The sequence below is a fragment of the Mesorhizobium sp. B2-6-1 genome (assembly GCF_006440475.1).
Taxonomy (GTDB): Bacteria; Pseudomonadota; Alphaproteobacteria; order Rhizobiales; family Rhizobiaceae; genus Mesorhizobium.
Window position 1 is genome coordinate 167,319 of sequence record NZ_VFUH01000001.1, and the last position, 749,449, is coordinate 916,767.

Sequence of the window (749,449 nt, forward strand, 5' to 3'; positions counted from 1 at the left end):
CACCTCCTCGGCATGGATCACGGTCATGCCGGATTCGTAGGTGAACTCCCACAGATATTCGGCCGAGCCACGGATGCCGATCTGGATGGTGCGCGTCGGGTCGAGCACGCCATCGAGCACCGCGTTGCGGAACGGGCCACCATGGTGAAACTTGGTCATGTCGAACAAGCCGCTTGTATCGCAATGGGCGTCGATGTGGATGAGGCCGACCGGGGCCTTCTTGCCGACGGCCTTCAGGATCGGATGGCTGATCGAATGGTCGCCGCCGACCGACAATGGAATGACGCCGGCATCGACGATCTGGTTGGTGCGGCGCTCGATGTCCTCATGGCAGGTCTCGAGCCGGTAGCGACTCTGGAACGGCACGTCGCCGATGTCGGCGACCCTGAGCTCATGCGTGGGAGCGCATTCCAGCACGTGATTGTAGGGGCCGATGCGCTCGATGGCGCGCAGCGCCCGCGGCCCGAAGCGGGAGCCCGGCCGGTTGGTGACGCCGAGATCCATCGGCACGCCTGTTATCGCCACCTGCAAATCGCCGAAATCCGGGTTGTCGGCCGATATTTCGCGATAGGGCGCGGCGAGGAAGGTGGGGATACCGGAATAGGGCGCCAGCCGCGTGCCCGACTTGGAAAATATCTTGTCGGCGACCTTGCGGAACTTCGGGTCGAACATCTCGCCGCCATGGCTCTCGCCATATTTGCGGCGCAACGCGTCGAGCTTGCCGCTGTCATAACCCATGTCGGTTTTCTCCTGTCTGTCTCTCCGGAGTGTCCGGTAGCGCTTTGGAAAAATCAATTGCGTTCGGACGGGTTGGCTGCCGCAGGTCTTTCTTTTTGTCGGGCCAGCCTGAAACCGGGCAGCGCTTTTGCCAATTCGATGCTATGAGGCCTGTCGCGATCATGGGCGGCAGGCAGCGAAGGCGGTAACGAGACATGGCCAGGACCGATATTGCGCGGCGCGTCTACAACCATACCTGGAAGCTCGACCCGATCGTGCGCAGCCTGCTGGACACGGATTTCTACAAGCTTCTGATGCTGCAGATGATCTGGGGGATGTACCCCAAGGTCGACGCCACCTTTTCGCTGATCAACCGCACCACTTCGGTGCGGCTGGCCGAGGAGATCGACGAGGGCGAGTTGCGCGAACAGCTTGACCACGCCCGCACCTTGCGCTTCTCCAAGAAGGAGATGATCTGGCTGGGGGGCAACAATTTCTATGGCCGCAAGCAGATCTTCGAGCCGGAATTCCTGGCCTGGCTGGAGAATTTCCGGTTGCCCGAGTACGAGCTTTCCAGGCGCGGCGGGCAGTATGAACTCTCCTTCAGCGGCCCGTGGATGTACACCACGCTGTGGGAGATTCCCGCACTCGCCATTATCAACGAATTGCGCTCGCGCGCCGCCTTGCGGTCGTTCGGGCCTTTCACGCTCGACGTGCTCTACGCCCGCGCCAAGGCCAAGATGTGGGCCAAGACCGAACGGCTGAAGGCGCTGCCCGGCATCCGTATTTCCGACTTCGGCACGCGCCGGCGCCATTCCTTCCTGTGGCAGCGCTGGTGCGTGGAAGCGCTGAAGGAAGGCATCGGCGAGGCTTTCACCGGCACCTCCAACGTGCTTCTGGCCATGGACAACGACCTCGAGGCGCTGGGCACCAACGCGCATGAACTGCCGATGGTGCTTGGGGCGCTGGCCAATTCGGAAAAGGAATTGAAACAGGCGCCCTACAAGGTGCTGCAGGATTGGCAGCGCTACTATGGCGGCAATTTGCTGATCGTGCTGCCCGACGCCTTCGGTACGGCTTCCTTCCTGCGCGACGCGCCGGACTGGGTGGCCGACTGGACCGGCTTTCGCCCCGACAGCGCGCCACCGATCGAGGGCGGCGAGAAGATCCTGTCCTGGTGGCGCGAGAAGGGCAAGGACCCCAGGCAGAAGCTGCTGATCTTCTCCGACGGGCTCGAGGTCGAGACCATCGAGGAGACCTACCGCCACTTCAAGGGCAAGGTGCGCATGTCCTTCGGCTGGGGCACGAACCTGACCAATGATTTCGAGGGCTGCGCGCCTACGGCAACCGACAGCCTCGACGCCATATCGCTGGTCTGCAAGGTGACCGAGGCCAACGGCCGGCCGGCCGTGAAGCTCTCGGATAATCCAGCCAAGGCGACGGGTGACCTCAAGGAGATCGAGCGGTATCTGCGCATCTTCGGTGAAAAGGACCGGGTGGAGCAGTTGGTCAAGGTGTGAGGGCACGACCGGTGCTTCCGGCATCGCCATACGAGACGGCAAAGTCGGATAGGCTGAGTTCCTTGGCGCCCCCCTCTGTCCTGCCGGACATCTCCCCCTCAAGGGGGGAGATCATGCTGTCATCTTCGTCTTCGCGAACCTCCGGCGTTGCAAGGGAAGCGCCGACAGAGAAACCGCCAATCTCCCCCCTTGAGGGGGAGATGTCCGGCAGGACAGAGGGGGGCGCCGTAGAGTGCCGTCGTCGGTCATTAGCATTTTTGCCTATCGCTCTATTGCTCCTCTCACCCACCCCAGCCTTCGCCCACGCCTCGGACCGCGGCCACGTCCTGCTCCTGCCGACCGGCTATTACCTGATCGGCGGCGCTTTCGCCGTGGCCGCAAGCTTCCTCGTGCTGGCGCTGCTGCCGGCGCATCGGCTCGATCGTTTCTGGCGGCGGCGCCTGCCACTGTTCACACTGGGTGATGATGCCCGCACCGCTGCCAGCCTGATATCCTTTGCCGGCTTTGCATGTCTCATTGCCGCGGGTTTTCTCGGCAGCCGCGATCCGCTCTCCAACCCGCTGCCTCTGGTGATCTGGACACTGCTGTGGGGCGGCTTCACGCTGCTGCAAGGTTTCCTCGGCGACCTCTGGTCCTGGCTCAATCCCTGGTACGGGCCGGTGCGTCTCCTGTCTCGCCTGGCCGGCAGGGGCGATGAAGCGGCAAGGCGCCTTCCATCATGGCTCGGATACTGGCTAGCTGTTATCCTGTTCTTCGCTTTTGCCTGGTTCGAGCTCATCGATCCGGCGCCCGACGATCCGACACGGCTCGCCCGGGCCGCCGGCCTCTACTGGTTGTTCACCTTGCTGGCGATGCTGTCGTTCGGTTATGGGGCGTGGGCCCGCAGCGGCGAATTCCTCACCGTCTTCTTCTCGATGGTGGCACGCTTCGCGCCGGTCGTGCGCGACGAACGCGGCCGGCTTGCGCTATGCTGGCCGGGCGCCAAGCTGCTGACCGCCGCGCCTTTGCCGGCAAGCGGCGTGGCCTTCCTGCTGCTCGCCCTGTCCTCGGTTTCCTATGACGGCCTGTCGAAGACCTTCTTCTGGCTGGGCCTGTTCGGCATCAATCCGCTTGAATTCCCCGGCCGCACGGCGGTGATCGGCAGCGGCAGTTTTGGCCTCGTCCTGACATTCATGCTGCTTGCGGCGGTCTTCCTGCTTGCCGTGGTCGTCGGCCAGAAGCTCGCCGGCGACGGCCACAGGCTTGGCGAGGCGACGGGGCTGCTGGTCTGGTCGATTGTGCCGATCGCGCTCGCCTACCACATCGCGCACTACCTGACGGCGCTGCTGGTCGACGGCCAGTATGCGCTTGCGGCACTGTCCGATCCGTTTGCGCTCGGCTGGAACCTTTTCGGCACCGCCGACATGCAGATCGAAGCCGGCATCATCGCCGGCGCGGGCTCGGCATGGTGGCTGTGGAACATCCAGGCCGGTGCCATCATTCTCGGTCATCTGCTTGCCGTGCTCGTCGCCCACGGCTTCGCCGCACGCCTGCATCCGGTTCCCGCCCGCGCCGCGCTCAGCCAGTTTCCGCTCACCTTGCTGATGATCGCCTACACCGTCTTCGGCCTCTGGCTGCTCGCCACGCCGACCGTTGGCTAGACGCGGTGGAAATAAACCGGGATCCCCCTGGGGAAACGGCATTGCCGTGTCCGGACTTTGGTGATTTAGTTTGTACACATGCAATTTCGGCCGTCCGCAGGACGCGGTCTGCTACGTTCCAGCCATTGGTCAAAACTCAAAAACAGGGGAACTGCCGTGACTGACAAGAATGGGTTTTTCGATCTCTCCAAGGCCGGTCTCACCCGCCGCACCGCGCTGAAGGGTCTGGCCGCCGGCGCCGGCCTGGCGGTCGCGCCCGGTTTCGTCCGCTACTCCCAGGCGCAAAGCTCCGCCCCGATCAAGATCGGCTTCCAGTCGCACCGAACCGGCATCGGCGCCGCCTATGGCCGCTGGTACGAGAAGACCACGGCCGCGGCGGTCAAGGCGATCAACGCGGCCGGCGGCATCAATGGCCGGCCGGTCGAGGTCATCATCGAGGATGACGGCACCGATCCCGGCCGCGGTGCCGAGGTGGTCGGCAAGTTCGCCACCCAGCACAAGACCGACATCGTCTTCGGCACCTTGTTCTCGCATGTCGTCATCGGCTCGGCACCCGCCGCCGGCGAAGCCAAGATGCCCTATTTCGTCGTCAGCGAAGGCCACCATGTCGCCTCGACCAAGCTCAACCGCTATGTCTTCCAGCCCGGCATCACCGACGTAAAGAGCCAGATCCAGTCGATGGCGCCGTGGATCGCGGCCAATGCCGGCAAGAAGGTGACACAGATCTTCCCCGATTTTGCTTTCGGCTACGACCACCGCGACTACCTCCCGCCGGCGTTGAAGGCGCAGGGCGCAGAGGTCATCGCGCAAATCGCCATTCCACCGACGGAGAGCTCCTTCACCAAATACTTCCCGCAGATCCCTGCCGAGACCGAGGTGATCTACCACGTCATGGTCGGCCCGGCGGTGCTCACCTTCGTCAAGGAGCTTGGCGAGTTCTACGGCTCCAACCGGCCGCAGCTGTTCGGCTTCATCGATTCGCTCGAAGCCGTCGACATCAACAGCCCCGGGCTCGAATTCCTGGACGGCAGTCATTTCTGGGAAGGCTCGCCGCGTTATGCCCAGGCGGACGATTCCGAGGCGCAGAAGACCTATCGCGCCGCCGTCGGCATCGACGACAATGGCGCGGCCGTCGGCGACCCCAAGGATGTCTCCACCGCCGCGCACATGTTCGGCTGCTGGGAGACGCTCTACGTCGTCAAGAAAGCGATGGAAGACGCCGGCTACAAGGGCCCGGAAGACCGCGCCAAGCTGGTCGAGGCGACCGAGGCGCTGACCGAATTCGCCGAAGGTCCGGAGCATCCGCAGGGGCCAAAAACCTTCAACGGCAAGATCCACCAGTGCTTCGGCATCCAGAACATCTCCAAGGTCGACGGCGGCAAGCTCAAGGTGGTGCACAAGACCAAGATCGAGGACGGGCTTTACGAGGCCGAGGGGGATTATACGACGCAGGCGTTGTAGGCTTAGCCATCTAACAAGCGTGAGCGCCAAGCCGCCCCCCTCTGTCCTGCCGGACCCGGCCCTTCGCTGTCGCTCCGGGCGTTCGTCGTTCGGAAAGCCAAGCAATTGGCTTTCCGTCCGCTGCGCGGACCACTTCTCACCCCCCTCAAGGGGCGCGATTGCGCTATCGGTGAGTGCCTAACCCATGCATTTCGGACCCCACCTCCTCCTTGCCGCCCTCGAAGGGCTCGTCACATCCGCCGTGCTGGCGCTGACCGCGCTCGGCCTGTCGCTGGTGTTCGGCGTGATGCGCGTGGTCAACGTCGCGCATGGCGAGTTCTTCATGCTGGGAGCCGTGCTCGCCTGGACGATCACGACTGCGATCGGAGGCCATCCGGCGCTCGGGTTCCTGGCGGCACTTATCATCGCACCGCTGGTCGTCGGCGCCCTTGCACTGGTGGCCGAGCGGCTGGTGCTGCGCCGGCTGAACTACAATCCGGAAGCCACCATCGTCGCCACCATCGGCATGCTCTACATCATCCAGCAGCTGGCGCTGACCTTCTATGGTCCGGAAGCGCGCCCGGTAGAGCCGCCCTTCAGCTATCGCATCCTTCTGCCGTGGTTCGGCTATTCGGGCTACAAGCTGTCGATCATCGCGGCATCCGTCCTTCTGCTCGTGGTGACATGGCTGGTGCTGACGCGCACCAGGGTCGGCCTCGTCATGCGTGCCACGCAGTATGACAGCGAGACGGCGCAGGCCTTCGGCATCCCTGTCGATCGAGTCTATGGCGGCGTCTTCGCGCTCGGCGCCATGCTCGCGGCCATCGCCGCGGTGCTGATCGTGCCGATCAGCCAGGCGCATTACCTGATGGGGCAGGACCCGCTGCTGCTGTCCTTCATCGTCGTCATCATCGGCGGCCTCGGCTCGTTGCGCGGAACCGTCATCGCCGCCGTGCTGATCGGCCTGTCCGACGGCATCATCTCGATGTTCTTCTCGCCGACGCTGGCCAAGATCATCGCCACGCTGCTGGTCGCCATGGTGCTGGTGTTCCGGCCGCAGGGCCTGTTCGGGACGACGACGCGATGAGCGAGACCTCGCCGGCAAAAGCCTATGGCTTGCATCTCGGCGTCATCGCGCTGCTTTTTGTCCTGAGCTTCGTGCTGCCGGATTATCATCACGGCCTCGTCGCTCGTATCATGGTGCTGACGGTCTTCGCCATGGGCTACAACATGCTGTTCGGCTATGTCGGACTGCTCAGTCTCGGGCATGCCATGTTCTTTGCCGCCGGCCTCTACGGCGCCGGCCTTGCCGTCATCCAGCTTGGCTGGAGCGTGCCGGCGGCTTTGTTGAGCGGTGTCGCCTGCGGCGCGGTGCTGGCACTGGTGATCGGGCTGCTGGCGCTGCGCACCACGGGTGTCGCCTTCATGATCGTCACCATGATGTTCGCGCAGGTCTTTTACCTCCTCATCCTCTATTTTGCCGCGTGGACCGGCGGCGACCAGGGCATGGTGGTGCCGCAGCCGGCACGCGTCCTGAATTTCGGCGCGACGTCGCTCGATCTCACCAATCCGACGGTGCGCTACATGAGCGCGCTGGCTCTGTTCTCGCTCGTGCTTCTGGTCACGCTGGCCGTCGTCCGCTCCCGATACGGCCGCGTGCTGGTCGCCATCCGCGAGAACGAGGAACGGACCAAAATGCTGGGGTACGACACCTTCTCCAACAAGCTCGCCGCCGTGGTCGTCTCCGGCGCCATCTGCGCGGCGTCGGGCGCTGCCTATGCGCTGCTGTTCGGCTATGTCGGCTCGAGCTTCGCCTCGGTACAGTACTCGATCCTGCCGCTGCTGTGGGTGCTGCTCGGCGGCGCCGCCACCACGCTCGGACCGCTGATCGGCACGCTGTTCATGTACTATGTCATCGACGTCACCAGCGGCTTCACCTCCGCCTACCTGTTGATCGTCGGCGTCGCGTTGATCCTGCTGGTGCTGTTCTTCCCGAAAGGCATTCTGGGCAGCATCCGGCAGCGCTGGCTCGGATGGCTGCCATGACGCCGCTTCTGACCACCAAAGGCCTGTCGCGCAATTTCGGCGGCCTGCGCGCCGTCGACAGCGTCGATTTCACCTTGGTGCCGGGCGAAATCTGCGCCGTCATCGGCCCCAACGGTGCCGGGAAGACCACTTTCGTCAGCCTGATCAGCGGCCGTATCCCGCCCTCGTCCGGATCGATCGTTTTCGACGGCTCCGACATCACCGGCCTGCCGGCCTATGTCAGGGTCCGCCAGGGCATCGCCTACACGTTCCAGATCACCAGCGTCTTCGCCAATCTCAGCGTCTACGACAATGTCGCGCTGCCGGTGCAGCTCACGCTGAGCGACGGCCTTTCGAAGGGCGCGATCAAGGCAGGCGTCATGTCGGCGCTCGAACGCACCGGCCTGGCCGACCGCGCCCATATGCAGGCCGGGCAGTTGTCCTATGGCCACCAGCGGCTGCTGGAGGTGGCGATGGGCCTGGCGCTGAAGCCGCGCCTGCTGATCCTCGACGAGCCGACGCAGGGGCTGGCCGACAGCGAGATCGACAATTTCATCGCACTCGTGCGCGACATCGCCGACCGCGCCACGGTGCTGCTGATCGAACACAACATGCCTGTCGTCATGCAACTGGCCGACCGCATCACCGTCTTCAACGCCGGCAAGATCCTGGCAGAGGGCACGCCGGAGGCGATCCGCGAAAATGCGGCGGTGCAGGAAGCCTATCTCGGGACCGCCCCATGACCGAGACGAGCAAGACGCAAGCGTTGCGGATCGCGGGACTGGACTGCTTCTACGGCGAGGTTCAGGTGCTCTATGGGCTCGACCTGGCGCTGAACAAGGGCGAGGTGCTGTGCCTGTTCGGCCGCAACGGCGCCGGCAAGACGACGACGCTGAAAGCCATCATGGGGCTGGTCCGGGCGAGTGCCGGTTCGATCAGCCTCGCAGGCCAGGAATTGACCGGTCTGGCCGCCCACGAGGTGCCTAAAGCCGGCATTGCCTATGTGCCGCAAGGCAGGCGGCTGTTCGCCGAAATGACGGTGGCGGAGAACATCGAGATCGGGCTGATGGCGCGCGGCAAGGGGAAGGCCGTGCGCGAAAACGTGCTCAACCTGTTCCCGCTGCTGCGCCAGCGGCTCAGGCAGCGCTCGGGCACCTTGTCGGGCGGCGAGCAGCAGATGCTGGCCATGGCACGCGCGCTCTGCCTGGAACCGCAGGTGCTACTGCTCGACGAGCCGACCGAAGGGCTGATGCCGTCGATGATCGCAAAAATCCGCGAGACGGTGGCCAAGCTGCGCGAACGGGGCGTTTCCACCATCCTGGTGGAGCAGCGGGTCGATGCCGTGCTGTCGGTCGCCGACCGCGTCGCCTTCATCGAGAATGGCCGCAACCGCGAGACGGTCGACGTAGAGGCGTTGCGCGCCGACCCGTCGGCGGTCAGGCGCTATGTCGGCGTAGGCTGAGGATTTGCCCTCCCCTGTGGAAGGTAAGGGCCTGGCGTCCTCGCCGGCTCACCCGAAGAACAGGAAGCCCGCCATCAAGAACGTGGGGATCAGCACCGCGCCCGACCACGCCATGTAGCCGAAAAAACCCGGCATGTTCACGCCGCGGTGCCGGGCAATGGCGTAGACCATGAAGTTCGGCGCGTTGCCGATATAGGTGTTGGCGCCCATGAACACCGCACCCGCCGAGATCGCCGCCAAGGTCGAAGCGAGCTCCGTCATCAGATGCCGGGGAGCGCCGCCGGCCAGCTCGAAGAACACCAGGTAGGTCGGAGCGTTATCCAGGAAGGACGACAGCGCTCCGGTCAGCCAGAAATAGGCGAGATCGTTGGGCATGCCCTGCGCTGACGTGACGAGCGCGACCAGCGGCGCCAGCGCGCCTTCGTGGCCGGCCCTCAGGATGGCGACGACGGGCACGATGCAGACGAAGATGCCGGCGAACAGTTTCGCCACTTCCGCGATCGGCCCCCAGTTGAAACCGTTCGCCTGCCGATACTCCTTGCGCGAGACGGCCAGCGAAACGAAGGCAAGCGCCAGGATGACGACATCGCGCACAAGGTTCTGCAACTCGAGGTCCACCCCCTGAATGGAAAGACCGATGCCGGGCTTCCATGTGGCCGAAAGCAGGATCGCGCCGATCACGCCGGCCAGCAGCGGCAGGTTGGGCAGGCCGCGGATGCGCACTTTCGTGTCCGGCGTCGGGTCCTTGATCTTTGGCGCGCCCATTTCGCGGCGATGCAGCGTGGTGTCGATCGCCAGGAAGACGGCGAGCACGACGACGCTGACGAACAGGGTCTCGCGCCAGAGGTTGGCGGTGGTCCAGAAGAAATCGACGCCGCGCAGGAAGCCGACGAACAGCGGCGGGTCGCCGAGCGGCGTCAGCGAACCGCCGATGTTGGACACCAGGAAGATGAAGAAGATGATGACATGGGCGTTGAACGGCCGGTTGTCATTGGCGCGGATGAGCGGCCGGATAAGGATCATCGAGGCGCCGGTAGTGCCGATGACGGAAGCGAGCAGGGCGCCGATGAGCAGCAGCCCGGCATTGACCAATGGCGTGCCGTGGATGTTGCCGGCCACGAGAATGCCGCCCGAAATGGTGAACAGCGCGAACAGGAGAATGATGAACGACATGTATTCGGTGAGCAGCGCATGTAGCACCGCTTCCGTCGCCACCGTCGTGCCGAAGGCCGATGCGAGCGGCACCACCACGAGAGCCGCCCAAAATGCAGCAATCTTGCCGTAATGATGCTCCCAGACATGGTTGAAAAGCAGCGGTCCCGTGGCGATCGACAGCAACAGCCCGGCAAAGGGCAGTGCCCACCACAGCGACATCGTCCGGCCTGGCAGGCCGTGCTCTTCCGCGGCGAAGGCCGTTCCCGGCAACAGCATCGCGACAGCCACCACGGCGCTTGCCATCAAAGCCGTCGCTACCGGTATGAACCCCCTCTTTTCCCCCACGATGCGATTAGTCCGCCGCGTGGTCTTCGAGCGTCACGCCTGCTTGGCGCATCCTCGCCAGCATCGTCTCGACCGAACCGTTGAGGTCGATCCCGCGGCAGGCATCGAGCCTGACAGTGGTCCTGAACCCCTGCTTGACCGCGTCGAGCGCCGAGAAGGCGACGCAGAAATCGGTCGCCAGGCCGACCAGGGTCAGAGTGTCGATGCCGCGCTCCCTGAGATAGCCGGCAAGGCCGGTCGGCGTCGTGTGGTCGTTCTCGAAGAAGGCCGAATAGCTGTCGATATCTGGCCGAAATCCCTTGCGGATGACGAGCTCGGCCTTGGTCCAGGCAAGACCCGAGTGAAAATCCGAGCCGAGGCTGCCCTGGATACAATGGTCCGGCCACAATGTCTGCTGGCCGTAGGGCATCTCGATGGTTTCAAAAGGCTGGGCGCCTGGATGGCTTGAGGCAAAGCTCGAATGGCCGGCTGGATGCCAGTCCTGCGTCAGCACGACATGATCGGTTCGCCGGATCAGGTCGTTGACCAGCGGCACGATCTCGTCGCCGCCGGTCACAGCCAACGCGCCGCCAGGGCAAAAGTCGTTCTGCAGGTCGATGACGACAAGCGCTTCTTCGGCCATGGGGTTCCTTCCTGTCGGTATCGGGCGCGGGCTCCCAGGGGGATCCCGGCGAAAGAAAGCCGCTGGCGCGACCGGAGGGAGAAACTTGACCAGATGGCGGGCCGCGTCAACCATTAGAGCGCCGGGCGCAACCCCGAACGCGCAAAGGGCGCCCCAGCACCTAGATTTTGCGGAGAACAAATGCGTGGCGGCGGCAGCCGTGCGGGTGCTGCGCAAACTCCGGCTTTGACAATTTCCGCCGACTTGATATCATTTGCATACGAATGAATTTAAGCCGGGCCCGGACGCCGGCAAGTTCCCTCGGAAAGGCCCTTTTTCTGGGAAGGCAAAGCGTGATCCGTTACGCGAAACCCACCACGGTCGACGAGGCGCTCGCCCTGCTTGGCGAAGCTTCGTGGCGCATCCTTGCCGGCGGCACCGACTTCTACCCGGCGCAAGGCAACAAGCCTTTCCGCGACAATGTGCTCGACATCAACGGGCTGGCCGCGCTGCGCGGCATTGCGGAAACGGAAACGCACTGGCAGATCGGGGCGCGCACCAGCTGGACCGATATCGTTCGCCATCCCTTGCCGCCGGCCTTCGATGCGCTGAAAGCGGCCGCGCGGGAGGTCGGGTCCGTTCAGATCCAGAATGTCGCCTCGATCGCCGGCAATCTCTGCAACGCTTCGCCGGCCGCGGATGGCGTGCCGGCGCTGCTGGTGCTCGACGCCGAGATAGAACTGCGCTCGGCGCAAGCGGTGCGCCACCTGCCGCTCCGGGAATTCATCCTCGGCAATCGCCGCACGGACCTGCGGCCCGGCGAGATGGTAACCGCCATCCGCGTGCCGAAAGCGGCCGGCGCGGGTATGTCGGCTTTCGTCAAGCTCGGCGCGCGGCGCTATCTCATCATCTCGATCGCCATGGTGGGGGCACGCCTGGTCGTGCAGGACGGCATCGTCGAGCAAGCGGCGGTCGCCGTCGGTTCCTGCTCGGCTGTTGCAAAGCGGCTCGGCGGGGTCGAGGCGGCCCTGCGCGGACTGGCGGCGGATCATGGGCTGGCCACAGCGGTCCTCGCCGCGCCGATGGAAGAGCTGTCGCCGATCGGCGACGTGCGCGGCAGCGCCGAATACCGGCAGGACGCGGCGCGCGAAATCGTTGTCCGCGCCGTGCTTGCGGCGGCGGGGCCGGTGAATGGTGACAGGACGGCGGCGGCATGAACAAAGCACAGCCTGACATCAGCCAAGGTCGACCCGGCGGAGCCCTTTCCGACAGTGACGCAGGTCAGCCCGGCCTCGCACGCGCCGAGATTACCTTCGCGGTCAATGGCGCCGCCGTCTCGGTCAACGTGCCGCCGCTGCGCCGGCTGTCCTCGGTGCTGCGCGACGAATTGCTGCTGACCGGGACCAAGGTCGGCTGCGACGCCGGCGACTGCGGCGCCTGCACGGTGCTGGTCGATGGCGATCCGGTCTGCGCCTGCCTGATGCCGGCGGCGTCGGCCGCCGGAGCGTCGGTAACGACGGTCGAAGGGCTCGCCAATGGCCGGCTGTCGGCACTACAGGCCTCCTTCCTGGCGCATGGTGCGGCGCAGTGCGGCATTTGCACGCCGGGCCTGCTGGTGGCGGCGACGGCCCTGCTGGACAAGAAAGCCAAGCCGAGCGAGATCGAAGTGCAGGACGCGCTTGGTGGTGTCCTCTGCCGTTGCACCGGGTACCGGAAGATCGTCGCTGCTGTGATGGATGCCTCCGCCCAGGCTGCAAGCCTGGATTTCCGTCTGCCTCGGTCCGGTCACGCCATTGGCTCCTCCCCGATCCGGCTCGATGGCGTGCCGAAGGTGACCGGCGGTGAGAAATTCGGCGGCGATTCGTTCCCGGCCGATGCGCTGGCGGTGCTGGTAATCCGCTCGCCGCACTACCATGCCAGCTTCGCCTTCGGCGACCTCGACGGCTGGGCAAAAGCTCGTCCCGGCATCGCCGGTATCTTCACGGCGGCCGATATCCCGGGAAAGAACTGTTTCGGCGTCATCGGTCCGTTCGCCGACCAGCCGGCTCTCGCCGAAGGCTTGGCGCGGTTTCGCGGCGAGGCGGTGGCGCTTGTTGCCGGCGAGCGCGAGGCGATGCTCGATCTCGACCTGTCGGATTTCCCGATCCGCTGGACCGAATTGCCACATCTGTTGCAGCCTTGCGAGGCACAGGCCGAAGGAGCGGCGCTGATCCATGCGAACCGCCCGGCCAACCTTCTGACCAAGGGCTTCGTCGAACGCGGCGATCCCGAGACGGCGCTTGCCGATGCCGCTGTCACCGTGACCGGTGCGATCGAGACGGCCTATGTCGAGCATGCCTATATCGAGCCGGAAGCCGGCCATGCCTATATGGATGGCGACATGCTGGTCGTCGTCGCCTGCACGCAGGCGCCCTATATGGACCGCGACGACACGGCGAAGGTGCTGGGCCTGCCCGTCGACAAGGTGCGCATCGTGCCGACCGCGACGGGCGGCGGTTTTGGTTCCAAACTCGACGTGTCCCTGCAACCGCTGATCGGCCTGGTGGCGATGAGGACCGGGCGGCCGGCGGCGCTTGCCTACACGCGCAATGAATCGATGATGTCGACCACCAAGCGCCACCCGGCGCAGATGCAAGCGACCATCGGCGCCGACGCCGAGGGCCATGTCACGGGCATGATTTTCTCAGGCGATTTCAACACCGGGGCGTACGCGAGCTGGGGACCGACCGTCGCCAACCGCGTGCCGGTGCATGCCTCGGGTCCCTATGCCACCCCGAACTACCGCGCCGAAGGCCGCGCCGTGCATACGCATGGGCCGATTTCCGGCGCTTTCCGGGGCTTCGGCGTGCCGCAGGCGACGATCATGCAGGAGACCTTGTACGACGAGCTGGCCGGCAAGCTCGGCATCGACCGGCTCGACTTCCGCTTGAGAAACTGCCTTCGTAACGGATCCGAAACAGTCACCGGACAGAGACTGGAATCGGGCGTCGGCATTGCCGAATGCCTCGATGCCCTGCGGCCGCATTGGGCGCGTGCAGTGGCTGACGCGGATGCCTTCAACAGTGCCAACGTGGATAAAAAGCGCGGCGTCGGCATCGCCTCCTGCTGGTACGGCTGCGGCAACACCTCGCTGCCCAATCCGTCGACCATCCGGGTCGGCATCGCGGCGTCAGGCGAGATCATCCTGCACCAGGGCGCGGTCGACATCGGCCAGGGCTCCAACACCGTCATCACGCAGATCTGCGCCGATGCGCTCGGCCTGCCATTGGAGAATTTCCGACTGAAAAGCGCCGATACCGCGATCACTCCCGATGCCGGCAAGACCTCGGCCTCGCGCCAGACCTTCGTCACCGGCAAGGCGGCCGAGAAGGCCGGCCGCGCCTTGCGCGAAAAAATCCTGCGCTTTGCCAATGTCTCGGAAAAAGCGTCGCTTCAGCTCGAAGGTTCGGCGATCGTCATCCGTGAGGGCGAGGCGGTCCGCCGCGTCGATCTTGGCGCACTCGAAGCGGATATCCACGGCTTCGTCTTCCGCGCCGAGGAGACTTACGACCCGCCGACCTTGCCGCTCGACGGTAAAGGCCAGGGCAAGCCCTATGCGGTCTATGGTTACGGCGCGCAGATCGCCGAGCTCGAGGTCGACCTCAAGCTCGGCACGGTCAAGCTGGTCAAGATCACAGCCGCGCACGATGTCGGCAAGGCGATCAACCCGCTGCTGGTCGAGGGTCAGATCGAGGGCGGCATCGCGCAAGGCATCGGCATGGCGCTGATGGAAGAGTACATTCCCGGCCGCACCGAGAATTTGCACGATTATCTCATTCCGACCATCGGCGACGTGCCGCCGATCGAGACGATATTGATCGAGGTGCCAGACCCGGAAGGGCCATTCGGCGCCAAGGGCCTGGGCGAACATGTGCTGATCCCGACGGCGCCGGCGATCCTCAACGCCATCCGCCATGCCACTGGTGTGCTGGTCACCAAAGTTCCGGCGACGCCGACTCGCATCCGCGCCGCCATCCGCGAGAAGGAGGCATGCCGATGAGCGAGCTTGCCGAACGCTTCGAAACCCATGATCCCGGCGAGAAGCTGGTGGCGGAGAAGATCCGCTGCGATGCCTGCCCTGTGATGTGCTACATATCAGATGGCCGCACCGGCGCTTGCGACCGCTACGGCAATGCCGGCGGCCGGATCGTGCGCATGGACCCGCTGACCATTCTCGATCATACCGCCGAGATCGGCGGCGCTGTCGTGCCCTTCGTCGCCGAGGGCGAGGCCTGGGACGGCGAACTGGTCAACACCGGCCGCCGCTTCGTCACGGCGATCGGGGCAGGAACCACCTATCCCGACTACAAGCCGGCGCCCTTCATCGTCAGCCAGCAGGTCGAGGGCGTCGATCTCGTCACCGTCGTCACGGAGGGCATCTTCTCCTATTGCGGCGTCAAGGTGAAGATCGACACCGACCGTCATATCGGACCCGAAACGGCTGTCGTGCGGTCGCAAGGCGAGGCGATCGGTCATGTCACGACAGGCGAATATGGCTCGCAGATGCTGTCGCTGGGCGGCGTGCATCATCTGACCGGCGGCTCCAAGGCCGAAGGCCGCGCCACCTGCGATGCGCTGCTCGATCTGTGCAACCGCAAGCCAGTAGAACTGAGCATCGACGGCGGAGCCACGATAACAGTCGAAGCCGGCAAACCGCCTGTCATCGACGGCAAGCAGGAGCACCGCATGCGGGTCGGCTGCGGGTCGGCGACCATCGGCATGTTCGCCACCCAATGGCGCGGCCTGGTCGACGAGGTGGTGGTGGTCGACGACCACATCACCGGCGTCATCTCCGAGCATCAGGCCGGCAAGGTGCTGGGCTGGCAGGACACGGGGATAAAGATCATCGGCCGCCGCTCGACGCCCGGCCGCTACTTCAAGGTGTCCGAGCCCGGCCCCGGCTGGGGCGGCACCAGCATATCCGACCCGCTGTCGATCCTGGGCGAATGGAACGCCAAGAAGGGCGCGCGGCCCGGCCTGTCGCTGCTGATGGTTTCGACCACCGGCGAACAGTTCGCCTATTACGAACTCGACGACCAGTTGAAGCCTGTCGAAAAGCCGTTCCCGGAACGGTTGCAAAAGTCGGTCAGGCTGATCGAGGATAATTGCGAACCGGCGCTGTGCACCGTGCTGTTCATCGGCGGCGCCGGCGGTTCGCTGCGCGCCGGCGTCACCGAAAACCCCGTCAACCTGACGCGTTCCGTGCAGGGCCTGACCACTTATGTGACGGTCGGCGGCGCGCCGGTCTATGTCTGGCCGGGCGGCGGCATCACGCTGATGGTGGATGTGACGCGCGTGCCGGAAGGCGCCTTCGGCTATGTGCCTACGCCGGCGCTGGTGGCGCCCATCGAATTCACGCTGCGCCGCGACGACTATGTCAGGCTCGGCGGCTACGACGCCGAGATCCGCAGCGTCGAGGATGTCGTTGCCAAGGGTGGCGAGTACCTGAACGCGCGTCGGGGCGACGGTGCGCCGGCCGGCAACCCATGGCCGCCGCTGGCGCAATTGCGGCGCACGCCCGCGAACGGGGCCGCGTGACGATGAACGGCCCGCAAGCGCATTGGCTCGGGGATGGCAAGCGGCTGCACCTCAATCACGGGCCGATCGACCTGATCGTCGAGGCCTTTGGGACGCCAGGCGAATGCCGGCGAGCTTATGAGCAGGCCGTGGCGCGATTCCAGACCATCCTGCCGGAACTGGTGGAGGAATTGCCCGAGTTGCGCCGGCCGGCCACGTTGCGCCCCCGCGCCTTCGCCGGCTCGACGGCGCGGCGCATGGAAGCGGCAGTTACCCCATTGGCGGACGACTTCATCACGCCGATGGCAGCCGTCGCCGGTTCGGTAGCCGACGAAATACTTGCCGCACTGATTGCCGGGCGAAAACTCGATCGCGCCTATGCCAACAACGGTGGCGACAGCGCGCTTCATCTCGGTGCCGGCCAATCGATCACTCTTGCCATTGCCGGCACCGGCCATGGCCTTGCCGACCGCATCGTCATCAGCGCCGAGGACGGCGTGCAAGGCGTTGCCACCAGTGGCTGGCGCGGGCGCTCGTTTTCGCTCGGCATCGCCGACGCCGTCACCGTGCTGGCGAGGACCGGCGCAGAGGCCGATGCCGCGGCGACGCTGATCGCCAATGCCGTCGACTTGGCCAACCATCCCGCTATTCGGCGTGTGCCCGCGCATGATCTGGCGCCGGACAACGACCTTGGCGACAGACTGGTGACGCAGGAGGTCGGGCCGCTTTCTGCCGAAGAGATTGCCACGGCGCTGGACAGCGGACTTGCCGTCGCCGAAGATTTCCGCCGCAGGGGGCTGATCGCCGCGTCGGCGCTGTTCCTCGCCGGCAAGACCCGCATCGAGGGCTCCATGGCGCTTGCCGCGCCCGACAAAAGTCCAGGGAAGGAAGTTGCCCATGCCTGAGTTTCCGCTCCGCAAGATCGTGGTGCTGACCGAAGAGATCTTTCATGAGGGCGGGCCGGCGCCCAAGGTGCCGCGCCGCCGTGCCGCCGCCATGGCGCTCGTGAAGAACCCGTTCGCCGGGCGCTATGTCGAGGAATTGCAGAGCGCCATGGACGATCTGAAGCCGCTTGGCCTCCTGCTCGCCGACCGGCTGATCGCGGCATTGGGTGGCGACGTGAAGCAGATCGACGGCTATGGCAAAGGCGCCATCGTCGGCACATCGGGCGAGCTCGAGCATGGCGCGCTTTGGCATGTGCCGGGCGGCTACGCCATGCGCGAGCGGCTCGGCGACGCCAAGGCGATCGTGCCGTCGGCCAAGAAGGTCGGCGCCTTCGGCTCGCGGCTGGATGTGCCTCTCGGCCACATCAACGCCGCCTATGTGCGCAGCCATTTCGATGCGATGGAAGTCGGCGTCAGCGACGGACCGCGTCCCGACGAGATCCTGTTCTGCCTCGCCATGACCTGCGGTCCGCGCGTGCACAATCGCATGGGCGGCCTGGCCGCCGACGACATCAAGGCATGGGACGGGCTGCGGTGAGCGGCGAAGACAATCTGCTGAAGCTGGTCGAGGTCGAGGAGGCGGACGATCAGGACTACCACCTGCAGGAGCAGGTCGGCTTCATCCTGCGCAAGGCGCATCAGCGCCACGTCTCGATCTTCGCTGCCCATATCGGCGACCTGACGCCACCGCAATTCGCGGCATTGGCCAAGCTGCGCGATGTCGGCGAGACTTCGCAGAACCAGCTCGGCACGCTGATCGCCATGGATGCGGCGACGGTGAAGGGCGTGATCGACCGGCTGAAGGCGCGCGGCCTTGTCGAGCTTTCCAAGCACGAGGGCGACAAGAGGCGGCTGCTGGTCAATTTGACCGCCGAAGGGCGCGAGGCGATCGAACGCCTGATCCCGCTGGCGCGCGAGATTACCGAGGAAACCTTGGCACCGCTCACGGCCAGGGAGATCGCCACCTTCATGAGGCTGCTGGCGAAATTGGCGTAGGGGCCGACGACGAGGTCCTTTCCTCTCCCTCCGGAGGGGAACCACCTGGCCACCGCCGACGACGGATATTGAGAGGGGACCAGGGCGCAAGAATCTTCCTGCACCGCGCCAAGGGTCGACCCCACTCCGTCGAGCTTCGCTCGACACCTCTCCCCCGATCGACGGGGGAGAGGAAGGCGCTAAGCTGTCCTGGGACGAAGAACCTGGACCTTGGGCCGGCGCTTATCTCCGGCGAAATCTCAGAGGCCGTTGTCCTTCAGCACCTGGGCGGCGTTTTCCTTGGTGATCTTCTGCGTCGGCAAGGTGATGGTCTTTTCGACCTTCTCGCCATTGAGGAACTTGATCGCCTGCCGAAGGCCCTCGGCGCCCGGGGTGACATAGGTGAAGGTCGCCGTCAGCTCGCCCTTGTTCACCATCTGCACGCCTTCGTTGGGCAGGCCGTCGATGCCGATGAACTTGATGTCCTTCTCGCGGCCGACATCCTTGGCGGCAAGATAGGCGCCATAGGCCATCGGGTCGTTGTGGCCGTAGACGAGATCGATCTTCTCGTTGCTCTTCAGCGCGTTGGCCATCAGATTATAGGCCTGGTCCTGCTTCCAGTCGCCCGACTGCTGGTCGAGCAGGTACTTGATGCCCGGCTCCTTGTCGGTGAACTCATGGAAGCCGTCATGGCGGTCATGCGCCGGCTGGGTGCCCATGCCGCCCCAGATCTCGACGACATTGCCCGATGCCTTGCCCTTGCCGCCGAGCAGCTCGACGGCATATTCGCCGGCCGCGCGGCCGATCAGCTTGTTGTCGCCGCCGACGAACTGGGTGTAGTCCTTGGTGTCGACATTGCGGTCGAGCACGAAGACCGGGATCTTGGCGTCGATCGCCTGCTGCACGACCCCGGTCAGGCCGGCCGATTCCTTCGGCGACACCAAGAGCGCATCGACCTCCTGGCGGATCAGGTTCTCGACATCGGCAACCTGCTTCTCGGTCTTGTCCTCGCCGTCGGTGATGATCAGCTCGACCTCGGGGTGCTTGGCGGCCTCGGCCAGTATGTCCTTGTTGAACTGCGCGCGCCAAGGCTCGATGGTCGTCACCTGCGAGAAGCCGATCTTCCACTTCTTGTCCTGGGCCATGGCGTGGCCGGTGGAGAGCAGCGCGGTGGTGGTCAGCAATGCCGCGCCAAGGGCGGCAAGCTTCAGCGTGTCACGTCGTTTCATTTCTTGTTTCCTCCGAGATTGAGAGACCGGGTCTCTTGCGACGGCCGTTTTGCCGCGGCCGTTTCCTTGTGCGCCGCTCCGGGCAGGCGCAGATAGGCTAGGAGATCACCGGCATTGCGCTCCTGCACGAGCACTGTGCCGATGATGATCATCCCCTTCAGCACCAGCTGAAGGTTCGAATTGATGTTGTGGAGCTGCAATATGTTGGACAGCAGCCCGAAGATCAGCACGCCGCAGAATGTCCCCGTGAGGCTGCCGCGCCCACCCATCAGGCTGGTGCCGCCGATGACCACGGCGGCGATGGCGTCGAGCTCCAGGCCGGCGCCGGCATCGGGCTTGCCTTGCCGGTACTGCGCGACATAGAGCACCGCGGCAATGCCGGCGAGCAGGCCCGAAACGGCGTAGGTGACGATCTTGACCCGGCCGGCGGCGATGCCGGAAAGCCTGGCCGCCTCCTCATTGCCGCCGATGGCGTAGACATAGCGGCCGAACGGCGTGAAGCGCAGCACCGCGCCATAGATCAGGATGGCAGCGAGGAAGAACAGGCCGGGCATCGGAATGACGCCGAACACCATCGAGCGCAGCAGCTCGAAATCCTCGGTGGCGTTCGAGCCGGTATAGACCGGCAGCACAGCATTGTTCTGGCCGGCGGTCAGCCGGGCGATGCCCAACGCCGTCACCATCATCGCCAGGGTGACGATGAAGGGCTGCAGCCGCCCGGCAACGATGATGAAGCCGTTGAGCGCACCGAACAGCAGGCCCACGCATGGCGCGACCAGCAGCACGCCGAGGACGCCGAATTTGGGCTCGACCTGCGGCAGCAGGTACCACAGGGAAAGACAGCACAGGACCACGCCGACGATTGCCGGCGTGACCAGGCCGCGAGCGCGGTCCAGCCTTGCGTCGCGCGAGGCATCGGCGCCGGCGCGCGACTTTTCGAGATTGAGGAAAATGAAGCGGGTGACGATGAAGCCGAGACAGAGCGCCACCACGGCGACGGTGGGCACGCCAAGCACCACTCCCGGCGTCACGCCCGGAACCGTCAGCAGCATGGCGCAGACCACCGAACAGATTGCCATCAGCGAGCCGACCGAAAGATCGATGCCGCCGGTGATGATCACCGCCGTCATGCCGGTGGCGATCAGGCCGGTGGTCGACACCTGTCGTAGCACGTCGAGCAGATTGCCGTAGGACAGGAAGATGTTGTTGCCCTTGGAGCTGACCGGCGAGCCCAGCACGCCGATCAGGAAGATGGCGATGAGGCCCCAATAGAGCTTGGTGCGGGACAGGAGTTTCAAGGCGCTCATGCGGCAGGTCTCGAAATTGTGCGGCGCGGCGCGGCGAGACGCATGATGGCCTCCTCGCTCGCTGCATCGCGGGAAAGGATGCCGGTCTGGCGGCCATCGGCCATCACCAGAATGCGGTCGGAGAGGTGCAGCAGTTCCGGCAATTCGGAGCTGATGACGGCAATGGCCAGCCCGTCGCGCGCAAGCTTGAAGATGAGATCGTAGATCTCGCGCTTGGCGCCGACGTCGATGCCGCGCGTCGGCTCGTCGAGAAGAAGCACGCGCGGCCGTGTCGCCAGCCATTTGCCGATGACGACCTTCTGCTGGTTGCCGCCCGACAGCGTGCCGGCTGGCTGGTCGATGTCCTCGCAGCGTATGCCGAGCGCCCGGACCGCGTGGCGCGCCAGCTCCTGTTCGCCGGCCAGCGAACGGATGCCGAAACGCGCCAGCGATCCGACCAGCGGCAATGCGACGTTGTCTGTAATGGAAGCCTGGAGATGCAGGCCTTGGGTCTTGCGGTCCTCGGTCACCAGCGCAATGCCGAGGCGCCTGGCATCGCGCGGCGAGCGGATCTCGACCGGCGCGCCGTCGAGCCGGATCTCGCCGCCGGTGCGGCCATCGCTCGAGCCGAAGATCGCCTCCAGGATTTCGGTGCGCCCTGAACCCAGCAGCCCGCCAATGCCAAGGATCTCGCCTTCGGCGAGTTCGAGGCTGACTCCGTCGATCACGGTGCGCCAGCCATGGGCGTCGGGTTTCGTCAGCGACAGGTTCTCGACGGAAAGCACGATTTCGCCGCCGGAACGGCGCTCCTCTTCCGAGGAGGCCAGCAGGTCTCGCCCGACCATTGCCGAAATGATGGCGTTCTCGTCGAGCTCGCCCATCGGCCGCGTCAGCACGTGGCGTCCGTCGCGAAACACAGTGACCCTGCCCGCCAGGTGCATGACCTCGTCGATGCGGTGCGAGATGTAGACGATGGCGACGCCGCTGTCGGCAAGCTGGCGGATGATGCGGAACAGCCTCTGGCATTCGGCTGGAGAAAGCGCCGAGGTCGGCTCGTCCATGATCAGGATGCGCGCCGACATCGACAGCGCCTTGGCGATCTCGACCAGTTGCTGTTCGCCGACGCGCAAGGTGCCGACACGGGCTTCCGGGTCGAGCTCGATGCCCAGCCGCTGCAGAAGGGCGCTGGCGGCGCGGCTGCTCGCCTTGCGGTCGACGATCAGCCCGGCGATCAGCTTCTCGCGTCCGAGAAAGATGTTGTCGGCGACGCTGAGTTCGGGAACCAGATTGAGCTCCTGGTGGATGATGGCAATGCCGGCGGCCTCGGCGTCGCGCACGCCGGCAAAATTCGCGGCTACGCCGTCGACGCGAACCGTGCCGTCGTAGCCGGTGTAGACACCGGAAAGGATTTTCATCAGCGTCGACTTGCCGGCGCCGTTCTCGCCCATCAAGGCGTGGACTTCGCCGCGCCGCAGCTCGAAACCGACGTCGACCAAGGCGGCAATGCCGCCGAAGCTCTTGGATACGTGCTCAGCGCTTAGGACGACATCCGAACGATCCGCCGCAACATCCCGACGCGCGATGGAATTTCCGTGCTCCATGACAAAGGCGGCCTCCCTTCCGTCGTCGTCTGACCCTCATGAACGCTATTCTAAACGTTTCGATCCTGTCAAGCTTCTATCTGGTGACGTGAGATTACCTCATTTCAATTCTTGCGAAAAACCGCGATATTCCGTAGGTATGATGCATAGAGAGGCGGCGAAACGTTTCGAAAATGGCAGGGCCAAGCAAGACAAGGCAGCGAAAATCGACGGCGCCGACCATGCTTCACGTGGCCGAAGCGGCGCGCGTGTCGGTCGCCACGGTTTCGGCGCTGATCAACGGCACGGCGACCGTCAGTCCGGAGCTCAGCCAGCGCATCGAGCAGGCGATCCGCGATATCGGCTACAAGCGCAATGCGATCGCCCGCAGCCTGAAAATGGGCACAACGCGCACCATTGGATTGACTGTCCCGCACATCACCAATCCGTTCTTCACCGATGTCGTGTCAGTCATCCAGCAGGCCTTCGACCGCGCCGGCTATGCGGTCATGCTGTGCTGCACGGACGAGGACCTCAACACCCAGGACGACCAGATCAGGCTGCTGCTCGACCGTATGGTCGACGGGCTGATCGTGGCGCGGGTCGGCGATGGGACGATCCTCAAGCGCATCGTCGACGACGCCAACGTGCCGGTCGTCCTGCTTGACCGCATCTGCGACGGTGTCGACACGGATGCCGTGGTGCTCGACAACCAGCGCGCCGTGTTCGACGCCATCACCTACCTGATACATCTCGGGCACCGGCGCATCGGCTACATCACCGGAACGTCGGATATCTCACCGATGCATGATCGCATGGCCGGATATCGCGAAGCGCTTCAGGCAGCCGGCCTGCCGGTCGCCGAGGAGCTGGTACGTTCCGGCAATTTTCACGAGATCGACGGCTATAACGCGGCCATGCAGCTGTTGTCGCTGCACGACAGGCCGAGCGCGATCTTCTCCGCCAACAATCCGATGGTGATCGGCACCATGAAGGCGATCCGCGATATCGGCCTGTCCTGCCCGGAAGATGTTTCAATCGCCTGTTTCGACGATTTTCCGTGGTCGGACGTGTTTGTCCCGCAACTGACCACGGTGGCACAGCCGGTGCAGGCGATCGGCGAACAGGCGGCCAATTTGCTGCTCGACCGCCTTGCCGGAAATCGCGACGCGCCGCCGCGCAAGCTGGTGCTCAAGGGCCGGCTGATGATCCGCAATTCATGCCGACCTCTGGGAGCGGTGGCGCAGAGCGTGAGTGCGTAGAGCGGTTCAGCGGTTGAATCGCTATCGGCAAGCGCTGAGCTGGAAATCTCACGCCGCTTGCGTCAGCGATTTGTGGGCGTCGGCCAGGATTTCGAAGGACCTCACCCGAGCCGCATGATCGAATATCTGCGCGGTGACCATCAATTCGTCGGCGCCGGTGCGGCGAACGAAGGCGTCGATGCCTTGCCGCACCGTTTCCGGCGAGCCGACGACGGCGCAGGACAGCGCCTGGCCGAGCATGGACTTGGCCATCGGATCGAGGTCGCGGTCATAATTCTCGACCGGTGGCGGCAATTTTCCGGGGCGGCCGGTGCGCAGATTGACGAAAGCCTGCTGCAGCGAGGTGAACAGCAGCCGCGCCTCAGTGTCGGTGGGCGCCGCAAAGACGTTGAGGCCGAGCATGACATAGGGCTTGTCGAGCTGTTCCGACGGCTGGAAGCGCGAGCGGTAGATGTCCAGCGCATGGTCTAGCTCGGCCGGCGCGAAATGCGAAGCGAAGGCGTAGGGCAGGCCGAGCATGGCGGCAAGCTGGGCGCCATACAGGCTGGAGCCGAGGATCCAGACCGGCACGGTCTGGCCTTCACCCGGCACGGCGCGCAGCCGCTGGCCCTCTTCCGCCGGCAGGAAATAGCCCATCAGCTCGACGACGTCCTGCGGAAAATTGTCGGCACCGGCCTCGAGATTGCGGCGCAAGGCGCGCGCCGTGTTCATGTCCGTGCCGGGCGCCCTGCCGAGGCCGAGATCGATGCGGCCGGGGAACAAGGCGGCCAGCGTGCCGAACTGCTCGGCGATGACCAGCGGCGAGTGATTGGGCAACATGATGCCGCCGGCGCCGACGCGAATGGTCTTGGTGCCGCCCGCGACATGGGCAATGACGACCGAGGTGGCGGCACTTGCGATGCCCGGCATGTTATGATGCTCGGCCAGCCAATAGCGCTTGTAGCCCAGCCGCTCGGCATGGCGGGCAAGATCGAGCGAATTGGCCAGCGACTGCGAGGCATCGCTGCCTTCGACGATCGGCGACAGGTCGAGGACGGAAAGGGCTGCCATGTCAGGTCTCCACGAGATTTATCTCAAGCACCCTGCCTCGAAGGCCGTGCGGTCGGGAATGAGGATGCCAAGCCGCCCCCGAGCGCATCGGCAAATCCGCTGGCCGCGGCCATGCGTTTCTGCTCGGCGGGGCTGCCGCGATGATGGACAGGAAATGCAAGCCCGGATCTGTCGACGCCAAATGTTGGCGACGCGCCCAGCGGCGCATCGCGCAAGCCGGCATGGCCGATGCGAGCGAAAACAGTCGTCGAGGTCGAAGGAAGCATCGCTCATGGGAAGGGCACCGGCCATTGGACCGGCCGGATATAGGCATTCGAGCCAGGCGCCGCAAACCAGACGCGCGGCTTTATGCCGGAGCCTTACCTTCCTCGGTGGCCTCATCTTCCACCGCCGAGAGATGTTGTGCCGCCAGGAAGTTGCCGACATGGCTCAGACCGTCGAAGTGATCGCAGAACACCTTGATGAGGACCAGCAGCGGCACCGCCATCAGCGCGCCGACAAAGCCCCATAGCCATGACCAGAAGGCAATGGCGATGAAGATCGCCACGGCATTGATCTCGAGCCGCCGGCCGACAACCATCGGCGTTACGAATTGGCCTTCGACGATGTCGCACAAAAGCAGGAAGGCAGGCGCCAACAACGCATAGGAGATCGTGTCGAAGCTGATCAGCGCGATGATCGTAACCACGATGAGCGTGATCATGGCGCCGACATAGGGCAGGAAATTAAGCAGAGCGGCCGTGGCGCCCCAGACGAGCGGATTGGGCATGCCGAGTGCCCACAGCCCAAGGCCAATGATCGTGCCGAGGCCGATATTGATGATGGTGACGGTGAGCAGATAGTGCGAGATTTCCCGTTCCACGTCGTAAACGACCCGCAGCGCCCGCTTCTTCTCGGTGAGGCTGGCGAAGGACTGGATGATCTTTTCATAGAACATCGTGCCTGAAGCAAGCAGGAACAGCGACAGCACGAAGATGATGGTCAGGCTTGTTCCCGCCGAAAGAATGTTCGAGGCCGCCGACGACAGGAAGCCAGACTGGGCTACCGCGACTTTCTGTATGCCCGGTTCCTGCGACGTCTCGGTGAGGCCTTCGATCTGATGTGTAACCTCCATCATCCTCTCGAGCGGAGGCCGCAAATGCGCCAGCCGCTCGGTCAGCCGCTGGCCGATCGACGAAGTGTTGTTGATGAGATCGATCACCGGGCCGCTCAGCAGGTAGCCGGCGCTGGCGAAGAGGCAGAGGGACAGAAGCACCAGAAGCGTCGCCGAAATCACCTCGGGGATGCCGCGCTTGCGCAGAAGCCTGACGATCGGCGTCAGCGTCAATGCCAGCAGAAAGGCCAGTATGACCGGCATGAAGAAGGCACGGGCGAAATAGAGCGCGTAGATGGCCATGAAGATGAAGATGCCGACGAGCAGCGAGCGTATCAGATGCGTGTCGGCGCGGGCGGCGATGCGCGCCTCTTCTGCTTCGGAAACGCCCGCGACCGAAGCGGTGGGGTCAGCTTTCATCACGGTCCCTCGGCGGCGCACCGCAATTGGCGCAACCGCTGAGAAAACGCCCCTGCCGGTCCAAGGTTCCGTGAGCCGGCGTTGACGGCGAGCCCACGAGGCCCGCCGTCGCGGTTATTGTTCCCGCGCAATTTTTCGCGGAAGTGCAACACTACGCGGCAGGCGCCGGGGCCGGGACGGCGTCAGCCGTTTCCTTGCGCACGATCGGCGCCACCCTGGTGCCGTAGAGTTCAATCGCCTTCATGACCTTGGCATGCGGCATGATGCCGATCGCCATCTGCAGCAAAAAGCGGTCATTGCCGAAGATCTTGTGCTGGGCGACGATCTTCTCGGCCACCTGCTCGGGATTGCCGACGAACAAGGCGCCGCCCGGGCCGCGTGACTGGTCGAAATGCGCCCGCGAGGTCGGACCCCAGCCGCGCTCGCGGCCGATGCGGTTCATCACCTCGGCCTGTGGGCCATAGAAATCGTCGGCCGCCTTCTCGGTCGTGTCGGCGATGAAGCCGTGGACGTTGATGCTGGTGGCAAGACCCTTCGGATCGGCGCCCGCGCGCCTGGCGGCCTCGCGATAGAGGTCAAACAGCGGCGCGAACCGCGCCGGCTCGCCGCCGATGATGGCGAGCGCCAGCGGCAGGCCGAGCGCGCCCGCGCGGGCGGCGGACTGCGGCGTGCCGCCGATGGCGATCCAGATCGGCAGTTTTTCCTGCAAGGGGCGTGGGTAGACGCCGCGATCGTTGATCGGCGCGCGCAGATTGCCGGACCAGGTGATCTTCACCTGATCGCGGATGGCGAGCAGCAGGTCGAGCTTTTCGGCGAACAGCTCGTCATAATCCTCAAGATTGTAGCCGAACAGCGGAAAGGATTCGATGAACGAGCCGCGCCCGGCCATGATCTCGGCCCGGCCGCCGGAAAGAAGGTCGAGCGTGGCGAATTGCTGGAAGACGCGGACCGGATCGTCCGAAGACAGGACAGTGACGGCGCTGGTCAGTTTTATGCGTTTGGTTTGCTCGGCCGCCGCGGCCAGAGCCACGACAGGCGCGGACGCGGCATAGTCCGGCCGGTGATGCTCGCCAAGGCCGAAAACGTCAAGGCCGACCTGATCGGCCAGTTCGATCTCCTCGATCAGGTTGCGCAGCCGCTCGTGCGGGCCGATTGCGCCGGGGCCCGGCTGCGGGCTGACGTCGGCGAAAGTGTAGAGACCGAGTTCCATCTGGTGTCATCCTGGCGTTTGATTTTCGCGCTAGAGGTAGCGATCAGCCCGTATCACCACCAGAGGGTCTGACTGCGAACAGTGCGTGTCCGTTTCGGCCGCGAAGGCGTCTCCCGGCTGCAACAGCACGGAATTTCATGGCTGGCATACCGTTTTGGCGCTTGAACTCCCGGTTTTCGCGCGTATGTAAGCGTCGCGAATTGACTTCAGGGAAGTGGACTTGGCTATCTACAGGGAAAAAGACATTTTCGAGCGGCGCAACGCCGCGAACGAGGCAAAGAAGGCGCTTCTGGAGCGCTTCAAGTCGAAGCCGGCGGCGGACGATCCCGCGGTGCTGGCGCGACAGGCCGAACGCAAGGCTATCCTTGCGGCGCGTGAGATACGCGAGGCCGAGAAGGCGAGGCTGAAGCAGGAAAGGCTGGCACGCGAGGCAATCGAGAAGGCCGAGCGCGAGGCCGCAGCCGAAGCCGCACGGGTCGCGGCCGAAGAGGCGGCGCAGGCGGAAGCCAGGATTCGGGAAGCCGAAGAGGCCGAGCGCATCGCGCGTCTGCTGGCCGACGAGGCCGAGCGCAAGGCGAAGCGCGACGCGCGCTATGCGGCGCGCAAGGCGCGCACCGGCAGGACACCGCCAGGCTTTACCGGCCGCTAGCCTCAGACCGCCGGAGCAAGCTGCTTCGAGGATCAGGGTCGCTGCGAAGCGGCCCTGCATGCGTTTGTCCGCGCGCCAATTCATGCGATTGCCGACGCCGTTCGTGATGCGACTTTCGCAAAATTGCTCTGTTTGCTTCGACGCAATTCCGGATGGAAAACCGCTTCGCTTCCTGGATTGCTTTACGCCGCGAATTTCAGCCCCATAATGCCGCAGACGATGAGCGCGATGCAGGCGAGCCTGATGACGGTCGCCGGCTCGCCGAGCAGCCAGATACCGAGCAGCGCCGTGCCGACCGTGCCGATGCCGGTCCACACCGCATAGGCGGTGCCGACGGGCAGCGCTTTCAGCGCCAGTCCAAGCAGCGTGAGGCTGACGATCATCGAGGCGACCGTGAGCACGGTCGGGACGAGGCGGGTGAATCCGTCGGTATATTTGAGGCCGATTGCCCAGCCGATCTCGAACAGGCCGGCGAAAAACAGAAAAATCCATGACATGGGGAACGCTCCATCCAAGCATCGCACCGACGTCCGTTCAGGACGATGCAATGCGCGATCGACCGAGCACCGCGGCAGCCGATGCCCTGTCAGACAGTGGGCGGGTCGTCCCGACCGGATTTCAGGAGATGTGGGGTCGTCCCCGCACCAGATATAGGGTGTCTTAACGCCCGATCAACATACTGCCGGCGGTGTTCCGAACGCCGCCGGCGAACTCCATCCGAGGCACGCGACTATTTTTCCTTGAGCCTCGTTGCCTTGACCGGCGGCGCCTTGAGCGTGGGAGCAGCGGCCGGCTTCTTGGCGTCCTTCTTTGGCTTGCGGGCCTCCTTGCCTGCCTTCATCGCACCTTTTGCCATGATTCGTTCCTCCAGTTGCGGGAAGTGAAGTGAAACAAGAGAAATGCCTCTAGGCAAGGGCCGTTCGCGGTCACGGCCGCGAAAACCGGCAACCTGTTTCGGCGGCCTTATGAATCCGAACCGGCGCGCAGCGACTTGAACGGACGGGTGTTGGTGCGTCGCGATCGCCGCGGAATTTCGGCAGGCCCGCAGCATCATCTCAAGGAAATCGGCTCCCACTTTTCCTGCAATTGCTCTAGACTTCGCGTGTCGGACAGGACGACAGGGAAGCAATGGCGGGGCATGGCGGCTCTCGAACGGTCATCTACGCGGCGCTCGCCGGCAATCTCGCGATCGCGCTGACCAAATTCGCCGCAGCCCTCTTCACCGGCAGTTCGGCGATGTTTTCGGAAGGCGTGCATTCGCTGGTCGATACCGGCAATGGCAGCCTGCTGCTTTATGGCATGCATCGCGCCGCACGCCCGGCCACCCGCGCGCATCCGCTCGGCCATGGCCGCGAGCTCTACTTCTGGAGCTTCATCGTGGCGCTTCTCGTCTTCGCGCTCGGCGCCGGCGTATCGTTCTACGAAGGCGTGACGCACATCATTGCGCCCGAACCGGCCGCCAATGTCAGGGTCAACTACATCGTGCTCGGCCTGTCGTTTCTGTTCGAGGGCAGTTCATGGCTGGTGGCGCTGAGGGAATTCCGCCGGCAGAAGGGCCAGCAGGGCTGGCTGCAGGCCGTACAATCGAGCAAGGATCCAAGCGTCTACACAGTGCTGTTCGAGGACAGTGCCGCGCTTCTCGGCCTGATCGTCGCCTTTGCCGGCATATCGGCGGCGGAGATTTTCGAGATGCCGGAACTGGACGGCGCCGCCTCGATCGGCATTGCGCTGATCCTGGGGGCGACGGCGGCCTTCCTGGCGCGCGAGAGCAAGGGGCTGCTCATCGGCGAGCCTGCTTCGCCCGCGGTGCAGAAAGAAGTGCTGGCGATCGCGCAGCAGGATCCGGCGGTGCAGCGGGCGAACGGCGTCCTGACGGTCCACCTGGGGCCGGAAGAAATCGTTGCCGGCCTGAGCATCGAATTCGAGGACCATCTGTCCGCGCCGGAAATCGAAGCCTGCGTCGAGCGCCTCGAAGCGCGGCTAAGGAAGGAAATGCCCGAGATCACCCGGCTGTTCGTCAAGCCGCAGACGACAGGCACCTGGGAACAGCGCCGCAAGCTGATCGAATCGGCATCCGAGTAGAGTTTTGAGCAGGTCTCGAAACCACATTCCACTCCTCGGGATTATGTCTTGGACCAGCGTCGCGTCGTTGCCTTGCGACGCTGCGCCGCTAAAATCAGCCGATCGAGTTTTGGAGGACTGATTATGAAGATCGACGGCGGCTGTCATTGTGGTGCCATCACCTATGAGGCGGAGGTCGAACCGGAAAAGACCTCGATCTGCCATTGTACCGATTGCCAACAGTTGACCGGTACGGCCTTTCGCGTCACCGTTCCGGCGCCTGAAGATCACTACCGGATCACAAAGGGTACACCGAAGGTCTACATCAAGACCGTGGCAAGCGGCGCCAAGCGCGTCCAGGCCTTTTGCGCCGACTGCGGTTCGCACCTTTACGCCACGTCGGTCGGAGATGGCCCAAAGGTCTACGGCATTCGAGTGGGAACCGCGCGGCAACGCCAGGATTTGATTCCGACACTGCAAAAATGGCACCGCTCGGCGCTTCACTGGCTACCTGAATTTCACGGCATGACCACAGTGGAGGAGCAGTAGCGCCGTCCGATGCGGCGCCTCATTCGTCGCCTTCGACGACCCTCAGCCTGAGCTGGCCGGTCTTTGAATCGGCAACGCGTGGGGAATCGACAACGCGCGGGCCAGGTTCCGGCTTCGCAGGGGCTGGTGACGCCATGTCAGGGTCGGCATCGCCTCCGGGCTGCGCCCCAAACTCCAGAGCTTCGATCTTCTGGCCGCGTTTGGTCACCTTCGACGTCGAGACGAGGATGTCGTCTATATCCTTGGCCGACTGGGCAAAATGGCCCTGCAATTTGCGCACCCGCTCGTCGACGCGCGAAACATCCTCCATCAGCCGGATCACCTCGCCCTGGATCAGGTGTGCCTGCTCGCGCATACGGGCATCCTTCAGGATCGCCTGGATGACCTGGATCGACAGCATCAGGAGCGACGGCGAGACGATGACGACGCGGGCGCGGTGCGCCTTCTGCACCACCGCCTCGAAATTTTCGTGGATCTCGGCAAACACCGATTCCGACGGCACGAACATGAAGGCGGTATCCTGCGTCTCGCCCTGGATCAGATATTTATCCGCGATATCGCGGACATGCACCTCGATGTCGCGGCGGAAGGCCTGCGACGCGACCTTCTGCTGTTCGGCGCCTTCGGCGGCGCGGATGGCGTTCCAGGCTTCCAGCGGAAACTTGGCGTCGACGGCAAGCGCCGGCGCGCCGTTGGGCATCTTCACCAGGCAATCGGGACGGCTGCCGTTGGACAAGGTCGCCTGGAACTCGTAGGCGCCGTGCGGCAGACCGTCGGCGACGATCGCTTCCATGCGCGACTGGCCGAAGGCGCCGCGCGTCTGCTTGTTGGAGAGGATCGCCTGCAATTGCACGACCTGGCCGGCGAGCGACTGGATGTTGCCTTGCGCGGTGTCGATGACGGCCAGCCGCTCCTGCAATTTGGCCAGGCTCTCATGAGTGGATTTGGTTTGCTCGGTCATGGTCTGGCCGAGGCGGCCGGTCATGGCATCGAGGCGCTGGCCGATCGATTGCGTCAGTTCCGCCTGCCGCGCGCCGAAGACTTCCGCGATGGCGCCCATGCGGCCCTGCATCTCGGCTTGGCTTTGCAATATGCCGGCCATCCGCGCCTCGGCGTCGCGGGCATGGTCGGCGGCTTCGGCAGCGGCCACGGCGCGCGCCTTGGCCGAGCGCCACAGCGCGACGACAAGCGCCACGAACAGGCCAAGAAACACAAAGGCCCCGAACGCCAGCGCATGGCCGAGCGTGATCGTGGTCGCGCCAAGCCGGGCGACAGGTTCCGAAAGGATGGATGTCAGGTCGTTCATGCACACAGCATAGACGATTCGGCCGGCCAGCACAGATCAAAACGTGAACGATCCCCCGGCGTACCGGTTGACGCCCTTTATTCAAGGTCTTAGGTGAGACGCCATGCCGATCAAGCCGCTCATCATTCTTCCCGACCCCATCCTGCGCCAGGTTTCCAAGCCGGTGGAGCGCGTCGACGCGCCCTTGCGCAAACTGGCCGACGACATGCTGGCGACCATGTATGACGCGCCCGGCATCGGGCTGGCCGCGATCCAGATCGGCGAGCCGCTGCGCATGCTGGTGATCGACCTCGCCAAGGAGGACGAGACGCCGGCGCCGCATGTCTTCATCAATCCCGAAATCCTGGAAAGCGCCGACCAGCGCTCCGTCTACGAGGAAGGTTGCCTGTCGATTCCCGACTATTATGCCGAGGTCGAACGCCCGGCTTCCGTGCGGATCAAGTATCTCGACCGCGATGGCAAGCTGCAGGAAACGGAGGCCGAGGGGCTGATGGCAACCTGCCTGCAGCATGAGATCGACCATCTCAACGGCGTGCTGTTCATCGACCACATTTCGAAGCTGAAGCGCGACATGGTGGTGAAGAAGTTCAAGAAGCTGGCCAAGGACAAGGCTCCGGGCAAGCTGGTGGGATAGGGGACAATGCCCCTTCGCGTCATTTTCATGGGCACGCCGGAGTTTTCGGTGCCGACATTGCGCGCAATTGCCGATGCCGGACATGAGGTCGCGGCCGTCTACACGCAGCCGCCGCGAGCCGCCGGCCGGCGCGGCCTTGAGCTGACGCCGTCGCCGGTACAGCGCGAGGCGGAACGGCTGGGCATCGAGACGCGCACGCCGACGTCGCTCAAGGGCGAGGCCGAACAGGCAGCTTTTCGCGCGCTGCAAGCCGATATCGGCGTGATCGTGGCTTATGGCCTGCTTTTGCCCAGGGCGGTTCTTGAGTCGCCGCGACTGGGCTGCATCAACGGCCATGCCTCGCTGTTGCCGCGGTGGCGCGGTGCGGCGCCCATCCAACGGGCGATCATGGCGGGCGACAGCGAAACCGGCATGATGGTCATGCGCATGGAAGAAGGCCTCGACACCGGCCCGGTGGGGCTGGTTGAAAAATGCGTCATCGAACCCGATATGACCGCCGGCGATCTGCATGATCGATTGATGGGCGTCAGCGCCGCACTGATCGTGGAAGCGCTGGCGCGGCTGGAAAGGAATAGCCTGGCGTTCACCGCCCAAGCGGTTGAGGGGGTGACCTATGCCAAAAAGATCGGTAAATCCGAGACGCACGTGGATTGGACGCGACCCGCGGCCGAAGTCCACAATAACATTCGCGGCCTGTCGCCCTTCCCCGGCGCCTGGTGCGAGGTTGAAATTGGTGGCCGGGTGGAACGGCTGAAACTGCTTCGCTCGACGCTTGCGCAAGGTGTGGGCGAGCCGGGAGGAATTCTCGACGACCGCCTGACGGTCGCCTGCGGAGCGGGCGCGATCCGGCTGGTCGAAGTTCAACGGGCGGGCGGAAGGCCCGCCGCCGCGCAAGAATTCCTGCGCGGGACCAAGATCGAAAAAGGAATGAAATTGTCATGAGCATGATGTCGATACGCGCGGCGACGCCGCGGGATCGCGAGGCCATCCGCCTCGTCGAGGAACACGCTTTCGGCCAGCAGGCGGAGGCCGGGCTGGTTGACGCGCTGGTCTCCGGCGGCGACGCCGTTGTCGAACTGGTCGCGGAAGAAGACGGGCAAGCGGTTGGCCACATCCTGTTTTCGCGTCTTTTCGTCCGCACCGGCGGCAAGGATTTCCCGGCGGTGGCACTGGCGCCGCTCGCGGTGGAGCCGTCCTTTCACGGCACCGGCATTGGCGGCGCGCTGATCCGCGAGGCTCACATCCGCCTGCGCGACGCCGGCGAGATGCTGGCCGTGGTGCTGGGCGACCCCACCTACTATGGCCGTTTCGGCTACAGCCACGCGCGCGCCGGAGGATTCGAGAGCGAATACCAGGGCGAGGCGCTGCAGGCGCTGGCCTGGGGCGACGCTCCCGAAACCGGCCGGCTGGTCTACGCCTCGGCCTTCACCGCACTCGCCGCCTAGGCGAGTGCGTATAGCCGCCCGACATGCCGCGTTTTCGCCTCGACATCGAATATGACGGCAGCCTGTTTGCCGGCTGGCAGCACCAGGCGGACCAGCCTTCGGTGCAGCAGGCGATCGAGCAGGCGATCGAAAAATTCTGCGGCCAGCAGGTCCGCTTGCGCGCTGCCGGCCGTACCGATGCGGGCGTGCATGCGACGGCCCAGGTGGCGCATGTCGACCTGGCCAAGGCCTGGCCGGACGACAAGGTGCGCGATGCCGTCAACGCGCATCTGCAGGGCGCGGGCAATCGCATCGCGATCTTGAAAGCCACGACCGTCGTCGACGGCTTCGATGCCCGCTTCTCGGCTATCGGCCGTCACTACCTCTACCGCATCCTCAACCGGCGCGCGCCCTCGGCGCTGGAAAAGGGCAAGGTATGGTGGGTGCCGAAGCAGCTTGACGCCGCTGCCATGCACGAAGCAGCCAAAGTGCTGCTTGGACGGCACGATTTCACCACCTTCCGTTCCACGCAATGCCAAGCCGAGAGCCCGGTGCGCACGCTCGACCGTCTTGACGTCAGCCGTTCGGGCGACATGATCGAAGTCAGAGCCTCGGCGCGTTCCTTCCTGCACAACCAGGTGCGCTCGATGGTCGGCTCGCTCAAGCGCGTCGGCGAAGGCGCCTGGACGGCCGGCGATCTCAAGGCGGCGCTCGAGGCGCGCGACCGCGCCGCCTGCGGCCAGGTGGCGCCGCCCGACGGGCTTTTTCTGATCGGCGTCGATTATCCCGGATAGAGTCCCGAAAGGCTCTGAGCTCCGGTGTCCGGAACCGTGATGCCAAGCAGCGCCTGCAGCCCGAACAGCACGATCAGCGAAGCGATGAACATGCCAACGAAGACAGCGGTCCCGATTGCGGCCCCCCTGCCGATGGTCGCGTTGGTCATGCGCCAGGTCAGCACCATCGACAGCGCGAACAACAGCAGCGACACAAGGCTGGAGATCTGGCTCGCCGAGGTCAGGAAAAGCCTGATCAGCGCGGACGGCAGCATCAGCCAGGCGGTGATGGCCGAAGCCCAGTTCGAGGCCACGACATAGTGGACGAAGCGGCCGCCGATGCCGGCGCGCGGCGCGACCAGAGCGAGTGCGACCAGAGGCAGCACCCAGGAACCGATATCGACTGTCGCCAGCCGCAACAGCATGCTGAAGCGGCCCGCGAAGGCATCGGGATCGCCGATCTCGTTGGCGATGCCGACCCAGCCGACGATCAATGCCGGCGCCGCGACGACGATGGCGAAAAAGGAATTCCAGAAACCATCGGCAGACAGGTCGAGCAGACGCAGGCCATCGGCCCTGCCGAGCATCAGTCGCCAGGCGCCGGTCAGCGAAACTTGGGTCTCGTCCGCCGAAAGCATGCTGCTCAGTCCTGTCCGAACCAGTCTTCGATGAAGCGCTGATAGATTTGCGTCAGCGTCTCGAGATCGGCAAGGGCAACGCGCTCGTCGACCATGTGCATGGTCTTGCCGACCAGGCCGAATTCGACCACCGGGCAATAGTCCTTGATGAAGCGCGCATCCGAGGTGCCGCCGGAGGTGGATAGCGCCGGTTCTCTGCCTACCACCGCCTTGACCGAGCCGCTCAACGTCTCGATCAGCCTGTCGTCGCGGGTCAGGAAGACATGGCTCGGCCGGTCGCGCCAGACGAGTTCGTAGTCGACCGGCATCTCCTTGCCGGGCCGATATTTCCTGCGGCCCGCCGCCTGGTCGAGACGGTTGTGGATTTCGGCCTGTATGGTCTCGGCGGTCCAGCTGTCATTGAAGCGGATGTTGAAGGTGGCGGTTGCCTTGGCTGGAATGACGTTGGTGGCCGGGTTGCCTACATCGATGGATGTCACCTCCAGATTGGTCGGCTGGAAATCCTTCGTGCCCTCATCGAAGACGGGATGCAGCAAAGCATCGATCAGGCTCATCAGCCCGCGTACCGGATTGTCGGCAAGCAAGGGGTAAGCGACATGGCCCTGGCGGCCATTGACGATGACGTCGCCCGACAGCGAGCCGCGCCGGCCGATTTTTATCATGTCGCCGAGCGCAGCCGGGTTGGTCGGCTCGCCGACGATCGATGCATCCCATTTCTCGCCCCTGGAAGCCGCCCATTCGAGCAGCTTCGTGGTACCGTTGATGGCCGGGCCTTCCTCGTCGCCGGTGATCAGCAGCGAGACCGAGCCCTTCGGGCCGCCATTCGCCTCGACATGGCGCGCTACCGCGGCGATGAAACAGGCGATGCCGCCCTTCATGTCGACCGCACCCCGGCCATACATCTCGCCATTGGCGATCTCGGCGCCGAAGGGCGGATGCGTCCAGGCGGCTTCGTCGCCGACCGGCACCACGTCGGTGTGTCCGGCGAACATCAGATGAGGGCCATTGCCGGAGCGCCTGGCATAAAGGTTCTCGATATCGGGCGTGCCGTCTTCCGAAAACACCGGGCGATCGACGAGGAAGCCGAGCGGTTCCAGCATCGTCTGCAACGCGGTCAGCGCACCGCCTTCGGCCGGCGTCACGGAGGCGCAACGGATGAGGGCGGCGAGGTTTGCGGCGGGATCGGTCGGCAGCGTCATGGCAAAAGCGATAGTCGAAAGCTGAAGGCCTGTCACGGCCAGACGTAGGGGCCAGTCCTATGACCGGCGATACCGCCGACATTATGGTTTTCATGTCGTATAGTCGTGGGCCCGGTGCGGAGCGACTGGATGGCAAACGGGGACAAGAGAATCGTCATTGCCGGCGCCGGCAGCATCGGCTGCTATGCCGGCGGCTGCCTGGCGCTCGCCGGGCGCCAGGTGATTCTGCTTGCCCGGCCGCGCATCGAGGCGGCTCTGCGGCAAGGCGGATTGCGGGTCAGCGACCTTGAGGGCCGCGACCGGGGCCTCGAGCGGCAAGCGCTTGCCGTCACCACAGATCCAGCCGCCGCCTTGCCGCAGGCGGACGTGATCCTGGTCACCGTCAAGAGCGGCGCGACGCGGGAAATGGCTGCGCTCATCGCCGCACATGCCCCGCCGGACGCCGTGGTGGTGAGCCTGCAGAACGGCATCGACAATGCCGACAGGCTGCGCGCCGGTGTCGACGGGCGAACAGTGCTGGCGGGCATGGTGCCGTTCAATGTCGTGCAATCGGCCGACGGCGAATTGCCGCTTCGTGTCCACCGCGCCAGCGACGGCAAGGTCATGATCGAGGACAGCGATGCCGGTCTGATCAGCCTTCTCGGCGTCGAAGGGTTCCGGGTTGAAGTCCATGCCGACATGAAAGCCGTGCTGTGGGGCAAGCTTTTGATGAATTTGAACAATGCGCTGGTGGCGCTTTCGGGCCTGCCGCTGGCGAGCGAGCTTGCCGACCGGCGCTGGCGGCTGATCCTGGCAAGACAGATCGACGAGGCGCTCCAGGCCATGAAGGCGTCGGGCATCGAGCCGGCGCGGATCGCCGGCTTGCGGCCGGCGCGGATCGCCGGCTTGCGGCCGGCGCTGTTGCCGATAGTGCTCCGCCTCCCCGATTGGCTATTCAGGCTGCTGGCGCGGCGGATGCTGGCCATCGACCCGGAGGCGCGTTCCTCCATGTGGGACGATCTGCAGCGCGGCCGGCCGACGGAGATCGGCGATTTGCAAGGCGCCGTTCTTCGCCTGGCGCAAGAAGCGGGCACGCCGGCGCCGACGGTCCGGCGGATCATCGCCCTGGTGCGTGAAGCGGAAGCGGCCGGCCGCGGATCGCCCGGTTTCGGCGCGGATCAGGTCGCCGCGCCTGAAGCGCGTCGCGTCTGAATGAATTCAGGCGACGCGGATCAGGCCTTCATTTTCATGCATACCGTCAGTAGCGTATCGCGATGATGGGCGCTCAGGGTTCGGCCGGTGCATTGGTGCGCTTGCCATAGCGGTTGGGTCCGGGCTTGCCCGGAAACAGGCAAAGCACGACGAAGGCGACGATCGAGACGACCGGCACGAACAGGATCAACGCCGCGATGCCGGGCTTGTCGAGGTCGTGCAGCCGCTTCACCGCCAGTGCGATGTTCGACCACAGCGAGGCGATGAAGGCGATGAAGAAGACGAACGACCACATGTTGCTCTCGGGCGAGCCTTCCGGCACCAGCGTGAAACGATAGAGCGGGAAGGCCTGGATGATGGCCACGAGCAGCCCACCAAGAAAATAGGCCGCGCGGCTGACGCGGCCCGATGTCTTGAAGAAAAGCCAAGTAAGGTTGGATCTGTCAGGCAAGCGGGTCCCGTCCATATTGATTGACACCCTGGGCGCCTTCGAGAACGCCGAGACCGATCAGCGTCCACCAGCCCGACTTGTCGCGGTCGTGCCAGCGTTTTGCATAGAGAGCAATCGCGAAATAGATCGACGCCAGCGCGACGAGCATGCCGATCCTGCCGCCGCCTGCGGTCGTGAAGCGCGTGCCGAGAATCGCATCGAGAATGAAGACAACAATACCGATGACGATGAATATACCGATGCCGGCCCAGAACTTGGCGCGATTGATGCGGCTGTCGAAGCTCGTCAGCAGATACTTCCAGTCCATGTCACCCCTCCATGTTGAACCGGCGCGACCGATCGTCGCGCCGGCGGAAGGTGCGCCCGCTTTCCAAAAAGATCAATCGCGCAGCAATTCGTTGATCGACGTTTTGGACCGGGTCCTGGCATCGACCCGCTTGACGATGACCGCGCAATAGAGACTTGGACCCGGCTCATTGTTCGGAAACGGCTTGCCAGGCAGCGAACCGGCTACGACGACGGAATTCGGCGGCACTTCGCCGTAGAAAATCTCGCCGGTGGCGCGGTCGACGATCTTGGTCGATTGGCCAATGAAGACGCCCATGCCGAGCACAGAGCCCTCGCGCACGATGCAGCCTTCGACCACTTCCGAGCGCGCGCCGATGAAGCAATTGTCCTCGATGATGGTGGGACCGGCCTGCATCGGCTCCAGCACGCCGCCGATGCCGACGCCGCCCGACAGGTGCACATTCTTGCCGATCTGGGCGCAGGAGCCCACCGAAGCCCAGGTATCGACCATGGTGCCCGAATCGACATAGGCGCCGACATTGACGAAGGACGGCATCAGCACGGCGCCCGGCGCGACATAGGCCGAGCGGCGCACGATCGACGACGGCACGGCGCGGAAACCGGCCTTCTCGAAATCGACGGCGCTCCAGCCGTCGAACTTCGACGGCACCTTGTCCCACCACACGGCCTGGCCGGGACCGCCCTTGATGATCTCCATCGGGTTCAGCCGGAAGGACAAAAGGACGGCTTTCTTCAGCCATTGGTTGACATGCCACTGGCCATCGGCCTGGCGCTCGGCAACGCGGGCGGTGCCGCGGTCGAGCAGATCGAGCGCCGACTGGATGGCGTCGCGTGTCTCGCCTCTGGTCGCCGTCGAAATCGCGTCACGTTCCTCGAAGGCCTTGTCGATGGTCTTTTCGAGGCTCGCCAGATCCGGCTTCGACATGAATTCGCTCCATTACCAGGCTGTTAAGGGGCTGAGCCTTAACCTGTTTTGAAAATCGCGCGGACCCTATGTGAAGGCAGAGTAGGGGTCAATCGCGACTGCGCCATGGGACGGCGCAAGTGAATGAAATGGACGGACCTGACATCATGACACCCATGGAAAAGGCGGGCTGGACGCCGCTGCCGCATTCGGACGAGGATCTGGAGCGGGCCAGGAGCGTGCCGGACACGCCGCAGACGCGCGCCGAGACCTACCGCCTGGCGTGGAACGATCCCGACTTCATGACGCGGCGCGAATTGCGCGCGGTCAGGCTGCAGCTCGAACTCCTGAAGCCGGAGATGATCCTGGCCGAGCGCGGTATCCGCTCGACCGTGGTCCTGTTCGGGGGCGCGCGGCTGCCGGAACCCGGCGGCGAGGCCTGGGCGGCCAAAAACGAGACGCAGAAGAAGAACCTTGAGGAAAACAGCAAATATTACGAGGAAGCGCGCAAATTCGCCCGCCTCTGCTCGCAGCAATCGGCCAGTTCATACTACCGCGAATATGTCGTGGTGACCGGCGGCGGGCCCGGCGTGATGGAAGCGGGCAATCGCGGCGCCGACGATGTCGGCGCGCCCTCTATCGGCCTTAACATCGTTCTGCCGCACGAGCAGGCGCCCAATGCCTATGTGACGCCGGAACTCTGTTTCAACTTCCACTATTTCGCCATCCGCAAGATGCATTTCGTCATGCGCGCGAAGGCCGTCGCGGTGTTTCCCGGCGGCTTCGGCACGATGGACGAATTCTTCGAGACGCTGACGCTGATCCAGACCGGGCGCATGGAGCGCGTGCCGGTGATCCTGTTCGGCAAATCCTTCTGGAAACGGGCGATCGATCTCGACTTCCTCGCCGAGCAAGGCACGATCAGTCCCGGCGACCAGGACATCATCGATTTCGTCGACACCGCCGACGAGGCCTGGGGCATCGTCAGCCGGTTCTATAAGTTAGGGGAATAATGAATAATGAGTAGTGAGTAGTGAGTAGTGAGTAGTGAGTAGTGAGTAGTGAGTAGTGAGTAGTGAGTAGTGAGTGAGAGAATAAGCCGCTTGCAGCCTCTACTCGCCGATCAATTTCCATTACTCACTACTCACTACTGTCTTATCCCCACAACTATCTCCGTCAGAAACCCGGCCAAATCGTCGGTGACGAAGTCGACATCATCTTCCTGCGCCGGATCGCGCTCCCAGATTTCGGAGAATGTCGGCTCGAAATTGCGCGGCACCACCAGGACCGTCGTCATGCCCAGTGACTTCGGCACGGACAGGTTGCGCGCGAGATCCTCGAACATCACCGCATTGTGGCCGGTGACGGCGTGAAGTTCGGCGAATTTCTCGTAGGTCTGGCGCGCAGGCTTGGGGTTGAGCCCGGCAGCGACGATATCGAAGATGTCGTCGAAATGATCAAGGATGCCAAGCTGGCGCGCAGTGCGCTCGGCATGCCTGCGGTCGCCGTTGGTGAAGATGAACTTGCGGCCGGGAAGCTGGCGAATGGCGGTGCCGAGGACGGGATCCGGCACCAGCCAGGAATAGTCGATGTCGTGGACCTTCTCGAGGAAATCGTCGGGGTCTATGCCATGGCGCGTCATCAACCCGTTCAGCGTCGTGCCATATTCCCGATAAAGTTCTTTCTGCAGCTTGCGCGCGTCCTCGCGCGGCAGCGACAGCAGTTCCCCGACATAGGCGGTCATCTTGACGTCGATCTGCGAGAACAGATTCGAATGATGCGGATAGAGCGTGTTGTCCAGGTCGAACACCCAGTCGGTGACATGGGCGAAGCGAGCGGGGTCGGGGTGTGTAGCCATGCGCCCCTTATGGCACGAAACGGACGATCTTGAAGGGGCTTTATCCACAACTTCTACGCGCCGAAAGTGGCAGAACAGTCTCACCGTTCAAATTTTAGGCATCCTGGAAAGGTGGCCTTCAGGGCTTGCTGGCACAGAGGCGGTCCAGTGGGAGCCAGCGATGAGCAGTATAATTCTGAAGTCCGCCACCATTGCTTTCGTCTCCGTCGCGGTTTCGCTCCTTCTGACCCTGATCATCGTCCCCGCCATGGGATTCCCGGTCAACCGCATGATCTGGCTGACCTCGACATTGTGTCCGCTGGTTCTTGCATGGGCGGCCTGCGCAAGCACGTTCTGGCACAGCGACAGGCTGAAGTCGGCGCATCGCGACCTTGCCCGCACGCACGCCCAGCTTGCCGCAGCACATCGCCGGCTGGCGGAAAAGGCCAGCCGCGACGACATGACGGGCATGCTCAACCGGGAAAGCTTCTTTGCCGTGCTCAACGGATCCCGGCACAAGCCCGATCGCGGCGCCTTGCTGATCATCGATGCCGACCATTTCAAGATGATCAATGACAGCTTCGGCCATCTGACCGGCGACGACGCGCTGCTCCTGATCGCCAGCGCGATCAAGCGCGGGGTGCGGGACGGCGACGTCCTCGGCCGCATCGGCGGCGAGGAGTTCGGCGCATTGCTGGTCGGAGCCACGGAACGGGAAGCCAAGCGCGTCGCCGAGCACATCCGCCGCGAGGTCGAGCTGATCCGCTTCCGGCCCGTGGACGAGCGGACCATTCCGCTGACCGTCAGCATCGGCGGAACCCTCTGCGACGAAAGTGCCAGCGTGTCGGAGCTGATGCGGGCCGCCGACCGGCGCCTCTACCAGGCCAAACATCGGGGACGCAACCTGGTGATCCTCGACACCGACATCTCCGAGGCGGCCTGAACGGGCTGATCCAGCATATCGGCTTGTTAAGAAGTCTCTAACCCTGTTTGCACTCGGCTGCGCATTGTTCCGGCTTGCAACCAGTTTTGGCACGCTTCTGGCTTCGATGATGAAGCATGTGCCGTTCAGGGAACATGCCTGGATGTTCAGGGAACATGCCTGGATAGAGACCCCGTCGAGAGACCTGTCATGAGTTTCCTTATCAAGAAGATATCGCGCCGAATGATCATGCAGACGCTGATCGCGGTGCCTGCCCTGTCGCTGTTCCGCAAATTGCCCGATGCGGGTTCTTCCGAAGCCGCCCCCGATGAGATCGTCGAGGTCAATGGCTGGATCCTGAAGCGGAGCGACCTGGCATGATCTTCGACAGTTATGAGGCGTTTCGCGCCGCGAATTTCACGCCCAGGGTCTGCGTTCTCGGCTCCGGCCCGGCCGGCACCACGATCGCCAGAAAGCTCGGCGCCGCCGGCATACCGGTCGTGGTGCTGGAGGCCGGCGGCAGGGAGTTCAGCGACACCTCGCAGGATTTCTACCGCGGCACCACGGTCGGCGATCTCTATTTCGATCTCGATATCACCCGGCTGCGGTTCATGGGCGGCAGCTCGAACCACTGGGCCGGCTGGTGCCGCGTGCTCGACAAACAGGATTTCGAGCCGAAGGCGTGGGTGCCGGACACGGGCTGGCCGATCCGGCGCAGCGACATCGAACCCTATCTGCGCGAAGTGCGCGAAATCCTGGAACTGCCGGATTTCCGGCCGGACGCGCCGGTCTCGGACGACATCCGCTGGGTGCAGCTGATCAAGAGCGGTGCGGTGCGCTTCGCTGAAAAATACGCCGACGAGCTCGACAAGAGCAGGAACATCGCTGTCGTGCTCAACACCTGTGCCACCGAGCTTGCCGGCGACGGCAGACGCGTGACCGGCGCCAGGCTGCGGTCGCAGGGGCAGGATGCCGGCTTCTTCAGCGCCGATTATTTCATCGTCTGTACCGGGGGGCTGGAGAATTCGCGGCTGCTTTTGTGGTCGAACCAGCGCTCCAATGGCGGCGTCGTGCCGAACGCGACGGCACTTGGCCGCTACTGGATGGAACACCCGACCTTCCAGGGCGGCAACGCCATCCTGGCCGACTATGGCGCATTCGAGGTCGATGCGGTGAACGAGGCCTTCTTCTCGCCGATGCCGGCCGCGATGGAGCGGCTGCGGATCATGAATTTCGGCATCAGGCTGATCGAGACGCCCTATCCCGGCGTCAAGGACCTGATCGCGAATCTCGCCTGTACGGCGCCCAACATGGCGGAGTGGCTATCGGGCAAACTCAACCAGAACCTGCGCTGCGCGGCCCAGCTCTATGTCGCCTGGGAGCAGGCGCCGCTGGCCTCGAACCAGGTCGAGCTGTCGAAGACCGTGGTCGACCACGCCGGCGTGCCGCGCATCGAGCTGCACTGGAAGAAATCGGACCTGGAACGCCGCACGCTGCTCGAAGGGCTGAGGCTTTTCGGGACGACGCTAGCCCAGAAGAACCTGGGCCGGGTGCGTATAGCCGACTGGATTTCGAATGGCGGCGACTACCCGACGGACGAGGAGACGGCCGGCCACCACCACATGGGAGGCACGCGCATGGGCACCGATGTCGTCACAAGCGTCGTGGATGCCAACTGCAAGGTGCACGGCATGGACAATCTCTATGTCGGCGGCTCCTCGGTGTTCTGCACCTCGGGCCAATGCAACCCGACGACGACGATCACGGCGTTGGCCTGCCGGCTCGGCGAGCATCTCGGCAAGGTGGTCGCCGCCTGAGGGTTCCGCAGTCCCCACTAAATCATCTCATCCCGGCAAAGCCGCGTCACATGATGGCGCCGGAGCGGCTTAAAAGCCGTTTATGGCGATGCGCACCAGCACCACGGCGGCAGCGAGCGCTTCAGCGCTTGAGGGATCGCCGAGCTCCCAGCTCTTTGCCTCACGCTATTCTGGACGGAAAACCGTGAGCAGTTTTCCTGGTATTGCTCCTACGCCCGCCGCTCCGACCGGCCGAAACGCCGTTCGAGATAGGCCTGGCCGAACTCCAGCGTGATCGACAGGATCCAGTAGATCATCGAGGCGGTGATCAGCATCTCGATATGGCGGAACTCCGTCTGGCCCATGGTGCGGGCGAGATACATGATCTCCCAGACGCCGACGACCGACACGAGGGACGAGTCCTTCAGCATGGCGATGAACTGGTTGCCGGTCGGCGGGATGATGACGCGCATGGCCTGCGGCAGGATGACCAGCGCCATGGTCTGGCCGGGGCTCAGTCCAAGCGCAGTGGCGCCTTCGCTCTGTCCGCGCGGAATGCTTTCGATGCCGGCGCGGAAGATCTCGGTCATGTAGGCGCCATAACACAGCGACAACGCCAGAATGCCGGCCGGCACCGCGCCGATCACGTAACCGACCTGCGGCAGGCCGAGATAGATGATGTAGATCTGCATCAGCAAAGGAAGGCCGCGGAACAACGAGGTGTAGAAAGTGGCCAGCCCGTACACAATGCCGTTTCCGGTCAGTTTGGCGATGGCGCCGACAAGTGCGATGGCTGTCGCGATCAGGATCGAGATCGCCGAAATGTAGAGCGTGGTGGTGACGCCCTGGGTGATCAGGAAGCCGATCTTCCTGGCGATGAAGGCAAGCGACAGGTCGAAGGAATAGAAGAACAGCATCAGGAGCACGAACAGTTCGATCCAGACGCCGACGATCTGCTGCCGCCGGGGCAAAAGCAGCAGCAGCTTGCAATTCACCAGCACAATGAGCGCGATCAGCACTGCGGAAACGGCGCGCGACAGGGCAGGGTTGGCCTGCAGCCAGCCGGATGCAACTGGAATCACCGAGCCGATCCAGCTTGACTTGATGCCCATCGCGTAAAGGCCGGCGGCCAACAGCGCCAGCACGAGCGCCCCCACTGCGCGGCGGGTGATCCCCGGATAGAAGAGCATCAGCCTGCCGATCATGCCGTCACCTTGTCTTTCGTGGCGGCATGACGTTCTCGCCACCAGTCCTGCGCCTGCAATTTCCAGTAGGTGAGCTGCGCGGCCGCCAAGCCGGCGGCGCCGCCGGCCCAGCTCAATCCGAATGGCGCGAACTGCCGGTACCGGTCCGAAACGCCCAGAATGCCTTCCGCAACGACTTTTCCGGCGATGGCCGTGGTGTTGAGACCATGGCCGCCGAAAGCCGTGCAATACCAGACGCCCGGCTGCAATTCGCCGATCTGGGGCATCAGGTGACGGGCATAGGACATCAATCCGGACCAGGCCAGTTCGGTCTTGAGGTCCGCAAGCTGCGGATAGGTACCGACCATCTCGCGGCGCAATTCGCGCGCTAGCGCGTAGGCAGAAGCGGCGCGCGTGGTGATGCGCCCGCCCCACAAAAGGCGATTGCCGCCATCGACCAGCCGATAATAGTCGCCGGCCCGCCGGTTGTCGCCGACCGCGTCCGTGGTCGCAACGGCTTGCGCGATCAGGCGCGGCGCCGGCTCGGAAACCATCACATAGGTCGCGATGGGCAGGAAGGCGCGGTGGAGCTGGGTGAATACCGGGCCGGTGTAGCCGCCGGTAGCCAGCACGACGCGAGTTGCCCGAAGCGTGCCCTCTCGCGTGCGCAGCATCTTTTGCGGCCCCGACAGATCACATTGCACGACTTCGGAGCTCTCATGGATGCTGCCGCCAAGCCGCTCGATCTCATCGGCCACGGAACGCAGATAATTAAGCGGATGGATGTGAAAGGCTTTCGGGTCGCGCAGGCCCTGATAGTAGCGAGCCGATTTAAGCACCGAACGGACGTCTTCTCTGCGCAGATATTGAAGCTCGTATCCGTGGTCGCGCGCCGTCTGGTCGGCATAGGCCTTGAGCGCGTCGCCATCGTCGTAGCGCAGGACGCTGACCAGCCCGTCGCGCGGCGTGGCGGCCGATATGTCGAGCGCCTCGATGGTGTGACGCACGAATTCGACGCCCTCGATCGACAGCCGGTGCAGTTGCCGCGCGGCCTCCTTGCCGACGCGCGCGGCAATGGTGTCGCCGCCGGTGGCGAAGCCAGGCGTGACGAAGCCGCCATTGCGGCCGGAGGCGCCGAAACCGACGACCTGGGCCTCCAGCACAGCGACGCGCAGCCCGGAACGCGACAGCTGCAACGCCGTGGTCAGGCCGGCCAGTCCTCCGCCGACGACGGCCACGTCACAGTGCGCCTCGCCGCGGAGCGGGGGCCTGATCTTCCGGTCGATCATGGTGCGGGCGTAGTAGGTGTCCGGATAGGCCATCGGCGACTTTCAACTGCATCCCGCTCGTCAGGAAAAGCGCGTAGCGCTTTTCCCTGGGGAATTGCGCAAGAACAAAGGTTTGGAGAGGGGTGGCGATTGTTTTAAACGCTGCACCGCTCCGGCATCTGACACGTGATGCCCGCCGGTCGCCGAGCGGTGGCCGGCGGGCAATCCAACGTCATTTGGCGCTGTAGTCCTTGCCGTACCATTTCGTGGTCAGCGCGGCGAGCGTGCCGTCCTTCTTCAGCTCGGCGATGATGCCCGAAACCTTTGCGGTCCACTCGGGATCGTTCTTCTCGGCGATGACCACGAGCGGTTCCCGGAAGGCATATTCCCCTTCGAGGATCTTCACGGGATAGCCGTTCTTGATGGCGTTCTGCGCCGTCTGCTCCGGCGCGATCACGGCATTCAGGCGGACGCCGTCGCCAAGCCGCAGGTCATCGAAGGGAAGCATGGAATCGGCGAAGGTGCGGATCTCGCCGGGCTCCAGCTTGTATTCGACGGGAGGCAGGCCGGGCGCGTCGATCTCAAGCTTGCGGCGGATGAAATCCTCCGAGGTGGTGGCCGTCTCGACGCCGATCACCTTGCCGTTGAGATCGGCGACCGACTTCGCGGTGCTGTCCTTGTGCACGACGTAGACATAGGGGCTGTAGTAATAGATGCCGACAAAATCGATCACCTTGGAACGGGCCTTGGTCGGCGTGACCGAGCCGACGCCGAGGTCGTAGCGCCCTTGCCAGCGGCCGCCGGTCAGGGTCGCCCAGTCGGGCGTCTCGAACGAGACCTCGACCCCCAGCCGTTTGCCGATCTCGCGCGAGACATCGATGTCGAAGCCGGCGAGCTCGTTGCTGTCATTGAGAAAGCTTTGCGGCGGCCAGGCGGCGTTGGTGGCGACGACCATCGCCTTCTTCGACGTGACGCGATCCAAAGTTTCTCCGGCCATGGCCGCCGTCGTGATCGCGAATGTCGCGACGGCAAGAATGGCGAAATCGAGCAGTTTTTTCAAAGTTATCCTCCCTTATGGATGCAGCTGAAATGACGGTACCTGCGTCGGGCACCAGTGGTTGTTTCGATCGGCCTCGTCCGCGACGTCTCCGCGGCGTACCGTGGCGTTCGGCTTGCGGATGCAAGTCCAACGCGGCTCGGTGTCGATTTGCGTCCATCGCAGCCGAAGCTGTTCCCCCTCATGGACTGGCGTTTGTGACAGTTGACACTCAGGTCGCGAAAAGCAGGGTTCCACCCGGCGAAATGCCGGATAATGGCAGCCATGCAGTCATTACGTGCCGTGAGGCGGCAAAATGCCAGATATTTGCGCCTTGCGCAGCCTGCACCGGCGGTTCCTGAGGATTGTCGCGGCGGTGGTTCAGCCGATAGGATCGCGCCGAGCGATTGGACGGGTTCCAGGGCGGATCGAAGGAGAGGATTGATTGTGGAATTGACCGAAAAAGATCGCCAGCTGCTCGCGCTGATGCAGAAGAACGCGCGTGAGCCGGTCGCATCACTGGCGCGTCAGCTCGGCGTATCCCGGACTGCCTTGCAGGAGCGCATACAAAAGCTCGAGGCGGGCGGGGTCATCGAAGGCTACGCGGTGCGGCTGACCAAGGAGGCGGCACAGAATTCCGTCCACTGTTTCACCTTCGCCGCCCTGAACAACAAGAGCTACCCGGACGTCTCCAGGAAGATCAAGGCGATGCCTTCGATCCAGGCGGTCTATGCCATAACCGGCGAGTGGGACCTGATCATCCATGTCGCGGCCGAGACGCTCGAGAAGCTGAACCGGGAAGTGAATGCGCTGAATGAAATCAGCGGCATCGTCAAAACCGCATCGCATGTGGTGATGGAGACGAAGTTCAATCGCAACATCTATGCCGCACTGTAGAAAGGGCGAGGTTTCGCTCGCCCCTGCCCATCCAAATCCGGCTAGAGCAATTCACCGTTCCATGGAACGCTGAACTGCTCTATCTCTTTGTTTTTGCGCAATTCCCCAGGGAAAGCGCTGCGCGCTTTTACCGGGGAAACCGTGCACACTTTTCCTGGAACTGCTCTAGACAGTCGCCGGGTCGAGTGCGGGCTCGCCCATGCGGCGAGCGACGATCGCCGCGAAATCGGCGGTCTGGAATGTGTCGCGCAGCGCGTCGAAGGACGGCAGCACGAAATAGACGCGCTGGAACTTGTCGATTTCGTAGCCCGTGCGCATCACCGTTTCCAGGTCGAAAGGCGCATGGTGCGCATCCTTGCTTTCGACCGCGAACTGCAACTCCGTGAAGGATGACATCAGGCCGGCGCCGAAGGCCTTCAGCGGCTGACCACTCTCCTGCATGAGGCCGTATTCGGCCGTGTACCAGTAGAGCCGGCTGATCATTTCGTCGCCGCCCAGCGCGATGATGTCGCCGGCCTTCTGGCCATACATCTGCATGAAGTCGGCGAAGACCGGCTGCGACAGCACAGGCACATGTCCGAAGAAATCATGGAACATGTCGGGTTCGACGATGTAGTCGAGCTCCTGCTGCGTCCGCAGCCAGTTGGTGACGGGGAAACGGCGGCTGGCGAGATGGTCGAAGAAGGGCGCGGCCGGGATGAGCCCTGGCACGGCGACGATCTCCCAGCCAGTCAGCTTACGCAACTTGGCACTGACTTCGTCGAAGTCCGGGATGCGGTCGAGCAGGCCGAGCTTGTCGACGCCGTCGAGATAGGAATGGTGGGCGAGCTTGCGCGTCAGTTTCGTCTGGCGGTCGCACAGTGTGCGCCAGACCGCCTGTTCCTCGGCGCTGTAGTCATAGCCTTGCGCCACGGTGAAATCGGCACGGCAGACCGAGTAGTCGCCGCGCAACCCTTGAGCCGCGCAGTCGCGGGCATATTCGGCAACGCTCATTGTCGTCATGGTTTTCTCCTCGCCAATCTTGAATTCCGGATGTGCCCGAAGTTAACCGGACTTGCGGAGGCAAATCGGTTTTGGTGATGGCCGGAATGAGGATTTTTGGATAACATCCACTCGGAATATGCCATAGCGGAGTGAAAATGCCTCAATTCGACGATTTCGAGATCAAGATGCTCGATATCCTCCAGCGCGACGGACGCAAGCCGGTCTCCGAACTGGCGCAGGAGATCGGCCTGTCGACGACACCTTGCGCGCGGCGCTTCGAGGCGCTGCAGGAGGCCGGCATCATCAAGGGCTTTGCCGCCGTGCTCAGCCGCCGTGCCGTCGGCCTGACGGTCGAGGTGTTCATCCAGGTGCGGCTGGTCAGCCACAGCGACGGTTCGCCCGAGAGTTTCATCGCCGCGGTCCAGCGCATGGACGAGGTATCATCCTGCTGGACGATGACCGGCGACCACGACTTCCTGCTGCATGTCATGGTGCCGTCGGTCGACGAACTCAACGCCTTCGTCATGCACCGGCTGATGCGGCTCGACGGTGTGCGCGACGTCCACACGCAGCTCGTGCTGCAGAACATCAAGGGACCCGGCCACGTGCCGCTCGGACATCTGCGGCGGTGATGGCGCCGGCCAGCATGGGCGGATCACCCATGAAGAGGTCCCGCCATGAAGCTCGTTCTCCATGCGCTGGTATACGGAGATGGACGGCGGCTCTGGTCCGCGAGTCTGGGGATTTCTGACGCGCGATGGCCGGATGAAAGATGGCCGATTTCCGGAGCGCGCCACAGACGCGGAAGAGCAATCGATGGTGTTCGAACGGACGGCATGGAAACCTGCCGTGCTCGCGGCCATGCATTCGCACCGCGCCTGACTTTTTCACGCTGGCCGTTATCAGGCTGCGCGCTACTTCCTGGAAGCAGAGGTGTCCGGCAGGAGGAAGAGATGCAGCTTGTCACCCATAAAAAGACGAAAGAGGGCCGGCTGATGCCTTGGGGAAAAGGCACCGTCGTCAGCGGCGCCAGGGGCTATGTCTTTCTCGCCGGCAATACGGGCACGGCCGAAGATTACGACCCGTCGACGGGCAAAGGTGGCGCCGTCGGGGACGCGGCGACGCAATGGCGCTCCATTTTGACGACCATCAAATCGGACCTGGAGGAGCTTGGCAGCTCGCTCGAGCATCTCGTCAAGATCACCCAATATGTCAAAGGACCGTTTCCGGACGGCGGCGTTCTGAGTTCCCCCAATTTCCGGCTGGACGTCATGGACGAATTCTTCGCCGCGCACTGCCCGAAACACTGCAGCTACAACAATCCGCCGCCCTCGGAAGTAATCGGGGTTGCCGCACTTGCGCATCCCGATCTCGTCATCGAGATCGTGGCGATCGCCGCTCTACCGGACTAGCGTCCGGCGCGGCAGCCCACAAATATCAGGGCACGATCAGCGTGCCGGCGCCGTGCTCGGTGAACAGTTCAAGCAGCACCGAATGCGGCGTCTTGCCGTTGAGGATGACGACGCCTTCGACGCCGCGCTCGATCGCCTCGATGCAGGTCTCGACCTTCGGGATCATGCCGCCCGACACCGTGCCGTCCTTGATCAGCGCCTTGGCCTCGGCGACCGTCAGCTCGTCGATCAGCTTCTTGTCCTTGTCGAGCACGCCCGGCACATCGGTGAGGAACAGAAGACGCGAGGCCTTGCAGGCGCCGGCGATGGCGCCGGCGAAGGTATCGGCATTGATGTTGTAGGTGTGTCCGTCGCGGCCGGGCGCCACCGGCGCCAGCACCGGGATCATCTCGGAGCGCGCCAGAAGGTCGAGCAGCGTGCGGTCGACCTCGACCGGCTCGCCGACGAAGCCGAGATCGAGCACGCGCTCGATGTTGGAGTCCGGGTCGATCATGGTCTTGCGCGCCTTTTCGGCGAACACCATGTTGCCGTCCTTGCCGCACAGGCCGATCGCCCATTCGCCCTCGGCGTTGATGAGCGCGACGATCTCCTTGTTGATAGAGCCCGCCAGCACCATCTCGACGATCTCGACCGTCTTCTGGTCGGTGACGCGCAGGCCGCCCTCGAATTTGGATTCAATGCCCATCTTGTTGAGCATGGCGCCGATCTGCGGCCCGCCGCCATGGACGACGATCGGGTTGACGCCGGACTGTTTCAACAGCGCGATGTCGCGCGCGAAGGCTTTGCCGAGTTCGCTGTCGCCCATGGCGTGGCCGCCATATTTCACCACCACCGTCTTGTTCTCGTAGCGCTGCATGTAGGGCAGCGCCCGCGACAGCAGGGCGGCCTGCATTTCGGCGGTGGCGGCGATGTCCGTCATCGGCGTGGTTCCCTGGCTTTTGATTTCATGCCTGTCGTTGCCCCAAAACCGCTGCGCATTTTTGGCGACATGCATCAGGTAAAGACGGCGGCGTCTTAGCGGGAATTGGCGCGGGCCGCAAACGGCTTTGCTGTCATCTTCGGGCGGCTCACGACCTCGTCATCACTTAAGGCACCATAAGCGGCGCCCTGCGGCCAAGCCAACCGGAGATCTTCTCCATCTGCGCGGCCAGGGACAAAAGCGTCTCCTCGTCACCGGGGCGGCCCGCGGCCTGGACGCCGAGCGGCAGGCCGGCTTCGGTGACGTAAACAGGGAGCGCGATGGAAGGCTGGCCGCTGACATTCTGGATCGCCGGCCAGTGAGTGAACCACAGGCTCTTGTCCATCAACTGGCCGAACAGCGGTTCGATCCTGAGCAGCGCCGTGAGGCGAAGCTTGTCGAGCATATTCTCGATGAGCTCGTCGGCACCCTTCGGGTCCATCGCACCGCAAGCGAGCGGCGGGTGGGCGATAACAGGCATCAGCACGGCGTCGTAACGCGCCGTCTCCGCAATCAGTTGCCGCGAGGCGGCATGCAGCCGCTGCAAGCCGGCATAGGTTTCGCCGGCCGAGACCATTTCGCCCAGTCGGCCGAGCACCCGCGTCGCGCGCTCGATGTCGCCGGTGACGGTGCGGCCGACGCGCACCGCCTCGGCCCGCAACATGCCTGCGACAGCCGAGGCAACCGTTCTGCAGAAATTGGCGAAGAAATCGCGACCGATGGAGGGCAAATCGATTTCCTCGACGCTGTGGCCGCCCTCGCGGGCGAGCGCCACCGCGGCATCGAGCGCATTCAGCGTCTCGGCCGAAATCGGCAGGCCGAGCGGAGAGTTCCGGTACATTGCGAGCTTGAGCTTGCCGGGATCGCGCGCGGCAGCCGCGGCGAACGCACCCTTCGGCGGCGGCGCGGCATAGGGCGCGAGCGGGTCGGGGCCATGGGTGAGGTCAAGCAGCAGGGCGCAATCTCGCACCGAGCGGGTGACGGCATGGTCGACCACCATGCCGTACCAGCTTTCGCTCACCGATGGCGACAGCGGAACGCGGCCGCGCGAGGTCTTGAGGCCGACCAGCCCGGTGCAGGCAGAAGGCACGCGGATCGAGCCGCCGCCATCGGAGGCATGCGCCACCGGCACGACGCCGGCGGCGACCAGTGCCGCAGCGCCGCCGGACGAGCCGCCGCTGGTGTGGCCGGTGTTCCAGGGATTGCGGGTGATGCCGAAGGCTTTTGATTCGGTCATCAGCCGCAGCCCGTGTTCGGGCGATGTCGAGGTGACGATGGGTATCAGTCCGGCGGCGAGATAGCGTTCGGTCAGCACCGAACTGACCTCGGGCATCCAGGCGGGGATGCGGCTGCCGCCATGCGACGGCACGCCCTTGATGGCGATGCCGAGATCCTTGACGGCGAAGGGCACGCCGGCCAGCGGTAGGGAACGATCGATGCCCTTCGCCCGGCTGCGCGCCGCATCGTAGAGTGTCTCGGCCGTGGCATTGATTTCAGGCCGGCTGGCCTCGGCGCGCGCGATCGCCGCGTCGACCAGTTCGACCGGCGAAACCTCGCCCTTGCGCACCAACGTGGCAAGGCCGGTGGCGTCTTCTTCCCACAGCACTCGTTCGACCGACATGCGCACTCCCCCGATCCAGGCAAGGTAACCAGCGGCCAATCCGTTGGCAATCGAGCGATGAACGAGTGCGGCGCGGTGCGGAAAGCTTTGGGTGCACGGAAATTTGCGCCGTTGCAAATACATCGCAATCCCCTAATTTGCCGACATGACGCCACAGGAGATCAGCAATCTGATTGTCCGGACTTCGATGAAGGACCGGGCTTCGTTCGATCTGCTGTACCGGCAGACCAGCGCGAAACTTTTCGGTGTCTGCCTTCGTGTATTGAAGGACCGGGGAGATGCCGAAGAGGCGCTTCAGGAGGTCTTCGTCAAGATATGGACGAAGGCGGACCGTTTCGCCGTCTCGGATCTAAGCCCGATTTCCTGGCTGGTGGCCATCGCGCGCAACCATGCGATCGATCGCATCCGGGCGCGGCGGGAACCTGCCGCCTATATCGATGCCGCGCTCGATGTGGCCGATCCGGCGCCGGGACCGGAGGCGATGACCGTGGCAGGTGGCGAGTCCGAGCGCATCCACCATTGTCTCGAGGAATTGGAAAAGGGCCGGGCAGCGGCTGTCCGGGGCGCCTATCTGAACGGCGAGAGCTATGCCGAACTGGCGGAGCGTCACGGCGTGCCCCTGAACACGATGCGAACCTGGCTGCGACGCAGCCTGCTGAAGCTCAGAGAGTGTCTGGAAAGATGACGCTGGTGGACGACGACGGACCGGAACGTGGAGGCGACGACCTGTTCGCCGCCGAATACGTTCTTGGCGTCCTGACAGCGGAAGAACGCCAGATTGCGTCCCGCCGCATCGATGGCGACGCCGCATTCGCTCGGCTTGTCGATGCCTGGGAGGCCCATTTTTCGCCCTTGGCCGTCGCCTATCCCGGGACAGAACCTCCGATCAGGGTCAAGGAGGCGATCGATCGCCGGCTGTTCGCCTCGCAGCCTCGCGCCGGCCTATGGTCGAGCCTTGCCTTCTGGCGCGGCCTTGCCGCCGCCGCCATCGCGGCGCTGGCGATCTACATCGCCTTGCCTTTCATCAACCCGCCGCTCCAACAACCACAGCTTGTCGCCTCGCTGGCCGCCGAAGGCAGCGACGTCAGATACCTCGTCGTCTATGACGCGGCGCATCATGAAGTCGGCCTGTCGCACGTTTCCGGTGAGCGGGCCTCCGGCAAGGACTTCGAACTGTGGGTGATCGTGGGCAAGAACGCGCCGGTTTCGATGGGCGTCATCCCGGCCGGGAAGGCTGCGCATGTGGCGGTTTCGCCGGCCGTGCAGCAGAAACTTGCGCAGGGCGCCGTGCTGGCGGTCAGCCTCGAGCCTTCAGGCGGTTCGCCGACCGGCCAGCCGACGGGACCGGTGGTGGCGGCAGGCGACCTGAAGGGCATCTGATGGCTCCCCGCCCGGACCGTCGCCTTACAAAATAGTGAAGTCTATTTTTGCATGGATAACCGCGGACCAAATTCCCGCAGTTGGATCAGCCTATCTACTGAAATCACCGGGCGTCATTCGGAATAAAAGAATTCTTTCATAGAAAGCGAAACTAAGTTCTTCATGGCCCGTATCTCCTCGCGTTCCCAATGATGGGGAAAACAACCCGAGGAGACTTACATCATGCGTAAACTCGCCACCCTTTTGCTCGCCGGTACGATCGGCCTCTCAGCGCTCGGCACCATCGCCTACGCCGCCAATCCGATGGTCGGGGGCGCCCCCATGTACGCCAAGAAGAACATCATCGAGAACGCCGTCAATTCGAAGGACCACACGACACTGGTCGCTGCCGTCAAGGCAGCGGGCCTGGTCGACACGCTGCAGGGTGCCGGGCCCTTCACCGTCTTCGCTCCTACCAACGAGGCCTTTGCAGCACTTCCGGCCGGCACGGTCGAAACGCTGCTCAAGCCCGAGAACAAGGACAAGCTGACCAAGGTCCTGACCTGCCATGTGATCGCGGCGAAAGCGATGGCCGCCGACGTCGCCAAGATGGCCAAGGCCGATGGCGGCGCGCATGTAGTCAAGACCGCCGGCGGCTGCGAGCTGACGCTCAAGGCCGACAAGGGCAAGGTCACCGTCACGGACGAGAACGGCAATGTCGCCCATGTGACGATTGCCGACGTCAGGCAGTCCAATGGCGTCATCCACGTCATCGACAAGGTTCTTTTGCCGAAGATGTAACAAACGGCTCGCTGCCGGCGAACAGGCAGCAGGGCTCTCCTGCCGGTGCGCGGCTTCGTACACGCGTTGCGCCGGCAGGCGTCCGCTACGCACTGTGGCTCCATCCAGGAGGCTGGTGCGGGTAACGTTCGGCCCTCAACGGCTTTTGATTTTCAGCCGAGCGTCGAATGTGGCAAACAGACAGCAGGAGGATAGGCCATGAACCGTCGCGACTTTCTCTTGAGCGGCGCCGCCGCCATCGGCGTAGCCGCCGGCACGGCATCTCTGCTGCGCATGGGCGGATCGCAGGATGCACGTGCGGCGGAGACCTTCGAAGTCACCAAGACCGATGCCGAATGGCGCGCGATCCTGTCTCCCGCGGCCTTCGACGTGCTGCGCAAGGAAGGCACCGAATATCCCGGCACCAGCCCATTGCTCAACGAGCACCGCAAGGGCGTCTTCGCCTGCGCCGGCTGCGACCTGCCGGTTTACTCCTCCGAGACGAAGTTCGATTCCGGCACCGGCTGGCCGAGTTTCTGGCAGGAGATCGCCAACGCCGTCGGCAAGACGCAGGACCGGTCGCTCGGCATGACTCGCACCGAAGTCCACTGCCGCCGCTGCGGCGGCCATCTGGGCCATGTCTTCGACGACGGCCCGCCGCCGACCGGGCTGCGTCACTGCATCAACGGCGTGGCGCTGAGCTTCAAGCCCGCCACAGCCTGAGACCATGCGGCCGCGATATGAAAAAACTCCGGGCTTGCGACCCGGAGTTTTTTAGCGGTCAGTCATTTCGGGCGTGGACTGGAGGAGCTTCCCGAAACGGCTGCCCGTGTTTCCTTGCTTCCAGCGCATTACCGGACGCAAATCGTTTCTCCGGTATTGCCCTGGTGTCAGTGCCCGCCGCCACCACCGCCGGCGGCCGCCGGTTTGCGGATCATCATGGTGAACAGGCCAAGCGTCGCGAACAGCACCGTCAGCATGTAGAACACGTCCATGAAGGACAGCAGCGCCGCCTGCTGCTGGACCATGCCCGACAATTTCGAGATCGCCGCGCTGGCCGCATCCAGGCCGGCGGTCTGCTCGAAATTGAGCGTCATGTTCTGAAGCTTCTGCTGCGCGGCCGCACTTCCCCACTGCACGTGCTCGGAGAGCCTTGCATAGTGGAAGGCGTTGCGGTCGATCAGCACCGTGTTGATCAAGGCGAGGCCGACGGCACCGCCGAGATTGCGGGTCAGGTTGAACAGGCCCGATGCATTCTTCAGCCGCTCGGGCGGCAGCGTGCCGAGCGCGATGTTGTTGATCGGCACCATGCACAGCATCATCGAACAGCCGCGCAGGATCTGCGGGATGAGCAGCTCGTAGAAATCCCAGTCGGCGGTCAGGTGCGTCATCCACCATGTTCCGGTGGCGAAGCCGAAGAAGCCGATCATCATCATCAGACGCGGGTCCATCCTGTTCGACAGGATGCCCGAGACCGGCGCGGTGAAGAACATCGCCAGGCCGCTGACGAACAGCGCCTCGCCGATCATCATCGAATCGTAGCCGCGGATGCGTCCGAGGAACACGGGGTAGAGATAGGTGAGACCGTAGAGGCCGATGCCGATGACGAAGGAGAACAGCGAGCCGAAGGCGAAGTTGATATTGCTGAACGCCTTGAGATCGACGATCGGCTCCTCGGCGGTGAACACCCGCCAGAAGAACAGCACCGCGCCGAAGGTCATGACGACGGCGCAGATGAACACCGCCTGATCCTGCAGCCAATCATTGTTCGGGCCTTCCTCGAGCACATATTCCATGCAGCCGAGGAACGCCGCCATGCCGGCAAGGCCCCACCAGTCGAACTTCGAGAACAGCTTGAGGTTGGGCTTGTCGAAATCGATCAGCGACCAGGCCGCCGTCGTCACCAGGATGCCGGGCACGACATTGACGAGGAACAACCAGTGCCAGGACATTGCGTGGCTGATATAGCCGCCGACGGTCGGACCGATGGTGGGCGCCAGGGTGGCCACCAGGCCGATCATCGGCGACACGACGGCACGGCGCGACGGCGGGAAGATGGTGAAGGCGGCCGCGAAGACGCTGGGGATCATGCCGCCGCCGATAAAACCCTGGATGGCGCGGTAAACGATCATCTGGTCGATGTTGGTGGCGGTCGCGGCGAGCGCGCTTGCGGCGGTAAAACCCGCCGCCGAAATTGTGAACAGAACACGCGTCGACAGCATCCGGCTGAGAAAGCCGGACAGGGGGATCATGACCACCTCGGCGATCAGATAGGCCGTCTGCACCCAAGGGATCTCGTCGGAACTGGCGCTCAGGCCAGCCTGGATCTCGGCCAGCGAGGCCGAGACGATCTGGATGTCCAGGATGGCCATGAACATGCCGAACACCATCGCCAGGAAGGCTATGACGCGCCGCGTCGAGATGGTGTCAGGCACAGCCGGCCTCGCCGGCGGCGCTCCTGCGGTCAGGGTTGCGGTGGCCATGGCGTTGCTCCCCGGAGCGCGCTCAGTTGATCGCGGCCGGCGCGGTGCGGCTGTCGACGGCGACAACGACACTCAAGCCGGCGCGCAGCCTGCCGCTCTTCAGGGCATCGGCCGGCACGTCGATGCGGACCGGGACGCGCTGCACCACTTTGGTGAAGTTGCCGGTGGCGTTTTCCGGCGGCAGCAGCGAGAACACGGCACCCGAGGCCGGCGCCAGCGAGGAGACGGTGCCCTCGATGGGCTCGCCGTCGATGGCATCGACCGAAATCCTGACCTTTTCGCCGGGCACCAGCCGGGCAAGCTGGGTCTCCTTGAAGTTGGCGACGATGTAGAGCTTGTTCATCGGGACGATGACGGCGAGCTTCTGGCCGGGGCTCACGAGGTCGCCCTGCTCGACGGAACGGTTGCCGACGACACCGTCATAGGGCGCCTTGAGCACCGTGAAGGAAAGGTCGCGCGCGGCCTTGTCGCGGCTGAGCTGCAAGGATGCCAGCGTGCTTGCCGATTCAGCACGCTGCGCCTCCAGCACGCCGATATTGGCCTGTGCTGCGGCGATCTGTGCGTCGGCGCCGACGAGAGCGGCGTTGGCCTGGTCGAGCGCCGTCTGGGCGTCGTCGAGTTGCGCCTGCGTACCGACATGGGTCTTGAGCAGTTGCGCGGCGCGCTGCTGGGCGCGCGCGGCATTGGCCGCCGCGGCCTGGTCGGCGGTCTTGGCGGCCTGCGCCTGCTGCAAGGAGGCCTGCGCCGCCTTGGTCTGCGCATCGATGCGATCGAGCGTCCTGGCCAGCGTGGCGATCTGCGCCTCGGCCTGGGCGACCGCTATTTTGTAATCACCGTCATCGACCGTCAGCAGGGGATCGCCGGCCTTGACCTGCTGGTTCTCGCTGACCTTGACCTGATCGACATAGCCGGAGATCTTGGGCGAAATGAAAGCCATGTCGGCCTGGACATAGGCGTCGTCGGTCGAAATCATGAAACGGCCGGTGGTCCAGTAATCGTAGCCGTACCAGGCGCCGGCGCCGAGCAGGGCGACGCCGATGATCGGCAGCAGGAAAGAGCGCACGGAACGCTTCTTCTTCGCCGGAGTTTCCGCCAGAGGCGGCGCGGCGACTGGGTGGACGGGAACTTCCGGTGCTTCCGTCGCCGGGGCGACCTTGGCGTTGGGGAAGGGACGGACTTCGGCGGTGGACGGCGCGTTCGAGGACATGACATCTCTCTAAGTTATAATACTGAACCGTTCGGTTCGATCCGGCCGTTGACATAGCGCCTAAAGAGGACCATATCAAGAGGCAATCGAACCGCTTGGTTCGAATTATTTTCGAGGTGTGACTTTAATGGCCGACACAACGCCCGACGTCGAAAACGACAATTGCGGCGACCTGCTGGACGGCTTGCGCCGCGGCCGCCCGGCAGCCGGACAGGATCCGGTCAAGCGCAGCCAGATCATCGATGGCGCCCGCCGGGTCTTTATCGACAAGGGCTTTGAGGCGGCCTCGATGAACGACATCACGCGGGAAGCCGGCGTTTCGAAAGGCACCATCTATGTCTACTTCGCCAACAAGGAAGAGCTGTTCGAGGCGCTGATCGAGGAAGAGCGCGGCACGATCTTCAAGAACATGTATGACGTGCTCGACCGTGCCGACGACCTGCGCGAGACGCTGGTGAAATTCGGCAAGGTCCTGTCCATGAAGATCACCTCGGCCAAGGTCATCCAGGCCCAGCGCACGGTGATCGGCGCCTCCGACAGGATACCCGACATGGGCGCGCGGTTTTACGAACGCGGCCCCAAACGCGGCCACGACAAGGTCGTGACCTTCCTCAATGCCGCCATCGACCGTGGCCTGCTCAAGATCGACGATGTCGACCTTGCCGCCTATCAGTTCACAGAACTCTGCCTGGCCGGTCTTTTCCGGCAGTGCATCTTCGCCTATCGCGCCAAGGCTCCGAACCAGGACGAAATCGACCATATCGTCAGGTCGGGCGTCGACATGTTCCTGAAGGCCTATGGCACCGAAATGCTTGCCGCGGAGGAAAGCCACAAGATGATCGCCCTGGAGGCGAAGGCTTAACCCGGCTTTTTGTGCCGCTAGCCGCCATTGGCCGCGAGCACGATCGCGGCGCGCAGTTCCTCCAGGCCCTCGGCCTTTTCCGATGACGTCGCCAGCACGAAAGGAAACGCCGCCGGTCGCTTCTTGATCTTGGCAAGCGTCTCCTCAATCAGCCGCGGAACGCCGGCGGCCTTGATCTTGTCGGTCTTGGTCAGCACGACCTGGTACGAAACCGCCGCCTTGTCGAGCAGCGACAGCACCTCGTCGTCCTTGGCCTTGATGCCGTGGCGGGCGTCGATCAGCACATAAACCCGCTTCAGCGTGACACGGCCCTTGAGATAGTCGAAGACCAGCTTCGTCCAATCGTCGACCTTTTCCTTGGGCGCGGTGGCATAGCCGTAGCCCGGCATGTCGACCAGCGCCATTGGCGGCAGGTCGGCGCCCTCCCCCGAAAATCCGTCCGGCACGAAATAATTGAGTTCCTGCGTGCGCCCCGGCGTGTTGGAGGTGCGCGCCAGGCCCTTCTGGTTGACCAGAGCGTTGATCAGCGACGACTTGCCGACGTTGGAGCGGCCGGCAAAGGCGATTTCCGGCGGCCCTTCCGGCGGCAGGAACTTCATGGCGGGCACGCCGCGGATGAAGATCCACCCGCGGGTAAACAGGTCCGTGCCGATCGTGGTGCTGTATTGAGCGTTCAAGCTGCTGTCTCCAGAAGAGAAATATCGGCGCCCCTGATGGCATCGAGGTTGCGGCTGATCTTGTCCACCGGCCAGTCCCACCAGGCCACCGCCAGCAGCCGCCGGACCGTCCTGTCGTCGAAACGCATCTTGACGACCTTGGCCGCGTTGCCGGCGACGATGGCATAGGGACGCACGTCGTGCGTGACCACGGACTTCGCCGCGACGATGGCGCCATGGCCGATTTGCACCCCCGGCAGGATCACTGCCTCCATGCCGATCCAGACATCGTTGCCGACCACCGTGTCGCCGCGCACCTCCTTCGACCATGTGGCGGGGTCGAAACCCTTTTCCCAGCCATGGCCGAAAATGTTGAACGGATAGGTCGAAAAACCGGACATGGCGTGGTTGGCGCCGTTCATGATGAAGCGGGCACCTTCGGCGATGGCGCAGAACTTACCGATGATCAGCCTGTCGCCGATGAAGGAATAGTGGTGCAGTACGCATTTCTCGGCGAATTTATCCGGCCCTTCCGGATCGTCATAATAGGTGAAGTCGCCGATCTCGATGTTGGGCGCGCTCACCAGTGCCTTGAGGAAGCCGACGCGCGTGTGCATCGGGATCGGGTGCTTGATGTCGGGATTGGGTCCGGTCATGGCGGTTCGTCCGGGAATTGGCTGGCGGACGCGTCCCGCGTCGGCGCACACCTCGTCAAAGTAGCGTAATCCGCCGTATAGCACCAATCGCCCCGGGAGCGAGTCTTCGATGGTGGACAAGCGCATTTGCCGGATCGGACGGTGCCGCGCGTTTGCAGTTTCGCCCATCGCGGGCGGACGTGGACCGATGCCGGCGCACAAGAAAAAGCCCGGGCGACCGGGCTTTTTAGCGAAGAATGAGGCTTTATTCCGCCGGAGAGGGCTTCTTGCGGAACAGCGCCACCAGATTGTCCCACAGTTCGATCTTGGCGCCCTGGCGCTTCATGATCACGCCTTGCTGGAGGATCGACAGCGTGTTGTTCCAGGCCCAGTAGATGACAAGCCCGGCCGGGAACCCAGCCATCATGAAGGTGAAGATGACGGGCATCCAGGTGAAGATGGCTGCCTGCGTCGGATCCGGCGGCGTCGGGTTCATGCGCATCTGCAGGAACATGGTGACGCCCATGATCAGCGGCCAGACGCCGATCATCAGCATGTGGGGAAGCGTGATCGGGATCAGCCCGAACAGGTTGAAGATCGAGGTCGGATCGGGCGCGGCCAGATCCTGGATCCAGCCGAAGAACGGCGCATGGCGCATCTCGATGGTGATGTAGAGCACCTTGTAGAGCGAGAAGAAGACCGGGATCTGCAGCGCCACCGGCCAGCAGCCGGCGAGCGGATTGATCTTCTCGGTCTTGTACAGCTCCATCATCGCCTGCTGCTGCTTCATCTTGTCGTCCGCGTATTTCTCGCGGATCTCGAGCATCTTGGGCTGCACCTTCTTCATGTTCGCCATCGACGCGTAGGACTTGTTGGCGAGCGGGAAGAAGATGGCCTTGACGATGACGGTGGTGGCGAGGATCGCCAGGCCGAAATTGCCGAGGAATTTGTAGAGCGTGTCGATCAGCCAGAACATCGGCTTGGTGATGAAGTGGAACCAACCCCAGTCGATCAGCAGGTCGAACCGCTTGATGTGGCGGTCTTCGGCATAGGCATTGATCTTGGCGACTTCCTTGGCGCCGGCGAAGACCTCGGTCTCGACGGTTGCCGACTGGCCGGCCTCGACATTGATCGGGTCGGTGAGGAAGTCGGACTGGTAGCGGTGGCGGCCGTCCACGAAATAGCCGAAGCGCGGCTGGAACGGCTGCTTCTCGCTCGGAACCACCGTCACCGCCCAGTATTTGTCGGTGATGCCAAGCCAGCCGTCCGTCGACTTGCCCGGCTTGACTTCCTTGTCCTTCTCGATGGACGCGTATTTGTGTTCCTGCAGGCCTTCCGCACCGGTGAAGCCGATCAGGCCTTCATGCAGCACGTAGGTGCTGGCGACTGCCGGCTTGTCGTAGCGCGTGACGCGGCCGTAATTCGACAGCGTAACCGGGGCCGAACCCGAGTTGCGCACCTCGTCGGAAACGGTGAACATGTAGTCGCTGTCCACAGAGAAGGTGCGCTTGAAGGTCAACCCCTTGTCACTGGTGTAAGTCAGCGTCACCGGCGTCGACGGGGTCAGCGTCGGATTGCCTTCGACGTTCCACACCGTATCCGCGCCCGGTACCGTGCCCGTCTTGTCGTTGCCGACGAAGCCGATCTCGGCGAAGTAGCCGCTGGGCAGCTCCGAAGGGTTGAGCAGTTCGATCTTGGGCGAATTCTTGTCGACGGTTTCGGTGTAGTGCTTGAGCTTGAGGTCGTCGAGACGGCCGCCGGTCAGGTTGATCGAGCCTTCCAGGCTCGGCGTATCGATCTTGACGCGCTTCGAAGCCGCCAGCGCCTGGTCGCGGCTGGCCGCGGTGACGGTGTCGCCGCCCGGCGCGTTGGGGATGGCACCGGGAGCGGTGCCGGCCGGCGCCGGCGTTGCCGCGCCCGGATTGGCTGTCTCCGCCGCCTTCTTCTGCTCTTCCACGCGCTGCTGCTCGACGCGCGCCGCCTCGCGCTGCTGTTCGACGCGCGGGTTCATGTAGAAGACCTGCCACAGGGTCAGGATCAGCACCGACAGCGCGATGGTGATGAAGAAGTTTCGGTTGTTTTCCATCGAGAGCCCTTGGCCTATCGTGTTCCGCGAAGTCGGCGGGAGAGTTCGACCTTCAACTGGCCGAACGGGGCGCGGAGCGCATCATCGCGCCCGACGATGACATAATCATTGCCGGGCATCATGTCATCGGCCGCATGGGTGCGCACGGCCTCTTTCAGCCGCCGCCTGACGCGGTTGCGCACGACCGCGTTGCCGACCTTCTTGGTGACGGTGTAGCCGACGCGCGGCGCGCCGCCGTCGCCGCGGTCGAGGACCTCGACGAGGAAAAACCGCCCGCGACGCTTTTCACCACGGCGGACGGCCAGGAATTCCGCGCGTTTCAGAAGCCGCTTGGGATTTTGTCCCACTGGCTTGCCGGTTGCGGGCAACGATCTTGTCTCGCTCAGGCGCTGAGCCGCTTGCGGCCGCGGTTGCGGCGAGCTGCGACGACGCCGCGACCACCCTTGGTGGCCATGCGGGCACGGAAACCGTGCCGGCGTTTGCGGACGAGTTTGGACGGTTGGTAGGTACGCTTCATTTGTTTTAATACCGCGGGGTGCGGCCCTTCTTGATTCTGTCACTCTGTAACAGGAGCTTTGCCGGGCCGGCTTTGGCGCGATCGAAACCGCGCCGGGACGAATGGCCCGAGCGTGAGCGGGCTTATAGAAAGAAGGGTTTTGGAAGTCAATCCGGTGCCGGGCCGGTGCCGGGCCGGTGTCGCCGGGCCCGGGATGCGCACTTTCGGCGGCAATTATATCTCTCCGACCAAGGGGGAAATTGGCAAAAAAGCCGCAATCGCCTAATCTGGGCTGATCAAGCGATTGTGAAGACAGGACCGCATGAGCGAAACCACGCACGCCGAGGAAGGGACAGGACCAGCGCCAGCCGCCGTCCGCAGCGTACCCTTGTCGCGCGGCCTGTCGACAAAACTGCTGCTGTTGACCATCGTTTTCGTGCTTTTGGCAGAAGTGCTCATCTTCCTGCCCTGGATCGCCAGCTACCGGCTGGCCTGGCTCAAGGAGCGGCTGAGCACCGCCGCGGCCGTATCGATCGTGCTGGTGCAGGGCGAACCGACCTCGCTGTCGCGCACGGCGCAGAACGACGTGCTTATGGCGATCGGCGCCAAGGCGATCGCGGTGCGCGACGGCGGCGTGTCGCGGCTGCTTGTGGTGGCCGATATGCCGCCGCAGGTCGACGAGCACATCGACCTCGCCAGCGTCGGCATGGTCAAGGGCATGACCGGCGCGCTCGACACGCTGTTTTTCGGCGGCAACCGGATGCTGCGCGTCTTCGGGCCGGTCGGCGACAGCGACAAGGAGTTCGAGCTGATCATGCCGGACTACAGCCTGCGCAAGGCGATGCTTATCTATTCGCGCAACGTCGCCTTCGTCTCGCTGCTGATCTCGCTGTTCACGGCCATGCTGGTCTATGCCGCGATCGACCTGATCATGATCGGACCGATCCGCAACATGACGCGCTCCATGCTGTCCTTCTCGCAGGCCCCCGATGACCCCAGCCGGATCATTCATCCCGCCGCCCGCGCCGATGAGATCGGGGTGGCCGAGCGCGAGCTGTCGCAGATGCAGGAGCGGCTGCAGAAGATGCTGACCGAGCAGAAGCACCTGGCCGACCTCGGCCTCGCCGTGTCGAAGATCAACCACGATATGCGCAACATCCTGGCCTCGGCGCAGCTCATTTCGGACCGCCTGCGCCAGGTCAAGGATCCGACCGTGCAGGCCTTCGCGCCGAAGCTCCTGCGTGCGCTCGACCGTGCGGTCTCCTACTCGGAAGGCGTACTTCATTACGGCCGTACGCAGGAGCCGCCGCCTTCGCGCCGGCGCGTGCGGCTGCGCCAGCTGGTCGAGGACGTGCACGGCCTGCTCGACATCGAGGAAGGCATCGAGTTCATCAACGCGGTCGAAAAGGCGTTCGAGGTGGACGCCGATTCCGACCAGTTGTTCCGCGTGCTCACCAATCTGTGCCGCAACGCCGTGCAGGCGATGGCGGCGGACACGGAGAGCGCCGTGGTGCGCCGGCTGGCGGTTTCGGCCGAGCGCATGGGCAGCGTCAGCCGCATCGTCGTGACCGACACCGGTCCCGGCCTGCCGCCGAAGGCGCGCGAGAACCTGTTCGCAGCGTTCCGCGGCTCTGCGCGCAGCGGCGGCACCGGGCTTGGTCTGGCGATCGCGCATGAACTGATCCGCGCGCATGGCGGCACGGTGGAGCTGGTCGAATCGATCGGCGGGCGCACCACCTTCGCCGTCACCATTCCCGACCAGCCGGTGCGGCTCGACCAGGCCCGCAACGGGCTGCGCCGCCCGGCCTGACAGGCTTGGGCGCTGTTTCGCCCGCAAACCGGTCCGGCCCCCTTCGCCCTGAATGCCGCTTCGAACAACCCGATTTCCGGCCGGATCCAGCGGATGACGCATCGACGACAAAACTTTTGCCGGATCGGCTTGCTTTTCGCGAATTCAGTCGCTAGGGAACTGCACACATTCGCGGCCGGTCCTCGAGGATCGGATCGCGGGGTCATGGAAAGCATGACCTGATGCGCGCCCGTAGCTCAGCTGGATAGAGCACCAGACTACGAATCTGGGGGTCAGGAGTTCGAATCTCTTCGGGCGCGCCATTTAATCCTATTGAAATCAATAGACTTCCAGGCGTTTCCAGCGCGACGCCACTGGCTCGATTTTCGGAATTCAGCCGGTTTTGGCAAGACGGCGGCAGCCGGTGCCAAAATCGCACTATGGGCTAAAGTGCCCTACTTGGAACGGCACAGTCTCTGCCAAGCATTCGAAAATTTGCTGAGTTTCCTGGCGGTGCACGTGACAGACTCACATTCCGTGCCGCGCTGGCGTAGTTCGGGATTGAAATCATTATGGTTCTTCTTTCCGATCTTTCAGTGCGCGCCACCCGCCTCGATATGGCCCGGGTTGCGCAACAGCAGCGTGGCGAAGAACGCGACGACAAGGGCTGCTCCGAGTAGATAGAACGCGTCGCTGAAAGCCATGATGAAAGCCTGCTTGCGCACCATCTGTCCGATGGCGATGACGGCCTTGTGCATCGCGGCTGCGCGATCGCCGGCGCCATGCGCCAGGAAGTACCGGGTCAGATGCTCGATGCGCGCGCGAGTGCTCTCTTCGAACAGCGACACCGACCGCACCAGCACGTTGGAGTGGAACTGCTCGCGCTTGGTCAGAAAAGTCTGCAGCATGGCGATGCCGACGGCGCCGCCGAGATTCCGGATCATGTTGAACAATGCGGAGGCGGAGCCGGCGTTCTCCTGTTCGATGCCGGCCGTAGCGACCGCAGCCAGGGGTACCATGACCAGGGCCTGACCGACGGCACGGACGACATTCGGCCAAAAGAACTGCTCCGACGCGTAGGTCGCCGTCATTTCGATGTTCATGAAATTGCTCGCCGCGAACAGCGCAAAGCCGAAGGCGACGATAATGCGCATGTCGAAACGCTTCATCAACTGCGGCACCAGCGGGATCAGCACCAGTTGCGGCAGGCCTGTCCAGGCCAGCACCATGCCGATCTGCTGGGCGTTGTAGCCCTGGATGCGCGCGAGATAGACGGGCAGGATGAACACCGCCCCGTAGAGCGCAATTCCGAGCAGGAAGCTGGCCAGGATGGAGAAACCGAAATTCCAGCGGGCGAACAGTCTGAGGTTAAGCAAGGGCCTTTCGCTTCTCAACTCGATCCACAGGAAAAGCGAGAGGCTGACGAGGGCGATCAAGGACAGCCGCACGATGAACGGCGAGCCGAACCAATCGTCCTTGTTGCCCTCCTCGAGCACGGTCTGCAAGGTGCCGAGCCCGATCGCCATGGTGATGATCCCGGCCCAGTCGCCCTGGCGCAGCAGCGAAAGCTGCATCGGCGCCCTTTCGAGGGACATCCACAGCATGCCGACCATCAGCGCGCCGGGGACCAAGTTGACATAGAAGATGAACTGCCAGCCCCAGTTCTCGGTGAGATAGCCACCGATTGTTGGTCCGATGGCCGGTGCGAAGGTCGCCGACAGCGCGAACAGGGCGAATCCGATCGGCTGCTTCGCCTTGGGCAGGAGGGTTATGGTGATGGTGAAGGCGACCGGGATCAGCACGCCGCCGCAAAAGCCCTGCAAAGCACGCAGAACAATCATCTGCTGAAGGTTTTGCGCGAAGGCGCAGGCAACCGAGAAGGCGAGAAACAGGATTGCATTGGCCAGAAGATAAAGGCGGATGGAAAAGACCCGCGACAGCCAGCCAGTGAGAGGAATGACGACGATCTCGGCCACCAGGTAGGCGGTCGATATCCAGCCGCCGTCATCGATGCCGGCGCCGATGGCGCCCTGAATGTCGGCGAGGGATGCGTTGACGATCTGGATGTTGAGGACCGCCATGAAGGCGCCGAGCGTCGAGCCAATGACGGCGATCCAGGTCTTGAGCGAGGCGGAAGAGGCATCGGTGGGCGCCAAGCTCGATGCTTTGGCTGCCGCCGGCGCAGGCGTGGGGTTGGTGGTGAAGATCGCGGGCACGGCTGAATTCCCTGTTTGACGAAGAGTGCGTGAGACACTGGCGTGGCTGCCACCATGCGAGGTCCCGGAGAACCTCGCGCAGCCGCTAGGAGTTACCAGCCGGCGATGATCCGGCGGCCGCTGTCCGGTTCACCCCGTTCGGCCAGGATGGTTGCCTTCGTGTCGATCGTCGGTTCGGCCGACATGCCGGCGCGCAGCTTGCCGAGGAGCCTGCCGTCGTTGATCGCGATCTTCACCGGGATGCGCTGCACGATCTTGGTGAAATTGCCGGTGGCGTTATCCGGGGGCAGCAGCGCGAACTCGAGACCGCTGGCCGGCGACACACTGTCGACGCGGCCCTTGAGTGCCACGCCGGGAAAGCCGTCGACGGCGATCTCGACCGGCTGTCCGCTCTGCACATGGGTAAGCTGTGTCTCCTTGAAATTGGCCACGACATAGACCGCATTCAGCGGCACCACCGCCATGAGCAGCGTGCCGGCCTGCACATACTGGCCGACGCGAAGCGAACGGGCCCCGACGGTGCCGTCGACGGGTGCCGTGATCGTGGTGTAGGAGAGATTGAGTTCCGCCTGACGCAGGGCGGCCTGGCTGCTGTCGCGCTCGGCCTCCGCTTTGCCGCGCTCAGTCGTGAGCACGTCGATCGCTTTGCGGGCAGCAACCAGTGCGGCGCGATCCCTCTGCAGTTGGGCTTCGTTTTCGCCGAGGGACGCCGCAGCTTGCTGGGCGCGTTGGCTGGTGCCGTAGCCGCTTTTCAGCAAGGTTTTATAGCGATCACCCTCCTGCTGCGCGAATTTGAGCTTCGCCTCGGTTGCGGCGACGTTGGCCTTTTGCTGTTCGACCACCGAATGCTGCAGGCCGATCTGGGCGTCGAGGTTATGCAGCGTCGCTTCGGCTGCTTCGACATTGGCTTGCGCTTGGTCGAGCGCGGTCCTGAAGTCGCGGTCGTCGATGCGGGCCAGAACCTGGCCCGCCTTGACGGGAGTGTTGTCCTCGACCAGCACCTCGGCGATGTGGCCCGAGATCTTCGGCGCGACAGTCGTATAGTCGGCCTTGACATAGGCATCGTCGGTCGATTGCAGATACTGCCCGACCGTCCAATAGTCATAGCCGTAGAGCGCAGCCGCGGTCAGGCCGGCCACCAGGCCCAACCCGACAACGGTGCGCTTGATCATCGTCTTGCGGGACCGCCGCGCGGGTTTTACCTCAACCGGGTATTCCAAGGTGGCGGGGTTGACGCTTACGGTCATCGTAATCTCCTCTCACGGTCGGGCCGAGTGGCCGATTGGTGCAAGGACGATGCAACGGCAATCTTGATGTGATAATCGAGGAAAGAACGGAAGGATCATCCATTAAGAGCGGATAATCGAAATGGACAGGCTCACGAGCTTGACGGTGTTTGGCCGCGTTGTGGAATGCGGGGGCTTTTCCGCGGCAGCCCGACGCCTCAACATGTCGACGACGATGGTCAGCAACCACGTCCAGGCGCTGGAGGACAGGCTCGGCGTCCGGCTTCTCAACCGCACCACCCGCAAGGTGAGCCTGACCGAGATCGGCCAGGCTTACTACCAGCGTTCCTCACAAATCCTCGCCGATCTGGAGGAGGCGGACCGCGTCGCGGGAGCACTTCAGGCGACGCCGCAAGGCACGCTTCGCCTTCATTCCAGCATGAGCGTCATCCGTTTTCTGGCGCCGATCGTTTCCGAATTCGTCAACCTTTATCCGGCTGTTTCGGTCGATCTCACCGTCGGCGAAAGAATGGTCGACATGGTGGAGGAGGGCTTCGACCTTGACGTGCGTTCGCTGCCGCTTCCCGATTCAAGCCTGATCGTCCGGCGGCTGACCTCATGGCGCAACATCGTCTGCGGTTCGCCCGGCTATTTCGAACGCCATGGAACACCGCGTCGGCCCGATGACCTCGCACGCCACAATTGCATGCGCCATGCGTCATATCCTTTCGGTAACGAGTGGCGTTTCGAGGACCCCGACGGCGAGCCCGTTTCCGTCCGCGTCGATGGCAACTTATTGACCAACAGCCAGGAGACGCTCAGACGCCTTGCTCTCGACGGCCGCGGTCTGTTCATACCGCCGCCCTTCCTCGTGGCCGACGACCTGAGCGCCGGGCGCCTTGTCCGGGTGCTGGAGGAATATTCAGGAGTCGAGTTCGCGATCAACGCGTTCTATCCGCATCGTCACCATGTCTCGGCCAAGGTCAGGACTTTCATCGATCTGTTGGCCGAGCGCTTTGCCGAACACCGCAGATGGATGGAATTGAAGTACTGAACAGCAGTCCACCGTCCGCGCCGGAAAGTCGGCGGGCTGATGTCCCTTCTGATCTTCTGGCCGGCCACATGCGGGCAAGGGCCGGAGCGATTGCCAGCACCGACATGGCAAAATCCTCGATCCGGGAGGGGTCAGCGCTGAGGCAGCGCGCCCGCTCATGATCCTATTATCCGCTCTTGGTGGATGATCCTTCCCAATCTTCGATGATTATCATGAGTGGGCCCAAGATGCATCGTCTTGGCGAACAGGCAAGGACCTGTTCTTAAACCCAAGTCCAGAACTCAACCTTAGGAGATTTCCATGAAAAAGATCGCTCTTGCCACCGCCGCGTTCCTGGCCATCACTGACGCCGCACTCGCCGAGAACCCGAAGGTCGGCGGCTCCGACATCAATGCGATTGCCCGGGAACAGCTCGACAGCACCCACACGTCCTCGATCGCGCATAGTGCAGTCTACGAACTGCTCAATGCGGGCTCGAACGCGGCCATCGCGCGGGATCCGGCGGTCGAGCATCGCCGGGACCTTTTCGGCAACCGTTAGACACCGGCTCCGGCCGCCGAACCCCCAAAGCAGCGAGCTCATTCGCCGCCTTCGCCTCGGGGTTCGACCGGTCGCGAAAAAAAAGGAGAAATGCGATGGACGCAGTCGTCAACGGCGCCGCCGTGGAGCGGGCCGAAACAAGGAGTGCACCGCAGCGGCGTGGAGTCGAGGCTCTACAGATTCTGATGGCGCGCGTCGCGGCGATCTTGGTCTGGGTCGAAGCCGGTATGGAAAGGCGCCGGAGCCGCCGCATGCTGATGGAACTCACGGACTCGCAATTGCAAGACATCGGTCTTTCTCGCGCCGACGTTGCCGGCCGAGACTGGAAAACCGATCCTTTCCGCCCTGTTCCAGCCGATGGTCGCTAAATAACCATGACAGGCATCAAGCACCCACCGGGACAAACCGGAAAGCCTTACCTTCATCAACAGGAGAAAGAACATGCAGTTCATGGTCTTGACACGTCGGCGGACGGAAAGCTTCAACGACGCGGACTACACGCCCGAGAGACTGGAAGCCGAAGCCGAAGGCGTTCGCCGACTTTTCATGGCGAGCACCGTGCGACAAATCTGGAACCGCGGCGACATGGGCGGCGCTTGTCTTCTCATGGAGGCCGAAACGGAGGAAGAGGTTCGCTCGGTGCTCGATGCCCTTCCGCTGTTCAAAAGCGGCATGCAGGAAACGGCCTCCATTGTTCCGCTACGGCCATATAGAGGCTTTGGGCCGCGGCAATAGAAGATGTCACAAGGCATTCATGGCATATGGGACCTCGGCCAAGCGATCCCTGGCTCCGCAGAGCTTCATTCCCCGCGCGTGCCTGGGAAAAGAACCGTCAGTCTTTGCTCGGCCGCCGCCCAAGCCCGCAGGTGGTAGCTGCGCAGCACGAACACGCTTGCAGCGAAGGCGAGCATCCCGGCTGCCACACCGAGAGCCATTCCGGCGCCGGCTGCCGCTGTGGCGGCTATGCCCGTAAAGACACCTGCGATGGCGCTGCTGATCACGCTCACCATTCCGGCCGTGGTCATGAAATACTGCAACGGCGATGGGCTGAGCCCCTTGTCCACGAGCACCGCCGAGCGATCGTCATGCGTGGAATGAACGAGGTAGCTTTGCATGGCGGGCGCGACTTCGACGTAGTAGTGCCGGATCCGCGCCATTCCACGGGCGTGCACCATGTCCTCGATGGCGACCTGCACGGCGCGGACGAAGGTGACCAGGCCGATGAAGAAAACGCAGGGCAGCAAGATCAGGCTGAACAGCACGAACGGCGTACCCATTTTCGTGACTTGCGCGACGAATGACAGCGCGATCGCCGCGCTTGAGACCGACGTGAGGAACAGATTGGCGCGCTGATTTGCCTCCTGAATCGTGGCCGCGCGGGCGGTCTGCAGCACAAAGTGCTCGGTTGTCATGCACTGCAGGACTACCTGCGCGTCGTTGCCTTCTTCGGCCATCCCATCGTCCTCCGGTCGGCTCGACCACAACGCCGCCGAAATCGCTCAGGATCGGCAAGCCACTTTCAGTCGCGCATATCCCATGCGGGCCCGGCGGCCTTCCGTAGCCGCCCATGGGATCACGCCGGCCCGAGGGGTTGGTCATTCCACGCGCTCGAACACATCCAGGCTGGTCCCGAAGGCGCGCCATGCCCCAACTCTGACTATCCTGGCAGGCGCCCCTTCCGCCGATGCGGTAAGGGTCTGCCCTGCAACGGTATGCCAAAGCATCTCGAGCTTACTTTCCCTCAGAATACCGGTGTAGCTCACGGCCGCAGGCCCGGCCTTGCCCTGTCCCGCAGCCGTGAAGCCGATTACGTCGCCGCAAGCAGCGCCATGGATCGAAAGTTCCTGACCAAAGAAACTGCTGTCTTCCAACGCCGTCCTGAACATGCCGCGGATGACGCCTTCCGCATCGTCCTCGATGATGACGGTCGAGCCGTATTGGTTTCGCCAAGTCCCGATCCAATCTGGCATGGTGCACTCCACGAGCGGTTCGGGATCAACGTGCAGGGCCCGCACGTGTTCCGAGGCTGCCTGCGCCGCTCGGCGTCTAGGCAAACCTCTGGGCAACCGTCGCCGGGCCAAGTGCGGCGCTGATGCCGCAACAGCGCCAATTCCGGCTCCGCGTCAGTTGACGTCGATGACGACCATCAGCCCGCCGCCACCCTTTTGCTCGACATTGTTGTTCGTCGTGTGGTGCGGAATGTGGCAGTGGATGAGCCATTTGCCGGGTCGCCGCGCCGTCCAGACGACATCATAGCGCTGGCCCGGACCGACATTGATGGTGTCGGCGAGGAAGCGGGCCGAAGGGGGAATGGTCTCGCCGTCGCGTGCGACGACCTCGAATGGTCCGCCATGAATGTCGATCGCCGGACCACGATCGGATACGCAGTAGGCCGACAATGTGGATCATGCTTGAACCGATGCCACTCTCCGGCGCCGCGATTGCGAGACGGTCAGCCAAAGGGCTGAGACGAGGAAATAGAAGGCGCCGAAGCCAGCATAGCCTGCGATGTTGGCGATCGAGGGCGGTGCGGACATCTGCGCTTGCGCGATGAAGAAGGCGCCGGCGACAGCCGATTGGCCTCCGCTCAAGATCATGGCCCATTGGCCTCCGGCGGTTTTCCAGCGCCGGATTGCGGTTCCAAGCTGCAGCAGGCCGGAGAAGATTGCCCACGCGCCGAAAACGCCGAGAACCCAATTCATGTTCATCGCCAGCGCCATGATGACTGCAAGGGCGACCACCGAACTGACTGCAACGTTGAATGCTTGCGTAGGATTGACGGCAAGCCCGCCGTTGCGGGAAGCATCGACATAATTGGCGGCTGCATCCCAGGCAGGATAGGCAACAAGCAAGACAGCCGCGATGGACGCCGACTGCCGGCCGACCGTCAAAGCGGCCACGACCCAGACGACGGAAAAGGCCGCACGGGCGAGGTAATACAGCTTGAGCCACTTGTCCTGGTCATTTGAAGCAACTTCAACGCGATCGCGTCTCATTGGATATCCTTCGGGTATGGTTCAATGTTTGTCCGATGCACCTCGGCGACCACAGGTGGCCGAGGCGTTTGTCAAAGAGGGCTGTTTCACCCTCATAGCCTTCACTGTCCGCCCGCCTTCCTCCGAGAGGCGGCGCCAGGTGCAGGCCACAGCCGTCGGCGAATGCGCCGCTCCCGGTGCATGGGAAATGCTCCGGCATTTCGGACGAGCGGTAGGCCTTCACTGTCGCGTTCGTCCGCGCCGAACCGCTCAGCGTATCTTTCGCCAGCGTCGCCGTGACGGTCGACAGCCTGCGAACGAGCGGCGACCTGGCTCACATGGGCGGGACCACGCCATCTTTGCCAACGACGACCTGATGACCGATCGTTCCGCTTGCGGCCTTCTCGCCTGCTATGAAGACGACGGCACCCGGGATCAGATCATCCTGGGTTGCCGGAGCGAGGGTCACGACGGGGGTGCCGTCCGGGATCGCGATCTTCTTTTCCTTGCCTTGGTAGGAAACAGTCACGGTGCGCCCGTCGACGTCCTTGACGGCATCGGCGACTGTTGCGTTGGTCATGCTGCTGTCAGGCTTCAGATCCCACCCGTAGCTTCCCTCACCTGCGCCTTTCAGCGCGGGCGGGAAGATCAGGACTTCCAGAGCGCCGTCCCCGCCCTTGTCCTTCGGCAGCGAGGCAATTCCGACGAAGTCGCCTGGCTTGATATCGGCCACCTTCGCAGCAGCGACGCCGGAGATCTTCCAGCCATCAGCCAGGACAACGTCAACAGTCTCGCCTTCCCGCGTGTTGACCCTCAGCGTCGAAGCGCTGAAGCTCACCACGCTGCCCCTGATGTGGATCTGCTCGGCCTCCCGGCTTTGAGCCTGAGCGGGCGCCGTGATGGCGTAGGTCGCCGGGATACTGATGACCAAGAGAGCCGAGAGGAGTTTGTGAAACATAGGGAATTCCTTTACCTACTAGTTGGTAGTTTACCGCGGCGCATTTGTCGATGCTCTTGTCGGGGCGACCCGTCGCTTAGCCGCCCGGCACTGATATCATTCGGGCTTCAGCCTCCGCAGGGTCGGGTCGAGAATTGAAGCGAAGACGCCAGGCTTTCCGTATGCCCGAGCCGATAGCATCGCGCCATGAACGGTGGCCATGAGCGCCTCTGCCTCCACCCGCGCCGGACCAGAGATTTTCAGGGAACCTTGCTGTTCGCCGCGTTCGATGACCGACGTCAGCCACGCCGAGAGAAACTGAAAATACGCCCGTACCTCCGAGACGACCTCGTTCGGAAGCGCTGGAAGTTCGCTTGCCAGCAGCGCACATACGCAGAACGGGATGCTTGCATCCTCGATGCATCTGGCCCAATAACCCGCGTAGGCCTGAACGAGTTCGAGCGGTTCAGGCACGCTGCGCTCGAGATCGGCCATGCCGGCTTCGGCGTTCTCGCGGTAACGCGACACAAGCGTACGCACCAGATCGACCTTGCTGGGGAAGTGGTGGTGGATGCTGGCCTTGCGTATGCCGACCACGGCCGCGATGTCTGCGTAGCTGAATCCATTATAACCGCCGGCGATGATCAGCTTTTGTGCGGAGGCCAAAATCTCGTCAGATGTCGTTGAAAAGTTGCTCATGCACCCTGTCTACCTTCTAGTAGGCAGACTGTCAAGCGGACGGATACCCGCGCAATTAACGGGAGTGCGTCGCGCGGCCATCCCGAGCTTTTCCTGCAAAGCAGTCCACCAGCAGGCTGCCCGGCCGGCTGAGGATCAACGGCTATTTCGCAATTTTTCGATCAGGGTCGAGCATTAATGTTTTCGGCAACACGGGACACTGCCCGGCCGCCCTCGTACCAGTCTTTGGAGCGGTTCACGATCCAGACCACGGTGAGCATGACCGGCACTTCGATCAGCACGCCGACGACGGTGGCGAGCGCCGCCCCCGACTGAAAGCCGAACAGGCTGATGGCGGCGGCGACCGCCAGTTCGAAGAAATTCGAAGCGCCGATCAGGGCCGAGGGGCCGGCGACGCAATGCTGTTCGCCCGAGACACGGTTGAGTAGGTAAGCGAGCCCTGAATTGAAATAGACCTGGATCAGGATCGGCACGGCCAGCAGCGCGATGATCAGCGGCTGCGCCAGGATCTGCACGCCCTGAAATCCGAACAGCAGCACGAGCGTGGCAAGCAGGGCTATGAGCGAGAGCGGCTGAAGCCGCTCGAGAAATCGCTTCAAGGCGGCTTCGCGGCCCGCGGCGAGCAGCCGCCGACGCAGGAATTGGGCGCCGATGACCGGCACGACGATGTAGAGCGCGACGGAGAGGACGAGGGTATTCCAGGGTACGGTGATGGCCGAGAGGCCGAGCAGCAAGCCGACGATCGGCGCGAAGGCGAAGATCATGATGGTGTCGTTAAGCGCGACCTGGCTCAGCGTGAAATGCGGTTCGCCTTTCGTTAGGTTCGACCACACGAAGACCATCGCCGTGCAGGGCGCGGCCGCCAAGATGATAAGGCCGGCGATATAGCTGTCGATCTGGTCGGCCGGCAGATAAGGCCGAAAGAGATACCCTATGAACAGCCAGCCGAGCGCCGCCATCGAGAACGGCTTCACCGCCCAATTGACGAACAGTGTCACACCGATTCCGCGCCAATGCTCCTTCACGTGGCCGAGCGCGGCGAAGTCGATCTTGACCAGCATCGGCACGATCATCAGCCAGATCAGTGCCGCGACCGGCAGGTTGACCTTGGCAATCTCGGCCTCGCCGACGGCGTGGAAGACGCCTGGCATGAGATGGCCGAGAGCGATGCCGGCGACGATGCACAGCGCCACCCACACGGTCAGGTATTTCTCGACGAAACCAATGCCGCCGCCCGCGCTCAAAGCGTGATCGTTCATGATACTTTCCTTGCTCAGCCGGCTTTCGGAAGGTTGAGTATCGCCTCGGCGATGATCGACCTTGCCGAATTGCCCGTGCAGAGGAAAAGAACGTTGCATGGCTCGCTCATGGCGGATGCCTCTTCTAACACTTGCAGGTGACCGCCTGGATCACGGGCCGACAGAGTTCTGGCGCGCCATTGCAGCAGTCTTCCATGAGGTAGGCGAGCAGATCGCGGAATCCCGTCATGTCGGCAACATAGCGGATTGTGCGACCATCGCGCTCGGCGCGGACGAGGCCGGCATGGTCAAGAACCTTGAGGTGCGCCGACATCGTGTTCTGCACGATGTCGAGGCGGGAAGCGATCTCGCCGGCGGGGGTCCCCCCGGCGCCCGCCTGGACAAGCAGGCGAAAGACCTCGAGCCTTGTATCCTGGCCGAGTGCCGCCAAGCGAGGAGAGCTGATTTTTTATCCACGTATCCATAAATCCAGAACTAAGGCTTCGTAGTGCCGACATATGACAGCCGGGTGACAATAGGCAAGCGCGCTCATCGCGTTTGAAGCTGGGGCAGAAGTTCGGGAACCGCAAAGCGGGCGCCGACCAAATCTCGGATATTCATTGCCGCGATCACTCCTGAGACTGGCGACAAAAGATGCGTGACCTTCGGGACAGGCATTCGGTTCGCTCAACCCACTCGTTGCGGCGTCCGCCGCCAGCCGTTAAACTTAAACAGAGACTGACACACGAGCGTGAGAAGCAGCCGTGAGCGAGCCGACGCAGCGAATGGTCGAGACCAACGGCATCCGCCTCAACGTCGCGGAGCAGGGCGATGGCCCTTTGGTGCTCTTGTGCCACGGCTTTCCCGAATCCTGGTATTCCTGGCGCCATCAATTGAGTGCGCTCGCGGCGGCGGGCTTTCACGCCGTCGCCCCCGACATGCGGGGCTATGGCAAGAGCGATCGGCCGGAGGCGGTCGAACAGTATACGCTCTTCCATCTGGTCGGCGACATGGTGGGCCTTCTCGACGCCCTCGAAGCGCCGACCGCCATCATCGCCGGCCACGACTGGGGCGCCGTCGTCGCCTGGCACGCGGCGCTGATGCGCCCGGATCGGTTTCAAGCCGTCATCGGTCTCAGCGTGCCGTTCCGGCCGCGGGCCAAGGTGCGCCCAACCAGCGTGATGCCGCGAACGACGGACTCCCAATTCTACCAGCTCTATTTCCAGCAACCCGGCATTGCAGAAGCCGAGCTGGAGCGGGACCCCCGGACCACGGTGCGGGCCATGCTTTACGCCGCATCGGGGGATGCCTCGGGCACGAGCGCGGGTGGAATCGGCATGGTTCCACATGATGGAGGTTTCCTGCAAGCCGTCGAGGCGCCGCCGGGCCTGCCGCCCTGGCTCAGCCAAGGCGACCTCGATTTCTACGCGGGCGAGTTCCAGCGCACCGGCTTCGCGGGAGGTCTCAACTGGTACCGCAACATCGACCGGAACTGGGAGCTGATGGCGCCCTTTGCCGGCGCGCGCGTCAAGGTTCCCGCGCTCTATATAGCGGGCGACCGCGATCTGGTGGTCGCCTTCCCCGGAATGGACCAGTTGCTGGCCAATCTCGGAAATTTCGTCCCGCAACTCCGCGACAAGTTGATGCTGCCCGGCTGCGGGCACTGGACCCAGCAGGAACGCCCGGACGAGGTCAATGCCGCGATGATCCATTTCCTCCGGAGCTTGCCGGAACGGCGCTGATCCGAGGACACGACCGGCCGCGAGGCCGCCGGCGAAAGCTCATTGTCGGATGGGTCTGGAATGCGCCATAGGCGCGGAAATCATGGAGATGAGCGTAAAGAGATTTTTTGAACGCTATCAGCGATTTTTCAAGGCGTCGCTTGGCGGCGGCATGGATATGGATGAGGCCGCGTCGCTCTACACGTCGGAGTTCATAGCCGCCTCGCCTGCCGGCGTCGTGACCGGAAAGAACGACGATCAACTCAAGCAAGTCATGGCTCAGGGCTATGCTCACTACCGGGCGATCGGAACGAAAGAGATGCGGATACGCGACATCGGCATCTCGCCGATCGACGAGCATCATTGCGTTGCCCATGTTGCGTGGACCGCGACCTATGCCCGCGAGGGCCAAGCGGACGTCGGGATAGATTTCGACGTTCACTACCTTGTCCGGAAACTCGACGGGGAGCCGAAGATATTCGGATGGGTGGCGGGCGATGAGCAGGCGCTGTTAAGGAAGCACGGCATCATCTGAGGTCCGCCGCTCCCATTCCCGGTTGTGCTCAGCCCCGTCCTCGGCTTCTGTGTGGTGGCCATCATTGGCTGTGTTTTCGAAGCGCTTCGACAATGACCTTGAAGGCCGGCGAGTTCTGGCGACTGCTTGGATAGTATAGGTAATAGCCGGCGAATTTCGGCGCCCAATCGTCGAGCACGAGTTGCAGCCGGCCGGCGGCAACATGCGCCGTGACCAGATCCTCGGGCACATAGGCAAGCCCGTAGCCGGCAATGGCGGCGTCGACCATCGGCAGGGTCGAGTTGAACACGAGCTGGCCATCGACGCGCACGCGCAGAGCCTGGCCGGCCTTCTGGAATTCCCAGGCATAGAGGCCACCGGCGCTGGTCATGCGCAGGTTGATGCAATTGTGGCCGATCAGGTCCTGCGGCGCCTTCGGCACGCCACGTCCGGCGATGTAGGCCGGCGAGCCTACGGCAACAAGCCGCCAGTCCGGCCCGATGCGCACGGCGATCATGTCCTTCTCCACGCTTTCGCCAAGCCGCACGCCAGCATCGAAACCATCCTCGACAATGTTGCGCAATCCGTTGTCCCGGCTGAATTCGAGCTTGATGTCAGGATAGTCGGCAAGGACGGGCCGCAGTTTCGGCCAGACCAGCTGCTCGAGGGCATGATCGGAGACGGTGATGCGCACGGTCCCCGAGGGTTTGTCGCGATAGGCCGTCAGCGCCGCGATGTCGGTTTCGATATCGACGATGCGCGGTGCCAGGGATTGACGCAACCGCTCCCCCGCCTCGGTCGTCGAGACACTGCGCGTCGTTCGCGCCAGCAGCCGCAGGCCCAGGCGCGTTTCGAGCCGCTTGATGGTGTGGCTGAGGGTCGATTGAGTAATACCGATCTTGGCGGCGGCCTTGGTGAAACTGCGCTCCTCGGCCACCATCAGGAACCACAGAAGATCGTTGAAGTTTTCGCGCATGGCCTTCTGCCCCGCTGAATACGGCCCGACGTTATTTATGGCCTGCATCGATAAGTTCAAGCGACTTTCAGCCGCTAATCATTCCAATAGTCCGGCGCTATCTCCTGTCGCGAACAGGCCGCCGATGCGTTTTCCGGCGGCCGGCTTTTTGTGCGTGGTGACGGCTGATGGAAACGACTTACGACGACAGGCTGGTGAAGCCTCGGGCAGCATGGGGTGCGGTGTTCTCGATGACGCTTTGCGTCGCCGTCCTTATCGCTTCCGAGTTCACGCCGGTGAGCTTGCTGACGCCGATCGCCGACGGGCTCGGCATCACCGAAGGCCGGGCGGGACAGGCGATCTCGGTCTCCGGCATCTTCGCGGTCGTCACCAGCCTGTTCATCGCTGGCCTGACGCGGCATATCGACCGCAAGCTGGTGCTGACGTCGTTCTCGCTGCTGCTCGCCGTGTCCGGCCTGGTGGTGACCTTTGCGCCCAACTATGCCGTGCTGATGATCGGCCGCGCCTTGCTCGGCATTGCCATCGGCGGTTTCTGGTCGATGTCCACCGCGATCGTGATGCGCCTCGTGCCGGAGGACTCCGTGCCCGAGGGCCTGGCGATGATCAACGCCGGCAACGCCGTCGCGGCAACCATATCGGCGCCGCTCGGAAGCCTGCTCGGCGATTATGTCGGCTGGCGCGGCGCGTTCTTCCTCGTGGTGCCGTTGGCCCTCTTTGCCCTTGTCTGGCAAAGCCTCAGCCTGCCTGCGCTGCCGCCACGCGGCCGCAAGGCGTCGGGCAATGTCTTCCGGCTGCTGCTGCGCCGTCAGGTCGCGCTCGGCATGGCCTCGATCCTGTTGCTCTTCATGGGCCAGTTCGCGCTCTTCACCTATCTCAGGCCTTTCCTGGAAACCGTGACCGGTGTCGGCGTTTCGGCGCTCTCGGCGATCCTGCTCGTGATGGGACTAGCAGGCGTCGCCGGCACCTGGACCATAGGCCGGCTGCTCAAGACGCGGCTCTACAGCATCGTCATCATCATTCCGCTGGCCATGGCGCTGCTGGCCGTCGCATTGATCGTGCTTGGATCGATGCCGATGGCCGTCACCGCGTTGCTCGTCGGCTGGGGCTTTTTCGGAACCGCGGCGCCGGTCGGCTGGGGCACCTGGCTGAGCCGCGCGCTGCGCGACGATGCCGAAGCCGGCGGCGGCTTGCAGGTTGCCGTCATCCAGTTCGCCATCACGCTCGGGGCGGCGGGCGGCGGCCTGCTGCTGGACACGCTCGGCTGGCGAAGCCCCTTCGCACTCGGGGCGGTGCCGCTTGTGGGATCCGCGCTGGCCGCGGCGGCAGCCGCCCATGATCATGGCAAGGACGCGCCATGACACGCAGCCACATGACACGCCGCACCGCAGTTGCCGCCGCACTGGCAGCCGCGTTCGCGCCCTCCGCCGCGCCAGGCCAAGCCCGCGGAACGGACGGACAGGAGAAATCGTTGATGAGGATTGCTATTGAAGTGGACGCGATGCGCCTGACGGCCTCCCTGTTCGACAATCCGAGCGCGCAGGATTTCGCCGCGATGCTGCCGCTGGACCTGACACTGGAAGACTACGCATCCGTCGAGAAGATCGGCTACCTGCCGCGCAAATTGCGGATCGAGGGCAGCGGCCCGTTCGACAGTGAGGCCATCGGCGACATCGCCTACTACGCGCCCTGGGGCAATCTCATCTTCTTTTATGGCCCCTACCGGTATTCGCGCGGCCTGATCCGGCTCGGCCGGCTCGACAGCGGTATCGCGCCGCTGCTGCGCGGCGGACGCTTCAACATACGCATAGAACGCCTGACATAGGCTCAAGGAGAAAACCATGCTCGGAACAGTTCTCTACGGTGCCGGCGACATCCGCTGCGAGGAAGTGGCGGAGCCCGAAATCCTTCATCCCACCGACGCCATCCTCAAGCTCTCGGCCACCTGCATCTGCGGCTCCGACCTGTGGCCCTATCGCGGGCTCCAGCCGCTGAACGAACCGATGCATATGGGCCACGAATATTGCGGCGTGGTGGTGGAAGTGGGCAGCGCGGTGAGAGCGGTGAAGCCCGGCCAGTTCGTCGTCGGCTCGTTCTGCACCTCCGACAACACCTGCCCGCATTGCCGCTTCGGCTTCCCCTCGTCCTGCGAGCAGCGCGAGTTCATGAGCCGGGCGCAGGCGCCGATGCTGCGCGTGCCACTTGCCGACGGCACGCTGGTCGCCACCCCCGGCATGCCCGAGGACGATCTGATCCCGAGCCTGCTGGCGGCATCGGATGTGCTTGGCACCGGCTGGTATGCCGCCGACGCCGCGCGCGTCGAGCCCGGCGCGACCGCGGTCGTCGTGGGTGACGGCGCGGTCGGGCTGATGGGCGTGCTCGCGGCCAAGCAGATGGGCGCGGAGCGCATCATCGCCATGAGCCGCCACAAGACGCGCCAGGATCTCGCGCTCGAATTCGGCGCCACCGATATCATTTCGGAGCGCGGCGATGACGGCGTGGCGCGGATCAAGGATCTGACCCGCGGCGTCGGCGCGGAATCCGTGCTGGAATGCGTCGGCACGCAGGAATCCATGATGCAGGCGATCAACTGTGCCCGCCCCGGCGGCTCGATCGGCTTCGTCGGCGTGCCGCATGGCGTCCAGCTCGACGGCCAGGGCCTCTTCTTCGCCCAGAAGAGCCTGCTCGGCGGCCCCGCGCCCGTGCGCCGTTTTCTTCCGCATCTGATGGATCTGGTGCTGGAGCGCAAGATCAATCCCGGCAAGGTCTTCGACCTGACCCTGCCGCTGGCCGATGTCGCCGAGGGCTATCGCGCCATGGATGAGAGGCGGGCGATCAAGACGCTGCTTCGTCTGTAAGCGCCGCGCTGGGTTCAGCCCACAAATGCAGGGGAGCAAACCTCAAGGAGACCAAAATGAAGAAAATCCTGACAGCAGCGGCCGCGAGTGTGGCGGGAACCATGCCCGTCCAAGCGCAGGGCATCGAAATCCGGACAAACGGCAGCACGCCGGCGATGATCGGAGCGGCAGAAAACTTTACCGGGCAAGCGGTCGTCACTGCGCTGTTTCCCGCCACCGAGATAACGCGCGCAAGCACAGGGCTGGTGAACTTTGCTCCCGGAGCGCGCACCGTCTGGCACACCCATCCTGCCGGTCAATTGCTGATCGTCACATCAGGCCAAGGCTGGATTCGCGAAGACGGCAAGGAGGCCCGCGTCATCAATCCAGGCGACGTCGTCTGGATTCCCGCCGGGGTGAAGCACTGGCATGGCGCGACCGCCACCAGCCCGATGGCCCATATCGCGTTGAGCTACATGCATGACGGCAAGAATGTCGACTGGCTGGAGCCTGTCTCCGACGAGCAATACCGCTGACCGTACGCAGGAACGAAAGGCATCATCATGAAACCTTCAACCATTCTCGCACTCGCTTTGTCGATGGGGGCTGCCGACGCTGCGGCGCAGACGGGATCGCAGACCGGCAGCCTGCCTCCAGAGGATGTGCAGGCCGTCTCGCCCGCCCTTGCGCGCTATGCGACGGACAAGCTTGCCAATGACGTTTGGAAGCGCCCCGGCCTGTCGCGGCGCGATCGCAGCATCGTCACCATCGCGGCGGTGGTCACCCGCAACCAGGGCATACTCCTGCCGGAGCAGTTGAGCCTCGCCCTCGACAGTGGCGTGAAGCCGGCCGAGATCTCGGAGATGATCACGCATCTTGCCTTCTATGCCGGGTGGGGCAACGCGATGGCAGCCACGGCGATCGCCAAAGCGGTGTTCGAGGCACGCGGCATCGGGTCGGACCAGCTCCCCAAGGCTGTCGTCGATTTGCTGCCGCTCGACGAAAAGGCGGAGGCCGATCGTGCCGCACGGGTCGAGCAAGGCACGGGACCGGCGTCGCCGGGCCTGGTGCGCGACACGACGGAAGTGCTGTTTCGCGACCTGTGGCTGCGTCCCGATCTCGCGCCGCGCGACCGCAGCCTGGTGACGGTCAGCGCGCTGGTCGCCGCCGGTCAGGTGGAGCAGATTCCCTATCATCTCAACAGGGCCATGGATAATGGACTGACGCGCGCCGAGGCCTCGGAGGTGATCAGTCATCTCGCCTATTACGCGGGATGGCCAAACGCTTTCTCGGCAGCCCCGGTCGCACGCTCCGTATTCGAGAAGCGCTCCGCCGACTGATCATTTTCGACCGTAACGACCCTGCCGTTCGAGCCGCGCGGCCTGACGCGGCCAAGTGGCGATGCGGCGAGCATCTGGAGACTGCCCAGCGCAAATTCAGGGCGGTCTGGCGGATCGAGGCCGAAAGCCGACGCGGGCGGCATGACCTGACATTGCGCTCAGCCGGCGCGCGATCCCGGCGCTTCCGGCCGGAGATAGACCGTCAGGCAGCAGCAACAGATCGCCAGTCCGGCGATCGGGTATTTCAGGGCGACGACCGCCGCCAAGCCGAAAAGGCACAGCGTCACCATCGAGCGGATGCGCATGACCTTGCGCACCTTGAGCGGAACGGTGTCGGCCGGCATCGGGTCGATGAGTTCCCGGATCAGGAGAATGTAGGTCAGGTTCACCAGGAAGAAGACGACCGCGTAGAACGCCACCGGCTGCGGGGCCAGCTCGCTGACCGCCATCCACGCGGTTGCCAACGGCAGCAGCGACACCGAAAACAGGTGCGCGAAATTGTACCACATCAGGCTGGTCGTCGCCGCCGTGGCGTGGCGCAGGAGATGATGGTGATTCGCCCAGACGATGGCGATGAAGAGATAGCTCACGCCGTAGCTCAGCCATGTCGGCCACAAGGCCAGCAACGCGGTGAAGGTCGGCACCTCCGGTGGACGCAGGTCAAGCACGAGCACGGTGATAAGGACGGCGAACACGCCATCCGAAAATGCGCTCAATCGCTCAAGCCCTGTCGAGGGAAGCACCTGGAGTGTCCTTGTCGAGGTTCGTCCGGCCTATGGTAGCATCGCCACCCGCAATATCCATGGCTGCCCAGTCGAGATCGCTAACGCGTTGCTTCGCGCCAAGTCCAACCCCGCTCACGACGCCTTGGCCAGAAAGCTCTGGTAATCCGATTTGGCCTGCAGCAGGCGCAGCACGTTCTCGCGCGAGCCGCGCACATGGGCGCGCGCCAGGGCGCCGGCGCGCTTGGCGTCGCCGGCGCAGATCGCATCGACGATCTCGGCATGCTCGTCGCGGGCGATCTTCCATTCGTCGAGCCACAGCAGTTCCGTCCAGACATAGTGCTGGCACCTGTCGAGGATGCCGCACAGCATGCCGTGCAGCATGGCATTGCCGCTGATTTCGGCGATGACGCGGTGCAGATCGATGCCGACTTCAAGCTCCTGGAATTTTTCCCTTGTGGTTCGATCCGCAATGGCGGCCAGCCTCTCGCATTCGGCCAGCATGGCGCGCAGCCGCGCCTTGTCTTTCTCGGTGGCCGCAGCCGCCGCCAGTTCGGTGGCGTGGCCGTCGAGCAGTTCGCGGATGTCGAAGGCCTCGCGGAACATGTTTATGTCGAACTCGGTGACGGCGTAGCCCTGCCGCGGCCGGCCGGTGACCAACCCGTCGCGCTCGAGGCGGTTGAAGGCCTCGCGCACGGGCGTGCGGCTGACATTCAGCTTTGCCGCAATGTCGCTCTCGGTGACGCGCGCGCCCGGCGGGATCTGGCCGGTCACGATCATTGCCTTGAGCGCGGAATAGACCGAGTCGCGCAGCGTGTTTTTTGTTTCCTTGGCCAAGTTCCGTATCCAGTCTCCGGTCCGTGCCGGAAATCGATGTGTTTCGCGCGTAGCTGTATTCAAAATCGGCGCGTTTTGCCATTCCCCGGCCCCGGGTCGGTGGCCCCAAGGCCCCGCCGAGCGGTGTTGACTTCGCTGATCCCCGAGCTACACTCAAGATTGTATACAAAATCGCATGCGAAATCAAAAACAATGGGAACACCGGTTGGAGAACCGAAATGAACAGCACCAAAGGCATTAGCGTCGTTGCCATAGCGGGCCTCATGGCCACGGTCACGGCGCCCGCCGCGGCAGGCGACACCATTACCGTCGCCTCATGGGGCGGCACCTATCAGGAGGCGCAGGCCAAGGCCTTCTTCAAGCCGACCGCCGATGCGCTCGGCATCACCATCAAGGAAGACACCACCAACGGTCTCGATGACGTGCGCCTGCAGGTGACAGGCAACGCGGTGAAGTGGGACATCACCGAGCTCGGCGCCGACGAATGCGCGCGCGGCTCGAAGGAAGGGCTTTTCGAAAAGCTCGACTACAACCTCATCGACAAGAGCGGCATCAATCCCAAGCTCGTGCATGACGACTGGGTCGGCATCTCCTACACCTCCGTGGTACTCGTCTACCGGACCGACGTATTCGGTGACAAAGGCCCCAAGACCTGGGCCGACTTCTGGAATGTGGAGAAGTTTCCCGGACGGCGCGCACTGAGCAGCAGCCAGGCGACGGAGACGCTTAGCGTTGCAGCCCTCGCCGAAGGCATTCCGATCGACAAGGTCTATCCTGTCGACATCGACGGCGCGCTGAAATCGGTCGACAAGATCCGTGGCCATGTCGATGCCTGGTGGACTTCCGGCGCGCAGGCCATGCAACTGGTGAAGGACGGCGAGGTCGACATGGCAAGCATCTGGAACGGCCGCGCCGGCACCTTGAAGAAGGAAGGCGCGCCGGTCAGCTTCTCCTTCGACCAGGGCGTACTCACGGCCGACTGCATGGTCATTCCCAAGGGCGCCAAGAACAAGGAGGTCGCGATGAAGGCGCTGGCGATGTTCGTCAGTCCGCAATTACAGGCCAATCTGCCGCTTTATGTCGACAACGGACCGGTCAACGAGAAGGCGTTCGAGACCGGGAAGATCCCGCCGGAGCGGATCAAGGACATCAACTCGTCGCCTGAGAACGTCAAGAAGCAGGTGCTGCAGGACGCCGAGTTCTGGCGCGACAACCTCGTCGAGGCGACGGAGAAGTTCAACAATCTGATCCAGCAATAGACCGGAAACCCTGACATTGCGGGGCCGCCTGGCCCTGCTTCTTGGAGTCCTGCCTAGGAGAAAACAATCTTGTCCATTGCGCCATCCGCGCTGCCGATCGGCATGCGCGCGATAGAGAAACGTTTTGGCTCCGTATCGGTGCTGCGCGACCTCAATCTCGACGTCGCGGCCGGCGAATTCCTGACGTTGCTCGGCCCTTCCGGCTCCGGAAAGACGACGCTGCTGATGATCCTGGCGGGATTCGTCAGGGCCAATGCCGGCTCAATCAAGGTCGGCGACGAGGAGATCATCACCACGCCGCCGCACAGGCGCAATATCGGCATGGTGTTCCAGAACTATGCCCTGTTCCCGCATATGAACGTCTTCCACAACATCGCCTTTCCGCTGAAGCAGCGCCGCGTTCCGGCCGCCGAGACGGTGGAACGCGTCGAAAAAGCGCTGGAGCTGGTGAAGTTGCAGGGCCTCGGCGAACGGCGCGTCGACCAGCTCTCCGGTGGCCAGCGCCAGCGCGTGGCGCTGGCGCGTGCCATCGTGTTCGAGCCGCGCATCGTGCTGATGGACGAGCCGCTGTCGGCGTTGGACAAGGGCCTGCGCGAGCACATGCAGATCGAACTGCGCGCCCTGCATCGGCGGCTTGGCATGACGACTGTCTATGTCACGCACGACCAGCGCGAGGCGATTACCATGTCGGATCGTATCGCCGTCATGAATGCCGGGCGCATCGAGCAGCTCGACAAGCCCGAAATTCTCTACGCCGCGCCGCGCACCCGGTTCGTCGCCGGCTTCATCGGGGAATCGAATTTCATTCCCGTCGAATGCCGCTCCGGTTCGGTCTGGTACGAGGACAGGCAAATCCACACCGCGGCGCCGGCGCCGGCATCGGGCCAGCAGCTGATGGTGGTGCGGCCGGAAAAGCTGCGGCTGCTGTCAAATGCAGAGCCGGCCAAGGGCGTCAACGTGCTCAGCGCGACGCTCAGTGACGTGATTTATCAGGGCGACAGCTTCGTCTGCTACGCCGTGCTGCGCGACGGCAGGCAGCTGACATTGCGCGACTATTGCCGCAGCGACGTGCTGGCCAGGTTGCCGGCCTCCGGGCAGCCGATCGCGCTTGGCCTCGATGCGCAGGATACGATCCTGGTGGCGGCGGACTGATGAGCGTGCAAACCGCCACGATGGACGAGGCAATTGGCGCCATGACCCAGGACCTGAACGCGCATGCGTTGCGCGCCGATGCGCGGCGCGAGCAGTTTCGGCTGCTGGCGCTGCTGTCGCCAAGCCTGTTCTTCGTCTTTGCCATCATCATCGTGCCGATCGGCTGGCTGTTCTGGCTGTCGCTGTTCGACGAGGTCGGCGTCTTGAGCGCCGCCAACTATGCGCGCCTCTTCGAGCAAGTCTCCTATATCAAGACCTTCCTCACCACCTTCAAGGTCGCCTTCATCGTCACCGCCGCTTGCGTGCTGCTGGGCTATCCCTTGGCTTATATGCTGTCGCAATTGCCGCGCCGGGCGGCGTCGATCTGCCTGATCTTCGTCATCCTGCCGTTCTGGACATCGGTGCTGGTGCGCACCTATGCCTGGCTGGTGATCCTGCAGCGCAAGGGGCTGATCAACAGCTGGCTGATCGACCTCGGAGTCATCAGCCAGCCGCTGCCGCTGGCCAACAATTTTTCCGGCGTCGTCATCGGCATGACGCATATATTGCTGCCGTTCCTGGTGCTGCCGCTCTACGCCTCGATGAAGACCATCGACACCGACTGCCTGCGCGCCGGGATGAACCTGGGCGCCGGCCCCGTCGCCACCTTCCGGCAGATCTTCTTTCCGCTGTCGCTGCCCGGCCTCGCCTCGGGCGTGGTCATCGTCTTCGTGCTGTGCCTCGGTTTTTTCGTCACGCCGGCGCTGATGGGCGGCGGCAAGGTTGTCATGTGGGCGATGCGCATGGAACAGACCACCAGTCTCTATTCCAACTGGGGCGCCGGCGCGGCGCTCGGCGTCGTGCTGCTCGCGGTCACGCTGGCGCTGCTCGGCCTGTTCCAGTGGCTGCTCGGCGCGCGCGCCACAGGTGTGTGGAGTTCGCGATGAGTGGAGATGTCGGCCTGCCGATCTCGCACCGGCAACGTCTGTGGCTCTATGCGCTGGGCGGCCTCGTGCTGCTGTTCCTGATCGCGCCGTCGGTCATCATCGTCATCATGTCGTTTTCGGATTCGACGCTGCTGCAGTTTCCGCCCCAGCAATGGTCGCTGCGCTGGTACCAGACCTACTTCCAGTCGCCGGAGTGGCGCGACGCGACGGTCGTCTCGGTCAAGGTGGCCGTTATGACAGCGCTGGTGGCGACGCCGCTCGGCACGGCCGCCGCCTACGCCATCAATCGCGGCACGCTGCGCTTCAACGGCAGCATCAACGCACTGATGACGGCATCGCTGATCGTACCTGTGATCCTGATCGGCATCGGCACTTTCTTCCTCTACGCGCGCATCGGGCTGAACAACACGCTGACCGGCCTGGTCATCGCGCATACGGTGCAGGCGCTGCCGCTGGTGGTGCTGACGGTGCTTTCGGGCCTGCGCTCCTACGACATGAACCAGGAGCGCGTGGCGCGCAGCCTGGGCGCCGGACGCGTAGCCGCCTTCTGGCAAGTTACCATGCCGCAGATCCGCTTCTCGATCGTCTCGGGCGCGCTGTTTGCCTTCATCACCTCCTTCGACGAAGTGGTGGTTTCGCTGTTCATCTCGGGCGGCGAGACGACGACCTTGACGCGCCGCATGTTCAACGCCCTGCGCGACCAGATAGACCCGACGATCGCTGCCATCTCGACCTGCCTGATCGTGCTGTCGGTCGTGCTCTTGTCGGTGGCGCAGATCTTCGGCAGACGGCATTGATTTCACCGGACCAATTGGCTTCAAGTGACCAGGAGATATTCGGACAGAATGCGTGATTTCCAGTTTCCCGGCCGCTCGCCGGTCCGTGCCACCGAAGCGATCGCCGCGACCTCGCATCCGCTTTCGACGCTTGCAGCCATTGACATGCTGCGCGCCGGCGGCAATGCCATGGACGCCGCTGTCTGCGCCGCCGCCGTGCAGGGCGTGGTCGAGCCGCAATCGACCGGCATAGGCGGCGACTGCTTTGTCCTCTATTGCCCCGCGGGGCAGGGACACGTGCTGGCTTTCAATGGCTCCGGCCGGGCGCCCGCCAAGGCGACCGTGGACTGGTATCGCGACAAAGGCTTCAGCGAACTTCCCAAACAGGGACCGCATGCCGTGACCGTGCCCGGCGCGATCGACGCCTGGTGCAGGCTGCTGGAAGACCATGGCAGCAAGGACCTTGCAGAGGTGTTGGCGCCGGCGATCAACTATGCCGAGAACGGCTATGTCGTGCATGACCGCGTCGCCTTCGACTGGGCCGAACCGGAGACCGACCTGTCGGCCGACGAGCACGCCGCGCGCATTTTCCTGCCGGGCGGCGAGGCGCCCAGGGCCGGCGACGTGCACCGGCAGCCGGAGCTTGCCGCCACCTTACGCATCATTGCCAGGCATGGCCGCGCCGGGTTCTATGAAGGCACCGTGGCCGACGACATTGTGAGCCGGCTCAGGGCGTTGGGCGGACTGCATTCGCTTGAGGATTTCGCTTCGACCAAGGGCGATTATGTAGCGCCGGTCAGCGTCTCCTATGGCGGCCACGAGATCCACCAGATGCCGCCGAACAATCAGGGGCTGACGGCGCTCGTGATGCTGAATGTGCTGTCGGGGCTCAGGCTCGGCGAGCTCGACCCCGGCGGCGCCGAGCGCCTGCACTTGGAGATCGAAGCGGGGCGGTTGGCCTACCGCGACCGCGACCGTTTCCTCGGCGACCAGGACCATGTGCCGGTGCCGGTAAAAGAGCTTCTGTCGGCCGCCTATGCCGAGCGGCTGCGCGCCGAGATCGACCGCCAGCGTGCCATGACGCACCTGCCGGATGTGCAGCTGCCCGGCAGCGACACGGTCTACATCTCCATCGTCGACCGCGACCGCAACGCGGTCTCCTTCATCAACTCGACCTATTATTCCTTCGGCAGCGGCGTCGTCGGCCCGAAGACCGGCGTGGTGCTGCAGAACCGCGGCTCGAGCTTCCGCCTCGACCCGGCGCATCCGAACGCCATCGCGCCCGGCAAGCGGCCGATGCACACGATCATGCCCGGCATGGCGACGCGAAACGGCCGCGTGGTGATGCCGTTCGGCGTCATGGGCGGCGGCTACCAGCCGTTCGGCCACGTCCATCTTTTGACCAACATGCTCGACTTCGGCATGGATCCGCAGCAGGCGCTCGATGCGCCGCGAGTGTTCTACAATGACGGCATGGTGGAGGCCGAGCGCGGTGTTCCCGCTGATGCGATCGAAGGCCTGCGCCGCCGCGGCCATGCCATCACCCAGCCGCACCACCCGCTCGGCGGCGGCCAGGCGGTGCTGATCGACTGGGAAAAGGGAACGCTGACCGGGGCGTCGGACCCACGCAAGGACGGAATGGCGCTTGGGTATTGATGGGATCGGGACAGCCGTCGCGGCCCGGATATGGCTGCAGTTGCCACAGGAAGCGTCGGCGCCGCCCCACATGAGCAGCATACCCTCACCCCGCCACCAGGTGACCGCCTCCGACATCGCTCAGCGCCAGCCTCTGCGGGCTCTCGCCCAGCCTCCGCGTCGCACTCGGAATCTCCTGGTCCAGCCTTGCGAACCGGCTCCTGCGCTTCGCCGGATCGGGCACCGGCACAGCTTCGATCAGCCGCCTGGTGTAAGGGTGGCGCGGGTTGGAGAAAACCTGGTCGCGCGTGCCCATCTCGACGATCTGGCCGAGATACATGACGGCGACGCGGTCGGAGATGTTTTCGACTACGGCCATATCATGGGAGATGAAGAGGTAGGCGACGCCGAATTCGCGCTGCAATTCCTTCAACAGGTCGAGCACGCGCGCCTGCACGGAAACGTCGAGGGCCGAAACGCTTTCGTCGGCGATGATCAGCTTCGGCCTGAGCGCCAGGGCACGGGCGATGCAGACGCGCTGGCGCTGGCCGCCGGAGAATTCGTGGGGATAGAGCTCCATCTGGCCGGCCGACAGGCCGACACGCTCGAATAATGCCGCCACCCGCTCCCTGCGCTCCTCCTTCGAAGCGACGCCATGGATGACCAGCGGCTCGGCGACGAGATCGCCGACGCGCATGCGCGGGTCGAGCGAAGCGTAGGGGTCCTGGAAGATCATCTGCACGTCGCGGCGCACCGCCTTGCGCTCGTCGCGGCCGAGGCCCGACAGGTTGCGTCCGCCGATGACGATGTCGCCGGTATAAGGCACCAGTCCGGCCAGCGCCTTGGCGGTGGTCGACTTGCCGCAGCCGGACTCGCCCACCAGCGCCAGCGTTTCGTTGGGCGCGATCGAAAAGCTGACGCCTTCGACGGCATGGACGCGCCGGTTGACCCGGCCGAAGAAGCCGCCACGCAGGTCGAACCGGACATGCAGATCGGTGACATCGGCGACGTTCGCCGGCGCAACCGGCTCGGCAATCTCTTTCGATGTCTGGCGGCCGGCGCCAGTGCCGATGCGCGGCACGGCGGCGAGCAGCTCGCGTGTGTACTCGGCTTGCGGCCTGGCGAAAATGTCCGATGTCTTGCCTTCCTCGACCATGCGGCCATGCCGCATGATGATGACGCGGTCGGCCATTTCGGCGACCACGCCCATGTCGTGGGTGATGAGGATGACGCTGGTGCCGTGCTGGCGCTGCAGGTCGCGCAGCAGTTCCAGAACCTCGCCCTGCACGGTGACGTCGAGCGCAGTCGTCGGCTCGTCGGCGATCAGCACGTCGGGTTCCAGCGCCAGCGCCATGGCGATCATCACCCGCTGGCGCATACCGCCGGACAGCTCATGCGGAAACTGTTTCAGCCGGCTTTCGGCTTCCGAAATGCGCACTGCCTTCAACGCCTCGCTGGCGCGGCTTCGGGCCTCGGCGGGCGAGAGGCTGGTATGCGCCTCGATGGATTCGGTGAGCTGGCGGCCGATCGACAGCACCGGGTTCAGCGAGGTCATCGGCTCCTGGAAGATCATGGCGATGCGGTCGCCGCGGATGCGGCGCATCCGGCGCTCGTCGAGCGCTGTGAGATCGGTGTCGCCCGCATCCCCGCCAAGAAGGCGGATCGTGCCCGAAGATATGCGCGCGGCGGGCCGCGGCAGTAGTTGCATGATCGCCAGCGCGGTCATCGATTTGCCGGAGCCGGATTCGCCGGCGATGCAGAGCGTCTCGCCGCGTGAAAGCGTCAGAGAGAGGTTGGAGACGACGTCGCGCTCGCCGTCCTCGCCACGCACGGAGACGGAGAGATTGGCGATGTCGAGAATGGTTTCGGTGGCTGATGTCATTGCAGACGCAAACCTGCAAGGGATTTATTCTGTGGCGCCCCCCACCCGGACCTTCGGTCCGACCTCCCCACAAGGGGGAGGTAGGGCGCCGGTTTTTTACTCTCCCCCTTGTGGGGAGGGTCGCTGCGAAGCAGCGGGGTGGGGGTGCAGCGCCGACCGAACATCATTCGAACACGCAGCGCGGGAAGTAGAACGACACCACCCAGTTCGGCATGTCGACGATCTCGCTGATCCTGAGATCGCCACAGACCGAGGCCAGCATATAGGCCTCGACCGGATCGATCTGGTAACGGCCGGCGAGCAGGTCGATCATCTGGGCGACCGCCTCTTTCGCGCCGGTCATCAGGTCCGGGCCGATGCCCGTGGTCACCTCGTAACCCTTGGTGTCGAGGTGGCGCGTCACCGGGCCGGGCGTGGTGAAGCGCGGCATCTTCAGCCTGGCGTCCTTGACAAGGTCGAGCTTGAGCACGACGTCCATCGGGCTTTCGATCGCCGTGCCGCAGACCTCGCCATCGCCCTGCGCGGCATGCGTGTCGCCGACCGAAAACAGCGCGCCGGCCACCTCCACCGGCAGATAGAGCGTTGTGCCGGCGGCGAGGTCGCGAATGTCCAGATTGCCGCCGACGCGGCGGGGCGGCACCACCGAGTGATGGCCCATCTCGCCCGGCGCGTTGCCGATGGTGCCGGCGAAGGGTTTCAGCGGCACGCGGCCGTTCTTGCCGAACAAGGCCGGCTCCAGCGAGGCGGCATCGTATTTCCAGATGTTGAGCGCCGGCTGCTTGAAGTCGTCGGCGAGCAGGCCGAAACCTGGAATGTTCGCCGTCCAGCCGAAGCCGGACGGTTTGAACATCTCGATCGTCACCTTCAGCGCGTCGCCCGGCTCGGCGCCCTCGACGAAGATCGGCCCGGTGACAGGGTTGATCCCGGCGAAGTCGAGCTTGGCGATGTCGGCGACGGTGCTGTCGGGCTTGAGCTGGCCACCGGAGGAATCGAGGCACTGAAACTCGATGATCGAGCCGGGCGCCACGCGCTGCGCCGGGGCAAAGGAATTGTCCCAGCCGAAATGGTGATGGCGTCCGTGGATGGTGTAGTCGCAGTTATTGCACATCTTTTACATACACATTGTCGTAGTTGATCGGGATATGGACCGGGTCGACATAGAGGTTGTCGGCGCCGCCCATGCGCGCGGACTTCATGGTAAAGCGCTGCTCGTTGAAGACCGGCGCCCAGGGCGCGTCCTCCATCACCTTGTCGTAGATGGCGCTCCACATCTTGTCGCGCTCGCCTGATTTGGCTGGGTCGACCACCGAGTCGGCCTCGGCCGCCTTGGCGTCGAGGTCCTTGTTGCAATACCACGACCAGTTCCAGCCGCCAGGCACCGCGCCGGCGCAGCCGAGGATCGGACCGTAGAAGTTCGATGGGTCCGGGAAGTCGGCGATCCAGGCCATGCCGCCGGACCAGATCATCGGCGCGCCGGCCTTATCGCCGCCGGCGGCGATGACGTTTGCCTGGGCGAGCGACTGGATGCTGGCCTTGATGCCGATCGCCGCCAAATCCTGCTGGATCGCCTGCGCGATGCGCGGATTGGGATCGGTGTTCATGGCGAAAAGCTGCGTCTCGAAGCCGTCGGGATGGCCGGCTTCGGCCAGCAGCGCCTTGGCCTTGGCGACGTCATAGGGATAGCCCTTGTACGCCTTGTCGTAGCCCGGCATCGACGGCGGCAGCGGCTGGTTGGCCGGCACGGCGCGGTTGTTGATGATCTGCACGACGCGCGCCTTGTTGATCGCCATGTTGACCGCCTGGCGCACCTTCACATTGTCGAACGGCGCCATGGTGGTGTTCATGGTGACGTAGCCGGTGTGCAGTTGCCCGCCCTCCACGACGCGCGCCTTCTGCTCGGGATCGGCCATCACCTCCTGGAACTTGGCCGGCGGAATGCCGTCGCCGGGCACGTCGATCTCGCCCTTCTGAAGGCGCAGCAGCGCCACGATCGGCTCCTGGCCGATCTCGAAGGTGATCTTGTCCAGATGCGGCAGTCCCTTATGCCAGTAGTCCGCGTTGCGCTCGAAGACGATGCGCTGGCCGAGCGTCCACTCCGCGAGCTTGAAGGCGCCGGTGCCGACCGGATGCTTGCCGAAATCGGCGCCATATTTCTCAACCTCTTCCTTCGGCACGACATGCGAGAAGTTGATGGCCATGACATGCAGGAAGGTGGCGTCGGGCCGGGTCAGCTCGAACTTGACGGTATAGGGGTCGACCACGGTGACACCCGATAGTGTCTCCGCCTTGCCGGCGGCGACATCGTCATAGCCCTTGATCGAGCCGAAGAAGCCGGCGCCGGGGCTCTGCGTCTTCGGGTTGGTGACGCGGTCGAGCGAGTATTTCACGTCCTCGGCGGTCATTTCGCGGCCATTGTGGAATTTCACACCATGGCGCAGCTTGAAGGTGAAGGTCTTGCCCTCGGGCGAAATCTCGTAGCTTTCGGCGAGATCGGGCTTGAGGTTCGTGGTACCCGGCTCGTAGTCCATCAGCCCGTCGAACAGGCTCTTGATCATCGACCAGTTCTGCCAGTCATAGCCGATCGCCGGGTCGAGGGTCGCGACATCGTCCTTGTAGGTGATGGTGATGGCGCCGCCCTGCTTGGCGTTGGGATCGACGGCGTCCTCGGCGCGGACGCTCGTCATGCCGAGCATCAGCGCCAGCGCCGATGCGGCCACGGTTGATGCGAGAAGCTTTTTCATTGTTATGTTCCCTTTCTCTGTTGGTTTTCTGGTTTCATCTGAGCTTGATGCGGGGATCGATGAACGGGGCGATGATGTCGGCCAAGAGATTGCCGAGCACGATGGCGAAGGCCGACACCAGCGTCACGCCCATGATGATCGGAATGTCGACGCGCTGGATCGCCTGCCAGGCGAGCTGGCCGATGCCTGGCCAGCCGAACACGCTTTCGACCACCACGATGCCGCCCATGAAGATGCCGATGTCGATGCCGATCATGGCGATGACCGGCAGGATGGCGTTGGGGAGCGCATGGCGGAACAGGATGGCGCGGCGCGCCAGGCCCTTGGCGCGCGCGGTGCGCACATAATCCTGGCGGAGCACGTCGATCATCGAGGAGCGCATCATGCGCGCGTACCAGCCGGCGCCGAGAATGCCCATGGTGAGCGAAGGCAGCACCAGATGGCGCCAGGTGCCGTAGCCGCCGATCGGGAACCAGCCGAGCCGCACGGCGAACACGTAGAGCAAAAGCAGGCCGACGACGAATTGCGGCGCCGAGACGCCGACGAAGGAGGCGACCATCAGCGTCTGGTCGGTGGCGGTGCCGCGCTTCACCGCCGCAATCAGGCCCATCGAGAGCCCGATCAGCAATTCGCACAGGATGGCGCCGACCATCAGGAGCAGGCTCGCCGGCAGCCGCGAGACGATCAGTTCGGTGACCTCGGAGCGTTGGATGTAGGAGCGGCCGAGATCGCCGCTGGCGAGCTTCGTGAGATAGTGCCAGTACTGGACGACGAAGGGCTGGTCGAGGCCGAGCTGCTGGCGGATGTTCTCGACCGTCTGCGGCGTGGCGCTGCGGCCGGCGATCTGGCGCACCGGGTCGGCAGGCAGCAAATAAAGCAGCGCGAATGTGATAAGCGAGACGCCGAGCAGGATGAGCAGCGACTGGATCAGGCGGCGGCCGAGATAGGCGATCATGCCCGGCCCCTTTGCGTCGGATCGAGGATGTCGCGCAGCGCGTCGCCGATCAGGTTGAAGGCCAGCGCCAGCGCCAGGATCGCCGCACCCGGGAAGAACACCAGCCAGGGCGCCGCCTGGAAGTAGGTCTGGTTCTCGAAGATGATGTTGCCCCAGGAGGCCGTCGGCGGCTGCACGCCGATGCCGAGGAAGGAGAGCGTTGCTTCCAGCAGCACCGTGGTCGAGATGCCGAGCGTGCCCCAGACGATGATGGTGGGCAGGAGATGCGGCAGGATGTGACGAAACAGGATGCGCGGCGCGCTCGCCCCGATGGTGCGTTCGGCGTCGATGAACTCGCGTTCGGCGAGCGAGGAGGTTTCGGTATAGATGACACGCGCGGTCTGCACCCAGTTGACCAGCGCGATGACCAGAGCGACGATCCAGAGACTTGGCTCGAACACGGCCGCGAGACAAATGGCGAGCAGCAATGCCGGAAACGCCATCATCAGATCGGTGAAGCGCATGAGAGCACTGCCGATCCAGCCGCGGAAATAACCCGCCGTGACGCCGACCAGCGTGCCGATCAACAGCGCCACGCCGTTGGCGGCGATGCCGATGATCAGCGAGGTGCGGGCGCCGTAGAGGATGCGGGTCAACAGGTCGCGGCCGAGCAGATCGGTGCCCAGCCAGAATTTTGCGTCAGGCGGCAAGGGCGAGCCTTCCAACGTCAGCCCGTCGAACATCTGCTCATTCGGGTCATAGCCGGTCAGCCATGGCGCGAGGATCGCGCCGGCAAGGACGATGGCGACGATGAACAGACCGAGCAGCGCCAGGCGGCGTTTGACCAGCCGGCGCCAGACGCCGGCGCGCGACTTGACCGGCATGCGTGCGGCCGCCGGGAGGTCAGGCGCGATAGGAGTGGTCATCGCCGCCTTCCTCACCCGTTACTTCCTCATTGGTCATTGCCACGATGCGGCGCGCCGCATCCTCGACACTGATCTGCCAGCTCATCGCCAGCGAGCGCAGCTGCGCGTAGGCGCGATCGTCGTCGGCGCCTTTCGACAGTGCCGCGACGGCGCGCACGATGGTCTGGCGCTCGGCGACACGCTGACGCAGCGAGGCGATCTCGCCGGCCAAATGTTTTCGCGCCTCGAAACTCTGCCTTGCGATCAGCAGCGCGCTGTAGACGCCGGCAGTGCCGACCGGCTTCAGGAGCTGCGCATCGGCCTTGTGCGAGAGAGCCCATTCGATGCGGCCGGGCGCCTCCGAACCGATCAGCGCCACCAGCGGCATCGGCGCCTCGCCGGCCTTCCACGGGAATTGCTCGTCGAAACCGAGATCGGCGTCGAAGAACACGAAATCGGCGGCCAGCGCTTCAGGCGGCAGTTCGGGCCAGCAGTCGACGGTGACCAGGCCGATGGCGGACAACTGCCTGGTGATGGCCTGCACGGTCGGGTGCGGGCGATGCAGGATGAATGCCCTGGCGCCGCCGAGATTCGGGATGCGCGATGGCCTGGTCACGACACCACCCTCAGGCGCGGCCGGCCGAATGTCGTGGCGGGGTCGTAGCGTGACAGGTACGGATCGGGCGCGACCTCGTGCTGCCGGCTGACGACCTCGAAGAAGCCGTCGGCGATCCGGCCGATGATTACCGGCAGCGTTGCGTGCTGGGAATGAGCGTCGATAGCAATCGGGCCGAGCCGGGTGGAGAAGCGCCGTTCGGCGAAGGCCTTGGAAAATTCCGCCGGACCGGCGTCGGGATCACGCGAGAGCACGTCGGCCATCACTTGCACGGAGGCATAGGCGGAGGCCTCGAAAGACGAGGCGAAGGCCGCCGGGCGAGGCGCGAAATACGGCCCGACCGACAAATGCCCCTTGCCGGTTTCGCCGATCGCCGGCAGCTCACCCTCGGTGAGGTTGCAGGAGATGATCGGGCACACCTCGGGGCTGAAGGCCGGGTCCTCAACGCCCAGGTCGCGGTAGGCCGCCAGGAAGGCGTAGGAGGAGGTGCCGATCAGGTTGTTGAGGACGAAGTTCGGCCGCGTCGCCCGGATCTCGGCGATCAGCCGCGACACGTCGGTCTCGCCTATGCGCAGATAGCGCTCGCCCAGAACCTTGCCGCCGGCATCCGCGATCAGGTCGCGCGCCACGCGGTTCATCTCCCAGCCCCAGATGTAGTTCGAGCCGAGCAGGAAGCCGTTGGCGCCGAAGCGGGGCACGACATGGGCCATCAGCGGCACCAGATGCTGGTTTGGGCAAGCGTGCATGTAGACGACGTGCTCGTTGGCCTCGAAGCCTTCATAGGGGCAGGCGTACCAGAGCATGCCGCCGGCTTTTTCCAGCACCGGAATGGTCTCCTTGCGACTCCAGGAAGTGACGCAGCCGACGACATGGCGGGCGCTGCTGGTCTTGAAGATGTCCTCGCAGAGCGTCGCATAGCGATCGGCATTGCTTTGCGGGTCACGCTCGACGGGCATCAGTTCGATACCCGAGCCGCGGTCGGCATTGGTGTCGGCGATGGCGCGCATGGCGCCCATCCGGCACGCATCGGAGACGAGCTGGTAGCTTCCCGAGCGGGAATAGAGGATGCCGATCTCGATACGCCGTTTCAAACAGATCCCCAAAATAACAATGCCCCGCAGCCACCGCCGGAGGGCGAGGCATACGAGGCATTCTTGCCGCCCGGCGATCAGGGCCGGTATTTTCAGCCTAAACTATTCCGTGCCACCACGCAGTCAAGCGGGAAAGTGGGTAGTGTCTCAGTTTGAAATTAGACGCCGCGCTTGTCGCGATCCTAGCCAAACTCCTATGGAAAAGCGGCGCGATTGAAAAGAACATGTGACCTTTTGGACCGGTCGGAATCAGGCCGCCTTGCGCCGTATGAGAGATGCTAGGACGGTACGCATTCCTGAGTATGCCGGGCCGCCGATTGTCACTTCCCAGTCAGTGCCGCGTTTACGGGGAAACTTAGCACTGCGTAGCGCTTCACGGAATGCTGTCGGCTCAACGCCTACGGTTTGAGCCATTTCTTCAGCGGTTGTGTATTTGGCTATCATGAAATCTCCTGTGCTTTCCTCTAGGCATATAGGGATTCAGAGCGGAATGCGCCAGCAGACCGGCCAGATCGCAACCGGGACACTACGGGAAAGTGCGTTCGTCAGCTCAACCGCGGCGCTGCGGCCCGTTTGGCGCGGCGGCTAGGCTACCGTGCTCGCCGTTCAGAAAATTTTGAGAGAATATTCCGGGCTTCCGGGCGAACCGGGAACGCGGTTCTTTGATAATATCCCTAGAGTTTCTGATGATCTGGACAAGGCTTGGCGTTCCGCCCGGCTTGTGACTTCGCAACCGCAGAGATCCATCATGTCCGATTTCAGGAACACCTTGTCGTCTTCCCTCTCGTCATATTTCAACCGCCGCGCGGGTCTTGGCTTGCTTTTCGCTTCGGCGGTCGCGGTCGCCGGGCTGATTGCGCCCAGCGCTTCGTTCGCCGAGGACAAGAAGGCGATCAAGGTCGGCATCATCAGCGGCGAGGACGAGGATGTCTGGCGCGTCGTCGTCGCCCAGGCGGCGCAAAAGGGCCTCAGCATCGAAACCGTGGTCTTCAACGATTACACCCAGCCCAATGAGGCGCTGGAACGCGGCGAGATCGACGCCAATGCCTTCCAGCACCAGCCCTATCTCGACAACCAGATCAAGACACAGGGCTACCACATCGTGCGCGTCGGCTATACCGGCGTCTGGCCGATCGGCCTCTACTCCAAGAAATATACGAAGATCGCCGACCTGCCCGAGGGCGCGGTGATCGGCGTGCCGAACGATCCCTCCAATGAAGGCCGGGCGCTGCGCGTGCTGCAGAACGAGGGCGTGATTAAACTGAAGGACGGCACCGGCATTCTCGCCACCACCGCCGACATCGCGGAAAACCCGAAGAAGGTCGAGATCAAGGAGCTTGACGCCGGCATTGTCGGCCGCTCCGTCGAGGATCTCGATGCCGCCGTGGTCAACACCGACTGGGCGCTGAAGAGCGGCCTGACACCGGAAAACCGTATCGCGCAGGAGCCTATCGCCGACAACCCCTACCGCAACTTCATCGCGGTCAAGGTTGGCAATGAGAACGAGCCCTGGGTGAAGACGCTGGTCGCCTCCTACCAGAACGAGGCGGTGAAAGCCGAGTTCGACAAGGTCTACAAGGGCACCGGCCTCAGCGCCTATTGAGGCTGTTAGTGCATTTGACATGAAGGCGGTCCGCGCGGTGCGCGGGCCGCGATCGTATTCGGGATCCGCGCATGAACCAGCATTTCTCAGCAACCGCAGAAGCCATGGAGGGCACAGGCCCACCGCCGCAAGACGTGGTGCGGCTCGTCGACCTGAAGCGCCGCTTCGGCGCGACGGCGGCACTCGACGGCATTTCGCTGACGGCGCACAAGGGGGAGATCCTCGGCATCATCGGACGCAGCGGCGCCGGCAAATCGACGCTGATCCGCTGCCTGAACGGACTGGAGCGGCCGGATTCCGGTGAAGTCTTCATCGAAGGCCGCGAGATCAGCCGGCTCGGCGAGCGCGACCTGCAGCCGCTGCGGCGGCGCATCGGCATGATCTTCCAGCATTTCAACCTTTTGTCGGCCAAGACCGTCGAGGACAATGTGGCGCTGCCGCTCAAGATCGAGGGCCGCCCGAAGGCGGAGCGGCTGCGCCGCGCCGCCGAACTGCTTGAACTGGTCGGCCTGTCGGAGAAGGCAAAGGCGTATCCGGCATCGCTGTCGGGCGGACAGAAGCAGCGCGTCGGCATCGCCAGGGCGCTGGCCGCGCGGCCGGCGCTGCTGTTGTCGGATGAAGCCACCTCCGCGCTTGACCCGGAGACGACGCGGTCCATCCTCGCCTTGCTGAGGGACATCAACCGGCAGCTTGGCCTGACCATCCTTTTGATCACCCATGAGATGGAGGTGATCCGCTCGATCGGCGACCGCGTGGCGGTGATCGACGCCGGGCGCTTCGTCGAGCAAGGCCCGGTCTGGTCGGTGTTTGCCGAGCCGCGGTCGCCGATCACGAAAAGCCTGCTTGGCGCCATCCGGCCGCAACTGCCGGCCGAGCTCTTGGCCCGGCTGCTGCCCGCGACCGGCGCGGAGACGATCCTGCGCGTGGATGTGGCCGGGGAGGCCGCGCAAAGCCCGCTCTTGTCCGATCTCGCGACGCTCGTGCCTGGCACGTTCCGCCTCGTCCATGGCGGCATCGACCATATCCAGCAGCAGCCGGTGGGCACACTGTTCCTGTCTGTCCCCGGCAGCGATGCAAGCCATCTCGCGCGAGTTATCGCATTCCTGAAATCGCGCCAGGCGCGGGTGGAGGTGCTTGGCCATGTCGCCGATCCTGTTTGAGCTTCTGCTGCGGTCGATCTGGGAGACGGTGCTGATGACGGCCGCTTCCGGCCTCATCTCGCTGGTTTTCGGCCTGCCGCTTGGTCTCGCCTTGATCGCCACCGAACGCGGCGGCATCGCCGAAAGCCTGTGGGTCAACCGCGTGCTCGGCGCAGTCATCAACGGCTTCCGGTCGGTGCCGTTCATCATCCTTTTGGTGGCGCTGATCCCGGTGACGCGGCTGATCGTCGGTACCTCGATCGGCACCTGGGCGGCGATCGTGCCGCTGTCGATCGCCGCCACGCCCTACTACGCGCGCATCGCCGAAGTGTCGCTGCGCGAGGTGGACCATGGCCTGATCGAGGCGGCGCGCGCCATGGGCGGCAACCGCTGGACGATCATCCGCGAGGTGCTGGTGCCGGAAGCGCTGCCAGGCATCGTCGCGGGCTTCACCGTGACGCTGGTGACGCTGGTCGGCGCCTCCGCCATGGCCGGCGCGATCGGCGCCGGCGGCCTCGGAGACCTCGCCATCCGCTACGGCTACCAGCGGTTCGAGACGTCAGTGATGATCGCCGTGGTGATCGTGCTGATCATCCTGGTCTGCGGCATCCAGTGGGTGGGCGACCGGCTGGCGGCGAAGCTGGACCGGAGGGGGTGAGCGGCTGAGCTACGCGATGATGTCTTCGATAAGCGTTTGAAGCGGCGCCTCGGAACCACCGAAGCTGTCAATCATCGCCTGAATAACGCGATCTCGCTCCAGGATATCGGCGTTGAATGTGAAGCCCGCATGTTCAGCAAGCATTGCAAGGAAGGTGAGTTGGGTACGGCCGTTGCCTTCGCGAAAAGGATGAACGGCATTGACCTCCGCAACGACGTGGGCCACGTGCCTCGCAAAACCGAGGCTGTCTAGGTCTGCCAAGGAGTCGGGGTCGCCAAGTTCACGGAACACCCGAACCATCTCGCTGGCGATGTGCTCGGGATAGCAAAACCAGCTGCCACCCTTGCCGATCCGGATGGTGCGCGGCTGACCGGCCTAAGCATACACGTCTTGGAACAGGTGCCGATGCAGGTGGAGATAGTGACGGTAGTCGAGTTCGCCTGCCGGAAGGGGCTCGTCCGCGCGAGTCAGGAACAAGGCGAGCTCGACCTCATCGAGCTCTGCCTGCTCGCGGATATCAAGCAGATTTATAAGCACGGTCGTGCCGGGGTAGCAGAGTGGATCGAACTCGGCAGCGTAGACCAAAGGCCTATTTCTTTTTGCGGATTTCTTCTTTGATCAGCGAGCGCCGCTCGTCACCGGACAACCCTTGCCGCACACCATGGTTGAGTATTTTCGCCATGCGGGACGACAACTTCATACCTTCGACAGCGCTGATTTTCTCGCCATGCGCTCTCGTCAGCACGAAATGACCCGTCTTGGCTGAGCGGCCGGTTCTTGAATTAAGATACTTCATTCGCAAATCATATCATGGACCCGCAGGAGAGGCCAAAACGATTTCCGAGCAAGCCGGACCAGGCCGCGGCCTTACTCCTCCGGGTCGAACAAGGCGCCAGCGAGTTCATGCGGCGCCGAACAAATCCCTGGCCTGTTCAGCCGTATAATAACCAAGCCTGACGTCCTGAGCCACCAGTTCCGGATCGCGCTCGCGCGGATTGCCGTAGCCGCCACCACCCGGCGTACCGACGCGGACGCGGTCACCGGCCTTGAGCGCGATGTCCTGCTCCTTGGAGAGGTGCGGCGGCACATGTTCCTTCCCGTCGCGGATGACGGCCACCGTGTTGGGCTCGCCATCCCGGCCGCCGAGCGCGCCTTGCGGGCCGAAGCGGCCATGGTCCATGACAAAGGAGGCGCGGGCTTCTCCACGCAGGATCTCGACCTCGTAGGCAAGGCCAAAGCCGCCGCGATGTTTGCCGGCGCCGCCCGAGCCCTCGCGCAACGCATAGTGACGGTAAAGCACCGGAAAGGCCTGCTCCATGATCTCGACCGGCGGCGACTTGGAGATGCCGATGGTCGAGCAGCCATTGGTCAGCCCGTCATGGCCGGCATTGCCGCCATAGCCGCCACCAGAGATCTGGTACATGACATAGTCGCGGCCGCGCGCCGGATCGTTGCCGCCGAGCGCGAAATTGCCGCTGGAGCCGGCGGGCGCCGCCGTTACCTTGTCGGGCAGCGCCTGCACCATGGCCGCAAACACCGCCTCGGCGATGCGCTGCGACACTTCCGCGGCGCAGCCCGAGACCGGGCGGGGATATCTGGCATCCAGGAAGGTACCCTCCGGCCGCTTGACCTCGAGCGGCTCGAAGGCGCCGGCGCTGATCGGCACATCGGGGAAGATATGGCGCATGGCGAGATAAACCGAGGACAAGGTGGTCGCCAGCACGCTGTTCATCGGCCCCGCGCAGGGCTTTGACGAGCCGGCGAAATCGAAAGTCAGGGTGTCGTCCTTCTTCTCGACGGTGAGCGCGATGGTCAGCGGCTCGTTGACCACGCCGTCGGAATCGACGAAGGCCTTCGAGCGGTACGTCCCGTCGGGAATGGCCGCTATGTTGGCGCGCATCTGCTCGGCGGCGCGGCGGCGCAGTTCTGCGATCGCCTCGACAACGGTTTCGTCTCCGTAACGATCCAGAATTCCATTGAGCCGATCCTGGCCGATCAGCAGTGCGGCAGCCTGCGCCCTGATGTCGCCGATGCGCTGGTCGGCGACGCGGATGTTCGAACAGATGATGGCGTAGATCTCCGGGTCGAGTACGCCTTTCTTGAACAGTTTGACCGGCGGCAGCCGCAAGCCTTCCTGCTCGACCGCCGTCGCCGAAGCCGAGAAGCCGCCGGGCACCGAACCGCCAATGTCGGGCCAATGACCGGTGTTGGACAGCCAACAGAAAATCTTGCCGTCCCGGTAGACCGGCATGACGAAGCGCACGTCCATCAGATGCGTGCCGCCGAGATACGGGTCGTTGACGATGTAGATATCGCCCGGCTCCGGGGCCAGGCAGCGGCCGTCGGCGATCATCTCGATCACCGTCCTGGTCGAATATTGCATGACGCCGACGAATACCGGCAGGCCCTGGCTGCCTTGCGCGATCAGCGAGCCGTCGACGGCCGAATAGATGCCGTCGGAGCGGTCATTGGCCTCGGCGATGACAGGTGAGAAGGCGACGCGGGAAAAGGTCAGGTCCATCTCATCGCAGACCTGCTGCAGGGCTGCCTGGAGAACCGAGAGCGTGATGGCGTCGAGCTTTTGCATCTCAGGCCTCGCCAATGTCGATGATGATGTTGCCGTCGGCGTCCGAGCGGGCACGGTCGCCGGGTTCGAGCACCGTGGTAGCGTCCATCTGTTCGAGGATCGCGGGCCCTTCGATGATCACATCGAGCGGCAGTTCTTCGCGTGCGTATACGGGCGTGTCATGCCAGCGCCCGCTGTACCAGACCGGCCGGATCTCGCGCCGGGCCTCGTCGAGCGTCTTTGCCCGCCCGGCGGGGTCGATCAGCCGCGACAGATCGATCGCCGGCCTGACACCCGTCACCGAGGTGTTCAAGTTGACCAGATTGGCGCGGATTTCCGGCAGCTCGACCTTGAAGCGCGCGAAATAGGCCTTTTCGAACAGCGCCTGCAGCTCCTGCCGGGTCACCGACGAGGACGGCAGCGGCACGTTGATGATGTGGGTCTGCCCGACGAACTGCATGTCGGCGGAATGGGTGACGCGGATGGTCTGCGGTTTCACCGCCTCCTTGGCGATCAGCTCCTCGCCTTCGTTTCGATGCCGTTCCAATACCTGATGGAGGCGGCTTTCCTCCAAAACGCCTACCGGCTGGTTGATGGTGTTGACGAAATCGTGGCGCAGGTCCGCGACAACGCAGCCGAGCGCGTTGGTGATGCCCGGCCGAGCCGGCACCAGCACCCGGGGCAGTCCAAGTTCGCGCGCCAGAGCGGTGGCGTGCAGCGGGCCGGCGCCGCCGAAGGCGAACAGCGCGAAATCGCGCGGATCGTGACCGCGCGACACCGACACCATGCGGATGGCGCCGGCCATCTTCATATTGCCGAGCCTGAGCACCGCGCCGGCTGCTTCGACGCCGGACAAGCCCGTCGCCTTGCCGATCCTGTCGGCGAAAATGCCGGTGACACGCTCTGATGTGACCGGATTGTCGACGGCAAGCAGCTTCTTCGACGCCAGCCGGCCGAGCACCAGATTGGCGTCGGTGATGGTCGGCTCCAGGCCGCCGCGGCCGTAGCAGATCGGGCCGGGATTGGCGCCGGCACTTTCCGGGCCGATCTGGATCAGGCCTGCCGCGTCGACGCGCGCGATCGAGCCGCCGCCGGCGCCGACCGTGTGCACCGCCACCATCGGCACATGGATGGGCATGGCGTATTCGATCTCGATCTCGTTCGAAACCGCCGGTTCGGCGTTGCGGATCAGCGCCACGTCGGTCGAGGTGCCGCCCATGTCGTAGGTGACGAGGTTTTCGAAGCCGGCGCGCTTGCCCGTATAGGCGGCGGCGATGACGCCCGAGGCCGGCCCGGACATCACGGTCTTGGCCGATTCACGTGTGACGAAGCGGGCCGAGATCATACCGCCATTGCCGTTCATGATCAGGAAATCGCGAGCATAGCCCTTATCAGCCAACTCCTTACGTAGCCGCTCGACATAGCGCTCGAGGATCGGCTGCACCGAAGCGTTGACCGAGGCGGTGACGCCGCGCTCGAATTCGCGCGCTTCCGACAGCAGCGCATGACCCGCGGTGATGTAGTCGTTCGGCCAGAGTTCGGCGGCGATCTCGGCGGCGCGCCGCTCGTGCGAAGGGTTAGCGTAGGAATGCAGGAAGTGGATGACCAGGGATTCGCAGCCGGCATCGATCAGCGCCTTCACCGCCTCGCGCATTTCGGCTTCGTCGAGTGGCATGCGTACCGCTCCCGACGCCTCGACGCGCTCGGACACTTCGAGCCGCAGGTTGCGCGGGATGACCGGAACAAAGGTGCCGGTCATGCCATAGGGCTGCGGCCGCGTGCGCCGGCCGAGCTCGATCACGTCGCGAAAGCCGCGCGTGGTGATCATGCCGGTCTTCGCCAGCCGGCGTTCGAGCACCGCGTTGGTGGTTGTCGTCGTGCCATGCACGATAAGATCGATGCCGTCGATCGGAAAGCCGGTGGTATCGAGCGCCGAAACGACGCCGAAGGCCTGGTTGTCGACGGTCGTGGGCGTCTTGGCGATATGTACCCGCCCGCCATCCTTGCCATCAATCAGAAGCAGATCGGTGAAGGTTCCGCCGACGTCGATGCCGGCGACGACACTGCCCAGGGAATCCGGCGGCTGCACCGAAAAATTCTCTTTCATTGTCGAAACCCGAAATGCTGGGACTACGGATATGTCACAGTTTGGAAAGGTGTTTTACGGCGGCATCTTGACGCAAATATCGTTTGTATACTAATAAATTCCGGACACAAGAGCTTACCGCTTTGGAGTGTGCGAGCAGCACGCCGGAACCTGAACGGTCCGGGCGCGCAGGAATAAGGTTTGGCGCCCGCGTTCGTGAGTTGGGCCAGAAGGTTGGATTTGATGAACACCACATCCGCGTTCAACACCGCCGGCGCTCGCCCGCTGCAATTTCCGATTCCAGCCAATGTCTATGCCGAAACCGTGGTCTCGGTGAAGCACTACACCGACCGGCTGTTCTCGTTCCGCATCACCCGTCCGCAGTCGCTGCGCTTCCGTTCCGGCGAATTCGTCATGATCGGCCTGCCCAATGCCGAGAAGCCGGTGTTCCGCGCCTATTCGGTGGCCAGCCCGGCCTGGGACGAAGAGCTGGAATTCTTTTCCATCAAGGTACCGGACGGCCCCCTGACCTCGGAGTTGCAGAAGATCCAGGTCGGCGACACCGTCATCATGCGCCAGAAGTCGACCGGCACGCTGGTGGTCGACGCGCTGACGCCGGCCAAGCGGCTGTTCATGATCTCCACCGGCACCGGCATCGCGCCCTTCGCCAGCCTGCTGCGTGACCCTGACACTTATGAAAAATTCGAGCAGCTGGTCCTGACCCACACCTGCCGTGACAATGCCGAGCTGACCTATGGCCAGGAACTGGTGGCGGCGCTCGAAAGCGACCCGCTGATCGGCGAACTGACCGGCGGCCGTGTCACGCTCTACAACTCCACGACCCGCGAGGAGTCGGCGCGCATGGGCCGTATCACCGCGCTCATCGGCTCCGGCAAATTCTACGCCGACCTCGGCATAGAGAAGCTCAATCCCGAGACCGACCGCATCATGATCTGCGGCTCGATGCATATGCTCAAGGACGTCAAGGAGATGGCCGAGAGCCTCGGTTTCCAGGAAGGCTCGCTCAGCCATCCCTCGACTTTTGTCGTCGAGCGCGCCTTCGTCGGCTGAGGCCTGCTCTTCTCCGGCGATCGAGCTTTTGACCTTCTGGTCAAAAATTAGCTGCTTTCGCGGCCTTTTTCAGCTACCCTCGCTTGAGGACTCGTGAAGCGCGGCTTCGCGGGCTATCTTCGTGCGTGTCGCCCAAAAGTGCCGAGCGGTTTGGGAAGACGATACACACCAAGACATAGGCGCAGTCGCTGAGTGAAAGGGCAGGAGATGAGCAGCACAATCCGCGAGGCCGAGGCCAAGGTGATGCCGCTGCCGGCGCGCGCCGCCGCCAACACCGCCCTCCCGCTGGATCATCGCATCGCGCGCAATCCCGGCATGAAGCTCGACCTCGGCTTTCTGGAGTCGGTGCGCAGCGTCAACCGCTCGGCGCTGGAACGGCGCGTCGCCAGCCTGACCAAGCGGCGCTCGATCAAGGCCGACAACCAGGCGGCCTGGCTGCTGCGGGCGATAGCCTGCATGGACCTGACGACGCTCAACTCGAACGACACGGAAGAGCGCGTGCGCCGGCTTTGCGCCAAAGCGATCAATCCGCTGCGCCGCGACATCGCCGAGGGCCTGGGCATTGCGGGCGAACCCATCCGCCCGGCCGCCGTCTGCGTGTATCATCCATTCGTCGCCACCGCGGTCGACGCCGTGCGCGGCACCGGCATCCATGTCGCCGCCGTCTCCACCGCCTTCCCGCATGGTCTTGCGCCACTGTCGACCCGCCTCCAGGAGATCGAGGCCTCGGTGCGCGACGGCGCCGACGAGATCGATGTCGTCATCCCGCGCGGCCTGGTGTTCGGGGCCAAATGGCGCGAGCTCTACAACGAGATCGTCTCGATGCGCGCTGCCTGCGGCGATGCGCATCTGAAGGTCATTCTCGGCACCGGCGACCTCGCCACGCTGCGGAATGTGATGCTGGCCTCTATGGTGGCGATGATGGCGGGCGCCGATTTCATCAAGACCTCGACCGGCAAGGAAAGCGTCAACGCCACGCTGCCCGTCGGCCTTGCCATGGTGCGCGCCATCAGGGCTTATTTCGAGGAGACCGGCTATCTCATCGGCTTCAAGCCGGCCGGCGGCATTTCTACCGCCAAGGTGTCGCTCGACTGGCTGGTGCTGATGAAGGAAGAACTCGGCCGGCCATGGCTGGAACCGGAGCTATTCCGCTTCGGCGCCTCGAGCCTGCTGACAGACATCGAGCGGCAGCTCGAGCATCACCTGACCGGGCACTATTCGGCCAATCATCGCCACGCGATGGCTTGAGTCAGGGCTCGAACGTGGAGCCCTACGGCGCCCCCCTCTGTCCTACCGGACATCTCCCCCACACGGGGGGAGATCACGCGCTTCCTTGTTTTCGTCCATTTTCAACGTCGCAAGGGCAGCGACACGCTGAAACTGCCAATCTCCCCCCTTGTGGGGGAGATGTCCGGCAGGACAGAGGGGGGCGCGACAGAGCGCTTGCCGAGGCAATTATCTGGAGGGCCCCATGAACATTCTCGAACGCTATCACGCCATGGAATACGGTCCGGCGCCGGAAGCCCGCAACGAGGCCGACGCCTGGCTTGCCGCGCGCGATTTTTCCAAGGCATTGTTCATCGACGGCTCCTGGAAGGCGGCTGGCGGCGGCCAGACCTTCGAGACCAGCGAACCGTCTTCCGGCAAGCTGCTGGCCAAGGTCTCGGATGCCGGAGCCGCCGACATCGACGCCGCGGTCGCGGCGGCCACCAAGGCGCTGCCGAAATGGTCGGCCTCCTCGGGCTATGCCAGGGCAAAAGTGCTCTATGCCATCGGCCGCGCCATGCAGCGCCACCAGCGCCTGTTCGCGGTGCTGGAGACAATCGACAATGGCAAGCCGATCCGCGAGAGCCGCGACATCGATGTGCCATTGGCGATCCGCCACTTCATCCATCACGCCGGCTGGGCGCAGGCGCTGGACAAGGATTTCCCCGGCCACAAGGGCGTCGGCATCGTCGGCCAGATCATCCCTTGGAACTTTCCGCTGCTGATGCTGGCCTGGAAGATCGCGCCGGCGCTGGCCGCCGGCTGCACCGTGGTGCTGAAGCCGGCCGAATTCACGCCGCTGACCGCCATCCTGTTCGCCGAAATCTGCGAACGCGCCGGCGTGCCGAAAGGCGTCGTCAACATCGTGCAGGGCGGCCCGGAAGCGGGTGCGGCCATCGTCAACCACCCCGGCATCCAGAAGATCGCCTTCACCGGGTCTTCGGAAGTCGGCAAGATCATACGCAAGGCTACCGCCGGCTCGGGCAAGAAGCTGTCGCTGGAGCTTGGCGGCAAGTCGGCCTTCATCGTGTTCGAGGATGCCGATCTCGACAGCGCCGTCGAAGGTCTGGTCGACGGCATCTGGTTCAACCAGGGACAGGTCTGCTGCGCCGGTTCGCGGCTGCTGGTGCAGGAGGGCATCGCCGACGCCTTCATCGCCAAGGTCAAGGTCAGGATGAGCCGGCTGCGCGTCGGCAGCCCACTGGACAAGAACACCGATATCGGCCCGCTGGTCGATCTGACGCAGCTCGATCGCGTCAAGGGCCTGGTCGCCGAGGGCGCAAAACAGGGGGCGGTCTGCTGGCAGCCGGATGCGGCGCTGCCCTCATCCGGCTATTACCATCTGCCGACCCTCGCTACCGGCGTTTCGCCGGCTAATATTCTCGCCCAGGAAGAAGTGTTCGGCCCCGTTCTGGCGACCATGACGTTCCGCAACACCGAGGAAGCGATCGAGCTCGCCAACAACACCCGCTATGGCCTTGCCGCTTCGGTGTGGAGCGAAAACGTCAATCTTGCCTTGCACGTCGCGCCGCAATTGAAAGCGGGTGTCGTCTGGGTCAACGGCACCAATATGTTCGACGCCGCCTGCGGCTTCGGCGGCTACCGCGAGAGCGGTTTCGGCCGCGAGGGCGGGCGCGAAGGCATGTTCGAATATCTCACGGCAAAGCTGCCGCTTGGCCCGGTCATCAAGCCGGCGGCAGCCTCGACACAACCGGTCGAGCAGGCCGATGGCACAGCAATCGACCGGACGGCAAAGCTGTTCATCGGCGGCAAACAGGTCCGGCCGGACGGCAACTACTCGCTGGCGGTTGTCACCGCCAAGGGCAAGCTTGCCGGCGAAGTCGGCTTGGGCAACCGCAAGGATATACGCGATGCCGTCTCCGCGGCGCGGGCCTGCAAGAGCTGGCCGGAGGCGACCGCCTACAACCGCTCACAGGTGCTCTACTATCTGGCGGAAAACCTCTCCGGCCGGGCGGAGGAATTCGCTTCACGCCTCGTCCAGCTCACGGGCGCGACCGCCAAGGCGGCACGCGAGGAGGTCGACCAGTCGATCGAGCGGTTGTTCCTCTATGCCGGACTTGCCGACAAGTTTGAGGGGCGCGTGCACCAGCCGCCGGCACGGGCGGTGACGCTGGCATTGCATGAGCCGGTTGGCGTCGTCGGCATCGTCGCGCCCGACAATCAGCCGCTGCTCGGGTTCATCTCGCTGGTCGCGCCGGCGCTGGCAATGGGCAACACGGTGGTCGCGGTGCCTTCGGAGCGCCATCCGCTGCTCGCCACCGACTTGTATCAGGTCATCGAATATTCCGACGTGCCTGCCGGCGCCATCAACATCGTCACCGGCCGCACGGCCGAACTTGCCGGCGTGCTGGCCAAGCATGACGATGTCGATGGGCTCTGGCTGTTCGCCGATGCCGACACCTGCGCCAAGGCGGAGGTCGAGTCCGTCGGCAACCTCAAACGTATCTGGAGCGGCAATGGCCGTAGCCTCGACTGGGCCTCGGAAGAAGCCGCTGGCGATGCTTTGCTGCGCCGCGCCGTCGAGGTGAAGAACGTCTGGGTGCCCTACGGCGACTGACGTTCCATGCTGTCACAATGGAGATCGGGTTCGGGCTTGACGCTCGGGCTTATGTTCTTTAACGAGAAAAAACATCTTTATCTGTGAACTGACAGAGCAGGCCACATCATGGCCTGTGACTGGCACATGACGCCTTCGCAGGCCGCCGATAAAGGCAGTTAACCCAGGAGGAGAACAGCATGGCGGATCTGGCAGGCAAGGTCGTCGTCATCACGGCAGCGGCGCAAGGCATCGGCAAGGCAAGCGCGCTCGCCTTCGCCAAGGCAGGAGCTACCGTCCATGCCACCGACATCAACGAAACGCTGCTGGCGGAACTCGCCAAGACTGCCGGGATCAAGACACGCAAGGTCGACGTGCTCAATGACGAGGCGGTCAACACCGCCTTCGCCGGGATCGGCCGCGTCGACGTGCTGTTCAACTGCGCCGGTTTCGTCCACTCCGGCTCGATCCTGGAGATGAAGGACAGCGATCTCGATTTCGCTCTCAACCTCAACGTCCGCGCCATGATCCGCACCATCCGCGCCGTGCTGCCCGGCATGCTGGAGCGCGGCGACGGGTCGATCATCAACATGGCCTCGCTGGCGAGTTCGCAGAAGGGCGTGCCGAACCGTTTCGCCTATGGTGTCACCAAGGCTGCGGTGATCGGCCTGACCAAGGCAGTCGCGGCCGACTATGTCGGCAAGGGCATACGCTGCAACGCCATCTGCCCCGGTACGGTCGAGAGCCCGTCGCTGCAGGATCGCATGCACGCGCAGGGCGATTATGAAGCCGCGCGCGCCGCCTTCATCGCGCGCCAGCCGATGGGCCGGCTCGGCACGCCGGAGGAAATCGCCGATCTGGCCGTCTATCTGGCCGGCGCCACCTACACATCCGGGCAGGCCTACAATATCGATGGTGGCTGGTCGATCTGACCGGATCGAGGAGTCTGAAAATCCCGCTCACCGGCGATCACTATATGGTGTCCGCGCTTGCCCTGGATCAGGCCGGTGGTACGGTCCGCCGGCTTCCCAAACGGGAGCCATTCGTTTCGGTGAAGAGTTTGCAAAAGGCCGCGAGGCCGCAACCAGGAGAAGGGTCTAAATGAAACTGCTGCGCTATGGCGAGGTGGGGAGCGAACGTCCCGGCCTGCTCGATGCGGATGGGACGATCCGCGACCTCTCCGCCCATGTCGCCGACATTGCCGGCACCACGCTTCACCCGGCCTCGCTGGAGATGCTGTCCAAGCTCGACGCAAAGTCGCTGCCGGCGGTTTCCGGCAAGCCGCGGCTCGGTGCCTGCGTTGCCGGCACCGGCAAGTTCATCTGCATCGGCCTCAACTATTCCGACCACGCCGCCGAGACCGGCGCCACCGTGCCGCCGGAGCCGATCATCTTCATGAAGGCCAGCTCGGCCATCGTCGGACCGGACGATGACGTGCTGATCCCGCGCGGCTCGGAAAAGACCGACTGGGAGGTCGAGCTCGGCGTGGTCATCGGCAAAACGGCAAAATATGTCAGCCAAGCCGATGCGCTCGATTATGTCGCCGGCTACTGCGTCGCGCACGATGTCTCCGAGCGCGCCTTCCAGGCCGAGCGCCAGGGCCAATGGACCAAGGGCAAGAGCTGCGACACGTTCGGCCCGACCGGCCCATGGCTGGTGACCAAGGACGAGGTCTCGGATCCGCAGAACCTGAAGATGTGGCTGACCGTCAACGGCAAGACCATGCAGAACGGCTCGACGAAGACCATGGTCTACGGCGTCGCCTATCTTGTGTCCTATCTCAGCCAGTTCATGTCGCTGCATCCTGGCGACATCATTTCGACAGGCACGCCGCCCGGCGTTGGATTGGGCATGAAGCCGCCGGTGTTCTTGAAGGCCGGCGACGTGGTGGAGCTGGGCATCGAAGGGTTGGGCCAGCAGAAGCAGACGTTCAGGGCTGACGCATAACTTTCACGAGTCGCGCCGCCCCTCATCTGGCTGCCGCCATCTTCTCCCCGTAAAACGGGGAGAAGGACGCTGTCGTTGCTGCTTTCGCCAATCGCCGGCGCTGGAGCTATCTTCCTTCTCCCCGTCACTATACGGGGAGAAGGTGCCGGCAGGCGGATGAGGGGCAGCGCCAACCTATGTTGCGATACTACTTCAGCACCTTCCCATCCGCGCCAAACCGATAGGTCTTCGCCGGATCCGGCGTTGCATAAAGTGTCGCCCCCGGCTCGGCGTCATAAACACCGAAAATGCGCACGGTGATCAGCCCGGCCTTCTCACAGTCGAGATAGAGATTGGTGTCGGCGCCGAGGTGCTCGGCATGCACGACCGTGCCTTTCCAGGCGCCGGATTTCGGGTCGACAGTCAGATGCTCCGGCCGCACGCCGATGCTCTTGGCGGTTTCCCCAAGCCTGGCGCCGTCGATGAAGTTCATCTTCGGCGAGCCGATGAAGCCCGCGACAAATTCGTTCGCCGGCGAATTGTAGAGTTCCATCGGTCCGCCGATCTGCTCGATTTTCCCGGCATTGAGCACCACGATCTTGTCTGCCAGCGTCATCGCCTCGACCTGGTCGTGGGTGACGTAGATCATCGTCGCCTTGAGGCGGCGATGCAGCTGCGCGATTTCCAACCGCGTGTTGACGCGCAGTGCCGCGTCGAGATTGGACAAAGGCTCGTCGAACAGGAACAGCTTTGGCTCGCGCACCACGGCGCGGCCGATGGCGACGCGCTGGCGCTGGCCGCCGGAGAGTTCCGCGGGACGCCTTTCCAGATAGGGCTCAAGCGACAGCATGGACGAGGCGATGCCGATGCGGCGCTCGATCTCGGGCGCCGGCGTGCCGGCCTGCTTGAGGCCAAGGCCCATATTGTTCTTCACCGTCAGGTGCGGATAGAGCGCATAGGTCTGGAACACCATGGCGATGCCGCGCTTGGCCGGCGGCGTGGCCGAGACATCCGCGCCATCGATGACCACCCGGCCCGAGGTCGAATCCTCCAGCCCGGCGATCACCCTCAGCAAAGTCGACTTGCCGCAGCCCGAGGGGCCGACGAAGACGACGAATTCGCCATCCGTCACTTCGAGATCGATGCCCTTCAGCACCTCGACCGGGCCGAAAGCCTTCTTCACGTTTTCGATCTTCAGCGAGCCCACGGCAGTCCTCCAAATTGATAAGTGGGCGCCAGGGCACCCCCCTCTGTCCTGCCGGACATCTCCCCCTCAAGGGGGAAGATTGGCAGCTTTGACGCTGACACACTCTTTTTGACGTTTGTGATTGGCGAAGGCCATGCCGACAGCTGATCTCCCTCCTTGAGGGGGAGATGGCCGGCAGGCCAGAGGGGGGCGCCGTAGACCGCAACCCCTGCCGCTAGCTCCCTTTTCACAATCGCACCGCCTTCCCGCTGCGCACGCTCTCGTCGGCGGCAAGGCAGACGGCGAGCGATTTCACTGCGTCCTCCATATGGCGGGTGAGATCGATATCCTCGCGGATCGCCTTGAGGACAAAAGCCTGTTCGAGATCGCAGAGATCCTGGTGGCCGGGTTCGCCCTCCATCGACAGCATCTCGTCCGGCTTGGCGAACTTGCCGTCCGCGCCGGTTTCCGCACTGTGCAGGCGGATGGTCGACGTCTTGGTGTGGGTGTCGATGTCGTCGGACTTAACGCCTTCCTTCATGACGATCGACACGCAGCCCTTCGGCGAGATGACATCTTTGACGAAGAAAGCGGTCTCCGAAATCATCGGTCCCCAGCCGGCCTCGTACCAGCCGACCGAGCCGTCATCGAACAGCACCTGGAGGTGGCCGTAATTGTACATCGTGGGCGCCACCTCGTCGGTCAGCCGCACGCCCATGCCGCGCACCTCGACCGGTCTGGCGTCGGTGATCTGCAGCATGACGTCGAGATAATGCACGCCGCAGTCGACGATCGGCGAGGTCGTGCGCATCAACTGCTTGTGCGTCTCCCAGGTATGGCCGGAGGACTGCTGGTTGAGGTTCATGCGGAAGACATAAGGGCCGCCGAGCTTGCGCGCCTCGGCGATCAGCCTGATCCAAGACGGGTGGTGGCGCAGTATGTAGCCGATCACCAGTTTCCTGCCATTGGCCTTGGCGGCTGCGACGACGCGACTGGCGTCAGCCACCGTCGTCGCCAGGGGCTTTTCGACGAAGACATGGCAGCCGGCCTCGAACGCCCTCACCGCATAGTCGGCATGGCTGTCGGAGTAAGTGGCGATGCAGGCGACATCGGGCTTTTCGTCGCGCAGCGCATCGTCGAAGGAGCGCCTGATGCCGTAGCCCGACAGCCCATCCGGCAGCGGCACGTCGGAGCGGTTGATCAACGCGGCGATCTCGAAGCCCGGATTGGTGTGATAGGCGAGCGCATGGCTGCGGCCCATATTGCCGAGGCCGGCGACGACGACGCGAAGGGGGGATTCAGAGTTCACGGAGCCGCTCCAGATATCCTGATTTCTCTTGAGAGGGTGTCACCCCACCCGGCGCTACGCGCCGACCTCCCCATCGAGGGGAGGTAGGACGTCGGCGTGAACGCCGCCACGCTCAAAGAGGCTTCTCCGAAACGTGTCCCTTGGCCGTCGTGAATGAAGCCGTGACCTTCTACCTCCCCTTGATGGGGAGGTCGGCGCGAAGCGCCGGGTGGGGTGAAGGCTCCAACAGAGATTTGTCCGCTCACTTGACCGCTCCTGACGTGATGCCGCGGATCAGCTGCCGCGAGAAGATGACGTAGAGGATCAGCACCGGCATGATCGCCAGCGAGAGCGCGGCCAGGATGGCGTTCCAGTTGGTGACGAACTGGCCGAGGAAGAGCTGCGCGCCGAGGGTCACAGTCTTGGTCTCTTCCGACGGCGCCAGGATCAGCGGGAACCACAGATCGTTCCAGATCGGGATCATGGTGAAGACGGCGACTGTCGCCATCGATGGCCGCACCAGCGGCAGCACCAGCCGGAAGAAGATGGTATATTCCGACAGGCCGTCGATGCGGCCGGCGTTCTTCAGGTCGTCGGACACCTGCTTCATGAATTCCGAAAGGATGAAGACAGCCAGCGGCAGGCCTTGCGCGGTGTAGACCAGGATCAGCGCCGTCAGCGTGTTGACCAGCCCGCTCGCCACCATCAATTGCAGGATGGCGACGGTGGCCAGCCGGATCGGGATCATGATGCCCAGCGCCAGATAGAGGCCCATCAGCGTATTGCCGCGAAAACGGTATTCCGACAGGGCGAATGCCGCCATGGCGCCGAACAGCAGCACGAAGAACAGCGAGGCGACCGTGACGACGAGGCTGTTCTGGAAGTAGTGGATGAAGTCGCCCTGGCCGATCACCGTGGTGTAGCCGATCAGGTCGAAGGTCTTTGGCGTCGGCGGCGTCAAGGGCGCGCCGAAAATGCCGGCGCGGGATTTGAACGAATTCATGATGACAAGGATCACCGGGAACAGCGCGATCGCCGTGTAGGTCAACAGGACCGCATGGGCGCCGATCGTGCGGGGCAGCGAACGGGTGGCGGTGCTCATTGGATGGTCTCCTGAGGAGCTACTTTGCCGAGGAACAGCACCCAGCCACCCCCCTCTGGCCTGCCGGCCATCTCCCCCGCAAGGGGGGAGATTGGCAGCTTTGGCGCCGACACATCTCCTGCATCGCTGGTGGCTGGCGAAGGCCGTGACAACAGCTGATCTCCCCCCTTGCGGGGGAGATGTCCCGCAGGACAGAGGGGGGTGCTCAAGCTCGACATATCGCCCCCTAAAACTGATATCGACGCAGGCGCGTCTGGATGAGGAAGAGGTAGACGCAGACACCGCCGAGGATGATCAGGAACATGATCGTGGCGATGGTCGCGCCCATGTTGGGATCGCCGACCTGCAGCTGGAAGCCGAAGAATGCGCGGTAGAGGAAGGTGCCGAGAATGTCGGTCGAATAATTCGGCCCGGCGAGCGCGCCCTGCGCGGTGTAGATCAGGTCGAAGGCGTTGAAATTGCCGACGAAGGTCAGGATCGAGATGATGCCGATCGAGGGCAGGATCAGCGGCAGCTTGATCTTCCAGAACTGCGACAGGCCGGTGATGCCATCGCATTCCGCCGCCTCTATGACCTCATTGGGGATCGACAGCAGCGCGGCGTAGATCAGCATCATGGGGATGCCGACGAACTGCCACACCGAGACCAGGCTAAGCGCGGTCAGCGCATACTGCTCCTTGCCGAGCCATGGCGTGAACAGGCTTTTAAGGCCGACCAGGTCCATCATGTGCGGTGCCACGCCCCATAGCGGCGACAGGATCAGCTTCCAGGCGAAGCCGACGATGACGAAGGACAGGATGGTCGGCACGAAGATCGCCGTGCGGTAGAAAGCCGAAAAGCGCAGCCTGGGGCTGGACAGAAGTGCGGCCAACAGTACGCCGATCGGGTTCTGCACCAGCATGTGGATGATGAAGAACCAGACATTGTTGCGCAGCGCATTCCAGAAATTCACCGACCAGTTGGGATCGCCGAACAGGGTGCGGAAGTTTGCCAGCCCGACGAAGACCTGGGATTGCTCGATGTTGCGGAACAGCGACAGCTGCAAAGTGCCGGCGAGCGGCAGAATCATGATCGCCGTGTAGACGAGCACCGCCGGCGCCAGGAAGACGGCGATATGCCAGCGGAACGGTCTTTTCGGTCTGATATCTGCGGCCATGAGTTCGGTCCCCACCGATCAGGTCTGGGAAAATGCTTTCGACAACAGCGGTGCCCCTCATCCTTACCCTCTCCCGGTGAAGAACGGAGAGAGGAGGTCGCCAGCGTTGCGGCAACTCCCTTTCTCACCGTGACTGTACGGGGAGAAGGTGCCGGCAGGCGGATAAGGGGCGGCGCCGTCCTTCGCAGTCGATGCTATCGAAAAACGCTGGGCCGTCCACTTGGAAGGCCCAGCTCATTGCCAGAGCCTTACTTGGCGGGCTTGTACCAGCTGTCGAGGCCGTCCTGCAGCTTCTTGGCAGCAGCTTCCGGCGTATCGGTGCCGTTGATGACATTGGCCGATTCGACCCAGGTCTCGTTCTCGAGGTTCGGCGTGCCGCGCGACAGGATCTGGTAGGTCGAGCGGATCGTCGACTTGCACTTGCCGCGCCAGGAGACGAATTCCTGCGCCAGCGGGTCTTCCATCTTCACCGGCGAGGAGTTCAGGCTGAAGAAGCCCGGCAGCGCGTTGGCGTAGATGGTGGCGAAATCCGGCGAGGCTACCCAGGACAAGAAGGTCTTGGCGGCGTCCGCATGCTTTGAGCCCGCGTTCAGGCCCATGCCGATGTCGGTATGGTCGGAGATGTAGCAGGTATCGCCGGCCTTCTCGACCGGCGGCGGGAAGGCGCCCATCTTGAACTGGGCCTGGGTGTTGAACAGGCCGATTTCCCACGAGCCGGCCGGGTAGATGGCGGCGCGGCCGAGCGTGAACAGGTTCTGGCTGTCCGGATAGGTCTGCGCCTCGAAGCCGTCGCCGAGATAGGGCTTCCACTTGGCCAGTTCCTCATAGGGCGCGACCCAGTCCTTGTCGGTCAGCTTCTGCTCGCCCTTGATGAGGGCCGCGCGGCCTTCCTCGCCCTTCCAGTAGTTGGGGCCGATGTTCTGGTAGCCCATGGTCGCGGCTTCCCAGAGATCCTTGGTGCCCATCGCCATCGGGATGTAAGTGCCGTCGGCCTTGATCTTGTCGAGCGCGGCGAAGAACTCGTCACGGGTCTCCGGCACCTTGATGCCGAGCTTGTCGAAGGCGTCCTTGTTGTAGATGAAGCCATGGATGACCGACGCCATCGGCACGCAGAAGGTCGCCTTGCCGTCGTCGGTCTGCCAGGCGGACTTGGCCACCGGCGAGAAGTTGTCCATGCCCGGCAGCGAGGAGAGGTCCGCGAGATTGCCCTTCTTGAACAGCTCGAGCGACTTGTCGAACGGGCGGCAGGTGATCAGGTCGCCCGCCGAACCGGCGGCGAGCTTGGCGCCGAGAGCCGCGTCATATTCGGTCGGCGCCGAGGGCGCGAACACCACCTTGATGCCGGGGTTCTTGGCTTCGAAAGCCGGGATCAGCTTGTCCTTCCAGATGGCAAGGTCGTCGCCGCGCCAGCTTTCGATGTTGAGCGTTACGTCCTCGGCGTAAGCCACCCCGGCGGAGCCGAGAATGCTGGTGCCCAGAAGCAGTGCCGTCAGTAGTTTCGTTGTCATGCTCAGTCTCCCTGTTGACCTTTTTCAGGTTCGGTTTTGATGAGAACAGAGGCGTTGCGCCCCTTGCTCCCCTCGCAAGCCTGTTTCACCCCGATGGACACCGGGATGAAACAGGCTCTATTTCTTTGTTCGAGCACGATCTTTTCCGAAAAGCGGTCTCCACTTTTCGGGATCATGCCCCAGCGCGGAAAGGGCCGGCCGCAGCTTCTGGCCGGCCTCTTCCAGTATCTTCTGCGCCGTGTCGGCGCTGTCGGCGCCGGCGGCAAGCAGAATGGCGGTCTTGACCGCACCGCCGCTCTTTTCGAGCAGGCGGGCCGCGTCGTCGCGGCTGCCGCCGCTGATGGCCGCGACGATCCGCGCCGCGCGGTCGCGCAGCTTGCTGTTGTCGGCCATGAGATTGACCATGTAGCCGTCATGGACATGGCCGAGATGGATGGCGGCGAGCGTCGACAGCATATTGAGGGCGATCTTCTGGGCCGTGCCGGCGCCCATGCGCGTCGAGCCGGCGATCACTTCCGGCGGCGTTTCGAGCAGGATGGCGGTTCCAGACAGACGCAGCAGAGCCGAGTCCCGGTTGTTGGCGATGCCGATGGTGGCCGCACCGCGACGGGCGGCTTCCTCGATCGCCCGCAGTGCATAGGGCGTCGTACCACTGGCCGAGATTGCGATCAGGCAGTCGCCCTTGCCAATGCCGGCGTTGGCGACCGCTGTCGCGGCCTCCTCTTTATCGTCTTCGGGGCCGCCGGCCAGCGTTCTGAAGGCCTCATCGCCGCCGGCGATCAGGATGGCGATGCGGTCGCGACGGATGCCGAAGGTGCCAGGCAGTTCCAGCGCATCGGCAAGCGCCATCAGGCCGGAGCTGCCGGCCGCGGCATAGGCGAGCTTGCCGCCGCCCTTCAGGCTACCGGTGATGATCTCGGCCGCTTCGGCGATGGAGGGAATGGCGTTGCGCACAATCTTCGCCGCCTCGACCTGCGCATCGGCCAGCGAAGCAAGGATCGCTTCGGGAGCCTGGATATCCAGCCCCTCAGCATTCCTGTGCAGCGCTTCGGTGCGCGTTTCGGCCATCCCAATTCCTCCAATTCGGAAAACAATACCAAAAAAATACCACTTGTCCACACGCATTAACGAATTCGCCGCATTGAAATCGCTGGCGCAGGTAAATGGCCAAGTTTTTCAGTGAAATACGCTCTAATCTTTTTTGCAGCGGAAATTAACCCTTGGCTATTGGTATTTTATTGGTATTATCGGCCTGGAGGAGAAATCACGTGAAATTCGTGCTTGGCATCGATGGCGGCGGCACCAGTTGCAGGGCGGCCCTGGCAATGGCGGACGGCACGGTGCTCGGCCGCGCCAAAAGCGGCGCCGCCAACATCCGCACCGACCTGACCGGCGCCCGGTCGAACATCGTCGAGGCGGCGCGGCAAGCCTTTGTCGCGGCTGGCCAGGATCCGGACCTGATCCCGCAAACACCGGCCATTCTCGGCCTCGCCGGCGCCAATGTCGGCACCTACCGGCAGCAGCTCGAGGCGATCCTGCCGTTCAGCACCAGCCGCGTCGAAACCGATGCCGAAATCGCGCTGGAGGGCGCGGTCGGTTCCGGCGACGGCGCCATGGCGATCCTCGGCACCGGCACCGCCTACATGGCGCGCAAGAACGGCAAGTCGCGTGCCATCGGCGGCTGGGGCTTCCAGGTCGGCGACCAGGGCAGCGGCGCCCGCATCGGCCGCGACCTGCTCGAACAGACCCTGCTTGCCCATGATGGCGTGCGCGCGCGTTCGGCGCTGACCGATAGCATGATGGCCGTGTTCCGCGACAATCCGGAGGATGTGGTCGAATTCACCACCAATGCCAAGCCCGGCGATTTCGGCGGCTTCGCCCCCAAAGTGTTCGAACATGCCGAAAAAGGCGACGCGGTCGCCAACTGGATCCTCGACAAGGCCGTCGCCGATGTCGAGGCCTCGCTTGGCGCGCTGGAGTTGGCGGATGACGCGCCGCTCTGCCTGCTCGGCGGGCTGGCGCCGCTCTACGCGCCGCGCCTGTCGGCACGCTACCGGGCGCTGCTTCGGGAGCCGCTCGACGATGCGCTCGGCGGCGCCGTGCAGATGGCGGTCCGCCTGTTCGCGCCGAGGGGAGCGGCTCGATGAGCGACGCCGCCGACCAGATCTTCGCCGCGCTGAAACAGTCCTCGCAAAGCGGTGCGCCGCTCTACCTGCAACTGCGCAAAAGCATTGAGGATGCCGTCAATCGCGGTCTGATCGGGCCCGGCGACGCGCTTCCTTCCGAGCGCGACATCGCCATCAAGGCCGATATTTCGCGTGTCACCGTGCGTAAGGCGGTGCAGGACCTCGTCAAGGGCGGCATCCTGGTCCAGCGCCACGGCTCCGGCACCTTCGTGGCGCCGCGCATGGAGCGGGTCGAGCAGTCGCTGTCGCGGCTGACCTCCTTCACCGAGGACATGGCGCGGCGCGGCATGGTTGTGCGCTCGGCCTGGCTCGACCGCGGCCTTTACGCGCCCTCGCCCGACGAGATGATGGTGCTTGGCCTGTCGTCGAACGAATTGGTGGCGCGCGTGGCGCGCCTGCGCATAGCCAACGACACGCCGCTGGCGATCGAGCGCGCCTCGCTGTCGGCCAGCGTGCTGCCGGACCCCGCTGGAATTGGCTCCTCGCTCTACGCAGCCCTGGAATTGACCGGCAACAGGCCGGTGCGCGCGGTGCAGCGCATCTCGGCCGCCAATCTCGGCGACGGCGACGCGCGCCTGCTCGAAGTGCCGCCGGGCATTGCCGGCCTGCACATCGAGCGTATTTCCTATCTGGCGAGCGGCAAGGTGATCGAGTTCACCCGCTCCATCTACAGGGGCGACGCTTATGATTTCGTCGCCGAACTGCGGCTGACAGGGCCGAGCGAAGAGGGCCGACCATGACGACCGAGCCGAACAAATCGACGGAGCCGACCCATATGCGGCGCGAGATCGAGGAGATCCCGCAAGCCGTCGCCCGCCTGCTCGACGGTTCCGGTGCCGTACTTTCCGAAGCCGGCCGCGGCATTCGCGAGCGCGACCCGCATTTCGTCGTCACCGTGGCGCGCGGCTCGTCCGACCATGCCGCTACTTTCATGAAATACGCGGTCGAACTCACCGCCGGTCTTGCGGTGGCTTCGGTCGGCCCTTCCATCGCTTCGATCTATGGCCGCAAGCTCAGGCTCGGCGGCTCCGCGTGCCTGGCCATCTCGCAGTCGGGCAAGAGCCCCGACATCGTCGCCATGGCCGAAACCGCACGGGCAGGTGGCGCGCTGACCATCGCCGTCACCAACACCGCCGATTCACCGCTGGCGCGCGCCTCGGACCATGCGATCGACATCCTGGCCGGGCCCGAGCGCAGCGTCGCGGCGACCAAGACCTTCGTCAATTCCGCCGTCGCCGGCCTTGCTCTGATGGCGCATTCCACCGGCGACGAAGCGCTTCTCAAGGCGCTTGCCCGCTTGCCCGAGCATTTCGGCAAGGCGATCGCTTGCGACTGGATGAGCGTGCTCGTCGAAACGATCGAAAAGCAGAAGTCGCTGTTCATCCTCGGCCGCGGCCCATCCGCGGCGATGGCTAACGAAGCGGCGCTGAAATTCAAGGAAACCTGCGGCATGCATGCCGAGGCCTACAGTGCTGCCGAAGTCATGCATGGCCCGCTGGCGCTGATCGGCCCCGATTTTCCGGTGCTGGCCCTGGCCGCGCGCGACGCATCCGAACCGTCCGTGGCCGAAGCCGCCGACAGCCTGGCGGCCAAGGGGGCGCCGGTCTTCGTCACCTCGATGCTGGCGAACAAGGCCACACGCCTGCCGCATGTCGCCACCGGCCATCCACTGACCGATCCGCTGACGCTGATCGTGTCCTTCTACGTGTTCGTCGAGGCCCTTGCGCGCCACCGCGGCCTCGACCCGGATACGCCGCGCAACCTTCGCAAGGTGACGGAGACCGTATGAGCGACCGTTTCGCCCTGACTGGCGCCCGTATCTTCGACGGCGACGACTGGCATGACGGTCATGCCCTCGTCGTACGCGACGGTCTGGTCGAGGCCATCCTGCCCACCGGCGCGCTTGCCGCGGATATGCGCCGCGTCGACACCGGCGGCGGCATGCTGACGCCGGGCTTCGTCGACATCCAGGTCAATGGCGGCGGCGGCGTCATGCTCAACGATCACCCCGATGTCGCCTCGATCGAGACCATCTGCCGGGCGCATGCGCCGTTCGGCACCACGGCGCTGCTGCCGACGCTGATCACCGATACGGCTGATATCACCGCCGCGGCGATTGCCGCTGGCGAGGCGTCGGCACTGCGGAAAGTGCCGGGGTTCCTCGGGCTGCATCTGGAAGGTCCGCATCTGTCGATCGCCCGCAAGGGCGCGCATGACCCGGCGCTGATCCGGCCGATGACGGACAAGGACGAGGCGATGCTGATCGCGGCGAGAGCCAAGCTCCCGGTGCTGCTCACCACGATCGCGCCCGAATCCGTCGAGGCGACCCGCGTGACGGCCTTGGCCAAGGCCGGCATCATCGTCAGCCTCGGCCATTCCGACAGCGGCTACGCCACGGCCAAAGCATTCAGCGAGGCCGGCGCCAGCGTGGTCACGCATCTGTTCAACGCCATGAGCCAGATCGGCAACCGGGAGCCGGGACTGGCCGGCGCCGCCATCGACATCGGCGGCCTGTCCGCGGGACTGATCGCCGACGGCATCCATGTCGATCCCGCCACCATCGCAATAGCGCTGCGGGCCAAAGAGGGGCCGGGCAGGATCGTGCTGGTCACCGACGCCATGGCGACGATCGGCACCGACATGACCTCCTTCACGCTCAACGGCCGCACCATCTACCGCAAGGACGGCAGCCTGCGGCTTGCCGATGGAACGCTGGCCGGCGCGGATCTCGACATGATCTCGGCTGTGCGTTTCACCCATCGCAGCGTGGGCGTGGAGCTTTCCGAGGCCTTGCGCATGGCCTCTCTCTATCCGGCGCAGGCGATCGGCCAGTCGCACCGGCTCGGCCGCTTCGCCAAGGGCACCGCCGCCGACATCGTTGCGCTTTCGGACGATCTCGACATCAAAAGGGTCTGGATCGGCGGCGACAAGGTTTTTTCGACCAGCGCCGGCGGGCAACGGTGAAAGCCGGCAATGCCTGACGTCGATTGCGTCGTCGCCGGAGCCGGCGTCGTCGGGCTCGCCATCGCCAGGGCGTTCGCCCTGTCGGGCCGCGAAGTGCTGGTGGTCGAAAAGGCCGCTTCGATCGGCACCGTCACCAGTTCGCGCAATTCGGAAGTCGTTCATGCCGGGCTCTATTACGCGCCCGGAAGCCTGAAGGCGCGTTTCTGCGTCGAAGGACGCGAACGGCTCTATGCCTATTGCCGCGAGCGCGGCATCGGCCATCGACGCACCGGCAAGCTGATCGTCGCCGTCGAACCGGGCCAGCTGCCTCGGCTCAATGCAATCCGGGCCAATGCGGAACAATGCGGCGTCGACGACCTCGATTTGCTGACCGCCGCGCAAGCAGAAAGCCTCGAACCGGCGCTGAGCTGCGCCGGGGCGCTGCTGTCGCCGTCGACGGGCATCGTCGACAGCCAGGGGCTGATGCTGTCGCTGCGCGGCGACGCGGAGGCGGCCGGTGCGTCGTTCGCCTTCCTGACCGCCGTCGCAGCGGCGACGGTCGAGGCCGACGGGATTCGTATCACCACGCGCGATGGCGACGGCGAGACGTTCGCGTTGAAAGCCGGCGCTTTCGTAAATGCCGCAGGGCTCGACGCGCAGGCGCTGGCCGGTAGCATCGAAGGGTTCCCGCCAGAGCTCGTGCCGCCGCTCTGGCTGGCGCGCGGCAACTACTTTTCGCTTTCGGGCCGCTCGCCATTCTCGCGGCTGATCTATCCAGTGCCGGTCAATGGCGGCCTGGGCGTGCACCTGACACTCGACCTCGGCGGCAGCGCCCGCTTCGGCCCCGACGTCGAATGGATCGACCAGGCGGCCTATGCGGTCGATCCCGGCCGCGGCGCGGTCTTCTATGACGAGATCCGGCGCTATTGGCCGGATCTGAGGGACGGCGCCCTGCTGCCGGCCTATGCCGGGATCAGGCCGAAACTGTCGGGCCCGAACCAGCCGGCGGCCGACCTCATGGTGCAGGGGCCGGCCGACCACGGCGCGGGCCGGATCGTCAACCTGTTCGGCATAGAGAGCCCGGGCCTGACGGCAAGCCTGGCGCTGGCCGAGCATGTCGTCGGTCTCTTGTTCCCCCGATAGTGCCCAGGCGACCGCACGAAACTGTCGCGATGCTCCCCGTCCAAACAAGCGGGATGAGGTATCCTTGCCTGGATCGACTTAGCTGGCGGGACTGCTTATGGAAAAAAGGTCCTTGTAGGTATCGCGCAGCAGATTCTTCTGCACCTTGCCCATGGTATTGCGCGGCAATTCGTCGACGAAGACCACGCGCTTGGGATGCTTGTATTTCGCCACGCGCGCGGCAATGGCATTGAGTATCTCGGCAGCGGTGACGGTCGAAGCCGGCAAGCGAACCACGACGGCCGTCACGCCTTCGCCGAAATCGGGATGGGCAACGCCGATGACGGCACTTTCCAGGACGCCGTCAAGCGCGTCGATCTCGCTCTCGAGCTCCTTGGGATAGATGTTGTAGCCGCCCGAGATGATCAGGTCCTTGCCGCGGCCGACGATGTGGACATAACCGTCGGGGTCGATCATGCCGAGATCGCCTGTGATGAAGAAGCCGTCGTCGCGGAATTCCGCTTTGGTCTTTTCCGGCATGCGCCAGTAGCCGGAGAAGACATTCGGCCCCTTGACCTCGATCATGCCGACCTCGCTTTGGGCAAGCGGCCTGCCAGTGTCGGGGTCGGCGATGCGCAACGACACGCCGGGCAAGGGAAAGCCGACGGTGCCGGCGCGGCGCTCGCCATCATAGGGGTTCGAGGTGTTCATATTGGTCTCGGTCATGCCGTAGCGCTCGAGAATGGCGTGGCCTGTGCGCTCGCGCCAGGCCCTGTGCGTCTCGGCCAGCAGCGGCGCGGAGCCGGAAACGAACAGGCGGATGTTTCTTGCCGCCTCGCGGGTCAACCCGTCCTGCTGCAAGAGCCGGACATAGAAGGTCGGCACGCCCATCAGCGCCGTGGCGTCCGGCAAGAGCGAGACGATGCGCCCTGCGTCGAATTTCTGCTCGAACAGCATCGAGGCGCCGGCCATCAGGATGACGTTGGTGGCGACGAACAGCCCATGGGTGTGGAAGATGGGCAGTGCGTGGATCAGCACATCGTCCGATGTGAAGCGCCAATAGTCGACCAGCACGCGCGCATTCGAGGCGAGGTTCTCGTGGCTGAGCATGGCCCCTTTCGAGCGGCCGGTCGTTCCCGACGTGTAGAGGATCGCCGCAAGATCGTGGGGACCGCGCGCGACGTCGTGAAAGTCGGGCGATTGCCGCGACGCCTGGTCCGCCAGCGATCCTTGCCCCTTGCCGTCGAGGGTGATGGCAAGGGCTCCGCATTTTTGCGCCAGGGCTTCGATGTCGGCTGCCCGTGCCGGATCGCAGACGACCAGCCGGGGCTCGGCGTCGCCGAAGAAATAGGCGAGTTCGGCCAGCGTATAGGCGGTGTTGAGCGGCAGGAAGACGGCGCCGGCACGCAGGCAGGCGAGGTACAGCAGCATAGCTTCCGGGCTCTTCTCGACCTGCACCGCGACCCGGTCGCCGGGCTCGACGCCAAGTTGCAAAAGCGCGTGCGCCAGTTGCGCCGAGCGCGCCAGCATGTCGCCATAGGTCAGCACGCGGCCGTCATCCGTTCGCATCAACAGGCGTCCGGGCTTCGGCATCCGGGACCGGAAAATGTCGAACAGATGATTGCTCATGAGGTCTTCCTGCGTCTGGCGGCGAAAGGCATGCATCGGACGGAGCCGGGCCTGTCTTCCGGTTCGGCCGCTTTGCACGGCGCCAGACTGTTGGTGGTTCTTGCCGACCCGTCAAGCCCGCAAGGGCGGCTCCACGCGGCGGCCATGATCATGTCGCCGGGCGAAAGCGGAAGGCTTTGGCGGTAAAAGGCTGGGGCGGCAAAGGCTTGGGGCGCGATGCGGCGCTAACGTGGCGTGCGCTCGGCCCTGGCGCTGGCCGGCTCTGATGCTTCGACCTGCTTGAAGCGCTCCATGCACATCGCTGCCGTCAGGCGATAGTGATTGAGCAGGGCTTCGACCGCGGCGTCGGCATTACCGTCCAGCGCATTTTCCGCGATCAGGCGGTGCTCTGCAAAATCGTCGCGCTGGATGCCTTCGCCGTTACTGGCCATTCGGCGGTAGCGGTAGGCGTGATCGGAAAGCTGGTCGCAAAACCCCACCAGCCATCGCGACCGGCAGGCCGAGATCAGCGCACGGTGGAAAGTGCGGTGCAGTCTCTCCCAGTCCGGATTGAGCGAGGACAGATCCGTTGGCATGAGACGTGAGGTGCGCCCCAACCGATGCAACGCCAGAACCAGCTGTTCTTCCCATTCGGCGGTGCGGTGGGCGATGGATTCGCGAAGCGCCCGTTCCTCGAGCCAGCAACGGGTACGCGTCAATTCCTCAAGCTCTGCCGCGCTGACCGGCATGATGAAGAAGCCTCGCTGGTCATGCCGACCGAGAAGCCCTTCCGAGGCCAGGCGATTGAGAGCCTCACGAACCGGGGAAGCGCCGGCGCCATATTTGGAAACAACCCACTCAACCCGCAGCTTGCTCTCGGTTTCAAAGGCGCCCCGCAGAAGATCGGCACGGAGTTGATGATAGACAGTGCTGGCGAGCGTACTCTTCGAGCCTGTGCCGTCGTCATTCAGATTGGCAGCTGCGTATGTCAAAATCGGCTCCTTGTCCCCAAATCTGGTCCTGGGCAATTCGAGTCCGAGAAACAGTTCCCTTTCCGTACACGTACCCTACCGCGCGCGCCTCGACGCGCTCAAGCGGGAGATCGCGTCATTGTACTTTAGAACAAAGAAATATGCACGATCCTATATCTGGTCGAACGAAATCGTGTTCGGCTACAACCGGCGGAAATTTAACGTGTTTATATGCAGGATCACCTGTTCTTCCGTGCCTCCGCGCGAACCTCTTTTCCGTCGCGCGCAAAAGACACCGAACAGTGGGACCGAATCAGGCCTTTTATCCTGCCCATCGCTTTTGTCGCGGGGCCAGCCGCAGCGAAGCGCGCAGTGCAGGTCCCCAGGATTGACCACGTGGGGAGATCCTGGCCTCCATCGGTTCTTGTGCGGTGCTTTTAGCCGGCTGCCTTGTCGGCCGCCGTCCTGATCGCCTCTATATTTGCCCGGTACGCTTCCACGCTGCCGCCCTTGAAGATGGCGGCGCCGGCCACCAGCACATCGGCGCCGGCGGCGGTCACCAGCGGCGCGGTTTCGGGCGAGACGCCGCCGTCGATCTCGATGCGGATCGGCCGGCCGCCGATCAGCGCCTTGACCCGCCTCACCTTGTCGACGATTGCCGGAATGAAGGCCTGGCCCCCGAAACCCGGGTTGACGGTCATGATCAGGATCAGGTCGAGCCTGTCGAGCACGTATTCGATCGCACTTTCCGGCGTTGCCGGATTGAGCGAAACGCCGGCCTTCTTGCCGAGATTCCTGATCGTCTGCAACGAGCGGTCGAGATGCGGCCCGGCCTCGGCATGCACCGTCATGCCGTCGCAACCGGCCTCGGCGAAGGCGGCCAGATAGGGATCGGCCGGCGCAATCATCAAATGGCAGTCGAAGAAAGCCTTGGTGCGATCGCGGATCGCCTTGATCACCGGCGGGCCGAAGGTGATGTTGGGGACGAAATGGCCGTCCATCACATCGAGATGGATCCAGTCGGCGCCGGCTGCCGTAACGGCTTCGACCTCGTCGCCCAGCTTCGAAAAGTCCGAAGCCAGCACCGAAGGTGCGATCAAGGTTTTTTTCGTCATGATGACGGGGCCTTTCCGAGCGCCTTTTTCATCTGATCACTGCCTAAAGCGCAGCCGCTGACTTGTCGAGGGTGCGAGCTTGGCGGTTCCACAGCTGGGGTAGTGCGGCGTCCTCTTCGTGTTGCAGCTTCAGCCTGCCCGGCCACGAAGAACCCCGCCGGATTGCTCCGGCGGGGCTTCCGATGTGCCTTCAGGCGATGGTTACTGCTGCTGGAGATTCAGGATTCTGTTTGGAGCCGTATCCTGCTGCTGTTCGGACTGCGGCCTGCGCCGTGGCAGAACCTGCTGCAGCAGCATGCCCGGGTTGAGTTCCAGCGAGGGCTGCCCGCGCACCGGCCTGCAGTTTGGATAACGGCCGATCATGCCTTCCGGGCAACGCCGCCTGAAGATCGGCTGGCACTGGCCGTTGACCATTTGCGAGCCCGGCGCGCATTCGCTCTCTTGCCTGGACCGGCGGCATGCGCCGTCGATCACCCGGGTTCCACGCGGACAGACACACTCGCCGCGCTTGTTGTGGATCTGGCCGCGAATGTCGCACTGCTCCACATCGGGCTGCTTGCGCCGGCACACTCCATTGCGCAGCTCGGTCCCCCTCGGGCAGACGCAGTCGCCGTCCGCGCCGTGGACCTGGCCACGGATGGTGCACTGCTCGGGCTTCGGCCTGTCGCGTACGCAGGCGTTGGCATCCCGATCGAGATGCGTGCCCTTGGGACAGGTGCAGCCATCGCCGTCCGATGTCGGCACCGATCCCGGTATCGCGCAGCCCGGCCTGGATGTCTTGACGCAGGCGCCATTCTCCAGCTCGGTCCCGCGCGGACAGACGCAGCGTCCATCCTCTGTGCGGACCTGGCCCTCGAGCAGCACGCAACGCTTTGGCTCCTTCGGCGGGATGATGACGCCGCCGGACGAGCACTGGCCGTTGCGATAGGTGGTGCCTTGCGGGCAGACGCACCGGCCGGCGTCGTTCATGACGAAGCCTGCCGAGCATTCCTTCTTCGTCTCATGGCTGATGGCGAAGGGATGGCAGGCATAGGCCTTGCCGCGATCGGCTTGGGTGTTGGCCTGGTCGCGGGAAAGCACATCGCCCCCGCCCTGCACCCGCGTATGGGGAGAAAGCACGCCGACGCAGTTCTGGCCGTTGACGCTGCCTTGCAGATTGGCCAGGCGGCTGTCGTCGGGGATGACCACGGTAACCTTGTGGACACGGCTTTCGCCGGCGCCAAGCGTCAGGTCGGCGATGCAGGATGCAGGCAAGGCCGCCGGTTCCGGCGAGCAGCCGAAGGGCGGCTCGATCGAGGTGATCGCGACGCCTTCCAGCCGGCCGAGGCCTTCGACGCCGATCGCATCGCCGATGCGGACCGGGCCGGAAAATTCCGCCGGGCCGTCGTTGGTGATGGTGATCTCGAACGAGCAGGGTTCTCCGGGCCGGCACTCGCGGTCGCCGGTCTTCTCGACGCGGATGGACGAGACCCCGCCGCCCTTGGCGCAGGCCCGGCCGACCGGATGGACGACGTCCTCGCCCTGCGCCGGGCCGTAGGAGCCTCGCGCGCAATTCTCGAACTCGCCGTTGGCCGAAACCGTCACGTCGAAGTGCCTGCTGGTTCCGGGTGTCATGACGGCGCCTGGAATCTGGCACGCCAGCGTGTCGGCCGGAACCGGCCCGCATGCCCATTCCGCGCCGTCTGATGTGACGGTCTGGATCTGGACGGGCGCGCCGCCCGACACCAAAGTGGCGGCATCGTTGACCCGCACCGGACCGGTGGGGGCAGCCGTGCCGGCATTGCTGACGGTGATGCGGCAGGAGACGAAAGCGGCACCCGCCAGCGAACCGCCGCATGTCTTGGTGATACGCAGGACAGGCTGGCCGCCATTGGGACGAGGGATGCGTTGCTTGGCGCAGGCCCGGTTGTTGGTGAGGTCGGTTTCGCCGGGGATCGGTTTCACCTCGGCGCAATTCTCGACCGTGTCCGACCGGTAGCCGGCCGGCACCACCGCCTTGACGACGATCGCCGTCAAAGCTCCCGGCGGCAGCGAGATGCCGGCATTGTCGCAACGGAACTGGCCGGGGCCGTTCGGACCGCATGTCCAGGGTGGGCTCGGGCCAAAGGTCGAGGAGGCCGGCGCGCCCCCGGGATAGGTGTCGACCACGGTCAGCGGCCCGTTATAGGTCGAGGTGCCGTTGTTGATGATGTCGATGACGAAGCTGCACACGCCATCGGCGGTGCAGGCTTCCGCGCGGGCACGCTTTTTCAGGATCAGGTCGGCCTTCTTCTCGACCGGCGGCCGGCAGTCGCGATCGCGATCGCCACGCCGGCAGATCGGGATCGAGGCGCAGCCACGGTCGTTGGCCTGGCTGCCGAACAGCGGCTTGCCGCTGGCGGCATAGTTATAGGTGGCACAGTTGCGCAAGCTGCTGCCTTGCCAGCCGCCAGCCGGCTTGAAGCCGAACTCCAGGTCGATGAAAGCCCCCGGATTGAGCGTGGTCACCGGATGGGTGCACATCATCGGGGTGGCGCCGGGCACACAGGTCCAGGGCGGATTGGGTCCCGAATCGAGCGTCGAGCCCGCCGGCAGCGTCACCTCGTCGAGCACGATCTTGCCGTTGTAGGGCGCGTCGCCGACATTGGTGACCCGGATGCTGAAGTCGCAGCCGCCGCCCATCGTGCAGCGCGTGACATCGGCGCGTTTCTCGACCTTCAGGTCCGGTTCCCTGTCCTTGGGCGGACATCTCTGGTCGCGCGGGATGACGATGTCGATGGTCTGCGTGCAGCAGAGCCCCCAACCCTCTTTCGGCCCGGCATAGGTCTCGATGCCGGTGACGACGAGGTGGATGACGTCGCCGGGCGAGGCGCCGACGATCTTCCAGTTCAGCACACCGCCGCCGGCCGGCACCTTCTGTGTGTCGGGGACGATGGTGATGCCTGGCGTGGCGGTCGAAAGCTGCACCCACCTGCCGCCCATCTCGGGACCGACAGGCATATGGTAGATGAACGCGCCGCCGCCGGGCACGCAGTCGACCGTGCCGCGCTCCACCTTGAAGCATTCCTTGCCGGGAGGTGGCGGTGGCGGATTGCACTTGGTCAGGTCGACCCGGATCGAGGTTTTTTCGCCGGTGAGAAAATTGCCGTCGTCCGGCTTGCCCGGATCCTGTGAGGGAATAATGGTTCCCGTGCCGGTGCCGACGGTGACTTTGATCAGGCCCTGATTGTCGACCGTCGCCGGCGCGGGGAACGCCGCGTGGTCGATCCTGGCGGTGATGCGGAACGTGATGACGCGTTCGCCCAGTGCGCCCAAGCCGTCGAGGTCGGAAGCGGAAATCCGGAAATCCGAAACCGTTGCCGTGTCGTTGGGGCCGGCCGAATTGCTGATGACGGCGCCAGGCAGAGGTCCGCCCGACGCATCGGTGCCGTCACCGGAGACCTGCATGTTGACGATCTGCAAGCCATGCGGGAGCTGGTCCTTGAAGTCGAGCCGGACCGTCTGCAGCGAAGCCGCAAACCCCGGGCTGGCGAAGCCTTGCGGTGCGCCGCGCAGGCCGAAGCTCAAAGTGTAGAAGACATAGTCGCAGCTTCGCTGGCCGCCGGTCTTGGTGAAGAACGGCACGGCTCGTCCGGGCTCCGGATTGATGATGCGCGGATTGTCGAGCTTGAATTCCTTATCCGGGCTGGCGGCCTGGACGGTCTTGGCCGGAGCCGTGTCTTCGGCAAGTGCCGGCAGCGCCGGCAGCATGGCGACCGCGATACCGGCCGCCACCAGCCAGCGCGCAGCGCGCCTGGCAAAAGACAGGCGCCTCGTGTTCATGACGGTTGATTTGTCGGCGACGCCCAGCGGGGAGAGTGCGAGATTGTTCATCGTCCCCTCCTCAGCGTTCGCAGCTGACGGCTGGCGTTCTGAGCGGCAAGGTCATCTTGCAGCAAGGGTAGTAGCCGCCCTTGTCCTTGTCGGACTTCCTGTAGAAGCAGAGCCCGACATCGACCGTGTCGCCCGGATGGTGGCCGGTGATGCCGATCGTGTAGGGCTTGCCCGGCGCATGTGACATGGGCGAGGTCACCCCGACGCCTGGCGTCCTGGATTGGGCTTTGATCGAATCGCCGCCGAAGCCGGCATGGTCATGAAGGTAGAGGTCCGCCTCGAGCCCGTGCGGCGTGCAGAAATACCTGACATCGTCGACATCGAGACAGGAGGGCAGGTTGCCGGGCGGCGGGAAGTCCGGCGGATAGAACGGTGGCAGATAGCCGCCCGGGATTTCCTCATAGTAGCCGGCGCGGCCCTCGCAGGGATGCCAGACGGCGACGTCGCCGACATGGCCTTCCACTTCCGGGTCCTCGAAATAGCCGTCGAAGTCGACGAACCAGGAGCCGAAAGGCGGCACATTGGCCGGCTTGACCAGTTCCCTGGGCGTGATCTGCACTCCGTGCACGGCGAGCGGCCCGCCAGCGGCGAGCCGCTCGGCAAGGGCCGGATTGTCGCGCAATTTGTCGCCAGTGTTGACCAGCGTCCGGGTGCAGGCCGAGGTGTCGAGATCGCCTTCGGCGTCGTAGCCATATTGCAGGTCCAGCCCGCCGGCCGACTGCCTGAAACCTTGCGGGAAGCCGACGGCATATTCCTGCGGCGCTTCCACCCAGACCGATTCCGTTGCCGGATCGTCCGGGTTTTCTCTGAAGTAGCGGATGACCTCGCCCTTGCCGGAATCGGCGAACTGGCTGTAGTCGTAGCGGTTCTCGACCGGGCCGCGCTGGGCCAGGTACATGAAGCCGCTATCGTCGAAGGCGATGTCGGTGACGGCATAGTCCTTGTCGGCCTTGACCGTCAGCTCCCAACGGGAATCGCCGGCGAAGCGGCCGTCGCGGGCAATGCCCACCGACCAGATCTCGACCTTCTCGCCGACGGAATAATAGAGCCGGCCGCCATGATAGGCGACGGCCCAGACACGGCGCTCGTCCTGGGTGTAGCCCCAGGTCTCGGGGTCTTCCGTGTCGAAGGCCGCGCCCTGTATGTCCATGACGGCGCCATCGTCGGTGACCGGAGCCAGGCCATGCGCCGGGCGCCCGGCGACGCCATGGTCGAACGTGTCGACCAGCGCGCCATTGGCGTCGATGCGATGGATCAGACCGGTATCGAGGTCGGAGGCGAAGACCTGGTGGTGGATGGGGTCGAAGGTGAGATTGCCGATGCCGGGCCCGCTGTTGGTGTCGATGTCGGCGAATTTGGCGACCTGGCCGGTGATGCCGTCGACCTTCCAGATGGTGCCCGGCCCGCCGCCGTTCTCGGTGCCGAACTGGCCCTCCATGAAGGCAGCGCCTGCCATGCCGCGGCGCTGCCGCTCCGGACGGCTGTCATCGTCGGCGTCAGGCGTGACGATGCGAATGCCGTGCAGCGAGGTGGCGCCGGCATAGAGATTGGGAATGCCTGACGGGACGCCATCACGCATGCCGTCATCATAAGTGAGACCGAACACCTGGCCGATCTGGCCTGATGTCACCTCGAAAGGCGGCGGCGTGTGGACGAGTTGGCCGGAGGCCGGCCCGCCCAGGCTTGAAACGTCGAAAACGCGCAAGGTGGCTCGCGCCGTGTCGATGAAGGTCTCGTCGACTGGATCGACGCCGGGCGGCAGGCCCCCCTTTTCGGAATCTGAAGAGTCGAAATCGGGAATGACGGTGCCGGAAAAGCCGGTGACCGCCATCGAGCCGGGATAGATGATCCGGGTTTCCTGCGCCCGCGCGGGGCCGCCAAGCCATAGGCCGGCGGTCAGCGCCAGGACAAGAAAGGCGCTGGCGGCCTTCGCCACGCCGCCCAAACGGCCGGCACGAGAGGGCGCGAACCGGCGGTGATCGCGAGACATGGAACTCCCCCCGAAGTCTAACGGAGAACCAACCGATCCTGCCGCGCAAACCAGCGCAAGGCGCGGCGTTCCAGCACGTTCGTCCCCGATCGAATTGTCTGCTTTCCTCATAATTACGATACGCCTGCTCCTGTGCAGGGTCAACGGAACCAGCGGAAAGCCAAGCGCATCGACCCTGTCGCGAAGACGATGGTCGCGCCGAGCTCCTGTTGGTCGGGGAGGCCATGGCGTCCCTGGGGTGCTGGTCATGGTGGCTCCTTTCCCGTGGCCGCATCATGCGGCGCCTGAGCGTCAGTCGCACGCGGAGGCGGAAAGGTTCACTGTGGGGCCCGGCTATTCTTTCACACGTCGCGAAGCGGGCGGACGCGATGCCTCGGGCGCAGGCGTAATCGGGCCGTTTCGCCATCCGCTGTCGAGGATGGTGGAAGCCTTGCGCAGAATGCTTGCGCCCGATGCCGCCTGTTCTTATATACGCGCCAAGCCGTCCGGCGCCGCAACAGCGGTTGCCGAACGGGATTTCTTGTGAACAGGGGCTTTCGTCGGAACGCCTTACGGGTCCTGAGAGCCTGCTTAGCGGAGAGACTAGAAAAATGGCAAAAGTAATCGGTATCGATCTCGGCACCACCAACTCCTGCATCGCCATCATGGACGGCAAGGAGCCGAAGGTGATCGAGAATGCGGAAGGCGCGCGCACGACGCCTTCCATCGTCGCCATCTCGGGCGACGGCGAACGTCTCGTCGGCCAGCCGGCCAAGCGCCAGGCGGTCACCAATCCTGAAAACACCATCTTCGCGGTCAAGCGCCTGATCGGCCGCCGCTATGACGATCCGGTGACGGAAAAGGACAAGAAGCTTGTCCCCTACAAGATCGTCAAGGGCGACAATGGCGATGCCTGGGTCGAGGCCGGCGGCAAGAAGCAGTCGCCCAGCCAGATCTCGGCCATGATCCTGCAGAAGATGAAGGAAACGGCGGAAGCCTATCTCGGCGAGAAGGTCGAGAAGGCGGTCATCACCGTTCCCGCCTATTTCAATGACGCCCAGCGCCAGGCGACCAAGGACGCCGGCAAGATCGCCGGCCTCGAAGTGCTGCGCATCATCAACGAGCCGACCGCGGCTGCCCTCGCCTACGGCCTCGACAAGAAGGACGGCAAGACCATCGCCGTCTATGACCTTGGCGGCGGCACGTTCGACATTTCGGTGCTCGAAATCGGTGACGGCGTGTTCGAGGTGAAGTCGACCAATGGCGACACCTTCCTCGGCGGCGAGGATTTCGACATGCGCCTCGTCGAATATCTGGCGGCCGAGTTCAAGAAGGAACAGGGCATCGACCTGAAGAACGACAAGCTTGCCTTGCAGCGCCTCAAGGAGGCTGCCGAGAAGGCCAAGATCGAGCTGTCGTCGACGACGCAGACCGAGATCAACCTGCCGTTCATCACCGCCGACGCCACCGGGCCCAAGCACCTGACGCTGAAGCTGACGCGCGCCAAGTTCGAAAGCCTGGTCGAAGACCTCGTCCAGCGCACCATCGATCCGTGCAAGGCGGCGCTCAAGGATGCCGGCCTGAAGGCGGGCGAGATCGACGAAGTGGTGCTGGTCGGCGGCATGACCCGCATGCCCAAGATCCAGGAAATCGTGAAGCAGTTCTTCGGCAAGGAGCCGCACAAGGGCGTCAACCCCGATGAGGTCGTCGCACTCGGCGCCGCCATTCAGGCCGGCGTGCTGCAGGGCGATGTCAAGGACGTGCTGCTGCTCGACGTGACCCCGCTGTCGCTCGGCATCGAGACCCTGGGCGGCGTGTTCACCCGGCTTATCGAGCGCAACACGACGATCCCGACGAAGAAGAGCCAGGTGTTCTCGACGGCTGAGGATTCGCAGTCGGCCGTGACCATCCGGGTCTTCCAGGGCGAGCGCGAAATGGCCGCCGACAACAAGGCGCTCGGCCAGTTCGACCTGGTCGGCATTCCGCCGGCCCCGCGCGGCGTGCCGCAGATCGAGGTCACCTTCGACATCGACGCCAACGGCATCGTCAACGTTTCGGCCAAGGACAAGGGCACCGGCAAGGAGCACCAAATCCGCATCCAGGCCTCGGGTGGCCTTTCGGACGCCGACATCGAGAAGATGGTGAAGGATGCCGAAGCCAATGCCGACGCCGACAAGAAGCGGCGCGCGCTGGTCGAGGCCCGCAACCAGGCCGAGGCGCTGGTGCATTCCTCGGAGAAGTCGCTGAAGGAATATGGCGACAAGGTCTCGGAAGCCGACCGCACGGCGATATCGGACGCGATCGCGGCGCTGAAGACCGCTACCGAGGGTGACGACGCAGCGGAAATCGAAGCCAAGAGCCAAGCGCTCGCGGAGGCTTCGATGAAGCTCGGCCAGGCCATGTACGAGGCCTCGCAGAAGGAAGCGGCGGAAGCCGATGCCAAGGCGGACGCCGCCAAGGACTCGGATGTGGTCGATGCCGATTTCGAGGAAATCGACGAGGACGACGACAAGAAGAAGTCGGCCTGAACCGGCTGACGGCAAGATAAAGCGGAAAGCCCGGCGCAAAGCCGGGCTTTTTTGCAACCCTGGCAGAAAAAGTGCGGAAAAATCGTCGAAAAGCACGAACAGCTCCGCACCGGCCCTAGCATCCGGGCTGCGCCGATCCTAAATCGTGGCAACGTGCCGGCAAACGACGCAACACTGCATGAAGACGTTGAGCATCCGGACAGCGGGAAAAAATGAAAGCTGATTTCTACGAGACGCTGGGCGTGCACAAGGGTGCCGACGACAAGGAACTGAAGAGCGCTTTCCGCAAGCTCGCCATGCAGTTCCACCCCGACCGCAATCCGGGCGACCATGCCTGCGAGCACAAGTTCAAGGAAATCAACGAAGCCTACGAGACGCTGAAGGATCCGCAGAAGCGCGCGGCCTATGACCGTTTCGGTCACGCGGCCTTCGAGCAGGGCGGCATGAACGGCGGCGCACACGGCTTCGGCGCCGGCGGCTTCGCCGACATTTTCGAGGACATTTTCGGCGACATGATGGGTGGCCGCCAGCGCCGCTCTTCCGGCGGCCGCGAGCGCGGCGCCGACCTGCGCTACAACATGGAAATCTCACTGGAAGAGGCGTTTGCCGGCAAGACCGCGCAGATCCGCGTGCCGGCCTCGATCTCCTGTTCGGAATGCTCGGGAACCGGCGCCAAGCCCGGAACCCAGCCGGTCACGTGCTCGATGTGCAACGGCCACGGCAAGGTGCGCGCCACGCAAGGCTTCTTCTCCATCGAGCGCACCTGCCCGCAATGCCAGGGCCGCGGCCAGACGATCAAAGATCCGTGCCCGAAATGCGCCGGCCAGGGCCGCGTCACCGAGGAGCGGTCGCTGTCGGTCAACATCCCAGCCGGCATCGAGGACGGCACCCGCATCCGGCTTGCCAATGAGGGCGAAGCCGGCTTGCGCGGCGGGCCGTCGGGCGACCTCTACATCTTCCTCGCGGTCAAGCCGCACGAATTCTTCCAGCGCGACGGCGCCGACCTCTACTGCAAGGTGCCGATCTCGATGACGACTGCCGCCCTTGGCGGCTCGTTCGAGGTGACGACGCTGGACGGAACGCAGACCAAGGTGAAGGTGCCGGAGGGCACCCAGAACGGCCGCCAGTTCCGCCTCAAGGGCAAGGGCATGCCGGTGCTGCGCCAGCCCAATGTCGGCGACCTCTACATCCAGACGGCGGTCGAGACGCCGCAGAACCTGTCGCGCCGCCAACGCGAGCTGCTGGAGGAATTCGAACAGCTCTCCTCACAGGACAATTCCCCCCAGTCGAGCGGCTTTTTCGCCCGCATGAAGGACTTTTTCGAGTCGTTCGGCGAGCGTTGATCGACGGCCTGTGCGCGTGTGGCTTGCCTTGCCGGTGTCGGCGCTGCGCCTCACCTGCCGGGCGGCCAACACGCGCCGTGAAAACCGCAGTAGGCGCGCATTTTTAGACGCGACGAAAACTATCTTATCCACGACATAGGCATGACCCTGCCTTGCCTTGGGCGGCTTAGGTGTTAAGTAGCTCTCAGGGGAGCGCTGAGGAGAGCTTGCATGACACGTGGTCCGGGACTGCGGAAGGCGCTTGCCGAAAAGTTCGACGACGAGCTGAAGTTCTTCAAGGGCTGGATCGACAAGCCGAAGACGGTCGGCTCGATCGTGCCGACCAGCTCCATCACCGCTCGCAAGATGGCTTCGATCGTCGACCCGAAGTCCGGCCTGCCCGTGCTCGAGGTCGGCCCCGGCACCGGCGTCATCACCCGCGCCATACTGGCCCAGGGCGTGAAGCCTGAAAACCTCTACGCGGTCGAATATTCCACCGATTTCGTGCGCCATCTGCGCCGGCTCTATCCCGGCGTCAACGTCATCGAGGGCGACGCCTTCGATCTCAACGCCACGCTTGGCGACAAGAGCGGGATGATGTTCGATTCGGTGGTCTCGGGCGTGCCGCTGCTCAACTTCCCGGTCGCCCAGCGCATCGCCTATATCGAAAGCCTGCTTGACCGCATTCCGGCCGGCCGGCCGATCGTGCAGCTGACCTACGGCCCGATGTCGCCGATCCCGCCCGGCCGCGGCGACTATACGGTCAAGCATTTCGACTTCATCATTCGCAACATCCCGCCGACGCAGCTGTGGATCTACCGGCGCGAGGCGCATTAGGGATTGCGAAGCCGACCGCGAATGTCTTCGAAAGTCGTCATCCTGCGGCTTGTCCCGAGGATCTGCCGCATAGCGGTATCAGATGCGGTGGGCATTGGGACGAAAATGTCTGACTTGGATGCGTTGGCAGATCCTCGGGGCAAGCCCGGGGATGACGCTTTGCCTGATCTGCATTGATTTGAGCGGGCTCTGGCTGTACCTGTCCGGGAACAAGGTTGGCCAATGGCAGTGATCCCAAAAATCCTCGTCTTTGCCGGCTCGGTCCGGGCCGGGGCCTTCAGTGGCAGGACCGCCGACGTGGCGCAGAAGGAACTTGCGGTGCAAGGCGCCGAGGTCACTCGCATCTCGCTTGGCGACTATCCCTTGCCGATCATGGATGAGGATCTGGAGAAGGAAAAAGGCGTCCCCGAAAACGCCCTGAAACTTGCCCGGATGATCATTGCCCATGACGGGCTGCTGATCGCCACGCCCGAATATAACGGCTCCATTCCGCCGCTGCTCAAGAACACGATCGACTGGGTGAGCCGGGTGCGCAAGGATGGCGGCCGTGCGGTGAGGCCGTTTGCCGGCAAGGTCGCCGGCCTCAGTTCGTCTTCCAGCGGACACTTCGCCGGGATACGCTGCATCAACCATCTGCGCGCCGTGCTGGTGCGTTGCCAGATGGAGGTGGTGACGCCGGAATGCTCGGTGCCGGAAGGCGGCAACGCCTTCGACGAGGACGGGCGTTTCAAGGACGAACGACTGCACCGAACCATGGAGCACCTATGCCGCACGCTGATCGAAACCTCGCGCATGCTGTCGACCCGGGTCGAGCCGTGATCGCCAACGCCATGCAGACCGACACAATGCGCGAAAGGCTGATCGTCGGCCTCGACGTGCCGAGCTTGAAAGAGGCCGAGAAGGCGGTCTGCGAACTCGACGGCGTCGTCTCCTTCTACAAGATCGGCTACCAGCTCGCCTTCGCCGGCGGGCTCGATTTCGCAAAGGAGCTCGCCAGCGGGGGCAAGAAGATCTTTCTCGACATGAAGCTGCTCGACATCGACAACACGGTGGCCAAGGGGGTCGAGAACATCGTCAAGATGGGCATGACCATGCTGACGCTGCATGCCTATCCAAAGACGATGCGGGCGGCGGTGGAGGCGGCGAGAGGCAGCGAGCTTTGCCTGCTTGCCGTCACCGTGCTGACCTCGATGGACGAACAGGACGTGATCGACGCGGGCTATGAATACGACCCGCACACGCTGGTGCTGCGGCGCGCGGAACAGGCGCTGCATGCAGGCATGGGCGGCATCGTCTGCTCGGCCGCGGAAACAGAGGCGGTGCGCCGCATCGTCGGGCCCGACATGGCGGTGGTGACGCCAGGCATACGCCCCGCCGGCAGCGACCATGGCGACCAGAAGCGCGTGATGACGCCGGCGGATGCCATCCGCAGCGGCTCCAGCCATCTGGTCGTCGGGCGCCCGATCGTCGCCGCGGCGGACAGACGCGCGGCGGCTGAAGCCATCCTCGACGAAATGCGCTCGGCATAATTTCCAACGAACGGCTTCGGAGAAGAAGGATGCCCAAGGGATACTGGATCGCCCGCGTCGATGTGCGCGACGCGGAAGGCTACAAGGATTATGTCGCCGCCGCCAAGCCGGCCTTCGAGCGCTTCGGCGCGAAATTCCTGGCGCGCGGCGGCGAGCATGAGAAGGCAGAAGGGGCCGGCCGCGCGCGCAACGTCGTCATCGAGTTCGAGACGCTTGCCGCCGCGCATGACTGCTACCATTCACCTGAATACCAGCGCGCCGCCGCCATTCGCCAGAAGGTCGCCGACGGCGAGATCGTGCTGGTCGAGGGCGTCTGAGGCTATCCCGGCCGGCATCAGTGCCGGCCGCGGCCTTTGCACGAGTCCTGAGGTTCACATCCCGCAGCCTGGCCCAGCAGGCGGCGCCCCGACCGGTTGTCTTTGAGTGACAACCGGCACAGTCGTTCGACAACGGCCACGACATGGCTGACGCATAATCCCTTTAGCAATCGCGTCCGAACAGCCCTTACACGGGGTAATTTTGATGCCGGCCGATCGCAGGTTGACATGCAGGTATTTACCTGCATATTATGGCTTCACATCAGAGTGAACCCAATGGACGCGGACAAGGTTTTCAAGGCGCTGGGCGACCCGACGCGCAGAAGGCTGCTTGATCTTCTGTGCGAGAAGAACGGGCAGACGCTGGGCCAGCTTTGCGAACATCTCGATATGGCCAGGCAATCCGCCACCCAACACATCGACCTGCTGGAGGCGGCCAATCTGGTGAGCACGGTCAAACGCGGCCGCGAGAAGCTGCATTTTATCAATCCCGTGCCGCTGCACGAGGTCTACGAGCGCTGGGTGCGCAAATTCGAACGCCAGCGGCTCAGCCTGCTGCACGACCTGAAACAGGAACTCGAAGGAGAAGACAAATGACCGCAGAGACGACCAGCTTTGTCTACGTGACCTACATCCGCTCGACGCCGCAAAAAGTGTTCGAGGCCATAACCAGGCCCGACATCGCACGGCGTTACTGGGGCCATGAGAACGTCTCGGACTGGAAGGCGGGATCGAAATGGGAACATATCCGCGCCAACGACGAGCGCACCGTCGAACTGGTCGGCAAGGTCGTCGAGATCTCGCCGCCGACCCGTCTCGTGATGACCTGGGCAAACGCTTCGCAGGCCGACGATCCGTCGAAATACAGCCGGGTGACGTTCGCCATCGAGGAATACGACACGATGGTGCGGCTGACCGTCAGCCATAACGAACTCGAAGCCGGCAGCGGCATGGCGAAGGGCGTCAGCCAGGGATGGCCGGCGGTGCTGTCCAGCATGAAATCCTTCCTGGAAACCGGCAGCGGCATCGATATTTTCGCCAAGCCGAAATCGGCCTGACCAGCAAATCCGACTGCGGGAAAACGACAATGACCAAACGCTATAGCGGCGGATGCGCATGCGGTGCGATCCGCTATGAAACGAGCAGCGAACCCATCTTTCAAAACCACTGCCAATGCCACGAGTGCCAGAAGCGAAGCGGCACGGGCCACAGCTCCTATCTGACTTTCCCCCGGCGAGCCGATGTGACGATCACGGGCGAAGCGAGCACCTGGCGGGTGGCGGGCGACAGCGGCAACGAAAAGATCCACGCCTTCTGCCCGACCTGTGGAACGCCGGTCTACCTGACGCAGGTCGCAAGGCCGGACCTGATAGCGGTTCACGCGACCAGCCTTGACGATCCCGGCCAGTTCAATCCGCAGGTGGTCACATATGCCATCCGCGGCCATGCCTGGGACAGGATAGATCCTTCCTTGCAGGCATTCGAGCGAATGCCTTTGGGATAGCGTACGGCAGGCAATCTTGCCGCGCTTTAACGGGTCATTCGGTTCGCCGCGGTTTCGGCCATGGCGTCGGCAAGCTCCAAGCCCCATTGAGACCGGCAATAGGCGCGGAAATCGAAGCAAGGCAGGCCGGGGCAGACCTCGAATTCTATGAGGTGAACGGTGTCGTCGGGCTCGATCCTGAAATCGATGGAAAACACGTCGCGCAGGCCGATCCCGCTCATCAGCCGTTCGGCGATGGCGCGGACTTTTGCATCGGCGAGCGGCTGGCTTTCGGCGACCGGAAGCAGAAGCGGCTCGGCGTATTTGCCCGCCGCCTTCGCCGCCTCGCCGGTCTCGCCGTAAAGCGCCAGGCTGTCTTCCATGGTCTGGAAATCGCCGCCGGACTCGACGAAAGCGACGCCGAGCGCTTCGACGCCGGTGTCCGGCCTCAGGCCCAGGAAACTGGCGCGCGCATTGCGGCCGCCGACATAGGGCTGGACGACGACGTCGTCGCGATAGGCGGTGAAAACACGCCGGCTAAGCTCCAGCGCGTGGCCGAGATCGCCGCAGCGCGAATCCGGCCAGATGCCGATCTTGGCGCCGAGCCGGTTCGGCTTGACGAACCAGCCGGCGGCGGAAACCGGCGGCTCGACCAGCCATTGTCCGTTGCGCGCCAGGCCGGCCCGCGGCACAGGCAAGCCGAGCGCGCCGAGCACGGCGCCGGAGCGGAACTTGTCCTGGCAGAGCGCGAACAGCGAATCCTCGGCGCCGATCGCCTTCAGGCCGTTCAGCCTGGCAAGTGCAGGCGCCGCGCCGCCCCGGAAATAGGCGATGCCGTCGGTCAGCGTCCAGACCAGCGTGGCGGCCGGGTCGGCCTTGGCGAGCATATCGGCGGCATCGTCCAGCTCCACCGCCGCGAAGCCGAGATCGCGCCGATTGAAGGCAGAAGCGAGGGCGTCGAATTCATGCGCGAGATCGGTCGATTGCGCCAGGTAAGAAACGATTTCGGCGGCACGCTCCGGCGCGTGGCCATCGGCGAGGAGCCGCTCGAGGCAGGCCTTTTCCGGCTCGTGGACGAGGATCAGCCTGGGGCTGGACATGACATGATTCCCAATGGTGCAATTCCACACCATCGCATGGCGAAGACGCCAGGCTTTCGCGAAACCGACGCGGGCCGGACGCCTGCGTGACAGCCGGCCGAATGATCCCGTCAGACCCGGTGCATCGGGGTACCGAGACTCGCGTCAGGCCGAGCCGAAAAGGCCGGCATCAGGTGCCCTAGGCGATCAGCACGCGGGGCTCGAACCGGCCATTGACCTCGATGTCGAGGAGGAAGGTCATGCCGGCCTGCGGGTCGAGCTGACGCTGCTTGTCGTCCTTGCCGTGCCAGGCCGATGTAACCGCCAGCCGGCTGGCGTTCTTGCCGACAAAGGCCGGGCAGGAAGGCTGCGTCACCGGCATGGCGATCGTGCGCACCAGCTTGCCGTCCGGGGCGTAGCCCTTGACCACCTTGCCGCCCCAGACGGCATTCCACAGGATGCCGTCGCGGTCGAGCACGGAGCCGTCGACGAAGCCCTTGGCCGACCGGTGATCAACGAACACTTTCGGCTCGCCCGCCGGCAGGCCGGTCGCCGGATCACAAGCGACGCGCATCAACAGGCCGGTCGAGGTGTCGGTGTAATAAGCGAGCGCCCCGTCCGCGGAAAAACAGATCGAGTTCGACACGGTGATTTCGGAGAACAGCTTGCGCAATTCGCCCTTGAAGAACCAGTAGATCGCGCCGGCGCGCTTCTCCTCGCTTTTGCCCATCGTGCCGGTCCACAGGGCGCCGCAGGGATGAACGCGGGAATCGTTGGAACGGGTGACCGGATTGTCGGCCTCGACAGGTGTGTGCAGCGTCATCCTGCCGGTGGCGACGTCGCGGACAAAAAGCCCGGTTTCGGTGGCGATCAGCTGGCGCTTGTCGTCGATGATGGCGATAGCGCTGGCCATCCGGCCAAGCTCGTGCACCTGGGTCGCGCCGCCGGACAGGCGCTTTTCCAGGAGATGGCCCTTGACGATGTCGAACCAGTAGAGCGTGTCGGTGGCGGGGTCGTAACTCGGCCCCTCGCCGAGCTGGCAGACATGGTCGGAAAAAACCGAAACGATCGCTTCGCTCATCCTGCGTCTCCGCCGAACACCGCGTTCCAGGCCGTCACCGCCGCCTGGGCCCGCGCGGCCACGTCGTCGACGCTCATGCCCGGCTTGAACAGGCTGGAGCCGAGGCCGAAGACCGTGACGCCGGCGGCCTTGTAGCCGGCAAAGTCCTTCTCCGAGACGCCGCCGACCGCGCCGACCAATGTCGAAGCCGGCAGCACCGCGCGGATGGCGGAAATGCCCGACGCGCCGAGCACGCTGGCCGGGAAGAATTTCAGCGCCGAGGCGCCGAGCCGGATCGCCAGGAAGGCCTCCGTGGGCGTGAACACGCCGGGCATGGTGACCATGCCGTATTGCATGGCGCGTTCCATCACCTCGGCATCGATGTTGGGACTGACCAGCAGCCGGCCGCCGGCTTCGTGCAGGCCATCGACATCGGCCGGCGTCAGCACCGTGCCGGCACCGACCAGCGCGGCCGGCGGCAGCGCCTTGACGATGGCGGCGATGGACACGAACGGATCGGGTGAATTGAGCGGCACCTCGATCGCCTCGATGCCGGCATCGAAGATCGCCTGGCCGATAGCCACCGCCTCGGCAGGCTTGAGGCCGCGCAGGATGGCGACGAGCCCGCGCTTGAGCTTCGGGAAGGCTGCGGTCTGGCTCATCGGGCAACTCCGGTTCTGGCGATCATGCCGTTTTCGCGCGCCGCCTCGACCAGGCCGACACGCACCGCCTCGTCCGCGTCGACGGTCCGCACGCCAAGCCCGGCAAGGCCAAGCGCCTGCCGATAAAGCGCCGCGAGCGCGCCCGAGGCAATCAGCACCACCGATATGGCGCCCGCAGCCTGGCGGCGCCTCGCCGAGGCGATCTCGCCGCCGATCAGCAGGCCCGACAGGCAGGCCGCGGCATCGTCGGCCTTCATGTCCTGGAGCAGACCGGCGGCGCGGATCGAGAAGAGTTTTGCGGTGACGTCGCCACCTTCGTTCAACGCCGCATCACACCAGCGGCGGAAGAAAAGGTTCTCCGGATCGACCGGCTCGGGATGCTCGCCGAGCGAATGGCGCAGGATCGAATGCGCGGCCAGCACCGAGAACAGCTCGCCGGTCGGCCATGTGCCGAAGCCGGCAACGGCGCCGTCCTTGACCAGAACCCATTTCGAATGGGTGCCCGGCATGCAGACGATTTCACGCCCCTTTGCCGGCAAACCGGCGCCGGCAAGCTGCGTCTCCTCGCCGCGCATGACGTCTGGCGCATCGGCCAGGCGTTGGGCAAGGCCGGGCACGATACGAATGTCGCGGCTCTCCCCCGGGATGCGGGCCGCGCCGGCCAGGATGGCGCCGATCGGCGCCGGCACGGTGACATAGGGCGCTTCGAGCCAGCCCTGGCGCGAGCCTGCCATGCCGCAGATGATGACGGGCAGCGTTTCCGGCGCGCCCATGGCGGCGAGATGACCCTCGAGAACCCGGGAAAAGCCCTTCTCGCGCGCGGTGATCAGTCCGTCGTCGCCGCGACGCTCGGCAAGCACCTTGCCGCCGCCGTCGATCAGCCAGGCACGAAGCCGGGTCGTGCCCCAATCGAGCGCCGCGACCGCCGGCACATCGCCGACAAATCGGGGGCCGGCAAACCCGGGGCTCACAGGAAACCTCCGTCGACGATCAGCATTTGCGCGGTCAGCATGCGCGAGGCGTCCGAGGCCAGGAACAGCACGGTGCCGACCAAATCGTCCGGCCGCATGACGTCCTTGATGCACTGCTTGGCGACATGAGAGGCAAGCGCCTGCTCCGTCACCCAGCGTTCCTGCTGCCGTTCCGTGATGACCCAGCCGGGCGCGACGGCGTTGACGCGGATACGGTCGGGCCCGAGCTTGCCGGCCAAACCCTTGGTGAGGCCGAGTATGCCCGCCTTGGCGGCGGTGTAGGCCGGCATGTCGGGGTGGTTGATCAGGTAGGAGGTCGAGGTGAAATTGATGATCGAGCCGCCGCCGGCCCGCTTCATGCCCGGCGCCACCGCCTGCGCGGTGAAGAAATGCGGTCTGAGGTTGATCGCCTGGTTGTTGTCCCAAAACTCCACCGTCACGTCTTCGACGGCGTGGCGTTCGTCCCAGGCGGCATTGTTGACCAGCACGGTGACGTCGCCATGCGCTTCGGCCGCCTTCGCGGCAGACGCCCGGAGCGCTTCGATGTCGCGCAGATCGGACTTGAGGTAGAGCGGCCGGCGGCCGAGCTCTTTCTCGATGCGGTCGGCAAGCGCGGTGCTGGGCTTGTCGGCGATGTCGACGAAGGCGACCTTGGCGCCCTGGCGCATGAAACCCTCGGTCAATGCCGCGCCGATGCCGGAGCCGCCGCCGGTGATCAGCACCGAAGCGCTTTCGAGGTCGGCAAAACGTGCCGATGGCATCATGGTTTTCGTCTCCCGGGTTGACCGGCGCGCATCCTAGCCAGACCGGTCCGGCGGGCAAGGGCGAAAAGACGGATTTTCCGGCTTATGTCTGACAAAAAGCCTGGAGGTCGCGCGCAGGCACGGCCGGTCCTCGATCGAGGACCGGTCAATCGTCCGCTCAGATCGCCTTGGCGCGCAAGGCGCCGCGGAAGGAATCGCGGAGATAGCCGAGCGTGGCGTCGGCATCGGCCGGCTTACCGAACAGATAGCCCTGCCCACCGGCGCAGCCGAACTGGACGAGCCGGTCGGCCTGCGCCTCTTCCTCGATGCCTTCGGCGACGACATCCATGCCGAGCCCTTCGCACATTGCGAGAATGGCGCGGATGATGTGCTCCGACGGGCGGTCATCGAGAATGGAGGAGACGAAAGCGCGGTCGATCTTCAACTTGTCGAAATGGAATTCGCGCAGCCGCCCGAGCGAGGACTGGCCGGTGCCGAAATCGTCAAGCGAGACGCGGATGCCGACGCGGCGCAGGTCCTCGACGATCTGCGCGGCCGAGGCCGGATCGTTCATCAGGCCGGTCTCGGTAATCTCGATCTCCAGCCGGCGCGGATCGAAGCCGGTGCGATCGAGGATCGCCAATATGTGCAGGCCGGTGTTCTGGTCGACGAGCTGCGAGGGCGACAGGTTGAACGACAGGAACAGGTCCTTCGGCCAGCTTCTCGCCGCCTCGGTCGCCTTGCGCAGCACCAGCTGCGACAGCGGGCCGATGATGCCGCGCTCCTCGGCGATCGGAATGAAGACGGTCGGCGGCACCGAGCCGAGATCGCGGTCGGTCCAGCGCGCCAGCGTTTCGAAGCCGATGGTGCGGCGCGTGGTGAGGTCGACGATCGGCTGGAAATGCGGCTCCACCTCGCCGGCCGAGACGGCGCGGCGCAGCGCCTGCTCGATGCGGGTGACGCGCTTGGCCGCCTCTTCCATTTCGCGTGTGTAGACGACGACCCGCCCGCGGCCGGACCGCTTGGCATGGTAAAGCGCCGTTTCGGCCTTGTTGATGAGGATCTCGGTGGTCTCGTCGCCGGAATAGAACAGCGAACAGCCGACGGAGGCCGACAGCCTCGCCGTGCGTTCGCCGACATCATACGGGGCCGACAGGATTTCGATCAGCATGCGCGACTTTTCGGCGGCCGCCTCCTCGCTGAACACCAGCGGGTAGAGGAAGGCGAATTCGTCGGCGCCGATGCGGCAGACGGTGGAATGACCGTCCATCGAGGCGCGCAGCCGCATCGCCACCTGGATCAGGATGTCGTCGCCGGCTTTGTGGCCGAACAGATCGTTGATCGGCTTGAAGCCATCAAGGTCGAGAATGCCGACGGTGAAGGGCGCGGGATCGTCGGCACGGTCGCTGATCAGGCGATCGACCTTGTCGAAGAAGCGGCGATGGTTGCCAAGCCCGGTCAACGGATCGGTGAATGCCAGATCCGTGCTCTCCCTGTTTGCCTGACCGGTGCCAAACGAAGTTTGCATCGGTGTCCCTGTTTCTCGAAGTCGGAATTTATTTCCGAGACTGGCAGCAAACCCTTTAGGAAACGTATCGGAAAAATCGATTTTTCGCCGCTGGAGTGCGTTGCCCTCCGCAAAGCCGTCCGGGCTCAACGGCGTCGTCGCTCACGCGGATTCTCAGCCGGCGGGGCGAACGCGATAGAGCTCCAGCGGCGCGCCCTGGGTCTCCGCCACCGGTTCCAGCCAATCCGGCACGCTGCCATGCATCAACCCGGCCAGAAAGCCGTCAGGCGCCTTGGTTGCGAGAAGCCTGGTTTCGGGATTGCCGCGGCAGAGCGCGACAATCCCGACGCGATGGTTTGCCACGACGGCTTTCGCGTCAGTGGCCGAGCCCAGCAAGGCATCGAATACGAGCAGGTTTCCGGCGACGTTGCGGTGGTAGGGCCCAGCGAGCGCGCGATGACCGGTAAAGGCCAGGATCGGCGAGCCGAGATTGGAGATGGCCAGCACCGTGGTGTGAGGCATGCGGGCGAGCGCGGCGAACGAGGCCTTGCTGTTGCAAGGTGCATCGATGCCGGCGTCGGTGACGGCCGCACCGGTCTGGAAGGCGCTCGATGCCGCCTCGGCAGCGCTGGACCAAACCGCATTGACCGAGATCAGCCAGGCTGCGGCCATACGGAGCACGGAGCCACCGGACGGACTGTTTTCGGCGCGCTGCCGCCATTTGGCAATCCAGGCGCAAAGCGGGATCACCGCGAAGGCGATGGAGAAGGTCGAGCCGCGGACCTCCCAGGCGCTGACCAGGAAAGCCACCACCAGCAGCGCGCCGACGAGACTGTCCTGCCGCCGCCAGCCGCCCTTGCCGAGACGCAGCGCCATCAGGACGATCGCCACCAGCGGCGTCGCGAAGCGCGCCACCGCTCTGGCCGGATCAGCCGCGACGAGCTGGAATATCGACTGCGCTTCGTCGATATGACCGAGCCACATCTGCTGGAGGCGCGGGTCGAGGCCGGCATACGGGGCAGCCAGGCATTGCGGGAACAGAAACATCACGACAAGGACAAGCACGAACGCCAGCAGGCCGAGCGAGACCAGGCGACGGCCGTACGTCGCATTGGCGGCGCCCCATGAGGCAATGACCGCAAGGCCGGCGCCGGCAAGCGCGGCAACCACGAACTGCACGGTCGAGAAGGTGTCGCACTGGGTCTGTCCCCATGCCGACGCCGGTATGGTGGTGATGAAAACAAGGGCCGAGACGGCGGTGACGCCCAAGCCAAAATCCCTGGCGATCAGCCTTTCGCCGCCACCGCTGACGAGGAACAGCAGGGCGACGATGGCGCCCAGGGTTCCAGCATAGGGGGCGCTTTCCATGCCGATCGCCAATGCCAGCGTGGCGCACGCGCCGGCAAACAGGGCGGCGGGCCGGTGGCGAGGTGCTTCGAGCAGCAAAGCCAGGCCGGCCAAGGTCAGCATCAGCTGGACATTGTGGTGATCGAGTGCGCCGGGCGAGAAGATTCCGAGATAATACAAGGCCGCTCCGCCGACCACCGCAGCGGGCAGGACCGCGTGCTCGCCGGCGAAAGCGCGCGCGGCGCGCATGATGGAGAACAGCGCGAGCCAGAATTGCAGGAGAGGCCAAAGCACCTGCACGACCTGCTCGCCCAAAGCGGCACTGCCCGTCAGGGCCGACAGGGCAAGCATGCCGAGCGCCAGCGGCGCGTCGAGCAGCCGCGACCAGTGCATGACGAAGCCACCCTCCAGCCCCATCCTGTACTGGTGCAGGTCGAACCAGCCCTGGCCGGCCAGGAGGTCGCGAACCTCCACCAGTTGCAGCAGGCTGTCATTGTCGCCGGCCGGGTTGGCCAGTTGCGGGAATCCGGCATAGAGATCGAGCGCCAGCAGCAGCAAGGCGGCAAGCAACGCAAACGCTATGTCGGCCTTCCAGGTGGAAGCGCCGTTGCTGGCTGTGCTCATCCCCATCGCCTCTGGCAGGAATGCCGGGCTTTTTCGGCCAATCGACACTCGTAAAGTCGGCCTTAAACCTAGCCTTAACGGCTTCAATAAATAGTAAAACCGCCTGAATGCGCCTGACTTTCGGCGCGAACCGCGCGTGGCGGCGAGGCACCCGGAGAGGAAAATGCCGCAAGAGCTTCGCTACGAACCCGCCATCGCCGTGCTGCTGCCTTGCTACAACGAGGAATTGACGATCGCCGAGGTGGTGCGGCGCTTCCGCGAGACGCTGCCTTTGGCGACGATCTATGTCTACGACAACAATTCGCGCGACCTGACCGCGCTCAGGGCCCGCGCGGCCGGCGCCATCGTGGTGCGCGAACCGCGCCAGGGCAAGGGCAATGTGGTGCGGCGCATGTTCGCCGACATCGACGCCGACATTTACCTGATGGCCGACGGCGACGGCACCTATGCGCCGGAAGACGCGCCGCAATTGATCAACACGCTTCTGACCGAGCGCTCCGACATGGCGGTGGGCACCCGGCGCGGCGTCACCGACGATGCCGGCAGGACCGGCCATGCCTTCGGCAACCGCGTCTTCAACAGCCTCTATAAAGGGCTGTTCGGCAGCGATTTCACCGACATCTTCTCGGGCTACCGCGTCTTCACCCGGCGCTTCGTCAAGAGCTTCCCGGCCGTCTCCGGCGGCTTCGAGATCGAGACCGAAATGTCGGTTCATGCTTCGCAGCTCAAATTGCCCGTCAGCGAGATCGCGCTCGATTACGGCAAGCGGCCGGACGGCTCGTCATCGAAGCTTTCGACCTTTCGCGACGGCGCCAGGATCCTGTGGATGTTCGCCATGCTGATGAAGGAAACGCAACCGCTACGTTTCTTCGGCGCCTTCGCCCTGGTCTTCCTGGTGTCGAGCCTGTTCCTGATGGCGCCTGTGCTGGTCGAATTCGCCGAGACCGGGCTGGTGCCGCGCATGCCGACATGGGTGCTGTCGGTCGGCCTGCTCTTGCTCTCGATGCTGGCTGGTGTGACTGGGGTGATCCTCGACTCGGTGTCGCGCGGCCGCGCCGAACAGAAGCGCATCTTCTACCTGTCGATGCCTTCGGGCCGCATAGAGCGGCGCGAGCGCGCCAACGAGCCGACTGCCGCGAAGGCCGGCCCAGGCAAGACGCCTCGCGCCGCATGAAGCGGTGAGCCGTCTCGTCCGCTTCGTCTTTGCCGGCGGCATCGGCTTCGTCGCCGACGCGGCCGCCCTCTGGTTGCTGCTTGCGGTCACGCCGCTCGGCCCTTTCAGCGCCCGCATGCTGTCCATCGGCTTTGCACTCTGTGTCACCTGGCAGACAAACCGGCATCTGACCTTCTCGCCGTCGAGCCGCGGCTTGGTGCGGGAAGGCGCGCGCTATGGCAGCGTCGGCATCGCCACCAGCATCGCCAACTATCTGGTCTACTGCGCCATCCTTGTCGTCCTGCCGACAACCCCGCCATTGGCCGCCCTTGCTTTCGCTTCGCTGGCCGCCATGGGGCTGTCCTTTCTCGGCTATTCCAGGCTGGTCTTCGACCGCTAGCGGCGTGGCCCGATTGGCAGAAGGCGCCGGGACCCCTATATCGCTCTCTCATCGACCGTGCTGGGGACCTGCCATGAAGCTGAAAATCGCCGTCCAGATGGACCACATCTCCACCGTGTCGATCGCCGGAGACACTTCGTTCGCGCTGTCGCTGGAGGCGCAGCGGCGCGGCCATCAGCTCTACCACTACACGCCCGACCGGCTGTCGCTGCGCGACGGCAAGGTGTTCGCCCGCATCGAGGAGATGCAGGTACGCGACGAGAAGGGCAGCCACTATTCGCTGGGGGAGAAGGTGCGCACCGACCTGTCGGAGATGGACGTGATCCTGCTGAGACAGGATCCGCCCTTCGACATGAACTACATCACCACCACGCACATACTGGAGCGCATCCACCCCAGGACGCTGGTGGTCAACGACCCGGCCTGGGTGCGCAACAGCCCGGAAAAGATCTTCGTCACCGAGTTTTCCGACCTGATGCCGGAAACGCTGATCACCAAGGATCCCCAGGAGGTCGCCGCCTTCCGCAAGGAATTCGGCGACATCATCGTCAAGCCGCTCTACGGCAATGGCGGAGCGGGCATCTTCCACCTGCTGGAGGCCGACCGCAACCTCGCCTCGCTGCTCGAAATGTTCGGCCAGTTGTTCCGTGAGCCCTACATCGTGCAGCGCTACCTCAAGGACGTGCGCAAGGGCGACAAGCGCATCATCCTGATCGACGGCGAGCCGGTCGGGGCCATCAACCGGGTGCCGGCCGAGCACGATTCCCGCTCCAACATGCATGTCGGCGGCCGCGCCGAGAAGACCGAGCTGACCGAGCGCGAACGCGAGATCTGCGCCCGCATCGGGCCGGCGCTGAGGGAACGCGGCTTCATCCTCGTCGGCATCGACGTCATCGGCGACTACATGACCGAGATCAACGTGACCTCGCCGACCGGCGTACGCGAAGTCAAACGCTTCGGCGGCGCCGACATCGCCAGCCTGTTCTGGGACGCGGTGGAGGCCAAGCGGAAGTAGCCGTTTTCATTTCGTATTAACCATGTTCCGTTTTTGCAACCGGAGACAATCGCGCTGCAACTTCAGCGATTGCATGTTCCTGTAATGTTCTTGATTTAGCCGAGGAATTGTGATTGTCTCCGGGCCAGGCCCTTCGCGGCCTGATTGCAAAAGGCTTGGGGCAAGCCCAGATCCGGGGGCAAGACATGGTGGCGCGGGTTCGCACGGTTGCTTTCCAGGGCATCGAGGCCGTGCCGGTCGACGTGCAGGTGATGATCGCGCCCGGCAAGGTCAACATGCATATTGTCGGGCTGGCCGACAAGGCGGTGGCCGAAAGCCGCGAACGGGTGCAGGCGGCACTGCATGCTTCCGGCCTGTCGATGCCGTCCAAGAAAGTCACTGTCAACCTGGCGCCCGCCGACCTGCCCAAGGAGGGCAGCCACTACGATTTGCCGATCGCGCTCGGCCTGATGGCGGCGCTTGGCGCCATTCCGGGCGACATGCTGGCCGGCTATGTCGTGCTTGGCGAACTATCGCTCGACGGCACCATCGCCGCCGTCGCCGGCGCCCTGCCGGCGGCGATTGGGGCGAATTCTGAAGGCAAGGGCCTGATCTGCCCCTTCGCCTGCGGCCCGGAAGCCGCCTGGGCCGGCAAAGATTTTGACATACTTGCGCCGCGCAGCCTGATCGCCATCGCCAATCATTTCCGCGGCACACAGGTGCTGTCGCGGCCGGAGGCCGGCATCCATGCCGCAGCGCGCGACCTGCCCGATCTTGCCGACATCAAGGGCCAGGAAACCGCCAAGCGGGCACTGGAGGTAGCGGCGGCCGGCGGACACAACCTGCTGATGGTCGGCCCGCCCGGATCGGGAAAATCGATGCTGGCGCAGCGGCTGCCGTCCATCCTGCCGCCGCTGGCGCCGAAGGAATTGCTCGAAGTGTCGATGATCGCCTCCGTCGCCGGCGAGCTCGGCGAAGGCAAGCTGACCGACCGGCGGCCGTTCCGCGCGCCGCACCATTCGGCCTCGATGGCGGCGATGGTCGGCGGCGGCATCCGGGCGCGGCCGGGCGAAGTGTCGCTTGCGCACCACGGCGTGCTGTTCCTCGACGAATTTCCCGAATTCACGCCGCAGACGCTCGACGCGTTGCGCCAGCCGCTTGAGACCGGCGACTGCATGATCGCGCGCGCCAACCACCGCGTCACCTATCCGGCGCGCATCCAGCTTGTGGCGGCGATGAACCCGTGCCGCTGCGGCATGGCCGGCGAGCCCGGCTATCGCTGCCTGCGCGGCGAACGCTGCCGCACCGATTACCAGGCGCGCATCTCGGGACCGCTGCTCGACCGCATCGATCTCAGGATCGAGGTGCCGGCGGTCTCGGCCAGCGACCTGATCCGGCCCGACCGGGCGGAGAAGAGCGCCGACGTGGCGCTGCGCGTGGCGCGTGCCCGCACCCTCCAGCGCGAGCGCTTCGAACGGCTCGGCGTCACCAGCGCCACCACAAACGCGCATTGCGCGCCGGCGGTCATCGAGGAGATCGCCATGCCCGACGCATCGGGCCTGTCGCTGCTCAAGGACGCCAGCGAAAAGCTCGGCTTCTCGGCGCGGGCCTATCACCGCGTGCTGAAGGTGGCGAGAACACTGGCCGATCTCGACGCCAGCGAGACCGTCGGCCGCATTCACTTGGCCGAAGCGATCTCCTACCGGATGAGTTCGGAGCGGGTGGCACAGGCGGCGTAGCGCGCTCTCGCTCGAGAGGAGGGGAACGGAACGCCGGCGGCTCCAAATCTCCGGTTCAGGCCGCTCCCTTCGCCTTCAGTTCCAATCTCCGCGCGTGCAGCACCGGCTCGGTGTAGCCGTTGGGCTGGATGCGGCCCTTGAAGACGAGGTCGCAGGCGGCCTGGAAGGCGACGGAGCCGTCGAAATCGGCGGCCATCGGCCGGTAGAGCGGGTCGCCTTGGTTCTGCTGGTCGACGATATCAGCCATGCGCTTCATCGTTTCCATTACCTGGTCGGCCGTGCAGACGCCATGATGCAGCCAGTTGGCGATGTGTTGCGAGGAGATGCGCAGCGTGGCGCGGTCCTCCATCAGGCCGACATCGTTGATATCTGGCACTTTCGAGCAGCCGACGCCCTGGTCGATCCAGCGCACGACATAGCCCAGAATGCCTTGCGCATTGTTGTCGAGCTCCGCCTGGATATCGGCCGGCGACCAGTTGGGCCGCACCGCGATCGGCACCGACAGGATGTCGTCGAGCTTGGCCTTCGGCCGGCTCTTCAGCGCCGCCTGGACGGCGTGGACATCGACCTTGTGATAATGGGTGGCGTGCAGCGTCGCCGCCGTGGGCGAAGGCACCCAGGCGGTGTTGGCGCCGGCCTTGGGGTGGGCGATCTTCTCGGTGAGCATCGCCGCCATCAAATCGGGCATCGCCCACATGCCCTTACCGATCTGGGCATGGCCGGCAAGCCCGCATTCCAGCCCGGTGTCGACATTCCAGGCCTCATAGGCGGAAATCCACGCGGCCTGCTTCATGTCGCCCTTGCGGATCATCGGGCCGGCTTCCATCGAGGTGTGGATCTCGTCGCCGGTGCGGTCGAGGAAGCCGGTGTTGATGAACACGACGCGCTCCCTGGCGGCGCGGATCGCCTCCTTGAGATTGACGGTGGTGCGCCGCTCCTCGTCCATGATGCCCATCTTGATGGTATTTTTGGCCATGCCGAGCAAGGCCTCGACGCGATCGAATATCTCGACGGCGAAGGCGACTTCCTCGGGTCCATGCATCTTGGGCTTCACGACATACATCGAGCCCGCGCGGGAATTGGCGCGGCGGCCGTTCGGCCCGATATCGTGCAGCGCGATCAGCGCGGTCAGCGCGGTGTCCATGATGCCTTCCGGCACCTCGTTGCCGTCTCGGTCCGTTATCGCCGGATTGGTCATGAGGTGGCCGACATTCCTGACCAGCATCAGCGAGCGGCCGGGCAGCGTCACCGTGCCGCCATTTGGCGAGGTGTAGGACCGATCGGGGTTGAGCTTGCGGACAAAAGTCCGGCCGCCCTTGGTGATCTCTTCGGCCAGGTCGCCCTTCATCAGGCCAAGCCAGTTGCGGTAGACGACAACCTTGTCCTGCGCATCCACCGCCGCGACCGAATCCTCGCAGTCCTGGATGGTGGTCAGCGCCGATTCCAGGATGATGTCGGCGATGCCGGCCGGATCGGTACGGCCGATCTGGTTATCGCGGTCGATCAATATCTCGATATGCAGGCCGTTGCTGACCAGCAGCACGGCTTGCGGGTTGGCGGCATCGCCGCGATAAGCGACGAACTGCCTGACATCGGCAAGCGTGGTCGAGCCGGCGCCGGCGCTGAGCCGCAGCGCGCCATTGGCCAGCGAAAGGCCGTTGACGCCGGCCCATTTGCCCGATGTGAGCGGCACCGACTGGTCGAGAAAGTCCTTGGCCCAGGCGACGACTTTCGCACCGCGCGCGGGGTTGAATCCGTTGCCCTTCCCGGCGCCGTCCGTCTCGGGAATCGCGTCGGTGCCGTAAAGCGCATCATAGAGCGAGCCCCAGCGCGCATTGGCGGCGTTGAGCGCATAGCGCGCATTCATCACCGGCACCACAAGCTGCGGCCCGGCGACGACGGCGATCTCGGGATCAACCTTTTCGGTCGTCACCGAGAAGACCGGGCCTTCGGGGACGAGATAGCCGATCTCCTTCAGGAAGGTTTTGTAGGCTTCCATGTCGACCGGCGCGCCATTGGCGCGATACCAGTCATCGAGCTTTTCCTGGATAGCGTCGCGCTTTGCCAGCAGTGCCCGGTTCTTCGGCGCGAGGTCGTGGACGATGGCCGAAAAGCCGTTCCAGAATTTGTCCGGGTCGATGCCGGTGCCCGGAGCGGCCTCGTTGACAACGAAGTCATGAAGTTCGCGGGCGATCCGCAATCCGGCGATTTCGACGCGATCGGTCATCAGGCTACTCCAGATGAAAGGCTTTCGCGGGCCTTTGGCATGTTGGGAGTGCAGGGTCAATTCAGCTTAGGGTGAAGGCAAGGCAGGTAGGCGCGGTTTTTAGGCTTGGTGCCGGCGGCGACGCTGCCAATCTCCCCCCAAGTGGGGGAGATGCCCGGCAGGGCAGAGGGGGGCGCGAAGGAATGCCGACCTCGGCAAGTTTCGGTATTTCGTGCAGTCGGTCGACGTCGAGTATGAGCGGGCGCTGCTCCGAGACGCTGGCGGGACAGCGCCCCCCTCTGGCCTGCCGGCCATCTCCCCCACAAGGGGGGAGATTACACCCTCCATCACACCGCGATCCGTGGCCTGCCCGAAGCCACCGCCACCACATGCGCCTCGATGAACATACGCTGGGCTTCGACGGTGGAGACGCGGAATTCGGTCGCGACATCGATCTCGGCGCTGTCGGTGCCGGCGTCCCTGGCGCGCTCCGCGACGATGGCGCGCACATCGGCCTCGGCGGCCGCGATCGCCGCCGCCTCGTCGAGGAAATCGCGCACGGTCTCGCCCGAGGCAAGACGGAACAGACCTTCCTTGGGCTGGCTGACGCGCGCCTCCGCCGATACCCGGACCTGGCCGACCACGGCGCCGAGCGCGTTGGCGACATCCGTATCATCAGGCACCACGCAGTCATTGCCGACCAATGGCGGCAGTCCGGCATAGTGCAGCGGCGCCGAGGCGCCGAGGCCGATCACCGGCCGGTCGAGCGCGACGCTCAGGCGCGCAATGCCGGGATGCGCGTCGACGGCGCGCTGCACCAGCGCATGCGCAACGGTGGCCGCGCCGTCGAGCCCGTCCTCGGCGAAGGCGGTTTGGAGGATATATTCGGCCGACCAGCGCGTCAGCGCCGCCAGCACGCGCTCCGAAATCGCCTCGGGAGAGGCCGCGATCGCCTGGCCGCGGCCGTCGCGCTTGCGGGCAAACAGCTCTGCGCCGAGGCGGGCGGCCGCGGCATCCCAGTTCGCCTGCTTGCCAAGCACATGCGCCGCATCCGACGGGGTGAAACCTGAAATGTGCACCAGCCCGCGCGACACCAGGCGGTTCAGGGTAGCGTTCTGGGCATTCGAGGTCAAAAGCCTGTCGAGGGGCAAGGGCATTGCGCCGATCGCTTCATAGAGCCTTGCTTCCGGAGCCGTCAGCCCGGCGGCAAGACGGTCGGGCACGCCGGTGCGCACCGCGAAGCGGCCGTCCATGCGGCCGGTGTTCGGCGCGCGCAGCTGGCGCTCGAGTTCCGCCAGAACGGCCTCGCGATGCACCATGCCGGCCAGCGCCAGCGGCACCAGCCGGCGCGGTCCAAGCAGGAGCCTGGGGTTGAGAGCGCCGTCTTCCAACGCTACTTCGGAATCGCCGCCGAGGCCGAAGGTGCGCATGGCGACGGCCTCGACCATGGTGCGGAAGCCGCCGACGGTGGCGCCTTCCGGATCGAGCCGCGGCCGTCCCTTGTCGAGCACCGCAACGTCGGTGGTGGTGCCGCCGATGTCGGAAACCACCGCGTTTTCCAATCCGGTCATGTGGTGCGCGCCGACCAGGCTGGCGGCCGGGCCGGAGAGAATGGTCTCGATCGGCCGCTGGCGGGCGAACGCCGCCGACACCAGCGCACCGTCGCCGCGCACCACCATCAGGGGCGCCGCGATGCCGCGCGCCTCGAGAAAGCCTTCGGTCGCCGCCACCAGCCGGTCGATCATCGAGATCAGCCGGGCGTTGAGCAGCGTCGTCAGCGCCCGGCGCGGACCGCCTAGCTTGGCCGACAATTCATGGCTCGCGGTGACCGGCAGGCCGGTTTTCTCCCGGATCAGCTCGCGGGCGGCGATCTCGTGCGCCGGGTTGCGGGTGGCGAAATAGGCGCAGACGGCAAAGCCCGAGACCGAGCCGCCGAGTTCGGACAGCGCCGCCTCAAGGCCGGACAGGTCGAGCTTGGCGGTATTGCCGTGCACATCGTGGCCGCCGGGGCAGAACACGACCGGATCGGTGCCCAATGCCGCCTTCAGCCCATCGCGGGCAAGGTCCGCCTCGGAAAAGCCGATCATGATCAGCGCGACGCGGCCACCCTGGCCCTCGACCAGCGCGTTGGTGGCAAGCGTCGTCGACATGGAGACAAGCTTGATGGCGGCCGGATCGGTGACCGCTTTTTCCAGAACCGCGTCGACGGCGCCGGAAATGCCAACGGCGAGATCGTGCCTGGTGGTCAGAGCCTTGGCCTTGGCCAGCACCTTTCCCTTGTTCGGCCCGCTCTGCGGGCCTTCGGTTTCAGACCACAGCACGGCATCGGTGTAGGTGCCGCCGGTGTCGATGCCGAGGAAAAGAGGTTTTGGCTTGGTCTTGGTCATGTCTGATGATGGCCCGAGCAGATAGGAAAATGCTTCTCGCCCTTAACCTATAGCGGCCGGACGATAAAGCTGAGAGCGCTGGGCCACGGGAGGAGTTCGATCTCCCCCACGAGGGGGGAGATTGGCAGCTTCAATGGCAGGGTCAACCTACCCCACGAACCCAACCTTTTTATGCGACCCATCGCAATACGGCTTGTTCGCCGAATGGCCGCAGCGGCATAGGAAGGCGCGTTGCGTGCGGTCGACCGTGTGGCCGGTGCCGGTGACGATTTCCATATTGCCTTCGAGCTTGAGCGGCCCGTCTTTCGTCGGCGTAACCTTGAGTGGCCCGTCGCGCGCGTCCAGCGCCGGCGTGTCCTTCAGCGCCGGCTCGCCGGTGGCGGCAAAACCTGATTTGTTGTGGCTGCCGTCGCAGAACGGCTTGTTCTGCGACGCGCCGCAGCGGCAGAGCGTGGCGCGGTGTAACGTCTCGCCGTCGAGCATAATCTCGGCGTGGACGGCCAGCGGGCCATTTTCCCTGATGCGCACGGTGTTGACCACCGGCGGCCTTTCCTGCGGCCCGCCATCCTTCCTGACATAGGTAATGGCGCCTGACGGGCAGCTTTCGGCAATGGCGACGATCTTCTCGACGCTGGCCGCGTCGGGATGGATCCACTCTCCCGGCGCGTTCGGCACGAAGACATGCGGATCGCCCAGCACGCAATTGCGCGAATGGATGCAGCGCCGGCCGGCAAAGCCGACGTCTATCTTCTCGCCCTCGACCGGACCTGCCATCGCCTTGCTCCTGTTGCCTGACGCACGCCGCCTGGATGCGGCGTGCTTTGGGTGCTGTTCTTGCAGGCTATGCCCCAGGCAGGAAAAGCGTCAAGCTGGCAAGCCGGTCAGGGAACCAGTTCGATTTCCTCGGTCTCGCCGCCGCTGCAGGTATAGCAGCAATCGTCGCATTTTTCCTTGTCGCCGGGGCCGACGCCCCAATAGGTGCCTTCGTCGCCGTCGACCCAGGCGCCGTAGCAGATCGATTCGCCCTCGTCGCAGGAGACCGGCAATTGCCTGGTCTCGCCGTCATCGAGGTAGAAATCCTTGCCGTTGCCCGGCCACACATAGTCGCGGTCCTGGCTGTAGAGCTCGAGGCGCATGGCATTGGGATGGCTGTTCTTGATGGCGAAGGTGACGTCGCCGGCATGGGCCGACGGCACCAGCAGTATGGCAAGAGACAGCGCGGCCAGCGAGCGGCGCGCATAGGCGTAGAACATGATATCCCCCAAAAATAAACGGCCCACCCGGCCGCCTTGCGGGCATTGCACGGGGCGAGCGATCGCTAAAGGGGGCGACCGCGACAATCCCGGACTAATTTTGGGGAGATTGGCGCTACTCCACCAGGTCGACGGTCTCGGTCGAATGGTGCACGCAGATGAAACAGCAATCGTCGCAGGGCCGGTCGTTGTCCGGGCCGACGCCGGCCGAGATGGCGTCATTGCCGTTGACCCACGCGCCGTAGCAGATGCGTTCGCCCTCATTGCACGAAATCGGCACCGATTTGCGTGAGCCGGGATCGATCAGGAACACCTTGTCGTCGCCCGGCCAGACCGTTTCGCGGTCGCGGCTGAACAGTTCGACCGCAACGGCCTGCCCGCGCTGGTTCTTGACGAAGAAAGCCATGTCGGCAGCCCCAGCCGAGGTGGTGAAAACCAATGCCGCGAGTGTGGCCGAGCGAAAGAGCGTCACGATTGGACCTTTCGAATCATGCCAGCAGACTCGCATGGCCGCCGCGAACTAGGAAGCCGCCTCCGCCGCGATCTGGCGTCCCAGCCGCAGCGTTTCCCGCACCAGCAGGTGAAGATCGTCGCGCCGGGTCCGGTGGTTGGTGATCGCCACGCGCAGGCAATGCTGGCCTTGCACCGTCGTGTCCGACAGTGCCGCAATGCCTTGTTCCTGCAAACGCAGCATGATCTCCGTGTTGAACCGCTTAAGCTCCTCGCCGGACGCCCCGGCAAGCCGATGCCGGAAGCAGACGATGTTGATCGTGGTCGGCGCCATCAGCACCAGCGACGGCTCGTCCTCGATCAGTCCGGCGAGATAGGCCGCTTGCGCGATGTTCTGGTCGATCAGGCGGCCGAATTTGTCGATGCCATGCTCCTTCAGCGCCATCCATACTTTGAGCGCGCGAAAGCCGCGCGACGTCTGCAAACCGTAGTCGTGCAGCCATTCGCCGGAGGCGAGACCACGCGGCGTCGATTCCAGATATTCGGGGGTCACGGCGAAGGTACGGCGATGCGCGAGGGCGTCCCTGACCAGGGCGCAGCCGGCCTCGAACGGCGCGTGCAGCCATTTGTGCGGATCGAGCGCGATCGAATCGGCCCATTCGATGCCGGCGACGCGATGGGCGTTCTGCGGAGCGATGGCGACCAGGGCGCCGATGCAGCCATCGACATGGAACCAGAGCTCTTCCTCATGCGCCAGCTTGGCAAGCGCCCGCAGGTCGTCGATCGCTCCGGTGTTGACGGTGCCGGCATTGCCGATGACGCAGGCCGGTTTGAAGCCCGCCTGGCGGTCCTCGGCAATTGCCGCCCGCAAGGCAGCGATGTCGATGCGCAGCCCGGCATCGGTCGGTATTCGCCGCAAGGCCCGGTTGCCGAGGCCGAGCGCCTCCATGGCCTTGCGGTGACAGGAATGGAGCTGGTCCGAGCCATAATAGCGCAGGGGCTTCTCGATGGCGGCAACGCCGTGCTCGCGCACGTCGATGCCGGCCTTGACGTTGCGCGCCACCGTCAGCCCGATCATGTTTGCCATCGAACCGCCGCTGACCAGCGTGCCGCTGGCCGAGACGGGAAACCCCAGCATTTGCTTGCACCAGTTGACGACCTGGCAGTCCATCAGCCCGGCGGCATGGTTGCCGCCGCCGAGGTTGGAACCCTGGATCGCCGCCAGGAAATCGCCGAGCGCGCCGGTGAAGTTGCTCGAGCCCATGTACCAAGCCCAGAAGCGAGGATGGATGTTGCCCATCGGGTATGACATCACGGTGCGGGAGACCTCGCCATAGACGGCGGCTAGCCGCGCCGGCGTTCGCGGCAGGGGTGCGGCGAAGACCTCCCTCACGTCAGCCGGCATCTCCCGCCAGACCGGACGGTCGCGCACGTCGCGCAGATAGTCGACGGCATCGTCGATGACCCGGTGCGACAGGGCCTGCACATCGGCCCAGTCCAGGGGGTCAAGCGTCTCCTCGGCCACAGTGCCAGGGGTTTCCTGCGCGACGTCCATGACAGCCTCCCGTCAAGTCGCCGGGAACTGGCAGCCGGGCGTCGAGCGCGACAGCGCCGTCTCGTCGGCGTCCATCTCGGCATCGATGCCGTCGAACAGCGGCGTCGTCATGTAGCGTTCGCCTGTGTCGGGCAGCATGCACAGGATCACCGATCCGGCCGGCGCCTTCTCGGCGACCTGCCGCGCCACGGCGAAGGTGGCGCCGCCGGAAATGCCGGTGAAGATGCCTTCCTTCTGCGCCAACGCCTTGGCCCATTTGATGCCCTCGGGCCCGGCGATCGGCATCACCTCGTCATAGAGACCGGCATCGACCGCTTCCTGCAGCACGTTGGGGATGAAATCAGGCGTCCAGCCCTGGATCGGATGCGGCTCGAAGGCCGGGTGGCTGGCGGCGGGCGCCCCGTCGACACCGCGCTGCTGCGCCTTGCCGCTGCCGATGAGCTGGGCGTTGGCCGGCTCGGACAGGATGATACGGACATCCGGCCGCTCACGGCGCAGCACGCGCGCCACGCCGACCACGGTGCCGCCAGTGCCGTAGCCGGTGACGAAGCAATCGAGCCGCGAGCCGGCGAAATCATTGATGATCTCGCGCGCCGTCGTCGCCTCGTGGATGGCGGCGTTGGCCCTGGTTTCGAACTGTCGCGCCAGGAACCAGCCATTGGCCTCGGCCAGCTCCACGGCCTTCTTGTACATGCCGAACCCCTTTTCGGCGCGCGGCGTCAGCACCACCTTGGCACCCAGCATGCGCATCAGCTTGCGGCGCTCGACGGAAAAACTGTCGGCCATGGTGACGACCAGCGGATAGGCTTTCTGCGCGCAGGCCATGGCGAGCCCGATGCCGGTGTTGCCGCTGGTGGCCTCGACGATGGTCTGGCCCGGCTTCAACGCGCCGCTGCGCTCGCCCTCCTCGATGATGTTGAGCGCCAGCCGGTCCTTCACCGAGGCAGCCGGGTTGAAGAACTCGGCCTTGACGTAGATCGTCGCGTGGGCCGGGCCAAGATTGTTGATGCGGATGACCGGCGTGTCGCCGACCGTGTCCAAAATGCTGTCGAACAGGCGGCCGCGGCCGGCCGTGGTTCTGATTCTTGCTTGCTGCAACATGTCTGGTCTCCTCGTCTGTGTTGGTACCTTGCGGTCACGGGCCGGTTACAAACCGGCGGCTTGGGCGGCGAGGTTTCGAGACCTTGCCGCGCTAGGGTCGCTCGACGTGCCGGCAATGCGGCTGCCCGCATCCCGGCGCGCAACTCGCAACCGGGTGCGTTCAGGCCGTGTTCGGTGATAAACGAGGGCCGACCGGCCAACGTGGGAGGAAGCGTGGGAGCAAGCGTGGAAATGCACGTGGAATCCGCTCGACCGAGCCTGGATCGCGGTAAGCCCGCTCTTGCCGTGCGCCTGCTCGGGCCGTTTGCGGTCGTGCGCGATGGCGTGCGGGCCGAATTGCCGGCATCGCGCAAGCTGCGCGCGCTGCTTGCCTATCTGGCGCTGGCGCCGCATCCGGTCGGACGCGCTCGGCTGTGCGAGCTCTTGTGGGATGTTCCGAACGACCCCAGGGGCGAGTTGCGTTGGTGCCTCAGCAAGCTTCGCGCCGTCCTCGACGAGCCGGGGCACCGTCGGGTCGAGACACAGGACGACACGGTCGCATTGCGCCTCGACGGCTGTTTCGTCGACGCGCTGGAGGTTAGCGCCGCCGCCGCGCAAGGGATCGCCTCCCTCGACGCGGAGCGCCTGCGATCGCTGTCGGAGCTGTTCGCCGGCGACTTTCTCGACGGTCTGGAGCTCGACCGCAGTCCGTTTTTCGAGAGTTGGCTGATCGCGCAGCGCCGCCGCTTCCAGTCGTCTCACGCCGCCGTGCTGGAGCACCTTGTCGCGGCGGTTCCGCCCGGTTCGGAGGCGGCAGCAGCCGGTCTTGACCGATGGGTGGAGCTGGCGCCGTTCGACGGCCGCGCGCATCTGGCGCTGCTCACGCATCTGGCCGGGCGCGGCGCCATCGGCGCGGCCGAGCAGCACCTGACGGCGACGGCGCAATTGTTCCAATCGGAAGGGTTGGACTTCGGACCGGTGCGCGCGGCCTGGCAGGCGCTGCGCGACAAGCCAGCGGAAGATCGGCCAGCGGAAGATCGGCCGTCGATAGATCGGCCGGCGGTAGATCGGCCGGCTGTAGATCGGCTTGCGGCGCAGCCCGCCGGCATCGCGGCATCGCCGCCGTCGCCCGCCCCAGTGGGCGTGGAGCCCAGCCACGCCTCGCTGGCGGTGATGCCGTTCGTCGAGACTGCCGGCCCTTGCGGCACGCGCGGCGGGATCGCCGACGGCCTGACCCATGACATCATCACGCGTCTGGCCAAGCTCAGGGATTTCTTCGTCATCGCGCGCGGCTCGGTCTTCGCGCTCGCCGAGAAAAACATCGCGCCGCAGGAAGCGGGGCGGCAGCTGAATGTGGACTATGTCGCCACCGGCACGGTGGGCACCGTGGCCGGCCGCGTCATCATCGCCGTCGAGCTCATCGAGGTTCGCACGGCCAGGATCGTCTGGGCCGAGAGCTTCGAGCGCCGGGCCGACGACCTCTTCGGCGTGCTCGACGATATCGGCAACGCGATCGTCTCGTCTATCTCGGCCGAGATCGAGACGGTCGAGCGCAACCGCGCCATGCTGAAGGCGCCCAACTCGCTCAACGCCTGGGAGGCCTATCACCGCGGCCTCTGGCACATGTACCGCTTCACCCAGCCGGAAAACGAGTTGGCGCAGCATTTCTTCAGCGTGGCGACGGCGCTCGACCCGACCTTCGCCCGCGCCCATGCCGGCCTGTCCTTCACCCATTGGCAAAGCGCTTTCCAGCGCTGGGGCGACCGCGACCACGAAAGCGCGCTGGCCTACGAGACAGCGGGGCACAGTCTCCTGGTCGACGAACAGAACCCTGCCGCGCACTGGGCGATGGGCCGGGCGCTGTGGCTGCGCGGCGAACAGGACGGATCGCTCTTCGAATTGGAACGGGCAGTGGAGCTCAGCCCCAATTTCGCGCTCGGCCACTATGCGCTGTCCTTCGTCCACTCGCAGTCAGGCGATCCGCAGTCGGCGATCGGCTCCTCCGACCATTCGCGCCATCTCAGCCCTTTCGACCCGCTGCTGTTCGGCATGCTGGGCGCGCGCGCCATGTCGCATGTGCGGCTCGGCCAGTTCGAGGAAGCGGCAGAATGGGCGCTGAAGGCGGCGGCGCGGCCCAATGCCCACGCCATCATCCTGGCGATAGCAGCACACTGCCTGGCGCTGGCCGGGCGGCTCGACGAGGCACGCAATTTCGCCGCCGCCCTCCGCAAGACGCTGCCGGACTACCGCGCCGACGATTTCATCGGCACGTTCCGTTTCGAGGCGGACGCGGAGGCATTGTTCCGGCATGGCGCAAAGCGGATCGGATTGAACTGAGCCAGCGCAATTCCCGCCGGTTAACGATTTCGGAAGGGGTTGTTTAACCGTTCGTCGCTATGTCACCGCCCGGGAGGGGCATGACAGAGAGTGTATGATGAGCGACAGCCCTGACAAGCGCAATGAATGGCGCGCCATTCTTTACGTACAAGCCCGCGTGGCGGTCCTGTTCGTCCCGGTCGTCGCCAGCCTGCTGATCATCGCCGCACTTGCCGGCAACGACCGCAAATCCGTTCCCGCCGTCGACCGGACGGTGACAGGGTCCGTGCGATAAGGGCACGGTCATCGACAGCGCACGTTTCCCGGCGGGCGTGCGCATGATGTCGGGCAAATCCCCGCGGCTTTCTGTCGGCGGGAATGACCAGGCGATCGGTCGCACAGGCAACAAAAAAGCCCGGACGAGCCGGGCTTTTTCTGCGAGTCTCTGAACCGTCGAACGGTTCAGAGACGGGAATTTGGTGCCCAGAAGAGGACTCGAACCTCCACTCCTTGCGGAACACGGACCTGAACCGTGCGCGTCTACCAATTCCGCCATCTGGGCTGGTGCGGGCTCAATAAGCGGGCAAGCGGTGCGTGTCAACGCGGTTTTTTTTCGAGGGCTGCCGCGCGCCGGCTCAGTTTCGGGCGTTGGCGCCGCCCCTCACCTGCCTGCCGGCATCCTCTCCCCGTATAGTGACGGGGAGAGGGGCGCTTTCATCAACGGTTTCGCCAATCACCAGCGTTGCGGCCAGCCCTTTCTCCCCGTCACTATACGGGGAGAAATGTCCGGCAGGACAATGAGGGGCGGCGCCGACTTTGACAATTTGGTGACCGGGACGCTTGCCGGTCAGCCCTCCAGCACTTCCTTTGACGCCACGGTGGAATCGGCATTGAGCGTGTAGATGACCGGCACGCCGGTGCCGAGTTCCAGCTTGACGATCTCCTCGCCCGACTTGCCGTCCAGCGCCATGATCAGCGCGCGCAGCGAATTTCCGTGGGCGGCGACCAGCACCGTGCCGCCGCGCAGCACATGCGGCTGGAGGTCGTGCAGGTAATAAGGCCAGACGCGGGCGCCGGTGTCCTTCAGGCTTTCGCCGCCGGGGGGCGGCACGTCGTAGGAGCGGCGCCAGACATGCACCTGCTCCTCGCCCCATTTCTTGCGCGCGTCGTCCTTGTTGAGGCCGGAGAGGTCGCCATAGTCGCGCTCGTTCAGCGCCTGGTCGCGAACGGTTTTCAGGTCGCTCTGGCCGACGGCGTCGAGGATGTGCTGGCAGGTTTTTTGCGCCCGGACCAGCGCCGAGGTGAAGGCGATGTCGAACTTCAGGCCGCGTGCCTTGAGCTTCCGGCCGGCTGCCTTGGCCTCGGCGTGGCCCTGTTCGGTCAGGTCGACGTCACGCCAGCCGGTGAAGAGATTCTTCAAATTCCATTCGCTCTGGCCATGGCGCACGAGCACGAGGGTTCTCGACATTTTTGCTCCTCTGGGATCTGAGCAATTCCAGCAGAAGTGGGAAGCGGTTTTCTGTCTGGAATTGCATGGGGATGAAGATGGTCCGGGGTCGTTTCAGGCAAGCCCGAGCACGTCCCGCATCGAGTAAAGGCCGGGCTTCCTGCCATGCGCCCACAGGGCTGCCTTGACGGCGCCGCGGGCGAAGATGGTGCGGTCCTCGGCATGGTGGGCCAGCGTGATGCGTTCGCCGGTGCCGGCCAGGATGACGCTGTGGTCGCCGACCACCGAGCCGCCGCGCAGCGTTGCGAAGCCGATCGAGCCCGGCTTGCGCACGCCGGTGTGGCCGTCGCGGACGCGCACATCGTTGCCGGCAAGCGGCACGCCACGCCCCGCGGCGGCGGCTTCGCCCAGCAGCAGAGCGGTGCCGGACGGCGCGTCGACCTTGTGCCTGTGATGCATTTCGAGGATCTCGATGTCGAAATCCCCGGCGTCGAGTGCGCGCGCGGCCTGTTCGACCAGCACCGCCAGGAGATTGACGCCGAGGCTCATATTGCCCGACTTGACGATCGTCGCATGGCGCGCCGCAGCGGCGATCCTGGCATTGTCGTCGGCCGAGCAGCCGGTCGTGCCGATGACATGGACGATGCGCGCCTGCGCCGCATAGCCGGCGAATTCGACGGTCGCAGCCGGGGCGGTGAAATCGAGCACGCCGTCCGCCCCTGCGAAGGCCGGCAGCGGATCGTCCGATATCGGCACATTGATGATGCCGATGCCGGCAAGCTCGCCCGCATCCTTGCCGAGATAGGGCGATCCCTGCCGCTCGATCGCGCCGGCGACGCGTGCGCCCGGCATTGTGTGGATGGCGCGGATCAGCGTCTGGCCCATGCGGCCGGCGGCGCCCACCACCACCAGGCCCATATCGCCCGCGGGTCTGTCGGCTGTCGGCGTTTCACTCATCTCGCGCTCCCGGCGATGCCCTGCGTCTCGATAGGTTGCGTCGGCCCTGGCGCCGGAGTTTGGATCGGCGCGCCGTCATCGACAAGCCCCAGGCCCTTCCTGCCCTGCACCCGGTGGAAGCGGGAATAGACGCTGTGCGGGTCGGCCATCAGCGAGGCATGGGTGCCCTGTTCGACCAGATGACCCTGTTCCAGCACGATGATGTGGTCGGCATTGACCACCGTCGACAGCCGGTGGGCGATCACGATGGTGGTGCGCCCCTCCATGACGTGGGTCAGCGCTTCCTGGACCTTGGCTTCCGCCTCATTGTCAAGCGCCGAGGTCGCCTCGTCGAGCAGCAGGATCGGCGCCTGACGGACGATGGCGCGGGCGATCGACACACGCTGGCGCTGGCCGCCCGACAGCGACGCGCCGTTTTCGCCGACGGGCGTGTCGTAGCCGAGCGGCTGCTGGCGGATGAAGCCGTCGGCCTGGGCCAGCCGCGCGGCCTGCTCGATCTCGGCGTCGGTGGCGGAGAGCCGGCCATAGCGGATGTTGTCGCGTATGGTGCCTTCGAACAGGTAGGGCTGCTGCGAAACATAGGCGATGGAGCTGCGCAGCGACTGCTTGGTGATCTTCGAAATGTCCTGGCCGTCGATCTCGATCGTGCCCGCCTCGACGTCGTAGAAGCGCTGCAGCAGCGCCACCAGCGTCGTCTTGCCGGCGCCTGAGGCGCCGACGATGGCGGTCATCTTGCCGGCGGCGGCGACGAAGCTGAGGTCCTGCAGGACCGGTGCCTCCTCGACATAGCGGAAGCTCACATTGTTGAAGCGCACTTCGCCCGTGGTGAAATTCGCCTCGGCGGCTTCCGGCGCGTCGCCCTGCTGCGGTTCGAGATCGAGGATTTCGTAGATCATGCGCGCATTGACCAACGCGCGCTCCATGCCGACCTGCATGCGCGCCAGCCGCCTTGCCGGGTCGTAGGCCAGCATCAGCGCGGTGATGAAGGAGAAGACGGCGCCCGGCGGCTGCCCGAGGACGAGCGCACGATAGCCGGAATAGGCGATGACGCCGGTGACGGCGAGACCGGCCAGCATGTCGGAAATCGGCGACAGCCGTTCCGAAACCCGGGCGATCTTGTTGCCGCGGTGCTCGGCGCTGTTGGCGAGCTGGCCGATGCGCCGCGACAGCTCGTCCTCCATGGTGAAGGCCTTGACGATGGCGATGCCTTGCGTGGCTTCCTGCATGGCGCCGATCAGCCGCGAGTTGATCTGCACCGATTCGCGGGTGATGCGGCGCACCCGGCGCATCAGATAGACAACGGTGTAGATGAGCGGCGGCCCGATCACCAGCGAGCTGAGCGACAGGACCGGATCCTGGTAGATCATGACGCCGAGCAGCCCGAACAGCGTCACCCCGTCGCGCGCGATCGACGTCAGCGTCATCGACAGCAGGTCGCGAATGCCGTTGACGTTCTCGTTGACCTGCGCCGCCAGCCGGCCCGATCTCGTGTCGTTGAAGAACCCGACGCCGAGCTTCATCAGGTGATCGAAGATGCGGCGCTGGTAGCGCGCAACCAGATTGTTGCCGACGGTCGCCAGCGTCACCGCCTGGCCGTAGCCGGCGAAACCGCGCACGAGAAAGGCGCCCATGACGCCGGCGCAAATCCACACGATCAGATCGCCGCGCCGCTCATAGAAGATCTGGTTGACGACAGGGCTCATGATCCAGGCGGTGAAAGCGGTCGTGGCGGACACCGCTAGCAGGCAGGCGCCGGCAAAGATGTAGGACCACAAATAGTCGCGGCCGTTCTCGGCGATGATACGGCGCAGCACCGCCCAGACCTCGCCGGGAGTGGCTTTCTGCTTGTTTGGAGCTTGGAGTGTCAAATCGGGAGCGCTTCGTGGTTTCCGCTTGGCAAGACCGGGCTGCACACAGCATCCCTTCTGGCGCCCCTCTTAGCGCCAAGCGGCCGGCTTGCCTATGCCCGCGCCTGATTAACTTCGTCGCGGGGACCGAACGGACGCCTGGTCCGTCATGCGACCCAGCCTAGGCCTGCCAGCGGCGGCCCGCGGTCTGCACGCCGAACAGCGAAGGGTTCCTGGCGTAGGCGGCGAGGCCCAGAAGGGCCGCCAGCGGATGGGTGATGACATAGACGGGCATGGTGCGCATCAGTTCGCTGTGCGGGGCCTTGTCCTCGAAGGCGGCGCGGAAATTGCCCTGTTTCAGCGCCGGCACGATCTTCTGCGCGATGCCGCCGGTGAGAAAGACGCCGCCACGGCTCATGAACACCAAGGCGAGATCGCCGGCGGTGCGCCCAAGGCAGGTGACGAATATCTCCAGCGCTTCCTGCGCAACCGGATCGGTCCTGGCAAGTGCCGCTGCGGTGATCTCGGCCGGCGTGGTGAAGGGCGACGGCTTGCCGTCCGCCTTGGCCACCGCCCGGTAGACGTTGACCAGACCGCGTCCGCACAGGATCTGCTCGCCCGAAATGCGGCCCTCGATCTTCTCGATATGCGGGAAAACCTCGAAATCCCTGCTAGAACGCGGGCCGATGTCCATATGGCCGCCCTCGCCGGGCACCGGGATCCAGTGGCGCAGCGCGTGCACCAGCCCGGCGACGCCGAGCCCGGTTCCGGGACCGAGCACCACGCGGCCGGCATTGGGCTCCGGCGCGCCGCCGCCGATCTTTTCCATGTGCTCTTCGCCGAGCGCCACGACGGCCAGCGCCTGCGCCTCGAAATCGTTGAGCACGACGATGTCGCTGAGGCCGAGGCTGGCGAACATCTGCCGGGGCTTGACGATCCACGGGCAATTGGTGAGCTCGATCTCGTCGCCGTCGACCGGGCCGGCCACCGCCAGCACCGCCGAATTGGGGCGGACCGAGGAGCGGTCGAGCACCGCCGCCTGGATCGCCTCGTCTATGGTGTTGTAACTGGCGGTCTGGACGATCGCCGGCTCGCCGGCTTCCGAATTGGCGTCGAGCACGACCGAGAAGCGCGCATTGGTGCCGCCGATGTCGCCGATCAGGATCGGGAACCGCAGCGCCGTGTCGTCGTCGCCTGTGTTTGGCATGCTTTGTCGTCCGTCCCCGGCGCCCGACGGCCCATTGCCGTTCTCCCGTTGACTAGCGCATGAGTTTGAAAAGGGAAACGGTTTTCGAAACCGATGGTGCGCACGACCGATTTATGAAGCCGAACGGCCGCGACTAGGCTGCCGCTTTGTGCTCCTCGCGGGCAGCGGACCAGACCTCGCGGGCCGCATCGGCGTTCATGGCGGCAATTCCCAGGCCGACAATCAGGTCGGGCCACGCGGAATGCCAGATCACGGCGGTGAGAAGGCCCGCGGCGATTATGGCGACGTTGGCAAAGGCGTCGTTCCGCGCGGAGAGGAACGCGGCCTTTGTCAGGCTGCCGCTGTGATGGCGGAAGCGCGCCAGCATGAACGCGCAAGACAGGTTCACGGCCAAAGCCCCGACGCCCGCAAGCGACAGCGGCAGCGGCGACGGCGCGACCGGCAGGTTGAACTTGACCCAAGCCGTCCAGAGCGTTGCCAAGGCAGGCACCAGAAGAATCGCCGCCAGAGCCATGCCGCCCCTTGCGCGGCTGCGTGCGCCCCAGCCAAGGGCAACGAGAATAAGCAAATTGACCGAGGCATCTTCCAGGAAATCGACGCTGTCCGCGAACAGCGACACGGAGCCGATCGCAGATGCCACGGCGAACTCGACGATGAAGTATCCCAGGTTCAGAAGGGCCACCCACCGGACGACGCGGCGAAGGCCTATATCCTGCGTTTGCAATGTCGGCCCTCCTGCTCGCGGGGTAACGAATGAACGGCGGCGAAGCGCCGGGGCGTCAACTGACGCGGTCAGTTTCCCGGCCGTGGCCGCGGCACCGGTACGCCGATCTCGGGCGTCGCGGTGAAGGCGTTCACCATGCCCGGCAGGCCGGCCGTGCCGCTGGCCGCGGTGGCGGGCAGCGACGGCGCTTCGGGTTCGGGCGCGGCGACCGCGACCGGCACGGCGCCGCCATGGTAGGTGGCTGCCTCGACCGAGGCCGGCCCGGGCGCGTCGAGCACGGCGCGGCATTCTCTCGGCAGGTTTGCCATGGTCATCAGGTCGCGCGCCTTGGGCGCATCCGGGTTCTTGTTGGGCCGCCACGGTTCCTGCGTGAACCACCAGGCCAGCGGCTTGCCGCAGCCGTCGTCGGCCGGGGTCGCTTCCTGCGCCTTGCAGTTGGGCGAGCCCGGCTGGCAGCCGATGCGCATGTGGAAGTGATAGTCGTGGCCCCAGAACGGCCTGATCTTGCGCAGCCAGGAGCGGTCGCCCCTGACGGTGTCGCAGAGCTTCTTCTTGATGCCGGGATTGACCAGGATGCGCTCGACCTCGGGATAGCTCGCCGCGCGCTTCAAAAGCCGCGTATGCGCCGACGTCCACAGCGCGTCCTTCACCAGATGCGTCTTTTCGTCGACCATCAAGGTCGCGCTCATCGTCTCGCGCCGCGCCATCGACAACGGCCGGCTGGGCATCGGCGTCAGCCAGATGTCGGCATCGAGCCCGATCTGGTGCGAGGCATGGCCGGTCAGCATCGGGCCGCCGCGCGGCTGCGCGATGTCGCCGATCAAAAGGCCCGGCCAGCCGTCGGCGACGGCATCGCGCGACAGTTTCTCGACCAGCGCGATCATCGCCGGATGGCCCCAGCGGCGATTGCGCGACGGCCGCATCACCTGCCAGGTCGGGCCGTCCATGGGGATGGCGACGCCGCCGGCAAAGCAGCCCTTGGAGTAGAAGCCGAAGGATTGCGGGGCGGTCGCCGCCGGCAGTTTCTCGGCGCCGAAGAGGTCCTTGGCGCGTTCCTCGGCCATTGCCGGCGGCGCGGCGAGACTTGTGAGGGCGAGCAGGCCAAAAGCCGCCAGCTGTGAACGCTTGCCGAGCCGCATCGCTGTCTCCATGAACCCCCGCCGCAAACCCAAGCCCGAATCATAGCACGCAATGGACGTTGCTTCGATCGCCGGAGCGGTTCCGTTTCTCACAAACCGGTCAACCGCCCTGTTTTCTTTTCCGACGCATTCCGGCCCGAAACCGTGTCACGGAATGCGTCAGCGTTTCATCGGGCTGCGCGGCGCGCCGTCGCGCCAGTCGCCGCTTGCCCACATATGGTCGAAGGCGGCGCGGTAATCCGGGAAGCGGAACCGGTAGCCCGCCGCCTTGAGCGCCGCGTTGGCGACGCGCTTGTTCTCGCCATAGAAGGACCGCGCCATGGGCGAAAGTTGGGCGGCCTCGAAGGGAATTTCAGGCGGCGGTGTGATGCCCATCAGCGCGGCGGCATAGGCCACCACGTCCTGCGGCGGCGCCGGCTCATCGTCGGTGACGTTGAAGATGCCGCCCGTATCATCCCCGATGAGATGCCACAGCGCGCCAGCTATATCGTCGCAATGGATGCGGTTGAACACCTGGCCGGGCTTGACCAGCCGCCGCGCGGTGCCGTTTTCCAGATTGACCAAGGCGTTACGGCCGGGGCCGTAGATGCCGGAGAGCCGCAACACCGCCACCGGCCGGCCGATCTCGCGGCCAAGCCGCAGCCAGTCCTGCTCGGCCGCCATCCGCATCGCCGAGCGTTTCGACACCGGCCGGCATTGCGTCGTCTCGTCGACCCAGGCGCCGCCATGGTCGCCATAAACGCCGACGGTGGAGAGATAGCCGATCCATTCGAGCACGGGCATCCGGACGATCGCCTCGCGGGCGGCATTCAGCACGGGATCGCCGGCCTCCTCGGGCGCGATCGAGATCACCAGATGGGTTGTTGTCGCCAGCGCGTTGGTGAGTTCGCCGGTCAGCGCGCCATCGAACAGCAGCGGCGCGATGCCGGCCTGGCGGAGCGCCTCGAATTTTTCCACGGAGCGCGTCGTGCCGCCGACCGTCGTGGCGGACTCCCTGTTGGCGCGCGCAAAAGCCTTGCCCGAATAGCCGGCGCCGAAGATGAATATCCGCTTTTCACTCATGCAGGCGCCCTGGCTGGAACCGGCCGCGCCCATTCCTCACGCACGGCCGCGTCGCTCTCGGTTTCCAGGCCGGTCGCGGCGCGTTCGGCATATTCGGCCTCGGGCACCAGCCGCGCCAGCGCCCATATTGCCGCGCCCCGCACCAGCGGCGAGGCGTCGGCGAGCAAGGCGCGCACCGCGCCGGCAAGCGCGGCATCGCGAGAATTGCCGGCAGCGATCAGCACGTTGCGGACAAAGCGGTCGCGGCCGATGCGCTTGACCGGCGAACCGGAAAAGAAAGCGCGAAACGCCGTGTCGTCCAGCCGCAGGAGATCGGCCAGCGCCGGCTCGCGTAGATCGTCGCGCGCGGCGAGCTTGGCCTCGGACGCCACCTTGGCGAACTTGTTCCACGGGCAGGCGGCGAGGCAATCGTCGCAGCCATAGATGCGGTTGCCGATCGCCTCGCGGAATTCATGCGGGATCGGCTCCTTGTTCTCGATGGTGAGATAGGAGATGCAGCGCCGCGCATCGAGCCGGTAGGGCGCCGGGAAGGCATCGGTCGGGCAGGCGTCGAGGCAGGCGCGGCAGGAGCCGCAATGGTCCTCCTCCGGCAGGTCTGGAACCAGTTCGGCCGTCGTGAAGATGGTGCCGAGGAACAGCCAGGAACCATGCTGCCGGCTGACCAGATTGGTGTGCTTGCCTTGCCAGCCGAGCCCGGCGGCCTCGGCCAGCGGCTTTTCCATGACGGGCGCCGTATCGACGAAGACTTTGACGTCGCCTCCCGCCCGCGCCACGATCTTGCCGGCGATTTCCTTCAGCCGGCCCTTCATCACCTCGTGATAGTCGCGGTTTTGCGCGTAGACCGAGATCGCGCCCCGGTCGCGCCTGGCCAACAGGTCGCGGGGATCGTGGTCCGGCCCGTAATTCATCGCCAGCACGACGATCGAACGCACCTGCGGCCACAGGCTTGACGGCTCGCTGCGGCGTTGCAGCGTCTCGGCGATCCAGCCCATGGAGCCGTGGAACCCGTCTTCGACAAAGGCGGCGAGCCGGGCCGGCGCCAGCGGGATCGCATCGGGGGTGGTGACGGCGACCGCCTCGAAACCGGCGCGCCGCGCCTGCGCGTCGATCAGCGCGCGCAGTTTTGCGGCGTCAGAAGTCGAGGTCCGCATAATGCGACACCGGCGACAGGCCGCGCACCCGGTCGGTCAACAGCGGCCGGAACGAAGGCCGCGACTTGACCCGCGTGTACCATTCGCGCGCGGCGGTGTGCTCGCGCCAGTCGATCTCGCCGAGATAGTCGAGCACCGAAAGGGTGGCGGCGGCGGCGAGGTCGGCATAGGTGACCCTCGATCCGGCCAGCCAGTGGCGGGTGCCGGCCAGCCAGTTGGTGTATTTCATGTGCTGGCGGATGTTGGCCCGCGCCGCACGGATGGCGGCCGAATCGGGCGAGCCGCCGCCGGCGGTTTCCGGCATGACCGGCTTCAGCACGCGCTCGCGCACCAGATGCCGGGTGACCTCGCTCTCGGCCTTGTGGAGATACCAGTCGGTCAGCCGGCGGATCTCGGCGCGCTGCATCGGGTCCTCGGCGAACAGGCGCTTGTCGCGCTTCAGGACGCCGCGCGTCTCGTCGAGATATTCCGAGATGACCGTGGCGCCGACGATCGGCACGTCGCCCTCGGCCAAAAGGATCGGCAGCGTGCCGGCCGGGTTCAGCGCCAAGAACTCCTTGCGCCGCGTCCACGGCTTCTCCTCGATCAGCGCCAGCTCCTCGCCATACTCGCCGAAAGCGAGGCGCACGAACCGGCAGGAGGCGAACATGGGATGATGGAAAAGCGTCAGCATGGTTCCGCGATGATAAAGCGCACTGGTGGTTTGGATTTGAAGTTCCTGTCCCCTCAACGGCATCCGCGTTCAGGAACTTCAAATTCAAACCACACCAGAACTTGAAGTTGGCAGTGTGGCTCAGAATCCGGAATTCGCGCATCGCGCTCCTCCCGGGTATGGCGAATTCCGGATTGCCACACTGGCGAATCGCCGGGCGCACCGGTAAGTCTTGGCCGCCCGGTAAGCGGGCCGTCAGGGTGTTGCGACCTATAGGGGGAGTTCGGCGCCATGACAAGCAAGCCCTGTCAGCCCATCCAGCGAATGCCGAGGTAGCCAATGGAAAGCCAGACAATCGTCGAAGCCCTGCTGCTCGGTCTGCTGGAGGGATTGACCGAGTTCATTCCGGTGTCCTCGACCGGCCATATCCTGCTCGCCGGCCACTTTCTCGGCTTCCACTCGACCGGCAAGGCCTTCGAGATCCTGATCCAGCTCGGCGCCATCCTGGCCATTCTGAGCGTCTATTTCCGGCGCTTGTGGCAGATGCTGCTCGACCTTCCGCATGACCGGCTGACGCGGCATTTCGTCATCGGCATCCTCATCGCCTTCCTGCCGGCGGCCATCATCGGCGCGCTGGCGCATGATTTCATCAAGACCATCCTGTTCGAATCGCCGCGGCTGATCTGCATCATGCTGATCATCGGCGGCGTGGTGCTGCTCGCCGTCGACCGCATGAAGCTGAAGCCGATGTACCGCGACGTCGAACGCTTCCCGACGCGGCTCTATTTGCAGATCGGGCTGTTCCAGTGCCTGTCGCTGATCCCCGGCACCTCGCGCTCGGGATCGACCATCGTCGGCGCGCTGCTGCTTGGCGTCGACAAGCGGGCGGCGGCGGAATTTTCCTTCTTCCTCGCCATCCCCACCATGGTCGGCGCCTTCGCCTTCGACCTGTTCAAGAACCGCAACGTGCTGACGTCGGCCGACCTGCCGATCATCGCCGTCGGCTTCGTCGCCGCCTTCGTCACCGCGCTGCTGGTGGTGCGCCTGCTGCTCGATTACGTCTCGCGCAAAGGCTATGCGCTGTTCGGCTGGTGGCGGCTGGTGGTCGGCATCGTCGGGCTGGCCGCGCTGATGATCTGGGGGTGACCTCGTCATCCACGGGCGAAGCAAGGAGCGCAGCGACGCCGCGCAGGCCCGTGGATGACGAAGGTGAAGGCCTTCGCGGGCCCCCTTCATGCGAACCTCCTGCGGAGCAGCGCACAAGTCTTGCGGATTCCAGAACACTCCGCTGCGTAAGCTCGCCCTATCATCCCTCAGGCAATGGCGTCCGGCGAGCCGCATCCGCCCCCGCGCAGGCGGCCGGCCGGGCGCCCAACAAGAGGGAACGACGATGAAATTCATGCTGACCGACAGGAAACTGCACCCAAAAGCCAAACCCGTCGCCGAGGATTTCAGGAGCGGCGCCATCAACCGGCGCGAATATTTGGCGCTGATGGCCGGGCTCGGCGTCAGCGCCGCCGGCGCTTTTGCCCTGGGCGGGCTGGCGCCCACGCCCGCCCGCGCGGCGGAGCCCAGGAAGGGCGGCGTGCTGCGCGTCGCCATGAACGTCAAGGGTTTCAAGGATCCGCGCACCTTCGACGGCGTCGAAATGTCCAACGTCGCGCGCCATTGCAACGAATATCTGGTGCGCTGGAACACCGATTTCTCGTTCGAGCCCTGGCTGCTCGAAAAATGGGAGATGAGCGACGACGCCAAGACGCTCACGCTGCATGTGCGCAAGGGCATCACCTGGTCGAACGGCGATGCGTTCAACGCCGACGATGTCGTCCACAACCTCACCCGCTGGTGCGAGGCCGGCGTTGCCGGCAATTCGGTCGCCGCGCGCATGGGCGCGCTGGTCAATGCCGACACCAAGAAGGTGGTCGATGGCGGCATCGAGAAGGTCGACGACTACACCATCAAGCTAAACCTGCCCAAACCGGACATTTCCCTGATCGCCGGCATGGCCGATTATCCCGCTTTGATCATGCACCGCTCCTATGAGGGCGACGGCGATCCGCTGAAGGCGCTTTCGATCACCACCGGCCCTTGCGAGCTGGTGAAGTGGGATGCCGAGACGGGAGCCGAGGTGAAGCGCAAGGACAAGCCCTGGTGGAAGGGCGAATTCTACCTGGATGGCATCCAGTGGATCGACTACGGCTCCGATCCCAACGCCATGCTGTCGGCGTTCGAATCCGGCGAGATCGACACCGACCACGAGACCGCCTCCGATGCCGTCTCGCAGACCGAGCAGATGGGCCTGAAGAATTCTGAGATCGCCACCGGCTCCACCATCGTCGCCCGCTTCAACGTCGCCAACGCGCCCTATGACGACGTCAAGGTGCGCCGCGCCGCCCAGCTCGCCGTCGACAACTCGGCCGTGCTGGCGCTCGGCCTCGGCGGCCGCGGCAAGCCTGCCGACAACCACCATGTCGGCCCCATGCATCCCGAATATGCCGATATCGGCCCGGCCAAGCGCGACGTGGACGCCTCGAAGAAGCTGCTGGCCGAGTCCGGCAAGGCCGACCATGAATACGACCTCATCTCGGTCGACGTCGAATGGCAGAAGAGCACCGGCGACGCGATCGCCGCGCAGATGCGCGAGGCCGGCCTCAAGATCAAGCGCACCGTGCTGCCCGCCGCCACCTTCTGGAACGACTGGAGCAAATATCCCTTCTCCTGCACCGAGTGGCTCGGACGCCCGCTCGGCGTCCAGGTGCTGGCGCTGGCCTATAAATCGGGCGCCGCCTGGAACGAAAGCGCCTACGCCTCGAAGGAGTTCGACGAGCTGCTCGACAAGGCGCTCGCCACCCCCGACGCCGCCCAGCGCAAGGAGATCATGGCCGGCATCGAGAAGAATTTGCGCGATTCAGGCATCATCATCCAACCCTACTGGCGCTCGGTCTACCGGACCTATCGCAAGGGCATCGAAGGGTGCGAGCAGCACCAGGCGCTGGAACAGCATTTCGAGAAGGTTTGGCTGGAGGGGTGAGAGGCGGTCCGCGTCAGCGGACGAAAAGCCAATTGCTTGGCTTTTCGAGCCTCGAACGCCCTGAGCCTGCGAAGGGCTGGGGACGCCGACGCTGGTCTTCCCTTCTCCCCTTGTGGGAGAAGGTGGCCTCGCGAAGCGAGGTCGGATGAGGGGTGCTCCAGCTTGGCGCCACGTCAACAGCGAACCGAACCAGAAAATCCCAACGCCTCACTCCGCTGGAACACCCCTCAACCGTCTCGGCGCTGCGCGCCGATCCACCTTCTCCCACAAGGGGAGAAGGTCAGCGGCGTCAGCGCCCCGCCCCCATGCAGCAACGAGTGCGGTGAGCCGCATCCATAAAGTGAAGGTTTTCTGCGCGCTGATCATGACCAGCCCCGCCGCCCAAAGCGTGATGCCGCTGGCATAGGAGGGCACGCTGGCCTCCAGCCCCGCCGCGCTGCCGGCCGTCAGCCGCGTCTCGCCGGTCAGGAAGGTCAGGAAGCCCGCGGCTACGCAATCATTGCCCAGCCGTTGGTACTTCATGGTCAGCAGTGCGGCGGCCACTACTAGCGCCGCGCCGTCCATCGTCCAGAGTGTTTCGCGCAGCGGAGCGCTGGCGACGAAGGTGCCGGCAGGCCGAAGGCACCGCCGATGGCGAGACCGAGAGAGGCTACTGTGTCTGAAGTGGTGCGCATGTGGTGTCTCCCCCAAGGCGGGAGGATACGCCAGGGTAGCAAGGTCTTGAAAGCGGAAGGTTGCGTGTCGACTGCCATCCTCATTATGACGGTGACGACACGTTAATGGGATACCTCTCCACTGGAGATTGTATAAGAGAGTCTCTGGAAAAATTCGGATAAGTCGGAGCCGGATGCGCCGTAAACTAGTTCGTCTATGTGCGTGGTAAACTCGATTCCTAGTAGCGGATTTAATATTGTTACGGCCTTATATACCTGCTTACCTTCGTAATATCGCAACGCGGAGTAGGTGATCACCTGACGCAAATCATGGCTGCGAAAGTGCCTATCGACGTACTTCATCTCTACTAATGTATCAGAAAACTCAAAGTCACCCTTGCAACTTTGGATGATGCCGTGTCCCTTGTAGGATGGCACACTTACCTGGTCTAGCGTGACACCCTGTCCTCTAAAGTAGTGACGGAGCCACTGAGCCAATCTATCAACTTCCTCAGCCTCCGGCGCGCTCAATTCATCTTTTTCTGTCGTAAACTCCACGATGTTGGCTCTAAGAAAATCCAACGCGCTTGCAACTGCTGCTAATCGCAAAACCTCTACCGATTCTTTCGGCCGTTGGATGGACTCAAAGAAAAGAAAATAGCCCGCTTCGCTGATTAAATCTCGCCGCGAAGGACTGCTCGTAGGATGAGCCGGCCCACTTACCCGATTGTAGGCCAGATTCACTGACCGTGTGACAGCTTCCAAGTTCGGAAGCGCGCTACGCCAGAAGTTCGAGTACTGTGAAGCAAACAACCTTTCGCTTATCATATCGCTAACGCTGCGTTTGGCTTCTCTGATCTCCATTCTCGAACAATCATTTCAAAGGCGTCAAATCTACTTTTCGTATGGTCTCGCCAGTGAGACCCCTCATCGACCATCGAATACGATGCCAATATGAGAGCTCTGCGTTGCCAACCTGACACTGCTCCAAAATTTGCCTTGAACATGGACAACCATGAGAAATTGCCCCAGTTCGAGAAAATCATGATTATGTCACGCCGTATTAACTCAGATACCTCTCTATCGAAGCATCTATGGAGGTAATTTCGGGTTTGAATGGAGTTATGCTTACCTACAACCCGGTTTGCGTAGGCGACGTGCATGTCTAAGGCCATAACTTCGTGACCGCTATCATAAAGATTTATTATTTTGTCGCAAATGCCGGCCTTTTCTCGCTCGCCAAGATCCTCGAAGATCTGATACACAGTTTGAAATACCGTTGGCGCGATAGGATAAAGAGCATCCATATTATCGAGCATTGACAGCACCGCTCCATACTTTGCGCCAGTGCCAACCATTTTCAACGCTTCGACAATTTTTCGTGTGGTGGGAATGTGCACTCGGGTTTGCGACAGCTGCTCATTCAGGAGCGCAACGACATCAATCTCTTCCAGCTCATCTTTGAGCTCGTCGTATTGCTTAGCCGCGTTGGGTGCGTATGGATCGAATCTTAGTGTTAGAGACATAAGCCGCTGTATCGGCGATCGGGTTTCCCTATCATCACCCCCTCGTATCTGCGACAAAACGTGCTTGAATTCAGACGAAGTCAGTATCCGTGTCTTTGATTTTTGAAGGGATAGCCCCTCATTATCAAGCGCCTTGTATATCTCGACAATAATTTCATGAGCTTCCTTTTTACTAGCACAGAAAACGTGATAGTCGTCTGCATAACGGAGGAAGTGAACGCCAGAACTGAAAAGATATTGATCGGAGTTTGCGAGAGCCAGTTCTGCCAGAATTCGCGCAGCCGGACCACCGATTGGCAGACCAGCTGATCTTGTTCCCGTAAAATGCTTCAGATATTCGAGGATCGTCTTTCGAACATCCGAAAACACCCCGAGCATTCGAAGTGCGTTGTCGAGCTTGTGATGGCTTATCCTAGAATAACAATCAGCTATATCGCATATTACGACATGGCTTTTGTGTTCGCATTCAGAGATGGACCTATCGATAAAGTCCTTCCAGGAGATATCACGCCGAAAAAGATCTCCCGAGAGGTAATTGTCTTTGTTCAATCTGTAAGAGAAAACCCGATCCGGCCCAAGTCTGGCCGCCTCTATGGTTTCGGCGATTGAAAGAACATTTCCAAGCAGAAAGACGTTCCACAATGGGTCTAATTGAGACGCCCATCTAAACCCGGAATGATTTACGGCCACCAGAGAACGGATGTCATCCGGCGGTTCTTGCACAAACATTTTATCAAACTCAGAATATCGTTTTACCAATAAGCTGGCAACATCATCCCTCTTGTCGCTCATTATTCTATTTTCGATCGGAAATGGAAATATGTCAGTGTCACCGTGCTTATAGATATTATCTATAGCCGCGTAGAAAAATTTCTTCATAGAGCGCCGCCAACCCCGTGTCCCCTAGAAGTTGCAGAGTATCTAGGAATGCCGCGGGATCAAGCTGGCTGGAGCAGTATTCTCAATCGCCCATCTTCAGCGCCTGGATAAACGCCTCCTGCGGAATGTCCACCTTGCCGAACTGCCGCATCCGCTTCTTGCCCTCTTTCTGCTTGTCCAAGAGCTTGCGTTTGCGGCTCACGTCGCCGCCGTAGCACTTCGCGGTGACGTCCTTGCGCAGCGCCGAGATGGTTTCGCGGGCGATGACCTTGCCGCCGATCGCGGCCTGGATCGGGATCTTGAACAGATGGTGCGGGATCAGCTCCTTCAGCTTCTCGCACATCTGGCGGCCGCGCTTTTCCGCCGCGGTGCGGTGGACGAGCATGGAGAGCGCGTCGACCGGCTCCTCATTGACCAGGATCGACATCTTCACCAGGTCGCCCTCGCGATAGTCGGTGAGGTGATAGTCGAACGAGGCGTAGCCCTTGGAGATCGACTTCAGCCGGTCGTAGAAATCGAAGACGACTTCGTTGAGCGGCAGATCGTAGGTCAGCATGGCGCGCTTGCCGACATAGGAGAGGTCGGCCTGGATGCCGCGCCGGTCCTGGCAGAGTTTCAATATGCCGCCGAGATAGTCGTCAGGGGTGAGGATGGTGGCGCGGATCCACGGCTCCTCGATGGCCGAGATCTTGACCACGTCGGGCATGTCGGCCGGGTTGTGCAGTTCCTTCACCGAGCCGTCATTGAGCAGCAGCCGGTAGACGACCGATGGCGCGGTGGCGATCAGGTCGAGGTTGAACTCGCGCTCCAGCCGCTCCTGGATGATTTCCAGATGCAGCAAGCCGAGGAAGCCGCAGCGATAGCCGAAGCCGAGCGCCGCGCTGGTTTCCATTTCATAGGAGAAGGAGGCGTCGTTGAGGCGCAGCTTGCCGACGGCGGCGCGCAGATCCTCGAAATCGGCGGCGTCGACCGGGAACAGGCCGCAGAACACCACAGGCTGCGCCGGCTTGAAGCCGGGCAAAGCGTGCGCGGTCTGGCGCTTGTCCTCGGTGATGGTGTCGCCGACGCGGGTGTCGGCCACTTCCTTGATCGAGCCGGTGAAGAAGCCGAACTCGCCGGGGCCGAGTTCGTCGACATTGATGCGGGCGGGCGTGAACACGCCGGTGCGCTCGACCAGGTATTTGGCGCCGGTGCCCATCATGCGGATGGTCTGGCCCTTTTTCAGCACGCCGTCGATGACGCGCACCAGAACGATGACGCCGAGATAGGCGTCGTACCAGCTGTCGACCAGCATCGCCTTCAAGGGCGCGGTCGCGTCGCCCTCGCGCGGCGGCGGCAATTGGTGGACGATGGCTTCGAGCACATCGGGAATGCCAAGGCCGGTCTTGGCCGAGATCAGCACGGCGTTGGAAGCGTCGATGCCGATCACCTCCTCGACCTGCTCGCGGATGCGCTCGGGCTCGGCGGCCGGCAGGTCGACCTTGTTCAGCACCACGACGATCTCATGGTTGTTGTCGATGGCCTGGTAGACGTTGGCCAGCGTCTGGGCTTCGACGCCCTGAGAGGCGTCGACCACCAGCAGCGAGCCTTCGCAGGCGGCCAGCGAGCGCGACACTTCATAGGCGAAGTCGACATGGCCGGGCGTATCGATGAGGTTGAGGATATAGTCCTCGCCATTGTTGGCGCGGTACTTCAGCCGCACCGTCTGCGCCTTGATGGTGATGCCGCGCTCGCGCTCGATGTCCATCGAGTCCAGCACCTGCTCCTTCATGTCGCGCAGCTCCAGCCCGCCGGTGAGCTGGATCAGGCGGTCGGCAAGGGTGGATTTGCCATGGTCGATATGGGCGACGATGGAGAAATTCCTGATGTGGTCGAGGGGCGTGCTCATGCCGCGCGCTTTAGCAGGGGCGGCTTGCTGCGGCAAGGCTTGCGGCGCAAGGGGCGCCTTGGCCATCACAAAGCGGTGAGCCGGGCGGAAAAGCCCGAAACAGCGGGCGGGTGCGGCCGGATGCTTAAACTTTGAACGATCCTCTTAGACCCCGGTTTGCCGGCGCATGTTAGTTCCCCCGCAGGTAAACCGTTTTTTGGGGTAAGAAAAAATGCCAGGGCTTGCAGGAAGGTTCGCCCGCTCTCGCGGCGGCTCGATGATGCCGCTGTTCTTCATCAGCCTGGTGCCGCTGGTCACCGTGGTCGGCTTCTCGGTCGATTATACGTCGGCGGTCCAGACCCGGTCCAATATGCAGCAGGCGCTCGACGCGGCGACGCTGGCCATCACCACGCTGCCGAAGACGACGGCGCTGGCGGCCCGCCAGCAGATGCTACAGGACACCTTTGCCGCCAATGGCGGGCAAGGCACCGCCACGCTGGTGAGCTTCACCATCGCGGCCAACGGCACCGCCACGGCGCAGGCCTCGGCGAGCTTCGCCATGCCGACCGACTTCATGCAGATCGCCAGAATCGACACCGTGCCGGTCGGCGTCACCTCGGCGGTCAACAAGGCGGCGGCCCTGGTGCAGACCACCTTCAAGATCGAGAAGGCGTCGGGCTGGTGGGACAAGACGATGTATCTCTACGGCACGCGATTCGGCTCGACCACGAAGCAGAAGCTGATGCAGATCAGCTATGTCTACAACAAGGGCGGCGACCCCAAGGGCTATGGCACCACCACCGTCTCCACCGTGAGCGGCACCACGCTTACCCAGGTGCAGCAGCAGGTGTGCAACACCACGGCGGTCGCCAATTTCAACAACACGCCCTCCGGCGCCATCACCAGCACCGACGGCAACGGCGTCATGCGGCAGACCGTCTGCACCACCACGCCGGCCAACAGCACCGGCGCGGTCATCGACGTCAGCCAGATGGACCAGCTCTATCTCGAGATGGACGTGCCTTCCGCCGCGACGGCCAAACCGGCCCAGCCGACCACGCTCAGGTCGAACGACCCGAACACCTCGAACCGGCTCTATATCGGCACCAGCCCGACCGACATGCCCGAAATCGCCACGGGCCAGACCGTCGATATCTTCACCGCCGTGCCGTGCGGCCAGACAGGCTACCAGGCCTGGGAAGACGGCGGCTCCGCCGTGCCGGCGCCTGTCGTCAACGCCGACTTCTTCTACACCGTGATGGGCAAATGCGACTTCAACCAGCGCCCCTCGCAAACGGTGCTGACGCAGTGACACTGCGGCTTCTTCCTTCTCCCCTTGTGGGAGAAGGTGGCCTCGCGAAGCGAGGTCGGATGAGGGGTGTTCCAGGCAACGCCAACGCCTCACTCCGCTGGAACAGCCCTTTTGCGTCTCGGCCTCGTCCCGTCCGCCGGGGCTATAGACGGATCGCAGCGTTCGACTAGTCTGGCGCCATGCCGCATCAACCCGTCACCCCCGCCAAGCGCAACTTTGCTCGCTCACTCCGCCGTGACATGACGGAGGCGGAAGACAGGCTTTGGCAGGAACTGCGAGACCGCAGGCTGGACCGGATCAAATTCAGGCGCCAGGTTCCTTTCGGAAAATACATTGCCGATTTCGTTTGCCTCGAAGCCGGGCTGATTATCGAGATCGACGGCAGCCAACACGCGGACTCGGATGCTGACCGGATCCGCAAGGCCGAGCTGGAGGCGAGGGGTTTTCGCGTTCTGCGCTTCTGGAACGACGATGTCCTGAAAGAGATGAATGCCGTTTGCGACACGATCATCGCCTATGTGCGGGACAGAAGTCTGCAGCCCTGGAGATAGTGGCGCCGTCTTCCCTTCTCCCCTTGTGGGGTCCGAAGGACGGGGCGGGACGCGTGGCTCGCCCCCGGGCGGTGGCCTCGCGAAGCGAGGTCGGATGAGGGGTGTTCCAGGAAACGCCAACGTCTCACTCCGCTGGAACACCCCTCAACCGTCTCGGCGCTGCGCGCCGATCCACCTTCTCCCACAGGGGGAGAAGGAAGAACCCGCGCTGGCGCTCAATCACAAACCGGTGAGCGCTGTAACGAAGCGATAATTGGCGGCGAAGTGGGGACATGAGCGGCGCGTCGCGGCGCCGTCGCCCACGGAGCATTCCATGTCGCAAGCCAAACGCAGCAGGTTCCTCGCAGTGTCCAGCCTGGGCGCGCTTGCGCTCGCGGCGTCGCTCGGTGCGGCCGCGGCGCAGCCGCTTACCGTTATCGAGCTGTTCACCAGCCAGGGCTGTTCGTCCTGCCCGCCGGTCAATGCCAATCTGATCAAGGTCAAGGACCAGCCCGGCGTGCTGGCGCTGTCCTTCAATGTCACCTACTGGGACTATCTCGGCTGGAAGGACATTTTCGGCCGGCAGGAGTTCACGCAACGTCAGGTGAGCTACGAGCCGCCGCTCGGCCGTGACGGGCCGTTCACGCCGCAGGTGGTGGTCAACGGCCGTGCCGATGCGGTCGGCGCCGCGCCCGGCGAGATCGAACGGCTGATTGCGGCGAGCGGACGCATCAAGGGACCGTCGCTGTCGCTCGATGGCGGCAAGGCCAGCATCGGCGCGGGGAGCGTGCCGGGCGGCAAAGCCGACATCTGGCTGGTGCGCTATGCCAGGGGCGTCGTCGAGGTGCCCGTGGCGCGCGGCGAGAACACCGGCCGCACCTTGCCGCACGGCAATGTCGTGCATGCGCTGAAGAAGCTCGGCAGCTGGACCGGAGAGGCGACGACGCTCGACGTGCCGGCGGCCGCCGATGGCCTCAGCACCGCCGTGCTGGTGCAGTCGCCCGGCGGCGGGCCGATCCTGGCCGCCGCCGCCGATTAGCTTACCTCCGGGAACTTCCCGTTTGCGGGGAGAGACCATCAGAAATTGCGCAACGCCGCGCCTGCGGCGCCGCAACAGCCGGCCGCCGCGAGGGCGCGCCACCCAACCAAGGAGACCATCATGACCGTTCTTTCCCGCCTGACGCTGCCGGCGCTTGCGCTCGCTTTGTGCTCGACGGCATTGCTGGCCGGCGGCATCGCCCGTGCCGACGAGGCCACCAACGCCATGAAACCCGCCGCGGACGCGATGAAACCGGCAACCGATGCGATGAAGCCGGCCGACCCGATGGCCACAAATGCCATGAAGCCCGCCGCCGATGCGATGAAACCGGCGGACGCCATGAAACCGGCGACTGACGCGATGAAGCCGGCGACTGACGCGATGAAGCCTGCCAACTAGGTCAAGCCGCGGCGGAGAGTTACGCACCCGCTGGGGCCGCACGAGAATGTGAGCCTCCGCCGCAACTCGCGCATCGCACCGGCTCCGCTAATTCAATAGACTGGACCCTATGCAAGCCATGAGGAGTGCAACCATGACCGACATCAAGAACCGTTCGAGCGGCTTCGTCCGCGGCGCGCTCGCAGCTTTCGCGCTCGCCGTCGCGGGCGCCGCCTTCTGGCTCACCCCAGCGGTTTCGGCGGAAGACGCCGTGGTGATCCCGCCACCGGCGCTGGATGAAAAGGCCGCGGGCGGCAGCGAGACGGCAGTGTTCGCCGGCGGCTGCTTCTGGGGCGTGCAGGGCGTGTTCCAGCACGTCAAGGGCGTCACCAAGGCGGTCTCGGGCTATACCGGCGGCGCCAAGGACGACGCCGTCTACGAGACCGTGGGCACCGGCCGCACCGGCCATGCCGAATCCGTCGAGATCACCTACGATCCCTCCAAAGTCACCTATGGCCAGCTGCTGCAGGTGTATTTCTCGGTCGCCCACAATCCGACCCAGCTCAACTACCAGGGTCCGGACCAGGGCACGCAGTACCGCTCGACTATCTTTGCGGAGAACGAGGCGCAGAAGAAGATCGCGCAGAGCTACATCGCCCAGCTCGACCAGGCCAAGCTGTTTTCCAAGCCCATCGTCACCACGATCGAAACCGGCAAGACCTTCTACCCGGCCGAGGAGTACCACCAGGATTTCCTGACGCTCAACCCGACCTATCCCTACATCGTCTACAACGACCTGCCAAAGGTGGCGAATTTGAAGACGCTGTTCCCGAAGCTTTACAGCGACAAGCCGGTGCTGGTGCTGTCGGCCAGCAATTGAGTCTTCGCAGGGTGAGAAGAACGACAGGTCGGCGGGACGGCGCCCCCCTCTGCCCTGCCGGGCATCTCCCCCACGAGGGGGGAGATCGGCGGCCTCGCCGTCCCGCCCCGCTGTCAACGTTAGAAATTGGCGAAAGCCGTCGCGACATCCAATCTCCCCCCTCGTGGGGGAGATGGCCGGCAGGCCAGAGGGGGGCGCGAGGGATCGCGGCCTCTCCTGCGAAGAAGGCTACACCCTCTTCCGCCACGGCAGGCTCCAGCGCGCCTTCTCCAGCGAGGCCTTGGTTTCGACCGTGGCCGGGGCGGACTGGGCTTCTCGGTATTGCACCGAGCCCCGCGGCGGATAGGGCAGGCTGTCGTTGAGCTCCAGCCTGTCGAGCTGGCTGAAATCGGGGAAAGGCAGTTTTTCCTCCTCGCGCCAGGCGCTGACCCGCTTTTCCGCGGCGATGCGCTTTTCCTGGTCGAGCGGCAGGTCGGCGGCGCTGTATTCCAGCTGCGCCGGGAAGGCGAACTGGGCGCCGGCCTCGTCCATCACCGCGATCATCGACAGCAATATGTCCTCGCGGATGGCGAGAAACTCCGAGCCATCCGCGGTCGTGATGTAGGTGAAGACCTCGATGTCGAGTGAATAGGGGCCGAAGCCGACGAAGCGCACGCGGCACGGGTCGTCGATGACGCGCGGATGAGCGATCAGGAGCTTGCGCAGCGCCGCCAGCGTGTAGCGCAGCTGGTCGGGCGTCGTCTCGTAGCGCAATTGCAGCGTGGTGGCGAAGCGGGTGCGGTCGCGATGGGCGTAGTTCTCGATCTGCATGCCGGCGAAGTCGGAATTGGGCACCGAGATCACCGTGCGGTCGACCGAGCGGATGCGGGTCGAGCGCATGCCGATATGCTCGATGGTGCCGGACTGGTTGCCGAACTTGCAGAAGTCACCGACGCTGACCGGCCGGTCGGCATAGAGCGTCAGGCCGGAAAGAAAATTCTGCAGCGTTGGCTGCGCCGCCAGCGCCACCGCCAGGCCGCCAATGCCGAGGCCGGCCAGCACGCCCTGATAGGGGATCGCCAGCACCTCGGCCAGGAGCAGGAAGGCGACCACCAGGGCGGCGATGCGCGCCACGCCGGTCAGCAGCGAGATCAGCGTCTCGTGGTAGCCGGGCACGTTGAAGGTGGCGCGGTAGCGCTCGGCGATCTTGCCGATCAGGTGCCAGACGACGGGAACCGCGCCGATCAGGATCAGGCTCCAGGCCGCCGCCTTGGCGGATGCCGCGATCACCTGCGGCAAGCCGAGCGGCCGCAGCGCAAACAGCAGGAACAGGCCGAGGAAGATCGAGCGCACCGCCCATTCGACGACGCGGAAGAAGCCGGCCCGCCCCGAACTCCTGCCGCGGCGGGCGAAGAACACGACGACGGCGTTAGCAAGGAAGCCGAAGGCGATGCCGGCAAGCACGGCAATGCCGAGCCCCAGCCATTGCCAGCGTTCGATCGGCCCGGCGCGGGTCAAAAGGGCAGGGCTGATCTCGCGGGCAAGGCCCCTCGTGGCGAAGAACGGATCGTTGCTGGCGAAGGCGGTGAATTCCGGCGCCACCGGCGCATCCTCGATATCGGCATAGAGCGTGCGGATGTTGGCCAGCGTTTCCGGCGTGAATTTCCACAGCTTGCCGCCTTTCTCCGTCCCCACCGGAGCGACGACGATGTTGCCGGCCGGGTGCTCGAAATACACATAGGGCGTGTTGCTTTGGGGATCGTCGGGAATTTCCTGCCAGTAGACGTAGCCGATGCGGTCGATGACTTTCTTGAGATAGCTCTCGAGCAGAACCGCCTCGTCGGACCGCACCGCCGGATTGTAACCGCGCATGTCGAGCGCCGTTTGCGTCGAACCGCCATTCTGGTCGGCGATGCCGCCGAGCAGCATCTTGAACGTGTCGCGCGGCGAGGCGAGCTTGGCCGGATCGTCGACCATGTCGGGGGCTTCGCCACGCGCCGCCTGGAACTCGGCGAGCTTGGCCTGCAGCACGGCGAGCTGCGGCCCGACGATGAACCATTCGCCGGCCTTGCGGCGGAAGGTGACGTCGAAGAAAACCTTGCTGCCATATTGCAGCAGCCTGGCTGTCACCTCGTCGCCGGGGATCGCATCATGCGGCAGGTTCCACAGGCGCAAGGTGGCGTTGTCGATCACCGAAAACAGGAGCTTGGTGTAATCGGGCATGTTGAGGCCGCCGCGATCGGCCTCCGTGACGTCGACGAGGCCGGCCGCCAGCGCGGCAAGGCCCATGCCGCCGCCGGTGGCGCGCGGCACATTGTCGGCGCCGCTCTCGTTCATGGTCTGCAGGAATGAGCGCATCGTCGTCATCGGGCTGGTCTGGTCGACCTTGAGGGTCTCGGCGGCGTCGACGCGCACGCCCGTCCACCATTCGGCGGTGGCGGATTCGAAACGGCCCATGAAGCTGGCGCCGTCCGGCGCCATGACGAAGCTGAACTCGCCCTGGCGACTGCCCTCGAACCAGCGGCCGAACAGCTTTTCGCCTTCGGCCTTGGCTTCGATGCGGCCGTCATACAGGGGATAGACGCCCTTCACCTCGGCGCCGTCCTGCTCGAAGGTGATCTGGGCGCCGCCGCCGCGCCATTTGGTGTCCCAGACACCGGCCCAGTTGGCCGTCTGCTGGGCATAAGCGGGCTGAATGACAGGCAGCAGGCCGGCCAGCGCAAGCGCGGCGATCAGCGTGACCAGGCGGATCAGGACCAGAGCAATTCCAGGAAAGCGGCGTAGCGATTTTCCCGGGAAAACTGCGTAGCGCTGCCGCGCCTGCGGATCGTGTTCTATCGAGGCAACCGGGACACCGCGCATTGCATTGCCCTTCTTCTCGGACCGCTGCCATCAAGCCGCAGCATGTCGCGGAAGGTTATTCCGCGTGAAGATGAATATTGTCTTTCCGGCAGGCGACAGGCGGCAGGCGGAGGCGATGATTTCGCGCCGCCTGGCCCTTCAATCGTAGGTCAGGTCCCTCGCCTTGCCGCCGAACACGCGGTAGGCATAGAAGGAATAGAAGATGATGATCGGCAGCACGACCACGGTGCCGGCCAGGATGATGGCCAGGCTTTCGGGTGCGGAAGCCGCCTGCCAGATGGTCAGCCTGTCGGGCACCACGAACGGATAGAACGACCAGGCGAGCCCGGCAAAGCCCAGCGCGAAGATGGCGGCCAGGGTCAGGAACGGCGTCAGCGAATGGCGGTCGTCGGGCCTGGGCAGATGAGAGGTCTGCCGCCACAGCCCCAGGAACAGCAGCGCCGACACGATCGGCAGCGGCGACAGATAGAGCATTTCGGGCAGGACGAACCATTTGGCGAAGATGCGCGGGCTGGCGAAGGGCGTGGCCAGCGACACGGCAGCCATGCCGAGCGCGGTCAGCACCAATGTGGTGCGCAGCCAGCGCACCGCCTTCTTCTGCAAGTCGCCTTCGGCCTTGTAGATGACCCAGGCCGCCCCCATCGCGGCGTAGGCCGCCGCCAGGCAGAACGCCACCAGCACGCCGAACGCCATGCCCCCCAGGCCGAAGTCGAGGCCAAGCACATAGACGCCCAGCATATAGCCTTGCGCCAGTGAGGCGATGAGCGAGCCGAGAAAGAAGATGCGGTTCCAGCGATGCTTGCGCTCCGTCGCCACCTTGGCGCGGAAGTCGAAGGCCACGCCGCGCAGGATGAGGCCGACCAGAAGCACGAACACCGGGATATAGAGCGCGCTGAGGATGACGCCATGCGCCATCGGAAAGGCGACCAGCAGAAGGCCGACGGCCAGCACCAGCCAGGTCTCGTTGGCATCCCAGAACGGGCCGATGGCGGCGATCATGGTGTCCTGCTCGGCGTCCTCGGCCGCCGCGAACAGGATGCCGATGCCGAGATCGAAGCCGTCGAGAATGACGTAGATCAGGATGGCGAGGCCCATCAGGCCGGCGAAGATGAGGGGGAGCAGGGTCGGCCAGTCATAGGTCATTTCTCTCTCTCCTACTCGCCAGCCGCGGGCTGCGACATCGGCTTGTTGAGCACGCCCGGCAGCGGCGAGGTGTCGCCGTCCTTGGCCGCCTTCAGCGCCAGGTGGACCAGAACGCCGAGATAGGCGATCAGCAACAGCACGTAGAGAGCGAGATAGACGGCCAGCGTCAGCGCCACATGGCTGCCGGCCACCGGGCCGACGGCGTCGGCGGTCCTCAGCACGCCCGTCACCAGCCAGGGCTGGCGGCCGATCTCCGTCGTATACCAGCCGGCGAGCGTCGCCACCCAACCGGAGATGGTCATCGGCACCATGAGCAGCGCCAGCGGCCTCGGCAAGCTATGACGGCGCTTGAGGAAGAAGGCGGCCGACCAGGAGACGGCGAGCATCAACAGGCCCGTGCCGACCATGACGCGAAAACCCCAGAACACCGGGAAGACGGGCGGATGGTTGCCGGGATAATCGTTGAGCCCCGGCACCACACCGCCGGCGCTGTGCCGCAGGATCCAGCTCGCCCCGTCGGGAATGGTCACCTCGAACCTGTTTTCCCTGGCCGCTTCATCCGGAATGGCAAACAGCACCAGCGGCACGTTGGGGCCGGTGTTCCAGTTGGCCTCCATGGCGGCGATCTTCTGCGGCTGGTGCTCGAGCGTGTTCAGGCCGTGCTGGTCGCCGGCAAGGATCTGGATGGGGATGAGGATGGCGGCGGTGAAGACGCCGGTGCGCAGCGCCTTCCACATCGATTCCGAGCGGTCGCCCTTGAGATAGCGCAGCGCCGACAGGCCGGCTATGAGGAACGATACCGTAAGCCCGGAGGCGAGCAGCATATGGACGAGACGGTAGGGCATGGAGGGATTGAAGAGGATCGCCCACCAGTCGACGGCGTGGGCGACGCCGTCGCGCATCTCGAAGCCGACCGGCGTCTGCATCCACGAGTTCAGCGCGATGATCCAGAAGGCCGACACGGTGGTGCCGCCGGCCACCAGCACGGTCGCCAGCGTGTGGATGCGGTTGGAAACGCGGCGGAAGCCGAACAGCATGATGCCGAGGAAGGCCGCCTCGAGGAAGAAGGCGGTGAGGATTTCGTAGGCCAGCAGCGGCCCGGCGATGTTGCCGACCGTTTCCATGTAGCCCGGCCAGTTGGTGCCGAACTGGAAGCTCATGGTGACGCCGGAAACCACGCCCATGGCGAAGGACAGCGCGAACACCTTCACCCAGGTGAAATAGGCTCGCATCCAGGCCGAATCATTGGTCGCGTTGTAGCGCAGCTTGAAGAAAAGCAGCACCCAGCCGAGTGCGATGGTGATGGCTGGAAACAGAATATGAAACGAAATATTCGCACCGAACTGGATGCGCGAAAGGATGAGCGGGTCCATGGCGGGCTCCGGCTGCTTCTAATAAGCGGAGAATAGGCTTGTAGGGCCGGCCGGTCAAAGCGGCGTCCCGCCGCGAGGCGGAACGCCGCAGCGCCATGCGGCGGCAATGTCGAGAACTGTCAGCAACGGCATTGACTTGCGGTTGCATGCGGCGACATTCGTCCTATATCTGGGGTCCTCTTTCAAGCAGCCGTTTTCAGCCATGCAGCCTGTCATCTCCATTTCCGGGGTCACCAAGACCTACGCCACCGGCTTCAAGGCGCTGAAGGAAATCAATCTCGATATCGAGCGCGGCGAGATTTTCGCGCTGCTTGGCCCCAACGGCGCCGGCAAGACGACGCTGATCTCGATCGTCTGCGGCATCGTCAACCGTTCGTCGGGCAGCGTCACGGTGGACGGCCACGACATCACCAAGGACTATCGCGCCGCGCGCGGCCTGATCGGGCTAGTGCCGCAGGAGCTGACCATCGATGCCTTCGAGAGCGTCTGGGCGACGGTCAACTACAGCCGCGGCCTGTTCGGCAAGCCGGCAAACCATGCCTTTGTCGAGAAGGTGCTGCGCGACCTGTCGCTGTGGGACAAGAAGGACGCCAAGGCGATCACGCTTTCGGGCGGCATGAAGCGGCGGCTGATGATCGCCAAGGCGCTGTCGCATGAACCGCGCGTGCTGTTCCTCGACGAGCCGACGGCCGGCGTCGACGTCGAACTGCGCCAGGACATGTGGGCGATGGTGCGGCGGCTGCGCGAGGACGGCGTCACCATCATCCTCACCACCCACTATATCGAGGAAGCCGAGGCGATGGCCGACCGCGTCGGCGTCATCAACCGCGGCGAGATCATCCTGGTCGAGGGCAAGGCCGAACTGATGCGCAAGCTCGGCCGCAAGCGCCTGGTGATGGAACTGCGCAGCCCGCTCGGCGCCATTCCGGACGCCTTCTCGCACTACGCCCTGGAATTGTCGCCGGATGGCGGGCAGATCACCTACACCTATGACAACCAGAGCGACCGGCCCGGTGTGGCGTCGCTGATCCGCGATCTCGAGGCCGCCGACATCCAGTTCCGCGACCTGGACACGCAGAACAGTTCGCTGGAGGAGATCTTCGTCAATCTTCTGAGGCAAGAGCCATGAACCTGCGCGCGGTATGGGCGATCTACCGGGTGGAGATGGCGCGCGCGCTGCGCACCGTCTTGCAGAGCATCGTCTCACCCGTGCTGTCGACGTCGCTGTATTTCGTCGTCTTCGGCTCGGCCATCGGCTCGCGCATCACCGAGATCGACGGCATCAGCTACGGCGCCTTCATCGTGCCCGGGCTGATCATGCTGTCGCTTTTGACGCAGTCGATCTCCAACGCCTCCTTCGCCATCTACTTCCCGAAATTCGTCGGCTCGATCTACGAGCTGTTGTCGGCTCCGGTCTCCTATCTCGAGATCGTCCTCGCCTATGTCGGGGGCGCCGCCACAAAGTCGATCATCCTCGGCCTGATCATTCTGGCGACGGCCTCGCTGTTCGTGCCGCTCTCGATCCAGCATCCGTTCTGGATGCTGGCCTTCCTGGTGCTGACGGCGGTGACCTTCAGCCTGTTCGGCTTCATCATCGGAATCTGGGCCAGGAGCTTCGAGCAGTTGCAACTGGTGCCGCTGCTGATCATCACGCCGCTGACCTTCCTGGGTGGCAGCTTCTATTCCATCAACATGCTGCCGGGCGCCTGGCGCACGGTGACGCTGTTCAATCCGGTCGTCTATCTGATCAGCGGCTTCCGCTGGAGCTTTTTCGGAAAATCGGACGTTTCGGTCGGCATCAGCCTCGGCATGACCGTGGTTTTTCTGCTGATCTGCGTGGCGACCGTCGCCTGGATATTCAGGACCGGCTACCGGCTGAGGAATTGAGGGGCGAAGCCACGCTGAGCCGCGGTCAGAGCTAGATCGCCTTCACCAGCCGCAGCAGGCCCAGCATCTCGACATAGGTTCCCTTGCGGAAGGCGACGTAGACCGGCTCCTCGATGCCGTGGAAACGGCGCTTGAACGCCGCCTGCCCCTGCAGGTTGAAGCGGCGGCGGTTGACCCAGGGCGAATCATAGGCGCGCTGGAAGGCGTTGCGCCAGAAATCGCTTTCGGCGAATCCGCTGGGGCCGACGTCGACCAGCGGCGAGAGCCCGAGCGTGACGACCGAAATGCCTTCCTCGCGAAAGCGGTCGACGGCGAATTTGGTCAGGCCGACCTCGGCATGCGGCGAGGCGTCGATGTGCTTGCGCTTGAAGGCGGTGGTGTAGCCGATGACCTTGCCGCCGCGAAACAGCGGATCGAAGTCGAGCAGGGCGACCAGTTCGCCATCAGGGCCGTGCAGCACGAAGCGGCGCATGTCGACGCCCACATGATCGGCGAAGTGCCGGTTGAGGAAGCCCATTTCCCAGCGCTTGACGATGCGGTCGCCGCGCCAGTTCGCCGAAAGCCGGGAGATCTCGTCGAGAAAGATGGTCCGCTTGTCCTCGGCGAACGAAAAGCCCTTCTTCAACAGCCAGCGCTCGGAGTAGCGCACGGTTTCGTTGCGCTTGCCGGAAAAATCGTGTGCGGGCAGCGGCAGACGGGTGTCGATGCCCAGCCGGTTGACCTTGTAGCCGAGCCCGGCCAGCACCCGCGCCGACTGTTCGCCGATCTGCACGAACCAGGGGCTGCCGGCGGTCTCGACGAAGCGCCTGATATAGTCGGCCCGATGGGCCGGATCGGCGACCGGGTCGCCGAGCGCGAAATGATGCTTCATCTTGGTGCCGAAGGCGATGTAACCGTCGGCGTCGCCGAAATAGGAGAGCCTGCCTTGCACGGCGGAGGAGTAGGCGAGTGAGAAGTCGCCGTGGCGGCGCACCAGCGCCAGCCGTTCGGCATGGGTGAACGCCTGGCGCTCGACCTTTGGCGAGGCACGCTCGAGGATTTTGTCGAGATAGATCCGCAAGGAGGGCATGGGTCGAGATTCCGCGTGCATCTGCGGCGCGCACCCGGGTACGCTATACGCCGTGGCGCCTTGATTTTGCACAGGAAGCCGAAAAAAGCGTTTCGAGGACTTCGGATTCCTGTACCGGTAACAGAGATCCGCCAGCCCCCGGATCTCGAATCAATCACATTGCCGCGACCTGATTATCGCCGATCTCGCGTATATGCCATATAGGACGCAACCGCGGTGCGGCGCATGGCCTCGAAATCCGGGGCCGATCTGCTGTATGGATCATGCGCGGGAGGGCGTTCTGCCGGTGTCGGCGGAAGCGCCACAAGGGTGGAATGGGGTTCGTGAGCGAATGGCAGATACGACAATCAGACCGGCAGCGCACCAGACGGTAACTATCGAACCGGCGATCGTCATCGGCGCCGGCGCCGCCGGTCTCGCGGCAGCGCAGGCGCTGGTCAAGGCCGGCGTGGCGACGGCGATCCTGGAAAAGGAGAGCCGGTTGGCCGAGCCATGGCATCGGCGTCACCAGCAGCTGCGCCTCAATACTCACCGCGACCTTTCGGCACTTCCCGGCCTTGCCTATCCGAAGGGCACGCTCGCCTTCCCCCACAGAACCGCCGTCATCCGCTATCTGAACGATTTCAGCGAGGCGAACCGGCTGCCGGTGGAGCTCGGCGTCGCCGTCGAGGCGGTCCTGTTCAGGGGCGACCACTGGGCGATAGAGACCAGCGCCGGGATGCGCCTGGCGCGCCACGTCGTGATCGCCACCGGCCGCGACAGACAGCCGTTCATCCCCGACTGGAAAGGAATGCGGGATTTCGCCGGCCGCATCATCCATTCGGCGGATTTCGGCGACGCGAAGGACTATGCCGGCAAGAAGGTGCTGGTCGTCGGCGCCGGCAACTCGGGTATAGACGCGCTCAACCACCTGGCGCAGGCAAGCACCGCCTCGCTGTGGCTGTCGGCCCGCAACGGTCCGTCGGTCCTGCCCAAGCGCATCGGCAAGATTGCCGTGCACCGGCTGTCGCCGCTGATGGCGCGGTTGCCTTTGCGGGTCGCCGATGCGGTGATCGCCTTGACGCAGCGCCTGGTTTTCGGCGACCTGACGAAATTCGGCGTGCCGCCGGCACCGGTGGGCGGCGCCAGCCGCCTGACCACCGACTACACAGCGATCGCCGCCGACGAGGGCGCGATCGACGCCATCCGCGCGGGCAGGATCACCGTCGTGCCGGGGGTGCGAGAATTCACCCGCGACGGCGTCATCCTGGCCAATGGCAGCCTGATCGATCCCGACATCGTCATTGCCGCGACGGGCTACCGCACCGGGCTTGAGCAGATGGTCGGCAATCTCGGCGTGCTCGACGGCAAGGGCGTTCCGGTCTTCAACGGCGGCGATGCGGATCCGAAACTGCCTGGCCTCTGGTTCACCGGCATGCGGCCGAGCATCCGCGGCTGCTTCGCCAATGCCGCCATCCAGGCCAAGGCGATCGCCGAGCGGATTGCCCGGCGGATCGCCAATTCGGGCCGCTGAACCGGGCTGGAGGTTCGTTTTACGCGTCGGACGGAACCCCACTTTCCTGGAATTGCCCTCTAAATCGCGATCTTGCCGCCGCCTTGCCTGGTAATGGCGACGACCGCCGGCCGCACCGGCATGTCCGGCTTGAAATCGGGCCAGCGCGTCGACGGATCCTCATAATAGGACGGGCGGCCGAACGCCTCCCAATCCTCGCCGCCGTCGCCTGGATGCTGGACGGCGACGAAGGCGGTCTGATCGTCGGGCGCAAACAGCGGCCCGCACATTTCAGCGCCGATCGGCACGCGGAAAAACAGTTTTGACGTCGCGCGCGCCGGCCCTTCGGTGTCGACCGCCCACAGGCCGTCGGTGCGGCCGGTGGCCTTCGGGCCCTGGCCGTCGGTGGCGACCCACAGGCGCCCGGCTGAATCGACCGCGCAATTGTCGGGCATGCCGAACCAGCCATTGGCCGTGGTGGCGGTGGAGAAGGTGGCGCCGACATCGGCAACCGCCGGATCGCCGCATTTCAGGAGCACTTCCCATTTGCCCCTGGTGCCGGCGAAATCGCCGCCATCTTCCGATATCTCGATGATGTGGCCGAAAGCGTTGTCGGCGCGCGGGTTGGCGGCGTCGACCTGGTCGGCTTTGCGCTTGGAATTGTTGGTCAGCATGACATAGACCTTGCCGTTGACACGATTGGGCTGGATGTCCTCGGGACGGTCCATCTTGGTGGCGCCGAGCAGGTCGGCGGCACGCCGCGTCTCGATCAACACGTCGGCCTGGCCGGCAAAGCCGTTCTCGGCCGTCAGCGGGCCCTGGCCGAAGACGATCGGCAGCCATTCCACCGTACCGTCCGCAGCGAATTTGGCGACATGCAGCGTGCCGTCGTCGAGCAGGTTCATGTTGGCGGCGCGGTCGTCCGGATCGAAACGGCCCGCGGTGACGAATTTGTAGACGTACTCGAAGCGCTCGTCGTCGCCGAGATAGAAGACGACGCGGCCATCCTTGGCGACGATCGATTCGGCGCCTTCATGCTTGAAGCGGCCCATTGCGGTGCGCTTCCTCGGCGTGGATGTCGGATCGTTGACGTCGACCTCGACGATCCAGCCGAAACGGTTGGGCTCGTTCGGCTCCTTGGCGAGGTCGAAACGATCGTAATGCGCGCCCCATTCATAGGCGCCTTCCGGAATGCCGAGGCGCTTGTAATTGGCGGCTTCCTTATGGCCTTCCGGCAGTTCACCGGAGAAATAGCCGTGGATGTTCTCCTCGGCCATGACATAGGTGCCCCAAGGCGTGACGCCGCCGGCGCAGTTGTTGAATGTGCCGATGACCTTGGTGCCGGATGGGTCGGCATTGGTCTTGACGCGGTCATGACCGGCGACCGGGCCCGACAGCGCCATTTCGGTGTTGGAGGTGATGCGGCGGTTCAACTTGCCGTCGCGCACCACCTGCCACTTGCCGCCTTCCTTGCGGATCTCGACGATGGTGCCGCCATGTGCCGCCATCTCGACATCGACCTGCTCCTTCGAGAGCGGCGCGAGTTCGGCCGCCTTCTTGCCGTCCTTCTCGACGATCCTGACGATGCCCGGGAACATCAGATGCGGATTGGTGTATTCGTGGTTGACGACCAGCAGGCCGTGCTCGGCGGAGCCACCGATCCCGATATAGCCGACATAGTCATTGTTGTAGCCGAATTGTCTTGCCTGGGCCTCAGCCGACTGCCTGGCCGGGTCGAACTCCGGCGAATCGGCAAACAGCGGATCGCCCCAGCGCAACAGCACGTCGGCATCGTAGCCCGGCGCGACATGGTGCTTGTCGTCGATACCGGCTTCGAGTTCCTCGAACGAGAAGGCGGAGCCCTCGGCGGCACGCGCATCGTCGGCGGCCACGAGCGCCAGCGGGCTGACGGTGGCGGCGATGGCCGAGACGGCCAGCGAGCCCTTGAGGAAGGCGCGGCGGGAGAACCGCTCGGCAATGATTTCGCCCATGGTGCGGTTTTCGGTGGGGTTGGTCGCCGGACCGTCGTTTTCCTCAAGCAGGCTGGTGCGGAATCGGGCGTCGGGCGAGCGATGGTCGGTCATGGTCTGCCTCTGGCTGGATGGCTGGAGCGTGTCACGCGTTTCGACCCCTTATAGACGATCGGTCACACTTTCGTGACATTCGTGCACCCGCCAGCTTGACCGCGAACCTCGCGCCACATCCGGTTTGAAACTCGGACCAAGGTCCTAAACCGATCGGGGCGAAGGTCCGGATTGCCGCGGCATCGGTCGTGGGCCACTTACACGAACACGCCATGTCGCCGATGGTCGCGTACCTGCACGAGATGGCCTCTGAATTTTGCCGGTCCGATCAAGTGAGGGACTGATGCGCAGCTCGATCATGGCTCATTGTTGCTGGCTGGCCCTGAGAGCAGTGCCGGCACTGGCGCTGACCATAGCCCCCTATCACCTCGATTTTCACGGTTCCGCCGCAGGCATTGTCGCGTCCAGCGCCCAAGCCAAGCCTGGCGGGAACAGCGGCAATGGCGGTGGTGGCGGTAACGGCAATGGCGGCAATGGCGGCAATGGAAATAACGGCGGCGGCAACAATGGCAACGCCGGAGGCAACAATGGCAACGCTGGCGGCAACGGGAACAATGGCGCCGGCAACAACGGCAAGGGGAAGGGTGCCAACAGCTCCGGCAAGCATGTGAACGCAACAACCGGCGATCGTGTCGAAATAGACGACAACAAGATCGTGGTGCAGCACCCTAACGGCTTCGGGGAAGAGATCGAGAAGGGTCGCTTCAAAATGACCGACGCTCTGGGCCGCACGATCGTCGAGCGCCCTGCGACGGCGGCGGATATAAGCCGCCTCAAGGGGTTGTAGAGCGGGCAATAGGCATCGCCCGCTTTACGTGTCACCTCCGCCGCCCCCCGGCGGAGGTGACCTTGTCGCTCCGGCCCCGTATAGGGGCCGTCTTTTTTGCCCTGGAGCGTTCCGCTGCTGCACCGCGCTTCAGGTTTTTATTTATGCGTGTCGTTATCCCAAACCGGGGATCCCTTGCGGCCGACCAGGATTAGCTGCCGGCCCGATCCCGCGCTTCGCGCATCAGCAGCGCCGCCTCGGTGCGATTGCGGACGTTGAGCTTGGACAGCACACCGGTCATGTGATGCTTGACCGTTTTTTCCTGCAGTGCCAGCCGCAGCGCCACTTCCTTGTTGCTCAGCCCTTCCGCCACCAGCTGCAGGATCTCGGCCTCGCGTCCGGTGAGCTGACGCAGGCGATCCGTCCTGCCGTTGGCCGGCTGCAGCGATTGCAGGTCCGAAAGCAGGCGAGCCGACAGGGTCGGCGACACATAGGTCTCGCCGGCCGCGACACCATGGAGGATTTCGGCCAGCATGCGCGAGCCGACCCCCTTCAGCACATAGCCGCGCACACCGGCATTCAGCGCCCGCGCCACGTCGGCATTGGCCTCCGAGACCGTCAGCATGACGATCTTCTGTCCGGGATTGGCACCCAGTATGCCGGCCACCGACGCAAGGCCGTCACCCGGCATGCTGATGTCGAGCAGCAGTATGTCGGGCTGCAAAGTCGAGGCGATGCGTTCGGCATCCTGCGCCGTGGCGCCCTGGGCCACCATTTCGAAGCCGCCGATCTCCGACAGGCTGCGGGTAACGCCTTCGCGAAACAGAGGGTGGTCGTCGACAATGGCGACACGGATGGTACCGATCATGGTTGATCCTCGACGGCTAGCGTAATCATCAATCGTGTTCCCTGCGGCCCGGTCGTGGTCTCGAACTGGCCACCAATGCTTTCGATACGCTCCCTGATGCCGGCGAGCCCCAGGCCTTCGGCCCGCCTCGGGTCGAATCCGGGCCCGCCATCCGACACTTCAACGAAGAACTTGCCGCCTGTCATCCCGGCCTTCACCTCCTGATCCTTGCCCTGCCCATGACGGTAGGCGTTGTTCAGCCCCTCCTGGACGAAGCGATAGATGCTGATCTTCTCCGAAGCGCCCAGTTCGGGCAACTGCCTGGATAGGGTCAGCGCCACGGAACTGCGGGTCCTGCGTTGATGCTCGTCGACGGCAAGACGCAGAATGTCGCCGGTCGCGGCCGTTTCTATCTGCGGCAGGACAAGGCCGTTGCAGATGCCGCGGATTTCACGCATCGCGTCGTCCAGCGCCATGCGGATCATGGCGATCTCGGCGTTGCGGCTGTCGCTGGAGGCACCCTCGCCGGAAATGGCGGGGCTATCCACACGCAGCGCCGCCAGCGCGACGAGCTGGGCCGGCCCGTCATGAAGGTCGGCACCGATGCGACGCAGGTATCGTTCATTGAGCGCCGTGGCACGGCGCGACGCCTGCTGGACGCGCAGGCGCAGCGCCCGGTTTTGCGAAACCAGCGCCTGCAGCTCGGAGACCTGGCCCTGCAGAACGCCGCGCTGCTTGTCGATGGTGCGGCTGCCACGTATGACGATCCCCGACAACAGCAGCAGCGCCGTCAGCGTGGCGCCGGCCACGATCAGCCAGCTCGACAGCAAGGCGGAAGCCAGAGCCGCCTGGAAATCGTCGGCGATCTCGTAGAATTCGGTGACGGCGACCACCTCGCCCGACCAGGGTTCGCGGACTGGATTGTAGATTTCCAGCAGCGGCACGCCCGCGGCCCTCTCCTCCTTGTCGTCCTCGTCGCCTAGCTCGTTGAACTCGGCGACGACATTCCCGGCGAAGGCGGCACGCAGGTTGGCGCTCGGGCCGAACTGCCGGCCGATCAAGGCCGTGTCCTTCGAATACAGCACCGTGCCGTCCCGACGCCACAGCTTGAAGGAAAACAGCCGTTTGCCGAGCGCGCCTTGGCCGAGGGTCTCGTCAAGCGCCCGTTTGACGGCGTCATCGAGCTGATGGTTCGTGCGCAGATCGGGGAGCAGCGGAGCGATCACGCTGTCGACATAAAGGGCAGTCGTGGCCGCTGAATTGTGGAGCACGCTTTCGCGGATTTGCGCGGTGACCCAGAAGCCGACCACCAGCATCACCGCAAGCAGCCCGAAGCCGCCGGCAATGATGAACTGCAGCGCCAGCGTAAGCCCGTTCCAGCGCCGCGACAAGGTTTCGAGAAATCGCACGCCACGCTCCTCGCCCCCACCCGCAGGGGCAGGGTAGTGGCCGCGACTTTGGCGCTTCGGTCCTGCCGACACAAGAGCCTGGTCCCACGGCAGCTGCTTGACGTCCCGACGCGCTTGCGAAACAAGGCACGGACGACCGGCATCAATATCGAGGGCAGGGTGAGTTTTTCGGGGTTACTTCAGCTCGGTCTTTCGACCGTGATCTTTCTGCTGGCGGCGGCGGCCGCCAAGCAATGGGGGATGGCGCCCAGCCTGGGCAAGATCGTGCTGACGCTTGCGCTCTATTCGCTGGGCAACCTGATCATGCTGCGGCTGATTCGCGAGTTCGGCATGTCGGTGTCGTTCAGCCTGTCGGCCGTCATCCAGCTGGTATCGGTCAATCTGGTGGCGCTGATATTCTTCGGCGAGCGCATCAATACGCTGCAAGCGGCCGGCATCGTGCTGGCGATTGCCGCCGTGGCGCTGATCACGCTCGGGCCGTATGTGCAAGGGCGATGACCGGCAAACCATGGTTGCGAAACGAGGTTCGATGAAGACTGCGGCAAAGGCTCTGCTGAGCCGGGTCGAATTCCCGGTGCTGCTGGCCGGCCTTGTCGTCGCCGCCGGCCTGTGGGGCTTCGTGGAGTTGATGGAGGTGGCACGGGCCACCACGCCGCACGCCTTCGACGCTGAAATCATGCTTGCCTTCCGCCAGGCCGGCCAACCCGGTATCCCGATCGGCCCGCCATGGATGGAAGGGGCGATGCGCGACATCACGAGCCTCGGCAGCACCAGCGTGCTGGTGCTGATCACGGCGGCGACGATCATCTATCTGCTGTTGATCCGCAGGCCCGGGACCGCGCTTCTCATCTTCGTCGCCGTGGCGGGCGGCCAGATGCTGTCGAGCCTCCTGAAGCTCGGCGTCGACCGGCCGCGGCCCGAACTCGTCTCGCATCTGGTCAACGAGACCTCGCTTTCCTTCCCGAGCGGCCACGCGATGCTTTCGGCGGTGACCTATCTCACATTGGGCTCGCTTGCGGCGCGCTTCCTGCATGGCCGGACGACGAAGATCTATGTTCTGGCGCTCGCCGTGCTGACGACGGTGCTGGTCGGCATCAGCCGCATCTATCTCGGCGTCCACTGGCCGTCGGACGTGCTGGCCGGCTGGTGCGCGGGCTTTGCCTGGGCCATGCTGTGCTGGTTGGCGGCAAGGGTCCTGCAACGGCGCAGGGTGGTGCGTGACGACGTCTGACGACGCTCGACCGGGAAGCGGTCAGATCAGCCGGTTGATCAAGTGTCCGCAGCCCGTTAGCAGAAGGACCACCGATACCAGGCATGCCGATGTCGTCAATGTCTTGAAAATGGTCAACCACGTTATCCCCTGCCCCAGATGGAACACCATAGCTCTCAATGTTCGGGATGTATCCGAAAAACGCTCGACAGCGATGATGATCAAGGCTCAAGCGTGCATGCTGATGCTTGAAACATCATAATGATCGTATTATACATCATATCCGCAGACTCAGACGGGGATCCCGGCCGATGATCACTGCCGCGCAGATGCGCGCCGCGAGGGCGCTGGCCGGCATCGATCAGAAGACGCTCGCCGAGCGCGCCGGCGTTTCGCTTCCCACCATCCAGCGCATGGAAGCGAGCGACGGCGTGGTCAGGGGTGTGGTCGATACGCTGATGAAGGTCATCCAGGCCCTCGACGAGGCCGGGGTGGAGCTGATCGGCGAGAATCAACCCAGTGAGCGCGGCGGCCGGGGCGTGCGCCTCAAGCCTGCCGTGCCGCCCAATCCGAAAGCTGAGCCGGCATAAGTCGCGACGGCGACCGCCGACAGTCCTGCCGACGATCCCGCCGCCTTTCAGGTGCGGAAGCAGTCCATGGACGAGATCGGGCAGACACTCAACGAAACCGCGCGCAAACCGACCCATGGGCCGGCAAAGCCGACTTTTTCCGAACTGTTCACACCGAAACTGGTGACGGTCTGGCGCGAAGGCTACAGGCTCGAACATCTCAGGGCCGATGCCATTGCCGGGCTGACCGTCGCCATCGTCGCCTTGCCGCTGTCGATGGCAATCGCCATCGCATCAGGGGTGACGCCGGAGCGCGGGCTCTACACATCGATCATCGGCGGCTTCATCATCTCGGCGTTCGGCGGCAGCCGTTTCCAGATCGGCGGCCCCGCGGGCGCCTTCATCGTGCTGGTGGCGGCGACGGTCGCGCGGGTCGGCGTGGACGGGCTGTTGCTGGCGACGATGATGGCCGGCATCTTCCTCATCGCCATCGGCTATCTGCGGCTCGGCACCTACATAAAGTTCATTCCCTATCCGGTGACGGTCGGCTTTACCGCCGGTATCGCCGTCATCATCTTCTCGGGCCAGATCGTCGAACTGTTCGGGCTGAAGCTCGCCGGCAAGGAGCCAGGCCCGCTGGTGCCGAAGCTGACGGCGATCGGCGAGGCGGCCGGCACGATCAATCTCGCGGCGACCTTCGTGGCGGTGCTGACAATCGCAACCATCGCTTTCCTGAAGCGCTGGCGGCCGAAATGGCCGGCGATGTTGATCGCCATCGGTCTGGCGTCGCTCGCGGTGGCGCTGTTTGCGCTGCCGGCCGAGACGATCGGCACGCGCTTTGGCGGGATCCCGCGCAGCCTGCAATGGCCGGCGCTTCCCCCCGTCAGCCTCGACAGGATGATCGACGTGCTGCCGGACGCCATCGCCTTCGCGTTGCTAGGCGCCATCGAATCCTTGCTGTCGGCCGTCGTCGCCGACGGCATGACCGGCCGCCGGCACCGTTCCAACTGCGAACTGGTGGCGCAAGGCTTCGCCAACATCGCCTCGGCCCTGTTCGGCGGCATCTGCACCACCGGCACCATTGCCCGTACCGCCACCAATGTGCGGGCCGGCGCGCACGGGCCGGTTTCGGGCATGATCCACTCCATGATCCTGCTCGTCCTGATGCTGGCGGCAGCGCCGCTCGCCAGCTACATCCCGCTCTCCGCCCTCGCCGGCGTGCTGGCGGTGGTGTGCTGGAACATGTTCGAGAAGCAGGCTTTCGCCACGCTGCTGCGCGCCTCGCGCGGCGATGCGCTGGTGCTGATGGCCACCTTCCTGATCGTGGTCTTCCGCGACTTGACCGAAGGCATCGTTGTCGGCTTCGCGCTGGGCTCGATCCTGTTCATCGACCGCATGGCGAAATCCATCGCCGTCGAGGCCGACCAGACGCTGGTGCCTGAGGACGTCGCCGACCGCGAGAGCGTCTATGATTCCAGGGACGCGACCGACGCCGACACCGTCGTCTACCGCATCACCGGCGCATTCTTCTTCGGCGCCGCTTCGACCGTCGGCGCGGTGCTCGACCGCATCGCCGACCAGCGCAAGAACTTCATCCTCGACTGCTCGGCGGTGCCGTTCTTCGATTCGACCGCGGCCAATGTCATTGAGGGTGCGGCGCACAAGGCCAGGCGCGCCGGCGTGCGCTTTGTCATATCTGGCGCTTCGCCGCAGACAAGACGCACGCTGATCAACCACGGCCTCAAGCGCCCGCTGGTGACCTACGCCGCCTCGATCCGGGCAGCGCAGGCGCAGTTGGAGGGGAAGAGGGCAGCGCAGTAGCTTGCATTCTGCTTTCTTCCAACGCGCCGGGAAGCACCTCTCATGGATTGAGCGATCGTGAACCGCTGACAAACGGACTTCCCCGGACGTAAAATCGCAGCAGGCGGTCGGCATCCTTCGAAATGCCGATCCGAACGCTCTGCCCGATTTCGCCGGGGTCGCGGCCATCGCTTGCAAGCCATAGAGGGCCTTCCCGGCAAAGATCGAGCCCGTCGAGCGAACGGTCGATCCGCAACGCCATGGCGAGCCTTCCCGGTCCTCGCGCCAGGTCACGCAGGCGCTCGATGCCGCGATTGAGCCGCATGATCGAAATGCCGTCGAGCGGCTCGAGTGCCCTGATCAGGACGCCGGTTCCGATGCCGGGCATCTCGCTCGAGACATTCAGCATGTATGAGATGCCGTAGGCGAGATAGACATAGGCATGCCCGCACTCGAGGAACAGCGAGCGATTGCGCGGGGTCATTCCCCTGAAGCCGTGCCCGGCAGCATCGCCGGCGACATACGCCTCGGTCTCGACGATGCGGCCGCTGGCAATGCCTTCGGGCAATTCCCGGACCACGATCTTGCCGATGAGATAGCGCGCGAGAGCGGCCGTATCGTGCGGCAGTTCCGAGCGGGCGAGCGGGCGGCGGACGACCATCCTCATGGCGGCTGGTTTTAGATCCGCCCGGCCCATGTGGCAAAGACTCTCGTGAGTCCGCTCGGGATATCTGGCTTCTCAATCGAGCTTCAGCGCCGCGACTTCGCCCTCGTTCATCAGGGGGGCATAGAGGATCGACTTGCCGTCGGTGCGGATGCCGGTGCGCGAATGGAGGGCCAGCCCCTGCCCGCGAGCCATCCAAGGCGAATGACCGCATGACCGGCGATTAATGCCCTCGCGTCACCTCGCCGCCAATTCCTCCGCGGGCGGAGCGCCGGCAAGATCGTCGCGCGCCTTGCGGGCCAGCTTCTTCGTCGAGCGCCTGGGACTGTCGCCGAACAGTTCGGCCGCCTCGGCAAGGCAGGATTTCCTCAGGCTCTTTTCGGAATGCTTCAGGAGTTTGCCAAGGAGTTTCGTATCCCCGGGCGGTCCAAGCGGCTCGCCGCCGGCCTCCAGCATCGCCCGCATGACGAAGACGTCGTGCAGTTCGCCGAGTTGCTCTGCGAGCTTGTCGACCGCCTTGCGACGAGCCTTGATTGGCGTCGGCCACAGGCGGCCGAGCAGCGACAGATGCATGCTGTGGGTCTTGGCCGCCTTGCGCAGGTCGTGGAAATCCTCGGCCCCGCCGCTCGAGGCCGCCTTGTCCAGTGCTTTGCGCGCGCGCCGCAATGTGGCGCGGGCGCCCTCGGCCAGAATGTCGGCGGCCCGCTCCGGCTGGTCCGGCAAGGACAGGCTGTCGACGCGTTCGAGGCCCTCCTGGCAGGCGGCGATGGCAGCTTTTATGGCCGCATCGAGACCGGCGCCGGCATGAAGCGCGTGCTGGCGCATCACCAGGCGATCGCGGGCGGGGCCGAGGCCGTGACCGGCGCTTTGCCCCGGAAAGGCGTCGGCCAGGCGGTCGATCGTCTCGATCAAGGCGGTCGCCTCGCGCGGTCCGGCGAGCAGTGCCGAGACCTGCTTGTAGCACTCGTTCTCCGTACGGCAGAATGTTTCGTCACCGGAACGAACGAGCTGTAACAAGGCGCGCACGCTCTTCAGTCGTTTGCGGGATTTGTGCAGTCCCTGCTCCGGCTTGTGACGCGCCGTGTCGAGATGAGCAAGCGCCTTGCCGATTTCCTCGGCCAGGATACGCCTGACCTCGCCGGTCAGCGGCAGGCGCGGATCAATGCGAAAGCTCATGCGGCGATCTCCGGAATCCCCCCGAGGGCGAGCGACGCGTTGTAGAACTTCTGTTCGCCAGTCACTTCGCGGCCGAGCCAGTCTGGCAGCAGTTCATCCGGAACATCGTCCGGCGTCTCGAGTTCGGCCATCACAAGCCCCGCCAGCGCGCCGCCGAAGACATCGACTTCGTAGAGATAGCCGCCATGCCTAACATGATGACGTGTCTTCTCGATGACACGCCCGATGGCGAAGCCGAGCATCTCCACGGCGTCGGCCAGCGGAATGGGATATTCGAATTCGTCGCGCTCCCGCGCCGTGCTGCCGAATTTGAGCGTCAACCTGGCCGAGGCGCCGTTGCTGATGCGCACGCGCACCGTGCGTCCTGGCGCGGCGGCGAGATAGAACTGGAGGATGCGGACGTCCGTCTCGACCAGATCCCGCCATGCCGTGCCGGAGACCAGGAACTTGCGCTCGACTTCCTTGCCCATGGCCGCGCACTAAAGCCCGCGCGGGCCGGCATGGCAAGCCATGTCCGGGATCGGATTTGACTTTAATCAATCGATTGATTAAAGTGTGCCGCATGATCAAGCCGCCCGAAGCCCGAACTCCTCGCCGCGAGCCGCCCGCCGCGGAGATGACACGTGAAGCCCTGGTCCGCGCGGCGCTCAAGCTGTTCGGACGACAAGGCTTCGACGGCACCTCCACGCGCGAGATCGCGGCGGAAGCCAAGGCCAATATCGGTTCCATCGCCTATCACTTCGGCAGCAAGGAGGGGCTGCGCCTCGCCGCCGCCGACCATATCGTGGAGACTATACAGTCGGTCGCCGGCCAGGCACTCGGCGAGGCGCGGGCGCCGGCAATCGCGAACCCCGAGACGGCGCGGGCACAGCTGTTCGCGGCGCTGGAGCGGATGGTGGCATTCGTCGTGGCCCAGCCGCAAGCCGGTGAGATCGTGCAGTTCGTGCTGCGCGAGCTCTCGCATCCGACCGCGGCGCTCGACCGCATCTATGACGGCGTGTTCGAGCCGACGCATCGGCGCCTGTGCCTGCTCTGGGAACAGGCGACCGGCGAGGCGGCCGAGAGCGAGGCGACCCGGCTCACCGTGTTCACGCTGATCGGACAGGTCATCTATTTCCGCATCGGCCGCGAGGCGGTCATGCGCCGCATGGGCTGGCGCGAGATCGGCGCCGCCGAGGCCGCCAAGGTGGCGGCCGTCACATCGGACAACCTCAGCGCCATACTGGCCGCCCGGAAGGGATCGAGACGATGAGCTTTCTTTGTTCGCTGCCGCTTGCCGCTCAACTCTTCGGCGCCTGCGCACCGGCTTCTCCGCTGGCCGTCGGCTATGTCGAAGGCGACTATGTGCTGCTGGCGCCGATCGAGGTGGCGCAGGTCGAGACCGTCGCGGTCAAGCGCGGCGATCGCGTCACATCGGGCACCACGATCGTGACGCTGGAAAACGCCGACGCGAAAATCGCGGTCGCACAGGCCACGGCAAGTCTCGCCCAGGCGCAGGCGCAGCTTGCCGATCTGCAGGTAGGCAAGCGGCCGGAAGAAATCGCCGCCCTCAAGGCCCAGGTCGACATGGCCAAGGCGCAGGCTGACGATGCCAGACGCAAATACGACCGCGCTGCCGACCTCTTCAAGCGCGGCACCGGCACGCAGGCCGACTACGACACCGCCTCGGCCACGCTGGAGACGGCCAACGCGCAGGTCGGACAGGCGCAGGCCAATCTCGCCGCGGGCGGCCTGCCGGCGCGTCCCGAGACGATCAAGGCCGCCGAAAGTCAGGTCAAGCAGGCACAGGCCGCGCTCGACCAAGCGGCGTGGCGGCTATCCAAGCGCACCCTGGCGGCCCCTTCTCCGGGCCGCGTCAGCGACGTCATTCGCAATCCGGGCGACACCGCAGGTCCGACCGCGCCCGTCATCTCCGTGCTGCCCGACGGCGCGGTGAAGCTCAGCGTCTATATACCGGAAGCCGCCTTCTCCTCGGTCAAGGTCGGCACCTTGCTCCGCGTCCATTGCGACGGCTGCGGCCCGGATGTGAAGGCGCGCGTCAGCTATGTCTCGCCCGATCCGGAATTCACCCCGCCGGTGATCTATTCGCTGGAGAACCGGCAGAAGCTGGTCTACCTCGTCGAGGCGCGGCCGGAGGGCAGCGCCGGCGCCTTGCAGCCGGGCCAGATCGTCGACGTCGAGCTGGCGGTTTCAGGGAAATGAACGTCATCGACGTGCACGGCCTGGTCAAGCGCTTCGGCGACAAGACCGTCGTCGACCATGTCACGATGACGGTGGCGGAAGGCGAGATCGTCGGCTTCCTCGGCCCCAACGGCTCGGGCAAGACCACCACCATCCGCATCATGTGCGGCCTGCTGACCCCGGACGAGGGCGAAGGCACGGTGCTGGGTTTCGACATCCTCACCGACAGCCTGCGCATCAAGCGCGAGGTCGGCTACATGACGCAGAAATTCTCGTTCTACGAGGATCTGACGATCGGCGAGAACCTCGAATTCGTGGCGCGGCTCTACCGGTTGAAGCCGGTCGAGGAGCATGTCGCCAGGACCTTGGAGGAACTCGGCCTGACGACACGCCGCAACCAGCTCGCCGGGACGCTGTCGGGCGGCTGGAAGCAGCGGCTGGCGCTGGCCGCTTGCATCATGCACAAGCCCAAGCTGCTTCTGCTCGACGAGCCGACGGCCGGCGTCGACCCCAAGGCGCGGCGCGAGTTCTGGGACGAGATCCACCGGCTGGCGAGCGGCGGGCTGACCGTGCTGGTCTCCACCCACTACATGGACGAGGCCGAGCGGTGCCATCGCATCAGCTATATCTCCTACGGCAAGATGCTGGCGACGGGCACCGTCGCCGAGGTGGTCAGGAATGCCGGCCTGACCACTTTCGTCCTGCAGGGCCCGCGCCTCGACCAGGTGGCGCAAGCGCTCGAAGGCCGGCCGGGCGTCGACCAGGTGGCGCCGTTCGGCGCGACGCTGCATGTCGTGGGAGCCGACAAGAAGAAGCTGGAGGCGGCGCTGGCCGATGTCGAGAAGGAGCACAAGGGCGTGACGGTGGCGCCGGGCGAAACCAGCCTCGAGGACGTCTTCATCCAGTTCATGTCCGGCTCGAAGGACAACATGGCATGAACGCGGTCTTCTCCTTCGCCCGGCTCGGCGCGCTGCTGATCAAGGAGTTCATCCAGATGCGCCGCGACCGCATCACCTTCGCCATGATGCTGGGCGTGCCGCTGATCCAGCTGGTGCTGTTCGGCTACGCCATCAACAACGACCCGAAGAGCCTGCCGGCGGCACTCGTGGCGACGAGCAGCGATCCCTATACGCGCGCCATGGTCTCGGCGCTGCAGACCACCGGCTACTACCGTTTCGACCATGTGGCGCAAAGTGCCGAGGAGGCCGAATTCCTGATGGCGCGCGGCGACGTCGCCTTCGTCGTCACCATTCCGGCCGATTTCGCGCGGCGGGTGGAGCGCGGCGACAATCCGCAGATCCTGATCGAGGCCGACGCCACCGACCCGGCGGTTGCCAGCGGCGCCATCTCGACGCTCAGCACCGTCGCCGGCCAGGCGCTGCTCAGAGCGCAAGGCATGCAGGAGGCCGCCGCCGAGGCCGCCCGGGGCCAGCTCGATGTGGTCGTGCACCGGCGCTACAATCCGGAGGGCATCTCGCAATACAACATCGTCCCCGGCCTGCTCGGCGTCATCCTGCAGATGACGATGGTGATGATGACCTCGATCGCGCTGACACGCGAGACAGAGCGCGGCACGATGGAGAACCTGCTCGCCATGCCGTCGAGCCCGCTCGAGATCATGCTGGGCAAGGTGCTGCCCTATCTGGCGGTCGGCGCGGTGCAGGTCGTGGTGGTGCTGGCGGCGTCGAAGCTTCTGTTCGCCATTCCCTTCACCGGATCGATGACGCTGCTCTTGTCGGCGGTGCTGGTGTTCGTGCTGTCCCTGGTGCTGCTCGGCTACACGATTTCGACCGTCGCGCGCACGCAGATGCAGGCCTTGCAGCTCACCTTCTTCTTCTTCCTGCCGTCGATCATGCTTTCAGGCTTCATGTTTCCCTATCGCGGCATGCCGGGCTGGGCGCAGATCTTCGGCGAGATCTTTCCCCTGACGCATTTCCTGCGCATCACCCGTGCCGTCATGCTGAAGGGCGCGCAGCTGCCGGCGGTGGCCGTGGAGATCGGCTGGCTGGTGGTGTTCGTGGCGCTGTTTGCCGGCGTCGCCCTGGTCCGCTTCCGCCGCACGCTGGACTGAAAAACAGCCCCTGAGAGGGTCCAGGGTTCCATCGAGCCCTGGACCCTCCCGTTGGAACCATGCTTCTGCCCCGGCGTTGTCGATCAGCCTCGCCGCTGCCACTTGCGGGCCAAGACGGCCCCCTCAGTGCAAGCGAAGCCCTTGGCATCTCGAGTCCGGCCGGATCATCTGGCGGGATGCGGAATGCCATCAAAACAACGGGATAGAGCGCAGACTTGCAAGTGTATTGCGCTCTATCGACCAGCAATGGAGGCAATGATGAGACTGTATCTTTCCGCCACCGCGGCCGGGCTTCTGCTAGCCGCCGGCATCGGTGCCGCCGCTGCTCAGGACGTGATCATCGAGCCGCAGCAGGAGACCGTTATCCGCGAATATGTGCACAAGAAGCCGATCGCCTCGGTCGACCTGCTGGGCGTCCAGCTGGCCATCGGCTCGACCTTGCCGGACACTGTTGAGCTGCATGCGATCGATGTTCCTGATGTGCAGTACCGCTATGTCGTCGTCAACGGTCAGACCGTCCTCGTCGATCCCGGAACCCGTCGCATCGTGAAAGTCATCGACTGACGGCACCGTCATCAGCTGACGGGCACTGGGCAATTCCAGGAAAAGTGCGCAGCGGTTTCCATCCGGAATTGCGAAACAACAAGGCTGCCCGCCCTGCCATGCAGGGCGGGCGTCAAGCGGCAGCAGCCATGATCTTGGCATAGGCGTCGAAATCGACATTGCCGCCAGACAGCACCACGGCCACGCATTTGCCGGCCAAGTCGATCCTGCCCGACGAGAGCGCGGCGAGCCCGACGCAGCCGCCGGGCTCCACGACGAGCTTGAGATGGGCCATGGCGTCGCGCATGGCCTGCTTCGTCGCCTCCTCCGAGACGGCAATCCCGCCGGCCAGCGTCCTGCGATTGATCTCGAAAGTGAGCGCGCCCGGCTCGGCGACGAGAAGTGAATCGCAGATCGAGGTGTGGCCGGGCTCATTCGCTACCCTGGTGCCCTTGGCCAGCGACCGGCTGGTGTCGTCGAAAAATTCCGGCTCTGCCGCCCAGACGGCGGTGGCGGGCGAACCGTCCTTGACCGCGATCGAAATCCCGCTGCTCAGCCCGCCGCCGCCACAGGGAACGATGACGGCGTCGAGGCTCACGCCAAGCGCCTTGGCCTGACGCAGCAGTTCGAGGCCGATCGTGCCCTGGCCGGCGATGATGGCGGGATCGTCATAGGGCGGCACCAGGACCATGCCCTTCTCCACGTAAGGCCGCACCACGGCCACGCGGTCTTCGCGGACGCGATCGAAGGCGACCACTTCGGCGCCCATCTTGCGGACATTGCCGATCTTCATGGCCGGTGCGTCCGACGGCATGGCGATGACCGCCCTGACGCCGAACATGGCGGCGGAAGCGGCAACGCCTTGCGCATGATTGCCCGAGGAAAAGGCGACCACGCCGCGGCCACGCTCCTCGGCTGATAGCGAGGACAGCTTGTTGTAGGCGCCGCGGAACTTGAACGAGCCGGTACGCTGCAGCGTTTCCGGCTTGAACAGGATGCGGCCGCCGAAGCGGCTGTTGAGCTCGGGCGATTCGATCAGCGGCGTCTCGACGATAAGGCCGGAGAGCCGGGCGGCGGCGGCGTGGATATCGGCGATGCCGGGAGGCGTGGTCATGGCGGGTCCTGTAAGATGTGGTCCGGCCATGGTGCACGCAAAGGGCCGCGCGAGGCCAACAAAAAAATGTAACCCTCACAAGGTTTGAGATCACGACGGCCGGCAGTGCTGGCAGTCACCTGCCTGCCGGTCCGTCCAGTTCAACCCTCACCCCAACAACGTCCGCTGCCGCTTGTTGCCGCCGGCCTTGCGCCAGGCGTTGAAGCGATGGGTGGCGGCGGCAAAGGAAATCTTCATCTGCTGGGAGACCGAATAGCGCGACTTGCCTTCGTCGAACATGCGGTAGCAGCACTCGACGCCTTCCTCGGTCAGCTTGCCGTCGAGGGTCTTGTTGTGCGGGTTGGCGGGATCGAACTTCTCGATCTGCTGCTCGACCAGACCTTTCAGGCGCTGCAGATCGGCCTCGATGCTGGCTATGAGGTCGAGGACGGGTTTCGGGTCGAAGTGATGGGCGTCCGGCTTTGCAGTCATCGGCGGCTTCCTCGGTTGTTGGCTTGAGTTTGGTCATATAAGTGAACATTTGCCGATAATGAAGAGGCGGCGCCGAATGGCGGCTTCAACAAATCTTGACCACTGCCCAGGCGCACGATTGACCGATGCGGCAGCAAACTTTAGTTTAGAACAATTCTAAACTAGGGTGATTTCCTCATGCTTTCCCGTGTTTTCGGCTTCGGCCGCCGCTCCTTCGATTCGCTCTCCGAACAGGAGATCCTGGCGCTTGCCATCTCGTCGGAAGAAGACGACGGGCGCATCTATCGCGCCTATGCGGATGGGCTGGCGGAGGATTTTCCGCAATCGGCCAAGATGTTCGAGGACATGGCCGAGGAGGAGGACGGTCATCGCGACGCGCTGATCGAGCTTTTCCGCAGGCGTTTCGGGGAGCGCATTCCGCTGATCCGGCGCGAGCATGTGAAGGGCTATTACGAGCGCAAGCCCGACTGGCTGGTCAAGCCGCTCGGCATCGAGCAGGTACGCCGCCAGGCCGAGGCGATGGAGCGGCAGGCCTATCTGTTCTATGTCGAGGCGGCCAGGCGCACCACCGATGCCTCGACCAGAAAGCTGCTCGACGAACTGGCGGCGGCGGAACAGAGCCATGAGAGCATGGCGCAGCGGCTGGAGCAGCAGCACGTGCCGGGCACCGTGAAGGTCGAGGAGGCGACGGCCGAGCAGCGCCAGTTCATCCTCACCTATGTGCAGCCGGGACTGGCCGGACTGATGGACGGCTCGGTATCGACGCTGGCGCCGATCTTCGCCGCCGCCTTTGCCACGCATGACACGTGGCAGACGCTTCTCGTCGGCCTCGCCGCCTCGATCGGCGCCGGCATCTCGATGGGCTTCACCGAGGTCGCCTCCGACGACGGCAAGCTGTCGGGTCGGGGTTCGCCGGTCAAGCGCGGCCTGACCGTGGGCATCATGACGACGCTCGGCGGCCTCGGCCATGCGCTGCCCTACCTGATCCCGCATTTCTGGACGGCGACAGCGGTTGCCGCCGTGGTGGTGTTCTTCGAACTCTGGGCCATCGCCTTCGTCCAGAACCGCTACATGCAGACACCCTTCCTGCGCGCCGCCTTCCAGGTGGTGCTCGGCGGCGCGCTGGTGTTCGCGGCGGGCGTGCTGATCGGGAACGCATAGGGTTCATCCTTCTCCCCTTGTGGAGAAGGATGAACCTGCCGATTAGCCGTTCACGGCCCGGCTATCCACCGGCGCCTGTTGCCTTTCACTCAAGCCATAATCGCGCACGACGTGCGCGATGCGCAGGCGGTAGTCGGCAAAGATGCCGCCGCGCCCGGCCTGCTGCGCCTGCCGGTGTTCTTGCGTGTTGCGCCAGGCCTTCACCGCATCCTCGTCGCGCCAGAACGATAGTGACAGGATGCGGTCCGGATTGGCGAGGCTCTGGAAGCGCTCGACCGAGATGAAGCCATCGATGCCTTCAAGCAGCGGCCGCAACTGGGCGGCGATGCCCAGATAGGCGTCGCGCCTGCCCGCGGCCGGCTCGACCTCGAAGATGACGGCGATCACGGCAGCACCAGCTTCGCGTGCGGGCCGGACGCCAGTTTCAGGAACATGCGGTCCTCCTTGAGGATGAATTTTTCACGGCGGGCGAATTCGTAGTTTGCCTTGCCGGCCGGGTCGGCGGCAAGCCGGGCCCTATAGGCTTCATAGGCGGCCAGGCTTTCTATGTTGTAGGCCGCATAGGCGGTCGTGGCCGAGCCTTCATGCGGCGCGTAGTAGCCGATCAGGTCGGCGCCGCAGCGCGGAATGGCCTGGCCCCAGTTGCGGGCATATTCCTCGAACGCGGCCTTGCCGAACGGATCGATCTCGTAGCGGATGAAGCAGGTGATGGTCATTCCGGTCTCCCTGGATTTGTCGCATCGATAATTCGATCTCTGTCGAAACGGCGCCCACGCCGGTGTGCTAAGCAGTTTCCTGTCAGGAGCATCATCAGCGCTCCTTGAGCTCAGCGAAGGATAGTGATTATCTGGCGAGAATGCTTCGATAGGGATGAAACTATGCGCGAAGGACCCGACATTGCCCGCATCGCCAGCCTGATCGGCGACCCGGCCCGCGCCAACATGCTCAACGCACTGATGGGCGGCACGGCGCTGACGGCAAGCGAACTGGCGCTCGAGGCCGGCGTCTCGATGCCGACCGCCTCCTCGCATCTGTCGAAACTGATGGAAGGCGGGCTGCTGACCGTGGCAAGCCAGGGCCGGCATCGCTATTACGGGCTCGCCGGGCCGCAGGTGGCTGAAATGATCGAAGCCATCGCCGGCGTCGCCGAAACCATCGGCCCCAGGCGCGTGCGGCCGGGCCCGCGCGACGGGGCGATGCGCGTGGCGCGCGTCTGCTACGATCATCTTGCCGGCGAGCAGGCGGTGGCGATGCTCGACCGCCTCATCGACCGGAGACTGCTGCTGCGAGACCACGGCGAAATCCGCTTGGCGCCTTCGGCCGCCTCGCATTTCGCGGCGCTAGGGATCGATGTGGAGGCGAAGGCCCGGCGGCCGGTGTGCCGCGCCTGCCTCGACTGGAGCGTACGGCGCTCGCATCTCGCCGGTACGCTGGGCGCCGCCATCCTCGACAAGATCCTCACCGAGAAATGGGCGCGCCGGGAGAAGGACAGCCGCGCCGTGATTTTTTCGCCGCCCGGCAAACAGGCGTTCGAGAAGGTGTTTTTGGCTTGAGCTATCGGCGCTGTTGCCAGCATCGATTCGTCGGCGGGACAGGCGCGAAGGATCGCCGCGCTGCAAATGCGGGCAGGATTACCCCCGCTTCAACACCTTCCCCTTCTTGAAGAAATCCTTCCACGGATCGGCTTCCGCGAGTTGCTTCAGCGTCGTCTTGTCGCCGATGGGGAATGCGTTCGGCGGCAGGCCGGCCTCGATCTCGGCCCAGGTCACCGGCATCGACACCGTGGCACCCTTCTTGGCCCGCGACGAGTAGGGCGCCACCGTGGTCGCGCCGCTGCCATTGCGCAGATAGTCGACGAATATCTTGCCGGTGCGCGCCTTCTTCGACAGCGTCGCGGTGTAGCGGTCGGGCGCGCCCTGTTCCAGCGCGCGCGCGAAATCATGGGCGAAGCCTTTCACCTCCTCCCAGTTGGCCGACGGTTTCAGCGGCACGACGACATGAAAGCCCTTGCCACCCGACGTCTTGACGAAATTGGGCAGCGACAGCTCGTCTAGCTTGCCTCTTATGTCGAGTGCCGCCGCCCGCACCGCCTTCACATCGACGCCTTCATCGGGGTCGAGATCGAAGACGATCTGGTCGGGACGTTCGAGCTCGTCGATGGTGCAACCCCAGATGTGGATCTCGACCACGCCGAGCTGGACAAGTGCCGCGACGCCGTCGAAGTCACGGATAAACAGGATTTCCTCGCCATCCGTGGGATCCCTCGTTTTCTCGATCTTGTCATGCATGCCTGGCGAGGCATGCTTCTGGAAGAAGCGCTGGCCGCCGACACCGTCGGGGGCCCTGACCAGGCTGAGCGGGCGGTTGACCACGAATTGTTTCATGCGCGGCCACACCAGCGCGTAGTGGTCGAGCAGCCCCTGCTTGGATATCTTTTCGTCGGGCCATAGGAGCTTGTCCGGATGGGACAGCTTCACCGTGGTTGTTGCCGTCCTTGCCGGCGTCGCGCCGCTTGGCGCCGGCTTGGCTCGGGCCGTGCTTTTACCTGTCGGTGCCTTCGGCTTTTCCTGCACGACTTCCTCCGCCGGCTTGTCTTCGCGCAGCCCCTGGAACGAGGCGTGGCGTACTATACGGTCGGAGGTCCAACTGCGGAACTCCACTTCGCCGACAAGCTCGGGCTTAACCCAGACCAGGCCCTTGCCTCTCGGCACGGCCTTGTCGAAGGGCGACGACTTCGTTTGCAGCGCATCGAGCTTCTTCTTCAGGGCATTGGCGCCGCCGGTCGAGAAGCCGGTGCCGACGCGGCCGGCATAGTGCAGCTTGCCGGCCTCGAAATAGCCGAGCAGCAGCGAGCGCAGCCCGCGCCCGGTCTTGTCGGACGGCAGGTAGCCGGCGATGACGAACTCCTGTCGCAGCGTGCATTTCGACTTCACCCAGGACGGCCCGCGCCCGCTGCGGTAGACCGCGTCGGCGCGCTTGGAGACGACGCCTTCCAGTCCCATGCGGCAGGCATGCTCGAGCATCACCTTGCCGGGCTCGGCGAAATGGTCGCTGAAGCGGACCGCCGAATCCTCCGGCTGGCTGGCCAGCAATTCCTGCAAGGCCTGCTTGCGCTCGACCAGCGGCTCGCGACGCAGGTCCCGCCCATTCAGCCGCATCAGGTCGAAGACGTAGTAGATGAAGCGGTCCGTGCGCTTCGCCGACAGGTCGGCCTGCAAAAGCGCGAAGGAAGAGACGCCGCTGTCGGCCAGCACCACGATCTCGCCGTCGATGATGGCGTCGCTGCATTTCAATCCGGCGAGCTCGGCGACGATCGCGTCGCCGAATTTCTTCGTCCAGTCGAGGCCGGTGCGGGTGAGCAGCCGCACGTCCGTGCCGGCGATCTGCGTCTGCATGCGATAGCCGTCGAACTTCACCTCATGCAGCCAGTCCTCGCCCGGCGGCGCTTCCCGCTCGAGCGTGGCCAGTTGCGGCTCGATGAAGTCGAGGCGCTTTGCGTGTCCGGCCTTGGCTTGGGCGGCGGCCGGTTTGTTGGAGTGCCAGACCTTCGCCTTCTCCCCTTTCGCGGCCTTGCCCGCCCCGACCTCCTCGATCGTCAGGCCCGACTTCACCGATTTCGGCGCTTCCTCCAGAATATCCTCGCCTGGCCGGGCCGCGCCATCGTCCGACTTGATCAGCAGCCAGTTGTCGCGCTTCTCTCCGGGGCGCGGTCTCAGCCGCACCAGGTGCCAGCGGCCGTGCAGCTTGTGGCCGTTGAGCTCGAAGTTGATATGGCCCTTCTTCATCGCCTTGGCCGGATCGCCCTCGGGCACCCATGTGCCCTCGTCCCAGACGATGACCGAGCCGGCGCCATATTCGCCCTTGGGAATGGTGCCCTCGAACGGCGCATAGTCGATCGGATGGTCCTCGACATGCACGGCGAGCCGTTTCTCGTGCGGATCGAGGCTGGGCCCGCGCGTCACCGCCCAGCTCCACAGCACACCGGCATGTTCGAGGCGCAGGTCGTAATGCAGCCTGGTCGCGGCGTGCTTGTGGATGACGAAGATGCCGCCTGCCTCGCTCTTCTTGCCGCGGGCGACCTTGCCGGAGGGTTCGGCGGTTTTCCTGAAATCGCGCTTGGCGTGATATTGTTCGAGGCTGGCCATCGCTACGTGTCCTCACGCCGATTTGCGCTTGGGCGCGGCTTCTTTCGGCTTGCCGCGTTTGACCGCCGGCTTGGCTTTCGCGGAGGCCTTGCCGCGGCGTTCGCCCGATCCGCCGTCCGACGAAAGGCTCTTCTTCAGAGCGTCGAAAAGATTGACGACGTTGGACGGCTTGGGCGCCGCCTTGGCCTTCGGCGCCTTGCGGCCCGCCTTCTTGGCGCGGATCAGTTCGAGCAGCGCATCCTCGTACTTGTCCTCGAATTTCGAGGGATCGAACTTCGCTTTCTTCTTGTCGATGATGAGCTCGGCCAGATCGGTCATCTCCTGATCCGTCTTCACCGATTCGATGTCGCCGAAGACGGTGTCCGGCTGGCGCATCGTGTTGTCGTAGCGCAACGTCGTCAGCACCATGCCCTTGCCGAGCGGTTCGATGACCACGGGACGTTCGCGCCGATAGAGCACGATGCGCGCCAGGCCCGCCATCTTCTTGCCGGCCATCGCGTCCCGGATGACGGCGAAAGCGTCCTGCGAGACCTTGTCGGCCGGCGCGACGTAATAGGGCGTATCGAGATAGATCTGCTCGATGGAGGATTTGTCGACGAAGCCGTCGAGGCTCATCGTGTGCGAGGACTCGATCTGGATGGCCTCGATCTCGTCCTCTTCGATGTGGATGAACTTGCCATCGTCGTCCTCGTAGCCCTTTATCTCGTCGCCATCCTCAAGCGGCTTGCCGGTTTCGGCGTCGACATAGATCCGCTTCACCGTGTTGCCGGTCTCGCGGTTGAGGATGCGAAAAGAGACCTTCTCGGCATGGGTGACGACATTGGTCAGTTCGATGGCGCAGGTGACCAGCGAAAGCTTCAGATAGCCTCTCCAGGCGGGACGCGGCGCCATGATGATTTCCTGTAGAGAAAGACCTGGCTGGAACGGACGACGACCCCAACGGTTCCAATCCGGTCGAGCCAAGGCCGGCGCGATTGCCACCGGCCCCGGCTCTTTCAGCCCCTATTCGGCGGCCTGCAGGTTGATCTTGCTTTCCGCTATTTCGGTCAGCTTGCGATCCGTCGCCTGCTCTTCCTTGAGGTTCTTGGCCAGAACGTTGGCGCAGTCGCTGCGGCCAAGCTGCTTGGCCCAGGCGATCAAGGTGCCATAGCGGGTCATCTCATAGTGCTCGACCGCTTGCGCCGAGGCGATCAGCGCCGCATCCAGCACCTCCTTGTCGTCGACGTCGCCGCTGACGTCGTCGGCTTCCTCGAGGATGCCGTCTATGGCCGGGCAGTTGACCTCCTTGGCCTTGACGCCGTGCAGTTCGAACACCTGCTCGACGCGCTCGACATGGCCCTTGGTCTGCTCGAGATGTTTCTCGAAGCCGGCCTTCAGCTGAGGATCCGTCGCCTTGTCGATCATCTTCGGCAATGCCTTCTCGATCTGCTTTTCGGCATAATAGATGTCGCGCAGCGTGTGCACGAAGAGGTCGTCCAGGGTTTTGATGTCCTTCGAAAAGAAGCCCATGATTGCGGCCCTTCCTTTGCTCTTGCGGTTGCGGGTTAGCGTGGGGCCGCAGGTCGGCGGCCCCATGGGCCGGCCATGCCGGCTCGAAGAATCAACGTCTCGTCCCAGGCCGGGTTCCGGACTTGCGGCGGCGAGCAAGGAAAATTCTCCCGCCAGGGCGAAAGCTGAAACGCAACCGCACCCAGGCGACATCCAAACGAAACATATGTGATGCAAAAGTCACACACGCCGAAATGGCGACAAAAGGCGTGGAAAGACCCCGAATCAGCCGCATTCCGGCCATGAAGCGACGGGTTTTCGACCAGAAATTAACATCGCGTTCACCGACTATTCACGCCTCGACGCTATGATTTCCGCAATTCGGAAGGGACACCCGAAAGTCGGACAGGGACAGGTAAAATGAACTTCCTCACGCACCTCATCGGCTATGCCGCAGCCATCCGCGAATTCGTCGCGCCGACCTATCGGCCCGAGCGCTACTACATGCGCGGGCCGGGCCCGGCCTGCGCTCGTCGCGGCACCTCGCTGGGCGCGCACTGACCATGACTTTCGAGAGCCGACACAACAGCCGCATCTGCAGGCCTGACGCCGAGTCGCGCGCCACCACCTATCGCGCCGAGCGCCCGACCTTCGCCGATCGGCGGCGTGCGACATCGCCGCGGCTTTGAGACCGCCTTCGCCGGCTTAATGTCTCAAGACACAGGCCGTCGAGGCCTGCGTGAGCGACCTTCTCCAGTCCAGTCGGCCCCAGTCCAGTCGGCCCCAGTCCAGTCGGCCCCAGTCCAGTCGGGTCCAGTCCAAGCCGTCCTTCTGAATACCCTTCGATGCAACCCAGCCGCTGACCGTCTTCGACGGCGTCGGCTCCAGCCGGGATGATCGTGCGCTACCGCGGCCGGCTCGTGCCGTCCGGAGCACACGGCTCCAGCACAATCGTGCCGCCGGCCACCTTGCCGAGTTCTCGGCAACCCTGATCTGTGCACAGTGTCCAACCATCACCGGTCGCGCCGGAGGCGGCGAGCATAAGGCTTCGCTGCGGCCCGGCCTTCGGCGCATAGGCCCACCAGCCGTCTCGCAGCACCGCGCCCTCGGGTGGTTCCATGCCGGCGCCCGAGCCCTTTATGCGCGCCTCGGTGACTTGCAGGCCGGAAGGCATCACCTTCCAGTGCTCCTCCCAGCGCGTGCGCTCCACCGAGTGCGTCCAGGACAGGGTGAAGGCGGCGGCCGCGAGCGTCACCGTCTTGCCGGCGGCAAGGATACACAGGCTCATGCTTGGGCCGCCGCCCGCCGCGCGCGCCAGAAGTGCCAGCCGATCCAGGCAAACGACAATGCCCAGCCCGTCTCGTCGGTGAGCGGGATCGCCGCGACCAGCAGCACGCCGGCACAGAAGGCGACGAGCCGTTCCCACCACGCCATGCGCCTGGCAAGGAAGCCGACGGCGGCGGCGCCCCACAGCACGATGCCCATGCACGCCTTGACGACGATGTAGGCGACCTCGACGGGGTAGCCGAACTGGGCGGCGATCGGGCCTGGATCCTGCAGCATGAGCGCCGGCGTGTAGACCGCCATGAACGGCACGACGAAACCGGCAATGGCAAGCTTGGTCGCCTGGATACCGATCTTGAGGCCGCTTTCCCTGGCCATCGGGGCGGCCGCGAAGGCGGCCAGCGCCACCGGCGGCGTGAGATCGGCCATGATGCCGAAGTAGAAGACGAACATGTGGCTGACCACCAGCGGCACGCCGAGCGACAGCAGCGCCGGGCCGGCCAGCGAGGAGGTGATGATGTAGTTGGGAATGGTCGGGATGCCCATGCCAAGCACCAGGCAGGTGAGCATGGTCAGCACCAGGGACAGGAACAGATTGTCCTGGCCGATGGAGATGATCCAGCCGATGAAAGTGGAGGCGATGCCGGTGAGCGTCAGCGTGCCGATGACGATGCCGACGATGGCGCAGGCGATGCCGACCGGCAGCGCGTTCTTAGCCCCTTCGGCAAGTGAATCCACGCAGATCCGCAGCGTTTCGCGCCCGCCCTTGAAGGCGAAGCAGGCGACGACGAGAGCGGCGATGACGAGGCCGAGTATGTTGACGCCGAAGCGCATGAACGAGGCGGCGGCAAGCCCGAGCGCCAGCCAGAAGACGACGCGGAAGGCGAGCGGTCCGATCAGGGCCGCCAGTGGGGTGCCGAGGATGAGCACGATGGTCAGCGCCAGCCCCATCGTGCCGGCGAAGATCGGTGTGTAGCCGGCAAACAGGAGATAGATGAGGGCCGCCAGCGGCAGCACCAGCGGCCAGTGCTGGCGCACGGCATCCCAGGGATTGGGCAGTTCGGCCTTGGCCATGCCGTGCAGGCCGGCCTTGCCGGCTTCCAGATGCACCTGCCAGAAACAGGCGCCGAAATAGAGCAGCGCCGGGATGATCGCCGCCTTGACCACTTCGGCATAGGGGATGTTCAGCGTCTCGGCCATGATGAAGGCGACCGCGCCCATCACCGGCGGCATGATCTGGCCGCCCATCGAGGAGGTCGCCTCGACGGCGCCGGCGAAGGCCGAGCGGAAGCCGAAGCGCTTCATCAGCGGGATGGTGAACTGGCCGCTGGCCACGACATTGGCAACGCCGGAGCCGGAGATGGTGCCCATCAGCGCCGAGGACAAAACGCAGACCTGCGCCGGGCCGCCGCGCCACGAGCCGACCAGGCCGAGCGCGAAATCGTTGAACAGCGCGATCATGCCGGCGCGTTCGAGGAAGGCGGCGAAGACGACGAAGATGAAGATATAGGCGGCCGAGACATAGACCGGCGTGCCGTATATGCCTTCGGTGCCGTAGGCGAAAGTGTCGACGAGCTGGGCGAAATCGTAGCCGCGATGGATGAAGGGCGGCGGCAGATGGTTGCCGACGAAACAATAGGCGAGAAAGATGAAAGCGATGATCGCCAGCGGCAGTCCCATCAGCCGCCGGGCCGCCTCGAAGACCAGCACCACCAGCACCGCGCCGACGACAAGATCCGGCGTGGTGAGGAAACCGGAGCGGCGGATGAGGTCGGTGTAGAACACCCAATTGTAGAGGCCGGTGCCGAAGCCGAGCACGCCGAACGCCCAGAACACGGCCTTGGCCGGCAGGCTTCGGGCGCGCAGGTTGGCGATCAGGCCAAAGCCGAGCAGCAGCAGGAAACCGACATGCATGGCCCGCACGACCTGGCTCGGGATGCTGCCATAGGCGGCGACGTAGATCTGGAACACGGAAAAGGCGACGGCGATGAGGAAGGCAGCCTTGCCGGCGATGCCGTCGCCAAAGCCCGGCGGCAAGCCTTCGACCTGCTCTTCGGCGACGGGGAGACGGAAGGTGGAGGATCTGCCGTCGGCTGCTTCGCTCATCCGACGCACTCCAAAATGAGCGAATGACAGTGCGAGGCGCCCCCCTCTGCCCTGCCGGGCATCTCCCCCTCAAGGGGGGAGATCGGCAGTATCGGTGTCGGCGTTCTTTCAGCAACGTCAGCAGTTGGCGAAGGAGGTGACGACGGCCAATCTCCCCCCTTGAGGGGGAGATGTCCGGCAGGACAGAGGGGGGCGCGTCGCGAAGACATCTCAGATAGTCCTCGCCTACTTCAGCAACCCCTTCTCCTTGTAGTACCGCTCAGCGCCCGGATGCAGCGGCACCGGCATGCCGTCGAGCGCCTTGGCAGGGTCGATCGCCTTGGCGGCGGCGTGGGCGGCTGCGAGCTGGTCGAGATGCTCGAACAGCAGCTTGGTCATCTGGTAGGCCGTCTCGTCGGAGACATCGGCGCGGGTGACGAGGAAATTGCCGACGGCGGCGGTCGCGACGTCCTCAGCCTGGCCCTCATAGGTGCCCTTCGGGATGACGACCGACAGATAGGGCGCGCCGATCTTGGCGACATCCTCGGCCGGCACGGCGACGACGTTGATCGGCACCGAGGTGGCGAGGTCGCGGATCGAGGCGACCCCAAGGCCGGCCGACTGCAGCGTGGCATCGAGCTGGCGGTTCTTGATCAGCTCGACCGATTCGGCGAAGGGCAGGTATTCGACCCGGCCGAGATCCTCGTATTTCAGGCCGGCGGCGGCAAAGATGGCACGCGCGTTGAGCTCGGTGCCGGAGGCCGGCGCGCCGACCGACAGGCTCTTGCCCTTGAGGTCGGCCAGCGTCTTGATGCCGGATTCCTGGCTGGCGACGATCTGGATATAGTTGGGGTAGATGGCGGCGATGCCGCGCAATTTGTCGAGCTTGCCGGGGAAGCCGGCCTCGGCATTGCCTTCGGCGGCCATCTTGACGGAATCGCCGAGCGCGAAGGCGATCTCGCCCTTGCCCTGCTGCAGCAGGTTGAGGTTCTCGACCGAAGCCTTGGTGGCCTGCACCTGGGTGCGGGCGCCTGCGATGCCCTTGCTGTAGATTTCCGACAGCGCCACGCCGAGCGGGTAGTAGACGCCCGACGTGCCGCCGGTCAGCACGTTGATGAATTCCTGTGCCCTGGCCGAGGCAATGCCGAGCCCAAGCGAAAGCGCCATTGCGCCGGCTGCAACGAACTTCGTTCTGAAATGGAACATCCGGTTTCCTCCCTGAAAATATTGGCTGCCGCACCACCTCCTCGATGCGAACCGGCCGAGTTTAGACGGCGGGCCGCAAATGCCAACCCGCAATTGCATTCATTAGACGAACGGTTGAATGGATGCGGAAACAGCTCCGGCTTGCGCGGGACGCGACCGTGGCCGAAAGATTTTTTCCGGCACCTGTCGAAATCGGCCCTTGCCGCGCGACATATGTCCGGCTCGCAAGGACGCGGCCTACGAAACCACGGGAGAAGACCCATGCGATACATGCTTTTGATCAACAACGACGAAGCCGCACTGGCGAACACGCCGATCGAGAAGGCCCAACAGATGAGCGCGGCCTATGGCGCCTATACCGAAGCGTTGAAGAAATCCGGCGCGTGGCTGGCCGGAGAAAGGCTGCGCCCGACTCAGGCAACCACCTCGGTGCGGATCACCGACGGCAAGACCAACGTGATCGACGGCCCCTATGCGGACACCAAGGAGCAGCTTGCCGGCTTCTACATGATCGAAGCGGCCGACATCGATACCGCCATCGAATGGGCCGCGCGCTGCCCGGCGGCCAGCACAGGCACGGTCGAGTTGCGGCCGATTTGGGAAATGGCCGAATACATGCCCAAGAAATGACGATGTGATGGACAGCAGCGCGCAGACTGCCCGGGCAGCCGCCGAGGCCGCCGCCCGGCAAAGCTACGGCAAGCTGGTCGCCTGGCTCGCGGCGCGCACGCGCGACGTGGCCGCCGCCGAGGACGCGCTGGCCGACGCCTTTGCCGCGGCGCTCGAACGCTGGCCGGAGACCGGCGTGCCGGAAAAGCCGGAAGCCTGGCTGCTTGCCGTGGCAAGGCGGCGGCGTGTCGACGCGGTGCGGCGGCGGCTCACCAGCGAAGCCGGCCGCGACCATCTCAAGCTGATTGCCGAGGAGGCGGAGGCGTGCATGACCGACCAGGACCTGCCCGACGAACGGCTGCGGCTGATGTTCGCCTGCGCGCATCCGGCGATCGAACCTGGCGTGCGCGCGCCGCTGATCCTGCAGGCCGTGCTTGGTTTCGACGCCGCGACGATCGCCTCCGCCTTCCTGGTTCCGCCGGCGACAATGGGCCAGCGCCTGGTGCGGGCCAAGGCCCGCATCCGTGAAGCCGGCATTCCGTTCCGCGTACCGGAGCGGGCCGAACTCGGCGAGCGCCTGGATACCGTGCTGGAGGCCATATACGCGACCTTCGCCGAGGGCTGGTCCGACCCGGCGGGCACAGAGACGCGGCGCCGGAACCTGGCCACCGAAGGGATCTGGCTCGGCAGGCTGGTGGCCTCGCTGCTGCCGGACGAACCGGAGGCGCTGGGCCTGCTTGCGCTGATGCTGTTCGCCGAGGCGCGCCGTACCGCGCGCCGCGATGGGTCCGGAGATTATGTGCCGCTCGCCGAGCAGGATCATGCGCTTTGGGATCATGCCTTGATCGACGAGGCGGAAACCCTGCTCGGCCGCGCCGCCTCCATGGGCGTGATCGGCCGCTACCAGCTCGAGGCGGCCGTGCAGTCCGTTCACGCGGCGCGGCGGCTGAGCGGCGAGACCGACTGGGTGGCGATCCGCGAATTCTACGACGCGTTGCTTTCGATCGCACGATCGCCCGTGGTGGCGATCAACCGCGCGGTGGCGATCGCCGAAGCCGAGGGCGCCGTGGCGGGGCTGGCGGCGCTGTACGTGCTTGGCGACGACAAGCGGCTCAATGATTACCAGCCCTATTGGGCAGCGCGCGCCGGCCTTCTGGCCAGGCTCGGCCAGGTGCCGCAGGCGGTCGAAGCCTATGACCGTGCGATCGGCCTTGAAAGCGATCCGGCGGTACGCCGCTTCCTGCAGGGAAAACGCGCGACGCTCAGGCATTGAAATGCCTGAGCGCGGTGCTTTGCCGATGAATTGTTCAGCCCGGCCACATTTCGTGCGATGCGTTGAGCGTCTTCATCAGCGGGTGCTCGCGAAGCCTGGCCCACAGGCGTTCGATGTCGGGCCAGGCAGTGCGTGCCTTGCCGCTGTCGGGATGCCAGGCCACCAGCATGGCCAAATAGATATCGGCCACCGACATCGCCTCGCCTGCCAGCCAGTCGCGGCCGTGCAAGGCGGCATCGACGACGGCAAAGCCGCGGTCCATCTCGGCCACGGCCGCCTGCTTGACGGCCTTGGCGCCGTCGGCGTCGGCCGTGTAGCGCGGCGCGTAGTAGAAACGCAGCACCGCCGGATAGAGGGCGGACGACATGAACGCCATCCAGCGCAGGAAGTCGGCGCGGGCCGGTTCATCGGCCGCCGGCGCCAGCCCGGCCCGCGGATGGCGTTCGGCGAGCAGGATGCAGATGGCCGCCGATTCGGTCAGCGAGCGGCCGTCCGGCAAGGTCAGCACCGGCACCTGGTTCAGCGGGCTGATGTGGAGGAAAGCGGGATCGGGCCGATCGGATTTCGGTACGTCGATCTGCTCGAACGGCGCCTTGGCCAGCGCCAGGGCCGCCTCGACAACGAAGCCGCCGCTGCCGGGACGGGTGTAGAGCTTGTACATGAGGTCCTCCGCCGGCCCTGCGGGGGCCGGGGGCGATATGAACCGGAAGCAGGGCGCTGCTCAAGCCCGTGGCATCCGCCACGGCGGGTTTTTTCAGCGGGCCAGGCTAAGCACCTTTGTGTTAGGCGCTCGGCAGGGGGCGTGTCGAAACTTGACAGGCGACGCGTCGTATCGCTTCGCCCAACGAAGACCCTAAGCGCCCAGCCCTTCGAACAGGATCGTCGACAAATAGCGCTCGGCGAAGGACGGGATGATCACCACCAGGTTCTTGCCCTTGTTCTCCGGCCGCGAGCCGACGACGATCGCCGCCTGCAAAGCGGCGCCCGAGGAGATGCCGACCGGCACGCCTTCCAGCCGGGCGACGAGGCGGGCATTGGCGACCGAATCCTCGTTCGAGACCGTGACGATTTCGTCATAGATGGTGGTGTCGAGGATTTTTGGCGCGAAGCCGGCGCCGATGCCCTGGATCTTGTGCGGGCCAGGCTGGCCGCCCGACAGCACCGGCGAGGTTTCCGGTTCGACCGCGACGACATGCAGCGAAGGCTTGCGCTTCTTCAGCACCTGGCCGACGCCGGTGATGGTGCCGCCGGTGCCGATGCCGGAGACGATGATGTCGACCTCGCCATGGGTGTCGTTCCAGATCTCCTCGGCAGTCGTCGTGCGATGGATCTCGGGATTGGCCGGGTTCTCGAACTGCTGCGGGATGATGGCGTTGGGGATGGTGGCCGCCAGTTCGTCGGCCTTGGCGATGGCGCCCTTCATGCCTTTCGGCCCTTCGGTCAGCACCAGTTCGGCGCCGAGCAGCGCCAGCATCTTGCGGCGCTCGACCGACATGGTCTCGGGCATGGTGAGGATCAGCTTGTAGCCCTTGGCGGCGGCAGCGAAGGCAAGCGCTATGCCGGTATTGCCCGAAGTCGGCTCGATCAGCGTCGTCTTGCCGGGAGCGATCTTGCCCGATGCCTCGAGCGCCTCGATCATCGCCACGCCGATACGGTCCTTGACCGAGGCGATCGGGTTGAAGAATTCGAGCTTGGCAAGGAGATGGGCAACGATGCCCTTCTCCTTGGCGAATTTGTCGAGCCGCACCAGTGGCGTGTCGCCGATCGTATCGGTGATGGAATTGTAGATGCGGCCACGGCCGGGAACACGAGCGGAGGCGGCGAACTTGTTCATTGGTTTGGCTCCCAGAATGTCAGGCGGATGGAACTGATCTCAGACGGATGGCCGCCAAGATAGGCCTTCCACGGACGCAAGATAGACCGTCGCCCGAAAATATCCGAGTGGGGCCCGTGTCTAAAACGCCTCGGCCTCGGAAAAGCGTTCCCGCAAAAGCCAGTCCGGCGGAATGCCTTGGCAAAAATGGCCCTATTGGCGGGCGGCGATCGCCGCCGCCGCGCCGACCATGAAACCGGCCGCGGTGCGGTTCAGCGCCTTCAGGGCGCGCGGCGAGCGCAGGAACCAGCGCGCCTTGGCCGCCAGCGCCAGATAAGGCACCAGCACCACGAACAGGACGAGGACGGTGAGTGCGGCGAGGATGCCGTAGTCGGCCAGCGTGATGGTCTTGAGGTCGACGATGGTCGGCGTGATGGCGAGATAGAAGATCATCGTCTTCGGATTGCCGAGCGTCACCGTCAGGCCGGCGAGGAAGCTCGACGCTAGCCCGCCCTTGCCTTTCCTGGCCTCGACCGTCTCGGGCGTGATGCCGGCGGTCCAGAAGCGCCAGCCGAGGAAGGCGAGATAGGCGACGCCGGCCCATTTGACGGCGAGGAACACCAGGCCGAAGGTCTGCGCGACAAAGGCAAGCCCAAGCACCACGGCGGTGAGATAAAGGAGGTCGCCGAGCATCAGGCCGAAGGACATGGCCAGCGACGAGCGGAAGCCGGAACCGAGCGCGCGCGTCACAAGCGCGGTGATGCCGGGGCCGGGAATGGCCGCGGCCAAGCCGAGGGCGGCGCTGTAGGCGAGAAAGCCGGTGAGGGTCATGGATCGAGCCTTGCGTCCGCGAAACTGCTGGGACGGCGCCTTGTCGCACAGAGTTTCGCGGGCGGGAATTGCCTGGAGCCGGATTTGGTTGCACCAGGCATGCCCCGTGCTCGAGGCCTCCCAGCGGATCAGGACCGGCCGTCGCCGTAGGTCACGCGCCAGATGGTGCCGTTGCCGTCCTCGGTGACGATCAGCGCGCCGTCGCTCGCCACCGCCACGCCGACCGGCCGGCCCCAGACCTCGCCGCCGGAGGTGACGAAGCCGGTCATGAAATCCTCATATTCGCCGGTCGGCTTGCCGTCCTTGAACTTGAGCCGCACCACCTTGTAGCCAGTCCTGTTGCCGCGATTCCACGAACCGTGCAGGGCGACGAAGGCGTCGCCCCTGTATTCGGCCGGAAAACCGGATCCTGCGCGGACATTCCTGCCGTCGTAGAAGGCGATGTTGAGCGGCGCCGAATGCGCCTGCATCAGAATGTCGGGGACGGTGACCTTGCCGGCAAGGTCGGGACGCGCGCCCTTGTGGCGCGGATCCTCATTGTCGCCGATATAGTACCAGGGCCAGCCGTAGAAGGCGCCTTCCTTCACTTCGGTCGCATATTCGAACGGCACGTTGTCGCCGAGCGCGTCGCGCTCGTTGACCACGCACCACAGCGCGCCCGCCGCCGGCTGGATGGCCATGCCCGAACAATTGCGCAGGCCGGTGGCGACGATGCGCCCATTCCTACCGTCCGGGTCGAAAGCCCTGACGTCGGCGCGGCCTTCCTCCGCGCCCCAGGTGGCGCCGAGCGGCTTCGACCTGGCCCAGGCGTCGAGCCCGCCCCGCGGTTTCCTTGCCATGTCCTGGGCGGCGTTCGAGCCGGAGCCGACCGAGAGATACAGCGTCTTGCCGTCCGGCGAGAAGGCGATGTCGCGGGTCCAGTGATGAGTGGCCGGAATATCGCGGACGATGGTTTCCGGCTCGCCGGAGGCCTCCAGGTCGCCATCGCGGTAGGGAAAGCGCACGATGCTGTCGCTGTTGGCGACATAGACCCATTGCGGGTTGTCCCCTGGCGGGTAGAAGGCGATGCCGTAGGGCTGGTTGAGATTGCGGGCGAAGATGCCGTCCCTGACAGGTTTCGCGCTGCCCTCGCCCAGACGGTAGACGCGGATCTGGTTGGCCTCGCTGTCGGCGACGAACAGGTCGCCATTGGGCGCGACGCGCACGACGCGCGGATTGTCGATGCCCGAAGCGATCAGTTCCGCCGAAAAGCCCGCCGGCAGCCGCGGCTCGGCGCCTTGCGGCCTTTGCACCGGACCGGCGCCGTTCGAGGCGGATCTGGTGACATAGGGCCTGGGCTGGTCTTGCGGGCTGATCAACCGGCGCACGCCCGGCGCATCGGCCCGCCAGTCACCGAATGCGGCCGCGCCCTTCAGCACCGGCTCTTCCTGCTGGGCCAATGCCGTCGCGGCGAAGAGCAAGGCAGCAGCGATTACCACGGCGCCGGCAAGTCGGATCATCCCAGTCTCGCTTCTTCATGCATGTCGTTGTCCCAAGACCGAAGTCACATGCATCAAGGGAACGGGCGGGCTCGGCAGTCGTTCCGGACGACACGGGGAGTTGAAGGAATTCGGGTCAGGTATCCGCGTCGAGATCGAGATCGGCGTCGAGGTTCTTTTCCAGTTCGACGAGGTCGGCCGGAAGCGGCATGCCCATGGCGCGGATTTCGCGCAGCTTCTCGCGCAATTGCTCCTGCACTTCGCGCACATCCTCAGGCTGGTTGACCATCTCCTCCAGCAGGAGGCTGATCTGGGCCTTGAACGATTCCAGCGCCATCTTTTCTCTCCTCGGCCGGCTGGATCGATCCCAGCTCTCAGCGCAGCATGCGCGATATCAGCTGCGCCGTATAGTCGACCATCGGGACAATGCGGGCATAGTTGAGCCGGGTCGGGCCGATGACTCCGAGCGCGCCGACGACGCGGGCGTCCTTGTCGCGGTAAGGCGCCACGACCAGCGACGAGCCGGAGAGCGAGAAAAGCTTGTTTTCCGAGCCGATGAAGATGCGCACGCCCGGTCCCGCCTCGGCGAGGTCGAGCAGTTGGATCAGCCCGTCCTGCGTCTCCATGTCCTCGAACAGGTGGCGCAGGAGTTCGATGTCGGCCTGGGCGGTGACGTTTTCGAGCAGATTGGCGCGGCCGCGCACGATCAGGCGCGCCGGCAGGCCGCTTTCCGCGCCGGCCCACACCGCCAGCCCTTTCTCCACCAGGTCCTGCGACAGCGTGTCGAGCGCTGCCCTTGTCTCTTCCTTGATACGCTCGACCTCCGCCCGCGCCTCGGCCAGCGTACGGCCGCGAATATGGGCGTTGAGGAAATTCGAGGCCTCGTGCAATTGCGAGACGGTGATGCCGGCCGGCAGATCGATGACCCGGTTCTCGACGTCGCCGTTCTGCGACACCATCACGGTCAGCGCCTTGGTGGGCTCGAGCTGGATGAACTCGATGTGCTTGAGCGCCACCTCGTTCTTGGCGGCCAGCACTAGGCCGGCGCCGCGCGACATGCCAGACAGCATCTGGCTGGCCTCGGTCAGCATGTGTTCCAGCGTGGCGCCCGAGCCGGAGGCGCGCACCTGCGCCTCGATGCTGCGCCGCTCCTCGTCGGAGAGGTCGCCCAGTTCCATGAAGGCGTCGACGAAGAAGCGCAGGCCGGCCTGCGTCGGCAGGCGACCGGCCGAGATGTGCGGCGCGTAGATCAGGCCGAGATGTTCGAGATCGCTCATCACGTTGCGGATGGTGGCGGGCGACAGCGAGGACGGCAGGATGCGCGACAGGCTGCGCGATCCCACGGGCTCGCCGTCCCTCAGATAGGAATCGACGATACGCCGGAAGATGTCGCGCGAACGCATGTCGAGCGCCTGAAGTGCGGGCGCCTGAAGTGCCGGCGCGTGAAGAGCGAGCGACTGCGAAGCGGGATCGACTGCCTTGGTCATTGCGGCCATAACCTCCGGTTCAAGGATATAGACTTCGCGGCGCTGCGCGCAACCCGGTGTCGCGTTGCGCGATCAGCCGGTGTCGCACTTGCGATCACCCCGGTGTCGTGTTGCGCGATCGCCCCGGTGTCGCCGCGTTTGCGGCCGCCGGTCCATTTTCCTTTACGCCGTGCCCCGCATGCGTCTAAAAGCCGGCCAAGATTCAAAAAAGCTGACAAGAAAGCAGGCCGAATGCGCCCCTCCAAACGCCAGTTCGACGAAATGCGCGCCATCTCCTTCGAGCGCGGTGTCTCCAAACATGCCGAAGGCTCGTGCCTGGTGAAGTTCGGCGACACGCATGTGCTGTGCACGGCAAGCCTGGAGGAAAAGGTGCCCGGCTGGATGCGCAATTCCGGGAAGGGCTGGGTGACGGCCGAATACGGCATGCTGCCGCGCTCGACAGGCGAGCGCATGCGCCGCGAGGCCTCCGCCGGCAAGCAGGGCGGGCGCACGCTGGAGATCCAGCGGCTGATCGGCCGCTCGCTGCGCGCCGTGGTCGACCTGCAGGCGCTGGGCGAGCAGCAGATCACCGTCGACTGCGACGTCATCCAGGCCGATGGCGGCACCCGCACCGCCTCCATCACCGGCGGCTGGGTGGCGCTCTACGATTGCCTGCGCTGGATGGAAGCGCGGCAGATGGTGAGCGTCGCCAAGGTGCTGAAGGACCATGTCGCGGCGATTTCCTGCGGCATCCATGACGGCCAGCCGGTCATCGACCTCGACTATCTCGAGGATTCCTCGGCCGGCACCGACGCCAATTTCGTCATGACCGGCAAGGGCGGCATCGTCGAGATCCAGGGCACGGCCGAGGGCGAGCCCTTTTCGGAAGGGCAGTTCGCCGAGCTGATGGGCCTGGCCAAGAAAGGCATCCAGAGGCTGGTGAGTTTGCAGCAGATGGCGGTGGCGTAGTTTATTCATGCGGAGCCTGGGCACCCCCCTCTGCCCTGCCAGGCATCTCCCCCGCAAGGGGGGAGATCGGCTGTTGTCTCGAGCTTCGCCAGTAATCAGCATAGAATACCATGAGCGGGCGCTCACGCTGCCAATCTCCCCCCTTGCGGGGGAGATGGCCGGCAGGCCAGAGGGGGGTGCCTCGTGATCCCCTCTGCCATTCTTGAATCCGCTCTTTACGTCACCGACCTCGCCGCTGCCGAAGCCTTCTACACCGACATCCTCGGCCTCACTCCTCTCGGCAAGGTCGAGGGCCGCCATCTCTTCTTCCGTTGCGGAGCCGGCGTGCTGCTGATCTTCAACGCGGAGGCGACCAAGGTCCCGCCCGCGCCCGACGCGAGGCTGAAAGTGCCGCCACACGGCACATCGGGCGAAGGCCATCTCTGCTTTGCGGCGACCGCCGATGAAATCAGCCGCTGGAAATCCCATCTGAAGGCGAAGAACATCGCTGTCGAAAGCGAATTCGAATGGCCGCAAGGCGGCCGCTCGCTTTATATCCGCGATCCCTCCGGCAATTCGATCGAATTCGCCGAGCCGAGAATCTGGGGACTTTGATGCATTCTCTCGACGGAAAAAAGATCGTCGTCGCCAGCCACAATGAAGGCAAGCTGCGCGAATTCGCCGATCTGATGGCGCCATTCGGATTCGAGGCGAAATCGGCGAAGGACTATGGCTTGCCCGAACCCGACGAGACCGGCACCACCTTCGAGGAGAACGCCTATATCAAGGCCTTCGCCGCGGCCAAGGCGACGGGCCTGCCGGCGCTGTCGGACGATTCGGGCCTGTGCGTCGACGCGCTCGACGGCGCGCCCGGCGTCTACACCGCCAACTGGGCCGAAACGCCTGATGGCAGCAGGGATTTCGGCATCGCCATGCAGCGCACCGAAGTGGCGCTGCAGGAAGTCGGCGCCGCCACGCCCGCGCAGCGCACGGGACGCTTCGTCGCCGTCATCTGCCTCGCCTTTCCCGACGGCGAGGCCGAATATTACCGCGGCGAGGCCGAAGGCACGCTGGTCTGGCCGCCGCGCGGCGAGCTCGGATTCGGCTACGACCCGGTGTTCCTGCCCGACGGTTTCGAAAAGACCTTCGGCGAGATGAGTGCCGAGGAAAAACACGGCTGGAAACCCGGCCAGGCCACGGCTCTGTCGCACCGCGCCCGCGCCTTTCAGAAATTCGCCCAAGCTCGATTGGGTCTGGCCAGGTTAGGCTCGGCATGATCAGGCCCGGCGCCACCATGCCGCTCGACCGCAGCCCCGGTTTCGGCGTCTATGTGCATTGGCCGTTCTGCGCGGCCAAATGCCCCTATTGCGACTTCAACAGCCATGTCCGCCACCAGCCGGTCGACCAGGAGCGCTTTGCCGCCGCCTTCGAGGCGGAACTGGCGACGATGCGCCAGCGCACCGGCCCACGCGAGGTGACCAGCATCTTTCTCGGCGGCGGCACGCCGTCGTTGATGAAGCCGGAAACGGTGGCCAGGGTCCTGGACGCCGTGGCGAAGAACTGGACGGTGCCCGACGGCATCGAGGTGACGCTGGAGGCCAATCCCTCCTCGGTCGAAGCCGAACGCTTTCGCGGCTATCGCGCTGCGGGCGTCAACCGGGTCTCGCTCGGCGTGCAGGCGCTGAACGACAAGGATTTGCGCTTCCTTGGCCGGCTGCACAATGTGGACGAGGCGCTGCACGCGATCGGGCTCGCGCGGGAGATATTCCCAAGGCTCTCCTTCGACCTGATCTACGCACGGCCAGGCCAGACGCCGGAGGCCTGGGCATCGGAGCTCGAACAGGCCATCGGCCACGCCGCCGACCATCTGTCGCTCTATCAGCTGACCATCGAGGAAGGCACGCCGTTCCACGCGCTGCACGCGGCGAAGAAATTCATCATCCCCGACAACGACCACGCCGCCGACCTTTATGCGCTGACGCAAGAGGTGACATCAGCCCATGGTTTGCCGGCATATGAGATCTCAAACCACGCCCGGCCGGGTGCCGAAAGCCGGCACAATCTGACCTACTGGCGCTATGGCGAATATGTCGGCGTCGGCCCCGGCGCGCATGGCCGCTTCGTCGAGAACGGCCACCGCGTCGTGACCATCGCGGAGAGGATGCCGGAAACCTGGGCCAACCTGGTCGAGGCCAAGGGCCATGGCGTCACCGGCGGCGAGACCCTGACGCGCTCCGAAGAGGCTGACGAGTTCCTGCTGATGGGACTGAGGCTGGCGGAAGGCATCGACCTGTCGCGCTACGAAGCGTTTTCCGGGCGCGGCCTGTCGAGCGCACGGCTGTCGGTGCTGCAAGGCGAAGGGCTGGTGGCGCCGATCGGCAACGCCCGCCTGCGCGCCACGCCCGCCGGCATGATCGTGCTCGACGCCGTGGTGGCCGATCTGGCGCGGTAGGCGGGGATGCTGCTCCCAATCTCGAAGCCAAGATTACGCTTCTGGAGGCAGCTGTTTCGCGGTATCTGAGTTGAGACCCGACCGGTGAGGCTATCCGAATGAACCTGACGCTTTCCTGGCAATTCTGGGCGCTGTTGTCGGCGACTTTCGCGGCACTGACGGCGATCTTTGCCAAGGTCGGCATCGAGACCATCAATTCCGATTTCGCCACCCTCATCCGGACAGCCATCATCCTGGTCGTGCTTGCGGCGATCCTCGCCGCCAGCGGCCAATTCCAATCGTGGGCCTCGATCTCCGGGAAGACCTGGCTTTTCCTTAGCCTGTCGGGACTGGCGACCGGAGCCTCGTGGCTCTGCTATTTCCGCGCGCTGAAAATCGGCAATGCGGCGCAGGTGGCGCCCATCGACAAGCTAAGCGTCGTGCTTGTGGCGGTGTTTGGCACGGTCTTTCTCGGCGAGCGGCTCACCGGTGCGAACTGGCTTGGCGTCGCCCTTATCGCGGCGGGCGCGGTGCTGGTCGCTTATCGAGGGTAGTGCTGCGCCGTGGCGGGCGTTCTTGGTTTCGAGACGGGTGATGAAAATATCGAAGCGATTGGGCATCGTCCGGTCAGTGCTCCGTCGTGCTGTCGGGTTCGTTGTCGGGTAGCTTGATCTCTGGTGGCGGGCGGCGCGCGGGCCCCTGCTTGCCGTCTGTGGTGGCGGGCGGCTTCCCGTCTCCTTGCGCGGCAAAGCGCTTGCGGCCTGCATAGTAAGGCTCGAAAGCGTCCTGTATGGTCAGTCTGTCCATCCTGTCCTCCCCGGGGGAATCAGGGGCTAAATCTGCGAAAGACGGTTTCGTTCCCTACTGTGGCGAAGGAATGGCGCTCGCCTTGCATTACAGCGGCTTTTGCAACCCGGCGCGGGCCGTGCCAAACAGGGCGGATGATTTCGGAACGTCCTTCGCGGCTCCATCTGGACGCGGGCGCGCCGCTGACGGAGAAGGCACCGGTGACTGGCGAGACGGGAAAGCGCAGCTATGTGATCGGGCAGACCGAGATCGCGGCCCGGCCGCTCGAACCCGCGCTCTATCTGGTGGCGACGCCGATCGGCAATCTCGCCGACATCACGCTGCGCGCGCTTGAGACGCTGGCCGCCGCCGACATGGTCGCCTGCGAGGACACGCGCGTGTCGCGCGTGCTGCTCGACCGCTACGGCATCCGCCGCCGCACCACGGCCTATCACGAGCACAATGCCGGCGAGGCCGGGCCAAAATTGATAGCGGCGCTCCAGTCGGGGCAGAGCGTGGCGCTGATCTCGGATGCCGGCACGCCGCTGGTTTCCGATCCCGGCTACCGGCTGGTCGGCGAAGCGCTCGACCAAGGCATTCGCGTCGTGCCCATCCCCGGTCCGTCCGCGCCGCTTGCCGCGCTCACCGCATCCGGCTTGCCTTCGGATGCCTTCCTGTTCTCCGGCTTCCTGCCGGTCAAGGCGGGGCAGCGGCTGGCGCGGCTGGACGCGCTTAAAGCGGTGCCGGCGACGCTGATCTTCTTCGAATCGCCGCGCCGGCTGGCCGAGTCTCTCGGCGCGATGGCCGAAGCGCTTGGCGGCGAGCGCAAAGCAGCGATCGGCAGGGAATTGACCAAGACCTTCGAGGAGATGCGCACCGGCACGCTGCGGGCGCTGGCCGACCACTATGCGGCGGCCGATACGCCGAAGGGCGAGATCGTGGTGTGCGTCGGTCCGGCCGAAGCCAGGGCGGACGAGCCGGCCGATATCGACCGGATGCTGTTGTCGCTCGCCGCCGAAATGCCGGCTTCGAAGGCGGCGGCGGAAGCGGCGAAGATGACCGGCGGCCAGAAGCAGGCGCTTTACCGGCGGCTGCTGGAACTCAGGGATGCCTCTGGAGAGGACCGTGGCTAGGCTCACGAGCGCCAGCCGTCAAAAGGCCTACCGGCGCGGCCATCGCGGCGAATGGCTGGCGGCGGCGGCGCTGGTGCTGAAGGGCTACCGGATCCTGGCGCGCCGCCATCGCACCCGTTTCGGCGAGATCGACCTGATCGCGCGGCGCGGCGACCTGGTGCTGTTCGTCGAGGTCAAGGCGCGCCGCACGCTGATGGAAGCGATGGAGGCGATCGCCCATGAATCGGAGCGCCGCATCGAAGGCGCCGCCGACATCTGGCTGTCGCGCCAGCCGGATTACGGCAGGCTGTCGATGCGGTTCGACATGATCGCCGTGCTGCCATGGCGCTGGCCGGTGCATGTCCCGAACGCGTTTTACGGGCGCAATTGAGGGCTGCGTCGCTCGGGTTCAGTGTTCGACGGGCCATTCGCCCGCGCCAAGTGCCGCGATCGCCGCGATTATGCGCCGGAACGCCTCGGCGGCAGCCGGCACGGTGGTGCGGGCGCGCAGGAAACTGTGCACGAGGCGCTTCTCCTCGTGCCAGCTCGCTTTGCCGCCGGCGGCCAGGATGCGGTCGCGATAGGCCTCGCCGTCCGACGACAGCGGGTCGCATTCGGCGGTAACGACAATGGTGGGCGGCAGGCCGGAGAAGTCGGCGGCGCGCAGCGGCGAGAAGGTCGGATCGTCCGGCGCCTGTCTCTTGGCCGAGCGGACGTGGCGGTAGAAAGCGACGTCGCCGGTCGACAGAAGCGGCGCCTCGGCATGCTCGATGTAGGAGCGGGCAGTCTCGTCGCCGCCGAGGCCGGGATAGATCAGCACCTGGCCGGTCGGCCTCTTCGCGCGAGCGCGCGTCGCGTGACTGACCGCCGCCGCCAGATTGCCCCCGGCGCTCTCGCCGGACAGCAGCAGTGGCCCGTTCGCTCTAGCCGCCGCCCATTCGAAGGCGGCCAGAGCGTCGTCGAAGGCGGCGGGGTGGAGATGTTCGGGCGCCAGCCGATAGTCGACCGAGAGCACGGCAAAGCCGGTGCCGGCGCAGATCTCGGCGCAGATGTCGTCATGGCTGTCGAGCCCGCCCAGGATGAAGCCGCCGCCATGGTAATAAAGCACCGTGGCCCGCGCGGCCGTGCCTGCCATCCCATAGTGCCGCACCGCGATGTTCCGGCCGGGGGCGGCGATGAGGTCGTCGCTCGCCGTCACCCCCGGCGGATAGGGCTGGCGAAGCGCCCGGCACATCCTGTCATAGATCGCACGCTGCTTGGCGATCGGCAGGTCGATCGTCTCGGGCGGATACCAGGCGTTGATGCCGTCTATATAGGCCCACAGCGCAGGGTCGAGCCGCGTCGCGTATTTGCTGCGACCGGTCATTTCAGTGCTGCCCACGGTTTCGGAAGGCATTGCCTCAAAGCTCGCTGTAAAGCCTGGCCGCGTTTTCAAAGCTGAAGCGCAGCGGCACCGAGCCCTCGACCTGCCAGACGGCGACGCTCTCGCCAGCCAGCAGCAGGCAGGCGCCGTCGGTGTCGGTGACGGCGCCGCCATAGAGCCGGTTGGCGAGGTTGAGGATTGCGGTCTGGTGCATGGCGGCACTGCCGCTGCCGCAGGCGTCCTTGACCAGCAGCACGCGAAAGCCGCGCGCCACGGCGTCCTTCACGGTGGCATCGATGCAGGCCTCGGTCCACACGCCAGATATGACCAGCCATTCGACGCCGGAAGCCTTGAGCCGATCGGCGGCCGGTCCCGCGCGGAAGGCGCTGGCCTCGGCCTTGATCAGCAGCGCCTCGCCATCAGCAGGCGCCACCTCACGGCAGATCTCGGTCAGCGGATCGCTCTTGTCGGAGAAGGCCGACTTGCCGTCGGTTCCAACAGGGTGAAAGGGCCGCTCCTGCTTGTCGAGATCGACAATGTAGGCCCAGTGATAGAGCGGCACATTGTTCTGCCGCGCCGCCGCCTGCAGCCGCTGGACGTTGGCGAGAATCTTGTCAAAACCCTCGACCAGGTAGCGCGGGTCCTGCCGGTGCTCTTCCTGCAGGTCGATGAAGACAGCGGCCACGGTGCCGCGCTTGACGGAGATAGGGCTTTTCATGCGGATGCGCCTGGCCCCCAAGATACTTCCAAACGCTGGAGGGACAGAGGGGGGCGCCAAGGAATGAGGCGCTCGTTCTTCAGCTGCGATGCGTCGCCGAGGCGGGCAGTGGATGTCAAACCTGTTTCTCCAGAAACTCATCCTCATAGGGGAAGCGCGACAGGAGCTCGGTGCCGGTCTCGGTGATCAGGATTTCATCCTCCAGCTTGACGCCCTCGCGGCCGCCCTTCTCGCCAATATAGCTTTCCACGCTCACCACCATGCCTGGCACGATATGGCCGTCGCGGCCATAGGTCTCGTAGTCCATGGCGTGCGCGATGAAGGGCGTCTCGCCATGCATGCCGACGCCGTGCATGACCGAGGTGTAGCGCTGGTCGACGAAGCGGTCGGGGATCTTCCACGCCTTTTGGGCGATCTCGCGGAAAGCCATGCCCGGCTTCACGATCGAGATATTGTGCTGAACCTGGTCGTGCGCCATGCGGTAGAGCGATTTCTGATAGGGGGTCGGCTTGCCGGGCCCGCAGCGGAAGGTGCGCGAGAAATCCGAATAATAGCCATAGCAGCCGATCGTGTCGGTATCGAGCGCCAGCAACTCGCCTGGCCGGATTTTTCGCCCGCTGGCCTCGTTGAACCAGGGATTGGTGCGCTGGCCGGACGTCAACAGCCGCGTCTCGATGAACTCGCCGCCCTGGCGGATGACCTCGCCATACATGATGGCGAACAGCTCGTTCTCGGAAACGCCGGGCTTGATCGCCTCGCGCACCGCATAGACGGCGGCTTCCGCGCCGGCCATCGACACCTGCAGGCATTTGACTTCCTCCGGCGTCTTGACCGCGCGCACCGCCAGGATCTCGCCCTGGCAATCCCGGACCTCGCAGCCGCGCTTCTCCAGCGCCAGCGCCTGCAAGTGGCTGCAGCGGTCGAGCCCGAGTTTCATCGAGCCGCCGCCATGCTGCTTCAGGAGTTCGGCGATCTCGTCGGCGAAGGGACCGGCGGTCTCGTCGTCGCGGCCCGATACCGACGACCAGACGAGCTTGGAAGGACGCGCCTCGTTGATCGTGTCGAGCACCATCGAGACATGGTAGCTCTGCGGATATTCGAACAGCACGATCGGCCCTTCGGTCGGAATGAAGAAATAACGGGTCGAGTTGCGCAGAAAATAGCCGAACATGTTGCGCGAGCCGGTGGCGTAGCGCTGGTTGTAGGGGTCGAACAGCACCACGCCGCCATAGCCGGCCTCGCGCATCCAACCGCGCAGCTTGGCCAGCCGGCCTTTACGAAGGGCGTCGGCATCGATGAAGGACGGCTCGGTGTCGGACAGCCACATGCCGCCCGCCGGATCGGCCGCCGCGGGGTGGCGCATGCGGTCCTTGAAGTCGACGTCTTCAGTGCTGTCGGGGTCGAATACGACGATGCTCATGGGGGCTGACCTTGGGTGGTTTGCAAGATCAGACCATGGCGCAGGAGATAACGAGGGATTGTGCGGAAAACCGCGCTTGTTGTGCGAGATGCCGCTGGGGTAATAAGAGATGCAGGTGCCAAGCGCCCCCCTTCTGCCCTGCCGGGCATCTCCCCCTCAAGTGGGGAGATTGGCAGCTTTGACCTCGTCGCTTCTTCGGTGAAAATTGGCGAAAGCTGTTGTGACGTTCAATCTCCCCCCTTGAGGGACCCTCGTATGGGAGATGGCCGGCAGGACAGAGGGGGGCGACGTCTCTCAGCGCCAGCAAGACCTCTAATGCCGTCGCGCCAGCTTCGGAGGATGGCCGTGCTCCTCGCGAAAGGCGCGCGCGAAGCTCGACATCGAGGCAAAGCCGCAGGCGAGCGCCACGTCGCGCACGGCGAGCGTCGAGTGCGCCAGGAGATCGGCGGCGCGTTTCAGCCTGAGCCGCCGATAGTAGCCATTGGGCGAGATGGCGAGTTCGGAGCGGAAGGAGCGTTCGAGCTTATCGGAGGAGACGCCGAGCCTGGCCGTCAGCTCCGCCATGCCGAGCCGCTCCTCCACAGCGTCCTCCATGATGGCGATGGCCGACAGCACCAGCTCGTTCCGCACGCCGGTACGGAGGCGCAGCGGCATCAGCTTGCGGTCGACGCTGGAGCGCAGCTGGCTGTGCACGAACCATTCGGCGACGCCGGCCGCAAGCTCGGCGCCGTAGTCGCGGGTGATGATCTCCAGCATCATGTCGAGGCTGCCGACGCCGCCCGCCGAGGTGAAACGCTTGCGGTCGATGACATAGAGGTCGCGCCTCAGCTCGACATTGGGAAAGGCCTCGGTGAAGGCCGCCTGGCTGGTCCAGTGCAAGGTGCAGGCATGGCCGTCGAGCAGGCCGGCGCGGGCGAGGAAGAAGGCGGCGTCCGCCACCGCGCCGATATGGGCGCCACTGCGCAAGCTGCGGCGGATCCAGCTTGCCGCATCCTCGGCGACGAGATGATCGGCATCGCCGCCTGAGCAGACGACGATGCGGTCGACCTTCGGCGCATCCCCGGCATAGAAGCGCGGCTGGATGACGACGCCGTTCGAGGCCTCGACCGCGCCTTGGGTAGCGCCGACGATGATCCAGCGATAGCATTCCCGCTTCGCCAGCACATTGGTCGCGCGCAGCGGCTCGATGACCGAGCTGAACGCCATCATCGGAAAGCCGGGGAAGACCAGCACCGCGAAAGTGAGGGGAGCGTCTGGAGATGTGTCGCGCGTGGCCATAGGCTCTACATCTCGGGCAGATGGGATTTGGGGTCAACGGGGTTGTGGCTGGCTTTCTGCGAAGTTGGCGCTGCCCCTCATCCGCCTGCCGGCACCTTCTCTCCGTATAGTGACGGGGAGAAGGGAGATACCGCAACCCCGGCTCCCTCTTGCCGCCGTTGATAATTGGCGCAAATCGAGACACAGCGCCCCTCTCCCCGTCACTATACGGGAGGATGCCGGCAGGCAGGTAAGGGGCAGCGCTGGCTTGGAGACTGGCTCGTCTCAGCGGGAGCGCCGCCGCTCAGCCCCCCAGCGCCTGCTCCAGATCGGCGATCAGATCGTCGCCATCCTCGATGCCCGCCGACAGCCGCACCAGCGAATCCGATATGCCGATCTCTTCGCGCTTCTCCGCCGGGATCGATCCATGCGTCATAAGCGCCGGGTGTTCGATCAAACTCTCCACGCCGCCGAGGCTTTCGGCCAGCGTGAACAATTGCGTGCGTTCGAGGAAGCGTTTCGTGCCGGCGAGGTCGCGGTCGAGCACGGCTGATATCATGCCGCCGAACGCATGCATCTGCTGGACGGCGACGGCATGCTGCGGATGGCTGGCCAGACCGGGATAGATGACCCGGCGCACATCCTTGCGGGCTTCCAGCCACTGCGCGATCTTGAGGCCGTTCGACGAGTGCCGCTCCATCCTCAGCGCCAATGTCTTGAGGCCGCGCAGGGCGAGAAAACTGTCGAACGGGCCCGAAATGGCGCCGATGGCGTTCTGCAGGAATTTCAGGCGATCGGCCAGATCCTTGTTATCGCCGACAACAGCCACGCCGCCGACCATGTCGGAATGGCCGTTGAGGTACTTCGTCGTCGAATGCACCACGACGTCGATGCCGAGCTCCAGCGGCCGCTGCAAATAGGGGCTGCAGAATGTGTTGTCGGCGACCGAGAGGATGCCCTTGCGCCTTGCAAGGGCTGCGACGCCTTCGAGATCGACGATGCGCAGCAGCGGGTTGGTCGGCGTCTCGACCCAGAGCATTTTCGTCTCCGGGCGGATTGCCGCCTCTATAACCGCAAGGTCGCTGCAGTCGACGAAGCTCACCTTGAGATCGGCGGAGCGCTTGCGCACACGCTCCATCAGGCGGAAGGAGCCGCCATAGATGTCGTCGGTGGCGACGATGTGGGCGCCGGAATCGAGCAGTTCCAGCACGGTGGCGATCGCCGCCAGCCCGGAGGCGAAGGCGAAGGCAGCCGAGCCGCTTTCGAGATCGGCCACCGCGCGCTCGAAGGCAAAGCGCGTCGGATTCTGGCTCCGGGCATATTCAAAGCCCTTGTGCACGCCGGGCGACTGCTGGCCATAGGTCGAGGTGGCGTAAATCGGCACCATCACCGCTCCGGTCAGGGGATCGTGGCTCTGGCCGCCATGGATGGTGCGGGTGGAGAAGGCCAGGCGGTTCTTTCCGGATGCGGTCATCGTGCACGGCGCCTCAAATGGTTGATCAGGTCGATGCGGGTTATCAGGCCGACGAACTCGTCGCCGTCGAAGATGATGGCGACCTCGTTGCGGTCGAATACCGGCAGCAGCGCGTCCAGCGTCTGGCTGGCCTGCAAAGTATGCAGATTGGAGGTCATCGCCGTGCGTACCGGCGCGTTGAAGCGCTCCCAGCGACCCTCATAGGGGCCGTCGACCTTGGCCAGAATGTCGCTTTCGTCGACGATGCCGACCAGCTTGCCGTCGTCGAGCACCGGCAGCTGCGAGACATCGGAGCGGCGCATGCGGCCATAGGCGTTGAGCAGGCTCTCGTCCGGACCGACATAGACGGTGTCGCCGGTGCGGTGCGTGCGCATCACCAGGTCGCGCAGGTCGCCATGCTGCTCGTGCTCGGCCAGCCCCTGCTCGGCCAGCCAGAAATCGTCGAAGACTTTCGACAGATATTTGTTGCCGCTGTCGCAGACGAAGGTGACGACGCGCTTGGGCGACGTCTGCTCGCGGCAATAGCGCAAGGCGGCCGACAGCAGCGTGCCCGAAGACGAGCCGGCCAGGATGCCTTCCCGGGACAGGAGATCGCGCACCGCCAGCATGCTCTGCTTGTCCGATATGGAATAGGCCTTCTTGACCAGCGACAGCTCGGCATTGGGCGGCACGAAGTCCTCGCCGATGCCTTCCACAGTCCAGCTGCCGGCCTCCACCATCTTGCCGGTCTTGATCAGCGGCGCCAGCACCGAGCCGACCGGATCGGCCAGCACCATTTCCGTCTTCGGCGATGCCTTGGCGAAGAACCGGCCAAGGCCGGTCAGCGTGCCGCCGGAGCCGACGCCGACCACCACCGCGTCGACATCGCCGTCGAGCTGCGAAAAGATTTCCGGACCGGTGGTGGTTTCGTGCGCCTCAGGGTTGGCCGGATTGGCGAACTGGTTGGCGTAGAAAGCGCCGGGCAGCTCGGCCGCGATTTTTTCGGCCATGTCCTGATAATATTCGGGGTGGCCCTTGCCGACATCGGAGCGCGTCATGCGCACTTCCGCGCCCAGTGCGCGCAGGTGCTGGATCTTCTCGCGCGACATCTTGTCGGGCACGACCAGGATGATGCGGTAGCCCTTGGGGATGCCGACCTGGGCCAGCCCCAGGCCCGTATTGCCGGCCGTCGCCTCGACAATCGTGCCGCCTGGCTTCAGCCTGCCCTCCTTCTCGGCCGCCGCGATCATCGACAGCGCGATACGGTCCTTGATCGAGCCGCCGGGATTCTGGCTTTCGAGCTTGATGAACAGCCGGCACTTGCCGGTGTCGAATTGGGTCAGCTCGACCACGGGGGTCTGGCCGATCAGGTCGAGCACCGATCCGTAAGGCGGCCGCAGGCGCGACGTTGCGTTTTCCGAAGCGGCGCTTTCCAAAGGGGCGCTATCCGAGGGCGCAATCTTGTGCCTGCTCATATCGATGCTCCATGATCAAGCGGCCGCCTCGTGCAGGGCGGCAGCGTATCCTCTTTTCCAGCCCTTTGCAGTGGGAAAGAAGATAGATCGTGCCAATCGACCGGCTAGATGGAGAATGAAATTCCGGGTTGCGACGCGCAACGGCTGCAGGACTGTGCGGCACGTCCCCCCCTCTGGCCTGCCGTAGAGCGCCGACGTCAACACTTTACCCCAGCAGCTGCTTGCTCAGCCTCGCACACTGGACGCGAATATCCGGAATGGCGTCGATCTCGAAGAAGGTGCCTCTGGTCAGCGGGCCGACGGCGAGGATTTTCCTGGACACCGTGCCGTCGCCGGCGATGATCTCGCAATTGGCCGTCACGTCGAGGCCGATGCGCAGCGGATCCGGCCGCGCCAGCCCGCGGTCGACCAGCGAGCGCACCACGCTGTTCGACGAGGCCGAGATGTCCCTGACGATACCGGAGCAATCATAGATGCGGGCGACCTCGAACCTCTCCAGCCGCTTGGTGTGGCGCGACTGGACCTGGACCGTGAACTCGCCGCCCGCCGCGATGTCGACGACACGGCCGGCGACGAGGCGGATGCGGCCGGACTGCACGGCTTGCGTGACGCGGGCATGGACCTCGGGCGCCATGCGGTGGCGGTGGATGTCCCACCACGCCTTGGTGTGCTCGACGAAACGACGCTTGGCGGAGGCCGGCCAGTTCTGCCAGATCTTCTGGTTGAACGGGCGAAGGCCGTCGACGACGTCGCGCCAGTCGATGCCGGCCTTCTGGTTTTCCCGGATCAAATCGCGGAACCAGCCGACGAAATAGGAAAGCTGGGTGCCGAGCGGGATATCGGCGACGTCGAGCTTGATCGGATTGCCCTTGCGGTGCGGCGAGGGCAGCAGGCCGCGCCGCGACACCGCGACGATCTCGGCGCGGTGGCCGCGCTGTTCGAGGGCGAGGAACGCGTCGACCATGCTGAGGCCCGTTCCCAGCACCATGACGCTCCGGTCGGGATCGAGCGCGGTGTCGGCCTCAGACCCCATCCGAACCGCATGGCCTTGCCCCATGGCCGGCACCTCGTCATGGCCGGTGGCGAGCACCGCCAGATGGGCGACGACGCTGGTGCCGTTGGCGAGCGCCACTTCCACCCCCGAGGCCGTGGGCGAGATCGACAGGCTTTCCTCATGGATCAGCCGGAGGCGTCCGGTCTCCCTCTCGCGCGCCTCGAGATCGTCCAGCAATTCGCCGAGATAGCGGGCATAGATGCTGCGCGGCGCGTAGACCGGCGCCTGCTCGGGCGTTGCCAGGTCGCGTTCCAGCAGCCAGCGCCAGAAATTGCCGGGATCGTCGGCATAGGCGCTCATACCGGCGGCGCTGACGTTCAGCACATGCGCGGAGAGCAATGTGGAATAGGCGATGCCCTGGCCGAAATGCGGGCGCTTCTCGACCAGCGTGACGCGAAGGTCGGGATTGGGCTGTCTCAGCAGATGCGCGGCGAGCACGACCCCGCTGGCGCCGCCCCCGACGATGATGATCGAGTTGCCGCGGCCGCTCATGCCAGCCCCGTGCGACGCGCCGGCGTCAGGCCTTCACCGCAACCGGCAGATCGTCGCTCGCGACCGAGAGGTCGTCGAGGCCCCTTGCGACCCCAAGGTCGTCGAGGCCGATGTCGCGCATCTCGGCGAGGCTGCGCTGGTCGAGCACCTCGGCGATCGCTTGCCGGACTTCCAGCATCAGATGTCGAACCTGGCATGTCGCCTCGTTACAGTCTTCGCAGCGCTGGTATTGGGTACGGCTGGCGCAAGGGATCGGCGCCAGCGGGCCGTCGAGCACACGCACGACATGGCCGACCCTGATTTCCTCCGGTGGCCGCGCCAGGCGATAGCCGCCATCCTTGCCTTTGCGGCTCTGCACGAAACCGGCATTGCGCAGTTCGCCCAGGATGGCGTCGAGAAACTTCTTCGGGATGTTGTTGCCGGTCGCGATGTCGTTGACGAAGGCAAGCTGCCCGGCCGGCATCCGCGCCAGATGGACGAGCGCCTTGAGGCCGTACTTGCCTTTCTTGGTGAGCATGATCCGAACGTTTCTCTGTCATGCGATGGCTCGAGGCCATCCGTTGCGAAACGCCTGGCGTGCCTCCCGCCGCGCTCAAGCATCCATGACATAAATTCTACCGACATGATATACAAGCCAATCGCGATTGATCTTGCTTGATTTTCAAGCCATTGCGGCGATTTTGGACCTGACTTGTGATGCCGGGGACACAAACCGTGGCGCGACGGCCCGAGACCGGTGCCACCGGCGATCGCCGCGATACGGATGGGTATGACCTCTCATCGTCGCCTCCAAGTCTCTATGTCGATAAGTTTACTATACTTAAACGCGAACAGGCGGAACACGTTTTTAAATTCCAATCCATCTGAAGCATGGATTTGCCTTTCAAGCGGCTGCAACGTGAATTCTCGTTCGCGATCGGAGGCCGTAGCGGTGGCTGGAGCTTCCCGAACGTGATGATCTCGCCACTCTTGAAGCGCCATAGCCGCCAAATCCGCCTGGGGACCTCGGCACCGGCAGCTTTTTCCAACAAATCCAGCCCCGCTAGAAGAATCTAACTCTACAAGAACCATAGAATTAGCGGACTATCATGAAGCAATCCGGTTTTCCCCTGTTTCATGGAGCCCTTGATGTCCACCACCATTTCGCGACGCATCCTTCTCCTGTCTACGGCCGCACTTGCCGGCGCCGCCTTCCTCGGCCCGGCTTTTGCCGACGACCTCAAGATCACCATCGGCTACCAGACGGTGGTCGAACCCTCCAAGGTGCCGCAGGCCGATGGTGCCTATGAAAAGGCTACCAACGCCGCCATCGACTGGCGCAAATTCGATTCCGGCGCCGATGTCATCGCCGCGGTCGCATCCGGCTCGGTAGACATCGGCTATGTCGGTTCGAGCCCGCTGGCGGCGGCGGCGAGCCGCGAATTGCCGGTCCAGACCATCTTCGTCGTCGGCCTGATCGGGCCATCCGAGGCGTTGGTCGCACGCAACGGCGCCGGCATAGAGAAGGTCGCCGACCTCGCCGGCAAGAAGGTGGCCGTGCCCTTCGTCTCGACGACGCATTACAGCCTGCTTGCCGCGCTGAAACATGAGAATGTCGACCCGAAATCGGTCGAGATCCTCAATCTCAGGCCGCCGGAAATCGCCGCTGCCTTTTCGCGCGGCGATATCGATGCGGCCTATGTCTGGGATCCGGCGCTCGGCCAGGTCAAGACATCAGGCAAGGTGGTGCTGGATTCCTCCCAGGTCGCCGCCTGGGGCGCGCCGACCTTCGACGCCTGGATCGTGCGCACCGACTTTGCCGAAAAGAACCCGGAAGCGGTGCGCGACTTCGTCAAGGTGACGGGTGCGGCCTATGCCGAGTACCTGGCTCAGCCCGACGCCTGGTCGGCAGCGTCGCCGCAGGCGGCCGAGATCGCCAAGCTGACCGGCGCCAAGGTCGAGGAAGTGCCTGAACTGCTCAAGGGCTACGTCTTCCCGACACTCGAAGAACAGGCCTCCGACAAGTTCCTCGGCGGCGGCACTGTCAAGGCGATCGCGGCCGCGTCCGCCTTCCTCAAGGAGCAGGGCAAGGTAGACGCCGTGCTGCCGGACTATTCGAAATATGTGACATCGAAATACGTCACCGAGGCGCTGGCCTCGAACTGACCCGAGCGTTGGAGCGCCCCATGCCACGACGGGCAGGTGGCGCCCCGATGAGACGCGCGCGGCTTTCCTGACGCCGCGTGTCGTCTGTCCCGGAGCCGCTGACGAGGCGCGGCTTCGGGCAGGCGGACTTCAACGAACTCCTGCGAGGGCTCATGTCGCATCTCGTGCTCGACAGAATCTCGATCCACTATGACGGCCAGCCCGCACCCGCCGTCGAGCGGGTATCGATCGACGTCGCCAGCGATGACTTCGTCGTCCTTGTCGGCCGTTCCGGCTGCGGCAAGACCTCGCTGCTCAATGTAGCCGCCGGCTTTGTCGCGCCGGCACGCGGCACGGCCGCGATCGACGGCCGGCCGATCGCAGCACCCGGTTCGGACCGTGCGGTGGTGTTCCAGAACGACGCGCTGTTTCCTTGGCTGACGGCGCGCGAGAACGTCGCCTTCGCGCTCAGGCTGCGCGGTGTCGGGCCATCCGAGCGGGCGCGCCGCGCCGACGAATTGCTCGGCCTGGTCAAGCTCACCGATGCCGGCGACAAGCGCATCTGGGAGCTGTCCGGCGGCATGCGCCAGCGCGTCGGCCTTGCCCGGGCGCTGGCTGCCGAGCCGCAATTCCTGCTGCTCGACGAGCCGCTCGGCGCGCTCGATGCGCTGACGCGCGAGCGCATGCAGACGACGCTGCTCGACCTGTGGACGGCAAGCAAGGTCGGCGTGCTTATGGTCACGCACGGCATCGACGAGGCGCTGGTGCTCTCCACCCGCATCGTGGTGCTGGCGCCCGGGCCGGGCCGGGTGGTGCGGACCTTGGAGCCGGGCTTCTCCAGGCGCTACGCAGCGGGCGAGGCCATCCGCGCCATCAAGGCCGATCCTGGCTTCGCCGCGGCGCGCGGCGAACTGACCGACGCGATCTTCGAGGGAGAGGCGGCATGACCATTTCCTCCTACACCGAACGCTCCGGCCCCAGGACCGAAGAGGCCGACGGCCTGTCGGTGCCATGGTCGCGCCCGGTCCCGAAGCGCAAGGGCGTTTCGGCGCGCATGGTCAGCGCGGCCACCATTCTTCTGGTGCTGGCGCTGTGGACGCTGTCGGCCCGCCTGCAACTGGTGTCGCCGGTATTCCTGCCCTCGCCTGTCGCGGTGTGGAACAAATTCATCATCGTCGCCCGCGACGGCTTTGTCGACGCAACGCTCGTCCAGCATATCGCCGCCAGCCTGGGGCGAGTGTTCGCCGCGCTCATCGCGGCGCTCCTCGTCGGCGTGCCGGTTGGCCTCGCCATCGGCATCAGCACCGTCGGCCGCGGCATTTTCGATCCGCTGCTGGAATTCCTGCGGCCGATCCCGCCGCTCGCCTATCTGCCGCTGGTCATCATCTGGTTCGGCATCGGCGAGCCGTCCAAGGTCCTGGTGATAGCCATCGCCATGCTGGCGCCGGTGGCCTTGTCGACCGCGTCCGGCGTCCGCGGCGTCTCGCAGGAGCGCATCAACGCCGCGCGTTCGCTTGGCGCGACGAGGCGCCAGGTGGTCCGCCACGTGATCCTGCCCAGCGCGCTGCCGTCGATCCTGACCGGACTGCGCATCGCTCTCGGCGCCGGGTGGTCCACGCTGGTCGCCGCCGAACTGGTGGCGGCGACGCGCGGGCTTGGCTTCATGATCCAGTCGGCGGCGCAGTTCCTGGTCACCGACGTGGTGGTCATGGGCATTTTGGTGATCGCGGCCATCGCCTTCGTGCTCGAATTCGCCATCCGCAGGATCGAGCGCGCGCTCGTGCCGTGGGCGGGACGCGAATGATCGGGAAACGGAGATGACGATGACCCATTCCACCGCCATGCTGTTCGCCCATTTCGGCACCTGGCTGCTGGGCCTGACATCCGATGGCAAGGCGATAGAGGAGGACAAGGCGACAAGGGAGGACGGTCCGCGCTCGCCGGCGCCCGTCCGACTCCCGGCCGGGCGTGACCGCCTGCCGCCGCGAGACGAAAGCTTCTACTGGGCCTGGCAGTACTGGTCGCAGTGAGAGCGGCTCAACCGCGCGAACGGTTCGCCCACACGAGCCCGGCGAGACCGACCAGCATGACGATGATGCCGATGGTGAGCCATTGCGACTGGCCGGTCATGAAGCTGCCGCCGATCGCGCCGATGCCTTGCAGCGACCACAGCGCGCCGACGGCCAGCACAATCAACGCCAGCAGATTTTTGATCAGTCTCATTGCCGGATTCTCCCTTCCGAAGTTGATCGGTCGCGTCTTCGCCGTCGCGATGAAAGAGGCAAAGGAATCGGTTCGGCAGCAGCATCTTCTACTTGGATGTTGCCGCTCGATCTTGTCAAACAAGACATGGATATCCGCTGGAACATCATCGTGAGTTGATCGCTGACCGCCGGGAAATCACTGACAGACTGTTACCGGGCGACTCCAAACGTGTGCCGGCGCCATGGAACCGCCAGATGATCGCCGCATTTCGTGCCTTATTGTCTCCGTAACGGCTGGGGCCTGTCAAAAACGGAGCCTTCCCCCAAATATGAATAACAACAACCGGACCGCGCTTGCCGCGGTGACGATCGCTGCTGGCCTGATGGTCGGCGCCTCCGCCACTCCAGCCGCCTCCGCCGCCGGCCAATGCGGCCGCGCTTCCTGGTACGCCCTGCACTCCAGGACCGCGTCGGGCGAACGGATGAACCCTTCGGCCTTGACCGCCGCACACCGCACGCTGCCTTTCGGCACCAAGCTGCGGGTCACCAACCAGAACAATGGCCGCAGCGTCGTGGTGCGCATCAACGATCGCGGACCGTTCATCAGGGGACGCGTGCTCGACCTGTCGAAGGGTGCCGCCGGCCAGCTCGGCTTCATCGGTTCGGGCCACACCGCGGTCTGCATGGCGCGCGTCTGACCACCACTGCCCGGCCCGAGGGCCGGGCCGCTGGCGGGCCTTCGCACCTGCACAATGAGCCGGCTTGTACCGTCCAAGGCTGATTTCCAACGCTTTGGACCAAGAATGCGTATAGATCACGCCACGTGACGTATTGCATCGCAGCAATTAGTTGTTAACTTCCCCGCGAGACAGTTAGGGCCAGGCACTGCTCGCCGCCCCTTCGGTCGCAGGCCGCAGCGGGGTAAACGGATGTTCTACCAGCTCTATGAAATGAACCACGCCGCCCTGCAGCCGGCCCGTCTCTATGCCGATGCGGTGCGGCTGTTCTATTCCAACCCGCTCAATCCGTTCTCGCACACGTCCTGGGGCCGCTCGATCGCGGCGGGCGCCGAGTTATTCGAGCGCACCACGCGCCGCTACGGCAAGCCGCAATTCGGCCTCGACAAGACGGTGGTCGACTGGAAGAGCGTGGCAGTGACCGAGAAGATCGTCTGGTCACGACCGTTCTGCAACCTGGTGCGTTTCGAGCGCGCCGTGCCCGCCGGGCGGCGGCGCGATCCGAAGCTTCTGATCGTGGCGCCGATGTCGGGCCACTATGCGACGCTGCTGCGCGGCACGGTCGAAGCCATGCTGCCCCATGCCGACGTGCACATCACCGACTGGATCGACGCCCGCATGGTGCCGACGGCCGACGGCCAATTCGATCTCGACGACTATATCGACTATGTCGTCGACATGCTGCATGTGCTGGGCCCCGACACGCATGTGATGGCTGTTTGCCAGCCTTCCGTGCCGGTGCTGGCGGCCGTGGCGCTGATGGAAACGCGCGGCGACCCCTTCGTTCCTGCGACGATGACCCTGATGGGCGGGCCGATCGACACGCGCCGCAACCCGACCGCGGTCAACCTTCTGGCCGAGGAGAAGGGCATAGACTGGTTCCGCGACAATGTCGTGATGCGCGCGCCCTGGCCGGTGCCGGGCTTCGGCCGCGAGGTCTATCCCGGCTTCCTGCAGCTTTCGGGCTTCATGAGCATGAACCTCGACCGCCACATCATCGCCCACAAGGACTTCTTCATGCACCTTGTGAAGCATGACGGCGACAGCGCCGAGAAGCACCGCGACTTCTACGACGAATATCTGGCGGTGATGGACCTGACGGCTGAGTTCTACCTGCAGACGGTCGACACGGTGTTTGTCCGGCATGCCTTGCCCAAGGGCGAGATGACGCATCGCGGCACGCCCATCGATCCCTCGGCCATCCGCAATGTCGCGCTGTTCACGGTGGAGGGCGAGAACGACGACATTTCCGGCCTCGGCCAGACGCGGGCGGCGCACGATCTGTGCGTCAACATTCCCGCCGACAGGAAGGCGCATTACATGCAGCCCGCGGTCGGGCACTACGGCGTCTTCAACGGGTCGCGCTTCCGCGCCGAGATCGTGCCGCGCATCGTCGACTTCATCACCAGCTATGGCCGCCAGAACCGGGTCGCCGTGAAACCGAAGCTGGTCCGCACCGCCAAAAGATAGGCAGCCTGCATTGCCGGCCCGATAGCGCCGGACAGGCCGGGCAGGCTTGTCGCACGGGTGCCGCTGCCATGCGTCTCGCGGGTAACCATGTCGCAAATCACCCAATCGTGGTAATTGACACGGACTGTAGATCGCCCTTAACCTTTCATTAATAACAAGGGCGAGCGGGGACAATGAATTCCTCACCAATGGCGCGAGCGCTTCGTGCGTGCGCAGTAGCCGGACTGGCGACAATGATGGGAGGCTGGGTGGCACCGGCCCTGGCGGCCGGAGCGATGACGACCGGCGGCGTCGCGTCGCAACCGATCGGCCATTATGATTTCTGCAGGCTCAATGCCCGCGAATGCGCAATCCGTCCCGGCAATCTGGCGCCGGCCGCGATGACGGACAGGTTGTGGCGTAAGCTGGCCAAGGTCACCGCCAGGGTGAATGCCGCCGTCAAGCCGATGAGCGACATGGACATCTACGGCAAGGACGAGGTCTGGGCCTATCCCGCAAAGGGCGTCGGCGACTGCGAGGACTACGTGCTGGAAAAGCGGCGCCTGCTGTCCCGGATGGGCATATCGCTTGCCGATCTTCTCATCACCGTGGTGCGCAAACCCGACGGCGAAGGGCACTCGGTGCTGACGGTGCGCACCGACAGAGGCGACTATGTGCTCGACAATCTGACCGACAAGGTCAAGGCCTGGGACGACACCGGCTACCATTTCCTCAAGCGCCAGGCGATCGACAACACCGGCCGCTGGGTCTCGATCCGTGGCGGCCAGCAGGTGCTGGTCGGGTCCGTGGAGTAGGGACTGCGGCGGGCGGCGCGCCCAACCGCCGGATGTCGGCCCCGCCCCTCATTGCCCTGCCGGGCATTTCTCCCCGTATAGTGACGGGGAGAAAGACGCTGTCATCGACGATTTCCCCAATTGCCGACGTCGCAAGAAATACGCCAAGGGCGCGGCTGTCTCCCTTCTCCCCGTCCTATACGGGGAGAAGGTGCCGGCAGGCGGATGAGGGGCGGCGCCGACGTTGCAGTCACGCGCCTCGCGCACTCCCCAAAAAAATTCCCACACCCTCCATGAACCATTTCGGCCCGGCCGGCGACACACAGCCGTGAACCGAAACCAACCATGGAGACTTCAAATGACTGCTTTCCTGCGTAACACCCTTCTCGCCGCCGTGGCGGTGTCGGGCATGGCCGGATCCGCTCTGGCCGATCAGACCATTCGAAGCTGCGCCAACACCAATCTCAACGACCTGTGGAGCGGCCGCTGTTGCGGCGCCGCCGGCGCATCGGACTGCCTTGGCGGCGGCAATGGTGGCCGCGGCCATGGTGATCACGGCCGCGGTGGCAATGGCGGCAGCACGGCCGGCAAGAACTGATCTCATCACGGCGGCCCGCCGGCTGCTGCTGGCGGGCCGCCGTTTCGCGATCGGGAGCTCAGCCGCCGCGAGAGCCGGGCAAACCCGGCCTACCGCCGTCGCCCCAGCGCCGCTCGGATAGAGAAGGTTATGCCGCGCAGTTCCTCCTCGTCGAGCTTTTCGATGTTCTCGGCCAGGAGGTTGGCAAGCTCGGTCGCGGCCGGGCTCAGGCCCGACGTGTCGAGCCTGACGCGCGGATGCGAGCCTTCGGCCAGTCGCGCCAGTTCCTCCGCGTCGTCCCAGATGATGTTGAAATAGCCGATGATCTTCTGGATCAGCGTCCAGGTCGGCGCGCCGCGCCTTCCATGCTCGAGCGCCGACAGATAGGCGGCGCTGACGCCGATGGCGGCGGCCATGTCCTTCTGGGTGACGCCGCGCTCGGCCCTCAGCGCCCGCAGCCTCTCGCCGAACGGGGTCACGACCCCATCCTCACGACCGGACCCGCCGCAGCCTGACATAGAGCGCGCCCGAGCCGCCGTGGTTGCGCGCGGCGTGGTCGTGACTGGAGACCAGCGGCCGGAACGCCGGCGTCGACAGCCAGGCCGGCACCGCGCGGCGCAGCACGCCGTCGCCGCCCGACGAAGAGCCCTTGCCGGTGATGACCAGGACATAGCGGATGCCGCCGGCATGCGCGCGGTGCAGGAAGGAGAACAGCAGCGAATAGGCTTCGTCCTGCGTCATGCCGTGCAGGTCGACCCGGCCTTCGATGGGCAGCCGGCCTTTCGACAATTTGTCCAGCGTCGGCTCGTCGAGTGCATGGGAGACATGCTGGGCCTTCGGCTTAGGCGCGCCGGCCGGACCGGCAACGGGCCGGGCTTGTTGCGTCGGCGCCGGCTTCGCCTCGATGCCGAAATCCGGGACAGGCACGGCGGCCTTGCCCTTCAGCGGCTTGGCCGTGCGCGCCACCAGGTTCCACAGCACCCGGTCGTCCTCGCTCAACCTGTCGCTGCGGCGGGTCATGGCTTCGACCCCGAGACGAGCGGGCGCGGCACCAGTGCGTAGAAATCGGCCGGATTGCGCACCACGCCGGCGATCTCGCCGGCGGCGTCGCCCGAGCCGGCGAAGAGATCTCCGCGCGCCGGCCCGGTGATGGCGGAGCCGGTGTCCTGCGCGATCATCAGGCGCCGGAACGGTTTTGCCTCGAAGGCCGTCAGCGATGGCGCGTCGATGTAGAAGGGCGTGCCGAATGTGTGCAGCAGCCGGTCGACGGCGATCGAGCGGCCCGGCGTCAACGGCACCTTGGCGGCGGCGATCGGCCCGAGCGTTGCGTCCTCGACCGCGGCCTCGCGGAAGAAGATATAGGAACGGTTCTGCCACAGGATCTCGTCGACGCGGCCGGGATGCGCCCTGAACCAGGCGCGGATCGACTGCATCGTCACGTTTTCCAGCGGGATCTCGCCGAGCTCGCTCAACACCTTGCCGGGCCCGGTGAAGCGCTGGCCGGACTTGGCCGCATAGGTGACGCGGCACAGCCGGCCGTCGGTCATGAGAAGCCGCGCCGCGCCCTGCACATGGATGAAGAATGCATCGACCCTGTCGGCCAGCCAGGCGATCTCCAGTCCCTTGCCGGCGAGCGCGCCGCGCTCGATCGCGCCGCGGTCGAAATATTCGGCCGGCCCGTCCGGCGTCCGGCGCGCGAAAGCGAGATAGGGGTCCATTCCGTCGGGCCGGTTGGCGTCGTCGACATCGACGAGATCGGCGGGACGCGACAGAAGCGGCACGGCAAAACGCTCCGTGCGCACCGGCGAGGCCTCGACCTCCGGTTCGTAGAAGCCGGTGACGAGGCCGGCGCCGGTCTCTGGACTCACCAGCATGGGGACGAAATGACGCTCGAAGAAGGCGCGGGCCTCCGACCGGCTGGCAGGAGGGGCCGCGCGCGCCTCGGCATAGGCACCGGCAAAGGCGTCGAAGTCGACGCCGAGCGCGCCGCTGCGATAGGGCTTGGCCAGGACATGGAAGGCAGAGCGGCGAAAGGCCTCCAAGGCCGCCAGATGGTCGTCGTCATCCCAGCCGGGCAGAGCGCCGAAGGATCTTTCGCTGAATGCCTGATGGAAGGACACGACAGGCCCGCCGCGGTCAGGGATTCAATCTTCTTCTTCGGTGGCGACGAGCTTCCAGTTCGGGTCGCGCGAGCGCGTGTCGCGGGCGAAGGTCCAGACGTCCTTGACCTCGGCGACGGTTTCGGGGTCGCCGTCGATGACCGCACCGGCCTTGTCGCGCGTCGCCGAAATCAGCTCGCTGATGATGCGCAGCGTGACATGCGCCTCGCCGCCCTTCATCTCGGCCGAGACGATGTCGGCCTTGTCGATGCCGACGAAGGAAGACTGGATCTTTTCCGACCGCGCCTCGCGCTCGCCGATCGCGGCGACGAAACCGTCATAGACATCGCGCGACAGAAGGTTCTTCAGCGTTTTGCGATCGCCGTCGGCATAGGCCATGACGATCATCTCGTAAGCCATCTTGGCGCCGTCGACGAAACCCTTCGGGTCGAAGGACGGATCGTTGTCCTTGATGGTGCGCAGGCCCTTGTTGAGGTCGGTTCCGGGCTTGGCAAAGGCGTCGATGGCCGCATAGACCTCGCCGGCCGGCTCGCCGGGCTGGCGCTTGCGCGGCAGCGACACGACATTCTCTGATTTCTGCGCATCCTTGTCGCCGGTGCGGGCGGCGGTATAGGGATCGAAAGGCGGCCGTTCGCTGCCGGTACGACGGCCCAGCACATTGCGCAGCTGGAAAAAGATCACAACTGCCGCAATCAGAAAGAAAATCGTGCCGAAGTCGAAGAAACCCATATCTTCCGCCAATCAATCCTGCCCTCGGCCGGACCGCCCGGCCAACAGGGCAGCGGTCGCATAGCGTTCAACATGCAAACCATATAGAACGCAAGGCGCAATCATTCAAATCAAAGGCAGCCATACCTATCTAACAGCCTCGGCGCCAGCGGCCGGCGGCCGCTGGCAGGCAAAGCAGACCAACGCCAGAACGATCGGAAGGATCGGCAAGACTTGCGCATTTCGTTATTTCCCGTTTTTCTTCTGGCGCTTCCGCTGCTGGAGATCGCCGGCTTCGTCATCGTCGGGCGCCAGATCGGCGCGCTGGCGACGGTCGGCCTGGTGCTCGCGTCGAGCATCGCCGGGGCGCTGCTGCTCAGGCATCAGGGTTTTGGCGTCATGAGCCGCATCAGCACCGAGATGGGCGCCGGCCGCGATCCGAGCCGTCAGCTCGCGCACGGCGCCATGATCGTGCTCGCCGCGATCCTGCTGATCATCCCGGGCTTCATATCGGACATTTTCGGCATTCTCTTGTTCCTGCCGCCGGTGCGCGATCTTGCCTGGCGCAGGCTCAAGGGCCGCATCGTGGTAGCGACGAATTTCTCGGCCGGCGGCTTCCGCGGCCGGCCGCGCGACAGGGTCATCGACCTCGACGACGGCGATTATTCGCGCGAAGACGATTTCAAGCGCGGGCCGGACCACAATTCGCCATGGCGCCGCCTGAAGGACGACTGAGGCTATATTGATGTTCAGGTGATGCCGGCCTGACCTGAATCTCGACACAGTCTGGATCCCCTCCGGTCGCAAGGCGGCAAACCTTGTCTTGTCATGCCGGCCATGGTAGCGAACGCCCGATTTCAATTCGGTCAGCAATGCTGCCCAGGCAAAAGGACACAAGGCTCATGGCCAGCAAAGATGACGCGCCGGTCGGCGCCAACGGAAACGGCAATACGGCGCAGCCCTCGCTCAACGTCCTTGCCCAGTATGTGAAGGACCTTTCCTTCGAAAGTCCCGGCGCGCCGAACTCGCTGCGCGGCCGCGACAAGGCGCCCGGCATCGCCATCAACGTCAACGTCAACGCCAATCCGCTCTCCGACAAGCAATTCGACGTCAACCTGACGCTGAACGCCAAGGCCTCCTTCGACCAGGAAGTGCTGTTCAACGTCGAGCTGGTCTATGGCGGCGTTTTCGCCATCAGTGGCTTCCCGCAGGAACACATGCTGCCGATCCTGTTCATCGAATGCCCGCGGCTGCTGTTCCCGTTCGCCCGGCAGATCATCGCCGAGGCAACGCGCAATGGCGGCTTCCCGCCGCTGATGCTCGACCCGATCGATTTCGCGCAGATGTTCCAGCAGAAGCTGGCCGAGGACCAGGCGGCGTCGAAGGTCCAGGTGAGCTGAGTCCGGCTCGTACGGATATTGCAGAAAGACCCGGCCTCGCGCCGGGTTTTTCGTTTTCGAGGCCGGTTTGGCCGCGAAGCCCCCCGACTTCGAGGAGAACGGCGCGCTTAGGCGCCCATCACCTTCAGCCACAGCGCCTTCTCACCCAGCGTGGCGACCATGCCGGCATGCGCCGCGCGCTCGGCTTCGCTCAGGCGCGGGGGGAGGGCGATCGGCCGCGCACCGACCGAGATGTCGATGTCTGCCACTTCGCCCGCGCCGTTCATCTGCACTGAAACGGTGTCCAGGATCAGAGCCGTCTGTTTGCCGCCGATCAGCTCGATATAGACTTCGGCCAGCAGCTCCGAATCCAGCAAGGCGCCGTGCTTGGTGCGCCGCGCATTGTCGATGCCATAGCGCCGGCAGAGCGCATCGAGCGAATTGGGACCCATCGGATGCCTGCGCCGCGCCAGCGCCAGCGTGTCGACGACGCGCCCGATGTCGACGGCCGGATGGCCGAGCCGGCCGAACTCGACATTGAGGAAGCCGATGTCGAAGGTGGCATTGTGGGCGACCAGCTTGGCGCCGTCGGTGAAGGCGATCCACTCCTCGACGATCTCGGCGAAGGACGGCTTGCCTTGCAGGTCCGCCATGCTGATGCCGTGCACGGCCTGCGCCTCGGCGTGGATCGAGCGGCCCTGCGGGTTGATGTAGTGGTGGAAGGTCTTGCCGGTTGGAAAGCGGTTGACCAGCTCGACGCCGCCAAGCTCGATGATGCGGTCGTCGCGCATGTCGAGGCCGGTGGTTTCCGTATCGAAAATGATCTCACGCATCGAATCAGTCGCTCCTGGCAAGCAGAATCGTGAGAGCGGAACAAAATGGCAATGGGCAATGACTTTTTTCCTTCTCCCCTGTGGGAGAAGGAAAAGAGGCGCCGATCTAACCTCTCAAATCCGCGATGATAGCTTTGACCTCAGCCCGCGCGGCATCCAGGCCCTGGCTGGTATCGATGACGAAGTCGGCCTGGCGGCGCTTTTGCGCATCCGGCACCTGGCTGGCCAGGATGGAGGCGAGTTTCTCTTCGCTCATGCCGGGCCGCGCCAGCACGCGCTGGCGCTGGACTTCGGCCGGCGCGGTGACGACGACGACCTTGTCGACGCGGTCGCGGCCGCCGGTCTCGAACAGGAGCGGAATGTCGAGAACGGCAAGCGGCTCGCCGGCGGCGCGGTTGCGCGCCAGGAACGCGTCGGCGTCGGCGCGCACCAGCGGATGGATGATCGCTTCCAGCCTTTTCAGCGCGGCCGCATCGCCAAGCACCCGAGCGCCGAGCTTTGCCCGGTCGACGCCTCCGGCGCCGGTGGTTCCTGGAAACGCGGCCTCGACCAGGGGGGCTGCGTTGCCGGCATAGAGGCGATGCACCGTCTCGTCGGAATCGTGGACCGGGATGCCGGCCTCGGCAAACATTTTCGCGGTGGTCGACTTGCCCATGCCGATCGAACCGGTGAGGCCGAGCACGATCATGGTTTTGGCGCCAGATCGGCTTCGACGAGCGCGCGCAATTCGGGTGTGACCTGGGGCCGCACGCCGAACCAGCGCTCGAAACCCGGCACCGCCTGGTTGAGCAGCATGCCGAGGCCGTCCACCGTCTTCAGCTTGCGCGCGCTTGCCGCCGCAAGCAGCGGCGTCTCGAGCGGCACATAGACGATGTCGGTGACGATGGCGTGGTCCGGCAAAAGGGCCGGGTCGGCGGCGAGACCCTCATTGCCTTGCATGCCGAGCGCCGTGGTGTTGATGAGCAGGCCGGCATCGGCAAGCAGTTCACCGGTCGCCGCCATGCCGTGCGCGGAAACACCGGCGCCGAACCGGTCGCGCAACTCCGCCGCCCGGGCAAGCGTGCGATTGACGATGCGGATATCGTGGATGCCCCGCTGCTTCAGCGCGTGGATGACGGCGCGTGAGGCGCCGCCGGCGCCGAGCACCACCGCCGGGCCATTGGATGCCCAGCCCGGCGCGTGATCGTCGAGATTGGCGGCGAAGCCATGGCTGTCGGTGTTGCCGCCCCACAATTGGCCGTCCTCCAGCCACAGCGTGTTGACCGCGCCGATCTGCTGGGCCGCCTCGTCAAGGTGCTCGACGAGGGCGAAGGCCGCCTCCTTGTGCGGGATGGTGACGTTGCCGCCGAGATAACCGCTCGCTTGCAATGTCTTCAGGAATTCGGCGAAATCCTGCGGCGCCACGTCGATCGCCTGGTAGCTGCCGTCGATGCCGTATCTGGCCAGCCAGTGGCCGTGGATCTTAGGCGAGCGCGAATGCTTGATCGGGTGACCGGTGACGAAGGCCTTTTTGGTCGCCTCAGCCATCGATCGCTCCCAGCGTGCGCAGTTCGGCCAGCAGCGGCAGCAGCGGCAGGCCGACGATTGTGAAGTGATCGCCCTCGATCTTCTCGAAGAGCTGGATGCCTTCGCCTTCGACCTGGTAGGCGCCGACGCTCGACAGCGCTCTTGAGCCGACGCGCGCCAGATGGCGGCCGATGAAGGCCGGATCGAGCTTGCGCATGGTGAGGCTGGCGATGCCGACATGGCGCCACAGCACCTCGCCGTCGCGGACCAGGACCGCGGCGCTGTTGAGCTGATGGGTCCTTCCCGACAGCGCCAGCAGATGGCGGCGCGCACCTTCCATGTCGGCCGGCTTGTGGAACACCTCGTCGCCCAGCGACAGCGTCTGGTCGCAACCGAGCACCAACGCGCCGGGCCTGCGCTCGCTTACTTCGGTGGCCTTGGCCTCGGCCAGCACCAGCGCGACATCCTCGGGCGAGGCGCCGCTGCCTTGCAGGGGTGCCTCGAGCGCGCGCTCGTCGACCTCAGGCGCGACCGCCTCGACGTCGACGCCGGCATCGAGCAGCATCGCCTTGCGGAACGGACTGCCGGAGGCGAGGATGATTTTTTCGGTCATGCTGGTTCACCCAGGATTGGCGTTCCGTCGCGCACCCCTCACTTCTCTCACCTGCACCTACCGCGTCTTCCCCCGCAGGGCAACGATTGCCGCCGCCGTTTCCTCGATCGAGCGACGGCTGACGTCGATCATCGGCCAGCCATGGCGGGTGCAGATCTGGCGGGCATAGGCGAGCTCCTCGTTGATGGCGGCGCGGTCGACATAGTCGCCTGGCACATAGGCGCTGCTGTTGCCGAGGATGCGGTTCTGGCGGACATGCGAGATGCGTTCGGCGGTGGCGACAAGGCCGACGATCAGCGGCGTCCTGGCGTTGACCAGACTTTCGGGCACCGGCACGCCGAGCACGATCGGGATGTTGGCGGTCTTGATGCCCCTGTTGGCGAGATAGATGCTGGTCGGCGTCTTGGACGTGCGCGAAATGCCGACCAGCACGATGTCGGCATCGTCCATATTGGCCGGCAACTGGCCGTCATCATGTTCCATGGTGAAGTTGAGTGCGTCGATGCGGCGGAAATATTCGGCATCGAGGACGTGCTGGGCGCCGACGCGGCGGCCGGCCGGCGTGCCCAGATAGGACTGGAAGACGGTGAGCACCGGCTCCAGCACGGAGACGCAGGGCAGGCCCATGGCGGCGCAGCGCTCGTCGATGCCGCGCGCCAGCTTCTGGTCGACGACGGTGTAGAGGATGATGCCCGGCTCCTCCTCGATGTCCTCGAACACTTTGGCCACCTGTTTTTCGGTCCGGATGAGCGGGTAGATGTGCTCGATGGCGCGCGCATCCTTGTATTGCGCCGAAGCCGCGCGGCCGGCCGCGAGTAGCGTTTCGCCGGTGGCGTCGGAGATCAGGTGCAGGTGGAAGAAGCTCTGGGGTTTGTTCACAGGGTTTTACCTAGGGCTGTGGGCGGATGTGGATAAAGCAGGGTTCGGAAAACCCGCCGGCCGGAGCGACTGTATCAGATGCCGGTTTGTCCACAATTCGATGCGCTGTAGGCTTCGTCGGGCGGCTGGGGACAAGTCCGTGGACGAAGATTTCTGCCTTTTGTCTGTCCACAGGACGTACCTGCAGGATCGCTGCTCTAGCGTGTTGAGTCCAATGGAAGATTCCGGCTCGTCCCCAGAACCATGCAAGGGGCGATTGGAAATGCGCGACAATATGCTTGCTGGTGTTTTGACGGCCAAAGCGGGACAGGTGACAACCACCACAACCAACAGACTCTTAGAATCAGAAGATTCTTTAAAATAAGATATTTGATTAAAGGGAAGCCGGGAGAGGCGAGCGCTCTATGCCTGCAAGACGGATCATGCTGGACGTGCTGAAGGGTGAGACGGTGTTTCCGCCGCCGCTCTGGATGATGCGCCAGGCCGGGCGCTATCTACCGGAATACCGCGAGACGCGCCGACGCGCAGGTTCATTCCTCGACCTCTGCTATGATCCCGACCTTGCCTTCGAGGTGACCATGCAGCCGATCGAGCGCTTCGGCTTCGACGCCTCGATCCTGTTCTCCGACATCCTTGTCGTTCCGCATGCGCTTGGCCGCGACGTACGCTTCGAAGAGGGGCGAGGGCCGCTGCTGACGCCGATCACGGCGGCTGAAATCGCGGCCCTGGACAGCACGGTGTTTCACGTGAATCTCGAACCGGTCTACGAGACGGTTCGCCGGTTGCGGGCGAAACTGCCCGATGAAACCGCCCTGATCGGCTTCTGCGGCGCGCCGTGGACGGTGGCGACCTACATGATCGCCGGGCACGGCACGCCGGACCAGGCGCCGGCGCGGCTGTTCGCCTATCGGGAGCCGGCGGCGTTTCGTCGGCTGCTCAAGGTGCTGGCCGATCATTCGGCCGCCTATCTCATCAGGCAGATCGAGGCCGGCGCCGATGTGGTGCAGATATTCGATTCCTGGTCCGGCGTGCTCGACGATGCTTGTTTCGAGCTGTTCTGCGTCGAGCCGGTGGCCGAGATCGTGAGGCAGGTTCGAGCGGTCCATCCCGATGTGCCGATCATCGGTTTTCCCAAGGGCGCCGGCGCGCGCTACCGGAGCTATCGCGAGAAGACCGGCGTCACGGGGCTGGGGATCGACTGGACGGTGCCGCTGGAGACAGCGAAGGCGTTGCAGCGGGAAGGGGCCGTCCAGGGCAATCTCGATCCGCTGCGGCTGGTCGCCGGCGGCAAGGCGCTGGCCGACGGCGTCAGCGCGATCCTGGAGAGCCTGGGAAGCGGACCGTTGATCTTCAATCTTGGCCACGGCATTACCCCGGAAACGCCGATTGCGCATGTCGAGGCGATGGTGAAACTGGTGAGGAGCGCGACACGCTGATGGCCGGGATGAGCAACACCAACAGCACGGGCCAGGCGATGATGCGGATGGTGATCGGCATCGCGGCCCTGGTCGTGCTCACCGCGCTGCTGTTTCTGGCGGCCCCAGACGGCTTCTATCTCTGGGCCAAGGCGATCCACGTTCTTGCCGTCATTTCGTGGATGGCGGGCATGCTCTATCTGCCGCGGCTGCTGGTCTATCACGCCGATGCCGAGAAGGGTTCGGTGCAGTCGGAGACTTTCAAGGTGATGGAGCGCCGGCTTCTGCGCGGCATCATCAACCCGGCGATGATCGTCACCTGGGTGTTCGGCCTGTGGCTGGCCTGGAAAGGTTTTGGTTTCCAGGGTGGCTGGTTGCACGGCAAGATCGCGCTGGTGCTGGTTCTGTCAGGCATCCACGGCTATCTGGCCGGCGCTGTGCGAAAATTCGCCGAGGACCGCAATGAAAAGCCCGCGAGGCACTGGCGGATCGTCAACGAGATCCCCACATTGCTGATGATCGCTATCGTGATCCTGGTCGTCGTCAAGCCGTTCTGAACCTTCGGACCTCTCTCACGACCTGCTAAAAGGCGGCTTGCTCTTTCAGCCGGCCGACGATAAAAGACGGGTCTTCCTTCCCGTCATGCGCCGCCCTTCATTGCTTTTGGCCGCGCCCGGCATTTATCGCATCCCGCCGATTTCCTCCCAAAAGCCTACCCAGAGTCTATCCTAATGCAAGAAATGAAACTCACCGAGTTCAAGAACAAGAAACCGCCAGAGCTGATCGCCTATGCCGAATCGCTCGAGGTGGAGAACGCCAGCGTCATGCGCAAGCAGGAGCTGATGTTCGCAATCCTCAAGAAGCTGGCCGCCCAGGACATCGAAATCATCGGCGACGGCGTGGTCGAAGTGCTCCAGGACGGTTTCGGTTTCCTGCGCTCGGCCAACGCCAATTATCTGCCGGGTCCCGACGACATCTATATTTCGCCCTCGCAGATCCGACGCTTTTCACTCAAGACCGGCGATACGGTCGAGGGGCCGATCCGCAGTCCGAAAGAGGGCGAGCGCTATTTCGCGCTGCTCAAGGTCAACACGATCAATTTCGACGATCCCGAAAAGATCCGCCACAAGATCCACTTCGACAATCTGACGCCGCTCTATCCGACCAAGCGGCTGAAGATGGAGATCGACAACCCGACCTCCAAAGATATCTCGCCGCGCGTGATCGACCTGGTGGCGCCGATCGGCAAGGGCCAACGCGCGTTGATCAACGCGCAGCCGCGTACCGGCAAGACGGTTCTCATGCAGAACATCGCCCACTCGATCACCGCCAACCATCCGGAATGCTACCTGATCGTGCTTCTGATCGACGAGCGGCCGGAGGAAGTGACAGACATGCAGCGCTCGGTGAAGGGCGAGGTGATCTCCTCGACCTTCGACGAGCCGGCGGTGCGCCACGTGCAGGTCGCCGAGATGGTCATCGAGAAAGCCAAGCGGCTGGTCGAGCATGGCCGCGACGTCGTCATCCTGCTCGATTCGATCACCCGCCTCGGCCGCGCCTACAACACCGTGGTGCCGTCTTCCGGCAAGGTGCTGACCGGCGGCGTCGACGCCAATGCGCTGCAGCGGCCGAAGCGTTTCTTCGGCGCCGCCCGCAACATCGAGGAAGGCGGTTCGCTGACCATCATCGCCACCGCGCTGATCGACACCGGCAGCCGCATGGACGAAGTCATCTTCGAAGAGTTCAAGGGCACCGGCAACTGCGAAATCCAGCTCGACCGCAAGGTCGCCGACAAGCGCATCTACCCGGCCATGGACATTCTGAAGTCGGGTACCCGCAAGGAAGACCTGCTGGTGCCGCGCGCTGACCTGCAGAAGATCTTCGTGCTGCGCCGCATCCTGGCGCCGATGGGAACAACCGACGCGATCGAGTTCCTCATCGACAAGCTGAAGCAGACCAAGACCAACGCGGACTTCTTCGATTCGATGAATACGTAGTTCGCAGAGCGAGCTCCACTTCTTCGTCATCCTCGGGCTTGACCCGAGGATCCATGCCATGACCTCTGCCAAAGAGCGCGGCGGACTGGATCTTCCACCTGTTGCAGCGCTCGAAAGTCACGGCATGGATCCTAGGTCTCCGCGACGGAGCTTCGCCCTAGGATGACGAACTCTATGGTCTTCGTCGCAACAACCCTTCCAATTCATCCGGATCGTCCACCACCGGCAAACACACCTGCCCCGTGCACAGCCACGCGCCCGGCCTGTCGGAGGGAGGCAGGATCCCACCCGGCAACAGCGGTCGATTCGCCTGCGTGCCGAGCGCCACCACAATATCCACCCGGCGCGGATCGGGATTGCGATTCGCTACCGGAACGAGCGTTGGATTTGTCAAATCGTCCACAAGCACCAGCTTTAGCGGCTCTATGGCGAGCGCCGAGGCGTTGACGATGCCGGCCTGGCCATAGGCCTGGTGCGCCGCGCGGCCGGCGGCATGTTCGGCGACTTTCGTCGCTTTCTCCTGCAGGTCGAGATCGCCGGTCAGCGCGGCGAGCCGGACGAGCGCCTCGATGACCTGACCGGTGGCCGACGCAATAGCCTCGTCGACATCGCCCCTGATGCGGATCGGCACGTCGGTGCTGTCGGATGCCGTGAGATAATAGCCGGTGCCGTCGGCATCGGCGTGCCAGCGGTCGAGCTGCTCGACGAATTGCCGGGCCCGATCGGCGTAGCTCCAGTCGCCGGTGGCTTCGAACAGGGCGATCGCCGCATTGGTCATCGACGCATAGTCGCTCGACAGCGCCGGGAACAGTTTCTTGGCGCCGAGCATGGAATGCGGCAGCCGTCCGCCCTCGGCGGAGGAGGCGATATGGTCGAATGCGGCCATGGCCGCGTCGATCCAGTCTTGCCGCGCCAGCGAGCGGCCGGCCTCGGCGAGTGCCGAGATCATCTGGCCGTTCCAGTCGGCGAGGACCTTGCCGTCGCGGCCGGGCCTGACGCGCCGTTCACGGACCGCCAGCAGCCTTGCCTTGAGAGCGGTCAGAAGCGGTTGCTCGGCAATGCCTTGCCCCTGCTGGGCCGGCGTCCGGTGGATGACAGGCTTGCCTTCCCAACCGGGTGGGCTGGAGAGCATGAAGCGGTTGAAAAACAACGGAGAATCGTCGCCGAGCGCGGCCTCGATCTCTTCCCGGCTCCAGGTGTAGAAAAGGCCCTCCTCGCCCTCGCTGTCGGCATCCAGACTGGCGGCGAAGGCGCCCCCATCGACGCGCATCTCACGCAGCAGCCAGTCGACGGTCTCCTCGATTCGGACCCGGAACAAATCCTTTCCGCCCGCGGCGTAGGCCCAGTTGCAAAAACGGATGAGTTGCGCGTTGTCGTAGAGCATCTTTTCGAAATGCGGCACCAGCCATTGCGCGTCCGTGGAATAGCGGCTGAGACCGCCGCCGACGTGATCGTAGATGCCGCCGGCCAGCATCCGTTCGAGGCTCAGGAGGACATCGTCGCGGTGACCGGCATTGCCGTCGCGCAGCCACGACAGCCACAGTGTCTGCATGAATGGCGCATTGGGGAATTTCGGCGCGCCGCGCAGGCCGCCGAGATCCTTGTCGATCATGCCGTCTATGCCTCTGGCGAGCGCGGCAAGCGTGTCGCGGTCGAGCGCGGTGCGGGCATGCGCGCCGGCGAGCCGGGTCTCGACATGTGTGGTCAGTCCGTCGGCGCTCTGGTTCAGGCTGCCTCTTTTCTCGCGCCAGGCCTTGTCGATCGCCTCCATGACCTGGATGAAGCCCGGGCGGCCATAGCGCGGCTCGCGCGGGAAATAGGTGCCGCCCCAGAAAGGCTTGCCGTCCGGGGTCAGGAACATGGTCAGCGGCCAGCCGCCCTGCTCGCCCATCGAGGACAGCGCCGCCATGTAGATCTGGTCGATGTCGGGTCGCTCCTCGCGGTCGACCTTGATATTGACGAACAGACGGTTCATGACGGCGGCGACGTCGTCATTCTCGAAGCTTTCATGGGCCATGACGTGGCACCAGTGGCAGGCGGCATAGCCGATCGACAGCAGGATCGGCCGATCCAGCGCCCTCGCCTCGTCAAGCGACGCCGGCGACCAGGCCCGCCAATGCACCGGATTGCCGCTGTGCTGCTGCAAATAGGGGCTGGCTTCGTCGGCAAGCAGATTTTGCGCAGGCAGTGTCACGATGAGCGGTCCGGCGAAACAGGGGTTGGATAGTGAAGCTAGGGCGGTCCAACAAGGCGGGCAAATGATTTCGGCCGACACCATCGTCGCGCTTTCCAGCGGCCGCCTGCCCGCCGGCGTCGCCGTCATCCGCATTTCGGGGCCAAAGACTCGATTCGTTGTCGAAACGATCGCCGGCGGTATGGTTAAGGGCCGCGTGGCCAGCCTGCGCAAGCTGCGGGCGCCCGATGGCGGCGTGCTCGACAGTGGCCTGGTGATCTTTTTCCCCGGCCCCGGCAGCTTCACCGGCGAGGACGTGGCGGAATTCCAGGTGCATGGCGGCCGCGCCGTGGTGGCGAGGCTGTTGGAGACGATCGCCGGTTTCGAAGGCGTCAGGCACGCCGAAGCGGGCGAGTTCACGCGCCGGGCCTTCCTCAATGGCAAGGTCGATCTGGTAAGGACGGAAGCGCTGGCCGATCTGGTCAACGCCGAGACCGAGGGGCAGCGGCGCTTCGCGGTGCAGAATGCCGAGGGCGCGCAGGCCGAGCTTTATCTGAGCTGGCGGCGGCGGCTGATCCATGCGCGCGCCATGATCGAGGCCGAGATCGACTTTGCCGACGAAGACGACATTCCCGGTTCCGTTTCGGATACGGTCTGGTCTGATGTTTCGGCGATGATCGGGGAGATCGAGCGCCACATTGCCGGGTTTCGTGCCGGCGAAATCATCCGCGACGGGTTCGAGGTTGTTATCCTCGGCGCCCCGAATGCCGGCAAGTCGAGCCTGTTCAACGCCTTGGCGCGGCGCGATGCAGCTATTGTAACGGATGAGCCAGGCACGACGCGGGACCTGCTCGAGATCGTACTTGACCTCGAAGGCCTGCGGGTCAGGCTGACCGACACCGCAGGCCTGCGCGATGCGGCCGGCAAGGTGGAAGCGATCGGCATCGAGAAGGCGCGAGCCAAGGCGCATGGCGCCGACCTCTTGCTCATCCTCGTGGATATGGCCGACCCGCATCCCGTTGCTCTTCAACGCGAGGGGATCGCGACCCTGCGCGTGGGCACCAAGCTCGATCTGGTGCACGGGCAAGCCGCTGCCGGGGGCTATGATCGCGCCATCTCGACGAAGGACGGGACCGGCGTGGCGGAGCTGTTGACCGAGATCGCCAGGCTCGCGGCCGCGCAGGTCGGCGAAGCGGGCGACATCCTGCCCTCACGGCTTCGCCACGTTGAATTGCTAGGCGAAGCCAACCGCTTCCTGCTGCGCGCGGCCGAGAGCCCGTACGCCGGGCAGGAACTGCGCGCCGAGGATCTGCGGCTGGCCGCCGACCGGCTCGGCCGGATCGTCGGCGCGGTCGATGTCGAGGACATGCTGGATGTGATTTTCTCGCAGTTCTGCATCGGGAAATGATTCACGTGGAACATTGTCGGGGCGCGGACGCCGTCGAGCCTCCCTTCTCCCCGTCACTATACGGGGAGAAGGTGCCGGCAGGCGTATGAGGGGCAGCGCTGACCTCGGCTTTTATCACGACGGGCCCGGCCAATGACTCACGTGAAACAGAAGGGCTCTCCGACCCGACGTTGTTTCACGTGAAACGGCTGCGCCGGGCCAATCGCCAGCGTCGGCGCCGCCCCTCACCTGCCTGCCGGCGTCCTCTCCCCGTAAAGTGACGGGGAGAGGGGTGCTGTCATCGCCGGCTTGGCCAATCGCTAACGTTGCAAGAATGGGCGCCGGCGTTGCGGCCGATTCCCTTCTCCCCGTCCCTATATGGAGAAAAGGTGCCGGCAGGCGGATGAGGGTCGGCGCCGACCTAGCACTTGACTCACGTGAAACACGCAACGAGGCTCGCCGTCCTGTTTCACGTGAAACTCCCGCAAAGTTTCTTGACACCGTCCCGCTGCGGGGACATCTGTCCACCAAACTTCGAATCCAGGGCGTTTGAAATGACCGATCACTATGATGTGGTTGTGGTGGGTGGCGGCCATGCGGGCAGCGAGGCGGCCAGCGCGGCTGCGCGTGCGGGCGCCAGGACAGCGCTGGTGACGCTGCGTTTCGACACGATCGGCGTGATGTCCTGCAATCCGGCCATTGGCGGGCTCGGCAAGGGCCATCTGGTGCGCGAGATCGACGCCATGGACGGACTGATGGGCCGGGTGGCGGATGCCGCCGGCATCCAGTTTCGCCTGCTCAACCGACGCAAGGGGCCAGCCGTGCGCGGCCCGCGCACCCAGGCCGACCGGAAACTTTACCGGCTCGCCATGCAAGAGGCGGTCAGGCAGCAGGGCGGTCTCGATGTGATCGAGGGCGAGGTGCTCGACTTCGACATCGACGATTCGGGGTGCCTGCGCGCCGTTCTCCTGGCCGACGGCCGGCGCCTTGCCTGCGGCGCGGTGGTCCTGACCGCCGGAACTTTCCTGCGCGGGTTGATCCATATCGGCGAGAAGAAGATCGTCGCCGGCCGCATGAACGAACAGGCGAGCCTTGGCCTGTCGGCGACGATGAGCCGCGCGGGCTTCAAGCTCAGCCGCCTGAAGACCGGCACGCCGCCGCGCCTCGACGGGCGCACCATCGACTGGGCGTCGCTGGAAAGCCAGGCGGCGGATGACGAACCGGTGCCGTTCTCGCTGCTGACCGACCGCATCGAGACGCCCCAGATCGAATGCGGCATCACGCGCACGACCGCGGCCACGCATGAACTGATCCGCGCCAATCTCGGGCGCTCGGCCATGTATTCGGGTTCGATCGAAGGCGTCGGGCCGCGCTACTGTCCGTCGATCGAAGACAAGATCGTCAAGTTCGGCGACCGCGAAGGCCACCAGATTTTTCTCGAGCCGGAAGGCCTGGACGACGACACGGTCTATCCCAACGGCATCTCGACCTCGCTGCCGGAGGAGGTTCAGCTCGAAATCTTGAAGACCATCCCGGGGCTGGACCGAGCGGTGATGCTGCAGCCCGGTTATGCCATCGAATATGACCATGTCGACCCGCGCGAGCTCCATCCGACGCTGGAGACAAAGCGCGTCGGCGGCCTGTTCCTCGCCGGGCAGATCAACGGCACGACCGGCTATGAGGAGGCCGCCGCGCAAGGCCTGCTCGCGGGCCTCAATGCCGCAAGGCGGGCGTCGGGCAGCGAGCAAGTCGTGCTCAGCCGCACCGAAGCCTATATCGGCGTCATGGTCGACGATCTGACCAGCCGCGGCATCAGTGAGCCTTACCGCATGTTCACCTCGCGCGCCGAATTCCGGCTTTCGCTGCGCGCCGACAATGCCGACGAGCGGCTAACGCCGCTGGCTGCAAGGCTGGGTATAGCGTCAGCCCGGCGGATGCAGCGGTTCGGCGAGGTGGAGCAGCGCCTCGCGGAAGCGCGCCGGCTGGCGCTCGGCGTAAAGCTGACACCCAACGAGGCGGCGCGCCACGGGCTGGAGGTCAATCGCGACGGCGTGCGCAGATCCGCCTATGAGCTGCTCGCCTATCCCGGCGTCGACGTGGCTTGGCTGGCCCGAATCGATGGGAATTTCGGGACGATCGACGCCAGGACGGCGGAGCGCCTCGAAACGGAAGCGAAATATTCGGTTTATCTCGATCGCCAGAAGAGCGACGTCGCCCAGATCCGGCACGAGGAAAGCCGGCTCATCCCCGAGTCGCTCGACTTCGCCGAGGTGCCGGGACTATCGAACGAGCTGAAGCAGAAGATGCATGCGCGGCGACCGCGTTCGGTTGCCGACGCGCAGCGCATGGAAGGGATGACGCCAGCGGCGCTGGCCATCATCGTCGCTCATGTCAAGCATTCCGAGAGCGCGCAAAGGGACGTCGCGTGAGCGCTGCCTCCTGGGAGAGCCTGCGCAACGCCGCCGGTCCGGTTTCACGTGAAACATTCGATCGCCTGATGGCGTTCGAAGAGATGTTCCAGAAATGGAATCGCAGCATCAATCTTGTCGCGCAGTCGACAGCAGGCGATGTCTGGCAACGCCACATACTGGACAGCGCGCAGCTCTGGCGAATCGAGGACAAAGCGCGGCGATGGGTCGATATCGGCTCGGGCGGCGGATTTCCGGGACTGGTGCTGGCGTTCCTGCTTGCCGAGCGTGACGGCGCCAGCATCGACCTGGTCGAAAGCAATCGCAAGAAAGCGGGATTCCTGCAAGCCGTCGTCGGCCAGTTCGGCCTGCCGGCGCGTGTCGTGGCGCGCCGCATCGACGAGAGCCATGCGCTTGTCGCGGCACCGGAAATCGTCACGGCGCGGGCGCTCGCGCCGCTTTCGACCTTGCTTGAGCTGGCGGGGCCGTGGCTGACATCAGGCGCGCGCGGGCTGTTCCACAAAGGCCGGGATTACCGCGCCGAAGTGCAAGAAAGCGTTAACCGCTGGAGCTTCGATCTGGTAGAACATCCAAGCATGACCGACCCTGGCGGCGTCATCCTTGAACTGTCCAATGTGCGACCTGTCTGAACAAAGACCTGTCCGAATCCGTGTTGGCGACCCAAAATGAATTCCTGGCATAGACCCATGATGAAGAACGGCCCTCGAATCATCACCGTAGCCAACCAGAAGGGCGGTGTCGGCAAGACCACCACTGCCATCAACCTGGCCACCGCGCTGGCGGCGATCGGCGAGAAGGTGCTGATCGTCGACCTCGACCCGCAAGGCAATGCCAGCACCGGGCTCGGCATCGACCGCAAGGACCGCACGGTGTCGTCCTATGACGTGCTGACCGGCGAGCTGGAGCTTGAGGAGGCGGCGATCCCGACGGCGGTGCCGGGCCTGTCGATCGTGCCGTCGACCCTCGACCTGCTCGGCATCGAGATGGAGATCGCCTCGGCGCCGGACCGGGTGCTGCGGCTGCGCAACGCCCTGCGCGCCGCATCAGCGCGTTCGGCCGGGTTTGGCTATGTGCTGATCGACTGTCCGCCGTCGCTCAATCTCTTGACCTTGAATTCGATGGCGGCGGCCGATTCCGTCCTGGTGCCGCTGCAATGCGAGTTCTTCGCGCTGGAAGGTCTCAGCCAGCTGCTCGAAACCGTCGAGCAGGTGCGCCGCTCGATCAACCCGGATCTCACCATCCAGGGCATCGTGCTGACCATGTATGACGGCCGCAACAACCTCGCCAACCAGGTGGTGCAGGACGTGCGCGAGCATATGGGGGACAAGGTCTACGAGACCATCATTCCGCGCAATGTGCGGGTGTCGGAAGCGCCGTCCTACGGCAAGCCGGCGATCCTCTACGACCTCAAATGCTCCGGCAGCCAGGCTTATCTGCAGCTTGCGTCGGAAGTGATCCGCCGCGAGCGTAAATTGCGCGCCGCTTAACAAGCGGCCACGCATGGAGCAAAGCCGATTCGACACCGAAACAATCTGGAACCGAAATGAGCGAAGACCTTTCGAGAAAGAGACTGGGCCGCGGGCTGGCGGCGCTGATCGGCGAGATCGACCGTCCGAGCGCGCCGGAGAAGCCTGGGATGAGTGCCGACGGCAAGGTGCCGATCGAGTTCCTGACGCCCAATCCGAAAAACCCGCGCCGGCATTTCGGCGACGCCGAGCTGACCGACCTGGCGCAATCGATCCGCGAGCACGGCGTGGTGCAGCCGGTGGTGGCGCGGCCTTCGCCGTCGCAGGCCGGGCGCTACGAGATCATCGCCGGCGAGCGGCGCTGGCGTGCCGCGCAACGCGCCGGATTGACCGAGATCCCGGTCATCGTGCGCGAGGTCAACGACCGCACGGCGCTGGAACTGGCAATCATCGAGAACGTCCAGCGCGCCGATCTCAACCCGGTCGAGGAAGCGCTCGGCTATCAGCAGCTCATCGACGATCACGGCTACACCCAGGCCGATCTCGGCCAGGTCATCGGCAAAAGCCGCAGCCATGTCGCCAACACGCTGCGGCTGCTGAAGCTGCCCGACGTGATCCGCGACATGCTGGTCGACGGGGCGTTGTCGGCGGGCCATGCCCGCACGCTGGTGACGGCGGAGGACCCGGCGGGGCTTGCCAAGCGCATCGTCGAGGAAGGGCTCTCGGTGCGCCAGGCCGAAGCGCTGGCGCAGATGCCGGCCGGTCCAACCCCGGCGAAGCCGAAGCAGGCGAAAAGCGCGCCGGAAAAAGACGCCGACACGCTGGCGCTGGAAAAGCTGATGACCGGCACGCTCGGCATGATCGTGACCATCGACCACACGAACAAAGGCGGCGAGATTCGCGTGGCGTACCGGACGCTGGAGCAGCTTGACGAGCTGTGTCGGAGATTGAAACAAGAGCGGTAGTTAGCCGGCGAACTTCAACAAAGCGGAAGCTACAACGCAGGGAAAACGAGGGCTGGCTGTCCGCCAGCCCTTTCGTTTGAAGCGCTGGCGATTGGCGAAAAAGCAGCGCCATCGGCATCCGTCGCCAGCCGCGCTCGCGGCTTGACAGTGCCCGGCAACGGCGTAACCTCTATTAGACAAGGCTTAAATTAATTGCCCTAGCGTGCCGGTCAGTCGCGGCGAGGGCTATCTGCCATTCCTGCAACAGGCGTGAAATGGCACCGCCTCGCCAAAGCAATATGCCGACGCGCGCCTGACGCAAATGGGAGGTGCAAATGGCAGTCCGTTGGCAATTGTCCGGAAGTTACTTCGAAAACTGTAGCTGCGATGTCGTGTGTCCTTGCCTGCTGTCCACCAACGCGCAGCTGACATCAAGGCCGACGAAAGGCTTTTGCGACGTCGGTCTGGTCTTTCATATCGATACGGGCAGTTACGGCGACGTTCGGTTGGATGGGCTCAGCGTCGCCATGGTTGCCCACACGCCGGGTCCGATGGCAGACGGCAATTGGACGGCCGCCGCCTATATCGACGAACGGGCCGATGACAGGCAGACAGAGGCGCTAGGCGCCATCTTCACTGGCGTCGCGGGCGGCCCCATGGCGGTGCTGGCACCCTTGATCGGCACGAATCTCGGCGCCAAGAAGGTGCCGATAAGCTACCGGATAGACGGCAAGAAGCGGTCGGCGGAGATTGTCGGCGTCATGCGGATGGCGGTCGAGCCGCTGCCGACGATGCGCGAGGACGGGCAGATGTGGGCGGCCACCGGCCATCCCGTCAATCCCGACTGGCTCGCCTTGGCGATGGGGGCGGAAGGCAGTACATTCAGCGACCATGGCATGAGCTGGGACAATTCCCGCCGAAACGGACACTACGCCCCGATCAACTGGTCTGGCCAGCAGTAGCCGTTGGCCGCATGGTACGGGACGTACTTCGTCCATGGTGCAGACGTTGCAGCGATACATCATTCTCGCGCTGCTGATCGCTATCGCGGCGGCGGCATGGACCTTGCTCATCCGGCAGCAGGCGGGCATGGGCGCGGACATGCGCATGGAAATGTACTCGCTCACCATGGGCATGAAGGCGCCGCTGTTTCTTGCCGTCTGGATGATCATGATGATTGCCATGATGTTTCCGACGGCCGCACCCATGATCCTGACATTTCACCGGGTCCAGGCGGGCAAACGGGGCCGGGGCGAGACCTTTGTCTCGAGCTGGGTGTTCGTGGCCGGGTACATGCTGGTCTGGGGCGTGATGGGCGTTATCGCCTTTGCCGGCGCGGCGGGTGCGGAGATGCTCGCCGGGCATGTGGGATTGTCCACGGCGACGGCCGCGCGTTTCGGCGGCGCGCTGCTGATGCTTGGGGGCGTCTACCAACTTTCCCCACTGAAGGATCTGTGTCTGGCCAAATACCGCACGCCGATCGGCTTCATCCTGACCTCATGGCGCGATGGTTACTGGGGCGCGGTTCGCATGGGTCTGGAGCATGGACTTTTCTGCCTGGGCTGCTGCTGGCTTCTGTTTCTCGCCCTCTTTCCTCTCGGGATCATGAACGTTGCCGCAATGGCCGCGGTCACCTTGCTGATATTCGCGGAAAAGACCCTGCCGTCTGGAAATGGGATCGCGAAGCTGTCGGGGATCGCTCTGCTGCTCTATGGCGCGGCGGTGCTGGTCTTTCCGCAGGCGCTGCCGACCTTTGAGCCGGTAGGCGCCATGACAATGAATTGACCAACGGAAGGAATTGACCAACGGAGGCAGGCGCCCGGTGCCGAAAGGGCCTAACGTTGCGCCAATCTCGCGCTCTCCACCGCGATCCCGAGCAGCGCCTGCCTTGCCAGCGCCACCGACAGGTCCGGCCTTCGCCGCGTCTGCAGCACGGCGGTCTGCAGCCGGGTCAGCGCGCGGCCGAGCGCCTCGACGCTCCAGCGTTCCAGCGCCTTCTCCACCAGCTTGCGGCGCGAGAAGAAAACCGGCGGGCGCGCCGCCGCCACCACCGACGCGGCATTGCGGCCGCCGGCCTCCATCTGGCCGCGCATGGACTGCATCGCCTGAAACTGCCGCATCGCCGAGGACAGCACCAGGAAGGGTTGGCCGCCTGCCTGGCAATGGCGGGTGAAGGCGGTGTCGAACTCGCCGACCTTGCCTTCGAGAAGCGCGTCGACGGCATCGTCGAAGGACGCGCCGGAAACGTCGCCGGACATCGCCCTGACGTCGTCGAGGCCGATTTCCTTCTGGCCATGGACATAAAGCAGCAGCTTGTCGATCTCGCCGCGCGAGGCCAGCCGGTCGCCGCCGAGATTGCGGCGCAGCGCCTGTCTTGCCTCAAGCGTCATCGTCGCGCCGGTCTTGCGCAGCTCATCGTCGATAACGGCATCGATGTCCCTGGCCTCGTCGGCATAGCAGGGCAGCGCCATGGCGTTGTCGGCCGCCTCGACGACGGCGCGCAGCCCGACGCCCTTCTTGAGATCGCCGGCCTCGATGAGGATGATCGCGTCCCGCACGGGCTCCGCCGTCAGCGCCTTGACGTCGTCGGCCAGCGCCTTCTGGCCGCCGGCATTGCGCACCCACAGCAGGCGGCGGTCGGAAAACATCGGCACGGTGCGCGCCTCGTCGAGCAGCCGGCCCTCGTCGCGCTCGACTTCGGAGCCGTCGAGCCTGACCACCGAGAAGGGGTCGTCGAGCGGCAGGCCGGTCGCGGCGGCAAAAGCCTTGGCGCGCTCCGAGACAAGGCCGCGATCGGGGCCATAAAGCAGGACGATCGCCATGCGCGGGTCCGGCTTCGCGAGCCAGGAATCCACCTCGTATGCTTTCTTCTGTGCCATCGAGGGTGGTTAGCATGATGTTGGGGCGGAGTGAACGTCTTCCAGTTCAACTCCGAAGGACTGCTTCGAGGGAAGATCGACCCCCACTCCGTCGAGCTGCGCTCGACACCTCTCCCCCGATCGACGGGGGAGAGGAGGGGCGCGGGTTCGCCAAGGTTGACGCCTTTCCTCTCCCTCCGGAGGGGGGAGAGGTGGCCCGGCGCAGCCGGGACGAGTGGGGGAAGCCGTTTGCCAAACGCGCCGCCGCCGCGAGACACGCGCAACCCCGGCGAGGAAGAAAACTCGGGCAATCAGGCGGAGCCAAACGCGCCGCCGCTCCAAGACATGCGCAATGACCGGCGAGGAAGAAAACCGGGTAATCAAGCGGAACCAATGCTTCGATAGGAGGTCGACCCCCACTCCGTCGAGCTGCGCTCGACACCTCTCCCCCGATCGACGGGGGAGAGGAAGGGCGCCACGGTTGGCGGACCCTCGATTCTCCTCTCCTTCCGCAGGCGTGAAAGTGGGCGCGGCAGCCAAGCTTGCCAAACAATCACCTTATCTGGCGACAAACCTCACGCGACCTTGCGCCTAATTGCGCGGCGCCGCCCAACATCGACAAGAAATTTCGCCGACATATCTTCATCTTGGTGCGCGGCAGGCTGTATCGGCCGGCTTGGCCGGCCCGATGCCCGGAGGCTTGCCCGGTGAATTCGCACTGGCGGCGCGGATATGCAAATATCGGTGCCGGGCGACATGGAGGACGAAGGTCATGGCCGATGCTGGGATGTTGCGCTTCCATGTTCCGGAGCCCGAGGTGCGGCCGGGCGGCACGCCTGATTTCTCCAACGTGACCATTGCCGCGGCCGGCTCGGTGCCGCGCCCCGAAATCGATGTCGATCCGCGCATCATCCGCGACATGGCCTTCTCGATCATCCGCGTGCTGAACCGCGCCGGCGAGGCGGTGGGGCCGTGGGCGGGGCTGCTCTCCGACGAGGAACTGCTCGAAGGCCTGCGCCACATGATGACGCTGAGGACCTTCGATGCGCGCATGCAGATGGCGCAGCGGCAGGGCAAGACCTCCTTCTACATGCAGCATCTGGGCGAAGAGGCGGTGAGCTGCGCCTTCCGCAAGGCGCTCGCCCCCGGCGACATGAATTTCCCGACCTATCGGCAGGCCGGGCTGCTCATCGCCGACGGCTACCCGATGGTCACGATGATGAACCAGATCTATTCCAACGAGGCCGACCCGCTGAAGGGCCGGCAATTGCCCATCATGTATTCGTCGAAGGAGCACGGCTTCTTCTCGATCTCGGGCAATCTGGCGACGCAGTATATCCAGGCGGTCGGCTGGGCTATGGCCTCGGCGATCTCGAACGACTCAAGGATCGCCGCGGCCTGGATCGGCGACGGCTCGACGGCGGAATCCGACTTCCATTCGGCGCTGGTGTTCGCCTCGACCTACAAGGCGCCCGTGGTGCTCAACGTCGTCAACAACCAGTGGGCGATCTCTACCTTTCAAGGCATAGCGCGCGGCGGTTCAGGCACTTTCGCGGCTCGAGGCCTCGGCTTCGGCATCCCGGCGCTGCGCGTCGACGGCAACGACTATCTCGCCGTCCATGCGGTGGCGAAATGGGCGGCCGAGCGCGCGCGCAGCAACCTGGGGCCGACGCTGGTCGAATATGTCACCTACCGCGCCGGCGCCCATTCGAGCTCGGACGATCCCTCGGCCTACCGGCCGAAGACCGAATCCGATGCCTGGCCGCTCGGCGACCCGGTGGTGCGGCTGAAGAACCATCTCATCCGGCTCGGCGTCTGGTCGGAGGAGCGGCACAAGCAGGCCGAAGCGGAAATCCTCGATACGGTGATCGCGGCGCAGAAGGAGGCCGAAAGCCACGGCACGCTGCACGCCGGCGGCAAGCCGTCGACGCGCGACATGTTCGAGGGGCTCTATGCCGAGATGCCGCCGCATCTCAGGCGCCAGCGCCAGCAGGCGGGGGTCTGAGCCATGCCGAGGCGGACCATGATCGAGGCCATTCGCGACGCCATGGACGTGTCGATGGAGCGCGACGAGAAAGTGGTGGTGTTCGGCGAGGATGTCGGCTTTTTCGGCGGCGTGTTCCGCTGCACGCAAGGCCTGCAGGCGAAATACGGCAAGAGCCGCTGCTTCGACGCACCGATCAACGAATCCGGCATTGTCGGCTCGGCCATCGGCATGGCCGCCTATGGGCTGAAGCCGTGCGTGGAGATCCAGTTTGCCGACTACATGTACCCGGCTTACGACCAGCTGACCCAGGAAGCCGCGAGGCTGCGCTATCGCTCGAACGGCGACTTCACCTGCCCGATCGTGGTGCGCATGCCGACCGGCGGCGGCATATTCGGCGGCCAGACGCACAGCCAGAGCCCGGAAGCGTTGTTCACCCATGTGTCGGGGCTGAAGACCGTCGTGCCCTCGAACCCGCATGACGCCAAGGGACTGCTGATCGCGGCGATCGAAGATCCCGACCCGGTCATCTTCCTCGAGCCGAAGCGGCTCTACAACGGTCCGTTCGACGGCCATCACGAACGTCCGGTGACGCCGTGGTCGAAGCACGAGCTGGGCGAGGTCGCCGACGGCCACTACACCGTGCCGCTCGGCAAGGCCGCGATCCGCCGGGCCGGCTCCGCCGTCACGGTGCTGGCGTACGGCACAATGGTCTATGTGGCGCAGGCGGCGGCCGAGGAGACCGGCATTGATGCCGAGATCATCGATCTCAGGACGCTGTTGCCGCTCGACCTCGACACCATCGTGGCGTCGGTGAAGAAGACCGGACGCTGCGTCGTGGTGCACGAGGCGACGCTGACCTCCGGCTTCGGAGCGGAGCTGGTCGCGCTTGTGCAGGAAAACTGCTTCTACCATCTGGAGGCGCCGGTGGCCCGCGTCGCCGGCTGGGACACGCCCTATCCGCATGCGCAGGAATGGGACTATTTCCCCGGTCCGGCCCGCGTGGGCCGGGCGCTTACGGAAACACTGGAAGCCTAGAACGGGGAGGCCCGACATGGGCGAACACATCATCAAGCTGCCCGATGTCGGCGAGGGCGTCGCCGAGGCGGAACTCGTCGAATGGCATGTCAAGGTCGGCGACATCGTGCGCGAGGACATGATGCTTGCCGCCGTGATGACCGACAAGGCCACGGTCGAGATCCCTTCCCCCGTCGACGGCGAGATCCTGTGGCTGGGCGCCGATATCGGCGACACGGTGGCGATCGGCTCGCCCATCGTGCGGCTGAAGGTGGCCGGCGAGGGCAATGTCGTTGGCGGTGCGATGCCGGCGGAAGTGACGGCTGAAAGTATCTCCGATGATACGGGGGCTCGCCCGGTCTCGGACCTGGAGCCGTCATCGCCCAATCTGTCGCCGTCATCCTCGGGCTTGTCCCGAGGATCCGCCGTCCCACAGGGATATGACGCGACCAGTTCCGGAAGGTCGGTAGATCCTCGGGACAAGCCCGAGGATGACGGCGCCAGGTCCAAGGTCAACAGCGCGCCGCGTGCGCAAGGTGAAAGGCCGCTGGCCTCGCCGGCCGTGCGGCTGCGTGCGAAGGAAGCGGGCATCGACCTCAGGCAGGTCCAGGGAAGCGGCCCGGCCGGCCGCATCGGCCATGAGGACATCGAGGCGTTCCTGGCGCGCGGGCCGCACATGGCAAAGGCATCCGGCCTCGCCCGCAACGATGCCGTCGAGGACATCAAGGTGGTGGGCCTGCGGCGCAAGATCGCCGAGAAGATGACGCTGGCGACGTCGCGCATCCCGCACATCACCTATGTCGAGGAGATCGACGTCACCGCGCTCGAGGATCTGCGCGCCGCGCTCAACAAGGAGAAGCGGGCGGCCAAGGGGACGGAAAGGCCCAAGCTGACGCTGCTGCCGTTCCTGATGCGAGCGATGGTCAAGGCGATTGCGGACCAGCCCAACCTCAATGCGCTGTTCGACGACGAGGCCGGCATCATCCACCAGCATGGCGGCGTCCATATCGGCATCGCCGCGCAGACGCCGTCGGGACTGGTGGTGCCCGTCGTCAAGCACGCCGAAGCGCTGGACATCTGGGAATGCGGCGCGGAGGTCGCCAGGTTGGCCGAGGCGGCCAAGTCGGGAACCGCGACGCGCGACGAGCTCTCCGGTTCGACCATAACCATCACCTCGCTCGGCGCCATGGGCGGCGTGGCGACGACGCCGGTCATCAACCACCCGGAAGTGGCGATCCTCGGCGTCAACAAGATGATGGTGCGGCCGGTATGGGACGGCACCCAGTTCATCCCGCGCAAGATGATGAACCTGTCGTCGAGCTTCGACCATCGCGTCATCGACGGCTGGGACGCGGCGGTGTTCATCCAGCGCATCAAGACGCTCCTGGAAACGCCGGCGCTGATTTTCGTGGATTGAGGGTGGATCATTCGAGATGATGGCGGGAGAGCGCCCCCCTCTGCCTTGCCAGGCATCTCCCGCACAAGGGGGGAGATCAGATGTCACGCCGGCTTTCGCCAATCACCAGCGCTGCGGGATTGAGCGAGGCGCCGAAGCCTCCAATCTCCCCCCTCGTGGGGGAAATGTCCGGCAGGACAGAGGGGGGCGCGAAGAATCTCGACGGAGCGTTTCCTCGGATCGAAGGGTCACGTCATGAAAGAAATCTCCTGCAAGCTGCTGGTCATCGGCGCCGGGCCGGGCGGCTATGTCTGCGCTATTCGTGCCGGGCAGCTCGGCGTCGATACCGTCATCGTCGAGGCCGGCAAGCCGGGCGGCACCTGTCTCAATGTCGGCTGCATTCCCTCCAAGGCGCTGATCCATGCAGCGGAGGAGTTCGAGAAGGTCGCGCAGATGGCGGGCGGCAACAGCCCGCTCGGCATTTCGTTGGCCGCTCCGGCGCTGGATCTGGGCAAGACGGTCGCCTGGAAGGACGGCATCGTTAGTCGGCTTAACAGCGGTGTCGCCGGCCTGCTCAAGAAGGCCGGGGTGAAGACCGTGCAGGGCTGGGCGACGTTTCGAGACGGCAAGACCGTCGCGGTCGAGACCGAGACGGGAAGCCAGGTGATCCGCGCCGAAGCGGTGGTGATCGCCACCGGCTCGGCGCCGGTCGAATTGCCGTTCCTGCCGTTCGGCGGGCCGGTGATCTCGTCGACGGAAGCGCTGGCGCTGAAGGAGGTGCCGCAGCGGCTGGCGGTGGTCGGCGGCGGCTATATCGGCCTGGAGCTCGGCACTGTCTTCGCCAAGATGGGCGCGGCGGTGACCGTGGTCGAGGCCTTGCCGCGCGTGCTGGCGCAGTATGACGCCGAACTGACGCGGCCGGTGGTCAAGCGGCTGGCGGCGCTCGGCATCGAAATGATGCCAGGCGCCAAGGCCAAGGGCCTGTCGACGAAAGGCGATGCGCTGCTGGTCGAGACCCCGGACGGCAAGGATGCCAGGATCGCCGCCGACAAGATCCTGGTCACGGTCGGCCGCAAGCCGGTGACGGAAGGGTGGGGGCTCGACCAGATCGACCTCGACATGGCGGGGCGATTCATCCGCATCGACGAGCAGTGCCGCACCTCCATGCGCGGCATCTTCGCCATTGGCGACGTCACCGGCGAGCCGATGCTGGCGCACCGGGCGATGGCGCAAGGCGAGATGGTCGCCGAAATCGTCGCCGGCCATAAGCGCAGCTGGGACAAGCGGGCTATCCCGGCCGTCTGCTTCACCGATCCGGAGCTGGTCACCGTCGGCCTGTCGCCCGAAGAGGCCAAGGCGCTCGGCGGCGAAATCAAGATCGGGATGTTTCCCTTCGCCGCCAATGGCCGCGCGATGACCAGGCTTGGCGAGGATGGCTTTGTCCGCGTCGTCGCCCGCGCGGACAATCATCTTGTGCTGGGCATCCAGGCGGTCGGGCAAAGCGTGTCGGAACTGTCGACGGCCTTCGGCCTGGCGCTCGAAATGGGCGCGCGGCTGGAGGACATCGCCGGCACCATCCATGCCCATCCGACACAGGGCGAAGGCTTCCAGGAAGCGGCCCTGAAGGCGCTGGGACACGCGCTGCATATCTAATTCGGGACGGCGGAAAGCACCCCCCTCTGTCCTGCCGGACATCTCCCCCTCAAGGGGGGAGATTGGCAGCTTAGGAGCCCCGCACATCCCGCCTACGGTGCGCAATTCGGAGTTAATTCGCCGCGCTCATCGCCTTGTCGAGCGCTGCCTTCACGTCCGCCGGCCAGGTCTTCACCGGGGGCTTGGCGTCCGGCTGGCCGTTCTCGCCGCGGCGGGCGAAATAGAGCTTGTGCTGGCCCGGGTCGACCGCCATGAAGCCGTCATTGCCGCCGCAATCATGCGGCACGCAGCCGCTGGCGTAGAAGGCGCCGGACGCGGTCTTCTCGGTGCCGCCGCCGACCAGCAGGCTGGTCGCCATGTCGGGCATGTCCTTGCCGAGCAGCGCCTCGGCCGCCTTATAGACGGCCTCATTGTGGAAGGCGTCGATGATGTTGTCATATTTCGACGGATCGATGTCCTTCCAGTCGGTGCCGGGTTCGGGCATGTAGGTCAGATTGCCGGAGATCGTCAGACCCGATGTCGGCGACCACTGCAATGCCGGCTTCGAATCGCCGGGAAGGAGATAAGGCACGAAATAGATGGCGCTGTCGGAGACGGCCGTGGGCGGCGCGCCGCACTCGTCCTGCTCGACGGTGGTGCTCTGGATCTCCGCGCCTTCCGGTTTCCAGACGATCACCGTCGCCGGCCCGCACTGGTTGCCGCCGTCGCCGACGTCGAACAGCGCCACCTTGACGCCGCCGACCTCGACGATCTTGTCGAAGAAGACGTCGTAATTGCCGGCCAGCTGCTTGCCGTCATAGGCAAGCACCTTCTCGCCATACTGTTCCTGCTGGGTGATGGTGAACTGGCCGCCCTCGAACGGGACCGGCGCCTGTTTGTCGTCGTCGGAAACGTCGGCGGCTCCCTCATCCGTAGCCGGCGTCTCGCTTGCCGCCGGTGGCTGCGCCTCTGGCGTCTCGGCCTGCGCATGCGCGCCGGCCATCGTCGCCACGGTCATGGCCAGGGCGCAGGCGCTGGCAAGAAGCGGGCGTGTCATGACTGTTCCTCCTTCAGCCGCCGCAAGCCCGGCCAGCGACGGCCGGGCCGATGTCGTCAGCCGCGCCGTTCAGGCCCAGGGGCGCAGCTCGGCGTTCTTCTTCTCGAACGAAGCGATGGCGCCGGCCTTCTCCATCGTCAGGCCGATATCGTCGAGGCCGTTCAGCAGGCAATGACGCTTGAAGTCATCGAGGTCGAACTTGACCACGCCGCCGTCGGGCCCGCGGATCTCCTTGGCCTCGAGGTCGATCGACAGAGTGGCGTTGGAGCCGCGCGAAGCGTCGTCCATCAGCTTGTCGAGATCCTCGGGGCTGACGGTGATGGGCAGCACGCCGTTCTTGAAGCAGTTGTTATAGAAGATGTCGGCGAAGGAGGTCGAGATGACGCAGCGTATGCCGAAATCGAGCAGCGCCCACGGCGCGTGCTCGCGCGAGGAGCCGCAGCCGAAATTATCGCCGGCGACGAGGATCTGCGCCTTGCGGTAGGCCGGCTTGTTGAGCACGAAATCCGGATTCTCCGAACCGTCGTCCTTGTAGCGCATCTCGGCGAACAGGCCGCTGCCGAGCCCGGTGCGCTTGATCGTCTTGAGATAATCCTTGGGGATGATCATGTCGGTGTCGACATTGACGATCGGCATGGGCGCGGCGACGCCGGTGAGCTTGGTGAATTTTTCCATGGTCTTGCCCGTCTTCCTGGCATTGCGGGGGATTGCTGGCGCCCGGTTTACACAAAGCCGGCGACAAATAAAAGGCAGGTGTTCGCGCGCGTCGGCACGGGTGCCGCACAAACGGCTTCGAATTCGCGGCCCGATGGTGCAGTCTGGATGTGATGGCTGAAAAAATCCTCTATGCCCGCGAACCCGCGCTCAATGTCGCCGAATTCCGCCGCGTGCTGGTGGACTCCGGCCTTGGCGAGATCCGTCCCGTCGATGATGCCGACAGGCTGCGGGCGATGCTGTCGGGCGCCAATCTGGTGCTGACCGCGCGGCTGGATACCGAAGGCAAGCCGCTGGTCGGCGTCATCAGGGCCGTGACGGACTTCTCCTGGGTCTGCTACATCTCCGATCTCGCCGTTTCCGGATCGGCGCAGGGGCTCGGCATCGGCAAGGGACTGATGGACGAGGCGCGGCGGCAGCTCGGCCCGTCCGTCGCCATCAGCCTGGTTTCCGTGCCCGACGCCGCCGGCTTCTACGAACGCATCGGCATGATGCGCATGGCCGACGCCTTCTGGTTCTCCCGCACGCGCTGACATTTTTCTCCTGTGGCCGGATCCAGCAGCCGTTGGCATGACATGTCGCCTTGACATGCAACCAAATGGTTGCATATTAGAGCCATGAGCATGGACGCCGTCTTTCGCGCTTTGGCCGACCCGACCCGCCGGCAATTGCTGGACAGCCTTCATGACAGGAACGGGCAGACGCTGAACGGGCTGTGCGCTGAGATGGATATGACCCGCCAGGCGGTGACCAAGCACCTGGCGATCCTCGAGGAGGCGAACCTTGTCACCACAATCCGCAAGGGGCGCGAGAAGGAGCACTACCTCAACCCGGTTCCGATCAACGAGATCGCCGAGCGCTGGATCGGCAAATTCGAGCGGGGGCGGCTCTCCGCCCTCGGCGATCTGAAGAGACGCCTCGAAAGGGAAGACTGATGAGCAACGCCTTCGTTTATGTGACCTACATCCGCACCACGCCCGACAAGCTTTGGCAGGCGCTGACCGAACCGGAATTCCACGAGCAATATTTTCTCGGCGCCCATATGCAGAGCGATTGGAGAAAGGGCTCGGCGTGGAAGATGGTCTATGCCGACGGCCGGGTGACCGACAGCGGCGAGATCCTCGAAGTCGATCCGCCAAGGCGCCTGGTGATCAAATGGCGCAACGAGTTCATGCCGGACGTGAAGGCCGATGGCTACACCACCTGCACCTTCGTCATCGAGCAGGAGGGCGACATGATGAAGCTTGCCGTCACCCATGCGGCCGACGGCCCGCACAAGCTGCTGGAGCATGTCGGCAAGGGCTGGCCGCTCGTCCTGTCGAGCCTGAAAAGCCTGCTCGAAACCGGGCAGGGCCTGTCGCGGCCGGCGTCGAAAGGCTGAAATCATCGTTTCCGAGCGAAACAATCATCCGGAGGCATCGATGATGCATGTTCCAGTGCCAACATCAGCCGTGCAGAGCATGACCAATGGCGAGACCGTCATGGCCCAGGCCGAGATCGGCGCGCCGGCCGAGCGCGTCTTCCGCGCGCTGATCTCCGACGAGGTCGAACAATGGTGGGGGTCCGCCGACACCTACCGGATGGTGAAATGGTCGGCAGACCCTCGCGCCGGCGGCCGATGGGCCGTCACGGTCCGTGGAGCCGACGGCAGCGAGCTGCCGGCCAACGGGGAATTCCTCGATATCGAGGTGCCGCGCCGGATCGTGCAGACAAGGGCCTATGCCTGGGACCATCCGACGCTTGGCCGCCGGCAAACGACGGTCGCCTGGCTGCTGGAACCAACCGCCGCGGGCACGCGCCTCACCATCTGCCATGGCGGCTTCGCCGGGCTGGCCGAAGCGGCGGCCGAACATGCCGAGGGCTGGGGACGCGTGCTGGGCTGGCTACAGGCGTATTTGGGTGCGGGAAGCCGAGTGGCGGCTTAGCCGACTGGTGGCGGTGCAGACCGTTTTGATGTCAGCGTCAAAGAGGGACCTTGACTCGGCTCAAATCACATTCAACTCGCGGAACGCCCGCCCTTCGGCAACGCGTTCGTAGCCAAAGGGGGAGCAATCGATCGTGCGGTAGCCACCATGCACGATCAGCTCGGCCAGCGCCTTGCCCACGGCGGGCGCCTGCTGCAGGCCGTGGCCGGAAAAGCCGTTGGCGAAGAGGAAATTGCCGACTTCGGGATGCGGGCCGATCACCGCGTTCTGGTCGAGCGTGTTGTAGTCGTAATGACCGGCCCAGGCGCGCGTCGGCTTGATCGCCTCGAAGGCCGGGATGCGGGTCGCCAGCACCGGCCAGATCACCTCTTCGAACAGCGGCCAGTCGACGTCGAAATCGGCGGGATCGGCCGGGCCGTCGCCCTCCTCCGGCTCGGCGCCGCCGGTGAGATAGACCGAGCCTTCCGGCCTGACATAGATGCCGGACGGGTCGACCAGCAGCGGCATGTCGGCATATTTCTCGCGCGCCTCGAAGACGAAGACGTTGCGCTTGCGCGGCTCGACCGGCAGCGCCAGCCCGGCGAGTGCGGCGACCTTGCCGGCGTTCGGCCCTGCGGCATTGATGAGGATGCCGGCCTCGAGCCGTTCGCCATTGTCGAGGCTGACGCCGGTAACGCGGTCACCCTGCCGCTCGATGCCGGTGACCGAAGCATTGATGAAGTCGATCTTCTTCTCACGCAACGCCTTGCGGAACAGCATCAGCATCGCATGCGCGTCGAACCAGCCCTCGCCGCTGCGGCCATAGGCGCCGGCGGTGATGCCCTCGGCCGACAGCCATGGAAAACGGCGCACGAGCTGTTCGGCGTCCTCCAGCAAAATGTCGGCGCCTTCGGCAAGCTGTGCCTCGTGGTTGGCCCTGAGGATCGGCAGCCCGGCCTCGCCGGCGAGAATAAGATAGCCGCCCTCGCGAAAACCGATGTCGGCGTCCGTGCCGAATTCTTCCTTCAGCCGCCGGAACAGTTTCAGCGTGAATTGCGACAGGCGGATATTTTCCGGAATGGAGAATTGCTGGCGGATCGAGGCCATGGATAGCGTCGTCGCCGCGTGGGAAAATTGCGGGTCGCGCTCGACCAGCGCGATCGAGCCGGAAAAGCCCTCCTCGCGCAGATAATAGGCGATCGAGGAGCCGACGATGGCTCCGCCGATGATGATGATGTCGTAGCGCACTTTTTTCTCCGATCGCTGCCGGCGTCCTTACGCGACCGGCAAAACAATCTCGAAGCGCGTGCCGCGCTCGGAGTCAACCAGCCTGATCGTGCCATCCTGCGCTTTCAGGAGGGCCAGCACGATGCCGAGCCCCATGCCGGTGCCCCCGGTAGAGCACCGCGCGAGGCCGCCTGCTCCCTTGCCTCAACCCGCGGCAGGCGGCATAGATTTGGCATGACGACCGATCCCTACCGCCCGCGCCGCTCGGTGCTCTATGTCCCGGCCTCGAACGACAAGGCGCTGGCCAAGATGGCGCAGCTTGCCTGCGATACCGTCATCATCGACCTGGAGGATGCCGTCGCCCCGGCCGAGAAGGTCGCGGCGCGCGAAAAACTGGCCGGCATCTTCAGCAATCGTCCTGATACCAACCATAGTGGCCGGCGCTGCGAGATGGTGGTGCGCATCAATGCGCTCTCGAGCGAATGGGGCGGCGCCGACCTGCTGGCGGCGGCCAAGGCGGAGCCGGACGGCATCCTGCTGGCCAAGGTCGACACGCCCCGCGACGTGCTCGAGGCGGGTGACGTGCTCGACGACAATTCCGCCCCCGACAGCGTGAAACTATGGGCGATGATCGAGACGCCGAAGGCCGTGCTCAATGTCGGCGCCATCGCCGAACTTGGCCGCGATCCTGCCTCGCGGCTTGATTGTTTCGTTGCCGGAACGAATGACCTGACCAAGGACACCGGCATTATGGCGACGTCGGACCGGCGTTATCTCCTGCCGTGGCTGATGCAGATGGTGCTGGCGGCGCGTGCCGGCGATCTCGATATCGTCGACGGCGTCTTCAACGATTTTCGCGCGCTCGATGCTTTCAGCCGCGAATGCACGGAAGCGGCCGCCATGGGCTTCGACGGTAAGACGCTCATCCATCCCGCCCAGATCGAGGCGGCGAACCGTGCCTTTGCGCCATCGGCGGAGGCGGTGGCCAAGGCCCGCGCGGTGAAGGAGGCCTTTGCGCTTCCGGAAAATGCCGGCAAGAACGTGATTGCGCTGGAGGGAAGGATGGTCGAACGGCTGCACCTTGCGCAGGCCGAAAAACTGCTGGCGAAGGCGGCGGCCGTCGGCGCATGATGTGCCGTGTTGGATTGCCGATCGCGGGCGATGGACTGACGACAGGAATTGAATGATGAAACTCTACCGCTTTCTCACCGCTCCGGACGACGCCAGCTTCTGTCACAAGGTGACGGCGGCGCTGAACAAGGGCTGGCACCTGTTCGGCTCCCCCACCTACGCCTACGACAAGAAGACCAAGACCATGCGCTGCGGCCAGGCCGTGGTGAAGGATGTCGAGGGCCAGGAATACGGGCCGGACACCAAGCTCAGCGACTGGTAGCCCCTCGCATCCACAGCCACGCCGCCAGCCAGGCGATCGATGCCGCAAGCATCGCCAAGCCCAGGTCAAGAGCCAGCTCCGGAACGAACGCACGAAGCGCGATCGGCACCGCGCCAATGAGATAAAGAGCGAGAGGAATGCGCGGCACGCCTCTTGCAACGGCGAGAGAGATTACAAACGCGAGCGTTCCAACCAGAAAAAGAACCGAACTGGCGACCAGAGCCAGACCGAGCGGTCCGGCTCGCAGCTCGACGATGGTTGTGAGCGGAAGCTTCGAAAATACCAGATTGATCACTGCTTCCACGCCTACCAAACTTGCCAACGCAACGAAGTTGATGACAAACGCGATAGTGCCGAACAGCCCCGCGCGCCGGCCAAACGCAAGAAACAGGCCTACGACGAGGCCAAGTGCCAATATCTCGGCGACTGGTGCGAGAAGTTGCGTCAGATCGGTGGTCGCGATGAGCGAGCTGCGTTTAGCCGCGTTGACCAGAAGAATAAGCGCGCTTCCCATCCCGGCGACGGCGGCAAGCCGATAAAGCGTGAGGCTGGGCACAGTCGCGCTCGACTGAACAATCGCGAAATTCTCCTGCTGAAGTTCTTCGGCTGGACTCTGATGCGAAATGACCGATTGCGGGCGGGGTGGGGCTGTTCTGGCGAGCATGTTCGTCTCCTCAGCTGGGAGTTCGGGAGCCGCGAAGACCGTAGGCCTGTTCCGATCCCATCAGTAATCACTGCTTACATCCTCTGGCCGGGATTGTAAACGGCGATTACATAAATCGCGGAATCATGCTACAGAGGCGGGAAGCTGCTCCACGGAACGAAGGGAAAGAGATGGCAAAAGCCAAGGCGCCTCATCGCACTGGTTACCACCATGGCAATTTGCGGGAGGTCCTGATCGATGCCGCGGTTCAACTGGTCGAGGAAGGCGGCCCCGACAATGTGAGCGTGCGCGAAGCCGCAAAACGTGCCGGGGTTTCCCCCGGCGCGCCATTCCGTCACTTCAGCAACAAGACCGCGTTGATGACGGCTGTCGCGGAGCAGGCAATGAGCCGATTCCGCTCGGAGATCACGAATGCGGTCGAGAAGGTTGCGACGGACGATCCGATCGAACGCTTTGCCGCTGTTGGAATCGCCTATTTGCGCTGGGCAATTCGAAACCCCACCCACTTCCAGATCATCTCGACACGCAATCTTATTGATTGGGATGCTTCGGAGTCGCTGCGTCACGATAATGAAGCGGTGCGTTCGCTGATGGAAGCGTCAATGGCAGAAGCACAGCGGCGAAACATGCTCCGGTCGGACGACATGGCAGAGACCCAGATAGCCGCGAGGGCGCTCGTCTACGGGCTCGCACGCATGTACATTGATGGACATTTTGCGCAATGGGCAGTGGCAGGACATACCGGGGAGCAGACTGTGCAGAACGTATTAAAACATTTCATCACACTCATTGTGAAATGACGGCCTGACGTAGAACCGGTCACTCGGCTGCCTCTTCGATCTTCTCCATATCGTCGTCCGACAGGCCGAAATGGTGGCCGATCTCGTGGATCAGCACATGGGTGACGATGTCGCCCAAAGTCTCCTCGTTCTCGGCCCAGTAGTCGAGGATGGCGCGGCGATAGAGCGTGATGCGGTTCGGGCCTTCGCCGGTCTGCGGGTTCCAGCGCTCGGCAATGCCGCGTCCCTCGAATAGGCCGAGCAGGTCGAAGGGCGTTTCCAGCGACAGGTCGTCCATGATCTCGTCGGTCGGGAACTCGGCGATCTGGATGACGATCTCGCCGGTCAGCTTGCGAAAATCCTCGGGCAGATGGGCGTAGGCCTCCAGCGCCAGGAACTCGATCTCGTCCATCGACGGCGAAAGCTGGTCGTGCCAAATGCGGGTCTTGTAGATGCGGGCCATGCTTTGTCCTTTGATCCCGGCATATAGGCTTTTGGGCCACAATCGGCAAATGACGCGGCGGCCAACCCCAGGATTGCTTACGGCACCGGGAGCCGTTTCGCATGGCTTGAGGCGCGGCCGGCTGTCCGACCAATGTTGGCCCTCTTATCGGAGAGGAATAAATTCCCCATGAGTCTGCTTGACTCTTTGGGTCGCCTCTGGAATCTATAAGAACATAACAGGAACAATTGTGAGTGGACACTGACCGTCATGGCGATGAGCGCCGTGGCGCGGGAGACTGTTTTTGCCCTGCGCCGCCAGATCGCGAAGATCGAAGGAACGCTGCCCGAGCGCCTGCAGGCGCCGGCCGGCGCGGTTTCCGACGCCGGCATGGCCGCCGCGGACCGCACCGTGGTCCGGCGCGGCATCGCCGTGGCCAGGCCGGATGCTTTCCTGCGCACCGGCATCGGCCGGCTCGATGCCGCCCTCGGTGGCGATTGGGGCGGCGATTTGGGCGGCGGCCTGCCGAAAGCGGCCTTGAGCGAAATCCATGGCGTCGAGACCCGCGATGCCGGAGCGGTCGCCGGCTTCGCCCTGTCGCTCGCCAGCCTGATCCTCAAGCCCAGCCTGATCCTCAAGCAAGGGCCGCGATTGCCGGTGCTGTGGATCGGCACCCAGGAGGTTTTTCGCGAGGCGGGCTTTCCCTATGCCCGGGGCCTTCACGCCGCCTTCGGCATCGAGCCGGAGCAATTGCTGTTTTCCGAGGCGCCAAGGCTCGCCGATGCGCTGTGGGTCGCCGAGGAGGCGGCCCGCATGACGGCGCTCGCCGCCGTCATCCTTGAAGTCCGCGGCAATCCGCAGCGGCTGGACCTGACCGCGACGCGCCGGCTGCACGCCCGCGCGCAGAGCGCCGGCCGGCCGGTCTTCCTGCTGCGGCAGGCGGCCGAACCCGAACCGACGGCGGCGCCCGTCCGCCTCATCGTCTCGCCGGCGCCGGCAGGGCCGCGCGACACGGTCGCCGGGCCGCTTGCCGGCTCGATCGGCCGCCCCGCCTTCACCATCAGCATCGGCAAGAGCCGCACGGCCCTGCCAGGACAATTCATATTGGAGTGGAACCCCGATGAACGCATATTCGATGAAAGACGGATTGGGGAAGAACGAGCAAAGAATCCTGTCCCTGTGGTTTCCCTATCTCGCGGCCGAACGGATCCTGCGGCAGCGCCTGGGGCGGTCCTGGCGTTCCCGGCCATCGGATCACCGGCCGCTGGTGATCAGCCATCGCGACAGCAACGCGCAGCGCATCTTAGCCCTCGACGAGCGGGCTGAGGCGCTGCATCTGAAGCCCGGCATGGGCATCGCCGATGCGCGCGCCATGCATCCGTCGATCGACATAATGGAGGCCGATGCCGAAGCCGACCGGCGCCTGCTCGAAGGCCTTGCGGACTGGTGCGACCGCTATACCCCGCTGGTGGCGCTCGACGGGACCGACGGCCTGTTCCTCGACGTCACCGGCTGCACCCATCTTTTCGGCGGCGAACGCGCCATGCTGGACGAGATCCTGTCGCGCTTCTTCCATCAGGGCTTCGACGTCCGTGCCGGCCTTGCCGCGACACCCGGCGCCGCCTGGGCGGCGGCGCGGTTCTGCGGCGACCGCATCGTTGCCGGCGGCGAGGAGGAAGCGCTCCTGGCGCCCTTGCCGCTGGCGGCGCTACGCATCGCGCCGGAAACCCGCGCCAGCCTGGAAAGTGTTGGCCTGCGCACGGCGGGCGCGGTGATGGCCGCGCCGCGCGCGCCGCTCGCCCGCCGCTTCGGTGCCTCCCTGCTCTTGCGCCTCGACCAGGCGCTCGGCCGTCTCGACGAGGCGGTGTCGCCGCGCCTGCCCGTCGCGCCGCTTTCGGTCGAACGCCATTTGGCCGAGCCCGTCACGCTGACAGAGGACATAGAACGGCTGGTGGGCATGCTGGCGACGACCCTGAAGATCGACCTCGAGCGGCGCGGCGAAGGCGCGAGAAGCCTGGCGCTGCTCTTGTTCCGCGTCGACGGCGCCGTCAGCCGCATCGCGCTCGGCACGTCGCGACCGATGCGCGAACCCCGGCTGATCCAGAAATTGTTCCATGAGCGGCTGGCCGCCCTCGAGCAGCATATCGATGCCGGCTATGGCTTCGACCTGGTGCGGCTTTCGGTGCTGGCGGCGGCGGCCTTCGACATGCCGCAGGCCGACCTGACAGGCAAAACGACCGACGACGGCGCCGATATCGCGCTGTTCGCCGACCGCATCCGCGCCCGGCTCGGCGAGGGCGCGGTTCTCAAGCCGGTCGTCGTGGAAAGCCATCTGCCCGAGCGTGCCGTCGCCACCATCCCCTTCACGGAAACCCCGCGCCGCATCACGCCGCCGAAGAAACCGGACAGGATGCAGGCGCCGATGACCATCTTCCCGCCGGAGCGGCCGATCCGGCTTTTCCGCTCGCCCGAGCCGATTGAGGTGCCGGCCACCGAAATGCCCGAGGGACCGCCGCTGAATTTCCGCTGGCGGCGTGCGCTCTACAGGGTCGCCCGCGCCGAAGGCCCTGAACGCATCGCGCCGGAATGGTGGCGTGAATTTTCGAGCGACGAAGCGGCGTCGACACGCGACTATTTCCGCATCGAGGATGCCGACGGCCGCCGCTACTGGCTCTACCGGCAAGGTCTCTATGGCGGCTCTGAAATCCCGCCGCGCTGGTTCCTGCACGGGGTCTTCGCATGAACGCGCTGACCGCCATTCCCTATGCGGAATTCGGCATCCAGTCGAATTTCTCGTTCCTGCGCGGCGCCTCCAAGCCGGAGGAGCTGGTGGTCGCGGCCAAGCTCATGGGGTTCTCCGCGATCGGGCTCGCCGACCGCAACACGGTGGCGGGCGTGGTGCGCGCCTGGCAGCAGGCCAAGGTCGAGACGCTTGCCTACCACCCCGGCAGCCGGCTGGTTTTTTGCGACGGCACGCCTGATATTCTCGCCTATCCGCGGAACCGCAAGGGCTGGGGACATCTGTGCCGCATGCTCACGCAAGCCAATCTGCGCGAGGAGAACGAAAAGGGCGCGACCCTTCTGCGGCGCGACGACCTTCTCGAATGGGGCGAACTGATGTCGCTGGCGGTCCTGCCCGCTCTGGCGACAGGCGCGCAAGACAGCCTTGCCCTGCTTCGCCAGCTCAAGGACCATTTCGGCGGGGCCCTGCGGCTCGGTGTCTCGCCCGACTACGCGGGAAACGACCGCTTCAGGATCGAGCAGGCGGCGGCGATGGCGGATCTGGCCGGCCTGCCCTTGATGGCGACCAACGACGTCCTCTACCACACGGCCGAACGCCGCCCGCTGCAGGACGTGCTGACCGCGATCCGTCTCAACATTCCCGTTTCGGAGGTCGGGCTGGAACTCACGGCGAATGCCGAGCGCCATCTGAAACCGCCGCTGGAGATGGCGCGCCTGTTCCGCAGGCACCCGGAGGCACTGGCCGAAACGCTGCGCTTCGCGCAGGAGCTGACCTTCTCGCTCAGCGACCTTCAGTACAATTACCCCGACGAGCCGACGCAATCAGGGCTCGGCCCGCAGGCGGAGCTGGAAAGGTTGGCGCGGGAGGGGGCGGCCAGGCGCTATCCCTCGGGCGTGCCGCAATCGGTGACGAGGCGCATCGAGGAAGAGCTCGCCCTTATTGAGCGCCTGAACTATGCCCGTTATTTCCTGACCGTCCACGACATCGTCAAATTCGCCCGCAGCCAGGATATTCTCTGCCAGGGGCGCGGTTCGGCCGCCAATTCGGTCGTCTGCTTCTGCCTCGGCATCACCGAGGTCGGGCCGGAGCGAATCGACACGCTGTTCGAACGCTTCATTTCCGAGGAGAGGAACGAACCGCCCGACATCGACGTCGATTTCGAGCATGAGAAGCGCGAGACGGTCATCCAATATATCTACGAGAAATACAGTTCCAAGCGCACCGCGCTGGCCGCCGCCGTCATCAGCTATCGCGGCCGCTCGGCGCTGCGCGAAGTGTCGAAGGCGATGGGCCTGTCCGAGGATGTCAGGGCATCGCTCTCCGGCTCGATCTGGGGCTGGTCGACCTCCGAGCTCGGCGAGAAGGAAGCCCGGGCCGGCGGCCTCGATCGCGCCGACCCCATATCGCGGCACGTGATGGAGCGTGCCAACGAGATCATGGGCTTTCCCCGTCACCTCTCCCAGCATGTCGGCGGCTTCGTCATCACCAGGGACCGGCTCGACGAGATCGTGCCCATCGTCAAGACGGCGATGGAGGAACGCAAGATGGTCGAATGGGACAAGGACGATCTCGACGCGGTCAAGATCCTCAAGGTCGACGTGCTGGCGCTCGGCATGCTGACTTGTCTCAAACGCGCCTTCACTCTGCTGACGGACCATTATCCGCAGGCGCGAGACCCTTACGGGCAGCCCTATGTCCTTGCCACCCTGCCGGAAGAGGCGAAGCCGGTCTATAAGATGATCGGTCGCGCCGACACGATCGGCGTCTTCCAGATCGAATCGCGCGCGCAGATGTCGATGCTGCCGCGTCTCAAGCCAAAAGAATTCTATGACCTTGTCATCGAGGTGGCGATCGTGCGGCCCGGCCCGATCCAGGGCGACATGGTCCACCCCTATCTGCGCCGCCGGCAAGGCAAGGAGCAGCCCGAGTATCAGAAACCGGAGCTGGAGGCGATCCTCCACAAGACGCTGGGCGTTCCTCTGTTCCAGGAACAGGCGATGAACATCGCCATCGTGGCCGGTGGCTTCAAGCCTGGCGAGGCCGACGAGTTGCGCCGCGCCATGGCCACCTTCAAGCGCACCGGCACGATCGGCAATTACCGCCGGCGCATGATCGACGGCATGGTCGGCAAGGGCTACACCCGGGATTTCGCCGAACGCTGTTTCAAGCAGATCGAGGGTTTTGGCGAATACGGCTTTCCCGAAAGCCATGCCGCCTCCTTCGCGCTGCTGGTCTATGCCTCCTGCTGGTTCAAGACCTTCTATCCCGACGTGTTCTGCGCCGCGATCCTGAATTCACAGCCCATGGGGTTTTACCAGCCGGCCCAGCTTGTTCGTGATGCACGCGATCATGGCGTCGACATCCGCGAGGTCGACGTCAATTTCTCCGTCTGGGACTGCACGCTGGAACAGGCGACTTTCGACCCGGCCCGCATCCTGCCGCGCCATGCCGACATGCGCGGCGTCATCGCGACGCAGCACGCGGTGCGGCTCGGCTTCAGGCAGATCAAGGGACTTTCCAAGGAGCGCATGGACGCCTTCGTCGAGCGGCGCGGTTCAGGCTACGCATCCGTGCGGGATGTCTGGCTGCGCTCCGGCCTCGATGTCGCCGAGATCGAAAGACTGGCGCAGGCCGATGCCTTCCGCTCGCTCGGCCTCGACCGCCGCGCCGCACTTTGGGCGGTGCGCGCCCTCGACGGCAAGAATGCCGCCGAAAAGCTGCCGCTTTTCGATCAGCCGGCGCTGCGGCTACGCGAGCTGGAGCCGGAGACGAAGCTGCCGAAAATGCCGCTCGGCGAGCATGTCATCCACGATTACCGCTCGCTCGGCCTGTCCTTGAAGGCGCACCCGGTCGCCTTCCTGCGCGAGCGGCTCGACCGGGCCGGCGTCACGCCCAATGCCAGGCTGTGCTCGGTGCGGGACGGACGGCGCGTCTCGGTCGCCGGGCTCGTTCTGGTGCGGCAGCGCCCCGGCAAGGGCAATGCGGTCTTCCTGACGCTGGAGGATGACGAAGCCGTCGCCAACGTCATTTTCTGGCAGCGGACCTTCGACCGCTTCCGTCCCATCGTCATGGGCGCGCGCTTCGTCAAGGTCACCGGCAAATTGCAGTCGGAATCGGATGTCGTCCACATCGTCGCCGAGAAGATCGAGGATCTGACGCCTTGGCTGACGGTGCTGCTGGAGAAGGTCGACCAGGCCAGTTTGCCGGGCGCCGGTTCTCAGGGGCACGCCTCGAGGGAGGATCCGGATCGTCCCGGCCGGCCCGCGATGCGGAACCCACCGGCCGGGCAGGATTTGGCAACACTGTCGGAAGAAGCGGAAAGCGTCATGCCCAGGGGCCGCAATTTTCAGTAGGCACATCAGTGCCTTCGTCATCCACGGGCGGAGCAAGGAGCGAAGCGACGCGGCGCGAGGATTCATGCCGCGACGTCTCCGCACCGCAGCGGTGCGAAACTTGACGCTGGCGGGCGAGCCCCCCTCTGGCCTGCCGGACCCGGCCCTTCGCTGTCGCTTCGGGCGCTCCTCGTTCGCAAAGCCAAGCAATTGGCTTTGCGTCCACTTCATGGACCACTCCTCGCCCCCACAAGTGGGGAGATTGGCAGTTTCAACGCTCCGCCCATTCCTGCAACAATGGAGATTGGCGAAGGCGGAGATGACATTCGATCTCCCCCCTTGAGGGGGAGATGCCCGGCAGGGCAGAGGGGGCGCCGTAGAACGCCGCCCGATAACTTTCACGTCGAGCCGGCCGGTCCGCCCAGCCGCGGCGGCAGCACGTCTTCCGCCGAGATGCTCCGTGCCTCCGAAGGCAGCATGATCGGGATGCCGTCGCGCACGGGATAGGCGAGCTTGGCGACCCGCGAGATCAGTTCGCCGCGCTCGGGATCCCAGGCCAGCGGTCCCTTGGTCAGCGGGCAAGCCAGCAGCTCCAGCATCCTGGGGTCGACATTCGCTCTCTTTCCGTCACGCCCATCCGCCGCCATCGTGCCCTCTCTCAACATCCTACTGCAGGCTCGAGCCAAAATCCTCGTTCTCGCGCGCCAGCGCCATTTCGGTGATGGCGATCAGCGTTTCGGCGCGGGTCTTGAGATCGGCCGCTTCGAGCAGCGCCTGCTTCTCGGCCGGTCCATAGGGCGCCATCATCGACAGCGCGTTGACCAGCATGGCGTTTTCGGCCCGGCTGACGCTTTCCCAGTCGGCCTCCAGGTCGTTGGCCTGAAGATAGGAGCGGAACGCCCGCAGCAGCGCCGGCCGGTCGACCTCGGCGGCCGCCTGGTCGTCGTCGAGATCGGCGAGAAAGGGGGCGATCTTGCCTTGGCGGAACGGCGTCTTGACCGTCAGCTCATGGGTGACACGGAACCGGCACACACCCTGCAGCGAAATCAGGTAGCGGCCGTCGCCGGTCTCGGAAAGCGCTATGATGCGGCCGGCGCAGCCGACATTGCAGAGTTCCGGCTCGCCATCGTCGCGCAAGGCGCCGTCGAGGCTGGGCTGGATGACGCCGATCAGCCGTGAGCCGGCGATCGCCTCGTCGACCATCTGCAGGTAGCGCGGCTCGAAGATGTTGAGCGGCATGCGGCCGCCCGGCAGCAGAAGCGCGCCCTCGAGCGGAAAGACCGGGATGGTCGACGGCAGATCCCTGGCGAGCCGGTAGTGAGCGTTTCCCGCTTGCACCTCGTTCCTCCGATCGCTTCGCCTGGGAAGCGCCTCCATGCCGCGATCCGCCTGTCGCTGCCCGGGGTTGTTGGCTTCCCGAGGGAAAGGCGGGCCGGATTCGTCCTATCTGGCGCGGCCGGCGCCGGGTGCAAGCCCCGCGCGACCATTCGGCCGCGCCGGCTCAGGAAAACAGCAGCGACGACAATTTGCGCCGCGCGGCAAGCGTCGCCTCGTCGGTCATGCCCCAGGCCTCGAAGAAGCGCAGCAATTGCGCCTTGGCGCCGTCCTCGTTCCAGCCGCGGTCAGCCTTGATGATGGCCAGGAGATTGTCGGCGGCCGCATCGCGCTCGCCCCTGGCGTTCTGGACCATGGCCAGATCGAAGCGGGCCTGATGGTCGCCGGGATTCTCAGCCAGCCGGCGCTCGAACTCCGCCGGGTTGCCGAGTTCGGACGCTTGCGCGGCCAAGGTCATCCTGGCGCGCAGCGCGGTCAGCGGCGGCGCATCGGCCTTGGCCTGCGGCGCCCGCGCCAGCATCGCCTCGGCGCCTTCGGTATCACCGGCCTCGAACAGCAATTCGCCTAGCCCCGCTATCGCCTCGATCGTCTCCGGCGCCTGCTCGAGCACGGCGTCATAGATGTCGGCCGCCGTCTGCACGTCGCCGGCAGCGCGCGCCTCGGCCGCCGCCGCCAGCACCTCGGTTACATCAGCCGCACCATTGCCCTTGCCGCCGACCTTGTCGATGAACTGGGTGATCTGGCTCTCGGGGATGGCGCCCATGAAGCCGTCGACCGGCTGGCCGTCCTTGAAGGCGATGACCGCGGGAATGGACTGGATGCCGAGCTGGCCGGCGATCGAGGGATGGTCGTCGATGTTCATCTTGACCAGCTTGACCTTGCCGCCGGCGGCACGGACCGCCTTTTCCAGTTGCGGCGTCAGCTGCTTGCACGGCCCGCACCACGGCGCCCAGAAATCCACCAGCACCGGCTGGCGGCGCGATTCCTGGATGACATCGGCGGCAAAGGCCGCGGTGGTCGTATCCTTGATGACGTCGCCGGCGGGGGCGGCGCCGGCCGCAGGTTTCTGCGGTTCCGCGCCGCCGCCATACTGCACCGTCGTGGCATACTGGCCGCCGCTATTGCCAAAGGAGCCGCCAAACGGATTGTTGTCACTCATGTCGTCGCCCTTTCGGTGGCGCCAGCGGATCGGCGCACTGTCCTTGGTTGGAAACCGGTTTCGCCATCCATGTGGCGATCATGCCGAGACTTTCAAGATAGCAGCATCGTGCCCGGTTGCCTCGACGAATCTGACGAGGTCGCCCGATGCGATCGACGTCGTCGCCTCATTGGTCAGCGGATGCGCGTTGATCACCGCATGCCGCATCAGCGCCTCGTCGAGCACGACCTTGACCCTGTGCTGCGTGTCGTTGATCAGGCCAAACACCGTGACTGCGCCCGGCGCGACCCCCAGAAGCTCCATCAGCATCTCCGGCTTGCCGAAGGAAACGCGGCCGGCGGCGCCGATCACATGATGGATCTGCTTCAGGTCGACGACAGCGTCCTCGCCGACCGTGACCAGGAAGAAGGCGTCCTTCTTGTCCTTCAGGAACAGGTTCTTGGTGTGGCCGCCGGCGATTTCGCCGCGCAGCGCCTGCGAATCGGCGACCGTATAGAGCGGCGGATGGCGTTTCGTCGAAACGGCGATGCCGAGTTCGGCAAGAAAGGCAAAGAGCTCGGCTTCGGTCCTGGGCATGGGGTTCTCGTCTTCGGCTGGTTTCCAGCCATGCCGTTTACGGCCAATGACATGGTCGAGACAAGACCGCCGCGCGACGCGGCGCCGAATCCTTCCGCCTCCCGCCGGCGGCCCGCCGGCCTCGTCCGGCGCATTGAAAAAAGCCTGCGATTTCCCTGTTGCAATCGCCGCGCTCTTCAGCCATATAGGCCCGGCTTGCGGCCCAAAGCCGCGCGAGCGGGTGTAGCTCAGGGGTAGAGCACAACCTTGCCAAGGTTGGGGTCGAGCGTTCGAATCGCTTCACCCGCTCCAGTTTCCTCCTTGGGGAATCAAGCAATTAGAAGAAAGCGCCGCCCAGTGCGGCGCTTCTTTTTTGCCCGTAGGTCATTGATATCTCCCATGACTTGGCGAGCCAGGGCACGATCTTTGTCGGCTCGCCATAGCTCTGGTCTGTTAGCGAATCGACAAGCTGACAAACGTCAACCGATCCATACCCGTGGCTGCTTTGCTGCGGATCGATGCAATCCGCCTGACTCGGACTGTCGCACCATCTCCGCTACGCACTGCCCAGAGCGATCGCGATACCCTGTCCGACACCGATGCACATCGTGGCCAGGGCCAGTCGTGCTTTTCGGGACCGCAACTCGAGCGCGGCAGTGCCGGTGATGCGAATGCCCGACATCCCAAGCGGGTGCCCGAGCGCGATCGCTCCGCCGTTCGGGTTCACATGCTCCGCGTCCTCGGGGATCCCGAGTTCGCGGAGCACGGCGATGCTTTGGGAGGCAAATGCTTCATTCAGCTCGATGATATCGAAGTCCGAAGGCGCGATGCCGAGGCGCGCGCAAAGCTTGCGTGTCGCCGGAGCCGGGCCGATCCCCATGATCCGTGGGGCAACCCCGGCCGTCGCGACGCCCAGAATCCGGGCGATCGGTGTGAGCCCGAATGCCTTGACGGAGGCTTCGGACGCGATGATCAGCGCTGCCGCTCCGTCGTTCACGCCAGAAGCGTTGCCCGCTGTGACGGTGCCACCTTCCTTTTTGAACGGCGCTGGAAGCTTGGCGAGCGACTCGGTTGTCGTTCCGGTGCGTGGATGTTCGTCGCGATCGACCACGATAGCATCGCCTTTGCGCTGGGGTACGGTCACCGGAGTGATCTCCAGCGCCAGCCGGCCATTTTCCTGAGCGGCGGCGGTCCTGGCCTGGCTGCGTGCGGCGAAGCTATCCTGATCGGCGCGGCTGACCTTGAAGGCTTCCGCAATGTTTTCGCCCGTCTCCGGCATCGAATCGACGCCATACTGCTTCTTCATCAATGGATTGACGAAGCGCCAACCGATCGTGGTGTCGTAAATCTCGGCATTGCGCGAAAACGCCTCGCCCGCCTTCGGAAGCACGAACGGCGCGCGGCTCATGGATTCGACGCCACCGGCGATGATCAGGTCGGCTTCGCCGGCCTTGATGGCCCGTGCAGCGATGCCCACGGCGTCCATTCCAGAACCGCACAGGCGGTTGACCGTGCTGCCGGGGACTTCGATCGGCAGTCCCGCCAACAGCGATGACATGCGCGCGACATTGCGGTTGTCCTCGCCTGCCTGGTTGGCGCAGCCAAAGATGACCTCATCCACCGCGGACCAGTCCAGGCCTGGATTGCGGTGCCGCAGCGCTCGCAGCGGCACCGCGCCGAGATCGTCGGTCCGGACCGAGGACAGCGAACCGCCAACCCTGCCGATCGGGGTGCGGATGTAGTCGCAGATGAAGGCCTCGGTCATTCAGAGCTCCGGTGCCGTCAAGGATTTGATTTCGCCATCGACCTTAAGCTCTGCGCCGGTCAGCGCCTTCAATTCATCGAAGCTCATCGCAAGCAGCTTCTCGCGCAGCACGAAACGACAATCGATGATGTCTATGACCGCAAGGCTCGTGTAGACCCTCGTCACGCAGCGCACGCCGGTCAGGGGAAGGCTGCAGGCTTTCACCAGTTTCGGACGACCGTCCTTGGTGACGTGATCGGTGATGACGGCCACGCGTTTTGCTCCGTGCACCAGATCCATCGCACCACCGACCGCTGGTATGCCCTTGGGTCCTGTGCTCCAGTTCGCAAGGTCACCGGTCTCGGCCACCTCGTAGGCGCCGAGAATGGCAACGTCGAGATGTTCGCCACGCACCATCGCGAAGCTGTCGGCATGGTGGAAGAACGAAGCGCCCGGATTGAGCGTGACCGCCTTCTTGCCCGCATTGATCAGATCCCAGTCCTCGTCGCCTGCCGCCGGGGCTTCGCCAAAATTGAGGATGCCGTTTTCGGTGTGGAAGATCGCCCGGCGCCCAGGCGGCTGAAAGCTCGCCACCATCTCGGGAAAGCCTATGCCGAGGTTCACATAAGCGCCGTCCTCAATGTCCTGCGCGGCGCGCCATGCAATCTGCGCGTTGGTCAGCTTGACTGTCATGCGTATGCGACCCCTTGGCGGATAAGCGTCTCTTCCTGCATCGGGTTCGAGACCTCGATCACCTGGTCCACGAAGATCCCGGGCGTCACGACCAGCTCAGGATCAATCGCACCGGGCTGGACGATCCGGCGCGCCTGAACGACGGTCGTGCGTGCGGCCATCGCCATCAGCGGCGAGAAGTTGCGTGCCGCCTTCCTGTAGGTGAGGTTACCATGAGGGTCGGCAAGTTCCGCCTTGATGAGGGCCACATCCGCCTTCAGCCAACGTTCCTGCACGTAGTGGCGCCCGTCGAACTCGGCCACAGGCTTGCCGGCCGCGAGATCGGTCCCGTAGCTCGTCGGCGTGTAGAAAGCCGGAATACCCGCGCCACCGGCGCGGATTCGTTCGGCCAAGGTCCCCTGTGGAACCAGTTCGAGCGCGATTTTCCCGGCAAGGTACCGCTCGGTGAATGCCCGCGGATCGGACGAGCGCGGGAACGAGCAGATCATCTTGGCAACCATGCCATTGTCGATCATGGCGGCGATGCCGATCCGACCGTTCCCTGCATTGTTGTTGACGATCGTAAGGTTTTTCGGGGCGCCGGTAGCGCGAAAACGGTCAATCAGGGCGTGGATCAGCTCTATCGGAGCACCTGCGCCGCCGAAGCCGCCGATCATGACGGTCATGCCGTCTTCGACGATTGCCACTGCTTCCGCGAGGCTCGCGATTGTCTTGTCCACGTAACCAGCCTTTCCCGGCACCAAGATCGATTTCGCCGCCACACGTATCGGCAGACGAGATCTTTCGGCAAGCCGGCTTGTGCGATATCATTCGTTTGTTGACATATCGCACAAGGTGAATGGATGCCCATTTCCGAACGGGACACGATGGGTGGCTTGGCCAAGGGATTGTCTGTCATAGAGACGTTCACGGTGGAACGGCCACGGCAGTCGATCACGGACGTCGCGACTGCATCCGGTCTCGACAGGGCGACAGCCAGACGCTGTCTCCTTACGCTTTCCCATCTCGGCTACGCAGACTACGACGGAAAGTTCTTCACGCTCACGCCGCGCGTGTTGAGGCTCGGGACAGCCTGTCTGGCAACCATGCCGCTGCCGCATCTGGTGCAGCCTTTGCTGGATGGCCTTTCGGAGCGGCTCGGCGAAAGCTCGTCCGTCTCGATTCTAGACGGCACCGACGTCGTCTATGTCGCGCGCGCGGCGCAGCGAAAGGTGATGTCGATCGCGCTGATGCCCGGCTCGCGGCTTCCGGCATACTGCACTTCCATGGGGCGCGTGCTCCTGGCAGCCATGCCTCCGGAACGCGCTGCACATCTTCTATCTTCCCATGCCCTGCCGGCGCGGACTGCTCATACCTTGACCGACCCCGACACCATCCTTGCGGAGTTAGGGCGGGTGCGGACGCAAGGGTTCGCGTTGATCGATCAGGAGGTCGAGCTCGGATTGCGCTCGATCGCCGTGCCGTTGATGACCGTGCGCGGGACGGTGATCGCAGCCGTGAACGTCGGCGTTGCGGCGACACATGTGAGTGTCAGCAATCTCGTTGCGCTCTACTTGGAGCCGTTGCGTGCACTTCAAGCTGAGCTGCGGGCAGTGCTGCGTTAGGGCGCTGCCATGGAGGGAATTAGCGTCCAAGTCGCTTGAGATAGGAGAGCATGTTCCCACCCATGATCTTGTCGACGGAAGATCAAGGTCGCGGATCGGAGGGGTGGCCGGACATTCGCCGCCGTCGAGACGGAGATCGCGAAACTACATTCTCGGTCAAAGCGCGACGTTTCTTCGCGCAAGTGACCGGCCTCTCACGCACCGCCCTGTCGCTGATCCGCTGCGGCATTCTTTGCGGCCATAGCCGATCCGTTGTAGGCGTGCATCTGCGCCAGCTTCGCCATGCGCTGGGCGGCCTCCGCGAGCGCCGCGCAATGCTGCTTGAAGTTTTGCTCTATGATCTGACCGTAGGGCCCCGTAAGTCCCACCGCGTATATCACCTCACCGCTCGTCGGCCTTATCGGAAATGCGATCGAGCCAAGGCCCGGAACATGCTCGGCCAGGTCCATGGCGTAACCCTGCTCCCGAACCTCGGCCAATTCCCTGGTCAACTCCGCGATCTTCGTTTTCGTCCGATCGGTATAGCTGCGCAGCTCCGTCGCCAGGATCCTCTTCACGGTCTCCTGCGGATGAAACGCAAGGATCGCCTTGGCCGAAGCGGTCGCATTTACAGGCATGGCCATGCCCGGCATGACATAGGTCCGGACCGGAGTGTCGGGCGCGACGCAGGTGACCGAGCGCACTTCGGTACCGTCGAACTTCGACAGGAACGCCGACTGGCCGGTGCGGTCGGCCAAATCCTGAAGCGGTCGCTGCGCGAGCGTCGTCAGCCAGCCGCTGTCCGGAGACATCTGTAGCAGCTGCAACAGGCGATCGCCGAGACGGTATGTCCGATTGCGAACGCTCTCGGCGGTGATCATCCCGCTTTCGATCAAGGCATGCAGCAGCCTGTTGATCGTGGTTTTGGGCAATCCAAGCGTCGTTTCGAGTTCGATCGCCGTCAGGCCGTGCTCGAACGGCGCGACCGTCTCCATGATCGAGATGTAGCGCTCGAGGGGGCTGTCCTTGGCGCTCGGCTTCTTCGACTTCGTATTCAAGGGCACCTACGCCGATCTGACAATTGCAACTGCAAGAAGGTTATCGTTCAAAACAGACATGAGGGGCAAGGTCGGTCCCTTGTTATTCCGCCGCGCCTTGAGCCCGGGGTCTCCGTAGAATAGCCGAACGGCCGCACGCCCTCGATCAATCGGGCTCCGTTAGTACCCGAATCCGGAAATGTCCTCGCAAATTCCGAAATTCGGTATTATCCCCATTTTATGGTCCCCTCGATTGACTCGCAAGCCAAATCCTGATTATCGGACTAAATACCGATTTTCGGAGGAACTTGAAATGGCTGAACTCCCGCGTGTGACCTACTCGAACATCGGAGTGGATTTTTCCCCGGTTCACGCTCACCTCGACGCAATGATCCCGGATTTCGAGAAGAACACACTGGGTCGCGAGTGGTCGACGCCGTTTGCGACTGGCGCTCGGAAAGAGATCCTGAGCCCGATCGACAAGAAGATCTCTCTCGGCAAGTTCCCGGCTTCAACCCCGTCAGACGTCAAGTCGGCGATCCAGGCTGCCCGAGCCGGCGCGAAGGCCTGGAACCGTTCGACGCTGGACGATCGCCTTGCATTCGGCGCCCGCTGGCGAGAGGCGCTGGCGGAGCGGAAGTATGACCTTGGTTTGGCGGCGCTATACGAGATCGGAAAGTCCCGCCTCGAGGCAGTCGGCGAAGCCGAGGAATGCCTCGACATGGTCGAGTACTACGCATCGGAGATGAAGGCGAACAACGGGTTCGTCCGGCCGATGAACATGTTGGTCGAAAACGAGACCGCTACCAGCGTCATGAAGCCCTATGGCGTCTTCGCGGTCATCGCTCCTTTCAACTTTCCGCTCGCCTTGTCGATCGGCATGGTCTCGGGTGCGCTGTTGACAGGCAATGCGGTGGTCTACAAGCCGTCGCCGGGTTGCGCGCTGACCGGACTGCTGATTGCCGAAACGCTTCGCAAGGCGGGATTGCCCGAAGGTGTTTTCAACATCGTGCTTGGCGATGGAGAGGTGGGGCGCCTTCTTGCCACCGACAACGGCATCGACGGCGTTGCATTCACGGGCTCCCATAAGACCGGCATGAGCATCTTCCGTCACATGGCAACGCTGCCCCACATGAAGCCCGTCATCGCCGAAATGGGTGGCAAGAACCCTGCCTACGTGACCAGCAAGGCCGATCTCGACCGTGCGGCGCAGGGAGTGGCGCGCTCCGCTTTCGGCCTGCAAGGGCAGAAGTGCTCCGCATGCTCGGTCGTGTATGTCGACGAGAAGGTCAAGGCGGAATTCATCGAGAAGCTGGTAGCATTCGCCGCAAAGCTGGTGGTCGGAGATCCTCGCAAGGCCGAGACCTTTATGGGCCCTGTCTATGGCGACGCCACAGTCGCCCTTTTCCAGGCCGCACTGTCGGAAGTCGAGGGCAAAGGCAAGGTGCATTTTGGGGGCGCCGCCCTGGGCCAGGGCTTTGCGGACAACTACGTCCTGCCGACGGTCGTCGAACTTGATGGTCCGGGCCGGCTGACCCGCGACGAACTCTTCATGCCTTTCGTGGTCGTCCGCGGTTTCGATAGTCTCGATGCCGCGATCGAAGAGGGCAACGACATCGCCTACGGACTATCCGCCGGCATCTTTACCAACGACCAGGAAGAGTTGCGTCACTTCCTCGACACCGCCGAAGCAGGGGTTCTCTACGCCAACCGTGCGAGCGGCGCGACGACGGGTGCATGGCCAGGCGCGCAGCCATTCTGCGGCTGGAAGGGCACCGGGGTCAGCGGCAAGGGCGGTCTCGGCTCGTGGTTCCTGCCACAGTACCTGCGCGAGCAGAGCCACACGATCATGACCAGGTGATCGAAAGAGGTCGCGCTCTTCGCCGCGGCCATCCAAGGCTGTCTCCTTCATCGGTTTACAAGATTATGCGCCACTATCCAGATTCAATGTCGAAATCCCGCGAGATGTTCGAACGGGCCCGCAAGGTCATGCCGGGAGGGAACACCCGGACAACGGTCTTCATCGACCCGTTTCCGATCTATGCCCAGCGCGGCGAGGGCTGCCGCGTCTGGGACGTCGATGGAAACGTCTACTACGACTGCATCAACAATTTCACGGCCATGATCCATGGCTACGGCCATCCCGCCGTCACGGCGGCGGTGGTGGACCAGATGCCCCGGGGATCGGCTTTCGGAGCGCCCACCGAGAGCGAACTTGATCTTGCTGAACTGTTGGTGGAGCGCCTCCCGTCGGTCGAGCAGGTTCGCTTCGCCAACTCCGGCACGGAAGGCGTCATGATGGCGATCAAGGCGGCTCGGGCGTTCACCGAACGGCCGAAGATCGTCAAGATCGAAGGTGCCTACCATGGCTCCTACGACTTCGCGGAAGTCAGCCTGGACAGCTCGCCCGCCAACTGGGGCGACATGCCTGCCTCGACGGCATACGCGAAAGGCACGCCGAAGGGAGTTCTCGACGACGTCATCGCGGTGCCGTTCAACGATACGGAGGCGCTGCGTGCCGTCTTCGACGCGCATGGAGACTCGATAGCGGGTGTTCTGATCGACCCGATGCCGAACCGCGCCGGACTTATTCCCGCGCGGAAGGATTATCTCGACGCGATGGTCGAGATCGCTCATGCCGCCGGCTCGCTGGTGATCTTCGACGAGGTGATCTCGCTCCGCCTTGGCTATTCGGGGGCGCAGGGCCTGTGGAGCATCACGCCCGATCTGACGGCTCTCGGCAAGATCATCGGCGGAGGGTTCCCGGTCGGCGCCGTCGGCGGCCGCGCCGACGTGATGGCGGTGTTCGATCCAACGCGAGGCAAGCCTGCATTGCCGCATGGCGGCACCTTCACCGCGAACCCGGTGACGATGCGAGCCGGTCTGGCGGCGATGCGCGCGTTGACCCCGGCCAGCTTCGCGCATCTGGACGCTATCGGCAGCCTGCTTCGCGACGGCATCACGGCCTCGCTTGCCCGCCATGGCCTCAACGGGCAGTGCGTCGGTCTCGGCTCGCTCTTCAAAGTCCATTTCACGGCGTTGCCGATCACGGACTATCGGTCGGTCTATCCGGGTGCGTCCGAACGCGCGAAGCTCGACCTGTTCCACAAGGGTCTGCTCGACCGCGGCGTGCTTTCGGCGAGTTACGGACTCTTCGCGCTTTCCACCTCGATGACCGAGGAAGACGCACGCGAGATCCTTTCCGCAATCGACGGCGCCCTCGCAGCAATCGCAAAGCAATGACGTAGCGCGTCCGGCGCCGGATCCATCCGGCACGGGACGACGCAGCAACAGATGGAAGTCACATGACAGCTTCTCCTCACGTCGTCGTCATCGGTGCGGGCACACTCGGCATGTGCTCTGCGCACGCGCTCGCGGAACAGGGCGCTCGCGTCACCGTCATCGACGCACAATCCATTGCGTCAGGATCCAGCGGCCGCTCGGTCGGGGTCGTTGGTACACAGCTGACGGATCCGTTCGAGATCCAGCTGCGCATGCAATCCGTGCACCGCATCCGCCGGTGGCAGGAGCGCCTCGGTCTCGGCTTCAGCCCTATCGGCTATCTGCGTCTGGCGCGCACCTCCGAGCAGATGGAACTGTTCGCCCGCTCGGTGGAGATCCAGCGCAATGCCGGCTTCAGATCCAGGGTCTACCAGGCGAACGAGCTCCAGCAGCTCGTGCCGCACTTGAGTTCAGATGGGCTCGAAGGCGGCATCTTCGGGCCGGACGACGGCTTCCTCGATCCCCACGAAATGTGCACGTTGCTGGCGCAAGAGGTGAAGAAGCTCGGCTCCGAGGTTTTCCAGTTCCGCAAGCTGCTTGGTGTCGCGCGGACATCCGGTGGCTATCGGTTGGACACCAGCAAGGGTCCGATCGGCTGCGACTTCGTCGTGAATGCGGCAGGCGCCTGGGCGCCACGCGTTGCCGAGATGCTTGGACAGACGCTTCACATCCGCCCCGAGCGCCACGAGGCGCTGACAATCCACCTGGACGCGCCGCTTCCCTACACAATGCCGATGGTCATGGATCTGGTGAACGGGCAGGGCACCGGACTCAACTTTCGGCACGAGAAAGCGAGCGAGCTCATCGCCGAGATACACAAGGTAAGCTCGCCCTCGCCCGAGGATCCGGACAATTACAACGAGCAGTGCGAGGAAGGGTCCAAGGTCATGCTGGCCGAGATGCTGATCGAGCGCGTGCCTGATCTGCCGGGCGCCCGGCTCGGCCGGGGCTGGGCAGGCCTCTACCCTGTCACCGCCGACCACCGTCCCTATGTCGGACCAGTCGATCAGTCCGAGCCCGGTCTGATCACTGCGGCCGGTGCGGGCGGCTACGGGATACAGCTCGCGCCGGTGATAGGCCTGATCGTCGCGGACTGGGTGCTCAAGGGCTCTCCCGCATCGATCCCAGGCACCGAGAGTCTCGCTCCAACTCCGGAAAGAAACGTCCCCGCCGTACATACCGCGGCGGCTTGACCAGTAGGACACCGGCGTTAGCGCAAGGACAAAGAAGCCATGCCCGAGGCAGAAAACATCGTCCGCATCAAGAACATCAACGTGATCTATGGCGGCCATCACGCCGTGAAAAACGTCTCGCTCGACATTACGCGCGGCGAGGTCGTGGCGATCGTCGGACCCAGCGGCGCGGGGAAGAGCACGCTGCTGCGTGCGATCAACATGCTCGAACAGCCGTCATCCGGTACCCTCGAAGTGGGCGCCATCCGGTTTTCGGTCGACCGCAATCTGTCCGCCGGAGAGCTGTTGAGGCTCCGACGTTCCACCGGGATGGTTTTCCAGTCCTTCAACCTGTTTCCGCACATGACCGTGCAGCGCAACATTTCGCTGCCGCAGATGCGGGTTCTGGGGCGCACCAGGGAGCAGGCGGACGCGCGCACCGCCCAATTGCTCGAACGCGTACACCTTACGGACAAGGCGCACTCCTACCCGGCGCGCCTGTCGGGTGGCCAGCAGCAGCGTATCGCGATCGCACGCGCCCTGGCTCTTGACCCCAAGGTGATGCTCTTCGACGAACCCACGAGCGCCCTGGATCCCGAACTCGGGCTTGAGGTGTTGGCCGTGATGCGCGAGCTCGCCCAGGAAGGCATGACAATGATCATCGTCACGCACGAGATCGCCTTTGCCGCAGACGTCGCCGACCGCGTGATCGTCATGGCCAATGGAGAGATCATCGAGCAGGGTCCGCCTGATGCCGTGATCCGCAACCCGTCGTCGCCGCGCACGCGGCAGTTCTTCCGTGCCGTGGTCGATCGCAGATGATCGACCTGCTGGTTTCACTGCTCAGAGGCGTTCCGGCCACGCTGCTGGTGACCTTCGGCGCTTTCGCAGTCGGGGCCATCGCAGCCGTGCCGCTGGTGCTGATGCGACGGTCCCGGTGGCTCCTTCTAAGCATGCCGGCGCGCATATACATCGACGTTGTCCGGGGAATCCCGCCGATCGTCTGGCTGTTCATTATCTTCTTCGGATTGGGCAGCGGAGTGATCGTTCTCAGTTCCTATCAGGCTGCCATCCTGGGTATGGGGCTGGTATCAACGGCCTATCTCGCTGAAATCTACAGGGGTGGCTTCCTGGCCCTCTCGAAGGGCCAGCGGGAGGCGTCCACGGCGCTCGGTATGACGCGCCTGGATACGCTGCGCTACATCCTGGCGCCGCAGGTCCTGCGCGTCTCGGTTCCGCCCATGGCGACCTTTCTTGTCAGCCTGCTCAAAGACACGACCGTGGCCTCCACGATCGGTGTCCGCGACGTGATGATGTACGCATCGCAGCAGGCTCAAGGCGGAGGCGGCAGCTTCATGCCGTTCATTTTCGCGGCGCTTCTCTACATCGCGCTGTCGATACCCGTTGTCGTGTTGGCACGCGCCGTGGACGAGCGGCTGCGCTCAAGGGGGCAAGCGAAATGAGCGAGATGCTGGCCAACTGGCTGGACTGGTCCCCCCAGCTTTTCCAAGGAGTTCTTGTCAGTCTCCAGTTGGCGGGCCTGGCGCTGCTGTTCGGATTGCCTATCGGTCTCGTTCTTGCGCTTGCCTCCTCCTCTGGAAACAGGCTCGTCCGCTATTTCGCGGTGGTACTTGTCGAGATCGGGCGCGGCGCGCCCGCACTCGTCGTCCTGCAGATGGTCTACTATGGATTGCCTGCTTCGGGGATGACCGTAAGTGCCTTCACCTCTGGCGTGATTGCGTTGGCGCTAACGACGGGCGCCTACACCAGCGAGATCCTTCGGGCCGGTCTGAACGCGGTTCCGCATTGTGAGATCGAGGCGGGCTTGGCGCTCGGCATGACCCGCCGGGACATCCTGCGCTTCGTGGTGATCCCCCAGGGAATCCTGTTCGCAATACCCGCGCTGATGGGCTTTGCCATTCTCATCTTCCAGGCGACGGCCCTTACATACACGATCGCCATCCCCGAACTTCTGGCGCGCGCCTATCGCGTGGGTGCGGCCACCTACCTCTACCTCGATGTCCTGATCCTGGCGGGCCTGTTCTATCTCGCCATCACCGTCCCGTTCGGGTGGCTGGTCTCGTACACCGAACGTAGGCTGGGCAGCCATCTCGGCTGACCTGCAATCAAAAACCATCAATGTCAGAGGAGAGCAAAGTGAAAAATTGGAGTAAGATCATCTCGGCCGCAGCCATTGCCACGGCCATGGGTGCCAGCGTCGCGTCCGCACAGGATTGCAAGCCGGAGCATGCTTTCGAAACCGTGTCGGCGGGCAAACTCACCGTCGCGCTCACCAACACCGCCCCGTATTCGCTCGAAAAAGACGGCGGCATCGCGGGTATCGACGGCGATCTCGTGAAGCGTTTTGCCAAGGAGAATTGCCTCGAGATCACGTATGAGATCTTCACATATCCAGGCGCGGTTTCCGCAGTTCAGTCGCGGCGCGCGGACATTGCGCTTGGCGGCTTCTATCGTACCGCCGCCCGCGCGAAGGTCGTCGCTCTGTCCACGCCGGTCTATCTCGACCAACTGTCCGTCACCTCGACCGACGGCATTGATACCGTCGACGGTCTGCTGGGCAAGAAGGTCGGCACCGTGGAAGGATATCTGTGGGTCCAGGACATGGAGAAGCTCTACGAAGGCTCCAAGACCTATCCATCGTCGCTGAACCTCGCCCAGGATCTTCATGCCGGTCGTATTGAGGCGGCGCTCGACGGCTTCGGCTCCGCTGTCATTCAGAACGAAGGGCAGAACTACAAGGTGCATGTCCTGAAGCCGGATCCGCGCATCGATGCGACCATGAACCCGTCGCAGACCGCCTTCCTGCTGGACAAGAGCAATGAGGGCTTCGTTAAGGCGGTCGACGCTTCGCTCGATGTCTACCGCAAGAACGGCGCTATCGCCGAAGCGCTCAAGGCTTACGGGCTGGATCCGTCGGCCGCAGATGTCGGTGAAGCCCGCGTCATCGAGTAAGCCGCTGGCATGAAGGGCCGCCTGCCTGCCCCCGCTTCTAGGAAGAAAACCGGATGCGGCGGGCGGCCTGTACGTTTGCTGCGCGGCTGCGATCCGCGAGCAGAATTTCGTAGTGCACCCCGAGTCTGAGACACGAAAAGGGTAACAGTCCTTCACTAAGGAGAGCTGATGAGGAAAGGAGACCCGTGGTGCAGTACAGCGCACCACAGATCCCTCCGGTCACATAAGGTTACAGCGAGGAACGGTACCGGTTCAGGCTCGTTAGCCCTGCATCCAATCCAATCATGGAGAAAAACGATGCAGGATATTTCCGGCAAGCGCGTCGCCATCCTTGCGACGAATGGTTTTGAACAGTCCGAGCTTGAGGTGCCGCTGAACAAGCTGCGCCAGGCCGGCGCCGAGGTCGAAATCGTGTCGCTCGAAAGCGGCAAGATCAAGGGCTGGGACCACAGGGATTGGGGCCGCGAAGTTCCGGTCGACAAGACCTTGGACGAGGCCCGTGCCGATGCCTACGATGCGATCGTTCTGCCCGGCGGCGTCATCAATCCCGACCTCTTGCGGGTCGAGCGCAAGGCGCTGGATTTCATCAGTTCGTTCTGGTCGGCCAACAAGGTCGTCGGCGCGATCTGCCATGCGCCCTGGCTTCTGGTCGAGACCGGGATCATCAAAGCCCGCCGCGTCACATCCTACAAGTCGATCAAGACCGACGTGATCAATGCCGGCGGCCTGTGGCAAGACAGCGAGGTCGTCACCGACCAGGGGCTGGTCACCAGTCGCAATCCCGGCGATCTCGACGCCTTCTGCGACAAGCTCACGGAAGAGATCAGGGAAGGGCGGCACGACAGGCGGGCCGCGGCTTAGCGCCGAACCTTGTTCACCAGCCGCGCCGCGAAGGATCTCGGCATGGGTTGTTCAGGCGCTCTTCGCCCCCTCCGCCTTGCGCAGCGACGCCTGATGCACCAGCGACGTCCAGCTGTTGGTCGAGGCAAGGTGGCAGTAGAGCAGGCTGAGCGCGCCTGACTTTCTCAGGTCGAGGAAGGCCTCGTCGCTCAATCTGTTGAAGGCGGCCTCGTCTACCACCTGGAAATCGGTGAGGTTCAGCACCTCGCCTCCTTCCAGCGTCACCTTGCTCTGGCGCGGCGCGAACAGGGCATGCGCGTCGATCTTGTCGACCATCTCGCGGGTCGCCCTGAAGTCGATCTGGAACTGGTTGCAGAAGGCGAGCGCCTGCTTCGTCGCCTCGGTCGCCTCGTTACCGCTGAAGAAGGGCAGCACCTTGTCGTCGCGGAACGGCGCCAGCAGCTGGTCGATGACGCGCTCGCTCGCCCGGTCGACGCACAGCGTAAGCCGGCCGGGCTGCTTGGGATCGTCGGCGAGAATGAAGGGATAGCGGCGGACATAGGCGGGGATGTAGTGCGGCCCGGCCCAGTTGCCGTCGGGTTCGACGAACAGGTTCTCGTCCTGGCGCAGGCCGGTGATGATGACGGGCGCCTTGGCGGGGCCGATGAAAACGATCGGGTAGGAGCGCATCGCCGCCGGCATTTCCGAGGCCACCACCGGGATGGCATGCGCCGAGCGGGCGAAGGAGAAATCGCTGCGCGCCGTCAGGCCGAGCGAACCGTGCCGCGCCGGATTGAGCGCCGCGGGCCTGGAATAGAACAGCGGCAAGGTCTCGCCCGCCGTTTCCGTCTTCGCACCGCTGTCAGCCATGTGTCCGTTTTCCTCCTCGCGCCGGCCAACCGGGCCAGCCCGTCCAGCATTGAATTCCCAAAGCGGGATCTGTTCTTGTCGCGCCGGCCTTGCTTCGAAGCAATTCCGCGCAGGGACAAAGTACTACAGCGTCGCCGGCGCGCATAAAAGGACACGCGCTGCTGTATTTTGGCGTTTGCGCCCTAATCGCCTTGCGAGACGCCCGCAACCATGCCGGCCTATGGACAGCCTGCCGCGAAGCGGCGACAGTGGCATCACATGGCAAAATTCCGGGAAGCCGTGGGAGTCTTCCGTCCGGGATTGCAAGGATACGAGGAGCCGATGTCGCTTCAGCCATCCGGAGAGAACCATGACCGGCTTTGTCGACCGCCAGCGCGCGATGCAACTGATGCAACGCGCCGGCCTGCAGGCGCTGGTGCTCTCAGCGCCCGAGGCCTTCCACTATGCGACCGGCGCGTCGATCGGACCGGCGGGACTGTTCCGGCGTGCCGGCGCCGGCTTCGTTGTCATCCCGGCCCGGCAGGACCTGCCGATCGGCGTCGTCGTCGCGGATTTCAGTGCGGGACAGTTGCGGATCGCCGCGCCCGAAGCAGTTGTGCGTTCGCACCCGATCTGGATCGAATTCGCGCCGGTCGAGACGGGAACCCGCGGCCCGTTGGCGGAGCGTATCGAGGCTGGCCTTGTCTCGCTTGGCCGCGCGCCGGATTTCGCGCGCCCGGCCACCTTCGATCTCGCCGGCTCGGTGCGCCAGCTGCAAGCCTTGCTTGCCGAATTCGGACTGGAGCGCGCAACGCTGGGCATCGATCTCGGCTTTGTTCCAGCCGCCGATTTTTCCGCCATGCAGGCGCTGCTGCCGCAGTGCCGGATGATCGACGGCTCGCCGGTGCTGGATCGGCTGCGGGCGATCAAGTCGCAACGCGAGATCGAGCTCTTGCAGCAAGGCATTATCCTGTCTGAAGCAGGGCTGGAGCGGCTGCAGGTCGATGCGATGGCAGGCATGCGCCAGGCCGATCTCGTCGCGCTCTACCGGCAAGGCGTGGCCGCGGCGGCGGCGGGCCTCTCCCATCCGGTCGCGACGGCGGAATATGTGACGCTCGGCGCCCGGGCCAAGGGTGCCGATGCCAAGGCAATGCCCGGCGATCCGCTGAAATGCGACATGGTCTGCACGGTCGGCGGGTATGCGTCCGACATGTCGCGCAACTTCACTTTCGGTCCCGCTTCCGCCGACCAGGTCGAACTGCACGCGATCGCCGAGCGCGCTTTCGAGGACGGGCTGGCGGCACTCGTGCCGGGAAATTCGCTCGGCCATGTGCACCGCGCCGCCACCGACAGCCTGACGCGGCAAGGCCTGCGCTCCTACCGCCGTGGGCATTTCGGCCACGGTGTCGGGCAGTCTGTGTTTTCGGAGCAATGGCCGTTCATCGCGGCCGAGAGCGATGTCGTGGTCGAAGCCGGCATGGTGCTGGCCTTCGAGATCCCGCTCTACATCGACGGCCTCGCCAGCTTCAACTTGGAGGACCAGTTCCTGATCACGCCGGACGGGCCCGTCGCCATGAACCGGCTGCCGAGGCGGTTGGAGAGGATAGGATAGCGAGGGCGGGATCGTGACGGTGTCACTGTCAGCGCCCTACGGCGCCCCCCTCTGCCCTGCCGGGCATCTCCCCCTCAAGGGGGGAGATCGATTATCGCTCCCGCTTTCGCCAATTTTCAACGTTGCAAGAACAAGATGAGCCGGCGCCGAAACTTCCAATCTCCCCCCTTGAGGGGGAGATGTCCGGCAGGACAGAGGGGGGCGCCACAGAACTCGGCGATGGGTGCCCTGCCGCGAGCGATTAACCGCTCACCGGCGGCCGCCTGTCCCTCCACGGCATTTCCCGCTCGAGCTGCGCCGACGCGGCCAGCACCGTCGCCTCGTCGCCGTAGCGGCCGACAAGCTGCACCCCGATCGGTACGCCGTCTTTCGACCAGCCGAGCGGCAGCGAGATGGCCGGCTGGCCTGAGATGTTGAAGGGGAAGGCGAACGCCGCATCCGTCCATTTGGCGTTGTAGCGGTCGATGTCGGTCTCCGACATGTCGTAATAGCCGAACGGGCGTGGCAGCTGCGTCAGCGTCGGGGTGATGAAGAGGTCGTAGGGCGAAAGGTCGCCGACGATGTCGCGGCCGACCTGCCTGAGCTGCTCGACATCGGAAATGTGCCTGGTGCCGCTGGTCGCACGGCCGCGTTCGATGATCGCCCAGGTCACCGGTTCGACATCATCAGGCGTCACCGGCCGGCCGATCACCGTTTCATGATAGTCGAAGGTCGCCGCCGTCTGTACGCAGGTCATGTTGGTGTAGGTGGCCCACATGGCATCGGCATCGAGCGGCATGTCGTGTTCCTCGACGTCATGTCCCAGCCGCTCCAGCGCCGCCACGGTGGCCAGCACGGCCGCCTTCACTTCCGCATCGATGGCCGTGCCGTTGGGCGGGGTGACGGTGAAGCCGATGCGCAGCTTCTTCGGCGCCAGTGACGACAGGCTGAGCCAGGAGGCGTCGGGGACCGGCGGCGTATAGGGGTCGCCCGGCAAGGCGCCGGCCAGCGCGTCGAGATAGGCCGCGGTGTCGCGCACGCTGCGCGAGCAGCACAGGAAATAGGCGCCGCCATACCAATAGTCGCCGAACGGTGCCAGGCTGACGCGGCCGCGCGACGGCTTCAGCCCGACGATGCCGCAGCAGGAGGCCGGAATGCGGATCGAACCGGCGCCGTCGCTGGCCTCGGCGATCGGCACCATGCGCGAAGCAACGGCCGCCGCCGCGCCTCCGCTCGAGCCACCTGGCGTGATGCCTTCCTTCCACGGGTTCCTGGTCACGCCGTAGAGTTTTGGCTCGGTCGTGATCGACCAGCCATTCTCCGGCGCGTTCGACTTGCCGACCAGCACCAGCCCCGCCGCCTTCATGCGGCGCACGACTTCGGTGTCGAAATCGGCGACGACATCTTTCAGGTAGAGGCAAGAGTTGGTGTTCGGGGCGCCGGTCCAGGACGAGGCCAGTTCCTTGAGCAGGAACGGCACGCCGGCGAAAGGTGCTGATCTGTCGACCGTCTGCGCCTGGGCACGCGCCATGTCGTAGAGGCGATGGATGACCGCGTTCAGCGCCGGGTTGAGCTGCTCGACCAGCGTGATCGCCGCCTCGACCAGTTCCGCAGGTGAAACCTCGCCCCGATGCACCAAGTCGGCAAGGTCCAGCGCATCGGAGTTCGCATAGGTTTTCAGCAGGCTGTCGGTGACCATGTCTCTCCTCCCAATCTTTGCCTCGCGCCGCGCCCGAGCTATCGCTTCGGGCCGACGTTGGCGCCGCCCCTCATCCGCCTGCCGACACCTTCTCCCCCGTCATGACGGGGAGAAGGAAAGCGCTCTGATGCTGGCGACCGCCTCCCGTTCTTCTCGGGAGAGGGCTGAGTGAGGGGCACCGACCTGAAACTGCTGCCCCCAGCAGCGCGCTTGTCTCACGCCAGCTCGACGGTGCGCCCCAATTCGATGCTCTGTTCCGCGGCGAGCACGATGCGCAGGCTGTTGACGGCGGCGTCCATCTGCTCGGTCAAATCGAGATCCTCGCGGATGGCGCGCAGGAAGAAGGCCTGCTCGCGGTCGCAGAGCTCCTGGTGGCCGGGCTCGTCTTCCATGCTGACGATCTCGTCGGGTTTCGAAAAGTTCTTGTCGGCGTCGACCGCCGCATAATGGATCTTCAGCGCGTCGGTCTTGGTGTGGCGGTCGATGTCGGCCGAGTTCGACACCTCCGCCGCTTCCGCTGCGCTGCTCGTCTGCTGGCCGGCGACGATCGACACCGCGCCCTTCGGCCCCACCACGTCCTTCACGAAATAGGCCGTCTCGCTCATCATCGGGCCCCAGCCTGCCTCGTACCAGCCGACCGAACCGTCATCGAAGGTGACGTGGAGATGGCCGTAATTCTGCTTGTCGGCTTCCGCCCAGAGCTTCGCGCCGATGCCGTGCACGCGCACGGGCCTGGCGCCGGTGAGCTGGCACATGACGTCGACATAGTGCACGCCGCAATCCACGATCGGGATCAGCGAGTCGATCAGGTTCTTGTGCCAGTGCCAGGCGCTGCCGCTGCTCTGCTGGTTGAGGTTGAGGCGCATCACCAGCGGCTTGCCCAGCGTCTTGCCGACCTCGATGAATTTTATCCAGGACGGGTGGACGCGCAGGATATAGCCAAGCACCAGCTTGCGGTTCTTCGCCCGCGCTGCCGCGACGACCTTCTCGGCATCCTCGATGTTGGTGGCGAGCGGCTTTTCCATGAACACGTGGCAGTTGGCCGCTATCGCCTTCAGCGCGTATTCGGCATGGGTGTTGGGCCAGCTGTTGATCGACACGGCGTCCGGCCTGGTCTCCGCAAGCGCCTGATCGAAATCCTCGTAAAGCGGATAGCCGGACAATTCGGCTGGGATCTTCTTGTTGCTCTTGATCGAGCGGCTCATGATGCCGACGATCTCGAAGCCGTCGGAGCGGTGATAGGCGCTGGCGTGCGAGGCGCCCATATTGCCGAGGCCCACCACCAGCACTTTTATTTTGTCGGCCAATTCAGCCTCCCAATTTTTTGATAGGACCTGGCGAGCTGCTGCCGCGCCTGGGCATCCAGAACAATCACTTCAGGTTGGCGCCGCCCCTCATCCGCCTGCCCTTTCCTCTCCCCCGTCGATCGGGGGAGAGGTGTCGAGCGAAGCTCGACGGAGTGGGGGTCGACCTTCGCCGTGCGCCTGAGGTTGCTCGCCAGATTGTGCCTGCCTTGCGGCGATTACGCATTTGGCGAGCGCCTTCCCCCACTCCGTCACCGCTTCGCGGCGGGAGAGGAAAGGAGCCAAGACAGGGCAATGAACGACATGACCTCTTTTGCAACCCTTACTTCACCGCCGAATCGAACAGATGCGCCTTGATCTTCTCGACATCGAGCGCGGCAAAGCCCTCCGTCAGCTTGACGCCGTCGGCATCGGCCTTGACCTTGGCCTTGTCGAAGTCGTTGGCGGCCGGAATCAGCTCGTTGGTGCAGACATCCTCGGCCTTCACCGGATTGGTGATCTGGCCGATCTTGTGGATCTCGTCGAAGAAGCCTTGCCAGCTCGCCATGTCGTGCGAGCCCCAGCCGCCGCGCTTGTCCATGTCGCCGCGGAAAACGTTGATCTGCTGCAGGATCGAGGTGGTGCCGAGCTCGGGCCCAAGGTTCTTGGCAAGCGTGGGGAACTGCTCGAACACCGCTTCGACCGCCGCGCGCGGGTTCTGGTAGCCGAACTCCAGCCCCATCGCCCAGCCGCGCAGATATTTTTCCAGGAACGCCTTCTTGTCGGGATCTTCGAGATCGGCGGCGCGCACGACGAAGGTGTTGGCCGGCAGCTTGGAATTCTTCACGCCGAGCCAGTATTCGAAGTCGAGCCCCTTGGCGATCCATTCGGCGCGCAGCCCCTCCCACGACAAGGCAGCGTCGCCCTGGCCGCCGGCGAGCGCGGTGCCCCACGTCGGCCAGCCGGCCTCGACATACTTGACCTTCTTGATGTCGACGCCTTGCGCGGCGAGCAGCGGATCGGTGATCGACTGCCAGGCGGCGGAGCCGAGCAGGATGGTCTTGCCTTCCAGCTTCTTCAAGTCGTTCGTACCCTCGCCCTTGCGGAAGGCGATGGAGAACGTGTCGCGCGCGCCCATGTGGAACACCGACTTCAGCTTCATGCCGTTCTGGATGGCGAAGGAGAACACGCCGGGCGAGGGAAAGCCCATATCGGCCTGGCCGACATCGACGAACTTCACCGTCGCCGTGCCGTCTGACGGGCCTGGCTGCATGTCGGTGCTGAGCCCATCGAAATAGCCTGCCTTCTTGGCTGCCCAATAAGGATAGTCGTCGAGCACTTCGAGCGTGCCGCGCGGCGAGATCCAGGTGAATTTCTCATAGGCCGCCGCCCTGGCCTTCAAGCCCGATGCACCGAGCGCGGTGGCGGTCACGACGCCGGCTGCCGTCACCTGCAGGAAGGTGCGGCGGCTGATGCCCGTTCTTGTCGCCGTCTGGAATGAGTTCTGGTCGGTCATGGCATTCCCCTTTTGTTGATTGACCTTCTTGTTGATCGATGGCTTTCGCCCGCTCCTCGCCCACTCCGGGGCGTTCATGATCTCGTGCTCAAGCCTCCCAGCTCGCCCATTTCTTGCCGATCAGGAAGAACAGCACGTAGATCAGGATGCCGAGCGTCGACAGGATCAGCACCACGGCGAAGAATTGCGGCATCTGGATCATCGACGAATAGGTGGTGAGCCGGTTGCCGAGGCCGAAGCCGCCGCCGACCATCTCCGCGCCGACTGCGGTCAGCAGGCCGAAGATGGCGCCGATCATCAGCCCGACCAGGATCATAGGCAGCGCCATCGGCGCGCGGATCTTCCAGAATATCTGCAAGGTGCTGGCGCCGTAGGAGCGCGCCAGCGCGATCTTGGCGCTGTCGACGCGGCGAAAGCCGGTGGCTGCGTTTATCATCACCATCGGCCCGGCGGCCAGCGCCACCGCGATGATGCGCGGCGTGTAGCCGAAACCAAAGCGAAGGATCAAAAGCGGCACCAGCGCCAGCATCGGCGTGGTGACGAGAAGCAGGATGTAGGGCGCGACGATCTTTTCGGCGAAGGGAAACTGGGTGATGACGGCGGCCAGCACCAGGCCGACGACGGCTCCGATGGCGAAGCCGGAAACCAGCTCGACCAGCGTATAGCCGAGATGCGGCGCAATAAGCGGGAACTCGTCGAACAGCGCATAGGCGATCGAGCTTGGCGGCGGCATGATATAGAGCGGCACATGGAACAGGCGCAGCGCCAATTCGATGCCGCCGATTATGATTACGGCGACAGCTATGATCGCCGCCACCTCCTTGCCCGACTTGATGCCGGGGCCGCTGGCGAAGGCCGAGAGATTGGTCAGGCTGACGTCCTGCCCATCGCCGGACTTGGCACCCGATTTGGATTTGGAGAATTCCGGGATGGCGTCGCTCACGGCCTGATCCTCACGATCTCGGCGCTGGCGCGTTCCTGTTCCGGTGCCTTCGGCCTGGCGCGCTCGCCGACGATGTCCATCTTGATCCGGTTGGTGAGGTCGAAAACCTCTTTCGTCGCCATGATCTCCAGCGAGCGCGGCCGCGCGAACGGCACGCGGTATTCCCTGGCGACGCGGCCGGGGCGCGCGCTCAGCACCACCACGCGGTCGGAGAGGAAAATCGCTTCCTCGATGCTGTGGGTGATGAAGACGATGGTGGTCTTGGTGTCGAGCCAGATCTCCTCGACGAGACGGTTCATCTCCTCGCGGGTAAAACTGTCGAGCGCGCCGAACGGCTCGTCCATCAAAAGCACGGAGGGTTTTGGCGCCAGCGCCCGCACGATCGCGGCGCGCTGCTGCATGCCGCCCGAAAGCTCGCGCGGGAACTTGCCGCCGAAACCGTCGAGCCCGACGCGGTGGAGCAGATGCGCGATCCAAGCGCGGTCTGGTTTCTCGCCCTTGATCTCGAAGGGAAAGCGGATGTTGGCATCGAGATTGCGCCAAGGCAGCAGGTTCGCTTCCTGGAACACGATGCCGATGTCGGGATGCGGCCCGGTGATCTTGACGCCGTCGAGCCGAATCTCGCCGCCGGTCAGGCTGTGCAAGCCCGACATCGACCACAAAAGCGTGGTCTTGCCGCAGCCGGACGGGCCGACGATCGAAACGATTTCATTGGCGTGGATGTCGAGGCTGCAGCGGTCCAGCGCCAGGAGGTCGCCGGATGCGGTGTGATAGATCTTGGTCGCTGCCTGCACACCAAGCTTCGGCGCTGTTGTTTCGCCCGCGTTCATCCGCCCCTCGGAGAGTGCGTCCAATCGACTGCCAAAGTCAGTGTGTAACTATCCTACTTTGGTGTCAAGCGAAGAGCGCGATCGTTCCGTCGTTGAGAGCCGCCTATTCCCCTATATGTCTGCTTTCATTGTCTTTTCTTTATCTTGAAATGCGTGTTGCTTTCCTACATACTCGGGAAAAGTGGCACAACAAGGCGGGCGTTGCAGATGGGCAAAGCCGGGTGACATGCCGCAACGGCACGCAGCAGTTGCAGCGGGGCCGTGCACATGGAACGACAGCGTGCAAGCATGGTAAGAGGTCGACAAGGGACCAGGGAAGGCCACTTCATGACCGAAGCTGACAGCCGGGAAAACCTGATGACGGATGGCGAGGCGGACGGGGGTGAGCCTGTGCGGCGCATTCCCGACATCATCTCGCTGGTCAAGGATACCTATGCCGAGCTGCGTCCGGCCGAGCGCCGCGTCGCCGATGTCGTGCTCGACGACGTCAAATACGCGGTCGATGCCTCCAACGCCGCCCTTGCCCAGCGTGCCGGCGTCAGCGAACCGACGGTGACCCGCTTCTGCCGCGCCATCGGCTGCGAGGGCGTGCGTGATTTCAAGCTGAAGCTGGCGCAGAGCCTCGTCGTCGGCGCGCTCTATCTGGACACTTCGCCAGCCAGGGAGAACGACACCGGCATGCCGTTCTGGAACGCGGTGTTCGGCGAAGCGCGGCGGGCGCTGCAGGAGGCCGAGCGGCAGCTCGATCCGGTCCAGCTGCAGAAGGCCGCCGAGCTGATCGCCAAGGCGCGCCAGGTTACGGTGTTCGGACTGGGCGGCAGTTCCTCGGCGCTGGCGCAGGAAACGCAGTACCGGCTGTTTCGCTACGGCATATCGATCAGCGCGCAATGCGACCCTTATCTCATGCGCATGACCGCCTCGACCTTGAAGCCCGGCGACCTGGTGATCGCCATTTCGGCGACGGGGCGCACGCGCGAGGTGATCGAGGCGGTCGAACTCGCCAAGCACTACCGCGCCAATGCCATCTGCGTGACGGCGCCCGACACCGAGCTCGCGCGCGTCGGCGACGTCAGGCTGACCGTAGCGGTGCCGGAATATCCCGATACGCTGAAGCCGACGGCATCGCGCTTCGCCTTTTTGGCCATGATCGACCTCATGGCGGTGGCTGCCGCCTACAAGCTCGACGGCTCGGCCCGCGAGACGGTCCGCCGCATCAAATACAATGCCCAGATCCACCGCACCGGCAACGAGATGGAGCCGCTCGGGGATTAGGACGTTTTTTCCTTCTCCCCTTGTGGGAGAAGGTGGATCGGCGCGCAGCGCCGAGACGGTTGAGGGGTGGGTGACGGAGTGCCGGCCGTGCCGAGCTGGAGCACCCCTCATCCGACCTCGCTCCGCGAGGCCACCTTCTCCCACAAGGGGAGAAGGGAACACCGGACAGCGCCAACGCGAAAAAGAGGGAAACAAATGCTCGAAATAGCACCATCGCAACAGGCAGCCGCATGGCTCGGCGCTTTCGACAAGGCGCTCGAAGCCGGTGACATAGCGGCCGCGGCCAACCTGTTCGTCGACGATTGCTACTGGCGTGACCTCCTGACCTTCACCTGGAACGTCACCACGATGGAAGGGCGCGAGGCGATCGCCGACATGCTGAAGGCGACGCTGGCAGCGACGCGGCCGGCAAGATGGCAGCTCACCGGCGAAGCCACCTCGGACGAGGGGATAATCGAGGCCTGGTTCACCTTCGAGACCGCCGTGGCCTCGGGCCAGGGCATCATGCGCCTGCGCGACGGCCGCTGCCGGACATTGTTCACGGCAATGACCGACCTGAAAGGATTCGAGGAGCGCAAGGGCGCGACGCGGCCGCTGGGCGTGCGCCACAAGGCCGACCCGGAGCGCGAGACCTGGTCGGAGGCGCGCGCGCGCGAGACCCGCGAGCTTGGCGCTTCCGAGCAGCCCTATTGCCTGGTCATCGGCGGCGGCCAGGGCGGCATCATGCTGGGCGCGCGGCTCAGGCAGCTCGGCGTGCCCTCGATCGTCATCGAGAAGAATGCCCGGCCGGGCGATTCCTGGCGCAAGCGCTACCGCACGCTCGTGCTGCACGATCCGGTCTGGTACGACCATCTGCCTTACATTCCGTTTCCCGACAATTGGCCGGTCTTCACGCCCAAGGACAAGATGGGCGACTGGCTGGAAATGTACACGCGCGTCATGGAGCTCAACTATTGGGTCGCCACCAGATGCGTCAGCGCCAGCTATGACGAGGCCGAGAAGGTCTGGACCGTGGTCGTGGACCGCGTCGGCCAGCACATCACGCTGAAGCCCAAGCACATCGTCTTCGCCACCGGCGCCTACGGTCCGGCGCGGCCGATCGACCTGCCGGGCGCCGGTGACTTTAAGGGCGAGCTGCTGCATTCCAGCCAGTATTCCAGCGGCGAGAAGCTCCGCGGCAAAAAGACCGCGGTCATCGGCGCGGCGAGCTCCGGGCATGACGTCTGCGTCGATCTCTGGGAAAGCGGCGCCGAGGTCACCATGATCCAGCGTTCGCCGACGACCGTGGTCAAATCGGACACGCTGATGGAAGTCGGTTTCGAGATCTTTTCGGAGAACGCGCTGGCGCGCGGCATCACCACCGAAAAGGCCGACATGATCGTCGCCTCGACGCCCTTCGCGCTGGTGCCCAAGGGCCAGCGGGCGCTCTACGACGTCATCCGCGCACGCGACGCGGCTTTTTACGAGCGGCTTCGCGCCGCCGGGTTCGCCCTCGACTTCGGCGACGACGAGACGGGCCTGCTGATGAAGGCCTACCGCACCGGCTCCGGCTACTACATCGATGTCGGCGCCTCGGACCTGATCATCGACGGCAAGATCGGCATCCGCAGCGGCGTGGCGATCAAGTCGCTGACCGCGAAAGGCATTCTCTTCGAGGACGGCAGCGAGCTTGAAGCCGACGCCATCATCGCCTGCACCGGCTATCAGTCGATGAACGAAACCGTGGCGCAAATCGTCTCGCGCGAGGTCGCCGACAGGGTCGGCCCGTGCTGGGGCCTCGGCTCCGGCGTCAAGGGCGACCCCGGGCCATGGCAGGGCGAACTGCGCAACATGTGGAAACCGACGGCACAGGAAGCGCTGTGGTTCCACGGCGGCAATCTGGCGCTCTCGCGCTTCTATTCGAAATATGTGGCGCTGCAGATCAAGGCGCGGATGGAGGGGATTGATACGCCGGTTTATGGGGCGGTCAGCAACGCGCGACGGTGAAGCGGAAGCGTTGCTTCAAGGGAAGGTCGCCCCCACTCCGTCGAGCTTCGCTCGACACCTCTCCCCCGATCGACGGGGGAGAGGAAGGGCGCGAGCTTATGCCGGGAGGCTCCCTTCCTCTCCCTCCGGAGGGGGAGAAGTGGCGCTGCGGAGCAGCGACGGAGTGGGGGAAGCCATTCGCCAAACGCGCAGCCGCGGCAAGACAGGCGGCGCAGTGCTACCGAGATCAATCAATCATGCCGGTGCCCAAAATGCCTGGCCGCGACCTCGACATGCGTATGCCCCACATGCGCCTCGAAACGCTCGGTGTCGCCGACATCGTTCATCGTCTCGTTCGGCCACCAGGCGCCGCCGATGGCGATGCCTTCGCAGACCAGCCGCTGGTCGGCGACCAGCGAGGCGCCGACCGCGTCGACAAAGGTGAAGCGGCCGGAGTGCTGCCGCAGCAGCGCGACGTCGCCGGCGGTTCCGACCTTGAGCGTGCCCAGATCAGGCCGCGCGATCGCCTGCGCCGGCGCTTGGGTGGCGGCGCGCAACACCTCGACCAGCGGCATGCCGAGCGCCAGCAGCTTCGACATGCACACCAGTATGTCGAAGGCCGGACCGTCGACGCAGTAGAGATGCACGTCGCTCGAGATGACGTCGGGCGCCAGCCCTTCGGCCAGCATGGCGCGAGCGACCTCGAAGTCGAACGAGCCCATGCCGTGGCCGAGATCGAAGATGACGCCACGCTCGCGCGCCAGCCGCATGTCGGGCCGCACGGCGCCGGAGGCGAAGACCGGCGCGTTCGGAAACGGTCGGAAGCAGTGGGTGAGAATGTCGCCCCTGCGCAGGCGCGGCAGCACTTCCGAGCGCCCGGGCGGCGGTTCGTCTATGTGCGCCATCAGCGGCAGACCGGATTTGTCGGCCGCCTCCAGCGCCAGATCGACCGGCGCGATGCCGCTGGTGCCGCCGGCATGCTTGCCGGAGCGGACCTTGACGCCGACGACGACGTCCGCGTGCTCGCGCACCGCCGCCACCACCTCACGCGGTTCGCAGAGCCTGAGATCGCTGCACTCGCCGACCGAGACGGTCTGCGAGAAGCCGAAAATGCCGGCGAAGGAGATGTTGACATAGGCCAGGATGCGCACCTTCGAGCGCTCCATGACATGGCGGCGGAAGCCGAGGAAATTGCCGGCGCCGGCACTGCCGGCATCAATGAAGGTGGTGGTGCCGCTCTTGGCCGCCAGCCGGTCGGCATCGACGCCGAGCGAGGTGCCGCCCCAATAGACGTGGCTGTGCAGGTCGACGAGGCCGGGCGCCACGATGCAGCCCTTGGCATCGATAACGCTGGCCGCCCGGTCGGCGGGAATGTCGGCGTCGACGGCGGCGATGCGGCCATTGGCGATGGCAAGATCGCGCGGCGCGTCGAGCCCGGCCGCCGGATCGATCAGCCGCCCGCCCTTGAACAGAAGATCAAATTGCATCGGGCGCGCCTCTCCGCTTCGTTCCATCCTCGCCGACGGCCGTCAGAGCGGCCGGTAGGCGACGGCTTCCACTTCGATCTTGATGTCGATCATCAGCCGCGATTCGACCGTGGTGCGGGCCGGCGGGTTCTTCGGGAAATGCCTGGCATAGACGGCGTTGAAGGCGCCGAAGTCGCGCGCGTCCTCCAGCCAGACGGTGGTCTTGACCACATCGTCCATGGTGCAGCCGGCCAGCGCGAGCGCCGCTTTGACGTTGGAAAGCACCTGCTCCGTCTGTTCGGATATGCCGCCCCTGACCACGATGCCGTCGCCGCCGACCGGCACCTGGCCCGAGATATAGACGAAGTCGCCGGCCCGCACCGCGGGTGACAGCGGGACATGCGACGTTCCAAAACATTGCTTGGGCAAGAGCGGACCTCCTCTGATGCTATGACGGGACACGATGGGAGCGCCCGCTTCGGCCGAGATTTACCCCGATCGAGGCGATCCCGATAGAGGTCTTGTTGGAAAGCAACATTCCTGGAAATCCATGTTGCTTTATTACAGAAGCGCTTGCATCGTGCGCGCTCGCCGGCCGGGCCTGAAACGGACGGGCGCATTTCCAGAGCGGAGAACCGAGAATGACCTTCGACAAGAACCCGTTTCCATCAGGTGATGCCGACCGCCACGCCCTCTGGGAGATGCTGGTGCGGCGCGACATCGATGCCTTCATCGGTCAGGACTGGTCCATGGTCGAGGACGATTTCATCGCCGAAAGCTTCTTCGGCATGCATGCGCATTTTCTTGCCAACGCCGACGCCTGGCGGCTGCAGTTCCCGCGGCTGGAGATCTATCGCGACGAGTGGCTGCGCCAGGCCAAGGAAACGGCGGCGACCAAATTCGCCGAGCCGCTGCGCGAGGCGCTGTTCCGCGTCACCAATCTGCGCGACATTGATGTCGACGGCGACCGCGCCGTGCTGCACAAGAAATTCGACGGCACCGTCGCCAAGGCGGATGGCGGCGTCGATCGGCTGAAATGGCAGACGCTGTATTTCTGCAGGAAAGTCGGCGGCAGCTGGAAGATCGCGGGCTTCGTCGGCTACATGCCCTATCCGCTGGGAGGCTGATAGCGCCTGTTGTCGAGGGCGGGTCGGTTTTTGCAACCGATCCGACGATCAGTAGAGCGTCACGAAGGGCGGGAACAGCAGCCCGCTCTCCCGGAGATATTCGATCAGCTCGATGGCCGGGAAAATGGCCAGGAAATAGAGCCCGTCATAGAAGGTGCGCTTCAGCGCGCGCGTCGAGAATTGCAACTCGTCATTGTCGCGGTAAAGCAGCGGGTTCGGCCAGAAGCGCGGCGTGGCCTTGGTGTAGGCGAGATAGGCCGGGCCGAATTTGCCCAGGAGGTATTCGGCTTCCTTGCGCGCCGTGACGCGGAAGATGAGGAAGCTGGCAGCGCCCAGCGCCACGGCCGCCAGAACCGAGCCGTAGAGCAGTCCGATACCGACAGCGCCCACCGTCGAGAAGAAATAGAGTGGGTTCTGACTTATCGAGAACGGTCCGATCGAGACCAGTTCCTCGTTTTTCTTGCCGCCGACATAGAGGATGCTCCAGAGCCGGCCGGCGACGCAGGCGAGCACCAGACAGAAGCCGAGGAATTCGAGCGTCTCGTGGCCTTGCGAGCCCTCGTTGAGCCCAGGCTTGGTGAGGAACAGAAGCAGGACCGCGAGCACCGCCGCCACTCGCACGAAAATCAGCCGTTTGCGCTGGACGAAGGCCTCTGAGACCGGCTTGAGGGAAGCGTAGGTCATTCGTGTTTTCCTGGGGCGCTGGCGAGGCCCGCGTGCACTCGGGCACGCCATTGATGGCGGATACAAGGCAATCGCTTTCTATCAAAGCAGCGCACGACGTTCGTAAAGCCTTTTTGCGCCAACCAGGTCCAACCTTACGAATTTGTATGCCGGCGGACAGGCTGGAGTGAAGTCGCTTCCATATCATTGCGATGCCGGTCCGCCATGGGCCGACATCAACTATGGCCGCCGGACCACCGGCATCGGACAGGGACTGGTTTCATGAGAAGATTTGCACTTGCCATTGCGGTGGGCAGCCTCGCTGTCTCGGCTTCGATCTCGCCCGTTTTCGCCGCCACCGCACCTTGCGAGGACACACTGAAGGCTCTTCGCGCGGCGGAGGCTACGGTTAAGCTCGGCGCCTCCGACAAGGCGAAGGTCTCGGAACTGGAGAGCCAGGGCATCGAACGCTGCAATGCCGACGATGATAAGCGCGCCGACGACTTCTTCGCCCAGGCCATGAAGGTCATAGGCAAGTAAGTCCGCGAATCACAAACCGCAGGACATCCGCCATGCTCACTTCCAACGCGCAAAAGCCCGCCGGATCGACCCACAACAGGGTCCCGGACGTCACCGCCGATTTCTGGCTGATCAAGCTGATGGCGGTGACCATGGGCGAGACGGCGGCTGACTATCTCGCCGTCAACCTTGGCCTTGGGCTGACCGCCACGTCGTTGATCATGACCGGCGTCCTAGTCGTTGCCCTTGCCCTCCAGTTCGCCCAGAAACGCTACGTGCCCTGGGCTTACTGGCTGGCGGTGGTGCTGATCAGCGTCGTCGGCACGCTGATATCAGACAATCTGGTCGACAATTTCGGCGTGCGTCTCGAAACGACCACGATCGCCTTCACCGTCATGCTCGCCGCCACATTCGCTGTTTGGTATGCAAGCGAGCGGACGCTGTCGATCCACACCATCTTCACCACCCGGCGCGAGATCTTCTACTGGCTGGCGATCCTGTTCACCTTCTCGCTCGGCACCGCCGCCGGCGATCTCGTCGCCGAGAGCTTCGACATGGGCTACCTGACGACCGGCCTGCTGTTCGGCGGCGTAATCGCGGTCATCGCGGGTGCCTATTACCTGCTTCATCTGGACGGCATTCTCGCCTTCTGGCTCGCCTATATCCTGACGCGGCCACTTGGCGCCTCCTTCGGCGATCTGCTGTCGCAGCCAGTCGAATATGGCGGCCTCGGTTTCGGCACCACCTTCACCAGCCTGATCTTCCTCGGCTGCATCATTGCCCTGGTTCTCTACATGACGCTGAAGAAGACCGCAGACGATGCCGACGAGATCTTGCTGGAATCGGACTGACGCCGGACAAGCGCAGCCGAGCTTACCGGCCACGTGCCATCCTAGGAACGGACCCACGCCGGTGCTAGCCTGTTCCCAACATCGGCAATCAACCGGAACAGCGATGCGACTTCTTCTTGTCGAGGATGACCACAGGACGGCTGACTACATCGTCAGGGGCCTGACCGAGGCCGGCCATGTCTGCGACCTATTGCGCAACGGGCACGACGCGCTCTTCGCCGCGACCAGCGGCGGCTATGACGTGATCGTGGCCGACCGGATGATCCCAGGCCTCGACGGCCTGTCGATGGTTAAGGCGGTCCGTGCGGCGGGCGTGCGCACGCCGGCGATCTTTCTCACGTCCGTCGGCGGCATCGACGACCGTGTCGAGGGCCTCGAGGCTGGCGGCGACGACTATCTGGTCAAGCCTTTCGCCTTTTCCGAATTGCTTGCCCGCATCAATGCGCTCGGCCGCAGGCCGGCCGCACTGGAGCAGAAGACCGTTCTGCGGGTAGCCGACCTCGAAATGGACCTGATCATGCGCCGCGTTGCCAGGCAGGGCCAGCCGATCGACCTGCAACCGCGTGAGTTCAGCCTGTTGGAAGTGCTGATGCGCGGCGAGGGCCGGGTGATCACCCGCACCATGCTCCTGGAGCGCGTCTGGGATTTCCATTTCGATCCCAGGACCAGCGTCGTCGAGACCCATATCAGCCGCTTGCGGGCCAAGATCGACAGGCCTTTCGAAACCCAGCTCATCCATACGGTCCGCAATACCGGCTACAGCCTGCACGCACCGCTTTCACCATGACCGCGACATGGTCCCGGCTGCCGCGCAGCACGCCGTTCCGGCTCGCCTTGACGTTCGCCTTCCTGTTCATGCTGGCTTTCGTGCTGTCCGGCGCCATCGTCTACCGGATGATGAGCGCCGATCTTGCGGGACGGCTCGACGAAACCATCAGGGAAACCTACTCGGTCGTCGCCGCAACGTATACCGAGAGCGACCTCGAGGACCTGATCGCCACGGTCGAGAGTCATTCGCAGCTCAGCTCCAAGAAGGAACAGCTCTTTTCGCTGACCGACGCGGCCGGCAACCGTCTGGCCGGCAACTTCACCGCGGCTGGAGTTCCCGACGGCTTCTCGATGCTCGACGCAAAAATGCCCGGTGTGCCGGCCGGTGCCCAATACCGTGCCTATTCCGGCTCGATTGGCGGCAACGATCTGACGATCGCCTTCAGCCTGTCCGAGACGGAGGAACTGGAAACTATTATACTGATGAGCTTCGGCTGGGCGACGCTGATCATCGCCGGGCTGGCGGTGGCCGGCGGCGCCTTGCTCGCCTCGCGCGTTCAGCGCCGGCTCGACGGCATTGCCGCCACTATGGTGGATGTCTCGCATGGCCGGCTGGATACCCGCATTCCACTGACCGGCAATGGCGACGACATCGACGTCGTGTCCAATCAGGTCAATGCGGCTCTTGATCGTCTGTCGGCGCTGGTCGAAGGCATGAAGCAGGTCAGCGCCGACATTGCGCACGATCTGAAGACGCCGCTCAATCGGCTGCAGATGATTCTGGAGGGCGCGGCCGACAAGGCGGCGCAGGATCAGGATGTCTCCGGCGACCTGGCCGACGCGCGCGCGGAGGGTCACCAGATCAACGAGACCTTTGACGCGCTGCTTAGAATTGCACAGATCGAGGCTGGCGCGCGCAAGGCGCGCTTTACCGATGTCGATCTCGGCGAGATTCTGCAAACCATCGCCGAGATCTACACCGAGGTGGCAGAGGACGACTGCAAGTCGCTGTCGTCGCAGCGGCTGGACGGGACGACGGACCAGATCCATGGCGATCGCGAGCTGCTGATGCAGATGTTCGCCAACCTGGTCGAGAATGCGCTGCGCCATTGCCCGCCCGGCACCGCGATCAAATTGTCGGCCGAACGCCGGGACGAGCATATCCTGGCCAGAGTCGCCGACAACGGTCCTGGCATCCCGGCGTACGAGCGTGAAAAAGTGTTCCAGCGGCTCTACCGGCTGGACCACAGCCGCTCGACGCCAGGCAGCGGCCTCGGCCTCAGCCTCGTTAGGGCCATCGCCGACCTGCACGGCGCATCGATCACGCTTGAGGACTGCCGGCCGGGTCTCGCCGTGATGGTGAGTTTCCCGCTGGCGTCGGGTTAGCCGGCGATAGACCTGGATCCTCTGTCCGTCATCCCGGTCTTACGGATCCGTAAGGCGCCGGCCAGCTGCCCGACAACTCGCCTCGCTAGGATCGACCGATCTTCTCTCGATCCGGGGGAAGCGGGGCGGCAACTGTAATCGTTCCGACCCCTCGATGCCGAACCACTTCGGCACCACAACAAGCGTTAGGAGAAAAGACCATGAGGAAATTCGTCATCGCCGCCGCGACAGTGCTGGCGGCCGCATCCTCGACGGCAGCCCTTGCAAGGACGGTTACCAGCACCATCGTCAATGTCGATGCAAAGGGCGACGCCATCACGCTGGCCGACGGCAAGACGCTGAACCTGCCGGAGGGCATAGAGGTCGAGACGCTGAAGCCCGGCAAGAAGGTGATCGTCACCTATTCGACGAAATCCGGCAAATCGCTGGTCTCGAACATCCAGCCTGCCAAGTAAAGGCGGCACGACCGGGCCGCCTGCGGCCCGGTTTTTCACCGGTGATCACCGATCGATCCGCGTCGACAGGATGATCGACGACGATGTCCGTTCGACGCCTTCGAGGGCGCCGATCTGGTCGAGCAGCGTGTCCAGGTCCTTGATCGACGGCGCGTCGGCGATGACGATCATGTCGAAATTGCCGCTCACCGAATGCAGCGTCCTGACCGGCGCCAGGGCGCGCAGGCTGCGCACCACCTTGTCGGCGAGCTTGGGCGTCACGGTGAGCAGCACATGCGCCCGCACCAGTCCCTGTTCATAATCGGGCGCAAGCTTGACGCCGTAGCCGGCGATGATGCCGCGCTGCTCCAGCCGTTCGATGCGGCTCTGCACCGTGGTGCGCGACACGCCGAGCCGGCGCGCCAGAGCGGCGGTCGAGGCGCGGGCGTTCTCGCGCAACAGGGCAAGCAGGGCCTGGTCGGCATCACTGAGCATTTCAACGAACCTGGTCGGCATATCGACAAAAAGGGTACTTCATTTCGTACAATTCCACGCTTCCTTTCGTCCGGCAAGCCGCGATTGTAGCGGGACAAATCAACTGTCGGGCGAGGGAACCGGGTCATGAAGAAAATTGTTGTCGTTGGCGCCGGCAAGATCGGCTCGACCATTGCCGAGATGCTGTTTTCAACCGGGGACTATCACGTCACTCTCGTTGACCGCTCGGCCGCGCAGCTTGCCGCGGCCGAATTGCCTGACGGGGTCGAGACGCTGGAACTCGACATCGCGGCCGCGGGCACGCTGGAAGCTGCGCTCGCCGGAAAATTCGCGGTGCTCAGCGCCGCTCCCTTCCATCTGACCACGCGCATCGCCGAAGCCGCCGCAAGCGCCGACGTGCATTATCTCGACCTCACCGAGGACGTCGTCTCGACCCGGCGCGTGAAGGAACTGGCGCGTTCGGCCAACAGCGCCTTCATTCCGCAATGCGGGCTGGCGCCGGGCTTCATCTCGATCGTCGCCAACGACCTCGCCAGCCGTTTCGATACGCTGGAGAGCGTGCGCATGCGGGTCGGCGCGCTGCCGCAATATCCTTCGAACGCGCTGAACTACAATCTGACCTGGAGCACCGACGGCGTCATCAACGAATATTGCGAGCCCTGCGAGGCGATCGTCGAGGGCGAGCTGGTCGAGGTGCCGCCGCTGGAGGAGCGTGAGGAATTCTCGCTCGACGGGGTGACCTACGAGGCCTTCAACACCTCCGGCGGGCTCGGCACGCTGGCCGAGACGCTGAAGGGCAAGGTGCGCACGCTCAACTATCGCACCATCCGCTATCCCGGCCACGCCGCCATCATGAAGGCGCTGCTCAACGACCTCGGCCTGCGCCACCGCCGCGAGGTGCTGAAGGACATTTTCGAAAGCGCGCTGCCAGCGACGCTGCAGGACGTGGTCATCGTCTTCGTCACCGTCTCGGGGCGCAAGAACGGCCGCCTGCTGCAGGAGACCTACGCCAACAAGATCTATTCGAAGCGGGTCGGCCAGACGGTGCGCAGCGCCATCCAGATCACCACGGCATCGGGAATCTGCGCCGTGCTCGACATACTGGCCGACGGCACCTTGCCGGCGACCGGCTTCGTCAAGCAGGAGGACATCGCGCTCGACGCCTTCCTCGCCAACCGCTTCGGCCGTGCCTACGCCCAGCACGAGATGGTCAGCCGGCTGGCGAGCTGACGCGCCCCAGCGGACGGCCAAGGCCCTCGGGACAACGGCCAGCTCCGTCTGGCCTATGGCCGTGCGAGGCCTTTGCCCGCAAAGTGGTTGCGAACACCCCTTGCGAGGATGCCATGCGAAAGCTGATCTCCACCGGTTCGCCCTTCGAGAAGACCGCCGGCTATTCGCGCGCCGTGGTGCAGGGCGACTGGTGTTTCGTGTCCGGAACGACCGGCTATGACTATGCCTCGATGACGATGCCGGAAACGGTCGAGGCGCAGACGCGCAATTGCCTGGCAACCATCGCCAGTGCCTTGCGGGACGGCGGCTTCGACATGGAAGATGTGGTGCGCGCGCATTACTATATCACCGACCAGGCCTTCGTCGACGTGGTGTTCCCCATTCTCGGCGAAGCGTTCGGCGAGATCAGGCCGGCGGCAACGATGATCGTGTGCCAGCTCAACAGACCGGAGATGAAGATCGAAATCGAGGTGACGGCGCTTCGGCGCACAGACTGAGGAGGCCAATGCCATGGCAGTGCGGCGTATCGTAGCCAATATCGAAACAAAGGACGCGGCATCGGCGAGGCGCTTCTACCATGACGTGCTCGGCCTCGATGTGCTCATGGATCAAGGCTGGATCGTCACCTACGGGTCCGAGGAAAGGATGCAGGTACAGGTCAGCTTCATGGCGCAAGGCGGGTCGGGCACGCCGGTGCCGGACCTGTCGATCGAGGTCGACGACGTTGATGCCGCACTCGACGCCATGAAGGCAGCCGGCTTCGCCATCGAATACGGGCCGGCCGACGAGCCCTGGGGCGTGCGGCGCTTCTATGTGCGCGACCCTTTCAACCGGCTGGTCAACATTCTCTCGCATCGGTGAAACATCTGCAAAGCGCCGAGGCGACTGCTGACCTGGACATGCTGGCGGGACAGCGCCCCCCTCTGGCCTGGCGGCCATCTCCCCCTCAAGGGGGGGAGATTACGCACTTAGCCGCCTTCGCCAATTGTTCTTCCTTGCGTCGCAACCGCTTGGCGGTTAGCAAGGCCGCGGTCGCACAGCGCCGCGCGCCTCATTGGCGCGCGAAGGATGCTGTGCAAATCGAAACGCATTCTTTCTGGGACGGCTCTCCATGGCTTCGAAACATCTCTTCCTGCTTCCCGGCGACGGCATCGGCCCCGAGGCCATGGCCGAGGTCAAGAAGCTGATAGCGGCCATGAACGAGAAGCTCGGCAGCGGCTTCGCCACCGACGAGGGGCTGGTCGGCGGCTGCGCCTACGATGCACATGGTGCCGCGATTTCCGATGCCGACATGGAAAAGGCTGTTGCCGCCGACGCCGTGCTGTTCGGGGCCGTCGGCGGTCCGAAATGGGATGCCGTGCCTTACGAGGTTCGCCCCGAGGCCGGCCTGCTGCGCCTGCGCAAGGACATGGAGCTGTTTGCCAATCTCAGGCCCGCGATCTGCTATCCGGCGCTGGCGGCGTCCTCCTCGCTGAAGCAAGAGGTGGTCGAAGGCCTCGACATATTGATCGTGCGCGAACTGACCGGCGGCGTCTATTTCGGCGAGCCCAAGCAGATCATCGATCTCGGCAACGGCCAGAAGCGCGGCATCGACACCCAGGTCTACGACACATTCGAGATCGAGCGCATTTCGGGCGTCGCCTTCGAATTGGCGCGCACGCGCAAGAACCATGTCACCTCGATGGAAAAGCGCAACGTCATGAAGTCCGGCGTGTTGTGGAACGAGGTCGTCACCCAGACCCACAAGGCCCGATATTCCGACGTCAAGCTCGACCACATGCTGGCCGATGCCGGCGGCATGCAACTGGTGCGCTGGCCCAAGCAGTTCGACGTCATCGTCACCGATAACCTGTTCGGCGACATGCTGTCCGATATCGCCGCCATGCTGACCGGCTCGATCGGCATGCTGCCTTCCGCCTCGCTCGGCGCGCCTGATGCCAAGACCAAGAAGCGCAAGGCGCTTTACGAGCCGGTGCACGGTTCGGCGCCCGATATCGCCGGCAAGGGCATCGCCAACCCGATCGCCATGATCGCTTCCTTCGCCATGTGCCTGCGCTATTCCTTCGCCATGGTCGATGAAGCCGACAAGCTCGAAGCGGCAATCGCCGCCGTGCTCGACGACGGGCTGCGCACCAAGGACATCCTCTCCGCCGGCATGACCGAGGTCGGCACCGTCGAGATGAGCGACGCGATCATCGCCAAGTTCCTGGGCTGAGCCCATGATGATCGCCGTCCGCTGGGCGACGACCGGCGACGCGACGGCGCTCGCCACGATGCTGTGCGAAATGGCGGTGTACTACCGGCAGCCGCCGCTCGACCACGAGCGCGCCTTGTCGGCGGCACGCAAATGGCTGGATGAGGAAAGCCCGGCCTATCCGCATTTCGCGCTGGCTTTCGTCGGGGCCGAGATCAGCGGCCTGGCATCTGTGGCGATCGCGCATCCCGGCATCGACCTCGAGCGGCTGCTGTTCCTCAAGGATCTGTTCGTGCGCGACAAGGCTCGCAACGCCGGCGTCGGCCGGGCGCTGGTCGGCTTTCTCGCCGACCATTGCCGGCGCCACGGCATCGGCCGCATCGACCTGACCACCGAGGACTGGAACGAAGGCGCGCTGCGCTTCTACGACCGGCTTGGCGCCGAACGCCACGGCCAGAAGATCTTTCTCAGGCTTTCGGGCGAGGCGCTGGGGGCGGTCAGACCCTGACGCCCGCCGGCACCGGTCCCCAAGGATTTTCGCCCAGCTGAGGCGGCATAAGCCCGAAGACTAGCACGGCGATGCCGCCAATGAGCGGGATGAAGCAAAGCAGGGCAAACCAGCCGCTCAGGCCGGCGTCATGCGCACGCCGTACGAGGAGCGCAATGCAAGGCAGGATCAATCCCGAAAAGAACACCAGTAGGGGTATGAATCCTATGAACCCCATCGGCGTCCTGTCCGCGTTGGTTTCGAAGCCGTTGATCGCCAGTTCAACAAGTATCCCGAAGCCGAAAAGCGCGAGCACCCCGAGGGTGTAGAATAGCCAGAAGGCCCAGAATTCCTTGCGGCGGGAGCGTCCGGTGAAATTGCCATAATCCGCGATCACCGCGCGCCAGAAATAAGCCCACAGCCCCGTGGAGTAGGCGGGCCGGCTTCGGGCAGAACGGCTGGTCTGCCGTGGCTGACTGGTGGTTGACGACGATGCGGCCGAGGCCGTGGCGACAATGTTGTGCGCCGTGCCGTCGCCCGGCTGGAACTCGACAAGGGTACCCTTGCCGAGGGGCAGTTCCAGGCTGAAATCGATACGGGAAAAGATGTAGCGTTTGCCGTCGGTTCCGTTGATGTAACCGTAGTCCTGGCCTTCGTCATAGTGGAACACCGTCCCGCGCATGCTCTGCCCCATTTCACATTGCGTCGCGAGACGCTACTTAAAGTTGCACGTAATTGCAATACGCACGCAGGGCTACGTTCTGGCGCCCGCCGGCACCGGTCCCCACTGGTTCTCCCGGGCCTGGGTCGGGATGAGCGCGAAGACCAGGATGATCAGGCTGCCGATGGTGGGGATCAGGATCACCAGGAAAAGCCAGCCGGTCAGGCCGATATCGTGCAGACGACGCACGGTCATGCCGAGGCCAGGCAGAAAGGTCGCAAGTAGGAAAAGGCCGAACAGGCCAATCGTCACCGCCGGCATTTCAGCGTCGTCGAGATTGCCCATCGCGGCATCGGCGAAAATGCCGATGCCGGTCACTGCCAGCAGCGCGACGAACCAGAACAGGCAATAGGCCCAGTATTCCTTGCGGCGGGCGCGGCCGGTGAAGTTGAAATAATTCTCGGTGATGCCGCGCCAGAAATAACCCCACAGGCCGGGCTCGGCCGGCCCGGTGCTGGCGGCGCGGCCAAAATGCCGCGGCTGTGCGATTTGAGCAGCGGAAGAGACGGACGCACCGGTTCGCGCATGGGCGCCGGCGGCCACGCCGGTTGGAGGCGCGGATTGGGCGCCGGCCGGGAAGATGTCGCGCGCCTGGCCGCCGCCGGGCTGGAATTCAACGGCCGTGCCTCGGGCAATTGCGATTTCGCGGCGCAGATCCTCACGCGCGAAAGTATAGCGCTCACCATCCGCCCCGGTGATGAAGCCGAAGCCCTGGGTCTCGTCATAGTGAAGAACTTCGCCGCGCATGCCCCGATCCCCCGAACGCCCGACCAGACTGTTCAAAGTTCCGGCGGATCGCAAGGGGCAGCATGAAAATGCGACGGCTGGCGCGGCAGCCATCGTGACGACATGGCCGGGAGATCTCAGCTCGGCCGCTTCTTCGCCTTCTTGGGTTTCGGCGGTCCGGCGTTGTCGAATTTCGGCTTGCCCGGCTTTTTCGCCCAGGGCTTCGCGTCCGATGCGGCGGGGCGCTGGTCGCCAGCCGGCGCGCGCTTCTCGAATTTGCGCTTCGGCGCGTTCGGGTCGAACGGCGCCTTGCCGCGATGCGGTTTCTTGTCCGGACTTGGCGGCTGGTAGCCGGCGCGCGACAGGTCCGGCGTGCCGTCCAGCCGTTTCACCACGATGTTACCCTGCAATTTGCGGTCGGGACCGACGGCGGCGAGGAAACGGTCGGCCCAGTCGGCGGCGATCTGCACGAAGGTCTCTTCCGGCTGCATCTTGATGGCGCCGATCTCGCGCTTGGTGATGCTGCCGGTCCGGCACAGCATCGGAATCAGCCAGCGCGGCTCGGCATTCTGCCGGCGCCCGACCGAGAGCGAAAACCAGACGCTGGCGCCGAAATCGTCGCGGCGGCTGGGCGCCTCGTCGCGGCGCGCGAAGTTTTCGCCCGCCGGTCTTTCACGCGACGGCGTGAACGGCGCGACGTCCATCAGATCCTCTGGCGCCGAGCGGCTGGAGCGGCACAGCCGGACGAAGGCGGCCGTCACCTGCTCGGCGCCGTGCTTGGCGAGAAGCGCGTCGATGAAGCCGCGTTCGTCGTCCTTCACCGGTTCATCGAAGGTGGGATCGGCAAGGATGCGCTCGTCGTCGCGGCGGATCACGTCGTCGGCGGATGGCGGACTTGCCCATGTCGCGGTCAGCTTTGCGCTCGCCAGCAGGCGTTCAGTGCGCCTGCGTGCGCTGTTGGGCACGATCAGCGCGCTGACGCCCTTGCGACCCGCGCGTCCGGTGCGGCCGCTTCGGTGCAGCAGCGTTTCCGGGTTGGTCGGCAGGTCGGCGTGGATGACCAGCTCCAGATTGGGCAGGTCGATGCCGCGCGCCGCGACGTCGGTGGCGATGCAGACCTTGGCGCGGCCATCGCGCATCGCCTGCAGCGCGTGGCTGCGTTCGTTCTGGCTGAGCTCGCCCGAGAGCGCGACCACGGAAAAATTGCGGTTGTTGAAGCGTGCGGTGAGATGGTTGACGGCGGCACGGGTGTTGCAGAACACCAGCGCGTTTTTCGCCTCGTAGAAACGCAGCACATTGATGATGGCGTTCTCGCGATCGGCCTGGGCGACGCTGAGCGCCCGGTATTCGATGTCGAGATGCTGCTTCTCCTCGCCGGCGGCCGAGATGCGCACGGCGTCACGTTGATAGCCCTGGGCGAGGGTTGCGATGGAGCGCGGCACGGTGGCCGAAAACATCAGCGTGCGGCGCTCGGCGGGGGCGGCGTCGAGGATGAATTCCAGGTCCTCGCGAAAACCGAGATCGAGCATCTCGTCGGCTTCGTCCAGCACCACCGCCTTCAGCGCCGACATGTCGAGCGAGTTCCGCGTGATGTGGTCGCGCAGCCGACCGGGGGTGCCGACGACGATATGGGCGCCGCGTTCCAGCGCGCGCCGTTCGGTACGCATGTCCATGCCGCCGACGCAGGAGGCGACCGTGGCGCCGGTCAGCTCGTAGAGCCATTCCAGTTCGCGCGTCACCTGCAGCGCCAGCTCGCGCGTCGGCGCCACCGCCAGCGCCAGCGGGGCTGCGGCATGGGCAAAGCGGTCGGCGCCGCCCAGGAGCGTCGGCGCCATGGCAAGACCGAAGGCCACCGTCTTGCCGGAACCGGTCTGCGCCGACACCAGCGCGTCGGCCTGGCCAAGTTCCAGGACCGCCTTCTGCACCGGCGTCAGTTCGGCATAGCCGCGTTTTTCCAGCGCCTTTGCCAGCGCAGGAACAAGTGCTTCGAAGTTGGACATCTCGCTCTTTCGGAATTCAGGGCTTGCGCTCATCATGGAGCACATACAGGACTGGCGCAGCGCCAGCCAGACGATCTCGCCCGTTCGTACTTGCTGGCGCCGCTCTTGTACAGGGCAGGCGGCACCGCCTTCCCTTCTCCCGCAAGGAGGGAAGGAAGAAACACCACTGATTGACTCCTGCCGCAAACCGCGTAAAAGCCCGCTTCGAACGGGATCGTTTTTCGATGCGCGGCCTTTTGATGGCTCTTCTTGCATTCGATGCCCCCAGCCGCAATGAGCATCATTGCGCCGGGCGTTTCGGCGCGTCCCCCCGTTCCAGCAAAGTAACGGCCAAAACCACCACCAAAACGGTGTGATTCCCTTGGCCTGACCACCCTCTCCCGGGTTCGGCCCGGGGGACGGAACCCGCACCTGGCCGGCGGGTTTTCTCCAACAACCAAGCGGAGAGGGATAGGAGATCTTTATGAGTTTCAAGGTTGCGGTAGTTGGCGCCACGGGCAATGTGGGCCGCGAAATGCTTAACATACTGGAAGAGCGCGGTTTTCCGGTCAGCGAAGTGGTGGCGCTTGCCTCGCGCCGCAGCCAGGGCACGGAAGTGTCGTTCGGCGACCGCACGCTGAAGGTCCGCGCACTCGACACCTACGACTTTTCCGACACCGACATCTGCATCATGTCGGCCGGCGGCAATGTCTCGAAGGAATGGTCACCCAAGATCGGCAAGCAGGGCTGCGTCGTCATCGACAATTCCTCGGCCTTCCGCTACGACGCCGACGTGCCGCTGATCGTCCCGGAAGTGAACCCGGATGCGATCTCGCTGTTCACCCGCAAGAACATCATCGCCAACCCGAACTGCTCGACAGCGCAGCTCGTCGTGGCGCTGAAGCCGCTGCATGACGCGGCCACCATCAAGCGCATCGTCGTGGCCACCTACCAGTCGGTGTCGGGCGCCGGCAAGGAAGGCATGGACGAGCTGTTCACGCAGACACGCGCCGTGTTCGTCGCCGACCAGGTCGACGTCAAGAAGTTCACCAAGCGCATCGCCTTCAACGTGATCCCGCATATCGACGTTTTCCTCGATGACGGCTTCACCAAGGAAGAGTGGAAGATGGTCGCCGAGACCAAGAAGATGCTCGATCCCAAGATCAAGCTGACGGCGACCTGCGTGCGCGTGCCGGTGTTCATCGGCCATTCGGAAGCGGTCAACATCGAGTTCGAGAACCCGATCACCGCCGACGCGGCGCGCGACATCCTGCGCGAGGCGCCGGGCTGCCAGGTCTTGGACAAGCGCGAGGACGGCGGCTACATCACGCCGCTGGAATCGGCCGGCGAGGACGCCACCTTCATCTCGCGCATCCGCGAGGATTCGACCATCGACAACGGCCTGTCGATGTGGATCGTTTCCGACAATCTGCGCAAGGGCGCCGCCCTCAACGCAGTGCAGATCGCCGAACTGCTGGTCGAGCGCGGCCTGATCCAGCCGAAGAAGAAGGCAGCCTGACGGCTGTTTGGCTTTCGCTCGCGGGCCGCACCGCCGCTGCCGGGGCTGGCCCTCCGCGAGGGCGCGCTTCTTCCTTCTCCCTTGCGGGAGAAGGTGGATCGGCGCGCTGCGCCGAGACGATTGACGGGTGCTGGACGGAGTGCGGCGCTGATTTCAGCCGGCACTGTCCTTGGCCACGTCCCGCAGCAGATGCAGTGCTTCCTCGGCCCGGTCGGCCGGCACGAACAGATGGTCGTGATAGAAGGCGGAGACGGGATTGACGCCCATGCCGGCGGCGGCGAGGCGTGCGGTGATGGCGGCGAGGAAGCCGACGGCTTCCAGCGACGAATGGATGTTCAGCGTTATCATGCGGCAGCGGAAAACGGCTTCCAGCCCGGCTGCCTGCGCCTCGTCTTCGGGCAGGATCAATGTCGTGCCTTCGCGTTCGCGAAACAGCATGACCGCTTCGAGTCCTTCCGGACCCGATACACCCGCCGGCAGCGTGGCGAAGACATGGATGCCGGCAATCAATTGCGGCGTCATCGACGCCAGCAATGTCTTCAGATCTGTCTCTCCGGCCATCTCGCCTGCTCTTCTCTGACGGGCCACGCCCGCCGGCTCTTCATATACGCGACCGAAGCGCGCCGATAGCCACGCCGGCGCGCTGCACGGACAACCCCGCGAGAGAATTGCGCTGCGGCGTGAGAACATCAACGATTTCAAATACTTGCCGGAGATCGGCATGGCCTTGGCAGGCGCGGCGAAGCACCGGCCTTCAATGTCTAGGGATCAAATCGGCCGCCTGGGAGTTAGGAACATGGCGGCGAGGACGGCGATCCCCGTGAGAGAGGAACGACAATGAAGAAAATCATGACCATTCTGGTGCTGACGGCAGCGCTTGGCGCCTGTTCGCAGACGGAAAAAGGCGCGGCCGTCGGCGGCCTGGGCGGAGCAGCGGTCGGCGCGGCGGTGGCGGGCGATCCCGTCCAGGGCGCCGTGGTCGGCGGCGCGGTCGGTGCCGTGGCCGGCGCGCTGATCGGGCGGGCCAGCGAACCGGGCCGCTGCCGTTATCGCGACAGCCGCGGCCATGTCTATGTCGATCGTTGCCCGAGCGGCTATTGAGCGGCAGCATCCGCACAATGAATTCGAAATAGAAAACGGCGGGCTAAGGGCCCGCCGTTTCGAAAAAGACGATCGGTGATCGATTACTCGGCCGTGGCAGGCTCCGCCTCGGCCGGCGCGGCCGCAGCCGCCGCGACGGCGGCAGCGGCGTCGTCCTGCGCCTTCTTCAGAAGCGCGGCGCGCTCCTGTGCCTTCTTGCCGGGCTCGGCCTTTTTCGGATTGGAGCGGGCGTCGCGCTTGGCGAGGCCGGCCTCATCGAGGAAGCGCAGCACGCGGTCGGTCGGCTGGGCGCCGTGCGACAGCCAGTGCTTGACGCGCTCGGCGTCAACCTTGACGCGCTCGCCGTCCTTCGGCAGCAGCGGGTTCCACGAGCCGAGCGACTCGATGAAACGGCCGTCGCGCGGCGAGCGCGCGTCGGCGACGACGACGTGGTAGTAGGGACGCTTCTTCGAGCCCGCGCGGGCCAGTCTGATCTTCAGTGCCATTTCTTATCTCCTAAAAGCTCTGATTTCGTTGGTGGGGTTGCGGCTAAACCTTTGTCTTCAGCCGGTTTTCGTCACGCCGTTGGCAGCGGCGATCTGTTCGTGGTGGCGGATCACTTCGCGGACGACGAAATTGAGGAATTTCTCCGCGAAATCCGGATCGAGATGCGCATCATCCGCCAGCTGGCGAAGACGGGCGATCTGCTGCTGTTCGCGCGCCGGATCGGCCGGCGGCAAGCCATGCTCGGCCTTGAGCAGGCCGACCGCCTTGGTGCAGCGGAAGCGCTCGGCCAGCATGTGGATGAGGGCGGCATCGATGTTGTCGATCGAAGCACGGTAGCCGGCCAGGATGGTGCGGGCGTCCGCCATGTCCTTTTCCTCGTTCATCGCGTCCTCACTTCTTCTTGCCGAGGCCAGGCAGGCCACCGCCGCCGAGACCGGGAAGCCCGGGAAGCTTCATGCCGCCGGGCAAGCCGGGCAGGCCACCGCCGCCGGGAAGGCCGCTGGGCAGGCCCTTCATGCCGGCGGCCTGCGCCTGCTTCTGCAAGGCTTCGAGCTGCTTGGGATCCATCTTGGAGAGGTCAGGCATGCCGCCCATGCCACCGGGCATCATGCCGCCGAGGCCCATCTTGGAGGCGAGCCCGCCCATCATGCCGCGCATCAGGCCGCCGCCTTTGCCCTTGCCGCCCATCGCCTTCATCATGTCGGCCATGCCGCGATGCATCTTCAAGAGCTTGTTGATCTCGGCCGCGTCGGTGCCGGAGCCGGCGGCGATGCGCTTCTTGCGCGAGTGCTTGAGAATGTCGGGGTTGGCGCGCTCGGCCTTGGTCATCGAGGAGATGATGGCGAGTTGGCGGCCGAACATCTTGTCGTCGAGACCGGCGGCGGCCATCTGGTCCTTCATCTTGCCCATGCCGGGCATCATGCCCATGATGCCGCCCATCCCGCCCATTTTCGACATCTGCTGAAGCTGCTGGGCGAGATCGTTCAGGTCGAACTTGCCCGACTGCATCTTTTTGGCCATCGCCGCCGCCTGCTCGGCATCGATGTTCTCGGCGGCTTTTTCGACAAGCGAAACGATGTCGCCCATGCCGAGAATGCGGTCGGCGATGCGCTTGGGATGAAATTCCTCCAGCCCGTCCATCTTCTCGCCGGTGCCGATCAGCTTGATCGGCTTGCCGGTGACGGCGCGCATCGAGAGCGCGGCGCCGCCACGGCCGTCGCCGTCCATGCGGGTCAGTACCAGCCCGGTGATGCCGACGCGCTCGTCGAAGCTCTTGGCGAGGTTGACGGCGTCCTGGCCGGTCAAGGAGTCGGCGACCAGCAGGATCTCGTGCGGGCCCGACACCTTCTTGATGTCGGCCATCTCGACCATCAGCGGCTCGTCGATATGGGTGCGGCCGGCAGTGTCGAGGATGACCACGTCGTGACCGCCGAGCCTGGCCGCTTGCACGGCGCGTTTGGCGATATCGACCGGGTTCTGGCCGGCCACGACAGGCAGCGTCGCCACCTTGACCTGCTCGCCGAGCTGGCGCAACTGCTCCTGCGCGGCGGGGCGCCGCGTGTCGAGCGAGGCCATCAGGACCTTCTTGTTCTGACGCTCGGTGAGCCGCTTGGCGATCTTGGCCGAGGTCGTCGTCTTGCCGGAACCCTGCAGGCCGACCATCATGACGACGACGGGCGCCGGTGCGTTGAGGTCGACGGCGACGCCTTCGGCGCCGAGCATGTCGACCAGCTCGTCATGCACGATCTTGACGACCATCTGGCCGGGCTTGATCGACTTCAGCACCGCCGCGCCGACCGCCTTCTCGCGCACCTTGTCGGTGAAGGAGCGCACCACTTCCAGCGCCACGTCGGCCTCGAGCAGCGCACGGCGCACCTCGCGGAGTGCCGCCGAGACATCCGCCTCCGACAGCGCGCCGCGGCCTGTCAGGCCGTTCAGGATGGAGCCAAGGCGCTCCTGAAGTGATTCAAACATTCTGTTTCCTTTTCCCTGGCAACCGGATGGTGCCCGAGAGGTAATGCGTTCGCGCCAAGTGTCCAAGTCTCGTGGCAAGCAAAAGCCAAAACCAAAAAGCACCCGGGGGCGCACAGCGCTGCCGGGTGTTGGCCTCCAGGATCTGTTTACAGCACTTGGCCTCAAAGAGGCTTCGGCGTCCTGGTCGGCTTGCTCGGAGGGATACTCGTCGCGGAATTCGGGGCTGTAGACAGGAAAACGGCCGCGGAGTCAAGACAAGGACCGTTCCGCCGGTCTCCCCGCGCAGCAATCAGGTCGCCTTCGTTCCGTCTGCAGGTTCGGCCGAGACGCTCAGCGGCGAGCGCGGATGCAAAAGCAGCAGGGCCGTCAGCAGGCTGCAGGCGATGCCAATCATGGCGATGAGGACCGCGTCCGACGTCGCCCAGCCCGGCCCTTCGAGTGGTCTGGCGGTAAACAAGGCGAAGGAATTGTAGCTCTCCTGATGCGAGATCAGCAGGAAGCCGGTCAGATTGTTGCCGAGATGGGCGCCGAGGGCCGCGCCGAGATTGCCGGTGGCATAGACGACGAGCGTCAGAAGCAGTGCAAAAGCGGCGATCGAGACCAGCACGCAGGCGTTGATGGCGGCCGAGGCGTTCGCGCTCCAGTGCAGCGAGGTGAACAGCAGGCCCGGCAGCAGCGCCCAGACGAACGGGCTCCTGAACCGGTAGGCAAGACCGCGCAGCAGGTAACCTCGGAACAGCACCTCTTCCGATGACGTCTGCAGAAAAGTGAGCGCCAGGATCGGGATCAGGAACAGCAGCCAGGACGACAGGGCGATCGAGCCGCGCGCGATCTCGGGCTGCATCAGGTAGAGCAGGACCTCGGACACGAGCGACGTGACCAACACCGCGACCAGTCCCTTGATGAAACCCGAGCGCGAAATGCGACGGCTGTTGCCGAGGAGCGCCGACAGCTTCTCGCCATGCACCCAGCGCATGGCGATCCACAAGCCGATCCAGATGCCGGCGAAAGACGCGAGCGCGGTGAGAATGCCGATTGGCGACGCAAGGAAACCCTGCATGCCGCCGGCGGGCGCAGCCGCGCCTTGCGCTGTCCGCCAGGCGAAAAAGGCATAGGTGCCGCCCAGCAGCACGACCCCCGTCGACGCGGCCCAGAACAGGACGACGATCCCGGTCCCGAGAAGCAGGCGCGGCAGGGTCGTCTTTTCGTTGGCTGTGTTTCGATAGTGCTCGAAGGCGGCAGGGTCCGATATCACGCTCTCTCGCAAGCTGGTGCTTCGCGTCGCATGATCTATGGGATCGGGCGGTTCTGCGCAATCATTCCTATTCGATACGCCCCGCCAGCCTTCGGCGCATTCGCGCCGCCCTCGCCTGCCTGCCGGCAGGCGAAAGGCATGCTCCGATGATTAACCCCGTGTCCTATCCGCCTCAGCGGACCACATAGACGATGCGCCGCGTCTGCGGGTCGATCAGCGCCGGCTGGCCGTTCACATAGACGTAGCGGTAGTCGTAATCGGGGATCTCGCGCAGTTCGACACTCTCGGGCAAAACGGCCCCGGTGACCACCTCGCCCTCAAGATAGACAGGGTCGACGCGATGCGTGTCGACATAGGTCCTGACTTCGGCGGGAGGCTGCGGGATGGCGTCCTCGACCGGCTCGCCGGCGATGATCGAGCCGGTGTAGTCGGTGGAATAGCCCTCGGGCGGCGACACGACGGCGACGCTGGAGCCGAGCGGGCGTCGCGTCAACACGACCCGGTTGCCGCCGAAATCAGCCGTCACATAGTCCGAATAGACCCAGCCCTGGCCACCGGCTTCGGCGATGGTGCACCATTTGCTGTTTTCGATACAGCCATTGAGCGTCGCCGACTGGCCGGCGGCGAGCACGCCGATGACAGGATATTGCGGGCCCGGGCCAGCGCGGACGTTGAGATCGGTGATTGCGGAGACGGGGGTGTCGGCCATGGCGGCGCCCGAGAAGAGCGTGAGCATTCCGGCGACCGCGGGAAACAATACGGATTTCATGGTTTCTCTCCGTTTCATGGTCCCTCGGCAGCGAAAACGGGAGAGCGGCGCATGCGTTCCAGCTAAAATGTTGAAGCCAACTCACGATTTGTTCCCGTTTCTTGCGGCAGGCCGGTCAGAAGGTCGTGAACGAAGGCCAGTTTGCGCGCCGCGACATCCGAGATGACGAAGGGGTAGAGGTCGGGCAGACCCATGCAGCGATTGATGGAATTGGAGGCTTCCGACAGCACCAGCCAGCGCGACAGGATCTTTTCGAACGGTTCGGGAGCGGGTGTCGGTTCGGACGGCGCTGGTTGTAGCATGCCCCCGGTATCGCCTTGGGGCAATTCGTTGGCTTCCACCGTCTCCAGCCGGCCGAGCGGGAAGTTCAGCGCATGGACCATTTCCAGCGTGTCGGTGATATGCAGGTGGTGGGCCCAGCTTTCGGCCCAGTCCTCCCAGGGATGGGAGGTGGCGTAGGACGAGATGTGGCGTTGCTGCCAGTCGGGTGGGGCACCATTGGCATAGTGGTTCTTCAATGCCTGCTCGTAGCCGGTGCGCTCGTCGCCGAACAGCGCGCGGAAGGCGTCAAGCCTTTGCGGATTGTCGCGGATCAGCCGGTCCCAGTAGTAGTGGCCGAGCTCGTGGCGGAAATGGCCGAGCAAGGTGCGATAGTTCTCGCCCATCTCAACGCGCCGCCTTTCGCGCTCGGCGGAGTCGGCTTCGGCGACGTTGAGGGTGATCAGGCCATTGTCGTGGCCGGTCAGGATGCGCTCGCCGCCCGGGCCGCCGCCGATCGGATCGGCAAGGAAGTCGAAGGCAAGGCCGGCCTCGTCGGCGGGGTTCTGCTTGGGCGTCACCGGCAGTCCGAAAGCCAGCAGCGAATAGACCGCGCGCTTCTTCGCGGCCTCGACCCGTATCCAGCGGCGGCGGTTGCCGTCGACGGAGAGGTCCGGGATCAGCTGGTTGAGCGCGCAGGCGCGGCAGAAGGGCTGTCCCGGCTCGGCCATCCAGTTGCAGGCGCATTCGTCGGCGTTGGCGCATGGGGAGCCGCCGTCGGCACCGGACAGGGCAAAGCAGGCGCGCTGCGGATCATAGAGCACGGCACTGGAGCAGTTCAGGCACCGGGCGTTCTCGAAATAGAGACGATGGCCGCAATGAGGACAGTCGAAGAGTTTCATCTCGGTCTCGGACCAGGGAACAGGGGAAGGCGCGTCGTGCAAAACGCCGGCCGACAGACGTCGTTCCCGACTGTGACGTCATTGAGCAACATGGCGCAAGGATCGTCAGGCCATGGGTGGTTCTTGCCACAATATTTGCTTGATCGTAGGCAAATTCCCTTCCATTGGCCAGCTTGCGCGCGCGACAGTGACAAGTGCGCGTTTCACTGGCAAATTCCGGCCGGGACGTGATTCAGGCAACCAGGAGAGAACAACATGGCATTTCTTGCCAAAGGTAAGATGTTTGCAGCGGCCACTGTGGTGGCGATGCTTGCGCTGGCGACGGGCGCACAGGCGGCGGCCAGCTGTGGCAAGACCGGAGCCGGCTTCGATGCCTGGAAGCAGGACTTCGCAGCGGAGGCCAGGGCCGAGGGCGTGGGTTCGAGAGGACTGGCGGCCCTGGCCGGCGCGACCTACGCGACCAGGACCATTTCCGCGGACCGCGCCATCCACAAGGCTTTCAGCGGCTCGGTGGAAGCCTTCATGAAGCGCCGCGGCGGGGCGGCGATCATTTCCAAGGGCCGGGCGCTGAAGAAATCGAATGCGGCGCTGTTCGACAAGATCGAAAGGACCTACGGCGTCTCGCCGGGCGTGCTGCTTGCCATCTGGGGCATGGAGACGGGCTTCGGCGCCTCTATGGGCAACCAGAACACGGTGTCCGCCATTTTGACGCTTGCCTATGACTGCCGCCGTCCGGACTATTTTCAGCCGCATGCCATTGCGGCCCTGAAGCTGGTCGATCGCGGAACGTTGACCGCCTCGTCGGTCGGGGCCATGCATGGCGAGATCGGCCATACGCAGTTCCTGCCCGGAAATGTCCTGAAATATGGAGTGGGCAGCGGAAACCTGCGCGATAAGAGCACCGCGCTGGCTTCCACGGCCAACTTCCTCAAGGCGCATGGCTGGCAGGCCGGCGCGAGCGCTCAGGCGAATATGGGTGCAATTGCCGGCTGGAACTCGGCGAGTGTCTATCAACAGGCCATCGCCCGTATCGCCACCGCAATCGATGGCGAGTAATCGTTAGGGCAGTTCACCGTTTCACGGAGACGGCGAACCGCTCTATGTCTTTGTTTTTTGCGCGATTCCCAAGGGAAAGCGCTACGCGCTTTTCCCGGGAAAACCGTACACACTTTTCCTGGAATTGCTTTTCAGCAGAAAGCCCGGCCGCGTTGCCGGGGTTCCTGTTCGCTGACTGGCAGAGTGGTCAGTCCCGGCGGTTGCGTGCGGCGAGCGTGCGCAGCCTCAGCGCATTGAGGCGGATGAAGCCGGCGGCGTCCTTCTGGTCGTAGGCGCCGCGGTCGTCCTCGAAGGTCACCAGCGCGTCGGAATAGAGCGTCTTCTTCGACTTGCGGCCGGTAACGATGACATTGCCCTTGTAGAGCTTCAGACGCACCGTACCTTCGACATCCTCCTGGCTCTTGTCGATCATCGTCTGCAGCATCAGCCGCTCGGGCGCGAACCAGAAGCCGTTGTAGATGAGTTCGGCGTAGCGCGGCATGAACTCGTCCTTGAGGTGGGCAGCTCCCCTGTCGAGCGTGATCGATTCGATGGCTCGGTGGGCAGCGATAAGGATGGTGCCGCCGGGGGTCTCGTAGACGCCGCGCGACTTCATGCCGACGAAGCGGTTCTCGACGAGGTCGAGCCGGCCGATGCCGTTGTCGCGGCCGAGATCGTTGAGGGCGGCGAGCATGGTTGCCGGCGACAGCTTCTTGCCGTCGAGCGCGACCGGATCGCCCTTCAGGAACTCGATCTCGATCTCGGTGACCTTGTCCGGCGCGTCCATGGGCGAGACGGTGCGCTGATGGACGAATTCCGGCGGCTCGCTCCACGGGTCCTCAAGCACCTTGCCCTCGGAAGAGGAATGCAGGAGATTGGCGTCGACCGAGAACGGCGCGTCACCCTTCTTGTCCTTCGGCACCGGAATCTGGTGCTGCTCGGCGAAGTTGATGAGGTCGGTGCGCGACTTGAACGACCAGTCGCGCCAGGGCGCGATGACCTTGATATCGGGATTGAGCGCATAGGCCGAAAGCTCGAAGCGCACCTGGTCATTGCCCTTGCCGGTGGCGCCGTGGGCGATCGCGTCGGCGCCGGTCTCCTTTGCGATCTCGACGAGGTGTTTCGAGATCAGCGGCCGGGCGATCGAGGTGCCGAGCAGATAGGTCCCTTCGTAGACGGCGTTGGCGCGGAACATCGGGAAGACGAAGTCGGCAACGAATTCCTCGCGCACGTCGACGATGCGGATGTCCTTGATGCCCATCATCTCGGCCTTGCGGCGCGCCGGCTCCAATTCGCCGCCCTGGCCGAGGTCGGCGGTGAAGGTGACGACCTCGGCGCCGAGCTCGGTCTGCAGCCATTTCAGGATGATTGATGTGTCGAGGCCGCCGGAATAGGCGAGCACGACCTTCTTGACGTCTTTTGTTTTCGACATTTGCTGTTTCCGCGACAAGAGTTCTCGGCCGGCGAGGTATCACGCCGTTTCCGGTCACCGCAAGGGATGAACGGGGCAAGGCGCGGAGAAACAGGCATACGGGACAGCTGGATCATCCTTTCCGTCGCACAGCCGCTGGCAACGGCAGGCCCCGTTCATTATAGCTGCGTATCGAAAGTCAACGGGCCTACCATGTCCTTCATTCCCGACACCGCAACGCTGATCCAGTTCGCCATCGCCACGGTCATCCTGGCGATCACGCCGGGGCCGGACATGACGCTGTTCGTCTCGCGCACGCTGAGCCAGGGCCGCGCCGCAGGCTTCGCCTCGATGGCGGGGGCGCTGTGCGGCACGCTGATCCACACCACGCTGGTGGTGGTCGGCGTCTCGGCGCTGATCGTCGCCTCGCCGATGGCCTTCTTCGTGCTGAAGATCTTCGGCGCCGGCTATCTCGTCTTCCTGGCTTGGCAGGCGATCACCAAGGGTTCGGCCTTCTCGCCGGAGAAGAAGACGGGCCCGCAAATCTCGCTGTTCCGGAGCTGGATGGTGGGGCTGGGCGTCAACCTGCTCAACCCGAAGATCATCCTGTTCTTCATGACCTTCCTGCCGCAATTCGTCTCCGCGCATGATCCGCACGCGCCGGGAAAGCTGTTCTTCCTCGGCGCCATGTTCGTGGTGCTCTCGACCCCGGTGACGACCCCGATGGTGCTGGCGGCGGAGAAATTCTCGGCGGCGATGAAGGCCAGCCCGCGCGTGACGCGGGTGGTCGACTATCTCTTCGCCGGCGTGTTTTCCGCGTTCGCGCTCAAAATCCTGACTGCCCAGGCGAAGTAGGATTTTGCTGTTCGCTGCTGATCTCTTCCGAACCGGAGGTCAGCAAAGCTCCCTGCTTACGTGGGCGCTCGGTTCGAGGTCAGGGTTCGGCTTTCCACCAGGTTCCGGCCCAGCGCCCGGCGCTGAGCCAATAGAAGATGCCCCCGACCATGCCGCCGCCGATGACGGCGGCCATGGCGCGCGGCTCGGTGACGGCGAATGGCGTGTCGCCCATCTGGTCGGCGAAGCCGAGGAAGACGGCGGCGACGATCGCACCGGCCAGCGCATAGAACAGCCAATCGCGCCGGCCGAGAATCTCGGCGATCAGAATCACGAGGGCGGCCGGCATGAAGGCGAAATAGGCGGCAAACAGCGCGACGAAGGGGATCGAGAAATAGAGCGAGGCGGTCGCCGCCGGCTCCGCATGCGCCGGCGTGTAGCCGAGGGAGGCCAGGAACAGGACATTGAGGAACGCGCTGGCCGCCAGCGCGGCGACGGCATAGCCGAACAGGATGACGGCAAGGCGCACGATATAGGCGACGAGACGGGTCATTGCGAATCCCGGCGTAAGGGATGGCCGGACTTGCGCCCGGCCAGAAACCAGTAGACCGAACCGGCGGCAATGCCGGCGGTGGCCAGGAACCCGAGAAAGCCCGGGTTGAAAACAAACCCTCCGGCCGAGCCCGGGACAAGAACCCCGAATGCGATGGACGTGATCGCGCCCGTGGCCGCGAAGTAGAACCAGCCCCGAAGCGACAAGCGTTCGGCCATGAAGATCGCGGGGCCGACGATCAACAGCGCGCAGACCGCCACCGTCGCTACCGCGAGCGGGAAGGAAACCAGCCAGTCGAATGCGAAAACGATGGACCAGTTGCCATATTCGAGCCCTTCCAGAAGAGCGATCAGCAGCACAGGCACCAGGATCGAGGTCAGCACGGCGGCGATATAGCCGACTGCTATGAAGACGAAGCGCTTGAGCCCGGCGACGAGACGCCTCACGCCTCGCCGTGCCCCGCGATCATCATGGCTTCCAGCGCCAGCCGGTCGACTTTGCGCATGCGCTCCGATTCCGATTTGAGCTGGCCGCAGGCGGCGAGGATGTCGCGGCCGCGCGGCGTGCGGATCGGCGAGGCATAGCCGGCGTTATTTATGTAGTCGGCGAATTTCTCGATCGTCTCCCAGTCCGAGCACTGGTAGTTGGTGCCGGGCCAGGGGTTGAACGGGATCAGGTTGATCTTGGCCGGAATGCCCCTGAGCAGCTTGACCAGCGCCTTGGCGTCGTCGAGGGAATCGTTGACGTCCTTCAGCATCACATATTCGAAGGTGATGCGCCTGGCGTTCGACAGGCCGGGATAGGCGCGGCAGGCGGCGATCAGCTCCTTGAGCGGATATTTCTTGTTGATCGGCACCAGAAGGTCGCGCAGATCGTCATTGGTGGCGTGCAGCGAGATGGCGAGCATGACGCCGATCTCCTCGCCGGTGCGGAAAATCTCCGGCACCACGCCTGAGGTCGACAGCGTGATGCGGCGCTTCGACAGCGAAAGGCCGTCGCCGTCGGAAGCAATCAGCAGCGCCTTCTTGACCGCCTCGAAATTGTAGAGCGGCTCGCCCATACCCATCATGACGATGTTGGACACTTTGCGGCCCTCGGCCGGCACGATGGCGCCGTCGGGCGTGTCGCGGTCGGGGAAATCGCCGAGCCGGTCGCGCGCGGTGAGCAACTGGGCGAGGATTTCCTCGGCAGTCAGGTTACGCACCAGCTTCTGCGTGCCCGTGTGGCAGAAGGAGCAGGTCAGCGTGCAGCCGACCTGCGAGGAGATGCAGAGCGTGCCGCGGCCTTCCTCGGGGATGTAGACAGTCTCGATCTCGACCGGGCGGCCGGCGCCGCGCGGCGGGAAGCGGAACAGCCATTTGCGCGTGCCGTCGGCGGAGATCTGCTCTTCGACGATCTCGGGCCGCGCCACGGTGAAATGCTTGTCGAGTTCGGCGCGAAGATCCTTGGAGATGTTGAACATGCCGGCGAAATCGGAGACGCCGCGCACATACATCCAGTGCCAGAGCTGCTGTGCACGCATTTTTGCCTGGCGCTCCGGCACGATGCCGGACGCGACGAGCGCCTCGCCCAGTTCGGCGCGCGTCAGGCCGATCAGCGACGGCTTTTCCGGCTGTGTCGCGCGGGCACGCAACGCGTCACGGGCGCCTTCGGCGGTCAGGTCGAATGAAAGGGTCATGGTTGCACTGATATAAGCGGTTTGCGGCCGATTTCATCCATCGGCCTGATATGAAGGGCGGCCCATAGCACAGCTTGGCGGCGGAGTCATGCGATGGCGAGGCGATCCGTGCGCCGACCGATTGACAGATGCGCCGGCCGGTCAGACCTGCGGTCCGTGCTTTTCGCCCGAAAACGGATCACTTGATCGTGTTGAAGTAACGGTTCTCACCGCGCGTTCGAACCCTGAATGGGGCAACCATGCCCTGACAAATGGGAGTATGCACGATGAACTCTATCAAGCTCACCGTCATTGCCAGCTTCGTCGGCCTTTGCGCCTCGCAGGCATTTGCCGAAGACGCGATGGGCACAATGACCATGATGAAGGCAGGGCAAGTCACGGCAATCATGCCGGACGGGCATATGGGCACCATGACGCCGGACCCGAAAATGAGTGCCGAGATGATGAAGATGGCAAAGCCGATCAAGCACTGCATGATGATGATGACCGACGCCAAGGGCAAAGCCTTCATGATCGACACGTCGACCAAGAAGGCTCAGGCGGAATGCGAAAAAATGGCCATGTGAAGCCTGCCGTCGATCGATATTCCCGCCGGCTCGAAGGTCGGCGGGAGCCCATCCGAGCCTTGTTCCCGCAGACCACTCAGCACACGCAGGTCGAGATATCCACCTGTCGGTGTTGAGGGTGTCTCAAGATCAATGCGGAAATGACGATCATTGCGCCGAACCGGCATAACTCATGGTTCCTTGTTCATGGTGCCAAACCGCAGCCATGGACTTTTGCTCCACGTCCGTCTTCCATTTCACGTTTGATGCGAACGCTTGATCGAGGCCATGCCTGTGTTAGGGCTGGGGCTCCGTCGAGAGGACAGACATGGCCGGTACAGTGCGAAAATACCCCTTGCTGCGGCGTTCGCGCGCGATGTGGGGCTCTCGCCGGGTGTGGCAGCCGCGGCTGGTGTTCTGGGCCGGCGCGATCTGCATCGGCGTGATCAGCGTGCTGTTCGCGGTGCTCGCCGACAAGGCGCAGGCGCTGTTCCATGCCATGACCGGCGATGACGGCGGCTGGCGTTTCTATCTGCCGCTGGCGATCACGCCGGTCGGCTTCGTGCTGTGTGCCTGGCTGGCGCAAGCCTTCTTCCCGGGCTCGCAAGGCAGCGGTATTCCGCAGGCGATCGCGGCGCGGCATCTGCGCGACGACGACGACCGTGGCCACATCCTGTCGCTGAAGCTGGTCGCGGGCAAGATCGCGCTCACCCTGGTCGGCCTGTTCTGCGGCGCTTCGATCGGCCGTGAGGGACCGACCGTGCAGGTCGGCGCGTCGTTGATGCTGCAGGCGGCACGCTGGGGCGGCATGGCGCAGGCGCGCGGCCTGATCCTGGCCGGCTCGGCCGCCGGCATCGCGGCCGCCTTCAACACGCCGCTGGCCGGCATCGTCTTCGCCATCGAGGAAATGGGCCGCACCTACGAAGCGCGGACCAACGGACTGGTGCTGACGGCGGTGATCCTGGCCGGCATCGCCTCGCTCGGCCTGCTTGGCAACTACACCTATTTCGGCGTCTCGAAGGAGACGATCTCGTTTGCCGCCGAGTGGCCGCTTGTCATTGCCTGCGGCGTTATCGGCGGCGGCTTCGGCGCGCTGTTCTCGCTCCTGGCGCTGAAGGCGACGCGCCGGATCCGGCGCTGGAACACGGGGCAGCCCTTGCGGCGCGTCCTGCTGGTCGCCGCCATCTGCGGGCTCGGCGTCGCGGCGATCGGCATCGCCTCGGGCGGCTTGACCTTCGGCACCGGCTACGCGCAGGCGCGGGGCGCCGTTGAAGGGACGCCGCTGCCCTGGTTCTTCTTCGCGGAGAAGTTCCTTGCCGGGCTGCTGTCGATGGTCTCGGGCATTCCGGGCGGCATCTTTGCGCCTTCGCTTTCGGTCGGCGCCGGCATCGGCAGCTCGCTCGGCCTCGTCTTCGGCGCCAGCACGGGTGCGGCCGCGTTGCTCGGCATGGCCGGTTATTTCGCCGGCGTCGTGCAGGCGCCGATGACGGCCTTCGTCATCATCCTGGAGATGACCGGCAATCACGACAATGTCATCGCGCTGATGCTGGCCTCGATGCTGGGCTACGGCACGGCGCGCATGATCTCGCGCGAGCCGCTCTATCATGCGCTGTCGCGCGTCTTCATCGCGGAAGCGATCCGCCGGCGCAGGGCGGCGGAGGCGGCGCCGGAACCAGGTCCGGCGTGAAAAACAAAGGCCGGACCCAGCGGTCCGGCCTCTCTGTTCAAAGCGAAATTTCGACTATTTGCAGTTGGCGATCGACGACAGCGCCGCCGAGATGCCTTTCAGCGAGAAGACGTAGGAGGTGGTGTTGCCGCGGCCGGACTTGGCCTGCACCTTCATGTCGGTGCCGGATTTCATGGCGGCGATCAGCACCGGCTCCTCGGCGGCGTTCTCGACCCAGGCCGACTTGCCGCGCGTGAACATCGAAAACGTCTTCTTGTCGATTGTGACGGTGGCCTTGGAGTTTTCCTGGAAAGTGTAGCCGGCGATGAATTGCGGCTCGTAGGATACCTGCTGGCCGGGCCGCTGGCTGACGAAGAAGAACATGTCGCCATGGTCGAGCGTCGGCGGCTGCTTGTCGGTCGGCACGGTGAGGACATAGCAGACCTTGCCGCCCGATGCCTGGTAGCTGTAGGTGCCCCAGGCATTGTGCTGGCCGATCTTGGTCGCCTGCTGCGCCATCGCCGGCGCTGCGAAGGCCACCAGGACCAGGCTCGAAACTGTAGCAATCAATCCGCGCATCGTTTTTCCCGTATTCCAAATGGTGCGGAGGCGGGCCGCGTGGCGTCCTGCCGTCGCTTCATTTTGATTTAATCTGGGTTACCAAACGGTGAATTACCTCTGAGAAAAGGACGCTCACCCCAGGAAACCGCCGCCGTCTTCGCGCCGCCGCCTTTCAAGCGGCTGGCGCGATGTCCCTTCGGCGACTTGGAGGGCATGAAAGCGGCAAGAGTTTGACTTTTCCACAAGCCCCCTGAACGCTGGTGTCCAGCGCGCGCGAAGGCCGGTTCCAGGGCTCAGCCCTTGTCCGATATGGCGTCCTTGGCGGCCTGCCGGTGCGCCGGCGTGATATGGGCGCTGACGGCGGTGATCGCGGCGGTGAGCACGGCGATATCGTCGGTGAAGCCGAGGCCGAGGATGAAGTCGGGGACCATATCCACCGGCAGGACGAAATAACCGAGTGCCGCCACCAGGATGCCTTTTGCGCGCAGCGGCGTGTTCTTGTCCATGGCGCAGTAATAGGCCGCGACGACATCTTCCATGAACGGGATCTGCCGCGCGGCCTTCTTGGCCGTGCGCCAGAATTTCTCGCGCACCTCGCCCTCACCGCCCAGCCTGTCGCCAAAGCCGAAGAAATCAAAACCGGATTTTTGCGCCATCAATTTCTCCTTGCGGGCTCATGCGCTTGCCTGCGCATGGCCGCGGGGCAAAATGTGGTGAAACCCGACGCTTGCTGCAAGAGCTTGGGAGATCGCTGGCCTGAAAATCGGATCAATCTTTACCGTGCTGTCCTGCGGATCAGGTGATGTCGGCCTAGCGGACACTCCACTGGCAGTCGTCCTCCCTTGGAGTTCGGCGGCAAACGCACCTCCCGTCGTCATTCTAGGGCGAAGCAAGGAGCGAAGCGACACGGCGCAGACCCTAGAATCCATGCCGCGACTCAAGAGCGACGCAGCGGTGCTGAATTCTGCTCGACTGCACCCCTTGGTCAACGTCGCGGCATGGATCCTCGGGTCTGCGCGTCCGCTTCGCTCCCGCTCCGCCCGTGGCTGACGAAGCCGGGGTTGCCGCACCTATGAATTACCCTAGCCAACAAAGCGGTCCATTTTCTTCGCCAACTCGATGTCAAGCGCCGTGACTCCGCCGGCATCGTGCGTGTTCAGCGTCACGTCGACGGTTTTGTAGACATTCGACCAGTCGGGATGATGGTCCATCTTCTCGGCCGCAAGCGCGACGCGGGTCATGAAGGCGAAGGCTTCGGAGAAATTCCTGAAGGTGAACGTCCGTTTGATGGAAGCGCCATCCGCAGCCAGCGACCAGCCTTCGAGGTCTGTCAGCGCCGCGACGATGGCTTCCTTGCCAAGTTTCTCTCTCGTCATGTCCGGTTCCTGTGCTATTTCGAAGATGACTTTCACCATAGCGCCGGATCGATGAGCACGAAGCCCATAAAATCCATTCTGTTCGTCTGCCTGGGCAACATCTGCCGCTCGCCGCTGGCGGAAGGCGTGCTTCGTTCCGTGCTGACGGAACGTGGACTGGGCCGGGACATAGTGCTCGATTCGGCCGCAACCAGCGACTGGGAGGCGGGCTCCGCCCCTGATCGGCGTTCGATCGCCATCGCGTTGCGCCACGGCATCGACATATCGGAACTGCGGGCACGCAAGATCGCGCCCGAGGATTTCTCGCGTTTCGACCTGATCTTCGGCATGGACAGGTCGAACGTCGCCGACCTGAAGACGCTGGCGCCCGCCGGCGTGCGCGACCGCATCCACCTGTTCCTGGAATTTGCGCAGGGAAAGGCGCGCGACGTGCCGGATCCCTATCACGACGGCGAGGAAGCCTTCGCCGAGGTCTACCGCATGATCCGCGAAGCGTCGGAGGCGCTGGCGACGCGGCTTGCCGCGCGCGTATCGGCGCCCGACAGCGGCCAGGCTTCCTCGACGATGTAGGGGCCGCCGCCGACCGAATCGCGCGACGACATCAAGACGAACCGGCTGATGCGGAACGGCAATGTCGAAAAATTGCCGCGCGCCGAAAGATATTGGGCGACGTCCAGCGGGCTCGAATTGCGCAGGCGGGCCAGTGTGACATGCGGCATGAACTTGCGCGGATCGGCCGGAATGCCGAGCCGCTGGCAGATGCGCTCGATTTCAGCCTGAAGCGCCGAGAGATCCGGCGAGGCAGAGACCCCGGCCCATACGGCATGCGGTTTCTTCTGGCCGAAAGCGCCGACGCCCGACAGCGTCAGCGGGAAGGAGGGGCGGTGGACGCGGTCGAGCGCGTTGGCGATCTCGTCGGCGACATGGCCTTCGACATCGCCGACGAAGCGCAGCGTCAGATGATAGTTCTCGACGTCGATCCAGCGGGCCCCGGGCAGGCCGCCCCTGAGCAGGGACAGCGAAAGGGCGGCGTCACGCGGAATTTCGAGGGCGGTGAAAAGACGCGGCATGAAGAGCCTCCCTTCCTCGAATCGAACTGTGCCCCCAGCGAATCATCGATAATCAAACGGGGCAAGAGGTTTGTTGGTCACAGGTCTCGTCAAAAAGATTTCCCCAACGGAAAGGGCCTATCCCGTCTCACGATCCTCCCGGCACCGCCGCGATGGCCTTCTCGACCGCAGGCAGGATGCGCTCGACCATCTGGGCGACCCCCTTGGCGTTCGGATGCAAGCCATCCTCAAGCTGCAGGGCGGACCGGCCGGCTACGCCGTCGAGAAAGAACGGGTACAAGGTAACGCCGTATTTTGCGGCCAGTTCCGGAAAGATGGCGTCGAAGGCGTTCTGATAATCGGCGCCGAGATTGGGCGCTGCGCGCATGCCGGCCAGCAGAACGGCGATCTTGCGCTGTTTCAGCTTGGCCAGCATCGTATCCAGGTTCTTGCGGGTGATGTCGGGGGAAACGCCGCGCAGCATGTCGTTGGCGCCGAGTTCGAGGACGACAAGCTGTGTGCCGTCCGGCACCGACCAGTCGAGCCGCGCCAGCCCGCCGCTGGAGGTGTCGCCGGAAACGCCGGCATTGGCGACGGTCACATCCCTGCCCCTGGCGCGCAGCGCCGCCTGCAGCCTGTCGGTAAAACCTTCGTCGGGTCCGAGGCCGAAGCCGGCCATCAGGCTGTCGCCGAAACCGACGATCTTGAAAGGCTCGGCGCGTGCCGACGAAATGGCGCCGCAAATGGCGAGGAAAACGATCAGGCCTGCGGCAATTCTGCGTTGGAAAGACATGCGGCAGGTCCCATATGACAGAGAATTCTTCCGGCGACGGCCCGGCAGGCGAAGCCCTCATCTCCATATAGGACGCTTTCATTTTGACAGAAGCCGTCATCGAGCTGAAAGACGTATCGCTGACATTGGGCGAAGGCGCCTCGTCCGTCCATGTGCTGAAGGGCGTCAGCCTCGATGTGGCGCGCGGCGAGGCGACCGGCATCGTCGGGCCGTCGGGGTCGGGCAAGTCGACGCTGCTCATGGTTCTCGCCGGTCTGGAAAGGGTCGATTCGGGCACGGTACGAATCGCCGGCGAGCTGCTCAACGGCAAGAGCGAGGATCAGATCGCATCGTTTCGGGGGCGAAACATCGGCATCGTGTTCCAGTCCTTCCATCTCATCCCCAATATGACGGCGCTCGAAAATGTCGCCGTGCCGCTGGAGCTGGCCGGCCATGCCGATCCGTTCTCGGTGGCGGAACGCGAGCTGGCGGCCGTGGGTTTGAGCGACCGCGTCACGCACTATCCCGGCGAACTTTCGGGCGGCGAGCAGCAGCGCGTCGCGATGGCCCGGGCGCTGGCGCCGTCGCCGCGCATCCTCATCGCCGACGAGCCGACCGGCAATCTCGACCAGGCGACCGGCAAGCAGGTCGCCGACCTTTTGTTCGCCAAGGCGGCCGAGCGCGGCATGACGCTGGTGCTGGTCACGCATGATCAGGCGCTCGCGGCGCGCTGTTCGCGCCAGGTCTCCATGCGCTCCGGCAGGATCGAGGCACCGGCGCCGACCAAGGCCATCGCCTGATGTCACCGGCGCGGACGTTGAAGCTCGCCGTCCGCTTCTCCTTGCGCGAGATGCGCGGCGGCCTGTCCGGTTTTCTGATTTTTCTTGCCTGCATCGCGCTCGGCGTCGCGGCGATCGGCGGCGTGAATTCCGTGGCCCGCTCGATCAGTGGCGGCGTTGCCAACCAGGGCCAGCCGCTGCTTGGCGGCGATCTGCGCTTCCAGCTTAACCAGCGCGACGCAAGCGAAGCCGAACGCGGCTTCCTCGATGGGCTGGGCACGGTGTCGAGAACCGCCAGCATGCGCTCGATGGCGCGGCTTGCCGACGGCTCCGATCAGGCGCTGGTCGAGGCCAAGGCCGTCGACGAGGCCTATCCGCTTTACGGTGCGCTGGAAACCGAGCCGGCGCTGACGAAGCAGGAACTGTTCGGCGAGCAGTTCGGTGTTTTCGGCGCGGCCGCGCCCGACTTGCTGTTCGAGCGGCTGCATGTGAAGCTCGGCGATCGGCTGAAGCTCGGAACCGCCACCTTCGAACTGCGCGCCAGGCTGGTCACCGAGCCCGATGCCGTGTCCGAAGGTTTCGGTTTCGCGCCGCGCCTGATGATCTCGACCGAGGGCCTGGTCGCGACAGGGCTGGTTCAGCCGGGCAGCCTCGTCGAGAATTCCTACAAGATCCGGCTGGCCCCCGACGCCGACGAGGTGCGGCTCAAGGCCATCCAGGACAAGGCTGCCAAGGATTTCCCGGAGTCCGGCTGGTCGATCCGCACGCGCAGCAATGCGGCCCCGGCGCTCTCTTCCAACATCGAACGCTTTTCGCAATTCCTGACTTTGGTCGGGCTGACGGCGCTGGTGGTCGGCGGCGTCGGCGTCGCCAACGCGGTGCGCGCCTATCTCGACGGCAAGCGCGGCGTCATCGCCACCTTCAAGAGCCTGGGCGCATCGGGCGGCTTCGTCTTTGCCGTTTACCTCGTGCAGATCCTGATGATCGCGGCCCTCGGCATCGCCGCCGGTCTGGTGCTCGGTGCGCTGATGCCCTTCGCCGCGAGCGCCGCGCTTCAGTCCGTCATTCCGGTGCCGGCGCAAGGCGGCTTTTATCCCGGCGCGCTCGGCATGGCGGCGCTGTTCGGATTGCTGGTGACGCTGGCCTTCGCGCTGCTGCCGCTCGGTCGCGCCCGCGATGTGCCGGCGACCGCGCTGTTCCGCGAGATGGGACTGGAAGGCCGCGGTTTTCCACGCGCTATCTATGTCGTTTCGGCGCTCGGCATCGCAGTGCTTCTTGCAGCGCTCGCCATCCTGTTTTCGGGCGACCAGCGCATCGCTTCGATCTTCGTCGGGGCCACCATCTTCGCCTTCCTGGTGCTGCGCCTGGTCGGTGCGCTGGTGCAATGGGCGGCAAGGAAGAGCCCGCGCGTGCGCTTCGTGGCGCTCAGGCTCGCCGTCGGCAACATCCATCGGCCAGGCGCGCTGACGCCGTCGGTGGTGCTGTCGCTGGGGCTTGGCCTGACGCTGCTGGTGACGCTGGCGCTGATCGACGGCAATCTGCGGCGGCAGATCTCCGGCAGCCTGCCTGAGCGGGCGCCGAACTTCTTCTTCGTCGATATCCAGAGCAGCGATGTCGACGGCTTCTCCAGTCTGATCAGCAAGGAGGCCCCGCAGGGGACGCTGGCCAAGGTGCCGATGCTGCGCGGCCGGGTGATGGCGCTCAACGGCGTCGCCGTCGACAAGGTCAAGGTGCCGGCGGAGGGCGCCTGGGTGCTGCGCGGCGACCGCGGCCTGACTTATGAGGCCAAGCAGCCGGACAACGCGACGCTGACCGAGGGGAACTGGTGGCCGGCCGATTATACCGGCGAGCCGCTCGTCTCGTTTTCCGACAAGGAAGGCAAGGAAATCGGGCTGAAGCTCGGCGATACCGTCACCGTCAACGTGCTCGGCCGCAATGTCACGGCCAGGATCGCCAATTTCCGCCAGGTCGAATGGGAGACGATGGGCATCAACTTCGTCATGGTGTTCTCGCCCAACACATTTGCCGGCGCGCCGCATGGCTGGGTGGCGACGCTGACCGAAAAGAGCGCCACCGCGGCTGATGACGCCCGCATCCTCAATGCCGTCACCCGCGCCTTCCCGGCAGTCACTACGGTCCGCGTCAAGGACGCGCTCGACATCGTCAACCGTCTGGTCGGACAGCTCGGCGCGGCGATCAGGGCGGCGGCCGGCGTGGCACTGATCGCGTCGGTGCTTGTGCTGGCCGGCGCACTCGCCGCCGGCAACCGGGCGCGCATCCATGACGCGGTGGTGCTGAAGACGCTCGGTGCGACGCGGCTGACGCTGATATCGGCCTTCTCGCTCGAATACATGCTGATCGGCCTCGCCACGGCGGTCTTCGCGCTCGCCGCCGGCAGTGCCGCCGCATGGTTCGTCGTCGCCCGCATCATGACATTGCCGTCGCATTTCATGCCGGAAGTGGCGGTGGCGACCATTCTCTTTGCGCTGGTCATCACCGTCGGCATCGGTCTCGCCGGCACCTGGCGGGTGCTCGGCCACAAGGCAGCGCCCGTGCTGCGAAACCTCTGAGTCCGCATCGGTTCCACCCCGCCGACGGCCGGCATTTGGTTAAATCGACGTAATGTTTCGCGGCCAAAGGGCTGGAAAACCGCGCCATGCGTGCCTCACGAAGCATTACACCCGGTTACGGTCTTGTTCTTGACGCGAATAACCATCATATTTCGCCGCAGGCATGCTGGAGTCCCGCCAGCGGCGCCTGGGTCCGGGTGGACCCGACACCGGACGGGGCAGAAGCAATAGAGGACCACAATGGCTGAACCCATTCGCAACTATCAGACGCGCGCCGTGCCCGGCGCCGCCGTCGACATCGATCAGGGCCTGCGCGCCTATATGATCAAGGTCTACAATTTGATGGGGCTTGGTCTCCTCATCACTGGTCTTGCCGCCGTCGGCACGATCATGCTGGCCACAACCACCGATCCGGCCTCGGCTGTCGCGACGCTGCCGAGCGGCGAGATGCTGACCTCGTTCGGCTACGCGATCTTCGGCTCGCCGCTGCGCTGGCTGGTGATGCTGGCCCCGCTGGCCGCCGTTCTGTTCCTGTCGTTCCGCGTCCAGTCGATGAGCGTGTCGGCGGCGCAGACGACGTTCTGGGTCTATGCGGGCCTGGTCGGCCTGTCGCTGTCGTCGATCTTCCTGGTCTACACCACCGCCAGCATCTCGCAGACCTTCTTCGCCACCGCCGCGGCCTTCGGCGCGCTGTCGCTGTTCGGCTACACGACCAAGCGCGACCTGACGGCGATGGGCTCGTTCCTGATCATGGGCGTGTTCGGCATCATCATCGCGATGGTCATCAACATCTTCCTGCAGTCGTCGGCGCTGTCCTTCGCCGTCTCGGCGATCGGCGTGCTGGTCTTCGCCGGCCTCACCGCCTACGACACGCAGAAGATCAAGGAGATGTATTTCGAGGGCGACGCCTCCGACGTCGCTGGCCGCAAGGCCATCATGGGCGCGCTGACGCTCTATCTCGACTTCATCAACCTGTTCATGTTCCTGCTCCAGTTCATGGGCGACCGCCGCTGAGGGCTGGTCCGCGTCATGGTCTGACTGGACCATCGGGTTTGGAAGGGGCGGCCCAACGGCCGCCCTTTTCTTTTGCGCCGACCTTTGCTGTTATTGCAGGCAGACAAAGAGGCCTGCATAAAGAATGAGCACTATCGTTATACGGGCCGCACGCGCGGCCGACCTCGACACCATTACGCAAATCTATGCCGACGCTGTGACCCGCGGCACGGCGAGCTACGAGCTGGAGCCGCCAGGTCGCGCCGAAATGGGCACGCGATTCGACACGCTCCAGGCCGGCGGCTTCCCTTACCTTGTGGCGGAAAAGGATGGCGCCGTGCTCGGCTATGCCTATGCCGGTCCCTTCCGGCCGCGCCCGGCCTATCGCTTTGTCGTCGAGGACTCCGTCTATGTCGCGCCTGATGCCAAGGGCCAGGGTGTCGGCCTCAAACTGATGCAAAGCCTGATCGCGGCCGCCGAGGCTGCGGGCTTTTGCCAGATCGTCGCGGTGATCGGCGATGGCCATCCCGACAGCGCTTCCGTCAAGCTGCACGAAAAGCTCGGCTTTCGTCATTCCGGCCGCCTCGAAGGCTCCGGCTACAAGCACGGCCGCTGGCTGGACACGGTGTTCATGCAACTGGCGCTGAACGGCGGGGCATCCGCCCCGCCCGATCCGGAATCATTGCCGGAGCGGAAATTCCGTCAAGAAAGTAATGGCTTAGATGAGCCCAAGACTGAGGCCAACCGAAGCAATTGCGCCGCTGTTTCAGGCCTCGACCAGCTTCAACTTGCTGTCGAAGACGCCGAGCACACGGCCAAGCTCCTGCCCGCGCTTGAGGATACGGCCGCCCGCGGCGATGACGGCGAAGGCGCCTTGTTTGCGTGCCAGTTTCGGGTCCTTGACGATCTGGAACAGCGGCACCTCGCTGGCCCGGCGGAACACTGAAAACACGGCCCTGTCGGTGAGATGATCGATAGCGTAGTCGCGCCATTCATTGGCGGCGACCATGCGCCCGTAGAGTTTCAGGATCTGGTCCAGTTCGCGCCGCTCGAAGCGCACCGGCTGGTCGAGGCGCGCACGGCGTGCCTCGTGGAGCGGGATCAGTATCGCGGATGCGTCGCCATCCTCCGTCCCGCCGCCGTGATCGGTCATGCCTCGATCCTTCAAAAATGAATCTTTGCCAACCAAAGTTGGCGCTTTCGCCATCGAATTGCAAGTGCCGGCGAAGCGGTGCGGACCCGCGCCATTTCCGTCGCGTCCAGTCACGTTTGCAAACGACATGTTGGAATTGGTGATGCTCCGCCACATTCTCGCCATTTTTTATCCGCGCTCATGCCCCAATGTCCGACGAATTTACCGGCGTTGCCTGAGACGGTTCGGTCCGGCACCGGCTCGTAAACCCCAAGCCCCCCGCCCACGGGTCTGCGTCGGATCGAACCAACCTCGGTTTTTCCTCGGAAAGACCGGGTGCGACGATCCCAAAACCTAAATGACCGACGTCAGAAGCAAGCTGACGTCGGTTTTTTCATGCCTGGATCGCCGCTAATGCGGATTTCCCGCCGTATGGACGGTTTTCAGCCCGATCCGGTGCGACCGGCAGGATCGATGGGCGCCGAAATCTTGGCATGCCGTCCGCGCTTGCCAACGCCATCACCACTTAATAAGGTGTTAAGTGAAACGGGAGCGGCAATGCCACGCGTATCGGACTCCACGGTGAAAGAGGTGAATGGCACGGTCGCGGCCACCCCTGAGGCCGGCGGCGTCGGTCCCCGCATCAAGGCGCTGCGCATGGCAAGGCGCGTCTCGCTGCGCCGGTTGGCCGACATGACCGGCACGACGGCGAGCTTCATCAGCCAGCTCGAGCGCAATCTGTGCGGCGCCAACACAGGCACGCTGCTCAGGATCGCCGCCGCTCTCGATCTCGGCATCAACGACCTGTTCGAGGGCAGCAGCCGTCCGTTGCACAAGGTGCTGAGGCGCAAGGAACGGCCTGTCGTTCCCGTCGGCGTGCGAGGCCGCAAGATGCTTTTGTCGCGGCGGCCGATCCATCAGTTCGAGGTTTATGCGGGGCATTTCGAGGTCGGCGGCTCGACCGGCGACGACGCCTATGTGCATGGCGGCGAGCATGAGATGTTCATGGTGCTCAAGGGAACCGTCGAACTGACGCTTGCCGACGAGCGCCATCTGATGCGCGAAGGCGACAGCGTCGAATACGCGACTTCGGTGCCGCACCGCACGGTCAATGTCGGCGACACACCGGCGGAGGTGCTCTGGATCATCGCGCCGCCGACCGCAGGCGCGCTGGAACTCGATCAGTACAGGCCCGGAAACCGCTCGCATCCGGGTGAATGAGAACAAATGCGAGCTCTGGAATGGGAGAGTTGAACATGAGAGTGAAATTTGCACATGCGGCGTGCCTGGGCGTGCTTCTGGCGGCGACGGCCGCGCTCGCGCAATCGAAGCCGGTTGCCGGAGAGGTGGCCGAAGGCTCGCTGAAGGGCAAGACGCTGACTTTCGTGTCCTATGGCGGCATCTACCAGGATGGCCAGGCGGCGGCGCTCAAGGAGTTCGTCGACAAGTCGGGCGTCAAGCTGCTCAATGACGGCCCAACCGAGATCGCCAAGCTGCAGGCGCAGGTCGAGTCCGGCAATGTGACATGGGACGTTGTCGATACCGACGATCTGCCGCCCTATGTCTATTGCGGCAAACTGTTCCAGAAGCTGGACTTCACCAAACTCGACGTCTCGAAAATTCCCGAGGGCCAGGTCGGCGAGTGCTCGGTGCCGGCGATGAACTACGGCGTCGTGCTGATGTACAACACCGAAAAGTACAAGGACAATCCGCCCAAGAGCTGGGCCGACTTCTTCGACACGCAGAAATTCCCCGGCGTGCGCGGAATCGACGGCTCCGGCAGCCCGACCGGTGGCTTGCTGGAACAGGCGTTCAAGGTTGCCGGCGGGGACCCCAAGGCGATGACGGTGGCCGATATCGACAAGGCCATCGATGTGGTTCGCAAGCTCGGCCCCGATACCATCTTCTGGAAGACGGGTGCAGAATCGCAGCAACTCGCCGAATCCGGCGAGGCCGACATGCTGATGATGTGGACAGGCCGCGCCATGACCGCGGTCAAGAACGGCGCCAAATACGCACCGGCCTGGCAGGACTGGCTGGTGGTGATGGATCAGATGACGATCCCCGTCGGCGCCAAGGACACCGAGGCATCCTACGCGCTGCTCAACGCCTATCTTGGCAAGCACGCGCAGGAGGTGTTGACGGAGCAAACGTCTTACACGCCGATCAACAGTGAAGCGCAGCCCAAGGTCGACGCTTCCGTCTCCGCTTTCCTGACCAACACGCCCGAACGCCAGAAGCAGGGCTACAAGCAGAACTTCAAGTTCTGGGTCCCGAACTTCGCGGTGGCGCAGGAGAAGTGGTCCGCGCTGATGTCCGGCAACTGACCGGCTGAGGGAGACCAAAAGCCGTGAGCGCGTCCCAGCCAACCATTCCGGCCGCCGAAAGGCGCCGGGCATGGCGGCCGTTCGCGCTCGCGCTGCCGGCGCTGGTCCTGCTCTTCGCGGTGATTGGCTATCCGCTGCTCACCATCGTCGTGCGCAGCCTGTCGGAGCCGCAGTGGGGCCTACAGAACTATATCTGGTTCTTCGGCGCGCCCATCAACCTAGCCGTGCTCCGGCGGACCTTCCTCATTTCAGCATGGGTCACGCTGGTCTGCGTGGTTTGCGCCTATCCCTATGCCTATCTGATGACCGCGGTCCGACCACGCGTGCGCTTGGTGCTGCTGCTATGTGTGCTGATCCCGTTTTGGGTGAGCGGCGTGGTACGCACTTTGTCCTGGGTGATACTGCTGCAGGATTCGGGGGTCATCAACTCGATCCTGCGGGCGCTCGGGTTCGGCGGCATCAGGCTGATCCGCACCCAGACGGGCGTGGTCATCGGCATGGCGCAGGTGCTTTTGCCTTTCATGATCCTGCCGCTCTATTCGGTCATGAAAGGCATCGATCTCAGGCTGATGCAAGCCGCGCGGAGCCTCGGGGCGAGACCCTCGCGCGCGTTCCTCACGGTGTATCTGCCGCTGTCGCTGCCTGGCGTCTATGCCGGTGCGATCATCGTCTTCATCCTGGCGCTCGGCTTCTACATCACGCCGGCCCTGCTCGGCGGACCGCGCTCGACGATGCTGTCGACGCTGGTGCAGACACAGGTGCTCAGCCTCCTGCAATGGGGCAGGGGCGGGGCCATGGGCGTGGTGCTGCTCGTCACGACCTTCGTGCTGCTGGCGCTTGCCGCGCCCGTGATGCGGTCCAGCCATCGGCAAGCGGGGCGGCCCTGATGGAGATGAAGCCGCTTACCCGCCTCATGCTGGGCCTTGTCTGCCTGCTGGTAGCCATATGGTTGGTGGCACCGACGCTCGTCGTGGTGCCGATGTCATTCAACGAGAACAAATCGCTGGCATTTCCACCCCAGGGCTTCTCCTGGCAATGGTACGAAAATTTCGTCACCAATCCGGATTGGTCGACCAGCTTCCTCAATTCGCTGAAGGTCGCATCGATCGTTGCGGTTCTGGCAACCGTGCTCGGCACCCTTGCCGCCTTCGGCCTCGACCGCATGCAGGCGCGGCCGGCAAATCTCCTGCGCATGCTGATGCTGACGCCGATGGTGGTGCCGGGCGTGGTCCTGGCCATCGGCATCTACGCCGTCTATCTCGACACGCGGCTTGTCGGCACACTGCTCGGCTTCGTTCTGGCCCACACCATCCTTGCGCTGCCTTTCGTGTTGATCGCCGTTTCGGCCAATCTCGAAGTGTTCGACAAGCGGCTGGAGACAGCCGCGGCGAGCCTGGGCGCAGGTTCGCTCACCACGTTCCGCACGGTGACGCTGCCGCTGATTGCCCCCGGGGTACTGTCAGGCCTGCTGTTCGCCTTCGCCACCTCCTTCGACGAGATCGTCGTGTCGCTGTTCATCACCAATCCCTATCTCAAGACGTTGCCGGTGCAGATCTTCGCTTCCATCACGCGCGACGCCGACCCGACGGTCGCGGCCGTCGGCACGATCCTCTTATGCGCAACGACACTGCTGATCGGCGGCGGCATGCTGCTTCTTGGCCGTGAGCGGAAGGGAGGCTTATGAATCGGAAAGCGGAAAATCGCGGTGCGGCGATCGACCTGGAGTCGGTAAGCAAGGCCTATGGTTCCTTCAAGGCGCTCGACGGCGTGTCGCTGCGAATCGAGCCGGGTGAATTCATGACGCTGTTGGGCCCGAGCGGCTCAGGCAAGACGACGACGCTGAACGTGATCGCCGGCTTTACCGACCTGACCAGCGGCAAGCTGCTGGTCGGGGAAAAGAGCGTGGTCGGCGTGCCGGCGCACAAGCGCAACATCGGCGTGGTCTTCCAGCATTATGCACTGTTCCCGCACATGACGGTCGGCCGCAATGTCGCCTATCCGCTGAAGCTGCGCGGCGTCACCGGGGCAGAACGCGAACGCCGTGTCCGCCACGCGCTCGACATGGTCAAGATGGCCGATTTCGGCCATCGCTTTCCAAGCGAGCTTTCGGGCGGCCAGCAGCAGCGCGTGGCGCTGGCCCGCGCCATCGTCTTCGATCCGCCGCTGCTGCTGATGGACGAGCCGCTCGGCGCGCTGGACAAGAAACTGCGCGAATGGCTGCAGCTCGAGATCAAGCGCATCCACCGCGAACTCGGCACCACCTTCGTCTATGTGACGCACGACCAGGAGGAGGCGCTGGTGCTCTCCGACCGCATCGCCGTGTTCAACCGCGGCGGTATCGAGCAGATCGGCACCGGCCGCGAACTCTACGACGAGCCGGCGACGCTTTTCGTCGGCAAGTTCATTGGCGATTCTACCGTGCTGCGCGGCCCCGCCGCCACTTCCGGCAAGGAGACGGCGATCGAGATATCAGGCCAGAGAGTGGCGACCGCCAAGCGTCTCGCCAATGGCGGCAAGCCGGTGATGCTGCTGCGTCCCGAAAAGCTGGCGCTTGCGCGTCGCGGCGGCGGCGGGGATGGCCGCAACCGGCTCGCCGGGCGTATCGGCGAGGCCATCTATCTCGGCTCCGGCTCCAAATACGAGGTGGAGCTCGCCGACGGCTCGAAAGCCATCGTGCGATCGACGCTCGAGGCGGACACCTTTGCCATTGGAGACGAGGTCGACGTGCTCTTCGCCGGCGGCGACGTGAAGCTGCTCGCCGATGACGACAAGGCCGACCTGACGCTTACCTGAAACAGAGCGACCTCGCCGTTCCATGGAAAACGACGGGGCCGCCTCCTCTCTTGGTTTTGAACGCAGTTCCGGACGGGAAACCGCTCCACACTTTTCTGGAATCGCACGGAGAACGGATCACAAGATGCAAGCCCAGCGCAATGGCGACGTGTCGTTCTGGTATGCCGACATAGGCGGCCCGCCGGCCAGCCGCCCGCCCCTGCCCGGCGACATCGAGGCCGATGTCTGCATCGTCGGCGCCGGCTATACCGGACTGTGGACGGCCTACTATCTGAAGAAGGCGGAGCCCGCGTTGCGCATCGCCATCGTCGAAAAGGAGTTCGCCGGCTTCGGTGCCTCGGGCCGCAATGGCGGATGGCTGTCCGGCGGCTTCAGCTGGTCGCGCGAGAAATATGCAAAAACCTCCTCGCGCGGGGCGGTGATCGACATGCAGCGCGCCATGTCCGGCACGGTCGACGAGGTGATCGCGATTGCCGCTGCCGAAGGGATCGACGCCGACATCCGCCGCGTCGACAACATCACCGTCGCCACCAACGCCGCGCAGCTTGAGCGCGCCAAAGCCGAGTACGAAGAGGCCCGGCACTGGGAAATGCCGCCGGAGCGGTTGGCCTTCCTCGGTGCGCAGGAAGCGCGCGAGCGCATCGCCATCGACAATGTATTGGGCGCCTTCGTCGTGCGCGACGTCGCGCGCGTGCAGCCGGCCAAGCTGGTGCAGGGTCTGGCGGCGGCGGTCGCGCGGCTCGGCGTTCCGATCTACGAGCAGACGCAGGTGCTGGCGCTCGAGAAGGGCAAGGTCACCACCGACCGCGGCGTCGTGCGCGCCGAAAAGATCGTGCGCGCCACCGAGGGCTTCACCGCCGGCATTGCCGGCTACGAGCGTCTCTGGCTGCCGCTGAACAGCGCCATCGTGGTGACCGAGAAGCTGCCGCAGAAGCTCTGGGACGAAATCGGCTGGAGCGGCTACGAGGTGCTGGGCGATGCCGCGCATACCTACTGCTATGCGCAGCGCACGCGGGAAGGCCGGATCGCCATGGGCGGCCGGGGCGTGCCCTACCGCTTCGGATCGCGCACCGACACGCGCGGCAAGACACAACAGGCGACCATCGACCAGCTGCACGAGATCCTGACCAGGCTGCTGCCGCAGACCAAAGGCGTGCGGCTCGACCATGCCTGGTGCGGCACGCTCGGCGTGCCGCGCGACTGGTGCACGACGTGCGGCTTCGATCGCGAAAGCGGCATGGGCTGGGCCGGCGGCTATGTCGGGCTCGGCGTTTCCAGTTCGAACCTGTCCGGCCGCACCTTGCGCGACCTGGTGCTCGGACACGACACGGAGCTGACCCGGTTGCCTTGGGTCAACCGCACGGTGAAGAAATGGGAGCCGGAGCCGCTGCGCTGGCTCGGCGTCCACGCCATGTACCAGCTCTACCGCATCGCCGACCGGCGGGAGGCAAACGGCCTGGGGCGGACGTCGCGCCTCGCCGCTTTCGCTGATCGCCTGACCGGCCATTGAGGCAGGTCACTCAAACGCGATTCCGTTTGGCCGACAGGCATGAATGGAGACCGACAGCGCGTCGCATCATTTCCGTTTTCGGCGGCGCGCTTCAGAGCCTTCGATCGAACGGCGCATCGGAACCGGGGCGGTGAATGAAGGCGGCGCCCAGGATGGGCCCTGGCAGGCCGTCCTTGCCGACGGACTGCAAAAGCACGGCGCAGCCGCCCTTCTTGGAAATCTCACTCATCGGCAATTCGTAGCGCTGCGCCTTGCCGTGCCAGATGCCCGCTGTCTGGATGCCGGTCACCGCGTTCCAATAGGTCATCTTGCGGCCCGTGTTCTCGCCCTGGCCGATCGTCACCGTCTGCGGCGGCTCGAAATAGACGATGACGACATGGGCATCGCTGGGACCGGTCCCGCCATCGCCGGTATCGATCATGACGCGGTCGCTGGTCCGGCTGACCTTGATGGCGACCCGCATGTCTTCGCCGATCCTTGCCATGCGGGCGAGTTGGCCATCGACCTCGCCGCGATTGGCGCCGTTGACATGGACCCGGCCGTTGATGACCGCCTGCGGCGTATAGACTGAGCGGTTGCCGAAGGCCCGCATATACTCATATTGCCGCTCGGTGTTTTCCTTGCTGCTCAGCGTGTCCCGCCAGCCGAGATAATCCCAGTAGCCGACGTGATAGGAGAGCGCGACGAGATCCTGCCTGGCGGCAAGTTCGGAGAAGAAGGCGTCGGCAGGCGGACAGGAACTGCAGCCTTGGCTGGTGAACAGCTCGACCACGCCCACGGGCCTGTCGCCCTGGGGCTTGTCGGCCGGGAGCCTGCCGGACTCGCCGGCGTGCCCAGCACCGGCAAACGCCGAAAAGGCCAGCGCGAACGCTGCCAGCCACAATGATCTACGCGAGGCCATGACCATTCCAATTCCCGCCGGTGATGCCGGCTTTGTTTTGATTGGCTGAAATATGTGGCAGAACCGGAAGTCAACGGGAAGTCACGTTGCGGTGAAATTTTGCCATTGCAAGCCTGGGTAGGGCGGCAATATGAGAAGCCCACTGCATTTCAACCGGCGGTTCGATTCGGGGGCGGGATCATCATCATGTGGCAAAGTTTCCTGGCTCCAGTCGATCTTTATTGCGAGCGAACGGGTCCTGAACTTTGGGCCGAGCCGGTGAATGCTTTGACCAACCTGGCTTTCATTGCCGCGGGACTATGGGGCGTCCGCGAAGTGCGGCGATGCAGGACCGGCATTTTCGCCGAGGTCCTGGCCTGGTGGGTGGTGGCGATCGGCGTCGGCTCGACGATCTTTCACATCTTCGCCACCAAGGGAACGGTCTGGGCCGACGTGGTGCCGATCGCCGGCTTCACGCTGGCCTACACGCTGTTCAACCTGCGCCGCTTCCTGCGCCTGGAATGGGGCAAGGCGATCGCGATCTTCGTCGTTTTCTATGCCGTTGTCGGAGCGATAACTCTGGCCGTGCCGGATTGGCTGCGCCAGGCGTCGAACGGCACCACAGGCTACCTGCCGCCGTTCCTGGCGCTCGCCTTCTTCGGTGTCTGGGTGACGGCCAGCGGCAATCGCGCCGGCTGGTATAATCTGGCCGGATCGGCGATCTTCGTGCTGTCGGTCATCTGCCGCATGGTCGATCCGCTGGTCTGCACCAGCTTCCCGCTCGGCACGCACTTCCTCTGGCACCTGCTCAACGGGCTGATGCTGGGCGTGCTGCTGGCCGCCGCGGCGCGCTACGGCGCGCCACAGCGAGGCAGTAGGCAGTAGGTCCTATTACTGCCTAAGCCCTACTCCCTTGCCGCTACGCGGCAAGATCGCGCAACACGTACTGCAAAATGCCGCCGTTCTTGAAGTAGTCGAGTTCGTCAAGCGTATCGATGCGGCAAATGATCGGCACCTTCTTCACCGTGCCGTCGCCATAGGTGATCCTGGCTTCCATCTTCTGGCGCGGCTTGAGGGCGTCCAGGCCGTCGATCTCGACCAGCTCATCCCCTTTCAGGTTGAGCGAAGCCCATGAGGTGCCTTCCTCGAAGACGAAGGGGATGACGCCCATGCCGACCAGGTTGGAGCGGTGGATGCGCTCGAAGGACTGGGCGATGACCGCGCGGACACCAAGGAGATTCGTTCCCTTGGCCGCCCAGTCGCGCGACGAGCCGTTGCCGTATTCGACGCCGGCGAAGATGACCAGCGGCACGCCTTCCTTCTTGTATTGCATCGCCGCGTCGTAGATCGATTCCTCTTCCTTCGACGGGTAATGGATGGTGTAGCCGCCTTCCCTGCCGTTCTCGCCCAGCATGTGGTTGCGGATGCGGATGTTGGCGAAGGTGCCGCGCATCATCACCTCATGGTTGCCGCGGCGCGTGCCGTACTGGTTGAAGTCGGCAACGCCGACGCCATGCTCGGTAAGGTATTTGCCGGCCGGCGAGGCGGCCTTGATCGAGCCCGCTGGCGAAATGTGGTCGGTGGTGATCTTGTCGCCGAACAACCCCAGCACGCGGGCGCCCTTGATGTCGCCGATCTTGCCGAAGCCCGTGGTCATGCCGGCGAAATAGGGCGGGTTCTGCACATAGGTGGAATTGTCGTCCCAGGCATAGGTCTGGCCTTCCGGCGCCTTGACGTTCTGCCAGTTCTCATCGCCCTTGAAGACGTCGGCATATTTGCGGGCGAACAGCTCGCGCGTCACGTTCTTCTCGATGAATTCCTGGATTTCCGCCGAGCTCGGCCAGATATCCTTGAGGTAGACCGGCTTGCCGTTCCTGTCCTCGCCGAGCGGCTCGGTAGTCAAGTCTTTCGTCACCGTGCCGGCCAGCGCGTGCGCCACGACCAGCGGCGGCGAGGCGAGATAGTTGGCCTGCACGTCGGGCGAGACACGGCCCTCGAAGTTGCGGTTGCCGGAAAGCACCGCGGCGGCAATCAAACCCTTATCGTTGATGGTCTTGGAGATCGGCGCCGGCAGCGGGCCGGAATTGCCGATGCAGGTGGTGCAGCCGAAGCCGACCAGGTTGAAGCCGATCTGGTCGAGCTCCTTCTGCAGGCCGGATTTCTCGAGATATTCGGCGACCACCTGGCTGCCTGGCGCCAACGAGGTCTTCACCCAGGGCTTCTGCTTGAGGCCGAGGCGATTGGCGTTGCGGGCGAGCAGGCCGGCGCCGATCAGCACGCTCGGGTTCGAGGTGTTGGTGCAGGAGGTGATGGCGGCGATGACGACGTCGCCATGGCCGAGATCATGGCCGGTGCCTTCGACGGCGTAACGCTTCGAGATTTCAGCCGCCTTCTTGTATTCGGTGTCCATAGCCTTGACGAAGCCGGCCGGGATGCCTTCCAGCGCGACGCGGCCCTCTGGGCGCTTCGGGCCGGCCATCGACGGCACGACGTCGCCGAGATCGAGCTCCAGCAAGTCGGTGAAGACCGGGTCGGCGGAGCCTGCGTCACGCCACATGCCTTGCGCCTTGGAGTAGGCTTCGACCAGCGCGATGCGGCTTTCCTCGCGGCCCGACATTGTGAGATAGCGGATGGTCTCGCTATCGACCGGGAAGAAGCCGCAGGTGGCGCCATATTCAGGCGCCATATTGCCGATGGTGGCGCGGTCGGCCAGCGTCATGTTGGAGAGACCGGGGCCGAAGAATTCGACGAACTTGCCGACGACGCCCTTCTTGCGCAGCATCTGGGTGACGGTGAGCACGAGGTCGGTGGCGGTGACGCCCTCCTTCAGCTTGCCGGTGAGGCGGAAGCCGATGACCTCGGGCAAAAGCATGGAGACGGGCTGGCCGAGCATGGCCGCCTCGGCTTCGATGCCGCCGACGCCCCAGCCGAGTACGCCGAGGCCGTTGATCATGGTGGTGTGCGAATCGGTACCGACGCAGGTGTCGGGATAGGCTGATGTTTCGCCGTCCTCGGTGTTGGTCCACACCACCTGGCCGAGATATTCGAGGTTGACCTGATGGCAGATGCCGGTACCGGGTGGCACGACGCGGAAATTGCGGAACGCCTGCTGGCCCCATTTCAGGAACTTGTAGCGTTCCTCGTTGCGCTCATATTCGAGCTCGACATTGCGCGCGAAGGCCATCGGCGAGCCGAACTCGTCGACAATGACGGAATGGTCGATGACGAGGTCGACCGGCACCAGCGGGTTGATCTTTTGCGGGTCGCCGCCGAGCGAGGCCATGGCGTCGCGCATCGCCGCCAGGTCGACCACCGCCGGAACGCCGGTGAAATCCTGCATCAGGACGCGGGCAGGGCGATAGGCAATCTCGACGCCGGCCGTCCCCTTGTCGGTCAGCCAGCCGGCGACGGCCTTGATCGAGTCCTTGGTGACGGAGCGGCCGTCCTCGTTGCGCAGAAGGTTCTCCAGCAGAACCTTCATCGAATAAGGCAATTGGGCGATGCCGGTGAGCCCGTTCTTCTCGGCCTCGACGAGGTCGAAATAGGTATATTCGGCGTCGCCCGCTTTCAGCGTGCGGCGGCAATTGAAACTGTCGAGGGATTTTGACACGTGCGATCCGTCCTTGTCTGTTCAGCCTGAAAGGGAACGGACGCCGATGGCATGCAATCACGCGCAAAGGTGCGGGTACGGCCATTTCCGCTGTCCGCTCCCAAGCAACCCGAGCCGTTCAAGGCGGCGCGTGCGCTGGTTCGGCGCTAGTTCTGTTCCCGCGCCGACCGCTGGCACGGATGCACCGCATATAGAGAATTTTCTGGAATAGTTCTAGACAGTTAAAAAGCAAATTTGTGCGATGCGGCAGGGGCCGAGGCGGATTGTTTCAGGGCGGGCGAGGGATGCGGCTTATCGCCGAAAATCTGGGCGGCGAACGCGGCGGCGAGACGGTGTTTTCGGGCATTGGGTTTGAGCTCGATCAAGGCCAGGCGCTTGTCGTCACCGGGCCGAACGGATCAGGCAAATCGACCTTGCTCAGGATCGTCGCCGGACTGCTGCCGAAGGCTGAAGGCAATTTGCTGATCGAGGGCGGCGGCGATGAATTTCCGTCGATCGCTTCGGCCTGCCACTATCTCGGCCATCAGAACGCAATGAAAACGGCGCTCAGCGTGACGGAAAACCTGCGCTTCTGGCGCGACTTCAACGGCGGTGGATCCTTCGGCGTCGAGGAGGCGCTGGAGACGGTCGGACTGGGCGGCATCGGCCATCTGCCGTTCGGCTATCTCTCGACCGGGCAAAGACGACGCGCGGCGATCGCGAAACTGCTGGTCAGCCACCGACCGATCTGGCTGCTCGACGAGCCGACGGCGGGTCTGGACAAGGATTCGGAGGCGCGATTCGCGGGATTGATGAGGGGGCATTGTTCCGAGGGCGGGATGATCGTCGCGGCAACGCATCTGCCGCTCGGGATCGAGGGAGCGCAGACGTTGAGGATGGGGCAGGCCTTTTGATGACGGCACTCTACGGCGCCCCCCTCTGTCCTGCCGGACATCTCCCCCTCGAGGGGGGAGATCGGCTGCCAGCTTGGCTTTCGCCAATTACAACGGTTGAAAGATTGGCGCGCCACCGAAGCTGCCAATCTCCCCCCTCGAGGGGGAGATGTCCGGCAGGACAGAGGGGGGCGCTCAAGCGCGAGTATCTCATATCATGCTAGCCCTCCTCCTCCGCGATATCCGCCTTTCGATTCGGGCCGGCGGCGGGGCGCTGACGGGCGTGATCTTCTTCCTCGCCGTGATCGCCACCATTCCCTTCGGCGTCGGGCCGGACCTGAGACTGCTAGCCCGCATCGGCCCGGCGATCCTGTGGATCGGAGCACTGCTCTCTTGCTTGCTCGGCCTCGACCGGTTGTTCCAGGCCGACCGCGAGGACGGCTCGCTCGATCTCCTGGTGCTTGGCAACGACCGCCACATGCTGGCGCTGACGGTGCTCACCAAATGCCTGGCCCATTGGGCGGGCAGCGTGCTGCCGCTGGTGGTCGCCGCGCCCCTGCTCGGCCTGTTCATGAACATGGAGCCGGTCGCCATCGGCGCCACGGCGCTTACGCTGCTGGTCGGCACGCCGGCGATCACTTTCATCGGCGCCGTCGGCGCGGCGGTGGCGGTGGCGCTGCCGCGCGGCGGACTCCTGATCTCGGTGCTGGTGCTGCCGCTGACCATCCCGGTGCTGATCTTCGGGGTTTCGGCGAGTTACGGCGCGACGGCCAATCCCGATCCGTTCCTGCAGCCTTTCCTCATTCTTGCCGCGCTGACGTTGTTTCTTGCCGTGCTCGGACCGCTGGCGGCGGCGCTGGCGCTGCGCCATGGCACGGATTGAGGCGGCCACGACCGGCAGGGGCTGCGGCGCGGCGGCCAATTGCGCGGTCACCGGCGCGGGGCTAAGGGAAGGCATGATCGAGCACGGCGGAAGGATCGAATTGGCGGGCGGCATGCCGACGAGGCAGCCGGCATGAGCCCGCATGCGCTCTACGTCACCGCCGCCTATGCCGTCACGGCGATTGCGCTGGCCGGGCTGATCGGCTGGATCCTGCTCGATCAACGGGCCCGCAAGCGCGAACTGGCCGAACTCGAGGCGGCGGGCGTGCGCCGACGCTCCGACAAGGGCGGGGAGCGCGTGTCATGAGCACGGATATGCCAACGCCGGCGCCGGCCCGGCGCCGCCTGTTCGTGCTGTTGCCGCTGCTGGTCTTCCTCGGGCTGGCGGGGCTGTTCCTGGCGCAGCTCCTGTCGGGGCGCGACACTTCGGAGGTGCCGTCGGCGCTGATCGGCCTGCCGGCGCCGCCGACCAACCTGCCGCCGCTGGACGGCACGAACCTGCCGGGGCTGGATTCGAAATCGTTCGCCGGCAAGGTGACGCTGGTCAACGTCTTCGCCTCATGGTGCGCGCCTTGCCGCGAAGAGCACCCGGTGCTTTTGGGGCTGGCGCAGGACAGGCGCTTCACCATGGCGGCTCTGAACTACAAGGACCGGCCGGAAAACGCCCGCCGGTTCCTCGGCGATCTCGGCAATCCGTTCCAGGCGATCGGCGTCGACGAGGCCGGCCGCACGGCGATCGACTGGGGCGTCTATGGCGTGCCGGAAACCTTCGTCATCGGCAAGGACGGCAAAATAGCCTACAAGCATGTCGGGCCGCTGACGGCCGAGACGGCTCAGACGCTGCTGTTGCCGCAGATCGGGAAGGCGCTGGCCGCGCCGAACTGAGGTGACCGGCCGGCCTACTTGCTTGCCTTGGCCCGCTCGATCGCGTCGACGATCATTTTCTTGGCATATTTGGAATCGTGCCAGCCCTCGATCTTGACCCATTTGCCGGGTTCGAGATCCTTGTAGTGCTCGAAGAAGTGCTGCACCTGATCGCGGGTGATCTCGGGCAGCTGCGTGTATTCGGTGACGTTCTCGTAACGCAGCGTCAGCTTCGGCGACGGCACGGCGATGACCTTCTCGTCCTGGCCGGCATTGTCTTCCATGATCAGCACGCCGATCGGCCGCACATTGATGACGCAGCCGGGCACCAGCGCGCGCGTGTTGCAGACCAGCACGTCGATCGGATCGCCGTCGCCAGACAGCGTGTGCGGAACGAAGCCGTAATTGCCGGGATAGCGCATCGAGGTGTGCAGGAAACGGTCGACGAACAGCGTGCCGGCCTCCTTGTCCATCTCGTATTTGATCGGCTCGCCGCCGATCGGCACCTCGATGATGACGTTGACGTCCTCGGGCGGATTCTTTCCGGTGGCGATGGCTTCAATACGCATGACTTATCCCTCTCTCGATTGGCAGACCGATAGCGGGCGGCGCAAAATGGTGCAATGTGGCGAATGGTGCTCAAGAACGCCCAGCAAGACGCAATGGCATTCAATGCGTTCAATCATTAGCAGAAGATGTTTCAGTGTCGTGATTGCGTAGGTTGCGCTTCGCGCCGCTTACGCGATCGTTCCTCGCCGGTCATTCCCAGACGAAAGCAACCTTCTTCAGCGCCTTCTGCTCGAATATCTCGACGCCTTCGGCGATATCGCGGCCGCCGGCGCCGGAATAGAAGGCGAGCGCGTTCTGATTGTCTTCCAGCGCCCACACCACCGTGCCCTTCAATCCGTGGTCGGCAAGCCGCGCCCGTGCCGCCTTGAAAAGCCGGCTGCCGAGCCCGATGCCCTGATATTCCGGCCGAAGGTACAATTCATAGATCTCGCCCTGCTGCTTGAGTTCGCGGGCCCGGTTCTTGCCGATCGTGGCGTAGCCGGCAACCGTGCCGCCAATCTCGATCACCAGGACGGTGGCGGCGCGACGGATGGCATTGGCCCACCAGTCGGCGCCGCGACGGTTGATCATCGATGTCAGGGTGCGGTGCGGGATGATGCCGCTATAGGCGCCGCGCCAAGCCTGCAAATGCACGTCGGCGATCGCCGCGGCGTCGCGCGATTCGGCTTTGCGGATATCGATGCTCAGCGTATTCATGATTTGTTAACCATAAACCCGCATCGCTCGAATGCAAGAGTCCGGGCAGTCCGGAGGACGCTTTCTCACAGGCCGTCATCGCCTGCGCAATGCGCGTTCGAGGCTGTCGGTGGAGCTCAAATCTCGACCAGATGATCGTCGAGCTCGTTGGTGTCGCCCGACGTCACCGGGAAGTGCTCGGCGAGCACCGCTCCAACCGATTGGATCGCCTTGACGAAGCCGTCGGCAAGCCGGTCGTCGCCGGCATGTGCGGTAAGCTCGCGCACCACATCATCCCAGACATGCTGGCCGACCTTGGCGTCGATGCCTGAATCGGCGACCACCTCGGCGTAGCGCTCGGTGACCGAGACGAACACCAGCACGCCGGTGCGCGCGGTCGTGCGGTGGACGTTGCGGGCCAGGAACTGCTTCAGTGCGTTGTCATGCGCGGTCTGATAGCGCAGCCGTCTCGGCACCATATGGATGCGCAGCCCCGGAAAGGCCCATAACAGCAAAAGAAAGCAGGCCAGCGCCAGAAGCTGGGCAATGACGAAGTGCGGCAGACGGATGGTGAGCCACCAGGCCTCGAGCCCATAGGCGACGGCGAGGCTGACCAGCAGCGTGGCGAGAGCCGCCACGAAGGCAGCCGGAAAGAAGTAGTTGCCGCTGGCATGCGCCACCACGCAGTAGATTTCGCCGTCGGTCCTTGATTCGGCGGCGCGGATCGCCCCGGCGATGCGCTCATGGTCCTGCGGGCTGATCGGTCGTATCGCCATGATCCCTCTCACCAGCTTCCAGAAGAGCCGCCGCCGCCGGAAGAGCCCCCACCGCCGGAGAAACCACCGCCGCTACCGCCCGAGGACCAGCCGCCGCCGCCCGACCAGCCGCCGCCACCTGACGACCAGCCGCCACCCGACGATCGCCGGCTCGGCTCGAACGTCATGCCGAGCCAGCGGTAACGGCCGGGACCGATCTTCTGGCCGAAGATCGGCGGCAACACCGAGGCCGCTATGCTGCCGAAGAAGATGAGCGCCCAGATGCCGATGAAGATGGCGAAGAACAAATCGTCGGAATTGAACGGCGCCTGCTGGTTGCGCTTGCCGCGTGCTTCCAGCTCCTCGGGATTGCCGTTGAGCACCATGATCATGTCGTCGACGGCCTTGGTGATGCCGCCGGAGAAATCGCCGGCACGGAAGGCCGGCACCATGTCGTTTTCGATGATCAGCTTGGTGTGCAGGTCGGTCAGCGTGCCTTCCAGCCCGTAGCCGACCTCGATGCGCATCTTGCGGTCGTTCGGCGCGACCAGAAGCAGCACGCCGTTGTTCTCCTTCGCCTGGCCGAGTTTCCAGAACCGGTACAGCCGGTTGGCATAGGGCTCGATCTCCTCGCCGCCGAGACTGGGAATGGTGGCGACGACGATCTGATCGGAGCCCTTCGTCTCGAAATCGGCAAGCTTCTGCGTCAGTGCCGCCCTGGTCGCCGCATCGATGATGCCTGCATTGTCGACGACACGGCCGGTCAGCGCCGGGAGCTCGGCGGCGAGGGCCGCAAATGGCACCACGAGAACGAGGAGCAGGACAGCGACGCGATACATGGCGCGTCGTCCCTCATTGGCGAGCAGGATCACCACGTCGGAATCCGGCAATCATCCGCCCTGTTTCGTGCCGAAATCGACCTTCGGCGTCTGCAATTTGTCCTCCTCGACCGTGAAATTGGCGAAGGGCTCGTTGCCGCGGAACCAGAACGTCGCCCACAGCACCGAGGGGAAGGTCCGCAGCGTCAGATTGTAGTCCCTGACCGCCTGGATGTAGTCACGCCGCGCCACCGCGATGCGGTTCTCGGTACCTTCGAGCTGCGCCTGCAGCGCCAGGAAGTTCTGGTTGGCCTTCAGGTCCGGGTATGCCTCCGACACAGCAAGCAGCCGCGACAGCGCGCTGGTCAGCCCTGCCTGGGCATCCTGGAACCTCTTGAGGGCTTCGGGATCCTTCAACGTTTCTGGCGTTACCGTGACCTGCGTCGCCTTGGCGCGCGCCTCGACCACCGCGTCAAGCGTGTCCTTTTCGTGCGAGGCGTAGCCCTTGACCGTCTCGACCAGGTTGGGGATGAGGTCGGCGCGGCGTTGATACTGGTTCAGCACCTCACTCCACGCCGCCTTGGCGTTCTCCTCCGCCGTCGGGATGGTGTTGTAGCCGCAGCCGGCAAGCAGCGGCAGCATGACGGCCATCACCAGCAAGGCGGGCAGCGTGCGGAATGTCGGGAAAGCAAGGCGCTGGGCAAACATGATCGGTCCCCTCGGTAGAAGTTGCATGCGAAGCATTACCACAATCGGCGCACAAGAAAACGACCTCGGCGCAGACGGTTGTCGATGGGATCACGGTCGGTCGCAAGGCGCTGTAATTGACGGGGCGAACGCGCTAAGGTCGCCACGAAACAGGACAGCATCATGGCGCAGCGCCAGGACAGCGACACCGAATCGCGCCGCATCCTCGAGCGCGTCGCGCGCGAGACCGATCCGGCCGCCACTTCGCTCGCGGCGCGGACCGCGAAGGCCGTTCGCGACCACGTCGCGGCGGCCGATGCCGACCGCGCGGATCCGATCGAAGTCTGGGGCACGCGCATTGGCAGGATAATTGGGCTGCTGCTGGCGCTGGGCCTGATGGTCTGGCTCGTGCTTTTCCTCGCCCGGGGCAGTTAGGAATCCAATGAGCACCGAGCAAGCCGACGCGCCGCGCGCGGTCATCGTCATTTCCAGCCATGTCGCACGCGGTTCGGTCGGCAACCGCGCCGCCGTCTTTGCGCTGGAATCGCTGGGTTTCCCGGTATGGGCGGTGCCGACAATCCTCCTGCCCTGGCATCCCGGCCATGGGCGCGCGACCCGCATCGTGCCGCCGCTCGATCAGTTCAAGGCATTGATGGCCGATCTGGAGCGCGCGCCGTGGCTGGGCGAGGTCGGGGCGGTGCTGTCGGGCTATCTCGGCGAGGCCGGCCAGGCCGAAGCCGTCGCCTCGCTGGTCGCTGCGGTCAAGGCGAGGACGCCCGACGCCGTCTATATCTGCGATCCGGTAATGGGCGATTCGGGCGGGCTCTATGTGCCGGAGCCGACGGCGATCGCCATGCGCGACCGGCTGATGCCGATCGCCGACATTGCTACCCCTAACCGCTATGAGCTGGAATGGATGGCCGGCGTGCCGTTGCCCGACCTGAAGTCGGTGATGGCCGCGGCGCTCCATGCGGGGCCTTCAACCATGCTGGTCACCTCGGCGCCGTCGATGATTTCAGGCGGCACCGGGAATCTTCTGCTCGACGGCAGCCAGGCGCTGCTCGCCGAGCACCGCGTCATCGACAAGCCGCCGAACGGTTTGGGCGACCTGACAGCGGCGGTCTACCTGGCGCGCATCCTCTCCGGCCAGCCGGCGATCAAGGCGCTGCAATCGACGACGGCGGCGGTCTACGAGATCCTGGCGCGCACGGCCAAACGCGGCGGCGACGAATTGCAGCTCGAAACCGATGCGCAGAGCCTGTCGCACCCGATGGCGATGGTGCAGCTTCGCCATCTCACGCATCCGGGGCGGGACCGCCGCGCGTGACATCGGCCGAAGTCGTTGTTGCCGGCGTCGACGGCTGCAAGGCCGGCTGGATCGTCGTTCGACGTGCACCCGGCTCATTGCCCTCCGTCGAAATTTTCGCCAGCTTCGCCATGCTGCTCGCTGCGGTTCCCGACGACGCGATCGTCGCCGTCGACATGCCGATCGGCCTGCCTGAATTTTCGAGCAAGGGCGGGCGCGGACCGGAGGCGCAGGTCAGGTCGCTGCTCGGGCCACGCCAATCCAGCGTCTTCTCGATCCCCTCTCGTGCGGCACTCTACGCCGATACCGCCGAGTTCACTTCGATCGAAGCCTGGTACGCCGCGCACCGCCGGGCGAGCGACGTGGCCAGGACGACATCCGATCCGCCGCGCGGCGTTTCGATCCAGGCATTCGGCATCTTTGGCAAAATACGCGAGATCGATACGTTGCTGATCTCGCGGCCCGAACTGCGTGGCCGCGTCTTCGAATCGCATCCGGAAGTGGCTTTCTGTCGGCTCAACGGCGGGCAGGCCATGCTGCTGCCGAAGAAGGTCAAGGGCAGCATCAATCCGGCCGGCATGGCGGAACGCAAGGCGCTGCTTAGCCGGCACGGCTATGCCATAGACTTCCTCGATCAGGCGCCGCCGCGCGGTGCGGCCGCTGACGATTTCCTCGATGCGGCGGCGATGATGCTGATCGCCGGCCGCATCGCCGCCTGCACGGCACGGCCGTTTCCCGACCCGCCACTTACCGACGGCTTTGGCATACCGGTCGCCATCTGGGCGTGACAACATTGCCCAGCTTTGCGCCTGACGCAGGGCATTTCTCACCAACCCCACAATTCTGCATTGCTCGCGACGGGCTTTTACCGCTAGAGCGTTTTCTCGACCGCAACGAGCTGCCGCCTCCAACCCGGAAAGCCGCCCATGCCTCACCTTCCCGACCACCTTCTTGCCGGCTACCGCAATTTCATGAACGGTCGCTATCTCACCGAGAGCGGCCGCTATCGCGAGCTCGCCCGGGAGGGGCAAGCGCCGGAAACCATGATCGTCGCGTGCTGCGATTCCCGCTCGGCTCCCGAGGCGATCTTCGACGCAGGGCCCGGCGAACTCTTCGTGCTGCGCAATGTCGGCAATCTGGTGCCGCCTTACGAGCCGGACGGCGAGTTCCACTCGACCTCGGCCGCGCTCGAATTCGCGGTGCAGAGCCTCAAGGTCAAGAACATCGTTGTCATGGGCCATGGCCGCTGCGGCGGTATCCGTGCCGCGCTCGACGCCAATTCCGCGCCACTGTCGCCGGGCGATTTCATCGGCAAATGGATGAGCCTGATCGCGCCGGCCGCCGAGACCGTGTCGGCCAGCACCTTCATGACTGCGACGGAGCGCCAGACGGCGCTGGAGCGCATCTCGATCCGCTATTCCCTCGCCAATCTCAGGACCTTTCCCTGCGTCTCGATCCTTGAGGGCAAGGGGCGGCTGTCGCTGCACGGTGCCTGGTTCGACATTTCGACCGGCGAGCTCTGGGTGATGAACAAGGAAACCGGCGATTTCGAGCGCCCGGTGCTGGAGTGACCGAAACGGCACGCCAGGCAATGAACATCCGGCCGGTCATGTTCACCGCCGCCGCACTGCTGATGGCGATCATGGCCGCCCGCGCCGATGACGGCGCCATCATCAGCCGGTGGTATTCGGCCCTGCTGGTCGCCGACCGCACCGAACTTTCCGACCTGCTCGCCGACAATGTGCGCATCGAACTCGACGACCTCGGCATCGTGCAGGGAAAGCAGGAGTTCATCGCCGCGCTCGACGAATGGAAAGGTGCGGTTGCTGGTGCCGCGATCCGACACCGGATCGAGAAGAACGAAGGCGGCGTCACCACGGTGATCGCCTGCTACGACTTCCCCGACAACGACATGCTGATGCATGAGACCTTCGCCATAGCGGGCGACCGCATCACGGCCAGCACGCAGAAAGCGCTTGCGGAAAGCTGCGAAGCCTACTGACCGGCAGCGCTGTTGCGCGCGCCGGACGAGCGCCCTACATCGGTGATTTCAGCCCCTCCCGACCTGCCAGCCCGAAAGACAATCCATGCCCGCCACGAAAGCCGTCGACCTCGCCGCCCATCCGCTGACCACGTGGCAAGGGCCACTCGGCCTGCCCGATTTCGCCCGATTTGGCGACGATGAATTCGCACCCGTCTTCGACGCGGCGCTGAAGGCGCATGAGGCCGAGATCGAGGCCATCGCCGCGAACGAGGATACGCCGACCATCGAGAACACGCTTCAAGCCCTGGAGCTCGCCGGCGAAGCGCTCGACCATGTCTCGTCGATCTTCTGGTGCCGTGCCGGGGCCCACACCAACGAGGACATCCAGGCGCTGGAGCGCGACATCTCGCCAAGGATGTCGAGGCATTTCTCGGCGATCTCGATGAATGAAAGGCTCTTTGCCCGCATCGACGACCTTTACCGGCGCCGCGAGACGCTCAAGCTCGATGCCGAGACGCTGCGGGTGCTGGAAAAGACCTGGAAGGCTTTTGTCCGCTCGGGCGCGAAACTCGACGCCGAGGGCAAGAAGCGGCTGGCAGGGATCAATGAGGAGCTGTCGTCGCTCGGCACCGGCTTCGGCCAGAACGTGCTTGCCGACGAGCGCGACTGGGCGCTGTTCCTGGACGAGGCCGACCTGGCCGGACTGCCGGATTTCGTGAAGAGCTCGATGGCCGAAGCCGCCGAGATGCGCGGCCAGAAAGGCCGCTACGCCGTCACCTTGTCGCGCTCGATCTACGAGCCGTTCTCGACCTTCTCGGAGCGCCGCGACTTGCGAGAGATCGCCTTCCGCGCCTTCACCATGCGCGGCCAGAATGGCGGCGCGACCGACAATACGGCCGTGGTGCGCGACATGCTGAAGCTGCGCGCCGAGAAGGCGAAGCTGCTCGGCTACGGCTCCTTCGCGGCGCTGAAGCTCGACGACACCATGGCCAAGACGCCCAAGGCGGTGCACGACCTGCTCGATCCCGTCTGGGAAAAGGCGTTGGAAAAGGCCGCCGCCGACCAAAAGGAGCTGGAACGGCTGGCGGCGGAAGCCGGCAGCAACGAAAAATTCGCCGCCTGGGATTGGCGTTTCTACCAGGAGAAGCTGCGCGCGGAGAAATTCGCCTTCGACGAGGCGGAATTGAAGCCCTATCTCCAGCTCGACCGGATCATCGATGCCTGTTTCGACGTCGCGACAAGACTGTTCGGCATCACCTTCGAAGAGAGGAAAGGCATTGCCGCCTGGCATCCGGACGCGCGTGTGTTCGTGGTGAAGAATGCCGATGGCAGCGAGCGCGGCCTGTTCCTGGCCGACTATTTCGCGCGGCCGTCGAAACGCTCCGGGGCCTGGATGAGCGCACTGAAATCAGGCTACCGCCTGGGCCCCGGCGCGAGCCCGATCATCTACAACATCATGAATTTCGCCAAGCCGCCCCTGGGCGAGCCGGCGCTGCTGTCGGTGGACGAGGCGAAGACCTTGTTCCATGAATTCGGCCATGCCCTGCACGGCATGCTGACCGACGTCACCTGGCCTTCGGTGTCGGGCACTTCCGTCAGCCGCGATTTCGTCGAACTGCCCTCGCAGCTCTACGAACACTGGCTGACCGTGCCGGCGGTGCTGGAAAAGCACGCTTTGCATGTCAAGACCGGCAAGCCGATGCCGAAGGCTCTGCTCGACAAGATGCTGGCGGCACGCACTTTCGGGGCTGGCTTTGCCACGGTGGAATTCACCGCCTCGGCGCTGATCGACATGGCCTTCCATGCAAGGCCCGACGCGCCTGAGGAGCCACTTCGTTTCGAGGCCGAAACGCTCGAAAAACTCGACATGCCCGACACCATCGCGATGCGCCACCGCACGCCGCATTTCGGCCATGTCTTTGCCGGCGAGGGCTATTCGGCCGGCTACTATTCCTACATGTGGTCGGAAGTACTCGACGCCGACGCCTTCGCCGCTTTCGAGGAGACGGGCGACCCCTTCAATCCCGCGCTGGCCGAGCGGCTGAGAAAGAACATCTATGCCGCCGGCGGCTCGAAGGATCCGGAAGAACTCTACACCGCGTTTCGCGGCAAGATGCCGTCGCCGGAAGCCATGATGGTGAAGCGGGGGCTGGTGTAGGGCGAGCCTTCCCTTCTCCCCTTGTTGTGGGAGAAGGTGGATCGGCGCGCAGCGCCGAGACGGTTGAGGGGTGTTCCAGCGGAGTGAGGCGTGGGTGTTCCCTGGAACGCCCCTCATCCGTCGCCTTCGGCGACACCTTCTCCCACAAGGGAAGAAGGGGGAGCCTTGTCCTTCCACGGATCCGCCACCCTTGGCCAGATCGCCCGCTTCAGTTTCCTGTAATCCGTCACCGCCGGATTGCTGGGATACGCGCTCGGCGCCGAGAGATAGATGATCTCGGCGGCGATCGGTTCGAAGCCGGCGTAGAAATGGTTGGTCGATTTGATCAGCAGCATGTCCTTGGCCAGCGGATCGACGCCGATGTTGGAAAAAATGTCCGGTTCGAAGGTCTGCGTGCGGTTGGTGTTGAGGATGATGTCGACCTCGGTGCCCTCGATGCGGATCAACGCGGCGGGCCCGAGCGTCACCCGGCTCGGCCCGAAGCTCTGCCAACCTTCGGCGAGAACTTTCAGCACCATGACGCGGGCGTCGATCGGCTCGCCGGCCTGGGGACCGGCCTTGCCGCCGAAACGCAGGTCGATGACGGCGCCCTCGCCCGCGGCCCGGCAGAAGGTCACGGCGACCGGATCCCAGATCGTCGCCACGCCGACATTGTCGATGCCGCGGGCCAAAAGCTCCCGCAGCACGATGGTGCCGTCACCCGGCACGCCGCCGCCCGGATTGTCCCAGATGTCGGCGATGACCACCGGCCTGCCGCGCTTTTCAGCGTGCACCGCCAGCGCCCGATCGATGCCATCGCCGGCGCTCAGCATCGTCATCGCCGTCTTTTGGCGCATCGCGTAGAGCTCGCGTCCCAGCGTTTCGGCCAGCGCGTCGCCCTTGGCCTTGTCATTGTCGGTGACGACGAGGATACGCGTGCCCATTTCGGGCACATCCGCCGCCATGAAGCCATGGATGACCGAAACCGACAGCACGCCGTCCCTGCCGTGCAGCGCCTTGATACGGTCGACGAAGGAGCGCATCGGTTCGCGGCTGGTCGGCAGCACCTGGATCATGCGGCAGTCGAAGGTCGAGATGACGGGCTTGATCTCGCCACGCGCCGCGGCGAGGCCAAGCTCGACGACATGTTCGCCGCGTTCGTAGAAATCGGTGTGCGGGAATTCTAGGAAATAAGCCATGACGTCGCACGCTGCCACGCGCTTCGGCGTCAGGTGGCTGTGCGGGTCGAACTCGCAGGCGATCACCACCTTCGGGCCGACGATCCCGCGCACGCGTTCGAGAAGGTCGCCTTCGCAATCGTCATAGCCCTGCGCCACCATTGCGCCGTGCAGTCCGAGGATAACCGCTTCGACCGGCAGTGCCGCCGTGAGCTGGGCGAGGATCTCGTCGCGCAGCTCCTCGTATGTCTGCCGCTGCACCAGGCCGCCGGGTTCGGCCCAGGTGGCGGTGCCCTCGATGACGTCGAGCCCCTCGCCGGCCGCGCGCCGGCGCAGGGCGACGATCGGCGAGGAGCACAGCGTCGGCGTCTCCGGATGCTTGCCCGGCCCGGCATAGAAGGCCATCTCGAACGATGCCCTGTCGGTCGGCACCGGCGAAAAGGTGTTGGTTTCCGTCGCCAGCGAGGCGGTGAAGATGCGCATGAAAGCTCCGTGGACAGGTTACTCTTCGTTCTCGCAATTCCGGACGGAAAACCGCCACACACTTTTTCAATGGAATTGCTATTTGACGGCCCCGAGCGCCAGCCCCCGCACGAGGTAGCGCTGCAGCCAGATGAACAGGATCGCCACTGGCAACGTCGCCAGCAGCGTGGCGGCCATGACGTGATGCCATTCGATGGTGTAGCGCCCGGCGACCAGCGAGAACACCTGGATCGGCAGCGTATAGCTCTCCTGGCTGCGCAGCATGGTGAGCGCCACGACGAATTCGTTCCAGGCGTTGATGAAGGTGAAGATGGCGGTGACGGCAATGGCCGGCAGGCAGAGCGGCAGAAACACTTTGCGCAGCGTCAGCCAGCGGCCGGCGCCTTCCATCCAGGCCGCCTCCTCGAGATCGCGCGGGATGGTGTCGAAATAGCTCTGCAGCATCCACACGGTGAAGGCGACGTTGAAGGCCATGTAGATGAAGCCGAGCGCGGTCGTCGATTCGACCAGCCCCCAGGCGGCCATCAACCGGAACAGGCCGAGCACCAGCACGATCGGCGAGATCATCTGCGAGATCAGCAGGAACTGGCGGAAGGCGCTGTAGCCGGCAAAACGAAAGCGCGACATGGCATAGGCCGCCGGCACGGAGATCAGGATAGCCCCGACGGTGGCGATCACCGAGACATAGAGCGAATTGGCGAGCGCCCGGCCGAAGCCGGTCGCCACCCACATGTCGGCAAAATTCGACCAGCGGAATTCGCTCGGCCACCATGTCGGCGACAGCACCTCCTGCCGCGGCTTGACCGCGGTCAGGAACATCACCGCGAAGGGGAAGACCGTCACCACGATCAAAGGCGCCAGCAGCAGCCAGGCGATGACGGTACGTTTCAGCTTGCTCCTCATACGCGCTGCTCCCGCATGGCGAGGCGCACATAGATCATGGTGAAGACCAGCAATATGGCGAACATCACCAGCGACACGGCGGAAGCCTCCCCCAGTTTGCCGATGCGGAAGGCAAGCTTGTAGAGGTGAGTGACCAGGATGTCGGTCGAGTTGGCCGGCCCGCCCTGCGTCATTACCCAGATGATCGGGAAGGAATTGAAGACGTAGATGGTGTTGAGCACGATGGCGATGTTGATGAACGGTTTCAGGAGCGGAAAGGTGATTTCGCGGAACTGCTGTGCCGGCGTCGCTCCTTCGAGCGCGGCGGCCTCGTAGAGATCGTCCGGAATCGAAGACAGGCCGCCAAGGAAGATCGTCGTGGTGAACGGCACCGTCACCAATATGCCGATCAGCACCTGCATCGGGAACGCCGTCTCGGCGCTGGCCAGCCATTGGACATTGTGATCGATCAGGCCGAGGCCGAGCAGCGCCGAATTCAGCATGCCGCTTTCGCCGCTCAGCGCCCAGCGCCAGACCACCGCCGTCATGGTCAGCGACACCGCCCAGGGCAGCATGATGATGACGCGGGCAAGGCCGCGGCCGTAAAAATCGGTGTTGAGGATGATCGCGACCGGGATCGACAGAAGCAGCGCGCCGCCAACCACCAGCACGGTCCATATCCCCGTGCGCCACAGTGCGGCGACGAAATCGGGATCGGCGGTGAGGGCGGCGAAATTGGCAAGACCGCTGAATTCGCGCAGCTGGCCGAAACGGTTGACGTCATGCGTGGCGATCTGGATCAGGTCCCAGACCGGCCAGAAGATCACGATTGCCGCCAGGAACAGGCTGGGCAAGGTCAGCAGATAAGGCAGGAAACGATTTTGCATCGGCTGGTTTGTACCGTGTTGCGGGTGGAGATTGGATTGCGCTGGCCTAACAGATTGACTTAATCCCGCCTCGTTCTTCTCAGGGGCACGGCTTCAGGACTCCTTGCAAGCGTCGCTGCGCCCCCTGCCTGCCCGTCCTCCGCAGCAGTTGCGGAAGGGGGCCTTTCCTCTCCCCCGTCGACCGGGGGAGAGGCGTCGAGCGAAGCTCGACGGAGTGGGGGTCGACTCTTGGGCGCAAGGCGAGGCGATGCTTGCGCTTCCTATGTCCGTCGCGGCTTTGCCAGGTGGTTCCCCCACTCCGTCTCGGCTTCGCCGAGCCACCTCTCCCCCTCCGGAGGGAGAGGAAAGGAGCCTGGCTGGGGCGGCGCTGATATCGATGAACTATCTTTCTGCTCGAGTCTGCAAGATGTGGCGCGCCCCGCCTGAGTGGGACGCGCCACGGGCGCAGGGAGATACGCCCTATTTCTTCAGCACGGCGTTGGCCTTCGCCGCCGCATCCTTCAAACCCGCCTCCGGGTCGCCGCCGAGGTATATCTTCTGGATCGCGTCCGACGTGATCTGGGCGATCTCCTCCCAGCCGGGGATGACCGGCGCGAAGCGGGCGTCGGGCAACAGCGCGGTGAAGGCGGCGAGGTCGGCATTGTTGACGTAATAGTCCATCTTGGCCTCTTCCTTGTTCACCGGCAGGAAGCCTTCGCCTTGCGTGAACTTGGCGCGCTGTTCCGTGGTGAACAGGAAGTCGAGCAGTTTCCAGGCCTCGTCCTTGTTCTTGGAGTTCTTGAACATGATGATGGAATCGGTGACGCCATAGGTGCCGCGCGCGCCCGTCGGGCCGGCGGGTATAGCCGCCACGCCGTATTTCAGGCTCGGCGCCTCTTCCTTGATCTGGTTGGACAGGAAGGGTGCGGTGATCATCATGCCGACCTTGCCCTGCTTGAACAGGTTCTGGACGTCCTCACGGTTGTTGGAGGTGACGCCAGGCTCCGTCAGGCCCTCGTCGATCATTGACTTGTAGAGCTTGGCGGCTTCGAGCGCGCCAGGCGTGCTCAAGCCCGATGTGCCGTCCTTGTTGAGGATCTCGGTGCCGTATGACCACATCGCATAATAATAATAAACGTCGGTCTCGATCTCCTTGCCCTGCAGGCCGAAGCCGAATGTGCCGGACCCCAGCGCCTTGATCTTGCGGGCGTCCTCCTGCAGCTCGGTCCAATTGGCCGGCGGCTTGGCGATGCCTGCCTTCTCGAACAGCTCCTTGTTGTAATACATGGCGCGCGCCGAAGCTGCGATCGGCAGGCCGTAGGTCTTGCCGTCCATGATCGAAGGCGACAGGAACGTGTCGATGAAACGGCCCTTGAAGTCTGGCGTGATGTAGCTGTCGAGCGGCTCGGCGACGTCCTGCTGCACGAAGTCGATCAGCCAGCGCGTGCCGATGATCGAGAGATCCGCATTGGTGCCGGCGGTGATGTCGGTGGTCAGCTTCTGCAAGAGCACATCCCACGGCACCACTTCGAACTTGACCGTGATGCCGGGGTTCTTTGCCTCGAACTCCTTCTTGACCTCCTCGAAGTAAGGGCCGGTCTTGGCGCTGTATTCGGCGACCGTGACGCGCACCTCGCCGGCTTGCGCCTGTGCCGCGAAGGCCAGCATGCTCATTCCGGCCATCAAGCCGACAGTCCATTTCGCAATGCTCATCCGATCTCTCCCATTTTGTTCCGCGCTTTTGCGCTCCTCACGCCGATGTTGGCGCAGGATTATGTGACTTTCCTACATTATCGAGGATCTGGCCGCACGCAAGCAGATTATCGTGTTGCTTAATTACATTCCATTCACTAGCCTGCCGACATCTGCCTAGAGCAGTTCACCGTTTCACGGAAACGGAAAACCATTCTAACTCTTTGTTTTGACGCAATTCCGGACGGAAAACCATATACACTTTCCTGGAATTGCTCGAACTGCCGGAGGAGCAAGCGCCGTGGTTTCGAAAGCCGAGTTCGAAGGCCGCACTGTCGTTGTCACGGGCGCCGGCGGTGGCCTCGGCTCGGCGATCGTCGCGCTGCTGGCCGGAAGAGGCGCGCGGGTGATCGGCTGCGATCAATCGGAGGAGGCGCTGGCAAGCCCGCACCTCGCCTCGCGTCATGTCTTCAACCTTCTCGACCGGGTTTCAGTCGAGGCAGCCATCGCGGCCGTGCTCGACAAGGACGGCGTGCCTGACATCCTGATCAACAATGCCGGCTGGACGCGCGCGGAGACGCTCGGCGCATTGACGACCGACAGGATAGGGCAGGAAGTCGACCTCAACCTGACCGGCGTGATGACTTTTGCCGACCCGCTGGTCAAGGCGATGGCGGCGCGCGGGTCGGGCAGCGTCGTCTTCATTTCTTCCGTCAACGCCATCGCCCATTTCGGCAACCCCGCCTATGCCGCCGCCAAAGCCGGTATCAACGCCTATGCCAAGGCGATCGCCGTCGAGCTCGGCCGCAGCGGCGTTCGCGCCAATGTCGTCTGTCCGGGATCGATCCGTACCGCCGCCTGGGACCATCGCCTGGCCAAGAACCCGGATATTCTCGGCAAGCTCCAGCGGCTCTATCCGCTCGGCCGCATCGTCAATGCCTCGGAGGTGGCGGAAGCCGTGGCGTTTCTTGCCTCCGACCGGGCGTCCGGCGTAACGGGCGTGGTGATGCCGGTGGATGCCGGCCTGACCGCCGGCTGCCTGCCGTTCATCGACGACATATTGGGAGCGTGACCATGACCGACGTCCAGTTCCGCGACCTTTCGAAATCCTTCGGCCAGCACAGCATCCTCGAGAACATCGACCTCGACATCGAGAGCGGCGAATTCGTCGTGCTGGTCGGCCCGTCCGGGTGCGGCAAGTCGACCTTGCTGCGCATGCTGGCTGGACTGGAAACGATAAGCTCGGGCGATCTCGTCATTGGCGGCGTGCGCGCCAACGACCTGCCGCCGCAGCAGCGCAACATCGCCATGGTCTTCCAGTCGTATGCGCTGTTTCCGCATCTCAAGGCCTCCGACAATATCGGCTTCGGACCGAAAATCCGCGGCGAGAGCCGCGCCGCGGTCGAGGACAAGGTCAAGAAGGCATCCGGCGTCCTCAACCTGTTCTCCTATCTCGACCGTTACCCCCGGCAATTGTCGGGCGGTCAGCGCCAGCGCGTCGCCATGGGCCGCGCCATCGTGCGCGAACCCTCGGTCTTCCTGTTCGACGAACCGCTATCCAACCTCGACGCGCAATTGCGGGTGCAGATGCGCACCGAGATCAAGGCGCTGCACCAGAGACTGAGATCGACGGTCGTCTATGTCACCCACGATCAGATCGAGGCCATGACCATGGCCGACCGCATCGTGGTGATGGATCGCGGCCGGATCCAGCAGGTCGGACCGCCACTGGAGCTCTATGACCGGCCGGCCAACAAGTTCGTCGCCGGCTTTCTCGGCTCGCCGTCGATGAGTTTCGTTTCCGGGTCCCTCAAGACGACGGCCACGAACAGCTGGTTCGAATCGACCGGCGGCGGAAGGCTTGCGCTTGGCGGCAAAGAGGTGCCGACAGGCGGTGCGGTGGAGGCCGGCATCCGGCCCGAACATTTTGTCATCGGCGAAGCTGCCGACGCGATGACCATCAAGGTGGACGTCGTCGAGCCGACGGGCTCCGAAACCCATGTCTACGGCGCCATCGGCAGCGATACGGTGCGCGTCGTCTTCCGCGACCGGATGCAGGTGAAGCCGGGCGACCGCCTGCCGGTCTCGGTCGAGCCGCGCAACATCCATCTTTTCGAGAAGGCGACGGGCCTGCCTCTATGAAAGCACAAGCGTGAAGACAACGGCATGAAGACACCGGCCGACATCATCACCCGGTTGCAACTGATGTCGCAGGACGGCACCAAGTCGGATCGTCGGCTGGCGGGCCTGGTCCTGTCCGATCTCGATTTCGCCTCCAAGGCGGCGATCTCGGAGATCGCCGCGCGCGTCGGCGTCAGCGAGCCGACGGTGACCCGCTTCTGCCGCAATCTCGGCTGCGAAGGCCTGCGCGACTTCAAGTTCTACCTGGCGCAGGCGATCGCCATTGGCGGACAGTATCTGTCGCCTGAGCCGCTGAGCCGCGACGCCCGTGAGCAGCGCATCGCATCGGCCATCACCGAGGCGGCGATATCGGCCATCCAGCGCGCCAGCGAAAACCTCGACATGACGACGCTGGTCGATGTCGCCGCGCGCATTGCCACGTCAGGCGACGTGCTGTGTGTCGGCTCCGGCGGCATTTCCTCGATGATGGCGACCGAGATGCAGAACCGGCTGTTCAGGCTGGGCCTGCCGGTGCTGGCGCAGATCGACGGGCAATTGCAGCGCATGTACGCCGCCGTGGCCACGCCCGACACCACGCTGGTCGCCTTCTCGGTTTCCGGCTATGCACGGTCGGTCATCGAGGCGGTGCAGGTCGCGCAGCAATATGGCGCCACAACGGTCGCCGTCACCGCGCCGGACTCGGCATTGGCCAGGGCCGCCGACACCGTCATCCATTTGCAGCCGCTCGAGGACGGCAACATCTACAAGCCGACATCGTCGCGCTATGCGCTGCTGGCGATCGTCGACATGATCGTCACGTCGGTGGCCGAGACGCGCGGCCCGAAGGTGCTGGAGAATTTGCGCCGCATCAAGCAGAGCGTGAACACGCTGAAGGTCGACGATCCGCGTTTGCCGCTGGGCGATTGAACTTCAGGCCGAAGCACTGAGCGCCTCGATGCGCTGCATCAGCACCTGGGGTTCACCCGTCACGCGCAGCGTCTTGAGCCGTGCCGTGCCGCCGACGACAACCGAAACGGCCGAGGCCGGCACTCCAAGCGTCTTGGCGGCCAGCTTCTCCAGCGCTCGATTGGCGGCGCCGTTTTCGGGCACGGCGCGGACCCGTGCCTTCAAATGGCTTCGCCCATCAGCCGATGTCTCTATGCTTTCGAACCTGTCCATGGAAGACTTCGGTGTCAGCCGGACGAACAATTCGATGCCGTTCTCGCGGATGCGGAACGGGGCACTCATGCGAGCATCGGGTTCACAGCACCAGCGGTGCCACGGTGGTGAGCAGGAACTGCCTGAGGAAGAACAGGATCAGCAGCAGGATGATCGGCGAGATGTCGATACCGCCAAGGTCCGGCATGAAACGTCGGATCGGCCTGAGCGCCGGTTCGGTCAGCCGGTAGAGCATATTGCCGATGCTGCCGACAAACTGGTTGCGCGAGTTGACGACGTTGAAGGCATAGAGCCAGGAAAAGATCGCCGAGATGATGATGACCCACCAATAGAGGTCGAGCGCCATGACGATTGTTTGAATGAGGGCGAGCATGCCGGTCTCCAATTGTTGCCGACATGTAGCCATTGCGCGCGAAACCGGCAAGGGCAGGCTTCGGCCGCCAGGATTTCGGCAAAACGTCGCCTTGACAGAAAACTGCCGTGCCCGATAAATGCGCCATCCGCTGGACGGGGCTGTAGCTCAGCTGGGAGAGCGCGTCGTTCGCAATGACGAGGTCAGGGGTTCGATCCCCCTCAGCTCCACCAGCGGGATAGTCGTTTTCTTCTCTTCGCTGCATTGCAACAGCCGAACCCACGTCGGTGGCTACGGTGCGAAATGCCACGACACTGGCGCCCTTTTCCGTCCATCATGAAGGATTGCGAGAGCCTTCCGGGGCAAACGCCTGTCAATTGGACTTATGGCGGTGATCGCTATGGAATCGCGCTATTTTTTTTGGAATCCACCCCATTAGAGTGACATTACCAAATCAGTTTTTTCTGTGTGTTGTAGCAAGGCGTTTCGGTGGGGGCGGCTGACGGCGCTATACGGATTTGGAAGTCGATATGAAGAACCCGCCCGCGGAAGCAAAACGTGTCAATTCGCGAGTATCTCGCTGCAAATCTCAGACGGCTCTGTAAGGAGCATGCCTCGGTAAGCGCGGTATGCCGGGAACTGGGCATCAATCGCACGCAGTTCGAACGCTACCTTCAGGGACAGACCGTTCCGAACAAGGCGACAGCCAAGCTGATCTGCGACTATTTCCGCATCGACGAAGCCGAATTGTACCGGGAACCGGGCGCGCCGAAGCCTGCGGTTCGTGGCCTGCCACCGATTTCCGAAAGCCTGTTCAACCAAATGATCCGGCCGCCCGCCCCGTCGATCGCGGGCGGCACCTACTTCACCTATTTTTCGATCCCGGCCCGCCCCGACCTGTTGATGCGGTCGGTGACCTTCGTGCGGCGCGACGCCGAGCTGGTGACGTTCCGAAGGGTTACCGGATGGTCGGAGCGCCGGGGAACGACATGGGCGCGGGCGCGCGGCAATCATTACGGCGTGGCGATCTCGCGCCTGAACTGGATCTACTTCAGCGGCGTCAATCGCCGCCAGACCGGTGAACCATCGCTGATCTCGGTGCAGTGGGCTCCCATCTCGGAACCGGTACTGATTGGCAAGGCCATGCTTCTGACGGAAGCCGGGCCGGCCTTCGTGTCGGTCATCATGCGGCAGGACGTATCCATCGGCCCGCGGCAGGCGATCCGCATGGCGCACGTCGTCAAGCTCGACGACCCGAGCCTCGACCACCTCGTGGTCAGCCTCGCTCGGGACGGGCTGGACTGATCGCGTCAGAATCTTCCCTTTTTACGCTAAATAAGAATAACTCCATCCGGAAATAGCGTATGCCGGCAGTCATCTACTCCGTATGTGAGTAAAATCGATTTTTTGTACTTTATGGCTAAGAAAGATAATTTAGATTAATGCAGTTTTACTACCATTTTAACAAACCATTAACTCTTTCGATCTTACCTTCCGCCCGTGGATCCCGTTTTGGGGATCTTTTCAAGAGATCCCATTGGGGTCAGGAAGGGATGAAAATGGCGAAGAAAGTGAACACTGCTCCGAAGCTGACGATTGCCGCAGGCACCCAGACCGTCTTCTTTTCGCAGGGCATGCACTACAACAAGCGCTGAGCTGCCCGAGGCGCCGGCGACGGTTGTTCGTCGGCGCCTCGCCTTCGCAATGGACATTTCTGCATTCGGCTTTCGGCATCATGAAAATGCGCTCCGCAAAAACGCTTGTCTTCTACCCCGGCGCCAACAAGGTCACGGCGTGCAATTTCCTGACCAGAAGCGTCTTCGAATGCAGTTCCGAGGTGATCGGTCTTCTCGCATCCTGGGACAAATGGGCATCCGCCGCGGAGATCGCGCGGGACCACGGATGGTCGCGATCAGAGCTGGATGCCGTCATCCCCCAATTGCTCGATTTTTCCGCACTGGTGACCGCCGGGTCGCAACTGGCCGAACAGGAGAGCCAATTCTCGGGACAATGGAACTGGGGCATTCCGACCGCGCTGATGCATTTCTGCGTCCAGGACAGCGAGTTCATGACCATCGAACAGGCGGAGGCGCGGCAGATCGAACGCGCCGGTCACACCGTGCAGCCCGACCTCGTGCTCAGGAATTCCGCGGCGGCCATCCGGCTGCCGGACGCGCTGGACGACAATGAACTCCTTGCCCTGATGGCCCAGCGTCGCACGAACCGAACAGCGGCGGCGCCCACCGTCACCGCGAAACAGCTTTCCGACTGCCTGTTCGCGGGCATGGGTATCACCGGCGAGACCAGCAACTGCGTTGGCGCCCTGCCGCTGGGCATGACCCCTTCCGGCGGCGCGAGAAACCCCTACGAAGCCTATGTGGTCGCGCCGGCGGTGGAAGGGCTGGAGCCCGGCGTCTATCACTACTCGGCTGCCGGACACGATCTTGAAAGGATTTCGGCGAACCACCTGCCGAAAATCTCCGAGCTGGTCGGCGGACAGGAATGGGCCGACCCCATGCCCTGCCTGGTCCTGCTCTGCGCAAGGCTCGACCGCACCATGTGGAAGTATGAGGACGCCAACGCCTATCGTGTCGTGCTGATCGAAGCTGGCCATATCGGCCAGAACATGATGCTTGCAGCGACCAGGCACGGCCTGTCGGCCTGCCCGACCGCGGCGCTCAGCCACTCGGCGATCAAGCGCTTGCTCGGCCTCGACCGGCTCACCGACGCGCCCATCTACGCCTTGACCCTGTCTATCCCGGAAACCAATCCGCGCCTGGCAGCGCGGTCAATCAATTAGCCGATTGATTATGTTCAGAGTGCCCGGTGAGGGGGTCCCCTGAATTCCACCACATCACAGGAGCAGCACGTGGCCAACCAATCCCTACGCCAGTCCGAGATCGATAGTCTCCAATATATCGCGTCGATGGCCAATGAGCTGGTGCAGATGGCCGAAGCAAGCCGTTTCCCCATGATGTCCTATCTGCTGGGCATGGCTTATGCCGAGGCTTTCGACGTCCTTCGCGGCGCCCGGCCGGCGAGGCATCCGCAGCTCAGCGGCAATTCGATGCACCCCAGGACGCAGGCGAAAGACAATCGCGTCCAGCCGAGGAGAGCATAGCCAGATCCGGCCATCATCTCGGTGCGCAATGGCGTGCCCCGGGACGTGCGCGGCAAGGCCTGCTGCCGTCCTTGAGGAAGGCCGCCGTCGGCTTGACCGCATCGAGATGGCCTATTGGTTTGGTTGGAACACGCGGGCGCAGAGGCAACATCACCCAAGGCCGGCCGGCCGATGTCGCCGCGATCGCTGCAATGATCGCCCGCAGCCCGCCGAACCGGCCTTTATGCACGACGACCTGAGGGGAACCCACAAATGAACATGATCGCAGCCATCAAAAGCGCCGATGCCGGTGAAAGTGTCTTCAGCCGCCTCCATGCCCTGATCGCCAGCCGGCCGGCATCGCCGGATGCGGCGCGCCTTCAAGCGCGCCAACTGGTTTCCACGGCGATAGCCGACACCTGGCACGCCGACAGTCTCTGGGGCGCGGTGGATGCCTTCCATGCCCATTTCGACTTCATGATGCAGACCATCGAGATCAACGGCGCCGGCGATCCGAACCTCAGGATCCTGCGCATGAGATGCCGCTTCTACCTCGAGCAGGTCGAGGCCCTGTGTCTGTCGATGAGCTATCGGTAGGCCGACCGTTCGACCTTGCTTTGATCCGTGGACGTCGTTTCTCCCGAACCGGGTTCAGTCTTGGGCGGCATGCGTCAATTCCGAAGGCTGAATACGAATGGCGCCGTGCGGCTGACGCGCGAACCCAGCTCCGGCGGCGGCGGCGGCACGGTGGCGCCCTGCAGCACGGCGAGCGCGGCGCGGTCGAGGTCGGGATCGCCCGAGGAGCGGACGACGCGCGCCGACGTCACCCGGCCTGAGGCGTCCACCGTGAAGGTGACGTTCGCATTGCCTTGCGAGCGTCGCGATTTCGCGGCGCTCGGATAGCGCGTATGCCGCTTGACCCATGACAGCAGCCGCGATTCCCACTTGGCCGGGCTGATGCCGGACGCCCCGGACGTCGATTTCGGCGCCGCTGTCCTGGGGGCGGGCTTTGCTTCCGCGCTCGCGGCGGTTATCGTCTTCGGCGGCGCCTTATCCTTTTTCGGCTTGGGCTTCTCGACCGGCTTTTTCACCTTGGCCTGGACGGGTTTCTTTTCCCTGGGCGTCTCGACCGGCTTCGGCTGCGGCAGCGGCACGACGACGTCAGGCGCGACCGTCTCGACCATGTCAGGGACGATCTCTTCAAGCGGGGGTTGGTCGGCCGGCTCAGCCCGCGTCGTTTCAGTCGGTTCGGTCGTGTCAGGCGGCGTTGCATCCGGCTCGGCAACGGGCTCCGCTTGCTCGGCCATTTTCTCGGGCTCGGCTTCGGCGGCCTTTTCGGTGTCCTCGACCGGCTCGGCCTGGTCGGGCACAGCGGCGTCCAACATCGCGGCTTGTTCGGGCACGGCCGGCGTCGCGACCATCGGCGCCATCTCGATGGCCAGCGCCGGCGGCGGCCCGCCATCCGCCGGGTCGACCGGAGTGAAGCTCTGTACCGCATAGGCGACCGCAACATGCGCCCCAAGCACCAGCGCGGCCGCAACCGCCCACAGGCCGAGGTCGCGCCAGCCGAGGCGCGACAGCTCCACCGTGGGCGAGGCGGCCGCTTGCCCGGTCATGGACCAGCGGCTCCGCCTGGATCCGCTGCGGGAGCACCGCCGGCGGGCGCAGCCTCCAGGCCGACCAGGGCGATCTTCAGGTAGCCGGCGCCGCGCAGCAGGTTCATCGCCTCCATAAGGTCGCCATAGGCAACCGCCTTGTCGGCGCGAAGGAAGATGCGCGCCTGCTTGTCGCCTTTGGTCCTGCCGTCAAGCGTGGCGGCGAAAACCTGGCGCGGCACGGTGTCGTTGCCGATCGCTAGCGAGAGGTCATCCTTCAACGTCAGGAACAGCGGCGTCTCCGGCCGCGGCGCCGGCGTCGCGGTCGAGCCCGGCAGGTCGACATTGACATCCACCGTCGCCAAGGGCGCTGCGACCATGAAGATGATCAGCAGCACCAGGATGACGTCGATGAAGGGCGTGACATTGATCTCGTGGCTTTCCTCGAGATCGTCGTCCATGGCCTGACGGATGCGGCTGCCCATGGTCTTGCCCCGCTACTGCGCCGCCAGCGCCGTTGCCGGCGCCACCGTGCGGAAATCGAGGTCGCGGCTGACCAGCCGCTCGACGCCAGCCGAGGCGTCGGCGAGGATCTGCCGGTAGCCGGCTATCGAGCGCGCAAAGACGTTGTAGATGACGACGGCCGGTATCGCGGCGACGAGCCCCATTGCGGTGGCGAGAAGGGCTTCGGCAATGCCCGGCGCCACCACCGCCAGATTGGTGGTCTGCGCCTGCGAAATGCCGATGAAGGCGTTCATGATGCCCCATACCGTGCCGAACAGACCGACGAAAGGCGCGGTCGAGCCGATCGTCGCCAGCAGGCCGGTGCCGCGCGACATGCGTCGCGCCGCCGCCGCCTCGATGCGTGTCAGGCGCGAGGCGACCCGTTCCTTCAGCCCGTCGCCGCCGGCATGGTCGAGCGCGCCGGCCGAAAGTGCCGCTTCTTCCTCCGCCGCCCGCACCAGCAGGGCGCCGGTGCCGCCGTTGCGGTCGAGCGCGCGGCTCGCCTGCTTCAGCGTCGCGGCATTGCCGATGGCCCGCGCGGCGCGACGAGCGCCAAGCTTGCCGGCAAGCACTTCCAGCGACTTGGCCAGCCATATCGTCCAGGTGACGAGCGAGGCGAAGGCCAGCCCGATCATCACCGCCTTGACGATGATGTCGGCAGCCATGAACATGCCCCATGGCGACAAATCGTGCGGCAAGCTCAGCGCCGGCGAGGGCTCGGCCGCGGTACCGGCCCCGGCTTGCGGCTGTGCAGGCGCTAGGGCTCCCACGGGAGCGGCGGGCGCGGCCGGCGATGGTGCTGGCGCCGTAATGGTGGCGGGCGTGCCGCTTGCCGGCTGCTCCTGCGCCGGCGCGCTGGCGGCCGCCAGCATGGCGGATGCAAACAGCGCTGCGACCAAACCGGTTCTCGACATCGTCTTCTTCCTTGTTCTCACAGCCGCCAGCCTCCCCCGCCGTGGCGCTGAAGCGTCACTGGACGTAGCCGACGGGCTGGCCTGTGACGGGGTGCGCGAACACGCCCATCTCGACCCCGAAAATGCCCTTGAGCACATCGCCTTGCATGATTTCGCCGGGCGTGCCGCGCGTCAGCAGCCTGCCGTCCTTCAGGGCAATCAGCTCGTCGCAATAGCGCGCCGCCATGTTGGGATCGTGCAGCACCACGACGACGCAAAGGTCGCGCTTGCGGCTGAGATCCCTGACCAACCCAAGCACCTCGACCTGATGGGCGATGTCGAGCGCCGAGATAGGCTCATCGAGCAGCATGACGCCGGCATCCTGCGCCACCAGCATGGCGAGCCAGGCGCGCTGGCGCTCGCCGCCCGACAGCTCGTCGACCAGCCGGTCGGCAAAGCCGGCCATGTCGGTCAGGGCCAGCGCTTCCTCGACATGCCGTCTGTCGTCCTGGCCGAAGCGGCCGAGCGCGCCATGCCACGGATAACGTCCGAGCGCCGCCAGCTCGCGCACGGTCAAGCCGGTCGCCGCCGGCGTCGTCTGCGGCAGATAGGCAAGCGCCCGCGCCAGTTCGCGCGCACCCCACTGGGCCAAAGGCCGCCTGGCGAAGGTGATGGCGCCAGAGCTTGCCGGCTGCTGGCGCGCCAAAAGCTTGACCAGCGTCGACTTGCCGGACCCGTTGTGGCCGATCAGCCCGTAGACGCGCGCGCACTGCAATTCGAGCGAAACCGGACCGAGCAGCGTCCGCTCGCCCACGGCAAAGCGCACCGCGTCGATGTGGAAAGCAGTCTGGGTGTCAGTTCCGGTCAAGGTCCGTCTCCAGTACGGCTGCGGGCATGTCATCAATCCGGTTTTCGGCAACCGTGCCCGGTTGACTATGAAACATGACTTTACTAGTCAACAATGAAGTTGGGTTTTTGCATCAACAAACATCGTGACGCCTGATGCCGCTTCGAATTTCAGGCAAGGAAGCGTTTCCGTGAAGCGATGAACCGCTCTAAGGTCTTCGCTGAAACAGGAAACCGCGCATGATCAAGGCGACACCCTTCGACTTTCCCTATGACGGCAGGCTGGTGGCCGAGAACACCGCGCTGGTCGTGATCGACCTGCAGCAGGATTTCCTGTCGACGACGGGTTACTTCGCCAGGAAGGGATATGATCCGTCGCCGTTGAGAGCGATCCTGCCCGCGGTGAGCCGGCTGATCGCCGCTGCCCGCGAGGCGGGCGTCAGCATCGTCCATACAAGGCAGGGCTACCGGGCCGACATGGCCGACATGACGCCTTACGAGAAATGGCGCCGCAGGCGGGCCGGCCTCGACGGCACCGAGATCCTGCTTCGTTCGGGTCCGGGTTTTCAGATCGCTCCGGAGATCGACGTCGCGCCGCAGGACATCATCGTCGACAAGACCTGCAACGGCGCCTTCACCTATACGGATTTCGAGCTCGTGCTGCGCGCGCGAGGCATCACGCATCTTCTGTTTTGCGGATGCACGACGGATGTCTGCGTGCACACGACGCTGCGCGAAGCCTGCGACCGCAACTTCCAGTGCCTGACGATCTCCGACGCCTGCGCCAGCGGCGACGGACGGGCACATGAGGCGGCCCTTCACATGGTGACGGTCGAAGACGGCGTCTTCGGCGTGCTGGCGGATTCTGGTGCAGTCATTGAAGGCCTGTCACGGCTGGGTAGCAAGGCGCTAAAGGATCAGGATTGATAGCGTAGCGCAAAGCAGCAAGGCGCGCAGATCATCGACTCGAACGGACAGCACCTCGTCCGTGGGCGACAAGTGATGGGACCGATCACTCCGAAATAAAAATTTCGTTTTCGCAGTTCAGCCCGTTGCCCGTGTTTCCAGTCCCGTGCGCTGCGCGAAAGCCCCATGCTGGAACTCGCCGCTTTCACGCCGCGCCAGCGAATTGCGCAGCAGCGCGATCGTCTCGCGGCCGACTGTCGCGATCTCGCGCGGCGTGTCGACACCGACGATCATGAATTCATCGATGCCGAGAGCCGCGTAAGCAAGCAGCGACAGGGCGGCCTGGGCCGGCGGACCGGAGACATCGACCGCCTTGTGCCCTGCCGAGGAAATTCCCCGGTGGATGCGGACCGGAAGGGCGAAGCGTAGTCTGGCGGCCCGGCCATGTTCGGCGGCGGCGCCGCGCACACGCTCCATCAACTGCCTGACATCGTCGATCGAACCGGGCGCCAGTTCGAAGACGTCGGCATGCCGGCCGGCCACTTTCAGTGCCGTGCCGGACTGCCCGCCCATGCGGATGACGAGGTCGGCACCATGAGGCCCCTTGCGCGGAACATAGCCGCCCTTGATGCTGTAGAACGCGCCTTCGTGGTCGAAAGGCCGCTCGTTCGACCATAGCCGCTTCAACAGAACCAGATATTCGTCGATGCGCTGCCAGAGGACACCGTGTCCGACCGGACGCGCTTCGGCATCGTCGTCGCTTAACGGCTCGCTGATCATCCTGAGCGCCAGGCGGCCGCCGCTGCGGGCGTCGATCGAGGCAAGCTGCCGCGCCGCCACGGTCGGTTCGACCACGCCGGCCCAATGGGTGAGGACCACTTCCAGCGACGAGCTGCGGTCCAGCACCTGGGCGGCAAGATCCATATTGGTCAGCAGGCCGGCCGGATCGTCGACGACGAGGTTGCGGAAACCGCCATCCTCGATCAGCGCCAGCCTGGTCGCCGTCTCGGCAAAGTCGTAGAAAAAGGAAACTGCGCTATCGGCAGGATAGGTCTTGCCGGGCACATGCGTGAATTCGATCGGCATTGCCATCTCCTCCATCTCTGGAATCACGGATGCGGTCAAATACGAATCAATGGCGCACGCGAAAGCGCACCGGGATCCGGTTCATTCAACTCCGATTGCCTGAAGGCGGTGGGTCGTCAGCCTGGCCGGACCACGGCTCAGGGAATGAGGCCCAGAACAACAGCCCCGGTGAACACGAACGCAAGGGCAAAGACGACATAGGCGAAAGCACCGGCATAGGCCGGGCGGAAGCTCTGGGCATTGGCCAGCCTCTGGCCGCTGCTGCGGGTCTCGGTGTTCTGCATATAGGACATGTCGACCTCCGTCTCGCCGGTTAATCTATAAAAGTTGTAGACTTTGTCGATTGCTATTTTTCGGCCATGCGCAGAATTTTTTTCTAACAGGGCCGTGAGAACTGGCGCTGAGTTGCTGCAGAGCGGCATCGGCGTGATCGACGGACATGGCAGCGTCGGTTTCACTTCCGGCGCTCGACGGCGCTTCACTTGCCGATCCATTCGTGCATTGGCTGCCCCGCGCGGGCAGGATAGCATCGCGGCAGAGCGACAATGCGAGATCGTCCAAAGGACATTTGGGAGGAGCAAGGAAATGGGAGCAAGACTGGCCGGCAAGGTCGCCATCGTTTCGGGCGGTGCGACGGGAATGGGCGGGGCGGCCTCGGAACTGTTCGCGGCGGAAGGGGCAAAGGTGGCGATCATCGACCGCAATGGCGAAGCGGCGGCAGCCACCGCCGCGGCGATCCGGGCGCGCGGCCAAATCGCGGAGCATTTTGTCGCCGACGTTTCCGACGAGGCGCAGGTCGAGGCGGCCATGAAGGGCGCGGCCGAGAAGTTCGGCGCGGTTACCGTCCTGTTCAATCATGCCGGCACCATCGTGATAAAGCCGTTCCTGGAGACCAGCGTGCAGGAATGGGACTGGCTGCATGCCGTCAACGTGCGCTCGATGTTCCTGATGACCCGCGCCGTGCTGCCCGGCATGATCGCGGCCGGCGGCGGCTCGATCGTCTGCACCTCGTCGATCTCGGCGGTGGCGGCGACGCCGAACGAAGTGCTCTATGACACCACCAAGGGCGCCTGTCACATGTTCGCGCGCGCCATCGCCGTGGAATTCCGCGACCGCAACATCCGCTGCAACGCCGTCTGCCCCGGCTTCATCCGCACACCGCATGGGCTGCGCGAGGTCGCCGATCTGGGCAAGCTCGGCGTCGATGTCTCCGACGCGGCGCTGGCTGCGCAGCAGGGGCGGATCGGCGAACCGGAAGAGGTGGCAAAGGCGGCGCTGTACCTCGCCAGCGACGAGTCGAGCTTCGTCAACGGGGCCCATCTCTTCGTCGACAATGGTTTTACCGCGATGTGAGGTGTCCCAAAGGTCCAGGGTCTTCGTCCCAAGCCCTACTCGTCTATCGTTCTTCCCGTCGAAACGGCTTCAGCAGCGCCGACGGCGCCACCGCGTTGCGCGACATCACCGCCATGGCGACGATGGTGAAGATGAAAGGCAGCATCAGGAACGCCTCGTAGGGAATATGCCCGAGACCACTCGCCTGCATGCGCAACTGCAAGGCATCGACAAAGGCGAATAGCAGCGCGGCGCCCGCCGAGCGCCACGGGTCCCAGCGGCCGAACACGATCAGGGCGATCGCCACCCAGCCGCGCCCCGAGACGACGCCGAAGGTGAAGGCGTTGAACTGCGCCATCGACAGAAAGGCGCCGGCCAGCCCCATCAGCGCCCCGCCGAGAATGACCGCCTGGAAGCGGGCGACAATGACGCTGACGCCGGCGGAGTCGGCGGCGCGCGGGTTTTCGCCGACCATGCGCACCGACAGCCCCCATGGCGTGCGGTAGAGCACGAAGGCGGCGATCGGGATGGCCAGGATCGCCATGTAGACCAGCGCGAACTGGTTGAACACCGCCGGCCCAAGCACGGGAATCTCGGAGAGGACCGGGATCGGCAGCGTCTGAAAACCCTTGATGCTCGGCGGCACCGATTGCTGGCCGAAGATCAGCCGGTAGAGGAAATAGGCCAGACCCGACGCAAGCAGCGTCACGCCGATGCCGCAGACATGCTGGCTTAAGCCCAGCGCCACCGTGAACAGCGCATGCAGCGCCCCCATCAGCATGCCGGTCAGCACCGCCGCCAGGACGCCCAGCCATAGGTTACCGCTGAGGCTGGCGGCGGTGAAGCCGGCCATTGCCGACAACAGCATGATGCCTTCGATGCCGAGATTGAGCACGCCGGCGCGCTCGGAGAACATTTCGCCAAGCGTGGCGAAAGCCAAGGGCGTGGCGATGCGGATGATGGCGGCCAAGAAGCCGACCTGGAAGATCTGTTCGAACACCGCGCTCATTGGGCGGCTCCGACGCGGCGGATGCGATAGGCGGTGAACAGCAGCGCCACCAGCATGGCAAGCAGTGCCGTGCCCTGGATGACATCGCTGAGGAAGGCCGGCACGCCGGTCGCGCGCGACATCGCCTCGGCGCCGGTCATCACGGCAGCCAGGAAGATTGCCGCCGGCACCACGCCGAGCGGGTTGAGCCGCGCCAGCATTGCAACGACGATGCCGGAATAACCGTAGCCCGGCGAGATGTCGCTCATCACCTGAAAATGCACGCCGCCAACCTCGCCGACGCCGGCGAGCCCGGCTAGCGCACCGGACAGCAACGCCGTCGAGAGCAGCACCCGCTGGACATTGATGCCGCCATATCTGGCCGCTTCCGGATTTTCGCCGGTGACCCGGATCCGGAAGCCGAGCGTGGTGCGCACGATCAGGAACCAGATCAGCGGTGCCGCGATAAGCGCCGCGATGACGCCGAGATGCAGCCGCGTGCCCTCGATCAGCACCGGAAAATTGGCCGAATCCTCAATCGGAGGCGAGATCGGATAGCCGCTGAAACTATCCTTCCATGGCCCTTCGATCAGCGCCATCAGCGCGTAATAGATGACCGAATTGAGCAGCAGCGAACTGACGACGTCGTCGACCTTGAATTTCACCCGCAGCGTTGCCGGCACGAGCGCGACGGCTGCACCGGCCGCGGCGCCTGCCACTGCCATCAAAAGCATGGCGAGCGGTCCCGGCATCGGGATCGCGCCGACGAAGCAGCTCGCCACCGCGCCGGCAAGCAGTTGCCCTTCGGCGCCGATGTTCCAGAATTTGGCGCGGAAGGCGACAGCCACCGCCAGCCCGGTGAAGATCATGGGCGCGGCGCGCACCAGCGTTTCGGTGATCGCATAGCTGTCGCCGAGCGAAGCCGTGAACATAACGCCGTAGGATTCGAGCACGCCGGCGCCGGCCAGCGCGATCAGGCCGCTGCACAGCACCAGCGCGGCACCGATCGCCAGCAGCGGCAATGCGAGGTTGAACCAGGCTGGCGTCGAGCTGCGGACTTCGAGGCGGAACATCAGCTATGGCCCTCCGCCCCGGTCATCAGCAGCCCCAGCCGCGCGATCGTCGCCTCGGCGCTGGGAAGCGTGCCGGCGATGCGGCCCTCATACATCACCGCGATGCGGTCGCAGAGCACGAGCAACTCTTCCAGATCCTCGCCGATGACGATGATGCCGCAGCCCTTGGCGCGCATGTGGAGGAATTTTTCATGGATGAAGCGGGCGGCTCCGATGTCGAGGCCGCGCGTCGGCTGCGAGACGATAAGCACCTTCGGATCGAAGGCGAGCTCGCGCGCCAAAAGCGCCTTCTGCAGATTGCCGCCGGACAGGGCGCCGGCGCGCGTCATCGGCCCGGGGCATCTGATATCATAGGCCTTGATCTGCGCCTCGGCGAAGGCGCGGATTGCATCCGGCTTGAGCAGGCCCTTGCTGCTGAAAGCGGCGGTGCCGATGCGCGGCAGCACCATGGAATCGGCGAGCGGCAAATTGGTGACCAGTCCCGTCGTCATGCGGTCTTCCGGGATGCGGCCAAGGCCCAGCGCCTGCACCTCGCGCGGCGAGAAGCGAGACACTTTCTGTCCCGCAATCGTCATCCGACCGGCATCGGGGGCGCGTACGCCCGAGATCACCTCCGCCAGTGCCCGCTGGCCATTGCCGGAGACACCGGCAATGCCGAGGATCTCGCCGGCGCGCACGGAAAGCGACACATCGCGCAGCGCCGTGCCCGAATGGCTCGAGGTGGAAATGCCGTCGAGAGTGAGCACCGCTGCCCCCGGTGTCGACGGCCCCTTGGCCGGCGGCACGATCTCGTGGCCGCACATCAGTCGCGCCATTTCCGCCGACGTGGTGTTGGCCGGATCGTCGACGCGGCCGGCGACGCGGCCATGCCGCAGCACCGTGCAGCGATGGGTGAGCGCGCGCACCTCGTTGAGCTTGTGCGAGATGAAGATGATGCCCAGACCCTGCGCCGCCATCGACCGCAAGGCCGAAAACAGACCGTCGACTTCGCTCGGCGCCAGCACCGCGGTCGGCTCGTCGAGAATCAGCAGTTTTGCGCCGCGAAACAGCGCCTTGACGATCTCGAGACGTTGCTGCTCTCCGACAGACAGCGCCGAGACCGGCAGGCTGGGATCGAGTGTCAGCCCGTGCTGGCGGCTGATTTCGGCCAACCGCGCCAGTCCGCCGGACCGGTCGATCCGCCCGGACTTGCCTGGTATGCCGATAAGCAGGTTTTCCAGCACCGTAAGCCGTGGCGCCAGGTGAAAATGCTGGTGCACCATGCCGATGCCCGCGGCCAGTGCATCGGCCGAACTGGTGATCCGCACCTTCCGGCCCTGGATGAGGATCTCGCCGGCGTCGGGCGCATAGGCGCCGAACAGCACGTTCATCAGCGTCGTCTTGCCGGCACCGTTCTCGCCCAGCAAGCCGAGGATCTCGCCGGGCGCCACGCTGAGGTCGACGGCTTCGTTCGCCTTGACGGCGCCGAAACTCTTGGTGATGCCGTGCATTTCGATGAGCGGGGCGGGCAAGGGCGCTCCTGCGGAGATGGCTCTACTTCACCCTCCCCCTTGTGGGGAGGGTCGGTTTGCGATCGCAGCGAAGCGAAGATCGTAAGACGGGGGGTGCGGCGCCGAAGACCCCACCCCGCTCCGCTTCGCGGATCGACCCTCCCCACTAGGGGGAGGGTAAGGAACTCAATCCGAAACCGGTGTGTTCTCGTCCACGTCGACGCGGAAATTGCCTTCAAGGATTTCGGCCTTCTTCTTCTCGACCATGTCCTTGACCTCGGCCGGCAGCGTCTTGTCAAACTTATGGTAGGGCGCCAGGTGAGAACCGCCCTTGGCCATGCGCGAGAAATCGCCATAGTCCTGCGCCGTGAAGACGCCGGCCTTGACCAGTTTTATGGCTTGTTCGACGGTGGGATACATATCCCAGACCGGGCCGGTAATGACGGTGTCGGGGCCAAGGCTCGACTGGTCGGACATATTGGAGATGGCGTAGATCTTTTTCTCCACCGCCGCTTCGATGACACCGAAGCGCTCGGCATAGATGACGTCGACGCCGGCGTCGATCTGAGCCACGGCCGCCTCCTTGGCCTTGGGAGGATCAAAGAAGGAACCGATGAAGGCGACCTTCTTCTTGATGTTCGGATTGACCTCCTTGGCGCCGGCGAAGAAGGCGTTGACCAGCCGGTTCACTTCCGGAATGCCCATCGCCGCGACGGCGCCGACCGTGCCCGACTTCGACATCTTGCCGGCGATCATGCCGGAGAGATAGGCGGGCTCGTGGATCCAATTGTCGAAGACGCCGAAATTGGGCTCCGCCGGCCCGGCGCCGGAGCCGAACAGAAAAGCAGTCTTCGGGAACTGCTTGGCGGTACGGCGCGATTCACGCTCGGCGGCGAAGGCATCGCCCAGCACCAGTTCATAGCCGCCCTGTGCATATTCGCGCATGACGCGGCTGAAGTCGGCGGTCTGCACCTTCTCCGACCATTTATACTCGATGCCGAGTTCCTTCTCGGCCTTCTGCAAAGCGACATGGATCTGATTGTCCCACGGCTCCTCGATGGGCGTGGCGAAGATCGCCGCTACTTTCAGCTTCTTGTCCTTGGCGAAGGCGGCGCCCGGCAGCATCGCCGCGGCCAGGCCAAGCGCGCCCAGCTCAAGCACGTCGCGCCGCGAAAGGCCTTCGCGCGTTGAATGAGATTTGTTCTTCCGGTTTTCCATTGCAGTCCCCTCTGTTCGACAGCCGTGTCGAGCCGGCCGTTCTAAAAATCAGACGAGGAACTATGGAACGGGTCCGGACTTTTGTCCACATGGTCAAATTTGGCAGATCGATCATATCCACTCTCCTGGACTAGCCGGGAGAGCGGTTGTTCAGACCCGTTCGAGCGCGATAGCGATGCCTTGGCCGACGCCGATGCACATGGTCGCCAGCGCATAGCGGCCGCCGCGTTCGCGCAGCTCCAGCGCCGCCGTGCCGGAGATGCGCGCGCCCGACATGCCCAAGGGGTGGCCGAGCGCTATGGCGCCGCCATTCGGGTTGACGTGCGGCGCATCCACCGCGATGCCGAGCTGGCGCAGCACTGCGATGCCTTGCGAGGCGAAGGCTTCGTTGAGCTCGATGACATCGAACTGTTTTGGCGTCAGGCCAAGCCGCGCGCACAGTTTTTGCGTCGCCGGCGCCGGGCCGATGCCCATGATGCGCGGCGCGACGCCGACGGCGGCCCCGCCGAGGATGCGGGCGATCGGCGTCAGGCCGTATTTCCTGGCCGCCGCTTCCGAAGCGACGATCAGCGCCGCCGCCCCGTCATTGACGCCCGAGGCATTGCCGGCGGTCACCGTGCCGCCTTGCCGGAACGGCGTCGGCAGCTTGGCCAAGGCCTCTATCGTGGTGCCAGCGCGGGGGTGCTCGTCCTTCGAGACGACAACCGGATCGCTCTTGCGCTGCGGAATGGTCACCGCGGTTATTTCCTTGGCCAGCCGGCCATTGGACTGCGCGGCGACGGCCTTGTCCTGGCTGCGCACCGCGAAAGCGTCCTGGTCCGCGCGGGAAACCGAAAAATCCTCGGCGACATTTTCGCCCGTCTCCGGCATGGAATCGACGCCATACTGACTCTTCATCAGCGGGTTGACGAAGCGCCAGCCGATCGTGGTGTCGTAGATCTCGGCATTGCGTGAAAACGCCGTCTCGGCCTTGGGCATGACGAAGGGCGCCCGGCTCATCGATTCGACGCCGCCCGCGATCATCAGCTCGGCCTCGCCGGCCTTGATTGCACGGGCGGCGATGGTCAGCGCATCCATGCCCGAGCCGCACAGGCGGTTGACGGTCGAGCCGGGGATTTCCTTCGGCAGGCCGGCCAGCAGCAGCGCCATGCGCGCCACGTTGCGGTTGTCCTCGCCGGCCTGGTTGGCGCAGCCGTAGACAACGTCGTCGACCGCCTGCCAGTCGACGCCGGCATTGCGCTCGATCAGTGCCTTCAGCGGAATGGCGCCGAGGTCGTCGGCGCGTACCGAGGACAGCGAGCCGCCAAAGCGGCCGATCGGCGTGCGGATATAGTCGCAGATATAGGCTTCGGCCATGTCAGTCAGCTCTCCCGTTTCCCTCATGCGCCGCCTTGGTGCGACGCGTGCAGGTCGCGCAATGTCGTAGCTCGGTTCGCTTGGCGCCGGCATTTCGTCAAGCGCCTGCGCGAACTTAACCACCCAGCCACAGCTCTCCTGCCCCTGCTGGCGAATCACGCTTGGATGCAGCGCCACGATCAGCGGGTTGGCCGCGAGCTCAATGCTTCATCCGATCCCTCATCGCATACCACAGCATTCCCAGCACATAGAGCGGCCCGCGCAGCGCCGTGCCTCCGGGGAAGGGCATCGGGGTCAGCGTCGAGAACAGGTCCAGCCGCGAGGCGTCGCCGGTGATGGCTTCGGCGAGCAGCTTGCCCGACAGCGTCGACAGGATGACGCCCTTGCCGGAATAGCCGTGCGCGTAATAGACCTCGCCATAGTGCCCGACATGCGGCAGTCGCGACGTCGTCACCGACACCAGCCCACCCCAGGCATGGTCGATCCGGCAGCCCTTGAGCTGCGGGAAGGTGCCTTCCATGTGCGGCCGCACGAAACCGGCAATATCGGCCGGCGGCGACGGCGTGTAGCGCTCGCCGCCGCCGAACAGCAGGCGACCGTCGGCCGACATGCGGTAATAGTTGACGACGAAGCGCGTGTCGGACACCGCGACATTGGCAGGAATGACGTTGCGGGAGCCCTCCAGCGGCTCGGTGGCGACGATGTAGTTGCCGACCGGCATGATGCGGCTGTTGACGCGCGGCTCCAGCCCATTGAGCAGCGCGTCGCCAGCCAGCACGACATGCTTTGCGCGCACCGATCCTTTTGACGTCGAGACCCGGATCGAAGGCTCGCGCTCAAGCCGCACGGCCACCGAATTCTCGTGGATGACGACGCCGGCCGCGCTTGCAGCGCGGGCAAGCCCGAGCGTGTAATTCAAGGGATGCATGTGGCCGCCGAGCGGCTCGTACATCGCGCCGTGATAGGGCGTGTCGACCTTGGCCCGGGCCTGCGCCGCCGACAGGATCTCGACGTCGCGGAATTTCATCACGCTCTCTAGGCATTTCGCCTCTTCCTCCAAATCCCTGAGATCGGAGCCGTTGACCGCGCCGACCAGATGGCCGGTCAGCCTGAGATCACAGTCGATCGTATGGCGCTCGATAATGTCGAGCACCAGGCTGCGCGCCTCGAAGGCGAGATCGAACAGCGCCTTTGCCCGTTCAGGCCCATAAAGCTTGACCAGGCCCTTGGCGCCCTTGCGCAGGCCGGGGATCATTTGGCCGCCATTGCGGCCCGAAGCGCCCCAGCCAATCTTGCCGCCTTCCAGCAGCACCACCTTCAAGCCGCGTTCGGCGGCGTGAAGAGCGGCCGACAGACCGGTGCAGCCGCCGCCGACGACCACCAGGTCGGCCTCGACATCGCCGATAAGTGCCGGATGGTCCGGCGCCGGATTGGCGGTGGCGACATAGTAGGACTTGCCGATGTCGAGACCGGAATTGAAACCCGTTGAAGATGCCATGATCACACCTTCAAGAGCAGGTGGTCGCGTTCCCAGCTCGTCACCACGCTCTGGAACAGGTCGAGCTCGACGCTTTTCACGCGCAGATAGGTCTGGAAGAAGTCCTCGCCGAGCAGTTTGCGCACCGGTTCACAGGCCTCGAAACGATCCAGCGCCTCCTCCATCGTTTTCGGCAGCGTGCTCTTGATCTTGTAGGCATTTCCGGATGCTTCCGCCGAGCGCGCCAGCTTCTGTTCGACGCCCAGATAGCCGGCCAGAAGCGAGCCGGCGATCGCCAGATACGGATTGCAATCGGCACCCGGCAGCCGGTTCTCCACCCGCCGCGCGGCGCGCCCGCCGGCCGGCACGCGCAGGCCGCAGGAACGGTTGTCATGCGACCATTCGATGTTGGCCGGCGCGCTGTGGTTTGGTCTAACGCGTCGGAACGAATTCACGTTGGGCGCGAACAGCGGCATGATTTCGGGAATGTATTTTTGCAGGCCGCCGATGAAATAACCGAACATCGCGGTATCGGCATCATCGCTGCCGGCAAACAACGTGTTGCCGGCCTCGTCGATGACTGACATGTGCAGATGCATCGAGCTGCCGGCCTGTGCGGCGATCGGCTTGGCCATGAAGGTCGCATACATGCCGTCTTGCTGGGCGGCTTGGCGCGTCAGCCGTTTGAACAGCAGCACCTTGTCGGCCAGCGGCAGCGCGTCGCCATGCAGGAAGTTGATCTCCAACTGCCCCGGTCCCGATTCATGAATCAGCGTATCGAGCGGCAGTCCGGCCGCCTCCGCATAGTCATAGACGCGCCGGACCACCGGTTCATATTCCTCGAGCGCCGCCATGTCATAGGGATGCTGCACGGCCTCGGCGCGGCCATTGCCGCCGGTCGGCGCGGTCAGCGGCTTGTCGGGATCGGGATTGGGCGCGGTCAGGTAGAATTCGAGCTCCGGCGCCACTACCGCCCGCCAGCCGCGCTGCCGGTAGAGATCGAGCACGGCGCGCAGAACATGGCGCGGCGAGGCCATCCATGGCCGGCCGTCCATGTGGAAGGCGTCGGCGAAGACGTAGGCCTTGCCAGCGCCGGCGCCCGGCGCCAGGCAAAGCGTCGAGACATCGGGCACCATGCGCATGTCGGGGTCCGAATACGCAAAACCCTCGTCGATGGAACCGGAATAGCGCCCGTCTATGCTGACCAGGAAGGCGCTGCTCGGCAGATAAAGCGCGCGGTCTTCCAGCGCCGCGAGGAATTTTGCCGTCGGCAGCGCCTTGCCGCGCAGCACGCCGTTCATGTCGGGCACCAGGCATTCGACCTCGTTGATGCCGTGCTGCGCCAACCATGCCTTGGGATCGCTGAAGGGCGCGGTATTCGTGTTCTTCTCAAGCATTTCGTTCAAGTCCGTATCAGAGAGAGTATGGCTTGCGCGGCCACGTTCTGGGTGTCAGCGCCATCTGGCTGCATTTCCCTTGAGGCGGGCGCGCATGGCGTCGTCGGCCAGCAGGCCGGGAATGGCTCTCTCCAATCCTCCTTCGGTCCAGCCGTCCCGGCCAATATGATCGCCGGTGCCGGTCTCTTCGGCGCGAGGTGCATTGTCGTGGCCGTCCCGGCAATAGGGCATGATCAGCGACGCCACACAGAAGCGCAGCGCCTCGCAAAAGCCGGTGTTGCCGCCGTGGTGGATGAACAAATCCAACTTCGCCACCGCCGAGGACTGCGGAAACCAGGCGCCGAGATAGATATTGTCGGGCACCGCTCGGTAAGCGTCGCGCAGGCCGCCGACATTGACGATGAAGCGCGCCGGCAGCTTGTCGGCAAAGACGCCGGAAAGGCCGGCATGGAAGATGAAGGCGGGGCCCCGCACGGCCCGCGCGATACCGACGCAATTCAGCGCCGCGCCGAAGCCTGCTTCGGGGAACAGCGCGATGGTCGGGCTGGCTTTACGCGTCAATTATTTCCTCTTCATTCCGGCCGGCTGATCATGCCGAACGGCGCGGGAGCGCCGCGGCCGGCCGCTTGCGGTCGCAGTTTGCGAGAGCCGCAGATGGACGCGAAGCAGATCGGCAGTAACCTAATACTGCCGGCTTTCGAGCTGGTCGAGTGCTTTCAGACGTTCGCGCAGCGATTGCCGCAGCCGAAAGACATTGGCGGCCACCGGTATAGATGCCGACAGCCGCCGCAGCTTAAGGTGATCGGACAACGCATCGGCCACGAAGCGATTGGCCGCAAACACGTGTGAGGCCGGCTGCCCCGTTGTCGCTGGCGATGCTACGGCGTCGGTTGCATGGCAGCGGCCGTCTCGTCGATCTTGCCGGCAAGGACGCCTTGGGCCCAAGCGGTGACCTCGGCGTCGACGGGCTTGTTGGCCATATCGGTCAACGCCGCGTCGAGTGCGGCCGGGTCGGTGCCGACCGCCGCCGCGTCGACCACTTCCTGCTGGGCGTCGATCTGGTCCTGCAGAGCCGATATCTGTCCAGGCAGGGCCGCCTGCTCCTCGGGGGTCATGGCGGCGATCTGGTCCGGCGTCAGCGACGTCAGCGCGTCCAGCTGTGAATTCAGGACGTCCAGCTGGGTTTGTGCGACCTTGGCTTTTGCCGACTGCGTCACGAAAGCCTGAAGCGCAGCGAATTTCCTGCTCTTGGAATTCATATAGGCGTTGACGTTGCGCTGCAGCGAGTTCAACCGGCCGAGCTTGGCGTGGAGGTTCTTTTCCTTGGGCAGGGACGAAACCTTTGTCTTCGTATCGACCGTGGTCGTTGCGTCCCTTGTCGCCTTGGCTACCTGCCCGCGGGCCGACGAGGACTTACCGTGCGCAGCGCCGCTGTTGCCGTGGGCGCCACCATTGCCATTGCCATTGCCGCCGCTGTGACCACCACCATTGCTATGCCCGTTGCCGCCGGCTCCGGCCAGTGCCGGAGACGCCAGAAGCGCCAGCGCGGCTAGCGCCGCCAACACAGTTTTCCGGTTTGTCATGTTAGTCTCCTGGGGAAACGCCGCCCTGCGCCCGCTGCTATCGTAAGTTCGTATGAGAAGCCGCTAATTATGCGCAGTAAACTTTAGACAAAGACTGTCTCAATAAGAGAGCTGGGCAACCTGTCGGCACAGTAACTGGTTGACATTCAAAGGAAATCTATGTCTTTGAACGGCTGCGGTACTGAAGTCCCATGCCGGTCGGACTATGGTCCGAACTGCCGGTCAGAGTTGATTTCGGCGCTGCCGGCCGGCGACGCGGCTCTGGCCCAGAACGCGCAGGCGACGGCGCTTTTCACCAATCGGCCGAAGGCCCAGACGGCTGATTCAGCCGATGCTTTCGCCACCGTCGATCACCAACGCCTGGCCGGTCATGAAGGATGACCGATCGGACACGAGGAAGAGGATCGCCTCGGCGATCTCCTCGGCGCTGGCCCAGCGGCCCATCGGGATCTTGGTGCGGACATAGGCTTCGATTGCCTCGCGTCCGCCCATCTGGGCGATGAACGGTCCATTGAACGGCGTGTCGACCCAGCCGGGGCAGAGCGCGTTGACGCGCACATTGTGGCGGGCATAGTCGAGCGACATCTGCCTGGTCATCGCCACCACGGCATGTTTCGAGGTCGCATAGGCGATCATCTCGCGGTCGTAGAACACGCCCGAATTGGAGGCCGTGTTCAGGATGACGCCGCCGCCCTGTGCGACCATCGATGGCATGACGATCCTTGCCGCCAGGAACTGCGCCCGCACATTGACCCGCCAGGAAGCGTCCATGCCGCCGGTCTCGACCTCGGTCAGCGTGCCGCCGACCTGGATGCCGGCGTGATTGTGCAGGATGTCGATGCGCCCATGCCGGTCGAGCGTACCGGCAAGGAGCTGCTCGACCGCATTGTCGTCCGAGACGTCGGTGGCGACCGCCTCCGCCCGGCCGCCCGCGGCGCGTATATCTGAAGCCGTCGCCTCGCCGCTGGTCCGATCCCTGTCCGCGATGACGACTACCGCGCCTTCCCTGGCCATGATCATGGCGCCGGCGCGCCCGATGCCGGAACCGGCGCCTGTCACCACGGCGATGCGGTCTTCGAGGATCATGATGCGACCTTTAGTTTGACGGCTTGCGCTGGCGCAGCTGCCATTGGGCAAGCACCACGAGCAGGACGGACGCGACGAGCACGATCGTCGCGATGGCATTGATCTCCGGCGTCACCCCGCGCCGGATCGATGCGAAGACATAGATCGGCAGCGTCGTCTGCGCGCCGGCGACGAAGAAGGCGACGATGAAATCGTCGAAGGAGAAGGTGAAGGCGAGCAGGAAGCCGGCGACCACCGCCGGCAAGATCTGCGGCAGGACGATGGAACGGAACGTCGTCAGCGGCGTGGCGTAGAGATCGCTGGATGCCTCGACCAAGTTGCGATCAAGGCTGCCCAGCCGCGTGCCGACGATCATCGTCACCAGCGCCATCGAAAACAGGCCGTGCGCGGCGATGATCGAACCATAGCCGAGCGACAGGCGCGGCGGCTGATCGTCCGGCCAGATCGAGGCGAGGAACGGATTGACGACGGCGAACAGCTGGACGAGTGCGACCAGTGTCGAAATGCCGATGACGACGCCGGGAACGACGATTGCGGCTCCAAGCAAGGCGTCGAAGACGGCGCGGGTCCGCACCCCGACGCGTGCCAGGCCGAGCGCGGCCGCGGTGCCGAACACCGCCGCCAGCAAGGCGCTGGTGGTGGCGATGAACAGGCTGTTCTTCAGCGCCTCGACCAGGAATGGGTTCGCCAGCGCCTTGCCGTACCATTGCACCGAAAAACCGGTGAACTCGCTGGCATGATGGCCGGCGTTGAAGGAGAACAGCACGACCAGTGCGATCGGCAGATAGAGGAAGGCGAAGACGGCAATGACGAAGGCGCGCATCAGATCAGATCCACCCGGCGGGCGCCCGAGACGCGGGTCGAGATGCGGTTGGCGGCAATCAGCACCACGACCGAGACCAGCACCAGCGTGATCGCGATGGCCGATCCGAACGGCCAGTTGCGCGACTGCAGGAACAGGTCGACCAGCGCATTGCCGATGAAGAACACCTTGCCCCCGCCAAGCAGCGTCGGAATCAGGTACTCGCCAAGCAGCAGGATCATCACCAGCGAGAAGCCGGTCATCACGCCGGGCAGGGACAGTTTCAGGGTCACGCCCAGAAAAGTGGAGAGCGGCGTCGCGCCGAGATCGGCGGAGGCCTCCAGCAGGCGACGGTCGAGCCGCTCGAGGCTGACATAGATCGGCAGGATCATCAGCGGCAGATAGCCGTAGACGATGCCGAGCAGGACGGCGCCCGGCGTGTTGATGAGCCTGACATCCTCGATGCCGACAAAGGCGAGCAGCGCCGGGATGCCGCGTCCGCCCAAAATGTACATCCAGGCATAGGTACGCATCAAAAGGCTGGTCCAGAACGGTATCACGACCAGCGCGAGCAGGATCAACCGCCAGCGCTGCGGCGCCCGCAGGGCGAGGTAATAGGCGACGGGATAGGCGACGAGCAGACAGGCGAGCGCGCCCACCGGAGCCAGCACCATCGTGTTCCAGAACGCGGTCGCCCGCGCCGGAAGATTGGCATATTGCGCCAGCGTGAAGGCCGCCTGATAGCCGCCCTCCGGCGCCCGCTCGCCGACGCTGAAGACGGCGATGGCCATGAACGGCAGCACCAGGAACACGACGAGCCAGGCGGCCGCCGGCCCGAGCAGCATGGCCGTCAGCAGATTTTTGCGAATGCCGCGCATCGAAGGATTGCCCCGGTGCCGGCGGGTCTGGGCCCGCCGGTCAAGTTGTCTCGAATGGGATTTGTTGCCCGCTTGGCTCAAGCCGACTTGAAGCGCGCCATCAGCTCGGCGCGGCCCGGATCGGTCAGCGTTGCCGCAGCGCCGAATTCCAGCGGCGTCAACAGGTCGGCCGCCGGATAGAGGATCGGATTGTCCAGCACTTCCTTGGGCAGCAGCTTGTTGACGCGCGCGTCGGTCGAGGGCGCGCCGTTGGCGAGGTGTTCCTTGACCGCGACCTGCGGGTTCATCAGATAGTTGAGCAGGGCGTAGCCGGCCGGCTTGTTCGGCGCGTCCTTCGGGATGGCGTAGAAGTCGGTCCAGATCTCGCCGCCTTCCTTGCCCAGCACATAGGCGATCTCCGGAATGTCGCGATGGAGCTGCGCACCGTCATTGGTCCAGCACATCGTCATCCAGGCATCGCCCGCGCGCATGCCCGGCTGGTAGTCGGAAGACACCGCGAACAGATGCGGCTTGACCTTGAGCAGCAATTCCTCGGCCTTGGCGAGTTCGTCCTGCTTCAGCGAGTTGAAGGAGTAGCCGTAATATTTCAGCGCATTGCCGATGGTGGTCAGCTGATAGTCGTGCACCATAGTGCGGCCGTCGCCCTCGGTCATGGCGGTGTCCCAGAATTCCTTCCAGCTCGTCAGCGGCTTGGTCAGCTTCTTGGTGTTGACGGCAAATCCTGTCGTGCCCCAATTCTTCGGCACGGCGTAGATCGTGCCGTCGATCGTGCCTTCCGAGGTGAAGCGCGGGTCTTCCTGCGTGCCGTCGAAATTCGGCAGCTTAGCCATGTCCAACGGCTCGATGATGCCGAGCTTCTTGTAGGTCGAGATGGTGTAATTGGTCGGCACGAACAGGCTCCAGCCCGACGCCCCGGCCTGCAATTTGGCCAGCATCTCCTCATTCGAGCCGAACACGTTGACCTCGATGGCCACGCCTGTGTCCTTCTTGAAATTCTCGAAGGTCTGCGGGTCGTGATAGTTGGGCCAGGTGGCAATCGACATGCGGTCGCCGAGGTTCTCGGCGGCAAAGGCCGGCGTCGGCATGATGCCGATCTCGCGCGCCATCACCGCCGTCGCGATGCCGAGGCCGGTGAGGCCAAGGAAGTCGCGGCGGCCGATCGAGCCGCGCTTGAGGCGCATCAGCTGGTCGACGAAATTCTCGGGGCTTATCGGCAGTCCGTCACGATATGATTTCGACATGTTTTTCTACCCTCTGGTTGGTCCCGTTGTTCTTTGGATCCGCGAACGCCAACGGCGTTCCGGCGGCAAAGCCGATGGCGACGGGTTCACCCGGCTTGAAGAGATTGCCCTGGCCGATCATGTGGTCGGCCTTGGCCAGCAGCGTTCCGATGCCCTGGACCTCGACTGCGTATTCCGCCGTGGAGCCCAGAAAGATCCGGTTGCGGACGATGCCCTTGAGCGGGCCGCTAGTCGGGCCACCGAGACTGAGCGATTCAGGACGCAGGCTGACCGAAACGGTTTCGCCCTGCCGCAAATCCACCCGCTTGCGCGCCGCGATGACGGTGCCATCGGCCAGCTTCACATCCACCAGATCGCCCGAATGCCCTGCGACGGCGCCGCTCAAGAGATTGGTCTTGCCGACGAAATCGGCGACGAACAGGTCGGCCGGTTCGTCATAAATCTCGCTCGGCTGCCCAAGCTGAACGATGCGGCCGCCATTCATGACGCAGACGAAATCGCTCATCGACAGCGCTTCCTCCTGGTCGTGGGTGACCAGCACGAAGGTGATGCCGATCTCGCGTTGCAGGTTCTGCAATTCGATCTGCATGTCGGTGCGCAGCTTCTTGTCGAGCGCCGCCAGCGGCTCGTCGAGCAGCAGCACCGCCGGTTTGTTGACCAGCGCGCGGGCGAGAGCGACACGCTGCTGCTGGCCGCCGGACAGTTCGTGGACCTTGCGGCCGCCATAACCGGCGAGTCGCACCATTTCCAGCGCTTTGCCTGCCCGCAGGCCGATCTCGCGCGACGACAGCCGCGGTCGTGCCTGGCGCAACCCGTAGGCGACATTGTCGTTCACGTCCAGATGCGGGAACAGTGCATATTGCTGGAACACCATGTTGACAGGCCGCCTGTAGGGCGGCGTGTCGGCCATGTCCTGGCCGCGGATGAGCACCTTGCCCTCGCTCGGCTGTTCGAAGCCGCCGATCATGCGCAGGCAGGTCGTCTTGCCGCAGCCGGATGGTCCGAGCAGGGCGACGAAGGCGGAGGGCGGCACGGCCAGATCGATGCCGCTGACCGCGGTCACCGCGCCATAGCGCTTGGTGACGCCGCGAAACTCGATGTCGGGCACTGCGGTCAAGGCTGCGGGCTCCAGCGACAGGACGATGCGATTTCGGGACGCTACCAGAGCCAATGGCAGCTAGTATATACCTCGCAGGTGGTATATCTGACCTATTTTCTTGTTTAAGGGGGTATTGGATGTCCCGCAGCGACGACTACAGCCAGCTCGCCGCGCTGGTCGCGGCGACGCGGGAGACGAGCGGCGACGTCTTCGGCAGGGCGATGGTCGCTTGGCTGCGGCAGCACGTCGACTTCGATCATTGCGTGATCTTCGGCTACCGCGGCGCTGCCCGTCCGCCGTTGCTGTTCGAGACCTTCTCGTCGGCCGAGAGCCATGTCTTCGTCGCGCTCTATCAGGAAGGCCCATACCTGCTCGACCCGTTCCATCACGCGGCGGTCGAACGCAAGGAAGGGTTCTGGCGCATGCGCGAGCTGGCGCCCGACCGCTTCTACGCCAGCGAATATTTTCGCTCCTACTACAGCCAGACCAGGCTGGCCGAGGAGGTCGGCTTCTTCGTTCCGCTGCCGGGCAAGGATGCGCTGGTGCTGTCGCTGATGCGGTTGCGCGCTTCAGGTCCGTTCGGGACCGCCGACGCCAGACTGCTGCGCGACATGGCGCCGGCGGTGGTCGCCTTCGCCCGATTGCGCTGGCCCGCCCTTCCCGCCGACGAGCCGGCCGAGGCCGGGCAAGACGATGCATTGGCGGCGGTCAACGAGTTCGATCGCGCCCATATCTGGAAGAGTCTGTCCCTGACGCCGCGCGAAAAGCATGTCGTCGACCTGGTGCTGCAAGGGCATTCCACAGAATCGATCGCCCGGGCCATGCGCATCGTGCCGGGGACGGTGAAGGTCCATCGCCGCAACATCTATCGCAAGCTCAAGATCAAGTCGCAGGCCGGCCTTTTTGCCCGCTTTGTCGAAATCATCGACGCGCGGATAAGATAGTCCGACCCACTTCGACCACCTTTCGATCAGGGTCTTGCACCAGCTTCCCAGGAGCCGGTCTCGGCCATCCGTTTCAGCAGCCGCACCGGCTTGAAAACATCCTTGCCCGTCCGCTGATGCCAATATTCGAGCCGCTGGACGATCCCGGTCGCGCCTTCGAGGCCGGCCCAGAACATCGGCCCGCCCTTGCCGATGGGAAAGCCATAGCCGTTGACCCAGATGACATCGATGTCGGAGGCGCGGGCGGCTATCCCTTCTTCGAGGATTTTCGCTCCTTCATTGATTAGTGGGTAGTGGGTGCGCTCGATGATTTCTTCCGCGCTGATTTCGCGCGGCGCGATGCCCTTCTCGGCTGCCTTACCGCGGATCAGCGCCTCGACCTGCGGGTCCCGGACCGGCATACGTGACCCGTTCTCGTAAAGATAGAACCCACGGCCGGTTTTCTGACCGAAACGCCCCTGTTCGCACAACATGTCGGCGATCACGGCCGTCTGGCCTCGCGCCTTGCGGTTGCGCCAGCCAATGTCGAGGCCGGCGAGATCGCCCATCTGGAACGGCCCCATCGGCCAGCCGAAATCGGTGAAGGCCTTGTCGATCTGGCTGGGCGTCGCGCCTTCCAGCAGCAAGGCTTCCGATTCGGAGCCGCGCGCAGCCAGCATGCGGTTGCCGACGAAGCCGTGGCAGACGCCGACGACGACGGCCACCTTGCCGATCCGCCGCGCCAAGTCGACTACGGTTGCCAGCGCGTCGGGCGCGGTCTTGCCGGCGCGCACGATCTCCAACAGCTTCATGACGTTGGCCGGCGAGAAGAAGTGCAGGCCGAGCACGTCTTGCGGGCGCGAGATCGAGGCGGCGATTTCGTCGATGTCGAGATAAGAGGTGTTGGTGGCGAGTATCGCTCCCGGCTTGGCCATGGCATCGAGCTTGCCGAACACCTCTTTCTTGACCGCCATGTCCTCGAACACCGCCTCGATGATCAGGTCGCAATCGGCGAGGTCGGAATAGTCGGTAGAGCCCTTGAATTGAGCGAGGCGTTGGCGCTTGGCGTCTTCGGTCAAGGAGCCACGCGAGACCGAGACGGCATAGTTCTTGTCGATCATGCCGAGCCCGCGCTGCAAGGCTTCCTGGCTGGTCTCCAATAAGGTGACTGGAAAACCGCCATTGACGAAGGCCATCGCGATGCCGCCGCCCATCGTGCCGGCGCCGACGACGCCGACGCGGGCGATCCTGCGCCGGACAAGATCCTTGCCCGGGACCTTTGCCGCTTCACGCTCGGCGAAGAACAGATGCCGCTGCGCCCGCGACTGATCGCTGGCGACCAGCTTCATGAACAGCGCGCGTTCGGCAGCCAGAGCTTCCTCGAACGACATCGTGACGGTATTGCGCACCGCTTGCGCGCAAGCGATCGGTGCGTCGAGGCCGCGCGCTTTCCTGGCGAGATCCGCCGCCTCGGCATCGAAAGCGGCCAGCTCGGTTTTCTTGATCTCGTCATCGCGATCGCGCACCGGCGTGAACGGCCCGCCCTTGCGGGCGATCTCCCTGGCGAAGTTCACGGCATGCGTGATCACGTTACTCTCGAACACAGCATCGACCAGTCCGGCTTCATGCGCCTCATCAGCACCGACCAGCGCACCGGAAACGATCATCCTGAGCGCTTTGATCGCGCCGACGAGGCGCGGCAGCCGCACCGTGCCGCCGCCGCCCGGCAGCAGTCCAAGCTTCACCTCGGGCAGGCCGAGCCTGGCGTCGGCATCGGCAACGCGGAAGTGACAGCCGAGCGCCAGCTCCAGCCCGCCGCCCAGCGCGGTGCCGTGGATGGCGGCGACCGTAGGTTTGGCGATGGTTTCCAGCGTCCCAATGATGGCACGCAGCTCGGGCTGTTGCACCGGCTTGCCGAATTCGGTGATGTCGGCGCCGGCGACGAAGGTCCGGCCCGCGCACGCGACGACGATGGCTCCGACCGATGCGTCGTCACGCAAGGCAGCCAGCGCGTGCATCAGTGGTTCGCGGACATGAAAGCTCAGCGCGTTGACCGGCGGGTTGTCGATGGTGACGATGGCGACGTCGCTGTCCCTGGCGACGCTGACAAAATTGGACAAGCTGAACCTCCCGAGACCGGCTGCGATCGGGAGGGTTTACTAGGCCGCGCCGCGAATGGGAACCGCGTGTCGCACTGGCACAAGACTTGTCAGGACAGGCTGTAGGGCGGCACGCTGGCGAGTTGCGGTTGAAGTGAGGCGAATATCACCGCACCGCCTTCTCCCCGCCGGCCGCCGTGATCACGCCGACGATGATCAGCCCGGTCAAGAGCAGGCGCACACCGGCGCTGACGCCGAATGTGTTGAGCATGGTCAAAAGCAGCACCAGGAACAGTGCTGCGCCCCAAACGCCGGGGACATTGGCCTTGCCGCCAGCCACCGACGTGCCGCCGATGACCACCACGGCGATCGAAGCCAGCAAATACTCGTTGCCGATATCGACATTGGCGCCGCGAAAGTAACCGGCGAGCAGCGCGCCGTCGATGCCGCCGAGCGCGCCCGACAGCGTGTAGGTAAGGAAACGGACGCGGCCGACATTGACGCCGGCGAGCCAGGCGGCGCGGATGTTCTGGCCTATCGCCAGCACCGAGCGGCCATAGATCATGCGCTGCAAGGCGATGGCCGCACCGATGGTAAACAGAACGGTGAGAACCGCCAGCACCGGAATGCCAAGAACCTGCCGGTTGGCGAAATCGGCAAAGCCAGGCGGCGGCTTGATCTGCAATCCGCGCCCGTAGCTGATGTCGACCGACTGGATGATGAAGCTCGCCGACAAAGTGGCGATGATCGGCGGTATTCGCAGCGCCCAGATCAGCAGATAGTTGACGGCGCCGATCGCGGCACCACAGGCAAGCGCGGCCAGCAGCCCGACCACGATCATGGCATCGCTGCCGCCCATCACCTTCATGGCCACCGCGCTGGCGAGCCCGATATTGGCCGGCAGCGACAGGTCGACATTGCCCGGCCCAAGCGTGATGACGAACATCTGGCCGACGCCGACGATGACGGTGAACACGGCCAGCGACAGCGCGGCGGTGACCATGCCGCCGGCGCCATAGCCGCCGGTGAAAGCGATGGTCGCCAGCCACACCACAAGCGCGCCGACGAACGACCAGGTCCAGGGCTTGGCGGTCAGCGACCTCAGCAATATCATTGCTCACCTCTCCTTGCGGCTGATCAGCACCCGCGCCGCCAGCACGATGATCAGGATGGCGCCGTTGGCCGCCACCTGCCAGTCGGGTGGGATGTGCATGAAGGTAAGCAGCGGCGATGCCGCCAGCGCCAAGGTCAGCGCGCCGATCACCGCGCCGATCGGCGACACACGGCCGCCGACGAATTCGCCGCCGCCGAGGATGACGCCGGCGATCGAAAGCAGCGTGTAGCCATTGCCGATATTGGCATCGGCCGAAGTGGTGATGCCGATCAGCGCCATGCCGGACAGCACGCCGAACAGACCCGTCAGCGCGAACAACACGACCTTGGTCTTGAGCAGCGACCAGCCGGCGCGTTTGAGCGCAGCCGGGTTGCCGCCCGAGCCGCGCAGAATCACGCCATAGGAGGTGCGCATCAGGCCGAAATGGACGATGAGGCCAATCAGCAGCGCCGCGATGATCGGGAAGGGCACAAAGGGCGGCTTGAACGCCATGATCGCCAGCAGCCAGTCCGGCGCCTTGCCGCCGGGCTTGGGCAGCACCAGGATGGCCAGCCCCTGCCAGACGAAACTCATGCCCAGCGTCACCACGATCGATGGCAAATTGCGCAGATGGATCAGCGCGCCGAGCAGCGCATAGACACCGATCGATCCGAGCAGGACGAGGACGCCGATGAGCGGTGCGTCCTTCAACCACGTCGCGGTGACGCAACCGACGAAACCGACAAAGGTGCCGATCGACAGGTCGAGCTCGTTGCCCGATATGACGAACATCTGCGCGATCGTCGCCAGCGCGATCGGGATCGCCAGGTTGAGCATCAGGCCGAAGCCGAAATAGCTGATGGCGCGCGGATTGAGCCAGGCGATGGCGAGCAGCACCAGCACCAGCGACAGCGCCGGCAGCAGCCCACGCAGTAGGCGGGCGCGTGCCGCCCCGCTCCCAAAGGTCTTCGAACCGTTTTGAACAGAGACGGCCGTCATCTCAGGCCGCGTCGCCGAAGGAGGACTGGATGATCTTTTCTTCCGTCAGCTCGTCGCGCGTCAGATTGGCGACGATGCGGCCGTTCTTGAAGACATAGACATGGTCGCAATTGTCGAGTTCTTCCGTTTCTGTGGTGTACCAGAGGAAGGTGCGGCCCTTGCCGGCCTCCTCGCGCACGAGATCGTAAACCTCGAGCTTGGTGCCGATGTCGACGCCGCGCATCGGGTCGTCCATCAGCACGATCCCGGCGTCGGAGCCGAGAGCCCGGGCGAACAAAGCCTTCTGCTGGTTGCCGCCCGACAGCGAAAAGATGTTGTTGTTCATATCCGGCGTGCGGATGCCGATCTTCTTTTGCCAGAACCCGGCCAGTTCGGCCTCTCGCCGCGGCGAGATCAGCAGCCCGTTGCGCAGCCGAGCCAGCGAGCGGATGCCGATATTTTCAGCGATCGACCACTGCGGAAAGATGCCGTCCGCCTGGCGGTCGCCGGCCACAAGCGCCACCGGTGCGGTGACCTCGACGCCGGCCTTGGCGCGCGATGCCGCGGCGAAGATCGCCAGCAGCAGGTCGGTCTGGCCATGGCCGGCCAGGCCGGCAAGTCCGATGATCTCGCCGGCGCGGGCCACCAGCTCCTTGCCGTCCTGCTGCCGCGCCGGCCGGGCGCGCACGCGCAACGGGCCGGCCTCGGCTTTCCGGATTTCGGTGGCGGTCCTCCGATGTCCTTCGGCGCCGCCCATGGTGGCGACCAGCCTATCGCGGTCGAAAGCGTTCGCCGCGTCGGCGCCGACAACCTTGCCGTCGCGCATCACGACGATGCGATCGGCGTTCTGCAGCACTTCGCCCAGCACGTGGGAGATGAGAATGCAGCTCCCACCCGACGCGACGAAGCGGCGCACGAAGGCAAGCAACTGCCCCGCCGTGTGCGCGTCGAGCGAGGACGTCGGCTCGTCGAGGATGACCAGGTGGAGCGGCTCGCGGGTCAGCGTGAACGCGCGCGCCACCTCCACCATCTGTCGCCGTCCGATTGAAAGGTCACCGGCGATGTCGGCCGCCGAAATGCCATGGTCGGGAAAGATTTCGTCCAGCTTGGCCGTGATCAGCTCGGCCGCCTTGCGCCGCCAGCCGAAGCCGGTGAGCGAGGCGTGGTTGATGCGCGTGTTCTCGGCGACGCTGAGATTGGGGCACAGCGACAATTCCTGGAACACGCAGCGTATGCCGAGCTGCTGTGCCCGCGACACCGAGTAGTTCTCCTCGGCCTCACCATGCACGCCGATCGTTCCGCTGTCGGGTGTCAGCGTGCCCGCCACCATGTGCATGAGCGTCGATTTGCCGGCGCCGTTGTGGCCGACGAGGCCGACGCACTCGCCGGGCCCGACAGTGAAGTCGACGCCGCCAAGCGCGCGAACGGCGCCGAAGTGTTTTTCGGCGCCGCTCAGTCTGATGATGTCCGCGTTCCCTTCAGGCATGCTCAACGATATCCGGTCGGCGATGTGCACGGCAACGCGTGTGCGACATTCACTTGATATTGGCTTTGATGGCCGCGATGGCATCTTCCTGTGTGTATTCGTGCGTGGCGACACCGCCCTCCTTGATCTTCGGCAGAGCGGCCTCGAAATCGTCCTGAGTGAAGGCGAGATACGGCACCAGCAGGTCGTGGGGAATGTCCTTGCGGCCGTCGAGCACTTGCTGCGCCACCCAGAAGGCGAGCGTCGAGACACCGGGCGCGATCGAGGCCGACCAGGTCTGGTAGCCGTCCTTTTCCTTCTGTTCCTTCCACCATTTCAGCTCGTCCTGGCGGTTGCCCATGATGATGGTCGGGCGCGGCTTGCCGGCGGCGGCGAAGGCTTGCGCGGCGCCATAGCCGTCACCGCCCTGGTCGACGATGCCGACGATTTCGGGCAGCGAGGGCAGGATGGTCGCCACCGCCTTCTGCGCCGTCGTCTGGTCCCAGTCGCCGGTCACCGAGCCGACGATTTTGAATTCGGGGTGAGCGGCGACGCCCTCGAGGATGCCGGCATGGATGGCGTCGTCGATCGACGTGCCCGCGAGGCCACGGATTTCAAGCAGGTTGCCGCCCTTGGGCTGGAACTTGGCCATCTGCTCGACTTCCTGCTTGCCCATGTCCTTGAAGTCGACCACGACGCGGTAGGCGCAAGGCTCGGTGACGGTGCCGTCGAAGGAGACGACGACGATACCGGCATCGCAGGCCTGCTTGATGGCGCCGTTCAGCGCATCCGGCGAGGCGGCGTTGATGACGATGGCGTCATAGCCCTGCAGGATCAGGTTCTGCACCTGGGCGGCCTGCGTCGGCACTTCCTTGTCGGCGGTGGTGAAAACATCGGCCGCTGCGACGATCTTGTCGTCCACCGCTTTCTTGGTGACGATGCCGTAGCTGTCGAGCATAGCCTGCCGCCACGAATTGCCGGCGTAATTGTTGGAGAAAGCGATTTTCTTGCCGCTGGTGTCGGCAAATGCCGTACCGGCTGCGAGCACCGCTGCAAGGGTGCCCAGAACGAACAATTTCTTCATGTCATACTCCTCCCGAGAGTTGCTGGTCTTGATGGCTGTTGGTGACTATCGCGCTTGCGTACCTGTTTTTTATCTATTGTCAGACAAAAGTGCAGAAGGCCGGCGAGCTGTCAACTGCAATCCATAAGATGCCGCCGATCACATTGCGGTGCGACGATTGAAAAGGCTTCGGTGGATGGGCTAGGCATGCGGGCAGGAGGCCGCAGACGCATGGCAGTGACGCCGATCGTTCCCCCGGGGGCTCCGGGAATTCCGGCGCGCTGGACGTCAAGCGCCAAAAGCGGCGTCGGCGCGGCGCTTTCGCCGTCGAGCCGCGTCTGGTTCACGCTCAGCCATGGCATCCTGAACGAGATCTACTATCCCGGTGTCGACAGTGCCTGCACCCGCGACCTCGGCCTGATCGTCACCGGCCCGAACGGATATTTCTCGGAAGAAAAACGTGATGCCGCGCATGGCATCGAACCGTTCGAAGAAGGCGTGCCAGCCTACAGGCTGATCAACACCGCTGATGACGGCGCCTACCGGATCGAGAAGCGTATCCTGGCCGACCCTGCACGACCCACCTTGCTGCAGGAGATCACCTTCACGCCGCTCAAGGGCGCGCCGGGCGACTACCGCGTCCACGCCTTGCTGGCGCCGCATCTGGTCAATGCCGGCATGGGCAACACCGCCTGGGTCGGCGACCATGAGGGAGAGCCTGTGCTGTTCGCCTCGGGCTGCGGCACCTGCCTTGCGCTGGCCTCATCGCTGCCCTGGCGGAACGGCTCGGCCGGCTATGTCGGCGTCTCCGACGGCTGGCAGCAACTGCGCAACACCGGTCGGCTCGATCCAGCCTTTCAGCGAGCCGAGGACGGCAATGTCGCACTGACCGGCGAAATCGGGTTTTCCGCCAACGACGCCAAAGCCGTGCTGGCGCTGGGCTTCGGAGCGACGCCCAAAGAGGCTGCTCGAAATGCCTTCGCCAGCCTCAGGCAGGGTTTCGCGGCGGCGGCAATGTCCTACGCCGAACAATGGCGCGAATGGCAGGCGGGCCTGCTGCGACTGGATCGCCATGACGCGTCCGGAGTGAACAGCTACAGGATCTCCACCGCCGTCCTGGCGACGCACCGGTCATCCCTCATGCCAGGCGCGGCGGTCGCCAGCCTGTCCATCCCATGGGGCTTCGACAAGGGCGACGACGATCTCGGCGGCTACCATCTGGTCTGGCCGCGCGATCTGGTCGAGACGGCGGGCGGCTTTCTCGCCGCCGGCGATGCCGCCTCGGCTCTGCAAACCCTCGACTATCTCTGCTCCATCCAGCAGCCGGACGGCCACTGGCCGCAGAACGCCTGGCTCGATGGAACAGCCTATTGGCCGGGCATCCAGATGGACGAATGCGCCTTTCCGCTGCTGCTGGCAGATGCGCTGCGGCGGCAGGGTCATTTGCCGCGCGCCATGCTCTCTGGCTTCCTGCCGATGATCGAGCGCGCCGCAGCCTATGTCGTGCGCAATGGACCTGTTACCGGCGAGGACCGCTGGGAGGAGGATTCCGGTTACAGCCCGTTCACGCTCGCCGTTGAGATCGCGGCGCTGCTTGCCGCCGCGGATATGCTGGAGGCCTGCGGCAAGCAGGACGCAGCAAGCTATCTGCGCGAGACCGCCGACGGCTGGAATGACCAGGTCGAGCGCTGGACCTATGTCACCGGCACGGCAAGTTGCGAGGCGGCCGGCGTCGCGGGTTACTATGTCCGCATCGCACCGCCCGACAGTGCCGAGGCCGGTTCGCCGAAGGACGGCTATGTGCCGATCAAGAACCGCCCGCCCGGGGATGCCGACCGGCCGGCGCAGGAAATCGTCAGCCCGGACGTCTTGGCGCTGGTGCGCTTTGGCCTCAGGGCAGCCGACGATCCACGCATCATCGACACGGTCAAGGTCATCGACGCGCAGCTGCGCCGGCAACTGCCGCAGGGGCCGCTCTGGTATCGCTACACCGGCGACGGCTATGGCGAGCACGAGGACGGCGCGCCATTCGACGGCACCGGCCAGGGCCGCCCCTGGCCGTTGCTCGCCGGCGAACGGGCCCATTACGAGCTGGCGGCTGGGCGCAAGGACAAGGCGACCTTGCTGCTCGCGGCAATGGAGGGCTCGGCCGGGCCGGGCGGCCTGTTGCCGGAGCAGGTCTGGGACGGCGCCGACCTGCCCGACCGCGAACTACTGCATGGCAAGCCCTCGGGCAGCGCCATGCCACTGGTCTGGGCGCATTCCGAACACATCAAGCTGCTGCGCTCGCTGCGCGACGGCGCGGTGTTCGACATGCCGCCGCAAGGCGTCGAACGCTATATCGACAAAAAGACCGTCTCGCCGTTCCGGACATGGCGCTTCAACAACAAGATACGCTCCATGCCGGCCGGCAAGACAATGCGCCTCGAGCTTTTGGCGAAGGCAACCGTTCATTGGAGCGTCGACAATTGGGCGACCGTGCATGACAGCGCGACCAGCGAGAATGCTCTCGGCATCCACCTCGCGGATCTGCCGGTCGCCGGCCTGCCCGAGGGGAGCACGCTGATCTTCACTTTTTTCTGGCCCGGCAGCGGCGATTGGGAGAATGTCGACTTCTCCGTCATCATTGGTGAACAGGACAGACTGTAGATCCTTCCCGGCAGATCCTCTTCAAGACACAAGGATGAGACCATGCAGATCGGAATGATGGGACTGGGCCGAATGGGCGCCAACATGGTCCGGCGCCTGATGCGTGACGGCCACGAATGCGTCGTCTACGACATCAACCCGGCAAGCGTCGCGGCCCTGGTCGGCGACGGCGCCTCGGGGGCTGCATCGATGGCGGAATTCGTCGGCAAGCTCGCTAAGCCGCGCTGCGTGTGGCTGATGCTGCCTGCGGCCATCACCGGCAAGATCGTCGATCAGGTGGCGGCGCTGATGGAACCCGGCGACATCATCATCGACGGCGGCAATTCCTACTATCACGACGACGTCGACCGGGCCGCCAAGCTCGCCGCCAAGGGCCTCAACTATGTCGATGTCGGCACCAGCGGCGGCGTCTGGGGCCTGGATCGCGGCTACTGCCTGATGATCGGCGGGCCCGATGACGCGGTCCGGCATCTCGATTCGGTCTTCGCCACGCTGGCGCCCGGCGCGGATGCCGGTGCGCCCGCTCCCGACAAGACGGCCGGCACGGCGCCCTTCGGCTATCTGCATTGTGGCCCGAGCGGCGCCGGCCACTTCGTCAAGATGGTCCATAACGGCATCGAGTACGGCGTCATGGCCGCCTATGCCGAAGGCATGAATATTCTCAAGGCCGGCAATGCCGGCAAGGTCAAGCGCGAGGCCGATGCCGAGACCAGCCCGTTGCAGAACCCCGAATACTACCAGTTTGACATCGACCTTGCCGAAGTGGCCGAGGTCTGGCGGCATGGCAGCGTCATCGGCTCGTGGCTGCTTGATCTCACCGCCGGCGCGTTGAAGAGCGATCCCGGCCTGACCCAGTTTGGCGGCCGGGTGTCCGATTCCGGCGAAGGCCGCTGGACCCTGAAAGCGGCCATCGACACCGGCGTGCCGGCGCCGGTGCTGTCCTCGGCCCTCTTCGACCGCTTCTCCTCGCAAGGCGAATCCGAATTCGCCGACAAGCTCTTGTCGGCCATGCGCTATGCATTCGGCGGCCATGTCGAAAAACCGAAGGCCGGCAAGTGACGGCGGCAGGGGAGACGCGCTCATGAGCCCGGAACGGTCCGATACGCTGGTGCTCTTCGGGGCGACCGGCGACCTCGCCCACAAGAAGATATTTCCTTCCCTCTATGCCATGGTCGCCAAGGGAACGCTTACCGAACCGGTGATCGGCGTCGCCTTCGACGCCTGGGATTTGAGGAAATTGCAGGACCGCGCGCGCGACGGCATCGTCAATACGCTCGGCAAGATCGACGAGAAGGTGTTCGCCAAGCTCGCTTCGCTGCTGCGCTATGTCAGCGGCGACTATCGCGACCCGGCCACGTTCGAGAAACTGAAGAGCGCGCTGGGCACCGCCCAGCGGCCGCTGCACTACATGGCGGTGCCGCCGACCATGTTCGAGACGGTGGTCCAGGGCCTGGAGCAATCGGGCACGGCGCGCGGCGCGCGGCTGATGGTGGAAAAGCCCTTCGGCCATGACCTGCAATCGGCGCGCTGGCTGAACCGAGTGCTGCATCTGGTGTTCGACGAACAGTCGATCTTCCGCATCGATCACTATCTCGGCAAGGAGGCGATCCAGAACCTGCTCTATTTCCGCTTCGCCAATTCCTTCCTGGAACCGATCTGGAACCGCAATTTCGTCGAGAGCGTGCAGATCACCATGGCCGAGGATTTCGGCATCGATGGGCGCGGCCGCTTCTATGACGAGGTCGGCTGCGTCAGGGACGTCATCGAGAACCATCTGCTCAACATCCTCCTGCTGCTGGCGATGGAACCGCCGGTCGGCCGTTCCGCCGACGACCTGATCGACGAGAAGGTGCAGGTGCTGCGCGCGATCCGCACCCTGACCAAGGACGATATCGTGCGTGGCCAATTCGACGGCTATCTCGCCGAGCCCGGCGTGGCGCCCAACTCGCCGGTCGAAACCTTCGCGGCGGTGCGCTTCCTCGTCGACACCTGGCGCTGGCGGGACGTGCCGTTCTTCATCCGCGCCGGCAAGAACATGCCGGTGCATGCCACGGAGGTGATCGTGCGGCTGAAGCGGCCGCCGCTCGATGTCTTCGACCCGATCAAGCCGAACGACGCCAACTATGTGCGCTTCCGCATCGACCCGCAGGTGGCGATCTCGATCGGCGCCCAGCGCAAGGCAGCGGGCGACGACATGGTCGGCGAACAGGTCGAACTGACGGCGCTCGACGACAGCAAGGGCGATATGCCGCCCTATGAACGGCTGATCGGCGATGCCATGAACGGCAATGGCCAGCTTTTTACCCGCCAGGACGCCAGCGAACTCGCCTGGCGCATCGTCGGGCCGGTGCTCGGCGACACCACGCCGCCACATCTTTATGAACCGAAGACCTGGGGGCCGGCAGCCGCAATGAACGGCTTCGGGCCGCCGAACGGCTGGATCAATCCATCGAAATAGGCTGGGAGAGGGCAGCATGGCCAGGGCGGCAAGGCCGAAAGCGGCGAGCGGCGATCCGATCGTGCTGTCGATCGACATAGGCGGCTCGCACGTCAAGATACTCACCAGCTCAGGCGGTGCTGAGCGCCGCGCCGATTCCGGGCCGGATCTGATGCCCCAGCAGATGATCGATGCCGTGACGGCGCTGGCCGACGGGCTGTCCTACGACGTCGTCTCGATGGGCTATCCCGGCCCGGTGCATCACAACAGGCCCTTGCTCGATCCCGCCAATCTCGGCAGAGGCTGGGCCGGCTTCGACTTCGCCGCGCAGTTCGGCAAGCCGGTCAAGGTGGTCAACGACGCGCTGATGCAGGCCATCGGCAGCTATGAAGGCGGCCGCATGCTGTTCCTGGGGCTGGGAACCGGCCTGGGTGCGGCGATGATCGTCGACAACGTCGCCCAACCGATGGAACTCGCCCATCTTCCCTACAAGAAGGGCAAGAGCTTCGAGGATTATGTCGGTGAGCGCGGCCTGGTAAAACGCGGCAAGAAGAAGTGGCGCAAATCCGTTTTCGACGTCGTCGACCGGCTGCGCGCCGCCATGCAGCCCGATTATGTCGTCATCGGCGGCGGCAATGTCGACAAGCTCGACGATTTGCCCGCCGACAGCAGGCGCGGCGACAACACACGCGCCTTCGAAGGCGGATTTCGTCTGTGGCGAGACAAGGCCCTGATCGTCTGATAGTATTACAGTTCAGTATAGTTATTCAAAATAATGTGTGACGCGGGGCCAAGTCGTTGCATTGCGCAGATTTGCCGACTAGGAATTCCGGCGCACTACATCGCGACGAACCGCGAGGGACGTGCAAAGACGCCGCCGCACTTTAACTTTGCGCATCATCCCATCCGAAACTGTGCCGATTTCGGGCCCCATGCGCCATAGACGGAGGAAAATAGATTGATCGACGACAGCAACGACGCTCGCAAGGATATCGACCTTCTCGAGCTGACCGCCCATATCGTGTCGGCTTACGTCGAGAAGAACCGCCTGCCCGCCTCCGGCCTGGCCGACCTCATCGCCAGCGTCAGCGCTTCGATCAGCGGGCTCGGCCAGCCGGCCGTACCCGTGGCGGCGCCGCTCGTGCCGGCGGTCAATCCCAAGAAGTCGGTGACGCCGGATTTCATCATCTGCCTGGAGGATGGCAAGAAGTTCAAATCGCTGAAGCGTCATCTGGGCGTGCATTTCGGCCTGACGCCGGACGCCTACCGCGCCAAATGGGGCTTGCCGTCGGACTATCCGATGGTCGCTCCCAATTACGCGGCCTCGCGTTCGGAACTGGCGAAGTCGATCGGTCTCGGCCGCAAGGCCGTCGCCCCGAAAGCGCCGGCCAGGGGCAGGAAAGCCAAGGTCTCGGCCTGAGCGCGCATTCCGGCGCTGAGCCAATGGTTTGATTGAGGCCTGCCGGCGGTCCGTCTTGGCAGGCTTCATGCTTTTGTGGCTTGGATGTGCAGACAGGCCTTGGGAAAGCCATGAACTACACCAGGCTGGTGATCGAGAAAGAGGCGCCGCAGGAATACGGCTACGACCGCATCCGTTACAATCTCTCCGAAATTCGATCGCCGACCAGAAGCTATTCGACCTCGGCTTGTCGCTGCCCGATCTTGCGCTCTTCCACGGCGAGCGCGCAATTGCAGGGGGGCTCGACGCCATCTCCGCCGCGCTGAGGAATGATTTTCCACCCCGCCTGCAGGCAGGCAGGAAAGCTCAGTTCGCTGCCGGAACGGAACAGCTCAGATCGCCTTCCTTGCAGTTCAGGTAACCGTCGAAATCCTTGACCCGGGATTGCGTCAGGCCATCCATGCACATCGAGAGGAGCATGGGGACCACGCTGCCTCCGGCCGCTCCCGCGGTCTGGAAATTGCACTCAGCGTCGCGGAACTTGATCCAATCCTGCTGCGCTTGGACAAGAAGCTTCTTGGTATCCGCGTCGTCCTTCAGGCGGGTTTCGATCTGCTTGTAAAGTTCGTTGAGCTTCTTGTCGGATTTCCTGAACGAAGCATCGGCGCACTGGTTCATGGTGGCCTGATCCTTGGCGTCGGCGCACTTGTCCTTGGCAAAAGCGAAAGCCGGCATGGCCAGAACCACGGCGGTGGTCAGAATTGCGGTTTTCATTGGTCTCGTCCTCTTTGCAGGTGAGCGGCATCGTCATTCCGTAACGGTTTCGGCGAAGCACCTGGCCAGCTTTTCCGGTGCTCCAAGCTTCTTCGCCCAGGATACCAGTCCAGGCTTTTCCGATGGATCGGCATAGCCGCCCCATACGTCACGAAACTGCTTCTTTCCGTCGACGGTCTGGAAGAACATCACGCCGTCATCGCTCACAGGCGTGGAGACATAAGCGGCGCTCCAGTTGCCGCTTTCCAAGATGGTGATGAACTTGGCGCGGGCGGGCTTGAACTTATTGTCCATCGCCGAAGCGACGAGCGGTGCATATTCCTGTTTGCGCGCCTTCGTCACTTCGACCTTGACGCCGTCGCAGGCATCGTTCGCGAAAGCAGATGTCGGTATCAACCCCGCCAGCCCGATCATGACGATTTTGGCGTGCCGTCGAACCAAGTCGCCGAATTCAGACATAGGTGGTTTTCCTCTTCCTTTGCGGAGTGTGGCTGTCAGTCGGAATCGTCGTCACCCGATGAATTGTCATCGTCAGGCGCATCGACCTGGCAGCCGATGCCATTGCACCCCTGATAGTTGCCCTGCGTATCGAAGTTTGGATTGCCTTGCCTGTCGTATTGCGGCCTGTCGTCGATGCTTTGATCCCCATCGCCAGGGTCATCGACTTTGCATCCGATCCCATGGCAGCCAATGTATCTGCCTCGCGTATCGAAATTGGGATTGCCTTGCTTGTCGTATTGCGGCCTGGTGTCGATGGTCTGATCGTCGGTGGTGCAGCCGGCGACCGCCAGTAAAACACTGGCGATGACCGAATAGACTATATGTTTCACGGTTTATTCTCCTCGCTCCCCGGCGGCAGCGATTCATCCGTCGATCGGGGGACGATCCGAAGAGGACAAAAGCTTCGCGGACCACGAAACGCCCGGGCTGTGGTCCAGGCATTCGACGACTTTGCGGCCGGCCGTCGCAATTCCTCAAGTCGAGGGGAGCGCTCCCAGCGGGAGCCGCCTGGCGAATGTCCATTTCCCTCTCCATGCCTAGCGCCCATCCGCCCAAGCATGCCAACGATCCGCCGGCGCGGTTGATGTATCCATAGGTTGTAGCCGATGTCGCCGGCTAGCAAGGGAAAATTGCCAGATCTTGAGTTCTGTTTTGAAAATGCTTAATAACCCAGTAAGCACCCTGCTTGATTTAGCAAGTACTTAAATATGATTGACAGAAAGGCTCCAGCAAAAAGATTGCTGGGTTACGCCTACGCTTTTCGACTATTCCAGCATAAAATGGTCTATTATTCCAATTCACGAGGGACGGCGATAAGGGTGAAGTTACGCTCGACATTATCGCCAAAACCCCAATGTATTGGTAGGTTTCGGCCAGGCCAGTGGGCAGGCCGAAAGAATGCTGCTCACGGATCGGCTTTCAAGGTTATCGCGTGCACGATGGGGGAGACATGCGGTCTTCGAGACACCCGATAGGCTTTCCTGTCCCGCCGGGTCTTGGCGGGTGAGTTTCGTGTGCGTTCGATGGAACACGTCAGAAAATCCTTGATCCAGAACCTGTTTTTTGCGCGCGTCATACGTCGAACTGGGCTAAAGGGTTCCCCGGCCGGACCAGCGTCCATCGTGGAAGTGCCCCGCCGGCCTCCATCCTTCTAACGGGGCCTCGTTCCATGACCTCCGAACAGATATCACCGGACCAGCGCTATGCCGCGTTCCGCCATCGCTCCTTCCTGAGCTATTGGGCGGCGCGCTTCCTCACCACATTCGCCACCATGATCGTGTCCGTCGCGGTCGGCTGGCAGATGTACGATCTGACCCGCGACCCGCTCGATCTCGGGCTTGTCGGCATCGTCCAGTTCCTGCCTGCGCTGCTCCTGGTGCTGGTCACGGGGGTCGTTGCCGACCGTTTCGGCCGCCGGCTGATCATGGCGCTGGCGGTGCTGCTCGAGGCGATCTGCGCGCTCGCGCTGCTCATCCTGACCCTGCGCGGCATCAGCGGCCCGCTGCCAATCTTCATCGTGCTCGCCATGTTCGGCATTGCCCGCGCCTTCTTCGGACCGGCCTCGTCGTCGCTGTTCGCCAATCTGGTGCCGCCCCGGGATTTCGCCAACGCCATCGCCTGGAACTCGTCGGCCTGGCAGACGGCGACCATCGTCGGGCCGGTCGCCGGCGGCCTGCTCTACGGCGTATCGGCCGAGGTGGCCTATGGCACGGCCACGGCGCTGATGCTCGTCGCCGGGCTGCTGATCTTCACCATACCGAGGCCGGCGCAGCGCAGCGAGACCGACAAGCCGACCATGCAGACCCTGTTCGCCGGCTTCGGTTACATCTGGGGCGAGAAGATCGTGCTTGGCGCCATCTCGCTCGATCTCTTCGCCGTGCTCCTGTCCGGCGCCTCGGCGCTGCTGCCGATCTATGCCCGCGACATATTGCAACTCGGTCCCTGGGGACTTGGTTTGCTGCGCTCGGCGCCAGGGGTGGGTGCCATCTGTGTCGCCATCTGGCTCGCTGGTCATCCTATCCGCAACCACGCGGGCCTGATCATGCTCGGCTTCGTGGCCGCGTTCGGCGCCTTTACGGTGCTGTTCGGCCTGTCGACCTTCACCTGGCTGTCGATCCTGGCATTGGCCTTCCTCGGCGCCACCGACATGTTCAGCGTCTACATCAGGGAAACGTTGATCCAGCTCTGGACCCCCGATCATGTCCGCGGCCGCGTCAACGCCGTCAATCAGGTCTTCGTCGGCGCCTCCAACGAGCTCGGCGAATTCCGCGCCGGCACCATGGCGGCGCTGATCGGCACGGTGCCTGCCGTCGTCATCGGCGGCGTCGGCGCCATTGCCGTTGCCGGCCTGTGGGCCTATCTGTTCCCGGCGCTCCGAAGGGTGCGGCACCTCAGTGGACGAAACTGACGGGCATCGAATTCAGGTCCACCGGTATCGGCGGGCTGCGAATCTGTGCTAAGCCGCCGCCCGACCAATCAAAGGACGATAACTGTGAGCGAACCGACCGTGGCTGAGGCAACCGAGAGTATCTATGTGTCGCTGCGGGCCGACAATGCCGATCTCGATGCCCATATCGCGACGCTTAAGGCAGCGCTGGCACGAGAGGGGATGAAGCAGGCGGTGTTCGATCCCACCAAACTGGCGCAGAACAACCGCTCGGGCCGCAAATTGATGCAGGCTTATTTTCGTCAGCGCGGCGTGAGCGTGACGTTTTCGAACTAGCAGGCGTTAAACGACCCGCCATCAGGGGATGGTTGTGCCGCGACCGCGCCGTCGGCCGCCGAAAATCAGCACCAGGAACTCGTCCAGCCAGCGCTTGAGGTGCATGTCCCAGATCAGCCTGCCGCCGAGATGGTCGCGGCCGGGCTGGGCGCCCGGCAATTCGAAGCGGTGCGCGCCGCGCACCACCCAGCGCTGCATCATCAGCCTGGTCAATTCGCCGTGGAACTGGATGCCCCAGGCATTGTCGCGGTAGCGGAAAGCCTGGTTGGGATAGGTCTCGGCGGTCGCCAGCAAGGTCGCGTCGCTCGGCAGCGAAAAACCTTCGCGGTGGAACTGATAGACCATTTCCGGCCAGCGCATCAGTTTCTGGCCCGCTTCCGTCGCCTTCAACGGATACCAGCCGATCTCGACAAGCCCTTCGCCATGCCCCTCGACCTTGCCGCCCAAATGGTTGACCAGCATCTGCGCGCCAAGGCAGATGCCCAGCAGCGGCCGGTTCTCGCGCAGCGGAACCTCAAGCCACTCGGTCTCGCGGCGGACGAACTCGTCCTCGTCATTGGCGCTCATCGGCCCGCCGAACACCACGGCCCCGGCATGGCCGTCGAGCGTCTCTGGCAAGGGATCGCCAAGCGGCGGGCGGCGGATGTCGAGATCGAAGCCCTCTTCGAGAAGCATGTGGCCGACGCGCCCGGGGCTCGAATTCTCCTGATGCAGCACGATCAGGATTTTCGGCTTCGAACGCGGCGGCATCGGCGGCATCGGCGGATGAATCCTATTCGTCGCTCGACGTTCCACGGGCCCCCGGCGCCGCGGCCGCCGCCTTGCGGCGCGCCTCGATGCGATCCTGGCGTTCGACGCCGATCAGCTCGGCAACGCGCCAGACCGTGTTGTCTTCCAACTCGTGCAGCTCGCCATCGGCATAGACGATCTCCCACATCAGGCCGATGAAAGCCTTGCGGCCTTCGGCATCGAGGTGGCGCTTCAGCACGCTGGTGAAGGCATAGAGGTCGATCGCCTCGTTGTCGGCGCGCTCGCCGGCGGCGGCCAGCGCGTCGAGCTCGTTGCCGCTGACCGAATAGGCCTGCGCCAGCACTGCCTTGAACCGTTCCCACTCGACGTCCTGGCGCACGCCGTCGGCGCTCATCACGTGGTAGAGCAGCGCCGAGGCTGCCACGCGCGGATCATCGGCGCTGGCGCGGGCGCCGGTGCCGGTCGGCAAATCCCTCAGAAACGACAAAACGCGTTCGAACATCGATCCATTCCCAAACGGCCGGGCCACCCAGCCAACTCAAAACAACCGGAACCGGCGCGGCGACTTTTCCGCCGCATCGTCCGGATCGACGCCGGGATCGTCCGGCAGGCGTGCCAGTTCCTGCGCCGGTTCGACGGCCTCGGCATCGGCGGGCACCGCGGCGAAAGCCTGCGCCGTCACCGGCCTGACGTGGTCCTGATCGTTCTCGGCCTGCTTGCCGGCCGTCTCGCCGCCCGGGCCAGCGTGATCGATCACCTCGACCGACTCTTCCTGCGCCGGCCTGCCCGGCGCCTCGATCGCCACCGCCGGGGCGTCCGGCGCATCGTCACGGCTGTCGATCAGCTGGCCGAGACGCTCCATCGGGGCGCGCCACTCGAAGGCGTCAAGCCGGCCGGTGACCGGCGATACCGGCGCCCAGCGCTCCGAGACGACGCCGTCGGCGACCCAGGCCGGGTCGCGCGGCGCCCGCACCGCCTTGGACAAGAGCTGTCGCACCTTGCCTTGGTCGCCCGTCTCGGCTTCTTCGATGTCGGCCAAAAGCAGATAGGCGCCCTCGCGGCGGTCCATCCGGATCGCCGCCTCGGCTTCGCGGCGGGCAGTCGCAAAATCCTGTGCATCGAGCGCGGCGCGCGCCACCGTCATCGAGGATTCGGCGTGGTTCTTCTTCATCTCCTGCAATTTCCTCGCCCGGTTGAGGCGATCGAGCACGGCGTCACCCGGCCTTGCATGGGTATAGAGCTCCGCTATCTCCGGATGCGGTTCGGCCCTCCAGGCTGTCTCGAGGATCTTCGAGCCCTTGCGCACGTCGTTCTGGCGAAACAGCAGCGTCGCAGCCGCGACCGCGGCCGGCGCGAACTCCGGCTGCAGCCGATTGGCCTCTATCGCCGCCGTGCGGGCAGCTGCGGGATCGCTGTCGGCGAGTGACTGCGCCTTGGCGGTCAACAGCACGGCGCGTCGGCGGTTGGCGGCGTCACGTTCGATCTGGCGGGTCGCCTTCTGCGCCTCGACCAGCTTCAGCGCGCCGTCCCAGTCGCCGCGCCCGGTCAGCTCTTCAAGCGTCGATTCGGCCGCCCAGGCCAGTTGCGGCGCCATGCCGGCGGCGCGCCCAGCATAGTGCCTGGCGGCATTGCGGTCCCCCAGGCGCTCGGCTTCGAGATAAAGCCCGCGCAGGCCGAGCAGCCGCATTTCGGGATCGTCGAGCATGCTCTCGAATTTCTGGCGCGCGCCTTCGTGGTCGCCTTCGAGCAGCGAAGCCTGGGCCTCGAGCAGATGGATCAATGGCTCCTGGTCGGAGCGGATCAGCTTGGCCGCTTCCTTGGTCTTCTTGCGGGCCAGCGCGCCGTCGCCGGCGCCGGCGGCGATCATGCCGGTCGACAGCGCCTGATAGCCGCGGTCGCGGCGCCGCACCCGGAAATAGCGCGAAATGGTGTAGGGGCTGTTCCAGACCGACTTGATCAGCCACCACAGGATCATCACCGCCGCGACGACGGCGACCACCGCCACCGCCGCCACCATCAGGCTGACCTGATACTGGTAGCCGTTGAAGGTGATGACCATGTCGCCCGGCCGGTCCGCCAGCCAGGCAAAGCCTAGGCCCAGCGCGAAGACGACGGCGAGGAAGAGCAGGATTCGGATCATCGCCAGTTCCTCACGCCTTCATCGCGCCTGATATCAGCGCATCGATCAGCGTCTCGACCTCGATGCGTGCCTTCAGCTTGCCGGCAAAATCGGCGCCGGCCGCCTTTGCAGGCGCGGGCAGCGTCTCATATTCTGTGAGCGCCTTGGCATAGTCGCCCTGATTGACCGCCACCTCCATGCGCGCAATGGTTTCCGGCGCGCCGGCGCCCTGGACAGCGCCGATCGGCCGGACCTTGACCAGCGATTCGGCGCTCGACAGAAGGTTCTGCAGCAGCCCGGCATTTTCGTCGACCGGCGTGGCCGCCGCGACCATGGCGTTGGCGGCGGCATCCATCTGCGATGCGATCTCGGTGCGGGTCTGGACGCCCTTTTGCGCGTAGGCGCGCAGAGCCGCAAGCTGCGGCGCGTCCGGCGCGATCGCGGCGAAGGTCTCAAGTTCGGCACCGAACGGCGCGCCACGGTCGAGCGCCGCCTTCAGTGCCGAAGCGGCGATGGCGAGCGCGACCTTCGGCTGTCCGGCCCGCGCCTCGACCTTGCCGGAAAGCTGCGACACCGACTGTTCCAGCGCGGTGAGCCGACTGTCCTGCTTCGCCGCCGCCTCGCCGGCCGATTTCACCAGCGCATCGAGGCCGGCCACCCTTTCATTGAGCGGACCGAGATCGACTGGGGCCGAGTTGCCGGCCTTACCGAGCGCCGCAACCGCCGTCTCGATCTGCCTGACCTTGTCGCCAAGCGCGGCCAGCCCGGCATTGTCGCCCGCTCCGCCTTGCTCGACCGCCGATTTGAGCGCTGCGACATCCGTCCTGACCTGATCCAACGCCGCGGACAACCCGTCGACCTTGGCCGACGCACCGCCGTCGCCGGCTTGCCTCAGATCCGCGATCTCGGTTCTGAGCGCGGCGATTTCGCCGTTGACGCCTTCGAGCGAGACGCTGGGAGCGGACCCCGGCGCGCCGAGCAGGCCGGCGAACTGCAATCCGCCGGCGCCGACCAGTGCGATGACACCGCCGATGATGCCGGCCGCGATGCCGTTGACCCGCTTCGGCGGTGGCGGTGCGGATGCGGTTTTCCCGTTCCCCGCCGAGGCGCCGGTCACTGGCCCGGCCGGTTCAGGTTCGGCGCGCTTCGCCGATGCGTCCTCGAAACTGTAGTCGAAGGCGCCGGCCTTGCCAGCGGCGTCGTCCGGGGAACTGGGGTAGGCTGCCACCGGTTCGTCCGCCTCGGCGGCGCGTTCCGCGGATCGTTCCGATCGGGGCGCTGTCGCCTCGGCGTGCTCCCAGGGTTCTAGATCGGTCTGGTCGGCGTGCACAGGCTCTTCGGGCGCCTCCGGCCGCGAGGCGTTCGCGGCTTCCTCCGCCTTGGCCTCGTCGGTTTGCGCCCCGGCCCTGGCGGCATTCTCGTCGGCGATGCGGGAAACGGCGCCGGGCTCAAGTTCGATGGTCACCGGCTCGCGGCGGCTTTTCGAATGTCGCATCTTCGGCGTCTTGACCATGCTTGGGCTCCGCAAATTCGCTTGGGGATGGTTCAAAGAGGGTCTAGCACATCACCAAGCGGTGAAAAGGGGCGGTGTGATGACGCGGCTCAGGACCCGGGCCGCAAAAGCGAAAGCAGCGCACCCTCGTCGGGCCGTGCGGCTATGTGGATACGGTCGCCAGCGACGTCGCCAAGGACGGCGGCGATGCGATGCGACAGGGCAAAAACCCGCGTCTTGTCAAAGGCTTCATGCAGCGCAGGCCGCCTGACCAGGGCCTGCAGCGCGGTAGCCGCCCTGGCGGAATAGAGCAGCACCGCATCCGCGGTTTGCCCCGACAGACGGGCAAGCACGGCCTCGTCCGAATAGGTCACGGCGAGCGTGTCGTATGTCTCGACGGGGCGGACCCCGACATCGGCAGCTTGCAGCCGCTGCTCGAATGCCGGGAAGCGCACGCGTCCGCAGAGATAGACAATGGTCTTGCCCTGGAATTCGCCGGCAAGACTGCCGGCAAGACCTTCGGCATTGCCGGGACCTTCGCTGACGGACAAAAATCCTGCTTCACGCGCGGCTTGCGCGGTCCTCTTGCCGACGGCATGGCAAGGCAAGTCCGAAAGCCGGGCGACGACCTCCTTAGGCGCAAAGCGCACGCCATTGGCGCTGGTCACCGCAACGGCCACGGCATTGCCGATGACGAGGTCCGCATCGATCGGCAACGCCACCGTCTCGGTCAGCGGCAAAAGCACCGGTAGAAACCCCATGTCCTTGAGCAGTCGCGCGGTGCGGGAAGCGCCCGGTTGAGGCCGCGTCACCAGAACGCGCTGCACCGTCAGGCCCAGCCGTCGAAGAATGTCTCGCCGGCCCTGGCCCGCACCGTCCTTGCCGCCTCTTCACCGATGCGGGCGGCATCCAGCGCCGGGCCTTTCATCTCGACCATGTGCGACTGCGTGCCATCAGGCGAGATGATCAATCCCGCGAAAGAAAGGTCCGCGCCGTCTATCACGGCATGACCGGCAATCGGCGTGCGACAGGAGCCGTCGAGGGCGGCCAGGAAAGCGCGCTCGCAAGCCAGCGCCTGTCCGGTCGGCAGGTCGTGGATGGCCGCCAGCATCTGTTCGACGTCGCCATCGCCTATGCGGGTTTCGATGCCGATCGCGCCTTGGCCCGGCGCCGGCGGAAAGATGTCGAGCGGGATCAGATTGGTGACCACGTGGCCGAGCCCGAGCCGCTTCAGCCCGGCATGGGCGAGGATGGTGCCGGCGGCGACGCCTTCATCGAGCTTGCGCAGCCGCGTCTGCACATTGCCACGAAACATCACCACGTCGAGATCCGGCCGCATGCGGCGGATCAGCGCCTGCCGCCTGAGCGACGACGAGCCGACTTTGGCGCCACGCGGCAGGTCTGCAATCGTCTTAGCCGCCTTGCCGACGAAAGCATCGCGCGCGTCCTCGCGCGGCAGAAAAGCAGACAGCTCCAGCCCATCGGGCAACTGCGTCGGCATGTCCTTCGAGGAATGCACGGCAATGTCGACCGCGCGAGCGAGCAGCGCCTCCTCGATCTCCTTGGTGAACAGGCCCTTGCCGCCAGCTTCCGACAGCGGCCGGTCCTGGATGCGGTCGCCGCTGGTCGAGATGACGACGATTTCGAACGCTTCTTGCGGCAAACCATGCGCCGCCATAAGCCGCGCCTGGGTTTCCTGCGCCTGCGCCAGCGCCAGCGGGCTGCCGCGTGTTCCGATCTTCAAGATTGTTTGCATGGCGCGCGGTCCGTGATAACCCCCGGCAGGCGAAGTCGCCTTTTCCGGGCGTCTCCTACCGGGGAATGCCCCGATACACAATCCTTGGGGACAGCGACCAATTGATCCGCGTTCTGGGCATTGAAACGAGTTGTGACGAGACCGCCGCCAGCGTCGTGGCGTTGAAGGGCGATGCCGCGCCCAAAATCCTGTCCAATATCGTGCTGTCGCAGATCGAGGAGCATGCCGCCTTCGGCGGGGTTGTGCCGGAGATCGCCGCGCGCGCCCATGTCGAGGCCCTGGACGGCATTGTCGAGGCAGCCCTTGCCGATTCGGGCGTGGCGCTGGCCGACATCGACGCCATCGCCGCGACCGCAGGTCCGGGCCTCGTCGGGGGCCTCATCGTCGGGCTGATGACGGCCAAGGCGATCGCGGCCGCAACCGGCAAGCCGCTGATCGCCGTCAACCATCTCGAAGGCCATGCCTTGACGGCGCGGCTGACCGATGGGCTCGACTTTCCCTATCTCCTGCTGCTGGTCTCCGGCGGCCACACACAGATCCTGGCCGTGCGCGGTGTCGGCGACTACCAACGCTGGGCGACGACCATCGACGACGCGCTCGGCGAAGCATTCGACAAGACGGCCAAGATGCTTGGCCTACCCTATCCCGGCGGTCCCAATGTCGAGAAGGCGGCGGCATCGGGCGATGCGGGTCGTTTTGCCTTCCCGCGTCCGATGAAGGGATCGGCGCAGCCCGATTTTTCGTTCTCCGGCTTGAAGACCGCTGTGCGCCAGGCGGCGAGCGCGATCGAGCCCTTGAGCGACCGGGACGTCGCCGACATCTGCGCGTCCTTCCAGGCGGCGGTGGCCGACGCGCTGGGCGACCGTGTCTCGCGCGCGCTCGCCCGGTTCCGCCGGGAATTCCCCGACACGGCCGCGCCGGCGCTGGTCGTCGCCGGCGGCGTCGCCGCCAACCATACGATCAAGGCGACGCTGGAACGGCTGTGCGCCGAGGCGCGCTTCGCCTTCGTCGCGCCACCGCTGAAACTTTGCACAGACAATGCGGCAATGATCGCCTGGGCCGGCATCGAGCGGATGCGCGAAGGCCTGGCGCAAGAAAACGGCTTCGATTTCGTGCCGCGCTCGCGCTGGCCGCTGGACAGCATCTCCGCGCCGATGATCGGTTCGGGCCGGCGCGGGGCCAAAGCATGAGCAAGGAGGGCATGAGCGAAGAAGGCATGAGCGGCATCGAGATCGCGCCAACCGGCTGGCGCGTTGCCGTGCTCGGTGGCGGGGCCTGGGGTACCGCTTTGGCGCTGGCCATGCTGCGCGCCGGCCATTTCGTCCGCCTTTATGCGCGCGACCCGGAGACCGTCGCCGCAATCGACCACGGCGAAAATCGACGCTATCTGCCTGGCATCGCGCTCCAGGCCGGCATCGTGGCGACGAGCAACATCCAAGCCGCGCTCGACGGTGCCGATTGCGTGCTGGCGGTGACGCCGGCGCAATCGTTGCGGGCCATGCTTGCTCACGCCAACGGCCATATGCCGGCCGGCGTCCCACTGGTGCTATGCGCCAAGGGCATCGAGCGCGACACCGGCGCTTTGCTGTCGGCGATCGTCGGGGAAATCCTGCCTGTGAATCCGGTCGCCGCTCTGTCCGGTCCGAGCTTCGCCACGGACGTTGCCCGGGGCTTGCCCACGGCGGTAGTGGTTGCCGCCCGGGACGAGGCGCTGGCGGCCAAGCTTGCCGCGCGCTTCTCGGCGGAAAATCTGCGCTGCTATTCGAATGATGATTTGATCGGCGTCGAGATCGGCGGCGCCTTGAAGAACGTCTTCGCCATCGCCGCGGGTGCCGTCACCGGCGCCGGGCTCGGCGCCAGTGCCCAGGCCGCCATGGTGACGCGCGGCTTCGTCGAACTGCGCCGCATCGGTGCCGCCTTCGGCGCCAGGCCCGAGACGTTGATGGGGCTTTCCGGCCTTGGCGACCTGCTGCTCACCTGCTCGTCCACGCAATCGCGCAACTTTGCCTACGGATTGGCGCTCGGCCAGGGCAAGCCGCTTGATGGGCTGCCGCTGGCGGAAGGCGTGCCGACGGCGGCGATCGCCGCCCGCATCGCCACCGAGCGCGGCATCGACGCGCCTATCATCGCCGCCGTCGCCGCCATACTGGACGGCACCATCACCATCCGGCAGGCTGTGGCGGCCTTGATGACCCGGCCGCTGAAGACCGAAACCGACGATTGATTCCAGCATCAGGAGACAGAGACATGTTGTTCGCGTTGATTTGCAAGGACAAGCCCGGAAGCACGCAAGTGCGCATCGATACGCGGCCGGAGCACCTCGCTTTTCTCGAAGGGCTGAACAGCGACAAGAAGCTGGCCTTCGCCGGTCCGTTCCTCGACGCCGACGGCAAGTCCAACGGCAGCCTCGTCGTCGTCGAAGCGCCTGACATGGCAGGCGCGCAGGCGCTGTCGGCCGCCGATCCCTATGCCAAGGCGGGACTGTTCGAAAGCGTCGAGGTCCGCCAGTGGAACTGGACCTTCAACAAGCCGGCGGCTAATTAATCGGCACAAGGCTGGAGGAGCAATACGAATGAACTACTGGTTGTTCAAATCCGAACCCTCGGTGTTCTCCTTCGAGGCGTTGAAGGCCAAGGGGAAGGCAGGCACGCAATGGGACGGCGTGCGCAACTATGCGGCGCGCAACAACATGAAGGCCATGCAGATCGGTGATCTCGGCTTCTTCTACCACTCCAACGAGGGGCTGAACGTGGTCGGCATCGCCGAAGTGTGCGCACTGGCTCATCCCGACACCACATCGGACGATCCGCGCTGGGAATGCGTCGACATCCGCGCCTTCAAGGATGTGCCGAACCCGCCGACGCTGGAGCAGGTCAAGGCCAATCCCAAGCTCGCCGACATGGCGCTGGTGCGGCTCGGACGGCTTTCCGTGCAGCCGGTGACGCCGGCCGAATGGAAGGAAGTCTGCCGCATGGGTGGCCTGACGCCGGCTCCGTGACGGTTCTCACGAGCCATAGCGCGGAACGCTTCATCCTCGACAATACGGCGCTGATGGCGCCGCCGCATGTGCCGGAGATTGCGCTGTATCTTGCCGACGAGGCGCATGATCTGTGGCAGCGGACGGAGGACGAGCTGGTCGAGATCGGGCTGCCGCCGCCTTTCTGGGCCTTTGCCTGGGCCGGCGGCCAGGGGCTTGCCCGCCATATCATCGACAACCCGGCCATGGTGCGGGGCAAGCGCGTGCTCGACTTCGCCTCCGGCTCCGGTCTCGTCGCCATCGCCGCAGCAAAAGCCGGCGCGGCAGGGGTGACCGCCGCCGACATCGACCCGTTCTGCGCCACGGCGGTCCGCCTCAATGCGCAAGCCAATGGCGTCGCCGTCGAATTCGTCCAGGATGACTGCGTCGGAACGGATGCGGACTGGGACGTGGTTCTTGCCGGCGATGTCTTCTACGACAAGCCGTTCGCAGACCGGCTGACGCCCTGGTTCGCGGCTCTGAAGCGGCGCGGCGCCGATATCCTGATCGGCGATCCCGGCCGCTCCTATCTGCCGCGGTCGGGGCTGGAACCGCTTGGCGTCTACCAGGTGCCGGTGACGCGGGCGCTCGAGGATGCCGAAATAAAACGCACCACCGTCTGGCGGTGGAGCACCGAGCGCCCGGCTTGACGCCGCCACTGAACAGGCGTTTCCATGAGCTCCGTATCAGAGGGGAATATCATGGATTTTTCAGCGGTTAACTGGCTGGCGGTGATCGTCGCCGCAATCCTGGCGTGGCTGTTCGGCGCCGGCTGGTACACCGGTTTGAGTAAGCCATGGCTGAAGGCTGCAAAACTCGATCCGGCGACCATGAAGAAATCGTTGCTGCCGTTTCTCATCTCTTTCATCGCCGAGTTGGTCATGGCGCTTGTGCTGGCCCTGGTCGTCGGCGCGGTGACTGGCGGCGAGCCGACATTGCTGGCGGGACTGGTCTTCGGTTTCGTGCTTTGGCTCGGCTTCGTCGCAACCACGCTGTCGGTCAATCATCGCTACGAGAATTTCGGCTGGGACCTGACCGTCATCGACGGCGGCCACTGGCTTGGCGTGCTGTTGATCGTCGGCGCCGTGGTCGGCTGGTTCGGCGCCGCAGCGAGTTGAAGGCCTCCGCTACACCCGGTCCGCGGTTTGGGATTTTGCCATTTCCTCCAGAATCCACGTGCGAAAGGCAACGATGCGCGGATCGTTCACCAATTCCTTGGGATAGACCAGGAAATAGGCGAATTCCGGCGCGACCTTGATGCCGAGTTCGAAAGGCCGCACCAACCTACCTTCGGAAAGGTCGTTGGCCACCATGGCGAAATCGGCGAGCGCCACGGCGCTGCCCTCCATCGCCGCCTGGACCGCGTCGGCCGAGGTGCCGAAAACGATGGTGCGGCTGTCGTCGAAATCGTCGACGCCGGCTGCCGCCATCCACATGCGCCAGTTCGGCCAGGTCACGCCCTGACGCGCCCATTCGATATGGGCAAGCGTGTGATGGAAGAGATCGCGCGGTTCGCGCAGCGGCGGACCTGACGCCAGCAGGCTCGGGCTGCATACCGGGATGATGACGTTGTCGAACAGCCGATGCGCGCAAAGTCCCGGATATCTGCCGGCGCCGAAGCGGATGCCGACATCGACATCGTCAAGGTCGAAATCCCGCAATCCGTAGGCGATGTCGAACCTGAGTTCGATGCCTTCATGTTTTTTTCGAAAATCCTCGACCCGCCGCATCAGCCATTTCGTCGCGAATTGGGCGTCGAGCGTCACTTTCAGCAGCGTCGTGCCGCGCGTCATCTTCTGTGCCCGCGAGACGGCCTTGCCAAGCAGGTCGAGCGCATCGGCAGAGGCCTCGAACAGCACCGTTCCGGCCTCCGTCAGCCGGATGCTGCGGCTGGAGCGCGTGAACAGGACGATGCCGAGCTGGTCTTCGATCTCCTTGATCTGGTGGCTGACGGCGGCTGGTGTCAGGCCGAGTTCGTCGGCGGCCCGGGTGAAATTGAGATGCCGGGCCGCTGCCTCCAGCGTCCTCAGCGCCCGGGTTCCCGGCACCAGGCGGGCCATCAGCGTGGCCCCAGAACAGACGCGGTCATGGCGTCCTGATCCTCAAAGAAAACTTGATAATCCGGAAAGAACTACTCGTTTCTCTCCAATCTTTCAATCGGGCATGATGCGACCATCGAACCAATATCAAACCGGATTTTATGTCCGGATGGAAGGAACCGCATCATGTCTCACATAGCTTTGAGAGCTCCCGCGAGCCGGCTGAACTGGCTGACCGCCGCGTTCGACTGGCTCCGCCAGGCCAAGGTCGCGGCAAGCCTGCCGCAGGACGACATCGAGGACCTGTCGGATCGCCAGTTGCGCGATGTTGGCGCCACGCGCAAAGACGTCTCCCGCGCCATGGACCGCGAACTCGGCCGGCTGGGCCTGCTCGACATCGGCTGGCAGGTAAGGAAAGGGAATAGGAATTAGGAGTAGGCAATAGAAAGAGAACCCTACTGCCTACTGCCTATTCCCTACACCATTCCCTACCTTACCACCCTCACCACCGTCCGGTCCGACAGCAGCGGCAAAAGGCGCGCCATCGTGCGTGCGGTCACCGCGACGCAGCCTTGCGTGGGCGTGAAGCCCGGGCGCGCCAGGTGGAAGAAGATGGCGCTGCCGCGTCCGCGGCGGCGCGGCGTTATATTCCAGTCGAGCACAAGGCAGGCATCATAGAGCCTGTCGTCGCGCCGCATGCGTTCGTGGCTGGCGCCGTAGGGGATCTTGACTGGCCTGTTATAGTTTCGGTCGTCGGGCACTTCGCACCAGCCGAGATCAGGCCCGATCGGCGTCATCGCCAGCCGGGTGATGCGGCCGCTGGAGAAGTGGTCTCCCCGGAAATAACCCGACAGGATCCGCATTTGGCCAAGCGGCGTGGCGCCGTCGCCTTCGCGCTTGCCCGCCGAGATGCCGCCACGCCCCAGCGCGCAGGCAAACACCGTTCTGCCCGCCTGCAGCAGCCCCTGGCTGGGACGGCCGGGCCTCGCCCGCACGGTCAGCACCCGCAGTCCTTTTCGCAAAATTGCGCCGGCTGCATTGCGATCGTGTTTTTTCTTGTATGATCGTGCCACGGAACAAATCACTGTGATCGGCTGTTGTGCCGGTCAGCTTCCGCATAAACAGGCAGCGGTCAACTGAATTTTCTTTTCAAAACAACGGATTGATCCATGACTTCACGAACCATCCTGATCGTCGACGACGATGACGACCTGCGCGGCACGTTGGTCGAGCAATTGTCCCTTTATGAGGAATTCGACGTGCTGCAGGAGTCCACTGCGGCAAAAGGCGTCGCCGCGGCGCGTGGCGGCCTCATCGACCTGCTGATCATGGATGTCGGCCTGCCCGACATGGACGGCCGCGAAGCGGTGAAGATCCTGCGCAAGGGCGGCTACAAGGCGCCCATCATCATGCTGACCGGCCACGACACCGATTCGGACACGATCCTCGGCCTCGAAGCCGGCGCCAACGACTACGTGACGAAGCCGTTCCGCTTCGCGGTGCTTTTGGCGCGCATCCGCGCGCAGCTGCGCCAGCACGAGCAAAGCGAGGACGCCACCTTCTCGGTCGGCCCCTACACCTTCAAGCCAAGCCAGAAGCTGCTGATCGACTCGCGCGGCGCAAAGGTGCGGCTGACGGAGAAGGAGGCCTCGATCATCAAATATCTCTACCGCGCCGACCAGAAGGTGGTGACGCGCGACGTGCTGCTCGAGGAGGTGTGGGGCTACAATTCCGGCGTTACCACGCACACGCTGGAAACCCATGTGTATCGCCTGCGCCAGAAGATCGAGCGCGATCCTTCCAATGCGGAAATTCTTGTGACAGAAAGCGGTGGCTACAAGCTGGTTCCTTAAACATTTTATTATCCAATAAGCGGTCTGGGCGGGGCTGCTTTTGGGTGCGATCCTGTTGGAGCGGGATTCTGGATCGCACCGCAGAGGAGGGATTGGACTGACCGTTCGGGGACACAGCTAGATGGCGCTGGATGACGACATCCGCATCCTGTCAGCCGTGAGGCTTTTCGAGGGCTTCACGCAGGAACAATTGCGCCTGCTCGCCTTCGGCGCCGAGACCATGCTGCTGCAGGCAGACCACAAGCTCTATCGCGAGGACGATATGGCTGATTCGGCCTATATCGTGGTCAGCGGAGAGATCGTGCTCTACCGCGAGCAGACAGGCGAACGCATCCCTATCGGCACGGCCGGCCCCGGCACCATGCTGAGCGAACTGGCGCTGATCGCCGACACCAACCGGCTGACCAGTGCATCGGCCGCGGTCGATTCGGAGGTGATCCGGCTCAGCCGAAAGATGTTCCGCCGCATCCTGGAGGAATATCCGGATTTGGCGGCACAGCTCCACCAGCGCATCCTGGAAGACTTTCAGGCAATGATCCACCGCATCGAGAAGCTGGCGCCGCGCTTTTCCGAGTGAACGGGAGAGACAGGTGGAGTTCCGGCTGGTCGCGCCACCGAAAATGACCTGCCCTTCATCATGGCGACCGAGCGGCTTGACGCAATTGTCGCCGGAGTGGGAAAAGCGCCGGCCCGGCTGATCAGTCCAGGTTGAACCGCGCGATGACCGGAACATGATCCGAGGGACGTTCCCAGCCACGCGCCGCCCGCAGGATTTCGTAGCCGGTGAAATCAGGCACCAGGTTCGGTGACGACCAGACATGGTCGAGCCGCCGGCCGCGGTTGGATGCCTCCCAGTCCTGCGCGCGGTAGCTCCACCAGGTGTAGAGCTTCTGTTCTGATGGCACGTTGAGCCGCATCAGGTCGACCCAGTCGCCGGCCAGCCGCATGGCCTCGAAACTCTCCGTCTCGACCGGTGTATGGCTGACCACGTTGAGCAGTTGCTTATGCGACCAGACATCGTGTTCGAGCGGCGCGATGTTGAGGTCGCCGACCAGGACCGAGGCGGACACTTCGCTGTGTTCGGCGCGGATTGCGTTCATCTCGGCGACGAAATCGAGCTTGTGCCTGAACTTGCGGTTGACCTCCGGGTCCGGTTCGTCGCCGCCCGCCGGAACGTAGAAATTGTGCAGCAGGATCGTCTTGCCGCCGGCCCGCACGGTCACCGACAAATGCCGGCTGTCGTCGATGTCGCAGAAGCGGCGCTTCTCGACCACCGCGATCGGCCGGCGCGCGACCGTCGCCACGCCGTGATAGCCCTTCTGACCGTGAAAGGCGATGTGCCCGTAGCCGAGCCTGCGGAAGGCCTTTTCGGGGAACAGCTCGTCGGGAACTTTTGTTTCCTGCAGGCAAAGCACATCGGGCGCGTATTCATCGAGCAGGCGCTCGATGATCGGCATGCGCAGGCGAACGGAATTTATGTTCCAGGTGGCGATGGAAAAGGGCATTTGGCGGGTCCGGCGAAAGATCGCCGAACTACTGCCAGCCCCGCGCCATAAAGACAAGCATTGCAGCAGTTGCGGAGGTCGGCGCCGCGCCGCCGAAACTGCACGAAAGGCTTCGCCAGCGCGAGGAAAGCTATCTGGTTTTCGTATTCAGCTCGCGATTGGCCGTATAGTCGATGGCAAACGTGTCGGGAGCGAAGCTGACGCCTTCCTTGGTGTTGAAGATCATCACCGTGGTGTCCTTGCCCTGCGCATCGGTGATCGTCCACTGGCGCAGATCATAGGTCTTCGGATCGAACATCATGGTGATCCGCGCATTGCCGAACACCGACTTGTCCGAGAGCTGGATGGTGGTGAGGTCGTCCTCTTCCTTGACGCTCTTGACGCGGTTTCCGGAGAGGTCGATCCGGTCGTCGAGCAACAGTTTCAGCGGCGTCTTCGACAAGGGATAAAGATCGGACGTGTTCAGTTTCTTGTTGAGGATGACCACCGACTTGCCGTCCGAAATCACCCGGAAATTCGAGGATCCGTCATAATTGAAGCGGATCTTGCCCGGTCTTTCCAGGAAGAACTTGCCGCCGGTCTGTTCGCCCTTGGGGCCGAACTGCACGAATTCGCCGCTCATCGACTTAACCGAGGAAAAATGATCGGCGATCTTCTGCGCGGCTGCCGGCACGGCCGCCTGCGCGGACGCCAGCAACTCGAATCCGGGCACCACGTTGAGGGCGGCAGCGCCCGCGAGCACCAGGCCGAGGCCAAGCAACTGGCGGCGCGTCGGGGCAAGATCGCCGAGCGCGGAAAGATCGTTTTTCATGTCGGTCACTCTCATCTTGAGTCCTGATTTGTTGTTGTCCTGAACCCCCAGTTGGGCTGAAGTTTGACGGCGCGAACACTGCTTGACCGCTTGAACGCGCCAGAAGGTTCAAAGTTGCCGCCGGTATCTTTCGCGATCAGAATTTGTCCTCTTCGGTCGGCACCAGGATCTCGCGTTTTCCGGCATGGTTGGCGGGGCCGACAATGCCTTCTTTTTCCATCTTCTCGATGATCGAAGCGGCGCGGTTGTAGCCGATGCCCAGACGCCGCTGGATGTAGCTGGTCGAGGCCTTGCCGTCGCGCAACACCACGGACACCGCCTGGTCGTAAGGATCGTCGGAATCCTCGAAATTGCCGCCGCCGCCGCCCGAGCCGCCCTTGCCGGAGGGCTCGTCCTCGTCCTCATCATCGTCCTCGGTGATGGCGTCGAGATATTCCGGCACGCCCTGCAGTTTCAGATGCGCGACGATCTTCTCGACCTCGTCGTCGGAGACGAACGGGCCGTGCACGCGCTGGATGCGGCCGCCGCCGGCCATGTAGAGCATGTCGCCCATGCCGAGCAGCTGCTCGGCGCCTTGCTCGCCCAAGATGGTGCGGCTGTCGATCTTCGACGTCACCTGGAAGGAGATGCGGGTGGGGAAGTTGGCCTTGATGGTACCGGTGATCACGTCGACGGACGGACGTTGCGTCGCCATGATGACATGGATGCCGGCGGCGCGCGCCATCTGCGCCAGGCGCTGGACGGCACCCTCGATGTCCTTGCCGGCAACCATCATCAGATCGGCCATTTCGTCGATGATGACGACGATGTAGGGCATCGGCTCGAGGTCGAGATTCTCGGTCTCGTAGATCGCCTCGCCGGTCTGGCGGTCGAAGCCGGTCTGCACCGTGCGCGAGATCTTTTCGCCCTTCTTCTCCGCCTGTTGGACGCGTGCGTTGAAACCGTCGATATTGCGCACGCCGACCTTCGACATCTTGCGGTAGCGGTCTTCCATCTCCCGCACGGTCCATTTCAGCGCAACCACCGCCTTCTTCGGGTCGGTGACGACAGGCGTCAAAAGGTGCGGGATGCCGTCATAGACCGAGAGCTCCAGCATCTTGGGATCGATCATGATCAGCCGGCATTCCTGCGGCGTCAGCCGGTAGAGCAGCGACAGGATCATGGTGTTGATGGCGACCGACTTGCCCGAGCCGGTGGTGCCGGCGACCAAGACATGCGGCATCTTGGCGATATCGACGATGACCGCCTCGCCGTTGATGGTCTTGCCCAGCGCCAGCGCCAGCTTGGCCTTGGTGGTCTCGAAATCGCGGCTGGCCATGATTTCCCTGAGATACACCGTCTCGCGCTTGGCGTTCGGCAATTCGATGCCGATGGCGTTGCGGCCCGGCACCACGGCGACGCGGCAGGCGATGGCGCTCATCGAGCGGGCGATGTCGTCGGAGAGGCCGATGACGCGCGATGATTTGATGCCTGGCGCAGGCTCCAGCTCATAGAGCGTGACGACGGGGCCGGGGCGGACATGGATGATCTCGCCCTTGACGCCGAAATCCTCCAGCACGCCTTCGAGCAGGCGGGCGTTCTGTTCCAGCGCGTCTTTCGAGAGGCTCGGGTCGCGCGCGACGTTCTTCGGTTCGGACAGGAAATGCAGCGACGGCATCTCGAATTTTTCCGAGCCGATCAGCGAGGCCTGCGCCTCGCGCTGGACGCGCGCACCCGGAGCCGGGCGCGGCGCCGGCGCTTCAACGCGCGTGGCGGCATCCGAGCGGAACGGCTGGACCTTGGCGGTGGAAGCCGCGCGACGCTGGACGAGGGGTTCATCGTCGAAATCGACATCGTCATCGCCGGTGTCGAAGCGATCGTCGAAGACGTCATCGTCCGGATCGACGGAAACGCTGCGGTCGTTGACCATGGCGGCGAAGAATTCCGGTTCGACGCGGGCACGGCCATCCGGGCTCATCCGCTGCTCGGCGAACTCGGCCGATTCGACCCGTTCGGCGGCACGCCGCCAGGCGCTGGCGCGCGGCTCCATTCCCGGCTCGAATTCGTCCCGCCGCTGCCTGCGGCGCACGGCGCGGCGGTGCATCCACGCGCGGAACGAAAGCCACCAATGGGTCATTGCGCCGAGCGCCAGCATGCCTTCGTCGCCTTCATCCTCGTCATTGTCGAACAGCAGCTCATCCTCACGCGGATCGGCGGCGGCCGGTTCCTCCATGACGGCGAAACCGTTCTTGCGTGCGATCAGCGCCGAACCGTAGGCGAACAGCCATAGCGCCGGACCGGCCATCAGAATGGCGAGCACGCTGGCCACCAGCCCGGTCGGATAGCCACCGATGACGAGGCCCGGAATCTTCAGTACCATGTCGCCGAACACGCCGCCGAGCCCGGTCGGCAGCGGCCAGGTCTTGGGCGGCACCACGCAGCCGGCGATCGCGGCGGCCAGCAGGGCAAAGCCGAACCAGAACAGACCGCGCCTGGGCAGCCTGTCGACGCCACGCGCCGAAAACAGCAGATATCCCCAGATCACGGCCGGAACCAGCGCCGCCACGGCGGCAAGGCCGAAGAACTGCATGGCGATGTCGGAGAAGACAGCACCCGCATAGCCCATGGCATTGGTGACGGTGTTGGCTGTGGCGTGCGAGAAGCTCGGGTCGGCGACATTCCAGGTGGCCAGGCTGGCGACGCCGAAAGCGGTGAACGCGAACATGCCGGCGCCGACAAGCCGGCCGACCTGGCGTCGCGCGAATGCCTGGATGCCGTGCCCCGTATCGGTCAGCGCGAGCGGTGCTGAAGCCCCTGAACGCATGCTCTTCCCCGTCAGTGATTGCCTGGCCCGAGCGCGTGACGCACTTCGGCAGATTTGGCTGCCAGACTATGCGTGGGAAGGTTAAGGCCGCATTAACCATGGCAAGGGCCCCAGCCGCCCGCCGCAAATAACAATGGCGAGCCTCACGGCCCGCCATTTCTGCATCGGCAACGGCAGGGTGACCAGGCTCGGTGGGCCTGATCCGCTGCGGTCTCAGTTGGCTCCGCCGAGCGCCTGGACATTGGCGCAGAACTCGGCGTGCGGCTTGCTCATCGCCGCGTCCTGGCATTCCTTCTTCATCGTATCCTGCTTTTCCATTGGCATGGCCATGAAAGCGGTCTTGAATTCCGCCATCGGCTTCATGGTTTTCATGCTGGAATCGGTGAAGAACGGGGCCATATTGTCGGGTTCGTCGAGAGCCCCGGCAAATGCCATGCCGCTGACGATGGAAAGAGCGAGCGCGCCGAGACAGATATTCTTGACGTTCATTGGATAGTTTCCTTCCCTATTGTTTGAAACGACCGCCGAACAGTGGTCGTGCCCGGGAGTTCGATGCCAAGATGCCCGATGTTTCCTCGAAAATCTCAATCACGCGAACGTGATTGTGCTCGTTCAATCAAACGGACTCAAAAAAGAGGCCCGGAGCGATCCGGGCCTCAAGGCGTGAGCACCTTGCGGAGCGTCACGACGGGATTTCAAAACAGTTCCGGAAGACGTCCAGCGGTTTTCCGTACGCGATTACAGAAAGAGATGGGACCGGCGGAAGGAGGTCCGCCGGTCCCATGGCAAAGAGGCCTTACGGCACCACTTCGCCGTGCTGGCTGATGTCGAGACCCTCGACCTCTTCCTGGGTCGACGGACGCAGGCCGACGAGCGCCTTGACGATGTAGAGGATGACGAAGGTGGCGATTGCCGTCCACAGGATGGTGAAGACGATGCCGTAGATCTGCTTGCCGATCGACGCGCCCGAGGAGAGGCTGTTGATTGCCGGGTCGGCGAGCACGCCGGTCAGCAATGCGCCGACCACGCCGCCGACGCCATGGACACCGAAGGCATCGAGCGAGTCGTCATAGCCGAACATGTGCTTTACCTTGACCGCCGAGATGTAGCAGACGACGCCGGCGACGATGCCGACGATGAAGGCGCCCGTCGGGTTGACGAAGCCGGAAGCCGGCGTCACCGCGACAAGGCCGGCGACGGCGCCGGAGATGATGCCGAGCACCGAGGGCTTCTTGGCGACGATCCATTCGGCGAACATCCAGGCCAGTGCCGCTGCCGCGGTGGCAACCTGGGTGTTGAGCATCGCGGCACCGGCGAGGCCGTCGGCGGCGAGTTCCGAACCGGCGTTGAAGCCGAACCAGCCGACCCACAGCAGCGAAGCGCCGATCACGGAATAGACCAGGTTGTGCGGCGCCATGTTGGTGGTGCCGTAGCCTTCGCGCTTGCCCAGGACCAGGGCGCAGACGAGACCCGCGACACCGGCATTGATATGGACGACCGTGCCGCCGGCGAAGTCGAGCACGCCGGCAGCGCCGAGGAAGCCGCCGCCCCAGACCCAATGCGCGATCGGCGCATAGACGACCAGCAGCCACAGCGCCATGAAGATCAGCAGGGCCGAGAACTTCATGCGCTCGGCAAAGGCGCCGGCGATCAGGGCCGGGGTGATGATGGCGAAGGTCATCTGGAACATCGAGAAGACGAATTCAGGGATGTTGGCCACGCCCGGCGCCCACAGCGTCGAGGTGGTGATGCCGTGATGGAAGAACTTCGAGAAGCCGCCGAGATAGGCATTCATGCCGCCGCCGTCGGAAAAGGCCAGCGAATAGCCGAACATGAACCACAGCACCGTCACCAGGCAGGTGATGGCGAAGCTCTGCATGACGGTGGCAAGCACGTTCTTCTTGCGCACCATGCCGCCGTAGAACAGCGCCAGGCCGGGGATGGTCATCATCAGCACCAGCGCCGTCGAAGTCAGCATCCAGGCGGTGTTGCCGGTGTCGAGCACCGGGGTGGGAGCGGCCGGGGCGGCGGCAGCCGCGGCCGGAGCCGCTTCCTGCGCGAAGGCGGCGACGCTGCCCAACGCTGCGAGAGCGAGCGAGCCAAAAAGGGCGGCGCGTCCCGTCTTCTTCAAGGTGGAAGGAATATTCATTGAACTCTCCATTGGAATACGTGTTCGCCGCTTCAGAGCGCGTCGGTGTCTGTTTCGCCGGTGCGGATGCGCACCGCCTGGTCGATGCCGAAAACGAAGATCTTGCCGTCGCCGATCTGGCCGGTCTTGGCGGCTGCGGTGATGGCCTCCACGGCCTTGTCGACCATGTCGGCGCTGACCGCGACCTCGATCTTGATCTTCGGCAGGAAACTGACCGCGTATTCCGCCCCGCGATAGATTTCCGTGTGCCCCTTCTGACGCCCGTAGCCTTTGACTTCGGTGACGGTCAGGCCCTGGATGCCGACGGCGGTAAGCGCTTCGCGTACCTCGTCGAGCTTGAACGGCTTGATGATTGCCATCACGATTTTCATAAGGTTTCACCCTTTTGCTGTTGCGGTCCCCCGCGTTTGCACACCTTCACCGATCCCGAGGAGCCGGAGAGTGCCGACGAGGATTCAAGCTCCGTGCCAATTGCCGAAGCAGCGTGTTAACCTGTTGTAAACAAAGGAATTGACGCGCCCGCAATCGCACCGTGCCGATGGGCGCGGCACAGCTTCTGCTCAATAATTAAGCAATTTTCTGAAAACGCCTATTTGGCAGGCTTTGGTCGAAAGGACTGCTCAACGCTTGAGCCGGATCAAGCCTTCCTGGGCCATCGAGGCGATCAGCGTGCCGTCGCGGGCATAAAGCGTGCCGCGGCTGAATCCGCGCGATCCCGAGCTCGAGGGGCTGTCCTGCGCGTAGAGCAGCCAGCCGTCGAGCGAATGCGGGCGGTGGAACCACATCGAATGGTCGAGGCTGGCCGCCTGGATGTCGGGATCGAACAGCCCGCGCCCATGCGCGAAGGTCGAGGTGTCGAGCAGCGTCATGTCGGAAAGGTAGGCGAGCAACACCGATTGCAGCGCGCGGTCGTCTGGGACGGGACCGGCGAGGCGGATCCAGACATTCTGCCGGGGCGGCAGCTTGTCACGGCTTTCATAGTGCTGGAGATTGACCGGCCTGAGCTCCAGCGGTCGCTCGCGCGCCCAGAAGCGTCGCACCGCTTCCGGCACCCGGTCGGCCTTTTCGAGCAGTTGGCGCTGCGTCTTCAGCCCTTCCGGCGGCGGCACGTCGTCGGGCAAAGCGAACTGGTGCTCCAGCCCCTTCTCATCGACCTGGAACGAGGCTTCCAGCGAGAAGATCGCGTTCCCGTGCTGGATCGCCAGCACCCGGCGGGTGGTGAAGGAGCCGCCGTCGCGGATGCGGTCGACCTCGTAGATGATCGGCACCTTGATGTCGCCCGGCCGCATAAAATAGCCGTGCAGCGAATGCACGTAGCGGTCGGGCTCGACGGTCCGCTGCGCCGCCACCAGCGCCTGGGCGATGGTCTGGCCGCCGAACACGCGCTGCCACTCCACCTGGGGGCTGCGACCACGATACAGATTGTGTTCCAGCCTCTCGAGGTCGAGAATGCGCAGAAGCTCGTCCATGGCCGCCGTCATGTGTCGTGACCTCGCCTCAAGATTTCCTCGGCGGGTTTCCGACAGGAAGGACGGGCCGTCAAGGGCGGATGGCAGGCTGGCTTGCAAGGAGCGAAGACCATGGAAGGCAAGGCAGAGGCGAAAACCAGGTCCGGGCTCGATGTTCTGGTCGCCGGCGCCGGCTATGTCGGCCTGGCTGCCGCCGTGTCGCTGAAACAGGCGCAACCGGAGCTTGCCGTGGCCCTGGTCGATGCCGCACCCGCCGGCTCCTGGCAAAGGGACGGGCGCGCCTCGGCCATTGCGGCGGCCGCCTGCCGCATGCTCGAGCGGCTCGGCGTCTGGGCCGAGATCGCGCCGGAAGCGCAGGCAATCACCGAGATGATCATCACCGATTCGCGTGCCGCCGATCCTGTGCGCCCGGTCTTCCTCACTTTCGACGGCGAGGTGGCGCCGGGCGAGCCCTTCGCACATATGGTGGCCAACCGGGTGCTGAACGGCGCCTTGCGCCGCAGCGCCGAAAAGCTCGGCGTCGACATCATCGAAGGCGTTGCCGTGCAAGGGTTCGAAACCAATGGTGCAGGCATCACCGTGCATTTGGCCGACGGCGCGACGCTGAAGGCGAGGCTGCTGGTCGCCGCCGACGGCGTCAATTCGAAGCTGCGTGACATGGCCGGCATCAAGACGGTGAAGTGGGAATACGGCCAGTCCGGCATCGTCTGCACCGTGGCACATGAACGGCCCCACAACGGCCGTGCCGAAGAGCATTTCCTGCCCGCCGGCCCCTTCGCCACGCTGCCGCTGAAGCCGGGCGAGGACGGCTCCAACCGCTCGTCGATCGTCTGGGTCGAGCGGTCGGAAGATGCTCAGACGCTGGTCGCCGGCGACGACCTCCTCTTCGAGCATGAGCTGGAACAGCGTTTCGGCCTCAAGCTTGGCGAGATCCGCGTCGCCGATAAGCCGCGCGCCTGGCCGCTGGGTCTTACCATCGCGCGCGCCTTCGTCGCGCCGCGCGTGGCGCTTGCCGGCGATGCCGCCCACGGCATCCACCCGATCGCCGGCCAGGGCCTCAATCTCGGCTTCAAGGATGTCGCCGCCCTGGCCGAGGTGATCGTCGAGGCCGACCGGCTGGGCCAGGATATCGGCGCGCTCGACGTGCTCGAGCGCTACCAGCAATGGCGTCGTTTCGACACGGTGCAGATGGGCGTCACGACAGATGTGCTGAACCGGCTGTTTTCCAACGATATCGGCCCGCTGCGCGCGATGCGCGACATCGGCCTCGGCCTGGTCGAGCGCATGCCACGGCTGAAGGAATTCTTCATCCGCCAGGCGTCGGGGCTTTCAGCCGGCACGCCGCGCCTTTTGAAGGGCGAGGCGATCTGACCCGCCGCGCCGCTTATGACCCGGGCACGTCATAGATCGCCCGGACCTCGATCGTGCCGAGTTCGGCCAGCGGAATGCCGCCGGCGATGTCCAGTGCCTCCTGGAGGTCCTTCGCCTCGATCATGACGAAGCCGAGCAACTGCTCCTTGGTTTCGGCGAACGGGCCGTCGGTGACCAGCCGCTTGCCCTTGCGACGGCGCACGGTTTTCGAGGTCTTCACCGATTGCAGCGCCTGCGCGACGATGAGCTTGCCTTGTTGGTCCAAGGACCGGTCATAGGCCAGCGAATCGGCGTCGAGCTTGGCCGATCCTTCCGGGGTGAGCGCGTAGAGGTCTTTCTCCTCACCATAGACCAGGCAGACATATTTCATTTCGCGCTCCCTTGCTGCGATGAATCATAGGATGCGGTGACGAGCGTGTCAGCCTTGCCTTCGACCGCTGCCGCATGGTCGAGAAGGCATGCCGCGACCGCGATGATGGCGACAGCCGCCAGCAGCCTGCGGACACCGGACGGCGGTGGCTCCAGCCAGAAGTCCTGCCGTCGTTGAGCCTTGCGGCCCGGGGTCTTCCATATTGCGAAAAACAGATTGTCCATGTGAACCTCCATCCGGCCACAATCCCGTGGTCGCCCGCAGGACGGCCGGGCCGAATGGAAGCCGACATTTTTGCACGCGGTTTTTTTTCGAAAGGAATGAACCGTCATCACGCCGTGGTCCAAACAGCGCAGTGGTCTTCGCGCATGCCCGCGTTATAGTTGGCCGGACGCTGGGCTCACCTGGACAAGTTCACGACAACCAAGGAGGAATTCATGGACCGCACCGCAACCGCCGTCTGGAAGGGCAATCTGAAGGACGGCAAAGGCACGCTCGACAGCCAGAGCGGGACCCTGAACGGCACGCCCTATTCGTTCAAGGCACGCTTCGAGGACGAGAGCGGCAAATCCGGCACCAATCCGGAAGAGCTGATCGCGGCCGCGCACGCCGGCTGCTACGCCATGCAGCTGTCGCATTTCCTAGCCGAGAACGGCACCCCGGCGGCCGAGCTCGACGCCAAGGCCGTGGTGACGCTGGTTCCCGGCACCGGCATCACGGGCAGCGCGATCACCCTTGTCGGCAAGGTGCCCGGCATCGACGCGGCGAAGTTCAAGGAATTGGCCGAGAAGGCCAAGGCCGAATGCCCTGTTTCCAAAGCGCTGGGCGCCATCAACGTATCGCTCGACGCCAGGCTCGGCTGAGACCACGGCATCCCGGCGCGCATGGTCGCGCCGGACACGCCCGACCGCTCAGGCGCCCAGCGCGTCGAGCCGGGCGCGAAGGGCTGCGACTTCCTGCTCCAGCGCCTCCACTCTCGCTTCGAGGTCGGAAGCGGGCACGGCCGATGCAGTGCGCTGCGCCGACAGGGCGGCAACGTCAACCGGCCCGGCGAGGAGATGCACATAGCGGTCCTCGCGTTGGCCTGGACCGCGCGGGATTTCCTGAACGAGCGGCGGTCGACGGCCGATCAGCATATCGAGTTCACCGCGCAAATCCTCGATCGATGAAAACCTTGCCATGCGCTCGCTGCGTGCCAACAATTCATGCGCCGTCTGCGGCCCGCGCAGCAAAAGCAGACCGACCAAGGCGGTCTGAGGCGTGGTCAGCGAGAAGCGCTGCGCCATCTGGTGCTCGTAGCGCTCGACGCGGGAGCCGAACATCTGCCGCACCAGCCCCTTCTGCTCGAGCAGCTTTAGCGCCCGGTGCACCTCTGTCTGCTCCAGCGCCATGACGGGCTCGCGCGCCGTCTTCTGGTTGGCGGCGGCAAGCGCTGCGTTGAGGGTCAACGGATAGACGTCCGGCGTCAGCTCCTTCTTCTCGATGAGGCAGCCGAGCACACGCGCTTCGGGAGGAGACAGGATGGGGAGGTCCGTCATTGGATTGCAATCCTTTTTGAAGCTGGCAAGACAGCGCCCCTTTTGTCCTGCCGGAGAAAGGGGGCGCGAAGGATCGCTGCGTTCAAGATTGCCGCGAGCGAGCGCCTAAACCCTTCTCTCCACCATCATCTTCTTGATTTCCGCGATCGCCTTGGCCGGATTCAAGCCCTTGGGGCAGGTCTGCGCGCAGTTCATGATGGTGTGGCAGCGATAGAGCCGGAAGGGGTCCTCGAGATTGTCCAGCCGCTCGCCCGTGGCCTCGTCGCGGCTGTCGATCAGCCAGCGATACGCCTGCAGCAGGGTTGCCGGGCCGAGATAACGGTCGCCGTTCCACCAATAGCTCGGGCAAGAGGTCGAGCAGCAGGCGCACAATATGCATTCGTAGAGCCCGTCGAGCTTCTCACGCTCCTCATGGCTCTGCAGCCATTCCTTGGCGGGCTGCGGCGAGACCGTCTTCAGCCACGGTTCGATCGAGGCGTGCTGGGCGTAGAAATTGGTGAGGTCGGGCACCAGGTCCTTGATGACGGGCATATGCGGCAGCGGGTAGATCTTGACGGCGCCCGATATGTCGTCGCAGCCCTTGGTGCAGGCGAGCGTGTTGGAGCCGTCGATATTCATGGCGCAGGAGCCGCAGATGCCTTCCCGGCAGGAGCGGCGCAAGGTCAGCGTCGGGTCGATCTTGTTCTTGATCCAGAGCAGCGCATCCAGCACCATCGGCCCGCAATCGTCCATGTCGACGAAATAGGTGTCCATGCGCGGGTTCTCGTCATCATCCGGCGACCAGCGGTAGATGCGGTATTCCCTGAGATTGGTCGCGCCTTCCGGCTTCGGCCAGGTCTTGCCCTGCTGGATCTTCGAGTTCTTGGGGAGCGTGAGTTCGACCATTACCTCAGGTCCTTTCGGATGACGCGGCTGGACGTCATTTCAATACACCCTGGCCTTGGGCGCGATCTTGGCGAGACTGATGCCGCCGTCCTTTTCGGCCAGCAGCGGTTCGGTGTGCACCGGACGGTAGGAGAGCGTCACCTCACCGGTCTCGCTCAGATGGGCGAGCGTGTGCTTGCGCCAGTTGGCGTCGTCGCGGGCCGAGAAATCCTCCCGCGCGTGCGCGCCACGGCTCTCCTTGCGGGCCTCGGCGCCGTAGACCGTGGTGATGGCGTTGGCCATCAGGTTTTCCAGCTCCAGCGTCTCCACCAGGTCGGAGTTCCAGATCATCGAGCGATCGAAAACCTTTATGTCCTTGAGCTCGCCCCAGATCTGCGAAATGCGCTTGCAACCGTTCTCCAGCGATTCCTGCGTGCGGAACACCGCCGCGTCTTCCTGCATGGCACGCTGCATCTTTTCGCGCAGAACCGCCGTCGGCGTCGAGCCGTTGGCGTGGCGCAGCCGGTCGAAGCGATCCATGATCTTGTCGACCGAGGCCTGGTTGGGCGACGGGATCGCCGACTTGCGATCGATGACCTGGCCAGCGCGGATCGCCGCCGCGCGTCCGAACACGACCAGGTCGATCAGCGAGTTCGATCCCAGCCGGTTGGCGCCGTGCACCGAGGCGCAGCCGGCCTCGCCTACCGCCATCAGGCCGGGCGAGACCCGATCGGGATTAAGGATCGTCGGGTTGAGCACCTCGCCCCAGTAATTGGTCGGCACGCCGCCCATATTGTAGTGCACCGTCGGCAGCACCGGAATCGGCTCCTTGGTGAGGTCGACGCCGGCGAAGATCTTTGCCGATTCCGAGATGCCGGGCAGCCGCTCGTGCAGCACCGCCGGATCGAGATGGTCGAGGTGCAGGAAGATATGGTCCTTGTTCTTGCCGACGCCGCGGCCCTCGCGGATTTCCAGCGTCATGCAACGCGAGACGACGTCGCGCGAGGCGAGGTCCTTGGCCGACGGCGCGTAGCGCTCCATGAAGCGCTCGCCCTCGGAGTTGACGAGATAGCCGCCCTCGCCGCGCGCGCCCTCGGTGATCAGGCAGCCGGCGCCGTAGATGCCGGTCGGGTGGAACTGCACGAACTCCATGTCCTGTAAGGGGAACCCCGCCCGCGCGGCCATGCCGCCGCCGTCGCCGGTGCAGGTGTGCGCCGAGGTCGCCGAGAAATAGGCGCGGCCATAGCCGCCTGTCGCCAGCACAACCATCTTGGCCGAGAAGCGGTGGATGGTGCCGTCGTCGAGGTTCCAGGCGACGACGCCGGTGCATGTGCCGTCCGGCTCCATGATCAGGTCGAGCGCGAAATACTCGATGAAGAACTGCGCGTTGTTCTTCAGCGACTGGCCGTAGAGCGTGTGCAGGATGGCGTGGCCGGTGCGGTCGGCGGCCGCGCAGGTGCGCTGCACGGGCGGGCCATCGCCGTAATTCATCATGTGGCCGCCGAACGGCCGCTGGTAGATCTTGCCCTCTTCCGTGCGCGAGAACGGCACGCCGTAGTGCTCGAGTTCGTAGACGGCGGCCGGCGCTTCACGCACCAGATATTCCATGGCGTCGACATCGCCCAGCCAGTCCGAACCCTTGACGGTGTCGTACATGTGCCACTGCCAGGAGTCCGGGCCCATGTTGGAAAGCGAAGCGGCAATGCCGCCCTGCGCCGCCACCGTGTGCGAGCGGGTCGGGAAAACCTTGGTGATACAGGCGGTGCGCAGGCCCTGTTCGGCCATGCCCAGCGTAGCGCGCAGTCCCGCACCTCCGGCACCGACGACCACGACGTCGAATTTGTGGTCGACATAGGTATAGCCTGCCGTATTGGCTTCTTTCGCGTCCTTGGCCAAAACGTCAGCCTCCGAATGCCAGTTTGAGCAGGGCGAAGAGCGAAGCCACGCCGACCGCTACGGTGAAGAAAGTGTTGAGGGCGATCAGCGCCAGCTTCATGCCTTCGCCATGCACGTAATCCTCGATGATCACCTGCATGCCGATCCGCATGTGATAAAGCGGCGAGATGAGCACAAGGGCCATCATCAGCGCCACGAGCGGGTTGGCGAGCGCTGCCCGCACCTCCGCATAACCGGCGCCGTTGAGCGCGACCAGGAACCCGGTGAAGAACAGGATCAGCGGGATGTTGGCGATTGCCGTGAGGCGCTGGCGCCAGAAATGCCCGGTGCCTTCGCGGGCCGAGCCCAGGCCGCGGACTTTCGCCAGCGGCGTGCGCATGTCGGTCTTTCCAGTGCTCATGGTCAGGCTCCTCGCGCCATATAGCCGGCGATCCAGATCAGCACCGTGAGCAGGACCGAGCCGGCCAGGGTCGCCCAGGCGATCTTGGAGGCGGTATGCTTTTCGAGACCGGCGCCGGTATCCCAGATCAGGTGGCGCACGCCGCCCAGCATGTGGTGCATGAGCGCCCAGGTGTAGCCGAACAGGATCAGCCGTCCGAGCCAGGTTCCGAAGGCCCAGCTCACCCAATCGAAAGTGGCTTGCGAGCTCGCCGCCGCCATCAGCCATATCGCGGCCAGGAGCGTGCCGAAATAGAGCGCGCCACCGGTGATGCGATGGATGATCGACATCGTCATGGTGATCGGCGGCCGGTACACGCTGAGGTGCGGCGAAAGCGGCCGTTCACGTCTGGCGAATTCGCGGGTGGCTGGTGATTTGCTCATGGCTCCCCCAGTTCGGCGTTCCTGGAGCCTCAGGTGGAAATGCGGCATTGCCGCTTCCGGTTGCGACTTCGGACAGCCGGTTTCTAATGCTCTTTTTGCACCGCGTCAAAGCCAGAAAACCGTTTCGAAAACGTAATTTAGTCTGATTAAAAGGCAGGTCCGGGCTTCAATCGATTAGGCGTCGACGATGCCAAGCCGGCCCGTTCTCGCTGCGGTGCAGCATATATGTGGCGGGCGCGGGCTTCGGCTCAGCGGGTGCAGGTCAGTGGCGCCGAGCCCGCTTTCATCACCAGCGCCTCGCGACCGTCGATCACGATCGCGTCATGTGCCTCGTTAACCATGTTTATCAAGACATGGGTGAGAACCGCGCCAGCCTCTTAACAAAGGTTAAGAAAAGGTTAAGAAAAGGTTAATTTCCGATTCGAGGAGGCTTTGTCTCCAACATGGAGGACGGCATGCGTTCGAATTCGGGCAGATCGCGCCTTGCGGCGCTCACAGTGGCGGTATTGGCCGTCGGCTTCGCCGCGCCGGCGCTGGCGGACGGACGCCACCAGGATCGGGTCTACGCCGATTCCTTCGGCAATCTCGTCATCGACAGTGCCGCCGGCTACAAGCGCATCCTCGTCGGTGAAGGCAAGCTCGCCAAGCAACTGTCCGACTATACCAGCGCCGGCCAGCCCAAGGTGATCTACGAGAACGGGGCTGACGTGATGTCGGGCTATGGCGACTGCTATCGGCCGCCGGTGTTCGTGAAGGGGCGCAGTTATATGTATGGCCTCTCCGACGGCGAGATGCCCGAGCTCAGCCCCTGCCGCTGAACAGCGCCACGGCCTCTGGCCTGGCTGGCCCGGCGGAAACGCGTACGCAGTCGCGCCCGGCATCCTTCGCCTGATAGAGCGCTTCATCGGCACGTCGCATCAGGTCGGAAAAATGCTCGCCGGCATGAAGTTCGGCGACGCCGAAGCTCGCCGTGCAGCGATTGTCGGCGGGGAGCCCGTCGATGGGCAGCGTCCCGAAGGCGCTGCGCGCGCCTTCGGCGAACAGCCGCGCGGCGGCAAGGTGGGTGCCTGGCAGGATGATGGCGAACTCCTCGCCGCCTATACGACCGGCGACATGGTGGTCGGCCGCGGCCTCGCGCAGGAAGCGGGCAAAGGCCTCGATGACCCGGTCGCCCGAGGCATGGCCGTAATTGTCGTTGATGGACTTGAAGTGGTCGAGATCGGCGATGACCAGCGCGACTGGGACGCCGCGGCGCGCCGCTTCCCCCAGCGCCCTCTCGGCGTGATGCTCGAAGCCGCCGCGGTTGAGGAGCCGCGACAGCGTGTCCGTTTCCGATTTCGACGTCGCCTCGGCGAGCACGTCGCGCACCAGTATGGCCAGCGCCAGCAAGGCCAGCGCCACGCCGAACACGGTGCCGAGCGATTGCGATACCAGGGCATAGCTGGTCTGCAGATAGGATTGTGGGGCGGCGCCGCGGCCGCCAAGCGCATCGGCGATGAATGGCTTGCTGGCGAACTGCATGGCGCTGGCCGCCAGCACCGCCATCAGCATCCGATCGAGCCGGTCACGCCTTTGCCTGGACGACCAGACAATGCCGAACCCGGTAAGCTGCATGACGGCGTAGGGCAGTTGGTAGGCCATCTTGCTGACTAGGGACTGGCGCGGCAGATCCTGGGCGAAATAGACCGCGACAGACGCAACGGCCAGGATCAGGAGCATCGCCGACCAGGGCGGCGTCACGCCATATCTATGCGCAAGCCCGCCGTTGAAGGCGATGGTGGCGCCAAGGAAAACGGCAAAGGCTGCGACGACCACCAGCCGCGCATTGTCGAAGGCGGGGATGCTGAATTCCACGACGAAATAGGCCATGCCCAGCACATAGCCGAACGCCAGCCAGCGTGCCGAGACGCGTCCGATGCCATAGACGGCAATCGCCATGAAGGCCGCCGCCAGCAGCCCGGCAACGAACAGATTGATGACAAGGATGAAGTCCGCGCCGCCCATGATTTCCCAAGCCCCTGACGGCAGCAAACCATCGACGGGCGAAAAAGAAGTTAACGTCAGGTCATATCGAGGCTCGCGCACGCCTCGGACATTGGCCGAAGGATGGTTGCCATCGCCCTTCAGGGCGAAGCAAGGAACGAAGCGGTGCGGCGCGGGTCCTGGATGATGAAGGCGTCGGGCCGATCGCCTTCAGCCGGCTTTGAGCGGCTCCGGCACGAACAGCGTTTCCGGCCGCTCATAGGACAGGCGCACGCTGTCGCGGCCGTTCTTCTTGGCCTTGTAGAGGGCCTCGTCGGCGCGGCGCATCAACGGCTCCAGAGCTTCGTCGCCGCTGCGCGCCGCCACGCCGAAACTGGCGGTGACCTTGGTGCCGGGCGGAAGTCCGTCGACGCCGCCGGCCGAGTAGGCCACGCGCACGGCCTCTGCGAGCAGCCGCGCGGCGGCAAGATCGGTCAAGGGCAGGAGCACCGCGAATTCCTCGCCGCCGATACGTCCGGCCTCACCGCGCGTACCGGCGGCGGCGCGAAGCTTGGCGGCGAAGTCGGCGATCACCCGGTCGCCCGCGGCATGCCCATGCAGGTCGTTGAGCGCCTTGAAGTGGTCGAGATCGGCCAGCACAAGGGCCACCGGCAATTTCGCCGCCGCGCAGCGTTGCAAGAGCAGTGCCGCCCGTTGCTCGAAGCCGCGCCGGTTGAGGAGGCGAGACAGCGGATCTGTGTAGGTTTCGACCTTCAACGCCTTCATCACGTCGAGCGCGGCGGCGGAGAACAGGCAAAGCGCGATCAGCAGCGACAGCAGCGCGTGCGACAGCAACGCCGTCGTCCAATAGGAGGATGTATAGAGCTCGTCATAAGTCGCGAAAGGCCCGTGCGCGACGATGACGGCAAGCGTGCGCACGAAGAAATTCAGCCCCGCGAGCAACGCCAGGACGAACAGGATATTTTCCGTCGGGCCATTGCCACGCACCTTGCGCAATTCGGCGGCCGCCACCAGGCTGATGCCGCCGAGCGCGAAATTGATGACGAGGACCCGCCATGTCAGGTCCGGCTGGACGAACAGGAACCAGCAAAAGGCGGCCATGCCGCCGCTCGCCAAGACGCAAAGCCCGGCATAGGGCACTCGCCGGCCATGCCGCGCCACGATCGCGCCGGCCAGGCAGGATCCGGCAACGCAGAAGCATAGGTTGGAGAGCAGCTTCGACGGTGCCAGGCCAACGGGCAGCGTGAAATGCTGGAACAGGAACCCGGCCGCCGCAAGCGAATAGCTTACCGCCAGCACGGCCAGATAGGGACGGTGGCGCTGATAGAACCAAAGCACGAGGAACGCCGCGCCGAGGGCCAGCGCGATCGTCGGGTTTAGCAACGCTATCAGCAGGCCGGTGTCCAAAGGACCGTGACTTCCCCTCGCTTGACGTCGGGGAAGACCTTAGGCTGCAAGCCCAAACAAGCGGTTAAGCGAAAGCGAATATGCGTCACGCTGGTGCGGAGCGTGACGTGGAACCGGCGCGCCGGACCTGCGTTTGTCCAGCGCAGAAGAGGAACCGATAATGGCCGATACAATCACCCTGACCGATCACGAGGCAATCCGTTCATGGGCCGCTTCACGCGCCGGCTTTCCGGCCATTGTCGACGTGTCGCCCGAGGCCGGCACGCAGGCGATGCTGCGGCTGGTATTCGGCCAGCACGCCTATGAGGACGAAGACCAGCCGGAGCGCCCGATCAATGCCGGAGGTTATGAGCTGGTCGAGTGGGACGAATGGTTCAAACTCTTCGATGAACGCGGGCTGGCCCTGGTGGTCGCCGCCGAAGAACCCGGGCGCCGCGAGCAGTTCCACGAGATCATCCGCCGCGACGACCGGTGAAGCTCCAAACATGCTCTGAACGCTTAAGCAGAAGGCCCGAATCGCATCGCGATCCGGGCCCTTGCGTTTCGATCGAACCAGCCGCGATTTACTTCCAGTCGCGAATATCGACGAAGTGGCCGGCGATCGCCGCCGCCGCAGCCATGGCCGGCGACACCAGATGGGTGCGCCCCTTGAAGCCCTGCCGGCCCTCGAAATTGCGGTTCGAGGTCGAGGCGCAGCGCTCATGCGGCTTCAGCCGGTCGTCGTTCATGGCAAGGCACATCGAGCAGCCCGGCTCGCGCCAGTCGAAGCCGGCGGCGAGGAAGATCTTGTCCAGCCCTTCGGCCTCGGCCTGTTCCTTGACCAGGCCGGAGCCCGGCACGATCATGGCGTTGACGCGCGGATTGACTTTTCGGCCCTCGACCACCTTGGCGGCGGCGCGCAGATCCTCGATGCGGCCGTTGGTGCAGGAGCCGATGAAGACACGGTCGAGGGCGATGTCGGTGATCTTCGTTCCCGGCGTCAGGCCCATATAGTCGAGCGCGCGCTGCTTTGAGGTGCGCTTGTTTTCGTCGGTGATGTCTTCCGGGTTCGGCACAATCCCTTGCACCGAGACAACATCCTCCGGGGAAGAGCCCCAGGAGACGATCGGCGGCAGTTTGGCCGCATCGAGCACGATCACCTTGTCGAAATGCGCGCCTTCGTCGGATTGCAGTGTCTTCCAGTAGGCGAGCGCGGCGTCCCAGGCGGCGCCCTTGGGCGCGCGCGGCTTGTCCTTGACATAGGCGAAGGTCGTCTCGTCAGGTGCGATCAGGCCGGCGCGCGCGCCGCCCTCGATCGACATGTTGCAGATCGTCATGCGGCCTTCCATCGACAGCGAGCGGATCGCCTCGCCGGCATATTCGATGACATAGCCGGTGCCGCCGGCTGTGCCGATCTCCCCGATGATGGCGAGGATAATGTCCTTGGCGGTGACGCCTTCCGGCAACTGGCCGTCGACGCGCACCAGCATGTTCTTGGCCTTACGCTGGATCAGCGTCTGCGTCGCCAGCACGTGCTCGACCTCCGACGTGCCGATGCCGTGCGCCAGCGCGCCGAAGGCGCCGTGGGTGGAGGTGTGGCTGTCGCCGCAGACGATGGTCATGCCGGGCAAGGTGAAACCCTGCTCCGGCCCGATGATGTGGACGATGCCCTGGCGGATGTCATTCTCGGAATAATATTCGACGCCGAAATCCTTGGCGTTCTTGGCCAGAGCCTCGACCTGGATGCGGCTTTCCTCGTTCTTGATGCCGAACTTGCGCTCGGGCGAGGTCGAGACGTTGTGGTCGACCACGGCCAGCGTCTTTTCGGGATGACGGACTTTGCGGCCACTCATGCGCAGGCCCTCGAAGGCCTGCGGGCTGGTCACCTCATGGACAAGGTGGCGGTCGATATAGAGCAGGCAGGTGCCGTCGTCCTGGCGGTCGACGACGTGGTCGTCGAAAATCTTGTCATAGAGGGTGCGCGGTGCGCTCATGTGCGTAAATCCGTCGATATGAGAAAGGGAAGGGCAGACGCCGAGATGTCAGGCGAAACGAGTTGATCAGTCGGCCCGCGTAAGTCGGCTGGTCGGCGCGCCACAGACGCGCGCGGAGAAGCGCGACGGCAGGCGTTTTCTGTCCTGCAGCACGAACCCCTTGTAGGCCGGATCGCCAAAAAGCTCTTCCATGGCGGGGTAGATAGCAATGTTTTGGCTTTTCGGCAATTGGCGGTGGCTGCGCGGGACCTGGGTTCCTCGTCCTCGCGTCCACGCCTCCGGGGGATGCGCACCAAGCTTGGCGGACCCGCGGTTCAAAGCACCTCGAAGACAAACGTCTTCACCAGCGCATCCGGCTCGGCAATCGCATAGCAGCGGAACCACGGGCTTTGCTCCATCAGCCGCCATTTTCCCGTGCGTTCCAGCTCGTCGAAGACGGCCTGGAAACCACCGCTCTCGAACACCTGGTCGCGCACGGTGAAGATGGCGTGGCCGCCTTTCTTCGTGATGCGCACCAGTTCGTGCAGGCCGGAAGCCGGCGCATGGCTGATGGTGAACACGCCGGTCGAGAAGAAGGCGCGGAAATGGCCGTCGGGCCAGGGCAGCGGGCCGCCCAGCATTGCCTGCTTCAGCTCGCCATAGGCGTTGCGGCTGCCGGCGATCTTCAGCATGTCGTCCGACAGGTCGAGCCCGGCGATATCGCCGTAGCCCAGCGCCTTCAGCGACGGCCCGGACAGGCCAGTGCCGCAGCCGGCGTCGAGCAGCGGCCCTTCGCCCGCAGGCACGTGGCGCGCCACCCAGGCGGTGATGAGGAACGGCAGGAGATAACCGAGCGAGGCGGTCTCGCTGTCATAAGTCGCGGCCCATGCGGCATAGGCCTGCGCCAGGGTTTCGGGCGTATCGGCCGTATAGACCGAATCCAGCGCAGCATTGGCCTTGTCGACGTTCATGGGCATGCTCCTCCTCCAGTGCGCAACCGGAGCGTAACGCCGTCCTTGCCGAAACACTATTCCTGATGCTGGCGGCGCAACCGCCGTTCCAGCGCCCGGAGCGCCAAAGACAAGCCGACGGTCAGGATAAGATAGATGTAGGCTGTTATCGAATAGGTCTCGAAGAAGCGGAAGGAACCGGCGGCATAGACCTTGCCCATCTGCGTGATGTCGGCGACACCGAGCACCGAGACCAGCGAGGAATCCTTGACCAGGGCGACGAAGTCATTGCCGAGCGGCGGCAGGATGGTACGGATCGCCTGCGGAAAGACGATGAGCCGGAAACGTTGCGCCCGCGTGAGCCCGAGCGCCTTGGCCGCTTCGATCTGGCCCTTCTCGACCGCCTGGATGCCGGCCCGGAACACTTCGGAGATGAAGGCGGAATAGCCGATGGTCAGCGCCATGACGGCGCGCCACAAGAGCGAGACGTCGCGCACCTGCAACTCGCCGAGATAGCCGGTGCTCTGCAGCGGCGCGGTCAGCGCGTTCCAGGCTGCGACGAAAGCCGGTGCGCCGGCAAACGCGATCCAGAACAAAAGCACCAGGATCGGTACGCCACGGATGATCTCGACATAGAAACGCGCGATCTGCCGCAGCCACTGCGAACCCGACAATCCCATCAGCGCGATGCCGAGGCCGATGATCGAGGCCAGCGCGAAGGCGACAATGGTGACGAAGACGGTGACGCCGATGCCCTTGGCGACAGTGGCGAAGACCTGGGCATAAAGATCGCTGGCGGCGATGGCGAGCGCGGCGGCCAAGGCAAGGACAAGGGCGGCGGCCAGCCACCAGGGGAATTCAGGTTTGACGGAGGATGGTGGGGGGGCCATCAGGCGTGGCCGGCGAGGTGCATAGTGCGTAAGGCAGGCGCCAAGGCGCCCCCCTCTGTCCTGCCGGACATCTCCCCCTCAAGGGGGGAGATCAGATGTCTCATCGACCTTCGCCAATCTTCATCGATGCTGCATGTGGGACGAAGGCCAAGCTGCCAATCTCCCCCCTTGAGGGGGAGATGCCCGGCAGGGCAGAGGGGGGCGTTCAAGCGCAAACTCAGCGCGAGTTCCCGCACGCGCACCGCCCGCATCAAGACGAACTACTGCCCCATCTTGTAATCAAGAAACCATTTCTTGTTCAGCGCATCGAACGTGCCGTCGGCCTTGAGCGCGGCGATCGCGGCGTTGACAGGCTTCACCAGGTCGGAGCCCTTGGGAAAGATGAAGCCGAAATCCTCGGTGCCGAGCGGGCCGCCGATCAGCTTCAGCTTGCCCTCGGAAGCGTCGACATAGCCCTTGCCCGCAGTGCCGTCCGTGAGCACCACATCGACGTCGCCAGTCTTCAGCGCCTGCACGGTGGCACCGAACGTCTCGAACAGCTTTATGCGCGGGTTCTGCTCATTGCCGTCCAGCACGCTGTAGACAGCGGTGTAGAAGGGCGTCGTGCCGGCCTGCGCGCCGATCAGCCCGTCCTTGAAGGCGCCGAAGGTCTTGGCGTCGGTGAAGCGGCTCTCGTCGCCGCGCACCAGCATGAACTGTTCCGAGCGCATATAGGGGTCAGAGAAATCCACCTTCTGCTTGCGGTCGTCCTTGATGGTGATGCCGGTCATGCCGATGTTGTACTGGTTGTCGGAAACCGCCTGGATCATCGCGTCCCAGGACGTGTTCTGGTACTCGACGGTGAAATTCAGCCGCTTGGCGATCTCGTTCATCGCGTCATATTCCCAGCCGATCTGTTTTCCGGTCTTGGCATCGATGAACTGTAGCGGCGGATAGGCGTTTTCCGTCACCACCACCACTTTCTTGCCACCGAGATCGGGCAGCGCCTGGGCGAAGGCGGCAACGGGCGCAAGCATGACGGCAAGCAGGCCGGCCAGCAGCAGTTTCGATTTTGTCATGACACACTCCCCGGAAGTGAAAGCGCCCGGACACGGGCCGGGCTTGCAAAGGAAATCCGGCGCCGACTTTAGCTCTCCGCAAGCGCCATGCAAGACGCTCCGCTGCGCCACGGCCGGCGAAAAACGCAAATAGATACTTTCGGCCGGGATTTTGGGGAACGATCCTTGCCGTGGCCGATCAGCCGCGCTGCGGCGCTCCGGCATGGGCCTCGCGCAGCCCGGCGACGAAGCGGGTCAGCGTGCCGTGCAGCGACTTCAACTCGGCTGGGTCGAGCGGCAGGCTGCAGAGCATGGCGGCGGGGATGTCCCTGGCGCGCTCGCGCAAGGCTTGGCCCTTGGCTGTCGGCTCGACCAGCACGCGGCGCTCGTCGGCAGGATCGCGCCGGCGCGTAACCAGGCCGCCGGCCTCGAGCCGCTTGAGCAGCGGCGTCAGCGTCGCCGAATCGAGGCCCAGCGCCTCGCCGAGCTCGCCCACCGTGCTCGGCGCGCGCTCCCACAGCGCCAGCATGGCCAGATATTGCGGATAGGTCAGGCCAAGCGGATCGAGCAACGGCCGGTAGAGCTTCGTCATCAATCCGCTCGCCGAATAGAGCGCGAAGCAGAGCTGGTCGCTGAGCCTTGGGACCGCGCTTGTCCCGGCGTCACCCGCCGGGACCTGGTTGGCCGTGTCTTTGGTTTTCGCCGTCATGTCGCCTTTGCCGAAATCGCCACCTCGATATTGCCCCTGGTTGCGTTGGAGTAGGGGCAGATCTGGTGCGCTGCCGATACAAGCGCTTCGGCGGCCGCCTGATCAAGACCTTTCGTCTCGGCCGCCAGGGAAACGCCGAGCAGGAAACCGCCCTGACCGTTGGGATGGAGGCTGACAGTGGCCGTCACCGAGGCATCGCGCAGCGGCAGTTTCTGCTTGCCGGCGAGAAACCGCATGGCGCTTTCGAAGCAAGCGGCATAGCCGGCGGCGAAAAGCTGTTCGGGATTGGTGGCGCCACCCTTGCCGCCAAGCTCCTTCGGCATTGCGAGATCGAGGCTGAGCAGGCCGTCATCGGTCTGGACGTGGCCGGCGCGGCCGCCGACGGCACGAGCCTGGGTCGAATAGAGTGCGGTCATATCAAGTCTCCGAAAATTAGATTGTACACGATTATTTAGTCTATCGTATTATAGAAATCAATCCCGCTTTGGAAGCCCGCATTTGGCAAAAGGCGGGCTCCGAAACGAAAAAAGGCGGCCGAAGCCGCCTTTTTTAAGAATATCTGTCTAAACCTTATTCGGCGGCGGCGGCTTCCGCAGCCTTCGCGGCCTCGTCGGCGGCCTTCTTCTCGGCGGCTTCCTTGGCGGCTGTCTCGGCGGCCAGCGCCTGCGCGGCGGCAACCTTCTCGGCCTCGATGCGCGCCTTCTCGGCGTTCAGCGCATCGCGCTCCTCATCATTGAGCTTGCGGGCGCGCACGCCGGTGTTCTCCGAAATACGGGCCGACTTGCCGCGACGGTCGCGCAGGTAATAGAGCTTGGCACGACGCACCTTGCCGCGACGCACGATCTCGACGCCTTCGACCATTGGCGAAAACACCGGGAACACGCGCTCGACGCCTTCGCCGTAGGAGATCTTGCGGACGGTGAAATTTTCCTGGAAGCCCGAACCGGCACGGGCGATGACGACGCCTTCATATGCCTGGACGCGGGTGCGGGTGCCTTCGGTCACGCGGACCTGGACGCGCACGGTGTCGCCGGGCTGGAATTCGGGAAGCTTGCGCTTTGCTTCGATCTTGGCGGCCTGTTCGGCCTCGATCTGACGGATGAGATCCATCTCAATAATCCACTTCTTGTTCTTCCGACAGTCAGAGCGCCCGGCGCTCGCCTTGCAGTTCCAATGACCGCTAGGCTATGCCCTTTGTTCGAAAACATCGGGCAGGGGCGACTACACCGCCATTGTTGACGGGTCCGGCAGATTTCTCCCGGTTCGGCGGGCACATACAGCTATTTCGACGCTTTGTCACGTCTTGGCCGCGTCTTTTTTGCTCGCGTGCACCATCGTATCTGTCCACTACCGGGTTGCAAGGGCCCTTCAAGCTGCCTAAGGCGGGGCAACCATAGTTCTCCGGCGGCATCCTCATGTCCTTTTTCGACGCGGTCCTGCTATTCATGGCGGGTTTTCTTTCCGGCGCCGCCAATGCGGTCGCGGGCGGCGGCACCTTCATCACCTTCGGTGCCATGACCTTGGTCGGCCTGCCGCCGATCGTCGCCAACGCGACCTCCTCGGTGACGCAATTTCCTGGCTACATCACCTCGACGCTGGCCTACCGGGACGACATCCGCCATTTCTGGCGTGGCGCCCTGTTGCTCTGCCTGATATCGGCGCTCGGCGCACTGGCCGGCGCACTCATCCTGCTGGCGCTGGACAATCCGTCATTTCGCGTCCTGGTGCCGTGGCTGCTGCTGGCCGCGACGGCGCTGTTCGCCGCCGGGCCGTGGCTGAAGCCCGCACCCAAGCCGGGGCATGAGGCTTCTGTGGGCTCGTTGGCCGGCTCGCTGGCGCAGTTCGTCACCGCCATCTATGGCGGCTTCTTCGGGGCCGGCATGGGCGTGATGATGCTGGCGACGCTCGGCCTGACCCAGGCCGGCGACTACCACCGCCTGAACGCGCTGAAAAACATGCTGGCCATGGTCATCGCAGCGGTCGCCATCGTCGTCTTCGTCTCGGGTGGCGTCGTCGCCTGGCCGCAAGCGATCATCATGATCCCCGGCGGCGCGTTGGGCGGCTATGCCGGCGTGTGGATCGCCAAGCGCGTGCCGCAGAACGTGGTGCGTGGCTTCGTCGTCGCGGTCGGGCTGTTCCTGGCTTTCTACTATTTCGCCAAGGGCTGAGGAGAGCCGAGCAAGTCCGGCCGCCGTTCTCGAGTCAGCTTCTCCGACTGTGCCCGCCGCCACGCCGCGATCTTGCCGTGGTTGCCCGAGGTCAGCACCTCGGGAATAGGCCGGCCCTCGAAATCCTGCGGCCGCGTGTAGTGCGGGTGTTCGAGCAGGCCGTTTTCAAAGCTCTCTTCTTCACCCGACACGGCATTGCCCATGACGCCGGGCAGCAGCCGCACGACCGCGTCGAGCAGCACAAGCGCCGCCGGCTCGCCACCGGACAGAATGAAGTCTCCGACCGAGACTTCCTCCAATCCTCGCGCGTCGATCACCCGCTGGTCGATGCCTTCGAAGCGGCCGCACAGGATGACGGCGCCCGGCCCGGCGGCCAGTTCGCGCACGCGCGCCTGCGTCAGCGGCTTTCCACGCGGGCTCATCAGCAGCCGTGGCCGCAAATCGCCTTCGGGCGAGGCATGGTCGATCGCCCTGGCCAAGACATCGGCGCGCATGACCATGCCGGCGCCGCCGCCGGCCGGCGTGTCGTCGACAGTGCGGTGGCGGTCGGTTGCGAAGTCGCGGATCTGGATCGCCTGCAGCGACCATGTACCGGCCTCCAGCGCCCGCCCGGCCAGCGACAGGCCAAGCAGACCCGGAAACATTTCCGGGTAGAGCGTAAGCACGGAGGCGGAGAAGCTCACCGGTTGCCCCCGGCGTCCCTCGGGCCGCGCGGCCTGCCCTTCGGGTCGAAGCCTTCCTCGCGCGGCGCTTCGCCGTCCTCGTCCTCGACCAGTCCGGCCGCCGCCTGGTTGACGCGCACAAAACCCTCGGCGATGGACACTTCGGGCACCGCGGCCTGCGTGAACGGGATCAACACGCCCTTGCGTCCGGCCAGCGTCACATCGAGGATGTCGCCGCCGCCGAAATTGTGCACGGCGACGACCTTACCAAGGACGGCTCCCGTATCGTCCCGAACCTCCAGACCGATCAGGTCGGCATGATAGAATTCGTCTTCCTCGCCGTCATCGGGCAGCATGGAGCGATCGACGAACAGCTCCGTGCCGGCCAGCGCCTCGGCCGCGTTGCGGTCGCTGACGCCCTTGAAGCGCACCACGACCACGGTGTTGGCGGGCCTTATGTCGATGATCTGGAAGGCGCGGCCGTCCTTCGCATAAAGCGGCCCGTAATCGGCGAGCGCCAGCGGATCGCCGGTGAAGGTTTTGACGCGCAATTCGCCCTTGATGCCGTGGGCGGCGCCGATCACGGCCATCTGGACGGGGTTCTGGGGCTTGCTCATGGCGCGCTTTTACCTTCGTCATCCACGGGCGGAGCAGGCACGAAGCGACTGCGCAGACCCGTGGATCCCTTCCGTTACTGTGATCAAAACCGACGGCAGTTCAGAAAGGCTCACGGGTCTCGTCCCTGCAACTCTCTATTTGCGGATACCCCGTTTGGCCAATCACCACGGTTTTGACTTGCCGCCGGTCGACTCCTAGCCCCACCGGATTGTCATTTCAATGACGCCTCTTCACCGCTTCCTAACCCGGCTGCCGGAAAATGACGGCGAACCGGAACGACGCCATGCAGGAATTCCTTATCCCGGCAAAGCCCGACCTCCAGGCGGCGCGCGAAAGCTGGCTCAAGATGCTCGCGCGAGAACGTCGGCTGTCGCCCGAGACGGTGGAAGCCTACGAGCGCGACACCAGGCAGTTCCTGCATTTCCTGACGGGTCATAATGGCGGCCCGCCCGGCATAGCCGACATCGCCGATCTGCGCCCGGCCGACCTGCGCGGCTTTCTCGCCGCCCGCCGCAATGAAGGCGCAGGCGCCCGCACGCTCGGCCGGGGGCTGGCCGGCATTCGCTCACTCTTGCGCTTTCTGGAACGGCGTGGTCTCGCCAACGCAGCGGGCGCGGCGGCCCTGCGCGCGCCTCGCCAACCAAAGTCACTGCCGAAACCGCTGACGGCCAGTGACGCAAAACATGTCGTTTCCGTCGAGGGTCAATTGGCGGAGGAACCCTGGATCGCCGCCCGCAACGCCGCCGTGCTGACGCTGCTCTACGGCTCGGGCCTGCGCATTTCCGAGGCGCTCGGCCTTGCCGGCGCCGAACTGGCGTCGGAGGCCGACACGGTGCTGCGCGTCACCGGCAAGGGCGGCAAGACGCGGCTGGTGCCGGTGCTGCCGGTGGCGCTCAGGGCGGTTGCCGAATACCGCCGGCTGTGCCCCTACCATCTCGACCCCAAGGGCCGGTTGTTTCGCGGCGCGCGCGGCGGCCCGCTCAACCCGGCCATCGTCCAGCGCGAGATGGCCAAGCTGCGCTCGGCGCTCAACCTGCCGGACACCGCAACGCCGCACGCCTTGCGCCATTCCTTCGCCACGCATCTGCTCGGCCGCGGCGGCGACCTGCGCACCATCCAGGAACTGCTCGGCCATGCCAGCCTGTCGACCACGCAGATCTACACCGGCGTCGATACGTCGAGGCTGTTGGAGATCTATGAATCGGCTCACCCGAGGGCGTGAAGTATTGGGGTTGCGCGAGGCTTCCGGACTTCGCCACGGGATGATGAGGGGTGGGCGGCTCAACCAACCGCAAGCCGTTCAGTAATTCGAGCGATAGTCAAAACTGATTGAACCGAAGACAATTTCGTTCTCCGGGTTAACCGTTTTGCCGTTTTTCCAGCTTAGGAAAGGACCATGAAACGGGTCATCGTCATCGCCGACCGCGCTGCGCTCTTCTCGCTGAAGCTGCTCCTGGCGTTCCATGTGCTGTTCTTCCTGTCTCTGCTCGCCGTCCTGTTGTTTGCGGCGGGCAAGGCGCATGCCGAAATCCCGTCCTGCACCGGCGCCGACATGCTGTCGGCGTTGCAGAAAAGTGACCCGTCCACCTACCGCAAGATCGAGGCGGAAGCCGCCGCAACGCCGAACGGCAAGGGCCTGCTGTGGAAGCTGGAGAAGACGGGCGAACAGCCGTCCTTCCTGTTCGGCACCATGCATATGACCGACCCGCGCGTCACAGCGCTGCCGCCGGCGGCGCAGAAGGCCTATGACGGCGCCGGCACCATCGTCATCGAGACCACCGAAGTGCTCGACCAGCAGAAGATGATGGCGGCCCTGCTCAAGCAGCCGGAGCTGATGATGTTCACCGACAGCACCACGCTGTCGTCGCTGCTGTCGCCCGACGACGCCGCGGCGGTCGACAAGGCGCTCGACGAACGCGGCATCCCGCCGGCAACCGTCGCCAAGATGAAGCCGTGGATGCTGTCGGCCATGGTGGCGCTTCCAGCCTGCGAGCTCGCCCGCAAGGCCGGCGGCGTGCCGGTGCTCGACGTCAAGCTTGCCGAGGATGCCAAGGCCTCCGGCAAATCCGTCGAAGGGCTGGAAACCGTCGTCGACCAGCTGCGCGCCATGGCTTCGCTGCCGATGGCGTTCCACATGAAGGGACTGGTCGACACGCTGAAGCTCGGCGACAAGATGAACGACGTCAACGAAACCATGATCGTGCTCTACCAGCGCGGCGAGACCGGCATGTTTTGGCCGCTGTTTCGCGCCGTGCTGCCCGGCGAGACGGGCGACGCGACAGGCTATGCGGCGTTCGAGCAGACCATGATCACCAGCCGCAACAAGGCGATGGTCGATCATGCCGGACCATTCCTCGCCAAAGGCAGTGCCTTCATCGCCGTCGGCGCGCTGCATCTGCCCGGTCCCGAGGGCCTGGTCGAGGATTTCCGCAAAGCCGGCTATACTGTCACCGCTGTCGATTGAGTCGCGTGGGCAGCGGAGGAATCAGGCGCCGCGTTTTCGGCGCTTTCCTTCCCTAGCGTGAAACCCCATCAACGGTTGCGCGTTGATGGCTGTTGATTGATCATTTTCATCCACGGAGGACACTTTTATGGCGAATCCATCAAACGACACGCCCAGATCAGGTGGCGGCGGCAGCCCTTGGCTGATTGCATTGGTCGTCGTTATTCTGGCGATTGTCGCGTATTATGTTTTCGGAAGAAGTGGTGAGCATCCGGCGACCGAACCGCCCGCCGCGAGCACACCGGCCCCGGCGCCAGCGCCCACGGAGCCGATGAAGCCCGCCGAACCGGCTCCTGCCCCTGCCCCTGCCCCAGCACCCGCGCCGGCCCCTGCACCGGCGACACCGGCTCCTGCGCCGGCCCCAGCTCCCGCACCGGCCCAGTAATCGGGCCACGGCTTTCAACGAAGAACGGCCCGCCTTCCGGTGGGCCGTTCTGTTTGGGGCAGGCAAGGAGGCAATTCCCTCAAGGGAAGCGTTACGCGCTTGCCCGGGAAAACCGTTTCATGATTTTCCTGGATCGTTCTAAATATGGATCGGCTTGAAGAACGTCGCCAATGCCGCTTCCTTCACTGCTTCCGACATGGTCGGATGGGCATGACAGGTGCGGGCGAGATCTTCCGACGAGCCGCCGAATTCCATCAGCACCGCCGCCTCGTGGATCATCTCGCCGGCGCCGAAGCCGACGATGTGAACGCCGAGCACGCGGTCGGTGGCCTTATCGACCAGGATCTTGACGAAGCCGTCGGTGTGCAGCATGGCGCGCGCCCGGCCATTGGCGGTGAACGGGAATTTCCCGACCTTGTAGTCGATGCCGGCCTTCTTCAATTCTTCCTCGGTCTTGCCGACCGAAGCGATCTCCGGGCTGGTGTAGACGACGCTCGGAATGACGTCGTAGTTCACATGGCCGGCCTGGCCGGCAATCGTCTCGGCGACCGCTACGCCCTCATCCTCGGCCTTGTGCGCCAGCATCGGCCCGGCGATGACATCGCCGATGGCATAGATGCCTGGTACGTTGGTCCTCAGGTGCGCGTCCGTCTTGACCCGGCCGCGCTCATCGACCTCGACGCCCGCTTCCTTCAGGCCCAGGCTGTCGGCGAAAGCGCGGCGGCCGGTGGCGATCAGCACCATATCGGCCTCGATCGTCTCGGCCGCGCCGCCTTTCACAGGCTCGAAAGTGACGCTGGCGCCCTTCTTGGCCTTGGCGACGCCGGTGACCTTGGCGCCGAGCCTGAATTCGAAGCCCTGCTTGGAGAGCAGCCGCTGGAATTGCTTGGAGACCTCACCGTCCATACCGCCGAGGATGGTGTCGAGGAATTCGACCACGGTGACCTTGGCGCCGAGCCGCGCCCAGACCGAGCCGAGCTCGAGCCCGATGACGCCGCCGCCGACCACGACGAGATGGCCGGGCACCTTGTCCAGCGACAGCGCGCCGGTCGAGGACACGATGACTTTTTCGTCGAAGTCGACCGTGACGCCAGGAATGCCGGCGACATCCGAGCCGGTGGCGATGACGATGTTCTTCGTCTCGATTTCCTCGACCTTGCCGTCCTCGCTCGTCACCGACACCTTGCCCGCCGCGACCACCGTGCCGATGCCGCGAAAACTATCGATCTTGTTCTTCTTGAACAGGAAGGCGACGCCGTTGACGTTCGCCGTCACCGTGGCGTCCTTGTGCGCCATCATCTTCTTCAAATTGAGCTTCGGTGTCACTTCGATACCCAGTGTGTCGAAGGAGTGGCCGGCTTCGGCGAACATCTCGGAGGCATGCAGCAACGCCTTGGACGGAATGCAGCCGATGTTGAGGCAGGTGCCGCCGAAGGTCGGGTTCTTCTCGACCACCGCGACCTTCAGCCCGAGCTGCGCCGCCTTGATGGCGCAGACATAGCCGCCCGGTCCCGAGCCGATGATTACGACGTCATAAGCCATGTTTGTTTCCCTTTTCTTGGGGCGCTCAGCGGCCGCCGCTGACATTCAGGATCGCGCCGGTCGTATAGGACGCGGCATCGGACAACAGGTAGAGAACCGCGCCCGCGACTTCATCCGCGGTGCCGGCTCTTTTCATCGGCAGAAGATCGCGGAACCGTTCTATCCGGTCCGGCTGTCCACCCGAGGCATGGATTTCGGTATCGATGATGCCCGGCCGCACCGCATTGACGCGGATGCCTTCCAGCGCCACCTCGCGGGCGAGCCCCATGGTGAAGGTGTCGATCGCGCCCTTGGACGCGGCGTAATCGACATATTCGCCCGGCGAGCCCAGAACTGCCGCAGCCGACGAGATGTTGACGATGGATCCACCCGACCCACCGTGACGGCTCGACATCCGCTTCACCGCTTCGCGGGCGCAGAGGAACGACCCCACGACATTGATGCGCATCATGCGCTCCAGCCGTGAAACATCCATCTCATCGACCCGCGCCTTGACGTCGACGATGCCGGCATTGTTGACGAAAGCATCGAGCCGGCCATAGCCGCGGTCGACGGCTTCAAACATGGCAACGATATCGGATTCGACGCCGACATCGCCCCTGACCGCAAAGGCCTCGCCGCCTGCGGCCTTGATTTCGCCGACCAGCGCCTCGGCGGCGGTCTGGTTGGAGGTGTAGTTGACCGCTACGCGATAGCCAGCCTTCGACCCGAGCCGGCAGATCGCGGCGCCGATGCCGCGGCTGCCACCGGTGACCAGCAGCACCTTTTGCGTCCCGCTCATTCCTGGCATCCCTTCAAGGCAAACACGTCCGACGGCACTTTCGAAAACCCGGCGCCGCCATAGGCGGTGGATTGATGCAACACCGGACCGAGATCGGGCAGGATCAGCGTCTTCGGTGCTTCGACGCCTTCGGCCGGCAACAGGCCGATGCTGCCCTTTTCATCCGACGTATAGATGACGCCGTTCCACAAGGTGCAGGCGGCAAGCTCGGTGCCGGTAACGTCGCCTCCCGGGCATTTGTACATCAGCGCCCCGTTCGGCCGCGAAACACCTTCGTTCCATTGGACGATGCCGTTCAGCACCACATCGTTGTCGAGGATCAAGCGGAACGTGTTGGTGACGGTCGCCGACGTGCCGGTCGGCGTAAAATTGATCTCACTGCCGCTCTGGACATCGCCGTAGACGGCGAGTTCGGCCGGGCATGCGGCATTAGCGTGGACAGCGGCGAATGCCATACCGGCCGCCAGCGCTATCGGTCTGGCAGGCCCAGGGAACAGGGCCATTATTGGCTACTCCGACCGCGAGCCGCCATCCGACCGCCTCACAGATCAAGCACCAGCCGTTCCGGATCCTCCAGGCTTTCCTTGACGCGCACCAGGAAGGTCACCGCTTCCTTGCCGTCGACGATGCGGTGATCGTAGCTCAGCGCCAGATACATCATCGGCCGGATCACGATCTGGCCGCCGACCACCACGGGCCGGTCCTGGATCTTGTGCATGCCCAGAATACCCGACTGCGGCGCGTTGAGGATCGGCGTGGACATCAGCGACCCGTAGACGCCGCCATTGGAAATCGTGAACGTGCCGCCCTGCATGTCGGCGACCGACAGCTTGCCGTCGCGCGCGGCGATGCCGAGCCGGCCGATCTCCTTCTCGATCTCGGCGATAGACATCTGGTCGGCATCGCGCACCACCGGAACGACCAGACCCTTCTCGGTGCCGACGGCGACGCCGATATGGGCGTAGTTCTTGAAGATGATATCGGTGGCATCGATCTCGGCGTTGACCGAGGGGATTTCCTTCAGCGCGTGCGTGACGGCCTTGGTGAAGAAACCCATGAAGCCGAGCTTCACGCCGTGCTTCTTCTCGAACACGTCCTTGTACTTGGTCCTGAGCGCCATCACCGCTGACATGTCCACCTCGTTGAAGGTGGTGAGCATGGCGGCGGTCGACTGCGCTTCCTTGAGCCGGCGCGCGATGGTCTGGCGCAGCTTGGTCATGCGCACGCGCTCCTCGCGCGCCGCGTCGTTGCCTGAGGACGGCGCACGGGCAGCAACCGGCGCTGCCGGGGCCGGGGCCGCCTTCGGCGTCTCGGCCGGCTGCGACGGCGCACCCTTGGAGATGGCGTCCAGCACGTCGCCCTTCAGCACCTGGCCGCGCTTGCCGGAGCCGGAAAGCTGGTCGACCGACAGATTGTTCTCGGCGATCAGTTTCGCCGCTGCCGGCGCCGGCGGCATGGTGCGCGGCTCGACCGGACCGGCGTCGCCTGCGACCTTGGCGGTCTCGGCGGCGGCCTGTTTGGTGGTCTGCGCGGCGTCGGGGCTCGATGCCTGCGCCACGGCCTGCGGCTTGGTGACCGGTGCGGCGGCGCCACCGGCCGAAATCGAGCCCAGAAGAGCGCCGACCCCGACCGTCTCGCCCTCCTTGGCGGCGATCTCGCCCAAGGTTCCGGCGCCTGGCGAGGGAACCTCGACCGTCACCTTGTCGGTTTCGAGCTCGACCAGCGGCTCGTCGGCGGCAATGGCATCGCCCACCTTCTTGAACCATTTGCCGATGGTTGCCTCGGTGACGGATTCGCCGAGAGTGGGAACGCGGATTTCGGTAGCCATTGTGCCTGTCCGTTTGTTGTCTGTCTGTTCTATTCGCTCAACTCTGCCTACTCGCCGAGCGCGTCTTCGAGCAAGGCGGCGAGCTGGGCGAGATGCTTGGACATAAGCCCGGTCGCCGGCGAGGCGGATGCCGGCCGGCCGGTGTAGCGCACCCGCTGGTGCTTGGCGTCGATATGCGCCAGCACCCATTCCAGATACGGGTCGATGAACGACCAGGCGCCCATGTTCTTGGGTTCCTCCTGGCACCACACCATTTCGGCATTGCGGAAGCGCGACAATTCGGTGATCAACGCCTTGGCCGGGAACGGGTAGAGCTGTTCGACGCGCAGCAGATAGATGTCGTTGATGCCACGCTTCTCACGCTCCTCGTAGAGGTCGTAATAGACCTTGCCCGAGCACAGCACGACACGGCGGATCTTGGAATCCTTGGTCAGCTTGATGGCCTGGTTGGGCAAGAGCTGGGCATCGTCCCACAGCAGCCGGTGGAACGAGCTTTCGCCCGACATTTCCGGCAGCGTCGACACCGCCCGCTTGTGGCGCAGCAGCGACTTCGGCGTCATCAGGATCAGCGGCTTGCGGAAGTCGCGCTTCAACTGCCGGCGCAATATATGGAAGTAGTTGGCCGGCGTCGTGCAGTTGGCCACTTGCATGTTGTCCTCGGCGCAGAGCTGCAGGAAACGCTCGAGCCGGGCAGACGAATGTTCCGGTCCCTGGCCTTCATAGCCATGCGGCAGCAGGCAGACGAGGCCCGACATCCGGAGCCACTTGCGCTCTCCGCTGGATATGAACTGGTCGAACACCACCTGGGCGCCGTTGGCGAAGTCGCCGAACTGAGCTTCCCACAACGTCAGCGCCTTAGGCTCGGCCAGGCTGTAGCCATATTCGAAGCCGAGCACGGCTTCTTCGGACAGCATTGAGTTGATGACCTCATAGCCGGCCTGCGCCGCCGACAGATTGTTGAGCGGGATGTAGCGGGTCTCGTCGCGCTGGTCGTAGAGCACGGAATGGCGCTGCGAGAAGGTACCGCGCTCCGAATCCTGCCCGGAGAGGCGGATCGGGTTGCCGTCGAGCAGGATGGCGCCAAAAGCCAGCGCCTCGGCCGTCGACCAATCGATGCCTTCGCCGGATTCGATGGCCTGGCGGCGGTTTTCGAGGAAGCGGATGATCGTCTTGTGCGCCTCGAAATCTTTCGGCACTTCGGTCAGCTTCTTGCCGATCTCCTTCAGTGTCTTGGCCGGCACCGCGGTCTTGCCGCGCCGCTGTTCGTCCTGGTTGTCGGCCGTGCGCAGGCCCGACCAGGCGCCGTCCAGCCAGTCGGCCTTGTTGGGCTTGTAGTGCTGGCCGACTTCCCACTCGGATTCCAGATGCTCCCGCCAGTCGGCCTTGAGCTTGTCGAACTCGGCCTGCGTCATGTGCCCTTCGGCGATCAGCCGGTCTGCATAGATCTGCACCGTCGTCTTGTGGGTGCGGATGTTGCGATACATGATCGGCTGCGTGAAGGCCGGCTCGTCGCCCTCATTGTGGCCAAAGCGGCGGTAGCAGAACATGTCGACCACGACAGGCTTGTGGAACTTCATGCGGAATTCGATCGCCACCTTGGCGGCGTGCACCACGGCCTCCGGATCGTCGCCGTTGACGTGGAAGATCGGCGCCTCGATCATCTTGGCGACGTCGGACGGGTAGGGCGACGAGCGCGAGAAGCGCGGATTGGTGGTGAAGCCGATCTGGTTGTTGATGATGAAATGCAGCGTGCCGGCAACGCGGTGGCCGCGCAGGCCGGACAGGCCGAGGATTTCGGCAATGACGCCCTGGCCGGCAAAGGCGGCGTCGCCATGCAGCAAAAGCGGCAGCACCTTGGCCCGCTCTTCCAGCGGCACGATCTCCTCGCGGCCACGGCCGAACAGATAATCCTGCTTGGCGCGCGCCTTGCCCATCACCACCGGGTCGACGATTTCAAGATGCGAGGGATTGGCGGTCAGCGACAGATGCACCTTGTTGCCGTCGAACTCGCGGTCCGACGAGGCGCCAAGATGGTATTTGACGTCGCCCGAGCCCTCGACCTCGTCGGGTGCGGCCGAGCCGCCCTTGAATTCGTGGAAGATGGCGCGATGCGGCTTGGCCATCACCTGGGAGAGTACGTTGAGGCGGCCGCGATGCGCCATGCCGAGCACGATCTCCTTCAGCCCGAGCTGACCGCCGCGCTTGACAATCTGTTCCAGCGCCGGGATCAGCGCTTCGCCGCCGTCGAGGCCGAAGCGCTTGGTGCCTTTGAACTTGACGTCGGCGAACTGCTCGAAGCCCTCGGCCTCGATCAGTTTCTGCAGGATCGCCTTCTTGCCGGTCGCGGTGAAGGAGATCTCCTTGTCAGCGCCCTCGATGCGCGCCTGGATCCAGGCCTTCTCTTCCGGATCGGAGATGTGCATGAACTCGACGCCGAGCGTCGAGCAATAGGTGCGGGTCAGGATGTCGAGCATCTGACGGATGGTGCCGAATTCGAGCCCTAGCACATTATCGAGGAAGATCGGCCGGTCGTAGTCGGCTTCGGTGAAGCCGTAATTCTCCGGCGACAGCTCGTTATAGTCCTCGAGCGTGGCGATGCCGAGCGGGTCGAGATTGGCGTGCAGATGGCCGCGCATGCGATAGGCGCGGATCATCATGATGGCGCGCACGGAATCGCGCGTCGCCTGGTGCACGTCGGCGTCGGAAGGGGCGGCACCGTTGGCGGCAGCCTTCTCCTTGACCTTCTTTTCGATGTGCTTTTCGACCAGGCCCCAATTGCCGTCGAGCGCCGACACCAGCTCGCCATTGGCCTGCAGAGGCCAGGAGGGCTTGGCCCACGAGGCGCCCTTGGCGTTCTTGCGGACATCCCCGGCATCGTCCTTCAGGCCGGCGAAGAACTCCTGCCATTCGGGATTGACCGAGGCTGGATCGTCCTCATACGCCGCATAGAGCGCGTCGATATAATCGGCATTGCCGCCATAGAGGAAAGAGGTGAGCGAAAATTGGTCGTTGGCCTGATCTTGTCGTGCCATTTTGTCTGCGGAGCCTGGCTCCGTCTCCTTTCGAGGGGAATAGTGAGTAGTCAGTAAGGAGTAGGAAAAATGAAGACTTTCCCGTTCAGCTGCTACTCACCCGTTCTTCCCTTTTCACTACTCACTATTGACTACTCACTAGCCCTTAATTGCCTCGACCAGCGTCGTGCCCAGCCGGGCCGGCGATGGCGAAACTTTTATCCCGGCCGATTCCATTGCCGCGATCTTGTCTTCGGCGCCGCCCTTGCCGCCCGAGATAACCGCGCCCGCATGGCCCATGGTGCGGCCGGCCGGCGCCGTGCGTCCGGCGATGAAGCCCGCCATCGGCTTGCGGCGGCCGCGTTTGGCCTCGTCCTTGAGAAACTGCGCGGCGTCTTCCTCGGCCGAGCCGCCGATCTCGCCGATCATGATGATCGACTTGGTCTCGTCGTCGGCGAGGAACATTTCGAGCACGTCGATGAATTCGGTGCCTTTGACGGGATCGCCACCGATGCCGACAGCGGTGGTCTGGCCGAGGCCGACATTGGTGGTCTGGAACACGGCTTCATAGGTAAGCGTTCCCGAGCGCGAAACAACACCGACCGAACCCTTGCGGAAGATGTTCCCGGGCATGATGCCGATCTTGCATTCGTCGGGGGTGAGCACGCCGGGACAGTTCGGGCCGATCAGCCGCGACGTCGAACGGTCGAGTCGCGCCTTGACCTTGATCATGTCCATGACGGGAATGCCTTCGGTGATGCAGACGATGAGCGGGATTTCGGCCTCGATGGCCTCGATGATGGCTTCGGCAGCACCCGCCGGCGGCACATAGACGACGGAAGCGTTGGCGCCGGTCTTGGCCTTGCCCTCGGCGACGGTGGCGAAGATCGGCAGGTTCTCGCCCTTGGCGCCGGTCCAGGTCTCGCCGCCCTTCTTGGGATGGATGCCGCCGACCATCTTGGTCCCGTGATAGGCCAGCGCCTGTTCGGTGTGGAAGGTGCCGGTCTTGCCGGTCAGGCCCTGCACGAGCACCTTTGTGTTCTTGTCGACGAGAATGGACATGGTGAGAACGCCTCTGAATTCAGCGATTACAAGAAAGGATTGACGGCTCGCACCGAGCCATAAACCTGGTTGTGGTTGAGATCTTCGGTGTAGAAAATCGGCGCGCCGAGATATCCGGCTGCGGCAAGAAGCGCGGCGTCGTAGTAGTGAATTCCGTAGCGGCGGGCGAGGTCCAGTCCTGCGCGAACATAGCTTTCGTCGACAGGCACCAGCGGACAAGTGCCGAGGAGGACCAGCCATTGGTCGAGCAGATCATCCCCCAGAAGGGATTTTCCTCGCGCCACCGCTGTGAATTCGGCCAAGGTTTGCCCCGACACGCCAAAGATAGTGCTCGATACCAGGTCTTCTGCGATTGGCGCGCGACGTGGGTCACGATTCTTCTCCGAAGCCGCGTAGATCAGGACGTTCGTGTCGAGAAAGCAGTCGATCTTCCCGGTCGGCATAGGCGTCCCTTCGATCCCACTTGTAGGGGGTGTCGGCGCTGTCGCTCCGTTTCGCAGCCTCGTCCATAAGCCGCTTCATTCCCGCCTTGGCCCAGGCAATCCGATCTTCCTGCTCGACTTCATGCGCAAGCAGTGAACGAATGAGGGCGTTGAGCGTCGTCTTGCGACGTCCGGCAAGGCCTCGCGCCTTCTCAAGCAGTGCCTCGTCCATGGCCAGGGTGACGTTCTTCATCGCTCGTCTCCACATAAACACACAGCCAATATATGTGTGATTATGTGTCTTTCTTCAACCGCTTTGCCCAGGATCTCCATCGCTCAGCCATCCCCCAAAACGGAAGGCGGGACGCGCCGGTAGAGGCCGCTCACCATGTCTTGCCAGCCGTCGCTGCCGACGGGCTGGAATTGCAGTCGCATGCGATAGCTGTCGCTGCCGTCGAAAGCGTAGGTCACGCGTGCGGCCCCGCGCGGCGACGAGCGCAACAGCGTCAGTGTGTTGCCCTCCCACGTGCCGGAGGCCGGCGAGGCCGGCACAAAGCCCATCGAATCGAACTGATGCATGGTGACAAGGCTGTTTTGCCGGTCGAAGCCGAACACGCTGTGCGCGCCGAACGAAATCGTCCCGTCGCGGCGCTGGCGATAGCGTTGCACTACGAACAGGCCGCCGAACTGTGCCTCTGCCAGTACTTCCGAAGTCGCTGAGCCCCCATCGGCCCATTGTGTGTCCGCGACCTCTTCCTCGCCACGCCACGCGCCGACCAGCGCCTGCAGGCGCTGGTGATCGGGCGAGAGCGAGGAGAAGGAGGCCGCGTTCATGGTTCAGAGCCGCTTCAGGTCGGTGACGGTGAGAGCGCTCTTGGCGTTGCCGGTGTTGAGCGTCGTCGCCGGCTCGAACATCAGCACCACCGGTTCCGGTGTCAGCGAACGCGGCCGGTGCTCGACGCCGCGCGGCACGACGATGAAATCGCCTTCGCCGAGCTCGACCGGACCGTCGCGGAAATCGATGGCGATGCGGCCGCGCAGCACGAGGAAGGCTTCGTCTTCGTTGTCATGGGCGTGCCAGTCGAAAACCGCGCCGAACTTGGCGACCTTCGCCTGGCTGTCATTGACGTCGCCGGCGATATGCGGATCGAAGACATCCGCGATCTTCGCATCCGCAGCCTCGACGAGGTTTATCTTGCGTGGAGGCACTTGATCAGCCCTTCACCGCCGCCACGATCTTCTTGGCCGCGTCGTCAAGATCGTCGGCTGACACGACGTTGAGGCCGCTGTCGTTGATGATCTTCTTGCCGAGTTCGGCATTGGTGCCTTCCAGGCGCACGACCAGCGGCACTTTCAGGCCGACTTCCTTGACCGCGGCGATGACGCCCTCGGCGATGATGTCGCATTTCATGATGCCGCCGAAGATGTTGATCAGGATGCCCTTGACCGCCGGATCCCTGGTGATGATCTTGAAGGCCGCCGTCACCTTTTCTTTCGACGCGCCGCCGCCGACATCGAGAAAGTTGGCCGGCTCGGCGCCGTAGAGCTTGATGATGTCCATCGTCGCCATGGCGAGGCCGGCGCCATTGACCATGCAGCCGATATTGCCGTCGAGCGCGACATAGGCGAGGTCGTATTTCGACGCCTCGATCTCCTTCTCGTCCTCTTCGGTGGTGTCGCGCAGCTCGAGCACATCCGGATGGCGAAACAGCGCGTTGTTGTCGAACGACACCTTGGCGTCGAGGACGCGCAGCCGGCCGTTCTTCATGACGATCAGGGGATTGACCTCGAGCAGGCTCATGTCCTTCTCGACGAAGGCCTTGTAGAGGATCGGGAACAGCGTGCCGCCGTCCCTGGCAGCATCGCCGTCGAGCTTCAGCGCGCCATTGAGTTTCTTCACGTCATCCGCGGTAACGCCCTTTTCCGGATCGATGGCGACGGTGATGATCTTTTCCGGCGTGTCGTGGGCGACCGCCTCGATGTCCATGCCGCCTTCGGTCGAGACGACGAAGGCGATGCGGCCGACCGAACGGTCGACCAGAACAGACAGATAGAGCTCGCGCTCGATATCGGCGCCATCCTCGATATAGAGCCGGTTGACCTGCTTGCCGGCCGGGCCGGTTTGCTTGGTCACCAGCGTGTGGCCGAGCATCTCGTTGGCGTTGGCGACGACGTCGGCGACCGACTTGGCCAGCCGCACGCCGCCCTTGGCGTCAGGCCCGAGCTCCTTGAACTTGCCCTTGCCGCGGCCGCCGGCATGGATCTGGCTCTTCACCACATAGAGCGGGCCGGGCAGCGCCTTGGCGGCGGCTTCCGCCTCATCGGCCTTGAACACCGGCACGCCTTGGGCCACCGGCGCGCCAAAGCCCTTCAGCAGCGCCTTGCCCTGATATTCATGGATGTTCATCTGGATCGTCTCCGGATCAGCTGCTGGGGTTCACTTCGAGGCGAGTTGCGGCGCGATCTTGACGCAGGCCTCGGTCAGGCCTTGCACCGCCGCTACCGAGCTATCGAACATCTTCTGCTCTGGCTTGGAAAGCTCGATCTCGATGACGCGCTCGACGCCACCGGCGCCGATCACCACGGGAACGCCGACATAGGTGTTCTTCACGCCATACTGGCCGGAAAGGTGGGCCGCGCAAGGCAGCACACGCTTCTTGTCCTTGAGATAGGCTTCGGCCATCGAGATCGCCGATGCGGCCGGCGCATAATAGGCCGAGCCGGTCTTCAACAGGCCGACGATCTCGGCGCCGCCGTCGCGGGTGCGCTGCACGATTTGGTCGAGCTTCTCCTTCGAGGTCCAGCCCATCTTGACGAGATCGGGCAGAGGAATGCCTGCAACCGTCGAATAGCGGATCATCGGCACCATGGAATCGCCATGGCCGCCGAGCACGAAGGCGGTGACGTCCTCGACCGAGACCTTGAACTCCTCGGCCAGGAAATAGCGGAAGCGAGCGCTGTCAAGCACGCCGGCCATGCCCACGACATGGGTGTTGGGCAGGCCGGAAAACTTCTGCAGCGCCCAGACCATCGCATCCAGCGGATTGGTGATGCAGATGACGAAGGCCTTCGGCGCGTACTTCTTCAGGCCGGCGCCGACCTGTTCCATGACCTTGAGGTTGATGCCGAGCAGATCGTCGCGGCTCATGCCCGGCTTGCGCGGCACGCCGGCGGTGACGATGCAGACGTCCGCCCCTTCGATCCCGGCATAGTCGTTGACGCCGGTCAGCCTGGAATCGAACCCGTCGACCGGCGACGATTGCGCAATATCGAGCCCCTTGCCCTGCGGGATGCCTTCGGCAATATCGAACAGAACCACGTCGCCGAGGTCCTTGAGGCCGATCATGTGAGCGAGCGTGCCGCCGATCATGCCAGAGCCGATAAGCGCTATCTTGTTGCGTGCCATGTCAGGATAGTTTCCCTTTGTTCGTGATGTCGCTCAAATCGCTGACGATCTGATGACGGCGTCGAGGAAGAGACCGGAATGCTGCGGGGATCCCGCGAGATTTCGCCGCACCCAATAGCCCCGGCGCCGCGTAAATTCAAACGATTATTTTGGAGCGAGCGTTTTCAATCGGTTAGAGTGACCGGGAATTACGTAAACGTAAAAGTTTGAAAACTCGACTGGGGAAAATCTACACGATGAAGATGGAGATCGTAAGACTTGATGCCGGCAATGACGCCCTTGTGATGCGGGTCGCCGAGGATGTGTTCGACGAACCGGTCAGGCCAGATCGATTGGCAGTCTATCTCAGGGAACCCGGCCACTTCATGGTCGTGGCGCTCGCCGACGGCGTGACCGTCGGTCAATGCGCCGCCATCATTCACCGTCATCCCGACAAGGCGACGGAGCTCTACATCGACGAGGTCGGCGTATCGCCGGCCTTCCAGCGCCAGGGCATCGCGCGAAAGATGCTCGACGCGATGTTTGCGATCGGCAGGGAGAATGGCTGCGAAGAAGCCTGGGTCGGCACCGAGCCGGACAACCGTGCCGCCCGCGCGCTTTACGAGTCGCGCGAGGAGACGCACGAGGAGACGCACGAGTCAGCAGAGAGCTTCCTCATGTATGTTTATCAACTGTAGCGAGGCTGACAGGAGTTCGGCCTATCTTCGTCCTAGGGTGCGCGCTTCGCTTTGCGTCGCTCCGCCCTGGGACGAAGGCGGCGTAGCCGGCGCCTGCCGCGCCTCCGGCGTCGTCTTCGCCTTCCGCCGCTCCGCCCAATCCTCCAGCCAGTCGCGGCTCTGCATCTCGATCAGCCGCGAAGCCGTGCGTTCGAACTCGAACACCTCGACGCCGCGCTTGGCCACATAGAGTTGCTGCGGCGGCGCTTCCGCGCTTACCACCAGCCTGATGTGATGGTCGTAGAGCGTGTCGACCAGCAGGATGAAGCGCTTGGCCTCGTTGCGCCGGCCTTCACCCAGCACCGGAATGTGGTCGATAAAGATGGTCGAGAAGCGGTCGGCAAGGGCCAGATAGTCGCGCGCGCCGAGTGGCTTCTCGCACAGATCGGCGAAGGAAAAACGCGCCGCGTCGCCGGCGGCGCGCGGAACGGCCAGCTGCCGGCCCTTGACGGCAAGCAACGTCTCGGCCGTCGGCGCGCCGCGCGTCATCGTTTGCCAAGCCGCGTCCATCGCCTCATCGGCCGCCGCATCGGTGGGCGTGACATAGACCGGCGTACGGGCAAGCTTTTCCAGCCGATAGTCCTTGTCGGCATCGAGCGAGAGCACCTGCGCGTGCCGTTCCAATATGCCGATGAAGGGCAGGAAAAGCTGACGGTTCAGCCCGTCGCGATAGAGATTTTCCGGTGCCACGTTCGACGTCGCCACCAGCACCACGCCGCTGGCGAACAGCGCCGAAAACAGCCGGGACAGGATCATCGCATCGGCGATGTCGGTGACCGAGAACTCGTCGAAACACAGTACCCAGGCCTGTTCGGCAAGCGCCCGCGCCACCGGCGGAATCGGATCGTCTTCCCTCACCGTGCCGTCCTTGCGCTCCTGCCGGTGCTTCTGGATGCGGTCCTGCACCTCGGCCATGAAGTCGTTGAAATGCACGCGGCGCTTGCGCCGCACCGGCAGCAGCTCGAAGAACAAGTCCATCAACATGGTCTTGCCGCGGCCGACGCCGCCATGGATGTAGAGGCCCTTGACCGCCTCGTGCGTCTCGCGCCTTCGGGCGAAGAGCCAGCCAAGCGCGCTCGATTTGTGCGCCAGCCGCTTCACCGAAATCTCTGATATCAGCCGGTCGAGAGCGGTGACGATCCGCTCCTGCGCCGGATCGCGCTCGATGGCACCGGTGTCGACCAGATGGTCGTAACGCTGCCTGACGGTCACATGGGTCTGGAGGCCGTCACGCAGATGCATAGGTCACGTCGTTGTCGAGGGATTGGCTTACCTTGTAAGCGAGATCGGCAGGCCATTGGAAGTCTGGCCGTCGAATTTCGAGCCGCCCGAGGAATAGAGCCGTGCCAGCGTGCCGCCATTCTCATCGTAAAGCGTCAACTGCTTGCCGGCGACGTTCCATGACTTGATGCCGTCGATCGGCGCCGGGCAATGCAGCGGTCCGGCGCGGAAACCGGCGCCGAATTTGGTCTGCGGCGTCGCCACCTTGCAGCTCTGGCCGGAAACGCTGGCGTTCCATACGCCGGCGACACTGGCCGCGGTCAGGTCCGGCGCACCCGCCGGCGCCGAACCGTCCGGCGGCAAGGAGGCGACCTGGCTGTTCTGCGGGGCGGTCGGGAATTGCGAAGGATCCGTGGTGCCGGGGGAGGCCGGGGGCGGCAACTGGTTGGCCGTCACCTGACCGGACGGCGCCGGCTGCAGCGGCGCCGGCTGCTGGTCGTCCATCGAGGAAAACCGTGAGGTTGAGCAGCCGCTCGCAACGAGCGCCGCCAGCGATACGGCCACCAGGGCTGTTTTCGAAAAAGTCATTTCAACCTCCGTCGGATCCGGCGGGGCTGCCGTCCGCACAATGTCGCCCTCCACCAAGATGGAGAAGGTGGCGAAATTTCAACCCGATATGGTTAAAATAGGGTTTGCGCCAAGAATTGTTGCAAATTTGTCGCTATCATCCGGCCAGCGGAGCGCTCGGCACGAATATATAGCCGTCCGGTCCGACGACATAGCTCTCGCGCAGGCCGTGCGGCTTGTCGATCGCTCCGGCCAGCACGATGTGGCCGTGATCGCGCGCGGCGGCCTCGACCGCATCCGGATTGGCGCCGTAAAGGCGCAGTTCGATGCCGGCGCCGCGTGTCTCGGCGCCGGCGATCGTCCCTGTCATGGCATTGTCGAGATAGGAATGGTCGGCGTGCAGCATGAACACCGAGCCCAGCAGCTCGATCGCCGCGAAATCCTCGTCGGCATAGATGATATCGGCGCCGAGCACGTCGCGGCAGAAGGCTTCCATGGCCGCCATGTCGCTCACCAGCAGGTTGACGCCGATGCCGCGCGCCAGCGAGCGGCCGAAATCCCCGGCCTTCATCCATGGTGTCCTGGTCCGCTTCATCGCCATGGCATCGTCCTCCCCAATCCGATCCTACTCAAGCCGGCCGCCCGGGCCGTTGGCATTCGGCCGGCAAACGCTTGCGCCAGCCGGCACAAGGGCTATGTCTATCAAGACGAAATTCGCTGGAGCCGCAAATTGGCTGCGAGACCGAAAGCCGCCAATCGCTACTATAACGGCCCGCCCAGCGATCATTTCGACGGAACCTTGTTCTTCAATCCCGGCGGCCAGCCGCCGGCGCGTTTCGCCGATCTGCTGAAATGGCAGTTCAATGGCCAACGCTCGAAATGGCCGGCCACCAATCCGAGCCCCTTTCCGCAGGCAAAGCCGCCTGCACGTGTCGAGGGCGCCGGCCTGACCGTGACCATGGTCGGTCATTCCACGCTGCTGGTCCAGACCGCGGGCCTGAACATCCTCACCGATCCGGTATGGTCGCTGCGGGCCTCGCCGTTCTCCTTCGTCGGGCCGAAACGCGTCAACGCGCCGGGCATCGCCCTGGCCGACCTGCCGCCGATCGATCTCGTGCTGGTCAGCCACAATCACTACGACCATCTCGACATCGCGACGCTGAAGCAGCTCAAGGCCAGGCACGACCCGCTGGTGGTGACCCCGTTCGGCAATGACGTCCTGATTGGCGGGGCGGTTCCCGGCATGCGGCTCTCGGCGCATGACTGGGGCGACGGGGTCGACATCGGCGATGGCGTGGCCGTCCATGTCGAGCCGGCGCATCACTGGTCGGCGCGCGGCACACGCGACCGGCGCATGGCGCTATGGGCCGGCTTCGTCATCGAGACGCCGGCCGGCCGGATCTATTTCGCGGGCGATACCGGCTTCCATGACGGCATCAACTACCGGCTCATGGCTCACAAGCACGGCGGCTTCCGCTTCGCCATCCTGCCGATCGGCGCCTATGAGCCGCGCTGGTTCATGGCCTCGCAGCATCAAAACCCGGAGGAGGCGGTGCAAGGCATGACATTGTGCAACGCCGCCTATGCGGCCGGCTGCCATTGGGGCACGTTCCAGCTCACCGACGAACCGATCGACGAGCCGGCACGCAAGCTCGACGAGGCGCTGGAGGCCGAGGGCCTGCCGCGCGAACGTTTTCGCGCCTTGCGGCCAGGTGAGGTCTGGGACGTGCCGCAGGAAGCGGCGCTTTGACCGGGGCCGGCCGCGGCCGGCGGAACCCGAGCGCCACCGGCGCGTTTGTTGAAGGGGCTTCGATTTCTATCGCTTTGCGAGGCATTTCCATGCTTAAATGGATCATCATTCTCCTGATTATCGCCGCCGCTGCGAGCCTGCTCGGCATGCCGGCATTAGCAGGTGCGGCCGCCACCGGCGCGCGCATCCTGATCGGTATCGTGCTGATCATATTCCTGCTGATCGTGCTCGGCGTCTTCGCCGTCACCTGAAGGCGCGATGCACTGGTAATTCCCGCCCTTTTCCGCCATATAGCGGCAAACAGTACGGAATGACCGGAAGAAATGGCAGGCACCGCCCCTTTCGCCAAGATGAACGGCATCGGCAACGAGATCATCGTTGCCGACATGCGCGGCCGTGCCGACCGGGTGACGCCGACAGCTGCGATCGCGCTCAACGCCGATGCCTCGACGCGGTTCGACCAGATCATGGCGATCCATGAGGCGCGGACGCCGGGTACGGCCTATTTCATCGACATATTGAATTCGGACGGCTCGGGCGCGCAGGCCTGCGGCAACGGCATGCGCTGCGTCGTCCAGGCGCTGGCGGCCGAGACCGGACAAAAGACATTCACCTTCGAGACCGTCGCCGGAATCCTCAACGCGCAGGAACATGCCGACGGCTCGATCTCGGTCGACATGGGCACGCCGCGCTTCGGCTGGCGGGACATTCCGCTCGCTGAGGAGTTTCGCGATACCCGCATGATCGAATTGCAGGTCGGCCCGATCGACGCCCCGGTGCTGCATTCGCCCTCGGTCGTCTCCATGGGCAATCCGCATGCCATCTTCTGGGTCGACCGCGACGTCTGGTCCTACGAACTCGACCGCTTCGGACCGCTGCTCGAAAACCATCCGATCTTCCCCGAGCGCGCCAACATCACCATCGCGCAGGTGACCTCGCCCGACAGCATGATCATCCGCACCTGGGAACGCGGCGCCGGCCTGACCAAGGCTTGCGGCACGGCATCCTGCGCCGCCGTCGTGGCTGCGGCCCGCACCCGGCGCACCGGGCGCAGCGTCAATCTACTGACCCCCGGCGGCGGCTCGCTGCACGTCGAATGGCTTGAAAACGACCATGTCATCCTGACCGGTGCGGCCGAATGGGAGTTTTCCGGCAGCTTCGATCCCTCGAGCGGCGCCTGGGCGCGCGACACCGAAAGCGCGGCCTGATGCCCGCTCCTTTCAAGGATGGCGATGTGGGGAAGGGCCCCAATCGCATCGAACTGGTGACCTTCGGCTGCCGGCTGAACACTTATGAATCCGAGGTGATGCGGCGCGAGGCCGAAACTGCGGGCCTCGGTGGGCTGGCTGGCGGCGCCGTCATCTTCAACACCTGCGCCGTCACCGGCGAAGCGGTCCGCCAGGCCAAACAGGCGATCCGCAAGGCGCGCCGCGACAACCCCGAAGCTCGCATCATCGTCACCGGCTGCGCGGCGCAGACCGAGCCGCAGAATTTCGCGGCCATGGACGAGGTCGATCTCGTCCTTGGCAATGAGGAGAAGCTGAAGGCCAATTCCTATCGCGCGCTGCCGGATTTCGGCGTCAACGACAGCGAGAAGGCGCGCGTCAACGACATCTTCTCCGTACGCGAGACCGCCGGCCATATGGTCGATGCCATCGAGGGCAGGGCACGCGCCTTCGTGCAGGTGCAGAATGGCTGCGACCACCGCTGCACCTTCTGCATCATCCCCTATGGCCGCGGCAATTCACGCTCGGTGCCGATGGGCGCCGTGGTCGAACAGGTCAAGCGGCTCACCGGCAACGGCTATGCCGAGATCGTGCTGACCGGCGTCGACATGACCAGTTTCGGCGCCGACCTGCCGGGTGCGCCGAAACTCGGCAGGCTGGTGAAGACCATCCTGCGCCAGGTGCCGGACGTGAAGCGCCTGCGCCTCTCCTCCATCGATTCCATCGAGGCCGACGACGATTTGCTCGACGCCATCGCCACCGAGCCGCGGCTGATGCCGCATCTGCATCTGTCGCTGCAATCCGGCGATGACATGATTTTGAAGCGCATGAAGCGTCGGCATCTGCGCGATCAGTCGATCCGCTTCTGCGAAGACGTGCGCAAGCTGCGCCCTGACGTCGTCTTCGGCGCCGACATCATCGCCGGCTTCCCGACCGAGACGGAGGCGATGTTCGAAAATTCGGCAAAGATCGTCGAGGAATGCGGGCTGACCCACCTGCACGTCTTTCCGTTTTCGCCGCGCGAAGGCACGCCCGCCGCGCGCATGCCGCAGGTCCGCCGCGAAGTGATCAAGCAGAGGGCAGCCCGCCTGCGCGCCGCCGGCGAGACGGCATATCGCCGCCATCTGTCGTCGCTCTCCGGAACGCGCCAGTCGATCCTGATCGAGCGCGACGGGCTCGGCCGCACCGAAGGGTTTACGCTCGCCGCGCTCGCCACCGGCGCGCCGGGCGAGATCGTCGAAGCAACAGTCACCGGTCATGACGGCGCCCGGCTGATCGCGGCTCCGCTTGCCGCCCGTGCCGCCTGAGAAACGCAAGAGATGGCCGGGTTCTTCAAGAAGATATTTTCGTTCGGCAAGAAGGAGGTCGTCGAGGAGCGCGTCGACGAGACCGCCCCGCTGCCGCCGATCAAATGGGATCAGCTCGACACGCTGAAACCGGCGGCCGAGCAGGCCGTTCCGGAATTCCTGAAGCGGGAGGAGACCCAGGCTCAGCCTCCCGTCGAGCCCGCGCCGCCCGAGGAGCCGACACCCAAGCCTGCCCCGGCCATTCCGCCGGTGCCGGAGCCGACCATTCCGCCCGAGCCGGAACCGCTGCCGGAGCCGCTGCCGGAGGAGGAACCGGCACCGGCGCCAGAGCGCCCGGAGCCGCCGGCCCCTGAGAAAATTCCGACACCCCCGGCCATTCCGGAGCCTGCGCCCGAACCGCGGCCGCAGGAGGTACCGCAACCAGCGCCCGCCGAGCCGGAAATTGTCCCGTCGCGCCCGGAGCAGCTGCCGGAACCGGCACCCGCCGAAGTACCGACGCCCGCCGAAGTTCCGGTCGAGACGCCGGCGCCAATCGAGATTCCTGCGACACCGTCTTCCGCGCAGCCTTCACAGGCCGGCGCCGCCCCTCATCCGCCTGCCGGCACCCTCTCCCCGTATAGTGACGGGGAGAAGGAAGAAGCTGCAACGCCAACGCCTCCCTCTCCCCGTCCTTCACGGAGAGAGGGTAAGGGTGAGGGGCAGCGCCAGCCTATCGAGAACCTGGCACCCAGTGCCGAAACCGCCGCCGAAATCTCGCCGCCAATTCGCCAGCCTGCGCCCATCGAGCCGCGGCCTGTACGCGCCGAAATCGCGCCGGAACCTGAGGCAGTTCCCGTCCCGCCGAAGCCTGCGCCCGCCCCCGGAAAGGTAACGGTCGCCAGAAAGGTGGAGCAGAAGGCCGAGCCGCAGAAGGCGCCGGCGCCGGCGCCGCGGCGCTCCTGGTTCCAGCGCATGCGGGACGGGCTTGCCCGCTCCTCGCGCGAATTGTCGGGCAACATTGCCGGCGTCTTCACCAAGCGCAAGCTCGACGACGACACGCTGCAGGACCTGGAAGACGTGCTGATCCGCGCCGATCTCGGGCTGGAGACCGCCTTGCGCGTCACCGATTCGCTGGCCGCCAGCCGCTACGGCAAGGATGTCTCCGACGCCGAGGTCCGCACCGTGATGGCGCAGGAGGTCGAGAAGGTGCTGACCCCCGTCGCCCTGCCGCTGGAACTCGATCTCAGCCACAAGCCGCATGTCATCCTGGTGGTCGGCGTCAACGGTACCGGCAAGACCACGACCATCGGCAAGTTGGCGGCCAAACTGACCGATGGCGGCCTGTCGGTGATGCTCGCCGCCGGCGACACGTTCCGCGCCGCCGCTATCGAGCAGCTCAAGATCTGGGGCGAGCGGACGAAATCGCCGGTCATCGCCTCCAAGCTCGGCGCCGATGCCGCCGGCCTCGCCTACGATGCTTTCGAGAAGGCGAAGGAAGCAGGCTCCGACGTGCTGATCATCGATACCGCCGGCCGCCTGCAGAACAAGGCCGAGCTGATGGCGGAACTCGAGAAGATCGTGCGCGTGCTGGGCAAGCTCGATCCGGAAGCGCCGCACACCGTGCTGCAGACGGTCGACGCCACCACCGGCCAGAACGCGCTCAACCAGGTGGAGATCTTCCGCAACATCGCCGGCGTCAACGGCCTGGTGATGACCAAGCTGGACGGGACGGCGCGTGGCGGTATTCTGGTGGCGATCGCGGCAAAACACAGATTGCCGGTCTATTTCATCGGCGTCGGCGAACAGGTCGACGACCTCGAACCGTTCTCGGCAAGCGAATTCGCCAGGGCGATCGCTGGCGTTGCCTAACGGCATGATCCCGGAAGTTGCTTCAACCGGATCGTGCGTAAGAAGGAAGATATGAACCCACCCATTCTCGAACGCGATCCGTCCGACCCGCAGAAAGAGAAGAAGGAAGGCGTCAACCCGCTGCTCAAGCTCGTTCTCGAGCTAGGGCCGCTGCTGGTGTTCTTTTTCGCCAATGCGCGAGGCGAATGGCTGACGCAGAAATTCCCGGCGCTGGCGGAATTCGGCGGCCCGATCTTCGTCGCCACCGGCCTGTTCATGGCCGCCACCGCGATCGCGCTGGTCGCGTCCTGGCTGCTCACCCGCACCCTGCCGATCATGCCGATGGTGTCGGGCGTCGTCGTCTTCATCTTCGGCGCGTTGACGCTCTACCTGCAGGACGACATCTTCATCAAGATGAAGCCGACCATCGTCAACACGCTGTTCGGCGGCGTGTTGCTCGGTGGGCTGTTCTTCGGCAGATCTCTGCTCGGCTACGTCTTCAATTCCGCCTTCAGGCTCGATGCCGAGGGCTGGAGAAAACTCACCTTTCGCTGGGGCCTGTTCTTCCTGTTCCTGGCCCTCGTCAACGAGGTGGTGTGGCGGAATTTTTCGACCGATGCCTGGGTTACCTTCAAGGTCTGGGGCATCATGCCGATCACGCTTCTGTTCACCTTCAGCCAGATGCCGCTGATCCTGCGCCATTCGCTGGACGACAAGACCGGCGGCGAAGAGAAGGCCGGCAAGTAAGGCCTGCAAATTGGGGGGAGTGCCATGGAATTCGTCACCACGCGCGAAGAGCTGCGGACGATCTACAAGACGCCGCGTCCGACGGATGGTTCGATCCGCAAAGAATCGAAGGCGCTGGACGGCCATTGCCGCTCCTTCATCGGCAAGAGCCCCTTCGTGCTGATCGGCTCCTCCGACGGCGAAGGCAATGCCGATGTGACGCCCAAAGGCGACAAGCCAGGATTCGCCGCCGTGCTTGACGACAGGACCATCGCCATCCCCGACCGGCCCGGCAACAACCGGCTGGATACGCTGGAGAACATCCTGCTCAATCCGTCGGTCGGGCTGCTGTTCCTCATTCCCGGCATGAACGAGACGCTGCGCGTCAACGGCGACGCCCGCATCACCGTCGACGCGGGTTTGCGCGAACGGCTGGCCGTCGACGGCAAGGAGCCGCAGAGCGTCGTCGTGGTCGCCGTCAAGGCCGCCTACATGCATTGCGCCAAGGCCTTCATGCGCTCCGAGCTTTGGAAGCCGGAGAGCTGGCACGATCGCGCCACGCTGCCGACGCTCGGCCAGATCCTGCGCGACCAGCTGGCGCTCGCCGATTCGGCCGAGGCGACCGACCGCTGGCTGGACGACGAATACAAGCAGACGATGTGGTAGCCTGCGCGGAAGATTCGTCCGAGCGTCGCCTTGCTGAACCTCCTTGCCATTTCCGGCAGCCTGCGGGCGGCCTCCACCAATTCGGGCCTGGTCGCGGCACTGGCGTGGAACGCGCCAGAGGGCTGCCGCGTCGCCATCCATGAAGGACTCGGCCTGCTGCCGATCTTCAACCCCGACGACGAGGGTGAGCGGACGCCGTCCGAAGCGTCCAGGCTGATCGATGCCGTCACCGCCGCCGACGGCGTCATCATCTCATGCCCGGAATATGCGCATGGCGTGCCGGGCGGCCTGAAGAATGCGCTCGACTGGCTGGTCTCGCGCGATGCCGCCGTCCACAAGCCGGCCATGCTGGTGCACGCCTCGCCGCGCTCGCTCTATGCCCGCGCCGCATTGGCGGAGATCATGCGCACCATGTCCTTCGCGCTTCATGACGGCGGGCTGGAGATCGGGCTGCTCGGCAAGAAGCCAGCTGAGGTGGAGGCCGTCCTGGGGGAGCAGGCGAACGCGTTGGCAATGCGCGATGCGTTGTCCGCCTTCGCGGATTTCATTCGCGCGCGTTAGCGCCTACCCTTTTCTCAGCGTCTCGACATCGGTCTTGCCGACATACCAGTCGCGGGCGTTGACCTCCTCGAAGACCACCCAGACATCGTCATTGCCGAGCCCGGTGGCGTCCATGATCGCCGCCGTGACTTTTTTGGCGATGTCGGCTTTCTTGCCGGCCGGATCGGCGGCGATCACTTCCTTGACGATGCGGATGTTGACGAATGGCATGACGTCCTCCCCTTTAATTCAGCTCAGTAGGTCTTGGCGCCGTTCACCATCAGCCGGACCATGTAGAGCGAAGTGGTGCCGGCGATGTAGAGACAGTTCAGCTTGGCGCCGCCGAACACGCAATTGGCCGTCACCTCGGGCACCTTGACCTTGCCGATCAGCGTTCCGTCCGGATCGTAGCAATGGATGCCATCGGCGGCGCTGGTCCAGATGCGCCCGGCATCGTCGAGCCTGAAGCCGTCGAACAGGCCTGCGGTGCAGTCGGCGAAGACTTTTTCACCCGAGATCTTCTTGCCGCCCTCGCCGACATTGAATACCCGCATATGCGCCGGGTTCTGCGCGCCATGCGTGCGGCCGGTGTCGACGACATAGAGCTTGCTCTCGTCGAGCGAGAAAGCCAGCCCGTTCGGCCTGACCATGTCGGTGATGACAGCCTCGACATCGCCGGTACCGGGATCGACCCGGTAGACATGGCAGGCGCCGATCTCGCTCTCGGCCCTGTCGCCCTCGTAATCGGTGTCGATGCCGTAGGTTGGATCGGTGAACCAGATCGAGCCGTCCGACTTGACCACCACGTCATTGGGCGAATTCAGCCGCTTGCCCTTCCATTTGGCGGCAATGGTGGTGACCGAACCGTCGAACTCGGTGCGGCTGACGCGGCGCCCCGAATGCTCGCAGGTCACCAGCCGGCCTTGCCGGTCGACGGTGTTGCCGTTGGAATTGCCGCATGGCTGCCGAAACACGCTGACGCTGCCGTCGGTCTCGTCGTAACGCATCATGCGGTTGTTCGGGATGTCGGACCAGACGACATAGCGGCCGGCGGCGAACCAGGCCGGCCCTTCCGCCCATCGGCAGCCGGTGAAGAGCTTGTCCACTTGCGCATTGCCGTTGAACAGCCGCGCAAAACGCGGATCGAGAATTTCATAGTCGGCGGCGGCCATTCTTTCCTCCCGGTAACGTTGGCAATCCGGCGGCGATCAAGCCAGCAGGAGATCGATATGGCAAGGTCGGCGGCGATGACATTTCCGCAATTTGTAAGACAAAACGACAGGAACAGGCATTCCCATCATGGGAAGGGCAATGCGCCGGCGCCGGGGGTGGCGTTCAGGCGCCATTAACCGGCTATGCACACAGCGCAATGGTGCATTGCAACATCTTCTTTTTGCGATGCACCATTCCTATGTCATGCTCCGTATCGATCAAGGGAGGAAGAAACCGGCCGCCAAAATGCGGCCCAGAAGGAAACTCGCTATGATCCTCGACAGCCTCTTGACCCGCGCCCGCAGCAGCATCGCCAAGCGCAAGAACTACAACCGCCTCGTCGCTGAAATCGACAGCTTCTCCAGCCGCGATCTGGCCGACATGCGCGCCGACCGCTCGGAAATGCTTTATCAGGTCCACAAGCAGATCTACGGCTAAGCCCACAACAAGCAGATCCGCGCGCTCCGAGACATTGCTGTTCCTCAACGGTGATGACGAGGGCGCGTGAAAACAGAAGCATTTGACGCGTCGGCGAGCAGCGAACGCTTGTCCTTCAATTGTCGACGCGCCCGAAAGCCGGCACCTCGCCGATGACGGTGCGCCGGTCCTTGCCGCAGGCGAAGGACCGTGCTTTCTCGTCGGCAAGCTTGCGCGCCTGATCGTTGGCGGCAGGATTTCCTGTAGCCAGCACCAGTGCGACCGTGCAGCCGTCGCGCGCATCTATTTGCGCGACCTTGGAGACGAGCAGCACGTCGGTGGGTTTCTTCTCGTCTTCCGGATTGCTGATCGAGCGGCGGTGAATGACCGCGAACGGCACCGCCTTGTCGCCGTCGGTCTCGATGCGCCACTCGATCCTGGCGCCTGAGGAATTGAAGCCGGAGAAACTTTCCCAGACCGATGTCATGTCGCCGCCGGGCGGGAAACCATAAAACAGCGATTCGCGCGCATCGTCATAGGCGATCAGCACCGGGTATCCACGATAGCCCGAACAGGCGAGGTCGGCCCAGTCGCCATCGCCGTCCCCGGCCTGCGCATAGGTGACGCAGTCGTTCTTCCAGTCGAGATCGGTGTAGGCGCTCGATATCTCGCCGGCATGCGCTGCCTGGCAGACGCTGGCGAGAACGAGCGGAAGAACCAGGCTGCGCATCGCGGACATCTCCGTTGAAGGTCGCAGCAGCCTATCGCCAACCACTATTTCTTCAAGCTCGCCTCGATCAGCAGATCGGCGTTTATGGCTACCGACGCCGCCGGGCCGCCGGCGCCGAACAACTGGCCGCTGATATAGGCGCCTTCGATCAGAAGCAGCAGACCATCGCCCAGCGTGTCGGCGTCGGCGGCATCCATCGCGGCGGCCATGGCGCGCAGGCGGCGGCGCAGTTCCTGCTTGTTGTCCTCACTCACCACGCGCGCCGGATGGCCGCGCTCGGGATATTCTACGGCCGCATTGGTCATGCCGCAGCCGCGATAGTCAGGCTTCTGCGTGCGCTTGCCGACGCGGGTCAGGAAGGCTCGAATTTGCGCGCGCGGATCGCCGGGATGGGCGTTCACCGCCTCGTCGAAGCGTTCCCAGAATTCGAGGTCGTATCGGCGCAGATAAGAGGCGGCCAATTCGTCCTTGGAGGGAAAGCTGCGATAGAGGCTGGGCTTGGTGACCCCTGCGCGCCTGACGATCTCATCGACGCCAATTGCCCTGATGCCTTGCCGGTAAAACAGATCGCGCGCCACGCCGAGTATCTTTTCCGCCGCCTTTGGCGGAGCCGACGCGTGAGCGCTGCTGATGGACGGTTCAATTTTATTGTCTGGTGGCATTCGCGGTCTCGGTTGACACTGTTACCGATCGGTACGTATACATGTTTCCATCCTGCAACGTACCGGTCAGTAACATGCTAGCTCAATCCCGTCCATTTGGCCAGCGCTACGCTTTCGTCGTGGTCGCCGTCATCTTTCTCTGCCTGCTGATCGCGGCCGGCCTGCGCTCCGCGCCAGCCGTCATGATGCTGCCGCTGGAGGAAAGTTTTGGCTGGCGGCGCGACGTGGTGTCGCTGGCTGCCGCGGTCGGCATCTTCCTCTACGGCCTGACCGGACCGTTTGCCGCTGCGCTGATGGAGCGGATCGGGCTGCGGCGCACGCTGCTTGCCGCGCTTGTGGTGATGTCGGCCTCCACCGCGCTCAGCCTGCTGATGACCAAGCCATGGCATCTGCTGATCACCTGGGGCGTGTTTTCCGGCGTCGGCTCCGGCGCGGTCGCCACCGTGCTCGGCGCCACCATCGTCAACCGCTGGTTCAAGACCAACCGCGGTCTCGTCATGGGCTTGATGTCGGCCTCCAGCGCCACCGGTCTGCTGGTCTTCCTGCCGCTGCTGGCCTCGCTGGCGCAGTCAGGCGGCTGGAAGCCGGTCGTCACCGCCATCTCCGTCGCAACGGCCTGTCTGGTGCCGCTGGTGCTGCTGCTGGTGCCGGAACGCCCGGCATCGATCGGCATGGTGCGCTATGGCGCGGAAGCCGACGACGTGCCGCCGGTACCGCCGGCGGCACAAGGCAATTTCCTGACCCACACGCTGACCACGCTGCGTCGCGCCGCCGGCACGCGCGTCTTCTGGTACCTGTTCGCCACCTTCTTCGTCTGCGGTTTCACCACCAACGGGCTGGTCGGCACGCATCTCATCGCATTTTGCGGCGATATGGGCATCAACGAGGTGCAGGCGGCTGGCCTGTTGTCGATGATGGGCATTTTCGACCTGATCGGCACCACGCTGTCGGGCTGGCTCACCGACCGTTTCGATCCGCGCAAGCTGCTCGGCGTCTATTATGCGATCCGCGGCCTTTCGCTGATCTATCTGCCCTATTCCGGCTTTTCGGCGACCAGTCTGATCATCTTCGCCGTGCTTTACGGTCTCGACTGGATCGCCACCGTGCCGCCGACGCTGCGGCTCGCCAATGAAGCCTTCGGCGACCGCAGCGGCCCGATCGTGTTCGGCTGGATCGTCGCCGGCCATCAGGTGGGCGCGGCAACCGCCGCTTTCTTCGGCGGCACCATGCGCGAACTGCAGGGCAATTACGAACTGGCCTTCCTGATCGCCGGCATGACCGCGATTGCCGCCGCCTGTATCTCGCTCCTGATCAACACCAGCCGGCCGGCGTTCGACCCGGAGCCGCAAGCGGCATAGTGCGCCTTCGAACGAGGGGCGATCTTTCAATAAGGGGGAGATCGGCAGCTTCGCCAACGGCGCGCAGCCGATCAGTCGGGATAGCAGACTATCGGAACGTTGGGCCAAACCGCGCTATCGCAGTTGGCGCTTTGCTGCCTTTGCTTGAAGGCCGCGCTGACCGGCCCCGTCACCACCGGATCGACCCCATCGGGCGCATCCGCAAAGACCTGTTCGGCGCTCGGGATATCGCTCGGCAGAGCGGGCCGCGCTTCCTTGAGCGTCGCCGCGGATTGAGCGGCGCCGGCAGCCAGCAGCACGGCGAGAGCCGCAGTTGCGAGAATCGGCCGAAATTTGACGACTGCGTTGGTCATGGTGTTCGAACTGCCCGGGCCCGCAAAAGGTTCCCGCCTTGGTTAACAAAACCATTTCACATGGCGATGCTTAAGATTTGATGATTATTTGGTGTCGCGCTTCCTCTTTCGCAAATGCGAAAAACCCTGTATGAGCCGCGCAACACGAAAGAGGCGGCGCCTTTTGGCCTGCTGCCTGCAACGCTCCCGAGACCAGATCATGAACCTCCGCAATATCGCGATCATCGCGCACGTCGACCATGGAAAGACCACCCTTGTCGACCAGCTTCTGAAACAATCCGGCGCCTTCCGCGACAATCAGCGCGTCGCCGAACGCGCCATGGATTCCAACGACCTCGAAAAGGAACGCGGCATCACCATCCTGGCCAAGGCGACCTCGGTCGACTGGAAGGGCACCCGCGTCAACATCGTCGACACCCCCGGCCACGCCGATTTCGGCGGTGAGGTCGAGCGCATCCTGTCGATGGTGGATTCGGCGATCGTGCTGGTCGACGCCGCCGAAGGCCCGATGCCGCAGACCAAGTTCGTCGTCGGCAAGGCGCTCAAGGTCGGCTTGAAGCCCATCGTCGTCATCAACAAGATCGACCGGCCGGACGCCCGCCATGTCGAGGTGGTCAACGAGGTGTTCGACCTGTTTGCCGCGCTCGACGCCACCGACGAGCAGCTCGACTTCCCGATCCTTTATGGTTCGGGGCGCGACGGCTGGGTCTCGGAAAATCCGGAAGGTCCCAAAGACCAAGGCCTGTCGCCGCTGTTCGACCTCGTCCTCAAACATGTGCCCGCGCCGACCGTGCATCCGGGTCCGTTCCGCATGATCGGCACCATCCTGGAAGCCAATCCGTTCCTCGGCCGTATCATCACCGGCCGCATCGAGAGCGGAACGCTGAAGGCCAACCAGGCGGTCAAGGTGCTGCATCATGACGGTACCCAGATCGAAACCGGTCGCATCTCCAAGATACTGGCCTTCCGCGGCCTCGAGCGCCAGCCGATCGAAGAAGCGCAGGCGGGCGACATCGTCGCCATTGCCGGCCTGTCCAAAGGCACCGTCGCCGACACGTTCTGCGACCTGAGCGTGAGCGAGCCGCTGCACGCACAGCCGATCGATCCGCCGACCGTGACCATGTCTTTTCTCGTCAACGATTCACCGCTGGCCGGCACGGAAGGCGACAAGGTGACCAGCCGCGTCATCCGCGACCGCCTGCTGCGCGAAGCCGAGGGCAATGTCGCGCTCAAGATCGAGGAATCGCCCGACAAGGATTCCTTCTTCGTGTCGGGCCGCGGCGAATTGCAGCTTGCCGTGCTGATCGAGACCATGCGCCGCGAGGGCTTTGAAATCGCCGTGTCGCGGCCGCGCGTCGTCATGCAGAAGGGCGAGAACGGCGAATTGCTGGAGCCGGTCGAGGAAGTCGTCATCGACGTCGACGAGGAGCATGCCGGTGTCGTCGTGCAAAAAATGTCCGAGCGCAAGGCCGAGATGGTCGAATTGCGCCCCTCCGGCGGCAACCGCCAGCGCCTCGTCTTCCACGCGCCGACGCGCGGCCTGATCGGCTACCAGTCGGAACTCTTGACCGACACGCGCGGCACCGCCGTGATGAACCGGCTGTTCCATGCCTATGAGCCCTATAAGGGCGAACTGCCCGGCCGCACCAACGGCGTGCTGATCTCCAACGAGCAGGGCGAGTCCGTCGCCTACGCCATGTGGAACCTGGAGGATCGTGGCCCGATGGTCATCGATCCGGGCGTCAAGGTCTATCAGGGCATGATCATCGGCATCCACTCCCGCGACAACGACCTGGAAGTGAACGTGCTGAAGGGCAAGAAGCTGACCAACATCCGCGCCGCCGGCAAGGACGAGGCGGTCAAGCTGACACCGCCGATCCGCATGACGTTGGAGCGCGCGCTGGCCTGGATCCAGGACGACGAGCTGGTCGAGGTGACACCGAAGACCATCCGCCTGCGCAAGCTTTATCTGGATCCCAACGAGCGCAAGCGCTTCGAGAAATCGTCCAAGGCCGTCGGCGCCGCGTAATTTCTGCTTTCTGATCGTATCCGGGAGGGGCGGAGCACCAGGTGCTTCGCCCTCTGCCGTTCATCCCCTGGCGGCAGATATGATGGCCTGCCGGTCGGGTTCGCCGGCCAGATCGACGCGGACCGTCGTCCCGTCGCGTGCCGGCTTGCGCAAAGCCTTGGCCCCGTCGCAATCGACAACCAACAGGCCTTTCTCCTCCAGGGCTTGAAGTCGCGACCGTGAGATGCCGAGTTCGTTGGCGAGCAAACGATCGAGCCGCAGCGATATCGGGATTTCGAGCCCGAGCCGGAGCTCCAGCACGCTTGCAGCTTCGCTTGTCCCGCCAAGCGCCGTCTTGTGCACGTCGACGTCGGGAAACTCCTCGACACGCCACACCTGGCCGCGCAGTGCGGTCACATCGAATGCATGGCGCCGGGCAAGTGCTGCATCGTTGCTCTCCAGCGCCCGCAGCAGCGCCGGCTCGATGTCGCGGCGGTTGCGGCGCTCAAAAATGCCGAAATTCCAGGAATTGTCGCAGTTGATACAACGATAGATCAGCCAGGCGTCAATGCGCTTCCCGTTGGCGTTGACGCGGAACTTTCCGCTGCTGCGATAGGCTTTGACGCCGCCGCAGCGATTGCAGGTGATCAGGGGACGTGGTGCGGTTTGAGGCGCGACCGTCCAGCGGATGCGCAGAATAGAAGACATGCCGATATGCCCTTCCCGTCGGGAAGTTCATCAGGTCGGCAATGTCGAGATGCCCAGGCGGGCGCGGCGTGGCGGTAGGCTGCGGTTCTTGGGATCAGGCGTCGCGGCGCATGCGACAGCGGTTCAGCAGTGCCAAACCGGTCTCGAACCGCCGCCCAGAGGAACACATGAAATGGAAAAAGGCACCGTTGTGGCGGCGCCATGCATTGTGTCGGGGGAGTTGACGAGACCGGCGGTTACGTAGGCAAAGTGAAGCTCGAAATTGTTTCGCGGCGATCTATCTAGCCGCGAGATGCCGGGCCGGCAAGCATGTTGATGCTACCGAAGCTCGATCGCTTGCGCTAATGTCTGGCATTGCTAATGTCTGGCATTGAAGGTTTTCAAGCCGAGATCCTCGCCATGCACCTCACCTCGCTCCTGATCTTCGCCGCCGCGCTCTTCGTGGCCGCCGGTTCGCCGGGTCCTTCGATCGCGGCACTCGTCGCCCGCGTCATCGCCAAGGGATTTCGCGACGTGTTCCCGTTCCTGCTCGCCATGTGGATCGGCGAGGGCATCTGGCTGTCCCTGGCGGTGTTCGGGCTGGCGGTGGTGGCGCAGACTTTCCATTTCGCTTTCGTCATCGTCAAATGGGTCGGCGTCGCCTATCTCGCTTACCTCGCCTGGAAGATGTGGACCGCGCCTGTCGAAGCGAAAGAAGGCGAGATGCCGCGCGAGGACTCGCCCGGCAAACTGTTCTTCGCCGGCATGGCCGTGACGCTCGGCAACCCCAAGATCATGATGTTCTACCTGGCCTTGCTGCCGACCATCATCGACCTTGCTTCGGTGACGGTGGTTGGCTGGCTCGAGCTGACGGCGACCATGGCGGTGGTGCTTGTTATCATCGACCTTGCCTGGGTGCTTGCCGCCGCCCAGGCGCGCAAGCTCCTGAAGAGCAAGCGCGCCATGAGAATCGCCAACCGCGTCAGCGCCACCACCATGGCCGGTGCAGCCGCGGCGATCGCGGCGCGCTCGTGACCGTCACATCATTTCGACGATCGGCGCGATCTCGACGCTGAAGGCCGGGTTCATCAGGATCGGGCAATCCCTGGCCTTGGCGACGGCATCGTCGATGTCCCTGGCTTCCACGATCGTGTAGCCGGCGGTCGGGTTGCTGCCGCCATTGTTCTCGACCTTGCCGTCGGGCAGCACCGTCTTCGACATGCCGACCGGATTGCCGCCATCGATCACGGCCGAGCCGAGCTTGCCGTACCAGCCGTTCCAGGCATCCATCGCGGCTTTGCGTTCGGCCTCCTCGGTCGGCATCTTGCCGGAGCCGTGATAGACATAGAGAAATTTCGCCATGTTCTCCTCCCTTGTCGGCGGCATCGAACCGGCATGCGGTCATGCCGCCCGGCGATCATCGGACCAAACCGGCAAACAAGCAATGAGAATGAGCGATAGCTAATATACTGCCGAGTCAGGCCCTGATCGTCACCTTGCCATGGCGTGGTACTCGGGGTTCGGGCGCATATCGATTGCCGCCGCCACCCGGTTCGACATGTTGAAGAAGGCGGCCGTGGAGGCGATGTCCCAAATGTCGCGATCGGTGAAGCCGGCCATACGCAGGGCCGCGCGGTCGGCTTCGACGATCTTGGCCGGCTCCTCTGTCAGCTTGACCGCGAATTCCAGCATCGCGACCTGCTTCGATGAAAGATCGGCGGCGCGGAAATTCATTACCATCATCTCGCCGAGCGAAGGGTCGCCCGACAGCTGCCGCACGGCGGCGCCATGCGCCGTCAAGCAGTAGTAGCAATGGTTGATGGAGGAGACAGCGACCGCGATCATCTCGCGCTCCAGCTTCGACAGGCCTGAATCACCCAGCATCAGATCATTGTACATGTCGGTGAAGGCACGCAGCTTCTTGTCGTCGAAGGCATAGGCGCGCAACACGTTGGGGACCAGGCCGAGCTTCTCCTCGCATTTGGCGAAATAGGTCCTGGTCGCATCGCTCAGTTCAGCGGCGGCGAGATCGAGCGCGGTGATCTTGTCGGTCATGGGCATTCCTCCTCGTTTGTCGCCGGCTGCCGCCGAATTGCGATAATTCTTGGCACGCCGTCAAACCTTTGTCGCCAAATAGCGGTCATCTGCTACATAGTCCGCAAAAGCATACGACGGGAGGAAAGAAGCATCATGGCCAGCGTGAAATCGGCGAGCAGGTCGAAGAAGAAAGCCACGGCGATGCCGAAGACGCAGGAAAGGCCGGCCAGGCTTGCCGACTACCTGCTCGCCCGCGCGCCGGCGGAAGACATTGCCGCCTATGAGGTGGCCGACCTCGAACGCGCCGCGGATCTCGCCGGCCGCGCGGTCGCCGGTCACAAGAAGGGCGCGTGCGCCGTCGCCGTCGACACTGATTCCGGCGTCGTTCGCGAGGGCCGACCCGTCACGATCGTCACCGTCGTCAACGACAATATGCCTTTCCTGTTCGATTCCATACTCGGCGAGATCACCGAGAGTGCCGGCGAGCCGACCCTGGTCACCCATCCCGTCATCACCGTCCGCCATGGCAAGGACGGCGTCGAGGAAATTCTCGGCGACGGCAATTTCGCCAGGGACGACGGCAGCCACGACCGGCTGAGCGTCATTCACGTCCATATTCCCCGGCTGACCCCGGAGCAGGCGAACGGCTTGGCCGAGCGGCTGCGCAAGATACTCGGCCAGGTCCATTCAGCCGTCAGCGACTGGAAGCCGATGCTGGCCCGCCTCGACCAGGCGATCTCGGAATTCCGCTATTCGGCGGTACCCCTGGACAAGAAGAGCGTGGCCGAGGCGATCGCCTTCCTGGAGTGGCTGCGCGACGACAATTTCACTTTCCTCGGCATGCGCGAATTCACATATGTCGGCGGCGAGGAAAGCGGCACGCTGGAGCGTGCCGACAAGCCTGGCCTGGGCATATTGTCCGACCTGGACGTGCTGGTGCTGCGGCGCGGCACCGAAGCGGTGACGACAACGCCGGAGATTCGAGCCTTCCTGCATGGGCCGGAGCCGCTGATCGTCACCAAGGCCAATGCCAAGTCTTCCGTGCACCGGCGCATCTATCTCGATTATATCGGCATCAAGACCTACACCGCCAAGGGCGCTCTGGCGGGCGAACTGCGCATTGTCGGCCTGTTTACGTCGACCGCCTACACGCGCTCGGTGATGAAGATCCCCTATCTCAGGTCGAAGGCCGAAACCGTCATCGCCAAATCCGGTTTCGACCGGCACGACCACTCCGGCAAGGCGCTGATCAACGTGCTGGAGAGCTATCCGCGCGACGAGCTGTTCCAGGTACCGGTGCCGATCCTGAGGAAGCATGCCGCGGCCATTCTGGGCCTCGTCGAGAGGCCGCGCGTGCGGGCACTGGTGCGCGCCGACCAGTTCGACCGCTTCGTCTCCATCCTCGTCTTCGTGCCGCGCGACCGTTACGACAGCGTCGTGCGCGAGAAGGTCGGCACCTACCTCAAGACGGTGTTCGAAGGCCGACTGTCGGCCTACTACCCGGCCTTCCCGGAAGGCGGGCTGGCGCGCGTGCATTTCATCATCGGCCGCTCCGGCGGCAAGACGCCGAAGGTCGAACAGGCAACGATCGAGGCGGCGATCCGCGACATCGTGCGCACCTGGGAGGACGCCCTTTCCGAGGCGGCGGAAACCAGCGGCAGCGACCCGGCGCTGAAGAGGATCGCGGCACGATTTCCGGAAAGCTACCGGGACTCCTTCAGCGCCGGTGTGGCGCTGGTCGATGCCGGGCGTATCGCCAAGATCAGCGCCAGCAATCCGATCGCCATCGATTACTATCGCCATGCCGAGCAGAAGCCGCACCAGGCGGCGCTGAAAATCTATCACCATGGCAGCCCCGTGGCGCTGTCGCGGCGCGTTCCGGTGCTGGAAAATATCGGCTTCCGCGTCATCAGCGAGCGCACCTTCGAGGTCGGCGACGACAAGGCCGGCAATAGGGATCAGCCCGGCATGATCAATAGTGATCAGCCCGGCACCGTCTTCATCCACGACATGGAGCTGGAGAACAGCTACGGAAAGCCGATCGACCTCAGCAATGGCGGCGCGCTGTTCGAGGACGCGTTCCTGTCGGTGTGGCGCGGCGACGTCGACAATGACGGGTACAACGGCCTTGCCCAGACCGCCGGCCTGTGGTCGGGCGAAATCACCATCCTGCGCGCCTATGGGCGGTATTTGCAGCAGGCCGGAATTCCGCAGAGCCAGGATTTCATCGCCGCGGCCCTCAACCGCTATCCCGAGATCGCACGCGGCCTGCACGCGCTGTTCATCGCCCGGCTCGGCCCGACGGCCGAGACGGAAGGCGTGGTGGCGGCAAAGCATCTCAAGGCCAAGGTCAGGGACGCGCTGGAAGACGTTCCAAACATCGACGACGACGCCATCATCCGCCGCTACCTCAATCTCATCGAAGCCTCGCTGCGCACCAATCATTTCGTTGCCGATACGAAAGCCAAGGGCCAGTCGCTGGCGATCAAACTCGATTCGCGTTCGGTCGACGGATTGCCCGAGCCGCGACCGTGGCGGGAAATCTTCGTCTACGGCTCTGAGGTCGAGGGCGTGCATCTGCGCTTCGGTCCGGTGGCGCGCGGCGGCCTGCGCTGGTCGGACCGCGCCCAGGATTACCGCACCGAGGTGCTCGGCCTGGTCAAGGCACAGCAGGTTAAGAACGCGGTCATCGTGCCGGTCGGCGCCAAGGGCGGATTCTATCCGAAGAAACTGCCGATGAGCGCCGGCCGCGACGCCATCTTCGAAGCCGGTACCTCGGCCTACAAGAACTTCGTTTCCAGCCTTTTGTCGATCACCGACAATATCGGCCTCGACGGCGTCATCCCGCCGGCCGGCGTTGTCAGGCGCGACCAGGACGACCCCTATTTCGTCGTTGCCGCCGACAAGGGCACGGCAACTTTCTCCGACACCGCCAACGCCATCAGCGAAAGCCATGGCTTCTGGCTTGACGATGCCTTCGCCAGCGGCGGTTCGGCCGGCTATGACCACAAGAAGATGGGCATCACCGCCAAGGGCGCGTGGGAGGCGGTCAAGCGGCATTTCCGCGAGATGAACCGCGACATCCAGACCACGCCCTTCTCCGTCGTCGGGGTGGGCGACATGTCGGGCGACGTGTTCGGCAACGGCATGCTGTTGTCACCGAAGACAAGGCTGATCGCAGCCTTCGACCACCGCGACATCTTCATCGATCCCGATCCCGACATGGCGGCATCGATGGCCGAGCGCCAGCGCATGTTCGCTCTTCCCCGTTCGAGCTGGCAGGACTACGACAAGAGCAAGCTCTCCGAGGGCGGCGTCATCGTCTCGCGCGGCCAGAAATCGATCACCTTGCCGGCCGCTGCTGCTGCTGCGATCGGCCTCAACAAGACGACCGCCACGCCGGTCGAGATCATGAGCGCCATCCTCAAGGCGCCCGTCGACCTCTTGTGGTTCGGCGGCATCGGCACGTATTTGCGGGCCTCGACCGAGACCAACGCCGAGGTCGGTGATCGCGCCAACGACGCCGTCCGCATCACCGCGCTCGACGTGCGCGCCAAGGTGATCGGCGAGGGCGCCAATCTCGGGGTGACGCAGCGCGCGCGCATCGAATTCGGCATGAATGGCGGGCGTTGCAATTCCGACGCCATCGACAATTCGGGCGGGGTCAACTGTTCCGACGTCGAGGTCAATATCAAGATCGCGCTGGCGTCCGCCATGCGCAAAGGGTCGTTGACCCGGCCTGCGCGCGACAAGCTTCTCGCCGAGATGACCGGCGAGGTCGGCGAGCTGGTCCTGTCCAACAACTACCAGCAGACGCTGGCGCTCTCCATCGCCCGCAAGCGCGGCCTCGCCGACATCGCCCACCAGGCCCGCTTCATGTCGGCGCTGGAAGCACGCGGCCTGCTCGACCGCACGGTCGAGACGCTGCCCTCGCCGGCGGCCCTTGCCGAGCGCGAGACGCGCGGCGAGCCGCTGACCAGGGCCGAGCTCGGCGTGCTGCTCGCCTATGCCAAGATCGTGCTGTTTTCCGACATCGTCGCAAGCGACGTGCCTGACGAGCCGCATTTCGACCGCGACCTGATGGGCTATTTCCCCGACCGGATGGCGAAGAAATATGCCGCCGAGATACACGGCCATCGCCTGCGCCGCGAGATCATCGCCCGGGTCGTCGCCAATGAGCTGGTCAACCGCGGCGGTCCCTCCTTCGTCAACCGGTTGCGGGAAGCAACGGGGCGCACCGCCGCCGACGTGGTGCGCACCTTCGCCGTGGTGCGCGACGGCTTTGCCTTGCCGGCGCTTTACCGCGAGATCGACGCGCTCGACAATCAGATCGACGGCCAGATGCAGCTCGATCTCTACCAGGCGGTCAGCCGGCTGATCTACGTGACCAGCGGCTGGTACTTGAAGAACGACGCCGGCACGGCGCCGCTTGCCCAGCGCATCGCCGAATTGCAGGAGGCGCGCAAGGCGCTGGAGCCGAAACTCGTTTCGCTGCTCCCCGATTATTCGCGCGAACGGATCGACGAGAAGCGGCATGGACTGTTCAAGGCCGGGGCGCCGGACAGGCTGGCAGCGCAACTGGCGCTGGCCGATGTGGCGGAGCTGATCCCCGACATCGCGCTGACGGCGCGAACGGCAGGCGCCGACATCGTCGCCGCGGCGAAGGCCTTCTTCGCGGTCAGCGACGCCTTCCGTATTCCGCGCGTCGAGGAGGCGGCCCGCTCCATCACACCGGCGGACTATTACGACCAGCTCGCCCTGTCGCGCGCCACCGACACGATCGGGACCGCGCGGCGCGGCATCGCGGTGGCGGCACTCGTGAACCACGCCGGGGCAGCCGACCCGGTGGCGGCGTGGCTGGAGGCCGGCGGGGAGAGGATCGGCCGCACCCGCGAACGGCTGCAGGCGCTGACCGAGGGCGGCGACATCACCGTGTCGCGGCTGTCGGTGGCATCGGGCCTGATGAGCGATCTGACGGGGATGTGAGCCATCGCCTGACGTACCCTTCCCAGGCGGGGGGCCCTGCGAAGCAGCGGGGAGGGGCGGCGCCGGACGCCCACCCGGACCTTCGGTCCGACCTCCCACAAGGGGGAGCTAGGGTCGGCGCCCTTGCTCTCGTCGGAATGAACGCGGGTAAGCCAAAGAACGGCCGCGCGACTCGTGTTCGTTTGCATGACCAGCGGAAAACATGCAGACATGGGGTGAACCGCCCAACGAAACGAAGGCGACCGGAGGGGACATGGCCGAAGTAGCAGTGCAACGGGCGTCCGGGCGGGGCATCTGGGGGTGGATGTTGTTCGACTGGGCGGCGCAGCCCTTCTTCACGGTCGTCACCACCTTCATCTTCGGCCCCTATTTCGTTTCGCGCATGGCCAGCGATCCGACCACCGGCCAGGCCGTCTGGGGCTACGGCATCGCCGCGGCCGGACTGGTCATCGCCGTGCTGTCGCCGATCCTCGGTTCGATCGCCGACCAGACCGGGCCGCGCAAGCCGTGGATCGCCTTCTTCGCGGCGATCAAGATCGCCAGCCTGGCGCTGCTGTGGCTCGCCGCGCCCGGCTCGAACCTGTTCCTCATCGTGGCATTGTTCTCGCTGGCCTCGGTGGCGGCTGAATTCTCCACCGTCTTCAACGATTCCATGATGCCGCGCCTGGTGCCGAAGAGCGAGATCGGCCGCATCTCCAACATGGCCTGGGGGCTTGGCTATCTCGGCGGTATGATCGCGCTGATCTTCGTCGTGCTGTTCCTGGCCGGATCGCAGGAGACCGGCAAGACCATCATCGGCCTCGACCCGCTGTTCGGGCTGGACCCGAAGCTCGGCGAGGATGCCCGCGCCACCGGGCCGCTGTCGGCCGGCTGGTATTTCCTGTTCATCCTGCCGATGTTCCTCTTCACTCCCGATGCCATCAAAGGCATCCCGATCAAGCCTGCGGTGCGCGAAGGCCTGTCGGAGCTGAAGTCGACCTTGGTCGAGGTGCGCAGGCGCGGCGGCATCTTCCGCTTCCTCGTCGCCCGCATGATCTATCAGGACGGCGTCAATGCGCTGCTGGCGCTCGGCGGCACCTTCGCGGCCGGCATGTTCCAGTGGTCGATCACCGAGATCGGCATGTTCGGCATCATCCTCAACGTCGTCGCCATCTTCGGCTGCTGGATCGCCGCGCGGCTCGACACCGCGCTCGGCTCCAAGGCGGTGGTGATGATCGCGCTGGTCATGCTTTCGGTCGCCACCATCGGCGTCGTCTCGACCGGCCCCGGCTTCACGCTGCTCGGGCTTATCCAGCTCTCGACCACCGATTCCGGGGGCCTGTTCGGCACCGCCGCGGAAAAGGCCTACATCCTCTATGGGTTGCTGATCGGGCTCGCCTTCGGGCCGGTGCAGGCGTCATCGCGGTCCTATATGGCGCGCAGCGTCACGGCGTCGGAATCCGGCCGCTATTTCGGCATCTATGCGCTGGCCGGGCGCGCGACCAGTTTCCTGGCGCCGTTCCTGGTGGCGACCATCACGGCGGTGAGCGATTCGGCGCGGCTCGGCATGGCGGTTATCATCCTGTTCCTGGCCATAGGCATGGCGATCCTGATCAGGACGCCGTATCCGGCGGACCGGGCGGCGGAGTAGCACTCTTCCTTCTCCCGCAAGGGGAGAAGGGAAGAAGTGCTCAATGCCTGAAGTGTCTCACGCCGGTGAACACCATCGCAATACCGTGTTCATCCGCAGCGGCAACCACATCGTCGTCGCGCATCGAGCCGCCGGGCTGGATGACGGCGGTGGCGCCGGCCTCGATGGCCGACAGCAGGCCGTCGGCGAAGGGGAAGAAGGCGTCGGAGGCAACGACAGAGCCCTTGGTCAGCGGCTCGGCCCAGCTTGCCGCTTCCGCGGCGTCGAGTGCCTTGCGGGCAGCGATGCGCGAGGAATCGACGCGGCTCATCTGCCCGGCGCCGATGCCTACCGTGGCGCTGTCCCTTGCGTAGACGATGGCGTTCGACTTGACGTGCTTGGCGACGCGGAAGGCGAATTTCAGGTCGGCCAGTTCGGCCGGCGTCGGCGCCCGTTTCGTCACCACCTTCAGTTCGAGGTCGTCGACGACGGCGTTGTCCCTGCCCTGCACCAGCAGGCCGCCGGCGACGGATTTGACGGTTGTGCCGATCGCGCGCGGATCCGGCAGGCCGCCCGCGACCAGCAGGCGCAGGTTCTTCTTCGCGGCCACGATCGCTGCCGCCTCGTCGGTGGCGCCGGGCGCGATAATGACCTCGGTGAAGGTCTTCACGATCTCTTCGGCGGCCTCGGCGTCAAGGATGCGATTGACAGCGACAATGCCGCCATAGGCCGAGACCGGGTCGCAGGCCAGCGCCCTGGCGTAGGCCGCCTTCAGCGTCGAACCCTCGGCGACGCCGCACGGGTTGGCATGCTTGATGATGGCGACGGCGGCCGAGCGCGCCGGGTCGAACTCGCCGGCCAGCTCGAAGGCGGCGTCGGTATCGTTGATGTTGTTGTAGGAAAGCTGCTTGCCCTGGAGCTGGCGCGCGGTGGCCACGCCCGGCCGCTTGTCGCCATTGACATAGAAGCCGGCGCCCTGGTGCGGGTTCTCGCCATAGCGCATCACGGTCTCCAGCCTGCCGCCGAAGGTGCGCCAGGTCGGGTGCTCGATCTCCAGCGCCTCGGCGAACCAGCCCGAGATTGCCGCGTCGTAGCTGGCGGTGCGGGCAAAAGCCTTGGCCGCGAGCTTCTTGCGGAAATCCAGCGAAAGCGAGCCGATATTCATCTCCAGCGCATTGAGCACGGAGGCATAGTCGCCGGGATCGGTGACGATGGCGACATAGGCGTGGTTCTTGGCCGAGGCGCGGATCATCGCCGGGCCGCCAATGTCGATGTTCTCGACGATCGCCGCGTAGTCGGCGCCGGAGCGGCGGACTTCCTCGAACGGATAGAGATTGCAGACGACCAGGTCGATCGGCTCGATGCCATATTTGTGCATCGCCGCGGCGTGATCGGGATCATCGCGAACGCCGAGCAGGGCGCCATGCACCGACGGGTGCAGGGTCTTGACGCGGCCATCCATGATCTCGGGAAAGCCGGTGAGCTCGGAGACGTCGCGGACCGCCAGGCCCGCATCGGCGATCGCTTTTGCCGTGCCGCCGGTCGACACCAGCTCGACGCCGGAAGCGGCGAGCGCCCTGGCGAGATCGATGAGGCCGGTCTTGTCGAAGACGGAGAGCAGCGCGCGACGCACGGGAACGAGGTCGGGAGCGGGAATGTTCTTGGCGGCGACGGCCATGGGCGTGCTTTCACGGCTGGAGGGGCAGGCCCGCGCCGTATCATATGAGATCAGGAAATCAAGGCGCAAGCTCGGTCAGCGCAGGCGCGGTCAGTTGTTTTCGGGATAGCCGGCGATAGAGGTGCGGGTGAGCTGCCAGTGGACTTCGGCGATGTCGGACGGCTTGAAGGCAAGCACGATCTGCCGGCTTCGGCGCGGGCCGCCGAGACCGGCGAAGTAGATCGATTCCTCGACCTCCGGCACCATCTCGGTGCAGGTGAACACCCAGCTGTCGGCCTGCTCGGCGGTCAGCACCAGGCGGTCATGCTCGTCCTGCAAAAGGTTGATGTCGGGATGGACGTGGAAGCGCACGGTGACGAAATCGCGGCCATTGTTGCGGATCGCCGCACCTCCAGGACGCTGGAAGCGGTCCCTGCCGGTCAGCACATTGCCGTTCGAGGACAGTTTCAGCTCGCGCTCGTGCAGGAAACCGAAGCGCTGGATATAGCCGTCATGGCGGGCGATGAAGCCTTGAACGCCCTTCTGGTCGATACGCTTGCACTGCACATGCTGCGGGCCGCCGATCAAAGGCGACCCCAGAAGATCGTTGATGCGCAGCGAATGGCTGAACCGCGCCGACGAGGTGTCGTTGATGGTGGCGGTCGAATGCGCGGCGGTGGCGCGGGCCAGGGGCCGGAATTCGGCGGCGCCATAGGTGTCGATGCCGGCATTGACGATGTAATGCTGGCGGCCCGACGACAGCTCGAACGCAAGGCAGCTGGCATGGGCGGCATTGGAGACGTGGACGGGCGGCGGCAGGCCGGTGTCGGCGATGACGGTGACGCCACCCATGGACAGCCGCTCATAGCCCGAATGCGGTGCGTGCAGCAACGGCGAGCCGGCGGTGTCGTCGTGGCGCAGGATGCTGGCGATGCGGTCATGGATGGTGGCGCCCATGCCGTTGAAGCGGGCGAGGCTGCCGTCCTGGTGGCGAAAGAAGCGCAGCGCCGGCAGCATCCTGTCGATGGCGCCGATCAGGGCCTGTGGCGGCGCTTCCGCCTGGTTGGCGTAGGTCTGCCGCAGCGGCAAAAGGTCGGCGAGGATTTCCAGCACCGCCATTGGGTTGCGCGAGATGTGGCCGCCATCAGGAAGGATCTGGCGGTCCAGTTCCTCGGCGAGATTGCGGGTGGCGCCGCGCAGCGCCGATGCGGGCGCCGGCAGCGACAGGGCGGCGAAGGCGAGGGCGATGCGGGCGCGCAGCCTGTCCTTGCCGTCAGGCATTTCGCGTGCCATCGACCTGAGGTAGCGGATCTGGACGGCCAGCGATTTCAGGAAGGCGCGGTAGAACGGGAATTCAGCGCCTTGCAGCACGATCGAGGAATGCTGCAGCCAGGCGATAATGCGCTTGGCGGCCGTGCCGGGCTCCCAGGCGATGCCGGAAATGTTGTTTCCATGCGTGGCGATCCAGTCGGACACCAGCGCACGCGCATTGGCGGCGGCAAGCTCGGTGCCGGCGGCGCGCATGTGACGCAGCCAGCGAAAGCCATGCAGCGTCTTCTGCCAGCCGTAATTGGGAACGCTGATCTGGAAGGGCGACTTGCCGCCGGTCTCGACCATATGTCCCGACAGGGGATAGCGGCCATAGTAGATCTCGAGCGCGATCTGCGGGTCGGCCAGCCGCAGGTCCGGCGGCGCGATCAGCACCCGTTCGGGCGTGCGGCCGGAATAGCGCCAGCGATAGACCGGTCCGGCACGCAGGCGCCGGCGCGTTTTGCGCCAAAACTCCTTCGCGACAAGCGCCCACAGACGCGTCGTGTTGCCGGCAGCAAGTGCCAAAACCCCTCCTGATCGTCCTCTATCCCAAGGGCAAGCTTATCTGATTCAACGATTCATGCGAAGGCGAATTCCCGCGAGCGGTGACGCTCCGCCTGGCTTGGCCGCGGATGCTCCCCAAAAAAGTCAGCAGCTTCCTATGCTTAAACCCCGGAGCGGTTCAGCGCCCGATGGGCATCCATACTCCGCTCCAGATCCTTGTTCCACGCAATTCCGGACGGAGAATCATCACGCAGCTTTCGTGGAATTGCCCTAGCCGGCGCGACGCATGCGCGCGGCGAAAAAGCCGTCGAGACCGGAACGTTCCGGCGAGCCCAGATCGAGGTCGGCAGGTGTGGTGCGCAACGTGCCTTCCTGCGTCAGGAAGGGATCGATGCCGACGATCTCGCCGGCGCGAAGCGGGTCGGCAACGACGCCAGGCGTCGCGGCGAGGAAGCCACGATAAAGCTCCTCGCCTTCGAGTGGGTCGAGCGAACAGTTCGAAAAGACGATCCTTCCGCCCGGCTTAACCAGGGTGACGGCGCGCGCGAGCAGCCGGCGCTGGAGATCGGCGAGCTTCTCGACATCAGCCACAGTCTTGGTCCATGGCACGTCGGGATGCCGCCGCACCGTGCCGGTCGAGGAGCAGGGCGCGTCGAGGAGGACGGCGTCGAACAGCTCGTCCGGCTCGTACTGGAGGAGGTCGGCCTGCACGATATCCGCCGACAGGCGGAGGCGTTCGAGATTCTGCGCCAGCCGCGCCAGCCGGTTCTTCGAGGTGTCGATCGCGGTGACGCGTGCGCCGGCCACGATCAATTGGGCGGTCTTGCCGCCGGGCGCGGCGCAGAGATCGGCGACGCGAAGCCCGCCGACATCACCGAGCAACCGGGCAGGCAGGCCGGCTGCGGCATCCTGGACCCACCAGGCGCCTTCGGCGAAGCCAGGCAGTTCGGTGACCGGGCCGGCAAGCTTCTCCACCCGAATCGTGCCGGTCGGCAGGGCAATGCCGCCGAGCCTTTCGGCCCAGTGCTCCGGATCGGCCTTGACCGAGAAATCGACAGGGGCCTCCTGGCGGTGGGCGGCGAGTATCCGTCCGGCCTCGTCCACGCCATAGGCGGCCTTCAAACGGTCGGAAAACCATTTCGGCGCTTCGTCGGTGGTAGCAAGGGCCTCTGGAAGTTCAGCCTCCTTGATCCGCGCGAGCGTGCGCAGCACACCGTTGACCAGGCCGGCAAAGCGCAATGTGCGGGGATCGGACTTGGCATGGGTGACGGCGAGGTCGACCGCGGCGCTGTCTGGAATGTCGAGGAACAGGATCTGCGCGGCCGCCACATGCAAAATATGCGACAGCGCGGTGGCATTGGCCGGCAGCGGTTTTTCCAGACGCCGCGCCAGCAGCCCGGCAATGGTCATGCGATAGCGCAGCGCGGTGACCAGAATGGCGCGCACAAGACCGCGATCGCGCAGATCCAGCGCCTTGTATTGCGGATGGCCGTTTTCATGGTCGGTCAGGCCGTCGAGCGGCGTCCTCGCATCGATGACAGCTGCCAGCAGGCGCGCCGCCGCCTTGCGGGCGGCAAGGCCGGCAACGAACTCGCCGTCCTTTTTGTCTTCCTGACCACCTGTGCGTCGAGGTGCTCTGCCCGCCACGCTCACGACCACGGGCCCTTGGGCCCGGTCGGATTGCGACCCCATGGATTGGATTTGGGCTCTGCCGGCGGTTCCGGCGCGGCCGGCTTGCCCCACGGTCCTGCCGATTGCGGCTCGTCGGCCTGCGGCGGCACTGGCGCCTGGCGCTGCGGGGACCGCGATACACCACCGTCCATGCGCTGCGCCATCGCTTGCAGCGCGGCGATGCGGTTCTCGGTGCTCGGGTGGGTGGAGAACAGACTGTCCATGCGCTCGCCGTGCAGCGGGTTGATGATGAAGAGATGAGCCATCGCCGGGTTACGCTCGGCATCCGGATTGGGTATGCGTTCGGCGCCCCGGGCGATCTTGTCAAGCGCCGAGGCCAGCCACAGCGGGTGTCCACAGATTTCAGCGCCACGCCGGTCGGCCTCGTATTCGCGGGTGCGGCTGACCGCCATCTGCACGATCATCGCCGCAAAGGGCGCCACGATCATCGCCGCCAGCACGCCGACAAAACCGAACGGGCTGTTGTTGTCGCGGTTGCCGCCGAGGAAGAAGGCGAAATTGCCAAGCATCGAGATGGCGCCGGCGAAGGTGGCGACGATCGTCATCGTCAAGGTGTCGCGGTGCTGGACGTGGGCGAGCTCGTGCGCCATCACCGCGGCCACTTCCTCATGCGTCAGCCGTTGCAAAAGGCCGGTGGAAGCGGCGACAGCCGCGTTCTGCGGGTTGCGGCCGGTGGCGAAGGCGTTGGGCTGCGGATTGTCGATCAGGTAGGTCCTGGGCATCGGCAGGCCTGCCTGCTTGGCCAGTGCCTGCACGATGGCGTAATATTCGGGCGCGTTCTTCTCGTCGACCTCGACGGCGCGGTTCATCGACAGCACCATCTTGTCGGCGTTCCAATAGCTGAACAGATTGGTGGCGGCGGCGATCAGGAAGGCGATCATCATGCCGCCCGTGCCACCGATCAGGAAGCCGACGCCCATGAACAGCGCGGTCATCGCGGCAAGAAGCATGGCGGTGCGAAGTGTGTTCATCGTCTGCTCCCGTCCTGGTCGTGATGTAAGGGGGTCGATCCTCGTGGGCTCATCGCTATATGATGGGAAACGCCGGTACCCGTTTCAATCGGCCTGTTTCAATCCGCCGGAATATCGCATGAACGACGAGACCAGTAAAACACCTGCCACTGATGACGAAGCGCGGCTGAAGACGCTGACGCCCGCCGCCCGCCGCGCGCTTGAAGAGGCCGCGGCGCGGCGCGAGGACTACCGCCGCAAGGAAGCCGCGGTGCCGAAGGAAGTCGGCGGCCGCGGCGGCAAGGAGCCCGGCCGCTACGGCGACTGGGAGATCAAGGGCCTGACCAGCGATTTCTAATATGCCGGCCCAGCAAACAGCTAATTTGCTGGCAATCGGGTGTTTGATTGTCGCCAGAGCCTAGAAGGCCGCCGCCGCCGCTGGCTGCGGCTGGAGCGCGATCCAGCCGCGCTCGTCGACGGTGACGCCGATGGCGTCGTAGCCAGCGATCGCGGCATGCCGCGTCGCCAGGGGATGCCGGTGGGTGGCGTTTATGACCATGACCGCTGCGCCCGCCGCCTCGGCCGCCGTGATGCCCGCCGGGGCATCCTCGAACACGAGGCAATCGCGCGCATCGACACCGAGCCGCGTCGCGCCGAGCTGAAAGCAGTCGGGCGCCGGCTTGCCGCGTGAAACATCTTCCGCCGCGATCAGCACGGCAGGGACGGGGATGCCGGCGGCCTTCATGCGCAAGAGCGCCAGTTCGCGCGGTGCCGAGGTTACGATCGCCCAGCGCCCCGGCGGGAGCGCGTTGAGAAACGCGGCGGCGCTGGCGATCTGAACAATGCCCTCCAGATCGGCGGCTTCGGCCTTGAGCAAGAGGTCGGCCTCATGCGCCGGATCGACGCCCGGGAGCGCCAGACCGGCGATCGTCTCGATCGCCCGCACGCCATGGATCGTCGGCAGGAAGGCGGCGACGTCGAGCCCTTGCCGCCGCGCCCAGTCGCTCCACACCCGTTCGGCCGAGGCAATGGAATTGATGAGCGTGCCGTCCATGTCGAAGAGGAAGGCGGCGAATTTTCTGCCTGCGTACATGATTTTCCTTGATTTCGGGGAGGTCTTTCGAGGGAGCGCCGATGGTAACGTCCCGGCGCCGGCATTGGAAGCCGCGCGGCCACCTTTTCGGCCAGTCCCCTTTTCCGCAAGTCAGGGAACCGCGATCCGCCTCCGGCGTTTCAACTTCGCTGCTTTTCCACGACCATCGAAGGGGGACGCGATGCTGATTCGGCTCGGCTACGAAATGGCCATTGAATGCGCTGGAGCCACGCCGGTGATTTCAATGCTCGAGATCCACAGGGACAGGCAGGCCGACATCAAGCGGCAGACGCGCATGCTGACGTCGCCCGCGGTTCCGACCAGGCTCTACAGCGATTTGCATGGCAATTCGTGCCGCCGCTTTACCGCACCCGCCGGCACTTTTCGCATCCTCTACGATGCCGTGGTCGAGGACAGCGGCGAGACGGACGAGGTCAACACGCTGGCACGCGAGGTGCCGGTGGCCGAGCTGCCCAACGAGGTGCTGTTTTATCTGCTGGGCAGCCGCTATTGCGAGACCGATCACCTGAGCCAGTTCGCCTGGGAGCTTTTCGGCCGTTTGCCGTCCGGCTGGGCGAGGGTGCAGGCGATCGTCGATTACGTCCACAACCGGCTGTCCTTCGGCTATGGCTATGCCCGCTCGACCCGCACCGCGGCGCAGGCGCATGAGGAGCAGGTCGGCGTCTGCCGAGACTTCGCCCATCTGGCGATCACGCTCTGCCGCTGCATGAACATTCCGGCACGCTATGTGAATGGCTATCTCGGCGACATCGGCGTGCCGGCCGATCCGGCGCCGATGGATTTCTCGGCCTGGATGGAAGTGTTTCTCGACGGCAAGTGGTACACGTTCGACCCCCGCCACAATGTTCCGAGGATCGGCCGCATCGTCATCGCGCGCGGACGCGATGCCACCGACGTGCCGTTGCTGCACAGTTTCGGCCCGCACCGGCTCAGCCTGTTCAAGGTATGGACCTACGAACAGGAGAACAATCTGTTCAACCCGCCCTACCACGCCATCGACAGGACGGTCACCGCGCAGATGCTGGCTTGAGCCGGGTTTCCATGCATCCCCATACTGCCTCGCTCTGGCACAGGTGCCGCTGTGCCGCGGCGGGACACGGCCGCGCGCCCTGTGCCGCGACATGCAGGATCTTGGTAAGCGCTTCGTAAATGCCGCGCGAACGCAGCATTGGCGTTTACCGGCCATTCACCTTTCCATCCTTGAAAGCGAAGTAAAAACAAGTGTCTAGTCCCTGGTGCGCGGCCGCTGGCCGCGCCCGGCCGGAATCCTGCATCGATCCGTTTGCCCGGCGACGAGGCCGGGGCGAGCGGAGAGAGAACGATGCGGATTTTCGGGGGTCTTGTGGACGCGGCCGGCGACTTTGCCAGGCATCGCGGCGGGAATTTCGCCATCCTGTTCGGATTCGCCGCCTCGGTCTTGGTGCTGGGCGTCGGCTTCGCCGTCAACATCACCCAGCTCTACAACGCCAAATCGAGCCTGCAGAGCGTGGTCGACGCCGCGGTGACGTCGACGGCGCGGGACCTGACGACCGGCGTCATCAAGGAGGCCGATGCCAACAAATCGGTGCAGGCCTTCCTCGACGCCAACAGCACGGCCGGCATCCTGCAGGCCAACCAGATCGTGCTCGACAGGCTGACGGTCGACAGGACCGCCAGGACGGTGCAGGCGGAGGCCCATGCCGACGTCGCCTTCTATTTCCCGCTGTTCGGCACGCGCGACATGCAGCGCGTTCCCGCCTCGACGACAGCGCTCTATTCGGACAAGCAGATCGAGGTGGCCATGATGCTCGACATAACAGGCTCGATGGCGAAGCGGGGCAAGGTCGACAAGATCGGCGATCTGAAAGCAGCAGCGAAAAACGCCGTTCGGACGATGCTCCGGAACCAGGATCCGAAGAACCCCCGCATCCGCGTCGCGATTGTGCCTTACGCATCCGGCGTGAATGCCGGCAAGCTGGCCGAAAACGTCTATGCCGAGAAGCCAGGGAGCTCTGAGCTGCCACCCGTCGCCGGCAGTTCGCTTCTCGTCGCCAAGACGGGCAAAAATTTGCTGCCGTCCTTCAGCGACTACATCTCCATTGTCGGCGCGGCGATGCCACGCCCCGATAATTGCGCCACGGAGCGCAAGGACAAAAATGGCGACGCGGATTTGAGCGCCGACGGCCCAGATGCTGTTCGCACGGACAAGAACGGCAAGAAGTACTACGCCCTGGTCAACCGGGATGATCATCTCGATGGCGGCGGAATGAACAAGTGCCCCGATGCGGAAGTGATCCCGCTGACCGCCGATTCCGGCGCATTGCTTGGTTCGATCGACGACTTCCAGGCTGAGGGTTATACCGCCGGCGCGATCGCCATTCAGTGGACCTACTATATGCTGTCGCCGCAATGGCGCGTTGCGATCAAGAATGCCGGCCTCGGCAACGGCGCCTCGGACGTCAACGCGAAGAAGATCGCCAAGGTCGCGATCCTGATGACCGATGGCCAGTTCAATACCGCCTTCGCCGGCGCCGGGGGCCGCTACAACAGCCAGGGCAATCTTGCGCGCGGCAACGCCGAAACGCTGTGCGGCAACATGAAAAATGACGGCATCGAAATTTTCACCATCGGCTTCGACCTGAACAACAAGGACATGTCGGCAACCGAGCGGGATCAGGCAAAGGCGGTGCTGAAGGACTGTTCGTCGAAAGATGCCTCCACCGCTCAAAAACACTATTTCGAGGTGTCGACCGGGGTGGAATTGGACGCCGCCTTTCAGGAAATCATCCGCAACACCGAAAAGGTCGCGCTGACGCAGTAAGCCGCACAAGGAAAAGGCCGCCGCTTCTTTCGAAGCCGGCGGCCTTCCGTGTTTCCGTCCATGGCGCGGCTCCTGGCGGCAACCCGAGGGGTCGCCCGCCGCGCATCTCGCGCCTTAACGGGAAGACTGCTTCCCGAAAGTGCAATCCGCTGAGGCCACGTTCTGGAAAACGAAATCACTCGACATCGGATCACCTCCTTTCAGTTTGTTGAACACGCACTGATGATGGGGTGCGTTGCAGCAAAAGACAAGACGCCGGATGGAAAAAGACGTTTTTCCGGCTTGGCCGCGTCCTTTCGTGCAATCGGGTTGCGGCCAGGGGTTCAAGCGGACAAGATCGGCCTACCGAATGTAGTGGGGGACGGCATGGACGCTACCGAAAGAGCAGCACGCATCGTTCGCACGGTCGTCGAGGCGTTGAAGCCGGGCTTTGCCGTCAGGCTTTGGACCGGCGAGCGCATCGGTCCGGCCGGCGGCCCGGTGCTTGCCATCAACGACCAGGACATCGTCTGGCAACTGGCCCGCCGGCCAAATTTCTCGACGCTGGTCGAGATGTGGATTTCCAAGGCGGTCGATGTGGAGGAGGGGTCGCTGTTTGACCTCTACGCGCTGCCTTCACAAGGCAAGCTGCGGTTCAAGGCGCTGCCGAAGCTCGCGATCATGCGCGACCTGCCGGCCGTGCTGTTCTCGCGAAGGCAGATGACGCAACGCGCCGATCTCGCCGGGCAAAATCCCTTTGTCAGCGGCTCCAACAAGCAGGCGATCCAGCATCACTACGACATATCGAACGCCTTCTACCGGCTCTTCCTCGACGAGCGCATGGTCTACAGCTGCGGGTATTTCAAGGATTTCGCCAATGACATCGACCAGGCCCAGGCCGACAAGCTCGAGCATATCTGCCGCAAGCTCCGGCTGAAGCCTGGCGACCGCCTGCTCGATATCGGCTGCGGCTGGGGCGCGATGCTGATCCATGCGGCGAAGCATCATGGCGTCGTCGGCCATGGTGTCTCGTTGTCGGAGGCCCAGACCGGACTCGCCCGCGAACGCATTCGGGCCGAGGGGCTGGAGGACCGGATCACAATCGAGATAAAATCCTATGCCGAGCTCACCGGAAGCTTCGACAAGATATCCTCGATCGGCATGTTCGAACATCTGGGGCTGGCCAACCACGCCGCCTACTTCTCGACCGTCCATCGCCTGCTCAAGCCGGGTGGCATCTATCTGCATCATGCCATCACCAGGCGCAGCAAGGGCAGCATGAAGAAGACCTTGCGCAAGGGCTCGGAATACAAGGCGCTGATCAAATACATCTTCCCGGGTGGCGAGATCGACACGATCGGCATGACGTGCGGCAATCTGGAAGCACATGGCTTCCTCGTCCACGACGTCGAGAATCTGCGCGAGCACTACGCCCGCACCTGCCGGCTGTGGGCAGAGCGCCTGCATGCGCGCTTCGACGAGGCCATCGCCGAAGTGGGAGAAGCCAAGGCGCGGCTGTGGCTGCTTTACCTGACCGGCTGTTCGATCGCCTTCGATCGTGCCTCGGCGCAGATTTTCCAGACGGTCGCCACCAAGCGGACGCGGGGCCCGAGTGGCTTGCCGCCGACGCGGGCGGACCTATACCGGTAATTCAGGCGAATCGCATCCCGTCGCCGACCTTGACGCTGGCCGCGCGGTCGACGGTGCAGTAGACGCCGAGATTGTGCGCGTTATGACGCACCAGATTGCGCAGGATCGCCGGGTCGTCGTCGAAACCGTCCTGGGCGATGATGGTGAAGCCGCAGCGGCGGCACGGCTCGGAAATGGTCAACAGCAGGTCGCCGACGGCGAGCTTCCTGCCGATCCATTCGGTTTCGGGGAAAGTGCCTTCGACCGCCGCCATGTCGATGACGATGTTGGGACGGAAGCGGCGTGGGTCGGGAGTGCCTTGCGGATGCAGCGCCTTCAGGCGCGCCAGGGAGGCGGTGGTCAACAGATGGATCGGCGCCTTGCGGTAGCGCGCCTCGGTCAACGGGCCGGTATAGGCCGGCGGGGCGTTCTCCAGGCCGAACGGACGGATCGAGGCCGGAAAGCCTAGATAGTCGGAAACGGCACGATCGCTTTCGGCGCCGGGCGCCGCCAGCCAATCCGCGCCGGGAATCGCGATCTCGAGCCCGCGGTCGCCCGTCAGCCGGGTGCGGATGCGCGGCACCTTGTGCCACTTCGGCTCGCGATCGGGCCGGGCGATCTCATTGTCGGAGGCATCGACCAGGCCGAACATACGGTCGCCCTCGATGCTCTCGGTGCCGACCGCGATCGTCTCCAGGCGTTCGCCGGCGAGCGAACTCGCCGGATAGCGCCAGAGTTCGGCAACGCTGCCTATCGCTGCCATGGCCGGTGTCAGCCTTTCTTGTTCTGGCGGTTGGCGACGAGGTCGTCGACGACGGCCGGATCGGCGAGCGTCGAGGTATCGCCAAGGGCGCCGAAATCGTCCTCGGCAATCTTGCGCAGGATGCGCCGCATGATCTTGCCCGAGCGGGTCTTGGGCAGGCCGGGTGCGAACTGGATCTTGTCGGGCGTGGCAATGGCGCCGATCTCCTTGCGGACATGGGCGAGGAGCTCCTTGCGCAAGTCCTCGCTCGGCGTCTCGCCGGCCATCAGTGTGACGTAGCAGTAGATGCCCTGGCCTTTGATGTCGTGGGGATAACCGACGACGGCGGCTTCCGAAACCTTGTCGTGGCTGACCAAGGCGGATTCGACCTCGGCCGTGCCCATGCGGTGGCCGGAGACGTTGATGACGTCGTCGACGCGGCCGGTGATCCAGTAATAGCCGTCGGCATCGCGGCGGCAGCCGTCGCCGGTGAAGTACTTGCCCTTATAGGTCGAAAAATAGGTCTGCACGAAGCGGTCGTGATCGCCATAGACGGTGCGCATCTGGCCGGGCCAGGACTCGGTGATGCACAGATTGCCGTCGGCGGCTCCTTCAAGCACCTGGCCCTCACCGTCGACCAGTTGCGGCTTGACACCGAAGAAGGGCCGCGTGGCCGAGCCGGCCTTGAGGTCGGTGGCGCCCGGCAGCGGCGTGATCATGATGCCGCCGGTCTCGGTCTGCCACCAGGTGTCGACGATCGGCACCTTGGCGTTGCCGACGACGTTGAAATACCACTCCCATGCCTCCGGATTGATCGGTTCGCCGACCGAGCCCAGCACGCGCAGCGATTTGCGCGACGCCTTTTTCACATGATTGTCGCCGGCGCCCATCAGGGCGCGCAGCGCCGTCGGCGCGGTGTAGAAGATGTTGACCTGGTGCTTATCGATGACTTCCCAGAAGCGCGACTGCGAGGGGTAGTTGGGCACGCCCTCGAACATCAGCGTGGTGGCGCCGTTGGCGAGCGGCCCGTAGACGATGTAGCTGTGGCCGGTGACCCAGCCGACATCGGCGGTGCACCAGTAGATGTCGCCATCATGATAGTCGAAGACATATTGGTGCGTCATCGAGACGTAGACGAGATAACCCGCCGTGGTGTGCAGCACGCCTTTCGGCTTGCCGGTCGAACCCGATGTATAGAGGATGAACAGCGGATCCTCCGCCTTCATCTTCTCCGGCTTGCACTCAGCCTTAACGGTCGCGGCCTCTTCGTGGTACCAGACGTCGCGGCCCGGCGCCCAGCCGATCTTGCCGCCGGTGCGGCGGACCACCACTACCTTTTCGACCCTGGTACCGGCTTTTGCCGCGATCTCGATTGCCTTGTCGGTGTTCTCCTTCAACGGGATCGGCTTGCCGCCGCGCAGGCCCTCGTCAGCGGTGATGACGATGGTTGACTTGCAATCGTCGATGCGGCCGGCGAGCGCGTCGGGCGAAAAGCCGCCGAAGACGACCGAGTGGATGGCGCCGATACGCGTGCAGGCGAGCATCGCATAGGCCGCTTCCGGGATCATGGGCATATAGAGGGTGACGCGGTCGCCCTTCTTGACGCCGTGCTTCTTCAGCACGTTGGCGAAGCGGCAGACATGCGCATAGAGCTCATTGTAGGTGATCTTGCGGTCGTCGTAGGGGTTGTCGCCTTCCCAGATGATGGCGGTCTGGTTGCCGCGCTTCTTCAGGTGGCGGTCGATGCAGTTGTAGGAGACGTTGGTCTGGCCGTCCTCGAACCATTTGATTGAGACCTTGCCGTCGAAGGAGGCGTTGCTGACCTTGGAGAAGGGTTTGAACCAGTCGATGCGCTTGCCGTGCTTGCCCCAGAACCTGTCCGGATTCTTCACGCTGTCGGCGTACCATTTGAGATAGGTGTCGTTGTCGATCAGCGCATTCTTCTTCCAGGCCGGCTGAACGCGGTGGACATGAACCTCGGACATTTCCTGCTTTTCCTCCCGAAACTAACGCCGGCTTGAACCGCCAGCGGGATCGCGCCGACGCGGCCGCGAATTCGCGCGCATTATTAACAGTTCCGCGATGACGGCAACATTAGACGTTGGGTTTGCGCGGCGGGATGCCGCACATGGGTCCGCGGCTGCTGTCAGCACTTGCACCGGACCGCTGCTAACTTCATGTTTTCGCGTGCTAAAGCCGGTTTCGATCAAGAAAAAATCAATAGACGGTTAAGCAACCGCGCGCACAATCCATTGTTGGGAGGAAGGAGAATCAACCCGGGGAGCAAAAATGCGCGACCAGCTTGAAATGGACCTGATGCTGCGGGGCTATGGCCTGACTACGGCCAATATCCTTTATCATTTCCCAGACCATCCGCATCTGTTGCAGAGCTTCATATGGCAGGACTACGACATCGCGCCGAAGTTTCCGGTGCTGATCCGCTTCATCGAGTTCTGGAAGACCAAGCTCGAGGGGCCGCTGCATTCGGTCAGCTACACGCACCAGAAGCTCATCGCGCCCAACGAGTGGCGCAAGGTCGACGGCGAATTCGTGCTGCATTAGGGGCCGCTGCTTCGAGGCCGTAAGGTCGGCACTCTACGGCGCCCCCCTCTGTCCTGCCGGACATCTCCCCCACGAGGGGGGAGATCGGCAGCTTTGCTAACAGCGCCATCCCTTCACGTTGGAAATTGGCGAAAGCCGAGGTGACATCCAATCTCCCCCCGTGGGGGAGATGTCCGGCAGGACAGAGGCGGGCGCTGCCCCGCTAACCTTCGGCTCTAGCGGTCGGACACGCTCAAACCGCCGGCGGGCTCAGCCGGGCAAAGCCCTCCTGGCGGCGGTAGGGAAAATAAGGGTAGGGCGCGGTGACCTCGCTTGCCGCATCGAGCTTCCCGATCTGCTCCGGCGTCAACGTCCAGCCGACGGCGCCGAGGTTCTGGCGCAACTGCTCCTCGTTGCGGGCGCCGATGATGACGGACGACACGGTCGGGCGCTGCAACAGCCAGTTGATGGCGATCTGCGGCACGGTCCTGCCGGTCTCCTGCGCCACCGCATCGAGGGCCTCCATGACCCGGTAGAGATGCTCGTCCTCGACCGGCGGTCCGAAGCTCGCGGTGTCGTGCAGCCGGCTCTTTTCCGGCACGGGCTGGCCGCGACGGATCTTGCCGGTCAGGCGGCCCCAGCCGAGCGGACTCCAGACCAGCGCGCCGACGCCCTGATCGAGGCCGAGCGGCATCAACTCCCATTCATAGTCGCGGCCGACCAGCGAATAGTAGACCTGATGCGCGACATAGCGCGGATAGCCGTGCCTGTCGGCCAGCCCGAGCGACTTCATCACCTGCCAGCCGGAGAAATTGGAGACGCCGACATAGCGCAATTTGCCGGCGCGCACGAGGCCGTCCAGCGTCGACAGCACCTCCTCGATCGGCGTGCCGGCATCGAAGGCATGCAACTGCAACAGGTCGATGTAATCGGTGCCGAGCCGCTTCAGCGCGGCGTCGACGGCCTTGATCAGCCGCGAACGCGAGGAACCATAGTCGGCCGGCCCGTCGCCCATCGGCAGCGAGGTCTTGGTCGAGATCAGCACGGCATCGCGCCGGCCCTTGATCGCCTCGCCGAGCACCTCTTCCGAGGCGCCGTTCGAATAGACATCGGCGGTGTCGAACAGATTGACGCCGGCCTCGAGGCAGATGTCGACCAGCCGCCGCGCTTCCCTGGCGTCGCTGTTGCCCCACGCGCCGAACAGCGGGCCGGAACCGCCGAAGGTTCCCGCTCCGAACGAGAGCACCGGCACTTTCAGGCCCGATGCGCCAAGATTTCGATAGTCCATTTTCTTACTCCTTGTGATTTTGAAAGAAGTCGAATCGATCCGGCTTGCCGGCGAGCTTCACGACCGGACGCAGACGGGCGCGCCGAGCGCGGTGCCGCGATCGAGACGCAGGGCCAGTCCCGCCACGGCGAGTGCCGCGACCGGCAGCAGCGCGGCGACCCAGGTGAGCGAACCCAGGCCAAGACCTTGGGCAATGACCGCGCCGCCGAGCCAAGCGCCGGCGGCGTTGCCGAGGTTGAAGGCGGCGATGTTGAAGGACGAGGCGAGGCTCTGGCCAGCACCTTGGGCCTTTTCCAGCACCCACATCTGCAAAGGCGCCACGGTGGCGAAGGCGGCGGCGCCCAGCAGGCCGACATAGATCACGGCCAACACCTGGCTGTGGATAGCAAAGCTCATGGTCGCCAGAACCAGGGCGAGCACCACGAGGCTGCCGAGCACCGCCGGCACCAGCCAGCGGTCGGCGATCTTGCCGCCGGCGATATTGCCGGCGATGAGGCCGCCGCCGAAGACGAGCAGGATCGGCGAAACGGCCGCTTCCTTGAAGCCGCTGATCTCGGTCAGCAACGGGGCGATATAGGTGAAGACGGCGAAGACGCCGGCATAGCCGAGAACAGTGGTGGCGAAGCCGAGCAGGACGGGCGTGCGGCGCAGCACGGCGAGATCGGCGCGCAGGTCGCTCTTCTCGGGAGCTGTCCGGCTGCGCGGCACCAGTGCCAGGATGACGGCAAAGGCCGCGAGACCGACCGCGGTCACCGCCCAGAAGGTGGCGCGCCAGCCGAAAGCCTGGCCCAGCCAGGTGCCGAAGGGAACGCCGAGAATGTTGGCGATGGTCAGGCCGGTGAACATGAGCGCGATCGCCGACGCCTTCTTGTTGGGAGCGACCAATTCGGTGGCGACCACCGAGCCGACGCCGAAGAAGGTGCCATGGGCAAAGGCGGTGATGACGCGCGCGCCCATCAACGTCCAATAATCAGGCGCCAGCGCACAGGCCAGATTGCCAATGGTGAAGATCGCCATCAGCGCCAGAAGCACCGTCTTGCGCGGCCAGTTGCCGGTGGCGATCGTCAGCAGAGGTGCTCCGATGACGACGCCCAGCGCATAGCCGGAAATCAGTTGGCCGGCGGCCGAGATCGAGACGCCGAGATCTTTGCTGACGTCGATGAGCAGGCCCATGATGACGAATTCGGTGACGCCGATGCCGAAGGCGCCGGCGGCGAGAGCATAGAGAGCGAGAGGCATGATGTTTCCACTTCGGCGGTGACGGGCGCCCTGTCCAGGCTGCGCCCCGACCGGGAAGATCGTGGGGCCATGCGATGTGAACCAGACTTGCTCCAGGCATACTTTCTGTGAAATAGATTCACAGATGGCGAGATCCGACATCAACCGTTCCGGCGAGATCGAAGTGTTTGTGCGCGTCGTCGAGGCGGGCAGCTTTTCGGCGGCGGCACGTGCCTTGCGCATGACCCCGTCCGCGGTGAGCAAATTGATCGCGCGGCTGGAGGCCAGGCTCGGCGCGCGGCTGGTCACCCGCTCGACGCGCAAGCTGCAACTGACGCCGGAAGGCACTGCTTTCTACGACAGCGGCATGCGCATCCTCGCCGACATGGACGCGGCCGAGCGCGAGGCGGCCGCCGGGGCGGCGCCGCGCGGCCGGTTGAGGGTCAACAGCTACGTGCCGTTCGGCCACCACCGGCTGATGTCGCTGCTGCCTCGGTTTCTGGAGCGTTATCCCGAGATTTCCGTCGACGCCGTGCTGACAGACAGCGTGATCGACCTTCTGGAGGAGCGCGCCGATGTGGCGATACGCGCCGGGCCCTTGCGCGAGTCACGGCTGGTAGCGCGCAAACTGGGGCAGAGCCGGATGGTGCTGGTCGCGGCACCCTCCTATGTCGACGCGCGTGGGACGCCGCGCACGCTGGCCGATCTCGGGCGTCACAATATGCTGGCCTTCGGCTTTGCGCGGCATATAGACGGCTGGCCTTTTGTCGATGCGGCAGGTGCGCCGGTCATCGTCCCGGTTGTCGGAAACGCAACGCTGACCGACGGCGAGGCGATGCGGCGGATGGCGCTGGCGGGAGGCGGAATCGCTCGGCTGGCGCGCTGGCATGTCCAGCCGGACATCGACGCCGGGGCATTCGTCCCGTTGCTGGAGGAATTCAACCCAGGCGACGAGGAGGCCACCCATGCCGTCTATGTCGGCCAGGGCAAGCATCTGCCTGCGCGGGTGCGGGCTTTTCTCGATTTTCTCTCGGAGGCCGTTCGCCTCTAGAGCAGTTCACCGTTTCATGGAAACGGCGAACCGCTCTAACTCTTTGTTTTGACGCAATTCTGGACAGAAAACCGCCCACACTTTTCTTGGAATTGCTCTAACTGAGAAGCCGCGTACCTAAGGCACGCGGCTTCGAAGCAGGCTAGAAAAGCGATCAGGCCTTCGGCACGAACGGCGCCGGACGCCGGCCGGCGGCCTGCCGCTCCAGCATCCAGCCGGGATATTCGGCCGGCAGCGCGCTCACCTCGTCCAGTCTGGCGAGATCATCGGTATCAAGTTTGAGGTTCGTGGCGGCAAGGTTCTGTTCGAGCTGATCCATGCGGCTGGCGCCGATGATCACGCTCATCACGAAGGGCTTGGCCAGGACATAGCCGAGTGCCACGGTAGCGACGCTGACGTCATGCTTTTTGGCGATCTCGCGCATGACCGCGACCGCCGCCCAGGCGCGGTCCTCGTTGACCGGTGGGAAGTTGAAGGAGGCGCGGCGGCCCTCGCCATTGCCGGGCGCACCAGGGCCGTATTTGCCGGACAGCAGGCCGCCGGCCATTGGCGACCAGACCATCAGGCCGAGCTTCTCATCGTTGATCAGCGGTACGATCTCGCGCTCGAGATCGCGACCGGCGATCGAGTAATAGGACTGGATGGTCTCGAAACGGGCAAAGCCCTTGCGGTCGGCGACGCCGAGCGCCTTGGCGATGCGCCAGGCCTGCCAGTTGGAGACGCCGACATAGCGGACCTTGCCGCTGGCAACGAGATCGTCCAGTGCCCGCAGCGTTTCGTCGATCGGCGTCACCGCGTCGGTTCCGTGCAGCTGATAGAGATCGATGTGATCGAGCTGCAGCCGCTCGAGGCTGGCATCGACCGAATCCATGATGTGGCCGCGCGAGGAGCCGCGCTGGTTCGGGCCCTCGCCCATGGCGCCGTGAACCTTGGTGGCGATGACCACGCTCGACCTGTCAACGCCGAGATCCCTGAGCGACTGGCCAAGCAGGCGCTCGGATTCGCCGAAGGAATAGACATCGGCCGTGTCGAAGAAATTGACCCCGGCGGCGAGCGAGCGGCCGACGATCTCGTTGACGCCTTTCTGGTCGAGGCTGGCGATCAGGCCCCATTGGGCATTCTGGCCGGCGGCGCCGAAGGTCATGGTGCCGAGGCAGAGTTCGGAGACGAACAGGCCGGTATTTCCAAGCTGGTTGTAACGCATGGCGAAGGCTCCAAAGATTTGTGATGACACAGATCAAATAGGAACGGTACGTTTCGTTTCCAGCGCTGGCGTAATCAGCCGGTAGAACTGGACCATCTTGCCGGTGACAGAAACTTGTCAGAGATGGACCGCTCGGATCATTGTGTTCGGGCGGCGATTGACCTCCTCGACAAACTCGTCATCCCAGACGGGGCCGGAGAGAAGATATTGCGCAAGGGAGGGCTTTGCGCCAACCCACCGTTCGTAGTCCTCAACCGCTAGCACCACGGCAGATGGCTGCCCTCGCACCGTAATGGTTTGCGGCCCTTTTTCGCGCGACTGTCTTACCAGCTTCGAGAGGTTGTTTCTTGCGTCCCGCAGCTGCCAGCTCAAGAAGACTACTCCTCGCTTAACTCGCAAGATGTGTTCAGTCCGTCTGTGTATCATGGGCTTAGAACTCACAGACGACAGGGCCAACCCAGGGCGGACGGCTTTATCGACTGCCGAAGATCGCCGAACCGACCCTGACACTGGTGGCGCCGAAGGCGATGGCCGTCTCGTAATCGCCGGACATGCCCATCGACAGTTTGGCGACGCCTGCCTCCCGCGCCAATTTTTCCAGCAGGGCGAAATGCGGGCCAGGGTTCTCGTCCGCCGGCGGAATGCACATCAGGCCTTCGATGGCGAGGCCGTGGACATCGCGGCAGCGGGCGACGAAGGTCACGGCCTCGCGCGGCTCGATGCCGGCCTTCTGCGGCTCGGAGCCGGTGTTGACCTGGACGTAGAGTTTCGGTGCCCGGCCTTGCCGGGCGATCTCCTTGGCGAGTTCGGCGGAAATCTTCTCACGATCGACCGTCTCGATGACGTCGAACAGCGCCACGGCTTCCCTGGCTTTGTTCGATTGCAGCGGTCCGATCAGATGCAGTTCGACATCGGGGAAAGCCTCTTTCAGCGCCGGCCACTTGCCCTGCGCTTCCTGCACCCGGTTCTCGCCGAAGACGCGCTGGCCGGCCTCGATGACGGGCCTGATGTCGGCGGCGTCAAAGGTCTTGGAAACGGCGACCAGCGTCACCGCGCCAGCGTCGCGCCGGGCTTCGCGCTCGGCGGCGGCGATCTTCGCCTTGACCGCTAAAACCTGCTGAACGGCGTCGCCCATGTCCAAATCCCGCTGTTTTGACCGCGTTTTTTCCAGACGCGATACCCATATGGTTGACGGGTTTGCCAAACCATGGTGAACACCCGGACCACATCCAATGGACTGCCGAGCTGTCGCCCGCAGTCCGCATGCTTTTTAAGTGAAAAACGTCCCATGGCAACCGAACGATACAATCCGCGCGCGTCAGAGCCCAAATGGCAGAAGGCCTGGGCCGACAGGAAGCTGTTCGAGGCGCACAACGATGATCCGCGCCCGAAATACTACGTGCTGGAGATGTTCCCCTATCCATCGGGACGCATCCATATCGGGCATACGCGCAACTATACGATGGGCGATGTCGTGGCGCGCTACAAGCGGGCCAAGGGTTTCAACGTGCTGCATCCGATGGGCTGGGACGCCTTCGGCATGCCGGCCGAGAACGCGGCGATGCAGAACAAGGTCCATCCCAAGGAATGGACCTACCAGAACATCGCCACCATGCGCGAGCAGCTCAAGGTCATGGGCCTGTCGCTGGACTGGGCGCGCGAATTCGCGACCTGCGATGTCGACTACTACCACCGCCAGCAGATGCTGTTCCTCGACTTTGTCGAGAAGGGCCTGGTGACGCGCAAATCCTCGAAGGTCAATTGGGATCCGGAGGACATGACGGTGCTCGCCAACGAGCAGGTCATCGACGGGCGCGGCTGGCGCTCGGGCGCGCTGGTCGAACAACGCGAGCTGACGCAATGGTTCTTCAGGATAACCGACTTTGCGCAGGATCTCCTGGATTCGCTCGATCGCCTCGACGAATGGCCCGAGAAGGTCAAGCTGATGCAGCACAATTGGATCGGCCGTTCGGAAGGCCTGCTGGTCCGCTGGCCGCTGGCGGCTCCCGTCGCCGGCGAGCAGGAGCTGGAAGTCTATACGACGAGGCCCGACACCATCTTCGGCGCCTCCTTCATGGCGGTCGCCGCCGACCATCCGCTGGCCAGGAAGGCCGCCGAGACCAATCCGGCGCTGGCGAGCTTTATTGACGAAGTCCGCCATATGGGCACTTCGGTGGCGGCGCTGGAGACGGCCGAGAAGAAGGGCTTCGACACCGGCATCCGCGTCGTGCATCCGTTCGACGAGAACTGGACGCTGCCGGTCTACGTCGCCAATTTCGTGCTGATGGACTACGGCACCGGCGCCATCTTCGGCTGCCCGTCCGGCGACCAGCGCGACCTCGATTTCGCCAACAAATACGGCCTGCCGGTGATCCCGGTGGTGATGCCGGAAGGTGCTGATCCCAAGACCTTCCAGGTCATCGACGAAGCCTATGTCGACGACGGCGTGATGATCAATTCGCGCTTCCTCGATGGCATGAAGCCAGAGCGGGCGTTCGACGAGGTGGCGAAGCTGCTGGAGCAGAAGACGATCGGCAACCGGCCGATGGCCGAGCGCAAGGTCAACTTCCGCCTGCGCGACTGGGGCATTTCGCGCCAGCGCTACTGGGGCTGTCCGATCCCGATGATCCATTGCGAGGATTGCGGCGTGGTGCCGGTGCCGAAGGCAGACCTGCCGGTGAAGCTGCCCGACGATGTCGAGTTCGACCGCCCAGGCAACCCGCTGGACCGCCACCCGACCTGGCGGCATGTCAAATGCCCGCAATGCGGCAAGGATGCGCGGCGCGAAACCGACACGATGGACACGTTCGTCGATTCGTCCTGGTATTTCGCCCGCTTCACCGCGCCCTGGGCGAATGAGCCGACCGACCCGAAGGCGGCGAACGAGTGGCTGGCCGTCGACCAGTATATCGGCGGCATCGAGCACGCGATCCTGCATCTGCTCTATTCGCGCTTCTTCACCCGGGCCATGCGCGAGACCGGCCATCTCGACCTGGCCGAGCCGTTCAAGGGCCTGTTCACGCAAGGCATGGTGGTGCACGAGACCTATCGCGTGGGATCGGCATCGAACGGGCGCTGGCTGGCGCCGACCGAGGTGCGGCTGGAGGACGTCGACGGCAAGCGCCGCGCCGTCGAGATCGCCACGGGCGAGACGGCGGAGATCGGCTCCCTGGAAAAGATGTCGAAGTCGAAGAAGAACACGGTCAGCCCGGAAGACATCACCGACGGCTACGGCGCCGACACCGCGCGCTGGTTCATGCTGTCGGATTCGCCGCCCGAACGCGACGTCGAATGGACCGACGATGGCGCCGCCGGCGCGCATCGCTTCATGCAGCGCATCTGGCGCCTGGTCTCGACCGCGGCCGAATCGCTGGCCGGCATCGCACCCATAGCGGGCGGTGGCGGTGAAGCCGGGGCGGTTTCCAAGGCCACGCACAAGATCCTGAAAGCGGTCGGCGAAGACATCGAGAAACTCGCATTCAACCGCGCCATCGCCCGCATCTACGAACTCGCCAACGTGCTGACCACGCCGCTCAATGAGGTGGCCGAAGGCAAGGCCGATACCGCGCTCAAAGGCGCCTGCCGGGAGGCCGTGGAGGTGCTCGTGCACCTGATCGCGCCGATCATGCCGCATCTGGCCGAGGAATGCTGGGAGGCGCTCGGCGGTGCCGATCTGGTTGCAGAACGGCCGTGGCCGATCTTCGACCCGGCGCTGGTCGTCGACAATGAGGTCACCTACCCGGTCCAGGTCAACGGCAAGAAGCGCGGGGATTTGACAATTGCCCGCGACGCGGACCAAGGTGCGGTCGAAAAAGCCGTGCTCGCTCTCGACTTCGTGCAGAAGGCGCTCGAAGGCAAGGCTCCGCGCAAGGTGATCATCGTGCCGCAGAGGATCGTCAATGTCGTTGCCTGATCGGGAAAAGACAGAGCTGAGCCGTTTGCTGCGCCGTGCCGCGCTTGCCGGCCTTGTCGGCTCGCTTGCGCTCGTTTCGGCCTGCCAGGTGCGGCCGCTCTACTCGAGCGCGCCGCTGTCGACCGGCTCGAGCGCCAATGCCGAACTGGCGTCGATCGCCATCAAACCGGTCAGGACGCGTTACGGCCAGCAGGTGCGCAACAATTTGATCTTCGGATTTGGGCGCGGCGCCGGCGAACCGGCATCGCCGGCCTACTCGCTCGACCTCGGCGTGACCGAAGCCGTTGAATCCTCGGCGCTCGTGCAGGTCGGAACCGACCAGGACGAGCCGACCGCCGGTTCGGTGACGCTGACCGCCGGCTACAGGCTGACCGATGCCAAAACCGGGGCGGTGATCGCGACCGGCAAGCGGGCGATCACTTCGTCCTTCGACAGGCCGCGCCAGGAATTCGCCGCGTACCGGGCACAGATCGATGCCGAGAACCGCGCCGCGCGCGAGCTTGCCAACGCGCTGCAACTGTCCATCGCCCAGGATCTCGCACGGCACGGCAAGACGGCCGGTTAGCGCCGCTCTCCGTTTCATGGTGGCATAACAATCTGGTGCCTGAAGGCCGCCTTTGCCACGGCTCCGGAGCCGGTTCTCCGTTCGCCTTTAGCCGAAGCACGCGGGTGTGTTGACGATCGTGGGATGACGATCGGCCGCACGGGTCCGATCGTCCGACACCGCTGTGAAAGTCACGCTTCGCCGCTCTTGGGGGGCCGACGGGAAGCAACTGTTAACCACTCGCTCTCTATTGCTCAGCAGACATTTCAGCGTGAGTCTTGAGCATGGAATCCAAGCGTTTTCCTCGGGTCAGTTCATTGAAGGCAGCGTCGCCCGATGACCCCGGGGTGAAGCGTTTCACGGGTGTGGACAACAAGGCGGACAGCCAGCGGGCAAGAGCAGCAGGAGCCGGCCCTTCCCCATCCCCTGTCGATCTCGGCGGCAACGAAAGCCCTGCCTGGCAAGACTATTTCTTCCTGGCGCCCAATGTGCGGTTTACGCGCACGCCGGACTATGAAGCCAGCACGCGCCGTCCGCGGGACGAGGCGATTGCCGTCGAGCAAAGCGAATCACCAGCACCGCAGGCACCTGGCCAATCCACCGCGGCTGGGACGTCTTCATCGGCGCCGATACCAAGCCGAAACCTTTCTTCGGGCGCCGCCAGGCCGCCCGTCGGCAACAGAGCGGTGGTGCAACCGGCCCCGGCCCCCGTTCCGTCAGGGCATGCCGGCGAAAAGGCGCGGGCCGCCGCTACGCCTGCGGGCCACAGGATGACTGCGGCGGCGCGGGCGTCCGCACCGGCAGCGTCCGCCCAAGCAGCGACAGCCCCGGTCAAGACGACGGCGCGCGAAAATGTGCGCTGGCCCTATCTGTCGGATCACGTCTTTTTCGAGGTCATGGCGCCCTATTTGGTCGAAGGCCCGTCACCCGCGCCTCGGGCCGTTTCGGTTGCACGCACGACCGCGCCTGTGGTCACCGAGCGGATCGACAACCGCCCCGCGCCAACGGCCGATCCGACCGCGTTGTTCCGTGTCATCGAATGCCTTCCCGGGTCGCCAGCTCCGTCCGCCGTGCCGGATGTCCGTCCGGCCAACTCCAACCAGGCCGCGGTTCAGCCGGCGGCGAACCGCGTGCCGCAGCAAGCCCGGGCTCCGGCCGCAATTCCCGCCGTCGCAAGCAATGCCGTTCCGGCACTGGTCACGCAAAGTTTGGAGCAAGCCGTACCGGCTCCGGCTGCGTGCGCATCGTCGCGAGCGCCACTGGTCGGCAGGATCGTGCCGACCGCGACGGGCGAGACGTACGAACTCCCCTCAGAAGAATTGTTGCAGCAGCCGCCGGAGGGACAAGGCTTCTACATGTCGCAGGAGCGGCTCGAGCAGAATGCCGATCTTCTGGAAAGCGTGCTCGAGGATTTCGGCGTGCGCGGCGAGATCATCCATGTTCGCCCCGGTCCGGTCGTCACTCTCTATGAATTCGAGCCGGCGCCGGGCGTCAAATCCTCCCGCGTCATCGGTCTCGCCGACGACATCGCCCGCTCCATGTCGGCGATCTCGGCGCGCGTCGCCGTCGTGCCGGGCCGCAACGTCATCGGCATCGAGCTTCCGAACGAGGCGCGCGAAACCGTCTATTTCCGCGAGCTGATCGAATCGGAGGGCTTCCGCAAGACCGGCTGCAAGCTGGCGCTCTGCCTCGGCAAGACGATCGGCGGTGAGCCTGTCATCGCCGAACTGGCAAAGATGCCCCACTTGCTCGTTGCCGGCACCACCGGTTCCGGCAAGTCGGTTGCCATCAACACGATGATCCTGTCGCTGCTCTACCGGCTGAAGCCGGAGGAATGCCGGCTGATCATGGTCGATCCCAAGATGCTCGAACTCTCCGTCTATGACGGCATCCCGCATCTTCTGACCCCGGTCGTCACCGATCCAAAAAAGGCCGTTACCGCGCTCAAATGGGCGGTGCGCGAGATGGAGGACCGCTATCGCAAGATGGCGCGGCTCGGCGTGCGCAATATCGACGGCTACAATCAGCGCGCCGCCGCTGCCCGCGAAAACGGCGAGACGGTCGTCATGACCGTGCAGGCGGGCTTCGAAAAAGGCACCGGCGAGCCGCTCTTCGAGCAGCAGGAAATCGACCTCGCGCCAATGCCTTACATCGTCGTCATCGTCGACGAGATGGCCGACCTGATGATGGTCGCCGGCAAGGAGATCGAAGGCGCCATCCAGCGCCTGGCGCAGATGGCGCGCGCGGCCGGCATCCACCTGATCATGGCGACGCAGCGCCCCTCGGTCGATGTCATCACGGGCACGATCAAGGCCAATTTCCCGACCCGGATTTCCTTCCAGGTCACTTCCAAGATCGACAGCCGCACCATCCTTGGCGAGCAGGGCGCCGAGCAGCTGCTGGGTCAGGGCGACATGCTGCATATGATGGGCGGCGGGCGCATCGCCCGCGTGCACGGCCCGTTTGTCTCCGACGTGGAGGTCGAGCATGTCGTGGCGCATCTGAAGGCGCAGGGTCGCCCCGAATACCTGGAAACCGTGACGGCCGACGAGGATGAAGAGGAAGACGAAGGCGATGAGGGCGCGGTCTTCGACAAGGGCGCCGTTGCGGCGGAGGACGGCGATACCAGCTATGACGAGGCGGTCAAGGTGGTGTTGCGCGACAAGAAGTGCTCGACGTCCTACATTCAGCGCCGCCTCGGCATCGGCTATAACCGCGCCGCGTCCCTGGTCGAGCGCATGGAGAAGGAGGGTCTGGTCGGTGCACCAAACCATGTCGGCAAGCGCGAGATCATCATGGGCCGGCGCCCGCCGGTAACCGCAGCTGAGGATGACGGCACGGACTGACCGGCCTCTTGATCCGCAGCGCACGAAAAAAGGCCGGTTGCCCGGCCTTTTTTCGTGTCGGATATAAGCTCGCTCAGCCGATTTTCTGGCCGGTCTTGGCCCAGTCGGCGAGGAAGGCGGCAAGACCCTTGTCGGTCAGCGGGTGGTTGACCAGCGCCTTCAGTGTCGCGGGCGGCGCGGTGACGATATCGGCGCCGATGAGCGCCGCCTGCTTGACGTGGTTCACGGTGCGCACGGAAGCCGTCAGGATCTCGGTCTGGAAATCGTAATTGTCGTAGATCTGACGGATCTCCTGGATCGCTTCCATGCCGTCCGAGCCGGTATCGTCGATGCGGCCGACGAAGGGCGAGATGAAGGAGGCGCCTGCCTTGGCGGCGAGCAGCGCCTGGTTGGCCGAGAAGCAGAGCGTGACATTGACCATGCGGTTCATCTGGGTGCGGATCGTCTTGCAGGCCTTCAATCCATCCAGCGTCAACGGCACCTTGATGGCGACATTCGGCGCGATCTTGGCCAGCACCTCGGCCTCCGCCATCATCTGCTTGTATTCGGTGGCTACGACCTCGGCCGAAACCGGACCTTCGACGATGTCGCAGATTTGCTTGGTGACCTCGGAGATCTTGCCGCCCGATTTGAGAATCAGCGACGGGTTGGTGGTGACGCCGTCGAGCAGCCCCAGATCAATCAGTTCGCGGATTTCCTTGATGTCGGCGGTGTCGGCAAAAAATTTCATGGCGGTCTCCTGACGATTTCGTCGTGCTTGGGAAGGCGCGTTCAGCGTTGCCCTTTGATCTAGAGCAAAGTCGGGGCAAGGTCACGCCTCATGATCGAAGATTCGCCCTTTGTCGCAGCCGCACCGGTGCTGGTGCCGATGCCGGCCGAACGCCCCTACACCTATGCCGTGCCCGCCGGCATGCGGGTGGTGCCGGGCTCGATCGTACGCGTGCCGCTCGGGCCTCGCCAGGTCGCCGGCATCGTCTGGGACGGCGCGGTCGAGACGGTAGACGCGAAAAAGCTGCGCCCGATCGAACAGGTCTTCGATTGCCCGCCGATCGATCGGGCGATGCGCCGTTTCGTCGACTGGGTGGCGCAGTATACGCTGTCGGCGCCGGGCATGGTGGCGCGCATGCTGCTGAGGGCGCCGGAGGCCTTCGATCCGGAACCGTGGATCGAGGGATTGCAGCGAACCGCGGCCGTTCCGGACCGGATGACGGATGCGCGGGCCCGCGTGCTGGAGACGGCCGAGGGCGGACTGGCCTGGACGCGATCCGGCCTTGCCCATGCGGCCGGCGTGTCGTCGACGGTAATCGAGGGGCTGAAGGCGCAAGGCGTGTTCGAAACGGTGATGATCCCGCCGCGGCCCGTGGTGGCGGAGCCTGACCCAGCCTACGCCGCGCCGGAATTGATGCCCGACCAGAACGAAGCCGCACGGCTGCTGCGCGCCAATGTCGCGGGCGGCGGCTTCAACGTCGCACTGCTCGACGGCGTCACCGGTTCGGGCAAGACGGAGGTTTATTTCGAGGCGGTGGCGGCGGCACTGGACCGCGCCAAGCAGGTGCTGATCCTGCTGCCCGAAATCGCATTGACCCACGCTTTCCTCGAACGTTTTCAGCAGCGTTTTGGCGCCAAGCCCGCCGAATGGCACTCCGACCTGCCGCCGAGGATGCGCGAACGCGTCTGGCGGCAGGTGGCGGAAGGCGGCGTGCGGGTTGTGGCCGGCGCGCGCTCGGCGCTGTTCCTGCCGTTCAAGGAGCTTGGCCTGATCGTCGTCGACGAGGAGCACGACCCCGCCTACAAGCAGGAAGACCGCGTCTTCTACAATGCCCGCGACATGGCTGTCGTGCGCGGCCATATAGGTGGCTTCCCCGTGGTGCTGGCATCGGCGACGCCATCGGTCGAGAGTCGCGTCAATGCCAGCCAGGGCCGCTACGCCAGGGCGGTGCTGTCCGCCCGCTTCGCCGAGGCGGCACTTCCCGATCTGAAAGCGATCGACATGCGCCGCGCGCCGCCGGCGCGCGGCGGCTTCCTGTCGCCGGTGCTGCTCGACCACATGCGCCGGACGATGGAGAAGAGGGAACAATCGCTCTTGTTCCTCAACCGGCGCGGCTATGCGCCGCTGACGCTGTGCCGCGTCTGCGGCCATCGCTTTGGTTGCCCGGTCTGCTCGGCCTGGCTCGTCGAGCACCGCTTTCGCGGCCAACTGGTCTGCCACCATTGCGGGCACAATGAGCGCCGTCCGGAAGCCTGTCCGGAATGCGGCACGCTCGATCATCTGGTCGCCTGCGGGCCGGGCGTCGAGCGCATCGCCGAGGAAGTCGTCACGCATTTCCCGAATGCGCGCACCATCGTTTTGTCGTCGGATCTGATGGGCGGCGTGCGGCGGCTGCGGCTGGAGCTGGAAGCCATCGCCAATGGCGAGGCCGATATCGTCATCGGCACGCAACTCGTCGCCAAGGGCCACAATTTCCCGAACATGACCTTGGTTGGTGTCGTCGATGCCGATCTCGGCCTTGCCAATGGCGATCCGCGCGCCGCCGAGCGCACCTTCCAGCTGCTTAGCCAGGTGACCGGCCGCGCCGGGCGCACCGGCAAGAAGAGCCTCGGCCTGTTGCAGACCTTCCAGCCCGACCATCCGGTGATGCGGGCGATCGTCTCCGGCGATGCCGACGCGTTCTACGAGCGCGAGATTTCCGAGCGCGAGCGGGCGGCTCTGCCACCCTTCGGCCGGCTGGCCGGCGTCATCGTCAGCGCGGTGACGCGGGCGGAAGCCGAGGGCCATGCACGCGGCCTGCGCCGTGCCGCGCCCGAGGCATCCGACCTGTTCGTGCTCGGGCCGGCCGAAGCGCCGCTGTCGCTGCTCGGCGGCCGTCACCGTTTCCGCCTGCTGATCCAGGGCGAGCGCCGCGCCGACATGCAAAGGTTTATCCGGACCATGCTCGCCAACGGGCCGAAGCAGCGCGGCTCGGTCCGGGTGCAGGTCGACATTGATCCGCAGAGCTTTTTGTAAGGTCGCTCAGCGTTCGCGCGGATTGCTGGTCGTGTCCTTCAGTTCGGGACGTTGCCTAAACTCTTCAGGATAGAGTCGACGGGCGTCCTCGATCGATATCACTATGGCCACGGGGCGTCCCCGCTTGGTGATTGTTGTCGGGCTGCCTTTGCTGGCTTCAGCGACCACGGCGCACAGTTCGCTGCGTGCTTTGCTGCTGGATTTTGTTTTCATCGAGTAGCCCTTAACATCGCCTTGGACTGTATCATAAGTCGCTGCAAGGAAAGGAAACCGTTTTGAAAACCCTTGGCCTTCTGGGCGGCATGAGCTGGGAATCGACGGCGATCTATTATCGCCTGCTCAACGATCTCGTGAGGCAGCGTCTCGGCGGGCTGCATTCGGCGAAATTGCTGCTGTGGTCCTTCGACTTCGCCGAGATCGCCGAGCTGCAGCATCACGGGGACTGGGACGGCGCCGGCGCGCTTCTGGTCGATGCCGCGCGCAAGCTCGAGTCAGCTGGCGCGGAAGGCCTGCTTTTGTGTACCAACACCATGCACAAGCTCGCCGACCAGGTGCAGGCCTCGGTGTCGATCCCGCTGACCCACATCGCCGACGCCACCGCAGCCGCGGTCAAGGCGGCCGGCATGCGGCGCCCGGCGCTGCTCGCAACGCGGTTCACCATGGAGCAGGATTTCTACAAGCGCCGGCTTGCCGACAAATATGGATTGCAGCCGATCGTGCCGGACCAGGCAGGACGCGACATGGTCCATCGCATCATCTATGACGAGCTCTGCCAGGGCATCGTCACCGAGCCATCGAAAACCGCCTATATCGCCGAGATCAACCGCCTGCGGCGCGATGAAAATGTCGACTGCGTGATCATGGGCTGCACCGAAATCACGATGTTGATCGGCCAGCAGGATTTCGACATTCCGGTCTTCGACACGACGCGCATCCATGCTGAAGCGGCGGTCGCCTTCGCGCTCTCCTGATGCGTTTGGCCTAAAGTGCTGGCCGCCATCTGGCGCGCGGCTTTTCCTCCGCTAGAATGCCCGCGATTTCAGAGCGGCATTTACGAGGGGACACTATGGATTTTGCGTTTCCATGGCCGGTGAGCCAGGGCGAATGGCTGGCCTGGTCGAGCGCCGTCGTCACGGTGCTGCTCGGCCTGGTGCTTTTCCTGGCGCCGGGGCTTGCCTTCCGCATTCTGCGCTTGCAGGTCAAGCCGGAGAAGGCGGCGGCGATCGCCGAAGGGCGCGGCCGCATGTCGGGCTTCTATCTCGGCGTCGGCCTGTGCTGCATCCTGCTGGCGCAGCCGCTGATCTACATGGCGCTCGGCTTCTCCTGGCTGTTCACCGCCTTCGGCCGGTTGCTGTCGATGATGTCGGATGGCGCCAACACGCCCTTCAACTGGGTTTCCATCGTCGTGGAACTGGCGCTGGCGGCGTTGCCGCTTGCCTTTGCCTTCGGCTTCCTGCCCTGAATCCGCAGGCAATCCAGGGACTTCGTCCCCGGATGCGACAATAGTGCCTGAAAACCATGCGGAACGACGCATTGCGGTCTTAAAAGGCCTGTGCTAGACGGCAATCGACTTTCGGCCGGGGATAGCGGAAGCCGCGCCTCCGTGCTTGAAAAAATGCAGTAAGGTCAAAGATTTAGCCAGAGTTTTCGCTCGCGCCAACAATCTGCGGCCTGTCAGACAAGAGAAAAGACGGTCCGTGGCCCAATCGTCATCGCCAATCTCAGGTGTCGCAGAACGCTATGCGGGTTCGCTGTTCGAACTGGCATCGCAGGCGAATTCCGTCGCCAAGGTCGAAGCCGACCTCAACAGTTTCGAGGCGATGCTCGCGGGCAGCGCCGACTTGACCCGGCTGATCAACAGCCCGGTGTTCTCCAGCGAGGACCAGGCCAAGGCCATCGCGGCGATCGCCGACAAGGCCGGGATCACCGGCCTGACCGGCAATTTCCTGCGCGTCGTCGCCAAGAACCGCCGGCTGTTCGCCGTGCCCGGCATGATCAGGGCATTCCGCCAGATCGCCGCCGAACATCGTGGCGAGACGACCGCCGAGGTAACGTCGGCTCACCAATTGAGCGCTGCCCAGCAGACTGAACTCAAGGCGGCGCTGAAGAGCGTTGCCGGCAAGGACGTTTCCATCTCCGTCACCGTCGATCCGTCGCTGCTCGGCGGGCTGGTGGTCAGGATGGGCTCGCGCCAGATCGATACGTCGCTCAAAACCAAACTCAATTCGCTCAAGCTTGCACTGAAAGAGGTCGGCTGATGGACATCCGCGCCGCGGAAATTTCCGCAATTCTGAAAGACCAGATCAAGAATTTCGGCAAGGAGGCCGAGGTCTCCGAAGTTGGACAGGTGCTGTCCGTCGGTGACGGTATCGCCCGCGTCTACGGCCTCGACAATGTCCAGGCCGGCGAGATGGTCGAATTCCCCGGCGGCATCCGCGGCATGGCGCTCAATCTCGAAGCCGACAATGTCGGCGTCGTCATTTTCGGCGCCGACCGCGACATCAAGGAAGGCGACACCGTCAAGCGCACCGGCGCGATCGTCGACGTTCCGGTCGGTCCCGGCCTGCTCGGCCGCGTCGTCGACGCGCTCGGCAACCCGATCGACGGCAAGGGCCCGATCAAGGCGACCGAACGCAAGCGCGTCGACGTCAAGGCGCCCGGCATCATTCCGCGCAAGTCGGTGCATGAGCCGATGTCGACGGGCCTCAAGGCCATCGACGCGCTGATCCCGGTCGGCCGCGGCCAGCGCGAGCTGGTCATCGGCGATCGCCAGACCGGCAAGACCGCCATCATCCTCGACACGATGCTCAACCAGAAGTCGGTGCACGACAACGGCCCCGAGAAGGAAAAGCTCTACTGCGTCTACGTCGCCGTCGGCCAGAAGCGCTCGACCGTGGCGCAGTTCGTCAAGGTGCTGGAAGAGCGCGGCGCGCTCGAATATTCGATCATCGTCGCCGCCACCGCTTCCGATCCGGCGCCGATGCAGTTCCTGGCGCCGTTCGCCGGCTGCACCATGGGCGAGTATTTCCGCGACAACGGCATGCATGCGCTGATCAGCTACGACGATCTGTCGAAGCAGGCCGTCGCCTATCGCCAGATGTCGCTGCTCTTGCGCCGCCCGCCGGGCCGCGAAGCCTATCCGGGCGACGTCTTCTACCTGCACTCGCGCCTGCTCGAGCGCGCCGCCAAGCTCAATGACGACATGGGCAACGGTTCGCTGACGGCGCTGCCGGTCATCGAAACCCAGGCCAACGACGTGTCGGCCTATATCCCGACCAACGTGATCTCGATCACCGACGGCCAGATCTTCCTCGAAACCAACCTGTTCTTCCAGGGCATCCGTCCAGCCGTCAATGTCGGCCTGTCGGTGTCGCGCGTCGGCTCCTCGGCGCAGATCAAGGCGATGAAGCAGGTCGCCGGCTCGATCAAGGGCGAGCTCGCGCAGTACCGCGAAATGGCGGCCTTCGCGCAGTTCGGCTCGGATCTCGATGCCGCCACGCAGCGCCTGCTCAACCGCGGTTCGCGCCTGACCGAGCTCCTGAAGCAGCCGCAGTTCTCGCCGCTGAAGACGGAAGAGCAGGTCGCGGTGATCTTCGCCGGCGTCAACGGCTATCTCGACAAGCTGCCGGTCAACCAGGTCGGCAAGTTCGAGCATGGTCTGCTCAGCCACATGCGTTCGGCCGGCAAGGACGTCCTCGACGCCATCCGCAAGGAAAAGGCGCTGTCGGACGATCTGCGCGGCAAGCTGAAGGCCGAGATCGACGCTTTCGCCAAGACCTTCGCCTGAGCGAAGCGCCAGTCCGGATGAGACAAGACGGGATCAGGTTTGAAGCATGCCTTCATTAAAAGACCTTCGTAACCGTATCGCCTCGGTCAAGGCGACGCAGAAGATCACCAAGGCGATGCAGATGGTCGCCGCGGCGAAGCTGCGCCGTGCACAGGAGGCCGCGGAAGCGGCGCGCCCCTATTCGGAGCGCATGGGTTCCGTGCTGGCCAACATCACCCAGGCGATCGGCGGCGGTGGCGATGCCCCGGCGCTGATGACCGGCACCGGAAAGGACGACGTGCACCTGCTCGTTGTCTGCACGGCCGAGCGCGGCCTGTGCGGCGGCTTCAATTCTCAGATCGCCCGTCTTGCCCGCGACCACATCCGCAGGCTCCTGGCCGACGGCAAGCAGGTCAAGATCATCTGCGTCGGCAAGAAGGGTTTCGATATCCTGCGCCGCGACTATGCGTCGATGATCCTCGACCGGATCGACCTGCGCGAGGTCAAGACGCTCGGCTTCGTCAATGCCGACACGATCGCCCGCAAGGTCATCCACCTGTTCAATGAGGGCGGCTTCGACATCTGCACGCTGTTCTATTCGCAGTTCAAGTCGGTGATCAGCCAGGTTCCGACCGCGCAGCAGATCATTCCGGCCGCTGCTTCGTCCGCTCCGGCCGAGGCTGCTGACGGCGCCAGCGCCGTCTACGAATACGAACCCGAGCCGGGTGAAATCCTGTCCGAGCTCATTCCGCGCAACATCGCGGTGCAGATTTTCCGCGCGCTGCTCGAAAACGCGGCTGGCGAAATGGGCGCCAAGATGAGTGCGATGGACAACGCCACGCGCAACGCCGGCGAGATGATCAACAAGCTGTCGATCACCTACAACCGCCAGCGCCAGGCGCAGATCACCAAGGAACTGATCGAAATCATTTCGGGCGCCGAGGCGCTCTAGGCACGGTTTCCCGGGGTCAACGACCTCGATCCGACCGCGCGAGAAACAAAGGACGAAAAGGGTAAAGACGATGGCGAAAGCAGCGACCCCCAAGACGGCGGCTCCCAAGGCAGCAGCCCCGGCCAAGGCGGCACCGGCAAAGGCTCCGGCCGCAGCAGCTAAGGCGGCTCCGGCCAAGAAAGCGGCAGCGCCGACCAGGGCCGCCGCGGTAAAAACCCCGGCCGTGGCCAGCAAAGCCACCGGCATCGTCGGCAAGGTCCGGCAGGTCATCGGCGCCGTGGTCGACGTGCAGTTCGGCGATCACCTGCCGCCGATCCTGAATGCGCTCGAGACCACCAATGTCGGCAACCGCCTGGTTCTCGAAGTTGCCCAGCATCTGGGTGAAAACACCGTGCGCTGCATCGCCATGGATTCCACCGAAGGCCTGGTGCGCGGCCAGGAAGTGCGCGACACCGGCGGCCCGATCGCCGTGCCGGTCGGTCCGGGCATGCTCGGCCGCATCATCAACGTCATCGGCGAGCCGGTCGACGAAGCAGGCCCGGTCGACGCGGTCGAGTTGCGCTCGATCCACCAGCCGGCCCCGGCCTATATCGAACAGTCGACGGAAGCACAGATCCTGATCACCGGCATCAAGGTGCTCGACCTGCTCGCGCCCTACGCCAAGGGCGGCAAGATCGGCCTGTTCGGCGGCGCCGGCGTCGGCAAGACGGTGCTGATCCAGGAACTGATCAACAACATCGCCAAGGCGCATGGCGGCTATTCGGTGTTCGCCGGCGTCGGCGAGCGCACCCGCGAGGGCAATGACCTCTATCACGAGTTCATCGAATCCGGCGTCAACAAGAAGGGCGGCGGCGAAGGCTCCAAGGCGGCGTTGGTCTATGGCCAGATGAACGAGCCGCCGGGCGCGCGTGCCCGCGTCGGCCTGACCGGCCTGACGGTCGCCGAATATTTCCGCGACCAGGGCCAGGACGTGCTGTTCTTCGTCGACAACATCTTCCGCTTCACGCAGGCTGGTTCGGAAGTGTCGGCGCTGCTCGGCCGTATCCCGTCGGCCGTGGGCTACCAGCCCACGCTCGCCACGGACATGGGTGCCCTGCAGGAACGCATCACCACCACCACCAAGGGCTCGATCACCTCGGTGCAGGCTATCTACGTGCCGGCCGACGACTTGACCGACCCGGCGCCGGCGACCTCGTTCGCCCACCTCGACGCGACGACGACGCTCAACCGCTCGATCGCCGAAAAGGGCATCTATCCGGCCGTCGATCCGCTGGACTCGACCTCGCGCATGCTCGACCCGCTGGTGGTCGGTGAAGAGCATTATGGGGTCGCGCGCCAGGTGCAGTCGATCCTCCAGCGCTACAAGTCGCTGCAGGACATCATCGCCATCCTGGGCATGGACGAGTTGTCGGAAGAGGACAAGCAGACGGTGGCTCGCGCCCGCAAGATCGAGCGCTTCCTGTCGCAACCCTTCTTCGTCGCCGAAGTGTTCACCGGCGCGCCGGGCAAGCTGGTCGACCTCGCCGACACCATCAAGGGCTTCAAGGGCCTCTGCAACGGTGACTACGACCACCTGCCGGAAGCCGCCTTCTACATGGTCGGCGGCATCGAGGAAGCGGTCGAGAAGGCACAGCGCCTCGCGGCTGAAGCGGCTTAATCAAGGGAAATAGGGAGTAGTCAGTAGTCAGTAGTGAATGGCAGGCAGGTGACCGGGGGCAATTGCCCTTTCTCCCTACTTCCCTACTCACTATTCCCTACTCGCTAAATCGACATGGCAGAAGCTTTCAAGTTCGAACTGGTCTCGCCGGAGCGCCTGCTGGTTTCCGCAGAGGTCGAGGCAGTCGTCATTCCGGGTGCGGAAGGCGAGATGACCGTGATGGCGCATCACGCACCGGTCATGACAACCATCAAGCCGGGCGTCGTCACGGTGAAGGCTGCATCGGGCGGTGAAGAGCGTTACGTCGTCTTCGGCGGTTTCGCCGACATCGTTCCGGCCGGCTGCACGCTGCTGGCGGAATCGGCTGTCGCGGTGAAGGATGTCGACCGCGCCGATCTCGCGCGCCGCATCCAGGAAGCCAGGGAAGACGCCGCCGACGCCAAGGACGACCGGTCGCGCACGAAGGCCGAACAATTCCTCAGCCAGCTCACCACGCTGGAAGGCGCCATCCTGCCGGCTTGAGGCTGGCACCAGTAGTCGACTGAAAAGCGGGGCCTTGCCTCGCTTTTTTGTTTTTAAATGCCCAATGCCGCGAAGGCCTGAGCCGGTCCGCCACAGCGCAACTGCTCGAGATGGACGGCCGCAAGGTCCATCAATCCTGGCCGCTCAGGCGCCCCGGTCGCGAAGCCGGCGAGATCGAACACTGCCGCGACGGTTTCGGCAGCGGGCAGATTCCGGTCAATGATCGCCGTCATCGGCATGTCAAGCGGATCGGTAAAATGGCCGTCGGGCAAGGATTTGCCGCGCGCTTCGCAGGCGGCGATCCAGGCGGCAACCGCCAGCATGAGATGTCCGGGCGCGGCGCCTGAATGGAGGCGCTCGATCGCGGAGGCCATGATGCGCTGCGGCAGTTTCTGGCTGCCGTCATTGGCGATCTGCGCGGTGCGGTGGGCAAGTGCTGTGTTGGAGAAACGCTGGGCAAGCTCTGCCGTATAGCTCGCGGTATCCAGCCCGGCATCGGTGGGCAGCGTCGGGATTGCCTCGGCCCACAGCGCATCGACAAAGCGCCTGATCGCCGGATCGGCGAAGGCGCGGTCGACGGTGGCGTGTCCGCTGAGCAGGCCGAGATAGGCAATGGCCGAATGCGCTCCATTGAGCAGTCTCAGCTTCATGTCCTCGAAGGGCCTGACATCCCCGACCATGGTGACGCCGAACTTTTCCCAGGCCGGGCGGCCTGCCGGAAAATTGTCCTCGACCACCCACTGGCGGAACGGCTCGGTCATGACCGGCCAGGCGTCGTCGACGCCGAGCTCGAGAGCGATCCGCGCCCGGTCGGCATCGGTCGTGGCCGGCACGATGCGATCGACCATGCTCGAGGGAAACGCGACCTCGTCGGCGATATGGCCGGCAAGCCTGGTAGCGCCCTTCTCACCGAGGCTGGCATCGCGCAGCGTGGCGAATTCCACCAGCAGCCTGTGCAAGGTCGCCCCGTTGGCAGGCAGGTTGTCGCAGCAGAGCACGGTGAAGGGCTGAAAGCCGGTCGCGCGACGGCGTGCAAGCGCCTCGGCCAGAAAACCGTGCGCGGTCTTCGGCAGATGCGGGTTCGCCAGATCGTGGGCGATATCAGGGTGGGCTGCGTCGAGCCCGCCGCCGGCGGCCCGCAGATAGGCTTTCTCGGTGATGGTCAGCGTCACGATGCGGGTGCGCGGATCGGTCAGCGCGGCCAGCACGGCGGCGGGATCTTCCGGCGCCACCAGCATCGCGCCGATGGAGCCGATGACATGAAGACTTTCCTCGCCCCCGCTGCGGATCGCCAGCGTGTAGAGCCCGTCCTGCGGCGCCAGCGCATCGCGCGTCTCGGCACTGCGCAGCGACACGCCGACGATGCCCCAATCCGTTTCTCCGGCAGCCAGGCAATCGTCGACATAGGCTGCCTGGTGGGCGCGATGAAAGGCGCCGACCCCCAGATGCACGATGCCTTGCGTGACCGATGCGCGATCAAAACGCGGCACGGCGATCCTCGCCGGCAACGTCGTGATCGTATCCTTCGAAAGACGCCTGTTCATTGCTGTGCGAAGTCCCCGATTGGCCTTTGGGAGCCGCCCCGTAAGGTCGGCGAAGGAGAAACGGCAGCGGCGTAACATCCACTGCCGTCCCACACAATGGCCGGTTGCCGATCCAAAGTCATCATACAACAATCCATTTTTTGTATGTTGACATTATTTCCTTGCGACCCTACCGATAGCGCCTCTTGGGAGGATCACCGTGGCACTGACCGATGCGGATTTGCTGTTTCGCGCCGACGTGCGTCCACGCTCGCTCGCCCGCACCGGCTCTGAGTCGGCGCCTTGATTTTTGAAAAGGGAGGAAGTCATGTTGCATTTTTCGAAATTGACGGCGGCTACATTCGCGTTCGGCTCGCTGCTGATCGGCATCGCCAACGCGCAAACCGTGCTGCGGTCGGCCGACACGCACCCCGACGGCTATCCGACGGTCGAGGCGGTAAAATACATGGGCGAGTTGATCAAGCAGCGCACCGATGGCCGCTATTCGGTCGAGGTCTATCATTCGGCGCAGCTCGGCGAGGAGAAGGACACGATCGAGCAGACCCAGACCGGCGTCATCGACCTCAACCGTGTCTCGATGGGGCCGTTCAACGGCATCGTGCCGGAAACCGCGGTGCCGTCGCTGCCCTACATATTCCGCTCGGTCGAACATATGCGCCATGTCATGGACGGGCCGATCGGCGACGACATCCTGAAAGCTTTCGAGGCACATGACCTGGTCGGTCTGGCCTTCTACGATTCCGGCGCGCGCTCCTTCTACAACACCAAGAAGGACATCGCCTCGATCGCCGATCTGAAGGGCATGAAATTCCGCGTCATCCAGTCGGACGTGTTCGTCGACATGGTCAACGCACTGGGCGCCAACGCCACGCCAATGGCTTATGGCGAAGTCTATTCGGCACTTGAGACCGGCGTCATCGACGGCGCGGAAAACAACTGGCCGAGCTTCGAATCCGCCAAGCACTATGAGGTCGCCAAGCACTACACGCTCGACCAGCACCAGATCGTTCCGGAGGTGCTGGTGATGGCGAAGGCGAGCTGGGACAAGCTCTCGCCGGAAGACCAGGCGATCGTGCGCCAGGCGGCCAAGGACAGCGTCGTCAAGATGCGCGAACTGTGGGACGCGCAGGAGAAGAAATCCCGCGATATCGTCGAAAAGGCAGGCGTCAAGGTCAGCGAGATCGACAAGCAGCCGCTGATCGACGCGATGAAGCCGGTCTACGACAAATACCTGTCGACGCCGGCGCTGAAGGACCTCGCCGCCCGCATCCAGGCGACCAAGTGAAGTCGGCCGCGGGGCGGGCAATGCATGCCGTCCCGCGCCTTCGTGACCGGCCGGCGATCGGGAGGATCAGATGGCGATAATGACAAGCAGCGCGGCGCCGCCGCGGTTCAGCGTCGTGCTTTCGAGGATTTGCGACGGAGCGCTCTATCTGGCCGGCATCGGGCTGGTCGCCATGACCGCGCTCGTCGCCTATCAGGTCTTCTTCCGCTTCGTGCTCAATTCGTCGCCGAGCTGGACCGAAACCAGCGCCATCATGCTGATGAACTGGTTCATCTTCCTTGGCGCCGCCGTCGGCGTGCGGGAGAACTACCATATGGGGTTCGACGTGCTGCTTTATATCCTGCCGAAAGGCAGCAAGGGAGCGTTGCGCACGCTGTCCGACCTGATCGTGCTCGGCTTCGGGTTCGGCATGGTCTGGTACGGCTGCAAGCTTGTCGGCCTGACCTGGCACACCATCATCCCGGCGCTCGAGCTGCCGGGTGGCTTCGACTATCTGCCGCTGGTCGCCGGCGGCGTGCTGATCTGCCTGTTCTCGGCCGAGCGCATCGCGCTGCGCTGGTCGGGCGTCGATATCGACAAGGACATCAATCTCGAGGACGTGCCGGAGATGCCGGCGGTGCAGGAGGCCTAGATGGAGCTCTGGATCCTGTTCGGCGTCTTCACACTGCTGATGTTCGGCGGCACGCCGATCGCGTTCTGTCTTGGTGCGGCCTCCTTCGCCACCGTCCTCTATCTCGGCCTGCCGCCCCTGGTCGTGTTCCAGCAGATGAAATCGGGCATGAGCGCGTTCTCCCTGATGGCGATCCCGTTCTTCATCTATGCCGGCGATCTGATGGTGCGCGGCGGCATCGCGCAGCGCATCGTTTCCTTTGCCGGCTCCCTGGTCGGCCATGTCCGGGGCGGCCTCGGTCAGGTCAACATCATCGCCGGCACGCTGTTCGGCGGCATTTCCGGCTCGGCCGTGGCCGAGGCCGCGGCCGTCGGCGGGCTGATGATCCCGCAGATGAAGGCACGCGGCTACGGCGCCGACTATGCCGTCAACGTCACCTCGATGGCGGCGCTGATCGCGCTGCTTTTGCCGCCATCGCAGAACATGATCATCTATTCGATCGCAGGGGGCGGCAAGATTTCGATCGCCGACCTGTTCACCGCCGGCATACTACCGGGCCTTTTGTTCGCCGCCTCGCTGATGGTCACCGCCTATTTCGTCGCCCGCAGCCGCGGCTACCCGGTCGAGGCCTTCCCCGGTTTTTCGCGTGTCGGGCAGCTGGCGCTCATCGCTATTCCGGGACTGCTCTTGATCGGCATCATCTTCGGCGGCGTCCGCTCCGGAATCTTCACAGCGACGGAGAGTTCGTGCATCGCCATTCTCTACGCCTTGCTTGTTACCGTCCTCGTTTACCGTTCGATGGGCTGGAGCGATTTCGTCCACGCCACCAAGGGCGCCGTGCGCACCACTTCGATGGTGCTGTTGATCATCGGCACGGCGGCTTCTTTCAGCTGGCTGATGGCCTATCTCAAAGTGCCGGTGCTGCTGATCGCCGGCATGAATGCGATCTCCACCGATCCGCTCGTCGTGCTGCTGCTGCTCAATGTCCTGATGCTGGTGCTCGGCACCTTCATGGACATGGGACCGATGATCATCATCTGCACGCCGATCTTCCTGCCGCTGGTCACACATTATGGCGTGGATCCCGTGCATTTCGGCGTCATCACCATCCTCAATCTCGGCATCGGGCTGAACACGCCGCCGGTCGGCACGGTGCAGTTCGTCGCCTGCGCCGTCGGCAAGATCACGGTCTGGGAAGCGATGCGCTCGATCTGGCCGTTCTATGGCGCCGGTATCGTCGTTCTCGGGCTGGTGACGTATATTCCGGCCATCTCGCTCTGGTTGCCGAGCGTGTTCAAGTAGAGGACGACATGGCATTGGATAGCGCAACCGACCTCAGGGTCGAGAGAAAACCCAAACTGTCGGAAACCGTCGTCGCGGCAATTCGCAGGCAGCTTCAGGCAGGCGAGATCCTGCCCGGCCACAAACTGCCGACCGAGGGCCAGTTGACCGAAACCTTCGGCGTCAGCCGCACCGTCATCCGCGAAGCCCTGGCCAAGCTCGCCGCCGATGGCCTGGTCGAGCCGCGGCAGGGCGCCGGCGTCTTCGTCACAGAGCACATCTCGACGATGTTCGGCGCGCTCGCGGCCGATATGGGCAGCAAGGATTCGATCGCACTCAACGTGCTCGAAGTGCGGCTCGCCATCGAGATCGAATCGGCCGGGCTCGCCGCTATCCGCCGCAACGCGGCCCAGGAGGCGGCGATCCAGGAAGCCTTCTTCGACTTCGAACGGCTGCTGCTCGCCAGCGAGCCGACCGGTCCGGCCGATCTCGCCTTCCATCGCGCCATCGCCAGCGCCACCAATAACCCGTTCTATGTCGAAATGCTCGACGTGCTCGGCCGGCGTGCCATTCCGTGCGACGTGACCTCGCCCTGGTCGACCGAGCTTGTGCAGTCCGACAGCTATCAGCGCGGGCTGCAGCGCGAGCATCTGGTGATCCTGAACGCGATCACATCGGGCGATGCCGAAGCCGCGCGCGAGGCGATGCGCACGCATCTCTCGGCCAGCCAGCAGCGCTATCGCGAGCGCCTGCATGCGCGGCAGGTCTATTATTCCGACTCGGTCAAGGCGGCCGGCGGCGAATGATCCATCTCAAGTCAGGACAGCAATGAGCCAGAACCATACCGACTATACATCGCGTTTTGCCATCGACCCCGCCGCCGCCGCGGCCATGGGGACCGACGAGTTGCGCCACAATTTCCACATCGAAGACCTGTTCCAGCCCGACCGCGTCAGCCTGACCTACACACATTACGACCGCATGATCGTGGGCGGCGCGATGCCGGCCGGCGCGCCGCTTCGGCTGGAGGCAATCAAGCCGACTGGAACGAAAGGCTTTCTCGAGCGCCGCGAGTTGATCGCCGTCAATATCGGTGGCGGCGGCACGATCGAAGCCGGCGGCCAGCTCCATGAGTTGCAGGTACGCGACATGCTCTATCTCGGCATGGGCACGCAGGATGTGTCGTTTGCCTCAGTCGACAAGGCGGCGCCGGCAAAGTTTTATCTGCTCAGCGCGCCGGCGCATCAAACCTTTCCCAGCCGGCTGATCCGCATCGGTGACGCCCGGCGTCTCGATCTCGGCAGCAAGGAGGCCTGCAACGAACGCTCCATCTTCCAGTTCATCCATGCCGACGGGGCCAGGACCTGCCAGCTCGTCGTCGGCATGACGCAACTTGCGCCGGGCTCCATCTGGAACACCATGCCATGCCATGTGCACGACCGGCGCATGGAGGCCTATCTCTATTTCGACCTGCCGGAGGCGGCGCGCGTCTTCCATTTCATGGGCGAGCCGGACGAGACCCGACACATCGTCATGCGCAACGAGGAGGCCGTGCTGTCGCCCGGCTGGTCGATCCATTCAGGCGCCGGCACCTCCAACTACGCCTTTGTCTGGGCGATGGCCGGCGACAACGTCGACTACACCGATGTGGATCCGGTGGCGATGGAAGACCTGCGGTGAGCGATCTTTCCGCCTTCAGCCTGACCGGTCGGCGCATCCTCGTCACCGGCGCCAACACCGGAATCGGCCAAGGCATTGCCGTCTCGATCGCGCGCGCCGGCGGCATGGTCGTCGGCGTCGGCCGCTCCTCGATGGATGAGACGGCCGCAAGGATCGCCGCGGCGGGCGGGCGGTTCGAGGCGGTCGCGGCCGATCTTGCCGACACATCCGCCGCAGGTCCGATGCTGGAGCGCGTGTGGGACGAAAGCGGGCCGCTCGACGGGCTGGTCAACAATGCCGGCATCATCCGGCGCGCCGATGCAATCGACCTTTCTGAGGCCGATTGGGACGAGGTGCTCGACCTCAACCTGAAGACGGCTTTTCTGCTCTGCCAAGGCTTTGCCAGGCGCGTCCTTGCCGGCGGACGCAAAGGCAAGATCGTCAACATCGCCTCGGTGCTGAGCTTCCAGGGCGGCATCCGCGTCGCGTCCTACACCGCCTCGAAGCATGGCGTGCTCGGCATCACCCGGCTGCTCGCCTGCGAATGGGCAGCGAAAGGCATCAACGTCAACGGCATCGCGCCGGGCTATATCGAAACCAACAATACGCAGGCGCTGCGCGCCGATCCCGACCGCAGCGCCTCTATCCTGGCGCGCATTCCGGCCGGCCGCTGGGGCCGGCCGGAAGATATTGGCGATGCGGCGGCCTTCCTGCTGGCGCCGGCGTCGGACTATATGCATGGCGCGGTGGTGCCGGTGGACGGCGGCTGGCTGGCTCGGTGAGGATCTGTCTCGACGAGGATATTGGGATGAGCGAAACGAAAATCTTCTCGCAGGCCGGCGCGGGCGCCTGGACGGCGACGCCGGATGGCAACAGGCGGCGCGTTCTCCTGCACACGGATGAACTGATGATGGTCGAGTTCGCCTTCGACAAGGGCGGCGTCGGCGCCCTGCATTCGCATCCGCATGTACAGGCAAGCTACGTCGCCGAGGGCCGCTTCGAAGTGACCATCGACGGCCGGACCGAAATCCTCGAGACGGGCGGCAGCTTCATCGTGCCGTCCGGCCTGGTGCACGGTGTCAAGGCGCTCGAAGCCGGCCGGCTGGTCGACAGCTTTACGCCGCACCGCGCCGATTTCCTCGCCTGAGGGCCGGCCATGCGATGAGCGATGGACGCTCGTTTCGGCGCGCTGTTTCCAAATGAAAAACCCGCGCCTCCGGAGAGGCGCGGGTCTGTTGCCTGGGCGCTTGCGCGCCGCGGTACTCGAAACGTGGCCGCAGGAAATGGAGCCTGCCGAATCATGGTGAAGATAGGCTTAACGCGCGGACGCCATGTGATAGCGCCGCCATGTGATCGCGTCGCCGGCGGCGGGCGCCGCACGGCGTTCAAGTGATGTGCCTGAGCAGGCCGAAAAGCCGTTCGAAGGTCCTGCCATAGGGCGGACGCAGAAGGCTCCCCGCGCTCAAGCGCGACTGCAGGAAAACCGGCTTCACCTTGCTGAAGGTGCGAAAGCCCCATTCCCCGTGATAGGCGCCCATGCCGCTGGCGCCGACGCCGCCGAAGGGTTGGTTCTCCTGCACCAGATGCAGCATGCAATCGTTGATGGTGACGCCGCCGGCGATGGTCTCGTGCAGGATGCGTTGCTGGTTGCCGCCGTCTCGCCCGAACCAGTAGAGCGCCAGCGGCCGGTCGGCCCGGTTGACATGGGCGATGGCGTCGTCGATCCCGGCATATTCGAGGATCGGCAGCACCGGCCCGAAAATCTCTTCGCGCATCAGCCGCAGGTCGGGATCGGCGTTCCTGACCAGGGTCGGCGGCAATTTGCGGCCTGCGGCGCCGAACGCCTCGCCGGCCGGGTTGATTTCGATGACATCGGCGCCGGCGTCTCGGGCCTCCGCGATCATGGCCCGCAGGCGCTGATAATGCCGGTCGCTGACGATGGCGGTATAGTCCGGATTGTCGCGCAGGCTGGGGTAGAGCTTCGCCATAGCCGCCGCGAGTTTCTCTGCCACGATGCCTGACTGTCCCTTGGGCACCAGCAGGTAGTCCGGCGCGATGCAGGTCTGCCCGGCATTGAGGAGCTTGCCATAGGCGACGCTGGCCGCCGCCGCATCGAGGTCGCATGAGGGGTCGAAGATCGCCGGCGACTTGCCGCCGAGTTCCAACGTAACCGGGGTCAGGTTGGCCGCGGCGGCCAGTGCGACCTGGCGGCCGACGGCCGTCGAACCGGTGAACAGCAGGTGATCGAAAGGCATCGACACGAAAGCCTTGCCGACCTCCGCGTCGCCGGTGATGACGCCGAGTTCGTCCGGTGCGAAATGCTCGGCGGCCAGGCGCGCCAGCAGCGCTGAAAATGCGGGCGTCAATTCGGATGGTTTGATCAGCACGCGATTGCCGGCGGCGAGCGCCGCGGTGACCGGCGCGACGGCGAGCTGGAAAGGATAATTCCAGGGCGATACGATGCCGACGACACCGAGCGGCTGCGCGACGAGGCGGTTCCTGCCCGGCAGGAAGGGCAAGGTGGTGGCGACGCGGCGTTCCCGCATCCAGCCTTTTAGGTGGGACAGTGCGTGGCGGATGCCGGCCCGCACCACGAACAGTTCGGCAAGGCGGGTCTCATGAGCCGAGCGGCCGCCGAAGTCGGTGTCGATTGCCGCGCAGATGTCGGCCTCATGCTTTTCCGTGAGCGCCAGCAGCCGGGCGAGGCGATCCTTGCGGAGATCGAGGCCCGGAAAGGGCTGCGCCTCGAATGCGGCGCGCTGCTGCTTGAAGCGTTCGCCGAGAGCATCCTGTCTGGTCTGCAGCATCGCTCCCTCCCTGGTCGTCCCGGGCAAGCTTACATCGCAGCGCGTGAGGGAATCCAGCAGGGGTGCTGATGTCGCAGGGGAAGGCACGAATTGGGACCGGTGGACATGCCACCCCGCGCATCCGCGGATAGCGTTCCGGCGATCTTCGCTTTAAGAACGTTGCCTCAGCCAAACGGGGACCATTGCGAGATGCCAATATCGACGGCGAGCGTTCCGCCGGATGCACCAGACCCCAAGCAACGCGTGTTGAAGGACGTGTTCGGCTTCGACGATTTTCGTCCCGGCCAGGCCGAAATCATGGACGCGCTGCTGGGCGGACGCCATGTGCTGGCCGTCATGCCGACGGGTGCGGGCAAATCGCTCTGCTACCAGGTTCCGGCGCTGGTCCTGGGCGGCCTTGCCATCGTCGTCTCACCGCTGGTTGCGCTGATGCAGGATCAGGTCGCGGCGTTGCGCCTTGCCGGCGTGGCAGCCGATACGATCAACTCCTCGATCGAGCGCGAGGCCAATGTCGCGGCATGGCGCCGTGTCGCCTCCGGCCAGACGCGCCTGCTCTACCTCGCGCCGGAGCGGCTGATGACGGAGCGGATGCTCGACGCGCTGGCCAGGCTCGACGTCAGCCTGATCGCCATCGACGAGGCGCATTGCATCTCGCAATGGGGTCCGGCGTTCCGGCGCGAATATGAGGATCTGTCGCGGCTGCGCTCCATTTTCCCGCAAGTGCCGATCATCGCGCTGACGGCGACGGCGGACGAGGCTACCCGCATCGATATCGAAGCGCGTCTGTTCGCCGGGCGCGCCGAAACCGTGGTGCTGGGTTTCGACCGGCCGAACATCAAGCTTGCCCTTGAGGCCAAGCAGGACAGCAAGCGCCAGTTGCTGCGCTTCGTCGAGCGTCACGCAGGCAAAAGCGGCATCGTCTATTGCCTGTCGCGCAAGAAGACCGAGGAGATGGCGGCCTTCCTCGAGAAGAACGGCGTCACCGCGCTCGCCTATCACGCCGGGATGAGCAAGGAAGCGCGCGAGGCGAATCAAAACGCCTTCATGACGCTCTCCGGCGTCGTCATGGTGGCGACCATCGCCTTCGGCATGGGCATCGACAAGCCCGACGTCGCCTTTGTCTTCCACACCGACCTGCCGGGCAGCCTCGAAGCCTACTATCAGGAGATCGGCCGCGCCGGCCGCGACGGGCGGGCAGCCGAGGCGCATATGCTCTACGGGCTCGGCGATATCCGCATGCGGCGCCTGTTCATCGACGACGAAGAATCATCACCTGAGCACAAGAGGCGCGGGCATCGCCGGCTCGATACGTTGATCGGCTATTGCGAGGCGGTACAGTGCCGTCGGCAGATCCTGCTCGGCTATTTCGGCGAACAGGCAGCGCCCTGCGGCAATTGCGACAACTGCCTCGACCAGGCGCCGCGCGCCGATGGCGGAGCGGAAGCGCGGATCATCCTGACGGCAGTCGCGCAGACCGGCGAGCGCTTCGGCGCCGCCCATGTCATTGACATCCTGCTCGGCCACGAGACCGAGAAAGTACTGGCGAGAGGCCATCAAACGCTGACCAGTTTCCGGGCCGGCGCGGCGTATAGGAAAACGGTCTGGCTGTCGCTTATCCGGCAACTGGTCGCCGGCGGGTTCCTTGTGCCGGATCCGGACGGCCATGGCGGCCTCGCCATTTCCGAAAGCGGCCGCGCCCTCGGGCGCGGCGAGGTTGCGTTCCATTATCGCGTCGAGATGCGGGACCCTCTCGCGCGCGGCAGGAAGCGTTCCGGGGAAAGCTCCGCCGCCAGCGCCGAGGGTGTGGATGCATCGCTGCTGGGCGCGCTCAAGGCGCTGCGGCTGCGGCTGGCCAAGGAGCGGCAGGTGCCGGCCTATGTCGTGTTCTCGGACCGCACGCTGATCGACATGGCCGAACGCCGCCCGCGCGACCTCGACGCCTTCGCCGAGGTGAATGGCGTGGGAGCGGCGAAGCTTAGGGAATTCGGGGAGATTTTTCTCGCCGCGATTGCCGGGCATCATCCGAATTGAGCTGAACCGGTCGACGCGTCACGCACAGGCTACAGCGGCCATCCAGACAGAAGTGCCTTCGTGACGTCACCTCGCTGTCTGAGCTGATCAATATGGCACCGTCTGCTTTTCGGTGCCGCTTGCCGTGGCGGCTGGTGCGTTCGTCGCGTCAATGATCGACTTCCTTCGTTCCGGCGAGATCACGGAAGACCGTGCGCCAGAACGATAACCATCCTCTCGACTGTCTTCCATGCCTTGACACTGGTGCTAGATTGGCAGTCGTCAAGGCAGGCACCGCCCTGACGAACGACGAAAGGGAGGCAACAACCAATGCAAATCCGAGCCGATACCTTGATAATAGCAGCGGCTATTCTGTTGGGCAGTGGAATGCTCGCCAGGACGCAAGCTCCGCTGGCGGCGTCGCCAGCCGATTGGTTAGTGGCACCCGGCGACGGTATGATGGTGTTCAATTCCGCGTCGAGGAAAGCCTATCATTGCGCAATGATATCAGGCACTGGAAAAGCGCCTTTTGTGAGCTGCTACGCCCCAGCTACGCTGCCCTAACAGCGGGGTTGCTTCGATCAGTACCCGCGCTGCCTCCGTTGCTCGTCGCTGACTGGCGCTGTCACGCGGCCCGCCTGGACGAGCAGACGACTGAGTAGGCGACGCTGTGTCGGCGTCAGCCTGTCAACTGCTTGGCGAGCTTGCCAGTACCGTAAGCCGCCGAGCCTACCAGACGCGGCGAGACCGTCGAAATGGGGGCAGTCAGTGCGCAGTGCGCAACGGCCGTCGCCGTGCCCGCCCTATAGACCTGCATCGCCGCTTGGACGGCGCTTTTCGTGTCGACCAGGTCCGAAATCGTTCAATCAGTCTTGGCTGTGCTTGCAGCCTATGGGTGGGAGGACTTGATCCCGGCTTTAGCTGGTCGGCCCGGCGCGAGGGAAGAACAAATCGAGGCGGACGCAACCGTGATCGAGATTTCGGACTGGCCAAATGGCCGTCCGACGGTTGGAACAAATTAGGCTCGTGCGTGACCTGTTCGCCAAGCTCCCGGCGCCGGCGCATTTGGATGATGTTTCCTTATCGTTCGATGGCAGGAACACCAGCAAGCGCAGCGGACGTGTGGCCCAGGTTTTGGAAACGCTGGTTGCGACCGGACTGGCGAGAGAGGACGCAGCTGGTGGCCGCGCCCGCTATTTCGTGCCTCGATGACCCGTGGGTTTCGGCACCGGGCTCGCTGGCGAAGCTCATCGTCAGATGATTACACGGCAATCCCGATGCCAGACAATTACAGCGCCGCAGGAGCTCAGGGCTGCACGCACTCCCCCGGTGCGGCTGCTTCGCTTTAGCAAACGTTTATGGCTGGGCGGGAAAAGCCAAATAAGGTAAGGAAATCAATTCGGACTGGCGGAGAGGGAGGGATTCGAACCCCCGATGGGCTTGCACCCATGCCGCATTTCGAGTGCGGTGCATTCGACCACTCTGCCACCTCTCCGCGGTCATGGTCAGCCGTTGCCGGCGCGGCGCACTAGATAACGGCTGAACGGGCAGGTTACAAGGCCAAATCGGCCGGAAACTCAGCTTGCGTCAGAGGCTGGCCCGGAGCGACGCCGTCCCGACCGCGGTAGACGATGCCGGACACTGCGCCGGCCAGGAAACCGGCCAAGATTTCGAACTCCGATTAACGAGGCATAGGGACGCCAGTCCGGCGGTGCCGGCGACCTCCTGATAGGAATTTTTTCTTGACGGGGTGAAGGCAACTATGGTAGAGATCTGGTTATGGTGCTGAGTTGCGCCAGGGACCCGCCGCACAAGCGGGTTTTTCCGTTCAAGGCTCCATCAACAGCGCGCCGACGAAAGCTCCGAAGGAACCCGTTAGCCCGGATTCGTTGCCCTGAGAATCTGGCCGTTTGCCTTGACTCGCAACAAACCTTCGGTTAGGGACAGCGCGCAATCGGCGTGGAGGGTTCTTCCGCGCCGCTTGTTTTTTGAACCCGCAGACTGACAAAAAGACGGCCGAACCGCCACAGGCGGTTCATCGAGGCCGACCGAACAGCGAAAGGCAAAAAATGTTCGCAGTCATCAAAACGGGCGGCAAGCAGTATCGCGTCGCCGCCAACGATCTCCTGAAGATCGAAAAAGTCGAAGCCAATGTCGGCGATATCGTCGAGATCGGCCACGTGCTCGCGCATGGCGAGGGCGAGAATGTCACGTTCGGCGCACCGTTCGTCGACGGCGCGGTTGTCACCGCCGAGGTCGTCGAGCAGGGCAAGAACCGCACGGTCATCGCCTTCAAGAAGCGCCGCCGCCAGAATTCGCGCCGCAAGATCGGCCATCGCCAGTTGCTGACCACGGTCAGGATCTCCGAGATCCTGCTGGGCGGCGCCAAGCCGGCCAAGAAGACCGCTGCCAAGGCGGAAGCCAAGGCCGAGGTAGCCGCCGACGCGGCGCCGAAGGAAGCCAAGGCCAAGAAGGATGCCCCGAAGGAAGAGGCAAAGGCCGAGACCGCGGCAGCGCCGCTGTTCAAGGCGCCGAAGGGCGAGCCGGACGATCTGACCGTGATCAAGGGCATCGGCCCGGTCGCCGCCAAGGATCTCAACGAACAGGGCATCATCACCTTCGCCCAGCTCGCCAAGCTGACCGAGAAGGATGTGGCCAAGATCGACGAGAACATGCCGTTCAGCGCCGACCAGATCAAGGACTGGCGCGAGCAGGCCAAGGAACTGGCAAAGAAGTAAGGCGAACCGGCGCGAAACGTCGCCGGATCGGACTTGAAACGGAACGCGAACGCGTTCATAAGACCATTCAAGCGCCCTTGGGCGCATCGGAGTTAGTTAGATGGCACACAAGAAAGCTGGCGGCTCGTCGCGCAACGGTCGCGACTCGCATTCCAAGCGTCTGGGCGTGAAGAAGTTCGGCGGCGAAGCCGTCATCCCGGGCAACATCATCATTCGTCAACGCGGCACCACCTGGCATCCCGGCGTCAATGTCGGCATGGGCACGGATCACACCCTTTTCGCGCTCGAAGCCGGCGCCGTGACGTTCAACAAAAAAGCCAACGGCCGAACCTACGTATCGGTCAACCCGATTACCAAAGCAGCGGAGTAGCCGGTTCCGCACCACAACACCGGCAGCCCATCTCGGGAACCGGTGTCTGGAAGCCAGAAGGTTTGGCAAAGCCAGGAAAAGGATCAGGGGAGATGGGTTTCCATCTCCCTTTTTTCTTGTGCCTGGAGGACTTTGACATGGTTGCCGAAGCGGAAGACTCAGAAGACGAAAGTTATGCGATCGATTGCCCGGTGCTGGTGACCGAGCGGCTGGTGATGCGGGCTCCGCGCGAAAGCGACATCGCGCAATTGGTCGAGCTCGCCGACAACCGTCATGTCGCCGAGATGCTGGCGCGCATGCCGCATCCCTATGGCGAGGCCGAGGCACGCGCTTTCCTGGCCATGACCAAGTCGCGCCGCGCCGGCATCGCCTATGCGCTGACGCTGACCGGCACCGAAAGCTTCGTCGGCTGCGCCGGATTGAACACCACCGACCGCGGACTGGAGCTCGGCTACTGGATCGGAGAACCCTACTGGAAGCGCGGCTTCGCCACCGAGGCATCGCACGCCCTGGTCGATCTCGCGTTCCAGCGGACAAACATCCAGGTGCTGCATGCCTCGACGCGGGTCATCAATCCGGCCTCGCGCCGGGTGATCCACAAATGCGGGTTCCAGTACGCCGGCCAGGGCATGCTGAACTCGATCGTCGCCGGCCAGGTGCCGGTCGAACGTTACCGCCTCGACCGGAAGACATGGACCAGCCTGCGCAACTGGGTGCATTTTTGATGTGTGCCGATATTCAGGTGAGGCCGGCCTGCAAACGCTGATTTTCTGCGCTTCCGGTGCTCGCGTACTTTAAGTACGCTCCGCTCCGGTTCTCGAAAACCAACGTTTTCGGCTCGGCCTGACCTGAATCTCAGCACACATCGGCGCTGGGCCTCTGGTCAAAGGTTCGGAAAGAATCGTGCATCGATTTGGGCTCAGCCCAGTTCGGCCCATACCGGCAGATGGTCCGAGCCAACAGCCTTTCGGTCGACCCACAGGCGCTTCAGCGACCGGGCAAGCGAGGCGCTGGTGAAGATATAGTCGATACGCTTGTGGCGGTCGGTATTGCCGGGGTCCTTGGGGTCGACCCAGCTGACGAGATCGTCGCCGGCGACATTGAGGCGCACGGCGGCGTCGACGGCGAAATCAGCGGTCAGCGGCATGCCGAATTCGTGGTCCGGCCGGCCGGCGAGTTCGACATATTCGGGCGATCCGGCCAGCATGTTGAAGTCGCCCATGCCGACGAAGGCCTCGGGGTGCGGCAGTTCCGGCAGGCCGATCTCGGCGACGCCGGACAGCGCGCCGCCTTCAAGCGCATAGTTCAACAGGCGCCGGCGCAGGAACTGGATCTGGCTGGCGCGCTCGACCGGGCTGCGGTGATCGAGATGGATGGAATAGAAGCGGATGAAACCAAGCGGCGTCTCGATCAGCGCCTCCAGCGCGCCGCGCTGGAAGTTCATCATCTCGAAGCTGCGGCTGCGCGGCAGGAGCAGGTTGCGCGACAGATGAATGGGCGTCTTCGACAACACCATGTTGCCGAGCTGGAAGGTGGTGGTGATGGCGCGGCCGTTTTCGATGCGCGAGCCGATATTGGCCTCGAAATTGCTGCCATAGACGGCGAAATAGTCGGGCAGCGCTTCGCCGATCTCGGCGACCATGTCGCGTCCGCCGTTCCTGGGATTGTTGCGGGTGACCTCCTGCAGCGCGATGACATCGGCGCCGCGCACGGCGTCGGCGATACGCCCGACATCGTACTGCCCATCGAGGCCGATGCCGTACTGGATGTTGTAGGTTACAAGCTTCATGCCGACATCTCCGGCCAACCCCACGCGGCCACTGTCACAAAACGGCCTCGCCCTTCGCCGCGCCTTGGTTTAGAGCAAGGCGCAAGGTTTAGAGCAATGCCGCAAGGCCAATAAAGAAACTGCTGTCCGATGAAATTTCTCGATCAAGCGAAGGTCTATGTCCGCTCCGGCGACGGGGGCGCGGGTTCCGTGTCGTTCCGGCGCGAGAAATTCATCGAGTTTGGCGGACCGGACGGCGGCGATGGCGGCCGCGGCGGCGACGTCTGGCTGGAAGCGGTCGACGGGCTGAACACGCTGATCGACTACCGCTACCAGCAGCATTTCAAGGCCAAGACCGGCACTCATGGCATGGGCCGCAACATGACCGGCGCCAAGGGCGCCGACGTCACGCTGAAAGTGCCGGCTGGAACGCAGGTGTTCGAAGAGGACAACGAGACGCTGATCTGCGACCTCACCGTGGTCGGCCAGCGCTTCCTGCTGGCCAAGGGCGGCAATGGCGGCTTCGGCAACCAGCACTTCAAGACCTCGACCAACCAGGCGCCGCGCCGCGCCAATCCGGGTCAGCCCGGCGAGGAGCTCAACATCTGGCTCAGGCTGAAGCTGATCGCCGATGCCGGGCTGGTCGGGCTGCCCAATGCCGGCAAGTCGACCTTTCTCGCCGCCGTCACCGCCGCCAAGCCGAAGATCGCCGACTATCCCTTCACCACGCTGCATCCGGGCTTGGGGGTGGCACGCATCGATGCGCGCGAATTCGTCATCGCCGACATTCCCGGCCTCATCGAAGGCGCGCATGAGGGCGTCGGCATCGGCGATCGCTTCCTTGGCCATGTCGAGCGCACGCGCGTGCTGCTGCACCTGGTCTCGGCGCAGGAAGAAAATCCTGGCAAGGCCTACAAGACGGTGCGCGCCGAACTCGAAGCCTATGGCCATGGCTTGACCGACAAGGCCGAGATACTGGCCCTTTCACAGGTCGATACGCTCGATGCGGATGAGCGCAAGAAAAAGATCGCCTCGCTGAAGCGCGCCGCCGGCCGTGCGCCGATGCTTCTGTCGGCGGTCACCGGCGAAGGGGTCGAAGCGGTGCTGCGCGCGCTGATGGCGGTGGTAGCCGAAGCGCGCGACGCGATCGCGGCGCCGGTCGACACGCGCTGGGAAAAATAGCATGACCGTGCAGTCGCTGAAGAAATACCGGCGCATCACCGTCAAGATCGGCTCGGCGCTTCTGGTCGACCGCACCGCCGGGCTGAAGCGCGACTGGCTGGCCTCGCTGGCCGACGATATCGCCGTGCTGGCTCAAGGCGGCGCGGAAATCCTGGTCGTCTCGTCGGGCGCCATCGCGCTTGGCCGTACCATTCTTGACCTGGGAAAAAGGGCGCTGAAGCTCGAGGAGAGCCAGGCGGCCGCAGCCGTCGGCCAGATCGCGCTGGCCGGCGCCTGGTCGGATGCGCTCGGCAAGGGCGGGTTGAAATCGGGCCAGATCCTGCTCACGCTTGGCGACACCGAGGAGCGCCGCCGCTACCTCAACGCCCGGGCGACGATCTCGACGCTCTTGAAGATGGAGGCGGTGCCGGTCATCAACGAGAACGACACCGTGGCGACCTCCGAGATCCGCTATGGCGACAATGACCGACTGGCCGCGCGGGTGGCGACGATGATGGGCGCCGACCTTTTGGTGCTGCTCTCGGATATAGACGGTCTCTACACCGCGCCGCCGGCGCGTGACCCGGAGGCCAAATTCGTCGCGGTGGTCGATCGCATCACGCCTGAGATCGAAGCGATGGCGGGTGCCGCGGCTTCCGAACTGTCGCGCGGCGGCATGCGCACGAAGCTCGACGCCGGCAAGATCGCCACCGCGGCCGGCACCGCCATGATCATTACCTCCGGCACGCGGCTTTCGCCGCTGATGGCGATCGAGCGCGGCGAGCGCGCCACCTTCTTCCGCCCGAGCGCCAATCCGGTGAAAGGCTACAAGAGCTGGATCGCCGGCCAGCTCGAACCGGCGGGAAGGCTGACCGTCGATGCCGGCGCCGTCGGGGCGCTGACATCGGGCAAGTCGCTGCTGCCGGCCGGTGTGAAGCTGGTCAGCGGCAATTTCTCGCGCGGCGATACGGTGGCGATCCTGTCGCCCGAGGGCCGCGAGATCGCCCGCGGGCTGGTTGCCTATGATGCGGCGGATGCCGTAAGGATCGCAGGCCTGAAGACAACCGAAATCGAGACCGTGCTCGGCTACGAGGCGCGTTCGGCGATGATCCACCGCGACGACCTTGTGGTCAGCCTCGCGGGCGACCAAGTAACGGGCGGAGGATGAGCCATGCTGAAGCTGCATGAAAAATCCCGGAACGATACAGTGGCGACGATGGCCGACCTCGGCCGCCGTGCCCGCGCCGCCGCACGACCGCTGGCCATCGCTACGACAGCCGCCAAGAACGCGGCACTTGCCGCCATGGCGGAGGCGATCATCGCCCGCGAGCGAGCCATACTTGACGCCAATGCCATCGACATCGCGAACGGGCATGAAGCCGGCCTGTCGGCGTCCTCCATGGACCGGCTGAAGCTCAATCCAGCCCGCATCCGCGCCATGGCCGACGGCATTCGCGAAATTGCCGAACTCGGCGATCCCGTCGGCGACGTGATCGCCAGTTGGGAGCGGCCGAATGGCCTGCAGATCGAGCGCGTGCGCACACCGCTCGGCGTCATCGGCGTCATCTATGAGAGCCGGCCGAACGTCACGGCGGATGCCGGCGCGCTCTGCCTCAAGGCCGGCAACCCGGTGATCCTGCGCGGCGGCTCGGATTCGCTGAACTCGTCGTCGGTGATCCACGCCTGCCTGGTCGACGGCTTGAAGGCAGCCGGCCTGCCGCAGGACGCCATCCAGCTTGTGCCGACCGCCGACCGCGCCGCCGTCGGCGAAATGCTGAAGGGCCTCGGCGGCAATCTCGACGTCATCATCCCGCGCGGCGGCAAGAGCCTGGTCGAGCGGGTGCAGACCGAGGCCCGCGTGCCGGTCTTCGCGCATCTCGAAGGCATCTGCCATCTCTATGTCGACCGCTCGGCCAAGCTCGACATGGCGGTCGGCATCGCCGTCAACGCCAAGATGCGGCGCACCGGCGTCTGCGGCGCTGCCGAAACGCTGCTGGTCGACCGTGCGGTTGCCTCCACCCACCTGGTGCCGATCCTCGACGCCTTGCGCGCCGCCGGCTGCGAGATCCATGCCGATGCCGAGGTGCTGAAGCTGTTCTTCGACGCCAAGCCGGCGACCGATGCCGACTGGGTCACCGAATATCTCGACGCCGTCATCGCGGTGAAGCTGGTCGACGGTGTCGCTGGCGCAATCGAGCATATCGAGACTTTCTCCTCCCATCACACCGAGGCGATCGTCGCCGAGGACGCGCAGGCGGTGGAACGGTTCTTCAACGAGATCGACTCGGCGATCCTGCTGCACAATGCCTCAACGCAGTTCGCCGATGGCGGCGAGTTCGGCATGGGCGCCGAGATCGGCATCGCCACCGGCAAGATGCACGCGCGCGGGCCCGTTGGCGTCGAGCAACTGACCTCGTTCAAATACCGCGTGCGCGGCTCGGGACAGGTGAGGCCTTGACGCTTTTCGTCCAAAGGGCCTGAAGCTTGCGCCCAGCCACCCCCCTCTGTCCTGCCGGACATCTCCCCCGCAAGGGGGGAGATCGGCTGACATTTTTGGTTTCGCCGATCTTCAATGCTCCAAGATTTGTGCCTTCACCGAAGCTGCTAATCTCCCCCCTTGCGGGGGAGATGTCCGGCAGGACAGAGGGGGGTGCCTAGCGAATGCTTTCCCTGCTTGAGCAACCTATCCCGTCCAGCTACCTCAAAATGCCGCATGCCGGCAAAGGCCTTGCCGTCGGCCTGTTCGGCGGCTCGTTCAATCCGCCGCATGCCGGCCACGCGCTGGTCGCCGAGATCGCGCTCAGGCGGCTGGCGCTCGATCAGTTGTGGTGGATGGTCACCCCGGGCAATCCGCTGAAGAACACGCACGAGCTGGCGCCGCTGGCCGAACGGCTGTGCCTGTCCGAGAAGATCGCCAAGAACCCGAAGATCAAGGTCACCGCTTTCGAAGCGGCGCATCATGTGCGCTACACCGCCGACGCGCTGGCGCTGGTCAAGGCGCGCAATCCCGGCGTCGACTTCGTCTGGATCATGGGCGCCGACAGCTTGCGCGATTTCCACCGCTGGCAGCGCTGGCGCGAAATCGTCATGACCTTCCCGATCGCGGTCATCGACCGTCCGGGCGCGACGCTGTCGTTCCTGTCGTCGGTCGTGGCCAAGACCTTCGACTATGCCCGCGTCGACGAAGGCGATGCGCCAAGGCTCGCCCGCATGAAGGCGCCCGCGTGGACCTTCATCCACGGCCCGCGCTCGTCGCTGTCGTCGACGGCTATCCGCGAGCAGGCGAAGGGCTGATCGGTACGCACAGCGCCCTTTCTTCGCAAGGAGGAAGGCAAGTCCGGCAATGTCGCTTTTGCGGCGGCCTTTCGTCATCGAATGGATGATCTTGCGCTGATATGACCACTCTCGTGAAAAGCCAAACCGAAACGGAACCGAGGCACGGCGACACGCCCACGCCGCTGATCGCGATTGCCAGCGTCGTGGTGTCGATGGCGCTGATCGCCATCGGCAACGGGCTGATGTTCGCTTACATCCCCGTCCGGCTCGGCGTGGAAGGCTTCGATCCGACCTGGGCCGGTCTGATCGTCACCGGTCTGTCGGCGGGTGGTCTCGCCGGCTGCATCCTGACCGGACCGCTGGTGCGCAGGGTTGGCCATGCCCGTGCCTTCATGGTGCTGTCGGCGCTGATCGCGCTGTCGAATGCCGCAATCGGCGCCGGGCCGCACCCCCTGTTGTGGATCGCGGCGCGCGCTCTCTACGGCTTTGCCATATGCGGGCTTTTCATCGTCGCGCAGAGCTGGCTCAACGATGCCGTGGCCAACGCCATACGCGGCAGGGTAATGGCCGTCTTCTACGTCGCCTATGTCGGCGGGCTCGGCATCGGCTATGCGACGCTGGCGCTGGTCGACATCAGGACGGCGGATGCATCGCTGATCGGCATAGCCTTCACCGCGCTATCCATCCTGCCCGTCGGGATGACCCGGCTGGCCCAGCCGCCGGCGCCGCAGGCGGCATCGGTGGCGCTGCGCCGGGCCTGGCGGATTTCGCCGGTCGGCGTCGCCGGCATGCTGGCGGTCGGTGGCCTGTCCATGTCGATTTCCGGTTTTGCGCCGATCCACGCCACCGCGAAGGGGTACAGCCAGGCCGACGTGGCGCTGCTGCTTTCGGTGATGCCGCTGGGCACGCTGATCCTGCAGGTTCCGCTCGGCTGGATTTCCGACCGCACCGATCGCCGCTATGTGCTGGTCGCGGCATCCGCGATCGCCGCGGCGGCAGGGATGTTTGCGCTCGGCTTCGACGGCGGTACGCTGGCGGTGCTGCTGGTGATCTATGTGATGTGGGACGGCGCCTCGGAATCGATCTACTCGTTGGCCAGTGCGCACGCCGCCGACCGCGCCGGCAAGGACGACATGGTGGCGCTGTCGAGTTCCTTGTTGTTTGCCTGGTCGCTGTCCGGCTTCATCGTGCCGGGCATCGTGACCGCGCTGTCAGCCGTCTTCGGCACGCAGGCCTTCATCTATGTAACAGTGGTCATCGCCTGCATCTTCTGCCTGTTCGTGCTTTTGCGCGTGTTCACCGCGCGGCCGGTGCCGGCAACCGAAACCGGCAGCTTCGCGCCGATGACGGCGCAAGCGCCATTGCCGGTGGAACTCGCCTTCGCGCCGGACGAACAGCACCGGCACAGGGGCGATTGACTATTGCCGGCGGGTTTCCGGCGCCGGGGCCTGCGGTGGCGGCAGCGGGATCGATATGCGTTCGCGGTCGAATTCCTGCTTGGCCCGCTTGGTGAGATCGGCCTGGGCGGCGAAGAAATCCACCGATGATGTCCAGTAACGCAAGGTGATCGAGACGGTGCTTTCGCCCAATGCCGCGACAAAGGCGGTCGGCGCCGGCTCACGCTTGACGCGGCGCTCGGCGGCGGCGATCGCAAGCAGCGTCTTCTGGGCGCGGTCGATGTCGTTCCAGGAGCCGATCGAGAGGGTGATGTCGCCGCGCCGCACGCCGTTGCGCGAAAAATTGCGCACCGGCTGGTTCCACAGCGTCGAGTTGGGCGCCAGGATGTAGACGCCTTCGGCGCTCCGGAGCTTGGTGGCGAAAAGGCCGATTTCCTCGATCGAGCCGGCAATGGACCCGACTTCGACGGATTCGCCGATGCGGAACGGCCGCAATGCCAAAAGCATGATCCCGGCGGCAATGTTCTGCAGCGTGCCTTGCAGCGCCAGGCCGATGGCCAGGCCGATGGCGCCGATCGCGGCGATGATCGAGGCCGTCTGCACGCCGAACTGGCCGAGCACCATGATGACGACCAGGACGAGGATGGCATAGCGGACGATCTTGGAAAAGAAGTGCCGCAGCGTCTGGTCAAAGCCATGGATGTGGCCCAGGCCGGCAAAAATCGAACGCTCGGCAAAGCCGGCGACGATGTAGCCGACAACCAGAAGGATGACGGCGCCGACCGCCGAAAGGGAATAGGAGACAATGAGCGCGCTGAGCTGAGAGAGCCCCGCCTGCACGGTCAGGAGGGCATTTTGCGGGTCGATCGGCATAATGGGATTCCGGTTGATCAATCAGCCGATAACCCCTGCGGAACGCCTGGGTTCCGATCTTTTGCGTGTCGCGCGGAACAAGCGGGGCCTCAATGAGTTCGCATGGAAGCGGGGCTCCGTCTTGAAACTGCAACGGAACTCTGCCTATCTAAGCGGTGTCACCCGCTTTCAGGGGTGATTTGGTTGTTCTTGCTGCGAAAGGAAATACACTGAGAACAGCACTGCGGAAGAAGGCCGACATCGTGCCCTCGCCGGCCGGGATCAGCGTAAACGACGCCGTGTCCCGCGCCATCAAGACAGTCCTTGCCAGTCTGGAAGACTCCAAGGCCGAAAACATCGTCTCAATCGACATTCAGGGAAAATCGAGCCTCGGCGACTACATGGTCGTCGCGTCGGGTCGATCGCACCGTCATGTCTCGGCTGTTGCCGATCATCTCCTCAAGGCGTTGAAGGATGCCGGCCTCGGCACGGCGCGTGTCGAGGGGCTGTCCGGCGCCGACTGGGTCCTGATCGATTCAGGCGACATTATCGTCCATGTCTTCCGCCCCGAAGTCCGCGAATTCTACAATCTCGAAAAGATGTGGCAGGCGCCGGACTTCGAGGAAGAGACCTTGCACTGAGCCGGTTGGTTTGGTGCGTGCCGTGGTTCCTGGCCCATTGACGATTTTCGGGCGACACGCATCGGCGGCCCTCTGAGGCGAGGATGAAGATTACCGTTCATGCCGTGGGCCGGATGAAAAGCGGCCCCGAGAGAGAACTCGCCGACCGCTATTTCGAGCGTTTCTCCAAGAGCGGCCCGGCTGTCGGCCTCGAATTCTCCGGCATCGCCGAGATCGCCGAAGGCCGCGCCCAGAACGCCGATGAACGCCGGCGCGATGAAGGCGCAAGGCTGCAGGCGCAGTTGCAGCCCGGCTCGGCGCTGATCCTGCTCGACGAGCGCGGCAAGAACCTGTCCTCGGAAGATTTCGCCGGCCGCATCGGCCAATTGCGCGACGCTGGCCGCAAGGCGCTGGCGCTGGCCATAGGCGGCGCCGATGGCCACGATCCGTCGTTGCGCGCCCAGGCCGAGCTGGTGATGTCTTTCGGTGCGCTGACATGGCCGCACCAATTGGTGCGGGTGATGCTGGCAGAGCAGCTCTACAGGGTCTCGACGATCCTGTCCGGCCACCCCTATCACAGAACCTGAAGGTCGCATCGCACCGAATTCCGCCCCAATGCCGCGCAAGATCACGGCTTCGGGCCGGCTTTCCCTATTTTGCTCACCGGTGTGCGAAACCGCTGCACAGTTTTGGGCGATGCGCATTAATATGGTTGATGGTTCGTTAACGAAGCCGCAGATAGAGTCCATCCCGCATGGCTGAAGGCTGGAAATCGACGACGGGCTCATCGACAGCGGGCTCCTGGCGCGCGCGCTGCGGCATCGCGGCGGCGGTGGTCATCCTTTCGCTCAATGCCGCATGGGCCGAGAACACGCTCGACATGGCCCCCGATCCGGACCAGAGCCGCGCCGAATACGAACAGATCTCCAAGGAGATAAGCCTGTCGTCCGAGCGGCTGGCCAAGCTGGCCGCCGACATCGCCGCGGTCAAGAAGGACCACGCCTCGATCACCGCCGCGCTGATCCAGTCGGCAATGACCGAGCAAAAGCTTGGGCAGGACATCGAGGACATCGGCGCCAAGCTGGAGGGGCTGAAGACCCAGCAGCAGAAGATCCGCGCCTCGCTGATGGCGCGGCGCGACGTGCTGGCGGAGGTGCTGGGCGCATTGCAGCGCATGGGACTGAACCCGCCGCCGGCGATCCTGGTCAAGCCGGAGGACGCGCTGTCGTCGGTGCGCAGCGCCATCTTGCTTGGCGCCGTGGTGCCTGAATTGCGCCAGCAGACCGACAGGCTCCTGGCCGACCTCAAGGAGCAGACAAGAGTGACGGCCTCGATCGAGGCCGAGCGGGCACGGCTGACGGCGGCGGTCGGCGAGCAGACTGCGGAAAAGAAGCGGCTCGGCATGCTGCTGGAAGCCAAGCAGAAGCTCGAAGCCGACACGCAGGCGCAGTTGTCGGCCGAGCGACAGCATTCCGAGGCGCTCGCGGCCAAGGCCAGCAGCCTGAAGGAATTGATCGCCTCGCTCGAAGCCCAGGCCGAACGCAACCGCAAGGCCGCGGATGCCGCAAAGGCCGCGGAGGCCGGCCAAGCCGGCGGCGACAAGGCGGGCGGCGACAAGGCGGGCAGGGATAAGGCGGGCGGCGATATGACGGCGTCGCTGCCGGTTCCCGAGGCCAACCGGCTTGCCGCTGCGGCACCCTTCTCGGCGCTGCAAGGACAGATCGCGCTGCCGGTCATCGGCCGCATCAAACGCCGGTTCGGCGCCGAAGACGGTAACGGCGCGGTGATGCTTGGGGACATGGTTGCGACACAATCGGGCGCCATCGTCACCGCACCGGCGGATGGGAATGTGCTTTATGCGGGGCCGTTTCGCTCCTACGGTCAACTCTTGATCCTGAATGCCGGCGACGGTTATCATGTCGTCTTGGCGGGGATGAGCAGAATCAGCGTCGCAACCGGCCAATCAGTGCTCGCAGGAGAGCCGGTCGGTGCGATGGGAGAGGCCCGGGTGGCAAGCACCTCGGCTTCGAAGAATGGAAATGCCACGCCGGAGCTCTATGTCGAGTTCCGCAAGGATGGAAAACCCGTCGATCCGGCCCCATGGTGGGCGGACCGTTTTTCTGGAAGGACGTGAAATGATGCGGAAACTGTCGCTTCTGTTTGCCGGTGCGCTGATGGGCGCGTCCGCCATGAGCCTGGTCTATGGCGCGCCCGGCTCGGCAGCGAACGCTGCGGGGTCGGAGACCTACAAGCAACTGGCGATCTTCGGCGATATCTTCGAGCGGGTGCGGGCGCAGTATGTGACGCCGCCCGACGACAAGTCGCTGGTCGAGAACGCCATCAACGGCATGCTTGCCTCGCTCGACCCCCACTCCTCCTACATGAACGCCGAGCAGGCGCAGGACATGCGCGTACAGACCAAGGGTGAGTTCGGCGGCCTCGGCATCGAGGTCACCATGGAGAACGATCTGGTCAAGGTGATCACGCCGATCGACGATACGCCGGCCGCCAAGGCGGGCGTGCTGGCCGGCGATTACATCGCCAAGATCGACGGTGAGGAGGTTCGTGGCCTGACGCTGAACGACGCGGTCGACAAGATGCGCGGCCTGGTCAACACGCCGATCAAGCTCACCATCCTGCGCCAGGGCGCCGACAAGCCGATCGAGCTGACGGTGGTGCGCGACATCATCAAGGTCAAGGCGGTCAAGTTCCGGGTCGAGAACGACATCGGCTACATGAAGATCACCTCCTTCACCGAAAAGACCTATGACGACCTCGAGAATGCCATCGACACCATCAAGAAGCAGGTGCCGAACGACAAGCTCAAGGGCTATGTGCTCGATCTGCGCCTCAATCCCGGCGGTCTGCTCGATCAGGCGGTAAGCGTATCGGACGCCTTCCTCAACCGTGGCGAGATCGTTTCGACGCGCGGCCGCGATCCCAAGGACGTTACCCGCTTCGACGCCAAGTCCAAGCAGGTCGACGATATCGGCGGCAAGCCGCTGATCGTGCTGGTCAATGGCGGATCGGCGAGCGCGTCCGAAATCGTCGCTGGCGCGCTGCAGGACCTACGCCGCGCCACGGTGGTCGGAACGCAGTCCTTCGGCAAGGGTTCGGTGCAGACCATCATCCCGCTTGGCGAGAACGGCGCGCTCAGGCTGACGACGGCGCTCTATTACACGCCGTCCGGCAAGTCGATCCAGGGCAAGGGCATCACGCCCGACATCAAGGTCGACCAGCCGCTGCCGCCGGAACTGCAGGGCAGGGACCTGACGCGCGGCGAATCCGACCTCAAGGGCCACATCAAGGGTGCCGACGAGAGCTCGACCGGTTCGGGCTCGGCAGCCTATGTGCCGCCGGATCCGAAGAACGACCTCCAGCTCATCTATGCCGAGCAGCTTCTGCGCGGCCAGAAGACCGATCCGTCCTTCCCGCCCAATCCGCAGAAGGCTGTCCTCAACCAGTAACAGGTGGCGGCCAACAACGGGTCTGGCCGCCCGATGGAAGCAATGCGATGCTGCCGGGACCGAAAGGTTCCGGCAGTTTGATTCGGGGGTAACGCGAATCCCTCGATACAGGGCGCCAGGGGTGCGCCGGCATGAAGAATTCGCGCATGTCTCTTCGAAAGGTTCCATGTTCGAAGCCATGCGGACGGGGACAGGGCTTGGCTGATATCGGCAAGGACATCGAACGACCGCTCGGACTGACTGTCCGTCCGCCGCGCGCCGCCGGCAAGGTCAGCGTGGGTGCGCTCGTGGCTGCGTTCGTCGTGCTGGCCGTTGTCGGCGTCTCCGGCGCGATCGCGCTCAGGGACAAGCCGTTTCGCAAGCCGCAGGAAGTCGCGGTTTCGACGCCGAAAGTGGTGCCGGAGCCGACCGCTGCGCCGTCCGCTCTAGCGCCGGTCACGACGCCAAAGGCGGAAATGCCGGCCAAGGCTGGAGGCCCGCAGATCATCCATGTGCAGACAGAGGAAGGCGATGGTCCGCCCAAGGCGGCAATCGTCATCCGCGATCCGTCGACCATCGGCCAAAACCTGAAGATCGCGCATATTCCCGACAGGGCGCTGATCGAGGCCAGCGATGCCGGCCCCTTGCCGGTGCGCGCCGCAGACGGCCGGCGGCCCTTCGATGTCTACGCGCGGCCGTGGTCAGGCGCGCGCGGCGCCCGCGTGGCGATCGTCATCGGCGGGCTCGCGGTTTCACAGACCGGCACCCAGGCGGCCATCGCCAAGCTGCCGGCGGAAGTGACGCTGGCGTTCGCGCCGCAAGGCAACAGCATCGGCCGCTGGATGCAGGCCGCCCGGCAGAGCGGCCACGAGATCGTCATGCAGGTGCCGCTCGAACCGTTCGACTATCCCAATGTCAACCCTGGGCGCAACACGCTGACGGTGGCGGCGAGCGCGGAAGAGAACCTGAAGAACCTGCGCTGGGCACTGTCGCGGACGACGAACTATACCGGTGTCATGAACTATATGGGCGCGCGGTTTTCCGCCGACCCGGCGGCAATGGAACCCTTCATGGCCGAGCTCGGCAAGCGCGGGCTCGCCTATATCGACGACGGCTCGTCGGCGCGCAGCCTGGCGCCGGATCTGGCGCTGAAGGACGGCGTGCCCTTCGTCGCCGGCGACACGGCGATCGACGCCGTGCAGGATCGCGGCGCCATCCTGAAGAAACTGGACAGCCTGGAGGCGACCGCCCGTGCCAAGGGCACTGCGGTCGGCATCGGCTCCGCTTTCGACCTGACGGTCGACACGGTGTCGTCATGGGCGGCCGAGGCCAAGAAACGCGGCATCGAGATCGTGCCGATTTCAGCGGTGGCGATCGATCCGCAAAAGGGCTAGCCACCGGGAAACAGCTTGAAAGACTGAATGATGCCGAAGACGAAGAAGGTCGACCGCGAGACGCTGCCCTACCGTCCCTGTGTCGGGCTGATGATCCTCAACGCCGAGGGCCTGGTCTGGGTCGGCCATCGCATAGCCGAGCCGGACAGCGAATTCGCCGGCACCACGCAGCTCTGGCAGATGCCGCAAGGCGGCATCGACAAGGGCGAGGAGCCCCTGCAGGCGGCGGAGCGGGAGCTCTATGAGGAGACCGGCATGCGCAGCGTCTCGCTGCTCGCCGAGGCGCCGGACTGGATCAACTATGATCTGCCGGACAACCTGGTCGGCGTCGCCTTCAAGGGGCGCTATCGGGGTCAGACGCAGCGATGGTTCGCCTTCCGCTTCCATGGCGATACCAGCGAGATCCAGATCAATCCGCCGCCCGGCGGCCACACCGCCGAATTCGACAAATGGTCGTGGCGGCCGATGCAGGAGCTGCCCGACCTGATCGTGCCGTTCAAGCGCAAGGTCTATGAAGACGTGGTGACGGCGTTCCGTCACCTTGTGCCATAGCTGGACGGGCCGAGGCCGCGGTTCAAACGCCAGCGGTTGCCGCGCCGGTTCGACCGTCTTATTGATGTCCATCCGCCACAAGAAGGGCCGCCATGCACGACGCCCCCAAAAGATCGCTGCCCGAGGAAGCCGACGCCACAAGCGAGGCTGCTGCCGGGGCCATCCTCACCATCGACCTTGGCGCGATCCGCGAAAATTACCGGCGGCTGAAGGCGCGGCTGGGCGGCGTGCGCTGCGCGGGCGTGGTCAAGGCCGACGGCTACGGTCTCGGCGCCGCGCAAGTGGCATCGGCGCTGATGAAGGAAGGCTGCGACATCTTCTTCGTCGCGCTGCTGTCCGAAGGCATCGCGCTGCGCAAGGCGCTGGGGGCCGGACCGGACATCTACGTGCTGAACGGGCTGCCGCCGGGTTCCGAGCCGGAAGCGGTGGCGGCTGGCTTGTGCGCTGTCATCAACAGTGGCGCACAGTTGCAAGCCTGGCGCGCAGCGACACACCGCGCCGGGCGCCGGCTCCCGGCTGCCGTCCAGGTCGACAGCGGCATGTCGCGGCTTGGGATGGCGCCAGCCGAGGTCGAGGCGGCGGCCGGGGATGTCGGCGCTTTCGATGGCATCGACGTCAGATATGTGATGAGCCACCTGGCCTGCGCCGATGAACCGCGCCACCCGGCCAATGAACAGCAGAGGCTGGCATTCGCGCGGTTGCGTGCCATGCTACCCGTGGCGCCGGCCTCGCTTGCCAACTCCTCCGGCATCTTTCTAGGCCCGCTTTATCATTGCGATCTTGCCCGGCCCGGTGCCGCCCTCTACGGCATCAACCCGACGCCTGGCCAAGCCAACCCGATGCTGCCCGTGGTCGGGCTGCAGGCCAAGGTGGCGCAGACGCGCAGTGTCCAAAAGGGCACTGGCGTCGGCTATGGCCACAGTTACCATGCGCAGGGCCCGCTCAGCCTGGCGACGATTTCGTTCGGCTATGCGGACGGCTGGCTGCGCCGCTCCGCTTCGGCCGCATGGTTCGAGGCGGTGCGCCTGCCTTTCCTCGGGCGCGTGTCGATGGATTCGATCATTCTCGACATTTCCGCCTTGCCGCCCGGCCGGCTCGGAGAGGGCGACCTGGTGGAGTTGCTAGGGCCCTCACAGAGCGTCGACGATGCTGCCGACCATGCCGGCACCATCGGGTATGAAATCCTGGCCAGCCTCGGAACGCGTTTTCACCGGCGCTATCTGGGCGGTTGAGCGGTTTGGCCGCGCTTGACAAGCGGGCGCCATTCGGCAAGCTTTGGCACATGAGCAAGCTCGCTTATATCAAAACCTTCTTCAGGGTCTGCCCGATCGCGGGATCGTAGCCCCGGCGCGGCCGCCTTCCGGCGTCCGTCCGTACCGGGGCATCCATCCATCCACAATCGCCATCAAGCCGAACAGCCCTTCGCGGCTGCCGGCCTTTCATCACGCCGCCGCCAGCGCGCCGGCAGGCGCGCATCCGCTCGATGCGCCGATCCATGAGGTTTGCCATGCAACACGCAAAAGAACTGCGTCCAGACAACCATATTCTGATCAGCGACGCCGACCATGACAGGCTGACGGGCCTTGCGAGGGCTTTGCTCGATCGCGCGCCCGAGACGGCCGAGGAGCTGCTTTCGGAAATGGACAGGGCCGTCGTCACGAACGCGGCGGCGATGCCGGCCGGTGTGGTGCGAATGGGTTCGACGGTGATCGTGCGCGGCGAAAGCGGCGACGCCCAGCGCATCATGCTGGTCTACCCGGGTGAGGCCGACATAGCCGAGAACCGCATCTCGGTGCTGACGCCGATGGGAACCGCGCTCATTGGCGCGAGTGTTGGGCAGGCGGTTTGCTGGAACGGTCGTGGCGGTCGGGAACTGTCAGTGACCGTCGAGGCCGTCGATGCGCCGGCTTCCGGCCCGCAACGAGCTTGATGGCGAGGCGGTGATGACGAGCACGAATTGTTGCCTGACGACGAAGGACTTCGCCGTTCTCGAATTCATGCTGGAGCGCCGACGGGCGTTCGCGGATCCGATCGTGCGCATGCTCGAACACAAGCTTTCAGGCGCCGATGTCGTGCCGATCGATTCGGTCGGCCCCGACATCGTTACGCTGAACAGCAGGGTGGTGTTCGGCGTCGATGCCGGTCCCGCCGAGACGCGAACCCTGGTACAGCACGAGGTGCGCGGGCCGGTCGGCTCGAGCCTGTCGGTCGCAACGAGGCGCGGGCTCTGCATGCTTGGCATGGCGCAAGGCCAGACGGCAACGGTCGAACACGCCGACGGCAGGCGGGAGTCGATCCTGATCAAGGCCGTGCTTTACCAGCCGGAAGCTGCCCGGCGCACGATCAAGCAGAAAGACCAGGCTGACGCGCGGCGACCGCACGGGCCCAGGCTCGTCTACAGTGCCGCAGCCGATTGGCGGCCTCTTGGCGAGACGGCCGGAATGCGGCAGACAGAAGAAGACGACCCCGGTCCCTCGGCGGCGTGAATGGGCAACGGCGCGTGGTCTCGAAGATCGACATCGATTTTCGCTCGGGATCATGCGCAAATCGAAAATACGGCCGCGTCCACGGGCGTCCTGAGGACGCTCGGCGCGGCAAGGAGTGAATGAATGAAAATCATGGTGCTGGGCAGTGGCGTGATCGGGGTGACCACGGCCTATTATCTCGCCGAGGCTGGCCACGAGGTGACCGTGATCGACCGCCAGAAAGGGCCGGGACTGGAAACCAGCTTCGCCAATGCCGGCGAGATTTCGCCCGGCTATGCCTCGCCTTGGGCCGGGCCCGGTATCCCCCTCAAGGCGATCAAATGGCTGCTGATGAAGCATGGTCCGCTGGTGGTGCGGCCGGCCTTCGATCCGCATATGTGGACGTGGCTGGTCAAGATGCTGCGCAACTGCACCGCCGAACGCTACGCGGTCAACAAATCGCGCATGGTGCCGCTGGCCGAATACAGCCGCGACACGCTGAAGGCGCTGCGCGAGGCGACCGGCATAGCCTATGACGAGCGGACGCAGGGCACGCTGCAGCTGTTTCGCACGCAAAAGCAGCTCGACGGCACATCAGGCGATGTCGAGGTGCTGAAGAGATATGGCGTGCCCTACGAAATCCTCGACCAGGACGGCTGCATCGCGGCGGAGCCGGCTCTGGCCGCGGTGCGCGAAAAATTCGTCGGCGGCCTGAGGCTGCCGGGCGACGAGACCGGTGACTGCAAGATGTTCACCGACAGGCTGGCCGAGCTTTGCGTGGCACGCGGGGTCAAGTTCGAATACGACACGACGATATGGCGCGTCATCCGCAGCCGCAACCGCGTCAACAATATGAGCACCAGCAAGGGCTGGCTGACCGCCGACGCCTATGTGATGGCGCTGGGCAGTTATTCGTCGGACTTCATGCGCCGGATGAAGCGGCCGATCCCGGTCTATCCGGTCAAGGGCTATTCGATCACGGTGCCGATCAAGGATGCCGCCGCCGCGCCGGTGTCGACGGTGATGGACGAAACCTACAAGGTCGCGATCACGAGGCTCGGCGACCGCATCCGCGTCGGCGGCACGGCCGAGATTTCCGGGTTCGACCTCCGGCTGCACGAATCGCGACGGCGCACGCTCGAACACTCGGTCGGCGACCTGTTCCCGGGAGCCGGCGCCATGCGGGAGGCGACGTTCTGGTGCGGCCTGCGGCCGATGACGCCGGACGGGCCGCCGCTGATCGGGCGCACGGAGCTTTCCAATCTCTACCTCAACACCGGCCATGGAACGCTCGGCTGGACCATGGCCTGCGGCTCGGCCAAGGTGCTGGCCGACATCATCTCGAACAAAGTGCCCGATATCGACGCCCGCGCGCTGGCGCAGGAGCGCTATCTGAAATAGACGCCGCCCGCTCGCCATCGGCGGGCGCGGCCGGGGGATATCGCGTCAGAACGCCTGTTTCACCCAGCCCTCGTCGAACAGCAGCCGGTAAGCCCACCGGATGGTCACTTCGGTGGCGACCGATTGGAATGGGCGAGATACTCGTCATCTGGCGAAGAAGGCGGGGTCGAGCACCATCATGCCGTTCTCCGTGTCGTGGAAGAAGCTGCGATGGCCGACATGCGTCAGACGAAAAGATTTCTCTCCCGCTCCACCGCCTTTGTGATGAAGGAGGCAACGATCTGGACGCGGCGCAGCGGCCTGACCGATTCGTGATAGACCAGCCAGTAGGCACGGCGGATGGGCGCCACCACGTCGACGGCCACCAGTTCCGGCATCGAGCGGGCGACGAAAGTGTGCAGGATGCCGATGCCGGCGCCCGACCGCACCGCTTCGGCCTGCCCGAGCGCGGAGGAAATGGCGAAGCTGGTGCGCCAGTCCGCGCTGAATTCGGCGGCGTAGTCGAGCGATGGGCTGACGATGAGGTCCGGCACATAGCCGATCAATGTGTGCCGTCCCAGCTCGGCAGCGGTCTGGGGCAGGCCGTGGGCTTCAGCATAGGCACGTGAGGCAAACAGGCCGAGCGAGTAGTCGACCAGCTTGCCCGCTACCAGCCGGCCCTCGGTCGGGCGCTCGACGGTGATGGCAATGTCGGCCTCGCGGCGAGACAGGGAGAAGGAGCGCGGCACCGGTACGAGCTGAATCGTCAATTCACGGTGCAGCGCGGTCAGTGCACCGAGGCGCCGGGCGAGGAATGCGACGCCAAACCCGTCCGGCGCACCGATCCGCACCGTGCCCGAAACGTCGTCGCCTTCGCCCGATATTGTCGAGCGGGCGGCGATCATGTCGCCCTCCATGCGCTCGGCAATATCGAGGAAACGCTCGCCGGCGGGCGTCAGCTCGCTGCCGGTGGTCAGCCGGCGAAAGAGTTTCGTGCGCAGCGCGTCTTCAAGTGCGGCGATGCGGCGCGAGACGGTGGCGTGGTTGAGTTCCAGCCGCCTGGCGGCGCCAAGGATTTGCCCGGCGCGCGCCACGGCGAGAAAGATGCGGACGTCATCCCAGTTCATTTTACCCTCCCTTTGTGGGAGGTCGATCCGCGTAGCGGAGCGGGGTAGGGGCGACGCCGGCGCTTGATCCCCACCCCGTCGAACGATCTCCGCTCCGCTCCGACCGCTCGCCGACCTCCCCACAAGGGGGAGGGTGAAGGCAGGGGAGATGTCCGGCAGGACAGAGGGGCGTGAAGGAACTCAATCTATCAATCCGTGAACGTCATCTTTGTGACCCTTCTCATTTGCGAGAATTGATGCTCTCCCGTCAACCGCTGTCTATTTTCTGCACAACGGTTGCGTTCTCCCTCGCGTTGCCATCGGCGTGCCAAAGGCGGACAATGCACCATCATAAACACAGGGAGAGACATCATGATCGAATACGGTCATTTCATCGGCGGCAAGCGTGTCGCCGGCACCAGCGGCCGCAAGCAGGACGTGATGCAGCCGATGGACGGCTCCGTGCGCGGCACGGTGGCGCTGGCCTCGCAGGCGGAACTGCGCGCGGCGGTCGAGAACGCCAAGGCGGCGCAGCCGAAATGGGCCGCGACCAACCCGCAGCGCCGCGTGCGCGTCCTTATGAAGTTCCTTGAACTGGTCGCCCGCGACTATGACGAACTGGCCGACATCCTGGCGCGCGAGCACGGCAAGACCATCGCCGATGCCAGGGGCGACATCCAGCGCGGCCTCGAAGTGGTCGAGGTCTGCATCGGCGCGCCGCACATGATGAAGGGCGAATTCACCGACGGTGCCGGCCCCGGCATCGACGTCTATTCGATGCGCCAGCCGCTCGGCGTCGTCGCCGGCATCACGCCGTTCAACTTTCCGGCGATGATCCCGCTGTGGAAGATCGCGCCGGCGATCGCCTGCGGCAACGCCTTCATCCTGAAGCCCTCCGAACGCGACCCGGGCGTGCCGATCCGCATCGCCGAACTGTTCATCGAGGCGGGCCTGCCTGCCGGTATCCTCAATGTCGTCAACGGCGACAAGGAAGTCGTCGACGCCATCCTTGACGACCCCGATATCAAGGCTATCGGCTTCGTCGGCTCGACGCCGATCGCTCATTACATCTATTCGCGCGGCACTGCGTCAGGCAAGCGCGTGCAGTGCTTCGGCGGCGCCAAGAACCACATGATCATCATGCCCGACGCCGACATGGACCAGACCGTCGATGCACTGATCGGCGCCGGCTACGGCTCGGCCGGCGAGCGCTGCATGGCGATCTCGGTGGCGGTCCCGGTCGGCAACGACACCGCCAACCGGCTGATGGAAAAACTGGTGCCGCGCGTCGAAAGCCTGAAGGTCGGCCCCTCGACGGATTCCGCCGCCGATTTTGGCCCGCTGGTCACCGCTCAGGCGCTGGAGCGGGTGAAGGGCTATGTCGATATCGGCGTCAAGGAAGGCGCCAAGCTGGTCGTCGACGGTCGCGGCTTCAAGATGCAGGGCTACGAGAACGGCTACTATATGGGCGGCTGCCTGTTCGACAACGTCACGTCGGACATGCGCATCTACAAGGAAGAGATCTTCGGGCCGGTGCTGTCGGTGGTGCGCGCGCCGACCTACGAGAACGCCATCAAGCTCGCCAATGACCACGAGATGGGCAATGGCGTCGCCATCTACACGCGCGACGGCGACGCCGCGCGAGACTTTGCTTCCAGGGTTCAGGTCGGCATGGTCGGCGTCAACGTGCCGATCCCGGTGCCGATCGCCTACTACACGTTCGGTGGCTGGAAGGCGTCGTCCTTCGGCGATCTCAACCAGCACGGTCCGGACGCGTTCCGCTTCTACACCAAGACCAAGACGGTCACCTCGCGCTGGCCGTCCGGCATCAAGGACGGGGCCGAGTTCGTCATCCCGACGATGAACTAGCCGGACGCTTGTCCGCTTGCGCGTCCTTCGGCTGCGGCCGCGCGGGCCGGCAGGACCACCCAAAAATCTACGGCCCGAGTCCCCTGGCTCGGGCCGTTTATTTTGCAAACGCTAATGTGATGGAACCGGCGAGGGCGCCAGGACTTAGAGCTACGATCCTGCCCTGGAGGAGGCATGGCAGGCAACCAGAGCGCCGACGGCTGACCGTTAGCATCGCATCGTCGGGCGCAAGGAGGTGTCCGATGGCACAACGTCTTATGTCCATGCTGCTATGCGCCGCGGCGGCGCTATCGATAGGGCCGGCGAATGCAGCCGGGCAATGTGCGGCACGCGCCGACATCGTCAAGGCGCTCGGCGAGAATTTCCACGAAAGCGAGGCCGGGCGTGGCCTGATCAATCCCAACGTGGTGCTTGAGGTATTCGTTTCCGAACAGGGCAGTTGGACCGTCCTCGCCTCCGACACCAAGGGCCAGAGTTGCATCCTGTCCGTGGGCGAGGGCTGGGACAGCCCGACGATCAGGGCGGCCTTGCCAGGAGCCTGAGGCGCATCGCGTCTAAGCGGTTCAGGCGACGCGTAGGCTTGGGCATGCACTGTCCTGAACCGGGGTCGGTGTCTGGCGGTATGCTTCAACGTGTGGCGGCCGCCTCGGCATGGGCGCGCAGCAATGCCATCAGCCGCTTGGCATCCTTCGCGGCGGCTTCCTCGTCACCGTGGACAATCGAGCGGATCAGCGCGACGTGATGCTCGGCCGATTCCGCCAGGCCGGTATCGGCCTTGTAGCGGAACCAGAAGCGGCGGCTGTGGGTCTGCAGCGGGGCAGCCAGCCTGGCCGCGAACGGGTTGTCGGCAGCCCGCGCCAGCGCCTCGTCCAGCGTCTTGTCGGCCTGGATGAAGGCAAGCACGTTGCCGGAGATGACAGCCTTCTGCATGGCAAGCGCGGCATCGTGGAAGAGGTCGGCTGCGTCGCGGGTGACGAAGCGCGCCGCGGAGCGGGCCAGCACCACCTCGACGCCGCGGCGCGCGTCGAGGACGCGCAGCCAGTCGCCGGGGTGCAGCGGCGCGATGGCGATGCCTGCGCGCGGCCGCACGTCGAGCAGTCCTTCCCAGGCCAGCCTCTGGATCGCCTCGCGCACCGGCGTACGGCCGAGCGCCAGCTTCTCGATCAGGCCGCCTTCAGTGACGAAACTCGCCGGCGCCAGTTCGAGCGTGACAATCATATGCTCGAGCATGCGGTAGGCCTTGGTCGCAGCTGGCTCGAACGCAGCGCTCCTCTGCATGGATATCAAAGGCGGTCTCCTGATATATTTTGCATATATCATAGGAGAATCCGTGTTGACAGCGGCTTTCTTAATAGATATACGGCTGATATATCAGAGGAGCGATGACCATGTGGACCGGAGTTTTCCCAGCCGTCACGACTAAATTCACCACGGACGACCGCCTCGACCATGCCGAGATGGAGCGCTGCTTCGGCTTGCAGATGGAGGCCGGCTGCGACGGCATCATCGTCTGCGGATCGCTCGGCGAAGGGCCGATGCTGTCCCATGACGAAAAGATTGAAGTGCTGAAAACCGCGCAGAAGGTGGCTGGCAAGAAACCGGTGCTGCTGACGGTGAACGAGGCGGGGACACGCGAGGCCGCCAGCATCGCCCGCCGCGCCGCCAAGGAAGGCGCCAACGGCCTGATGGTGGTGCCCAGCCCGATCTACCATACCAATGCGGAAGAGACGGTGGCGGCGCTGCGCGCCGTCGCGGAGGCCGGCGACTTGCCGGTCATGATCTATTCCAACCGGCTCGCCTACCGCGTGGATGTCACCGTCGACCAGATGGAGGAGCTGGCGTCGGACGAGCGCTTCGTCGCCATCAAGGAATCCTCCGACGACATCAGGCGCTCGACCGAGATCATCAATCGCCTGGGCAGCCGCTACGACCTGTTTACCGGCGTCGACAATCTCGCTTTCGAGGCGCTGTCGGTGGGCGCCATCGGCTGGGTGGCCGGTCTCGTCACCGCCTTCCCGCGCGAGACGGTGGCGATCTACCAGCTGATGCAGCGGGGCCGCCGCGAAGAGGCGCTCGCCATCTATCGCTGGTTCCGGCCGCTGCTTGATCTCGACGTCTCGACCTATCTGGTGCAGAACATCAAGCTTGCCGAGGTGTTCGCCATTCAAACCAACGACCGCGTCCGCATGCCGCGCCAGCCGCTGTCGGGCGAGCGCCGCAAGGCGGTCGAGAAGATCGTCAAGGACGCACTGGCGGTGCGGCCGACACTACCGGCGTTCTGAGGCTTTCTTCCGAGAGGCGGCGCCCAGGTGACAGGAAGTTCCAAATCGATGGAAGCGCGGCGGCGCCCCGCCCTGCGGGCGTCTTCTCCCCGTGAACAGGGAGAAGAAATAGATATCGCCATCGTCGGCGGCGGCATCATCGGCATCTGCGCGGCGGCGTTTCTTGCCGAGGCGGGGCGAAACGTCACGGTCTACGACCGCACCGGCATCTGCGAGGAGACGAGCTCCGGCAATGCCGCCGCCTTCGCCTTTTCCGACGTGCTGCCACTGGCGCACAAGGGCATGCTCCGGCAATTGCCGAAATGGCTGGCCGATCCGCTCGGCCCGCTCGCCATCCCGCCCACCTACCTGCCGAAGCTGCTGCCCTGGCTGATCCGCTTCTGGCGTGCCGGCTCGGCGAAGCACTACGAGGCTGGCCTGGTGGCGCAGGCCGCAATGATGGCGCTCGCCGAGGCCGAATGGATGGGCCTGCTCGACCGCTCCGGCACGAGGCGGATGCTGCGCGAGGATGGCTCGCTCGAACTCTACGAAAGCGGGGCCGAATTCCAGGCCTCGCTGTCCGGCTGGGCGGCGCGCCAGCGCTTCGGCATCGGCTTCCGCCATGTCGGCGGCGAGGAGCTGGCGGAGCTGCAGCCCGGCCTGTCGCCGCGCTTCGGCAAAGGCACGTTCGTGCCGGGCTGGAAGACAATCGCCGATCCGAAACTGCTCGGCAAGGCGATCTGGGACTATGCGCAATCCAAGGGCGCGCGGTTCGAGAAGGCCCGCATCGCCGGCGTCGCCGCGGACGGGAACGGCGCGACGTTGACGCTGGCCGACGGCACGACGCGGCAAGCCCGGCACCTGGTCGTCACCGCCGGCGCCTGGTCGCATCTGCTGGCGCGGCAGCTCGGCGATCGCATTCCGCTCGAAACCGAGCGCGGCTACAACACGACGTTGCCAAAGGCCGCCTTCGAGGTGAAGCGGATGCTGATCTTCTCCGGCCAAGGCTTCGTCATCACGCCGCTCGACACGGGCCTGCGCATCGGCGGCGCGGTTGAGCTCGGCGGCATCGAGCGGCCGCCCAACTACGCGCGCTCGAAGGCGCTGCTGCGCAAGGCGCAAGACTTCCTGCCGGGCCTCGATCCTTCGGGCGGACGCGAATGGATGGGGTTTCGTCCCTCGCTGCCGGATTCATTGCCTGTCGTCGGCCGCGCATCGGGAAGCCGGCCGGTGGTCTACGCTTTCGGCCACGGCCATCTTGGCCTGACTCAGGCTGCTGCGACGGGACGGTTGATCCGCGAGCTTGTCCTGGGGCAGACTCCGCCGATCGACGTGGCCCCCTTCAGTCCACAACGGTTTTGATTTTTCGAGGAGCGTCATGGCCAGGAAATCCTTCTTCTGCATCGACGGCCACACCTGCGGCAACCCGGTGCGACTGGTCGCCGGCGGCGGCCCGCTGCTCCAGGGTTCGACGATGATGGAGCGGCGCGCGCATTTCCTGGCCGAATATGACTGGATCCGCACCGGCCTGATGTTCGAGCCGCGCGGCCACGATGTCATGTCCGGCTCGATCCTCTACCCGCCGACGCGCGAGGATTGCGACATCGCCATCCTGTTCATCGAGACCTCGGGCTGCCTGCCAATGTGCGGCCACGGCACCATCGGCACGGTGACGATGGCCATCGAGCACGGGCTGATCAAGCCGAAGACGCCCGGCGTGCTCAGGCTCGACACACCGGCCGGCCTGGTCATCGCCGAATACAAACAGGTCGGCGAATATGTCGAGGAGGTGCGCATCACCAACGTGCCCTCCTTCCTCCATGCCGAGGGGTTGACGGTCGAATGCCCCGGGCTCGGCGAGATCGTCGTCGACGTCGCCTATGGCGGCAATTTCTACGCCATCGTCGAGCCGCAGAAAAACTATCGCGACATGGCTGATCATTCCGCGGGCGACCTCATCGCCTGGAGCCCGGTGGTGCGGCAGCGGCTCAACGAGAAATACTCATTCGTGCATCCGGAGAATCCGGGCATCAACCGGCTGTCGCACATGCTGTGGACCGGCGAGCCGACGGTGGCGGGTGCGGACGCGCGCAATGCGGTCTTCTACGGCGACAAGGCGATCGACCGCTCACCGTGCGGCACGGGCACCTCGGCGCGCATGGCGCAGCTCCATGCCAAGGGCAAGCTCAAGGCCGGCGATGCGTTCGTCCATGAATCGATCATCGGCTCGCTGTTCAAGGGCAAGGTTGAAAAAGACGTCACGGTCGCAGGCAAGCCGGCGATCATTCCCTCGATCGGCGGCTGGGCGCGCATGACCGGGCTCAACACGATCTTCATCGATGACCGCGATCCGTTCGCGCACGGCTTCGTCGTCAAATAGGCGATTCATCACGCTGCGGAAGGTCGGGAAGGACAAAAAGGATTGCTGTCACGAGCGCAACGAATCGTCTCATCAACTTATTTTGACGGCGATTTCTTCGAAATGGAGCGCATGATGACGCTTAATCGTCAAAGACATTGCGTTATGCCAATGATAGGGTCCGCGATAGTCCAGGGGGCGGGTGCGAAAAAACGGGCAATCGAACGGCGTGCAGTCGGAAACACGCATGACGATCAAAAAATGACGTTGCAATCCCGTCTCGAAACCTTACGACTAGGGGAAATACGAAAAGGAATGCGTCTGCATGGGCGACATTCCAGGGGAGCCATGTACACATGCAGTATTTTGTCCAGCAGCTTATCAATGGGCTGACGCTGGGATCGATCTATGGGCTGATCGCGATCGGCTACACGATGGTCTACGGCATTATCGGCATGATCAACTTTGCTCATGGCGATATCTTCATGGTGGGCGCTTTCACGGCGCTGATCGTTTTCCTCATCCTGGGTGCCCTGTTCTATTCGGTTCCCGTGGTCATCGCGCTGCTGGTGATGATGATCGTGGCGATGCTGCTGACCAGCCTCTACAACTGGACGATCGAGAAGGTGGCCTACCGGCCGCTGCGCGGCTCGTTCCGGTTGGCGCCGCTGATCACCGCCATCGGCATGTCGATCGCGCTGTCGAATTTCGTGCAGGTGACGCAAGGCCCGCGCAACAAGCCGATCCCGCCGATGGTGTCGAAGGTCTACAACATAGAAGGCATCAGCGTGTCGCTGAAGCAAATCATCATCGTCGTCGTCACCGCGTTGCTCTTGGTGTTGTTCTGGTACCTGGTCAACAAGACCTCGCTTGGCCGGGCGCAGCGCGCCTGCGAGCAGGACCGCAAGATGGCGGCGCTGCTCGGCATCGATGTCGACCGCACCATCTCGATCACCTTCATCATGGGCGCGGCACTTGCCGCCGTCGCCGGCACGCTGTTCCTGATGTATTACGGCGTCATCGCCTTCTCGGACGGCTTCGTGCCCGGCGTGAAGGCATTCACCGCAGCGGTGCTGGGCGGCATCGGTTCGTTGCCGGGCGCGGTGCTGGGCGGTCTTTTGATCGGCTTCATCGAGAGCATGTGGTCGGCCTATTTCTCGATCGACTACAAGGATGTCGCCGCCTTCTCGATCCTGGCTATCGTGCTGATCTTCCTGCCTTCCGGCATTCTCGGCCGGCCAGAAGTCGAAAAGGTCTGAGATCATGGCCGTCACCGTATCTCCCGAGCGCGACACCGTCGCAGCCACGCCCATGCAGCGCGCCTTGCGCGAGGCCTTCTATGCCGGTGCCATCGCGCTCGGCCTGTTCGTGCTGTTTATCGGGCTCAAGACCGACCAGAACATCTCAAACGAGCTGATCCTGGTGCAGCGCTGGGGGTTGCTCGCCGCAGTGGTCATCGCCACCGCCGTCGGCCGCTTCCTCTATGTCGCCTACGGCCAGCCCTTTTTGGCCAACCAGAAGATCGCCGACGTCGCCACCGGCTTGCTGCCGGCCAGCGTGGCGTCGCGCTTCTTCCTCTTTCCAGCCTTCATCGTGGCCGTCATCGTCGCGGCGCTGCTGTTCGTCTTCAGCAGGTCTCTCGCCGGCTGGGTAGGGGCGGAGCCGGCCGGCTATCTGCAATTCCTGCGCGCCCTTGCGGTCATCTACGCGCTGGCCTGCGTGATCTACTATTTCCGCGGCTTCATCCATGCCAACTTCACAAAACTCGGCATCGCCGCACTGGTGCTCTATCCGATCATTGTCGTGGGCATGCTGTCGCTGATGTCGTGGTCGCTCGTCGGCGGGCTGCAAGGGTCGCTGAAATGGGTCGATAATTTCGGTATCCAGATCCTGATCTATGTCATGCTGGCCTGGGGGCTGAACATCGTCGTCGGTCTGGCCGGCCTGCTCGACCTCGGCTATGTCGCCTTCTATGCGGTCGGCGCCTATGCCTATGCGCTGCTCGGCACGCATTACGGCCTCTCCTTCTGGATCCTCCTGCCGGCCGCAGGCGCCATGGCCGCCTTCTGGGGCGTGCTGCTCGGCTTTCCGGTGCTGCGCCTGCGCGGCGACTACCTGGCCATCGTGACGCTTGCCTTCGGCGAGATCATCCGGCTGGTGATCATCAACTGGCGCGAGGTGACCAATGGCTCGGCCGGCATTTCCGGCATCCCGAAGGTCACCTTCTTCGGCCTGATGAGCTTCAACGTCTCGGATCCGAACTACATCGGCAAGGTGCTGAACATCGCCACATCGAGCGCCTATTACAAGATCTTCCTCTATTACCTCATCCTGGGGCTGGCGCTGCTCACCGCCTTCGTCACGGTCAGGCTGAGGCGCATGCCGGTCGGCCGCGCCTGGGAAGCCTTGCGCGAGGACGAGATCGCCTGCCGCTCGCTCGGCATCAACACCACGACCACCAAGCTGACCGCCTTTGCCACCGGCGCCATGTTCGGCGGTTTTGCCGGCTCGTTCTTCGCCGCCCGGCAAGGCTTCGTCAGCCCCGAATCCTTCGTCTTCCTGGAATCGGCCATCATCCTGGCCATCGTCGTGCTTGGCGGCATGGGATCACTGGTCGGCATTGCCGTCGCGGCTCTGGTCATGATCGGCGGCACCGAGGTGCTGCGCGAACTCGACTTCCTCAAGCAGGTCTTCGGACCCGACTTCACGCCGGAACTCTACCGTATGCTGCTGTTCGGCATGGCCATGGTGATCGTCATGCTGTGGAAGCCGCGCGGCTTTGTCGGCAGCCGTGAGCCGACCGCCTTCCTCAAGGTGCGAAGGGCTGTCTCCAGTTCCTTCACCAAGGAGGGGCACGGCTGATGAACGCGAACCCCTCCATGAACGACGCCATCCTGAACGTCGAACACCTGTCGATGAAGTTCGGCGGCCTGGTCGCGATCGGCGACCTGTCCTTCACCGCCAGGCGCGGCGAGATCACCGCGCTGATCGGGCCCAACGGCGCCGGCAAGACCACCGTGTTCAACTGCATCACCGGCTTCTACAAGCCGTCGGAAGGCATGATCACTCTCACCCGGCAGGACGGCTCGATCTACCTGCTCGAACGGCTGCCCAACCATGAGATCCCGGCGCGCGCCAAGGTGGCGCGCACCTTCCAGAACATCCGCCTGTTCTCGGGCATGACGGTGCTCGAGAACCTGCTCGTTGCCCAGCACAACAAGCTGATGAAGGCTTCGGGCTATACGGTGCTCGGCCTGTTCGGCTTCAGCGGTTACCGCAAGGCCTCGGCCGAATCCGTCGAACTTGCCAAGCACTGGCTTGAGAAAGCCGATCTGGTCGACCGCGCCGACGATCCGGCCGGCGACCTGCCCTATGGCGCGCAGCGGCGCCTCGAGATCGCGCGCGCCATGTGCACCGGCCCGGAGCTTTTGTGCCTCGACGAGCCCGCCGCCGGTCTCAATCCAAAGGAATCGGCCGCGCTCAACGACCTGCTGATGGACATCAAGAACAACACCGGCACCTCGATCCTGCTGATCGAGCACGACATGTCGGTGGTCATGCAGATCTCCGATCACGTCGTGGTTCTGGAATACGGCCGCAAGATCTCCGACGGCAATCCGCAGTCGGTGCGCACCGATCCGCGCGTCATCGCCGCCTATCTCGGCGTCGACGACGAGGAGGTCGAGACCGTGCTGACTGAAGTCGGCGACGAGGACGTCATCGAGCAACTCGATACCGGTCCCGATGCCGCGCATGGTCCGGGAACATCGTCGTCCTATCTCGCCGGCCCGGTGAGCGACACGGTCGGCCACAGCGAAGGCGAGCGCATCACGGTGTCGAAGGGCGCCTCGAAGGCGGCGCAGGTCGATGCGCGGGCGGCGAGCGTTGCGGCCAAGGCTGTCGCGCCAGCACCTGCTTCGCGGACCAAGCCGGCGGCGAAGCCGGCCACCAAGGCGAGTGTCAAGACAGGGGCCAAGACGCCGGCCGCGAAGGCCGCGGGCATCTCGAACCGCCTCACGGCGCCCCGCGGCGGCAAAGCCGACAATCTCACCCGCATCAAGGGGATCGGCGCGGTCAACGAGAAGAAGCTCAACGAACACGGCATCTTCCACTTCGACCAGATCGGCGCCTGGAAGAAGGCCGATGTCGAGGCCGTCGAAGCGTATCTCGCCTTTGACGGACGCATCGCCCGCGAAGAATGGGTCAAGCAGGCCAGGCTGCTTAGCCAGGGCAAGGACACGGAATTCTCGCGCCGCGTCGACGCCGGCAAGGTGGCGACGAGCCATGCTTCCGGTAAGCAGGCAGCAAAGCCCGCGACAGGAGCGGGCAAGCCCGTTCGGGCCAAGCGCGGAGGGGGCAAGTGATGGCCGGGAAGACGCTGCTCGATATCAAGGGCGTGCAGACCTATTACGGCAACATCCGTGCGCTGAACGGCGTCGACGTCACCGTCAACGAGGGCGAGATCGTGGCGCTGATCGGCGCCAACGGCGCCGGCAAATCGACGCTGATGATGACCATTTTTGGAGCGCCGCGCGCCCGCGCGGGCACCATCACCTTCGCCGGCGCCGACATCACCCAATTGCCGACGCACGAGATCGCGCGCTTGCGCATTGCCCAGTCGCCGGAAGGCCGGCGCATCTTCCCGCGCATGACGGTGATGGAAAATCTGCAGATGGGCGCCAGCCTCGACAACCTCAAGCACTATGACGAGGACGTCGAGAAGGTGTTCGCACTGTTCCCGCGCCTGAAGGAGCGCATCGCCCAGCGCGGCGGCACGCTGTCGGGCGGCGAGCAGCAGATGCTGTCGATCGGGCGCGCGCTGATGGCGCGGCCGAAGCTGCTTCTGCTCGACGAGCCGTCGCTCGGTCTTGCGCCGCTGATCGTCAAACAGATCTTCGATGCCATTCGCGAGCTGAACCGCACGCAGGGGCTGACCGTGTTCCTGGTCGAGCAGAACGCCTTCGGCGCGCTGAAGCTGGCGACGCGCGGCTATGTCATGGTCAACGGCAATGTGACCATGAGCGGCACCGGCAAGGAACTGCTCGCCAATCCGGAAGTGCGCGCCGCCTATCTCGAAGGCGGCCATCACTGAGTTCAGGAGTCCTTACCATGCAAGGCATTCTCTACGAGGAACCGTCCATCTGGCAGTTCTTCTTCGTCACCTGCCTGCTCGGCGGCTGGGCGGCATGGATGACCGGCAAGGCCAGTGCCCAGACCTGGCGCAGCTTCGTCCAGCTGTTCGCCTATCTGCTGGGTCTCGGCATCGGCATCCGCTTCATCCATCACGCGCTGTTCAACGGCACGATGTTCTCGCTGCATTACTATGTCGTCGACACCATCGTACTGATGATCCTCGGCTTCGTCGGCTATCAATACACACGAACCAACCAGATGGTGACACAGTATAATTGGCTCTACGAAAGAGCTTCAATCTTGAGCTGGAAACCGAAAGGTTGACGTTCATCATTAACGCCGTTTCGGGGATGAATCGGCGTGACAAGTGCCTGAAAATCGGCAAACTATGCTTTCTGCGATAAGGGTGGGCATCGCATGAAAGCTTCATCCACGCCCACTCCGTTAATGGGAGCGTTTAAATGAAAAAATCACTTTTGTCCGCCGTCGCCCTGACCGCGCTGATCGCGTTCAGCGGCAATGCGTGGGCTGATCTAATGGTCGGCGTTGCTGGCCCGATCACGGGTCCGAATGCCGCCTTCGGCGCACAGTTGCAGAAGGGCGCGGAGCAGGCGGTCGCCGACATCAATGCGGCGGGCGGCATCAACGGCGAGCAGATCAAGCTCGAAGTCGGCGACGACGTCTCCGATCCGAAGCAAGGCATCTCGGTCGCCAACAAGTTCGTCGGCGACGGAGTCAAGTTCGTGGTCGGCCACTTCAACTCGGGCGTCTCCATTCCGGCGTCGGAAGTCTACGCGGAAAACGGCATCGTCGAGATCACGCCTGCCGCGACCAACCCCCAGTTCACCGAGCGCGGCCTGTGGAACGTGTTCCGCACCTGCGGACGCGATGACCAGCAGGGCGGCATCGCCGGCGGTTATCTGGCGGCTAATTTCAAGGACGCCAAGATCGCCGTCGTGCACGACAAGACCACCTACGGCCAGGGCCTTGCCGACGAGACCAAGAAGGCTATGAACGCCAAGGGCGTGAAGGAAGTCATGTATGAAGGCGTCAATGTCGGCGACAAGGACTTCTCGGCGCTGATCGCCAAGATGAAGGAAGCCGGCGTCTCCATCATCTACTGGGGCGGCCTGCACACTGAAGCCGGCCTGATCATCCGCCAGGCGGCCGACCAGGGCCTCAAGGCGACGCTGGTTTCCGGCGACGGCATCGTGTCGAACGAACTGGCTTCGATCGCTGGCGACGCGGTCGCGGGCACACTCAACACGTTCGGCCCGGACCCTCGCCTGATTCCGGCCAACAAGGAACTGGTCGAGAAGTTCCGCGCGCAGGGCTTCGAGCCGGAGGCCTACACGCTCTACGCCTACGCGGCCATGCAGGCGATCGCCGAGGCAGCCACCTCTGCCAAATCCAACGACCCGCAGGAAGTTGCCAAGGCGCTGCATGAGAAGGGTCCGTTCAAGACCGTGCTCGGCGACCTCTCCTACGACGCCAAGGGTGACCCGACGCTGCCCGGCTACGTCATGTACGAGTGGAAGAAGGGCGACGACGGCAAGTACACCTACGTCCAGAAGATGTAAGCCTGTCCGAATTGACTTCACGGAATGCCCGGCGCCTCGCGCCGGGCATTTTCTTTTACGGAAGCAGCGATCGCGCGTTTATTATCTGGCAAAGATCCTCGTTTTGAGGACAGCGGCGGCTTTCCCTGATGTTCAGCCGTTTGGGGCCACGCTCAAGGCGAAGACTCGGGTTTAAATCGGTTTAAACGCGCGTCAAATTTTGTTTGCACTGCAGCATTTTCACGCTAATCATGGCGCCGCTTGCTCTTCCCTTCCGCTGCTGGAGCCCAATCCTTGGCCATCACGAAGATCCTCGTCGCCAACCGGTCCGAAATCGCCATCCGCGTGTTTCGCGCGGCCAATGAACTCGGCCTCAAAACGGTGGCGATCTGGGCCGAGGAGGACAAATATTCGTTGCATCGCTTCAAGGCCGACGAGAGCTACCAGGTCGGGCGCGGGCCGCATCTCAACAAGGACATGGGGCCGATCGAAAGCTATCTCTCGATCGAGGAGGTGATCCGCGTCGCCAGGCTGTCGGGCGCCGATGCGATCCACCCCGGTTACGGGCTGCTTTCGGAAAGCCCCGAATTCGCGGAGGCCTGCGCCGAAGCCGGGATCACCTTCATCGGGCCCAAGCCGGAGACGATGCGCCGGCTTGGCAACAAGGTCGCGGCGCGCAATCTGGCCATCGAGGTCGGCGTGCCTGTCATTCCCGCCACCGATCCGTTGCCGGACGACATGGAGGCGGTCAAGAAACTTGCCACGGAGATCGGCTATCCCCTGATGCTGAAGGCTTCGTGGGGCGGCGGCGGCCGCGGCATGCGCGCCATCCGTGCCGAGGCCGATCTCGCCCGCGAGGTCACCGAGGGCAAGCGCGAGGCGAAAGCCGCCTTCGGCAAGGACGAGGTCTATCTCGAAAAGCTGATCGAGCGCGCCCGCCATGTCGAAGTGCAGATCCTGGGCGATACCAGTGGCAATGCGGTGCATCTGTTCGAGCGCGACTGCTCGATCCAGCGCCGCAACCAGAAGGTCGTCGAGCGGGCGCCCGCGCCCTATCTCAGCGAGGAGCTGCGCCAGGAGCTGTGCGGCCATGCGCTGAAGATCGCGCGCGAAACCAGCTATATCGGCGCCGGCACGGTCGAGTTCCTGCAGGACGCCGACACCGGCAAGTTCTATTTCATCGAGGTCAATCCGCGCATCCAGGTCGAGCACACCGTCACCGAACAGGTGACGGGCATCGACATCGTCAAGGCGCAGATCCACATTCTCGACGGCTTCGCCATCGGCACGCCGGAATCGGGCGTTCCAGCACAAAAGGACATCAGGCTGAACGGCCACGCGCTGCAGTGCCGCATCACCACCGAGGATCCCGAGCACAATTTCATCCCGGACTATGGCCGCATCACCGCCTATCGTGGCGCCACCGGCTTCGGCATCCGCCTCGATGGCGGCACCGCCTATTCGGGCGCGGTCATTACCCGCTTCTATGACCCGTTGCTGGAAAAGGTGACCGCATGGGCGCCGACGCCGGCCGAGACCATCGCACGCATGAACCGGGCGCTGCGCGAATTCCGCATCCGCGGCGTGGCCACAAACCTGACTTTCCTCGAAGCGATCATCAATCACCCGAACTTCGCCGACAATTCCTACACGACCAAGTTCATCGACACGACGCCGGAGCTGTTCGAGCAGGTCAAGCGCCAGGACCGCGCCACGAAGCTGCTCAACTATCTTGCCGACGTCAGCGTCAACGGCCATCCCGAGACGCGCGGCCGGCCGCAGCCGAAAGCCGATGCCGCCGCACCCGTGGTGCCCTACCTCAACGGCAATGTGCCCGGCGGCAGCAAGCAGAAGCTTGACGTGCTCGGTCCGGAAAAATTCGCCGCCTGGATGCGCTCGCAAAAAGAGGTGCTGGTCACCGACACGACGATGCGCGACGGCCATCAATCCCTGCTGGCGACGCGTGTGCGCACGCACGATATCGCCGGCATAGCGGGCACCTATGCGCGTGCCCTGCCGCAGTTGCTTTCGCTTGAATGCTGGGGCGGCGCCACCTTCGACGTCGCCATGCGCTTCCTCACCGAGGATCCCTGGGAGCGGCTCTCGCTGGTACGCGAGGCGGCGCCCAACCTCCTGCTGCAGATGCTTCTGAGGGGCGCCAACGGCGTCGGCTACACCAACTATCCCGACAATGTCGTGCAGCATTTCGTCAAACAGGCGGCATCAGGCGGCATCGACCTGTTCCGGGTGTTCGACTGCCTGAACTGGGTCGAGAACATGCGCGTTGCCATGGACGCGGTCGGCGCCGAGGGCAAGCTGATCGAGGCGGCGATCTGCTACACCGGCGATATTCTCGATCCCGCGCGGGCGAAGTACGACCTGAAATATTATGTCGGGCTGGCGAAAGAGCTCGAGGCGGCCGGCGCCCATATCATAGCGGTCAAGGATATGGCCGGGCTGTTGAAGCCGAGCGCCGCGCGCGTGCTGTTCAGGGCGCTGCGCGAAGCGACAGACCTGCCCATCCATTTCCACACGCACGATACATCGGGGCTCTCAGCGGCAACGGTTCTGGCGGCGGTGGAGAGCGGCGTCGACGCCATCGACGCGGCGATGGATGCGTTCTCCGGCAATACCTCGCAGCCCTGCCTCGGCTCTATCGTCGAGGCGCTGAAGGGCACCGAGCGCGATCCCGGGCTCGACCCGCAATGGATCCGGAGGATCTCCTTCTACTGGGAAGCGGTGCGCAACCAGTATGCCGCCTTCGAAAGCGACCTCAAGGGGCCGGCGTCGGAAGTCTACCTGCACGAGATGCCGGGCGGACAGTTCACGAACCTCAAGGAACAGGCGCGTTCGCTTGGGCTGGAGACGCGCTGGCACGAGGTGGCGCAGACCTATCATGACGTCAATCTGATGTTCGGCGACATCGTCAAGGTGACCCCGTCGTCCAAGGTGGTCGGCGACATGGCGCTTATGATGGTCAGCCAGGACCTCACCGTCGCCGACGTCGAGAACCCGGCGAGGGATATCGCCTTCCCGGACTCGGTCGTCTCAATGCTGCGCGGCGATCTCGGCCAGTCGCCTGGCGGCTGGCCGCAGGCGCTGCAGAAGAAAGTGCTGAAGGGCGACAGGCCGATCACGGCGCGGCCGGGCTCGCTGCTCAAGCCGGCAGACCTCAAGGCCAGCCGCAAGGAGATCGAACGGAAGCTCGAGCGCAAGCTCAGCGAATACGAGTTCGCTTCCTGGCTGATGTATCCGAAGGTCTTCTCGGACTTCGCGGCCGCGCAGGAAACCTACGGTCCCGTCAGCGTGCTGCCGACGCCGACCTATTTCTACGGCATGAAGCCGGAAGACGAGGTGTTCGTCGACATCGAGAAAGGCAAGACGCTGGTCGTACGCTGCCAGGCGATCGGCGACGTGGACGACAAGGGCATGGTCACCGTGTTCTTCGAACTCAACGGCCAGCCGCGCCGCGTCAAGGTGCCCGACCGGGCACATGGCGCGTCCGCCGCGAAGGCAAGGCGCAAGGCCGAACCCGGCAACGAGGCGCATGTCGGCGCGCCGATGCCGGGCGTCGTCTCGGCGCTCGCGGTGGCCGCCGGCCAGGCGGTCAAGGCCGGCGACGTCCTGCTCTCCATCGAAGCGATGAAGATGGAAACGGCGCTGCATGCCGAGCGTGACGGCACGGTCGCCGAGGTGCTGGTCAAGGCCGGCGACCAGATCGATGCCAAGGACCTGCTGATTGCCTTCAATTGAGAGCTCGCAAGAGAGAGCCACAGACTGTCGGCTTCTGTCGGCAGCCCTGACGGCCTGTTCGATAACCGCTTGACCCGCGGTCCCCGGTCGGGCATCGAACCGCAGAAATTTGCGGCGGCACGGTTCCCCCGAGTCGCGGCGAAGCACCGATTTTTTTGGAGAAAAACATGGCCGACGATATCACAGAGACCAGCCAGACTGTTGCCGCCGGCCAGTTGCGTGCCTTCATCGAGCGCATCGAGCGGCTCGAGGAGGAGAAGAAGACCATTTCCGACGACATCAAGGAAGTGTTCGCCGAGGCCAAGGGCACCGGCTTCGACACCAAGGCGATGCGCGCGATCATCCGGCTGCGCAAGAAGGACCAGGCCGAGCGCCAGGAGGAGGAGTCCATCCTGGACCTCTACAAGGCCGCCCTCGGCATGGTGTAAGGCGAGGCATCTCGTGACGTCCGGGGTCGGCGATGAGTGAGTTCGACTTCGGTGGCCGAAGGGCCTCGGAGTTCCGCCAACGCGGCTTCTGGACGCTGTTTGCCGAGCGTCACCCGGAAGAAAGAACCCGGCTGGCGAGGCGAGGGCCCTGGTTCTGGCAGCGCGGGCTGCCGGAATTCGCGCTGGTGCTCTCCATGTATGTGGCGCCCAGCGAGAATGTGGTCGGCGTCTTCTTCGGCCGTAACGAGAAGCTTGGCGCAACCGACGTCTGGGTGCGCCTCAAGCCGTTTCAGCCGGCGATCGAGGAACGGCTGAAGCTCAGGCCGGAGCAGAGCGCACAAAACCTCGGCATCAATTCACAGTGGCGGGTCAACTGCTTTGCCGAGGACAATTGGCCGGCCATGTCCGACTGGCTGGTGACCGAATGCTCGCGTTTCGAGCGCGCCGTCATCGATGTTCTGGGGCAGGGATAGGTATCCGGTGTTGCCGGGGGTCGCCAGATCCTTCTTTCGCTCACGCTGGCTCGGCCAGGTGCGGCTCGACCGGCTGTTCTGGCGCGATATGGTGCTCGTCGGCACGGCGATCAACGTTGCATCGTCCGTGGCGGCGCTCATTCTGCTGGGGTTGAAGATGCCGCTCGGTCTTGTGCTGGCGGTGCATTTCGCGCCGGTGCCCTACAACATCTTCCTGACTTCGGCCGTCTGGCGGACGGCGGAGCGAACCGGTGGCGCCAAGGCCTCCCTTGCTATGCTGGGTTCGGCGCTCTGGCTGATCGCAACAGTCGTCGTCTGACAATGCTGCACGAAAAAGGGCGGCCGAGGCCGCCCTTCGCAGAAAACATTGGCGAGGCCTCGCTCAGGCCGGCTCGAATCTCAGCGCCACGCCGTTGATGCAGTAGCGCAGCCCGGTTGGCGGCGGGCCGTCCTCGAAGACGTGGCCGAGATGGCTGCCGCAGCGAGCGCAATGGCATTCCGTGCGGACCATGCCGTAGCTGCGGTCGGTCGTGGTCTCGATGGAACGGGGAACGGGGTCGTTGAAGCTCGGCCAGCCGGTGCCGCTCTCGAACTTCAGCTTGGATTCGAACAGCGGCTGGTCGCAGCCGACGCAAAAGAAGGTGCCGGCGCGCTTTTCGTGAAGCAGCGCACAGCTGCCCGGGCGTTCGGTGCCATGGTTGCGCATGACGGCATATTGCTCAGGCGTCAGCCGGGCGCGCCATTCGGCGTCGGTGCGGGTGACAGGATAGGTGTGGGTGTCCATGCAGAAAACTCCTCGGCCTTGACGGCTCATTGTTGATTGCACTCTCTATTCGCAACAAGATAGGCGTTTGTTACGAGATTTGCCCGCATTTTCGAGCGTGCCGTCTGCAATCCTCACGCGATCGCCGTGAGATAGCGCGCAACGGAGGCCGCCAGCGCCTGTTTCGCGCCACCGATAACGTTCTGGTTCCACCACGCGCCGTAGATGTCATCGAATGTGAAAGGCTCCAGCGCGGCCGCGATGCGGCGCACGGCGGCCGCATTGAGCGGGATGTAGTTGGGATAGCTGTACATGAAGCTGACGTGGCGGCGGGTCGGCGTCACCTGCAAGATATCGCCGGCCAGGAGAGCATTGCCGCCTTCGCGCTTCCAGTGCAGCACCTGGCCGCCAGCAAAGTGGCCGCCGCAGCGGATGAGCGTCAACGCCGGGTTCAGGTCCAGTGTCTCGCCTTGCCAACTGACGATCGACGGGTGCGGCCGCATGATCCACTGCCGGTCGTCGTCATGGAGATAGATCGGCACGCCGCCAAACGCCTCGCTCCATTCGACCATCACCGAATAGTAGTGGCAGTGCGAGATGGCGATCGCGGCGAGACCGCCGCGGCGCTTGATCTCGGCCACCCCCTCGTCGGTCACAAGCGAGATACAGTCCCACAGAACGTTGCCGTGCCGCGTCTGCGCCAGCAGCGCCCGTTGACCGATGGCGAAGCGCGGCTCGATGCCGAAGGCGAGCACGCCGGCATCGTCCTTCATCACAAGCCGATGCCCTGCGGCGAGCTCTTCCGGTGTGATCCAGGCCTGGCCTTCCCAGCGCACGTATTGTCGCTCGTCCTCGCAGATCGGGCAATGCCGAGGGGGCGCTTTGCTCTGCGCGAACTGGACGCCGCATTGCAGGCAGAGGAAACAGGTCATGGAACCTCCCGTCATTGCGCCGGCTCAATGCTTGCGCGACAATTGCCTGGTGGCGCCTTCCAACCCGGCCAGCGTCAGCGGAAACATGCGGCCGCCGAACATGTCGCGGATCATAGCGATCGAATGGGTGAAACCCCAGTTCTTCTGGCTCTCGGGGTTCAGCCATACCGCGTTCGGCCACTGCCGCAGCAGACGGCCGAGCCAGACGGCGCCCGCCTCCGGATTCCAGTGCTCGACCGAGCCGCCGGGATGCGCGATCTCGTAGGGGCTCATCGAGGCATCGCCGACCACGATCACTTTGTAGTCAGGTCCATATTTGTGGAGGAGGTCGAAGGTCGGGATCGTCTCGGCATGGCGGCGGCGATTGTCCTTCCACACGCCCTCGTAGAGGCAGTTGTGGAAATAAAAATATTCGAGCTGGCGGAATTCGGCGCGGGCGGCCGAGAACAATTCCTCGACGCTTCTGATGTGGTCGTCCATCGAGCCGCCGACATCGAAGAACATCAAAAGCTTCACCGCGTTGCGCCGCTCTGGCCGCGTCTTGACGTCGAGATAACCGTGCTCGGCGGTGGCGTGGATGGTGCCGGGCAGGTCGAACTCCTCCTCGGCGCCTTCACGCACCCAGCGGCGCAGCCGCTTCAGCGCGATCTTGATGTTGCGGGTGCCGAGCTCGACGGCGTCGTCGAAATTCCCGAACTCGCGCCTGTCCCAGACCTTCACGGCCCGGCGGTTGCGGCTCTCATGCTGGCCGATGCGCACGCCTTCGGGATTGTAGCCATAAGCGCCGAAAGGCGAGGTGCCGCCAGTGCCGATCCATTTCGAGCCGCCTTGGTGGCGGCCTTTCTGTTCCTCGAGCCGCTGCTTCAGCGTCTCCATCAGCTTCTCGAAACCGCCGAGCGCCGCGACCAGCTTTTTCTCCTCCTCGGTCAGGTGCTTTTCGGCCAGCCGGCGCAGCCATTCCTCGGGGATATCAGCGACGTTGACGGCATTCGGACCGCTGAGCGCCTCCACACCCTTGAAGATATGCGCGAACACCTGGTCGAAGCGGTCGATATGGCGTTCGTCCTTCACCAGCGCGGCGCGAGCGAGGTAGTAAAAACCTTCGACGTCGTAGTCGACCAGCCCGGCTTCCAACCCCTCCAGCAGCAACAGGTATTCCCTGAGCGAAACGGGAACGCGCGCTGCCTTCAGTTCGAGGAACAAGGGGATGAACATTTTCTATCTATAGAAGATCATATTCGATGAAGCCGGTGCGGCGCGCGACATAGTCATAGAGCTTGCGCGCCGTGGTGTTGGTTTCGTGCGTCATCCAGTAGACGTTCCTGACGCCGATCTTGCCGGCTTCCTGCTTCACGGCTTCGATCAGCGCAGCGCCAATCCCCTTGCCGCGCACTTCGGGGTCGGCGAACAGATCCTGCAAGTAGCAGTTGTTCTTCTCGGACCAGCAAGAGCGATGGTACAGGTAATGGGTGAGGCCGACAGCCTTGCCGTCGAGGACGGCGATAAAGCCCTTCGGTTCGAACTCGCCTTGCGTGAACAGGCGCTTCCAGGTGACCTCGTAGACCTCTTGGGGCAGCTTCGTCTCGTAGAAAGCAAGGTAAGCGGTCCAAAGCCGGCGCCAGTCGGCGTGGTCGGATTCTGTGAGCGGGCGGATAGTGATCTCGGCCATTTCGTTCCCTCTGAAGTCTGGAACCCAATCCATACCAACAGAATCGGGATCAGGAACACCCTTGCCTATCCCGCCGGCGAATTATACTCGCGAAAAGCGGTCGCGAGCATGTGCAGCGCCTCTCGTGCCCTTGGCGCCAAGCCGTGCGAATGCAAAACGATCTCGGAAGGGGGAATTGGCGGCAGGCCGAGTTTGCGGCCCACCTCGACCAGGCCGGGCGGCGCGACACGGTAGGCGAGCGCAGCGACGGCGAAGCCGGCCGACACCGCGATATTGACGGCTGCGCCGCCGCCGCCCACGAAAGCCTCGTTCCAGGCAATGCCTGCCTTATCCAGCGTCTCGACAGCTCTCACGCGGTCAGGGCAATTGCATACGGTGCTTAGCAGCGCCAGGCGCAATGGCGTTCCCGGCCGCCATTCGAAGGCCGGGGCGGCGAACCAGCCATATTGAGTGCGCGACAAGGCTTCGCCGCGGCGGCTGTCGTCTTCCTGATGGACAATCACCGCATCGAGCTCACCGCGATCGAAAGCCTCCTCCAGCATGGAGCTCGTATCGATCCTGATGTTGAGCGCGAGCGACGGATCATGGGCATGCAACTGGGCTATCAATATGGACAGCTCAGGCCCGGCGACGTGATCGACAAAGCCGAGAGCAAGCCGACACGGCGCGTCGGAAAATTCCGTAACGGCTCGTTCGTGGGCGGCAAGGAATTCACGCGCCGCCGGGAGAAAAGCCGCTCCCCTTGCCGAGAGGGCCACGCGGCGCGGCGTTCGTTCGATCAGACGCGCGCCGAGCTTCTCTTCCAGCCGACGCAGCTTAACGCTGATCGTCGCCTGGGTGCTGCCCAGCGCGGCAGCCGCACGCGTGAAGCTCTGCAGGTCGGCCACCATGACGAAGGTCCGCACGGCATCGACGTCAAGACTGGTCATCTCTAATCATTCCATTTTGTCATTTCTGAAATAGAAACGCATAGTCTTTTTTCATGATGGGGGGTCATTTAAGTCATGTCGACCGCTGTGTGAAGAGCGACGCTCGCAGCCACTTCCGAATGCTCCGACTGAAAGTGACCGACATGACGTTTCCAATCGACCGAAACACCGTTGCTCTTGCGGGGGTCTGCCTCGCCTCGCTGCTGTTCGGCCTCGAAATCTCCAGCGTCCCGGTGATCCTGCCGAAACTGGAAACCGTGCTTGGCGCTGATTTCAAGGATCTGCAATGGATCATGAATGCCTACACCATTGCCTGTACCACGGTGTTGATGGCGACGGGGACATTGGCCGACCGTCTCGGCCGCAAACGCGTGATGGTGGGCACTACCGTCGCCTTTGGCCTCGCCTCCCTGCTATGCGGTCTCGCAACGAGCGCTCCGCTGCTGATCATCGCCCGGTTTCTTCAGGGCCTGGCGGGCGGAGCGATGTTTACCTGCAGCGTGGCGGTGTTGTCCCACCAGTTTCAAGACGGCAGTGAACGCGGCAAGGCCTTCGTCGCCTGGAGCGTCGTCTCGGGCATCGGGCTTGGCTTCGGCCCCGCCATTGGCGGATTGATTGTGACGCTGTCGAGTTGGCAATGGGTGTTCCTCATCCATGTGCCGCTTGGCGTTCTTGCCTTGGCTTTCATCGGCGCCGGTGTCACCGAATCGCGCGATCGCAACGCGCAGAAGCTTGACCGGGCCGGCATACTGACACTGTCGTTCGCGGTGTTCGGCTTCTCCTATCTGATCACGCAAGGGGCCGATCTGGGCGCTGGCGCGCGCATCGGCGTGGCAAGCGCGGCCGTGCTGGCCTTCGTCGCGTTCCTCGTAGCCGAGAAGATCAATCCCTATCCGATGTTCGATTTCTCCGTTTTCCGCATCCGCCAATTCTCGGGAGCGATCATGGGCGGCATCGGCATGAATTTCAGCTACTGGCCGTTCATCATCTATCTGCCGATCTATTTTTCGGGGGTCCTCGGTTACGACAGCACCACGACCGGGCTGTTGCTGCTCGTCTACACGCTCCCTTTCATGCTGATGCCGTCGATCGCCGAGCGCCTGCGGGCACGCTATCAGGCGCGGGTGGCGATCCCGCTCGGCTTGTTGACATTGGGGGTCGGTTTCATCGCCATGTGGATAGGTTCCGGGCTCGAGGGCAACTGGCTGACCATGCTGCCCGGCACGCTGATCGCCGGCATCGGCATCGGCCTGACCAATTCGCCGACCACCAACACCACGACCGGCTCGGTGTCACCCGATCGTGCCGGCATGGCGTCCGGCATCGATATCAGTGCGCGGCTGATCACCCTTGCCATCAACATCGCGGTGCTGGGACTGCTGCTGACGCAAGGGATCGTTTCTTATCTGCGCAACGCATTCGGCACGGCTATCGACCCGAACGAACTGCGCGCCCTGGCGGAGAAGATCGCAGCCGGCAATCTCGACGGCCTGGCGCAATACTCGCCCAAGCTTGCGACCCTCGATCCGACGGGCGCCATCGTTCATGCCTCCCTGGTCAACGGTTTTGGCTGGGTCATGCTCTATAGCGGGATCGGCGTTCTGGCTCTTGCCGTCATCAGCTTTGCTATCTTCGGTCCAAAACATGTCGCGCCGCAGCAGCGAAGCGGGCGTCCTGCGCAGGGTGCTGGCAAGGTGCGCTCCTAGCAATGCCTTGCGGCTCGGCCTCAGGACGCCGAGCCGCTCGTCACCCTTGCCGTCTCGCCATGAAGGCCAGCCGTTCGAACAGATGCACGTCCTGCTCGTTCTTCAGCAGTGCGCCATGCAGCTTGGGCAGCGCGTTCTTCCGGTCGGCGCGCAGATCCTCGGGCGCGATGTCGTCGGCGACCAGCAGCCTTATCCAGTCGAGCGCCTCGGAGGTCGACGGCTTCTTCTTCAGTCCCGGCACGTCGCGGATTTCGTAGAACTGAGTGAGCGCCGCCCGCACCAGATTCTGCTTGATGCCGGGATAATGCACATCGACGATCCTGTGCAGCGTCTCGACGTCGGGAAAGCGGATGTAGTGGAAAAAGCAGCGACGCAGGAAGGCGTCGGGCAGTTCCTTCTCGTTGTTGGAGGTGATGATGACGATCGGCCTCACCGCGGCGCGGATCGTCTCGCCGGTCTCGTAGACGAAGAACTCCATCCGGTCGAGTTCCTGCAAGAGGTCGTTGGGAAATTCGATATCGGCCTTGTCGATCTCGTCGATCAGAAGCACAACCTTCTTGCCGGCGGCGAAGGCTTCCCACAATTTGCCGCGCTTGATGTAGTTCTTGATATCGTTGAACCTGGTATCGCCAAGTTGGCTGTCGCGCAGCCGCGACACTGCATCGTACTCGTAGAGGCCTTGCTGCGCCCGCGTCGTCGATTTGACGTGCCATTCCATGAGTTCCAGCCCGAGTGCCGCCGCCACTTGCCTGGCAAGCTCCGTCTTGCCGGTGCCGGGCTCACCTTTGACCAGCAAGGGCCGTTCCAGCGCGATCGCCGCGTTGACCGCCACCATCAGATCCTTGTCGGCGACGTAGGCCGCCGTGCCTTCGAAACGCATTTTTGCTCCTTGGTTCAGTACGGACGACCGTAAGGAGACGGCTTGGCCCATGCAAGGGTGGGTTGGCGGCGGCGAAGTGTGAAGCCGGCAGGGCAAGAGCGCCAACTCTCTGGCGCCAAGTCTCTGGCGCTTGGGAGGGCATCGGCCTATATTGGGGCTGACGGTCTGCGCTTCCCGGCAGGAGACACTTTTCCCCGGGGCCTTAACGATCCTTAGGGAGCTGTCCCTGGGAAGACCCGTGGGTTTTCTCACACGGCGCCCACCTACTTTGTAGGCACCCGGGATCGACTTCTCCACCGGTTGTGTGGATCGTCACTTATTCGCCACATCCACGTATTTCGTGGATCATGCGATGGAAAACGTCGCTCCCAAAACGTCCATTCAGGTCTGGCTTTTTCTAGCGTCTGCGCATGGCATCCTCAAAAGACCTGAAAAAACAGCTGCGCAAGGAAGCACTTGGCCGCCGCGACGCGCTCGATGAATTCTGGCGGGTGGAAGTCGCGCTCGATATGGCCGAAACCGCGCGCGACCAGCTTGCCATCGAGCCAGGCCAAATCGTGTCCGGCTTCTGGCCAATGCGCTCGGAAGTCGATGTCCGGCCGCTGATGTTCGCCTTGCGCGAAAAGGGCGCACGGCTCTGCCTTCCGGCGATCCTCGACAAGACGACCATCGTCTTTCGCGAATTGGTACGCGGCGCGCCGATGATCGATATGGGATTTGGCACCGTCGGGCCGCATGAGGAGGCCGAAGTTCTTGACCCCTCCGTCATGCTGGTGCCGCTCGCCGGCTTCGACGCGCGCGGCCACCGCATCGGTTACGGCGCGGGCTATTATGACCGTGCGATCGCCAAGCTTGTCGACAAGGGGCATGCGCCCCGGCTGATCGGCATTGCTTTCGACTGCCAGGAAGTGACGATGGTTCCCAATGAGGACCACGACGTCATCATCCCGGAAATACTGACCGAGAGCGGGTTGCGCCGGTTCGCGCCAGAATTGTAGATAGTTCTTTGGGACGCATGATCTTTGCCGAAAGTCATGCCACTTTTCCGGATCAGGCGTAGATGAGACTTCTCTTCCTCGGCGACATGGTGGGCAAGACAGGCCGCACGGCGGTGTGGGAGCAATTGCCGGGCCTGATCTCGGATTTCAAGCTCGATTTCGTCATCGTCAACGGCGAAAACGCGGCCGGCGGCTTCGGCATCACCGAGGAGATTTTTCGCGAGACCATCGCGGCCGGCGCCGATGTCGTCACCACCGGCAACCATGTCTGGGACCAGCGCGATGCGCTCGCCTTCGCGCCGCGCGAAGAGCGCTTCCTGCGCCCGTCCAATTTTCCCAAGGGCACGCCCGGGCGCGGCTCGGGCGTCTACATCGCTAGGAGCGGCGCGCGCGTGCTGGTCGCCAACATCATGGGCCGGGTGTTCATGCATCCCGAGCTCGACGATCCCTTCCAGGCTGGCGAGCGCGAGCTTGCCGCCTGTCCGCTCGGCGAGCAGGCGGATGCCGTGGTCATCGACTTCCACGCCGAGGCGACCTCCGAAAAAATGTGCTTCGCGCATTTCGTCGACGGTCGCGCCAGCCTCGTGGTCGGCACTCACACCCACCAGCCGACCGCCGATCACCATATCCTCAATGGCGGCACCGGCTACATTTCCGACGCGGGCATGTGCGGCGATTATGATTCGTCGCTCGGCATGGACAAGGAGGAGCCGCTCAACCGGTTCCTGTCGAAAGTGCCGAAGGGGCGTTTCGAGGCGGCGACCGGACCCGCGACCTTGTGCGGCGTCGGCGTTGATATTTCCGACCGCACGGGGCTGACCGAGAAGATCGCGCCGTTTCGCCGCGGGCCGCGGCTCGAGGAAACGGCGCCGTCCTTCTGGACGTGACATTGATATAGGGGCTCTCAATACCTAACTGCCGGCGACACTGCTCTAGATCGTAGAGGGGACGACCTCCATGCAGCTTATCGAGTTCCTGGCGCCGCACTTCGCCTTCGTGTTCGATCCCACCGCCTGGGTCGCGCTGTTGACCCTGGTGGTGCTCGAGATCGTGCTCGGCATCGACAACCTGATCTTTATCTCGATCCTGACCAACAAGCTGCCGGAAGCACAGCGAGCCCGCGCCCGCCGGCTCGGCATCTCGGCGGCGCTCGTCATGCGGCTGGTGCTGCTCGCCACCATCTCGATCATCGTCCAACTGACGGCGCCGGTCTTCACCGCCCTTGGCCACGGCTTTTCCTGGCGCGACCTGATCCTGATCGCCGGTGGCCTGTTCCTGGTGTGGAAGGCGACCAAGGAGATCCATCACACGGTCGACCCCGACGACCACCAGGACACGATGCTGGGCGAGACCGTGCAGATGAGCCTTGCCGGCGCCATCTTCCAGATACTGCTTCTCGACCTTGTCTTCTCCATCGATTCCATCATTACCGCCGTCGGCATGACCGACGAGATCGCCATCATGTACATCGCCGTCATCGTGGCGGTTACGGTGATGATGCTGGCGGCTACGCCGTTGGCGAACTTCATAGCCAGGAACCCGAGCATCGTCATGCTGGCGCTGGGCTTCCTGTTGATGATCGGCATGACGCTGATCGCCGACGGCATGGGCTACCATGTGCCCAAGGGTTATATCTACGCGGCGATGGGTTTTTCGGCGCTCGTCGAAGGCCTCAACATGCTGGCGCGGAACCGCAAGAAGGCGAAGTCCGGCGGCGGGCATTGAGCCTGACGACATGGCCAATGCCGAGTTCAGGCTGACTCTTACGAAATTGTACGTACAATATCGTAATCGATGGTGCTGCTTTGCGGTTCGAATGGGATGCTGAAAGAGCCAGGCGCAAACTTGCCAAGCTCGGCATCGGATTCGATCTCGCGCAGAAGGTGTTCGATGATCCGCTTTATCTCATCGTGCCCGACCGGTTTGAAGATGGTGAGCAGCGTTGGCACGCTATCGGGACGATCGATGCCGTAGTGGTCATGCTGGTTGTCCACACATATCCTGATCGCGAAGATGAAGGACGAGTTAGGATTGTTGGTGCCCGGAAAGCGACAGCGCATGAAAGGAGGCGCTATGAGCAAGAAGGACCTTAGTCAGGATCAGCGCAACCAGCTCGCCAAGCTGGCTGGTTTGCCTGACAGCGAAATTAATACTTCCGACATCCCAGAAGTTCCGGCGGAGAATTGGATTCATGCTCGTCGTGGACATCTTTACAGACCACTCAAGCAGCCAGTGACAATCAGACTCGATACTGACGTGCTATCGTGGTTCAAGGAGCATGTCGGGGGTGGTGGTTACCAGACCGAAATCAATCGTGTGCTCCGCCATCACGTGATCGAGCAGGAAAAGCGTAAAACCTGAGCCGGTTCAACTCCCCGGTGCGCCCTTCGGGTGACGGTCGCCGATCAGGCCTAGTGTCAGGCCTTGTTCGAGCCAGGCCTTGGCGCCGGCCAGAACGAGCGTGAAGCCGCCGGTTGAATCGACCGCCTGTTTCGCCTGTTCGTCGCCATTGCCGGCAAAGCCGAAATTGTGGACCTCCAGGAAGGTCGCGTCACCTGGCATTTCGGTGAAGGTCCAGATCACCGTGGTCGGCGGATCGCTCCATTGCATGACGATCTTTTCGTTGACGACGATCTCGCTGGCGACCACCGTCGTCGAGACGCCATACATGCGCCACTCCCATTGAACCGGCTTGCCGCCGTCCAGCCTGCCGCTGGAATGGGTGAACCAGAATTTCGTGGTGATCTCCGGGTCGACGATGGCCTCGAAAACGTCGGAGACCGGCCGCCGGATCAGCATGGCGGCTTCGGCCGTCGGTGTCTCGCGGATTTCCATAGCGTTCTCCCCTGCCGAACACGCCTTCACCAGGCGTCGGGCTCCCGCACCATGTGAACGATGTTGGCGGGGCTGGTGATCCAGAAACCACGGAAGCCCTCTCCCAGCGGCTCGATGACGTCGCATCGCTCGACGCCGGCCTTGGCGAGATGATCGGCGGCGCCCGGGAAATCCCCGGTGAACAGTCCCAGCCAGGATCTCGGCCTGGCCCGGTCCTGCTACGGCAGATTGATCTGCCAGGAAACGCCGAACCTGTCGTTCAGCCAGGCGAAACGGCGGCTGAAGCCGTAATTGCCGGTCGGCATCAGAAACGTGCCGTTTTTGGACAGGGCCTCGACGATGCGTTCCAGCTCTTCTTCGGTGGAACAGTCGACGAAGAGCGAGACCGACGGCGTGAAGGTGAAGGCGTGGTGCACAGGGCTGTTGAAGATCATGACCTCCGTGCCGCCGATGGATGCGCGGGCCAGCTTGACTGCCCCTTCGAGTCCGTCCTCGCCTGCACCGTAGCGCGTGAGGTCGAGGACACGGCTCTCCGGGATGGTTTCGCAATAGAAGGCCATGGCCTCCTCGGCCTTGCCTTCGAACATCAGGAACGGAGTTACTTTCACGGCAGGCCTCCCTTCGCTCAAATGTTGGTCTCGTTGGCAGGCTCGCCCTTCATCTCGCTGCGGTAGTAGCCTTCGCGCAAATTGATGCCGTGTTCGACATAGGCCTTCATGCAGGCCAGCATCTGCGACCAGCCCTCGCAATTGAGATAGGACTTCTTCAGGCCGACCGCGTCCTCGTGCCAGCCGGCCTCGGCGATGGTGACGAAGGTGCCGCCGTCGTCGAGCGGCTCGAAATTCATCTCGATGCGGGTCTTGTAGGCCGGCTTTCCCTCTTCGTCGGTGGCATCCCAGCGCAGCACGATGCGGCTGTCCCTGACGATTTCGTCTACTTCGACCGGCACCTTGCCCCACCACACGACATTGGCGCCCGGCACCAAGGGCGCGCTGGCACCGCCGATGGTGGTGAAATAGGAGCTGAGCTTCTTCGGATTGACGACCGCGTCGAAGACGTCGGCGACCGGTTTGCCGATGCGTCCTGAAACCCTGAAACCAAGAGACATATCCACAGTTCCTTCCTTGATTGATAGGAGCTTATGTTATAAAAAAATAACATGTCAAGCCGATCGCAAGACGACAATGTTTTCAAGGCGCTGGCGCATCCGCGCCGGCGCGAGATGCTGGATCTGCTGAAGGACGCGCCAAAGACGACCGGCATGCTGTGCGAGGCGTTTTCCGACATCGACCGCTGCACCGTCATGCTGCATCTCAAAGTGCTGGAAGAGGCCGATCTCATCGTGGCGCGGCGCGAGGGGCGCGAGCGCTGGAACAATCTCAATGCGCTGCCGATCAAGCAGATACACGACCGCTGGATCAGCCAGTACGCCGGCCATGCGCTTAGTATCATCGACCGGCTGAAGTCGGATCTGGAGGGGTGAACAGCCGTCACGGCTTTTGCCGTGCGTGGCAAAGCGCGGCGCGGCTGGACGAATTGAGCCGATTTATCTATAAGCCGGCCATTCCGACAAAGAGCGCCATACGTCCATTCGGACGCAGCAGGGACGTTCTGACATTTTGAATTCGAGCATTGCGGAAGGCGGGTCATGCATCTCGCCGCGCGATGCTCTAGCCGAACACGACAGGGGTGCCATGGCTGGCCATTCACAGTTCAAGAACATCATGCACCGCAAGGGCCGTCAGGACGCGGTGCGGTCGAAAATGTTTTCCAAGCTGGCGCGCGAAATCACCGTCGCGGCCAAGAGCGGGACCCCCGATCCGTCGATGAATCCGCGCCTGCGCCTTGCCGTGCAGAACGCCAAGGCGGTGTCGATGCCGAAGGACAACATCCAGCGCGCCATCAACAAGGCGTCGATGGGCGACGCCGAAAATTACGAAGCCGTGCGTTACGAGGGCTACGGTCCCGGCGGCGTCGCCGTAATCGTCGAGGCGCTGACCGACAATCGCAACCGCTCGGTTTCGAATGTGCGCGCCGCCTTCACCAAGGCCGGTGGGGCGATGGGCGAAACCGGCTCGGTGTCGTTCATGTGGGATCGGGTCGGCGAGATCTATTATCCAGCATCGGCCGGCAGCGCCGACAAGGTCATGGACGCGGCAATCGAAGCCGGCGCCGATGACGTGGAGTCGGATGAGGAAGGCCACACCATCTATTGCGCCTTCGAAAACCTCGGCGAGGTGTCGAAGGCACTCGAAGCCTCTCTCGGCGAGGCGGAATCGGTGAAGCCGATCTGGAAACCGCAGAACAATGTTCCGGTCGACGAAGAACGCGCCCAGTCGCTGATGAAGCTGGTCGCCACGCTCGAGGACGACGACGACGTTCAAAGCGTCTACGCCAATTTCGAGGTCGACGAGGAGACCATGGCCAAGCTCAGCGCTGCGTGAGCAAAGCCTGACATGACCGAAAACCCGCTGCCCACCATCCGCATCACCTATTGCACCCAGTGCCAGTGGTTGCTGCGTGCCGGCTGGATGGCGCAGGAACTGCTGTCGACATTCGGCGTCGATCTGGGCGAGGTGACGCTGGTGCCCGGCACCGGCGGCGTCTTCACCATAAGCTGCAACGAGGTGCTGGTCTGGGACCGCAAGCGTGACGGCGGCTTTCCGGATGCGGCAAAACTCAAGCAACTGGTGCGCGACGTCATCGACCCGGACCGCGATCTCGGTCATTCCGACCGCAAGGCGAAGAGCTGAGACTTCCGCAGAAGCCGGACGTCATTTTCCTCGCCTCTGCCCGAAAATCGCGCCGATCCCCGCGCCGATTGCTATGCCCATGCCGATGCCGACGGCAGGGTCATCCATCGCTGCGCCACAGACAGCGCCGAGGCCGATCCCCGCGGCAATGCCCAAGGCCATGGTGGAATGCGGGTCGTTCACGGCGCTTCTCCCGACAAACACGCCTCGGTCGCCGCGATGCCGAACGCGGCGGACCGAGACATGTCAACGCGCGGCGAACCAGAAGGATGCCAGCGCGGTGATGGCGGTGATCGCGCGCACGTGGTTCCACATCACCCAGTCCCTGAGATAGGTGGTCCATACAGCAGCGCCGTTGCTGCTGGCCGGATCGATGGCGGCCAGCGCGTCGTTGAGCGGCACGTTGAAAACCATCGTCACGATCGGGTTGCCGACGAGATAGATGACTGCGCCGGCCAGCAGCCAGAAGGAGCCTGGCTGCTGCCAGCCGATGATGGCGCCGGCGATCAAGACAAGGCAGATCAGGCCGGTGCCGAACAAGGCGGTCATGAACATCGGCGTGATGACGGTGATGTTGATCGAGTTCATGGCGGCGATGCCGCCCGCGGCAGGCAGGCGAGCCATTGCCGGCATGACGAAGTTGGAAAAGGCGAAGAACACGCCGCCGACAACGCCCGAGCCGATAGCGGCGATGAAGATGAGGGTGGGAAGTAGCTTCGCGATCATGTCAGTTGCTCCAGATGCCGGTTGCGGCGGTTTCAGCCGCAATGGGCAGAAAAGTTTTGCGGGATGGCCGGCCACCTGTTCGACGCCTTCAAATCAATTATCCTGTCTGCTTCTTTCAAAACATGAGAAATCCTCATATTTGCAAAACGTGATAAACCCTCGTATTTTGCGAGTCAAGTCATTTCTGGGTGGCATTGCCGCCCGGCGTCTGTTGAAGAGCCATGGAAAAAACCGCCACGTCCCCACCGGAACAGGTCGCCACGCCACGCCGCGCGCCGAGCCAGCAGCGCAGCCGTGAACGGGTCGAGCGCATGCTCGCCGCCGCCTCGGCGCTGATTGCGGAGCAAGGCAGCGATGCCATGCGCATGGGCGAGGTGGCGGAGCGGGCTGGGGTGTCGATCGGCTCGCTCTACCAGTTCTTCCCCGACAAGCGGGCGATCGTCTGGGCGCTGGCCGAGCGCTACACCGCCGAAAGCCAGGCCTGCATTTCAGCCGCGCTCAAGGACGTCGGCGACGCCGAGGGCCTTCGGCGGGCGTTCTCGGAACTGGTGGACATTTATTACCACCTGTTCCTGGCGGAGCCGGTGATGCGCGACATCTGGTCGGGCACGCAGGCCGACAAGGCGCTGCGCGAACTGGAGCTTGCCGACAGCCGTGCGAACGCCGAATTTCTCACTGCGGCGCTCAAACGCCTGCGGCCCGATGCCGATGCCGTCGCGCTGGAGACGACGGCGTTTCTCGTCTGGCAGATGGGCGAGGCCGCCATGCGGCTGGCGATCTCGGTCGAGCGGAAGGAGGGCGACAGGCTGGTCGCCGCCTACAAGCGCATGGCGCTCAGGGAATTGCTTGCGGAATAGGATGCTCTCACCCTCCCCTCGTGGGGAGGGTCGCTGCGAAGCAGCGGGGCGGGGGCAGCGCCGACCCACCCGACCTTCGGTCCGACCTCCCACACGGGACCGACAAGGGGGAGGTGGAGGCAAGCGCCAGCGTGAAGGGACGTGCATTGGCCAACAAAAAACCCGCCACGAGGACGGGTTCTCTGGTCAGCGAAAAGCTGATGGGGCCTAGAGGCCGAAACCTTCGAAGCGCTTCTTGAACTTCGACAGGCGGCCGCCGCGGTCGAGCAGGGTCTGCTGGCCGCCGGTCCAGGCCGGGTGCGTGGTCGGGTCGATGTCGAGGTTCATCGTATCGCCTTCCTTGCCCCAGGTCGAACGGGTCATGTACTCGGTGCCGTCGGTCATGACGACCTTGATGGTGTGGTAGTCGGGATGGATATCGGTCTTCATGGCTCGGTTCCTGGTTTGCCGGGCGCGGCTGACGGGCTGAAAGCCTGCGTCGATGCGCCCCTTTTTAAAACTCGAAGCCGCAGCTATTGAGGAGCCACGGCTTCTAAAACGGTCGGCGAGCCTATACATCAGCCGGAATTGAATCACAAGGCCGCGGCAAGCGCATATTGAGGCGCATAGCTGAAGGCGGCCAAGAGGAAAAGACCAGGATGGCGCAAACCAGCAGCGCAGACGAGCGCCGGCGCTCGCTCAAGCCGCTCAGGCGCCTGTTTCCCTACATCGGCCGCTACCGCACATTGGTGGCGGGCGCCGTCATCTCGCTGATCGTCGCGGCGGTGACGACGCTGGCGCTGCCGCTGGCGGTACGGCGCATGATCGATCATGGTTTCACGCCGTCCGGTTCCTCCTTCATCGCCGAATATTTCGCCGCGCTGGTGGCGATGGCCGCGCTGCTGGCGGCGGCATCGGCGGGCCGCTACTATTTCGTCATCACGCTCGGCGAGCGCGTCGTCGCCGATATCAGGCGCGATGTCTTTGCCCATGTGACGAAACTGTCGCCGGCCTTCTTCGACACTGCCCAGTCGGGCGAGATCGTGTCGCGGCTCGCCGCCGACACCACGCAGGTCAAATCGGCGGTAGGGGCGACCGCTTCGGTGGCGCTGCGCAATGTCATCCTTGGCCTCGGCGCGGTCGCGATGATGGTTTTCACCAGCCCGAAACTGTCCGGGCTGGTCATCGCAGCCATTCCAATCATCGTGCTGCCGCTGGTCGCCTTCGGCCGCTCGGTGCGGCGCAAGTCAAGGCAGGCGCAGGACACGCTGGCCGATGCCACCGCCTATGCCAGCGAGCAGATCGGCGCGGTGCGCACATTGCAGGCCTTCACCAATGAGACGCTGGTCACCGGGCGTTTTTCGGGTGCCGTCGAGGCCGCCTTCGAGGCCGCGCGCGCCTCGATCTTCGCGCGCTCGTTCCTCACCTTCTTCGCCATCTTCACGATTTTCTCCTCGGTCGTGGCGGTGCTGTGGTTCGGCTCGCGCGACGTGCTCGACGGCAATCTGTCGCCGGGCACGCTAGGCCAGTTCCTGCTCTATTCGGTATTCGCCGCCGGTGCGCTCGGCGCGCTATCGGAGGTCTGGGGCGAATTGGCCCAGGCAGCAGGTGCCGCCGAACGGCTGACCGAAATCCTCGCCGAGGAGCCGGCGATCGTGGCGCCTGCCAATCCCAGGCCGCTGCCGGTGGCGAGCAAGGGAGCGATCAGCTTCGAGGCCGTGTCCTTTTCCTACCCGGCCCGGCCCGACCGCGCCGCCGTCCACGGCCTGAGCTTCTCGGTCAAGCCTGGCGAGACTGTGGCGATCGTCGGTCCCTCGGGAGCGGGCAAGAGCACGGTGTTCTCGCTGATCCTGCGCTTCTACGATCCGGAGACCGGCAGGATCCTGATCGACGGCGTCGACATCCGCGAAGCCGACCCCCTTTCGATACGGCAGCGCATCGCCATCGTGCCGCAGGACGTCACCATCTTCGCGGCCAGCGCGCGCGACAATATCGGCTTCGGCCGGCCGGGCGCCAGCGAGTCAGAGATCGAAGCGGCGGCAAAGGACGCGCTGGCCGACGAATTCATCCTCAAGCTCGAGAAGGGCTATGACAGCCAGGTCGGCGAGCGCGGCGTGACGCTGTCGGGCGGGCAACGCCAGCGGGTGGCGATCGCGCGCGCCATCCTGCGCGACGCGCCGATCCTGTTGCTCGACGAGGCGACCTCGGCACTCGACGCCGAAAGCGAGACGCTGGTGCAAATGGCGCTGGAGCGGCTGATGCGGGGCCGCACCACGATCGTCATCGCGCACCGCCTGGCGACGGTGCTGAAGGCCGACCGCATCCTGGTGATGGATGGCGGCCGCATCGTCGAGGAAGGCACGCATCAAAGCTTGGTGACCAAGGGCGGCATCTATGCCCGGCTGGCCAAGCTGCAGTTCGAGACCGGCGCCAGCGCCTTCAGGGGCGCGGCTGAGTAGCGGCTACGCTGGGCGTGCTCACGCGGTTCCATACCGTTTGCGCAGGTGGTCGGTGAAATAGACGGCATTGAGCTTTTCACCGGTGGCGCGTTCGAGCAGATCGGGCGTCGACCAGCGCGATCCCTGCGACCATATGTTCTTGCGGCGCCAATCGTTGATGGCACCGAAATTCCCCTTGGCAAGATCGTCATCGGCCGACGGATGCTCCCGCGTCAGCGCCGCCCATTGCTGCGCCGCCATCATCGCGCCCAGCGTGTAGGAGGGAAAGTAGCCAAAGGCGGCAGCAGGCCAATGCACGTCCTGCATCGGCCCATCCGCGGGGTTGTCGATCGTTGAAAGGCCGAGATAGTCGCGCATCCTGGCATCCCAGGCCTCGGGCAGCTCGGCCACCTCAATCCTGCCGGAGACGAGCTCCTGCTCCAGTTCGTAGCGCAGGATGACATGCAGCGGGTACGTCACCTCGTCGGCATCGACACGGATCAGGCCGCGCTCGACATGGTGGACATGCGGCAGGATGTCGTCGAGCGACCAGATTTCGCCGAGATGTTTTTCCACGACCGGCAATGCCCAACGCCAGAAGGCGGGATTGCGCCCGATCTGCTTTTCAACGAACAGGCTCTGGCTTTCATGCACGGCCATGCCGCGCGCCTTGCCGAGCGGCCAGTGCGACCAGGCCTTCGGCAGGTTCTGCTCGTAGAGTGCATGACCGGTCTCGTGCAGCACGCCCATCAGCGCCGACAGGAAATCGGACGTCTTGTAGCGGGTGGTGATGCGCACGTCGCTCGGCACACCGCCACAGAACGGATGGTGCGACACCGACAGCGAGCCGTGCGTCAGGTCGAAGCCGACCGCCGCCATCATGGCGAGGCCGAGTTCGCGCTGCCTGTCGACCGCATAGGTTCCCGAAAGCGGCTTGAGAGGGCGCTTGCGCAGCCGCGCTTCCTGCACCGCCAATGCTTCCGGCACGAAACCCCTGAGAAATGTCTTCAGCTGGGTGAAGACAGGCGTGATATCCGCGGCGCGGTTGCCGGGGTCGTATTGCTCCATCAGCGCGTCGTAGGGGGCGAGGCCGAGGATGTCGGCGCGCAGGGCCGCCTCTTCGCGCACCAGCGCCGCCACGCCTTCAAGCGCCGGCAGGAAGCCCGCCCAGTCGTTCTTGGCCCGCAGGTCGCGCCACAGCTGCTCGCAGCGCATGCGGGCGGTCGTCTGGCGTTCGACGAATTCGACCGGCAGGCAGGTCAGGTTGGTGTATTGCCGCCGCAGTTCGGCCAGCGCCGCCCGCTGTTCATCGTCAAGCGCCTCGCCTTCGGCGGCGGCGATCCAGTCCGCTATTTCCGGCGCGGTCGCCCTGGTGTGGTACATGCCGGCAAGTGCCGCCATGGCCTCGGCGCGCTTCTCGCCGCCACCGACGGCCATGTGGGTCGCTTCATCGGCGCCGAGGATGGCCAGCGCGTGCTCCAGGGCTTCGAGCTTGTGGCCGAGGTCATCGAGTTTTTGAAAGGACATGGCGGCTTCCGTGATTGAGGAAGGGGCGAAAAGATACCAACGCCTGCGCGTTTGCAACCCTCACGCGCCATCCGGCAGATGCACCTTGCGCTGGCGAGCCGACGCGTGAAATGCTGCCCGACGATACATCACGAGGGAATACGATGATCGGCAACATCCTGGTCGGGCTGGTGGCCTTGATCCATGTCTATATCGTCTATCTGGAGATGGTGCTCTGGGACACGCCGCGCGGGCACAAGGCATTCCGGCTGACGCCGGAATTCGCCAGCGCCTCGAAGGTGCTTGCCGCCAATCAGGGTCTCTATAACGGCTTTCTCGCCGCCGGCCTGATCTGGGCCCTCTACCTCGGCACGGCCGGTTTCCAGGTCAAGGTTTTCTTCCTGCTCTGCGTGGCCGTTGCCGGGCTCTACGGGGCGGCAACGGTCGGTCGCAAGATCCTGTTCGTGCAGGCCGCGCCGGCAGCGGCTGCCTTGGTAGCGGTCTGGCTCGGCTGGTGAGGAAAAGAGGCGCCTGCGGGATTGGTCCCGTAGACGCCAGGTGGTCCCTTCCTTTTGGGCCGCGATCAGAATGGCCTCAGCCGTTCGGATAGTTCCCGCCGTCGGCGCCGTCGCCCATCAGGAAACCGCTACCGATGTCGACCCTCAGCCGCTGGTCGACATTGTCGAGACGGCGCAGCAGGTCATGATATTGTGCGGCCGGTATCCTGCCGTGATCCGACGAGGCTATCTTCTCCGCCGCCTGACCTATGCGAGCGGTGCGCATCTCCAGGCGCTCCGCCGCGGCCGGGGTGATGTTGTTGGCCTGTCTGGCGGTGATTATGCCCTGATGCACGCCTTGAACCTGTTCAATGAGAGCCTCGACACGCGGGCCGGTCATGTCGGTTGGGTCGGTCGCGTCGAGCGCGCCCTTGTGGTGACCCGCGGCGTAGGCGCCGGCAAGCGGGGCGGCGACAAGAATCGCGGCAAGGGTTGCAGTCTTGAGAGATGCTGAAGAGCGCATGACGGCGCCTCCTTTTGCTGCGGAAAAGAACGGCTCTGCCGTTCCGCTTCCGGACGATGCGGGCCGTCCAGTTCCGTCGCGTCGCGATGGGAGGCATCGCCGGCGGTTCTCGGCCCTGCGCAGCACGCTAGGAGCGCTTTGCGGCGAAGTGTAATTAAAAAAAGATAATCTTTTCAGGCCTTGCCGGTGCACAACTGCGCCCTAGAGTTGAGCCGGCGAACAAATTCGCGTGAGATCGCGTGATGATGGATCACCGTTCGGTGAGCTTCAGTTCGATCCGGCGGTTCTTGTTGCGCGCCTCTTCGGTGTCGGCGGGATCGAGCGGCTGGAACTCGCCGAAGCCGGCGGCGACCAGCCGGTTGGCCGGCACGCCGTTCTCGATCAGGAACTTCACCACGGAAGTGGAGCGCGCCGTCGACAGCTCCCAATTGTCGCGATACCGACCGGTGCCGGACAGCGGCTTGTTGTCGGTATGGCCGTCGACGCGCAGCACCCAGTTGATCTCCGGGGGAATCTCCTTCTGCAACTCGATGATGGCGTCGGCAAGTTTCTTCATCTCGACCTTGCCGGCATCGTTGATCACTTCCGAGCCGGTCGGAAACAACACTTCCGACTGGAAGACGAAGCGGTCGCCGACTATGCGGATGTTCTCGCGGTCGGCGAGGATTTCGCGCAGGCGGCCGAAGAAGTCGGAGCGGTAGCGGTTGAGTTCCTGCACGCGCTGCGCCAGCGCCACGTTGAGGCGGCGGCCAAGGTCGGCGATCTTGGTGTTGGAATCCCGGTCGCGGGCCTCGGAGACGTTGAGCGCGTCCTCGAGCGCGCCGATCTGCTTGCGCAAGGCCGCGATCTGCTGATTGAGGATCTCGACCTGGCTCAGCGCCTGCTGGCTGATCTGGCGCTGGCTGTCGAGCTCGCCCGTCAGCGCCGCCGCGCGCTGGTTGGCCGCATCACCGGCGCCCGCACCTTGCGCCAGCAGCTGCTGGAGCCGGCTCTTCTCCGCTTCGGCCGCCGACAGCGATGCCTGCAGATTGGCGAGCGAATCCTCCTTGTCCTGTGTCGTGGAACGCTCCAGCGCCAGAAGCTGCGTCAGTTCGTTAATCTGCGAATTGAGACGCGACAGCACGGCGTCCTTGCCGGAGATTTCGCGGCCGAGCAGGAACTGCGCCAGCACGAAGACGGTGAGCAGGAACATGATGGCCAGAAGCAGCGTCGACAACGCGTCGACGAAGCCCGGCCAATAGTCGATGCGGCGGTCGGCGCGCCGGCTCCTGGCGAGCGCCATGCTAGTGCACCCCGGTCTTCTTCAGGGCGTCGGCGATCTTTTCCAGCGTGTTGCGCATCGCCTTTTGTTCATCCGACTGTGCTTCGACCCAGTCGCGCATGATCTGCTGCTCGGAGCGCATGTTCTTGACCAGGCCGGAAATGCCGTCGGCGAGATTGGCCATGGCGGTGGCGACGCGCGGATTGGAGCCGCCGCCATTCTCCTGCATGCTGCGCAGCCGCTCCGACAGCAGGCGGATTTCATCGGAAGGCTCGGTCCGGACCGCGTCGGAGACGACGATGTCGGACGACAGGTCGGTGACCGAGGACAGCCAGTTCTCCAGTTCGGTGTAGAAGCGCGTCTGCGCGCGGCCGGCCTGCAGGTCGAGGAAACCGAGAACGAGCGAGCCGGACAGGCCGAACAGCGAGGACGAGAAGGCCGTACCCATGCCGGCGAGCGGCGCCGACAGCCCTTGCTTCAGCGAATCCAGCACAGCGGCGGCATCGCCCGTGCCGGGATCGAGCGACTCGATGGTCTCGCGGATGGAGCCGATCGTGTTCAGCAGGCCCCAGAAGGTGCCGAGCAGGCCAAGGAACACCAGGAGGCCGACGAGGTAGCGCGAGGTGTCGCGGCTTTCATCGAGCCGCGTGGCGATGGAGTCGAGCATGGTGCGCATCGAGCTGGTCGAAAACGCCATGCTCGACGAGCGGCCGATCATCGCCTTCATCGGCGCCAGCAGCACCGGTTCGGTGATCTCGGAACCGGCGCGGAAGGAGTTGACCCAGCGCACTTCGCGAAACAGCCGCCCGACCTGGACGAAGGCCAAAAGGATGCCGACGGCAAGCACGCCGATGATCAGGCCGTTGAGCCCCGGATTGGTGACGAAGGCGGTCGAGATCTGCCGTGTCAGGATCGCTGCGATGAAGGCGACGATGGCCAGGAAGATGACCATGGTCAGGAGAAAGACCTGCGGGCTCGACAATTTGTGTGGGTCGTAGATCAGCACGTCGGAGCGCCTGCCCATGCCGAAGGATCTGAGAAAAGCCATCCGTGCCCCGTTTCCGATGCCGCTGCCGCCGATCACGTCGTCGGCGACTCTAAACGGAATTGTGACCAAATTGAATGGTGCTTGGCAATATTGCCGCCAGCAGTTTCAGAGACGGTTGATGACCAGGCAATCGACCATCGCCGCCAGATGCAGGCCTGCGCCGGTGACCACGAAACCATGCCACAGCGCGTTGTGGAAGCGCAGCCCCTTCCAGGCGAAGAAGATCACGCCGCAGGAATAGACGACGCCGCCGGCGACGATGAGCACGATCGCCGTCGTCGGCAAGGTAGCGACGAGCGGCTCGACCAGGACGATGCCGCTCCAGCCGATGGCGAGATAGAAGACGATCGCCAGCCGGTCGAAGCGGCCGGGGAAAAACACCTTTATGGCGATGCCGATAATGGCCGCGGTCCAGACCAGGACGATCATCCAGCCGGCCAGCGCCGAGCCGTCGAGCTGCGCGAGAAAGGGCGTGTAGGTGGCGGCGATGAGCAGATAGATCGCAGCGTGGTCGAAACGCCGCAAAATCCATTTCACCGGCGAAGTCACCGGCCATAGATTGTAGGTCAGCGACACCGAGAGCACGGTGAGCAGCGACACGACATAGAAGGCGGCGGCGATGTATTCGCCCGGTCCGACCCGAAAGGCGGCCAGCGCCAGCAGCGCCGAACCGGCCGCGATCGCCAGCACGATGCCGACGGCATGGACGATGCCGTCGGCGATCATCTCGGCACGCGAATAGTGCCATCGTCCGACAAAGGGGATCTCGATCTGCGGCGGCGTCTTGATCATCATCATCCTGCGTCAACCCTATCTGGGCAAGCGCCGGACAGTATTTCAAGCTTTGTTTGCGGTTTTGCGACTGCGGCGCTTCAGCGCGGCGGGGATTTGACATTACTCCGCGCTTATTCCTGCTTCAGCGGGCAGCGAGCGGCTTTTTCACGGCCTTCAGGAGGGCGCGCTGGATGATCTCGTTGCCGGCGACGACCGAACCGTTGTCGAGCATGTCCTGACCGCCGTCCATGTCGGAGGCGAACCCTCCTGCTTCACGGATCAGCAACAGGCCGGCTGCGATGTCCCAGGGCGACAGGCCGACTTCCCAGAATCCGTCCATGCGGCCGGCGGCGACGTAAGCGAGATCGAGCGAGGCCGAACCCAGGCGCCGGACGCCGGAAACCTCGGCCATGACATTGCGTAACTCGATCAGGAAATTGCCATGCTGGCCACGCCCCAGATGCGGCACCCCGCAGCCGATGACGGTGTCGATGAGCTTGGTGCGGCCGGCGACACGCAGGCGGCGGTCGTTCATGAAGGCGCCGCCGCCGCGCTCGGTCGTATAGAGCTCGTCCATGGCCGGATTGTAGATCACGCCGGCCACGATCTGGCCCTGGCGCTCGAGCGCGATCGAGACAGCGAAAAGCGGAATGCCGTGCAGGAAATTGGTGGTGCCGTCGAGCGGATCGACGATCCAGCGGTGCTGGCTGTCATCGCCGGCGATCGTGCCGCGCTCTTCCATCAGGAAGCCGTAACCGGGCCGCGCCTTCGACAGTTCGGCAAAGACAATATCCTCGGCCTTGCGGTCGGCCTGGCTGACATAGTCGCCCGGTCCCTTCATCGAGACCTGCAGGTTCTGGACCTCGCCGAAATCGCGCGACAGCGAGCGGCCGGCCTTCATTGCGGCCTGGACCATGACGTTGAGAAGGGCTGAGCGTGCCATCGTAACTCTTCCTGCTGCACGCGCTTTAACCTTTGTCCTGATGCATGTCGGTGACCCGAAACCTGGGCCACCTCTGGGCGACATGCATCAGTCGGCGCGGCGCATATAAGTGATTTCATTGGTGTCGACGACGATGCGTTCCCCCGCGCCGATGAATGGCGGCACCAGCACGCGAATGCCGTTTTCCAGCACCGCGGGCTTGTAGGAAGAGGCCGCCGTCTGGCCCCTTACCACCGGGTCCGCTTCGGTGATGGTCAGCGTTACCTGGTCGGGGAGCGAAATGCCGATAGGCCTTTCCTCGTAGAGCTGGACCGTCACCATCATGCCGTCCTGCAGGAAAGCGGCGCGGTCTCCGACGAAGTCCTTCGCCAGCTCGAGCTGCTCGTAGCTCTCGGTGTCCATGAACACCAGGGCGTCGCCCTGCTCGTAGAGGAAGGAAAAATCCTTGAGATCGAGCCGGATCTGCTCGACCGTCTCTGCCGAACGGAAGCGCTCGTTCAGCTTTGTGCCGTTGATGAGGTTCTTCAATTCGACCTGGTTATAGGCGCCGCCCTTGCCCGGCTTGACCGTGTTGGTCTTGACGGCCACCCACAGGCCGCCATCGTGCTCGATGACGTAGCCGGGACGGATTTCGTTGCCGTTGATCTTGGCCATAATGATGTGATCCGGGAATGAGATGTTCGCAAGACAGCGATTTCGGGCCTCCAAGACCACAAATCGCCCGAAGAGGCAAGCTGGCGCTGATCGGGTGTCCCGTGGCGGCGGCTCAATCGAAGCGCACGATGGTGCCGCGTTGCGGCGTCTTGTCCTGCGAGAAATCGAGCATGACCTCGTCGACATAGCACCAGCCCCACGTCTCGGGCGGGTCGTAGGCCTCGATGACCGGATGGCCGGTCGCCCGGTAGTGGCCGGTGGCGTGACGGTTCGGAGAACTGTCACAGCAGCCGACATGGCCACAGGTGCGGCACAGCCGCAGATGCACCCACCAGGAACCGGTCTTCAGGCACTCCTCGCAACCTTCGGCGCTTGGCGTTACCTCGAGGATGAAGCTGCCATGCGTGCATCGTTTGTCGGGCGAAGCCATTTCATTGCCTCCTTGGAGAAGCGATGCCGCGATATAAACCCTCAACCGCTCTCATCGAAACCGCGGCGACCGCTTCGGTAATGATATCGAAGACTTTTGCCAGCCGACGGATCTGCGACGACCGCATGATAGCCATCTGCATGGAAAGATCGAGGTCACTTGCCTCGACGAGCATCGCGCGATGACTTCCGCTGGATTTCCGCTGATCGCGTCAGGGCAGGCGGTTTGCCTTCTGCAGTGCCTGCTTGGTCTGGTCGTCGCTCAATCCTTGCAGGAAATCGTCCATCTCGGGGTCGATGAGGCCGGCGCGGCGGGCGACGATGTACCAGGCGCCGGCAAGCACGAGGTCCGGCTCGGTGCCGATGCCTTGCATATAGAGTTTCGCCAGGCGGTTCTGGGCGGCGACATTGCCGCCTTCGGCGGCCTGCTTCATCCAGCCGAAGGCGGATTTCAAATCACGCCCGCCGCCGCGGCCCTCGATCATCCAGGTGGCGAGGTCGAGTTGCGCGGTGTCATAGTTTTGCCGCGCGGCCTGAGCCAGCAGGCGCCGGGCCTGGGCGTCGTCGCGCGATTTGCCGCCGACGCCGTTGGCATAGATCTGTGACATCGCATACTGGGCGTCGGCGAGGCCGGTCGCCGCGGCGCGCTCGTAATAGGTCACGGCCTTGGCGATGCCGGCGTCGCCGGGGTCCTGCTGGACCAGCATCTGCGCGAAATTGAATTGTGCCAGCCGGTTGCCCGCTTCGGCGGCGGCCTGCATCAGCGCATAAGCTTCCTTTTCGTCCTTTTTGACGTAGCGGCCGTCGAGCAGCATCAGCGCATATTGGAACTGCGATTCCGGCACCCCTTGCTCGGCGGCGGCTGCGTACCATTTCGCCGCTTCGGCCGCATTAAGGGGCACGCCCAGTCCGCGCGACAGGATCTCGGCCACCAGCGTCTGCGCCGCCGGGTCGCCGTTTTGCGCGCGCACCAGCGCGAGGTTGTAGGCGGTCTTGTAGAGCCCGCGCTGGAAAGCGCCGTAGGCCGCATCCGCCGGCTTGGCGCCGAAGCGGTCGGGATTGATCGCGTCGGCCGAAGGCAATGGCGCTGGCTCGGCGGTGGTGGCGGGCTGCGGCAGCTGCTTTTCGATCGGCTTGTCGGTATGCACGCCGGCATCCGGCTTAGGGTGCGGTAAAGGAATCGTTTCGGCGGCAGCGGCCTGGATCATGACCGCAGCAAGCAGGGCCTGAAGGGGAAGCCTTGCCGAAGACACGTCAGTCCTCGAAACGCGGTGCGGTTTCGTCGAGCAGCGCATTGGCCTGCGCGATCGCCGCCTTGGGATCGACACCGTCGGCGAACACCGCACTCGACAGGGCGACGAACTCGGCGCCCGTATCTGCGACGGTTTCGATCGAAGCGAGCTCCGATCCGGCCATGACAATGCAGGGGATCTGAATCATCTGCGCCCACCATTGTCCCAGCGCCACGTTGCGCGGATGCGGATCGGGCTTGTTGTCGTAGCCGAAGCGGCCGAAGAAAATATAGTCGGGCCTGACTTCGCCGAGTTCGAGCGCGTCATCACGCGTCTTGGCGCCGCCGGCGCCGACCATCATTTTTGCCTGGAAATGCTCGACCGTCTCGGCGAGCTCGGCCTTGGAGACCTCGACATGAATGCCGTCGGCCTGGACACGCCCGGCAATGCGCGTATCGCCGGCAATGACGACCGCGATGCCGGCCGCCTGTGCCGCCGGTACGATTTCGGCGGCGAAGGCCTGGAAGGAAGCTTCGTCCATGTCGTTCTGCGGCAGGATGAGCGAGGCGACGTCGCCGCCCTCGAACGCCGAGACGATACGGGCGGCCGGCACGCGAGATGGCGCGATCAGCACGATGCGGCAGCGATTGGGGGGCGTTGCGTCGTTCATGGTCTTCGATCCCGGGTTTCGCCTATGCCGGGCGAAGATGGTTGGATTGCGGCATAGAGCAAAGTGCCCGCTTTGAACAGGCGGGCAGGCGGGATCGCTATTTTTGACCGCCGAAGCGCCGGCGATTGGCGTTACTCGATCGGTTGCGCACCTGCCGCGGCAGGCCTTGGCTTCCACAATTTCCAGCCGAGATTCATGCCGGCGGCCGCGATCAGGATGGCGGCGGCACCGACGAGTTGGCTGAGATGCAGGCGATGGCCGAATGCCGTGACGTCGACCAGGATCGCAACGATCGGGTAGATGAAGGACAGCGACCCCTGCAGGTGCGTCGGCAGCTTCTGGATGGCGCCGTACATCAGGATGTACATCAGACCGGTGTGGACGATGCCGAGCGTCGCCAGCATGGCCCAGCTCCTTGCGTCGGTCGGAAGATGCGAGAGATTGGCGAAGGGCGCCAGCATCAACACGCCGACGCAGACCTGGACGAGCGCGATGAGATGCGGCGGCGTGCCCTTGAGCTTTTTGGTGACGATGGCGGCGACGGCCCAGAAGAAGGCAGCGGCCAGCGCCATGACGATGCCGGCGAAATAGTTGGTGCCGATATCGCCGGCGTCAGGGGCGGCCTCGACGATCAGCACCATGCCGGCGAAGGCGATTGCCAGCCAAGTCAATTTCGTCAGGGTCAGCCGCTCGCCGAAGAAGAGCGCGCCGAAGCCGACCAGCATGAAAGGCTGGGTATTGTAGACAGCGGTGGCGATCGAGATCGACGCGCGCGAGAATGCACTAAACAGCAGCAGCCAGTTGACGACGATAGCGGCGCCACCGAGGGCCGCGATGGCGAAAACGCGAAGCGACAGCCTGTTGCGCAACAGGCCGAGGCCGACGCAGATGAAGAGCAGCGTCACCGCGCCGAAAGCGCAGCGCCAGAACACCACATCCATGATAGGCTGGCCGGACAGGACGACGAACCATCCGATCGTTCCCAGAATCGCCATTGCGGCGGACATTTCGATCGTCCCACGTGCTGTATCGCTCACGACAAATCTCCAGATCGTTGCTTGTGCATAATCTCATGCTGATCCTGAGCTTTCCACCCAGCGAGAAAGGTGACATGCTGGTTTTGCCTATTAAAAATAGGCAAATACCCGGAAATCCTGAGAATGTGAAATGCTTGACGATCTCGACCGACGTCTCCTCGAAATCCTGGTGAAGGATGCGCGGACTTCACTGAAGGAGCTGGCCGGCCAGGTCGGGCTGTCATCGCCGAGCGTTTCGGAGCGGCTGAGGCGGCTCGAGGAGCGCGGGGTTATCAGGGCTTTCACCGTCGAGATCGACCCGCTGGCGCTCGGCTATACATTGCAGGCGATCGTGCGCATCAAGCCGCTGCCGGGCAAGCTGCACATCGTCCAGAAGCTGATCGAGGAGATCGCCGAATTCGGCGAATGCGACAAGGTGACGGGGGACGACTGCTTCGTCGCCAGGCTGTTCGTGCGTTCGATCGCCGACCTCGACGGTATCCTTGATCGCATCGCCGACAAGGCCGAGACCAGCACCGCCATCATCAAGGCGCAGCCGATCCGGCGGCGGCCGCCACCGCTCGGCGCATGACCGGTCCGCGTTCTTGACTCTGCTTGGCGGTGGTGGAAATGCGTGGCGGCTCCGCCAGTCAGGCATATGAACAACGAGGAAAGAACATGGCGCAGAATGTCTATGATCAGCCGGATTTCTTCGCAGGCTACAGCCAACTCGGCCGGTCCGTCGAAGGGCTGGACGGCGCCGCCGAGTGGCCGGCGCTGCGCGCGATGCTTCCCGACGCCAGCGGCTTGCGAATCGTCGATCTCGGTTGCGGCTTCGGCTGGTTCTGCCGCTGGGCTCTTGAACACGGGGCCAAGGAGGTTCTGGGTCTCGACCTGTCGGAAAAGATGCTCGCCCGGGCGCGTGCCGCCGGCCCGGACGCCGGCATCGTCTACGAACGCGCCGATCTCGATGAACTCAGCCTGCCGCCGACGGCTTTCGATCTCGCCTACAGCTCGCTTGCCCTGCACTATGTCAGCGATGCCGCGCGGCTGTTCCAGACCGTGCACCGGTGCCTGGTCCCCGGCGGGCATTTCGTCTTCTCGACGGAGCATCCGATCTATATGGCTCCGACCCATCCCGGCTGGTCTGTCGATGCCGAAGGCCGCAAGACATGGCCCGTCGACCGGTATCTGGTGGAGGGACCGCGCAAGACGGACTGGCTGGCCAAGGGAGTTGTGAAACATCACCGCACCATCGGCACCACGCTCAACACGCTGATCCGGTGCGGCTTCACCATCGAGCATGTCGAGGAATTCCGTCCGACCGACGCGCAGATCGCGGCCAAGCCCGAACTGGCGGAAGAGCTCGAGCGGCCGATGTTCCTGCTGGTCTCGGCCCGGCGATAGGCAGAGCAGAATGGGCCGGCCTTGCTGTGGCGACGCCCACATTTGCTGTCGCTCCGCTCGGGAATCTGGGCTATTCAGGCGTTGACTCGCTTTCCCTCCAGACCAGTCCCTCCTCCATGTCAGGCCTGCTTTCCGATCCGTGGTTCTATGCGGCCGCCGTCCCGGCGGTCATTCTGGTCGGCCTGTCCAAGGGCGGATTTGGCGGCGCGGTCGGTTTCGTCGGCGTGCCGCTGATGGCGCTGACCATGCCGCCGGTGCAAGCGGCGGCCATCCTGCTGCCCATCCTGTGCCTGATGGACATCGTTTCGGTATGGACATGGTGGGGCGTCTATAACAGGAAGATGCTGGTCGACATGATGCCCGGCGCGGTGATCGGTATCGGTCTCGGTTGGCTGACGGCCGCACTGGTCACCGAGGAGGCCGTGCGGCTGATCGTCGGCGCCGTCGCCATCATTTTCGTGCTGCGCTGGCTCTATCTGAAGTACCGCCACGGCGCCGACCATGCGGCGCAGCCCAACCGCGTCGCCGCGGCCCTCTGGGGCACGGTCGCCGGCTTCACCAGCTTCGTCGCCCATGTCGGCGGCCCGCCCTTTCAGGTCTACGCGCTGCCGATCCGGCTCGACCCGAAGGTGTTGTCCGGCACGGCGGCGATCTTCTTTGCCGCCACCAACGCGCTGAAGCTCGTTCCCTATTTCGCGCTCGGCCAGTTCGACAGCACCAATCTGACCGCGTCGGCGGTGCTGATGCCGCTGGCGCCGCTATCCACCATCGCCGGCGCCCGGCTGGTGCGCCGCATGCGTCCGGAGATCTTCTATCCCTTCACCTATGCGACGGTGGCCGTCGTCGCGGTGAAGCTTCTGTGGGACGGGATCGCCGGCCTGATGTAGCCGGGACCGTTTTCGCCTGCCTCAGGCGACGCTCGGCACCATGCGCCTTGGTCGGCCGAGCGCCAGGGTGGCGCCAGCCGCCAACACAAGCCCCATGGCGGCAAGGACCGTGAAGTCGTCGATGGTCGGCTTCAGCACCATGTCGGCGATGATGATCAGCATTACCGCATAGTCGAAGCGCGCCGCCCGCAAGATGCGCTGGCCAGAGGCAAGGGCGGCCGGCGTCACGCCATCCCTGGCGATCATCGCGCCCATGTGGTCGGCGCTCGGCTTGAAGACGAACATGCCGATTGAAAAGGTGGTGGCGTAGCCGGCAAGGCCGATCAGGATCCACAGTTGCGAGAAGCCGACCCAGAACCAGCACATGATTAGCCCGAAGGCCAATGTCAGCATCGACATCGGCGCGAAGAAGCGGTTTCCCAATTCGCCCGTAGCCCGCATTGCCTGCAGCGTTCCCTGGATGTTTCCCGACCGATCGGCGAGCGTCGCCAGCACCATCAGCGCGAAACCGCCGCCGACCCATAGGGTCGCCGAAAGAATGTGCAGCAATTTAACGATCGAATACCAGTCCATGCTTCTCCCCGGCGCCTGATGTAGCGGAAGGAGCGAATCCTCGCCTGCCGCTTCGATGGCCAAGCGTTTATCGCCGCGCCTGTTTCGGAACGATGTCGTGAAAAAACCAGTTCTGTTTCAAGTGCCGGCTAACGTAAGGAGCCACTGATATTGCGAGCGCGCCATTCGGTTTTCTGCTATTATGAGGGGCGTCCGGGGGCGCGACATCGTCCAGAAACAGTGCCGATGCTAGTGCGCCCGCGCCGGGAGCCCGGTGGCGAGAGCAATCGCCTGACGATCAACCCTTTCCCGAACACGGGAAAGGCAACTCGGGGGAAAGATATGCAAGGGGTAGCACGGAATTTCTTCACGCTGGCCGTTATCTATGCGCTGTGCGGCATGGCGCTCGGCCTGTACATGGCGATCAGCCAGGACCATGGCCAGATGCCGACCCACGCCCATACGATGGTCGCTGGCTGGCTGATGTCGGCGGTCTTCGCCTTCTTCTATCACCTGTTTCCGGCGGTCGGACAGAAGACGGTTGCCGTCGTTCACTTCTGGCTGACCGCAATCAGCGGCATCGGCCTTTTGATCGGGCTCTACTTCCTGCTTGGCGGCGATGCCGCGATCGAACCGCTGGTGGCGGCGTCTTCGATGGGTTTCTACGCGGCCTTGCTGCTGTTTGCCTTCATTGCCTTGCCGGCGGTTTGGAAAACGGCCTGAGCCGAGGCTCGGCACATCCTTCAGGAACTGTGCTGTTACGGCACAGTGGCGCGGGGTTCGCTCAAAAAACATCGGCGCCGTTAAGGGTTCATTAAGCTTTACAGGCGTTTACTATGCGCATCCAGTGATCTGGATTCTTACCGAGTGGTTGGAGCCACTTTGTTTGACGCCTCCCTGTTAAACTCCTGAGAGCCGCCTTATCCGCGGCTCTTTTTTTGTCCGCTTTCCAGCGACACGGTCCGCACCGGATCACGTTAACCTTCTGTTAAACATGTGCTTGCCTTCACCCCGGACGAGGCGCATTTTCAAGCTTCAGTTATGTAGGGTTCCGGGTGTATCGGCAGTAAGCCGAATCGGCCGGTTGCAAGTGCAGGGGCGTATCGATGAACGAGCCTTCGAAGGGCAGCGCGAAAACCGTCAAGCTGGCGGAACGTAGGGTCTTTTCGCACTCCTTCAAACCGCTCTACCAGGAAGGCATGGGGCTAGTCGAACAGGCGGCGGAGTATCTCGACGGCAAGGGCCGGGCCGAGGCCAAGAAGCTGTCGCGGCTGGCGGCCACGCTCTATGCGGCCGAATCGATGCGGCTGACCACCAGGCTGATGCAGGTCGCCTCGTGGCTGCTTCTGCAGCGCGCCGCGAATTCCGGCGAGATGACCCGCGACCAGGTCGCATCGGAAAAGTCCAAGGTGCGCCTCGACACCGCCTCCGCCCATGACGAGGCGGCCGGCTGGGCCGAACTGCCCAAGGATTTCCTCGACCTCGTCAACCGGTCGCTGCGCCTGCAGGCACTGGTGCGCCGCATGGACGAGGAGATCTACGGCGCCGGCGCGGTGGTCGACATGCAGCCCATGAGCCGCCGGCCCAATCCGGTCTCGGACCAGATCAGCCTGCTCAACACGGCTTTCGCCCGAAACTGAACTATTCTGGAACGTTCCCGGTCAGCGCGTTACTGTTTCCGGTTTGTTCACATTTCGCTGGCATGGCTGTCTCCGGGAGATAGAGTAACCGGATGAGGGACGCGATTCGCATCATCGGTATCGATCCGGGGCTCAGGCGCACCGGCTGGGGTATTGTCGAAAGCCTCGGCAATTCGCTGCGCTTCGTCGCGTCCGGCACGGTGCGTTCCGAAGACAGGGCGGCGCTGGCGACGCGGCTGTGCCAGCTGCATGACGGGTTGGCTGAAATCCTGCATACGGCCATGCCGCATGAGGCGGCCGTCGAACAGACCTTCGTCAACAAGGATGCGGTGGCGACGCTGAAGCTTGGCCAGGCGCGCGGCATCGCCATGCTGGTGCCGGCACGCGCCGGCCTGGTCGTTGCCGAATATGCACCCAATGCCGTCAAGAAGGCGGTGATCGGCGTCGGCCATGGCGACAAGAAGCAGATCCACATGATGGTGAAGGTGCTGCTGCCGAAAGCGACCTTCGACACTGAACATGCCGCCGACGCGCTCGCCATAGCCATTTGCCACGCGCATCACCGGCAAAGCGTCGCCTATCGGATGGCACTTGCCGGTTGACGATGTTCTTGACTTGTTCCCTTGTCTGTCGTAGGTAATACTTTGAGGTATTACCATGCGTGTCACCACCAAAGGCCAAGTCACGATCCCCAAACAGATAAGGGATCACCTGGGTATCCGCCCGGGCTCCGAGGTGGAATTCGTGGCCACCGATGAGGGTGCTCGGCTTGTGGCCGTCAACGAGAATCTCCCCGAGGAGGAGAAATTGCGCAGGTTCAGTAATGTCCTTGACCGGATGGAGGGGACGTTGGATCTGGGTGGCATGACGACCGACGAGTATATGGAGTGGCTGAGGGGGCCGCGTGAAGATCTCGACGTTGATTGACACAAATGTCCTGATCGACGTTTGGGGGCCGGCCGGACCGCTGACAAAATGGTCAGCGTCTGCAATCGCCTCATGCCGCCGCGACGGCGACTTGGTGGTCAATACGATCATCTGGTCTGAACTGGCGCCGCTGATCGCCTCGGAGGCAGCGCTTCGAAAAGCGGTCGACATGCTCGAGATCGATCGCGAGTTTCTGCCCTGGGATGCGGCCTTCCTTGCAGGTGTGACGCATTCCCGTTATCGCCGTGCTGGTGGAATCCGCGAACGAACCTTGCCGGACTTCTTTATTGGCGCTCATGCGACCGTTGCCGGACATCGTCTTTTGACGCGCGACGCCGCGCGTTATCGCAGTTATTTCCCGGACCTTGACATCATTTCTCCTGAAACGCACCCATGAGGGCCTATCTTCCATGAAAGATTTGGCATGATCGGCAAGCTCAAGGGTATGCTCGACGAGATCGACGAGGATCATTGCCTGGTCGACGTGCATGGCGTCGGCTACGTCGCCTACTGCTCGGCGCGCACGCTTGCCGCGCTGCCTTCGCCCGGCGAAGTGGTGGTGCTGTTCATCGAGACCTATGTGCGCGAGGACATGATCCGGCTCTACGGCTTCCAGTCGGTGCTGGAGCGCGAATGGTTCCGGCTGTTGATGAGCAATGTGCAGGGCGTCGGCGCCAAGGTGGCGCTGGCAATCCTGTCGACGCTGGCGCCGGCCGACCTTGCCAACGCGATCGCGCTGCGCGACATCTCCATGGTCTCCCGCGCGCCCGGCGTCGGCAAGAAAGTGGCCGAGCGCATCGTTACCGAATTGAAGAACAAGGCGCCGGCCTATGCGGGTTCAGCGGCGGGCACGATCGGTCTCAAGCAGGAGCTCGGCGAAGGCGTCGCAGCCGCGCCAATCACAGACGCGGTCTCGGCCCTAGTCAATCTCGGTTATTCCCGCGACACCGCCGCCAATGCAGTGGCGGCGGCACTGAAGACGGCTGGCGAGGAGGCGGACGCGTCGAAGCTGATTCGCTTCGGGCTCAAGGAACTGGCGCGGTGAGCGCACGCTTGTCCGGTTCCCGGCCATATGCAAGGAAGGCGGCATGAGCCTTTCCCCCCGTCTGATCGCTCCGGAAAAACGCGGCGAGGATGCCGATCAGAGTTTGCGGCCGCAGACGCTCGACGATTTCGTCGGCCAGGCGGCGGTGCGGGCCAACCTCAAAGTGTTCATCGAGGCCGCCAAGGGGCGCAAGGAAGCGCTCGATCATGTGCTGTTCGTCGGGCCGCCAGGTCTAGGCAAGACGACGCTGGCGCAAATCATGGCGCGCGAGCTCGGCGTCAACTTCCGCTCAACCTCCGGACCGGTCATCGCAAAGGCCGGCGATCTCGCTGCACTCTTGACCAATCTCGAAGAAGGCGACGTCCTGTTCATCGACGAGATCCACAGGCTGAATCCTGCGGTGGAAGAGATCCTCTATCCGGCGATGGAGGATTTCCAGCTCGACCTGATCATCGGCGAGGGGCCGGCGGCGCGCTCGGTCAAGATCGATCTTGCCCGTTTCACCCTGGTGGCCGCCACCACGCGGCTCGGCCTGCTCACCAATCCGCTGCGCGACCGCTTCGGCATCCCGGTGCGGCTCAACTTCTACACGGTCGAGGAACTGGAGCAGATCGTGCGGCGCGGCGCACGCATCCTGCAAATGCCGCTCGGCGATGACGGCGCGCTGGAGATCGCGCGGCGCGCGCGAGGCACGCCGCGCATCGCCGGCCGGCTGTTGCGGCGCGTGCGCGATTTCGCTTCGGTCGCCGGCGATGGTCATGTGAACCGCTTGATCGCCGACGAGGCCTTGACCCGGCTGGAGGTCGACGCGCTCGGCCTCGATGCGCTCGACCGCCGGTATCTTTCGATGATCGCGCGCAATTTCGGCGGCGGGCCGGTCGGCATCGAGACGATCGCCGCCGGCCTGTCCGAGCCGCGCGATGCCATCGAGGACATCATCGAGCCCTATCTCATCCAGCAGGGTTTCATCCAGCGCACGCCGCGCGGCCGTGTGCTGACGGCCAATGCCTGGCGCCACCTCGGCCTCGACGCGCCGAAGGACCTGGCGCAACAGCAGATCAATTTATTCCAGGAAGAATAGCGGCCCCCGGCGGCGGCGTTCGGGCCGGCGATCAAGCGTCGCAACCGCTTTGCGGTGTGCGACCGGAGATCTTGCTGATCGATCCCGGCGGTGTGGAGCAACGGCGCTCAGTGAAGCGACCGGATCACGTCCAGCACATCGTGCTCGGCCTTTTCGCCGTTGAAAGCATCGACGATGCCGAAAGCGCCGCCGTAACTCCAGACCGACCAGGAGAAGCCATGCGCCTCGGCGCGAGCGATCATGTCCCGGACATAGGCGGCACGATAGCCGGCCGGCATCACATAGGGATTGCCGTATTCCTGGCGGATCATGCCGAACTCGCCCAGCGTGACGTTTTCCGGCCTGATGCGGTTGGCCTTCGCCCAGGCATCGACGGCCTTGAATGGGGCGTCCATGAGACCAAGCAGCTTGGCGTCGGTGTCCATGCTGGCTACCTGCTCGTCGAGATAGGCAAGCAGCCCGCCCTGCCGCGCCCAAGGTGCCTCGGTCTTGATCCTGGCGCGGATGGCGTCGAGCGTGACGTCGAGCTCAGCCGGCGGCACCGCGGTCAGCGGGTAGGGCAGGCCGGTCACATAGGGAATGAAATCGCCGGCCCAGGTCGCGCCCTGATGGGTAAGCAGGAACGGATCGTAGGAATGGAAGGTCCAGATGACGTTGTCGTCCGGGATCGCCATCGGATCGATTTTTTCCAGCGACGACGCCGCGGAATAGCAGGCCCCGGTCAGCACAAGCGTCAATCTCGTCGCCGAAGAACGCGCCGCGGCGAACAACCTCTGCTGGCGTTGCGGCCACAGGCTGGTGCCGTCGGCGTCGCAGTCGACGATCGGTTCGTTCATCGGTTCGAAGGCCACTTGCCCCGGATCTTCCCCGGCGAGCGTGTGCGCCATCTTGCGCACCACCTCGACATAGGCATCGAATGTCACCGGGTTGTTCATCACCTCGGCCATGCCGATCTTGCGCCCACTGCCGGCGGGGATCAGATGCATGTCGACGACAACCTTCAGGCCGGCGCGGTTGATCATGCGGACAGAGTCCAGCACGCTGGCATAGAGATCCTCGCGCAAGGCCATCGTATTTTCGGAAAGGAAGGGCGAAGGATCGACCGGCATGCGCAGGAAATCGAAGCCTGCATGCTTCAAAGCCTCGAGATCGTCGTCCTTGAGAAATTTGCGCCATTCCGGGTAGGGCAGGATGGCCTTGGCGTTGCCCCATTGGTCTTCGCCCGGCCAGGTCACCCACTGGTCGAGATTGAGCCCGCGCTTCATGGAGAAGGTCGCGGCCTGGCTCGGCCCGGCCAGAGCCATCACGACGAACAGAGCCATCACCACGAACAGCGCCGTCACCAAGGTCTTGATCATCGCCGTCAACAGTGCCATCCGATGCCATGTCACGCGCGGCACAGGTGCCTTGCCGCGACTGAAAAAGGAAGCGCAATGGACGATCATGGTGAATCCGCGACCTTGCTGGCGGGGATTTCCGGTGCGCTGACGGCGTTCGGCCATCGGCTGATGGCGCGGGTCTATTATGCCGACACCGATTTCTCCGGCGTCGTCTACCACGCCCGCTATCTCGAATTCCTCGAGCGCGGCCGCTCCGACTATCTGAGGCTGAGCGGCGTCCACCACACCGAACTTGCCGATGGCAAGCATGGCGAAAGAATAGTCTGGGTGGTGCGTCGCATGGAGATCGACTTCCGCATGCCGGCCCGCATGGACGACATCCTGACGATCGACACCCGGACCGAGGAAATCTCCGGCGCGCGCATCTTCATGGCCCAGCAGCTCAAGCGCGGCGACGAGGTGCTGGTCGAGGCCAGGGTGGAGGCGGCGATCATCGGCGAGAATGGCCGGCCACGCCGCTTCCCCAGGGAGTGGATAGCAGCGTTCATACCCAAGGCAGGCTAAAAGGTCGGCCTCGTAGGTATCGCCGGTGCCGGCTTGAAGCGCGGCAATGCGCCGCGCCTGCTCGACTAACCCATCCTTAACCATAACGGTTCATGAAGAGATTGGTGAAGATTGGCGCTATCCAGCGCCTTCCTTTCACCAACATTTGCCCCGAAAAGGCCGCGAAAGGCACGTTTTGGGGTTGTTCCGGTAGCTTCGCGCGAACCGACCACAAGGGATGCCAGGGGCCAGCCGCCAGCTTCGCCCGGAAATCTTAAGGACGTTACGATGGAAAATATCGCACTCGCCGAACCGGGCGCGCAATTGTCGATTTGGGCGCTGTTCATGCAGGCCAGCTGGGTGGTCAAGCTGGTCATGATCGGGCTGCTCTGCGCCTCGGTCTGGACCTGGGCGATTATCGTCGACAAGCTCGTATCCTATGCCCGCATGCGGCTGGCGCTGAACCGGTTCGAGCAGGTGTTCTGGTCGGGGCAGTCGCTGGAGGAGCTTTACCGAACGTTGGCCGACCGCAAGACATCGGGCATGGGCGCCATCTTCGTCGCCGCCATGCGCGAGTGGAAGAAGAGTTTCGAAAAAGGCGCCAAGACGCCGCTCGGCTTGCAAACCCGCATCGATAAGGCGATGGACCTGGCGCTGACCCGCGAGATGGAGAAGCTCGAAGGCCGCCTCGGCTTCCTCGCAACCACGGGCTCGGCGGCCCCGTTCATCGGCCTGTTCGGCACCGTCATTGGCATCATGACGTCGTTCCAGGCGATCGCCGGCTCCAAGAACACCAGCCTGTCGGTGGTCGCGCCCGGCATCGCCGAGGCGCTGCTGGCGACCGCCATCGGCCTGCTCGCCGCCATTCCGGCCGTCATCGCCTACAACAAGCTGTCATCGGATGCGAGCAAGATCGCGGTGCGCATGGAAGGGTTCTCCGACGAGTTCTCCGCCATACTCTCGCGCCAAATCGATGAAAAAGTAGCGCCGAAGGCCTGAGGAGTAAGCCGATGGGAATGTCCGTAGGCATGGCTGGACGCGGCGGACGCGGCCATAGGCGGCGCGGCCGCCATCATGGCCTCATCGCCGAAATCAACGTTACGCCGATGGTCGACGTGATGCTGGTGCTGTTGATCATCTTCATGGTCGCCGCGCCGCTTTTGACGGTCGGCGTGCCGATCGATCTGCCGGATACCCAGGCCAAGGCGATGAATGCCGACACCCAGCCGATCACCGTTTCGATCAATGCCGCCGGCCAGATCTATCTCCAGGAAACCGAAATTCCGATCGAGGAATTGGTGGCGAAGCTGCAGGCGATCTCGAAGACCGGCTATGACGAGCGCATCTTCATCCGCGGCGACAAGTCCACCGACTACGGCACGGCGATGAAGGTGATGGCCCGCATTTCGGCCGCCGGCTACAAGAATATCGGCCTGGTTTCACTGCAGGAACAGGATCAATAGACCCACTATGAGGACCGGCCTCACCACATCGGTGATCATGCATGCGGCGCTGATTGGCTTCGGCCTGTTCACGCTGTCGGCACCGGCCGCGCTTCCGTCGGCCGACGTCGAGTCGGTCGCTGTCGACATCGTGCCGATCGAAGCCACTGCCCAGGTGCTGCAGGGCGACAAGAAATCGGTGGTGCATGAAAAGCCGGCGCCCTTGCCCACGCAGCGTCCCGATGTGGTGCCGGATGCGCAGAAGGTCGGCGAGAACAGCGTCGATACCGACAAGCCGATAACGCCCGAGGCCAAGCCGAAGCCGGTCGACATGACGTCGGCTCCGCCGCCGGCGCCAACGCCGATCGAAAAGCCGAAGACCGAGGACGTGCCGAAGCCGCAGGAAAAGCCCAAGCCGACGCCGGCCACGGAAGTGGCTCCCGCGCCGCAGCCCAAGGAAGAGGTCAAGCCCGAGCCGGTCAAGCAGACCGAGCCGAAGCCGGCGCCGGCCAAGGAGCCGACGCCCGCACCGCCACAGGACAAGACCGCGGCCATCGAGCCGACGCCCGAGGTGAAGCCGGACGCGGTCGCCCAGGCGATCGCCAAGGACCAGCCTGACGATGCCCAACTGCCGGACTCCGCGCCCGCGCCTCAGGCGCGGCCGAAGCCGCAGCCGGCACAGGCCGAAAGCGCCAAGGCGCCGGAGCGCAAGGACGCCGACAAACCGGTCAAGGAGGCTTCATCCAAGCCGAAATCGGAGGACAAGCAGTTCAATTCCGACGAGATCTCGGCCCTGCTGGACAAGCAGAAGCCCTCCGGCGGCGGCGCCAAGCGTTCGACACAGCAGGCTTCGCTCGGCGGCGAGAAGGACCAGGGCCAGAAGCTGTCGAGATCAGAACTGGGCGCCCTGTCGGATCAGCTTGGCGGTTGCTGGACATTGCCGGCGGGGCTGGAGGGCTCGGAGAATTTCGTCGCCGTGGTCATGTTCAACCTCGACCCCTCGGGCAAGCTGGATGGCCGGCCCACCGTCGAGAAATCGAGCGGGAATCGCCAATTCGATGAAAGCGCCGTGCGTGCGGTTCAGAAATGCAACATGGCCGGCCTTCAGGTTCCGGCGGGCAAACAGGACATCTGGGCCCAGGTCCGTGTCACTTTCGATCCGAGGGAAATGCTTGGCCTTTGAGGCCTGCCCTCCGCAGAATCAGTGAAGAGAAGCGAGAAGACATGAAATTCATCCTCAAGCCGCTCCTGATGGTCGCGACAATGGCGCTGGGCTCGATGGCCGGCGCCGTCATGCCTGCGTGGGCGCTCGTCGAGATCAACGTCAACAAGGGCAATGTCGAGCCGCTGCCGATCGCTATCACCGATTTCCAGTCGGGCGATGGGCTTGGCGCGCAGATTTCCGGCATCGTCACCGCCGACCTGAAGCGCTCGGGCCTGTTCGCACCGATCGACAAAAGCGCCTTCATTGAGAAGATCGCCAATCCTGACGCAGCGCCTCGCTTCGACGACTGGAAGGTGATCAATGCCCAGGCTCTGGTCACCGGCAGCGTCAGCAAGGAGGCCGACGGGCGCATCCGCGCGCAGTATCGGCTGTGGGACACGTTCGCGGGACAGCAGATGTCGGGCGAACAATTCTTCGCCAACGACGCCAATCAGCGACGCGTCGCTCACATCATCGCCGACGCCATCTACGAGCGGCTGACCGGCGAGAAGGGCTATTTCGACACGCGCGTCGTTTTCATCGACGAGTCCGGCGCCAAGAATGCGCGCAAGAAGCGCCTCGCCATCATGGACCAGGACGGCGCCAATGTGCGCTATCTCTCGGACGGCAGGGCGATCGTCTTGACGCCGCGCTTCTCGCCGAACCGGCAGGAAATCACCTACATGTCCTATGAGAGCGGCCAGCCGCGGGTGTATCTCCTGCAGATCGAGACCGGCCAGCGCGAACTGGTCGGCAATTTTCCGGGCATGACGTTTGCGCCGCGCTTTTCGCCGGATGGCCAGAAGGTGATCATGAGCCTGCTGCGCGACGACGGCAATTCCAACATCTTCGCCATGGACCTCAGGAGCCGCTCGACGACCCGGCTCACCAACTCGACCGCCATCGACACTTCGCCTTCCTATTCGCCCGACGGCAGCAAGGTGGTGTTCACCTCCGACCGCGGCGGACGCGCGCAGATCTATGTGATGGGCGCCGACGGTTCGGGCCAGACCCGCATCTCCTTCGGCGACGGGGTCTATTCGACGCCGGTGTGGTCGCCGCGCGGCGATCTCATCGCCTTCACCAAGCAGACCGGCGGCGAATTCCAGATCGGCGTTATGAAGACCGACGGTTCGGGCGAGCGCATCCTGTCATCCGGCTTCCAGCAGGAAGGACCGACCTGGGCGCCGAACGGCCGCGTGCTGATGTTCTTCCGCGATTCCGCCGGCGGCCCGAAACTGGTTTCTGTCGATCTCACCGGCCGCAACGAGCAGTCGATCCCGACCGCGAACTTTGCCTCCGATCCGGCCTGGTCGCCGCTGCTGGAGTGAGAGGAATTGGAGAAATGAAGAAATGAAGAATTGAGGGATGGAGAGAGAAGCGGGCTACATCAAGCGCGCGAAGGATTTGGATGTCTATAGGCACGCTTATGGGGTTTCCCTCGACGTCCACAAGGCCACGCTTGTTTTTCCGAAAAACAATACGCGTTGGCTGACCAAATGCGGCGATCCAGCAAGGCGATCTGTGCCAATCTGGCTGAAGGATTTGCCAAACAGACCCATTCCAGGCCCGATTTGCGCGTTTCATTTCGATGGCCATGGGATCATGCAGCGAAGTAGAGACGTGGATTTCGTATGCGTTCGACCTTGGCTACATCACCCACGCGCAGCGCGATGAATGGCTGCAATCCTATGTCCATATCTATGGAATGCTGGTGAATCTCAAGAAGAAGTTGAAATGACCCTTTTCCTCATTTCTTCAATTCCTCAATTCTCCATTTCCACCTCTTTGTCGCGTTTTGGCCGCATTTCCGCCTAGGGTCCGCGCCAACTGTGGCCCGGATCAAAGGGCTGCGGACGGGCGGCCTAAACCAAATTTTAACCGTGTTTCTTGAATGCCGGTTAACCCAAACGTGGTTACTGGGTGATCAACGAAATCACTCGAATGCGAAGGAGAGGCGGCATGAGCCGTATCGCAGCACTTACCAGAAATCCCGTCATGATCGCGCTGGTGGCGATGCTCGCCATTGCCGGTTGCGCTTCGAAGAAGACGCCCAACAGCGCCGCCGATCTCGGCCTCAACGGCGCCGGTGCCGCAACGCCCGGATCGGCGCAGGACTTCACCGTCAATATCGGCGACCGCATCTTCTTCGACACGGACTCCTCCTCGATCCGCGCCGACGCCCAGACGACGCTGTCGCGCCAGGCGCAGTGGCTGAACCAGTACAAGCAGTATGCGATCGTCGTTGAAGGCCATGCCGACGAACGCGGCACGCGCGAATACAATTTGGCGCTCGGTGCCCGCCGCGCCGCCGCCACGCGCGACTTCCTGGTCTCCAAGGGCGTCTCCGCCAACCGCCTGAAGACCATTTCCTACGGCAAGGAACGGCCGGTCGCGGTTTGCGACGACATCTCCTGCTGGTCGCAGAACCGCCGCGCGGTCACCACGCTCAGCGGCGCCGGCTCCTGACATTTTTCGCGCGTCGAGCGACGCGCGAAAAACACGACGGCAAAAATGCAACACAGGTTTGCGAAAGGCGGCTGAAAGGCCGCCTTTTTCATGTTTGGTCCCTTCAAACAAAATTTGGCCGAAGTCTCGCGTCCTGCTATGAGCCGAGGGCGCTTGGCTGGTCCCATACCGATTGGAAGGCGCGAACAAGCTAACGACACGGCGAGAGGCATATGCATTTGAGATCAGTTCTGAGCGGCACGCTTGCGCTGCTGCTCCTTTCAGGCGTCACCGCGATGGCGGGTGGCTTAGGGACTGATGGCACGGGACAGCCAGCCGACAGCGGCTTCTCGTTCCATCTGCCCAGCATCGAGTTGCCTGGCGTTTTCGGCGAAAAGAAGAAGTCGGACCAGGTTCAATTCGCGCAGCAGTCGACTGGCACAGGCGCCACCGGGCTCGAGGACCAACTGCGCCAGATGAACGGCAAGATCGAGGAACTGAACTTCCAGATCCTGCAAATGCAGGAGCAGATTCGCAAACAGCAGGAAGACAACGAGTTCCGCTTCCAGCAGCTCGAAGGCGGTACGCAGGGTGCGCAGCAGCCGGCCGGGCAGAAGAAGTCACAGGCCGCGCCCGCCGACAGCGATGACAGCGTGGCCGAGGCGCCGGCCACGCAACCGCCCGCGGAGGCCGACAATCGGGCAGCGGCCGGCCAGTCGGCTGGCGGCGGCCAGAGCGTCGAGGACGTCATCGTCGAATCCTCTGACGGTGATCCGGGCAAGGTGATCCCCGGAACGGGAGCGCCCGAAAAGACCTTCGGCAGCATCACCGTCGACAAGAACGGCAATGTGGTCGATGCCGGCGGCAGCACGCAGGCGACCGCACCGGCGCAGGATGTCGCTCCAGCCACCGGCGCTCCGGCCAAGAGCGGCAAGTCCGACGGCACGGTGGTTGCGGCGCTGCCTTCCACGAACGATCCCGAGGAGCTCTACCGCAACTCCTACCAGTTCATCCTTTCGGGCGACTACGGCACCGCCGAACAGGGCTTTCGCGACCACATCGCGCGTTTTCCCCGTGACGCGAAAACGGCGGATGCGCACTATTGGCTGGGCGAATCGCTGCTTGGCCAGCAGAAATACCGCGATGCCGCGGAGGTCTTCCTCGCCGCCAGCAAGGACTATCCCAAGGCCAAGAAGGCCCCCGACATGCTGCTGAAGCTCGGCGTGTCGCTGGTCGGCCTGAAGCAGCACGACGTGGCCTGCGCCACCTTCAGCGAGGTCGGCAAGCGCTACCCCGACATTTCCAACACGCTCAAGGAGCGCGTGAAGCAGGAAAAGGCCCTGGCGGCGTGCTAGCCCTTCTCCTGCCTGCCGTTGCCTTGCCGTCGGAGCCGTGTTCGGGCGACATGCATTGATGCTCGACACCGAGCCTGATCTTTCGAAAGACCTTTTTTCGCACATCGACTTTACCAGCGGCGCCGTTGCGGCCGTATCCGGCGGCAGCGACTCGACCGCCCTACTTCTCCTTCTCAAACGACATCTCGACCGAACCGCGCCGTCCGCGAAGCTGCTGGCGGTGACGATCGACCACGGTTTGCGGCAGGGCGCGGCGGCCGAAGCGGAAGCGGTGGCCAGGCTTTGCGCCGCGCACGCCATCGCGCACCGCATCGTCGCCTGGTCCGGACGCAAGCCGTCGACCGGGCTGCCGGCCGCCGCGCGGGAGGCTCGCTACCGGCTGCTGGCCGAGGCGGCGCGGGAGGAAGGCCTCGGTCTGATCGTGACCGGTCATACGGCGGACGACCAGGCCGAGACGGTGCTGATGCGGCTAGTCCGAGGCAAGGGCGCCCGCGAGGACGGGCGCGGCCTCGCCGGCATGGCACCGGTCACCTTGCACGACTGGCACGAATGGATCGTGCGGCCGCTCCTTGGCATTCGACGCTCGGCTTTGCGCAACTTCCTGCGGCGCGAGCATGTCGGCTGGGCCGAGGACCCGACCAATGCCGACGCGGCCTTCGAGCGACCGCGCATGCGCGCGGCACTGGCCGGCGCTGACGGTGCGCAGCGCATCGATGACGCATTGACGCTGGCGGCGCGCGAGAGCGAGGCGCGCAGCCGGCTTGGCATCCGCGCCGCGGATTTAATCGCGCGCTTCGCCAGCCAGCCGGCGCCGGGTCTTGTCCGCCTCGATCCGACCCTGCTTTCGGCCGGCGACGATCCGGCGGCCGTCTATGCGCTGCGCATCCTCCTCGCCATAAGCGGGGGCGTTGCGTTTCTGCCGGACCAGGCGCGATGCGAGGCGCTGTTCGGTAGGCTGAAGGCTGGATTTCTTTGCGCCACATTGTCGCGGACGGTGGTCGATTCCAGGCGCGCCGGCATCTTTCTGCGCCGCGAGACGCGAGGCTTGCCGCCTGTGGTCGCGGCCACCGGCGGGCTGCTCTGGGACGGCCGCCGGAACATCACGTTGGACGACGGCGGCAGTGCATTGTTGATCGCGCCGTTCGGGGCAGCGGCGGCGAAGCGTCTGGCAATCGCGGAAGGCGAGACGCCGCGCAGCCTCGTGCGCGCCGCCCTGGCCTGCGAGCCGGCATCGCGGCAAGCCGTTGAAAACCCTGGCCTGCCTCAGGGTGGGCAGGCGTCGCCGGGGTTCACGGCACAGGCCGTCGTCGCCCCCTTTGTCCGTTTCCTGCCGTCCTTCGACCTGGCGCCGGCGCGGGTCGTCGCCGAATTGATCGGCGCACCGTTGCTTCCCGCGCCGCCTTTCAAGCGGCCATAGCGCCGGTCGGTCATGGGCGAAAGCTTAACCCACACGTGCTGTTCTGCTTGGCAAGGGGGGGCGCTCTCCCTATGTTAGGCTCAAGTTTCCTCTCACGACGCGTGTCCGCCCGCGGACGCCAACGGGACAATTGATGAATCCGAACTATCGCAACCTCGCGCTCTGGGCGATCATAGCGGTCCTGCTCATCGCCCTCTTCAATCTGTTCCAGACGCCGCAGACGCGTGGGGCTTCGAGCGATGTACCTTATTCGCAGTTCCTGCAGGATGTCGCGGCGGGCCGGGTCAAGACGGTGACCATCGCCGGCGCCCGCATCTCCGGCACCTACACCGACAATTCGAGCGGCTTCCAGACCTATTCGCCCGGCGATCCGTCGCTGGTCTCGCGGCTGCAGGACAAGAACGTTACCATCAATGCGCGGCCGGAGACCGACGGTTCAAACTCGCTGTTCGGTTACCTGATCTCGTGGCTGCCGATGATCCTGATCCTCGGCGTATGGATATTCTTCATGCGCCAGATGCAGTCCGGCTCCGGTCGTGCCATGGGCTTTGGCAAGTCGAAGGCCAAGCTTCTGACCGAGGCGCATGGCCGCGTCACCTTCCAGGACGTCGCCGGCGTCGACGAGGCCAAGGAAGACCTGGAGGAGATCGTCGAGTTCCTGCGCGATCCGCAGAAATTCCAGCGGCTCGGCGGCAAGATCCCGCGCGGCGTGCTCTTGGTCGGCCCTCCGGGAACCGGCAAGACGCTGCTCGCCCGCTCGGTCGCCGGCGAGGCCAACGTGCCGTTCTTCACCATTTCGGGTTCGGACTTCGTCGAGATGTTCGTCGGCGTCGGCGCCAGCCGCGTGCGCGACATGTTCGACCAGGCCAAGAAGAACGCGCCCTGCATCATCTTCATCGACGAAATCGACGCGGTCGGCCGTCACCGCGGCGCGGGTCTCGGCGGCGGTAATGATGAGCGCGAGCAGACGCTGAATCAGCTGCTGGTCGAGATGGACGGCTTCGAGTCCAACGAAAGCATCATCCTGATCGCCGCCACCAACCGGCCCGACGTGCTCGACCCGGCGCTGCTGAGGCCCGGCCGTTTCGACCGCCAGGTGGTGGTGCCGAACCCCGACATCGTCGGACGCGAGAAGATCCTGAAAGTGCATGTGCGCAACGTGCCGCTGGCGCCCAATGTCGACCTCAAGGTCGTCTCCCGCGGCACGCCGGGCTTCTCCGGCGCCGATCTGATGAACCTCGTCAACGAGGCCGCCCTGATGGCGGCGCGGCGTAACAAGCGCCTCGTGACCATGGCCGAGTTCGAGGACGCCAAGGACAAGATCATGATGGGCGCCGAGCGCCGCTCCTCGGCCATGACCCAGGCCGAGAAGGAGTTGACCGCCTATCACGAGGCCGGTCACGCCATACTGGCGCTCAACGTGCCGTCGGCCGATCCGCTGCACAAGGCGACAATCATTCCGCGCGGCCGCGCGCTCGGCATGGTCATGCAGTTGCCGGAAGGCGACCGCTATTCGATGAGCTACAAGTACATGATCTCACGGCTTGCCATCATGATGGGCGGCCGCGTCGCCGAGGAGTTCAAGTTCGGCAAGGAGAACATCACGTCGGGCGCTTCCTCCGATATCGAGCAGGCGACCAAGCTGGCGCGCGCCATGGTCACGCGCTGGGGCTTTTCCGACAAGCTCGGCCATGTCGCTTATGGCGACAACCAGGAGGAAGTGTTCCTCGGCCATTCGGTGGCGCGCACGCAGAACATCTCGGAAGAAACCGCGCAGATCATCGACGCCGAGGTGCGGCGCCTGATCGACGAGGCCTATTCGACCGCGAGGTCGGTGCTGACCAAGAAGAAGAAGGAATGGATCGCGCTGGCGCAGGGCCTGCTCGAATACGAGACGCTGTCGGGCGACGAGATCAAGCAGCTGATCGCCGGCGAGAAGCCCGCGCGCGATCTCGGCGACGACACGCCGCCGAGCCGTGGTTCGGCCGTGCCGAAGTCGGGCCGCCGCAAAAAGGGTCCCGAGCCCGAGGGCGGCATGGAACCGCAGCCGTCGAGCTGAACTCGGCCAAGAACAAATTGAGAAACGCCGCGGTTCGACCGCGGCGTTTTTGTTTGGGGCAGGCTGCTGAGTTTCTCCGTGGCCTGCGCCTGCAAGGTTGGTTAGGCGATTGGCGGAAGCCGGCGTGGCAGCAGCCAATCTTCCCACTTTGTGGAAGATGCCGGGCAGCTCAGCGGGGGCAGCGTCCGCCGACAAATCGAGTTAGGCCTTCCGGGCTGCGGGGGAGGATCTCTCTTGCCGTTCGACGATTCCTCGAGCCACCCCCGCCCAGCTTTTCGTGAATGCGAGGCAACCTGGCCGGGAGCAGGCAACGATCCTTCGTGCCCCTCTGGCCTGCCGGCAATCTCCTCTACGAGGGAGATTGCAGCGTCGCGACAACGCGCCTCTCATCAGCACAGCGGGGATCCCTGCTGAAGCCGCGGGCAAAAAAGGCCCGCGAACCTTGCGGTTCGCGGACCTTACTTTCCTCAAATAGTGCTGTCGCTCAGCTCTTCAGCTTGGCATTGCACAGGCTGTAGAAGCCGCCGCCCTTCTGGATCCACTTCAAGCCGCCAAGCGTGTTGGCGTCCTTGTTGGCATAGTACTGCTGGAGGCAGGTATGCATGCGGGCCTTGGCCGGGGTTTCGGTGGCGAATTTCGGCGAGATTGCGGTCGGGAAACTCACGCCCTTCGGCGCAGCGACAGTCGGCTTTGCCGGCTCCTTGGTGTAGGTCGCCTCTGTTGGAGCCGGGACGGTGTCATCGTCCGAGGCGCTGGCGCCGCATTCGGCCTTCCGGAAGTCGTTCCACTTCATGCCGTTGAGCGTATTGGCGGTCTTGGCAGCCTGGTACTTGCTGCTGCAGTCGGCCATGCTCAGGCCCTTGCCCGAGCTGTCGGTCGCCGCAGCCGTGGTCGCCGCCTTGGTGGTCGCCGGTTTGGTGGCGGCGGCAGCGGATGCGCCGGCGGCAGCGGACGCGCCGGTGGCGCATTCGCTCTTGCGGAAGTCGTTCCACTTCATGCCGTTGAGCGTGCCGGCGGCCTTGGCCGCCTGGTACTTGGTGCTGCATTCCTTTGCGGTCAGGCCTTTGGCTCCGTCGTCGGCGGCGGCCGCAGCCTTGGTCGCCTTGGCCGGCTTCGTATCGGCCGCCTTGGTGTCCGCTGCCTTGGCGTCGGGCTTGGCTGTCGCGGCGGCATCAGTGCTGCACTGCGCCTTGCGGAACTGGTTCCAGGTCTGGCCGGCAAGTGTCCCCGCGTCCTTGGCCACGTTATACTTCGTGCTGCACTCGGCCATCGTCAGCGCGTTGGCTGGCGCGGCCAGGAATAACGTCGCGACCGCAAGGCCGGTCAAAGTGGCAAGTCGGTGGATGAGCATAGCGTTTCTCCGTTGCAGCAGCCCATTATACGTCCCAGCAAATCAATAACGCTCAACGGTCGGTTGCGCCAGATGCTAAGTGGCGTATACATCGCCGAAACCCGGCTTCTGCCGGCAAGGTGATGAAATCGTTGCCTGTTGCCGGCTGGAAGACAAGAATTTGTGGGTAAATCCATGTCGAATGGTCCACAGGCATGGTATATTGTGGCGAGGCAGCGCCATCACGCTAGGTTGCGCCAGTCTGTGTGCAATGCACAACAAGGGTTTTCTAAAGGATTGGTAACAGATAATCACGAAATGTGATCGTAGTGCGCCGGCCAATTATGGCATGACGTACCGGGCAAGAACCACCGGGGACACTGACTAGCATGGCAGGAAATTATTTCGGCACGGACGGTATTCGCGGGCGCGCCAACAAGTTTCCAATGACGGCGGAAATCGCGATGAGGGTCGGCATGGCGGCCGGCCTGTCCTTCCAGCGCGGCAGCCATCGTCACCGTGTGGTGCTCGGCAAGGACACCAGACTTTCCGGCTACATGATCGAGAACGCCATGGTGGCGGGCCTCTGCGCCGCCGGCATGGACGTGTTCCTGCTCGGCCCCATCCCGACGCCGGCGGTCGCCATGTTGGTGCGTTCGCTGCGCGCCGATATCGGCGTCATGATCTCGGCCTCGCACAATCCTTATTACGACAATGGCATCAAGCTGTTCGGTCCCGACGGCTACAAGCTCTCCGACGAGATCGAAGAGCGCATCGAGAGCATGCTGGACAAGGATATCGAACTGGCACTCGCCGATTCCGACGGGCTTGGTCGCGCCAAGCGCGTCGATGGCGTGCATGATCGCTACATCGAGTTTGCAAAGCGCACCTTGCCGCGTTCGATGTCGCTTTCAGGTTTGAGGATCGTCGTCGATTGCGCCAATGGCGCCGCCTACAAGGTTGCCCCCGAGGCGCTTTGGGAGCTGGGCGCCGAAGTGGTGGCCATCAATGTCGAGCCCAACGGCTTCAACATCAACAAGGAATGCGGCTCGACCCATCCGGCAGGCCTGCAGAAGAAAGTGCACGAGGTGCGCGCCGACATCGGCATCGCGCTCGACGGCGATGCCGACCGTGTCGTCATCGTTGACGAGAACGGCGCGATCGTCGACGGCGACCAGATCATGGCAATGATCGCCGAGTCCTGGCACCAGAGCGGGCGGCTTGCCGGCGGTGGCGTCGTTTCGACGGTCATGTCCAATCTCGGCCTCGAACGCTTCCTCGGCGACATGAAGCTGCAATTGCACCGCACCAAGGTCGGCGACCGCTATGTCGTCGAGCATATGCGCGCGCACGGGCTCAATGTCGGCGGCGAGCAGTCGGGCCACATCGTGCTGTCGGACTTCTCGACCACGGGCGACGGCCTGGTTTCGGCGCTGCAGGTGCTGGCCTGCATCAAGCGGCAGGGCCGGCCGGTCAGCGAATTGTCGAAGAAGTTCGAGCCGGTGCCGCAACTCCTCAAGAACGTCCGCATCGCCGGCGGCAAGCCGCTCGAGGAAGCTCCGGTCAAGGCTGCGATCGAGGACGCCCGTCAACGCCTCGGCAAGGCGGGGCGGCTCGTCATCCGGCCGTCCGGCACCGAGCCGCTGATCCGCGTCATGGCCGAGGGCGACGACCCGCAGCTGGTCGAGGCCGTCGTCAACGACATCGTCGAGGTCATCTCGGAAACACGCAGCGCCGCCTGATCTCAGGTGCATTCGGAGGGCCGACGCCGCTCTGATTGCTTAGAAGCCCGCCCGTCCGGCGGGCTTTTGTTTGCCTGCGAAACTGGCTTGAGACACGTGGAACCATCCGAATTCCTCAAATGCTCGAGATTCGTGGTTAATAGACAGGGTTAAATGCCTTTTAACCTTTGCAATTCATTATCCACGCCTGAAAGCCAATCTCATTCGGACGCGACCGCTGTTCCGAGGGTTTCTAGGGGTGACAAGCATGTTCAATACAGCAAGAAAGGCCCTGTTCGCCGCGCTGTTCGCGGGCCTGGTATGGCCGGTGTTCGCGGCCGACCTTCCGGAGCCGGTGGTCGAAGAGGCGCCGCCGCCGGTATACGAGCAGCCAGTCGATGTCGGCGGCTGGTACATTCGCGGCGATCTCGACTACCACAAGTCGAAAGTGCGCGGCATCGACTACACGACCTACACCATCGATCCCTGTAATTGTAACGTCATTCCCGGCGACAGGAGCTTCGATTTCGGCAAGCTCAAGGGCGGCTTCTCGCTCGGCGCCGGCGTCGGCTACAAGATCAACGATCATTTTCGTACGGATTTGACCGCCGATTACTGGTTCAAGTCGAACTTCGACGGCGGAACCTCGGACGCTTTCTCGACGTCGACCGAAGTGTCGAAAATGAGCGCCTTGCTGCTGCTGGCCAACGCCTATGTCGATCTCGGCACCTATCACGGCATCACGCCCTATGTCGGCGCCGGCATCGGCGGCGCGCATGTCAGATGGGACGATGTCAGGGACCCGAACACCACCGAGTTCAACCCCGGTGCGAAAAGCTGGCGCTTTGCCTACGCGCTCATGGCCGGCGCTTCCTACTGCCTGACCGACAAGCTGATCCTGGACGCGGGCTATCGCTACAGCCACATCCAGGGTGGCCGCATGTTCGAGTGGGATATCAGCAGCGCCGGGCCGGGCTTCGACCGCGGCATCGACACGCATGAGGTGCGCGGCGGCCTGCGGTACCAGTTCGGCGGCAACAACGGTTGCGCCGCGCCGACGGTGGCCTATCAGCCCGAACCCGAGCCGATCTACACCAAGTAACATCCGACCATCCAACGGTCCGAAACCGCCCGGCATCAGCCGGGCGGTTTTCGCTTGTCTGGCTGCCCGAAAATCATTCGCTAACGCTCTGTTAGCCTTAACCCCGACTTAACCACTATGGTTAACAATGCTTCCTGAAACGATGGCTGCCGTCTGGTGGCGCCGAAATCGGGAGCAGGGGATCATGAAACTCACATCGCGTATGGCGCCGGTGCTTGCCACATTCGCCATCATGCCGCTGACGCCTGCGCTGGCCGCCGACTATGATCCCCCGGTCTATGTCGACCAGGCGCCCGACTACGTGCCGGTCGAGGTCGGCTCGGGCTGGTATCTGCGCGGCGATGTCTCCTACCTGGTAGAGAAGAGCTTCAAGAATGAGGATTTCGCCTTCACGCCGGCGAGCTTCGACAACGAGGAAGACCCGGTCTTCGCCAGCATCGGCTTCGGCTACCACTTCAACGATTATCTGCGTGCCGATCTCAATCTGGGTTACCTGCCCGGCAACAAGATCGGCATTGGCTATGACGATTCAGCGACCGCGGCAGAGGCGACCCTGGCGTCGGCGTCCCTGAAGAACTATGCCTTTTCAGGCATGCTCAACGGCTATGTCGACCTTGGAACCTATGTCGGCATAACACCCTATCTCGGCGCCGGCATCGGCATCGTCAGGAGCACGCACAAGCTCTCGGCGAGCTATTTCACCGACGATGGCGATCCAACCGACGACTTCGGACTGAGTGACGACAAGACCAGGTATTCCTTCGCTTACACGCTGAATGCCGGCCTTGCCTATCAGGTGTCGAAGAATGTTTCCGTCGATCTCGGCTATCAGTATTTCTCGGCGCCCGACGCCGAATATGTGACGGCCGAGAGCCTGACCTCGTTTCCGGTCCACAAGGGAATCAGCAATCATCAGGTTAAGCTCGGGCTACGCTACGATCTCTGGTAGTAGGCTGGCATACATGAACCCTGGCGGCGGATCTCTTCGGTCCGCCGTTTGCGTTTGAAGCTCACGAGATCCTGATCGCGGATCGCCGATATCCTGCCCGCGACAAAAACTTTCCCCTTGACGCCCGAAGCCCGAGCGCATATCGCCGTCCGTGGGCCACCCCTCCCCAACGAGGGGCCACTATCTGGAAGGATAGACCACGATGACGACGCATACGAAGCCCGGATTCCGTCCGGCAAACCCCAATTTTTCCTCAGGTCCCTGCGCGAAACGTCCCGGCTGGTCGGTCGAGGCGCTGAAAGCTGCCGCGCTCGGCCGTTCCCATCGCGCCAAGATCGGCAAGACCAAGCTCGAACAGGCGATCGCGCTGACGCGCGAAATTCTCCAGGTTCCTGCCGACTACCGCATCGGCATCGTGCCGGCGTCCGACACAGGCGCCGTCGAGATGGCGCTTTGGTCGCTGCTGGGCGAGCGCGGCGTCGACATGGTCGCCTGGGAGAGTTTCGGCTCCGGCTGGATCACCGACGTGGTCAAGCAGTTGAAGCTTGCCGATGTGCGCAAGCTCGAGGCCGGTTACGGCGAACTGCCGGATCTCGGCAAGATCGATTTCGACCGCGACGTGGTCTTCACCTGGAACGGCACGACCTCGGGCGTGCGCGTGCCGAACGGCGATTTCATCCCGGCCGATCGCAAGGGTCTGACCATCTGCGACGCGACATCGGCCGCCTTCGCGCAGAAGCTCGACTTCGAGAAACTCGATGTCGTGACCTTCTCCTGGCAGAAGGTGCTGGGCGGCGAAGGCGCGCATGGCATGCTGATCCTGTCGCCCCGCGCCGTCGAGCGGCTGGAGAGCTATAAGCCTGCATGGCCGCTGCCGAAGATCTTCCGCCTGACCTCGGGCGGCAAATTGATCGAAGGCATCTTCAAGGGCGAAACCATCAACACGCCGTCGATGCTGTGCGTCGAGGACTATCTCGACGCGCTCAGCTGGGCGGAATCGATCGGCGGCCTCGATGCGCTGGTCGCCAGGGCCGACGCCAACGCGGCCGTGCTCGACCGTTTCGTCGCGAAATCCTCCTGGCTTGGCCATCTCGCCGTAGAGCCGGCGACGCGGTCGAACACGTCCGTCTGCCTGTCCTTCACCGACGGACAAGTCGCTGCACTCGACGCCGACGCACAGGCGGCCTTCGCCAAGGGTCTGGTTTCAGCGCTCGACAAGGAAGGTGTCGCCTATGACATCGGTTCCTATCGCGACGCGCCGCCTGGCCTGCGCATCTGGTGCGGCGCAACGGTCGAGACCTCCGATCTCGAAGCTCTGCTGCCCTGGCTCGACTGGGCCTTCGCCGGCCAGAAGGCGTCGCTGAAAGCGGCGGCCTGAAACTCAACAGTTATTTTCTGGAACAGCCCTCATCCGGCCGCTTCGCGGCCACCTTCTCCCACAAGGGGAGAAAGATCGGCGCCTGACCTTCTCCCCCGTGGAGAAGGTGCCTGAGCGAAGCGAAGGCGGGTGGGGTAAGCAACAAGGACCAATCCCATGCCTCGCGTTCTCGTCTCGGATAAACTTTCCACCACCGCTGTTCAGATCTTTAGGGATCGCGGCGTCGAGGTCGACTATCTTCCAGATCTCGGCAAGGACAAGGAGAAGCTGCTTGAAGTAATTGACCAGTATGACGGCCTCGCCATCCGCTCGGCGACCAAGGTTACCGAGAAGCTGATCAATGCCGCCACCAGGCTCAAGGTCGTCGGCCGGGCCGGCATCGGCGTCGACAATGTCGACATACCGGCGGCCAGCCGCAAGGGCATTATCGTGATGAACACGCCGTTCGGCAATTCGATCACGACAGCCGAGCATGCGGTAGCGATGATCTTCGCGCTCGCCCGCCAGATCCCGGAAGCCAACGCCTCGACGCATGCAGGCAAATGGGAAAAGAACCGCTTCATGGGCGTCGAGATCACCGGCAAGACGCTCGGCGTCATCGGCTGCGGCAATATCGGCTCGATCGTCGCCACGCGCGGCGTCGGCCTGAAGATGCATGTCGTCGCCTTCGATCCGTTCCTGTCGGACAAACGCGCCGAGGAACTCGGCGTCGACAAGGTTGAACTGGACGAGCTCTTCGCCCGCGCGGACTTCATCACGCTGCACACGCCGTTGACCGACAAGACGCGCAACATCATCGATGCCGCCGCGATCGCCAAAATGAAGGACGGCGTGCGCATCATCAACTGCGCCCGTGGCGGGCTGGTCGTCGAAGCCGACCTGGTGGCGGCGCTGAAGAGCGGCAAGGTGGCCGGCGCCGGCATCGACGTGTTCGAGGCCGAGCCGGCCGAACAGAACGCATTGTTCGGCATGGAGAATGTGGTGGCCACCCCCCATCTCGGTGCCTCGACGGCGGAAGCACAGGAGAACGTCGCGCTGCAGGTCGCCGAACAGATGGCCGACTATCTGATCAAGGGCGCCGTCTCCAACGCCATCAACATGCCGTCGATCACCGCGGAGGAAGCGCCGCGGCTCAAGCCCTTCGTCAAGCTCGCCGAAGTGCTTGGCGCCTTTGTCGGCCAGGTCACCGAGGACCCGATCAAGGAGGTGGAAATCCTGTTCGACGGCTCGACCGCGACGATGAATACGCGCGCGCTGATCAGCGCGGCCCTTGCCGGGCTGATCAGGCCGCAGGTAGCAGACGTCAACATGGTGTCGGCGCCGATCATGGTGAAGGAGCGCGGCATCATCGTCGCCGAGGTCAAGCGCGACAAATCGGGCGTGTTCGACGGCTATATCAAGCTGACGGTCAAGACCGAGCATATGACGCGCTCGATCGCCGGCACCTGTTTTTCCGACGGCAAGCCGCGCTTCATACAGATCAAGGGCATCAATCTCGATGCCGAGGTCGGCCAGCACATGCTCTATACGACCAATGCCGACGCGCCGGGCATTATCGGCCTGCTCGGCACGGTGTGCGGCGAGAACGGCGTCAACATCGCCAACTTCCAGCTCGGCCGCAACCGGCCAGGGGGCGATGCCATCGCGCTGCTCTATCTCGACGCACCGTTCCCGGAAAAAGTGCTGGAGCAGGTGCGGGCGCACAAATCGATCGATTCGGCCAAGCGGCTACAGTTCGACGTCGGCAGCGTGTAGGGCTTGTCTGCTGGGGCAATGCCGCCCCGGCAGTCTCGTCCGACGACGTGGCGGCGGTGCGCAAGGAATTGCAGTAGTCCTGCGAATTGCCGGGCGAGCCGACGCTCTCCTCAAGGCTGACGATCGGGGCGCGAAGCGAGTTTACTGGCGCCTCGGCATGGCTGCCTTGCGGCCGCTATATTCGGCAAGCGCGATGCCGCCCAGCACGAGGACGAGCGCCAACGCCTGGTAGAGCTGGAATGTCTCGCCGACGATCAGCACCGAAAGCAGGGTGCCGAAGATCGGCACCAGGTTGATGAACAGGCCGGCCCGGTTGGCGCCGATCAGCTCATTGCCCCTGATGTAGAATATCTGCGAGACGACCGAGGCGCCGATCGCGGTATAGACGATCACCGCCCAGCCGCGCGCGTCGGGAACGATGACCTTGCCGGCCGCGATTTCCCATAGGAAGAACGGCAGCGAGGTGACCAGCGCGGCGAGCGACATAGCCAGCATCAGGCTCTGCCATTGCATGGCAGGCTTGAGCCGCAACCCGACCGAATAGCCGCTGTAGAGGATGACCGCGACCAGCATGATGCCGTCGCCGAAATTGAGCTCCAATGTCAACAGCCGGCGCGGATCACCGTGGCAGGCGGTCAGGATGACGCCGAAGATCGTCAGTACCACGCCGCCGATCTGCGCCCAGTTCACGCGCAGGCGGAAGAAGATGAAATTGGCTACGATGATCAGGATAGGCATCGCCGCCTGCTCGATCGAAACGTTGATCGCGGTCGTGTAATTGAGCGCCGTATAGAAGATCGTGTTGAACAAGGTGAAGCCGCTGGCGCCAAGCGCGGCGAGCACGAACCAGTGCCTGCGCACCACGGGCCAATCTCTTTTCAGCGCATTCCAGCCGATCGGCAGCAGGATCGCCACCGCCAACACCCAGCGCAGGAAGACCAGCGTCATCGGTGAGACGTGATCGACCGCCAGCTTGCCGGCCACCGAGTTGCCGCCCCACAGCAAGGTGGTGAGCAGCAGGAACATGTAGGCGCTTCGGTGCATGGCGGGTCGCAGCGGGAAGAGGTGAATGGGGCGTGCCCGCCGGCCTATTGCCCGCGCCTGGACAAGTAAATGATGTCAAAGCTGAAAATTGTTGTGCCTCAGTCCATTTTCGGCGGCAAAGAAAGGTCGCATCGGCCTGCTCTTGACGTTATAGAGGCCTGTCGTTTCGAACCGTATCCAAGCCGCGCGGCGGCGCCTCGAAGGAAAAGAAACATGGCCAATGTGGTGGTCGTCGGCTCGCAATGGGGTGACGAAGGCAAGGGCAAGATCGTCGACTGGCTGTCGGAGCGCGCCGATGTCGTGGTGCGTTTCCAGGGCGGCCACAATGCCGGCCACACGCTGGTCGTCGACGGCAAGGTCTACAAGCTGTCGCTGTTGCCGTCGGGCGTCGTGCGGCAGGGCAAGCTGTCCATCATTGGCAATGGCGTCGTCTTCGATCCGCACGCATTCGTCGCCGAAGTGGCGAAGCTCAAGGGGCAAGGCGTCGAGGTAACGCCGGAGCGCCTGAAAATAGCCGAAAACACAGCGCTTATCCTGTCCCTGCACCGGGAACTGGACGGCTTCCGCGAGGACGCCGCCTCAAATTCCGGGACCAAGATTGGCACGACCCGCCGCGGTATCGGCCCCGCCTATGAGGACAAGGTGGGCCGGCGCGCGGTGCGGGTGATGGATCTGGCGGATTTGGAAACACTACCCTTGAAGGTCGACAGGCTGTTGACGCATCACAATGCACTGCGTCGCGGCCTTGGCCATGCCGAAGCCACGCATGACGCGGTCATGCAAGAGCTGACCTCGGTCGCCGGCGAAATCCTGCCCTACATGGACCGGGTCTGGAAGGTGCTCGACGACAAGCGCCGGGCCGGCGAGCGCATCCTGTTCGAGGGCGCGCAAGGCACGCTGCTCGACATCGATCATGGCACCTATCCGTTTGTCACCTCGTCCAACACCGTCGCCGGCCAGGCGGCAGCCGGTGCCGGCGTGGGCCCGGGCGCCATCGGCTATGTGCTTGGCATCACCAAGGCCTATACGACGCGCGTCGGCGAAGGTCCGTTCCCGACCGAGCAGCAGAACGAGATCGGTGAATTCCTCGGCACGCGCGGCCATGAATTCGGCGTCGTCACCGGCCGCAAGCGCCGCTGCGGCTGGTTCGACGCGGTGCTGGTGCGCCAGGCCGTCGCCGTCAACGGCATCAAGGGCATCGCCCTGACCAAGCTCGATGTGCTTGACGGGCTGGACGAGATCAAGGTCTGTACCGGCTACCGCCTCGACGGCGAGACGATCGACTATCTACCCGCCAGCCAGGGCGCGCAGGCCCGCGTCGAGCCAATCTACGAGACGCTGGAGGGGTGGAAAGGCACCACCGCCGGCGCGCGCAGCTGGAACGACCTTCCGGCCCAGGCCGTCAAATATGTCCGCCATATCGAGGAGTTGATCGGCGCGCCGGTCGCGCTCCTCTCCACCAGCCCGGAACGGGACGACACGATACTTGTGACCGATCCGTTTCAAGACTAGTTTCTCAAGCCTTTCCGGGCGTTACGGCTGATTTGCGGAGGCCGGTCCGGAGCACAATACAGGTCGACTGACGCATGGCGAAAGATTTCGTTTCTGCTCTGAGGGATACGATAAACAATTTTGGCGATCCTACGCCGGAGCTGCGGGCCAAAGTCTACGACAAAGCGCGCTCGACGATTGCAAAGAAGATTGCCGAGCGCGAGCCGCCGCTTTCGCCGTCGGAAGCCGAAAGGCAGAAGCGCGGCCTGGAAGACGCCATATCGAGACTCGAGCGCGAATATGCCAAAAGCGTGCCGGAGACCGATCCGCTTGCCGAACTGGAGCACATATTTTCCTCCATCGATCGCAACAAGAACCAGTCGAACCATACCAAACAGCCGGTAAAGGCGGAGCCGGCCTGGCCGGCAGCGCCTGCCTCGAAGGCTGAACCCTACAAGCCGCCGCCCCCCGCTCCGGAGCCCGACATCTCCAGGCCTGCATCGCCCGCCGCCGAGGTCGAGCCGAACTGGCAAAAGCCCGTACCGGTGCAGCCGGCCCCGGAGTTCGACGACAGGGCTCAGCCTGGCATGGATGTGGGTCAGGACGACGAGCATGCCGATGTCTTTGCGAGCGACGAAGAGGCTGCGGCCGCCGAAACTTTCCAGCGCTTGCGTCCGGCTGAACGCAAGCGCAGCTATGGCGGGCTGATTGCCGCTGCCGTTGCGTTGCTGGTCATTGCCGGCGGCGGCTATGGCATCTGGCTGAACAAGGATGCCTTCGGCAAGATGCTGGGTCTGGGCGGCGGCAGCAAGGTCGTGACGACCGAGCCGGTCAAATCGACACCCGCCAAGCCGGCGAGCGATGCGGCGGCAACGCCCCCGGCACCTGCGGCTAGCGGTGCCGAGCCCGAAGGGACACCGAAGTTCACTCAAAGACTAACACCGCAAGGAAGCGAGGTCGATCCTGGCCCGGCCGGCGGACAGAGCGGTGTGGGCGAGGGCGAGTCCGTCGCGGCGCTGACGACGCCGCCTTCAGCCACGACCGCCCCGGCTTTGTCGGCTCCGGCAGAAGGCACGCCGGCCGCAGGCGCGCCCGCCGGGACCACGCCCCCTGCACCGGGCGCTGCGCCGGCGGCGCCACCCGCCAATGGGACCGCACCCGCGGCGCCGGCTGACAACGCCGCCACGCCGCCCTCGCCTGCCGGTGCGCCGACGCAAACCTCTCTGCCGGTCGGCCAGAAGGCGATCTTCTATGAGGAGCGCACCAGCACCGCGCAGGGTTCGGCCGAGCCGGGCAACATCGTCTGGTCGCTGGTGCAGGAATCGCCCGGCGGCGACCTGCCGCCTGAGCCGGCGATCCGCGCCGAGGCGACCATTCCCGGCAAGGACATCCAGTTGCGCATGACCATCCGCCGCAACACTGACCAGACGCTGCCGGCCAGCCACATCATCGAGATGATCTTCCTGACGCCCGACGGTTTCGAAGGCGGCGGCGTCGACAACATCCTGCGCGTGGCCATGAAGAGTTCCGAGCAGGATGCCGGCAGCCCGCTGATCGGCATTCCGGCCAAGATCGCCGACGGCTTCTTCCTCGTCGCGCTCAACGATACCAAGGCCGACGAGGACGCCAATCTGACCTTGCTTCGGGGACAGGACTGGATCGACGTGCCGGTCGTCTACAAGACCGGACGACGAGCGTTGCTGACGATGGAAAAAGGCATTCCCGGCGAGAAGGTGTTCGACGAGGCGATCAAGGCTTGGCAGGCGAAGACGGCGGGCTGAGATAAAGTCGACTTCGGTCAGAAACCTTGGAACAGCATGTCGATTGCGGCGACGATGTCGTCGTGATGCCTGGAGAGATTCCCCTCGGCATCCAGCAATTCGGAGGCCGTCAAGGCCGACATGAACTGGGTGACCATTACATGATCCTTGCCATCTATGGGGAAGGTCGGGTTCAGTCGGCGGCCAGGAACCGGGGCTATATCAGGCGGCATCAGTGGAATGACCACTCTCGTGCTCAGCCGCTCAAGAAGGTCGGACTGGACATCGAGAAGATAACCGTTGCCGTCGCTATTCCGATAAAGATCGTAGCGTGCCATCAAAACAGCCGGCGTTTGGCCAATGGCAACCCGTTACGCTCGACATAAGCGTTCGAGCTTTCGATCGCTTCCTTGTTCTCTTCTTGCCACCGACGCGTTTTTTCCACCGCGATGGCCTTCGCGATACCTGCCTCGGCGGCGCGGGAGAGATTGATGCCCAACGCCTTGGCGTCGTTGATCAGCTGAGCGTCAATGGATGTGTTGACCGACTTTCGCTGAGGCTTTGGCGTCGATTGAAGCACGGAGAAAGCCCTATTTTATGCGCATAATATAGACGCATAACGTAGCGCATGCAATGCTCACCCCTCCATTTCCTCGCGCAACATCTCCAGTTCGAGCCACTCTTCCTCCAGTGCCGCCAGCGTCGCGCGCTCCTTGTCGAGGGCGGCGATGGTCTTCTGGAACGAGGCCGGATCGCGCTCGTAATAGGCCGGATCGGCGATGTTGTTCTCCAGCCGCGAGATCGAGGCTGTCACCGCCTCGATCTTCTTGGGCAGCGATTCCAGCGCGAATTTCTGCTTGAACGAGAGTTTTTTTGCCGGGGCTTTGGCGGTGGGGCTGTCCGCCTTCGCCGTCGGCGCCTCGCTTGCATCCGCCTTCGCCCGCGCCTTGCGGTCGTCGAGCCTGGTGCCGCCGCGCTGCGCCAGCATGTCGGAATAGCCGCCGGCATATTCGACCCAGCGGCCGCCGCCGTCCGGCGCGATCACGCTGGTCACGGTGCGGTCGAGGAAATCGCGGTCGTGGCTGACCAGGATGACCGTACCGGCAAAGCCGGCGACCAGTTCCTGCAGCAACTCCAGCGTCTCCATGTCGAGATCGTTGGTGGGCTCGTCGAGCACCAGAAGGTTGGCCGGCCGCGCCAGCACACGCGCCAGGATCAGCCTCGCGCGTTCGCCGCCGGACAGCTCGCGCACCGGCGTGCGCGCCTGTTCCGGTTTGAACAGGAAATCCTTCATGTAGGAGACGACGTGGCGCTGCTCGCCATTGATGACAAGGTTCTCGCCGCGCCCGTCGGTGAGATACTGAGCCAGCGTCTCCTGCGGATCGACCGCCTCGCGCTTCTGGTCGAGCGTGGCGATCTCCAGATTGGTGCCGAGCCGCACCGAACCGGCATCCGGCTGCAATTCTCCGGTCAGCATCTTCAGAAGCGTCGTCTTGCCGGCGCCGTTCGGCCCGACGAGGCCGACGCGATCGCCGCGTTGGATGCGGGTCGAGAACCCCTTGACCACGGTGAGGTCGCCAAAGCTCTTCTCGATGTTCCTGGCTTCGGTCACCAGCTTGCCGGATTCGGCGGCGTCGCTGGCCACCATGGTCGCGGTGCCTTCGGCGCCGCGATGGCCGCGAAAACGCTGGCGCATGGTCTGCAATTCGCCCAGGCGGCGCATGTTGCGCTTGCGCCGCGCCGTCACGCCATAGCGCAGCCAGTGTTCCTCGCGCACGATCTGGCGGCCGAGCTTGTGCTGTTCGCGCTCTTCTTCCTCAAGCACCTGGTCGCGCCATTCCTCGAAATGGCCGAAGCCCTTATCCAGCCGGCGCGTCTGGCCCCGGTCGAGCCACACGGTGGCGCGCGAGACGCGCTCGAGGAAACGGCGGTCGTGCGAGATGACGATGAGGGCCGAGGAGGTGCGGACGAGCTCCTCTTCCAGCCATTCGATCACCGAGAGATCGAGGTGGTTGGTCGGCTCATCGAGCAGCAGGATATCGGGCTCCGGCGCCATGACGCGGGCAAGGGCGGCGCGCCTGGCCTCGCCGCCGGAGAGGTCGCCCGGCTGCTCCTCGCCCGAGAGGCCGAGGTGCTCCATCAGGTAGCTGGCGCGATAAGGATCGTCGGCGGGACCGAGGCCGGCCTCGACATAGGCGCGCACGGTTGCGAAGCCGTCCATGTCGGGCATTTGCGGCAGATAGCGGACGGTCGCCGATGGCTGGCGGAACACCTCGCCGTCCTGCGGCTCGATCAGGCCGGCGGCGATCTTGAGCAGCGTCGACTTGCCGGACCCGTTGCGGCCGACCAGCGCGATCTTGTCGCCGGCCGACGCAGCCAAGTCGGCGCCGTCGAGCAGCGGCGTGCCGCCGAAGGTCAGTTTTATTCCGTCGAGATTGAGAACAGGCGGCGCCATGTCAGCTTTCTGGCAAGGGATAGGGATGGGCGAGCAGCAGCGCGCGCCCCGCTCCCAGCGCGATCTCGAGCCTGCCCTTGACCTCATTAGAGATGGTCAGCGACGAGCCGAACGCGACCTTGACGCGGTCAAGCGGCCATTTCGCGCCGGCGACGGTCAGCCCGGCAAGCTCGGAAAAACCCAGGATCGAGAACAGGGTGCCGTCGGCATAGTCGAAGCGGGCCGTGCCGTGCGCCAGGGGCACGGCTTCCTGCGCGCCGCTGGTCAACAGCACCTTTGTCCCGGCCCCGGCCAGCCGCAGGGCGAGCGCCATGTGCAGGAAGGCATGGTCGGCGCGCTTGCCGCCGAAGGCGCCGGCGAGCACGAGGCTGGTCGCGCCGCGCTCCAGGGCGGCCGATATCGCGAGTTCTCCATCGGTGGCGTCCTTCTCTGCCGGGAAGGTCCGGCGCGGCACGGCGGCCAACTCATCCGGCAGGCCGGCGGGCACGGAATCGAAATCGCCGACCCACAGTTCCGGCACAAGGCCGAGCGTGCTTGCATGGCCGATGCCGGCATCGGCGGCGACGACGCGGGTTCCCTCGACCTGACGGTCGAGCCGTGGCGTGCGGATGAGATCGCCGCCAAGCAGGATGGTGAATGTGCTCATATCGTGTGGCCCTTACCAGCCCGGCAGCGGAAACGGAAGGCCGGCAAACAGCCACTTGCGCGGTTCACCGGCCGGGCCTATGTGTCGAGGCGCTCTAACGGGGTGCCGGACGCGATATTTCGCGGACCGGCTGAGAGGCAGTCTCGCCAACCCGCTGAACCTGATCCGGTTTGTACCGGCGGAGGGATTAGACGTTTCGGACAGTCCGACGCCTCAATTCCTTTAACCCGAACGAAGGAGGCGCCGATGCGCACGCTTTTATACGCCCTTGTCTCTGCAATGGTCGTGGTTCTGTCCGGGCCGGCCTTAGCCAAGGACAAGCTCACCGTCTACACTTATGAGAGCTTTACCGCCGACTGGGGCCCCGGCCCGGTGGTGAAGAAGGAATTCGAGGCCGAATGCGGCTGCGATGTCGACTTCGTCTCGGTTGCCGACGGCGTCGCGCTGCTCAACCGCGTCAAGCTGGAAGGGGCCGCGACCAAGGCCGACATCGTGCTTGGCCTCGACACCAATCTCACCGCCGATGCCAAGGCCACTGGCCTGTTTGCGCCGCATGGCGCCGTGACCGGGCTCAATGTGCCGGGCGGCTGGAACGACGACATCTTTGTCCCGTACGACTATGGCTATTTCGCCGTCGTCTATGACACGCAGAAGCTGAAGACGCCGCCCAAGAGCCTGAAGGAATTGGTCGAGGGCAGTGCCGACGACAAGATCGTTATCCAGGATCCGCGCACCTCGACGCCGGGCCTCGGCCTGCTGTTGTGGGTGAAGTCGGTCTATGGCGACAAGGCGCCGGAGGCCTGGGCCAAGCTCAAGGCGAAGGTCTTGACCGTGACGCCGGGCTGGAGCGAGGCCTACGGCCTGTTCACCAAGGGCGAGGCGCCGATGGTGCTGTCCTACACGACCTCGCCCGCCTACCACATGGTTGCCGAGAACACCGAGCGCTACCAGGCCGCTTCCTTCGAGGAGGGCGAGTATCTGCAGATCGAGGTCGCCGGCATCACCACGACGGGAGCCAAAAATCCGCTGGCGGAAAAGTTCATCGCCTTCATGACCGGGCCGAAATTCCAGGATGCCATCCCCGAGACCAACTGGATGTTCCCGGCCGGCAAGACCGACAAGCCGCTCAATCCGGCCTTCGACAGACTGGTCAAACCGACCAAAACCTTGCTGTTCAGTCCCGAGGAGGTCGCGGCCAACCGCAAGGCATGGGTGGATGAATGGCTGGCGGTGATGAGCAAGTAGTTTGGTCGTATGATCGGATGATGAGTGCTCTACAGCGCCCCCCACTGTCCTGCCGGACATCTCCCCCACGAGGGGGGAGATTGGCCGTCACGACGGCTTTCGCCAATTGGCGACGTCACAGGAGAGGGTGGAGCGCTGAAGCAGCCAATCTCTCCCCAAGTGGGGGAGATGTCCGGCAGGACAGAGGGGGGCGCGAAGGAACGCGACGCTCGCTAAAGGTCCTTTGGGTGGCGCAGCGTGCAGCGCGCGTCTGACCCCCGCATCTCCGCCGGTATCCTCGCGCTTGCGGCGATCGGGCTCCTGATCGGCGGCGCGTTTGCGGGTCTTCTTTTCGAAGGCGCGAACGATTTCTCCGGAGCCTGGGCAGCCTTCGATCCTTATCTCCTGCGCGTCGTGCGCTTTACGTTGTGGCAGGCGGCGCTTTCGACGCTGTTGTCGGTGGCGCCGGCCCTGTTCGTGGCTCGCGCGCTGTCGCGGCATCCGCGCTTTCCCGGCCGCGGCTTCATCCTCCAGCTCTTCGCCCTGCCGTTGGCGCTGCCGGCGATCGTGGCGGCGCTCGGCATCCTGGCGCTCTATGGCCGCGCCGGCTATTTCGCCGGCTTTCTTGGTGCCGTCGGCGGTTACAATTGGCCGGGCATCTATGGCCTCTCCGGCATCCTCGTTGCTCATGTCTTCTTCAACCTGCCGCTGGCCACGCGGCTGTTCCTCGAAGCGCTGCAAACCATCCAAGCCGACCAATGGCGGCTGGCGAGCCAGCTCGGCATGGGTGCCGCACCGGCTTTCCGGCTGATCGAGTGGCCGACACTGCGCGCCGCTCTGCCGGGCGTCGCCGGCCTGGTGTTCATGCTCTGCATCACATCCTTCACGATCGTGCTGACGCTGGGCGGTGGCCCCGGCGCGACGACGCTGGAGGTCGGCATCTACCAGGCTCTGCGTTTCGATTTCGATCCCGCGCGGGCGGTGGCGCTGACGCTGCTGCAGATCGCGCTGACCTTTGTCGCGGTGCTGGCGTTGACGCGGCTCGGCGCCAACACCACCGGTGACGCCAATCTGCCGGTGGCGCCGCGCCGCTACGTCTCGGCCGGCAGGACCGAGGCCGCGCTGAATGCCGCGCTCGTCGTGCTGGCCCTTTTGTTCGTCGCCGGGCCGATGACGGCGACGGTGATGTCAGGCCTCGGCGCCGACCTCGGTCGTCTCGCCGGCGAAGCGGCGGTGCGGCAGGCGACGCTGACCAGCGCCGTGCTGGCTTTCCTGTCGGCGCTGCTGTCGGTTGCGCTGTCGCTTTCGCTCGCCATGGCGCGCCGCGTGCTGGCCCTGAAGCGCCGCTCCGGTCCGCGGACCGTGCTCGAACACGCCACCGACACCGGTGCCGGCTTCGTCCTGGTCGTGCCGCCCATCGTCATCGGCGCCGGCTGGTTCCTTCTGCTGCGCCATGTCGGCGATGTCTTTGCCATAGCCCCGGTCATGGTCGTCACTGTCAATGCAGTCATGGCGATGCCTTTCGCCATCCGTGCCATCCGCCCCGCCTATGATGCGGCGAGCGAGCGCCATGAGCGGCTCTGCGCGCTTCTGGGAATAGCGGGCTGGGCCCGGTTGCGGCTGGTCGACTGGCCCTCGCTGCGACGGCCGCTGGCCACCGCTTTCGCGTTTGCCATGGCGCTGTCGCTTGGCGATCTCGGCGTCATCGCATTGTTCGGCAGTGATTCCGTGCAGACCTTGCCCTACCTTCTCCTGGCGCGCATGGGCAGCTACCGTACCGAGGACGCCGCCGGCCTGGCGCTGCTGCTCGGTCTGGTCTGCCTTGCGCTTGTGGTGGCGGCGAGCGGGCTGGGAAGGGGAGAACGAGACTGATGGCTGCGGGCGCCACCAATGGTGCGACAAGGGGAGCCGAGGTGCGGCTGGACACGGTCTCGTTCAGCTACGGCGACGCGCCGCTCGTTTTCGATGTCGATTTCGCCGCGTCGAAAATTACCGCCATCATGGGGCCGAGCGGCTCGGGCAAGTCGACGCTGCTCAATCTGGTGGCGGGCTTCGAGACGCCGCAGGCTGGCCGCGTGCTGATCGGCGGCGCCGATGTCGGCGCGGCGCCGCCTTCGGCGCGGCCGGTGTCGATGGTGTTCCAGGAAAACAATCTTTTTGCCCATCTTTCGGTCGAAGAGAATGTCGGGCTCGGCCGCTCGCCCTCGCTGCGGCTGACCGAGGCCGACCGCGCTGACATCGCGGAGGCGATCGCGCGCACCGGCCTCGCGGGCAAGGAAAGACGCCTGCCGCGCGAACTTTCGGGAGGCGAACGCCAGCGTGTCGCATTGGCGCGCGTGCTGGTTCGCAACCGCCCGGTGCTTCTTCTGGACGAGCCTTTCGCTTCACTCGGACCGGCCTTGCGCGACGACATGCTCGATCTTGTCGCCGACGTGCATGCCGAGCGGGGCATGACGCTGCTGTTCGTCACGCATCAGCCACAGGACGCACGCCGTATTTGTGAGGAGGTGGTGTTCCTCGACAACGGCATGGTTGCCGCCAAGGGCAAGGCGGATGATTTCTTTGCCGGGGCTGGTCCTGAAGTTTTCCGGCGCTATGTTGGCACAAGCGCCTGGGAGGCTGGATCACGAGATATTGCCCGGAAGCGGACATAATTTACGCTCAAACCGGCTCCTGGCGACGGGGCGATTGCTTGCCATGACAGAGGTAGTGTGGCTAGGTCCGCCCTGTACCGGTCCGGTGCAGGCCGTGATTTGCCTGCAGCATCCGCCGCGCGTTGGTATGGCGTGGATGCTGTAATGCTTTGATTTGCGCATGAGCCCTTGCGAGGATCGCCCCGATTTTCGCGGGCATGCGCCAGACCCGAAAGGAAGCCGTTCTGCCGACCGGCACGGAAAGACCAAGAGGGAAAATGCTGGCGCGCTTTCTGGCGCTGGCCGGCTTTGTCGTGGCCCTGGCAAGCTGCCAGATGTTCACACCTCCGGAAGTCCAGGAATCCGGCTTCCAGCCTTCCGACAAACCGATCACGGTCGACAATGTCGCGGCCAATAACAAATTGGCCGAACTGGCCAAGGCGCAGCATCCACGCATCCTGGCGACCTATGGCGGCGAATACTCCGATCCCAAGCTCGAGCGCATGGTCGCCAAGGTCGTAGGCAGCCTGACGGTGGTGTCGGCCAACCCGACCCAGACCTATCGTATCACCATCCTCAATTCGCCCAACGTCAATGCCTTCGCACTGCCGGGCGGCTACCTCTACGTCACGCGCGGCCTGCTGGCGCTGGCCAATGATTCGGCCGAGCTCGCCGCCGTCATCGCGCATGAGATGGGCCACGTCACCGCTAACCACGGCCTGCAGCGCCAGCAGCTCGAGGCCGAGGAGGGGCTCGCCACCAAGGTTGTTTCCGACGTGCTCGGCGACAGCCCGACCGCCAAGGCGGCGCTGATCCGCGGCAAGCTGAGACTGGCGCAGTTTTCGCGCAACCAGGAACTGGAGGCCGACGCGATCGGCATCAAGTCGATCGGCGAAGCCGGCTACGATCCTTACGCCGCCGGCCGCTTCTTGCAGTCCATGTCGGCCTACACCGATTTCCGCTCGATCAGCGGCGCCACCGACGCCAGCCTCGATTTCCTGGCAACGCATCCCAATACGCCGCAGCGTATCGACCTTGCGCAACGCCATGCCCGCCAGTTCGGCCCGCCGGGCGTCGGCACCCGCGATCGCGACGCCTTCCTCGCCGGGATAGACGGCCTGCTCTACGGCGACACGCCGGAAGAAGGGTATGTGCGCGGCGAGACCTTTCTGCATCCGGGCCTGGGCGTGTCCTTCTCGGTGCCGGAGGGCTTCATCATCGACAATTCGGCCGCCGCCGTGACGGCGACCGGGCCGGGCGACATTGCGATCCGCTTCGACGGCGTGTCGATCGACAAGAACCGTGCGCTGACCGATTATATCAGGAGCGGCTGGGTGGCCGGTCTCGACGACGCGAGCGTCAGGCAGGAAACGATCAACGGCAACGAGGCGGCGACGGCGCATGCAGGCGCCGAAGGCTGGCAGTTCGATATCGCGGTAATCCGCGCCGGCGGCCAGGTCTACCGGCTGCTGACGGCGGCACCATCCGCCAGCACGTCGCTCGACACCGTGGCGCGTTCCGTCAGCGGCTCGTTCCGCATTCTGAGTGCCGCCGAAAAGGCGGCGCTGAAGCCGCTGCATATCCGCGTGGTCACCGTCCAGCCGGGGCAGACGATGGGTTCGCTTTCGGCGCAGATGGTCGGCGTCGACCGCAAACTCGACCTGTTCCGGGTGCTCAACGCGCTGTCGCCGGGGGCTGCGGTTTCGGCCGGCGACAAGGTCAAGATCGTCACCGACAAATAGCCGATAGTCGGCGCTGACCCGCTCTCTCGTTTTTGGGACGAGAAACTTCTAGGTAGTTTTCCTGGAATGGATTTAGGCGGCGGTGGCGAGGAATTCCGGATTCTGCTTCACCAGCGCCACTTTCAGCTTTTCCATGGCGCGGGCCTCGATCTGGCGCACGCGTTCCTTGGAAATGCCAAGCGTCTCGCCGAGCGCTTCGAGCGTCGCGCCCTCGTCGCTCAGCCGACGCTCCTCGATGATGCGCAGCTCACGCGCGTTGAGTGCGGCAAGCGCCGCCTTCAGCCACATCGAGCGGCGTTCGATATCGATGGTGTCGCTGACGACCTCGTCGGGCAAGGGATCGTCCGACACGAGGAAGTCCATCCGCTCGGTCGCGCCCCCATCGTCGGCAAGCGGGACATTGAGGGAGGAGTCGGGCGCCGAGAGCCGCGAATCCATCAGCGCGACATCGGCTTCGGAGACGCCGAGGGCCGCTGAAACCTCGCGGTACAACGTCCTGTTCGACAGCGGCTCCGCGGCGCCGTTCGCCAGCCGGGCGCGCAGGCGCCGCAGGTTGAAGAACAGAGCCTTTTGCGCCGAGCTGGTGCCGCCGCGCACGATCGACCAGTTGCGCAGGATGTAGTCCTGCATCGAGGCCCGGATCCACCAGGTCGCATAGGTCGAAAACCGCACTTCGCGCTCCGGCTCGAAACGGGCCGCGGCCTCGAGCAGGCCGACATGGCCCTCCTGGACCAGATCGCCAAGCGGCAGGCCGTAATGACGGAATTTGGAGGCCATGGAAATGACCAGGCGCATATGCGCCACGGTGATGCTGTGCAGCGCGTTCTGGTCGTTGTCCTTTTTCCAGCGCAGCGCCAGCCGCAACTCCTCGTCGCGTTCGAGATAGGGAGCCCTCATTGCCGCGCGGACCATGATCCGTCCTGCCGTGTCTTCCATCATGAGGCACTCCCTGGCTCTGGCGATACGGATGTCATTTCGAAACCCGGCAGCCGCTCGACTTGAAATGACGGCGTCCTGCCCTACAACGAACGCAAAACGTGCCATGCGCGGGAAAGGTTCCGCCGCCGGCGGCGCGGCGTGGAGGCTGCGCGAAAAAACTCCGGGCGGGTTCGAGGCACCGCCAGAAACGTCAGTGGTAGAATCCGATTCCGAATAATGGATGTTTTTGAAATCTCATTCCTTATTTTTTCAACTCACATCTGTCAATTTCCAGCGCTCACACACCATGCCGGATATCAGGCCAGGACGGGATCACAGAAAAATGAAATGGCTCAAGTCGCTCATCGTCGCCGGAACTTTGCAGGTTCTGGCTGTTACCGCAGGCTATGCCGGCGCCAATCTCGACCAGATCAAGCAGGCCGGCGTCATCAAGGTCGGCACGGAGGGCACCTACGCACCCTTTACCTTTCATGATGCCGGCGGAGCGCTGGTCGGCTTCGATGTCGAAATCGCCAAGGCGATCGGCGACAAGCTCGGCGTGAAGGTAGAGTTCCTCGAGGGCAAATGGGACGGGCTGATCGCGGGCCTCGATGCCAACCGCTATGACGCGGTCATCAACGAAGTCGGCATCACCGACGCCCGCAAGGCGAAATACGATTTCTCCGACCCCTACATCGCCTCCAAGGCAGTGCTGATCGTGCGCGGCGACAATACCGACATCAAGAGTTTCGCCGATCTCAAGGGCAAGAAGTCGGCGCAGTCGCTGACTTCGAATTTCGGCAAACTGGCCGAGGCCAACGGCGCCGAACTGGTCGGCACCGACGGGTTCGACCAGTCGATCCAGCTGCTTCTGACCGGCCGCGCCGACGCAACCATCAATGACAGCCTGTCCTTCCTCGACTTCAAGAAGCACAAGCCGGATGCCAATGTGAAGATCGCGGCCCAGGAAGAGAACGCCGACTATTCCGGCGTCATCGTTCGCAAGGGCGACCCGGAACTGGTTGCCGCGATCAACAAGGCGCTGGCCGACATCAAGGCGGACGGCACCTATCAGAAGATCGCAGACAAGTATTTCGGACAGGACGTTTCGAAGTAATTTACGGCCGGGCCGTTGGCCCGCGCGACATCGCCCGGCGGCGGACCGTTTTGACGGCCCGCCGCCTTTCGCGTGATATACGGCAGTCGCAAGAAGGAGCCCTTTCGTGCCGCACTGGCTGCAACTCATGCTGGAATCGCTGCCTTCGCTGCTGTGGGCCGCGTTGATCTTCACCGTACCGCTGACGCTCCTGTCCTTTGTGCTTGGCTTGAGCGTCGGTCTTGGAACCGCGCTGATCCGGCTCTTCGGGCCAATGCCCCTGGTCGCGGTGGCGCGCTTCTACGTGTGGATATTCCGCGGCACGCCGCTCTTGGTGCAGCTGTTCCTGATCTTCTACGGCCTGCCCTCGGCCGGCATCCTGCTTGACGCGTTTCCCGCGGCGTTGATCGGCTTCACGCTCAATATCGGGGCCTACTCGTCGGAAATCGTTCGCGCGGCGATAGGCGCGGTGCCAAAGGGGCAATGGGAGGCGGCCTATTCGATCGGCATGACCTGGAGCCAGGCGATGCGCCGCACCATCTTGCCGCAGGCTGGGCGCGTGGCGGTGCCGCCGCTCTCCAACACCTTCATCTCGCTGGTCAAGGACACGTCGCTGGCCGCCGCCATCACCGTGCCGGAAATGTTCCAGGCCGCGCAGCGTATCGTCGCCACCACCTATGAGCCGCTGATCCTCTATGTCGAGGCGGCGATCCTCTATCTGGCGATGAGTTCGGTGCTGTCGGCCTTGCAGACGCGGCTGGAGGCGCGGCTCAATCGCTATGGCGGGTTCCTGGAGGCGCGCTCGTGATCGACCTTGCCAACATCGAAAAGCGCTTCGGCGACAATCTCGTGCTGAAGGGCGTGACGGTTGCCATTGCCGAAGGCAGCGTCACCGCGCTGGTCGGTCCTTCGGGTGGTGGCAAAAGTACGCTGCTGCGCTGCATCAACCTGCTTGAGATCCCAACTTCGGGCACAGTGCGTATCGGCGATCAGGCGCTGGAGTTCCATCCGGGAGCGAAGGTGGCGGCCCGGGACATTCAGCGGCTGCGGCTGCAGACCGGCATGGTGTTCCAGAACTTCCAACTGTTCCCGCATCGCACCGCGATCGAGAACGTCATGGAAGGGCTGGTGACGGTGCTGAAGTGGCCCCACGCACGGGCGCGCGAACGGGCGCTCGCGCTGCTGGAAAAGGTCGGCATGGCGCACAAGGTCGATGCCTGGCCGGCAACGCTGTCGGGCGGCCAGCAGCAGCGGGTAGCGATCGCCCGGGCGCTGGCGCCGTCGCCAAAGGTGCTTTTGTGCGACGAGCCGACCTCCGCGCTCGACCCGGAACTGGCGCAGGAAGTCGTCGACGTGCTCGGCCGGCTCGCCAGCGAGGGGACGACGATGGTGATGGCCACGCACGATCTGCGGCTTGCTTCAAAGATCGCTCGCGAGGTGGTGTTCCTCGAGGCCGGCATTGTCGTCGAAAAGGGCCCCGCGGCGGTGCTGTTCGGCAATCCGGAGCGCGAACGGACAAGACGGTTCATCGCGACGCTAAAGCAGGAAATGGCGGAGAAGGAGGGTGGGGGAGAAGGCGGCAATTTCTCGTCCTAGGCCTGCGCTGCGCTTGCTCCCTGCCGGGCATTTATCCTCGTGAGCCGCCGTCAGGCACGGTGTTTCTATTTCGATGGACGGGCGTGTCCATGCGCTGCAATAGTGGGGCCGATGGTTCGCAACGTTGCTCTTGTTCTCGGTGGTGGCGGGGCCGCCGGAAATGCCTGGCTGATCGGCATCATCGCGGGCCTCGCCGAAGCTGGTGTCGATCTGACGGAGGCCGCCGATCTGGTGATCGGAACCTCGGCAGGCGCCAATGCGGTAGTGCAGGTGCGCAGCGGCATACCGCCGGGCGAACTGTTGGCCGCGGTGCTGTCCCCGCTGCCGGTTCAACCGGCCGGACCGAGCCGTCAACCGCCGTTGCCGCCGATGGATAGTGTATTCGAGCGGATGCGTTCTATTTCCGCCGCCGCTACCTCGGCAGCCGATCTGCAACGGGCGATGGGCGCATTCGGATTGGAGAGCGATGCCAAATTCGGACCTGAAGTGGCCAAACAGCGGCGCGCGCTGGTCGCCGCCAGATTGCCTCGCCATGAATGGCCGGAAAGGCCGATGATCGTGGTGGCCGTCGACGCGCTTACCGGTGAACTGGCCGCGTTCGACCGCGATTCCGGCGTCGATCTGGTTGACGCGGCCACCGCGAGCACCGCGCTGCCCGGTGCGGGGCCTACGCACAGCATCAATGGCGTCCGCTACATCTCCGGTGGCGTGCGCTCCGCCGATAATGCCGACCTTGCCTCGGGCTATGCGAACGTGATCGTGCTCTCGCCGTTCAGCGGACGGAGCGGGCCGCTACCGGAAGGCCAGTTCGAGGGCCTGCGCAGACCGCCGGGCGCGGACCTTGCAAGCGAGGTCGAAGCCCTGCTCCAGCAGGGCAGCCGGGTGGTGGTGATCACGCCTGACGTCGATTCCCGCGCCGCAATGGGCACCAACCAGATGGATCTGGCGACCCGCATCCCCGCGGCCCGTGCCGGTTTCGCCCAAGGCAAGAAGGAAGCGACCCGCCTAACGTTCCTGTGACGATTGCACGCCGAGGGCGTGCACCAACTTTCCAAATATTGCCTGCAAGGCGCAAGGCCTCAGGCAGCTTCTTCCTGCTCGGCTTCCTCATTGTCGGCCTTGGCGCCGCGCTTAGGGCCCTTGTTGAGATTGACCTCGATCAAACGCACGGCTTCGGTTTCCGACATGCGGTTGACAGCGGCGATCTCGCGGGCCATGCGGTCGAGCGCGGCTTCGTAGAGCTGGCGTTCGGAATAGGACTGCTCCGGCTGGTTGTCGGCGCGGTAGAGGTCGCGAACAACTTCCGAGATCGAGATCAGGTCGCCGGAATTGATCTTGGCATCATATTCCTGCGCGCGACGCGACCACATGGTGCGCTTGACGCGGGCGCGGCCTTGCACGACCTTCAGTGCGCGTTCGACATAATCCTCTTCCGACAGCTTGCGCATGCCGATCGAGGTTGCCTTGGCGACCGGCACCTTGAGGCGCATCTTGTCCTTCTGGAAATCGATGACGAACAGTTCCAGCTTGTGCCCGGCCACTTCCTGCTCGTCGATCGAGACGATCTGGCCGACACCATGCGCCGGATAGACGATGTACTCGCCGGTCTTGAAACCGTGACGTGCAGCGGTGGACTTCTTCTGCGGGGTGATCGTTGCCATTACGCCCTGAACTCCTTGTTGTGGGCCGGCGGCGGTGCCGGCTGAACTCGCGCGATCGGGTTACCGATCATTAGCCGCACAACAGATGAACCCACCGGAAAAGCCGGGACCGGCAAACCGCACGATTGCGATCGCCTGGCCCAGATCGCTCTGGTCCGATATGGGATTTTCACCTTTCAGTGATTTGGGGCGTTAGCGCCATAAATCGACGTTGTGTCACCGGCATGTTTCGCTCATGTAACACAAAAAGTCGGAAGAATCAAGGTTTTGCTGCATAAGCGAAGGCCACAGGTTCACGCCGCCTGTCAAGGCGGTTAATAGGCCGTACCTCTTACGCCGCGTCATGCCGGTTGAAACGGCAGCGCTGTCAGTCGCCTTCTCCGGGTTCAGCCGAGAAATATTTCTCGAACTTGCCGGCCTCGCCATCGAAGGCCTTGGCGTCGGCCGGCGGCTCCTTCTTGGCGGTGATATTAGGCCATTTCTCAGCGTATTCGGTGTTTATCTGCAGCCATTTGTCGAGGCCCGACTCAGTATCGGGCTTGATCGCGTCGGCGGGGCATTCCGGTTCGCAGACACCGCAGTCAATGCACTCGTCGGGATGGATGACGAGCATGTTCTCGCCCTCGTAGAAACAGTCGACCGGACAGACCTCGATGCAGTCCATATATTTGCATTTGATGCAATTGTCGGTCACGACATAGGTCATCGATCTGCTCCGGGACGTCCCGTTTTTGTTGGCTTTTTCCGTGAGGTAACGCCTTTGGCGCCCGCTTGCAAGGGCGGCCATTCCGGCCATGTCCGCATTGCCGGAATGGAATTCCAACGGGTCGGCAATGGCGGGCATCGGTCATGTGCTCGGACCGTTGTGTCGGCGGCGTGGAAGAACATACATGCTCCCTCCGTGCACCGGCGGTCAGTCGTCGCCAAGCAAGCGGTCGGTCTCGCGGCGCTCCTTCTTCGTCGGGCGGCCGCTTCCGGCCTCGCGCAGCCCTGGGATCGCGTCGGGAGGCGCCTCGCCCGTCGGTGCGGCAGGCGGCGACATGTCTTCGTAGAGCGTGCGTGCCTCCACGGCGGGGCCGCGCCGGCTTCCCGCATCGAGCACCTTCCAGATGAAGATGCGCCGCTCCAGCGTGATGGTCAGGACGTCGCCAGGCTTGACCAGGTCGGAGGCCTGCGCTGCTTTGTCGCGATTGATGCGCACCCGGCCGGCCACGACCAGTTTGGCGGCCAGCGAGCGCGATTTCACCGCGCGCGAGAAGAACAGCCATTTGTCGATACGCTGGCGGTCGGTGGCCATCGGGGCGACCATCGGATCCTGTGCGGCTATTTCTTCAGCTGGTCGCGCAAAGCGGCGAGCTTGGCGAAGGGAGAGTCGGGATCGAAGCGCACCGGGCGCTCCTCGCGCGGTTTTGCCTGAAACGAGGGTTTGCCGCCTTGCGGGCCGCCCTTGCCTTCCGGCCTGCTGCCCGGCCGGCCCTCACGGCGGTCAGAACGCTCGCCCTGCGGCTTTCCCTCCCGCCGTTCCCCGCCTTCGCCTTGCGGCCTGGGCTTGAACTTCGAGCGATCGAAACGCGGCTTGCCGGCGCCATCGCGGCGCCCTTCATGGGCGGGCCGGGTGCCGGGCTGGCCGACAGCGGCATCCGCCGGGGCATCGGAGCGCGCCGCCTGGCCGTTGCGCGGCCGGGCGCGGTTCTCGTGGTGACGGTGACGAGGCCGCTGGTCGAAGCGGCCCTGCCGCCACAACAGGATCGGCTTAGGCTCTTCGGCTTCCGCAGCGGGTCCCTGTTGGGGAGCGTCGGCGCTGTCCCCCTCCTCGCCTCGCTCCGCGATCTCCCCCGTCGAGGGGGAAGTGAGAGCGTCGGCGCTTTCGGCGGCAGGAGTCTCAGGCACGGCTTCTGCTACAGGCGCAACCTCTTCCGTAGCTTCGGCTGGAGCTTCGGGTTGTTCTTCCGCAACAGTTTCGGCCGGTTCCGCAATGGGTTCAGCAGGAATTTCGACGGCGGTCTGGGCAGTCGCAGTTTCCGGATCTTCCGCTGATGTCTCCTCAGGCGTGTCCGTCGCAGCCGCCTCCGCCGCCTTGGCCTGCTCGGTGCGCGCGGCCTCTTCCGCTGCCAGCTTGGCCGCCACGGCTTCCCGGGCGGCATTGTCCTGCGCTTCCAGCCGTGCCTTGACTTCGGCCGCCGGCTTCGGCTCGGCACGGTAGCCAAGACCTTTCAGGATTTCTTCCATGTCATCGGCCGTGGCGCCGAGAATCGACATCATCGGCGGCGTCACCATGAAAGACTGGCCGTCATAGGCGCCATCCGGACGCTGGCCGAGGCCGGGCTTCCAGTTGGTCGCCGGGCGGATCAGGTCGGCCAGCCGTTCCAGAATGTCGATGCGCACGGCGCGGCGGCCGAGATTGCGGTAGCCGGCAAGCTTGTAGAAGGCCTTGTCGAAAGCCGGATCGATGACCACCGAGGTGCGGCCCGATGCCAGCGCATGGACGACGTCGCCGAAGCCGGGCTTGTCCTTGCCGTCGTTTTTCAGCGCCCACAGCAACGTCACCAATCCCGCGGGCGCCGGCTTGATCAGCGCCGGCACGAAGACATGATAGGCGCCGAAGCGCACGCCCAGCCGGCGCAATGCCGCGCGGCCTTCCTGGTCGAGCGACTTCATCTCCTCGGCGATGTCGCGGCGATTGATAAGGCCGAAATTCTCGACCAGCTGGAAGGCGATGCCGCGGCCGATACCCGATATCTGCTCGGCATTCTTCAAATCGACCAGCGGCTTCAGCAGGGATTCGATCTGGAAATTGACGAAGCGCTCGGCACGCGCCGCGACCTTGTCACGCGCCGGGCCGGTCAGCTGTTCATCGGCCAAAAGCACCAGGCGCGGCTTCAGCGCGTCCTCGCCGGCAACAAGCGTGCCGATCGGCGCGCCGATCCAGCGCAGCGTGCCGTCGGAACCGAGCGCGATGTCGCCATTGGCGCAGGCGCCGAAGCGTTCGGCGCGTGCCTCGAACTCCGCCGCCAGCGCCTTCTGGGCGGCCGCGCGCACGGCCTTGGCGTCTTCGCCGCCAGCGCTCTGATCGGCGGTGAAACGGAACCCCTGCAACTCGCCGACATGGTGGCCTTCGACGAGGACGGTTCCGGTTGGGCTTATTTCGGCTTCAGGCATGGTATTTTCTCTAAGGCGCCGCATGAGGACGGAAGTCCTGCGGTCTACGAAGCGTTTCGTCAACCGCTCATGCAGCGCATCCGACAATCTGTCTTCGATTTCGCGCGTCTTTTCCTGCCAGTGTGCCTGATCGGCCAGCCAGCCGGGCCGGTTCGACACGAATGTCCAGGTGCGGATCTGGGCGATGCGATGCGACAGCGTATCGATGTCGCCCTCGGTGGTGTCGGCGCGGCGCACCTGCTCGGCCATGTAATTCTCGTCGACATGGCCATGCCTGGCGAGGTCCATGTAGATCGACGCAATGAGGTCGGCGTGCTGGGCCGGCGCTATCTTGCGGTAGTCGGGGAGCGCGCAGGCCTCCCACAGCAGCGCGACGCGCCTTGCGTCGGTGGCGAGCGCCCTGATGTCCTCGTCACGCGACAGGTGCTCGAGCGCCTGCGCATCGACTGCCGGCAGCGCACGGGTCAGGCCCTCCACCGGGGCATTGGTCTCAATCGAGCGCTTCAGCGCGTCGAGGCTGGCGAAATTGAAACGCGCTGTGCGCCATTGCAGAACCTTCACCGGGTCGAAGTCGTGGCTTTCGATCTTCTTGACCAATTCCTCGTCCAGCGGGTCGACCTGGCCGGTGACGCCAAACGTGCCGTCGCGCAGGTGCCGGCCGGCGCGCCCGGCGATCTGGCCAAGTTCGGCCGCCGTCAGGTTGCGATACTGGTAGCCGTCGAACTTGCGGTTCTGGGCGAAGGCGACATGGTCGAGATCGAGGTTAAGGCCCATGCCGATGGCATCGGTGGCGACGAGATAGTCGACGTCGCCCGACTGAAACAGCGCCACCTGGGCGTTGCGGGTGCGGGGCGAGAGCGCGCCAAGCACGACGGCCGCACCGCCCTGCTGGCGGCGGATCAGTTCGGCGATGGCATAAACCTCGTCGGCGGAGAAGGCGACGATCGCTGTGCGCCGGGGCAAGCGGGTCAGCTTCTTCGAACCGGCATAGGCGAGGTGCGACAGCCGCGGCCGCGTCACCACCGAGACGCCTTTCAAAAGGCGCTGCAAGATGCCGTGCATGGTGGCGGCGCCGAGCAGCAGCGTCTCCTGGCGGCCGCGCAGATGCAGGATGCGGTCGGTGAAGATATGGCCGCGCTCGAGATCACCGGCAAGCTGCACCTCGTCGATAGCGACGAAGGCGGCATCGGTCTCGCGCGGCATGGCTTCGACGGTACAGACCGAATATCTGGCGCCTGGCGGCTGGATCTTCTCCTCGCCGGTGATGAGCGCCACCTTGTGGGCACCGACCTTTTCGCAGACGCGGGTGTAGACCTCTCGCGCCAAGAGCCTGAGCGGCAGGCCGATGATGCCGCTTTCATGCGCCACCATGCGCTCGATGGCGAGATGGGTCTTGCCTGTGTTGGTCGGCCCAAGCACGGCAGTCACGTCGCGACCCGATAGGATCAGCGGCTCGGTGGGTTTCGGATGGATGTTCATCGGCTCGGAAATAAGGCTTTCTGGCCTCTCATTGTCGGGAGCACGCCTCGGGTGGCGCGTATGACAGGCGACACATAGGGATTTCAGGCGCGAAGCGAAAGCGGAATGTTCCGCTGGCGGTTCGAAGTCACCTCCGTCGAGCTTCGGTTCGGCTGCTGATTAAGGGTTGGAACGAGTCTGGAACGAATCGGCGACGAATCGCTGACTCGCCCGGATTCAGGTTTTGTTCACGGCTAGATGTGGAGTTTTGGCTGATGATCCTTACCACATGCTGAATCACGGAATTGGCCCGTTTCATGCTAGGCGAGAGCTGCCGTTAACTTTCGCTGGCAAAGCCGTGTGGCAGCCCGCCTTGCTTCATCCAAGCTTATGAAATTGTTGAACTTTCTTAATAGAAATTAACAGTTTGATAGGCGATTGCAACTGCTCTCGTTAACATTGCGGCCAAACATGGAACGAAAGGGCGACGAATCGGCGATGTCGGGATTTTCCCTGTTTGTTCACGACAAGATGTAGTGTTACGCACAGGTTTTCCACCGACAATGCACAGCTTATCCAGGCAGTTTTGCACAATACCCGCTGCCGCGATTAACCTTTGCGTGCCGGATTGGAACAGCAGGCCGACAGCCGTCATCGGACGGCGTCACGGACATCCGAAGCGGATGGCGAACGAGCCCTCCTTCAATCGGCACCGGGAAGCCGGCAGCCCGGCGAGACCTCAGGCGAAGTACTGGCCGCCATTGGCGGTGATGGTCGATCCCGTGATGAAGCCGGCGTCCTCGGAGGCGAGGAAGACGACGCAGCGCGCGATCTCCTCCGGCTCGCCGAGGCGCCCGACCGGGATTAGCGGGATGATGCGTTCGTTGAGCACCTTCTCATCGATCGCCCGGACCATTTCGGTGGCGATATAGCCTGGGCAGATGATGTTGACGGTGATGCCCGCGCGGGCTCCTTCCTGGGCCAGAGCCTTCGAGAAACCGATGTCGCCGGCCTTGGCCGCGGAGTAGTTGACCTGCCCGGCCTGGCCCTTCTGGCCATTGATGGAGGAGATGGTGATGACGCGGCCGAACTTGCGGTCGCGCATGCCGCTCCACAGCGGATGCGTCATGTTGAAAACGCCGGAGAGATTGGTGTCGATGACCTCCTTCCACTGCTCACGCGTCAGCTTGTGGAACATTGCGTCGCGCGTGATGCCGGCATTGTTGACCAGCACCGCGACCGGGCCCAGATCGGCCTCGACCTGCTTGATGCCGGCGGCGCAGGCGTCGTAGTCGGCGACCGACCATTTGTAGGTCTTGATGCCGGTTGTGGCCGTGAACTTGCTCGCCGCCTCATCATTGCCGGCGTAGTTGGCGGCAACCGAATAGCCGGCTTCCTTCAGCGCCATCGATATTGCCGCGCCGATGCCGCGCGATCCGCCCGTGACGATTGCAACCTTGGTCATGCGCTCCCTCCCTTTGGTTGGGAGAGTGAACAGGGAGCAGCGAATAACGAGCAGGGATCAGATATCCCATTGCGCCGACGCCGTTCTTCCCTATTCGCTACTCCCCATTCACTTCTCTTTTAGAGTCTTTTAGAGCGCTTCGACGCACATGGCGACACCCATGCCGCCGCCGATGCACAGGGTGGAGAGACCCTTCTTGGCACCTCTTCGGCGCATCTCGTGGACCAGGGTGTTGAAAATGCGCGCGCCAGAGGCGCCGATCGGATGACCGATGGCGATGGCGCCGCCATTGACGTTGACGATCGAGGGATCCCAGCCCATGTCCTTGTTGACCGCGCAGGCCTGCGCGGCGAAAGCCTCGTTGGCCTCGATCAGGTCGAGATCGCCGACCGACCAGCCGGCCTTTTCCAGCGCTTTTCGCGAGGCGGGAATCGGACCGGTGCCCATGATCGCCGGGTCAACGCCCGCGGTCGCCCAGGAGACGATGCGCGCCAGCGGGGTGATGCCCCGCCTGGCAGCTTCCGCTTCGCTCATCAAAAGCGCGCCGGCGGCGCCGTCGTTGATGCCGGAGGCATTGGCGGCGGTCACAGTGCCGTCCTTGTCGAAGGCCGGCTTCAGTTTGGTCATGGCATCCAGCGTCGCGCCATGGCGGATGTATTCGTCCTGGTCGACAATTGTATCGCCCTTCTTGCCCTTGATGGTGAAGGCGACGATCTCGTCCTTGAACCGGCCGGCCTTCTGCGCGGCCTCGGCCTTGTTCTGCGAGGCCAGCGCGAACTGGTCCTGGTCCTCGCGGGTGATCTGGAACTGGCGGGCGACGTTCTCGGCCGTGTTGCCCATGTGATAGCCATTAAAGGCATCCCACAGTCCATCCTTGATCATGGTGTCGATCATCTTGTAGTCGCCCATCTTGACGCCAGCGCGCAGATGCTGGGCGTGCGGCGACATCGACATCGATTCCTGGCCGCCGGCGACAACCACCTTGGCATCGCCGGTGGCGATCTGCTGCATGCCGAGCGCGATGGCGCGCAGGCCCGAGCCGCACACCTGGTTGAGGCCCCAGGCGGTGGTCTCCCTGGGCAGCCCGGCGAGGATCGAAGCCTGGCGGGCGGGGTTCTGCCCTTGGGCCGCGGTCAGCACCTGGCCAAGAATGACCTCGTCGACTTCGGCCGCCTCGACGCCGGCGCGCGACAACAATTCCCTTACGACGACGGCGCCAAGCTCGTGAGCCGGGGTGGCGGCGAAAGCGCCGTTGAAGGAACCGACCGGTGTGCGCGCCGCGCTGGCGACGACGATGGCATTGGAAGCGGGCATTCTGTTCTCCAAACTTCAAGCTGATGTTCTGTCATTGAAGACTTTTCTTGCCCTTTCCCAACCCCGAGTCAAACCGGAAATCGGCAGGGCACCCATGCGTCGCAAGCAAGCTGCGCATGGCCGCGACATCAAGCTGTCCGCTGCTGCGCAGCATATTTCACCGGCCATGCAGCGATAATTAATCCCGCACTGCACAAACTGCTTGGAATTGTGACGCTTTTGCGCATATCCTTTGAACGGGCGCAATCGTTACCGGCGGCTTACTCAGGCGCGCCGGTGTCCGGGGAGGATGCAGATGGCTGCGAAAGACGATCCGATCGTCATCAAGAAATATGCCAATCGCCGGCTCTACAACACCGGCACCAGCACCTATGTGACGCTCGAGGACCTGGCCGAAATGGTCAAGAAGGGCGAAGAGTTCACGGTGCAGGACGCCAAGACCGGCGACGACATCACGCATCCGGTTCTGACCCAGATCATCTTCGAATTGGAGAACAAGGACGGGCAGAACATGCTGCCGATCCCGTTCCTGCGCCAGTTGATCGCCTTCTACGGCGACCAGATGCAGATGATCGTGCCGAGCTTCCTCGAACAGTCGATGATCGCCTTCTCCAAGGAACAGGAGCGCTTCCGCGAGCAGATGAAGGGCGCCATCGGCAAGTCACCACTCGACATGATGAAGATGGCCACGCCGATCAAGGCGCTGGAGGAGCAGACGCGCCGCAACATGGAAATGTTCCAGAATGCCATGCGGCTGTTCACGCCTTTCCCGCCGGCAGGCTCGGCACCTGCGGCGGCCCCCGCCGAACCGGCCAGGAAGGAAACGCCGGAAAAACCCGACGATCTGCAGCAGTTGAAGGACCAGATCGCGGCCATGCAGCGCAAGCTCGACACCATGTCGTGAGCGCGCAGCGCTTTTCTTCCGATCCTACGGCAATAATCCCTCATAGCGACCGCGCGGCCTGATGCTGCCGCCGCTCATTGCCTGTTCGACCATGTGGGCGGCCCAGCCAACGCTGCGCCCAAGCGCGAACAGCTGGAACGGCGCATCGCGCGGCAGGTCGAGGCTGCGCGTCAGAACGGCCAGGGCAAAGTCGACGTTCGGGCGGGCGCCGGTCGCGGCAATGGCGGCGATTTCCAGCGATCGCAATGTTCTGTCGGTGTTCTCGATGGCCGCCAAAAGCGCCGTGGCGCGGGGATCGCCTTCGGGATAGAGCGGATGGCCAAACGCTGGCAAAGGCCTGTCATGGCCGAGCCAGCGCCGGATCGCCGCATCGGCGCCGTGCCGCGCCGCATCGTCCGCGAGTTGCATCACCGCCTCGCCGGCGCCACCGTGCCGCGGACCGGAAAGTGTCGCCAGACCCGCGAGCAGGCAGGCGGCGGGCGAGGCTCCGGTCGAGGCCGCGACGCGCGCCGCGAAGGTCGATGCGTTGAGTTCGTGATCGGCAAGCAGCACAAGGGCGCGCCGGATAGCCTGCGCCCCGCCTTCATCCACCGACCAGCCTCGCGCCAACCGCATGTGCACCGGATCTGATCCCGCCGAGGCGCCAAGAGCGCCGGCTAGCACGCCGATCGCGCGCGCGGCGTCGGCGCACAGCGAGGCGGCGCCGCGCCCTAGTGAAGGCCGCGCCTGGCCGGCGAGCATGGCAAGTTGCATGAAGGCCGTGGCTCGGCCGAGTTGTTGGGATTGATCCGAGGCCGGAGCCTCGAAACCCACCGGCTCAGGCAGGGCCCACAGCACGGCGGCGGTCTCTTCGAGCGTGGCATGTTCGGACAGCGCAACGGCGTCGCGGCCCCGATAGACAAGGTGGCCGTGCGAAACGGTCGAGATCGAGGTGACGAGCGAGGGTTCGCCCCAGGCGATGGCGCTTTCGGCGATGGCCGATGGGCTGCGTCCGCGCTCTCTTCGCATCATCAGGGCCGCGATATCGTCGACGCGATATTGGCTGCGGCGTGGATCGGCACTGTCCGGGCGCATGCCGATGCGCCCGCGACTGACATAGGCGTAGAGCGTCTGCGGCCGCACCTTGAGCCGTTCCAGTGCCTCGTCCCGCGACAGCCATTCGGACATGTCGGTCCCATATTGATTATGTTGATCAAGATTGATGCGCGTGTTGCCCATCCTTATCCTTAGTGTCGGAAAAGCTCAAGGAGACAAAGCCATGGCGAACGGGCTCGATGATGTGGTGGCGGCGGAAACGGTGCTGTCCGACGTGGATGGGCTGGGCGGCCGCTTGACGATCCGGGGGTACTCCCTGCCGGAACTGGCCGGGCGATGGAACTATCCGCAGGTCGTTCGCCTGCTTCTCGACGGCTTCTTCTACGACCTTCCCGGAGACGCGGAACTGGCCGCGAGACTGGGCCAGGCGCGCGTCGAGGTGTTCGACCGGCTCTTGTCTTGCCTGCCCCTGCTGGCGCCGCTCGACGTCTATAGCGCCATGCGTGCCGGCATGGCGTTGCTGCCTGACGGCGAGACGCTGACGGACGCGCTTGGGCTGATCGCGGCGCCCGCCGTGCTGACGCCGGCGCTGTTGCGCCTGCGGCGCGGCGAGCAGCCGGTCGCGCCGGATGGGAGGGCCGATCATGCCGCCGATATGCTGAGGATGCTCGACGGTTCCGTGCCGACGCCGGCTCTGGCAAGGGCACTCGACACTTACCTCGTGACCGTCTGCGACCACGGCCTCAATGCCTCGACCTTCGCCACGCGCATCGTCGCCTCGACGCAGGCCGGGCTGACATCGTCGGTGCTGGCTGGCCTCGGCGCGCTTAAGGGGCCGCTGCATGGCGGCGCGCCCGGCCCTGTCATCGAGATGCTCGACGCCATCCAGGCGCATGGCGACGCCGCCGGCTGGCTGCGCGGCGAGATCGCGCGTGGTAAACGCATCATGGGCTTCGGCCACCGCATCTACCGCGTGCGCGATCCGCGCGCCGATGTGCTGAAGGCGGTGGTGCGGCAGCTCGGCGGCGAGGGCGAGACCGGTCGCCGGCTGGCCTTCGCCGAGACAGTCGAACAGACGGCGCTCGATGTGCTTCGGATTGCCAAGCCGCAGCGCTCGCTGCAGACCAATGTCGAGTTCTACACCGCGCTGGTGCTGGAAGCGGCGGGTTTTCCCAGCCAAGCCTTCAGCAATGTCTTCGCGGCCGGGCGCGTCGCCGGTTGGGTCGCGCATGCGCGCGAGCAGCAGACGACGGGACGGCTGATCCGGCCGCTGTCGCGCTATGTCGGACCGATGCCGGACCTCGTCGCCTGAGCATCAAATCTGTTTCGAAGATGCGCCACCCTTCTGCCGCGAGGCGGAGGGGTGTTTCTGCATGATCGAAATTTCATGCGATCACGCGACCGTGCCCGTGTTCTTGCCTTGGTGTGTCCTTATATGCTGCACTGCAACATAGGTCTGCCGTGACGGTGACGCCCCGATTCCCGGGCGCGCGCAATAAGTCAGGCACCGGATCGACAGGAACGCCATGACGAAGAACGGCGAGGCGGAGGAAAAGAAGAAGATCAACATCGCGCTTCAGGGCGGCGGTTCCCACGGGGCTTTTTCCTGGGGCGTGCTCGACCGGCTTCTGGAGGATGGCCGGCTGGAGATCGCAGCGGTGTCCGGCACAAGCGCGGGCGCGATGAACGCGGTGGCGCTGGCCGACGGCTTCGTTCGCGGCGGCGTCGAAGGCGCGCGCAAGAAGCTCGACGACTTCTGGCATGCGGTGGCGGCGAAGGGCCGGTTCAGCCCGGTGCAGCGCATGCCGTGGGACGTCGCCTGGGGCAATTGGTCGATCGAGAACACGCCGGGTTATGTCTTCTTCGACACCATGTCGCGCGTGTTCTCGCCCTATGTCGCCAACCCGCTCGGCCTCAATCCGCTGCGCGACGTCGTTGCGCAGGAGATTGATTTCAAGAATGTGCATGCCTGCAAGTCGATGGAACTGTTCATTTCCGCCACCAATGTCGAGACCGGACAGCTACGGGTGTTTTCCGATGGCGAGATCGACCTCGACACAGTGATGGCCTCGGCCTGCCTGCCGCAACTGTTCCGCGCCGTCGAGGTCAAGGGCGTGCCCTATTGGGATGGCGGTTATGGCGGCAATCCGGCGCTCTATCCGTTCTTCAAGACGGCTGCCACCGAGGACGTGCTTTTGGTGCAGATCAATCCGGTCGTGCGCGAGGGAACGCCCAAAAGCGCCAACGAGATCCAGAACCGCATCGACGAGATCACCTTCAACGCCGGGCTGCTGCGCGAATTCCGTTCGATCGCCTTCGTCAAGGAACTGATCGCCGCCGGCCGCCTGCCGCGGGGCGAGTACCGGGACATCCGCATGCACCGCATTGACGCCGATGAGGCCTTCAAGGACCTGTCGGCATCATCGAAGGTCAATGCCGAATGGGCATTCCTGGCCTATCTGCGCGATCTTGGCCGCACCGCTGCCAGCGATTGGCTGGAGGAGAACTACGATGCCGTCGGCAAGCGGCCGACGCTCGACCTCTCCGGCGAGCTCGACGACGGCTTCAAGCCGGTGCGGGGTCCGGCACCTGGCCGACGGGTGAAGGAATTCCTGGCCGCGCGCAAGAACCCCGAAGCGGAGCGTCGCCGGGCCTGAACCCGCATCCGTCACACGGGCGTGATCTGCCGCCCGGTGCCAGCAAGTTCCTTCCGGCGCCAGCAACAACCATCGCGTGTGAGGCGCGCATCATCATGCTGACGCCTGCTGCCAGTGTCGTGCGGGCGCCGCTGTTGGGCGCCATCCCTCGACCGTATCCGGAACGGTGACTGGCGGGCGAGGAATACTGCCACGAACAGCACCAGCAGGCGTTTTGTTCGAGGCTATATCATGTCTCAAGCCTAGACGGCGGAACGCGATGGAGCAGACGCATCGAGGCGACCCGTCCTCGCTCCTGGAGCATCCGGCTTGACCAGGGAACGACGATCTGGATCAGAGTTGAACGGTCCGTTCTTCAAGCAATTCCAGTGTGTTGCGTGAAATGTCGCACGCCGGGATGGTCCGTCAGGCCGAGGTTATCATCGTGCTCGAAACCCGCGCCGGGTTGAAAATCGCTCCGCGCCGGCATCGTGCCTGCGAGAGCGGACGCCGGCCTTGCGGCGTCGGACCTTTCACGGCCGATCATCGGTCGCCAGCAAGCCCGCCAAAGCCGCACCGCCTCTGGGCAAAAAACGTTTCGCGGCACTCACGCCCCGTCCGGCTTCGAAATGCTGCTGCAACTTTCCGACTATATTGCGTTGCAAACTTGATGTAGAAGCGCGCTTCGCCGATCACGGCAATTTGAACACGGCCTGGCGCGCACCCATATCGGCGACGCGCTCCTCGAGGAGGACGCAGTCCCGGCCAAACCCCGCAGTGGAAAAAACGACGATGCCGAAAATCAGGTTTCACAAGCTTGCTGCCATTGTTGTGCTCATCGGTTTCGCCGCCTGGATGGCGACGGGCGAGTTTTCATCCGTTGGCAGTGCCGCCGCCGACGCCCAGAGGGCGGCAGAGGCCGAAAAGGCCAAGACGCCGGAGGCCGGCAAGCCGAACACGGCGCAAGCCGAGCCGAAAGCCGCGCCGCGCACCGTCGCGGTGGTGACGCCGCCGCGCAAGACCTATGCGCGCGCTATCCGCATTTCGGGGTTGACCGAGGCCGACAAGCGGGCGGTGCTAGCAACGCGCGTCGCCGGTGTCATCGACAAACTGCCGGTCAGCCAAGGCCAGCACGTCAAGACGGGCGATCTGGTTCTGATGCTGGCGGCCGAAGAGAAAATCTCGAATGTCGACAACGCCAAGCAGTTGCTGGCGCAACGCAAGGCCGAGCTCGACGCCGCCGAACGGCTGGCCAAGACCGGCAATCTGCCGAAGCTGCAGCTCGACACGGCGCGCTCGAATTTGACCTCGGCGCAATCGATGCTGGAGACCGCGCAGGCTGAGCTCGACCGCAACGAGGTCAAGGCGCCGTTCGACGGCGTCATCGACAGGGTGCCGGTGGAACTCGGCAGCTCGGTCATGCAAGGCGGCGAGGTGGCGACCATCCTCAAGCTCGATCCGGTGATCGCCCGCGGCGAAATCAGCGAACGCGACCTGCGCTACATCAAGATCGGCGAAGAGGCCAATGTGCGCCTGGTCAACGACCAGAAGGTCACCGGCACCGTGCGGTATATCAGCCGCGACGCCTCCTCCCAGACCCGCACCTTCCGTGTCGAAGTGGCGATCCCAAATGCGGATGGCAGCATCCCCGCCGGTATGACGGCCGAGATCACGCTCAGCGCCGAGCCGACCGACGCGGTTCTGCTGCCGCGTTCGGTGGTGACGCTGGGTGACAAGGGCGATCTCGGCATCCGCGCCGTCGGCAGCGACGACAAGGTGGCCTTCTACCCGATCGACCTGGTGGACGACATGCCGAACGGTCTCGTGCTCGGCGGAATTCCGAAAGATGCGCGCATCATTGTCGCCGGCCAGGAACTGGTGAAGGAAGGCGATATCGTCAAGCCCGTCGAGGCCGACCAGGCGACCATCAACAAGCTGATCGGCGAAGCCACCGCCGGTACGCAGTAGCGCAAAGCCCGGCGTCGGGATCTCCGGCGCCTCCCGCCAGTTCGCCGCTTCCGAAGAAACAGCAGGCATCAAGTCATGGATATCGTCAGACTCGCAATCCACAACGCCCGCCTCACAATATCCGCCCTGCTGTTCCTGCTGGCGGCGGGCTGGGTCGCCTATCAGTCGACGCCCAAGGAAGCGGAACCCGACGTTCCGATCCCGATGATGTATATCAGCCTGATCTACCAGGGCATTTCGCCGGAGGATTCGGAACGCCTTCTCCTGCGGCCGATGGAAAGCAAGCTGAAGAGCCTAAAGGGCCTCAAGGAGATGCGCTCGGCCGCCTTCCAGGGCGGCGGCTACGTGCTTGTCGAGTTCCAGCCGCAGACCAATCTGGCCACGGCGCTCCAGGACACGCGCAGCAAGGTGCAGGACGCCAAGGCCGACCTGCCGCAGGCGGCCGAGGAGCCGACGGTCAACGAGGTCAACGTTTCCGAGTTTCCGGTCCTCGTCGTCACTCTGTCGGGCGACGTGCCGGAGCGCGTGCTGACGGCGGCTGCGCGCGAACTGCGCGACCGTATCGAAGAGGTACCGGGCGTGCTGGAAGGCTCGCTGCAGGGCGCGCGCGACGATCTGGTCGAAGTGGTCATCGATCCGGTGAAGCTGTCCTCCTACGGGCTGCAGCTCGACCAGCTGATGCAAGGCGTCGGCGCCTCCAACAGCCTGGTCGCCGCCGGCAATCTCGAAGGCTCGGAAGGCAAATACGCGGTCAAGGTGCCGTCGCTGATCGAGACGCCCGAGGACGTGGCCAACCTGCCGGTCGTCGCCACACCCAACGCCGTGGTGCAGGCCAAGGACATCGCCACCATACGCTCGACCTTCAAGGACGCCGAGACGGTCACTCGCCTCGACGGCAAGCCGGCCATCGCCATCGAGGTGAAGAAGCGCATCGGCGCCAACCTGATCGACACGCTGAACCATGTCAGGGAGGTGTCCGACACCTTCATCAAGACGATGCCCGAAGGCATGCATGTCACCTACACGCAGGACAAGTCGGTCTTCGTCAACCAGCTCTTGGGTGACCTCCAGAACCACGTCATGATCGCCGTGATCCTGGTGTTCATCGTCATTCTCTACGCGCTGTCGGGCCGCGCCTCGCTGCTCATCGGGCTGGCCATACCATCGTCCTTCCTGATCGGCATATTGCTGCTTGCCATGATGGGCTACACGATCAACATGATCGTGCTGTTCAGCCTCATCCTGGCGGTCGGCATGCTGGTCGACGACGCCATCATCGTCACCGAGTTCGCCGAGCGGCGCATGAGCGAAGGCATGCCGAAGGCGGATGCCTTCGCGCTCGCCGCCAAGCGCATGGCCGGCCCGGTCATCGCGGCGACGATGACGCGCATTGCCGCGTTCTCGCCGCTGCTGTTCTGGCCCGGCATCATCGGCGACTTCATGAAATACATGCCGATCACGCTGATCGTCACGCTGTCGGCCTCGATGCTCTATGCGCTGGTGTTCGCGCCGACGCTGGGCGCGATCTTCGCCAAGGCGCCGAAGCATCACGAGGACGACAACCGCGACGGCTGGTACATGGCCATCGTCAAGCAGGCGGTGCGCTTCCCGATCACCGTCCTGGTGCTCACCGTGGCGCTGCTGTTCGGCGTCGGCTACGCCTATTCGAAATACGGCGCCGGCGTCGAGTTCTTCCCCAGCGTCGAGCCGGACTACGGCCTGCTCTACGTGCATGCGCGCGGCAATCTTTCGCTGGCCGAGATGGATGCCGCCACCAGGACGGCGGAGAACAGGCTGCTCGGCTGGCCGGGCGTAAAATCGGTCTATACACGCGCCGGCAAGACTCAGGGCGGCGGCCAGGACATTCCCGAGGACGTCGTCGGCGTGATCCAGTACGAGTTCGTCGACTGGCGCGAGCGCAAATCGGCCAACCAGATACTTAGCGACCTGCGCGGCGTCATGGCCGGCATTCCCGGCGTCGATGTCGAGGTGCGCGTGCCGGAGGCCGGCCCGCCGACCGGCAAGCCGATCCAGATCAGGCTTTCGGCCGCCGATCCCGCCGGGCTCGACGACAAGGCGCGCGAAGTGGCGGCGCGGATCGCCAAGGTGCCCAACGTCATCGACATTTCGGACGGCCTGCCGCCGCCCGGCGTCGACTGGGCGCTCGAGGTCGACCGCGCCAAGGCCGCCCAATACGGCATCAGCCCGACCTCGGTCGGCACCGTGGTGCAGCTGGTGACCAACGGCTTGAAGCTGTCGGAATACCGGCCGGCGGGCGCGGACGATGCCGTCGACATCCGCCTGCGCCTTCCGGAAGACCGGCGCACGCTGTCGACGCTCGACGAACTCAGGGTGCAGACGTCGCAAGGGTCGGTGCCGATCTCGAACTTCGTCGTGCGCAAGCCCGAGCCGACGGTCGGCATTCTCAACCGCATCGACGGCGCGCGCACCGTCGTGGTGCAGGCCAATGTCGCCGCCGGAGCGCAGGTCGCAGCTGTACAGGAGCAGGTGACCAAGGCGGTCTCGGACATGGATCTCGGCAGCGGCATCCGCTGGAAGCTCGCCGGTTCCAACGAGGACAGTGCGGAAGCGAGCGCCTTCCTCAGCAAGGCCTTCGGCGCGGCGATCTTCCTGATCTTCCTGGTGCTGCTGGCGCAGTTCAACAAGTTCACCAGCGTCTGGCTGGTGCTGTCCTGCGTGGTCATGGCGACGATCGGCGTGTTCCTGGGCCTGCTTCTGACAGGCGAAGCGTTCGGCATCGTCATGTCGGGCATCGGCGTCATCGCGCTGGCCGGCGTGGTGGTCAACAACAATATCGTGCTGATCGACACCTATGACCGGCTGCGCGAGGAGGGCTGGGACAAGATGGAAGCGGTGCTGCAGACCTGCCGTGAGCGTGCCCGCCCGGTGGTGCTGACGGCGGTTTCGGCTATCTTGGGCGTGCTGCCGATCGCCTTCGGTCTCGGCCTTGAAATCTTCCATCATGAGACGACGATCAACGCGCCGTCGACGCAATGGTGGATTTCGCTGTCCTCGGCGATCGTGTTCGGCCTGTCCTTCGCCACGGTGCTGACGCTGGTTGTGACGCCGTCGATGCTGATGGTGTTCACCCGCGCCAAGGTCAAGCCCGGCGCGCGGCGAGGGTGGTTCAGCCGGCTGTTGCGACGCGGCAAGGGAGAGATCTCGCAGGAGCCAGCAGCCGATGGCGACGCCGAGCCGGCAATCGCCTTCCCGAAGGCCGCCGAATAGAGCGGTTTCGCAAGCCCGACCAAAAGGCCGCCCGGGAACTACCGGGCGCCTTTTGCATTGTTCCCTCGGATTCAACCAGACGGCGAGGGCTCTAAAATGACGATCAGCACGATTCTCATCATCATCCTGATCCTAATCCTGATCGGCGCGGTGCCGGCATGGCCGCATTCGCGCTCCTGGGGTTACGGGCCGTCGGGCATCGTCGGCGTCGTCCTCGTCGTGGTGCTTATCCTGCTTCTGATGGGCCGGATCTGACCGGCAACGATTTGCGGCCGGGCCCGCCGTTCCCGTCTTTTCGGCACGCTCGGCAATCACGCTGCTTGGTGCCAGGCCGGCGCGACGGCGATACCGATATCCTGCAAGGCTTCGTGCACCGCCTGGTCCAGAGGGGTGTGCGGGATTTCACCGATGATCTCGTTCAGTCGCGCCGAGGCCAGCCGGTGCGCCTCGAAACGCAGATAGGACATCGAGACGATCTCGCGCCACATCGCCACGAACGGGCTGCCGGCGCGCAGCACCCACCAGGGCATGAAGCTTAGTTTAAGCTTGCGTCCGAGCGCCTTTTCGGCGGCCGTCTTGATCTCGATGTCGGTGACGGCATGGCCCGGAAAATTCAGCGCCTCGTAAGAGCCGAGCTTGTCGAGATTGCGCGCCAGTGCGACGAAACCGACAGCGAAATCCGGCAGATAGGCCCATTCATGCACCAGATCGGCCGGGCCGGGCGCAGTGTAGATGCCCTTGCTCATCTTGGCGGCGACGACGAGGTCGAACCAGGAGCCGTTGCCGGTGCCGCCGAAGAAATCGCCGGCGCGCAGAATGATCGTGCGCACCCGACCCGCCTCAGCTTCACGGCGGAACAGCTCCTCCATGGCGCAGCGGATCCGCCCTTTCTCGGTCGTCGGATGGAACGGCGTGCCTTCCGTGATCACCGCCGGCATCGGCGAGCCATAATTGTAGACGGTGCCGGGGAAGAGATGCAGCGTGCCGTTGGCTCGGCAGGCGGTCATGACATTCTCGGCCATCGGCAGGCACTTGCCCCAGTCGGTGTAGATCGGGTTCAGGCCGTTGAAAATGATGTCGACGCGCTGCGTCGCGCGGATCAGAGACTCGCGGTCCAGCGCATCGCCGGCGACGGCCGTCGCGCCTGCAAGCTCAGCCGGCACCTTGCCGGTGCGGGTGATGGCGCGGACATCATAGCCCGCGTCGATGAAGGCCTTGGCGACCACGCGGCCGAGCCGGCCATTGGCGCCGAGGATTGCAATCTTGGTCATTCTTCGTCTCCTGTTTGCTGTGAAGCGACGGGACAAGCCCACCGCCTTGGGGATATCTCGGCGTCTGTTCAGCGGTTGCCGAAGAGGTCGCGGTTGCTGCCCTGGACGACCGGCTTCCGGATGATTGCATTCGACTTCTCGATCGATGTGGTGATCGTCTTGTCTTTGCTGGCGACAGGCGTCTGGCTGGCATTTGTTCGAGCCGAACTTGTCGCTGCTTGCGAAAGCGGCGTTGGCGGCGATGAGGAGGGCAGCGGCGGTGAGTGCAATCCTGGTCATTTGGGTTACTCCTGATTGGCTTGTTGCAGGGCGTATCGATGTTTGCAGGCCGAATATGATTGCCTCACCAATGAATTGAAATTGACCATGTGTGCAGTTCTGATATTCAGTTGTGAATGGCTGATATCGACTGGAACCTGATCAAGAGCTTCGTCACGGTCGCTGAGACCGGCAGCCTGTCGGCCGCGGCGAGAAAGCTATCGGCAAGCCAGCCGACGCTTGGCCGCCACATCTCGGAACTAGAACAAGCGCTCGGCGTCATCCTGTTCCGGCGCGGGCGAAGCGGCTACGCGCTGACCGAAGCCGGGGCCACTCTCTTCGAGCGCGGCAAGGCGGTGAGCGAGCAGGCGAGCGCTTTTTCACGGCTGGCGCTGGGTTCGGTCGAAGCGATCGAAGGGACGGTGCGCATCGCCGCCAGCGAGGTGGTGGCGGCCTATGTGCTGCCCGACATGATGGCGCGGCTCGGCATCGAGGAGCCCGGCATCGAGGTCGAGATCGTCGCTTCCAACCAGCTCGAGAACCTGCTGCGCCGGGATGCCGACATCGCCATCCGCATGGTCAAGCCGACACAGAACGAGTTGGTGGCGCGCAAGGTCTGCGATATCGCGCTCTGCGCCTGTGCTTCCCTAGCCTATCTCGACCGGTGCGGCCGCCCGCGCGAGCCGGCCGACCTGCTCGACCACGCGCTGATCGGCTTCGACCGGAGCGACGAGATGATCCGAGGCTTTACGCATTTCGGCATATCGGTCACGCGGAACAGTTTTCGCTTCCGGGCCGACAACCAGATCGTGCTTTGGGAGGCGGTGCGGGCGGGAAACGGCATCGGCCTCGGCCAGGAGCCGCTGGCCGAGCGGGACCCCCTGGTGGAGAAGATGCTGCCGGGCCTGCCGCTGCCCAGCTTGCCGGTGTGGCTGGCCATGCATCGCGACGTGCGCACCAGCGTGCGCATCCGACGCGTGGCGGATTTCCTTCACGAGGAACTGAAACGCTATTCGGCCGGCGCCGCGTCGGGAGCGAATTCGGCGCGATGAGCTAATCCGGCCATCAGCAGGACGACGATCAGCAGACCCGACATGGCGATGAAGATCGGGCCGAAGCTGGAATGCTCGGCGACGAAGCCGATCGCCGAGGGCGCCACGAGGATGCCGGAATAGCCCATGGTGGTGACGACGCTCATGCCGGTGCCCGATGACATGCCTTCCTGGTTGCCGCCGGCCGAAAAGATGATCGGCACCATATTGGCGATGCCGAAGCCGCACAGAGCGAAGGCGGAGATGGCAAGCCAGGGTGAGGGCGACAGGCCTGCGATCAGCATGCCGGCGGCAGCGATGATCGCCGAACCGCGCAACGTCGTCACGGCCCCGAAACGATTGCGCACGCCGTCGCCGAAGAAACGCATGATCGCCATGACACCGGAAAAGGCGGCGTAGGCGAGACCGGCAATGGCGAGATCGGCGCCGAGTTCCTGCCTGAGATAAAGCGCTGCCCAGTCGAGTACGGCGCCTTCGGAGACCATCGTCAGCAGCGCCATCAGGCCGACGAAGTAGACCAGCGGGTTTCCCGGCAAGGTGAATTTATGATGCTCCGCAGCCTGCGGCCTGCCCTCGGCGACGATATAGGGCACCGCCGCCGCGATCGCCGCTAAGGCAAGCGCCGTCACCACCGCGGCGTGGGCGAGGTGGCCGTAATTCTGGATGGCAAAGCCGCCAAGGGCACCGCCGGCGAAACCGCCGAGGCTCCAGAAGCCATGCGAGGAGGACATGATCGCGCGCGACAGCCGCCGCTCGACCACCACCGCATTGGCGTTCATGGCGACATCCATGCCGCCGATGGAGCCGCCAAAGATGAACATGGCGACGGCAGCCAGCGGCACGTTGGGCGCCAGCGCCACGACCAGCAGACCGAGGCTGCCGCAGAGGCCAAACCAGCGCAGCACGGTGCGCGAGCCGTGTTTCGAAATCAGGTGACCGCACCAGGTCATGGCGGTGACGGCGCCGGCGCCGAACAGCAGGATCAAAAGCCCCAGAGTGAACTTGGAAATGTCCAGGCGGGTCAGGAACACCGGGATCTGCGGCGCCCAGCTGCCGGTCAGGAAGCCGTTGGCGAGGAAGATGGCCGCCACGGCCCAGCGGCCGCGAATGGCGGTCTGCATTGCATTCGACGCGTTCATAGGCGAATCCGGTCAGAAAGTGGCTTTGCGCGGCAAATTAGATCGATTCAATTTTCAGTCAAGCGCTGCGCTCGGGAAGCATTTGGGCCAAACGAACGCCTAGGGTAATCGAGGACGTGAGAGACCACCTAGTGGTCTCTGGGTCGCCTGGCCTCGAATTCGGCCTTCTTGGCGTCGGAGGTTTCGGTCTGGTGCAGCGCCTGCCATTGCGCGTAAGGCATGCCGTAGACGATCTCGCGCGACTGGTCCTTGCTGAGATCGACGCCTTCGGCTTCCGCGGCCTCGCGATACCAGTTCGACAGGCAGTTGCGGCAGAAGCCGGCGAGGTTCATCAAATCGATGTTCTGCACGTCGCCACGCTCACGCAGATGCGCCACCAGCCGGCGAAAGGCGGCGGCCTCGAAGTCGCGTTTCTGTTCGTCGCTGAGTTCGGTCATCGAAACCTCCTCATAACGGCCCGGTGCGCGAGCCGAACATCTTCACTTGGTGTATATCGGGACGGCGATCGATCGCGTCAACGATCGGCGCCAGACGCTCAGCCCACGAAAGCGCATCCCCGCCGGTCGCGATCAGGTCCTGGCGGATTTCGATCAGCGCGTGGGCATAGCCGTTGACGATGGCGTGCCTGAACATGGTGTCGCCCCGCAGCGCGCCGTCATAGGGCTCGTTGTCGCCGACAACGAGGTTTTTGTCAGCGGCCAACATGTCGATCAGCGGCCGCGCCACGCGGTCGTCGCGGTCCCACAGCACGCCGACATGCCACGGCCGCTGCCTGCCCTGCATGACCGGCGTGAAGGAATGCACGGAGAAGATGAAGGGTGCCTTGCCGGAAGCCTGCGCGACCGAGGCGATCATGGCGCCGACGGCGTCGTGATAGGGCCGGTAGAAGCGGTCAAGCCGCCTTTCGCGCTCCTCCGGGGCGAGGGGATAGTTTCCCGTCACGACCGTGCCGTCATAGAGCTGACGGATCAGCGTCGGATCATCCTCGCCGCGATTGGGATCGATCAGCAGCCGCGAAAAATTGGCGAGCACCGCTGGCACATCGAGCAACGCAGCGAGTTCGCGCGTCACCGCCTCGACGCCGATGTCATAGGCGATGTGGCGGTCGAACGCCGCCGCCGGCAGGCCAAGGCTGCCATAGTCTTCAGGCAGGTCGCGGCGGGCATGGTCGGCCAACAGCACCATGCCCCGCTTGCGGTCGCCCTCGACGACATCGAAAGGCGCGAAAACTGTGGATCGGGTCATTGGCGGGAAATGGTCTGTTCGCTGGCTTCCGGGGAGGATGCTATCGTCTTTCCACGAAGACGACGCGGGCGCAATGCCGTTGTTTGGCCAAGGTTTCCGCTGAAATCTGGCAAGGGGCGACGGATCGCGCGCCGGGAGCCTTCTTAAATCGATTGGAATTGGACAAAACGGCGCGTTGACATGCGCCCGGACTTTTCCGAAAAGGGGCGCAGAGAGATGCTGATGTGGTTCTTGAGGGGTTTCAGGATGAGTTCCGCCGGCGGGCGGCGCGTGCGCTTCGCCTTCGCCATGCCGCTCCTGACGCTCGCCGTGGGTTTGTCCGCGATGGTTGCGGCCTCGCCCGCCCGCGCTGATTTCCGCGTCTGCAACGCGACGCAAAACCTGGTCGGCGTCGGCATCGGCTATCGTGCCAAGGCCGGCTGGATCACCGAGGGCTGGTGGCACATCGAAGGATCGAGTTGCAAGACGCTGATCGAAGGGCCGCTGTCATCAAGGTTTTACTATCTTTATGCAGAAGACGCCGAACGCGGCGGACGCTGGGACGGCCCGATCAACATGTGCGTGGCTGAAAAAGAGTTCAAGATCGCCGGCGTCACCGATTGCGTCGCCCGGGGCTTCCAGCGCGCCGGATTCCAGGAATACGACACGGGCGAGCAGGCAAGCTGGATGGTCCAGCTAACCGACGACCCCGCAACGGGAGGCGCGCCAGCCGCCCCGGGAACGAACAGTCAATGAGACGCAGCCGCAAGGTCAAGATCCTAGCCACCATCGGTCCGGCCTCCTCTTCCGAGGAAATGCTGAAGAAGCTGTTCGAAGCGGGCGCCGATGTGTTCCGCATCAACATGAGCCATACCGATCACGAGTTGATGCGCACGCTGGTCGGACGCATCCGCGCCGTCGAGGAGACGGTCGGAAGGCCGATCGGCATCCTTGCCGACCTGCAAGGACCCAAGCTGCGCGTCGGCAAGTTCGCCAACGGCAAGGAGGTGCTGACCGTCGGCCAGACCTTCACGCTCGACGACAATCCCGAGCCCGGCACCGCGGCCAGGGTCTATCTGCCGCATCCCGAAATCCTGAGTTCGGTCGAGGCCGGCCACCGGCTGCTGATCGACGACGGAAAGCTGGAGCTGAAAGCGGTGAAGGCCAATGGCAAGGCGATCGTCTGCACCGTCGTTGCCGGCACCACGATTTCCGACAGAAAGGGCGTCAGCCTGCCCGATACCGACCTGCCGGTCGGCGCGCTGACCGAGAAGGACCGCAGGGATCTCGACGCGGTGCTCGCCACCGGCGTCGACTGGATAGCGCTGTCCTTCGTGCAGCGGCCGGAGGACCTGGCCGAAGCGCGCAAGATCGCACGCGGCCGGGCGCTGATCATGGCCAAGATCGAGAAGCCGCAGGCGGTTGCCCGTCTGGCCGAAATCATTGAACTCTCAGACGCGCTGATGGTCGCGCGCGGCGATCTCGGCGTCGAGATGCCGCTGGAAGCCGTGCCCGGGATCCAGAAGCAGATCACGCGCGCAGCGCGCCGCGCCGGCAAGCCGGTGGTGGTCGCCACGCAGATGCTGGAATCGATGATCACCGCGCCCGTGCCGACCCGCGCGGAAGTCTCCGACGTTTCGATCGCCGTCTTCGAAGGCGCCGACGCCATCATGCTTTCGGCCGAATCGGCCGCGGGCGCCTATCCGGTGGAAGCGGTGGCGATGATGAACCGCATCGCCACCAAGGTGGAAACCGATCCGACCTATGCAGGCATCATCAACGCCCAGCGTTCCGAGCCTGAAGCAACCGGCGCCGATGCGATCTCGCTGGCGGCCCGCGAAATCGCCGAGACGCTGAAACTGTCGGCGATCATCACCTACACGGCTTCCGGCACCACGGGCCTGCGCGCCGCGCGCGAGCGCCCGCAGGTGCCGATCGTGGCCCTGTCGCCGATCGTCAACACGGCGCGGCGGCTGTCGCTGCTGTGGGGCACGCACTGCGTCGTCTCCCCCGATGCCACCGATCTCGACGACATGGTCGATCGCGCCTGCCGCATCGCGCTTGAAGAGGAATTCGGCAAGCCCGGCGACCGCGTCATCATCACCGCCGGCGTGCCGCTAAGGACGCCCGGTTCGACCAATATGCTGCGCATCGCCTATGTCGGTTCGGACTTGGGCACCCGATAAGCCCGCCCCAGGGCTTCACCGCGTTGCGATCTTGAGAGCTCTTGTTGCCGCTGCGGCGTGGTCAATGCGCTGAAGGAAGCGACGCGCGCGGGGTATGGGATCTTGCAGGTATTGATCCGGTCCCCGCATCTTTCGCCGATTAAGTTCGGCAGTGTCGAGCAGATCGAAATCGACCTTTTCCAGCGTGCAGTGCCAGTCGGCGCTGTGCGAAGCCCATCCTCGTTTGTGGTGTTCCAGAAGCCGTTCGCGGCTGGAATAGCCATGGTAGTCGAAGGCGATCACGCCGTTGGTCACATAGATATGGTTTCCGGAATCGTTCCCGCTTGGAATGATCCGCTCGCCGTAAAATCCGTCCAGGGGAGGATAGCTGAGAAAGACGCCCGCAAGGATGGGGCAGGCGCCGTAACCGAAGAAGATGCGGTCCGGCAGCGCCCAGAATTTTTCGGGATTTTTCTTTATGCCGTGTTTGAGGACGTACATGCCGCTCTGGCCCCGATACCCTTTTTCGACGACCATTTTCGGAAGACGCACATCAGGTCGGCGCCAACTCCGCTTCGGGTTCCTTGAGGTCGGCGCATTTGCCGACGCCATAGGCATCGCCGGCGATCCGCGCTTCCACCGCCCTTGCCATCGCCTCCAGATCCACACTCCTGCCGGCGGCCTTCTCGATGGCGCCAACGACCAGATCAGACGCGATCCAGTCCGGCTTGTGGCCGAGATTGCGCACCCAGACCAGTTCGGCGCTGGCAATGTTGCGCTCGAGGCCGACCGAATGGATATGGGCGTAGACGACCTTGTCTCGATCGCCCGAGATGACCACGGTCGGCGCCTTGATCTCGGCGTAGCGCGGCGCGGCCCCAAGCGCATAGCGGTAGAGGTCGGCGACATCGCTGGCATTTGCGCGGAAGGCCGACGGTCTCAGCACCAGCGGGATCGAGGCCTCGGCGACATAATTGTCCGGCACTTTGTTGGGCGAGAAGACGCAGGTCGTAGCGTCGGCGATCCGCAGCATTCCTGCCGGATAGCTCAGCGTTTCGGAGAACAGCCGGCCGATCACCGGAATGGTGGTCAGGTCGTAGTACCAGGCGGTTGCGCCGCCGGGCCACGGATGGGTTGCCGGTGCCAGGAATACCAGTCCGAGCGTCTTGTCGGCATGCTCGCGGCCGAAGGCGGTCGTCACCGCGCCACCGAAGGAATGGCCGACGATGATAGCCTGCTTCATGCCGAGATGGTCCATCAGCGCGGCGACGGTGTCGGCCTGCGACCACGGATCCTTGTTGTTGCCGGGCCCGCGTCCCGACCAACCGAATCCCGGCCGGTCGAAGAACAGCAATTCGGCGCGCCCTTCGAGCAACGGCCTGAGCGGCAGCATCTGATCCCTGAGATTGGCGCTGGCGCCGTGGATGAAGACAACAGGCGGCAGGTCGGCCTTGGCGTGGCCAGGAACGTGGACATAATGGATGCGCGCGCCATCGATGTCGATGAATTCGCCGACGGCCGGGTTGCGGCGCTCGATCAGCCAGGAGCCGACGCGGGTGATGCCGACAAGGCCAAAGACGAGCGCCAGAAGGAAGGCGAAGACGGCATAGAGCAGGTTCATGTGGGATATACGAGAAGGAATAGGGGAATAGGGGAATAGGGGAGTATTTCCGGGCGATCTCTTTCCTACTGCCTTACTGCCTTATTCCCCTACTGCCTTAAATATCAAATGCCTTCGCCGGCGAGTTCTTCCGAAAGCGTACCGACTTGATCCTGGGCGCTGCGCAGCATCGGATAGATGGCAAGGACCTTCTGCCAAGCCTCGAGCGCCGATTGCTTGCGTCCGGTCACGGTCATGATCTGTGCCAGGCCCGACAGCGCGCCGAAATGGCGTGGTTCGAGTTGCAACGTATGGTCGATGTCGGACATCGACTTGCCGTAGTTCTTCATCATGAAATGCACCGTGGCGCGCCGGTTCCAGCCCTCGGCATAGGCCGGCTGCAAGGTGACCACCTGGTCGAGGAAATCGAGCGCTACGTCGAATTTCTGGTTCTCGAGCGCCTTCTGCGACCATTGCATCATCAGGTCGATCGAGGCGCTGCCCGACTGGGACCATTCGCTCCAGATGATGCCGGCGATACGCTCTGCCGCCTTTTCGTTGCGCTCGCGCTTGAGATCGGCAAACAGCTTGTCGAGGCGGGCTTCCCTGTTCATTGCGGGAGGCGGGGCTTGCGGCACTGGCTGGGCATCCGGAGGCGCCGGCTCCGGGGCCGCTTGCACGGCCGCCCGATCATCGGCCCGAGCCGGCAACGAGACGGCGCTGCAAAAGAGAAGGACCGTCAAAAATGCAAAAAAAATCCGCATCGCCCGAATCTAGTCCCGGGCGGCGGAACGTCAAACTGATTTTAGCGTGAACGGCCGGCGGACCGACGATAAACACCAACTGCGGAGGCAAAAGCCTCGCGACGAAGCTCAGCCCTGGCGCGCCTTATAGCGGGGGGCGGTCTTGTTGATGATGTAGACGCGGCCCTTGCGGCGAACCAGACGGTTGTCGCGATGACGCGCCTTCAGCGCCTTGAGCGAATTCTTGATCTTCATGGTCTTGCCTGTCGGTGTGGACCCGGTCCGGGTCGAAATTTTAAGGCGCGCCAGAAGACGCGCCTTTGAACTGTGGGTGGCTCATAAACGAGGAGCCTTGTCCGTGTCAACCGCAAGCATGCCCGGTAGCGGAGATGAATGCCCGGTGTCGTCAAATATCCGCAATCGGCCAATGGCTCGGCGCCGGCTGGTATGATGTGGTGGTCGCCACATGACTGGGGAACGCCATGCGCCGAGTTTTCCTGCCCGGTAGCTCGCGGCGTCGAGATTGCTGTCAGGCGCGGCGGCTGATCCGGGTGAAATGGCCCATCTTGCGGCCGGGCCGCGCTGCGGCCTTGCCGTAGAGATGCAGCATCAGGTCGGGCTTCGCCAGCAATTCCGGAACGCGCAAGATATCGTCGCCGATCAGGTTCTCCATCACGCAGTCGGAATGGCGTCGCGGGTCGCCGAGCGGCAGGCCGGCCACGGCGCGGATATGCTGCTCGAACTGCGAAACGGTGCAGGCGGCTTCCGTCCAGTGGCCTGAATTGTGGACGCGGGGTGCGATCTCGTTGGCCAGCAGCGAGCCATCGGCCAGCACGAAGAACTCGACGCCGATGACGCCGACATAGTCGAGCGCCGACAGGATCTTCACCGCCGCCGTCCGGGCCGCCTCGGCTGTCCGGGGCGCGATCGCGGCCGGCACGGTCGATGTGTGGAGAATGCCGTTGCGGTGGACGTTCTCGGCCGGATCGTAAGCGGCGACGACGCCATCGATGCCGCGCGCGGCGATGACGGAGACTTCGCGCTCAAAGGAAACGAAGGCCTCGAGGACCAGCGGCACGTTGCCCATGGCCTCGCAGGTGCCGGCGAAGCTGCCGGCTTGCATGTCGCGGAAGACGCGCTGGCCCTTGCCGTCATAGCCCATGCGCCGCGTCTTCAATATGCCGCTGCCGCCAAAGGATTTCAGCGCTGCGGTCAGCTCGCCGTCATTGTCGACCGCGCGGAAATCCGCCGTGGCAATGCCGATGCCGTTGAGAAATGTCTTCTCGGTCACCCGGTCCTGCGCCACATCAAGCGCGCGCGCAGGCGGATAGACCGCCACCTTTGCGGCGAGCGCCTCGGCGGCGGCAACCGGAACGTTCTCGAATTCATAGGTGACGACGGCACTTGCCTCGGCCAATTCGGCAAGCGCGGCGGGGTCATCGTAGGCGGCCGTGACCTGACGGTTGGCGACCTGTGCCGCGGGGCAATCCGGCTGCGGCTCCAGCACCACGGTGCGGTAGCCGAGGCGAGCGGCCGCTATTGCCAGCATGCGGCCGAGCTGGCCGCCGCCGATGATGCCAATGGTCGATCCGGCGGGCAGGCTCACGGCGTGTCCGTGGGTTCGGCCGCGACCTTGGCGGTCTGCGAGGCGCGCCAGGCATCGAGCCGCCCGGCAAGCTTGTCGTCGTTGAGCGCCAGAACGGCGGCAGCCAATAGGGCTGCATTGGCAGCACCGGCCTTGCCGATGGCCAGCGTCCCCACCGGAATGCCGGCCGGCATCTGGACGATGGACAGCAGCGAATCCTGTCCCGACAGGGCTTTGGATTCCACCGGCACGCCGAACACCGGCAGCGGTGTCATCGCCGCCGTCATGCCGGGCAGGTGCGCCGCACCGCCCGCACCGGCGATGATGACCTTGTAGCCGGCGGCCTTGGCGCCCTTGGCGAAGGCATAGAGCCGGTCGGGGGTGCGGTGCGCCGAGACGATCAGCCGTTTGTGCGGGATGCCAAGCGCCTCCAGTGTCTCGGCGGCATGGCGCATGGTCGCCCAGTCGGACTGGCTGCCCATGATGATGGCGACGTCGACGCGTTGATCGTCCAAGCTTCTGCTCCCGGCGACAAAGGCGCGCCTTAGCGGAATTCGGCGGCGGCGGCAAGGATGCGGGGCATTGCCGGGGTCCGGCCGGGAAATCAGCCTATGCCGCAGCCTTGCGGAAGCGGGCAACGAAATCGTCGAGTTCGGGCCGCTCCATGTCGGAGATCGCCCAGTAGGAGAAGGCGCCGTCGCTCCACTGCACCAGCGAAAAGCCGCCCGAGGAAAGATCGTCAGGCTCGCTGGCCTTGCCGCCCTGCTGCGGTTCGGCGACCAGCGTGATCAGATGCTCGCGGTGGCGGTAGACAAGTGCCGGCACCGGTCGGCCGGAAATCACCTCGACCCGGCCGCCGATCAGCGCAAAACCGTCCTTGGCAAGATCCGGTGCCGGCGGCGACACGCCGATCCGGGCGTCGAGCCAGGGCTTTACCGTGTGGCGGTCCGACGAGACGATATCGATCGGGCTGGCGGCAAGCAGGCTGCGGCGATGGCCGCTGGCGACCGCCGCGGCGAAGCTGTCGGACGCGCCGTTGACCATCACCCATTGCGTTGCCCCGCTGGCCAGCACCGCGCTGATCATGATCGAGGCGGCAAGAGCGCGCCAGTCGAACGAACCGAAGCGGCGCGCTCGACTTGGCGACAGCCGCGTATCGGCGTTTCGCCTCTGGCCTCTCCCGCCCGGGGCAAGCACCCCCGGGAGCGCCGGCCGGCCCTGCTGCGGCTTGGCCGTTTCGCCTGACTCCGGCTGCGCGGTGGCCGCAGTGCCAATGGCCGCGATGCGCGCGCGAAAGGCGTCGCCGACATCTGGGCGCGGCAGGCGGCTGACCGCGCCCCGCAAGGCCACGATGCGGGCATGCTCTGAGGCAAGCCGCGGATCGGCCGCAATGCGCCGCTCCACCGCAAGCGCGGCCGCTGCATCAAGTTCGCCATCGACTAGGGCGTGGATCATCAGCCTGATGCCTTCCGGATCATTGGGCAGTCCATCGTCATGCATGGTCATGGCGCTCTCCCCAGGTCAGACATAAGCAGGCTCCGCGCGCGGGCCAGCCTGGACATCACCGTGCCCATCGGCACGCCGAGCATGGCCGCTATCTCGCGATAGCTGAGGCCGCTGATGTCGCGCAGCACAAGCGTCTCGCGAAACGGCTGCGGCAGGGCTGCTATCGCCGTTTCAAGCGCCACCGTGTCGGCCTTGGCGATCAGGCTTGCCTCCGGACCATATTCGTCCGGCACGCTGATGCCGTGTGCCGCCGCCATCTCGTCGAGATCGCCGAGATCACCGACGGCCAACATGCCGCGCGGCCGGTTGCGCGACATCCAGGTATAGGCGGTGTTGCGCACGATGGTCAGCAGCCAGGCGCGGGCATTGCCGCCGGCATAGCCTGATATGCCCGCATGCGCCTTTATGCAGGCGTCCTGCACGACGTCCTCGGCATCGGCGCCATTGCCGGTCAACCAGCGGGCAAGCGCCAGCGCGTCACCGAGATGAGGCAGCACCACCTCGCTGAAGCGCTCGGCTCCGGCCTTCTCGCTCAAAGCAGCACCATCCGATACTCCACGAGGAACAGGCCGTGCGCTTTCAAGCAATACCGGCGGTCTCGCCCCGCCCGTGCGGGCGAAACCCTCGGCAACAGGCAAAGCCGCCTGCCGTGGCGAAAGTGAATTCATCTGCGTCACCAGTGTCAAGCGCAATGGGAAAGCCGTGCATCATGGGAGAGAGGCCGGTTGAGGTCATGCGCTCCAGCACATGGCGGCCGCCGACGCCGCGGCCATGTTCGCTGTCGTGTTCATGATGACGGACATGCGGATCTCCTCAACGCCTGTGGCGGCCTATGTCGAGGAGACCCGTTGCGGCCGAGATTTATTCCCGCCGCGTACGCATCCGGCTGTTCACAGTCACGTGATCAGCCGGTGCTTTGGGTTCGTTGGTCCGCTTGGCGCTCAATCCGGCCAGCGCAAGGCGCCGGAAGAGACCTTGCGAGCAATCTTCATGGCGTCGGCGGGCCGGTCCTTCGCGGTCAACAGGGCGCGCAGCCGTTCGGCGACGATTTCCGCCTCTCCGGGATGAAGATTGCAGGGGTCGAGGAAGAAATGGCCGCGTTCGACCTCGTGATTGCGCACGATGATGGGCGGCGATCCACCGGCAAGCGCCGAGGCAAGGCCGGCGGCGGTGAAGCGGCTTTCCGGCAGCACGAAGACCTGCAGGCGGTCGAGCGGGTTGGAGGTCGGGTCGGGAATGATCTCCGCGCCAATGCCCGGGATACCCTGCAGAGCATCCTTCCAAAGGATGAGGGCGGCCTCTTCGCGCCGGCGGATGCCGGCGTGGTCGCGCTTCTCCCATGCCTCGAGCGCGGCCATGGTGCCGGCGATGCTTTCCTTGCCGACCTTCATGGCGCGGGCGACGCCGCGGTTCTGCAGATAGGCGGCGCGCACCAGATCCTTGCGTCCGGTGACGATGCCGCTGGTCGGGCCGCTCAGGAATTTGTGGCCGCTGTATATGACGATGTCGGCGCCACGCGCCAGGAAGCCGCGCAGGTCATATTCGGAAGCCGCGTCGACGATCACCGGCACGCCCCTGGCGTGGCAGATTTCGCAGAACTCCTCCAGCGACAGCATGCCGTATTGAACCGTGTGATGCGCGACGACATAGAGCCCTGCCGCCGTTCGCTCGTTGATCGCGTCGCGCACATGATAGTCCTGCGTGACGCTGACCGTGCCGGCGGGCACCACCTTGGCGCCGGCGACGCGGACCGACTGGTCGATCGGGGCGCCGTAGTTGACGATGTGGCCAAGCTGGATGATCACCTCCGACTTGAGGTCGCCGGTGTCGTCCGGCAGGCGTTCGATGGCGAGCAGGTTGGTTTCCGTCATCGCGCCGGCGATCGCCATGGTGATGCCGCTGGCACAGCAGGCGGTGATGAAGCCGGCCTCGCCACCGGTGAGGCGCGCGACGACGGCGCTTGCGGCGCGCTGCAGATCGTCCATTTCCACCCATTGCGATGCCATTTCCGACATGGCGCTGATCGCTTCAGGCACGATGATCGACGCGCCGAGCGCCGTCATCGTGCCGGAGACGTTGATGATCGGGCGAAGGCCGAGCCGTTCGCGGATCGTGGTGTTGGAGCCGGTGTCTGAATATGTTTTCATGTGAGCAATCCCGTGGATGACAGATCAGGCAGCGATCTCGACGACCGCTTCGATTTCGACGGTGATGTTTCCGGGTAAGGAGCCGACGCCGATCGCCGAGCGGGCATGCCCGCCGATCGTGGTGAAAACGTCGGCGAAAAGATCGGAGCAGCCATTCACCACTTTGGGGTGGTCGCTGAAAGTCGGCGTGGCATTGACGAAGCCGAGCAGCTTGACGACACGCACGACGCGGCCGAGATCGCCGGCGGCAGCATGCATGACGGCAAGCAGGTTGAGGCCGGTAAGGCGGGCATGCTGATAAGCCTGCTCCACCGTTACATCCTCGCCCACCTTCCCGGTGCAGAGCGTGCCGTCGGCCCGCAGCGGTCCCTGGCCGGACAGGAAGATCAGCCGGCCGCTCTCGGCATGGGTGACGAAGTTGGCGATGGGCGTCGGCGGCTCGGGCAATGTGAGGCCGAGTTCGGCGAGCCTGGTGTAAGGCGTCATGGAAGAAGGCTCCTTGGGATGGCGTCGACCATCCGATGTCAGAAGTGCGAGGCGCGGAAGCGCGCCAGGAAATTGCGCAGACGCTCATTGTCGGCGTCCGCAGCAAGGATCTCCTTCGGCGGGCCGACGGCGCCGACGCCGCCATCGGCCATGAAGACGATGCGGCTCGAGGCGTCGCGGGCAAAGGCCATCTCATGCGTGACCATCACCATCGTCATGCCGTCCTCGGCGAGGCTGCGCACCACTTCAAGCACCTCGCCGACGAGTTCCGGATCGAGGGCGGAGGTTATCTCGTCGAGCAGCAGGATTTTCGGCCCCATGGCCACGGCGCGCGCAATTCCGACGCGCTGCTGCTGGCCGCCGGAGAGCTCCGCCGGCAGGCTGTCGGCCTTATGGGCAAGACCGACGCGGCCGAGCCAGTGTTCGGCAATCGTGCGCGCCTCCACGGTGCTTTTGCCGCGCACCTTGGTGAGGCCGAGCATGATGTTGCCGGCGGCGGTGAGATGCGGAAACAGGTTGAAGCTCTGGAACACCATGCCGGTCTCGGCGCGCATCGCGGCAAGGTCGCGTTCGCTGCGGCGCTGGCGGGCTCCGGTTTCTCGGAAGCCGACCTCCTTGCCGTCGATGCGGATGGACCCGCTGTCATAGCTCTCCAGGAAGTTGACGCAGCGCAGCAGCGTGGTCTTGCCGCTGCCCGAGGGCCCGATGACCGTCACCACCTCGCCGCGCGCCACGCGCAGGCTGACCGAGCGCAGGACCTGGACGGCGCCAAAGGATTTGGACACATCGCGGATGTCGAGAAGGGCCGGGGCATCGTTCGAGCTTGTGGACATTGCTATTCCCGGATGAAGGAGAAACGCCGCTCCAGCCGCCTGCTGGCAAGCGAAAGCGCATAGTTGACGGCGAAGTAGATGAGGGCGCCAAGGATGTAGAGCGGCATGGCCTCATAGGTGCGGCCGATGACCTGGTTGATGGCCTGCATGAGATCGGTGATGCCGAGCAGCGAGACCAGCGCGCTGCCCTTGACCGCGTCGGTGACGCCATTGATCCAGGGCGGCAGGAAACGCCTGAACGCTTGCGGAAAGATGACATGGGCCAGCCGCTGGCGGAAGGTCAGGCCGATCGCCATTGCCGCCTCCGATTGTCCCTTCGGGATGGAGCCGACGGCGCCCCGGAGATATTCGACGACCTGGGCTGTCTTGAACAAGGTCAGCGCCAGCACGGCAGCCCAGAAGGACGGCAGGTGAAGCCCGACGGCCGGCATCCCGTAGTAGACGAAGAAGATGAGCACCAGGATCGGTATGCCGCGAATAGTGTCGCTGAAGATGCGCACCGCCCAGCGCGCCGGCGCCGGGCCATAGACCAGGCCGACGCCAAGGACGACACCGGCGACGAGCGAGAACGTCACGACCAGCAGCGACACCCAAAGCGTCAGCGCAAAACCCTGAGCCAGGAAAGGCAAGGCGTAGGCGATCTGGCCAAGCATGCTAGTGCACCACCTTGAACCAGCGTTCGACGAGCCGGAGCGCGTAAAGCAGGGCGTAGCCGGTCAGCAGATACATCGCCGTCACGACGAGATAGACCTCGACGATGCGGAAGGTGTTGAAGTTGATCCATTGCGCGCCGAAGGTCAGTTCGGGCACCGAGATGACCGAAGCGACGGAGGTGTCCTTGAACAGCGATATGAAAGTGTTGGAAAGCGCCGGCAGCGTGATGCGCAGCATGGTCGGCAGGCGCACATGGAGCAGCCTTTGCCAGGGCGTCAGGCCGATCGCCTTGCCGGCGTCTAGCTGGCCGCGCGGCACCGCTTCGAGACCGGAGCGGAACACCTCGACCAGATAGGCGCCGCTGTAGAGCGCCAGCGTGGCGACGAACGAGGTTTGCGCGCTGTAGGCGATGTCGACCACGGTCGGCAGACCGTAGAAGACGAGATAGACGAGCAGGATCAGCGGCACGTTTCGGATGAATTCGACATAGGCGGCAATGATGCCGCGCACCATGCGTCCGGCCGACACGTACCAGACCGCCAGGACCAGGCCGATGACGATGCCGATGGCGATCGAGATGACGGCGAGCTCCAGGCTGAGCAGCAGGCCACCCCACAGCTTGTCGAAATGCCGCCAGATCAGGTTGAAATTGAGCGCATAACCCATGCGTCGGCCTCAGTGCTCCCGATGTGACGCAAAGCTGGCCGCGTCGCCAGGAAAAAGGGCGGAAGGGCGCCGGCGGCGCCTTTCCGCCGATGACGTCAGATAACCGGGAAGCCGGGATGGCGCGCCGGCGGCTCCTGCCCGAAATAGTCCTTGAACGCGGCGTCATAGAGCGCCGTTTCATGGCCGAACATGGCGATGGTGAAGGTCTGGTTGACGAAGGTCAGCCAGTCGAGATCGCCTTGCCGGAGCGCTGCGCCATAAAGCATCGAGTACCAGCTCTTGCCGGCATCGAAGTATTTGTCAGGATTGCGCGAGGCGAGCCAGCGCACGGTGGAGAGGTCGACGGCAGCGGCATCGGCACGCTTGGATTCCAGTGCCTGCAGCACGTTGGCCTGTGTATCGATCTGCATCACCTGCGCCTCCGGCAAGGCAAAATGCACCGAAGATTCGGCGTCGACATTCTGCAGGATGGAAACGCGCGTCGCCGAGCCCGCGGCAAGCAGCTTGTCGAAGGTCTTGTTCTCGGCGCCGGGCAAAGTCAGCAAGGCGACGCCCTCGACGTAGTAGGGCCTGGAGAAGTTGATCAGCTGCGAGCGCTGCGCGGTCATGGTCATGAACTGGATGGTGATGTCGACCTTGTTGGTCGTCACGTTCGGGATGCGCTGCGCCGGGTCCTGCATGACGAACTCGACCTTGGCCGGGTCATCGAACAAGCCCCTCGCAAGGATGCGCCCCATGGTGATGTCCATGCCGACGAGTTCGCCGGCATCGTTCTCGAAATGCCAGGGCGCATTGGTGCTTCCGGTGCCGACAATCAATTTGCCGCGCTCCAGCACGGTGCGCAGCAGGCTATCGGGCGCAGCCTGCGCCGCCGCCTTCTGGACGTCGACCGTTGCCGCCGCACTCATGACGCCGGCCGTTGCCAGTCCGGCCATGCCCAGTTTCAGAAAATCACGCCTTTTGGATGTGTCGTTCACAGCGACCTCCTTTCGTGTTGTGTTCCCCTACGCACAGGCAATACGCGCACCCGGATCGTTACAGAAATTGTCTCTTACAAGGGACGAGTGTATCCTGTACAAGACAGATACTAACATCAGGAATCGACAATGCAAGATGGCAGCGCCTTGGCGGTCTCAGCGGACGCAAAGATTTCGGTCTCTCGGGAGAAGGGCCTCAACCGGGTGCTCGAGATTCTGGAGTTCCTTCATTCGACGCAGCGCGCCATCGGTATCGGCGACCTCGCCAAGGGGGTCAACGCGCCGCGTTCGACCACCTACACACTGGTGCGATCGCTGGTCGATGCGGGCCTCCTGGAGATGGCCGGCGACGGCAACCGCGTCTATTTCGGTAAGAAGCTCTATCTCTATGGAATGGATTATGTGCGCGGCAACGACCTCTTGAGGCGAGGACGCCAGGAGGTCGACAACCTGTCGCGCGAGACCGGTGAGACCTCCGAACTGTGCATGCTGCAGAGCGGCCGCTACACGATCGTCCACTCGAGCCCGGGCACCCGGCCGTTCCGCATCAGCTCCGCCACCGGATTGCAGATTCCGCTGCCCTGGACCGCGTCAGGCAGGCTGCTGCTCGCCGGCCTCGAACAGGCCCGGATCGAAGCCATGATATCGGAAGACGACCTTATGCTGCCCGATGGCCGCAGATTGCGGCTGGACGATTTCATCGCCGACATAGCGACGGCGCGAGCCACCGGCTATTGCATCACTTCGGGGCTCGTCGACGCCTATACGAAATGCCTCGCCGCGCCGGTGTTTTCAGCACCCGGCACCGTCGAGGCGACGATGTGCCTAGTGGTGCCCATCGACACGTCGCAGGAGAAGACAGGCGAACTCCTGGCCCTGTTGCGCGAACGCGCGGCGCGGCTTTCGATCGCGGCCTGGACCTGAAGTCAGGCGATGATGTCCGGGATGATCTTGTCTTCCAGCTTCATCAGCCGATCCTTCAGCGCAAGCTTCTTCTTCTTCATGCGCTGGATCTGCAGCGGGTCGCAGTTCATGGCGATCATCGCATTGATCGCGGCGTCGAAATCGGCGTGTTCCTGCTTCAGCCGGGAAAATTCGAGGCGAATATCGGCCTGTTCCTGATCGGACATTCTCTACCGTCTGCACGTCTGCGGCGCCCAAAGCTGGGCCTGATTGGGCGGGGGGTGGCACTCTCTGCCACCGGCGCGCAGCCCATATCACATTTCACGTTGTCGTGGAATGCTACCACGGATCATTCGACATCGCTGCGCGAAGGTGGCACACTGTCATTGTGCCGTCACAGAGCGAGCCTGCGGTGGACGCGCCTTTGGCGGCTGCAATCGAGGAAATCATGAAAGGGAGAACCAATCATGTCTCTTGCATCCCATCTTGATGAGTTGCAGCGGAAACACGGCGACATCGAACGCGAGCTCGATGACGCGATGAATCACCCGTCGGTGGACGACCTCGAAATCGTGAATCTCAAGCGACGCAAGCTGGCAATCAAGGACGAGATTGAAAAACTGAGGGCCAAACCCACGACGCATTGATGCCCCACTGACATAACCGCTCACCATTCGGGTCTTTCCTGCCGGCGGCAATTGCCGCCGGACTGGTGGTTTTGATCTTCGATTTCAGGTCGACCATCACAGATATTCGTACCAGGCAGAGGCCCTCCGACTTCCTAGTCCCAGGACGAGTAGGGGCGAAGCTCGTCGCGGCTCCCCTTTACCATAACTGACCGAAGAGTGCAGCGGAGCAGAATTCCGCCTTGCCGCGGCGCTCTGAGGTCAGGGCTTGGATTCTGGGACTGCGCTGCGTCGCTCTTCTCCTTGCTCCTCCCCGAAATGACGGACTCGTTCCGGGAAAGACAAAGCGATGGGGCCTGCCAATCGCCAGGTAGCCGATTGGCCGACGCAAGCGAGCGATAAAAGTCGGGCGCCGAGCAACCGGCGGCGGCATCGATTGCGGCCAGTGGCGACCTGTCGCCATTGACAAGCCATCTTTGCTCCTCCACCTCATGCCCGGACTTCAGCGCATCGGCCCGGAGCGCGCTTTTGTGCGTCCAAGTGGACGCGCGGCGCTCCAGAGATTAAAGGCTGCCGGCATGACCGGATATTATTCCTTTCCCTTCCCGCGCCGCACCTCGGTTGGCGTCGATGTGGGCGGCGTGGTGGTTGGCGGGGGTGCTCCCGTCGTCGTGCAGTCGATGACCAATACGGATACCGCCGATGTCGACCAGACGGTCGCCCAGGTCGCGGCGCTGCATCGCGCCGGCTCCGAGATCGTGCGCATCACCGTAGACCGCGATGAAAGCGCCGCCGCCGTGCCGCGCATCCGGGAGCGGCTGGCGCGGCTCGGTATCAACGTGCCCATCGTCGGCGACTTCCACTATATTGGTCACAAGCTCCTGGCCGATCATCCGGCCTGCGCCGAGGCGCTGGCCAAATACCGCATCAATCCCGGCAATGTCGGCTTCAAGGACAAGAAGGACCGGCAGTTCGCGGCAATCGTCGAGATGGCGATCAAACATGACAAGCCGGTGCGCATCGGCGTCAACTGGGGCTCGCTCGACCAGGAACTCCTGACCCGGCTGATGGACGACAACCAGGCCCGCGGCTTTCCGTTGACCGCACAGCAAGTGACGCGCGAGGCGATCGTGCAGTCGGCGATCCTCTCGGCCGAGATGGCCGAGGAGATCGGCCTTGGCCGCGACAAGATCATCCTCTCGGCCAAGGTCAGCGGCGTGCAGGACCTGATAGCCGTTTACACCGAGCTCGCCAGCCGTTCCGACCATGCGCTGCATCTCGGCCTCACCGAAGCCGGCATGGGCTCGAAAGGCATCGTCGCCTCATCCGCCGCCATGGGCATCCTGTTGCAGCAAGGCATCGGCGACACCATCCGCATATCGCTGACGCCGGAGCCGAACGGCGATCGCACGCGCGAGGTGCAGGTGTCGCAGGAATTGCTGCAGACCATGGGCTTCAGGCAATTCGTGCCGATCGTCGCCGCTTGCCCCGGCTGCGGCCGCACAACCTCGACCGTGTTCCAGGAACTGGCCCAGAACATCCAGGCCGATCTCAGGAAGAACATGCCGGCGTGGCGTGAGAAATACCCAGGGGTCGAGAACCTCAAGGTCGCCGTGATGGGCTGCATCGTCAACGGCCCGGGCGAGTCCAAACATGCCGATATCGGCATTTCGCTGCCAGGCACCGGCGAGACGCCGACGGCGCCCGTTTTCGTCGACGGCAAGAAGGCGGCGACGCTGCGCGGACCGTCGATCGCGCAGGATTTCGAAAAGATGGTCGCCGACTATATCGAACAACGATTTGGTCGCGGCAAGGCCGCGGCAGAGTAGGTCGAATGCTGCGCTTCCTCCCGGTGGCGCTGATCCTGCTGTGCGGGTGGCCCACCTTGGCCCAGGCCGATCCGCCGCAATCGGCCAAGCAGCGGCTGATCGACAAGGTCTGCAACCTGATCCAGGCCCATGCCGACCAGAACGGTCTGCCCAGGGATTTCTTCGCCCGGCTGATCTGGAAGGAAAGTCGGTTCGATCCCAACGCCGTCAGTCCGGTCGGCGCCGAAGGAATCGCCCAGTTCATGCCGGGGACCGCCAAGATGCGCGGGCTCGCCAATTCCTTCGACATCAACCAGGCGATCCCGGCCTCGGCGAAATACCTCGCCGAGATGAAGACCAGCTATGGCAATCTCGGCCTGGCGGCCGCCGCCTACAATGCCGGCGAAAACCGGGTCTCGCGCTGGCTGGGCTCGGGCGGCTTCCTGCCGATGGAAACCGAAAGCTATGTCTTCGACATTATGGGCGAGCCGGTCGATAAGTTCGCCGACCGCGCCTATGCCGGAAGCGTGCGACCGCTCGACGCGAAATCCGATTTCGTCGCGGCCTGCCGTAAGCTCCCGGTGATCATGTCGCGGACGGTGGCGATGGCTTCCATCAACATAAAGCCCTGGGGAATCCAGGTGGCCGGCAATTTCCGCCGCAGCGCCGCGATCAACCAGTGGCTCAGGGTGAGAGGCCGCTTCCCGGCCCTGCTAGGCGGGCATGATCCGGTGGTCAGCCGGGTGCGCACGCCGATCGGCCGGCGCGGCATCTACGCGGTCAGGATCGGGGTCGACGACCGTGCCGCCGCCGGCGCTATCTGCCAGAAACTGCAAAGTGTCGGCGGGGCATGCGTGGTGGTGCGCAACCGATAGCGGGTGTGTCGTTGCGGGTGAAGGGGCGATAAAAATGACGGCCGCGGCTATAGGCGACCCTGGATTGGCCGGCATTGCCCTGCCTTCAACGAGCAATGAGGGCCGCAGGATGGTCGACGCATATGTTATCTGCGGCACGCCCAGGACCGGAAGCACTTTGCTGTGCAAGCTCCTGGCCTCCACGAAGGCGGCGGGCGATCCTCATTCGTTCTATCGGCGGCAGGACGTGCCCGAATGGGCCGAAGAGTGGGGGCTGCCCGGCCGCGACACGATGGGCGAACTCGAATTCAATGCCGCCTATCTCAATGCGGCCATCGCCGCCGGCAAGGGTGGAACCGGCATTTTCGGCCTGCGCCTGATGCGAGAGAATCTGGATGAGCTTTCAGCGATACTCGACCGGATTTTCCCGGGGCTTGTCTCGGATAAAGCTCGTTTCGAGAGGGCTTTTGGCCGTGTTCTCTACATACATCTGTCACGCGAGGACAAGCTTGCGCAGGCCGTATCGCTGGTCAAGGCGCAGCAAACCGGCCTTTGGCATGTCGCTCCCGATGGCACCGAACTGGAAAGGGTGGGACCTCCCGGAGAACCTCGATATGATTTCGGGCGGATCAAGGATGAGGTTGCCGGGCTCGATGGTTATGACACTGCCTGGAACATGTGGTTCGCGGAGCAAGAGGTAATCCCGCTGCGGATCGGCTATGAGCGCCTGTCGAGCGATCCGGTTGCAACGTTGGCGTCCGTTTGCGACGCCTTGGGGGTTCAGGCACCGGATGCTGGGGATATAAGACCCGGCGTCGCAAGGCTTGCCGACGAGACAAGCCTCGACTGGATGCGCCGTTATCATCTGGATGCGGCGTCCGAGGCGTCGACGGTATAGCTATGCCGTCTTCGCCACCACCGTTTCGCTGAGCCAGGTGCCTATCTTGGCGCCGAGGCGGTCGGGTGAAACCGGCTTCGGCAGATAGTCGTCCATGCCGGCTTCGATGCACTTGTCGCGGTCGCCCTTCAGCGCATGCGCGGTGACGCCGATGATCGGAATGTGGCTGCCATCCGAGGCCTCCGTCGCCCGGATGGCGCGGGTCGCCTCGTAACCGTTCATCTCCGGCATGGAGACGTCCATCAGGATCAGCCTCGGGCGCAACGAGCGGTACATCTCGACCGCCGTGCGGCCGTTGCCGGCTATGCGATAGCTCAAGCCCAACCCGTTGAGAATCTGGCCGAACACCAACTGGTTCACCTCGTTGTCCTCGGCGATGAGGATGTCGATCGGACCGTTCGGCGCGACCGTCGGTTCCGGCACGGGGACGGCCGGCATTGCCGGGCCGCGGATGACGGTAAAGGCGGGCGGCGCCGCCTGCGGCAGCGCCGGTACAGGTTCGCGAACGAACTGCGCCCTGCCGACCTGCGAGCGGGCTTTCTGGACGACCGAGATGACGGTGCCGAGCAGGACCGCGGAGCGCGCCGGCTTGGTCAGGTGCGCGGCAATGCCGAAATCAATGATCATCTTGCCGAAATCGACCTGGTCGACCGAGGTCAGGAGCACGACCGGTATGGCCGACAGCCGGCTGTCGGCGGCGATGGCTTTCGCGACATCGGCGCCGTTCATACCGGGCATCTGGTAATCGAGGATGATGCAATCGACGGCGGCCCCCAGCTGGCAGGCGCGGTCGAGGAAAGCCAAGCCGACCGCACCGCTTTCGGCGGCGGCGCAGTCGAAGCTCCAGCTCCTGAGCTGTTCGAGCAGGATCTCGCGGTTGACCGGATTGTCGTCGATGACCAGAACGCGGGCGCCGGTGACGTCGACCGGCACGATCTCGTCGCGAGCCTCGGCACGATGCACGGGCAGGGGCACCGCGAACCAGAATACGGAGCCGCGGCCGATCTCGCTCTCGACGCCAATCTTGCCGGCCATCAGGTCGACGAGGCGGGCGGCGATGGCGAGACCAAGGCCGGTGCCCTCGTGACGGCGGGTCGAGGAGCCGTCGACCTGGGCGAATTTTTCGAACACGTTCTGCAACTTTTCGGCCGGGATGCCGATGCCGGTGTCCTCGACGCGCAACTTGAGCTGGACGACGTCATTGACGGTTTCGCCGCCGACGTCGATCAGCACATGGCCCTTCTCGGTGAACTTCACCGCGTTGCCGAGCAGGTTGGTGACAATCTGGCGGAACCGCCCGGCGTCGCCGACGACGTAGGCCGGCAGGCGCGGGTCGACGCGCACGATCAGTTCGAGGTTCTTTTCGGCGACATGGGCGGAGACGAGCGTGGCCACATCCTCGACCGCCTCGGCAAGGCGGAACGGCGCCGGGTCGAGCGTGAGCTGGCCGGCATTGATCTTGGAGAAATCGAGGATGTCGTTGATGATGGTGAGCAGCGCATTGCCGGATTTGACGATGACGTCGGTGAAGGTCTTCTGGCGCGCGGTCAGCTCAGTCTTGGCCAGCAGCTCGGCCATGCCGAGCACGCCGTTCATCGGCGTGCGGATTTCGTGGCTCATATTGGCGAGGAATTCCGATTTGGCGCGGTCGGCCGCCTCGGCCTTGAACAGCGACTCGGCGGATTCGGCGAAGGCGCGGCGGATGGCTTGCTCCATCGGCCGGAAGATCCAGAAAGCGGCGATGGAGAGCACCGCGAACAGCAATCCGCTCGCCCACAGCAGCAGCCGGTCACTGGAGGCATCGGCCAAATGGCGCTCGTCGTCCATGGCGGTGCGGACGCGGACCAGCATCGGCTGGGCAAACAGGTCGTTCTGGTTGCGGATTTCGCGATAGCTCCACTCATCGACCTTCTGCGCCACCGACATCAGGTTGAAGTTTCGAATCATGTCGCGCGGAGACCAGAAAAGGTCGCCATTGACCGAAGCGGATTCGAGCTCGTTGATCGTCTTTGTCGACAGGCGTGGACGCAATGCGGCGATCTGGGTCGCAAGCGTCCCAATCTCGCTGGTCAGGCGTTCCGAATGGCCGCGCGCCGACGCGGTCAGCGCATCGCGCGTCTCCGCTCGCCAGGCGGTTCCCGTCGTCTCGGCGAAGCTGGTCGCATTGCGCAGATCGCGGGTAAAGATGACAAGGTTGCTGCTCAGGGCATCGATCTGGTGGCGGAAGGAATTGACGCGATCAAGTGCGAGCATGATCGCCAGCGAAGCCAACGCGAAGATCAGCAATCCTGAGAGATAACGGCTCCGGATGGACCGTATGAAGGAAGAATATTCCGGCATGCGCAACCCCAACACATACGCATTATTTTAACGGTCGGGATTACGCTTGATTTACATTAAGATTTCGTTCTGGCGACCGAGAATTTCGGATTCCCGCAGCCTCCCATGTAGCCTGCCGGCTGCGCCGAGATGAAGGGCCGCGCCACTTCAAGGGACGGTCAAGCTTCGGATATTATTTCAATCCGCGGGCCGTTTGTGATGCCGGGATTCCTGGTTCGAGCCGCGAAGCATTTCACGGTCATCGGCATCGACCAGATCGACGTCGCCGCCCCTGAGCGACTGGCCCTGCTGGCGAGCCGTTCTTTCCTGCTTCGACCGCTTCAGTTCGTCCTCGGCGTTGAAATTCTTGTTCGCATTCTTGGTGTTCACCCGCTCCTCGATGATTTGCACCTGCTGTTCGTGGGTCTTCTTGCCGGTCATGGGATATCTCCCTCTATTTGTTCGTCCGGCCGGTCTGGTCGGGGTTCACACCGCCTTGCGGGGTGGTGTCGTTCTCGACATCGCCCCGAAAAGTATTTTCGCCATCGAGTTCCTCGTCGTCGTCAAGAATGTCGCCACCCTTGATGGTGCCTTTGGATGCGCCGATGCCGGGATCGTTGCGCAAGTCGCGATCGCTTGGCCTCGGCTGTTTGCGATGCTTGTTGTCGTTCATGGGTTGCCTCCTGCTTCTGGTCCCGAACGTCGCGACGGGTGCAATTGTTCCCGAAACGCAAGGTCCCCAAACGCTCTGGCCGGGAGTGAGACCACCGCAGCCGCGTATCTTCGAACAGCGGAATGCTGCCACGAGTGATGTCAGCTCCGCGTCAACCGGTTATCGATCGGGCAGCATTTGGCGCGCCTGCCTGTTCGGCGCGGCGGATCAGATCGACGCTGTGATGCCGCCGTCCACATAGAGAATATGGCCGTTTACGAAAGAGGAGGCCTCGCTGGCCAGGAAGACGCAGGCGCCGACCAGTTCCTCGACCTTTCCCCAGCGGCCGGCTGGCGTGCGCTTTTCCAGCCAGGTGCTGAACGCAGGGTCGGCGACAAGGGCAGCGTTGAGCGGCGTATCGAAATAGCCGGGTGCAACGGCATTGCATTGCAGGCCATGTTTGGCCCAATCCGTAGCCATGCCCTTGGTCAGGTTGCCGACCGCGCCTTTCGTCGCCGTGTAGGGCGCGATGCCCGGACGGGCGAGCGCGGTCTGCACGCTGGCGATGTTGATGATCTTGCCGCGGCCGCGCCTGATCATATGGCGCGCCACGGCCTGGCCGACATGGAAGACGCTGGCGACGTTGGTCTGCAGCAGGCGCTCGAACGCATCGGCGGGAAACTCCTCGAGCGGCGCGCGGAATTGCATGCCGGCATTGTTCACCAAAATGTCGATCGCTCCGCCGTCCAGTTCGAAACCGTCGACCGCCGAGCGAACCGCTTCATGATCGGTAGCATCGAAGGCCAGCTTTTCCGCTCCGGGAATCTGCCTGATCGCGGTGGCGAGCCTTGCCTCGTCACGGCCGTTGAGGATCACCCTGGCGCCGGCTTCGGCCAAACCCTTGGCCAAGGCGAAGCCTATGCCTTGCGAGGAGCCGGTTACGAGGGCGGTGCGCCCGCTGAGATCGAACAATTTGGTCGACATCGAACCTGATCCTCCCGATTGGCCCGTTAAACAGAAACCTTCACGCCAAGCCTCGGGGTCTGCCCCGATCTCAATTGTTGCGCGTCGCCACGAAGGTCGCGGCTGCCTTCAGCAGGCCGGCCTGCTCGCCATAGGGTTCGAGCAGCGCATGCGCCTGATGGACAAGGCCATGCAACTGGGCGCGTGCCCATGCCTCCCCGTGCAGCGCCACCAGCGTTGCCTTGCCAGCGGCGGCGTCCTTGCCCGTCGCCTTGCCCATCTGTGCGGCATCCGCGGTCAAATCGAGAAGATCGTCGGCAAGCTGGAAGGCAAGCCCGATCGCCGAGCCGAACTCGGCCAGTCTTTCGCGATCCCCGGCAGGCACGCCGGCGACGACCGCGCCCGCCTCGCAGGCAAAGCGGATCAGCGCACCGGTCTTCATCGCCTGCAGCCGGATGATCCCGGCCTCGTCCGGGGCGATGCGCTCGGCCTCGAGGTCCAGCGTCTGGCCGCCGACCATGCCGCCGGTCCCGGCGGCGCGGGCGAGCGCCAGCACAAGGGCGGCCCGCCGCTCCGCCGGCAGCGCCGTGGTCTCGTCGGCGAGGATGTCGAAGGCAAGCGTCAGCAGGGCGTCGCCGGCCAGGATGGCGGTCGCCTCGTCGAAGGCCCTGTGCACGGTAGGCTGGCCGCGGCGCAGATCGTCGTCGTCCATCGCCGGCAGGTCGTCATGGATCAGCGAATAGCAGTGCACGCATTCCAGTGCGGCCGCCACGCGCAGTGCCGCTTCGCCGTCGGCGGAAAACAGGGCCGCGCTTTCCATCACCAGAAAGGGGCGCAGGCGCTTACCGCCGTTGAGCACGCCGTGCCGCATCGCCGCCATAAGGCGCTCGGGCCGCGCGATCTCGCCCGTGAGCGCGCGGTCGTCGAGCAATCGCCGCAGCAACGTCTCGACGGCGGCGGCCCGTGCGACGAGCGCCGTTTCGAACGCCATTTCATCGTCATTCGTCATGGCCCGGACCGGTAGCCGACACTCAGACGTTGCGCAAGAAGACAAGCGCCATTATGCCGGGGGAGGGAGAGACACGGGTTGGGCGACTTGGCGGAACCGATCGTCGATCATGAAACCGAAAAGCTGGACATGGCGACGAGATCCCGTGGCGTGAACCGTCGTGCTCTCAAACGCTGGGTCCGGCGCGGTATCGTCGTGGCTGCCGTGCTGGCGCTTATCCCTACGGTGCTGACCTTTCTCTATCTGCCGTCTTTCGTGCATCCGGTGTCGACGCTGATGCTGAAGGATCTTGCCACCTTCTCCGGCTATGACCGCCGCTGGGTGTCGATCGACGACGTGGCACCGGTGCTGGCCAATTCGGTGATCATGTCGGAGGACGGACAGTTCTGTTTCCATCGCGGCGTCGACCTCGGCGAATTGCGGGGTGTCGTCGACGACGCGCTGGCCGGCGAGGGGACGCGCGGCGCCTCGACCATCACCATGCAGACGGTGAAGAACCTGTTTTTGTGGTCTCGTCCGCTGGGCACGGTTCGTAAAGTGGTCGAGTTGCCGCTGGCCGTGTATCTCGACGCGGTGATGTCGAAGCGGCGCATCATGGAAATCTACCTCAACATCGCCGAGTGGGGGCCGGGCATATACGGCATCGAGGCGGCGGCGCGGCACCATTTCGGTATTTCGGCAAAACAGCTGTCGCGCCGTCAGGCCGCGCTGCTTGCCGTCAGCTTGCCAAATCCGATCGCCCGCAACCCGGCCAAGCCCGGGCCGGGGCTGAGGAGGCTGGCCAACCTGATCGAGCGGCGCGCCGGCCGATCCGGCGCTTATGTCGGCTGCCTCCAGTAGCCGACATAAAAAAATTCGCGGGCAGCGCTGGCCAAAACGGCACCGGGCGTGTATAGGCACCCGACTTTCTCAGATTCCGGCCCCTGACACGGCCCTTTCACGAGGGCGGGCGGGGCTTTTGACCATGTAGTGGAGCATATCCATGGCCGTTCCGAAACGAAAAACCTCTCCGTCCAAACGCGGCATGCGCCGCTCGGCAGACGCCCTCAAGGCCCCGACCTATGTCGAGGACAAGAACTCCGGCGAAATGCGCCGCCCGCACCATATCGACCTGAAGACCGGCATGTATCGCGGCCGCCAGGTGCTGACGCCCAAGGAAAGCTGAGACCAGCTTTCCTGATGTTTGAGCTAAAAAGACCGGCCGCTGGCCGGTCTTTTTGCGTCTGGCGGGACCGACGACCGACAGCGTAGCTGCGTCTCCAGGCCTTGATCTCCGATCGGCCCGGACGCCGCCTCATCGCGCATCCTCGAGGCATGGCCGATTGCATACCGCACATCGCCTTCGACTCGGTCGACACGACTTTTCCCAATGATCGAACCGTGAGCCCGATGCGCGGCAATCGCCGGAGGCAGCGTCGCTGGTGTTTTTCGCAATCTGTGGGATTGCCATAGACGGTTTCTTATGCGATTTTTGAATTTATAGTCGGAAATCGACACGGATTGGGAATTCGATGTGGGATTTCGTCAGCACAAGTGATCTCGACGATACCGAGCAGGCCGTCCTTTCCCAACTCAAAGTCGATGGGCGGATGTCGAGTGTGGATATCGCCAAGCGCATCGGCGTCACCGAAGCGACGGTGCGGCGGAAAATGGCCCGTGTGCTCGAGGACCCGGATATCTGCATCCAGGCGGTCGTGCGCCCTTTGCGCAGCGATGTCGGCATTGCGGCCATTGTCGGGCTCGACGTCGACCGCGAGCACATCATCAGCGTTGCTCGAAAACTGTCGGAATACTCGTTCGTCGACAGCGTCTACGCCATGACCGGGCCGTTCGACATCATCATCCAGCTCACTTTGCCATCCACGACCAGCCTGCACGATTTCCTCGTCAGTGAACTGGCCAACGTTCCCGGGATCAAGGATTCCGAGAGCTACATGATCGGTCGCGTCTTCAAGCATAGCGGCCGGGCTTACCAGCACAGCAAAACCGAAGAAAAAAGAGGGTAACAATGGGTGAGTTTCTTTCCGCTTCGCGCCGCCGCGTCCTGACCCTTCTTGCCGCCGCGCCGCTCCTCCTGCCGTTCGCTGCCACCGCCCATGCCGATGGGCTGGTCGACCAAATCAAGCAGCGCGGCACCATCCTCGTCGGAACCGAGGCCGCGTTCGAGCCGTTCGAATTCGTCCGCGACGGCCAGATCGTCGGCTATAACAAGGACATTCTCGACTATGTGGTCAGCCAGCTCGGCGTGAAGCTCGACCAGCTCAACCTGCCTTTCCAAGGCTTGCTGCCAGGGCTGCTGGCCAAGAAGTTCGACCTGATGGCGACCTCGACCGGCATCAACGCCGAGCGGGCGGCGAAATACGCCTATACGCGGCCGACCGGTTCGTTCGAGAACGTCGTCGTCGTGCGCGTCGACGAGGAGCGCATCAAGAAGCCGGAGGACATCAACGGCATGGTGGTGGCCACGCAACTCGCCTCCTCCGTGCAGCCCATCATCGAGGCCTATGACAAGGAGCTCAAGGATAAAGGCGGCAAGGGTGTCGGCGAGATGAAGCTGTTCACCTCCTTCCCCGAGACCCATGTCGCTCTGGCCTCCGGCCAGGTCGACGCCATCGTCATCGCCTCGCCTTCGGCGGCCGTTCTGATGAAGAACGTTCCCGATACCTACAAGGTCGTCGGCTCGATCGGCGAATTCTCCTATCTCTCCTGGGTGGTGCGGCCGGAGGACAAGGATCTGCGCGCCTTCATCAACGCCAAAATCGGCGACTTGAAGGACAGCGGCAAGCTGAAGGAGCTTCAGCTCAAATGGTTCGGGTTCGAGATGAAGACGCCCGACGAGGGTTATCTGCCGCCTGGCGCGCTCTAAGCCCCCAACCAGGCGCCCGGCGCTGCCGGACCGGTGGTTCCAGTCATTGGACGCGCCGGTCTCGGATGGCCCGGACGTCCAGGGATCATTCGAGCTGAAAAATGTTCCATTTTTCAAAGACGCTGACCTTCCTGCCGGAATTCCTGGCCGGCGCCGGCATCACGCTGAGCGTCTCGGCGCTGGGGTTTCTGGTGGGCACATTGATCGGCTTCGGCCTGCTCGCATGTGGCAGGTCGCGCTGGCGCGTGATCCGCTGGATCGGCGCGGTCTACACCAGCTTCATCCGAGGCACGCCGCTGATCGTGCAGATCTTCATGGTCTACTACGTGCTGCCGGGCCTCGTCGGTATCGACCTGCCGCCGCTCCTGGCCGGCGTGCTGGCGCTCAGCTTCAACAGCGCGGCCTTCGTCGCCGAAATCCTGCGCGCCGGGCTGACGCGCATTCCCGCCGGCCAGTACGAGGCGGCCAAGGCGCTCGGGCTGAAGCCTGCCGTGACCTGGTTCAAGGTCATCCTGCCGCAGCTCTTCCGCGCCATTATCCCACCGATGGTCAACGAGTTCACCATGCTGGTGAAGGCATCCTCGATCCTGTCGGTGATCGCGGTGGTGGAACTGACCCGCACCGCGCAGAACATCATGAACGTCACCTACCGGCCGGTCGAGGCCTTCTGCATCGCGGCGGTGCTGTATTTCGTCGTGCTGCTATCATGCAGCCTGCTGACTAGGCATCTGGAACTCAAGGCGCGAGGCGCACGCGCATGAGCTTCGATTTTTCCGTCATAGCGGACAACTGGCAGATCCTCGCCAAGGGCTTCGGCAACACGGCGCTGATGTGCGCTGTCGCACTGCCGTTCGGCTTCGCGCTCGGTACCGTGCTGGCGCTGATCCGGCTGCGCGGCGGACGGGTGCCGACGGCGATCGTCTCGGCCTATGTCGAAATATTCCGCAATATCCCGTTCCTGATCCAGATCTTCCTTTTGTTCTACGCCTTGCCGATGTTCGGTGTCAGGCTCTCGCCCGTGGTCGTGTCGATCGGCGCGCTGTCGGCCTACGCCAGCGCCTATTCGGCCGAGATCATCAGGGGCGCGATCCAGTCGATTTCGTACGGCCAGGTCGAGGCCGGCTACGCGCTGGGACTGCGCTACCTGACCATCTTCCGCAAGATCCTGGTGCCGCAGGTGCTCGGCTACATCCTGCCCGCGGCCACCAATCTCACCATCACGCTGATCAAGGAATCGGCGATCCTGTCGGCGATCACCGTACCGGAACTCACCTACATGGCCCAGAACATCATTGGCCGCACCTTCTCGCCGGTGGAGATCTTCACCGCCATCGCATTGCTGTACTGGGGGCTGACGGCCTTCGTGGCAGCGATCTCGCGCAGCCTGGAGCATAGGCTGCAGCCCCATCTCGCAGCCCGCCGTGGCGCCTGATCCAAAAAAGCTTCAACGCAGAGGAGACCCCATGTCCAAACTCACCACCGCGCCGCGCGACGTCTTCCAGACATTCATGAACTTTCCGCTGGTCGATGACCTCGACACACTGAAGGCCGATGTCGCCATCATCGGCATGCCCTATGGCGATCCCTACACGATCGACGAGCTGATCAACGACCAGACCAATGCGCCGACCGCGGTGCGGCGCGCCTCGCAGCGGATCAGCCAGGCGCTCGACCGCTATGATTTCGACATCGGTGGGCCAGTCTTCGACGGCAAGGACATCAAGGTGGTAGACGTCGGCGACGTTCCCGGCGCGGCGGCCGATCATGTCGGGCACTATGGCAGAGCCGAAGCGGCGATCCGCAAGATCCGCGCCGCGGGCGCACTGCCGATCACAATCGGCGGCGACCACGGCATTCCGATCCCGATCTTCCGGGCGCTCGATGGCGAGGGTCCGATCACGCTGGTTCAGCTCGACGCACATCTCGACTGGCGTGACAACGTCAACGGGGTCAAGGAGGGCTATTCCAGCACCATCCGGCGGGCCTCGGAAATGGCGCATATCAAGGATATTTTTCAGGTCGGCGTTCGCGGCCAAGGCAGCGCGCGCACCGAGGAGGTCGAGGCCGCCCGCGCCTATGGCGCCAACATCATTACCACCAATGAATGGCAGGACATCGGCACCGCCGCGCTCCTGAAGCGAATTCCCGACGGCGGTCGCTACTATCTCACCATCGATGCCGACGGCCTCGATCCGGCGGTGATGCCGGCGGTCGAGGGGCCACAGCCGGGCGGCGTCAGCTACCGGCAGACGATTGAGCTCATCAAGGGGCTGGTCGGCAAAGGAAGGCTGGTCGGCATGGATATCGTCGAGATCGCGCCGGCGCGCGACGTCAACGAGATCACCTCGATGACGGCCGGCCATATCATCCTCAACGTCATCGGCGCGGCCGTGCGCGCCGGCTACTTCAAGCGCTGATCGCGAGCGGCGTGCGCGTTCACGCATCCCGCGGCTCGATTTCAAAGATGTCGGCCGGACAACCGGCTGACATCGTTGTTGCATTCGGTCTTCTAGCGTGTTTGGGGCGTGCTGCGAAAATTCTTGACGGCGTGCCGGTGGCGCACTCTACAAAGGGGTGCCCCCAAATGGAGACGCCAGATGTTCGGTGCCGTCCCGCTGCTGATCGTGCCCTTTGTCCTCTACAATCTCGGGCTGCTCGGAATATTCGGCAGCGGTGACGATCCCTGGGCAAGCGAGGTCTTTTCCGTCGGCATGATGTCCGGCGGGGTGTTCTCGATGACGCTCGGCGACCTTATGGTGCTGATCGGGCTCATCTTCCTCTTCGTCGAGATCGTGAAATCGGCGCGCACTACGAACGCCTCGATCATGGACCATCTGTTGTCGACGCTGGTCTTCGTGGCCTTCCTGGTCGAGTTCCTACTGGTCAAGGGCGCCGCCCATTCGGTCTTCTTCACGCTGATGATCATCGCGCTGTTCGACGTGCTCGCCGGCTTCTCGGTGTCGATGCGGTCGGCGAGCAGGGATATCAACCTGAATTAGCCTCAGCCCGGATCGGCGGTGAAGCCGGCGGCCTCGATGCCGGCGATGGCGGCGGCTTCGTCATTGTCCGAGCTGTCGCCGGAAATGCCGACGGCGCCTATGATGCTGCCTGCCTTGTCGCGGATCAGCACGCCGCCCACGACCGGCAACACGCGTCCGCCCGAGACGTCGGAGATGCCGGTCATGAGATGCGGGCGCTCCTTGGCGAAGGCCTCGACGCGGCGCGAGCCCATGCCGATGGCGAGCGCGCCATAGGCCTTGCCGGCGGACATTTGCGGGCGCAGGAACGAGGCGCCGTCCTGGCGCTGGAAGGCGACGAGATGGCCGCCGGCGTCGAGCACCGAGACGCCGAGCGGCCTGAGCTTGAGCTCCGCGCCCTTGGCGAAGGCGGCGTCGATGATCTCGAGGGCTTTGTCGAGCGGCAGTGCGGTCATGGCGATCTCCTGTTTGAAACGGATATCATCGGCAGCCAGCCGGACGAGGCAATCCAGGTTCCGGTTGAAATTGCTTCGTGGAAAGCGGGGTGAACGCGCCGATCCGGATCGCGCCTATGCCGCGATCCACCAAATGCGATCAATGGCCACCGGCTCAGGGCCGGCAACGAAGCAACCGGGAGCGGCGTGCTACTTCTTCTTGGCGCGGGCGGGCTTCTTGGCGGGCACTGCCGGCGCGTTGGCAAGGTCTTCGGCTTCCTTGGCCAGCCGCAGCGCCCGCAGCTTGTCGGTCTTGACCTTGCGGGCATCGCTCTCGGCGACATACTCGGCCATCGCCTTCTGTCGGACCGTGGCCGCTTCCTCGTGCTTCTTGAAGCGCAGATCGGCGCGCGCGCGGGCAGTATCCCTAGAGTTCTCAACCAAGAGTCTGTTCCAATCTCGTGACGTGATTTTCGGCCTCTTGTAGCAGAGCCGGCCATTCAACGGGGAAAATAGTTGGTCACGCGGTCGGGTTGGCGCCGAGAGCCTTGCTGGCGAGCACGGCCTCATAGGCGGCCTGCAGGGTCGCGCGTACAGAGGGGCCGGACGCTGCATCGAGGGGCGTGCCGAGATGCTCGTGGCGCAACTCATCCATGAATTTCTCCCATAGCGGCGGCCCGCCCTTTTCCAGAAGCTCGGCCCGGATCGACAATTCCTCGCTGACCGGCAGCCAGACGCGGCCCCAGGCGCCGAGATGGGCCAGGATCGGCACCAGGGTGATCGCCATTTCGGTCAGGCTGTAGATCGCCTTCTGCTTGTGCGAAGGATCGTCGGCCTTGGTCAGCATGCCCAGATCCATCAGCCGCTTCAGCCGGTCGGCCAGTATGTTGGAAGCAATGCCTTCCATCGACCCGTTGAGCAACTCGCGAAAATGGCGCCTGCCGCCAAAAATCATGTCGCGAAGGATGATCAGGCTCCAGCGGTCGCCGAACACTTCCAGCGAAAGATTGATCGGGCAACCCGAGCGGCGATCGATGTTCATTCGACTTCTCCAAAACCGGTTGCATTATTGTATCGGTTTTATTATGGTGCAACCGATTGCAAAATGCAAGCAGATGAGGAGGCGACGCGATGACGAAGACTGGACGCCCCACTATCATATCCGAAGCCTTTGGCGACCCCGCCGACCCCGCTCTGCTGCTGATCATGGGAGCGATGGCCTCAATGCTGTGGTGGCCGGAGGCGTTTTGCCGGAAACTCGCCGCCGCGGGACTGTTCGTAATCCGCTATGATAATCGAGATACCGGCCGCTCGACCAAATATCCGCCGGGAGAGCCGCCCTACACGTTCGACGACATGGCCGACGATGCGATCGGCGTTCTCGACAGCCACGGCCTCGACAAGGCGCATATCGCCGGCATGTCGATGGGCGGCATGATCACGCAGCTCGTGGTGCTCAAGCATCCGTCCCGCGTCGCGTCGCTGACCGTGATCAGCAGCTCGCCGATGGGAGTGGACACCTCGAACCTGCCGCAGACCAGCGATGCCTATATCAAACATTCGGCTGAAGGCGCGCACATTGACTGGTCGGATCGCCGCCAGGTCATGGACTTCATGATCAAAGATGCCAAGGCGATCGCCAGCACAGCGCATCCCTTCGACGAGGGCCGCATGAGAGCCTTCATCGAGCGGGACTACGATCGCTCCGGCGGCCTGCTCAGCGCGACCAATCATTTCCTGCTCAAGGGCGATAGTGATCGATGGAGGGGCCGACTGCACGAGATGAACGCGCCGCTGCTGGTCATCCATGGTACGGCCGATCCCATCTTTCCGGTCGAGCATGGCGAAGCGCTGGCCGGGGCGGTCGCCGGCGCGAAACTCCTCCGGGTTGAAGGCGGTGGCCACGAACTGCATCCGGACGATTGGGATGTGATCGTCACCGGCATCGTTGCTCATATCCGGGCCGATTGGCACTCAAAGCGCGGTCCTGACGCCACAAGTTTGGGCAATAGTTAAGTAAACATTTCGGTACTAGACGATGTGAACCCCGAGACAGGTGAGCAAAAATGTCCCTGACGCTTCACTATCATCCGCTGGCCTCGTTTTGCTGGAAGCCGCTGATCGCGCTCTACGAGAACGGCACGCCGTTCGCGTCCGTCATCGTCGATCTCGGCGACGAGCAGTCGCGAGCGGCCTTCCTGAAGATAGCGCCCTGGGGCAAGATGCCCGCTTTGCGTGACGATGCGCGCGACCGCACCGTGCTGGAGTCGACCCTCGTCATCGAGTATCTGGCCGCGCACTATCCCGGACCGGTCGACCTCGTCCCCGCCGATATCGACCTCGCAATCGCGGTTCGCCAGGCCGATCGCTTTTACGATCTCTATGTGCAGGAACCGATGCAGAAGATCGTCGGGGACCGGCTGCGCCCGGAACGTAGGACCGATCCGTTCGGCGTCGAACAGGCGCGCGACCAGTTGCGCAATTCCTATGCGATCATCGAGCAGGAGATGGCGTCGAGGAACTGGGCTGTGGGCGACGCCTTCACCATGGCCGATTGCGCGGCCTCGCCGGCCCTGTTCTACGCCAACAAGGTCGAGCCATTCGGCGACAGATATCCTGCCGTGAGTCGCTACCATGACCGGCTGTTGCAGCGGCCGGCCTTCGCCCAGGTGATTGAGGAGGCGCAGCCCTATTTCAAGCTCTTCCCCTATAATGATGGCTGATCGTGGTGCGTGACCGGTCGTTTGAACAGGAACGATCAAGTCTCCCAAAATTGGTCGAGCCAGATGTTGAGTTTCAGGAAGCCGGCATTGCTCACCGTATAGACGCGCCGCGTGCCTTCGGCCTTGGCGTGGACAAGGCCGGCATCGAGCAACACCTTCAGATGCTGCGATACGGCCGGACGTGAGACCGGCAGCCCGGCTGCCAGTTGATTGACGGTTTTGGGACCGCGTCGAAGTTCTTCCAGGAGATGGCGCCGGTTGGGATCGGCGATCGCCATGAAGGCGTCGGAAAGCATCATGCCTCATTTGTGGGGCAAAGTTCTTCGAATCTCAACCGTTTGCTTCTGCTTTTCTTCGTGGGTCAAGCCGCAATGCTTCCGGCGTCACCGAACGGTCGGCGGGCTGCGTCTTGAAGGCGTCGCGGTCCTCGATCGGCACCGGCGCGCGGCGGCTGATGCGCAGCAGCGTGTAGCCTGCCAGGGAAAGATGCGCGAAGGCGGTCGCCAGAAACAGGCCCTCCGGACGCATCCAGCCCATCAGGGCGGCCGCCAGCAAGGGTCCGATCATGGTGCCGAAGCCATAGAGCAGCAGCAGGCCGCCCGAAACCTTGACGAAGTCCTCGGCACTGGCGTGGTCGTTGGCATGCGCCACGGCGATCGAATAGAGCGTATAGGCGAAAGCACCGTAGGCGGCGGTGAAGACGATGACGAAGACGCCGGAGCGCGGCTCGAACAGGAAGATCAAGAGCGCGAACAGCGCAGCGCCGAAAGCGGCACCCGCCAGCACGAAGCGCCGGTCGGTCTTGTCGGAGAAACGCCCGGCCGGAAGCTGCATGGCGGCACCCGCCACCACCACCAGGCTCATCATCAAGGCGATCTCAGCGGTGGAGATGCCGATGCGGGCGCCATAGACGGCGCCAAGCGTGCCCCATGCGCCGTTGGCGATGCCGATGAGGACGCAAGCGATGGCCGAGACCGGCGAGTTGGCGTAGAGCCCCTTGACGTCGAGCTTGACGTCCTGGAGCGGCTTGGGGTGCGAGGCGGTCGATACCGCGGTCGGGATCAGTGACAGGCAGAACAGGATGCCGGTGATCATGAAGAGTGAGGCCGATTTCACGTCGCCGCCGGCGACGATCATCTGCCCGCCCATGATCGAGGCATAGGTGACCATCATATAGAGGCCGAAAACGGTGCCGCGATTCTCGTTGGTGGCCTTTTCGTTCAGCCAGCTTTCGATGACCATGAAGGCGCCGGCCATGGTGAAGCCGGTGAAGGCGCGCAACAGGATCCAGACATATTCGTCGATGACCAGTCCGGTGAGCAGCGCAACGATGGCGCCGGACGCGGCGAAGGCGCCGAAGGCGCGCACGTGGCCGGCACGGCGCACGATACGTGGTGCAAAGAAGCAGCCGGTGACGAAGCCGCCGGCCCAGGCTGTGCCCATCAGGCCAAGCGATGCGGTGGAGAAGCCTTCCACCTGGCCGCGCAGCGGCAACAGCAAGCCGTGCAATCCCGACGCTGCCAAAAGGAAGGCGGTGCCCCGAAGCAGCGAAAGGATCGGTCTGTAGGCTGCGAGCATTTTTTGATCCGGCTGAAATCGAGGAGAGACGCAGAGTCTGAAGACAGTCGCATTCGGGCTTTTCGGAGGCGGGTCTTTTCGGCCTTATCCGCGGCGGAACAGCGCCTCGGCCGCGGATTTGGTGCTGTCCTTCGACTTGAGTTCAGCCTCCAACCGGGCGATCTCGTCACGCAGGATGCCGATCCGTTCCGACAACTCGCCGACGGAGAGCAGCGACAGGTCCTGCCCGATCTCGTGCGGACGCGCCTTCTTCTTGGGTTCGTCGTCGAAGATCGCCATTTGTGCTCCTCCTCCGCCATACCGATTGGCCATTTGCCTGATTTGCCAATGAGCATACATAGGGCAGGGGCGTCGATGCAAACAGCCGGCAAGAATGCGGCGAGGAAAGACGGGAGATTTCATGGCGAGCGGATCTAAAATTCCGGCAAGGATGACGGCCATCGCGATCTCCGAGCCGGGTGGGCCCAGGGTGCTGAAACCGGAGACGCGCGATGTGCCTGTGCCCGGTCCCGGCGAGATATTGATCAAGGTGCGCGCCGCCGGCGTCAACAGGCCCGACGTGCAGCAGCGGAAGGGCGCCTATCCGCCGCCGCCCGGTGCGTCGGACCTGCCGGGCCTGGAGGCGTCGGGCGAAGTGGCCGCGCTCGGCGACGAAATCTCTCGCTGGCGCCTTGGCGAGCGCGTCTGCGCGCTCACTCCCGGCGGCGGCTACGCCGAATATGTCAAGGTTCATGCCGGCAGCGTGCTGCCGCTGCCGGCCGGTTTCACCCACACGGAAGCGGCGGCCGTGCCGGAAAACTATTTCACCGTCTGGCACAATGTGTTCGAGCGCGGCGGCTTGAAGAAAGGCGAAACGCTGCTGGTCCATGGCGGCTCTTCGGGTATCGGCACGACGGCGATCCAGCTTGCATCGGCCTTCGGTGCCCATGTCATCACTACGGCCGGCAACAAGGAGAAATGCGATGCCTGCCTGAAGCTCGGAGCCGACCGGGCGATCAACCACCGCGAGGAGGATTTCGTCGCGGCGGTCAAGGAAGCGACGGGCGGCAAGGGTGCCGACGTCATCCTCGACATGGTCGGCGGCGACTATGTGGCGCGCAACTACGAGGCCGCGGCGGTCGAGGGCCGGATCGTCCAGATCGCCCTGCAAGGCGGCGCGGTGGCGAGCGCCGATTTCTCGAAAATCATGGTCAAGCGGCTTGTTCATACCGGTTCGACACTGAGGCCGCGCACCGTCGAGTTCAAGGCGGCGCTGGCAGCCGCGCTCGAAGCGCAGGTGTGGCCGTTGCTCGGCACGCGCCGGATCGCGCCCGTCATGGACATGATCTTCCCGCTTGCCGATGCCTGGCGGGCGCATGAGCGTATGGAGGAAGGCGATCATATCGGCAAGATCGTGCTCGACGTCGGCTGACGGCAACATTGCCGATGCCTGGCTGGCCGAGGCGGGCTCATACCCGCGACCCGGCCCCTGCCTGCAAGCTGAACAAAAGCTTAATGGTGCAATGCAGCATTTGCATCATTGCTATGCAAAATCAGCCATTCAAGTGCCGCTCGATGATGACTATTTGAGCATCATCGAAACGAACACCCCATTTGGAGGACTGACATGAACCCGATCCGCGCTTTCCGTAACTGGCGTATGTACAACGAGACCGTGCGCGAACTGAACCGCCTCAACGCGCGCCAGCTCAGCGATCTCGGCATCAACCGCGCCGACATCGAAAAGATCGCCCGCCAGGCGATCTGACTTCAAGAACCGCCCCGCCGCAAGACGGGGTCGCAAAGCAGAGCCGCCGCAGACGCTTGCTCGTCGCCGGTTCCGAACCCGCCGGACCTGTCCGGCGGGTTTTGTCTTTCTGGACCCCAAACATATTCGCGGCACCATTTTCATGCCGCCCGTGATTGATCTGCCCCGGTGTGGTTGCCAGATCGACGGGCGTTCCCAAAAACGCCTTCCCAAAAACATTGCGGAACCGCCGGAGAGCGGTTATATAACCTGCGAATTTCCCATTTTGGTGGCTCTAAACCACCGCCCGCGCGGGAACGCGGGCGAACGAGAAGGATTTTTAAAATGGCCAATACGCTGCTGATGCCAAAGGCGACCGCTGTCTGGCTGGTCGACAACACCGCGCTTTCCTTCGAGCAGATAGCACAGTTCTGCGGGCTGCATCCGCTCGAGGTCAAGGCGATCGCCGACGGCGAATCGGCGCAAGGCATCAAGGGCATGGATCCGATCATGACCGGCCAGTTGACCCGCGACGAGATCGCGCGTGCCGAGAAGGATCCGAACCAGCGGTTGAAGCTTTCGGACCCCAAGGTGCGGGTGCCGGAATCCAAGCGCAAGGGGCCGCGCTACACCCCGCTGTCGAAGCGTCAGGACCGACCGAACGCCATTCTCTGGTTAGTGCGCAACCATCCCGAATTGAAGGACGCGCAGATCTCGCGCCTCGTCGGCACCACCAAGTCCACGATCGAGCAGATCCGCGAGCGCAAGCACTGGAACTCTGCCAACCTGCAGCCGATGGACCCGGTGACGCTCGGTCTCGCCTCGCAGATCGATCTTGACATGGAAGTCAACCGCGCATCGCGCGGCCGCGAGCAGGCACAGCCGGTCGGCGACACATTGCTGCCGGCGGCGCTGACCGAGCGCCTGGTTCCGGCTCCCGAAAAGCCGAAGGACGAGGATGCCGAACTCGACGCCAACGCCGTGTTCGCCAAGCTCTCGGCTCTGAAGTCGAAGGACAGGGATAACGACGAGGAGTAGAATTCTCGCGAACTCGACCGAAAAGCCCGCTTCGAGCGGGCTTTTTTACGGGTTGGGAGACCTCAGCTTCGCGCCGCACGGTCCGGCGCCATGCCGTAATCCTCGCTGCGTTCCACCGCCCGGTAAAAATCGGCGAGCTGCTTGCCGCGCTCCGGCTTGAAGACGCGGCCTGCGATGACCACCGAGGCGATGCGATCGATGCGGAAGGCGCGGAAATCGTCGCGCATCTCGCACCAGGCGACCAGCGTCCACACCTTGCCCCAGAACCAAAGGCCCAAGGGCCTGATGTCGCGGGCGGTGCCGCGGCCGGCTTCGTCCGAATAGTCGATGGTCAGCACCTGGCGCTTCTCGATGGCGCGCTCGATCAGGTCGATCGCCTCGCGCGCGGCATCGCTCACCACCCACATCGGCGCGGTGCTGCC

General features: G+C 64.3%; 750 protein-coding genes, 5 tRNA genes, 1 other RNA gene, 6 pseudogenes and 1 riboswitch (1 of these 763 running past the window's edge). Of the genes and pseudogenes, 386 read left to right on the forward strand and 376 right to left on the reverse strand.

The window, feature by feature from the left end:
* On the reverse strand, window positions 1-738 hold the 5' portion of the coding sequence (gene speB / locus FJ443_RS00870; RefSeq protein ID WP_140491375.1) for an agmatinase. It extends 318 nt beyond the left edge of the window; 738 of the gene's 1,056 nt are visible here — the first part of the coding sequence; it begins with the start codon at window positions 736-738; its stop codon lies beyond the left edge, outside the window.
* Window positions 739-932: 194 nt separating this feature from the next.
* On the opposite strand from speB, the gene pncB reads away from it, so the two are divergent.
* The 7 genes from pncB (at window position 933) to FJ443_RS00910 (ending at window position 8,804) form a co-directional block, all read left to right on the forward strand.
* Entirely contained in the window at window positions 933-2,237 is a 1,305-nt protein-coding gene (pncB, locus tag FJ443_RS00875) for a nicotinate phosphoribosyltransferase (protein ID WP_140563619.1), read from the forward strand.
* 200 nt (window positions 2,238-2,437) lie between these two features.
* Window positions 2,438-3,877 carry a hypothetical protein gene (locus tag FJ443_RS00885; protein ID WP_140662399.1) on the forward strand — a complete coding sequence of 480 codons (1,440 nt, stop codon included), beginning with the start codon at window positions 2,438-2,440 and terminating at the stop codon, window positions 3,875-3,877.
* 156 nt (window positions 3,878-4,033) lie between these two features.
* Window positions 4,034-5,338, forward strand: a complete 1,305-nt coding sequence (locus tag FJ443_RS00890) for an ABC transporter substrate-binding protein (RefSeq protein WP_140514345.1) — start codon at window positions 4,034-4,036, stop codon at window positions 5,336-5,338.
* Between the two features lie 184 nt (window positions 5,339-5,522).
* A complete protein-coding gene (locus FJ443_RS00895) occupies window positions 5,523-6,404 on the forward strand; it encodes a branched-chain amino acid ABC transporter permease (RefSeq protein WP_140662403.1) in 882 nt (293 codons plus the stop codon).
* Complete coding sequence (locus FJ443_RS00900; protein WP_140662405.1) at window positions 6,401-7,363, forward strand: branched-chain amino acid ABC transporter permease; 963 nt, start codon at window positions 6,401-6,403, stop codon at window positions 7,361-7,363. The genes FJ443_RS00895 and FJ443_RS00900 overlap by 4 nt, the downstream gene beginning before the upstream one ends.
* Window positions 7,360-8,085, forward strand: coding sequence for an ABC transporter ATP-binding protein (locus tag FJ443_RS00905; protein WP_140582852.1), 726 nt, complete (start codon window positions 7,360-7,362; stop codon window positions 8,083-8,085). The genes FJ443_RS00900 and FJ443_RS00905 overlap by 4 nt, the downstream gene beginning before the upstream one ends.
* A complete protein-coding gene (locus FJ443_RS00910; RefSeq protein WP_140491390.1) occupies window positions 8,082-8,804 on the forward strand; it encodes an ABC transporter ATP-binding protein in 723 nt (240 codons plus the stop codon). Before FJ443_RS00905 ends, FJ443_RS00910 begins: the two co-directional genes overlap by 4 nt.
* A gap of 48 nt (window positions 8,805-8,852) precedes the next feature.
* Here the strand turns inward: FJ443_RS00910 and FJ443_RS00915 are convergent, their stop codons facing one another.
* A complete protein-coding gene (locus FJ443_RS00915) occupies window positions 8,853-10,262 on the reverse strand; it encodes a sodium:proton antiporter (RefSeq protein WP_140662407.1) in 1,410 nt (469 codons plus the stop codon).
* A gap of 49 nt (window positions 10,263-10,311) precedes the next feature.
* The gene (gene pncA / locus FJ443_RS00920) at window positions 10,312-10,926 is read right to left on the reverse strand and encodes a bifunctional nicotinamidase/pyrazinamidase (protein ID WP_140514339.1); all 615 of its coding nucleotides are present in this window, start codon (window positions 10,924-10,926) and stop codon (window positions 10,312-10,314) included.
* Window positions 10,927-11,258: 332 nt separating this feature from the next.
* Here pncA and FJ443_RS00925 point away from each other — a divergent pair, with 332 nt between their 5' ends.
* From FJ443_RS00925 to FJ443_RS00950, 6 genes are read left to right on the forward strand one after another with little or no spacing between them, the layout of a single operon-like run.
* Window positions 11,259-12,122 (forward strand): xanthine dehydrogenase family protein subunit M, encoded by an 864-nt coding sequence (locus FJ443_RS00925; RefSeq protein WP_140563627.1) that lies wholly within the window; start codon window positions 11,259-11,261, stop codon window positions 12,120-12,122.
* Entirely contained in the window at window positions 12,119-14,944 is a 2,826-nt protein-coding gene (locus FJ443_RS00930) for a molybdopterin-dependent oxidoreductase (protein ID WP_140662410.1), read from the forward strand. Before FJ443_RS00925 ends, FJ443_RS00930 begins: the two co-directional genes overlap by 4 nt.
* On the forward strand, window positions 14,941-16,482 hold the full coding sequence (locus FJ443_RS00935) for a 6-hydroxynicotinate reductase (protein WP_140649642.1): 1,542 nt from the start codon (window positions 14,941-14,943) through the stop codon (window positions 16,480-16,482). The genes FJ443_RS00930 and FJ443_RS00935 overlap by 4 nt, the downstream gene beginning before the upstream one ends.
* Before the next feature lie 2 nt (window positions 16,483-16,484).
* Window positions 16,485-17,366, forward strand: a complete 882-nt coding sequence (locus tag FJ443_RS00940) for a UPF0280 family protein (protein ID WP_140662413.1) — start codon at window positions 16,485-16,487, stop codon at window positions 17,364-17,366.
* Window positions 17,359-17,943 carry an amino acid synthesis family protein gene (locus tag FJ443_RS00945; protein WP_140662415.1) on the forward strand — a complete coding sequence of 195 codons (585 nt, stop codon included), beginning with the start codon at window positions 17,359-17,361 and terminating at the stop codon, window positions 17,941-17,943. Before FJ443_RS00940 ends, FJ443_RS00945 begins: the two co-directional genes overlap by 8 nt.
* Window positions 17,940-18,401 (forward strand): MarR family transcriptional regulator, encoded by a 462-nt coding sequence (locus FJ443_RS00950; RefSeq protein ID WP_140628830.1) that lies wholly within the window; start codon window positions 17,940-17,942, stop codon window positions 18,399-18,401. Before FJ443_RS00945 ends, FJ443_RS00950 begins: the two co-directional genes overlap by 4 nt.
* A gap of 239 nt (window positions 18,402-18,640) precedes the next feature.
* Here the strand turns inward: FJ443_RS00950 and FJ443_RS00955 are convergent, their stop codons facing one another.
* The 3 genes from FJ443_RS00955 to FJ443_RS00965 are packed head-to-tail and all read right to left on the reverse strand — an operon-like array spanning window position 18,641 to window position 22,496.
* Window positions 18,641-19,609 carry a substrate-binding domain-containing protein gene (locus tag FJ443_RS00955; RefSeq protein ID WP_140491405.1) on the reverse strand — a complete coding sequence of 323 codons (969 nt, stop codon included), beginning with the start codon at window positions 19,607-19,609 and terminating at the stop codon, window positions 18,641-18,643.
* On the reverse strand, window positions 19,606-20,916 hold the full coding sequence (locus FJ443_RS00960; protein WP_140662418.1) for an ABC transporter permease: 1,311 nt from the start codon (window positions 20,914-20,916) through the stop codon (window positions 19,606-19,608). Before FJ443_RS00960 ends, FJ443_RS00955 begins: the two co-directional genes overlap by 4 nt.
* A complete protein-coding gene (locus FJ443_RS00965; RefSeq protein ID WP_140655302.1) occupies window positions 20,913-22,496 on the reverse strand; it encodes a sugar ABC transporter ATP-binding protein in 1,584 nt (527 codons plus the stop codon). The genes FJ443_RS00960 and FJ443_RS00965 overlap by 4 nt, the downstream gene beginning before the upstream one ends.
* A 221-nt stretch (window positions 22,497-22,717) precedes the next feature.
* Between FJ443_RS00965 and FJ443_RS00970 the strand changes: the two genes are divergently transcribed.
* Window positions 22,718-23,737 carry a LacI family DNA-binding transcriptional regulator gene (locus tag FJ443_RS00970; protein WP_140491411.1) on the forward strand — a complete coding sequence of 340 codons (1,020 nt, stop codon included), beginning with the start codon at window positions 22,718-22,720 and terminating at the stop codon, window positions 23,735-23,737.
* A 48-nt stretch (window positions 23,738-23,785) separates the two neighbouring features.
* Here FJ443_RS00970 and FJ443_RS00975 read toward each other — a convergent pair whose 3' ends face one another.
* From FJ443_RS00975 to FJ443_RS00985, 3 genes are all read right to left on the reverse strand, one after another.
* Window positions 23,786-24,787: an LLM class flavin-dependent oxidoreductase gene (locus FJ443_RS00975; protein ID WP_140662420.1), complete on the reverse strand. Its 1,002-nt coding sequence runs from the start codon at window positions 24,785-24,787 to the stop codon at window positions 23,786-23,788.
* 346 nt (window positions 24,788-25,133) lie between these two features.
* Window positions 25,134-26,300, reverse strand: a complete 1,167-nt coding sequence (locus FJ443_RS00980) for an AI-2E family transporter (protein WP_140491417.1) — start codon at window positions 26,298-26,300, stop codon at window positions 25,134-25,136.
* A 151-nt stretch (window positions 26,301-26,451) separates the two neighbouring features.
* Complete coding sequence (locus tag FJ443_RS00985) at window positions 26,452-27,510, reverse strand: LLM class flavin-dependent oxidoreductase (protein WP_140491419.1); 1,059 nt, start codon at window positions 27,508-27,510, stop codon at window positions 26,452-26,454.
* A 220-nt stretch (window positions 27,511-27,730) separates the two neighbouring features.
* Between FJ443_RS00985 and FJ443_RS00990 the strand changes: the two genes are divergently transcribed.
* Window positions 27,731-28,159, forward strand: a complete 429-nt coding sequence (locus FJ443_RS00990) for a DUF6481 family protein (protein WP_140491421.1) — start codon at window positions 27,731-27,733, stop codon at window positions 28,157-28,159.
* Between the two features lie 182 nt (window positions 28,160-28,341).
* Here the strand turns inward: FJ443_RS00990 and sugE are convergent, their stop codons facing one another.
* Both sugE and FJ443_RS31025 read right to left on the reverse strand, forming a co-directional pair.
* Window positions 28,342-28,656, reverse strand: coding sequence for a quaternary ammonium compound efflux SMR transporter SugE (sugE, locus tag FJ443_RS00995; protein ID WP_140491423.1), 315 nt, complete (start codon window positions 28,654-28,656; stop codon window positions 28,342-28,344).
* Between the two features lie 233 nt (window positions 28,657-28,889).
* Window positions 28,890-29,213: a hypothetical protein gene (locus FJ443_RS31025; RefSeq protein WP_210239598.1), complete on the reverse strand. Its 324-nt coding sequence runs from the start codon at window positions 29,211-29,213 to the stop codon at window positions 28,890-28,892.
* Between the two features lie 74 nt (window positions 29,214-29,287).
* On the opposite strand from FJ443_RS31025, the gene FJ443_RS01005 reads away from it, so the two are divergent.
* A complete protein-coding gene (locus FJ443_RS01005) occupies window positions 29,288-30,241 on the forward strand; it encodes a cation diffusion facilitator family transporter (RefSeq protein WP_140662422.1) in 954 nt (317 codons plus the stop codon).
* 123 nt (window positions 30,242-30,364) lie between these two features.
* Entirely contained in the window at window positions 30,365-30,769 is a 405-nt protein-coding gene (locus FJ443_RS01010) for a GFA family protein (protein ID WP_140491431.1), read from the forward strand.
* A 19-nt stretch (window positions 30,770-30,788) separates the two neighbouring features.
* On the opposite strand, the gene FJ443_RS01015 is transcribed toward FJ443_RS01010, so the two are convergent.
* Window positions 30,789-32,075 (reverse strand): DNA recombination protein RmuC, encoded by a 1,287-nt coding sequence (locus FJ443_RS01015; protein WP_140491433.1) that lies wholly within the window; start codon window positions 32,073-32,075, stop codon window positions 30,789-30,791.
* Window positions 32,076-32,178: 103 nt separating this feature from the next.
* Between FJ443_RS01015 and def the strand changes: the two genes are divergently transcribed.
* The 4 genes from def to truA are packed head-to-tail and all read left to right on the forward strand — an operon-like array spanning window position 32,179 to window position 34,927.
* Complete coding sequence (gene def, locus FJ443_RS01020) at window positions 32,179-32,709, forward strand: peptide deformylase (protein ID WP_140662424.1); 531 nt, start codon at window positions 32,179-32,181, stop codon at window positions 32,707-32,709.
* Between the two features lie 6 nt (window positions 32,710-32,715).
* Complete coding sequence (gene fmt / locus FJ443_RS01025) at window positions 32,716-33,651, forward strand: methionyl-tRNA formyltransferase (RefSeq protein WP_140662426.1); 936 nt, start codon at window positions 32,716-32,718, stop codon at window positions 33,649-33,651.
* Window positions 33,648-34,154, forward strand: a complete 507-nt coding sequence (locus tag FJ443_RS01030) for an N-acetyltransferase (RefSeq protein WP_140662428.1) — start codon at window positions 33,648-33,650, stop codon at window positions 34,152-34,154. Before fmt ends, FJ443_RS01030 begins: the two co-directional genes overlap by 4 nt.
* A gap of 23 nt (window positions 34,155-34,177) precedes the next feature.
* Window positions 34,178-34,927, forward strand: coding sequence for a tRNA pseudouridine(38-40) synthase TruA (truA, locus tag FJ443_RS01035; RefSeq protein WP_140662430.1), 750 nt, complete (start codon window positions 34,178-34,180; stop codon window positions 34,925-34,927).
* Here truA and FJ443_RS01040 read toward each other — a convergent pair.
* On the reverse strand, window positions 34,915-35,544 hold the full coding sequence (locus tag FJ443_RS01040; RefSeq protein WP_140514320.1) for a transporter: 630 nt from the start codon (window positions 35,542-35,544) through the stop codon (window positions 34,915-34,917). The two genes, truA and FJ443_RS01040, sit on opposite strands and share 13 nt — an antisense overlap.
* A 5-nt stretch (window positions 35,545-35,549) precedes the next feature.
* A complete protein-coding gene (dapE, locus tag FJ443_RS01045) occupies window positions 35,550-36,743 on the reverse strand; it encodes a succinyl-diaminopimelate desuccinylase (protein WP_140662433.1) in 1,194 nt (397 codons plus the stop codon).
* A 129-nt stretch (window positions 36,744-36,872) separates the two neighbouring features.
* Between dapE and FJ443_RS01050 the strand changes: the two genes are divergently transcribed.
* On the forward strand, window positions 36,873-37,934 hold the full coding sequence (locus tag FJ443_RS01050; RefSeq protein ID WP_140662436.1) for a 2-dehydropantoate 2-reductase: 1,062 nt from the start codon (window positions 36,873-36,875) through the stop codon (window positions 37,932-37,934).
* 73 nt (window positions 37,935-38,007) lie between these two features.
* Here the strand turns inward: FJ443_RS01050 and FJ443_RS01055 are convergent, their stop codons facing one another.
* The 3 genes from FJ443_RS01055 to dapD form a co-directional block, all read right to left on the reverse strand.
* The gene (locus tag FJ443_RS01055; protein WP_224646216.1) at window positions 38,008-38,385 is read right to left on the reverse strand and encodes a DUF805 domain-containing protein; all 378 of its coding nucleotides are present in this window, start codon (window positions 38,383-38,385) and stop codon (window positions 38,008-38,010) included.
* Window positions 38,378-38,692 (reverse strand): DUF805 domain-containing protein, encoded by a 315-nt coding sequence (locus FJ443_RS01060; RefSeq protein ID WP_140655284.1) that lies wholly within the window; start codon window positions 38,690-38,692, stop codon window positions 38,378-38,380. The genes FJ443_RS01055 and FJ443_RS01060 overlap by 8 nt, the downstream gene beginning before the upstream one ends.
* A 72-nt stretch (window positions 38,693-38,764) precedes the next feature.
* On the reverse strand, window positions 38,765-39,619 hold the full coding sequence (gene dapD, locus FJ443_RS01065; RefSeq protein WP_140491451.1) for a 2,3,4,5-tetrahydropyridine-2,6-dicarboxylate N-succinyltransferase: 855 nt from the start codon (window positions 39,617-39,619) through the stop codon (window positions 38,765-38,767).
* A gap of 146 nt (window positions 39,620-39,765) precedes the next feature.
* On the opposite strand from dapD, the gene FJ443_RS01070 reads away from it, so the two are divergent.
* Window positions 39,766-40,611: an LOG family protein gene (locus FJ443_RS01070; protein ID WP_140491453.1), complete on the forward strand. Its 846-nt coding sequence runs from the start codon at window positions 39,766-39,768 to the stop codon at window positions 40,609-40,611.
* 134 nt (window positions 40,612-40,745) lie between these two features.
* On the opposite strand, the gene FJ443_RS01075 is transcribed toward FJ443_RS01070, so the two are convergent.
* Entirely contained in the window at window positions 40,746-41,456 is a 711-nt protein-coding gene (locus tag FJ443_RS01075) for a pyrimidine 5'-nucleotidase (RefSeq protein ID WP_140491455.1), read from the reverse strand.
* A gap of 160 nt (window positions 41,457-41,616) precedes the next feature.
* On the opposite strand from FJ443_RS01075, the gene FJ443_RS01080 reads away from it, so the two are divergent.
* From FJ443_RS01080 to FJ443_RS01085, 3 genes are all read left to right on the forward strand, one after another.
* The gene (locus FJ443_RS01080) at window positions 41,617-42,378 is read left to right on the forward strand and encodes a GGDEF domain-containing protein (protein ID WP_140491457.1); all 762 of its coding nucleotides are present in this window, start codon (window positions 41,617-41,619) and stop codon (window positions 42,376-42,378) included.
* Window positions 42,379-42,567: 189 nt separating this feature from the next.
* Entirely contained in the window at window positions 42,568-42,738 is a 171-nt protein-coding gene (locus tag FJ443_RS31030; protein ID WP_181165184.1) for a hypothetical protein, read from the forward strand.
* Entirely contained in the window at window positions 42,735-44,174 is a 1,440-nt protein-coding gene (locus FJ443_RS01085) for a GMC family oxidoreductase (RefSeq protein ID WP_140662438.1), read from the forward strand. Before FJ443_RS31030 ends, FJ443_RS01085 begins: the two co-directional genes overlap by 4 nt.
* Before the next feature lie 209 nt (window positions 44,175-44,383).
* On the opposite strand, the gene FJ443_RS01090 is transcribed toward FJ443_RS01085, so the two are convergent.
* From FJ443_RS01090 to FJ443_RS01100, 3 genes are all read right to left on the reverse strand, one after another.
* Window positions 44,384-45,358, reverse strand: coding sequence for an amino acid ABC transporter permease (locus FJ443_RS01090; protein WP_140625216.1), 975 nt, complete (start codon window positions 45,356-45,358; stop codon window positions 44,384-44,386).
* A complete protein-coding gene (locus FJ443_RS01095; protein WP_140662440.1) occupies window positions 45,355-46,659 on the reverse strand; it encodes an FAD-binding oxidoreductase in 1,305 nt (434 codons plus the stop codon). The genes FJ443_RS01090 and FJ443_RS01095 overlap by 4 nt, the downstream gene beginning before the upstream one ends.
* A gap of 178 nt (window positions 46,660-46,837) precedes the next feature.
* Complete coding sequence (locus tag FJ443_RS01100) at window positions 46,838-47,602, reverse strand: transporter substrate-binding domain-containing protein (protein WP_224519058.1); 765 nt, start codon at window positions 47,600-47,602, stop codon at window positions 46,838-46,840.
* A 315-nt stretch (window positions 47,603-47,917) separates the two neighbouring features.
* Here FJ443_RS01100 and FJ443_RS01105 point away from each other — a divergent pair, with 315 nt between their 5' ends.
* Complete coding sequence (locus FJ443_RS01105) at window positions 47,918-48,538, forward strand: Lrp/AsnC family transcriptional regulator (protein ID WP_246681187.1); 621 nt, start codon at window positions 47,918-47,920, stop codon at window positions 48,536-48,538.
* Window positions 48,539-48,703: 165 nt separating this feature from the next.
* Here FJ443_RS01105 and phhA read toward each other — a convergent pair whose 3' ends face one another.
* Window positions 48,704-49,540 (reverse strand): phenylalanine 4-monooxygenase, encoded by an 837-nt coding sequence (gene phhA / locus FJ443_RS01110; protein WP_140514307.1) that lies wholly within the window; start codon window positions 49,538-49,540, stop codon window positions 48,704-48,706.
* Between the two features lie 137 nt (window positions 49,541-49,677).
* Here phhA and FJ443_RS01115 point away from each other — a divergent pair, with 137 nt between their 5' ends.
* Window positions 49,678-50,154, forward strand: a complete 477-nt coding sequence (locus tag FJ443_RS01115) for an Lrp/AsnC family transcriptional regulator (RefSeq protein WP_140491470.1) — start codon at window positions 49,678-49,680, stop codon at window positions 50,152-50,154.
* Window positions 50,155-50,475: 321 nt separating this feature from the next.
* Window positions 50,476-50,934, forward strand: coding sequence for a RidA family protein (locus FJ443_RS01120; RefSeq protein WP_140662442.1), 459 nt, complete (start codon window positions 50,476-50,478; stop codon window positions 50,932-50,934).
* 25 nt (window positions 50,935-50,959) lie between these two features.
* On the opposite strand, the gene argB is transcribed toward FJ443_RS01120, so the two are convergent.
* Together argB and FJ443_RS01130 are read right to left on the reverse strand one after the other, a co-directional pair.
* Window positions 50,960-51,853, reverse strand: a complete 894-nt coding sequence (gene argB, locus FJ443_RS01125) for an acetylglutamate kinase (RefSeq protein WP_140491474.1) — start codon at window positions 51,851-51,853, stop codon at window positions 50,960-50,962.
* Between the two features lie 166 nt (window positions 51,854-52,019).
* Window positions 52,020-53,513, reverse strand: a complete 1,494-nt coding sequence (locus FJ443_RS01130) for an amidase (RefSeq protein WP_140662444.1) — start codon at window positions 53,511-53,513, stop codon at window positions 52,020-52,022.
* Window positions 53,514-53,658: 145 nt separating this feature from the next.
* Between FJ443_RS01130 and FJ443_RS01135 the strand changes: the two genes are divergently transcribed.
* The 4 genes from FJ443_RS01135 to msrB (FJ443_RS01150) all read left to right on the forward strand — a co-directional run bounded on the left by FJ443_RS01135 (window position 53,659) and on the right by msrB (FJ443_RS01150) (window position 56,375).
* Window positions 53,659-54,198: a sigma-70 family RNA polymerase sigma factor gene (locus FJ443_RS01135; protein ID WP_140662446.1), complete on the forward strand. Its 540-nt coding sequence runs from the start codon at window positions 53,659-53,661 to the stop codon at window positions 54,196-54,198.
* Window positions 54,195-54,893, forward strand: coding sequence for an anti-sigma factor (locus tag FJ443_RS01140; protein WP_140524237.1), 699 nt, complete (start codon window positions 54,195-54,197; stop codon window positions 54,891-54,893). The genes FJ443_RS01135 and FJ443_RS01140 overlap by 4 nt, the downstream gene beginning before the upstream one ends.
* A 222-nt stretch (window positions 54,894-55,115) precedes the next feature.
* A complete protein-coding gene (locus FJ443_RS01145) occupies window positions 55,116-55,673 on the forward strand; it encodes a fasciclin domain-containing protein (RefSeq protein WP_140551640.1) in 558 nt (185 codons plus the stop codon).
* A 198-nt stretch (window positions 55,674-55,871) separates the two neighbouring features.
* Window positions 55,872-56,375 (forward strand): peptide-methionine (R)-S-oxide reductase MsrB, encoded by a 504-nt coding sequence (gene msrB / locus FJ443_RS01150; RefSeq protein ID WP_140662448.1) that lies wholly within the window; start codon window positions 55,872-55,874, stop codon window positions 56,373-56,375.
* A 167-nt stretch (window positions 56,376-56,542) separates the two neighbouring features.
* Here the strand turns inward: msrB (FJ443_RS01150) and FJ443_RS01155 are convergent, their stop codons facing one another.
* Together FJ443_RS01155 and FJ443_RS01160 are read right to left on the reverse strand one after the other, a co-directional pair.
* Window positions 56,543-58,135, reverse strand: a complete 1,593-nt coding sequence (locus FJ443_RS01155; protein WP_140662450.1) for a DHA2 family efflux MFS transporter permease subunit — start codon at window positions 58,133-58,135, stop codon at window positions 56,543-56,545.
* A 22-nt stretch (window positions 58,136-58,157) separates the two neighbouring features.
* The gene (locus FJ443_RS01160) at window positions 58,158-59,342 is read right to left on the reverse strand and encodes an HlyD family secretion protein (RefSeq protein ID WP_140491489.1); all 1,185 of its coding nucleotides are present in this window, start codon (window positions 59,340-59,342) and stop codon (window positions 58,158-58,160) included.
* 127 nt (window positions 59,343-59,469) lie between these two features.
* On the opposite strand from FJ443_RS01160, the gene FJ443_RS01165 reads away from it, so the two are divergent.
* Window positions 59,470-60,204: a TetR/AcrR family transcriptional regulator gene (locus FJ443_RS01165; protein ID WP_140514299.1), complete on the forward strand. Its 735-nt coding sequence runs from the start codon at window positions 59,470-59,472 to the stop codon at window positions 60,202-60,204.
* 17 nt (window positions 60,205-60,221) lie between these two features.
* On the opposite strand, the gene yihA is transcribed toward FJ443_RS01165, so the two are convergent.
* The 5 genes from yihA to rpmH all read right to left on the reverse strand — a co-directional run bounded on the left by yihA (window position 60,222) and on the right by rpmH (window position 64,098).
* Window positions 60,222-60,881, reverse strand: coding sequence for a ribosome biogenesis GTP-binding protein YihA/YsxC (gene yihA, locus FJ443_RS01170; RefSeq protein WP_140491494.1), 660 nt, complete (start codon window positions 60,879-60,881; stop codon window positions 60,222-60,224).
* Window positions 60,878-61,516, reverse strand: a complete 639-nt coding sequence (locus FJ443_RS01175) for a CatB-related O-acetyltransferase (protein ID WP_140582794.1) — start codon at window positions 61,514-61,516, stop codon at window positions 60,878-60,880. Before FJ443_RS01175 ends, yihA begins: the two co-directional genes overlap by 4 nt.
* A gap of 244 nt (window positions 61,517-61,760) precedes the next feature.
* Window positions 61,761-63,581 (reverse strand): membrane protein insertase YidC, encoded by a 1,821-nt coding sequence (yidC, locus tag FJ443_RS01180; RefSeq protein WP_140662453.1) that lies wholly within the window; start codon window positions 63,579-63,581, stop codon window positions 61,761-61,763.
* Between the two features lie 14 nt (window positions 63,582-63,595).
* Window positions 63,596-63,949, reverse strand: a complete 354-nt coding sequence (gene rnpA / locus FJ443_RS01185; protein ID WP_140491500.1) for a ribonuclease P protein component — start codon at window positions 63,947-63,949, stop codon at window positions 63,596-63,598.
* A gap of 14 nt (window positions 63,950-63,963) precedes the next feature.
* Window positions 63,964-64,098, reverse strand: coding sequence for a 50S ribosomal protein L34 (gene rpmH / locus FJ443_RS01190; RefSeq protein ID WP_008833937.1), 135 nt, complete (start codon window positions 64,096-64,098; stop codon window positions 63,964-63,966).
* Between the two features lie 301 nt (window positions 64,099-64,399).
* Here rpmH and FJ443_RS01200 point away from each other — a divergent pair, with 301 nt between their 5' ends.
* Both FJ443_RS01200 and FJ443_RS01205 read left to right on the forward strand, forming a co-directional pair.
* Window positions 64,400-65,887 (forward strand): HAMP domain-containing sensor histidine kinase, encoded by a 1,488-nt coding sequence (locus tag FJ443_RS01200; protein WP_140551653.1) that lies wholly within the window; start codon window positions 64,400-64,402, stop codon window positions 65,885-65,887.
* Between the two features lie 225 nt (window positions 65,888-66,112).
* Window positions 66,113-66,189, forward strand: a tRNA-Arg gene (locus tag FJ443_RS01205).
* A gap of 270 nt (window positions 66,190-66,459) precedes the next feature.
* Here FJ443_RS01205 and FJ443_RS01210 read toward each other — a convergent pair.
* A complete protein-coding gene (locus FJ443_RS01210; RefSeq protein ID WP_140662455.1) occupies window positions 66,460-68,082 on the reverse strand; it encodes an MDR family MFS transporter in 1,623 nt (540 codons plus the stop codon).
* Window positions 68,083-68,174: 92 nt separating this feature from the next.
* Window positions 68,175-69,329 (reverse strand): HlyD family secretion protein, encoded by a 1,155-nt coding sequence (locus FJ443_RS01215; protein ID WP_140662457.1) that lies wholly within the window; start codon window positions 69,327-69,329, stop codon window positions 68,175-68,177.
* Between the two features lie 121 nt (window positions 69,330-69,450).
* On the opposite strand from FJ443_RS01215, the gene FJ443_RS01220 reads away from it, so the two are divergent.
* The 4 genes from FJ443_RS01220 (at window position 69,451) to FJ443_RS01235 (ending at window position 71,637) form a co-directional block, all read left to right on the forward strand.
* Window positions 69,451-70,362 carry a LysR family transcriptional regulator gene (locus FJ443_RS01220; protein WP_140514286.1) on the forward strand — a complete coding sequence of 304 codons (912 nt, stop codon included), beginning with the start codon at window positions 69,451-69,453 and terminating at the stop codon, window positions 70,360-70,362.
* A 300-nt stretch (window positions 70,363-70,662) separates the two neighbouring features.
* Window positions 70,663-70,902, forward strand: coding sequence for a hypothetical protein (locus tag FJ443_RS01225; protein WP_140662459.1), 240 nt, complete (start codon window positions 70,663-70,665; stop codon window positions 70,900-70,902).
* Between the two features lie 95 nt (window positions 70,903-70,997).
* Complete coding sequence (locus FJ443_RS01230; protein WP_246675483.1) at window positions 70,998-71,270, forward strand: DUF1127 domain-containing protein; 273 nt, start codon at window positions 70,998-71,000, stop codon at window positions 71,268-71,270.
* Between the two features lie 73 nt (window positions 71,271-71,343).
* The gene (locus FJ443_RS01235; RefSeq protein WP_140662461.1) at window positions 71,344-71,637 is read left to right on the forward strand and encodes a muconolactone Delta-isomerase family protein; all 294 of its coding nucleotides are present in this window, start codon (window positions 71,344-71,346) and stop codon (window positions 71,635-71,637) included.
* A 65-nt stretch (window positions 71,638-71,702) separates the two neighbouring features.
* Here the strand turns inward: FJ443_RS01235 and FJ443_RS01240 are convergent, their stop codons facing one another.
* From FJ443_RS01240 to FJ443_RS01280, 9 genes and pseudogenes are all read right to left on the reverse strand, one after another.
* Window positions 71,703-72,356: a hypothetical protein gene (locus FJ443_RS01240; RefSeq protein WP_140491514.1), complete on the reverse strand. Its 654-nt coding sequence runs from the start codon at window positions 72,354-72,356 to the stop codon at window positions 71,703-71,705.
* Between the two features lie 141 nt (window positions 72,357-72,497).
* Window positions 72,498-72,872, reverse strand: coding sequence for an avidin/streptavidin family protein (locus tag FJ443_RS01245; protein WP_140491516.1), 375 nt, complete (start codon window positions 72,870-72,872; stop codon window positions 72,498-72,500).
* Between the two features lie 153 nt (window positions 72,873-73,025).
* Window positions 73,026-73,259: pseudogene (locus tag FJ443_RS01250) on the reverse strand (multicopper oxidase domain-containing protein); the annotation flags it as partial.
* A gap of 48 nt (window positions 73,260-73,307) precedes the next feature.
* Entirely contained in the window at window positions 73,308-73,898 is a 591-nt protein-coding gene (locus tag FJ443_RS01255; RefSeq protein ID WP_140524247.1) for a DUF308 domain-containing protein, read from the reverse strand.
* A 313-nt stretch (window positions 73,899-74,211) separates the two neighbouring features.
* Window positions 74,212-74,835 carry a hypothetical protein gene (locus FJ443_RS01260; protein ID WP_140662464.1) on the reverse strand — a complete coding sequence of 208 codons (624 nt, stop codon included), beginning with the start codon at window positions 74,833-74,835 and terminating at the stop codon, window positions 74,212-74,214.
* A 96-nt stretch (window positions 74,836-74,931) separates the two neighbouring features.
* Window positions 74,932-75,513: a TetR/AcrR family transcriptional regulator gene (locus tag FJ443_RS01265; RefSeq protein ID WP_140524250.1), complete on the reverse strand. Its 582-nt coding sequence runs from the start codon at window positions 75,511-75,513 to the stop codon at window positions 74,932-74,934.
* A gap of 161 nt (window positions 75,514-75,674) precedes the next feature.
* A complete protein-coding gene (gene arsB / locus FJ443_RS01270; protein ID WP_181168539.1) occupies window positions 75,675-76,739 on the reverse strand; it encodes an ACR3 family arsenite efflux transporter in 1,065 nt (354 codons plus the stop codon).
* Between the two features lie 65 nt (window positions 76,740-76,804).
* Window positions 76,805-76,882 (reverse strand): annotated as a pseudogene (locus tag FJ443_RS31525) (arsenate reductase ArsC); the annotation flags it as partial.
* Between the two features lie 14 nt (window positions 76,883-76,896).
* The gene (locus FJ443_RS01280) at window positions 76,897-77,202 is read right to left on the reverse strand and encodes a metalloregulator ArsR/SmtB family transcription factor (RefSeq protein WP_246681188.1); all 306 of its coding nucleotides are present in this window, start codon (window positions 77,200-77,202) and stop codon (window positions 76,897-76,899) included.
* A 313-nt stretch (window positions 77,203-77,515) separates the two neighbouring features.
* On the opposite strand from FJ443_RS01280, the gene FJ443_RS01285 reads away from it, so the two are divergent.
* Together FJ443_RS01285 and FJ443_RS01290 are read left to right on the forward strand one after the other, a co-directional pair.
* A complete protein-coding gene (locus FJ443_RS01285) occupies window positions 77,516-78,493 on the forward strand; it encodes an alpha/beta hydrolase (protein WP_140662467.1) in 978 nt (325 codons plus the stop codon).
* A gap of 82 nt (window positions 78,494-78,575) precedes the next feature.
* Window positions 78,576-79,007 carry a nuclear transport factor 2 family protein gene (locus tag FJ443_RS01290; RefSeq protein WP_140662935.1) on the forward strand — a complete coding sequence of 144 codons (432 nt, stop codon included), beginning with the start codon at window positions 78,576-78,578 and terminating at the stop codon, window positions 79,005-79,007.
* Window positions 79,008-79,068: 61 nt separating this feature from the next.
* On the opposite strand, the gene FJ443_RS01295 is transcribed toward FJ443_RS01290, so the two are convergent.
* Window positions 79,069-79,962: a LysR family transcriptional regulator gene (locus tag FJ443_RS01295; RefSeq protein WP_140662469.1), complete on the reverse strand. Its 894-nt coding sequence runs from the start codon at window positions 79,960-79,962 to the stop codon at window positions 79,069-79,071.
* Window positions 79,963-80,129: 167 nt separating this feature from the next.
* Between FJ443_RS01295 and FJ443_RS01300 the strand changes: the two genes are divergently transcribed.
* The 5 genes from FJ443_RS01300 (at window position 80,130) to FJ443_RS01320 (ending at window position 84,136) form a co-directional block, all read left to right on the forward strand.
* Entirely contained in the window at window positions 80,130-81,320 is a 1,191-nt protein-coding gene (locus FJ443_RS01300; protein ID WP_140662471.1) for an MFS transporter, read from the forward strand.
* A 113-nt stretch (window positions 81,321-81,433) separates the two neighbouring features.
* Window positions 81,434-81,784, forward strand: a complete 351-nt coding sequence (locus FJ443_RS01305) for a cyclophilin-like fold protein (RefSeq protein WP_318012490.1) — start codon at window positions 81,434-81,436, stop codon at window positions 81,782-81,784.
* 16 nt (window positions 81,785-81,800) lie between these two features.
* Complete coding sequence (locus tag FJ443_RS01310; protein WP_140662473.1) at window positions 81,801-82,817, forward strand: zinc-dependent alcohol dehydrogenase family protein; 1,017 nt, start codon at window positions 81,801-81,803, stop codon at window positions 82,815-82,817.
* Window positions 82,818-82,873: 56 nt separating this feature from the next.
* Window positions 82,874-83,332 carry a cupin domain-containing protein gene (locus FJ443_RS01315; protein WP_140662475.1) on the forward strand — a complete coding sequence of 153 codons (459 nt, stop codon included), beginning with the start codon at window positions 82,874-82,876 and terminating at the stop codon, window positions 83,330-83,332.
* A gap of 63 nt (window positions 83,333-83,395) precedes the next feature.
* Window positions 83,396-84,136, forward strand: a complete 741-nt coding sequence (locus FJ443_RS01320) for a carboxymuconolactone decarboxylase family protein (RefSeq protein WP_348640072.1) — start codon at window positions 83,396-83,398, stop codon at window positions 84,134-84,136.
* A 158-nt stretch (window positions 84,137-84,294) separates the two neighbouring features.
* On the opposite strand, the gene FJ443_RS01325 is transcribed toward FJ443_RS01320, so the two are convergent.
* Together FJ443_RS01325 and FJ443_RS01330 are read right to left on the reverse strand one after the other, a co-directional pair.
* Window positions 84,295-84,852, reverse strand: a complete 558-nt coding sequence (locus FJ443_RS01325; protein ID WP_246670963.1) for a TMEM175 family protein — start codon at window positions 84,850-84,852, stop codon at window positions 84,295-84,297.
* A gap of 141 nt (window positions 84,853-84,993) precedes the next feature.
* On the reverse strand, window positions 84,994-85,695 hold the full coding sequence (locus tag FJ443_RS01330; protein WP_181175055.1) for a GntR family transcriptional regulator: 702 nt from the start codon (window positions 85,693-85,695) through the stop codon (window positions 84,994-84,996).
* A 218-nt stretch (window positions 85,696-85,913) separates the two neighbouring features.
* Between FJ443_RS01330 and FJ443_RS01335 the strand changes: the two genes are divergently transcribed.
* The 5 genes from FJ443_RS01335 to ggt all read left to right on the forward strand — a co-directional run bounded on the left by FJ443_RS01335 (window position 85,914) and on the right by ggt (window position 91,464).
* The gene (locus FJ443_RS01335) at window positions 85,914-86,954 is read left to right on the forward strand and encodes an ABC transporter substrate-binding protein (RefSeq protein ID WP_140514265.1); all 1,041 of its coding nucleotides are present in this window, start codon (window positions 85,914-85,916) and stop codon (window positions 86,952-86,954) included.
* 69 nt (window positions 86,955-87,023) lie between these two features.
* The gene (locus tag FJ443_RS01340; RefSeq protein WP_140524271.1) at window positions 87,024-88,106 is read left to right on the forward strand and encodes an ABC transporter ATP-binding protein; all 1,083 of its coding nucleotides are present in this window, start codon (window positions 87,024-87,026) and stop codon (window positions 88,104-88,106) included.
* Window positions 88,106-89,032, forward strand: coding sequence for an ABC transporter permease (locus FJ443_RS01345; protein ID WP_140662479.1), 927 nt, complete (start codon window positions 88,106-88,108; stop codon window positions 89,030-89,032). The genes FJ443_RS01340 and FJ443_RS01345 overlap by 1 nt, the downstream gene beginning before the upstream one ends.
* The gene (locus FJ443_RS01350) at window positions 89,029-89,829 is read left to right on the forward strand and encodes an ABC transporter permease (protein ID WP_140559092.1); all 801 of its coding nucleotides are present in this window, start codon (window positions 89,029-89,031) and stop codon (window positions 89,827-89,829) included. The genes FJ443_RS01345 and FJ443_RS01350 overlap by 4 nt, the downstream gene beginning before the upstream one ends.
* Window positions 89,830-89,877: 48 nt before the next feature.
* A complete protein-coding gene (ggt, locus tag FJ443_RS01355; protein ID WP_140563703.1) occupies window positions 89,878-91,464 on the forward strand; it encodes a gamma-glutamyltransferase in 1,587 nt (528 codons plus the stop codon).
* 85 nt (window positions 91,465-91,549) lie between these two features.
* Here the strand turns inward: ggt and FJ443_RS01360 are convergent, their stop codons facing one another.
* The 7 genes from FJ443_RS01360 to FJ443_RS01390 form a co-directional block, all read right to left on the reverse strand.
* A complete protein-coding gene (locus FJ443_RS01360) occupies window positions 91,550-93,325 on the reverse strand; it encodes an ABC transporter ATP-binding protein (protein ID WP_140662483.1) in 1,776 nt (591 codons plus the stop codon).
* Window positions 93,326-93,488: 163 nt separating this feature from the next.
* Window positions 93,489-94,433 (reverse strand): acetamidase/formamidase family protein, encoded by a 945-nt coding sequence (locus FJ443_RS01365; protein WP_140625239.1) that lies wholly within the window; start codon window positions 94,431-94,433, stop codon window positions 93,489-93,491.
* Window positions 94,423-96,066, reverse strand: a complete 1,644-nt coding sequence (locus FJ443_RS01370) for an ABC transporter substrate-binding protein (RefSeq protein ID WP_140662485.1) — start codon at window positions 96,064-96,066, stop codon at window positions 94,423-94,425. Before FJ443_RS01370 ends, FJ443_RS01365 begins: the two co-directional genes overlap by 11 nt.
* A 34-nt stretch (window positions 96,067-96,100) precedes the next feature.
* Window positions 96,101-97,021 carry an ABC transporter permease gene (locus FJ443_RS01375; RefSeq protein ID WP_140491557.1) on the reverse strand — a complete coding sequence of 307 codons (921 nt, stop codon included), beginning with the start codon at window positions 97,019-97,021 and terminating at the stop codon, window positions 96,101-96,103.
* Window positions 97,018-97,884, reverse strand: coding sequence for an ABC transporter permease (locus FJ443_RS01380; protein WP_210239460.1), 867 nt, complete (start codon window positions 97,882-97,884; stop codon window positions 97,018-97,020). Before FJ443_RS01380 ends, FJ443_RS01375 begins: the two co-directional genes overlap by 4 nt.
* A gap of 19 nt (window positions 97,885-97,903) precedes the next feature.
* Window positions 97,904-98,521 (reverse strand): ANTAR domain-containing protein, encoded by a 618-nt coding sequence (locus tag FJ443_RS01385; protein ID WP_140491561.1) that lies wholly within the window; start codon window positions 98,519-98,521, stop codon window positions 97,904-97,906.
* Entirely contained in the window at window positions 98,518-99,612 is a 1,095-nt protein-coding gene (locus FJ443_RS01390) for a transporter substrate-binding protein (protein ID WP_140491563.1), read from the reverse strand. Before FJ443_RS01390 ends, FJ443_RS01385 begins: the two co-directional genes overlap by 4 nt.
* A 748-nt stretch (window positions 99,613-100,360) precedes the next feature.
* Between FJ443_RS01390 and FJ443_RS01395 the strand changes: the two genes are divergently transcribed.
* The 3 genes from FJ443_RS01395 to FJ443_RS01405 all read left to right on the forward strand — a co-directional run bounded on the left by FJ443_RS01395 (window position 100,361) and on the right by FJ443_RS01405 (window position 103,012).
* Entirely contained in the window at window positions 100,361-101,215 is an 855-nt protein-coding gene (locus FJ443_RS01395; protein ID WP_140491565.1) for a MetQ/NlpA family lipoprotein, read from the forward strand.
* Window positions 101,216-101,286: 71 nt separating this feature from the next.
* Window positions 101,287-102,375 carry a methionine ABC transporter ATP-binding protein gene (locus FJ443_RS01400; protein WP_140662487.1) on the forward strand — a complete coding sequence of 363 codons (1,089 nt, stop codon included), beginning with the start codon at window positions 101,287-101,289 and terminating at the stop codon, window positions 102,373-102,375.
* Window positions 102,356-103,012: a methionine ABC transporter permease gene (locus tag FJ443_RS01405; RefSeq protein WP_140662489.1), complete on the forward strand. Its 657-nt coding sequence runs from the start codon at window positions 102,356-102,358 to the stop codon at window positions 103,010-103,012. Before FJ443_RS01400 ends, FJ443_RS01405 begins: the two co-directional genes overlap by 20 nt.
* A 9-nt stretch (window positions 103,013-103,021) precedes the next feature.
* Here FJ443_RS01405 and FJ443_RS32020 read toward each other — a convergent pair.
* The 5 genes and pseudogenes from FJ443_RS32020 to FJ443_RS01425 all read right to left on the reverse strand — a co-directional run.
* Window positions 103,022-103,372: pseudogene (locus FJ443_RS32020) on the reverse strand (Fic family protein); the annotation flags it as partial.
* A 15-nt stretch (window positions 103,373-103,387) separates the two neighbouring features.
* Entirely contained in the window at window positions 103,388-103,597 is a 210-nt protein-coding gene (locus FJ443_RS32025; protein ID WP_348641925.1) for a hypothetical protein, read from the reverse strand.
* A gap of 4 nt (window positions 103,598-103,601) precedes the next feature.
* Window positions 103,602-103,808, reverse strand: a complete 207-nt coding sequence (locus FJ443_RS01415) for a hypothetical protein (protein ID WP_140514236.1) — start codon at window positions 103,806-103,808, stop codon at window positions 103,602-103,604.
* A 105-nt stretch (window positions 103,809-103,913) separates the two neighbouring features.
* Complete coding sequence (locus FJ443_RS01420) at window positions 103,914-105,599, reverse strand: hydantoinase B/oxoprolinase family protein (protein WP_140662491.1); 1,686 nt, start codon at window positions 105,597-105,599, stop codon at window positions 103,914-103,916.
* Window position 105,600: 1 nt separating this feature from the next.
* Window positions 105,601-107,685 (reverse strand): hydantoinase/oxoprolinase family protein, encoded by a 2,085-nt coding sequence (locus FJ443_RS01425; protein WP_140662493.1) that lies wholly within the window; start codon window positions 107,683-107,685, stop codon window positions 105,601-105,603.
* 222 nt (window positions 107,686-107,907) lie between these two features.
* On the opposite strand from FJ443_RS01425, the gene FJ443_RS01430 reads away from it, so the two are divergent.
* From FJ443_RS01430 to FJ443_RS01455, 5 genes are all read left to right on the forward strand, one after another.
* Window positions 107,908-108,735 carry a ferredoxin--NADP reductase gene (locus FJ443_RS01430; RefSeq protein WP_140491577.1) on the forward strand — a complete coding sequence of 276 codons (828 nt, stop codon included), beginning with the start codon at window positions 107,908-107,910 and terminating at the stop codon, window positions 108,733-108,735.
* A 207-nt stretch (window positions 108,736-108,942) separates the two neighbouring features.
* Entirely contained in the window at window positions 108,943-109,983 is a 1,041-nt protein-coding gene (deoC, locus tag FJ443_RS01435; RefSeq protein WP_140662495.1) for a deoxyribose-phosphate aldolase, read from the forward strand.
* A 223-nt stretch (window positions 109,984-110,206) separates the two neighbouring features.
* The gene (locus FJ443_RS01445) at window positions 110,207-112,579 is read left to right on the forward strand and encodes an aldehyde dehydrogenase family protein (RefSeq protein WP_140662497.1); all 2,373 of its coding nucleotides are present in this window, start codon (window positions 110,207-110,209) and stop codon (window positions 112,577-112,579) included.
* Window positions 112,580-112,758: 179 nt separating this feature from the next.
* Window positions 112,759-113,490: an SDR family oxidoreductase gene (locus FJ443_RS01450; RefSeq protein WP_140491586.1), complete on the forward strand. Its 732-nt coding sequence runs from the start codon at window positions 112,759-112,761 to the stop codon at window positions 113,488-113,490.
* A 169-nt stretch (window positions 113,491-113,659) separates the two neighbouring features.
* Window positions 113,660-114,505: a fumarylacetoacetate hydrolase family protein gene (locus tag FJ443_RS01455; protein WP_140514225.1), complete on the forward strand. Its 846-nt coding sequence runs from the start codon at window positions 113,660-113,662 to the stop codon at window positions 114,503-114,505.
* A gap of 187 nt (window positions 114,506-114,692) precedes the next feature.
* On the opposite strand, the gene FJ443_RS01460 is transcribed toward FJ443_RS01455, so the two are convergent.
* The 6 genes from FJ443_RS01460 to FJ443_RS01495 form a co-directional block, all read right to left on the reverse strand.
* Window positions 114,693-115,691 carry an ABC transporter ATP-binding protein gene (locus FJ443_RS01460; RefSeq protein ID WP_140514224.1) on the reverse strand — a complete coding sequence of 333 codons (999 nt, stop codon included), beginning with the start codon at window positions 115,689-115,691 and terminating at the stop codon, window positions 114,693-114,695.
* A gap of 226 nt (window positions 115,692-115,917) precedes the next feature.
* Window positions 115,918-116,979, reverse strand: a complete 1,062-nt coding sequence (locus FJ443_RS01470; protein WP_140662502.1) for a Gfo/Idh/MocA family oxidoreductase — start codon at window positions 116,977-116,979, stop codon at window positions 115,918-115,920.
* A gap of 241 nt (window positions 116,980-117,220) precedes the next feature.
* On the reverse strand, window positions 117,221-118,060 hold the full coding sequence (locus FJ443_RS01475; protein WP_140551691.1) for a carbohydrate ABC transporter permease: 840 nt from the start codon (window positions 118,058-118,060) through the stop codon (window positions 117,221-117,223).
* A gap of 226 nt (window positions 118,061-118,286) precedes the next feature.
* On the reverse strand, window positions 118,287-119,216 hold the full coding sequence (locus FJ443_RS01485; RefSeq protein ID WP_140662504.1) for a sugar ABC transporter permease: 930 nt from the start codon (window positions 119,214-119,216) through the stop codon (window positions 118,287-118,289).
* Between the two features lie 248 nt (window positions 119,217-119,464).
* Entirely contained in the window at window positions 119,465-120,724 is a 1,260-nt protein-coding gene (locus FJ443_RS01490) for an ABC transporter substrate-binding protein (protein WP_140491603.1), read from the reverse strand.
* Window positions 120,725-120,841: 117 nt separating this feature from the next.
* Window positions 120,842-121,792, reverse strand: coding sequence for an N-acetylmuramic acid 6-phosphate etherase (locus FJ443_RS01495; protein WP_140625255.1), 951 nt, complete (start codon window positions 121,790-121,792; stop codon window positions 120,842-120,844).
* Between the two features lie 200 nt (window positions 121,793-121,992).
* Between FJ443_RS01495 and FJ443_RS01500 the strand changes: the two genes are divergently transcribed.
* From FJ443_RS01500 to FJ443_RS01520, 5 genes are read left to right on the forward strand one after another with little or no spacing between them, the layout of a single operon-like run.
* On the forward strand, window positions 121,993-122,871 hold the full coding sequence (locus FJ443_RS01500) for an N-acetylglucosamine kinase (RefSeq protein WP_140625256.1): 879 nt from the start codon (window positions 121,993-121,995) through the stop codon (window positions 122,869-122,871).
* Window positions 122,868-123,650, forward strand: coding sequence for a GntR family transcriptional regulator (locus tag FJ443_RS01505; protein ID WP_140491609.1), 783 nt, complete (start codon window positions 122,868-122,870; stop codon window positions 123,648-123,650). The genes FJ443_RS01500 and FJ443_RS01505 overlap by 4 nt, the downstream gene beginning before the upstream one ends.
* Window positions 123,647-124,699: an SIS domain-containing protein gene (locus FJ443_RS01510; RefSeq protein WP_140491611.1), complete on the forward strand. Its 1,053-nt coding sequence runs from the start codon at window positions 123,647-123,649 to the stop codon at window positions 124,697-124,699. Before FJ443_RS01505 ends, FJ443_RS01510 begins: the two co-directional genes overlap by 4 nt.
* Window positions 124,696-125,874 (forward strand): N-acetylglucosamine-6-phosphate deacetylase, encoded by a 1,179-nt coding sequence (gene nagA, locus FJ443_RS01515; RefSeq protein WP_140559106.1) that lies wholly within the window; start codon window positions 124,696-124,698, stop codon window positions 125,872-125,874. Before FJ443_RS01510 ends, nagA begins: the two co-directional genes overlap by 4 nt.
* A 9-nt stretch (window positions 125,875-125,883) precedes the next feature.
* On the forward strand, window positions 125,884-126,996 hold the full coding sequence (locus tag FJ443_RS01520; protein WP_140662506.1) for an NAD(P)/FAD-dependent oxidoreductase: 1,113 nt from the start codon (window positions 125,884-125,886) through the stop codon (window positions 126,994-126,996).
* Window positions 126,997-127,074: 78 nt separating this feature from the next.
* On the opposite strand, the gene FJ443_RS01525 is transcribed toward FJ443_RS01520, so the two are convergent.
* The 5 genes from FJ443_RS01525 to FJ443_RS01545 form a co-directional block, all read right to left on the reverse strand.
* Window positions 127,075-128,604, reverse strand: coding sequence for a malonyl-CoA synthase (locus FJ443_RS01525; RefSeq protein ID WP_140662508.1), 1,530 nt, complete (start codon window positions 128,602-128,604; stop codon window positions 127,075-127,077).
* Window positions 128,605-128,828: 224 nt separating this feature from the next.
* Complete coding sequence (locus FJ443_RS01530; RefSeq protein WP_140514205.1) at window positions 128,829-129,575, reverse strand: GntR family transcriptional regulator; 747 nt, start codon at window positions 129,573-129,575, stop codon at window positions 128,829-128,831.
* Between the two features lie 416 nt (window positions 129,576-129,991).
* The gene (gene rpe, locus FJ443_RS01535) at window positions 129,992-130,669 is read right to left on the reverse strand and encodes a ribulose-phosphate 3-epimerase (protein WP_140491619.1); all 678 of its coding nucleotides are present in this window, start codon (window positions 130,667-130,669) and stop codon (window positions 129,992-129,994) included.
* A 201-nt stretch (window positions 130,670-130,870) separates the two neighbouring features.
* Window positions 130,871-134,521 (reverse strand): hypothetical protein, encoded by a 3,651-nt coding sequence (locus FJ443_RS01540; protein WP_140662510.1) that lies wholly within the window; start codon window positions 134,519-134,521, stop codon window positions 130,871-130,873.
* Window positions 134,522-134,531: 10 nt separating this feature from the next.
* A complete protein-coding gene (locus FJ443_RS01545; protein ID WP_140662513.1) occupies window positions 134,532-136,760 on the reverse strand; it encodes a hypothetical protein in 2,229 nt (742 codons plus the stop codon).
* A 341-nt stretch (window positions 136,761-137,101) separates the two neighbouring features.
* Between FJ443_RS01545 and dnaK the strand changes: the two genes are divergently transcribed.
* The 9 genes from dnaK to FJ443_RS01590 all read left to right on the forward strand — a co-directional run bounded on the left by dnaK (window position 137,102) and on the right by FJ443_RS01590 (window position 144,527).
* Window positions 137,102-139,018: a molecular chaperone DnaK gene (dnaK, locus tag FJ443_RS01550; RefSeq protein ID WP_140514198.1), complete on the forward strand. Its 1,917-nt coding sequence runs from the start codon at window positions 137,102-137,104 to the stop codon at window positions 139,016-139,018.
* A gap of 212 nt (window positions 139,019-139,230) precedes the next feature.
* On the forward strand, window positions 139,231-140,361 hold the full coding sequence (gene dnaJ / locus FJ443_RS01555; protein WP_140491627.1) for a molecular chaperone DnaJ: 1,131 nt from the start codon (window positions 139,231-139,233) through the stop codon (window positions 140,359-140,361).
* A gap of 210 nt (window positions 140,362-140,571) precedes the next feature.
* Window positions 140,572-141,177, forward strand: coding sequence for a phospholipid N-methyltransferase PmtA (gene pmtA / locus FJ443_RS01560; RefSeq protein WP_140563748.1), 606 nt, complete (start codon window positions 140,572-140,574; stop codon window positions 141,175-141,177).
* Between the two features lie 222 nt (window positions 141,178-141,399).
* A complete protein-coding gene (locus tag FJ443_RS01565; RefSeq protein WP_140491631.1) occupies window positions 141,400-141,996 on the forward strand; it encodes an NADPH-dependent FMN reductase in 597 nt (198 codons plus the stop codon).
* Window positions 141,993-142,706 (forward strand): orotidine-5'-phosphate decarboxylase, encoded by a 714-nt coding sequence (gene pyrF, locus FJ443_RS01570; RefSeq protein WP_181167606.1) that lies wholly within the window; start codon window positions 141,993-141,995, stop codon window positions 142,704-142,706. Before FJ443_RS01565 ends, pyrF begins: the two co-directional genes overlap by 4 nt.
* Window positions 142,707-142,735: 29 nt before the next feature.
* On the forward strand, window positions 142,736-143,023 hold the full coding sequence (locus FJ443_RS01575; protein ID WP_140491638.1) for a DUF1330 domain-containing protein: 288 nt from the start codon (window positions 142,736-142,738) through the stop codon (window positions 143,021-143,023).
* Between the two features lie 276 nt (window positions 143,024-143,299).
* Window positions 143,300-143,620 (forward strand): helix-turn-helix domain-containing protein, encoded by a 321-nt coding sequence (locus tag FJ443_RS01580; protein ID WP_140491640.1) that lies wholly within the window; start codon window positions 143,300-143,302, stop codon window positions 143,618-143,620.
* Window positions 143,617-144,081, forward strand: a complete 465-nt coding sequence (locus FJ443_RS01585; RefSeq protein WP_140514194.1) for an SRPBCC family protein — start codon at window positions 143,617-143,619, stop codon at window positions 144,079-144,081. Before FJ443_RS01580 ends, FJ443_RS01585 begins: the two co-directional genes overlap by 4 nt.
* Window positions 144,082-144,110: 29 nt before the next feature.
* On the forward strand, window positions 144,111-144,527 hold the full coding sequence (locus FJ443_RS01590) for a GFA family protein (RefSeq protein WP_140514192.1): 417 nt from the start codon (window positions 144,111-144,113) through the stop codon (window positions 144,525-144,527).
* A 26-nt stretch (window positions 144,528-144,553) separates the two neighbouring features.
* Here the strand turns inward: FJ443_RS01590 and FJ443_RS01595 are convergent, their stop codons facing one another.
* The 7 genes from FJ443_RS01595 to FJ443_RS01625 all read right to left on the reverse strand — a co-directional run bounded on the left by FJ443_RS01595 (window position 144,554) and on the right by FJ443_RS01625 (window position 152,499).
* The gene (locus tag FJ443_RS01595) at window positions 144,554-145,606 is read right to left on the reverse strand and encodes a D-alanine:D-lactate ligase-like protein (protein WP_140662515.1); all 1,053 of its coding nucleotides are present in this window, start codon (window positions 145,604-145,606) and stop codon (window positions 144,554-144,556) included.
* A 178-nt stretch (window positions 145,607-145,784) separates the two neighbouring features.
* Window positions 145,785-146,666, reverse strand: a complete 882-nt coding sequence (locus FJ443_RS01600) for an SMP-30/gluconolactonase/LRE family protein (protein WP_140662518.1) — start codon at window positions 146,664-146,666, stop codon at window positions 145,785-145,787.
* Complete coding sequence (locus tag FJ443_RS01605) at window positions 146,663-147,307, reverse strand: 2-dehydro-3-deoxy-6-phosphogalactonate aldolase (RefSeq protein WP_140662520.1); 645 nt, start codon at window positions 147,305-147,307, stop codon at window positions 146,663-146,665. The genes FJ443_RS01600 and FJ443_RS01605 overlap by 4 nt, the downstream gene beginning before the upstream one ends.
* Entirely contained in the window at window positions 147,304-148,278 is a 975-nt protein-coding gene (locus FJ443_RS01610; protein ID WP_140662522.1) for a 2-dehydro-3-deoxygalactonokinase, read from the reverse strand. Before FJ443_RS01610 ends, FJ443_RS01605 begins: the two co-directional genes overlap by 4 nt.
* Entirely contained in the window at window positions 148,275-149,042 is a 768-nt protein-coding gene (locus FJ443_RS01615) for an SDR family oxidoreductase (protein WP_140662524.1), read from the reverse strand. Before FJ443_RS01615 ends, FJ443_RS01610 begins: the two co-directional genes overlap by 4 nt.
* A 157-nt stretch (window positions 149,043-149,199) precedes the next feature.
* Window positions 149,200-150,549, reverse strand: a complete 1,350-nt coding sequence (locus FJ443_RS01620) for an EAL domain-containing protein (protein WP_140491655.1) — start codon at window positions 150,547-150,549, stop codon at window positions 149,200-149,202.
* Window positions 150,550-150,702: 153 nt separating this feature from the next.
* Entirely contained in the window at window positions 150,703-152,499 is a 1,797-nt protein-coding gene (locus FJ443_RS01625) for a GtrA family protein (protein WP_140628520.1), read from the reverse strand.
* Between the two features lie 163 nt (window positions 152,500-152,662).
* Between FJ443_RS01625 and FJ443_RS01630 the strand changes: the two genes are divergently transcribed.
* The 4 genes from FJ443_RS01630 (at window position 152,663) to FJ443_RS01645 (ending at window position 156,785) form a co-directional block, all read left to right on the forward strand.
* Window positions 152,663-153,673: a glycosyltransferase gene (locus tag FJ443_RS01630; RefSeq protein ID WP_140628518.1), complete on the forward strand. Its 1,011-nt coding sequence runs from the start codon at window positions 152,663-152,665 to the stop codon at window positions 153,671-153,673.
* 4 nt (window positions 153,674-153,677) lie between these two features.
* A complete protein-coding gene (locus tag FJ443_RS01635) occupies window positions 153,678-154,052 on the forward strand; it encodes a GtrA family protein (protein ID WP_140563764.1) in 375 nt (124 codons plus the stop codon).
* A 73-nt stretch (window positions 154,053-154,125) separates the two neighbouring features.
* A complete protein-coding gene (gene gshB / locus FJ443_RS01640; protein ID WP_140514181.1) occupies window positions 154,126-155,067 on the forward strand; it encodes a glutathione synthase in 942 nt (313 codons plus the stop codon).
* A 185-nt stretch (window positions 155,068-155,252) separates the two neighbouring features.
* The gene (locus FJ443_RS01645) at window positions 155,253-156,785 is read left to right on the forward strand and encodes a YifB family Mg chelatase-like AAA ATPase (RefSeq protein WP_140514180.1); all 1,533 of its coding nucleotides are present in this window, start codon (window positions 155,253-155,255) and stop codon (window positions 156,783-156,785) included.
* 55 nt (window positions 156,786-156,840) lie between these two features.
* Here the strand turns inward: FJ443_RS01645 and FJ443_RS01650 are convergent, their stop codons facing one another.
* The 7 genes from FJ443_RS01650 to FJ443_RS01685 form a co-directional block, all read right to left on the reverse strand.
* On the reverse strand, window positions 156,841-159,012 hold the full coding sequence (locus FJ443_RS01650) for a malate synthase G (RefSeq protein WP_140662526.1): 2,172 nt from the start codon (window positions 159,010-159,012) through the stop codon (window positions 156,841-156,843).
* 326 nt (window positions 159,013-159,338) lie between these two features.
* Entirely contained in the window at window positions 159,339-161,378 is a 2,040-nt protein-coding gene (locus FJ443_RS01660) for a hydantoinase/oxoprolinase family protein (protein ID WP_140662528.1), read from the reverse strand.
* A gap of 147 nt (window positions 161,379-161,525) precedes the next feature.
* Window positions 161,526-162,152: a CDGSH iron-sulfur domain-containing protein gene (locus FJ443_RS01665; protein ID WP_140547389.1), complete on the reverse strand. Its 627-nt coding sequence runs from the start codon at window positions 162,150-162,152 to the stop codon at window positions 161,526-161,528.
* Between the two features lie 107 nt (window positions 162,153-162,259).
* Window positions 162,260-162,631 (reverse strand): hypothetical protein, encoded by a 372-nt coding sequence (locus tag FJ443_RS01670; RefSeq protein ID WP_140559118.1) that lies wholly within the window; start codon window positions 162,629-162,631, stop codon window positions 162,260-162,262.
* A gap of 115 nt (window positions 162,632-162,746) precedes the next feature.
* Window positions 162,747-163,103, reverse strand: coding sequence for a hypothetical protein (locus tag FJ443_RS01675; RefSeq protein ID WP_140559119.1), 357 nt, complete (start codon window positions 163,101-163,103; stop codon window positions 162,747-162,749).
* Between the two features lie 48 nt (window positions 163,104-163,151).
* Window positions 163,152-164,636 (reverse strand): aspartate aminotransferase family protein, encoded by a 1,485-nt coding sequence (locus FJ443_RS01680; protein WP_140662530.1) that lies wholly within the window; start codon window positions 164,634-164,636, stop codon window positions 163,152-163,154.
* Window positions 164,637-164,648: 12 nt separating this feature from the next.
* A complete protein-coding gene (locus FJ443_RS01685) occupies window positions 164,649-165,737 on the reverse strand; it encodes a pyridoxal-phosphate dependent enzyme (protein WP_140662532.1) in 1,089 nt (362 codons plus the stop codon).
* 231 nt (window positions 165,738-165,968) lie between these two features.
* Between FJ443_RS01685 and FJ443_RS01690 the strand changes: the two genes are divergently transcribed.
* Both FJ443_RS01690 and FJ443_RS01695 read left to right on the forward strand, forming a co-directional pair.
* On the forward strand, window positions 165,969-168,053 hold the full coding sequence (locus tag FJ443_RS01690; protein WP_140662938.1) for a transcriptional regulator: 2,085 nt from the start codon (window positions 165,969-165,971) through the stop codon (window positions 168,051-168,053).
* A 94-nt stretch (window positions 168,054-168,147) separates the two neighbouring features.
* Window positions 168,148-168,327 carry a hypothetical protein gene (locus FJ443_RS01695; RefSeq protein WP_140524353.1) on the forward strand — a complete coding sequence of 60 codons (180 nt, stop codon included), beginning with the start codon at window positions 168,148-168,150 and terminating at the stop codon, window positions 168,325-168,327.
* A gap of 182 nt (window positions 168,328-168,509) precedes the next feature.
* On the opposite strand, the gene FJ443_RS01700 is transcribed toward FJ443_RS01695, so the two are convergent.
* The 10 genes from FJ443_RS01700 to FJ443_RS01750 form a co-directional block, all read right to left on the reverse strand.
* Window positions 168,510-168,594: transfer RNA gene (locus tag FJ443_RS01700), tRNA-Leu, on the reverse strand.
* A gap of 285 nt (window positions 168,595-168,879) precedes the next feature.
* On the reverse strand, window positions 168,880-169,500 hold the full coding sequence (locus FJ443_RS01710; protein WP_140662534.1) for a 2,3-bisphosphoglycerate-dependent phosphoglycerate mutase: 621 nt from the start codon (window positions 169,498-169,500) through the stop codon (window positions 168,880-168,882).
* 93 nt (window positions 169,501-169,593) lie between these two features.
* Complete coding sequence (dapB, locus tag FJ443_RS01715; RefSeq protein WP_140524355.1) at window positions 169,594-170,436, reverse strand: 4-hydroxy-tetrahydrodipicolinate reductase; 843 nt, start codon at window positions 170,434-170,436, stop codon at window positions 169,594-169,596.
* The gene (locus FJ443_RS01720; RefSeq protein ID WP_140662536.1) at window positions 170,433-172,304 is read right to left on the reverse strand and encodes an ABC transporter ATP-binding protein; all 1,872 of its coding nucleotides are present in this window, start codon (window positions 172,302-172,304) and stop codon (window positions 170,433-170,435) included. Before FJ443_RS01720 ends, dapB begins: the two co-directional genes overlap by 4 nt.
* 160 nt (window positions 172,305-172,464) lie before the next feature.
* Window positions 172,465-173,490, reverse strand: coding sequence for a glucokinase (locus FJ443_RS01725; protein ID WP_140524358.1), 1,026 nt, complete (start codon window positions 173,488-173,490; stop codon window positions 172,465-172,467).
* 133 nt (window positions 173,491-173,623) lie between these two features.
* Window positions 173,624-174,214, reverse strand: a complete 591-nt coding sequence (locus FJ443_RS01730) for a cation diffusion facilitator family transporter (RefSeq protein WP_140662538.1) — start codon at window positions 174,212-174,214, stop codon at window positions 173,624-173,626.
* 68 nt (window positions 174,215-174,282) lie between these two features.
* Entirely contained in the window at window positions 174,283-175,365 is a 1,083-nt protein-coding gene (gene mepA, locus FJ443_RS01735; RefSeq protein ID WP_140524361.1) for a penicillin-insensitive murein endopeptidase, read from the reverse strand.
* A 147-nt stretch (window positions 175,366-175,512) separates the two neighbouring features.
* Window positions 175,513-176,415 (reverse strand): SDR family oxidoreductase, encoded by a 903-nt coding sequence (locus tag FJ443_RS01740; protein ID WP_140662540.1) that lies wholly within the window; start codon window positions 176,413-176,415, stop codon window positions 175,513-175,515.
* A complete protein-coding gene (gene queG / locus FJ443_RS01745; RefSeq protein ID WP_140662542.1) occupies window positions 176,412-177,566 on the reverse strand; it encodes a tRNA epoxyqueuosine(34) reductase QueG in 1,155 nt (384 codons plus the stop codon). The genes FJ443_RS01740 and queG overlap by 4 nt, the downstream gene beginning before the upstream one ends.
* Complete coding sequence (locus FJ443_RS01750; RefSeq protein ID WP_140491712.1) at window positions 177,547-178,239, reverse strand: glutathione S-transferase family protein; 693 nt, start codon at window positions 178,237-178,239, stop codon at window positions 177,547-177,549. The genes queG and FJ443_RS01750 overlap by 20 nt, the downstream gene beginning before the upstream one ends.
* Window positions 178,240-178,557: 318 nt before the next feature.
* Between FJ443_RS01750 and FJ443_RS01755 the strand changes: the two genes are divergently transcribed.
* Window positions 178,558-179,364, forward strand: coding sequence for an undecaprenyl-diphosphate phosphatase (locus FJ443_RS01755; protein WP_140524368.1), 807 nt, complete (start codon window positions 178,558-178,560; stop codon window positions 179,362-179,364).
* Between the two features lie 244 nt (window positions 179,365-179,608).
* On the forward strand, window positions 179,609-181,249 hold the full coding sequence (locus tag FJ443_RS01760; RefSeq protein WP_140662545.1) for an ABC transporter substrate-binding protein: 1,641 nt from the start codon (window positions 179,609-179,611) through the stop codon (window positions 181,247-181,249).
* Window positions 181,250-181,456: 207 nt separating this feature from the next.
* Here the strand turns inward: FJ443_RS01760 and FJ443_RS31530 are convergent, their stop codons facing one another.
* The 4 genes from FJ443_RS31530 to lepA all read right to left on the reverse strand — a co-directional run bounded on the left by FJ443_RS31530 (window position 181,457) and on the right by lepA (window position 186,195).
* A complete protein-coding gene (locus FJ443_RS31530; RefSeq protein ID WP_246681189.1) occupies window positions 181,457-181,792 on the reverse strand; it encodes a hypothetical protein in 336 nt (111 codons plus the stop codon).
* Between the two features lie 233 nt (window positions 181,793-182,025).
* Window positions 182,026-182,766 (reverse strand): hypothetical protein, encoded by a 741-nt coding sequence (locus FJ443_RS01770; protein ID WP_140662547.1) that lies wholly within the window; start codon window positions 182,764-182,766, stop codon window positions 182,026-182,028.
* Window positions 182,727-184,307, reverse strand: coding sequence for an RNA-directed DNA polymerase (locus tag FJ443_RS01775; protein WP_140662552.1), 1,581 nt, complete (start codon window positions 184,305-184,307; stop codon window positions 182,727-182,729). The genes FJ443_RS01770 and FJ443_RS01775 overlap by 40 nt, the downstream gene beginning before the upstream one ends.
* A gap of 82 nt (window positions 184,308-184,389) precedes the next feature.
* The gene (lepA, locus tag FJ443_RS01780) at window positions 184,390-186,195 is read right to left on the reverse strand and encodes a translation elongation factor 4 (protein ID WP_140551741.1); all 1,806 of its coding nucleotides are present in this window, start codon (window positions 186,193-186,195) and stop codon (window positions 184,390-184,392) included.
* A gap of 211 nt (window positions 186,196-186,406) precedes the next feature.
* Here lepA and FJ443_RS01785 point away from each other — a divergent pair, with 211 nt between their 5' ends.
* The 5 genes from FJ443_RS01785 to msrA all read left to right on the forward strand — a co-directional run bounded on the left by FJ443_RS01785 (window position 186,407) and on the right by msrA (window position 190,313).
* A complete protein-coding gene (locus FJ443_RS01785; RefSeq protein ID WP_140662555.1) occupies window positions 186,407-187,486 on the forward strand; it encodes a TadE/TadG family type IV pilus assembly protein in 1,080 nt (359 codons plus the stop codon).
* A gap of 179 nt (window positions 187,487-187,665) precedes the next feature.
* Window positions 187,666-188,037, forward strand: coding sequence for an endonuclease domain-containing protein (locus FJ443_RS01790; protein WP_140491726.1), 372 nt, complete (start codon window positions 187,666-187,668; stop codon window positions 188,035-188,037).
* Window positions 188,038-188,350: 313 nt separating this feature from the next.
* Complete coding sequence (locus tag FJ443_RS01795) at window positions 188,351-189,055, forward strand: DUF1223 domain-containing protein (protein WP_140662557.1); 705 nt, start codon at window positions 188,351-188,353, stop codon at window positions 189,053-189,055.
* A gap of 120 nt (window positions 189,056-189,175) precedes the next feature.
* Window positions 189,176-189,454, forward strand: a complete 279-nt coding sequence (locus FJ443_RS01800) for a hypothetical protein (RefSeq protein WP_140559132.1) — start codon at window positions 189,176-189,178, stop codon at window positions 189,452-189,454.
* A gap of 133 nt (window positions 189,455-189,587) precedes the next feature.
* Window positions 189,588-190,313: a peptide-methionine (S)-S-oxide reductase MsrA gene (gene msrA / locus FJ443_RS01805; protein WP_140491732.1), complete on the forward strand. Its 726-nt coding sequence runs from the start codon at window positions 189,588-189,590 to the stop codon at window positions 190,311-190,313.
* Window positions 190,314-190,541: 228 nt separating this feature from the next.
* Here msrA and FJ443_RS01810 read toward each other — a convergent pair whose 3' ends face one another.
* The 3 genes from FJ443_RS01810 to FJ443_RS01820 form a co-directional block, all read right to left on the reverse strand.
* Window positions 190,542-193,154, reverse strand: a complete 2,613-nt coding sequence (locus FJ443_RS01810; protein WP_140662559.1) for a mechanosensitive ion channel family protein — start codon at window positions 193,152-193,154, stop codon at window positions 190,542-190,544.
* A gap of 138 nt (window positions 193,155-193,292) precedes the next feature.
* Window positions 193,293-194,297, reverse strand: coding sequence for a cytochrome d ubiquinol oxidase subunit II (locus tag FJ443_RS01815; RefSeq protein ID WP_140662561.1), 1,005 nt, complete (start codon window positions 194,295-194,297; stop codon window positions 193,293-193,295).
* 11 nt (window positions 194,298-194,308) lie between these two features.
* Window positions 194,309-195,670, reverse strand: a complete 1,362-nt coding sequence (locus FJ443_RS01820) for a cytochrome ubiquinol oxidase subunit I (protein ID WP_140655143.1) — start codon at window positions 195,668-195,670, stop codon at window positions 194,309-194,311.
* A 202-nt stretch (window positions 195,671-195,872) separates the two neighbouring features.
* On the opposite strand from FJ443_RS01820, the gene FJ443_RS01825 reads away from it, so the two are divergent.
* Both FJ443_RS01825 and FJ443_RS01830 read left to right on the forward strand, forming a co-directional pair.
* Window positions 195,873-196,799 (forward strand): ABC transporter ATP-binding protein, encoded by a 927-nt coding sequence (locus FJ443_RS01825; RefSeq protein ID WP_140563799.1) that lies wholly within the window; start codon window positions 195,873-195,875, stop codon window positions 196,797-196,799.
* Complete coding sequence (locus tag FJ443_RS01830) at window positions 196,796-197,557, forward strand: ABC transporter permease (protein WP_140491741.1); 762 nt, start codon at window positions 196,796-196,798, stop codon at window positions 197,555-197,557. Before FJ443_RS01825 ends, FJ443_RS01830 begins: the two co-directional genes overlap by 4 nt.
* Window positions 197,558-197,588: 31 nt before the next feature.
* On the opposite strand, the gene FJ443_RS01835 is transcribed toward FJ443_RS01830, so the two are convergent.
* Window positions 197,589-198,626 carry a phosphatidylglycerol lysyltransferase domain-containing protein gene (locus tag FJ443_RS01835; protein ID WP_140524389.1) on the reverse strand — a complete coding sequence of 346 codons (1,038 nt, stop codon included), beginning with the start codon at window positions 198,624-198,626 and terminating at the stop codon, window positions 197,589-197,591.
* Window positions 198,627-198,957: 331 nt separating this feature from the next.
* Here FJ443_RS01835 and FJ443_RS01840 point away from each other — a divergent pair, with 331 nt between their 5' ends.
* Window positions 198,958-200,139 (forward strand): NAD(P)/FAD-dependent oxidoreductase, encoded by a 1,182-nt coding sequence (locus FJ443_RS01840; RefSeq protein WP_140524391.1) that lies wholly within the window; start codon window positions 198,958-198,960, stop codon window positions 200,137-200,139.
* A 59-nt stretch (window positions 200,140-200,198) separates the two neighbouring features.
* On the opposite strand, the gene FJ443_RS01845 is transcribed toward FJ443_RS01840, so the two are convergent.
* On the reverse strand, window positions 200,199-202,202 hold the full coding sequence (locus FJ443_RS01845; protein WP_140524393.1) for a PhoX family phosphatase: 2,004 nt from the start codon (window positions 202,200-202,202) through the stop codon (window positions 200,199-200,201).
* Window positions 202,203-202,533: 331 nt separating this feature from the next.
* Between FJ443_RS01845 and FJ443_RS31040 the strand changes: the two genes are divergently transcribed.
* A complete protein-coding gene (locus FJ443_RS31040; RefSeq protein ID WP_318013613.1) occupies window positions 202,534-202,989 on the forward strand; it encodes a hypothetical protein in 456 nt (151 codons plus the stop codon).
* A 190-nt stretch (window positions 202,990-203,179) separates the two neighbouring features.
* On the opposite strand, the gene FJ443_RS01860 is transcribed toward FJ443_RS31040, so the two are convergent.
* Window positions 203,180-203,836: a response regulator transcription factor gene (locus FJ443_RS01860; protein ID WP_140491751.1), complete on the reverse strand. Its 657-nt coding sequence runs from the start codon at window positions 203,834-203,836 to the stop codon at window positions 203,180-203,182.
* Window positions 203,833-205,224 carry a sensor histidine kinase gene (locus tag FJ443_RS01865; RefSeq protein ID WP_140491753.1) on the reverse strand — a complete coding sequence of 464 codons (1,392 nt, stop codon included), beginning with the start codon at window positions 205,222-205,224 and terminating at the stop codon, window positions 203,833-203,835. The genes FJ443_RS01860 and FJ443_RS01865 overlap by 4 nt, the downstream gene beginning before the upstream one ends.
* 159 nt (window positions 205,225-205,383) lie before the next feature.
* On the opposite strand from FJ443_RS01865, the gene FJ443_RS01870 reads away from it, so the two are divergent.
* From FJ443_RS01870 to FJ443_RS01885, 4 genes are all read left to right on the forward strand, one after another.
* A complete protein-coding gene (locus tag FJ443_RS01870; RefSeq protein ID WP_140493450.1) occupies window positions 205,384-205,722 on the forward strand; it encodes a hypothetical protein in 339 nt (112 codons plus the stop codon).
* A gap of 31 nt (window positions 205,723-205,753) precedes the next feature.
* Entirely contained in the window at window positions 205,754-206,455 is a 702-nt protein-coding gene (locus FJ443_RS01875) for a phosphatase PAP2 family protein (protein ID WP_140662564.1), read from the forward strand.
* A 290-nt stretch (window positions 206,456-206,745) separates the two neighbouring features.
* Window positions 206,746-207,024 (forward strand): helix-turn-helix transcriptional regulator, encoded by a 279-nt coding sequence (locus tag FJ443_RS01880; RefSeq protein WP_140491757.1) that lies wholly within the window; start codon window positions 206,746-206,748, stop codon window positions 207,022-207,024.
* Between the two features lie 66 nt (window positions 207,025-207,090).
* Window positions 207,091-208,824 (forward strand): SulP family inorganic anion transporter, encoded by a 1,734-nt coding sequence (locus FJ443_RS01885; RefSeq protein WP_140524399.1) that lies wholly within the window; start codon window positions 207,091-207,093, stop codon window positions 208,822-208,824.
* Between the two features lie 40 nt (window positions 208,825-208,864).
* Here the strand turns inward: FJ443_RS01885 and FJ443_RS01890 are convergent, their stop codons facing one another.
* The 3 genes from FJ443_RS01890 to FJ443_RS01900 form a co-directional block, all read right to left on the reverse strand.
* Window positions 208,865-209,464 (reverse strand): DNA-3-methyladenine glycosylase, encoded by a 600-nt coding sequence (locus FJ443_RS01890; RefSeq protein WP_140524445.1) that lies wholly within the window; start codon window positions 209,462-209,464, stop codon window positions 208,865-208,867.
* 240 nt (window positions 209,465-209,704) lie between these two features.
* Window positions 209,705-210,643, reverse strand: coding sequence for a CHAD domain-containing protein (locus tag FJ443_RS01895; RefSeq protein WP_140524401.1), 939 nt, complete (start codon window positions 210,641-210,643; stop codon window positions 209,705-209,707).
* Complete coding sequence (locus tag FJ443_RS01900) at window positions 210,640-211,113, reverse strand: CYTH domain-containing protein (RefSeq protein WP_140662566.1); 474 nt, start codon at window positions 211,111-211,113, stop codon at window positions 210,640-210,642. Before FJ443_RS01900 ends, FJ443_RS01895 begins: the two co-directional genes overlap by 4 nt.
* Before the next feature lie 92 nt (window positions 211,114-211,205).
* Here FJ443_RS01900 and FJ443_RS01905 point away from each other — a divergent pair, with 92 nt between their 5' ends.
* The 5 genes from FJ443_RS01905 to FJ443_RS01925 all read left to right on the forward strand — a co-directional run bounded on the left by FJ443_RS01905 (window position 211,206) and on the right by FJ443_RS01925 (window position 215,459).
* The gene (locus FJ443_RS01905) at window positions 211,206-211,895 is read left to right on the forward strand and encodes a CerR family C-terminal domain-containing protein (protein WP_140563811.1); all 690 of its coding nucleotides are present in this window, start codon (window positions 211,206-211,208) and stop codon (window positions 211,893-211,895) included.
* The gene (locus FJ443_RS01910; RefSeq protein ID WP_140625296.1) at window positions 211,892-212,845 is read left to right on the forward strand and encodes an HlyD family efflux transporter periplasmic adaptor subunit; all 954 of its coding nucleotides are present in this window, start codon (window positions 211,892-211,894) and stop codon (window positions 212,843-212,845) included. The genes FJ443_RS01905 and FJ443_RS01910 overlap by 4 nt, the downstream gene beginning before the upstream one ends.
* Window positions 212,842-213,762, forward strand: coding sequence for an ABC transporter ATP-binding protein (locus tag FJ443_RS01915; protein WP_140563813.1), 921 nt, complete (start codon window positions 212,842-212,844; stop codon window positions 213,760-213,762). Before FJ443_RS01910 ends, FJ443_RS01915 begins: the two co-directional genes overlap by 4 nt.
* Window positions 213,759-214,895, forward strand: coding sequence for an ABC transporter permease (locus FJ443_RS01920; RefSeq protein WP_140559144.1), 1,137 nt, complete (start codon window positions 213,759-213,761; stop codon window positions 214,893-214,895). Before FJ443_RS01915 ends, FJ443_RS01920 begins: the two co-directional genes overlap by 4 nt.
* A gap of 258 nt (window positions 214,896-215,153) precedes the next feature.
* Entirely contained in the window at window positions 215,154-215,459 is a 306-nt protein-coding gene (locus FJ443_RS01925) for a DUF1236 domain-containing protein (RefSeq protein ID WP_140491773.1), read from the forward strand.
* A gap of 112 nt (window positions 215,460-215,571) precedes the next feature.
* Here FJ443_RS01925 and FJ443_RS01930 read toward each other — a convergent pair whose 3' ends face one another.
* Both FJ443_RS01930 and FJ443_RS01935 read right to left on the reverse strand, forming a co-directional pair.
* On the reverse strand, window positions 215,572-216,552 hold the full coding sequence (locus tag FJ443_RS01930) for a threonine/serine dehydratase (protein WP_140491775.1): 981 nt from the start codon (window positions 216,550-216,552) through the stop codon (window positions 215,572-215,574).
* Window positions 216,553-216,699: 147 nt separating this feature from the next.
* Window positions 216,700-217,023, reverse strand: coding sequence for a hypothetical protein (locus FJ443_RS01935; protein ID WP_140514141.1), 324 nt, complete (start codon window positions 217,021-217,023; stop codon window positions 216,700-216,702).
* A gap of 177 nt (window positions 217,024-217,200) precedes the next feature.
* Here FJ443_RS01935 and mbfA point away from each other — a divergent pair, with 177 nt between their 5' ends.
* Window positions 217,201-218,184 carry an iron exporter MbfA gene (gene mbfA, locus FJ443_RS01940; RefSeq protein ID WP_140491779.1) on the forward strand — a complete coding sequence of 328 codons (984 nt, stop codon included), beginning with the start codon at window positions 217,201-217,203 and terminating at the stop codon, window positions 218,182-218,184.
* Between the two features lie 42 nt (window positions 218,185-218,226).
* Here the strand turns inward: mbfA and FJ443_RS01945 are convergent, their stop codons facing one another.
* Together FJ443_RS01945 and FJ443_RS01950 are read right to left on the reverse strand one after the other, a co-directional pair.
* Window positions 218,227-218,571, reverse strand: coding sequence for an antibiotic biosynthesis monooxygenase (locus tag FJ443_RS01945; protein ID WP_140524410.1), 345 nt, complete (start codon window positions 218,569-218,571; stop codon window positions 218,227-218,229).
* A complete protein-coding gene (locus FJ443_RS01950) occupies window positions 218,568-218,900 on the reverse strand; it encodes an NIPSNAP family protein (protein WP_140491782.1) in 333 nt (110 codons plus the stop codon). The genes FJ443_RS01945 and FJ443_RS01950 overlap by 4 nt, the downstream gene beginning before the upstream one ends.
* Window positions 218,901-219,062: 162 nt before the next feature.
* On the opposite strand from FJ443_RS01950, the gene FJ443_RS01955 reads away from it, so the two are divergent.
* Window positions 219,063-219,737 carry a winged helix-turn-helix domain-containing protein gene (locus tag FJ443_RS01955; RefSeq protein ID WP_140554711.1) on the forward strand — a complete coding sequence of 225 codons (675 nt, stop codon included), beginning with the start codon at window positions 219,063-219,065 and terminating at the stop codon, window positions 219,735-219,737.
* Between the two features lie 78 nt (window positions 219,738-219,815).
* Here the strand turns inward: FJ443_RS01955 and ligD are convergent, their stop codons facing one another.
* From ligD to FJ443_RS01970, 3 genes are all read right to left on the reverse strand, one after another.
* Complete coding sequence (gene ligD, locus FJ443_RS01960; RefSeq protein WP_140662569.1) at window positions 219,816-222,329, reverse strand: DNA ligase D; 2,514 nt, start codon at window positions 222,327-222,329, stop codon at window positions 219,816-219,818.
* A 12-nt stretch (window positions 222,330-222,341) separates the two neighbouring features.
* Window positions 222,342-223,220, reverse strand: a complete 879-nt coding sequence (locus FJ443_RS01965; protein WP_140662571.1) for a Ku protein — start codon at window positions 223,218-223,220, stop codon at window positions 222,342-222,344.
* A 111-nt stretch (window positions 223,221-223,331) separates the two neighbouring features.
* Window positions 223,332-223,838 (reverse strand): ferritin-like domain-containing protein, encoded by a 507-nt coding sequence (locus FJ443_RS01970; RefSeq protein ID WP_140639448.1) that lies wholly within the window; start codon window positions 223,836-223,838, stop codon window positions 223,332-223,334.
* Window positions 223,839-224,237: 399 nt separating this feature from the next.
* Here FJ443_RS01970 and FJ443_RS01975 point away from each other — a divergent pair, with 399 nt between their 5' ends.
* A complete protein-coding gene (locus FJ443_RS01975) occupies window positions 224,238-224,378 on the forward strand; it encodes a hypothetical protein (RefSeq protein WP_013892047.1) in 141 nt (46 codons plus the stop codon).
* A gap of 343 nt (window positions 224,379-224,721) precedes the next feature.
* Here FJ443_RS01975 and FJ443_RS01980 read toward each other — a convergent pair whose 3' ends face one another.
* The 3 genes from FJ443_RS01980 to FJ443_RS01995 all read right to left on the reverse strand — a co-directional run bounded on the left by FJ443_RS01980 (window position 224,722) and on the right by FJ443_RS01995 (window position 228,392).
* Window positions 224,722-225,105 (reverse strand): DUF1850 domain-containing protein, encoded by a 384-nt coding sequence (locus FJ443_RS01980; RefSeq protein ID WP_140491792.1) that lies wholly within the window; start codon window positions 225,103-225,105, stop codon window positions 224,722-224,724.
* Complete coding sequence (locus FJ443_RS01985; RefSeq protein WP_140662573.1) at window positions 225,102-227,207, reverse strand: TRAP transporter permease; 2,106 nt, start codon at window positions 227,205-227,207, stop codon at window positions 225,102-225,104. Before FJ443_RS01985 ends, FJ443_RS01980 begins: the two co-directional genes overlap by 4 nt.
* A gap of 225 nt (window positions 227,208-227,432) precedes the next feature.
* Window positions 227,433-228,392 carry a TAXI family TRAP transporter solute-binding subunit gene (locus FJ443_RS01995; RefSeq protein ID WP_140559152.1) on the reverse strand — a complete coding sequence of 320 codons (960 nt, stop codon included), beginning with the start codon at window positions 228,390-228,392 and terminating at the stop codon, window positions 227,433-227,435.
* Window positions 228,393-228,653: 261 nt separating this feature from the next.
* On the opposite strand from FJ443_RS01995, the gene FJ443_RS02000 reads away from it, so the two are divergent.
* Window positions 228,654-229,022 carry a YciI family protein gene (locus FJ443_RS02000; RefSeq protein WP_140491798.1) on the forward strand — a complete coding sequence of 123 codons (369 nt, stop codon included), beginning with the start codon at window positions 228,654-228,656 and terminating at the stop codon, window positions 229,020-229,022.
* Between the two features lie 7 nt (window positions 229,023-229,029).
* Window positions 229,030-230,274 carry an RNA polymerase sigma factor gene (locus tag FJ443_RS02005; protein ID WP_140662575.1) on the forward strand — a complete coding sequence of 415 codons (1,245 nt, stop codon included), beginning with the start codon at window positions 229,030-229,032 and terminating at the stop codon, window positions 230,272-230,274.
* A 34-nt stretch (window positions 230,275-230,308) separates the two neighbouring features.
* Here FJ443_RS02005 and FJ443_RS02010 read toward each other — a convergent pair whose 3' ends face one another.
* The 6 genes from FJ443_RS02010 to hrcA all read right to left on the reverse strand — a co-directional run bounded on the left by FJ443_RS02010 (window position 230,309) and on the right by hrcA (window position 235,883).
* The gene (locus FJ443_RS02010) at window positions 230,309-230,935 is read right to left on the reverse strand and encodes a glutathione S-transferase family protein (RefSeq protein ID WP_140662577.1); all 627 of its coding nucleotides are present in this window, start codon (window positions 230,933-230,935) and stop codon (window positions 230,309-230,311) included.
* 192 nt (window positions 230,936-231,127) lie between these two features.
* On the reverse strand, window positions 231,128-232,108 hold the full coding sequence (gene cysK / locus FJ443_RS02015) for a cysteine synthase A (protein ID WP_140514132.1): 981 nt from the start codon (window positions 232,106-232,108) through the stop codon (window positions 231,128-231,130).
* 192 nt (window positions 232,109-232,300) lie between these two features.
* The gene (locus tag FJ443_RS02020; protein WP_140662579.1) at window positions 232,301-232,918 is read right to left on the reverse strand and encodes a LysE family translocator; all 618 of its coding nucleotides are present in this window, start codon (window positions 232,916-232,918) and stop codon (window positions 232,301-232,303) included.
* 128 nt (window positions 232,919-233,046) lie between these two features.
* Window positions 233,047-234,417, reverse strand: coding sequence for a sorbosone dehydrogenase family protein (locus FJ443_RS02025; RefSeq protein ID WP_140491808.1), 1,371 nt, complete (start codon window positions 234,415-234,417; stop codon window positions 233,047-233,049).
* Window positions 234,418-234,532: 115 nt separating this feature from the next.
* Window positions 234,533-234,733 carry a hypothetical protein gene (locus FJ443_RS02030; protein WP_140514129.1) on the reverse strand — a complete coding sequence of 67 codons (201 nt, stop codon included), beginning with the start codon at window positions 234,731-234,733 and terminating at the stop codon, window positions 234,533-234,535.
* 37 nt (window positions 234,734-234,770) lie between these two features.
* The gene (hrcA, locus tag FJ443_RS02035; RefSeq protein ID WP_140491812.1) at window positions 234,771-235,883 is read right to left on the reverse strand and encodes a heat-inducible transcriptional repressor HrcA; all 1,113 of its coding nucleotides are present in this window, start codon (window positions 235,881-235,883) and stop codon (window positions 234,771-234,773) included.
* A 231-nt stretch (window positions 235,884-236,114) separates the two neighbouring features.
* Here hrcA and rph point away from each other — a divergent pair, with 231 nt between their 5' ends.
* The 5 genes from rph to FJ443_RS02065 all read left to right on the forward strand — a co-directional run bounded on the left by rph (window position 236,115) and on the right by FJ443_RS02065 (window position 239,795).
* A complete protein-coding gene (gene rph, locus FJ443_RS02040; RefSeq protein WP_140491814.1) occupies window positions 236,115-236,831 on the forward strand; it encodes a ribonuclease PH in 717 nt (238 codons plus the stop codon).
* 183 nt (window positions 236,832-237,014) lie between these two features.
* The gene (locus FJ443_RS02050; protein ID WP_140491818.1) at window positions 237,015-237,425 is read left to right on the forward strand and encodes a VOC family protein; all 411 of its coding nucleotides are present in this window, start codon (window positions 237,015-237,017) and stop codon (window positions 237,423-237,425) included.
* The gene (gene rdgB, locus FJ443_RS02055) at window positions 237,425-238,087 is read left to right on the forward strand and encodes an RdgB/HAM1 family non-canonical purine NTP pyrophosphatase (RefSeq protein ID WP_140550508.1); all 663 of its coding nucleotides are present in this window, start codon (window positions 237,425-237,427) and stop codon (window positions 238,085-238,087) included. The genes FJ443_RS02050 and rdgB overlap by 1 nt, the downstream gene beginning before the upstream one ends.
* Window positions 238,084-239,262 (forward strand): radical SAM family heme chaperone HemW, encoded by a 1,179-nt coding sequence (gene hemW / locus FJ443_RS02060; protein ID WP_140491825.1) that lies wholly within the window; start codon window positions 238,084-238,086, stop codon window positions 239,260-239,262. The genes rdgB and hemW overlap by 4 nt, the downstream gene beginning before the upstream one ends.
* A gap of 98 nt (window positions 239,263-239,360) precedes the next feature.
* On the forward strand, window positions 239,361-239,795 hold the full coding sequence (locus FJ443_RS02065) for an EamA family transporter (RefSeq protein WP_140662583.1): 435 nt from the start codon (window positions 239,361-239,363) through the stop codon (window positions 239,793-239,795).
* A gap of 73 nt (window positions 239,796-239,868) precedes the next feature.
* Here the strand turns inward: FJ443_RS02065 and FJ443_RS02070 are convergent, their stop codons facing one another.
* A complete protein-coding gene (locus FJ443_RS02070; protein ID WP_140491829.1) occupies window positions 239,869-240,048 on the reverse strand; it encodes a hypothetical protein in 180 nt (59 codons plus the stop codon).
* A gap of 200 nt (window positions 240,049-240,248) precedes the next feature.
* Here FJ443_RS02070 and rsmI point away from each other — a divergent pair, with 200 nt between their 5' ends.
* Both rsmI and FJ443_RS02080 read left to right on the forward strand, forming a co-directional pair.
* A complete protein-coding gene (rsmI, locus tag FJ443_RS02075) occupies window positions 240,249-241,160 on the forward strand; it encodes a 16S rRNA (cytidine(1402)-2'-O)-methyltransferase (protein WP_140563839.1) in 912 nt (303 codons plus the stop codon).
* Complete coding sequence (locus FJ443_RS02080) at window positions 241,153-241,530, forward strand: YraN family protein (RefSeq protein ID WP_181175057.1); 378 nt, start codon at window positions 241,153-241,155, stop codon at window positions 241,528-241,530. The genes rsmI and FJ443_RS02080 overlap by 8 nt, the downstream gene beginning before the upstream one ends.
* Before the next feature lie 18 nt (window positions 241,531-241,548).
* Here FJ443_RS02080 and FJ443_RS02085 read toward each other — a convergent pair whose 3' ends face one another.
* From FJ443_RS02085 to FJ443_RS02120, 8 genes are all read right to left on the reverse strand, one after another.
* Window positions 241,549-242,505, reverse strand: a complete 957-nt coding sequence (locus FJ443_RS02085) for an alpha/beta hydrolase (protein WP_140491833.1) — start codon at window positions 242,503-242,505, stop codon at window positions 241,549-241,551.
* 34 nt (window positions 242,506-242,539) lie between these two features.
* Window positions 242,540-243,220: an isochorismatase family protein gene (locus FJ443_RS02090; RefSeq protein ID WP_140491835.1), complete on the reverse strand. Its 681-nt coding sequence runs from the start codon at window positions 243,218-243,220 to the stop codon at window positions 242,540-242,542.
* A gap of 115 nt (window positions 243,221-243,335) precedes the next feature.
* Window positions 243,336-244,640: a Xaa-Pro peptidase family protein gene (locus tag FJ443_RS02095; protein WP_140625309.1), complete on the reverse strand. Its 1,305-nt coding sequence runs from the start codon at window positions 244,638-244,640 to the stop codon at window positions 243,336-243,338.
* Between the two features lie 312 nt (window positions 244,641-244,952).
* Window positions 244,953-245,918: a GlxA family transcriptional regulator gene (locus FJ443_RS02100; RefSeq protein ID WP_140524457.1), complete on the reverse strand. Its 966-nt coding sequence runs from the start codon at window positions 245,916-245,918 to the stop codon at window positions 244,953-244,955.
* A gap of 283 nt (window positions 245,919-246,201) precedes the next feature.
* A complete protein-coding gene (locus tag FJ443_RS02105) occupies window positions 246,202-247,371 on the reverse strand; it encodes a PLP-dependent aspartate aminotransferase family protein (RefSeq protein ID WP_140662588.1) in 1,170 nt (389 codons plus the stop codon).
* Window positions 247,368-248,825, reverse strand: a complete 1,458-nt coding sequence (locus tag FJ443_RS02110) for a pyridoxal-phosphate dependent enzyme (RefSeq protein ID WP_140524460.1) — start codon at window positions 248,823-248,825, stop codon at window positions 247,368-247,370. Before FJ443_RS02110 ends, FJ443_RS02105 begins: the two co-directional genes overlap by 4 nt.
* A gap of 205 nt (window positions 248,826-249,030) precedes the next feature.
* Entirely contained in the window at window positions 249,031-250,371 is a 1,341-nt protein-coding gene (locus FJ443_RS02115) for an FAD/NAD(P)-binding protein (RefSeq protein WP_140491845.1), read from the reverse strand.
* A gap of 25 nt (window positions 250,372-250,396) precedes the next feature.
* Window positions 250,397-250,888 carry an Rrf2 family transcriptional regulator gene (locus FJ443_RS02120; RefSeq protein ID WP_140491847.1) on the reverse strand — a complete coding sequence of 164 codons (492 nt, stop codon included), beginning with the start codon at window positions 250,886-250,888 and terminating at the stop codon, window positions 250,397-250,399.
* A 611-nt stretch (window positions 250,889-251,499) separates the two neighbouring features.
* Between FJ443_RS02120 and tauA the strand changes: the two genes are divergently transcribed.
* The 4 genes from tauA to FJ443_RS02140 all read left to right on the forward strand — a co-directional run bounded on the left by tauA (window position 251,500) and on the right by FJ443_RS02140 (window position 254,525).
* Window positions 251,500-252,516 carry a taurine ABC transporter substrate-binding protein gene (gene tauA / locus FJ443_RS02125; RefSeq protein WP_140662590.1) on the forward strand — a complete coding sequence of 339 codons (1,017 nt, stop codon included), beginning with the start codon at window positions 251,500-251,502 and terminating at the stop codon, window positions 252,514-252,516.
* A 152-nt stretch (window positions 252,517-252,668) separates the two neighbouring features.
* Window positions 252,669-253,442, forward strand: coding sequence for a taurine ABC transporter ATP-binding protein (locus FJ443_RS02130; RefSeq protein WP_140662593.1), 774 nt, complete (start codon window positions 252,669-252,671; stop codon window positions 253,440-253,442).
* Window positions 253,439-254,299, forward strand: coding sequence for an ABC transporter permease subunit (locus tag FJ443_RS02135; protein WP_140524466.1), 861 nt, complete (start codon window positions 253,439-253,441; stop codon window positions 254,297-254,299). The genes FJ443_RS02130 and FJ443_RS02135 overlap by 4 nt, the downstream gene beginning before the upstream one ends.
* 19 nt (window positions 254,300-254,318) lie before the next feature.
* Window positions 254,319-254,525 carry a hypothetical protein gene (locus FJ443_RS02140; RefSeq protein ID WP_140491853.1) on the forward strand — a complete coding sequence of 69 codons (207 nt, stop codon included), beginning with the start codon at window positions 254,319-254,321 and terminating at the stop codon, window positions 254,523-254,525.
* A gap of 7 nt (window positions 254,526-254,532) precedes the next feature.
* On the opposite strand, the gene FJ443_RS31045 is transcribed toward FJ443_RS02140, so the two are convergent.
* Window positions 254,533-254,718, reverse strand: coding sequence for a hypothetical protein (locus tag FJ443_RS31045; protein ID WP_181165190.1), 186 nt, complete (start codon window positions 254,716-254,718; stop codon window positions 254,533-254,535).
* Window positions 254,719-255,028: 310 nt separating this feature from the next.
* Here FJ443_RS31045 and FJ443_RS02150 point away from each other — a divergent pair, with 310 nt between their 5' ends.
* The 4 genes from FJ443_RS02150 (at window position 255,029) to FJ443_RS02170 (ending at window position 258,277) form a co-directional block, all read left to right on the forward strand.
* Window positions 255,029-255,397: a septal ring lytic transglycosylase RlpA family protein gene (locus FJ443_RS02150; RefSeq protein WP_140491856.1), complete on the forward strand. Its 369-nt coding sequence runs from the start codon at window positions 255,029-255,031 to the stop codon at window positions 255,395-255,397.
* A 231-nt stretch (window positions 255,398-255,628) separates the two neighbouring features.
* Window positions 255,629-256,906, forward strand: coding sequence for a polyhydroxyalkanoate depolymerase (locus FJ443_RS02155; protein ID WP_140662595.1), 1,278 nt, complete (start codon window positions 255,629-255,631; stop codon window positions 256,904-256,906).
* A 173-nt stretch (window positions 256,907-257,079) separates the two neighbouring features.
* The gene (locus FJ443_RS02160) at window positions 257,080-257,700 is read left to right on the forward strand and encodes a transglutaminase-like cysteine peptidase (protein WP_140491861.1); all 621 of its coding nucleotides are present in this window, start codon (window positions 257,080-257,082) and stop codon (window positions 257,698-257,700) included.
* Between the two features lie 337 nt (window positions 257,701-258,037).
* Window positions 258,038-258,277 (forward strand): hypothetical protein, encoded by a 240-nt coding sequence (locus FJ443_RS02170; protein ID WP_140491863.1) that lies wholly within the window; start codon window positions 258,038-258,040, stop codon window positions 258,275-258,277.
* Between the two features lie 89 nt (window positions 258,278-258,366).
* Here the strand turns inward: FJ443_RS02170 and FJ443_RS02175 are convergent, their stop codons facing one another.
* Genes FJ443_RS02175 through FJ443_RS02190 form a run of 4 tightly spaced genes read right to left on the reverse strand, consistent with a single transcriptional unit; the run spans window position 258,367 to window position 261,105 of the window.
* On the reverse strand, window positions 258,367-258,735 hold the full coding sequence (locus tag FJ443_RS02175; RefSeq protein ID WP_140491865.1) for a helix-turn-helix transcriptional regulator: 369 nt from the start codon (window positions 258,733-258,735) through the stop codon (window positions 258,367-258,369).
* Window positions 258,736-258,745: 10 nt separating this feature from the next.
* Entirely contained in the window at window positions 258,746-259,276 is a 531-nt protein-coding gene (locus FJ443_RS02180) for a Smr/MutS family protein (protein WP_140491867.1), read from the reverse strand.
* Window positions 259,273-260,376, reverse strand: a complete 1,104-nt coding sequence (locus FJ443_RS02185; RefSeq protein WP_140662598.1) for a murein transglycosylase A — start codon at window positions 260,374-260,376, stop codon at window positions 259,273-259,275. The genes FJ443_RS02180 and FJ443_RS02185 overlap by 4 nt, the downstream gene beginning before the upstream one ends.
* A gap of 24 nt (window positions 260,377-260,400) precedes the next feature.
* A complete protein-coding gene (locus FJ443_RS02190) occupies window positions 260,401-261,105 on the reverse strand; it encodes a Tim44/TimA family putative adaptor protein (RefSeq protein ID WP_140514105.1) in 705 nt (234 codons plus the stop codon).
* Between the two features lie 213 nt (window positions 261,106-261,318).
* Here FJ443_RS02190 and FJ443_RS02195 point away from each other — a divergent pair, with 213 nt between their 5' ends.
* Window positions 261,319-261,819 (forward strand): FxsA family protein, encoded by a 501-nt coding sequence (locus FJ443_RS02195; RefSeq protein ID WP_140491873.1) that lies wholly within the window; start codon window positions 261,319-261,321, stop codon window positions 261,817-261,819.
* A 167-nt stretch (window positions 261,820-261,986) separates the two neighbouring features.
* A complete protein-coding gene (secB, locus tag FJ443_RS02200; RefSeq protein WP_140491875.1) occupies window positions 261,987-262,484 on the forward strand; it encodes a protein-export chaperone SecB in 498 nt (165 codons plus the stop codon).
* Window positions 262,485-262,591: 107 nt separating this feature from the next.
* On the opposite strand, the gene dnaQ is transcribed toward secB, so the two are convergent.
* The 5 genes from dnaQ to FJ443_RS02225 all read right to left on the reverse strand — a co-directional run bounded on the left by dnaQ (window position 262,592) and on the right by FJ443_RS02225 (window position 266,294).
* Window positions 262,592-263,296, reverse strand: a complete 705-nt coding sequence (gene dnaQ / locus FJ443_RS02205) for a DNA polymerase III subunit epsilon (RefSeq protein ID WP_140514104.1) — start codon at window positions 263,294-263,296, stop codon at window positions 262,592-262,594.
* 106 nt (window positions 263,297-263,402) lie between these two features.
* Window positions 263,403-263,984 (reverse strand): dephospho-CoA kinase, encoded by a 582-nt coding sequence (coaE, locus tag FJ443_RS02210; RefSeq protein ID WP_140662601.1) that lies wholly within the window; start codon window positions 263,982-263,984, stop codon window positions 263,403-263,405.
* A complete protein-coding gene (locus tag FJ443_RS02215) occupies window positions 263,981-264,823 on the reverse strand; it encodes a shikimate dehydrogenase (RefSeq protein ID WP_140662603.1) in 843 nt (280 codons plus the stop codon). The genes coaE and FJ443_RS02215 overlap by 4 nt, the downstream gene beginning before the upstream one ends.
* Window positions 264,816-265,415 carry a Maf-like protein gene (locus tag FJ443_RS02220; RefSeq protein ID WP_140662605.1) on the reverse strand — a complete coding sequence of 200 codons (600 nt, stop codon included), beginning with the start codon at window positions 265,413-265,415 and terminating at the stop codon, window positions 264,816-264,818. Before FJ443_RS02220 ends, FJ443_RS02215 begins: the two co-directional genes overlap by 8 nt.
* Window positions 265,416-265,472: 57 nt before the next feature.
* The gene (locus FJ443_RS02225; RefSeq protein ID WP_140491905.1) at window positions 265,473-266,294 is read right to left on the reverse strand and encodes a pyruvate, water dikinase regulatory protein; all 822 of its coding nucleotides are present in this window, start codon (window positions 266,292-266,294) and stop codon (window positions 265,473-265,475) included.
* Window positions 266,295-266,698: 404 nt separating this feature from the next.
* On the opposite strand from FJ443_RS02225, the gene hemE reads away from it, so the two are divergent.
* From hemE to rho, 3 genes are all read left to right on the forward strand, one after another.
* Window positions 266,699-267,730, forward strand: coding sequence for a uroporphyrinogen decarboxylase (gene hemE, locus FJ443_RS02230; RefSeq protein ID WP_140662607.1), 1,032 nt, complete (start codon window positions 266,699-266,701; stop codon window positions 267,728-267,730).
* Window positions 267,730-268,266 carry a protoporphyrinogen oxidase HemJ gene (hemJ, locus tag FJ443_RS02235; RefSeq protein WP_140491911.1) on the forward strand — a complete coding sequence of 179 codons (537 nt, stop codon included), beginning with the start codon at window positions 267,730-267,732 and terminating at the stop codon, window positions 268,264-268,266. Before hemE ends, hemJ begins: the two co-directional genes overlap by 1 nt.
* A gap of 174 nt (window positions 268,267-268,440) precedes the next feature.
* A complete protein-coding gene (gene rho / locus FJ443_RS02240) occupies window positions 268,441-269,706 on the forward strand; it encodes a transcription termination factor Rho (protein ID WP_140491913.1) in 1,266 nt (421 codons plus the stop codon).
* Between the two features lie 172 nt (window positions 269,707-269,878).
* Here rho and FJ443_RS02245 read toward each other — a convergent pair whose 3' ends face one another.
* A complete protein-coding gene (locus FJ443_RS02245; protein WP_140662609.1) occupies window positions 269,879-271,900 on the reverse strand; it encodes a thioredoxin domain-containing protein in 2,022 nt (673 codons plus the stop codon).
* 64 nt (window positions 271,901-271,964) lie between these two features.
* Between FJ443_RS02245 and mnmE the strand changes: the two genes are divergently transcribed.
* The 7 genes from mnmE (at window position 271,965) to FJ443_RS02285 (ending at window position 279,890) form a co-directional block, all read left to right on the forward strand.
* A complete protein-coding gene (gene mnmE, locus FJ443_RS02250) occupies window positions 271,965-273,287 on the forward strand; it encodes a tRNA uridine-5-carboxymethylaminomethyl(34) synthesis GTPase MnmE (RefSeq protein WP_140662611.1) in 1,323 nt (440 codons plus the stop codon).
* Window positions 273,288-273,820: 533 nt separating this feature from the next.
* The gene (mnmG, locus tag FJ443_RS02260) at window positions 273,821-275,695 is read left to right on the forward strand and encodes a tRNA uridine-5-carboxymethylaminomethyl(34) synthesis enzyme MnmG (protein WP_140662613.1); all 1,875 of its coding nucleotides are present in this window, start codon (window positions 273,821-273,823) and stop codon (window positions 275,693-275,695) included.
* The gene (gene rsmG, locus FJ443_RS02265) at window positions 275,692-276,324 is read left to right on the forward strand and encodes a 16S rRNA (guanine(527)-N(7))-methyltransferase RsmG (RefSeq protein WP_140662615.1); all 633 of its coding nucleotides are present in this window, start codon (window positions 275,692-275,694) and stop codon (window positions 276,322-276,324) included. The genes mnmG and rsmG overlap by 4 nt, the downstream gene beginning before the upstream one ends.
* 57 nt (window positions 276,325-276,381) lie before the next feature.
* Entirely contained in the window at window positions 276,382-277,182 is an 801-nt protein-coding gene (locus tag FJ443_RS02270; RefSeq protein WP_140491929.1) for a ParA family protein, read from the forward strand.
* 56 nt (window positions 277,183-277,238) lie between these two features.
* Window positions 277,239-278,126 (forward strand): ParB/RepB/Spo0J family partition protein, encoded by an 888-nt coding sequence (locus FJ443_RS02275; protein ID WP_140491933.1) that lies wholly within the window; start codon window positions 277,239-277,241, stop codon window positions 278,124-278,126.
* 314 nt (window positions 278,127-278,440) lie between these two features.
* Window positions 278,441-279,067 carry a DUF1326 domain-containing protein gene (locus FJ443_RS02280; protein WP_140662617.1) on the forward strand — a complete coding sequence of 209 codons (627 nt, stop codon included), beginning with the start codon at window positions 278,441-278,443 and terminating at the stop codon, window positions 279,065-279,067.
* Between the two features lie 34 nt (window positions 279,068-279,101).
* Window positions 279,102-279,890: a DUF2182 domain-containing protein gene (locus tag FJ443_RS02285; RefSeq protein WP_140662619.1), complete on the forward strand. Its 789-nt coding sequence runs from the start codon at window positions 279,102-279,104 to the stop codon at window positions 279,888-279,890.
* Between the two features lie 50 nt (window positions 279,891-279,940).
* Here FJ443_RS02285 and holA read toward each other — a convergent pair whose 3' ends face one another.
* Window positions 279,941-280,984 (reverse strand): DNA polymerase III subunit delta, encoded by a 1,044-nt coding sequence (gene holA, locus FJ443_RS02290; RefSeq protein WP_140524492.1) that lies wholly within the window; start codon window positions 280,982-280,984, stop codon window positions 279,941-279,943.
* A gap of 751 nt (window positions 280,985-281,735) precedes the next feature.
* Between holA and FJ443_RS02300 the strand changes: the two genes are divergently transcribed.
* The 4 genes from FJ443_RS02300 (at window position 281,736) to lpdA (FJ443_RS02320) (ending at window position 287,013) form a co-directional block, all read left to right on the forward strand.
* Complete coding sequence (locus FJ443_RS02300) at window positions 281,736-282,968, forward strand: 3-methyl-2-oxobutanoate dehydrogenase (2-methylpropanoyl-transferring) subunit alpha (protein WP_140662621.1); 1,233 nt, start codon at window positions 281,736-281,738, stop codon at window positions 282,966-282,968.
* A 3-nt stretch (window positions 282,969-282,971) separates the two neighbouring features.
* Window positions 282,972-283,985, forward strand: a complete 1,014-nt coding sequence (locus FJ443_RS02305; protein ID WP_140662623.1) for an alpha-ketoacid dehydrogenase subunit beta — start codon at window positions 282,972-282,974, stop codon at window positions 283,983-283,985.
* A gap of 16 nt (window positions 283,986-284,001) precedes the next feature.
* Window positions 284,002-285,381, forward strand: a complete 1,380-nt coding sequence (locus FJ443_RS02310; protein ID WP_140514090.1) for a dihydrolipoamide acetyltransferase family protein — start codon at window positions 284,002-284,004, stop codon at window positions 285,379-285,381.
* Between the two features lie 234 nt (window positions 285,382-285,615).
* Window positions 285,616-287,013, forward strand: a complete 1,398-nt coding sequence (gene lpdA, locus FJ443_RS02320) for a dihydrolipoyl dehydrogenase (protein ID WP_140662625.1) — start codon at window positions 285,616-285,618, stop codon at window positions 287,011-287,013.
* 112 nt (window positions 287,014-287,125) lie between these two features.
* Here lpdA (FJ443_RS02320) and FJ443_RS02325 read toward each other — a convergent pair whose 3' ends face one another.
* Together FJ443_RS02325 and leuD are read right to left on the reverse strand one after the other, a co-directional pair.
* Entirely contained in the window at window positions 287,126-288,049 is a 924-nt protein-coding gene (locus FJ443_RS02325; RefSeq protein WP_140524496.1) for a hypothetical protein, read from the reverse strand.
* A gap of 69 nt (window positions 288,050-288,118) precedes the next feature.
* The gene (leuD, locus tag FJ443_RS02330) at window positions 288,119-288,724 is read right to left on the reverse strand and encodes a 3-isopropylmalate dehydratase small subunit (protein WP_140491959.1); all 606 of its coding nucleotides are present in this window, start codon (window positions 288,722-288,724) and stop codon (window positions 288,119-288,121) included.
* Window positions 288,725-288,876: 152 nt separating this feature from the next.
* Between leuD and FJ443_RS02335 the strand changes: the two genes are divergently transcribed.
* The 4 genes from FJ443_RS02335 to FJ443_RS02350 all read left to right on the forward strand — a co-directional run bounded on the left by FJ443_RS02335 (window position 288,877) and on the right by FJ443_RS02350 (window position 290,688).
* Window positions 288,877-289,296, forward strand: a complete 420-nt coding sequence (locus tag FJ443_RS02335) for a GNAT family N-acetyltransferase (RefSeq protein ID WP_140524498.1) — start codon at window positions 288,877-288,879, stop codon at window positions 289,294-289,296.
* A gap of 90 nt (window positions 289,297-289,386) precedes the next feature.
* Window positions 289,387-289,698, forward strand: a complete 312-nt coding sequence (locus FJ443_RS02340; RefSeq protein ID WP_140514430.1) for a metalloregulator ArsR/SmtB family transcription factor — start codon at window positions 289,387-289,389, stop codon at window positions 289,696-289,698.
* On the forward strand, window positions 289,698-290,144 hold the full coding sequence (locus tag FJ443_RS02345; RefSeq protein ID WP_140554745.1) for an SRPBCC family protein: 447 nt from the start codon (window positions 289,698-289,700) through the stop codon (window positions 290,142-290,144). The genes FJ443_RS02340 and FJ443_RS02345 overlap by 1 nt, the downstream gene beginning before the upstream one ends.
* Before the next feature lie 40 nt (window positions 290,145-290,184).
* Entirely contained in the window at window positions 290,185-290,688 is a 504-nt protein-coding gene (locus FJ443_RS02350; RefSeq protein ID WP_140524501.1) for an SRPBCC domain-containing protein, read from the forward strand.
* 60 nt (window positions 290,689-290,748) lie between these two features.
* Here FJ443_RS02350 and FJ443_RS02355 read toward each other — a convergent pair whose 3' ends face one another.
* Window positions 290,749-291,915, reverse strand: coding sequence for an FAD-binding oxidoreductase (locus FJ443_RS02355; protein ID WP_140662627.1), 1,167 nt, complete (start codon window positions 291,913-291,915; stop codon window positions 290,749-290,751).
* 27 nt (window positions 291,916-291,942) lie between these two features.
* A pseudogene (locus FJ443_RS02360) lies at window positions 291,943-292,065 on the reverse strand (ATP-binding protein); the annotation flags it as partial.
* Between the two features lie 63 nt (window positions 292,066-292,128).
* Here FJ443_RS02360 and FJ443_RS02365 point away from each other — a divergent pair.
* Window positions 292,129-293,025, forward strand: coding sequence for a CoA ester lyase (locus FJ443_RS02365; protein ID WP_140524505.1), 897 nt, complete (start codon window positions 292,129-292,131; stop codon window positions 293,023-293,025).
* Window positions 293,026-293,080: 55 nt separating this feature from the next.
* Entirely contained in the window at window positions 293,081-293,287 is a 207-nt protein-coding gene (locus FJ443_RS02370) for a DUF1737 domain-containing protein (RefSeq protein WP_140493464.1), read from the forward strand.
* Here the strand turns inward: FJ443_RS02370 and FJ443_RS02375 are convergent.
* Complete coding sequence (locus tag FJ443_RS02375) at window positions 293,274-293,951, reverse strand: hypothetical protein (protein ID WP_210239597.1); 678 nt, start codon at window positions 293,949-293,951, stop codon at window positions 293,274-293,276. The two genes, FJ443_RS02370 and FJ443_RS02375, sit on opposite strands and share 14 nt — an antisense overlap.
* A 170-nt stretch (window positions 293,952-294,121) precedes the next feature.
* Between FJ443_RS02375 and FJ443_RS02380 the strand changes: the two genes are divergently transcribed.
* On the forward strand, window positions 294,122-294,751 hold the full coding sequence (locus FJ443_RS02380; RefSeq protein WP_140524507.1) for a TetR/AcrR family transcriptional regulator: 630 nt from the start codon (window positions 294,122-294,124) through the stop codon (window positions 294,749-294,751).
* Window positions 294,752-294,770: 19 nt separating this feature from the next.
* Here FJ443_RS02380 and FJ443_RS02385 read toward each other — a convergent pair whose 3' ends face one another.
* Complete coding sequence (locus FJ443_RS02385; protein ID WP_140491980.1) at window positions 294,771-295,193, reverse strand: metallopeptidase family protein; 423 nt, start codon at window positions 295,191-295,193, stop codon at window positions 294,771-294,773.
* 249 nt (window positions 295,194-295,442) lie between these two features.
* Here FJ443_RS02385 and FJ443_RS31535 point away from each other — a divergent pair, with 249 nt between their 5' ends.
* The 3 genes from FJ443_RS31535 to FJ443_RS02400 are packed head-to-tail and all read left to right on the forward strand — an operon-like array spanning window position 295,443 to window position 301,268.
* On the forward strand, window positions 295,443-296,498 hold the full coding sequence (locus FJ443_RS31535) for a hypothetical protein (protein ID WP_140514081.1): 1,056 nt from the start codon (window positions 295,443-295,445) through the stop codon (window positions 296,496-296,498).
* Window positions 296,440-297,915, forward strand: a complete 1,476-nt coding sequence (locus FJ443_RS02395; RefSeq protein WP_140491985.1) for a DUF6504 family protein — start codon at window positions 296,440-296,442, stop codon at window positions 297,913-297,915. The genes FJ443_RS31535 and FJ443_RS02395 overlap by 59 nt, the downstream gene beginning before the upstream one ends.
* Window positions 297,912-301,268, forward strand: coding sequence for an error-prone DNA polymerase (locus tag FJ443_RS02400; RefSeq protein WP_140662629.1), 3,357 nt, complete (start codon window positions 297,912-297,914; stop codon window positions 301,266-301,268). Before FJ443_RS02395 ends, FJ443_RS02400 begins: the two co-directional genes overlap by 4 nt.
* A gap of 377 nt (window positions 301,269-301,645) precedes the next feature.
* Here FJ443_RS02400 and FJ443_RS02405 read toward each other — a convergent pair whose 3' ends face one another.
* From FJ443_RS02405 to FJ443_RS02420, 4 genes are all read right to left on the reverse strand, one after another.
* Entirely contained in the window at window positions 301,646-301,894 is a 249-nt protein-coding gene (locus FJ443_RS02405) for a Trm112 family protein (RefSeq protein WP_140514079.1), read from the reverse strand.
* 19 nt (window positions 301,895-301,913) lie between these two features.
* Window positions 301,914-302,585 (reverse strand): LON peptidase substrate-binding domain-containing protein, encoded by a 672-nt coding sequence (locus FJ443_RS02410; protein WP_140514078.1) that lies wholly within the window; start codon window positions 302,583-302,585, stop codon window positions 301,914-301,916.
* A 163-nt stretch (window positions 302,586-302,748) separates the two neighbouring features.
* Entirely contained in the window at window positions 302,749-303,741 is a 993-nt protein-coding gene (gene trxA, locus FJ443_RS02415) for a thioredoxin (protein WP_140662631.1), read from the reverse strand.
* Between the two features lie 78 nt (window positions 303,742-303,819).
* Window positions 303,820-304,317: a prolyl-tRNA synthetase associated domain-containing protein gene (locus FJ443_RS02420; protein WP_140639513.1), complete on the reverse strand. Its 498-nt coding sequence runs from the start codon at window positions 304,315-304,317 to the stop codon at window positions 303,820-303,822.
* Between the two features lie 216 nt (window positions 304,318-304,533).
* Here FJ443_RS02420 and FJ443_RS02425 point away from each other — a divergent pair.
* A tRNA-Gly gene (locus FJ443_RS02425) sits at window positions 304,534-304,608 on the forward strand.
* A gap of 244 nt (window positions 304,609-304,852) precedes the next feature.
* On the opposite strand, the gene pcaF (FJ443_RS02430) is transcribed toward FJ443_RS02425, so the two are convergent.
* The 3 genes from pcaF (FJ443_RS02430) to FJ443_RS02440 are packed head-to-tail and all read right to left on the reverse strand — an operon-like array spanning window position 304,853 to window position 307,452.
* Window positions 304,853-306,061, reverse strand: a complete 1,209-nt coding sequence (gene pcaF, locus FJ443_RS02430; RefSeq protein ID WP_140662633.1) for a 3-oxoadipyl-CoA thiolase — start codon at window positions 306,059-306,061, stop codon at window positions 304,853-304,855.
* A complete protein-coding gene (locus tag FJ443_RS02435; RefSeq protein WP_140524514.1) occupies window positions 306,062-306,733 on the reverse strand; it encodes a 3-oxoacid CoA-transferase subunit B in 672 nt (223 codons plus the stop codon).
* Window positions 306,730-307,452, reverse strand: coding sequence for a 3-oxoacid CoA-transferase subunit A (locus tag FJ443_RS02440; RefSeq protein ID WP_140628309.1), 723 nt, complete (start codon window positions 307,450-307,452; stop codon window positions 306,730-306,732). Before FJ443_RS02440 ends, FJ443_RS02435 begins: the two co-directional genes overlap by 4 nt.
* A gap of 123 nt (window positions 307,453-307,575) precedes the next feature.
* Here FJ443_RS02440 and FJ443_RS02445 point away from each other — a divergent pair, with 123 nt between their 5' ends.
* The gene (locus FJ443_RS02445) at window positions 307,576-308,337 is read left to right on the forward strand and encodes an IclR family transcriptional regulator C-terminal domain-containing protein (RefSeq protein WP_140662635.1); all 762 of its coding nucleotides are present in this window, start codon (window positions 307,576-307,578) and stop codon (window positions 308,335-308,337) included.
* A gap of 194 nt (window positions 308,338-308,531) precedes the next feature.
* Here FJ443_RS02445 and FJ443_RS02450 read toward each other — a convergent pair whose 3' ends face one another.
* Window positions 308,532-309,374, reverse strand: coding sequence for an IclR family transcriptional regulator (locus FJ443_RS02450; protein ID WP_140554757.1), 843 nt, complete (start codon window positions 309,372-309,374; stop codon window positions 308,532-308,534).
* 292 nt (window positions 309,375-309,666) lie between these two features.
* On the opposite strand from FJ443_RS02450, the gene FJ443_RS02455 reads away from it, so the two are divergent.
* The 8 genes from FJ443_RS02455 (at window position 309,667) to FJ443_RS02490 (ending at window position 317,641) form a co-directional block, all read left to right on the forward strand.
* On the forward strand, window positions 309,667-311,214 hold the full coding sequence (locus FJ443_RS02455; protein WP_140492020.1) for an aldehyde dehydrogenase family protein: 1,548 nt from the start codon (window positions 309,667-309,669) through the stop codon (window positions 311,212-311,214).
* Window positions 311,215-311,300: 86 nt separating this feature from the next.
* Window positions 311,301-312,596, forward strand: coding sequence for an aspartate aminotransferase family protein (locus FJ443_RS02460; RefSeq protein ID WP_246675015.1), 1,296 nt, complete (start codon window positions 311,301-311,303; stop codon window positions 312,594-312,596).
* Between the two features lie 62 nt (window positions 312,597-312,658).
* Window positions 312,659-313,828, forward strand: coding sequence for an FAD-binding oxidoreductase (locus FJ443_RS02465; RefSeq protein WP_140662641.1), 1,170 nt, complete (start codon window positions 312,659-312,661; stop codon window positions 313,826-313,828).
* Window positions 313,829-313,867: 39 nt separating this feature from the next.
* On the forward strand, window positions 313,868-314,629 hold the full coding sequence (locus FJ443_RS02470) for an amino acid ABC transporter ATP-binding protein (protein WP_263483292.1): 762 nt from the start codon (window positions 313,868-313,870) through the stop codon (window positions 314,627-314,629).
* Window positions 314,626-315,270 carry an amino acid ABC transporter permease gene (locus FJ443_RS02475; RefSeq protein WP_140492029.1) on the forward strand — a complete coding sequence of 215 codons (645 nt, stop codon included), beginning with the start codon at window positions 314,626-314,628 and terminating at the stop codon, window positions 315,268-315,270. Before FJ443_RS02470 ends, FJ443_RS02475 begins: the two co-directional genes overlap by 4 nt.
* Window positions 315,267-315,926, forward strand: coding sequence for an amino acid ABC transporter permease (locus FJ443_RS02480; protein WP_140524523.1), 660 nt, complete (start codon window positions 315,267-315,269; stop codon window positions 315,924-315,926). Before FJ443_RS02475 ends, FJ443_RS02480 begins: the two co-directional genes overlap by 4 nt.
* Window positions 315,927-315,964: 38 nt before the next feature.
* Entirely contained in the window at window positions 315,965-316,780 is an 816-nt protein-coding gene (locus tag FJ443_RS02485) for a transporter substrate-binding domain-containing protein (RefSeq protein WP_181168305.1), read from the forward strand.
* A gap of 297 nt (window positions 316,781-317,077) precedes the next feature.
* The gene (locus FJ443_RS02490; RefSeq protein ID WP_140492038.1) at window positions 317,078-317,641 is read left to right on the forward strand and encodes a type 1 glutamine amidotransferase domain-containing protein; all 564 of its coding nucleotides are present in this window, start codon (window positions 317,078-317,080) and stop codon (window positions 317,639-317,641) included.
* A gap of 51 nt (window positions 317,642-317,692) precedes the next feature.
* On the opposite strand, the gene FJ443_RS02495 is transcribed toward FJ443_RS02490, so the two are convergent.
* A complete protein-coding gene (locus tag FJ443_RS02495; RefSeq protein WP_140662645.1) occupies window positions 317,693-318,490 on the reverse strand; it encodes a SapC family protein in 798 nt (265 codons plus the stop codon).
* A 349-nt stretch (window positions 318,491-318,839) separates the two neighbouring features.
* Here FJ443_RS02495 and FJ443_RS02500 point away from each other — a divergent pair, with 349 nt between their 5' ends.
* Window positions 318,840-320,081, forward strand: a complete 1,242-nt coding sequence (locus FJ443_RS02500) for a Xaa-Pro peptidase family protein (RefSeq protein ID WP_140662647.1) — start codon at window positions 318,840-318,842, stop codon at window positions 320,079-320,081.
* A gap of 241 nt (window positions 320,082-320,322) precedes the next feature.
* Here the strand turns inward: FJ443_RS02500 and FJ443_RS02510 are convergent, their stop codons facing one another.
* The 5 genes from FJ443_RS02510 to FJ443_RS02530 form a co-directional block, all read right to left on the reverse strand.
* A complete protein-coding gene (locus FJ443_RS02510; RefSeq protein ID WP_140662649.1) occupies window positions 320,323-321,759 on the reverse strand; it encodes an amidase in 1,437 nt (478 codons plus the stop codon).
* Between the two features lie 215 nt (window positions 321,760-321,974).
* Window positions 321,975-323,066, reverse strand: a complete 1,092-nt coding sequence (locus FJ443_RS02515; protein WP_140662651.1) for a Gfo/Idh/MocA family oxidoreductase — start codon at window positions 323,064-323,066, stop codon at window positions 321,975-321,977.
* Between the two features lie 319 nt (window positions 323,067-323,385).
* Complete coding sequence (locus FJ443_RS02520) at window positions 323,386-324,558, reverse strand: ABC transporter substrate-binding protein (RefSeq protein ID WP_140554766.1); 1,173 nt, start codon at window positions 324,556-324,558, stop codon at window positions 323,386-323,388.
* An 88-nt stretch (window positions 324,559-324,646) separates the two neighbouring features.
* Window positions 324,647-325,501 carry an ABC transporter permease gene (locus tag FJ443_RS02525; protein ID WP_140492076.1) on the reverse strand — a complete coding sequence of 285 codons (855 nt, stop codon included), beginning with the start codon at window positions 325,499-325,501 and terminating at the stop codon, window positions 324,647-324,649.
* Window positions 325,498-326,331 (reverse strand): ABC transporter ATP-binding protein, encoded by an 834-nt coding sequence (locus FJ443_RS02530; RefSeq protein WP_140492079.1) that lies wholly within the window; start codon window positions 326,329-326,331, stop codon window positions 325,498-325,500. The genes FJ443_RS02525 and FJ443_RS02530 overlap by 4 nt, the downstream gene beginning before the upstream one ends.
* A 327-nt stretch (window positions 326,332-326,658) precedes the next feature.
* On the opposite strand from FJ443_RS02530, the gene FJ443_RS02535 reads away from it, so the two are divergent.
* Entirely contained in the window at window positions 326,659-327,603 is a 945-nt protein-coding gene (locus FJ443_RS02535; RefSeq protein ID WP_140563895.1) for a MurR/RpiR family transcriptional regulator, read from the forward strand.
* A gap of 195 nt (window positions 327,604-327,798) precedes the next feature.
* Complete coding sequence (locus FJ443_RS02540) at window positions 327,799-329,589, forward strand: NAD(P)/FAD-dependent oxidoreductase (RefSeq protein WP_140662653.1); 1,791 nt, start codon at window positions 327,799-327,801, stop codon at window positions 329,587-329,589.
* Between the two features lie 230 nt (window positions 329,590-329,819).
* On the opposite strand, the gene FJ443_RS02545 is transcribed toward FJ443_RS02540, so the two are convergent.
* Together FJ443_RS02545 and FJ443_RS02550 are read right to left on the reverse strand one after the other, a co-directional pair.
* Window positions 329,820-331,055: an amidohydrolase/deacetylase family metallohydrolase gene (locus FJ443_RS02545; RefSeq protein ID WP_140563897.1), complete on the reverse strand. Its 1,236-nt coding sequence runs from the start codon at window positions 331,053-331,055 to the stop codon at window positions 329,820-329,822.
* A gap of 42 nt (window positions 331,056-331,097) precedes the next feature.
* Window positions 331,098-331,463, reverse strand: coding sequence for a RidA family protein (locus FJ443_RS02550; protein WP_140524551.1), 366 nt, complete (start codon window positions 331,461-331,463; stop codon window positions 331,098-331,100).
* A 212-nt stretch (window positions 331,464-331,675) separates the two neighbouring features.
* On the opposite strand from FJ443_RS02550, the gene FJ443_RS02555 reads away from it, so the two are divergent.
* Complete coding sequence (locus tag FJ443_RS02555) at window positions 331,676-332,161, forward strand: hypothetical protein (protein ID WP_140662655.1); 486 nt, start codon at window positions 331,676-331,678, stop codon at window positions 332,159-332,161.
* A 48-nt stretch (window positions 332,162-332,209) separates the two neighbouring features.
* On the opposite strand, the gene FJ443_RS02560 is transcribed toward FJ443_RS02555, so the two are convergent.
* Window positions 332,210-332,845, reverse strand: a complete 636-nt coding sequence (locus FJ443_RS02560; RefSeq protein WP_140625358.1) for an isoprenylcysteine carboxylmethyltransferase family protein — start codon at window positions 332,843-332,845, stop codon at window positions 332,210-332,212.
* 261 nt (window positions 332,846-333,106) lie between these two features.
* On the opposite strand from FJ443_RS02560, the gene FJ443_RS02565 reads away from it, so the two are divergent.
* The 5 genes from FJ443_RS02565 (at window position 333,107) to FJ443_RS02585 (ending at window position 336,803) form a co-directional block, all read left to right on the forward strand.
* Window positions 333,107-333,364: a hypothetical protein gene (locus tag FJ443_RS02565; protein WP_140514048.1), complete on the forward strand. Its 258-nt coding sequence runs from the start codon at window positions 333,107-333,109 to the stop codon at window positions 333,362-333,364.
* A gap of 32 nt (window positions 333,365-333,396) precedes the next feature.
* A complete protein-coding gene (locus FJ443_RS02570) occupies window positions 333,397-334,194 on the forward strand; it encodes a hypothetical protein (RefSeq protein ID WP_140492106.1) in 798 nt (265 codons plus the stop codon).
* A 103-nt stretch (window positions 334,195-334,297) separates the two neighbouring features.
* Window positions 334,298-334,981, forward strand: coding sequence for a winged helix-turn-helix domain-containing protein (locus FJ443_RS02575; protein ID WP_140492109.1), 684 nt, complete (start codon window positions 334,298-334,300; stop codon window positions 334,979-334,981).
* The gene (locus FJ443_RS02580; RefSeq protein ID WP_140662657.1) at window positions 334,978-336,348 is read left to right on the forward strand and encodes a HAMP domain-containing sensor histidine kinase; all 1,371 of its coding nucleotides are present in this window, start codon (window positions 334,978-334,980) and stop codon (window positions 336,346-336,348) included. The genes FJ443_RS02575 and FJ443_RS02580 overlap by 4 nt, the downstream gene beginning before the upstream one ends.
* Window positions 336,349-336,548: 200 nt before the next feature.
* Complete coding sequence (locus FJ443_RS02585; RefSeq protein WP_140492115.1) at window positions 336,549-336,803, forward strand: DUF1344 domain-containing protein; 255 nt, start codon at window positions 336,549-336,551, stop codon at window positions 336,801-336,803.
* 45 nt (window positions 336,804-336,848) lie between these two features.
* On the opposite strand, the gene FJ443_RS02590 is transcribed toward FJ443_RS02585, so the two are convergent.
* The gene (locus tag FJ443_RS02590; RefSeq protein ID WP_140492118.1) at window positions 336,849-337,277 is read right to left on the reverse strand and encodes an Lrp/AsnC family transcriptional regulator; all 429 of its coding nucleotides are present in this window, start codon (window positions 337,275-337,277) and stop codon (window positions 336,849-336,851) included.
* Between the two features lie 126 nt (window positions 337,278-337,403).
* Between FJ443_RS02590 and FJ443_RS02595 the strand changes: the two genes are divergently transcribed.
* The 5 genes from FJ443_RS02595 to FJ443_RS02615 all read left to right on the forward strand — a co-directional run bounded on the left by FJ443_RS02595 (window position 337,404) and on the right by FJ443_RS02615 (window position 341,209).
* A complete protein-coding gene (locus FJ443_RS02595) occupies window positions 337,404-338,507 on the forward strand; it encodes a saccharopine dehydrogenase family protein (protein WP_140662659.1) in 1,104 nt (367 codons plus the stop codon).
* A gap of 113 nt (window positions 338,508-338,620) precedes the next feature.
* Window positions 338,621-339,004: a RidA family protein gene (locus FJ443_RS02600; protein WP_140524557.1), complete on the forward strand. Its 384-nt coding sequence runs from the start codon at window positions 338,621-338,623 to the stop codon at window positions 339,002-339,004.
* Window positions 339,005-339,017: 13 nt separating this feature from the next.
* The gene (locus FJ443_RS02605) at window positions 339,018-339,368 is read left to right on the forward strand and encodes a VOC family protein (protein ID WP_140559208.1); all 351 of its coding nucleotides are present in this window, start codon (window positions 339,018-339,020) and stop codon (window positions 339,366-339,368) included.
* 250 nt (window positions 339,369-339,618) lie between these two features.
* Entirely contained in the window at window positions 339,619-340,722 is a 1,104-nt protein-coding gene (leuB, locus tag FJ443_RS02610) for a 3-isopropylmalate dehydrogenase (protein ID WP_140514043.1), read from the forward strand.
* 4 nt (window positions 340,723-340,726) lie between these two features.
* A complete protein-coding gene (locus tag FJ443_RS02615) occupies window positions 340,727-341,209 on the forward strand; it encodes a GNAT family N-acetyltransferase (RefSeq protein WP_140662661.1) in 483 nt (160 codons plus the stop codon).
* Here the strand turns inward: FJ443_RS02615 and FJ443_RS02620 are convergent.
* From FJ443_RS02620 to FJ443_RS02630, 3 genes are all read right to left on the reverse strand, one after another.
* Entirely contained in the window at window positions 341,199-341,870 is a 672-nt protein-coding gene (locus FJ443_RS02620; protein WP_140662663.1) for a DUF805 domain-containing protein, read from the reverse strand. The two genes, FJ443_RS02615 and FJ443_RS02620, sit on opposite strands and share 11 nt — an antisense overlap.
* Window positions 341,871-341,942: 72 nt before the next feature.
* Complete coding sequence (locus FJ443_RS02625; protein ID WP_140492138.1) at window positions 341,943-342,656, reverse strand: DUF805 domain-containing protein; 714 nt, start codon at window positions 342,654-342,656, stop codon at window positions 341,943-341,945.
* A gap of 116 nt (window positions 342,657-342,772) precedes the next feature.
* Window positions 342,773-344,635 carry a DEAD/DEAH box helicase gene (locus FJ443_RS02630; protein WP_140662665.1) on the reverse strand — a complete coding sequence of 621 codons (1,863 nt, stop codon included), beginning with the start codon at window positions 344,633-344,635 and terminating at the stop codon, window positions 342,773-342,775.
* A 463-nt stretch (window positions 344,636-345,098) separates the two neighbouring features.
* On the opposite strand from FJ443_RS02630, the gene FJ443_RS02640 reads away from it, so the two are divergent.
* Complete coding sequence (locus FJ443_RS02640) at window positions 345,099-346,133, forward strand: aspartate-semialdehyde dehydrogenase (protein WP_140662667.1); 1,035 nt, start codon at window positions 345,099-345,101, stop codon at window positions 346,131-346,133.
* A 153-nt stretch (window positions 346,134-346,286) separates the two neighbouring features.
* Here the strand turns inward: FJ443_RS02640 and FJ443_RS02645 are convergent, their stop codons facing one another.
* Window positions 346,287-346,694 carry an ACT domain-containing protein gene (locus tag FJ443_RS02645; RefSeq protein WP_140662669.1) on the reverse strand — a complete coding sequence of 136 codons (408 nt, stop codon included), beginning with the start codon at window positions 346,692-346,694 and terminating at the stop codon, window positions 346,287-346,289.
* Between the two features lie 276 nt (window positions 346,695-346,970).
* Between FJ443_RS02645 and FJ443_RS02650 the strand changes: the two genes are divergently transcribed.
* A complete protein-coding gene (locus FJ443_RS02650; protein ID WP_140492153.1) occupies window positions 346,971-347,234 on the forward strand; it encodes a glycine zipper domain-containing protein in 264 nt (87 codons plus the stop codon).
* Window positions 347,235-347,317: 83 nt separating this feature from the next.
* Here FJ443_RS02650 and rpsP read toward each other — a convergent pair whose 3' ends face one another.
* From rpsP to FJ443_RS02680, 6 genes are all read right to left on the reverse strand, one after another.
* Entirely contained in the window at window positions 347,318-347,719 is a 402-nt protein-coding gene (gene rpsP / locus FJ443_RS02655) for a 30S ribosomal protein S16 (protein WP_140492156.1), read from the reverse strand.
* Window positions 347,720-347,776: 57 nt separating this feature from the next.
* Window positions 347,777-348,103 (reverse strand): chorismate mutase, encoded by a 327-nt coding sequence (locus tag FJ443_RS02660; protein ID WP_140492160.1) that lies wholly within the window; start codon window positions 348,101-348,103, stop codon window positions 347,777-347,779.
* Between the two features lie 7 nt (window positions 348,104-348,110).
* Entirely contained in the window at window positions 348,111-349,694 is a 1,584-nt protein-coding gene (gene ffh, locus FJ443_RS02665; RefSeq protein WP_140492163.1) for a signal recognition particle protein, read from the reverse strand.
* 289 nt (window positions 349,695-349,983) lie between these two features.
* Complete coding sequence (locus tag FJ443_RS02670) at window positions 349,984-350,949, reverse strand: type II CAAX endopeptidase family protein (RefSeq protein WP_140524570.1); 966 nt, start codon at window positions 350,947-350,949, stop codon at window positions 349,984-349,986.
* Window positions 350,950-351,121: 172 nt separating this feature from the next.
* Window positions 351,122-351,718: a DUF1236 domain-containing protein gene (locus FJ443_RS02675; RefSeq protein ID WP_140559212.1), complete on the reverse strand. Its 597-nt coding sequence runs from the start codon at window positions 351,716-351,718 to the stop codon at window positions 351,122-351,124.
* Window positions 351,719-351,780: 62 nt separating this feature from the next.
* Window positions 351,781-352,878 carry a putative zinc-binding metallopeptidase gene (locus tag FJ443_RS02680; protein ID WP_140524572.1) on the reverse strand — a complete coding sequence of 366 codons (1,098 nt, stop codon included), beginning with the start codon at window positions 352,876-352,878 and terminating at the stop codon, window positions 351,781-351,783.
* Between the two features lie 255 nt (window positions 352,879-353,133).
* Between FJ443_RS02680 and FJ443_RS02685 the strand changes: the two genes are divergently transcribed.
* On the forward strand, window positions 353,134-353,934 hold the full coding sequence (locus FJ443_RS02685; RefSeq protein ID WP_140628275.1) for a lytic transglycosylase domain-containing protein: 801 nt from the start codon (window positions 353,134-353,136) through the stop codon (window positions 353,932-353,934).
* Between the two features lie 187 nt (window positions 353,935-354,121).
* Here the strand turns inward: FJ443_RS02685 and FJ443_RS02690 are convergent, their stop codons facing one another.
* Entirely contained in the window at window positions 354,122-355,345 is a 1,224-nt protein-coding gene (locus tag FJ443_RS02690; RefSeq protein ID WP_140492178.1) for an argininosuccinate synthase, read from the reverse strand.
* Window positions 355,346-355,537: 192 nt separating this feature from the next.
* Here FJ443_RS02690 and FJ443_RS02695 point away from each other — a divergent pair, with 192 nt between their 5' ends.
* Entirely contained in the window at window positions 355,538-356,179 is a 642-nt protein-coding gene (locus FJ443_RS02695; protein ID WP_140492181.1) for a LysE family translocator, read from the forward strand.
* Between the two features lie 79 nt (window positions 356,180-356,258).
* On the opposite strand, the gene FJ443_RS02700 is transcribed toward FJ443_RS02695, so the two are convergent.
* The 3 genes from FJ443_RS02700 to rlmN are packed head-to-tail and all read right to left on the reverse strand — an operon-like array spanning window position 356,259 to window position 358,389.
* Window positions 356,259-356,711, reverse strand: a complete 453-nt coding sequence (locus FJ443_RS02700) for a hypothetical protein (RefSeq protein ID WP_140628273.1) — start codon at window positions 356,709-356,711, stop codon at window positions 356,259-356,261.
* Window positions 356,708-357,157: a hypothetical protein gene (locus tag FJ443_RS02705; protein ID WP_140580216.1), complete on the reverse strand. Its 450-nt coding sequence runs from the start codon at window positions 357,155-357,157 to the stop codon at window positions 356,708-356,710. Before FJ443_RS02705 ends, FJ443_RS02700 begins: the two co-directional genes overlap by 4 nt.
* On the reverse strand, window positions 357,154-358,389 hold the full coding sequence (rlmN, locus tag FJ443_RS02710) for a 23S rRNA (adenine(2503)-C(2))-methyltransferase RlmN (protein WP_140559217.1): 1,236 nt from the start codon (window positions 358,387-358,389) through the stop codon (window positions 357,154-357,156). Before rlmN ends, FJ443_RS02705 begins: the two co-directional genes overlap by 4 nt.
* Before the next feature lie 266 nt (window positions 358,390-358,655).
* Between rlmN and FJ443_RS02715 the strand changes: the two genes are divergently transcribed.
* Together FJ443_RS02715 and FJ443_RS02720 are read left to right on the forward strand one after the other, a co-directional pair.
* On the forward strand, window positions 358,656-358,955 hold the full coding sequence (locus FJ443_RS02715) for a hypothetical protein (RefSeq protein WP_140662671.1): 300 nt from the start codon (window positions 358,656-358,658) through the stop codon (window positions 358,953-358,955).
* Between the two features lie 307 nt (window positions 358,956-359,262).
* On the forward strand, window positions 359,263-360,621 hold the full coding sequence (locus FJ443_RS02720) for a chloride channel protein (protein WP_140662673.1): 1,359 nt from the start codon (window positions 359,263-359,265) through the stop codon (window positions 360,619-360,621).
* 54 nt (window positions 360,622-360,675) lie between these two features.
* On the opposite strand, the gene FJ443_RS02725 is transcribed toward FJ443_RS02720, so the two are convergent.
* The 3 genes from FJ443_RS02725 to FJ443_RS02735 form a co-directional block, all read right to left on the reverse strand.
* Window positions 360,676-361,179, reverse strand: a complete 504-nt coding sequence (locus FJ443_RS02725) for an invasion associated locus B family protein (protein ID WP_140492199.1) — start codon at window positions 361,177-361,179, stop codon at window positions 360,676-360,678.
* A 275-nt stretch (window positions 361,180-361,454) separates the two neighbouring features.
* Window positions 361,455-361,817: a YkvA family protein gene (locus FJ443_RS02730; protein WP_140492202.1), complete on the reverse strand. Its 363-nt coding sequence runs from the start codon at window positions 361,815-361,817 to the stop codon at window positions 361,455-361,457.
* A 426-nt stretch (window positions 361,818-362,243) separates the two neighbouring features.
* The gene (locus FJ443_RS02735; protein WP_140625370.1) at window positions 362,244-362,537 is read right to left on the reverse strand and encodes a 4a-hydroxytetrahydrobiopterin dehydratase; all 294 of its coding nucleotides are present in this window, start codon (window positions 362,535-362,537) and stop codon (window positions 362,244-362,246) included.
* A gap of 51 nt (window positions 362,538-362,588) precedes the next feature.
* Here FJ443_RS02735 and FJ443_RS02740 point away from each other — a divergent pair, with 51 nt between their 5' ends.
* On the forward strand, window positions 362,589-363,107 hold the full coding sequence (locus FJ443_RS02740) for a low molecular weight protein-tyrosine-phosphatase (protein WP_140662676.1): 519 nt from the start codon (window positions 362,589-362,591) through the stop codon (window positions 363,105-363,107).
* Here the strand turns inward: FJ443_RS02740 and thpR are convergent.
* Window positions 363,011-363,607, reverse strand: a complete 597-nt coding sequence (gene thpR / locus FJ443_RS02745; RefSeq protein ID WP_140492210.1) for an RNA 2',3'-cyclic phosphodiesterase — start codon at window positions 363,605-363,607, stop codon at window positions 363,011-363,013. The genes FJ443_RS02740 and thpR overlap by 97 nt on opposite strands.
* A gap of 127 nt (window positions 363,608-363,734) precedes the next feature.
* Complete coding sequence (locus tag FJ443_RS02750; RefSeq protein ID WP_140662678.1) at window positions 363,735-364,379, reverse strand: arylesterase; 645 nt, start codon at window positions 364,377-364,379, stop codon at window positions 363,735-363,737.
* 83 nt (window positions 364,380-364,462) lie between these two features.
* On the opposite strand from FJ443_RS02750, the gene FJ443_RS02755 reads away from it, so the two are divergent.
* The 4 genes and pseudogenes from FJ443_RS02755 to FJ443_RS02770 form a co-directional block, all read left to right on the forward strand.
* Window positions 364,463-365,158 (forward strand): ABC transporter ATP-binding protein, encoded by a 696-nt coding sequence (locus tag FJ443_RS02755; protein ID WP_140655007.1) that lies wholly within the window; start codon window positions 364,463-364,465, stop codon window positions 365,156-365,158.
* A complete protein-coding gene (locus FJ443_RS02760) occupies window positions 365,158-367,707 on the forward strand; it encodes an ABC transporter permease (RefSeq protein WP_140662682.1) in 2,550 nt (849 codons plus the stop codon). The genes FJ443_RS02755 and FJ443_RS02760 overlap by 1 nt, the downstream gene beginning before the upstream one ends.
* A 240-nt stretch (window positions 367,708-367,947) precedes the next feature.
* Window positions 367,948-368,721, forward strand: coding sequence for a Bax inhibitor-1/YccA family protein (locus FJ443_RS02765; protein WP_140492223.1), 774 nt, complete (start codon window positions 367,948-367,950; stop codon window positions 368,719-368,721).
* A 124-nt stretch (window positions 368,722-368,845) separates the two neighbouring features.
* A pseudogene (locus tag FJ443_RS02770) lies at window positions 368,846-369,406 on the forward strand (N-acetyltransferase family protein); the annotation flags it as partial.
* Window positions 369,407-369,466: 60 nt separating this feature from the next.
* Here FJ443_RS02770 and FJ443_RS02775 read toward each other — a convergent pair.
* Window positions 369,467-369,853: a DUF2794 domain-containing protein gene (locus FJ443_RS02775; RefSeq protein WP_140514020.1), complete on the reverse strand. Its 387-nt coding sequence runs from the start codon at window positions 369,851-369,853 to the stop codon at window positions 369,467-369,469.
* 537 nt (window positions 369,854-370,390) lie between these two features.
* Here FJ443_RS02775 and FJ443_RS02780 point away from each other — a divergent pair.
* From FJ443_RS02780 to FJ443_RS02805, 6 genes are all read left to right on the forward strand, one after another.
* The gene (locus tag FJ443_RS02780; RefSeq protein ID WP_140662685.1) at window positions 370,391-371,053 is read left to right on the forward strand and encodes an XRE family transcriptional regulator; all 663 of its coding nucleotides are present in this window, start codon (window positions 370,391-370,393) and stop codon (window positions 371,051-371,053) included.
* Between the two features lie 35 nt (window positions 371,054-371,088).
* Complete coding sequence (locus FJ443_RS02785; RefSeq protein ID WP_181165196.1) at window positions 371,089-372,159, forward strand: extracellular solute-binding protein; 1,071 nt, start codon at window positions 371,089-371,091, stop codon at window positions 372,157-372,159.
* A 23-nt stretch (window positions 372,160-372,182) separates the two neighbouring features.
* On the forward strand, window positions 372,183-373,046 hold the full coding sequence (locus tag FJ443_RS02790; RefSeq protein ID WP_140514018.1) for an ABC transporter permease: 864 nt from the start codon (window positions 372,183-372,185) through the stop codon (window positions 373,044-373,046).
* On the forward strand, window positions 373,046-373,843 hold the full coding sequence (locus FJ443_RS02795) for an ABC transporter permease (protein ID WP_140559228.1): 798 nt from the start codon (window positions 373,046-373,048) through the stop codon (window positions 373,841-373,843). The genes FJ443_RS02790 and FJ443_RS02795 overlap by 1 nt, the downstream gene beginning before the upstream one ends.
* Entirely contained in the window at window positions 373,840-374,952 is a 1,113-nt protein-coding gene (locus FJ443_RS02800; RefSeq protein ID WP_140662687.1) for an ABC transporter ATP-binding protein, read from the forward strand. The genes FJ443_RS02795 and FJ443_RS02800 overlap by 4 nt, the downstream gene beginning before the upstream one ends.
* 124 nt (window positions 374,953-375,076) lie before the next feature.
* Window positions 375,077-376,462, forward strand: coding sequence for an FAD-binding oxidoreductase (locus FJ443_RS02805; RefSeq protein WP_140554793.1), 1,386 nt, complete (start codon window positions 375,077-375,079; stop codon window positions 376,460-376,462).
* 91 nt (window positions 376,463-376,553) lie between these two features.
* Here the strand turns inward: FJ443_RS02805 and FJ443_RS02810 are convergent, their stop codons facing one another.
* Complete coding sequence (locus tag FJ443_RS02810; protein ID WP_140524602.1) at window positions 376,554-377,369, reverse strand: thioredoxin family protein; 816 nt, start codon at window positions 377,367-377,369, stop codon at window positions 376,554-376,556.
* Window positions 377,370-377,549: 180 nt separating this feature from the next.
* Between FJ443_RS02810 and FJ443_RS02815 the strand changes: the two genes are divergently transcribed.
* Entirely contained in the window at window positions 377,550-378,227 is a 678-nt protein-coding gene (locus FJ443_RS02815) for a ceramidase domain-containing protein (protein ID WP_140559230.1), read from the forward strand.
* 34 nt (window positions 378,228-378,261) lie between these two features.
* Here the strand turns inward: FJ443_RS02815 and acnA are convergent, their stop codons facing one another.
* Window positions 378,262-380,952: an aconitate hydratase AcnA gene (acnA, locus tag FJ443_RS02820; protein ID WP_140524606.1), complete on the reverse strand. Its 2,691-nt coding sequence runs from the start codon at window positions 380,950-380,952 to the stop codon at window positions 378,262-378,264.
* A 284-nt stretch (window positions 380,953-381,236) separates the two neighbouring features.
* Here acnA and ccmA point away from each other — a divergent pair, with 284 nt between their 5' ends.
* From ccmA to FJ443_RS02840, 5 genes are all read left to right on the forward strand, one after another.
* Window positions 381,237-381,845, forward strand: a complete 609-nt coding sequence (ccmA, locus tag FJ443_RS02825) for a heme ABC exporter ATP-binding protein CcmA (protein ID WP_140563915.1) — start codon at window positions 381,237-381,239, stop codon at window positions 381,843-381,845.
* 196 nt (window positions 381,846-382,041) lie between these two features.
* Window positions 382,042-382,707 (forward strand): heme exporter protein CcmB, encoded by a 666-nt coding sequence (gene ccmB / locus FJ443_RS02830; protein WP_140492261.1) that lies wholly within the window; start codon window positions 382,042-382,044, stop codon window positions 382,705-382,707.
* On the forward strand, window positions 382,694-382,843 hold the full coding sequence (locus FJ443_RS31050; RefSeq protein ID WP_181167271.1) for a hypothetical protein: 150 nt from the start codon (window positions 382,694-382,696) through the stop codon (window positions 382,841-382,843). Before ccmB ends, FJ443_RS31050 begins: the two co-directional genes overlap by 14 nt.
* Window positions 382,840-383,013 carry a heme exporter protein CcmD gene (gene ccmD / locus FJ443_RS02835; protein WP_140492264.1) on the forward strand — a complete coding sequence of 58 codons (174 nt, stop codon included), beginning with the start codon at window positions 382,840-382,842 and terminating at the stop codon, window positions 383,011-383,013. The genes FJ443_RS31050 and ccmD overlap by 4 nt, the downstream gene beginning before the upstream one ends.
* Window positions 383,010-383,591 (forward strand): DsbE family thiol:disulfide interchange protein, encoded by a 582-nt coding sequence (locus FJ443_RS02840; protein ID WP_140662690.1) that lies wholly within the window; start codon window positions 383,010-383,012, stop codon window positions 383,589-383,591. The genes ccmD and FJ443_RS02840 overlap by 4 nt, the downstream gene beginning before the upstream one ends.
* Before the next feature lie 14 nt (window positions 383,592-383,605).
* Here FJ443_RS02840 and ppa read toward each other — a convergent pair whose 3' ends face one another.
* From ppa to FJ443_RS02865, 5 genes are all read right to left on the reverse strand, one after another.
* Window positions 383,606-384,139, reverse strand: coding sequence for an inorganic diphosphatase (gene ppa / locus FJ443_RS02845; protein WP_140492463.1), 534 nt, complete (start codon window positions 384,137-384,139; stop codon window positions 383,606-383,608).
* A 190-nt stretch (window positions 384,140-384,329) separates the two neighbouring features.
* Window positions 384,330-384,836: a GNAT family N-acetyltransferase gene (locus FJ443_RS02850; protein WP_140492466.1), complete on the reverse strand. Its 507-nt coding sequence runs from the start codon at window positions 384,834-384,836 to the stop codon at window positions 384,330-384,332.
* Window positions 384,837-384,952: 116 nt separating this feature from the next.
* Window positions 384,953-385,591, reverse strand: a complete 639-nt coding sequence (locus tag FJ443_RS02855; RefSeq protein ID WP_140524615.1) for a TPM domain-containing protein — start codon at window positions 385,589-385,591, stop codon at window positions 384,953-384,955.
* 8 nt (window positions 385,592-385,599) lie between these two features.
* Window positions 385,600-386,409 (reverse strand): YgcG family protein, encoded by an 810-nt coding sequence (locus FJ443_RS02860; RefSeq protein WP_181165206.1) that lies wholly within the window; start codon window positions 386,407-386,409, stop codon window positions 385,600-385,602.
* 51 nt (window positions 386,410-386,460) lie between these two features.
* Window positions 386,461-387,096: a LemA family protein gene (locus FJ443_RS02865; protein WP_140514006.1), complete on the reverse strand. Its 636-nt coding sequence runs from the start codon at window positions 387,094-387,096 to the stop codon at window positions 386,461-386,463.
* 162 nt (window positions 387,097-387,258) lie between these two features.
* Here FJ443_RS02865 and FJ443_RS02870 point away from each other — a divergent pair, with 162 nt between their 5' ends.
* The 6 genes from FJ443_RS02870 to FJ443_RS02895 all read left to right on the forward strand — a co-directional run bounded on the left by FJ443_RS02870 (window position 387,259) and on the right by FJ443_RS02895 (window position 392,523).
* A complete protein-coding gene (locus FJ443_RS02870; protein ID WP_140524617.1) occupies window positions 387,259-387,510 on the forward strand; it encodes a hypothetical protein in 252 nt (83 codons plus the stop codon).
* A gap of 7 nt (window positions 387,511-387,517) precedes the next feature.
* Window positions 387,518-388,402, forward strand: a complete 885-nt coding sequence (gene pdxY, locus FJ443_RS02875) for a pyridoxal kinase PdxY (RefSeq protein WP_140559231.1) — start codon at window positions 387,518-387,520, stop codon at window positions 388,400-388,402.
* Window positions 388,399-389,169, forward strand: coding sequence for a DUF429 domain-containing protein (locus FJ443_RS02880; protein ID WP_140524621.1), 771 nt, complete (start codon window positions 388,399-388,401; stop codon window positions 389,167-389,169). The genes pdxY and FJ443_RS02880 overlap by 4 nt, the downstream gene beginning before the upstream one ends.
* Before the next feature lie 138 nt (window positions 389,170-389,307).
* Entirely contained in the window at window positions 389,308-389,952 is a 645-nt protein-coding gene (locus FJ443_RS02885) for a carbonic anhydrase (RefSeq protein ID WP_140492485.1), read from the forward strand.
* A gap of 20 nt (window positions 389,953-389,972) precedes the next feature.
* On the forward strand, window positions 389,973-390,383 hold the full coding sequence (locus tag FJ443_RS02890) for a nuclear transport factor 2 family protein (RefSeq protein WP_181169588.1): 411 nt from the start codon (window positions 389,973-389,975) through the stop codon (window positions 390,381-390,383).
* 85 nt (window positions 390,384-390,468) lie between these two features.
* The gene (locus FJ443_RS02895; RefSeq protein WP_140662692.1) at window positions 390,469-392,523 is read left to right on the forward strand and encodes a M3 family metallopeptidase; all 2,055 of its coding nucleotides are present in this window, start codon (window positions 390,469-390,471) and stop codon (window positions 392,521-392,523) included.
* A gap of 113 nt (window positions 392,524-392,636) precedes the next feature.
* Here the strand turns inward: FJ443_RS02895 and FJ443_RS02900 are convergent, their stop codons facing one another.
* The 4 genes from FJ443_RS02900 to FJ443_RS02915 form a co-directional block, all read right to left on the reverse strand.
* Window positions 392,637-394,163 carry a M81 family metallopeptidase gene (locus tag FJ443_RS02900; RefSeq protein ID WP_140492494.1) on the reverse strand — a complete coding sequence of 509 codons (1,527 nt, stop codon included), beginning with the start codon at window positions 394,161-394,163 and terminating at the stop codon, window positions 392,637-392,639.
* 78 nt (window positions 394,164-394,241) lie between these two features.
* Window positions 394,242-395,066: a carbohydrate ABC transporter permease gene (locus FJ443_RS02905; protein WP_140580200.1), complete on the reverse strand. Its 825-nt coding sequence runs from the start codon at window positions 395,064-395,066 to the stop codon at window positions 394,242-394,244.
* Window positions 395,063-395,932, reverse strand: a complete 870-nt coding sequence (locus FJ443_RS02910) for a sugar ABC transporter permease (protein WP_140554801.1) — start codon at window positions 395,930-395,932, stop codon at window positions 395,063-395,065. The genes FJ443_RS02905 and FJ443_RS02910 overlap by 4 nt, the downstream gene beginning before the upstream one ends.
* 459 nt (window positions 395,933-396,391) lie before the next feature.
* Window positions 396,392-397,624 carry a sugar ABC transporter substrate-binding protein gene (locus FJ443_RS02915; RefSeq protein WP_140492503.1) on the reverse strand — a complete coding sequence of 411 codons (1,233 nt, stop codon included), beginning with the start codon at window positions 397,622-397,624 and terminating at the stop codon, window positions 396,392-396,394.
* 280 nt (window positions 397,625-397,904) lie between these two features.
* Between FJ443_RS02915 and FJ443_RS02920 the strand changes: the two genes are divergently transcribed.
* The 3 genes from FJ443_RS02920 to FJ443_RS02930 are packed head-to-tail and all read left to right on the forward strand — an operon-like array spanning window position 397,905 to window position 400,651.
* Window positions 397,905-398,675 carry an SDR family oxidoreductase gene (locus tag FJ443_RS02920; RefSeq protein ID WP_140492506.1) on the forward strand — a complete coding sequence of 257 codons (771 nt, stop codon included), beginning with the start codon at window positions 397,905-397,907 and terminating at the stop codon, window positions 398,673-398,675.
* Window positions 398,676-398,677: 2 nt separating this feature from the next.
* Window positions 398,678-399,745, forward strand: a complete 1,068-nt coding sequence (gene ugpC, locus FJ443_RS02925; protein ID WP_140524624.1) for a sn-glycerol-3-phosphate ABC transporter ATP-binding protein UgpC — start codon at window positions 398,678-398,680, stop codon at window positions 399,743-399,745.
* 24 nt (window positions 399,746-399,769) lie between these two features.
* Window positions 399,770-400,651, forward strand: coding sequence for a MurR/RpiR family transcriptional regulator (locus tag FJ443_RS02930; RefSeq protein ID WP_140662694.1), 882 nt, complete (start codon window positions 399,770-399,772; stop codon window positions 400,649-400,651).
* Window positions 400,652-400,654: 3 nt separating this feature from the next.
* Here FJ443_RS02930 and FJ443_RS02935 read toward each other — a convergent pair whose 3' ends face one another.
* Window positions 400,655-400,972 carry a DUF167 family protein gene (locus FJ443_RS02935; protein ID WP_140492515.1) on the reverse strand — a complete coding sequence of 106 codons (318 nt, stop codon included), beginning with the start codon at window positions 400,970-400,972 and terminating at the stop codon, window positions 400,655-400,657.
* 13 nt (window positions 400,973-400,985) lie between these two features.
* The gene (locus tag FJ443_RS02940; RefSeq protein WP_140492518.1) at window positions 400,986-401,276 is read right to left on the reverse strand and encodes a YggT family protein; all 291 of its coding nucleotides are present in this window, start codon (window positions 401,274-401,276) and stop codon (window positions 400,986-400,988) included.
* Between the two features lie 136 nt (window positions 401,277-401,412).
* Between FJ443_RS02940 and FJ443_RS02945 the strand changes: the two genes are divergently transcribed.
* The 5 genes from FJ443_RS02945 to FJ443_RS02970 all read left to right on the forward strand — a co-directional run bounded on the left by FJ443_RS02945 (window position 401,413) and on the right by FJ443_RS02970 (window position 404,952).
* Window positions 401,413-401,488, forward strand: a tRNA-Ala gene (locus tag FJ443_RS02945).
* Window positions 401,489-401,813: 325 nt separating this feature from the next.
* The gene (locus FJ443_RS02950) at window positions 401,814-402,560 is read left to right on the forward strand and encodes a helix-turn-helix transcriptional regulator (protein ID WP_140492521.1); all 747 of its coding nucleotides are present in this window, start codon (window positions 401,814-401,816) and stop codon (window positions 402,558-402,560) included.
* A gap of 436 nt (window positions 402,561-402,996) precedes the next feature.
* Window positions 402,997-404,055: a SagB/ThcOx family dehydrogenase gene (locus FJ443_RS02960; RefSeq protein WP_246676514.1), complete on the forward strand. Its 1,059-nt coding sequence runs from the start codon at window positions 402,997-402,999 to the stop codon at window positions 404,053-404,055.
* Window positions 404,056-404,124: 69 nt separating this feature from the next.
* A complete protein-coding gene (locus FJ443_RS02965; protein WP_140513987.1) occupies window positions 404,125-404,376 on the forward strand; it encodes a hypothetical protein in 252 nt (83 codons plus the stop codon).
* Window positions 404,377-404,628: 252 nt separating this feature from the next.
* Window positions 404,629-404,952, forward strand: a complete 324-nt coding sequence (locus tag FJ443_RS02970; RefSeq protein WP_140492528.1) for a hypothetical protein — start codon at window positions 404,629-404,631, stop codon at window positions 404,950-404,952.
* A 74-nt stretch (window positions 404,953-405,026) separates the two neighbouring features.
* On the opposite strand, the gene FJ443_RS02975 is transcribed toward FJ443_RS02970, so the two are convergent.
* From FJ443_RS02975 to FJ443_RS02990, 4 genes are read right to left on the reverse strand one after another with little or no spacing between them, the layout of a single operon-like run.
* Window positions 405,027-405,971, reverse strand: coding sequence for an energy transducer TonB (locus FJ443_RS02975; RefSeq protein WP_140662698.1), 945 nt, complete (start codon window positions 405,969-405,971; stop codon window positions 405,027-405,029).
* Window positions 405,968-406,435: a TonB system transport protein ExbD gene (gene exbD, locus FJ443_RS02980; RefSeq protein WP_140662700.1), complete on the reverse strand. Its 468-nt coding sequence runs from the start codon at window positions 406,433-406,435 to the stop codon at window positions 405,968-405,970. The genes FJ443_RS02975 and exbD overlap by 4 nt, the downstream gene beginning before the upstream one ends.
* A 12-nt stretch (window positions 406,436-406,447) precedes the next feature.
* On the reverse strand, window positions 406,448-407,368 hold the full coding sequence (exbB, locus tag FJ443_RS02985) for a tonB-system energizer ExbB (RefSeq protein ID WP_140580192.1): 921 nt from the start codon (window positions 407,366-407,368) through the stop codon (window positions 406,448-406,450).
* Between the two features lie 55 nt (window positions 407,369-407,423).
* Window positions 407,424-408,215, reverse strand: coding sequence for an ATP-binding cassette domain-containing protein (locus FJ443_RS02990; protein ID WP_224618128.1), 792 nt, complete (start codon window positions 408,213-408,215; stop codon window positions 407,424-407,426).
* A gap of 218 nt (window positions 408,216-408,433) precedes the next feature.
* Between FJ443_RS02990 and FJ443_RS02995 the strand changes: the two genes are divergently transcribed.
* Window positions 408,434-409,120 carry an isochorismatase family cysteine hydrolase gene (locus FJ443_RS02995; RefSeq protein ID WP_140625393.1) on the forward strand — a complete coding sequence of 229 codons (687 nt, stop codon included), beginning with the start codon at window positions 408,434-408,436 and terminating at the stop codon, window positions 409,118-409,120.
* 117 nt (window positions 409,121-409,237) lie between these two features.
* Here FJ443_RS02995 and FJ443_RS03000 read toward each other — a convergent pair whose 3' ends face one another.
* Together FJ443_RS03000 and FJ443_RS03005 are read right to left on the reverse strand one after the other, a co-directional pair.
* Window positions 409,238-410,185, reverse strand: coding sequence for an LLM class flavin-dependent oxidoreductase (locus tag FJ443_RS03000; protein WP_140554811.1), 948 nt, complete (start codon window positions 410,183-410,185; stop codon window positions 409,238-409,240).
* 137 nt (window positions 410,186-410,322) lie between these two features.
* Window positions 410,323-410,478 carry a hypothetical protein gene (locus FJ443_RS03005; protein ID WP_140492547.1) on the reverse strand — a complete coding sequence of 52 codons (156 nt, stop codon included), beginning with the start codon at window positions 410,476-410,478 and terminating at the stop codon, window positions 410,323-410,325.
* A gap of 292 nt (window positions 410,479-410,770) precedes the next feature.
* Between FJ443_RS03005 and FJ443_RS03010 the strand changes: the two genes are divergently transcribed.
* The gene (locus tag FJ443_RS03010) at window positions 410,771-411,538 is read left to right on the forward strand and encodes an SDR family oxidoreductase (protein ID WP_140662704.1); all 768 of its coding nucleotides are present in this window, start codon (window positions 410,771-410,773) and stop codon (window positions 411,536-411,538) included.
* Between the two features lie 43 nt (window positions 411,539-411,581).
* On the opposite strand, the gene FJ443_RS03015 is transcribed toward FJ443_RS03010, so the two are convergent.
* The 8 genes and pseudogenes from FJ443_RS03015 to FJ443_RS03050 form a co-directional block, all read right to left on the reverse strand.
* The gene (locus tag FJ443_RS03015) at window positions 411,582-412,526 is read right to left on the reverse strand and encodes an ABC transporter permease (RefSeq protein WP_140662706.1); all 945 of its coding nucleotides are present in this window, start codon (window positions 412,524-412,526) and stop codon (window positions 411,582-411,584) included.
* On the reverse strand, window positions 412,523-413,578 hold the full coding sequence (locus FJ443_RS03020) for an ABC transporter permease (RefSeq protein WP_140662708.1): 1,056 nt from the start codon (window positions 413,576-413,578) through the stop codon (window positions 412,523-412,525). Before FJ443_RS03020 ends, FJ443_RS03015 begins: the two co-directional genes overlap by 4 nt.
* Complete coding sequence (locus tag FJ443_RS03025; RefSeq protein WP_140662710.1) at window positions 413,578-415,089, reverse strand: ABC transporter ATP-binding protein; 1,512 nt, start codon at window positions 415,087-415,089, stop codon at window positions 413,578-413,580. Before FJ443_RS03025 ends, FJ443_RS03020 begins: the two co-directional genes overlap by 1 nt.
* Window positions 415,090-415,254: 165 nt before the next feature.
* Window positions 415,255-416,286, reverse strand: a complete 1,032-nt coding sequence (locus FJ443_RS03030; protein ID WP_140513977.1) for a BMP family protein — start codon at window positions 416,284-416,286, stop codon at window positions 415,255-415,257.
* 150 nt (window positions 416,287-416,436) lie between these two features.
* Window positions 416,437-417,642 (reverse strand): 3-oxoadipyl-CoA thiolase, encoded by a 1,206-nt coding sequence (pcaF, locus tag FJ443_RS03035; RefSeq protein ID WP_140662713.1) that lies wholly within the window; start codon window positions 417,640-417,642, stop codon window positions 416,437-416,439.
* 199 nt (window positions 417,643-417,841) lie between these two features.
* Window positions 417,842-419,140: an FAD-binding oxidoreductase gene (locus FJ443_RS03040; protein WP_181172203.1), complete on the reverse strand. Its 1,299-nt coding sequence runs from the start codon at window positions 419,138-419,140 to the stop codon at window positions 417,842-417,844.
* Between the two features lie 2 nt (window positions 419,141-419,142).
* On the reverse strand, window positions 419,143-420,516 hold the full coding sequence (locus tag FJ443_RS03045; RefSeq protein ID WP_140514411.1) for a glutamine synthetase family protein: 1,374 nt from the start codon (window positions 420,514-420,516) through the stop codon (window positions 419,143-419,145).
* A gap of 54 nt (window positions 420,517-420,570) precedes the next feature.
* Window positions 420,571-420,948, reverse strand: a pseudogene (locus FJ443_RS03050) (nucleotide disphospho-sugar-binding domain-containing protein); the annotation flags it as partial.
* Between the two features lie 222 nt (window positions 420,949-421,170).
* Between FJ443_RS03050 and FJ443_RS31055 the strand changes: the two are divergent.
* On the forward strand, window positions 421,171-421,365 hold the full coding sequence (locus FJ443_RS31055; RefSeq protein ID WP_181167274.1) for a hypothetical protein: 195 nt from the start codon (window positions 421,171-421,173) through the stop codon (window positions 421,363-421,365).
* Between the two features lie 29 nt (window positions 421,366-421,394).
* Here the strand turns inward: FJ443_RS31055 and FJ443_RS03060 are convergent, their stop codons facing one another.
* The 6 genes from FJ443_RS03060 to FJ443_RS03085 form a co-directional block, all read right to left on the reverse strand.
* A complete protein-coding gene (locus FJ443_RS03060) occupies window positions 421,395-422,099 on the reverse strand; it encodes a hypothetical protein (protein ID WP_140513975.1) in 705 nt (234 codons plus the stop codon).
* Between the two features lie 324 nt (window positions 422,100-422,423).
* Entirely contained in the window at window positions 422,424-423,185 is a 762-nt protein-coding gene (locus FJ443_RS03065) for a glucose 1-dehydrogenase (protein ID WP_140492572.1), read from the reverse strand.
* A gap of 10 nt (window positions 423,186-423,195) precedes the next feature.
* Window positions 423,196-424,008: an ABC transporter permease gene (locus FJ443_RS03070; RefSeq protein WP_140513974.1), complete on the reverse strand. Its 813-nt coding sequence runs from the start codon at window positions 424,006-424,008 to the stop codon at window positions 423,196-423,198.
* Window positions 424,008-424,865 (reverse strand): ABC transporter permease, encoded by an 858-nt coding sequence (locus tag FJ443_RS03075; RefSeq protein WP_140492578.1) that lies wholly within the window; start codon window positions 424,863-424,865, stop codon window positions 424,008-424,010. The genes FJ443_RS03070 and FJ443_RS03075 overlap by 1 nt, the downstream gene beginning before the upstream one ends.
* A 77-nt stretch (window positions 424,866-424,942) precedes the next feature.
* The gene (locus FJ443_RS03080; protein WP_140662715.1) at window positions 424,943-426,106 is read right to left on the reverse strand and encodes a spermidine/putrescine ABC transporter substrate-binding protein; all 1,164 of its coding nucleotides are present in this window, start codon (window positions 426,104-426,106) and stop codon (window positions 424,943-424,945) included.
* On the reverse strand, window positions 426,087-427,223 hold the full coding sequence (locus FJ443_RS03085; protein WP_140513973.1) for an ABC transporter ATP-binding protein: 1,137 nt from the start codon (window positions 427,221-427,223) through the stop codon (window positions 426,087-426,089). The genes FJ443_RS03080 and FJ443_RS03085 overlap by 20 nt, the downstream gene beginning before the upstream one ends.
* A gap of 119 nt (window positions 427,224-427,342) precedes the next feature.
* On the opposite strand from FJ443_RS03085, the gene FJ443_RS03090 reads away from it, so the two are divergent.
* Complete coding sequence (locus tag FJ443_RS03090) at window positions 427,343-428,149, forward strand: LuxR C-terminal-related transcriptional regulator (protein WP_140513972.1); 807 nt, start codon at window positions 427,343-427,345, stop codon at window positions 428,147-428,149.
* A gap of 26 nt (window positions 428,150-428,175) precedes the next feature.
* On the opposite strand, the gene FJ443_RS03095 is transcribed toward FJ443_RS03090, so the two are convergent.
* From FJ443_RS03095 to FJ443_RS03115, 5 genes are all read right to left on the reverse strand, one after another.
* Window positions 428,176-430,248 (reverse strand): 3-hydroxyacyl-CoA dehydrogenase NAD-binding domain-containing protein, encoded by a 2,073-nt coding sequence (locus tag FJ443_RS03095; RefSeq protein ID WP_140662717.1) that lies wholly within the window; start codon window positions 430,246-430,248, stop codon window positions 428,176-428,178.
* Window positions 430,249-430,393: 145 nt separating this feature from the next.
* Window positions 430,394-431,341 (reverse strand): ABC transporter permease, encoded by a 948-nt coding sequence (locus FJ443_RS03100; RefSeq protein ID WP_140662720.1) that lies wholly within the window; start codon window positions 431,339-431,341, stop codon window positions 430,394-430,396.
* 3 nt (window positions 431,342-431,344) lie between these two features.
* A complete protein-coding gene (locus FJ443_RS03105; RefSeq protein ID WP_140559250.1) occupies window positions 431,345-432,319 on the reverse strand; it encodes an ABC transporter permease in 975 nt (324 codons plus the stop codon).
* A 1-nt stretch (window position 432,320) separates the two neighbouring features.
* Window positions 432,321-433,784, reverse strand: coding sequence for a sugar ABC transporter ATP-binding protein (locus FJ443_RS03110; protein ID WP_140559251.1), 1,464 nt, complete (start codon window positions 433,782-433,784; stop codon window positions 432,321-432,323).
* 49 nt (window positions 433,785-433,833) lie between these two features.
* Window positions 433,834-434,847, reverse strand: coding sequence for an ABC transporter substrate-binding protein (locus FJ443_RS03115; protein ID WP_140662722.1), 1,014 nt, complete (start codon window positions 434,845-434,847; stop codon window positions 433,834-433,836).
* 210 nt (window positions 434,848-435,057) lie between these two features.
* Between FJ443_RS03115 and FJ443_RS03120 the strand changes: the two genes are divergently transcribed.
* The 6 genes from FJ443_RS03120 to FJ443_RS03145 all read left to right on the forward strand — a co-directional run bounded on the left by FJ443_RS03120 (window position 435,058) and on the right by FJ443_RS03145 (window position 441,637).
* A complete protein-coding gene (locus FJ443_RS03120) occupies window positions 435,058-437,475 on the forward strand; it encodes a glucan 1,4-alpha-glucosidase (protein ID WP_140662724.1) in 2,418 nt (805 codons plus the stop codon).
* A 42-nt stretch (window positions 437,476-437,517) separates the two neighbouring features.
* Entirely contained in the window at window positions 437,518-438,534 is a 1,017-nt protein-coding gene (gene gnd / locus FJ443_RS03125) for a phosphogluconate dehydrogenase (NAD(+)-dependent, decarboxylating) (protein WP_140492606.1), read from the forward strand.
* A 22-nt stretch (window positions 438,535-438,556) separates the two neighbouring features.
* Window positions 438,557-439,933, forward strand: coding sequence for a glucose-6-phosphate dehydrogenase (zwf, locus tag FJ443_RS03130; protein ID WP_140492609.1), 1,377 nt, complete (start codon window positions 438,557-438,559; stop codon window positions 439,931-439,933).
* Window positions 439,934-439,949: 16 nt separating this feature from the next.
* A complete protein-coding gene (locus FJ443_RS03135; RefSeq protein WP_140662726.1) occupies window positions 439,950-440,654 on the forward strand; it encodes an ROK family protein in 705 nt (234 codons plus the stop codon).
* Between the two features lie 216 nt (window positions 440,655-440,870).
* Window positions 440,871-441,332, forward strand: coding sequence for a MucR family transcriptional regulator (locus FJ443_RS03140; protein ID WP_140662728.1), 462 nt, complete (start codon window positions 440,871-440,873; stop codon window positions 441,330-441,332).
* Window positions 441,333-441,442: 110 nt separating this feature from the next.
* Window positions 441,443-441,637, forward strand: a complete 195-nt coding sequence (locus tag FJ443_RS03145) for a hypothetical protein (RefSeq protein WP_224618118.1) — start codon at window positions 441,443-441,445, stop codon at window positions 441,635-441,637.
* A 40-nt stretch (window positions 441,638-441,677) separates the two neighbouring features.
* Here the strand turns inward: FJ443_RS03145 and FJ443_RS03150 are convergent, their stop codons facing one another.
* The 3 genes from FJ443_RS03150 to FJ443_RS03160 form a co-directional block, all read right to left on the reverse strand.
* Complete coding sequence (locus FJ443_RS03150; RefSeq protein WP_140513964.1) at window positions 441,678-442,085, reverse strand: lysozyme inhibitor LprI family protein; 408 nt, start codon at window positions 442,083-442,085, stop codon at window positions 441,678-441,680.
* A 33-nt stretch (window positions 442,086-442,118) separates the two neighbouring features.
* Window positions 442,119-442,499 (reverse strand): hypothetical protein, encoded by a 381-nt coding sequence (locus FJ443_RS03155; RefSeq protein ID WP_224518940.1) that lies wholly within the window; start codon window positions 442,497-442,499, stop codon window positions 442,119-442,121.
* A gap of 80 nt (window positions 442,500-442,579) precedes the next feature.
* A complete protein-coding gene (locus FJ443_RS03160; protein WP_140625404.1) occupies window positions 442,580-442,915 on the reverse strand; it encodes a hypothetical protein in 336 nt (111 codons plus the stop codon).
* A gap of 839 nt (window positions 442,916-443,754) precedes the next feature.
* Here FJ443_RS03160 and FJ443_RS03165 point away from each other — a divergent pair.
* Window positions 443,755-444,993: an MFS transporter gene (locus tag FJ443_RS03165; RefSeq protein WP_140628191.1), complete on the forward strand. Its 1,239-nt coding sequence runs from the start codon at window positions 443,755-443,757 to the stop codon at window positions 444,991-444,993.
* Between the two features lie 84 nt (window positions 444,994-445,077).
* Window positions 445,078-445,308, forward strand: a complete 231-nt coding sequence (locus tag FJ443_RS03170; protein ID WP_140492627.1) for a hypothetical protein — start codon at window positions 445,078-445,080, stop codon at window positions 445,306-445,308.
* A gap of 21 nt (window positions 445,309-445,329) precedes the next feature.
* Here FJ443_RS03170 and FJ443_RS03175 read toward each other — a convergent pair whose 3' ends face one another.
* The 6 genes from FJ443_RS03175 to hemC form a co-directional block, all read right to left on the reverse strand.
* Window positions 445,330-446,058 (reverse strand): glutamine amidotransferase, encoded by a 729-nt coding sequence (locus tag FJ443_RS03175; protein ID WP_140662730.1) that lies wholly within the window; start codon window positions 446,056-446,058, stop codon window positions 445,330-445,332.
* Between the two features lie 22 nt (window positions 446,059-446,080).
* Window positions 446,081-446,560: a TerB family tellurite resistance protein gene (locus FJ443_RS03180; protein ID WP_140492633.1), complete on the reverse strand. Its 480-nt coding sequence runs from the start codon at window positions 446,558-446,560 to the stop codon at window positions 446,081-446,083.
* Window positions 446,561-446,596: 36 nt separating this feature from the next.
* Entirely contained in the window at window positions 446,597-448,198 is a 1,602-nt protein-coding gene (locus tag FJ443_RS03185; protein ID WP_140513961.1) for a heme biosynthesis protein HemY, read from the reverse strand.
* A gap of 10 nt (window positions 448,199-448,208) precedes the next feature.
* Window positions 448,209-449,690, reverse strand: coding sequence for a COG4223 family protein (locus tag FJ443_RS03190; RefSeq protein WP_140662732.1), 1,482 nt, complete (start codon window positions 449,688-449,690; stop codon window positions 448,209-448,211).
* 89 nt (window positions 449,691-449,779) lie between these two features.
* Window positions 449,780-450,496, reverse strand: a complete 717-nt coding sequence (locus tag FJ443_RS03195; protein ID WP_140662734.1) for a uroporphyrinogen-III synthase — start codon at window positions 450,494-450,496, stop codon at window positions 449,780-449,782.
* 2 nt (window positions 450,497-450,498) lie between these two features.
* A complete protein-coding gene (hemC, locus tag FJ443_RS03200) occupies window positions 450,499-451,425 on the reverse strand; it encodes a hydroxymethylbilane synthase (protein ID WP_140662736.1) in 927 nt (308 codons plus the stop codon).
* A gap of 104 nt (window positions 451,426-451,529) precedes the next feature.
* Here hemC and tsaD point away from each other — a divergent pair, with 104 nt between their 5' ends.
* From tsaD to FJ443_RS03230, 6 genes are read left to right on the forward strand one after another with little or no spacing between them, the layout of a single operon-like run.
* A complete protein-coding gene (gene tsaD / locus FJ443_RS03205; protein ID WP_181175063.1) occupies window positions 451,530-452,615 on the forward strand; it encodes a tRNA (adenosine(37)-N6)-threonylcarbamoyltransferase complex transferase subunit TsaD in 1,086 nt (361 codons plus the stop codon).
* 11 nt (window positions 452,616-452,626) lie between these two features.
* Complete coding sequence (locus FJ443_RS03210; protein ID WP_140662942.1) at window positions 452,627-453,649, forward strand: NAD(P)H-dependent glycerol-3-phosphate dehydrogenase; 1,023 nt, start codon at window positions 452,627-452,629, stop codon at window positions 453,647-453,649.
* Window positions 453,650-453,672: 23 nt separating this feature from the next.
* The gene (locus FJ443_RS03215; protein WP_140492651.1) at window positions 453,673-453,969 is read left to right on the forward strand and encodes a YciI-like protein; all 297 of its coding nucleotides are present in this window, start codon (window positions 453,673-453,675) and stop codon (window positions 453,967-453,969) included.
* Window positions 453,970-453,997: 28 nt separating this feature from the next.
* The gene (locus FJ443_RS03220; RefSeq protein ID WP_140492656.1) at window positions 453,998-454,423 is read left to right on the forward strand and encodes an EVE domain-containing protein; all 426 of its coding nucleotides are present in this window, start codon (window positions 453,998-454,000) and stop codon (window positions 454,421-454,423) included.
* On the forward strand, window positions 454,420-455,091 hold the full coding sequence (locus FJ443_RS03225; protein ID WP_140524658.1) for a methyltransferase: 672 nt from the start codon (window positions 454,420-454,422) through the stop codon (window positions 455,089-455,091). Before FJ443_RS03220 ends, FJ443_RS03225 begins: the two co-directional genes overlap by 4 nt.
* Before the next feature lie 51 nt (window positions 455,092-455,142).
* Complete coding sequence (locus FJ443_RS03230; RefSeq protein WP_140524659.1) at window positions 455,143-455,559, forward strand: DUF1761 domain-containing protein; 417 nt, start codon at window positions 455,143-455,145, stop codon at window positions 455,557-455,559.
* Between the two features lie 9 nt (window positions 455,560-455,568).
* Here the strand turns inward: FJ443_RS03230 and gcvA are convergent, their stop codons facing one another.
* Window positions 455,569-456,501, reverse strand: a complete 933-nt coding sequence (gene gcvA / locus FJ443_RS03235) for a transcriptional regulator GcvA (RefSeq protein ID WP_140492662.1) — start codon at window positions 456,499-456,501, stop codon at window positions 455,569-455,571.
* Window positions 456,502-456,666: 165 nt separating this feature from the next.
* On the opposite strand from gcvA, the gene FJ443_RS03240 reads away from it, so the two are divergent.
* Window positions 456,667-456,912: a hypothetical protein gene (locus FJ443_RS03240; RefSeq protein ID WP_140554835.1), complete on the forward strand. Its 246-nt coding sequence runs from the start codon at window positions 456,667-456,669 to the stop codon at window positions 456,910-456,912.
* A 56-nt stretch (window positions 456,913-456,968) separates the two neighbouring features.
* On the opposite strand, the gene FJ443_RS03245 is transcribed toward FJ443_RS03240, so the two are convergent.
* Entirely contained in the window at window positions 456,969-457,505 is a 537-nt protein-coding gene (locus tag FJ443_RS03245; RefSeq protein ID WP_181165209.1) for a L,D-transpeptidase, read from the reverse strand.
* Window positions 457,506-457,649: 144 nt separating this feature from the next.
* Between FJ443_RS03245 and FJ443_RS03250 the strand changes: the two genes are divergently transcribed.
* Together FJ443_RS03250 and FJ443_RS03255 are read left to right on the forward strand one after the other, a co-directional pair.
* Window positions 457,650-458,333, forward strand: a complete 684-nt coding sequence (locus FJ443_RS03250; protein ID WP_140492669.1) for a response regulator transcription factor — start codon at window positions 457,650-457,652, stop codon at window positions 458,331-458,333.
* 121 nt (window positions 458,334-458,454) lie between these two features.
* Window positions 458,455-458,910, forward strand: coding sequence for a cyclic nucleotide-binding domain-containing protein (locus tag FJ443_RS03255; protein ID WP_140492671.1), 456 nt, complete (start codon window positions 458,455-458,457; stop codon window positions 458,908-458,910).
* A gap of 121 nt (window positions 458,911-459,031) precedes the next feature.
* Here the strand turns inward: FJ443_RS03255 and FJ443_RS03260 are convergent, their stop codons facing one another.
* The 7 genes from FJ443_RS03260 to tesB form a co-directional block, all read right to left on the reverse strand.
* Window positions 459,032-459,838, reverse strand: a complete 807-nt coding sequence (locus FJ443_RS03260) for an exodeoxyribonuclease III (protein ID WP_140492674.1) — start codon at window positions 459,836-459,838, stop codon at window positions 459,032-459,034.
* A gap of 130 nt (window positions 459,839-459,968) precedes the next feature.
* Window positions 459,969-460,649, reverse strand: coding sequence for an outer membrane lipoprotein carrier protein LolA (locus FJ443_RS03265; protein ID WP_140513951.1), 681 nt, complete (start codon window positions 460,647-460,649; stop codon window positions 459,969-459,971).
* Between the two features lie 136 nt (window positions 460,650-460,785).
* A complete protein-coding gene (locus FJ443_RS03270) occupies window positions 460,786-463,452 on the reverse strand; it encodes a DNA translocase FtsK (RefSeq protein ID WP_140662741.1) in 2,667 nt (888 codons plus the stop codon).
* A 213-nt stretch (window positions 463,453-463,665) separates the two neighbouring features.
* Entirely contained in the window at window positions 463,666-463,941 is a 276-nt protein-coding gene (locus FJ443_RS03275) for a hypothetical protein (protein ID WP_140662743.1), read from the reverse strand.
* 307 nt (window positions 463,942-464,248) lie between these two features.
* Window positions 464,249-465,601: an ammonium transporter gene (locus FJ443_RS03280; protein WP_140662745.1), complete on the reverse strand. Its 1,353-nt coding sequence runs from the start codon at window positions 465,599-465,601 to the stop codon at window positions 464,249-464,251.
* A gap of 32 nt (window positions 465,602-465,633) precedes the next feature.
* Window positions 465,634-465,972: a P-II family nitrogen regulator gene (locus FJ443_RS03285; protein ID WP_013528889.1), complete on the reverse strand. Its 339-nt coding sequence runs from the start codon at window positions 465,970-465,972 to the stop codon at window positions 465,634-465,636.
* A 249-nt stretch (window positions 465,973-466,221) separates the two neighbouring features.
* Window positions 466,222-467,082: an acyl-CoA thioesterase II gene (gene tesB / locus FJ443_RS03290; protein ID WP_140524665.1), complete on the reverse strand. Its 861-nt coding sequence runs from the start codon at window positions 467,080-467,082 to the stop codon at window positions 466,222-466,224.
* 99 nt (window positions 467,083-467,181) lie between these two features.
* Here tesB and FJ443_RS03295 point away from each other — a divergent pair, with 99 nt between their 5' ends.
* A complete protein-coding gene (locus FJ443_RS03295; protein ID WP_140662748.1) occupies window positions 467,182-468,441 on the forward strand; it encodes a ubiquinone biosynthesis hydroxylase in 1,260 nt (419 codons plus the stop codon).
* A 13-nt stretch (window positions 468,442-468,454) separates the two neighbouring features.
* Here the strand turns inward: FJ443_RS03295 and FJ443_RS03300 are convergent, their stop codons facing one another.
* Both FJ443_RS03300 and FJ443_RS03305 read right to left on the reverse strand, forming a co-directional pair.
* Window positions 468,455-468,811 (reverse strand): YciI family protein, encoded by a 357-nt coding sequence (locus tag FJ443_RS03300; RefSeq protein ID WP_140492691.1) that lies wholly within the window; start codon window positions 468,809-468,811, stop codon window positions 468,455-468,457.
* On the reverse strand, window positions 468,808-469,035 hold the full coding sequence (locus FJ443_RS03305; RefSeq protein WP_140554839.1) for a hypothetical protein: 228 nt from the start codon (window positions 469,033-469,035) through the stop codon (window positions 468,808-468,810). The genes FJ443_RS03300 and FJ443_RS03305 overlap by 4 nt, the downstream gene beginning before the upstream one ends.
* A 213-nt stretch (window positions 469,036-469,248) precedes the next feature.
* Between FJ443_RS03305 and FJ443_RS03310 the strand changes: the two genes are divergently transcribed.
* Window positions 469,249-469,674, forward strand: a complete 426-nt coding sequence (locus FJ443_RS03310) for an OsmC family protein (protein WP_140492697.1) — start codon at window positions 469,249-469,251, stop codon at window positions 469,672-469,674.
* Between the two features lie 48 nt (window positions 469,675-469,722).
* On the opposite strand, the gene FJ443_RS03315 is transcribed toward FJ443_RS03310, so the two are convergent.
* The 5 genes from FJ443_RS03315 to sdhC form a co-directional block, all read right to left on the reverse strand.
* The gene (locus tag FJ443_RS03315; protein ID WP_140559263.1) at window positions 469,723-470,349 is read right to left on the reverse strand and encodes a DUF480 domain-containing protein; all 627 of its coding nucleotides are present in this window, start codon (window positions 470,347-470,349) and stop codon (window positions 469,723-469,725) included.
* Between the two features lie 105 nt (window positions 470,350-470,454).
* Window positions 470,455-471,234: a succinate dehydrogenase iron-sulfur subunit gene (locus tag FJ443_RS03320; protein ID WP_140518103.1), complete on the reverse strand. Its 780-nt coding sequence runs from the start codon at window positions 471,232-471,234 to the stop codon at window positions 470,455-470,457.
* Window positions 471,235-471,273: 39 nt separating this feature from the next.
* Window positions 471,274-473,109, reverse strand: a complete 1,836-nt coding sequence (sdhA, locus tag FJ443_RS03325) for a succinate dehydrogenase flavoprotein subunit (protein WP_140518102.1) — start codon at window positions 473,107-473,109, stop codon at window positions 471,274-471,276.
* A gap of 4 nt (window positions 473,110-473,113) precedes the next feature.
* Window positions 473,114-473,509 carry a succinate dehydrogenase, hydrophobic membrane anchor protein gene (gene sdhD / locus FJ443_RS03330; protein ID WP_140518101.1) on the reverse strand — a complete coding sequence of 132 codons (396 nt, stop codon included), beginning with the start codon at window positions 473,507-473,509 and terminating at the stop codon, window positions 473,114-473,116.
* Window positions 473,510-473,511: 2 nt separating this feature from the next.
* Window positions 473,512-473,931: a succinate dehydrogenase, cytochrome b556 subunit gene (gene sdhC / locus FJ443_RS03335; RefSeq protein WP_140554842.1), complete on the reverse strand. Its 420-nt coding sequence runs from the start codon at window positions 473,929-473,931 to the stop codon at window positions 473,512-473,514.
* 455 nt (window positions 473,932-474,386) lie between these two features.
* Here sdhC and FJ443_RS03340 point away from each other — a divergent pair, with 455 nt between their 5' ends.
* Complete coding sequence (locus tag FJ443_RS03340) at window positions 474,387-474,749, forward strand: hypothetical protein (protein ID WP_140492715.1); 363 nt, start codon at window positions 474,387-474,389, stop codon at window positions 474,747-474,749.
* Here the strand turns inward: FJ443_RS03340 and FJ443_RS03345 are convergent.
* Window positions 474,733-475,935 carry a GGDEF domain-containing protein gene (locus FJ443_RS03345; protein WP_140492718.1) on the reverse strand — a complete coding sequence of 401 codons (1,203 nt, stop codon included), beginning with the start codon at window positions 475,933-475,935 and terminating at the stop codon, window positions 474,733-474,735. The two genes, FJ443_RS03340 and FJ443_RS03345, sit on opposite strands and share 17 nt — an antisense overlap.
* 189 nt (window positions 475,936-476,124) lie before the next feature.
* Window positions 476,125-477,321: a GGDEF domain-containing protein gene (locus tag FJ443_RS03350; RefSeq protein ID WP_140662750.1), complete on the reverse strand. Its 1,197-nt coding sequence runs from the start codon at window positions 477,319-477,321 to the stop codon at window positions 476,125-476,127.
* Between the two features lie 160 nt (window positions 477,322-477,481).
* On the opposite strand from FJ443_RS03350, the gene FJ443_RS03355 reads away from it, so the two are divergent.
* Window positions 477,482-477,796 (forward strand): hypothetical protein, encoded by a 315-nt coding sequence (locus FJ443_RS03355; RefSeq protein WP_140492726.1) that lies wholly within the window; start codon window positions 477,482-477,484, stop codon window positions 477,794-477,796.
* A gap of 88 nt (window positions 477,797-477,884) precedes the next feature.
* On the opposite strand, the gene leuC is transcribed toward FJ443_RS03355, so the two are convergent.
* From leuC to rplS, 7 genes are all read right to left on the reverse strand, one after another.
* The gene (leuC, locus tag FJ443_RS03360) at window positions 477,885-479,294 is read right to left on the reverse strand and encodes a 3-isopropylmalate dehydratase large subunit (RefSeq protein ID WP_140518096.1); all 1,410 of its coding nucleotides are present in this window, start codon (window positions 479,292-479,294) and stop codon (window positions 477,885-477,887) included.
* A 314-nt stretch (window positions 479,295-479,608) separates the two neighbouring features.
* Window positions 479,609-480,244 (reverse strand): class I SAM-dependent methyltransferase, encoded by a 636-nt coding sequence (locus FJ443_RS03370; RefSeq protein WP_140524674.1) that lies wholly within the window; start codon window positions 480,242-480,244, stop codon window positions 479,609-479,611.
* Window positions 480,245-480,300: 56 nt separating this feature from the next.
* The gene (locus FJ443_RS03375; RefSeq protein ID WP_140492737.1) at window positions 480,301-481,113 is read right to left on the reverse strand and encodes an amino acid ABC transporter permease; all 813 of its coding nucleotides are present in this window, start codon (window positions 481,111-481,113) and stop codon (window positions 480,301-480,303) included.
* Between the two features lie 260 nt (window positions 481,114-481,373).
* Window positions 481,374-482,171 carry a transporter substrate-binding domain-containing protein gene (locus FJ443_RS03385; protein ID WP_140492740.1) on the reverse strand — a complete coding sequence of 266 codons (798 nt, stop codon included), beginning with the start codon at window positions 482,169-482,171 and terminating at the stop codon, window positions 481,374-481,376.
* A gap of 178 nt (window positions 482,172-482,349) precedes the next feature.
* Window positions 482,350-482,859, reverse strand: coding sequence for a MarR family transcriptional regulator (locus FJ443_RS03390; protein WP_140662752.1), 510 nt, complete (start codon window positions 482,857-482,859; stop codon window positions 482,350-482,352).
* A complete protein-coding gene (locus FJ443_RS03395; RefSeq protein ID WP_140492746.1) occupies window positions 482,856-483,275 on the reverse strand; it encodes an organic hydroperoxide resistance protein in 420 nt (139 codons plus the stop codon). The genes FJ443_RS03390 and FJ443_RS03395 overlap by 4 nt, the downstream gene beginning before the upstream one ends.
* 154 nt (window positions 483,276-483,429) lie before the next feature.
* Entirely contained in the window at window positions 483,430-483,969 is a 540-nt protein-coding gene (gene rplS, locus FJ443_RS03400) for a 50S ribosomal protein L19 (protein ID WP_140518090.1), read from the reverse strand.
* Between the two features lie 305 nt (window positions 483,970-484,274).
* On the opposite strand from rplS, the gene FJ443_RS03405 reads away from it, so the two are divergent.
* On the forward strand, window positions 484,275-485,027 hold the full coding sequence (locus FJ443_RS03405; protein ID WP_140518089.1) for a sulfite exporter TauE/SafE family protein: 753 nt from the start codon (window positions 484,275-484,277) through the stop codon (window positions 485,025-485,027).
* Here FJ443_RS03405 and trmD read toward each other — a convergent pair.
* Both trmD and rimM read right to left on the reverse strand, forming a co-directional pair.
* Window positions 485,009-485,710 (reverse strand): tRNA (guanosine(37)-N1)-methyltransferase TrmD, encoded by a 702-nt coding sequence (trmD, locus tag FJ443_RS03410; protein ID WP_140492755.1) that lies wholly within the window; start codon window positions 485,708-485,710, stop codon window positions 485,009-485,011. The genes FJ443_RS03405 and trmD overlap by 19 nt on opposite strands.
* Window positions 485,707-486,306, reverse strand: coding sequence for a ribosome maturation factor RimM (gene rimM, locus FJ443_RS03415; RefSeq protein ID WP_140518088.1), 600 nt, complete (start codon window positions 486,304-486,306; stop codon window positions 485,707-485,709). Before rimM ends, trmD begins: the two co-directional genes overlap by 4 nt.
* Before the next feature lie 284 nt (window positions 486,307-486,590).
* Between rimM and FJ443_RS03420 the strand changes: the two genes are divergently transcribed.
* Both FJ443_RS03420 and FJ443_RS03425 read left to right on the forward strand, forming a co-directional pair.
* The gene (locus FJ443_RS03420) at window positions 486,591-487,529 is read left to right on the forward strand and encodes a tyrosine recombinase XerC (protein WP_140492761.1); all 939 of its coding nucleotides are present in this window, start codon (window positions 486,591-486,593) and stop codon (window positions 487,527-487,529) included.
* 174 nt (window positions 487,530-487,703) lie between these two features.
* Entirely contained in the window at window positions 487,704-488,771 is a 1,068-nt protein-coding gene (locus tag FJ443_RS03425; RefSeq protein ID WP_140662754.1) for a TraB/GumN family protein, read from the forward strand.
* A gap of 562 nt (window positions 488,772-489,333) precedes the next feature.
* Here FJ443_RS03425 and lpdA (FJ443_RS03435) read toward each other — a convergent pair.
* The 12 genes from lpdA (FJ443_RS03435) to mdh form a co-directional block, all read right to left on the reverse strand.
* Window positions 489,334-490,737 carry a dihydrolipoyl dehydrogenase gene (gene lpdA / locus FJ443_RS03435; RefSeq protein ID WP_140662755.1) on the reverse strand — a complete coding sequence of 468 codons (1,404 nt, stop codon included), beginning with the start codon at window positions 490,735-490,737 and terminating at the stop codon, window positions 489,334-489,336.
* Window positions 490,738-490,762: 25 nt separating this feature from the next.
* On the reverse strand, window positions 490,763-491,518 hold the full coding sequence (locus FJ443_RS03440) for an SDR family oxidoreductase (RefSeq protein ID WP_140662757.1): 756 nt from the start codon (window positions 491,516-491,518) through the stop codon (window positions 490,763-490,765).
* On the reverse strand, window positions 491,515-491,973 hold the full coding sequence (locus tag FJ443_RS03445) for a hypothetical protein (RefSeq protein ID WP_181173422.1): 459 nt from the start codon (window positions 491,971-491,973) through the stop codon (window positions 491,515-491,517). The genes FJ443_RS03440 and FJ443_RS03445 overlap by 4 nt, the downstream gene beginning before the upstream one ends.
* 86 nt (window positions 491,974-492,059) lie before the next feature.
* A complete protein-coding gene (gene odhB / locus FJ443_RS03450) occupies window positions 492,060-493,346 on the reverse strand; it encodes a 2-oxoglutarate dehydrogenase complex dihydrolipoyllysine-residue succinyltransferase (protein ID WP_140524967.1) in 1,287 nt (428 codons plus the stop codon).
* A gap of 47 nt (window positions 493,347-493,393) precedes the next feature.
* Window positions 493,394-496,378, reverse strand: coding sequence for a 2-oxoglutarate dehydrogenase E1 component (locus FJ443_RS03455; RefSeq protein WP_140662759.1), 2,985 nt, complete (start codon window positions 496,376-496,378; stop codon window positions 493,394-493,396).
* Window positions 496,379-496,516: 138 nt separating this feature from the next.
* Entirely contained in the window at window positions 496,517-497,419 is a 903-nt protein-coding gene (gene sucD / locus FJ443_RS03460; protein WP_140518080.1) for a succinate--CoA ligase subunit alpha, read from the reverse strand.
* A 26-nt stretch (window positions 497,420-497,445) separates the two neighbouring features.
* Window positions 497,446-497,862, reverse strand: a complete 417-nt coding sequence (locus tag FJ443_RS03465; RefSeq protein WP_140662761.1) for a PIN domain-containing protein — start codon at window positions 497,860-497,862, stop codon at window positions 497,446-497,448.
* Entirely contained in the window at window positions 497,789-498,094 is a 306-nt protein-coding gene (locus FJ443_RS03470) for a hypothetical protein (RefSeq protein ID WP_140492797.1), read from the reverse strand. Before FJ443_RS03470 ends, FJ443_RS03465 begins: the two co-directional genes overlap by 74 nt.
* A gap of 83 nt (window positions 498,095-498,177) precedes the next feature.
* Entirely contained in the window at window positions 498,178-498,675 is a 498-nt protein-coding gene (locus FJ443_RS03475; protein ID WP_140662763.1) for a DUF1579 family protein, read from the reverse strand.
* A 3-nt stretch (window positions 498,676-498,678) separates the two neighbouring features.
* Complete coding sequence (locus FJ443_RS03480; protein WP_140524969.1) at window positions 498,679-499,050, reverse strand: cupin domain-containing protein; 372 nt, start codon at window positions 499,048-499,050, stop codon at window positions 498,679-498,681.
* A gap of 4 nt (window positions 499,051-499,054) precedes the next feature.
* Window positions 499,055-500,248 carry an ADP-forming succinate--CoA ligase subunit beta gene (gene sucC, locus FJ443_RS03485; protein WP_140492804.1) on the reverse strand — a complete coding sequence of 398 codons (1,194 nt, stop codon included), beginning with the start codon at window positions 500,246-500,248 and terminating at the stop codon, window positions 499,055-499,057.
* A 30-nt stretch (window positions 500,249-500,278) separates the two neighbouring features.
* Window positions 500,279-501,247 carry a malate dehydrogenase gene (gene mdh / locus FJ443_RS03490; RefSeq protein ID WP_140492808.1) on the reverse strand — a complete coding sequence of 323 codons (969 nt, stop codon included), beginning with the start codon at window positions 501,245-501,247 and terminating at the stop codon, window positions 500,279-500,281.
* 236 nt (window positions 501,248-501,483) lie between these two features.
* Between mdh and FJ443_RS03495 the strand changes: the two genes are divergently transcribed.
* Window positions 501,484-501,924: a GNAT family N-acetyltransferase gene (locus FJ443_RS03495; protein ID WP_140662765.1), complete on the forward strand. Its 441-nt coding sequence runs from the start codon at window positions 501,484-501,486 to the stop codon at window positions 501,922-501,924.
* A 21-nt stretch (window positions 501,925-501,945) separates the two neighbouring features.
* On the opposite strand, the gene zapE is transcribed toward FJ443_RS03495, so the two are convergent.
* The 3 genes from zapE to FJ443_RS03510 form a co-directional block, all read right to left on the reverse strand.
* Window positions 501,946-503,205 (reverse strand): cell division protein ZapE, encoded by a 1,260-nt coding sequence (gene zapE / locus FJ443_RS03500; protein WP_140566682.1) that lies wholly within the window; start codon window positions 503,203-503,205, stop codon window positions 501,946-501,948.
* Window positions 503,206-503,232: 27 nt separating this feature from the next.
* Window positions 503,233-503,772 carry a protease inhibitor Inh/omp19 family protein gene (locus FJ443_RS03505; RefSeq protein ID WP_140492818.1) on the reverse strand — a complete coding sequence of 180 codons (540 nt, stop codon included), beginning with the start codon at window positions 503,770-503,772 and terminating at the stop codon, window positions 503,233-503,235.
* 136 nt (window positions 503,773-503,908) lie between these two features.
* A complete protein-coding gene (locus FJ443_RS03510) occupies window positions 503,909-504,352 on the reverse strand; it encodes a hypothetical protein (protein WP_140492821.1) in 444 nt (147 codons plus the stop codon).
* 129 nt (window positions 504,353-504,481) lie between these two features.
* On the opposite strand from FJ443_RS03510, the gene FJ443_RS03515 reads away from it, so the two are divergent.
* From FJ443_RS03515 to FJ443_RS03550, 8 genes are all read left to right on the forward strand, one after another.
* Entirely contained in the window at window positions 504,482-505,501 is a 1,020-nt protein-coding gene (locus FJ443_RS03515) for an MBL fold metallo-hydrolase (RefSeq protein WP_140662768.1), read from the forward strand.
* An 89-nt stretch (window positions 505,502-505,590) separates the two neighbouring features.
* Window positions 505,591-505,752, forward strand: coding sequence for a DUF1328 family protein (locus tag FJ443_RS03520; protein ID WP_140518074.1), 162 nt, complete (start codon window positions 505,591-505,593; stop codon window positions 505,750-505,752).
* Window positions 505,753-505,824: 72 nt separating this feature from the next.
* Window positions 505,825-506,709, forward strand: a complete 885-nt coding sequence (gene dapF / locus FJ443_RS03525; protein ID WP_140518073.1) for a diaminopimelate epimerase — start codon at window positions 505,825-505,827, stop codon at window positions 506,707-506,709.
* Window positions 506,709-508,034, forward strand: a complete 1,326-nt coding sequence (gene mtaB / locus FJ443_RS03530) for a tRNA (N(6)-L-threonylcarbamoyladenosine(37)-C(2))-methylthiotransferase MtaB (RefSeq protein ID WP_140524972.1) — start codon at window positions 506,709-506,711, stop codon at window positions 508,032-508,034. The genes dapF and mtaB overlap by 1 nt, the downstream gene beginning before the upstream one ends.
* A 12-nt stretch (window positions 508,035-508,046) precedes the next feature.
* The gene (gene ftsY, locus FJ443_RS03535; RefSeq protein WP_140580161.1) at window positions 508,047-509,882 is read left to right on the forward strand and encodes a signal recognition particle-docking protein FtsY; all 1,836 of its coding nucleotides are present in this window, start codon (window positions 508,047-508,049) and stop codon (window positions 509,880-509,882) included.
* A 51-nt stretch (window positions 509,883-509,933) separates the two neighbouring features.
* Complete coding sequence (locus FJ443_RS03540) at window positions 509,934-510,608, forward strand: septation protein A (RefSeq protein ID WP_140559284.1); 675 nt, start codon at window positions 509,934-509,936, stop codon at window positions 510,606-510,608.
* Window positions 510,609-510,632: 24 nt separating this feature from the next.
* Complete coding sequence (locus FJ443_RS03545; RefSeq protein ID WP_140662771.1) at window positions 510,633-511,253, forward strand: pyridoxamine 5'-phosphate oxidase family protein; 621 nt, start codon at window positions 510,633-510,635, stop codon at window positions 511,251-511,253.
* Between the two features lie 30 nt (window positions 511,254-511,283).
* Window positions 511,284-511,814 (forward strand): NADPH-dependent FMN reductase, encoded by a 531-nt coding sequence (locus tag FJ443_RS03550; protein WP_140662773.1) that lies wholly within the window; start codon window positions 511,284-511,286, stop codon window positions 511,812-511,814.
* Window positions 511,815-511,817: 3 nt separating this feature from the next.
* Here FJ443_RS03550 and FJ443_RS03555 read toward each other — a convergent pair whose 3' ends face one another.
* Window positions 511,818-512,024 carry a 4-oxalocrotonate tautomerase family protein gene (locus FJ443_RS03555; protein ID WP_013892236.1) on the reverse strand — a complete coding sequence of 69 codons (207 nt, stop codon included), beginning with the start codon at window positions 512,022-512,024 and terminating at the stop codon, window positions 511,818-511,820.
* 23 nt (window positions 512,025-512,047) lie between these two features.
* Entirely contained in the window at window positions 512,048-512,965 is a 918-nt protein-coding gene (locus FJ443_RS03560) for an SMP-30/gluconolactonase/LRE family protein (protein WP_140662775.1), read from the reverse strand.
* 310 nt (window positions 512,966-513,275) lie between these two features.
* On the opposite strand from FJ443_RS03560, the gene FJ443_RS03565 reads away from it, so the two are divergent.
* Window positions 513,276-513,443 (forward strand): hypothetical protein, encoded by a 168-nt coding sequence (locus FJ443_RS03565; protein ID WP_140492852.1) that lies wholly within the window; start codon window positions 513,276-513,278, stop codon window positions 513,441-513,443.
* 115 nt (window positions 513,444-513,558) lie between these two features.
* Here FJ443_RS03565 and FJ443_RS03570 read toward each other — a convergent pair whose 3' ends face one another.
* Entirely contained in the window at window positions 513,559-514,152 is a 594-nt protein-coding gene (locus FJ443_RS03570) for a hypothetical protein (protein ID WP_140662777.1), read from the reverse strand.
* Window positions 514,153-514,196: 44 nt separating this feature from the next.
* Window positions 514,197-514,814: a TetR/AcrR family transcriptional regulator gene (locus FJ443_RS03575; protein WP_140662779.1), complete on the reverse strand. Its 618-nt coding sequence runs from the start codon at window positions 514,812-514,814 to the stop codon at window positions 514,197-514,199.
* Between the two features lie 74 nt (window positions 514,815-514,888).
* On the opposite strand from FJ443_RS03575, the gene FJ443_RS03580 reads away from it, so the two are divergent.
* A complete protein-coding gene (locus tag FJ443_RS03580; protein WP_140880322.1) occupies window positions 514,889-516,172 on the forward strand; it encodes an MFS transporter in 1,284 nt (427 codons plus the stop codon).
* A gap of 71 nt (window positions 516,173-516,243) precedes the next feature.
* On the opposite strand, the gene FJ443_RS03585 is transcribed toward FJ443_RS03580, so the two are convergent.
* The gene (locus FJ443_RS03585) at window positions 516,244-516,471 is read right to left on the reverse strand and encodes a hypothetical protein (RefSeq protein ID WP_224518939.1); all 228 of its coding nucleotides are present in this window, start codon (window positions 516,469-516,471) and stop codon (window positions 516,244-516,246) included.
* 253 nt (window positions 516,472-516,724) lie between these two features.
* Here FJ443_RS03585 and typA point away from each other — a divergent pair, with 253 nt between their 5' ends.
* Window positions 516,725-518,554: a translational GTPase TypA gene (typA, locus tag FJ443_RS03590; protein WP_140492867.1), complete on the forward strand. Its 1,830-nt coding sequence runs from the start codon at window positions 516,725-516,727 to the stop codon at window positions 518,552-518,554.
* Window positions 518,555-518,614: 60 nt separating this feature from the next.
* On the opposite strand, the gene FJ443_RS03595 is transcribed toward typA, so the two are convergent.
* On the reverse strand, window positions 518,615-519,241 hold the full coding sequence (locus tag FJ443_RS03595) for a DUF1062 domain-containing protein (RefSeq protein WP_140518065.1): 627 nt from the start codon (window positions 519,239-519,241) through the stop codon (window positions 518,615-518,617).
* Window positions 519,242-519,640: 399 nt separating this feature from the next.
* Here FJ443_RS03595 and FJ443_RS03600 point away from each other — a divergent pair, with 399 nt between their 5' ends.
* A complete protein-coding gene (locus FJ443_RS03600) occupies window positions 519,641-520,255 on the forward strand; it encodes a LysE family translocator (protein WP_140518106.1) in 615 nt (204 codons plus the stop codon).
* A 3-nt stretch (window positions 520,256-520,258) separates the two neighbouring features.
* Here FJ443_RS03600 and FJ443_RS03605 read toward each other — a convergent pair whose 3' ends face one another.
* Window positions 520,259-520,582: a YciI family protein gene (locus FJ443_RS03605; RefSeq protein ID WP_140662781.1), complete on the reverse strand. Its 324-nt coding sequence runs from the start codon at window positions 520,580-520,582 to the stop codon at window positions 520,259-520,261.
* A gap of 129 nt (window positions 520,583-520,711) precedes the next feature.
* Window positions 520,712-521,275 (reverse strand): peroxidase-related enzyme, encoded by a 564-nt coding sequence (locus FJ443_RS03610; protein ID WP_140518063.1) that lies wholly within the window; start codon window positions 521,273-521,275, stop codon window positions 520,712-520,714.
* Window positions 521,276-521,410: 135 nt separating this feature from the next.
* Between FJ443_RS03610 and FJ443_RS03615 the strand changes: the two genes are divergently transcribed.
* Both FJ443_RS03615 and FJ443_RS03620 read left to right on the forward strand, forming a co-directional pair.
* Entirely contained in the window at window positions 521,411-526,243 is a 4,833-nt protein-coding gene (locus FJ443_RS03615) for an NAD-glutamate dehydrogenase (protein WP_140662783.1), read from the forward strand.
* A gap of 253 nt (window positions 526,244-526,496) precedes the next feature.
* The gene (locus tag FJ443_RS03620; protein ID WP_140518061.1) at window positions 526,497-527,873 is read left to right on the forward strand and encodes an MFS transporter; all 1,377 of its coding nucleotides are present in this window, start codon (window positions 526,497-526,499) and stop codon (window positions 527,871-527,873) included.
* Between the two features lie 40 nt (window positions 527,874-527,913).
* Here FJ443_RS03620 and purH read toward each other — a convergent pair whose 3' ends face one another.
* The 4 genes from purH to htpX form a co-directional block, all read right to left on the reverse strand.
* Entirely contained in the window at window positions 527,914-529,530 is a 1,617-nt protein-coding gene (gene purH, locus FJ443_RS03625) for a bifunctional phosphoribosylaminoimidazolecarboxamide formyltransferase/IMP cyclohydrolase (RefSeq protein WP_140662786.1), read from the reverse strand.
* A 90-nt stretch (window positions 529,531-529,620) separates the two neighbouring features.
* Window positions 529,621-531,345: a heparinase II/III family protein gene (locus FJ443_RS03630; RefSeq protein WP_140518222.1), complete on the reverse strand. Its 1,725-nt coding sequence runs from the start codon at window positions 531,343-531,345 to the stop codon at window positions 529,621-529,623.
* A 249-nt stretch (window positions 531,346-531,594) separates the two neighbouring features.
* The gene (locus tag FJ443_RS03635; RefSeq protein WP_246681191.1) at window positions 531,595-532,977 is read right to left on the reverse strand and encodes an RsmB/NOP family class I SAM-dependent RNA methyltransferase; all 1,383 of its coding nucleotides are present in this window, start codon (window positions 532,975-532,977) and stop codon (window positions 531,595-531,597) included.
* A complete protein-coding gene (htpX, locus tag FJ443_RS03640; protein WP_140560732.1) occupies window positions 532,974-533,987 on the reverse strand; it encodes a zinc metalloprotease HtpX in 1,014 nt (337 codons plus the stop codon). Before htpX ends, FJ443_RS03635 begins: the two co-directional genes overlap by 4 nt.
* Before the next feature lie 118 nt (window positions 533,988-534,105).
* On the opposite strand from htpX, the gene FJ443_RS03645 reads away from it, so the two are divergent.
* Window positions 534,106-534,324: a DUF1674 domain-containing protein gene (locus FJ443_RS03645; RefSeq protein WP_140518225.1), complete on the forward strand. Its 219-nt coding sequence runs from the start codon at window positions 534,106-534,108 to the stop codon at window positions 534,322-534,324.
* A gap of 60 nt (window positions 534,325-534,384) precedes the next feature.
* Here FJ443_RS03645 and FJ443_RS03650 read toward each other — a convergent pair whose 3' ends face one another.
* The gene (locus FJ443_RS03650) at window positions 534,385-535,059 is read right to left on the reverse strand and encodes an HAD-IA family hydrolase (RefSeq protein ID WP_140662791.1); all 675 of its coding nucleotides are present in this window, start codon (window positions 535,057-535,059) and stop codon (window positions 534,385-534,387) included.
* A 181-nt stretch (window positions 535,060-535,240) separates the two neighbouring features.
* Between FJ443_RS03650 and FJ443_RS03655 the strand changes: the two genes are divergently transcribed.
* From FJ443_RS03655 to FJ443_RS03665, 3 genes are all read left to right on the forward strand, one after another.
* Window positions 535,241-536,110, forward strand: coding sequence for a transglutaminase family protein (locus FJ443_RS03655; protein ID WP_140566726.1), 870 nt, complete (start codon window positions 535,241-535,243; stop codon window positions 536,108-536,110).
* A 291-nt stretch (window positions 536,111-536,401) separates the two neighbouring features.
* Complete coding sequence (locus tag FJ443_RS03660; protein ID WP_140662793.1) at window positions 536,402-537,880, forward strand: TadE/TadG family type IV pilus assembly protein; 1,479 nt, start codon at window positions 536,402-536,404, stop codon at window positions 537,878-537,880.
* A gap of 366 nt (window positions 537,881-538,246) precedes the next feature.
* Window positions 538,247-539,509 carry a cyclopropane-fatty-acyl-phospholipid synthase family protein gene (locus FJ443_RS03665; protein ID WP_140662795.1) on the forward strand — a complete coding sequence of 421 codons (1,263 nt, stop codon included), beginning with the start codon at window positions 538,247-538,249 and terminating at the stop codon, window positions 539,507-539,509.
* A 1-nt stretch (window position 539,510) separates the two neighbouring features.
* On the opposite strand, the gene FJ443_RS03670 is transcribed toward FJ443_RS03665, so the two are convergent.
* Entirely contained in the window at window positions 539,511-540,251 is a 741-nt protein-coding gene (locus FJ443_RS03670; RefSeq protein ID WP_140662797.1) for an MOSC domain-containing protein, read from the reverse strand.
* A gap of 8 nt (window positions 540,252-540,259) precedes the next feature.
* Window positions 540,260-542,215, reverse strand: coding sequence for an acetate--CoA ligase (gene acs / locus FJ443_RS03675; protein WP_140624947.1), 1,956 nt, complete (start codon window positions 542,213-542,215; stop codon window positions 540,260-540,262).
* A gap of 304 nt (window positions 542,216-542,519) precedes the next feature.
* On the opposite strand from acs, the gene FJ443_RS03680 reads away from it, so the two are divergent.
* Window positions 542,520-542,792: an usg protein gene (locus FJ443_RS03680; RefSeq protein WP_140492921.1), complete on the forward strand. Its 273-nt coding sequence runs from the start codon at window positions 542,520-542,522 to the stop codon at window positions 542,790-542,792.
* A gap of 232 nt (window positions 542,793-543,024) precedes the next feature.
* On the opposite strand, the gene FJ443_RS03690 is transcribed toward FJ443_RS03680, so the two are convergent.
* The gene (locus FJ443_RS03690; protein WP_140624948.1) at window positions 543,025-544,059 is read right to left on the reverse strand and encodes an aldo/keto reductase; all 1,035 of its coding nucleotides are present in this window, start codon (window positions 544,057-544,059) and stop codon (window positions 543,025-543,027) included.
* A gap of 57 nt (window positions 544,060-544,116) precedes the next feature.
* Window positions 544,117-545,298: an MFS transporter gene (locus FJ443_RS03695; protein WP_140662799.1), complete on the reverse strand. Its 1,182-nt coding sequence runs from the start codon at window positions 545,296-545,298 to the stop codon at window positions 544,117-544,119.
* 124 nt (window positions 545,299-545,422) lie between these two features.
* Between FJ443_RS03695 and FJ443_RS03700 the strand changes: the two genes are divergently transcribed.
* Window positions 545,423-546,328 (forward strand): LysR family transcriptional regulator, encoded by a 906-nt coding sequence (locus FJ443_RS03700; protein ID WP_140662801.1) that lies wholly within the window; start codon window positions 545,423-545,425, stop codon window positions 546,326-546,328.
* A 154-nt stretch (window positions 546,329-546,482) separates the two neighbouring features.
* On the opposite strand, the gene FJ443_RS03705 is transcribed toward FJ443_RS03700, so the two are convergent.
* The 3 genes from FJ443_RS03705 to FJ443_RS03715 all read right to left on the reverse strand — a co-directional run bounded on the left by FJ443_RS03705 (window position 546,483) and on the right by FJ443_RS03715 (window position 548,667).
* Window positions 546,483-547,532 carry an aldo/keto reductase gene (locus FJ443_RS03705; protein ID WP_140662804.1) on the reverse strand — a complete coding sequence of 350 codons (1,050 nt, stop codon included), beginning with the start codon at window positions 547,530-547,532 and terminating at the stop codon, window positions 546,483-546,485.
* Window positions 547,533-547,649: 117 nt separating this feature from the next.
* Window positions 547,650-547,904: a type II toxin-antitoxin system Phd/YefM family antitoxin gene (locus FJ443_RS03710; protein ID WP_140524994.1), complete on the reverse strand. Its 255-nt coding sequence runs from the start codon at window positions 547,902-547,904 to the stop codon at window positions 547,650-547,652.
* Between the two features lie 100 nt (window positions 547,905-548,004).
* Entirely contained in the window at window positions 548,005-548,667 is a 663-nt protein-coding gene (locus FJ443_RS03715) for a YggS family pyridoxal phosphate-dependent enzyme (RefSeq protein WP_140662807.1), read from the reverse strand.
* Window positions 548,668-548,820: 153 nt separating this feature from the next.
* Here FJ443_RS03715 and leuS point away from each other — a divergent pair, with 153 nt between their 5' ends.
* The 3 genes from leuS (at window position 548,821) to FJ443_RS03730 (ending at window position 554,835) form a co-directional block, all read left to right on the forward strand.
* The gene (leuS, locus tag FJ443_RS03720) at window positions 548,821-551,445 is read left to right on the forward strand and encodes a leucine--tRNA ligase (RefSeq protein ID WP_140662809.1); all 2,625 of its coding nucleotides are present in this window, start codon (window positions 548,821-548,823) and stop codon (window positions 551,443-551,445) included.
* Window positions 551,432-552,010, forward strand: coding sequence for an LPS assembly lipoprotein LptE (gene lptE, locus FJ443_RS03725; protein ID WP_140518239.1), 579 nt, complete (start codon window positions 551,432-551,434; stop codon window positions 552,008-552,010). The genes leuS and lptE overlap by 14 nt, the downstream gene beginning before the upstream one ends.
* Window positions 552,011-552,273: 263 nt before the next feature.
* The gene (locus FJ443_RS03730; RefSeq protein WP_140662811.1) at window positions 552,274-554,835 is read left to right on the forward strand and encodes a DNA translocase FtsK; all 2,562 of its coding nucleotides are present in this window, start codon (window positions 552,274-552,276) and stop codon (window positions 554,833-554,835) included.
* 73 nt (window positions 554,836-554,908) lie between these two features.
* On the opposite strand, the gene fsa is transcribed toward FJ443_RS03730, so the two are convergent.
* On the reverse strand, window positions 554,909-555,565 hold the full coding sequence (gene fsa / locus FJ443_RS03735) for a fructose-6-phosphate aldolase (RefSeq protein ID WP_140662813.1): 657 nt from the start codon (window positions 555,563-555,565) through the stop codon (window positions 554,909-554,911).
* Window positions 555,566-555,655: 90 nt separating this feature from the next.
* Between fsa and FJ443_RS03740 the strand changes: the two genes are divergently transcribed.
* Window positions 555,656-557,839: a primosomal protein N' gene (locus FJ443_RS03740; protein ID WP_140649923.1), complete on the forward strand. Its 2,184-nt coding sequence runs from the start codon at window positions 555,656-555,658 to the stop codon at window positions 557,837-557,839.
* Between the two features lie 6 nt (window positions 557,840-557,845).
* On the opposite strand, the gene FJ443_RS03745 is transcribed toward FJ443_RS03740, so the two are convergent.
* A complete protein-coding gene (locus FJ443_RS03745; RefSeq protein ID WP_140492958.1) occupies window positions 557,846-558,052 on the reverse strand; it encodes a type II toxin-antitoxin system prevent-host-death family antitoxin in 207 nt (68 codons plus the stop codon).
* Window positions 558,053-558,114: 62 nt separating this feature from the next.
* On the opposite strand from FJ443_RS03745, the gene FJ443_RS03750 reads away from it, so the two are divergent.
* From FJ443_RS03750 to FJ443_RS03780, 7 genes are all read left to right on the forward strand, one after another.
* Window positions 558,115-558,810, forward strand: a complete 696-nt coding sequence (locus tag FJ443_RS03750; protein WP_140566756.1) for an aspartate/glutamate racemase family protein — start codon at window positions 558,115-558,117, stop codon at window positions 558,808-558,810.
* Window positions 558,811-558,905: 95 nt separating this feature from the next.
* Entirely contained in the window at window positions 558,906-559,301 is a 396-nt protein-coding gene (locus FJ443_RS03755; RefSeq protein WP_140518245.1) for a DUF4345 family protein, read from the forward strand.
* A gap of 235 nt (window positions 559,302-559,536) precedes the next feature.
* Window positions 559,537-560,097 (forward strand): F0F1 ATP synthase subunit delta, encoded by a 561-nt coding sequence (locus tag FJ443_RS03760; RefSeq protein WP_140492968.1) that lies wholly within the window; start codon window positions 559,537-559,539, stop codon window positions 560,095-560,097.
* Entirely contained in the window at window positions 560,097-561,626 is a 1,530-nt protein-coding gene (atpA, locus tag FJ443_RS03765; RefSeq protein WP_140492971.1) for a F0F1 ATP synthase subunit alpha, read from the forward strand. The genes FJ443_RS03760 and atpA overlap by 1 nt, the downstream gene beginning before the upstream one ends.
* A 46-nt stretch (window positions 561,627-561,672) precedes the next feature.
* Window positions 561,673-562,557 carry a F0F1 ATP synthase subunit gamma gene (locus tag FJ443_RS03770; protein ID WP_140492974.1) on the forward strand — a complete coding sequence of 295 codons (885 nt, stop codon included), beginning with the start codon at window positions 561,673-561,675 and terminating at the stop codon, window positions 562,555-562,557.
* Window positions 562,558-562,627: 70 nt separating this feature from the next.
* Window positions 562,628-564,214 (forward strand): F0F1 ATP synthase subunit beta, encoded by a 1,587-nt coding sequence (gene atpD, locus FJ443_RS03775; RefSeq protein WP_181169578.1) that lies wholly within the window; start codon window positions 562,628-562,630, stop codon window positions 564,212-564,214.
* 114 nt (window positions 564,215-564,328) lie between these two features.
* Window positions 564,329-564,736 (forward strand): F0F1 ATP synthase subunit epsilon, encoded by a 408-nt coding sequence (locus FJ443_RS03780; RefSeq protein ID WP_140492977.1) that lies wholly within the window; start codon window positions 564,329-564,331, stop codon window positions 564,734-564,736.
* 53 nt (window positions 564,737-564,789) lie between these two features.
* Here the strand turns inward: FJ443_RS03780 and FJ443_RS03785 are convergent, their stop codons facing one another.
* Window positions 564,790-566,280, reverse strand: coding sequence for a mannitol dehydrogenase family protein (locus FJ443_RS03785; protein WP_140566759.1), 1,491 nt, complete (start codon window positions 566,278-566,280; stop codon window positions 564,790-564,792).
* A 307-nt stretch (window positions 566,281-566,587) separates the two neighbouring features.
* On the opposite strand from FJ443_RS03785, the gene FJ443_RS03790 reads away from it, so the two are divergent.
* From FJ443_RS03790 to FJ443_RS03820, 7 genes are all read left to right on the forward strand, one after another.
* Complete coding sequence (locus FJ443_RS03790; RefSeq protein WP_140654851.1) at window positions 566,588-567,565, forward strand: TRAP transporter substrate-binding protein; 978 nt, start codon at window positions 566,588-566,590, stop codon at window positions 567,563-567,565.
* 79 nt (window positions 567,566-567,644) lie between these two features.
* Entirely contained in the window at window positions 567,645-568,196 is a 552-nt protein-coding gene (locus FJ443_RS03795) for a TRAP transporter small permease (RefSeq protein ID WP_140550947.1), read from the forward strand.
* On the forward strand, window positions 568,197-569,477 hold the full coding sequence (locus tag FJ443_RS03800; RefSeq protein WP_140560745.1) for a TRAP transporter large permease: 1,281 nt from the start codon (window positions 568,197-568,199) through the stop codon (window positions 569,475-569,477).
* 8 nt (window positions 569,478-569,485) lie between these two features.
* Window positions 569,486-570,262: a FadR/GntR family transcriptional regulator gene (locus tag FJ443_RS03805; RefSeq protein WP_140525004.1), complete on the forward strand. Its 777-nt coding sequence runs from the start codon at window positions 569,486-569,488 to the stop codon at window positions 570,260-570,262.
* 22 nt (window positions 570,263-570,284) lie between these two features.
* Window positions 570,285-571,136 carry a 5-dehydro-4-deoxy-D-glucuronate isomerase gene (gene kduI, locus FJ443_RS03810; protein ID WP_140554883.1) on the forward strand — a complete coding sequence of 284 codons (852 nt, stop codon included), beginning with the start codon at window positions 570,285-570,287 and terminating at the stop codon, window positions 571,134-571,136.
* Window positions 571,133-571,897 carry a 2-dehydro-3-deoxy-D-gluconate 5-dehydrogenase KduD gene (gene kduD / locus FJ443_RS03815; protein ID WP_140662815.1) on the forward strand — a complete coding sequence of 255 codons (765 nt, stop codon included), beginning with the start codon at window positions 571,133-571,135 and terminating at the stop codon, window positions 571,895-571,897. The genes kduI and kduD overlap by 4 nt, the downstream gene beginning before the upstream one ends.
* Before the next feature lie 26 nt (window positions 571,898-571,923).
* A complete protein-coding gene (locus FJ443_RS03820) occupies window positions 571,924-572,262 on the forward strand; it encodes a cupin domain-containing protein (RefSeq protein ID WP_140525007.1) in 339 nt (112 codons plus the stop codon).
* 238 nt (window positions 572,263-572,500) lie between these two features.
* Here the strand turns inward: FJ443_RS03820 and FJ443_RS03825 are convergent, their stop codons facing one another.
* Window positions 572,501-573,922: a coniferyl aldehyde dehydrogenase gene (locus FJ443_RS03825; RefSeq protein WP_140662817.1), complete on the reverse strand. Its 1,422-nt coding sequence runs from the start codon at window positions 573,920-573,922 to the stop codon at window positions 572,501-572,503.
* Between the two features lie 189 nt (window positions 573,923-574,111).
* On the opposite strand from FJ443_RS03825, the gene recQ reads away from it, so the two are divergent.
* Entirely contained in the window at window positions 574,112-575,953 is a 1,842-nt protein-coding gene (gene recQ / locus FJ443_RS03830; protein ID WP_140662819.1) for a DNA helicase RecQ, read from the forward strand.
* A gap of 1,384 nt (window positions 575,954-577,337) precedes the next feature.
* Here recQ and FJ443_RS03835 read toward each other — a convergent pair.
* Window positions 577,338-577,427, reverse strand: a tRNA-Ser gene (locus FJ443_RS03835).
* Window positions 577,428-578,001: 574 nt separating this feature from the next.
* Between FJ443_RS03835 and FJ443_RS03840 the strand changes: the two genes are divergently transcribed.
* The 3 genes from FJ443_RS03840 to FJ443_RS03850 all read left to right on the forward strand — a co-directional run bounded on the left by FJ443_RS03840 (window position 578,002) and on the right by FJ443_RS03850 (window position 579,765).
* The gene (locus FJ443_RS03840; RefSeq protein ID WP_140493007.1) at window positions 578,002-578,670 is read left to right on the forward strand and encodes a 50S ribosomal protein L21; all 669 of its coding nucleotides are present in this window, start codon (window positions 578,002-578,004) and stop codon (window positions 578,668-578,670) included.
* A gap of 100 nt (window positions 578,671-578,770) precedes the next feature.
* Window positions 578,771-579,040, forward strand: coding sequence for a 50S ribosomal protein L27 (rpmA, locus tag FJ443_RS03845; protein ID WP_140493012.1), 270 nt, complete (start codon window positions 578,771-578,773; stop codon window positions 579,038-579,040).
* A 137-nt stretch (window positions 579,041-579,177) separates the two neighbouring features.
* On the forward strand, window positions 579,178-579,765 hold the full coding sequence (locus tag FJ443_RS03850; RefSeq protein WP_181175058.1) for a GNAT family protein: 588 nt from the start codon (window positions 579,178-579,180) through the stop codon (window positions 579,763-579,765).
* Window positions 579,766-579,959: 194 nt separating this feature from the next.
* Here the strand turns inward: FJ443_RS03850 and FJ443_RS03855 are convergent, their stop codons facing one another.
* The gene (locus FJ443_RS03855) at window positions 579,960-580,829 is read right to left on the reverse strand and encodes an endonuclease/exonuclease/phosphatase family protein (RefSeq protein WP_140493018.1); all 870 of its coding nucleotides are present in this window, start codon (window positions 580,827-580,829) and stop codon (window positions 579,960-579,962) included.
* A 129-nt stretch (window positions 580,830-580,958) separates the two neighbouring features.
* Here FJ443_RS03855 and obgE point away from each other — a divergent pair, with 129 nt between their 5' ends.
* From obgE to FJ443_RS03885, 5 genes are all read left to right on the forward strand, one after another.
* The gene (gene obgE / locus FJ443_RS03860; protein ID WP_140649958.1) at window positions 580,959-581,990 is read left to right on the forward strand and encodes a GTPase ObgE; all 1,032 of its coding nucleotides are present in this window, start codon (window positions 580,959-580,961) and stop codon (window positions 581,988-581,990) included.
* 7 nt (window positions 581,991-581,997) lie between these two features.
* Entirely contained in the window at window positions 581,998-583,137 is a 1,140-nt protein-coding gene (gene proB / locus FJ443_RS03865; protein WP_140662944.1) for a glutamate 5-kinase, read from the forward strand.
* Between the two features lie 3 nt (window positions 583,138-583,140).
* Window positions 583,141-584,427, forward strand: coding sequence for a glutamate-5-semialdehyde dehydrogenase (locus FJ443_RS03870; protein WP_140554890.1), 1,287 nt, complete (start codon window positions 583,141-583,143; stop codon window positions 584,425-584,427).
* A 248-nt stretch (window positions 584,428-584,675) separates the two neighbouring features.
* Window positions 584,676-585,263, forward strand: a complete 588-nt coding sequence (locus FJ443_RS03880; protein WP_140554968.1) for a nicotinate-nucleotide adenylyltransferase — start codon at window positions 584,676-584,678, stop codon at window positions 585,261-585,263.
* A 101-nt stretch (window positions 585,264-585,364) separates the two neighbouring features.
* A complete protein-coding gene (locus FJ443_RS03885) occupies window positions 585,365-586,663 on the forward strand; it encodes an MFS transporter (protein WP_140662823.1) in 1,299 nt (432 codons plus the stop codon).
* On the opposite strand, the gene FJ443_RS03890 is transcribed toward FJ443_RS03885, so the two are convergent.
* Window positions 586,664-587,515: a mechanosensitive ion channel domain-containing protein gene (locus FJ443_RS03890; protein ID WP_140554892.1), complete on the reverse strand. Its 852-nt coding sequence runs from the start codon at window positions 587,513-587,515 to the stop codon at window positions 586,664-586,666. It lies immediately after the preceding gene.
* Between the two features lie 242 nt (window positions 587,516-587,757).
* Here FJ443_RS03890 and rsfS point away from each other — a divergent pair, with 242 nt between their 5' ends.
* The 10 genes from rsfS to FJ443_RS03940 all read left to right on the forward strand — a co-directional run bounded on the left by rsfS (window position 587,758) and on the right by FJ443_RS03940 (window position 597,372).
* Window positions 587,758-588,135, forward strand: coding sequence for a ribosome silencing factor (rsfS, locus tag FJ443_RS03895; protein ID WP_140662827.1), 378 nt, complete (start codon window positions 587,758-587,760; stop codon window positions 588,133-588,135).
* Between the two features lie 83 nt (window positions 588,136-588,218).
* On the forward strand, window positions 588,219-588,701 hold the full coding sequence (gene rlmH / locus FJ443_RS03900) for a 23S rRNA (pseudouridine(1915)-N(3))-methyltransferase RlmH (RefSeq protein WP_140517517.1): 483 nt from the start codon (window positions 588,219-588,221) through the stop codon (window positions 588,699-588,701).
* A gap of 167 nt (window positions 588,702-588,868) precedes the next feature.
* A complete protein-coding gene (locus FJ443_RS03905; protein ID WP_140662830.1) occupies window positions 588,869-590,248 on the forward strand; it encodes a murein hydrolase activator EnvC in 1,380 nt (459 codons plus the stop codon).
* Between the two features lies 1 nt (window position 590,249).
* Window positions 590,250-591,581, forward strand: coding sequence for a S41 family peptidase (locus tag FJ443_RS03910; protein ID WP_181165202.1), 1,332 nt, complete (start codon window positions 590,250-590,252; stop codon window positions 591,579-591,581).
* 197 nt (window positions 591,582-591,778) lie between these two features.
* Window positions 591,779-592,954: a divergent polysaccharide deacetylase family protein gene (locus FJ443_RS03915; RefSeq protein WP_140662833.1), complete on the forward strand. Its 1,176-nt coding sequence runs from the start codon at window positions 591,779-591,781 to the stop codon at window positions 592,952-592,954.
* A gap of 30 nt (window positions 592,955-592,984) precedes the next feature.
* Window positions 592,985-593,506 (forward strand): RNA pyrophosphohydrolase, encoded by a 522-nt coding sequence (locus FJ443_RS03920; protein ID WP_140517610.1) that lies wholly within the window; start codon window positions 592,985-592,987, stop codon window positions 593,504-593,506.
* 92 nt (window positions 593,507-593,598) lie between these two features.
* Entirely contained in the window at window positions 593,599-594,738 is a 1,140-nt protein-coding gene (gene alr / locus FJ443_RS03925) for an alanine racemase (protein ID WP_140493041.1), read from the forward strand.
* Between the two features lie 275 nt (window positions 594,739-595,013).
* Window positions 595,014-595,436 (forward strand): nucleoside diphosphate kinase regulator, encoded by a 423-nt coding sequence (rnk, locus tag FJ443_RS03930; RefSeq protein WP_140662835.1) that lies wholly within the window; start codon window positions 595,014-595,016, stop codon window positions 595,434-595,436.
* On the forward strand, window positions 595,405-595,992 hold the full coding sequence (locus FJ443_RS03935) for a nucleoside-diphosphate kinase (protein WP_140525020.1): 588 nt from the start codon (window positions 595,405-595,407) through the stop codon (window positions 595,990-595,992). The genes rnk and FJ443_RS03935 overlap by 32 nt, the downstream gene beginning before the upstream one ends.
* A gap of 123 nt (window positions 595,993-596,115) precedes the next feature.
* Window positions 596,116-597,372 carry a D-amino acid dehydrogenase gene (locus tag FJ443_RS03940; RefSeq protein WP_140493047.1) on the forward strand — a complete coding sequence of 419 codons (1,257 nt, stop codon included), beginning with the start codon at window positions 596,116-596,118 and terminating at the stop codon, window positions 597,370-597,372.
* Between the two features lie 224 nt (window positions 597,373-597,596).
* Here FJ443_RS03940 and FJ443_RS03945 read toward each other — a convergent pair whose 3' ends face one another.
* The gene (locus tag FJ443_RS03945; protein ID WP_140517524.1) at window positions 597,597-598,478 is read right to left on the reverse strand and encodes a LysR family transcriptional regulator; all 882 of its coding nucleotides are present in this window, start codon (window positions 598,476-598,478) and stop codon (window positions 597,597-597,599) included.
* Between the two features lie 351 nt (window positions 598,479-598,829).
* Between FJ443_RS03945 and FJ443_RS03950 the strand changes: the two genes are divergently transcribed.
* A complete protein-coding gene (locus FJ443_RS03950) occupies window positions 598,830-600,326 on the forward strand; it encodes a CoA-acylating methylmalonate-semialdehyde dehydrogenase (protein ID WP_140517525.1) in 1,497 nt (498 codons plus the stop codon).
* A gap of 242 nt (window positions 600,327-600,568) precedes the next feature.
* Window positions 600,569-600,868, forward strand: a complete 300-nt coding sequence (locus FJ443_RS03955; RefSeq protein WP_140662839.1) for a hypothetical protein — start codon at window positions 600,569-600,571, stop codon at window positions 600,866-600,868.
* 85 nt (window positions 600,869-600,953) lie between these two features.
* On the opposite strand, the gene FJ443_RS03960 is transcribed toward FJ443_RS03955, so the two are convergent.
* On the reverse strand, window positions 600,954-601,604 hold the full coding sequence (locus FJ443_RS03960) for a GntR family transcriptional regulator (protein WP_224655912.1): 651 nt from the start codon (window positions 601,602-601,604) through the stop codon (window positions 600,954-600,956).
* Window positions 601,605-601,714: 110 nt separating this feature from the next.
* On the opposite strand from FJ443_RS03960, the gene FJ443_RS03965 reads away from it, so the two are divergent.
* The 13 genes from FJ443_RS03965 to FJ443_RS04025 all read left to right on the forward strand — a co-directional run bounded on the left by FJ443_RS03965 (window position 601,715) and on the right by FJ443_RS04025 (window position 616,611).
* Window positions 601,715-602,608, forward strand: a complete 894-nt coding sequence (locus tag FJ443_RS03965; protein WP_140517527.1) for a dihydrodipicolinate synthase family protein — start codon at window positions 601,715-601,717, stop codon at window positions 602,606-602,608.
* A gap of 27 nt (window positions 602,609-602,635) precedes the next feature.
* Window positions 602,636-603,949, forward strand: coding sequence for an FAD-binding oxidoreductase (locus FJ443_RS03970; RefSeq protein ID WP_246674985.1), 1,314 nt, complete (start codon window positions 602,636-602,638; stop codon window positions 603,947-603,949).
* A gap of 16 nt (window positions 603,950-603,965) precedes the next feature.
* Complete coding sequence (locus tag FJ443_RS03975; protein ID WP_140525023.1) at window positions 603,966-604,967, forward strand: 4-hydroxyproline epimerase; 1,002 nt, start codon at window positions 603,966-603,968, stop codon at window positions 604,965-604,967.
* 335 nt (window positions 604,968-605,302) lie between these two features.
* The gene (locus FJ443_RS03980; RefSeq protein WP_140493067.1) at window positions 605,303-606,205 is read left to right on the forward strand and encodes a branched-chain amino acid ABC transporter permease LivH; all 903 of its coding nucleotides are present in this window, start codon (window positions 605,303-605,305) and stop codon (window positions 606,203-606,205) included.
* A gap of 4 nt (window positions 606,206-606,209) precedes the next feature.
* Window positions 606,210-607,808: a high-affinity branched-chain amino acid ABC transporter permease LivM gene (gene livM, locus FJ443_RS03985; protein ID WP_140493070.1), complete on the forward strand. Its 1,599-nt coding sequence runs from the start codon at window positions 606,210-606,212 to the stop codon at window positions 607,806-607,808.
* Complete coding sequence (locus tag FJ443_RS03990; protein ID WP_140493073.1) at window positions 607,808-609,310, forward strand: ATP-binding cassette domain-containing protein; 1,503 nt, start codon at window positions 607,808-607,810, stop codon at window positions 609,308-609,310. Before livM ends, FJ443_RS03990 begins: the two co-directional genes overlap by 1 nt.
* Entirely contained in the window at window positions 609,310-610,038 is a 729-nt protein-coding gene (locus FJ443_RS03995; protein WP_140493077.1) for an ABC transporter ATP-binding protein, read from the forward strand. Before FJ443_RS03990 ends, FJ443_RS03995 begins: the two co-directional genes overlap by 1 nt.
* A 17-nt stretch (window positions 610,039-610,055) precedes the next feature.
* Complete coding sequence (locus FJ443_RS04000; protein WP_140493080.1) at window positions 610,056-610,403, forward strand: DUF6867 family protein; 348 nt, start codon at window positions 610,056-610,058, stop codon at window positions 610,401-610,403.
* Window positions 610,404-610,540: 137 nt separating this feature from the next.
* Window positions 610,541-611,659, forward strand: coding sequence for a branched-chain amino acid ABC transporter substrate-binding protein (locus tag FJ443_RS04005; protein WP_140493083.1), 1,119 nt, complete (start codon window positions 610,541-610,543; stop codon window positions 611,657-611,659).
* A 273-nt stretch (window positions 611,660-611,932) separates the two neighbouring features.
* Complete coding sequence (gene pyc, locus FJ443_RS04010; RefSeq protein ID WP_140662842.1) at window positions 611,933-615,391, forward strand: pyruvate carboxylase; 3,459 nt, start codon at window positions 611,933-611,935, stop codon at window positions 615,389-615,391.
* Between the two features lie 167 nt (window positions 615,392-615,558).
* Window positions 615,559-615,819 carry a DUF2312 domain-containing protein gene (locus tag FJ443_RS04015; RefSeq protein ID WP_140493089.1) on the forward strand — a complete coding sequence of 87 codons (261 nt, stop codon included), beginning with the start codon at window positions 615,559-615,561 and terminating at the stop codon, window positions 615,817-615,819.
* Window positions 615,820-615,851: 32 nt separating this feature from the next.
* Window positions 615,852-616,292 carry a hypothetical protein gene (locus FJ443_RS04020; protein WP_140662844.1) on the forward strand — a complete coding sequence of 147 codons (441 nt, stop codon included), beginning with the start codon at window positions 615,852-615,854 and terminating at the stop codon, window positions 616,290-616,292.
* 7 nt (window positions 616,293-616,299) lie between these two features.
* Complete coding sequence (locus FJ443_RS04025) at window positions 616,300-616,611, forward strand: hypothetical protein (protein WP_224655908.1); 312 nt, start codon at window positions 616,300-616,302, stop codon at window positions 616,609-616,611.
* A 63-nt stretch (window positions 616,612-616,674) separates the two neighbouring features.
* On the opposite strand, the gene msrB (FJ443_RS04030) is transcribed toward FJ443_RS04025, so the two are convergent.
* From msrB (FJ443_RS04030) to FJ443_RS04050, 5 genes are all read right to left on the reverse strand, one after another.
* Window positions 616,675-617,076, reverse strand: coding sequence for a peptide-methionine (R)-S-oxide reductase MsrB (gene msrB / locus FJ443_RS04030; protein ID WP_140662846.1), 402 nt, complete (start codon window positions 617,074-617,076; stop codon window positions 616,675-616,677).
* Window positions 617,077-617,189: 113 nt separating this feature from the next.
* A complete protein-coding gene (locus FJ443_RS04035) occupies window positions 617,190-617,987 on the reverse strand; it encodes an MBL fold metallo-hydrolase (protein ID WP_140662848.1) in 798 nt (265 codons plus the stop codon).
* Between the two features lie 24 nt (window positions 617,988-618,011).
* Complete coding sequence (locus tag FJ443_RS04040) at window positions 618,012-619,202, reverse strand: VWA domain-containing protein (RefSeq protein WP_140662850.1); 1,191 nt, start codon at window positions 619,200-619,202, stop codon at window positions 618,012-618,014.
* A 7-nt stretch (window positions 619,203-619,209) separates the two neighbouring features.
* Window positions 619,210-619,656 carry a GNAT family N-acetyltransferase gene (locus tag FJ443_RS04045; RefSeq protein ID WP_140517536.1) on the reverse strand — a complete coding sequence of 149 codons (447 nt, stop codon included), beginning with the start codon at window positions 619,654-619,656 and terminating at the stop codon, window positions 619,210-619,212.
* Between the two features lie 65 nt (window positions 619,657-619,721).
* The gene (locus FJ443_RS04050) at window positions 619,722-620,585 is read right to left on the reverse strand and encodes a LysR family transcriptional regulator (RefSeq protein ID WP_140517537.1); all 864 of its coding nucleotides are present in this window, start codon (window positions 620,583-620,585) and stop codon (window positions 619,722-619,724) included.
* 143 nt (window positions 620,586-620,728) lie between these two features.
* On the opposite strand from FJ443_RS04050, the gene FJ443_RS04055 reads away from it, so the two are divergent.
* Window positions 620,729-622,291: an MFS transporter gene (locus tag FJ443_RS04055; protein ID WP_246671771.1), complete on the forward strand. Its 1,563-nt coding sequence runs from the start codon at window positions 620,729-620,731 to the stop codon at window positions 622,289-622,291.
* 40 nt (window positions 622,292-622,331) lie between these two features.
* On the opposite strand, the gene FJ443_RS04060 is transcribed toward FJ443_RS04055, so the two are convergent.
* A complete protein-coding gene (locus FJ443_RS04060; RefSeq protein WP_140560785.1) occupies window positions 622,332-623,171 on the reverse strand; it encodes a MoxR family ATPase in 840 nt (279 codons plus the stop codon).
* Window positions 623,172-623,330: 159 nt separating this feature from the next.
* On the opposite strand from FJ443_RS04060, the gene ssrS reads away from it, so the two are divergent.
* The 6 genes from ssrS (at window position 623,331) to FJ443_RS04090 (ending at window position 626,530) form a co-directional block, all read left to right on the forward strand.
* Window positions 623,331-623,486, forward strand: a non-coding RNA gene (gene ssrS, locus FJ443_RS04065) — 6S RNA.
* Window positions 623,487-623,581: 95 nt separating this feature from the next.
* Window positions 623,582-624,169 carry a 5-formyltetrahydrofolate cyclo-ligase gene (locus tag FJ443_RS04070; protein ID WP_140554906.1) on the forward strand — a complete coding sequence of 196 codons (588 nt, stop codon included), beginning with the start codon at window positions 623,582-623,584 and terminating at the stop codon, window positions 624,167-624,169.
* Between the two features lie 62 nt (window positions 624,170-624,231).
* Window positions 624,232-625,056 carry a YmdB family metallophosphoesterase gene (locus tag FJ443_RS04075; RefSeq protein ID WP_140493122.1) on the forward strand — a complete coding sequence of 275 codons (825 nt, stop codon included), beginning with the start codon at window positions 624,232-624,234 and terminating at the stop codon, window positions 625,054-625,056.
* 70 nt (window positions 625,057-625,126) lie between these two features.
* Window positions 625,127-625,894 carry a TerC family protein gene (locus tag FJ443_RS04080; protein WP_140525034.1) on the forward strand — a complete coding sequence of 256 codons (768 nt, stop codon included), beginning with the start codon at window positions 625,127-625,129 and terminating at the stop codon, window positions 625,892-625,894.
* A gap of 80 nt (window positions 625,895-625,974) precedes the next feature.
* On the forward strand, window positions 625,975-626,262 hold the full coding sequence (locus FJ443_RS04085) for a BrnT family toxin (RefSeq protein WP_140525035.1): 288 nt from the start codon (window positions 625,975-625,977) through the stop codon (window positions 626,260-626,262).
* Entirely contained in the window at window positions 626,243-626,530 is a 288-nt protein-coding gene (locus FJ443_RS04090) for a BrnA antitoxin family protein (protein WP_140525036.1), read from the forward strand. Before FJ443_RS04085 ends, FJ443_RS04090 begins: the two co-directional genes overlap by 20 nt.
* 6 nt (window positions 626,531-626,536) lie before the next feature.
* On the opposite strand, the gene FJ443_RS04095 is transcribed toward FJ443_RS04090, so the two are convergent.
* From FJ443_RS04095 to FJ443_RS04105, 3 genes are all read right to left on the reverse strand, one after another.
* Entirely contained in the window at window positions 626,537-627,004 is a 468-nt protein-coding gene (locus FJ443_RS04095) for an SRPBCC family protein (protein ID WP_140554908.1), read from the reverse strand.
* A 218-nt stretch (window positions 627,005-627,222) separates the two neighbouring features.
* Window positions 627,223-627,612 carry a VOC family protein gene (locus FJ443_RS04100; protein WP_224618075.1) on the reverse strand — a complete coding sequence of 130 codons (390 nt, stop codon included), beginning with the start codon at window positions 627,610-627,612 and terminating at the stop codon, window positions 627,223-627,225.
* 17 nt (window positions 627,613-627,629) lie between these two features.
* Window positions 627,630-628,112, reverse strand: coding sequence for an SRPBCC domain-containing protein (locus tag FJ443_RS04105; RefSeq protein WP_140493137.1), 483 nt, complete (start codon window positions 628,110-628,112; stop codon window positions 627,630-627,632).
* Between the two features lie 51 nt (window positions 628,113-628,163).
* Here FJ443_RS04105 and FJ443_RS04110 point away from each other — a divergent pair, with 51 nt between their 5' ends.
* The 3 genes from FJ443_RS04110 (at window position 628,164) to FJ443_RS04120 (ending at window position 629,757) form a co-directional block, all read left to right on the forward strand.
* Window positions 628,164-628,487, forward strand: a complete 324-nt coding sequence (locus tag FJ443_RS04110; protein WP_140525038.1) for a helix-turn-helix domain-containing protein — start codon at window positions 628,164-628,166, stop codon at window positions 628,485-628,487.
* Window positions 628,488-628,698: 211 nt separating this feature from the next.
* Complete coding sequence (locus FJ443_RS04115; RefSeq protein ID WP_140662852.1) at window positions 628,699-629,448, forward strand: YebC/PmpR family DNA-binding transcriptional regulator; 750 nt, start codon at window positions 628,699-628,701, stop codon at window positions 629,446-629,448.
* Window positions 629,449-629,460: 12 nt separating this feature from the next.
* Window positions 629,461-629,757: a SelT/SelW/SelH family protein gene (locus FJ443_RS04120; RefSeq protein ID WP_140662854.1), complete on the forward strand. Its 297-nt coding sequence runs from the start codon at window positions 629,461-629,463 to the stop codon at window positions 629,755-629,757.
* A gap of 21 nt (window positions 629,758-629,778) precedes the next feature.
* Here the strand turns inward: FJ443_RS04120 and FJ443_RS31065 are convergent, their stop codons facing one another.
* The gene (locus FJ443_RS31065) at window positions 629,779-629,940 is read right to left on the reverse strand and encodes a hypothetical protein (protein WP_181168316.1); all 162 of its coding nucleotides are present in this window, start codon (window positions 629,938-629,940) and stop codon (window positions 629,779-629,781) included.
* Window positions 629,941-630,003: 63 nt separating this feature from the next.
* Window positions 630,004-630,483, reverse strand: a complete 480-nt coding sequence (locus tag FJ443_RS04125; RefSeq protein WP_140662857.1) for a DUF1772 domain-containing protein — start codon at window positions 630,481-630,483, stop codon at window positions 630,004-630,006.
* 221 nt (window positions 630,484-630,704) lie between these two features.
* On the opposite strand from FJ443_RS04125, the gene FJ443_RS04130 reads away from it, so the two are divergent.
* Window positions 630,705-631,340, forward strand: coding sequence for a TetR/AcrR family transcriptional regulator (locus tag FJ443_RS04130; protein WP_140624972.1), 636 nt, complete (start codon window positions 630,705-630,707; stop codon window positions 631,338-631,340).
* Window positions 631,341-631,547: 207 nt separating this feature from the next.
* On the opposite strand, the gene rpmE is transcribed toward FJ443_RS04130, so the two are convergent.
* Window positions 631,548-631,769, reverse strand: a complete 222-nt coding sequence (gene rpmE / locus FJ443_RS04135; RefSeq protein WP_006327661.1) for a 50S ribosomal protein L31 — start codon at window positions 631,767-631,769, stop codon at window positions 631,548-631,550.
* A gap of 209 nt (window positions 631,770-631,978) precedes the next feature.
* On the opposite strand from rpmE, the gene FJ443_RS04140 reads away from it, so the two are divergent.
* On the forward strand, window positions 631,979-633,778 hold the full coding sequence (locus FJ443_RS04140) for an ABC transporter transmembrane domain-containing protein (RefSeq protein WP_140493152.1): 1,800 nt from the start codon (window positions 631,979-631,981) through the stop codon (window positions 633,776-633,778).
* Window positions 633,779-633,796: 18 nt separating this feature from the next.
* Here FJ443_RS04140 and FJ443_RS04145 read toward each other — a convergent pair whose 3' ends face one another.
* Entirely contained in the window at window positions 633,797-635,284 is a 1,488-nt protein-coding gene (locus FJ443_RS04145) for a carboxypeptidase M32 (RefSeq protein ID WP_140493155.1), read from the reverse strand.
* A gap of 143 nt (window positions 635,285-635,427) precedes the next feature.
* Here FJ443_RS04145 and FJ443_RS04150 point away from each other — a divergent pair, with 143 nt between their 5' ends.
* Window positions 635,428-635,781, forward strand: coding sequence for a DUF1304 domain-containing protein (locus FJ443_RS04150; protein ID WP_140493158.1), 354 nt, complete (start codon window positions 635,428-635,430; stop codon window positions 635,779-635,781).
* Window positions 635,782-635,857: 76 nt separating this feature from the next.
* Here the strand turns inward: FJ443_RS04150 and FJ443_RS04155 are convergent, their stop codons facing one another.
* The 11 genes from FJ443_RS04155 to FJ443_RS04200 form a co-directional block, all read right to left on the reverse strand.
* Window positions 635,858-636,283, reverse strand: coding sequence for a hypothetical protein (locus FJ443_RS04155; protein ID WP_140493161.1), 426 nt, complete (start codon window positions 636,281-636,283; stop codon window positions 635,858-635,860).
* 250 nt (window positions 636,284-636,533) lie between these two features.
* The gene (locus FJ443_RS04160; protein ID WP_140493164.1) at window positions 636,534-637,565 is read right to left on the reverse strand and encodes a peptidoglycan -binding protein; all 1,032 of its coding nucleotides are present in this window, start codon (window positions 637,563-637,565) and stop codon (window positions 636,534-636,536) included.
* A gap of 1 nt (window position 637,566) precedes the next feature.
* Complete coding sequence (locus FJ443_RS04165; RefSeq protein WP_140493167.1) at window positions 637,567-638,592, reverse strand: MotA/TolQ/ExbB proton channel family protein; 1,026 nt, start codon at window positions 638,590-638,592, stop codon at window positions 637,567-637,569.
* A gap of 105 nt (window positions 638,593-638,697) precedes the next feature.
* Window positions 638,698-639,384 (reverse strand): hemolysin III family protein, encoded by a 687-nt coding sequence (locus tag FJ443_RS04170; RefSeq protein ID WP_140493526.1) that lies wholly within the window; start codon window positions 639,382-639,384, stop codon window positions 638,698-638,700.
* A gap of 124 nt (window positions 639,385-639,508) precedes the next feature.
* Window positions 639,509-640,309, reverse strand: coding sequence for an inositol monophosphatase family protein (locus FJ443_RS04175; protein ID WP_140493170.1), 801 nt, complete (start codon window positions 640,307-640,309; stop codon window positions 639,509-639,511).
* 87 nt (window positions 640,310-640,396) lie between these two features.
* Window positions 640,397-640,963 (reverse strand): elongation factor P, encoded by a 567-nt coding sequence (efp, locus tag FJ443_RS04180; protein ID WP_140493174.1) that lies wholly within the window; start codon window positions 640,961-640,963, stop codon window positions 640,397-640,399.
* Between the two features lie 112 nt (window positions 640,964-641,075).
* Window positions 641,076-641,393: a UBP-type zinc finger domain-containing protein gene (locus tag FJ443_RS04185; RefSeq protein WP_140525042.1), complete on the reverse strand. Its 318-nt coding sequence runs from the start codon at window positions 641,391-641,393 to the stop codon at window positions 641,076-641,078.
* Window position 641,394: 1 nt separating this feature from the next.
* Window positions 641,395-641,568, reverse strand: a complete 174-nt coding sequence (locus tag FJ443_RS31070; RefSeq protein ID WP_181165380.1) for a hypothetical protein — start codon at window positions 641,566-641,568, stop codon at window positions 641,395-641,397.
* 36 nt (window positions 641,569-641,604) lie between these two features.
* Window positions 641,605-642,645, reverse strand: coding sequence for a tetratricopeptide repeat protein (locus FJ443_RS04190; protein ID WP_140493180.1), 1,041 nt, complete (start codon window positions 642,643-642,645; stop codon window positions 641,605-641,607).
* Between the two features lies 1 nt (window position 642,646).
* On the reverse strand, window positions 642,647-643,294 hold the full coding sequence (locus tag FJ443_RS04195) for a thiamine phosphate synthase (RefSeq protein WP_140493183.1): 648 nt from the start codon (window positions 643,292-643,294) through the stop codon (window positions 642,647-642,649).
* 131 nt (window positions 643,295-643,425) lie between these two features.
* The gene (locus tag FJ443_RS04200; RefSeq protein ID WP_140525043.1) at window positions 643,426-644,331 is read right to left on the reverse strand and encodes a DMT family transporter; all 906 of its coding nucleotides are present in this window, start codon (window positions 644,329-644,331) and stop codon (window positions 643,426-643,428) included.
* Window positions 644,332-644,461: 130 nt separating this feature from the next.
* On the opposite strand from FJ443_RS04200, the gene FJ443_RS04205 reads away from it, so the two are divergent.
* The 3 genes from FJ443_RS04205 (at window position 644,462) to FJ443_RS04215 (ending at window position 646,604) form a co-directional block, all read left to right on the forward strand.
* Window positions 644,462-644,902 carry an Lrp/AsnC family transcriptional regulator gene (locus tag FJ443_RS04205; RefSeq protein ID WP_140493190.1) on the forward strand — a complete coding sequence of 147 codons (441 nt, stop codon included), beginning with the start codon at window positions 644,462-644,464 and terminating at the stop codon, window positions 644,900-644,902.
* Between the two features lie 86 nt (window positions 644,903-644,988).
* A complete protein-coding gene (locus FJ443_RS04210; protein ID WP_140493193.1) occupies window positions 644,989-645,717 on the forward strand; it encodes a class I SAM-dependent methyltransferase in 729 nt (242 codons plus the stop codon).
* 116 nt (window positions 645,718-645,833) lie between these two features.
* Entirely contained in the window at window positions 645,834-646,604 is a 771-nt protein-coding gene (locus FJ443_RS04215) for a sulfite exporter TauE/SafE family protein (protein WP_140554914.1), read from the forward strand.
* A 21-nt stretch (window positions 646,605-646,625) separates the two neighbouring features.
* Here FJ443_RS04215 and FJ443_RS04220 read toward each other — a convergent pair whose 3' ends face one another.
* Window positions 646,626-647,177, reverse strand: a complete 552-nt coding sequence (locus FJ443_RS04220; protein ID WP_140525046.1) for a DUF2269 family protein — start codon at window positions 647,175-647,177, stop codon at window positions 646,626-646,628.
* A gap of 321 nt (window positions 647,178-647,498) precedes the next feature.
* Between FJ443_RS04220 and FJ443_RS04225 the strand changes: the two genes are divergently transcribed.
* From FJ443_RS04225 to ruvB, 7 genes are all read left to right on the forward strand, one after another.
* Window positions 647,499-647,879 carry a cbb3-type cytochrome c oxidase subunit I gene (locus tag FJ443_RS04225; protein ID WP_140493202.1) on the forward strand — a complete coding sequence of 127 codons (381 nt, stop codon included), beginning with the start codon at window positions 647,499-647,501 and terminating at the stop codon, window positions 647,877-647,879.
* Between the two features lie 383 nt (window positions 647,880-648,262).
* Window positions 648,263-648,796, forward strand: coding sequence for a DUF1465 family protein (locus tag FJ443_RS04230; protein WP_140493205.1), 534 nt, complete (start codon window positions 648,263-648,265; stop codon window positions 648,794-648,796).
* A 92-nt stretch (window positions 648,797-648,888) separates the two neighbouring features.
* Window positions 648,889-649,398 carry a crossover junction endodeoxyribonuclease RuvC gene (ruvC, locus tag FJ443_RS04235; protein WP_140662861.1) on the forward strand — a complete coding sequence of 170 codons (510 nt, stop codon included), beginning with the start codon at window positions 648,889-648,891 and terminating at the stop codon, window positions 649,396-649,398.
* A 55-nt stretch (window positions 649,399-649,453) separates the two neighbouring features.
* Window positions 649,454-649,723: an AbrB/MazE/SpoVT family DNA-binding domain-containing protein gene (locus tag FJ443_RS04240; protein WP_140493211.1), complete on the forward strand. Its 270-nt coding sequence runs from the start codon at window positions 649,454-649,456 to the stop codon at window positions 649,721-649,723.
* Window positions 649,701-650,120, forward strand: a complete 420-nt coding sequence (locus tag FJ443_RS04245) for a type II toxin-antitoxin system VapC family toxin (RefSeq protein WP_140493214.1) — start codon at window positions 649,701-649,703, stop codon at window positions 650,118-650,120. The genes FJ443_RS04240 and FJ443_RS04245 overlap by 23 nt, the downstream gene beginning before the upstream one ends.
* A 27-nt stretch (window positions 650,121-650,147) precedes the next feature.
* Complete coding sequence (ruvA, locus tag FJ443_RS04250) at window positions 650,148-650,768, forward strand: Holliday junction branch migration protein RuvA (protein WP_140662863.1); 621 nt, start codon at window positions 650,148-650,150, stop codon at window positions 650,766-650,768.
* Window positions 650,769-650,811: 43 nt separating this feature from the next.
* Window positions 650,812-651,849 (forward strand): Holliday junction branch migration DNA helicase RuvB, encoded by a 1,038-nt coding sequence (ruvB, locus tag FJ443_RS04255; RefSeq protein ID WP_140493220.1) that lies wholly within the window; start codon window positions 650,812-650,814, stop codon window positions 651,847-651,849.
* A gap of 107 nt (window positions 651,850-651,956) precedes the next feature.
* Here ruvB and FJ443_RS04260 read toward each other — a convergent pair whose 3' ends face one another.
* Window positions 651,957-653,225, reverse strand: a complete 1,269-nt coding sequence (locus tag FJ443_RS04260) for a cellulase family glycosylhydrolase (protein WP_140662865.1) — start codon at window positions 653,223-653,225, stop codon at window positions 651,957-651,959.
* 57 nt (window positions 653,226-653,282) lie between these two features.
* On the opposite strand from FJ443_RS04260, the gene ybgC reads away from it, so the two are divergent.
* From ybgC to ftsH, 11 genes are all read left to right on the forward strand, one after another.
* Entirely contained in the window at window positions 653,283-653,753 is a 471-nt protein-coding gene (ybgC, locus tag FJ443_RS04265; protein WP_140662867.1) for a tol-pal system-associated acyl-CoA thioesterase, read from the forward strand.
* 267 nt (window positions 653,754-654,020) lie between these two features.
* Window positions 654,021-654,731 carry a protein TolQ gene (gene tolQ, locus FJ443_RS04270; protein WP_140493236.1) on the forward strand — a complete coding sequence of 237 codons (711 nt, stop codon included), beginning with the start codon at window positions 654,021-654,023 and terminating at the stop codon, window positions 654,729-654,731.
* Between the two features lie 11 nt (window positions 654,732-654,742).
* Window positions 654,743-655,195: a protein TolR gene (tolR, locus tag FJ443_RS04275; protein WP_140493239.1), complete on the forward strand. Its 453-nt coding sequence runs from the start codon at window positions 654,743-654,745 to the stop codon at window positions 655,193-655,195.
* Between the two features lie 7 nt (window positions 655,196-655,202).
* Window positions 655,203-656,357 carry an energy transducer TonB gene (locus FJ443_RS04280; protein ID WP_140493242.1) on the forward strand — a complete coding sequence of 385 codons (1,155 nt, stop codon included), beginning with the start codon at window positions 655,203-655,205 and terminating at the stop codon, window positions 656,355-656,357.
* Window positions 656,358-656,398: 41 nt separating this feature from the next.
* The gene (gene tolB, locus FJ443_RS04285; RefSeq protein WP_140493245.1) at window positions 656,399-657,709 is read left to right on the forward strand and encodes a Tol-Pal system beta propeller repeat protein TolB; all 1,311 of its coding nucleotides are present in this window, start codon (window positions 656,399-656,401) and stop codon (window positions 657,707-657,709) included.
* 168 nt (window positions 657,710-657,877) lie between these two features.
* Window positions 657,878-657,997: a hypothetical protein gene (locus FJ443_RS31920; RefSeq protein WP_246672549.1), complete on the forward strand. Its 120-nt coding sequence runs from the start codon at window positions 657,878-657,880 to the stop codon at window positions 657,995-657,997.
* A complete protein-coding gene (locus tag FJ443_RS31925) occupies window positions 657,976-658,119 on the forward strand; it encodes a four helix bundle protein (RefSeq protein ID WP_246675013.1) in 144 nt (47 codons plus the stop codon). Before FJ443_RS31920 ends, FJ443_RS31925 begins: the two co-directional genes overlap by 22 nt.
* 221 nt (window positions 658,120-658,340) lie before the next feature.
* Window positions 658,341-658,847 (forward strand): peptidoglycan-associated lipoprotein Pal, encoded by a 507-nt coding sequence (gene pal, locus FJ443_RS04295; RefSeq protein ID WP_140493251.1) that lies wholly within the window; start codon window positions 658,341-658,343, stop codon window positions 658,845-658,847.
* A 212-nt stretch (window positions 658,848-659,059) separates the two neighbouring features.
* Window positions 659,060-660,181: a tol-pal system protein YbgF gene (gene ybgF / locus FJ443_RS04300; RefSeq protein ID WP_140662869.1), complete on the forward strand. Its 1,122-nt coding sequence runs from the start codon at window positions 659,060-659,062 to the stop codon at window positions 660,179-660,181.
* A 58-nt stretch (window positions 660,182-660,239) separates the two neighbouring features.
* On the forward strand, window positions 660,240-661,598 hold the full coding sequence (gene tilS / locus FJ443_RS04305; RefSeq protein ID WP_140525052.1) for a tRNA lysidine(34) synthetase TilS: 1,359 nt from the start codon (window positions 660,240-660,242) through the stop codon (window positions 661,596-661,598).
* 133 nt (window positions 661,599-661,731) lie between these two features.
* Window positions 661,732-663,657, forward strand: a complete 1,926-nt coding sequence (gene ftsH, locus FJ443_RS04310; protein WP_140493260.1) for an ATP-dependent zinc metalloprotease FtsH — start codon at window positions 661,732-661,734, stop codon at window positions 663,655-663,657.
* 484 nt (window positions 663,658-664,141) lie between these two features.
* Here the strand turns inward: ftsH and FJ443_RS04315 are convergent, their stop codons facing one another.
* Window positions 664,142-665,008 carry a hypothetical protein gene (locus tag FJ443_RS04315; RefSeq protein WP_140662871.1) on the reverse strand — a complete coding sequence of 289 codons (867 nt, stop codon included), beginning with the start codon at window positions 665,006-665,008 and terminating at the stop codon, window positions 664,142-664,144.
* 368 nt (window positions 665,009-665,376) lie between these two features.
* Here FJ443_RS04315 and glmM point away from each other — a divergent pair, with 368 nt between their 5' ends.
* The 5 genes from glmM to serA all read left to right on the forward strand — a co-directional run bounded on the left by glmM (window position 665,377) and on the right by serA (window position 671,892).
* Complete coding sequence (gene glmM, locus FJ443_RS04320; RefSeq protein WP_140493266.1) at window positions 665,377-666,729, forward strand: phosphoglucosamine mutase; 1,353 nt, start codon at window positions 665,377-665,379, stop codon at window positions 666,727-666,729.
* 247 nt (window positions 666,730-666,976) lie between these two features.
* Window positions 666,977-667,810 carry an outer membrane protein gene (locus FJ443_RS04325; protein WP_140662873.1) on the forward strand — a complete coding sequence of 278 codons (834 nt, stop codon included), beginning with the start codon at window positions 666,977-666,979 and terminating at the stop codon, window positions 667,808-667,810.
* 184 nt (window positions 667,811-667,994) lie between these two features.
* Window positions 667,995-668,759: an outer membrane protein gene (locus tag FJ443_RS04330; protein WP_140662875.1), complete on the forward strand. Its 765-nt coding sequence runs from the start codon at window positions 667,995-667,997 to the stop codon at window positions 668,757-668,759.
* A 202-nt stretch (window positions 668,760-668,961) separates the two neighbouring features.
* Entirely contained in the window at window positions 668,962-670,137 is a 1,176-nt protein-coding gene (locus tag FJ443_RS04335; protein ID WP_140662877.1) for a phosphoserine transaminase, read from the forward strand.
* A gap of 156 nt (window positions 670,138-670,293) precedes the next feature.
* A complete protein-coding gene (gene serA, locus FJ443_RS04340; RefSeq protein WP_140554925.1) occupies window positions 670,294-671,892 on the forward strand; it encodes a phosphoglycerate dehydrogenase in 1,599 nt (532 codons plus the stop codon).
* 141 nt (window positions 671,893-672,033) lie between these two features.
* Here the strand turns inward: serA and FJ443_RS04345 are convergent, their stop codons facing one another.
* Window positions 672,034-672,936 (reverse strand): DMT family transporter, encoded by a 903-nt coding sequence (locus FJ443_RS04345; protein ID WP_140662879.1) that lies wholly within the window; start codon window positions 672,934-672,936, stop codon window positions 672,034-672,036.
* A 213-nt stretch (window positions 672,937-673,149) separates the two neighbouring features.
* Here FJ443_RS04345 and FJ443_RS04350 point away from each other — a divergent pair, with 213 nt between their 5' ends.
* Complete coding sequence (locus FJ443_RS04350) at window positions 673,150-674,448, forward strand: adenylosuccinate synthase (protein ID WP_140493285.1); 1,299 nt, start codon at window positions 673,150-673,152, stop codon at window positions 674,446-674,448.
* Between the two features lie 74 nt (window positions 674,449-674,522).
* Window positions 674,523-676,208, forward strand: a complete 1,686-nt coding sequence (locus tag FJ443_RS04355; RefSeq protein WP_140662881.1) for a hypothetical protein — start codon at window positions 674,523-674,525, stop codon at window positions 676,206-676,208.
* A 17-nt stretch (window positions 676,209-676,225) separates the two neighbouring features.
* Here the strand turns inward: FJ443_RS04355 and FJ443_RS04360 are convergent, their stop codons facing one another.
* Genes FJ443_RS04360 through FJ443_RS04375 form a run of 4 tightly spaced genes read right to left on the reverse strand, consistent with a single transcriptional unit; the run spans window position 676,226 to window position 679,288 of the window.
* On the reverse strand, window positions 676,226-676,525 hold the full coding sequence (locus FJ443_RS04360; RefSeq protein ID WP_140566879.1) for a CcdB family protein: 300 nt from the start codon (window positions 676,523-676,525) through the stop codon (window positions 676,226-676,228).
* On the reverse strand, window positions 676,525-676,767 hold the full coding sequence (locus FJ443_RS04365; protein WP_140566882.1) for a type II toxin-antitoxin system CcdA family antitoxin: 243 nt from the start codon (window positions 676,765-676,767) through the stop codon (window positions 676,525-676,527). Before FJ443_RS04365 ends, FJ443_RS04360 begins: the two co-directional genes overlap by 1 nt.
* 57 nt (window positions 676,768-676,824) lie before the next feature.
* Complete coding sequence (locus FJ443_RS04370) at window positions 676,825-678,642, reverse strand: ABC-F family ATP-binding cassette domain-containing protein (protein WP_140662883.1); 1,818 nt, start codon at window positions 678,640-678,642, stop codon at window positions 676,825-676,827.
* Window position 678,643: 1 nt separating this feature from the next.
* Complete coding sequence (locus tag FJ443_RS04375) at window positions 678,644-679,288, reverse strand: thiamine diphosphokinase (RefSeq protein WP_140654780.1); 645 nt, start codon at window positions 679,286-679,288, stop codon at window positions 678,644-678,646.
* Window positions 679,289-679,376: 88 nt separating this feature from the next.
* Window positions 679,377-679,492, forward strand: a riboswitch (TPP riboswitch).
* A 42-nt stretch (window positions 679,493-679,534) separates the two neighbouring features.
* Here FJ443_RS04375 and thiB point away from each other — a divergent pair.
* The 4 genes from thiB to FJ443_RS04400 all read left to right on the forward strand — a co-directional run bounded on the left by thiB (window position 679,535) and on the right by FJ443_RS04400 (window position 684,887).
* Window positions 679,535-680,533, forward strand: a complete 999-nt coding sequence (thiB, locus tag FJ443_RS04380; protein WP_140554930.1) for a thiamine ABC transporter substrate binding subunit — start codon at window positions 679,535-679,537, stop codon at window positions 680,531-680,533.
* 237 nt (window positions 680,534-680,770) lie between these two features.
* Complete coding sequence (gene thiP / locus FJ443_RS04390) at window positions 680,771-682,384, forward strand: thiamine/thiamine pyrophosphate ABC transporter permease (protein WP_140662885.1); 1,614 nt, start codon at window positions 680,771-680,773, stop codon at window positions 682,382-682,384.
* A complete protein-coding gene (gene thiQ / locus FJ443_RS04395; protein WP_140627990.1) occupies window positions 682,384-683,166 on the forward strand; it encodes a thiamine ABC transporter ATP-binding protein in 783 nt (260 codons plus the stop codon). The genes thiP and thiQ overlap by 1 nt, the downstream gene beginning before the upstream one ends.
* Before the next feature lie 257 nt (window positions 683,167-683,423).
* Window positions 683,424-684,887 (forward strand): M48 family metalloprotease, encoded by a 1,464-nt coding sequence (locus tag FJ443_RS04400; protein WP_140493312.1) that lies wholly within the window; start codon window positions 683,424-683,426, stop codon window positions 684,885-684,887.
* Between the two features lie 72 nt (window positions 684,888-684,959).
* On the opposite strand, the gene FJ443_RS04405 is transcribed toward FJ443_RS04400, so the two are convergent.
* Window positions 684,960-685,826 carry an RNA polymerase factor sigma-32 gene (locus tag FJ443_RS04405; RefSeq protein WP_140517570.1) on the reverse strand — a complete coding sequence of 289 codons (867 nt, stop codon included), beginning with the start codon at window positions 685,824-685,826 and terminating at the stop codon, window positions 684,960-684,962.
* 322 nt (window positions 685,827-686,148) lie between these two features.
* On the opposite strand from FJ443_RS04405, the gene FJ443_RS04410 reads away from it, so the two are divergent.
* The 4 genes from FJ443_RS04410 (at window position 686,149) to FJ443_RS04425 (ending at window position 689,517) form a co-directional block, all read left to right on the forward strand.
* The gene (locus tag FJ443_RS04410) at window positions 686,149-686,922 is read left to right on the forward strand and encodes an amino acid ABC transporter substrate-binding protein (RefSeq protein WP_140662887.1); all 774 of its coding nucleotides are present in this window, start codon (window positions 686,149-686,151) and stop codon (window positions 686,920-686,922) included.
* A gap of 106 nt (window positions 686,923-687,028) precedes the next feature.
* Window positions 687,029-687,709, forward strand: a complete 681-nt coding sequence (locus FJ443_RS04415; protein ID WP_140493321.1) for an ABC transporter permease subunit — start codon at window positions 687,029-687,031, stop codon at window positions 687,707-687,709.
* A complete protein-coding gene (locus tag FJ443_RS04420) occupies window positions 687,706-688,497 on the forward strand; it encodes an amino acid ABC transporter ATP-binding protein (protein ID WP_140566896.1) in 792 nt (263 codons plus the stop codon). The genes FJ443_RS04415 and FJ443_RS04420 overlap by 4 nt, the downstream gene beginning before the upstream one ends.
* A 111-nt stretch (window positions 688,498-688,608) precedes the next feature.
* The gene (locus FJ443_RS04425) at window positions 688,609-689,517 is read left to right on the forward strand and encodes a patatin-like phospholipase family protein (protein ID WP_140662890.1); all 909 of its coding nucleotides are present in this window, start codon (window positions 688,609-688,611) and stop codon (window positions 689,515-689,517) included.
* A 59-nt stretch (window positions 689,518-689,576) separates the two neighbouring features.
* Here the strand turns inward: FJ443_RS04425 and FJ443_RS04430 are convergent, their stop codons facing one another.
* The 6 genes from FJ443_RS04430 to FJ443_RS04455 all read right to left on the reverse strand — a co-directional run bounded on the left by FJ443_RS04430 (window position 689,577) and on the right by FJ443_RS04455 (window position 697,554).
* A complete protein-coding gene (locus tag FJ443_RS04430; RefSeq protein WP_006327799.1) occupies window positions 689,577-690,158 on the reverse strand; it encodes a CarD family transcriptional regulator in 582 nt (193 codons plus the stop codon).
* 367 nt (window positions 690,159-690,525) lie between these two features.
* On the reverse strand, window positions 690,526-690,864 hold the full coding sequence (gene fdxA / locus FJ443_RS04435; RefSeq protein ID WP_140493333.1) for a ferredoxin FdxA: 339 nt from the start codon (window positions 690,862-690,864) through the stop codon (window positions 690,526-690,528).
* A 207-nt stretch (window positions 690,865-691,071) separates the two neighbouring features.
* Window positions 691,072-691,467 carry an RNA-binding S4 domain-containing protein gene (locus FJ443_RS04440; RefSeq protein ID WP_224518929.1) on the reverse strand — a complete coding sequence of 132 codons (396 nt, stop codon included), beginning with the start codon at window positions 691,465-691,467 and terminating at the stop codon, window positions 691,072-691,074.
* Between the two features lie 14 nt (window positions 691,468-691,481).
* Window positions 691,482-694,796, reverse strand: coding sequence for a helicase-related protein (locus FJ443_RS04445; protein ID WP_140662892.1), 3,315 nt, complete (start codon window positions 694,794-694,796; stop codon window positions 691,482-691,484).
* 718 nt (window positions 694,797-695,514) lie between these two features.
* Window positions 695,515-696,240: an acetoacetyl-CoA reductase gene (gene phbB, locus FJ443_RS04450; protein WP_140493339.1), complete on the reverse strand. Its 726-nt coding sequence runs from the start codon at window positions 696,238-696,240 to the stop codon at window positions 695,515-695,517.
* A 129-nt stretch (window positions 696,241-696,369) separates the two neighbouring features.
* Window positions 696,370-697,554 carry an acetyl-CoA C-acetyltransferase gene (locus FJ443_RS04455; RefSeq protein ID WP_140493342.1) on the reverse strand — a complete coding sequence of 395 codons (1,185 nt, stop codon included), beginning with the start codon at window positions 697,552-697,554 and terminating at the stop codon, window positions 696,370-696,372.
* Between FJ443_RS04455 and FJ443_RS04460 the strand changes: the two genes are divergently transcribed.
* A complete protein-coding gene (locus FJ443_RS04460; RefSeq protein WP_140493345.1) occupies window positions 697,535-697,732 on the forward strand; it encodes a hypothetical protein in 198 nt (65 codons plus the stop codon). The genes FJ443_RS04455 and FJ443_RS04460 overlap by 20 nt on opposite strands.
* Before the next feature lie 117 nt (window positions 697,733-697,849).
* Window positions 697,850-698,458 carry a polyhydroxyalkanoate synthesis repressor PhaR gene (phaR, locus tag FJ443_RS04465; protein ID WP_140493348.1) on the forward strand — a complete coding sequence of 203 codons (609 nt, stop codon included), beginning with the start codon at window positions 697,850-697,852 and terminating at the stop codon, window positions 698,456-698,458.
* Between the two features lie 24 nt (window positions 698,459-698,482).
* On the opposite strand, the gene FJ443_RS04470 is transcribed toward phaR, so the two are convergent.
* Window positions 698,483-699,625, reverse strand: a complete 1,143-nt coding sequence (locus FJ443_RS04470) for a citrate synthase (RefSeq protein WP_140662894.1) — start codon at window positions 699,623-699,625, stop codon at window positions 698,483-698,485.
* Window positions 699,626-699,716: 91 nt separating this feature from the next.
* On the opposite strand from FJ443_RS04470, the gene FJ443_RS04475 reads away from it, so the two are divergent.
* From FJ443_RS04475 to FJ443_RS04495, 5 genes are all read left to right on the forward strand, one after another.
* The gene (locus tag FJ443_RS04475; protein ID WP_140662896.1) at window positions 699,717-700,805 is read left to right on the forward strand and encodes a citrate synthase/methylcitrate synthase; all 1,089 of its coding nucleotides are present in this window, start codon (window positions 699,717-699,719) and stop codon (window positions 700,803-700,805) included.
* 214 nt (window positions 700,806-701,019) lie between these two features.
* On the forward strand, window positions 701,020-702,150 hold the full coding sequence (locus FJ443_RS04480; protein ID WP_140662898.1) for a patatin-like phospholipase family protein: 1,131 nt from the start codon (window positions 701,020-701,022) through the stop codon (window positions 702,148-702,150).
* Window positions 702,151-702,921: 771 nt separating this feature from the next.
* The gene (locus tag FJ443_RS04485; RefSeq protein WP_140662900.1) at window positions 702,922-704,097 is read left to right on the forward strand and encodes an efflux RND transporter periplasmic adaptor subunit; all 1,176 of its coding nucleotides are present in this window, start codon (window positions 702,922-702,924) and stop codon (window positions 704,095-704,097) included.
* A gap of 75 nt (window positions 704,098-704,172) precedes the next feature.
* Window positions 704,173-707,346 (forward strand): efflux RND transporter permease subunit, encoded by a 3,174-nt coding sequence (locus FJ443_RS04490; protein ID WP_140662902.1) that lies wholly within the window; start codon window positions 704,173-704,175, stop codon window positions 707,344-707,346.
* A 96-nt stretch (window positions 707,347-707,442) separates the two neighbouring features.
* Window positions 707,443-707,601 carry a DUF3309 family protein gene (locus FJ443_RS04495; RefSeq protein ID WP_140493366.1) on the forward strand — a complete coding sequence of 53 codons (159 nt, stop codon included), beginning with the start codon at window positions 707,443-707,445 and terminating at the stop codon, window positions 707,599-707,601.
* Window positions 707,602-707,657: 56 nt separating this feature from the next.
* Here the strand turns inward: FJ443_RS04495 and FJ443_RS04500 are convergent, their stop codons facing one another.
* On the reverse strand, window positions 707,658-708,617 hold the full coding sequence (locus FJ443_RS04500; RefSeq protein ID WP_140662904.1) for an SDR family oxidoreductase: 960 nt from the start codon (window positions 708,615-708,617) through the stop codon (window positions 707,658-707,660).
* Window positions 708,618-708,710: 93 nt separating this feature from the next.
* Between FJ443_RS04500 and FJ443_RS32030 the strand changes: the two genes are divergently transcribed.
* Together FJ443_RS32030 and FJ443_RS04510 are read left to right on the forward strand one after the other, a co-directional pair.
* The gene (locus FJ443_RS32030) at window positions 708,711-708,911 is read left to right on the forward strand and encodes a hypothetical protein (protein WP_181175059.1); all 201 of its coding nucleotides are present in this window, start codon (window positions 708,711-708,713) and stop codon (window positions 708,909-708,911) included.
* Window positions 708,912-709,012: 101 nt separating this feature from the next.
* Window positions 709,013-709,927, forward strand: coding sequence for a LysR family transcriptional regulator (locus FJ443_RS04510; protein ID WP_140662907.1), 915 nt, complete (start codon window positions 709,013-709,015; stop codon window positions 709,925-709,927).
* Here FJ443_RS04510 and FJ443_RS04515 read toward each other — a convergent pair.
* From FJ443_RS04515 to FJ443_RS04525, 3 genes are all read right to left on the reverse strand, one after another.
* Window positions 709,885-711,066, reverse strand: a complete 1,182-nt coding sequence (locus FJ443_RS04515) for an MFS transporter (protein ID WP_140625000.1) — start codon at window positions 711,064-711,066, stop codon at window positions 709,885-709,887. The two genes, FJ443_RS04510 and FJ443_RS04515, sit on opposite strands and share 43 nt — an antisense overlap.
* Window positions 711,067-711,194: 128 nt before the next feature.
* On the reverse strand, window positions 711,195-711,503 hold the full coding sequence (locus FJ443_RS04520) for a DUF1244 domain-containing protein (RefSeq protein ID WP_140493382.1): 309 nt from the start codon (window positions 711,501-711,503) through the stop codon (window positions 711,195-711,197).
* Window positions 711,504-711,513: 10 nt separating this feature from the next.
* Complete coding sequence (locus tag FJ443_RS04525) at window positions 711,514-712,311, reverse strand: N-formylglutamate amidohydrolase (RefSeq protein WP_140493385.1); 798 nt, start codon at window positions 712,309-712,311, stop codon at window positions 711,514-711,516.
* 246 nt (window positions 712,312-712,557) lie between these two features.
* On the opposite strand from FJ443_RS04525, the gene FJ443_RS04530 reads away from it, so the two are divergent.
* Entirely contained in the window at window positions 712,558-713,046 is a 489-nt protein-coding gene (locus tag FJ443_RS04530) for a DUF1036 domain-containing protein (protein ID WP_140493388.1), read from the forward strand.
* Complete coding sequence (gene pyk / locus FJ443_RS04535; protein WP_140493391.1) at window positions 713,043-714,476, forward strand: pyruvate kinase; 1,434 nt, start codon at window positions 713,043-713,045, stop codon at window positions 714,474-714,476. The genes FJ443_RS04530 and pyk overlap by 4 nt, the downstream gene beginning before the upstream one ends.
* A 15-nt stretch (window positions 714,477-714,491) precedes the next feature.
* On the opposite strand, the gene FJ443_RS04540 is transcribed toward pyk, so the two are convergent.
* From FJ443_RS04540 to FJ443_RS04605, 14 genes are all read right to left on the reverse strand, one after another.
* Window positions 714,492-714,956 (reverse strand): hypothetical protein, encoded by a 465-nt coding sequence (locus tag FJ443_RS04540; protein ID WP_140662910.1) that lies wholly within the window; start codon window positions 714,954-714,956, stop codon window positions 714,492-714,494.
* A 52-nt stretch (window positions 714,957-715,008) separates the two neighbouring features.
* On the reverse strand, window positions 715,009-716,076 hold the full coding sequence (locus tag FJ443_RS04545; protein ID WP_140662912.1) for an alpha/beta hydrolase: 1,068 nt from the start codon (window positions 716,074-716,076) through the stop codon (window positions 715,009-715,011).
* Between the two features lie 104 nt (window positions 716,077-716,180).
* On the reverse strand, window positions 716,181-716,819 hold the full coding sequence (locus tag FJ443_RS04550) for a hypothetical protein (RefSeq protein ID WP_140625001.1): 639 nt from the start codon (window positions 716,817-716,819) through the stop codon (window positions 716,181-716,183).
* A gap of 108 nt (window positions 716,820-716,927) precedes the next feature.
* Entirely contained in the window at window positions 716,928-717,053 is a 126-nt protein-coding gene (gene ykgO, locus FJ443_RS04555; protein ID WP_125004464.1) for a type B 50S ribosomal protein L36, read from the reverse strand.
* Between the two features lie 274 nt (window positions 717,054-717,327).
* A complete protein-coding gene (locus tag FJ443_RS04560) occupies window positions 717,328-718,404 on the reverse strand; it encodes a 5-(carboxyamino)imidazole ribonucleotide synthase (protein ID WP_140662914.1) in 1,077 nt (358 codons plus the stop codon).
* A complete protein-coding gene (purE, locus tag FJ443_RS04565) occupies window positions 718,401-718,898 on the reverse strand; it encodes a 5-(carboxyamino)imidazole ribonucleotide mutase (RefSeq protein WP_140625003.1) in 498 nt (165 codons plus the stop codon). Before purE ends, FJ443_RS04560 begins: the two co-directional genes overlap by 4 nt.
* A 94-nt stretch (window positions 718,899-718,992) precedes the next feature.
* Window positions 718,993-719,889, reverse strand: a complete 897-nt coding sequence (locus FJ443_RS04570; protein WP_140625004.1) for an anti-sigma factor — start codon at window positions 719,887-719,889, stop codon at window positions 718,993-718,995.
* Window positions 719,886-720,425, reverse strand: coding sequence for a sigma-70 family RNA polymerase sigma factor (locus FJ443_RS04575; protein ID WP_140500476.1), 540 nt, complete (start codon window positions 720,423-720,425; stop codon window positions 719,886-719,888). Before FJ443_RS04575 ends, FJ443_RS04570 begins: the two co-directional genes overlap by 4 nt.
* Before the next feature lie 405 nt (window positions 720,426-720,830).
* Window positions 720,831-722,036, reverse strand: coding sequence for an aminotransferase class V-fold PLP-dependent enzyme (locus tag FJ443_RS04580; RefSeq protein ID WP_140662916.1), 1,206 nt, complete (start codon window positions 722,034-722,036; stop codon window positions 720,831-720,833).
* Window positions 722,037-722,060: 24 nt separating this feature from the next.
* Window positions 722,061-722,522 (reverse strand): RidA family protein, encoded by a 462-nt coding sequence (locus FJ443_RS04585; RefSeq protein WP_140649989.1) that lies wholly within the window; start codon window positions 722,520-722,522, stop codon window positions 722,061-722,063.
* Window positions 722,523-722,560: 38 nt separating this feature from the next.
* Entirely contained in the window at window positions 722,561-723,355 is a 795-nt protein-coding gene (locus FJ443_RS04590) for an amino acid ABC transporter ATP-binding protein (RefSeq protein ID WP_140525750.1), read from the reverse strand.
* Window positions 723,356-723,357: 2 nt separating this feature from the next.
* Window positions 723,358-724,008, reverse strand: coding sequence for an amino acid ABC transporter permease (locus tag FJ443_RS04595; protein ID WP_140500483.1), 651 nt, complete (start codon window positions 724,006-724,008; stop codon window positions 723,358-723,360).
* A gap of 1 nt (window position 724,009) precedes the next feature.
* A complete protein-coding gene (locus FJ443_RS04600) occupies window positions 724,010-724,675 on the reverse strand; it encodes an amino acid ABC transporter permease (RefSeq protein ID WP_140500485.1) in 666 nt (221 codons plus the stop codon).
* A 95-nt stretch (window positions 724,676-724,770) separates the two neighbouring features.
* Window positions 724,771-725,652, reverse strand: coding sequence for a transporter substrate-binding domain-containing protein (locus FJ443_RS04605; RefSeq protein ID WP_140662918.1), 882 nt, complete (start codon window positions 725,650-725,652; stop codon window positions 724,771-724,773).
* A gap of 129 nt (window positions 725,653-725,781) precedes the next feature.
* Here FJ443_RS04605 and FJ443_RS04610 point away from each other — a divergent pair, with 129 nt between their 5' ends.
* Window positions 725,782-726,576 carry an IclR family transcriptional regulator gene (locus FJ443_RS04610; protein WP_140500488.1) on the forward strand — a complete coding sequence of 265 codons (795 nt, stop codon included), beginning with the start codon at window positions 725,782-725,784 and terminating at the stop codon, window positions 726,574-726,576.
* A 2-nt stretch (window positions 726,577-726,578) separates the two neighbouring features.
* Here the strand turns inward: FJ443_RS04610 and FJ443_RS04615 are convergent, their stop codons facing one another.
* Window positions 726,579-726,782, reverse strand: coding sequence for a YdcH family protein (locus FJ443_RS04615; RefSeq protein WP_140550905.1), 204 nt, complete (start codon window positions 726,780-726,782; stop codon window positions 726,579-726,581).
* 240 nt (window positions 726,783-727,022) lie between these two features.
* On the opposite strand from FJ443_RS04615, the gene FJ443_RS04620 reads away from it, so the two are divergent.
* The 4 genes from FJ443_RS04620 to FJ443_RS04635 all read left to right on the forward strand — a co-directional run bounded on the left by FJ443_RS04620 (window position 727,023) and on the right by FJ443_RS04635 (window position 730,741).
* Window positions 727,023-727,202 (forward strand): YdcH family protein, encoded by a 180-nt coding sequence (locus FJ443_RS04620; RefSeq protein WP_097571999.1) that lies wholly within the window; start codon window positions 727,023-727,025, stop codon window positions 727,200-727,202.
* Between the two features lie 557 nt (window positions 727,203-727,759).
* Window positions 727,760-729,010, forward strand: a complete 1,251-nt coding sequence (gene ispG, locus FJ443_RS04625; protein WP_140517596.1) for a flavodoxin-dependent (E)-4-hydroxy-3-methylbut-2-enyl-diphosphate synthase — start codon at window positions 727,760-727,762, stop codon at window positions 729,008-729,010.
* Window positions 729,011-729,015: 5 nt separating this feature from the next.
* Window positions 729,016-729,864 carry a lytic transglycosylase domain-containing protein gene (locus FJ443_RS04630; protein WP_140525751.1) on the forward strand — a complete coding sequence of 283 codons (849 nt, stop codon included), beginning with the start codon at window positions 729,016-729,018 and terminating at the stop codon, window positions 729,862-729,864.
* Between the two features lie 64 nt (window positions 729,865-729,928).
* Entirely contained in the window at window positions 729,929-730,741 is an 813-nt protein-coding gene (locus FJ443_RS04635; protein WP_224619784.1) for a Stf0 family sulfotransferase, read from the forward strand.
* On the opposite strand, the gene FJ443_RS04640 is transcribed toward FJ443_RS04635, so the two are convergent.
* The 5 genes from FJ443_RS04640 to FJ443_RS04660 all read right to left on the reverse strand — a co-directional run bounded on the left by FJ443_RS04640 (window position 730,742) and on the right by FJ443_RS04660 (window position 735,684).
* Window positions 730,742-733,081, reverse strand: coding sequence for a response regulator (locus FJ443_RS04640; protein WP_140500494.1), 2,340 nt, complete (start codon window positions 733,079-733,081; stop codon window positions 730,742-730,744).
* A gap of 177 nt (window positions 733,082-733,258) precedes the next feature.
* Window positions 733,259-733,501: a hypothetical protein gene (locus tag FJ443_RS04645; protein ID WP_140662920.1), complete on the reverse strand. Its 243-nt coding sequence runs from the start codon at window positions 733,499-733,501 to the stop codon at window positions 733,259-733,261.
* Between the two features lie 13 nt (window positions 733,502-733,514).
* Window positions 733,515-733,733 (reverse strand): hypothetical protein, encoded by a 219-nt coding sequence (locus FJ443_RS04650; RefSeq protein WP_140517598.1) that lies wholly within the window; start codon window positions 733,731-733,733, stop codon window positions 733,515-733,517.
* Window positions 733,734-733,940: 207 nt separating this feature from the next.
* Window positions 733,941-734,696, reverse strand: coding sequence for an SDR family oxidoreductase (locus FJ443_RS04655; RefSeq protein ID WP_140500499.1), 756 nt, complete (start codon window positions 734,694-734,696; stop codon window positions 733,941-733,943).
* 70 nt (window positions 734,697-734,766) lie between these two features.
* A complete protein-coding gene (locus tag FJ443_RS04660; protein WP_140517599.1) occupies window positions 734,767-735,684 on the reverse strand; it encodes a polyprenyl synthetase family protein in 918 nt (305 codons plus the stop codon).
* Between the two features lie 78 nt (window positions 735,685-735,762).
* Between FJ443_RS04660 and FJ443_RS04665 the strand changes: the two genes are divergently transcribed.
* The 8 genes from FJ443_RS04665 (at window position 735,763) to FJ443_RS04700 (ending at window position 741,549) form a co-directional block, all read left to right on the forward strand.
* On the forward strand, window positions 735,763-736,524 hold the full coding sequence (locus FJ443_RS04665; RefSeq protein ID WP_140500502.1) for a transglycosylase domain-containing protein: 762 nt from the start codon (window positions 735,763-735,765) through the stop codon (window positions 736,522-736,524).
* Between the two features lie 142 nt (window positions 736,525-736,666).
* On the forward strand, window positions 736,667-736,849 hold the full coding sequence (gene rpmF / locus FJ443_RS04670) for a 50S ribosomal protein L32 (protein ID WP_008834724.1): 183 nt from the start codon (window positions 736,667-736,669) through the stop codon (window positions 736,847-736,849).
* Window positions 736,850-737,195: 346 nt separating this feature from the next.
* Complete coding sequence (locus FJ443_RS04675) at window positions 737,196-737,690, forward strand: Lrp/AsnC family transcriptional regulator (protein WP_140500504.1); 495 nt, start codon at window positions 737,196-737,198, stop codon at window positions 737,688-737,690.
* Between the two features lie 2 nt (window positions 737,691-737,692).
* The gene (locus FJ443_RS04680) at window positions 737,693-738,550 is read left to right on the forward strand and encodes a transporter substrate-binding domain-containing protein (RefSeq protein WP_140517600.1); all 858 of its coding nucleotides are present in this window, start codon (window positions 737,693-737,695) and stop codon (window positions 738,548-738,550) included.
* A gap of 101 nt (window positions 738,551-738,651) precedes the next feature.
* The gene (locus FJ443_RS04685) at window positions 738,652-739,311 is read left to right on the forward strand and encodes an amino acid ABC transporter permease (RefSeq protein WP_140500507.1); all 660 of its coding nucleotides are present in this window, start codon (window positions 738,652-738,654) and stop codon (window positions 739,309-739,311) included.
* Window positions 739,308-739,982 carry an amino acid ABC transporter permease gene (locus FJ443_RS04690; protein ID WP_140500508.1) on the forward strand — a complete coding sequence of 225 codons (675 nt, stop codon included), beginning with the start codon at window positions 739,308-739,310 and terminating at the stop codon, window positions 739,980-739,982. The genes FJ443_RS04685 and FJ443_RS04690 overlap by 4 nt, the downstream gene beginning before the upstream one ends.
* 31 nt (window positions 739,983-740,013) lie before the next feature.
* On the forward strand, window positions 740,014-740,967 hold the full coding sequence (locus FJ443_RS04695; RefSeq protein WP_140517601.1) for an agmatinase: 954 nt from the start codon (window positions 740,014-740,016) through the stop codon (window positions 740,965-740,967).
* Window positions 740,968-741,147: 180 nt separating this feature from the next.
* Window positions 741,148-741,549 carry a hypothetical protein gene (locus FJ443_RS04700; protein WP_140500511.1) on the forward strand — a complete coding sequence of 134 codons (402 nt, stop codon included), beginning with the start codon at window positions 741,148-741,150 and terminating at the stop codon, window positions 741,547-741,549.
* Between the two features lie 2 nt (window positions 741,550-741,551).
* Here FJ443_RS04700 and FJ443_RS04705 read toward each other — a convergent pair whose 3' ends face one another.
* The 3 genes from FJ443_RS04705 to FJ443_RS04715 form a co-directional block, all read right to left on the reverse strand.
* Window positions 741,552-741,983 carry a heme-binding protein gene (locus FJ443_RS04705; protein WP_140500513.1) on the reverse strand — a complete coding sequence of 144 codons (432 nt, stop codon included), beginning with the start codon at window positions 741,981-741,983 and terminating at the stop codon, window positions 741,552-741,554.
* 189 nt (window positions 741,984-742,172) lie between these two features.
* Complete coding sequence (locus tag FJ443_RS04710; RefSeq protein WP_140517602.1) at window positions 742,173-742,406, reverse strand: hypothetical protein; 234 nt, start codon at window positions 742,404-742,406, stop codon at window positions 742,173-742,175.
* A 76-nt stretch (window positions 742,407-742,482) separates the two neighbouring features.
* Window positions 742,483-743,004, reverse strand: coding sequence for a helix-turn-helix domain-containing protein (locus FJ443_RS04715; RefSeq protein ID WP_140517603.1), 522 nt, complete (start codon window positions 743,002-743,004; stop codon window positions 742,483-742,485).
* A gap of 89 nt (window positions 743,005-743,093) precedes the next feature.
* Here FJ443_RS04715 and FJ443_RS04720 point away from each other — a divergent pair, with 89 nt between their 5' ends.
* Window positions 743,094-743,978, forward strand: coding sequence for an alpha/beta hydrolase (locus tag FJ443_RS04720; RefSeq protein WP_140517604.1), 885 nt, complete (start codon window positions 743,094-743,096; stop codon window positions 743,976-743,978).
* Window positions 743,979-744,028: 50 nt separating this feature from the next.
* Window positions 744,029-744,685: a glutathione S-transferase family protein gene (locus FJ443_RS04725; protein ID WP_140517605.1), complete on the forward strand. Its 657-nt coding sequence runs from the start codon at window positions 744,029-744,031 to the stop codon at window positions 744,683-744,685.
* 35 nt (window positions 744,686-744,720) lie between these two features.
* On the opposite strand, the gene FJ443_RS04730 is transcribed toward FJ443_RS04725, so the two are convergent.
* The 3 genes from FJ443_RS04730 to FJ443_RS04740 form a co-directional block, all read right to left on the reverse strand.
* Window positions 744,721-744,984 (reverse strand): metalloregulator ArsR/SmtB family transcription factor, encoded by a 264-nt coding sequence (locus tag FJ443_RS04730; protein WP_140500522.1) that lies wholly within the window; start codon window positions 744,982-744,984, stop codon window positions 744,721-744,723.
* Between the two features lie 31 nt (window positions 744,985-745,015).
* On the reverse strand, window positions 745,016-746,263 hold the full coding sequence (locus tag FJ443_RS04735) for an MFS transporter (protein ID WP_140500523.1): 1,248 nt from the start codon (window positions 746,261-746,263) through the stop codon (window positions 745,016-745,018).
* A gap of 84 nt (window positions 746,264-746,347) precedes the next feature.
* The gene (locus FJ443_RS04740; RefSeq protein WP_140500525.1) at window positions 746,348-746,542 is read right to left on the reverse strand and encodes a DUF1192 domain-containing protein; all 195 of its coding nucleotides are present in this window, start codon (window positions 746,540-746,542) and stop codon (window positions 746,348-746,350) included.
* 121 nt (window positions 746,543-746,663) lie between these two features.
* Between FJ443_RS04740 and FJ443_RS04745 the strand changes: the two genes are divergently transcribed.
* The 3 genes from FJ443_RS04745 (at window position 746,664) to FJ443_RS04755 (ending at window position 749,027) form a co-directional block, all read left to right on the forward strand.
* Complete coding sequence (locus tag FJ443_RS04745; protein ID WP_140662923.1) at window positions 746,664-747,674, forward strand: NAD(P)H-quinone oxidoreductase; 1,011 nt, start codon at window positions 746,664-746,666, stop codon at window positions 747,672-747,674.
* Between the two features lie 195 nt (window positions 747,675-747,869).
* Complete coding sequence (locus FJ443_RS04750; RefSeq protein ID WP_140500528.1) at window positions 747,870-748,010, forward strand: DUF1127 domain-containing protein; 141 nt, start codon at window positions 747,870-747,872, stop codon at window positions 748,008-748,010.
* A 324-nt stretch (window positions 748,011-748,334) separates the two neighbouring features.
* Window positions 748,335-749,027 carry a DUF1013 domain-containing protein gene (locus tag FJ443_RS04755; RefSeq protein WP_140517606.1) on the forward strand — a complete coding sequence of 231 codons (693 nt, stop codon included), beginning with the start codon at window positions 748,335-748,337 and terminating at the stop codon, window positions 749,025-749,027.
* Window positions 749,028-749,089: 62 nt separating this feature from the next.
* On the opposite strand, the gene FJ443_RS04760 is transcribed toward FJ443_RS04755, so the two are convergent.
* The coding region (locus tag FJ443_RS04760; protein WP_140662925.1) for a WYL domain-containing protein at window positions 749,090-749,449 on the reverse strand (360 nt) is incomplete at its 5' end.

Excerpts from the sequence above, each read along its gene's own strand:
- ccmB (WP_140492261.1), top strand. The coding sequence starts at position 382,042 with ATGCTAGCCCTCCTCCTCCGCGATATCCGCCTTTCGATTCGGGCCGGC.
- FJ443_RS01650 (WP_140662526.1), bottom strand. The coding sequence starts at position 159,012 with ATGACCGATCGCGTCGAAATCGCCGGATTGCGGATCGCCCGCGAACTT.
- FJ443_RS02910 (WP_140554801.1), bottom strand. The coding sequence starts at position 395,932 with ATGCAAAATCGTTTCCTGCCTTATCTGCTGACCTTGCCCAGCCTGTTC.
- phaR (WP_140493348.1), top strand. The coding sequence starts at position 697,850 with ATGGCTGCGAAAGACGATCCGATCGTCATCAAGAAATATGCCAATCGC.
- fdxA (WP_140493333.1), bottom strand. The coding sequence starts at position 690,864 with ATGACCTATGTCGTGACCGACAATTGCATCAAATGCAAATATATGGAC.
- FJ443_RS01050 (WP_140662436.1), top strand. The coding sequence starts at position 36,873 with ATGGCAAACGGGGACAAGAGAATCGTCATTGCCGGCGCCGGCAGCATC.
- sucD (WP_140518080.1), bottom strand. The coding sequence starts at position 497,419 with ATGTCCATTCTCGTCGACAAGAACACAAAGGTGCTCGTGCAGGGCCTG.
- FJ443_RS03935 (WP_140525020.1), top strand. The coding sequence starts at position 595,405 with ATGCGCCGGCTTCCGGCCCGCAACGAGCTTGATGGCGAGGCGGTGATG.
- msrA (WP_140491732.1), top strand. The coding sequence starts at position 189,588 with ATGACCGACATCAAGAACCGTTCGAGCGGCTTCGTCCGCGGCGCGCTC.
- FJ443_RS02765 (WP_140492223.1), top strand. The coding sequence starts at position 367,948 with ATGGCTGAACCCATTCGCAACTATCAGACGCGCGCCGTGCCCGGCGCC.
- FJ443_RS01590 (WP_140514192.1), top strand. The coding sequence starts at position 144,111 with ATGACCAAACGCTATAGCGGCGGATGCGCATGCGGTGCGATCCGCTAT.
- FJ443_RS01680 (WP_140662530.1), bottom strand. The coding sequence starts at position 164,636 with ATGGACGTCGCGCAGGAAACCCCTGGCACTGTGGCCGAGGAGACGCTT.
- FJ443_RS01145 (WP_140551640.1), top strand. The coding sequence starts at position 55,116 with ATGCGTAAACTCGCCACCCTTTTGCTCGCCGGTACGATCGGCCTCTCA.
- FJ443_RS04510 (WP_140662907.1), top strand. The coding sequence starts at position 709,013 with ATGGCTGATATCGACTGGAACCTGATCAAGAGCTTCGTCACGGTCGCT.
- atpD (WP_181169578.1), top strand. The coding sequence starts at position 562,628 with ATGGCGAAAGCAGCGACCCCCAAGACGGCGGCTCCCAAGGCAGCAGCC.
- FJ443_RS02915 (WP_140492503.1), bottom strand. The coding sequence starts at position 397,624 with ATGAGCATTGCGAAATGGACTGTCGGCTTGATGGCCGGAATGAGCATG.
- FJ443_RS01995 (WP_140559152.1), bottom strand. The coding sequence starts at position 228,392 with ATGTTCCATTTCAGAACGAAGTTCGTTGCAGCCGGCGCAATGGCGCTT.
- FJ443_RS03370 (WP_140524674.1), bottom strand. The coding sequence starts at position 480,244 with ATGAACGTCGACAAGGCCAATGCTGCGCTGGATTCGGTCTATACGGCC.
- FJ443_RS02280 (WP_140662617.1), top strand. The coding sequence starts at position 278,441 with ATGGCAGTCCGTTGGCAATTGTCCGGAAGTTACTTCGAAAACTGTAGC.
- FJ443_RS01130 (WP_140662444.1), bottom strand. The coding sequence starts at position 53,513 with ATGTCGGTCGAACGAGTGCTGTGGGAAGAAGACGCCACCGGCCTTGCC.
- FJ443_RS01905 (WP_140563811.1), top strand. The coding sequence starts at position 211,206 with ATGATCAAGCCGCCCGAAGCCCGAACTCCTCGCCGCGAGCCGCCCGCC.
- ftsH (WP_140493260.1), top strand. The coding sequence starts at position 661,732 with ATGAATCCGAACTATCGCAACCTCGCGCTCTGGGCGATCATAGCGGTC.
- holA (WP_140524492.1), bottom strand. The coding sequence starts at position 280,984 with ATGGCACAGAAGAAAGCATACGAGGTGGATTCCTGGCTCGCGAAGCCG.
- FJ443_RS02605 (WP_140559208.1), top strand. The coding sequence starts at position 339,018 with ATGGCAGTGCGGCGTATCGTAGCCAATATCGAAACAAAGGACGCGGCA.
- FJ443_RS01785 (WP_140662555.1), top strand. The coding sequence starts at position 186,407 with ATGCCAGGGCTTGCAGGAAGGTTCGCCCGCTCTCGCGGCGGCTCGATG.
- sdhD (WP_140518101.1), bottom strand. The coding sequence starts at position 473,509 with ATGAGCACTGGAAAGACCGACATGCGCACGCCGCTGGCGAAAGTCCGC.
- FJ443_RS02740 (WP_140662676.1), top strand. The coding sequence starts at position 362,589 with ATGAGCACGAAGCCCATAAAATCCATTCTGTTCGTCTGCCTGGGCAAC.
- FJ443_RS01980 (WP_140491792.1), bottom strand. The coding sequence starts at position 225,105 with ATGAGCCTGTGTATCCTTGCCGCCGGCAAGACGGTGACGCTCGCGGCC.
- FJ443_RS04600 (WP_140500485.1), bottom strand. The coding sequence starts at position 724,675 with ATGGGTTATGCGCTCAATTTCAACCTGATCTGGCGGCATTTCGACAAG.
- FJ443_RS03705 (WP_140662804.1), bottom strand. The coding sequence starts at position 547,532 with ATGCGTTACAACCAGCTTGGAAATACCGGCCTGTTCGTCTCCGAACTC.
- FJ443_RS03850 (WP_181175058.1), top strand. The coding sequence starts at position 579,178 with ATGGTTGCCGAAGCGGAAGACTCAGAAGACGAAAGTTATGCGATCGAT.
- FJ443_RS03655 (WP_140566726.1), top strand. The coding sequence starts at position 535,241 with ATGCTGATTCGGCTCGGCTACGAAATGGCCATTGAATGCGCTGGAGCC.
- FJ443_RS01875 (WP_140662564.1), top strand. The coding sequence starts at position 205,754 with ATGAAGACTGCGGCAAAGGCTCTGCTGAGCCGGGTCGAATTCCCGGTG.
- FJ443_RS04680 (WP_140517600.1), top strand. The coding sequence starts at position 737,693 with ATGGGTGAGTTTCTTTCCGCTTCGCGCCGCCGCGTCCTGACCCTTCTT.
- FJ443_RS01120 (WP_140662442.1), top strand. The coding sequence starts at position 50,476 with ATGCAGCTTGTCACCCATAAAAAGACGAAAGAGGGCCGGCTGATGCCT.
- FJ443_RS01750 (WP_140491712.1), bottom strand. The coding sequence starts at position 178,239 with ATGCTGACGCTTTTCCATCATCCCATGTTCGCCTCCTGCCGGTTCGTG.
- FJ443_RS04715 (WP_140517603.1), bottom strand. The coding sequence starts at position 743,004 with ATGAACATCGATCGCCGCTCGGGTTGCCCGATCAATCTTTCGCTGGAA.
- FJ443_RS04475 (WP_140662896.1), top strand. The coding sequence starts at position 699,717 with ATGGCGAACGGGCTCGATGATGTGGTGGCGGCGGAAACGGTGCTGTCC.
- FJ443_RS01505 (WP_140491609.1), top strand. The coding sequence starts at position 122,868 with ATGAGCGACGCCGCCGACCAGATCTTCGCCGCGCTGAAACAGTCCTCG.
- FJ443_RS02150 (WP_140491856.1), top strand. The coding sequence starts at position 255,029 with ATGAATAACAACAACCGGACCGCGCTTGCCGCGGTGACGATCGCTGCT.
- FJ443_RS00910 (WP_140491390.1), top strand. The coding sequence starts at position 8,082 with ATGACCGAGACGAGCAAGACGCAAGCGTTGCGGATCGCGGGACTGGAC.
- tesB (WP_140524665.1), bottom strand. The coding sequence starts at position 467,082 with ATGACGGCGGCCATGGACGAGCTTCTGCGCATTCTCGACCTCGAGAGG.
- FJ443_RS03105 (WP_140559250.1), bottom strand. The coding sequence starts at position 432,319 with ATGACGGCCGTCTCTGTTCAAAACGGTTCGAAGACCTTTGGGAGCGGG.
- FJ443_RS03690 (WP_140624948.1), bottom strand. The coding sequence starts at position 544,059 with ATGGACTATCGAAATCTTGGCGCATCGGGCCTGAAAGTGCCGGTGCTC.
- FJ443_RS01760 (WP_140662545.1), top strand. The coding sequence starts at position 179,609 with ATGAAATTCATGCTGACCGACAGGAAACTGCACCCAAAAGCCAAACCC.
- FJ443_RS03800 (WP_140560745.1), top strand. The coding sequence starts at position 568,197 with ATGGAGCTCTGGATCCTGTTCGGCGTCTTCACACTGCTGATGTTCGGC.
- FJ443_RS01900 (WP_140662566.1), bottom strand. The coding sequence starts at position 211,113 with ATGGGCAAGGAAGTCGAGCGCAAGTTCCTGGTCTCCGGCACGGCATGG.
- FJ443_RS01005 (WP_140662422.1), top strand. The coding sequence starts at position 29,288 with ATGGCGGGGCATGGCGGCTCTCGAACGGTCATCTACGCGGCGCTCGCC.
- acs (WP_140624947.1), bottom strand. The coding sequence starts at position 542,215 with ATGTCCGAGGTTCATGTCCACCGCGTTCAGCCGGCCTGGAAGAAGAAT.
- FJ443_RS02025 (WP_140491808.1), bottom strand. The coding sequence starts at position 234,417 with ATGATCCGACTTGCCGGCGCCGTGGTAATCGCTGCTGCCTTGCTCTTC.
- FJ443_RS03090 (WP_140513972.1), top strand. The coding sequence starts at position 427,343 with ATGTCCCGCAGCGACGACTACAGCCAGCTCGCCGCGCTGGTCGCGGCG.
- FJ443_RS02585 (WP_140492115.1), top strand. The coding sequence starts at position 336,549 with ATGAGGAAATTCGTCATCGCCGCCGCGACAGTGCTGGCGGCCGCATCC.
- FJ443_RS04345 (WP_140662879.1), bottom strand. The coding sequence starts at position 672,936 with ATGCACCGAAGCGCCTACATGTTCCTGCTGCTCACCACCTTGCTGTGG.
- FJ443_RS02270 (WP_140491929.1), top strand. The coding sequence starts at position 276,382 with ATGATGAAGAACGGCCCTCGAATCATCACCGTAGCCAACCAGAAGGGC.
- FJ443_RS04720 (WP_140517604.1), top strand. The coding sequence starts at position 743,094 with ATGACGAAGACTGGACGCCCCACTATCATATCCGAAGCCTTTGGCGAC.
- FJ443_RS03475 (WP_140662763.1), bottom strand. The coding sequence starts at position 498,675 with ATGAACGCGGCCTCCTTCTCCTCGCTCTCGCCCGATCACCAGCGCCTG.
- hemE (WP_140662607.1), top strand. The coding sequence starts at position 266,699 with ATGCCTGCAAGACGGATCATGCTGGACGTGCTGAAGGGTGAGACGGTG.
- FJ443_RS02020 (WP_140662579.1), bottom strand. The coding sequence starts at position 232,918 with ATGACCCTCACCGGCTTTCTCGCCTACAGCGCCGCCCTCGGCTTGGCC.
- exbB (WP_140580192.1), bottom strand. The coding sequence starts at position 407,368 with ATGTCGAGAACCGGTTTGGTCGCAGCGCTGTTTGCATCCGCCATGCTG.
- FJ443_RS03000 (WP_140554811.1), bottom strand. The coding sequence starts at position 410,185 with ATGCCGATCGAATTCACGCATGTGCCCGGCAAGACCTATCCTGCCGAT.
- FJ443_RS02100 (WP_140524457.1), bottom strand. The coding sequence starts at position 245,918 with ATGGCCACGCGCGACACATCTCCAGACGCTCCCCTCACTTTCGCGGTG.
- rplS (WP_140518090.1), bottom strand. The coding sequence starts at position 483,969 with ATGGATCTCATCCGTCAGATCGAGGCCGAACAGGCCGCCAAGATCGAA.
- FJ443_RS03315 (WP_140559263.1), bottom strand. The coding sequence starts at position 470,349 with ATGACGGACCTCCCCATCCTGTCTCCTCCCGAAGCGCGTGTGCTCGGC.
- mbfA (WP_140491779.1), top strand. The coding sequence starts at position 217,201 with ATGCTTTCCCGTGTTTTCGGCTTCGGCCGCCGCTCCTTCGATTCGCTC.
- FJ443_RS01630 (WP_140628518.1), top strand. The coding sequence starts at position 152,663 with ATGCCGCAAGAGCTTCGCTACGAACCCGCCATCGCCGTGCTGCTGCCT.
- FJ443_RS04495 (WP_140493366.1), top strand. The coding sequence starts at position 707,443 with ATGACGATCAGCACGATTCTCATCATCATCCTGATCCTAATCCTGATC.
- FJ443_RS02535 (WP_140563895.1), top strand. The coding sequence starts at position 326,659 with ATGACCGAAGCTGACAGCCGGGAAAACCTGATGACGGATGGCGAGGCG.
- FJ443_RS02085 (WP_140491833.1), bottom strand. The coding sequence starts at position 242,505 with ATGACCGGTCGCAGCAAATACGCGACGCGGCTCGACCCTGCGCTGTGG.
- FJ443_RS03575 (WP_140662779.1), bottom strand. The coding sequence starts at position 514,814 with ATGCCACCAGACAATAAAATTGAACCGTCCATCAGCAGCGCTCACGCG.
- FJ443_RS02105 (WP_140662588.1), bottom strand. The coding sequence starts at position 247,371 with ATGACCGCATCCGGAAAGAACCGCCTGGCCTTCTCCACCCGCACCATC.
- FJ443_RS03950 (WP_140517525.1), top strand. The coding sequence starts at position 598,830 with ATGATCGAATACGGTCATTTCATCGGCGGCAAGCGTGTCGCCGGCACC.
- FJ443_RS00970 (WP_140491411.1), top strand. The coding sequence starts at position 22,718 with ATGCTTCACGTGGCCGAAGCGGCGCGCGTGTCGGTCGCCACGGTTTCG.
- FJ443_RS01740 (WP_140662540.1), bottom strand. The coding sequence starts at position 176,415 with ATGAGTGAAAAGCGGATATTCATCTTCGGCGCCGGCTATTCGGGCAAG.
- FJ443_RS01585 (WP_140514194.1), top strand. The coding sequence starts at position 143,617 with ATGACCGCAGAGACGACCAGCTTTGTCTACGTGACCTACATCCGCTCG.
- FJ443_RS02685 (WP_140628275.1), top strand. The coding sequence starts at position 353,134 with ATGGCATTTCTTGCCAAAGGTAAGATGTTTGCAGCGGCCACTGTGGTG.
- FJ443_RS01490 (WP_140491603.1), bottom strand. The coding sequence starts at position 120,724 with ATGACAACGAAACTACTGACGGCACTGCTTCTGGGCACCAGCATTCTC.
- FJ443_RS01040 (WP_140514320.1), bottom strand. The coding sequence starts at position 35,544 with ATGCTTTCGGCGGACGAGACCCAAGTTTCGCTGACCGGCGCCTGGCGA.
- rpmF (WP_008834724.1), top strand. The coding sequence starts at position 736,667 with ATGGCCGTTCCGAAACGAAAAACCTCTCCGTCCAAACGCGGCATGCGC.
- FJ443_RS02890 (WP_181169588.1), top strand. The coding sequence starts at position 389,973 with ATGAACATCCGGCCGGTCATGTTCACCGCCGCCGCACTGCTGATGGCG.
- FJ443_RS04115 (WP_140662852.1), top strand. The coding sequence starts at position 628,699 with ATGGCTGGCCATTCACAGTTCAAGAACATCATGCACCGCAAGGGCCGT.
- FJ443_RS04215 (WP_140554914.1), top strand. The coding sequence starts at position 645,834 with ATGTCAGGCCTGCTTTCCGATCCGTGGTTCTATGCGGCCGCCGTCCCG.
- FJ443_RS02380 (WP_140524507.1), top strand. The coding sequence starts at position 294,122 with ATGGCAAAAGCCAAGGCGCCTCATCGCACTGGTTACCACCATGGCAAT.
- FJ443_RS03955 (WP_140662839.1), top strand. The coding sequence starts at position 600,569 with ATGGCACAACGTCTTATGTCCATGCTGCTATGCGCCGCGGCGGCGCTA.
- typA (WP_140492867.1), top strand. The coding sequence starts at position 516,725 with ATGAACCTCCGCAATATCGCGATCATCGCGCACGTCGACCATGGAAAG.
- FJ443_RS01140 (WP_140524237.1), top strand. The coding sequence starts at position 54,195 with ATGACGCTGGTGGACGACGACGGACCGGAACGTGGAGGCGACGACCTG.
- msrB (WP_140662846.1), bottom strand. The coding sequence starts at position 617,076 with ATGGACACCCACACCTATCCTGTCACCCGCACCGACGCCGAATGGCGC.
- FJ443_RS03210 (WP_140662942.1), top strand. The coding sequence starts at position 452,627 with ATGAGCGAAGAAGGCATGAGCGGCATCGAGATCGCGCCAACCGGCTGG.
- FJ443_RS02630 (WP_140662665.1), bottom strand. The coding sequence starts at position 344,635 with ATGTCCAACTTCGAAGCACTTGTTCCTGCGCTGGCAAAGGCGCTGGAA.
- odhB (WP_140524967.1), bottom strand. The coding sequence starts at position 493,346 with ATGGCTACCGAAATCCGCGTTCCCACTCTCGGCGAATCCGTCACCGAG.
- FJ443_RS01925 (WP_140491773.1), top strand. The coding sequence starts at position 215,154 with ATGAGACTGTATCTTTCCGCCACCGCGGCCGGGCTTCTGCTAGCCGCC.
- FJ443_RS00905 (WP_140582852.1), top strand. The coding sequence starts at position 7,360 with ATGACGCCGCTTCTGACCACCAAAGGCCTGTCGCGCAATTTCGGCGGC.
- pncA (WP_140514339.1), bottom strand. The coding sequence starts at position 10,926 with ATGGCCGAAGAAGCGCTTGTCGTCATCGACCTGCAGAACGACTTTTGC.
- FJ443_RS03695 (WP_140662799.1), bottom strand. The coding sequence starts at position 545,298 with ATGCCTCTCGCTCTCTATGCTCTCGCCGCCGGCGCCTTCGGCATCGGC.
- FJ443_RS01135 (WP_140662446.1), top strand. The coding sequence starts at position 53,659 with ATGACGCCACAGGAGATCAGCAATCTGATTGTCCGGACTTCGATGAAG.
- FJ443_RS03455 (WP_140662759.1), bottom strand. The coding sequence starts at position 496,378 with ATGGCACGACAAGATCAGGCCAACGACCAATTTTCGCTCACCTCTTTC.
- FJ443_RS02900 (WP_140492494.1), bottom strand. The coding sequence starts at position 394,163 with ATGCGCATCTTCACCGCCTCGCTGGCGACGGAAACCAACACCTTTTCG.
- trxA (WP_140662631.1), bottom strand. The coding sequence starts at position 303,741 with ATGAGTGACAACAATCCGTTTGGCGGCTCCTTTGGCAATAGCGGCGGC.
- FJ443_RS00985 (WP_140491419.1), bottom strand. The coding sequence starts at position 27,510 with ATGGAACTCGGTCTCTACACTTTCGCCGACGTCAGCCCGCAGCCGGGC.
- FJ443_RS02155 (WP_140662595.1), top strand. The coding sequence starts at position 255,629 with ATGTTCTACCAGCTCTATGAAATGAACCACGCCGCCCTGCAGCCGGCC.
- FJ443_RS01060 (WP_140655284.1), bottom strand. The coding sequence starts at position 38,692 with ATGGACTGGAAGTATCTGCTGACGAGCTTCGACAGCCGCATCAATCGC.
- phhA (WP_140514307.1), bottom strand. The coding sequence starts at position 49,540 with ATGACGACAATGAGCGTTGCCGAATATGCCCGCGACTGCGCGGCTCAA.
- queG (WP_140662542.1), bottom strand. The coding sequence starts at position 177,566 with ATGCGGACCTCGACTTCTGACGCCGCAAAACTGCGCGCGCTGATCGAC.
- FJ443_RS04490 (WP_140662902.1), top strand. The coding sequence starts at position 704,173 with ATGGATATCGTCAGACTCGCAATCCACAACGCCCGCCTCACAATATCC.
- FJ443_RS01830 (WP_140491741.1), top strand. The coding sequence starts at position 196,796 with ATGAACCTGCGCGCGGTATGGGCGATCTACCGGGTGGAGATGGCGCGC.
- FJ443_RS03135 (WP_140662726.1), top strand. The coding sequence starts at position 439,950 with ATGGCCAGGGCGGCAAGGCCGAAAGCGGCGAGCGGCGATCCGATCGTG.
- tilS (WP_140525052.1), top strand. The coding sequence starts at position 660,240 with ATGCTCGACACCGAGCCTGATCTTTCGAAAGACCTTTTTTCGCACATC.
- exbD (WP_140662700.1), bottom strand. The coding sequence starts at position 406,435 with ATGGGCAGCCGCATCCGTCAGGCCATGGACGACGATCTCGAGGAAAGC.
- FJ443_RS03390 (WP_140662752.1), bottom strand. The coding sequence starts at position 482,859 with ATGACGGCGAAAACCAAAGACACGGCCAACCAGGTCCCGGCGGGTGAC.
- kduI (WP_140554883.1), top strand. The coding sequence starts at position 570,285 with ATGAGCCAGAACCATACCGACTATACATCGCGTTTTGCCATCGACCCC.
- FJ443_RS03270 (WP_140662741.1), bottom strand. The coding sequence starts at position 463,452 with ATGCGTTCAGGGGCTTCAGCACCGCTCGCGCTGACCGATACGGGGCAC.
- dapE (WP_140662433.1), bottom strand. The coding sequence starts at position 36,743 with ATGACGCTGCCGACCGATCCCGCCGCAAACCTCGCCGCCCTCATCCGT.
- FJ443_RS03295 (WP_140662748.1), top strand. The coding sequence starts at position 467,182 with ATGGAAGGCAAGGCAGAGGCGAAAACCAGGTCCGGGCTCGATGTTCTG.
- FJ443_RS03975 (WP_140525023.1), top strand. The coding sequence starts at position 603,966 with ATGGCCAGGAAATCCTTCTTCTGCATCGACGGCCACACCTGCGGCAAC.
- FJ443_RS02840 (WP_140662690.1), top strand. The coding sequence starts at position 383,010 with ATGAGCACGGATATGCCAACGCCGGCGCCGGCCCGGCGCCGCCTGTTC.
- FJ443_RS31055 (WP_181167274.1), top strand. The coding sequence starts at position 421,171 with ATGGACGCGAAGCAGATCGGCAGTAACCTAATACTGCCGGCTTTCGAG.
- FJ443_RS02620 (WP_140662663.1), bottom strand. The coding sequence starts at position 341,870 with ATGCGCGGGACGGTGTTCCACTATGACGAAGGCCAGGACTACGGTTAC.
- rdgB (WP_140550508.1), top strand. The coding sequence starts at position 237,425 with ATGCATTCTCTCGACGGAAAAAAGATCGTCGTCGCCAGCCACAATGAA.
- FJ443_RS03440 (WP_140662757.1), bottom strand. The coding sequence starts at position 491,518 with ATGAGCGGGACGCAAAAGGTGCTGCTGGTCACCGGTGGCAGCCGCGGC.
- FJ443_RS04165 (WP_140493167.1), bottom strand. The coding sequence starts at position 638,592 with ATGGCTTTTCTCAGATCCTTCGGCATGGGCAGGCGCTCCGACGTGCTG.
- FJ443_RS02625 (WP_140492138.1), bottom strand. The coding sequence starts at position 342,656 with ATGCGCGGCGAAGTTCTTCACTATGACGAGACCCAGGGCTTCGGCTTC.
- truA (WP_140662430.1), top strand. The coding sequence starts at position 34,178 with ATGCCGCGTTTTCGCCTCGACATCGAATATGACGGCAGCCTGTTTGCC.
- FJ443_RS02545 (WP_140563897.1), bottom strand. The coding sequence starts at position 331,055 with ATGCAATTTGATCTTCTGTTCAAGGGCGGGCGGCTGATCGATCCGGCG.
- FJ443_RS02970 (WP_140492528.1), top strand. The coding sequence starts at position 404,629 with ATGAACATGATCGCAGCCATCAAAAGCGCCGATGCCGGTGAAAGTGTC.
- FJ443_RS04000 (WP_140493080.1), top strand. The coding sequence starts at position 610,056 with ATGCAAGGCATTCTCTACGAGGAACCGTCCATCTGGCAGTTCTTCTTC.
- FJ443_RS00935 (WP_140649642.1), top strand. The coding sequence starts at position 14,941 with ATGAGCGAGCTTGCCGAACGCTTCGAAACCCATGATCCCGGCGAGAAG.
- FJ443_RS02475 (WP_140492029.1), top strand. The coding sequence starts at position 314,626 with ATGATCGACCTGCTGGTTTCACTGCTCAGAGGCGTTCCGGCCACGCTG.
- FJ443_RS03510 (WP_140492821.1), bottom strand. The coding sequence starts at position 504,352 with ATGGCGATGAAGCGGACCAGGACACCATGGATGAAGGCCGGGGATTTC.
- FJ443_RS01690 (WP_140662938.1), top strand. The coding sequence starts at position 165,969 with ATGCACGTGGAATCCGCTCGACCGAGCCTGGATCGCGGTAAGCCCGCT.
- ffh (WP_140492163.1), bottom strand. The coding sequence starts at position 349,694 with ATGTTTGAATCACTTCAGGAGCGCCTTGGCTCCATCCTGAACGGCCTG.
- FJ443_RS04545 (WP_140662912.1), bottom strand. The coding sequence starts at position 716,076 with ATGAACCTGCTCTATGCCGTCTTCGCCTTCCTTCTGGCGCTCGTCTTT.
- FJ443_RS04160 (WP_140493164.1), bottom strand. The coding sequence starts at position 637,565 with ATGGCGCTCGCCAGGAGCCGGCGCGCCGACCGCCGCATCGACTATTGG.
- FJ443_RS01710 (WP_140662534.1), bottom strand. The coding sequence starts at position 169,500 with ATGTCGAGAACCCTCGTGCTCGTGCGCCATGGCCAGAGCGAATGGAAT.
- FJ443_RS01255 (WP_140524247.1), bottom strand. The coding sequence starts at position 73,898 with ATGAGACGCGATCGCGTTGAAGTTGCTTCAAATGACCAGGACAAGTGG.
- FJ443_RS03920 (WP_140517610.1), top strand. The coding sequence starts at position 592,985 with ATGCCGAAGACGAAGAAGGTCGACCGCGAGACGCTGCCCTACCGTCCC.
- FJ443_RS02680 (WP_140524572.1), bottom strand. The coding sequence starts at position 352,878 with ATGAAACTCTTCGACTGTCCTCATTGCGGCCATCGTCTCTATTTCGAG.
- FJ443_RS02465 (WP_140662641.1), top strand. The coding sequence starts at position 312,659 with ATGACAGCTTCTCCTCACGTCGTCGTCATCGGTGCGGGCACACTCGGC.
- FJ443_RS01860 (WP_140491751.1), bottom strand. The coding sequence starts at position 203,836 with ATGATCGGTACCATCCGTGTCGCCATTGTCGACGACCACCCTCTGTTT.
- FJ443_RS02935 (WP_140492515.1), bottom strand. The coding sequence starts at position 400,972 with ATGAGTGCCCCGTTCCGCATCCGCGAGAACGGCATCGAATTGTTCGTC.
- FJ443_RS04405 (WP_140517570.1), bottom strand. The coding sequence starts at position 685,826 with ATGATGGAAGACACGGCAGGACGGATCATGGTCCGCGCGGCAATGAGG.
- FJ443_RS04410 (WP_140662887.1), top strand. The coding sequence starts at position 686,149 with ATGAAATGGCTCAAGTCGCTCATCGTCGCCGGAACTTTGCAGGTTCTG.
- FJ443_RS02110 (WP_140524460.1), bottom strand. The coding sequence starts at position 248,825 with ATGAGCAGGCACAAGATTGCGCCCTCGGATAGCGCCCCTTTGGAAAGC.
- FJ443_RS04205 (WP_140493190.1), top strand. The coding sequence starts at position 644,462 with ATGCTTGACGATCTCGACCGACGTCTCCTCGAAATCCTGGTGAAGGAT.
- FJ443_RS03505 (WP_140492818.1), bottom strand. The coding sequence starts at position 503,772 with ATGACTTTTTCGAAAACAGCCCTGGTGGCCGTATCGCTGGCGGCGCTC.
- FJ443_RS02590 (WP_140492118.1), bottom strand. The coding sequence starts at position 337,277 with ATGCTCAGTGATGCCGACCAGGCCCTGCTTGCCCTGTTGCGCGAGAAC.
- FJ443_RS01155 (WP_140662450.1), bottom strand. The coding sequence starts at position 58,135 with ATGGCCACCGCAACCCTGACCGCAGGAGCGCCGCCGGCGAGGCCGGCT.
- FJ443_RS01825 (WP_140563799.1), top strand. The coding sequence starts at position 195,873 with ATGCAGCCTGTCATCTCCATTTCCGGGGTCACCAAGACCTACGCCACC.
- FJ443_RS01620 (WP_140491655.1), bottom strand. The coding sequence starts at position 150,549 with ATGCAAACTTCGTTTGGCACCGGTCAGGCAAACAGGGAGAGCACGGAT.
- ligD (WP_140662569.1), bottom strand. The coding sequence starts at position 222,329 with ATGGCCAGCCTCGAACAATATCACGCCAAGCGCGATTTCAGGAAAACC.
- FJ443_RS03065 (WP_140492572.1), bottom strand. The coding sequence starts at position 423,185 with ATGATCCTCGAAGACCGCATCGCCGTGGTGACAGGCGCCGGTTCCGGC.
- FJ443_RS02135 (WP_140524466.1), top strand. The coding sequence starts at position 253,439 with ATGACCATTTCCTCCTACACCGAACGCTCCGGCCCCAGGACCGAAGAG.
- FJ443_RS03110 (WP_140559251.1), bottom strand. The coding sequence starts at position 433,784 with ATGCCTGAAGGGAACGCGGACATCATCAGACTGAGCGGCGCCGAAAAA.
- mdh (WP_140492808.1), bottom strand. The coding sequence starts at position 501,247 with ATGGCACGCAACAAGATAGCGCTTATCGGCTCTGGCATGATCGGCGGC.
- FJ443_RS31050 (WP_181167271.1), top strand. The coding sequence starts at position 382,694 with ATGGCACGGATTGAGGCGGCCACGACCGGCAGGGGCTGCGGCGCGGCG.
- FJ443_RS04050 (WP_140517537.1), bottom strand. The coding sequence starts at position 620,585 with ATGACCAGTCTTGACGTCGATGCCGTGCGGACCTTCGTCATGGTGGCC.
- FJ443_RS03785 (WP_140566759.1), bottom strand. The coding sequence starts at position 566,280 with ATGAACAGGCGTCTTTCGAAGGATACGATCACGACGTTGCCGGCGAGG.
- FJ443_RS02700 (WP_140628273.1), bottom strand. The coding sequence starts at position 356,711 with ATGACCCGTCTCGTCGCCTATATCGTGCGCCTTGCCGTCATCCTGTTC.
- ruvC (WP_140662861.1), top strand. The coding sequence starts at position 648,889 with ATGAGGGACGCGATTCGCATCATCGGTATCGATCCGGGGCTCAGGCGC.
- FJ443_RS01520 (WP_140662506.1), top strand. The coding sequence starts at position 125,884 with ATGCCTGACGTCGATTGCGTCGTCGCCGGAGCCGGCGTCGTCGGGCTC.
- FJ443_RS01015 (WP_140491433.1), bottom strand. The coding sequence starts at position 32,075 with ATGAACGACCTGACATCCATCCTTTCGGAACCTGTCGCCCGGCTTGGC.
- FJ443_RS02385 (WP_140491980.1), bottom strand. The coding sequence starts at position 295,193 with ATGGCCCGCATCTACAAGACCCGCATTTGGCACGACCAGCTTTCGCCG.
- FJ443_RS03230 (WP_140524659.1), top strand. The coding sequence starts at position 455,143 with ATGGATTTTTCAGCGGTTAACTGGCTGGCGGTGATCGTCGCCGCAATC.
- FJ443_RS03115 (WP_140662722.1), bottom strand. The coding sequence starts at position 434,847 with ATGAAGAAATTGTTCGTTCTGGGCACCCTTGCAGCGGTGCTCGCAGCC.
- secB (WP_140491875.1), top strand. The coding sequence starts at position 261,987 with ATGGCCAGCAAAGATGACGCGCCGGTCGGCGCCAACGGAAACGGCAAT.
- hrcA (WP_140491812.1), bottom strand. The coding sequence starts at position 235,883 with ATGACCAAGGCAGTCGATCCCGCTTCGCAGTCGCTCGCTCTTCACGCG.
- FJ443_RS02180 (WP_140491867.1), bottom strand. The coding sequence starts at position 259,276 with ATGACCCGCCGCAGCGACAGGTTGAGCGAGGACGACCGGGTGCTGTGG.
- FJ443_RS04470 (WP_140662894.1), bottom strand. The coding sequence starts at position 699,625 with ATGTCCGAATGGCTGTCGCGGGACGAGGCACTGGAACGGCTCAAGGTG.
- FJ443_RS03740 (WP_140649923.1), top strand. The coding sequence starts at position 555,656 with ATGATCGAAGATTCGCCCTTTGTCGCAGCCGCACCGGTGCTGGTGCCG.
- FJ443_RS01615 (WP_140662524.1), bottom strand. The coding sequence starts at position 149,042 with ATGATGCCATCGGCACGTTTTGCCGACCTCGAAAGCGCTTCGGTGCTG.
- FJ443_RS31025 (WP_210239598.1), bottom strand. The coding sequence starts at position 29,213 with ATGATGCTGCGGGCCTGCCGAAATTCCGCGGCGATCGCGACGCACCAA.
- FJ443_RS03600 (WP_140518106.1), top strand. The coding sequence starts at position 519,641 with ATGCACCTCACCTCGCTCCTGATCTTCGCCGCCGCGCTCTTCGTGGCC.
- FJ443_RS04530 (WP_140493388.1), top strand. The coding sequence starts at position 712,558 with ATGAGTTCCGCCGGCGGGCGGCGCGTGCGCTTCGCCTTCGCCATGCCG.
- FJ443_RS03275 (WP_140662743.1), bottom strand. The coding sequence starts at position 463,941 with ATGAACGTCAAGAATATCTGTCTCGGCGCGCTCGCTCTTTCCATCGTC.
- pmtA (WP_140563748.1), top strand. The coding sequence starts at position 140,572 with ATGACACGTGGTCCGGGACTGCGGAAGGCGCTTGCCGAAAAGTTCGAC.
- FJ443_RS02850 (WP_140492466.1), bottom strand. The coding sequence starts at position 384,836 with ATGAATACGCTGAGCATCGATATCCGCAAAGCCGAATCGCGCGACGCC.
- FJ443_RS04095 (WP_140554908.1), bottom strand. The coding sequence starts at position 627,004 with ATGGAAATCCGCGAGACACCGACGGCCGAAGCCGCCATGCTGATCCGG.
- FJ443_RS03260 (WP_140492674.1), bottom strand. The coding sequence starts at position 459,838 with ATGCCCTTTTCCATCGCCACCTGGAACATAAATTCCGTTCGCCTGCGC.
- FJ443_RS03300 (WP_140492691.1), bottom strand. The coding sequence starts at position 468,811 with ATGAAATATGTCTGCCTGGTCTATGGTGAGGAGAAAGACCTCTACGCG.
- FJ443_RS04585 (WP_140649989.1), bottom strand. The coding sequence starts at position 722,522 with ATGACGCCTTACACCAGGCTCGCCGAACTCGGCCTCACATTGCCCGAG.
- rph (WP_140491814.1), top strand. The coding sequence starts at position 236,115 with ATGCGCCCCTCCAAACGCCAGTTCGACGAAATGCGCGCCATCTCCTTC.
- FJ443_RS03905 (WP_140662830.1), top strand. The coding sequence starts at position 588,869 with ATGGCTGAAGGCTGGAAATCGACGACGGGCTCATCGACAGCGGGCTCC.
- FJ443_RS03010 (WP_140662704.1), top strand. The coding sequence starts at position 410,771 with ATGGGAGCAAGACTGGCCGGCAAGGTCGCCATCGTTTCGGGCGGTGCG.
- FJ443_RS04525 (WP_140493385.1), bottom strand. The coding sequence starts at position 712,311 with ATGACCCGATCCACAGTTTTCGCGCCTTTCGATGTCGTCGAGGGCGAC.
- ruvA (WP_140662863.1), top strand. The coding sequence starts at position 650,148 with ATGATCGGCAAGCTCAAGGGTATGCTCGACGAGATCGACGAGGATCAT.
- FJ443_RS03995 (WP_140493077.1), top strand. The coding sequence starts at position 609,310 with ATGGCCGGGAAGACGCTGCTCGATATCAAGGGCGTGCAGACCTATTAC.
- phbB (WP_140493339.1), bottom strand. The coding sequence starts at position 696,240 with ATGACCAAGGTTGCAATCGTCACGGGCGGATCGCGCGGCATCGGCGCG.
- FJ443_RS01695 (WP_140524353.1), top strand. The coding sequence starts at position 168,148 with ATGATGAGCGACAGCCCTGACAAGCGCAATGAATGGCGCGCCATTCTT.
- FJ443_RS01910 (WP_140625296.1), top strand. The coding sequence starts at position 211,892 with ATGAGCTTTCTTTGTTCGCTGCCGCTTGCCGCTCAACTCTTCGGCGCC.
- pyk (WP_140493391.1), top strand. The coding sequence starts at position 713,043 with ATGAGACGCAGCCGCAAGGTCAAGATCCTAGCCACCATCGGTCCGGCC.
- FJ443_RS00945 (WP_140662415.1), top strand. The coding sequence starts at position 17,359 with ATGCCTGAGTTTCCGCTCCGCAAGATCGTGGTGCTGACCGAAGAGATC.
- FJ443_RS01305 (WP_318012490.1), top strand. The coding sequence starts at position 81,434 with ATGAGGATTGCTATTGAAGTGGACGCGATGCGCCTGACGGCCTCCCTG.
- FJ443_RS04110 (WP_140525038.1), top strand. The coding sequence starts at position 628,164 with ATGTCAAGCCGATCGCAAGACGACAATGTTTTCAAGGCGCTGGCGCAT.
- FJ443_RS04260 (WP_140662865.1), bottom strand. The coding sequence starts at position 653,225 with ATGGCACTGTTGACGGCGATGATCAAGACCTTGGTGACGGCGCTGTTC.
- FJ443_RS04735 (WP_140500523.1), bottom strand. The coding sequence starts at position 746,263 with ATGCTCGCAGCCTACAGACCGATCCTTTCGCTGCTTCGGGGCACCGCC.
- FJ443_RS31925 (WP_246675013.1), top strand. The coding sequence starts at position 657,976 with ATGGGATCATGCAGCGAAGTAGAGACGTGGATTTCGTATGCGTTCGAC.
- FJ443_RS02540 (WP_140662653.1), top strand. The coding sequence starts at position 327,799 with ATGCTCGAAATAGCACCATCGCAACAGGCAGCCGCATGGCTCGGCGCT.
- FJ443_RS04520 (WP_140493382.1), bottom strand. The coding sequence starts at position 711,503 with ATGACCGAACTCAGCGACGAACAGAAACGCGACTTCGAGGCCGCCGCC.
- FJ443_RS01095 (WP_140662440.1), bottom strand. The coding sequence starts at position 46,659 with ATGGCCTATCCGGACACCTACTACGCCCGCACCATGATCGACCGGAAG.
- FJ443_RS02885 (WP_140492485.1), top strand. The coding sequence starts at position 389,308 with ATGCCTCACCTTCCCGACCACCTTCTTGCCGGCTACCGCAATTTCATG.
- FJ443_RS02600 (WP_140524557.1), top strand. The coding sequence starts at position 338,621 with ATGCGAAAGCTGATCTCCACCGGTTCGCCCTTCGAGAAGACCGCCGGC.
- ccmD (WP_140492264.1), top strand. The coding sequence starts at position 382,840 with ATGAGCCCGCATGCGCTCTACGTCACCGCCGCCTATGCCGTCACGGCG.
- FJ443_RS00975 (WP_140662420.1), bottom strand. The coding sequence starts at position 24,787 with ATGGCAGCCCTTTCCGTCCTCGACCTGTCGCCGATCGTCGAAGGCAGC.
- FJ443_RS02870 (WP_140524617.1), top strand. The coding sequence starts at position 387,259 with ATGGCGCAGCGCCAGGACAGCGACACCGAATCGCGCCGCATCCTCGAG.
- FJ443_RS01290 (WP_140662935.1), top strand. The coding sequence starts at position 78,576 with ATGGAGATGAGCGTAAAGAGATTTTTTGAACGCTATCAGCGATTTTTC.
- FJ443_RS03100 (WP_140662720.1), bottom strand. The coding sequence starts at position 431,341 with ATGATATTGCTGAGGTCGCTGACCGCCAAGCCCTGGACCTGGTCGTTC.
- FJ443_RS02735 (WP_140625370.1), bottom strand. The coding sequence starts at position 362,537 with ATGACGAGAGAGAAACTTGGCAAGGAAGCCATCGTCGCGGCGCTGACA.
- FJ443_RS03980 (WP_140493067.1), top strand. The coding sequence starts at position 605,303 with ATGCAGTATTTTGTCCAGCAGCTTATCAATGGGCTGACGCTGGGATCG.
- FJ443_RS03445 (WP_181173422.1), bottom strand. The coding sequence starts at position 491,973 with ATGGCATTCGCCGCTGTCCACGCTAATGCCGCATGCCCGGCCGAACTC.
- FJ443_RS01975 (WP_013892047.1), top strand. The coding sequence starts at position 224,238 with ATGAACTTCCTCACGCACCTCATCGGCTATGCCGCAGCCATCCGCGAA.
- FJ443_RS02905 (WP_140580200.1), bottom strand. The coding sequence starts at position 395,066 with ATGAGGAGCAAGCTGAAACGTACCGTCATCGCCTGGCTGCTGCTGGCG.
- FJ443_RS03910 (WP_181165202.1), top strand. The coding sequence starts at position 590,250 with ATGATGCGGAAACTGTCGCTTCTGTTTGCCGGTGCGCTGATGGGCGCG.
- FJ443_RS02750 (WP_140662678.1), bottom strand. The coding sequence starts at position 364,379 with ATGTCTTTCCAACGCAGAATTGCCGCAGGCCTGATCGTTTTCCTCGCC.
- FJ443_RS02365 (WP_140524505.1), top strand. The coding sequence starts at position 292,129 with ATGACGACCGATCCCTACCGCCCGCGCCGCTCGGTGCTCTATGTCCCG.
- FJ443_RS02435 (WP_140524514.1), bottom strand. The coding sequence starts at position 306,733 with ATGACAGTCAAGCTGACCAACGCGCAGATTGCATGGCGCGCCGCGCAG.
- FJ443_RS01485 (WP_140662504.1), bottom strand. The coding sequence starts at position 119,216 with ATGGCCGCAGATATCAGACCGAAAAGACCGTTCCGCTGGCATATCGCC.
- ispG (WP_140517596.1), top strand. The coding sequence starts at position 727,760 with ATGACCGGATATTATTCCTTTCCCTTCCCGCGCCGCACCTCGGTTGGC.
- FJ443_RS01070 (WP_140491453.1), top strand. The coding sequence starts at position 39,766 with ATGACACCCATGGAAAAGGCGGGCTGGACGCCGCTGCCGCATTCGGAC.
- rpmA (WP_140493012.1), top strand. The coding sequence starts at position 578,771 with ATGGCACACAAGAAAGCTGGCGGCTCGTCGCGCAACGGTCGCGACTCG.
- FJ443_RS01725 (WP_140524358.1), bottom strand. The coding sequence starts at position 173,490 with ATGCCAAACACAGGCGACGACGACACGGCGCTGCGGTTCCCGATCCTG.
- FJ443_RS02160 (WP_140491861.1), top strand. The coding sequence starts at position 257,080 with ATGAATTCCTCACCAATGGCGCGAGCGCTTCGTGCGTGCGCAGTAGCC.
- FJ443_RS04705 (WP_140500513.1), bottom strand. The coding sequence starts at position 741,983 with ATGACCGCACTGCCGCTCGACAAAGCCCTCGAGATCATCGACGCCGCC.
- FJ443_RS04425 (WP_140662890.1), top strand. The coding sequence starts at position 688,609 with ATGGTTCGCAACGTTGCTCTTGTTCTCGGTGGTGGCGGGGCCGCCGGA.
- ggt (WP_140563703.1), top strand. The coding sequence starts at position 89,878 with ATGCGTGATTTCCAGTTTCCCGGCCGCTCGCCGGTCCGTGCCACCGAA.
- FJ443_RS03965 (WP_140517527.1), top strand. The coding sequence starts at position 601,715 with ATGTGGACCGGAGTTTTCCCAGCCGTCACGACTAAATTCACCACGGAC.
- FJ443_RS03345 (WP_140492718.1), bottom strand. The coding sequence starts at position 475,935 with ATGGGCGGCGCGGACTTCATCCTTGTCATCAATCTGTTCGTTGCCGGG.
- FJ443_RS02420 (WP_140639513.1), bottom strand. The coding sequence starts at position 304,317 with ATGCCCAGGACCGAAGCCGAGCTCTTTGCCTTTCTTGCCGAACTCGGC.
- ppa (WP_140492463.1), bottom strand. The coding sequence starts at position 384,139 with ATGCGTATTGAAGCCATCGCCACCGGAAAGAATCCGCCCGAGGACGTC.
- FJ443_RS02095 (WP_140625309.1), bottom strand. The coding sequence starts at position 244,640 with ATGAGCATCGTCGTATTCGACCCCGACAGCACTGAAGACGTCGACTTC.
- FJ443_RS01160 (WP_140491489.1), bottom strand. The coding sequence starts at position 59,342 with ATGTCCTCGAACGCGCCGTCCACCGCCGAAGTCCGTCCCTTCCCCAAC.
- FJ443_RS01950 (WP_140491782.1), bottom strand. The coding sequence starts at position 218,900 with ATGACCATCACCTGCTTCATCCGCTACGAGATCGATCCGTTCGGCAAG.
- FJ443_RS01220 (WP_140514286.1), top strand. The coding sequence starts at position 69,451 with ATGGACAGGCTCACGAGCTTGACGGTGTTTGGCCGCGTTGTGGAATGC.
- FJ443_RS02565 (WP_140514048.1), top strand. The coding sequence starts at position 333,107 with ATGAGAAGATTTGCACTTGCCATTGCGGTGGGCAGCCTCGCTGTCTCG.
- FJ443_RS01625 (WP_140628520.1), bottom strand. The coding sequence starts at position 152,499 with ATGAGCACAGCCAGCAACGGCGCTTCCACCTGGAAGGCCGACATAGCG.
- FJ443_RS01345 (WP_140662479.1), top strand. The coding sequence starts at position 88,106 with ATGAGCGTGCAAACCGCCACGATGGACGAGGCAATTGGCGCCATGACC.
- FJ443_RS01315 (WP_140662475.1), top strand. The coding sequence starts at position 82,874 with ATGAAGAAAATCCTGACAGCAGCGGCCGCGAGTGTGGCGGGAACCATG.
- FJ443_RS04690 (WP_140500508.1), top strand. The coding sequence starts at position 739,308 with ATGAGCTTCGATTTTTCCGTCATAGCGGACAACTGGCAGATCCTCGCC.
- thpR (WP_140492210.1), bottom strand. The coding sequence starts at position 363,607 with ATGCCGCGTCTTTTCACCGCCCTCGAAATTCCGCGTGACGCCGCCCTT.
- dnaJ (WP_140491627.1), top strand. The coding sequence starts at position 139,231 with ATGAAAGCTGATTTCTACGAGACGCTGGGCGTGCACAAGGGTGCCGAC.
- sugE (WP_140491423.1), bottom strand. The coding sequence starts at position 28,656 with ATGTCATGGATTTTTCTGTTTTTCGCCGGCCTGTTCGAGATCGGCTGG.
- FJ443_RS04185 (WP_140525042.1), bottom strand. The coding sequence starts at position 641,393 with ATGGCTTCGCCCGACAAACGATGCACGCATGGCAGCTTCATCCTCGAG.
- FJ443_RS00965 (WP_140655302.1), bottom strand. The coding sequence starts at position 22,496 with ATGGAGCACGGAAATTCCATCGCGCGTCGGGATGTTGCGGCGGATCGT.
- FJ443_RS04695 (WP_140517601.1), top strand. The coding sequence starts at position 740,014 with ATGTCCAAACTCACCACCGCGCCGCGCGACGTCTTCCAGACATTCATG.
- FJ443_RS02815 (WP_140559230.1), top strand. The coding sequence starts at position 377,550 with ATGTGGCAAAGTTTCCTGGCTCCAGTCGATCTTTATTGCGAGCGAACG.
- FJ443_RS02300 (WP_140662621.1), top strand. The coding sequence starts at position 281,736 with ATGGCCGATGCTGGGATGTTGCGCTTCCATGTTCCGGAGCCCGAGGTG.
- efp (WP_140493174.1), bottom strand. The coding sequence starts at position 640,963 with ATGGCCAAGATCAACGGCAACGAAATCCGTCCCGGCTACGTCATCGAG.
- FJ443_RS02495 (WP_140662645.1), bottom strand. The coding sequence starts at position 318,490 with ATGGCTGACAGCGGTGCGAAGACGGAAACGGCGGGCGAGACCTTGCCG.
- FJ443_RS03605 (WP_140662781.1), bottom strand. The coding sequence starts at position 520,582 with ATGGCGAAATTTCTCTATGTCTATCACGGCTCCGGCAAGATGCCGACC.
- FJ443_RS03165 (WP_140628191.1), top strand. The coding sequence starts at position 443,755 with ATGACCTCCGAACAGATATCACCGGACCAGCGCTATGCCGCGTTCCGC.
- FJ443_RS03660 (WP_140662793.1), top strand. The coding sequence starts at position 536,402 with ATGCGGATTTTCGGGGGTCTTGTGGACGCGGCCGGCGACTTTGCCAGG.
- FJ443_RS03680 (WP_140492921.1), top strand. The coding sequence starts at position 542,520 with ATGCGCGACCAGCTTGAAATGGACCTGATGCTGCGGGGCTATGGCCTG.
- FJ443_RS01425 (WP_140662493.1), bottom strand. The coding sequence starts at position 107,685 with ATGAAAGAGAATTTTTCGGTGCAGCCGCCGGATTCCCTGGGCAGTGTC.
- pdxY (WP_140559231.1), top strand. The coding sequence starts at position 387,518 with ATGAGCACCGAGCAAGCCGACGCGCCGCGCGCGGTCATCGTCATTTCC.
- FJ443_RS03120 (WP_140662724.1), top strand. The coding sequence starts at position 435,058 with ATGGCAGTGACGCCGATCGTTCCCCCGGGGGCTCCGGGAATTCCGGCG.
- FJ443_RS02170 (WP_140491863.1), top strand. The coding sequence starts at position 258,038 with ATGACTGCTTTCCTGCGTAACACCCTTCTCGCCGCCGTGGCGGTGTCG.
- FJ443_RS02010 (WP_140662577.1), bottom strand. The coding sequence starts at position 230,935 with ATGTACAAGCTCTACACCCGTCCCGGCAGCGGCGGCTTCGTTGTCGAG.
- FJ443_RS02995 (WP_140625393.1), top strand. The coding sequence starts at position 408,434 with ATGATCAAGGCGACACCCTTCGACTTTCCCTATGACGGCAGGCTGGTG.
- FJ443_RS04040 (WP_140662850.1), bottom strand. The coding sequence starts at position 619,202 with ATGTTCATCCCCTTGTTCCTCGAACTGAAGGCAGCGCGCGTTCCCGTT.
- FJ443_RS04430 (WP_006327799.1), bottom strand. The coding sequence starts at position 690,158 with ATGGCAACGATCACCCCGCAGAAGAAGTCCACCGCTGCACGTCACGGT.
- FJ443_RS01395 (WP_140491565.1), top strand. The coding sequence starts at position 100,361 with ATGTCCGATTTCAGGAACACCTTGTCGTCTTCCCTCTCGTCATATTTC.
- FJ443_RS31535 (WP_140514081.1), top strand. The coding sequence starts at position 295,443 with ATGGCGATGAGCGCCGTGGCGCGGGAGACTGTTTTTGCCCTGCGCCGC.
- FJ443_RS01580 (WP_140491640.1), top strand. The coding sequence starts at position 143,300 with ATGGACGCGGACAAGGTTTTCAAGGCGCTGGGCGACCCGACGCGCAGA.
- FJ443_RS03745 (WP_140492958.1), bottom strand. The coding sequence starts at position 558,052 with ATGAAAACAAAATCCAGCAGCAAAGCACGCAGCGAACTGTGCGCCGTG.
- FJ443_RS03960 (WP_224655912.1), bottom strand. The coding sequence starts at position 601,604 with ATGCAGAGGAGCGCTGCGTTCGAGCCAGCTGCGACCAAGGCCTACCGC.
- FJ443_RS03770 (WP_140492974.1), top strand. The coding sequence starts at position 561,673 with ATGCCTTCATTAAAAGACCTTCGTAACCGTATCGCCTCGGTCAAGGCG.
- FJ443_RS02340 (WP_140514430.1), top strand. The coding sequence starts at position 289,387 with ATGGACGCCGTCTTTCGCGCTTTGGCCGACCCGACCCGCCGGCAATTG.
- FJ443_RS04500 (WP_140662904.1), bottom strand. The coding sequence starts at position 708,617 with ATGACCAAGATTGCAATCCTCGGCGCCAATGGCCGGCTCGGCCGCGTG.
- FJ443_RS04540 (WP_140662910.1), bottom strand. The coding sequence starts at position 714,956 with ATGTACGTCCTCAAACACGGCATAAAGAAAAATCCCGAAAAATTCTGG.
- FJ443_RS04755 (WP_140517606.1), top strand. The coding sequence starts at position 748,335 with ATGGCCAATACGCTGCTGATGCCAAAGGCGACCGCTGTCTGGCTGGTC.
- FJ443_RS01265 (WP_140524250.1), bottom strand. The coding sequence starts at position 75,513 with ATGAGCAACTTTTCAACGACATCTGACGAGATTTTGGCCTCCGCACAA.
- FJ443_RS03870 (WP_140554890.1), top strand. The coding sequence starts at position 583,141 with ATGCTGAAGCTGCATGAAAAATCCCGGAACGATACAGTGGCGACGATG.
- FJ443_RS02645 (WP_140662669.1), bottom strand. The coding sequence starts at position 346,694 with ATGGCCGGAGAGACAGATCTGAAGACATTGCTGGCGTCGATGACGCCG.
- FJ443_RS02310 (WP_140514090.1), top strand. The coding sequence starts at position 284,002 with ATGGGCGAACACATCATCAAGCTGCCCGATGTCGGCGAGGGCGTCGCC.
- livM (WP_140493070.1), top strand. The coding sequence starts at position 606,210 with ATGGCCGTCACCGTATCTCCCGAGCGCGACACCGTCGCAGCCACGCCC.
- FJ443_RS03780 (WP_140492977.1), top strand. The coding sequence starts at position 564,329 with ATGGCAGAAGCTTTCAAGTTCGAACTGGTCTCGCCGGAGCGCCTGCTG.
- FJ443_RS03420 (WP_140492761.1), top strand. The coding sequence starts at position 486,591 with ATGCAGGAATTCCTTATCCCGGCAAAGCCCGACCTCCAGGCGGCGCGC.
- sucC (WP_140492804.1), bottom strand. The coding sequence starts at position 500,248 with ATGAACATCCATGAATATCAGGGCAAGGCGCTGCTGAAGGGCTTTGGC.
- FJ443_RS01790 (WP_140491726.1), top strand. The coding sequence starts at position 187,666 with ATGCCGCATCAACCCGTCACCCCCGCCAAGCGCAACTTTGCTCGCTCA.
- FJ443_RS04020 (WP_140662844.1), top strand. The coding sequence starts at position 615,852 with ATGAGTGAGTTCGACTTCGGTGGCCGAAGGGCCTCGGAGTTCCGCCAA.
- FJ443_RS03005 (WP_140492547.1), bottom strand. The coding sequence starts at position 410,478 with ATGTCCTATATGCAGAACACCGAGACCCGCAGCAGCGGCCAGAGGCTG.
- FJ443_RS02810 (WP_140524602.1), bottom strand. The coding sequence starts at position 377,369 with ATGGTCATGGCCTCGCGTAGATCATTGTGGCTGGCAGCGTTCGCGCTG.
- tauA (WP_140662590.1), top strand. The coding sequence starts at position 251,500 with ATGTCCACCACCATTTCGCGACGCATCCTTCTCCTGTCTACGGCCGCA.
- FJ443_RS02455 (WP_140492020.1), top strand. The coding sequence starts at position 309,667 with ATGGCTGAACTCCCGCGTGTGACCTACTCGAACATCGGAGTGGATTTT.
- FJ443_RS03020 (WP_140662708.1), bottom strand. The coding sequence starts at position 413,578 with ATGTTCCGCCTCGAAGTCCGCAGCTCGACGCCAGCCTGGTTCAACCTC.
- FJ443_RS03805 (WP_140525004.1), top strand. The coding sequence starts at position 569,486 with ATGGCATTGGATAGCGCAACCGACCTCAGGGTCGAGAGAAAACCCAAA.
- FJ443_RS03285 (WP_013528889.1), bottom strand. The coding sequence starts at position 465,972 with ATGAAAATCGTGATGGCAATCATCAAGCCGTTCAAGCTCGACGAGGTA.
- FJ443_RS02065 (WP_140662583.1), top strand. The coding sequence starts at position 239,361 with ATGAACCTGACGCTTTCCTGGCAATTCTGGGCGCTGTTGTCGGCGACT.
- FJ443_RS01085 (WP_140662438.1), top strand. The coding sequence starts at position 42,735 with ATGATCTTCGACAGTTATGAGGCGTTTCGCGCCGCGAATTTCACGCCC.
- obgE (WP_140649958.1), top strand. The coding sequence starts at position 580,959 with ATGAAATTTCTCGATCAAGCGAAGGTCTATGTCCGCTCCGGCGACGGG.
- mnmE (WP_140662611.1), top strand. The coding sequence starts at position 271,965 with ATGATTTCGGCCGACACCATCGTCGCGCTTTCCAGCGGCCGCCTGCCC.
- FJ443_RS03075 (WP_140492578.1), bottom strand. The coding sequence starts at position 424,865 with ATGCGCGGCATTCGCAAAAATCTGCTGACGGCCATGCTGCTCGGGCCG.
- FJ443_RS02865 (WP_140514006.1), bottom strand. The coding sequence starts at position 387,096 with ATGTTTGCCCAGCGCCTTGCTTTCCCGACATTCCGCACGCTGCCCGCC.
- FJ443_RS03375 (WP_140492737.1), bottom strand. The coding sequence starts at position 481,113 with ATGGCCCCCCCACCATCCTCCGTCAAACCTGAATTCCCCTGGTGGCTG.
- FJ443_RS03540 (WP_140559284.1), top strand. The coding sequence starts at position 509,934 with ATGAACCCACCCATTCTCGAACGCGATCCGTCCGACCCGCAGAAAGAG.
- rpmE (WP_006327661.1), bottom strand. The coding sequence starts at position 631,769 with ATGAAGACCGATATCCATCCCGACTACCACACCATCAAGGTCGTCATG.
- FJ443_RS02130 (WP_140662593.1), top strand. The coding sequence starts at position 252,669 with ATGTCGCATCTCGTGCTCGACAGAATCTCGATCCACTATGACGGCCAG.
- FJ443_RS04075 (WP_140493122.1), top strand. The coding sequence starts at position 624,232 with ATGAGACTTCTCTTCCTCGGCGACATGGTGGGCAAGACAGGCCGCACG.
- FJ443_RS02490 (WP_140492038.1), top strand. The coding sequence starts at position 317,078 with ATGCAGGATATTTCCGGCAAGCGCGTCGCCATCCTTGCGACGAATGGT.
- FJ443_RS31920 (WP_246672549.1), top strand. The coding sequence starts at position 657,878 with ATGCGGCGATCCAGCAAGGCGATCTGTGCCAATCTGGCTGAAGGATTT.
- FJ443_RS01245 (WP_140491516.1), bottom strand. The coding sequence starts at position 72,872 with ATGCCAGATTGGATCGGGACTTGGCGAAACCAATACGGCTCGACCGTC.
- FJ443_RS04700 (WP_140500511.1), top strand. The coding sequence starts at position 741,148 with ATGTTCGGTGCCGTCCCGCTGCTGATCGTGCCCTTTGTCCTCTACAAT.
- FJ443_RS04015 (WP_140493089.1), top strand. The coding sequence starts at position 615,559 with ATGGCCGACGATATCACAGAGACCAGCCAGACTGTTGCCGCCGGCCAG.
- FJ443_RS03255 (WP_140492671.1), top strand. The coding sequence starts at position 458,455 with ATGGCGCTGGATGACGACATCCGCATCCTGTCAGCCGTGAGGCTTTTC.
- dnaQ (WP_140514104.1), bottom strand. The coding sequence starts at position 263,296 with ATGCGTGAGATCATTTTCGATACGGAAACCACCGGCCTCGACATGCGC.
- FJ443_RS03040 (WP_181172203.1), bottom strand. The coding sequence starts at position 419,140 with ATGGCATCTTCAACGGGTTTCAATTCCGGTCTCGACATCGGCAAGTCC.
- FJ443_RS02640 (WP_140662667.1), top strand. The coding sequence starts at position 345,099 with ATGAGTTTCAAGGTTGCGGTAGTTGGCGCCACGGGCAATGTGGGCCGC.
- FJ443_RS02595 (WP_140662659.1), top strand. The coding sequence starts at position 337,404 with ATGAAGAAAATTGTTGTCGTTGGCGCCGGCAAGATCGGCTCGACCATT.
- zwf (WP_140492609.1), top strand. The coding sequence starts at position 438,557 with ATGAGCCCGGAACGGTCCGATACGCTGGTGCTCTTCGGGGCGACCGGC.
- FJ443_RS01030 (WP_140662428.1), top strand. The coding sequence starts at position 33,648 with ATGAGCATGATGTCGATACGCGCGGCGACGCCGCGGGATCGCGAGGCC.
- FJ443_RS01920 (WP_140559144.1), top strand. The coding sequence starts at position 213,759 with ATGAACGCGGTCTTCTCCTTCGCCCGGCTCGGCGCGCTGCTGATCAAG.
- FJ443_RS01240 (WP_140491514.1), bottom strand. The coding sequence starts at position 72,356 with ATGGCCGAAGAAGGCAACGACGCGCAGGTAGTCCTGCAGTGCATGACA.
- FJ443_RS03220 (WP_140492656.1), top strand. The coding sequence starts at position 453,998 with ATGAACTACTGGTTGTTCAAATCCGAACCCTCGGTGTTCTCCTTCGAG.
- FJ443_RS02345 (WP_140554745.1), top strand. The coding sequence starts at position 289,698 with ATGAGCAACGCCTTCGTTTATGTGACCTACATCCGCACCACGCCCGAC.
- FJ443_RS01595 (WP_140662515.1), bottom strand. The coding sequence starts at position 145,606 with ATGTCCAGCCCCAGGCTGATCCTCGTCCACGAGCCGGAAAAGGCCTGC.
- FJ443_RS04330 (WP_140662875.1), top strand. The coding sequence starts at position 667,995 with ATGAAACTCACATCGCGTATGGCGCCGGTGCTTGCCACATTCGCCATC.
- FJ443_RS04370 (WP_140662883.1), bottom strand. The coding sequence starts at position 678,642 with ATGGCGCCGCCTGTTCTCAATCTCGACGGAATAAAACTGACCTTCGGC.
- FJ443_RS04650 (WP_140517598.1), bottom strand. The coding sequence starts at position 733,733 with ATGAACGACAACAAGCATCGCAAACAGCCGAGGCCAAGCGATCGCGAC.
- FJ443_RS03395 (WP_140492746.1), bottom strand. The coding sequence starts at position 483,275 with ATGACCGCACTCTATTCGACCCAGGCTCGTGCCGTCGGCGGCCGCGCC.
- FJ443_RS02785 (WP_181165196.1), top strand. The coding sequence starts at position 371,089 with ATGAGAGTGAAATTTGCACATGCGGCGTGCCTGGGCGTGCTTCTGGCG.
- FJ443_RS02690 (WP_140492178.1), bottom strand. The coding sequence starts at position 355,345 with ATGTCGAAAACAAAAGACGTCAAGAAGGTCGTGCTCGCCTATTCCGGC.
- FJ443_RS01810 (WP_140662559.1), bottom strand. The coding sequence starts at position 193,154 with ATGCGCGGTGTCCCGGTTGCCTCGATAGAACACGATCCGCAGGCGCGG.
- FJ443_RS02725 (WP_140492199.1), bottom strand. The coding sequence starts at position 361,179 with ATGCGCGGATTGATTGCTACAGTTTCGAGCCTGGTCCTGGTGGCCTTC.
- FJ443_RS03620 (WP_140518061.1), top strand. The coding sequence starts at position 526,497 with ATGGCCGAAGTAGCAGTGCAACGGGCGTCCGGGCGGGGCATCTGGGGG.
- FJ443_RS03310 (WP_140492697.1), top strand. The coding sequence starts at position 469,249 with ATGGACCGCACCGCAACCGCCGTCTGGAAGGGCAATCTGAAGGACGGC.
- FJ443_RS02780 (WP_140662685.1), top strand. The coding sequence starts at position 370,391 with ATGCCACGCGTATCGGACTCCACGGTGAAAGAGGTGAATGGCACGGTC.
- FJ443_RS01755 (WP_140524368.1), top strand. The coding sequence starts at position 178,558 with ATGGAAAGCCAGACAATCGTCGAAGCCCTGCTGCTCGGTCTGCTGGAG.
- FJ443_RS02275 (WP_140491933.1), top strand. The coding sequence starts at position 277,239 with ATGAGCGAAGACCTTTCGAGAAAGAGACTGGGCCGCGGGCTGGCGGCG.
- pal (WP_140493251.1), top strand. The coding sequence starts at position 658,341 with ATGAGCCGTATCGCAGCACTTACCAGAAATCCCGTCATGATCGCGCTG.
- FJ443_RS01885 (WP_140524399.1), top strand. The coding sequence starts at position 207,091 with ATGGACGAGATCGGGCAGACACTCAACGAAACCGCGCGCAAACCGACC.
- FJ443_RS00940 (WP_140662413.1), top strand. The coding sequence starts at position 16,485 with ATGAACGGCCCGCAAGCGCATTGGCTCGGGGATGGCAAGCGGCTGCAC.
- FJ443_RS02370 (WP_140493464.1), top strand. The coding sequence starts at position 293,081 with ATGAAACTCTACCGCTTTCTCACCGCTCCGGACGACGCCAGCTTCTGT.
- FJ443_RS03940 (WP_140493047.1), top strand. The coding sequence starts at position 596,116 with ATGAAAATCATGGTGCTGGGCAGTGGCGTGATCGGGGTGACCACGGCC.
- FJ443_RS02120 (WP_140491847.1), bottom strand. The coding sequence starts at position 250,888 with ATGCTCACCAAGAAAGGCAAGTACGGCCTCAAGGCGCTCGTCCATCTG.
- tolQ (WP_140493236.1), top strand. The coding sequence starts at position 654,021 with ATGGAAAATATCGCACTCGCCGAACCGGGCGCGCAATTGTCGATTTGG.
- FJ443_RS01075 (WP_140491455.1), bottom strand. The coding sequence starts at position 41,456 with ATGGCTACACACCCCGACCCCGCTCGCTTCGCCCATGTCACCGACTGG.
- FJ443_RS03425 (WP_140662754.1), top strand. The coding sequence starts at position 487,704 with ATGAAACGGGTCATCGTCATCGCCGACCGCGCTGCGCTCTTCTCGCTG.
- FJ443_RS01115 (WP_140491470.1), top strand. The coding sequence starts at position 49,678 with ATGCCTCAATTCGACGATTTCGAGATCAAGATGCTCGATATCCTCCAG.
- FJ443_RS03015 (WP_140662706.1), bottom strand. The coding sequence starts at position 412,526 with ATGAGCGCGGTGTTCGAACAGATCTTCCAGGTCGGCTTCTTGGCCGCC.
- FJ443_RS01645 (WP_140514180.1), top strand. The coding sequence starts at position 155,253 with ATGGTGGCGCGGGTTCGCACGGTTGCTTTCCAGGGCATCGAGGCCGTG.
- FJ443_RS01930 (WP_140491775.1), bottom strand. The coding sequence starts at position 216,552 with ATGACCACGCCTCCCGGCATCGCCGATATCCACGCCGCCGCCGCCCGG.
- FJ443_RS03180 (WP_140492633.1), bottom strand. The coding sequence starts at position 446,560 with ATGTTCGAACGCGTTTTGTCGTTTCTGAGGGATTTGCCGACCGGCACC.
- fsa (WP_140662813.1), bottom strand. The coding sequence starts at position 555,565 with ATGAAATTTTTTGCCGACACCGCCGACATCAAGGAAATCCGCGAACTG.
- FJ443_RS03070 (WP_140513974.1), bottom strand. The coding sequence starts at position 424,008 with ATGCGCGCCTTCGTCATTGCCGTCTTCGCCTTCCTCTATCTGCCGATC.
- FJ443_RS03305 (WP_140554839.1), bottom strand. The coding sequence starts at position 469,035 with ATGGACAATCTGTTTTTCGCAATATGGAAGACCCCGGGCCGCAAGGCT.
- FJ443_RS01405 (WP_140662489.1), top strand. The coding sequence starts at position 102,356 with ATGTCGCCGATCCTGTTTGAGCTTCTGCTGCGGTCGATCTGGGAGACG.
- FJ443_RS02975 (WP_140662698.1), bottom strand. The coding sequence starts at position 405,971 with ATGACCGGGCAAGCGGCCGCCTCGCCCACGGTGGAGCTGTCGCGCCTC.
- FJ443_RS03595 (WP_140518065.1), bottom strand. The coding sequence starts at position 519,241 with ATGTCTTCTATTCTGCGCATCCGCTGGACGGTCGCGCCTCAAACCGCA.
- FJ443_RS04195 (WP_140493183.1), bottom strand. The coding sequence starts at position 643,294 with ATGAACGACGCAACGCCCCCCAATCGCTGCCGCATCGTGCTGATCGCG.
- FJ443_RS04055 (WP_246671771.1), top strand. The coding sequence starts at position 620,729 with ATGACGTTTCCAATCGACCGAAACACCGTTGCTCTTGCGGGGGTCTGC.
- FJ443_RS02800 (WP_140662687.1), top strand. The coding sequence starts at position 373,840 with ATGAATCGGAAAGCGGAAAATCGCGGTGCGGCGATCGACCTGGAGTCG.
- FJ443_RS03885 (WP_140662823.1), top strand. The coding sequence starts at position 585,365 with ATGACCACTCTCGTGAAAAGCCAAACCGAAACGGAACCGAGGCACGGC.
- lpdA (WP_140662625.1), top strand. The coding sequence starts at position 285,616 with ATGAAAGAAATCTCCTGCAAGCTGCTGGTCATCGGCGCCGGGCCGGGC.
- rpe (WP_140491619.1), bottom strand. The coding sequence starts at position 130,669 with ATGACGAAAAAAACCTTGATCGCACCTTCGGTGCTGGCTTCGGACTTT.
- FJ443_RS04480 (WP_140662898.1), top strand. The coding sequence starts at position 701,020 with ATGACGAAGAACGGCGAGGCGGAGGAAAAGAAGAAGATCAACATCGCG.
- FJ443_RS04455 (WP_140493342.1), bottom strand. The coding sequence starts at position 697,554 with ATGCCCGCTTCCAATGCCATCGTCGTCGCCAGCGCGGCGCGCACACCG.
- FJ443_RS04230 (WP_140493205.1), top strand. The coding sequence starts at position 648,263 with ATGAACGAGCCTTCGAAGGGCAGCGCGAAAACCGTCAAGCTGGCGGAA.
- leuB (WP_140514043.1), top strand. The coding sequence starts at position 339,619 with ATGGCTTCGAAACATCTCTTCCTGCTTCCCGGCGACGGCATCGGCCCC.
- FJ443_RS04325 (WP_140662873.1), top strand. The coding sequence starts at position 666,977 with ATGTTCAATACAGCAAGAAAGGCCCTGTTCGCCGCGCTGTTCGCGGGC.
- ruvB (WP_140493220.1), top strand. The coding sequence starts at position 650,812 with ATGAGCCTTTCCCCCCGTCTGATCGCTCCGGAAAAACGCGGCGAGGAT.
- FJ443_RS01665 (WP_140547389.1), bottom strand. The coding sequence starts at position 162,152 with ATGGCAGGTCCGGTCGAGGGCGAGAAGATAGACGTCGGCTTTGCCGGC.
- FJ443_RS04730 (WP_140500522.1), bottom strand. The coding sequence starts at position 744,984 with ATGATGCTTTCCGACGCCTTCATGGCGATCGCCGATCCCAACCGGCGC.
- FJ443_RS01090 (WP_140625216.1), bottom strand. The coding sequence starts at position 45,358 with ATGATCGGCAGGCTGATGCTCTTCTATCCGGGGATCACCCGCCGCGCA.
- FJ443_RS03855 (WP_140493018.1), bottom strand. The coding sequence starts at position 580,829 with ATGAAGCTTGTAACCTACAACATCCAGTACGGCATCGGCCTCGATGGG.
- FJ443_RS01495 (WP_140625255.1), bottom strand. The coding sequence starts at position 121,792 with ATGGCCGAAACGCGCACCGAAGCGCTGCACAGGAATGCTGAGGGGCTG.
- FJ443_RS02530 (WP_140492079.1), bottom strand. The coding sequence starts at position 326,331 with ATGAACGCGGGCGAAACAACAGCGCCGAAGCTTGGTGTGCAGGCAGCG.
- FJ443_RS04460 (WP_140493345.1), top strand. The coding sequence starts at position 697,535 with ATGGCATTGGAAGCGGGCATTCTGTTCTCCAAACTTCAAGCTGATGTT.
- FJ443_RS01310 (WP_140662473.1), top strand. The coding sequence starts at position 81,801 with ATGCTCGGAACAGTTCTCTACGGTGCCGGCGACATCCGCTGCGAGGAA.
- FJ443_RS31070 (WP_181165380.1), bottom strand. The coding sequence starts at position 641,568 with ATGCTCGTCGAGGCAAGTGACCTCGATCTTTCCATGCAGATGGCTATC.
- FJ443_RS04440 (WP_224518929.1), bottom strand. The coding sequence starts at position 691,467 with ATGGTCGCCCCGATGGCCACCGACCGCCAGCGTATCGACAAATGGCTG.
- FJ443_RS02405 (WP_140514079.1), bottom strand. The coding sequence starts at position 301,894 with ATGGCGGCGGATGGGCGTGACGGAAAGAGAGCGAATGTCGACCCCAGG.
- gshB (WP_140514181.1), top strand. The coding sequence starts at position 154,126 with ATGAAGCTGAAAATCGCCGTCCAGATGGACCACATCTCCACCGTGTCG.
- ybgF (WP_140662869.1), top strand. The coding sequence starts at position 659,060 with ATGCATTTGAGATCAGTTCTGAGCGGCACGCTTGCGCTGCTGCTCCTT.
- FJ443_RS04375 (WP_140654780.1), bottom strand. The coding sequence starts at position 679,288 with ATGAGCACATTCACCATCCTGCTTGGCGGCGATCTCATCCGCACGCCA.
- FJ443_RS04400 (WP_140493312.1), top strand. The coding sequence starts at position 683,424 with ATGCTGGCGCGCTTTCTGGCGCTGGCCGGCTTTGTCGTGGCCCTGGCA.
- pcaF (WP_140662713.1), bottom strand. The coding sequence starts at position 417,642 with ATGGCCGAAGCCTATATCTGCGACTATATCCGCACGCCGATCGGCCGC.
- FJ443_RS01105 (WP_246681187.1), top strand. The coding sequence starts at position 47,918 with ATGGCAGCCATGCAGTCATTACGTGCCGTGAGGCGGCAAAATGCCAGA.
- FJ443_RS03320 (WP_140518103.1), bottom strand. The coding sequence starts at position 471,234 with ATGGTCGAACTCACGCTCCCCAAGAACTCGAAGATCCAGCAGGGCAAG.
- nagA (WP_140559106.1), top strand. The coding sequence starts at position 124,696 with ATGAGCGACCGTTTCGCCCTGACTGGCGCCCGTATCTTCGACGGCGAC.
- dapB (WP_140524355.1), bottom strand. The coding sequence starts at position 170,436 with ATGAGTGAAACGCCGACAGCCGACAGACCCGCGGGCGATATGGGCCTG.
- FJ443_RS02460 (WP_246675015.1), top strand. The coding sequence starts at position 311,301 with ATGTCGAAATCCCGCGAGATGTTCGAACGGGCCCGCAAGGTCATGCCG.
- FJ443_RS00955 (WP_140491405.1), bottom strand. The coding sequence starts at position 19,609 with ATGAAACGACGTGACACGCTGAAGCTTGCCGCCCTTGGCGCGGCATTG.
- FJ443_RS04335 (WP_140662877.1), top strand. The coding sequence starts at position 668,962 with ATGACGACGCATACGAAGCCCGGATTCCGTCCGGCAAACCCCAATTTT.
- FJ443_RS04145 (WP_140493155.1), bottom strand. The coding sequence starts at position 635,284 with ATGTCCTTTCAAAAACTCGATGACCTCGGCCACAAGCTCGAAGCCCTG.
- FJ443_RS02350 (WP_140524501.1), top strand. The coding sequence starts at position 290,185 with ATGATGCATGTTCCAGTGCCAACATCAGCCGTGCAGAGCATGACCAAT.
- FJ443_RS03175 (WP_140662730.1), bottom strand. The coding sequence starts at position 446,058 with ATGCCGCCGCGTTCGAAGCCGAAAATCCTGATCGTGCTGCATCAGGAG.
- FJ443_RS02720 (WP_140662673.1), top strand. The coding sequence starts at position 359,263 with ATGGCCGGTACAGTGCGAAAATACCCCTTGCTGCGGCGTTCGCGCGCG.
- FJ443_RS02715 (WP_140662671.1), top strand. The coding sequence starts at position 358,656 with ATGAACTCTATCAAGCTCACCGTCATTGCCAGCTTCGTCGGCCTTTGC.
- def (WP_140662424.1), top strand. The coding sequence starts at position 32,179 with ATGCCGATCAAGCCGCTCATCATTCTTCCCGACCCCATCCTGCGCCAG.
- zapE (WP_140566682.1), bottom strand. The coding sequence starts at position 503,205 with ATGCATCTGCGTGACGGCCTCCAGACCCATGTGACCGTCAGGCAGCGT.
- FJ443_RS04660 (WP_140517599.1), bottom strand. The coding sequence starts at position 735,684 with ATGACGAATGACGATGAAATGGCGTTCGAAACGGCGCTCGTCGCACGG.
- FJ443_RS01845 (WP_140524393.1), bottom strand. The coding sequence starts at position 202,202 with ATGACCGACCATCGCTCGCCCGACGCCCGATTCCGCACCAGCCTGCTT.
- FJ443_RS04360 (WP_140566879.1), bottom strand. The coding sequence starts at position 676,525 with ATGGCACGCTACGATCTTTATCGGAATAGCGACGGCAACGGTTATCTT.
- FJ443_RS03240 (WP_140554835.1), top strand. The coding sequence starts at position 456,667 with ATGTCTCACATAGCTTTGAGAGCTCCCGCGAGCCGGCTGAACTGGCTG.
- FJ443_RS04210 (WP_140493193.1), top strand. The coding sequence starts at position 644,989 with ATGGCGCAGAATGTCTATGATCAGCCGGATTTCTTCGCAGGCTACAGC.
- FJ443_RS03185 (WP_140513961.1), bottom strand. The coding sequence starts at position 448,198 with ATGATCCGAATCCTGCTCTTCCTCGCCGTCGTCTTCGCGCTGGGCCTA.
- FJ443_RS01215 (WP_140662457.1), bottom strand. The coding sequence starts at position 69,329 with ATGACCGTAAGCGTCAACCCCGCCACCTTGGAATACCCGGTTGAGGTA.
- lpdA (WP_140662755.1), bottom strand. The coding sequence starts at position 490,737 with ATGGCTTATGACGTCGTAATCATCGGCTCGGGACCGGGCGGCTATGTC.
- FJ443_RS01895 (WP_140524401.1), bottom strand. The coding sequence starts at position 210,643 with ATGAGCTTTCGCATTGATCCGCGCCTGCCGCTGACCGGCGAGGTCAGG.
- FJ443_RS03215 (WP_140492651.1), top strand. The coding sequence starts at position 453,673 with ATGTTGTTCGCGTTGATTTGCAAGGACAAGCCCGGAAGCACGCAAGTG.
- FJ443_RS02615 (WP_140662661.1), top strand. The coding sequence starts at position 340,727 with ATGATGATCGCCGTCCGCTGGGCGACGACCGGCGACGCGACGGCGCTC.
- FJ443_RS02675 (WP_140559212.1), bottom strand. The coding sequence starts at position 351,718 with ATGAAATCCGTATTGTTTCCCGCGGTCGCCGGAATGCTCACGCTCTTC.
- FJ443_RS01815 (WP_140662561.1), bottom strand. The coding sequence starts at position 194,297 with ATGACCTATGACTGGCCGACCCTGCTCCCCCTCATCTTCGCCGGCCTG.
- FJ443_RS02580 (WP_140662657.1), top strand. The coding sequence starts at position 334,978 with ATGACCGCGACATGGTCCCGGCTGCCGCGCAGCACGCCGTTCCGGCTC.
- FJ443_RS02305 (WP_140662623.1), top strand. The coding sequence starts at position 282,972 with ATGCCGAGGCGGACCATGATCGAGGCCATTCGCGACGCCATGGACGTG.
- FJ443_RS03570 (WP_140662777.1), bottom strand. The coding sequence starts at position 514,152 with ATGCGCAGCCTGGTTCTTCCGCTCGTTCTCGCCAGCGTCTGCCAGGCA.
- deoC (WP_140662495.1), top strand. The coding sequence starts at position 108,943 with ATGAGCAGCACAATCCGCGAGGCCGAGGCCAAGGTGATGCCGCTGCCG.
- FJ443_RS04350 (WP_140493285.1), top strand. The coding sequence starts at position 673,150 with ATGGCCAATGTGGTGGTCGTCGGCTCGCAATGGGGTGACGAAGGCAAG.
- FJ443_RS01820 (WP_140655143.1), bottom strand. The coding sequence starts at position 195,670 with ATGGACCCGCTCATCCTTTCGCGCATCCAGTTCGGTGCGAATATTTCG.
- purH (WP_140662786.1), bottom strand. The coding sequence starts at position 529,530 with ATGGCCGTCGCCGCCAAGAACATTCCCGCTCCCGACCTCGTTCCCGTG.
- coaE (WP_140662601.1), bottom strand. The coding sequence starts at position 263,984 with ATGATCGTGCTCGGCCTCACCGGTTCGATCGGCATGGGCAAGTCGACC.
- rimM (WP_140518088.1), bottom strand. The coding sequence starts at position 486,306 with ATGAGCAAGCCCCAGAACCCCGTCCAGATGGCCGTGATCGGCGCCGCC.
- FJ443_RS02090 (WP_140491835.1), bottom strand. The coding sequence starts at position 243,220 with ATGAAAAGCCCTATCTCCGTCAAGCGCGGCACCGTGGCCGCTGTCTTC.
- FJ443_RS01455 (WP_140514225.1), top strand. The coding sequence starts at position 113,660 with ATGAAACTGCTGCGCTATGGCGAGGTGGGGAGCGAACGTCCCGGCCTG.
- FJ443_RS01400 (WP_140662487.1), top strand. The coding sequence starts at position 101,287 with ATGAACCAGCATTTCTCAGCAACCGCAGAAGCCATGGAGGGCACAGGC.
- FJ443_RS00885 (WP_140662399.1), top strand. The coding sequence starts at position 2,438 with ATGTCCGGCAGGACAGAGGGGGGCGCCGTAGAGTGCCGTCGTCGGTCA.
- FJ443_RS01605 (WP_140662520.1), bottom strand. The coding sequence starts at position 147,307 with ATGAGCCAGACCGCAGCCTTCCCGAAGCTCAAGCGCGGGCTCGTCGCC.
- FJ443_RS01295 (WP_140662469.1), bottom strand. The coding sequence starts at position 79,962 with ATGCGCGAAAACTTCAACGATCTTCTGTGGTTCCTGATGGTGGCCGAG.
- hemJ (WP_140491911.1), top strand. The coding sequence starts at position 267,730 with ATGGCCGGGATGAGCAACACCAACAGCACGGGCCAGGCGATGATGCGG.
- FJ443_RS04315 (WP_140662871.1), bottom strand. The coding sequence starts at position 665,008 with ATGCTCATCCACCGACTTGCCACTTTGACCGGCCTTGCGGTCGCGACG.
- FJ443_RS02005 (WP_140662575.1), top strand. The coding sequence starts at position 229,030 with ATGGACAGCAGCGCGCAGACTGCCCGGGCAGCCGCCGAGGCCGCCGCC.
- FJ443_RS01445 (WP_140662497.1), top strand. The coding sequence starts at position 110,207 with ATGAACATTCTCGAACGCTATCACGCCATGGAATACGGTCCGGCGCCG.
- cysK (WP_140514132.1), bottom strand. The coding sequence starts at position 232,108 with ATGAACAAGTTCGCCGCCTCCGCTCGTGTTCCCGGCCGTGGCCGCATC.
- FJ443_RS01175 (WP_140582794.1), bottom strand. The coding sequence starts at position 61,516 with ATGACCGGACCCAATCCCGACATCAAGCACCCGATCCCGATGCACACG.
- FJ443_RS04090 (WP_140525036.1), top strand. The coding sequence starts at position 626,243 with ATGAGCAAGAAGGACCTTAGTCAGGATCAGCGCAACCAGCTCGCCAAG.
- FJ443_RS04130 (WP_140624972.1), top strand. The coding sequence starts at position 630,705 with ATGGAAAAAACCGCCACGTCCCCACCGGAACAGGTCGCCACGCCACGC.
- FJ443_RS04035 (WP_140662848.1), bottom strand. The coding sequence starts at position 617,987 with ATGACCTGTTTCCTCTGCCTGCAATGCGGCGTCCAGTTCGCGCAGAGC.
- FJ443_RS04005 (WP_140493083.1), top strand. The coding sequence starts at position 610,541 with ATGAAAAAATCACTTTTGTCCGCCGTCGCCCTGACCGCGCTGATCGCG.
- FJ443_RS04175 (WP_140493170.1), bottom strand. The coding sequence starts at position 640,309 with ATGGCACGCTCAGCCCTTCTCAACGTCATGGTCCAGGCCGCAATGAAG.
- FJ443_RS02860 (WP_181165206.1), bottom strand. The coding sequence starts at position 386,409 with ATGTATCGCGTCGCTGTCCTGCTCCTCGTTCTCGTGGTGCCATTTGCG.
- FJ443_RS03990 (WP_140493073.1), top strand. The coding sequence starts at position 607,808 with ATGAACGCGAACCCCTCCATGAACGACGCCATCCTGAACGTCGAACAC.
- FJ443_RS01575 (WP_140491638.1), top strand. The coding sequence starts at position 142,736 with ATGCCCAAGGGATACTGGATCGCCCGCGTCGATGTGCGCGACGCGGAA.
- FJ443_RS02215 (WP_140662603.1), bottom strand. The coding sequence starts at position 264,823 with ATGGCTGAGGCGACCAAAAAGGCCTTCGTCACCGGTCACCCGATCAAG.
- lptE (WP_140518239.1), top strand. The coding sequence starts at position 551,432 with ATGTCGTTGCCTGATCGGGAAAAGACAGAGCTGAGCCGTTTGCTGCGC.
- leuC (WP_140518096.1), bottom strand. The coding sequence starts at position 479,294 with ATGAGCGCACCGCGCACCCTCTATGACAAGATTTTCGACGACCACGTC.
- FJ443_RS03840 (WP_140493007.1), top strand. The coding sequence starts at position 578,002 with ATGTTCGCAGTCATCAAAACGGGCGGCAAGCAGTATCGCGTCGCCGCC.
- FJ443_RS04170 (WP_140493526.1), bottom strand. The coding sequence starts at position 639,384 with ATGATCAAGACGCCGCCGCAGATCGAGATCCCCTTTGTCGGACGATGG.
- FJ443_RS01670 (WP_140559118.1), bottom strand. The coding sequence starts at position 162,631 with ATGTTCTACGCCTATGCGCGCCGCTCGCTGGCCGCGCTGTCTCTTGCC.
- FJ443_RS03545 (WP_140662771.1), top strand. The coding sequence starts at position 510,633 with ATGGAATTCGTCACCACGCGCGAAGAGCTGCGGACGATCTACAAGACG.
- FJ443_RS01475 (WP_140551691.1), bottom strand. The coding sequence starts at position 118,060 with ATGAGCACCGCCACCCGTTCGCTGCCCCGCACGATCGGCGCCCATGCG.
- FJ443_RS01970 (WP_140639448.1), bottom strand. The coding sequence starts at position 223,838 with ATGGGCTTCTTTTCGAAGGACATCAAAACCCTGGACGACCTCTTCGTG.
- FJ443_RS04610 (WP_140500488.1), top strand. The coding sequence starts at position 725,782 with ATGCAAGATGGCAGCGCCTTGGCGGTCTCAGCGGACGCAAAGATTTCG.
- FJ443_RS04725 (WP_140517605.1), top strand. The coding sequence starts at position 744,029 with ATGTCCCTGACGCTTCACTATCATCCGCTGGCCTCGTTTTGCTGGAAG.
- FJ443_RS03825 (WP_140662817.1), bottom strand. The coding sequence starts at position 573,922 with ATGCTGCAGACCAGACAGGATGCTCTCGGCGAACGCTTCAAGCAGCAG.
- FJ443_RS01080 (WP_140491457.1), top strand. The coding sequence starts at position 41,617 with ATGAGCAGTATAATTCTGAAGTCCGCCACCATTGCTTTCGTCTCCGTC.
- FJ443_RS01835 (WP_140524389.1), bottom strand. The coding sequence starts at position 198,626 with ATGCCCTCCTTGCGGATCTATCTCGACAAAATCCTCGAGCGTGCCTCG.
- FJ443_RS01540 (WP_140662510.1), bottom strand. The coding sequence starts at position 134,521 with ATGAACAATCTCGCACTCTCCCCGCTGGGCGTCGCCGACAAATCAACC.
- mepA (WP_140524361.1), bottom strand. The coding sequence starts at position 175,365 with ATGGAGACAGCGATGCGGCTCGGCAAGCGTTCACAGCTGGCGGCTTTT.
- hemW (WP_140491825.1), top strand. The coding sequence starts at position 238,084 with ATGATCAGGCCCGGCGCCACCATGCCGCTCGACCGCAGCCCCGGTTTC.
- FJ443_RS02940 (WP_140492518.1), bottom strand. The coding sequence starts at position 401,276 with ATGCTCGCCCTCATTCAAACAATCGTCATGGCGCTCGACCTCTATTGG.
- FJ443_RS04060 (WP_140560785.1), bottom strand. The coding sequence starts at position 623,171 with ATGCGTTTCGAAGGCACGGCGGCCTACGTCGCCGACAAGGATCTGATG.
- msrB (WP_140662448.1), top strand. The coding sequence starts at position 55,872 with ATGAACCGTCGCGACTTTCTCTTGAGCGGCGCCGCCGCCATCGGCGTA.
- FJ443_RS02760 (WP_140662682.1), top strand. The coding sequence starts at position 365,158 with ATGTCACCGGCGCGGACGTTGAAGCTCGCCGTCCGCTTCTCCTTGCGC.
- rnk (WP_140662835.1), top strand. The coding sequence starts at position 595,014 with ATGCAACACGCAAAAGAACTGCGTCCAGACAACCATATTCTGATCAGC.
- FJ443_RS02805 (WP_140554793.1), top strand. The coding sequence starts at position 375,077 with ATGCAAGCCCAGCGCAATGGCGACGTGTCGTTCTGGTATGCCGACATA.
- rpmH (WP_008833937.1), bottom strand. The coding sequence starts at position 64,098 with ATGAAGCGTACCTACCAACCGTCCAAACTCGTCCGCAAACGCCGGCAC.
- htpX (WP_140560732.1), bottom strand. The coding sequence starts at position 533,987 with ATGAACACACTTCGCACCGCCATGCTTCTTGCCGCGATGACCGCGCTG.
- FJ443_RS02030 (WP_140514129.1), bottom strand. The coding sequence starts at position 234,733 with ATGGCGCTGGAATCGTTCAAGGCCCAGATCAGCCTCCTGCTGGAGGAG.
- FJ443_RS03030 (WP_140513977.1), bottom strand. The coding sequence starts at position 416,286 with ATGGAAAACCGGAAGAACAAATCTCATTCAACGCGCGAAGGCCTTTCG.
- mtaB (WP_140524972.1), top strand. The coding sequence starts at position 506,709 with ATGCCCGCTCCTTTCAAGGATGGCGATGTGGGGAAGGGCCCCAATCGC.
- FJ443_RS01370 (WP_140662485.1), bottom strand. The coding sequence starts at position 96,066 with ATGAAAAAGCTTCTCGCATCAACCGTGGCCGCATCGGCGCTGGCGCTG.
- fmt (WP_140662426.1), top strand. The coding sequence starts at position 32,716 with ATGCCCCTTCGCGTCATTTTCATGGGCACGCCGGAGTTTTCGGTGCCG.
- FJ443_RS04125 (WP_140662857.1), bottom strand. The coding sequence starts at position 630,483 with ATGATCGCGAAGCTACTTCCCACCCTCATCTTCATCGCCGCTATCGGC.
- FJ443_RS02855 (WP_140524615.1), bottom strand. The coding sequence starts at position 385,591 with ATGGCGATACGACCGATCAGCCCGCAGGACCATGAGCGCATCGCCGGG.
- FJ443_RS01415 (WP_140514236.1), bottom strand. The coding sequence starts at position 103,808 with ATGAAGTATCTTAATTCAAGAACCGGCCGCTCAGCCAAGACGGGTCAT.
- FJ443_RS03520 (WP_140518074.1), top strand. The coding sequence starts at position 505,591 with ATGCTTAAATGGATCATCATTCTCCTGATTATCGCCGCCGCTGCGAGC.
- FJ443_RS02000 (WP_140491798.1), top strand. The coding sequence starts at position 228,654 with ATGCGATACATGCTTTTGATCAACAACGACGAAGCCGCACTGGCGAAC.
- FJ443_RS03045 (WP_140514411.1), bottom strand. The coding sequence starts at position 420,516 with ATGCTTGAGAAGAACACGAATACCGCGCCCTTCAGCGATCCCAAGGCA.
- FJ443_RS01685 (WP_140662532.1), bottom strand. The coding sequence starts at position 165,737 with ATGTTGCAGCAAGCAAGAATCAGAACCACGGCCGGCCGCGGCCGCCTG.
- lepA (WP_140551741.1), bottom strand. The coding sequence starts at position 186,195 with ATGAGCACGCCCCTCGACCACATCAGGAATTTCTCCATCGTCGCCCAT.
- thiB (WP_140554930.1), top strand. The coding sequence starts at position 679,535 with ATGCGCACGCTTTTATACGCCCTTGTCTCTGCAATGGTCGTGGTTCTG.
- FJ443_RS01955 (WP_140554711.1), top strand. The coding sequence starts at position 219,063 with ATGCGCGAAGGACCCGACATTGCCCGCATCGCCAGCCTGATCGGCGAC.
- FJ443_RS01525 (WP_140662508.1), bottom strand. The coding sequence starts at position 128,604 with ATGAGCAATCATCTGTTCGACATTTTCCGGTCCCGGATGCCGAAGCCC.
- FJ443_RS04120 (WP_140662854.1), top strand. The coding sequence starts at position 629,461 with ATGACCGAAAACCCGCTGCCCACCATCCGCATCACCTATTGCACCCAG.
- FJ443_RS01565 (WP_140491631.1), top strand. The coding sequence starts at position 141,400 with ATGGCAGTGATCCCAAAAATCCTCGTCTTTGCCGGCTCGGTCCGGGCC.
- FJ443_RS01235 (WP_140662461.1), top strand. The coding sequence starts at position 71,344 with ATGCAGTTCATGGTCTTGACACGTCGGCGGACGGAAAGCTTCAACGAC.
- FJ443_RS02895 (WP_140662692.1), top strand. The coding sequence starts at position 390,469 with ATGCCCGCCACGAAAGCCGTCGACCTCGCCGCCCATCCGCTGACCACG.
- FJ443_RS01510 (WP_140491611.1), top strand. The coding sequence starts at position 123,647 with ATGACGACCGAGCCGAACAAATCGACGGAGCCGACCCATATGCGGCGC.
- FJ443_RS02930 (WP_140662694.1), top strand. The coding sequence starts at position 399,770 with ATGAAGACACCGGCCGACATCATCACCCGGTTGCAACTGATGTCGCAG.
- FJ443_RS01360 (WP_140662483.1), bottom strand. The coding sequence starts at position 93,325 with ATGACATCAGCCACCGAAACCATTCTCGACATCGCCAATCTCTCCGTC.
- FJ443_RS01100 (WP_224519058.1), bottom strand. The coding sequence starts at position 47,602 with ATGGCCGGAGAAACTTTGGATCGCGTCACGTCGAAGAAGGCGATGGTC.
- FJ443_RS03700 (WP_140662801.1), top strand. The coding sequence starts at position 545,423 with ATGGCGAGATCCGACATCAACCGTTCCGGCGAGATCGAAGTGTTTGTG.
- FJ443_RS03610 (WP_140518063.1), bottom strand. The coding sequence starts at position 521,275 with ATGACCGACAAGATCACCGCGCTCGATCTCGCCGCCGCTGAACTGAGC.
- FJ443_RS01430 (WP_140491577.1), top strand. The coding sequence starts at position 107,908 with ATGAACACCACATCCGCGTTCAACACCGCCGGCGCTCGCCCGCTGCAA.
- ccmA (WP_140563915.1), top strand. The coding sequence starts at position 381,237 with ATGCGGCTTATCGCCGAAAATCTGGGCGGCGAACGCGGCGGCGAGACG.
- FJ443_RS02520 (WP_140554766.1), bottom strand. The coding sequence starts at position 324,558 with ATGACCGACCAGAACTCATTCCAGACGGCGACAAGAACGGGCATCAGC.
- FJ443_RS01965 (WP_140662571.1), bottom strand. The coding sequence starts at position 223,220 with ATGGCGCCGCGTCCCGCCTGGAGAGGCTATCTGAAGCTTTCGCTGGTC.
- FJ443_RS03820 (WP_140525007.1), top strand. The coding sequence starts at position 571,924 with ATGAGCGAAACGAAAATCTTCTCGCAGGCCGGCGCGGGCGCCTGGACG.
- FJ443_RS01770 (WP_140662547.1), bottom strand. The coding sequence starts at position 182,766 with ATGGAGATCAGAGAAGCCAAACGCAGCGTTAGCGATATGATAAGCGAA.
- FJ443_RS03795 (WP_140550947.1), top strand. The coding sequence starts at position 567,645 with ATGACAAGCAGCGCGGCGCCGCCGCGGTTCAGCGTCGTGCTTTCGAGG.
- FJ443_RS03615 (WP_140662783.1), top strand. The coding sequence starts at position 521,411 with ATGGCCAGCGTGAAATCGGCGAGCAGGTCGAAGAAGAAAGCCACGGCG.
- FJ443_RS03790 (WP_140654851.1), top strand. The coding sequence starts at position 566,588 with ATGTTGCATTTTTCGAAATTGACGGCGGCTACATTCGCGTTCGGCTCG.
- FJ443_RS03470 (WP_140492797.1), bottom strand. The coding sequence starts at position 498,094 with ATGAAGAACGTCACCCTGGCCATGGACGAGGCACTGCTTGAGAAGGCG.
- FJ443_RS03080 (WP_140662715.1), bottom strand. The coding sequence starts at position 426,106 with ATGTCGAAATCATATCGTGACGGACTGCCGATAAGCCCCGAGAATTTC.
- FJ443_RS04745 (WP_140662923.1), top strand. The coding sequence starts at position 746,664 with ATGGCGAGCGGATCTAAAATTCCGGCAAGGATGACGGCCATCGCGATC.
- ykgO (WP_125004464.1), bottom strand. The coding sequence starts at position 717,053 with ATGAAGATCAAGAATTCGCTCAAGGCGCTGAAGGCGCGTCATCGCGAC.
- FJ443_RS02570 (WP_140492106.1), top strand. The coding sequence starts at position 333,397 with ATGCTCACTTCCAACGCGCAAAAGCCCGCCGGATCGACCCACAACAGG.
- FJ443_RS00895 (WP_140662403.1), top strand. The coding sequence starts at position 5,523 with ATGCATTTCGGACCCCACCTCCTCCTTGCCGCCCTCGAAGGGCTCGTC.
- FJ443_RS02375 (WP_210239597.1), bottom strand. The coding sequence starts at position 293,951 with ATGCTCGCCAGAACAGCCCCACCCCGCCCGCAATCGGTCATTTCGCAT.
- FJ443_RS04655 (WP_140500499.1), bottom strand. The coding sequence starts at position 734,696 with ATGTCGACCAAATTGTTCGATCTCAGCGGGCGCACCGCCCTCGTAACC.
- FJ443_RS04570 (WP_140625004.1), bottom strand. The coding sequence starts at position 719,889 with ATGACCATGCATGACGATGGACTGCCCAATGATCCGGAAGGCATCAGG.
- FJ443_RS04590 (WP_140525750.1), bottom strand. The coding sequence starts at position 723,355 with ATGTCCACAAGCTCGAACGATGCCCCGGCCCTTCTCGACATCCGCGAT.
- FJ443_RS01365 (WP_140625239.1), bottom strand. The coding sequence starts at position 94,433 with ATGTGCAATAACTGCGACTACACCATCCACGGACGCCATCACCATTTC.
- FJ443_RS02575 (WP_140492109.1), top strand. The coding sequence starts at position 334,298 with ATGCGACTTCTTCTTGTCGAGGATGACCACAGGACGGCTGACTACATC.
- FJ443_RS01380 (WP_210239460.1), bottom strand. The coding sequence starts at position 97,884 with ATGCCGGTCAAGTCGCGCGCCGGCGTCTGGCGCCGGCTGGTCAAACGC.
- pcaF (WP_140662633.1), bottom strand. The coding sequence starts at position 306,061 with ATGACCGAGGCCTTCATCTGCGACTACATCCGCACCCCGATCGGCAGG.
- FJ443_RS01010 (WP_140491431.1), top strand. The coding sequence starts at position 30,365 with ATGAAGATCGACGGCGGCTGTCATTGTGGTGCCATCACCTATGAGGCG.
- rlmN (WP_140559217.1), bottom strand. The coding sequence starts at position 358,389 with ATGACCCTTTCATTCGACCTGACCGCCGAAGGCGCCCGTGACGCGTTG.
- FJ443_RS04615 (WP_140550905.1), bottom strand. The coding sequence starts at position 726,782 with ATGTCCGATCAGGAACAGGCCGATATTCGCCTCGAATTTTCCCGGCTG.
- ugpC (WP_140524624.1), top strand. The coding sequence starts at position 398,678 with ATGACCGACGTCCAGTTCCGCGACCTTTCGAAATCCTTCGGCCAGCAC.
- FJ443_RS02470 (WP_263483292.1), top strand. The coding sequence starts at position 313,868 with ATGCCCGAGGCAGAAAACATCGTCCGCATCAAGAACATCAACGTGATC.
- dnaK (WP_140514198.1), top strand. The coding sequence starts at position 137,102 with ATGGCAAAAGTAATCGGTATCGATCTCGGCACCACCAACTCCTGCATC.
- FJ443_RS04225 (WP_140493202.1), top strand. The coding sequence starts at position 647,499 with ATGCAAGGGGTAGCACGGAATTTCTTCACGCTGGCCGTTATCTATGCG.
- gnd (WP_140492606.1), top strand. The coding sequence starts at position 437,518 with ATGCAGATCGGAATGATGGGACTGGGCCGAATGGGCGCCAACATGGTC.
- FJ443_RS02190 (WP_140514105.1), bottom strand. The coding sequence starts at position 261,105 with ATGGGTTTCTTCGACTTCGGCACGATTTTCTTTCTGATTGCGGCAGTT.
- FJ443_RS01915 (WP_140563813.1), top strand. The coding sequence starts at position 212,842 with ATGAACGTCATCGACGTGCACGGCCTGGTCAAGCGCTTCGGCGACAAG.
- FJ443_RS03340 (WP_140492715.1), top strand. The coding sequence starts at position 474,387 with ATGCGTTCGAATTCGGGCAGATCGCGCCTTGCGGCGCTCACAGTGGCG.
- FJ443_RS04280 (WP_140493242.1), top strand. The coding sequence starts at position 655,203 with ATGAGGACCGGCCTCACCACATCGGTGATCATGCATGCGGCGCTGATT.
- FJ443_RS04515 (WP_140625000.1), bottom strand. The coding sequence starts at position 711,066 with ATGAACGCGTCGAATGCAATGCAGACCGCCATTCGCGGCCGCTGGGCC.
- FJ443_RS01200 (WP_140551653.1), top strand. The coding sequence starts at position 64,400 with ATGAGCGAAACCACGCACGCCGAGGAAGGGACAGGACCAGCGCCAGCC.
- FJ443_RS03730 (WP_140662811.1), top strand. The coding sequence starts at position 552,274 with ATGGAATCCAAGCGTTTTCCTCGGGTCAGTTCATTGAAGGCAGCGTCG.
- rlmH (WP_140517517.1), top strand. The coding sequence starts at position 588,219 with ATGAAGATTACCGTTCATGCCGTGGGCCGGATGAAAAGCGGCCCCGAG.
- FJ443_RS02325 (WP_140524496.1), bottom strand. The coding sequence starts at position 288,049 with ATGACACGCCCGCTTCTTGCCAGCGCCTGCGCCCTGGCCATGACCGTG.
- FJ443_RS03150 (WP_140513964.1), bottom strand. The coding sequence starts at position 442,085 with ATGAAAACCGCAATTCTGACCACCGCCGTGGTTCTGGCCATGCCGGCT.
- FJ443_RS02445 (WP_140662635.1), top strand. The coding sequence starts at position 307,576 with ATGCCCATTTCCGAACGGGACACGATGGGTGGCTTGGCCAAGGGATTG.
- alr (WP_140493041.1), top strand. The coding sequence starts at position 593,599 with ATGCACGACGCCCCCAAAAGATCGCTGCCCGAGGAAGCCGACGCCACA.
- FJ443_RS01260 (WP_140662464.1), bottom strand. The coding sequence starts at position 74,835 with ATGTTTCACAAACTCCTCTCGGCTCTCTTGGTCATCAGTATCCCGGCG.
- FJ443_RS02115 (WP_140491845.1), bottom strand. The coding sequence starts at position 250,371 with ATGAGCGGCCGCGGCAACTCGATCATCATCGTCGGGGGCGGCGCCAGC.
- ybgC (WP_140662867.1), top strand. The coding sequence starts at position 653,283 with ATGGACGATCATGGTGAATCCGCGACCTTGCTGGCGGGGATTTCCGGT.
- FJ443_RS01600 (WP_140662518.1), bottom strand. The coding sequence starts at position 146,666 with ATGAGCGAAGCGATCGTTTCGGTTTTTTCCGACCATGTCTGCCAGCTC.
- dapF (WP_140518073.1), top strand. The coding sequence starts at position 505,825 with ATGGCAGGCACCGCCCCTTTCGCCAAGATGAACGGCATCGGCAACGAG.
- FJ443_RS03645 (WP_140518225.1), top strand. The coding sequence starts at position 534,106 with ATGAACGACGAGACCAGTAAAACACCTGCCACTGATGACGAAGCGCGG.
- FJ443_RS03755 (WP_140518245.1), top strand. The coding sequence starts at position 558,906 with ATGGATTTTGCGTTTCCATGGCCGGTGAGCCAGGGCGAATGGCTGGCC.
- FJ443_RS02335 (WP_140524498.1), top strand. The coding sequence starts at position 288,877 with ATGGCTGAAAAAATCCTCTATGCCCGCGAACCCGCGCTCAATGTCGCC.
- pncB (WP_140563619.1), top strand. The coding sequence starts at position 933 with ATGGCCAGGACCGATATTGCGCGGCGCGTCTACAACCATACCTGGAAG.
- leuD (WP_140491959.1), bottom strand. The coding sequence starts at position 288,724 with ATGGAAAAATTCACCAAGCTCACCGGCGTCGCCGCGCCCATGCCGATC.
- ftsY (WP_140580161.1), top strand. The coding sequence starts at position 508,047 with ATGGCCGGGTTCTTCAAGAAGATATTTTCGTTCGGCAAGAAGGAGGTC.
- FJ443_RS04580 (WP_140662916.1), bottom strand. The coding sequence starts at position 722,036 with ATGAAAACATATTCAGACACCGGCTCCAACACCACGATCCGCGAACGG.
- FJ443_RS04640 (WP_140500494.1), bottom strand. The coding sequence starts at position 733,081 with ATGCCGGAATATTCTTCCTTCATACGGTCCATCCGGAGCCGTTATCTC.
- FJ443_RS03355 (WP_140492726.1), top strand. The coding sequence starts at position 477,482 with ATGGCCGATACAATCACCCTGACCGATCACGAGGCAATCCGTTCATGG.
- FJ443_RS02775 (WP_140514020.1), bottom strand. The coding sequence starts at position 369,853 with ATGACCGATCACGGCGGCGGGACGGAGGATGGCGACGCATCCGCGATA.
- FJ443_RS03145 (WP_224618118.1), top strand. The coding sequence starts at position 441,443 with ATGAACTACACCAGGCTGGTGATCGAGAAAGAGGCGCCGCAGGAATAC.
- FJ443_RS04630 (WP_140525751.1), top strand. The coding sequence starts at position 729,016 with ATGCTGCGCTTCCTCCCGGTGGCGCTGATCCTGCTGTGCGGGTGGCCC.
- tolR (WP_140493239.1), top strand. The coding sequence starts at position 654,743 with ATGGGAATGTCCGTAGGCATGGCTGGACGCGGCGGACGCGGCCATAGG.
- FJ443_RS02510 (WP_140662649.1), bottom strand. The coding sequence starts at position 321,759 with ATGGTCACCGACAGCCTGCTGAAAACCTATGCGAACTCCGATGCGCTG.
- tolB (WP_140493245.1), top strand. The coding sequence starts at position 656,399 with ATGAAATTCATCCTCAAGCCGCTCCTGATGGTCGCGACAATGGCGCTG.
- FJ443_RS03565 (WP_140492852.1), top strand. The coding sequence starts at position 513,276 with ATGATCCTCGACAGCCTCTTGACCCGCGCCCGCAGCAGCATCGCCAAG.
- FJ443_RS04045 (WP_140517536.1), bottom strand. The coding sequence starts at position 619,656 with ATGGCCGAGATCACTATCCGCCCGCTCACAGAATCCGACCACGCCGAC.
- FJ443_RS04645 (WP_140662920.1), bottom strand. The coding sequence starts at position 733,501 with ATGACCGGCAAGAAGACCCACGAACAGCAGGTGCAAATCATCGAGGAG.
- FJ443_RS01225 (WP_140662459.1), top strand. The coding sequence starts at position 70,663 with ATGAAAAAGATCGCTCTTGCCACCGCCGCGTTCCTGGCCATCACTGAC.
- FJ443_RS03650 (WP_140662791.1), bottom strand. The coding sequence starts at position 535,059 with ATGTACGCAGGCAGAAAATTCGCCGCCTTCCTCTTCGACATGGACGGC.
- serA (WP_140554925.1), top strand. The coding sequence starts at position 670,294 with ATGCCTCGCGTTCTCGTCTCGGATAAACTTTCCACCACCGCTGTTCAG.
- FJ443_RS04070 (WP_140554906.1), top strand. The coding sequence starts at position 623,582 with ATGGCATCCTCAAAAGACCTGAAAAAACAGCTGCGCAAGGAAGCACTT.
- FJ443_RS01420 (WP_140662491.1), bottom strand. The coding sequence starts at position 105,599 with ATGCAAAAGCTCGACGCCATCACGCTCTCGGTTCTCCAGGCAGCCCTG.
- FJ443_RS01795 (WP_140662557.1), top strand. The coding sequence starts at position 188,351 with ATGTCGCAAGCCAAACGCAGCAGGTTCCTCGCAGTGTCCAGCCTGGGC.
- FJ443_RS03250 (WP_140492669.1), top strand. The coding sequence starts at position 457,650 with ATGACTTCACGAACCATCCTGATCGTCGACGACGATGACGACCTGCGC.
- yidC (WP_140662453.1), bottom strand. The coding sequence starts at position 63,581 with ATGGAAAACAACCGAAACTTCTTCATCACCATCGCGCTGTCGGTGCTG.
- FJ443_RS04355 (WP_140662881.1), top strand. The coding sequence starts at position 674,523 with ATGGCGAAAGATTTCGTTTCTGCTCTGAGGGATACGATAAACAATTTT.
- FJ443_RS03665 (WP_140662795.1), top strand. The coding sequence starts at position 538,247 with ATGGACGCTACCGAAAGAGCAGCACGCATCGTTCGCACGGTCGTCGAG.
- FJ443_RS03580 (WP_140880322.1), top strand. The coding sequence starts at position 514,889 with ATGCTAGCTCAATCCCGTCCATTTGGCCAGCGCTACGCTTTCGTCGTG.
- FJ443_RS01300 (WP_140662471.1), top strand. The coding sequence starts at position 80,130 with ATGGAAACGACTTACGACGACAGGCTGGTGAAGCCTCGGGCAGCATGG.
- FJ443_RS03560 (WP_140662775.1), bottom strand. The coding sequence starts at position 512,965 with ATGGCCGCCGCCGACTATGAAATTCTCGATCCGCGTTTTGCGCGGCTG.
- FJ443_RS00960 (WP_140662418.1), bottom strand. The coding sequence starts at position 20,916 with ATGAGCGCCTTGAAACTCCTGTCCCGCACCAAGCTCTATTGGGGCCTC.
- FJ443_RS04155 (WP_140493161.1), bottom strand. The coding sequence starts at position 636,283 with ATGCGCTCTTCAGCATCTCTCAAGACTGCAACCCTTGCCGCGATTCTT.
- FJ443_RS01450 (WP_140491586.1), top strand. The coding sequence starts at position 112,759 with ATGGCGGATCTGGCAGGCAAGGTCGTCGTCATCACGGCAGCGGCGCAA.
- FJ443_RS04595 (WP_140500483.1), bottom strand. The coding sequence starts at position 724,008 with ATGCTTGGCCAGATCGCCTACGCCTTGCCTTTCCTGGCTCAGGGTTTT.
- FJ443_RS01335 (WP_140514265.1), top strand. The coding sequence starts at position 85,914 with ATGAACAGCACCAAAGGCATTAGCGTCGTTGCCATAGCGGGCCTCATG.
- FJ443_RS02070 (WP_140491829.1), bottom strand. The coding sequence starts at position 240,048 with ATGGACAGACTGACCATACAGGACGCTTTCGAGCCTTACTATGCAGGC.
- FJ443_RS03385 (WP_140492740.1), bottom strand. The coding sequence starts at position 482,171 with ATGACAAAATCGAAACTGCTGCTGGCCGGCCTGCTTGCCGTCATGCTT.
- FJ443_RS02285 (WP_140662619.1), top strand. The coding sequence starts at position 279,102 with ATGGTGCAGACGTTGCAGCGATACATCATTCTCGCGCTGCTGATCGCT.
- mnmG (WP_140662613.1), top strand. The coding sequence starts at position 273,821 with ATGACCGATCACTATGATGTGGTTGTGGTGGGTGGCGGCCATGCGGGC.
- FJ443_RS02400 (WP_140662629.1), top strand. The coding sequence starts at position 297,912 with ATGAACGCGCTGACCGCCATTCCCTATGCGGAATTCGGCATCCAGTCG.
- sdhC (WP_140554842.1), bottom strand. The coding sequence starts at position 473,931 with ATGAGCAAATCACCAGCCACCCGCGAATTCGCCAGACGTGAACGGCCG.
- FJ443_RS04445 (WP_140662892.1), bottom strand. The coding sequence starts at position 694,796 with ATGAACATCCATCCGAAACCCACCGAGCCGCTGATCCTATCGGGTCGC.
- FJ443_RS04105 (WP_140493137.1), bottom strand. The coding sequence starts at position 628,112 with ATGTCTCTTGGTTTCAGGGTTTCAGGACGCATCGGCAAACCGGTCGCC.
- thiQ (WP_140627990.1), top strand. The coding sequence starts at position 682,384 with ATGGCTGCGGGCGCCACCAATGGTGCGACAAGGGGAGCCGAGGTGCGG.
- FJ443_RS04140 (WP_140493152.1), top strand. The coding sequence starts at position 631,979 with ATGGCGCAAACCAGCAGCGCAGACGAGCGCCGGCGCTCGCTCAAGCCG.
- FJ443_RS04220 (WP_140525046.1), bottom strand. The coding sequence starts at position 647,177 with ATGGACTGGTATTCGATCGTTAAATTGCTGCACATTCTTTCGGCGACC.
- FJ443_RS03060 (WP_140513975.1), bottom strand. The coding sequence starts at position 422,099 with ATGACAAACCGGAAAACTGTGTTGGCGGCGCTAGCCGCGCTGGCGCTT.
- FJ443_RS04685 (WP_140500507.1), top strand. The coding sequence starts at position 738,652 with ATGTTCCATTTTTCAAAGACGCTGACCTTCCTGCCGGAATTCCTGGCC.
- FJ443_RS02555 (WP_140662655.1), top strand. The coding sequence starts at position 331,676 with ATGACCTTCGACAAGAACCCGTTTCCATCAGGTGATGCCGACCGCCAC.
- FJ443_RS02500 (WP_140662647.1), top strand. The coding sequence starts at position 318,840 with ATGACCGGCTTTGTCGACCGCCAGCGCGCGATGCAACTGATGCAACGC.
- FJ443_RS01165 (WP_140514299.1), top strand. The coding sequence starts at position 59,470 with ATGGCCGACACAACGCCCGACGTCGAAAACGACAATTGCGGCGACCTG.
- FJ443_RS02140 (WP_140491853.1), top strand. The coding sequence starts at position 254,319 with ATGACCCATTCCACCGCCATGCTGTTCGCCCATTTCGGCACCTGGCTG.
- FJ443_RS03280 (WP_140662745.1), bottom strand. The coding sequence starts at position 465,601 with ATGAATATTCCTTCCACCTTGAAGAAGACGGGACGCGCCGCCCTTTTT.
- FJ443_RS01840 (WP_140524391.1), top strand. The coding sequence starts at position 198,958 with ATGGCAGATACGACAATCAGACCGGCAGCGCACCAGACGGTAACTATC.
- FJ443_RS01800 (WP_140559132.1), top strand. The coding sequence starts at position 189,176 with ATGACCGTTCTTTCCCGCCTGACGCTGCCGGCGCTTGCGCTCGCTTTG.
- FJ443_RS00915 (WP_140662407.1), bottom strand. The coding sequence starts at position 10,262 with ATGGCAAGCGCCGTGGTGGCTGTCGCGATGCTGTTGCCGGGAACGGCC.
- FJ443_RS04150 (WP_140493158.1), top strand. The coding sequence starts at position 635,428 with ATGATCGGCAACATCCTGGTCGGGCTGGTGGCCTTGATCCATGTCTAT.
- FJ443_RS02960 (WP_246676514.1), top strand. The coding sequence starts at position 402,997 with ATGCGCTCCGCAAAAACGCTTGTCTTCTACCCCGGCGCCAACAAGGTC.
- FJ443_RS03155 (WP_224518940.1), bottom strand. The coding sequence starts at position 442,499 with ATGATCGGGCTGGCGGGGTTGATACCGACATCTGCTTTCGCGAACGAT.
- FJ443_RS01230 (WP_246675483.1), top strand. The coding sequence starts at position 70,998 with ATGGACGCAGTCGTCAACGGCGCCGCCGTGGAGCGGGCCGAAACAAGG.
- FJ443_RS02480 (WP_140524523.1), top strand. The coding sequence starts at position 315,267 with ATGAGCGAGATGCTGGCCAACTGGCTGGACTGGTCCCCCCAGCTTTTC.
- FJ443_RS04080 (WP_140525034.1), top strand. The coding sequence starts at position 625,127 with ATGCAGCTTATCGAGTTCCTGGCGCCGCACTTCGCCTTCGTGTTCGAT.
- FJ443_RS04550 (WP_140625001.1), bottom strand. The coding sequence starts at position 716,819 with ATGCGGATTTTTTTTGCATTTTTGACGGTCCTTCTCTTTTGCAGCGCC.
- FJ443_RS01660 (WP_140662528.1), bottom strand. The coding sequence starts at position 161,378 with ATGACCAAGACCAAGCCAAAACCTCTTTTCCTCGGCATCGACACCGGC.
- FJ443_RS02795 (WP_140559228.1), top strand. The coding sequence starts at position 373,046 with ATGGAGATGAAGCCGCTTACCCGCCTCATGCTGGGCCTTGTCTGCCTG.
- FJ443_RS03265 (WP_140513951.1), bottom strand. The coding sequence starts at position 460,649 with ATGAAAAACGATCTTTCCGCGCTCGGCGATCTTGCCCCGACGCGCCGC.
- FJ443_RS31045 (WP_181165190.1), bottom strand. The coding sequence starts at position 254,718 with ATGAGACTGATCAAAAATCTGCTGGCGTTGATTGTGCTGGCCGTCGGC.
- argB (WP_140491474.1), bottom strand. The coding sequence starts at position 51,853 with ATGACGGACATCGCCGCCACCGCCGAAATGCAGGCCGCCCTGCTGTCG.
- FJ443_RS03190 (WP_140662732.1), bottom strand. The coding sequence starts at position 449,690 with ATGGTCAAGACGCCGAAGATGCGACATTCGAAAAGCCGCCGCGAGCCG.
- FJ443_RS01545 (WP_140662513.1), bottom strand. The coding sequence starts at position 136,760 with ATGACCAGCACCCCAGGGACGCCATGGCCTCCCCGACCAACAGGAGCT.
- FJ443_RS01985 (WP_140662573.1), bottom strand. The coding sequence starts at position 227,207 with ATGAGCGAAGCAGCCGACGGCAGATCCTCCACCTTCCGTCTCCCCGTC.
- rpsP (WP_140492156.1), bottom strand. The coding sequence starts at position 347,719 with ATGGCACTGAAGATCAGACTGGCCCGCGCGGGCTCGAAGAAGCGTCCC.
- FJ443_RS03495 (WP_140662765.1), top strand. The coding sequence starts at position 501,484 with ATGAAGATGGAGATCGTAAGACTTGATGCCGGCAATGACGCCCTTGTG.
- FJ443_RS04675 (WP_140500504.1), top strand. The coding sequence starts at position 737,196 with ATGTGGGATTTCGTCAGCACAAGTGATCTCGACGATACCGAGCAGGCC.
- FJ443_RS31030 (WP_181165184.1), top strand. The coding sequence starts at position 42,568 with ATGAGTTTCCTTATCAAGAAGATATCGCGCCGAATGATCATGCAGACG.
- FJ443_RS04740 (WP_140500525.1), bottom strand. The coding sequence starts at position 746,542 with ATGGCGATCTTCGACGACGAACCCAAGAAGAAGGCGCGTCCGCACGAG.
- glmM (WP_140493266.1), top strand. The coding sequence starts at position 665,377 with ATGGCAGGAAATTATTTCGGCACGGACGGTATTCGCGGGCGCGCCAAC.
- FJ443_RS04620 (WP_097571999.1), top strand. The coding sequence starts at position 727,023 with ATGTCTCTTGCATCCCATCTTGATGAGTTGCAGCGGAAACACGGCGAC.
- recQ (WP_140662819.1), top strand. The coding sequence starts at position 574,112 with ATGCCAATATCGACGGCGAGCGTTCCGCCGGATGCACCAGACCCCAAG.
- FJ443_RS01935 (WP_140514141.1), bottom strand. The coding sequence starts at position 217,023 with ATGACTGCAAAGCCGGACGCCCATCACTTCGACCCGAAACCCGTCCTC.
- FJ443_RS03715 (WP_140662807.1), bottom strand. The coding sequence starts at position 548,667 with ATGGGCGACGCCGTTCAGCAGGTTTTAGCGGTCAAGGCGAAGATCGCC.
- FJ443_RS03945 (WP_140517524.1), bottom strand. The coding sequence starts at position 598,478 with ATGAACTGGGATGACGTCCGCATCTTTCTCGCCGTGGCGCGCGCCGGG.
- FJ443_RS00980 (WP_140491417.1), bottom strand. The coding sequence starts at position 26,300 with ATGAAAGCTGACCCCACCGCTTCGGTCGCGGGCGTTTCCGAAGCAGAA.
- FJ443_RS04750 (WP_140500528.1), top strand. The coding sequence starts at position 747,870 with ATGAACCCGATCCGCGCTTTCCGTAACTGGCGTATGTACAACGAGACC.
- FJ443_RS01890 (WP_140524445.1), bottom strand. The coding sequence starts at position 209,464 with ATGGTCGTCCGCCGCCCGCTCGCCCGCTCGGAACTGCCGCACGATACG.
- FJ443_RS03890 (WP_140554892.1), bottom strand. The coding sequence starts at position 587,515 with ATGCCGATCGACCCGCAAAATGCCCTCCTGACCGTGCAGGCGGGGCTC.
- FJ443_RS02660 (WP_140492160.1), bottom strand. The coding sequence starts at position 348,103 with ATGAACGAGGAAAAGGACATGGCGGACGCCCGCACCATCCTGGCCGGC.
- FJ443_RS03670 (WP_140662797.1), bottom strand. The coding sequence starts at position 540,251 with ATGGCAGCGATAGGCAGCGTTGCCGAACTCTGGCGCTATCCGGCGAGT.
- FJ443_RS03880 (WP_140554968.1), top strand. The coding sequence starts at position 584,676 with ATGCCGCATGCCGGCAAAGGCCTTGCCGTCGGCCTGTTCGGCGGCTCG.
- FJ443_RS02650 (WP_140492153.1), top strand. The coding sequence starts at position 346,971 with ATGAAGAAAATCATGACCATTCTGGTGCTGACGGCAGCGCTTGGCGCC.
- FJ443_RS01350 (WP_140559092.1), top strand. The coding sequence starts at position 89,029 with ATGAGTGGAGATGTCGGCCTGCCGATCTCGCACCGGCAACGTCTGTGG.
- FJ443_RS01880 (WP_140491757.1), top strand. The coding sequence starts at position 206,746 with ATGATCACTGCCGCGCAGATGCGCGCCGCGAGGGCGCTGGCCGGCATC.
- FJ443_RS04485 (WP_140662900.1), top strand. The coding sequence starts at position 702,922 with ATGCCGAAAATCAGGTTTCACAAGCTTGCTGCCATTGTTGTGCTCATC.
- FJ443_RS01320 (WP_348640072.1), top strand. The coding sequence starts at position 83,396 with ATGGGGGCTGCCGACGCTGCGGCGCAGACGGGATCGCAGACCGGCAGC.
- rho (WP_140491913.1), top strand. The coding sequence starts at position 268,441 with ATGCAAGAAATGAAACTCACCGAGTTCAAGAACAAGAAACCGCCAGAG.
- FJ443_RS04240 (WP_140493211.1), top strand. The coding sequence starts at position 649,454 with ATGCGTGTCACCACCAAAGGCCAAGTCACGATCCCCAAACAGATAAGG.
- leuS (WP_140662809.1), top strand. The coding sequence starts at position 548,821 with ATGGCAACCGAACGATACAATCCGCGCGCGTCAGAGCCCAAATGGCAG.
- FJ443_RS03555 (WP_013892236.1), bottom strand. The coding sequence starts at position 512,024 with ATGCCATTCGTCAACATCCGCATCGTCAAGGAAGTGATCGCCGCCGAT.
- dapD (WP_140491451.1), bottom strand. The coding sequence starts at position 39,619 with ATGTCGAAGCCGGATCTGGCGAGCCTCGAAAAGACCATCGACAAGGCC.
- FJ443_RS03465 (WP_140662761.1), bottom strand. The coding sequence starts at position 497,862 with ATGCCGACCGGGAAGATCGACTGCTTTCTCGACACGAACGTCCTGATC.
- FJ443_RS02560 (WP_140625358.1), bottom strand. The coding sequence starts at position 332,845 with ATGACCTACGCTTCCCTCAAGCCGGTCTCAGAGGCCTTCGTCCAGCGC.
- atpA (WP_140492971.1), top strand. The coding sequence starts at position 560,097 with ATGGACATCCGCGCCGCGGAAATTTCCGCAATTCTGAAAGACCAGATC.
- FJ443_RS02220 (WP_140662605.1), bottom strand. The coding sequence starts at position 265,415 with ATGACCGAAAAAATCATCCTCGCCTCCGGCAGTCCGTTCCGCAAGGCG.
- gcvA (WP_140492662.1), bottom strand. The coding sequence starts at position 456,501 with ATGGCCCGCCTGGTGCCGGGAACCCGGGCGCTGAGGACGCTGGAGGCA.
- FJ443_RS02695 (WP_140492181.1), top strand. The coding sequence starts at position 355,538 with ATGTCCTTCATTCCCGACACCGCAACGCTGATCCAGTTCGCCATCGCC.
- hemC (WP_140662736.1), bottom strand. The coding sequence starts at position 451,425 with ATGCAAACAATCTTGAAGATCGGAACACGCGGCAGCCCGCTGGCGCTG.
- FJ443_RS00900 (WP_140662405.1), top strand. The coding sequence starts at position 6,401 with ATGAGCGAGACCTCGCCGGCAAAAGCCTATGGCTTGCATCTCGGCGTC.
- FJ443_RS03405 (WP_140518089.1), top strand. The coding sequence starts at position 484,275 with ATGTCCTTTTTCGACGCGGTCCTGCTATTCATGGCGGGTTTTCTTTCC.
- FJ443_RS02730 (WP_140492202.1), bottom strand. The coding sequence starts at position 361,817 with ATGGCGCAAAAATCCGGTTTTGATTTCTTCGGCTTTGGCGACAGGCTG.
- FJ443_RS01375 (WP_140491557.1), bottom strand. The coding sequence starts at position 97,021 with ATGATCGCCTATCTCGGCCGCCGCCTGATCCAGTCGCTGCTCATCCTG.
- FJ443_RS01775 (WP_140662552.1), bottom strand. The coding sequence starts at position 184,307 with ATGAAGAAATTTTTCTACGCGGCTATAGATAATATCTATAAGCACGGT.
- FJ443_RS00930 (WP_140662410.1), top strand. The coding sequence starts at position 12,119 with ATGAACAAAGCACAGCCTGACATCAGCCAAGGTCGACCCGGCGGAGCC.